Annotated in this window: 961 protein-coding genes, 20 tRNA genes, 3 pseudogenes and 4 riboswitches (1 of these 988 running past the window's edge); of the genes and pseudogenes, 491 read left to right on the top strand and 493 right to left on the bottom strand. The window is 56.2% G+C overall.

The window, feature by feature from the left end:
- Positions 1–711: 711 nt before the first annotated feature.
- The gene (locus MCP_RS09975; RefSeq protein WP_012900718.1) at positions 712–1,062 is read right to left on the bottom strand and encodes a hypothetical protein; all 351 of its coding nucleotides are present in this window, start codon (positions 1,060–1,062) and stop codon (positions 712–714) included.
- 98 nt (positions 1,063–1,160) lie between these two features.
- Between MCP_RS09975 and MCP_RS09980 the strand changes: the two genes are divergently transcribed.
- The 3 genes from MCP_RS09980 to MCP_RS09990 all read left to right on the top strand — a co-directional run bounded on the left by MCP_RS09980 (position 1,161) and on the right by MCP_RS09990 (position 3,431).
- A complete protein-coding gene (locus MCP_RS09980) occupies positions 1,161–1,463 on the top strand; it encodes a hypothetical protein (protein ID WP_012900719.1) in 303 nt (100 codons plus the stop codon).
- A gap of 99 nt (positions 1,464–1,562) precedes the next feature.
- Positions 1,563–1,916: a hypothetical protein gene (locus tag MCP_RS09985; RefSeq protein WP_012900720.1), complete on the top strand. Its 354-nt coding sequence runs from the start codon at positions 1,563–1,565 to the stop codon at positions 1,914–1,916.
- 180 nt (positions 1,917–2,096) lie between these two features.
- A complete protein-coding gene (locus MCP_RS09990) occupies positions 2,097–3,431 on the top strand; it encodes a TrpB-like pyridoxal phosphate-dependent enzyme (protein ID WP_012900721.1) in 1,335 nt (444 codons plus the stop codon).
- 575 nt (positions 3,432–4,006) lie between these two features.
- Here MCP_RS09990 and MCP_RS09995 read toward each other — a convergent pair.
- A complete protein-coding gene (locus MCP_RS09995) occupies positions 4,007–4,807 on the bottom strand; it encodes a hypothetical protein (RefSeq protein ID WP_128860193.1) in 801 nt (266 codons plus the stop codon).
- Between the two features lie 92 nt (positions 4,808–4,899).
- On the opposite strand from MCP_RS09995, the gene MCP_RS10000 reads away from it, so the two are divergent.
- Positions 4,900–6,063 carry a sugar phosphate isomerase gene (locus tag MCP_RS10000; protein WP_012900723.1) on the top strand — a complete coding sequence of 388 codons (1,164 nt, stop codon included), beginning with the start codon at positions 4,900–4,902 and terminating at the stop codon, positions 6,061–6,063.
- A gap of 40 nt (positions 6,064–6,103) precedes the next feature.
- A complete protein-coding gene (locus tag MCP_RS10005) occupies positions 6,104–6,391 on the top strand; it encodes a YkvA family protein (RefSeq protein WP_012900724.1) in 288 nt (95 codons plus the stop codon).
- Here the strand turns inward: MCP_RS10005 and MCP_RS15720 are convergent.
- Genes MCP_RS15720 through MCP_RS10015 form a run of 3 tightly spaced genes read right to left on the bottom strand, consistent with a single transcriptional unit; the run spans position 6,383 to position 9,393 of the window.
- Entirely contained in the window at positions 6,383–6,538 is a 156-nt protein-coding gene (locus tag MCP_RS15720; RefSeq protein ID WP_158301482.1) for a hypothetical protein, read from the bottom strand. The genes MCP_RS10005 and MCP_RS15720 overlap by 9 nt on opposite strands.
- On the bottom strand, positions 6,535–9,078 hold the full coding sequence (gene mgtA, locus MCP_RS10010; protein ID WP_012900725.1) for a magnesium-translocating P-type ATPase: 2,544 nt from the start codon (positions 9,076–9,078) through the stop codon (positions 6,535–6,537). The genes MCP_RS15720 and mgtA overlap by 4 nt, the downstream gene beginning before the upstream one ends.
- A 51-nt stretch (positions 9,079–9,129) precedes the next feature.
- Complete coding sequence (locus MCP_RS10015) at positions 9,130–9,393, bottom strand: YhbY family RNA-binding protein (RefSeq protein WP_012900726.1); 264 nt, start codon at positions 9,391–9,393, stop codon at positions 9,130–9,132.
- A gap of 110 nt (positions 9,394–9,503) precedes the next feature.
- On the opposite strand from MCP_RS10015, the gene MCP_RS10020 reads away from it, so the two are divergent.
- The 4 genes from MCP_RS10020 to MCP_RS10035 all read left to right on the top strand — a co-directional run bounded on the left by MCP_RS10020 (position 9,504) and on the right by MCP_RS10035 (position 12,634).
- Positions 9,504–10,343 carry a CBS pair associated ParBc domain-containing protein gene (locus MCP_RS10020; protein WP_012900727.1) on the top strand — a complete coding sequence of 280 codons (840 nt, stop codon included), beginning with the start codon at positions 9,504–9,506 and terminating at the stop codon, positions 10,341–10,343.
- 2 nt (positions 10,344–10,345) lie between these two features.
- Positions 10,346–10,630 carry a phosphoribosyl-ATP diphosphatase gene (hisE, locus tag MCP_RS10025; RefSeq protein WP_012900728.1) on the top strand — a complete coding sequence of 95 codons (285 nt, stop codon included), beginning with the start codon at positions 10,346–10,348 and terminating at the stop codon, positions 10,628–10,630.
- 723 nt (positions 10,631–11,353) lie between these two features.
- Positions 11,354–11,830: a hypothetical protein gene (locus MCP_RS10030; protein ID WP_012900729.1), complete on the top strand. Its 477-nt coding sequence runs from the start codon at positions 11,354–11,356 to the stop codon at positions 11,828–11,830.
- A gap of 39 nt (positions 11,831–11,869) precedes the next feature.
- Complete coding sequence (locus MCP_RS10035) at positions 11,870–12,634, top strand: winged helix-turn-helix transcriptional regulator (RefSeq protein WP_158301483.1); 765 nt, start codon at positions 11,870–11,872, stop codon at positions 12,632–12,634.
- Between the two features lies 1 nt (position 12,635).
- On the opposite strand, the gene MCP_RS10040 is transcribed toward MCP_RS10035, so the two are convergent.
- Positions 12,636–14,000 (bottom strand): MBL fold metallo-hydrolase, encoded by a 1,365-nt coding sequence (locus tag MCP_RS10040; protein WP_012900731.1) that lies wholly within the window; start codon positions 13,998–14,000, stop codon positions 12,636–12,638.
- Positions 14,001–14,304: 304 nt separating this feature from the next.
- Between MCP_RS10040 and MCP_RS10045 the strand changes: the two genes are divergently transcribed.
- Positions 14,305–15,129, top strand: coding sequence for a 2-amino-3,7-dideoxy-D-threo-hept-6-ulosonate synthase (locus tag MCP_RS10045; protein ID WP_012900732.1), 825 nt, complete (start codon positions 14,305–14,307; stop codon positions 15,127–15,129).
- Position 15,130: 1 nt separating this feature from the next.
- On the opposite strand, the gene MCP_RS10050 is transcribed toward MCP_RS10045, so the two are convergent.
- Complete coding sequence (locus MCP_RS10050) at positions 15,131–16,429, bottom strand: arylsulfatase (protein WP_012900733.1); 1,299 nt, start codon at positions 16,427–16,429, stop codon at positions 15,131–15,133.
- A gap of 83 nt (positions 16,430–16,512) precedes the next feature.
- On the opposite strand from MCP_RS10050, the gene MCP_RS10055 reads away from it, so the two are divergent.
- Positions 16,513–17,871 (top strand): glycerate kinase type-2 family protein, encoded by a 1,359-nt coding sequence (locus tag MCP_RS10055; protein WP_012900734.1) that lies wholly within the window; start codon positions 16,513–16,515, stop codon positions 17,869–17,871.
- On the opposite strand, the gene MCP_RS10060 is transcribed toward MCP_RS10055, so the two are convergent.
- From MCP_RS10060 to MCP_RS10070, 3 genes are read right to left on the bottom strand one after another with little or no spacing between them, the layout of a single operon-like run.
- Positions 17,859–20,219 (bottom strand): FAD-dependent oxidoreductase, encoded by a 2,361-nt coding sequence (locus tag MCP_RS10060; RefSeq protein WP_012900735.1) that lies wholly within the window; start codon positions 20,217–20,219, stop codon positions 17,859–17,861. The genes MCP_RS10055 and MCP_RS10060 overlap by 13 nt on opposite strands.
- On the bottom strand, positions 20,216–21,118 hold the full coding sequence (locus MCP_RS10065) for a CoB--CoM heterodisulfide reductase iron-sulfur subunit B family protein (RefSeq protein ID WP_012900736.1): 903 nt from the start codon (positions 21,116–21,118) through the stop codon (positions 20,216–20,218). The genes MCP_RS10060 and MCP_RS10065 overlap by 4 nt, the downstream gene beginning before the upstream one ends.
- Positions 21,111–21,677 carry a 4Fe-4S dicluster domain-containing protein gene (locus MCP_RS10070; protein ID WP_012900737.1) on the bottom strand — a complete coding sequence of 189 codons (567 nt, stop codon included), beginning with the start codon at positions 21,675–21,677 and terminating at the stop codon, positions 21,111–21,113. The genes MCP_RS10065 and MCP_RS10070 overlap by 8 nt, the downstream gene beginning before the upstream one ends.
- A gap of 189 nt (positions 21,678–21,866) precedes the next feature.
- Between MCP_RS10070 and MCP_RS10075 the strand changes: the two genes are divergently transcribed.
- From MCP_RS10075 to MCP_RS10110, 8 genes are all read left to right on the top strand, one after another.
- Entirely contained in the window at positions 21,867–23,150 is a 1,284-nt protein-coding gene (locus MCP_RS10075) for a cysteate synthase (RefSeq protein WP_012900738.1), read from the top strand.
- The gene (gene comE, locus MCP_RS10080) at positions 23,123–24,247 is read left to right on the top strand and encodes a sulfopyruvate decarboxylase subunit beta (protein WP_012900739.1); all 1,125 of its coding nucleotides are present in this window, start codon (positions 23,123–23,125) and stop codon (positions 24,245–24,247) included. The genes MCP_RS10075 and comE overlap by 28 nt, the downstream gene beginning before the upstream one ends.
- Positions 24,248–24,332: 85 nt before the next feature.
- A tRNA-Tyr gene (locus MCP_RS10085) sits at positions 24,333–24,424 on the top strand.
- An 81-nt stretch (positions 24,425–24,505) separates the two neighbouring features.
- A tRNA-Asp gene (locus MCP_RS10090) sits at positions 24,506–24,578 on the top strand.
- A 485-nt stretch (positions 24,579–25,063) separates the two neighbouring features.
- The gene (locus MCP_RS10095; protein WP_012900741.1) at positions 25,064–25,369 is read left to right on the top strand and encodes a KGG domain-containing protein; all 306 of its coding nucleotides are present in this window, start codon (positions 25,064–25,066) and stop codon (positions 25,367–25,369) included.
- A gap of 518 nt (positions 25,370–25,887) precedes the next feature.
- On the top strand, positions 25,888–26,133 hold the full coding sequence (locus MCP_RS10100; protein ID WP_128567155.1) for a KGG domain-containing protein: 246 nt from the start codon (positions 25,888–25,890) through the stop codon (positions 26,131–26,133).
- Between the two features lie 14 nt (positions 26,134–26,147).
- Positions 26,148–26,342 carry a DUF2795 domain-containing protein gene (locus MCP_RS10105; RefSeq protein WP_012900743.1) on the top strand — a complete coding sequence of 65 codons (195 nt, stop codon included), beginning with the start codon at positions 26,148–26,150 and terminating at the stop codon, positions 26,340–26,342.
- Positions 26,343–26,477: 135 nt separating this feature from the next.
- Positions 26,478–26,693 carry a hypothetical protein gene (locus MCP_RS10110; protein ID WP_012900744.1) on the top strand — a complete coding sequence of 72 codons (216 nt, stop codon included), beginning with the start codon at positions 26,478–26,480 and terminating at the stop codon, positions 26,691–26,693.
- A 17-nt stretch (positions 26,694–26,710) separates the two neighbouring features.
- On the opposite strand, the gene MCP_RS10115 is transcribed toward MCP_RS10110, so the two are convergent.
- Positions 26,711–27,037, bottom strand: a complete 327-nt coding sequence (locus tag MCP_RS10115; RefSeq protein WP_012900745.1) for a hypothetical protein — start codon at positions 27,035–27,037, stop codon at positions 26,711–26,713.
- 69 nt (positions 27,038–27,106) lie between these two features.
- The gene (locus MCP_RS10120) at positions 27,107–27,514 is read right to left on the bottom strand and encodes a PaaI family thioesterase (RefSeq protein ID WP_012900746.1); all 408 of its coding nucleotides are present in this window, start codon (positions 27,512–27,514) and stop codon (positions 27,107–27,109) included.
- 109 nt (positions 27,515–27,623) lie between these two features.
- Between MCP_RS10120 and MCP_RS10125 the strand changes: the two genes are divergently transcribed.
- The 3 genes from MCP_RS10125 (at position 27,624) to MCP_RS10130 (ending at position 29,029) form a co-directional block, all read left to right on the top strand.
- On the top strand, positions 27,624–27,926 hold the full coding sequence (locus MCP_RS10125; RefSeq protein WP_012900747.1) for an MTH865 family protein: 303 nt from the start codon (positions 27,624–27,626) through the stop codon (positions 27,924–27,926).
- A 33-nt stretch (positions 27,927–27,959) separates the two neighbouring features.
- Positions 27,960–28,379, top strand: coding sequence for a hypothetical protein (locus MCP_RS15430; protein WP_128860027.1), 420 nt, complete (start codon positions 27,960–27,962; stop codon positions 28,377–28,379).
- Between the two features lie 146 nt (positions 28,380–28,525).
- On the top strand, positions 28,526–29,029 hold the full coding sequence (locus tag MCP_RS10130; RefSeq protein ID WP_128860196.1) for an ester cyclase: 504 nt from the start codon (positions 28,526–28,528) through the stop codon (positions 29,027–29,029).
- Here MCP_RS10130 and MCP_RS10135 read toward each other — a convergent pair.
- Positions 29,017–29,940 carry a prenyltransferase gene (locus tag MCP_RS10135; RefSeq protein WP_012900749.1) on the bottom strand — a complete coding sequence of 308 codons (924 nt, stop codon included), beginning with the start codon at positions 29,938–29,940 and terminating at the stop codon, positions 29,017–29,019. The genes MCP_RS10130 and MCP_RS10135 overlap by 13 nt on opposite strands.
- Before the next feature lie 111 nt (positions 29,941–30,051).
- Here MCP_RS10135 and MCP_RS10140 point away from each other — a divergent pair, with 111 nt between their 5' ends.
- The 7 genes from MCP_RS10140 (at position 30,052) to MCP_RS10170 (ending at position 36,344) form a co-directional block, all read left to right on the top strand.
- A complete protein-coding gene (locus tag MCP_RS10140) occupies positions 30,052–30,654 on the top strand; it encodes a DUF998 domain-containing protein (protein WP_012900750.1) in 603 nt (200 codons plus the stop codon).
- Between the two features lie 43 nt (positions 30,655–30,697).
- Positions 30,698–31,153 (top strand): hypothetical protein, encoded by a 456-nt coding sequence (locus tag MCP_RS10145; RefSeq protein ID WP_012900751.1) that lies wholly within the window; start codon positions 30,698–30,700, stop codon positions 31,151–31,153.
- Positions 31,154–32,823: 1,670 nt separating this feature from the next.
- The gene (locus MCP_RS15725; protein WP_158301484.1) at positions 32,824–33,255 is read left to right on the top strand and encodes a hypothetical protein; all 432 of its coding nucleotides are present in this window, start codon (positions 32,824–32,826) and stop codon (positions 33,253–33,255) included.
- Between the two features lie 245 nt (positions 33,256–33,500).
- On the top strand, positions 33,501–34,103 hold the full coding sequence (locus tag MCP_RS10155; RefSeq protein ID WP_128860028.1) for a hypothetical protein: 603 nt from the start codon (positions 33,501–33,503) through the stop codon (positions 34,101–34,103).
- Between the two features lie 244 nt (positions 34,104–34,347).
- Positions 34,348–35,052 carry an HAD family hydrolase gene (locus MCP_RS10160; RefSeq protein WP_012900754.1) on the top strand — a complete coding sequence of 235 codons (705 nt, stop codon included), beginning with the start codon at positions 34,348–34,350 and terminating at the stop codon, positions 35,050–35,052.
- Between the two features lie 125 nt (positions 35,053–35,177).
- Entirely contained in the window at positions 35,178–35,735 is a 558-nt protein-coding gene (locus MCP_RS16180; protein ID WP_012900755.1) for a DnaJ domain-containing protein, read from the top strand.
- Complete coding sequence (locus tag MCP_RS10170) at positions 35,736–36,344, top strand: carboxypeptidase-like regulatory domain-containing protein (RefSeq protein WP_012900756.1); 609 nt, start codon at positions 35,736–35,738, stop codon at positions 36,342–36,344.
- Here MCP_RS10170 and MCP_RS10175 read toward each other — a convergent pair whose 3' ends face one another.
- Positions 36,345–36,848 carry a GNAT family N-acetyltransferase gene (locus MCP_RS10175; protein ID WP_012900757.1) on the bottom strand — a complete coding sequence of 168 codons (504 nt, stop codon included), beginning with the start codon at positions 36,846–36,848 and terminating at the stop codon, positions 36,345–36,347. It abuts the gene before it with no gap.
- Positions 36,849–36,942: 94 nt separating this feature from the next.
- On the opposite strand from MCP_RS10175, the gene MCP_RS10180 reads away from it, so the two are divergent.
- Entirely contained in the window at positions 36,943–37,389 is a 447-nt protein-coding gene (locus MCP_RS10180) for a universal stress protein (protein ID WP_012900758.1), read from the top strand.
- Between the two features lie 303 nt (positions 37,390–37,692).
- On the opposite strand, the gene MCP_RS10185 is transcribed toward MCP_RS10180, so the two are convergent.
- Entirely contained in the window at positions 37,693–38,634 is a 942-nt protein-coding gene (locus MCP_RS10185; protein ID WP_012900759.1) for a hypothetical protein, read from the bottom strand.
- A gap of 193 nt (positions 38,635–38,827) precedes the next feature.
- Here MCP_RS10185 and MCP_RS10190 point away from each other — a divergent pair, with 193 nt between their 5' ends.
- The 4 genes from MCP_RS10190 to MCP_RS10205 all read left to right on the top strand — a co-directional run bounded on the left by MCP_RS10190 (position 38,828) and on the right by MCP_RS10205 (position 44,786).
- Positions 38,828–39,505, top strand: a complete 678-nt coding sequence (locus MCP_RS10190; RefSeq protein WP_012900760.1) for a carboxypeptidase-like regulatory domain-containing protein — start codon at positions 38,828–38,830, stop codon at positions 39,503–39,505.
- Positions 39,506–39,676: 171 nt separating this feature from the next.
- Positions 39,677–41,302, top strand: a complete 1,626-nt coding sequence (locus MCP_RS10195; protein ID WP_012900761.1) for a tetratricopeptide repeat protein — start codon at positions 39,677–39,679, stop codon at positions 41,300–41,302.
- Between the two features lie 41 nt (positions 41,303–41,343).
- Positions 41,344–42,843, top strand: a complete 1,500-nt coding sequence (locus MCP_RS10200; RefSeq protein WP_012900762.1) for a small ribosomal subunit Rsm22 family protein — start codon at positions 41,344–41,346, stop codon at positions 42,841–42,843.
- A 56-nt stretch (positions 42,844–42,899) separates the two neighbouring features.
- Positions 42,900–44,786, top strand: coding sequence for a hypothetical protein (locus tag MCP_RS10205; RefSeq protein ID WP_012900763.1), 1,887 nt, complete (start codon positions 42,900–42,902; stop codon positions 44,784–44,786).
- A gap of 5 nt (positions 44,787–44,791) precedes the next feature.
- Here MCP_RS10205 and dnaJ read toward each other — a convergent pair whose 3' ends face one another.
- Genes dnaJ through MCP_RS10220 form a run of 3 tightly spaced genes read right to left on the bottom strand, consistent with a single transcriptional unit; the run spans position 44,792 to position 48,333 of the window.
- Entirely contained in the window at positions 44,792–45,937 is a 1,146-nt protein-coding gene (gene dnaJ / locus MCP_RS10210; RefSeq protein WP_012900764.1) for a molecular chaperone DnaJ, read from the bottom strand.
- A gap of 42 nt (positions 45,938–45,979) precedes the next feature.
- Positions 45,980–47,833, bottom strand: a complete 1,854-nt coding sequence (dnaK, locus tag MCP_RS10215; protein ID WP_012900765.1) for a molecular chaperone DnaK — start codon at positions 47,831–47,833, stop codon at positions 45,980–45,982.
- Entirely contained in the window at positions 47,833–48,333 is a 501-nt protein-coding gene (locus MCP_RS10220; RefSeq protein ID WP_128860029.1) for a nucleotide exchange factor GrpE, read from the bottom strand. Before MCP_RS10220 ends, dnaK begins: the two co-directional genes overlap by 1 nt.
- Positions 48,334–48,591: 258 nt before the next feature.
- Here MCP_RS10220 and MCP_RS10225 point away from each other — a divergent pair, with 258 nt between their 5' ends.
- On the top strand, positions 48,592–49,023 hold the full coding sequence (locus MCP_RS10225; protein ID WP_158301485.1) for a hypothetical protein: 432 nt from the start codon (positions 48,592–48,594) through the stop codon (positions 49,021–49,023).
- Here the strand turns inward: MCP_RS10225 and MCP_RS10230 are convergent.
- Positions 49,020–49,736, bottom strand: a complete 717-nt coding sequence (locus MCP_RS10230) for a pirin family protein (RefSeq protein ID WP_012900768.1) — start codon at positions 49,734–49,736, stop codon at positions 49,020–49,022. The two genes, MCP_RS10225 and MCP_RS10230, sit on opposite strands and share 4 nt — an antisense overlap.
- 245 nt (positions 49,737–49,981) lie before the next feature.
- Here MCP_RS10230 and MCP_RS10235 point away from each other — a divergent pair, with 245 nt between their 5' ends.
- Together MCP_RS10235 and MCP_RS10240 are read left to right on the top strand one after the other, a co-directional pair.
- Positions 49,982–50,419 carry a response regulator gene (locus MCP_RS10235; protein WP_128860030.1) on the top strand — a complete coding sequence of 146 codons (438 nt, stop codon included), beginning with the start codon at positions 49,982–49,984 and terminating at the stop codon, positions 50,417–50,419.
- Between the two features lie 65 nt (positions 50,420–50,484).
- Positions 50,485–50,838 (top strand): MTH865 family protein, encoded by a 354-nt coding sequence (locus MCP_RS10240; RefSeq protein WP_012900770.1) that lies wholly within the window; start codon positions 50,485–50,487, stop codon positions 50,836–50,838.
- 67 nt (positions 50,839–50,905) lie between these two features.
- On the opposite strand, the gene MCP_RS10245 is transcribed toward MCP_RS10240, so the two are convergent.
- A tRNA-Ile gene (locus MCP_RS10245) sits at positions 50,906–51,005 on the bottom strand.
- 100 nt (positions 51,006–51,105) lie between these two features.
- On the opposite strand from MCP_RS10245, the gene MCP_RS10250 reads away from it, so the two are divergent.
- Positions 51,106–52,038 carry a TIGR00269 family protein gene (locus MCP_RS10250; protein WP_012900771.1) on the top strand — a complete coding sequence of 311 codons (933 nt, stop codon included), beginning with the start codon at positions 51,106–51,108 and terminating at the stop codon, positions 52,036–52,038.
- Positions 52,039–52,470: 432 nt separating this feature from the next.
- A complete protein-coding gene (locus MCP_RS10255) occupies positions 52,471–53,115 on the top strand; it encodes a hypothetical protein (RefSeq protein WP_128860031.1) in 645 nt (214 codons plus the stop codon).
- A gap of 10 nt (positions 53,116–53,125) precedes the next feature.
- Here MCP_RS10255 and MCP_RS10260 read toward each other — a convergent pair whose 3' ends face one another.
- Genes MCP_RS10260 through MCP_RS10275 form a run of 4 tightly spaced genes read right to left on the bottom strand, consistent with a single transcriptional unit; the run spans position 53,126 to position 55,753 of the window.
- The gene (locus MCP_RS10260; RefSeq protein ID WP_012900773.1) at positions 53,126–53,542 is read right to left on the bottom strand and encodes a tetratricopeptide repeat protein; all 417 of its coding nucleotides are present in this window, start codon (positions 53,540–53,542) and stop codon (positions 53,126–53,128) included.
- Positions 53,543–53,597: 55 nt separating this feature from the next.
- Positions 53,598–55,037: an RtcB family protein gene (locus tag MCP_RS10265; RefSeq protein WP_012900774.1), complete on the bottom strand. Its 1,440-nt coding sequence runs from the start codon at positions 55,035–55,037 to the stop codon at positions 53,598–53,600.
- A 14-nt stretch (positions 55,038–55,051) separates the two neighbouring features.
- Positions 55,052–55,471, bottom strand: coding sequence for an archease (locus MCP_RS10270; RefSeq protein ID WP_128860032.1), 420 nt, complete (start codon positions 55,469–55,471; stop codon positions 55,052–55,054).
- Positions 55,472–55,495: 24 nt separating this feature from the next.
- The gene (locus MCP_RS10275) at positions 55,496–55,753 is read right to left on the bottom strand and encodes a hypothetical protein (protein ID WP_012900776.1); all 258 of its coding nucleotides are present in this window, start codon (positions 55,751–55,753) and stop codon (positions 55,496–55,498) included.
- A 134-nt stretch (positions 55,754–55,887) separates the two neighbouring features.
- Between MCP_RS10275 and MCP_RS10280 the strand changes: the two genes are divergently transcribed.
- From MCP_RS10280 to MCP_RS10310, 7 genes are all read left to right on the top strand, one after another.
- Entirely contained in the window at positions 55,888–57,921 is a 2,034-nt protein-coding gene (locus tag MCP_RS10280; RefSeq protein WP_231845062.1) for a HEAT repeat domain-containing protein, read from the top strand.
- Positions 57,922–57,980: 59 nt separating this feature from the next.
- Positions 57,981–58,403, top strand: coding sequence for a hypothetical protein (locus MCP_RS10285; RefSeq protein WP_012900778.1), 423 nt, complete (start codon positions 57,981–57,983; stop codon positions 58,401–58,403).
- A 133-nt stretch (positions 58,404–58,536) separates the two neighbouring features.
- Complete coding sequence (gene minD / locus MCP_RS10290; protein ID WP_012900779.1) at positions 58,537–59,346, top strand: cell division ATPase MinD; 810 nt, start codon at positions 58,537–58,539, stop codon at positions 59,344–59,346.
- 68 nt (positions 59,347–59,414) lie between these two features.
- The gene (locus tag MCP_RS10295; protein ID WP_231845063.1) at positions 59,415–59,744 is read left to right on the top strand and encodes a hypothetical protein; all 330 of its coding nucleotides are present in this window, start codon (positions 59,415–59,417) and stop codon (positions 59,742–59,744) included.
- A gap of 22 nt (positions 59,745–59,766) precedes the next feature.
- Positions 59,767–60,204: a nucleoside deaminase gene (locus MCP_RS10300; protein ID WP_012900781.1), complete on the top strand. Its 438-nt coding sequence runs from the start codon at positions 59,767–59,769 to the stop codon at positions 60,202–60,204.
- 117 nt (positions 60,205–60,321) lie between these two features.
- The gene (locus MCP_RS10305; RefSeq protein ID WP_012900782.1) at positions 60,322–60,555 is read left to right on the top strand and encodes a DUF2164 domain-containing protein; all 234 of its coding nucleotides are present in this window, start codon (positions 60,322–60,324) and stop codon (positions 60,553–60,555) included.
- A gap of 82 nt (positions 60,556–60,637) precedes the next feature.
- Positions 60,638–61,270 carry a hypothetical protein gene (locus MCP_RS10310; protein WP_012900783.1) on the top strand — a complete coding sequence of 211 codons (633 nt, stop codon included), beginning with the start codon at positions 60,638–60,640 and terminating at the stop codon, positions 61,268–61,270.
- A 92-nt stretch (positions 61,271–61,362) separates the two neighbouring features.
- On the opposite strand, the gene MCP_RS10315 is transcribed toward MCP_RS10310, so the two are convergent.
- Positions 61,363–61,872 (bottom strand): hypothetical protein, encoded by a 510-nt coding sequence (locus MCP_RS10315; protein ID WP_128860033.1) that lies wholly within the window; start codon positions 61,870–61,872, stop codon positions 61,363–61,365.
- Positions 61,873–62,012: 140 nt separating this feature from the next.
- Positions 62,013–62,100, bottom strand: a tRNA-Leu gene (locus tag MCP_RS10320).
- A 250-nt stretch (positions 62,101–62,350) separates the two neighbouring features.
- On the opposite strand from MCP_RS10320, the gene MCP_RS10325 reads away from it, so the two are divergent.
- The 4 genes from MCP_RS10325 (at position 62,351) to MCP_RS10340 (ending at position 65,327) form a co-directional block, all read left to right on the top strand.
- Positions 62,351–63,148, top strand: coding sequence for a hypothetical protein (locus MCP_RS10325; protein ID WP_012900785.1), 798 nt, complete (start codon positions 62,351–62,353; stop codon positions 63,146–63,148).
- A 3-nt stretch (positions 63,149–63,151) separates the two neighbouring features.
- A complete protein-coding gene (locus tag MCP_RS10330) occupies positions 63,152–63,466 on the top strand; it encodes a hypothetical protein (RefSeq protein ID WP_012900786.1) in 315 nt (104 codons plus the stop codon).
- Between the two features lie 87 nt (positions 63,467–63,553).
- Positions 63,554–64,528, top strand: a complete 975-nt coding sequence (locus tag MCP_RS10335) for an ABC transporter ATP-binding protein (protein WP_012900787.1) — start codon at positions 63,554–63,556, stop codon at positions 64,526–64,528.
- Positions 64,521–65,327, top strand: coding sequence for an ABC transporter permease (locus MCP_RS10340; RefSeq protein WP_012900788.1), 807 nt, complete (start codon positions 64,521–64,523; stop codon positions 65,325–65,327). Before MCP_RS10335 ends, MCP_RS10340 begins: the two co-directional genes overlap by 8 nt.
- Before the next feature lie 5 nt (positions 65,328–65,332).
- Here MCP_RS10340 and MCP_RS10345 read toward each other — a convergent pair whose 3' ends face one another.
- The 3 genes from MCP_RS10345 to MCP_RS10355 form a co-directional block, all read right to left on the bottom strand.
- Positions 65,333–67,573: an ATP-binding cassette domain-containing protein gene (locus MCP_RS10345; RefSeq protein ID WP_012900789.1), complete on the bottom strand. Its 2,241-nt coding sequence runs from the start codon at positions 67,571–67,573 to the stop codon at positions 65,333–65,335.
- A 4-nt stretch (positions 67,574–67,577) separates the two neighbouring features.
- On the bottom strand, positions 67,578–68,120 hold the full coding sequence (locus MCP_RS10350) for a PadR family transcriptional regulator (RefSeq protein ID WP_012900790.1): 543 nt from the start codon (positions 68,118–68,120) through the stop codon (positions 67,578–67,580).
- A 140-nt stretch (positions 68,121–68,260) separates the two neighbouring features.
- Entirely contained in the window at positions 68,261–68,617 is a 357-nt protein-coding gene (locus MCP_RS10355; RefSeq protein ID WP_128860034.1) for a hypothetical protein, read from the bottom strand.
- A 214-nt stretch (positions 68,618–68,831) separates the two neighbouring features.
- Between MCP_RS10355 and MCP_RS10360 the strand changes: the two genes are divergently transcribed.
- Entirely contained in the window at positions 68,832–69,053 is a 222-nt protein-coding gene (locus MCP_RS10360) for a hypothetical protein (RefSeq protein ID WP_012900792.1), read from the top strand.
- On the opposite strand, the gene MCP_RS10365 is transcribed toward MCP_RS10360, so the two are convergent.
- From MCP_RS10365 to argF, 3 genes are read right to left on the bottom strand one after another with little or no spacing between them, the layout of a single operon-like run.
- Positions 69,054–69,752: a DUF1405 domain-containing protein gene (locus MCP_RS10365; RefSeq protein WP_012900793.1), complete on the bottom strand. Its 699-nt coding sequence runs from the start codon at positions 69,750–69,752 to the stop codon at positions 69,054–69,056.
- Positions 69,745–70,245, bottom strand: coding sequence for an acyltransferase (locus tag MCP_RS10370; protein ID WP_012900794.1), 501 nt, complete (start codon positions 70,243–70,245; stop codon positions 69,745–69,747). Before MCP_RS10370 ends, MCP_RS10365 begins: the two co-directional genes overlap by 8 nt.
- Positions 70,232–71,149: an ornithine carbamoyltransferase gene (argF, locus tag MCP_RS10375; RefSeq protein WP_012900795.1), complete on the bottom strand. Its 918-nt coding sequence runs from the start codon at positions 71,147–71,149 to the stop codon at positions 70,232–70,234. Before argF ends, MCP_RS10370 begins: the two co-directional genes overlap by 14 nt.
- Before the next feature lie 212 nt (positions 71,150–71,361).
- On the opposite strand from argF, the gene MCP_RS10380 reads away from it, so the two are divergent.
- The 4 genes from MCP_RS10380 (at position 71,362) to MCP_RS10395 (ending at position 72,294) form a co-directional block, all read left to right on the top strand.
- Positions 71,362–71,434: transfer RNA gene (locus tag MCP_RS10380), tRNA-Asn, on the top strand.
- 11 nt (positions 71,435–71,445) lie between these two features.
- A tRNA-Ile gene (locus MCP_RS10385) sits at positions 71,446–71,520 on the top strand.
- 63 nt (positions 71,521–71,583) lie between these two features.
- Positions 71,584–71,656 (top strand) — tRNA-Phe (locus MCP_RS10390).
- A 98-nt stretch (positions 71,657–71,754) separates the two neighbouring features.
- Positions 71,755–72,294: a HEAT repeat domain-containing protein gene (locus MCP_RS10395; RefSeq protein WP_012900796.1), complete on the top strand. Its 540-nt coding sequence runs from the start codon at positions 71,755–71,757 to the stop codon at positions 72,292–72,294.
- A 430-nt stretch (positions 72,295–72,724) separates the two neighbouring features.
- Here the strand turns inward: MCP_RS10395 and MCP_RS10400 are convergent, their stop codons facing one another.
- On the bottom strand, positions 72,725–73,384 hold the full coding sequence (locus tag MCP_RS10400; RefSeq protein WP_012900797.1) for a peroxiredoxin: 660 nt from the start codon (positions 73,382–73,384) through the stop codon (positions 72,725–72,727).
- Positions 73,385–73,519: 135 nt separating this feature from the next.
- On the opposite strand from MCP_RS10400, the gene MCP_RS10405 reads away from it, so the two are divergent.
- Positions 73,520–73,813 (top strand): hypothetical protein, encoded by a 294-nt coding sequence (locus tag MCP_RS10405; RefSeq protein WP_012900798.1) that lies wholly within the window; start codon positions 73,520–73,522, stop codon positions 73,811–73,813.
- 387 nt (positions 73,814–74,200) lie between these two features.
- On the opposite strand, the gene MCP_RS10410 is transcribed toward MCP_RS10405, so the two are convergent.
- Positions 74,201–74,407, bottom strand: coding sequence for a hypothetical protein (locus tag MCP_RS10410; protein WP_128860035.1), 207 nt, complete (start codon positions 74,405–74,407; stop codon positions 74,201–74,203).
- A 120-nt stretch (positions 74,408–74,527) separates the two neighbouring features.
- Between MCP_RS10410 and MCP_RS10415 the strand changes: the two genes are divergently transcribed.
- Together MCP_RS10415 and MCP_RS10420 are read left to right on the top strand one after the other, a co-directional pair.
- A complete protein-coding gene (locus MCP_RS10415) occupies positions 74,528–75,136 on the top strand; it encodes a winged helix-turn-helix domain-containing protein (protein ID WP_012900800.1) in 609 nt (202 codons plus the stop codon).
- The gene (locus MCP_RS10420) at positions 75,133–76,725 is read left to right on the top strand and encodes an OPT/YSL family transporter (RefSeq protein ID WP_012900801.1); all 1,593 of its coding nucleotides are present in this window, start codon (positions 75,133–75,135) and stop codon (positions 76,723–76,725) included. The genes MCP_RS10415 and MCP_RS10420 overlap by 4 nt, the downstream gene beginning before the upstream one ends.
- A gap of 8 nt (positions 76,726–76,733) precedes the next feature.
- Here the strand turns inward: MCP_RS10420 and MCP_RS10425 are convergent, their stop codons facing one another.
- Positions 76,734–77,318 carry an HD domain-containing protein gene (locus MCP_RS10425; RefSeq protein ID WP_012900802.1) on the bottom strand — a complete coding sequence of 195 codons (585 nt, stop codon included), beginning with the start codon at positions 77,316–77,318 and terminating at the stop codon, positions 76,734–76,736.
- A 564-nt stretch (positions 77,319–77,882) separates the two neighbouring features.
- Here MCP_RS10425 and MCP_RS10435 point away from each other — a divergent pair.
- Both MCP_RS10435 and MCP_RS10440 read left to right on the top strand, forming a co-directional pair.
- Positions 77,883–78,278, top strand: coding sequence for a transcriptional regulator TbsP domain-containing protein (locus tag MCP_RS10435; RefSeq protein WP_231845066.1), 396 nt, complete (start codon positions 77,883–77,885; stop codon positions 78,276–78,278).
- Positions 78,279–78,489: 211 nt separating this feature from the next.
- On the top strand, positions 78,490–79,905 hold the full coding sequence (locus tag MCP_RS10440; RefSeq protein WP_012900805.1) for a DEAD/DEAH box helicase: 1,416 nt from the start codon (positions 78,490–78,492) through the stop codon (positions 79,903–79,905).
- A gap of 119 nt (positions 79,906–80,024) precedes the next feature.
- Here MCP_RS10440 and MCP_RS10445 read toward each other — a convergent pair whose 3' ends face one another.
- From MCP_RS10445 to MCP_RS10470, 6 genes are all read right to left on the bottom strand, one after another.
- Positions 80,025–81,029 (bottom strand): prenyltransferase/squalene oxidase repeat-containing protein, encoded by a 1,005-nt coding sequence (locus MCP_RS10445; RefSeq protein ID WP_012900806.1) that lies wholly within the window; start codon positions 81,027–81,029, stop codon positions 80,025–80,027.
- Between the two features lie 19 nt (positions 81,030–81,048).
- On the bottom strand, positions 81,049–83,418 hold the full coding sequence (locus MCP_RS10450; RefSeq protein ID WP_012900807.1) for a right-handed parallel beta-helix repeat-containing protein: 2,370 nt from the start codon (positions 83,416–83,418) through the stop codon (positions 81,049–81,051).
- Positions 83,419–83,626: 208 nt separating this feature from the next.
- Positions 83,627–84,037, bottom strand: coding sequence for a GIY-YIG nuclease family protein (locus MCP_RS10455; RefSeq protein WP_012900808.1), 411 nt, complete (start codon positions 84,035–84,037; stop codon positions 83,627–83,629).
- Between the two features lie 12 nt (positions 84,038–84,049).
- Positions 84,050–84,547: a peptidase gene (locus MCP_RS10460; RefSeq protein ID WP_012900809.1), complete on the bottom strand. Its 498-nt coding sequence runs from the start codon at positions 84,545–84,547 to the stop codon at positions 84,050–84,052.
- Positions 84,548–85,057: 510 nt separating this feature from the next.
- On the bottom strand, positions 85,058–85,654 hold the full coding sequence (locus MCP_RS10465) for a protein-L-isoaspartate O-methyltransferase (RefSeq protein ID WP_231845067.1): 597 nt from the start codon (positions 85,652–85,654) through the stop codon (positions 85,058–85,060).
- An 8-nt stretch (positions 85,655–85,662) separates the two neighbouring features.
- Positions 85,663–86,316, bottom strand: a complete 654-nt coding sequence (locus MCP_RS10470; RefSeq protein WP_231845210.1) for an HVO_0476 family zinc finger protein — start codon at positions 86,314–86,316, stop codon at positions 85,663–85,665.
- Between the two features lie 60 nt (positions 86,317–86,376).
- Here MCP_RS10470 and MCP_RS10475 point away from each other — a divergent pair, with 60 nt between their 5' ends.
- Positions 86,377–86,841, top strand: a complete 465-nt coding sequence (locus MCP_RS10475) for a DUF371 domain-containing protein (RefSeq protein ID WP_012900812.1) — start codon at positions 86,377–86,379, stop codon at positions 86,839–86,841.
- A 2-nt stretch (positions 86,842–86,843) separates the two neighbouring features.
- Positions 86,844–87,242 carry a hypothetical protein gene (locus MCP_RS10480; protein ID WP_012900813.1) on the top strand — a complete coding sequence of 133 codons (399 nt, stop codon included), beginning with the start codon at positions 86,844–86,846 and terminating at the stop codon, positions 87,240–87,242.
- On the opposite strand, the gene MCP_RS10485 is transcribed toward MCP_RS10480, so the two are convergent.
- Positions 87,232–88,647, bottom strand: coding sequence for an ATP-binding protein (locus MCP_RS10485; protein WP_012900814.1), 1,416 nt, complete (start codon positions 88,645–88,647; stop codon positions 87,232–87,234). The genes MCP_RS10480 and MCP_RS10485 overlap by 11 nt on opposite strands.
- A gap of 339 nt (positions 88,648–88,986) precedes the next feature.
- Between MCP_RS10485 and MCP_RS10490 the strand changes: the two genes are divergently transcribed.
- Both MCP_RS10490 and MCP_RS15435 read left to right on the top strand, forming a co-directional pair.
- Positions 88,987–91,284: a S8 family peptidase gene (locus MCP_RS10490; RefSeq protein ID WP_012900815.1), complete on the top strand. Its 2,298-nt coding sequence runs from the start codon at positions 88,987–88,989 to the stop codon at positions 91,282–91,284.
- A 104-nt stretch (positions 91,285–91,388) separates the two neighbouring features.
- Positions 91,389–91,559 (top strand): hypothetical protein, encoded by a 171-nt coding sequence (locus MCP_RS15435; RefSeq protein ID WP_012900816.1) that lies wholly within the window; start codon positions 91,389–91,391, stop codon positions 91,557–91,559.
- 4 nt (positions 91,560–91,563) lie between these two features.
- Here the strand turns inward: MCP_RS15435 and MCP_RS10495 are convergent, their stop codons facing one another.
- The 9 genes from MCP_RS10495 to MCP_RS10535 form a co-directional block, all read right to left on the bottom strand.
- A complete protein-coding gene (locus MCP_RS10495) occupies positions 91,564–92,430 on the bottom strand; it encodes an SDR family oxidoreductase (protein ID WP_012900817.1) in 867 nt (288 codons plus the stop codon).
- A 72-nt stretch (positions 92,431–92,502) separates the two neighbouring features.
- Positions 92,503–93,309: a sugar phosphate isomerase/epimerase family protein gene (locus MCP_RS10500; RefSeq protein WP_012900818.1), complete on the bottom strand. Its 807-nt coding sequence runs from the start codon at positions 93,307–93,309 to the stop codon at positions 92,503–92,505.
- A gap of 39 nt (positions 93,310–93,348) precedes the next feature.
- Positions 93,349–94,848, bottom strand: coding sequence for an alpha/beta hydrolase (locus MCP_RS10505; protein ID WP_128567161.1), 1,500 nt, complete (start codon positions 94,846–94,848; stop codon positions 93,349–93,351).
- A gap of 25 nt (positions 94,849–94,873) precedes the next feature.
- Positions 94,874–95,335: a SpaA isopeptide-forming pilin-related protein gene (locus MCP_RS10510; protein ID WP_012900820.1), complete on the bottom strand. Its 462-nt coding sequence runs from the start codon at positions 95,333–95,335 to the stop codon at positions 94,874–94,876.
- 93 nt (positions 95,336–95,428) lie between these two features.
- Entirely contained in the window at positions 95,429–95,740 is a 312-nt protein-coding gene (gene rpl12p, locus MCP_RS10515) for a 50S ribosomal protein P1 (RefSeq protein WP_012900821.1), read from the bottom strand.
- Between the two features lie 16 nt (positions 95,741–95,756).
- Positions 95,757–96,668 carry a 50S ribosomal protein L10 gene (locus tag MCP_RS10520; RefSeq protein ID WP_012900822.1) on the bottom strand — a complete coding sequence of 304 codons (912 nt, stop codon included), beginning with the start codon at positions 96,666–96,668 and terminating at the stop codon, positions 95,757–95,759.
- Between the two features lie 2 nt (positions 96,669–96,670).
- Positions 96,671–97,312, bottom strand: coding sequence for a 50S ribosomal protein L1 (locus tag MCP_RS10525; RefSeq protein ID WP_012900823.1), 642 nt, complete (start codon positions 97,310–97,312; stop codon positions 96,671–96,673).
- Positions 97,313–97,374: 62 nt separating this feature from the next.
- Positions 97,375–97,857: a 50S ribosomal protein L11 gene (locus MCP_RS10530; RefSeq protein ID WP_012900824.1), complete on the bottom strand. Its 483-nt coding sequence runs from the start codon at positions 97,855–97,857 to the stop codon at positions 97,375–97,377.
- A gap of 112 nt (positions 97,858–97,969) precedes the next feature.
- The gene (locus tag MCP_RS10535; RefSeq protein ID WP_012900825.1) at positions 97,970–98,293 is read right to left on the bottom strand and encodes a hypothetical protein; all 324 of its coding nucleotides are present in this window, start codon (positions 98,291–98,293) and stop codon (positions 97,970–97,972) included.
- Positions 98,294–98,402: 109 nt separating this feature from the next.
- Here MCP_RS10535 and MCP_RS10540 point away from each other — a divergent pair, with 109 nt between their 5' ends.
- Together MCP_RS10540 and MCP_RS10545 are read left to right on the top strand one after the other, a co-directional pair.
- Entirely contained in the window at positions 98,403–98,933 is a 531-nt protein-coding gene (locus MCP_RS10540; RefSeq protein ID WP_012900826.1) for a hypothetical protein, read from the top strand.
- A 428-nt stretch (positions 98,934–99,361) separates the two neighbouring features.
- Entirely contained in the window at positions 99,362–100,009 is a 648-nt protein-coding gene (locus tag MCP_RS10545; protein WP_012900828.1) for a phospholipase D family protein, read from the top strand.
- A gap of 94 nt (positions 100,010–100,103) precedes the next feature.
- On the opposite strand, the gene MCP_RS10550 is transcribed toward MCP_RS10545, so the two are convergent.
- Positions 100,104–100,565 (bottom strand): YkvA family protein, encoded by a 462-nt coding sequence (locus MCP_RS10550; RefSeq protein WP_012900829.1) that lies wholly within the window; start codon positions 100,563–100,565, stop codon positions 100,104–100,106.
- Positions 100,566–100,773: 208 nt separating this feature from the next.
- Between MCP_RS10550 and MCP_RS10555 the strand changes: the two genes are divergently transcribed.
- The 3 genes from MCP_RS10555 (at position 100,774) to MCP_RS10570 (ending at position 102,694) form a co-directional block, all read left to right on the top strand.
- Positions 100,774–101,253: a winged helix-turn-helix transcriptional regulator gene (locus tag MCP_RS10555; protein ID WP_012900830.1), complete on the top strand. Its 480-nt coding sequence runs from the start codon at positions 100,774–100,776 to the stop codon at positions 101,251–101,253.
- A 212-nt stretch (positions 101,254–101,465) separates the two neighbouring features.
- Positions 101,466–102,026, top strand: a complete 561-nt coding sequence (locus MCP_RS10560) for a DJ-1/PfpI family protein (protein ID WP_012900831.1) — start codon at positions 101,466–101,468, stop codon at positions 102,024–102,026.
- A 329-nt stretch (positions 102,027–102,355) separates the two neighbouring features.
- Positions 102,356–102,694: an AbrB/MazE/SpoVT family DNA-binding domain-containing protein gene (locus MCP_RS10570; RefSeq protein WP_231845068.1), complete on the top strand. Its 339-nt coding sequence runs from the start codon at positions 102,356–102,358 to the stop codon at positions 102,692–102,694.
- Between the two features lie 7 nt (positions 102,695–102,701).
- On the opposite strand, the gene MCP_RS10575 is transcribed toward MCP_RS10570, so the two are convergent.
- The 5 genes from MCP_RS10575 to MCP_RS10595 form a co-directional block, all read right to left on the bottom strand.
- The gene (locus MCP_RS10575; RefSeq protein ID WP_012900834.1) at positions 102,702–103,205 is read right to left on the bottom strand and encodes a hypothetical protein; all 504 of its coding nucleotides are present in this window, start codon (positions 103,203–103,205) and stop codon (positions 102,702–102,704) included.
- 511 nt (positions 103,206–103,716) lie between these two features.
- Positions 103,717–104,430 carry a molybdopterin-dependent oxidoreductase gene (locus tag MCP_RS10585; protein WP_012900836.1) on the bottom strand — a complete coding sequence of 238 codons (714 nt, stop codon included), beginning with the start codon at positions 104,428–104,430 and terminating at the stop codon, positions 103,717–103,719.
- A 30-nt stretch (positions 104,431–104,460) separates the two neighbouring features.
- Positions 104,461–104,625: a hypothetical protein gene (locus MCP_RS15875; protein ID WP_012900837.1), complete on the bottom strand. Its 165-nt coding sequence runs from the start codon at positions 104,623–104,625 to the stop codon at positions 104,461–104,463.
- 65 nt (positions 104,626–104,690) lie between these two features.
- Positions 104,691–105,380, bottom strand: a complete 690-nt coding sequence (locus MCP_RS10590) for a hypothetical protein (RefSeq protein ID WP_012900838.1) — start codon at positions 105,378–105,380, stop codon at positions 104,691–104,693.
- Between the two features lie 165 nt (positions 105,381–105,545).
- Complete coding sequence (locus MCP_RS10595) at positions 105,546–106,268, bottom strand: hypothetical protein (RefSeq protein ID WP_128567164.1); 723 nt, start codon at positions 106,266–106,268, stop codon at positions 105,546–105,548.
- Positions 106,269–106,728: 460 nt separating this feature from the next.
- Here MCP_RS10595 and MCP_RS10600 point away from each other — a divergent pair, with 460 nt between their 5' ends.
- Complete coding sequence (locus MCP_RS10600; RefSeq protein ID WP_128860037.1) at positions 106,729–107,100, top strand: hypothetical protein; 372 nt, start codon at positions 106,729–106,731, stop codon at positions 107,098–107,100.
- Positions 107,101–107,120: 20 nt separating this feature from the next.
- On the opposite strand, the gene MCP_RS10605 is transcribed toward MCP_RS10600, so the two are convergent.
- The 4 genes from MCP_RS10605 to MCP_RS10620 form a co-directional block, all read right to left on the bottom strand.
- On the bottom strand, positions 107,121–108,116 hold the full coding sequence (locus MCP_RS10605) for a hypothetical protein (protein ID WP_231845069.1): 996 nt from the start codon (positions 108,114–108,116) through the stop codon (positions 107,121–107,123).
- Between the two features lie 520 nt (positions 108,117–108,636).
- Entirely contained in the window at positions 108,637–108,813 is a 177-nt protein-coding gene (locus tag MCP_RS15730; RefSeq protein ID WP_158301486.1) for a hypothetical protein, read from the bottom strand.
- Between the two features lie 67 nt (positions 108,814–108,880).
- Positions 108,881–109,225 carry a translation initiation factor eIF-1A gene (eif1A, locus tag MCP_RS10615; protein ID WP_128567166.1) on the bottom strand — a complete coding sequence of 115 codons (345 nt, stop codon included), beginning with the start codon at positions 109,223–109,225 and terminating at the stop codon, positions 108,881–108,883.
- Between the two features lie 104 nt (positions 109,226–109,329).
- Positions 109,330–109,500, bottom strand: a complete 171-nt coding sequence (locus tag MCP_RS10620; RefSeq protein WP_012900844.1) for a CxxC-x17-CxxC domain-containing protein — start codon at positions 109,498–109,500, stop codon at positions 109,330–109,332.
- Positions 109,501–109,626: 126 nt separating this feature from the next.
- Between MCP_RS10620 and MCP_RS10625 the strand changes: the two genes are divergently transcribed.
- Positions 109,627–110,328 carry a methyltransferase family protein gene (locus tag MCP_RS10625; protein ID WP_012900845.1) on the top strand — a complete coding sequence of 234 codons (702 nt, stop codon included), beginning with the start codon at positions 109,627–109,629 and terminating at the stop codon, positions 110,326–110,328.
- 19 nt (positions 110,329–110,347) lie between these two features.
- Here MCP_RS10625 and MCP_RS10630 read toward each other — a convergent pair whose 3' ends face one another.
- The 7 genes from MCP_RS10630 to MCP_RS10660 form a co-directional block, all read right to left on the bottom strand.
- Entirely contained in the window at positions 110,348–110,536 is a 189-nt protein-coding gene (locus tag MCP_RS10630) for a YgaP family membrane protein (RefSeq protein ID WP_128567167.1), read from the bottom strand.
- 78 nt (positions 110,537–110,614) lie between these two features.
- On the bottom strand, positions 110,615–110,788 hold the full coding sequence (locus MCP_RS10635; RefSeq protein WP_128860201.1) for a DUF1059 domain-containing protein: 174 nt from the start codon (positions 110,786–110,788) through the stop codon (positions 110,615–110,617).
- 88 nt (positions 110,789–110,876) lie between these two features.
- Complete coding sequence (locus tag MCP_RS10640; protein ID WP_012900848.1) at positions 110,877–111,218, bottom strand: hypothetical protein; 342 nt, start codon at positions 111,216–111,218, stop codon at positions 110,877–110,879.
- 137 nt (positions 111,219–111,355) lie between these two features.
- The gene (locus MCP_RS10645; RefSeq protein ID WP_012900849.1) at positions 111,356–111,589 is read right to left on the bottom strand and encodes a hypothetical protein; all 234 of its coding nucleotides are present in this window, start codon (positions 111,587–111,589) and stop codon (positions 111,356–111,358) included.
- A gap of 180 nt (positions 111,590–111,769) precedes the next feature.
- Positions 111,770–112,288 carry a hypothetical protein gene (locus MCP_RS10650; protein ID WP_012900850.1) on the bottom strand — a complete coding sequence of 173 codons (519 nt, stop codon included), beginning with the start codon at positions 112,286–112,288 and terminating at the stop codon, positions 111,770–111,772.
- A gap of 96 nt (positions 112,289–112,384) precedes the next feature.
- Positions 112,385–112,906: a hypothetical protein gene (locus MCP_RS10655; RefSeq protein WP_012900851.1), complete on the bottom strand. Its 522-nt coding sequence runs from the start codon at positions 112,904–112,906 to the stop codon at positions 112,385–112,387.
- Between the two features lie 130 nt (positions 112,907–113,036).
- The gene (locus MCP_RS10660; protein ID WP_012900852.1) at positions 113,037–113,699 is read right to left on the bottom strand and encodes a hypothetical protein; all 663 of its coding nucleotides are present in this window, start codon (positions 113,697–113,699) and stop codon (positions 113,037–113,039) included.
- 414 nt (positions 113,700–114,113) lie between these two features.
- On the opposite strand from MCP_RS10660, the gene MCP_RS10665 reads away from it, so the two are divergent.
- Positions 114,114–114,548 (top strand): hypothetical protein, encoded by a 435-nt coding sequence (locus MCP_RS10665; protein ID WP_128860038.1) that lies wholly within the window; start codon positions 114,114–114,116, stop codon positions 114,546–114,548.
- 59 nt (positions 114,549–114,607) lie between these two features.
- Here the strand turns inward: MCP_RS10665 and MCP_RS15880 are convergent, their stop codons facing one another.
- From MCP_RS15880 to MCP_RS10685, 4 genes are all read right to left on the bottom strand, one after another.
- Positions 114,608–114,979 (bottom strand): hypothetical protein, encoded by a 372-nt coding sequence (locus MCP_RS15880; protein ID WP_012900854.1) that lies wholly within the window; start codon positions 114,977–114,979, stop codon positions 114,608–114,610.
- Positions 114,980–115,125: 146 nt separating this feature from the next.
- Positions 115,126–115,542, bottom strand: a complete 417-nt coding sequence (locus MCP_RS10675) for a ferritin-like domain-containing protein (protein ID WP_012900855.1) — start codon at positions 115,540–115,542, stop codon at positions 115,126–115,128.
- Between the two features lie 133 nt (positions 115,543–115,675).
- Positions 115,676–116,431 (bottom strand): MIP/aquaporin family protein, encoded by a 756-nt coding sequence (locus MCP_RS10680; RefSeq protein ID WP_012900856.1) that lies wholly within the window; start codon positions 116,429–116,431, stop codon positions 115,676–115,678.
- Between the two features lie 111 nt (positions 116,432–116,542).
- A complete protein-coding gene (locus tag MCP_RS10685; protein WP_231845070.1) occupies positions 116,543–117,097 on the bottom strand; it encodes an FKBP-type peptidyl-prolyl cis-trans isomerase in 555 nt (184 codons plus the stop codon).
- A gap of 184 nt (positions 117,098–117,281) precedes the next feature.
- Between MCP_RS10685 and MCP_RS15445 the strand changes: the two genes are divergently transcribed.
- The gene (locus MCP_RS15445; RefSeq protein ID WP_012900858.1) at positions 117,282–117,806 is read left to right on the top strand and encodes a hypothetical protein; all 525 of its coding nucleotides are present in this window, start codon (positions 117,282–117,284) and stop codon (positions 117,804–117,806) included.
- A 461-nt stretch (positions 117,807–118,267) separates the two neighbouring features.
- Here the strand turns inward: MCP_RS15445 and MCP_RS10695 are convergent, their stop codons facing one another.
- Positions 118,268–119,095: an alpha/beta fold hydrolase gene (locus tag MCP_RS10695; protein WP_012900859.1), complete on the bottom strand. Its 828-nt coding sequence runs from the start codon at positions 119,093–119,095 to the stop codon at positions 118,268–118,270.
- 145 nt (positions 119,096–119,240) lie between these two features.
- Here MCP_RS10695 and MCP_RS10700 point away from each other — a divergent pair, with 145 nt between their 5' ends.
- Positions 119,241–119,660: a zinc ribbon domain-containing protein gene (locus MCP_RS10700; protein ID WP_012900860.1), complete on the top strand. Its 420-nt coding sequence runs from the start codon at positions 119,241–119,243 to the stop codon at positions 119,658–119,660.
- Between the two features lie 114 nt (positions 119,661–119,774).
- Positions 119,775–120,167, top strand: a complete 393-nt coding sequence (locus MCP_RS10705; protein ID WP_012900861.1) for a hypothetical protein — start codon at positions 119,775–119,777, stop codon at positions 120,165–120,167.
- 16 nt (positions 120,168–120,183) lie between these two features.
- Here MCP_RS10705 and MCP_RS10710 read toward each other — a convergent pair whose 3' ends face one another.
- Complete coding sequence (locus MCP_RS10710; protein WP_193763062.1) at positions 120,184–120,876, bottom strand: carboxypeptidase-like regulatory domain-containing protein; 693 nt, start codon at positions 120,874–120,876, stop codon at positions 120,184–120,186.
- A 113-nt stretch (positions 120,877–120,989) separates the two neighbouring features.
- Here MCP_RS10710 and MCP_RS10715 point away from each other — a divergent pair, with 113 nt between their 5' ends.
- The 3 genes from MCP_RS10715 to MCP_RS10725 all read left to right on the top strand — a co-directional run bounded on the left by MCP_RS10715 (position 120,990) and on the right by MCP_RS10725 (position 122,478).
- Positions 120,990–121,391, top strand: a complete 402-nt coding sequence (locus tag MCP_RS10715) for a zinc ribbon domain-containing protein (protein ID WP_128860039.1) — start codon at positions 120,990–120,992, stop codon at positions 121,389–121,391.
- Positions 121,392–121,445: 54 nt separating this feature from the next.
- Positions 121,446–121,850 carry a ferritin-like domain-containing protein gene (locus MCP_RS10720; RefSeq protein WP_012900864.1) on the top strand — a complete coding sequence of 135 codons (405 nt, stop codon included), beginning with the start codon at positions 121,446–121,448 and terminating at the stop codon, positions 121,848–121,850.
- 64 nt (positions 121,851–121,914) lie between these two features.
- Positions 121,915–122,478, top strand: a complete 564-nt coding sequence (locus tag MCP_RS10725) for an HdeD family acid-resistance protein (RefSeq protein ID WP_012900865.1) — start codon at positions 121,915–121,917, stop codon at positions 122,476–122,478.
- Between the two features lie 111 nt (positions 122,479–122,589).
- Here the strand turns inward: MCP_RS10725 and MCP_RS10730 are convergent, their stop codons facing one another.
- From MCP_RS10730 to MCP_RS15795, 3 genes are all read right to left on the bottom strand, one after another.
- Entirely contained in the window at positions 122,590–122,937 is a 348-nt protein-coding gene (locus MCP_RS10730; RefSeq protein ID WP_012900866.1) for a hypothetical protein, read from the bottom strand.
- Positions 122,934–123,098: a DUF1059 domain-containing protein gene (locus tag MCP_RS10735; RefSeq protein WP_012900867.1), complete on the bottom strand. Its 165-nt coding sequence runs from the start codon at positions 123,096–123,098 to the stop codon at positions 122,934–122,936. The genes MCP_RS10730 and MCP_RS10735 overlap by 4 nt, the downstream gene beginning before the upstream one ends.
- An 82-nt stretch (positions 123,099–123,180) precedes the next feature.
- Positions 123,181–123,852 carry a hypothetical protein gene (locus MCP_RS15795; RefSeq protein WP_012900868.1) on the bottom strand — a complete coding sequence of 224 codons (672 nt, stop codon included), beginning with the start codon at positions 123,850–123,852 and terminating at the stop codon, positions 123,181–123,183.
- A 127-nt stretch (positions 123,853–123,979) separates the two neighbouring features.
- Here MCP_RS15795 and MCP_RS10745 point away from each other — a divergent pair, with 127 nt between their 5' ends.
- The gene (locus tag MCP_RS10745; protein ID WP_012900869.1) at positions 123,980–124,309 is read left to right on the top strand and encodes a hypothetical protein; all 330 of its coding nucleotides are present in this window, start codon (positions 123,980–123,982) and stop codon (positions 124,307–124,309) included.
- Here the strand turns inward: MCP_RS10745 and MCP_RS10750 are convergent.
- From MCP_RS10750 to MCP_RS10775, 6 genes are all read right to left on the bottom strand, one after another.
- The gene (locus MCP_RS10750; protein ID WP_012900870.1) at positions 124,306–125,427 is read right to left on the bottom strand and encodes an aldo/keto reductase; all 1,122 of its coding nucleotides are present in this window, start codon (positions 125,425–125,427) and stop codon (positions 124,306–124,308) included. The genes MCP_RS10745 and MCP_RS10750 overlap by 4 nt on opposite strands.
- A 425-nt stretch (positions 125,428–125,852) precedes the next feature.
- Positions 125,853–126,740 (bottom strand): non-homologous end-joining DNA ligase, encoded by an 888-nt coding sequence (gene ligD, locus MCP_RS10755; protein ID WP_012900871.1) that lies wholly within the window; start codon positions 126,738–126,740, stop codon positions 125,853–125,855.
- Entirely contained in the window at positions 126,737–127,741 is a 1,005-nt protein-coding gene (ligD, locus tag MCP_RS10760) for a non-homologous end-joining DNA ligase (protein WP_012900872.1), read from the bottom strand. The genes ligD (MCP_RS10755) and ligD (MCP_RS10760) overlap by 4 nt, the downstream gene beginning before the upstream one ends.
- 1 nt (position 127,742) lies before the next feature.
- Complete coding sequence (locus MCP_RS10765; protein ID WP_012900873.1) at positions 127,743–128,339, bottom strand: DNA polymerase ligase N-terminal domain-containing protein; 597 nt, start codon at positions 128,337–128,339, stop codon at positions 127,743–127,745.
- A gap of 43 nt (positions 128,340–128,382) precedes the next feature.
- Entirely contained in the window at positions 128,383–128,649 is a 267-nt protein-coding gene (locus tag MCP_RS10770; RefSeq protein WP_012900874.1) for a DUF3006 domain-containing protein, read from the bottom strand.
- The gene (locus tag MCP_RS10775; protein WP_012900875.1) at positions 128,646–129,590 is read right to left on the bottom strand and encodes a ComEC/Rec2 family competence protein; all 945 of its coding nucleotides are present in this window, start codon (positions 129,588–129,590) and stop codon (positions 128,646–128,648) included. The genes MCP_RS10770 and MCP_RS10775 overlap by 4 nt, the downstream gene beginning before the upstream one ends.
- A gap of 299 nt (positions 129,591–129,889) precedes the next feature.
- On the opposite strand from MCP_RS10775, the gene kaiC reads away from it, so the two are divergent.
- Genes kaiC through MCP_RS10790 form a run of 3 tightly spaced genes read left to right on the top strand, consistent with a single transcriptional unit; the run spans position 129,890 to position 133,555 of the window.
- Positions 129,890–131,590: a circadian clock protein KaiC gene (gene kaiC / locus MCP_RS10780; RefSeq protein WP_012900876.1), complete on the top strand. Its 1,701-nt coding sequence runs from the start codon at positions 129,890–129,892 to the stop codon at positions 131,588–131,590.
- Positions 131,591–131,599: 9 nt separating this feature from the next.
- Positions 131,600–131,920 (top strand): circadian clock KaiB family protein, encoded by a 321-nt coding sequence (locus tag MCP_RS10785; RefSeq protein WP_012900877.1) that lies wholly within the window; start codon positions 131,600–131,602, stop codon positions 131,918–131,920.
- A 39-nt stretch (positions 131,921–131,959) separates the two neighbouring features.
- A complete protein-coding gene (locus MCP_RS10790) occupies positions 131,960–133,555 on the top strand; it encodes an ATP-binding response regulator (protein ID WP_012900878.1) in 1,596 nt (531 codons plus the stop codon).
- 17 nt (positions 133,556–133,572) lie between these two features.
- On the opposite strand, the gene MCP_RS10795 is transcribed toward MCP_RS10790, so the two are convergent.
- From MCP_RS10795 to MCP_RS16250, 5 genes and pseudogenes are all read right to left on the bottom strand, one after another.
- Positions 133,573–134,010: a circadian clock KaiB family protein gene (locus MCP_RS10795; RefSeq protein ID WP_012900879.1), complete on the bottom strand. Its 438-nt coding sequence runs from the start codon at positions 134,008–134,010 to the stop codon at positions 133,573–133,575.
- Between the two features lie 78 nt (positions 134,011–134,088).
- On the bottom strand, positions 134,089–134,577 hold the full coding sequence (locus tag MCP_RS10800; protein ID WP_012900880.1) for a transcription elongation factor Spt5: 489 nt from the start codon (positions 134,575–134,577) through the stop codon (positions 134,089–134,091).
- Positions 134,578–134,590: 13 nt separating this feature from the next.
- Positions 134,591–134,800, bottom strand: a complete 210-nt coding sequence (locus MCP_RS10805) for a protein translocase SEC61 complex subunit gamma (protein ID WP_012900881.1) — start codon at positions 134,798–134,800, stop codon at positions 134,591–134,593.
- Between the two features lie 63 nt (positions 134,801–134,863).
- Complete coding sequence (ftsZ, locus tag MCP_RS16245; protein ID WP_394296153.1) at positions 134,864–136,063, bottom strand: cell division protein FtsZ; 1,200 nt, start codon at positions 136,061–136,063, stop codon at positions 134,864–134,866.
- Between the two features lie 627 nt (positions 136,064–136,690).
- Positions 136,691–137,530: pseudogene (locus MCP_RS16250) on the bottom strand (D-aminoacyl-tRNA deacylase); the annotation flags it as partial.
- A 35-nt stretch (positions 137,531–137,565) separates the two neighbouring features.
- Between MCP_RS16250 and MCP_RS10815 the strand changes: the two are divergent.
- The 3 genes from MCP_RS10815 to MCP_RS10825 all read left to right on the top strand — a co-directional run bounded on the left by MCP_RS10815 (position 137,566) and on the right by MCP_RS10825 (position 140,174).
- Positions 137,566–138,273: a PIG-L deacetylase family protein gene (locus MCP_RS10815; protein ID WP_012900883.1), complete on the top strand. Its 708-nt coding sequence runs from the start codon at positions 137,566–137,568 to the stop codon at positions 138,271–138,273.
- A gap of 33 nt (positions 138,274–138,306) precedes the next feature.
- Complete coding sequence (locus tag MCP_RS10820) at positions 138,307–138,969, top strand: hypothetical protein (protein ID WP_012900884.1); 663 nt, start codon at positions 138,307–138,309, stop codon at positions 138,967–138,969.
- A 455-nt stretch (positions 138,970–139,424) separates the two neighbouring features.
- Complete coding sequence (locus MCP_RS10825) at positions 139,425–140,174, top strand: CDGSH iron-sulfur domain-containing protein (protein ID WP_012900885.1); 750 nt, start codon at positions 139,425–139,427, stop codon at positions 140,172–140,174.
- Between the two features lie 436 nt (positions 140,175–140,610).
- On the opposite strand, the gene MCP_RS10830 is transcribed toward MCP_RS10825, so the two are convergent.
- On the bottom strand, positions 140,611–141,162 hold the full coding sequence (locus MCP_RS10830; protein WP_012900886.1) for a hypothetical protein: 552 nt from the start codon (positions 141,160–141,162) through the stop codon (positions 140,611–140,613).
- 145 nt (positions 141,163–141,307) lie between these two features.
- Between MCP_RS10830 and MCP_RS10835 the strand changes: the two genes are divergently transcribed.
- From MCP_RS10835 to MCP_RS10845, 3 genes are all read left to right on the top strand, one after another.
- The gene (locus MCP_RS10835; RefSeq protein ID WP_012900887.1) at positions 141,308–141,820 is read left to right on the top strand and encodes a hypothetical protein; all 513 of its coding nucleotides are present in this window, start codon (positions 141,308–141,310) and stop codon (positions 141,818–141,820) included.
- Positions 141,821–141,916: 96 nt separating this feature from the next.
- On the top strand, positions 141,917–142,876 hold the full coding sequence (locus tag MCP_RS10840; protein ID WP_128567174.1) for a ribose 1,5-bisphosphate isomerase: 960 nt from the start codon (positions 141,917–141,919) through the stop codon (positions 142,874–142,876).
- On the top strand, positions 142,863–143,162 hold the full coding sequence (locus tag MCP_RS10845) for a hypothetical protein (RefSeq protein ID WP_012900889.1): 300 nt from the start codon (positions 142,863–142,865) through the stop codon (positions 143,160–143,162). The genes MCP_RS10840 and MCP_RS10845 overlap by 14 nt, the downstream gene beginning before the upstream one ends.
- A 120-nt stretch (positions 143,163–143,282) precedes the next feature.
- Here the strand turns inward: MCP_RS10845 and MCP_RS10850 are convergent, their stop codons facing one another.
- Positions 143,283–143,846 (bottom strand): hypothetical protein, encoded by a 564-nt coding sequence (locus MCP_RS10850; RefSeq protein ID WP_012900890.1) that lies wholly within the window; start codon positions 143,844–143,846, stop codon positions 143,283–143,285.
- A gap of 138 nt (positions 143,847–143,984) precedes the next feature.
- Between MCP_RS10850 and MCP_RS15885 the strand changes: the two genes are divergently transcribed.
- Positions 143,985–144,161: a hypothetical protein gene (locus MCP_RS15885; RefSeq protein ID WP_173332321.1), complete on the top strand. Its 177-nt coding sequence runs from the start codon at positions 143,985–143,987 to the stop codon at positions 144,159–144,161.
- Here MCP_RS15885 and MCP_RS15735 read toward each other — a convergent pair.
- Positions 144,121–144,525 carry a hypothetical protein gene (locus MCP_RS15735; RefSeq protein ID WP_012900891.1) on the bottom strand — a complete coding sequence of 135 codons (405 nt, stop codon included), beginning with the start codon at positions 144,523–144,525 and terminating at the stop codon, positions 144,121–144,123. The two genes, MCP_RS15885 and MCP_RS15735, sit on opposite strands and share 41 nt — an antisense overlap.
- Before the next feature lie 258 nt (positions 144,526–144,783).
- On the opposite strand from MCP_RS15735, the gene MCP_RS10860 reads away from it, so the two are divergent.
- The 7 genes from MCP_RS10860 (at position 144,784) to MCP_RS10890 (ending at position 149,908) form a co-directional block, all read left to right on the top strand.
- A complete protein-coding gene (locus MCP_RS10860; protein WP_012900892.1) occupies positions 144,784–145,119 on the top strand; it encodes a hypothetical protein in 336 nt (111 codons plus the stop codon).
- 199 nt (positions 145,120–145,318) lie between these two features.
- Positions 145,319–145,756: a hypothetical protein gene (locus MCP_RS10865; protein ID WP_012900893.1), complete on the top strand. Its 438-nt coding sequence runs from the start codon at positions 145,319–145,321 to the stop codon at positions 145,754–145,756.
- A gap of 205 nt (positions 145,757–145,961) precedes the next feature.
- A complete protein-coding gene (locus MCP_RS10870) occupies positions 145,962–146,855 on the top strand; it encodes an AEC family transporter (protein ID WP_231845071.1) in 894 nt (297 codons plus the stop codon).
- A 77-nt stretch (positions 146,856–146,932) separates the two neighbouring features.
- Positions 146,933–147,289, top strand: a complete 357-nt coding sequence (locus tag MCP_RS10875; protein ID WP_012900895.1) for a DUF4870 domain-containing protein — start codon at positions 146,933–146,935, stop codon at positions 147,287–147,289.
- Positions 147,290–147,426: 137 nt separating this feature from the next.
- Positions 147,427–148,398: a bifunctional N(6)-L-threonylcarbamoyladenine synthase/serine/threonine protein kinase gene (locus MCP_RS10880; RefSeq protein WP_012900896.1), complete on the top strand. Its 972-nt coding sequence runs from the start codon at positions 147,427–147,429 to the stop codon at positions 148,396–148,398.
- On the top strand, positions 148,389–148,976 hold the full coding sequence (locus MCP_RS10885; protein WP_012900897.1) for a Kae1-associated kinase Bud32: 588 nt from the start codon (positions 148,389–148,391) through the stop codon (positions 148,974–148,976). The genes MCP_RS10880 and MCP_RS10885 overlap by 10 nt, the downstream gene beginning before the upstream one ends.
- Positions 148,976–149,908: a calcium/sodium antiporter gene (locus MCP_RS10890; RefSeq protein WP_128567175.1), complete on the top strand. Its 933-nt coding sequence runs from the start codon at positions 148,976–148,978 to the stop codon at positions 149,906–149,908. The genes MCP_RS10885 and MCP_RS10890 overlap by 1 nt, the downstream gene beginning before the upstream one ends.
- Positions 149,909–149,926: 18 nt before the next feature.
- Here the strand turns inward: MCP_RS10890 and MCP_RS10895 are convergent, their stop codons facing one another.
- From MCP_RS10895 to MCP_RS10925, 7 genes are all read right to left on the bottom strand, one after another.
- On the bottom strand, positions 149,927–150,589 hold the full coding sequence (locus MCP_RS10895) for a diphthine--ammonia ligase (protein ID WP_012900899.1): 663 nt from the start codon (positions 150,587–150,589) through the stop codon (positions 149,927–149,929).
- Positions 150,586–151,758, bottom strand: coding sequence for an amidohydrolase (locus tag MCP_RS10900; RefSeq protein WP_012900900.1), 1,173 nt, complete (start codon positions 151,756–151,758; stop codon positions 150,586–150,588). Before MCP_RS10900 ends, MCP_RS10895 begins: the two co-directional genes overlap by 4 nt.
- Positions 151,759–151,851: 93 nt before the next feature.
- The gene (locus MCP_RS10905) at positions 151,852–153,060 is read right to left on the bottom strand and encodes an MFS transporter (RefSeq protein WP_012900901.1); all 1,209 of its coding nucleotides are present in this window, start codon (positions 153,058–153,060) and stop codon (positions 151,852–151,854) included.
- A 124-nt stretch (positions 153,061–153,184) separates the two neighbouring features.
- Complete coding sequence (locus MCP_RS10910) at positions 153,185–153,820, bottom strand: TetR family transcriptional regulator (protein WP_012900902.1); 636 nt, start codon at positions 153,818–153,820, stop codon at positions 153,185–153,187.
- A 47-nt stretch (positions 153,821–153,867) separates the two neighbouring features.
- Positions 153,868–154,401, bottom strand: a complete 534-nt coding sequence (locus tag MCP_RS10915) for a 4Fe-4S binding protein (RefSeq protein ID WP_012900903.1) — start codon at positions 154,399–154,401, stop codon at positions 153,868–153,870.
- Positions 154,402–154,443: 42 nt separating this feature from the next.
- On the bottom strand, positions 154,444–154,830 hold the full coding sequence (locus MCP_RS10920; RefSeq protein ID WP_012900904.1) for an ACT domain-containing protein: 387 nt from the start codon (positions 154,828–154,830) through the stop codon (positions 154,444–154,446).
- Complete coding sequence (locus MCP_RS10925; RefSeq protein WP_012900905.1) at positions 154,805–156,013, bottom strand: PLP-dependent aminotransferase family protein; 1,209 nt, start codon at positions 156,011–156,013, stop codon at positions 154,805–154,807. Before MCP_RS10925 ends, MCP_RS10920 begins: the two co-directional genes overlap by 26 nt.
- A 1,057-nt stretch (positions 156,014–157,070) precedes the next feature.
- On the opposite strand from MCP_RS10925, the gene MCP_RS10930 reads away from it, so the two are divergent.
- The 7 genes from MCP_RS10930 (at position 157,071) to MCP_RS10965 (ending at position 164,581) form a co-directional block, all read left to right on the top strand.
- Complete coding sequence (locus MCP_RS10930; protein WP_128567176.1) at positions 157,071–157,610, top strand: hypothetical protein; 540 nt, start codon at positions 157,071–157,073, stop codon at positions 157,608–157,610.
- Between the two features lie 3 nt (positions 157,611–157,613).
- On the top strand, positions 157,614–158,168 hold the full coding sequence (locus MCP_RS10935) for a hypothetical protein (protein ID WP_012900907.1): 555 nt from the start codon (positions 157,614–157,616) through the stop codon (positions 158,166–158,168).
- A gap of 30 nt (positions 158,169–158,198) precedes the next feature.
- Positions 158,199–158,939 (top strand): hypothetical protein, encoded by a 741-nt coding sequence (locus MCP_RS15460; RefSeq protein ID WP_145972514.1) that lies wholly within the window; start codon positions 158,199–158,201, stop codon positions 158,937–158,939.
- Between the two features lie 355 nt (positions 158,940–159,294).
- Positions 159,295–159,552 carry a hypothetical protein gene (locus MCP_RS10950; protein ID WP_128567179.1) on the top strand — a complete coding sequence of 86 codons (258 nt, stop codon included), beginning with the start codon at positions 159,295–159,297 and terminating at the stop codon, positions 159,550–159,552.
- 250 nt (positions 159,553–159,802) lie between these two features.
- A complete protein-coding gene (locus MCP_RS10955) occupies positions 159,803–160,516 on the top strand; it encodes a bifunctional DNA primase/polymerase (protein ID WP_012900909.1) in 714 nt (237 codons plus the stop codon).
- Positions 160,506–161,945, top strand: a complete 1,440-nt coding sequence (locus MCP_RS10960; RefSeq protein ID WP_158301487.1) for an ATP-binding protein — start codon at positions 160,506–160,508, stop codon at positions 161,943–161,945. Before MCP_RS10955 ends, MCP_RS10960 begins: the two co-directional genes overlap by 11 nt.
- Positions 161,946–163,918: 1,973 nt before the next feature.
- Positions 163,919–164,581: a hypothetical protein gene (locus MCP_RS10965; protein ID WP_012900912.1), complete on the top strand. Its 663-nt coding sequence runs from the start codon at positions 163,919–163,921 to the stop codon at positions 164,579–164,581.
- Positions 164,582–164,603: 22 nt separating this feature from the next.
- Here MCP_RS10965 and MCP_RS10970 read toward each other — a convergent pair whose 3' ends face one another.
- The 6 genes from MCP_RS10970 to eif1A (MCP_RS10995) all read right to left on the bottom strand — a co-directional run bounded on the left by MCP_RS10970 (position 164,604) and on the right by eif1A (MCP_RS10995) (position 168,823).
- Complete coding sequence (locus tag MCP_RS10970) at positions 164,604–164,843, bottom strand: hypothetical protein (protein WP_012900913.1); 240 nt, start codon at positions 164,841–164,843, stop codon at positions 164,604–164,606.
- 13 nt (positions 164,844–164,856) lie between these two features.
- Positions 164,857–165,831 (bottom strand): tyrosine-type recombinase/integrase, encoded by a 975-nt coding sequence (locus MCP_RS10975; RefSeq protein WP_012900914.1) that lies wholly within the window; start codon positions 165,829–165,831, stop codon positions 164,857–164,859.
- A 522-nt stretch (positions 165,832–166,353) separates the two neighbouring features.
- A complete protein-coding gene (locus tag MCP_RS10980) occupies positions 166,354–166,788 on the bottom strand; it encodes a C-GCAxxG-C-C family protein (RefSeq protein WP_012900915.1) in 435 nt (144 codons plus the stop codon).
- A 4-nt stretch (positions 166,789–166,792) separates the two neighbouring features.
- Positions 166,793–167,671, bottom strand: coding sequence for a PhzF family phenazine biosynthesis protein (locus tag MCP_RS10985; protein ID WP_012900916.1), 879 nt, complete (start codon positions 167,669–167,671; stop codon positions 166,793–166,795).
- Positions 167,672–167,806: 135 nt separating this feature from the next.
- Positions 167,807–168,070 carry a hypothetical protein gene (locus MCP_RS10990; RefSeq protein WP_128860042.1) on the bottom strand — a complete coding sequence of 88 codons (264 nt, stop codon included), beginning with the start codon at positions 168,068–168,070 and terminating at the stop codon, positions 167,807–167,809.
- 414 nt (positions 168,071–168,484) lie between these two features.
- Entirely contained in the window at positions 168,485–168,823 is a 339-nt protein-coding gene (eif1A, locus tag MCP_RS10995; RefSeq protein ID WP_012900918.1) for a translation initiation factor eIF-1A, read from the bottom strand.
- Positions 168,824–169,159: 336 nt separating this feature from the next.
- Between eif1A (MCP_RS10995) and MCP_RS11000 the strand changes: the two genes are divergently transcribed.
- Both MCP_RS11000 and MCP_RS11005 read left to right on the top strand, forming a co-directional pair.
- A complete protein-coding gene (locus MCP_RS11000) occupies positions 169,160–169,882 on the top strand; it encodes a protease inhibitor I42 family protein (RefSeq protein ID WP_012900919.1) in 723 nt (240 codons plus the stop codon).
- 118 nt (positions 169,883–170,000) lie between these two features.
- A complete protein-coding gene (locus MCP_RS11005) occupies positions 170,001–171,026 on the top strand; it encodes a Coenzyme F420 hydrogenase/dehydrogenase, beta subunit C-terminal domain (RefSeq protein ID WP_012900920.1) in 1,026 nt (341 codons plus the stop codon).
- Between the two features lie 567 nt (positions 171,027–171,593).
- On the opposite strand, the gene MCP_RS11010 is transcribed toward MCP_RS11005, so the two are convergent.
- Positions 171,594–172,220 (bottom strand): hypothetical protein, encoded by a 627-nt coding sequence (locus MCP_RS11010; RefSeq protein ID WP_012900921.1) that lies wholly within the window; start codon positions 172,218–172,220, stop codon positions 171,594–171,596.
- Positions 172,221–172,396: 176 nt separating this feature from the next.
- Here MCP_RS11010 and MCP_RS11015 point away from each other — a divergent pair, with 176 nt between their 5' ends.
- A complete protein-coding gene (locus MCP_RS11015; protein WP_012900922.1) occupies positions 172,397–173,191 on the top strand; it encodes a metallophosphoesterase family protein in 795 nt (264 codons plus the stop codon).
- Here the strand turns inward: MCP_RS11015 and MCP_RS11020 are convergent.
- On the bottom strand, positions 173,172–173,630 hold the full coding sequence (locus MCP_RS11020) for a thioredoxin family protein (protein ID WP_012900923.1): 459 nt from the start codon (positions 173,628–173,630) through the stop codon (positions 173,172–173,174). The genes MCP_RS11015 and MCP_RS11020 overlap by 20 nt on opposite strands.
- Before the next feature lie 62 nt (positions 173,631–173,692).
- Here MCP_RS11020 and MCP_RS11025 point away from each other — a divergent pair, with 62 nt between their 5' ends.
- Genes MCP_RS11025 through MCP_RS11035 form a run of 3 tightly spaced genes read left to right on the top strand, consistent with a single transcriptional unit; the run spans position 173,693 to position 175,326 of the window.
- Positions 173,693–173,995, top strand: coding sequence for a hypothetical protein (locus tag MCP_RS11025; protein ID WP_012900924.1), 303 nt, complete (start codon positions 173,693–173,695; stop codon positions 173,993–173,995).
- A 1-nt stretch (position 173,996) separates the two neighbouring features.
- Positions 173,997–174,575: a class I SAM-dependent methyltransferase gene (locus MCP_RS11030; protein WP_012900925.1), complete on the top strand. Its 579-nt coding sequence runs from the start codon at positions 173,997–173,999 to the stop codon at positions 174,573–174,575.
- A 52-nt stretch (positions 174,576–174,627) separates the two neighbouring features.
- Positions 174,628–175,326, top strand: coding sequence for a class II glutamine amidotransferase (locus tag MCP_RS11035; protein ID WP_012900926.1), 699 nt, complete (start codon positions 174,628–174,630; stop codon positions 175,324–175,326).
- 4 nt (positions 175,327–175,330) lie between these two features.
- On the opposite strand, the gene MCP_RS11040 is transcribed toward MCP_RS11035, so the two are convergent.
- Positions 175,331–175,552, bottom strand: a complete 222-nt coding sequence (locus MCP_RS11040) for a hypothetical protein (RefSeq protein ID WP_128860043.1) — start codon at positions 175,550–175,552, stop codon at positions 175,331–175,333.
- A 181-nt stretch (positions 175,553–175,733) separates the two neighbouring features.
- Between MCP_RS11040 and MCP_RS11045 the strand changes: the two genes are divergently transcribed.
- Together MCP_RS11045 and MCP_RS11050 are read left to right on the top strand one after the other, a co-directional pair.
- On the top strand, positions 175,734–176,165 hold the full coding sequence (locus MCP_RS11045) for a hypothetical protein (RefSeq protein ID WP_012900928.1): 432 nt from the start codon (positions 175,734–175,736) through the stop codon (positions 176,163–176,165).
- A gap of 184 nt (positions 176,166–176,349) precedes the next feature.
- Positions 176,350–176,949, top strand: a complete 600-nt coding sequence (locus tag MCP_RS11050) for a nucleotidyltransferase family protein (protein ID WP_012900929.1) — start codon at positions 176,350–176,352, stop codon at positions 176,947–176,949.
- A 13-nt stretch (positions 176,950–176,962) separates the two neighbouring features.
- On the opposite strand, the gene MCP_RS11055 is transcribed toward MCP_RS11050, so the two are convergent.
- A complete protein-coding gene (locus tag MCP_RS11055) occupies positions 176,963–177,577 on the bottom strand; it encodes a fasciclin domain-containing protein (RefSeq protein ID WP_012900930.1) in 615 nt (204 codons plus the stop codon).
- Between the two features lie 141 nt (positions 177,578–177,718).
- Between MCP_RS11055 and MCP_RS11060 the strand changes: the two genes are divergently transcribed.
- Complete coding sequence (locus MCP_RS11060; RefSeq protein WP_012900931.1) at positions 177,719–178,189, top strand: flavodoxin family protein; 471 nt, start codon at positions 177,719–177,721, stop codon at positions 178,187–178,189.
- Between the two features lie 6 nt (positions 178,190–178,195).
- Here the strand turns inward: MCP_RS11060 and MCP_RS11065 are convergent, their stop codons facing one another.
- Together MCP_RS11065 and MCP_RS11070 are read right to left on the bottom strand one after the other, a co-directional pair.
- On the bottom strand, positions 178,196–178,822 hold the full coding sequence (locus MCP_RS11065; RefSeq protein WP_012900932.1) for a fasciclin domain-containing protein: 627 nt from the start codon (positions 178,820–178,822) through the stop codon (positions 178,196–178,198).
- A 125-nt stretch (positions 178,823–178,947) separates the two neighbouring features.
- Positions 178,948–179,382: a hypothetical protein gene (locus MCP_RS11070; protein ID WP_012900933.1), complete on the bottom strand. Its 435-nt coding sequence runs from the start codon at positions 179,380–179,382 to the stop codon at positions 178,948–178,950.
- Positions 179,383–179,536: 154 nt separating this feature from the next.
- Here MCP_RS11070 and MCP_RS11075 point away from each other — a divergent pair, with 154 nt between their 5' ends.
- From MCP_RS11075 to MCP_RS11085, 3 genes are all read left to right on the top strand, one after another.
- Positions 179,537–180,112, top strand: coding sequence for a hypothetical protein (locus tag MCP_RS11075; protein WP_012900934.1), 576 nt, complete (start codon positions 179,537–179,539; stop codon positions 180,110–180,112).
- Positions 180,113–180,154: 42 nt separating this feature from the next.
- On the top strand, positions 180,155–180,640 hold the full coding sequence (locus MCP_RS11080) for a hypothetical protein (protein WP_012900935.1): 486 nt from the start codon (positions 180,155–180,157) through the stop codon (positions 180,638–180,640).
- 254 nt (positions 180,641–180,894) lie between these two features.
- A complete protein-coding gene (locus tag MCP_RS11085; RefSeq protein WP_012900936.1) occupies positions 180,895–183,750 on the top strand; it encodes a PAS domain S-box protein in 2,856 nt (951 codons plus the stop codon).
- Positions 183,751–183,846: 96 nt separating this feature from the next.
- Here MCP_RS11085 and MCP_RS11090 read toward each other — a convergent pair whose 3' ends face one another.
- The 4 genes from MCP_RS11090 to MCP_RS11105 all read right to left on the bottom strand — a co-directional run bounded on the left by MCP_RS11090 (position 183,847) and on the right by MCP_RS11105 (position 188,866).
- Entirely contained in the window at positions 183,847–184,092 is a 246-nt protein-coding gene (locus MCP_RS11090) for a hypothetical protein (RefSeq protein WP_012900937.1), read from the bottom strand.
- Positions 184,093–184,610: 518 nt separating this feature from the next.
- Positions 184,611–186,203, bottom strand: coding sequence for a sensor histidine kinase (locus tag MCP_RS11095; protein WP_128567182.1), 1,593 nt, complete (start codon positions 186,201–186,203; stop codon positions 184,611–184,613).
- A 225-nt stretch (positions 186,204–186,428) separates the two neighbouring features.
- Positions 186,429–188,303, bottom strand: coding sequence for a PAS domain-containing sensor histidine kinase (locus MCP_RS11100; protein WP_012900939.1), 1,875 nt, complete (start codon positions 188,301–188,303; stop codon positions 186,429–186,431).
- 230 nt (positions 188,304–188,533) lie between these two features.
- The gene (locus MCP_RS11105) at positions 188,534–188,866 is read right to left on the bottom strand and encodes a hypothetical protein (protein ID WP_012900940.1); all 333 of its coding nucleotides are present in this window, start codon (positions 188,864–188,866) and stop codon (positions 188,534–188,536) included.
- Between the two features lie 276 nt (positions 188,867–189,142).
- On the opposite strand from MCP_RS11105, the gene MCP_RS11110 reads away from it, so the two are divergent.
- On the top strand, positions 189,143–189,673 hold the full coding sequence (locus MCP_RS11110) for a flavin reductase family protein (protein WP_012900941.1): 531 nt from the start codon (positions 189,143–189,145) through the stop codon (positions 189,671–189,673).
- A gap of 93 nt (positions 189,674–189,766) precedes the next feature.
- Here MCP_RS11110 and MCP_RS11115 read toward each other — a convergent pair whose 3' ends face one another.
- The gene (locus tag MCP_RS11115; protein ID WP_128567184.1) at positions 189,767–190,009 is read right to left on the bottom strand and encodes a hypothetical protein; all 243 of its coding nucleotides are present in this window, start codon (positions 190,007–190,009) and stop codon (positions 189,767–189,769) included.
- A gap of 320 nt (positions 190,010–190,329) precedes the next feature.
- On the opposite strand from MCP_RS11115, the gene MCP_RS11120 reads away from it, so the two are divergent.
- The 4 genes from MCP_RS11120 to MCP_RS11135 all read left to right on the top strand — a co-directional run bounded on the left by MCP_RS11120 (position 190,330) and on the right by MCP_RS11135 (position 198,130).
- Entirely contained in the window at positions 190,330–192,258 is a 1,929-nt protein-coding gene (locus MCP_RS11120; RefSeq protein ID WP_231845072.1) for a PAS domain-containing sensor histidine kinase, read from the top strand.
- A 259-nt stretch (positions 192,259–192,517) separates the two neighbouring features.
- Positions 192,518–194,326 (top strand): PAS domain-containing protein, encoded by a 1,809-nt coding sequence (locus tag MCP_RS11125; protein WP_012900944.1) that lies wholly within the window; start codon positions 192,518–192,520, stop codon positions 194,324–194,326.
- 88 nt (positions 194,327–194,414) lie between these two features.
- Positions 194,415–196,862 carry a PAS domain S-box protein gene (locus tag MCP_RS11130; RefSeq protein WP_128567185.1) on the top strand — a complete coding sequence of 816 codons (2,448 nt, stop codon included), beginning with the start codon at positions 194,415–194,417 and terminating at the stop codon, positions 196,860–196,862.
- A gap of 680 nt (positions 196,863–197,542) precedes the next feature.
- Positions 197,543–198,130: a hypothetical protein gene (locus MCP_RS11135; RefSeq protein WP_012900946.1), complete on the top strand. Its 588-nt coding sequence runs from the start codon at positions 197,543–197,545 to the stop codon at positions 198,128–198,130.
- A gap of 176 nt (positions 198,131–198,306) precedes the next feature.
- On the opposite strand, the gene MCP_RS11140 is transcribed toward MCP_RS11135, so the two are convergent.
- On the bottom strand, positions 198,307–199,650 hold the full coding sequence (locus MCP_RS11140; protein WP_012900947.1) for a TIR domain-containing protein: 1,344 nt from the start codon (positions 199,648–199,650) through the stop codon (positions 198,307–198,309).
- A 113-nt stretch (positions 199,651–199,763) separates the two neighbouring features.
- Between MCP_RS11140 and MCP_RS15740 the strand changes: the two genes are divergently transcribed.
- Positions 199,764–199,916 (top strand): hypothetical protein, encoded by a 153-nt coding sequence (locus MCP_RS15740; RefSeq protein WP_158301488.1) that lies wholly within the window; start codon positions 199,764–199,766, stop codon positions 199,914–199,916.
- Positions 199,917–199,937: 21 nt separating this feature from the next.
- Here MCP_RS15740 and MCP_RS11145 read toward each other — a convergent pair whose 3' ends face one another.
- Together MCP_RS11145 and MCP_RS11150 are read right to left on the bottom strand one after the other, a co-directional pair.
- A complete protein-coding gene (locus tag MCP_RS11145) occupies positions 199,938–201,446 on the bottom strand; it encodes a PAS domain-containing sensor histidine kinase (RefSeq protein ID WP_012900948.1) in 1,509 nt (502 codons plus the stop codon).
- 242 nt (positions 201,447–201,688) lie between these two features.
- Positions 201,689–202,564, bottom strand: coding sequence for a CPBP family intramembrane glutamic endopeptidase (locus MCP_RS11150; protein ID WP_012900949.1), 876 nt, complete (start codon positions 202,562–202,564; stop codon positions 201,689–201,691).
- Between the two features lie 314 nt (positions 202,565–202,878).
- On the opposite strand from MCP_RS11150, the gene MCP_RS11160 reads away from it, so the two are divergent.
- The 3 genes from MCP_RS11160 to MCP_RS11175 all read left to right on the top strand — a co-directional run bounded on the left by MCP_RS11160 (position 202,879) and on the right by MCP_RS11175 (position 204,872).
- The gene (locus tag MCP_RS11160) at positions 202,879–203,439 is read left to right on the top strand and encodes a nucleotidyltransferase domain-containing protein (RefSeq protein WP_012900950.1); all 561 of its coding nucleotides are present in this window, start codon (positions 202,879–202,881) and stop codon (positions 203,437–203,439) included.
- 47 nt (positions 203,440–203,486) lie between these two features.
- The gene (locus MCP_RS11165) at positions 203,487–203,870 is read left to right on the top strand and encodes a HEPN domain-containing protein (RefSeq protein WP_158301489.1); all 384 of its coding nucleotides are present in this window, start codon (positions 203,487–203,489) and stop codon (positions 203,868–203,870) included.
- A gap of 372 nt (positions 203,871–204,242) precedes the next feature.
- On the top strand, positions 204,243–204,872 hold the full coding sequence (locus tag MCP_RS11175) for a nitroreductase family protein (protein ID WP_012900953.1): 630 nt from the start codon (positions 204,243–204,245) through the stop codon (positions 204,870–204,872).
- Positions 204,873–205,444: 572 nt separating this feature from the next.
- Here the strand turns inward: MCP_RS11175 and MCP_RS11180 are convergent.
- Together MCP_RS11180 and MCP_RS11185 are read right to left on the bottom strand one after the other, a co-directional pair.
- Positions 205,445–205,783: a hypothetical protein gene (locus MCP_RS11180; protein ID WP_012900955.1), complete on the bottom strand. Its 339-nt coding sequence runs from the start codon at positions 205,781–205,783 to the stop codon at positions 205,445–205,447.
- A 71-nt stretch (positions 205,784–205,854) separates the two neighbouring features.
- On the bottom strand, positions 205,855–206,154 hold the full coding sequence (locus tag MCP_RS11185) for a hypothetical protein (RefSeq protein WP_012900956.1): 300 nt from the start codon (positions 206,152–206,154) through the stop codon (positions 205,855–205,857).
- Between the two features lie 205 nt (positions 206,155–206,359).
- On the opposite strand from MCP_RS11185, the gene MCP_RS11190 reads away from it, so the two are divergent.
- A complete protein-coding gene (locus tag MCP_RS11190; protein WP_012900957.1) occupies positions 206,360–206,584 on the top strand; it encodes a hypothetical protein in 225 nt (74 codons plus the stop codon).
- Positions 206,585–206,661: 77 nt separating this feature from the next.
- Here the strand turns inward: MCP_RS11190 and MCP_RS16185 are convergent, their stop codons facing one another.
- The 3 genes from MCP_RS16185 to MCP_RS11200 all read right to left on the bottom strand — a co-directional run bounded on the left by MCP_RS16185 (position 206,662) and on the right by MCP_RS11200 (position 209,058).
- The gene (locus MCP_RS16185; RefSeq protein ID WP_269445984.1) at positions 206,662–206,796 is read right to left on the bottom strand and encodes a hypothetical protein; all 135 of its coding nucleotides are present in this window, start codon (positions 206,794–206,796) and stop codon (positions 206,662–206,664) included.
- Between the two features lie 143 nt (positions 206,797–206,939).
- Entirely contained in the window at positions 206,940–207,533 is a 594-nt protein-coding gene (locus MCP_RS11195) for a hypothetical protein (RefSeq protein WP_012900958.1), read from the bottom strand.
- 1 nt (position 207,534) lies between these two features.
- Positions 207,535–209,058 carry an AAA family ATPase gene (locus tag MCP_RS11200; protein WP_197525917.1) on the bottom strand — a complete coding sequence of 508 codons (1,524 nt, stop codon included), beginning with the start codon at positions 209,056–209,058 and terminating at the stop codon, positions 207,535–207,537.
- A gap of 223 nt (positions 209,059–209,281) precedes the next feature.
- Here MCP_RS11200 and MCP_RS11205 point away from each other — a divergent pair, with 223 nt between their 5' ends.
- Both MCP_RS11205 and MCP_RS11210 read left to right on the top strand, forming a co-directional pair.
- Positions 209,282–210,076 carry an endonuclease/exonuclease/phosphatase family protein gene (locus MCP_RS11205; RefSeq protein WP_331369602.1) on the top strand — a complete coding sequence of 265 codons (795 nt, stop codon included), beginning with the start codon at positions 209,282–209,284 and terminating at the stop codon, positions 210,074–210,076.
- Between the two features lie 189 nt (positions 210,077–210,265).
- On the top strand, positions 210,266–210,736 hold the full coding sequence (locus tag MCP_RS11210; protein WP_012900961.1) for a hypothetical protein: 471 nt from the start codon (positions 210,266–210,268) through the stop codon (positions 210,734–210,736).
- A gap of 1 nt (position 210,737) precedes the next feature.
- Here MCP_RS11210 and MCP_RS11215 read toward each other — a convergent pair whose 3' ends face one another.
- From MCP_RS11215 to MCP_RS16255, 4 genes and pseudogenes are all read right to left on the bottom strand, one after another.
- Complete coding sequence (locus MCP_RS11215; protein WP_012900962.1) at positions 210,738–211,655, bottom strand: DNA-methyltransferase; 918 nt, start codon at positions 211,653–211,655, stop codon at positions 210,738–210,740.
- Between the two features lie 3 nt (positions 211,656–211,658).
- Positions 211,659–212,546 carry a hypothetical protein gene (locus tag MCP_RS11220; protein ID WP_128860045.1) on the bottom strand — a complete coding sequence of 296 codons (888 nt, stop codon included), beginning with the start codon at positions 212,544–212,546 and terminating at the stop codon, positions 211,659–211,661.
- Positions 212,547–212,619: 73 nt separating this feature from the next.
- Complete coding sequence (locus MCP_RS11225; RefSeq protein ID WP_231845073.1) at positions 212,620–214,101, bottom strand: hypothetical protein; 1,482 nt, start codon at positions 214,099–214,101, stop codon at positions 212,620–212,622.
- Between the two features lie 132 nt (positions 214,102–214,233).
- A pseudogene (locus MCP_RS16255) lies at positions 214,234–214,650 on the bottom strand (ATP-binding protein); the annotation flags it as partial.
- 368 nt (positions 214,651–215,018) lie between these two features.
- Between MCP_RS16255 and MCP_RS11230 the strand changes: the two are divergent.
- The 31 genes from MCP_RS11230 to MCP_RS11380 all read left to right on the top strand — a co-directional run bounded on the left by MCP_RS11230 (position 215,019) and on the right by MCP_RS11380 (position 232,543).
- Complete coding sequence (locus MCP_RS11230) at positions 215,019–215,840, top strand: putative RNA uridine N3 methyltransferase (protein ID WP_128567189.1); 822 nt, start codon at positions 215,019–215,021, stop codon at positions 215,838–215,840.
- Positions 215,841–215,941: 101 nt separating this feature from the next.
- Positions 215,942–216,967 (top strand): 50S ribosomal protein L3, encoded by a 1,026-nt coding sequence (locus tag MCP_RS11235; RefSeq protein ID WP_012900966.1) that lies wholly within the window; start codon positions 215,942–215,944, stop codon positions 216,965–216,967.
- Positions 216,968–216,969: 2 nt separating this feature from the next.
- Positions 216,970–217,722: a 50S ribosomal protein L4 gene (rpl4p, locus tag MCP_RS11240; RefSeq protein ID WP_012900967.1), complete on the top strand. Its 753-nt coding sequence runs from the start codon at positions 216,970–216,972 to the stop codon at positions 217,720–217,722.
- Positions 217,722–217,979, top strand: coding sequence for a 50S ribosomal protein L23 (locus MCP_RS11245; RefSeq protein WP_012900968.1), 258 nt, complete (start codon positions 217,722–217,724; stop codon positions 217,977–217,979). Before rpl4p ends, MCP_RS11245 begins: the two co-directional genes overlap by 1 nt.
- A 13-nt stretch (positions 217,980–217,992) precedes the next feature.
- Positions 217,993–218,715, top strand: coding sequence for a 50S ribosomal protein L2 (locus MCP_RS11250; protein ID WP_012900969.1), 723 nt, complete (start codon positions 217,993–217,995; stop codon positions 218,713–218,715).
- 13 nt (positions 218,716–218,728) lie between these two features.
- A complete protein-coding gene (locus MCP_RS11255; protein ID WP_012900970.1) occupies positions 218,729–219,151 on the top strand; it encodes a 30S ribosomal protein S19 in 423 nt (140 codons plus the stop codon).
- 11 nt (positions 219,152–219,162) lie between these two features.
- Positions 219,163–219,630, top strand: coding sequence for a 50S ribosomal protein L22 (locus tag MCP_RS11260; protein WP_012900971.1), 468 nt, complete (start codon positions 219,163–219,165; stop codon positions 219,628–219,630).
- 1 nt (position 219,631) lies between these two features.
- Entirely contained in the window at positions 219,632–220,510 is an 879-nt protein-coding gene (locus MCP_RS11265; protein WP_012900972.1) for a 30S ribosomal protein S3, read from the top strand.
- The gene (gene rpmC, locus MCP_RS11270; RefSeq protein WP_012900973.1) at positions 220,510–220,710 is read left to right on the top strand and encodes a 50S ribosomal protein L29; all 201 of its coding nucleotides are present in this window, start codon (positions 220,510–220,512) and stop codon (positions 220,708–220,710) included. The genes MCP_RS11265 and rpmC overlap by 1 nt, the downstream gene beginning before the upstream one ends.
- A 1-nt stretch (position 220,711) precedes the next feature.
- Positions 220,712–221,017 carry a stress response translation initiation inhibitor YciH gene (gene yciH, locus MCP_RS11275; protein ID WP_012900974.1) on the top strand — a complete coding sequence of 102 codons (306 nt, stop codon included), beginning with the start codon at positions 220,712–220,714 and terminating at the stop codon, positions 221,015–221,017.
- A gap of 22 nt (positions 221,018–221,039) precedes the next feature.
- Positions 221,040–221,312, top strand: coding sequence for a ribonuclease P protein component 1 (locus tag MCP_RS11280; RefSeq protein WP_012900975.1), 273 nt, complete (start codon positions 221,040–221,042; stop codon positions 221,310–221,312).
- A 34-nt stretch (positions 221,313–221,346) separates the two neighbouring features.
- Positions 221,347–221,679, top strand: coding sequence for a 30S ribosomal protein S17 (locus MCP_RS11285; RefSeq protein WP_012900976.1), 333 nt, complete (start codon positions 221,347–221,349; stop codon positions 221,677–221,679).
- The gene (locus MCP_RS11290) at positions 221,676–222,074 is read left to right on the top strand and encodes a 50S ribosomal protein L14 (RefSeq protein ID WP_012900977.1); all 399 of its coding nucleotides are present in this window, start codon (positions 221,676–221,678) and stop codon (positions 222,072–222,074) included. Before MCP_RS11285 ends, MCP_RS11290 begins: the two co-directional genes overlap by 4 nt.
- An 11-nt stretch (positions 222,075–222,085) precedes the next feature.
- Positions 222,086–222,445 carry a 50S ribosomal protein L24 gene (rplX, locus tag MCP_RS11295; RefSeq protein ID WP_128860046.1) on the top strand — a complete coding sequence of 120 codons (360 nt, stop codon included), beginning with the start codon at positions 222,086–222,088 and terminating at the stop codon, positions 222,443–222,445.
- Positions 222,445–223,149, top strand: a complete 705-nt coding sequence (locus MCP_RS11300; RefSeq protein ID WP_012900979.1) for a 30S ribosomal protein S4e — start codon at positions 222,445–222,447, stop codon at positions 223,147–223,149. Before rplX ends, MCP_RS11300 begins: the two co-directional genes overlap by 1 nt.
- 11 nt (positions 223,150–223,160) lie before the next feature.
- Positions 223,161–223,658, top strand: coding sequence for a 50S ribosomal protein L5 (locus tag MCP_RS11305; protein ID WP_128567283.1), 498 nt, complete (start codon positions 223,161–223,163; stop codon positions 223,656–223,658).
- Complete coding sequence (locus tag MCP_RS11310) at positions 223,658–223,810, top strand: 30S ribosomal protein S14 (protein WP_012900981.1); 153 nt, start codon at positions 223,658–223,660, stop codon at positions 223,808–223,810. The genes MCP_RS11305 and MCP_RS11310 overlap by 1 nt, the downstream gene beginning before the upstream one ends.
- A gap of 10 nt (positions 223,811–223,820) precedes the next feature.
- Positions 223,821–224,213 (top strand): 30S ribosomal protein S8, encoded by a 393-nt coding sequence (locus tag MCP_RS11315; RefSeq protein ID WP_012900982.1) that lies wholly within the window; start codon positions 223,821–223,823, stop codon positions 224,211–224,213.
- Between the two features lie 9 nt (positions 224,214–224,222).
- Entirely contained in the window at positions 224,223–224,756 is a 534-nt protein-coding gene (locus MCP_RS11320) for a 50S ribosomal protein L6 (RefSeq protein WP_012900983.1), read from the top strand.
- Positions 224,757–224,761: 5 nt separating this feature from the next.
- Positions 224,762–225,412, top strand: coding sequence for a 50S ribosomal protein L32e (locus tag MCP_RS11325; protein ID WP_128860047.1), 651 nt, complete (start codon positions 224,762–224,764; stop codon positions 225,410–225,412).
- A gap of 3 nt (positions 225,413–225,415) precedes the next feature.
- The gene (locus tag MCP_RS11330; RefSeq protein WP_012900985.1) at positions 225,416–225,859 is read left to right on the top strand and encodes a 50S ribosomal protein L19e; all 444 of its coding nucleotides are present in this window, start codon (positions 225,416–225,418) and stop codon (positions 225,857–225,859) included.
- 5 nt (positions 225,860–225,864) lie between these two features.
- A complete protein-coding gene (locus tag MCP_RS11335; protein WP_012900986.1) occupies positions 225,865–226,431 on the top strand; it encodes a 50S ribosomal protein L18 in 567 nt (188 codons plus the stop codon).
- A gap of 1 nt (position 226,432) precedes the next feature.
- The gene (locus MCP_RS11340) at positions 226,433–227,056 is read left to right on the top strand and encodes a 30S ribosomal protein S5 (protein ID WP_012900987.1); all 624 of its coding nucleotides are present in this window, start codon (positions 226,433–226,435) and stop codon (positions 227,054–227,056) included.
- Entirely contained in the window at positions 227,056–227,517 is a 462-nt protein-coding gene (locus MCP_RS11345) for a 50S ribosomal protein L30 (RefSeq protein WP_012900988.1), read from the top strand. Before MCP_RS11340 ends, MCP_RS11345 begins: the two co-directional genes overlap by 1 nt.
- 5 nt (positions 227,518–227,522) lie before the next feature.
- A complete protein-coding gene (locus MCP_RS11350) occupies positions 227,523–227,963 on the top strand; it encodes an uL15m family ribosomal protein (protein ID WP_128567190.1) in 441 nt (146 codons plus the stop codon).
- A 32-nt stretch (positions 227,964–227,995) separates the two neighbouring features.
- On the top strand, positions 227,996–229,516 hold the full coding sequence (gene secY / locus MCP_RS11355; protein ID WP_012900990.1) for a preprotein translocase subunit SecY: 1,521 nt from the start codon (positions 227,996–227,998) through the stop codon (positions 229,514–229,516).
- Positions 229,517–229,536: 20 nt separating this feature from the next.
- A complete protein-coding gene (locus tag MCP_RS11360; RefSeq protein WP_012900991.1) occupies positions 229,537–230,187 on the top strand; it encodes an adenylate kinase in 651 nt (216 codons plus the stop codon).
- Between the two features lie 40 nt (positions 230,188–230,227).
- A complete protein-coding gene (locus MCP_RS11365; RefSeq protein WP_012900992.1) occupies positions 230,228–230,878 on the top strand; it encodes a DUF106 domain-containing protein in 651 nt (216 codons plus the stop codon).
- The gene (cmk, locus tag MCP_RS11370) at positions 230,875–231,408 is read left to right on the top strand and encodes a (d)CMP kinase (protein ID WP_012900993.1); all 534 of its coding nucleotides are present in this window, start codon (positions 230,875–230,877) and stop codon (positions 231,406–231,408) included. Before MCP_RS11365 ends, cmk begins: the two co-directional genes overlap by 4 nt.
- Complete coding sequence (locus MCP_RS11375) at positions 231,398–232,396, top strand: RNA-guided pseudouridylation complex pseudouridine synthase subunit Cbf5 (RefSeq protein ID WP_012900994.1); 999 nt, start codon at positions 231,398–231,400, stop codon at positions 232,394–232,396. Before cmk ends, MCP_RS11375 begins: the two co-directional genes overlap by 11 nt.
- Positions 232,397–232,430: 34 nt before the next feature.
- Positions 232,431–232,543, top strand: a tRNA-Ser gene (locus MCP_RS11380).
- Between the two features lies 1 nt (position 232,544).
- Here MCP_RS11380 and MCP_RS11385 read toward each other — a convergent pair.
- The gene (locus tag MCP_RS11385) at positions 232,545–233,186 is read right to left on the bottom strand and encodes a class I SAM-dependent methyltransferase (RefSeq protein ID WP_012900995.1); all 642 of its coding nucleotides are present in this window, start codon (positions 233,184–233,186) and stop codon (positions 232,545–232,547) included.
- A 104-nt stretch (positions 233,187–233,290) separates the two neighbouring features.
- Between MCP_RS11385 and MCP_RS11390 the strand changes: the two genes are divergently transcribed.
- From MCP_RS11390 to MCP_RS11395, 3 genes are all read left to right on the top strand, one after another.
- On the top strand, positions 233,291–233,800 hold the full coding sequence (locus MCP_RS11390) for a hypothetical protein (RefSeq protein ID WP_012900996.1): 510 nt from the start codon (positions 233,291–233,293) through the stop codon (positions 233,798–233,800).
- Positions 233,801–233,891: 91 nt separating this feature from the next.
- Entirely contained in the window at positions 233,892–234,110 is a 219-nt protein-coding gene (locus MCP_RS15465; RefSeq protein WP_012900997.1) for a hypothetical protein, read from the top strand.
- Positions 234,111–234,182: 72 nt separating this feature from the next.
- The gene (locus MCP_RS11395) at positions 234,183–234,869 is read left to right on the top strand and encodes a TIGR00153 family protein (RefSeq protein WP_128567192.1); all 687 of its coding nucleotides are present in this window, start codon (positions 234,183–234,185) and stop codon (positions 234,867–234,869) included.
- Between the two features lie 10 nt (positions 234,870–234,879).
- Here MCP_RS11395 and MCP_RS11400 read toward each other — a convergent pair whose 3' ends face one another.
- Both MCP_RS11400 and MCP_RS11405 read right to left on the bottom strand, forming a co-directional pair.
- Complete coding sequence (locus MCP_RS11400; RefSeq protein ID WP_128860048.1) at positions 234,880–235,296, bottom strand: PAS domain-containing protein; 417 nt, start codon at positions 235,294–235,296, stop codon at positions 234,880–234,882.
- 38 nt (positions 235,297–235,334) lie between these two features.
- Positions 235,335–236,681, bottom strand: coding sequence for a sensor histidine kinase (locus MCP_RS11405; protein ID WP_231845074.1), 1,347 nt, complete (start codon positions 236,679–236,681; stop codon positions 235,335–235,337).
- A gap of 474 nt (positions 236,682–237,155) precedes the next feature.
- On the opposite strand from MCP_RS11405, the gene MCP_RS11410 reads away from it, so the two are divergent.
- The 5 genes from MCP_RS11410 to MCP_RS11430 all read left to right on the top strand — a co-directional run bounded on the left by MCP_RS11410 (position 237,156) and on the right by MCP_RS11430 (position 239,862).
- On the top strand, positions 237,156–237,833 hold the full coding sequence (locus MCP_RS11410) for a 30S ribosomal protein S13 (protein WP_012901001.1): 678 nt from the start codon (positions 237,156–237,158) through the stop codon (positions 237,831–237,833).
- A 10-nt stretch (positions 237,834–237,843) separates the two neighbouring features.
- Positions 237,844–238,470: a 30S ribosomal protein S4 gene (locus MCP_RS11415; protein ID WP_012901002.1), complete on the top strand. Its 627-nt coding sequence runs from the start codon at positions 237,844–237,846 to the stop codon at positions 238,468–238,470.
- Positions 238,471–238,473: 3 nt separating this feature from the next.
- Complete coding sequence (locus MCP_RS11420) at positions 238,474–238,866, top strand: 30S ribosomal protein S11 (protein WP_012901003.1); 393 nt, start codon at positions 238,474–238,476, stop codon at positions 238,864–238,866.
- A gap of 2 nt (positions 238,867–238,868) precedes the next feature.
- Positions 238,869–239,657, top strand: a complete 789-nt coding sequence (locus MCP_RS11425) for a DNA-directed RNA polymerase subunit D (RefSeq protein WP_012901004.1) — start codon at positions 238,869–238,871, stop codon at positions 239,655–239,657.
- Between the two features lie 120 nt (positions 239,658–239,777).
- Positions 239,778–239,862 (top strand) — tRNA-Leu (locus MCP_RS11430).
- 43 nt (positions 239,863–239,905) lie between these two features.
- On the opposite strand, the gene MCP_RS11435 is transcribed toward MCP_RS11430, so the two are convergent.
- A complete protein-coding gene (locus tag MCP_RS11435) occupies positions 239,906–241,126 on the bottom strand; it encodes a multidrug effflux MFS transporter (RefSeq protein ID WP_128860049.1) in 1,221 nt (406 codons plus the stop codon).
- 145 nt (positions 241,127–241,271) lie between these two features.
- On the opposite strand from MCP_RS11435, the gene MCP_RS11440 reads away from it, so the two are divergent.
- Positions 241,272–241,592 carry a hypothetical protein gene (locus MCP_RS11440; RefSeq protein WP_012901006.1) on the top strand — a complete coding sequence of 107 codons (321 nt, stop codon included), beginning with the start codon at positions 241,272–241,274 and terminating at the stop codon, positions 241,590–241,592.
- Positions 241,593–241,970: 378 nt separating this feature from the next.
- Here the strand turns inward: MCP_RS11440 and MCP_RS11445 are convergent, their stop codons facing one another.
- A complete protein-coding gene (locus MCP_RS11445) occupies positions 241,971–242,546 on the bottom strand; it encodes a nitroreductase family protein (protein WP_012901007.1) in 576 nt (191 codons plus the stop codon).
- A gap of 83 nt (positions 242,547–242,629) precedes the next feature.
- Between MCP_RS11445 and MCP_RS15745 the strand changes: the two genes are divergently transcribed.
- The 10 genes from MCP_RS15745 (at position 242,630) to MCP_RS11490 (ending at position 247,819) form a co-directional block, all read left to right on the top strand.
- Positions 242,630–242,773: a hypothetical protein gene (locus MCP_RS15745; protein ID WP_158301490.1), complete on the top strand. Its 144-nt coding sequence runs from the start codon at positions 242,630–242,632 to the stop codon at positions 242,771–242,773.
- Positions 242,774–242,891: 118 nt separating this feature from the next.
- Positions 242,892–243,266, top strand: a complete 375-nt coding sequence (locus MCP_RS11450) for a carboxymuconolactone decarboxylase family protein (protein ID WP_012901008.1) — start codon at positions 242,892–242,894, stop codon at positions 243,264–243,266.
- A gap of 54 nt (positions 243,267–243,320) precedes the next feature.
- Complete coding sequence (locus tag MCP_RS11455) at positions 243,321–243,584, top strand: DUF504 domain-containing protein (protein WP_012901009.1); 264 nt, start codon at positions 243,321–243,323, stop codon at positions 243,582–243,584.
- Positions 243,585–243,759: 175 nt separating this feature from the next.
- Positions 243,760–244,233, top strand: a complete 474-nt coding sequence (locus MCP_RS11460; RefSeq protein ID WP_231845075.1) for a hypothetical protein — start codon at positions 243,760–243,762, stop codon at positions 244,231–244,233.
- A gap of 84 nt (positions 244,234–244,317) precedes the next feature.
- Entirely contained in the window at positions 244,318–244,857 is a 540-nt protein-coding gene (locus MCP_RS11465) for a YbhB/YbcL family Raf kinase inhibitor-like protein (RefSeq protein ID WP_128567193.1), read from the top strand.
- A gap of 4 nt (positions 244,858–244,861) precedes the next feature.
- Positions 244,862–245,818, top strand: a complete 957-nt coding sequence (locus MCP_RS11470) for an NADP-dependent phosphogluconate dehydrogenase (RefSeq protein ID WP_012901012.1) — start codon at positions 244,862–244,864, stop codon at positions 245,816–245,818.
- A gap of 42 nt (positions 245,819–245,860) precedes the next feature.
- Positions 245,861–246,610, top strand: a complete 750-nt coding sequence (locus MCP_RS11475; RefSeq protein WP_012901013.1) for a 4-phosphopantoate--beta-alanine ligase — start codon at positions 245,861–245,863, stop codon at positions 246,608–246,610.
- 102 nt (positions 246,611–246,712) lie between these two features.
- Positions 246,713–247,018 carry a DUF883 family protein gene (locus tag MCP_RS11480; RefSeq protein ID WP_012901014.1) on the top strand — a complete coding sequence of 102 codons (306 nt, stop codon included), beginning with the start codon at positions 246,713–246,715 and terminating at the stop codon, positions 247,016–247,018.
- Between the two features lie 4 nt (positions 247,019–247,022).
- Positions 247,023–247,391: a hypothetical protein gene (locus MCP_RS11485; RefSeq protein WP_012901015.1), complete on the top strand. Its 369-nt coding sequence runs from the start codon at positions 247,023–247,025 to the stop codon at positions 247,389–247,391.
- Entirely contained in the window at positions 247,391–247,819 is a 429-nt protein-coding gene (locus tag MCP_RS11490; protein ID WP_012901016.1) for a hypothetical protein, read from the top strand. Before MCP_RS11485 ends, MCP_RS11490 begins: the two co-directional genes overlap by 1 nt.
- Here the strand turns inward: MCP_RS11490 and larC are convergent.
- The 3 genes from larC to MCP_RS11505 form a co-directional block, all read right to left on the bottom strand.
- Entirely contained in the window at positions 247,816–248,553 is a 738-nt protein-coding gene (larC, locus tag MCP_RS11495) for a nickel pincer cofactor biosynthesis protein LarC (RefSeq protein ID WP_012901017.1), read from the bottom strand. The two genes, MCP_RS11490 and larC, sit on opposite strands and share 4 nt — an antisense overlap.
- Position 248,554: 1 nt before the next feature.
- Complete coding sequence (gene larE / locus MCP_RS11500; RefSeq protein WP_012901018.1) at positions 248,555–249,373, bottom strand: ATP-dependent sacrificial sulfur transferase LarE; 819 nt, start codon at positions 249,371–249,373, stop codon at positions 248,555–248,557.
- 507 nt (positions 249,374–249,880) lie between these two features.
- Positions 249,881–251,095, bottom strand: coding sequence for a RecB family exonuclease (locus MCP_RS11505; RefSeq protein ID WP_012901019.1), 1,215 nt, complete (start codon positions 251,093–251,095; stop codon positions 249,881–249,883).
- 140 nt (positions 251,096–251,235) lie between these two features.
- Here MCP_RS11505 and MCP_RS11510 point away from each other — a divergent pair, with 140 nt between their 5' ends.
- From MCP_RS11510 to MCP_RS11525, 4 genes are all read left to right on the top strand, one after another.
- On the top strand, positions 251,236–253,905 hold the full coding sequence (locus tag MCP_RS11510; RefSeq protein ID WP_012901020.1) for an ATP-dependent helicase: 2,670 nt from the start codon (positions 251,236–251,238) through the stop codon (positions 253,903–253,905).
- Positions 253,902–254,627, top strand: coding sequence for a metallophosphoesterase (locus tag MCP_RS11515; protein ID WP_012901021.1), 726 nt, complete (start codon positions 253,902–253,904; stop codon positions 254,625–254,627). The genes MCP_RS11510 and MCP_RS11515 overlap by 4 nt, the downstream gene beginning before the upstream one ends.
- Positions 254,628–254,801: 174 nt before the next feature.
- Positions 254,802–255,281 (top strand): thioredoxin family protein, encoded by a 480-nt coding sequence (locus tag MCP_RS11520; RefSeq protein WP_128860051.1) that lies wholly within the window; start codon positions 254,802–254,804, stop codon positions 255,279–255,281.
- A 356-nt stretch (positions 255,282–255,637) separates the two neighbouring features.
- Positions 255,638–256,321 carry a cytochrome c biogenesis CcdA family protein gene (locus MCP_RS11525; protein ID WP_012901023.1) on the top strand — a complete coding sequence of 228 codons (684 nt, stop codon included), beginning with the start codon at positions 255,638–255,640 and terminating at the stop codon, positions 256,319–256,321.
- Between the two features lie 605 nt (positions 256,322–256,926).
- Here the strand turns inward: MCP_RS11525 and MCP_RS11530 are convergent.
- The 7 genes from MCP_RS11530 to MCP_RS11560 all read right to left on the bottom strand — a co-directional run bounded on the left by MCP_RS11530 (position 256,927) and on the right by MCP_RS11560 (position 263,901).
- Positions 256,927–257,595, bottom strand: a complete 669-nt coding sequence (locus tag MCP_RS11530) for a hypothetical protein (RefSeq protein ID WP_128860052.1) — start codon at positions 257,593–257,595, stop codon at positions 256,927–256,929.
- Positions 257,596–257,659: 64 nt separating this feature from the next.
- Positions 257,660–260,653 (bottom strand): DEAD/DEAH box helicase, encoded by a 2,994-nt coding sequence (locus tag MCP_RS11535; protein WP_012901025.1) that lies wholly within the window; start codon positions 260,651–260,653, stop codon positions 257,660–257,662.
- 118 nt (positions 260,654–260,771) lie between these two features.
- Positions 260,772–261,344: a hypothetical protein gene (locus MCP_RS11540; protein ID WP_012901026.1), complete on the bottom strand. Its 573-nt coding sequence runs from the start codon at positions 261,342–261,344 to the stop codon at positions 260,772–260,774.
- 68 nt (positions 261,345–261,412) lie between these two features.
- Positions 261,413–261,913, bottom strand: coding sequence for a pyridoxamine 5'-phosphate oxidase family protein (locus tag MCP_RS11545; protein WP_012901027.1), 501 nt, complete (start codon positions 261,911–261,913; stop codon positions 261,413–261,415).
- A gap of 95 nt (positions 261,914–262,008) precedes the next feature.
- The gene (purF, locus tag MCP_RS11550; RefSeq protein WP_012901028.1) at positions 262,009–263,424 is read right to left on the bottom strand and encodes an amidophosphoribosyltransferase; all 1,416 of its coding nucleotides are present in this window, start codon (positions 263,422–263,424) and stop codon (positions 262,009–262,011) included.
- Positions 263,425–263,446: 22 nt separating this feature from the next.
- Positions 263,447–263,626, bottom strand: coding sequence for a 50S ribosomal protein L37e (locus tag MCP_RS11555; protein WP_012901029.1), 180 nt, complete (start codon positions 263,624–263,626; stop codon positions 263,447–263,449).
- A 56-nt stretch (positions 263,627–263,682) separates the two neighbouring features.
- Positions 263,683–263,901 (bottom strand): LSm family protein, encoded by a 219-nt coding sequence (locus MCP_RS11560; protein ID WP_012901030.1) that lies wholly within the window; start codon positions 263,899–263,901, stop codon positions 263,683–263,685.
- 226 nt (positions 263,902–264,127) lie between these two features.
- On the opposite strand from MCP_RS11560, the gene MCP_RS11565 reads away from it, so the two are divergent.
- The 8 genes from MCP_RS11565 to MCP_RS11600 all read left to right on the top strand — a co-directional run bounded on the left by MCP_RS11565 (position 264,128) and on the right by MCP_RS11600 (position 270,451).
- The gene (locus MCP_RS11565; protein ID WP_128860053.1) at positions 264,128–264,364 is read left to right on the top strand and encodes a hypothetical protein; all 237 of its coding nucleotides are present in this window, start codon (positions 264,128–264,130) and stop codon (positions 264,362–264,364) included.
- A gap of 91 nt (positions 264,365–264,455) precedes the next feature.
- Complete coding sequence (locus MCP_RS11570) at positions 264,456–264,674, top strand: ATPase (RefSeq protein ID WP_012901032.1); 219 nt, start codon at positions 264,456–264,458, stop codon at positions 264,672–264,674.
- Between the two features lie 36 nt (positions 264,675–264,710).
- Positions 264,711–265,292 carry a V-type ATP synthase subunit E gene (locus tag MCP_RS11575; RefSeq protein WP_012901033.1) on the top strand — a complete coding sequence of 194 codons (582 nt, stop codon included), beginning with the start codon at positions 264,711–264,713 and terminating at the stop codon, positions 265,290–265,292.
- Positions 265,293–265,297: 5 nt separating this feature from the next.
- Positions 265,298–266,347, top strand: coding sequence for an ATP synthase A1 subunit C (ahaC, locus tag MCP_RS11580; RefSeq protein ID WP_012901034.1), 1,050 nt, complete (start codon positions 265,298–265,300; stop codon positions 266,345–266,347).
- Positions 266,340–266,660: a V-type ATP synthase subunit F gene (locus tag MCP_RS11585; RefSeq protein WP_012901035.1), complete on the top strand. Its 321-nt coding sequence runs from the start codon at positions 266,340–266,342 to the stop codon at positions 266,658–266,660. The genes ahaC and MCP_RS11585 overlap by 8 nt, the downstream gene beginning before the upstream one ends.
- Positions 266,661–266,664: 4 nt before the next feature.
- The gene (locus tag MCP_RS11590) at positions 266,665–268,404 is read left to right on the top strand and encodes a V-type ATP synthase subunit A (protein ID WP_012901036.1); all 1,740 of its coding nucleotides are present in this window, start codon (positions 266,665–266,667) and stop codon (positions 268,402–268,404) included.
- Positions 268,401–269,801, top strand: a complete 1,401-nt coding sequence (locus tag MCP_RS11595) for a V-type ATP synthase subunit B (RefSeq protein WP_012901037.1) — start codon at positions 268,401–268,403, stop codon at positions 269,799–269,801. The genes MCP_RS11590 and MCP_RS11595 overlap by 4 nt, the downstream gene beginning before the upstream one ends.
- On the top strand, positions 269,801–270,451 hold the full coding sequence (locus MCP_RS11600; protein ID WP_012901038.1) for a V-type ATP synthase subunit D: 651 nt from the start codon (positions 269,801–269,803) through the stop codon (positions 270,449–270,451). The genes MCP_RS11595 and MCP_RS11600 overlap by 1 nt, the downstream gene beginning before the upstream one ends.
- On the opposite strand, the gene MCP_RS11605 is transcribed toward MCP_RS11600, so the two are convergent.
- The 3 genes from MCP_RS11605 to MCP_RS11615 are packed head-to-tail and all read right to left on the bottom strand — an operon-like array spanning position 270,442 to position 272,901.
- Positions 270,442–272,361, bottom strand: coding sequence for a V-type ATP synthase subunit I (locus MCP_RS11605; RefSeq protein WP_012901039.1), 1,920 nt, complete (start codon positions 272,359–272,361; stop codon positions 270,442–270,444). The genes MCP_RS11600 and MCP_RS11605 overlap by 10 nt on opposite strands.
- A complete protein-coding gene (locus MCP_RS11610) occupies positions 272,321–272,674 on the bottom strand; it encodes a V-type ATPase subunit subunit G family protein (protein ID WP_012901040.1) in 354 nt (117 codons plus the stop codon). Before MCP_RS11610 ends, MCP_RS11605 begins: the two co-directional genes overlap by 41 nt.
- A 5-nt stretch (positions 272,675–272,679) precedes the next feature.
- Positions 272,680–272,901 carry a hypothetical protein gene (locus MCP_RS11615; protein ID WP_012901041.1) on the bottom strand — a complete coding sequence of 74 codons (222 nt, stop codon included), beginning with the start codon at positions 272,899–272,901 and terminating at the stop codon, positions 272,680–272,682.
- Between the two features lie 249 nt (positions 272,902–273,150).
- Here MCP_RS11615 and MCP_RS11620 point away from each other — a divergent pair, with 249 nt between their 5' ends.
- From MCP_RS11620 to MCP_RS11630, 3 genes are all read left to right on the top strand, one after another.
- Positions 273,151–273,639, top strand: coding sequence for an RNA-binding protein (locus MCP_RS11620; protein ID WP_012901042.1), 489 nt, complete (start codon positions 273,151–273,153; stop codon positions 273,637–273,639).
- A 65-nt stretch (positions 273,640–273,704) separates the two neighbouring features.
- Positions 273,705–274,079: a cell division protein SepF gene (sepF, locus tag MCP_RS11625; RefSeq protein WP_012901043.1), complete on the top strand. Its 375-nt coding sequence runs from the start codon at positions 273,705–273,707 to the stop codon at positions 274,077–274,079.
- 16 nt (positions 274,080–274,095) lie between these two features.
- Entirely contained in the window at positions 274,096–274,689 is a 594-nt protein-coding gene (locus MCP_RS11630; RefSeq protein WP_012901044.1) for a ZPR1 zinc finger domain-containing protein, read from the top strand.
- A gap of 4 nt (positions 274,690–274,693) precedes the next feature.
- On the opposite strand, the gene MCP_RS11635 is transcribed toward MCP_RS11630, so the two are convergent.
- Positions 274,694–275,917 carry a hypothetical protein gene (locus MCP_RS11635; protein WP_012901045.1) on the bottom strand — a complete coding sequence of 408 codons (1,224 nt, stop codon included), beginning with the start codon at positions 275,915–275,917 and terminating at the stop codon, positions 274,694–274,696.
- 128 nt (positions 275,918–276,045) lie between these two features.
- On the opposite strand from MCP_RS11635, the gene ruvC reads away from it, so the two are divergent.
- From ruvC to ruvB, 3 genes are read left to right on the top strand one after another with little or no spacing between them, the layout of a single operon-like run.
- A complete protein-coding gene (gene ruvC, locus MCP_RS11640; protein ID WP_012901046.1) occupies positions 276,046–276,546 on the top strand; it encodes a crossover junction endodeoxyribonuclease RuvC in 501 nt (166 codons plus the stop codon).
- Positions 276,543–277,133, top strand: a complete 591-nt coding sequence (gene ruvA / locus MCP_RS11645) for a Holliday junction branch migration protein RuvA (RefSeq protein WP_012901047.1) — start codon at positions 276,543–276,545, stop codon at positions 277,131–277,133. Before ruvC ends, ruvA begins: the two co-directional genes overlap by 4 nt.
- Positions 277,130–278,164: a Holliday junction branch migration DNA helicase RuvB gene (ruvB, locus tag MCP_RS11650; RefSeq protein WP_012901048.1), complete on the top strand. Its 1,035-nt coding sequence runs from the start codon at positions 277,130–277,132 to the stop codon at positions 278,162–278,164. The genes ruvA and ruvB overlap by 4 nt, the downstream gene beginning before the upstream one ends.
- Before the next feature lie 33 nt (positions 278,165–278,197).
- Here the strand turns inward: ruvB and MCP_RS11655 are convergent, their stop codons facing one another.
- Positions 278,198–278,704, bottom strand: a complete 507-nt coding sequence (locus MCP_RS11655; RefSeq protein WP_012901049.1) for a hypothetical protein — start codon at positions 278,702–278,704, stop codon at positions 278,198–278,200.
- A gap of 201 nt (positions 278,705–278,905) precedes the next feature.
- On the opposite strand from MCP_RS11655, the gene MCP_RS11660 reads away from it, so the two are divergent.
- Together MCP_RS11660 and MCP_RS11665 are read left to right on the top strand one after the other, a co-directional pair.
- Positions 278,906–280,054: a CBS domain-containing protein gene (locus MCP_RS11660; RefSeq protein ID WP_012901050.1), complete on the top strand. Its 1,149-nt coding sequence runs from the start codon at positions 278,906–278,908 to the stop codon at positions 280,052–280,054.
- A 17-nt stretch (positions 280,055–280,071) separates the two neighbouring features.
- The gene (locus MCP_RS11665) at positions 280,072–280,488 is read left to right on the top strand and encodes a restriction endonuclease (protein ID WP_012901051.1); all 417 of its coding nucleotides are present in this window, start codon (positions 280,072–280,074) and stop codon (positions 280,486–280,488) included.
- Positions 280,489–280,939: 451 nt separating this feature from the next.
- Here the strand turns inward: MCP_RS11665 and MCP_RS11670 are convergent, their stop codons facing one another.
- Positions 280,940–281,380 carry a DUF4878 domain-containing protein gene (locus MCP_RS11670; protein ID WP_012901052.1) on the bottom strand — a complete coding sequence of 147 codons (441 nt, stop codon included), beginning with the start codon at positions 281,378–281,380 and terminating at the stop codon, positions 280,940–280,942.
- A 129-nt stretch (positions 281,381–281,509) separates the two neighbouring features.
- A complete protein-coding gene (gene thsA / locus MCP_RS11675) occupies positions 281,510–283,147 on the bottom strand; it encodes a thermosome subunit alpha (protein WP_012901053.1) in 1,638 nt (545 codons plus the stop codon).
- 166 nt (positions 283,148–283,313) lie between these two features.
- Here thsA and MCP_RS11680 point away from each other — a divergent pair, with 166 nt between their 5' ends.
- From MCP_RS11680 to MCP_RS11690, 3 genes are read left to right on the top strand one after another with little or no spacing between them, the layout of a single operon-like run.
- Positions 283,314–284,531, top strand: a complete 1,218-nt coding sequence (locus MCP_RS11680; RefSeq protein WP_012901054.1) for an aconitase X — start codon at positions 283,314–283,316, stop codon at positions 284,529–284,531.
- Entirely contained in the window at positions 284,522–284,929 is a 408-nt protein-coding gene (locus MCP_RS11685) for a DUF126 domain-containing protein (protein WP_128567195.1), read from the top strand. Before MCP_RS11680 ends, MCP_RS11685 begins: the two co-directional genes overlap by 10 nt.
- Entirely contained in the window at positions 284,923–285,987 is a 1,065-nt protein-coding gene (locus MCP_RS11690) for a site-2 protease family protein (protein WP_012901056.1), read from the top strand. The genes MCP_RS11685 and MCP_RS11690 overlap by 7 nt, the downstream gene beginning before the upstream one ends.
- Positions 285,988–286,032: 45 nt before the next feature.
- Here MCP_RS11690 and MCP_RS11695 read toward each other — a convergent pair whose 3' ends face one another.
- Entirely contained in the window at positions 286,033–286,578 is a 546-nt protein-coding gene (locus tag MCP_RS11695; protein ID WP_012901057.1) for a nicotinamide-nucleotide adenylyltransferase, read from the bottom strand.
- An 86-nt stretch (positions 286,579–286,664) separates the two neighbouring features.
- Between MCP_RS11695 and MCP_RS11700 the strand changes: the two genes are divergently transcribed.
- From MCP_RS11700 to pcn, 6 genes are all read left to right on the top strand, one after another.
- Complete coding sequence (locus MCP_RS11700) at positions 286,665–287,279, top strand: CDP-alcohol phosphatidyltransferase family protein (RefSeq protein ID WP_012901058.1); 615 nt, start codon at positions 286,665–286,667, stop codon at positions 287,277–287,279.
- Positions 287,276–287,914, top strand: a complete 639-nt coding sequence (locus tag MCP_RS11705) for a PHP domain-containing protein (RefSeq protein WP_012901059.1) — start codon at positions 287,276–287,278, stop codon at positions 287,912–287,914. Before MCP_RS11700 ends, MCP_RS11705 begins: the two co-directional genes overlap by 4 nt.
- Positions 287,915–288,034: 120 nt before the next feature.
- Positions 288,035–288,670 carry a TetR/AcrR family transcriptional regulator gene (locus MCP_RS11710; protein WP_012901060.1) on the top strand — a complete coding sequence of 212 codons (636 nt, stop codon included), beginning with the start codon at positions 288,035–288,037 and terminating at the stop codon, positions 288,668–288,670.
- Between the two features lie 19 nt (positions 288,671–288,689).
- On the top strand, positions 288,690–289,595 hold the full coding sequence (locus MCP_RS11715; protein WP_012901061.1) for a (Fe-S)-binding protein: 906 nt from the start codon (positions 288,690–288,692) through the stop codon (positions 289,593–289,595).
- A 177-nt stretch (positions 289,596–289,772) separates the two neighbouring features.
- A complete protein-coding gene (locus tag MCP_RS11720; RefSeq protein WP_012901062.1) occupies positions 289,773–290,057 on the top strand; it encodes a transcription factor S in 285 nt (94 codons plus the stop codon).
- A 72-nt stretch (positions 290,058–290,129) separates the two neighbouring features.
- Positions 290,130–290,870, top strand: a complete 741-nt coding sequence (gene pcn, locus MCP_RS11725; protein ID WP_012901063.1) for a proliferating cell nuclear antigen (pcna) — start codon at positions 290,130–290,132, stop codon at positions 290,868–290,870.
- 275 nt (positions 290,871–291,145) lie between these two features.
- Here pcn and MCP_RS11730 read toward each other — a convergent pair whose 3' ends face one another.
- Positions 291,146–291,331 (bottom strand): hypothetical protein, encoded by a 186-nt coding sequence (locus MCP_RS11730; RefSeq protein WP_012901064.1) that lies wholly within the window; start codon positions 291,329–291,331, stop codon positions 291,146–291,148.
- A 211-nt stretch (positions 291,332–291,542) separates the two neighbouring features.
- Here MCP_RS11730 and priL point away from each other — a divergent pair, with 211 nt between their 5' ends.
- Positions 291,543–292,592 (top strand): DNA primase regulatory subunit PriL, encoded by a 1,050-nt coding sequence (gene priL / locus MCP_RS11735; protein WP_012901065.1) that lies wholly within the window; start codon positions 291,543–291,545, stop codon positions 292,590–292,592.
- 9 nt (positions 292,593–292,601) lie between these two features.
- Here the strand turns inward: priL and MCP_RS11740 are convergent, their stop codons facing one another.
- From MCP_RS11740 to MCP_RS11750, 3 genes are all read right to left on the bottom strand, one after another.
- The gene (locus tag MCP_RS11740; protein WP_128860055.1) at positions 292,602–292,826 is read right to left on the bottom strand and encodes a hypothetical protein; all 225 of its coding nucleotides are present in this window, start codon (positions 292,824–292,826) and stop codon (positions 292,602–292,604) included.
- A 124-nt stretch (positions 292,827–292,950) separates the two neighbouring features.
- Complete coding sequence (locus MCP_RS11745; RefSeq protein ID WP_012901067.1) at positions 292,951–294,009, bottom strand: aminopeptidase; 1,059 nt, start codon at positions 294,007–294,009, stop codon at positions 292,951–292,953.
- The gene (locus tag MCP_RS11750; protein WP_012901068.1) at positions 294,010–296,121 is read right to left on the bottom strand and encodes a DHH family phosphoesterase; all 2,112 of its coding nucleotides are present in this window, start codon (positions 296,119–296,121) and stop codon (positions 294,010–294,012) included.
- A 117-nt stretch (positions 296,122–296,238) separates the two neighbouring features.
- Here MCP_RS11750 and MCP_RS11755 point away from each other — a divergent pair, with 117 nt between their 5' ends.
- Complete coding sequence (locus MCP_RS11755; protein WP_012901069.1) at positions 296,239–296,526, top strand: hypothetical protein; 288 nt, start codon at positions 296,239–296,241, stop codon at positions 296,524–296,526.
- 27 nt (positions 296,527–296,553) lie between these two features.
- Here MCP_RS11755 and MCP_RS11760 read toward each other — a convergent pair whose 3' ends face one another.
- On the bottom strand, positions 296,554–297,159 hold the full coding sequence (locus MCP_RS11760; protein ID WP_128567197.1) for a hypothetical protein: 606 nt from the start codon (positions 297,157–297,159) through the stop codon (positions 296,554–296,556).
- A gap of 121 nt (positions 297,160–297,280) precedes the next feature.
- Between MCP_RS11760 and MCP_RS11765 the strand changes: the two genes are divergently transcribed.
- From MCP_RS11765 to MCP_RS11780, 4 genes are all read left to right on the top strand, one after another.
- A tRNA-Val gene (locus tag MCP_RS11765) sits at positions 297,281–297,354 on the top strand.
- 60 nt (positions 297,355–297,414) lie between these two features.
- The gene (locus MCP_RS11770; protein WP_012901071.1) at positions 297,415–297,702 is read left to right on the top strand and encodes a hypothetical protein; all 288 of its coding nucleotides are present in this window, start codon (positions 297,415–297,417) and stop codon (positions 297,700–297,702) included.
- Between the two features lie 136 nt (positions 297,703–297,838).
- Positions 297,839–298,372, top strand: a complete 534-nt coding sequence (locus tag MCP_RS11775) for a hypothetical protein (RefSeq protein ID WP_231845212.1) — start codon at positions 297,839–297,841, stop codon at positions 298,370–298,372.
- A 680-nt stretch (positions 298,373–299,052) separates the two neighbouring features.
- Entirely contained in the window at positions 299,053–299,307 is a 255-nt protein-coding gene (locus MCP_RS11780) for a SemiSWEET family sugar transporter (RefSeq protein ID WP_012901073.1), read from the top strand.
- Here MCP_RS11780 and MCP_RS11785 read toward each other — a convergent pair.
- Positions 299,298–299,969: a hemerythrin domain-containing protein gene (locus MCP_RS11785; protein WP_128860057.1), complete on the bottom strand. Its 672-nt coding sequence runs from the start codon at positions 299,967–299,969 to the stop codon at positions 299,298–299,300. The two genes, MCP_RS11780 and MCP_RS11785, sit on opposite strands and share 10 nt — an antisense overlap.
- A gap of 44 nt (positions 299,970–300,013) precedes the next feature.
- Positions 300,014–300,883: a metal-dependent hydrolase gene (locus tag MCP_RS11790; protein ID WP_012901075.1), complete on the bottom strand. Its 870-nt coding sequence runs from the start codon at positions 300,881–300,883 to the stop codon at positions 300,014–300,016.
- Positions 300,884–300,964: 81 nt separating this feature from the next.
- On the opposite strand from MCP_RS11790, the gene MCP_RS11795 reads away from it, so the two are divergent.
- The 9 genes from MCP_RS11795 (at position 300,965) to MCP_RS11830 (ending at position 308,162) form a co-directional block, all read left to right on the top strand.
- Positions 300,965–303,010 carry a DNA topoisomerase I gene (locus MCP_RS11795; RefSeq protein ID WP_231845078.1) on the top strand — a complete coding sequence of 682 codons (2,046 nt, stop codon included), beginning with the start codon at positions 300,965–300,967 and terminating at the stop codon, positions 303,008–303,010.
- Between the two features lie 50 nt (positions 303,011–303,060).
- A complete protein-coding gene (locus MCP_RS11800) occupies positions 303,061–303,552 on the top strand; it encodes a hypothetical protein (protein WP_012901077.1) in 492 nt (163 codons plus the stop codon).
- A gap of 178 nt (positions 303,553–303,730) precedes the next feature.
- A complete protein-coding gene (locus MCP_RS11805) occupies positions 303,731–304,258 on the top strand; it encodes a PadR family transcriptional regulator (protein WP_012901078.1) in 528 nt (175 codons plus the stop codon).
- Positions 304,259–304,260: 2 nt separating this feature from the next.
- Positions 304,261–305,385, top strand: coding sequence for an ABC transporter permease (locus MCP_RS11810; protein WP_012901079.1), 1,125 nt, complete (start codon positions 304,261–304,263; stop codon positions 305,383–305,385).
- Positions 305,378–306,055 (top strand): ABC transporter ATP-binding protein, encoded by a 678-nt coding sequence (locus MCP_RS11815; protein WP_012901080.1) that lies wholly within the window; start codon positions 305,378–305,380, stop codon positions 306,053–306,055. The genes MCP_RS11810 and MCP_RS11815 overlap by 8 nt, the downstream gene beginning before the upstream one ends.
- Before the next feature lie 77 nt (positions 306,056–306,132).
- Positions 306,133–306,705, top strand: a complete 573-nt coding sequence (locus MCP_RS11820; RefSeq protein ID WP_012901081.1) for an HdeD family acid-resistance protein — start codon at positions 306,133–306,135, stop codon at positions 306,703–306,705.
- 72 nt (positions 306,706–306,777) lie between these two features.
- Positions 306,778–307,566, top strand: coding sequence for a hypothetical protein (locus MCP_RS11825; protein WP_012901082.1), 789 nt, complete (start codon positions 306,778–306,780; stop codon positions 307,564–307,566).
- A gap of 48 nt (positions 307,567–307,614) precedes the next feature.
- Positions 307,615–307,743: a hypothetical protein gene (locus MCP_RS16190; protein WP_269445985.1), complete on the top strand. Its 129-nt coding sequence runs from the start codon at positions 307,615–307,617 to the stop codon at positions 307,741–307,743.
- Between the two features lie 65 nt (positions 307,744–307,808).
- Complete coding sequence (locus MCP_RS11830; RefSeq protein ID WP_012901083.1) at positions 307,809–308,162, top strand: hypothetical protein; 354 nt, start codon at positions 307,809–307,811, stop codon at positions 308,160–308,162.
- A gap of 624 nt (positions 308,163–308,786) precedes the next feature.
- Here MCP_RS11830 and MCP_RS11835 read toward each other — a convergent pair.
- The 10 genes from MCP_RS11835 to MCP_RS11880 all read right to left on the bottom strand — a co-directional run bounded on the left by MCP_RS11835 (position 308,787) and on the right by MCP_RS11880 (position 317,596).
- Positions 308,787–309,029 carry a hypothetical protein gene (locus MCP_RS11835; protein ID WP_012901084.1) on the bottom strand — a complete coding sequence of 81 codons (243 nt, stop codon included), beginning with the start codon at positions 309,027–309,029 and terminating at the stop codon, positions 308,787–308,789.
- A gap of 194 nt (positions 309,030–309,223) precedes the next feature.
- Positions 309,224–309,532, bottom strand: a complete 309-nt coding sequence (gene yciH, locus MCP_RS11840; RefSeq protein WP_012901085.1) for a stress response translation initiation inhibitor YciH — start codon at positions 309,530–309,532, stop codon at positions 309,224–309,226.
- Positions 309,533–309,578: 46 nt separating this feature from the next.
- On the bottom strand, positions 309,579–309,911 hold the full coding sequence (locus tag MCP_RS11845) for a YkgJ family cysteine cluster protein (RefSeq protein WP_012901086.1): 333 nt from the start codon (positions 309,909–309,911) through the stop codon (positions 309,579–309,581).
- Positions 309,912–310,367, bottom strand: a complete 456-nt coding sequence (locus MCP_RS11850; protein ID WP_012901087.1) for a DUF5788 family protein — start codon at positions 310,365–310,367, stop codon at positions 309,912–309,914. It abuts the gene before it with no gap.
- Positions 310,368–310,412: 45 nt separating this feature from the next.
- Positions 310,413–311,864, bottom strand: a complete 1,452-nt coding sequence (locus MCP_RS11855) for a ThiF family adenylyltransferase (RefSeq protein WP_012901088.1) — start codon at positions 311,862–311,864, stop codon at positions 310,413–310,415.
- A 64-nt stretch (positions 311,865–311,928) separates the two neighbouring features.
- Complete coding sequence (locus tag MCP_RS11860) at positions 311,929–313,095, bottom strand: MFS transporter (protein WP_012901089.1); 1,167 nt, start codon at positions 313,093–313,095, stop codon at positions 311,929–311,931.
- 41 nt (positions 313,096–313,136) lie between these two features.
- Positions 313,137–313,442 (bottom strand): hypothetical protein, encoded by a 306-nt coding sequence (locus tag MCP_RS11865; RefSeq protein WP_012901090.1) that lies wholly within the window; start codon positions 313,440–313,442, stop codon positions 313,137–313,139.
- A 92-nt stretch (positions 313,443–313,534) separates the two neighbouring features.
- Complete coding sequence (locus MCP_RS11870; protein ID WP_128860059.1) at positions 313,535–313,933, bottom strand: YidH family protein; 399 nt, start codon at positions 313,931–313,933, stop codon at positions 313,535–313,537.
- Positions 313,934–313,965: 32 nt separating this feature from the next.
- Positions 313,966–315,234: an anaerobic sulfatase maturase gene (locus MCP_RS11875; protein ID WP_012901092.1), complete on the bottom strand. Its 1,269-nt coding sequence runs from the start codon at positions 315,232–315,234 to the stop codon at positions 313,966–313,968.
- Between the two features lie 7 nt (positions 315,235–315,241).
- A complete protein-coding gene (locus tag MCP_RS11880; RefSeq protein WP_012901093.1) occupies positions 315,242–317,596 on the bottom strand; it encodes an arylsulfatase in 2,355 nt (784 codons plus the stop codon).
- A gap of 158 nt (positions 317,597–317,754) precedes the next feature.
- On the opposite strand from MCP_RS11880, the gene MCP_RS11885 reads away from it, so the two are divergent.
- Positions 317,755–318,627, top strand: a complete 873-nt coding sequence (locus tag MCP_RS11885; protein ID WP_012901094.1) for a bile acid:sodium symporter family protein — start codon at positions 317,755–317,757, stop codon at positions 318,625–318,627.
- A 118-nt stretch (positions 318,628–318,745) separates the two neighbouring features.
- On the opposite strand, the gene MCP_RS11890 is transcribed toward MCP_RS11885, so the two are convergent.
- A complete protein-coding gene (locus tag MCP_RS11890) occupies positions 318,746–320,245 on the bottom strand; it encodes an arylsulfatase (protein ID WP_012901095.1) in 1,500 nt (499 codons plus the stop codon).
- Positions 320,246–320,383: 138 nt separating this feature from the next.
- On the opposite strand from MCP_RS11890, the gene MCP_RS11895 reads away from it, so the two are divergent.
- Together MCP_RS11895 and MCP_RS11900 are read left to right on the top strand one after the other, a co-directional pair.
- Complete coding sequence (locus tag MCP_RS11895) at positions 320,384–320,737, top strand: DUF1622 domain-containing protein (RefSeq protein ID WP_128860060.1); 354 nt, start codon at positions 320,384–320,386, stop codon at positions 320,735–320,737.
- 91 nt (positions 320,738–320,828) lie between these two features.
- Positions 320,829–321,254 carry a hypothetical protein gene (locus MCP_RS11900; RefSeq protein WP_012901097.1) on the top strand — a complete coding sequence of 142 codons (426 nt, stop codon included), beginning with the start codon at positions 320,829–320,831 and terminating at the stop codon, positions 321,252–321,254.
- Positions 321,255–321,263: 9 nt separating this feature from the next.
- Here the strand turns inward: MCP_RS11900 and MCP_RS11905 are convergent, their stop codons facing one another.
- From MCP_RS11905 to MCP_RS11935, 7 genes are all read right to left on the bottom strand, one after another.
- Positions 321,264–321,830 (bottom strand): hypothetical protein, encoded by a 567-nt coding sequence (locus MCP_RS11905; RefSeq protein WP_012901098.1) that lies wholly within the window; start codon positions 321,828–321,830, stop codon positions 321,264–321,266.
- An 89-nt stretch (positions 321,831–321,919) separates the two neighbouring features.
- Complete coding sequence (gene ftsA, locus MCP_RS11910; protein WP_012901099.1) at positions 321,920–323,260, bottom strand: coenzyme F390 synthetase; 1,341 nt, start codon at positions 323,258–323,260, stop codon at positions 321,920–321,922.
- Positions 323,261–323,275: 15 nt separating this feature from the next.
- On the bottom strand, positions 323,276–323,752 hold the full coding sequence (locus MCP_RS11915; RefSeq protein WP_012901100.1) for a TspO/MBR family protein: 477 nt from the start codon (positions 323,750–323,752) through the stop codon (positions 323,276–323,278).
- A 32-nt stretch (positions 323,753–323,784) separates the two neighbouring features.
- Positions 323,785–324,198, bottom strand: a complete 414-nt coding sequence (locus tag MCP_RS11920) for a fasciclin domain-containing protein (protein WP_012901101.1) — start codon at positions 324,196–324,198, stop codon at positions 323,785–323,787.
- A gap of 507 nt (positions 324,199–324,705) precedes the next feature.
- Positions 324,706–325,098, bottom strand: a complete 393-nt coding sequence (locus MCP_RS11925) for a hypothetical protein (RefSeq protein ID WP_012901102.1) — start codon at positions 325,096–325,098, stop codon at positions 324,706–324,708.
- Positions 325,099–325,743: 645 nt separating this feature from the next.
- A tRNA-Leu gene (locus tag MCP_RS11930) sits at positions 325,744–325,828 on the bottom strand.
- A gap of 97 nt (positions 325,829–325,925) precedes the next feature.
- Positions 325,926–327,188, bottom strand: a complete 1,263-nt coding sequence (locus MCP_RS11935) for a peptidase MA family metallohydrolase (RefSeq protein WP_012901103.1) — start codon at positions 327,186–327,188, stop codon at positions 325,926–325,928.
- 168 nt (positions 327,189–327,356) lie between these two features.
- Here MCP_RS11935 and MCP_RS11940 point away from each other — a divergent pair, with 168 nt between their 5' ends.
- Positions 327,357–327,791 (top strand): Hsp20/alpha crystallin family protein, encoded by a 435-nt coding sequence (locus tag MCP_RS11940; protein WP_012901104.1) that lies wholly within the window; start codon positions 327,357–327,359, stop codon positions 327,789–327,791.
- Between the two features lie 370 nt (positions 327,792–328,161).
- Positions 328,162–328,533: a rhodanese-like domain-containing protein gene (locus tag MCP_RS11945; RefSeq protein WP_012901105.1), complete on the top strand. Its 372-nt coding sequence runs from the start codon at positions 328,162–328,164 to the stop codon at positions 328,531–328,533.
- Between the two features lie 499 nt (positions 328,534–329,032).
- Here the strand turns inward: MCP_RS11945 and MCP_RS11950 are convergent, their stop codons facing one another.
- The 6 genes from MCP_RS11950 to MCP_RS11975 all read right to left on the bottom strand — a co-directional run bounded on the left by MCP_RS11950 (position 329,033) and on the right by MCP_RS11975 (position 335,039).
- On the bottom strand, positions 329,033–330,457 hold the full coding sequence (locus MCP_RS11950) for an aldehyde dehydrogenase family protein (protein ID WP_012901106.1): 1,425 nt from the start codon (positions 330,455–330,457) through the stop codon (positions 329,033–329,035).
- 88 nt (positions 330,458–330,545) lie between these two features.
- Positions 330,546–331,283, bottom strand: coding sequence for a hypothetical protein (locus MCP_RS11955; RefSeq protein ID WP_012901107.1), 738 nt, complete (start codon positions 331,281–331,283; stop codon positions 330,546–330,548).
- An 84-nt stretch (positions 331,284–331,367) separates the two neighbouring features.
- Positions 331,368–331,877 carry a hypothetical protein gene (locus MCP_RS11960; RefSeq protein WP_012901108.1) on the bottom strand — a complete coding sequence of 170 codons (510 nt, stop codon included), beginning with the start codon at positions 331,875–331,877 and terminating at the stop codon, positions 331,368–331,370.
- A 59-nt stretch (positions 331,878–331,936) separates the two neighbouring features.
- On the bottom strand, positions 331,937–332,806 hold the full coding sequence (gene map / locus MCP_RS11965; protein ID WP_012901109.1) for a type II methionyl aminopeptidase: 870 nt from the start codon (positions 332,804–332,806) through the stop codon (positions 331,937–331,939).
- Positions 332,807–333,958: a M24 family metallopeptidase gene (locus MCP_RS11970; protein ID WP_012901110.1), complete on the bottom strand. Its 1,152-nt coding sequence runs from the start codon at positions 333,956–333,958 to the stop codon at positions 332,807–332,809. It lies immediately after the preceding gene.
- A gap of 52 nt (positions 333,959–334,010) precedes the next feature.
- Complete coding sequence (locus MCP_RS11975; protein ID WP_231845213.1) at positions 334,011–335,039, bottom strand: helix-turn-helix transcriptional regulator; 1,029 nt, start codon at positions 335,037–335,039, stop codon at positions 334,011–334,013.
- A gap of 152 nt (positions 335,040–335,191) precedes the next feature.
- Between MCP_RS11975 and MCP_RS11980 the strand changes: the two genes are divergently transcribed.
- The 5 genes from MCP_RS11980 to MCP_RS12000 all read left to right on the top strand — a co-directional run bounded on the left by MCP_RS11980 (position 335,192) and on the right by MCP_RS12000 (position 341,299).
- Positions 335,192–336,787 carry a tRNA uridine(34) 5-carboxymethylaminomethyl modification radical SAM/GNAT enzyme Elp3 gene (locus MCP_RS11980; protein WP_012901112.1) on the top strand — a complete coding sequence of 532 codons (1,596 nt, stop codon included), beginning with the start codon at positions 335,192–335,194 and terminating at the stop codon, positions 336,785–336,787.
- 62 nt (positions 336,788–336,849) lie between these two features.
- Positions 336,850–338,784, top strand: coding sequence for a hypothetical protein (locus tag MCP_RS11985; RefSeq protein ID WP_012901113.1), 1,935 nt, complete (start codon positions 336,850–336,852; stop codon positions 338,782–338,784).
- Positions 338,781–339,332: a rubrerythrin family protein gene (locus tag MCP_RS11990; RefSeq protein WP_012901114.1), complete on the top strand. Its 552-nt coding sequence runs from the start codon at positions 338,781–338,783 to the stop codon at positions 339,330–339,332. Before MCP_RS11985 ends, MCP_RS11990 begins: the two co-directional genes overlap by 4 nt.
- Positions 339,333–339,403: 71 nt before the next feature.
- Positions 339,404–340,597 carry a redox-regulated ATPase YchF gene (locus MCP_RS11995; protein ID WP_012901115.1) on the top strand — a complete coding sequence of 398 codons (1,194 nt, stop codon included), beginning with the start codon at positions 339,404–339,406 and terminating at the stop codon, positions 340,595–340,597.
- Positions 340,598–340,669: 72 nt separating this feature from the next.
- Entirely contained in the window at positions 340,670–341,299 is a 630-nt protein-coding gene (locus tag MCP_RS12000; RefSeq protein ID WP_012901116.1) for an FKBP-type peptidyl-prolyl cis-trans isomerase, read from the top strand.
- Here the strand turns inward: MCP_RS12000 and MCP_RS12005 are convergent.
- The 3 genes from MCP_RS12005 to MCP_RS12015 all read right to left on the bottom strand — a co-directional run bounded on the left by MCP_RS12005 (position 341,296) and on the right by MCP_RS12015 (position 343,579).
- Positions 341,296–341,907 (bottom strand): cyclase family protein, encoded by a 612-nt coding sequence (locus tag MCP_RS12005; RefSeq protein WP_012901117.1) that lies wholly within the window; start codon positions 341,905–341,907, stop codon positions 341,296–341,298. The genes MCP_RS12000 and MCP_RS12005 overlap by 4 nt on opposite strands.
- Positions 341,907–342,851, bottom strand: a complete 945-nt coding sequence (locus MCP_RS12010; RefSeq protein WP_012901118.1) for a carbohydrate kinase family protein — start codon at positions 342,849–342,851, stop codon at positions 341,907–341,909. The genes MCP_RS12005 and MCP_RS12010 overlap by 1 nt, the downstream gene beginning before the upstream one ends.
- Positions 342,852–342,946: 95 nt before the next feature.
- On the bottom strand, positions 342,947–343,579 hold the full coding sequence (locus MCP_RS12015) for a hypothetical protein (RefSeq protein WP_012901119.1): 633 nt from the start codon (positions 343,577–343,579) through the stop codon (positions 342,947–342,949).
- A gap of 72 nt (positions 343,580–343,651) precedes the next feature.
- Between MCP_RS12015 and MCP_RS12020 the strand changes: the two genes are divergently transcribed.
- Together MCP_RS12020 and MCP_RS12025 are read left to right on the top strand one after the other, a co-directional pair.
- Positions 343,652–343,873: a hypothetical protein gene (locus MCP_RS12020; RefSeq protein WP_128567202.1), complete on the top strand. Its 222-nt coding sequence runs from the start codon at positions 343,652–343,654 to the stop codon at positions 343,871–343,873.
- A gap of 71 nt (positions 343,874–343,944) precedes the next feature.
- A complete protein-coding gene (locus tag MCP_RS12025) occupies positions 343,945–344,778 on the top strand; it encodes a DUF4097 family beta strand repeat-containing protein (RefSeq protein ID WP_012901121.1) in 834 nt (277 codons plus the stop codon).
- A 460-nt stretch (positions 344,779–345,238) separates the two neighbouring features.
- Here the strand turns inward: MCP_RS12025 and MCP_RS12030 are convergent, their stop codons facing one another.
- Complete coding sequence (locus MCP_RS12030; RefSeq protein WP_128567203.1) at positions 345,239–345,649, bottom strand: hypothetical protein; 411 nt, start codon at positions 345,647–345,649, stop codon at positions 345,239–345,241.
- Positions 345,650–345,738: 89 nt separating this feature from the next.
- On the opposite strand from MCP_RS12030, the gene MCP_RS12035 reads away from it, so the two are divergent.
- Complete coding sequence (locus MCP_RS12035; RefSeq protein ID WP_012901123.1) at positions 345,739–346,440, top strand: AIM24 family protein; 702 nt, start codon at positions 345,739–345,741, stop codon at positions 346,438–346,440.
- Positions 346,441–346,516: 76 nt separating this feature from the next.
- Here MCP_RS12035 and MCP_RS12040 read toward each other — a convergent pair whose 3' ends face one another.
- Positions 346,517–347,707 (bottom strand): hypothetical protein, encoded by a 1,191-nt coding sequence (locus MCP_RS12040; RefSeq protein WP_012901124.1) that lies wholly within the window; start codon positions 347,705–347,707, stop codon positions 346,517–346,519.
- Positions 347,708–347,845: 138 nt separating this feature from the next.
- Here MCP_RS12040 and MCP_RS12045 point away from each other — a divergent pair, with 138 nt between their 5' ends.
- The 6 genes from MCP_RS12045 (at position 347,846) to MCP_RS12070 (ending at position 356,766) form a co-directional block, all read left to right on the top strand.
- Positions 347,846–349,069 (top strand): MFS transporter, encoded by a 1,224-nt coding sequence (locus MCP_RS12045; protein ID WP_012901125.1) that lies wholly within the window; start codon positions 347,846–347,848, stop codon positions 349,067–349,069.
- A gap of 307 nt (positions 349,070–349,376) precedes the next feature.
- Positions 349,377–350,825, top strand: coding sequence for a glycoside hydrolase family 57 protein (locus MCP_RS12050; RefSeq protein WP_012901126.1), 1,449 nt, complete (start codon positions 349,377–349,379; stop codon positions 350,823–350,825).
- The gene (locus MCP_RS12055) at positions 350,807–351,949 is read left to right on the top strand and encodes a glycosyltransferase family 4 protein (protein WP_012901127.1); all 1,143 of its coding nucleotides are present in this window, start codon (positions 350,807–350,809) and stop codon (positions 351,947–351,949) included. The genes MCP_RS12050 and MCP_RS12055 overlap by 19 nt, the downstream gene beginning before the upstream one ends.
- On the top strand, positions 351,946–353,244 hold the full coding sequence (locus MCP_RS12060; RefSeq protein WP_012901128.1) for a glycosyltransferase family 4 protein: 1,299 nt from the start codon (positions 351,946–351,948) through the stop codon (positions 353,242–353,244). The genes MCP_RS12055 and MCP_RS12060 overlap by 4 nt, the downstream gene beginning before the upstream one ends.
- Positions 353,241–354,932, top strand: a complete 1,692-nt coding sequence (locus MCP_RS12065; RefSeq protein WP_012901129.1) for an amylo-alpha-1,6-glucosidase — start codon at positions 353,241–353,243, stop codon at positions 354,930–354,932. Before MCP_RS12060 ends, MCP_RS12065 begins: the two co-directional genes overlap by 4 nt.
- A 61-nt stretch (positions 354,933–354,993) precedes the next feature.
- Positions 354,994–356,766 (top strand): NAD-binding protein, encoded by a 1,773-nt coding sequence (locus tag MCP_RS12070; RefSeq protein ID WP_012901130.1) that lies wholly within the window; start codon positions 354,994–354,996, stop codon positions 356,764–356,766.
- Here MCP_RS12070 and MCP_RS12075 read toward each other — a convergent pair.
- Positions 356,759–359,911 (bottom strand): TIR domain-containing protein, encoded by a 3,153-nt coding sequence (locus MCP_RS12075; protein WP_012901131.1) that lies wholly within the window; start codon positions 359,909–359,911, stop codon positions 356,759–356,761. The two genes, MCP_RS12070 and MCP_RS12075, sit on opposite strands and share 8 nt — an antisense overlap.
- Before the next feature lie 53 nt (positions 359,912–359,964).
- Complete coding sequence (locus MCP_RS12080) at positions 359,965–362,289, bottom strand: hypothetical protein (protein ID WP_012901132.1); 2,325 nt, start codon at positions 362,287–362,289, stop codon at positions 359,965–359,967.
- A gap of 220 nt (positions 362,290–362,509) precedes the next feature.
- Here MCP_RS12080 and MCP_RS12085 point away from each other — a divergent pair, with 220 nt between their 5' ends.
- On the top strand, positions 362,510–362,827 hold the full coding sequence (locus tag MCP_RS12085; RefSeq protein ID WP_128860061.1) for a hypothetical protein: 318 nt from the start codon (positions 362,510–362,512) through the stop codon (positions 362,825–362,827).
- 205 nt (positions 362,828–363,032) lie between these two features.
- Positions 363,033–364,229 carry a radical SAM/SPASM domain-containing protein gene (locus MCP_RS12090; protein ID WP_012901134.1) on the top strand — a complete coding sequence of 399 codons (1,197 nt, stop codon included), beginning with the start codon at positions 363,033–363,035 and terminating at the stop codon, positions 364,227–364,229.
- On the opposite strand, the gene MCP_RS12095 is transcribed toward MCP_RS12090, so the two are convergent.
- From MCP_RS12095 to MCP_RS12110, 4 genes are all read right to left on the bottom strand, one after another.
- Entirely contained in the window at positions 364,226–365,101 is an 876-nt protein-coding gene (locus MCP_RS12095; protein ID WP_012901135.1) for a C1 family peptidase, read from the bottom strand. The two genes, MCP_RS12090 and MCP_RS12095, sit on opposite strands and share 4 nt — an antisense overlap.
- A 278-nt stretch (positions 365,102–365,379) precedes the next feature.
- Positions 365,380–365,763 (bottom strand): HEAT repeat domain-containing protein, encoded by a 384-nt coding sequence (locus MCP_RS12100; protein ID WP_158301491.1) that lies wholly within the window; start codon positions 365,761–365,763, stop codon positions 365,380–365,382.
- A 312-nt stretch (positions 365,764–366,075) separates the two neighbouring features.
- Positions 366,076–366,354 (bottom strand): DUF5661 family protein, encoded by a 279-nt coding sequence (locus MCP_RS12105; protein WP_012901138.1) that lies wholly within the window; start codon positions 366,352–366,354, stop codon positions 366,076–366,078.
- Between the two features lie 16 nt (positions 366,355–366,370).
- A complete protein-coding gene (locus tag MCP_RS12110; protein WP_012901139.1) occupies positions 366,371–366,778 on the bottom strand; it encodes a DUF3887 domain-containing protein in 408 nt (135 codons plus the stop codon).
- Between the two features lie 86 nt (positions 366,779–366,864).
- Between MCP_RS12110 and MCP_RS12115 the strand changes: the two genes are divergently transcribed.
- Complete coding sequence (locus MCP_RS12115) at positions 366,865–367,965, top strand: transglutaminase-like domain-containing protein (protein ID WP_012901140.1); 1,101 nt, start codon at positions 366,865–366,867, stop codon at positions 367,963–367,965.
- A gap of 253 nt (positions 367,966–368,218) precedes the next feature.
- Here the strand turns inward: MCP_RS12115 and MCP_RS12120 are convergent, their stop codons facing one another.
- The 4 genes from MCP_RS12120 to MCP_RS12135 all read right to left on the bottom strand — a co-directional run bounded on the left by MCP_RS12120 (position 368,219) and on the right by MCP_RS12135 (position 371,387).
- A complete protein-coding gene (locus MCP_RS12120) occupies positions 368,219–369,361 on the bottom strand; it encodes an IS256 family transposase (protein ID WP_012899904.1) in 1,143 nt (380 codons plus the stop codon).
- 266 nt (positions 369,362–369,627) lie between these two features.
- Positions 369,628–370,581, bottom strand: coding sequence for a DHHA1 domain-containing protein (locus tag MCP_RS12125; protein ID WP_012901142.1), 954 nt, complete (start codon positions 370,579–370,581; stop codon positions 369,628–369,630).
- 48 nt (positions 370,582–370,629) lie between these two features.
- A complete protein-coding gene (locus tag MCP_RS12130; protein WP_012901143.1) occupies positions 370,630–371,115 on the bottom strand; it encodes a ferredoxin-thioredoxin reductase catalytic domain-containing protein in 486 nt (161 codons plus the stop codon).
- Positions 371,112–371,387 (bottom strand): glutaredoxin family protein, encoded by a 276-nt coding sequence (locus MCP_RS12135; protein ID WP_012901144.1) that lies wholly within the window; start codon positions 371,385–371,387, stop codon positions 371,112–371,114. Before MCP_RS12135 ends, MCP_RS12130 begins: the two co-directional genes overlap by 4 nt.
- 144 nt (positions 371,388–371,531) lie before the next feature.
- On the opposite strand from MCP_RS12135, the gene psmB reads away from it, so the two are divergent.
- Positions 371,532–372,149 carry an archaeal proteasome endopeptidase complex subunit beta gene (gene psmB / locus MCP_RS12140; protein ID WP_012901145.1) on the top strand — a complete coding sequence of 206 codons (618 nt, stop codon included), beginning with the start codon at positions 371,532–371,534 and terminating at the stop codon, positions 372,147–372,149.
- A 39-nt stretch (positions 372,150–372,188) separates the two neighbouring features.
- Positions 372,189–374,099 (top strand): beta-CASP ribonuclease aCPSF1, encoded by a 1,911-nt coding sequence (locus MCP_RS12145; protein ID WP_012901146.1) that lies wholly within the window; start codon positions 372,189–372,191, stop codon positions 374,097–374,099.
- 442 nt (positions 374,100–374,541) lie between these two features.
- Here the strand turns inward: MCP_RS12145 and MCP_RS15470 are convergent, their stop codons facing one another.
- Positions 374,542–375,168: a carboxypeptidase-like regulatory domain-containing protein gene (locus MCP_RS15470; protein ID WP_128860062.1), complete on the bottom strand. Its 627-nt coding sequence runs from the start codon at positions 375,166–375,168 to the stop codon at positions 374,542–374,544.
- 90 nt (positions 375,169–375,258) lie between these two features.
- Here MCP_RS15470 and MCP_RS12155 point away from each other — a divergent pair, with 90 nt between their 5' ends.
- Positions 375,259–375,738: a pyridoxamine 5'-phosphate oxidase family protein gene (locus MCP_RS12155; RefSeq protein WP_231845080.1), complete on the top strand. Its 480-nt coding sequence runs from the start codon at positions 375,259–375,261 to the stop codon at positions 375,736–375,738.
- Here the strand turns inward: MCP_RS12155 and mtnP are convergent.
- The 6 genes from mtnP to MCP_RS12185 form a co-directional block, all read right to left on the bottom strand.
- Entirely contained in the window at positions 375,735–376,502 is a 768-nt protein-coding gene (gene mtnP / locus MCP_RS12160; protein ID WP_012901149.1) for an S-methyl-5'-thioadenosine phosphorylase, read from the bottom strand. The genes MCP_RS12155 and mtnP overlap by 4 nt on opposite strands.
- A gap of 32 nt (positions 376,503–376,534) precedes the next feature.
- Positions 376,535–377,338 (bottom strand): class I SAM-dependent methyltransferase, encoded by an 804-nt coding sequence (locus MCP_RS12165; protein WP_012901150.1) that lies wholly within the window; start codon positions 377,336–377,338, stop codon positions 376,535–376,537.
- A gap of 100 nt (positions 377,339–377,438) precedes the next feature.
- A complete protein-coding gene (locus MCP_RS12170; protein ID WP_012901151.1) occupies positions 377,439–378,206 on the bottom strand; it encodes a carbonic anhydrase in 768 nt (255 codons plus the stop codon).
- A 40-nt stretch (positions 378,207–378,246) separates the two neighbouring features.
- Positions 378,247–379,359: a Coenzyme F420 hydrogenase/dehydrogenase, beta subunit C-terminal domain gene (locus MCP_RS12175; protein ID WP_012901152.1), complete on the bottom strand. Its 1,113-nt coding sequence runs from the start codon at positions 379,357–379,359 to the stop codon at positions 378,247–378,249.
- Between the two features lies 1 nt (position 379,360).
- Positions 379,361–381,481 (bottom strand): formate dehydrogenase subunit alpha, encoded by a 2,121-nt coding sequence (fdhF, locus tag MCP_RS12180; protein WP_012901153.1) that lies wholly within the window; start codon positions 381,479–381,481, stop codon positions 379,361–379,363.
- Between the two features lie 95 nt (positions 381,482–381,576).
- Positions 381,577–382,509 carry a formate/nitrite transporter family protein gene (locus tag MCP_RS12185; RefSeq protein ID WP_012901154.1) on the bottom strand — a complete coding sequence of 311 codons (933 nt, stop codon included), beginning with the start codon at positions 382,507–382,509 and terminating at the stop codon, positions 381,577–381,579.
- 605 nt (positions 382,510–383,114) lie between these two features.
- Here MCP_RS12185 and frhA (MCP_RS12190) point away from each other — a divergent pair.
- From frhA (MCP_RS12190) to frhB, 4 genes are all read left to right on the top strand, one after another.
- Complete coding sequence (gene frhA / locus MCP_RS12190; RefSeq protein WP_012901155.1) at positions 383,115–384,362, top strand: coenzyme F420 hydrogenase subunit alpha; 1,248 nt, start codon at positions 383,115–383,117, stop codon at positions 384,360–384,362.
- On the top strand, positions 384,359–384,877 hold the full coding sequence (frhD, locus tag MCP_RS12195) for a coenzyme F420-reducing hydrogenase, FrhD protein (protein WP_012901156.1): 519 nt from the start codon (positions 384,359–384,361) through the stop codon (positions 384,875–384,877). Before frhA (MCP_RS12190) ends, frhD begins: the two co-directional genes overlap by 4 nt.
- 94 nt (positions 384,878–384,971) lie before the next feature.
- Complete coding sequence (frhG, locus tag MCP_RS12200) at positions 384,972–385,670, top strand: coenzyme F420 hydrogenase subunit gamma (protein ID WP_012901157.1); 699 nt, start codon at positions 384,972–384,974, stop codon at positions 385,668–385,670.
- 13 nt (positions 385,671–385,683) lie between these two features.
- On the top strand, positions 385,684–386,562 hold the full coding sequence (frhB, locus tag MCP_RS12205; RefSeq protein WP_012901158.1) for a coenzyme F420 hydrogenase subunit beta: 879 nt from the start codon (positions 385,684–385,686) through the stop codon (positions 386,560–386,562).
- Positions 386,563–386,866: 304 nt separating this feature from the next.
- Here frhB and MCP_RS12210 read toward each other — a convergent pair whose 3' ends face one another.
- Complete coding sequence (locus MCP_RS12210) at positions 386,867–387,214, bottom strand: NifB/NifX family molybdenum-iron cluster-binding protein (protein WP_012901159.1); 348 nt, start codon at positions 387,212–387,214, stop codon at positions 386,867–386,869.
- Position 387,215: 1 nt separating this feature from the next.
- A complete protein-coding gene (locus MCP_RS12215) occupies positions 387,216–387,593 on the bottom strand; it encodes a NifB/NifX family molybdenum-iron cluster-binding protein (RefSeq protein WP_012901160.1) in 378 nt (125 codons plus the stop codon).
- Positions 387,594–387,671: 78 nt separating this feature from the next.
- Here MCP_RS12215 and MCP_RS12220 point away from each other — a divergent pair, with 78 nt between their 5' ends.
- Entirely contained in the window at positions 387,672–387,965 is a 294-nt protein-coding gene (locus tag MCP_RS12220; RefSeq protein ID WP_128860064.1) for a hypothetical protein, read from the top strand.
- 48 nt (positions 387,966–388,013) lie between these two features.
- A complete protein-coding gene (locus MCP_RS12225) occupies positions 388,014–389,300 on the top strand; it encodes a UDP-glucose dehydrogenase family protein (RefSeq protein ID WP_012901162.1) in 1,287 nt (428 codons plus the stop codon).
- Between the two features lie 4 nt (positions 389,301–389,304).
- Here the strand turns inward: MCP_RS12225 and MCP_RS12230 are convergent, their stop codons facing one another.
- Together MCP_RS12230 and MCP_RS12235 are read right to left on the bottom strand one after the other, a co-directional pair.
- Positions 389,305–389,856: a DUF488 domain-containing protein gene (locus tag MCP_RS12230; protein ID WP_012901163.1), complete on the bottom strand. Its 552-nt coding sequence runs from the start codon at positions 389,854–389,856 to the stop codon at positions 389,305–389,307.
- Positions 389,853–390,764, bottom strand: a complete 912-nt coding sequence (locus MCP_RS12235) for a DNA-3-methyladenine glycosylase family protein (RefSeq protein WP_012901164.1) — start codon at positions 390,762–390,764, stop codon at positions 389,853–389,855. The genes MCP_RS12230 and MCP_RS12235 overlap by 4 nt, the downstream gene beginning before the upstream one ends.
- A gap of 116 nt (positions 390,765–390,880) precedes the next feature.
- Between MCP_RS12235 and MCP_RS12240 the strand changes: the two genes are divergently transcribed.
- On the top strand, positions 390,881–391,480 hold the full coding sequence (locus MCP_RS12240) for a LysE family transporter (protein WP_012901165.1): 600 nt from the start codon (positions 390,881–390,883) through the stop codon (positions 391,478–391,480).
- A gap of 7 nt (positions 391,481–391,487) precedes the next feature.
- Here MCP_RS12240 and MCP_RS12245 read toward each other — a convergent pair whose 3' ends face one another.
- Entirely contained in the window at positions 391,488–392,342 is an 855-nt protein-coding gene (locus MCP_RS12245; protein WP_012901166.1) for a ribose-phosphate diphosphokinase, read from the bottom strand.
- A 531-nt stretch (positions 392,343–392,873) separates the two neighbouring features.
- Here MCP_RS12245 and MCP_RS12250 point away from each other — a divergent pair.
- Entirely contained in the window at positions 392,874–393,683 is an 810-nt protein-coding gene (locus tag MCP_RS12250) for a molybdopterin synthase (protein WP_012901167.1), read from the top strand.
- Positions 393,684–393,692: 9 nt separating this feature from the next.
- On the top strand, positions 393,693–395,030 hold the full coding sequence (gene glmM / locus MCP_RS12255; protein ID WP_012901168.1) for a phosphoglucosamine mutase: 1,338 nt from the start codon (positions 393,693–393,695) through the stop codon (positions 395,028–395,030).
- 61 nt (positions 395,031–395,091) lie between these two features.
- On the opposite strand, the gene eif1A (MCP_RS12260) is transcribed toward glmM, so the two are convergent.
- Both eif1A (MCP_RS12260) and MCP_RS12265 read right to left on the bottom strand, forming a co-directional pair.
- Complete coding sequence (eif1A, locus tag MCP_RS12260; RefSeq protein ID WP_012901169.1) at positions 395,092–395,364, bottom strand: translation initiation factor eIF-1A; 273 nt, start codon at positions 395,362–395,364, stop codon at positions 395,092–395,094.
- An 83-nt stretch (positions 395,365–395,447) separates the two neighbouring features.
- On the bottom strand, positions 395,448–396,398 hold the full coding sequence (locus MCP_RS12265) for a tyrosine--tRNA ligase (protein ID WP_012901170.1): 951 nt from the start codon (positions 396,396–396,398) through the stop codon (positions 395,448–395,450).
- 118 nt (positions 396,399–396,516) lie between these two features.
- Between MCP_RS12265 and MCP_RS12270 the strand changes: the two genes are divergently transcribed.
- The 6 genes from MCP_RS12270 to MCP_RS12290 all read left to right on the top strand — a co-directional run bounded on the left by MCP_RS12270 (position 396,517) and on the right by MCP_RS12290 (position 401,013).
- Complete coding sequence (locus MCP_RS12270; protein WP_012901171.1) at positions 396,517–397,125, top strand: hypothetical protein; 609 nt, start codon at positions 396,517–396,519, stop codon at positions 397,123–397,125.
- A gap of 135 nt (positions 397,126–397,260) precedes the next feature.
- Positions 397,261–397,389: a hypothetical protein gene (locus MCP_RS16195; protein WP_269445986.1), complete on the top strand. Its 129-nt coding sequence runs from the start codon at positions 397,261–397,263 to the stop codon at positions 397,387–397,389.
- 66 nt (positions 397,390–397,455) lie between these two features.
- Positions 397,456–398,085, top strand: a complete 630-nt coding sequence (locus tag MCP_RS12275) for a hypothetical protein (protein ID WP_012901172.1) — start codon at positions 397,456–397,458, stop codon at positions 398,083–398,085.
- A gap of 73 nt (positions 398,086–398,158) precedes the next feature.
- A complete protein-coding gene (locus MCP_RS12280) occupies positions 398,159–398,863 on the top strand; it encodes a glycerophosphodiester phosphodiesterase (RefSeq protein ID WP_012901173.1) in 705 nt (234 codons plus the stop codon).
- An 81-nt stretch (positions 398,864–398,944) separates the two neighbouring features.
- Positions 398,945–400,282 (top strand): adenylosuccinate lyase, encoded by a 1,338-nt coding sequence (gene purB / locus MCP_RS12285; protein WP_012901174.1) that lies wholly within the window; start codon positions 398,945–398,947, stop codon positions 400,280–400,282.
- 11 nt (positions 400,283–400,293) lie between these two features.
- Positions 400,294–401,013, top strand: a complete 720-nt coding sequence (locus tag MCP_RS12290; RefSeq protein WP_012901175.1) for a glycosyltransferase family 2 protein — start codon at positions 400,294–400,296, stop codon at positions 401,011–401,013.
- Positions 401,014–401,573: 560 nt separating this feature from the next.
- On the opposite strand, the gene MCP_RS12295 is transcribed toward MCP_RS12290, so the two are convergent.
- The 6 genes from MCP_RS12295 to MCP_RS12320 form a co-directional block, all read right to left on the bottom strand.
- The gene (locus MCP_RS12295; protein ID WP_012901176.1) at positions 401,574–402,500 is read right to left on the bottom strand and encodes a prenyltransferase; all 927 of its coding nucleotides are present in this window, start codon (positions 402,498–402,500) and stop codon (positions 401,574–401,576) included.
- An 11-nt stretch (positions 402,501–402,511) separates the two neighbouring features.
- Positions 402,512–403,669 (bottom strand): TolB family protein, encoded by a 1,158-nt coding sequence (locus MCP_RS12300; protein WP_012901177.1) that lies wholly within the window; start codon positions 403,667–403,669, stop codon positions 402,512–402,514.
- 82 nt (positions 403,670–403,751) lie between these two features.
- Positions 403,752–404,858: a DUF1743 domain-containing protein gene (locus tag MCP_RS12305; protein WP_012901178.1), complete on the bottom strand. Its 1,107-nt coding sequence runs from the start codon at positions 404,856–404,858 to the stop codon at positions 403,752–403,754.
- 43 nt (positions 404,859–404,901) lie between these two features.
- Positions 404,902–406,083 (bottom strand): aminotransferase class V-fold PLP-dependent enzyme, encoded by a 1,182-nt coding sequence (locus MCP_RS12310; RefSeq protein ID WP_012901179.1) that lies wholly within the window; start codon positions 406,081–406,083, stop codon positions 404,902–404,904.
- 47 nt (positions 406,084–406,130) lie between these two features.
- The gene (locus MCP_RS12315; protein ID WP_012901180.1) at positions 406,131–406,337 is read right to left on the bottom strand and encodes a MoaD/ThiS family protein; all 207 of its coding nucleotides are present in this window, start codon (positions 406,335–406,337) and stop codon (positions 406,131–406,133) included.
- Positions 406,338–406,340: 3 nt separating this feature from the next.
- Positions 406,341–406,541, bottom strand: coding sequence for a hypothetical protein (locus tag MCP_RS12320; protein WP_231845214.1), 201 nt, complete (start codon positions 406,539–406,541; stop codon positions 406,341–406,343).
- A gap of 111 nt (positions 406,542–406,652) precedes the next feature.
- Between MCP_RS12320 and MCP_RS12325 the strand changes: the two genes are divergently transcribed.
- The 8 genes from MCP_RS12325 to MCP_RS12360 all read left to right on the top strand — a co-directional run bounded on the left by MCP_RS12325 (position 406,653) and on the right by MCP_RS12360 (position 415,229).
- A tRNA-Ser gene (locus tag MCP_RS12325) sits at positions 406,653–406,737 on the top strand.
- A 56-nt stretch (positions 406,738–406,793) separates the two neighbouring features.
- Positions 406,794–407,564 carry a class I SAM-dependent DNA methyltransferase gene (locus MCP_RS12330; protein WP_012901182.1) on the top strand — a complete coding sequence of 257 codons (771 nt, stop codon included), beginning with the start codon at positions 406,794–406,796 and terminating at the stop codon, positions 407,562–407,564.
- Positions 407,565–407,646: 82 nt separating this feature from the next.
- Positions 407,647–408,588, top strand: coding sequence for a polyprenyl synthetase family protein (locus MCP_RS12335; RefSeq protein ID WP_012901183.1), 942 nt, complete (start codon positions 407,647–407,649; stop codon positions 408,586–408,588).
- A gap of 86 nt (positions 408,589–408,674) precedes the next feature.
- Complete coding sequence (locus tag MCP_RS12340; protein WP_012901184.1) at positions 408,675–410,033, top strand: asparagine synthetase B family protein; 1,359 nt, start codon at positions 408,675–408,677, stop codon at positions 410,031–410,033.
- Positions 410,024–410,308: an Asp-tRNA(Asn)/Glu-tRNA(Gln) amidotransferase subunit GatC gene (gatC, locus tag MCP_RS12345; protein ID WP_012901185.1), complete on the top strand. Its 285-nt coding sequence runs from the start codon at positions 410,024–410,026 to the stop codon at positions 410,306–410,308. The genes MCP_RS12340 and gatC overlap by 10 nt, the downstream gene beginning before the upstream one ends.
- Positions 410,309–410,310: 2 nt before the next feature.
- Positions 410,311–411,693: an Asp-tRNA(Asn)/Glu-tRNA(Gln) amidotransferase subunit GatA gene (gatA, locus tag MCP_RS12350; RefSeq protein ID WP_012901186.1), complete on the top strand. Its 1,383-nt coding sequence runs from the start codon at positions 410,311–410,313 to the stop codon at positions 411,691–411,693.
- Positions 411,694–413,124, top strand: coding sequence for an Asp-tRNA(Asn)/Glu-tRNA(Gln) amidotransferase subunit GatB (gene gatB, locus MCP_RS12355; RefSeq protein WP_012901187.1), 1,431 nt, complete (start codon positions 411,694–411,696; stop codon positions 413,122–413,124).
- A complete protein-coding gene (locus MCP_RS12360; RefSeq protein ID WP_012901188.1) occupies positions 413,115–415,229 on the top strand; it encodes a DNA topoisomerase I in 2,115 nt (704 codons plus the stop codon). The genes gatB and MCP_RS12360 overlap by 10 nt, the downstream gene beginning before the upstream one ends.
- A gap of 18 nt (positions 415,230–415,247) precedes the next feature.
- Here the strand turns inward: MCP_RS12360 and MCP_RS12365 are convergent, their stop codons facing one another.
- Complete coding sequence (locus MCP_RS12365; RefSeq protein ID WP_012901189.1) at positions 415,248–416,126, bottom strand: DUF6159 family protein; 879 nt, start codon at positions 416,124–416,126, stop codon at positions 415,248–415,250.
- A gap of 148 nt (positions 416,127–416,274) precedes the next feature.
- Between MCP_RS12365 and MCP_RS12370 the strand changes: the two genes are divergently transcribed.
- Positions 416,275–416,910: an RNA 2'-phosphotransferase gene (locus tag MCP_RS12370; RefSeq protein ID WP_012901190.1), complete on the top strand. Its 636-nt coding sequence runs from the start codon at positions 416,275–416,277 to the stop codon at positions 416,908–416,910.
- Here the strand turns inward: MCP_RS12370 and rtcA are convergent.
- From rtcA to MCP_RS12385, 3 genes are all read right to left on the bottom strand, one after another.
- Entirely contained in the window at positions 416,879–417,901 is a 1,023-nt protein-coding gene (rtcA, locus tag MCP_RS12375; RefSeq protein ID WP_012901191.1) for an RNA 3'-terminal phosphate cyclase, read from the bottom strand. The genes MCP_RS12370 and rtcA overlap by 32 nt on opposite strands.
- 38 nt (positions 417,902–417,939) lie before the next feature.
- A complete protein-coding gene (locus MCP_RS12380) occupies positions 417,940–419,367 on the bottom strand; it encodes a carboxypeptidase regulatory-like domain-containing protein (RefSeq protein WP_231845081.1) in 1,428 nt (475 codons plus the stop codon).
- 127 nt (positions 419,368–419,494) lie between these two features.
- A complete protein-coding gene (locus tag MCP_RS12385) occupies positions 419,495–421,507 on the bottom strand; it encodes a PGF-CTERM sorting domain-containing protein (RefSeq protein WP_012901193.1) in 2,013 nt (670 codons plus the stop codon).
- A gap of 408 nt (positions 421,508–421,915) precedes the next feature.
- Here MCP_RS12385 and MCP_RS12390 point away from each other — a divergent pair, with 408 nt between their 5' ends.
- The 7 genes from MCP_RS12390 (at position 421,916) to MCP_RS12420 (ending at position 428,170) form a co-directional block, all read left to right on the top strand.
- Complete coding sequence (locus tag MCP_RS12390) at positions 421,916–423,106, top strand: cofactor-independent phosphoglycerate mutase (RefSeq protein ID WP_012901194.1); 1,191 nt, start codon at positions 421,916–421,918, stop codon at positions 423,104–423,106.
- A gap of 7 nt (positions 423,107–423,113) precedes the next feature.
- Positions 423,114–423,998 carry a homoserine kinase gene (locus MCP_RS12395; RefSeq protein WP_012901195.1) on the top strand — a complete coding sequence of 295 codons (885 nt, stop codon included), beginning with the start codon at positions 423,114–423,116 and terminating at the stop codon, positions 423,996–423,998.
- 29 nt (positions 423,999–424,027) lie between these two features.
- Positions 424,028–424,636 (top strand): hypothetical protein, encoded by a 609-nt coding sequence (locus MCP_RS12400; protein ID WP_012901196.1) that lies wholly within the window; start codon positions 424,028–424,030, stop codon positions 424,634–424,636.
- 148 nt (positions 424,637–424,784) lie between these two features.
- Entirely contained in the window at positions 424,785–425,309 is a 525-nt protein-coding gene (locus MCP_RS12405; RefSeq protein ID WP_128567208.1) for a hypothetical protein, read from the top strand.
- A gap of 53 nt (positions 425,310–425,362) precedes the next feature.
- The gene (gene frhA, locus MCP_RS12410; protein ID WP_231845082.1) at positions 425,363–426,607 is read left to right on the top strand and encodes a coenzyme F420 hydrogenase subunit alpha; all 1,245 of its coding nucleotides are present in this window, start codon (positions 425,363–425,365) and stop codon (positions 426,605–426,607) included.
- Positions 426,604–427,311, top strand: coding sequence for a coenzyme F420 hydrogenase subunit gamma (frhG, locus tag MCP_RS12415; protein WP_012901199.1), 708 nt, complete (start codon positions 426,604–426,606; stop codon positions 427,309–427,311). Before frhA (MCP_RS12410) ends, frhG (MCP_RS12415) begins: the two co-directional genes overlap by 4 nt.
- Position 427,312: 1 nt before the next feature.
- Positions 427,313–428,170, top strand: a complete 858-nt coding sequence (locus MCP_RS12420) for a Coenzyme F420 hydrogenase/dehydrogenase, beta subunit C-terminal domain (protein ID WP_012901200.1) — start codon at positions 427,313–427,315, stop codon at positions 428,168–428,170.
- On the opposite strand, the gene MCP_RS12425 is transcribed toward MCP_RS12420, so the two are convergent.
- The 4 genes from MCP_RS12425 to cofG all read right to left on the bottom strand — a co-directional run bounded on the left by MCP_RS12425 (position 428,164) and on the right by cofG (position 432,139).
- Positions 428,164–428,805 (bottom strand): class I SAM-dependent methyltransferase, encoded by a 642-nt coding sequence (locus MCP_RS12425; protein WP_012901201.1) that lies wholly within the window; start codon positions 428,803–428,805, stop codon positions 428,164–428,166. The two genes, MCP_RS12420 and MCP_RS12425, sit on opposite strands and share 7 nt — an antisense overlap.
- Positions 428,806–429,005: 200 nt before the next feature.
- On the bottom strand, positions 429,006–430,052 hold the full coding sequence (gene cofH / locus MCP_RS12430) for a 5-amino-6-(D-ribitylamino)uracil--L-tyrosine 4-hydroxyphenyl transferase CofH (protein WP_012901202.1): 1,047 nt from the start codon (positions 430,050–430,052) through the stop codon (positions 429,006–429,008).
- Positions 430,053–430,098: 46 nt separating this feature from the next.
- Positions 430,099–431,166 carry a 5-amino-6-(D-ribitylamino)uracil--L-tyrosine 4-hydroxyphenyl transferase CofH gene (gene cofH / locus MCP_RS12435; protein ID WP_012901203.1) on the bottom strand — a complete coding sequence of 356 codons (1,068 nt, stop codon included), beginning with the start codon at positions 431,164–431,166 and terminating at the stop codon, positions 430,099–430,101.
- Complete coding sequence (gene cofG / locus MCP_RS12440) at positions 431,159–432,139, bottom strand: 7,8-didemethyl-8-hydroxy-5-deazariboflavin synthase subunit CofG (protein ID WP_012901204.1); 981 nt, start codon at positions 432,137–432,139, stop codon at positions 431,159–431,161. The genes cofH (MCP_RS12435) and cofG overlap by 8 nt, the downstream gene beginning before the upstream one ends.
- A gap of 211 nt (positions 432,140–432,350) precedes the next feature.
- Between cofG and MCP_RS12445 the strand changes: the two genes are divergently transcribed.
- From MCP_RS12445 to MCP_RS12460, 4 genes are all read left to right on the top strand, one after another.
- Entirely contained in the window at positions 432,351–433,217 is an 867-nt protein-coding gene (locus tag MCP_RS12445) for a hypothetical protein (RefSeq protein WP_128567209.1), read from the top strand.
- A gap of 71 nt (positions 433,218–433,288) precedes the next feature.
- Positions 433,289–433,951 carry a 2-phospho-L-lactate guanylyltransferase gene (cofC, locus tag MCP_RS12450; protein WP_012901206.1) on the top strand — a complete coding sequence of 221 codons (663 nt, stop codon included), beginning with the start codon at positions 433,289–433,291 and terminating at the stop codon, positions 433,949–433,951.
- A 137-nt stretch (positions 433,952–434,088) separates the two neighbouring features.
- Positions 434,089–434,976, top strand: a complete 888-nt coding sequence (locus MCP_RS12455) for a hypothetical protein (protein WP_012901207.1) — start codon at positions 434,089–434,091, stop codon at positions 434,974–434,976.
- A 135-nt stretch (positions 434,977–435,111) separates the two neighbouring features.
- Entirely contained in the window at positions 435,112–436,200 is a 1,089-nt protein-coding gene (locus MCP_RS12460; RefSeq protein WP_012901208.1) for a formate--phosphoribosylaminoimidazolecarboxamide ligase, read from the top strand.
- Between the two features lie 469 nt (positions 436,201–436,669).
- Here the strand turns inward: MCP_RS12460 and MCP_RS12465 are convergent, their stop codons facing one another.
- A complete protein-coding gene (locus MCP_RS12465; RefSeq protein WP_012901209.1) occupies positions 436,670–437,590 on the bottom strand; it encodes a DUF362 domain-containing protein in 921 nt (306 codons plus the stop codon).
- A gap of 164 nt (positions 437,591–437,754) precedes the next feature.
- On the opposite strand from MCP_RS12465, the gene glnA (MCP_RS12470) reads away from it, so the two are divergent.
- The 5 genes from glnA (MCP_RS12470) to MCP_RS12490 all read left to right on the top strand — a co-directional run bounded on the left by glnA (MCP_RS12470) (position 437,755) and on the right by MCP_RS12490 (position 444,447).
- Positions 437,755–439,197, top strand: a complete 1,443-nt coding sequence (glnA, locus tag MCP_RS12470; RefSeq protein WP_012901210.1) for a type I glutamate--ammonia ligase — start codon at positions 437,755–437,757, stop codon at positions 439,195–439,197.
- A 70-nt stretch (positions 439,198–439,267) separates the two neighbouring features.
- Positions 439,268–439,346, top strand: a riboswitch (Fluoride riboswitch).
- A gap of 37 nt (positions 439,347–439,383) precedes the next feature.
- Positions 439,384–439,857, top strand: coding sequence for an NUDIX hydrolase (locus tag MCP_RS12475; protein ID WP_012901211.1), 474 nt, complete (start codon positions 439,384–439,386; stop codon positions 439,855–439,857).
- Positions 439,858–439,861: 4 nt separating this feature from the next.
- Complete coding sequence (locus MCP_RS12480) at positions 439,862–440,710, top strand: prenyltransferase/squalene oxidase repeat-containing protein (RefSeq protein ID WP_012901212.1); 849 nt, start codon at positions 439,862–439,864, stop codon at positions 440,708–440,710.
- A gap of 49 nt (positions 440,711–440,759) precedes the next feature.
- The gene (gene eno, locus MCP_RS12485) at positions 440,760–442,013 is read left to right on the top strand and encodes a phosphopyruvate hydratase (protein WP_012901213.1); all 1,254 of its coding nucleotides are present in this window, start codon (positions 440,760–440,762) and stop codon (positions 442,011–442,013) included.
- 91 nt (positions 442,014–442,104) lie between these two features.
- Positions 442,105–444,447, top strand: a complete 2,343-nt coding sequence (locus MCP_RS12490; RefSeq protein WP_012901214.1) for a plasma-membrane proton-efflux P-type ATPase — start codon at positions 442,105–442,107, stop codon at positions 444,445–444,447.
- Positions 444,448–444,581: 134 nt separating this feature from the next.
- Here MCP_RS12490 and MCP_RS12495 read toward each other — a convergent pair whose 3' ends face one another.
- The 4 genes from MCP_RS12495 to MCP_RS12510 all read right to left on the bottom strand — a co-directional run bounded on the left by MCP_RS12495 (position 444,582) and on the right by MCP_RS12510 (position 448,978).
- Positions 444,582–446,378: a dynamin family protein gene (locus MCP_RS12495; protein WP_012901215.1), complete on the bottom strand. Its 1,797-nt coding sequence runs from the start codon at positions 446,376–446,378 to the stop codon at positions 444,582–444,584.
- Between the two features lie 21 nt (positions 446,379–446,399).
- A riboswitch (Fluoride riboswitch) is annotated at positions 446,400–446,471 on the bottom strand.
- Positions 446,472–446,501: 30 nt separating this feature from the next.
- Positions 446,502–446,909, bottom strand: a complete 408-nt coding sequence (locus MCP_RS12500; RefSeq protein WP_012901216.1) for a hypothetical protein — start codon at positions 446,907–446,909, stop codon at positions 446,502–446,504.
- A gap of 5 nt (positions 446,910–446,914) precedes the next feature.
- Positions 446,915–448,126 carry an MFS transporter gene (locus MCP_RS12505; protein WP_012901217.1) on the bottom strand — a complete coding sequence of 404 codons (1,212 nt, stop codon included), beginning with the start codon at positions 448,124–448,126 and terminating at the stop codon, positions 446,915–446,917.
- 38 nt (positions 448,127–448,164) lie between these two features.
- Positions 448,165–448,243, bottom strand: a riboswitch (Fluoride riboswitch).
- Between the two features lie 48 nt (positions 448,244–448,291).
- Positions 448,292–448,978, bottom strand: a complete 687-nt coding sequence (locus tag MCP_RS12510) for a hypothetical protein (protein ID WP_128567210.1) — start codon at positions 448,976–448,978, stop codon at positions 448,292–448,294.
- A 302-nt stretch (positions 448,979–449,280) separates the two neighbouring features.
- Between MCP_RS12510 and ilvD (MCP_RS12515) the strand changes: the two genes are divergently transcribed.
- Positions 449,281–450,996, top strand: a complete 1,716-nt coding sequence (gene ilvD, locus MCP_RS12515) for a dihydroxy-acid dehydratase (RefSeq protein WP_012901219.1) — start codon at positions 449,281–449,283, stop codon at positions 450,994–450,996.
- A gap of 47 nt (positions 450,997–451,043) precedes the next feature.
- Here the strand turns inward: ilvD (MCP_RS12515) and MCP_RS12520 are convergent, their stop codons facing one another.
- Positions 451,044–451,862, bottom strand: coding sequence for a coenzyme F420-0:L-glutamate ligase (locus MCP_RS12520; RefSeq protein ID WP_012901220.1), 819 nt, complete (start codon positions 451,860–451,862; stop codon positions 451,044–451,046).
- Between the two features lie 102 nt (positions 451,863–451,964).
- Positions 451,965–452,044, top strand: a riboswitch (Fluoride riboswitch).
- Between the two features lie 66 nt (positions 452,045–452,110).
- Between MCP_RS12520 and MCP_RS12525 the strand changes: the two genes are divergently transcribed.
- The 5 genes from MCP_RS12525 to MCP_RS12545 all read left to right on the top strand — a co-directional run bounded on the left by MCP_RS12525 (position 452,111) and on the right by MCP_RS12545 (position 457,721).
- Positions 452,111–452,599 carry an NUDIX hydrolase gene (locus tag MCP_RS12525; RefSeq protein ID WP_012901221.1) on the top strand — a complete coding sequence of 163 codons (489 nt, stop codon included), beginning with the start codon at positions 452,111–452,113 and terminating at the stop codon, positions 452,597–452,599.
- 19 nt (positions 452,600–452,618) lie between these two features.
- Positions 452,619–453,326 carry a hypothetical protein gene (locus MCP_RS12530; RefSeq protein WP_012901222.1) on the top strand — a complete coding sequence of 236 codons (708 nt, stop codon included), beginning with the start codon at positions 452,619–452,621 and terminating at the stop codon, positions 453,324–453,326.
- 63 nt (positions 453,327–453,389) lie between these two features.
- The gene (purT, locus tag MCP_RS12535; protein WP_012901223.1) at positions 453,390–454,673 is read left to right on the top strand and encodes a formate-dependent phosphoribosylglycinamide formyltransferase; all 1,284 of its coding nucleotides are present in this window, start codon (positions 453,390–453,392) and stop codon (positions 454,671–454,673) included.
- Between the two features lie 17 nt (positions 454,674–454,690).
- Positions 454,691–456,247, top strand: coding sequence for a MutS-related protein (locus MCP_RS12540; RefSeq protein ID WP_012901224.1), 1,557 nt, complete (start codon positions 454,691–454,693; stop codon positions 456,245–456,247).
- Positions 456,216–457,721 carry a MutS-related protein gene (locus MCP_RS12545; protein ID WP_012901225.1) on the top strand — a complete coding sequence of 502 codons (1,506 nt, stop codon included), beginning with the start codon at positions 456,216–456,218 and terminating at the stop codon, positions 457,719–457,721. Before MCP_RS12540 ends, MCP_RS12545 begins: the two co-directional genes overlap by 32 nt.
- A gap of 472 nt (positions 457,722–458,193) precedes the next feature.
- On the opposite strand, the gene glnA (MCP_RS12550) is transcribed toward MCP_RS12545, so the two are convergent.
- Positions 458,194–459,531, bottom strand: a complete 1,338-nt coding sequence (gene glnA, locus MCP_RS12550) for a type I glutamate--ammonia ligase (RefSeq protein WP_012901226.1) — start codon at positions 459,529–459,531, stop codon at positions 458,194–458,196.
- Between the two features lie 180 nt (positions 459,532–459,711).
- On the opposite strand from glnA (MCP_RS12550), the gene MCP_RS12555 reads away from it, so the two are divergent.
- The 4 genes from MCP_RS12555 to MCP_RS12570 all read left to right on the top strand — a co-directional run bounded on the left by MCP_RS12555 (position 459,712) and on the right by MCP_RS12570 (position 464,868).
- Positions 459,712–460,809, top strand: a complete 1,098-nt coding sequence (locus tag MCP_RS12555; RefSeq protein ID WP_012901227.1) for a formate--phosphoribosylaminoimidazolecarboxamide ligase family protein — start codon at positions 459,712–459,714, stop codon at positions 460,807–460,809.
- A complete protein-coding gene (locus MCP_RS12560; protein WP_012901228.1) occupies positions 460,806–461,882 on the top strand; it encodes a formate--phosphoribosylaminoimidazolecarboxamide ligase in 1,077 nt (358 codons plus the stop codon). Before MCP_RS12555 ends, MCP_RS12560 begins: the two co-directional genes overlap by 4 nt.
- A gap of 99 nt (positions 461,883–461,981) precedes the next feature.
- Entirely contained in the window at positions 461,982–463,367 is a 1,386-nt protein-coding gene (locus MCP_RS12565; RefSeq protein WP_128567212.1) for an NAD(P)/FAD-dependent oxidoreductase, read from the top strand.
- Positions 463,368–463,521: 154 nt separating this feature from the next.
- A complete protein-coding gene (locus MCP_RS12570) occupies positions 463,522–464,868 on the top strand; it encodes an NAD(P)/FAD-dependent oxidoreductase (protein WP_012901230.1) in 1,347 nt (448 codons plus the stop codon).
- Positions 464,869–465,320: 452 nt separating this feature from the next.
- Here the strand turns inward: MCP_RS12570 and MCP_RS12575 are convergent, their stop codons facing one another.
- The 11 genes from MCP_RS12575 to MCP_RS12625 all read right to left on the bottom strand — a co-directional run bounded on the left by MCP_RS12575 (position 465,321) and on the right by MCP_RS12625 (position 473,684).
- Positions 465,321–466,316, bottom strand: coding sequence for a phosphotransferase (locus MCP_RS12575; RefSeq protein ID WP_012901231.1), 996 nt, complete (start codon positions 466,314–466,316; stop codon positions 465,321–465,323).
- 67 nt (positions 466,317–466,383) lie between these two features.
- Complete coding sequence (locus MCP_RS12580) at positions 466,384–466,587, bottom strand: hypothetical protein (RefSeq protein WP_012901232.1); 204 nt, start codon at positions 466,585–466,587, stop codon at positions 466,384–466,386.
- Between the two features lies 1 nt (position 466,588).
- Positions 466,589–467,377: a cell division ATPase MinD gene (minD, locus tag MCP_RS12585; RefSeq protein ID WP_012901233.1), complete on the bottom strand. Its 789-nt coding sequence runs from the start codon at positions 467,375–467,377 to the stop codon at positions 466,589–466,591.
- A gap of 42 nt (positions 467,378–467,419) precedes the next feature.
- Positions 467,420–468,307, bottom strand: coding sequence for a hypothetical protein (locus MCP_RS12590; protein WP_012901234.1), 888 nt, complete (start codon positions 468,305–468,307; stop codon positions 467,420–467,422).
- Between the two features lie 10 nt (positions 468,308–468,317).
- Positions 468,318–469,499, bottom strand: a complete 1,182-nt coding sequence (locus MCP_RS12595) for a hypothetical protein (RefSeq protein WP_012901235.1) — start codon at positions 469,497–469,499, stop codon at positions 468,318–468,320.
- A complete protein-coding gene (locus tag MCP_RS12600) occupies positions 469,496–470,218 on the bottom strand; it encodes a roadblock/LC7 domain-containing protein (protein ID WP_012901236.1) in 723 nt (240 codons plus the stop codon). Before MCP_RS12600 ends, MCP_RS12595 begins: the two co-directional genes overlap by 4 nt.
- Positions 470,219–470,241: 23 nt before the next feature.
- Complete coding sequence (locus MCP_RS12605) at positions 470,242–470,589, bottom strand: roadblock/LC7 domain-containing protein (RefSeq protein WP_012901237.1); 348 nt, start codon at positions 470,587–470,589, stop codon at positions 470,242–470,244.
- The gene (locus MCP_RS12610) at positions 470,583–471,992 is read right to left on the bottom strand and encodes a Ni/Fe hydrogenase subunit alpha (protein WP_012901238.1); all 1,410 of its coding nucleotides are present in this window, start codon (positions 471,990–471,992) and stop codon (positions 470,583–470,585) included. The genes MCP_RS12605 and MCP_RS12610 overlap by 7 nt, the downstream gene beginning before the upstream one ends.
- Positions 471,989–472,909 (bottom strand): NADH ubiquinone oxidoreductase, encoded by a 921-nt coding sequence (locus MCP_RS12615; protein WP_012901239.1) that lies wholly within the window; start codon positions 472,907–472,909, stop codon positions 471,989–471,991. The genes MCP_RS12610 and MCP_RS12615 overlap by 4 nt, the downstream gene beginning before the upstream one ends.
- Before the next feature lie 5 nt (positions 472,910–472,914).
- On the bottom strand, positions 472,915–473,439 hold the full coding sequence (locus tag MCP_RS12620) for a hypothetical protein (protein ID WP_012901240.1): 525 nt from the start codon (positions 473,437–473,439) through the stop codon (positions 472,915–472,917).
- Positions 473,439–473,684 carry a 4Fe-4S dicluster domain-containing protein gene (locus tag MCP_RS12625; RefSeq protein WP_012901241.1) on the bottom strand — a complete coding sequence of 82 codons (246 nt, stop codon included), beginning with the start codon at positions 473,682–473,684 and terminating at the stop codon, positions 473,439–473,441. The genes MCP_RS12620 and MCP_RS12625 overlap by 1 nt, the downstream gene beginning before the upstream one ends.
- Positions 473,685–474,177: 493 nt before the next feature.
- Between MCP_RS12625 and MCP_RS12630 the strand changes: the two genes are divergently transcribed.
- Entirely contained in the window at positions 474,178–474,861 is a 684-nt protein-coding gene (locus MCP_RS12630; RefSeq protein ID WP_012901242.1) for a SprT-like domain-containing protein, read from the top strand.
- A 23-nt stretch (positions 474,862–474,884) separates the two neighbouring features.
- Here MCP_RS12630 and MCP_RS12635 read toward each other — a convergent pair whose 3' ends face one another.
- Entirely contained in the window at positions 474,885–475,466 is a 582-nt protein-coding gene (locus MCP_RS12635) for a hypothetical protein (RefSeq protein WP_012901243.1), read from the bottom strand.
- A gap of 126 nt (positions 475,467–475,592) precedes the next feature.
- Between MCP_RS12635 and MCP_RS12640 the strand changes: the two genes are divergently transcribed.
- Positions 475,593–475,850, top strand: a complete 258-nt coding sequence (locus MCP_RS12640; protein ID WP_012901244.1) for a hypothetical protein — start codon at positions 475,593–475,595, stop codon at positions 475,848–475,850.
- Here MCP_RS12640 and MCP_RS12645 read toward each other — a convergent pair.
- Entirely contained in the window at positions 475,847–476,302 is a 456-nt protein-coding gene (locus MCP_RS12645; protein WP_012901245.1) for a flavodoxin family protein, read from the bottom strand. The genes MCP_RS12640 and MCP_RS12645 overlap by 4 nt on opposite strands.
- Before the next feature lie 93 nt (positions 476,303–476,395).
- On the opposite strand from MCP_RS12645, the gene MCP_RS12650 reads away from it, so the two are divergent.
- The 3 genes from MCP_RS12650 to MCP_RS12660 all read left to right on the top strand — a co-directional run bounded on the left by MCP_RS12650 (position 476,396) and on the right by MCP_RS12660 (position 478,048).
- Complete coding sequence (locus MCP_RS12650) at positions 476,396–477,397, top strand: YkgJ family cysteine cluster protein (protein ID WP_012901246.1); 1,002 nt, start codon at positions 476,396–476,398, stop codon at positions 477,395–477,397.
- A 22-nt stretch (positions 477,398–477,419) separates the two neighbouring features.
- The gene (locus MCP_RS12655; RefSeq protein WP_012901247.1) at positions 477,420–477,857 is read left to right on the top strand and encodes an AN1-type zinc finger domain-containing protein; all 438 of its coding nucleotides are present in this window, start codon (positions 477,420–477,422) and stop codon (positions 477,855–477,857) included.
- 107 nt (positions 477,858–477,964) lie between these two features.
- Positions 477,965–478,048 (top strand) — tRNA-Ser (locus MCP_RS12660).
- 7 nt (positions 478,049–478,055) lie between these two features.
- Here the strand turns inward: MCP_RS12660 and MCP_RS12665 are convergent.
- Both MCP_RS12665 and MCP_RS12670 read right to left on the bottom strand, forming a co-directional pair.
- Positions 478,056–478,499, bottom strand: a complete 444-nt coding sequence (locus MCP_RS12665) for a hypothetical protein (protein ID WP_012901248.1) — start codon at positions 478,497–478,499, stop codon at positions 478,056–478,058.
- Positions 478,500–478,510: 11 nt separating this feature from the next.
- Positions 478,511–478,840: a cupin domain-containing protein gene (locus tag MCP_RS12670; protein ID WP_012901249.1), complete on the bottom strand. Its 330-nt coding sequence runs from the start codon at positions 478,838–478,840 to the stop codon at positions 478,511–478,513.
- Positions 478,841–478,968: 128 nt separating this feature from the next.
- On the opposite strand from MCP_RS12670, the gene MCP_RS12675 reads away from it, so the two are divergent.
- Positions 478,969–479,433: a GyrI-like domain-containing protein gene (locus MCP_RS12675; RefSeq protein WP_012901250.1), complete on the top strand. Its 465-nt coding sequence runs from the start codon at positions 478,969–478,971 to the stop codon at positions 479,431–479,433.
- Between the two features lie 148 nt (positions 479,434–479,581).
- Here the strand turns inward: MCP_RS12675 and MCP_RS12680 are convergent, their stop codons facing one another.
- A complete protein-coding gene (locus tag MCP_RS12680) occupies positions 479,582–481,027 on the bottom strand; it encodes a TrkH family potassium uptake protein (protein ID WP_012901251.1) in 1,446 nt (481 codons plus the stop codon).
- 16 nt (positions 481,028–481,043) lie between these two features.
- Positions 481,044–481,715: a potassium channel family protein gene (locus MCP_RS12685; RefSeq protein WP_231845083.1), complete on the bottom strand. Its 672-nt coding sequence runs from the start codon at positions 481,713–481,715 to the stop codon at positions 481,044–481,046.
- Positions 481,716–481,765: 50 nt separating this feature from the next.
- On the opposite strand from MCP_RS12685, the gene MCP_RS12690 reads away from it, so the two are divergent.
- On the top strand, positions 481,766–481,948 hold the full coding sequence (locus tag MCP_RS12690; RefSeq protein WP_012901253.1) for a hypothetical protein: 183 nt from the start codon (positions 481,766–481,768) through the stop codon (positions 481,946–481,948).
- Here the strand turns inward: MCP_RS12690 and MCP_RS12695 are convergent.
- A complete protein-coding gene (locus MCP_RS12695; RefSeq protein WP_012901254.1) occupies positions 481,945–482,148 on the bottom strand; it encodes a hypothetical protein in 204 nt (67 codons plus the stop codon). The two genes, MCP_RS12690 and MCP_RS12695, sit on opposite strands and share 4 nt — an antisense overlap.
- Positions 482,149–482,196: 48 nt before the next feature.
- Positions 482,197–482,967 carry a bifunctional hydroxymethylpyrimidine kinase/phosphomethylpyrimidine kinase gene (gene thiD, locus MCP_RS12700; protein ID WP_012901255.1) on the bottom strand — a complete coding sequence of 257 codons (771 nt, stop codon included), beginning with the start codon at positions 482,965–482,967 and terminating at the stop codon, positions 482,197–482,199.
- A 481-nt stretch (positions 482,968–483,448) separates the two neighbouring features.
- Here thiD and MCP_RS12705 point away from each other — a divergent pair, with 481 nt between their 5' ends.
- Positions 483,449–483,691: a hypothetical protein gene (locus MCP_RS12705; RefSeq protein ID WP_128567214.1), complete on the top strand. Its 243-nt coding sequence runs from the start codon at positions 483,449–483,451 to the stop codon at positions 483,689–483,691.
- 30 nt (positions 483,692–483,721) lie between these two features.
- Here the strand turns inward: MCP_RS12705 and MCP_RS12710 are convergent, their stop codons facing one another.
- Together MCP_RS12710 and MCP_RS12715 are read right to left on the bottom strand one after the other, a co-directional pair.
- Positions 483,722–484,489 carry an ABC transporter permease gene (locus MCP_RS12710; RefSeq protein WP_012901257.1) on the bottom strand — a complete coding sequence of 256 codons (768 nt, stop codon included), beginning with the start codon at positions 484,487–484,489 and terminating at the stop codon, positions 483,722–483,724.
- A complete protein-coding gene (locus tag MCP_RS12715) occupies positions 484,486–485,391 on the bottom strand; it encodes an ABC transporter ATP-binding protein (protein ID WP_012901258.1) in 906 nt (301 codons plus the stop codon). Before MCP_RS12715 ends, MCP_RS12710 begins: the two co-directional genes overlap by 4 nt.
- A 157-nt stretch (positions 485,392–485,548) precedes the next feature.
- Here MCP_RS12715 and MCP_RS12720 point away from each other — a divergent pair, with 157 nt between their 5' ends.
- Together MCP_RS12720 and MCP_RS15890 are read left to right on the top strand one after the other, a co-directional pair.
- Positions 485,549–486,952, top strand: coding sequence for an aspartate kinase (locus tag MCP_RS12720; protein ID WP_012901259.1), 1,404 nt, complete (start codon positions 485,549–485,551; stop codon positions 486,950–486,952).
- Between the two features lie 49 nt (positions 486,953–487,001).
- Positions 487,002–487,142, top strand: coding sequence for a hypothetical protein (locus MCP_RS15890; RefSeq protein WP_173332322.1), 141 nt, complete (start codon positions 487,002–487,004; stop codon positions 487,140–487,142).
- Between the two features lie 246 nt (positions 487,143–487,388).
- Here MCP_RS15890 and MCP_RS12725 read toward each other — a convergent pair whose 3' ends face one another.
- The 6 genes from MCP_RS12725 to MCP_RS12745 all read right to left on the bottom strand — a co-directional run bounded on the left by MCP_RS12725 (position 487,389) and on the right by MCP_RS12745 (position 491,243).
- Entirely contained in the window at positions 487,389–488,267 is an 879-nt protein-coding gene (locus MCP_RS12725; RefSeq protein ID WP_012901260.1) for an SDH family Clp fold serine proteinase, read from the bottom strand.
- Positions 488,268–488,337: 70 nt separating this feature from the next.
- Entirely contained in the window at positions 488,338–488,967 is a 630-nt protein-coding gene (locus MCP_RS12730; RefSeq protein ID WP_012901261.1) for a hypothetical protein, read from the bottom strand.
- A 148-nt stretch (positions 488,968–489,115) separates the two neighbouring features.
- Positions 489,116–489,189: transfer RNA gene (locus tag MCP_RS12735), tRNA-Val, on the bottom strand.
- 383 nt (positions 489,190–489,572) lie between these two features.
- Positions 489,573–489,737, bottom strand: coding sequence for a hypothetical protein (locus MCP_RS15750; protein WP_158301492.1), 165 nt, complete (start codon positions 489,735–489,737; stop codon positions 489,573–489,575).
- A gap of 35 nt (positions 489,738–489,772) precedes the next feature.
- On the bottom strand, positions 489,773–490,672 hold the full coding sequence (locus MCP_RS12740; protein WP_012901263.1) for an RAD55 family ATPase: 900 nt from the start codon (positions 490,670–490,672) through the stop codon (positions 489,773–489,775).
- Positions 490,673–490,676: 4 nt separating this feature from the next.
- Positions 490,677–491,243, bottom strand: a complete 567-nt coding sequence (locus MCP_RS12745) for a hypothetical protein (protein ID WP_128860067.1) — start codon at positions 491,241–491,243, stop codon at positions 490,677–490,679.
- A gap of 223 nt (positions 491,244–491,466) precedes the next feature.
- Between MCP_RS12745 and MCP_RS12750 the strand changes: the two genes are divergently transcribed.
- Positions 491,467–492,522 carry an aminopeptidase gene (locus MCP_RS12750; RefSeq protein ID WP_012901265.1) on the top strand — a complete coding sequence of 352 codons (1,056 nt, stop codon included), beginning with the start codon at positions 491,467–491,469 and terminating at the stop codon, positions 492,520–492,522.
- A gap of 725 nt (positions 492,523–493,247) precedes the next feature.
- Here MCP_RS12750 and MCP_RS12755 read toward each other — a convergent pair.
- Positions 493,248–493,781 (bottom strand): helix-turn-helix domain-containing protein, encoded by a 534-nt coding sequence (locus tag MCP_RS12755; protein ID WP_012901266.1) that lies wholly within the window; start codon positions 493,779–493,781, stop codon positions 493,248–493,250.
- Between the two features lie 121 nt (positions 493,782–493,902).
- Here MCP_RS12755 and MCP_RS12760 point away from each other — a divergent pair, with 121 nt between their 5' ends.
- The 7 genes from MCP_RS12760 to MCP_RS12790 all read left to right on the top strand — a co-directional run bounded on the left by MCP_RS12760 (position 493,903) and on the right by MCP_RS12790 (position 498,928).
- Positions 493,903–494,967 carry an ABC transporter substrate-binding protein gene (locus tag MCP_RS12760; protein ID WP_012901267.1) on the top strand — a complete coding sequence of 355 codons (1,065 nt, stop codon included), beginning with the start codon at positions 493,903–493,905 and terminating at the stop codon, positions 494,965–494,967.
- A gap of 55 nt (positions 494,968–495,022) precedes the next feature.
- On the top strand, positions 495,023–495,799 hold the full coding sequence (locus MCP_RS12765; protein WP_012901268.1) for an ABC transporter permease: 777 nt from the start codon (positions 495,023–495,025) through the stop codon (positions 495,797–495,799).
- The gene (locus tag MCP_RS12770; RefSeq protein WP_012901269.1) at positions 495,800–496,570 is read left to right on the top strand and encodes an ABC transporter ATP-binding protein; all 771 of its coding nucleotides are present in this window, start codon (positions 495,800–495,802) and stop codon (positions 496,568–496,570) included.
- 75 nt (positions 496,571–496,645) lie between these two features.
- Complete coding sequence (locus MCP_RS12775) at positions 496,646–497,410, top strand: RAD55 family ATPase (RefSeq protein ID WP_012901270.1); 765 nt, start codon at positions 496,646–496,648, stop codon at positions 497,408–497,410.
- Between the two features lie 10 nt (positions 497,411–497,420).
- Positions 497,421–497,705, top strand: a complete 285-nt coding sequence (locus tag MCP_RS12780) for a hypothetical protein (RefSeq protein ID WP_012901271.1) — start codon at positions 497,421–497,423, stop codon at positions 497,703–497,705.
- Positions 497,702–498,010, top strand: a complete 309-nt coding sequence (locus tag MCP_RS12785; RefSeq protein ID WP_012901272.1) for a hypothetical protein — start codon at positions 497,702–497,704, stop codon at positions 498,008–498,010. Before MCP_RS12780 ends, MCP_RS12785 begins: the two co-directional genes overlap by 4 nt.
- A 69-nt stretch (positions 498,011–498,079) precedes the next feature.
- Positions 498,080–498,928: a hypothetical protein gene (locus MCP_RS12790; protein ID WP_012901273.1), complete on the top strand. Its 849-nt coding sequence runs from the start codon at positions 498,080–498,082 to the stop codon at positions 498,926–498,928.
- 2 nt (positions 498,929–498,930) lie between these two features.
- Here MCP_RS12790 and MCP_RS12795 read toward each other — a convergent pair whose 3' ends face one another.
- Both MCP_RS12795 and thiC read right to left on the bottom strand, forming a co-directional pair.
- Entirely contained in the window at positions 498,931–499,287 is a 357-nt protein-coding gene (locus MCP_RS12795) for a sirohydrochlorin chelatase (protein WP_012901274.1), read from the bottom strand.
- Positions 499,284–500,558 (bottom strand): phosphomethylpyrimidine synthase ThiC, encoded by a 1,275-nt coding sequence (thiC, locus tag MCP_RS12800; RefSeq protein ID WP_012901275.1) that lies wholly within the window; start codon positions 500,556–500,558, stop codon positions 499,284–499,286. The genes MCP_RS12795 and thiC overlap by 4 nt, the downstream gene beginning before the upstream one ends.
- Positions 500,559–500,618: 60 nt before the next feature.
- Here thiC and MCP_RS12805 point away from each other — a divergent pair, with 60 nt between their 5' ends.
- Positions 500,619–501,236: an MBL fold metallo-hydrolase gene (locus MCP_RS12805; RefSeq protein WP_128860068.1), complete on the top strand. Its 618-nt coding sequence runs from the start codon at positions 500,619–500,621 to the stop codon at positions 501,234–501,236.
- 47 nt (positions 501,237–501,283) lie between these two features.
- Here MCP_RS12805 and MCP_RS12810 read toward each other — a convergent pair whose 3' ends face one another.
- Positions 501,284–502,288 (bottom strand): PGF-CTERM sorting domain-containing protein, encoded by a 1,005-nt coding sequence (locus MCP_RS12810; protein WP_012901277.1) that lies wholly within the window; start codon positions 502,286–502,288, stop codon positions 501,284–501,286.
- 552 nt (positions 502,289–502,840) lie between these two features.
- Here MCP_RS12810 and MCP_RS12815 point away from each other — a divergent pair.
- Positions 502,841–503,326 (top strand): Lrp/AsnC family transcriptional regulator, encoded by a 486-nt coding sequence (locus MCP_RS12815; RefSeq protein ID WP_012901278.1) that lies wholly within the window; start codon positions 502,841–502,843, stop codon positions 503,324–503,326.
- A 279-nt stretch (positions 503,327–503,605) separates the two neighbouring features.
- A tRNA-Thr gene (locus MCP_RS12820) sits at positions 503,606–503,680 on the top strand.
- 38 nt (positions 503,681–503,718) lie between these two features.
- Here MCP_RS12820 and MCP_RS12825 read toward each other — a convergent pair.
- Entirely contained in the window at positions 503,719–505,488 is a 1,770-nt protein-coding gene (locus MCP_RS12825; protein WP_128860069.1) for a hypothetical protein, read from the bottom strand.
- A 287-nt stretch (positions 505,489–505,775) separates the two neighbouring features.
- On the bottom strand, positions 505,776–508,835 hold the full coding sequence (locus MCP_RS15965) for a hypothetical protein (protein WP_012901280.1): 3,060 nt from the start codon (positions 508,833–508,835) through the stop codon (positions 505,776–505,778).
- A 423-nt stretch (positions 508,836–509,258) separates the two neighbouring features.
- On the opposite strand from MCP_RS15965, the gene MCP_RS12855 reads away from it, so the two are divergent.
- The 8 genes from MCP_RS12855 (at position 509,259) to MCP_RS12890 (ending at position 518,614) form a co-directional block, all read left to right on the top strand.
- Complete coding sequence (locus MCP_RS12855) at positions 509,259–510,614, top strand: DUF362 domain-containing protein (protein WP_231845084.1); 1,356 nt, start codon at positions 509,259–509,261, stop codon at positions 510,612–510,614.
- A gap of 18 nt (positions 510,615–510,632) precedes the next feature.
- Entirely contained in the window at positions 510,633–511,922 is a 1,290-nt protein-coding gene (locus MCP_RS12860; protein WP_128860070.1) for a glycosyltransferase family 4 protein, read from the top strand.
- Positions 511,923–511,924: 2 nt separating this feature from the next.
- On the top strand, positions 511,925–513,139 hold the full coding sequence (locus MCP_RS12865) for a prenyltransferase/squalene oxidase repeat-containing protein (protein WP_012901283.1): 1,215 nt from the start codon (positions 511,925–511,927) through the stop codon (positions 513,137–513,139).
- Positions 513,140–513,149: 10 nt separating this feature from the next.
- On the top strand, positions 513,150–514,337 hold the full coding sequence (locus MCP_RS12870) for a glycosyltransferase family 4 protein (protein WP_012901284.1): 1,188 nt from the start codon (positions 513,150–513,152) through the stop codon (positions 514,335–514,337).
- Positions 514,297–515,451 (top strand): glycosyltransferase, encoded by a 1,155-nt coding sequence (locus MCP_RS12875; protein ID WP_012901285.1) that lies wholly within the window; start codon positions 514,297–514,299, stop codon positions 515,449–515,451. The genes MCP_RS12870 and MCP_RS12875 overlap by 41 nt, the downstream gene beginning before the upstream one ends.
- A gap of 163 nt (positions 515,452–515,614) precedes the next feature.
- Complete coding sequence (locus MCP_RS12880) at positions 515,615–516,586, top strand: polysaccharide deacetylase family protein (protein ID WP_012901286.1); 972 nt, start codon at positions 515,615–515,617, stop codon at positions 516,584–516,586.
- The gene (locus MCP_RS12885; RefSeq protein ID WP_128567223.1) at positions 516,562–517,878 is read left to right on the top strand and encodes an oligosaccharide flippase family protein; all 1,317 of its coding nucleotides are present in this window, start codon (positions 516,562–516,564) and stop codon (positions 517,876–517,878) included. Before MCP_RS12880 ends, MCP_RS12885 begins: the two co-directional genes overlap by 25 nt.
- Positions 517,865–518,614: a hypothetical protein gene (locus tag MCP_RS12890; RefSeq protein WP_128567224.1), complete on the top strand. Its 750-nt coding sequence runs from the start codon at positions 517,865–517,867 to the stop codon at positions 518,612–518,614. The genes MCP_RS12885 and MCP_RS12890 overlap by 14 nt, the downstream gene beginning before the upstream one ends.
- A gap of 63 nt (positions 518,615–518,677) precedes the next feature.
- Here the strand turns inward: MCP_RS12890 and MCP_RS12895 are convergent, their stop codons facing one another.
- The 3 genes from MCP_RS12895 to MCP_RS12910 all read right to left on the bottom strand — a co-directional run bounded on the left by MCP_RS12895 (position 518,678) and on the right by MCP_RS12910 (position 524,180).
- Positions 518,678–520,588, bottom strand: coding sequence for a hypothetical protein (locus MCP_RS12895; RefSeq protein ID WP_012901289.1), 1,911 nt, complete (start codon positions 520,586–520,588; stop codon positions 518,678–518,680).
- Between the two features lie 318 nt (positions 520,589–520,906).
- Entirely contained in the window at positions 520,907–522,199 is a 1,293-nt protein-coding gene (locus tag MCP_RS12905; protein ID WP_331369593.1) for a nucleotide sugar dehydrogenase, read from the bottom strand.
- Positions 522,200–522,470: 271 nt separating this feature from the next.
- Positions 522,471–524,180: a sialidase family protein gene (locus MCP_RS12910; RefSeq protein WP_012901291.1), complete on the bottom strand. Its 1,710-nt coding sequence runs from the start codon at positions 524,178–524,180 to the stop codon at positions 522,471–522,473.
- A 791-nt stretch (positions 524,181–524,971) separates the two neighbouring features.
- On the opposite strand from MCP_RS12910, the gene MCP_RS12915 reads away from it, so the two are divergent.
- Complete coding sequence (locus MCP_RS12915; RefSeq protein ID WP_158301493.1) at positions 524,972–525,850, top strand: DUF1616 domain-containing protein; 879 nt, start codon at positions 524,972–524,974, stop codon at positions 525,848–525,850.
- A 357-nt stretch (positions 525,851–526,207) separates the two neighbouring features.
- Here MCP_RS12915 and MCP_RS12920 read toward each other — a convergent pair whose 3' ends face one another.
- Positions 526,208–527,080 (bottom strand): glycosyltransferase family 2 protein, encoded by an 873-nt coding sequence (locus MCP_RS12920; protein ID WP_231845215.1) that lies wholly within the window; start codon positions 527,078–527,080, stop codon positions 526,208–526,210.
- A gap of 333 nt (positions 527,081–527,413) precedes the next feature.
- On the opposite strand from MCP_RS12920, the gene MCP_RS12925 reads away from it, so the two are divergent.
- A complete protein-coding gene (locus MCP_RS12925; RefSeq protein WP_012901294.1) occupies positions 527,414–527,821 on the top strand; it encodes a transposase in 408 nt (135 codons plus the stop codon).
- Between the two features lie 385 nt (positions 527,822–528,206).
- Here MCP_RS12925 and MCP_RS12930 read toward each other — a convergent pair.
- Positions 528,207–528,281, bottom strand: a tRNA-Thr gene (locus MCP_RS12930).
- Positions 528,282–528,514: 233 nt separating this feature from the next.
- On the opposite strand from MCP_RS12930, the gene MCP_RS12935 reads away from it, so the two are divergent.
- Positions 528,515–529,021 carry an Lrp/AsnC family transcriptional regulator gene (locus tag MCP_RS12935; RefSeq protein WP_012901295.1) on the top strand — a complete coding sequence of 169 codons (507 nt, stop codon included), beginning with the start codon at positions 528,515–528,517 and terminating at the stop codon, positions 529,019–529,021.
- Between the two features lie 17 nt (positions 529,022–529,038).
- Here the strand turns inward: MCP_RS12935 and MCP_RS12940 are convergent, their stop codons facing one another.
- Positions 529,039–529,488: an Lrp/AsnC family transcriptional regulator gene (locus MCP_RS12940; RefSeq protein ID WP_012901296.1), complete on the bottom strand. Its 450-nt coding sequence runs from the start codon at positions 529,486–529,488 to the stop codon at positions 529,039–529,041.
- A 165-nt stretch (positions 529,489–529,653) separates the two neighbouring features.
- On the opposite strand from MCP_RS12940, the gene MCP_RS12945 reads away from it, so the two are divergent.
- Positions 529,654–531,048, top strand: a complete 1,395-nt coding sequence (locus MCP_RS12945) for an ATPase domain-containing protein (RefSeq protein WP_012901297.1) — start codon at positions 529,654–529,656, stop codon at positions 531,046–531,048.
- Between the two features lie 35 nt (positions 531,049–531,083).
- Here MCP_RS12945 and MCP_RS12950 read toward each other — a convergent pair whose 3' ends face one another.
- Together MCP_RS12950 and MCP_RS12955 are read right to left on the bottom strand one after the other, a co-directional pair.
- The gene (locus MCP_RS12950) at positions 531,084–532,382 is read right to left on the bottom strand and encodes a TraB/GumN family protein (protein WP_128567227.1); all 1,299 of its coding nucleotides are present in this window, start codon (positions 532,380–532,382) and stop codon (positions 531,084–531,086) included.
- A gap of 70 nt (positions 532,383–532,452) precedes the next feature.
- Positions 532,453–533,574, bottom strand: a complete 1,122-nt coding sequence (locus tag MCP_RS12955; protein ID WP_012901299.1) for a CBS domain-containing protein — start codon at positions 533,572–533,574, stop codon at positions 532,453–532,455.
- Positions 533,575–533,641: 67 nt separating this feature from the next.
- On the opposite strand from MCP_RS12955, the gene MCP_RS12960 reads away from it, so the two are divergent.
- Positions 533,642–533,911, top strand: coding sequence for a PRC-barrel domain-containing protein (locus MCP_RS12960; protein ID WP_012901300.1), 270 nt, complete (start codon positions 533,642–533,644; stop codon positions 533,909–533,911).
- Positions 533,912–534,686: 775 nt separating this feature from the next.
- On the opposite strand, the gene MCP_RS12965 is transcribed toward MCP_RS12960, so the two are convergent.
- Positions 534,687–535,910, bottom strand: a complete 1,224-nt coding sequence (locus MCP_RS12965) for an MDR family MFS transporter (RefSeq protein WP_012901301.1) — start codon at positions 535,908–535,910, stop codon at positions 534,687–534,689.
- A 71-nt stretch (positions 535,911–535,981) separates the two neighbouring features.
- Here MCP_RS12965 and MCP_RS12970 point away from each other — a divergent pair, with 71 nt between their 5' ends.
- A complete protein-coding gene (locus MCP_RS12970) occupies positions 535,982–536,725 on the top strand; it encodes a tRNA(His) guanylyltransferase Thg1 family protein (RefSeq protein ID WP_012901302.1) in 744 nt (247 codons plus the stop codon).
- Here the strand turns inward: MCP_RS12970 and MCP_RS12975 are convergent.
- A complete protein-coding gene (locus MCP_RS12975) occupies positions 536,711–537,265 on the bottom strand; it encodes a sugar O-acetyltransferase (RefSeq protein WP_012901303.1) in 555 nt (184 codons plus the stop codon). The two genes, MCP_RS12970 and MCP_RS12975, sit on opposite strands and share 15 nt — an antisense overlap.
- 59 nt (positions 537,266–537,324) lie before the next feature.
- Positions 537,325–538,038, bottom strand: a complete 714-nt coding sequence (gene purC / locus MCP_RS12980; RefSeq protein ID WP_128860224.1) for a phosphoribosylaminoimidazolesuccinocarboxamide synthase — start codon at positions 538,036–538,038, stop codon at positions 537,325–537,327.
- A 170-nt stretch (positions 538,039–538,208) separates the two neighbouring features.
- Here purC and hypB point away from each other — a divergent pair, with 170 nt between their 5' ends.
- The 5 genes from hypB (at position 538,209) to MCP_RS13005 (ending at position 542,142) form a co-directional block, all read left to right on the top strand.
- Complete coding sequence (gene hypB / locus MCP_RS12985) at positions 538,209–538,859, top strand: hydrogenase nickel incorporation protein HypB (RefSeq protein ID WP_012901305.1); 651 nt, start codon at positions 538,209–538,211, stop codon at positions 538,857–538,859.
- A gap of 242 nt (positions 538,860–539,101) precedes the next feature.
- Positions 539,102–539,812, top strand: coding sequence for an epoxyqueuosine reductase (locus MCP_RS12990; protein ID WP_012901306.1), 711 nt, complete (start codon positions 539,102–539,104; stop codon positions 539,810–539,812).
- 28 nt (positions 539,813–539,840) lie between these two features.
- Complete coding sequence (locus MCP_RS12995) at positions 539,841–540,422, top strand: hemerythrin domain-containing protein (RefSeq protein ID WP_128860071.1); 582 nt, start codon at positions 539,841–539,843, stop codon at positions 540,420–540,422.
- Positions 540,423–540,567: 145 nt separating this feature from the next.
- Positions 540,568–540,912, top strand: coding sequence for a hypothetical protein (locus MCP_RS13000; protein ID WP_012901308.1), 345 nt, complete (start codon positions 540,568–540,570; stop codon positions 540,910–540,912).
- Between the two features lie 114 nt (positions 540,913–541,026).
- Positions 541,027–542,142: a PQQ-dependent sugar dehydrogenase gene (locus tag MCP_RS13005; protein WP_012901309.1), complete on the top strand. Its 1,116-nt coding sequence runs from the start codon at positions 541,027–541,029 to the stop codon at positions 542,140–542,142.
- A 135-nt stretch (positions 542,143–542,277) separates the two neighbouring features.
- Here the strand turns inward: MCP_RS13005 and MCP_RS13010 are convergent, their stop codons facing one another.
- From MCP_RS13010 to MCP_RS13050, 9 genes are read right to left on the bottom strand one after another with little or no spacing between them, the layout of a single operon-like run.
- A complete protein-coding gene (locus MCP_RS13010; RefSeq protein ID WP_012901310.1) occupies positions 542,278–542,967 on the bottom strand; it encodes a 2-phosphosulfolactate phosphatase in 690 nt (229 codons plus the stop codon).
- Between the two features lie 41 nt (positions 542,968–543,008).
- Complete coding sequence (locus tag MCP_RS13015) at positions 543,009–543,494, bottom strand: DUF7261 family protein (protein WP_012901311.1); 486 nt, start codon at positions 543,492–543,494, stop codon at positions 543,009–543,011.
- Positions 543,495–543,917, bottom strand: a complete 423-nt coding sequence (locus MCP_RS13020) for a DUF7262 family protein (protein ID WP_012901312.1) — start codon at positions 543,915–543,917, stop codon at positions 543,495–543,497. It lies immediately after the preceding gene.
- Positions 543,904–544,428 carry a hypothetical protein gene (locus MCP_RS13025; RefSeq protein WP_012901313.1) on the bottom strand — a complete coding sequence of 175 codons (525 nt, stop codon included), beginning with the start codon at positions 544,426–544,428 and terminating at the stop codon, positions 543,904–543,906. Before MCP_RS13025 ends, MCP_RS13020 begins: the two co-directional genes overlap by 14 nt.
- Before the next feature lie 10 nt (positions 544,429–544,438).
- Positions 544,439–544,876, bottom strand: a complete 438-nt coding sequence (locus tag MCP_RS13030) for a hypothetical protein (RefSeq protein ID WP_012901314.1) — start codon at positions 544,874–544,876, stop codon at positions 544,439–544,441.
- Complete coding sequence (locus MCP_RS13035) at positions 544,851–545,594, bottom strand: hypothetical protein (RefSeq protein ID WP_012901315.1); 744 nt, start codon at positions 545,592–545,594, stop codon at positions 544,851–544,853. Before MCP_RS13035 ends, MCP_RS13030 begins: the two co-directional genes overlap by 26 nt.
- Entirely contained in the window at positions 545,591–546,481 is an 891-nt protein-coding gene (locus MCP_RS13040; protein ID WP_012901316.1) for a type II secretion system F family protein, read from the bottom strand. Before MCP_RS13040 ends, MCP_RS13035 begins: the two co-directional genes overlap by 4 nt.
- A 1-nt stretch (position 546,482) precedes the next feature.
- On the bottom strand, positions 546,483–547,331 hold the full coding sequence (locus MCP_RS13045; RefSeq protein WP_012901317.1) for a type II secretion system F family protein: 849 nt from the start codon (positions 547,329–547,331) through the stop codon (positions 546,483–546,485).
- Positions 547,324–548,955, bottom strand: coding sequence for a type II/IV secretion system ATPase subunit (locus MCP_RS13050; protein WP_012901318.1), 1,632 nt, complete (start codon positions 548,953–548,955; stop codon positions 547,324–547,326). The genes MCP_RS13045 and MCP_RS13050 overlap by 8 nt, the downstream gene beginning before the upstream one ends.
- Positions 548,956–549,049: 94 nt before the next feature.
- Between MCP_RS13050 and MCP_RS13055 the strand changes: the two genes are divergently transcribed.
- Both MCP_RS13055 and mptA read left to right on the top strand, forming a co-directional pair.
- Positions 549,050–549,583, top strand: coding sequence for a hypothetical protein (locus MCP_RS13055; protein WP_012901319.1), 534 nt, complete (start codon positions 549,050–549,052; stop codon positions 549,581–549,583).
- A 117-nt stretch (positions 549,584–549,700) separates the two neighbouring features.
- Positions 549,701–550,705: a GTP cyclohydrolase MptA gene (gene mptA, locus MCP_RS13060; protein WP_012901320.1), complete on the top strand. Its 1,005-nt coding sequence runs from the start codon at positions 549,701–549,703 to the stop codon at positions 550,703–550,705.
- Between the two features lie 25 nt (positions 550,706–550,730).
- Here the strand turns inward: mptA and MCP_RS13065 are convergent, their stop codons facing one another.
- The 12 genes from MCP_RS13065 to ilvC form a co-directional block, all read right to left on the bottom strand.
- Positions 550,731–551,162: a hypothetical protein gene (locus MCP_RS13065; protein WP_012901321.1), complete on the bottom strand. Its 432-nt coding sequence runs from the start codon at positions 551,160–551,162 to the stop codon at positions 550,731–550,733.
- Between the two features lie 126 nt (positions 551,163–551,288).
- Positions 551,289–552,464 (bottom strand): hypothetical protein, encoded by a 1,176-nt coding sequence (locus MCP_RS13070; RefSeq protein ID WP_128860072.1) that lies wholly within the window; start codon positions 552,462–552,464, stop codon positions 551,289–551,291.
- A gap of 62 nt (positions 552,465–552,526) precedes the next feature.
- Positions 552,527–553,150, bottom strand: a complete 624-nt coding sequence (locus tag MCP_RS13075; RefSeq protein WP_012901323.1) for a hypothetical protein — start codon at positions 553,148–553,150, stop codon at positions 552,527–552,529.
- Between the two features lie 71 nt (positions 553,151–553,221).
- Positions 553,222–554,232 carry a hypothetical protein gene (locus MCP_RS13080; protein WP_012901324.1) on the bottom strand — a complete coding sequence of 337 codons (1,011 nt, stop codon included), beginning with the start codon at positions 554,230–554,232 and terminating at the stop codon, positions 553,222–553,224.
- A 45-nt stretch (positions 554,233–554,277) separates the two neighbouring features.
- Positions 554,278–555,333 (bottom strand): mRNA surveillance protein pelota, encoded by a 1,056-nt coding sequence (locus MCP_RS13085; protein WP_012901325.1) that lies wholly within the window; start codon positions 555,331–555,333, stop codon positions 554,278–554,280.
- Positions 555,334–555,347: 14 nt separating this feature from the next.
- Positions 555,348–557,348, bottom strand: a complete 2,001-nt coding sequence (gene rqcH / locus MCP_RS13090; RefSeq protein ID WP_012901326.1) for a ribosome rescue protein RqcH — start codon at positions 557,346–557,348, stop codon at positions 555,348–555,350.
- Positions 557,349–557,422: 74 nt separating this feature from the next.
- On the bottom strand, positions 557,423–557,809 hold the full coding sequence (locus MCP_RS13095) for a response regulator transcription factor (protein WP_012901327.1): 387 nt from the start codon (positions 557,807–557,809) through the stop codon (positions 557,423–557,425).
- A 203-nt stretch (positions 557,810–558,012) separates the two neighbouring features.
- The gene (locus MCP_RS13100) at positions 558,013–558,198 is read right to left on the bottom strand and encodes a hypothetical protein (protein ID WP_128567228.1); all 186 of its coding nucleotides are present in this window, start codon (positions 558,196–558,198) and stop codon (positions 558,013–558,015) included.
- Between the two features lie 411 nt (positions 558,199–558,609).
- A complete protein-coding gene (locus MCP_RS13105; RefSeq protein WP_012901329.1) occupies positions 558,610–558,843 on the bottom strand; it encodes a hypothetical protein in 234 nt (77 codons plus the stop codon).
- A gap of 18 nt (positions 558,844–558,861) precedes the next feature.
- Entirely contained in the window at positions 558,862–559,029 is a 168-nt protein-coding gene (locus tag MCP_RS15755; RefSeq protein ID WP_158301494.1) for a hypothetical protein, read from the bottom strand.
- A 601-nt stretch (positions 559,030–559,630) separates the two neighbouring features.
- On the bottom strand, positions 559,631–560,203 hold the full coding sequence (locus MCP_RS13110; RefSeq protein WP_012901330.1) for a hypothetical protein: 573 nt from the start codon (positions 560,201–560,203) through the stop codon (positions 559,631–559,633).
- A 157-nt stretch (positions 560,204–560,360) separates the two neighbouring features.
- Positions 560,361–561,356, bottom strand: a complete 996-nt coding sequence (ilvC, locus tag MCP_RS13115; RefSeq protein ID WP_012901331.1) for a ketol-acid reductoisomerase — start codon at positions 561,354–561,356, stop codon at positions 560,361–560,363.
- A gap of 75 nt (positions 561,357–561,431) precedes the next feature.
- Here ilvC and MCP_RS13120 point away from each other — a divergent pair, with 75 nt between their 5' ends.
- Together MCP_RS13120 and rocF are read left to right on the top strand one after the other, a co-directional pair.
- Positions 561,432–562,055 (top strand): helix-turn-helix domain-containing protein, encoded by a 624-nt coding sequence (locus MCP_RS13120; RefSeq protein WP_012901332.1) that lies wholly within the window; start codon positions 561,432–561,434, stop codon positions 562,053–562,055.
- 34 nt (positions 562,056–562,089) lie between these two features.
- Complete coding sequence (gene rocF / locus MCP_RS13125) at positions 562,090–563,007, top strand: arginase (protein WP_012901333.1); 918 nt, start codon at positions 562,090–562,092, stop codon at positions 563,005–563,007.
- Here the strand turns inward: rocF and MCP_RS13130 are convergent.
- From MCP_RS13130 to MCP_RS13145, 4 genes are all read right to left on the bottom strand, one after another.
- Positions 563,002–564,168, bottom strand: coding sequence for a deoxyguanosinetriphosphate triphosphohydrolase family protein (locus MCP_RS13130; RefSeq protein WP_012901334.1), 1,167 nt, complete (start codon positions 564,166–564,168; stop codon positions 563,002–563,004). The genes rocF and MCP_RS13130 overlap by 6 nt on opposite strands.
- Before the next feature lie 55 nt (positions 564,169–564,223).
- Entirely contained in the window at positions 564,224–564,622 is a 399-nt protein-coding gene (locus MCP_RS13135) for a hypothetical protein (protein ID WP_012901335.1), read from the bottom strand.
- A gap of 89 nt (positions 564,623–564,711) precedes the next feature.
- Positions 564,712–565,947: an Nre family DNA repair protein gene (locus tag MCP_RS13140; RefSeq protein WP_012901336.1), complete on the bottom strand. Its 1,236-nt coding sequence runs from the start codon at positions 565,945–565,947 to the stop codon at positions 564,712–564,714.
- A gap of 572 nt (positions 565,948–566,519) precedes the next feature.
- The gene (locus tag MCP_RS13145) at positions 566,520–567,452 is read right to left on the bottom strand and encodes a hypothetical protein (protein WP_012901337.1); all 933 of its coding nucleotides are present in this window, start codon (positions 567,450–567,452) and stop codon (positions 566,520–566,522) included.
- 240 nt (positions 567,453–567,692) lie between these two features.
- On the opposite strand from MCP_RS13145, the gene MCP_RS13150 reads away from it, so the two are divergent.
- From MCP_RS13150 to purD, 6 genes are all read left to right on the top strand, one after another.
- On the top strand, positions 567,693–567,938 hold the full coding sequence (locus MCP_RS13150) for a HypC/HybG/HupF family hydrogenase formation chaperone (protein WP_012901338.1): 246 nt from the start codon (positions 567,693–567,695) through the stop codon (positions 567,936–567,938).
- On the top strand, positions 567,925–568,269 hold the full coding sequence (gene hypA, locus MCP_RS13155) for a hydrogenase maturation nickel metallochaperone HypA (protein WP_012901339.1): 345 nt from the start codon (positions 567,925–567,927) through the stop codon (positions 568,267–568,269). Before MCP_RS13150 ends, hypA begins: the two co-directional genes overlap by 14 nt.
- Position 568,270: 1 nt before the next feature.
- Positions 568,271–569,302: a hydrogenase expression/formation protein HypE gene (hypE, locus tag MCP_RS13160; RefSeq protein ID WP_012901340.1), complete on the top strand. Its 1,032-nt coding sequence runs from the start codon at positions 568,271–568,273 to the stop codon at positions 569,300–569,302.
- 424 nt (positions 569,303–569,726) lie between these two features.
- Positions 569,727–570,251: a CDP-2,3-bis-(O-geranylgeranyl)-sn-glycerol synthase gene (locus MCP_RS13165; protein ID WP_394296154.1), complete on the top strand. Its 525-nt coding sequence runs from the start codon at positions 569,727–569,729 to the stop codon at positions 570,249–570,251.
- Positions 570,252–570,256: 5 nt separating this feature from the next.
- A complete protein-coding gene (gene pyrE / locus MCP_RS13170; RefSeq protein WP_128567286.1) occupies positions 570,257–570,784 on the top strand; it encodes an orotate phosphoribosyltransferase in 528 nt (175 codons plus the stop codon).
- Positions 570,785–570,861: 77 nt separating this feature from the next.
- Positions 570,862–572,175, top strand: coding sequence for a phosphoribosylamine--glycine ligase (purD, locus tag MCP_RS13175; protein ID WP_012901343.1), 1,314 nt, complete (start codon positions 570,862–570,864; stop codon positions 572,173–572,175).
- Between the two features lie 3 nt (positions 572,176–572,178).
- On the opposite strand, the gene MCP_RS13180 is transcribed toward purD, so the two are convergent.
- Together MCP_RS13180 and MCP_RS13185 are read right to left on the bottom strand one after the other, a co-directional pair.
- Positions 572,179–573,534 carry an FAD-dependent oxidoreductase gene (locus tag MCP_RS13180; protein WP_012901344.1) on the bottom strand — a complete coding sequence of 452 codons (1,356 nt, stop codon included), beginning with the start codon at positions 573,532–573,534 and terminating at the stop codon, positions 572,179–572,181.
- Positions 573,531–573,830, bottom strand: a complete 300-nt coding sequence (locus tag MCP_RS13185) for a hypothetical protein (RefSeq protein ID WP_012901345.1) — start codon at positions 573,828–573,830, stop codon at positions 573,531–573,533. Before MCP_RS13185 ends, MCP_RS13180 begins: the two co-directional genes overlap by 4 nt.
- Before the next feature lie 130 nt (positions 573,831–573,960).
- Between MCP_RS13185 and aroA the strand changes: the two genes are divergently transcribed.
- The 3 genes from aroA to MCP_RS13200 are packed head-to-tail and all read left to right on the top strand — an operon-like array spanning position 573,961 to position 577,593.
- Entirely contained in the window at positions 573,961–575,253 is a 1,293-nt protein-coding gene (gene aroA, locus MCP_RS13190) for a 3-phosphoshikimate 1-carboxyvinyltransferase (RefSeq protein ID WP_012901346.1), read from the top strand.
- Entirely contained in the window at positions 575,250–576,332 is a 1,083-nt protein-coding gene (gene aroC, locus MCP_RS13195; protein ID WP_012901347.1) for a chorismate synthase, read from the top strand. The genes aroA and aroC overlap by 4 nt, the downstream gene beginning before the upstream one ends.
- 49 nt (positions 576,333–576,381) lie before the next feature.
- Positions 576,382–577,593 (top strand): tetratricopeptide repeat protein, encoded by a 1,212-nt coding sequence (locus MCP_RS13200; protein WP_012901348.1) that lies wholly within the window; start codon positions 576,382–576,384, stop codon positions 577,591–577,593.
- Between the two features lie 2 nt (positions 577,594–577,595).
- Here MCP_RS13200 and MCP_RS13205 read toward each other — a convergent pair whose 3' ends face one another.
- Complete coding sequence (locus tag MCP_RS13205; protein ID WP_012901349.1) at positions 577,596–578,309, bottom strand: HAD family hydrolase; 714 nt, start codon at positions 578,307–578,309, stop codon at positions 577,596–577,598.
- A 139-nt stretch (positions 578,310–578,448) separates the two neighbouring features.
- Between MCP_RS13205 and ilvD (MCP_RS13210) the strand changes: the two genes are divergently transcribed.
- Entirely contained in the window at positions 578,449–580,095 is a 1,647-nt protein-coding gene (gene ilvD, locus MCP_RS13210) for a dihydroxy-acid dehydratase (RefSeq protein ID WP_012901350.1), read from the top strand.
- 6 nt (positions 580,096–580,101) lie between these two features.
- On the opposite strand, the gene MCP_RS13215 is transcribed toward ilvD (MCP_RS13210), so the two are convergent.
- A complete protein-coding gene (locus MCP_RS13215) occupies positions 580,102–580,467 on the bottom strand; it encodes a response regulator (protein WP_128567229.1) in 366 nt (121 codons plus the stop codon).
- Between the two features lie 169 nt (positions 580,468–580,636).
- Complete coding sequence (locus tag MCP_RS13220; RefSeq protein ID WP_012901352.1) at positions 580,637–581,272, bottom strand: MarC family protein; 636 nt, start codon at positions 581,270–581,272, stop codon at positions 580,637–580,639.
- A 117-nt stretch (positions 581,273–581,389) separates the two neighbouring features.
- Here MCP_RS13220 and MCP_RS13225 point away from each other — a divergent pair, with 117 nt between their 5' ends.
- From MCP_RS13225 to MCP_RS13275, 11 genes are all read left to right on the top strand, one after another.
- Positions 581,390–581,764, top strand: coding sequence for a DUF2111 domain-containing protein (locus tag MCP_RS13225; RefSeq protein WP_012901353.1), 375 nt, complete (start codon positions 581,390–581,392; stop codon positions 581,762–581,764).
- A 40-nt stretch (positions 581,765–581,804) separates the two neighbouring features.
- Positions 581,805–582,068, top strand: a complete 264-nt coding sequence (locus tag MCP_RS13230; RefSeq protein WP_012901354.1) for a ubiquitin-like small modifier protein 1 — start codon at positions 581,805–581,807, stop codon at positions 582,066–582,068.
- A gap of 43 nt (positions 582,069–582,111) precedes the next feature.
- Positions 582,112–582,804, top strand: coding sequence for a ribose-5-phosphate isomerase RpiA (gene rpiA, locus MCP_RS13235; RefSeq protein ID WP_012901355.1), 693 nt, complete (start codon positions 582,112–582,114; stop codon positions 582,802–582,804).
- 61 nt (positions 582,805–582,865) lie between these two features.
- Positions 582,866–582,970, top strand: a tRNA-Met gene (locus MCP_RS13240).
- 75 nt (positions 582,971–583,045) lie between these two features.
- The gene (locus MCP_RS13245) at positions 583,046–584,470 is read left to right on the top strand and encodes an amino acid permease (protein WP_012901356.1); all 1,425 of its coding nucleotides are present in this window, start codon (positions 583,046–583,048) and stop codon (positions 584,468–584,470) included.
- Positions 584,471–584,763: 293 nt separating this feature from the next.
- Entirely contained in the window at positions 584,764–585,303 is a 540-nt protein-coding gene (locus MCP_RS13250) for a pyruvate ferredoxin oxidoreductase subunit gamma (protein WP_012901357.1), read from the top strand.
- A gap of 4 nt (positions 585,304–585,307) precedes the next feature.
- Entirely contained in the window at positions 585,308–585,592 is a 285-nt protein-coding gene (locus MCP_RS13255) for a 4Fe-4S binding protein (RefSeq protein ID WP_012901358.1), read from the top strand.
- Entirely contained in the window at positions 585,592–586,788 is a 1,197-nt protein-coding gene (locus tag MCP_RS13260) for a transketolase C-terminal domain-containing protein (RefSeq protein ID WP_012901359.1), read from the top strand. The genes MCP_RS13255 and MCP_RS13260 overlap by 1 nt, the downstream gene beginning before the upstream one ends.
- On the top strand, positions 586,789–587,712 hold the full coding sequence (porB, locus tag MCP_RS13265) for a pyruvate synthase subunit PorB (protein ID WP_012901360.1): 924 nt from the start codon (positions 586,789–586,791) through the stop codon (positions 587,710–587,712).
- Positions 587,713–587,726: 14 nt separating this feature from the next.
- Complete coding sequence (locus MCP_RS13270) at positions 587,727–588,329, top strand: IMP cyclohydrolase (RefSeq protein ID WP_012901361.1); 603 nt, start codon at positions 587,727–587,729, stop codon at positions 588,327–588,329.
- 53 nt (positions 588,330–588,382) lie between these two features.
- Complete coding sequence (locus MCP_RS13275) at positions 588,383–590,173, top strand: GAF domain-containing sensor histidine kinase (RefSeq protein ID WP_231845087.1); 1,791 nt, start codon at positions 588,383–588,385, stop codon at positions 590,171–590,173.
- A 29-nt stretch (positions 590,174–590,202) separates the two neighbouring features.
- Here the strand turns inward: MCP_RS13275 and MCP_RS13280 are convergent, their stop codons facing one another.
- The 32 genes from MCP_RS13280 to MCP_RS13440 form a co-directional block, all read right to left on the bottom strand.
- A complete protein-coding gene (locus MCP_RS13280; RefSeq protein ID WP_394296155.1) occupies positions 590,203–591,195 on the bottom strand; it encodes a transcription initiation factor IIB in 993 nt (330 codons plus the stop codon).
- Between the two features lie 29 nt (positions 591,196–591,224).
- The gene (locus tag MCP_RS13285; RefSeq protein ID WP_012901364.1) at positions 591,225–591,464 is read right to left on the bottom strand and encodes an H/ACA ribonucleoprotein complex subunit GAR1; all 240 of its coding nucleotides are present in this window, start codon (positions 591,462–591,464) and stop codon (positions 591,225–591,227) included.
- A gap of 115 nt (positions 591,465–591,579) precedes the next feature.
- Positions 591,580–592,239, bottom strand: coding sequence for a histidinol phosphate phosphatase domain-containing protein (locus MCP_RS13290; RefSeq protein WP_128860227.1), 660 nt, complete (start codon positions 592,237–592,239; stop codon positions 591,580–591,582).
- Positions 592,240–592,723: 484 nt separating this feature from the next.
- Entirely contained in the window at positions 592,724–593,032 is a 309-nt protein-coding gene (locus tag MCP_RS13300; RefSeq protein ID WP_128860073.1) for a signal recognition particle subunit SRP19/SEC65 family protein, read from the bottom strand.
- Between the two features lie 343 nt (positions 593,033–593,375).
- Positions 593,376–593,615 carry a DUF3194 domain-containing protein gene (locus MCP_RS13305; RefSeq protein WP_012901367.1) on the bottom strand — a complete coding sequence of 80 codons (240 nt, stop codon included), beginning with the start codon at positions 593,613–593,615 and terminating at the stop codon, positions 593,376–593,378.
- 24 nt (positions 593,616–593,639) lie between these two features.
- Positions 593,640–594,005: a prefoldin subunit beta gene (locus MCP_RS13310; protein ID WP_012901368.1), complete on the bottom strand. Its 366-nt coding sequence runs from the start codon at positions 594,003–594,005 to the stop codon at positions 593,640–593,642.
- Positions 594,006–594,023: 18 nt separating this feature from the next.
- Positions 594,024–594,266 carry a KEOPS complex subunit Pcc1 gene (locus MCP_RS13315; protein ID WP_012901369.1) on the bottom strand — a complete coding sequence of 81 codons (243 nt, stop codon included), beginning with the start codon at positions 594,264–594,266 and terminating at the stop codon, positions 594,024–594,026.
- 19 nt (positions 594,267–594,285) lie between these two features.
- The gene (locus MCP_RS13320) at positions 594,286–594,423 is read right to left on the bottom strand and encodes a DNA-directed RNA polymerase subunit P (protein WP_012901370.1); all 138 of its coding nucleotides are present in this window, start codon (positions 594,421–594,423) and stop codon (positions 594,286–594,288) included.
- A 15-nt stretch (positions 594,424–594,438) separates the two neighbouring features.
- Positions 594,439–594,723 carry a 50S ribosomal protein L37ae gene (locus MCP_RS13325; RefSeq protein WP_012901371.1) on the bottom strand — a complete coding sequence of 95 codons (285 nt, stop codon included), beginning with the start codon at positions 594,721–594,723 and terminating at the stop codon, positions 594,439–594,441.
- A gap of 2 nt (positions 594,724–594,725) precedes the next feature.
- Complete coding sequence (gene rrp42 / locus MCP_RS13330; protein ID WP_012901372.1) at positions 594,726–595,505, bottom strand: exosome complex protein Rrp42; 780 nt, start codon at positions 595,503–595,505, stop codon at positions 594,726–594,728.
- Positions 595,498–596,262 carry an exosome complex exonuclease Rrp41 gene (gene rrp41 / locus MCP_RS13335; RefSeq protein ID WP_012901373.1) on the bottom strand — a complete coding sequence of 255 codons (765 nt, stop codon included), beginning with the start codon at positions 596,260–596,262 and terminating at the stop codon, positions 595,498–595,500. The genes rrp42 and rrp41 overlap by 8 nt, the downstream gene beginning before the upstream one ends.
- Positions 596,259–596,933, bottom strand: coding sequence for an exosome complex RNA-binding protein Rrp4 (gene rrp4, locus MCP_RS13340; RefSeq protein ID WP_128860075.1), 675 nt, complete (start codon positions 596,931–596,933; stop codon positions 596,259–596,261). The genes rrp41 and rrp4 overlap by 4 nt, the downstream gene beginning before the upstream one ends.
- 57 nt (positions 596,934–596,990) lie before the next feature.
- Positions 596,991–597,686: a ribosome assembly factor SBDS gene (locus MCP_RS13345; protein WP_012901375.1), complete on the bottom strand. Its 696-nt coding sequence runs from the start codon at positions 597,684–597,686 to the stop codon at positions 596,991–596,993.
- A 12-nt stretch (positions 597,687–597,698) separates the two neighbouring features.
- A complete protein-coding gene (gene psmA, locus MCP_RS13350; RefSeq protein ID WP_012901376.1) occupies positions 597,699–598,469 on the bottom strand; it encodes an archaeal proteasome endopeptidase complex subunit alpha in 771 nt (256 codons plus the stop codon).
- A 7-nt stretch (positions 598,470–598,476) separates the two neighbouring features.
- Positions 598,477–598,986, bottom strand: a complete 510-nt coding sequence (locus MCP_RS13355; protein ID WP_012901377.1) for an Rpp14/Pop5 family protein — start codon at positions 598,984–598,986, stop codon at positions 598,477–598,479.
- Positions 598,987–599,037: 51 nt separating this feature from the next.
- On the bottom strand, positions 599,038–599,796 hold the full coding sequence (locus MCP_RS13360; RefSeq protein ID WP_012901378.1) for an ABC transporter permease: 759 nt from the start codon (positions 599,794–599,796) through the stop codon (positions 599,038–599,040).
- Positions 599,793–600,776 (bottom strand): ATP-binding cassette domain-containing protein, encoded by a 984-nt coding sequence (locus tag MCP_RS13365; protein ID WP_012901379.1) that lies wholly within the window; start codon positions 600,774–600,776, stop codon positions 599,793–599,795. Before MCP_RS13365 ends, MCP_RS13360 begins: the two co-directional genes overlap by 4 nt.
- A 76-nt stretch (positions 600,777–600,852) precedes the next feature.
- Positions 600,853–601,539: a ribonuclease P protein component 3 gene (gene rnp3 / locus MCP_RS13370; RefSeq protein WP_012901380.1), complete on the bottom strand. Its 687-nt coding sequence runs from the start codon at positions 601,537–601,539 to the stop codon at positions 600,853–600,855.
- Complete coding sequence (locus MCP_RS13375; RefSeq protein ID WP_012901381.1) at positions 601,529–601,957, bottom strand: RNA-binding domain-containing protein; 429 nt, start codon at positions 601,955–601,957, stop codon at positions 601,529–601,531. Before MCP_RS13375 ends, rnp3 begins: the two co-directional genes overlap by 11 nt.
- The gene (locus MCP_RS13380; RefSeq protein WP_012901382.1) at positions 601,954–602,544 is read right to left on the bottom strand and encodes a 50S ribosomal protein L15e; all 591 of its coding nucleotides are present in this window, start codon (positions 602,542–602,544) and stop codon (positions 601,954–601,956) included. Before MCP_RS13380 ends, MCP_RS13375 begins: the two co-directional genes overlap by 4 nt.
- Positions 602,545–603,250: 706 nt before the next feature.
- On the bottom strand, positions 603,251–603,661 hold the full coding sequence (locus MCP_RS13385; protein WP_012901383.1) for an NADH-quinone oxidoreductase subunit B family protein: 411 nt from the start codon (positions 603,659–603,661) through the stop codon (positions 603,251–603,253).
- Positions 603,658–604,248: a 4Fe-4S dicluster domain-containing protein gene (locus tag MCP_RS13390; RefSeq protein WP_012901384.1), complete on the bottom strand. Its 591-nt coding sequence runs from the start codon at positions 604,246–604,248 to the stop codon at positions 603,658–603,660. The genes MCP_RS13385 and MCP_RS13390 overlap by 4 nt, the downstream gene beginning before the upstream one ends.
- Positions 604,245–605,174: a respiratory chain complex I subunit 1 family protein gene (locus tag MCP_RS13395; protein WP_012901385.1), complete on the bottom strand. Its 930-nt coding sequence runs from the start codon at positions 605,172–605,174 to the stop codon at positions 604,245–604,247. The genes MCP_RS13390 and MCP_RS13395 overlap by 4 nt, the downstream gene beginning before the upstream one ends.
- Positions 605,171–606,763 carry an NADH-quinone oxidoreductase subunit C gene (locus tag MCP_RS13400; protein WP_012901386.1) on the bottom strand — a complete coding sequence of 531 codons (1,593 nt, stop codon included), beginning with the start codon at positions 606,761–606,763 and terminating at the stop codon, positions 605,171–605,173. Before MCP_RS13400 ends, MCP_RS13395 begins: the two co-directional genes overlap by 4 nt.
- A gap of 7 nt (positions 606,764–606,770) precedes the next feature.
- Positions 606,771–607,046 carry a hypothetical protein gene (locus MCP_RS13405; RefSeq protein WP_012901387.1) on the bottom strand — a complete coding sequence of 92 codons (276 nt, stop codon included), beginning with the start codon at positions 607,044–607,046 and terminating at the stop codon, positions 606,771–606,773.
- Complete coding sequence (locus tag MCP_RS13410; RefSeq protein ID WP_012901388.1) at positions 607,043–607,951, bottom strand: CoB--CoM heterodisulfide reductase iron-sulfur subunit B family protein; 909 nt, start codon at positions 607,949–607,951, stop codon at positions 607,043–607,045. The genes MCP_RS13405 and MCP_RS13410 overlap by 4 nt, the downstream gene beginning before the upstream one ends.
- Positions 607,914–608,219, bottom strand: a complete 306-nt coding sequence (locus tag MCP_RS13415) for a hypothetical protein (protein ID WP_012901389.1) — start codon at positions 608,217–608,219, stop codon at positions 607,914–607,916. Before MCP_RS13415 ends, MCP_RS13410 begins: the two co-directional genes overlap by 38 nt.
- Positions 608,216–608,659: a 4Fe-4S dicluster domain-containing protein gene (locus tag MCP_RS13420; protein WP_012901390.1), complete on the bottom strand. Its 444-nt coding sequence runs from the start codon at positions 608,657–608,659 to the stop codon at positions 608,216–608,218. Before MCP_RS13420 ends, MCP_RS13415 begins: the two co-directional genes overlap by 4 nt.
- Before the next feature lie 113 nt (positions 608,660–608,772).
- Positions 608,773–609,540 (bottom strand): sugar phosphate isomerase/epimerase family protein, encoded by a 768-nt coding sequence (locus MCP_RS13425; protein WP_012901391.1) that lies wholly within the window; start codon positions 609,538–609,540, stop codon positions 608,773–608,775.
- Positions 609,541–610,015: 475 nt separating this feature from the next.
- Positions 610,016–611,275 carry an MFS transporter gene (locus MCP_RS13430; RefSeq protein WP_012901392.1) on the bottom strand — a complete coding sequence of 420 codons (1,260 nt, stop codon included), beginning with the start codon at positions 611,273–611,275 and terminating at the stop codon, positions 610,016–610,018.
- Between the two features lie 132 nt (positions 611,276–611,407).
- Positions 611,408–612,679, bottom strand: a complete 1,272-nt coding sequence (locus MCP_RS13435; RefSeq protein ID WP_012901393.1) for an MFS transporter — start codon at positions 612,677–612,679, stop codon at positions 611,408–611,410.
- Between the two features lie 27 nt (positions 612,680–612,706).
- Positions 612,707–613,930, bottom strand: a complete 1,224-nt coding sequence (locus MCP_RS13440) for an MFS transporter (RefSeq protein WP_012901394.1) — start codon at positions 613,928–613,930, stop codon at positions 612,707–612,709.
- Between the two features lie 205 nt (positions 613,931–614,135).
- On the opposite strand from MCP_RS13440, the gene MCP_RS13445 reads away from it, so the two are divergent.
- From MCP_RS13445 to MCP_RS13455, 3 genes are all read left to right on the top strand, one after another.
- Complete coding sequence (locus MCP_RS13445) at positions 614,136–614,333, top strand: DUF1328 family protein (protein ID WP_012901395.1); 198 nt, start codon at positions 614,136–614,138, stop codon at positions 614,331–614,333.
- 222 nt (positions 614,334–614,555) lie between these two features.
- Positions 614,556–615,938 carry a cation:proton antiporter gene (locus MCP_RS13450; protein ID WP_012901396.1) on the top strand — a complete coding sequence of 461 codons (1,383 nt, stop codon included), beginning with the start codon at positions 614,556–614,558 and terminating at the stop codon, positions 615,936–615,938.
- Between the two features lie 101 nt (positions 615,939–616,039).
- Positions 616,040–616,111 (top strand) — tRNA-Gly (locus tag MCP_RS13455).
- 193 nt (positions 616,112–616,304) lie between these two features.
- Here MCP_RS13455 and MCP_RS16200 read toward each other — a convergent pair.
- The 3 genes from MCP_RS16200 to MCP_RS13465 form a co-directional block, all read right to left on the bottom strand.
- On the bottom strand, positions 616,305–616,430 hold the full coding sequence (locus MCP_RS16200; RefSeq protein ID WP_269445988.1) for a hypothetical protein: 126 nt from the start codon (positions 616,428–616,430) through the stop codon (positions 616,305–616,307).
- A 355-nt stretch (positions 616,431–616,785) separates the two neighbouring features.
- The gene (gene trmY / locus MCP_RS13460; RefSeq protein ID WP_128567288.1) at positions 616,786–617,373 is read right to left on the bottom strand and encodes a tRNA (pseudouridine(54)-N(1))-methyltransferase TrmY; all 588 of its coding nucleotides are present in this window, start codon (positions 617,371–617,373) and stop codon (positions 616,786–616,788) included.
- Between the two features lie 34 nt (positions 617,374–617,407).
- Positions 617,408–617,839, bottom strand: coding sequence for a hypothetical protein (locus tag MCP_RS13465; RefSeq protein WP_128860076.1), 432 nt, complete (start codon positions 617,837–617,839; stop codon positions 617,408–617,410).
- Positions 617,840–617,991: 152 nt separating this feature from the next.
- Here MCP_RS13465 and MCP_RS13470 point away from each other — a divergent pair, with 152 nt between their 5' ends.
- Positions 617,992–618,402 (top strand): hypothetical protein, encoded by a 411-nt coding sequence (locus tag MCP_RS13470; RefSeq protein WP_012901399.1) that lies wholly within the window; start codon positions 617,992–617,994, stop codon positions 618,400–618,402.
- Between the two features lie 7 nt (positions 618,403–618,409).
- On the opposite strand, the gene MCP_RS13475 is transcribed toward MCP_RS13470, so the two are convergent.
- Positions 618,410–619,057, bottom strand: a complete 648-nt coding sequence (locus MCP_RS13475; RefSeq protein WP_128860077.1) for a hypothetical protein — start codon at positions 619,055–619,057, stop codon at positions 618,410–618,412.
- 113 nt (positions 619,058–619,170) lie between these two features.
- Positions 619,171–620,499 carry a signal recognition particle protein Srp54 gene (locus tag MCP_RS13480; RefSeq protein WP_012901401.1) on the bottom strand — a complete coding sequence of 443 codons (1,329 nt, stop codon included), beginning with the start codon at positions 620,497–620,499 and terminating at the stop codon, positions 619,171–619,173.
- 118 nt (positions 620,500–620,617) lie between these two features.
- Between MCP_RS13480 and MCP_RS15475 the strand changes: the two genes are divergently transcribed.
- The 6 genes from MCP_RS15475 to MCP_RS13510 all read left to right on the top strand — a co-directional run bounded on the left by MCP_RS15475 (position 620,618) and on the right by MCP_RS13510 (position 625,601).
- Positions 620,618–621,238 carry a hypothetical protein gene (locus tag MCP_RS15475; protein ID WP_012901402.1) on the top strand — a complete coding sequence of 207 codons (621 nt, stop codon included), beginning with the start codon at positions 620,618–620,620 and terminating at the stop codon, positions 621,236–621,238.
- 420 nt (positions 621,239–621,658) lie between these two features.
- On the top strand, positions 621,659–621,802 hold the full coding sequence (locus tag MCP_RS15760) for a hypothetical protein (RefSeq protein ID WP_158301495.1): 144 nt from the start codon (positions 621,659–621,661) through the stop codon (positions 621,800–621,802).
- Between the two features lie 69 nt (positions 621,803–621,871).
- Positions 621,872–623,038 (top strand): tRNA uracil 4-sulfurtransferase ThiI, encoded by a 1,167-nt coding sequence (gene thiI, locus MCP_RS13495; protein ID WP_012901403.1) that lies wholly within the window; start codon positions 621,872–621,874, stop codon positions 623,036–623,038.
- A 19-nt stretch (positions 623,039–623,057) separates the two neighbouring features.
- Positions 623,058–623,417 carry a DUF2209 domain-containing protein gene (locus MCP_RS13500; RefSeq protein ID WP_231845217.1) on the top strand — a complete coding sequence of 120 codons (360 nt, stop codon included), beginning with the start codon at positions 623,058–623,060 and terminating at the stop codon, positions 623,415–623,417.
- A complete protein-coding gene (gene hflX, locus MCP_RS13505; protein WP_012901405.1) occupies positions 623,410–624,672 on the top strand; it encodes a GTPase HflX in 1,263 nt (420 codons plus the stop codon). Before MCP_RS13500 ends, hflX begins: the two co-directional genes overlap by 8 nt.
- 26 nt (positions 624,673–624,698) lie before the next feature.
- Complete coding sequence (locus tag MCP_RS13510; RefSeq protein ID WP_012901406.1) at positions 624,699–625,601, top strand: ketopantoate reductase family protein; 903 nt, start codon at positions 624,699–624,701, stop codon at positions 625,599–625,601.
- A 17-nt stretch (positions 625,602–625,618) separates the two neighbouring features.
- On the opposite strand, the gene MCP_RS13515 is transcribed toward MCP_RS13510, so the two are convergent.
- Entirely contained in the window at positions 625,619–625,831 is a 213-nt protein-coding gene (locus MCP_RS13515) for a histone family protein (RefSeq protein ID WP_012901407.1), read from the bottom strand.
- A gap of 153 nt (positions 625,832–625,984) precedes the next feature.
- Here MCP_RS13515 and MCP_RS13520 point away from each other — a divergent pair, with 153 nt between their 5' ends.
- On the top strand, positions 625,985–626,617 hold the full coding sequence (locus MCP_RS13520) for a tetratricopeptide repeat protein (RefSeq protein WP_012901408.1): 633 nt from the start codon (positions 625,985–625,987) through the stop codon (positions 626,615–626,617).
- 32 nt (positions 626,618–626,649) lie between these two features.
- Here the strand turns inward: MCP_RS13520 and MCP_RS13525 are convergent, their stop codons facing one another.
- Positions 626,650–626,856: a hypothetical protein gene (locus MCP_RS13525; RefSeq protein ID WP_012901409.1), complete on the bottom strand. Its 207-nt coding sequence runs from the start codon at positions 626,854–626,856 to the stop codon at positions 626,650–626,652.
- A gap of 89 nt (positions 626,857–626,945) precedes the next feature.
- Here MCP_RS13525 and MCP_RS13530 point away from each other — a divergent pair, with 89 nt between their 5' ends.
- Together MCP_RS13530 and MCP_RS13535 are read left to right on the top strand one after the other, a co-directional pair.
- Positions 626,946–627,749 (top strand): uridylate kinase, encoded by an 804-nt coding sequence (locus MCP_RS13530; protein WP_012901410.1) that lies wholly within the window; start codon positions 626,946–626,948, stop codon positions 627,747–627,749.
- A gap of 82 nt (positions 627,750–627,831) precedes the next feature.
- On the top strand, positions 627,832–628,743 hold the full coding sequence (locus MCP_RS13535) for a substrate-binding domain-containing protein (RefSeq protein WP_012901411.1): 912 nt from the start codon (positions 627,832–627,834) through the stop codon (positions 628,741–628,743).
- A 54-nt stretch (positions 628,744–628,797) separates the two neighbouring features.
- Here the strand turns inward: MCP_RS13535 and MCP_RS13540 are convergent, their stop codons facing one another.
- Positions 628,798–629,145, bottom strand: a complete 348-nt coding sequence (locus tag MCP_RS13540; RefSeq protein WP_012901412.1) for a 4a-hydroxytetrahydrobiopterin dehydratase — start codon at positions 629,143–629,145, stop codon at positions 628,798–628,800.
- Positions 629,146–629,220: 75 nt separating this feature from the next.
- Between MCP_RS13540 and MCP_RS13545 the strand changes: the two genes are divergently transcribed.
- Entirely contained in the window at positions 629,221–629,982 is a 762-nt protein-coding gene (locus MCP_RS13545) for a TatD family hydrolase (protein ID WP_012901413.1), read from the top strand.
- Positions 629,983–630,404: 422 nt separating this feature from the next.
- On the opposite strand, the gene MCP_RS13550 is transcribed toward MCP_RS13545, so the two are convergent.
- Entirely contained in the window at positions 630,405–632,384 is a 1,980-nt protein-coding gene (locus tag MCP_RS13550) for a monovalent cation:proton antiporter family protein (protein WP_012901414.1), read from the bottom strand.
- A gap of 130 nt (positions 632,385–632,514) precedes the next feature.
- Between MCP_RS13550 and MCP_RS13555 the strand changes: the two genes are divergently transcribed.
- Positions 632,515–633,147 (top strand): DUF120 domain-containing protein, encoded by a 633-nt coding sequence (locus MCP_RS13555; protein ID WP_012901415.1) that lies wholly within the window; start codon positions 632,515–632,517, stop codon positions 633,145–633,147.
- Positions 633,144–633,887: a 3,4-dihydroxy-2-butanone-4-phosphate synthase gene (ribB, locus tag MCP_RS13560; RefSeq protein ID WP_012901416.1), complete on the top strand. Its 744-nt coding sequence runs from the start codon at positions 633,144–633,146 to the stop codon at positions 633,885–633,887. Before MCP_RS13555 ends, ribB begins: the two co-directional genes overlap by 4 nt.
- A gap of 599 nt (positions 633,888–634,486) precedes the next feature.
- Here the strand turns inward: ribB and MCP_RS16260 are convergent.
- The 4 genes from MCP_RS16260 to spt4 all read right to left on the bottom strand — a co-directional run bounded on the left by MCP_RS16260 (position 634,487) and on the right by spt4 (position 635,889).
- The gene (locus MCP_RS16260) at positions 634,487–634,636 is read right to left on the bottom strand and encodes a 30S ribosomal protein S27ae (protein WP_394296156.1); all 150 of its coding nucleotides are present in this window, start codon (positions 634,634–634,636) and stop codon (positions 634,487–634,489) included.
- A gap of 94 nt (positions 634,637–634,730) precedes the next feature.
- A complete protein-coding gene (locus MCP_RS13570; protein WP_012901418.1) occupies positions 634,731–635,042 on the bottom strand; it encodes a 30S ribosomal protein S24e in 312 nt (103 codons plus the stop codon).
- Positions 635,043–635,119: 77 nt separating this feature from the next.
- Positions 635,120–635,662: a GTP-dependent dephospho-CoA kinase family protein gene (locus MCP_RS13575; protein ID WP_012901419.1), complete on the bottom strand. Its 543-nt coding sequence runs from the start codon at positions 635,660–635,662 to the stop codon at positions 635,120–635,122.
- 2 nt (positions 635,663–635,664) lie between these two features.
- Positions 635,665–635,889, bottom strand: a complete 225-nt coding sequence (gene spt4, locus MCP_RS13580) for a transcription elongation factor subunit Spt4 (RefSeq protein WP_012901420.1) — start codon at positions 635,887–635,889, stop codon at positions 635,665–635,667.
- Positions 635,890–636,024: 135 nt separating this feature from the next.
- On the opposite strand from spt4, the gene coaBC reads away from it, so the two are divergent.
- The 3 genes from coaBC to MCP_RS13595 all read left to right on the top strand — a co-directional run bounded on the left by coaBC (position 636,025) and on the right by MCP_RS13595 (position 640,836).
- The gene (gene coaBC, locus MCP_RS13585; protein ID WP_012901421.1) at positions 636,025–637,239 is read left to right on the top strand and encodes a bifunctional phosphopantothenoylcysteine decarboxylase/phosphopantothenate--cysteine ligase CoaBC; all 1,215 of its coding nucleotides are present in this window, start codon (positions 636,025–636,027) and stop codon (positions 637,237–637,239) included.
- On the top strand, positions 637,236–638,072 hold the full coding sequence (locus tag MCP_RS13590; RefSeq protein ID WP_012901422.1) for a pantoate kinase: 837 nt from the start codon (positions 637,236–637,238) through the stop codon (positions 638,070–638,072). Before coaBC ends, MCP_RS13590 begins: the two co-directional genes overlap by 4 nt.
- 85 nt (positions 638,073–638,157) lie before the next feature.
- A complete protein-coding gene (locus tag MCP_RS13595; RefSeq protein ID WP_012901423.1) occupies positions 638,158–640,836 on the top strand; it encodes a cation-translocating P-type ATPase in 2,679 nt (892 codons plus the stop codon).
- On the opposite strand, the gene MCP_RS13600 is transcribed toward MCP_RS13595, so the two are convergent.
- Positions 640,837–640,910: transfer RNA gene (locus tag MCP_RS13600), tRNA-Arg, on the bottom strand. It abuts the gene before it with no gap.
- Positions 640,911–641,023: 113 nt separating this feature from the next.
- Here MCP_RS13600 and MCP_RS13605 point away from each other — a divergent pair.
- Complete coding sequence (locus MCP_RS13605; RefSeq protein WP_128860080.1) at positions 641,024–641,953, top strand: DUF4349 domain-containing protein; 930 nt, start codon at positions 641,024–641,026, stop codon at positions 641,951–641,953.
- Positions 641,954–641,976: 23 nt separating this feature from the next.
- Here MCP_RS13605 and argS read toward each other — a convergent pair whose 3' ends face one another.
- From argS to MCP_RS13630, 5 genes are all read right to left on the bottom strand, one after another.
- The gene (gene argS / locus MCP_RS13610) at positions 641,977–643,671 is read right to left on the bottom strand and encodes an arginine--tRNA ligase (RefSeq protein WP_012901425.1); all 1,695 of its coding nucleotides are present in this window, start codon (positions 643,669–643,671) and stop codon (positions 641,977–641,979) included.
- A gap of 2 nt (positions 643,672–643,673) precedes the next feature.
- On the bottom strand, positions 643,674–644,921 hold the full coding sequence (gene prf1 / locus MCP_RS13615) for a peptide chain release factor aRF-1 (RefSeq protein WP_012901426.1): 1,248 nt from the start codon (positions 644,919–644,921) through the stop codon (positions 643,674–643,676).
- 252 nt (positions 644,922–645,173) lie between these two features.
- Positions 645,174–646,148 (bottom strand): 5,10-methylenetetrahydromethanopterin reductase, encoded by a 975-nt coding sequence (locus tag MCP_RS13620; protein ID WP_012901427.1) that lies wholly within the window; start codon positions 646,146–646,148, stop codon positions 645,174–645,176.
- Between the two features lie 129 nt (positions 646,149–646,277).
- The gene (gene deoC, locus MCP_RS13625) at positions 646,278–646,931 is read right to left on the bottom strand and encodes a deoxyribose-phosphate aldolase (protein ID WP_012901428.1); all 654 of its coding nucleotides are present in this window, start codon (positions 646,929–646,931) and stop codon (positions 646,278–646,280) included.
- 38 nt (positions 646,932–646,969) lie between these two features.
- Positions 646,970–648,046 (bottom strand): tetratricopeptide repeat protein, encoded by a 1,077-nt coding sequence (locus MCP_RS13630; protein ID WP_012901429.1) that lies wholly within the window; start codon positions 648,044–648,046, stop codon positions 646,970–646,972.
- Between the two features lie 102 nt (positions 648,047–648,148).
- Between MCP_RS13630 and ilvE the strand changes: the two genes are divergently transcribed.
- From ilvE to MCP_RS13645, 3 genes are all read left to right on the top strand, one after another.
- The gene (ilvE, locus tag MCP_RS13635) at positions 648,149–649,027 is read left to right on the top strand and encodes a branched-chain-amino-acid transaminase (RefSeq protein WP_012901430.1); all 879 of its coding nucleotides are present in this window, start codon (positions 648,149–648,151) and stop codon (positions 649,025–649,027) included.
- 317 nt (positions 649,028–649,344) lie between these two features.
- Complete coding sequence (locus MCP_RS13640) at positions 649,345–650,817, top strand: complex I subunit 5 family protein (RefSeq protein WP_012901431.1); 1,473 nt, start codon at positions 649,345–649,347, stop codon at positions 650,815–650,817.
- A gap of 10 nt (positions 650,818–650,827) precedes the next feature.
- Positions 650,828–651,313 carry a hydrogenase maturation protease gene (locus MCP_RS13645; RefSeq protein WP_012901432.1) on the top strand — a complete coding sequence of 162 codons (486 nt, stop codon included), beginning with the start codon at positions 650,828–650,830 and terminating at the stop codon, positions 651,311–651,313.
- Here the strand turns inward: MCP_RS13645 and MCP_RS13650 are convergent.
- The 3 genes from MCP_RS13650 to MCP_RS13660 all read right to left on the bottom strand — a co-directional run bounded on the left by MCP_RS13650 (position 651,310) and on the right by MCP_RS13660 (position 653,626).
- Positions 651,310–651,576: an acylphosphatase gene (locus MCP_RS13650; RefSeq protein ID WP_012901433.1), complete on the bottom strand. Its 267-nt coding sequence runs from the start codon at positions 651,574–651,576 to the stop codon at positions 651,310–651,312. The genes MCP_RS13645 and MCP_RS13650 overlap by 4 nt on opposite strands.
- A gap of 16 nt (positions 651,577–651,592) precedes the next feature.
- Entirely contained in the window at positions 651,593–652,654 is a 1,062-nt protein-coding gene (locus MCP_RS13655; protein ID WP_012901434.1) for a type II glyceraldehyde-3-phosphate dehydrogenase, read from the bottom strand.
- 69 nt (positions 652,655–652,723) lie between these two features.
- A complete protein-coding gene (locus tag MCP_RS13660) occupies positions 652,724–653,626 on the bottom strand; it encodes a hypothetical protein (protein WP_231845088.1) in 903 nt (300 codons plus the stop codon).
- Between the two features lie 219 nt (positions 653,627–653,845).
- Between MCP_RS13660 and MCP_RS13665 the strand changes: the two genes are divergently transcribed.
- A complete protein-coding gene (locus tag MCP_RS13665) occupies positions 653,846–654,421 on the top strand; it encodes a DUF2085 domain-containing protein (protein ID WP_012901436.1) in 576 nt (191 codons plus the stop codon).
- Between the two features lie 757 nt (positions 654,422–655,178).
- On the opposite strand, the gene MCP_RS13670 is transcribed toward MCP_RS13665, so the two are convergent.
- On the bottom strand, positions 655,179–655,772 hold the full coding sequence (locus tag MCP_RS13670) for a DUF2085 domain-containing protein (RefSeq protein WP_012901437.1): 594 nt from the start codon (positions 655,770–655,772) through the stop codon (positions 655,179–655,181).
- Positions 655,773–655,802: 30 nt separating this feature from the next.
- Complete coding sequence (locus MCP_RS13675; RefSeq protein WP_012901438.1) at positions 655,803–656,945, bottom strand: AI-2E family transporter; 1,143 nt, start codon at positions 656,943–656,945, stop codon at positions 655,803–655,805.
- 47 nt (positions 656,946–656,992) lie between these two features.
- Here MCP_RS13675 and MCP_RS15765 point away from each other — a divergent pair, with 47 nt between their 5' ends.
- Positions 656,993–657,160 (top strand): hypothetical protein, encoded by a 168-nt coding sequence (locus tag MCP_RS15765; protein WP_158301496.1) that lies wholly within the window; start codon positions 656,993–656,995, stop codon positions 657,158–657,160.
- A 2-nt stretch (positions 657,161–657,162) separates the two neighbouring features.
- Here the strand turns inward: MCP_RS15765 and MCP_RS13680 are convergent, their stop codons facing one another.
- On the bottom strand, positions 657,163–658,656 hold the full coding sequence (locus tag MCP_RS13680) for a carboxypeptidase M32 (protein WP_012901439.1): 1,494 nt from the start codon (positions 658,654–658,656) through the stop codon (positions 657,163–657,165).
- Positions 658,656–659,531, bottom strand: a complete 876-nt coding sequence (locus tag MCP_RS13685) for a damage-control phosphatase ARMT1 family protein (protein ID WP_012901440.1) — start codon at positions 659,529–659,531, stop codon at positions 658,656–658,658. Before MCP_RS13685 ends, MCP_RS13680 begins: the two co-directional genes overlap by 1 nt.
- A 92-nt stretch (positions 659,532–659,623) precedes the next feature.
- Between MCP_RS13685 and MCP_RS13690 the strand changes: the two genes are divergently transcribed.
- Positions 659,624–660,784: a glycosyltransferase family 4 protein gene (locus tag MCP_RS13690; RefSeq protein WP_012901441.1), complete on the top strand. Its 1,161-nt coding sequence runs from the start codon at positions 659,624–659,626 to the stop codon at positions 660,782–660,784.
- Here MCP_RS13690 and MCP_RS13695 read toward each other — a convergent pair.
- The 11 genes from MCP_RS13695 to MCP_RS13745 all read right to left on the bottom strand — a co-directional run bounded on the left by MCP_RS13695 (position 660,781) and on the right by MCP_RS13745 (position 676,751).
- Positions 660,781–661,938: an aminopeptidase gene (locus MCP_RS13695; RefSeq protein WP_012901442.1), complete on the bottom strand. Its 1,158-nt coding sequence runs from the start codon at positions 661,936–661,938 to the stop codon at positions 660,781–660,783. The two genes, MCP_RS13690 and MCP_RS13695, sit on opposite strands and share 4 nt — an antisense overlap.
- 58 nt (positions 661,939–661,996) lie before the next feature.
- On the bottom strand, positions 661,997–664,345 hold the full coding sequence (locus MCP_RS13700; RefSeq protein WP_012901443.1) for an AAA family ATPase: 2,349 nt from the start codon (positions 664,343–664,345) through the stop codon (positions 661,997–661,999).
- A 4-nt stretch (positions 664,346–664,349) separates the two neighbouring features.
- Positions 664,350–666,194 carry a tetratricopeptide repeat protein gene (locus MCP_RS13705; RefSeq protein WP_231845089.1) on the bottom strand — a complete coding sequence of 615 codons (1,845 nt, stop codon included), beginning with the start codon at positions 666,192–666,194 and terminating at the stop codon, positions 664,350–664,352.
- Between the two features lie 87 nt (positions 666,195–666,281).
- Positions 666,282–666,794, bottom strand: coding sequence for an acetolactate synthase small subunit (gene ilvN / locus MCP_RS13710; protein ID WP_012901445.1), 513 nt, complete (start codon positions 666,792–666,794; stop codon positions 666,282–666,284).
- Positions 666,794–668,494 (bottom strand): acetolactate synthase large subunit, encoded by a 1,701-nt coding sequence (locus tag MCP_RS13715; protein WP_012901446.1) that lies wholly within the window; start codon positions 668,492–668,494, stop codon positions 666,794–666,796. The genes ilvN and MCP_RS13715 overlap by 1 nt, the downstream gene beginning before the upstream one ends.
- Positions 668,495–668,581: 87 nt before the next feature.
- Positions 668,582–670,099: a (R)-citramalate synthase gene (locus MCP_RS13720; RefSeq protein WP_128567236.1), complete on the bottom strand. Its 1,518-nt coding sequence runs from the start codon at positions 670,097–670,099 to the stop codon at positions 668,582–668,584.
- 164 nt (positions 670,100–670,263) lie between these two features.
- Positions 670,264–671,262, bottom strand: coding sequence for a carboxypeptidase-like regulatory domain-containing protein (locus MCP_RS13725; RefSeq protein WP_158301497.1), 999 nt, complete (start codon positions 671,260–671,262; stop codon positions 670,264–670,266).
- A gap of 64 nt (positions 671,263–671,326) precedes the next feature.
- Complete coding sequence (locus MCP_RS13730) at positions 671,327–671,635, bottom strand: ferritin family protein (protein ID WP_012901449.1); 309 nt, start codon at positions 671,633–671,635, stop codon at positions 671,327–671,329.
- Positions 671,636–671,675: 40 nt separating this feature from the next.
- The gene (gene aglJ / locus MCP_RS13735; RefSeq protein ID WP_012901450.1) at positions 671,676–672,575 is read right to left on the bottom strand and encodes an S-layer glycoprotein N-glycosyltransferase AglJ; all 900 of its coding nucleotides are present in this window, start codon (positions 672,573–672,575) and stop codon (positions 671,676–671,678) included.
- A 7-nt stretch (positions 672,576–672,582) separates the two neighbouring features.
- Positions 672,583–675,456: an oligosaccharyl transferase, archaeosortase A system-associated gene (locus tag MCP_RS13740; protein ID WP_012901451.1), complete on the bottom strand. Its 2,874-nt coding sequence runs from the start codon at positions 675,454–675,456 to the stop codon at positions 672,583–672,585.
- A 128-nt stretch (positions 675,457–675,584) separates the two neighbouring features.
- Complete coding sequence (locus tag MCP_RS13745; RefSeq protein ID WP_012901452.1) at positions 675,585–676,751, bottom strand: glycosyltransferase; 1,167 nt, start codon at positions 676,749–676,751, stop codon at positions 675,585–675,587.
- A 126-nt stretch (positions 676,752–676,877) separates the two neighbouring features.
- Here MCP_RS13745 and MCP_RS13750 point away from each other — a divergent pair, with 126 nt between their 5' ends.
- Complete coding sequence (locus MCP_RS13750) at positions 676,878–677,918, top strand: glycosyltransferase family 4 protein (protein ID WP_012901453.1); 1,041 nt, start codon at positions 676,878–676,880, stop codon at positions 677,916–677,918.
- Positions 677,919–677,922: 4 nt separating this feature from the next.
- Positions 677,923–679,023, top strand: a complete 1,101-nt coding sequence (locus tag MCP_RS13755; protein ID WP_012901454.1) for a glycosyltransferase family 4 protein — start codon at positions 677,923–677,925, stop codon at positions 679,021–679,023.
- On the opposite strand, the gene MCP_RS13760 is transcribed toward MCP_RS13755, so the two are convergent.
- Positions 679,020–679,916: a glycosyltransferase family 2 protein gene (locus tag MCP_RS13760; RefSeq protein WP_012901455.1), complete on the bottom strand. Its 897-nt coding sequence runs from the start codon at positions 679,914–679,916 to the stop codon at positions 679,020–679,022. The two genes, MCP_RS13755 and MCP_RS13760, sit on opposite strands and share 4 nt — an antisense overlap.
- A gap of 119 nt (positions 679,917–680,035) precedes the next feature.
- Between MCP_RS13760 and MCP_RS13765 the strand changes: the two genes are divergently transcribed.
- Positions 680,036–681,238, top strand: coding sequence for a glycosyltransferase family 4 protein (locus tag MCP_RS13765; RefSeq protein ID WP_012901456.1), 1,203 nt, complete (start codon positions 680,036–680,038; stop codon positions 681,236–681,238).
- Here the strand turns inward: MCP_RS13765 and MCP_RS13770 are convergent.
- Complete coding sequence (locus MCP_RS13770; RefSeq protein ID WP_012901457.1) at positions 681,216–682,706, bottom strand: flippase; 1,491 nt, start codon at positions 682,704–682,706, stop codon at positions 681,216–681,218. The two genes, MCP_RS13765 and MCP_RS13770, sit on opposite strands and share 23 nt — an antisense overlap.
- A gap of 120 nt (positions 682,707–682,826) precedes the next feature.
- Positions 682,827–684,290, bottom strand: a complete 1,464-nt coding sequence (locus MCP_RS13775; RefSeq protein WP_158301498.1) for a glycosyltransferase family 39 protein — start codon at positions 684,288–684,290, stop codon at positions 682,827–682,829.
- A 209-nt stretch (positions 684,291–684,499) separates the two neighbouring features.
- Here MCP_RS13775 and MCP_RS13780 point away from each other — a divergent pair, with 209 nt between their 5' ends.
- Complete coding sequence (locus MCP_RS13780) at positions 684,500–685,330, top strand: hypothetical protein (RefSeq protein ID WP_012901459.1); 831 nt, start codon at positions 684,500–684,502, stop codon at positions 685,328–685,330.
- Between the two features lie 24 nt (positions 685,331–685,354).
- On the opposite strand, the gene MCP_RS13785 is transcribed toward MCP_RS13780, so the two are convergent.
- Both MCP_RS13785 and gmd read right to left on the bottom strand, forming a co-directional pair.
- On the bottom strand, positions 685,355–686,293 hold the full coding sequence (locus tag MCP_RS13785) for a GDP-L-fucose synthase family protein (RefSeq protein ID WP_012901460.1): 939 nt from the start codon (positions 686,291–686,293) through the stop codon (positions 685,355–685,357).
- Positions 686,293–687,351, bottom strand: coding sequence for a GDP-mannose 4,6-dehydratase (gene gmd, locus MCP_RS13790; RefSeq protein ID WP_012901461.1), 1,059 nt, complete (start codon positions 687,349–687,351; stop codon positions 686,293–686,295). The genes MCP_RS13785 and gmd overlap by 1 nt, the downstream gene beginning before the upstream one ends.
- Positions 687,352–687,618: 267 nt before the next feature.
- Here gmd and MCP_RS13795 point away from each other — a divergent pair, with 267 nt between their 5' ends.
- Both MCP_RS13795 and rfbB read left to right on the top strand, forming a co-directional pair.
- Positions 687,619–688,098 carry a dTDP-4-dehydrorhamnose 3,5-epimerase family protein gene (locus MCP_RS13795; RefSeq protein WP_012901462.1) on the top strand — a complete coding sequence of 160 codons (480 nt, stop codon included), beginning with the start codon at positions 687,619–687,621 and terminating at the stop codon, positions 688,096–688,098.
- Between the two features lie 5 nt (positions 688,099–688,103).
- Positions 688,104–689,063: a dTDP-glucose 4,6-dehydratase gene (rfbB, locus tag MCP_RS13800; RefSeq protein ID WP_012901463.1), complete on the top strand. Its 960-nt coding sequence runs from the start codon at positions 688,104–688,106 to the stop codon at positions 689,061–689,063.
- A gap of 7 nt (positions 689,064–689,070) precedes the next feature.
- On the opposite strand, the gene MCP_RS13805 is transcribed toward rfbB, so the two are convergent.
- From MCP_RS13805 to MCP_RS13830, 6 genes are read right to left on the bottom strand one after another with little or no spacing between them, the layout of a single operon-like run.
- Positions 689,071–690,144 (bottom strand): glucose-1-phosphate thymidylyltransferase, encoded by a 1,074-nt coding sequence (locus MCP_RS13805; protein ID WP_012901464.1) that lies wholly within the window; start codon positions 690,142–690,144, stop codon positions 689,071–689,073.
- Entirely contained in the window at positions 690,141–690,986 is an 846-nt protein-coding gene (gene rfbD, locus MCP_RS13810) for a dTDP-4-dehydrorhamnose reductase (RefSeq protein ID WP_012901465.1), read from the bottom strand. Before rfbD ends, MCP_RS13805 begins: the two co-directional genes overlap by 4 nt.
- Complete coding sequence (locus MCP_RS13815) at positions 690,983–691,942, bottom strand: UDP-glucuronic acid decarboxylase family protein (RefSeq protein ID WP_012901466.1); 960 nt, start codon at positions 691,940–691,942, stop codon at positions 690,983–690,985. The genes rfbD and MCP_RS13815 overlap by 4 nt, the downstream gene beginning before the upstream one ends.
- Positions 691,943–691,953: 11 nt before the next feature.
- On the bottom strand, positions 691,954–692,958 hold the full coding sequence (locus MCP_RS13820) for a sugar phosphate nucleotidyltransferase (protein ID WP_231845092.1): 1,005 nt from the start codon (positions 692,956–692,958) through the stop codon (positions 691,954–691,956).
- Positions 692,959–692,970: 12 nt separating this feature from the next.
- Positions 692,971–694,170 carry a PQQ-binding-like beta-propeller repeat protein gene (locus tag MCP_RS13825; RefSeq protein WP_012901468.1) on the bottom strand — a complete coding sequence of 400 codons (1,200 nt, stop codon included), beginning with the start codon at positions 694,168–694,170 and terminating at the stop codon, positions 692,971–692,973.
- Positions 694,167–696,617, bottom strand: coding sequence for an oligosaccharyl transferase, archaeosortase A system-associated (locus MCP_RS13830; RefSeq protein ID WP_128860082.1), 2,451 nt, complete (start codon positions 696,615–696,617; stop codon positions 694,167–694,169). The genes MCP_RS13825 and MCP_RS13830 overlap by 4 nt, the downstream gene beginning before the upstream one ends.
- 182 nt (positions 696,618–696,799) lie before the next feature.
- Between MCP_RS13830 and MCP_RS13835 the strand changes: the two genes are divergently transcribed.
- Positions 696,800–697,267: a hypothetical protein gene (locus MCP_RS13835; protein WP_012901470.1), complete on the top strand. Its 468-nt coding sequence runs from the start codon at positions 696,800–696,802 to the stop codon at positions 697,265–697,267.
- A 184-nt stretch (positions 697,268–697,451) separates the two neighbouring features.
- Here the strand turns inward: MCP_RS13835 and MCP_RS13840 are convergent, their stop codons facing one another.
- The 5 genes from MCP_RS13840 to purM are packed head-to-tail and all read right to left on the bottom strand — an operon-like array spanning position 697,452 to position 702,492.
- Positions 697,452–698,801, bottom strand: a complete 1,350-nt coding sequence (locus MCP_RS13840; protein ID WP_231845093.1) for a radical SAM/SPASM domain-containing protein — start codon at positions 698,799–698,801, stop codon at positions 697,452–697,454.
- Entirely contained in the window at positions 698,717–700,411 is a 1,695-nt protein-coding gene (locus tag MCP_RS13845; RefSeq protein ID WP_012901472.1) for a DUF2207 domain-containing protein, read from the bottom strand. Before MCP_RS13845 ends, MCP_RS13840 begins: the two co-directional genes overlap by 85 nt.
- Positions 700,412–700,413: 2 nt before the next feature.
- Positions 700,414–700,866: a hypothetical protein gene (locus tag MCP_RS13850; RefSeq protein ID WP_012901473.1), complete on the bottom strand. Its 453-nt coding sequence runs from the start codon at positions 700,864–700,866 to the stop codon at positions 700,414–700,416.
- A 39-nt stretch (positions 700,867–700,905) separates the two neighbouring features.
- Entirely contained in the window at positions 700,906–701,475 is a 570-nt protein-coding gene (locus MCP_RS13855; protein WP_012901474.1) for a diacylglycerol/polyprenol kinase family protein, read from the bottom strand.
- 12 nt (positions 701,476–701,487) lie between these two features.
- On the bottom strand, positions 701,488–702,492 hold the full coding sequence (purM, locus tag MCP_RS13860) for a phosphoribosylformylglycinamidine cyclo-ligase (RefSeq protein WP_012901475.1): 1,005 nt from the start codon (positions 702,490–702,492) through the stop codon (positions 701,488–701,490).
- A 112-nt stretch (positions 702,493–702,604) separates the two neighbouring features.
- Between purM and MCP_RS13865 the strand changes: the two genes are divergently transcribed.
- The 3 genes from MCP_RS13865 to MCP_RS13875 are packed head-to-tail and all read left to right on the top strand — an operon-like array spanning position 702,605 to position 703,711.
- Positions 702,605–702,796, top strand: coding sequence for a helix-turn-helix transcriptional regulator (locus tag MCP_RS13865; protein WP_012901476.1), 192 nt, complete (start codon positions 702,605–702,607; stop codon positions 702,794–702,796).
- A 1-nt stretch (position 702,797) separates the two neighbouring features.
- The gene (locus tag MCP_RS13870; protein WP_012901477.1) at positions 702,798–703,169 is read left to right on the top strand and encodes a DUF2178 domain-containing protein; all 372 of its coding nucleotides are present in this window, start codon (positions 702,798–702,800) and stop codon (positions 703,167–703,169) included.
- A 59-nt stretch (positions 703,170–703,228) separates the two neighbouring features.
- On the top strand, positions 703,229–703,711 hold the full coding sequence (locus MCP_RS13875) for a YbhB/YbcL family Raf kinase inhibitor-like protein (RefSeq protein ID WP_012901478.1): 483 nt from the start codon (positions 703,229–703,231) through the stop codon (positions 703,709–703,711).
- A 17-nt stretch (positions 703,712–703,728) separates the two neighbouring features.
- On the opposite strand, the gene MCP_RS13880 is transcribed toward MCP_RS13875, so the two are convergent.
- Genes MCP_RS13880 through MCP_RS13900 form a run of 5 tightly spaced genes read right to left on the bottom strand, consistent with a single transcriptional unit; the run spans position 703,729 to position 707,768 of the window.
- On the bottom strand, positions 703,729–704,319 hold the full coding sequence (locus MCP_RS13880) for a hypothetical protein (protein ID WP_012901479.1): 591 nt from the start codon (positions 704,317–704,319) through the stop codon (positions 703,729–703,731).
- Positions 704,316–705,353: a hypothetical protein gene (locus tag MCP_RS13885; protein ID WP_012901480.1), complete on the bottom strand. Its 1,038-nt coding sequence runs from the start codon at positions 705,351–705,353 to the stop codon at positions 704,316–704,318. Before MCP_RS13885 ends, MCP_RS13880 begins: the two co-directional genes overlap by 4 nt.
- 1 nt (position 705,354) lies before the next feature.
- Complete coding sequence (locus tag MCP_RS13890; RefSeq protein ID WP_012901481.1) at positions 705,355–706,092, bottom strand: hypothetical protein; 738 nt, start codon at positions 706,090–706,092, stop codon at positions 705,355–705,357.
- Positions 706,093–706,095: 3 nt separating this feature from the next.
- A complete protein-coding gene (locus tag MCP_RS13895) occupies positions 706,096–707,235 on the bottom strand; it encodes an SPFH domain-containing protein (protein WP_012901482.1) in 1,140 nt (379 codons plus the stop codon).
- Positions 707,235–707,768: a hypothetical protein gene (locus MCP_RS13900; protein ID WP_012901483.1), complete on the bottom strand. Its 534-nt coding sequence runs from the start codon at positions 707,766–707,768 to the stop codon at positions 707,235–707,237. Before MCP_RS13900 ends, MCP_RS13895 begins: the two co-directional genes overlap by 1 nt.
- Before the next feature lie 467 nt (positions 707,769–708,235).
- Between MCP_RS13900 and MCP_RS13905 the strand changes: the two genes are divergently transcribed.
- Together MCP_RS13905 and MCP_RS13910 are read left to right on the top strand one after the other, a co-directional pair.
- Positions 708,236–708,853 carry an acetate uptake transporter gene (locus tag MCP_RS13905; protein WP_012901484.1) on the top strand — a complete coding sequence of 206 codons (618 nt, stop codon included), beginning with the start codon at positions 708,236–708,238 and terminating at the stop codon, positions 708,851–708,853.
- 41 nt (positions 708,854–708,894) lie between these two features.
- A complete protein-coding gene (locus tag MCP_RS13910) occupies positions 708,895–709,272 on the top strand; it encodes a rhodanese-like domain-containing protein (RefSeq protein WP_012901485.1) in 378 nt (125 codons plus the stop codon).
- Here the strand turns inward: MCP_RS13910 and MCP_RS13915 are convergent.
- Together MCP_RS13915 and MCP_RS13920 are read right to left on the bottom strand one after the other, a co-directional pair.
- On the bottom strand, positions 709,269–710,462 hold the full coding sequence (locus tag MCP_RS13915) for an MFS transporter (protein ID WP_012901486.1): 1,194 nt from the start codon (positions 710,460–710,462) through the stop codon (positions 709,269–709,271). The two genes, MCP_RS13910 and MCP_RS13915, sit on opposite strands and share 4 nt — an antisense overlap.
- A gap of 64 nt (positions 710,463–710,526) precedes the next feature.
- A complete protein-coding gene (locus MCP_RS13920; RefSeq protein ID WP_012901487.1) occupies positions 710,527–710,748 on the bottom strand; it encodes a hypothetical protein in 222 nt (73 codons plus the stop codon).
- Positions 710,749–711,029: 281 nt separating this feature from the next.
- On the opposite strand from MCP_RS13920, the gene MCP_RS13925 reads away from it, so the two are divergent.
- From MCP_RS13925 to MCP_RS13960, 8 genes are all read left to right on the top strand, one after another.
- Positions 711,030–711,869 (top strand): basic amino acid ABC transporter substrate-binding protein, encoded by an 840-nt coding sequence (locus tag MCP_RS13925; protein WP_012901488.1) that lies wholly within the window; start codon positions 711,030–711,032, stop codon positions 711,867–711,869.
- Positions 711,870–712,054: 185 nt separating this feature from the next.
- Positions 712,055–713,383: an ABC transporter permease subunit gene (locus tag MCP_RS13930; protein WP_012901489.1), complete on the top strand. Its 1,329-nt coding sequence runs from the start codon at positions 712,055–712,057 to the stop codon at positions 713,381–713,383.
- 8 nt (positions 713,384–713,391) lie between these two features.
- Positions 713,392–714,117 carry an amino acid ABC transporter ATP-binding protein gene (locus MCP_RS13935; protein ID WP_012901490.1) on the top strand — a complete coding sequence of 242 codons (726 nt, stop codon included), beginning with the start codon at positions 713,392–713,394 and terminating at the stop codon, positions 714,115–714,117.
- A gap of 463 nt (positions 714,118–714,580) precedes the next feature.
- Entirely contained in the window at positions 714,581–714,826 is a 246-nt protein-coding gene (locus MCP_RS13940) for a hypothetical protein (protein WP_128860083.1), read from the top strand.
- Positions 714,827–714,914: 88 nt separating this feature from the next.
- Positions 714,915–715,631: a helix-turn-helix domain-containing protein gene (locus MCP_RS13945; RefSeq protein ID WP_012901492.1), complete on the top strand. Its 717-nt coding sequence runs from the start codon at positions 714,915–714,917 to the stop codon at positions 715,629–715,631.
- Complete coding sequence (locus MCP_RS13950; RefSeq protein ID WP_012901493.1) at positions 715,628–716,671, top strand: hydroxymethylglutaryl-CoA synthase; 1,044 nt, start codon at positions 715,628–715,630, stop codon at positions 716,669–716,671. Before MCP_RS13945 ends, MCP_RS13950 begins: the two co-directional genes overlap by 4 nt.
- 12 nt (positions 716,672–716,683) lie before the next feature.
- Entirely contained in the window at positions 716,684–717,862 is a 1,179-nt protein-coding gene (locus tag MCP_RS13955) for a thiolase domain-containing protein (protein WP_012901494.1), read from the top strand.
- 1 nt (position 717,863) lies between these two features.
- Entirely contained in the window at positions 717,864–718,253 is a 390-nt protein-coding gene (locus tag MCP_RS13960) for a Zn-ribbon domain-containing OB-fold protein (RefSeq protein ID WP_012901495.1), read from the top strand.
- Between the two features lie 205 nt (positions 718,254–718,458).
- Here MCP_RS13960 and MCP_RS13965 read toward each other — a convergent pair whose 3' ends face one another.
- A complete protein-coding gene (locus MCP_RS13965; protein WP_128860084.1) occupies positions 718,459–718,824 on the bottom strand; it encodes a DNA-binding protein in 366 nt (121 codons plus the stop codon).
- Positions 718,825–718,917: 93 nt separating this feature from the next.
- Between MCP_RS13965 and corA the strand changes: the two genes are divergently transcribed.
- Together corA and MCP_RS13975 are read left to right on the top strand one after the other, a co-directional pair.
- A complete protein-coding gene (gene corA / locus MCP_RS13970) occupies positions 718,918–719,865 on the top strand; it encodes a magnesium/cobalt transporter CorA (protein ID WP_012901497.1) in 948 nt (315 codons plus the stop codon).
- Positions 719,866–719,917: 52 nt separating this feature from the next.
- Positions 719,918–720,358 carry a flavodoxin domain-containing protein gene (locus MCP_RS13975; RefSeq protein ID WP_012901498.1) on the top strand — a complete coding sequence of 147 codons (441 nt, stop codon included), beginning with the start codon at positions 719,918–719,920 and terminating at the stop codon, positions 720,356–720,358.
- Here the strand turns inward: MCP_RS13975 and MCP_RS13980 are convergent.
- Entirely contained in the window at positions 720,355–721,089 is a 735-nt protein-coding gene (locus MCP_RS13980) for a V4R domain-containing protein (protein ID WP_012901499.1), read from the bottom strand. The genes MCP_RS13975 and MCP_RS13980 overlap by 4 nt on opposite strands.
- A 186-nt stretch (positions 721,090–721,275) precedes the next feature.
- On the opposite strand from MCP_RS13980, the gene hcp reads away from it, so the two are divergent.
- From hcp to MCP_RS14015, 7 genes are all read left to right on the top strand, one after another.
- Positions 721,276–722,892: a hydroxylamine reductase gene (gene hcp, locus MCP_RS13985; protein WP_012901500.1), complete on the top strand. Its 1,617-nt coding sequence runs from the start codon at positions 721,276–721,278 to the stop codon at positions 722,890–722,892.
- A gap of 36 nt (positions 722,893–722,928) precedes the next feature.
- Complete coding sequence (locus MCP_RS13990) at positions 722,929–723,267, top strand: HEAT repeat domain-containing protein (protein WP_012901501.1); 339 nt, start codon at positions 722,929–722,931, stop codon at positions 723,265–723,267.
- A gap of 37 nt (positions 723,268–723,304) precedes the next feature.
- Positions 723,305–723,529, top strand: coding sequence for a heavy-metal-associated domain-containing protein (locus tag MCP_RS13995; RefSeq protein ID WP_012901502.1), 225 nt, complete (start codon positions 723,305–723,307; stop codon positions 723,527–723,529).
- A gap of 5 nt (positions 723,530–723,534) precedes the next feature.
- Complete coding sequence (rd, locus tag MCP_RS14000; protein WP_012901503.1) at positions 723,535–723,699, top strand: rubredoxin; 165 nt, start codon at positions 723,535–723,537, stop codon at positions 723,697–723,699.
- A gap of 62 nt (positions 723,700–723,761) precedes the next feature.
- Positions 723,762–724,295: a ferredoxin domain-containing protein gene (locus MCP_RS14005; protein WP_012901504.1), complete on the top strand. Its 534-nt coding sequence runs from the start codon at positions 723,762–723,764 to the stop codon at positions 724,293–724,295.
- 67 nt (positions 724,296–724,362) lie between these two features.
- Positions 724,363–725,382: a flap endonuclease-1 gene (gene fen / locus MCP_RS14010; protein WP_012901505.1), complete on the top strand. Its 1,020-nt coding sequence runs from the start codon at positions 724,363–724,365 to the stop codon at positions 725,380–725,382.
- 66 nt (positions 725,383–725,448) lie between these two features.
- On the top strand, positions 725,449–726,120 hold the full coding sequence (locus MCP_RS14015; RefSeq protein ID WP_012901506.1) for a DUF169 domain-containing protein: 672 nt from the start codon (positions 725,449–725,451) through the stop codon (positions 726,118–726,120).
- 6 nt (positions 726,121–726,126) lie between these two features.
- On the opposite strand, the gene MCP_RS14020 is transcribed toward MCP_RS14015, so the two are convergent.
- From MCP_RS14020 to MCP_RS14075, 12 genes are all read right to left on the bottom strand, one after another.
- Positions 726,127–726,900, bottom strand: coding sequence for a sugar phosphate isomerase/epimerase family protein (locus tag MCP_RS14020; RefSeq protein ID WP_012901507.1), 774 nt, complete (start codon positions 726,898–726,900; stop codon positions 726,127–726,129).
- A gap of 79 nt (positions 726,901–726,979) precedes the next feature.
- Positions 726,980–727,393, bottom strand: a complete 414-nt coding sequence (locus MCP_RS14025) for a hypothetical protein (RefSeq protein WP_012901508.1) — start codon at positions 727,391–727,393, stop codon at positions 726,980–726,982.
- A gap of 42 nt (positions 727,394–727,435) precedes the next feature.
- Positions 727,436–728,236, bottom strand: a complete 801-nt coding sequence (locus MCP_RS14030) for a formylmethanofuran dehydrogenase subunit C (RefSeq protein WP_012901509.1) — start codon at positions 728,234–728,236, stop codon at positions 727,436–727,438.
- Positions 728,236–729,987 (bottom strand): tungsten-dependent formylmethanofuran dehydrogenase subunit FwdA, encoded by a 1,752-nt coding sequence (fwdA, locus tag MCP_RS14035; protein ID WP_012900323.1) that lies wholly within the window; start codon positions 729,985–729,987, stop codon positions 728,236–728,238. Before fwdA ends, MCP_RS14030 begins: the two co-directional genes overlap by 1 nt.
- 8 nt (positions 729,988–729,995) lie before the next feature.
- On the bottom strand, positions 729,996–731,363 hold the full coding sequence (locus tag MCP_RS14040) for a formylmethanofuran dehydrogenase subunit B (protein ID WP_012900324.1): 1,368 nt from the start codon (positions 731,361–731,363) through the stop codon (positions 729,996–729,998).
- Positions 731,360–731,773: a molybdopterin dinucleotide binding domain-containing protein gene (locus MCP_RS14045; protein WP_012900325.1), complete on the bottom strand. Its 414-nt coding sequence runs from the start codon at positions 731,771–731,773 to the stop codon at positions 731,360–731,362. Before MCP_RS14045 ends, MCP_RS14040 begins: the two co-directional genes overlap by 4 nt.
- A gap of 27 nt (positions 731,774–731,800) precedes the next feature.
- Positions 731,801–732,328, bottom strand: coding sequence for a hydrogenase iron-sulfur subunit (locus MCP_RS14050; protein ID WP_012901510.1), 528 nt, complete (start codon positions 732,326–732,328; stop codon positions 731,801–731,803).
- A 1-nt stretch (position 732,329) separates the two neighbouring features.
- Positions 732,330–734,309: a CoB--CoM heterodisulfide reductase iron-sulfur subunit A family protein gene (locus MCP_RS14055; protein WP_012901511.1), complete on the bottom strand. Its 1,980-nt coding sequence runs from the start codon at positions 734,307–734,309 to the stop codon at positions 732,330–732,332.
- A gap of 10 nt (positions 734,310–734,319) precedes the next feature.
- Positions 734,320–735,231 carry a CoB--CoM heterodisulfide reductase subunit B gene (gene hdrB, locus MCP_RS14060; RefSeq protein ID WP_012900328.1) on the bottom strand — a complete coding sequence of 304 codons (912 nt, stop codon included), beginning with the start codon at positions 735,229–735,231 and terminating at the stop codon, positions 734,320–734,322.
- Positions 735,228–735,776: a CoB--CoM heterodisulfide reductase subunit C gene (gene hdrC / locus MCP_RS14065; protein WP_012901512.1), complete on the bottom strand. Its 549-nt coding sequence runs from the start codon at positions 735,774–735,776 to the stop codon at positions 735,228–735,230. The genes hdrB and hdrC overlap by 4 nt, the downstream gene beginning before the upstream one ends.
- 1 nt (position 735,777) lies before the next feature.
- Positions 735,778–736,872 (bottom strand): 4Fe-4S binding protein, encoded by a 1,095-nt coding sequence (locus MCP_RS14070; RefSeq protein WP_012901513.1) that lies wholly within the window; start codon positions 736,870–736,872, stop codon positions 735,778–735,780.
- Positions 736,873–736,893: 21 nt separating this feature from the next.
- A complete protein-coding gene (locus MCP_RS14075; protein ID WP_012901514.1) occupies positions 736,894–737,136 on the bottom strand; it encodes a 4Fe-4S binding protein in 243 nt (80 codons plus the stop codon).
- A gap of 574 nt (positions 737,137–737,710) precedes the next feature.
- Here MCP_RS14075 and MCP_RS14080 point away from each other — a divergent pair.
- The 4 genes from MCP_RS14080 to MCP_RS14095 all read left to right on the top strand — a co-directional run bounded on the left by MCP_RS14080 (position 737,711) and on the right by MCP_RS14095 (position 741,818).
- A complete protein-coding gene (locus tag MCP_RS14080; protein ID WP_012901515.1) occupies positions 737,711–738,625 on the top strand; it encodes a hydrogenase in 915 nt (304 codons plus the stop codon).
- Positions 738,626–738,637: 12 nt separating this feature from the next.
- Complete coding sequence (locus MCP_RS14085; RefSeq protein WP_012901516.1) at positions 738,638–740,050, top strand: Ni/Fe hydrogenase subunit alpha; 1,413 nt, start codon at positions 738,638–738,640, stop codon at positions 740,048–740,050.
- A gap of 113 nt (positions 740,051–740,163) precedes the next feature.
- Entirely contained in the window at positions 740,164–740,967 is an 804-nt protein-coding gene (locus MCP_RS14090; protein WP_128860085.1) for a hypothetical protein, read from the top strand.
- A gap of 83 nt (positions 740,968–741,050) precedes the next feature.
- On the top strand, positions 741,051–741,818 hold the full coding sequence (locus MCP_RS14095) for a hypothetical protein (protein WP_012901518.1): 768 nt from the start codon (positions 741,051–741,053) through the stop codon (positions 741,816–741,818).
- Between the two features lie 23 nt (positions 741,819–741,841).
- On the opposite strand, the gene MCP_RS14100 is transcribed toward MCP_RS14095, so the two are convergent.
- On the bottom strand, positions 741,842–742,513 hold the full coding sequence (locus tag MCP_RS14100; protein ID WP_012901519.1) for a flavodoxin family protein: 672 nt from the start codon (positions 742,511–742,513) through the stop codon (positions 741,842–741,844).
- An 88-nt stretch (positions 742,514–742,601) separates the two neighbouring features.
- Between MCP_RS14100 and MCP_RS14105 the strand changes: the two genes are divergently transcribed.
- The 3 genes from MCP_RS14105 to MCP_RS14115 are packed head-to-tail and all read left to right on the top strand — an operon-like array spanning position 742,602 to position 745,483.
- Complete coding sequence (locus MCP_RS14105; protein WP_012901520.1) at positions 742,602–743,885, top strand: tripartite tricarboxylate transporter permease; 1,284 nt, start codon at positions 742,602–742,604, stop codon at positions 743,883–743,885.
- Positions 743,886–743,937: 52 nt separating this feature from the next.
- On the top strand, positions 743,938–744,795 hold the full coding sequence (gene hisG, locus MCP_RS14110; protein ID WP_012901521.1) for an ATP phosphoribosyltransferase: 858 nt from the start codon (positions 743,938–743,940) through the stop codon (positions 744,793–744,795).
- A gap of 10 nt (positions 744,796–744,805) precedes the next feature.
- Positions 744,806–745,483, top strand: coding sequence for a phosphoglycerol geranylgeranyltransferase (locus MCP_RS14115; protein WP_012901522.1), 678 nt, complete (start codon positions 744,806–744,808; stop codon positions 745,481–745,483).
- A gap of 8 nt (positions 745,484–745,491) precedes the next feature.
- Here MCP_RS14115 and MCP_RS14120 read toward each other — a convergent pair whose 3' ends face one another.
- Together MCP_RS14120 and MCP_RS14125 are read right to left on the bottom strand one after the other, a co-directional pair.
- Positions 745,492–746,154, bottom strand: a complete 663-nt coding sequence (locus tag MCP_RS14120; protein WP_012901523.1) for a class I SAM-dependent methyltransferase — start codon at positions 746,152–746,154, stop codon at positions 745,492–745,494.
- A 39-nt stretch (positions 746,155–746,193) separates the two neighbouring features.
- Positions 746,194–747,078, bottom strand: a complete 885-nt coding sequence (locus tag MCP_RS14125; RefSeq protein WP_012901524.1) for a UbiA family prenyltransferase — start codon at positions 747,076–747,078, stop codon at positions 746,194–746,196.
- Between the two features lie 56 nt (positions 747,079–747,134).
- Here MCP_RS14125 and MCP_RS14130 point away from each other — a divergent pair, with 56 nt between their 5' ends.
- The 4 genes from MCP_RS14130 to cgi121 all read left to right on the top strand — a co-directional run bounded on the left by MCP_RS14130 (position 747,135) and on the right by cgi121 (position 752,778).
- Positions 747,135–747,647: a DUF367 family protein gene (locus MCP_RS14130; protein WP_012901525.1), complete on the top strand. Its 513-nt coding sequence runs from the start codon at positions 747,135–747,137 to the stop codon at positions 747,645–747,647.
- 172 nt (positions 747,648–747,819) lie between these two features.
- Positions 747,820–749,751: a PAS domain-containing protein gene (locus tag MCP_RS14135; protein WP_012901526.1), complete on the top strand. Its 1,932-nt coding sequence runs from the start codon at positions 747,820–747,822 to the stop codon at positions 749,749–749,751.
- A gap of 286 nt (positions 749,752–750,037) precedes the next feature.
- On the top strand, positions 750,038–752,233 hold the full coding sequence (locus tag MCP_RS14140) for an ATP-dependent DNA helicase (RefSeq protein ID WP_012901527.1): 2,196 nt from the start codon (positions 750,038–750,040) through the stop codon (positions 752,231–752,233).
- A gap of 32 nt (positions 752,234–752,265) precedes the next feature.
- Positions 752,266–752,778 (top strand): KEOPS complex subunit Cgi121, encoded by a 513-nt coding sequence (gene cgi121, locus MCP_RS14145; RefSeq protein WP_012901528.1) that lies wholly within the window; start codon positions 752,266–752,268, stop codon positions 752,776–752,778.
- A 1-nt stretch (position 752,779) separates the two neighbouring features.
- Here cgi121 and fdhD read toward each other — a convergent pair whose 3' ends face one another.
- Entirely contained in the window at positions 752,780–753,538 is a 759-nt protein-coding gene (gene fdhD, locus MCP_RS14150; protein ID WP_012901529.1) for a formate dehydrogenase accessory sulfurtransferase FdhD, read from the bottom strand.
- A gap of 51 nt (positions 753,539–753,589) precedes the next feature.
- Between fdhD and MCP_RS14155 the strand changes: the two genes are divergently transcribed.
- From MCP_RS14155 to MCP_RS14165, 3 genes are all read left to right on the top strand, one after another.
- Positions 753,590–753,997, top strand: a complete 408-nt coding sequence (locus MCP_RS14155) for a Tfx family DNA-binding protein (protein WP_012901530.1) — start codon at positions 753,590–753,592, stop codon at positions 753,995–753,997.
- An 80-nt stretch (positions 753,998–754,077) separates the two neighbouring features.
- Positions 754,078–755,007 carry a DUF1786 domain-containing protein gene (locus MCP_RS14160; protein ID WP_128567238.1) on the top strand — a complete coding sequence of 310 codons (930 nt, stop codon included), beginning with the start codon at positions 754,078–754,080 and terminating at the stop codon, positions 755,005–755,007.
- A gap of 253 nt (positions 755,008–755,260) precedes the next feature.
- Positions 755,261–755,905: a hypothetical protein gene (locus MCP_RS14165; protein ID WP_128860086.1), complete on the top strand. Its 645-nt coding sequence runs from the start codon at positions 755,261–755,263 to the stop codon at positions 755,903–755,905.
- Positions 755,906–755,926: 21 nt separating this feature from the next.
- On the opposite strand, the gene MCP_RS14170 is transcribed toward MCP_RS14165, so the two are convergent.
- The 3 genes from MCP_RS14170 to MCP_RS14180 form a co-directional block, all read right to left on the bottom strand.
- Positions 755,927–757,126 carry an MFS transporter gene (locus tag MCP_RS14170; RefSeq protein ID WP_012901533.1) on the bottom strand — a complete coding sequence of 400 codons (1,200 nt, stop codon included), beginning with the start codon at positions 757,124–757,126 and terminating at the stop codon, positions 755,927–755,929.
- A gap of 165 nt (positions 757,127–757,291) precedes the next feature.
- Complete coding sequence (locus MCP_RS14175) at positions 757,292–758,167, bottom strand: carboxypeptidase regulatory-like domain-containing protein (protein ID WP_012901534.1); 876 nt, start codon at positions 758,165–758,167, stop codon at positions 757,292–757,294.
- A 330-nt stretch (positions 758,168–758,497) separates the two neighbouring features.
- Complete coding sequence (locus MCP_RS14180) at positions 758,498–758,818, bottom strand: YkgJ family cysteine cluster protein (RefSeq protein ID WP_012901535.1); 321 nt, start codon at positions 758,816–758,818, stop codon at positions 758,498–758,500.
- Between the two features lie 157 nt (positions 758,819–758,975).
- Here MCP_RS14180 and MCP_RS14185 point away from each other — a divergent pair, with 157 nt between their 5' ends.
- The gene (locus MCP_RS14185; RefSeq protein WP_012901536.1) at positions 758,976–759,746 is read left to right on the top strand and encodes a hypothetical protein; all 771 of its coding nucleotides are present in this window, start codon (positions 758,976–758,978) and stop codon (positions 759,744–759,746) included.
- Positions 759,747–759,778: 32 nt separating this feature from the next.
- Here the strand turns inward: MCP_RS14185 and MCP_RS15770 are convergent, their stop codons facing one another.
- From MCP_RS15770 to MCP_RS14225, 8 genes are all read right to left on the bottom strand, one after another.
- Positions 759,779–760,144 carry a hypothetical protein gene (locus MCP_RS15770; RefSeq protein WP_158301499.1) on the bottom strand — a complete coding sequence of 122 codons (366 nt, stop codon included), beginning with the start codon at positions 760,142–760,144 and terminating at the stop codon, positions 759,779–759,781.
- Between the two features lie 320 nt (positions 760,145–760,464).
- Positions 760,465–763,257 (bottom strand): Calx-beta domain-containing protein, encoded by a 2,793-nt coding sequence (locus MCP_RS14195; RefSeq protein WP_012901538.1) that lies wholly within the window; start codon positions 763,255–763,257, stop codon positions 760,465–760,467.
- A 418-nt stretch (positions 763,258–763,675) separates the two neighbouring features.
- Positions 763,676–764,068 carry a hypothetical protein gene (locus tag MCP_RS15775; protein WP_158301500.1) on the bottom strand — a complete coding sequence of 131 codons (393 nt, stop codon included), beginning with the start codon at positions 764,066–764,068 and terminating at the stop codon, positions 763,676–763,678.
- 292 nt (positions 764,069–764,360) lie between these two features.
- Positions 764,361–766,076, bottom strand: a complete 1,716-nt coding sequence (locus MCP_RS14205; protein WP_158301501.1) for a Calx-beta domain-containing protein — start codon at positions 766,074–766,076, stop codon at positions 764,361–764,363.
- A gap of 487 nt (positions 766,077–766,563) precedes the next feature.
- Positions 766,564–768,477 carry a molybdopterin biosynthesis protein gene (locus tag MCP_RS14210; RefSeq protein WP_012901541.1) on the bottom strand — a complete coding sequence of 638 codons (1,914 nt, stop codon included), beginning with the start codon at positions 768,475–768,477 and terminating at the stop codon, positions 766,564–766,566.
- Positions 768,470–769,678 (bottom strand): molybdopterin molybdotransferase MoeA, encoded by a 1,209-nt coding sequence (glp, locus tag MCP_RS14215; protein WP_012901542.1) that lies wholly within the window; start codon positions 769,676–769,678, stop codon positions 768,470–768,472. The genes MCP_RS14210 and glp overlap by 8 nt, the downstream gene beginning before the upstream one ends.
- A gap of 105 nt (positions 769,679–769,783) precedes the next feature.
- Entirely contained in the window at positions 769,784–770,620 is an 837-nt protein-coding gene (locus tag MCP_RS14220; protein WP_012901543.1) for a hypothetical protein, read from the bottom strand.
- A gap of 14 nt (positions 770,621–770,634) precedes the next feature.
- Entirely contained in the window at positions 770,635–773,412 is a 2,778-nt protein-coding gene (locus tag MCP_RS14225) for a S8 family serine peptidase (protein ID WP_012901544.1), read from the bottom strand.
- A gap of 232 nt (positions 773,413–773,644) precedes the next feature.
- Between MCP_RS14225 and MCP_RS15895 the strand changes: the two genes are divergently transcribed.
- The 3 genes from MCP_RS15895 (at position 773,645) to MCP_RS14235 (ending at position 775,504) form a co-directional block, all read left to right on the top strand.
- Positions 773,645–773,803: a hypothetical protein gene (locus tag MCP_RS15895; RefSeq protein WP_012901545.1), complete on the top strand. Its 159-nt coding sequence runs from the start codon at positions 773,645–773,647 to the stop codon at positions 773,801–773,803.
- 295 nt (positions 773,804–774,098) lie between these two features.
- Entirely contained in the window at positions 774,099–774,791 is a 693-nt protein-coding gene (locus MCP_RS14230; protein ID WP_012901546.1) for an ABC transporter permease, read from the top strand.
- Positions 774,788–775,504 (top strand): ABC transporter ATP-binding protein, encoded by a 717-nt coding sequence (locus MCP_RS14235; RefSeq protein WP_012901547.1) that lies wholly within the window; start codon positions 774,788–774,790, stop codon positions 775,502–775,504. Before MCP_RS14230 ends, MCP_RS14235 begins: the two co-directional genes overlap by 4 nt.
- Here MCP_RS14235 and MCP_RS14240 read toward each other — a convergent pair.
- On the bottom strand, positions 775,482–776,240 hold the full coding sequence (locus MCP_RS14240; protein WP_012901548.1) for a matrixin family metalloprotease: 759 nt from the start codon (positions 776,238–776,240) through the stop codon (positions 775,482–775,484). The genes MCP_RS14235 and MCP_RS14240 overlap by 23 nt on opposite strands.
- 95 nt (positions 776,241–776,335) lie before the next feature.
- Here MCP_RS14240 and MCP_RS14245 point away from each other — a divergent pair, with 95 nt between their 5' ends.
- The 3 genes from MCP_RS14245 to MCP_RS14255 all read left to right on the top strand — a co-directional run bounded on the left by MCP_RS14245 (position 776,336) and on the right by MCP_RS14255 (position 781,341).
- On the top strand, positions 776,336–778,792 hold the full coding sequence (locus tag MCP_RS14245) for a cation-translocating P-type ATPase (protein WP_012901549.1): 2,457 nt from the start codon (positions 776,336–776,338) through the stop codon (positions 778,790–778,792).
- Positions 778,793–779,020: 228 nt separating this feature from the next.
- Entirely contained in the window at positions 779,021–780,550 is a 1,530-nt protein-coding gene (locus tag MCP_RS14250) for a 2-isopropylmalate synthase (RefSeq protein WP_128567239.1), read from the top strand.
- 224 nt (positions 780,551–780,774) lie between these two features.
- Positions 780,775–781,341, top strand: coding sequence for a TIGR00288 family NYN domain-containing protein (locus MCP_RS14255; protein ID WP_012901551.1), 567 nt, complete (start codon positions 780,775–780,777; stop codon positions 781,339–781,341).
- A gap of 178 nt (positions 781,342–781,519) precedes the next feature.
- On the opposite strand, the gene MCP_RS14260 is transcribed toward MCP_RS14255, so the two are convergent.
- The gene (locus MCP_RS14260) at positions 781,520–782,458 is read right to left on the bottom strand and encodes a DHH family phosphoesterase (protein WP_012901552.1); all 939 of its coding nucleotides are present in this window, start codon (positions 782,456–782,458) and stop codon (positions 781,520–781,522) included.
- On the bottom strand, positions 782,459–783,148 hold the full coding sequence (locus MCP_RS14265; protein WP_012901553.1) for a HisA/HisF-related TIM barrel protein: 690 nt from the start codon (positions 783,146–783,148) through the stop codon (positions 782,459–782,461). It abuts the gene before it with no gap.
- Positions 783,149–783,263: 115 nt separating this feature from the next.
- On the opposite strand from MCP_RS14265, the gene MCP_RS14270 reads away from it, so the two are divergent.
- The 5 genes from MCP_RS14270 to hsp20 all read left to right on the top strand — a co-directional run bounded on the left by MCP_RS14270 (position 783,264) and on the right by hsp20 (position 788,525).
- The gene (locus MCP_RS14270) at positions 783,264–784,670 is read left to right on the top strand and encodes a cytochrome c biogenesis protein (protein ID WP_231845098.1); all 1,407 of its coding nucleotides are present in this window, start codon (positions 783,264–783,266) and stop codon (positions 784,668–784,670) included.
- 72 nt (positions 784,671–784,742) lie between these two features.
- A complete protein-coding gene (locus MCP_RS15485; protein WP_012901555.1) occupies positions 784,743–784,934 on the top strand; it encodes a hypothetical protein in 192 nt (63 codons plus the stop codon).
- A 120-nt stretch (positions 784,935–785,054) separates the two neighbouring features.
- Positions 785,055–785,702, top strand: a complete 648-nt coding sequence (locus MCP_RS14275) for an ArsR family transcriptional regulator (RefSeq protein WP_012901556.1) — start codon at positions 785,055–785,057, stop codon at positions 785,700–785,702.
- Between the two features lie 16 nt (positions 785,703–785,718).
- Entirely contained in the window at positions 785,719–788,016 is a 2,298-nt protein-coding gene (locus MCP_RS14280) for a CDC48 family AAA ATPase (RefSeq protein WP_012901557.1), read from the top strand.
- 20 nt (positions 788,017–788,036) lie between these two features.
- A complete protein-coding gene (gene hsp20, locus MCP_RS14285; RefSeq protein ID WP_012901558.1) occupies positions 788,037–788,525 on the top strand; it encodes an archaeal heat shock protein Hsp20 in 489 nt (162 codons plus the stop codon).
- A gap of 72 nt (positions 788,526–788,597) precedes the next feature.
- Here the strand turns inward: hsp20 and MCP_RS14290 are convergent, their stop codons facing one another.
- From MCP_RS14290 to MCP_RS14300, 3 genes are all read right to left on the bottom strand, one after another.
- Positions 788,598–789,248 carry a DUF1614 domain-containing protein gene (locus MCP_RS14290; protein ID WP_231845099.1) on the bottom strand — a complete coding sequence of 217 codons (651 nt, stop codon included), beginning with the start codon at positions 789,246–789,248 and terminating at the stop codon, positions 788,598–788,600.
- Between the two features lie 81 nt (positions 789,249–789,329).
- A complete protein-coding gene (locus MCP_RS14295) occupies positions 789,330–789,581 on the bottom strand; it encodes a PRC-barrel domain-containing protein (protein ID WP_012901560.1) in 252 nt (83 codons plus the stop codon).
- 124 nt (positions 789,582–789,705) lie between these two features.
- Positions 789,706–792,225 carry a CDC48 family AAA ATPase gene (locus MCP_RS14300; RefSeq protein WP_012901561.1) on the bottom strand — a complete coding sequence of 840 codons (2,520 nt, stop codon included), beginning with the start codon at positions 792,223–792,225 and terminating at the stop codon, positions 789,706–789,708.
- Positions 792,226–792,430: 205 nt separating this feature from the next.
- Here MCP_RS14300 and MCP_RS14305 point away from each other — a divergent pair, with 205 nt between their 5' ends.
- Positions 792,431–793,615, top strand: a complete 1,185-nt coding sequence (locus tag MCP_RS14305) for a LarC family nickel insertion protein (RefSeq protein ID WP_012901562.1) — start codon at positions 792,431–792,433, stop codon at positions 793,613–793,615.
- Here the strand turns inward: MCP_RS14305 and MCP_RS14310 are convergent.
- From MCP_RS14310 to MCP_RS14320, 3 genes are read right to left on the bottom strand one after another with little or no spacing between them, the layout of a single operon-like run.
- The gene (locus MCP_RS14310; RefSeq protein ID WP_012901563.1) at positions 793,605–794,651 is read right to left on the bottom strand and encodes a glycosyltransferase family 39 protein; all 1,047 of its coding nucleotides are present in this window, start codon (positions 794,649–794,651) and stop codon (positions 793,605–793,607) included. The genes MCP_RS14305 and MCP_RS14310 overlap by 11 nt on opposite strands.
- A 3-nt stretch (positions 794,652–794,654) precedes the next feature.
- The gene (locus MCP_RS14315; RefSeq protein WP_012901564.1) at positions 794,655–795,662 is read right to left on the bottom strand and encodes a glycosyltransferase family 39 protein; all 1,008 of its coding nucleotides are present in this window, start codon (positions 795,660–795,662) and stop codon (positions 794,655–794,657) included.
- Entirely contained in the window at positions 795,659–796,669 is a 1,011-nt protein-coding gene (locus MCP_RS14320) for a glycosyltransferase family 39 protein (RefSeq protein WP_012901565.1), read from the bottom strand. Before MCP_RS14320 ends, MCP_RS14315 begins: the two co-directional genes overlap by 4 nt.
- 70 nt (positions 796,670–796,739) lie before the next feature.
- On the opposite strand from MCP_RS14320, the gene MCP_RS14325 reads away from it, so the two are divergent.
- Positions 796,740–797,696, top strand: a complete 957-nt coding sequence (locus MCP_RS14325) for a nuclease-related domain-containing protein (protein WP_012901566.1) — start codon at positions 796,740–796,742, stop codon at positions 797,694–797,696.
- A 24-nt stretch (positions 797,697–797,720) separates the two neighbouring features.
- Here MCP_RS14325 and MCP_RS14330 read toward each other — a convergent pair whose 3' ends face one another.
- Positions 797,721–798,380: a hypothetical protein gene (locus MCP_RS14330; RefSeq protein WP_012901567.1), complete on the bottom strand. Its 660-nt coding sequence runs from the start codon at positions 798,378–798,380 to the stop codon at positions 797,721–797,723.
- Positions 798,381–798,680: 300 nt separating this feature from the next.
- Between MCP_RS14330 and radB the strand changes: the two genes are divergently transcribed.
- Complete coding sequence (radB, locus tag MCP_RS14335; protein ID WP_012901568.1) at positions 798,681–799,364, top strand: DNA repair and recombination protein RadB; 684 nt, start codon at positions 798,681–798,683, stop codon at positions 799,362–799,364.
- 1 nt (position 799,365) lies between these two features.
- Here radB and MCP_RS14340 read toward each other — a convergent pair whose 3' ends face one another.
- A complete protein-coding gene (locus MCP_RS14340) occupies positions 799,366–800,094 on the bottom strand; it encodes a hypothetical protein (RefSeq protein ID WP_012901569.1) in 729 nt (242 codons plus the stop codon).
- Positions 800,095–800,440: 346 nt separating this feature from the next.
- Between MCP_RS14340 and nrdD the strand changes: the two genes are divergently transcribed.
- Both nrdD and MCP_RS14350 read left to right on the top strand, forming a co-directional pair.
- Entirely contained in the window at positions 800,441–802,816 is a 2,376-nt protein-coding gene (nrdD, locus tag MCP_RS14345; protein ID WP_012901570.1) for an anaerobic ribonucleoside-triphosphate reductase, read from the top strand.
- A 70-nt stretch (positions 802,817–802,886) separates the two neighbouring features.
- Positions 802,887–803,654, top strand: a complete 768-nt coding sequence (locus MCP_RS14350) for an anaerobic ribonucleoside-triphosphate reductase activating protein (RefSeq protein WP_012901571.1) — start codon at positions 802,887–802,889, stop codon at positions 803,652–803,654.
- Here the strand turns inward: MCP_RS14350 and MCP_RS14355 are convergent.
- Positions 803,651–804,244, bottom strand: coding sequence for a hypothetical protein (locus MCP_RS14355; RefSeq protein ID WP_012901572.1), 594 nt, complete (start codon positions 804,242–804,244; stop codon positions 803,651–803,653). The genes MCP_RS14350 and MCP_RS14355 overlap by 4 nt on opposite strands.
- Before the next feature lie 145 nt (positions 804,245–804,389).
- On the opposite strand from MCP_RS14355, the gene MCP_RS14360 reads away from it, so the two are divergent.
- Genes MCP_RS14360 through MCP_RS14375 form a run of 4 tightly spaced genes read left to right on the top strand, consistent with a single transcriptional unit; the run spans position 804,390 to position 808,614 of the window.
- The gene (locus tag MCP_RS14360) at positions 804,390–805,343 is read left to right on the top strand and encodes an AAA family ATPase (RefSeq protein WP_012901573.1); all 954 of its coding nucleotides are present in this window, start codon (positions 804,390–804,392) and stop codon (positions 805,341–805,343) included.
- A gap of 2 nt (positions 805,344–805,345) precedes the next feature.
- Positions 805,346–806,110 carry a sugar phosphate isomerase/epimerase family protein gene (locus tag MCP_RS14365; protein WP_231845219.1) on the top strand — a complete coding sequence of 255 codons (765 nt, stop codon included), beginning with the start codon at positions 805,346–805,348 and terminating at the stop codon, positions 806,108–806,110.
- Complete coding sequence (locus MCP_RS14370) at positions 806,076–807,320, top strand: MFS transporter (RefSeq protein ID WP_012901575.1); 1,245 nt, start codon at positions 806,076–806,078, stop codon at positions 807,318–807,320. Before MCP_RS14365 ends, MCP_RS14370 begins: the two co-directional genes overlap by 35 nt.
- Positions 807,313–808,614 carry an MFS transporter gene (locus tag MCP_RS14375; RefSeq protein WP_012901576.1) on the top strand — a complete coding sequence of 434 codons (1,302 nt, stop codon included), beginning with the start codon at positions 807,313–807,315 and terminating at the stop codon, positions 808,612–808,614. The genes MCP_RS14370 and MCP_RS14375 overlap by 8 nt, the downstream gene beginning before the upstream one ends.
- Here MCP_RS14375 and MCP_RS14380 read toward each other — a convergent pair.
- The 4 genes from MCP_RS14380 to MCP_RS14395 all read right to left on the bottom strand — a co-directional run bounded on the left by MCP_RS14380 (position 808,589) and on the right by MCP_RS14395 (position 813,252).
- Positions 808,589–809,089 carry a DUF5806 family protein gene (locus tag MCP_RS14380; RefSeq protein WP_012901577.1) on the bottom strand — a complete coding sequence of 167 codons (501 nt, stop codon included), beginning with the start codon at positions 809,087–809,089 and terminating at the stop codon, positions 808,589–808,591. The genes MCP_RS14375 and MCP_RS14380 overlap by 26 nt on opposite strands.
- Positions 809,090–809,335: 246 nt before the next feature.
- Complete coding sequence (locus MCP_RS14385) at positions 809,336–810,250, bottom strand: ribonuclease Z (RefSeq protein WP_012901578.1); 915 nt, start codon at positions 810,248–810,250, stop codon at positions 809,336–809,338.
- 449 nt (positions 810,251–810,699) lie between these two features.
- Complete coding sequence (locus MCP_RS14390) at positions 810,700–811,239, bottom strand: carboxypeptidase-like regulatory domain-containing protein (protein ID WP_128860090.1); 540 nt, start codon at positions 811,237–811,239, stop codon at positions 810,700–810,702.
- Between the two features lie 45 nt (positions 811,240–811,284).
- Positions 811,285–813,252: a cation-translocating P-type ATPase gene (locus MCP_RS14395; RefSeq protein WP_128860091.1), complete on the bottom strand. Its 1,968-nt coding sequence runs from the start codon at positions 813,250–813,252 to the stop codon at positions 811,285–811,287.
- 77 nt (positions 813,253–813,329) lie between these two features.
- On the opposite strand from MCP_RS14395, the gene MCP_RS14400 reads away from it, so the two are divergent.
- The 5 genes from MCP_RS14400 to MCP_RS14420 all read left to right on the top strand — a co-directional run bounded on the left by MCP_RS14400 (position 813,330) and on the right by MCP_RS14420 (position 816,623).
- The gene (locus MCP_RS14400) at positions 813,330–814,991 is read left to right on the top strand and encodes a radical SAM protein (RefSeq protein ID WP_012901581.1); all 1,662 of its coding nucleotides are present in this window, start codon (positions 813,330–813,332) and stop codon (positions 814,989–814,991) included.
- A gap of 68 nt (positions 814,992–815,059) precedes the next feature.
- A complete protein-coding gene (locus tag MCP_RS14405; RefSeq protein ID WP_012901582.1) occupies positions 815,060–815,371 on the top strand; it encodes a cupredoxin domain-containing protein in 312 nt (103 codons plus the stop codon).
- Between the two features lie 50 nt (positions 815,372–815,421).
- On the top strand, positions 815,422–815,847 hold the full coding sequence (locus MCP_RS14410) for a plastocyanin/azurin family copper-binding protein (RefSeq protein ID WP_012901583.1): 426 nt from the start codon (positions 815,422–815,424) through the stop codon (positions 815,845–815,847).
- Positions 815,844–816,062: a hypothetical protein gene (locus tag MCP_RS14415; RefSeq protein WP_012901584.1), complete on the top strand. Its 219-nt coding sequence runs from the start codon at positions 815,844–815,846 to the stop codon at positions 816,060–816,062. The genes MCP_RS14410 and MCP_RS14415 overlap by 4 nt, the downstream gene beginning before the upstream one ends.
- A 39-nt stretch (positions 816,063–816,101) precedes the next feature.
- The gene (locus MCP_RS14420) at positions 816,102–816,623 is read left to right on the top strand and encodes a YkgJ family cysteine cluster protein (protein WP_012901585.1); all 522 of its coding nucleotides are present in this window, start codon (positions 816,102–816,104) and stop codon (positions 816,621–816,623) included.
- Here the strand turns inward: MCP_RS14420 and MCP_RS14425 are convergent.
- The 5 genes from MCP_RS14425 to MCP_RS15970 all read right to left on the bottom strand — a co-directional run bounded on the left by MCP_RS14425 (position 816,585) and on the right by MCP_RS15970 (position 820,240).
- Positions 816,585–817,088 (bottom strand): peroxiredoxin family protein, encoded by a 504-nt coding sequence (locus MCP_RS14425; protein ID WP_128860092.1) that lies wholly within the window; start codon positions 817,086–817,088, stop codon positions 816,585–816,587. The genes MCP_RS14420 and MCP_RS14425 overlap by 39 nt on opposite strands.
- Before the next feature lie 57 nt (positions 817,089–817,145).
- Entirely contained in the window at positions 817,146–817,772 is a 627-nt protein-coding gene (locus MCP_RS14430; protein ID WP_012901587.1) for a YkgJ family cysteine cluster protein, read from the bottom strand.
- Positions 817,769–818,335, bottom strand: a complete 567-nt coding sequence (locus MCP_RS14435) for a GMP synthase subunit A (protein ID WP_012901588.1) — start codon at positions 818,333–818,335, stop codon at positions 817,769–817,771. The genes MCP_RS14430 and MCP_RS14435 overlap by 4 nt, the downstream gene beginning before the upstream one ends.
- A 354-nt stretch (positions 818,336–818,689) precedes the next feature.
- Positions 818,690–819,658: a hypothetical protein gene (locus MCP_RS14440; protein ID WP_128860093.1), complete on the bottom strand. Its 969-nt coding sequence runs from the start codon at positions 819,656–819,658 to the stop codon at positions 818,690–818,692.
- A 69-nt stretch (positions 819,659–819,727) separates the two neighbouring features.
- Positions 819,728–820,240, bottom strand: coding sequence for a hypothetical protein (locus MCP_RS15970; RefSeq protein WP_193763063.1), 513 nt, complete (start codon positions 820,238–820,240; stop codon positions 819,728–819,730).
- A gap of 335 nt (positions 820,241–820,575) precedes the next feature.
- On the opposite strand from MCP_RS15970, the gene MCP_RS14450 reads away from it, so the two are divergent.
- Positions 820,576–821,493: a replication factor A gene (locus MCP_RS14450; protein WP_128567242.1), complete on the top strand. Its 918-nt coding sequence runs from the start codon at positions 820,576–820,578 to the stop codon at positions 821,491–821,493.
- Complete coding sequence (locus MCP_RS14455; protein WP_012901592.1) at positions 821,494–822,081, top strand: RPA family protein; 588 nt, start codon at positions 821,494–821,496, stop codon at positions 822,079–822,081. It abuts the gene before it with no gap.
- A gap of 245 nt (positions 822,082–822,326) precedes the next feature.
- On the opposite strand, the gene MCP_RS14460 is transcribed toward MCP_RS14455, so the two are convergent.
- The 5 genes from MCP_RS14460 to MCP_RS14480 form a co-directional block, all read right to left on the bottom strand.
- Entirely contained in the window at positions 822,327–823,646 is a 1,320-nt protein-coding gene (locus MCP_RS14460; RefSeq protein ID WP_012901593.1) for a carboxypeptidase regulatory-like domain-containing protein, read from the bottom strand.
- Positions 823,634–825,820 (bottom strand): winged helix-turn-helix transcriptional regulator, encoded by a 2,187-nt coding sequence (locus MCP_RS14465; protein WP_128860245.1) that lies wholly within the window; start codon positions 825,818–825,820, stop codon positions 823,634–823,636. Before MCP_RS14465 ends, MCP_RS14460 begins: the two co-directional genes overlap by 13 nt.
- A 417-nt stretch (positions 825,821–826,237) precedes the next feature.
- A complete protein-coding gene (locus MCP_RS14470) occupies positions 826,238–826,681 on the bottom strand; it encodes a carboxypeptidase-like regulatory domain-containing protein (protein ID WP_231845220.1) in 444 nt (147 codons plus the stop codon).
- Positions 826,682–827,194: 513 nt separating this feature from the next.
- Positions 827,195–827,764 (bottom strand): carboxypeptidase-like regulatory domain-containing protein, encoded by a 570-nt coding sequence (locus MCP_RS14475; protein WP_012901596.1) that lies wholly within the window; start codon positions 827,762–827,764, stop codon positions 827,195–827,197.
- A gap of 49 nt (positions 827,765–827,813) precedes the next feature.
- The gene (locus tag MCP_RS14480; protein WP_128860094.1) at positions 827,814–830,024 is read right to left on the bottom strand and encodes a winged helix-turn-helix transcriptional regulator; all 2,211 of its coding nucleotides are present in this window, start codon (positions 830,022–830,024) and stop codon (positions 827,814–827,816) included.
- Between the two features lie 165 nt (positions 830,025–830,189).
- Between MCP_RS14480 and MCP_RS14485 the strand changes: the two genes are divergently transcribed.
- Positions 830,190–831,410: a peptidase MA family metallohydrolase gene (locus MCP_RS14485; protein ID WP_128860095.1), complete on the top strand. Its 1,221-nt coding sequence runs from the start codon at positions 830,190–830,192 to the stop codon at positions 831,408–831,410.
- Here the strand turns inward: MCP_RS14485 and MCP_RS14490 are convergent, their stop codons facing one another.
- Entirely contained in the window at positions 831,411–831,890 is a 480-nt protein-coding gene (locus MCP_RS14490; protein ID WP_012901599.1) for a PUA domain-containing protein, read from the bottom strand.
- Positions 831,891–831,986: 96 nt separating this feature from the next.
- Between MCP_RS14490 and MCP_RS14495 the strand changes: the two genes are divergently transcribed.
- From MCP_RS14495 to MCP_RS14510, 4 genes are read left to right on the top strand one after another with little or no spacing between them, the layout of a single operon-like run.
- Complete coding sequence (locus tag MCP_RS14495; protein ID WP_128567244.1) at positions 831,987–832,568, top strand: hypothetical protein; 582 nt, start codon at positions 831,987–831,989, stop codon at positions 832,566–832,568.
- A 37-nt stretch (positions 832,569–832,605) separates the two neighbouring features.
- Positions 832,606–833,637 (top strand): THUMP domain-containing protein, encoded by a 1,032-nt coding sequence (locus MCP_RS14500; protein WP_012901601.1) that lies wholly within the window; start codon positions 832,606–832,608, stop codon positions 833,635–833,637.
- A gap of 22 nt (positions 833,638–833,659) precedes the next feature.
- A complete protein-coding gene (locus MCP_RS14505) occupies positions 833,660–833,932 on the top strand; it encodes an ACT domain-containing protein (protein WP_012901602.1) in 273 nt (90 codons plus the stop codon).
- Between the two features lie 2 nt (positions 833,933–833,934).
- Positions 833,935–835,296, top strand: a complete 1,362-nt coding sequence (locus MCP_RS14510; protein WP_012901603.1) for a PFL family protein — start codon at positions 833,935–833,937, stop codon at positions 835,294–835,296.
- A gap of 622 nt (positions 835,297–835,918) precedes the next feature.
- Here MCP_RS14510 and MCP_RS14515 read toward each other — a convergent pair.
- From MCP_RS14515 to MCP_RS14555, 9 genes are all read right to left on the bottom strand, one after another.
- Entirely contained in the window at positions 835,919–836,401 is a 483-nt protein-coding gene (locus MCP_RS14515) for a pyridoxamine 5'-phosphate oxidase family protein (protein ID WP_012901604.1), read from the bottom strand.
- A gap of 4 nt (positions 836,402–836,405) precedes the next feature.
- Complete coding sequence (locus MCP_RS14520) at positions 836,406–836,930, bottom strand: hypothetical protein (RefSeq protein ID WP_012901605.1); 525 nt, start codon at positions 836,928–836,930, stop codon at positions 836,406–836,408.
- Between the two features lie 94 nt (positions 836,931–837,024).
- Positions 837,025–838,341 (bottom strand): TldD/PmbA family protein, encoded by a 1,317-nt coding sequence (locus MCP_RS14525; RefSeq protein ID WP_012901606.1) that lies wholly within the window; start codon positions 838,339–838,341, stop codon positions 837,025–837,027.
- Positions 838,338–839,657, bottom strand: a complete 1,320-nt coding sequence (locus MCP_RS14530) for a TldD/PmbA family protein (RefSeq protein ID WP_012901607.1) — start codon at positions 839,655–839,657, stop codon at positions 838,338–838,340. The genes MCP_RS14525 and MCP_RS14530 overlap by 4 nt, the downstream gene beginning before the upstream one ends.
- 109 nt (positions 839,658–839,766) lie before the next feature.
- Positions 839,767–841,677 (bottom strand): ATP-dependent protease LonB, encoded by a 1,911-nt coding sequence (gene lonB / locus MCP_RS14535; RefSeq protein WP_012901608.1) that lies wholly within the window; start codon positions 841,675–841,677, stop codon positions 839,767–839,769.
- A 292-nt stretch (positions 841,678–841,969) separates the two neighbouring features.
- Complete coding sequence (locus MCP_RS14540) at positions 841,970–843,631, bottom strand: COG1361 S-layer family protein (protein ID WP_012901609.1); 1,662 nt, start codon at positions 843,629–843,631, stop codon at positions 841,970–841,972.
- The gene (locus MCP_RS14545) at positions 843,628–845,892 is read right to left on the bottom strand and encodes a hydrophobe/amphiphile efflux-3 (HAE3) family transporter (protein ID WP_394296157.1); all 2,265 of its coding nucleotides are present in this window, start codon (positions 845,890–845,892) and stop codon (positions 843,628–843,630) included. The genes MCP_RS14540 and MCP_RS14545 overlap by 4 nt, the downstream gene beginning before the upstream one ends.
- A gap of 138 nt (positions 845,893–846,030) precedes the next feature.
- Complete coding sequence (locus MCP_RS14550; RefSeq protein ID WP_012901611.1) at positions 846,031–846,921, bottom strand: HD domain-containing protein; 891 nt, start codon at positions 846,919–846,921, stop codon at positions 846,031–846,033.
- Positions 846,922–846,963: 42 nt separating this feature from the next.
- Entirely contained in the window at positions 846,964–847,926 is a 963-nt protein-coding gene (locus MCP_RS14555) for a transcriptional regulator (protein ID WP_012901612.1), read from the bottom strand.
- A gap of 64 nt (positions 847,927–847,990) precedes the next feature.
- Between MCP_RS14555 and MCP_RS14560 the strand changes: the two genes are divergently transcribed.
- Positions 847,991–849,247 (top strand): tRNA(Ile)(2)-agmatinylcytidine synthase, encoded by a 1,257-nt coding sequence (locus MCP_RS14560; RefSeq protein WP_012901613.1) that lies wholly within the window; start codon positions 847,991–847,993, stop codon positions 849,245–849,247.
- Between the two features lie 5 nt (positions 849,248–849,252).
- On the opposite strand, the gene MCP_RS14565 is transcribed toward MCP_RS14560, so the two are convergent.
- From MCP_RS14565 to MCP_RS14575, 3 genes are read right to left on the bottom strand one after another with little or no spacing between them, the layout of a single operon-like run.
- A complete protein-coding gene (locus MCP_RS14565; RefSeq protein WP_012901614.1) occupies positions 849,253–850,107 on the bottom strand; it encodes a CBS domain-containing protein in 855 nt (284 codons plus the stop codon).
- Positions 850,108–850,154: 47 nt separating this feature from the next.
- Entirely contained in the window at positions 850,155–850,601 is a 447-nt protein-coding gene (locus MCP_RS14570; protein WP_012901615.1) for a universal stress protein, read from the bottom strand.
- Entirely contained in the window at positions 850,571–851,656 is a 1,086-nt protein-coding gene (locus MCP_RS14575) for an amidohydrolase family protein (RefSeq protein ID WP_012901616.1), read from the bottom strand. The genes MCP_RS14570 and MCP_RS14575 overlap by 31 nt, the downstream gene beginning before the upstream one ends.
- 145 nt (positions 851,657–851,801) lie before the next feature.
- Here MCP_RS14575 and MCP_RS14580 point away from each other — a divergent pair, with 145 nt between their 5' ends.
- On the top strand, positions 851,802–851,966 hold the full coding sequence (locus MCP_RS14580) for a preprotein translocase subunit Sec61beta (protein ID WP_012901617.1): 165 nt from the start codon (positions 851,802–851,804) through the stop codon (positions 851,964–851,966).
- Between the two features lie 3 nt (positions 851,967–851,969).
- Here MCP_RS14580 and MCP_RS15900 read toward each other — a convergent pair whose 3' ends face one another.
- Positions 851,970–852,128 carry a hypothetical protein gene (locus MCP_RS15900; RefSeq protein ID WP_173332323.1) on the bottom strand — a complete coding sequence of 53 codons (159 nt, stop codon included), beginning with the start codon at positions 852,126–852,128 and terminating at the stop codon, positions 851,970–851,972.
- 75 nt (positions 852,129–852,203) lie between these two features.
- Here MCP_RS15900 and engB point away from each other — a divergent pair, with 75 nt between their 5' ends.
- The 5 genes from engB (at position 852,204) to MCP_RS14605 (ending at position 856,064) form a co-directional block, all read left to right on the top strand.
- Complete coding sequence (gene engB / locus MCP_RS14585; protein ID WP_012901619.1) at positions 852,204–852,842, top strand: GTP-binding protein EngB; 639 nt, start codon at positions 852,204–852,206, stop codon at positions 852,840–852,842.
- Positions 852,843–852,930: 88 nt separating this feature from the next.
- A complete protein-coding gene (gene purT, locus MCP_RS14590; protein ID WP_012901620.1) occupies positions 852,931–854,211 on the top strand; it encodes a formate-dependent phosphoribosylglycinamide formyltransferase in 1,281 nt (426 codons plus the stop codon).
- Between the two features lie 10 nt (positions 854,212–854,221).
- Positions 854,222–854,410, top strand: coding sequence for a 4Fe-4S binding protein (locus MCP_RS14595; protein WP_394296158.1), 189 nt, complete (start codon positions 854,222–854,224; stop codon positions 854,408–854,410).
- Positions 854,407–855,657 carry a phytoene desaturase family protein gene (locus MCP_RS14600; protein WP_012901622.1) on the top strand — a complete coding sequence of 417 codons (1,251 nt, stop codon included), beginning with the start codon at positions 854,407–854,409 and terminating at the stop codon, positions 855,655–855,657. The genes MCP_RS14595 and MCP_RS14600 overlap by 4 nt, the downstream gene beginning before the upstream one ends.
- Positions 855,657–856,064: a DUF5946 family protein gene (locus tag MCP_RS14605; protein ID WP_012901623.1), complete on the top strand. Its 408-nt coding sequence runs from the start codon at positions 855,657–855,659 to the stop codon at positions 856,062–856,064. The genes MCP_RS14600 and MCP_RS14605 overlap by 1 nt, the downstream gene beginning before the upstream one ends.
- Here MCP_RS14605 and MCP_RS14610 read toward each other — a convergent pair whose 3' ends face one another.
- Complete coding sequence (locus MCP_RS14610; protein WP_012901624.1) at positions 856,065–857,663, bottom strand: hypothetical protein; 1,599 nt, start codon at positions 857,661–857,663, stop codon at positions 856,065–856,067.
- A gap of 108 nt (positions 857,664–857,771) precedes the next feature.
- Here MCP_RS14610 and MCP_RS14615 point away from each other — a divergent pair.
- The 3 genes from MCP_RS14615 to MCP_RS14625 all read left to right on the top strand — a co-directional run bounded on the left by MCP_RS14615 (position 857,772) and on the right by MCP_RS14625 (position 859,089).
- A tRNA-Arg gene (locus tag MCP_RS14615) sits at positions 857,772–857,843 on the top strand.
- A gap of 273 nt (positions 857,844–858,116) precedes the next feature.
- Positions 858,117–858,596 carry a fasciclin domain-containing protein gene (locus MCP_RS14620; protein WP_012901625.1) on the top strand — a complete coding sequence of 160 codons (480 nt, stop codon included), beginning with the start codon at positions 858,117–858,119 and terminating at the stop codon, positions 858,594–858,596.
- 88 nt (positions 858,597–858,684) lie between these two features.
- Positions 858,685–859,089: a fasciclin domain-containing protein gene (locus tag MCP_RS14625; protein WP_128860247.1), complete on the top strand. Its 405-nt coding sequence runs from the start codon at positions 858,685–858,687 to the stop codon at positions 859,087–859,089.
- 232 nt (positions 859,090–859,321) lie between these two features.
- Here the strand turns inward: MCP_RS14625 and MCP_RS14630 are convergent, their stop codons facing one another.
- Complete coding sequence (locus MCP_RS14630) at positions 859,322–859,885, bottom strand: SOUL family heme-binding protein (RefSeq protein WP_012901627.1); 564 nt, start codon at positions 859,883–859,885, stop codon at positions 859,322–859,324.
- Between the two features lie 790 nt (positions 859,886–860,675).
- Between MCP_RS14630 and MCP_RS16265 the strand changes: the two are divergent.
- Positions 860,676–861,062: pseudogene (locus MCP_RS16265) on the top strand (DUF523 domain-containing protein); the annotation flags it as partial.
- A 195-nt stretch (positions 861,063–861,257) separates the two neighbouring features.
- The gene (locus MCP_RS16085; RefSeq protein WP_231845103.1) at positions 861,258–861,641 is read left to right on the top strand and encodes a DUF1722 domain-containing protein; all 384 of its coding nucleotides are present in this window, start codon (positions 861,258–861,260) and stop codon (positions 861,639–861,641) included.
- Between the two features lie 287 nt (positions 861,642–861,928).
- On the opposite strand, the gene MCP_RS14645 is transcribed toward MCP_RS16085, so the two are convergent.
- Positions 861,929–862,417, bottom strand: coding sequence for a flavodoxin family protein (locus MCP_RS14645; RefSeq protein WP_012901630.1), 489 nt, complete (start codon positions 862,415–862,417; stop codon positions 861,929–861,931).
- Between the two features lie 255 nt (positions 862,418–862,672).
- Here MCP_RS14645 and MCP_RS14650 point away from each other — a divergent pair, with 255 nt between their 5' ends.
- Both MCP_RS14650 and MCP_RS14655 read left to right on the top strand, forming a co-directional pair.
- Entirely contained in the window at positions 862,673–863,323 is a 651-nt protein-coding gene (locus tag MCP_RS14650; protein WP_012901631.1) for a pyridoxamine 5'-phosphate oxidase family protein, read from the top strand.
- Between the two features lie 190 nt (positions 863,324–863,513).
- Positions 863,514–863,987: a fasciclin domain-containing protein gene (locus MCP_RS14655; RefSeq protein WP_128860097.1), complete on the top strand. Its 474-nt coding sequence runs from the start codon at positions 863,514–863,516 to the stop codon at positions 863,985–863,987.
- Here MCP_RS14655 and MCP_RS15780 read toward each other — a convergent pair.
- Both MCP_RS15780 and MCP_RS16205 read right to left on the bottom strand, forming a co-directional pair.
- Positions 863,984–864,151, bottom strand: coding sequence for a hypothetical protein (locus MCP_RS15780; RefSeq protein WP_012901633.1), 168 nt, complete (start codon positions 864,149–864,151; stop codon positions 863,984–863,986). The two genes, MCP_RS14655 and MCP_RS15780, sit on opposite strands and share 4 nt — an antisense overlap.
- Positions 864,152–864,293: 142 nt before the next feature.
- A complete protein-coding gene (locus MCP_RS16205; RefSeq protein ID WP_269445990.1) occupies positions 864,294–864,425 on the bottom strand; it encodes a hypothetical protein in 132 nt (43 codons plus the stop codon).
- Positions 864,426–864,626: 201 nt separating this feature from the next.
- Between MCP_RS16205 and MCP_RS14660 the strand changes: the two genes are divergently transcribed.
- Genes MCP_RS14660 through MCP_RS14680 form a run of 5 tightly spaced genes read left to right on the top strand, consistent with a single transcriptional unit; the run spans position 864,627 to position 867,548 of the window.
- Positions 864,627–865,436: a hypothetical protein gene (locus MCP_RS14660; protein ID WP_012901634.1), complete on the top strand. Its 810-nt coding sequence runs from the start codon at positions 864,627–864,629 to the stop codon at positions 865,434–865,436.
- A 14-nt stretch (positions 865,437–865,450) separates the two neighbouring features.
- On the top strand, positions 865,451–865,867 hold the full coding sequence (locus tag MCP_RS14665) for a flavodoxin family protein (RefSeq protein WP_012901635.1): 417 nt from the start codon (positions 865,451–865,453) through the stop codon (positions 865,865–865,867).
- On the top strand, positions 865,860–866,375 hold the full coding sequence (locus tag MCP_RS14670) for a MarR family winged helix-turn-helix transcriptional regulator (protein WP_231845104.1): 516 nt from the start codon (positions 865,860–865,862) through the stop codon (positions 866,373–866,375). The genes MCP_RS14665 and MCP_RS14670 overlap by 8 nt, the downstream gene beginning before the upstream one ends.
- A 1-nt stretch (position 866,376) precedes the next feature.
- Positions 866,377–866,943, top strand: coding sequence for a flavodoxin family protein (locus MCP_RS14675; protein WP_012901637.1), 567 nt, complete (start codon positions 866,377–866,379; stop codon positions 866,941–866,943).
- 11 nt (positions 866,944–866,954) lie between these two features.
- Positions 866,955–867,548: a CDP-alcohol phosphatidyltransferase family protein gene (locus MCP_RS14680; protein WP_012901638.1), complete on the top strand. Its 594-nt coding sequence runs from the start codon at positions 866,955–866,957 to the stop codon at positions 867,546–867,548.
- Positions 867,549–867,553: 5 nt separating this feature from the next.
- On the opposite strand, the gene MCP_RS14685 is transcribed toward MCP_RS14680, so the two are convergent.
- A complete protein-coding gene (locus MCP_RS14685; RefSeq protein WP_012901639.1) occupies positions 867,554–868,003 on the bottom strand; it encodes a pyridoxamine 5'-phosphate oxidase family protein in 450 nt (149 codons plus the stop codon).
- 243 nt (positions 868,004–868,246) lie between these two features.
- Between MCP_RS14685 and MCP_RS14690 the strand changes: the two genes are divergently transcribed.
- Positions 868,247–869,155 carry a CBS domain-containing protein gene (locus tag MCP_RS14690; RefSeq protein WP_231845105.1) on the top strand — a complete coding sequence of 303 codons (909 nt, stop codon included), beginning with the start codon at positions 868,247–868,249 and terminating at the stop codon, positions 869,153–869,155.
- Positions 869,156–869,181: 26 nt separating this feature from the next.
- On the opposite strand, the gene MCP_RS14695 is transcribed toward MCP_RS14690, so the two are convergent.
- Both MCP_RS14695 and MCP_RS14700 read right to left on the bottom strand, forming a co-directional pair.
- Positions 869,182–869,982, bottom strand: a complete 801-nt coding sequence (locus MCP_RS14695; protein WP_012901641.1) for a class I fructose-bisphosphate aldolase — start codon at positions 869,980–869,982, stop codon at positions 869,182–869,184.
- Positions 869,983–870,005: 23 nt separating this feature from the next.
- On the bottom strand, positions 870,006–870,776 hold the full coding sequence (locus MCP_RS14700) for a hypothetical protein (protein ID WP_012901642.1): 771 nt from the start codon (positions 870,774–870,776) through the stop codon (positions 870,006–870,008).
- A 63-nt stretch (positions 870,777–870,839) separates the two neighbouring features.
- Here MCP_RS14700 and MCP_RS14705 point away from each other — a divergent pair, with 63 nt between their 5' ends.
- Complete coding sequence (locus MCP_RS14705; RefSeq protein WP_012901643.1) at positions 870,840–871,316, top strand: metal-dependent hydrolase; 477 nt, start codon at positions 870,840–870,842, stop codon at positions 871,314–871,316.
- 414 nt (positions 871,317–871,730) lie between these two features.
- Here MCP_RS14705 and tpiA read toward each other — a convergent pair whose 3' ends face one another.
- Positions 871,731–872,387 (bottom strand): triose-phosphate isomerase, encoded by a 657-nt coding sequence (gene tpiA, locus MCP_RS14710; protein WP_012901644.1) that lies wholly within the window; start codon positions 872,385–872,387, stop codon positions 871,731–871,733.
- 59 nt (positions 872,388–872,446) lie between these two features.
- On the opposite strand from tpiA, the gene MCP_RS14715 reads away from it, so the two are divergent.
- Complete coding sequence (locus MCP_RS14715) at positions 872,447–873,004, top strand: NADPH-dependent FMN reductase (RefSeq protein WP_012901645.1); 558 nt, start codon at positions 872,447–872,449, stop codon at positions 873,002–873,004.
- A 31-nt stretch (positions 873,005–873,035) separates the two neighbouring features.
- On the opposite strand, the gene MCP_RS14720 is transcribed toward MCP_RS14715, so the two are convergent.
- The gene (locus MCP_RS14720) at positions 873,036–874,226 is read right to left on the bottom strand and encodes a bifunctional 5,6,7,8-tetrahydromethanopterin hydro-lyase/3-hexulose-6-phosphate synthase (RefSeq protein ID WP_012901646.1); all 1,191 of its coding nucleotides are present in this window, start codon (positions 874,224–874,226) and stop codon (positions 873,036–873,038) included.
- Positions 874,227–874,467: 241 nt separating this feature from the next.
- The gene (locus MCP_RS14725; protein ID WP_128860098.1) at positions 874,468–875,310 is read right to left on the bottom strand and encodes a winged helix-turn-helix transcriptional regulator; all 843 of its coding nucleotides are present in this window, start codon (positions 875,308–875,310) and stop codon (positions 874,468–874,470) included.
- A 207-nt stretch (positions 875,311–875,517) separates the two neighbouring features.
- On the opposite strand from MCP_RS14725, the gene MCP_RS14730 reads away from it, so the two are divergent.
- Positions 875,518–875,955 (top strand): hypothetical protein, encoded by a 438-nt coding sequence (locus tag MCP_RS14730; protein ID WP_012901648.1) that lies wholly within the window; start codon positions 875,518–875,520, stop codon positions 875,953–875,955.
- Here MCP_RS14730 and trpA read toward each other — a convergent pair.
- From trpA to MCP_RS14780, 10 genes are all read right to left on the bottom strand, one after another.
- Entirely contained in the window at positions 875,930–876,760 is an 831-nt protein-coding gene (gene trpA / locus MCP_RS14735; protein ID WP_012901649.1) for a tryptophan synthase subunit alpha, read from the bottom strand. The two genes, MCP_RS14730 and trpA, sit on opposite strands and share 26 nt — an antisense overlap.
- Positions 876,757–877,935 carry a tryptophan synthase subunit beta gene (trpB, locus tag MCP_RS14740; protein WP_012901650.1) on the bottom strand — a complete coding sequence of 393 codons (1,179 nt, stop codon included), beginning with the start codon at positions 877,933–877,935 and terminating at the stop codon, positions 876,757–876,759. Before trpB ends, trpA begins: the two co-directional genes overlap by 4 nt.
- Positions 877,922–878,566 carry a phosphoribosylanthranilate isomerase gene (locus tag MCP_RS14745; protein WP_012901651.1) on the bottom strand — a complete coding sequence of 215 codons (645 nt, stop codon included), beginning with the start codon at positions 878,564–878,566 and terminating at the stop codon, positions 877,922–877,924. Before MCP_RS14745 ends, trpB begins: the two co-directional genes overlap by 14 nt.
- Positions 878,563–879,606 carry an anthranilate phosphoribosyltransferase gene (gene trpD, locus MCP_RS14750; protein ID WP_197525922.1) on the bottom strand — a complete coding sequence of 348 codons (1,044 nt, stop codon included), beginning with the start codon at positions 879,604–879,606 and terminating at the stop codon, positions 878,563–878,565. Before trpD ends, MCP_RS14745 begins: the two co-directional genes overlap by 4 nt.
- Positions 879,607–880,176 (bottom strand): anthranilate synthase component II, encoded by a 570-nt coding sequence (locus MCP_RS14755; protein WP_012901653.1) that lies wholly within the window; start codon positions 880,174–880,176, stop codon positions 879,607–879,609.
- 1 nt (position 880,177) lies between these two features.
- Complete coding sequence (gene trpE, locus MCP_RS14760) at positions 880,178–881,659, bottom strand: anthranilate synthase component I (RefSeq protein WP_012901654.1); 1,482 nt, start codon at positions 881,657–881,659, stop codon at positions 880,178–880,180.
- On the bottom strand, positions 881,660–882,421 hold the full coding sequence (locus tag MCP_RS14765) for an indole-3-glycerol-phosphate synthase (protein ID WP_231845106.1): 762 nt from the start codon (positions 882,419–882,421) through the stop codon (positions 881,660–881,662).
- Positions 882,422–882,539: 118 nt separating this feature from the next.
- Positions 882,540–886,193, bottom strand: coding sequence for an MMPL family transporter (locus MCP_RS14770; RefSeq protein WP_012901656.1), 3,654 nt, complete (start codon positions 886,191–886,193; stop codon positions 882,540–882,542).
- A 12-nt stretch (positions 886,194–886,205) separates the two neighbouring features.
- On the bottom strand, positions 886,206–886,820 hold the full coding sequence (locus MCP_RS14775) for a TetR/AcrR family transcriptional regulator (RefSeq protein ID WP_012901657.1): 615 nt from the start codon (positions 886,818–886,820) through the stop codon (positions 886,206–886,208).
- Positions 886,821–886,903: 83 nt separating this feature from the next.
- Positions 886,904–887,812 (bottom strand): adenosylcobinamide amidohydrolase, encoded by a 909-nt coding sequence (locus MCP_RS14780; RefSeq protein ID WP_012901658.1) that lies wholly within the window; start codon positions 887,810–887,812, stop codon positions 886,904–886,906.
- Positions 887,813–887,959: 147 nt separating this feature from the next.
- On the opposite strand from MCP_RS14780, the gene MCP_RS14785 reads away from it, so the two are divergent.
- The 3 genes from MCP_RS14785 to MCP_RS14795 all read left to right on the top strand — a co-directional run bounded on the left by MCP_RS14785 (position 887,960) and on the right by MCP_RS14795 (position 891,984).
- On the top strand, positions 887,960–888,916 hold the full coding sequence (locus tag MCP_RS14785; RefSeq protein WP_012901659.1) for an ABC transporter substrate-binding protein: 957 nt from the start codon (positions 887,960–887,962) through the stop codon (positions 888,914–888,916).
- 168 nt (positions 888,917–889,084) lie between these two features.
- Positions 889,085–891,175 (top strand): acetate--CoA ligase alpha subunit, encoded by a 2,091-nt coding sequence (gene acs, locus MCP_RS14790; protein WP_012901660.1) that lies wholly within the window; start codon positions 889,085–889,087, stop codon positions 891,173–891,175.
- A 68-nt stretch (positions 891,176–891,243) separates the two neighbouring features.
- On the top strand, positions 891,244–891,984 hold the full coding sequence (locus MCP_RS14795; RefSeq protein ID WP_012901661.1) for a mechanosensitive ion channel domain-containing protein: 741 nt from the start codon (positions 891,244–891,246) through the stop codon (positions 891,982–891,984).
- On the opposite strand, the gene MCP_RS14800 is transcribed toward MCP_RS14795, so the two are convergent.
- Complete coding sequence (locus MCP_RS14800) at positions 891,985–892,545, bottom strand: XTP/dITP diphosphatase (protein WP_012901662.1); 561 nt, start codon at positions 892,543–892,545, stop codon at positions 891,985–891,987.
- Positions 892,546–892,651: 106 nt separating this feature from the next.
- On the opposite strand from MCP_RS14800, the gene MCP_RS14805 reads away from it, so the two are divergent.
- Together MCP_RS14805 and MCP_RS16220 are read left to right on the top strand one after the other, a co-directional pair.
- Entirely contained in the window at positions 892,652–893,845 is a 1,194-nt protein-coding gene (locus MCP_RS14805; RefSeq protein ID WP_012901663.1) for an FprA family A-type flavoprotein, read from the top strand.
- The gene (locus MCP_RS16220; RefSeq protein ID WP_128567247.1) at positions 893,842–893,952 is read left to right on the top strand and encodes a rubredoxin-like domain-containing protein; all 111 of its coding nucleotides are present in this window, start codon (positions 893,842–893,844) and stop codon (positions 893,950–893,952) included. Before MCP_RS14805 ends, MCP_RS16220 begins: the two co-directional genes overlap by 4 nt.
- On the opposite strand, the gene MCP_RS14815 is transcribed toward MCP_RS16220, so the two are convergent.
- From MCP_RS14815 to hemL, 5 genes are all read right to left on the bottom strand, one after another.
- Positions 893,949–894,716 (bottom strand): HEAT repeat domain-containing protein, encoded by a 768-nt coding sequence (locus MCP_RS14815; protein WP_012901664.1) that lies wholly within the window; start codon positions 894,714–894,716, stop codon positions 893,949–893,951. The two genes, MCP_RS16220 and MCP_RS14815, sit on opposite strands and share 4 nt — an antisense overlap.
- A gap of 63 nt (positions 894,717–894,779) precedes the next feature.
- Positions 894,780–895,565, bottom strand: a complete 786-nt coding sequence (locus MCP_RS14820) for a uroporphyrinogen-III synthase (protein ID WP_012901665.1) — start codon at positions 895,563–895,565, stop codon at positions 894,780–894,782.
- Complete coding sequence (gene cobA, locus MCP_RS14825; RefSeq protein WP_012901666.1) at positions 895,562–896,302, bottom strand: uroporphyrinogen-III C-methyltransferase; 741 nt, start codon at positions 896,300–896,302, stop codon at positions 895,562–895,564. Before cobA ends, MCP_RS14820 begins: the two co-directional genes overlap by 4 nt.
- Entirely contained in the window at positions 896,299–897,210 is a 912-nt protein-coding gene (gene hemC / locus MCP_RS14830) for a hydroxymethylbilane synthase (RefSeq protein WP_012901667.1), read from the bottom strand. Before hemC ends, cobA begins: the two co-directional genes overlap by 4 nt.
- Positions 897,207–898,087 carry the 3' portion of a glutamate-1-semialdehyde 2,1-aminomutase gene (gene hemL / locus MCP_RS14835; protein ID WP_012901668.1) on the bottom strand. The gene runs 394 nt beyond the window's last position, so 881 of the gene's 1,275 nt are visible here — the last part of the coding sequence; its start codon lies beyond the right edge, outside the window — the gene reads right to left on this strand; the stop codon is at positions 897,207–897,209. The genes hemC and hemL overlap by 4 nt, the downstream gene beginning before the upstream one ends.

Here is an 898,087-nt window from a genome sequence, read left to right on the forward strand (position 1 = left end):
TTTTAGCTTATTTTTAAAAAATAAGCCTAATTATGGCTTATTTCACTAAGGTCACAGGAGCCGGCGCAGTATCGTTCCGGTAATTATTACCTGAAAAAGGCCTTATTTAGTAAGTAAAAGGACAGAAAGCTTTAACTATCCGCCCGTAAATATATTTATTGCAGGCGTTTAACAAATAATCGCCTATTAATGTCATTAATCCAATCCCAATGGCTGTGTCAAAGAAGGGGCGGGCTTTATGCCTGCCCCGCCATGGCCACCATTTATAATAAACCCTTTGTACATTGTTTTATTAATGTAAAGAGACTTGTCCTTGTACTTATTTCGGATAATAATCCGCTTGCCTGTCGCTTTTAAGGCACTGAGTGTACAGAGGCACTATTCTCACCACAATGGCACGGAGCGCACTGAGTTTCACAAAGACCTTTTTAAATGTGAGTCACAAAGGCCACAGAGCAGGCTTTTTGGGTTAAAAGGCACAAAGGATACAATGACACAATGGCAAAAAGTGAGTTGTTCATTTCATTGTGCCATTGTATCCTTTGTGCCCTATCGTTAATGAACCGGGCTTTGTGACCTCTGTCCCTCACATTATAAAAAAACTTTGTGAGCCTTCGTGAACTCCGTGCCATTGTGGTGAGAATAGTGCCTCTGTACGCTTAGTGACTTAAAAAATTAGGCTTGGAAATATAGGATAAAGTATCTAAAAGGTTATTCGGGCGGCTTCCAGTAACCAGGAGCTTTATCGGTGAATATGCTATCAAGCCCGCCTGAGGGACGGCGTATCTTCTTTAAGTCCAGAACCCGGCTTTCGGGGCTGAAGAAGATGATCCCTCCGTCACTTGTCTTAATGATATCGACCACATAGAAAAGAAGGTCGAGGTCGATAGCGTTCTCTTTAAATTTTAGAGCGAATCGAGGGATACACTGCTCCACACCCTCATTCACAAGATTATCGACGAACTCATCTTTAGTGCCGGGGTACAGGAACAGGTTAACGCCCGAGGACTCGACGATATAGGGCTCCAGCAGAGTTACGACTGCACGGTAAGGAGATTCCATAATAGGTAATCGACGAGAGGCATAATAAAGCCATCCATCCGAGGAAAGCATTATAAAAGGCTAAGCCAATATTATCGTATTGTAAGGAGAAAAGCTGTATGAAAGCCTTATTCACCATCAAGCCGAAGGACCGCAACGACCTTTCGGGGACGATGGAATTTGAAAAGCACGTATACGATATAAAGAAAATAATGATGGATTCACTTGGAAAGAGCTGCTATGACCTGGAGACGAGTTTCGACCAGTCGTCCGTTCTCTACCCGAAGCGTTTCATGTTCGACTATGAGTCCGAGACCGGCGCATGCCACGGGCCTAAAGACGTCATCGACGCCTTCTTCGAGGCCATCGACAGGACGGGCATTTGCCTCTCGAAATATGACCTCCACGTTACGGTGGTATGACAAAAAAGTCTACAATATATAATTTTTTGTCGTGAAAAGTATAAATTTTATAACCAATATCAAAATATATTTATACTTATACCTTGCCACCTATTATCAATGAAGATATTCGATAGTACGACCAGGACATACATGCTGGACGGGAATACCGTCTCAGAGGAATCGCTCGAAATTGTCCTGAACGCCGCTTACGCAATGCTCGCGAAGAACGATGAGCTGGCCCCGCCCTTCGAGGAGTGGGACCTGGAGGAGTCCGCCGAGGACGGCCACCAGGTGGTCAGCTACATTGCGGCTACGGACACAGGTAACGAGATCCGTGTGTCATTCCACTTCAGGGACATGACCGTGTCGATCCAGCTTAGCTCTCCCGAGGACGAGTGCTACATCGGCGACGACCTGTTATGTACTATCTCCAGCCCTAAAATGGCTTACACGCTAGAAGAGTGGCTGTAGCCACGTTCTTATGAGTGGCGTAGCCACTTTTTATTATTCTTTTTCGTAATTTTGGTTATGTACTATATCGAGCGAAAGCTTTTTATCTTGCTCAGTAATGTACACTATTATACAACATAGCAATCAGTTGTACTTAATGATTAATAGGTATACAATTCATTGATATTCAATGGTGAGCACATGGTCGGAAAAGTCATTACGAAGTCAAAGGACATTACGAGGGTAACGCTGGACGTCGAAGAGATCCCCAAAAAATGGTATAACATCGCGGCCGACCTGCCCGGCGGGCTGCCGCCCGCCCTGAACCCGGGCACGAAAGAGCCGCTGAAGCCCGAGGAGTGGGAGGCCATATTCCCGAAGGGCCTGATCAAGCAGGAGCTTTCTACTGACCGTTTTATTAAGATCCCCGACGAGGTCCGCACGGCGCTCGCCCAGTTCGGCAGGCCGTCGCCCCTGTACAGGGCCCGGCGGCTGGAGAAGGCCCTGAGGACTCCGGCGCGCATTTATTACAAGCGGGAAGACCTGTCGCCCGTGGGCTCCCATAAGCCGAATACCGCCATCGCCCAGGCATACTATAATTTCGCCGAGGGGATCGAACATCTGACCACCGAGACCGGCGCGGGCCAGTGGGGCTCGGCACTGAGCATGGCAACGGCCTATTTCGGAATGAAATGCACCGTGTTCATGGTGCGCTCTTCCTATGACCAGAAGCCTTACCGTAAGTACGTCATGAAGCTCTATGGCGCGAACGTGTACCCTTCACCCAGCGATAAGACCGCGTTCGGCCGAAAAACGCAGGCCGAGGACCCGGATTGCCCGGGCAGCCTGGGTATCGCCATCAGCGAGGCCATCGAGACCGCCGTTGGTACCCCGAACTCTAAATACTCGCTGGGCAGCGTCCTGAATCATGTAATGCTCCACCAGACCGTCATCGGCCAGGAGGTCAGGGCGCAGCTCGCGAAGATCGACGAGAGGCCCGACCGGATGATCGCCTGCGTGGGCGGCGGTAGTAACTTCGCCGGCTTCACGTTCCCCTTCATCTACGATAAGCTGAAGGGCAAGAACGACGCCCGCTTCATCGCCGTGGAGCCGGAGAGCGTTCCTTCGCTTACCGGCTGCTCGAGCGGCGAGTCCCGGTATGATTACGACTTCGGCGATACCGCCGGCATGACCCCTCTCTTGAAGATGCATACCCTGGGCCATGATTTCATGCCAGACCCCATTCACGCCGGTGGCTTGCGGTATCATGGAATGGCGCCGACCGTGTCCGCCCTGTATGATAAGGGCATGATCGAGGCCGAGGCGCTGCCCCAGGATGAGACCTTCGCTGCGGGGATGTTGTTTACCCGGACAGAGGGCCTTATCGCCGCCCCCGAGTCGTGCCATGCCATCGCTTCCGCCATTCGGCACGCGCAGGAGTGTAAGCGCGAGAATAAGGAGGAGGTTATCGTCTTTAACCTGAGCGGGCACGGGCTGCTTGACCTGCAGAACTATGCCACTATGCTGGGCATGTAATCGCATTTACTCCCTTTTCTCACTTTTTTTATTTACCATTAGGAGTTGATTTGTTTGGTCGGTAACACGAACATCTCCAAAGGAATTAAACCACAAATTTTTTTTAGATTTTTCTCACTAAATCCCTGAGCCTCTAAAACACCGTCAACGCCCGAACTCCCTAATACTCTGGGCATTGCACGAATTCTCGAAGCCTCAAACCCGAAAAGAAAGCTCTAAGGCTCTAAATCACGTTTGAAACGCTAAACGACATAGCACTAACACTCTAAGGCTCGGCTAAAACGCCAACGACCCTAAACACTCTAAATGCGGGGGAACGACCGGGCTCTTAGAGTGTTCGTGCTCCACCGTTTAGCGTTTCAAACGTGATTTAGAGCCTTAGAGCATTATTTTCGGGTTAGCGCGTTAGAGGCTTAGAGCACTGCCCTGTGTATTAGAGAGCTCGGGCATTGACGGTGAGCTAGAGCATTCGAGGTTTAGTGAGTAAAATCTTAAAAGAAAATTCGTGTTTTAATACCTTTGGAGAGGTTCGTGATACCGACCGAACTGATCTGCGCGACGAGTATTTACTAGCTTCATGCAGCGAGCAAAGCCACAATACGGAAAGGCTCCACATATTTCACGCGCAGAGCGATCATCTCCATGCTCCTTGGAAGCGTCTGGGCCACCTGCAGGAACGTCCGCCGGGCGTCGATATTATCCGTATCCTCGGGCATGAACAGGATGACCGAGCGCACCCGGGGCCGATCTATCTTGCTCATTGTCATGTTAAACAGCGTATCGGGCTGCGACACGGACGTGGCTGCAAAGCCCGAAACCTTACCGAAAGTAGACTTATACAAAGCGTCCCGGCTCAGCTTCCCTTCCCGGATTGCCTCCGACATGAACGTGAGCGCGTGTGCGATAAAGTTAAAGACGATGCGCATGGCGAACTCGGGGTCCTTGCCCTTCCGGGCCTGGAGCACCCAGCCCTCGTCGATCAACACAGAACCATCAAAGGAGCCGAAAACGTCCTTATCCTCTTCGGGCCAGCCGCCGGAGGGCTTGATCACGAAGCCAATGGTATAAGTTTTTTTCTCCGAAGCGGCCGAGGACAGCACCTGCGCCCAGGTAAGCGCTGAGGTCTCCGAAGGCTCAAGAACGAAAAACACCGCCTCATACTGGCCAAAGTCGACGCCGGCGCCCGAATTCTCGCCGGGCTTCACGGTGACCTTCTGATCAGCAGCAGCGGCCTCCAGCACTTCGGCCTTATCATCGACCGCGATAAGAAAAGCAGGAGCAGAGGGCAAAGCGGAAAAAGATTCCTTGAGTATGGTGACGACTCCGCAGCCGGCGAGGCCGCAGCCGATAACAGCAACATTCACAGAGGTAGACATCTCGATCACTCATTACCTATGACAACAATACATTTTATACTTTTAAGCCATACATTAAACCTTTTTATAGAAAAACAGCAGAATAGCTTACGATGTCCTCGACTGATTTATTCTATGATTCTGTAAAGATACAGCAGCAATTCATCGGACAGCTTGAAGAAGTGAAAAAGGGAAAGATCCTCGAGTTCATCAATCTTCTGGCCGGCTTTATTCTGGATGATACGAAGCACACGAAGGTCATTTACGGCATCGCAGAGGGCCGGAGCGCCCTGGCGCTGTATGACTTCCTGCAGCAATCCTCAATGTATGAGAACATTTATCCCGTCACTCTGGATGACCCGATCCGGAGGTACATCGACCCGGGCAAGGAGAACCTCGTCATCGCGGCCACGGGCTCCGGCGAGACCAAGGGCGTCCTGCGCTATCTTGAGGATGCCTTTACGCAGAAAGTGCCCGTAGTCCTCATAACGGCGAACGTGAACTCCCGGGCCTACAATATGGTCTCGAGCTACGAGAACGGCTATATCTTCGATATCGAGCCCCTCAAGGGCATCAGCAACAAGAACCTGGCCGCCCTGGGCTCCGAGTTCGAGCTAAAGCTCAGCGTGCTCCTGAACGCGGTCATACCCGAACTCTACCACCACGACCCTGGCAAGGATGCGGACAAATATTACCTGACGCTCGAGCATGTCATGAAGAACGCCGGGCTCCTCCTGAACATCGACTCCGCCCACCTCGACGAGTGGTCGGATAAGGTGCTTAACCGCCGCGGCAACTACGTCGTGGACGGCGTGAGCCGCTCGGGCTTCGTCGCCAACGCGTTCGGCATGCGGCTGACTCACCTGGGCCGTAATGTGTTCATGCGGGACGGCCCGACGACACCCGCATTCCTCAGGGGCGACGCATACCTGCCTATCACCGGAAGCGGCAACACCCGCGAAATAATCGAGGGCGCCATCAAGGCCAAGCTCCATGGCGCCGACGTGTTCCCGATCACCGTGAACTACAACTCGAAGCTGACCAGCCTGATGGAGTCCTGGGGCTACTCGAAGAACATCATGTTCGTTCCCGTCGAGCAGACGGATATTAACATGTACCGGGAGAAGGAGGCCAGCAAGATCGTCGCCACGAAGTCGGTCCAGACAAGGCCTTCGATCTCCGAGCTGAACTCGTACATATTCACCAACGCGTTCATCGCCCTGGGCATCGATATGCTGGGCGTGAGCGAGAAGTACCTGGCGCAGAAGCACGTTTAATCCCTTTTTTATTTATCCTTGGCCGGTGGATGGTGCAGGAATGGAAGAGCATCGACTGAATAGAGCGATGGCAGGGATCAAGAAAGAGTATGAAGTATTAAAGTATGTGGCCGGGCATCCCCGGCTGCCGTTGCGGTGTAAATTACTGGCCGGGTTCCTTCTGGCTTATGCCCTGTCGCCCATTGACCTTATACCTGACTTCATTCCCGTGCTGGGGCAGCTCGATGACCTGGTCGTGATACCGGCCGGTCTGTGGATTTTGTATAAGATGGTCCCGCCTGAGATCATGGATGAGGCTCGTTCTGGGGTGGCGAAGCCGTCAAGCTGACGGGCCTGCCGTACTCCTTCCAGCCCAGCCCAGGCCGGCTGCTACGACCGCAAGCACAGGGAACCCGAGCGCCGCCAAAGCATACCATTTCCAGTGGAGCCGCCACCTGCCGATCTGCCCCCGGAGCGTATTTTGGTTTTTCTTCAAAATTTTACAGTCCGGTAAAACATCCGCTTTACAATTTCCGCCATGGCCACGTACAGCCCCACGATAATAGCCAGCGTCAGGATAAAAACGGGCGGCAAGGGCTCGAACTTGAAAATGGGGGCTATTGGCGTATATGGCAGGGCTATGACCGCGCCGACCACGAGCAAAGTTGCCAGGACCAGCAGCTTCCCGGGCCTGCTCTTAAAGAACGGCTTCCTCGTACGTATCACCAGCACGATCATCGTGGCGGATACCACTGACTCCATGAACCACCCGGTCTGGAACTGCCTCTCCGAGGCATGCAATAAAAACAACAGGACTCCGAAGGTCATGAAGTCGAAGATCGAGCTCACCAGGCCGAAGGTGAGCATGAATTTTTTTATGAAGTCGATGTTCCAGCGCCGCGGTCGGTCGACAAGCTCTACATCAACCGTATCTGTGGCGATGGTCATCTCGGGGAAGTCGGTCATCAGGTTCGTCAGCAGGATCTGGGTAGGCAATAGGGGCAGGAACGATAACAGCAGCGATGCTCCGGCCATGCTGAACATGTTGCCGAAGTTGGCGCTCGTCGCCATGAAGACGTACTTCAGCGTGTTCGCGAACGTCTTCCGGCCCTCTTCAACGCCTTTGGCCAGCACTCCAAGTTCTTTTTCCATGAGCACGATCTGGGCGGCCTCCTTCGCAACGTCCACTGCGCTATCGACGGAGATGCCGACGTCGGCAGCATGAAGCGCCGGGCCGTCGTTGATGCCGTCGCCCATATAGCCGACTACGTTGCCGGACCTCTTGAGGGCCATGATGATGCGCTCCTTCTGGTTGGGCTCGACCTCGGCGAACACGTTGACCTCGTTCACCGCCCTCATCAGCGCATCATCGCTCATGTGGTTCAGCCCGGAGCCGGTGATGACACGGGTATTGCATATGCTGCCCGCCATGCCATCGGCCTCGCATATCTGCCTGTTAATATAGGAGGCTACCAGCGCGTTATCGCCGGTAATGACTTTGAGTGTGATGCCCATCTTGCGCAGGTCTTTGATCGCATCAAGGATCCCCGGCTTGGGCGGGTCGTACAACACGACGATGCCCAGGAAGGTCATGTCCCGCTCGTCGTCCTTCGTGATGCGGGCTTGCTGCCCGATGTCCTTGTATGCGACGCCCAGCGTCCGGAAGCCTCTGGCGCTCAGCTCGTCGTACTGCTTCATGATGAGGCCCCGGGCCTCGTCCACGCCGACGATCTTACCGTTGATCTCAGCCTTGGAGCAGATGTCCATGGTATTCTGCAGGGCGCCCTTTGTCATGATGATGTTCGCTCCATCTTTTGTTGCCAGGATGCTCAGGCGCTTCCGGATAAAGTCATAGGGCACCTCGTCGACCTTTTTGTACCCCTTCAGGTCGAGCTTGCAGTAGCGCCGGATTGCGTCGTCGATGGGGCTGGCGAATCCCGACTCCATGCAGGCGTTCAGGCCCGCGTAGAGGAGGACTTTGTCGCTCTTCTGGCCGTCGATAGCGATGGCGGAGTACACTTCGACCTTTCCCTCGGTGATCGTGCCAGTCTTATCGCAGCAGAGGACATTCATGCTGCCGAAGTTCTCGATGGAGGAGAGCTGCTTGACGATGACCTTTTCCTTCGCCATTCGCCGGGCACCGGTGGCCAGGTTGATGCTGATGATGGCCGGCAGGAGCTGCGGGGTCAGCCCGACGGCGAGCGCCAGCGCGAACAGGAACGAGTCGAGTACAGGCCTATGAAAATATACGTTGATGGCGAAGATCGCGATGATCATTATAGTGGTGATCTCGAGCAACAGGTACCCGAAATGCTTGACGCCCCGCTCGAACTCGGGCGTCGGAGGCTTGAAGCGCAGCTCCTCCGAGATGTGGCCGAACTCGGTGGCAAGGCCGGTCCTGATGACGATGGCCTTCGCCGTCCCGCTGACCACGTGCGTTCCCATAAAGAGCGAGTTCACCCGCTTGCTGAGCGGCGTCTCCGGCGGAAGTACTTTTACGACCTTCTCGACAGGATATGTCTCTCCGGTCAGCGCCGCCTCGTCCACGAACAGGTCACGGGACTCCAGGATCAGGCAGTCACCGGGTATGCCGTCGCCTGCGTTCAGAACGAGGACGTCGCCGGGCACAATTACCTCGAACGGCACGTCCGCTTCCCGCCCGTCCCGCAGCACCTGTGCCTTGACCTGGACCATCTCGAGGAGCTTTTCGACGGCGTTCGTGGCCGAGTACTCCTGCCAGAAGCCGAGCGCGCCGCTCAGGAAAACGATCACGAGTATAATGGACGATTCGGCCTTATCCCCAAGGTAAAAAGAGAGAAAAGCAGCGAACAACAATAGAAGAATGATGGGGCTTTTGAACTGGCCGAGGAGGAGCGTCAGCGGATCAGAGCGCTTTTTAGGCCGCAGCCGGTTCAGCCCGTATTTTTTGAGACGGCGCTCTGCCTCTTCGCTGCTCAGGCCCTGCTGGGTAGTCCCCAGAGCTTCTAAAGCCTGGCCTGAAGTTTCGCTCCAGAACGCTTTCTGAATCGTGTACACAATACTCCAGATAAAGAGTATCGCTGGAGGGTATTTAACAATAGCCTTTATTTATCGCTTAAAAAGGACTACAGTGTTGCCTTTCACTTCAATGAGCTCGGACCGTGTCTTCTCCGCCAGCTCCTTAGCCAGCTCTTCACGGGGCATCGCCTCGACGGCGCTCTTCAGCAATTTGACCTTGATGAGCTTATTATCCTTTAGCTGGCGCTTGAGCTCATCGATAAGGGATGGCGTGACGCCGTTCTTGCCTACGTGGGTCGAGGCCTCGATCTTCGCGGCCTGGCCCCTCAACTCTAATATCCTCTTCGTTTCCATTCAATGGAATATTGCCCGGCGCTGCTCATATTAGTTCCGGTGAGAAGCACGACGCCGGCGCCAAAAAGTGAATAAGATTATCTGCCAGAACGTGCATATGGTTGTACATCATGACAGACAAACTCAGGGTCGGCGATTACATGACCGGCAAGGTCATCACGGTATCGCCGGACGACACGGTGATGGATGTCATCAAGCTCACTCGTGAGACCGGCCACGACGGCTTTCCCGTAACAAAAGAGAAAAAGGTCGAAGGGTACATCTCCTCCCTCGACATGCTCCTGTGCGAGTCTGATGAGCTGGTCAAGAACGTGATGAGCAAGAACCTCATCGTGGCCCACCCCAACATGGAGATCAACGAGGTGGCCCGCGTGATATTTCGCCTCGGCGTAAGCAAGCTGCCCGTCGTCGACGATAAGGGCAACCTCGTGGGCATCATCACTAACTCGGACGTCATACGCTCCCAGATCGAGCGGGCCGACCCACAGAAGGTGTGGAAACTCAAGAAGACCCTGGAGACGCTCCACAACGTCAGCATCACCGTGGCCCGCGGCGAAGTCGACATCGACGATCTCGTGCCCACCCAGGGCAAGGTGTTTGCCGATGAGCTGGAAGGCCGCATCTACGAATTAAAGAAAGGGCTCGCCGAGCCTCTTATAGTCATCCACAAGCCCGGCCGCTGGCTGCTGGCCGACGGCCACCACCGTGTCGTGGCCGCCAAGCGCCTGGGCATGCAAAAGGTCGACGCCTATATCCTCGAGATCCCCAAGGACATTCCCCTGGGAATGGAAAAATCATCCCGGGATGCCGGGCTAAAGACCCTGGACGACATCCAGGTGCTGGACTACGCCAAGCACCCGCTCATCGAAATAACGGAAAGGCTTTTGATGAAGGACCGCAAGGGTACTTCGCCCGAAGAGCTGGAGAGGCGGGGCATGGAGAGTGACTGAGCATGGACGTCCTGGATGAAGTATACTCCGTTATAGAGGACCGCAAGGAGAACCCGAAAGAGGGCTCCTACGTGACCTCTTTGTACCGGGACCCGAAGGGCCTGGACAAGGTGCTGGAGAAGATCGGCGAAGAGTCCACCGAGGTCATCATCGCCGCGAAGAACGGCGGGGAAAAGGAAATTATCTACGAGAGCGCGGACCTGATATTCCATCTGATGATTATGCTGGCGGCGAAGGGCATTCCCCTGGATAAGGTCAGGGAAGAATTCGTACGGCGCCGCAAATGAGCTTTTTTTAAAATTTATGGTTCTTGTGCGTTTTTGGGATGATATATCGTTTTGGCTGATGCCTTCGCTCGTTTTTATGTTATGCCGTCGTTGAGTGGCCCAACCACAGGGGCACGGAGAGCGCTGAGTTTCACGGAGTTTTCTTATAAATGGAGGATCGGAGGGCACAGGGGACGGGTTTATAACATTCCCGGGGCACGGAGTTGAAAGAGGCACTGCCGAGGATAAACCGCATTATTGTTTATTGGTCAACCGAGCCTCAATAAACTCTGTGCCCCAGGCAAACTAATAAACCGGCCTCTGAGCTCTCTGAGTCTCAAATTATTAAAAAATAACTCTGTGAAACTCCCGTGCGCTCCGTGCCCCTGTGGTTGGACCACTCAACGACGGCATAACTAGAAAAGAATAAAAAAACATTCATCCCAAAACCGCGGAAGAGTCAAATTTATTTCTAAAAAGACACCCTTGGAGAAAGAACAGGGATTATAAGGGGGCAGAATACCCCATCCTTTCTCCGGGATCTAAATGTCGCCTCTATACACCCCAACCAGGCGTTAGCCCGGCTGTTGCAAACGATACTTGGGCATCAGCTTATAAAAGATTTCTGTCCATATGACCCAACTGAACGACCTGGCAAAACGAGAACATGACCAATTTTCAGTTGGGTCATATGGACAGAAAATATAAGCCTTGCTCACCTGACGCTTCTTTTAGGTGATCTAAATGTTGTTGAAAAGAAGCACGATTTTAATCGTCTTACTAGTGTTGCTGGTGGGCCTAACCGCCACATCGGCGAGCGCCGCTAACGCGAACGCCAATAAGAAGGTTTCGGCGGACCTGGTCTTTACTCCGGTCGAAACCCCGCAGTTCAGCGCCGCTTCATCGCAGGTATATGCCACGGCCTATTCCGTCTATACGATCAAGTTCTTACAGACGAACTGGCATGGCAAGTACATACCCTCGGGCTGCCCTGGATACTACCTTGACCTGAACTGGGGAAACTCGGCAAATTCTCTTAGACTCAGGGTCTATGGTGCGGATGGCCGTGCATGGGGACCATTCTATGACAACTCTGACGGCAGGTCCGACGGCAGGATACTGTTCTGGGTATCTTCACCATCGGGAACGCTGGCGCCCGGAACTTATTACCATGAAGTATTCGGCTATTGCGTAAGCGGAACAGAGGACTATACAATATAGGCAAAACAAATATAACATACGATGACGAAGATAGGCAATATGCGCTTACGATATAAACAGTATATTTTTATAATTCTCGTAAGCCTTATTGCCCTTTCTTTCGGGGCTGTTCCTTCATATGCTGCCGATGGTGCCATCGATTATGATGTTACCTTTACGGCGGTCGACCCGAACAGCATAGCGCCGGTCGATGATCATCCGGAGTCCACGTCCAGGTCGGACATCTTAGCAGCTTTCTGGGAATTACCCTTACACGTCCAGCTATCGTACCTGGTTATCACCGCGGTCGCCATCCTGGGCCTTTTTAAGCTATTAACGTTCGTCTCCGGGCGCCTCAAGCACGCGCTCGAGAACCCGAAGACCAAGGAAATATTCTTCCACATCCAGAACAACCCCGGCCTCACGATCCAGCAGCTCTCGGACGAGCAGAACATCAACCGGGGCACCCTCAAGTACCACCTGAGCCAGCTATTCACGAACAATAAGATAATGCTCGTGCGCAGGGGCAAGGTCTCCCAGCTCTACTACAACAAGCTCTCGCCCATGGATAAGGAGAGCATCATCGCCTCGTACATGAGAAGGAACGATAAAAGCAGGCCGATACTCTTCTCGATCATGGATAACCCGGGCATGACGAATAAGGACCTGTCGGAGAAGTTCGGGCTGGACAAGAGCACTATCACCGACTATATGAAAAAGTTCATGGACGACGATATCGTCGAGTTCCGCCAGGACGGCAAGTTCAAGCGGTGCTACGTGAAGCAGGATGCCCGCATGATCCTGTTGCGGCTGAAGCCCAATTAGCTTATTTTTCCAGCATCTTTTCGTATAGCAGCGGGTAGTCTTTAGCCTTCCATGCCGTTATGCCCCCAAGCACATTGTATACCTCTTTTATACCCGCCTTTTTGAGTATGCTGGAGGCCAGGCTGGCCCTGAGTCCTGTAGAGCATATGCATGCGACGGGCTTTCCTTTAGGGACCTCAGCAATGCGCTTTTCCAGTTCCCCGACATAGATGTGCGTCGCCTCCTTGATGCGGCCGTTTCTCCATTCGGCGTCGCTCCGGACATCGAGAACCGTTACTTTGCCCTCCGCAAGCATGCCGGCCAGCGCGTCGGGCACGAGCAGCCCCAGGAATTCCGTGTCCTGCCCCGCATTAAGCCATCGCTGGAAGCCGCCGCAGAGATAGCCTTTTACATTATCGAAGCCCAGCCTGTACAGGTATCGCGTTGCAGCGGCCGCGTCCTCTTCATTTTCTAAAAGCAGGTATATGGGGCTTTGATAGTTGACGACCCACCCGGGCCAGGTAGCCATGCCGTCCAGCCAGATGCTGTATGCGCCCGGCATATGGGCGGAAAAAGCAGGGGGCATGCGGGCATCGATCAATGTGCCGTTGCTAATGGCTTCCCTGAATTGGGGGACGTTCATGGGACGGCAGGGGTGAGGCCCGCCAGTCACTGGAAGGCCATTCAGGTTGAACGATTCCATCTGCTTGAAGTAAGGGGGTCGCTCGAGCGGCTCGGCCTTCTTCTTAGCGATGAACTTCTCTTTATCGAGCCGCAAGTCCGGGTTCGTGAGCCTCTCGCCGCCTATTGTCCCATCGTCGCGGTCGCTGAACCCGGTGCCGCAGACCGAGCCGGCGCCGTGGGCGGGGCAGAGTATCGTCTGGTCGCCCAGCGGGACTATCTTTTTATGTATGCTATCGTAAAGCAGGCCCGCCGCCTCTTCCGGCGTGCCCCATAGGTCCGTGCGGCCGGTCGTCCCGAAGAAGAGCGCGTCCCCTGTAAAAGCCATCAGCGGCACGTCGCCAGTATCATAAAGAACATAAGTAAGGCTTTCCGGCGTATGGCCCGGCGTCTCCAGTGCCCGGATGCGCAGATCGCCAACCCTTATCCTGTCGCCATCGCCGATGCCCTCGCCGAACTTGAAGGGAAGGCGCCTGCCATGGAGTATCCGGCAGTTGGTGCGAGCCTCCAGCTCACGGGAGCCGATCACGTAGTCTTCGTTACGGTGCGTCTCGAGAACGTACTTGATATCCATACAGCTCTGGCGGGCCATATCCAGGTAAGCGTCCACGTCCCTTCGGGGGTCAATAACTGCGGCCTCGCCTCCCGAGCCGATAAAATAGGAGAGATGGGCCAGGCCTTCTGACTTGATGCGCCGGAATATCATGAATACCAGATTAATATTTAACGGGACGGATATTTAAATCGAGCACATTGCGCTTCAGGTACTTCGAGGTCCGGACAAACCCGTAACAACCTATATATTTGGCCGATACGATACAGTAGAAACAGACATGAGCCAATCAGCCCTGAATATAGCTGCACTATCGTTTGGTTTTAACGGCAGCTACGGCTTTTGGCGGTTTAACTAAGGACAACGCGGCCGGCGCTTGATTTTTTCGAACCCCTGCGGCTTTGTCCCTGCATTTTTCGAAGATCATCAGCGTCGGCCCCGAAAGGAAGGACCGAACATGGATGGTAAGACTATTCGCATGAGCCGGATCCTGGAATCCGGAAGGGCTGTCATCGTGCCTATGGACCACGGTGTCAGCGAGGGGCCTATCGAGGGCTTGACCGATATGGGCCGTATGGTATCGTTAGTGGAAAAAGGCGGCGCCAGCGCCGTGTTGCTGCATAAGGGCGTCGTGAAGTCGCTGAGTACGGCGCCGAAGTGCGGCATTATCGTACACATGTCCGCCGGCACGAAACTCGGCATGGATAAGAACCGTAAAGTGATCGTATCTTCAGTGGAGCAGGCCGTCAGGCTGGGCGCGGATGCGATCTCAGTACACGTGAATATCGGGGGATGCGACACGGAGCCCGACATGCTCTGCGACCTTGGGGAGATAGCGGACGAGTGCGATGCAACGGGCATGCCGCTGCTGGCGATGACCTATGCCAGGGGCAAAAACGCCGCCGGGACGCCCGAAGAGATTGCCCACGTGGCCAGGGTCGGTGGGGAGCTCGGCGCCGACATCGTGAAGTGCCCGTACACAGGAGACATCAGGTCAATGCGCCTGGTAACGGACGGATGCCCTGCTCCCGTAGTGATCGCCGGCGGGCCCAAATGCGAGAACGACTACGAGGTGCTTAAGATGGTAGAGGACGCCATGGCCGCGGGCGCGATCGGCATCTCGCTGGGCAGGAACATATTCCAGCACGCCCGGCCCGACCTGATGACCGCGGCGCTCAGGGCCGTCATCATCGACGGCATATCGGCGAAGCAGGCATCTTCGATTCTCAGGGGCTATGTGAAGGAATCAGCGGTCGGGCATCTTACGGTGGCTATGCATTAGGCTATCTTCTTGCCCATACGAGCTTTAGGGAGATGGCGATGCCGACAACGGAAATAACAGTAACCGGGCCGTAAGCCATCCATGGCGGCAGGGCCTGCGTGTCCTGCCCGTCCTTCCTCAGTTCTACAGTCATGTCGTGATCCAAGTGTACATTCTCTTGTTTTCTATCGTACTGTATAAGGTAATCGCCTTTTTCAAGATCTGATGCCCGGTAGGTCCCATTGACCTCCGCGTTAATGCTCAGGTCGTTCCCGGTAATGCTTACATTCATCGGCCATTCCGACATCAGGAACAGGGTCGGCTTTTCTTTTACCGGTATGGGCGTCCCGTCGCTCATGCTCAGCGTATTCGGCTCGTCGAGGAGAGAAAGAAGCGTGGGCGCCAGGCATTCCTGGCCGTACGTTCCGCCGCCGTTCGTTGTGATGTTCGAGTAGAAGAACAGCGGCGCCAGCAGGCTCTCGTTCCGGGACGCCGCCATCGTATTAGCATGCGAGCCCCTGCTGGTGGAGTCAGGGAAGCTCATGCCATGGTCAGCCGTGATGAGCAATATGGTCCCGGATCGCCTGCACGTTTCGATGAGCGCCATAAGGTCCTGGTCCATACCCTCCAGTACGGCACTGTACCCATCATATCCCAGGTTTTGGCCAGCGCTGTCGAGCCCTCCGGCGTTCACGATAAGGACGTAATCTGCCCCCTGCTCGCTCTCATACATATAATCGACCGTGTCCCGGGCAAATCCGAGAGCCCACGAGTTATATCGAATGTATGGCTCATATGGGTCTTTACCGGCCTTTATCTTTGATAGCCCGGGATAGCCCTGCATCATCCTGCCGATATTTGACGACACGCCATGGCCATTCTTGATGAACTGGAAGTCAGGGCTATAAATGGAATGGTTCTTTTCCCGAACGGCAATATCCAGCTCGCCCAGCATCTCCCTGCTATCCCCGTTCTCCAGGATGCCCAGCGCGAGATATCCATCGTCATGGAGCGCATCGAATATGGTGGCGTGGTAGTAGGTGATCTCCTCGGGGGATATGTTGGAGTATCCCGTGACAATGACGGCATGGCCGTATTCGGTGGCGGGCACGGGCACTTTTAGCTGATAATATGCGTCCGCAGCATCGAACGATCGCATATCGATGGCGTCGATGGGCATGCCGCTGGCATATGTGGCCGGCTGGCCCTGAAGATATGAGGAGCCAAGGCCGTCGATGATGACGATGACGGTGCCCTGTGCGCAGGCCGATGGCGATAAGAATATGAAAGCGGCAAGCAGGAGCATGAGCAGGTAGCGCATATAACTTATTTTCAATATTTTGATATTTAGTCTTTACCATAGAACGGCGAGAAAGTATTATGGCCCGTCGTATAAATCTCCTGATGATGAAGATAAAGAACGCCGAAGGCGTTATCCGGGGCGACAGGCGGAGGGCCGACGCCCTTGACATCCTGAAGGCGGGCATCGAGGCGGTGATGCCCGAAAACGTCATCCGTAACTCCGTTCGCCTCGAACGTAATGTGCTCGATGTCGGGGGCCGGCGATATGACATTTCCGGGTACAGGAATATTTACGTGGCAGGCGGCGGCAAAGCATCGGGCACCATGGCCGTGGCGCTTGAAAAGATACTGGACGGGCGCATCACAGCGGGCATAGTGAACGACCGCTATGGCGTCGAAGTAAAAACCCGCACTATAAAGGTCAACCACGCCGGCCACCCGCTGCCGACAGAGGACGGCGTGCGCGGCGTGAAAGAAATGCTGGACATGCTGGCCCGTGGCGGCCCCGGCGACCTGGTGGTTTTTTTCATTTCGGGCGGTGGCTCGGCGCTATTGCCTTTTCCGGCTGAGGGCATCAGCCTGGAGGACTGTATCGGGCTTACGGACCTGCTATTGAAGAGCGGTGCCCGCATTGCCGAGATGAACGCCGTCCGGAAGCACGTATCGGCGATAAAGGGCGGCCGGTTCCTGAAGTATACGGGCGGGGCCGCGGTCATCAGCCTCATCGTGTCCGACGTCGTGGGCGACGACATCAGCTTTATCTCTTCGGGCCCCACCGCGCCGGACGCAACTACGTATGCCGAGGCCCTGGCGGTCCTCGAGAAATACGACATCTATGATAATACGCCGGCAAGCATCAAAGTCCGCCTGGAGAATGGCGTAAGGGGCGAGATACCAGAAACGCCAAAGCCAGGGGACCCGATCTTCGAGCGGGTCAACAACGTGGTCGTGGCCGGCAACATCATCGCGCTGGAGGCGGCGGCAAAAAAGGCATTCGAGCTCCATTACCGGCCGCTCATCCTGGGCTCGTGCATCATCGGCGAAAGCCGGGAGGTCGGATTGGTATTGTCGGGCATAGCGAAGGAGTGCCTGAAGTCCGGAAATCCTGTGGAGCCTCCGGCCGCCATCATTTCGGGCGGGGAGACCACGGTGACTATCCGGGGCAGCGGCAAGGGGGGCCGTAACCAGGAGCTGGTGCTGGGATTTTTACAGAACTATACGCCCGGGGCCACGATCGTTTCTGCCGATACCGATGGCATCGATGGGGTAACAGATGCATGCGGGGCCATAGCCGACGGTACAACGCTGGAAAGGGCGAAGAAAGGGGGGCTTTTTATAGCCGATGCATTAAAAGAAAATTCCTCGTATGATTTTTTTAGATCTCTCGGAGATCTTATCTTCACAGGGCCTACCGGCACGAACGTGAGCGACCTGAGGCTTATTCTCGTTTACAGGGATTGAGCTTCGTGCATCTCATCCAGGCATCCTTCGGCCTGCCCGGGCATGATGATATCTTTATTATTTAATGCGGCCTCGAACCGCTCCATCCTGGCCGCCAGCCCGCGGTAATGGGGCAGGTACGCCTCATAGTAGAAGACCCGGCCGGGGTCGATGCCCCCCTCGGCGAGCGCCTTTTTAAGCTCCTCGACACGCTTTGCGACATTCGCTTTAACTGCCCCCTCCGGGGAGTTCGTCGTGCCGTCGGCCAGGAATACGCCGGAGGCGCCGTTATTTAGCGCATATATGAGGTGTTTTGGCTCGAGGCGCATGATAGAGGGCAAACGAATAATGCGGACCGATGAGGGGCAGGCGACTCGGTTAACGCCGGCATTGTCAGCCGCCACGTAAGCGATGTTCTCGTCCAGGAACGCGATCATCCTGGGACCGGAGGCGAGCATGCCGTCGATGCGGGCGTAAAGCGCTTCGTCGCTGCACGAGGGAAGCGATATGGCGTGTTCCGGGCAGCGCAATATGCAGCCGCCCAGGCCGATACAGGATAAGGGGTCGATCGTTATCCGGCCGTTCGTGTAGGCGGCCCCGTAGGGGCAGAGTTTAACGCAGGCGCCACATGAGGTACACTTCTCGTGATCGATGACCGCGTACTTTGGCTCGATATCGATCGGGGCGTTGACCAGCTCGGCGGCCTTCGAGGCGGCCGCACGGGCCTGCAGGATGGAGTCGGTGATGTCCTTTGCGCCCGCCGCCGTGCCGCAGACGAAGATCCCCCTCGAAGTCGTGGAGGAGGGGTCGAGCTTGGGGTGCTTTTCCTTAACGAACAGTTCGGGCGTCAGGCCGATGCCCAGGGCCTTCGCCGTTTGCATCGTGCCCGATGAGGGCTCGAGGGCACAGGAGAGAACGACCATGTCCGTCTCCAGCTCCATGGGTCCGCCGCCCAGCGTATCCTCGACTTTGACGACAAGCGGGCCTTCGCGCTGCACCTCGGCCACACGGCCGCGTATGAACTTAACGCCTTTCTTCTGTACCTCCCGGTAATAATTCTCATAAGAGCCTGGCGCCCGAATATCGGTATAGCAGATGTATACCTCGGTGCCGGGGAAGTGGTCGCGGATGTAGCTGGCGTGCTTGAGCGCGACCATGCAGCATATCTTCGAGCAATAAGGAATAGAGCCGGGCTTTTCGTCCCGGGAGCCCACGCACTGCACCATGACAATGCGCCTCGGGGCCATACCCGTGGCAGGGTCTTCCAGCCTGCCCGATGTCGGGCCGTTGACGGCCAGCAGCCGTGCCAGCTCCGTCTGCGTGTAGACGCCTTCGTATTTGCCGTAGCCGAACTCGTACTTCGCCGTGGGGTCCATCTCCCTATGTCCCGTGGCCACGATGACCGCGCCGGCGTGGAGCGTCTCGACCGTGCCTTCGGCACTCAGGTCGATGGCCCCGGCGCCGCATGCCTTCACGCAGCTCCCGCATTTCTTGCAAGCCTTATCGTCAATGGTATAAGAGGAGGGGACCGCCTGGGGGAAGGGCCTGTACGCGGCCTTCCGTTTCGACAGCATGGCGTTCCATTCATCTTTGACTGTAACGGGGCATGCCTGTGCGCACTTGCCGCAGGACATGCACTTCTTAGGATCGATGTGCCGGGGCTCCGACGCTAAGGTGACCGTAAGGTCGCCCGCGTGCCCTTTGATGCTGGCGATCCTCGAAAGCGTTCTAATATGAATGCGCTTGTTCCTCGCGACTTCGCTCATGATGGGGGCAAGCGAGCACATGGCGCACTCTTCGGTGAGCCGGTCGGGGGAGAAGACCTTGCCTATCTTGACCATGTTCCCCCCGATGGTCGGGCTGGCCTCGATGAGATGTACTTCGATGCCCTGTTTTGCCAGTGCCAGCGCGGAGGTCATGCCGGCGATGCCCCCTCCTACGACGATGACGCTCTTCTCAGAGGTGATCGTGATGTTATCAAGCGGCCGGGCCTCGCGTATTCCATATATCGAAGAGCGTACCTGGTCGATGGCCCGTGCCGTCGGGTCTTCCGATGGCACCCAGGCGCACTGCTCCCGGATGTTGGCGATATCGAGTAAATACGGGCTCAGCCCCGCGTCCTTCACGCAGTCCCGGAACGTGCGCTCGTGCACGATGGGGGAGCAGGAGGCGATAACGACGCGCTCAAGGCCCATCTCACGGATACGGCCTTTGATGAGCGCCTGGCCTTCGGCCGAGCAAAGGTAAGGGTAGTCTTCCACGCATTCGGCGCCTTCGGCGCGGGCGGCCCTTTTCAGGCGCCCGATATCGACGGCGCCGGCGATGTTATCGCCGCAATGGCAGATGAAGACGCCCGTTGCCGGCCTCATTGCCTGCCTCCCCCAATGCCGAGCTTTTCGAGCAGCGGCTCAACCGGCACGGCGTGCATGTCCAGGCCGATGTCATACGGGTCGGCGCCAAGGGCAAGTGCGACAAGCTCCGAGAAGTACAGGACGGGTATGTCCAGCGGGCTGACGGTTTCCTGGTAGTAGTCCAGATTAAAAGTACAGCCGGGGCACTGGGTGATGATGACGTCCGGGGAGGCTTCCTGTATGGAGGCGAACTTGCGCTTCAGTATTGACCTGGGATACTCCCGGTCGAGCATGGTATAGTGGAATCCCATGCCGCAGCAGAGCGAGCGTTCGCCATAGTCGGCCACGCTGCACCCGAGCGCCTTCGCGATATCGTCGAGCACTTCGGGCTTTTCGTGGGTCCCAGAGGCCACGTCCCGGTAGAATATTTTTGAGTAATGGCAGCCGTGGTGGGTGACGGCACTGATGCCGTCGAAGCGGTAAAGTGCCTTTGCGGTAATGTCGTCCAGCTTCGCCAGGAAGACGTCGGATATGTGGTGGATACTGGGGCTGAGGTCCATCTTCCTGCCGATCTTTTCCATGGCCCCGGCCACGTATTCCGCCTGGTCGCTGTCCTTCGATAATATCTCCTTGCATTCTTTCAGGTTACCGTAAGACGTGGGGCACGTGCAGACGATGCTCCGGCCTGAAGCCAGGGAAAAGTTGCGGGCGTTCAGGGCCAGGTTGGCCCGCAGGGGCACGACGCCCGCGTGGTACCCGAACCCGGTACACGAGGAGTGTTCCGGGTCGTCGGTATAGCCGGCGCCGATGCGGTCGAGCACGAAGCGGATGGACTTTTCTATGCCCGGGTACATCGAGCACATGATACAGCTCTTGAAGAGGTAATATTGATCCTGTGGTATGGCTGCGCTAATCATGGCGCTTGCCTCCCGGCCAGGTCATGTCAAGGAGCGCCCGGATCTCGCCCATCGCATGTTCCGGGATGGGTCGGGCCCGTGCATCGTCCCGGTCAAAGCCGAGCCGTTCTCGCTTATCCGGATTGTCCTTACAGCGGCTTACTGTACGAGGGCCGAACTCGCCAAGGAACGTAAGATCTTTGGGCAGGAAAGTCTCGCCTCGATCATAGAGGTTTTTCCGGATGACTGCGGCCATGTTCTTAACAGATGCGGGGGCCTTGCCCGATGCAAGGGCCGCCTCCCGGAGCGCCAGTATCCCGGCGCCGACGCTGTTATTACGAGGGCAGCGGGCGGCGCAGGAATAGCACTGGCCGCATCGCCATAAAATACTTGTTAAAGAGTCACGGTTCCCTAACTGCAGGTCCCGCATGATATCGCGGGGACGATAATCGTCATACGTGAAGGCGGCGGGGCAGCTTGCCGTGCAGCGGCCGCACTGCATGCATTTCTCATAGCCGCTAGTGCTGTCGAGCCTTACATCCTTTATTGCCTGTCGAGGTTCTTTTAATGTGATCCTCATATTGCCCGGGCCCCTCCTAATTCAATATTATAGACTCGCCCTTTATTATCTTTTCCTTAAAGGATATAATTGTTTCCTCATTAGGATAATTAATAAATTAAAATGCCTACTTGTAAACTGAAAAGTTAAAAAATACGAAAATTTATAATATGTTAAAGGCGAAATCTACAGTTATACAAAGGGGTACCCATGGGAACTTATACGCTGGAATGCGCCGGCTGCAGGCACACGATACCTGATAATTATACGCTACGTTGCGAATGCGGGGCAGGCCTTATACGCGCTCGATATACGGCAAGACAGATCTCGCCGCGCGATCTGCCAGGGATGTGGCGATATTATGACTGGCTGCCGACCAGGGGCCACCTGGATACGCCCGGAGCGCCCGTAACTTTCAAAAGCCAGGGCCTCTCGAAGGAGCTCGGCCTGAAGGAACTGTATATTTCTTTTAACGGTTACTGGCCCGAAATGGGGGCCCGGATGGATACGTGCAGCTTTAAGGAGCTCGAGGCGCCGCCTACCATCGTGAGGGCAAGGGAGCACGGGGGCCGGGCGATGGTCCTTGCCTCGGTCGGCAACACGGCCAGGGCGTTCGCCTACCTCTCGACGCTGACCGGCTTTCCCGTGGTCATCGTCGTGCCCCGGAAGAGCGCCCACAATCTATGGATACCCGGGCGGGAGCCGGGCGACTCGATCAAGCTCATCACCATGGAAGAGGGCAACGATTACTCGGACGCCATCCGCCTGTCGGAGCGCATCGCCGGTATCGAGGGGGTCATGCCCGAGGGCGGGGCCCGAAACGTGGCCCGCCGGGACGGCATGGGCGTGACCATGCTGGACGCGGCAGTTACCATGAAAAGGATGCCCGACGACTATTTCCAGGCTATCGGGAGCGGCACGGGCGGCATCGCCGCGTGGGAGGCGGCACTACGCCTGAGGGATGACGGCCGCTTCGGGGACCGCCTGCCCAAACTGCATTTAGCGCAGAACCTGCCGTTCGCCCCGATGTATTACGCGTGGAAAGCAGGGCGCAGGGACATCATACCTGAACTGGACATGCCCGAAGCCAAAAAGCAGATAGAGGCGATGTACACCGACATCCTGTCGAACCGCAACCCGCCTTACGGGGTCACTGGTGGCGTCTACGACGCGCTCATCGACACGCAGGGCGACATGTACGCCGTAACGAACGACGAGGCGATACGCGCTAAGCGCATATTCGAAAAAGCAGAGGGCATCGATATCCTTCCGCCTGCGGCCGTTGCCGTCGCTGCCCTGCTGCAGGCGTGCGACAGGGGGCTGGAAAAAAAGCGCACGGTGCTTTTGAATATAACCGGAGGCGGGCTGGAGAGGCTCCGAAAAGAAGTGAGCATGAGCATGGTGAAGCCCTGCCTCAATGTAGAGGGGCCCGAAGTGCCTCTCGAGAACATCACGAAGGCGATACAATGGCAAACGTTGAGCAAGAAGTCATAGACATCATGAAGTCCTCCGGCATCGACACAGTGCTGACGCTGCCGTGCGATAAAATAAAGAATTTACTGGCGATGGTCCCCTCGAACTTTAAGGAGATCCCCCTGACCAGGGAGGAGAACGGCATCGGTATCGCGGCCGGGCTTTCCATGGCCGGCAAAAGGCCGGCCCTCATTATCCAGAGCACGGGAATAGGCAACTCGCTGAACGTGCTCTCATCGCTGAACAGGACTTATGAGATACCCCTGCCCATCCTGGCCAGCTGGAGGGGCTACTATAAGGAAGCCATCTATGCCCAGACGGCCTTCGGCAAGTGCCTGCCCGCCATACTTGAAGCCTCTGACATACAGCACATCGAGATCGGCGCCATGGGCGAGCTCGACCTGATCAAGAAGGCCATCATCGCCTCGTTCAAGTCGAACTTGCCGACCGTGATACTCTTATCGCCCAGGCTGTGGGAGATCTCGACGGAGAGGCACTGGAACCCGGACTTCACGCCCCGGGAAAGGCGTTTTGATATGGAGTGCCACACCGTTGTCCCGAAGGCCACGCATACCCGCTACGACATGATCAAGGGCATCACTTCATACCTTAGCGGCAAAGTCGTGGTCTCCAACATCGGCATCCCGAGCAAGGAGCTCTATGCCGCCCACGACCAGGACACGAACTTCTACATGACGGGCAGCCTGGGCCTTGTTTCCGCTATCGGCCAGGGCCTGGCCATGGGCCTGAGCCGGGAGGTCATCACGCTGGACGGCGACGGCAGTATTTTAATGAACCCGAACGTGCTGGCGAGCGTCGCCCAGGAAAAGCCCGAGAACCTCACCATCATTTGCTTCGATAACAGCGCCCACGGCTCCACTGGCAACCAGAAGACCTATTCGGAGAGCATGGACCTCGAGCTTCTGGCGAAGGCGTTCGGCATCGAGAACACGGCGAAGGCATCTACACCCGGAGAGCTGCTTGAGGCGCTGGAGAAAAGGGGGAAAGGGCCCCGGTTCATCCACGCGATCATCGAGGCGAAGAACGCCGACGTGCCGAATATTCCTTTGACACCGGTAGAGATCAAGGAGCGGTTTATGGGGGCGGTCACGCGCTGAACCGATGCCGGCTTAGCGAAGCCCGAAACTTTTAAGTACGTGGAAGTCCATGTGATGTCTCGTATCCTCGGTTGATACGCAAAAACCCGCCTTAGCTCAGCCTGGTTAGAGCGGTCGGCTGTAGACCTTACGACTGCGGAAACCGACAGGTCCCCGATTCGAATTCGGGAGGCGGGACATTTCCCCTTTGCCTTGAGCATGGCAAACGGAAAACTATAAATTCAATCGAGGATATGTGTAAACCCCGTTTTGTAAAAAGCTCGGATAGTGTAGAGGCCTATCATGGGGCCCTGTCGAGGCTCCGACTCGGGTTCAAATCCCGATCCGAGCGCTTTTTCTTTTAATGTTTAACTGATGGTCTTTCGTGTAGTAATCTTTCTCTTCGCGGGTCGACGCCCCGCTGTTGCGGGGCTACTCGGCGTTCCGGATGCTCCGATGTCGGGGCCGGGCTTGCACCCCGCTTCGCATGGCCCTTCGGGCATGCTTCGCTCGCAAGCCCTGCTCGAATTGGCATCAGCCAAAAGCAGCGTTTTATCCTTCGGAAAAAACGCTCATTACCCCGCCATTATGCACGAGCGCTCCGCGCGGCGAAGCATCGGCCTGATGGCCGACTGATGCCCGGAACGCCTCGACGACCGCGGACTGACGTTGTAATAAGTTCGTTGATATTTTCAACCTTAAATCTTCTAATCGCCAAATGCTAATGCTGCCGGGCAAGTAACGGAACTGTAAAAAATACCTTTCATTAAATACATTGCTAAATATAATCCCCAAACTTATGAGGACGCGTGAGCAGCGTTAAAATGGTGATGGAAAATGGCAGAGAAAGAAGAGAAGGGAAAAATGTCCGTCAAAGAGGCCGGACATAAGGGCGGCGAGAAGACCGCAGAGACACACGGCAAGGAATTTTACGAGGAAATAGGGCACAAGGGCGGAGAAGAGACGGCAAAGACACACGGGCACGAGTTCTACAAGGAGATCGGCGAGAAAGGGGGACAGAAAGGAGGAGAAGAGACGGCCAGGACCCATGGCAAGGAATTTTATGAGGAGATCGGGCACAAGGGAGGCCAGAAGGTCAAGGAGCTTATAAAAAAGGGAGAAGAATCTGAGGAAAAGAAATAGAGGGCTAAAGCTCGGGGGAAGCCGATAACAATGCTGCCCCCGATCAACAAATAATATTGTTCTAAAAAAGGCATTTATCATATAATTTTAATTCATTTGACTTGATTTTTGTACAAAATTTATTAATAGATAGAACAATAATTTCTTATTGACCATTCGATAAATATTCTGGAATGAGCGTAAGGCCCACGATGATATGCCCTATTTTCCTGCAGCCTTACGCCCATCCCGGTGGAGCACCTGATGCAAGCCGCTGCCGACCCGACGATACTGTTCCTCATAATGGGATTCGGACTACTGGCGGTGCTGTGGTGCCTCTACAAGGCCATACGGATATGATCCAGGGGCAAGATGCCCTTCGGATAGCCCCCTAAAAATCAGCCTACATCACCCCTGAGTAATGCCGGCGCAAGGTAGGCCCGCTCATGGTAAAAATGAAAAAATTGTACACGTTTATCCCCGATTTCCACAGATATATTAATCAAAATACAGCATGATTTTTCATCCGGGTGTTAAGCATGGCTGAGCGAAGGGAACAGGAGAAAGGGAAGATGACGGTCGAGGAGGCGGGGCACAAGGGCGGCGAGAGGACCGCCGAGACCCACGGCCGGGAGTTCTACGAGGAGATCGGGCACAAGGGCGGCGAAAAGACTTCCGAGACGCACGGTAAGGAATTTTATCAGCAGATAGGCCACAAGGGCGGACAGAAAGTAAAGGAACTGATCGAGAAGGCAGAAGGCAAGGAAGAAGAAAAAGGGCGATAGCCCCGGAGGTACATATGGCATCTATCATCGCGAAGGTCTCAAAATCATTGAAGGGCATCCATTTCCCCGCGGACAAGGGAAAATGTGTCGAGTACGCGAAAAAGAACAGCGCTCCCGATGATGTCCTCGACACGCTGAAGCATATCCCGGACGAGGAATACGACAGCATGGCCGGCGTCTGGCATGCGGTCGGCCAGATGAAGCACTAGATAATGCGGGGATACGCCCCCTGCACTTTTAATTTTAATTAGTTATAGGCCCATGGCGGAATGTATTTAAGCTAATGAAGGTTAATGATAATTAAAGATTGTTCGTAAATCATAAAACAAATATGAGGTATGTCCATGAAGTGCCATGTCCACACGGATTCCGATGCGGTCGGTAAGTGCAGCATTTGCGGAGAGATGATCTGCAAGGATTGCCGGCTCGATTTCGACGGTAAGGCGGTCTGCAAGTCCTGTGCTATACCCCTGTCGAAGGTGTTCGCCTCTATCTGCTCGGGCTCAGCGGGAGCCCTGGAGTCAAGGGTGAAGATCATCGATAATAAGGAACAGAAGTAGTTAGCTTTTTTAATATTTTATTCGCCGTTCTCTTCGTCCACGTCGAGGTCCATATCCCGCTCTTCCTCGCAGGTACAGTCCTTGTGGCCAGGGACGGTCGTTATCTGCTTAATTGCGGCGACTGTGTCCTCGGTAGTGTTCCGGAAATGCTCAAGGAAGGCGTCGTAGGCGGACAGCATCTCGACCAGCTTGTGCATGCTTTCCCCGTCGAGGGCCATCTCGTCGTTCACGTCCAGCCTGGCATCATCCAGCATGATGGCTATGCGCTCGATGAGCAGCATCTGCCGGTCAAGGCGCTCGTTCAGCTCCTCGCCGGTGAGCTTCACGGTCATCTTTTTCATCATGTACGCTATGGCCCGCTGCCTGCATATATTCTTTATGAGCCGTCTTCGGAAAAAAGGCGCCTTCTCCGGCTAAAGGTCTTCCACTTTTTCTTTCTTCCGGTATACCATTCCCTGGAAAACGGCGAGCAGGTCTCCGGCCTCGTTCGTAACGTCAATGGTGTAGGTGCCGATCTTCGGGTTGACGGATATCTCGCGCGCATCGGCGAACAGCAGGCCCGAGGACACGGCTTTCATGTAGGATATGTTGGCATTGATGGCGACGGCCACGTTGCCCCGTGAGTTGGAGGCCGCGGCGAACGTGAAGTCGGCGAGCGCAAATAGTGCTCCGCCGTGGACGATGCCAAGGCCGTTGAGGTGCTGCGGGGTCACGGGCATGGACGACCGGGCATGGCCGTCCGCCGCCTCCAGCAGCTTGATGCCGTTGTATTCAGCGAACTTATCCCTGTCAAAGAAACGTTTCAGGTCTTCGGCGTTCATCGTATCCACTCTATGAGCACTTTGATATATGCTAACATATATCAATTTATCGTATTTGCTTCCCGGAAAGGCTTTAAACCCGACCGCTTATGTTTAAAATAGTGATATTATGACCATTGAGAAGCCCAACTACAGCGAGTTCGCGCAGGCTCCCGGCGGCTCCGGGATCAAGGAACTGGAAATGATGAAGGTCACCATCGTTTCGCAGATGGAGGGCGCGGGTATCAAGTTCCCCATAAAAAACAAGGCCGAGCTGCTCAAGGTATTCCCGAAGCCGACCCCCATGGGCTGCAGCTATAAGGGTAAGACCATGACCATGTTCGACCTGATATCGCGCCTCAACGACTCCGACTTCCCGCTTAAGAATGCCGGTGACGTTGCGGCGATCCTGACGACCAGGTGCTTCATTTAACCTATTTTTAATTCTGGTATCTATCCCGTTTTCATGAGCGTATCGGACCACCCCAGAGGCGAAGCCTTCGGCATCGGCGACCAGGCGGGCATCGCCTGCCATGGCTGCATCGCTACGCTCTCCGTTGGCTCTGGAGATGGCTCAGGAGCCTGTTCTTGCGCTGGAGGATATGCCACTTCTGCAACGGGCTCCGTGGTAGGAGACGCCGTAGCATTTACCGGTATGCTTACGTCACTGGTATTGATCTTCGCAGAGAGGGTTGCGACCTGCGTTGGTCGAATTGTTGCGCCTCGGGCAGGATGCGATGACGATATGTCAGGGGCCGAAGAGGGCGAATTAAAATTCAAGAGCAAAAGCACGACGAGCGACGAAAGAAAAATAATGACAACGGCAAGGGCTTTACGGTCCATACTAACTCCCACGATGCATTATCCGGCGGGCATATATTTATAAAATGCTGTTAATAAAAACCATTCAGCGTTAAAAAATCGGTGCCCCGACGTTTAACCGTAAATAAGCACGCCCCGGCGTACGCCATTCCGCGCAGTGACGCCATAAACCTATTTCAAATGGCATGAATTCGGTATAGTGTGACGACCATGTATCAGGAGAAGATGAGCGTAGAAAGCGAGAATAAAGCGCTTGTGCGGCGCTTCTACGAGGATTATTATAACAACTCAAGGCTGGACGCGATCGATGACATGTTCGACCCGTCATACGTGCACTACACGCCCGAAGTGTCGGAAGGGAAAATGAGCTATGAGGAGTACAGGGAACACATTCTGACGCTATCCCGGGCTTTCCCCCACATGAGGGTCGCCATTGAGGACCAGATCGCGGAAAAGGACAGGGTCGTGACGCGGCTTACCATGTATGGCATAATGGAGGGCGACCTGCCCGGCATTCCGGCCAAGGGACAGGAGGTTAAAGTCGATGTGATCACGATAATGGCAGTAAGGGAGGGCAAGATCGTCGAAGGATGGGAGCAGTACGACTCGCTGGGCATGTCCATTCAGCTGGGCGTGGCCCAAATTGTTTCGACCCTTAAAAAAGGTCCACAAGAGAAGGGGTATTTCCCCGGCTGGGAAGACTATAACATATAGGCATAAAGTAGCGCCAGGGCGACGTCCAGCAGCAGGGCCGATGCCACGTAGCAGATCACGTTATACTTCACGAGCGCAATAGAGCGTTCTTTTTTTCCGTCGTTCCTGAAGTAGCTGTAGAGTGCCAGGGCCAGAGGCAGCAGCGATATTATGGTAGCCATCTTCAGGACGATAGCATTTGTGGCCAGCGATGCGGCCGCATAGTATGCGGCCGCGGCAGCGAACGATATCGACATCGCTAAAAATCCTGCCTTCCGCCCGTAGAGTGCCACAAAGGTCCGCTTGACAGCAAGGCGGTCGGCTTCCATGTCGGGTATCTGGACACTGATGATGAACGCCACGGCCTGCAAGAACAAAGGTATGATGAAAATGACGAAAAGTGGCGAAAAATGGCCGAGAGTAGAAAAGTCGCCGATGGCCGGCATCAGGAAGCCTACGGAGAAGGCCGAGGCCAGCGCGCCCCATGGCCTGTATGCCATACGGAGCGGCGGGGCCGTGTAGTACCAGCTTATCATATTCCCCAGTAAAGCGAAGCCGAAATAGGAAAGGGGCAGCGCGTAGGCGGCCGTAAAACAGGCCGCCCCCACGATCGATAGTATGGCCAGCACCAGGCCGAACTGCCCCGCAAATCGCAGCAGGCCCGGGTCGTTCGCCAGCACGCCGCTGCCGCCCGACGTCGCGCTGCTCTGGTTCAGGCGGTCCGCGTGAAAGTCAAAATAGTCATTGCTGTAATGGACTGACAGGTGCCCGAGGAATAATATGATGTAGCCGAAAGCGATACGGGCGGCGTCGAAGCGTGCGCCCGATAGGAGGGCAAGCAGAGACCCTGCCGCGTACAGGGCCATGCCGATGGAAAGAAACCGGAGCCTTCCGAGGGCCAGTATTTTTTTGATCCTCTCGAAGCCTGCCATATAGTAAAACCTTCGCAAGCAGGGTTAAATTAGTAGGCCTTTTAAAAGCCGGGCGGTAATGGCAAACGCTTATGATGCGCCCGCGACTAATCATATGATGAGCGCTATCGTATGGCTACTGGAACAAAGAACATGCCCCTTGCGACAATAGGCGGCTTACTTGTCATACTGCTATTCTGTATCTTCACGCTGGCGTCCGCCGTCAGGTACCCCGGGGCGTTCTCGCCCATGGACAACTGGCTGAGCGACCTGGGCACGATGAAGAAGAACCCGGCCGGCTATATTTATTTTAACGTGGGCTGTATCCTCGCTGGCGCCTGTACGTTGTTCCTTGTTTCGGGCATGGGCGCATGGCGCGTACAGGAAAGGAAGCTCCTGTTCGAGGCAGGCCGGGCGCTGGGGGCGCTGTCGGCCTTTACGCTTATGCTCATCGGGGCCTTCGACGAGAATACTGCATACCATACGATGCTGTCGATCGCATTTTTCCTGCTCCTGGGGCTCTTTCTGGTATTCACGAATATTTCGCTGTGGAAACATCCAGCGTATAAGCGATGGATCGGCTATTATGCCATCATTGCTGTCTTGATCGATGTGATCCTGGCGCTCACGTTTGTCGTGTATGAACACGCTCCGATATGGGAGTGGCTTTCCGTCTTCGGTGCCCTGGCCTGGGTTGGCATGCTCGCCTATAACATGCGCGAGTTAGAGCAGTAGGGCCAAAAAATATATTCCACATTCCGATGTTTCTAAGTGCAGTATGATGGCGGGAAATTTTTTCGAGCGGTGCAGGATGTGTAAGGCGTGCTGCCGCACGTCGGACCGGTTCGTGCACATCTACGTCTGCGGCCACGAAAAGAGGCTGATAGGGCTGCTGGCATCTCAGGGCAGGGATACGAAGGAGATCCTGGTCCCCTACGCCGCCTCGTGCCCTTACTTAAACGATTCCGGGTGCACGCTCGGCGATATCAAGCCGTTCCAGTGCCGCCTGTACCCGATGCTCGTTCTCCGGGACGGCACCCTGGGGGTGGACCCTGCTTGCACGTATAGCGGAGAATATATGGCCCAGCTTAAGGATGCGTCAAGCGAAGCATGGCAGCACTATAGCGCCATGAAAAAGGAGGCGGCGCTGCTCAGCAAAGAGGAAAAGGCGCTCCTCGCCGAGTGGAGCCGTTTCGTGTGCGACGTGGTCGTCATTAAGGCTGATGGCGAATAACTATAATTCTATCCAAATACAGGGCTTGGGCTGAGACAGTTCAATAACATCCAAATCATTGTATCAACGTCAACTAATCCTATTTTATTAATGCTCGACAAGGCACGGGCAACATTATTAACTGCAATTTATTACCCCTTATTTAATTTTTTTACAATCGTTTGGTCTAAAATCAATTAAAATATTACGACATATTATGATATAGTATATATTAATTTAATTAAAATATAAATGTAATAGGTTGCATAGTATTAACTTACAGAATAAAGGTGGAATAAAATAGCACAATATAAGAACAAATTCTCAGCCGGTGTTCTACGACAAATAAAGGGAACGACCTGGGGTATGATATGTTAGCTCTAAATGTTATTTTAAGGTATTCGATAAATCGCTTTAAAAAATCGTTAATGGTACTTATCCTGGTTTGGTCATGTTTATTGATGTTATCTATCCATAATGCATATGCCGTAACTTATATGCAGGACAATTCATATGTTTATCAAACCTTATTTAGCGTTAGGCCCAGTTATATCGATAGCGGCGTGGTCACTAATACCGGTGCAGTAATCGTATTTAGCGATGACGGAAGGATCTTCTACAGTAGCAATGGAATAAATTTCACCCTGAGCAACACGTCTAATCTTGGCAAGATTCACGCGCCCATATATGGGGGAGTCGGTAGCAATGGTAATACCATTATTTTTGGCGAGTACATTCTAAATACCGGGATATGCAGGTTAATAAGAAGCACGGATGGCGGGGCCACGTGGAATGTGGTATTAACGTTAAACAACCCTGGTGATATTCGGCATTGGCATTGCGTGCAATACGATCCATATAATAGTAAATGGTATGCCACGAGCGGGGATGAAAACTCTCAAGTACAGTGGTGGACAAGCAGCGATAACGGTGCCACCTGGGCCAAGATGCTTAATGCCAGTGGAAGCCAGGTTTATCGTTGCCTTAATCTCATATTCACCCCTGATGGACATGTATGGTGGGGCAGCGATAGCAACCCGCCAACTGCAGGCGTATATTATGCCTCATTATCGGATATGTCCAAATATACCATGGTATATACGTCCCCGCATGCCATGTGGGGTATAGCAGGCTCTCCATCCGGAACGCTTATCGCGATTAATTATGTCGAGGCGGGCAACCAGGATAACAACGCCTACATTTTAACGAGCATAGACGGAGGCAAAACATGGAAAACTGAGGTAACCTGGCCCATTAACGTACAAGTATCCGCCACTGGAGGATTTAACACGATACGTGGCCCGGATAGTAACGGCGTTTATTATGTGGGCGTTAAAAACGTGGTCCAATATCTAGAAAATACCGTCTATGGCCTGGAGCTGATCCCAAAATCAAATAATCCAGTAATACCACCAGCACCAGGAAAATATACCGTATCTGACAACGCCATATTCACGTACGGGCAGGTTTACGCAAATGTCAGGGCACAAAAAAATGATGTAATTTATTTAGACTACGGGGACTCATTAATTTATGGTAAACTACAAGGGTCTGTAACCCCATCACCGTCCCCTTCGCCGTCTCCTAACTCCGGGCTTTCAGTAAATATTTCATTGGTGCCTGGTTGGAACTTAATATCTGTGCCTTTGAATGTAACCGATAGTAGTGTTCAGCGGCTCTTCCCTTCTGATATGCTTAGTGGTATCGTGGACGTGTGGGGGTGGAATGAGTCAACGCAGAGCTGGATGTACTATTCGCCCAATCCCGACCCGTGGTTCGCCTCGAACTTCCCTGCTTTAAAGCAGGTAGAGGCGGGGCGGGCATACTGGGTGGAAATGAATAAATCTGCTTCGTTTGCCATCACCGGCACTGTACCATCGACTGCTCCCGCCAGTCCCGTATCGCTGGCCCCCTCGTGGAACTTCGTGGGTACGACGGGTTTGTCGTCCTCGACGCCCGAGGCGCTTTACCCGAGTAATGTTGTGGACGTGTGGGCGTGGAATGAGTCAACGCAGAGCTGGATGTACTATTCGCCCAATCCCGACCCGTGGTTCGCCTCGAACTTTCCGGCGTTCAATTCGATCAATACAGGGCACGGGTACTGGGTTGAGTTGCCAAGCTAACAATTAAAGGAGATATACTCGTGAAGAATCTATCGAAAGCGCTGATGGCAGTTTTGATTTTGGCATTGCTCTTGCCAGTAATGACGACGGTGGCCTTGTCGGGCACGCCTCCCGCGGTTCCGACCAAAGCCGCCAGCGGCGGGGGCGGCAGTAGCAGCAGTGGGAGCAGCGGAGGAGGTGGTGGTAGTTACACACCCCCAAAGTTCCAGTCGTACACTAAGCCCATAAAAACTAGTGACGGCATAGTGATAGGCCAGTTGGTCTGGAAGGATTTCTTCAGCGTGATGGTTTCTGCTGAGAAGAACGGCACAGTCGGGAACACTAGTTATGACCTCGTTGTACGGGGCGAGTTAAGCTCAGATCCCCCGGACGGTTGTTGGCTGGATATCAACTTCCAGGCACCTGACACGGCCCAGTTGCCCTTGGGCATGGCGAACGGGATGGTGCTCGCCGTGGTGAATGTCATCGAGAACCCGAATGGTTGGGGTTACAAGTCGAACCCCACGTATACCCTGAAGATCGAGGGCCTAAACCAGACCATCGACCCGAACGGCGTTTACTATATGGTGAGGAGCGACGGCCCCAATTACCAGGTCCAGACGGTCAGCCTCCTCAATATCGAGGATGGCCAGGTGTCCCTGCAGTTCAACCCAGACGGTGAGGCCGGCGTGTTTACGCTGATGGCGGCCGTGACTGCGATGCCGACACCTACGCCCACGCCCACGCCCACGCCCACGCCCACGCCCACACCCCAGGGTGCCGAGATGTTCGGGTTTCCAATTATCGCGTTCGCTGCGGGGACCATCGTCGGGGCTGCGGGGTTATTCCTGAACTCAAGACGCAAGTAATGTAAACCATCTCATTCCCAACTGGTCGCATAATATGCGGTCATGAGATAGCCCTTGACAGCTAACAGTAATCCTGATTAGTCATGGATAGTTGCCACTTAAATAATTAAGTTTAAAATTTATAAATTAACCTGTCACAATTCGACTTAGAGTGGCAACTTTCTCAAATTTAAGAAAAATAATGTGAAATAATAGTCCTATGATACAATACCTATAACTATTTTTAATAGAAATATCCTGTTCGATGCAGCCTCACTGTACCATCGATGCCCGGCGATATCGGGCCGTTCTTTTTGATTTGGACGGCGTCATCACCGATACCATGCGGTTCCACTATGAGGCGTTTCATAAGGCATTCGAGCGCCTTGGCCTGGACGTAAAATCGCTGGATATCTACACCCATGAAGGCATGCCTTCCATGAAGCTGGGGAGGGCGCTGGTGGAGGAGTACGGCGCCAGCGTGAGCGACGAAGAGCTAAAAAAGACGGTAGATGAGAAGCGGGAGCTTTACCGGCAGATGGCTGAGGGGAATATCAGGGCTTATCCCGGGGTCCCCGAGACCCTGGCCATGCTCCGCGAGAACGGCGTTAAGCTGGCCCTCGTGACAGGCAGTAACCGTAGATCCGTAACCAAGGTCGTGGAAGAGGCAGGCCTGACGGGCATGTTCGACGCCATCGTGACGGGCGAGGACACGGAGAGGGGCAAGCCGTTCCCTGACCCGTACTTGAAGGGGATGGATAAGCTGGGCGCCGATAAGGCTTATAGCGTGGTCGTGGAGAACGCCCCCATGGGCATCAAGGCAGCAAAGGCGGCGGGCGTCGACTACGTTATCGCCGTGACCACGACGCTCCCGGAACAGTATTTCAAGGACGCCGACGATATCATGCCCTCTTTTGCCGATCTGGGCGACTGCCTGGCGAAGCGCATCGAAGCCTCATCAGGTGGATAAGATATGGAATAATATCCGGCATCTGAAAAAACCAAAAAAACGATTATTTATAGAAATCCTATTATATCAGGGCCCTAAAAACGCTGAGGAAAAGGCATATATCCTATACTTATGCTTATAAAACTGTGGACTTCGGCAGAGACTACTATGAAATACTGGGGCTGGAAAGCAAAGCCACCTCTGACGATATCAAAAAAGCGTACAGGGAGCTTGCGAAAAAGTACCACCCCGACATAAACCGGTCATCGACATCGGAAGAGCTCTTCAAGCTCATATCGGAGGCCTACGAAGTCCTGTCTGACGATGCTAAGAGAAGGGAGTACGACCTCTACCGAAAATTAGAGCTGGGAGAGGAACATGGCGAGGCATATACGAACGGCGGCACGGCCGCCACTGCGGGCAGCAGCGCGCCCGCCATGGAAGTAAGGCGCACCCCGCGGCGCCCGATCCCGAACATCGAACGCGGGCAGTTACTAATTCTATCGCTCATCGTCCCCGGATATTACCATATCCTGGCCGGCGAGAAGAAGCTCGGCTACATGATCTTCGGCACGTACTTCATCTTCTGGGCGCTGGCCTTCACCCTGAGCCTGCCCATCGGCTTTCTTGCTTTGCTGGTCTGGATCTTCTCCTTTTATGAGGCATTTAGTAATACGACGAATAGCGCCCACCGGGGTGATTAAGTGAAGGCTCATATGGCCTGTATGGCCGTGCTGCTCATAGTCGCCTTTGTATGTGCTCTCACGCTGCAGATCCCGTCTGCACAGGGGCAGACGCTTGCAGGCCATAACTCCATATCCGGAAGGGTGTACGACGCGAACCACAACGCGATCCCGGGCGCCAAAGTGACCCTGTATTACACGAATTTCAAGATCAACGCCTATTTGCCGGCCGATCCGGTGAAGAGCGCTGATAACCCCCAGTATACGAGTAACGGCGGCACATCGCTCACCGGGCTCTATGTATTTACGGGCCTGTCGTCCGATGTCTATATCGTTACGGCGGAAAAGGATGGCATCGCTTATTCTGAAACCGTCCTCTTAAGGGAGGGTACGGCAACGGCCGACATTACCATCCCGGGCTACATCGACAAGAATTATTCCTCAAGCCCCACGGTTGCGCCCAAGCCGAGCCCGACTTATACGAACGTGATACCAACCGTCAGCGTGCCCATGTCTGACTTCGGGGCGACAATAGGTGAATTGGCCAGCCTGGCGTTAATGGCCCTCGTGGGCCTTCAGCTCGTCGCCGGCGTCGCCATCATCGCTTTCCGTACCGGCCAGAAAAAGTGATCAATCGCTGCCGGATATGGAGCTTCTCCTTTCCGTGAGGACTACGTCCCGCCAGCGGCCGCTCATCCTGCCCAGCCTTTCCCTGGTGCCTACTTCCCTGAACCCGAATTTTTTCTGTAGCGCCAGGCTGGCCGTGTTCTCCGGGAACGTGCCCCCCTGCAGCGTCCAGATACCCTTTTTCTCCGAAAGCTCGATCATCGCCCCCATGAGAGCGCTGCCTACGCCCTTGCCGCGATGCTTTTCGCCGACATAAAGGCTTAATTCGGCGACGCCCCTGTACACCTGCCGGGCCGATACCGGGCTTAATGCCGCCCACCCGAGTACCTCGCCGTTTTCCCGGGCGACGATGGAAAACCCCTCGAGATGCGCAGATATCCAGCGCTCATATGTCGGGACGCTCTGCTCGAACGTCGAGTTGCCCGTGTCAATGCCTTCCCCGTATATGCGGGCCACGCTTTCCCAGTCTTCCGGCCTCATCTCATCGATCATAAGCTCGCCTGGCATACAGGCAATACATCGCCCTTTGCCTATTTTAGGGTTTCTCTGCCCCGGACGGATATTCTTTTATGGTTTCAGCCACAAACACTGGTTGATATCGATGGCATTCAAGATCCTTCTGGCGACGGACGGCTCGCAGTTCAGCAATAAGGCGGCCGATTATTGTATCGACATGGCGAAAAAGCTTGACGCCGAGGTGCTAGCGGTCTATGTCATGAACCTTAAGCATTTTGAGATCTACGCGCTGGAGCATCACGATGATATCACCGGCTACGAGGACGAGAACGTCCGGCTTTCGAAGGATGCGGAGGATGCTGTCGGCTATGTGGCCCGGATGGCTAAGGAGAAGGGCGTTCGTCTGTCAACACGCATTGTTCGCGGATACCCTGCCGATGAGATCATGAAGATCGCCAGGGATGATAAGTTTGACCTTATTGTCGTCGGTAACCTGGGCAAGTCCGGTATCGAGCGGGTGCTCATGGGCAGCGTGTCCGAGGCCATCGTAAGGCATGCGCCGTGCCCCGTGCTCGTCGTGCGTGGTAAGTGAATTTCGGGGCTCATTAATGCTATATTAAATAATACTATCCTCTCGCTCATGCCGTCAAAGCCCGCGAAGAGATACAAGTCCGCGAAGACGTTTTTAACGCGAAGACCGCAAAGCATACTCTAAGACCGCGAAGACTTTTATAAAGAAATAAATTATTACTATTCAAATTAAATCATTTTAACATAAAATTATCTTTTAATGTATCTTTGCGGTCTTCGCGTAAGCTTCGCGGTCTTAGGGCTCGAAACAGTCTTCGCGGACTTACGCCTCTTTGGGGGCTTAATACGAAGGCCGACCGTGTGGTTAATTATTATTCGAAGGGGATACGCGTGCCGTAGTCAAAATAGGCCGGGCCTTAAGCGCACGATCAACTTCCGCCTGCGTTGCCTCATGGAACTTCAACGAGATGGCATCCTTAATGTTCTGCAGAGCACCCTCGATGGTGGTCGATTTTGCGTATACGCCGGCCTGCGGCGCATGGGCGCGGTAATAGCGGGTACCGTTCTGGCACGGGGAGAGCGAGATCAAAAAGCGTTTGAGGGAAAAGGAGTTCTTGAGGGTTAATTGCACGTCGACGGGGCCGAAAATGGGCTCCGAGCGCAATATATGGCCGCGAGCCACAGAGGGATCGTCGGCTAACACCTTTTCAAGCTTATTCAGCGCCTCGCAGGGGCTGCCGGCCGTTGCGCTCAAAGAAAGCTCTTGAGAGACGGCACGGAATGAGCCGTTAGTGGGCTCGATGATGACGCTGAGTTCGGGTGTGCGCTGTTTTTTACCGCCGAGGTCGAACGTCGTGATCAGCGGGGCGCGGGGCAATTCACGTATAAGGTCGTTCACGCGCTCGTCCAGGTATCGGGCCTCGATGATCTCGCCCAGCGTCTTAAAGGAATCGAGCAGCGTATCTGCCTCGTTTGAAAGATAGTTGGTGGGGCACATGGAAACGAACTGGCGGCGGCCATGGTCGTCCATCGCCTCGTAGGCGCAGCCCAAAAAAGATTGCTTTAATGAGCCGTCACGCAATGGCAGTACGGTATCGATACAGGTGACGAACGGGCGGACATAGTCGAAACGGCTCAACGAATAAAAACCGGAGGAAAGGTCGCTGCGGACCTGCGACTTCAACAGTGTAAGAGAATGATAAAAGTCTTTGTCTTTTGCCCTGGAGCAATCGTGCTCGGATACGTAGCAAGGGTTTGACCCGCCGACCCGGTATACGATCGCGTCAAGCCTGGCTCTCGTGAGCATGTGAACTTATTCGACCTTATCATATATACATTTTACTATTTATTGTAGAATTTATTTCTTAAAATGGTTAATTTGGTATAATTTATTCATATTTGTTGCAATACGGCACAAATTTTCAGCATACGCCTGTGTACACTTAACGGCGGATAATCTTTTAAATGCGGCTCTACGTGTATTCACATGAGGGGATACAATGAGCAGGTCATCAAGGAGCGTGAGCTCGCTCTTCTTTATCGTTTTATTGGTCCTGGCTGCCGTGTCATTCGCGAAGGCAGTCCCTGCGGTCGCGGCGGACGATATACGGCTCTCATCGGCCAGGGATTTCCTTTTCGCGTACCAGCCACAAAACCCGTCAGAGGACTCCGTCCTCGTCACGGCGCAGCTATTCAAGGACGGCCGGCCCATCCGGCAGGCAGGCATACCGGTGAACTTTAGCCTGACCGACGGGAGATTTGCAAAGCTGGACGAAACTACGGTGTTCACGGACGACCTGGGAATGGCGTCGACGAGAGTGAGGTCGTATAACTCAGGGCAGGAGATGACCGAAAGGCCATTCCTTCTAGGGGTAACGGCAATGTTCGGGGGCAAAAGCTCGACGGTCACTATGCCCATCACGCACTACATCTCGCTCAACGGCACGATAAAGGACAGGAGCGGCGGCCCGGTCATGAACGCGCAGGTCGGCGTGCTGTATAACAGGACCCACAACCCGATAAACGCGAGGGGCGCCACGAATACGACCGATGTATACGGCAATTACCGGCTGGATAGAGTGCCCACGGACCTGGGCGACATGGTCGTATATGCGAGGAAGGGCGACCTCGAGACGTACAAGCCCGCCAGCTTTCCACAGGGAGCCGGCGGGACATGATTTTTTTATTCGGGAAAAATTTTGCCCGGCCATCATAAATCATATCCGTTCCCTTACTAATATATAAACGCACGAATGCGAAAAATATCCTTGCAGGTGGCTATATCTGCGATGTTAATGCGAGCGTAATGCGAGTAGTATCAATTCAATATGGCATGAGGAGAGCGGCGAATGAGATGCGACTGGGACGGAGTGAAGAGGCTCGGGGCTTACCTGGGCCATGATATCAACGATGCGCTCGTGGAGTGTCCGGGCTCGCTGGACATCATATGCCGGTCACTGGGGGCTTTTGAGAAAAAATATCCACGAGAGACATCCGCCCACCTGGCCCGGCTGATATTTAAAGCTGACCTCTCGAAGCTGCCCCGCGAGGGAGAGCCGGAAGAGACGCTGGCCTGCGAGGTTTTTAACAGGCTTAATCCTGCCGGAGGAGGCGAGGCGTATGTAGAATTCTGCCTGGACTTCAAGCGGTTCATCCGCTGGTTCAAGGCTGCCGTAGACGCCGTCCACTATGTACACGGCCTCAGGAAGGAGGGCATATGTCTCGACAGGCCGGGCGTAAAGGACTACGTTTCAGAGCTAAAGGAGCTTCCATGCCGTCGTCTCGGAGAGCTCGATTTTTCGTACAGGATCCATGGATATGCCGCCATATCGAGGTACATCGAGGCCCTGCTTGGACGGTACGAGGATAAGGCCATATCCGGAGATAATTGCCGGAGCATCATGGGGATCATGAATAAGGTATCCAGCCATCCCGGGTACTTCAAGGCCATGGGCCCCGAGCAAAAGCTGGTGGAGACGAGGCCGATCCTCATAGCCATATCGGACCTCCAGCGTTACCCTGAAAACGAGCCGGGAAAGGCGGACCTGCTGTCGTCGCTGGGCATATTGTTATTCAATGTGTTTCCCACCCCTAAGCTGCTGAAGTTCATCGCCAGACTGCAGCCAAGCCCGGGGAACGACGCCCTCCAGTACGACTACAACTCGATCCTGGCCATGAACTTCATGCTGGCCGGCAGGCTCGACGAGGCTACAGCATACAATAAGAATGCCCTCGAGCACGCGGGAGACGAGGAAAAAAGGGCTTATACGCACATCCTGGACTGCTGTATCAGCCTCAAGCGGGGCGAAACGGAGGAGGCCGTGAACGCCCTGTACCGCTGTTCGGCGTTGATCAAGGATAGGCGCATGAAGTCCACGGCCCTGTTTTATATGGGCATCATCTACTACGAGATGGGAAAAGTGCCCGATGCTCTCGAGTCATTCCAGCTTGCCAGGGCCGGCCTGGAGGACGAGCTGGACATCATGAACGCCTGCAACGACATCGGCACCTGCGCCATGCTGCTCGGGGACTATAAGGCCGCGGCCGCCGAGCTCGAGAACGTCGAGCATATCGGCCGCTACATGAGCAGTAATACGGCCAGGGCTCTTTTGGCCGTGGCCCGCGGCAACCTGGGGCTGATCCACCTGAGCATGGCGAAGCACGACCGCGCTGTTGAGCACTTTAAGGAGGCCCTGAGGCTCAGCCGGGACGCGCATAATAAGAAAGGCATAGCCGACCAGCTCGGGAACATCGGCCTTGCGCTGAAGGCGAAGCGCGACTACGATACGGCGCTCATTTATTTCAAATCGGCGCTCAACGTGTCCTCGACGGAAGGCTATTTTGAAGGCGCCCTGTTCTCGTTCGCCCAGATCGAGCAGCTAAAGGCCCTTGAGGGCCGCTACGAGGAGGCAGAGGACTTTCAGCAGGAGATGGCCAGGCGTAATCCTGATATCGCGAAGTTGCTCCGCCTGTAATATCCAAAATCTTTTATCTATGCGCTGTGTTTTAGCACTCGATGTCCAGTAAAGAGATCGTATCGGCGGTAAAGTATGTTTCCAGGATGAAGCCGGAGTTCATGCTTTCCGAGATCTGCGGCTACGTAAAGGGCGACGTGAGCGTCGCGGACGTCTACGATGCGCTGCGGCCCCTGGCCTACGACCTGGGCATCAGGCTGGAGCCTGCAGGGAACGATTATAGGGCCGTGAGGCTGCCGCCCGCAAAGCCCCTGGCGCTCGATGAAAAAGAGCGCAGTGCCCAGGACGGGTTCCTGGCATCGCCCATTGTGCCGGAAAAGCTCGAAAAGCTCATGGAACGATATGTCGAGAAGAAGACGGGCAAGGCGTGGCACGATCCTGCCGTGGTAGAGAAGCTTAGAAAGGCCATCGCGGAGCAGAAGGCCGACTACTGGAAGGAGGGCCGTAAGCGCCGTATCACTTATGAGACCGGCTACAGCATCCTGGGCTATCTCGCTTACCAGTTCCCTGTTTATTTCGCTCAGTCGGAGCACATCATTTATGGGCTGGCCTCCGACGGCCTGCTGAAGGACCGCATGAAGGTCATGGACGCCGGTACCGGCCCCGGAACGGTCCCTCTTGCCCTGATCGACTTTTATCGCAGGATCGGCCGCGGGGAAGCCGTCATTTATTCTCTGGAAAAATACGACGAGAACGTCGAGGCGTTCAATTACCTGGTGCCGGCTTATGCCGAAGGCACCGGTGTTAAAGTTGAAAAGCCCCTCAGGGCAGACTTGCTCAGCCTTAAGGCGGACGATCTGCCGGATGATATCGACCTGATGTTCTTCTCCAACGTCCTGAACGAGCTGGGCGGTGACATCGAGCGAAAGGCGGAGATCGTGCGCGCTATGGCGGGACGGCTGGCGATAGACGGCAACATCGTCATTGTGGAGCCCGCGGACAAGGTAAACTCGACGGAGATGCGAAAGCTCGTAATAGCCCTGATGAACAAGGGCCTGGGCGTCTACAGCCCGTGCTCGTTCATATGGTGCGTGCGATGCCACCCCGAGTCCTGCTGGACCTTCCAGGAAAGGGAGGACATCAAGCCCACGAGGCTCATGCAGAAGGTCGCCGAAGAGGAGCCCTTCCGCTTCATCAATACGGACATCAAGTACTCCTACGCCGTGCTGCGCCACGATAAGCTGTCCAGGGAGAAGTACCGCGTTCCGGAAAAGGCGAAGTTCGCCCGGCTCTCGAAGATGAAGGACCACGTCAAGAAGCATATCAACGTCGTGGCGGCGGTCATGTCCGGCGACCTGGGCGATAAGGCGGACCACGTCTACAAGCTCTGCGACGGCACGGCGGCCAAGCCCGTATATGCCATCCTTCCGGACTATCACACAAGCCCTGAGAACGAGGCGCTCAAGACCGCAAAATACGGGCAGATAGTGGAAATTTATGGGGTGCTGGTGCGGTACAATAAGGAATACGACGCATTTAACCTCCTTGTCAACAGGAACACGAAAGTTAAAGGCGTAAAGGAGCAGGCGGACACTTCTTGAGCTGTCCTGTCAATAGTTATATTTGCCCAACGTGCTACCAATAATAGGGTAATAACTTGAGGCGGGAAGCCTGGCTCATCTTAGCATTATCGGGGATCATATCCATACTTCCTATTGGATGGGCGTCCTTTGTCCTGTTACTGTTTATCCCGGGCTTTTCGGTAGCCTCGCTCTTCAAAGAGAAATTTACCCTCGCTGAGATCGTGGCGATCCCGCTGGCGCTTTCGATCGTGTTGATACCGGTATCTGCGGTGGTAACTTCGCCGCTGCCGTACCACCTGGCGCCTCTTGCATTGTGCCTCCTGACGGTCATTATCGGGTTTTATAATTACTGGAAGAACCGGCCCCTGACGGTCCAGGTCAGCGATACGAAGCCCATGGGTATAGCAGTGGTGATATTCCTTATCGTCCTGCTGGTATCGCTGAAGACGTTTCACATCGAGGACGGTGAGCTGTTCTATACCTTCACGCAAGGGCTCGACCAGACGTTCCACCTGTCCATAGCACAGCGATATATCGCCATGCCGGCCATTCCGCCGCAGGACCCGTACTTTTTGGGCGCGGGCGTCCCGTACGACTGGTCCATGCACGTAATGCTGGGCGAGACGTGCAGGATAACGGGCCTGGCGCTGTTCGACGTTTTCAAGGTGGCCGTCGCCTCGGCCTCGGCGCTCATCTTCTTGGGCGCCTATCTGCTGGCCCGGCCCATATTTAGCAAAGAAATGGTGGCGATCACGGCTTCTCTCCTGTACGTCCTGAGCTCCGGGCTATCCTGGGCATATATCATATTTACCGGGACTGCTGCCATAGATGTAACGACGTTCAACTCGCTGGTCTACCAGTGGCCGGGCATCACGTTGTTGAAATATGACCCTACTTCGCTGTACTTCTTCCTCCCACAGCCCCAGACGTTCGGGCTTCTGGTGGCCATATTCAGCCTGTACCTATTCTTAATCTCAATAAGAGAGAAGTCAGTAATGGCCTCCGTGATCGCCGGTATCACGATGGCCTCCCTGGTGTTCTATCACCTGATCACGGCCTTTCCCGTCCTGCTCACGATACTGGCGATGAGCCTGTACCTGGCCATAAAAGAGAAAAACGCCTCAACGCTGGTGAGACTATCGATTCCCATCGCACTGAGCGGCATCGCCGTGCTCATAGAATACACACTATTCCCGGAGAACGCAGGCTCCCAGCTATCGATAGGCCATCATAAGGACATACTGGTAACATTCCTCGTGACGCTGGGCCCGCTGGCACTGTTCGCGGCCTACGCCATATACAAGGGCTGGAAAGACGACGGCACAAAGCTGCTGGCCATATTCGCTGCCGTGAACGCGATAGCCCTGAACATCCTGATCCTGCCGGCGACCAACAATACCTACCGCTTCCTCACGTATCTCTCGCTCCCGGTAGCGCTTTTCGCAGGAAGTGTACTATACGGGTGGCTGTCGTCGGAGAGCGCCTTGAGAAAAGCAGGGGCCATAGCAATTATCCTCATAATGGTACCCTCCACGTTCATGGTCGCAGGCTACTATGTGTATGCCCCGAAAAATTCACTCGCATCTCCGATGGATGTTAGAGCAGTCGAATGGATCAAAGATAATACGCCCGTGAACGCCATCGTCTACGAGAACCCGGACCATTTCCCCCGGGTACCGATCATTTCCGGCCGAAACATCCTATATGCGGCCCAGACGTACGTGAGCCAGTACCATGGAGCAGACTGGCTCGGCCCCATGGAAAGCATCCTGAAGATAGACGACCCGCAGACAGTCTATGACACTCTGGCGCAGTATAACGTGAATTACGTGCTGATGGGAGGAAAAGAGCAGACCGGGTCCATGGCTATTGTCCTGAGTAACACGACCTATTTTAAAAATGTCTATACTGAGGGTAACTTTAAGATATACGAGGTCGTCGGTGTCCCGGTAAAAGGATAGCGGACTTACGACTTGAAAGCGTCGCCGATGCGCTCGAATATGTTCTTATCTTTTTCCTTACCCTTTCCGGCATGCTCGTCGGCAGCAAGCTCCTGGTAGAGCTTCTTCTGGTGCTCGGATAACCTCTGGGGCACCTTAACGACCACTTTGACGTGCATGTCGCCCCTGCCCCTCGTGCGCAGGCTCTGGACGCCCTCGCCCTTTAGACGGAAAGTCGTATCAGTCTGCGTTCCCGCCGGGATCTTGAGCTTCGCCTTGCCGTTAAGCGTATCCACTTCGATCTCGTCCCCGAGGACGGCCTGCGTGATGCTGATGGGCAGGATACAGGAGATGTCATCGCCGTAGCGCTGGAAATAGGGGTGGGACCTGACGTGGACGACCACGTAGAGATCGCCGGCCTGCGTGCCGTTCATCCCCGGCTCGCCCTCGCCGGTGACACGAAGCTGCATGCCCTCCTCGACTCCCGCGGGGATCTTTACGGTGATCTTGCGGACGTGCCGGGACTTGCCATTTCCGCGGCACTCCGGGCAGGGCGTGTCGAACATCTTTCCCCGGCCCCTGCATCTTCCGCAGGGCCCTACCCGCACCATCTGGCCGAACAGGCTCTGCTGGACCTGGCGCACCTGGCCGGTGCCGTCGCAGGCACTGCAGTTATAGACCTTGGTGCCGGGCTTCGCCCCCGTGCCATGGCAGGTATCGCACACGTCCATCCTGGGGAAGACGATCTCCTTGTCGATGCCGAAGGCCGCCTCCTTGAAGTCGACCTCCAGGTCATAGCGCAGGTCGGCGCCCCGGGACGGGCCGCGCTGGCCTCCCCCCCGGCCGCCGAAGAACATGTCGAAGAGATTATCATAATTCCCGAAGCCCATGTCCCGGAAGATATCGTTGAAGTTCGCGTTATTGTAAAAGTCGGACTCGGAATAGCCCGACATGCCCGCGTGGCCGAGCTGATCATACCGGGCACGTTTTTGCTCGTCCGAAAGAACGGCATACGCTTCCGAGAGCTCCTTGAACTTTTCCTCGGCCCCCGGCTCCTTGTTCTGGTCCGGGTGGTATTTCATGGCGAGCTTTCGATATGATTTTTTAATGTCCTCGACCGGAGCGGTCTTATCGACGCCCAGTACCTCGTAGTAGTCTCTTTTTTCAGCCACTATCGCTCACCATATGATAAAAATAAATGAGAAGAAGAAGGCTTAATTCTTCTTCTCGTCCTTCACTTCGAACTCGGCGTCGACCACGTTCGGGTCCTTGCCGCCGCCGTTGGGCTGCGCCTGCTGTTGCTGCTTGGCCTGCTGCTGTTGCTGGTAGGCCTGGGCAGCCTGCTGGTACATCACGGTCGCGGCCTCGTTTACCACCTTGGTCAGGTTCTCGGTCTCGGCCTTGATCTTGTTCATATCGTCGGTCTTCTGCGCCTCTTTAAGGGCCTCGATGCCCTTGTTGATCTTATCCTTCTGGTCGGCCGTGATCTTGTCGCCCGCCTCGGCGACGGTCTTCTGGGCCGCGTAGAGGATAGAGTCGGCGTTGTTCGTGACCTCGGCCTTCTCCTTCTTCTTGGCGTCCTCCGATGCGAACTTCTCCGCGTCCTTCATCATGCGGTCGATCTGGTCTTTCGATAATTTGGTGGAGGCCGTGATGGTTATGGCCTGCTCCTTGCCGGTGCCCAGGTCCTTCGCCTTGACGTTCATGATGCCGTTGGCGTCGATATCGAAGGTCACCTCGATCTGGGGAATGCCCCTCGGGGCCGGCGGAATGCCGATCAGGTGGAACCGGCCGAGCGTCGTGTTGTCCGAGGCCATGGGCCTCTCGCCCTGGAGCACGTGGATCTCGACGGACGTCTGGTTATCCGCGGCGGTCGAGAACACCTGGCTCTTCCGGGTGGGGATGGTCGTGTTCCGCTCGATGAGCTTCGTGAACACGGCACCGAAGGTCTCGATCCCAAGCGACAGCGGGGTGACGTCCAGTAGCAGTAAGTCCTTGACCTCGCCCGCCAGCACGCCGCCCTGGATGGCCGCGCCCATTGCCACGCACTCCATGGGGTCGATCCCGCGCTCCGGCTCCTTGCCGAAGAACTTGCGGACCATTTCCTGCACCATGGGCATCCTCGTCGGGCCTCCGACCAGGATAATGTGGTCGATGTTGGTCGCCGTGAGCTTGGCGTCCGATATGGCCTGCCTCATTGGCGCGTAGCACCGGTCAACGACCTCCCTGACGAGCTCTTCGAGCTTGGCCCTCGTGAGAGTCATGTCCAGGTGCTTTGGGCCGTTCTGGTCGGCCGTAATGAACGGTAAATTAACATTCGTCTGCAGGGTGCTCGAGAGCTCGATCTTGGCCTTCTCGGCCGCATCCCTCAGGCGCTGCATGGCCATCTTGTCCTTCCGCAGGTCGATGCCGTTCTCCTTCTGGAAGCTGTTGGCGATATAGTCGATGATGCGGTTATCCATGTCGGTGCCGCCGAGCTGGGTATCGCCCGAGGTGGAAAGCACCTCGAAGACGCCCTCGCCCATCTCCATGATGGTCACATCGAGCGTGCCGCCGCCCAGGTCGAACACCAGGATCTTCTGGGTGCCCGTCTTGTCCAGGCCGTACGCTAACGCGGCCGCCGTGGGCTCGTTGATGACACGCAGGACTTCCAGGCCGGCGATGGTGCCGGCATCCTTGGTGGCCTGCCTCTGGTTATCGTTAAAGTAAGCCGGGACAGTGATGACCGCCTTTGAGATCTTCTCGCCCAGGAACGCCTCGGCGTCCTGCTTGATCTTGGAGAGGATCATGGCGGATATCTCCTGCGGAGTGTACTTCTTGCCGTCGATGTCCACCTTGTGGTCGGTGCCCATCTTGCGCTTGATGGCCAGTACGGTCCTCTCGGGGTTCGTAACGGCCTGGCGCCGCGCCGCCTCGCCGACGAGCCTTTCGCCCGTCTTCGTGAACGCTACGTAGGAGGGGAAAAGCCTCGCGCCCTCCGCGCTCGGTATGATGGTCGGCTTGCCGCCTTCAAGGACGGCGGCCTCTGAGTTGCTAGTACCAAGGTCTATGCCGATAATCTTGGACATTAATCTTCACCTCTTTTCGAAACTTTGACTTTCGAGTATCGAATGACTTTCATGTTCAGCGTGTAGCCACGCTGTATCTCCTCGAGGATCGTGTCTTCCTCACGGTCGTTGTCGACGCCCTGCATCATTGCCTCGTGCAGGTACGGGTCGAATTTCTCTCCCACGGCCTTGATGGGCTTGAGCCCGTGCTTCTCCAGCACGGTTTTCATGTTCGTGTAGACCATCTCCAGTCCTTTGGCCATTGCGTCGTCGGACTTTCTGGCCGTCTCGACCGCCCGCTCCAGGTTCTCGTAGACGTCCAGTAGCTCCAGAATGAGGGACTCGTTCGAGTATTTGATGTAATCTTCGCGCTCGCGGGCCGCGCGCTTTTTATAGTTCTCCAGGTCCGCCCTGAGGTACATGGCGAGGCTCTTATACTCCTCAGCCTGTTTTTTTGCAAGGGCTAGCTCGTCGTCCGCTTTTGACTCTTCGAGACTTTCTTTTACTTCAGTCGAGTCCATAAACCCCATCCCTTCGTGGAAGCCGGTCTTAAATAATGTTTGCACTTCTATAAATACTTATCCTTAGCTGTGCTTCCGCCTATCGGACGACGGCACGCGGAAATAAGCATGCATCGGAGCTATCGTCCTGCGACTATTATGACTGTCCCTGAGGATAAATAGTTTCTATGGCAGGCGTATCATTGTCTTAGCACGAAAAGAGATAAATTCTATTAGATATTGAATATATTGTTTAGACGTTTGTTGACCGGGGGCACATTGAATATGGGCTTGTTCGATGTTTTTAAGGGTAAGAAGGATAAGGGCAGTGTTGTGGTTTTAGAATCGGCGCCCGGTGGCTACGCGCTTAAAAGCGGGAATGGGTCATCCGGCATAAGTCGTGCCTGCATTTATTTTAGCCTGTCCTCGCCGCTAGAGGATGAGCCGGACATGGTCGAGGGCATCATAAAGGAACTGGATTCCTCGATAGCGCCTGCCGCAGGGGCGATCATCTCGACAGCCTATGAAGTCCTGCCGTACATCGACGAGTTCGTCGCTACCAGGGAGATGCCAGACACACTGAACACGTTCTTGATGTCCCGGGCGATGATGCTCGGGCTGGCCAGGGGCCCTGCGGAGATGGCGAAGCTGGCCATCGAGCCCTTTAACTATAACGGCATCAAGGGTGTCATTATTCTCAAAGAGGCCTAAACGTAGCCGGCGTCGACGAGAAGGATCTCTGCATTGCTTGTTGCTGATATTTTGATGTGTTGCTCGGAGATTATCTCGGCGGCCCCGAACTCGGGCAGCTCTTTTCCATTGACCGTAACGGGCCCGCCTTCAACGACATAAAAATAGCCTCCCCTGCCGTTCCGGAACGAGTGCTCGGCCGAATGCCCCTGCTCTAGATATCCCGAATAGATGCGGACATCCTGATGTATAGGGAGGGCATCGGGCACGCCGTTCGCCATGATAAGCAACAGCTTGTTGGTGCGCTCAGGCCTATCGACGCGCTTCTGCTCCACGGAAGGCGTTAGGCCGGGCTTTTCGGGCATGAACCACATCTGGATGAAGCGCATTGGCTTATCCTTTAAATCGTTGATCTCCGAATGATACATGCCCGAGCCCACGGTCGTATGCTGTACCCAGCCTTTTTTCAGGATGCCGCCCTCTCCCCGCTGGTCAGCATGCCTGAACACTCCGTCGGCGCAGTATGTGACGACCTCGATCTCCCGGTGATAGTGAAGCGGCCATACGGCCCCCGGCGATAGCATATCATCGTTAAAGACCCTTAAGGGCCCAAAATTCATGTGTTCGGGGTCCCGGTACATGTCAAAGGAAAAATGCCATCGGCCGTGGAACGTCCCGTTCTCGATCCTGCCCTCGGCCTGGTAGATATCTTCGGGCCGGCGTACTGTGATCATTACTATCTTTGTCGACGTACGGCATTTTATAACCGGCCATTATGAAAATGCGGATATTTATATAATAATTACAAATACAAAGTTTTTCCTAAAAGTAAGCGTTTAGTAAAAATAATTAAAAATAAGCATATGTTTGTACATAGGAAGCGATAGGTTAAACAAAGCTTATATAGAAGTTATTTTAATATAAAGTTGCTAATACGATTGGTAGGAGAGCAGTAAGGTTGGAAAGCTGTGGAACATCAATGTCGCGCTCATCCGGGGAAATGAGCGTGCAGCGGCATTTTTCCGGGAATGATGGCAGGCCGTCTTTTAACTCGCAAAAGACCGTAGCCATTATCGAGGACGAGAAAGAGATCGTTGAACTCTACATAAAAATATGTGAGTCCGCCGGGCTAAAGATCGCCTTTATCGCCTACGACGGCGGGGAAGGCCTTGAGGCCTTTCGAAGATCACTCTGTCCCGATGTGATCCTTATCGACCACCGTATGCCGGCCCTGACAGGCCTTGAGGCCATGAAGGCGATGCTCGAGATTGAGCCTTGTGCCCGCTTTATCTTTCTGAGCGCTTCCGATGAGATACGTAATGAGTCGCTCGCTGCCGGTGCCCGGGCTTTCCTGAAGAAGCCCTCGCGTCTCTCTGAAATAAAAAGCACGATAATGAAAGTGCTCAACGAGAATTGAACTCTTTTTTATTTCACCTTTGTCGTGGTCTAAATCTAAATGCCTCGCACACGAAAGTGTCTATTATGAGCGAGAAGGAGCCCGTGTATTCTACTTATGGTGATTCGCCCCGTTATTCCCAGGCCACGGAAGAGCGCATACTGGAGCGCGTGAAGTCAGAGGCGCAGGAAGCGCTGAGCTCTATGGACATTCAATTTCCGGTGAATAATAAGCATGAGTTGCTGAGCGCGATCGCCGTGGACAGGCCCACGCACTGCCACTACTACGGCCGGACCCTGACGCTTAAGGAACTGGCCGGGAGCTTGAGGGACGATGATTTTCCCCTCAGGGATGCTGCCCAGGCTGCTATTGCGATAGCCGGGGCATGTCCCATGCCCTCCGGGTCGCCCGAGGGGGCGCCCGACACCAGGCCAGTGTGATATAAACATTCGGAAAGTATTGGCACGGTATATTTGAATAATAGCTTATTTGGAGAAAAGGTCATGATGGGCCCGCTGCGATTTGAACGCAGGGCCTCTCGGTTATCAGCCGAGCGCTTGTCGCTGCCTTTTGACGGGCAGTTCCGACCTGGCTAAGCTACGGGCCCAACATCTTCTGTAAAAGTCATTACTACTACATAAAAGTTATGCACAAAGCCTCAGACATAATGGATTTATATAAGTAATAATTATTTCAGGCTGAACTATATGGCGTGCGACAAGTGCGGCAAGGAAGCCGTCGTTCTTCAGAAGTATTCCGGCATGCATCTCTGCGCTCACCACGAGATCGAGGACGTGGAGCGTAAGATCAAGAAGCGCATGCGGCAGGACAGGATGGTCGTACCGGGCGACCACGTGGCCGTCGCGATGAGCGGAGGCAAGGATAGCGCTGTCACTCTGTCGATCCTTTTTGAGACCTTCAGCATGAGGCCGGATATCAAGTTCACCGCCATCACCATCGACGAGGGCATCGACGGCTACCGTAATTTTTCTATACCCAGGGTGAAGGAGCTTTGCGATAAGCTGGGCGTGCCGCATATTGTTGTTTCTTTTCAGGAGGAGGTGGGCTGCACGCTGGACGAGATGCTCACCCACGAGCGAAAGGAGGCGTCCTGTACCTATTGCGGCGTCTTCCGGCGCACGCTGCTGAATACGACAGCCCGCAACATTGGCGCCAACAAGCTCGCCACCGGCCATAATTTAGACGACGACGCCCAGACCGTGCTCCTTAACGTTATGAATGGGGATACGGAGAGACTCGCTCGTTTGAGGCCGTCCAGGCCCCAGGAAGGCCTCATACCCCGTATTAAACCCCTTATGGACGTGCCTGAGAGGGAAGTCGCGCTGTACGCGTTCCTGAAGGGCCTGCCATTTCACATGGGCGAGTGCCCCTATGCGCGTGAATCACTAAGGGGCGAGATCAAGGATATGCTTAATGATTTCGAGTCCCGGCACCCCGGGACGAAGTATTCTATCATGCGCGGGTTCGATAATATGGTCCCCTGCCTTAAGGAGAAATACCCTCAGGTGCCTTTAACAAAATGCGAGATCTGCGGGGAGCCGGGTATTAAGGGTGTCTGCCAGGGGTGCAAGCTTAAGGAGCGTATCAAGATTATCGGCAAGCCTCCCTTAAAAGATTAGATTTTTATCTATATTTTGGACTTGATAGCACCGACATTTAATTCCCATTGGGTTTGAGGCACTAAGGTTACGGAGGCACTATTCTCACCACAATGGCACGGTGTTCACGAAGGCCCACTAAGATTTCTTTTTAAAAGTAAGTGACAGAGGTCACAAAGCCCGGTTCATTAACGTTAGGGCACTAAGGATACAATGGCACAGCGGAATGAACAAGAGCACTTTTTGCCATCGTGTCATTGTCACCTTCGTGCCCTAAAAACCCAAAAAGCCTGCTCTGTGGCCTTAGTGACTCACATTTAAAAGAAAGCTTTGTGAAACTCGGTGCGCTTCGTGCCATTGTGGTGAAAATAGTGGCTCTGTATGCTTAGTGACTTAAATAATGACTTTATTGCTCAGGGAAAGTTTTTATTTCCGCCTTCAGATGCATTATTAATGAACGCCTTGCTTAGTAACCTATCGAGGACGCTCACACTTCTAGCACTTTTTGCGATCATATCAGTAACAATGCCCCCGGCGATGGCCCACAACCCAATCTTCGGCCAGGACAACCACGACCTCTCCACTGCCGTTCGGATACCAGACGCGAACATATCCTATGCGATGTATGGCTACCTCGACGCGCCTGGCGAAGCGCAGTTCTACTACATGGACATATCGTCCCCCGTAAGCCTCATGACCCAGATGAACGTGCCAAAGAACGATGTATACGCTAACTTCAGGCCATCCTATGCTATCATCGGGCCGGGCATCACGACACACGACCCTATACCGTTCGAAGTCCCGGCAGGCAACGGATCATTATTAATAAACGCTTCCAGGCAGGAGCCGAGGAGCGAGTTCTACGAGCCATTCTCGGGCATCACATACAACAACAGCGCTAAAACATATACTGACATCACCGTTCCCGGCCGGTACTACATCGCCATCTTCGACGGATCACACAAAAAAGGAGATTATTTCCTGGCTACCGGAGAGCTCGAATCATTCTCGATATGGGACCTGCCCTCCGTGATCTGGAAGGTCATCCAGCTAAGGCTCGGGTGGCTCGATCACAGCAAAGAGGCCGCAAGCACCTGAAACACAGTTACTATTTTCTGTGAGCGATGGAACGCTGCGAGATGGCGTTCTGCAGCTTAAATTTTATAGACCCGTCGTTCGGCGAAAGCCTCAAAGACTCCTGGTACTCGCGAATAGCCTCGTCGAACATGCGCCGGCGCTCGTAAATATCGCCCATCAGCAAGTGAGTTTCAGCTCTTTCCGGGTCTACCCTGGCGGACTGGTCAAGCTCGACCATCGCGTCGTCAAGCTGGCCCTGGTGATAGAGCTCATAGCCCTTCTTATAATGAGGGTCGGCGCCGCGGGTGGCGCATTTACCGGGCACGAGGTCGATGGATATGCGGTTATCGTGAGCGCATTCGCTGAACTCGGGGTTACAATCCGGGTGCTGGGGGATGACGATCTCCGGCGGGTTCTCGCAGACGTCTTTCTCGTCTTTTTCGGCCATAAGAAAAAAATCAGCGGTCGTCTTTAAATCATTTTTCTCCGCCTAAAACAGCCGCCTATCCCTTCGCTACCGCGATGGGCACGAGCCGGGCGACCTTTTTGGAAATGCCCAGCCCGTCCACGACGGCGATGACTTCGTCGATCTCCTTGTAGACTTCGGGGGCTTCTTCGGCGATGGCTGCATCCTTTGGCGCCTTCACGACGATGCCTCGCTCCAGCAGTTGCCGCTTTACCTCATTGCCGCGGATGTCCTTCAGGGCTGCGCTGCGGCTCATGACTCGTCCTGCCCCATGGCAGGTGCTACCGAAGGTGAGCTCCATGCCCCTCTGCGTGCCGGCGAGCACATAAGAGGCGCTGCCCATGCTGCCCGGGATGATCACTGGCTGGCCTACGTCCCTGTAGGCGACAGGTACCTCGGAGCGGCCGGGGGCGAAAGCCCGGGTGGCGCCCTTGCGGTGTACGCACAGCGCCTTCTTGACGCCGTCCACCTCGTGCTCCTCGAACTTGGCCACATTATGGGCGACATCGTAAACTAAATCCATCCTGACGTCCCGCTTATAGTATTTACTGAACGCTTCCCGCACCCAGTGCGATATGATCTGGCGGTTCGCCCACGCGTAGTTGGCGCCCGCGGCCATGGCGGCGAAATAGTCCTTCGCCTCGGGCGAGGAAAGCGGTGCGCAGGCTAGCTGCCGGTCATAGAGCTTTATGCCGTATTTCCTGGAGGCCTGCTCCATCGTTTTTACATAATCGGTACAGATCTGGTGGCCGGCGCCGCGGGAGCCGCAGTGGATCATGACGGTGACCTGGCCCTCTTTCAGGCCGAACGCCTTCGCCACGGCCTCGTCGTAGATCTTTTCGACCTTCTGGATCTCTAAAAAGTGATTGCCGCTGCCAAGAGTGCCCAGCTGGGGCCTGCCCCGGTCCCTGGCCTTCTTAGATACTTTCGCGGGGTCGGCGCCCTTCATCTCTCCGTTCTCTTCGCAGTGCTCCAGGTCCGCCTTCACGCCATAGCCGTTCTCCACGGCCCACCGGGCCCCGGTACGGAAGACTTCGGCGAGCTGGGCATCGTTCACGCGGAACTTCGACTCCGAGCCCAGGCCCGAGGGGACCGCCTCGTATAAAGCGTTGATAAGGTCGACCTTATGGGGCTTGACATCGTCGGCCATTAATTCCGAGCGCAGGAGGCGCACGCCGCAGTTGATGTCGAAGCCGACACCGCCGGGGCTGATCACGCCCGTCTCCGTGTCGAAGGCTGCCACGCCGCCGATGGGGAAGCCGTAGCCGATGTGCACGTCGGGCATGGCCATCGAGTACCTCTGGATGCCCGGCAGCGTCGCCACGTTCGCCGTCTGGTCGATGGCGCCGCTCTCCAGGCCCTCGATCAGCCGGTCCGATAAAAAGATGTGCCCTGGCACGTTCATGCCGGGCTTGTAATCAGTAGGGATCTCCCAGACGTCCTCGGAGATCTTCTTTAGCTTATCCGCAGCTACCATGCACTATCATCCGGTTAAATGTCCAATAGCACTTGGGCCTCATATATGTTATCCTTTTTTTCAAAGCGCAGGTCGTGGAATGTCACTGCTTTGATGTGCATGGAGATGTCGGGGTGGCGAGAGACAGATTCTCCCCAAACCCTTGCCTCGAGAGTATAGCCGCCTTCATGCGGAGTCACGTGGACCTGGAACCGGGAATAGACGATATGGTCGACTTCGAAGATGTATAACAGCTCGGACAGCCAATCATAAAGCAGCGTATCGAGCGCGTCGCCCGATAGCTCGACGCTCTTCTCCACCTCAGGCTTTACTTTAGCGGGGTCGATGACCAGGCCGGCCATAGCGCGGGCGGCATTAACGAAAGCCTCGTCTACGGTGTGCCCGTAGGCGATAAACTCGGCGTCCGCCGTATGCTCTAGATATTGAAAATCCATGATCAAAGGAAAAATTAGCGATGCTTAGTATAAATACGTCATCAGCATCGAGTCGTCGATGACGTCGATATACCGGGCCTGCGTCGCGGACACGTACAGCGTATGCTCGCCGACCGGGACCTTGATATCGCTGGGCTTCGGCTTCTTGATCGTGATCGGTAAAAGGACCGGGCCGCCACAAGAAGTACAGACCCTGTAATCCCGGTTTTGCTCCTTGATGAATTTGAGGACTTCGGGGGTGATAAGGAACTGCTTCGCCTGGTTGCCGTTGTTCGGGGCCATGATTGACGATAGAATGCCCCTTCTGGAAAATATACTTGTCGCCCGTAACAAGAAGGTTTTAATACCAGGCAGTTTAAATACCTGAACAGCAAACGGGGATTGGAAAAGCCATTAAAAATACGTTTGTGCGAGTGGTGACAGAAGTGGTGGAATATCCCAGTAATAGCTGGAAAGGGGAACAGTTGCAGGAAGCGCTCAAAAGTAAGGACGTCCTTTTGAAGATGGGCGCTATCAGGGTTTTACAGGAAGAGCCGAATGATGAATACATCGCGACGCTCGTTGATACCCTGAACGACAGCGACCGCCTCGTGAGGATCAACGCGGCCATCACTCTCGGCAGGGCAAAGAGCCCGCTCGCCGTTCCCGCCCTCGTCTACCATGCCGTTGCCGACCAGGACAAGGATGTCAGGTCGTACGCATCATGGGCTTACAGGCAGTTGGATTATCAGAAGGCATCGCCGTACCTCGTAAAAGTGCTCCTGGAGAGCGACAACCACGACATGATACGGTTCGCCGCCGGCGAGATCAGGCAGAAGAACGACCTGAAGGCCGTCGACACGCTCATACAGCGCTTCCAGAGTAAAGGCATGTATACCGGCTATGACCCGGACATGGCGGCCGTCAACGGCCTCTACGAGATCGGCTATGCCACGGTGGAGCCGCTCTTGAAATGCCTTGACAGCGAGGATACGCGGGTCCAGGCGAACGCGGCCTACACGCTCGGCAAGATCGGCGACGACCGGGCCATCCAGCCCCTTATCAATCATCTGGCGAAAGCCGACCTCGAGATGCGCTCGAGGATCAGCGACGCGCTAATAAAAATAGGCCGGGCTTCGATACCGGCGCTCATAAGGCTGCTCGACAACAAGGACAGCGAGCTGAAATGGATAGCGGCCTACAGCCTGGCCCAGATCGGGCCGGACGCCGAGGTGGCGCTGCTGAAGAATCTCAAGATGCGCGGCCCCGCGGCGAGCGAGGAGATCGTCTACGCGCTGGGCATCGCCGGGCGGAAGGACTCCTTCAGCCCCCTGTACGAGACGTACATTTCCACGCCTGACGACAGCGTCAAGGCATGGTCTTCCATATCCCTGGCGAACATCGCGGCCTCCTCTTATTACGAGGTCACCGACAGGGCCTCCGCTAATAAATTCCTGGATGAGCTCGGCGACCAGCTGAAGCCCCACATGTTACTCTCATACGATACGCTCTACGCGCTCGGGAAGATCTACATCGACCGGGCGGCCACGACGGATGTCGTCGCGTTCAAGTCGAACATGGAGACCGGCGTCAAGTGCTTCGACCTCTCCATCATCGAGAGGGACAACGCTGCGGCCCGGGCTTTCCGCCTGTTCTACGGCTCTTACCTGAAGCTGATGGCCTCGAAGTCCCCCGATATCATGAACTACATCGAGAGGGACATCACGGACCTGAAAAAGGAAGCCGAGAGGTCGAGCAATAAGAAAGAGATCCTCTTCCTGATGGATAAGCTGCTCAAGATACTGCAGGGCGCCTACGAGGACAGGGGATTCGACTTCACCGGTAATTTCCGCGAGTACGCGGGCTACTGCAAGCAGATGGAGCCGTTCCTTGACGACTTCTATCATGCCGAGGACCCGAAGAAGCCCATGGGTAAGGAGCAGCCGACCCTGCACGCCGATGTCGGCATGATCCAGGATAAGATCGACGCGCTGCTCAAGTCGTTCGAAAAGAGCGACGACGCAGAGTCCATCGCCCTGGCCTACCGGCTTTCCACGGAAGTTGCCCGCATCGACACGGGCATATATGACGACTACAGGATCGCGGAGTCATGCCTGAAAGGTATCGTGAGCCGCATGGCGATCCCGAACGAGGAGAAGTCCGACCTCTACTTTAAGATCTTATTGATCAGCAAGAATGGCGTTTCCCAGATACAGCTCGTCCTCGACAGGATGCTGAAGGGAGCGAACGTGGCGCCAGTGGCCAAGAAAAGTGCTGGCGTGGCTAAGGCGGACGTGAAGAAGCCGGGCATGCTCGAGTATATTGCGATCGCTATCATCATAATTCTCATTGTCGCGATCATCGTCATCGCCCTCCACAAGTTCAACATCGTGCCCCTGCCGTTCAGGCTGCCCGTCAGCTGGCTGAACCCGTCGCTGGCCGATGCGCTCCTTGGCAGCGGCCTGATCTAATTTTTTTATCCCGGTTTATTCGCTAATAACGTTTTAGCACATTGCGGCCGTTGTAGTGTATGGCGACTGACATGGCCGGCGAAAATCCGGACGTACTTGAAAGGATCGACCTCGAGGGAGACTTCCCGGACATCGACGACGTGGAGGGCTACGTCGAGCAGGAGAACTATTACGACCACACGAAGGTCGACCGCACTTATTTTTATCGGCTCGGCAACACCCTGTCGATCACGTTCGTGCCCTGCGCCGACGTCGACTGCGAGGGCGTGATCTACGTAAGGGACATCATCGCGCTGGCATACGGTAGAAGGCGAAGACATCTGGAAGGGAACTTCCCCTGCGGCGTGTGTAAGGAGAACGAGAGGCGGGGAAAATGGCGCAAGGCCAAATTTTCCATAGACGTCAAGTATAAGCAGCCCCGGCAGGAGCCCCGGGAAGGGCCTTCAGTGCCGTCGCCCGAGGACCGTTACGACCTTTACTAGCCGCGCAAAGCACATAAGTTATAAATGATTAGAATTATCACATTACATGTTATTATGGCGCACGGCATTATGGGGTGTGCCATGAATGGGTAGGGCTAAGCAAGATGGTAGTTACGATCAGGAGTAATTTTACATGACCAGGGTGTATACCGTCGCTTCGGGTAAAGGCGGCACGGGAAAGACCATGTCGGTGGTCAATCTCGGCACGGCCCTGGCGCTCCTCGGCAAGAGAACGATCATACTCGACGCCGACATAGGCATGGCCAACCTCGGCCTCGTCATGGGCCTCGAGCGGACGCGCATCACGCTCCACGAAGTCCTCGCGGGCGAAGCGGACGTATCCGAGGCCGTCTATGAGCTCCCTACCGGCTTGATGGTCGTCCCCAGCGGCATCTCCCTGAGAGGCTTCCAGGATGCCGACCCCAACCGGCTCCAGTTCGTAATGAGCGAGCTGGTCAAGGAAGCCGACTATGTCATCATCGACGCTCCGGCAGGCATCAACAGGGACGGAGTCATCCCTCTTGCGATCGCCGACGAGGTGCTGCTCGTCGTCAACCCCGAGCTCTCGTCGATGCTGGACGCGGCCAAAGTGGAGGCGGTCGTCGATATCGTCGGCGGCTCCCTGGGCGGCATCATCCTGAACCGCGTGCCGCCGTACCACATCGCACAGACGGTCCAGAGTATCAGCAGCGTCATGAACGGCCAGATCCTGGGCGTCATACCCGAGGACTCGAACGTAAGGACAGCCACAGCGTTCAAGACGCCGGTGGTCATCCGCTATCCCGAGAGCCCCGCGTCGAGAGGCTATAAGGCGCTGGCGGCAAGGCTCGTGGGCGATAAGTATGAGCGCTCCCGGGGTACGGTCCCGGTGCACCCGTTGCTTGCGCCGAAGAGGGAAAATTTCGTCGACCGGCTGACCAGGTCCGTGTTCGGCGACGTCTGACCTTATTTGCCGATCCAGGCCTCGATTTCCATACTTATTTAAATATCAATCGTATTATGGTATCTCCGATGAGGACTCTAGTCGACACGTATGGCGATATTAATATTTACCGCGTTGAAGTGCGGGGGCGGACATTCTATAAGAGTGGCCTCGTCTTCGGCGAGCCAGTCCACGGTAATTCGGTCGACGAAGTGAAGAAGAGCATCGACTCGAAAAAGGCCGCAGGGGACACGCGTGTCGAGGTCATGGTGCACGAGGGCATCCGTATCTTCGAGGTCCTGGAAGGCGGTAAGTCGCATTTCATCAGCGAGCCTCTCTACGATGAGGTCATTGTCGGGGATTCGACGAAAGAGGTCGCGCTGGGCATCACGAGAAGGCACGCAATACTCGGGTTCTGACCGTCATAAACGGGTGTATGAGATGAATGAATTTATGAGAGCCGCGCTTGACGAGGCAAAGAAGGGTTTGCGAGAAGGCGGCATACCTATCGGCAGCGTTCTCGTGGTCGACGGGGTCATCGTCGGCCGCGGGCACAACCGGCGGGTCCAGCAAGGCAGCACGATAAAACACGCCGAGATGGACTGCCTGGAGAGCGCCGGCAGGCTGCGGGCGGCCACGTACCGGAAGTCCACATTGTACTCGACGTTATCCCCGTGCGATATGTGCAGCGGCGCCGTCCTGCTTTACGGTATCCCGAAGGTGGTTATCGGGGAGAATATGAACTTCAAGGGCCCCGAGGAATATGTGAGGGATCGGGGCGTTGACGTGACTGTTTTGAACGATCAGGAATGTATCGAGCTAATGAGCGATTTTATTGAGAAAAATCCCGGGCTGTGGAATGAAGATATCGGGCAATGACCGGCTATTGAATGGCCCCCGGTCAAAATATCACGCAGGGCTTCGAAATATATTTGTGACTTTTAAGCGTGATATATAGCGCTACAGGCGCGATCTTCAAGAAAGAGGAGGCCATGCATGAGAGCCGGCAACAACATAAAGCTGATAAAAGAGAAAAGGGACGATATGGTCCTGGCAATTAAGAATTACTTTTTAATAGAGAGGGAAGAAAAGATAGGCGATCTGGCCGCGGGCCTTCTCCTGGATTTTATCATAGCCGAGCTGGCGCCCGAATTCTATAACCTGGGCGTTCAGGATTCCTATAAGTTCATGGAAGATAAGGTCGAGGACCTGTTGTCGATCCAAAAATGAAGGTCCTTCCATCGTAACTTACAGAACTAGATTTAACAAGCTATAAATAACTATATCCGAATACTTATTTAGTCTGGTATACATGGGTTCGGGGGATAAGCCGGCCGGGGGCCGCCAGGATGATACCGCCGTTCCTGCGTGGAAGAGAACGGCAGGAAAGACGTCTCATTGTCCGACATTCATCGTATTTCTAGTGATCTTACTATTATTAGTCGGGCTCACCATTGCCGTGTTGTATATGTTCGGAGCATCTGCTTTGCTACAATATCAAGACCACCAGCGAGGCTACGCCATCGGCGGCATGCCGGCATCGCCCACGATCGTCGTCGCCCCGAACGTGCCCCCGAACATGACGATCAAAGAGAAGATGAAGGAGACTGTGCCCATCGTAGGCATGTGGCAGAGCGCAAAGGCATACGAGAACGGCTACTGGCAGAATACGACGAACTATAACCTCACGATATATAATGATAATACTTTTATCATAAATGACAGGGCTGCTAATACCTATATTATCGGTAAATGGCAGCAGAATACTATCGGTGATTATTCCATTGTTGAGCCCGGGCGGATGGGCCCCAATAAAATTCTTGGCGGCTTCTACGGGATCCAGTTCCAGTATAACGACTACGGATATGGAAATTCGCCCGACCTGGAGCTTGTAGACTATGAGCGGATCTATTATAGCGGCATCTTCTACGACTTGAAGAGATGAAAACAAAAGATATCTTCGAGCGGATATGAGAAAGTGCGAGGAGTGAGAACAGGTTAGCTTATTGGATATAAGTCATATTATTGGCTTACCCCTTATTTCGGCGTTGCCTGTTTTTTAGTTTTAACATGATCCTCAAGCTGTTTTAGGCTATCGTTTAACATATTGGATTGGCCTTTGATGTATTCCAATAGTTCTCTCGATATGGCTAATTTTTCGATACATACTCCGTAGGGCATATCATCCTTGACACAATCGCGAACGTTATCCGCTATTATATCGACGCCCCCCATAATCCCCTGGGACCTTTCGAGGATATTATGGATTATATCCCTGGCCTCTCCCTCAGGTTTGCCCGCATAGTATTGTCTAAGATGTTCCAGGCGGTGACGGCTTTTATATTCAGGAATAATCAGGTAAACGAAGGCCGTTGCGAGCAGGATGGCCGCGCCAGACAGCATTACGAATACGCTACTAAGTTCGTCAACTTTCAAATTCGGGACAAAATCGATCACAATTCCGATTAAACCCAAGACTAAAAGTAACGCGCCACATAATAGTAATACTAGCTTTATCAGGTTCTCCGTTTTAAAAAACGAAGCCATAAATAACAATAATAATTCTATAATAATAAAAATATATCGATGTCCAGTAATGGCTGTGTAAATATTGTGATGGTCTTGAACGGATTTAGCCTTATGCCCCATATCAAAATAGAAAAAGCGGTGCTTCGAACCGTTTTGGGTGGTGCGGGGAGTGCGATTCGAACGCACGAACTCCTACGAGATAGGGTCCTAAGCCCTACGCCTTTGACCTGGCTTGGCAATCCCCGCAAAATGGTGTTCTCTAATGTCTTTTTATTGGATTTAAATATTCGCATCGGGCATAAGGAGAAAAGGGTTATTCACATAAGTGCCTAGAATGCTGCAATACGCCATGGTACGCCAGGATTGTAAAGCTCATCTATACTTTCAATCCTGAGGGGGGCCAGGTCCTGAGCCTGGCTCAGGGCAAATATTTTTTACTTGTTCTCGTCATTTATCTCTGGGTAAGGGTCGAGTGACCCTGACAGGGAGACATTATATGGACAGGTTATGGAGATCGGGCATCATAGCCGGTGTGATAGGGGCCGTCATCGCGCTACTGGGCCTCGTAATAATCGGCGCATGGTTCAAAGTCTTAACAGAGCAGAACATCATCTTCCTGGCCATGTGGCTATCGGCGAACGCGCTGGCATTTATCGCGGCGGGCCTCGCCGCGGGCATACTCGTCTCCCCGTATGCCCGGGACGAGATGGAAGCCCTGGAGGCGGGAATTATCGCCGGCATTATCGTCGCCGTCGTGCCCATCATGTTCATCGCGGTCATGATCGCGCTGGGCTCGCCGTTCATCCAGGTCGAGCCTTCCGCCGTGATGCTGGCAATGGTCTTCGGCGGCCTGTTTCTCCTCACGCTCTCGGTCGCCCAGGTGGCGCTAGCCGGGCTGGTCTCGACCCTGTATTGCGTGTACACGTGGAAAAAGCAAATCTCGAAGGCTACTGCCGGCGATGAGGAGAGGCTGGGCGACCTGAAGGCGCTGTACGATGATCTCTGGGCCGACGCCCGGACACTCGTGGCGGATATGAACCGCAGTATCCTGCTGTACTTGTTCGCGGGCCTCTTCACGCTGATATACGGCTTTGTAATCCTGGGCTATGCGGCAGCAAGCTGGCAGTACATCTTTTCCGGAAGCCCGGACCTGGCCGACTATGCCACGGCAATCGGCGAGACCGTCGGCGGCATTGCCCAGGTCGTCGTCGGGCCTTTGCTGATCTGGTGGTACTTTAAGCTCAAGTCCCGGTATGCGAAGCTGTCTGCCCTGGAAAAAGGAGACGGGCGATAGCCGATGCCGCGGAGCAAGGCTCCCCCACCATCGAAAGCCGCCGAGCGGCTGCTGGAGTACCTGGAGATCGTTCACACGATGCAGGCACAGCGCGGTAAAGTACTGTGGTACGACTTCTACCGGAGGGCCGGAAACCCATACCAGACAGACCGCAACATCGAGTATCTCCTCGATAACGGCCTGATATCGGGTAATAAAGAGGATGGCTATCTTATGACCGAAAAGGGCGATACATGGTACGACATCCTTAAGAAGCACAGGGACCTCGTCGGCATCCTCACCCGGGAGCTGAGCGGGGACCGGCGCAAAGAGTGGTAAAGCCTACTTTTGTATACCTTAACCCGCCTTAAGGTCTAGAATCACGGAAATATACTTTGTAAGCCTTTTGTTATACTGCGGATAAACATGGATGCAATACAAAACCTGCCGGACGATCCGGCCATATCCATCAGCGGGCTCACGAAGACGTACAAAGGCGTAAAAGCCCTGAGCTCCCTGGACCTCAAGGTGCCTAAAAACTCAATTTTCGGGTTCCTCGGGCCCAATGGCGCGGGCAAGACGACGACAATAAAGCTGATACTCGGCCTCACCAGGCTTACGGCCGGAAACTGCACGGTCTTTGGCATGGACGTGACGAAGAGCGCCACGTCGGTACGCCGAAGGATAGGATACCTGGCGCAGGACCCGCGGTTCTACGAGTACATGACGGCACGGAGGACCCTGAAGTTCGTGGCGAAATTTTTCTACGATGGTCCGGAAAGCCTGATCGACGAAAGAGTTAGCGAGTGCCTGGGAACGGTCGGCCTGGAGGATAAGGCCGACAGGCCGGTCAACACATTCTCGGGCGGCGAGCGGCAGCGGCTGGGGCTGGCCCAGGCGATGGTCAACGCTCCTGACCTCTTGATCCTCGACGAGCCTGCAGCATCGCTTGACCCGATGGGCCGTCACGACGTGCTTAAGGTCATGGAGAGCCTGCGTGGTAAGACCACCATCTTTTATTCGACGCATATACTGGACGATGTCCAGCGTGTGAGCGATACGGTGGCCATACTGAATGGCGGTCGCCTCATAGCACAGGCGCCCGTGGAAAAGCTGTTGAGGGGCGGCGATAGGGTCGTCTATAGCATCGTAGCCCGGGGAGATGAATTAGCCTTGCGGAGCATACTAGCGGGCTGCCCCTGGGTCTCGGCCGTAACGGCGATTAACGTGAACGGCTATACCCGGTTCGAAGTGGCAGTCAATGATGAAAGTGCTGCCGAGGAGCGGCTGCTTGGCATATTAGCCGGCTGCCGCGGCATCCGGGTCAAGGAGTTCGGGCCCTGGAAGTATGACCTGGAGGAGATCTTCATCAACATCATGGAGACGGAAGACCATGCCTGAAAAAGCGTTCATCGGCGTCAAGGACAGGGGCCTGCTCGCGGGGCTATCGAACATGCTCGCCAACGAGAATGGCCGCTGGTGGAGAACGGAAAAGTGGATCATCCAGCTCACCGCCTGGATTGTCCTGCTGGACCTTACCATGGCCTTCCTGCTGTATGTCAGGCCGTACATAACGGGCGAGGCAGGCAGCCCTGGCCTTGTATCATCGAACGTCCGCATGGTGAGCGGCCTCTTCTTCTCGCTTGCGGGCATCTACCTGCCGTTCGGCATCGCCATCATGACCCACGACGCGGTCATTCGCGAAAGAGAACTGGGAACGATGGCCTGGGTCCTGTCCAAGCCCATTTCGAGACTATCGTTCGCTCTATCGAAAGTCATTGCGAATACCATCGGAGTCATGGCCCTTATGGTGATGGTGCCCGGCATCATCGCGTATGGCATGATATCGCTGTATAACGGGAGCTTCATTAACGCGGGGAACTTCTTCGGCGCCCTCGGCATCCTGGCATTACTGTGCATGTTCTACATCGCCCTGGTATTCATGCTGGGGAGCATCACGAAGTCCAGGTATGCCGTGCTGGGCGTTACGGCGCTGTACATTCTCATGAGCCTCGGGGCCGCGGAGCAATTGCAGAAGATCGGCGTGTACCTTTCCTGGCGGCTTTCCTATACGGCGGCGGACCTCTCGGCTTATGGGATACTGGCGCCGGATGCGCTAGCCCAGTTTATCTCGGCAGGAGCGCTGATACTGGTAATGCTCGCCGTTGCGTTCGTCAGCGTCGAAAGAATAGAGATTTAAAAAAATTATACGGGCAGCATCTCCCGCAGGTACCTGCCCGTATACGACCGTTCTACTTTCGCCACGTCTTCCGGCGTCCCTTCGGCGATAATCTCGCCGCCCTTCCGCCCACCCTCTGGCCCCATGTCGATGACCCAGTCGGCGTGCTTGATGACGTCCAGGTTGTGCTCGATGACGATCACCGTGTTCTTCGCTTTTACCAATTTATGGATGATGTCGAGCAGCACCTGCACGTCGGCCATATGCAGCCCGGTCGTGGGCTCATCCATGACGTAGATGTTGCCCTTCTTGTGGAGCTGCTCGGCCAGCTTGAGGCGCTGCGCCTCGCCACCGGATAAAGAGCTTAATGTCTGCCCCAGCGTAAGGTAGCCGAGCCCGACCTCTTTCATCGTGCCCAGCTTATGGCGGACAGCTTTATCCTCAAAGAAGGCGAGGGCCTCGTCCACCGTCATCTCGAGCACCTCGGCGATATTCTTGCCCTTATACTTGAGATCGAGCACTTCCTTCGTGTACCGCTTCCCGCCGCACTCCGTGCAGGTCACGCGTATGTTCTCCAGGAAGTGCATCTCGACCTCCACGAATCCCTGGCCGTTGCACTTCGGGCACGCACCGTCCGAGTTGAAGCTGAACAGGTTAGATGTTACTCCATTCGCCCTGGCGAACTCCTCTCTTATCTTATCGAACGCCCCGATGTATGTGGCCGGGTTGGAGCGATTCGACCGCCCTACCGGGGACTGGTCGATGACGATGGCGTCCGGGTGCCTGGCCGTGAAGATGTCGTTGATGAGCGTGCTCTTTCCCGAGCCTGCAACCCCTGTGACGCATACGAGCACTCCGGTCGGTATGCGGACGGAAACGTTCTTCAGGTTGTGGAGGCTGGCGTCCCGGACCTCGATGTAACCGGACGGTGTGCGCCTCGAGTAGCCGTTCTGCGACCTCGAGGAGAGGTATTTCCCGGTCATGGTGTCTGCACCTTTCAGGGCGTCGACGGAGCCGCTGAACGTGATGTTGCCCCCGCCGGTGCCCGCGCCGGGCCCCACGTCGATGACGTGGTCGGCCTCCAGGATGACGGCGGGGTCGTGCTCGACGACCAGGATGCTGTTCCCCTTATCCCGGAGCATCCGGAGCATGGACACGAGGTTGCCGATGTCCCTGGGATGCAGGCCGATGCTCGGCTCGTCGAAAACGTATATCATGTCCACCAGGTCGCAGCTCAGCTGCCGGGCCATCTTGACCCGCTGGGACTCGCCGCCCGAGAGGGTCGATATCGGCCTGTCCAGCGAGAGGTAGCCGACGCCAATATCGATCAAATGCTTAAGCCTTACCTTCATGGGGTTGACCATCGGGTCGGTAAGAGGGCCCGATATGGTATCGAGAAAAGCATACAGCTCGGTAAGCTCCATCGAAGAGAGCTCGGCGATGTTCTTGCCATTGACCTTGACGGAAAGGGCCCGCTCATTGAGTCTCGTTCCATGGCAATCGGGACAAGTCTCGACCTTAAAGTACTTCATGTCCCTCTCGCTCATGTCTTCCTTGATGAACTGGCGCCGGTTCAGGCCTGTGATGATGCCCTCGATGGTAACGTTGACCAGCACTCCGTGCTCCTCGCCGTTCAGCCTCGTTGGCTCCAGATACAGTAAACGGTCCATCTCCTCCTTCGTATAATCTTTCAGCTTCTTGTCCATGTCGAAGAGCCTGCTCGCCTTCATGCAGTTCAGGTAATAGCCGCCGAGCCGGTACTGGTAGTGGTCGATGGCGCCCTCCGCCAGCGACTTGTTCATGTCCAAAACCTTATCCAGGTCCAGGGCGATGGTCGTCCCGACGCCGTGGCAGGAAGGGCACATGCCCTCCGGGATGTTGAACGAGAAATAGAAGGACGGGCCGATGAAGGGCTGGCCGGCCCGGGAGAATAATAGCCGCAAGTATGTCGAGATCTCCGTCGCCGTGCCCAGCGTCGACCGCCGGTTCTCGCCCATGCGCTTCTGGTCGATCTTTATGGCGGGCGAAATATTCCGGATAGCATCCACTTTTGGCTTCTCGATCCGGGGCATCCACTTGCGCGTGAACGCGCTAAAGGTCTCCAGCAACTGCCTCTGGGACTCTGCGTAGATCGTGTCGAACACAATGGTCGACTTTCCCGATCCGGATACGCCCGTAAAGACTACGAGCTTCTTCCGGGGGATATTAATATCGACGTTTTTCAGGTTATGTTCCTTCGCGCCGACGATCGAGATAAAATCGTCCATAGGGTCACTCCTTCCTGCCCAGATCCTTCATGTACGAGTCCACCCATGCGATCTCGCCTTTTAGCAGGAAGATGTTCCGGGTAGCGATGCCAAAACGATGGGCAGGGCATCCACAGTCCTCCAGGTACTTATGGAGCTCTTCGTAGCACTTGATCCCGTCCTCAAGCGACTTACGGTATTTTTTTAGCGATCTAAGCACGGTCTTCTTCGGGAGCAGGTCGCAGTTATATGTGCCGATATCGACCTGCCACAGTGTGTGCTGAGGCACGCTCAGCAGGGCTTCGAGCGTCTTGCACAGTGCCGCTGTGCCCTCGTCAGTGATCTCGTACCGCTTGCGCAGGCGGTTCTGCGCGCTCACCTCGTTCGTCCGCCTGACGAAGCCTCGCCCCTCCAGGCTGATGAGCAGCTTATATATTGCCGACATGGAAAGCTCTGTCCAGTCACGCATGCTTCTGCACTCCACTTCCTGCTCGATCTGGTACGGGTACATCGGCCCCTCCGACAGCAGCCCGAGGAGGGACGCTTCCGCGTTGGATAATCCGGTCATTGTCTCACATTCTTATTATGATATATTCGTATATGTTAATATTGTATATGTACAATATGGCTATAAAGCAATATTACATTAATACATATATAGCTATCGCCCTGCATAATATAGGGGGCTCGGCGATATGTAAAAAAAATTTAAATGAAGGCCATGGCCTTCAATATCTCGATCGACCGGTCGAATATCGCCTGGCCCGGAGAGAGGCCCTCCAGCGTCCAGAACTTATTATCGACGGCGGATATAAGCCTCAGGTCATAGGCTTTTGCCCGTTCTTCCTTTTCAAGTTTATTGGTAAGCTTATCCTCGTCCCTCGTATCCACGAAAAAATAGCATATCGGCACATACTCGATCTCGTCTTTTTTTCTCACGCTCAGTACGTAACGCCTGAACTTGACGGCGATCTGCTTATGGATATGGTGTGCATCCCCATGGTAAGCCCTGTCGCCGCCATACTCGATCTGCGCGTTGTGCTCAAGCAGGTCGAGTTTCGCCACGAATTTTCCGGCGTTTAAAATGTAAATATTGTTATAAGCATTGACCCATTTCGGCGTATTATCCATTTTATCAAAGACCGTTTATAAACCATTTATTTATTAATTGTAAATAAAATTATCTTATTTATTTTATATTTATATCTTCAGCCCCGGCATAAAAGCGCTAAGTATATAGAGGATTTAGAAGAATGAGCTTATTTAAGGTAAGGTACAAATGACAGTCGAAACGCATGCCATCATCCTCGACCAGGGCGAGGATGTCATACACGGGCTTTACGAAGGGATGGAGAACGGCGAGCTGATGACGAAGCTGACGCAGTCGAGCTTTGCCCATATTACCATTAAGAACATGAGGTTCGTGCGGATCGCCGAGGCCCAGGAGACCGGCGGCCATGGCGGCCGGAGCATCTGGGTCGAAGTGACCGTCAGCTTCTGATCACGTTTTTCCCGGGGCTGCCCCGGGCTCTTTTATCGCCAGGGCCCATTTTCTCGAAACGGCGTATATCAGGGCCGGGAATATGAAGGTCATTGCAAAGGTGATGTACATCATCGTGTCGATCTTTGCCGCCAAGAACCCGAAGCTGCTCATGCCCTGCGTGTAAAATTCCATGAGGGCCAGCGGGTGCAGGCGCATGGTCTGGCCGTAATAGGTGAAGGGCACGAAGTAGTCCATGAAGGTCTGCAGCAGGAACCAGGCGGCGGCAACAACCCATGAGACGATACTCGCCTTTTTAACATAGGGGAGCAAAAAGATACATTCGAGCGCCATGCCACAGTGGGATATCCAGAGCGCCGCCGACATGAGGGCGTTCTGAGGAGCGAAATATACTTCCCGGAAGTAGATGAGCACGAACATGGTCCATGCGCCGTACATCGCCAGCCCCACCGCAGTTATCACGTTGAACGTGTCGTAGCGCTTCCCCATAGCGATGAAGAGCAGCGCGAAGATCATGAAGAACGTGTAGAGGGGACAATCGGGCACGAACAGCCAGTAGTACCATGGGGTCATCATGAGCTGTTCCCAGTAGTAGTAAAGGCCGAAGGCCGACCCCACGACATTAATGAGCATGATGAGAGCGAGCAGGCGCTTATCGCCATATACGAGGCCGACGACCCATTTGAATGGATTAAACACCGTTTTCCCTCTCGATGATCTTTGCCGGGACCCCGCCCACGAAGGCGCCGGCCGGCACGTCCCTGTTGACCAGCGAGCACGCCGAGACCACGGCCCCGTCCCCGATGGTGACGCCAGGCAGTATCGTGGCGTTGGCGCCGATCAGGACGTTATTACCGATGACGACCTTGCCGGTCCGGTAAGTATCGACCAGGTACTCGTGGGCCAGGATGGTCGCCCTGTACCCGATGACCGTGTTGTCCCCGATCTCGATGAGCTCGGGGTAAAAAATGTCCACGGTAGCTTCGAGCGCCATGGACACGTGCTCTCCGGCCTTGATGCCCATGGACCTCATGCACCCGATCTTGAGCTTAAGGGACGGGCTATAGCGAATGATGAGAAGAAAAATAAAGTTGGCCGCCACGACGATGGGGTCCCTGCCATGGTGCCATCCCCACAGCGAGTTCGCGCCTTTGACGGCGGCCGGATGTTCCGTTACGTTACGCCCGGGCATTGTTACCGATCAGCTTTATGAGTAGTGCTTTCTGGGCGTGAAGCCGGTTCTCGGCCTCGTCGAAGACCGCGGAGTTCTCGCTGTTGATGACCTCGTCCGTGATCTCCTGCCCCCGGTGCGCCGGCAGGCAGTGGAGCACGATGCAGCCCTTCGACGCCAGCTTTACCAGCCCTATGTTGATCTGGTAATCCCGGAGGTCTTTGTACCGCCTCTCCATCTCGGACTCGTCGCCCATCGATACCCATACGTCCGTATAGAGCACGTCGGCATCCTTCGCCGCTTCCTTCGGGTTCCTCAAGACCTTGATGTCCCCGCCCATTGACCGCGCCTTTTCGATGACACCCTTATCCGGCTCGTATCCCTTCGGGCAGGCCGCCACCATCTTCATGCCCGTCATCGCCGACGCAAGTATGAGCGAGTTGCAGACGTTATTGCCATCCCCGATCCACGCGAGCTTGAGTCCCTTCAGCGGCCCCTTTCTCTCCCTGATCGTCATGAGGTCCGCCAGCACCTGGCACGGGTGCTCGTGGTCGTCGAGCCCGTTAATGACCGGTATGGTGGCATTTTTCGCCATCTCCGTTATCATATAGTGGCTCTTGGCCCGTATCATGATGCAGTGCGCATACCGGGAGAGTATCTTTGCCGTATCAGCGATAGTCTCCCCGCGCCCTATTTGAGTGGTCCCCGGGTCCAGGTACAATGCATGGCCCCCCAGGTCCGTCATGCCAACCTCGAACGAGACCCTGGTACGAGTTGACGATTTCTCGAATATCATTACCAGGCTCTTGTTCTTCAGGTAGTCCGTCACGACCCCGTCTTTCCTCTTCTTCTTGAGGTCCTCTGCCAGGTCGAGAATGCCGTTGATGTCATCGACACTCAAGTCTGCGATGGATATGATGTGCATTAAACCTCCGTTCTTTGAAAAGTTAATGAATTCAATAATTGATTTTTTTGTTTATAAATCTATCTTTGTGTGTACTGGATAGGACTCGAGAAATTGAAAAAGTATAGCTATATATTTTCATGAATGCAGCACCGTTAGTTATAAATATGTTAGATACAAGTAAAGGTGGTGTCAAATCCCCTATGATAGGATTTTACATCAGAAATCTCGCTGCCGCCATAACTCAGTTGGTAGAGTGGCTGGCTGTTAACCAGCATGTCACAGGTTCGAGTCCTGTTGGCGGCGCTTAAGGTAAAGGGGGTGTAGCTTAGCCAGGTCAGAGCGTCCGGCTCATAACCGGAAGGCCATGGGTTCGAATCCCTTTACCCCCACTTAAAAACACGAAAACCCGGCATAAGTTCAAATACTAATGCAGCAAACGATTAAACACCAACGCCCTGTTAGCTCAGTTGGGAGAGCGCCAGACTGAAGATCTGGATGTCGCTGGTTCAAGTCCGGCACAGGGCACTGATTTTTCTTCATATGGAATTTTAAAAATCAATAAGCTATATACGTGTCCAACCCTTTTATGGATTAACGATTGACGAATACAAGGAAGAGAGCACATGCCGGGCTTTTTCAATAAGCTGCTGGGGAAGGACACCGATAGCAAGGTACAAAATATAGGGTACCTGGGCAACATGAAGGATGACGCTTCGAGAATGAAGCTTATAAAATTTTTAGGGGACGAGAGTGTTGATGTTCGCAGGTCAGCCGCCGCGGCGCTGGAGCAGCATTTCACCAGCGGCAGCGTTGAAGCGATAACGGCGCTCACTAAAGCCCTGGATGACTCCGATGCAGGCGTGAGGAAAAATGCCGTACTGAGCCTTGGCGGGTTCATTTCGAAGGCGCCGTCGTCAGGCGAAAGTGCCAGGGCAAAACAGGCAATTATCGGTCTGATCAAACGAGAGATGGACGAAGGCATCCTGAAGAACGCGGTCATCAGCCTGGCTAACGTGCAGGACCCGGCGCTAAGCGGCCCAATGGCGGAAGCGTTCAAGGGAAAGGATAAGAAGGTCGTATCCGCTGCTATTGATGTCATTGACAATCTCCCACCTACGGACGCTCGGACGGAAATTAAAAAGGCACTCAGGTCGGTCCTTTAAATATAACGCTTCTTGTACGTTTTTTAGATGATAAATTACATTAGCTGATACGGATTCTCGCCCTTCAATGTTATACCGTTTAGGCGTGTCCTCAACCACAGAGACACCGAGACAGAGGAGACGCACAGAGATTTCTTTTAAGATAGAGGCTCGGAGAACACAGAGGATGGTTTATAACATTCCTGAGGCACAGAGTTCTAAGAGGCACTGCTGAGGATAAACCTGTTAAATTATTTATTGGTCAACTGTGCCTCGATAAACTCTGTGTCTCAGGAAAGCCAATAAATCGATCTCAGTGGCCTCCGTGTCTCAAATTATAAAAAAGTCTCTGTGAAACTCCGTGAGCTCTCTGCCTCTGTGGTTAAGACCACGCCTAAGACGGCAGAACGTTAAGGAAAAAAATGTTCATCCCATAACTACGAAAGAGCCACTATAACTTTTTCGTGCACAGGTACCAGGCCTTGCACTCGAGCCCGTCGTGCGACCGATCCCTGGCCTCGGCGCCCTGCTGAGTATGCGGCGAGCTTACGAGCACCGGGTCGCCCGGCTTCCAGTCCGCCGGCGTCGCGACCTTTTCCCGGGTGGTCAACTGAAGCGCATCCATGATGCGCAATATCTCGTCCGTGCTACGGCCCACGCCGGCCGGGTAAAAGAAGATCATCCGGACGATACGGTTCGGGTCGATGATGAAGAGCGAGCGTATGGGAGCCTCATCGCTCATATCAGGGTGTATCATGCCGTACATGCGGGATATCCGGGTATCGAGGTCGGCGATGGTCGGGAACGGGATGTGCACGCCCATTTGCTCCTCGATGCTTCGCACCCATGCGATATGGGAGGGCAGGCTGTCTACCGTGAGGCCTAAAAGCTGTACGTTGCGCTTCACGAACTCCCCGTGCTTTCGGGCAAAAGCAATGAACTCGGTAGTACAGACGGGCGTAAAGTCGCCCGGATGAGAGAACAGTATCACCCACTTCCCCTTATAGTCAGATAGTTTGACCTTGCCGTGCGTCGTTTTCGCCTCGAAGTCCGGGGCGAGCATGCCCAGGGAGACCGGGCCCGGCGGCCGGTAAGAGGCGGCTTGTTCCATGCCCATCATAGCCATCGTATATCAGTAATTGCCCCGGAGTTTTATACATGTGCCGGATTTTCCGTATCAGTTCGAGGGCGCCTGTCCGTTATAACCGTACGTCAGCTTTTCATCGGCACACGCTGACTACCTGTTATGCGTAAGTTGATGGTGGTGCTGGCCGTCCTGGCCTTAGTGTCAGGGTCGGGCAGCATTGTCTTAAAGGAAAGGGGTCACGAGAACGCTATACAGGGTATCTGCCGCGCGCCGGACCCATGGATACATTCGGTGTTAAATGAAGTGCCGCAGGTCCCCGCCTTCATCGAGCAGCAGGGAAAGACCCTCGAGTCACTGGCGCCGGGCATCGCCTCGTTCATAGACAGCCTGCCCGTGGGCAAAGGCTCGCTGCTGGAAAAGTGGATATTGAAGCCCTCGCCACGTTATCTATAAAGAAAAGAGAGGCCCGGCAGAGGGGTATTTGAGCGCGGGCCTTATTCGCCTAGTTTGGGGAGGATGCTATCATTCTGATGGGGTGGTGCCCCGGGCATTCGGTAGCTGTTGGTCTGCCCGGGGCATCTACGAGGTTTGGGGTTGGATATGGGTGTTTGGCTAAATTCGGCATCTGGGAGGCCGTATAATTGTGTTTCGTAGCAGTATCTTACTCTGCTACTAATCACTAGTTAATGTTTATTATATATATACTTGCTGGTCACTTTCTATAATATATAGGTATCGACATTATAATTCATAAGCACATCGATAAATAATTTTAATAATATAGGCACAGCTAACCGAAATGAACAATAAGACCTATAGTTAAAACATTAAAAAAGAAGCTCAAACGAGCTTAACGAGCCCTTCCAGGCGCACGACTTCGTCGCGGTGGTACTTGACACGGGCCTGCAGCTCCTTATCGCCCGGGTTCTGTTTAAGCTGATCATCCCAGAACTTCAGCTTAAGCCTCTCAAGGGCCAGCTCATTCTGTACAGTCTCCTCGTTCTGGAATTTATGGTCGGCTTCCATGATCTCTTCGTTGTATGGCATATGTCGTCGGTAATACTTTGTCCGCATTTTAGATATTCTTTTCCAGCGGCATACGTAATCCATTAAATAAATTTAAGCGTACAAATAGTTTTAAATAGCTTGAGATATAAGCATAAGAATATGCCAGAGAAGCCTGACCCGGCCATACGGGAGGTCATGGTCGTCGACGACCCGGAGGCCATGAAGCTGCTCCTGACCGGCAAGTACACCGGGATCATGGACCTGATCGATTCCCACGAGATGTCCGTTTCGGATATCGCCCGCACGCTGAAGATCAACCCGGGCTCCGCCCATTATCACCTCAAGGAGCTGGAAAAGTACGGCCTGGTGAAGATCGTCAGGGAGGAGACCAAGGGCAATCTCGTTAAAAAATTTTACCGCACGTCGGCACGGATGATATACCTCGACGGCTCCCGGTTCAAGGCTGTGGGAGGCGAGGACCCCATGCATGGCTACCGCGAGCAGCTAGCGGGAATGCTCGGGCCCTTCGGGTATGATATTTCCGGGGAGATGGTCGGCCCCTTTAACGATATCATGCAGCGATACGATAAGAGAAAAAAACAGCTGCTCAGGGAGATACAGGATGTAAGGGTAGACCCGGACAATAACATGCTCGCATCGGATGCATACTTCGTCGCGCTGATGCTCAAAGAGACGGAAGACGAAGAAATGCGGGCCCTGAGGGAAGAGCTCCGCGTACTTTTAGAGAAGATAAGGGACCGTATATGAAAAAACAGATCATCGTCGTGGCCGCCGGCGTTTTGTTCAGCATGGTGAACGCGTTCGTGTCTATGTACATGGGCATGAAGACGGGCTTCGGCGACGGCATCGCCATACTCCTGCTCTTCATTTCGTTCATCATCGTAACGGCCGCCGGCGTTAAGTCGCGCTCGAAGAGCCTCATCTGTATCGCCGCCATCATCGTGGGCGCCACGGGCGTCGTGTTAGCCTATACGGACGGCCTGGGCGCCATCATCATGTCGGGAAAGCCTTTCACCGTCCCTGACTATGCGATGATGGCCATTCTCGTGCTTTCGGGCACCATCGGGATACTGTTCTCATATTATTTTACCGATTATTTCCTGAAGGGCAGCTTCCCGTGGCCGTCGGCGAAGGTCATGGCATCGCTCATCGACATGCTTACCGCCGAGAAGGCAAATGTCAGCCGCAGGGTTTCAATTATCCGCATGGGGGCTGCAGGGGCTTTTTCCGGGTGCATCGCGGGCCTTCGGTCTTTCGGGTCCCTGCCAGAGGTCCTTGGCTCCGTGAACCTGGGAGTCGGCCTGTCGCCCATGATGGCGGGCATCGGCCTGATCATCGGCTGGAGAGCCTGCATCCAGGTCGCCCTTGGCGCGCTGGCATCGCTCGCTATCTTCCTGCTGTTCGAAAGCCCCGGGACGAACTATACGACGCACATGCGTAACCCGTGGATATTCTCGACGTCCATATCCATGATGGTGATGACTGCCCTTATTACAATGTATATCGTCCTCAAGCCCGCGGCCGTATCGTTCATTACGCGCCTCCGGGTAAGGAGTCGGGCGGTCGCAGATGGTGGGGCCCTGTACTTGAGGCGGGGAGATGCCGCTCTCCTGGTCTCGATAGCGTGCGCAGCCATCCTGATGGCACTATTTCCCCGAGTGCCCGCGTGGATATTCATCATCTGCATACTCGTTGCCGTACTGTTCATGGTCATAGAGACGAGGGGCCGGGCGGAGATGGGGCTCGGCGTGGGCATGTCGTCGTTCGTCATCCTGCTCGTTGTCGGCCTGGCGTTCGACGACATCGTCCCCCTCGTCGTGCTAGAAGGGTTCGTCGTGTCTACGATCATGACCTTCTCGCTGATATTATCCATCCAGAAACAGTCGGAGTTCTGCGGCGTCAATACGAAAGGCCTCGCCACGATGACACTCATCGGCGTCATAACGGGCTCAATAATATGCGTGCCCTTCATGAAGTTCTTCAACGCCTTATTCGGCATCGGCACCGCCTCGCTCCCCGCGCCCTACAGCATCATGTGGCTCGAGATGGCGAATACGGCTACTTCGAAGATCATCTCCCCCTCCATCAACCTGTATCTGGTATTGTTAGGGGCTGTGCTGGCGCTCATCATGTACCGGTATAAGATGTCTGCGGTCTCGGTCGCGCTGGGGCTCATGCTGCCCGTGTCGACATGCGTCACCATTGTCATCGGCGGCATCCTCGCGTGGGTCATCGAGAAGAAAGGGTACCTCAAGGACGATAACGGCATCACCGCCTCAGGGCTCATGGCCGGCGATATCATAGTGAGCATCATTGCTTCGCTCAGGTATCTCTAGATGGAATATCAGGGCTTGATATACCCTTTTTCAACTGATTCAGAGACGATCCGCTGAGCATACTCCCACAGCGCCTCCGACCCCTCCTGGATACGAGCGTTCACGCTCAACACCTGCCGGGCGGTCACGCCGTGGGCACGCCATGATTTCCCCTGCGTAAAATAGTTCTGGAGCATGGGCTGGAGGCGGTCCATGGCCATGGCGAACTTCGCCTCGGGCGTCCTGCGCTCCTCATACTCGTCCCACAGAGCCCGCATCTCCGCCGCCTGGTCCGGCGGCAAAATATTAAACAAACGGTCTGCCGCCTTTTTCTCCCGCCCTTCCTTGCCCTTGTTCGCCTCAGCATCGTAGACGAACACGTCGCCTGCATCGATCTCCACGATATCGTGGATAAGGAGCATTTTCACGACCCTCGACAGATCAACGCGCTCGTCGGCATATTCGGAGAGCAACACGGCCATCATTGCGATGTGCCAGGAGTGCTCGACGTCGTTCTCGCTTCGGGAGCCGTCCAGCAAAAAGGACTGGCGATAAACGCTCTTCAGCCTGTCGATCCCGGCGACGAACTCGATCTGCCTCTGAAGCCTGTCCATGATATTCCCACATACCTGCAGTCCAAGGCTGTAACCGTACTTTGCCTGCGAGAAGCGGGATATCCTTTAAAAAGTTAAAACTTTCGTCCGATATTTTAAGCCTTTTTCTCGTGCGCATGTAAAAATATCTCGATCGAATATGCATCTGAAAATTTCAAATTTTAATCCGTAAACGATTAATTCATACCAAATTTATGGAATATTATTTTCGCTTAACCGGGTATTGCAAAACATATTTTCGTCAACTTATAGTATAATAGCTAATTGCTTACTTTATAATCGAAAGGTTTATCATAAGATTGAAAAGTTATTCCTATCGTGGCAATATATTACGACTGGCAAGGGGTATATTGCTAATAAATTCGATAATAAAACGAAAATTGAAAAATATTTCGATATGTGGCAGGTAGACATAAGGGGGCACGCCGGCTTCTTGCGGGGGCAGGAGCCGGCGAAGAATAATTCTCCTGCCACCTATCGAAATTAACGATCCGGCATATAAGATTTAAGTGTTTAAGCGATCGAGGTATAATGATGGCGAATATTTCTCCCTCTGAGGAGCTTGTGGTAAACATCAGGAAGTTATGCGGAGACCCTGTCGCCGACGATTATGTCAACTTGATTAACCAGGTGAGCCTGCCCCGGTTCTGGGCTTTAAAGCATACCTTCAGGGACTCGACGTCCGTCTTTATAATGGCCTGCGCGAATAGCAATATGCTTTATAAGGACTTGAGGGAATCGGGCATAAAGCTGGGATTAGGGAGCGTTGAGACGTTCTCCAGGCGAATATACGAGATGCGCCGGACAGGGCTCATCTACACGGAGTCGATGCATAGCAAAGGGCCCGGAAGGCCGCAGATCAGGCTAAAGTTCAATCCGAACGCATTCAAGGAAATGTTCAACATGGACCCGGGCACTCTGCTCAAGGGCCAGGCAGAGGAAGATAAAGCAATGATTTAATATCAACAAATTTTTTAAGACCGATATCGGGCTTTTATACGTCGCAATCTATATAAAGATAGGATAACATTGTTGATGCAGTACCATCGAAAGGCAACATGTTCATCATGGGCGATATCGCCCACGTTTTTAACGAGCTTAACACGCTTTAATTCCGGGCCCTACGGGCTTGAAGATCGTTGCCGGATGAAGGCAACGGAGATATTCAGATATGACAACGTTTCAAGAATTATCATTAAGTAATGCGACACTAAAGGCACTGGCGGGCATGGGGTTCGAAGAGGCCACGCCCATACAGGAACAGGCCATACCGGCGGCACTGGCGGGCAAGGACGTCATCGGCCAGGCACAGACCGGGACCGGGAAGACCGCCGCTTTCGGCATACCCATGATCGAGAACATCGACGCCGGCTCGGGCGACATCCAGGGCATCGTGATCACGCCGACCAGGGAGCTGGCCGTGCAGGTGGCCGAGGAGCTCAACCGCATCGGCGAGTTCCGGGGCATTCACACGCTGCCCATCTATGGCGGCCAGGACATCAAGAGGCAGATCAACGGTTTAAAAAGAAGGCCTCAGATCATCGTCGGCACGCCGGGAAGGCTGGTCGACCACATGATGCGCCGCAAGACCATCTCGCTCAAGAACATCCGGACGGTCGTTCTGGATGAAGCGGACGAGATGCTGGACATGGGCTTCATCGAGGACATCGAGGAAATTTTGAAAAGGACCCCGGAAGGCCGGCAGACGCTGCTCTTTTCGGCCACCATACCGGCCCCCATCCGTAAGCTGGCCGAGCGGTTCATGAAGGACCCGCAGACCATCGGCATCAAGTCGAAGTCGATGACGGTCTCCGGCACGGAGCAGGCTTATTATGAGGTGCCCGAGAAGCACAAGTTCGAGGTGCTATGCCGCCTTCTTGACGTGCAGCTTCCGGCCCTCGCCATCGTCTTCGTGCGCACGAAGCGGCGCGTTGATGAGCTTACAAAGGCGCTTGGGGAGCGCGGCTACCCCGCAGAGGGCATACACGGGGACCTGGCGCAATCTAAGCGGGACAGCGTCATGCGGGGCTTCAAGGAAGGCACGACCGAGGTGCTTGTGGCCACGGATGTCGCCGCGAGAGGCCTGGATATCAGCGGCGTGACCCACGTCTATAACTTAGATATCCCGCAGGACCCGGACAGCTACGTCCACCGTATCGGCCGCACCGGCCGGGCGGGCAAGAAGGGCACGGCCATCACGTTCGTTACCCCGCGTGAGATGGGGCTTTTACGGTTCATCGAAAAGATCACCCGCCACTCGATCGAACGGAGGCCCATTCCGTCTGCGGCCGAGGCCTTTGAGGGCAAGCAGCAGGCTTTAGTGGAGAGCCTGCTCAGCGTGGCCGGCGGGAGCGACATATCGAAGTACAGGGGCGTTGCCCAGGACCTGCTGGACATGAACGATTCCGTTACGCTGCTTTCGGCGGCCCTGAAGATGCTGAGCAAGGAACGTGACAATGTTCCGGAGACCGTGGAGCTGACTGAGGATAGGCCCATGCGACCGCGGAATGAGCGCAGGCGTGAAAGTACCGGCCGCCGGGATTCCGGCCAGCGGGACTACGAGTTCCGTAAGCGGCGCTCTCGATAAGTCCATTGAGTCTTTACAATGCCGTGTTAGCGCTGTTCGTTGATTTGTCCGGTTTCGTGTCTGAAACCAAACAAATCAGCGAAAGGCGCTAACCGTGGTAGTTTATAGGTAACACTGATTTATGGAAATTTTAAAAGTTTTAATGTATGAAGTGCCTCATAAGTGACCCATCTGCTTGGACGCCCGGTTCTGTCGACGCGCATAATATAGCGGCTCCCATAACGGTCCTCATTGAGCCACCGGCCCTGTGCGTCCTGCTTTTCGAGGACGGCATCGATGGCATCCTGCATCCTCTCATCCCGGTACCCGAGCCGGGCAAGGATGCCCAGGACTTCGAGCGCGTCGGTGCTCCACATGCGAGGGAAACTAAATTTAAGCCATCCGGGCATTGTCACCTTCTCAGGATCATGGCTGCTTTTGTAAATACGATGTTTAAGCAGATACTCGGCGCCCGCCTCGATGGTGGCTTTAACGGGCTTAGAGCGCTTACGGGGAGGTATCTCGGCCAGCGCCTTCAATGCCTTGACAACGCCGTAGTGACAGGTGTGGCGCCCCCAGCAAGCCTCATGCTTACCATATGGCCATCCAGAGGGCGAGCCATCGCCGTCGTCGAAACGCTGGTACTGAGTGATCCACTCGATGCTCCGCTGCACGCGAGGGTCGTCCAGGTAGCCGAAACGGATGAGGCACCAGGCCATGTTGCCGGTGAGGCAGGGCAGGAGACCGTCACGGTAAGCAGCGCCCCGAAAACGCCGATATGAAAAGCCCCCGCTTTCCCGGTCCTGAGAATAGTCGAGGATATACTCGCAGGCCTTTTTTATGCGCGGGTCGCTGCCGTCAGCCCCGAGATGGGCCAGCAGGATGAGCGTCCACACGGTACCTTTGTATTTCGAGCGCACGTAGAAGTCCTCGGGCATTCCCCAATACCCGGCGGCCTCCTGTTTTGCCAGTATGGACGGTATGAGCCCGTTCATCATCAAAGATCTCTTAGCGGATACGACTTCAGGGTCGTTCACGGGCTTTTGGAGAAGGCCCGTCAGCGTAAAATAACGGACAGAAGGATTATCCTCTTCAAGAAGCCAGTCGATCGGGTATCCGTTTAGCGCGGCCGTCCAGTCGCCCATATAAAAGATGGATATCGCTCTAGCTTTTTATAGTCGCCGCCGCCTGCACAGGTACATTTTGAGGCTCAAAGCGAAAGGCGCTCAGGTTCTTATTGAGGGATATAGCCTTACGATAGAGCCGCTCTTTCTCATCCGCATTATCCGCCATCATCGCCTTCATCAGGTAGGATTCGGCATCGTTAGGGCAGAGCCGGATGGCCTCTTCTATCTCATTTCGGGCACGATCTCGCCGGCAATTAAAGTACAGGCTCATTGCCAGCGCACGCCTCACTTCAAACTTACTGCTATCGATCGAAAATGCCTTTTGCGCATATTCCAGCGCCTTTTCATAATGGCCTTTCCCGTCTCCGCCACTCATCTCGAGGGAACGCCCGAGCATCGCGTGAGCCTCCGCCGCCCCTGCCAGGAAAAGCGGCTCATCGGGGCACTTTTCAAGCAGGGACTCGAAACCGGAGATCGCTTTTGCATAGCCGTCAGGCGTAAAGAGCAAGTAATGTCGCCGTATGTCCATATGGTCGATGGCCTTGAGGGCGTCGGAGAGCGTCTTCATTTGCTGGTCGAACTTCTTATCAGGAACTTTCTTTTTACCATGGAGCTCTTCAAGGGACGACATCTGCCGAAGCGCGTCCTCGCGGAGCATTTCGACGGATACTTCATCCCTCACGTCGTACTCGAGCTTTTCCACGTGGCCGACCACGTTCCCCTGGACAGCAAGGCCGATGGGGAACATGACGAGGAACTGCAGGGCGAGAGGCAGGAAATAGGGCAGGTCGTAGGTGCCGGCCCACACCTGCAGCGTATAGACCACGATGCCGGCGCCCGTCGTGATGGCCATGTACATGAGGTTCCGGTATAGCATGACCCGGTCCCTGAACAGCAGGTCAAAGAAGCGGACCTGCTGGAGCACGATCTCGTGGGAGCTGAGCTTCGCGGGCGCGGACGGGCGCACGGCGCCGCGTATATCCTTCCCGTTAATGAGATGGAAGAACAGCACGTTCATGTGCTCCGAAACGTGGGCTTTTTTGTAGCCCCGGCGCGTGATGTGGAACATTGACAGCAGCCAGTGGGACAGCCGGTCGAGCTTCCTGGATACGGGCTCCCGCATCGGGTTCACGATGCCGCTGAACACGTTCGTGACGATCACTTTCTGGAAATCGATGAGATAGATCAGCTTGTCCACGAGCGCGATGAGTAGCGATAATAGTGAGATCTCCGCGATAGTGAGCGCGGCCGGCGGCGCGTTAAAGTCGCCCTTAAAATTACCCTCCGCAGTATTTCTCCGCCTGTCGACCGTGACCTTCGTGTTGTTCTCCGAGACGTTAAAGCCAAATCCGCCGTTATAGCCGGCACTGTTTTCGATGAGCACGACGTTGTTCGAGTTATTGATAAATACGCCGTCGTACATGTTATAGGACGCTTCAACCCCGTGGATCGTAGAGTCCCTGGTCCCGTTCACATAGACGCCCCAGGCGTTCCAGCTCGAAGACATGTTTTTGATCGAGACGACCCGGGAGCCCTCGATGACAAGGCCGTGGCCCCTGTTGTCGTCAAGCCTCGTTTCGCTGGCCAGGCAGGTCGAGGCGTTCAGCAGGATCAGGCCCTCGCCGTTATTCGAGATGCGGTTATCCGTGAGCATGCACGGCCCTTCGCCACCGATCAGCATGCCATATAGCGCATTATTAGTAATCGTGTTGCCCGATATCATGGTAATGCCGGACCAGCTGGCATCTATGCCCATCTGGTTATGGTCGATGGTATTGTTCGTGACGACGGCGCCCGACTCGCCTATCCGGATGCCGCAGAAGCCGGACGTGATGGTATTATTCGTAACGCTGCAGCTGTCGCCTTCGACTACGACGCCATAATAATTATCCGTAAGCTCGTTAAAAACGAGCGAGTTGCCTTCCGAGCCCAGCCAGAGGCCTTTTGAGCGAACATCGGGGCCGTTGAACCCGCAGTGGCTGAGGCTTGAATTTTTCATGGCGAGCCGCCCGCCGGCCTGTATCCGGAAGAGGTATGGTGAAGCCCCCTCGCGAGATGTAATGGTGCAGTTCTCGATCAGGAGAGTGCCGCCGTCAAGGACATCGATCCTATACTGGCCGTCGGCCGAGCAATTAAAGAGCAGCGTATAATTCTTCATCGATAGAACCTGGCCCCTTTCAACGATCAGATCGCTATCGCGTATCTCCCACCCGTCATTGAGGTACGCGGTAGGGGCACGCGTCGATGACCCGATGGAGACATTTTCCAGGAAGGGGATGCTGACGGGTAACGCTTGCGGCCCCAGGAAGGGCATATCGATCACGATCTTACCCGCAGCGGGCGTCGACAGCAATATGATAAGGCAGGCGAACGCTAGTAAAATGAAGCCATGACGAAGGGTACGCATGGGAAATAATTCCTGCCTTTTTTAGTATTTCTCATTACTCATGAAACATTATAAATGTTGTAGTCGGCGAAGGGATAACACGGCGCCAAGCAGTAATATGGCACCCGCAATGGCCAGCGCGATAGACACGCGGTCGACGGCGCCCATCGGGAGGAACTGCAGGCCCATAGTAAAAATAGCTTATGAAATTACTGATAGATAATCGTTATCAGGCTACGTGATGCGCCCCGTGCACGGCTTTTTTCATCTTTTCGAGGTCTTCCGCATAGTGAAGATGCGTGGGGCACCGGCAGTCGCTGCACCCGAACCGGGGTACGCGGGCCATGAGCTGGTCGATGGAGCCGGCGACGCTGCACTCGGGCCGGGGCGAGGTGACCACGTCCAGGACTTCCACATGGGGCAATAAGTAATCAATATGCCATTGCTTTGTGCGATTCCTGCCCGAGGCCACGGCTTTATGCCTCTTCACCCGGACAAAGCCCCCGCTTCCCAGAGCAGAGCCCGTATAGGCGTAGTAGCCTTCGTTAAAATACAACTCGCCGAGCGCCCCGACCTTCAGGCGCATCGGCTCCTTAAGGAACATGATAAGCGTATACGTGCCTTTGCCAAGATCCTCCACGAAAATCCCTAACTACAATAGGGGCCGGGGCTCAATTACCTTGCGGTTAAAGATCGCGCGGCATCTCCCGCACAGCGCCGCGGGCTTCCGCTCGGCGTCATCGATGGAGCTGGAAAAGCGCATGACACAGTCGTCTTTACAGTGGTCCAGCCCCAGCACGTGGCCTGCCTCGTGCACGCACTCCTTGGCCACCATCTCCGCCGAGTCGAGGCGGAACGTGGATACGACGCCCGCGAGATGGTACATGGCCAGGCCCATGACGAAGGTCAGGTGGTCGTAGTAGATGTCGCCGTCCACCACCCAGATGGCATGCTCCGAGGACATGTTCCTTATCAGGTAATCCAAAAGTAGCTGCGCATCATACTGGTAATGCTTGATATTGTATGCGCCCTCGTATAGGTCCAGCACGCCCCTGTCGGCGGTGGAAACGCCGTAAACCTCGTTGAGCTTTCTCGCCACGATGTGCTTGAACTCGGCGGCGTCAGCCGTATAGAACAGGTCGAATCGCATCCCTACCCCAGCATGGAGAGGTACGTGAGGCGAAATAATATAATTATACTTATATTTTATTTGGAAAAACGGACACGGCATGCGGTAAAATCGATTAAAAATTGGTCAGGAAGCGGGCACTTTCGACAGGCTATGGCGCCAGAGCCGTAGTCGCTGCACGCTATCCTGGCCAAATACGAATTGCCCCCTGAACTTGGATAATAGATATTTTGCATCCGATGGCATGGCTTTGGCTCGGATATTAAAAAGTCTTTTTTTGCCCTATATATAGCTAATTAAAGGCGTTTTTTTGCAATTATCAAATTTATTTAGGTGAGCCCGATTGGATACCCTTCCTTGAGGTATGTGAATGTAATAATTTCGCAATGTAATTTCATTAATATAATTAATTTAAATTAATCATCTTTCAAGCATGTACATATAAATTAAATAAAAGCCTGCATCCGTTTAATTTTACCAGGTTTCGGCTATAATGAATTATTACCCATAAAATTGTTAACGGATTTTTCATTATTTAAACCCGTATTTCCCCACGAGCGGCACGAAGGCGACGCCGCCCTTTGTAGAGGTATGCACCTTACCATCGGCCTTCTCAACGAGGTAAAGATCCTGGTAATATTGCCCGACCGGTATGACCATCCTGCCGCCATCCTTCAGTTCGTCGACCAGCGGCTGCGGTATCGCGGGCGCTGCGGCGGCGACGCTGATGCGGTCATAGGGCGCATGTTCCGGGAGCCCCTGGCTGCCGTCGCCCACGACAACATCGATATTGATAAAACCTAGATCCCGGTATATTTCACGGGCCCTCATCGCCAGGGACGGCAAACGCTCGACAGTATAGACCATACCGTGACCAGCCAATACGGACATGATGGCCGCATGGTATCCCCACCCCGTGCCCACCTCAAGGACACTGTCGCCATCACGGACGTCGAGCACGTCGCACATAATGGCGACCATACTCGGGGCAGAAATAGTCTGGCCCTCGCCGATAGGCAGGGGCACATCCACATAGGCGTTCTCCCGGACATTATCGGGAACAAAAAGATGACGGGGCACCCGGGACATGGCCTCAAGTACCCGTTCGCTGATACCCTCGAATCGCAAAAGCCCGATCAGGCTTTCTCTCTGTCTCCGCCACTTCTCTTCTTCGATGCTCTCAGCCCCTCGCCCACGGCACGCCGCTCCTGCGAGATGATCTTCGAGTAGATACGCCGGACATCCTTGGCCTTTACCGACTTGCCCGTCCGCCTGAAGATGCCGCCGTCCCGGACCTTGATGGCGCTGACGCGGACCTCGTAGCCTTTTAACTTCATGAGGTCGCCTATGGTGAACTCGTAGTCGCCGTTGATCTTGTAGTCGAGCGACTGGGTCTCGCCCAGGCGCTGCACGGCGATCTTCACGATAACCTCATCGATGGCCCGGGCCCAGATGGCGCGGACGTCCTTCGCCTTTGCCTGCTCGGAGCGGCCGCCGGTGTGAAGCTCCAGCGAATGGATGCGAACTCCGCTCACTTCCTCCCCGATATCGATCACGAACTCGTCACCTGCCTTAAGCTCCTCGTCCGCGTTGACCTCCAGCGACTGCGCCGAGGACTCGCTCCCGCGGCTCACGATGACCTTGAGCGTGATCACTTCTTTCTTCTTCTCATGGGGCAGGCGGTGAATGAAGCCGCACTGCTCACACTTTAGCAGGTGACTTTTAACGACTGTATGCATGACTTCTTCTTTGGGGCTACACTGGGGGCATGCGGCCTCCACTAATTCCATCTTATCCACAAAAGGACTCTCCGTGTGTTATATCAATGAACAGAGTAGATATAACTGCGTATGCTTATAGAAGTTGTCCATGCGCGCGGACATCCTAACATCACCGGGACCCACAGGAGCACGCTCGAGGTGACGCGGGACAGGACTATAACAAAAGCCGCTGATTGTATTATCGCAGTAGGTGCGGATAAGGGCTCGGCCTCATTGAGCGGGCCTTTTAAGAGTGCGGCTGCGAGGGACGATGCTTTTATATCGTGTACCATCGAGGCAGGAGGCTTCCGGGATACGGTGACTGGCTGGGGCTCCCGAGAATTTACTTTTACGGTAGAGGACAGCATGGTCTTCCGCGTCAGCAACTACGTCTGCGGCCGGACCGTCATGATACATGCGGATAAGCCTGCAGCACGGCTCGACCGGCGCCTTATCGAAGCGCTGGCCGAAGGAAATAAGGCCACAGTAGAGCTAACAGTAGAGCAAAGAGAAAGGCCGAAGCCCACGTTCGACTTATTATTCCAGGAGAAATGAGCATGGCAGAGGAACAAAAGCCCGCAGAGACGGACATCGCAGAACTCAAAAAAGAGCTGGCCGACATCAAGCGAGACATGATGCGCCAGGAACTCGAGGACATCAAGCGGGAGAAAATGCGCCAGGAGCTGGAAGAGATAAAGGCCGAGCAGGCGCAGAAACAGGTGTACTACGAGCACTACGTTCCCCGGCTTTCCATCCTGACGGTGATCATGGCCACGGCCACGCTGCTGGCGGCAGGATACATCATCGGCACGCTGTACCCGTTTAACCTGGTGGCGGAAGTCGAGAGGTATCTTGTCGGATACGGCCTGCCGATCGGCGCCTCGCTGCTGCTGGCCATAGTCAGCCTGGTACTGTTCTTTATCGGGCTCGGGCTCGTGACGATGGCTAAGAAGTGAGAGCCGGCAGCATGATCACGAACCTCGCCCCCTTCGAGGGCTCACCCGGCACGCGGTCCTCGACCCACACTTTTCCGTGGAAATCGGTGACCAGATTTTTTACTAGATAAAGGCCGAGGCCACGGCCAGTAACGCCTGAAACGCCACGCTGGTATCGCCCGAACAGCCTCTTCTTCAGCTCATCGGGTATCCCGGGCCCGTTATCGCTGATGTCGACGCGATAATACGGGCGGCTATCCTCGAACACGCGCTCCTCCCGGATATCCACGGTGATCGGCCCGGTCGAATGCTTTATGGCGTTGCCCACGATGTTCATGAACACGTCCTTCAACAGCGGGTCGGCATTCAGGTAGCATTCTCCGGCCGACTCAAGGCGTATGGCCACTTCCCGTCCCGGTACATGGGAGAACTCTGACGCCACTTCGCGAAGCATCTGGCACATGTCGACCTTCTCGTGCTTAAGGCTGCCTTCCCTGATCCTTTGCAGCTTGCGGACCGTATCGATGAGCCTCGTGCTATTCTTCAAGGCTTCGAGGGGCTTCTCCAGGTATATTTTTTCCTCTTCCTGGATGCTCAGGTTCATGAGGCCGAGCTCAAGGTAGCTCATGCCTATCTGGTTCATGTTGTTGATGTCGTGGCCCATGAGATCGACGTACAATTCGGCCTGCCTCCGGGCATCCAGTATCTCGGCCTCGGACCTCTTTCGGTCCGTGATGTCCATGAACGTGACCACGGCGCCCTTGATCTCGCCATCGACGACGATCGGGTACGAAGAGTATTCTACCGGAAAAGACGTGCCGTCCTTCCGCCAGAAGATATCGTCGCTGTCCCGGCAGCCGCTGCCTGTGCGTAGAGACTCGACCACACAGCACTGTTCACGGCGGCACGGCGTACCATCCCTGCGGGTATGGTGGATCAGGTCATGCGTATCCTTTCCCAGGACCTCGTCCTTCGTGTAGCCGATCTGACGGAGCGCGGAGCGATTGATAAACGTGCACCGGCCGCTCGTGTCGACACCGAAGATCCCCTCGTCGGTCGATTCGAGCAGCAGGTGTATATCGTTATATAGCCGGTCCTTGTTCTCCGACAGCGTGCCGACGACGATGGCGACTATCAGGAATATCGACGCCCGGATAAAGCTGTCGGGGACGATGTAGCTTGCATCGAAGTACGAGATGGATATGTGCGCCAGGCCCAGGAACAGAGCGACAAGGATGGCTCTCTGGTGGTACCATATGCCCGCCAGGATGATGGGTATGTAAAACAGGTGAGTATAGACGGCGTTGATGCCCATGACAAGGTTGACGTACAGGGTAACGGCTATGCAGGCCAGGATGATGGCCGTCAGTAAAAGCTTATTGTACCGTTCTCTGGCCAGGGCCGAATGATCTTTAACTTCTTCCATGGATAGTATCTCGCAGCTACGCGGCCGGGATATATTAAAATTAGTTTATTATTATAAAAATTAACTCTAATTTTTCATCGCCTCGGGCATAACCGGCCGGAGTTTAAGAGTATGGTAAATACTTCTAGAATATTCACCAATTATATAAGCTAAAATCAAAGTTTTTTACTAAAATAGCGTATAAATATACAATATTTGTCGAGTTAAGAATAAAGTATATATAGCAAAAGTAGTAATTTTTCGATAACTAATTACTAGGGAAAGCTGTGTTAGCAGTCCCTGATCTCGGAGGGAATTCACATAAAAATAAAAACCACGCTCGGCGTCGCTGTTCTGCTCATGATACTGCTGTCCACGATAGCGGTAGTAGGGGCATCTCAGCCCGCTGCGAATACTACTGGAGGGGAGGCATCTACAGGATTTTCGACATATGTCGTTGCGTTCAACAATGCCCCGTCCATCCAGATGGACAGCAAGATAACTGACCTCGTGAACTCGTTCAACGGCCAGGTATTACACCGCTACAGCATCATCAACGGAATGGTGGTCTCGATACCGGACAATAAGGCGAGCGAGCTCAAGAAGCTAAGCAACGTCAAATACGTGGAAAAGGAGCAGACGGTCCAGGTATTGCTGGATAAGGCGGTGCCCCAGATAGGCGCCGACAAGGTCTGGGCTTCCGGGTACACCGGCAAGGGCGTGAAGGTCTGCGTCATCGACACGGGAGTGGACGCAAATCACCCCGACTTGAACGGCGGTAAGGTCGTGGCGTGGGTGGACTACGTCAACGGCAGGACCACACCCTACGATGACCACGGCCACGGCACGCACGTGTCTAGCACCATCGCCGGCACCGGCGCCGCGTTGAACGGCCAGTACAAGGGCGTAGCGCCCGAGGCCAGCCTGATGGAGGCAAAGGTCCTCTCGTCGTCGGGCTCCGGCAGCGACACCAACATCGTCAAGGCCATCGACTGGGCCGTCCAGAACGGCGCCCAGGTCATATCGATGTCCCTTGGAAGCACCACTCACTCGCAGGTCATGGACGATGCGGTCAACGCAGCGGTAAGCAAGGGCGTCGTCTGCGTCATCGCGGCCGGCAACAGCGGCCCGGGGACCAGGACGATCTGCTGCCCCGGCGACAGCCCCTACGTCATCACCGTGGGCGCGTCCGACAGGAATGACGCCATCGCCTCGTTCAGCTCCAGGGGGCCGAACCGGGACGGCAGCATCAAGCCGGACATTACCAACATGGGCGTAGGCCTCATGGCAGCAAAGGCCGGAGGCACCTCCACGAGCGGATATTATAAGGCCATGAGCGGCACCTCGATGGCGACCCCGATGACCTCGGGCGTCGTCGCCCTGCTGCTGCAGGCGAACAAGACGCTCAGCCCTGCCCAGGTAAAGACGGTGCTGCAGAAGACGGCGAAGCAGCTGGGCAGCAGCGTCCCGAATAACGACTACGGCTATGGCCGTGTGGACGCCAAGGCAGCGCTGGACTACGTGCTGACCGGCAAGATACCGGTACCCACGCCCACGCCGACCCCGTCGCCCGGCGTAAGCCCGACGCCCACTGCGACCCCGCAGCCGGGAGCAGGCTCCGCCGTATCCCTGACCAGCATGTTCGCCAGGTATAACAACCAGTACGGCCAGATGAACCAGTTCCAGGTCACGCCCGGCACCACGATCAGCCAGGGCATCATGATGGGCAACATCGGCGACTACGCCGACTCGTACACGGTATCGGTCAACGGCATACCCGCGGCATGGTGGACCATGACAGGCTATAACGGAGAGGTGCTCCAGCCCAGCAGCGCGGCCTACATCCAGATGGCGATAACGCCTGCGGCAGGCACTGCGACCGGAACGTACACGTTCACGGTAACGGCCACGTCCAACTCGGCCAGCAGCATCAAGGCCTCGAAGACGTACACGCTCAACGTGGCATCGGGCACTGTAACGCCGACGGCGACTCCGACCGTGACCCCTACGGCGACCCCGAACCCGACGATCTCGCCGACGCCTACAGCCACGCCGACTCCCGGAAAATCCTTCTCCGGGACCGCGTCCAGGAGCAGCGAATATTACACCTACCTGACGCCGACGGCGGCAGGGCAGGTAACTGCTACCATCAACTGGGCGAACACCTATACGGACCTGAACGTGTACCTCTACGACCCGGCGGGCAACCTCGTCGCTAAGTCGGAGAGCAGGTACACTACGAGCGAGACTGTGCAGTTTAATGCTCCCGCGGGCGGGTACTATCTGCTCAAAGTGACTGCGTCGAACTCGTACTCCGGCGTGGCCTTCACGGGCACGGCCAGCGCCAACACGGCGCAGGCCTACGTGAAGACGGGCACCATCGGAAGCACGCCCGTAACGTTCTCCGTAACGGCGGACGGCAGCAGGCACGTCAGCGCGAGGGTCGCATGGACCTGGAGCTATAGCACCGTCTCGCTGTCGCTCCTGGACCAGTCCGGAAGGGCGGTAGCCCAGGGCACCAAGACGACCGATGGCTTCAACGCCGCCTATGAGCAGTTCGACTGCGTCCCGGCATCGGGCACGTACACGCTCAAGCTGGCATCCGACAGCGCGACCAGAAGCCTGAGCTATAAGCTGGTAACCCCGTTCCAGCTTTAAGCTCTTTTTTTCTTTTTTATTTCCCCGTCTTTTTTTGAAATCCTCGTATTTTGTTTTATCAAACGTTTTGTACTCGTGCATCGAGTCTATTCCGGGTGAACCATATGGGAGGATTGAAGAAGGAGGTCGCGGGCACGGCAAAGGAGGCTGCCGGCAAGGCCGAGAAGGAAGTCGGCAAGGCCACGGGCAAGCGCGACGTGGAAGCGAAGGGCAAGATGAAAGAAATGGGCGGAAAGGCAGAAAAAGAGCTGGGCAAAGCCCAGAGAAAACTGTAATTTTTTATTTCGAGGGGGCCATGGAGTTCTTCATGGCCTCGAGCCCTTCATCGATGCCCCTTATTTTTATCAACGTGCTGATCTTCGAGGTATCGAGCGACAGGTCTTTGGGCATCCTCACGGTGAGCCCCATCTCTTCCATGCTCAAAGGCACGAGCATGTCCTCCTTCAGGCCGAAGGCGCGGGCGACTCTGAGGCCCATCTCGTAGTGGCTGATGCGCTCGGTGCCGGCGACATTGTACAGGCCGCTCATGTTCTCCAGCGTGAGTAATCTCACTGCCTTTGCTACATCCTCGATATAGATGGGCGAGAAGTACATGTCCCTCGCCAGCTCGATCTTCTGGCCGTAATTAAGGCTGGATACGACAAAGTTGACGAAGTTATCCGAAAAGTTCCCGTACACGTCCCCGAGCCTCAGCGTGATATGGTCCGCCGCCTTGTCCACCGCCACCTCGCCCATGAGCTTGGTCTCGCCGTAGACGTTGATGGGGTTGACGTGGTCGTGCTCCGCGTATAGCCCGCCGGGCTTGCGGCCGTCGAACACGAATGCAGAGGACAGGTATATGACGCGGGGCCTCAGCGAGCTGGAGGCCTCCACGAAGAACCGCGTGCCCCTGGTGTTGAACTCCATTGCGTCGAGCCGGTTCTTTTCGCAGTACTCGACGCTCGATATCTCCTCGGTGAGGATGAGATGCTGTGGCTTCGCCTGCTTCACGACGCGCGCCACGTCGGCGCTGTTCTTGATATCGTAGCCGGTACATCCGGAGGCCGGGTATGGGTGCTCCTTGTCGCACGCCCATGAGACCTCTTTGTCTTTTAACGCTTCATGAATGGCGGAACCCATTGGGCCGCAGCCGACGATCAGTATCATAGAGAATCTCCCTGTTATAATGTACTATAATATTCGCTTGCTGCTGATATACTTTCCATTGCAGGATAGCAGCTATCGCCTGTCATCGCCGTTGAAAAATCCGATTTTCTCCAGTCGCCGGGCCGCGATCCTGAACCCTGCCCCACCGTCCTTGTGGCCGTCCAGTATCTCCGGCACTGCGGCGGCGCCCACGTCGCCTAACAGTTTTCGGAGTGCTGCGAAATCGACCTCCCCATCGCCTATCTGCACGCCTTCCTCAGTGGAGCCGCGCGCATCCGATACATGGATATGGCGGATGTAGGGCTTTAGCGCCGTTACATAGGAGAGGTAGTCCTCGCCCATTGAATTGCAGTAGAGCTTCGCGTGACAAAGGTCCATGCATAGCCCCAGGCTTAGCTCATCAAGGATAGTCGATATCTCATCCTTGTGCTTAAAGAGGCATGAGGAATGCAGGACGCCCTTATACCAGTATATGTCAGGCATGTTCTCGAGGAGCAGCCGGGTTGTGCCTCGCACGTAGGCAATTAGCTCATGCATAGAATCGAGAAGCGGGCACTGGTCGACGAATTCGGGCTTCGCCCGAATGCCTCCCGGATGGCAGATGATGCTTTCCGCCCCCATCGCTGCCCCCAGGTCGATGGTCCGCTTTAGTATGGCGACTGCATCTCTGCGTTTTCCCTCTTCCGGAGAGGCCAGGTCGACCAGCGAGCCATCGGCGAATTTTTCGGGCATATGCAGGACGACGGGGCCGTCGAACTCAATGCCCTTAGCCCATGAGCCGTCCATGTCCCCGCAGAACAGGGCGAATTCCAGGGCTTCCGGCCGCATATCCATTAAAGAAGCGATGTCGCTATGGTGCACCTTGAGGCCGAATTTCATCTATATCCCAACCCACGTTCATCCACTTAAGTCTTAGGGCTATACGAGCGGGAACGCCGAGGCCATCAGCCAGGCAGCGAGGAGCGAGTTGAGTATGGCACCTATCAATACGTTGCCCGAGAGGCGGTATGTGTAGTAAGATAATACTTCGAGGAACACGAAAAGCGGCAATAATACAGGCAGTATGACCATGAAGAAGCCACCGGTCCCAGATAAGAGGATGGAGGCCATGAGCAGGGCGATGGCCACGATACGCAGGGAGGCGCCTTCGAGCAGAGACTTATAGCCCGGTATCCCGCGGAATGAAAGCTCGCTCAGTAGATTGTACGGGAAAAGCATGGCCCCCATGAGTATGATGAAAATTGCCCTTTTCATGCCCGGAAGAAGCCCGTATATCGATGCGGTGGCCGGGATGCCGATGAAGAGCAGGAAGTAGAGAAGAAAGACCAGTTCCAGGGCCAGGGGCCTGAGAACAGCCCGGGATGAAAACTTTTGGCCTTTGAAGCTATCACGGAATATGAGCCAGTACGATCCCAGCCCGATGATGCCCATGACGAATAGATATATCGATACGGTATTACCGAGCTGTATGCCGATAGAGGGAAATCCCGTGAAGTATGTGATAGCGGCGGCAGCGATAGCGGCGCCAGCGACGAGCAGAGCGGGCTTGAGGAGACCGGGATCAGGAGCCCGGAACTCATGTGTAGTGCCCATGAGCTCCCCGGAGAGGAAAGCTGTGAATGGGAAGAATGCTATAATGGCGAACAGGGCGCACAGGAGGAACCAGAGAGCCGTATTCCCGTAGGAAGAAGGCCCTCCGCTTCTCTCGATACTATAGGTGGCATCGAGCCAGCCGAGCATGGAATCGTACACGCGGCGATCATAAAGGACAGTGATGTGATTATCGCCATCGAGAATGACGAGCTTCCTGGCGGTGCCGTCGGAGAAGCCTCCGTAAGTATAGCCGGTCTCCGGGTTGTTTATGCCGGTGCCATTTTTCATCGCGTTTACCGCTGTGGTTTTTACGCTTTCAATATCAGCGCCGCCGGCGAGCAGTAACAAATTTTTAGGCAACGTGCCATTCACGGCGCCATCAATGGGAGAGATGCCTATACAGGCATCTGGCTTACCGCCCATCGCATACGATATAGCCAGGGAGCCCATCGAGTGGCCGGCCACCGAGAAATTATCAACGGCGTATGCATCCGCCACCCGGTCCATCGTAACATTGGTGGGCTCGTCCCCAAGGAGCATCGATGAAGCGCCATGCCCGGCGGAGTCGTAGAGGATGACGCGATAGCCGTTACGGGCTAGAGCCAGCCCCATGGGCAGCATCATCTCCTTATCGGCACAGTAGCCGTGGGCGATGATGATGGTGGCGTTATAGCCCGCGGGCACGAGCTCGAGGGCCGGAGAGCTGCCGCCATGGGAAATAAGGCCTATGCCCGAGTAAGCGCCATATAACTGCGCCAGTGAGAAAAGATAGGCTAACGCACAGGCGGCAAATATTACGACGAGCTGGCTAACTTTCATACGCATTAAATAAAAAATGGGGTTTTTTATTTTACATAGTCACTTCTTCGTTATACTCCGTGGACCCATCGACCTCCTCGAGGGGCACTTCATCATATCCCGGGTTTCCCGCCGCCGTGATGCGGATCTGATAATAGCCGTTCGGGATGTTACTGATCTTATATTCTCCGTTCGCATCGGTCACGGCCTTAGCGAAAGCCGGTAGTTTAGTGTCATAAGCGTCTGACTCTTTCCAGATGTAGATGATGGCATCCTTTAAGGGAGCCTTCGTGGCGGCGTTCGTGAGCTTACCATGGAGGTCGCCCGGCCCCGTCTCGGGGGCCGTCACGGTCGGCCAGGCCGTCGCATAGGCCAGGCCCGAGGTCGCAGGAGTCGTTGGCTTTACGGTCGTCCCGGTGGCGGGAGACGTCGCCGGAGACGTGGTCGTACACCCTGCTATAAAAATAGCCAGAGGTATGACTAATGCTAATATGATTATGCTTCCCCTTTTCATATAATCACTTGAGGAGTAAACGACTTAAAATAATTTATAATTAACCGTAAAAAGACCAATAAAAAAAAGAAAGAAAAAGGGTGTCCGGTATGCTTAACCGAACAGGGCGGAGAGACCTTCCATGCCGGAAGCCTCTTCCTCTTCCTTCTTCTTCTCCTCTTCCTGGGGGGCCGCTGCCGCCGGGGCGCCTGCCGCCGGAGCCGCTGCCGCTGCGGCCGGAGCCGCTGCGAATGCCGCCTTGGAGATGGCCTCGTCGATGTTGACGCCCTCGAGCGCCGCGACAAGGGCCTTGACACGGGCCTCGTTCACTTCGACGCCAGCCGCCTTAAGGACGGAGGTGACGCCGGTCTCATCCACAGGCTTGCCAGCCTTGTGTAACAGTAAAGCTGCGTATACGTATTCCATTTTAATACACCTCAAGTTATACTTTTGACTTTAATTCTTCATCCAGCGAGTCGGCGTTCTTCGCCTTCGCTTCCTTTGCGACGGAGAGCATCTCGGCCTCCGCCTTAGAGAGTATCATGTCTATGACGTCCTTCTCGAAGATGGGCGCATTGACGGCGAGCGCCTTGGATTCCCGGACCGACTTCTGTATGAGCGGTACGATGGTATCCTTGTTGGCGATGCCGGCCTCTAAGCTCAGGCTCATGGCCTGGCCATAGGCCTTTGCGAACATGTTCCTCAGCTCGGTCTCGTCCATCGAGAGGTCCGACGGCATGTAGAGGGTGTGGCCCTCGATGACTGCCTTCAGGTTAAGACCGATCTCCATGGGGAAAATCTCGAGCCTGCCGAGGATCTCCGCCTGCTTGGCGGTGAACTTGTCGCCCTTCTTCACGACGACCTTATCGCTCTTGATGACGACCTTGCCGCCCTCGATGCCCGCCGGGATGCCGGCCTGCTGCATTTCGCCCACGATGGGGCCGGGCTTGAAAGAGGTCGGGCCCTTGCTGACCGCGACGTCGGCGGGTGCCGTGTCGCCGGACTTAGCCGGTGCCTTAGTCTTCGTGCCCTCGAGCAGCTTGTAGAGCTTGAAGGGGTTAGAGTTCGTGTAGACGAGCACGATCTGGCCGTCGACGTATTTCGCCAGTTCCCGGGCCTTGTCGTCCTCGGGCAGCGAATCGAACGCGATGGTGGTCAGCGTGTTCCGGATCATCTTCATCGCCACGGTGCCCCTGAGCTTCTGCCTCATCTGCTGTAAGGCGTCGGCGGGGACTCCCCTGACGTCGACGATGCCGGTGACCTTGTGCGAGTGGACGTTATCGACGATCTCCTTGATCTCGTCCTTCTTCCACTGGGGAATGTGGACGCTGTGGTGAATCTCGGTAGCTTCCATCCTTACATCACCTTCACGGCGGGCCCCATCGTGGTCTTCACGTAGACGGAGCCGATGTTCATCTTGCCCTTTTCGAGCTTGCCCTCGATACGGTTCAAGATGGCGTCGATGTTGTCGGCGATCTGCTCCGGCTGCATCGTCTCGTTGCCGATGATCGTGTGGAACGTCATCCTGTCTTTCGAGCGTATCTTTATAGCCTTCTTGAGCCTGGTCACCATGACGGTGACGTCCGCCTGGGGCGGTAACGGCGTCGGCATCTTGCCGCGCGGGCCCAGCACCTGGCCGAGCCTCTTACCGATCGCAGGCATGTAGGCGGTCTCGGCTATAAAGAAGTTGACCTCTTTCGCGAGCTTCTTGGCCCGAACCTTGTCTCCACCGAGCTTATCGATCTCCTCGGGGGGGAAGACATAATCTGCGCCTGCCTTTTCGGCATTGATGGCCACGTCGCCCTTTGCGAAGACGCAAACTTTGACGGGCCTGCCCCGGCCTGCCGGGAGGATGATCTCCTCGTCGACACGGTTCTTGGGCTGGCTCAGGTCTATGTTCTTCAGGTTTATGGCAAGGTCAACACTTTCAGTGAAATTCCGCTTCGGCTTGTCGGCCAAGGCCTTCTTGACCGCTTCTACCGTTTCTTTTCTTGCCATTAATTTATTCCTCCGTAGTCTCCGACCAAAACGGTCTACTACGACAGAATAACAAAATCAGATTATAGTGATCCTGCTAATTTGTCGTCGTACTGTCCCGCATTGATGTCTGCGTATATGTCCTTGGCCTTCTTGCCTTCGATGGTAATGCCCAGCGACACGCAGGTACCGATGACTTCCTTCGCCGCGTTCTTCTTCGTGTAAGAAAGGAATGCGCCCTTCTTCTTCGCGACGACGGCCAGTACCTGGTCCATGGTGATGTTACCCACCTGGACGGTGTTGGGTGTACCAGAGCCCTTCTCGACTCCGGCCTCGGCAAGAAGTAACGCAGATGTCGGTGGTGTGCCAACTTCAACTGTAAAGTTCTTGCTGGCGTCGACGCTGATCTTGACCGGGACGGTCATGCCGTTGTAATCCGCGGTCTTTTTGTTGATCTCGTCGACCACTTTCTTTATGTTGATGCCCAGCGGCCCCAGCGAAGGTCCTAACGGGGGACCCGGGTTCGCTCTGCCTCCCGGCACCAAGACTTCTACTACATCTGCCATTTCAGTTTCTCCTCTATTTTGTAGAGAATGTTGGTTCAATAGGGTGTTTGGGGTATATAAATGTTACATATGGGAAGTCTGCCCGGATTATGGTCATGAAGCCATTTTAATATTATCGGCTAAGCCTGTAAGGGCTTATAAAATCATATCCCGACTTTCCCGAATAATAATAAAGCATGTCCTCTATGAACTTTATGTTCTGTTTTAATATGCAGATATCGTCTCTGCCCTGCTTTTTAACCTGCCATATGATCTGGCGTTTAATCAAAGATTCGATAGCCTCTTTTGCCAGGTCCTTTCTTTTACCGGGCGCTCCTGTGGCGGCATCGTCTTTGCTTATGTGCTTCGAGCTTGCGCTGCACCATCGGCCATGAACGTATAACTTGTATATGATGAATATCTCATACATGCTATAGCTTTTAAAGTCATTATCCATTTAGTAATAAATATGTAATTACTTATTTAAACTTATTTTGTGTAAAAATATTTATACATATTGAATATACATTTATACATCGTATTGGCGGTTTGTCGAGGACCGGGTTATGTCATTAAGCGATTTTCTAGGAGATACATCACAGATCAAGATCATTGATTTCTTTTTGGGCGACGCTGGTAACTCTTACAATATTTCAGAATTAAGCGAAATGACAGGTCTTACCAGGATGACTCTGTCTAAATTTATCCCGGAGCTGGTCCAGAGCAGGATACTTGAAGTGGATCAGTCTGCCGGGAACGTGAAGACGTATAGGTTAGCTAAGAATAGGCTCGTCGAGTTGATAGTGGCATCTGCTTGTGCCTATAGCTCGATACAGGGGTCGGACCCGCTTGATAAGGAAGAGTCGATCGGTAATATCAGGAAAGGTCTGGGGTTGTCTGGCGTAGTATCGGAGCGCATAACCGAGCCGAGGATCGAGTCAGCTAGTGAGAGCCCGTGCAGTGAAGGAGCATGGTCTTTCCCATCTGAAGGAATTGTAATTTTGACTAAAGAATCTGCCAAAAAGCTTCGGGATGAACTTGATGATAAGATCCGGAAGTATGAGAACCTGCATGGAGAGATCCTGATTAACGAATAAGCCATCCTTAGACGTTTATTTTATAAATTCTTCTACGATTTGCCTTTCTTCCACTGTTAACAAATATAGATCATAAACAAGCTCATCTATTCTTTTATCTGTCTGTAAAATCTCTTTTTCAATACGAATTTTTTCATCCGTCTGCTTTCCTTTAAGATTTATTAGACTCCTATTTATTTGTAACATTTTCTCCGATAACTGTGTAAGTTCGGGGGATTTTTCCGTAAGTATAGGTATTTTTCCAGGATATTTCCAATCGAATATAAAGCCTCCTCTGACTCGATTATTTACGATAGTTTTTGATGAGGTACCAGGCCATTTTTGAGTTTAGTATCGCTAATAGTTGCTCACCTTGGGTTTATCGTTACATATTTGGAAAATATTTTGAAATGAGAAGTATATTTTTAAGGTATAAGCGATTGATATAGATGCAATTAAAAGTTTTACCTGGTATAAAAATGGCCGAATTTCTTACTACAACTGGTACTTCACATGCGCTTGAGCAAGTCATAAAAAATTCTAAAGAAAAATTATTTCTCATAAGCCCTTACGTCCAATTAAGCCCCTTATTAAAAGGAATGCTCAACCAGATTGATACAAAATCGGTTGACCTGCGGCTTGTCTATCGTGATGAAATAAAAGACGAGGATATGGTTTTTCTAAAAGGCATAAGAGGTATCAAGCTCTATTCACTGGAAAATTTACATGCAAAGTGCTACATGAACCATGATACGGCCATCATCACATCTATGAACTTGTTCAGGTACTCCCAGCAAAATAACCATGAGATGGGCATAAAGATAAGCAAAGCGACTGATGCAGAACTTTATAATGAGCTGGCGAAAGAAGTCGACTTTCTTATCGGGCAAAGCAAACCATATAATAAATTTGCTGATTCGGTATCTACAGTAATAGGCTTTACGAAAAAGACAATAACGGCAATACAGGATGCAATGGCACCTGGTTATTGTATAAGATGCGGTGTCGAAATCGAAAATAATCCTGATAAGCCTTTATGCGATAAGTGCTACAAGTCATGGGCTAAATACCAGGATCCCAAATATGCCCAAATATGAAGAGAAGTATTGTCACTTATGCGGGAAGAAAGCAAAGACATCGTTTGGTAAACCAGTCTGCTATGGATGTTATAAAAAGAATTCCAAATAATTTCTAAGCAGTTGTAACACTATCTCCAAAAATTTCTTTCAATTTCGATGAAGCCTTAATCTTGCACTCTTCATCATTATATGCATGGCAAGATTTTATTACCCCTAGTATAACGGCAACATCATCCGTATATCCTAGTCCGGCAATAACATCTGGAAGGACATCAACTGGTAGTATAAAATAGCCTAATGCACCGAAAATAAATAATTTTACTTGCAATGGCGTAGTGGCTTTTGTTGCAGCGTAATATAGTAATAAAGCCTGATAAACGACTTTAGATCCGGCGATTCTACCGTATTTTCTTATCTTGTTCCAAAATGATGTTTCGGAATAGTTCTTTTCATAGCCTATTATCTTTCCATTTAAGTTATCGTTAATGTCGTCTACATTATTTGATTTTAATAAATCATCAATGTTATAATCATATAAATTTACTTTGAGTTGTTTATCACTACAAGCAGCCATATTAATTACAGTAAATCCTATAATTTATTATAATAAATAGCTATTCTTTTCTTGCTAATAATACGAGACTATCGATTGCCAGATAATACTCTTTAATTAACACTCAAACGATAAAGATTTTATGCAATAATTTGCAATTTAAATGTAAAATAAATTGTACTTTATGTCAAATATGTTTAAATAATAAAGATAACAAATACGTTGTCATATGGCTCTAGAAGACTTCCTGGGCGGCACTTCAGAGGTCAGGATCATAGACTTTTTAGCGGACAACATGGATCAGTCATATAATCAGACAGACATTAGTGAAAACACAGGACTATCCAGGACAACGGTCAACCAGAAAATTCCGGAACTGATTCGAAATAATATTGTGGTAATAGACAGCCAGGTCGGCAAATTCAAAACATTCAAGCTGGCCGATAATGACCTCGTGAAATTGTTAATATCCGCTTCTCTGGCACATAGCTTCAGCCAGGCCGATAATCCAATGAGCGACGAGCAGCTTTGGGAACAAATAAAAAAACAAATAGGCGAGTCATTTAGAATGGAAGAACAAATCCGGGAAGCTTCCGATAATGTGATACAGATGCCTATCGATGGCTCGATTATCCTGACTAAAGAGGCGGCGGAAAAGATATCGAAGATCCTGGATAAGAAGCTAAAAAGAAAGTATTCGCATGGCTGACCACCTGTAATCTCAAAATCACTTTACATGGACATGCATTTGCTCTGTGCCTCTTTAAACTCTCTGCCTTTAATCCCCAAATGCCGTCCTCTGTGAGCCTTTGTGCTCTTCGTGCCTCCGTGGTTCAACCCGCGGGAAACCCGGCATTACCTAAGTCTCCATAGCTGAATATTCTTAAATAATAGCCCTGTCAAACACTCAAGCGAACGCCTATGAAAACCTTCATCCTCGTCTACCCCTCCTTCGTCCAGTACGAAGTGATCCTTACCAGCCTCTTCATGAAAACAGCCGGCGACATCGTGACCGTCGGCATAGACGGCAGCGAAGTCACATCCCATGAGGGCTTCATCGTAAACCCCCACATGAAGTTAAGCAACATAAACCTCGACGACGTGGACTTATTCGTCATCCCCGGGGGAGAGCACGTAAACATCTACGGCAACCCCATTTTAACCAAAACGCTCCAGGGTCTCAGCAAGAAGGGCAAAGTCATCGCGGCGATATGCTCCGGGCCCGTGCACCTGGCGAAAGCCGGGCTGCTGGATGGAAAAAGGTACACGTCGTACAGGATGCCGGAGCGCAAAGACGACTTCAAGCATGCAAAAAGGGTTGAGGATAACATCGTAGTTGACGGCAACATCGTAACGGCAAAGGCCGTAGGATACGTGGATCTAGCGCTCGAGCTGGGCAGGATCTTTAACATATACAGAGATGAGGCAGATTACCTGGAGACCGTGGAAGTCTACAGGAACTTCAAGGACGTGGGCGACTGATCATCGTTATTTAAAATTCATTATTTTTCTTTTAAGTTGCAAAAAATTAATTACTAAATAAGTACTTGCATAGTAAGATGATTCTGCAAAGTATTAATATAAACTTCATATATACAAAGTATATACCAGGTGAATAAATTGAGAGATATCCATAGTCTCCCGATCCTATTCACCACGCATGCAGCCATGGCGTTGCTTGAAAGATTCAAGCTGGACCTGGATGAAGCGAAACATTGCATAAAGACTGCGCGGATCGAGAAGCCGATCGAAAAAGACGGAAGTATCGGTATTCTGCAAAGTAGCTCAGGTATCTACAAAATAAGATTCGTATGTACGATAAAAAGGAACACGCCGGTCATTATAACCGCGGAGGAATGCCAATGACTTTATGCCCGATCTGTGATACGCCGATGAAAAAAGAAAAAAGAGAGCTTCGTAAGGGCATATATGCCCTGGTAGAGGTCTGCCCGAAATGCGAGGAAGAATGGGTCGATGAAAAAGAATACCAGGACCTATATGAGCAAATGTTCACACGGAAGACGTTCAAGATAGGCGGAAGCCTCGCGATACGAATACCTAAAGAGATAGCGAATATCACAGGCTTAAAAGAAGGTACTGATGTGAAGATCGATGTTAAAGATAAAAAAATAATCATAGAGCCCCTATAGGTGAATTCTAAGGACGAAGAGATATTGCGATTTTTCTGACGATGAAAAATAATACATGGATGAGGACCGCGACGAGAAATGCCATGATCATGGTCCATTTACCGAAGGTCAAACCGATCAGTACCATCACAAAATAGACGGCAATCACCCATACGATGATATAAGCGGCAATCCCGATCGCCAGTATTTCGAATAGGATAATGACCATTTTAACATCTTGATCCCCCCAGAGAAAAATCATGATAAGGATGGCGAGGATGATCGCGGCAATTGCGATGACGAAGCTTACGTTCTCGCCGTCTATCATGTACTCGAAGGGCACGAGATAAGCATAATGGGTATAGTCAAGTCCAAAGAGATTGAACATGGCTCTTACGATGAGGAACCATTGTGATAGTTCGACGAGAATAATAAATAACACAAAGGCGATAAGCAGGGTCCAGGAAATGATCCGTTCGTACAATGGTTTTTCATTGATCCACCCATACAATGACTTCCCGTCGTTAACCATACGTTTATCGCCACGGCCGGCAATGCCGGCGCATTTTGTGTATAATAAAATTTGAAAAACAATATACGATTAATCTACCCTTTATAGTCTATAGTGATTATATAAAAATCTCCCAAGAACTCAGGATATTGACCGCTTCGTGGCCGGGATGAACAGAAACTATAGATTTATCTATCAATTTAGTAAATATTTAATGAGCTACATGCTTTAAGGGAGCTCTGACCGTGGAGTGCTTCGGGAACTTCAAGGACGCGGGCGATTAGATGCGGATCTTTTCCATATTTTCATCAGTGTATTAAGAAAGACATGAGCCGCTAATAAAATTATGAAAGGAATCCAGAGGATTTCGTGCAGCCTGAACGACATGGCCTTACCCAATAAACCCAGCGTTAGCGAGTCCACCGTGCTCGAATTCGTGATGCCGAAACCGGTCAGCAAATAGAATAAGGTGACCGCGAGGAGAGTCCATGCGATTATCCTTTTTATTAAAAGTATATTCATCAAGACACCCTCACGCTAAGAAGCTTTTATTCAGGTCACCGTTATTCGAGTATCCCCTGGTCTCCCAGTACCCTTTATATTCCTGGTCGGATAGCTCGATCCGGGTGATCCATTTGAGCCATTTGTAGCCCCATTTCTCGCCGGCGACGAGGCGGGTCGGATACCCATGTTCCGCCGTCAGCGGAACGTTATTGATCTTGTGCGCGACCAGGAAAAATTGGGCCCGGATGTCGTCGAGGCTAAACGACGTCGAATCGCCATCCTGTGCATAAAAGATCACTGTCTTAGCCCCGGGTTTTATACCGGCCTCATCGAGGAGTCCCTTCAGCGGGAACCCTTCCCAGAGCGCCGTCGCATCCCAGCCCTCGACGCAGTGCAGGGTAACTACCTTTTTCAGTGATGAACGATTCACGAGATCGGAATAAGAGTATTTCTTCGGCATATCGACAAGGCCGCCGACACCGATGGAATATTTATCGGCCTCGATATGCTGAGTCCCTTTTATGGAGTTCACGCGAATATTCTTCATCGGGTCGAGCCTTTGCCCTTCGTATTGGGTTAATTCGGCAAGCCCGGCGGGTGAAGACACGGCGGAGGGCGAGACTTGCCCGGTACATCCTGCGGCCGCTATCCCGGACAATCCAATGCCGATAGATATGCCTAACTTGATGATCGTGCGCCGGGATATTTTATCCTCATTTGCCACGCCCGAGATCTTTTCCATAGAAGGGTCATGCCTCCGCCGATCATGTGCTCATTTTTTCTCGCATGCTAGCCCGACGGCGTTCGCTATATTCCTTGCCGCGTCCTCGACGCTCATTCCTGCAGACTTTGCGGCCTTCTCGAGGTCATCCAGCGTTATATTATTGGGGTTGTTATGCTTATCGTGTAAAAATCCGCACCCACAGCTAATACACATGTCTCTTCACGCATTAACGATATCAGGCTTCGTCACGATAACACATCCTGATTTTATGTATGGAGTTAAAACGTAGGAAAGATTGTCTCGCCGGCCCTTATCAACGAATGATCAACGTGAATATAGATTAACTGCACAATACTTTCATAATTATACCCGGTACAAAAGAGTATGACCGGCATACGTAATAGCTCTCCCCGGACCTCGATGGCGAGCTTATCGGGGTAAAGATGAACGCATTTTACCTTCGGCCATTCTATAAGCTGAAATGTAGATTTACCTTTTTGCCCGGCATCGTGGATATCGGCGTATGACGATAAATAGTTGACTTCGCTGCCCCAATAATCGGGATCGTTAAAATATTCGAGGTCAGGATAATGAGGCCCGAGTAACCTGAAGCCCTTGAGGATGCATCCGACACCCGTATTATTAACAACATAAGTGGCGTCGACTCCATGCTTGACTCCGGAAACCCATAGCATGCTAATGATATGATAGGCGATGGGCATCCAGATGATCATTGCTATGATCATTAATGGCGCTATGAGCCCCAATAATATACTTGTAATCGGGTCAAGCGATGTTATAATAAATATCGAAGATAATATCACGAAAAGCGATATATACAGCGCTAATCCAAGAATGGCATAGTTGGCCAATAATTTTCTCCAGAGTATTTTATTCTTGATCAGGGGATATTTTCCAGTCCAAACTGCCTCTTGAAAGAATGCATTATTTACAATTGGATCAGCCATAGCTTAACCATTCGTTCATTGTGCTGGCCATTTCGAGCCTTGCTAAAATAAAATTTGAATAATTATTACTTCAGGTTTCCCTCTATAGAATATCATAACTATATATTTCCAAACGGCCAGGATTAATGGGATCGGCGTATGTTAAAATTAAAAAGTTTTTAAACTTCATATCGTTTTATAGATATGAGCCCCCGAGCCGGAGTAGACCAGCTCGAAACCATCGATATTTTCACCTTTAAGCGCTTTCCAGATGACCAGCTTATTAAAATCAGGGGAGTCTGTGCTTACATTCTGTTTACCGGCGATGGATAAGAAGACCGGGGATTTCTCCAGGTCCATATCGACTACGAACAGATAATCCGAGCCATACTTTTCCATCAACGCTATGGCATCCTGCGGGTTATCCGCCGTCAATATCGCTGCGATATCCTTCGTTTTATTATAGGGCGCCGTACAGAACTCGTCCCTGAACTCCTTTTTCTCCGCATCGGACATATACATGTAGGGGCTTACGGAGTTCGCTATCTCCACCGAAGGGATATCAACGACCGGCTCTCTGCCCGACCATCCGCGGATCGAGTGGCCGTAATCCCACCAGCAGGTAATGATGCTGTCCGGGCTGGTATTCGATTTGAGGAATTCATATGCGGGCACATAATCTTCGACGAAGTCGCCCCTCTCTGTCTTTCCATTTACCGTATATTCGAACTCGGCCCAGGTAGCATTGTGAAGGTCATGGCGCCATAACGTATAAACTGTGATGTTATGCTCACCGCCAACATACCGGGTATTTAGTACAGTGGCATCGGGGATCTTTTGCGCTGTACAGCCGGAAAAAAAGACGCTCGCGGCAATAAAAAATAACACTAAATACGTAATTACTTTCATATACTTACCACAAGCCATTGCTACTTAATACTATAAATAGTAATTTTTTATTAAAATTGTAAGATCGGTAGTATGGTATATCGTCAAGGCACTATTTTTTCCTCTGCTGATGGATCCGGCCGACTTCCTGGCAGAAATATTTGATATTTTCTATTGCGGATTGTAACCTACGTTTAACCTCATCATCCTGTAGCGCCTCATCGATGGCGTCACTCATTTCCCGTTTGTTCCTCTTTATTATGTCGAGATGATACTCCAGCTCGTCAAGTTCTACATAACCTCTTAAAGCACCAATATCGTCTGTGATGTTGTATCACCAAGATATGTTAATTCGATCATGAATTAATTATTTGGTAAAATCAAATGCAGGAAAATATCAGGCGATTGGGTCATGATAAATTCCATTAATTGTGCATAATATGATTTACCTGAAGTACATATGATATTTTGGTGCAAATTTATGGTCGATAGGCCTTTGATCACGAAGTGGGAATTCGAAAAAGAGGCGAATTGCTATAACTGCCACAGGGTCGCCGCACAGAAGGTCGAGATCGTGCCCAATCAGGCGGTGGTGACCTGCTCGAATTGCGGGGCCGAAAGGCGCTATGTGATACACGAGTTCCATGTGGCCTCCACGATGCCGGATCTCAATGTGGATAAGGAAAATAGAAAGTACGATATCTGGAAGTTCGTCAAGAACGCGAAGTGCGCCAACTGCCTGAAACAGACGGACCAGGAGATCACGCTGGACGAGTTCAAGGGCGTGGTCGTCTGCCCCTCGTGCCTGTTCACGCGCATTTACAAAATAAGCGTATACAAGCACACTGGATAATTGATATTGCGGCGAGATGATCATGTGCTGAATGTTTTCGTTTTCATCACTACAGGCTCGAAGTTGTCCCCGTAGAGTGCGCATTCGATCTGCGAGCTCTCGTTCTTCGGTATCCTGAGAGATGCCTCGGCCCATCCTGTCCCGCCCTCCGCCACATCGCCTAATGCAATAGTACGATCAGGGTCCCATACTCTATCCTCGCCCTGACTCGGCGCCAGAGCGGCAAAATAGGCGGACACGTTCCGGGCTGTACCCACCCCGATATTCGTGATATTACAGTGGACTCGGTAATAGACGTATACGGAGTCAAGGTCCTCGTATGTGGCGTTAAAGTCCATGTCCATCTGCGGCAACTGTATGAGCGGGTAAACGTTCACATTCTGGCCCTCATATTCGTCCGGCATCTGCCCGATCTTCCAGCTATCGCCCGTAGTCTCTAAGTAATAATATTTTGCCCCGTGATATTCGACACAGTAGCCGGGGTAATCGTCAGAGCATTTTACGCCTATGGCCATATGGTTTGGAAGCTCGAGCAGCACGACGCCGTACCCCATCTCGTTGAGCAATGCTGCGGCCAGAATGGCCGTGTCCTCGCAGTCGCCGCCGTTATCGACCAGCGTTTCGACCGGGTATCTCGGGTACTCGTCATAGCCCGTGGTCACTTCGTCGGACGTATATGGTAGCGCCTGAACGAAGCTCACGACGCTCATTACATCATCATATTCCGTGAACCCGCACCTATCTCCGGAATCGCAGAAAGTGTCCACCAGGTTCTTCATGGATGTCCGGTCGTAGTCGGATAACGCGTACTGGGCATAGTCGTCCTGGCGGTCATGGGGCTGGCCTTTGTAAAAGTCATATAAGGATTCCGGCACATCGATCGTGGTCGTCCAGTCTCCGCCGTACGACCAGTTATACGTCATGTTATAGTAGCCGGAATTAACCGTAGCCGGGACGGAAACGGCAGGCCCCGTAACGAAAGTGCCGCCAAGACAGCCGCTCGTAATGACAGGCATCAAAATGATGAAAAGCGGCAATAAATTTCTATTGAATGCCAAACCGATACCCCGGAATACAAAGCGCATGTTATATAATATATTTTTATTTAATTATTTAAGTAGCTATCGATTAATACAGGCCGGCGGAGGCCGAAGGCAGCTGGATCTGGCAAGCGTCAAAGGGATATGCCCACGATTGATTCAGATGCACTTATATACTCGAAGGCCCAGTATGAGTTGGAGTGATAAAATTGGTAACATGTACATATAAGGGAGACTGTCCCGTAGTACCGCCCGCAATGATGGGCACCAGCATCGCTGCAGGAAAGTGCGAGCGCTGCGAACACAACAGCACCGCTAAAAAGAACAAACGTGGCGGAAGACGCAGATAATCTACTAATTCACCATAGTGTTCTGATTTTCGATCGAGATCACGGCTCCTCGAAATATCGGGGGCCGCGACATTCCCGACATATTAAGAGCGGTCAAGCTTGTTTTCTAATTGACCGTTAAATAATAGTATATTTGAAAAAGTGCATTAGAGCACGTCTTCATCAACGATATCGATCTCTTCTGGCACGGGTGAAACTAAAGACGTCTCATCTTCGTCCGCGGCGATCACCGCAGGCGCCGGAATAGAGACCGGGCCCTGCCTCTGCTTTTTAGAATAGCAAAAATAGGCCGTGAACACGTCCATGCCGTCGACTACGATCATCTCACTATTATGGAATGCAAGAGAAATATACTTCATTTTAGTCCTTTTTACTTTTTTTAGTCGGAACTTATAATGATGGCGCGCCGTTCAGGAAGCCCTTGCGCTCGAGCCAGCTTACCTGGGGCCCCGTATATCGCCAGGTCACATCGCCCTTCTCGTCCTGGATCTCCCATGGCACGACGATGACCAGGTCGCCTTCACGGATCCACGTCCTCTTCTTCATCTTGCCCCGGATCCTGCACATGCGGGTGACGTTGTCCAGGCACAGGACAGTTAAGTGAGAGGCGCCGAGTAATTTCGTGACGGTACCTAATATTTCTCTATCCGCTTTTCTTGGGGTTCTCACCCTGGTGACTTCTGCGCCCGCGGCGCTGGCCGGCTTTCTGCCGCCTTTGTTATGTGGTTTATACAGTGTTACACCTTCAAGACAATAACGCTATCATACTATATATAGTAATATTTTTTTTAATATATAAAAATTAAAAAATTTAATTGATAAGGCTTGATCTTATCAATTTAGTACCGGGGCTTCCTGTGCTTGGGGAAGCAGTCCTGGCAGTATACGGGCCGGTCTTCGCTGGGCTTGAACGGCACTTCGCATTCCTTTTTACAGTCGGCACAAGTAGCCTTGTGCATCTCTCTTGGGCCTCCGAAGCTTCTTCGGCCCCTAAATCCACTGTCTCTCATGATAATTTCTCAGTCAGGGCATAGGCCCTGCACCTACAATAAGGCCGGTATAGTATAAATATCTGTTTAATTTTATTTTAAATATATATTATTGGTAAAATACCCTTTAAACGGGGAGACATCTCGATGGACGTCGACGATATCAGATTAACGCCTGGCCGCATTATTCACATGATAGCAGTCATGCTGGCAATACCTGCCATTATCCTGGCCTTATCCGGCGACTGGCTCTGGCCCGAGGGCTGGGCTTTTTGCGCGTGGTATATTCTGCTGAGCCTATCCGTCATCATTTACCTCTATCGACGCAACCCCGGGTTACTTGCCGAAAGGTTCAGACGCCCGGGGACCGGTGGCGAAAAAGAATGGGACAGATATTTTCTCATAGCAATAGCGCTGTCATATTTCGCCTGGGTCATCGTCATGCCGCTCGACGCAAAGAGGTTCGGCTGGACGCCAGCCCTTCCGGCATGGATAAAAGTCCTCGGTGCTTTAGGGCTACTGGCCTCTGCGTTCCTTCTGTACCGGGCTTTTGCCGATAACCCGTTCCTTTCGCCCCTGGTCCGCATACAGAGAGAGCGAGATCAGTACGTAGTATCGACCGGAGTTTATAGCTTTGTAAGACATCCGATGTACCTCGGGGCAGTGCTGATGTTCCTGGGGGCGCCCATGCTTCTCGGTTCAATGTATGGCTTTGCGATCGGCGTGTGTATGTCGCTTCTTCTCTGTGCGAGGGCGGTAGGCGAGGAGAAAATGCTGACCGAAGAACTGGAGGGCTATGTTGACTACCAGAAGAAGGTAAGATACAGGCTAATCCCGCGTGTTTGGTGACTCCCCGGAACGGATTTTCTTAGCCCGCAAGCGGCACCATGGGGCATGAACCTAGCAGCCCGGTCGACAGGGGTATGATCCCGAGCATTGCCACGATGATCCCCGGCCACATGTTCAGGTAAAGGAACATGAAAATGCCGATGGCGGTCACGATCAACCCGATGATGATCCTCAACACACGGTCACGAGCGCTCATATCGTCAGACATGATAGGCACCAGTTAAATAATATATAAATAATGGAATATATTATTTTCTCTGGCTGAAGCGCCCGAGCCCGAATGACCCTAAACCTGCTTCACGTTCTTCATGACCTCTTCCTTATCAAGCGCCTCATTATGGAACCTGCTTGCATGCTGCTGGACGATCCTCACGAGCTCGTCGGTATTCTCATCCCGTACCATGAACGGGCACCCGGCAGCGCCCGCGGTCTTACAGCTGAACTCCTGCACCATATCCATCACCGCACAGACTAGAATAGACGCGATAATATAATTATCTAATAAAAGTGGGACTGGCCGAGCCGGAATGAAAGCCGACTAAAAGAGCTCACAGGTAAGGCGAGCCATAATCGTGCGTGCCCATTTCGCGCTCGACGTCGCGCTTCATCTGGATGTACTTATCGATCATCAGGTTACTGGTATAAAGCTTAAGCTCATTCTGGGTCTTAAAGGCGGGAGTAGTGGTCACCCGTGTGTACCGGGACTCCGGGGTCACGTTGTCCGTGATGTCGACGGCCGCGAACTCGCCCCCGGGAAGCTCGTAGGCCAGGTAGTCGCCGACCCGTCCCACGACCTTATATTTCGTCTCGGACTCGAAGATCTTCTCGATGAGCTCCCGCATATATCTCAGGATCTTACTGACCGTATCGACCGCTTGTTCTACCGACATACAGGCTCAACGTTCCACAATAACATTAATTATTTTATGAATAATATATAAAACCCTTATTCGAAATACATTGCTTTTCAGGAGTCCTTTCAGAAAAACTACGGCAGTAAGAAAAAATCGATATCGGGATGATATCGCTATTTTTGCGGCTGCACAAGCAGATGGGACAGGTTCAGCCTCTGGAGCACGCCCTCGGCCTGGCCGGCAAAGTCCCTCTCAACGCCCCGGATAAAGGCAAGCTCGTCTAAACTGCTCACGGGCGTAACCTTCATGAGTACATCTGGCTCTGGCGCGGTAACCCGTGCATTATTCTGGAGTTTACGGAGCTTTTCGTTCCATGCGATCAGCTCGTCGATCGGAATTCCTTGCATCTATGTCCTCCGCTATTGCATTTTAAGCCTTTACTACGGGAGCGGTAATAATTTATGCGATAATAATTATTAATATTGTTAAATTAATATTTATATAATAATGATATATCGCCGGATGCCGTGCTAATATACGAAAAACCGGTTTAGCATGGCGAAAACAGGCATGGGTGACATAAGGCTTCAATCCATGTAAGGAATCTCGCCATACGTGCTGCCGTACTTCTGGTTATAGAGGTAAACGTTCCCGTTGTACGTGTATTTTACTTTCTTGATATCGTCCCTGCACGTGGCCTCGTTATCCGTGACGCGGGCGTACTCATCGCCCTCCGCGGACAGGTAGGCCTTATAGGCCTCTCCGCTGGCTATGGCCGTATTTTCACGCATTATGAACTCGTCGGTGAGGCCCCGGATCATCCCCAGCCAGGACTGGAATTCCGCCTGAGTCATCTCAGTGCTCGTCTTGGCCGCATAGTACATGTCGAGTCGCTGGGTCTGCTCCCTGACAAGCTCGAGGTCGTAATTGTACTCGTTCAGCGCTTTTACGAGTAAGTCCTGATCATGTCCGCCCTGGCCCTCGCCATTGGCCAGACCCCCGATTGACCCGTATACATAGAACAGGATAGAGATGAACGCCGCGGATACGACGATGACGACCGTGGCAAGGCCGATGAGCTTGAGAATATCGTCTACGCTGGTCATGGCTGTAGAGTTTTATTCTCATTTAATTATAAATATGCATACGTTTAGAAAAGAGCTTAAATCGCTTGAAAAGTTAACTTTTTGCCAGCTGATGAATTATGGGGGGCTACGCTCGTGATCCATGACGAACGCCTGGATCTGGCGGATACGCTGGTCGATGTCGCCGTTCACCTTATCCATCCCGGTGCTGGAGAAACGCTCAAGGGCGCTCATCATGGAGATCACCGGCAGCAGTGACAGGCGTATCATCAGGTACATCCGCGTCTCCTCTATATCCTCGGTCAGGTCATCCGGCTCCCCGGTAGACTTAAGCTTGGCATCGATATGGTGGTTGATCTCGTCGACGGTATTGTTGATGATGAACATGGCGTGAAGATCGTGCTCGTATATGGTCTCTGCGGCAAGCGTCGATAACACCGTAATAGAGTCCAGAGCCCGCTGCTTATCGGCGTTCTTGATAGCTTCGATGACCTCGAGCTTTGCCTTTAATACTCGGCTTTTGAACTCGGGGCTTTGACCGGGCTTCTTAGGCAGTATGCGGGCAGATGAGGGCGTTTCATCCTCCCGGGGAGGGATGACTGCACGTTTCCTGCCGGCCTTCTTGAACAGGTTAAACATCTTATCGTTCCCGCGGCATAAAATATGACTATATTAGAAGCGGCTGGATAATAAGCTTTATTGATGCCATAAAAAATAAATGCGCAGAATATTTTGGAAGATAAGGCTCACATTTTTCTTGCTCGATGGTTTAGTTAAATTTGTCTTTCGACCTTAATGTGTTCTCGAAAAGATCAATTTGTTTCTTGACCAGTGAGATCGTTTCTTTTTGGTATACCAGGATCTCGCCGTTCAGCTCGATCAGCCGGTCCAGCTTATCGCCATTCACGGCATGGGCCGGGCCCTTCGCGATATCTTTGGCTGGCACCTTCCGCTCAGGTCGTTTCCTCAGATGGGACAGGCCGAGGTCCGCGAGGAGCTCGTCACCATGCTCCTTTACATCCATCTCGACCTGATGGATGTACTCGCGATGTACGATGATATCGTCGATTACCGCTTCATTCCCATCGTCCTCGACGGTTGGAAGGCCGTCGCTTTCTATGATCGGCTCGCCCGCGAGCTCCGGCAGCCCGAAGTTATCCCCATCGCCGACGACCTCAATTTCATCGACGCGCTCGGGAGACACGTCGGGGACCCCCATGTGCCACTCGCCGCCATAATATCCGACCGCGACGTGGCTCTTATTAGAAAATTTTTTCCGGACGTAATCAAGGTGCCTTAAGTCCACGAACGTGGTAATGACCTCGTCCTCAGCCTTTATAAGGACTTTAGCCCTTTTACTTAAAGGATTCCATGGCTTAAGGATGCCCACTATCTCGCCTACGGCCACGCTTCCGGTGGTCTTGCCGTCCACTATTTGCCCCCTATTATGAGAACGCTGATCTCAAAAAACTAATAATGACAGCGATACTAAATTTCGGTCGCCGCCAGGGATAGAACAACAGCTATCCGCCTATACGCTTATGTGATCAGCGCTCGCTTATATATAACGTATTATATATTGACCATTACCAATGATAAATATTACTCTGTTCAGAGAGTCCCGTCTAACTATTAGTCATGTTTGACATTGCATATTAAGATTATTCAGCAACTCAAACTATTCATAGTCAGATGTTTAGCGTTTTTATGTGATCGGCCTGCTCCTTTTACTACAAAGATTTTAACTGTTCAGGCCTAACAGAGGTTACAGCAGTAAGTACGGGCCAAATCGTAGCTTAGAGAAGCCTTATTAGCGATGGCCCGGTACTATCGATCGGTGAAAATCATGGACAAAACGTTAATAGTTCTAGGAGTTCTCGTGCTCGCGGGCATCGGCTTGACCGCGGCCATGGTCGTTACTTCCCCGGCTCAGGGATCGCCCAACGCAGTGCCCCCGGCCCCCGGGAACCCGGTACACCCCAATGACCCCACTGTCATGCAGAACGATAAGCTCACGATGGCGAAGCAGTTCGTGATGGACGATGCCACGTTCCAGTTCGACGGCATGGCCGACACGGTCATTGCCGCGCTCGACGAGGGCACGGGCATCGCAACGATCGAGTTCACCTCCAGGACCGCGGGCTATGGTAACAGGTCCGGCATGATCGTCGCCGAGGTGCTCACAGCACACAAGGCGGCCATCAAGATCTCCGGCAACCAGGTCGTGTCCGCAGTTATGGACGAGAAGTGGGACATGTTAACCCAGAAAGAGATCGCCTGATTTAGTACACTTTTCTATCTTTTTATAAAAAAGGGGCAGGGTAGCCCGATCATTCGGGCTTACCACCATCCACTGCCGCCCCACCAGTTATTGCACCAGTTGTTCCACCAGCCGCACTGCTGCCACCAGGGCCACCATCCGCCGCCCCAGCCACCCCAGCCGCCCCAGCCACCCCACCAGGGCCTGAAGCCGAAGCCGGAACCGAAGAAGCGGTTACGGAAACCGAAACCACGTCCGAAGAAGCCATGCCCTCCGAAACCGTGGCCCACGCCGAAGCCATGGCCCACGCCGAAGCCATGCCCTCCGAAACCGCGGCCCACGCCGATGCCGCCCCCGAAGCCGCCTCCGCCATGGCCATTCCGGGCGTCGACGATCGGAGTTATCAGGCTATATGCCGGTATCAGCATGATGAGGACCAGCGCTGCTGCCACTAATTTTGCATTGAGATTCGTTTTTTCACCCCGTACAGTATACAATAATAAAAATTAAAAACAGAATGGCTACATATAGTGCGCCAATACGCTATTTTAGATATTTTCGATAAATTGCCCGGTTAACTGTAAATGGGAAAGCCGTATCATTTTTTATTGAGCCCGGTGAACGTACGCTGGTGCTCTTCCTCCTGCATCAGGATCTCTATGAAGATGTGCGCCGTGGTCAGGTCCCCTTCCTTTTCGGCCAGTGGTATGATCTCTTTGTACATCTTAATGGCCTCGTCCTCGGCCTTGATGTCGTTCTCGAGCATCTCCTTCAGGCTCGTGCCGACGCTGATGGGGTCGGGCTTCGTCGTCGGGATGCCGCCCAGGTAGAACAGCCGCTCGGCGATCTTCTCGGCGTGCTTCATCTCCACTATGCCGATCTTCTTGAGCTCGTCGTGGACGGCGTAGCCATGCACTCCCACCCACTGCGCATGCTGCCACACGTACTGGATGGAAACCTGCAGTTCCCGGGCTATGGCCCGGTTCATCATGTCCATTAGCTTTTTAGATGCCATCGTTCGTTCCCTCTTCCTTATCTATCGAAAGAACGAAAGCCGCATTTAAAAGGCTATGGAGCGTTTTTTATGTCTATTTTATGTGAATAAAAAGAAAACGTTTTTATTGAGTATTAGTATCCTGTACCGGCCTCTACGCCTTTTGCTTTGACTTCAGGTCGCCAAGATAGTCGTACAGGAACGCGGCGATGAGCGCTCCGAGGATGGGGCCGATGATGTATATCGGGAACTGCCACCACAGGTTCTGGCCGCTGAAGAGCATGCTGGCCACGTAAGGCCCGAATGTCCTGGCCGGGTTCAGGGAGCCGCCGGTCAGGTTCCCGATGGCCATGATGCCCAGTGACGCCACGAAGCCGATAGCCAATCCTGCGAAGCCCGACGGGGCTCGCTTATCCACGGCTGTCCCCATGATCGTAAGCACAAGGAAGAAGGTCGCGATCGTTTCGAGAGCAATGGCCTGCCAGTAGGATACTCCGGAAGCCATTGTCGTAGCCCCGAAGTTATTACCCGTCGCCAGAGAACCCCACAGGAGGGCGACGGATAATGATGCAAGCGTTGCCCCGATCAGCTGGGCTACGATGTAGTAGAGTGTATCCATTAGAGGCAGTCTTCCGGTAGCCCACATGGCTATGCTGACCGCGGGATTGATGTGCGTGCCCGAAATGTGGCCGAACACGTATGCCATGACCGCTATGGCCAGGCCGAACGCCAGGCCGATCGCCAGCCACTCCGATATGCCGAACCCTACATTGAACTCATTTCCGGGGATCGGTGTCCATCCTTTAACGAGCAGTGCCGCAGTGACGACCGCGCCCGTTCCCAGAAATACCAGGACGTAGGTCCCGATCAATTCAGCTAAAGAACGTTTTATAAGACTGATCTCTGCCATAAAATGATCTCCAATAAAGCCCCGGGCTCATGCCCTTAATGTAAATAGGCTTATGTGATATATGGTTGCTATTGAATAAAATAGATATCGATAAAAAAAGGATAAAAAAGATCAGCTGGAGCTCGCAGACGTAATATTGCGCACCATGATCTGGTAGTGCAGCGTCTTTCCGGCAAGCGGGTAGTTGAAGTCTATGAGCACCGTCGTATTGTTCGGTATCGCGTAGACCGTCACCGGCTGCATCCCGTAGTAGAGCGTGTCGTTGACGTGCGGAGTGATGTTATTCGCCAGCAGGTCGGTCATGTTCACTGGCTGGATGAGCGACGGGTCGTAGTCGCCGTACGCCAGGTCCGGCGATATCGTGACGTTCTTAGACTCATTCAGCTTCATGCCGATGACCGCATCGTCGAAGCCCTCGATGACGTCCCCTGCGCCTGCCGTGAACGTGATCGGCTCATAGGTCAGGTACTCGTCGTATATCCCGGATTCCCTTGCCACCGACTCAATGGAAGTATCGAAGATCGTGCCGTTATCGAACATCCCGATGTAATCGACGGTGACCGTATCGTTCTTCGCCACGGTCTTTTCGGTCGTCCCCGTGCATCCGGCTACCAGCGCTATTGACAGGACCAGTAGAATGGCCCAGATATATCGTTTGCTTTGCATAATGGTCACTGTATCTATGCTTCATCCAATGCCGTATTCGCTATATATCCTTTCTCGCCGGATTCTCCAACCAGACGTGCGCATGGATACTCTTTTTAAGGGCTCTGAAAAGCTGTGTTTCCGCCTTTTCATCCGGCAATACTTTTCGTCCCCCGTACCATAGGCTAAAACGGGAGATGGATTGATGAAAATAGTGAATGGATTTTTAGCGGCAGCATTAGTTCTGCTCGCCGTATCGATGGTCGCGGTGCCCGCGTTCGCATTCTTCCCTGGACCTCTAGGAGGCTTTTGGGGCAGAGGCATGGCATTTCCGGGCGCGTTCGGCTGTGGCGTTCCGCCCGTAGCCGGGTTTGGCGGTTTCCCGTTCGCAGGAGGCTGCGGGTTCCCAGTAGCCGGAGGCTGCGGGTTCCCAGTAGCCGGAGGCTGTGGGTTCCCTGCCGCCGGAGGATTCGGAGTGCCGGGGGCTGCAGGCTTCGGTGTGCCCGGGATCGGGGGCTACGGAGTACCCGGATATGGCTCGCCGTTCGGCACGCCATTCGGCGGATATCCTGGCATGGGCGGCTATGGCATGCCTAACGCCAACTTTGGCGCGAATGCCGGATACCAGATGCCCGCCGGCAATACGGCATACGGCAACATGCCCCTCAAATCCGTCGGGAACCTGGGCATGGGTGCTGGATTCGGCGGCATGCCGTCCGGTTACGTTTAAAAACTTTTTTTATTTTCTATATTTGCACCAAATCGTATACTATTATTTGAATTCATATAGTTCTATTTAGATGCTTGTTTTTTAAGCCACCAAGCATACAAAGGCACTATTCTCACCACAATGGCACGGAGCGCACGAAGGCTCACAGAGCCTTTTTTTAGATGGAGGTCACAAAGGTCACAGAGCATGCTTTTTGTGTAAAGAGGCACAAAGGGGACAATGACACGATGACAAAAAGTGCTCTTGTTCATTCCATAGTGCCATTGTATCCTTTGTGCCCTAAAGACAATGAACCGGTCTTTGTGACCTCTGTCCCTTACATTTTAAAAAAAGTCTTTGTGAGCCTTCGTGAACTCCGTGCCATTGTGGTGAGAATAGTGCCTCTGTATGCTTAGTGACTTAAAAACCAGGCTTTGGCCTGTAGCAATAATCATATGAGCGTATTCATTAAAAGCACGTAATTACTGGTTTCGTAAATATTCCTCAACACGGTCAAGCCATTCAGCCGCAAGACAGTTGAACAGCCCTTCCTGCTCGACTTCAAGTCCATGCCCGGCCCGGTCAAGGACGGCGAACGTGCTCCTCGTGTATATGCCGGCGAGCTTCATGGCATCCTTATAGCCCACGGACGCGTCCTGGCGCCCGGCGAGGATGAGCGATGGCTTATCGAAGGGCTGCGGAAGCCGGTCGACGTCGAACGAGCACTCGTAACCTTGCTTTTTCAGGCGCTCCAGGAAGGCCCTGTCCTCATTAAGGCGACCCGGGAGTATGTCCTGCTGGAACCGCTCCCAGCGGCGACGGTCTTGGAGGAGAAGCATGCGCTCGAAGAACTTACGGTCCTCCGGGTCGATGGAGGCCAGCAGCTTTTCGTCCCTGACGAACACGGTCCTGGGGGGGAGCTGTCGCTTCGAGCGGTCGCCCACCATGACGGGACAGATCAGCAGAACGCCGTCGATCCGGCCGGGTATCCTGTTCACCATGCCCCGGGCGATGTATCCCCCGTAGGACTCGCCCGCAACTAAAAAACTGCCCTTTATGACTTTCTCGCTGAACTTGATGACGATGTCGAGCACCTGGTCGGAGTTTCCCAGCCATTCAGGGGCCTTCGACTTCCCCATGCCCGGCATGTCGATGTAGATGCGCCGGTATCCGGGGCGGCATTTGAAGACAGGCTCCATGCAGCCGGCCATGACGTTGTGGTCGATCCCGTAGCCGTGGAGCATTAATACGGGAAAGCCCTCTCCGCATACCTCATAATAGACGCTGACGCCGTCGACCTCGCAAAACATGGATGCAATATTAGTGCCGTCGGGGTAAAATAAGTATTGACAGGCACTGTGTGCCAACAAATCCGTCTAAATGGGCTGTGATATGCGTTATATTCAATTGTTATATTAATCGTGGCGTATCGCAGAGTAATCAACGTGGTATGAGATGGCGGAACTTCTGGCAAAAGTGGATATGGTAGCACATTCTATCGAACTTTACGAGGACGAGTTGAGGGTACAGCTACAGCTGGCGCCGAAGTTCAAGATACCGCTCAAGGACATCGTCGACCTGGAGTTCCGCAGGGCCTGGTTTTTCCTGGCCGGAAAGCTGACCATCATCTTCAAGGAGAACGATACCCTGCAAAAAATGTACATGCCCTTCAACTTCCTGATGGGCGATGCCATCGAGGCCCTGGTGTCCACCATGATCGACCGGATGGCGCGCGTCTACCATAATAAGGACGCGATCGAGTTCCTGGAGATGGCGGAACATGATGATGGGATGGTACAGTGCCCCTACTGCTCGTCGGTCATCAAGCAGGGCGTGATCGTGTGCCCCGGCTGCGGCATGCCGAAGCTGGATTAGGTTAGAAAGCCTCTTTTTTGTTTAGCCCAATAGCTAAACATAGTTGCATTTGCCTGCCCGTTTAGCGGAAGGTATGTATATGGTCGTTCTTTATCCGTTATGCGAGGTGATTTGATGAGGTCCCTGAAAGAATGGGCCGAGTCGATAAAAACGGCCCGTATTGTAAAAGATACGAGGGAGAGAAAGGATGCGGCCGTGCAGTTCACGAAGGCGCTGGTGCAGGCCGACGGGCCCGTGCAGCCGGTGGTCCGGCGCATCCAGGAGGCCGGCTCGGCATGGTACTCCATCGGCATGAAGTCTTTCAAGAACCTTACGCTGTCGGCGGCCGACGACGACATCGTGGAGGTCCGTAAGAGCTGCGATGTCTGCGATCACCCATACGCCGTGAAGATCAAGGCGTGGAAGATAAGGAGCTGCGACGTCGCGGCCGCACCGTGCCCCAGGTGCTCGGCCTATCAGGTCCTGGACCTGGACGTCGTGAGGAAAGAGAATTTTGGGGCTTGTTAAAAGCCCCCTTTTTGCTTTAAACGGTCGTATCCACGACGACCGTATACTTACCGTTCACCCACGAATATGCCACGAAGTGTGCGGAACCTCTCAGGTTAGGGTCGCTGATGGTGGCGGACCAGCTTTCTCCGAGTGACTGGTCGATGGGGACGAGCTCGGGGGTCGTAAGGTAGGGGCTCTTCACGTAGAAGCCCCGCAGGGTCGTGACGCCGCCGAAGCTGGTCAGCCTTACCTGCACGGTCTCAGGGTCCAGGCGGGTGACCTCGAAGTGAGGCATGCGCGCGGGCGTCGTGCTCTGGCCCGGCACAACGGTCACGGTGACGACGGTATAGCCCGGGATGACGACTTCGATGGACGCAGAATCGTTAAAGCGCCGGTCTACCATGCCCTGTTTGCCCTGGATATCGCCGGTGATCTGGTAGTGAGCAGGCGGCAGGCCCGTAAAGTTGAACCGGCCGGCGGAGTCGGCGTATTGAATGCTCCCGGGCGTGTCCACGAGCTTATCGCCCTGCCATAGCGCCACGCGCGCATCGGGCACTGGAGCCCCGTCAGCATCGAGCACGACGCCGCTAATGGATATGGATGGAACAGGCGTCAGAGTGGGCGTCGCAGTGGGGACAGGAGTCGCCGAAGGCGATGTACCGGTAATACAGCCGCTCAGCGACAGCGCCATGATAGAGACAAGTAAAAATGCCGTGAAATTACGCACAAACACCACCAATCTCAGGATAATGGCCCCTCCGACTTTTTAGGCTTTTCCCTCTTACGAAGGTAAGCTTTATACCGGGAGGCGGGCAAATATAAAAGTCCGCAGGTGTGAAAATGTCCGAACTATTGTTTAAAGTCGAAAACATGGCTCAGTATATCGAGCTCTACGACGATGAGGTGCACGTCCAGATGCCGCTCGCGATCATGCAGGTCATTAAGATCAAAGACATAACCGATATCGAGTTCAGGCGGGCCAACTTTGTCATGTCTGGCAAGGTGGTCATCAAGTACCGCGATAACGGCGTGAACGAGACCGCCTACTATCCCTTTAATTTCATGTTCAACGAAGGCATGGTCGGCCTCATGGGGAAGCTGAACGAGCTGCTCGAGCAGCTCAAGGGGAAGAAAGAGGACGTCTTGATAAAGGAGGTCATCAAGATCCGGTGCCTTGGATGCGGAGCCCTTATGGACGAGCACTCGCAAGTATGCCCGGTCTGCGGCCGGCCCCAGGTCTAATGCAAATATAATTATTACTAAAATTATATCCGACAGGCCGCCATAGCTTATCATATGGATAATGGAGAGATCATACGCTTACTCAACGAGGCGTTCGTACACGAGATCGATAACTCGCTGACCTACGTCCGTAATTCGTTCATCATGAAGGAGTGCGACCCCAGCCGCGTCACCGAGGCGATAGCAGTGGACGAGATGCGCCACATGTGGTGGCTGGCCGACCTCATCACGAAGCGGGGAGGCGAGCCTACTATGGAGCACCGCACGCTCGACTTCGGCGGGAAGGACCTGAAGGGCCAGCTCGAGAGGCAGATCGTGCTCGAGACCGAGGCCATCGACATTTATAAGCATATCATCGAAGTGGTAGACGACCCGGAAGTCGTCGGCGTGGCGAAGCACATCCTGGACGAGGAGCGCCGTCACAGGAAAGAGTTCAAGGAAAGGCTGGCCCGTATATAGCCGTTTTTTCCCGCCACTATTTTTAATAAGCGGCGATTTGAACTCACCATTGGTCGGTACGTATATGAATTTTGGGTTAGCCTCTTTCAACGATTACTGGTGGGCCGTTCTGCTCCGGGGCATCGTGACCCTGCTGTTCGGGCTGGCGATCTTTGCCTGGCCGGGCGTTACGCTGGCGCTTTTTATCATGCTGTTCGCCGCCTTCGCCATCGTCGACGGCGTCATAATTGCTGTACACTCGCTTTTTGCCATCGGCAGGGATAGCCGCTGGTGGATCAAGCTGCTCCAGGGGGTCGCCGGCATCGGCGCGGGCGTTGCGACATTCATCTGGCCAGGCCTTACGGCGCTTGTCCTCTTGTATATCATCGCTTTCTATAACATCTTCGAGGGCATCCTGCAGGCCGTCTACGGCATCACCTTCAGAAAGGAGGCCCGGGGCAGCCTGATGCTCGTCGCTTCCGGGGTCATCTCCGTGATCTTCGGCATGCTGCTCCTGCTGTTCCCGATGACGGGAGCGCTGGCGCTGATCAAGGTCATAGGCATATTCGACATTGTCCTGGGCCTGCTTCTCCTGCTGCTGGCGGTCGACATGCTCGCCGCGAAGAGCGCTGCGCGTGCGGCCGCGTAGGAGGTATTGTAGGGGAGTAAAGGACGTGATGAATAAAGTGCTGTCGTAACTCTGGGAGATCGCGGTAGTTATGGCGCTGCTGGCGGCGGCTCCCTGCTGACGCAGTACTGATCATTCCACTACGGGGATGATGACCTCGGAGAAGATCGGCACAAGCCCGTCGTCGTCCACCTTGATCCGGCCCATGGAGCCGCAGAGCGGGCAATTGGTGTAGCCGCTACTGTGCTTGTCCGGGAACGGCATCATGTCGGTCACGTACTCAAACTCTTCGGGGTTCACCCGTAGCTGCCCCCGACCGCCATCCAGGTCACCCGTGAAGAACATCCTGACCATATACGACGCGTTACGGATCTTGCCATCCATGAGGTGCGAGCCCCTGGGCGAGTTGCCCAGCGCGTTCTGGCATATATGCTCGACGTAGAAGATGCGGCTGGACCCACCTTCACGAAATGCGGTCATTTTACGCTGCGCCTCCTGAACTCGGGGCTGACATCCTCCGTCATCTCTTTCCTGCCGTGGGCCAGCTTGCGGTGCCTCTCCACTTGCGCCAGCACGTCCTCCTTGTTCATCCCGTTCACGACGTATGTGCAGCCTGTGACGGGGCATGATAATTCTACCATGATACGACCTATTGAAATAAGGCGGGGCGGGAACGTGATTGTTATTCGAATGAATAGCGAAAAAATAAAAAAGAGGCCTTAGTTAGGAGGCTGAGCCATACCGTTTTATATCGACACCGTTTGAAGGCGTGTAGCTCGTGCCGCTATCGAATTTCGGCTCGAGCTCGGCCTTGTATAGCTCAAGGGACCCTCCCGCCCAATATGCCGTTATCGTCATGTCGGCCGTGAGCATCGCGCTGTAGACGGGCGAATCGACGGTGACTTCCCTGTATTCGCCCGGCTTCAGGGTATCAAGAGTAGTATTTACGCTCTGGTGATTGATCGTGGTGAAGTCCTGGCCGTTGTACGTGGTGGTCATCGGGGTGGCCACATCGTAGACGATGACGAGGTTCTTCAGCGTCTCGGTGCCCGTAGCCGTAATGACGAACGTGGCCCAGTCCTGCCTTGCGGCGTATTGTGCGTTGATCTGCTGTGACTCGTTGGGGTCCCCCGTCCACTGCCTCTGGTCGGCGTTGATCCTGACCTGCAGGACGAAATCGGACAGCGTTACAGGCAGCGGGACAGGCGTCGGGGTCGGCGTCCAGGTGGGGCCTATGGTGGGCTCGGGAGGCTCGGTGGGCGTGGGCGTCGGCGCTCCCACAGTGGCGACGACCCTCTGTGACGGGGTCGGATTATCCCCTGACGACGAGACGCATCCGGCGAACACTATACAGGCCATTATTAGTATGATCATTGACGTTTTCAAGCGTTGCATGAGCAGCCTCCTTAAAACAAGATAAAATAATGGCGGATTGGGTATAAATAGATTTTATCAGTACCGGTCAACCTTATGGCCATATATTTATATTTTTAACCGGTAATACTATTGCGGGTTTCAAAGTATGGACGTGGTGATCATCACGGGCAGGCGGGGCGAGGCATTCGTTAGCGGGAGGGTCGTGGCCCGTATCGGGCAATGGGACGTAAGGTCGTTCCCGGATGGCGGCTGGGACGGCTCCTGTGAGTGCGAGTGGTACGCTGGCAGCGACCCCGGCGCTTTCGGCCTCCTGAAGGGTCCGGGCATCGAGGTCTCGCTCAGGCTGATCGATCATAATGAGACGGCCCATGAAGGTGTTGCGATGGCGGCGCCGGACGGCGACGTAAAGATGCTGGGGGATGTCGCCCTGCTGGACCTTATCCTGAAGGGCTCCGGCCCCGTACGCCACGCTTAGCTTTCGAATAGCGCCTTAACTTCTTTCAGCTTTTCCGGAATCGGTATCCCCTGGGGGCAGCGCTCTTCGCACAATCCGCATTCCTCGCACTTCGACGCCTTGCCCTCGCCGATGAACTTGTAGGATGTTTTCGCGTGCTCTATGTCCTCGTACATGCATGCGATGTTCAGTCTCTCGAAGCACTCAGGTATATCTACCCCATTTGGGCAGGGCCTGCAATAGCCGCACCCGGTACAGGGGACCGCCATGCGGGAGCGGAACATGCTCCGGACCTTCGCGACGAGCGCCAGGTCCTTTTTCGTCATTGACCAGGGAAGGCCTTTTTCGGCGGCAGCGAGGTTCTCTTCGACCTGCTCCATGCTGCTCATGCCGCTCAACACGACCGACACTTCGGGGTGGTCCCAGACCCAGCGAAGCCCCCATTCTGCGGGGGTTCGCTTTTCCACGGCTTTTGCCCAGATGTCCATGGCCGCGGGCACCTGCTTTGCCAGTAAGCCCCCCCTGAGGGGCTCCATGACGACTACGCCCATGCCCTTTTTGGCGGCATAGCGGAGGCCAGAGCGGCCGGCCTGGTAATGCTCGTCCATATAGTTATACTGGATCTGGCAGAAGGTCCAGTCGTAGGCGTCGACGATCTTTTTGAAGGCCGGGTATTTGTCGTGGAAGGAGAAGCCCGCGTACTTAATGCGGCCGTCAGCGAGGGCATCGTCTAAAAAGTCCTTCACGCCGAGCGATTCCATGTTTTTCCAGCTTTCGCCCATTAGCGAGTGGACGAGATAAAAGTCAATGTGGTCTGTCTGAAGCTTTTTTAATTGCTCGTCGAGGAATTTGTCCATGTCCTCCCGCTTTTCGACGAGCCATGTCGGCAGCTTGGTGGCCAGGCTGACCTTTTCCCTATACCCGTCTTTGAGAGCCCTGCCCACGATGGGCTCGCTCTCGCCGTTGTGGTAGGGCCAGGCCGTGTCGACGTAGTTTACGCCGCGGTCGATAGCGTGGCGGATCATCCGGATGGCTTCGGGCTCGTTGACGTGGCCGTTCTCGAGTACGGGGAGCCGCATGCAGCCGAATCCTAATATGGAAAGGTCCTTGTTGGCCTTTTTCATTGTCCTGTAGAGCATTATTGGGCCTTCTTTCTGGTTTTATTAAACACCTGTTATCCGATTGCTGATTATATGCTTTTCGTGTGAACAGGAGTATATTCATGTATTTTTAATGTTATGCCGTCGTGGAGTGTCCTTAACCACAGGGGCGCAGAGCGCTCGGAGTTCACAGAGTTTTTATTTAATAATTTGAGACACAGAAGCCACAGAGCCCGGTTTATTGGCTTACCTGGGGCACAGAGTTTAAAGAGGCAGGGTTGATCAATAAACAATTGACTGGTTTATCCTCGCCAGTGCCTCTAATCCCTCAGTGCCTCAGGAATGTTATAAACCCGTCCTCCGTGCCCTCTGAGCCTCCATTATCAAAAAATCTCTGTGTAACTCTGCGCTCTCCGTGTCCCTGTGGTTGGACCACTCAACGACGGCATAACCTGAAGAGATAATTAATTATCAAGGTTTTTTATGCTCGTCCTATCCTTATCTATATATTTCCAGGCATCGCCTCGCTTATCCATCCTACCCATGATATTCCGGATATTGTACTCCTGCGAACCCGAAATATCATCAAGCTCATCCCATGTTATGGGAGTGGCGACGGGCGCTCCGCTCCTGGCCCGGACACCGTAGGGCGCCACGCCGGTCTGACCATACGAGTTCCGCAGATAGTCCAGGAACAGGCGGCCACGGCGCTTCTCTTTCGAGAGTTCGATAGTGAAGCGGTCGGGATACTTCTTAGTAAGCTTCTCGCCGAAGCCCCGGGCGAACGCCCGGACGGTATCGAAGTCGGCGCTCCGGTCGAGCGGCACGACGACGTGCAGGCCCCGGGAGCCAGTGGTCATGAGATAGACGGGATAGCCTTCGGCATCGAGCGCCTCGCGGATCGTCTTAGCGGCAGACCGCACGGTCTCGAAGTTATTATCGGGCGGGTCGAGGTCGAAGATGAGGCGGTCAGGGTAATGGACTTTATCGATTCGGCTGAGAAAGACGTGGGGAGTGATCATCGCCTGGCTGGCCAGGTATACGAGCGTCGCGGCGTCGTCACAGACGACCTGGTGCTGGATGCCGCCCTTTCCCAGCTCGAGCGTGGCGCGGTGCACCCAGTCGGGGAAATAGTCGGACGCCTCTTTCTGGAAAAAGCCTTCTTTGCCGATGCCGTCCGGGAAACGCTGCATGGTCATGGGCCGCCCCCGGACCAGGGGCACCATCACACCTGAGATACGCCGGTAATAGTCGACGAGCTCCCCTTTGGTGATGCCGTCCTCCGGGAATAATACCTTATCCGGATTAGTTACTTTGATGTCGTGGCCTTCGATGTGCAATACTTCGGTCATTTCGGCACCTCCCGGATCACGCTGTGCGGATCCTTATCGTAACGCAGGCCATCGTAGCGGGGCTGCCGCAGCTTACCGTAGTCCGTCCACTCCTCGAACCCGATCTCGGCCACGAGTTTCGGCTCCAGCCAGTGGACCTCCTTTTCCCGGACCTCTTCGGCGAAGGGTGAGGCCTTACGCTCTAACGGCCGGAACTTATCCATGAGGCTCCGCAGCGTTTTCTCGTCAAAGCCCGTGCCCACTTTGCCCGCGTACATCAGCTTACCATCCTGGTAATAGCCCACGAGAATGGCCCCGAACTCGATGCGCTTGCCGTGGGGCTCGGTATAGCCGCCGATGACGAACTCCTGGTTCTGGACACACTTGAACTTGAGCCACTCGTCGGAGCGGCCGTGGACATAGGGGCCGTAAGCCCGCTTGGCGATGAGGCCTTCCCAGCCTTTCTTACATGCCTCGTCGAACAGTCCCAATCCGCCTCCCAGCCGGTCTTCGAGGAAACGTACCGTATCCCCGTAGTCCAGAGTTTTTTCCAGGATATGCTTACGCTCGAGGAGCGGCAGCCGGGTCAGCTCGTAGCCGTCGTAAAAAAGGATATCGAAAACATAGTAATGAACGGGGATCCCGGTACGTCGGGCCTCCGCCGGGTCCTCTAAGCCCATTCGCGGCTGCAAGAGCTCGAATTTCGAGTTACCGTTCTCGTCCAGGGCGACGATCTCGCCGTCGATGATGAAGTCATTCGCCTTTTGCGCCATGAGCGCATCGGCTACTTCCGGGTACGAGGCGTTCATCTCGTGCCTTGTCCGGGACATGAGGCGGACGTGGCCGTCCTTCCGGTAAGCCAGGCACCGCGCCCCGTCGAGCTTATGCCCGAACGCCCAGCCATGGTCATCAAATCGCTTGCTGGTAAGGGTAGCGAGCATTGGCTCTTCCCATTCAGGCTGCTCCATCTTCACCAGCTTTTCCTTTGCCGCGGGCGGCAGGCGTTCCAGCAGAGGGTCCATCTCATCCCTCTTTAGCGATCTCGTCCATCGTGCGGCCCGTCAGTACCGAGTCGGGCGCAGCCTTCTCGATATCCTCGTAAGAGCCCTCGTGAGGCTCTTTCATCTTAAAGAACAGCCAGCCCCGCTTCTCGATTCCACCCGTGCGGATGAGCGCATAGCTTCCCTTAAGCTTCTTCCCTTCAAGAAATACCTCGATCTTGCCCTGGTCGTAAGACTGCTCTATGGTCATACGGCTGCCCTCGGGCTTCTCCTCACGGAGGTTACGATATGTGCCGATATCCCAGACCATGACCGTGCCGCCGCCGTACTGGCCCTCGGGGATGACGCCCTCGAAGGTGGCGTAGCCGATGGGATGATCCTCCGTGGGCATGGCCAGGCGCTTGACTTTCGGGTCCAGCGAGGGGCCCTTGGGCACGGCCCAGGACTTCAGGACGCCGCCCATCTCCAGGCGAAGATCATAATGTAAGTGGCTCGCGTCGTGCTTCTGGATGACGTAGATGGGATGCTTTATCTCCTTTTCCTCTCCCCCGGCGGGCTCGGGCGTTTTTTCGAAATCCCGCTTGCTCCTGTAGGATTCGAGCGGTTCTTTCGGGGACATAAAAACTCCGGATAATGAATATTAATCGACTCTGGAATAAAAATCATTGCTCAGGCATCTCATCTTTACCTGGACTTTTAATGATGGAGCTACTTTTATTTTTCTTCTTCAGCTTCTCGATGAGCCCGGACACCCGCTCCGTTGCCTCCCGGGTGGCCTCAACGTCCCGGCTAATAACAATATCAAGGATGTCTCCTTCACGGCACCCGCACGGCAGCATACACGCCGGAAGCTCGAACTCGACGCTCTCATCCTCTCTCAGCAAAAGTACGGCCCATCCGTCCTCGAACCTGTCAATCGTGGCCTTCATACGGCGCACCTCATGGCGCTATTCGACGGCGCACACGATAATACCTTAGCCGACGAGGTCTCGAACTGCGGCACAACTGTAAAGCCGGTGCCGTCCGACCTCACCACGACGTTTCCGTTCAGGTCGGTCCGGTAGATGACGGAGCCGGATTCCTCAAGCAGGGCCAGCATACGCCGCGTCGGGTGGCCGTACGGATTCGGCCCGACCTCAATGATGCTGACCTCCGGGGAGACGGCCGAGATGAACTCCTGGTCTGCCGAGTACCCGCTGCCATGATGGGGGACTTTGAAGACATCGCTCTTCAGGCTATGGCCCGACTCGAGAAGCTGCCGCTCTTCTGGAATGCCGGCATCCCCCGTGAGTAGAAAGGTCACGTTTTTATGTTCGACCTTGAGGACAATGGAGTTCTCGTTGATGCCGCCATCGTTCCTCACTTCAAAAGGCGCCAGCACTTCGACTTTTACATCGGAGCCCAGGTCAAAAGTCTGGCCGGCCTCAGCGACAGTATAAGGTATGTTCTTCTGGTCGATCAACGTCAGGTAGGACTCATATGTCCTTGTGGGCTGGGAGATGCCACTGTCGAGCACCTCCTTCACGGGGATCTCCCGAAGCACGTCTAGCAGGCCGCCGATATGGTCGGCATGGGGATGTGTCGCCACCATGATGTCGATTGACGTGACGCCCTGGCTCTTCAGGTAGGATACAAGCTTCGGCCCCTCGGACGGCCGCCCGCCGTCGACGAGCATGCACCGGTCGCCCGCCTTTACCAGTATGGAGTCGCCCTTGCCCACGTCGATGAAGTGGACCTCGACGGGCGCTCCCTTTGCCAGCCCGCCCTGCCCGTGGAAAATGGCAAAATAGCCGATCACGATTATAGCAATAGCCAACCAGACCCCGAGGGCGATGTCTATCGTCTTCATCCTGTGGCCGTACTCCGGCAAAATATCCCACCGATATACAGGTCAATTTTAATTGATTTAAATCATTTAAGGATTTTTTATAGGCCACATGGGCAATCAGGACAAATTTTTCACAGATATTGGCGTCAGGGCAAATATTATCAGATATTATTATTTATTATGGCCAATAGAGTAAAAGCATAATATGGAAATCCATAAGAATAAAATAATATGCCATCGATATGGATAAATAATATAAAGGCGTTAACCTAATTTTAAGTTTGTGCGATATCCCCGCAATTTAATATATTAATTGTTATATTTTTTGGACGTATGCGAATATGGCTAGAGAGAGAAGCAGTACAAAGAAGGTAGAGCTACCTAAGGCCCCTACGGGCATCAGCGGTTTCGACGACATAACATATGGCGGGCTGCCGAGAGGAAGGCCGACGCTCGTCGCCGGAGGAGCTGGCAGCGGCAAGACCATGTTCGCGATGGAGTTCATCGTTCACGGCGCTATGGAGTATAATGAGCCAGGCGTGTACGTCACTTTCGAGGAGAATGTCAAAGACCTGAAAAATAACTTCGCATCCCTGGGCTTTGACCTGGAAAAGCTCATCGAGGGCAAGAAGATCGCCGTCGATCACGTATTCGTAGAGCGTAGCCAGATCGAGGAGACCGGCGAATACAACCTGGAAGCGCTTTTTATACGGCTGGGCTACGCGATCGATTCCATCGGCGCAAAGCGCGTCGCACTGGATACTATCGAGGTGCTGTTCGCGGGCCTGAAGAACGATGCCATCGTCCGCTCTGAGCTGCTACGCCTGTTCCGCTGGCTGAAGGACAGGGGCATAAGCGCCGTAGTGACGGGCGAAAAAGGCGATAAGACGCTGACGCGCTACGGCCTCGAAGAGTACATCGCCGACTGTGTGATATTGTTGGACAACCGTGTGACCAACGAGCTGGCGACCCGGCGGCTCCGCATCATCAAGTACCGTGGGAGCCGGCACGGCCCCGACGAGTACCCGTTCCTGATCGGCAAAGACGGCATCAACATATTCCCCATCACGTCCATCAAGACGGATTACAAAATATCGAAAGACAGGGTATCCACAGGCATCAAAAACTTCGACAAAATGTTCGGGGGAAAAGGCTACTTCCGGGGCACATCGATATTGATTACGGGCACCGCGGGCACCGGCAAGTCCAGCTTTGCGGCGGTTTATGTCGACTCCGCGTGCAGGCGCGGAGAAAAATGCCTGTACTTCGCTTTCGAGGAAACTCAGGACCAGATCATCCGTAACATGAGCTCGATCGGGCTGGACCTCGGGCAATGGGTGAAGAAAGGGCTTTTGAAATTCCACGTCACTCGCCCCGCACTACAAGGGCTTGAGATGCATCTCGTGATGATGGAGGATGACATTAAAAAGTATGAGCCTAAGAATGTAGTTATCGACCCTATCACCGACTTAAGCGCGGTCGGCGGCGGACGGGAGGTCAAGTCCATGATAACACGCCTTAATGACCTTATGAAGGCTGGCGGCATAACCATACTCTTCACGGACCTAATCCGGGGAGATGTTAACCCGGAACATCCTGCCATGTATATCTCCTCGCTCATCGATACCTGGGTCCTGCTCCGCAACTTCGAGTTTAACGGCGAACGCAACCGGGGCCTGACGATATTGAAATCCAGGGGCATGTCCCATTCGAACCAGATCAAGGAATTTGTCATCACTGACCGGGGCATAGAATTGATACAGCCGTACATTGGCTCGGCGGGAGTGCTAATGGGCAGTGCTAAGGTCTCCCAGGAGGCCAGGGATAATGCTGAAGCCCTGGACACCCGCCGCGATGTAGAGCATTTGCGGATCAAGCTCGAGGAGAAGCGCAGGGAACTCGACGCTAAGGTCTCTGCGCTAAAAGCGGAATACAAGGCTGAGGAGAGCGAACTGGAAAAAAGCCTGGAGCAGAAGGAGCAGGACATCGAGATCATGATGAAAGAGCGCGAGGTAATGTCCATGGCTCGAAAGGCAGAATGACGGGGGAGCATGACGGCAAGGATCAGCAAGAGTAAAAAAGCCAAAGAAGTGGAAGAGTTCTGGGACCTGCGCATTTATGTAGCCGGAGAGACGCCGAAGATGCAGCAGGCGGTCAAGAACCTGGAAAAGATCTGCGACGAACACCTGAAAGGCAGATGCTCCATCGAGATCATAGACCTTATGAAGAACCCGCAGCTCGCGGCGGGAGAGCAGATACTCGCGATCCCCACGGTGATCCGCAAACTCCCCGAGCCCGTCAAGAGGCTGATCGGGGACCTGTCCATCCATGAGAAGGTCATCGTCGGGCTGGATATTAAAAAAAATAGCTAAAGGAATTATTTGTACTTTCGAATTCACATGGAGAGACCGATGATATCAGTCCTGCTGGTCGATGACAAGCTTGAGTTCCGCGATATGGCAAAAAAGATGCTGGAGAGAGGCGGCGGCTTAGGTGTAGTTGCCACCGGCTCGGCGGAACACGCCCTGGAGATGTTGAAAAACAGGACTTTTGACATGATCATAGCGAGCTCTGAGCTGAGGGGGATGAACGGCATCGAGCTGCTCGATGCCCTCAGAGCACTGGGGACCGACACTCCGACCATTATTTACGGCAGCCAGGGCGGGGAGAAGGTGGTCGTCAGGGCCTTACGGGGCGGCGCCGAGTTCTTCCTTCAAAAGAGCGGCGACCCGAGGTCCCAGTTCATGGAGCTGAGGCACGTCATCGAGGAGATCGCAAAGCGCAAGCATACCGAGTCCATGCTGATCAGGAGAGAGAAGGACTTCCGCACGATCGTCGAAAAGAACGCGGACGCCATGCTCGTGCTCGACAGGGAAGGGTCCATTAAGTATGCTAATCCGGCCTCATCCGTACTGTTTAACCTGCCCCAGTCCGATATCATGGGCAAGGTACTCGGCTTCCCGATCATTCTTGATGAGCCCGTCGAGATGTACATCGTGCGAGGCTTTCAGGAGTTCGTCGCTGCCGAGATGCGCATGGTCGAAGTCGAGTGGGAGGAGGAGTCATCGTATTTAATTTCCTTCAGGGATGTCACGGGACACGTGCGCTACGAGGAGGAGCTGGAGGACCGGGTAAGTGAGCGGACGGAGACGCTCCGGCTCACTAACGAGCAGCTGCTCGGCGAGATCGAGACGAGGAAGACGGCAGAGGAGGCGCTCCGGAAGGAGATAAACGACCGGACCGCTACGGAGGAAGAATTGCGCTGCGAGATCGAACAGAGGGAAGTGGCCGAGAGGACGCTGGAGGAGGCCAAGGCGCAGGCCGAGCTGTATCTCGACCTCATGGGCCACGACATTAATAATTTAAACCAGATCGGCATCGGGTATCTCGAACTGGCCCGCGAGTCATCGAGCCTCGAGGAGATGAAGTCCCTTATAGAAAAGCCCCTGGAGGCGATGAGGAGCGCTTCCGACATCATCGATAACGTGAGAAAGCTCAAGCAGGTCACGATCGACCAGCCGGATAAATACCAGACGACGAGGACGATCGACATGTGCGGGATGTTACCCGGCATAATAGATCAATATTCTCAGGTTAAAGGCCGGGATATCAGGATAAACATCGACGCCCCGAAGGTCTGTTACATCAAGGCGAACGACCTCATTAAGGACGTTTTTACGAACCTCGTGGACAACGCGATCAAGCATTCCGACCCGATCAGGCCGCTGACGATCGATATAAAGATCAAGCCCATCAAAGAGAAGAAACGGCAATACCTTTTCTGCACGGTCGAGGATAACGGGCCGGGCATACCGGACTGGATCAAAGATAAGATATTCCTGCGGTTCCAGAGAGGGTCGACAAAAGCCCATGGCAAGGGCCTTGGCCTGTATCTGGTAAAGAAGCTTGTGGAATCCTATAACGGGGCCGTATGGGTAGAAGACAGGATACCGGGAGTGTACAATAAAGGCGCGAAGTTCATCGTCACGCTGCCGGCGGCTGAATAGTGCGATCGGGAAGGACTTTAGCCATTATTTTTTCTCAGCATTTTCCTCAGGCTGGCATTTTCAGACTTTAGCCGGGCATTTTCCTCTAAAAGCTTTTCATAATCCACTTTATGCTCATGGTGATCTTTGGCCTGGCCCGCGGAATTCGTCCCCTCGTCAGCCTTCATGATATTAAGCGCTATCAGGACCCGCTCCTTCGAGGCCAGGTCGCCGATCAGCGTCCTTACTGGCAAAGGCAGCTCTTTCGTAAGGGTCGGCAATGCCGAGATATTATAGTTTACCGCCATCTCCGGGTGTTTTGTCAGGTCGATGACTTCGATCTGGCAGTGGCTTTTCAGGTCATTCTGGCAGATGTCCTTCAGGTTGGCGATCGTGATCCTCGACTTTAGCGTATCCCCGGCAATATATAGCTTAAGGACAATTGTTTTAGGTAACTCAGAGTTCAGAGTAGCCATACACCTATTCCTGATTTTCAATATACGGCCTTATCGTATATAATTTAAATTGATTAAAAAAAAGATAAGAGACCCTGATTACCTGGTCTCTTCCTTGCTCAGCACGCGAACGATGTCGCCGCGGACCGTGACCGGGATGGGCACCATCGCTTCGGAAAGCTCGACGGTGATCTCTTCCTTGGTCTCGTCCACGCGCTTCACGCGGGCGCGCTCGCCCTTGAACGGGCCGGAAATGAGCTCCACGATGTCGCCCTCGGAAATGCCCGTGACGACGGGCTTCGGCGCCAGGAAATGCTGGACCTCGGCTATCGAGGATGCGCCCTTGACGACTGCCTTGGCGTGGGGAATGTTCTGGATGGTGTGCTCCACGATCTCGTGCATCGGGGACTCGACGAGCACGTAGCCCTTCAGCTCTTCGGGCACGAGGATGGAGCGGATATCGTAGCCTTCCTTACGGGCCACCATAGCTATCAGGTTGGCCACCGAGCGTTCCTGGTTCGCGGTCGTCTTGACGGCGAACACCGACGCGGTAGGCGTTTCGGCCTGCATTTGTTGTTCCTGGGCCATTTTTACTTCCACCTTATATTAAAACCGATATTAATGGGACCATGATCAGATATATGACGAAACCCAGGATACCGATGAGAATGATGCCTGCGCCCGTGACTTTGGATATCATGAGGAATTCGTCCATGCTCGGCTTGCGCGTAAGCTGGAGTATCCTGACATACTGCTTGATGCTGCTGGTGATATTGCCCAGCGATATTGAGCCTGATTTATTCTCTGCCATAGTGAAGCCTCAAAAAAGGACGAAGTGAAATAATATAGTATCTAGACTTATAGTTTTCGTTTATCACCCTACGAAATCAAGCCCGAACTTTTGCGTTTTCAGTGCCTTTTGGTGGTTGAAGGCCGGCTGCTGCTCCGACTGGGGCTTGCCGAGGATCTGAGTCGATGCCACGCCCGTGATGATGACCATGGTCCGGATAACGTCGCCCAGGTCGGGGTCGACCGACGCTCCCCAGATCAGCCTCGCCTCGGGATCGATGGCGTTATAGACCTCTTCCACTACGGCCTCCGCCTCGCCGATGGTCATGTGCGAGCCGCCCGTGACGTTGACGATGGCCGCCTTCGCGCCCGAGATGTCGATATCAAGAAGCGGGCTTAACAGCGCATTGCGCACCGAAAGCTCGGCCGCCTTATCGCCTTTGCCCTCGCCCAGGCCGATCATGGCGACGCCGCCGTTTGACATAACGGTCTTTATGTCCGCGAAGTCCAGGTTGACCAGCCCCGCCTTCGTGACAAGCTCGGTAATGCCCTTTACGGCGTGGGTGAGCACCTCGTCGGCCACCTTGAACGCCTGCTGCAGGGGCAGGTTCGGGACGACCTCGAGGAGCTTGTCGTTCGGCACGACGATGACCGTGTCCGCGGCCTTCCTGAGCCTTTCGAGGCCCTTCTCCGCGTTCGCTTTACGCACGGCGCCTTCGACCTTGAAGGGCGTGGTGACGACCGCGATGGTGAGCGCGCCGCCTTCCTTCGCGACCTGCGCCACGACCGGGGCCGAGCCGGTGCCCGTGCCGCCGCCCAGTCCGCAGGTGACGAACACCATGTCGGAGCTGCTGATGGCCGCCTTGATCTCTATGAGGCTTTCTTTGGCCGCATTCTCCCCGACCTCGGGGAGGCTGCCCGCGCCGAAGCCCCGGGTGAGCTTCTTGCCGATCAGGAACTTCTTATCGGCCCTCGTGTGTAACAGATGCTGAGCATCAGTGTTCATGGCAAAGAGCCTGGCGCCGATAATGCCCTCATCGGCCATGCGCGCGATCGAATTCGATCCTCCTCCGCCGCAGCCGACGACGATGACGTTGGTCCTGAGGCCTTCCATGACGGCCATTATGTCTTCGTCTGTGTCGCCGACCTTATCCGGCATCGCCCCGGGCGCCTCACCGTCGATGATATCGGTAAGGTGCGCTTCGCTGTCGATGATCTCGCCTTTATTGTCAATTACTTTCGCAGCCCTGCTAGGGCTGAAAATGCTTGGTTCTCCAGGTTCCATTACCCCATCCCCTACTATTGTATTGGTCGAATAATTATTTAGTTTTATTCTTTTTACGCTCTCTGAGAAGACCATCTCGGGGGTTATAGTCTTGCCGCTGACTATGACGGCTTCTCCTTTCGCCAGGCGGCCGTAGGCGGGCCCCTCCGGGACGCCCAGAGCCTTTGCCTTTTCCGTATCGAAGCGCCGGTCGATCACGTAGAGCAGCTCCTCCCAGTGGTCGTACTTGACGGTGTACTTCTTCTTTAATGCCTCGACGCACGCCTGCGTAATGTCCGCGACAGCCTTATCGACGGCAGCCCTATCCATGCCCGCCAGCGTCTCCATGAGAGCCCCGTTATGATCGTAAAAGAGCACGACGTTCTGCTCTTCTGCCGCCTTTTGTACTTCGGCCCGCGCGGCTTTCCAGGCTATGGATAGCAGTTCCCCGTTTACCCGGCCGATGATGCCCATCGGGCAGGCGCCGCAGGCGCCCTGGTTGCAATCGCCCATGGCCGCAGCCAGGCTCTTCGTGAACTTGATCTTGAGGGACGGCGTCTTCGAGTTCGCGATCTCGAGCAGCCGGGGACATCGCAGCCACGGCTTACTCAGCTCCCTGATCTCGGTCTCCGTATGTACCGTGTACCCTAGCCTGGCGAGCATGCCGTCGAGGCGCTCCCGCTGTTCCCTCGGAATGGATTTCTTATCGACGTAAGCGGCCGTAGTCCCGGATTTTTCAAAGGCCTGCCTCAGGACATCATCCGTAAGAAGTGGCACGGCATGGTCGGCGATGATGTGGCCGAAGGCGATGCCGGTCTCCAGAGCCAGCGTCGTTTCTCTGGGCGCATAGTGGTTTCCCCCGATGCCCACGTACACGGGCATTTCGGGCTTTTCCCTTAAGCCCAATATCGCTTTCGCGATGATGAGGCCTGCCGCCTTATCGGACCACTCATCCATGGTGCTCCCGATCTCCACGTAGACGGACGGCACCTTGAGAGACGAGGGCCCGTGGTGCGTGGCCTCGTACGAGACGTTGTAGGGCGATACGGCCCCCTTGAGGCTTTTTAATAAGGATGAGGCGACGTGAGGAGCGGGCGTGGCCAGTTCGTGGGGATTGCCGCCGAACTTGCCCTCGGCGATGTTACCGGTAAAATGGACAGTGAGCGTCTTCCGGTTCTCCTTGCTCCGGTGCTTGGACGCGAAAATGATGGCTTCAGGCCCGAAGCCCATGCTGTCCAGCTTTTCGTCGAGGTTGTCCTGGAAGACGTGGTAGTCCGCGATCTCGACCAGCGTGAAAATGTCATGGCGATATACGCGGTAATCGCCGTCGAACGCCCGCTCCCAGCGGGCGAGCTCGAACAGGCGGTCGCGTATGTTGACGCTCGCGGCGTCGGCGGTCGAGACGAGGATCGTATATGCCATTGGACGAAACTTGCCCTCAGTAGCTAAAAGTTTTGTGCTCTCCGGCGGATTTAAGGTATCAGGCATCTTTTATATTTATTAAACATTAATGGAGTAATGTTATGGCAAAGAAGCTGACAGTTCTAGCTATCGGGGCCCATGCGGACCCGTTCGACATGCCGTACCAGTGCGGCGGCGCCCTGGCAAAGATGGCGAAAGCGGGCAGCAAGGTCATTTGCGTGTCTTCCTGCGAGGAGAACCAGGAGGAGGCGACAAGGGTCGCAAAAGTCCTCGGCTGCGAGGCGAGGTTCATGGACCTGGTGGAAGGGAAGATCGAGAACGATACGGCGACGGTCCACAAGATAGTGGAGCTCTTACGCGAGGTCAAGCCGGACATCGTCATCACTCATCAGCCGACGGACTACAACCCGGACCACCGGAAACTGTCCGCGGCCGTGCTCGGCGCATGCCTGCTCGCCCGGGTGGGCGAGGTCAAGACGAAGCACAAGCCCTACAAGGTGCCGTGCCTGTACTATTCGGAGACCTCGAGCGGCATCAACTCGAAGGGCACCGTGTACGTGGACATCGAGGACACGTTCGCCACGAAGATCAAGGCGCTGAAGGAGCACAAGAGCCTGTCCATGAAGAATGGCGTGGAGCACCTGGGCAGCATCGAGCACCTCATCGAGCGGGAAGAGACAACGGCGAAGTTCAGGGGCATGCAGGTCGAGATCGAGTACGCCGAGATCTTCGAGCAGGCCATCAACTACCGTGTCCTGAGGGCGTTCAGCACGCTGCCGTTCCCCGACGTGCCCGTGCACAACGAATGATCAATTTTTTACACGAATTAAATCAGCGATAACATGCAAGCGGAAACGTACGTGAGCAGGCTGATCACCTACCTGTCCGGCCAGAACGACTACGTCTCAGTAAAGGAGATCGTGCGCGACAGGCTATCGGGACTGCACTCGGAGGACGAGGTCGAGCCGGCCCTCGAGGCCGCCGCCCCGTTCCTGGACGTAAAGGAGGACGATAAGAAGGGGACGATGTATCGCCTTTCCAGGAGCTTCGACGGCTACCGGTCCGTGTTCGCGGCCGCCCGCAGCTCGGATATGGACATCTACAACTTCCTGTACTCGAACTACTCGAACTCCCTCGTGAACGGCGAGTTCATCAAGGAGGCGCTGGGGCGTATCCTGAAGCTCCCGTACTTCGCTGACATGGAGGCGAGGTACCCTCCGGGTAACCGCCCCGGCGACGCAGTCGTCCTCATGCTCTCCCAGTCGCCCGGGTTCGACGCGCTGGCCGTCATGTTCCGCATCTCGCCGAGCGTGGCCAGTTACCTGCTGTTCCCGGAGATGCTCTCGAAGTACGAGCTTACCCACCTGAAGGTGGCGCTGGACCTGGCGTTCGCCGCGGACATGCTCAAGCGCGTTCCCCCGGCGACGAGTGTGGTCATCAAGTACGAGGTGGCCGCGCAGGGCATGCTGAACCTGGAGACGAGGGGCGGCACGGGAATACCCTGATGGATAAAAAGATTAACCATTTTTTACTTCGGTTTTTAAGTCACTGAGCTTACAGAGGCACTATTTCTACCACAATGGCACGGAGTTCACTAAGGCTCACAAAGTCTTTTTTTAAATGTAAGGGACAGAGGTCACAAAGTCAGGTTCATTGGCGATAGGGCACAAAGGATACAATGGCACTATGGAATGAACAAGAGCACTTTTTGCCATCGTGTCATCGTCCCCTTCGTGCCTCTTAACCCAAAAAGCCTGCTCTGTGGCCTTTGTGACCTCCATCTAAAAGAAAGCTTTGTGAATCTCCGTGCGCTCCGTGCCATTGTGGTGAGAATAGTGCCCCTGTACGCTTAGTGCCTTTAAACAATAATGTCCAGACCAGGCGATATCCGCTCAAATCAGCCTAATCAAGAAAACCGGTTTAACAAAGTATTTGTTTAGGAGGGTAATTCTTCGAGTATATGATCAAGAACAAGAAGGGCTATGTTGCAGACCAGGCGGCCGGTAAGGCGGAGGAGAAGAGATCCGGTAAGATCCTGATTTCGAATAACGGGCCTTACATCGTCAGCGGCGGCCTGCCCCTCGCGAAGGAGTATATCGTTACCGATGACGATGGAATATCCACCGAATGGAAGAAGGGAGAGTCCTACCCGGAGCAGGATACCTATGCCCTTTGCCGGTGCGGCGGCTCGAAGAGCAAACCGTACTGCGACGGCACCCACGTGAACGAAAGCTTCGACGGCACCGAAACGGCCACGAAAAAGAAGTACATGGCCCGGGCGGAGCGCATCGAAGGCCCCGGCTTCACGCTCACCGATGTCCAGGACCTGTGCGCCGTGGCCCGGTTCTGCCACCAGGCAGGCGGCATATGGCGCCTCACCGCCGAATCCGACGACCCTAATGATAAAAAGGTCGCAGCCCGAATTGCCGGCCAGTGCTCATCCGGGAGGCTTGTCATCTGGGACAATGAGACTGGTAAGCCCATTGAGCCTGAGTTCGAGCCATCGGTCAGCCTGACCGAGGACCAGGAGAAAGAATGTAGCGGGCCCCTCTGGGTGAAGGGCGGCGTCCCCATCGAGTCGGAGAACGGCACGAAGTACGAGGTCAGGAACCGCGTGACCCTGTGCCGCTGCGGCCAGTCTGAAAATAAGCCGTACTGCGACGGCACGCACATCAGCTGCCACTTCAATGACGGCGACCCGGAGCTATAATATATTTTTGACTCTTCCGCGGTTTTGGGATGAATATTTTTTTATCCTTTTCTAGTTATGCCGTCGTTGAGTGGTCCAACCACAGGGGCACGGAGCGCACGGGAGTTACACAGAGTTATTTTTTAATAATTTGAGACTCAGAGAGCTCAGAGGCCGGTTTATTAGTTTGCCTGGGGCACAGAGTTTATTGAGGCCCGGTTGACCAATAAACAATAATGCGGTTTATCCTCGGCAGTGCCTCTTTCAACTCCGTGCCCCGGGAAAGTTATAAACCCGTCCCCTGTGCCCTCTGGGTCTCCCTTTATAAGAAAACTCCGTGAAACTCAGCGCTCTCCGTGCCCCTGTGGTTGGACCACTCAACGACGGCATAACATAAAAACGAGCGAAGGCATCAGCCAAAGCAATATATCATCCCAAAAACGCGCAAGAACCAAATTTATTTCTTAAAGGACGAGGCCAGGCGTTCCAGATCAGGCATCACGCTCTCGAGCCCCTTTGCATCGCCCTCTTTTCCGTCGACCCGCGCGTCGCAGGCCTCTTCCATGCGTATTGTCAGCGCCCTGAGCTGTCGGCATTCTTCAATCCGCGTTTTTGCCTGCTTCGCTGGCCCGGAGCCCGGGTCTTCGACGATAGCAACGACCTCCTTCAGGCGTTCTGACGCGCTGTCGATGCCCCTGACTGCGGAGTGGAATTCCTCGCCCGCGGCCTCCCATGCAGACCGCTGATAGTACTCAAGCCCGGCCCGGACCGAATCCACGGCTTCCTCGAGCGTCTCGAGCGCGTCTTCCATCATGGGCCCAGTATAGGATTCAATGAAATCCTCATCGCTTATCATCGCGGGCCTTTTTTCGGCAGGGGATGCCGGCACCTCATCTTGCTCGCCCTCTTCCCCGGAAGGCCTGCCCATAAGCCGCATTAAAATGTAAATGGCCACCAGGGCTAAGACGGCGAGCACGATCATTCCCGTCATGCCGAATACTTCAACCATGGATACACCATAAGCCCGTCATTTGAAATAACATTATTGGCTTTATGATAGCTTCAAGTGCGCTCGTAGTTATAATAAATTATATTATATAATAGTGTATAAATGATTATAGTTGAGCGTTAAGCCATCAGGAGGAGGGTTAAAGGTGAGGTTGAGATCAGTAGTAATAGCGCTGTTACTGATTCCGTTGCTCGCAGTATCGGCCGGGGCCATTTATATCGAAGGACAGGCACCGCCCGTCGACGACGGACAGTATCACATACTGGCTGCGGAGAGCGGAATGGGTTTGGACACCCCCACTTCAAGCGACTACGGCCAGGTAGCGGTACCATACGATAGCGGCCCGATAAAGCGATACCTGTCGAACGATCCGAACGATTATGTGCTCGTGCCGGGTAACGAGCCTGGCATGGTGTATGCGCTGGGTGACATGGGAATTGCGCCGGATGCCGTTACCACGACCATGCCGGCAGTGAGCATGCCTCAGACAGGATCGTTCGCAATACCGTATGATACCATAGGATCGGAGATCAGCGGTATTATGAATAGTCCGGCGGTCACGTTTTCGGTGCCGGATCTAAAGCTCGATAGCTGGTACGGGCTCAAGACGGATAATTTCAAGTTCAACATGCCCATGCTGTCGTTCCCGGTACTATGACCGGCATATAGAACGCTTTCTTTTTTTCGAGTGATTGCTATTTGTACACGGACGTAATATACAAATAGTGCCGGCACGCGCCGGAAAGTGATATTGATGACCGCATTAACGGAGACCGCCGAAAAGATCAAGAACATGGAGATCCGGGGGGCCGGGAAGATCGCCCGGTCGGCCGCGGAGGCCATGAAGGAAGAAGCCCTTTCGATAAAGACGAAGGACATCAAGGAATTCAACAGGCGAATGGAGGACGCGTATAATATATTGTACAGCACGAGGCCTACGGCCGTCTCGCTTCCTAACGCCCTGAGGGCCGTAATGCGCTATAAGGCCGACACTGTGGAGGATGCGAAGACGGCGATTGCGGCAAATGCCGACGCGTTCATCTCCGGCTCCGAGAACGCGGTGAAAAAGATCGGGGAGATCGGCGCTCACCGCATCAAGGACGGCGACACGATCATGACGCACTGCAACTCGTCCGCCGCTTTCGCGATTTTCGAGACGGCGTACCGGCAGGGCAAGGACATCAACGTCATCGCGACCGAGACCCGCCCCCGGCAGCAGGGCTACGTTACCGTGGATTTCCTGCAGAAGTCGGGCATACCCACGACGCTCATCCTGGACTCTGCCGTCCGCTATACCATGAAGAAGGTGGACCTGGTCATCGTGGGCGCCGACGCCGTCACGGTCAACGGCAGCCTGGTCAATAAGGTGGGCACGTCGCAGGTGGCCCTGGCAGCCAACGAGGCCCGCGTAGGGTTCGTATGTGCCGCCGAGACCTACAAGTTCAGCCCCCGGACGCTGTTCGGGGAGATGGTGGAGATCGAGGAGCGGGACCCGACGGAGGTCCTGTGCAACGAGCTTCGGGCGAAGTGGCCCAACCTGAAGATCTCCAACCCGGCATTCGACATCACGCCCCACAAGTACATCGATATGATCATCACTGAGATCGGCGCCATATCGCCCGAAATGGCCTACTGGGTCATCAAGGATAAGCTGGGCTGGGAGCTCGAAGAGGCGGCCGAGGCGAGCATGAGGGGGTGCGATGATGAGAATTGATATGTGTCACCTTATCGAGAGCGATATCAAGGGCTTAACGGACCTGGATGAGATCGCCGAGGTACGGTATCCGACGGGCTGCGTGGACCTGACGAAGCAGGAGCTGCTCTGTAAGCTCTCTGAGATCGAGTTCCGCGTCCACACTACCTGGACTGAGGAATTCCTCGAGGAGTTCGAGAATGAGTACCGGTACATGAAGCCCGCCGAGCTCGCTAAGATCCTGGTCGAGAAGCTTACTGAGATATATGACTGGGATGAGTCGGCCTACGAGAAATTGTTAGGTTAAATGCGGGTTTAACCACGGAGGGCACGGTTTCTTTTAAATTAATGTTATTAATAAAAGGGGGTCTCTGAGGGGGCATCAGCCCCCTTTTAGATTTAAAAATTCTCCGTGCGCCCAGTGGTTTTACCGGTCTTCGCCAGCGTCGAACAACGGCAGCATCGCAACGGCCAGCCGTCGGTCCAGCCGCTTCCCGGGGTCTCCGGACAGGTCGAGAGTGTAAAGGTCCCCGATGGCCAGCTTCCGGGTAAGGCTGCCTATGCGCCTGCCCTGCAGGGCGATCTCGAAGTCGAGCTTCCAGTTCATGACCATGCGCCGGAAGACGGCCATGGCGCCCGATTCCTGTGCGCTGCCCACGACATTCCCCGACGCATCTAAAATGTTCCACTTGTTCTGGAACATGCTGTGCAGGCCCTCCCGCTTCATGGAACCCACAAGAATGCCGGTCTTCGAGTCGATGACATCGTAAGTGGCGTTAAAATCCAGGAAGTTCCTGGGTGCAATAGTTAATATTTCCTCTTTCTGAGAGTCGTCGGAGTAGACGAATATTTTAGGCTTCAGCTTGAACTTCTCCATCCGGGCATAAAAAATGTCCCTGCCGCTGCCATCCTTAATATAGTATTTCTTACCGATGGACAGCATCTTCTGCGCCATCTGGTAGTGGTCGTGGCCGAACTTATCATTGTCCATAATAATACCCACCATTACATGTGTATGTATATTAAAAATTTTCCTTAACCAAGGTAAGACCTGGACATTCATGGAATTTTCAATATTTTATCGGAAATGATTTTGACCCGTTGATGGGCGGTGTAGAGGGCGACGGCAATGGCGAAGGAGATGGCGAAGGTGAAGGTGAAGGGGATGGACTCGGAGACGGCGATGGAGACGGCGATGGAGACGGCGATGGAGAAGGATTCGGGCCAGGACTGGGACTCGGAGATGGGGTCGGCGACGCGGAAGGCTAAGCCATGGGACTCGGAGTTGTGGTTGGAGTGGGAGTAATTATCGGCGTTGAGGTCGTCGTTACTGCGGGGCCGTGACCAGGCTGCCAGTACGAGTACTGGGAGGTATACGACGGCTGCTCTGCGGGGGTGGCGATAGACGTAGGGATCGGAGTCGCCGTTATAGTGGGTGTCGCAGTAATGGGCCCGGGAGTGGGTGTTGATGGGCTGGCCATGGCAGCAGCTATCGGTAATGCAGTAGGTGTGGGGACTGCCTTGAAAGGCGAGGAGCCATTGACCACGCCGTAGGCGACCATGCCCATGCAGATGAGCACAAGGATCGCTGGTATGGCAGTAAGCAATTTTTGAAAGTCGATGGGCTTTGCTTTAACGTTAATAGGCTGACTGTTCTCTCTTAGCGGCATGGGTCCCCCCGTTACGGACCATCGATCCTCGCAATAATGTTTCCACATCGAGCGGTATGACAACAGGGGATTTAGTTTCTTCCAACAGGAAAAACAAGAATAGGTAACGGATGGATTGGCATGAGCGGCCGCTGTGCCCGGAATCCTAAAAAAAGCACGGATAGAAAATGGCACGCCTCCCCATAACTACGGCCAGGACCGTAGTTAAAATAAATTATTTTATATAGAACAGAGATATAAGCGTATTGAGGCAAAACGATGTCTAAAAGCACCACGTTCATCGCGCTGGCGGCCTTATGCCTGGCCGCCCTGACAGCGGTACTCGCCGCGGCCATAATCACGAGCCAGCCGGCGGACGACCACCTGAGCAACATAGAAAAAACCCTCGTCGGCATGAACCTGACCTACTACAGCATCGCCGGGCAGCCGCTCAACTACACCATCGGCGCCGGCGACATCCAGTCAGTCGAGGAGGCCGGGTACAACGGCCAGCCCGCCTGGAAAGTCCGGGTGGGGCAGGGCCTGCAATGGGACCTCATCATGGACCAGAGCGGCAAACAGATACTCGATACGAAACAATTATTCGTCACCTGACCATATGCCCTCCGCCGGGCATGAAAGGCCTTTTGCCATAGGGATCTGCCTTCATGCCCTCGCCGCTCAGGTCCAATATATTTTTCCATAAATGCATATCGATGTGTTTATTGCGGCCCGGCCGGTCATAACTGCCCACTAAAAGGCGATAATGTATTTATTTCCAGTCTATATACTACCCATACGTAGGGGGATTATAATGAGCCATTTCAAGAGATTGGTAGTGTTAGCGTTATTTGGATTATTCTTAGCCGCCGTTTCGACTGCCGGCGCTGAGTTCGCTCCCCTCGCAGTGGGGGCGGGAAATCTAGGGAACGGGATCACGAGCACCTGGTATTCGACGGAGGGCTTCGGAGAGGCCGCTACCACGGATTCCTTCGTGAACAGCTTCGTAGGCCCGACGGCGGCCCAGGGGTTCGGCTTCCCGTTCGGCTTCGGAGGCTTCGGCTGTGGCCCGTGCGCCGGTGGGCTCCCGTTCGCGAGCTGGGGCCCGCTCCAGACGGGCGTGGGCGGTAACTTTGGCGCCCAGAACTCCGCTTCGGCGGGTGCTATGGGCACCTCGACCTTCGGCCTCCAGCCGATCGGCCTCGTGTTCGGCGTGCCCGTGGCGGGCCCCGGCGGCTACCTGTATACCTGAGATAGCGCACGACTACTAAATGTAGGGGGATCATTTCCCCTTTTACTATTTTTCCTCAAGGTTTTATTGTACCCTGTCAAGGCCCTCGAAGATGGTCTAAGCATGCTCGAAGACGTTTTCGAGCATGCTTATAGAGCTTAGAGCAGCTTAGAAATTTTTTAAAGGATGCCAAGCTATATAGCCGCCATCCGCCCTTTAAATGGTGATGATGAACGTCCTCGGCGTCCTCGTTCCCATCTTCGGCCTCATACTAATTGGATGGTTCCTTAAGCGCATACGCTTATTGAACGACTGGCTCGTGGGCGCCATCAACAATTACGTCTATTACATCGGCATCTCCGTCATCACCTTCATCAGCCTCCACGATACGAGCACGAGCGTTCTCCTGGACCCGGGCATTTACATCCTGAACCTGGTACCGATGCTCCTTACAGCGGGAATCGCCTATGTAGTAGCAAAAATGCTCAAGCTCCCGAAGGACATGTCCGCGGTATTCATCGTATGCGCCTTCTACGGCAACACGGGCTACATCGGCTTCCCGCTCAACGTCTTCGTCCAGGGAAAAAGCTCGCTGAACACCGCGGCGTTCATATCGACGCTCTACACCATCGTCGTATTCACGCTGGGCGTCTATATCCTGAGAAGGAACACGAGCGAGCCCGTGGAGGCCGGGAAGCTCCACAAGCTGCCCATCATCTGGGCTGCACTCCTGGGCATATTACTATCGTGGCTCACCATACCAGAGCTGGTGCGGATGCCGCTGGAACTCATCTCGGACTCGACCTCGCCGCTGGCGCTGCTGGCGACGGGGGCCATGGCAGAGGGCGCAGCGCTCAAGGCAGACCTGAAGAACATCGGCATATTGAGTGCCATCAAGCTTGCCCTGGCGCCGGCACTCGTGGCCTTTACGGGTCTGCTGCTGGGAAGCACGGGCGTCATATACAAAACTTCCCTGCTGGAGGCGGCGACGCCGGTCGCCGTGACCAACTCGGTACTGGCCTCACAGTTCAAGATGAGGGAGGAATTCGCCTCGCACGCGGTAATCATATCGACCGCTCTTTTTGCGATATCATTGGCCATCATATTAACTTTTATATGAAAATATTTGACTTTATTCGCTTTTTTTGCAAATGATTATATAGCAATCACGCATATATGGCGTGGGAGGTCATAATTATGGCAGAACCATCCGCAGCAGCGGTTAGATCAGATGACGAAAAGTTAAAGGGCGCAATCGCCTACGTGCTTGGATTCCTGACCGGCATCATCGTCCTGTTAATAGGCGGCGACAGCAAGTTCTTGAAGTTCCATGCATGGCAGTCAATTATAGGAAGTATTGTAATTGGTATTGTAGTCTTTATTATATCAATGATCATCAGTCTCGTCACCCTGGGTATTGGCGCGCTCTGCACGCCTTTCTTAGGCCTGGCTGTCTGGATATACTTCCTGTATGGTGCTTACATGGTCTATTCCGGTAAGGACTTCAGGATGCCCTATCTGGCCGATTTCGTTGAGAAATCCTTCGTCAAGTAAGCCAGTAAAATTTAACTTTTTTTATAATTTCTTTATCTTTCCTGAGTGAGCTGTTAGCATATATGGACATTAATGCTGAAGCATTTTTCATGCTAAAGGATTTATCCGGGCACGCGTAATAGTAAGCCTGAATTCTTATGCGCTGTGAAAAAGTCCTGGGTATCGAGGGCACTGCATGGAGCCTGTCGGCTGCCATCGTGGGCTGGGACAAAGTGTACGCGGAGGCATCTAACCCGTATATACCGGAGACTGGAGGCATTCACCCCATGGTGGCTGCCCAGCATCATGCCACCCATATCGGAGAGGTCATACGGAAGGTCATCGAATCGGGCGAGGAGTTCGACGGCGTTGCCTTTTCTCAGGGTCCGGGATTAGGCCCGTGCTTGCGCACTGTTGCGACTGCAGCCCGGGCGTTGTCCCTCGCGTATGATGTGCCTCTGATCGGCGTGAACCACTGCGTTGCCCATATCGAGGTCGGGCGATGGCAGACGGGCTGCAGGGACCCGGTGACACTGTACGTCAGCGGCGCCAACTCGCAGGTGCTCGCCTTCCGGGCCGGTAGGTACCGCATCTTCGGCGAGACCCTGGATATCGGCATCGGTAATGCTTTAGATAAGTTCGGGCGATTCATTGGCCTGCAGCACCCGGGAGGGCCGAAGATAGAGGCGCTGGCCAGGGAAGGCAAGAATTATATTCATATGCCCTACGTGGTCAAGGGCATGGACCTGTCGTTCTCCGGGATGATGTCGGCGGCCAAGGAAGCCGCCGCCGTCCACCCGAAGGAGGACGTGTGCTTTTCGTTACAGGAGAACGCCTTCGCCATGCTGGTGGAGGTCACGGAGCGCGCGATGGCCCATACCGGCAAGGACGAGTGTCTTATAGCCGGAGGAGTTGGCGCCAACTCACGCCTCCAGCAGATGCTTGACACCATGTGTAAAGCGCGCGGCGCCAAATTCTACGCTCCGCCGAAGAAGTATTTTGGCGACAATGGCTCGATGATAGCCTATACCGGGCTTTTGCAATTAAAGCACGGCATGACGCTTCCCGTCGAGGATTCGGCGGTGAACCCGTGCTTCAGGCCGGACGAGGTGGACATACCATGGCTGTAGAGAGAAGGGGCGCAGAGGCGGTCGTGCTCATCGAGGACGATAAGACCATTAAGACCCGGTTAAAAAAGGATTACCGTATTCGTGAACTTGACGAAAGGCTGCGCTCGGAGCGTACCCGGGCAGAGGCAAAGATCATGTCCGAAGCCCGCAAGCTGGGCATCCCCACGCCCATCATATACGATGTGGGCCGGTTCTCCCTGGTCATGGAGACCATTCATGGCACGCCCCTGAAGGACGTCATCGACGTTGATAAGGCCCGCACGGCGGGCATGCTCGTGGGTAAACTGCACTCGGGCGGCATCATCCACGGAGACCTGACGACGTCGAACATGCTGGTCAGGGGAGAGAGGATATATCTCATCGACTTCGGGCTGTCCTTCTGGGACGAGATGCTAGAGTCCCGGGGCGTCGATGTTCACGTCTTTTACCAGACGCTCGTCAGCTCCCACAAGGATCACGAAAAGCTGATGGCGGCATTTGCCGAAGGTTACTGCTCGACGTTCAAAGGCGCCACTGAGGTGCTGGAGCGTGTCCGGGAGATCGAGTACCGGGGACGATATAAGACCGAGACCCCTTAATGGTCGCCTCTATCATGTTCATCGAGATCACGCTTATCATCATCGGCATGGCCCTGCTGGTCAAGGGCGCAGATATCCTCGTGGATAACGCTTCTAATATAGCCGCTGGCATCGGGATCCCCCTGGTCGTCATTGGTCTGTCCGTCGTGGCCTTTGGCACGTCCCTGCCGGAGCTGATCGTAGGCGTGAGCGCCTCCATCGAGGATGTCGGACAGATCGCGCTGGGGGATGTCATCGGCGCAAACATCGCTAACATTTGCTTGATCCTTGGCGCCTGCGCCGTCCTCAAGCCCATCAAAATTGAAAGGACCGTAGCATACAGGGATATTATCATTACCATATTCGCCGTGCTGACCTTCTTGATCTTATCCCTCGACGGTTCTCTGGACCTATGGGACGGCGTCATCCTCCTTACGGCGGCTGCGGCATATTTCCTGTACGTTTTTCTGCGGGCGGTCGGCGAGCGATATGGAGGCTATACGCCCATACCCGCTAAAGCGAGCGTATCGCAGTTACTCATGCTGGCCATCGGATTGACTATGGCATTGGTAGGCGGAAAGCTCGTCGTCGACTCGGCGGCCGGCATCGCCGGCAGCCTGGGCATTTCACCATATATCATCGGCGTTACGCTGGTCGCGATAGGCACTACGCTTCCGGAGCTGACGACCGGCGTCATTGCGTCGATAAAAGGCCAGGGAGATTTTGCCATCGGTAATTGCCTCGGCAGCGTTTGCATAAATTACTTACTGATCATGGGCATATGCGCGGCTATCAGGCCGATCGGGGAAATACCGGTAAGCGACGTATTCATATCGCTCATCACGTGTATGCTCCTGATGCCGCTCGTACTCAGAGGGTTCGTGCTGGCCCGATGGGAAGGCATACTTCTTTTAATATTTTATTTTATTTACATCGGGATAAAGATCTTATGACCGCGCAGGCCGTACAGGCTATTCCAGCCACGCCCTTTTTACGACGATCTTGCCGGAGTCCCGCTTCCACTGTTTTTCATATTCCACGCGTACCCGGCGGCGCATATGAGGGCCATATGTCACGAAGGACTCGTACTCGCCGCCCTCGCCGGCCACGCTGATGCCGTATTTATCATGCAGGCGGTCCAGCCGGGCCAGGGCTTTATCGTCCAGGATCTTGCCAAACCACGACTCGTCAAGGCCCTCGGCGTAGCAGCCTGTGATCATGATCTCGAACCCTTCGTCGACCATTTCGTGGACGTAGTCCCTCTGGGACTTATGCCAGAGAGGAGCGAAGGACTTGATGCCGATGTCCTGGCATATCTGGTCGAGCCTGCGGCGCTGGTACTCGGAGGCCAGCGCACCGGATACGATGCCGTCCACCCCGAGGCCCCTGAGCGCCTCTTTGAGCGGGAGAAGCTCCGCCTCGGGCTCCGGTGGAGTTACGACTTCCACAAGCGGGAGGCCAATGGATTCCGCGGCCAGCCTCGTCAGCTCGATGGCGGGCACATGGTACATGTATGATTCCGGGGAGGTAGAAAAAACTGTAACGAGACATTCGACATCCCAGCCGTAGTGTTGAGCGCAAAAGAGGGCGTAGTTCGAGTCCTTGCCACCCGAAAAGAGCGCCGCTATCCTCATTTCAATAGCTCCGCCGATGCGTCCAGGAAATCTCTTTTGACCTGTTCCTCGTCGAAGGCCAGTATCTCCCCGCCCTTCATAATGATGCGATCGTCCACGATGAGGTCCGTGACATTGCCACCGCTATAGACGAGGTTGGATATCAGGTCATGGTGAGGAAGCATGCGGACATCATCAAGGCTTATGAAGGCAAGGTCATTGCTTCCGAGCGTCGCCATGCGCAGCATTGTCCGGGCGTTAGCCGCCGTAGCGTCCCAGCGGTGCGATTTTTGTAGCAGGGAGCCGATCTTCATCTCCTCCCGCATATCCAGTGAGTTATTACTTGAAGCACCGTCGGTGCCCAGGCCTACCGTGACTCCGGCGTCGAGCAGTTCGTGCAGCGGCATCACTCCGCCCGATGCGAGCTTCATGTTCGAGACGGGACAATGAATAACGGAAGCCTCCCGGTCGGCAATACGGCGTATCTCCATCTTGGTCAGCCAGGCCGCATGGATGAGCACCGTGTTCTCGGCGAGGAGGCCGATGCTATCTAAATATTCAACCGGCCACATGCCGGTCTTCTCGTGGCAGTCCACGCATTCCTTCCGGGTCTCGGAGATGTGGAGGGTAAGCCATACGTTGTATTTGTCGGCCAGCTCCTTTGCCCTGTACAGCGTCTCCTCGTCGTTGAGGTAGATGGAGTGGGGAGCGACACAGTAGCCCACTCTGCCCGGCTTCATGCTCTTAAGCTGGCGCTCGGCGATCCGCAGCGCATCCTGCGCATCCTTATAATAAGGCGTCCCGAAGCTCGTGATGGGCGTGCCCAGCGTGGCCCGCAGGCCGGACTTTTCCACGGCCTTCGCCGTTTCCTCGACGAAGTAGTACATGTCCAGGAAGTTCGAGGTGCCCGTCCGGATCATCTCGACGAGCCCCAGCATGGAGCCCCGGTAGACCAGCTCCGGCGTAAGACGCCGCTCCGTGGGGAAGATCGTGTTATCCAGCCACTCCTGAAGTTTTTCGCCATCTCCGGCGCCCCTCATTAGTGTCATGGCCAGGTGCGTATGGCCGTTGTTAAACGCAGGGAAAGCGAACTTGCCCATAGCGTCGAACTCCTCGTCCGAGTCGCCGTTCCTGAGGTCGCCTTTAACGATATTTCGGCCGTCGTAGTATGTCGCGTTGCGTATGAGCATGGTGAACCAGCCTGTATGAATTTCTGTATACGTAGCTCATGGCTAATCATTTTTCCGTGCGGCGGGCAAAAAAGTAGAACAATCGTTCTATGGTTAATTCGAGACCGCGGATGCGGCAGGGGCGGCGGGCCTCGAAATGACGGCGTAGAGCAGAGCGTATGCAACCAGCCCTGCGGCACAAACGACAAGCGCCAGGGCCAGGCCCAGATAGCCCGCGAGCACGCCGCCGACGACGGGGCCGACCATCATACCAAACGACATGGCGATGTTATAGTACGCGTAGACCGAGCCATAGGCATTGCTGCCCCGGCGGTCTACGGCATCCGTCATCTCCTGGGGAGCGGATGACAGCATGACGGACAGGACCGCACCGAGTACGGCCATAGCGACAGCCTCCAGGATAAATGACGAGGGCAGGGCCAGGGTAGGTAAGGCGATTGCCGTGAGGACCATTCCCGCGAGGATGACCCGCTTACGGCCGAAAGCGTCCGAGAGCTTATAGGCGACCGGGGCGAAGATCACGCTCGCGAGCGCCAGGATGCCGAAGAGAATCCCGATAGCACCGGGTGAAGTGCCCATCTGCATCTGCAGAAAGAGGGGAAGCGTCGGCTCGAGCATCGCGATGACGCCCGACGTGATCAGGATCAGCCCTCCGACGGTCAGTATTACCGGGTCCTTCAGCATGCTCCGGATGATGCCTTTTTCGGCCGCGACCCGGGCCGGCGGGTCCTTGAGCAGGAATATCCGGGCGATCCCGTCGATGGCGACCAGGCCGGCCGCCGCCAGGAAGGGCAGATGGTAGCCACCAAGCTCAAAGAGGTAGCCGCCGATGCCCGGCGCGACGAGGGTGCCCACGAAGCTTCCGGTGATGGCGATGCCCGTCGCCCACTGCCGCCGGTCCGGCGGGAAAAAGTCGGCCAGGAGTGCGAGGCCGGCCGTGTACGTGGCGGCCGCCGATATGCCCTGTAAGGCCCTGGCCACGATCAGTAGTGTAAAATCGTTAGCGTAAGCGAACATCAGTGTCGACAAGAACAGGCCCACCAGGCCAACCACCATCGGCGCCTTCCTGCCTACACGGTCAGAGATAACGCCGAAGACGGGCGATGCGACGAGCAGCATGAGCGCATAGCTCGCGAACATGATGCCGATCATCTGCTGGGATGCGCCCAGCCCGGTCGCGTACTGCGGCAGTATCGGCACGATCATCGAGTAGATCGCCATATCCGTGAATATGGCGATCGCGACTACCAGGAGGGCCATTTTTGCGTTGCCATCCATTTTGAGTTCTTTAGGTATATCCATCGTTTATCCCTCTATAAACATTCATGTATGTATGTAATTATTACAGACGATCTTCTTCCGTCATTCGAGACTTCGAGGGCCAGGCCCTCAAAAGTTTACATACATACATGTATGTTTATAGTATTTATACCTTGCTCTTCTTGCGGTCCGCAGGGACCAGGCCCTTAAGGTAGGCCTGAACGACAGGCCTGGCGTAGGCCTTTATTGAGAACAGGGAGTGGTCCATCATCCACATGACGATCACGCCGTTCATCAGGCCGATGGCCGTGATGGCGCCGATCTCGGGGTCGATGTCCGGCCGGATCTCGCCGGCCTGCTGGCCCAGCCGGATAAGGTCCGCAAAAGAGTCGATCGATGCGCGCTGCAGCCGGAACTTTTCCTTCATGCTGTCCTCGAGCTCGGGCACGACCTCGGTCCGGAGGATCGTTAGCTCCTGAACGGCACGGAAATCGTCGTCCTCTTCCAGGTACTCCATGAGCCGTATAAGAATACGCTCGAGCGTCTGCAGCGGAGTCCCGCCTTCAGCGACCACGGCCGTGGCGATCTCCTGGGCGCCCCGGGAACGCTCGTTGATCAGTACTTCGAAAAGCTCGGGCTTGCCGTTCTTGAAGTGCCAGTAGACGGCCCCGCGAGTCACGCCCGCTTCCCGGGCGATATCATCAAGAGTCGTCGAAACGTAGCCCTTTTTGCTAAATACCTTGAGCCCGGCGTTCAGAATTTTTTCGCGGGTAGCCTCCGCTTCTTCCTTCGTCTTCCGCATAGTCGTCTAAGAGTTATACATACAAATATGTATATAAAATTAGAGGCCTACGGCCTGGGCACCATAGTGATGGCCTTCATGGCACAGACGTCCACGCATACGCCGCAGCCATAGCACTTTTCCCGGTCGACCTTAAGCACTTCGCCGGAGGCGCCCCGGGCGCCGAAGTGGCAGACGCCGGCGCAGATGCCGCAGTCGATGCAGACCGCCGTATCCGTCAACTCGATCATCTTACCTTTATCGCAGGGCTCGTGGAGCCCCAAAAAGTAGCCGCAGCAGTCATCGCAGCAGAAGCAGATACCGTCGAGATGCCCTTTCTCGTTCCGGAATGGCCTTGGGACCAGGTGCTTTTCCTTTGCCTCTTGTAAAATAGCGTTAACTTCGTCCCGGGTCGCAATATGTTTACCGGAGCCGTCGGCGGCCGTATTCGCGGCGAACTGCAGGCAGACGTCGGCGCGGGAGCGCTTACAGGGGCCCCGGTGCTCGCGACAATTACAGTTGGACACCCAAAATTTCTTGTGCCGGCGGACGATCGCCGCCGCCTCATCCGGCGTACAAACGAAGTGGAAAGCACCGCTCATAAAAAGAAAATATTATATCATCATATATGAACCAGTCGCCAGTCAGGCCCATATCTTCGGGCTGATGGTATGGCCCGCGGACTCCAGTACGGCCCTGGCCCGGACGAGCTCCTTGTCCTTGACCATGAAATAGTCCGTATCGTAGGTGGAAAAAACGAAGACGGGGATCTTCGCCTCGGCGAGCGGGGCGGTGAGCGAGGCGATCACTCCGGTCACGTTGAACGGTATCGGGCCCTCGACCTGGAAGCACCGCCAGTCCTTATCGCACTTGATACACTCGGGTATCGATTCCTGGGAGCAGACGAAGGAAAGCTCGTCGTAAGTCCTGGAGATGGAGCAGAACGTGCTCTCTTTCAGCCAGTCCGGTATCGGGGAGCTTTTCTCGAGCCGGCAGACGGCGAATTTACCTTTTAACAGTGATAATATCATTTTTCTTTTCCTCGAGAAGCATGTTCATTGAGTTCGCGAGCCGCCTTATGCCCTCCTCGATCCGTGCCTCGTCGGAGCTGGAATAGTTGAGCCGGAGCGTGTTCTGGCCGCTGCCGTCGATGAAGAACGCCTGGCCCGGGACAAAGGCGACCTTGTCCTGTATCGCCATATCGAACAGCTTCATGGACGATAAGGCTTCCGGCAGGGTCACCCACAGGAACATGCCGCCTTCGGGCTTCGTATACTGTATGCCTTCGGGGAAGTAGCGCTCGATGGCAGAGACCATCGCGTCCCGCTGTACTTTGTACATGCCCTGGATCTTTTTTATGTGCTTTTCAACATCGTTGTCGGCGAGGTACTGGTATACGATGCGCTGCACGAAGTAGCTCGTGTGCAGGTCGGCCGCCTGCTTGGCGGTTATGAGCTTATCCATGATGTCCCGGGGAGCGTACAGCCACCCGAGCCTCATGCCTGGCGAGACCGTCTTGGAGAACGTGCCCATAGTGATGACGTCGCTGCCCATGTAGCGCCTCATCGGGGGCAGGTCTTTGCCCATGAACCGTATGTCGCCATACGGGTTGTCCTCGATGAATACGACGTCGCTGTCCTTGAAGGCGTCCGCGACCTGCTTTCGCTTTTCGTGCGTGTACGTGATGCCCGTCGGGTTCTGGAAGCTGGGCACCGTGTAGAAGAGCTTCGGGTCTGCCTTGAGCGTATGTTTCAGGGCTTCGATGTCGACGCCGTCCTCCTGAAGCTTTACGTCCGTGAACCGGGGCTCGTACATGCCGAAGGACTGGATGGCCGCCAGATACGTTGGCCGCTCGACGGCGACGAGGTCGCCTTTGTTCAGGAACACCTTGCCGATGAGGTCGAGACCCTGCTGGGAGCCCGTCGTGATCAGTATCTCGCTGGCGTCCGCCTTGATGCCGTATTTCGAGTAGCGCTTCGCGATGTATTCCCGAAGCGGCAGATATCCCTCTGTCGTGCTGTATTGCAGGGCGCTTTCCCCGCTCTCTTTTAGCACCTTGACGGCGGCCGCGGAGACCTCCTCGACCGGGAACGACTTCGGGTTCGGCAGTCCACCTGCGAAGGAAATAATGGAGGGATCGTCCACTACTTTGAGTATCTCACGAACGAACGAGCGCTGGACGGTGTACATCCTGTTGGCGAATTGCTGTGTCATATCTTTCCCTCCATATCGATAGCCTCGATTAGTGAAGTCATATTAAGCATATTAATCGTGATAAAACTATCGCAAAATGGTAGAATGAACCATATTTATTGTCAGTTAGCTTCAGTAATGGTTTTAAATTTAATCTTAACCAAAACGATACTAAAGTAAAAATCGCTGTGCTGTTATTTAATTTTCTCTATGGTGACCTTGATATAGTCGCCTCTCTTTATTTCTTCTTTCTCGATAGCATCTTTGTCTAACGTGATACGTCTTAGTTTATCATCTGTGAATTTCACAGCGAAGGTTGTGGCCATACATTATCCTATCTATCCTATATATCCAAAAAGTATAAATAATCTGTCTTACCTAAATATCCTAAATATCCTAAATTGGATAAATAGGATAATGAGGGTTAAATTATGTGTAAGAACTGTTTGAACTGCGAGAATTTTGCCGACTGCATAAGATCAGATAAGAACAATTTTGTTTTATCTTCTTATGCGTTCAATAATAAGGAAAATATAAAATTCATTGAAAATACTCTGGAGGGCTAACCAGTGTATAAAATAGTTGCTAAGTGCCCTTGCTGTGACAAGAATTTAGAGTTAAATTTGGGTACGCACATTGAAATTATAGAAGTCGAAAACCCTTCACATATCGATACACTACATGACCAGATCATTAATAGCATCGACGGCAGACTTTTTAAAAGACAAGAAAAGTTAGATATCATAAGTCTTAAACCAAACAATTAAATTACTCTTATTTTTCAAATGCTCACTAAGCGTCCAAAACTGCCACAGGACGCATTAGAATTTGTTTTTCGTATCTATCTGTGCAGGCAAAAGTCAAGCGTTTATAGGTCAAATTTCAAGAAATTATTTTTCAAGTAAGCAGTTGATGTCCTATGGTTATATAGGCATACAGTTCTATATACTTATATGAAGGAAATTACGACAATACAAGTTACTAAGTCCTTACATGATAAGATTTACTCCTGTAAGGAGCCTTCGCAGAGCTATTCTGACTTTCTGACTATGATACTAAGTTTTTGGGAGTCTTACAAATGATTTTAGAAAAAATCGACTTACAATTTCACGGCCATAGCGCATTGACTGAGATTCACTGTCTACGTGCAAATAATGAATTAGGGCCACTATACAATGGTATTTGCCTGCCCAATGGCCATATTGTAGTCCTCAACGAAGTCTTAGCAGATGAACCCATAAAAGCACTAATGCTTAGTGACGGCTTTATTAAGTGTCTTTCAACGATAGCAGAGCCTTTTACTGACAAAATCAGCTATTTGTATCACGGAGTCGATGAAAATAGCCCTTCGTTCAAGCCTGCAAAAATGCCTGAACGTGTAATGTCTGTTTTGGCCATACAAAAACATGGGCCAATAACAGAACGCTACAAGTGCGTTATAAACGGCTATAAAAACATCCTAGAATACGACTCTAGCCGTGTATGCAACAAACGCCATACAAGAAAGAAAATACCGTATGGGGCAGTTTTACTTTCGCCCGATAGAACCTTATTCTACGGCTTCGTGCTTGACGAAATAGAGCCTGGATGCTATGAGATAGCTCCTGTGGTGGTTTAAACTATGGCTACTTTTGAGAATATCAATAAGTTACTTCTCTGTGATGTCAAAAACCCACAGGGCAGAGGCATAGACTACGTTAACGCTGTGGTGGTCAACGGCAGAGCCTACACAGTGGGCCATATGAGCGCACAGCCCTTCAGGGTGCTGGACACGGCCACGAACAGGCAGACATTAACGAAATATGCCAATGTCGATAAGCGTATCGATTGCGGTATGCTTGATATGGGCTTCAGCGGTTCGAGCTATCAAATCGCTGATCCGGAGATTGACGATAAGGTACGCTTGAACAGCGTAGACTACGATCCTAAAAATGGCTCGTTAATGTCCCGCTCGCTGTTGGGTGAAATTATAGGCAAATACACTTTACCTAACGGCTATACAGAGTTTGCGCTTATCGTCCATAACCCTGATACGAACATCAGGCTTACCTGTGGAAGCGCAGTTGTCAATAATGACGGCAAATTACTAGGAATTTTAAATAAAGCATCGACAGACAGCGATATAGTGTTATTTGCGCCAATGATTGACGTTATTTCGTTCATGGAGTGTTTATAAATGGGATTTTATAAATGTATCAATAACTATATGGGAACTGAACAGAAAATGGGAATTTTAACTCCGGCAACATCGTTCTGTGACCTGGACTTAACTCACCCTGCAAGGCAGCTAGTTGTAATAAACACAAACCAAGACGTTGCTAGAATTTTGCTTTCAATATACATTGAAAAATTCAGATGTAACGCTGCTAGTGCTGCATCTGGCGGAGAGGCAACTTCTTCCAGCGGTGGTGGTAGCACGTCCTCCTCAAACGGGAGCCATACACACCAAATCCCTCTCGCTGGAACGCATACTCATACCATAAATCGTCAGTTAGTGGCAACTTCAGATTATGCAGGTACGCCAGTACATAATCACAACTACTACTATCCGTCAAGCACAAATGACGGAGATAGTGGGGGCGTTACGTCTGCTGAATCTGGTGGAGCGCACGATCACCAGGTACAGGCACACGACCACCTATGCCCAAACCATACTCATGATATCGTGTTTGGCATTTATGAGGCACCTTATTTTTGTGGGGTTAACGTCAGGCTCCAATCGCCAACTGCGCCTATTCTAGCTATGACGGGAAAAATTGGCGATGAGAATAACGCTGGCTCAGTTAGTATGCTCGATATATCGTCCTGCTATTCCAAAAATGGCGGGGAGAACAAACTAGGCCCAGGCGTTAACTGGATATACTACACGGCAGACGTTAACGGAAATGTCTACAATACTAACGGGCTTGTACGCATCTATCAAGATGTAAGAATCATCTATAAGTAAATTTTATTTGAGGTATGGCTAAATGCCATACATCAACACTTTTTAAAATTTTTTCTATTTTTATATAACTTTCGTATTAACGCTAAAGTGTCATACAGCGGTAGCATCTCAAAAATGAGAAGCATCTCAAAAGTTGATGTCTCGACTATATAAGGGTTTGACTAGATAATTAGTTATAGAATAGAAAGGGAAAGGTTAGGAAGCTCCCCGGCCAAACCTGAGAAGTAAAGCAAGGGAGCGATTCCATATAATACTCGCAATATTATATTTGAATCGCTTGTTACTTATACTTTACTCATTGGCCTGTGTGAGCCTTCTCGACTCCTCTTTTCAAACACAAAGAAGGTCAACGCACATGATAAAGAACACAAGTAGCAAGGTAAAAATCGATGAACTGAACAACAAAATAATGTCATACATTCAGAATGTTAGAACTGCCAGGGCAGTAGACGTTATAAAGCATCTTTACGGAGAAAATTTTAAGATAGGACAAAGAACCGTAACCCTGCACAGGCTCAGGCTATTAGCTGAATGCGACTATCTCGATCTTGAAAAGGCAAATAACAAAACTACTGTAACGTTAGGTTCTCGCCCGTATCCTGTGAGGGTTTAAACATGATGCAGGACAAGTTAAGCGAAAACTCTCCCCTACGATTCGGCTTAACAAATTCAAGGTTTAACAGACACTTGATCGAGACAATCAAAGAACTCCAGCCTGTGTCTGAAAGGGATATCATAGACTGTATGAGTCCATGTAGAGTAGTTGGGCTTAAAAAGACGCTATTTTACTTATTATGCAACGGATTCCTTAGTTGTAATGTTGATGGGAATTACAGTCTAGTCGAGAGGGAGGCATAATAGAGATGGCCTTACCTTCAAAAGCGACTATTCAGCTTATCAGGGCTGAACAAGATCAGACGATAGCCAACCTACGCAAAATGGCCATTAATGGTTATCCCTGTATGGTATTGAGCAAGGAAAAGAAGTCGCCCCTTATCCACAAGAAAATTATTGATGGAAATTTAAACCCACTATGGGCCACTTCTAACCCTGACCTTATAGAAGCCTTAGTTAAGAGGTTCTATCCATGCAACTATGGTTTATACACATTGGGTAAAAACATAGTTGTAATTGATACTGACAACAAAAAGATAGTTCTTAAAAATGGCAAAGAGCTATTTTATGGCTTAACTGGAGTACAGGCGTATTATCTGTTAGCTAATCAGTATCCCGAAATATTGAACACTATTAAAGTTAAGACTCCATCTGGTGGTATCCACTATTACTTTAGTGTCCCTGAAGGGTACGATATCAGTGGTTTTAATGCTGCTGATGCTATGAGTAAGCCAGTTAAAGTGCCAATTATAGGCTCTTGGTTTGGGATGGATGTTAGATCGCAGAAAAGCCAGGGAATTATAGTTACTCCTCCATCAAGCAAGAAAGGCGTCAAATATGAATACATAGGCGAGAGGACGCTATTAAACACACATATCGATGATCTGCCAGTTCTCCCTGACTTTCTGCTTAATATTTTAAAGAGTATGGGCTATGCTCGGAGGTCTAAGCATGACAACTGAAGCTCAAGCCCTCCAGGAAGCCATAGAACAACAGAAAAATATTTTCAAACAGATGTTTGAAGCGCCTGTAGATGCTGATACTAGAAGCTTCTATGATAATCCATCTGGGACGCATCATGACCGTTTATTTGATAGATGTGTTCAAGTTGTTAAAGCAGGAATTGAACTTGACCAACTGAATGAGCTAGTACATTACTACTGTGAGGTAACAGGACATGACGCTAAAGATGTACGTATCGCAGGGGATGTTTGGAGATACGAACATGGAAATAATAAAAGCTCCAGCAGAAAAAATACTATTGGCCCCTTCGTAGTAAAAAGCATCAATGACGTAATAAACAACCCCACAAAAATAGAGTATCTAATTGAGGGTTGGATTGTTACAGGCAGTAAGGTTCTCATAGCAGGGCCACCTAAGACGATTAAAACGCTGTTGGCTGATGCTATGGCTATCAGCGTAGCTAGTGGTAAGCCCTTTCTAGGGCATTACAGAGTAAATGAAGTCGGCCCCGTCCTGATATATCAGGCAGAGAACAGCGAAGCAATAGAAGGCAACAGATTCAAGCGACTTAAGAAGGCTTATGAAATACCTGATAACGAGAACTTACCTGTTTACTACATAGGCAATCAGGGTTTACGCTTGAATGATCCTCAGAGTGTAGAGAGGCTAATTGAAGCAATCGAGAAAATTAAGCCTATCCTGGTAATTATCGATCCGTTATATGCTTCATTTGATGGAGATATCAGCGAACAAAAAGAAGTTACTCCCGTCCTTAACAAATTAACTGAAATTAGGGATAAATACAACTGTGCTGTTTGCATCGTTACGCATACTAATAAGAGTGCTAATGGTACTAATGCCCCTAAAGTGCCTGAAGTAAACACTTTTGGTTCGCAGTATTTACTTGCCTGGTATGAATGTGGGGCATTCATTGGTAACATGAAAGGTGCTGATGATGGGACAGAGATGGGCGACACTCTCATAACTGAATCTGTAAGCGTTATGCAACCACCTAAAGCGATTACAGTTAAGAGGGCTGGTCGTATGATGGGTACAATGCAAATTGTTAACGTCAGCGTAGACTTTAACGATCTTGAGACTATGGGCATTACTGTAGAACCCTATAAGGACGTAGCAGAGAAAAGCAAGAACAGCGATAATAGTAAGGTTTTATCTGCTGCAATAAGGATTTTGGGCAACGATAGAATGCCTATAACGTCATTAGTAGACGAGACAGTAGCCGCTATTAAATCTGACAAGTCCATAAAAAGCAAGGGCAAGGATAAGGTCAGGGATACTATACGCTATGCCATTGACGAGGGCATATTGTACGAGCGTAACGAGGGCACTACTAAATATGTGGGCAAATGTGAGGAGACACTTACGCTGGATAATGTACGAAAACCCATCAAAAGAGCAAGAAATTAATTAGGCTTATATTTCTGAAAGTAGTTGTTATTTCTGAACAGTTTTCGAAATATCAGCACTTTCAGAAATAAGCCCATTTTTTGAGCAAAAACAAGGCTTACGTCTGCTTTTTCTGAATTTCTAAAACAATTTCTAGAAATATCAAAAATACCCCTAATTTCTGAATTTCTAAAACACCTAGTATAGGTGTTTAGAATATTCAGAAAGGGCAGCTAATAGAATCAGCAAAATAAAAGAAAATCTATGCTCAAATTTGTTGGTATCTGGACAGTTAGAAAATGATATTTTTTAATGTCAAAAATAATAAGTAAACTATTGTTAACTTTATATGGGGTAGTTCACGCTTGTTAAGTCTGGTTAGCATATCGCCTATTTACGCTATTAACGATTGTTAATTATACGTCAAAAACGCCTGTATAAATATCCTTCAATGTGCATAATTTTGAATCGTCACCTATGTATTACCCTGGCGCATCAGCCACAAAGATAACGCTTATATGTTTGAAAGTATATATCGCTCAGATCGGGCGCAGGGTATCATTTTTGCTTCAGCAATTATTACCCACTAATACCCTGCGTCCTACTCTTCTCTATAAAAAGTTGTTTTGTATAGAAAAAGCAACACCTAAAATTAATACATATAAATATAACTGTTTTTAAAAGCCTTAGACGTGTGCCGATAGCAAAACTGCCATATGGTCACTATTTTTATATGTGCTATCTCATAAAAATAAAGTCGGAATTAGGGCCAAATTTATTGACTTTTGTTCTGAGCTAAAACAAGATCATAAAGTCCAGGTATTTTATCGTCCTACAATCAATTCTCAGACACAATACGAAGGCAACAGATAATCTATCAAGTCTTAACTTTAAATGCGATATGGCTCAATATAGAACGTTCTATGCCTATCTGTGATAGTAGCGTTATACTGTCATAATTCAAGCTGTCAAATCGGCAGATATCGACCATTAAGAGCCTAATGTATAAGGGTTAAATAATAAAACTCTTATATATCTAACTGACATAGTTTAAGACCTGTAATTTAGCCCATAGGTTACAGGTTTAAACCCTCCAAATGTCTATCAGGTATAACCACCTACACCAATAAGGGCAGCAGTTCTGTGATTTCTTTCTGCTGTCCTTTAAAATCACTATAACCATAGCGAGGAATCCTCAAAAATTAGAAGCTTTAGAGAGAAAGGCGTTTTAATTAACGTCTTTTTCTCTCAAGCAAGATCACTCTTTTAATGACATCATAAATTATTACTAGTTATCAATAGAAAAACAACGTCAAATAGACCAAATAAAGTTAATTAAGTTGGGTATATAGTTTATTTGGTGTTGGGCATATAGACACGGATTTTTCTCTCGGATTAGGTTTTGGTATAACTGTCTACTAGGTTTAAGTATTATAAAAACATACTTAGTATATGATAGTTATGATAGAGCAAGATAAGGTAATCAAGGTCAGTTATGACAATTATGTAAAGCTTTTCAGACTCAAGGCAACACGGCCTGGCAGAACTTACAATGATGTCATTTCTGACTTACTGAACAATCAGTGTGATTGTTCGTCTACTGAACTTAAAAGATACCTGGTGGGTTAAACTATGAAGAAATTATCAGATCAACAGATTGCAGAGAAAATAAAAACTAACGTCCTCAGCGACTTAGAAAGCTGGAAGCGCAATATCTCCCCTGTGTTAAGGGAGTGTTGCATATGCGGAGAACTAAAAGCCTGCGTAGCTTCGCACTTAGGGCAGCATATTTGTTTTCACTGTTCCCAAAAAGCTGCCGAAATGGACGCATACGGACAGATTAAAGAGCTTGATGAAGCCAAAGACCGTCACTGTAGCCAGTGCAATTGTAGGGCATTTACAAAGTTAGGCGATTTGTATTACTGTCGGCCTTGCGCTTATAGAATCGTAGAAGCTAAAATTCATGCTGTAAAGTTTTAAAAGGCTCAGATAACATGACTTCAGACTACTATTTTTTTAATAATTCGTGTCAGATATATAATAACAGCTTGATAAATTCATTGAACAGGACAGTTGGCGATACGTTCTTTACAAAGTCTGCCTTCGAGCAATCGCTTTCTCTGTGGCAGGACGTACCCTTAGTTCTCGCTCAGAATCACCCCAACCCATATCTCTTTAAAACTGACCGTAAGGCAGCTTTAAACGCTGTGAACGGTAAGATCGTAGGTAAGGGTACAAACGCACGCATTGAAGGCGATACTTTAAAATTATCGCTTAAAATCTGTAATCCTGAAGCACTCGCATACCAAAAGGCTGGAACGCTAAGTTTAAGCTCTGCGTTCATTGGGACACGTTCAACGAAGGATAACAAACTTGTATCTATAAATTCCGTGAACCACATTTTGCTATTTCCAGCAGACGAACACAATAAACCTAGAGATCGTACAGTGAGGATACTTAACATGACTACTAATAATGATGTAAACGCAATTATGAACGAAGATGGAACGCCAACCCTACTTACTTATGTGAGGGCTGGTTTGATAAGTTACGCTGACGCTGGACTATGTGAAAACCCTATCAGCGAACAATTAAACAAGCGTGATGAAGCCACTGGCGGGCTTAATTGGGACTCAATTAAAAAGGTCTGGTATTAGCCAGTATAAATAAAAATCATTTTTATAATTTTTTATCTTTTTTCTTCGCTTCTCTATCGTCTAGTCCGTCATGTATGAAGATGCTCCCCCACATAGACATACTAGTACAAGTCTCTTCGCTCAACTTTTGAAGTCTTTTAAGGTCAGCAGGGCTAATTCTGACCTGTAGCCTATAACTCTCTATCTCTGGTTCATCTGTTACCTTAATAGGTTTGTTTTTTATCTTTTTTATTTCGTTTAAATCTCTATCAAACTCAGCCATAGGCGCACCACAATTAAACGTTTAATTCTTTTGTCATATCTAAATATCTTTTCTGTTCTTCATCTGAAGTATGCACATAGATCGCAGTCGTGGATATTGAACTATGCCCAAGGTACTTGCTCAAAACTCCTATGGCCCAGGGTTTGTTACCATTAATGCCATTGGCTAAATGTGTCGCCCTGCTGTGCCTGAGCTTATGAGGGTATGTTTTAAGCCCTGCGTCTTTAGCCCTGCGCACAATCACATTACGCAGGGATAAATCATTGAAGGGAACACCATTAGACGTTAAGAACAGCGTTTTAGACGTTATGTTCTCCTGTTCCCTGACCTTATACCAGGCTAAAATTTTAGCATGACATTCTTTAGGCACATAGAGCTTTCGTACCTGGTATGACTTTGGATGCCACTTTCCATGCTCATGGATAGTAACGAAGTGGTTTTCAAGATCATAGTCGCCTACTTCTAAATGGCATACTTCAGAATTGCGAAGGGCAGCGAAATACAATAAAGATATGATAGCAGAGTCCCTACAATTATATAGCGTATCAGTACCTATCGCTTCAAATAATCTCACTATTTCTTGAGGTTTATGATACTTATTTTCATCATTGGTACAATTTCGTGTAACCTTTGGTTTGGCGATCTCGTAATCTTCTAAGTAGTTTGCTCTAAAAAGTTCTTGTAACGCTGTCATGTATAAGAAAACAGTGTTTGAGGGTTTGCCTTCAATGGCCCTGCGTACCATGCTTACGTACTGGTCACTGTATTCGAGATAGCCCAGTTTGTTAAAGATAGCCTTCGTAGCTGCTTTGTAATTCTTTACAGTGGTTTTGCTTAAACTATTCCTTTTTCTGCCAAAGCAATAATCTTCTAACTGGTCTAGCTCAAGCTCAAGGTCGCCTTTATGCTCGATTCTTCGAGCGGGCATTTTTGCGTTTATCACAACTGTACTATCAATTTTTTTGCTAAATTTTAATTTTGTTGCCATGTGTTTAACCTCCAAATTATGTTTGTTAGCTATCAGTGTAACATCAGTTTTGTGTTTATCTGACGTATATTTCAAGCACTTTTCAGAATATAAATCTATCGGTTGTCAAAAATAGGCGTATGCAAAGGTCGTTAGAAAAAGGGCTACTCATATTAATCGTGATAAATGTAGCGGCCGCACAGGTTCGGCCTGCCATTATAAATTAATGCTGTGTTGAATTGCATTATTTATCCGAGCAGCCCCGTTTTAAGACCGCTAAGCTGGTTAAGTCCGCGAAGACTGTTTCGAGCCCTAAGACCGCGAAGCTTACGCGAAGAACGCGAAGATACAATAAAAGAACATTTAATATTCAAATGAATAAGGCAAAAAATCAATAATTAATTCCTTAAGATAGTCTTCGCGGTCTTCGCGTAAGCTTCGCGGTCTTAGGGCTCGAAACAGTCTTCGCGGACTTACACCTCTTTGCGGGCTTTGACAGCAAGGGTGAGAAAAAATTCTACACAACATAAATTAAAAATGGTATTAAAGAAGCCGTTCCACGATCTCGGCAGCGTCGCGCACGTATTTTGGGCACTTAGTAGCGGTAACGCGCTGCTCCTTAGCGTACTTCATGCCCTCGGGCGTGCCCATGTCGCATCCGAGAAGCTCCCGGCAAACGATGGAGCCATTACGGGCCTTGAACTCCCTCACGAATTCCTGCAGTTTCGCGTATGTCTTCTCCTTCGCCGGCTCGTCCTCCTCCTTCACCTTACCATATCGAAGGCCGAGCACCATGAAGGCGCCCGTCACGGCCCCGCAGGTCTCGCACAGCCGGCCCATGCCCGCGCCGAAGGCGCCCGAGACACGGAACGCCTGCTCCTTATCCATCCCGAACTGCCCGCTATATGCTGATAGCACCGACTGCGAGCAGCTATAGCCTTTACTGAAACACTCGACTGCATCGTCTGCTTTTGTCATGAAATCACTCCAGCGCGCACTTCGCCACAGGTATGACCCTTCCGCCCACGCGCACATCGATGGAGCCGCCCCTTTCTTCCGCCCTCAAAAAGAGAAGCGAAGGCCGCCCCATCTCATAGCCCTGTTCCGTGCGGATATCTATTTTGGCCGTGCCGAAATACTTATGCTTTACTATGTATGCGGCCAGGCAGCCGTTCCCGCTCCCGGTCGCCGGGTCCTCAGGGACAGAAATGAACTTCGTAAAGACGCGGACATTCAGTGCGTTCTCCTTATGGTATGTCTCCGGGCTGAAGACCAGTATGCCGGTCGAGTCCTTTTTGCCCATGTAAGCGGTGAACTTTCGGGGGTCCAGGTAGGCCCGCTTTACCGCGGCCATGCTTTTCAGGGGCACGATGATGAAGGGTATGCCCGTAGAGACTTCCTGTATGGGGAAGCGCTCATCGATGTCGCCGGCGCCGATGCCCAGTATGTCCGCGAGGGGCGCAGGCTCGAACGTCCTCAGGAACGTGGGCTCGACCTGCTTCATCCAGAGGGCTCCCGTCGCCTTATCATAAGTTACCGTAATTTGTCCTACGCCCAGGTTCAGCTTTACCTCGTCCCAGGGCTTTTTCATGACCTTATGCATGATGACGTATGCCGTGCCCAGCGTCGGGTGGCCGGCAAATGGCAGCTCCTCTTCGGGCGTGAAGATGCGCACGTCGTAGCCGCCGTTCTTTTCCTCGTCCGAGAGAATAAAGGTCGTCTCGGAGAAGTGCGTCTCATTGGCGAGGCGCTGCATGGTCTCCGCCGGTATGGATACGGCATCCAGAAAAACGGCAAGCTGGTTGCCCGCATATTTTTCCTCGGCGAATACGTCCAGGATGTAAAAGGTATGGCCTGCCATGTTATCCCGGCTTAAGAGATAGCACTTCGATATCTTATGGATTTGCATGGACTAGAGCCCGCCAGCTTAATCAGCCACATGATCCCCATTTTAATTGGTTACAATTACTGTCCTAATTGCCATCCATAAGTCCCTTTAAAGATGCCTTGAGTATACCTGTCGTCTTAAACTGGCAAGAAGGTCGACCAGCTCGACGTTAAGCTTCATAAATTTTATCGCCTCGACTTCGGCCGTGCTTACAGCATTGATACAATCCTTATAATTCTTCTCTTCGATCTTCTGACAGGGACTGATCGTGGCCTCGATAATGCTTATTTGCGACCGTACATCCCTCATGGTACAGCGCAACTTATCCAGCAGCTCCATTAGCTCCGTATCCCTTTCGAAATCCTGGATCATAATTCGAAATATAAACGCAAAAATATAAATATCATTGTCCGTTGGATGTACCCTGAGATCCATAAAATAAGCATGCGTAGAAGATGCCCGTAAATAAACCCACCAATGGTTTATCTGCCGATCAAACGGCCCGAGGCCAATGAGCTCCCGGCTCAGTCGATGTGCGGCTTATTAATTACTACGCTCTTGCATTTTTGCTTTTTCAAATAGCAAAAATGAGCGGTGAACGTATCCATGTTGTTGATGATGATCAGCTCATTGTTATGAGGTGCCAGAAATATATAAGTCAAAACTTTTCACTTCCTTTTTTATTGAACGCCCGATGCGGCGTCTTGAATGTCTTCTACCCACACCATTCGGAATGGGTAACTGGAAAAATCCTGTGAGTATGTAACGGGATGGATACTGGCTATGTCATATCGTATTCGAATCCAGGAATCCCTTTCTCTTGAGCCAGCCAGCCTGCGGCCCCGTGTATCTCCAGATCACGTCGGCCTTCTCGTCCTGGAACGACCAGGGCACCACTATGACGGTATCGCCTTCACGCACCCACGTCCTCTTTTTCATCTTGCCCTTGATACGGCACATCCTTGTCAGGTTATCCAGGCATAGTACGCTCAAGTGGTAAGCCCCGAGCATCTTCGTCACGGTGCCTAAGATCTCTCCATCGGCTTTCCTGGGCGTTCTTACCCTGATGACCTCGCCGCCGGTATTTACCGGTTTTTTGCCACCCTTATTATGCGGTTTATACAATTTTTCACCTTCATAGTAATATGGTCATCATACTATATATAGTAAGTATAAATTTTAAATTATATTTATAAATTATACGAAATTATTTAAAAGTTGATAGAATATTGTATACGAAGATGCCGCTCTTCGTATATTCGTCTACGCTGGATTACTAAACATTATATAAATAAGCGTGTATGCTGTACTAATGATGATGCCGGACAATGTAAAAATAGATAAACTGCCATTATAATCCAAAATTACCGTCTTTTCATGCCCTTGGTCGTCTATAATATGTGATTATACCACATACAATTTTTATTTTCGGGCGTTTACCCCTACTTTGAGGGTGTTAGAGTGAAAACCGGTTATTTTATTAAATCATCGATCGTCGTCGTCATGCTATGCGTTGCCGTAATAGTGGCAGGCGCGCAGTCGAATCCATTTGGCATGGGGATACCATCCTTCGACAGCCTGTCCAGCTATATGGAGTCTTTCTTAGGCGGCATCTCCGAGGATAGCATGAACCAGATGTCCGCATCGAGTTATGTCCATCCTGCGATGTCGATGGGCACTGGCATGTTCAATTTCACAATACCATCCATGACCATGCCGGGCGGCGGCTCGATAAGCGGCGTATCCCAGCAGGTCGACACGTCGGCGATGGGAACGCCTGCGTTTGACTTTTCCGCGTTCAACTCCACCACATTATTGCCGACGCTATTATCGAACTCCATAACCCAGACCAACTTCGGGTCGAAGCCCAGCGCCGTCAACAATTACACGCTTGCAAATAACGGCTCCACGATCAACATGAACGTGAACGATACTATCTACGTCCAGCTGCCCTTCCAGATCCAGAATGGCAGCGTCTGGAACCTGACCACGACCAGCGGCCTGAATGTCACGAACCAGCGCACCACTACGCCCTCCATCAACCCGCTATCCGGAGGAGGCCTGGTTGACCTGACCGCCACACAGGAGTTCGCGATCAAGGCGGTAAAGCCCGGCACTCAGTACATTAACGCTATCTGCTCTGGCACCAACCAGACCTACTCGCTCACGGTTAACGTGAGTTGAGTAGCCCCTTAAAAACGTCTTCTTTTCCCGGCTTAGATGTGACTTATGATAAATTTATATATCTGAACATGAAAAGTAGGAATGAGTTTACCGACTCTACCGTTTATAAGGTGCCTCCATGTTAAACAATGCGATCGCAACGCCGGCCCTCCAGCCATTCCAGGAACTCGAGCAGAGCGTCTGGAAGAAGGAGATGTGCGCCGGATGCCGGGGCTGTATCACCGTATGCCCGGCCAACACGTTAGCCTATGACCTGAAGCTGGCCAGGCCGTACCAGATCACTCCCTGTGTCGATTGTAAGGCCTGCCTGGACGCCTGTCCCAGGACTCCAGCTAACATGGATAAGCTGTCCCTGGACATTCTTGGGCCGCATCTTGACGTTTATAATGTGAAGGCTACTGCGGGCAATAAGCGCTACCAGAACGGCGGCGCCGTTACTGCGTTGCTGAAGACCGCGCTGGACGAAGGCCTTGTGGACCGTGTGATCGTCATGGGCGCGGACCGCTGGGCACAGAAGGCATACGCCCGGGTCGTCTCCGACTCATCGAGCCTGGACAGGGCTGCGGGCAGTATTTACATGAACAACGATGCCCTGGAGACAATGAAGGACATCATGAAGGACGACTCGATCAGGAACGTGGCGATCGTGGGAACGCCCTGCGCGATACAGTCGATAGGCCTGCTCCGGAAGTCCTCGAACGAGTACTCCGTAAAGCTGACCCAGAAGATCAGGTTCGCCATCGGCTTATTCTGCTTTGAGTCATTCGATGATCGGCTCATCCCCGAAGTTACCAAACGACTCGGCGTGCCGTCGTGGCGTATCGCGAAGATGAACGCCGGCGAGGGCAGGCTGACCGTCACGCTGAGGAGTGGCGAGGTAAAGACGCTGCCCCTGTCGAGCCTGGCCGAGTTCGTCAAGCCCGGATGCCGCAAGTGCAACGACTTCACTTCAAAGCTCGCCGATATTTCCGTTGGAAGCGTGGGCAGTGCTGCCGGGTCCAGCGTCGTTATTACCAGGACGCCCGAGGGTGCCGGGCTACTCGAGATCGCCCGCGAGGTGGGCGCTATTGATGTGGCCGGCGGAGTCGATGTCGCTGCGATCGAGAAGGTCGGCAAGCTGAAGCTTAAGAAAAATGGCTTTTAAAACCATTTACTTTTTCAACATCTTTTAAGATCGACTTGCGCAAATCAGTTTGGTCGGTATCACGAACCTCTCCAAAAGAATTAAACCACTAATTTTTCTTTAAGATTTTTCTCACGAAGCCTCTAAGCCTCGAACTCACCGTCAACGCACGAACTCTCGAATACTCTGGACAGTGCTCTAAGCCTCTAACGCGCTAACCCGAAAAGAAGGCTCGAAGGCTCTAAATCACGTTCGAAACGCTAAACAGTGGAGCACGAACACTCTAAGAGCCCTGTCGTTCCCCGTACTTTTGGGTGTTCGGGGCGTTGGAGTTTTAGCCGGACATTAGAGTGTTAGTGCTATGTCGTTTAGCGTTTCGAACATGCATTCGAGTTTTAGAGCATTCTTTTCGAGTTTGAGGCTTCGGGCGTTCGTGCAATGCCCCGAGTATTAGGGAGTTCGTGCGTTGACGGTGTTTTAGAGGCTCAGGGATTTAGTGAGTAAAAATTATAAAAGAAAATTAGAGGTTTATTTCCTTTGGTGATGTTCGTGATACCGACCAAACAATCCAACGCCTGCAGGAAGCATTTACACGAAGCCACTAACAAGCTTCAACACAAAGTCAGTGACCACCCATAGCGCCCCGCCAAGGATTACCGACATGAATGCAAGCAACAACGTAGCGGACGTCTCATCGATGCGCCTCTTCTTGAGCTCCTTATGCACGTTAAACACGAGGAAGAACACGATGATCATCAGCACGCCGAGCATGAAAAGCACGAGCGAGGGCATATGCAGGCCGCCGATAGGGTTCACCAGCCATGTCTTATCCACGTTAGCGGTGTTATACGTATACCAGTTCATGATGCCGGCGATGCCGTCCAGGACGAACGCGAACACGACGCTCACCAGGAAGGCGACCATCATCTCGAAAAAGGGCACGAAGCGGCCTTTTTTAGTCAGAAGCTCCGTGATCCAGAACGACAGGATGGCGGCAATAGGCCAGAGCAGGGCGAAGCCGTAGACGAAATCGTTCGGGTCGTTATAAAAGCCGTTACTCTTGGCAAGCCAGTAATAGATCATGTACGAGAAGAACGTGATGAACCATAGCCTGGTCATGTCCCTGCCCCTGCCTTTTACGATATAGTGAGTCAGGAAGATCATTATGGGGCCGATCACGGCCAGAGCATATAACAATATGAGACTGAGATCCATGTATCCACCTTATGCCTTGCTAATGTAGGGGTACAAGTATATTATATTTCGCGTCCCCGTGATACAATGGATCAGCGGCCGGCAAAAAGACGAGGACGGACCGGATCGTCAATTACGATATGATCAATAAGATAGATGTGGTAAAAAGCTAAGGGCATTGGCGCCCACCTTTATTTATGAGATTCCTCTGCTTTTCGGACGTGCACGGCAGCGTCGACGCCGTCAGGACGATGCTGGGCGACGTGAGGCGCAGGGGCGACTCATATGATGCGTTCATTTTCGCGGGCGACCTCACGAACCTTTCCAGCCTCAGGAAGACCAAAAAGGAAAGAGAGTTGCTTGAAAATGCGCTCGGCAACATGTCGAAGAGCTCGAAGAAGTATAAGGAGTACGTAGCCGAACGTAATGAGCGCTTTTTTGAAGAGAGTAAGCATACAGCCAGGGAAATACTGGGCCTCCTCGCGCGTGAAGAGATACCCTGCTACTACATTCTCGGCAACAGGGACAGGCTAGGAAAATACCGGCTGGCAGAAGTGAAGGGACTATTCGATAGCCGCTACTCCATCTGCCTCGACCAGGTAAAAACGGCCGGCATAGAAGACATAAAGCTCACGGCGGACGAAAAACCCGTAGACAGCAAAACCATACTGGTCCGACATTCGCCGGGCGGATGGAGAGAAAGCTACAGGGTCTACAGGGAGGCGCTCCTCAACATCACGGGCCACACCCACCAGGCCATCGTCTACAAAAATTTTCTCAACACAGGGTTCCTATACAGGGACGAAACGAGAGGAGCCGAGCCGATGATGGGCGGATATTTCGGCGTAGAGATAAAAGAGGGACGGTTAGGCTCGATCACGTACAACGACATGGGAGGCCTCGTAGAGCATGACTTCGTGCTGGACGGCGTACAGGGAAAAGTGTACTCCGTCCACAGGAGCTATTTCCCGTTCACATTACAGCTCGTTTAGCCACGGCCGCATCGAGCGCCTTTTTCAGGTTCGGCCTCTCGTGGTACCCGATGATGGCCGACGACCTCCTGCTTTCCGTTATCCGGCCGCTGACGTCCGCGTATAGATAGCTGCCGTTCTGGGTTTTATTCACGATGACGTTCATCTGGGGCACGCTGCTCACGTAGAAGGCGTCGGCAAGGGTACCGTTCTCGTCGATGTCCACTTCCATGAACGTGACGTTCGAGTATTCGGCCTTAAGCTCTTCGATGATCGGCGCTTCCACGGTACACCAGCTGCACCACTCCGCCCCAAACTCGACGAACACCGGCCCGTTAACGAGCGCGGAGTCGATGGGGGCCATGGCCGCACTATGATCGGCTTCCTGCCCGCCGCAGCAGATACACCCTGATACCAGCAAGGCCGCGGCAATTAAAATAACTGCAAGGCGATATCTCATCCATAGGAATCAAGTATTTAATATAATAAAACTTACTCATACCTCGCCAGGAGCACTAGCCCATGAAGGTGAACATCGACGAGTACGACGTCGTCCATTATTGTTTTGTATGCCGCCAGGAGGCCTCGCAGCCGCGGGCCGTCATCTCCATGTCAATGGACAAGAACGTGAATGGCGAGGTACACATGCACAAGAAAATGGGCCTCGAACATCATGGAGGCCCCATGATACAGGACCGCCGGGAGAACGTCAGGACGAGCACCTTCAACATCGACGACGAGTCACGCCATTATGAGACGTGTGCCCGGATCGTCATGGATTATATTGATAAAGGCTTTGAGATCACATACCTGAAGCTGGGATAGCATGCACCACGGATACAAGCGATGGGACGAGAGCGACAGGCGAAAGACCATGGACCCTGACGCCATACTCTCTAAGGCCGGCCTGAAGCCGGGGATGACCTTTGTGGACATCGGCTGCGGCCAGGGCTATTTTGCCCTCCCCGCTGCCCGGATAGTAGGGCCGAAGGGCCGCGTGTATGGCATCGACATCGATGAAGAAGCGCTTGGTGTACTGGGCCGAAAGGCCGCAGACCTGGGCCTGATGATCGAGACTATAGCGGGAGAGGGTGAGAACATGGTGGCCTGCGAAGGCTGCGCCGACGTCGTGTTCTTCGGCATCTGCCTCCACGACTTCGAGGACCCCGAAAAAGTGCTTGCCAACGCGCTGAGGATGCTCAAGCCCGGAGGAAAGCTCGCCGATATCGACTGGAAAAAGGAGCCCATGGAGGGCGGGCCGCCGCTGGAAAAAAGGTTCAGCGAGGAAAAGGCGCTGGAGCTCATCGAAGGCGCCGGGCTCGCCGTGGAGTCTCGCGAGGACGTCGGGGGGCGATATTACCTGATCACTGCCCGGCTCCAGCGGCCGGCAAATGATAATTGTTAGCGCCAGCGGCAATAGAAGGAATTTATATAATGACAAATCCAATTTTAATACAATGTGCGAGCTATTCGGGTTCAGCGGCATCCGGGAGGCAGGCGTCGAGGATGGATTACGCAGCTTTGCTGAACACTCCGACCGGAATCCCCACGGCTGGGGCCTGGCATATTACGGCAGCGGCGTTCCCGTCATAAAGAAGAAGGCCATAGAGGCCCGGAAGAGCCCCGAATATTACCACGCCATCAGGCTCGCCAGAAGCGACATCATCATTACGCACATCCGCCACGCCTCATGCGGGAAGATCAACGAGGCAAATTGCCACCCGTTCTATCAGCCTTACCTGGGAAAGCACTGGGCCTTTGCCCACAACGGCCACGTCGACGGCGTCGCCAGGCACCCGAGGACGCAGGGCGAGACGGACTCTGAAAGCGTCTTTAACGTCCTGCTGGACAACGTCGGCAGATACCGCCACCTTGATAACGGCACATCCTATAACGGCATCGCCCGGGGCGTCGCCAGCCTGTTCGACGACTACGAGTTCGGCCGCCAGGTCGGGCTCAACTTTGTCATGTCCGACGGCAACGCGATCTATACGTTCAATCACCATACGGACAAGCCCATGTTCTATGCTTATGAGGACCATGGCGTTACCGTGTCCACCCAGAAGCTCGACGGCTACGAGTGGGAGCCCATGCCCGCGGACAGGCTGCTATTGCTAAAAAAGGGCCATATATGCGAGATCTCAGATAAAATATGAGCCATCATCTTGTGACGGTCGGCGAAGGCATCGGAAATGTCGTCGCGAAGTACGGGTTCTTGCCGCCGGGTATGCCAGCGCCCCCGGTCGAAACATTTCTTTGCTCGCTCTGCTGAACGTCATGCATGCTCTGGTTTCCAGCGGGCAGCTTGAACGGGCCCGCCAGCGCCAGCGCGCCGAAAAACAACAGTATGACAGCTATAGCCCAAATTTTCCTCGGATCCATCCTCAACACCCAATATAATACCAGCATCATATTTTTTTATAGGTTCGTGACGAATGGCGCAGGGAATGAGCTGATCTCAGGCGCAGGCCGATGATTAACTATTTAATATATTATCGTCTTAAGTAGCAGCATAACGTGCTATTCTATTTGAATAAGCCATTCCATATAAAAGGTGAAAATAATGGCAGTTGGAATAAAAACCATCCCGAACGACATGCGCGGCGCGCCTAAGGCCTCGCAGGGTCATCATCACGCTCATCAGGCAGCCAGGCCCGCCCCGGCAGGCAAGCCCGGCCACGACTCGAGGCAGACCAACAAGATCCTCGAGCTTGAGTGGGAAGCGCTCGGAAAAAAACTGAACAAGCCGATAGGAAAAGAAAATGTCGACGTCGAAAAGCTTCGCAGGCAGCTCAAGGACAAGGAAGAGCAGCTGAAGTATGCCGAATCTCTTATAGACAGGCTCAAGAAGCAGGTTCAGGCGCTCGAGCAGAAGCAGAAGCCCAATAACCCGGGGCAACAGAGGGAACAGGCGCCAAAAAAGAGCCCGCAGAAGCCGCAAAAGCAGTTCCAGAGGCCCCCCCAGAAGAGCGCCCAGGGCAAGGGACGAAAATAAAATTTTCAATTTCTACACTTTTTACAATATGTTTGACAAATGTAGAAACTATTAGAATCAATTATAAGATAGATAAATTCGTGACTTTATCAGAGCCCGCCACGAGATTTTTTTGGGAAAATGGGATAATATAGGTCGATAGTTTTTTATATTGAACGAGCGTTCAATCAAATGAACGATTGCTATGATAAAGCTCTTCGAGAAGTACGTAGACATGAAAATCCTGGGCCTGTTCCTGTCCAACCCCAATACGCCATACCATGTGAAAGAGGTATCACGTAAGCTGGGGGTAAGCCCTGCGAGCGTTAGCGGCGCGATGAAATATTTCGAAAGTACCGGATATTTGATAAAAGAGGAAAAAGGGCTCGCTCATATATACCACTTAAATAAAGAGCACCCGGCCGTGGTCGCGCTCAGGAAGGCTTACGGCATAGCCCTGATACAGTCCGCCGGGCCGGTGGAGGCGTTCCTCCAGGCCGACCCGAACATCGTGTCCTTTGCCCTGTATGGCAGCTACGCCGACGGCACGTTCGACGAGCACAGCGACATTGAGTTCGTCGCGGTAGCGCCGTCAGCCCTCGATAAGTTCTCTAACCAGCGTAAGTTCTCCGAGGTACGAAAGACGATCGAAGAAAAGCTCGGAAGGCCGGTGGCCATCTTCGTGGCTACCATGTCCATCTGGAGCACAATGAAAAGCGCCAACGACCCCATGTACCATAAGATCATGGACAACCATATCCTGATCTACGGTAACGGCCTGGAAGACCCGTTCGCGAACCGATAAAAAAAGACGGGCATTACTTCATGCCCACAATGCCGTCCGTTACTATCAGCATGCCGTTGTCAGCCTTCATTACGTTGACGACCTTAATGCCGTTGACAGTGATCCCGCTGCTCGACTTCTTCGCGGTGATCGTCTGGCCGCCGATGGTGGTCACCGTGAACGATTCGCTTCCCTGCTCGGGCTCGGTCATCTGCGATACGATGCAGCTCTCGACGAGGCTTTTCGCGTCCGTGTCCGAAAGCGCGCTCGCATCGGTCAGGCCTGCTTTATTCAGGGCCTTGTCGCTCGGAGCGAAGATCATGAACGGGCCTTCCTCCTGGCTGAGTTTCTGGTCGTATCCTGCCGCTCTGACAGCTGCCGCGAAGATGCTTACGTCCCGCGTCTCCTGTATCGTCTGCATGAGGTCCTTGTTCGTCTCTTTCAGGCCGCCCTGCTGACCCTGGCCCATCTGACCCTGGCCCATCTGACCCTGGCCCATCTGACCCTGGCCCATCTGACCCTGCTGCGTGCCCTGATATGCGGGCTGCGCCATGCGTCCGCCGTACTGCTGGGCCATCGCCGGCCCGATAAAGGCAAGCACGACTACCATGAGGGCGAAGACCGCCGCTACCTTTCTCAATCCATCCATCCTGTTTCACCTTTTTTCAACACAATACGCGACGATTTATAGGTTAGCGAAATAGGGCGCATGAAAATAAATCGGGGGCCGCGCTTTCGGCCATACATACCTTTATAGCGGCCGGATACATAGAAAAGGGCCGGAGAAAGTATGAAGGCGCTCGTCGTCTACTATTCGAGGACCGGCAATACGAGGAAAGCCGGGAAAGAGATCGCCAGGGAACTGGGCTGTGATGTGGAGGAGATCGTCGATACGGTGAACAGGGCCGGGCCCATCGGATTTATCATGGCGGGTAAGCAGGCTTCAAGTAAGGGGCTTACGAAGCTCAAGCCCCTCACGAAAGACCCGTCCCAATACGACCTCGTGATCATCGGCACGCCCGTCTGGGCAGCAACCATGTCGTCTCCGGTGAGGACCTTTATCGTCGAGAATAAGGATAAGCTCAAGAACGTGGCGTTTTTCATTACCCTGGGAGGCACGGGCGAGGCATCGACATTACAGGGCATGGAAGAGGCCTGTGGTAAGAAACCTATGGCAACCCTGACCATTCTGACAAGTGACATAAAGCCTGGCGCCTATCTGGATACGCTAAAAAAATTCGTAAGCGGGCTGAAGCCGTAATTAATATTATGTGCCTACGGCCGCATCGGTCACGATCACGTAGCCGTTCGTGGCCTTAAAGACCTTTATCACGTCGGCGCCGTTGGCGGCCATGCCGGTCTTTTCCTTACGGACGTTGATCGGCCTGCCGCTGGCCGCGGTCAGGGAGAGTTCCTTGCTGTGCTCGTCGGGCTCGGAAGCATTCAGCACGACGCCGTTCTCCGCCAGGCCCAGGCTGAGCGCGGCATTCTCCAGCAGCGAAGCGGCGTCCCTGACGCCCAGGTCCCTCTGCAGCGACTTATCCGGCGGGGCGAATACCATATAGGTGCCGCGACCGTCAAGCTTTTCAGCATAGCCCGAATCCCTCAGGGCGGCCGTGAACATCGATAGCTGCGGGACGCTTTCCATCGTCGCCATGATGCTCTTTTCCGAAGTTTCCGTGGCAGGAGCCTTGTATTGCTCGACGCTCATGCCGAAGGGCATCATGCCCGGGAACATGCCGCCGAAAGGCGAACCGAATGGCGAGCCCATCATGCCCGGGCCCGTCTCCCACGGGCTATCCCCGAACGGGCTCTCCACCTGGGCGCCGGCAGGCGTTATCATGAAGAGCGCAATGATCGTAAATACCGCTAATATACTTTTTAATCCGTCCATCTCGTGCCCCCTTGTGTTTTCAACACGTATCGTTTTATAGGTTGCCACACCAGGGTGCTCATGATTCCCGGTTTTTACCGTATTTTCTAAAAAATGTTTATCGTGGCGTTAATTATCGGGGCTGACTAGTGATGTTTGGAGCGGGCTTTGGATACCTTACGATAAGACGGTACGGCTTTCGCTCCGGGCGTATAGTTCGCTGCTGACCGGTAGGATCTGTTATCGTCCTGTTCGATGTCGTCGTCATTCGTAGTAGGTGTTGGGGTCGGCGTCGGGGTCGGAGTCAGCGTGGGCGTGGAGGACTCCTGGCGGGGCTGCGAGCGTATCTCGGCGAACAGAAGGGCGCCCTCGTTAATAGCGAGGGTAATGGTCGGCGATGGACGGGCCGTAGCAGTGAGCGTTATATCGGGTATTATGGTATTCGGGAGCGAGGAATTGTCGCTATTATTACTGGCGGCCATGTCCTGGGCGATAAACGACCCTTTAGCGACCAGCAGGCATACGAAAACCACGTTCGCCATTATTAACGCGATGGATATCATGTCGCCTTTTTTTACCATGCTTAGTCACCGACCAATCAATTAATAATTGTATTTATATAAAAATGTTATTGAATTATTGGTCGGCCTGCATAGGCATATATGGATATCGATGGCTTTATACGCCATATCAATGGTATTAGAATATGATATGTCCTGGATGTGCCGGTGAACGATGATGAAGATGGATAAAGGTCTGCTGTTGGCCCTGATTGTATTGATGATCGTCGTGCTATCCGGATGTGTCTGCCCGGCCCCGTTCGGTGCTTCGCCCACTGTCGCCCCGACGGTCACTGTAACGCCGGGCCCTTCGACCACGACAGCGCCGCCCACGATACCGCCGGTCCGGAGCCTGACAACCGGAACCCAGATCGTCTGGGAACTGCAGGGCGGATACGGGCAGCTCGTGGTGAAGAACCAGATAACGGGGCAGGATGCGGTTGTCATTCTTGCGCCGGCCAGTGACCCGGGGACAGCCGTGCTGGCCGTATATGTGAAGAGCGGGCAGGACTGGACGGTCGACGGCATAACGGACGGGCAATATGTGCTCTATGACATGGTGGGCACGAACTGGGACGACGCGGGCAAACAGTTCGAGCATACGAGCGAGTACGCCCGGTTCGACAGCACGCTGAACTACTATACGACGGATACCGAGTCGAAGGTCTATACCATCACGCTGAGCGGGGCGGGAAGCGGGGACACGCTGAGCAGGCCTGTAAAACCGGACGACATGCCTTCTCTTGGATAATCATTATTATATTCGGCAGCATATGTAGCAGGTTGAGCCCTTATGAAGTATGCGTTACTCGTTCTGACGATCACGGCAGCCCTGCTGGCCAGTGGCTGCTGCTCCGGATGCAGCCTTTTCGACCCCGATACCAGCCGCGTCATATTCGCCGATGACCTGGAAAATCCGGTCGATAACTCGACGGCATACGGCGTCTGGTCTTCTACAAGTGCGGGCGTCGTCGACCCCGCCGTCTTCCCGTCTGCGGATGACGGGGAATGGTACATGCTTAACGAGAAGGGGTACTTCAAGTATGTCAGGATATCGACGGATAGCGGCGCAAAGGGCGGGATATACCGTGAGGGCAGGCTAAGCATTACCGGAGACAGGCTGCTTCTGTCGGGCATTAACGAGAGCTATTATCCCGGGGCGAATTCCCGCATATCGGCGTATAGTGGAAAGGCTATTGCCGATCAGAGCCTCGCTTACGAGCTTTTAGACAATTACACCCTAACGATCGGCACCGGGACATATCAACGCGTATTCTAATCGAGTGGGTCAAAAAAAAGGGAAGTTGGGCCGGCATTGGTATGCAAGGGGGGCATGGTGGAGTGAATGTAGTAGCAAGATACCGGCCGGCCCGGTTTTTACCTCCAACCATTTTAGATAATCGCTATACAGTAGACTTATAAAGAATTGTTTATGAAGGATGTGTATATATAACTAACGGTTAATGCTCAACAGATATTTTAATAATGCCCCTGGGAGATAAATATGATATAATTTTGACGTGGGCGGGCATAATGGAATTCAGCAGGAAGCAGATATCGATCATTTTAGAGGCGTTAAAGGCGAGACCGAGGGGCATGAACGTCTCGGAAGTGTCGCGAGCGACCGGGATGAACCGGTCGACGGTGTCGAAGTACCTCGAGATGCTGTACGTGTCAGGCCAGGCCGACAGGCGGACGTTCGGCACGTCAAAGCTGTATTATATTTCCCAGCGAATGCCCATATCCGCGTTCCTGAACGTTACATCCAACCTCATGATCATCCTGGATAAGGAATTCCGGGTGCTGAACGCGAACGACAGCTTCTTCGAGTTCACGGGCACCCGGCGCGAGGACATCGTGCACAAGTACTTCGATAACTTCGCCTTCCCGATGAAGTTCAACCCGTCCATCATGCCCTATATCGAAGCGGCCGCCGAGGGTCGAGAGGCCTCGATCGAGTCCTATTACCCAAAAAAGGAGGGCGGCCGCTACTTTAACATCAAGCTCATACCGCTGCTGTTCGACGATGGCGATAAGGGCGTGACTGTCATCTTCGAGGACATCACCGAGAAAAAGCTCGCCGAAAAGGCGCTGCTGAAAGCGAACTTCGAGCTGGAGACAAAGGTCAAAGAGCGGACGAAGGAGCTGGAGAAGGCGAACGAGGCGTTGCGAAAGAGCGAAGCCTATCTCCTGGAGGCCGAGCAGATCGCACACCTGGGCTACTGGTCTTATGATATTAAGACCAGAGAATCCCGCGCATCGGACGAGACACTCCGCCTGTTCGGTTTAGTTCGAGGTACCAGATGGAGCAGGGAACTATTCAGGTCAATGGTCCATCCGGAAGATATGCAGAAGATCGAAAATGCCGATAAAGAGGCGATGTCGCGGGGTACGCCGGTCGATTACGAATATCGTATAGTACTATCCGACGGCAGTGAGCGCTTCATACGCAGCGTTAGAGGGATAAGGAGGGGTAAGGACGGCGAACCCATTGAGCTATTCGGCACGATCCAGGACATCACCGAGAAAAAGGGCATGGAGATCGCGCTAAAGGAAAGCGAGGAGAGGCACCGAATGATCACGGAGAAATCCTACGACGTCGTGTTCTCGGTCAAGCCCGACGGTACGATCTCCTATGTCAGCCCCCAGATCGCATACTATGGATATGACTCTGGACAACTCTATGGCAAAAAATTATTCGAGTTCATACCGGCCTCATACAGGGATTTTATTGCTGCTAAATTCCGTGAAACGATGATCAGCGGCGAATGCCCGCCCATCGAGTTTAAGTTCCTGAGGAAGGACGGGACGGAGCAGTGGGCCGAGGTTACTGCCAAGGCCATATACGATGAAGCTGGAAAGCCCCTGTTCAACGTGGGCACGGTCAGGGACATCGAAGAGCGTAAGAAGGCGGAAGAAGCGCTCCGCAACTCCGAGCTTAAGTTCAAGACACTGTTCGAGGGGGCCAGCACCGCCATATTCATCATCGACCTCAAGACCCGGGCCATCGTCGATTGTAATACGTACGGCAGCAGGCTGGTGGGGCGTAGCAAAGACGAGCTCATCGGCAAGCACCACTCGACACTCCATCCGGCAGAAAGCGCGGGGCCATGTCGCCAGAATGTGAAGATACACGCAAAGGATGGCAATGCGGTCAACTACGAGACCGAGCTTGTACATAAGGACGGTCACAGGATACCGGTATTGATCAATTCGACGATCATGGAGGTCGAGGGTAAAAAGCTCATGATCGGGTCGTACCTCGAGATCACCGAGCGTAAGCGGGCCGAGGAGGCGCTGATGGAGAGCGAGGCCAGGTTCAACCAGGTGCTTGACAGCCTTACGGATTCATTCATGATACTGGACTCGAAGTGGCGATGCCTGTTTGTGAATGAGGCGACGATTAAAACTGCCGGGATGTCCAAGGAGCAGGTCCTCGGGCGTAGTATATGGGAATTATACCCCCGGTCGGTTGGCTCGGCCCAGTATGAACAGGCCATGAAGACAATGGAAGACAAGATCCCTCGTACATGGATCAATAGTTCCAGCGTTAACGGTGTATGGTATGAATATAGGGCTTACCCCTGGGATGATGGTATTGCCCTCTTTGCCCGCGACATCACCGAGCGTAAGCTTGCGGAAGAAGCCCTTAAGGACAGCGAGGAGAAATTCAGGGCGCTGGCGGATTCGTCAAATATCGGCATATTGCTGGTCCAGGGCGAGGAAACGGTCTACGCGAACCAGGCCCTCGCCGACATGTTCGGGTATACGGTCGAAGAGTGCTGTACGATAAAATTCTGGGAGCCGGTCGCGCCCGACATGAAGGAGTTCATCCGTCATCGGATCATGCTGCGGCAGCGCGGGGAGCCAGGGCCGTCGAGGATCGAGCTGAGGATGGTCAGGAAGAACGGCGAGCCGATACTGGTCGATTGTACGGATGCAGTGCTGCAATACAGGAGAAAGCCGGCGATGATGCTGACGGCGATTGATATCACCACTCAGAAGATGATGGAGCAGGAGCTGAAAAAGAGCGTGGAGAAGTTCCGGGACCTCGTCGAGAACTCCCCTCTCCTGGTCTGGGATGTCAACGAGAACTACCGTTGTACTTACGTAAGCCCGAAGTCCAGGGAATCCCTCGGCTATGAGCCCGAAGAGGTCCTCGGCAAGACGCCCTTCGATTTTATTTCTCCGGACGACCTCGAGCGCGTGCAGGCGCTGGTAAAGCCGTACCTGGACGAGCATAAGCCATTCGAGGTAGAGGAGTACTTCGTGGTGAGAAAAGACGGCGAGAAAATTATTTTCCGGACGGTCGCAACGCCGATGTTCGACGATAAAGGGCAGTTTTCGGGGTACCGGGGCATTAACCGGCAACTCCTGCCTGGCGAATAAGATCAGAAAAATAAGCCGGTAGGCGTTTTGAACGCCTACAGAACCTTACGCTTTGTCTCGTGTAGCATTACGGGTTTGAGTCGGTTTTATGGTAGTTTACCACCAGCCGAGGCCACCCCAGCCGAGGCCACATCCGCCCCAACCAAGGCCGCAGCCGCCCAGGCCACCCCAGCCGAGGCCGCCCCACATGGGCCAGCCCCAGCCGCCCCAGCCACCCCAGCCGAGGCCACGCAAGCCCCAGCCGCCCCAGCCGAGGCCGCCCCACCAGGCAGCCGCGGGTAGTGCAATGGCCAGTACCGCTAACACGAGAAGGGCAAATATGGCATACTTCTTCCAATCCATAGTCCATCCTCCTCGCATCATAATTATTAGACTAGAAACAAAACGTTATTTTGTGAGCTTAGCGGAAAATCCGACGACGTGCTCCAAGAGTCTCAGCGAACTTCTTGCTTCGGGAAATTACAATATTATTCGACAAGGGCGTCGCCGGAAAAGGTTCAAATCTACGCCCGAGCCCATAGAAAAACGATTAGTCTATGCAGGAATGCCAGGCATGTGAATGATATTACGAAGAAATATGCGGGACGAGCGTCCCGCGCTCTTCATATGCTTCGGGTATGCTTTATACAGCGTAAATGCGTAGCTGCAACAGCTTCATGCCGTTGTTGTCGTAGTTCCAGAAGTAGTTGTAGAGGTCGTTGTCAAAGATGTTATACCTCTGGGGATTGTCGATGCCCGTCTTCGGCTACTGTACGCCGATGATGTTCAGGTTGTATTATTCGCGCTGGGCCCACGACAGATATATAAGCGATTTAGGTATGCGATTTTATTTTATCTGATTTAACATTTATACGCCCGATCTACCTGTCTAAAATTGCGGGCAGCAGGACGATAAACCGGGCCCCTTTGCGATGATCCCCTTTAACCCGGTCTTCGACCGATATGCTCCCGCTCATGTCCTCTAAAAGTGTTTTGACAAGGTAAAGCCCCAGCCCCCGTCCGGTCGCCTTTGTCTTTCCCGGCTCAAACCTCGTGAAGAGCCGCTCTTTTAGCTCATCGGGAATTCCGGGGCCGTTATCCTCGATCGATACCCGGTAAAAATCCTTGCCGTCGAGCCTGGCTTTCCTTAGATCTATCAGGATATCCAGGCGGCGGTCGGCGGGAGAATGCTTAATGGCGTTACCGATCAAATTCGTGAAAACATCATGGACAAGCTCATTTGCATAGATGAAGCATTGAGGCGAGGACGTAAGGCCGATATGCACCTCACGGTCGGGCACTTGAGAGTAATGGTCCTTCAGGTCGGCGAGTATCCTGCAAAGGTCGATCGGCCGGTATTTGAGGCCGCCAGCCCGGGACCTCTGGATCTTGCGTACGTTCATGATCAGCTTCGAGCTGTTCAGCTGCGTTTCCAGCGCCTTCTCCAGGAGCGGACGGTCCTTCGGCTCGAGCCTGCCAGTTGAGTCGAGCAGATCCAGCGCCAGCTCGAGGTAGCCGATGCCTACCTGGCTCAGATTGTTGATGTCATGGCCCATCAGGTCGAGATACATCTCGGCCTCACTTTTGGCTTCCTGAAGCCCCCTTTCTGCATTTTTCAGCTTCGTGATGTCCATGATGGCCGCCACGGCCGACGTAATTCGCCCCTGCGCATCCTTGATGGGAGCGGTGCTAGCCAGCACGGTGTGCTCCTGGCCGTCCGGCTGCCGGGCCAGTATCTCCATATCCGATACCTGCTTGCCGAACATTAATGATATGTATAAGGGCATTTCCTCGTTCCGCATCGGCGACCCGTCCAGGTGTAAGATCTGGTTAGGGTACATGTCCACGCCGTAGGTCTTTCCGACCAGAGGGCCGCCAAAGGTTCTTTCGATGCCGCTCGAATGATAAGTGACCAGATGCGTTTTGGCGTCTACTACGAGAATGCCGATGGGAACTGTGTCCAGAATGGCCTGGAGCGTGGCGCGGGCGTGCTCGAGCTCTTTCGTACGCTCCTTGACCATGTGCTCAAGCTCGCCATAGGCCTTACGCTGCGCTTCCTCCGCCCGCTTTCGGTCCCTGATATCCCTACAAATTCCCCGATAGCCTGTCACCCGGCCGTTTTCGTCAAATATGAGGTTGACCGTCATCTCGAAATAGACGACCTCCCCGGATTTGGCGTTCATAGCCTTTTCGCAGACTGCGACCGGTTTGCCTTCCCTGTTCATGGCTTCCACAAAATTTTTTATCCGGTCCGCCCACTCCCGGGGCATAAGATCGTACATTGACCGTCCCATGATCTCGGCTGGAATGAATCCGAGATAATCTTTCACCCGGGGATTGCTATATGTAAAAACCATGTTTTTATCCGTCTCCCAGACCCAGTCCGAGATATTCTCGATGAGGTTACGGTATTTTTCCTCGCTTTCGTGAATGGATTCGAGTGGGCGACGCTGGCCCATTGCATGCTCTTTCATAAATATTCACGCCTCATTGTGGGACTGAACATCCCTGTGTCAGAGGGCAGCCGCCCGGAGAGCATAATACGGTCGCGCGTGCTTTCAATAATCATCTGTGATATGGGGCTAATACCCTTTTTAAAGAAAATATTGGAATATATGGGTCATTCTTCAAGAATGCCGATACATATTAGTTGAAAAGTAGCCTGCATCGTAGGTTTAACGTAAAACAGCGATCTTCTATCACTCTATCGCCGGCAGCATGACCACGAAGCAGCTTCCTTTAGCGCTATCGCCGGGAACGCGGTCCTCGACCCAGACCCTGCCGTGGTATATCTCCACAAGCTTTTTAACAAGGTAAAGGCCGAGGCCTTTACCGCTGGCCCTCGCAGACCCCTTCTGGAAGCGGTCGAAGATCCTCGCCTTGAGCTCGTCCGGTATGCCCGGGCCGTCGTCTTCGAAGCGGATGCGGCAATACGTGCTGCCGTTCTCCCGGACTTTATCCATATGTACGCCGATCGTTATGTGGCCTTTCGAATGCTTTACCGCATTGCCGATGAGGTTGGAGAAAACGTCGCTCAACAGGTTATTGGCCATGACCTTACAATCGTCCCGGATATTCTCCCTTATAGTAACGTCTCTGCCGGGTATGTTCGAGTACTGCTGGACCGCATCGTGCAGCACCCGGCCTATGTCCATCTCGTAGAGCTTATAACCGTTATCCCTTACCTGCTGTAGCTTCTGGACGTTCCGGATGAGGCTCGTGCTGCTCGCGAGCGCATCCATGGGGCGGGATATTAACTCCCTGGTCTCGCTGCTCAGGTCAGGCCTGTCTATTGCCAGTTCCAGGAACCCTAACGCGATCTGGTCCATGTTGTTGATGTCATGGCTCATAAGGTCGAGGTACAGCTCGGCCTCGTTCTTCGCCGCCCGCAGCTTTTCCTCATGGTTCTTGCTTTCCGTCACGTCCACCATCATGACGATATAGCTCGAGACCTTCCCCTCCGAGTCATACGTGGGGAAAACCTTTACCGAATAGTACATTTTTCCGCCATCAGCCGCCAGCATCTGGGTCACCCCTTCATAGCGCGGTATCTCGTCATTCCTGATCTCGGCGACCTTATCGCTCGAGCCCGGCACATACTGGTCGGTGTCCCGGAAGAGATTCATCTTTCCTATCACATCGCCCTGACTCTTACCCGTGAACCGGATAAAGGTCTGATTCGCCAGCACGGCGTAGCCGTCCACGTCGAAAATGCAGATGGCGTCGGGCGATTGCATGACCAGGTCGGACATCAGACGCTTTGCGTCGAACAGCTTTTTATTGACCTCCTCGATCGTGGTCACGTTTACGTTACCGAGCGCGAAGAAGAGCATGGCGAGCCCTGCGAAGAAGAGCATCCCATCATAAAAGACCTGAGCATAGCCGATGGTATCGTATAGGCCGAGGAAATCCATCAGCATGAGCACATCGCCCGCCAGGCTGAATAAAAAAGCGCAGATCGGTATCGAGAGGATATACCGGAGCTCGTTCTCCATGGAGGTGAAGGCGAGCATCGACCCCAGTGAAAGGATCGCGATGTCGAGGACAATGGATATGACGTATACCAGGACACTGAAGGCATCGCTTCTCCCCTCGGAGAAGTTCATGGCCGTGAATAATATGATCGTCATGGCCGATATGACATTGAGAAATATGATGAAGAAATAAATGTCCGGCCACTTTGCGTTCTGCCTTTCGTATATCAGGTATAGAAAGGCGAGCAGGACCGGCAAATATACGATTATCCCGAAAGCCTTACCGGCATTGACCAGCCAGGGGTCGTTTAAAAGCTGTGGCAGGATGAACCATATAAGGGTGGTGAGTACCAGCAGGAAGTGTGTCAGGAAGAGGCTCAAGAAGAGAAGCTTCTGGTCCCTATTCGTGCTTTTCCAGTAGAGGTACAGGGACATGGGCAGGCAGAGAAGGAGCATGAACGCGATGGCCATCGTCGATGGCAGCTGGACGTCGGGGCTGATGACCGGCGCGATGAGCAGGGAAACGATAATGATCAAGAAAGTGACCTGGACGAGTATCAGAATGCCCAATAACGTATTAAAGCTCCTTGCGTTAGTCACATCTCTCAATACCGGGCCTCCGCACCATAAAAACCATTGATTTCTCGGAATAAATAGCTATTGAGCGGTAAACAATTGCCAGTAATTTTACTAAAGCCTTTAACTTTCTACTGCCGGAACTTGATCGCCATACTATAGCTTTAAGCATCAAGCTTCACAGGGAAGATAGTGAGCTATTAAAATTATGCCAACGTTATGGCCTTGTTTTAAAAAATGAAGTTACGATAAATTTACACAGGACCCATGAGCGTCGGCAGGAACCACCCGACGATGGAAGTCAAGATCCAGATAATGACCGCGATCGCAAGGGACTTGAGCCAGCCTATCTTGTATAGTGCCCGCAACGCGATCAGCCAGGCGATGCCTCCGATGATCGCCGCGATCAATCCATGACCCATTAAAAAATATACGACCGCATATATTACCGTACCGATCACAGCGGCGAGCAATGCCGTTTTTATGTCTTCCGTTTCGCCGAACAGCTTTGTGACTACGTATATTACCAGCGTTGAAACTATCAGCGCGATAATAAATGCCAGTATTGTCAAAATTGTTATATCCATGTTATCTTCCTCTAAATATTAACATATATTGCTTGGTATTTATATTATTATAAAAAATGTAATTATATAAGAGATGGTTAGATATTAATGAACACATCAAGCCTCGTGCGTTTATTCACACGAGCATCCACCGGCTTATTTTAACAGGCAGGCCCTCCCCGACCATTTAGAAATAATTTATATTTAAGTGCACGACATATATACCAATACTAATAACTTGAGGAGGAACCAAACCTGCAAAAGCGCGAAATAGGCCCCGGCACATACCTCTATCCCATGCCGGCCGTCATCGTCGGCGTAAACATAGGCGGACGACCGAACTACCTCACCGTATCGTACTGCGGTATTGTCCAGCACACCCCGCCCATGATATCCGTGGCGATAAATCGTCTACACTACTCCATCGAGGGCATGAAGGAAAACGGCACGTTCAGCGTGAACATCCCGTCGAAGGACATGGCCGGGATCGCCGACTACTGCGGACTGGTCTCCGGCCGTAAGGTCGATAAGTCGAAATTATTCGATAACTTCTATGGCAAGCTCAAGACGGCCCCCATGATCACGCAATGCCCCGTGAACCTTGAATGCAAGGTGGTCAAATCCATTGACTTTGGAGGGACGAACGAGATATACCTGGGCGAGATCGTGCAGGCCTACACCGAGGATAAATACCTGTCCGGCAAGCTTCCGGATATAAAGAAGATCGACCCGCTCCTCTTCTCGATGCACGATAACAACTACTGGGCCCTGGGGGAACATGTCGGAAAAGCGTGGAGCATCGGTAAAAAGTACGAGCCCAAAAAATAGACGTTAGCCCTTTTGATAAGATCATATTATCAAAAAATCTTTATCTGATATTTTATTACAACTCAACGCCTTAGAAGCCCTGTTTTTGTGACTTTATGGCTCGTTCATCATACTTTTTAGATTTTCTACGGAAATTTCTGTCTGGTCAGAGACTTTTACGAGAATATCGTTCAATAAGGCCGGGGTTAATTCGCTCAACTGTCTTATCATTATCTTCTTGACATTCCCCGGCCTCTCGAATACCATATAGGTCCCACCCCGTGTTCTGTTAATATAGCCTAATTTCTCGAGAAGCGTAAAGAGCTTCTTCTTATCGATCGCTGCTGGTTTAACCATATTCAATAAGCCTCACTTAAGACATGTGTTATATGTTATTTATCATTTTACTTAAAATAATAGCGAACTCGGAGTTAAACCGCTTAGCTGTTCACCCCATAGTTAATTGTATGCTCACCAATTTTTTGTGGCGGGTGCCATACAGGTGCATCGGCATTCAATGAATATTGATGGGGAACTCCAGACCCATGATGAGTCATCATGAAAAGATGAAACGAACTGCCATCGCTTCCCTCTTTTTAATCCTCGCTGAACGTTTTTATATAAGGGACGATTAATTTATATATAACGTAAAAAATATAATTTAATTCTTCTACATTATGCACACCCCGAGCGACGCCATGGAAAAGCCAAAAAGGATCAAACCAATCACCAGAAACGACAGGGCAGCGGAGGCTCTGCGCGAGAGCGAGCACAAGTTCAGAGTACTGGCCGAGACCATGCCGGCGGCCATTTTCCTGTACCAGGGAGACAAATACATCTACGTCAACCCGGCAGCAGAAAAGATCACGGGATATTCCAAGGAAGAGCTCATCGGCATGAACTTCTGGGACTGGGTAAGCCCCGAGTACAAGGACATCATGAGAGACAGAGGGCGGGCCAGGCAGATGGGAGAGTCCGCCCCATCGCGATATGAAGTGAAGTTCAGGGCAAAGGATGGCCGGGAAGGCTGGGCCGACTTCGCGGCGGGTCTCATCGAGTACGGCGGAAGGCCCGCCGTAATAGCGGTCGCGTTCGACATCACCAACCGGAAGAAGGCGGAAAAGGCCCTGAAGAAGAGCCAGTACATCTTATCGAAAGCCCAGGAGATCGCCCACGTAGGCAACTGGGCCTGGAACCTGAGGACCGGCGGGATGAAATGGTCTGACGAAGGGTTCCGGATCTTCGGCTATTCGCCCCAGGAATTCGAGCCATCGCTGGACTGGCTCTTATCCCGCGTTCACCCCGACGATAAGGATACCGTCACAAAGTCCACAGACGCTACACGGTACAGGCAGAAGCTGGGTAGCATCGACTACCGCATCATCATGCCCGACGGCTCTATACGGTACATCAATACAGTAGCGGATAAGCTCGTGAAGGACGCAGAGGGTAAGCCGCTATGGGTATATGGCATCAACCAGGACGTCACGGCGCGAAAGCAGGCCGAAAAAGCGCTGGTAAAAAGCAGGGCCATACTCTCCAGAGCCCAGGACATCGCCCACATAGGCAACTGGGCATGGGACCTGAAAACGAATAACATGCAGTGGTCGGACGAGATCTTCAAGATATTCGGCTATCGCCCCCAAGAATTCCAGCCCACCTATGGCTGGGCCATCACGCGTGTATTTCCCGACGACAGGGGCCTCCTCGCCAGCTCAGCACGAGCGGCCATCAATGAAAATAAGCTCTTCAACATCGACTTCCGCATCATCACGCCCGACGGGTCCATCCATTACCTGAACATCGTCGCAGACCGGATAAAAAAGGACAGATCAGGCGCACCCGAGTGGATGTACGGCATCGTCGAGGACATAACTAAACGCAAGTTCATAGAGAACAAATTCAGGGACGCCCAGGCCCAGGCTGAATTGTACGTCGACCTCATGGGCCACGACATCAACAACATGAACATGGTCGCCCTCGGCTTCCTGGAGATGGCGGACGACAAGCTCAGGGCTGGCGGAACGCTGGATATGAGCGACGAGCAGCTGATCCTGAAGGCCGTCGAGAACATCAAGAGCAGCTCGATACTGATCGACAACGTGCGAAAGCTCCAGAGGGAAAGGGCGGGCGAGCTTAAGCTCATGGCGATCGACATCGTGGAGGTCCTGGCCTCCGTAAAGGACCAGTACCTGAACGTGCCGGGCCGGGACGTGAAGATCGACCTGGATATGAAATGCAGCTGCGCCGTCATTGCCAACGACCTTCTCCGGGACGTCTTCTCGAACCTTGTCGGGAACTCCATTAAGCATTCCAGCGGGCCCCTGACCGTTAATATCCGCATGACTTGCGACGGCGAGGCGGGGATGAAATTTTGCAAAGTGGCCGTCGAGGATAACGGCCCCGGCATACCCGATACCCAGAAGGCGCTCATCTTCGACCGCTCCCAGACTGTAAAAAAACTGCGGGGCAAAGGCCTGGGGCTATACATCGTGAATACCCTGGTCAGCGACTTTCACGGCAAAGTCTGGGTCGAGGACCGCGTGTACGGCGACCATACGAAGGGCGCCAGGTTCGTGGTCATGCTGCCGGCGATCGAAAAGTAGCCTGCATAACCTGTTTTAATCTAAAATTCGGATCGTGGTCCTTGGGAACTCAAGCCCACCTTAAAAAAGCGCCGGCAAATTATTTTATATCGCTATCGGGATAATGATAATATTAAGTAATAAGCCCTAACGCGGTTCATTATATTGAGAAAAAATATATAATCATCCTATATTAGTATATCGAGGCATATCAAAATAGGCAATTTTAACATGGGGGGAATGGAAAGTCGTTGAAAACACGGATGCCGGGGAAGTGAAAATGCCCAGGGGCGAGCTAAAGTTAAGTTACACGTTCGACCAATCGCCCATCAGCGCCGCTATAGTGTCTCTTGATAACGCGTTCATGCAGGTGAACGAGGAGATGTGCCGGTTCACGGGCTACACGAGCGACAGGCTTCTCGAGATGAAGTTCACCGACATCACCCATCCGGATGATATGGCCACGAGCCTGGAAAATGTGAAGAAGCTTCTGGAAGGTAGCATTGACCGGTTCAAGATCGAAAAACGGTATATACGAAAGGACGGCGCCGTAGCCGTCGGCCGGGCATCCATCCGCCTGGTCAAAGACCCGTCCGGTAAGCCTCTTCATTTCCTGGCGATGATCGAGGATATAACCGAGCAGAAACTCGCGGAGGAGAAGCAGCGGCAGAGCGAGACATTTCTCAGGAATATTTTCGAGTGCATCCAGGACGGCATCAGCATCCTCGATAAAGACCTTAATATCCTGAGGGTCAACCCGGTCATGGAAAAGTGGTATGGCCCCGGGATCATCGGGAAAAAGTGCTACCAGGCCTATCATGGGAGACGTGAGCCGTGCGAAGCGTGCCCGAGTATCAAGGCTTTGCAGGAAAAGACTATGAAAAAAGGGATCGTGCATGACCTTGGGGGATGGAGAGAATTGTACGTTTTCCCCCTGGTCAACGATAAGGGCGATGTTACGGGCGTGATCGAGCACGTCAGAGACATCGACGAGCGAAAGAAAGCGGAAAGTGCGCTGGAGGAGAGCGAGGAAAAATACCGTTTCCTGGTGGAGAACTCGAAGGACATCATCTGGAAACTGGACCTGCAGGGCCGCTGGACATTCGCCAGCAGTAATGCGGAAAAAATAACCGGTTATACGGTAGACGAGATCCCGGGAAAGACCGTATGGGATATTATAGCCCCGGAGTGCCACGAACTTCTCGCAGCGATGCTAAGCAAGCGTATACGCGGAGAAGAAAGCCCTCCTTATGAGTTGATGGCCGTTAGAAAAGACGGCAGTTATATACCCTTAGATATTCTTAGTACGCCGGTCCGGGACAAGAATGGAAAGGTCGTGGGCATACAGGGCATCTCAAGGGACATCACCTTGCGTAAACAAGCTGAAAAAGAGCTGAGATCGGCCAAAGCCCAGGCCGAGCTGTACGTAGACCTGATGGGCCACGACATCAACAACATGAACCAGGTGGGCATAGGGTTCCTCGAGCTCGCCCTGGACATGTTAGATCTGGACGAGAACGGGCGCACGATCATTTCCCGGTCCATGGGCGCCCTGGAAAGCAGCTCACAGCTCATCGATAAGGTGAGAAAGCTCCAGAAGGTCAAGTCGGGCGAGCTGAGCAGCCAGAAGATCGACCTCGGGCAGACCTTGATCAACGTATGCGATTATTATTCGAGTATCCAGAGTGGAAACGCTTCCATCGACTATACGCCGGTCGCAGGTCGTTATGTAAAGGCGAACGAGCTGTTATACGATGTATTCTCTAATATCGTGGATAATGCCCTCAAACATGCGAAAGATAAGCCGGCCATTACCATCAGGCTGGAAGAGGTTGTGGGGTGCGATGGGACGTTTTACAGGGTGGCCATAGATGATAATGGCAAAGGAGTGCCGGATGAGCTCAAGCCCCAGATCTTCGATCGATTTCACAGGGGCAATACAAAGGCAAAAGGCAAAGGCCTCGGGCTGTACCTGGTGAAAACGCTGGTAGAGAGCTATAACGGCCGCGTATGGGTCGAGGACCGTGTGGCAGGGGATCATAGGCAGGGCGCCAGGTTCGTGGTCATGCTGCCGGCGATCGAAAAGTAGCCCGGAAGACACCATACGGAAAGGTTTTATAAATAAATTTTATCACACTTATAATATAATTAAATACAGTAAATCTCATTGAAAAGGCATGGTGGTCATCCTGTCGCCCTATCGGTCGAAAAAGAAAGACGAAGATAAGACCAAAGCACAGCTCATCGAAGAGCTGGAACAGCTCAGGGAGAGGATAAAAGAATTAAAAGACAGTGATAATGGCTCGGAACAAATATCGTCCGGGAATATTGCCGGCTACAATGACCAATCCCTTTTTAAGACCGTCATCGAGAACACGCCCATGGTCGCCATTCAGGGATATGATCGAGGCGGCGTGATCTACCACTGGAACCGGGCATCCGAATACATCTATGGCTATAGCGCCGAAGAAGCCATTGGAAAAAGGATCCAGGACCTCATCGTCATCGACGAGGATGTCGAGGCGTTCGAGCGAACGGTTAGGGATATCTCAGAAACCGGAAAGCCGACGCAATGCTCTTTATGGAAACTCAAGGCGAGGAACGGCGACATGGTCTGGACCTACTCGAGCATGTTCCCGGTCATAGAGCACGACAGGGTCGCCGAGATCTTCTGCATGGACGTGGACGTGACCCGCTCTAAAAAGATGGAAGAGTCGTTACGTGAGCAGGAAGAGCAACTGCGCACCCTGATCAATGCCATGCCGGACATCGTCTGCTTCAAGGATGGCGAAGGCCGGTGGCTCGAGGCGAACGCGTTCGACCTCCGCCTCTTCGATATCGAGAACGTCCCGTACAAGGGTAAAACGGATTCGGAGCTCGCCGAACATAGCGGCTTTTACCGGGACGCGTTCCTGATGTGCGAAGAGACCGATGAAAAGGCCTGGCGCGCCGGCGCCACGGGCCACGAGGAAGAGACCATCCCCAAGCCCGATGGTTCAGTGATGACGTTCGATACCATCAAAGTGCCCCTTTTTTATCCGGACGGCCGGCGCAAAGGGCTCGTGGTGATCGGCCGGGACATCACCGACCGTAAGCGGGCGGAAGAGCAGCTAAAAAGCGCCTACGAGGACCTGGAAAAAAGGGTCGAGGAGCGGACGGGCGAGCTGGCCCGGGCGAGAAATACGCTGAAAGCGATGCTGGATACGCTCCCGATCGGCATTGTCATGTCGGAAGCCGGGACGGAGAGAATAACGTACTTTTCGCCAGGCGCCTTAAAGATATTGGGCGGGCACATCATGGCCGCGTCACAGGATATGGAGCCAGGGCCATATGATTTTTTCGAGGTCGACGGCTCGCCGCTCCCGGTCGGCGAGCGGCCGCTACAGCGTTCGCTGCGCACCGGCGCATACGTACAGAACGTCGAGGTCATCGTGCGCCGAAAGGACGGTAGCACCGTAACGGCCCTCATCAGCAGCGCTCCCGTTAAAGATGCGAATGGGAACATCATCGCGGCCGTTTCGAGCATAAGCGACGTGACGGAGCTCAGGCGCGCGGACAAGGCCTTAAAGGAGAACGAAAGATTCCTGGAGAACGTCTTCGAGGGCATCCAGGACGGCATCAGCATCCTGGATAAGGACATGAACATACTGCGCGTGAACCACGCCATGAAAAAATGGTATCCGGACATGGTCCCCCTCGAAGGCAAGAAATGCTATCAGGCCTATCATAAGAGAACGATACATTGCGAAAAATGCCCGACGATAAAGGCCATTAAGACCAGGGCTCTCCAATCCGACGTAGTGCCGATCGCCCGCGAGGACGGCAGCACGGGATGGCTCGAGCTATATGCATTCCCGCTGACCGACCGGGCGGGGAACGTCACGAGCATCATCGAGCACGTCCGCGACATTACGTCCAGGAAGCAGGCGGAAGAGCAGCTGGTCGAGGCCAAGGCGCAGGCGGAGCTTTACCTGGACCTGATGGGCCACGATATCAATAATATGAACCAGATAGCCTTAGGCTTCCTGGAGCTCGCGCTCGGGACACTGGACCTGAATAAAGAGGAAAAGCAGCTGATATCCAAGCCCCTCGAAGCCATCGAGAGCAGCACCCGGCTCATCGATAACGTGAGAAAGCTTCAGAAGGTAAAGGAAGGCGGGCTTAAACTGCACGATATAGACGTCGGGGAGATGGTCCGGAAGATCATACCGAGATATTCGGATATCGTCGGCCGGGATATAACTATTGATTTTACAGCGGGCTGCGAATGTAATGTTAAGGCTAACGACCTGCTCGACGACGTCTACGCCAACGTCATCGGCAACGCCATCAAGCATTCCACGGGCCGCCTGGCCATCGACATACACCTGGACAGGGTGAAGATCGGCGAGAGGGACTATTGCATGGTGACCGTCGAGGACGACGGCCCGGGCATACCCGACGAGCGCAAAGCCCGGCTATTCTCCCGGTCCCTGAAGAGGACGAGCGGTAAAGGCCTGGGCCTGTACCTGATCAAAATGCTCGCCGAGGACTTTCACGGCAAAGTGTGGGTCGAGGACCGCGTGCCGGGGGATCATACGAAAGGCGCAAGGTTCATGATCATGCTGCCGGCTATTGAAAAGTAGCTTGCGCCCGGGCCCACGGCGAGGACAACTTTATAGTGCCCTAACATTTCAGACAGCTACGCTATTTGTCGATGACGGATCATCTATCCATACCTTTTTTTATATGAACACCGCCCGATCACGGATTAATCTGAAAGTTTTGGTTCTTGTGCGTTTTTGGGATGATATATTGCTTTGGCTGATGCCTTCGCTCGTTTTTATGTTATGCCGTCGTTGAGTATTCCAACCACAGGGGCACGGAGAGCGCTGAGTTTCACGGAGTTTTCTTATAAATGGAGACCCAGAGGCCACGGAGTACGGGTTTATAACATTCCCGGGGCACGGAGTTGAAAGAGGCACTGCCGAGGATAAACCGCATTATTGTTTATTGGTCAACCGAGCCTCAATAAACTCTGTGCCCCAGGCAAACTAATAAACCGGCCTCTGAGCTCTCTGAGTCTCAAATTATTAAAAAATAACTCTGTGTAACTCCCGTGCGCTCCGTGCCCCTGTGGTTGGACCACTCAACGACGGCATAACTAGAAAAGGATTAAAAAAAATATTCATCCCAAAACCGCGGAAGAATCAAAGTTTTTTAAAATACTAACATTTACTCAATAAACAACCGTTTTATTGGCTATTATAAACCAACAATTAAATAAAAGTATAATTATATAAATATCGCTTAGAGGTATATCTCAATGAGAGCAATAACCAAGATCGTAATAGCCTTATTAGCAGTATCGCTACTCGCTGCGGCCATTCCCCAGGTATCCGCCAGGTCCGACTCGACCAAATCGACCAGTTCATTGCCCCCATCATCTTCGGACTTATTTAATTTGAAAGGGCATAACTACCTGAATTATCATAAGCTGATACAGGAGCTCAATAAAATTGAAAGAAGTGTGATCAAGTACTATGAAAAACAAGGCGCTGTGGCAGCGACCGTGGGCTCGGTAGATAAGACCATAACGCGTAACCCTGACGGGACCTTTCATGTCACCCTATACGTGACAGTTCCCGCCGGCTTATACGCGAACGTCTACGACTACCTGACGAACCTCGTGCCCATCCCGGGAACGTTCACCCCGATACAGCCCAACGTCGTACGTGACAACTACGTAGAGTGGGATGGCTTACCGGCGGGGTCCTATGTGCTGCAGTTCGATGCGCGCCAGGTTCTCGGCGGATTCTACGGGGACCAGGTATTCGTCCATGCTTATGGTTTTGGCGCCCCCGGAGGGTTCATTTTCGGTGACCGGAGAGTAGGATTCTGGTTCGATATATGATTCCGCCGGGTGTGCAAATCGTCCTGGAGCCGTAATCACGGGGCTTATGCCGAAACATTAATTGGGTGAAAAGGATTTCACCCCCTTATTTCATCAATCCATACGTAATAAAATCGATTTATATCTGTAGCTATTATCCATATAGGTAAGTGACGATTTTTAATACAAACAATTGTTTAGTTAGACTTTTTACGCTTAATATCCAGATTAACCTTGGCCACTCTAACCAGTTCACTAATATGCATTTCAACAGGTGGTGTTATTGCATCCAGCCAGTGCGGCACGCTGATCAGGTATTCCATCGTCTTCGACAGCGGGACATCCTCGATGCGGAAGGGGATTATGATTACATCTTTAGACACCGCCCGGGATAGTTCCCTGACCACATGGGGCGAGTTGTTAGATTTAGATGAATAGACGACGACCATGATGCTGCTGCTATCTATAGCATCGATGATAGCTTCCTGGAAGATAGCGCCGGGAAGCACGTCCCGGGGGGCGATCCAGCATTTAATGCCTTCGGCTTCCAGGCCGGCGCAGATGGCATCCGCCGTGGGCTTATCATCGTGGGAGTAGCTAATGAAAACGTCGTGGCCGACTACCCTTGGCCCGGGTTCGGACGTGGCTTTTTGGGCATCCGGTATCGCCATAGCCCCGTTCATTTGCGCTTTGATAGCCGGTGCCTGCGCCTCTTGCGTTGGTTTTGACTCTACCTTCGATACCTTAAGAGCCCGGCGTTTTTTCAAATAATAATTTAATCCAAATACGATTGAGATTATAACGATAACGACGAGAAGGAAGCCTAGATAAATAATGTATCTTTGGTCTGTAACAGTCGTGTCTGCCCCGCCAAGCAAGCGTATGTTATCGACTGCGACAAGTGTACCGTGGGGGATCTCAAAAGCGGCACCACCTGCCAGATAAGGATTGTGCTCGTCCACATATGTCATTACAAGCTTTCCATCGAGCTGTACCTGTATCTCCGTTCCTCTGCCGGTTATTTCGATCTTATGCCATCCATCGGCTCCCGGAACACGGGCCTGCGTATAAGTCGGCTGCGTTAATGCTCCGTTCTTATTGATATCGATAGTCAGGTAATTTCCTGCCCGATTTACTTGAACAGAATAGTGGCGATTGGGCGGATATGAAGGCTCGTTTACATCACGGTAGTTAAAGCTGATCATGCCGCTATCCAGCTTGAAGTCTGCGGCGAAGGTGTAATTATCGAATTTTATGAGGCGAAGACGGAGGGGGTCAGGGTTCCAGATAACCCAATTCGTCTTTGCTTTATCCCCCGTATATTCGCCGACCAGATAGGTATTGTTTCCGTCGGTGGTAACGCGCCAGGCTTGCGTCAGTTCCCAGTTACTCGTGCCATGCTCGAACTCATCGGAAAATAGTACTTTATCGTAATACTGTGATAGATTCTCCTCGGCCATGCCCAGGGCAATTGAAGAAATGAAAATAATAGTTATGATAGCAGTTATTATAAGAATTCTTTTTAAGCCTATAGCTGTCACTAGCGCCCACCCAATATTATGAATTACTTTTTTATTGCTATTCAAGCATATAAAGGTTAAGCAATAAAAAAAATTGATGCGGGCTCCGGGCGTAATCCGGTAGTAAATAGTGTATGGTGACCGTCGAGCAAAAAGCCCGGCTATTCTCCCGGTCACTGAAGAGGACGAGAGGTAAAGGCCTGGGCCTGTACCTGATCATAATGCTCGCCAAGGACTTTCATGGAAAAATAAGTCATGATAATATCCTTTCGAAAGGGAAGCGCTAAACGATACTACGGCCGTACATATTAATCGGCCTTCGGTATCGTGATCACGACGCGAAGCCCTTTTTCGTATTCTCCGGGCACGCGGTCCTCGATCCATATTTTCCCGTGATATGAAGCTACCAGCGTCTTCACGAATCGTAGCCCGAACCCTATTCGAGTGAAATTATTCCCGGGCTTATTGATGTCCGACAACAGCGTCCTCTTTATCTCCCCGGATATCCCGGGGCCGTTATCCGCGAGTTCGACCCGGCAGTAGACCTGCCCGTTCTCTTGCGCTTCGGCCAGGTTAACGTTGATCGTCAATGGGCCACTAGAGTGCTTGATGGAATTTTCGATGACCCGGGAGTATGCGTCCTTTAACAGCTCGTTCGCCAGGACTGTGCACCCGGATCTCGGAGCAAAATTGATCCGTATATCTCTTTCCTTCTCTTTGGGAACTTCGGCGATCGTTTCGGCGAGTATGCTTGATATATCCATCTTTTTTACAGATATGTCCCCGGACACGACTCGCCTTAGCTTCCTGACGTCGTTTATCAGCCGTCCGCTATCCTTGATGATCTCGATGGGCTTGGCCAGCAGCTCCCTATTATACCCCCCGGGCGTCAGCTTTTCGAGCGCGAGCTCCAGGTATCCGAGCAAGGCGTGGTTCATATTGCCCATGTTATGGCTGATCAGGTCGATGAAAAACTCGGACTGCGCCCGCGATTCCCGGAGCGCGATCTCCGCCTTTTTCCTCTCGGTAATATCCTGAAGTACGCCTATGACCTTGACAGGACGGCCACTACCATCCTTTACTACTTCTGCCTCCAGGTGACAATAGATCTCCCTGCCGTCCGGGCGCATCATCCGGACATCGATCGTATACGAGCCCGTCTTCTCGATCCCTTCCTGGACGATACGCCTGACCCTTTCCCTTTCATAGGGCGGATAAATTAATTTGATAATATCATCCACCTTCGTCGGGACGGCCTCGATGCCGAGTATCTCGCCGATTTCGCCGCTGGATTCGATCATATCGGTCTTCAGGTCCCTGACCCAGCTGCCCATCCGCCCCACATGCTGTGCTTTCATGAGGTTATCCCGCGTTTCCTTCAGTGCCGTCTCCATCCTCTTACGCTCCGTGATGTCGACGAACGTCCCGGATACGCCGACCCGAAAGCCCTGAATGTCGAAAAACGGCGCCAGGCTCGCCAGGGTCCAGAGAACCCCGCCATCCGCCCGGTGAAACATGATGTCGATCTGATCCCTGCAGCCTTCCTTGCAGCGGGAGATCATATTTATAAAATTGTGCCAGTTATCCTCGTCCATAAACTTCAAGACGGTGCTGCCCAGGACCTTATCGATGGAGGTGCCGAGCATTTCGGCCATCCGGTAATTGATGTAGACCGTTTTGTAATTGCTGTCGATCACCCAGATGCCCTTATCCGTCGACTCGAGGATGCTCCGGTAATAGTCCCCCTTCTCGCGCAGCTCTTTGACCTCCCTCCGGAGCCGCTCCATGCCGGGGGCTTCATCGTACGCCTGGCTCATGTGATCTCCTGCACTATATTAAAAATAATATAAAATATTTCATATAATTATATTGTTGGCTGGAAGATTGTCGAAGTGCATATTTCTTTTCACGATGATTATTGTTAGTACCCCTCGAGCTTTGACTTGTGATACGCGAACATGGGTCGGTATCAGTATGAATAAAATGCTCGCCAAGGACTTTCACGTCATTAATGGCCCGACTGAACACAGGGATACGATTTTTAGATAGAGGCATCGGATCATGACAGATTTGATAAAATTCCCAGGAAAATGGGTATGTCCGTCCCTGCGTGGAACAATACAGGCCCTAACAGACTATCCGTTCTCCGCATAAGATATCCCAGCCCAAGGCCTAGTAAAAATGTAATAACGACAAAAGCGATGGTAAATGATGTGTATGCGATCGCTCCCCTGCCGGCTACCGTATGGCTCAACGAAAAGATCAACGCCTGCAATATATTAGAGACATTAGGCCCAAATACTGACCCATATTTCTTAAGGAAGAGCCCCCTATACAACAATTCTTCTCTTATCCCATTTGATATGACAATGATAAATATCCCGGGCATCCAGGGGAGCACTCTTTCGATGCTAAGGTTTTTCCCATTGAACATGTATGTGGCAATAGGGATAGACACGATCGCCAAAATTGAAAAGGCAATGATACCGATGATGATGCCCTGTTTGAGATCTCCTTTCTGCAGGAAGGTCGTGGACAGACGATCGCCGGAGACGAGGGTTAGTACAATGATAGGAATGACGACGAGCACCGTGCTCAAAAACATGCTCAGGACTAAACCGTTGATCGGCGTCGTCGGTATGTTGACATAAGCGCTCAGCGCCTGTACATTTATGGCAAAAGAGGCGACAAAAAAAGCGAAAAAAATTTTCCAATACTTTTTTAATCGCTCGACCTTTAACGAAACGATGGCCGACAGTATAAATATGGTCGAGAGCGCCAGGCGATAAATGAGGTCCCATTCCGGCGGAAATAATGAAAAGGGGAAGACGAGCAAACCAGACAGTGCAGGCAGGCTAATGCCACAGAATAAAAATAGCAGGAATAAAGCGAATAGGCGTATAGCCTCTGAAAGGCTTTTTTTACTCCAGCTCACGATAGTCTCCTTTAGATCATGCGTTTATTCTTTTGTATATATTGTACTCTAAGCATTTGCATGATAAGCATTTGCATGATCCATAGGTCCATATGATGATGCTTTAAATGTGCTCCGGACGCTCCGAGAGTTCTAGCTTGTGGTATGCAAAGAGCGCCTTGTCGATCTGCCTGAGCGAGTACTGGCCACATTGCTTTTGTATGTCCAGGATCGCCTTCCCAAATATGGAAAGCGCAAAGGCGATATTTAACGGTATAATAAAATGAACCAAGTGGTTTAAATAATTGAACCAATGATGGTTATATTGAGACATCATGAACGATCAAGTTCCGATAATAACTTTAATTGATGCGATCATAGCAAAAAATAGTTTCAAGATACTTAATATATTTCTTTTTAAGCCGGATGTGCAAATACACCAAAATGAAGTCATTCGTATGTCGGGGCTATCGAAAAATACGGTCATGAAACTGCTCGATCTCTTTACCAGGGAGGGCTTGCTAAAAGAATCCAGGAAGGGGAACTTGAAGTTATTCTCACTGGTGGAAGGGCACCCGGTCGTAAAACAATTAAAGATCCTGGTCAACGTATCGGAACTTAATGAAATACTTAAACGTTTTGCCGGTAAAGGCTTTGAGACCTATCTATTCGGTTCTGCGGCAAGGGGCGAAGATACCGAAAAGAGCGATATCGACCTTTTGATCATTGGTAAGATCTCAAACGATGATCTGGCGGACATTACGGCCGGGATCACGAATGCTATAAACAGGGAAGTAAATCCGATCATAAAGACCCCGTATGAATATTCAACCCTCTACAAGACCGATAAGGCATTTTTTGTGAACCTTGAAAGGGATAGAATAAGATTGACGTAGGCATGCGTATCATGGTAAATGATTTTATTGATTGTCTCAGGTCAGGTATGATAAAGAGTTATTCTGCCTCGAAGGAGGAGATTATCAAGGAACTCGGCCAGTCGGATAACGACCTGGTAAGGGCAAAAGAAACCATCAAGGCCGGGGATCATAAATGGTCCACTATCCAGGCGTATTATTCCATGTTCCACGCGGCGAGGGCGGTTTTGCTATCTACCGGCTACAGGGAGAAAAGCCATAAGTGCATGCTCTTTTTCCTTGAAAGTCTCGTCGACGAGGGGCGCCTGGAACCGCACTTTGCCAGGGAGTTCAGGTCGGCGATGTTCCTGCGGGAGGATGCGGATTATGAGGCCACGTACTCGGAGCAGAGTGCCCGCGACACTGTTGAGAACGCATCTTTGTTTATCGTAAGAATGAAAAATTTACTGTGATAAGTTTTTTTATAGAAAAAGGAGTTTAAACTCAGTCTTAGGGGGGCATATTGTAGTATAATTTTACGGCGTCCTGGATGTTTTTCATTAACTTATTCCAGGTTTTGGCCCAAGTGTGGATTGAAGTACCTACTCCCGACGCACACAGGTATCCATCGCTTTCGTAAATCTCGAACCTGACCTCGATCAAGCCGCTTGCCGCCTCTATCGTGTGGACCATTTGATGGTAACACCTCTGCTTTGAAATAATTATCCGCGCGTTGGTGTATATACTTATTTTCAATAAGTTGAGCTAAAGTAATTGTCTATAAAATATTTTAAAATTAAATATATTCAAATATGTTAATTGATTAATGTGTTAGCTGTGATATCGTGATCACTAACATTACCCCTTCCGGTGAACGGCTTTCCAACCCTGTCCTGGACAACATTTACAGTCGCCGCTCCGTGCGCAACTATTCCGATAAGGAAGTCCCCGATGAGGTCATCAAAGAGATCATCCGGGCGGGCACGTATGCCCCGACCGCCATGAACCAGCAGCCATGGCGGTTCGTGGTCGTGAAGAATAAGAAGCTCATCGAGGAGTACGACGAGAGGGCGAAGAAGCTGTTTGTCGAGGCGTTCAAGGATACGACGATACCGGCGATGGCCGCCTATGTGAGGAATCTGTCGAAGCCCCAGACCCGGCTGTTCTATGGGGCGCCCGTCCTCATCCTGGTATTCGCTACCCCTGATGTCGTCAATTATCATGACTGTGCCCTGGCGGCGGAGAATATGATGATAGCGGCCTATTCGTTAGGGATCGGCAGCTGCTGGATCGGGCTGGCGCTGCATCTCGGGTGGGATGCGGAGTTTCTGAGGGGAGTAGGTGTTCCGGAGGGGCATAAGCTTGTCGCGCCACTTATATTCGGGTACCCGGTGAAGGGGGAGATCAAGGCGCCTGCGCGCAACGCTGACGTCATATTGAAATGGATAAGCCAGGAAAGCTATGAAAAATACTAAGGTAATGGAACGATTACAATAATTATCTGTGGAATAGTTAATGTTCCTGATGATAAATATCGGTATTGCTGAAGTAGCGCTCATTATAATTTGCACTCTTATATTTTGGGGTATTGCATTCCTTATATCTTATTATAAGTCGCCGTATGCAATGTCGATACATTCGGCACCATTAATTTATTTACCAAGAACTGATGACATAAGCCGTATCTATGATAATATAAAGCCTGATGATCATAGATCCAGGGCTATTTTGTGTCTAATCACATCATCGGAGCTAACCTTTACTCTGTTACTTGCATTAATAGCATGTTTACTGTGGATTAATGTTAAAAGTGTAGGACAAGAAGTATTGAACATATATTGCTTTTTTTTATTAATTGTTGCCATATTAAATGGTGTTTTTACAATGGTTTTAATAGAAAAATTGGTTGAACGGGGCATTATTGTTTCGATAGAACCTTGATTATTTTATATTATGTAAGTATGGACATCGATTTGTATCCTGGCTGCGGAGAACATGATGCTCGCGGCCCATTCGACGGATGTTGGAAGTAGTAAATGCACGAGTTTTACTTTCGAGAATAGCCGAATATCCTATCGTAATCCGTATGAGACATGAAATCGACGATAACCACTATGATATTATCGCCATATCTCTCAATAAAATAGATCAATCGCCATGCACCGGGGAGATTAAAAATTAACAGGTTATCCATGTGGTATTTATCGATATATGCTTTTGGCATTCGCTTTTTTTGTATACGATTTCCACAAAACGGATCAAGCTTTAGCTTATCGAATGCTTTATCTAAATGTACGAAGAGCCTTTTATCTTCGGTTGTTCCGGTCCTGAGCCCGTTTATTTTTTCCAGGACCGATCGCTCGGCACCCTTAACCTTTATTTCCATAAACGCTTACGCTATTAAAAAGTAATTAGTATTAAAATTTTGCAATAAAGTCAAAACGAAGTTCGTTTTGGTTATCGGATGGTCAGGTCATCCCTTAAGAGATATTCTTTAACGATCTTTGGATTCCAGATCCAGATGACGTAGCCCTTACTATCCCTGGCGATCTTGCCGGATTCAAGGAGGTAGTCGAAGGCATTGCAAAAAGTCTGGTACATCATTTTTTTCGGCAGGTGCTCCCATAATGCCCTTTTCTTATAATTGCCACTATGCTCTTTGATAAAGTCCTCGATCATCCGGATCGTGTCGAGCTTGGGCTGAAAACCGACTGCCTTTGACTCAGTTCCTTCTTGTTTATCGGGAATATCTAACATGCCCTATACCTGATTTGTTATATTAGTTTATATAACAAATTGCTATTTAATGCTTTTGGCACTTTTTCTATGCCGTCTCGCATATCGGTTTCACCACGGAGCGCACAGAGCTTTTTCAAATGCCCTTCGGGATAGGTCGTCGTTGAGGTACGAGGATGCTGAGGCACAGAGGCGACCAATATGGCATTCTGGCGGTAAATGATATTTGGGTTTACGTGGGGTACGGCTGTTCTGTGTCGCGTCCGGCCTCATCCTGGTGTTCCCATGCAAGGCAGTCGTCGGGGAATACGAGTGGGACCTGGTGGCGGAGAACACGATGATCGCTGGTCATGAGTTGGGGATTGGGAGCTGCTGGATTGGGGTGGAGATGAGGGGCGGCGAGAATGAGGAGTCTCAGAAGGAGGCGAGGGTGCTGGAACATTATTTTTGAAAGGTTGTGCATGCGATAGTATCCGATATGCTCAAATCCCAACAGTTAAATAGGTCCTAAAATTTGAAGAAAATAGTTTATACTTCTTGTTCTTTCTTCTGGTTCAAATACAAGGCAATTGCTCCAGCTGCGATACCTAAAGCAATACCAAAAATAGCTGCCTCTAATAGCTCTTCTCCATCGCTTTTCTTTGCTTCTTTTTTAGAGGCCATACCTTTACACCTTCAGAGACAATAATGTATTACGGTAAATTGTTTATGGTCTTTATCAGTCAATTGCAAATCCGATTATAACCTTATTAACTTATCTATTAAATAAGTAATGTATAAATCCTAAACGCTTGCAAAAGAATAAACTATTTGGCTTTTTCCCGACTCTTATATAATTGTTTAGCGTATTGCCGTGTACGATGGCCGCTTCGGAACTTATCACTATCTGGAGCAACATACCCTAACATGCGGAAATCTTCAGGCCTTGCGCCATATTTAAGCCAATCAATCGCTTTTTCGACTGGTTCATGAGGATTAACCCAGATGATTACTTTTAATTCTTCAGACATTGTGGACGCCCTTTTAAAGTGCCCTCGGGCTCGCTCATCAAGGGAAATAATGATATTATCCGTTACAAGGGCGGCTTCAACCAGGTGCATGTCTTTCATTATGACTACTAAGATGGTCGGATCCTTTTTAGCAGCGATTGACGATCGTATCTTATTACGAATATCGTCGTTTGTCTCGATGGCTTTCCGGAGTAGTCGGCCCTTATCGGCCATGGCCTTCATCCATGATACGGCAAAACGGCCTTTATGTCTTTTCCATTCATCCCATAATTGTTCTGACATAACGACATGGTATTTATGGGTGTAGACAGTATTTAGTACGTCTCGGCAGACCTTCGAATCGGAAGCGTGCCCTACGCAGGCATCGATCACAAGCTTTGTTGGCGGCATTTTAATCCACCGGGTGTAGCTCGGAAGCATCCAGATATCGACTATCCGCCTCGAGCTCGATCTCTGCGAAGTCGATAGGGCATTCGCCAAATGAGCCCCGTTTATCAAAACTCGTACTTATAACATCCGTTACACCATCATCGTTTCTCGAGAACCAATGCAATTTTACATTATCAGTCGTGATTTTACCTTCGGCGATATATGTCTGGATACCAGTTAGAAGTAACATGCTATGGGTTTCTATGACAACTTTTACTCCACGGTTTGCGGTTTCAACCAACATCTCGGCCAGCTTATACTGAGCCCGGGGATGGAGATGTATCTCCGGCTGCTCGATATAAACGATTTGGTCTCTTTTAGCCACAAGTAAAGCGACTAATACGGGAAGTACTTGCGATACGCCGAAGCCGACGTCGGCAATATTTACCATATCCTCGGGATCGCTCGTCTTTTTCGGCAGGCGATGCAGCAATATCTCGACTTGCGTATCGTTGATCTGCTTTGCGTCGATCTTCCATGTGAGACCTAAGGTCTTTAGCCAATTCCCAAGCTTGTTCAATGCAGGGTTGTTCGTAACTTTCCAGTGATTGATGATACTGGCAACGTAATTATCCAGGGTCCCGGGAAACTGAGGGCCGACTGCGGTCGTTTTATAAACTCTTTGCGGATTTCCACGTAGAGTGGGCACATGGATAATGCCAAGGATATGATTTTCAACCCGACTTAAGTCCTCGAAACCCGGGATAGGTAATACGGATGGAGAGATAATCGCCTTACCATACGCACCCGTAACACTAAAAACAACGTTTAGCATACACCTTTTTCGTAATATTTTTAATCCTATGTTCAAGTTATCGGTATCTATACCATTATCAGATAGGCGTTTATTATCGAGGATAAAGCTGTTCAGGCTTTTTCTAAAAGACTCATATTGATCATTGAAAAACCAATATTTTTTTATAAGGTCCTTTTCGTCCATGCCAGGTTTTAGCCTTACATTGCTCTTTTTACTGGTAAAAGAAGCCTCGACGAGCTCGACCGGCTTATTCTTTCCACGCTTAAATGTCTCTCGAATGGACTTTTCCCCGTCCACCTCAATCGTAATGGAGAATTTATCGGCAACTTCGTTGCCGATTTTGGATAAAAATTCCTTAGCAGAATAATACCGGACATGGGGCCCGTCGATCAGGAGGTCGCCGGGATCATACGATTCTTCCATGGTTTGTTTCATCATCAGGAGCGGCTGGAAGATGCTCGATTTGCCCGAGCTATTGGACCCGGAGAGAATTGTCAGAGGATATATGGATATTGATTTTTCATCGTAGATAGATTTGAAGCCGGCTACGGATATTTTGCTTATGCCTTTGACTTCATAGGAAGATGATCTTTTATTTCTTGCTTCAGCTATAGAAACCACCCCATAATCGTATGTTGTATAATCGATTACTATAATGTAACTTTCGCTTATATTACCGATGATATTGGTATCAAGCAGATGTCCATTAAGTGCAACGACATGGAGCACCAGTGCTCATCCAGGTGTTCGCCGTGCCAGGGGATCGTTGAGGAATATGATTGTGCCCTGGCGGCGGAGAACATGATGCTCGCAGCCCATTCATTATAGGTCGATAGACGCTGGATAGAACTTGCGAAGCATTTGTAATCAAAATGCATATTGTTTATGATATTATAGCTAATATATTCCCGAGTAATAGATTGGATTAGTTATGTAAGTAATATCGTGGAATATCATGTCCGGCGGTGGAGATCGAATCCATGATCAAGTATCTGCTATACGGGAATTATCTCCTGATATTATTGCATTTCAAGAGGTAACAGCACTTACATTGTCCAAATACATAGAAGAATTATCGAAAATTGGTTTCACTCATTTTATCGATAGCTTCCAATTTGTAAAATATTCATCTAGATTAAAAGGTCCTAGAAGATATGGAGAACTTGTTGCAAGCAGATGGCCTATTATGGAATTTCCGGGATTTTTAAAGGTACCATGGCAGGAAAAAGTACTCTCATGCCTGATAGAAAGCCCGGAAGGTACCATTGAGCTACATACAGCTCATGTTCCCAACGGTAGTACTAACGATTGGATAAAGATCCGGACTCTGGAAGGTATCTACAAAGGCCTGGCCTGTCAGTCACATAACCACAGGATATTGTGTGGTGACTTTAATACACCTCAAAAAGAGCTTCCTGATGGTAAGATCATTACCTGGGGCCAATATGAAAAGGCAAATGGCGATTATGCGCTATGCAAATATTGGGGAAAGAGATGGGATAAAGGAGAACGCAATGTGCTCGAAGGATTAGCCCAATTTGACCTCGCTGACGTGTACAGGAAATTAAATGGTTATGTAACTCGTGATTTTAGCTGGTATACTAAAAGAAGGGGAAAGAGGATTGGGAGAAGATTCGATCATGTTTTTGCTTCATCTTCACTAAAGGTAAAGGAATGTCGTTATTTACATGAGTTGAGAAGAAAAGGGCTCAGCGACCATTCACCAATTGAAGTTACTTTTCAATAATATAACTAATTCTTCATGCCTTGTCGGCGAAGAACATGATGTTAGTTGCTCATGAGTTGGGGATTGGGAGTATCTTTACCATGGAATGAGATATGTAATTTAAATTAAAGTTTTAATTTTCCAATAAGTATTGTACAATTATGGCTATCATATTTAATTTAGAATCGCAAATACTGTTATCGATTATATATGAATCAAAACAGTGAAATTGAGGAATTAAAAGATATTGGATTTATAGAAATTGGTAGCTGGGAATTAAATAATGATGGTTATGGTATTCATATTGAGAAGGCAAACGATTACCACAGTCTAACAAAAAATAGGGGAATTTATTCTTTTGTTGTAGAGAAAAATGATACTTCTATTTCTTATAAAATTAAATATTTTGGAACATCTGAAGTTCACGATGGTAATATACATTATAGACTGTCAAAATATCATACCTCAAATAAAAGTCCAAAATGTAAGAAAGAAAAAATAATTGAAAGGTTAAAAGCAGGAGATAAGGTAAAAATATTTGTATTTGCCCCTAGCGATGAATTACAAAACAATTTTCAATATAAAACATTGAATGTTGATTTAGTCAGGGGTTTAGAATACAGCCTAATTGATAAGTTTAAAACTTCTAAGAAAATTAATGGGTGGAATAAACGATATTAGGTTATTCAAGCCCTTTTAATATAGTTTGTTTTAATGAATCTCTGTATTTCTTAATTCTTTTTTCTGCAACTGCAATATAATCTTTATCGATGTCATATCCTACGAAATGACGGTTTACTTGTAATGCTGCGATGGCTGTTGTTCCACTGCCCATAAATGGATCTAAAATTATATCATCTTCGAATGTATATAGCTTGATGCACCGTAGTGGTAATTCAATCGGATATGGAGCCGGATGGCCGATCTTTGTTGCTGATTCTGATTTGAATGACCATATGCTCTTAGTATATTCTAGGAATTCTTCTTTGGTAATTGATGATTTTTTATTACAATCGTTATTTCTTGAGAATGATTGTTTAGAGAATATCATAATGTATTCGTGTACATCTCGAAGCGTTGGATTTGAGGCCGATTGGAAGCTACCCCATGCTGTTGATCCACCTGCACTCGATGCTTTATTCCATATTATTTCCCCACGCATTAAAAACCCAATATCGAGCATATCCTTGATGATAAAAGAATGCAAAGGCAAGTAAGGTTTTCTTCCTAGATTCGCTACATTTAGACATACTCTCCCACCAGGAACTAAAACCCTATAAACATCTCTCCATACGTTTGCTAAAAAATCCAGGTATTCTTTAAGTGATAGGTTCTCATCATACTCTTTTCCCACATTGTATGGTGGTGATGTAACCATTAGATGAACGCTATTATCCGGTAATTCCTCCATGTGTTCACTAGATTTACAAAAAATTTTATCTAAATTATTACTTGGAATAGCATATTCAGTAAAATCAATGGTTTTATCTATTTTATAATCGCTATATAACCGGCTATTATAGAATATTGATGAATCATGATTTTCTCTTCCGGACGATCCAAAAGAACTTGTTTTTGTGCCACCGGTTTTTGATTTCATTGCCTATCCACCATTAATTAATTGTAGGAATCTTTCAGCCTTTAGTCTATAAGTAATTTCGCTATCAGCAAGTTCTATCATTCTACCTAGGTCTTCTTTTGACTTCCATCCTGCAAAGAAAGTGCTATTATTATTCAATAGAGCAGCAATATTATTTCTGAGTTCTGTGATTGAACTAATTGTCTTAAATCCAAATCCATCTGTATTGTGAATATAATTACCATTGTCAAGCGGATGTGGATTTAATGACCAAAATCCTTGGATAATACCATAACTTTTTAAGTTATCAACTTTGGTTTTATAACTTTCTTGTATTGGGGTATTTCCTAGGATAATTATAGGTATAATAGATGCTCTTCCACTTGCAGTTCTTATACCAACACTTTTGCCTATCGCTTTTAACATGGTATCTGATCTCAATAATCCAGGTGTCCCTATATGTGAATTATAATCACCTAAACACTGTAATTGGTACGTTGTGCCATTTTGCATGCATTGCCAATTCCATACAATTGACATCTTTACTTCAAATATGGCAATAATATTTTCTGGCCTTTGTCTAGTATTTGAATTTCTACATATGGCTACATCGGCTGGAGAATCATTTGATAACCCAACTTCATCACATATTACATTATTAACAGCATAAAATCCAAGTTCCCTGGCAATAGGTTCAATTAAGTCTTTTGACCATTTTTCAGTATATTCACCAATACGACCATTACGGCTCTGAAGTGTAGTTTTAGTTCCCCGATAATTTTTCGGCCAATAGGCAAGATATCTGCCATCATTTGTAAGATAGAATAATTTTCCTTTCGGTGCGACACTCAATGAGGTATTAAAAAAATTAACTTCATCTTCTTTTGCCCATACGCCATCGGTAATAGTCATTTTACCCATTATGTGATATTATTATGGATAAAGCTTTGTAAACGAATGGTTTATATAAAAATTTATAAAATTTCTAATCTGCAGATATCGCTGCAGAATTACGAGATAATTCTACTGCTTGTTCAGCAGTTTTTAATTCAGCTACTAATTTACTTTTTTCGATTTCTAGCCTATCATTTAAAAATTTAAACCTTAGATCGCACTCATTTAGTACATCGCTCCATTTTTTAACATAAATTTTTACATTATCTACTTTGTAAACAAGGCCCGGTTCTCCAAGTTTTTCGTTATTTGTTAGTTCATCTTCAATAAAATGTGAGGTATTATATTTATTACCCACTAATATATACTCCCATTTATAATTATCAGCATTAAATCTGTCAATCTCACGGATAATGCGCATATAATCCCTGACTTGATACAGCTGATTTCTCCCAAGTCTTATATTTGGATGCTTTAACTCCACAATAATATTTTTTACATGTCCATTATTTTTTTCTTGTCTGCATATAAAAATATCAACTTGTTTCAACTTATCTGGATGGTCTAATGGTACTCCCTCATAATCCTCTTGATCTTTTTCTGTAAGTATGTGAATGTGTTCTTTTAACGCTTTTTCAAAATTATCTTCTGCAGCGGCAACTAAATTATATTGTTCACCAAAAATCCAATAATGATTTTGTACTATTTCTTGGAGATGATTTACCTCATCAGCGTATAAATCATGGTTAAATACAACCTGACTTAAAAGCTCTAAAGCTTGTAACCGATCTTTTATTAGTTTAATAGTTTTTACAATATTTGATAGAGAAGCATGTTGTAGAATCTCTTTTAATTGTGTTCGCTCTTTCGAATCCAGCTTTACTACTTCATCTATGATATCAAGAATTTCATCACGCTCATCAGAAATTAATAACACATTTAATAAACCAATAAATGTCTTTTTTTGTTCATATTTTAAATTTTTAAAAATTTTCGGTTCAGTTACATAAACCTCTTTTACTATAGCTTCTAAGTGTTCAATTTGGAGCAATTCAAAATCAGATTTGTTAGATTTATCGATTATATCCTTATCTAACGATGTAACAAAACTTTCGGCTTGCTCGATAATTAAGGGTTTTCTTTGTCTTCTTAAATATTTTGATAATTCATTCTGTAATAGTTTAAACTCTTCGTCTGCTATTGAATGTACACCTAATGACTTTTGATGTATATCACCATTATCAAAATTAAAATTTAAGAAGTAATCACTTGATATAAACACACTGTGATAAAAATTATCTCCTTTATTATTAAACTTAGTATTTTCTTTATAAATCTCATTGCCGTTATTATCTAAATAATAAAACTTCGAATATTCTAAATTAAGTTGATAATTCCATCGTATGTATTGTATATTAAATACAGTAGAAGACAACTCATGTTTGATTTCAAATTGTTGCTTATCAACTAATATATCTGAATAATTTAAACCTTCGCCATTAATAACTAGCCGATATTTAGATTTATTTAATTCTAAGAACCAGCAGAATTCCTTTTTAAGATAATTAAGCATCAATTTTTCAGCTTCTCTTGCATTTTTAAAAATCGAAAATCTGTTAAAGTCGGAAAAGGTAATAGTTGTACCTGTATGATCGATAGTTACTATCGGTTTATTCTCAGCAGAATAAGTATCTAATTTATGTGATGTTATTTCTATATCATATTTATAATTTATATTATTATCATTATATGTAGTAGACCAATTTGCTTTATTAGCAAAAGTAAAAAATGTTAACCTACCAACACCACGAAACCCATGTATTTTCGAGTTGGTTCTTAATATCTCTTCTTCTCTTAATTTTTCCGAGTCATAAAAGGGCCTAAACTTATTTTCTAATTCATTATAATTAATACCAGTACCATTATCCGATATAATTAATTTTTTTAGACTTCCACCTGAACTAAATTCGTACTCTATTTTGATATGAGTCGCTTTTGCATCAAACCCATTCCAAACGTATTCGGAAATAGCTTTAAAAAAGCGTTTATCATTATATTTTAATTTAGTTAACGCAGATTTAATACCTTTTGTAGTTATTTTAACTTCACTTACCGTATTAATACCTCGCGCAAGCGCTTAATCATTAATTAATAAATTATTGTTTACTTATTAATCAAATACTAATCTATAAAGATTACTAACATGCATTCAGAAAGTATTAGCAAATAATTGAACAAGTAATTCTATATTACGTTGGTATTTTTTAAAATTTAAAAAATAATAAGCCATAACAAATGATAGGATATTGAATACCTATAAGTGTATATGAGGACTATTAGGTTGTAAATACCTAGTCAGCCCGTACAATTAATCTAATTTACTAATAAACTCATATTTTATTTCTAATAACCCACCCACGCCTTTCTCCCTGCGTAACATATTTATACTAACATTCCATTTATAGCACCCAACCAACGTAAGTGTACAGTATGAGTGTCAACGAAGGCAGGACGCTCCTGAGCTTACTCATCCCATCGTCGCTGACCGAAGAAAGCCCGGACCTACGCATAAAAACGTACAAAGTCGGGCAAGTCGCTCGGGCAGCATCGATCTTCAGGGTCGACGAAATAGTAATATATAAGACCCCGATCCGGGACGACAGCAAGTTCATCAGCACAGTCTTGCGTTACGCGGAAACCCCGCAATATCTCCGCAAGGAGATATTCCCTATGCAAGACGACCTACGCCACATAGGCGTAATCCCACCTTTGAGAACACCCGCTCATACCGTCACTGAGAATGAGGAATACCGCGAAGGTATTGTGACCAAAGTCGGGTCTGATGGAAACGCATGGGTCGATGTCGGAAGCGACAGCCCAGCTATGCTCCGGGACGCCAAAAACGTCCGCAAGGGGCAGCGCGTGACAGTCAGGATCTATTCGCGAAGACCATTAACGGTCCATCTCGTGAAGAGGAGCGATGTACCCCTTTACTGGGGCTACGACGTGCGTATCGTCAATACGCTCCATGATGCGCTCGAGACCGAAGGCTTAAGGATCGCAACATCACGGCTGGGGGAACCCCTCGCCTGTGAGAAGCTGTCCGAGATAAAAAGCAACACCAGGGATAAGGTCTGCGTCGCATTTGGAAGTCCCTCTATGGGACTGGAGCAGCTCCTGCACGATGAAGGCCACAAACTTGAGGATCATTCCGATTGCGTGGTGAACTCCATACCACACCAGGGCACTGCAACAGTGCGTTCGGAAGAAGCCGTGTACATAACACTCGGCCTTTTGAACTTGATCTGGTAGAATCTGGTTGGCGTTACAGCGCAAGTATCAGAACGATACCTGGCGATTGACAAAGCCAGAGCCTAATCCCAAATTTGTCAAAGCAATGGAGGAAAAAGAACATGAGTCACCCACACGCACCAAGGCGAGGATCCCTCGCGTACAGCCCGAGGGTGAGGGCCCGCAGCCAGAAGCCCAAGTACAGAAGCTGGGCCGAGCTCGGCGATCAGCCGAAGCTGCAAAGTCTGGTTGGATTCAAGGCAGGAATGTCGCATGTCGTCATGGTCGACGACAGGCCGCACAGCACCACCGAAGGCATGGAGATCTCCATACCGGTGACCATCATCGAGACCCCGGCGATGAACGTGGCGGGCATCCGCGCATACGACGACGGCCCGTACGGAAAGCACGTCCTCGCAGAGGCCTGGGTCAACGACGCCAAGGACCTGGCAAAGCTGTTCAGGCTCCCGAAGAGCGTCGACACCGACGCCCAGCTGGCAAAAGTTGCCGGCCTCGTCAAGGATGGTAAGGTCGCCGAGCTCAGGTTACTCACGTATGTGAAGACCGAGGAAGTCTCGGGCATACCCAAGAAGGTACCGGAACTATTGGAGAACCGTGTTGCCGGCGGCAGCATGGACAAGAGATTCGAGTTCGCAAAGTCGCTACTCGGCAAGCAGGTCAAGCCCAACGACATCTTCGTCCCCGGCGAGCTTGTTGACGTTTCGGCGATCACCAAGGGTAAGGGAACCCAGGGCCCCGTCAAGAGATGGGGTATCGCCATACAGAAGCGCAAGCACGCCCGCACCGGAAAGAAGAGGCACGTCGGCAACTTAGGCCCCTGGAACCCGCACCGCGTCAGGTGGCAGGTGCCCCAGCTCGGCCAGACCGGCTACCATCAGAGGACCGAGTACAACAAGCGCATCATCAAGCTCGGCGAGAAGGCCGAGGAAGTCACCCCCGAGGGAGGCTTTTTACACTACGGCGTTCTCCGGAACCCGTACATCGTCGTAAAGGGCTCAATTCCCGGACCCGTCAAGAGAATGGTCAGGGTCAGGCCGGCCGTGAGGCCCAAGAACATGCCCAAGCAGGCGCCTGAAGTCACCCACATCTCGAAGCAGTCCAAGCAGGGATCCTCAAGGAGGGCATAAAAATGGAAGCTAATATTTTAGATAAGAGCGGGAAGAAGGCCTCGACCATGGAAGTACCCGAGGTCTTCAACGAGCCGTTCAGGCCGGACGTCATCAAGAAGGCCGTCCTGGCGGCACAGGCCAACAGGCTCCAGCCCTACGGCCCGGACAGGACCGCGGGCACGCTGACCTCGGCACACTCCTGGGGCAGCGGCAGGGGCGCGGCACACGTGCCCAGGCTCACCAACGGCTCCAGGGCCGCGAGGGTCACGCAGGCCAAGGGTGGCCGCAGCGCCCACGCGCCCAACCCGAACAAGGATTACTCCGAGAAGATCAACGACAAGGAACGCATCTTAGCGATCCGCTCGGCAGCGGCCGCGACCATGAACAAGGAGCTCGTCAAGGCGAGGGGCTACAAGTTCGAGGGCGAGCTTCCGCTGATCGTCAGCGACGACATCGAGTCCTTCACGAAGACGAAGGAAGTCGTCGAGCTACTCACCGCCATCGGCTTAGAGGCAGACCTGGAACGCGCCAAGATCAAGCAGGTCCGCGGAGGCCGCGGCAAGATGAGGGGCCGCCAGTACAAGAAGAAGGTCGGCGTCCTCATCGTGGTCGGCGAGGACAAGGGCATCGTCATGGCCGCGAGGAACATCCCCGGCTGCGACGTCGTCACGCTGGACGAGGTCAACACCGAGCTGCTGGCACCCGGCACCCAGGCGGGAAGATTAACCGTCTGGAGCGAGAGCGCGCTCAAGATGATGGAGGGCGAGCAGTAATGGCAGCAGACGTCATAAAATACCCGTTCATCACTGAAAAGGCCACGTTATCGATGGAAAAGAACAACACCCTCCAGTTCATGGTGGGCAGGCAGGCACGCAAGGAGCAGATCAGCGCGGCCGTTGAGGACATGTACAACGTCAAGGTCGTCAAGGTCACCACGCTGATCACTTCGAGGGGCGAAAAGAAGGCCCTCGTGACGCTGGCACCCGAGAACTCGGCTGAGGAAATAGCGAGCCGGCTAGGCATCTTCTAAGGAGGACCGGAACATGGGAAAGCGTATAATGTCTCAGAACCGTGGTAAGGGCACCCCGACATACAGGGCAACGTCCTCTCGCTTTAAGGCGAACCTGGAGCACATCAGGACCATCGGCGACGAGACCATCAACGGAGTGATCACAGAAGTCATCCATGACACGGCGAGGAACGCGCCGATCACCCGGGTAAAGTTCGAGAACGGCGAGGAGCGCCTTATATTGGCTCCCGAGGGCGTCGGAGTCGGCGACAAGGTTGCCGTCGGCGCCGGAGCCGAGGTCACCGTAGGCAACGTGCTGCCCCTGGGCAAGATCCCGGATGGCTGCCCCGTATGCTGCATCGAGTCGCAGCCGGGCGACGGCGGAAGCTTCGCCAGGTCGACGGGCGTGAACGCTATCGTCGTATCGCACGAAGCCAACAGGGTCGTCATCCAGCTCCCCAGCGGCGAGATGAAGTGGCTCAACCCCAAGTGTAAGGCCACCATCGGCATCGTCGCCGGCGGAGGCAGGCCGGACAAGCCGTTCGTGAAGGCCGGCAAGAAGTGGTACAAGATGGCCAACAAGGCCACCAAGTGGCCCGTTGTTCGTGGAGTTGCGATGAACGCCGTCGACCACCCGTTCGGTGGCGGCGGCAGACAGCACCCCGGCAGGCCCAAGACCGTCGGAAGGCACACCCCGCCCGGCCGTAAGGTCGGCAGCATTGCCGCGAGAAGGACCGGCATTGGCCATAAGGGATAGGAAGTGATCATTAATGGTATCAAAGCAAGCTAAGGGTTCGTCAAGGCTGCCCAAGAGAAAGGAAGAGTTCACCTACAGGGGCAACTCCATCGCGGACCTCAAGAAAATGGACTTAAACCAGGTCGCGGCCCTTCTCCCCTCCCGCCAGAGGAGGAAGATCAAGAGGGGCTTCACCGAGGAAGAGCAGAAGATCATCGACGCCATCAAGGCGGGCGAGATGAAGATCAAGACCCACGTCAGGGAAATGATCATTCTCCCGGAGATGATCGGCGTGACCTTCGAGATCCACACCGGCAAGGAGTGGAAGCCCGTCGAGGTCATGCCCGAGATGGTCGGGCACTACATCGGCGAGTTCGCGCTCACTAGAAAGCCCGTGAACCACGGCTCGGCCGGTATCGGTGCCACGAGAGGCAGCAAGTACGTGCCGCTGAAGTAAGGTGATGTGAAATGTCGAAAGTTGAATATTCCGCTAAATTCGACCCCGCCACCACCGCTAAGGCAATGGCGTACGAGCTGAACGTCTCTCCCAAGCACTGCATCGAGATCCTTCGCGAGATCAAGGGCAAGAAGGTCACCACTGTCAAGACCTTCCTCGAGGACGTCATCGAGAAGAAGAAGTCCGTGCCGTTCAAGCGGTTCAACCGGAACGTGGGCCACAAGAGGCACCAGACCGGCTGGGACGCGGGCCGTTACCCGGTCAAGGCATGCGGCGAGATCCTCAAGGTGATCAAGAACGCCGAGGCTAACGCAGAGTACAAGGGCCTCGACACCGAGAACATGCGCATAATTCACGCGGCCTCCAAGAAGGGCCACGTGACGCGCGGCATGATGCCGAGGGCAATGGGCCGGGCCACCGACTGGAACATCGAGACGGTGACCGTGGAAGTAGTATTAGGAGAAGGAGAGGTGCGTTAGATTGGCAGTTGAAAAGAAATTCGTCCAGGACGGCTTCAAGAAGGCCATGATCGACGAGTTCTTCCTCGAGAAGCTCGAGAGGGCTGGCTACGGCGGCATGGACATCAACAGGACCCCCATGGGTACCCAGATCACCATCCGCGCCGAGAAGCCGGGCATGATCATCGGCAAGTCCGGCAAGATGATCCGGAAGTTCACGAAGGACCTGGACGTCAGGTTCAAGATGGACAACCCGCAGATCGACGTGCAGGAAGTCAAGAGGCCCGAGCTCAACGCCCAGATGATGGCCACGAGGCTCGCTAACGCTCTCGAGAGAGGCTGGTACTTCCGTAAGGCAGGCCAGTCCACGCTCCAGAGGATCATGGACTCCGGCGCAATGGGCGTCGAGATCGTGATCGCGGGCAAGCTTACCGGCCCCAGGAAGAGGACCGAGAAGTTCATCGCCGGCTACATCAAGCACTGCGGCAAGCCCGTCGAGGAGTTCGTCGACGTCGGCTACGCCCGTGCAAAGAAGAAGCTCGGCATCATCGGCGTAAAAGTCAGGATCATGCCCCCGGGATCGGTACTTCCGGACCACATCGAAGTGCTCCCCATTAAGAAGGAAGAGGCTAAGCCCGCCACCCCGGCCGTAACGGCCCCGGCAGCAGAGGTCAAGCCCTCCGAGGGAGCGGCGGCGGAGGTCGAGAAGATCATCGCCGAGTCCGAGAAGGCCGAGAAGGCCGAGGCAAAGCCCGCAGAGGAGAAGGCCCGCAGGCCGCCCAGGCGCCAGCAGAAGAAGCCCGCTGCGAGGCCGGCCGCTGAGACGGCCCCGGCCGCGGCAAAGCCCGCTGAGGCGGCGCCCGCCGAGCAGCCCAAAGAAGAACCCAAGAGGGAAGAATAATGGCGATCGTCAGAGCAAAAGAGATACGCGAGATGTCCGACGACCAGGTCGAGAAACAGCTCAAGGACCTGCGCAACGAGCTCCTCAAGGAGCGCGCTATCACGTCGACTGGCGGCGCGCCGGAGAGCCCTGGCAGGATCAGGGAACTAAGGCGCACCATCGCGAGGATCCTCACCATACGCAAGGAGGAGAAGAAGTAAAGTGGCGGTCTGTGACAAGTGCGGGCTCCCCGAAGACCTGTGTGTCTGCGAGGAGATCGTCAAAGAGTCCATGCGCGTGAAGATCACGCTCGACAAGAGGCGATTCGGCAAGTACGCGACGGTCATCCAGGGCCTCGATGGCAGGGACATCGATCTAAAAGAGCTGTCCAGCCTCCTGAAGGCGAAATGCGCCTGCGGGGGCACCATCAAGGATAACGTCATCGAGCTCCAGGGCGACCACAAGGAGAAGGTCAAGGAAATTCTCCAGACGATCGGGTACTCTTCCGGGCTGATCGACGTGAAATGAACACTCATGGAAGCATGCGTCAATGGACCTCGCGCCCGAGAATCTGATATATCATGAGCTCATCGGCCTGCCCGTGGAAGTAGAATCCGCGGGCTACAGGCTGAAGGGCGTCGTGGTGGATGAAACGCGCAACATGCTCGTCATCGGCGTCAACGGGGCCGATAAAAAGGTCCCGAAGAACGCATGCGCCTTCATCTTCACCCTCCCCGACGGGAGGCGTGTAAAGGTCCTCGGCACACTATTACAATCACAACCCGAAAACCGCATTCCAAAAAGAAAAAAGAGAGGGAAGTGACCGGTCTACCGGTTAACCCCAAAGAGGAATTCACATGGAAGGAAAAGTAAAAGACATCGGACTAAATGTCCCGGCACCAGAGTCGGCCTGTACCGACCCGAACTGCCCGTTCCACGGCCACCTGAGCGTCAGGGGCCAGTTACTGGACGGCGTGGTCGTCTCGTCCAAAATGGACAAGACCGTCGTGGTGCAGCGCGAATACTTAAAGCGCAACATTAAATTTGACAGGTACGAGAAGAGGAGGTCAAAGCTCCACGCTCACAACCCGCCCTGCATCAATGCGAAAGAGGGCGACAAGGTCATGATCGCGGAGTGCAGGCCCCTCTCGAAGACTAAGACGTTCGTCGTGGTGGAGGTCTCGAAATGAGGGCGATGAAGGCGAAGGTGCCAAGGTCGATCCACACCGCCACCCGGCTGGACGTGGCCGACAACACGGGCGCCAGGCTCGTCGAGGTCATCTCCGTGCTCAAGTACCGTGGCCGCAAGAACCGTATGCCCAAGGCGGGCATCGGCGAGATCTTCATCGGCTCGGTCAAGAAGGGCACCCCGGAAATGAGGAAGCAGATCGTCCGCTGCGTGGTCATAAGGCAGAAGAAGGAGTTCCGCAGGCCGAACGGTCTCAGGGTCTCTTTTGATGATAACGCCTGCGTGCTCGTGGATGAGAACAACGACCCCAAGGGTACCGAGATCAAGGGTCCGGTCGCCAGGGAAGTCGCCGAGCGCTACGCGAAGATCGGCTCGACGGCCACCACCATCGTATGAGGTGTAATATCATGGTCACATCATCACAGCCGAGAAAGCAGAGAAAGTACAGGTACACCGCTCCCCTGCACATCAAGAGCAAGTTCTTGAACTCGCACGTTAGCGAGGACGTAGCCAAGGAGAACGGGGTCAAGACCATCCGTGTCATCGAGGGCGACACCGTGAAGGTCATGAGAGGCGACCACGCCGGTACCGAGGGCAAAGTCCGCGAGGTCGACGTCAAGCACGAGAGCGTCACCGTCGACGGAGTATCCGAAGTGAAGGCCGACGGCAAGGAAGTGCCCCGCAGGATCCACGCTTCGAACCTGCTCATCACGAAGCTCAACCTTGACGACGAGCGCCGTCTCGGAAAGAAGGGAGGCAAGAAGTAATGTCACAACATTTAAAGAGAGTCGCGGCACCGCGCAGCTGGCCCATCACCCGGAAGACCTCCAAGTGGGTCGCCAAGCCGTCCCCGGGCCCGCACTCCGAAGAGTACGGCATGCCGCTCATCGTAGTATTAAGGGACTTACTCCATGTGGCCGACAAGGCCAAGGAAATAAAGCAGATCCTGCATGAGGGTAAGGTCCTCGTCGACGGGAAGGTCCGCAAAGACCACCACTTCCCCGTGGGCCTGTTCGACGTCATATCGATCCCCGACATCAGCGCGAACTACCGCGTCATGATCGGCCAGGATGGCAAGTTCAAGCTTGTGCCCGTCAGCGACGCTAACTCAAAGCTCCTCAAGATCGTCAACAAGACGACCGTGACGGGCGGCAGGACGCAGCTGAACTTCCACGATGGCACGACGATGCTCGCCAGCAACGACTATCACACCAAGGACTCGATCATCCTCAAGGTGCCCGAGAAGTCGATCGACCAGCACTTCAAGTACGAGGTCGGCAGCACGGCGTTCGTCACCGGCGGCAAGCACGCCGGCGTCGTCGGCAAGATCAAGGAGATAAGGATCATCAAGTCCACCACTCCGAACCGCATCACGATCAGCACCCCGGCGGGCGACTTCGACACCGTAGAAAGGTACGTTGTCGTCGTCGGCAAGGATACGCCGGCCATTGACCTGGGGGTTAAGGCATGAGCGACAACGCCATGAGAACTCCGAGGATAGAGAAGGTCACGGTGCACATGAGCGTGGGCGAGTCCGGCAAGAAGCTCTCCAACGCCGAGATGATCATGCAGACCATCACCGGCCAGAAGCCCGTGAGGAACTTCGCCCAAAAAACGTTGCCGGCGTTCGGCATCAAGAAGGGCGAGGCGATCGGCTGCAAGGTCACCCTGAGGGGCGCGAAGGCCGAGAAGTTCCTGAACACCGCGTTCGCGATCAAAGAAAAATCGCTCAACGTCAAGTCCTTCGATAAGAACGGCAACTTTGCTTTCGGTATCGAGGAGCACACCGATTTCCCCGGCCTGGAATATGACCCGGAGATCGGGATCTACGGCATGGACGTCATCGTCTCCATCGAGAGGCCCGGGTACAGGATCAAGCGCAGGAAGGCACAGCAGCAAGAGATCCCCGCCGGCCACAAGCTGACGAAGGACGACTCGATCGCATTCTTAGGCAACAAGTACGGCGTGGAGGTAAAATAATGGAGAGGTCAGGCAAGAAGTTCGGCCGGGGCGCAAACGTGTGCCGCCGGTGCGGCCGCCATCAGGCCCTCATCCGAAAGTACGGCGTGTACGTATGCCGCCAGTGCTTCCGGGAGATCGCGCTGGACATGGGCTTTGAAAAGTACGAGTGAGGTGGATAAAATGGTTATGTTAGACCCCCTGGCCAACGCTCTGTCCGTGATCAAGAACGCCGAATCGACCGGAAAACACGAGGTCACCATCAACCCTGCCTCCAAGATCATCGGGAACGTCCTGAAGGTCATGCAGGATCAGGGCTATGTAGGCGAATACGAGTTCATCGACAACGGCAAGGCCGGAATGTTAAATGTAAAGCTTATAGGCAAGATCAACAAGTGCGGCATCATCAAGCCGCGGTTCGCCGTGGGCAAGGCGGAGTTCGAGAAGTGGGAGAAGAGATACCTCCCCGCGAGGAACTTCGGCATGCTCATACTGACCACTTCGCAGGGCGTCATGTCACACTACGACGCAGCGACGAAGGGCATCGGCGGCGAGCTCTTAGCTTATGTATATTAAGGTGGAACAATGGCAGCAGAATCGCTCATTGAGGTAAACGTCCCCCAGGGTGTAACCGTGACGTTAAGCGGTGCAACGTTGACCGTGAAGGGTCAAAAGGGGCAGGTATCCCGGGAACTCAGGTTCCCCGGCATCCGCATGGCCTCGGCCGACGGTAAGATCACCGTCGAGGCCTCCAAGGTCGACAAGCAGACCAAGGCCACGGTCGGTACCTTCGCTTCGCACATCCGCAACATGATCAAGGGTGTCACCGAAGGGTACGAGTACAACATGAAGATCGTCTACTCTCACTTCCCTATCCAGGTGAAGGTCGAGGGCAAGGACAAGGTATCGATCGGGAACTTCCTCGGAGAGAGAAAGCCGAGGTACGCGTCCATTATGGGAGAAACGAAGGTCAACGTGGCCGGCGACAAAGTATCCGTCACCGGTAACAACAAGGAGCACGTCGGCCAGACGGCGGCCAACATCGAGCAGGCCTGCAAGATCAGGAACCGCGATCCCAGGGTATTCCAGGACGGCGTATACATCATCAACAAGGCGTGATCATCATGGCACCGAAGAAGAAAGTGGAAGAAGTAGAAGAGGCTAAGGTCGAGAAGACGACCAAGAAGGCCCCAAAGAAGGCTCCGGCAAAGGCCTCTAAGAAGAAGGCCGAGGAAAAGCCCGTCGAGGCTGAGACCAAGCCCGTCGAGGCCGAAAAGCCCGTAGAAGAGCCCAAGGCCGAAGAAGAAAAGCCCGAGAAGCCGTTCACCACGAAGAAGCCCCGGCCCCTGCCCCGCCCCGTCGAGAAGACAGAGCTGGACCTGGACGAGGAGACCCGGAGACTGCTGGGCGCGAGGAAGACTAACAAGGCTTCCCTGCCCGAGTTCAACAGGATCGACTCTCACAAGAACAAGAGCCTCAAGGTAAGCTGGAGAAAGCCGAAGGGCCACCACAGCCAGATGCGCAGGCAGCGCAAGGCGAAGGGCTCCCTGGTAAAGATAGGGTTCGGCTCGCCCGCGGCCGTCAGGGGACTACACTCCTCAGGATATGAGGAAATACTGGTTCACCGCCCGCAGGACGTCCAGGGCATCACCAGGACCCAGGCGATCCGCGTCGCCGGCGGCGTCGGCAAGAAGAAGCAGGCCGAGATCGAGAAGGCGGCGAAGGAGCTCAACATCAAGGTGCTCAACCCGCTCAACACGTTCGAGGAGGTATAAGACATGGCCGACTTAGCGAACCAGAAGAGGCTTGCTGCCGCCCTGTTAAAGGTCGGCGTCACCCGTGTCTGGATGGACCCCGAGAAGCTCGAGGACATCGCGACCGCCATCACCCGTGAGGACATAAGGGGCCTCATCGAGGCAGGCACCGTCAAGCGGAGGCCCAAGGTGGGCATCAGCCGCGGCCGTGCACGCGCACGGGACATCAAGCGCGCAAAGGGCCACAGGAAGGGCCATGGCAGCCGCAGAGGCGCCGCAGGGGCCCGCGCTCCCAAGAAGGAGCAGTGGATGCGCAAGATCAGGGCACAGAGGAAAGTCCTGAGAGAGATGAGAGAAGAAAAGACGATTGACGCCCACAACTACCGGATATTATACCGGAAGGCGAAGGGCGGAGAGTTCAGGAACGTAGCACACCTGAAGTCGTACATCGCATACCAGAAGAAGTGATCACTATGGCAACAGGACCAAGATATAGAGTAGCCTTCAGGAGGCGCCGGGAAGGTAAGACCGACTACCACCAGAGGCTCAGGCTCATCGTTTCCCGCAAGCCGAGGCTTGTCGTCCGCGGCTCGCTCAGCGACTACGTCGCGCAGATCATCGTGACGAAGCCGGAGGGCGACCAGGTGCTGGCAGCGGCATCGGCGAAGGAGCTGGCAAAGACGTACGGGTACAAGGGAGCCCCGAAGAACACCAGCGCAGCATACCTCACGGGCATGCTGGCCGGCCTCAAGGCAAAGGAGGCCGGAGTGGACGAGGCTATCCTCGACATCGGCCTGGCGACGAACAGAAAGGGCTCGAAGGTCTACGCGGCGCTCAAGGGCGCCATCGACGCGGGCCTCGCCATCCCGTGCAGCGAGGAAGTTTTCCCGTCCGACGACCGCATCCGCGGAGAGCACGTCGTGGGGAACGCAAAGAGCACCTTCTCCCAGTACGAGAAGCGCGGCCTCAAGGCCGCCGACCTGCCGGCGCACTTCGATGAAGTGAAAGAGAAGATCATGAAATCATACGAGGGTAAGTAAAATGGCCTACGAACGTGAACAGGTATGGGTCCCGAAGACGAGGCTCGGCAAGATGGTCTCGTCGGGGCAGATCAAGACCATCGAAGAGGCCTTCGATACCGGGCTGCCCATCAAGGAGCCCGAGATCATCGACGCCCTCATCCCGGACCTCGTGGACGAGGTGCTGGACATCAGCATGGTGCAGAGGATGACCGACTCCGGCCGCCGTGTCAAGTTCAGGACCACCGTGGTCGTCGGTAACGGCAATGGCTACGTGGGCATCGCCGAGGGCAAGGACGTACAGGTCGGCCCCGCGATCCGCAAGGCCATCGAGATGGCGAAGATGAACATCGTCAAGATCAAGCGTGGCTGCGGCTCGTGGGAATGCGGCTGCGGCCTGGAGCACACCGTGCCCTGTAAGGTTGAGGGTAAGGCCGGCTCCGTTACGATCGTCCTGATGCCCGGCCCCAGAGGCATGGGCATTGCGGCGGGCGGACCGGCAAAGAAGGTCATGGAAATGGCGGGCATTAAGGACGTCTGGACCAGGACCGAGGGAACGACCAGGTCGACCCTGAACTTTGCGCTGGCGACGTACAACGCTCTCCTGCAGAGCACCACCATGCGGTACAAGGGAGGCGCCCAGTAATGTACGCGATCATAAGACTTCGAGGCTCCGTGAACACGAAGCCCGAGATCAAGGATACGCTGAAGATGCTGAGGCTCAACCAGATCAACCACTGCGTGGTCGTCCCGGACACGCCCAACTACAAGGGCATGATCCAGAAGGTGAAGGACTACGTGGCATATGGCCCCGTGAACGCCGAGACCCTGGCACTGATCCTGGAGAACCGCGGAAAGACCGTCGGCGGCGACAGGCTCACCGACGAGTACGTGGCGAAGAACTCCGGCTATAAGAGCATCAGGGAGTTCGCCGAGGCGCTGGCAAGCGGCAAGGCAGCTATGAGCGACGTTACCGGCCTCAACCCTGTGTTCAGGATGCACCCGCCCCGCAAGGGCCATGCAGGCCTGAAGAGGACGTTCCAGCAGGGCGGAGCGCTCGGGAACTACGGGGAGGATATCTCCCTGCTCGTAGAGAAAATGAGGTGATAACGATGACGAAGCAAAAGAGTCATTCCTACAGAGGTTCAAGGACCTGCGGCGGCGGCACCCACAAGAACCGCCGCGGCGGAGGAAGCCGTGGAGGCCGCGGACACGCCGGCGCCTGCAAGCACAACACCTTCCGTGCGATGCAGCAGGGCTGGATGTTCGGCAAGCACGGGTTCCACCAGCCCCCGGCCTGCCGGACCTACGTCAACTCGCTCAACGTGGGCGAGCTCGACGAGATGGCACCCTATTTAGTGGAGGCGGGAGTCGCCTCCGAGAAGGACGGGTCCATCAGCATCAACCTGACCGAGCTGGGCTTTGATAAGCTCCTCGGCAACGGTCGCGTAAGCAAAAAATACGTCATAAGCATAAGCACCGCGTCCGCATCCGCCAAGGCAAAAGTTGAAGAGCAAGGCGGACAAATCATATCAGAGACAGAGACGGCATAGACAACAAACAAGCATACGACAAAGGTGTCAAAATGGCGGAAATGGGTTTAAAGGATCGCATAGAACCTTTCCTTCGGCGTCTCCCGGCCGTTAAGCGGCCGGAGAAGCACGTCCACTTCAGGCGAAAGCTGATGTGGACGGTGGCAATACTGATACTGTACTTCGTCCTATCCAATATCGCAGTATTCGGAATGGACAGCAGCTCGCAAGACGTGCTGGCGGCCTACAGGGCTATCCTGGCCGGCTCGACGGGGTCGATCATCCTGCTGGGCATAGGCCCGATAGTCACGGCCTCGATCGTGCTGCAGCTGCTCGTCGGCGCCGAGATTTTGCCGCTGGATACGACGAACCCGAAGGATCAGGCGATCTTCCAGGGCTTACAAAAGCTGCTGGTCTTTGTGATGATCGTCCTGGAAACCCTTCCGCAGATGTTCGGAGGATACCTGATACCCGATTCAACCCTGGCGGCGACGCTGGGGGTCAGTACGGGCATCCTCTCCCTCATCATATTCATACAGGTCGCGCTGGGCGGCGTCCTCATATTATACATGGATGAGGTCGTCTCCAAATGGGGCATAGGGAGCGGCGTATCGCTGTTCATCGTGGCGGGCGTCGCGCAGGCGCTCATGGGCGGTATCTTCAACTGGAACCCGCCGGTCCTCAACCAGGCCCTCGGAGCGACCATCTCGGGAGTCGGCTATAACGACCCCATAGGCATCATATTCAAGTGGAATTACCTGCTGAGCATCTTCAGCTCGAGCCAGCTATTGACGACGGACGGCATCCTGATGATGCTGACCAGGGGCGACGTCCTCGCGCTGATAGCGACCATCGTGATATTCCTCCTGGTCGTCTACGTCGAGTCCACCAGGATCGAGATCCCGCTGTCCCACGCGGCCGTCAGGGGCGCGAGGGGCAAGTTCCCGGTGAAGCTCATCTACGCGTCGGTCCTTCCGATGATCCTGGTGAGAGCGTTACAGTCGAACGTACAATTGATCGGTAGTTTACTCTACGGCCGTTACGGCATCACGCTGCTGGGCACGTACAGCCAGACCGGCCAGCCGCAGCCGCCGGGCCTCATGTACTTCCTGAACCCCATCAGCAGCTATAACGACTGGCTCCCGCCATACGTGTACTCGTACTACGCGGGCATCCAGGACTGGATGATCATTCTCCACTTCCTGGTGGACGCGTTCATCCTGATCGCGGGCGGCATCGTGTTCGCCATCTTCTGGGTGGAGACCACGGGCATGGGCTCGACGAAGGTGGCCAAGCAGATCCAGAAGAGCGGCATGCAGATACCCGGATTCCGGAGGAATGAGCAGGTCATCGAGAAAGTGGTGTCCCGCTACATCCCCAAGGTAACGGTCATCGGCGGCGCTTTCATCGGTGTGCTGACCCTGATCGCGAGCATGTTCGGGCTCATCGGAGGGGTGGGCGGAACGGGCATGCTGCTGGCCGTGAGCATCATCTACCAGCTCTACGAGAAGGTGGCGAGCGAGCAGCTCATGGAGATGCACCCGCTCATACGCAGGTTCCTCGGAGAAGAATAGGTTCCTCGGAGACGAGTAATATGCAGATAGTCCTGTTCGGGCCCCCGGGTGCTGGTAAAGGCACCCAGGCCAAATTTATTTCGGAAAAGTTCAACATACCGCACATTTCCACGGGCGACATCCTCAGGGAGAACGTCCGGGAAGGCACTGCGCTGGGAAAAAAGGCAAAGGCTTTTATGGACAAGGGCGCTCTCGTCCCCGACGAGATACTGATCGACATTATCAAGGACCGCCTGCAGAAGCCCGACACGAAAAGGGGCTTCCTGCTGGACGGCTTCCCCCGCACGATCGCACAGGCGGAAGCTCTGGACCCGATACTGGACGAGATCAACAAGAAGCTTGACGCCGTAGTGAACGTCGACGTCAGCGCCAACGAATTAATAAGGCGCCTCTCGGGCCGCAGGACTTGCCGCTCGTGCGGAGCGACCTATCACGTCAAATCCAACCCGTCGAGGGTCGCGGGCGTTTGCGACCAGTGCGGCGGCGAGCTCTACCAGAGGGCCGACGATACCGAGGCCGCCATCAAGCACCGCATCGACGTATATAAAAACCAGACGCAGCCCCTCATCGACTACTACAGGAAGAAGGGCCTGCTCATGGACGTCGACGGCGAGCGGGAGATCGACGAGGTGCGCTCAGACATCATGAGGGCCCTCGAAAGATTCCAGTAACGTTATATTTCCAAATATTCATTTTTTATGGGGAGTCGTGATGAGCGACAATCAGACTGAAAAGAAGGCTAAGAAGAAAGGCGGCATCGTCAATACTATCCAGAACATCATCCTGGTGCTCGGCTTCGGCATATTCATCGCATCGATCTTTTTGCCCCCCTGGTTCAGGGATACGATGTCCTACTACGTGAACATCATCGTGTCGCCCATCAACGCGACCATGCCGTTCTACATCGCCGTGCTTATCATAGCCGCGATCGTGACGGTGGCCTCGACGATCATACAAAAGTACACGATGGACTGGGACCTGTACAGGCGGGTCATGCAGAAGAACCAGGCATACCAGAAGGAGTACAGGGAAGCCCAGCTATCCGGGAACAAGAAAAGGCTTAAGCAGCTCGAGCAGGAGCAGCTAAGCATGATGCAGGACCAGTCATCGATGTCCAAGCAGCAGCTCAAGCCCATGGGCTTCATCGTGTTCGTCTCGATCCCTCTGTTCTGGTGGGCGTACTGGTACTTGCAGCAGCCGGGCGTATATACACAGATGATATTCCCGCTCATCGGTACGATCACGATGACGGACAGCTTCCTGATATTCCCGTACTGGGTCTGGTGGTCGCTTATCTGCTCGATGGCCATCAGCTCGGTGGTCAGAAAAGCGCTCAATACAGGTGCCGTGTCCCCATCATGATAGTGACGCTGAGCGGCCTTCCGGGCTCCGGCAAGACGTCCGTCGCCCGGGAGCTCATCGCCAGGTACGGGTTTACCATGATCTCCGCCGGGGAGCAGTTCCGTAAGTTCGCCCAGGAGCGGGGCATGTCGCTCGAGGAGTTCGGCGCCCTGGCGCAGAAGGACTCTTCTATCGATATCGCCATCGACCAGAGGCAGAAAGAGCTGGCCGTTAAATTTGATATGTCCCTTGTGGAGGGCCGGCTCGCGGGCCGGACCATCGATGCGGACCTCAAGGTCTGGCTGAAGACGGCCCTTGGCGTGAGGGCTGAACGAGTCGCTAAGCGCGAGGGCATTTCGGTGCAGAGGGCCCGGGAGGAGACGGTGGCCCGGGAACTGAGCGAGGCCACGCGCTATAAGGATTTTTATAACATCGACCAGAACGACTGGTCCTGCTATGACCTGATCATCGATACGCGGCTCTGGGATGCGAAGGGCGTGGCGGACATCATCAGTACGGCGATCGACGGGTTGAAGAAGAATGGCGCCTGATATGTTGCCGGGAGAAAGGCCCCGGGAGCTCCTTGTAAAAGAGGAATGTAAGCCAAAGGGTTATGGCAAGGACCCGTATACTCGTAGCGTCGCTGAATTACTGGATAAGGGCGTCATCAATCTCGATAAGCCGTATGGCCCGACGAGCCACGAGGTGACCGCCTGGGTCAAGAATATTTTGCATATCAAGCGTGCCGGCCATAGCGGCACTCTGGACCCCCATGTGACGGGAGTCCTGCCCACGATGCTGGGAGATGCCACCCGGCTGGTACGTACATTATTGTTATCGGGCAAGGAATACGTGTGCGTCATGCGGTTGCACGCTGACGTGCCCGAGGCCCGGGTTAAAGCTGTGTTGAGCGAGTTCACCGGCGTCATCTACCAGCGGCCGCCCCTGGTGAGCGCCGTAAAGCGGCAGCTGCGCAAGAGGACGATCTATTATATCGAGTTCATGGAGATGGACGGCCGGGACGTGCTGTTCAGGGTCGGATGCGAGGCCGGCACCTACATCCGGAAGCTGTGCCACGATATAGGCGAGGCGCTGGGCGTCGGGGCCCATATGTACGAGCTTCGCAGGACTAAATCCGGCCCGTTCAAGGAGGACGAGACGCTCATCACGCTGCAGGACCTGACGGATGCCTACTTTTATTTTACGCAGGGCGATGAGGCCCCTCTAAGGAAGATCATCCTGCCGATGGAGAACGCGCTAAGGAATATGCCCCGCATCGTCGTGAAGGACTCTGCCGTGGATGCGCTGGCCGAGGGCGCCCCCCTTTATGTCCAGGGCATCTGTAAGGTCGACACGGGCATACAGAAGGGCGACATGGTGGCCGTGTTCACGCTAATCGGCGAGGTCGTCTCAATGGGCACGGCGAAGATGACCACCGAGGAGCTCATGGCCTCGAAAGAGGGCCAGGCCATGGATACGGTGCGCGTCGTCATGGAGCCGGGCATCTATCCCAAAGAGTGGAAGAAAAAACTTAAATGATAGAAGTACGTTATAGGGTTGCAATTCTCGAAATGCCGAGGTAGTCTAGTGGTAAGGCGCAAGCCTGGAATTTTTCTCTAATAGCGAGAAAGACCAGTGAGCTTGTGGGGGGAAACTCCCGCAAGGGTTCGAGTCCCTTCCTCGGCGCCTACATTTTTTCATTACTTTCGAAGACGTTCCTCTCGTCGGCCATATCGTCCTTGTAGAGGTATATGCAATACTCGGTGGACATGTAGTCTGCTCGCAGTACGGCCCTTTTCGAGAGGCTGCGGCAGAACTTCAGAACATCTTCGGGCGGGCATTGCCAGTAGGCATCGTTACCAAGCGCGGAGGGGCTCAGGAAATCGGCAGCCAGCCCCCTATTGCAGACTTTGAACATCTTATTTAACGTGTTCTTAATGAACCGGCGGTTATCGGATATCTTTATAGTGAATATCCCGGCAGCAAAAGCCCAGTCGAAATCGCCGCCGATGTCATCCTCCTCGAAGTCGGCGACCATGAACCGGGCATCAGGGTAGGCCTCCCGGGCGATCCGGATAAAGTCAGGGTTGATATCAATGCCCGTGTAATCGACATTTATGCCCCGGCGGCAAAGGTATCCGTACAGGTCGCCGAAGCCGCAGCCCACGTCCAGGACGGAGCAGCCCTGCAGGTCGCCGATGGCCGTCAGCGCGCCGAACCTCACGTCCCTGGCTCCGGGTATCCAGCCCAGGCTCCGGGTATCGTGGCCGTAGGTCTTCAGCTTATCGCCATAATAATTTTTAAGAATATCCCTATCCGCCGGCTTCAATTAAACCGAACAATAATTGTGCCTGATATTAAAAATATTATTCCAGAAAACGACTAAGTAGAATAAGGGAGATAATTACTCAGTTATGTCACTCAGGTGAGACGATGTCCTGGCAAAAGATGGCTTTACTTGCTCTGTTAGCCTTAGGGGTTTTCATTAGCGGCTGCTGCTGTATTACCGATCGTACCGTAGAGGTCGCCTCTGTCCAGCCTTCCGTCTCTATAGTGACCGGGGACGACGACATCATCGGCACGTGGTCAAGCGAGGGCCCGTATGGTACGCTTTACGACCCGGCAACGGGCGGCGTGACGGGATCAACTTATAATGGCGAGTGGTACTTATTCCGTAACGACGGGACATACCGATACGTGATCATGAGCTCGGGCACGGTGGTCAGCGGCGGCGTGGTAAGGGAAGGAAGCTACAGCGTCGACGGCGACGAGATATTATTCGACGATAATGAGGAGAGCTGGTACCCGGACGCGTCCAGGAGCGGCCAGACGCCCGCCTATAAGGATAAGCCGGCAGATGACGAGCGCCTGAGCTATGAAGTACTGGGCACGGACACCATATCCATCGATGGGCACACGTTCTACAGGGTAAGCCGGCAGTAGCCGGAAAAATAAATATAATTATTATTCATTTAATTAAACAGCAACTATTTATCACTTAAGCGTAAATATATGATCAGAGGAGGTTAACCAGGTGAAGCATCCAGATCTATCCTATTTCCCCACCGGGACCGCATCGATACTGGTCCTGATAACGGGCATTACCGTGATGACCGATATGTCGACGGAGCTTATGAAGGCGATCAATTTTGATCCGCTCATATACTCGATCATAACAATGATCTTCGGGTTGATCTTCGTCGTCTGGTTCATCCACGAGATCCGGCTGAGCTACACTCCCAGGTCTATCTAAGACCACAATTTTTATCAGTATAGACTTGTATTTCGATGCTTAAATATTAAAACTCGATACGTTGATGTGCATATGATCGACCCGCTGAAATCCCTGCTCGGCCTGATCGGGAAGTCCCCGTTCAAGCCGCTAAGCGAGCACGCCGAAAAGGTCAGGCTCACCGTCTGGAAGATGAGCGACGCCCTGAACGCTTACGTAGAGGGCGATGCGGCGAAGGTAGAAGCCCTCTATCACGAGATCAGCGAGCTGGAGCACCAGGCGGATAACGTGAAGCACGAGATACGGCAGAACCTGCCGTCCTCCAACATCATGCCCGTGGACAGGGCCGACACGCTATCCTATCTGAAGCAGCAGGACGACGTGGCCAACAGCGCCGAGAACGTGGCCCAGATCCTGACCATAAAGATGGTCAGCATGCCCCGGCCCGTGAAGGACGCTATACTCAAGCTGAACAGCGAAGTGCTCAAGACTGTCGAGGAGCACGTGTCGGCGTCCAATAACATCATCACCGTCCTGGACACGGCGTTCTCTCCCGAGAAGGTCAAGATCGCCCAGGACCTCATCAACAAGGTCGACGCCCAGAAGCACAAGGTCGACGTGACGAAGCTCGAGGCCATGAAGTCCATTTATGCCCACGAGAACGAGCTGGGCCCGACGGGCGTTTATCAGCTGCTCACTCTTGTAAAGGAGCTTGGCTGGGTGGCTGAGCATGCAGAGAGTTCCACTAACCGGCTCAGGCTCATGATCGCCAGGAAATAAAAATCTTTTTTTACCGGCCCTTACGTTCCGTGACGTCCGTGACGAAGGCGTAGAAATATAGGGGATGGCCGGCCTTGTCGAAGATGACGTGGTCATATAGCTCTACCGGGACGCGGGAGCCGTCCTTTCGTACGTACTCTTTTCGATAGATGGCGGGCATTTTAGACCGCACCTGCCCGGCGATGATGCCCGACTCCTGCTTGCGCCACTCCTGCGGTGTCAGCTCGGCGATACGCTTAGAGCGAAGCTCGTCGGCCGGATAGCCCACGAGCCGGCAGAAAGCGCCGTTACACCCGGCGATGAGCCCCGATGCGTCAGCGATGACGAAGGGCTGCGACGAGCCCTCGACGACTTCGAGCAACAGCCCGACGCACTGGGTTAATTGGCGTTTCGATGCGTCACTGTCCGCTTGCATGGATACAGGCATAAATAGTAAGTAACCGGCCGCCGCTATAAAAGTTGCCGTTAGCGGGCCGCCGGCAGCATGACGACGAAGCGGGTGCCCTGCGTATAGTCGCCCCGGACACGGTCCTCGGCCCACACCTTTCCGCCATAATCGTCCACCAGCGTCTTCACCAGGCCGAGCCCCAGGCCGCTGATGATGCTCCGCCTGGACTTTTTCTCAAGCCTGCCGAAGATCTCGGCTTTTTTCATATCGCTGATCCCGGGGCCGTTATCTTCAAAGAATATCGTATAGTGATCGACGCCTTCCGCACGCACCTTGAGCACACTGACCCAGATCTCCAGCGTTCTGTCCGCTGGCGAATGCTTTACGGAGTTGCCGACGATGTTGGAGAACACGTCCCTGAGAAGGTCGTTCGCCATCACGTAGCAGCCTTCCGACGGCGTGTAATGGATAGTAATGTCCCTGCCGGGGATGTCGGAGTATTCTCCGACGACGCTGGCGAGCATGGCACAGGCGTCGACCATGCGCCGCTTCAGCCCGCCTTCCCGGGCGCTCTGGAGCTTCTTCACGTTCTTGATGAGCCTGGCGCTGTTATTCAGCGTATCGATGGGCTTTTCCAGCAGATACCGGTCGGCGGTCTCGAGCTTCCCGTCCTTATCCAGCTTTTCAATGGCGAGCTCCAGAAAGCCGAGGGCTACCTGGTTCATGTTGTTGATGTCGTGGCCCATCAGGTCGACGTATAGCTCCGCCTGAGACTTCGACTCCATCAGGGCATCCTTGGCCCGCTTGTTCAGGATGATGCGCCACACGCCGCTCATCAGGAGGGTTAATTGCCGCACGTCGGAGCGGTCATAATCAGTGTTCTTGTTGCCCACCTCGGCTACCGCCACGACCCGGGGCCCGTCGAAGACGGGTATCGCCAAAAAGCGCTTGAGCGGTATGTGCCCCTCGGGGAAACCCTTTTTACGATAGTGAGGTGCAGGATAATCGTTCAGTATGATAGGTTTTTTCGTGAATATTGGCTCCGCCCAGACGCCCCCGTCCTTCACGATGAAGGAGTGCGGCTTGCCCGTCACCTCGCATTCTTTCCGGGCCTCGCTCGAAAAATTGTAGAGCAGCACGACCGTATCGTCCTCGTTCAGCGCGCCCATCCATCCCACCTCGCTGCGGGTGAGCCTGACCGCCTCCTCAAGGGCAAAATCGGCGATCTCCGGCTCGGACGCGTCCGCCATGAGCGTAAGCTTCAGAAGCGCCTCCAGCCTGGCCTCGTCGAGCCTCAGGGCTTCCTCCGAGCTGGCCACCCGGTCGGACCTATCCTTCATCTCGGATAGCTGGCGCTCCAGGCGGTCTATAATATTTAAAAGCTCGTGGCGGGACTTTCCTTCGAGTTCCATGCGTTCATGCACAAGCCGTAAGTGCAACCCATTTTATAAATATATGTGAATTACTATAAAACCGTTAGCCCCTTCACCAGTACTTCCTTTGAGCAAAGCATCGATAACATCCCGCGTTACTTATGGCGGTAAAGCGGGATGCAGCGGTGTAGATTTTTGGAGATTGGTTCCCGGAGGCCAGTTACGCATAAGGTAGGCTATATACCCCCAGTCCCCGGATAATATAATTTTTCTAGCCATATATTAACTTTCTCTAACGATCATTCAACTGACGTATGCGAGCGCCGTTTTCTATACTGCGCCCGTAACATGCAATTGCCGTCCGGGCCGGAGAAAAAATTTATATACCATCAAGCAATGGAATACACTCGTTTATTACGTTCATCTGTGTTTTCTGAGACAGTGTGTGCTGTTCCAGCTGTCGGCTGGAACTACCTTCACATGGTATCTGCAAGAGGCACAACGGATGAAAATGGAGACAACATAATGGCAGAGAAAACCGATAAGCCTGAAAAGACCAAGAAAGAGCATAAGGCGGAAGCCCCGGCGACTGAGGCCGCTCCTGCAGCTGCTCCCAAGAAGGGCGGCAAGAAGGATAAGGCCGCAAAGCCCGCAGAAGGCGCCGCCCCCGAGCACGGCAAGAAGCAGCCGAAGGGCAAGAAAGCCGAGGAAAAGCCCAAGGACGAGATCAAGTACCTCGTGCGCATCCAGAACACCGACCTGGACGGCACATCCAAAGTGCTGTACGCCCTCACGGGCATCAAGGGCATCGGCATCCGCGTATCCAAGATGCTCGCCCGCAAGGCGGAAGTCGACCCCAACGCCATCATGGGATACTTACCCCCGGAGCAGGTCGACAGGCTCAGGAACGCCCTCGAGAACATCGACACCAACATGCCCGTCTGGATGCTCAACAGGCGCAATGACACTTACACAGGCGAGAACAGGCACCTTACTGGTACCGACCTCATTCTCAGCAACAAGGAAGACATCAACCTGATGAAGAAGATCAGGTCCTACAAGGGCATCAGGCACGAGCGCGGCCAGAAGGTCCGCGGCCAGAGGACCAGGTCGACCGGCAGGACCGGAGCCACCGTAGGCGTCGTCAGGAAGAAGGAAGCGCCCGGAGCCGGAGCGGCTGAGGGCGGAAAGGAGAAGAAGTGAGGTGACTTAAATGGGATACCCAGGTAAGGCAAAAAAGATCTACAACACCCCTCACCACCCGTGGCAGAAGGCCAGGATCGACGAGGAGACCGCGCTGGTCAAGAAGTACGGCCTGAGGAACAAGAAGAACGTCTGGAAGTTCGCCTCGATGCTCAGGAAGTACAGGGGCCAGGCCAGGACGCTCTTAGGCGTGCTCGGCACCGGGCTCGCGACCGAGGACTCGCACTACGCCCGTGAAGCCGGGCAGATCCAGGCCAAGCTGCAGAAGCTCGGCGTGCTCAAGGAGGACTCGAAGCTCGAAGACATCCTCGCCCTCAAGGTGGAGGACTTACTGGAGAGGCAGCTACAGACTATCGTCTTCAGGAAGGGCTACGCGAACTCCATGAAGCAGGCCCGCCAGTTCATCGTCCACGGCCACGTCTCCCTCAACGGGCGCAAGATCACCGTGCCAAGCTACATGGTGCTCAAGGCCGAGGAAGACACGATATCGTACTACATCGGCTCGCCCATCACCAAGGACGCGCTCACTGCGAAGCCCGTCGTAAAGGCTCCTGCGCCGAAGGTGCCGGCCCCGGCGGCAACAACAGCGGCCGTCGAGACTGCACAGCCGGCAGCACAGCCCCCCAAGGAGGCTTAAGGAATGGCAGACCAGATGAAGTGGGCAGTAGCTCACATATTCTCATCGTTCAACAACACCATCATCACCGTCACCGACCTGACGGGCGCCGAGACGCTCGCCAAGACCTCGGGCGGCATGGTGGTCAAGCAGGCCAGAAACGAGAGCTCCCCGTACGCCGCAATGCAGATGGCGGCCAACGTCGCTGAGCAGATCAAGGCCAAGGGCATCATGGGAGTCCACATCAAGGTGCGGGCGCCCGGCGGAAACCGCCAGAGAAGCCCCGGCCCCGGCGCCCAGGCCGCGATACGCTCGCTCGCCAGGGCAGGCCTGAGGATCGGAAGGATCGAGGATGTTACCCCTATTCCGCACGACGGCACCAGAGCCCCGGGCGGAAAGAGAGGTAGGCGCGTATAAGTATGAAGCTGGAGATCCTGGAACTCGGCGACCGTAAGGCGAAGTTCGTCCTGTCGGAGGTCACCCCCGCGTTCGCGAACGCCGTCAGGCGCGCGATGCTCGCCGACATCCCCAAGATGGCCATCGACTACGTTGATATTTACGACAACACGTCCGTCATGTTCGACGAGATGCTGGCACACCGCATGGGCCTCATCCCGATCAAGACTAACCTCGACATGTACAAGCTCCGCGAGGAGTGCGACTGCAAAGGCGAGGGCTGTGCCCTCTGCCAGGTGAGCTTCACGCTGTCCGCGGAAGGCCCCTGCATGGTGCACTCCCGGGACATGAAGTCCTCGGACCCGGATACCGTTCCGGCCGACGATAACGTCCCCATCATCGAGCTGAAGGAAAGGCAGAAGGTAGTCCTCACGGCCGTGGCCCGGCTCGGCAGGGGCAAGGAGCACTCGAAGTTCCAGCCCGTTTGCCCGCCAGGCTACAAGTACGTGCCGATCATCGAGATCAGCGACAAGTGCGACTCGTGCAAGCAGTGCGTCGAGCAGTGCCCCCGGGGCGTCTTCGCCGTCGACAAGAACAAGGTCGTCGTCGATAACCCGTACAACTGCTCAATGTGCGAGGAGTGCCTGGAGGCATGTGACCTTAAGGCCATTAAGTTGTCCATCGACAACACTGCCTTCATATTCATGGTCGAGACGGATGGCTCGTACAGCGCCCAGGAGATCATTACCCGGGCCGTCGAATCTATCCGGGCCCGGTCGGCCGCGCTCAACGAAGTCCTTGAAAATTTCTAAGCTTAGAATAGCCTCGTGCCATAAGCATGAGGCACTCTTTTCTATTTTTAAACCGATAAATAACTTTATAAAGCTTGAACATCATTATAAAATCCGCCTTGCGTGTTACTATCAGCGTATGCGGGGGTAGTCAAGCCAGGCCAAAGGCGTAGGACTTAAGATCCTATCTCGAAGGAGTTCAAGGGTTCGAATCCCTTCCCCCGCACTACATGTTTAGATCGCCTTTTTTAAGAACTCTATCTCTATGATTACACCGTATCCTGGATAGGTTTTACGAACGACTGCTTCGAGAGGACCTGCCAGAGCACGAGGCATAGCAGGCCAGTAGCGACGTTCAGGATGCCGATGGCGGGGATGAGGCTGCCATGGCTAAAGGAGACCAGCAGCATGCCGATGCTGCCCATGATGGTCATGGTGCAGCCTATGAGCGAAGAGGCTGAGCCTGTGTCCTCTTTTTGCTGCTCCAGCATCAGGTTCGTGCCGGGAGGGCGGGAGCAGACGCCGCCGATGGTGGCGGGCAGTATGGAGAGGGCGAAGACGATGGGGCTGATCTGGCCCATGAAAAAGACCAGGATGCCGCTTAACGCTATCGTGGCGAAGCAGGCGTTGATGATGCGTTTACGCTCGAACCGGGCGGACAATTTCACGTATAGCATTGGTCCTGCGAGAAGGCCGATGGCATTCAGGGCGAAATAATAGCTGTACATCTGCGGGCTCAGGCCGAATCCGTCCTCGTATATGTATGAGGACGAAGCGACAAAGGCCATCGTCGATACGCTCGTCAGCGTGAACACGATGGCCAGAGAACTGAAGCCCGGGTTGCGGGCGACAGTGCCCAGCCTGCAGAGGGACTGCAGAATGTTGCCCGTGTATCGCCTGCTGATCGTTTCCTTGTATGCCAGGGTGCCTGCGAGGGATATCAGGCCGATGGCGGCCAGGGCCCAGAAGATGCCCCGCCAGGTGGTGAAGGATAGCATAAAAGCGCCGAGCACCGGGGCCAGCGCCGGAGATATCATCACCATCGACTGCACGATGGCCAGCACGGACTCCCGGTCCCTGCTATGGTAAACGTCCTTGACGATGGCCGTCGCCACCGCGCTGGCGGCGCTGCCGCCGACGGCCTGCAAAATACGGAAAAGGATCAGCTGGTATACGTCCGTAACGCACGCGCACAGCACGCTCGATATCACGTACAGGGTGAGGCCGGCCACCAGTATGGGCTTCCGGCCGTACTTATCGCTCAGCGGGCCCCAGAGCAGCGTCCCGGCGGCGAAGAAAATGAAGAAGAGGATCAGAGTGAGGTTGACCAGGTCCGCGGTCACGCCAAAGAAGTTGGCCATGGCAGGGAGCGCCGGGAGGTAGAGGTCTGTGGACAGCGGCACGAAGGCGCTGAGCAGCGCTATTAAGGCGATCAGGCCCTTCTTTCCGAGATACTTCTGCCCCTCACCTACGTACTCCACATCGGCCATCAGGCATTATCATAGGCTAATGTGGTATATACCTGTAGGGCCATTTATTTTTATATTTAGATGGTTATTTTAAGCGCCCGGGCTAATGTTACTTTCACGCCGCTTTATCTCCAGCCATTTATACCTGCCAGGCAGAGTATTGACCATGAGCGCCACGGCAAGCATCTCCATATGGCTGGATACAGAGGGGTTCAGGCTTTACGTAAAGCTGAACGGCCGCATGGATAACCGGGATTTTCACGAGAATTTCCTGGCCCCCCTCAAGGTGCTCGGGTTCCGGTTCGATGCCTCTAAAGTGGCCCACTGCCTGGAGCTCGGAGAGCCCGGGGAGTGCGGGCTGCTGTTGCGCCAGCTTGAGCTGAACTTTCGGGTGAGCCCGCTTGAAAGGGAGGAGATCATGTACTGGCTGGGGCTCCACGAGCGGCCGAAAAGAACTAACGTGGATATGGTATCTATTCTTCGATAAATCAGTGATTGATCCACTTCAATCTTTGAGACACTAAGCGGACAGAGGCACTATTCTCACCACAATGGCACGAAGCGCACGGAGTTTCACAAAGATTTTTTATAATGTGAGGGACAGAGGTCACAAAGCCCGGTTCATTAACGATAGGACACAAAGGATACAATGGCACAATGGAATGAACATGTGAACACTTTTTGCCATCGTGTCATTGTCCCCTTTGTGCCTCTTGACCCAAAAAGCCTGCTCTGTGGCCTTGGTGACTCACATTTAAAAGAAAGCTTTGTGAAACTCGGTGCGCTTCGTGCCATTGTGGTGAAAATAGTGGCTCTGTACGCTTAGTGCCTCAAAAAATCGGGGAAATGTCGGATAGCAGCGGCCCTAAGACACCCAGTTCAGGATGACGTCGCCATTGCGGGGCGGGGCGGTCTGCATCTCCCGGACGGGATAGCCGAAGATGAGCGGAGCGACAAGCCTGTAGTCGGCAGGCACCTTCATCTCGTCCAGGAACATCGGGTCAGAGCCCAGGGGCATCCCCAGCCCGACCCAGCAACTACCGATCCCAAGAGACCGCGCGGCGAGCATCATGTTCTCGGCGGCCAGAGCGCACTCGCACTCGGGGCGCATGGCATCAGGCGTGGCAAAGATCAGCACGAGCACCGGAGCATTATAAAAGATGTTGAAGCCGGGCGACCTCATCGTATCGGCGATGCGGGACATTGCCGGATCGTTGTTCCTTCCCACCGTATCCAGCCAAAGCTTTTTAGACCGTTCGGATAAACGCGATATCGTATCGCGGCCTTTAACGACCACGAACCGCCAGGGCTGCTTGTTCATGGCGCTGGGGGCATAGGTGCCGGCCTTGATGAGCTCACGGATGATGTCGTCGGGCACGTCGGCCGGAAGATAATCCCTCACGGCTCGGCGCAGGTAAATGTTACGGATGATTTCGTTCACGGGATACTCCCATCTATAAGTTATCTCAAAATCCGTTAAAGTTATCGCAAAACGATTTTACCGTACGCATAAATGTCCTTATCATGACTTTTCCTCCCCGGAAAAAAAGGCGTTATATCGAAAAAACGCCCGGCGGCGAAGTTGTCGAGATCAGGCATACGCCCGATGACTTAAGGTACCACTACGAGGAGCTCGAGGAGCCGTTCCGCATGCGGGGGATCGATTGAGCATGCTGCAGTGAGATTTATATTTTAACCACTAAGGATTTAAACGTTTATTGCATATTTTCGAATTAAGCAAGCAGCTCGCTGACCGGTGAGCTATTGCGATAGAGAGGAGATAATCATGCCATACAAAGAGTTCGAGGTATTTACCAAGAAGATGGGCTACGTACCCCAGTTGCTGGAGCTCATCAAGGACACGGACCCGGAGATGTTCGAGACGATCTCGAGGCTCGACGAGGTCATCCTCAAGGATGGCGCCATGTCGGAGAAGAACAAGCGCCTGATCGCCATGTGCATGGCCGCACAGGCCCAGTGTGAGAAGTGCGTCGACGTCCACGCGAAGGCCGCGATGTACCACGGCGCGACCAAGTACGAGGTCATGGAGGCCCTGTTCGTCGCCATGCTCGTGGGCGGCGCCCCGTGCCTGTCGGCCGCCAGGAGGACGATCGGGTTCCTGAAGGGCGAGATGGACCCGATGGAGTTCGCGGGCGAATAAAAAAACTCTTTTTCTTTCTAACAATTATTTTTATTACCAGGTCTTCTTACAATTATGGTAACCCCGCGGGACGTGCTTAACCGCCTGAAGTGGAAGGAGGGCGAGAGCATCGGCGAAGCGACCGTTTTTTATGTGCACCGGGGAGCCCCGGGGGACTCGAAGGCCATATCCGGGGCGGATATCGTAGACCTGGGGGGCTTCTGCTTCGAGCTTAACACCGGAACATGCATACCCTACCACAGAGTCTACAAGATAACCTACCGGGGAAGGACCGTCTTCGAGAGATACAAAAAGAGGGCGGACGAAAGGGGCATATAACTACCAGTAATTGCCTGACAGTTTAGAAAACAAGCCTACTGCGCTATTGTTTATGGTTAACCACCCTTTTCGCTCGAACATTGACTAATATATTTATCATTAATTGATTTAGTAACTCATGTGATTGAGGGGGTGTTGTATTATAAAGCTTAGTAAGGTATATTTCCTGATCTTTGTGGCATTGACCCTGCCCGTTCTTGCATATTCTACGACCGCCGCGTTCTCGTTCAGCGTACCGTCGCTGACCGTGACGGCCGGCCCGGGCCTGGGGTCCGGGCCGACCGTGTTCAACACGTACGTGCACGACCTGACCACGATCGGCTCGGGCGCCGCAGCCTCGGCGGCCGCTAACGCATACGCGGCGCCGTCATACGGCGCGTCCTATGGCACCGGGTGGGTGCCGCCGCTGGGTCCGGCCTGTCCTGCACTGCCGGGCGGTTTCGACATTGGCGCCTTCATGCCGTCAGCCTTCGGCGCGTATCCTGCGTCCGCCGATCAGGCCGCATACCAGGAATGCGGCAGCCAGGCGCTGGAGGACAACACGTTCGCCACCAGCTTCTATACGGCCGGCACAGGCCCGTTTGGCGGCCTGTGTAACGCGTACATAGCCGGTAACGCGCCCCAGGAGTTCTCGCTGCAGTTCTACTAAAACAGCCCGGGGGCGTTTGCTCCCGCCTTTTTAATTGCAAATATTTCTCTTTTTATCCGGCTTTTTTTCAGTGAAGGTATGGCGATGGATCGAAAGTTACTGGAAGCGGCCGCGGCGTTCCTTGTCCTTGTGATGCTCGTGCGGCCCGGGACAGCGCAGGCGGCGAAGCTGGACGTCCGGAGCCCTGTTTTTGCTAATGGCGACAGGATACCGGCGAAATATACCTGTGACGGGGAGGACGTATCGCCTCCCATGGACTGGAGCAAAGGCCCGACCGCCACGGAGTCGTATGCGGTGATCATGGACGACCCTGATGCTCCCGGCGGCACGTTCACCCACTGGGTGGCATATAACATTCCGTACAATGTGGCCAGGTTCGAAGAATATGTCACGGCCCTGGAGAGGCTCGACGACGGCACGCTGCAGGGTAAGAACCACTTCGGAAGGATCGGCTATGGCGGCCCGTGCCCGCCGCCCGGGAAACCGCATCATTACCGGTTTAACGTCTACGCCCTCGATACCATGCTCGGCCTTGGGCCCGGCGCCACGAAGGAGGACCTGTTAAAAGCCATGAGCGGCCACGTCCTGGCGCAGGGGGAGCTTATAGGCATTTACGGGAGATGACCGCTTGACGTCAAACGAACACACGAAGCTAAGCCTGGGCATCGTTGGCCTAGGGAAGATGGGCAGCCACCTCGCCATGCAGGCGGCCGAAAAGGGCATGCACGTCGTCGCCCACTCGAAGCACCGCCATCCGGACATGGAGTCGAAGGGCGTCCTCACGGAGGCAGATTACGTGGCTTTAGCCGCCGCCCTGAAGAAGCCAAGGGTCATTTACCTGTCGGTCCCCGCGGGCCAAACGGTGGATGAAGTGCTCGACAGCCTTGTCCCGTGTCTGGCAAAAGGCGATGTGGTGATGGACGGAGGTAACTCCTTCTACCTGGATTCCGTCGAGAGGGAAAAGGCGGTGGCGAAGGACGGCATCTATTTTCTGGACTGCGGGACCAGCGGGGGCGTTGAAGGCGCCCGTAACGGCGCCTGCTTCATGGTGGGCGGTAAAAAGGAGGGATTCCTCATCGCCGAGCCCGTGCTCAAGGCGCTGGCCGTGGAAGGGGGCCTGTTATACACGGGCCCTCCGGGCTCGGGCCACTACGTAAAGCTCGTCCACAACGGTATCGAGTTCGTCATGAACCATGGCATCGGCGACGGCGTCGAGCTGCTGCTGCATGGCGACTATGATCTGGACGTGGAGGCGATCTTTGAGAACTGGTCGCATGGCTCGGTGATAAGGGGATGGCTGGTGGAGCTGATGGCTAGAGGCCTGAGAGAGAAGCGCTTCAGCGATATCCCGACGTATACTGAGGACACGGGCGAGGTGAACTGGCTCGTGGAGCTGGCCGCTGATAAGGAGATCTCCATACCGTTCATCGCACTCGCGGTCATGGAGCTGTTCGAGTCCCGGGGGTCGGGGCTGGACCGGGCCAGGGCTGTCGCCCTGCTCAGGCACGAGTACGGCGGACATCCCTTCGGCAAGGACGAGCACATTGCTGAAGAGAGAAAGACTAGCCGGCTCACAAAGTTGTAAAATTCGAAAAAATTAAGTACATGCCCAATTTATGTTCGTACCATGACCGACATTCCCGAGGATCATCCCCGTTACAAGTCGCTATTGACGAGGGAGCTACTGGTTAAGGGCGTGAAGGACGGCATCACGAGCATGCAGGGCCTGATCGCGCAGGGCCGTGGCGAGGCTTTCGATTATTTGCTTGGCGAGCGTACTACGGGCTCTGCCGCAGAGGCGGAGAGGGTAGCAGTGGCTATGATGCTGCTGGCCAACAGGCCTGTTATTTCGGTCAACGGCAATGCTGCCGCACTCGTGTCCGAGGAGCTCTGCGAGCTCTCAAAAGCGCTCGACGCTCCGCTCGAGGTGAACCTGTTCCACCGCACCGAGGAAAGGGTCGGGAAGATCATCAATTTATTAAGATCGAAGGGAGCCTCCACGGTATACGGCGATAATCCCGACAAGCTCATACCGGGACTATCCCACGACAGGGCAAAAGCGGCCTCGAAAGGCATTTACGCAGCGGACGTCGTTCTCGTCCCGCTGGAGGACGGCGACAGGTGCGAGGCGCTTGTCAAGATGGGAAAGAGAGTCATTGTCATAGACTTAAATCCGCTGTCCAGGTCAGCCCGGACGGCCACAGTGGCCATCGTCGACAACATCGTGCGGGCCGTGCCCAACATGACGGCCATGGCCAGGGAGATGAAAAACCAGTCTCCCGCAGCCCTCGAAGATATCGTAAAAGGGTTCGGCAACGAAAAGGCGCTGGCACAGGCGCTTGACGAAATGATGGATAACGTTAAAAACGCTAAATGAGCAAGTCTATCGTTCAAAATAAATTTTTTAGCCAGCATTTGCCGCATATGCGATTACGAAACATTATTATATTGTAAAATGAATTGTTTTTGGTGATTTATTTTGGAACAGCAAGTGGAACGTGCCGTTGACACGACATTCGGGAGCGCTGAAAAGGTAAAGGTCCAGACCGCCGACGCGCTGGAGGAAGCGGCGCGGAAGCTCAGAGAGATGAGCATGACTGCGAAGGGCGAAGACATCAAGGCCGTCCTTAACGAGACCGGCGTGAAGATCGATAAGCTAAAGGCCGAGATGGGCCAGAAAGTCGAGCCGGTGCATGACTTCGTCGTAGAGCACCCCTTCATGTCCATCGCAATAGCGGCCGGCGCAGGCCTGCTCATCGGCGCGCTGCTGGTCAGGCGCGACTAGAGGTGTGACGTTGCCGGACGACGCCGCGGCGGGACAGGAAAGGCCCTCGATGGAGGCCGAGTTCTCGAGCCTGATGCAGAACATCGACCTCTACCTGAGGCAGAAGACCGACCTGTATATTCAACACTATCTACTCGACCCCCTTGACTTTGTCCTGAGGCAGGTCATCTATATCTCCGTGGTCGCTTCGCTTCTCGTCGCGGGCACGCTCGCTATTACCATCGGCGTCATCCTCTTTGTCTCGACCCTCATACCCCTCTGGACGGCGCTGCTGATCTGCGGCGTAGCGTCTTTACTGCTGGCCATGGGGCTCGCGTATTTCATGTTCGCCCGCAAGCTGGTGCTTAAGACGCCTAAGACGGAGGCAGCCTGATGCTGCCAATACCTAAAAAAGCCGTTACCGAAGAGGACGTGAAGGCCACCGAGGCCCGGCTGGCCGCGTCCTTTAACGGCTTGAAAACGTCGATCACGAATATCCCGTCCGATATGGCCCGGCCTATCACGGATACCGTACGGGAGCACCCGTACCTGACTGTCGCGGCTGCCGCTGCCGGCGGGTTCGTCCTGTATAGCCTGCTTAACGTGCTTATCCCGAGGACGAAGGTCGTCGAGCGTGAGGTCACGGTGCAGCCCCATGTAGAGGTCAAGGAGCAGCGTGCGCCTTCACTCGCCTCGAAGCTGCTCTCTGAGGCCATTCCGTTCCTGACCCCGTATATTACGGGATATGTGCAGAACGAGCTGTCCCGTATAATCTCCAAGAAGAGCGAGCCTTCGGAAGACGTTGTGAATGTAAAAGCCTAGGCGTGGCCTTTATGGGCCTTCTGTATTTTTTCCCCGAGGACGGCCCGTAGCAGGTTGGGCGCCTCGAGGTCTTTTGTGCCGGCGCCATAGCCGGTTTTTTCCGATTTCATGTGGGGCATAGGGCCGTATCCCGCACATAGCTCGGCGAGGATGGCGGCGCCTGTCGGCGTGACGAGCTCAGCCTGGATGCCCGTGGAATAGATGGATGCCCCTTTTAGTAATTCGAGTGTGGCAGGGGCGGGGACCGGCAGGAGGCCGTGAGAGGTTTTTACGAATCCGCTCCCTACGTTTACCGGGGATGAATACAGGGTTTCTGCTCCCGACGCTTTGTAACAAATAGCCGCGCCCACGACGTCCGCTATCGTGTCGAGGGCTCCAACTTCGTGGAAGTGGACCTTTTCGATATCGATGCCGTGTACGGTTGCCTCCGCTTCCCCGAGACGCCTGAATATCCTGCCCGCGGTCTGCTTGATGTCGCTCTCGAGGGCGCTGCCGTCGATGATATCCAGGATCTCGGAGAGGTGCCTTTCGTGGGCCGTATCGGGGATGACCACGTCCACTTTAGTGCCCGCTATACCGTGCTTGCGTACTTTGTTGATATTGAGCTGTATGTCGAGGCCCAGCCCGTAGAGTCCCGAGGCGAGCGTATCTATAGGGATTCCCATGTCGACCATGGCCCCGAGGAACATGTCGCCGCTGATGCCCGAAAAGCAGTCTAAGTAGATGATCTTCATTTTAGCGCCCTTTCAGTATTTCGTTCATGCTGCCGCTTCGGAAACCTTGCAGGTCGAGGGCTACATAAGTGAACCCGGCGTTTTTTACTTTCTCGACGATCTCTGCCCTATATTTTATAGCGTCTGAAAGCTCCTTTTCCGGTACTTCGATACGTGCGAGATCTCCATGGTACCTTACCCTGAGCTGTGTAAAGCCGAAGCAGTGCAGCGCCTGCTCCGCATCCCTGACCATATGTATCTTATCCTTCGTAATGGCTTCGCCATACGGTATGCGCGTGGCGATGCAGGCCTGGGAGGGGCGGCCCCATGTGGGCAGGCCCATCTCCCTCGATAGTTCCCTTATTTCTGATTTGTATAATTGTGCTTCCCGAAGCGGGCTGCGGATGCCTAGCTCCTTCATCGCCCTCTCGCCGGGTCGGTAATCGGCCTCGTCGTCCCGGTTGGAGCCGTCTGCGATGTATGCCAGACTCAGCTTTTCTTTTTCTTCTATGAGTTTCGAGAAGCGGCCCTTTTTGCAGACGTAGCAGCGCTCGGGCGTGTTGGCGATGAACTCGGCGTTCTCCATCTCGGAGGACGTTACGATGACGTGCCTTACGCCGAGGTCTTTCGCGATGGATTCTGCCAGGTCGAAGTCCTCGGGGGATAGTATCTCGGAGACGGCCGTGGCTGCCGCCACTTTTTGGGTGCCGAGCGTATCCACTGCACACTTGAGGAGGAAGGATGAGTCTACGCCGCCCGAGAAGGCGACGAGCACGCTGCCCATCTCTGTCAGTATGCGCCTGAGGTCCCACAATTTGCGTTCCAGAGCCGGCTCCATCATAACACCCTTCATGTATGCTTTATTATATCTAAGAATTTCCGGCGCCTTCTATTGATGCTCATGTTTATTGACTCATGCTTCTTAGTTTGACAGAAATGCCATTCTCATAATTTAAAACTTGATGCTTTTCCCGTTATGCCGTCTGTGAGTGTCCTTAACCACAGGGGCACCGAGCGCACGGGAGTTCACAGAGTTTTTATTTAATAATTTGAGGCACAGAGGCCACAGAGCCCGGTTTATTGACTATCCTGGGGCACAGAGATGATAGAGGCTCGGTTGACCAATAAACAATTAACCGGTTTATCCTCACCAGTACATTTTTAGACTCTGTGCCCCAGGATAGTTATAAACCCGTCTCCGTGGCGCTCTGAGTCTCCATTATTAAGAAAACTCTGTGAAACTCTTTGCCCTCCGTGCCCCTGTGGTTGGACCACTCCGGGACGACATAGGATTAAGCGAGAAATTGCATCGACACGAATTTTTGGAGGCCAATTAAACAAATATGTTCTATTCGTCGTCGCCTTTAAGGTATGATAGCGTTATACGGCACGACTCCTCAGTCGTTATGAACTTCCGCAGGTTGCTGATCAAAGCAGGGTCGAGAGTATCATTTTTCAGGGCCCGGGCAAGCGCGAACGTATCCAGCGTGCTCAGATTATCCCAGGCGCCGGCGCTTTTCAGCAGCAGCTCCAGCGCCTCCCGTTCATCATCACCCTTCCCGGGGAACTTCGCCTTCGTCTCTATTTTAACCTTCAGCTTGCGGTCGCTTCCCCGGATAACCTCGACTCCCTCGCGCTTCGCATAGTCAATGATGGCTTCCCGCAAAAGCTCCAGCCGGGCGTCCATGCGCTCGTTGTACTCCTTTTTCTCCTCGTAGAGCTTCGCGTAGTAGTTGACCAGCTTCACGCCGTCGTCGTCAAGGAACTCGTTCGCCGGCAGGTTCCCGACGGCGGCCTCGTGCTTGCACGTCGGGCAGAGCGACCGGTACTCGCACCAGTTACACAAACCGCTCTCGCTGGCCGGGAAATCGTACTCCTTCTCGGCCGCCTCTATTTGCTGGATCACGCCAACGACGCTGGCCTTCAGCCTTTCCAGGCACTCCGGGGACCGGCATGACCGCATTTCCCTATCATAAACAAGATAATGCCAGACAAGGTCCACCTTCTCCGCATCCTTCCACATGTTGCGGACACCGATCTGGTATAGAGCAAGCTGACGGTCGCCATCGAAATATTGCTGTTCCGGGAGGCTCCTCGACGTCTTATAGTCGTGGATCTCGTAGCGCCCGTCGCCCGTAAGGTCAAGCCGGTCGATGTAGCCCATTAGCCTGTAACCATCGATGTTGATGTAGACCGGGGCTTCCAGCTTGAGCGTCCTGCCCTGATCGAAGGGTGCATAGCGCCGGTAATAATCGGCGACGCATCGCCGGCCGGTCTCGTGATAATTCTCAACCGTCAGGTCCTTGCGCACGATCTGCACATCGTCGCTCCAGTTCTTGCCCCAGACGCCATCGTAAAAGTCCAGCAGCTCGTCCATCGTATCCTCCTTCGAAAGCATGCGGTCGGAGTAAAGCTTCTCCAGCGTCTCGTGCACCCGCTTTCCCATGAACGCCTCGATGGACTCGGGCATCCGCTCCAGCTTCACGCGGTCGACGTAGGCGAACCTGTACTTTAATGGACAGTTCTCGTAGGCCGACAGGCGGGAGTGCGAATACGTGGGCATAGTGAGTAATGGATTACTCTATAATGACAAATGCCTATCGATTGCGCGCTGTGAAATTATGTATTACATTCAGTACGCACAGAGAAAGCTTTTAAACGTTCATCCGAATTAGTCAGCCGATTAGAAACGGGTATTTTTGAATGACAGCGAAAAGGAAAAATAAGACCTCTTACGCTCCTCCATCCTCCATCAGCTACGCCACTCTGAGGCACACGGATGAGGAGATACTCAATCTTTTTAGGCCATCCGTCCGTAAGTGGTGGAAGGACAAGTTCGGCGGCCTCAAGGACGTCAATGGCGGCTACTTCACGCCTCCGCAGCGCCTGGCCATACCGCTCATCCACGAGGGCAGGAACGTCCTCATCTGCAGCCCGACGGGCTCCGGGAAGACATTATCGGCCTTTACGGCCATCATCAACGAGCTGTTCTTATTAGCTAACACTGAGGAGGGGCTGGAGAATAGCGTTTATTGCATTTACATCTCCCCGCTGAAGTCGCTGGCGAACGACATCCATAAAAACTTAGAGGAGCCGCTCACCGCCATCAGCAAGGAGTATGGCGAGGAGATCCTCATACGCCATGCCATCCGGCATGGCGACACGGCCACCGATGAGCGGGCTTCGATGCTCCGGAAGACGCCGCACATCCTTAATACGACGCCAGAGACGTTAGCGATCCTTTTAAATTCGCCGAAGTTCGCCGAAAAGCTACGGACTGTGCGCTGGGTCATCGTGGACGAGATCCACTCCATGGCCGACACCAAGCGGGGCGTCTTCCTGTCCCTGGGCCTGGAAAGGCTCGAGGAGATCGTGAAGGCCCCGTTCATCCGCATCGGCTGTAGCGCCACCGTGGAGCCGCTCGACATGATCGCCCGGTTCCTGGGCGGCAACGTGGACGGCGTCGACCGCGAGGTCAGCATCGTCGATACGCGCTTCGTCCGCGATTACGAATTAAAACTCCTATGCCCGGTCCCGGACCTCATCAATGCCTCTTCTCAAGTGGTCAACCGAGAGCTCTACGAGATGATCCACGGCCTGGTGCAGGAACATCAAAATACGCTGGTCTTCACCAACACGAGAAGCGGGGCCGAGCGCATATTATACCACTTACGCAAGGCCTATCCCGAGTTCTATAACGAAGAAAATACTGGCTGTCACCACGGCTCCCTGGGCAAGGATGGCCGCCTCGACATCGAAGAAAAGCTAAAAACGGGCAAGGTAAAGGTCGTCACATCCTCGACTTCGTTAGAATTAGGCATCGACATGCCTTACCTGGACATGGTCATCCAGGTGGGCTCGCCGAAGTCGGTGTCGGCACTGTTGCAGCGCATAGGCCGCGCGGGCCACAGGCTGGGCCAGACCGTCAAAGGCAGGGTCATAGCGCTGGACAGGGACGAGCTCATCGAGTGCGCCGTGATGCTGAAGAAGGCGCAGGACGGTTTCATCGACGGCGTCCACGTCCCCGAGAACTGCCTGGACGTTCTGACGCAGCACATCTTCGGCATGGCCATCAACGAGCCCATGGACATCGAAAGGGTCAAAAAGATCATCCGGCGCTGCTACTGTTATCGTAATTTGACCGACCCGGACTTCATGAGCGTTATAGATTATCTTGCCGGCGCCCTCCCGGGCATGGAGGAGAAGAACATCTACGGCAAGATATGGTATGACCCGGAAACGAACAAGATCGGCCGCCGGGGCAAGCTTGCGCGGATGATCTATTACACGAACATCGGTGTTATTCCCGATGAGTTTAAGTGTGACGTGATCACGAGGTCCGACCACGGATGGGTTGGAAGCCTCGACGAGCAGTACCTGGAAAAGCTCCAGAAGGGCGACGTGTTCGTCCTCGGGGGCAAGTTTTACGAATTCCTGTATCGCCGGGGCAGCAAGGTCTACGTCGACCCGTCGAGCAGCCGGCCCACAGTGCCTTCCTGGTTTTCTGAGAGGCTGCCACTGTCCTTCGACCTGGCGCTCCACCTCCTGGACTTCAAGGAGAACATGGCGAAGCGCACGGGGGACCGCAGCACTTACAAGTGGCTGCTAGAAAATTATCCCATCGACGAGAACTCTGCGGCGAGCATCTACCAGATCTTCGACGAGCAGGTGCGCTACTCGAGAGCCGAGTCGATATCCACAAGGCACAGGTTCGTCATCGAGGAACACCTGGACAAGGAGCACTACCGGCGCTATTACTATTTCCACTCGCTCTACGGCAGGCCCTTCAACGACGGCCTGAGCCGCATCATGGCGTACATAGTATCCAGGGAGAGGACGAGCAACGTGACGCTCTCGGTGAGCGACCACGGGTTCTTCCTCTCGGTGCCGCTCTCGAAGAAGCTGGACATCGTGGAATACCTGACGTCGCTGGACGAGAGCCTGGCAAAGGAGCTGCTCCGGTATTCGCTGGAGGAAAGCCAGCTTCTCAAGCGCATGTTCCGCATCAACGCCACCCGCTCCCTCATGATACTGAGGAACTACAAGGGACACCAGAAGAGCGCGAGACGCCAGCAGGTATCGGCCGACATGATGCTATCCTATGCTCACAAGCTCGAGAACTTTTCAGTGCTCGAAGAGTCGTACCGGGAAATAATCGAGGACAAGCTCGAGATCGACCACATCCAGGATATCGTCCGTGGAATAAAGAGCGGCGAGATCGAGGTCGACCTCATCGGCGTAGAGTCGCCGAGCCCGCTCGCCTTCGGCATCGCCTCGCTGTCGGCGTCGGACGTGGTACTGGCCGAGGATAAGAACTCGCTCCTCAAAGAGTTCCACAAGCGAGTCCTGGCGAAGATAGGGAAAGCAAAATGAAAGTCGACTATTACCGGAACGCTGCCTATTTCCCCGATATCGGCACCTGCGCCTGTGCCGACATCCACATCGGCATCGAGGACGCCATCCAGGCGGAGGGCTTCGCGATGCCGCTGGAGGAAGAGCGTGAGCTTCTGGAGCGCTTCAGAGGCGTCATCAAAAAGTTCGAGCCAAAGACGCTCGTGCTGGACGGCGACGTGCTCCACGAGTTCGGCCGACTCCGGCGCAACACGAAGAAGTCCTTCGACCGCATCACCCTGGAACTTTTCTCATCGGTGGACGAAGTCGTCGTCCTCACGGGCTCCCACGACAAGATGGTGGATACGGCCCTCGAAGGCACGGACATCGCCCCGGCCGACTTCTATTTCAAGGACGGCATTCTCTTCACGCATGGCGATTGCGTGCCGAAAAAGGCTAAAGAAAACGACGTAAAGCTCATCGTCATCGGCCACGACCACCCGACCCTGGACATCGAGCTAAAAAAAGAGCCCTGCTTCCTGTACGGCGAAAAAGTCTGGAACGGCAAAGACATCCTCGTCCTGCCGGCGTTTAATCCGTTATGCGCAGGGACCACCATCAACGGCATGGACTCCTGGGACTTCATGTCACCTTTTATACGAGAAAGCGATATAGGCCGGTTCAAGCCCGTCATCACGGCGGACGACGAAGTGCTGGAGTTCCCGGAGCTCAGGGAATTCCGGGATATTCTCAATACATGGTAGAAGCAATTACACGGCTACTTCAGACGCCTAAACGACATACAAAGCCTAAAAAAGCACTAAAATTCAAAATAAGCACCAAATATAGGCAAACTAACAAAAAGTAGACGTTAAATCGACCAACAACCTCAGTTTCTGGCACAAAGACATTTTAAACCGACAGTAAAAATGCGCGTGATGACAGCGAACAGGATATACATAACGGCCATCGCGGCCCTCATAGCATGTGCGGCGGTGCTGGGCGGCACTCATTGCTTTGCGCAGCAAATGCAGCAGCCCGTGACCCAGGCTAAAGTGTCCATGAGCGACATCGACGCGGCGCTGGCGAAAGGGCCCGTATTCGTCGAGTTCGAGACGGAAGCGTGCCACTACTGCAAGGAGCAGAGGCCGATCTCACAGGCCCTGGCGAGCGATTATTCAGGTAAGATCACCTTCTTCTTCGTGGACGCCATGGAGAACCGCGACCTGGCGAAGTCGTTCCAGGTGACGGGCGTTCCCCAGATGAGCGTGATCGCCTCGAAGTCGGACGGCAAGTACACCTACATTGGCAGGAACGGCGCGGCATCGGACAGCGTCTCTGCGTCGAGGTTCGTCGGGCTAACCCAGAAGGAAGACCTGAAGCCGGCGCTGGATGCGGCCCTGCAGAAACGCACGTGAATATCCAGTTTCCCGATACCGGCGAGAGCGGCCTTAGCGTGCTATCCGCCGTTCAGCCGCTTCTAGCAAGGTATGCTTACTCGCCGGATAGCCTGCTTTATTTTTGTCCTTTGACTTATTTTACGGCCATTAACAAAGGCAATTATTAATACCTGCAACGAGAGAGCTAAGTTTTGCAATATCTCATAACTGCCGGCGCTGAAAATACGGTAATAAATTGAGAAAATATTAGGGTAAAAAATCTAAACTTTTTACCTATAACGTGAAATTATATATACAAGTTTACAGAAAGGATATAAACCAAAAACGGCAGAGTGATTGGTGACCTGATAAACAGAGTATAGCGAGGATGGAATTTGGAGATCGTAACCTTTGCCGGGGCATTGCTTGCCGGAGTCGTAAGCATTGCGTCGCCCTGCGTGCTGCCTTTATTGCCGGGCGTCATGGCCTATTCGACCGAGAAGAGCAAGCTCACGCCACTGGCCATCGTCTTAGGGCTCGCCGCGTCATTTACCCTGATGGGCGTCATCTCCTCCGTTTTCGGGGCTTTCCTGATCGACTATATGGACTACATCAAGATCGCTTCGGGCATCCTTATCATTTTCATGGGATTGTATATCCTTTCCCCGACTGTCGAGGAAATTTTGTTACGTATCTGGCAGCGCCTTCCGCTCTCGCGGGTCGCGAGGCCTAATATGGATAGCGAAGGCCTTTTAGGGGGCTTACTGCTCGGGGCGAGCCTGGGCATCGTGTGGATACCCTGTGTCGGCCCCATGCTGGCGTCCATCCTGACCATCGTCGCCCAGCACGGTACCGTGATGTATGGCGCTTCCCTGTTGCTGACGTACTCGCTGGGCCTGGCCATACCCATGCTCATCGTCGCGTACTCGTCCAACCTGGTGTCCGATAAGCTCCGGGATATCTCGAAGTATTCGATGCCACTACGTAAGGTCGCCGGCGTCGTGCTGCTGCTGGTCGGGTTCTATTACCTGTCGTTCATGGGTTATCTGCCCTCGCTGCCGCTGCCCAGCATCTTTTAGACATTAAATATCGCTTTCTAGCCTGCAATTGTATTATTTTCTCTTTATTTACTAGTACAGCCGTTTGATTTTTTACCACAATGGCCAGTAGTTACGTGTTAGTATCATTAGCGCTTGCTATTGTTTGAGGCACTAAGCGTACAGAGGCACTATTCTCACCACAATGGCACTGAGTTCACAAAGGCTCACTAAGACTTTTTTTTAGATGGAGGGACAGAGGTCACAAAGACCGGTTCATTGTCTTTAGGGCACAAAGGAAACAATGGCACAACGGAATGAACAAGAGAATTTTTTGCCATCGTGTCATTGTCCCCTTTGTGCCCTATTAACCCAAAAAGCCATCTCTGTGGACTTTGTGACTCACATTTAAAAAAGACTTTGTGAAACTCCGTGCGCTTAGTGCCATTGTGGTGAAAATAGTGCCTCTGTATGCTCAGTGCCTTAAAAAAATAGGCTTTACACAATGAGGCAATAATTATGCAAACATGTACAGAGTAAGCTCGGAACTACTGTACTTTGTAGTGAGAGCTATACGGAACCAAGCATCTGTTAGATAAAGTAAATATGTTAACGACTATAAAAATTGAGAAGAAAAAATTAAAGTACTAATTTTCCTTGCGCCGGGAGACCATCCACGCCGCAACACACCCGGCGGCCAGCAGCGACAACACCTGCGGGATCACATAAGGCGTCGGCTGAGGGGTCGCGGTCGGAGGCAGCATAGTTCCCGTAGCGAGCGGCGTGGGCACAGGAGTACCAGCCGGCGTAACTACAGGCGAAGCCACAGGCGTCGACACGGGAGTCGCCACCGCGGTAGGCGTGGAAGTGACCGTTATTGGCGGCACACCACCGCCCGACGGGGAGCCGCCGGAAGCGTCGACGCCGAATGCCGCGGAGTAGCCATCGCCGTAAACGGGATGATATGCGTAGATCTTATACGGCGTGGGCCCGTTGGGGCCGACGTCTGAAGCGTTAGTGGCATTATAGGTCGCGTTCACGCCCAGGAACTGGTAGTAGCCATAGGCGTCGGACGTGGTGTTGAAGTACTCCTCGCTGACGTTCGAGGCGTTAACGATGGCGACATAAGCGTTGCCCATGCCGGTGGCGTTTATCGCGGTCGTCACACGGCCCGTGACGGCGCCCGTCTTACCGTCCACTGCGGGCGGGCACTTCAGGCCAGTATAGGCTGGCTTAGCCGCCATAGCAGAGAAACCTGCCGCTAATATCAGGAGCACCATACACGAAACGATCATCGCTTTAATAATTCTATTCATATGCATACGACCTGCCCCTTCGGGGCTAGTGTCCCCAAGGGACACCATAATCATGCTTTTATTCTTACTCTTTAATAAACGCTTTCCCGGATAGTACGCCCAGTATGAGGTCGCCGTATTTTTCAGCCTTGGCCTCGCCGATGCCGTAAACGCCCCGCAGCTCCCCCTTTGTCTTAGGCTTCTTCGCGATCAGGTCGTAGATGGTCTTGTCCTGGAAGATCGTGTACGGGGGCACCTTCATTTCCACGGCCTTCGCCCTCCGGGCGTCCCTCAGCGCCTTCTCCAGCGCACGGTCCTCTTCGGAAAAAACAGGTTCGCTGACCTGAGGAGCGGCCCTGGCGGGCGCTGTCGCCATATCCGTAGTGCCAGCGTCGAACGGTGCCTGGAACATCCCGACGCTCGTGAACGATACGGAAAGCCTTTCGCCGTTGTTCTCGGCGCTGATCCTCATGCCGCTGCCCTCGTTGACCTGGATGATGTGCGCCCTGCCCATATAATTCCTCGGGTAGACGCCTTTATCGGCGTGCACTACGACCGAGGAGTCGGGCTTGATCAATACGACGACGCTGCCGTGGTAGGAGTCGCTGGTCCTTCCCGCGTACTCCACTCCGGCCTCGCCCGCGATGACATAATATTTTCCCGGTGTCAATTCGAATACCTCCTTTCGGACGTTTTTTGCCGTTTTTTCCGGTTCGGCCTTTACAGCAGGCCGTTCCAGCTTTATGGTCGTTTTCCATTCATCCGCAGGCAGCATCGTATCCACGTAATCTACCGTGATCTGGACTGGCATGTCATCGGTTATTTGGACTTCGAAGGGCAGGCTCCTCGAGCTGTCCCGGCCTAAGTATAAGCGCTCGCTCCTTACGCTCTGCCCGCCGGCCCTTATCGATATGGCCAGCTTACCATCCGCCCCTATATTGCGGACCGTGATGGAAGCGTTGACGGAGCCCGATGGGGCGCTGCCCGGGATACCGGACAGGTCCGCCTCGGCTTTGGGCACCTTACGGGCGGCCTCCACGATACTAATGGCAACGGGGGCGCGGATACCAAGCCGGATCAGGTCTTCGGGCTTCTTATCGGCGGCATCACGGAGAGAGCGTATGCCGCCATTAACGAGCAGCTCAAGGCTCCTCTCGCCCACGCCCTCGATGGACGCGAGCTCGACGGCCTCTTCTGGAATGCCCTTGTCGATCTGGAGCGAGACCATCTTCACTTTTCTGGAGAGCGTCTCGCCCGAGAACTCCTCGCAGAAGCGGGAGAACGCGCTCAAAAGGCGGGAGGCGTTCTGCTTGATGGCCCAGGCGTCCGACTTTAGCTCGTCGGGCAGAGTACGGCCGATGAGGCCGGCCAGGATGGCCCTGACCTTTGCCATTCCGCCGGGGCCCGCCTCGATGCCCAGCGCCTTTAGTGAGGACGCCTCGCCGGGCCTCGTGGCCACGTCGCTGAACTCGGTGGCCCTCGCGACGATATCAAGCACATCTTCCGTGCTTAGCGTGCCCTTCATGGCCTGCTCCCTGAATAATAAGGCCGTCTCCAGCTTCAGGTAGAAGTCCGAGGTGATCGTTCCCAGGGGAGTGGGCGTGAGCACGCCCGAGCCCTCCCGGACGAAGCCGTTACGCAGAAGGTATTTGACCTTCGTGCCGGCGAGGGCTTCCACGTTCAGGCGGCCCTCCGACCGGACGTAATAGAAGGTTGTCTTTATCCAGTCGGCCGCGTCGGCGGCGCTCTTCACCATGCCCACGGCGATCTCGGCGTTCAGGTGCTCGGCCAGGCTGTGCTCCATCATGGACTCGATAGCTTTGCCGTTCTTCAGGAGCGCACGGTATTCCGCGGCCCGGTCGTTTGGAACGATAACGTAGCCTTTGCCGAGCGTATCGTAGCCCGGCCGCCCGGCCCTGCCAAGCATCTGGAGCAGGTCGATGGGGCTGATGTCCTTATTTCCCTGGATGGGGTCGTACATCTCGATGTCCCTTATGACCACTACCCTCGCCGGAAGGTTCACTCCCCAGGCCAGCGTGGAGGTCGAGACCAGGATACGTATTAGGCCTTCCCTAAATGCCGCCTCTACGAGGGCCTTGTCTTCCGCAGAAAGGCCCGCGTGGTGGAAGGCGATCGCGCAGGGCAGGCACGACTTAAGCTTCGAGCTAGAGGCCTTATTCCTTAGCTCCTGAAGCTTTATTGCCTCGAAGGGCTGAAGCATGTACGGATAGTTCTTACGTACGATCTCGCACAGCTTCTCGGCCGCCTGCTGCGTGTCCTGGCGCGTCGAGACGAAGATCAGCGCCTGGTGGCCGTCGCCCAGCTCGCCCCTGATGAGGTCGAAGGCCTTGTAGAGCCGGACGTACTTGTTCAGGAAGTCGTTCGATTTCGGGTAGTAGGGGAGGACGTCCGTCTCGAGGTCGACGGGCCGGTAGGAGACGTCGAACTCGAGGACGTTCTCGGGAGGCGCTCCGATCCACCGTGCCACGTCCTTGATGTTGGGCATGGTGGCGCTCAATGCGACGGTCCTCAGCATTTTGTTATATTGGGCGCTGATACGCCGCATGCGGCTGATCACGGCCTCCAGGGTGCCTCCCCTGCTGTCCGAATCCAGTAAGTGCACTTCGTCCACGATCACGAGCGCCACGTCCCGTACGAAGGAGTAGCGTTCCTGAAGGTATTTTCTCGTGGCGGAGTCCCACTTCTCGGGGGTCGTGATGATCACGTCGGCCGACCTGGCCTCGGACGGGTAGAGCTCCCGCTCGCCCGTGACCACGTAGACCTTGAACCCGAGCGTGGACAGCACTCGCTTCCACTCCGATTCCTTCTCGTTCGTCAAAGCCCTGAGCGGGGCGATGAAGAGGATCTTGCCCCTCTCCGCCTTGCCCAGCTCCCGGACCATGGCCGCCTCGGCCAGGACGGTCTTGCCGCTGGCCGTGGGGGCGGAGACGACGACGTTCCCGTCGGACCCAAGGATCACGGGCACTGCCTTCGACTGCATGCGGTTAAAGCTATTATAGGGGAAAATTTCCCTGAACCGTTCGTCAATGGTGCCCTCGACTGGGAGCTTTTCATTCATTTACAGGCCTCATGTCATACCAGTTTTATATGCTGCCGGTAGATAAAGCATCGTAGATACGTAGTAGTATATATTTGCTTAGTTACTGCATAGTGAAAATAATCCTCATAAAAAAAATTCACGCCGCCAGGCCTTCGATGCGCTCGGCGATGAAGTCGGCGTACGTCGGGATCTCCGGGACGTCCGTCATATTCTTATGGTGGATATACAGCCTGTTATCGCGCACGAGCTTCGACCGCTCCTGGACGATCTCGGTAGCGAAGTCATCCAGCTTCTGCCTGAACTCGTGGATGCAGTATATCATGAACTTTTCGAACTTCTCCTCGTCGTCGACGTGCTCCAGCATGCCGGGGTGCTTCTCGACGGCGTCGAAGAACAGGGCCACGAACGAGTTATACTGGTCCTGGGACCGGAAGTGCATGCGCTTCTGCGTGGTGATGCCGCCGATCTCCTTTAGGAGGTTGATATCGCTGTCTTTCTTCAGCTTTTCCGCCTCGGCGCTGACCGTCCGGTACATCAGCTCGTGCACGACGGATGGCAGCTTGTATACGAGAAGCTCGCTGAGCAGCTTCGCCTCAGCGAACGCGTTCACGTCCTCCTTGATGAGGGTCTGGATGATGTAATCGGCGATGTGCTCGTAAATTGCCGGGCTCATGGGGCCGCCGTTGCTCTTGCTTGTGTCGGCTTTCACTTCTAATACCTCTGTGTTAAAGACATCAGTATTAGGTCGGGCTCCATAATATGATTTTCGTTACGATTTTATGTGCCGGGCGACTTTAGCGCAACATAGTCGGTAACGTCGAGCCTCAGGACCAGAGAGCCTTTAGACGACAGGGTGTCGATATCCATGTCGTTGTAGCCGTGCCTGGCGGCCACGTTGCCTCTGCCGCCGCGGGAGCCGATCGACTCCAGGAGGGCCTCCGAGGCCATCCTCTTCTCAGCAGGGTCGGTCACCTCCGAAAGAGTCCCCATGAGAGTCACGCCCTCATACGCCGTGATGTCGGCGTTAAACCTGTCCACCTCCACGCTGACGTGAGGGTCCTTTCTAAAAAGCTCCACCTTCCGGCCGTAGTTCGCAAAGTGAAAATATAGATTCCCCCGTACATAGACGTAGTCGAGGGGAATGATATACGGCTGGGGCCTGTCGTTGAGCGCCATCCTGCATATCCTGCAGCTTTCGAGTAGCCTCTCCGTTTCCTGCTTAGACATGGCAGGCAGCCGGTAGACTTCCTGCTGCGGGCTCCGTCCTCCCGTTTCCATCCTTTCCCACCGTAAAGGATATTTTTTCCCCATGGGATAAAGGCGACCGACGATAAGAATGGAAAATGCGGGCGGCGTAATCGGAAAATAGCGGCTTATTCCGGGACGAACTGGTTGAGCTTTAGCTGCTTGTCCTCGCACTTTTCGCCCGGTATCTCGATTGGGTAGACGCCCGTCAGGCAGCCGGTGCAAAGGTCTTCCCGGGGAATGCCGATGGCGCTCACGAGGCCGTCGAGCGAGATATAGTATAGCGAGTTGGCGCCGATCAGGAATTCGACGCCCTTGACAGTCTTGTGGGCGGCGATGAGCTCCTCGCGGGTGGCCATGTCGATGCCTAAATAGCAGGGAGAGATGATCGGCGGGCTGCCGATCCGGGCGTGGATCTCCTTGGCGCCGCTCCTGCGGACGAGGTCGATGATCCTGCGGGAGGTCGTGCCCCGGACGATGCTGTCGTCGATGAGTATGACGTTCTTGCCTTCGATGTTCGACCTGACCGTGTTCAGCTTGAGCCTGACGGCAGTCTCTCGTAATTCCTGTGCGGGCATGATGAACGTGCGGTTGACGTAACGGTTCTTGATCAGAGCTTCGGCGTAGGGGATCTTCGACCCGGTGGAATAGCCGATGGCCGACGTGATCCCGGAGTCGGGCACGGGCGACACGATGTCCGCCTTCGTGGGGCACTCTGCGGCGAGGGTCTGGCCGATCTTGTGGCGGACCTTGTAGACGAGCCTGCCGTCCATGATGGAGTCGGGCCTGGCGAAGTAGACGTACTCGAACATGCAGTGGGCGTGGTTCTTGCACCGGAGCAGCCTGTGGCTCTCGATCTTCTCGCCCAGTATGACCATCTCGCCCGGCGCCACATCCCTCACCAGCTCGCCGTTGAGCGTGTCGATGGCGGCGCTCTCGGAAGCCAGGACGTAGCCGTTGTCCACGTGGCCGATGCACAGGGGCTTGAAGCCCAGCGGGTCCCGGACGCCGATGACGCAATCACCGATAAGAATGACCAGGGAATAGGAGCCCACGAGCCGCTTCATGGTCTCTCTTACGGCCTCGACGATGTCGTTCCGTATGAGCTCCCGGGCCAGCATCTGGGCGATGACCTCGGTGTCCGAGTCGGAGGTGAAGATGCGCCCCTGCGCCTCCAGCTCTTTTTTCAATTCCCGGTAGTTCACCAGGTTGCCGTTGTGGGCGATCGAGATCGTGCCGTTCTTATAGGTGACGGAGAACGGCTGGCTGTTCTCGAGGCGGGAGCCGCCCGTGGTAGAATAGCGGACGTGGCCTATGCCGGCGTAGCCGGCCAGCTTCTGCAGCCGCTCCCGGGAAAAATAGTCGGCCACGAGGCCCATGCCCTTATCAGAAAGGACCGAGCTCCCGTTAGTAACGGAGATGCCGGACGACTCCTGGCCGCGGTGCTGAAGGGCCTGGAGAGCATAATAAATGTACAGCGCGGCGGCATCCCTGTTCTTTTCCGCATCGAACCTTACGCCGACGACGCCGCACTTGTCTTTCATATAAAAGAGTTAGTTACCAGTATTACCACGTGTGTCTGGCCATGTGACTGTGCCAGCTCCACTTGTTCATCTTGGACGAGCGGCCGAAGCCACACGACGCACAGACTTTCTTCGCGTAGTTGAAGGAGACCTTGCCGCACCTTCTGCAGACAACGTGCACCCTCTTCTGGCGCTTACCCTGTGATGGAGTTCCCTTTGTCATAATGATTCACCCTCGAAATATCGCTTATAGTTTAAATGCGTTATGGTTGATGATGCTCAGGGCGAGACGTACACGACCGTGTCGCCTCTGACGATGATCGTGCCGAGCTTCTTCGATTCCTCGTTCTCCTTCAGCTCCTCGGCGTTGTCGAGGACGAGGTTCATGTGCATGTCGTAACCCTGTAATTCGCCTCTGAACTCACGGCCGCCCTTGAGGCGTACGATCACGGGAGAGTTCAGTGCGTCGTTTAAGACGTCCAATGGTCTCTGGCTCATAAAATTCCTCCAGCTAAAATATAATGCTGGCATTTGTAAATCTCGTATAGTCTATTTATACCTATCGCAAGGATTCGTTCCCTTGATTATCCTTTCCCGGAAGCGGCCGTCCTTCGAAACATATATTTAGTTACAATTTAAATAATAAAATTGTATTGTAACTATTTTTTTATAAAAATGTTGCGGAAAACAATAGCTTAGACCACATTCAAGGGGGATGTATCAAATGATGATAGAGATACTTAGCCCGGACGTGATGGAAAGGCTAAGGCAGCATAACATCCGGGAAGACGAGTACAAGCTCAAGCTGGGTAAGAAACACGGCGAAGGCCGTGAAGGCATACCCTACAGGATGCTCATCATACGGAAGAAGTTGCCTGCTGCCGAGCAAAAGGAGCTGGAATGGGAGCTTCGCTCGGCGGACGAGACGCTATGCGTCATCTTCAAGAGGTATACCAGGTGAGCCGGCGGGAGCAGCCGGCCCACACTTAGCTTACGAACGTATCGGCAATGAACGAATTAAAAAATAGTGAATATCCTCAGGAGGTCCGGATATGGTAAGTTGGGAGATCCCACTCGGAGCGGCGATCGCATTTGGTGCGGGCGCCATAAGCACAGGTTTCGCACAGGCCAGGATCGGCTCGGCCGGAGCGGGAGCGCTCTCGGAAAGGCCGGAGCTTTCCGGCCTCATCATCATTCTCGAGGCCATCCCCGAGACGCTGGCGATCCTTGGTTTCGTCGTCGCGGCAATGATCATGCTGATGCTGAAGTAATAGCGGCCGGGCCGGAAGGCCCTTAGGGGTGATCCGATGGAATACGAGAACCTGATGACGTCCATGGAGGCGAGCGCGGACGAGAAGATAGCGGAGCTCACGGATAAAGCGACAGCGGCCGCGCAGAAGGTCAGGGAAGAGGCCCATGAGAAAGCGGACGAGATCGTCAGGGCACACCTGGATAGCGCCGTCATTGCCATGGAGGCCGAAAACAACCGGGCGCTGTATGAGGCACGGGCCGCTGCAAAAAAGGAGGCGGCAGGCGTGAGACATGAATACTATTCGAGGGCCTTCGAGGAAGCTGAAAAGAGGCTGGAGACGTTCAGGCAGAATGGCGGCTACGAGAGCTTTTTCCGGAAGGCGCTGGCGGAGTCCGTAGAGGCGCTGGGCGAAAAAGAGCCCGTGCTCCACGTCGACGCCCGTGACGAGGAGCTTTGCAGGAGGTCCATGGCCCTGCTGGGCATCGATTGTGCCGTCAGTACCGGCCTGGCATGCGCCGGTGGGCTGAACGCCAGCACGCCGGACGAGAAGGTCGTGGTCTTTAATACGCTCGAGGCGCGGCTGAGGTCGGCCAGAGAGCGGCTGAAGCTCGACGTTTTCTCGGTGCTCTACGGGTGACGGTCATGGATTACGGCTATTTGAACGCGAGAGTGAAAGGAATGAAGGGCCGACTGCTGGGACGCAGGGCCCTCGACGAGCTCATCATGAAGCCGGATATAGACTCGCTCATTGCAGCGCTGGAGGATACCCCGTACAGGGAAGACATCGAGGCGGCAGGCGTGAGCTCCTCCGGCGTATACCGTATCGAGCTCGCACTGCGCCAGAACTTCACCCGCACGTTCAGGAAGATACTGGGCCTCATGGAGGGGGACCGCGCGGAGACGTACATGAAAACATTCCTGCAGAGGTGGGACATCCAGAACGTCAAGACCATCCTGCGGGGCAAAAGCATTCACGCGGCGTCCGAGGAGATCTTCGAGTGCCTGCTCCCGGTAGGGGCGCTGGACGAAGTGACGCTCACCGAGATGATCAAGCAGCCCGACGTCAAGTCGGTCATAGACCTCCTTGCGACCTGGAGGATCGAATACGCCCGGCCGCTCACGAAGAACTTCAACAAGTACCAGGAATCCAGGGACCTGCTCGTCCTGGAGAACGCCCTCGACCAGTCCTACTATAGCAACGCCCTGGAGGGCCTGAACTATTTCGTGTATAACGACCGCATCGTCCGGGACGTGCTCGCCCTGGAGATCGACGTGACCAACATTAAGACCGTGCTGAGGCTGATCAGGGACGGGATAGGCGCCGATGAGGCGAGGAGGTTCCTGATCGAGGGCGGGCGAAGGCTCGACGTGGACTTCCTGCTGTCGCTGGTGAACACGAAGTCGCTCGAGGGCGCTCTAAAGATGCTGGAGCCGACGCGCTATGCGTTCCTGGCGTCCGTGTCGGAGGACAGCGTGAAGAAGGGAAAGATATCGGACCTCGAAAAGCTCCTGGACCGGCACCTGGTCCTGAAGGGGATCTCGGCCGGCAGGGGGGACCCGCTGAGCATCGCCGTGCCCATCGGGTTCTTCTGGGCCAAGTATAACGAGGTGACCAACCTGAGGATCATCTCTCGCTGTAAGACCGCGGGCATGTCCGACGACCAGGTAAAGGAGGAGCTCACGTATGCATAGGTTCGTCGTGGTCACGGACCGCGATTCGGCGATCGGCTTCCGGCTGGCCGGCGTGGACGCCTTCGAGGCGTCGGGCCCGCAGGAGGCCAGGGAGGTCATATCGTCGCTCGTGAAAAAGGGCGATACGGGCATAATGGCCGTTAACGAGGAACTGCTTTCGTCGCTGGACGAGAAGTTCCGGGACGGCATCGAGAAGATGCGCAGCCCCATCGTCATATCGATACCGTCGAGGACCGTGGGGCTGGATAAGAGAAGCTACATCGAGCGATTGCTGAGAAAAGCCATCGGATATAACGTTGTGATGAGAAGGTGACCGCATGCTGGAAGGGATGATTTCGCGAATTTCGGGGCCGGTCATAATGGCCCGCAGGATGAGAGGCTCGAAGATGTACGACGTAGTGAAGGTCGGCGACGACGAGCTGCGGGGCGAGGTCATCCGCCTGGAAGGGGACGGCGCGGTCATCCAGCTGTACGAGGACTCCACGGGCCTGAAGATCGGCGAAAAGGTCGTGAACACAGGCGCCCCGCTTAGCGTCGAGCTGGGCCCGGGCCTGATATCTTCTATTTACGACGGCATCCAGAGGCCGCTGCCGGCACTGTACGAAAATAGCGGCAGCTTCATATCGAGGGGCATCTCCGTGCCGGGCCTCGACCGGAAGAAGAAGTGGGCCTTCACGCCGTCAGCTAAAAAGGGCGACAGGCTATCGCCCGGCGACGTTATCGGTATGGTCCCGGAGTTCCATATCGAGCACAGGATCCTGGTCCCTCCGGGCGTCTCGGGCACTGTCGCTGAAATAAAGGAAGGCGATCTGGCGGTCGAGGACGTCGTCTGCACTCTGGAGGGCGGCCGGGATATCAGGCTCATGCACGAGTGGCCGGTGAGGAAAGGCCGGCCATACAGGAAAAAGCTGGATACGAGCCTGCCGCTCATAACCGGGCAGAGGGTCTTCGATCTTATTTTTCCCGTGACCAAGGGCGGGACGGCCATGATACCCGGAGGCTTCGGGACGGGCAAGACGGTATCGGAGCAGACCCTTGCCAAGTGGTCCGACGCCCGGATCGTGGTATACATCGGCTGCGGGGAGCGCGGCAACGAGATGACCGACGTGCTTACCGAGTTCCCTGAGCTCGTTGACCCGAGGACGAAGCTCCCCCTGATCCAGCGGACCATCATGATCGCCAACACGTCCAACATGCCCGTGGCCGCCCGGGAGGCGTCCATCTATACCGGCATCACGATGGCGGAGTACTTCAGGGATATGGGCTACGACGTCGCCCTCATGGCCGACTCGACATCGAGGTGGGGCGAGGCGCTCCGCGAGGTGTCGGGGAGGCTGGAGGAGATGCCGGGCGAGGAGGGATATCCCGCTTACCTGCCGACCAGGCTGGCGGCCTTCTACGAGAGGGCAGGGCGGATGGTCTGCCTGGGCTCGGGAGACCGGGTCGGTTCTGTTACGGTCGTGGGCGCCGTGTCGCCTCCCGGCGGCGACTTCTCCGAGCCCATCACCCAGAACACGCTGAGGACCGTCGGCACGTTCTGGGCGCTCGACACGAGCCTGGCGTACCGTAGGCATTTCCCGTCCGTCAACTGGATCAAGAGCTACTCGCTGTACCTTGACGGCGTGGAGGACTGGTACGTGGAGAACGTCTCCAGGGAGTGGCGGTCCCTGCGCGATAAGACGATGTACCTGCTCCAGAAGGAAGTGGAGCTTCAGGAGATCGTGCAGCTCGTGGGCCCGGACGCCCTCCCCGAGGGCGAAAAGGCCATCCTGGAGGTCACCCGGATGATCCGGGAGGATTTCCTGCAGCAGAGCGCGTACAGCGATTCGGACTCTTTCTGCCCGCTCGATAAGCAGTACTACATGCTGAAGGCCATCATCGCCTTCCACAACGCCACTGTGCACGCCATCAACCGGGGCGTGCCGCTGAAGAAGGTCATGGACCTGCCCCTGAAGGCGGAGATCGGCCGCATGAAGGAGATCAAGGAGGCCGACCGGATAAAAAGCATGGTCGACGACATAGGCGGCCGCATAGGCGCGCTGGAGGCGGATAAATGAAAGCCGTTAGCCTGGTATCCAAAGAGTGCACGACCGTCAGCTACGTGTCGGGGCCCCTCATCTTCGTGCAGAACGTGAAAGGCGTCTCATTCGGTGAGATCGTGAGCATCATACTGCCGGGCGGCGAGCAGAGGACCGGCCAGGTGCTGGACATTTCCGATAAGCTCGTGGTCGTACAGGTGTTCGAGGGCACGAGCTGGGTGGACAATAAGGATACCCGGGTCATATTTACGGGAGAGCCGGCCCGCATCGACGTCTCAAAGGACATGCTTGGCAGGGTATTCAACGGCGTCGGGAAAGCGAGGGACGGCGGCCCCGAGATCATACCCGAGGACAGGCTTGACATCGGCGGCGCGGCCATAAACCCCTTCGCCCGTGATAAGCCCTCGGACTTCATCCAGACGGGCATATCGGCCATCGACGGCCTGAACACCCTCGTCAGGGGCCAGAAGCTGCCCATATTCACGGGCTCGGGCCTTCCCGCTAACAAATTAGCCGCCCAGATCGCCCGTCAGGCGAAAGTGCTCGGAGAGGGAGAGAGCTTCGCGGTCATCTTCGTGGCGATGGGCATCACGCATAAGGAAGCGTCGTACTTCATGAAGGACTTCGAGCGTACAGGCGCCCTGGAGCGGGTCGTGTTCTTCATGAACCTGGCCGACGACCCTACTATCGAGCGTATTGCGACACCCCGTTGCGCGCTTACGGCTGCCGAGTACCTGGCTTTTACGCACGACCTCCATGTGCTGGTGATCCTTACCGACATGATCAACTATTGTGAGGCGCTGCGGGAGATCTCTACGGCCCGTGAGGAGGTGCCGGGCAGGCGGGGATATCCGGGATACATGTACACCGACCTCGCCTCGATATACGAAAGAGCCGGACGCATAAAAGGCAAGAAAGGGTCCATCACGCAGATCCCTATTTTAACGATGCCCGACGACGATATCACCCACCCCGTGCCCGACCTCACAGGGTACATCACGGAAGGCCAGATCGTGCTCAGCAGGGACATGTTCAGGCGTGGATCGGACCCGCCGGTCGACTGCCTGCCCTGCCTCTCCAGGCTCATGAACCTGGGCATCGGGCCCGGGAAAACAAGGGAGGACCACAGGAACGTGGCCGACCAGCTGTACGCCTCATACGCCTACGGCAGGGACCTCAGGAGGCTGGTCGCCATCGTGGGCGAGGAGGCGCTGACCGATCTTGACAGGGTCTACCTCAAGTTCGCGGACGACTTCGAGAAGCGCTTCATCACCCAGGGCGACGAGAACCGGAGCATAGAAAGGACGTTCGACATAGCCTGGGACCTGTTCTCTCAGCTTCCGGAGGAAGAGCTGAAACGCATCAAGGTGGAGTACATCAAGAAGTACCACCCGTTCCGCAGGGGCGTGGCGTGATGGAGCAGGTAAACCCGACCCGGATGGAGCTTATCCGGAAGAACGCCCAGATAAAAATGGCCGAGCAGGGCCGGGATCTTTTAAGGCAGAAGATGGACGTCCTCATCCGGGAGTTCTTCCTGGTCATGGAGTCGTTCTCCCGCTCCCGCGATGAGCTCGAGGCCGTGGCCAAGGACGCCCAGCGTTCTCTCCTTCTGGCGGAGGCCGTGGAGGATCCGATCACGCTGAAGTCCGCCTCCTTCGCCACCAGGAAGAGCCTCATGCTCGAGGTCAGGGGGAGGAACATCATGGGGGTCCCGGTGCCTGTCATCGAGAAAAAGAGAGTGTCAAAGAACGTCCTGGAAAGGGGCTACGGCATCGTGGGCACGAGCGGCAGGCTCGACGAGGCCGCGGAGAAGTTCGAGGTGGAGCTCGACATGCTGATCGACCTGGCGGAGAAGGAGACGGCCATGCGCCGGATCGGCGCCGAGATCCAGATGAACCGGCGGCGCGTGAACGCCCTGGAACAATTGATGATACCGGAGCTTAAAAGCCAGGCGCGCTTTATCAAGATATCCATCGAGGAGAGGGAGAGGGAGGACCTCTTCAGGCTTAAAAAAGTGAAAAAGATCCTCGAGCGAAAGAAAATTAATAGCGAGAGCTACGATTGAGCCCCGGGCCGGCCGAAGGGCTTGAACTTCTCGCCTCCGCCCTCGTAGAATTTTGAGAAGAACTCCACCATGTGCAGCCTGAGCGAGTGGATGGACGGGCTGAACATGGCCAGGACGAGGTTCAGCGCGTGCAGGGCTACAGCGGATATGATGCCGATGGCCACAATACCGGTCGCACCGTAGAACTCGTTGGCCACCAGGGCCAGGATCACCGATGCCAGCCCGATCGCCATGAGCCTCGCATAGGAGAGGATGTTCCCCATCGTGCTGATGACCTCTATGGTGCCGAAGATGCCGCCGCCGTAGAGAATAGCGGGGAAGGACGCCAGGAGGACTATTATGGACGGGTATAGCAGCACCTGAGGCAGCACTCCGGCCACGCATCCTGCGAGGAGGAGGATGCCGGTCAGGACTCCGAGCATGCCCGCCTTTTCCGCGATGTGCTTCCTGCTGCCGGCGGCCACCGCGTTGACCAGGCCGAGCGCCAGGCCGAGAAATACGTGAAAGACGCCGATGGCGATCGTCAGCAGGAGCATCGGTATGATGGCCTCGGCACGGTTGAGTGAGATGCCGAAGATACTTAAGGGATGTAGCAAGCCCATCTCCTCGCCCAGGTTGCCGAAGAACTCCCCGAAAACGAATCCGAACAATATCGATGGTATGGAGCATATAGCCATGATCCGGGACAGGTCCCTGAGCCAGGGAGTTTTTTCGGATTTTTTATAGACGACAAGCGATATGGCGAGTATGAGCAGGCCGTAGCCAATGTCCCCCACCATGATGCCGAAGAACAGCGGGTAGAAGATCGCGACGAGAGGGCTGGGGTCGACCTCCAGGTACTTCGGTGGACGCACCAGGCCCATGAGGAACTCGAATGGCTTCACGAAGGACGGGTTATCATAATACGTCGGGGCATGCTCCATCTCCTCGGGGGAGACCTTGAGCTCATCGATCACGACGCGGTCCCCGAAGTAATCGTGCAGTATCTTTCTAGTCCTCCGCAGGTGCTTGCCGGGGATCCACCCCATGATGACGAACGCGTACTCCGACTGCCCGAACTGGTTGAAGGTGCGGTATTCCACGCCGATGTCCTCGAGATGCCTCTTCAGCACGGACAGCTCCAGGTACCAGTCCCGGGAGAGCCCCTCCAGCTCTTTGTTGATCTCCAGGATCTCCGCCCCCCACTCCCGGCGCCTCTGCTCGATGAGGATGAGCATGTCGTTGAACTTCATGCCCATGAACTCCTGCGGCAGGCGCACCTCGTTCACGTTAGCGGAGAACAGGAATAAGTGGACGGGCTCCGAATATTTCTTGTGGAATATCAGGATGACGGCGGTGGACTCGTCATCGATGTCGGTGTGGGCGAGCTCGAAATGCCCGTTCGTTATTTTTTCGAGCTCCTCCCGAACGAGCTCGAGCACGCCCTCGAATTCTTTCTGGATGATCAGGATGTTGATCTCATAGTTCTCGAGGAGAGGCAGCTCGTGCTCTATATGCCGTATCTTCTCGATCACCTTTTCGTATCGATTAAGGGCCGTAATGGATATCTCGCGCTCGCTTTTCCGCGTGGCGAGCTCCTTCGTGGTCCACTCGAGCCGGTCGATGACTTTTTGGGCGGCGGCGATGACCTCGTCGTTCGTCATCGTGCTCAGTTTCTTATCGAATTCCGCCTGCTTTTCCGGGTCGGCCTTTACCGGCAAAGTAAATAGAATGCTTCCGATGCGGGCCAATAGGCTCAATACTTCGGCCTCTTTACCCGCCTCGACCCTGCTGAGGCAGATACACGTGTTCGAGACACATTTGCATACGTCCTCCAGGTGAACTGTGCCCGCGTGGTACAGGGTATCGACCACGTCCTGGAAATCGCCTTTAGGGCCTATTACCTGGATCCTTTTCATCCTGTGAAGCATAAGTCACCGCGTCCACGATCAAACGGACCGCATCGGAAAGATGTTCCTCTCCGGACTTGCGCAGGGCCAGGGCCTCCGCCGATCCTCGGCCCATTATCTCGTCCGCTTCCATGGCTATCCACTCTTTCCGCTCATCGCGATACTGTTGTGCCATCGCTTTCCCTTTCGCATCCGCCTCGGCGGCGATCAGCTCCGCATCGGCCTTAGCTCTGGACAGGATCTCCTCGGCGTTTTTGATGGCGTTCTCCTGTCGCAGGCTAAGCTCGGACTCTTTTTCCCTGATCTGTTCCAGTAAAGTCTTTTGCTCGTCCATGCCAGTCACAGCCCGTGTTGATGTTTAAGCCCGGACGTTATGCCGTAATCCCTGCCCCGGTACTCGGGCTTTCTGGCATTAGCGTCCCGTTTTTTCGAGGCCTGCAGTATCCTCTCCGTGCACCGCCCGATGGCGTCTTTCCTTAATTTTTCAATTACATGGGGGATGTCTCCGGCCATTTCAGATGCCATCCTGAGGATATAGAACATGCTCTCGGGCCCGGCCATCTGTGACCGTTCCGCCCGAAGCGCCGGCCAATGTGGCGCAGGTCGAACTATTTTTTACGGTTTTGAAAATAAATAAGTTGATTTTAAAGTATCCAATATATAATAGGCTCTCCATATATTAAAAAATTACGGCCTGCAAAGCTCTATTTACGATTATTCAGGTATAGTACTGGCAGCAAAAGTATTATAATGGAAAATGATATAAAGCTTTAGCTCAAACTTTTTGAAAATACCAAGCGAGGAAGACCTTTGAGAATAAAGGCCAGACATCATTTAAGAGAGGATGCGGTAAAAAATATCCTTGAATACCTGAAGGCGAATTTTGGGGAATCGATCGAGGCGGAGTTCACCGGAAAAAAGCTCGAGATCGCCGAGTCCGACGAAGAACAGGACTTTATCCTGGTCAACGGGGAGCCTTTACTCTTTGCGGTCGAGGATACATATTTCCCGACGATACGCGGCGTGCTGAAGCTGAAGCCGAAGAAGAAGCGCGTCGTGGTCGACATGGGCGCCGTGAAGTTCGTGGCCAAGGGCGCGGACATCATGAGCCCCGGGATCGTTAACGTCGACACGGGCATACGCAAGAACGACCTGGTCATCGTCTGCGACGAGGTACACGGCAAGCCGCTGGCCATCGGCCGGGCGCTCGTGAACGCCGACGCGATGATGGGGAACCGCGGAAAAGCCGTCAAATCTATCCACTACATAGGCGACCGCATCTGGAAAATGGAAGTCTAGTATACGGGCCTTAAACGATAAAGTAATTATACCAGTGGCTGCATTACAATTTACGGGGATTTAAATTGGCTAACAAGGGCATTATTGGAAAACTATTCGGCTCAAAGCCAGCAGACGGATTGGATGATTATACGGAGATCAACCTCGAGGAGATCGAGGAAGCCCAGGGCAGCGGCCCCGCGGAGACATACGTCCGGATCGGGGAGCTTTCCAGTCTCGGCCAGATACCCGAGCTCAAGAGGGAGATCTACAACGGTAATATCATCATCGCGGACATCACGCCCATCAAGGGCGACAGCCTTACCAGGGACAGGGCACTGAAGGACCTCAAGCAGGTAGCGCTCGACGTCAGCGGCGACATCGCCATGATCAACGACAACCAGATCGTCGTGACCCCGATGTCTATCAAGATCGACAGGACAAAGTTTACTAGCAAGTAACGCGCCTCATAGCTCGATGATAGATCCGGGACATGAAATTACTTCATCTACTTTAGACAGCTCATCAAGCAAGTGTCCTGTGTGCGGCAGCTGCGTCCAGATGCACACGAACCAGGACAACATTCCTTATTTTGGCGATATCTTAGAGGTCAGCATCTTCTGTTGCTGCGGGTTCAAGTTCGCCGACACGATCATCCTGAGCCAGAAGGAGCCGCTGCGGCATTGCAAGCGCGTATGCAGCGAAGGCGACCTCTGGGCCCGGGTCGTCCGCTCTACTTCCGGAACTATTCGCATACCCGAATGGGGCGTCGATATCGAGCCCGGCCCGGCCTCCGAGGCATACATTACCAACGTCGAGGGCGTCATCGAGCGCATCCAGGGCGTGGTGGGCATGGCCCGGCGATGGTCGGAGACCGACGAGGAACGCGATAAGGCTGACGCCCTGCTTTGCACCATGCAGGAAGCCAGGGACGGTAAGCCCGACTTCACCATCGTCATCGAGGACCCGCAGGGCAATAGCGCCGTCATCGGAGAAGGCGTCGAAGTGACGAAGCTCACCGATGAAGAGGCGCAGGAACTGCCGTCGGGCGTGTACGTCATTCAAAAATAAATTTTTAGTTGTCGCTGTGGACGGCTTTACGGTCGAACTCGGCGCCAGCGCAGCCGTCGCATAGCTGCCCGGCCGCCCAGGTGTTGCCGCCGCATTTCGGGCACTTCGGGCCCGTAACACGGGGCGGCATGGGCTTTGATATTTCTTTAGGCTGAGCTCTGAGGGGCAATTTAGGCTGGGGCCTGGCAGGCTCCTTCGCCTCGCGCCTTATGGCAGTGGCGATGCTCTGGCGTGGCGCCGCGGGCGCGGCATCATGCTTCTTCGCCCTTACCGGCTCCTGGGCCGCCGGCTTCGGCGTGCCCTTGACCGCAAGGTGGCCTACGCCCAGCGAGTCCAGGATCGCCCCGGCATCGTTCTTGAACTCGTTACGGGTGAGCTCGATGATCTCCTTTAGCTCCTCGTCGGTGAACTGCGCCTCCGTGGCGCGAGATTGAACGGGCTGCAGCTTAACGACATCAGCGATGTTCTTGTCGACGTTAACGGCATTTCTCGCGGCCTCGGCGTCCTGCTCCTTCTTCACGTGACGCCAGATGATCTGGTACGCCTCGTTCGCATTACGCTTGACATGGGCATCCGGATAGAAAGATGCCAGCGACTGCAGGAACGGCATGGCCCTGGTCACGTACTCCGGGTGAGACGTCGCGATGATGCCGATGAGCTTTGCCGACTCGGCCCTGGTAGACTTGTTGATGCTGCCTAATTGCTTGATCAGGGCGGCCGAGTAGCGCTCGAAATACTGGGGCTTCTCGACGGCCAGCTTCTGGAGTACATGGAAGACGTTAGTCGATATGCCGGCGTGCGTATCGTCCAGTGCGCCGATCAGCTCGGCCATCATGAGCGTGGCATAGTGGTCGTCCTGGTTGACGAAGTAGAGTAAGAAACGGATGACCTCGACCTTCAGGTCCTTGCGATGAAGCAAGTCCTTCTTGTTCACCGGGGCCTTCATGAGGGAAAGCAGCAGCGTGATTATAAATTCGTTCTTGGCCTGGGGCAGGAACGGCAGGACCTCAAGCGCTTTGATCGTGCCCGTGAGCACGGCGATGTTGTCCGGGTACTTGACCAGGTTGGTCATGAGAGCGTCCGCCAGGCTCTTTACGTCGTCGTCGCCCATCCTGGCGACAAGTCCCTCCAGCTGGTCAAGCGCCTTGTCGTCGCACGCGCCCATGCTGATGATCTCAAGAATGCCGTCGATAGTGTTGGTCTGCGGCCTCGACCTGAATAGTGGCATGCTAAACCTCTCCCCCGGTTACTTTCAGAGCCCGCTACGAAAGCTTTTATATGCGGGCTCACGCACCTAATGACTAATTTATATGGCTGTATGATGATAAAGCTTGCTTATCGTATGGAGAGTAAGTGATGAGGATACTGGGCATCGACCCGGGCATAGCGCTCACCGGGTTCGGCATCGTGGAAAAGGAAGGGGTCAGGATCAAGGCGGGCAGATACGGCCATATTTCTACCGAGAGCGGCACCCCGGTCCCCGACCGGCTAAAGATATTATACGATGATATGGTCAATATCGTACAGGAATACAGGCCCGAGGTAATGGTCGTCGAGGAGCTGTTCTTCAACAAGAACGCCAAGACCGCCATCATCGCCGCCCAGGCGAGGGGCGTCATCATCCTTTCGGCCGTGAATAATGGCGTGAAAGTCGAGGAATATACGCCCCTGCAGGTGAAGCAGGCGGTGATCGGCTACGGGAGGGCAAGCAAGCAGCAGGTGCAGTTCATGGTCAAGGAACTTCTTCGGCTCAAGGAGATCCCGAAGCCCGATGACACTGCCGACGCCCTTGCCATAGCTATTTGTCACGCTAACTCAATGGATATCATGAAAAATCTGGACAGGAAATCACAATGATCGCGCATCTTGAAGGAAGGCTGGAATACAAAGGGCATGAGAGGATAGTAATAGATGTGGGCGGCGTGGGCTACGACGTGCGGGTGCCCACGCATTTGTACGACCTCATCCCGGCGGAAGGAGAGAGGTGCAAGGTGTTCATCCACACCTATTTCAGGGAGGAGGACGGGACTTCCCTGTACGGGTTCACGACCTGGCAGGACCGGGAGTTCTTCAAGCTGCTGATGACCGTGTCGGGCATCGGCCCCAAGGTGGCGCTGGGCATCATGTCGAGCATCACCGCCTCGGACCTGGCGGAGGCGATCGTCGTCGAGGACGCGAAAGCGCTGACGAGGGTCAACGGCGTAGGGAAGAAGATGGCGCAGCGCCTTATTCTGGAGCTTAAGGATAAGGTGGCCGAGATGAGTATCGAGAACCGCGCTAAGAAGCCCGGGGCGGACATGACATCGGAGGACGCAACGTCCGCGCTGGTGGCGCTGGGCTATAGCCGGCAGGCAGCGTCGGCCGCGGTCGCGAGGGCCAGGGATGCGTCGCCGGGCCTGTCGAAAGTCGAAGAGCTGATAAAAACATCGCTAAGGTATCTATGATAAACGTATCTGAAAACGAAAAAGAAGAAAGGGCAGACAGGATAGTGACGGCGGAGGAGACCGAGGAAGAGCGTGCGGGCTCCTTCGAGGGACTGCGCCCGAAGTCGCTGGACGAGTTCATCGGGCAGCGGAAGATCAAGGAAAACCTTAAAGTGTTCATCGAGGCCGCCCGGAAGAGGAACGAGCCTCTGGACCACGTATTGTTATACGGCCCTCCAGGCCTGGGCAAGACGACGCTGGCGCACATCATCGCCCGCGAGATGGGAGCGAACATCCGTATCACGTCGGGCCCCGCGATCGAGCGCCCCGGGGACCTGGCCGCCATCCTGACCAACATCAAGGAAGGCGACGTCATCTTTATCGATGAAATTCACCGCCTGAGCCACGTGGTCGAGGAGGTCATGTACCCGGCCATGGAGGACTACGAGATCGACATCATCATAGGCAAGGGCCCCAGCGCCCGCTCCATAAGGCTGGAGCTGCCAAAATTTACCCTGGTGGGGGCTACGACCCGGGCGGGCCTGCTGACTTCCCCGCTAAGGGACCGTTTCGGCATGTCCATGCGGTTCGACTTTTATGAGCCACGGGACCTGAAGACCATCATCGACCGCTCCGCGAGTATCCTGGGCGTGGAATTGAGTGAGGACGGCTCGATGGAGATCGCGAAGCGCTCCCGCGGGACACCGCGTATCGCGAACCGTCTCCTGCGCAGAGTAAGGGACTTTGCTTCTGTCGGTAACAAGAAGGTCATCGACAGGGAGATCGTCAACGACTCGCTGAACCGCCTTGACGTGGACTACTTAGGGCTGGACGGCATGGACCGGCGCATCCTGAAGAAGATCGTGAAGGACTTCGACGGGGGGCCGGTAGGCGCTGAGACGCTCGCCGTCACGGTGAGCGAAGAGGTGGAGACCATCGAGGACGTCTACGAGCCCTACCTGATCCAGATCGGGTTCATCAACCGAACTCCCCGGGGCCGCATGTCGACGAAGGCGGCCGTGGAGCACCTGCAAAGGATGAAAGAAATATGAGAATGCCAGTGGCTCGCTGGCATACTCCTCTTTTTAGCTGTTCACGTACAGGTTATTGTCGATGAAGAACACGTCCTTGCTGGTCCCATCGACGAACAGTAAGTGAACACGGTTATTGTTGAACGTGATCTTGCTGACCTTGGGCAATTCAGGGTCCATGTTCACGGTATACTCGACATCATTGAACGACCGGTTGCTGAAGATGAACTCCCGGAGGTCCGTGTTCTCGGAGGTCAGCTTCGTGATCTGGGTATTCAGGGCCGACTCATTCTGGGCAAAAGCAGACTTTAGCTGGTCATTCTGACGGTAAAGGTTGTTGTTCTCCACGGCCAGTGCGGCGATCGCGATGAAGCACACGATGCACACGGCCACCAGGATGACGATGAACTTGGAGACCATGTCGTTGAACTTGCGGATCTTTTCCTCTCTCTGACGGTCCTGGTTATCCTTTAGCTTACGCAGCCACTCGTTCATTTCGAGTTCGCCGGAGGACGCCGGCTTGCCGGCATCGGCGACCGCCGGAAGGTTATCGTTAGCCATAGTTGAGCCACCAGATATGTAGTGTACGCTGATTGCGTATATATTTTCTTTAAAACAGGTATGGCGCTTATCCTAAATTAGTATATATCCACTTCATGTTAAAAAAGCTTTCCGCTATATGCCGATTCCGAAATGATTATCACCCATCGTAACGTATGATAAATAGTACCCGCAAGGTACGAAAATAAAGGGGTAACACACATGTACGTTTCAGAAATTACTACGGACAACTTCGAACGTGTAGACATAAAGGCGAAGCTTCAGGAAGTCCTGCCTTTATTCAAGAACACCAACAACCCCGCTGTGCTCGTATTCGACGGAAAGGAATACGCCGGCATGGTGACCGAGAAGTCCATCGTAAGGTCCATCCACGACTTAAAGACCGGCATCAGCGGGCTCGTGAGAAAGACGCCGAAGATTACCCCGCATACGACTATTTGTGAGGCCGCGCGGCTCATGGTGGAGAACCAGCTAAAGCAGCTGCCGGTATTCGATAAGAAGGTCATAGGTGTCGTCACTAACGAGAACCTCCTGAGGGAGTCCTCGAAGATCGAGTTCGGCCTGAAGCCGGTCTCGGGCATCATGAGCGAGGACGTCGTCTCCGTGGAAGCGAGCGACCACGTGGGAAAGCTCGTTAATATCTTCCGGGAAGAGGGCATCTCCCGTCTACCCGTCCTGTCGAAGGGCCGCCTGGTCGGCATCGTGACCATGCACGACCTGCTCGAGCTCATCATGCCGAAGAAGATCGGCGCGGGCAAGGACAGCGTCGGCGCGGACAACTCCCCGATGCGGAACATCAAGGTAAAGGACATCATGACAGAGAGCGTCGTGACCGTCAGGCCGGATTCCACCATAAAGGAATCCATTGAACTCATGCTGGACCGGGATATTCAGGGCCTGGTCGTTGTCGAGGGCAAGGCCGTAAAGGGCGTATTGACGCGCACGGACGTGCTCCTCGCACTGGCCGCCATGGAAAAGAAGCAGGTCAGCAACCCTAACTTCACGCTGCAGCTCACGAACGGCAGCCTCGTGGACTTCGACCAGGAATACGTGGCGACGTCCATCAAGGGCTTCATCAAAAAATCCGAGAAATTCCTCGGCAGGGGTACCCTGAACGTGTACTTCAAACAGCACAAGGAGACCTTCCGGGGCATTCCGCTGGTGCTTTGCAGAGTGCGCCTCAAGACGGACAGGCACTACTACAACGCCCGCGGCGAGGGCTGGGGCGCGGACGGCGCGTTCCACCTGGCCATGTCGACCCTGGAGCGCCAGGTGCTCAACGACAAGGAGATGCACGAGGACCGCCGCTACCCGGACGTGGCTTTCGCCGAGAAGCTAGATATACTCTGAGCGCGACCCTACGGCCGATGGTACGCAAGACCGACGACCTGGACGAGCTGACCTGGCAGGAGTTCGAGGAGTACATACGAGACCTGCTGGAGCACCACGACTTCGAGGTGCAGTTCCGTAAGGTCTTCAAGACTCCCGAGAGAGGCTACCAGATCGACGCCGTAGCGTTGCGTAAAGACCTGTGCCTGTGCATCGACGGCAAGAAATACGGCCGGAGCAGGCCCAGGTCCTCTTCTTTAAAGGAGCAGGCGAAGCTTCACTATGAGCGTACCTGCGCGTACGAGGAAAAGATCGGCGTCCGGTCCGTCCCGCTCATCGTCTCGTGGCTTGACGATAACCTGATGGTCGAGAACGGGTGTATCTTCGTCTCCATAGACCGGCTCAACGATTTTTTACTGAACGTGGATGCCATACTGGATGAATTAGGGTATTAAAATTATTTTTATTCTAGATACAATTGTATTAATTGTCATATGCTAAACAGCCTGATTTTTTAAGGCACTAAGCTTACAGTGGCACTATTTTCACCACAATGGCACGAAGCGCACCGAGTTTCACAAAGCTTTCTTTTAAATGTGAGTCGCCAAGGCCACAGAGCAGGCTTTTTGTGTAAAGAGGCACAAAGGGGACAATGACACGATGGCAAAAAGTGTTCGCATGTTCATTCCATTGTGCCATTGTATCCTTTGTGCCCTGACGCCAATGAACCGTTCTTTGTGACCTCTGTCCCTTACATTTTAAAAAAAGTCTTAGTGAGCCTTCGTGAACTCCGTGCCATTGTGGTGAGAATAGTGCCTCCGTCAGCTTGGTGCCTTAAGGGCAAAATAAACGAAAATGCTACACAACTGTAAATTTAAAATATGGAGAATAGGATAATAATTGTCTTCAGTAGTTGCCGAAGATCTTCCAGCCGTTCGTCGTGTTGACCAGCACCATGCGAAGCTGGCCCGTCTCATTGTGGCCCATGTAGGCGATAGTGGCGTTCGTGCTCACGATGCGGGCCTCGGTGAAGTTACCCTCGAACTGGCTGCTGTCTACAGGATCGATATCGGTAACGTTGAACGAATAGATCTTGATATACGAGCCGTTCTCGCCCCACTTTGACTTATGCTCGTCTATCCAGATGTTCTTCGACATATTCTGGTTGGCGTGGAAAGAGAGCTCGTAGGCGTGCTCGTAATTGCCTTCGCTGATGTCCGTCCAGAACTGGGTCACGACCTCTCCGGGCGTCATTTCCTCTACGGGCTTCTGGGTGGCGCAGCCGCTAAGAAGCATCACCAGGACGATCGCGATGACGGGAAAGACGACCTTTAGCTTGTTGACCATTTTATAGCTCCTGTATAGACCTCTTATATTATTTCGTTATTGTTAATATAGGTTTTTGTTTAGTTGCGAACGCTTGAATAATAGGCCAAATAAAAATGGGCGGGCCCATTAGGCCCGGTGATTTTGTCTTTACATCCCGTATCCGCCGGGCGCGCCGCCCTGCGCGGGAGGCCTGACCTGGGTGGCCGCGAGCACGTCGTCGATCCTCATGATCATCTGGACGGCCTCGACGGCGCTCTGGATGGCCTGGGTCTTGATGCGAAGGGGCTCTACGACGCCAGCCTTGACCATGTCCACGGACTTGCCCGTGTAGACGTTCAGGCCGAAATTCTTTCCGCCCTTGTCGCCGTGCTTCTTCTTGAGCTCGATCATGGCGTCGATGGAGTTCAGGCCCGCGTTCATGGCCAGCGCCTTCGGTATGATCTCGAGCGCCTCGGCGAACGCATTGATGGAGAGCTGCTCCTTGCCCTTGACGGTGGCCGCATACTGCTTCAGCCTCAGGCTGAGCTCCGTCTCGACGGCCGCGCCTCCGGGGACGACTTTGCCGTCCTTGATGGAGTTCTGCACTGCGTGGAGCGCGTCATCGATGCCGCGCTCGTACTCGTCGAGGATGTGGGTGGTCGGGGCCCTTAAGATTACTGAAACGACCCGCTTGTCCTTGCATTTAGTGAGCGATAGCATCTTATCGTCGCCGACCTGGATCTCTTCGATGTGGCCCACGGTGCCGATGTCCTCGGGGGAGATATCGTCGATGTTCATGACGATCTCGCCGCCGCTCGCCTTGGCCACGCGGTCCACGTCGGACCTCTTGAGCCTGCGGACGCCCATGATGCCGTACTTCGCCATGTAGTGCTGTGCGAGGTCGTTGATGGCCTGGGTAGTGAACACGGCGGTCACGCCGAGCTTCGCGATCTTCTCCACCTGCTCCCTGACCTGGCGGTCCTCCTCGTCGCGGAACGCCTGGAAGCCGACGTTCGACTTCACCTTGTATTCGGCGTCGAACTTCGTGTCCTTCTGGTCGAAGCCGTACTCCATGGCCAGCACCTTCGCGTTGTCCAGCTTTTTGGGCATGCGGAAGTTGACGACGCCCTTGTCGATGAGGACGCCCTCGATGATCCTGGACTCGGTCACGTCGCTGCCGGTCTTCTTCTCGAGCACGAGGTTCTTCTTCTCCACCTCGTAATTGCCCAGGGAGTCCTTCTCCAGCATGTATCCGGACGCTTTCACGACCAGGTCCGATAAGAATTCCTTTGCATTCTCGCAGTCCTTGCCGGTGATGGACGTATCGGCGATCTTGAGGAGCGTCGCCCTGTCCTTTTCCGTAACTTTGATCGCCATGCCGTCGACGAGCTCCAGCGCCTTCCGGGCGGCCATGCCGTATCCCTTGACGATGACGGCCGGGTGGACGTTCCTCTCCAGCAATACGCCGGCCTGCTTCAGTAGCTCGCCCGCGAGCACGACGGCCGTGGTGGTGCCGTCCCCGACCTGGGCGTCCTGGGTCTTGGCGACCTCGACGATCATCTTCGCGGCCGGGTGCTCGATATCCATCTTCCGTAAAATGGTCACGCCGTCATTGGTAACAACGATATCGCCGGTCGAATCGACAAGCATCTTGTCCATGCCTTTCGGTCCGAGCGTCGAGACGACGGCTCCCGCCACCGCCATCGCCGCCATGATGTTGTAGTACTGGGCGTCGCGGCCGTTGGTGGACTGGCTGCCGTCCTTCATAATATAGACTGGTCCTGTCTGTGCAGCTTGTTGTGCCATTTTTGATCCTCCTGTAAACGTGAAATTCTGATGTTATGTGTTTGTAGTTCAATATAAAACTTTTCGTATATTCGGTATGCGGCAAATGTCCATGCTCATAATAAGAACAAAAGATTTATAATCGCCCCCACTTTCTAGGAATAACCATAACATACGTCTGATCGCTATGCACCTGACGAAAGAGGAAGAGGCCGTCTTTAACGGCGGGCGGGGCCCGACCCTGCAGAAGATGATGGAGATACTGGTGGCGCTCGGCGACATCTACGGTGCCGATAAGCTCATACCGGTGAAGAGCGCCCAGATCGCGGGCGTCTCCTACAAGACTATCGGCGATGCAGGCCTCGAGTGGATAAGCGACCTTCAAGGAAAGGCCGTTATACCGGCCATTCTGAACCCCATGGGCATGGACCGCGATGCATGGCAGGGGATGCACATCGATAAGCAGTTCGCCGATAAGCAGGAGCAGATTATCAAGGCGTATGAGAGGCTTGGCATTAGGGCCGAGTGTACGTGTACGCCTTATTACCTGGAGCGCCCGAAGTTCGGGGACCATCTGGCCTGGTCGGAGTCGTCGGCCGTTTGTTACGCTAACTCGGTCCTCGGTGCCCGGACCAATCGCGAGGGAGGGCCTTCAGCGCTGGCCGCTGCCCTGGTCGGCAAGACGGCGAACTATGGCCTGCATATTCGCGAGAACCGCTATCCTACGGTCACAATAAAAGTAAAAGAGCCCTTGAGGGGCGCCGAGTACGGCGCCCTGGGCTACGTCGTCGGCCCGAAAGTGGGCGACGGCATACCTATCTTTTCATTAAAGAGCACGCCCACTGAGGACGAGCTCAAGCACCTGGGGGCCGCGCTGGCATCGTCCGGCGCCGTGGCGCTGTTCCACGTGCTGAACGTGACGCCGGAGCAGTACATCCTGCCGCACGACCGCATCGACGTAGATAAGAAAGACCTCGAAGAAGGCTGGCAGGTGCCGACGCGCTATTTCCTGCCGAAGAACCGCATCGACGTGGACGTAAGCGCCGTGAAGGCGCTGATGGCGAAGCACGAGGAGCCGGACCTGATAGCGCTCGGCTGCCCGCATGCCTCCGTTGAAGAGCTGCAGGAAATACTAAAGGCGCTAAAAGGCCGCAACGTCAAAAAGGAAGTATGGGTGTGCACGGGCCGCTCGCTCGGCGAGAAAAACCGGGCGCTCATCGACGGATTACAGCGCCACGGCATCAAGGTCCTGTACGATACGTGCATGGTCGTTTCGCCCGCCGCCAACCATTTCAAAAAAATGATGGTCAACTCAGGGAAGGCGCTGAAGTACACTCCGTCCATGTGCGGCGTGGACGCCGTCATAGCGACGACCGCGGAATGCATCGAGGAGGCATGCCGGTGATCCTCAAAGGGCGAACAGTATCGAGGGGAAAAGCGGCCGGACCGGCGCTCGTCTCGAAGGACGCCATCTCATTTTTAGGCGGCGTCGACCCGAAGACCGGGAACGTCATCGAGAAGGGCCATGCGCTCTACGGCAGGAACGTGAAGGGCACGGTACTCGTATTCCCGGGCGGCAAGGGCTCGACGGTCGGCTCCTACGTCATTTACCAGTTAAAGAAGAACGGCGTCGCCCCCGCAGCGATCATAAACATACGCTCGGAGCCGATCGTGGCCGTGGGAGCCATCATATCGGACATACCCATGGTCGACGCGCTGGATAAAGATCCTGTAGAAATCATCAGGGATGGAATGACGGTCACGGTCGACGGCACAACGGGAACGGTAGAGCTGCCATGCTAGAGCCCGCCGACCTGGAAGCGATATCGAAAGTTTTCCTATACTATGAAGCCCGGGAGGAGGGCGGCATCGACATCCTGTATGGTGAGCCGCTCGCCGACCCCAACACGATATACGCCACCCTGTACCAGCATTTCTCGAAGAGAAAAAAAGAGGCGGTACTGGAGCGGAGGCTAGGCGAGACTGTCCTCGTCGTAAAAAACTCTAAGGCGGAGAACATATGGGTCAACGTGGCCCTGGCCCTGGCGACGGTGGCGACGACGACGTTCACCGGCGCTATACTATACGGAGTGGACGTTTTCAGCGACCCGCTGTCGATATATAAAGGCCTGCCCTTCGCGATCGCCATCATGGCGGTACTCGGCTCTCACGAGCTGGGCCATTATTTCATCTCCAAGAAGAACGGCATCGACGCCACGCTGCCGTATTTTATCCCCTTCCCGATACCGCCCATCGGCACGATGGGCGCCATCATCCGGCAAAAGGGGCCCGTGCCGAGCCGGAAGGCGCTGTTCGACGTGGGCATTTCCGGCCCCCTCGTAGGGCTCGTAGTGGCCATAATTATAACCATCATCGGCCTGATGCTTCCCGCTCCGACGATCACGGCGGAGCCTGGCGACGCCTCGTATTTCCAGCTCCAGACGCCGATCCTGTTCGACCTGCTGGCCGGGCTGGTCCGCCCCGGAGTAACGCTCGAGAGCATCAACCCCATCGCTTTCGCCGGATGGGTGGGCATGCTGGTGACCATGCTGAACATGATACCCGTCGGCCAGCTCGACGGTGGCCACGTGGCCCGGGCCATCCTGGGCCCCTGGTCCGACCGGCTTTCGAGGATAATCCCGCTGGCCATCGTCGCTTTCGGCTTATATACTACGTTCATCATGGGCGCGCAGGGGCAGATGTGGATATTCTGGGGCCTGCTGACCTGGCTGATGAGCGGCAGCGAGCACCCGAAGCCGCTGGAGGATACCACGAGAATCGGCCTGCCCAGGGCGGTGCTCGGCGTCATCGGGTTCGCTCTCACCGTATTATGCTTCACGCCTTTTCCGATCAGCATGTAGGCCTTCCGGCCCCCAAATAAACGAGATTACAGAAAAGCCAGACGCTCAGGGCCTCTCGGCAATAACGTCCTCGATGTCGCCCTTCACGGCGACGGCCTTGAGCCGCTCGACGCCCTTGATCTCGTGGATGACGTCGACTACTTCTGCGGGCACGAGCTTCTCCCAGTCCTCCCCCGCCAGCATACGCCGCCGGATCTCCGTGCCAGAGTACTCCTGGCGGTTGTACATGGGCGAATACTGGACTTCATAGCCCGCCTCGTGGAATAGCCTCGAGACAAGGGGGTTGTTAGAATAGACATCCGTGAACGGCGGGGTCATGGAGCGGACATGAGCCACCCAGATGGCATTCCGGTAAATGTCGCTGATGGGGATGACGTAATAATAAAGGTCCAGGTCTTCGAGGCTCCTCGAGATCATCATGATCCGCTCGCCGGCCGTGAACGGGTTCTCCGGCGTATGGCTCTGCTGGGCGCTGCCGATGCCGATGACCAGCTCGTCCACCTGCTTCGCTATCTCGGTGATCACTTTTCGGTGGCCCAGGTGGAATGGCTGGAAGCGGCCGATGTAGAAGCCTCGCTTTTTCGAGTCCATATATCTCGAAATTTATGGCCCGTTAGTATTTAAATTGTGTCTCAGGACAAACTTATATGTGGGGAGAGCTATTTGTTAAAAATACCATGGTGAACATAACGAAGTACCGGGACCGGCTCATCCATTATATCGACCCCGTGGCCCGCGTGTTCGCAAAAATGGGGCTCACCCCGAATCAGCTCACCCTTATCTCGTTACTGTTCGGCATCGCATCGGCGGCCCTCTACGGGCTCCAGCATGCCTGGCTGGCGGCTGCCTTTCTCCTCCTGTCGGGCCTCTTCGACTTCATCGACGGCGGCGTGGCCCGCATTAACGATAAAGCCTCCACGTTCGGCGCCGCCATCGACTGGATCATCGACAAGTACGTCGACTGCCTGGTGCTCATTGGCATCGGCCTCGGAGGGCTGGCCGACATGCGTATCGTCGCCATCGCCGTCTTCGGCTCGATGATTAACACGTTCATTAAGCCGGTCACCTACGCCGAGATCGGGTTCGATAAGAAGGAGGACGGCAAGATAAAGGACCCGCTGGAGGGCATTGGCATATTCGGCCGGCCCGAGACCGCCATCACGCTCATCGTGCTCTCGCTCTTCGACCAGCTTTACTGGGCGGTCGTCATCGTCGCCGTCATGACGAATTTCTCGGCGCTCCAGAGGATCGTCTACTTGTACACGCATATGAGACAGCGCGATAGGCTATGAAAGTCGACATGCACCTTCACACCTCTAAGTCGGACGGCAGGGATAGCCTGCATAACATGGTGGAAGCCGCCGAATCGAAAGGGCTCGATCTTATTGCGATTACCGACCATGGCCCCGGCCACGGGAGCGGCATCACCGAGCAGCAGGCCCTGGAGACGAAAAAGGAAGCCGAAAGGCTTCAGCCGAACTATCGTGTAAAGATTCTGGCCGGTATCGAGGCGGAGATACTGCCCACTGGAGAGGTATTACTGGAGAGCCGGGAAGGGCTGGACATCGTCCTGGCGTCGTTCCATGGGGCGCCTTCCGAGGAGGTGTACTACCGGGCCGTCCTGAGGGCCGTTACTGACCCCAAAGTGGACGTGCTGGCCCATCATGCCTGGATATCAGGCCGGTTCGCCCCCATCGCGCAATACGACGACGATCTGGTGGAGCTTATGGCGACGCACGATGTGGCCATCGAGCTCAACTCGAAGCATGCGCTCCCATCATGGGATTTTCTCCAAAAGTGCAAAGACAGGGGCGTGAAGTATACGATCGGCAGCGACGCCCACAAAGTGGCCGATGTCGGCTCCGTCGCATGGGCCAGGAACACCGCCCGCCACATCTTCAAGGATGAAGGGCTGTTCATGCCCTGAATTTTTTCAGAGCGATGTTCATACGAAGCCTTTATATATAATGTATTACTATTGGTAACTAAGTTACTTGTAGTAACAGTTATACCAGTAGTAACAAAGCAGCACAGGACCGTGGTATATATGCCCATACAGGACAGGAGAAAGCGGGAAAAGGAACAGCGGGAGACAAGTATCCTTGACGCGGCCGAGAAGCTCTTCATCAAGAAGGGCTTCGAAGGCACGTCCATGGACGACATCGCGGCGGCCGTCGAGCTATCCAAGCCGGCGATCTACAGGTACTTCGCCAATAAGGAGGAACTCTACCTGGCGGTCGCGTACCGTAGCGTCGGAATTGTCTGCGCCATGATGGAGGAGTACGTGGAAAAAGGCATCACGGGCCTCGAGAAGGCGTACGCGACAGGCCGTGCCTTCTACGACTTTTACCTGAAGTACCCGGACCAGTACCGGCTCATGATGAACCTCTCGTACGTCGGCAGCGCTGGCCAAGACAGCCCCTACATGAAAAAGATCCGGGAAGCGACCGGCGGGAACCTGAAGCTCATGTGCCGTGCCATCGACGCGGGCAAGAAGGACGGCACGTTGAGGAGCGATTTCGACACCCTGATGACCGCCGTCTACTTCATGGAGTCGCTGTCGACGGCGCTGGAAGTCTCGCCGGGCCACAAGAGGCTCCTCCTGCTCAAAGGCCACAGCCACCGCGACTACGTCGAGCACTCAATGGAACTTATGCTGCACTCGATCAAGAAATACGATTAAACTTACAGGAGTAATGTAAATGAATACCGAAGCGCAAAATGGCCGGGCGGACTGCTTTCCGCCGGCATCGATCTATTATTATGTAAAGGCCAGCCTGCCTGTGGCCTTGAGCCCGAATGACCTCGATGGTCTCTACAGGTGCACGCTATGTAACCACTGCGGGATGGCCGGGATGAACAGGGACGCGAGGAATAAGGCGATAGGCAAGGATAACATTGCGCCCCACGTCGCGATGGTGCGTGACAGTATCAGTAAATATGGTAATCCCTATGGCATCGCTGCATCGCCGGCAGGAGAGGCTCAGGGACGCATGGAGACCGTGCTGTTCAGGGGATGTACGCCCAGGTATAAGACGCCTGAGATCCACGAGGCGGCGAAGCGCGTGCTCGACCGTGAAGGCGTTAAATACGGCATCCTGGATGGCGAGACTTGCTGCGGGAACATACTGTTCAACCTCGGCGATAAGGTATCGGGCATGGAAGCCGTGAGGAAGAACGTAGAAAAATTCAGGGAAGCGGGCACGAAGCGCATCATCGCTATCTGTCCCGGCTGCTATAGCGCCCTGAATAAATATTATAAAGGCTTCGAAGGGTTCGAGCCCGAGATCGTTCTGGCCGCCGACATGATAAAGGGCCAGTCGTCAGACATCGGCGAGTACAGAGTGCAGTACTCCTGCCACGCGAAGGAGAAGGGCGAAGTCGTCCGTAAGCTTGTCCCGGGCGCGTCCAGGAACGCATCGGGTGACTGCTGCGGCGCCGGCGCAGGGCTCAGGATGCATGACCGCCAGATGGCGGAGGCCAAAGCGAGGAAAACTGCGAACGTATCCGGCACCATCATTACGTACTGTCCGTTCTGTTACATTAGCCTGTCAGCGGTGGACCCGGGCAACGTGAAGGATATTTATATGCTACTGGACGGCCGCTGATGTGAACATCGCGACCGTTTAACTTTTTTTATCAGAGGGCCGGAAACGCCGAAAATCTTAAGCCAATGAGCACACACTTAAATCCTCGCGGCCATATTTTAGTCAAAGCATTTCCAGGCTGAGACCCGTTATGGAAAAGTGATCAAAATGGAATTTTGTCCCAAATGTAAAAGCATCATGATCCCCAACTCAGGCATCCTCAAGTGCCGCAAGTGCGGCTTCGAGAAGAAGGCCTCGAAGGAGGCGGTCATCGTCGGAGGCCCCGAAAAGCCCCTGCGCGAGATGACCATCCTGGAGGATAAGGAGGCGGCCGGGCTTCCGACCACCGAGGACCAGAAGTGTCCCGACTGCGGCAACCAGAAGGCGTACTGGTGGATGAGGCAGCTCAGGAGCGCCGATGAGAGCGAAGTGCGCTTTTTCCGCTGTACCCAGTGCGGTAAGACCTGGCGAGAATACAATTGAGCCTCAAGCGCAAGTATAACTATAAATAAAGGGATAAGTAAAAAATATAGAAATCATTCAAGGAGACGGTATATGTTCAAGGCGGTAATCAACGCAGAGGTCCTGAAGGACGCCATCGAGGCCGTATCCACGCTGGTCGACGAGGCCAAGTTCCACATCACCAAGGACGGCATCTCCGCCAGGGCCGTAGACCCGGCGAACGTCGCCATGGTATCGTTCGACCTGAAGGCTGGCGCCTTCGAGTCGTATAACGCCACGGACGGCGAGATCGGCGTAGACCTGACCAGGATGAACGACATCCTGGGCATGACCTCGAAGGACGATAAGATCGAGCTGAATCTGAACGAAGAGACCCGTAAGCTGGAGATCCGCACCGGCGGCCTGGCATATACCCTGTCGTTACTGGACCCGACCTCTATCCGGAAGGAGCCCAAGGTGCCGAAGCTGGAACTTCCCGCGAAGATCGTGCTGAACGGCGCCGAGCTCAAGCGTGCCGTCAAGGCCGCCGAGAAGGTATCCGACCACATGGCGCTGGGCGTCGTCGATAAGACGTTCTACGTCGAGGCCGAGGGCGACCTGGACAAGGTCCGCCTGGATATCCCGGAGTCGAGCCTCATCTCTATCCAGTCCACCGGCAACGTGCGCTCGCTGTTCTCGCTGGATTATTTAAATGATCTGGCGAAGTCCCTGGGCAAGGCCGAGAAGGTCAGCATCGACCTGGGCACGGACTATCCCGTTAATTTCACGTTCAACATCGCCGGCGGCAACGGTACCGTTACGTACCTGCTGGCGCCCCGGATTGAATCTGAATAAAACTAACCCATTTTCTATTTTATTATGCGATAGCCAGGGCGCACTAAGCCTGATAAGAAGGCACGAAGACGATTTCAGCCACGAAGCGACTCGAAGCCGGCTCTAAGCGACTCGAAGATATCTAAAAATTAATAATAACTTCGTGTTGCTTCAGGCCTGCTTTGTGTAACTTTGAGGCTGAATACGTTTAGTGCATTCTTAATGAGCTTTAGCGTGGCTTAATCGAATTAAAAAATGGCGCCAGGGCCCCGAAGGAGCCCCGCAATGAGGTCCGGCTAGTAGCGGCGCCGCCCCGACTCAGACTCCTTACCGCGCTCGATGAGCTCACGCACCCGCTGCCCGCCTTTCGAGCCGCCCTTGTGGCCGATGGCCTCGTAGAACTCGTGCCCGTGAGATTTGGAGGTGGCCAGGCCGCCTTTTCTGCCCGCCTCCCTGACGCTGATGTTTCCTTTTTCTACCATTTCCATCCTCCTGTATAGCAGTTTCTGATACCTAGAATCCCATTTACGCCTATACAAATTAAAATGACCCTTAAAAAACGCAGAATAACGGAAATAGCGGTTTTTATCGTTTATTATAGCATTTTTTGCCCTTGCTGGGGCTTTTCTTTCGATATCTTCATGCCGGGGAAAGCATATTAAGCCCTATTGCCATAACTCCGTTGATGGGACCATGGACGTAGTCACATTCGCTAAATACCCCTTCATTCAGGAAGCCCTCGCCTACGTGAAGGAGCAGGGCTACTCCATTGAGGATATCGTGTCTCGTCCGGCGTATGGTATCGTCCGTACGAGGGGTAAAAAGCGCGTGCTCGAATCGCTGGGAGCCCCGGTTGCCGGGGACGACATGTCCTTAAGGCCCGAGGAAGAGCTGCTATCGTACCCGGTGGCCCGTATGCTCGTCTCCATATCGGGCGATACGTACCTGCTGCGGCGCTACGCTGTCTGGGAATCGAAACGCGCATACGCGTTCCTCTCAAGCGAAAAGGACGATGCGCTGCTCGCCGTAGGCAGGGATTTCGGCCTTCCCGCCAGGGCCGAGGGCAGGGAGCTTGTTTTATATTTTACGGACTACCTCCGATACTCCGCGCCACTCCGCTCGCCAGACTGGAAGCTGATAAGCCAGAAGATCATCGGCGGCATGGTGTACGTCCAGCGGGACCAGTACGCCCGGCTCATCGAAGAGGCCGTCCGCGAGAAGATACAATCCTCGGTCTCCCCCGTGCCGGCGCCCCTTGCGGCTCCGCTGAAGCCATACGGCGATGAGATCTTGATCGAGCTGAATAGGCTCAAGAGCAAGATGAACATCAGCCTGGGAGGCGACGTCAGCCGTGACGCATTCCCCCCGTGCATGAAGTACCTGCTCTCCGAACTACAGAAGGGCGTGAACCTGCCCCATACGGCCCGTTTCGCCCTCACGTCTTTTTTAGCGAACATCGGCTACGATAAGGATAAGATCATGGAGCTTTACCGCATGGCTCCCGACTTCAGGGAGGACCTGACCCGCTACCAGGTCGAGCACATCACCGGCGGCGGGGGCACCGAGTATACATCGCCCTCCTGTAAGACCATGACGACCTATGGTAATTGCTTTGGCAGGGATAAGCTATGCGATTACGTGAGCCACCCGCTTACCTATTATCGTAAGTCCGCCTCTCGCAGGGCCAGGCTTCAGCCGCCGGAGAAAAAAGAGGCGCCTGAGCCGGTGCCTGCGGATAAATAAAATAAGTTTTTAAGGCTCGGCCGCAGGTGTCGGAAGCGACCTCGGCCCGATATGCTTAATATCCGTCACTTTATTACCCGTTATGTCGACGGTCACCTGGTACATGTCGGGGGTCCAGATGCTGCCATCAGAATGTACCGTGTTCCCGCCCTCGACGTATACGACGGCCGTGCCGGCGCCGCTCCCGAACACGCCGGTGACGCTATAGCCTGGCCTGCCCAATATCTCCTTCACTGCCATATCGCCTTTTGCAAAAGATCCAGGCAATTGTTGCCGAATTAATTCTCATTACGTATCACCCGATACGCAATAAAAATTCACCATCGGGCTTATAGGCCTTATCTCACAATACGTTAAGTCAAAAGCGCACGAGCACGCCGTCCTTCATGATCGGCCGGCCGTCCACCCATATGGAGGGGCTGAGCATGAGACAGTCCTGGTGAATGAGGGCAGAGGCGTCGTTGTCGAAGTTGTTGCCGATGGCGAAGTGGGCGGTGCCGAGAGCCTTCTCGTCCTCGATCATGTTGCCGATGAGCATTGCGTTAGGGTTTAGGCCGATGCCGAACTCGCCGATGTGCCGGGCGTTCCTGCGCTCTTCCTGCATGCCCCGCTCGGCGGCTTCGCTCTCGCCGCTCTCGATCGTCTTGCGCAGGCCTGCCGCCCCAAGGCCGCCGGTGATCGTTGAAACGTAGCCGTCTTTCAGCTCTACGCGCACGGGCGTGGACGGAAAGACGTCATTGTTCTCCAGGCTTATCGTGCCGTCGAAGACCATCGTGCCGCCGGCGCTGGCGACGGCCGGGGATACGTAGACTTCGCCGGCGGGCAGGTTACCGCCGGTGCCCGGGAGGGAAAAATCGCCGTCCTCCAGGAAGGCCTTTCGGCCTTTTATGGAGAACTCCACGTCCGTGCCCGCGGGCGACGTGACCCTGACCATCCTGCCCCGGTCGAGCACGCGCTTCAGGCGGGCGGCGTCCGCCCGTATAGGCCCGTAGTCGATGGCCACGCATCTCCTGAACGTATCCACGGATACCCTGTTCGACCAGAAGCTCCGGATACGGCGGTCGCCCTCGATGAGCTTGTCCATGATACCCCGGTATAGCCTGCCGTCTCGCCCAACGTAGCCGGTATGCAGTCCGAACGGGTCGTTGCCAGAGCTCAAAGCAGGTAACAGGATAAGCACGTGGGGCTCGGCCTTTACTGCCTCGTTTATGATACGCTCCGTGGGCATATGGGGCTCCTTCGTCTCCTGCACGAGGAGCGTCGGCCTGCCGCCCAGCGCTTTCGTGTTATCGACCAGGGCCCTCGCTATCGAAAAAACATCTGGCTCAAAATTCGTGACAATGAGGACCTCTTCCCCGGGCCTGAGGCCGAGGACGTCCCGCATGGCGATACGGGCCGCCTCGTCAAGCGTGGCCATTCAGCCCACGGGAGCCTGGCCGATCTTTTGCGTGAGTTTCTCGAGGACTTCCTTCCGCATGCCCTCGACGAACTTGATGGAGCCGACCACGAGGTGGCCGCCGCCGTTCACGCCGCCGCCCCGGATCTCGTCCCTGAGCTCCCGGACCATCTTCGGGATGTTCATCAGGACGCCACGGGACCGCAGCACCGCAAAGTCCGGGCCGAAGCCCAGGGTCACCACGGGCTTGCCCGCGTACTTCCTGCAGAGAAGGTCGTGGATCTCGCCGGTGGTCTTTCCGGGGGCCGGGAAGGTGAACTTGTGGGCGTAGTTCTCCACGTCGATGACGTTCAGCACTGCCCCGCTGGGCAGGTCCATGGTCTTCACGTGGGGCATGGACGCGTCGAGCTGGTCGCCGATCATCTTCGCGGCCTGCTCGCACAACAGGCTCACGAGAGCATTGTGCCGCTTCTCGTCGTTGAAGTTCAGGATATCGTCGACGATGCCCTTGCCGTCGTTATAGCGCAGCCAGAACTGCTCATAATCAAGGGCCAGCGCCATCTTCTTCAGCTCCTCCTCGGGGTACTTTTCCCCGACGAGAGCGAGGTACTGCGCCCTCTCGGGCGCCTCGGACCTGTCGCCGACGGCTGCCACGGCCGCCAGGTGCCGGATCTTGTTCTCCACGTCCGGGTTGATCATCCGGGCCAGCTCGGTGCCCAGCATGCCCGCGGTGATGCCGAAGTCGCTCCCGGCATGGTAGGGGTTGACGTGGGCGATGAGGTACTGGTCGACGATCTCGTCGGGGTGGTGATGGTCGACGACGAGCAGGTCGATGCCGTAGACCTTAGCGTACTTGTACGCGTCCAGGTCTTCCTCGGTGGAGCCGTTGTCCATGAGTATGATGAGCGGCATGGCCTGGCCGAACCTCTCGTGGTCCTCCAGGGCCATCGTCAGGTCCTTGTTGATATCCTCCAGCTCGTAGAACGGTGCCTTTGAGGGCGAGCGCGAGAAGAAGTGGTATTCGGCGTCAGAGTCCCCCTGCGCCTTAATGAGCGGTAAGCAGGCCTTCTCCACGGCGACGCCGGCGCATATGCCGTCCGCGTCCGCGTGGTGCCTCACGATGATGGGCTGGGACTTGAGGATAGCACGGCGAATATGTTTTGCCACCTTCTCCATCTGGGGCCGGAGCTTCTCGAGCGCCTCGCTCTTCACTAAAAATTCGACTTTGGCAGGCGCAGCCCGGGCGTCGATGGAGCGCTCGATGGTCTCCTTGATGGGGGCCGCTTCCGCGTCCGACAGCTTCTTTAGTTCCAGGACTTCCATCTGGATGGCGCCGTTGTGGAGCTCGATGTCGCCGACGGCCTTCGCCATCGTTTCCAGGCCGATGTCCGGGTAGGCCCGCATTCCCGCCTCGGTGAACGCGGCGCAGGAGACCGTGCCGTCCTCGTCGGCGATGGTGAATATCGTGGGGCCGCTGGTCTGCTTGACCTGGACGACCTCGCCGCTGATGCAGACGGTCTTGCCGATGAACTTAGCCACATCACTGGACTTCCTGCGGGGCAGGTTCTTTTCGACGTTGACGATCTTGATCTCCTTGAAGTTCTGGGGCTTGAGATCGAAATTGCCGTTGGGCTTTATACTGTTGATCATTACCTGGACTTCTTCGCCCGGCACATAGGTCCTGCTGACGTTGCTGGAATGGATTAAGCCCTTAGTCTGGTCGTTCAGGTTCACGAAAACGCCGAAGTCGGCCAGGTTGGCCACCTTGCCCAGGTAGGTCTTGCCGATATCCAGATCGGAGACGTCGCAGGCGCCGCTTAGCTTATAGACGGGGCGGACGTTGCGGCATTCGTTGCAGAACTCCTGTCCCGGGGCCACGGCCTTTCCGCAGACCTCGCACACGGGCGCTTTGCCCGAGCCACCGCAGGCCTGGCACTTTTCCCGGACCTGTATTTTGCCGCTGCCTTTACACTTAGGGCAGAATCCTCCCCCGAGCAGGCTCTTGAGATCTTTTTCGGTCATCCCGACCAGGTTGACGCTTTTCACCTTGCCGGTGCCGTTACAGTTTTCACAGGGCGTTTCGCCCTTGACGATGAAACCTTTACCATGACATGACGAGCATTCGGGGCTCATGAATAGGACTCCAATATCGACTATTTTTAGAAGTGATGCATCCTAATCGTCGTTCCCCCTAAAAATCATTGTGGTTCGCGCCTCGTATTTTTATATTCACGTGTCTTAGTTTTCATTATGTCGGGAGAGAAGAAGGGCAATTTCAGGGGAGGCATCGCCGGCGAGTACGCGACGCCGTCGGAGATCGGGCGTAACGAGTCGAGATATTTTGGCAAAGAGGGTAAGGGCCCGTCGAAGACATGCCCCCAGAGGGGTAAAAAGTTCGAGGACTTCGCGACGATCGCGCCTTCCGATACCGAGCTGGAATATTTCTGCCCACTGTGCGATGCGTTAGTGGCCCGGGAGTTCGACGACGGCGGGATGCGCAAGACCGAAGTGTACGACTGGGAACACATGCCCGATTAAATTCGGAGCATGAGGCCACATGCCCGATTAAAGCCTGGGCATCTTTTCATCAGGCTGAGGCCGTGAAGGCAGAGGCTTGAGCGCTTCCTGGTTCCGCTGCCGGGGCTCGATGACCTCCGGCCTGATGCTCTTATGCGGCTTGAGTATGCCGACCTCGGCGGCCCGCACGATCTTCACGAAATCGAAGGCCTCCTTCTTCATCGAGCGAGGGTAGCTGAAGATGCGTGTCTCGAACTGCGTCTTCATTACTATGCCCCGTCTAATCGTTAATACGAAGGCCAGCACCATCGCCCCCGCGAACGCCAGGAGCAGGCTTATGGTGAAGCTCAGCATATGGGTCAGGTTCTCGAGGTTCACGTCGCTGATAAAATAGAGCGGTATGTTGATCGTAGCGCTCATCAGGAGCGCTGTTACGGCGGCGATGACGGCGACGAGCAGAAGCCGCCACTCGTATATCGTGTAACAGCCGAGCGACTCCAGGCTCTCGTACTTGACATCGTAGAAACGCTCGCCCTTAATGTGGACGATCCGCCTGTCCGTGGCAACCAGGTATTCAGATCCCAGCGGTAACTCCTTTGAAAGCGAAAAGATCGCCTTCTCGCCAATATAGAGGAACTTATCTATCCTCGACATCCCCATCCATCCCATGGCTTACGCTTAATATGCTATTATAATTATAACGTGTATATCTGCTTTTTTCTCCTGTTTAGGGCCGATAATTTTAATATGTATGAGCATTACTGTAATCTACGCCGGGCCTGTGGTCTAGTCGGCTATGACGTCGCCTTCACACGGCGGAGGTCAGGGGTTCGAATCCCTTCGGGCCCACTCTGTTTTTTTCATATGCAAAAAGCATTTTAATGCCCTGGCCGTTATTAGTTTTATCGAGTGGATGCCATGGAGACACAAAAGAGCGCGGAGCAAAGGAAGCTCATCGACGAGCAGCTTCAGACAATAAAGGCATACGTGGACGGCTTCGAGCTTTTTATGCCTAAGGATGAGGCGGCGCTGGCGGAAATAGCGGACATTATCGGGAGAGTTGCCGGGAAAGTCAGGGAGATGGACGAGTCCAGGATCAGGCGCAGGCAGCTTATGGCGGAGCTGGACAGGGCGTTCAGCGACCTCGAGAGCTCCCAGAGGCAGTTCGCCCAAAAGGTCAAGCCCGGGCAGCGCTAAGAAAAATGAACAAGGCGGCACTACTTAACGCCGTTAAGTCATCATTTATTTATACTTAAAAATTCTAGTATTTATGAACGCTTACGCCTGCGGCCCGCAGGGGCGGATTTTATCTTCATGAGGAATGCCAGTGGACATGCTAGATGAGTTAGGCCAAAAAGAGATATCGATCACCGAGTTACTTGACGAGATGCGGTACGTAAAGGGCTATTCGAGCATTATGACCCCCCTTACGGACGAGTACATGAAGTCCCACGACCGGACCTTCTTCTACGATGGCGACCTGATGGAGTACCAGGTCGGCACGAGCCGCGTGGTCAAGGCCGTCGTGGACGGCGAGTCCTTCGTCGTGAAGAAGGACGGCAAAGAGTACCGTGGCGATAAGGCCCGGGCCCTCTTCAAGGACGACGCCGATTTTAAGCAGTGGAAAAAGACCTGGGACGGCGACAAGAATGCCCTGGTGAGCGACGCCTGTGCCTATCTCAAGGTGTACCAGTATAACCACGTATACGCCCTCAAGGAGCTTCAGCTCCCCGGCGAGTTCAAGTTCTGTACGGTAAGGGAGCTTATGGTGTTCCTGAAGTCAAGGGAGTTCGAGGCCGTGCAGGCGCGGTACCTGCCTCAGAAGGACAGCTTGAGAAAAGTGAGAGCCGGCGACGACGAGGAGTAAGCGCTACAGTATTATGTTTTAATTTTCCCTGTGCGCTGATTTGTTTGGTCGGTAACACGAACCTCTCCAAAGGAATTAAACCACGAATTCTTTCTTTTTATATTTTACTCACGAAGCCTCTAAGCCTCGAACTCACCGTCAATGCCCGAACTCTCTAATACTCTGGGCAGTGCTCTAAGTCACTAACACGCTAACCCGAAACGAATGCTCTAAGTCTCTAAATCACGTTTGAAACGCTAAACGGTGGAGCACTGCTCGAATTGCGAAGCAAAACACTCAAAGAGCCAGGTCGTTCCCCAGTACTTTTGGGTTTTAGTGGCGTTGGCGATTTAGCCGAGCCTTAGAGAGTTAGTGCTATGTCGTTTAGCGTTTCAAACGTGAATTCGAGCTTTTGGGAATTCATTTCGGGTTTGAGGCTTCGAGAGTTCGTGCACTGACCTGTGGATTAGAGAGTTCGGGCATTGACGGTGAGCTAGAGACTTAGGGATTTAGTGAGAAAAAATTATAAAAGAAAATTAGTGGTTTATTTCCTTTGGTGATGTTCGTGTTACCGACCGAACTAATCAGCGCCCACAGGTAGCCTGGATTAAGGCATGGAGATTACTTCTGGTGAGGGCCTTTATTTCTTTCACCGCACACACGACAAACTATTTTTATCCTCAGCCGCATGTAAGCCCGCGATGGACTCGATCGTTCTAGTAGGGCTGGTGGCAGGGGCGCTGACCACGAGCAGCTGCATACCCCAGGCAGCCCGCATCATCCGCACGAAGTCCGCTAAGGACGTGTCGGCGCTCTTTTTCGGGCTCATGGCGGCAGGCATGAGCCTCTGGCTCGTCTACGGCCTGGCCCGCTCCGACGTGGCCATCGTGCTCTGGAACGCGATCAGCCTCGCCTTCTGCATCTTAATATTAATTTTAAAGCGCGTCTACGGCTGATCCAGGGTGTCGGGCTCCTTGAGGTTAGCGGTATACTGCGACAGGTCATGGCATCCGACCTGCTTCTCGATCTCCGATACGCGGCCGACCAGGCCCCTGAACCCGGTGTCGCCCAGCGCCTGCTCCTCCTCGTCCTCCATCTTCTCCTTGATGTCCTGGATGTACTCGTTCGAGACGATGTCGAAGAACGTCGGGAATACGATAGTATTTTCCCGGGAGATGTGGGGCAGGTACATGTTGATATACATGCCGCACCTGTCTAAAAGCCTCACCAGGTCTTCCTGGCTTATATCGGCGCCCTGCGCGGAGAGATCCATGATCTGGCGGTTGAGCTCCCGGGCCACGTCGTGCTGGTGCTCCAGCGTGTCCACGATCTCGACGATATAGTTGGCCTCCCGGAACTTCGGGAAGATGTAGTTCTCCTCGTCTTCCTCATGGTGTTTGGAGACGTACATATCCACCATCTGCGATGCTTTGTTGATGGCCGAGATGTCGATCTCCTGGCCCGTGATGGCCTTTTCGAGAATACGCTGGTATATGAGCAAGATCCGCTCGACGACCCCGTGCTCCCGCATGAGGTCTTCCGTCGGTGAGCTTTCTTCCTCTTCCAGCTGCTCGCCCTTTTCCTTCAGAGGCTGATGTGTCCCTGCCAAAATGGTCACCTTCGGGTGTCTATTTCGGCTTCATTCTTATATACTGTGGCGCATTATTCGGCAGTCACGGACTGGCTTTTGTGCCGGGGAGGGTACCAGATGTGGCCGTTCTCCCTGACGGGGTCCCTGTACGTGATAACGTTGCCGTTTTTCTCTACGGTCACGATGTACGAATTATAGCGTAGCCGCCTGACCTCCGGGGTCCCCGTGAATCTCATTGCCTCCCCGGGCGTCAGGCCCCGGAATTTTTCGTATGACTCGGCATGCGATGCGCCTTTGAAGAGGTCGTAAGTGTAAAACCGGTAAGCTTTCGGCATGTCCTCGATCACCATCCACTTCGTGGGATTCATCGTCGCAATGGTCCTGCCTTTTACTTTCGTGGCCGCCCACGCTTTGGACCCGGCGCTGATCGATATGACCAGGCCGAAGATGGCCACGTATGGCAGGGGGTCCATGAAGCTCGCGAGGCCCATGGCCATGGCTGCGATATATGCGAAGCTGGCGGCCATGATGTAGATGCTTGGGCCGGCCAGGATGCCCAGGGTGTACTTTTTGTCCGTGGCCGGGTAGAAGAGGGGGATGCCCGGGTACGCGAGGTAGTCGGCAGCGATGTGGGTTATTGCGCCGGCCCCGATGGCGACTATAGCCTGCAGGCCGAAGGGTGCCATGATCGACGGGAAGGTGAGCGATAGCGGGTATGCGACGGCCGCAGATAGAAGCGTGACCACGAAGGCGCCGAAGAAGCTGTGCGTGAACCCGCCGTGAGTGTAAATATAGAGCCGGGGGTCACGGTCCGGGAAAAGGCCGAGCAGCACGTCCATGTCGATGAGTACAGCCCCCATGATGCCGTATATCGCCAGGTCGGGGCGGCCGATGAGCGATAGTGGTATGGCGATGATGAGCGCGTGCGTGATGGAGTCCACAAGCCTACGTGGGTCAGTTAATCATAAATACGTTATCCGCCGGGCACCGCTAAAGCTAATACGACGGCGCGACATGCCATTATGGCAATGCACCTTATCATCACCGAAAAGCACGATGCCGCCAACAAGATCGCCGGGATCCTGTTCCCCGACCGGTCCGCCGAGAGGCACGGCGGCGTCACCGTTTACCGTTCTAAGGCAGCCGGGGCCGCGGTCGTGGGGCTTGCCGGCCACATCGTGGCGCTCGACTTCCCCGGCGAGTACAGCCGCTGGTCGGCTCATCCGCCGTCCACCCTTATCGGCGCACCCATCGTCTCCGTGCCCACGAAAAAGGATATCATCGGAGCGCTGGCTTCGCTCGCCCCTTCGGCGACAAAAGTCACCATCGCTACTGACTACGACCGGGAAGGAGAGCTGATCGGCGTAGAAGCCTACAACATCATCCACAGGCTCACTAAAGCGCCTTTTGAAAGGGTCCACTATAGCTCGTTCGCGAAACAGGAGATCGAGCAGGCGTTCGCCAGGCCCGTGCCCCTGGACTTCAACCTGGCCGCCGCCGGCGAGTGCCGCCAGGAGATCGACCTCGTATGGGGCGCCGCCCTGACCCGGTTCGTGTCGCTGGCCGGCAATAAGGCGGGAAAGGATTTCCTGTCCGTTGGCCGGGTGCAGACGCCGCTGCTGGCCATTATCGTGGACCGGGAGAAGGAGATCCTGGCCTTTGTCTCGAAGCCTTACTGGGAGCTCGTCGCCACCCTTTTAAAGGGCCAGGAGGCGTTCACGGCAGGCCACGCTAAGGGCAGGTTCGACAAGAAGGAAGAAGCCGCTGCGATCCATAAAAAGCTGGGAAAGACGGCACTCGTAAAGGGCGTTTTGAGGGACCGTAAAAAGGAGCCCGCACCGGTGCCCTTCAGCACGACGGAGTTCCTCAAGGCGGCCGCGTCCATCGGCTATAGCGCAGCGAGCGCAATGCAGGTGGCCGAAGAGCTATACATCAACGGCTGGATATCCTACCCTCGTACGGACAATACCGTGTACCCGGCCACGCTGGACTTACGCCAGACCGTGGGCATGTTCAAGGCAAGCCCCGAGTTCGCGAAAAGCGCCCTGGAATTGCTCGGCCAGAAGACTCTCACGGCCACAAGAGGCAAGGTCGAGAGCAAGGACCACCCCCCGATATACCCGGTGGCCTGCGCTTCGAAGACACAGATGGACGAGCGGAAGTGGAAGCTGTACGAGCTCGTAGTAAGGCGGTTCTTTGCGACGCTTTCGCCGCCCTGCGAGTGGGAGATGGTGAAGGCGAGCATCGACATCAGCGGCGAGCCATTCATCTCGGACGGGAAACGTATGTCCGCCCCGGGATGGCGAAAGCACTACCCTTACGGCATGCCGAAGGACGAGGTCATACCGCCGCTGGCCGTTGGTGATGTGCTGGCCGTCAAAAAGGTCGACCTCCTGGAGAAAAAGACCGAACCGCCCAGGCGGTACGGCCAGGGCAAGCTCATCGAGACGATGGAAAAGCTTGGGCTGGGCACCAAGGCCACGAGGCACGAGGCGTTGAGTAAATTATACAATCGCGGCTACATCGAGGGCAACCCGCCGAAGCCCACGCAGACCGGCATCACGCTCATCGACGCGCTCAAGGCCCACGCGGGCGCCATCACCAGCCCCGGGATGACGGCCCGCCTGGAGAGCGACATGGACGGCATCGCCGAGAGCCGCCTCCGCAAGGATGACGTTACCGGCGAGTCGAAGGCCATGCTGCGCACGATATTCGACCAGCTCGAATCCCACCGCGCGGACATCGGCCGGACCCTGAGGGCAGGATCGGCCATGGACAGCCCCATCGGGCCGTGCCCGAAGTGCGGGAGCCCGCTCGTGATCAGAGAGACAAAGGCGGACAAGAGAAAGTTCATTGCCTGCACCGGGTTCCCGGAGTGCCGCAACACCTACAACGTGCCTCCGGGCACGCTCAAATTCGATAAGAAAGCCTGCGAAAAGCACAAGCTCCACATCGTGAAGGTCACGCCGCCGTCGATCATCGACAGCCAGGGCAAAAAGGTAAAAGGTAAGCCCTACGAATACGGCTGCCCTGCCTGCAAAAAAGAAGCTTTCTATAAGCCGCCCTAGCGTACACATGGCGCAACGTTTATTCACGATAAAGCGAATATTGCAGGCTGATGAAGGGTAAAGGTCTCGTCGTATTATTTCTCGTAGTCATGTCATTTGTCGCGGTCAGCGGCTGCTCCGACCTGTACAACATTCTGGAGACGTACGTCCCCACCGTGACCCCTGAAGCCCAAACGCCCGTCAGGATAGGGGACGTCGCGCCCTCATCTACGGTAAAGGACATCACTATCACCGGGTCAGGAAATACTATAACTTTCAGAGGCCTGGGCAAGTACAACGTGAACGACCGCAATGACTATTTTACCCTGAACCAGGGCAAGGCGGACTTTTCCATCGACCTGAAGGGCCAGGGCGCCTGGTGCATCATCACCATGGAATGCATTAACCCGTACACCGGCAGCAAGGAGTATATGACGATCTATGAGTTCACGCTGGAAAGCAGGCAATATAAATTCACTAAGCAGGTCGATATTCCTTATACGGCGAAGTACTGTCTCAGCGTAAACTATTACGATAGCTGGGAGATCAAGATAACACAATGAGCCTGTTTTAAATAAGGCCCATGCCATAACCGTTTTTGTCTTTTATCGGGCGACCGGTCATCCAGTATTAGAAAGCTATAAATACTTTGGCGCATACTATGCCCGATGGACATAGTCCCTTTGGTAATAGTACAAAATGGTAATAATTCCAGCGGGAATATGCAGAGAAAGTGAGAATATGGTCGATCTGGAACTGATCATCCTGGGAGCATTGCAGGGTATGCCCATGCATGGCTACGGCCTGCGGCAGGGCCTGATGGCGAGCTACGGTAACCGCTATTTCAAGCTAAGCAACAGTTCCCTTTACCGGGCGCTGGCAAAGCTGGAAAGCGAGGGGTGCATCGAGGGGAAGAAGGTACCCCAGGAAAACGTGCCGGACAGGATGATGTACAACATCACCGAGGCGGGAAAGAAAAAGCTGAAGAAGAAGGCGGCCACGCCGGTGAAGCCGAGCACGACCCCGGGCGGCTATGATTTCGACTTCAAGACGCAGGCCGTGCACTTTGGCATGCTCACGAAGGAGGAGCGGCGCCGGGTCACACAGCCGCTGTACGAGAATTCCGGGGAAGAGCTCAAGGAGGCGCTCAGCAAGCACGAAAAGTTCGGCCAATACCTGGACAGGTATCAGCTGGCCGTGCTCGAGCAGGGCATCGAAGAATTAAAACATAAACACCAGTTCTATGGGCGGTTAATGGAGATGGAGTAACAATGCTAGATATAGCGATCAAGAATATGTGGCAGAGAAAGACGAGGACCGCTTTGACCGTGGTCAGTATCGCCGTGTGCATCATGCTGTTCATCACGCTCTCTACGGCTACGACGTACATGGGCAAGTCGTACGATACGCTAGCCGAGAGCTTCTCGTCGCAAATGTACGTGCGGTCGCCATCGACCATGTCGTCGGCGAGCGCGGAGTTCCCGCCATTATCCTCGAGCGTGCCGATGGATAAGGCGTACGCCATAATGAACATGAGCGGGCTGGATAAGTCAAAGAGCACGCCGCTTATCATTGTGGCGCTGGCCCCGTCACTGTTCCAGGGCGGGCCACCGCAGGTCATGGCCGTCGGCGTTCCCGAGGGCAATGAGAAAGCGTTCTACGGCACCGCGAAGGTGCAGGAAGGCAGCGGGGCGCTGTCGGACAAGGACCAGGTCATACTGGGCGCCGACGCGGCGACTTACTACAAGGTGAGCCTGGGCGACACCCTGCCGCTGATGGGCACGAACTTCACCGTCGCCGGGATACTGGAGCGGAACGGGAATATTGTGACGAACGGCATGGTCATGATGCCGATGTCCTCGGCCCAGGAAGTGTTCAGCCGTCCGGCGGCCACGACGGTGCTCATATCGCCTGCGAACGGAGACTTCGATTCCCTGGGCAACGCCATAAAAGCGCAGTTCCCCGGCCTCGAGGTCATGGCGCCAGGCGACATGCAGAAGAGCCTCAACACCATGATGGGCACCACGAAGACGTTCATGGGCATGATCACGCTGGTCATGCTCCTGGTGGCGGGTATAGTCACGCTCATGGTCATGGTCATGTCCGTCTCCGAGAGGACCAAGGAGATCGGCATGATGCGGGCCATCGGGGCGAGAAGGTCGAGCGTCCTGCTCATGATCGTGGAAGAATCCATTGTCGTGTGCCTGGCGGGCAGCGTGCTGGGCATAGCCCTGTCTGTGCTGCTCATACGGATCATGTTCGGCGGTTTCCTGGCCTCCGCCGGGATAATCGCCGAAGCAGTGGTCTTCATGACCATCATAGGCGTGCTCGCGGCCATGTATCCCGCGTATCGCGCATCGAACGTGCAGCCCCTGGAGGCGCTTCGCTATGAGTGATGTGGTACTTGAAACGAGGGACGTGAAAAAGTTCTATAAGATGGGCAGCGTGACCGTGCAGGCTTTGAGGGGCGTGGACGTGAGCCTGAAGAGCGGAGAGTTCGTATCCATCATCGGCCCGTCCGGGTCCGGGAAGTCGACGCTGCTGAACCTGCTGGGGTGCCTGGACCGGCCCACGGAGGGCAGCGTGCTGCTCGACGGCACGGACGTGTCGAAGATGGGTGAGCGCCAGCTTACGGACATGCGGTGTAAAAAAATCGGATACGTGTTCCAGAAGTTCTACCTTCTGCCCTTCCTCACGGCGCTGGAGAACGTCGAGCTCCAGGCTCGCCTGGCTGGCGTGAAGGACAGCCGCCGCCGTGCAGAGGAGGCGCTGAGGCTCGTCGGCCTGGATGGCCGCATGGGCCACATGCCGAAGGAGATGTCGGGAGGCGAGCAGCAGCGGGTGGCCATCGCGAGGGCGCTGGTCAAGGCCCCTAAGCTGCTCCTGGCGGACGAGCCGACCGGCAACCTGGATACGGCCACGGGCAGCGAGGTCATGCGAACATTAAAAAAGCTCAATGAGCAGGGCCTCACCATCCTGATGGTCACCCATAACCCGGAGCTTGCGGCGCAGACAGACCGGATAATACGCGTGAAGGATGGCCTCATAGATGGAAGCCTCAACTGAGGCCCCTCCTCTTTTTTGAGCCCCGGGCGGCAAATCCTTATATTTTTATAAAATTACCTTATATAATTGGAATTAATATGATGGGAAATGTAGGGGATTATTTAACGGGAGCATGGCGCAACATGTGGTGGGACATGCTCCTTCGCGGGGCTATTGCCATCATTTTCGGGCTGATCGTCTTCTTCTGGCCCGGGCTATCCATCGCGACCTTCGTGTTACTGTTCGGGAGTTTTGTTTTTGTGGATGGTATCCTGCTGTTGTTGCAGGCGGTAACGGTCAAGGATGGCAGGTGGTGGGTACGGTTGCTGCAGGGCCTCTTATCGATAGCTGCGGCGGTCGCCGTTTTCATCTGGCCGGGCCTCACTGCGCTCATGTTTCTATACATCATCGCGTTCTACCTGATATTCGCGGGCATGCTGCAGATATTTGCCGCGATCGAGATGCGCAAGGCCATCAAGGGAGAGCTATTGCTGATCGCCGGCGGCATATTGTCCGTCATCATCGGCGCGCTCATGTTCGCCAGGCCTTTAACCGGGGCCCTCGCGCTGGCGCAGACCATCGGCATCTTTGCCATCGCTTACGGCATCCTGCTGGCGATACTGGCGCTGAAGCTGCGGGGCGCTGGCCATAAGGTCGCCGCGGCCACCTGACCCGGCGACGGTCGTCGCGTCCGTTTGCGCGACGACAAGTTAATATGGCGACGCCGCCTTTCTTTTTTATTTATGCTCGAGGTCTACTGCGATTCGTCCTTTAACGAGAAGGGCGTCTCTTTCATCGGCTGCGTCGCCGTGAAGGACGGCGTGGAGATATACCAGTCTACCGCCAGGGTCATGCCCGACCCGCTGCGCAATATCGAGTGCGAGATGGCCTCCATCGAGTTCGGCATCGCCGTCTCCGGGCTTTTCCCTGACCCCAGGACCGTCATTTACAATGACTCGACCGAGGCGGTCAAGGAATATCAGCTCCAGAAGAAAGGCGAATATTCGGTAGAATATGCGGCCCGGGAGACCCCGTACCAGTCGCTGGCAGACCGCCTGTCAAAAAGGTTCCCGCAGGGCTTGATCGAGACGTACGGCCTCTGTAAAAAGCCCGTCGAGCCGTTCACCCCGGAGGTACTGGCGGATGTGGCCCGGGGGGCTACCGTGATATACCTCAAAAAGAGCGAGAGGGAGACCACGAACACGAAGACCGTCTACACGCTCATAGTCCGTACGATCGACGGCGTACTTTCCGACGATAAGAAATATGAGGCGAGGTCCGGCGAGGTCAAGAACATCAAGGTCGCCAGGGAAGTCTCCGCCGACCTCAGCGACCCGAACTTTGTAAAAGGCGTCGAGGGCCTGGACCTGGAGGGCTCGTACTTCCTGCTGACGGATGAGACGTGGGGCCTGCGGCAGAAGGGCGGAGAGGCGTACACCATAATACCGTGCGGCGTGGCGCACCACGTCATCTGCCACGAGGTGGACCGCAGCCCTGAAAATCTCTTCAGGCGTGCCGGAGATGCGAAATAGCGCCCCACGGGGAAACTATTTTTATCGAACCAGCATAGTGCTTTATGCATGGCGAAAAAGGGCTCCGGGAAAAGGCCAAAGGATAAAAATTTCAAGCTGGCTAAAAAGATCGTCGCTATACTGGCGTTCATCATAGGCTTCGCCGCTATGACCTATTTTATCGTGATGAGCCTTTGAGCAAACGGCAAATATATAGTAAATAAGCTCAGATTGGTATAGACTATCATACCGGAGGCTAAAACGTGAGGGACTGGGACGTCTGGCAAAGACACGAGAATTATAATTCTATCATAGCGTTAGCGTGCGAGCTGCCGAAGGAGACCATCGTAAGGCTCGAGAGCATCGGCCTGGTCGTCGACGACGGAAGTAAAAGCGCCGTTAAGGCCGACCAGCTATTCCTCATTCACGTCAGGGACCTTGATAAAAAGCTCTACTGGAGGAAGTACGACGAGTTCAAGGCGAAGTACAACGAAGAGCCCAGGCCAGTCCACCTCGAGGAGCTGCCGGAGCTCATTATCCGTTTCTTAGGCAACGTGAAGCCGGACCAGTGTATCGCGATCACTGACTTTACGCTGGACCTGCTGGGGAAGCAATAGCATTTATAGTACTTATTTTTCTCTTTAAAGCTTTTTTAGCATTTATTAATATGACTCTTCCGCGGTTTTGGGATGAATATTTTTTTATCCTTTTCTAGTTATGCCGTCGTTGAGTGGTCCAACCACAGAGGCACGGAGCGCACGGGAGTTTCACAGAGTTTTATTTTAATAATTTAAGACTCAGAGGGCTCAGAGGCCGGTTTATTAGTTTGCCTGGGGCACAGAGTTTATTGAGGCTCGGTTGACCAATAAACAATAATGCGGGTTTATCCTCGGCAGTGCCTCTTTCAACTCCGTGCCCCGGGAATGTTATAAACCCGTACTCCGTGGCCTCTGAGCCTCAATTATTAAAAAAATCTCCGTGAAGCTCTGCGCTCTCCGTGCCTCTGTGGTTGGACCACTCAACGACGGCATAACATAAAAACGAGCGAAGGCATCAGCCAAAGCAATATATCACCCCAAAAACGCACAAGAACCATTAATATTTTCAATGTTTATTAAGCCGCAATTCGCTATATCGTTAAATTATTAGACGGTCCTACGGATAAGCATCACGATAATGCCATTATCGACAGCGTTCTCTCCGGTATCTCCGAACGCATTAAGTAAAACAGGATATTGAGATCATTTACCCGAGCGCAGCAGCTTGCCCCTCTCGATGAGCTCCTTGACCTTCTGGCCGCCCTTGTGGCCTATGTCCTCGTAAAAGCTGCCGCCGTAGCGTTCCTTGGTGGTCTCCCCGCCGATCTTTCCGCCCTTGCGGCCGATCTCCTCGTAAAACCCTTCCCCATAACGCGCTTTTGTCTTTTCACCGCCCTTATGGCCGGCTTCCTTGACAGTCATTACTCCTTTGCCTTTATCCGCCATTTCCACACCTCTATGTAATGTCGAAAAAATCTGCCCTTCTGTCGGCTTTATGGATACACGGTAATGTAATTGGCATAGGGCATTCAATTTAACTAACGGATAACACGAGATTGCGCTTGAATTTTATAATATACTATATCCGCCTGACAGTTATGGTAAAAAACGCTTAAATCAATGTATAAAAAGAGGCAGGCTCACATCTTGAGCTCGATGAGGTCGGGAGAGAATCCGTAGCTCACTAAAAGCTTTTTTACTTCTTCCCGGTGGTCGCCCTGTAGCTCGATGCGGCCGTCCTTGATGGTGCCGCCGCAGGCGAATTTGGTCTTCAGCTTCTGGGAGAGTTCCTTGATGTTGACGTTCTTCGTATCGATGCCATCGATGATGGTCGTGATCTTCTTAAAACGCCGTGTGTTGGTATATACGCGAATTTTTTGGTTCTCCTTCGCCAGGTCCTCGCAAATGCAGAGGTCCGTGGGCAATCCACACTTATTGCAAACTTCCATATTATGTTCTCTAATATCACATTTATAAAGGCTGTATAAATATTTTTCATTCTGGGATGAACTTAAAGCCGCAATCTCTTGAAACGTCGTCCCCGTAATCCTCTTCCGGGTAGCGCTTACATATGTCGGGCTTATTATCGTGTATGGCGCACGAGAACGTGCCGTCCTTATTCTCGACGAGGTTTTTGCACGGGTTCCTTATCTGCAATTCCACGTTGCGGCCCTTGAAGTTCTTGATATCGGCCGAGACGCCGACGTGGGACTCCAGCCACCGCAGGTATTCCGTGAACTCGTAGTCGGTCACGCCGCCCACGTGCATGTCTATGCAGAAATCCCTGCAGCAATTCCCGCACTGCTTACAGCTTCCTGTTCGTTTCATTCAGTCTCGCTTCCTCTTTTCCTCGCCCGAGTACACTTTCCTCATCAGGTTCAGCCACCGCCGCCCGTCCTCCATTTTCGCCCTGTTCGCCTCTTCCTTGATGGATGGCTTCGGCATCGGGGCGTTGTAGAGCGTGTCGAGCGCCCGGTCCAGCCCCCTGGCCTCGGCGTACAGCGCCTGTGCCTCGGACTTCGCCATCTCTTCCCGGGAAATGCGATCGATGATCTCGCGGCGCTTACGCTTGACGGCCGATATGACACGGTCGACCTCCGCAATGTCCTCCGGAGTCAGCCGCCCGCGCTTCTTTGACATCTCAAAGACGAATGCCCTGAGAGGTATCCGCCCGCCGTCCGCCTCAAGCTCCGGCGGTATGGTCGCGCCGGCAAAGGCGAACTCCTTATCGAGCTTCAATAACAGGTTCTCCCGCTCGTACTTTGAGAGCTTCTCGTCGCTCATGGCCAGATACTATCTCACCATGACCGGCCTAAAATACTTTTCCGATTATCTTCTGGCCCTGCGCTCGTCGCCCGCGCCCAGCACGCCGCCCTCGCCGCACATCGGGCATGCCCTATCCCGATCCCGGCGCCGGCGCTCGACGGACTGAGCCTCAGGGTCATATTCGACGAGGTCAAAGGCCCTGTCCGCGCCCGAGAGCATGTCCATCAGCTCCTGGACTGCGATAGAGGCCACCGCCTCGTTCACGGGCACGCTTGAAGCCCCAGTGTCCCTGTCAGTAGCGGCCTCTCCGGAGCAACTGCTGCACCCGGTGATGCCGGGCAGGAGCACTCGTACCAGGCCGTACGGGCCGCCATTTTCCGCCTTAATTGCAGTGCGTGCCTCGATGCAGGGTATGAGGTATTTGAGCGATACGTCGGCGACAGCGGCCTTTAGCGCCTCATCCGACCCGCAATAAAATATCACGTCACAGTCCTTAAGATAGCTCCGGGCGCTGCGGGCGACATCGCTGACGTTGAAAGCGTCGATGTCCGCGGATATCTTCCTGAGCATCTTCTGCGCGGCCTTCGCGCGCCGCTTACCCGTTTCCATGCCGGTCACGCCGTCGTCCAGCAGGAGAAAATTCCTTACGCCCTGCCGGGCCAGCATAGAGCATATCTCCAGGCCGATCCCGTCCAGCCCGACAACGGCCACCCTTATGGACCCGGGACATGCGGCGGACGTTATCTCGCAAGAGGAGGCGCTCCGGTGCATGACGGCGTCCTTCATCCCGTTCCTGCCGAGTACGCTTATGCGGGCGCTCTCGGGCATGACGAGAGAGTCGTGGTCGCCGTCGTAGTCGCAGAATGAAAATCCGGCCTCACCGACCACGGCCATGGCAAAGCGCAGCCCGCACGAGCGGAGGAAACGCCCGTTCTCCAGGCCGTTCTCGATGTCGATCCACGAAAAGTTGGGCTCCCTTGAGCCAACATGGGTGTGCACTTCCACCACCAGGTCGCCTTTCAAGGCGGCCTCGGCCAGCACGGCCTCGATGAACTCGGCCCGGGGCGTCACCGTGATGCTGGACTGCTCGAACAGGTCTTCCTTCGCCGGTATGTGGAGCCCTCTCACGAAATAGTCACGATTCTTCCTGTCGGACCGGCTGCCGCAGCGGGCCACGGCATAGCCTTCCCTCGACAGGGATTCGGAAGCTTCGAACGCCTTCCGCATGAGCTCAAAAAGGGGCTGAGAGAAAATAAGCCGGACTGACCGGTCGGCTTTTCGCTGCTTTTTGGACGAGAGTACGCGGAACTTTTGCATGCCCTTCGTGAACGGCCGCCCTACAGTAAAGCGGTCGCCTTCCGATACGTCGATCTCGCCATGGACGATGACGTTCTTTCCGCCTGAGGCTTTTGCGATCGGCCGGCTCTGGTCGCTATGCGTGACCCGCCGTATCTCGGCGGCGCTCGTGCGCTCCGGGACCTGTACTGGCCTGCCGTCGACGTATATAGTGACCATGTGGGCTCGCCCTTCCGCTTATCGTGTTCATTTTTCAATAATTTATATTAGTACTACTATAATATTATATTTTCCGGGGCTGCCCTATGAAGAGAAACATGATGATCCCCGCGATCGCGAGCAGTACGGCGACCACGTATAGCGTAGCGGGAAGCGTCAGGGCGGCCACCATCACACCGCCGGCGAACGGCCCGACGGCGAGGCCCAGCGAAAAGAGCGTGTTATAGATGCCGTAGGCCATGCCGCTTGAATTGCCCCCGCCGTACAGGTCGGAAAGGAGAGGGAGCATGGGCGTGAGAGCAAAGCCCATGGTCATACCCAGCAGCGATAACACGGCTGCAGTCAGTGCGAACGACGGCGTGAGCGCGCACCCCGCCACGACGATCGCCGAAGAGGCTAATCCGGCCGTAATTAACAAGCGCCCCCCATGCAGGTCATAGAGCCGGCCGACGAGGGGCTGTGCGACGATGCTCAGGAGCGACATGGCGCCGAAGGCCAGGCCCACCATGGTCGGGGTGGCGGAGAACACGTCGTACATGTATACGGGCATGAAGGGCTCCAGGATGCCGTACGTGACAGCCCCGATCACGACGGCCAGCGATATGGCGAGGAAGGTCCGGGGCGATCTAAGGTACGGCGCAAGGCGCTCCCGGAACGGCACAGAGGGCGCATGGCCCGATGGCTCGCTGACCGCGAGGAACGCAAGCCCAACGATACATGCCATGACTGACGGTATGATGAACGTGAGCGCGTAGCCAAGGTTATCGTACAATATGCCGCCCATGGTCGGCCCGATCAGCGTGCCGACAGACATCGCCGACATGGCCATCCCCAGGCGTTTGCCCCGCTCCTCAGGGCCGAAAGTGTCCGCCAGCATCGACAGCCCGGCCGACCACGTGGCGGCCCCGGACATGCCCTGGAGCAGCCTTGCCAGAATAAGGACCGCCACGTCGGACGAAAGCGCGAACGCCACGTTCGTGGCGGCCAGGGTGAGCATGCCCAGCATCATGAACGACCTTCTGCCCAGTTGGTCAGAAAGAATACCGAAGGGAATGCTGAATAAAAGCAGCGAGACCGAGAACGCGCCGTATATGGCGCCGATGGTCACCGTGTCGGCCCCGAGCTTCATGGCGTACGAGGGCAGCACCGGTATGACCAGCGTGTAGACCATCATGTCCATGAAGATGGCCGCGGAGACGAGCGCAAATACGAGGTTCTTCCTGCCGGTCATTAGCATTGGGAAATGGCCGGCATGAGATAAATGTTTCCATCCTAGCTTTCGCGCCCGTATTTTGCAATGAACGTGCCGTCGTCCTTTACCTTAAAGTTCATGAAGACGCCGTCCCTGCGGTCGCAGATGACGTACTCGCGGCCCGCATCGTCGTACTTCAGGTATTCGCCCTCGACCAGGATGGCCCTGCCCCCTACGTTCACATCCATACGGTCGCTGTATATGTCCACGGAAACATCGGCGCCCACGGTATCCCTGCCGATGTAGCGCACGCCCCGGTCGGTCACCTCTGTACTGTCGATATGGCCATTAATAGGAGGTAGTATGTAGCTCGCTCTTTTTTGCATAGTTAATGTTGATGTGCGCGTCCTTGTAACGTTATCACGCGCTTTAAACGCTATTTTTTATTTGTTATGTATTCGCCCGTACTCCGATTTTACTATATCGGGCCCAGGCGGAAGAGCAGGTTGAGCAATACGAGGATCCCGAGCAATGAGAGCAAAATTGATGCCACGAGCGCGGTAGAGACGGGGAATTTTTGGCCCGACTCTCTACTCAATTGTCGCTGGAACAGGAAGTACTCGACAATGGCCATGGCCTGCAGGATCATGCCCAGCCCGACGAGCGCCACGCCGAAGTTACGGGGCGCATGGTTCTGTATATTTCCCGTTATCAGGTCTGACTCGACCAGGTACTGGAAGAATTTGAAGATGGTGAAGCCGAAGCTTATCAGCGATAAAGAGGTACGGAACCATGACATCAGCGTGCGGTCGGCGGCCATGCGTGTACGCTCGTAGCCAAGGTCTATGGGCTTCCCGGGATTTGCTGTCTCACCCATATATATCATCTCTATCTCCGTGCCAGCGCATACTAGGGCCTCCCATGGCATCGCTTGTATTTCCGGCCGCTCCCGCATGGGCATGGGTCGTTGCGGCCGACCCTGGCCGCCGTGCCCTCTTCATCCGATAATACCTGCATTACTCCTTCGGCGGGGCGGCCCTGGCGGAGGAGCGAGGCCATTATCTGCATCGGGTGGTTGACGTGCTCGAAGAACATTTTCAGCCCGGGGCAGAGGTAGCTCAGTCCCGGCTCCCCGCTAATGAAGCGATGCTTGGGGCAGTCGCCGTTGCAGGCAAAGCGCACGATGCACTCGCGACACTGGCGGACCAGGTCCGCCTTACGCTGCCCGAACCTGCGCTGGGCCTCCGAGCCCACCAGCCCGGCCAGCGGCTTATCGGCGATATTGCCTAAAAAGTAATCAGGCTCGACGAAGTGGTCGCATGAATATACGTCGCCGTTGTGCTCGAGCGCCACGCCCTCCCCGCAGGTCCGCCGGAAGATGCAGAGCGACGACTGGCCGCTCAGCCAGGCCATCAGCGTGCCGTCGAACTGCTGTACGAACATGCGCCCCACATCGTGGCGTACCCATTCGTCGAAGATATCGATCAAAAATCGGCCGTATTGCTCCGGCAAGACGGAACGTTCTGTGACCTCCCGGCCCTCCTGGAAGCCCCTTTCGCTGACGCGCTCGACCACCGGGATGAACTGGAGATACTCGGCGCCCAGCTCGTCGCGGAAGAAACGGTATACTTCAAGGGGGTGATCGCCATTGGCGGCGTTGACCGTGCATAAGATGTTAAAATCAACCTTATGTTTCTGCATGAGGCGGACGGCGTTCACGACACGGTCGAACGTGGGCCTGCCCGCCCTGTCCACGCGATAGCGGTCGTGCATCTCACGGGGCCCGTCCATGCTCAGGCCGACCAGGAACTTATTTTCGTGCAGGAACTCGCACCACTCGTCGTCGAGCAGGGTGCCGTTGGTCTGTAGCGTGTTCTGGATGATCGTCCCGGGCTTCTGGCATTTTCGCTCGACGTCCATGGAACGCCGGAAAAAGTCCAGGCCCATGAGAGTCGGTTCCCCGCCCTGCCATGCGATCACCACCCCGGGCGTCCGGTGCGCCTCGATGGTCTGCCGTATGTAGCGTTCCATAACGTCGTCGGACATGCGGAAACTATCCCCCGGATAGAGCCGGTCCTTCTTCAGGAAAAAGCAATATGCGCAGGCGAGATTGCACTTCGCGCCCGTCGGCTTGGCCATGACGTGAAAGGCCCCTGGTGGCTCACATGTCGATGACATGAGCCTCCTACTGCCGCGCCATCACGATGCGCATCTCGGCCTCCGCGTCCTTGATCAGCTCGCCGCTGACGTCCACGTCGACCTTATGGATCCTGCCGGTGAACTCGAACGGCGACCGGTAGTCCATCGTTACCGGGGCGCCCGGATCGGCGCCCACGACAATGCCCCCACCCAGGGTCATCCGGATCGGGATGGTGACGGGAATATCAGCCTGCCCGACCAGCCGACCGTCGATATATAGCTGGCCGCGCCCTGGAGTGCCCTTGCCGCCCGGGAGGTCCGGCTTGCCGGTCACCTCGAACTCGTACCGCAGCTGATGGCGGCCCTCTGGCACCGGCTCCCGGGACTCGACGTGGTACAGCACCTTCGAGACGTAATTGTGGACGTAATGCAGCCGGCCGTCCTTGACGTAAAACGTAAATCCACCCTCATCGCTTCCCTGCGAGAGGAGCACGCCCTCGGCACCACCCGGGGGGACATCCACGTCAGCCGTGATACTATGAGAGCGGTTGAGCACGTTGACCGCCTGCTGATCCGGGATCATCTGCGTGCCGGAATAATATGTGTAGTTCATGCGCGGCGGGGCTATCGCCGGGCGCTCGTCCATGAAGCGAAGCGTCCCACGGCTATCGATCGGCAGAACCTTGTACTTGCCCGCTTCGATGTACCACAGGGAGATCATCTCGATCAGCTTGGGCCGATTTTGTGCCGACAGGTCGTGATTCTCTGCGAAGTCCTCCGCCAGATGGTACAGCTCCCAGCCTCGGGCGTCCAGCTCGATCAGCCTCTCGGACGATAGCGGCGCCCCGAAGAACTGGCCGCTTTCGGTGAACGACGGGCCGGGCCAGGGGCAGACGGCGCGCCAGCCGTCATGATATATCGCGCGATGGCCGAACATCTCGAAGTACTGAGTATGGTGCCTGCCCGGAGCATTCGCATCGTCGAAGGTATTGGCCAGGCTCACGCCTTCCAGCGGCGACTGTGTGACGCCCCTAATGGCCGAAGGCGACGCTATCTCGAGCGCTTCCAGCACGGTGGGCACCATGTCGATGGCATGGCTGTACTGCGTGCGGACCTCGCCGCTGGATTTAATCCCTCCTGGCCAGTGTACAATGAAGGGGTCGCTGACGCCGCCCCGGTAGGTCTCGCGCTTCCAGCGGCGGAAGGGAGTGTTGCCGGCCCAGGCCCAGCCCCACGAGTAGTGATTGCTGTACTCGGGACCTCCCAGCTTCTCCATGGCTTTCATGTTTTCCCCCATAGACTCCGGGATGTTGTTGAAGAACCGGCTCAGGTTCACCGAGCCGCCCGGGCCGCCCTCGGAGCTGGCGCCATTGTCCGAGAGCAGCATGATGAGGGTATTATTGAATTCGCCAATGCTGCGGAGGAAATCGAGGAGTCGGCCGATATGGTGGTCGGTATGTTCCAGGAAGCCGGCGAATACCTCCATCATTCGGGCGTAGAGCCTCTTTTCCTCTGACGTGCACTCGTCCCATGGCTTGACGTCGGGGTCATGACGTGAGATCTCGGCGTTCGCTGGGATAATGCCCAGCTCTTTCTGCCTTGCAAAGACTTTTTCCCGATAGGCATCCCAGCCGTCATCAAACCGGCCCTTATATCTGTCCGCCCATTCCCTGGGCACATGGTGGGGAGAATGCATCGCGCCCGTGGCGAAGTACAGGAAGAACGGCTTGTTTGGCGCTACCTGTTTGGCATCGGCGATGAACGAAATGGCCTTATCGACCAGGTCTACAGTCAGGTGATAGCCTTCCTCAGGGGTCTTCGGTGGCTCTACCGTGTGGTTATCGTATACCAGCTCAGGATAATACTGGTTCGATTCCCCGGACATGAAGCCATAGAAGCGCTCGAAGCCCCGTCCCAGGGGCCAGCGGTCGTACGGTCCCGCAGCGGACGACTGGTCGGAGGGCGTCAGATGCCACTTACCCACCGCGTAGGTACTGTAGCCCTGCTGCAATAGAATCTCTGACAGGAAGCCGTTCTCGAACGGGATGTTGCCGTTGCTGCCCGGGAATCCGGTGGAGCCTTCCGTTATGCAGGCCATGGCATTGGAGTGATGGTTGCGGCCGGTAAGCACGCAGGAGCGAGTGGGCGAGCACAGGGCAGTCGTATGCATGTTATTATATCTCAGGCCATTGGCCGCCAGACTGTCGATGTTCGGCGTCCGGATGGGGCTGCCGTAGCAGCCGAGATGGCCGAACCCGGTGTCGTCCAGTATGATGAATAGTACATTCGGCATTCCCTCCCTGGACCTGACGGGCTCCGGCCATGCCGGGGAAGATTCGTCCACCGTACGGCCGATAATGCCGTTAAACGCCGTTCCAGGCTTATATTCCTTCATTGCCATTTTCCCTTCACCTGCTTATACGGTCCTCTCCAGAGTGACGCAGCACTAAAAAATGATTTTATATAAATATATAAATGCGTAATAGATAATTATCCTTAACTTAACGGATAATCATCTTACTGCGCCCTATAAGGGAACGATGAGGCAGGTCGGTCACTATGGCAAACGACATCCTGACGATGATCAAGGTATGTGCGGCTATCAGCGTGTTCACTTTCGTTTTTTCCCGGGGACTGGGCACGCGCATCGATGACCTCGGCTACTTCAGCACGCGATCCGGGCTGATGGCAAGGTCTTTTCTTTCCGTCGATGTCCTGGTCCCGCTCATCACGATCGCGGTCATCTATCTCGTCAGCCCTTCGAGGGCCACGGCTATCGGCCTGATCCTGCTCGCGGCAGCGCCGGTCGCTCCCCTTGTCTCAAAGAACATAGCGAATGCCGGTGGAAAGCTGGACTACGCCATGAGCCTCCAGGTGTTGCTGGCATCGCTGGCGATAGTCACGACGCCCGCCTTGCTATATCTTTTATCCCGCGTTACGGGGATCACTATGAACATCGATCCGATATCAGTGGCAGAGAGCGTCGGGCTCTCCGTGCTCGTGCCCATCCTTGGCGGGGTGTTTGTCAGACGGCTATTCCCGGCCCTGGCTGAACGCCTTATCCGGCCGCTGGAGATCTGCTCGATCGTCGTCCTGGCCCTGGTGTTCATCATCGTCCTGCTGTTCACGTATCAGCTTGTCTTTGTCCCGAATATCCGGTCCTATATAGCCATGGTACTGGTGGTCGTCGGTGCCCTGGCGGCAGGCCACCTGATGGCGCCGGGGCTGCCGGAAGAACAGACGACTCTGGCGCTGGAGAGCGCGGCGCGGAACAGCGGGCTCGCCCTGCTGATAGCCTCGGAATACGCCTCGCTCGAGAGGGCCCTGCCGGTGATGATACCGTACTTACTATTATCCGCAGCCATATGCTTCATTTACATCCGATACCGGAAAATGGGGCATGGTATTACGCGACCTACCCGGTCTGGTTAGGGATCGTCGGGCATTTTTCAATACGCGGGAACATGCGGCTCCCGCTGGCGGCATATCGCATCATTATCAGGTCGCCATGATAAGGGGCCAACGTATGCCTCCTTTTAATGATGGCCCTTTAATCGCCGGGAACATTCTTCATCTGCTCGCTGGCCTTTTCAACGGTGAAACTCGCGGCCTTCTGGCGCGGCGGGAATTCCTTGAACGTCGCCATGAACTCTCCGACGGCCTTCTGCGCAGGTATGACCAGGTACGCGTGGGAGAATAACCAGTCGTAGTAAGTGTTCGAAGTGGTATCCGCGAACTCAAATGGATCGGTGCGCAGGTTGAAAATCTTCGGCACACGTAGGTGGGTGAATGGATTGGCCCAGACGGCTAGAGTCCCCGGGCACCGCTGTTCCAGGAAGACCATTTTCCAATTGTTATAGCGCATGGCGAGTAGATCGCCGTCGTCCGAGAAGTAGAAGAATACGTCGCGGGGCCACTTCTTTTCTTTACCGGCCAGGTAGGGCAGCAGGTTGTATCCGTCGATGTGTACCTTGAATTTTTTCTTGCCCGCCTTATGCCCTTTCTTCAATTTTTCAATGATATCCGGTTCGCCTGCGGCCGCCAGGAAGGTCGGCAGCCAGTCGTGGTGACTGACGATCTCGTTACAGACGCTCCCGGGCTTGATCTTACCGGGCCAGCGCAATAATAACGGCACTCGAAAGGCGCCTTCCCAGCACGTATTCTTCTCGCTGCGGAATGGGGTCGTGCCAGCGTCCGGCCAGGAGTTGCGATGCGGACCGTTATCGGTGCTGTACATGACGATGGTGTTATCCGCGATGTCGAGGTCGTCCAGCTGCTTAAGCAACTGTCCTACGCACCAGTCATGATAGATCATGGCGTCGTGGTACTCGGACTGCCAGAGCCCCGACTTCCCCAGGTAATCGGGCCGGACGTGGGTGCGGAAGTGCATGTGTGTCGTGTTGAACCAGACGAAGAAGGGCTTGCCGTCTTTATGCTGACGCTTGATGAAGTCCTTCGCCGCCTTGAGGAACTCTTCGTCGACCGTCTCCATGCGCTTTTTCGTGAGAGGGCCCGTGTCCTCGATCTTCTGACCCCCGTCCGGCTTCGCCCAGCAATGCAGGACGCCCCGGGGCCCGAAGTTCTTCCTGAAGTCAGGGAAGAGCGATTCCGGAGGATAGTCCCGTTCTTCGGGCTCTTCCTCCGCGTTCAAATGGTACAGGTTGCCGAAGAACTCGTCTAAGCCGTGCATCGTCGGCAGGAACTTATCCTTATCACCGAAATGGTTCTTCCCGAACTGGCCCGTGGCATATCCCAGCGGCTTTAAAAGTTCCGCTATCGTCGGGTCCTCGGCGCTAAGGCCGATTTCCGCGCCCGGCATTCCTACTTTGCTCAGCCCCGTTCGGTAAACGCTCTGCCCCGTGATAAAAGATGAGCGTCCGGCGGTGCAGCTTTGCTCGCCGTAGCTGTCGGTGAAGAGCAAGCCCTCCTCGCCGATACGGTCTATGTTGGGGGTGCGGTATCCCATTAGCCCTTTCGAGTAGATGCTCAGGTTGGTGATACCGATATCGTCTCCCCATATAACCAGAATGTTGGGTTTCTTTGCAGCCATTGATAATCCCTACCAATCTGTACTGTAGAAGCTTTATTATTATAATAATAGCATTATTAAATTGTTAAATGTTGACTCATAGTCCACAAAAAACATGGAAAGTAACATTAATCAATGGGCGACGTTGTCGGGTGTCCCATGACCGGTATAGAGAATTACACTATGATAGCCGTGGACTGGCTTAAGTCCGCTACCGAGATGATCAGCGTCATCCTCGTAGCCACGGGGGTGGTCGTCACATCCTTTAAGATACTACAGATGATCAGCTCGCCGCATCTCAGGAATTACAACCAGGCACGGCTGACCTTCTCCAGGTATCTGGTCATGGCCCTCGAGTTCATGCTGGCGGCGGACATAGTGGCCACTGCAGTGAAGCCTAGCTGGAACGACCTCATCATGCTCGGGTCCATTGCTATTATACGAACATTCCTCAATTTCTTCCTGCAGCGCGAGATGAAAGAGGAAGAAGAAGCCATAAAGAAAGTGGCTTGAACGCCGTGCTAAAACAATTTATTATCATATTATTATAATAATTCTTATAAGCATGCAAGAGGAAATATTGCATTATAATAGGTGCGTGGGTATGAGGCTTATCAGCATTATTATCGCTATATCTCTGTCGGCCATAGCGGCAGCAGGGCTCATTTCGTGGCCGGCGCTTGCCAGCCTGAACCAGCCGGCACAGGTGATCGGGATGCCATTCATATCCACGGATTGCGTTACTTATGCCATGCCCGCGTCGTTCGGGGGATTCGTGTGCATTGAGTTCAACAGCACATTCCTGGAGCAGCGGGATCTTGAAAAGCTGGACATCGATTTCCCGCTATTTACAGATGCAACAGTGGCCGGGCCGGCGGTCATGGACGCGGACAGCGGCGAGACGACGGCGAACGTCCTTCCATTCGGCCCTGTAGACCTCGCGTTCCCGTCCATAAGCCAGGTAGCCGACCAGTCGATAAAATATTCGGATACCTATTTCTTCACCGATACCATCGGCATAGGCGGGTAATGCCGGTGCCTAATTATTTTTTATGCTTTCCAGCAGCTTTGACACGGCGGCGATCTTCTCACCGACGATCTTTGGGTCATAATACCCATAGCCGAAAGACCTGATGCCCATGTTCATCGTATTGCCTCCCGGTAACCTGAGGCCCATCACTTTACCGTATATCGTCCCCGGCTGGATCGGGAACTCGTTGAAAATGTCCTTTTGCGGCTCGCCGATGACGATCGAGGGGCTCGTGCCACTCATATTGACGTTAGCGGCTGAATAAGTTTTAGGCAGCATGAAGCTGGACGGGTCTAAGTTGACATCGGAGACCAGCGTCCTCAGGCTCCCATTGCCTATGCCGGTGTTCCCCACGCCGCGAATGCCCGGATAGTGGACGATCTTTTCGATGGCGCTGCCATTGTTATTAGCTCCTTGCGGGAGATAATTCCTGGTGCTCCTGTTGGATAGTGCACAAAAATCTGCTCGAGCTTCCGACCTGATAGAATACTGGCCAATGAACAACGTAAGGAGCAGGCCCGTTAAGACGAAAATAGTGGTCGCTGTCTTTAAAAATACGCTATATCCCCCACTCATAAGTATCTTTAGGCCATTAGAGATTTTAAAAGATAGCTATTGAAAAGCAAAACGAATTGGCATATATATAAAAATAATAGCGGGCCGCGTCATCGCCTATCCACTAGACGCTTCGGCCTGCCCTTCTTCGCGTAGAATTCCAGTTTACCCGGCGGCAGGAAATCGAAGGACAGCCTGAACTTATCTTCCTCGAAGGCCCTGGCCAGCCCCGGCTTATACTTTAAAAAGGCCTCGGTGAAGCGCTCTTCCACCGGCCGTCGCCCCGGCCTGTCCGGATCGAAGCACTCAAGGTTGAGCTTCATGATGGTCGATCCGCCCGATCTATCGATGAAGGCCTCGTACTCGCCCGTAAGGTACTCCATGTTATCCCGCTGGAAGACGCCCGACTCCACGTCCACCCGGTTGAACGGGTTACCGGCCACCCAGACAGTCTCCGACTCGCGCTGAGGATAGAAGATACGCATGTGCGTCCGGCCGCATGCGCACTTTTCCCTCGACATGACCACGGTCGTGTCCTCGGTATCGTAGTTGATGAGCAGCGTGCCGCACTTCCCGCCCACCGGCAGCAGCGTCGTCAGCACCATCCGGCCGCACTCCCCGTCCGGGACGAACTTCATCAAGGTCGGGTCGTACACGTCCAGGTGCACCATGTCCTCGGGCACATGGAGGCCGTTCTGCTCCGCGCATTCGCCGCACATCGTGCCCTCGGTGCTCCCGTAGGTGTTGAACACTTTACAGCCCCAGATCTCCTCGACGTACTCCCGCGATTCCTTCGCGAAGCTCTCGCCGCCTGACACGAGCCTTTTTACGCCCGAATCCCGGGGCTCCATGCCCTCTGCCTTCATGCGCCTGGCCAGCCTCAAGAGCTTAAAAACGCTCCCCAGGATGCCCGTAGGCTTATATCCCTTGATGGTCCGCAGGGGGAAGCTGCATTTTCCGAAGGGCACGATGGTCATGCCCATCCGGTGGGCCGCCAGGGTCATGGTGTTGGCGCCCACGTTCATGCCGTAGGACGCGCAGACAATGAGACGGTCGCCCATGCCGAAGCCCTGGGCCACGAAGAAGCGCGCGTACTTCTCCGCATATCGCTGCCAGTCCTGATACGTTAAAAAGAACGACTTCGGCGTGCCGCTGGTGCCGCTGGTCTCGTGGATGGTGAACACGTCCGGCCAGCCCACGCTCCTGAACCGGAAGTTCTCCGTCACCGGAGGCTGGCTCTCCCGGATCGTCTGGCCCGAGATGATGGGCAGCCTCGCGAGGTCCTCGTGGGTGCGGATAGAGGCGACATCGATACCGTTCTCCCTGAACCACTGGCTGTAGAACGGGGAGTTCTCCTCCGCATACCTTACGGTATACTGGATGCGGTCCTCGATGAGGGCGTTGAGCCCGGCGCGCCCCATCGTTTCCATCGGCTCGTTGAAATACGCCATCGGATATACTCTGTCTTACGGGTTTAATAAGAATACGGCCACGTTGAGGCAGGTGGCGAAGGAGACCCACAGGATGTAGGGCACCATGGCGTATGCCGCCGGCTTCGAGAGACCATAGAACTCGTACGTCGTGAGCACGATCAGGGCGAGCAACAGCAGGATAAGCGCGACGCCGAGCAGAATGTTGTGGAACCCGAAGAATCCGACTGACCAGAGCACGTTCATAATTAGCTGGGCCGCGTATACGGCTATGGCGGAATCCCTCTGCTTGCTCTGCGGCAGCCTCCAGACGAGGAATAGCGCGATGGCCATGAGCAAATAAAGTATCGTCCAGGCGGGGCCGAAGAGCCAGTCGGGAGGCGTGAAGAAGGGCTTGTTCAATGAGGCGTACCAGGTCGTGATGCTCGGTATGGTGAAGACCGAGCCTATGAGCGCCGCCAGAAAGCTCGCTGCGAGGGCGGCGACGAGCTTCACGATATCGTTGAACTTCATGTGCTTAAGTTATGACCGCCAGGTAGATAAATTTACGGCCCCTCCGCTTTAGTTATCTCGTGGATGACGCCCTTGTTGTAGGGTATATCCGGTTTGGCTATGTCCGCCCCGTTGACCCGGATGCCGTCGTGGGCCTCGATCCTGAGCAAATACCCGCCCACGGTCTTGAGCAAGTGGAGGCGATGCAGATCCTCATATGTATATTTCCCCGGGACGATGAAGTGCCAGAGCAGGTCTTCCAGCTTCGCCGAGCCCGCCAGCCCGCCCATCGTATATTCGTTAAAGACCTCGTCGGTAGGCGCAAAGATGGTATACGGCCCCTTCTTTTCGAGCATGTCCCCCACGCCCGAAAGCTCCAGCGCCCGTATAAAGTTCGTAAACATCCCCTCTTCCCCCAGCACCTCGGAGGCCGTCATCTCGTTCAACGGCCTTAGAACATCGCCCACTAACTCGCCTCAAGAGAAAATTCGCCTTTCACATATTTAACCTTACTAAAAAAATAAAAAGGAGGAGAACATGGGAGATGACAGTGACTTTGTCGGTGACGCTGACGCCAGGCAGGGGCCACTTTTTGACGGTTGAGCGACCGTGTGCCCCCACTAGACCGCTCAACCCCCCGTTTTGCGATCTATTTTACACATATTGTATAGTCCGCCCCAGATTTGGCCCGTGCCTGAGCGTACGTTTAATGGACAATTGCTTGTCCAGTAATGAATTATTGTTCCTCTATAAGATAAATATTTCGATGATAAATCGATAAATTAAGTATAATAAACCTTATAATCGATAAGTTCGTATTTTTTTAATTACATTAAGAACAAATTGTTCCATCCATAATTAAGTTAATAAAAGAGTTTTTTTCCTTCTTAAGCAGGGCGGGCGTATGCCGACATCTTAAACTCACGGCATACGCCCGGTGGCTCGCCCAAAAAAGTATTATTTCAGTTGGTTACTCACAATTCGTATCTACGCTTTTTATTGACTTTCAGTTTCAAGAGTACGACCAGTGCCATGTATAACGAGGCCATTAGCATAGCCCTCTCTATCAGTTCCTTTTCCCGTTCGTGGTTGCTATGCAGGCATTTTTCTATGAACCTCATATCGTCACGGTCATATATTCCCTCGAAAGGCTCCCACAGATCATTGTTACAGCATATGTGACATATCATGTCCTGAAACTTGTCTGGAGTATCGAAAGTATCAGCCAGCAGAATCCTTTTCCTGATGTCAAACTCGAGGCTATCGAATACGTCTTTGACCATCCTCTTATAGGTGACGTCCTCGACGCCCGGAGATTCGCCGGGAATTGGAGCCCTCTTAGTGTACCTACGACAATTATCTTTCATACGTGATCACCCATGGGCTCCGCTAAAAGACTGCCCTTGTTTCTGTCATTCTTCTCGTAGTCGTAGTCATGCGATCGCACGCTTTTCAGAGCGCGTCCTATACCGTTCCAGATATTTTCTTCTTCTCTATAGTAGCTAGTCATGTTACACTCCTTGGTTTCATGGTCGAGGTCCTATCGCATGCTATCCGGGAGAGCACACTCTAAAAGTTACTAGAGAATATTCTAAAAGCCCTAAAAGAAGCCGCGATAGAATCAAGAACTAGGATATATTTTTAAATTAATTATCCAGTATCTCATTTAATTCTATTAGCGGTCTTCTCTGCATCGTAAATGGTTTAAGTACTTGCAGTATATTAAAAATTGCGCACAGTATGAGAAGAGCGTTTTACAAAGGATATACGCGGTCGTCGAGGCGTTCCGGGCATCAGTCGGCCATCAGGCCGATGCGAAGATGGCGGGGTAATGAGCGTTTTTTCCGAAGGATAAAACGCTGCTTAGGGCTTGCGAGCGAAGCATGCCCGAAGGGCCATGCGAAGCGGGGTGCAAGCCCGGCCCCGACATCGAAGCACCCGGAACGCCGAGTAGCCTTGCCAACAGGCAAGGCGTCGACCCGCGAAGAAGAAAAACACCATATTATAGAAAGTGCAGGGGATGGGATTCGAACCCACGAACGCCTACACGACAGGACCCTGAATCCTGCGCCTTTGACCTGACTTGGCAACCCCTGCGTCTGACATTAAAAACGTATTAATGCGGACTCCTATTGGCCGTACATACTATTTAAACTTTTTTGGCTGCACAAAAAAGGAGGACGCTGTCGGCATATTATTTACGTGTCCGCCAGAATATGAGCACTATCAGCAGAACGGCTAGCACATTAACAATGCCGAGCACCGCGTATACGACAGTATCGTCAGCCATCCCGGATCCGGACAGCATATTCTGGGTCGCCGGGGGTTCGGACTTCGTCAGGATAATGTTATAGAACCTGAGCTGGCCCTTGTCGATCGTGAGCGTATTGTTCACCGTCACGTATCCCTCGTGGTCCAGGTATACTGTGAACAGCCCGTAAGTGAGGTTCACCGAATAATAGCCAGAGGTGTTCGTCTTTGCCGTATACGGCTTACCCAGTACGGCCGAGTCGTTCCTCATGCACGTGAAGACGAGGGTCTCGTTCCCGAGGGGCAGGCCGCTGGCGTCTTTCACGTAGCCGTAAACGCGCTCGGACGTCACGGCGCCGTCCCGGGCGCTCAGCTCGCCCTTCAGGTTCACCTGCCAGTCGGCGTTGATGCCCTCGGGCGAATAGCCGAGGCGCTTCGTGAAGGCCTTCTCCAGGTCGCCGGTGGTCGCGTAGTCCTGCATGATGTACCGGACGTTGTCCTCGCCATACTTATCGACGATATACTGCATGAGCATGCCCGACTGGGCGTATGCCATTTCAGACTCGCTCTGGCCGGCCGAGTCGCCCGTCCCGCTCAGGACCGTTTCCACCTGGGCGACCGTCATCATCTTGCCCTCGCGGCACGCGTCCTCGACCATCGACTTCCCCCGATCGGAGATGTCGCCCGATATGTAAATGGCGAGCCCTTCGGAGAACCACCGGGGCATGTCGTACTTGTTGCTGATTAGCTCCGTGCGCATGGCGATGTGGGAGAACTGGTGGGTCAGGACTGCCTCAAAATTGGAAAGCTGTTCGGGGGACTCGATGACGATGGTGCCGCTCTCCGCGTCGCCCCAGCTGTCCGCCACGTTGTTATCCGTTATATTATCGTTCGTCAGGTAATTGTAAAGGATGCTGGTGTACTGGCTGTGGCTCGCCGCCAGGATGATCCGGTTACGGTACTCGAAATCCCCGTAGAAAGCAGTGACGTTAGCGTAAGCGTTATTCGCGGCGACAATGACGGTACTCAGGTCAGTGATCCTGGTCGAGTCGTAGTAGATGTCGAAATGATCGGACCTGTACAGCTCGAAGTCGCCCGGCGGCATTGGAGTATACTGGGAGGACGCCGTAGTCCCCGGAACGGATGCCGACACCAGGATGAAAATGGTCAGCGATATGATGCAAAGCCCGGACGGTAACGATCTCATGCTAAATCCTCGCCCACACTAACTTCATACATTAATATATAGCCTTTTTCACATAATCGCCGAAGGCTCAAATAGATAGTGCTCCCCGGAGACTCCCTGTTTTTAGGCCGTGAAATCTACGGAAAAACTTCGAACGTATATGCCGGTATTTTATGATGGGGGATTATCATGGCAGAATTCACGTGGGATATACAGGAGGAACTGAGAAGGATCGAGGACAGGATGAACCGGATGTTCGGGGAGGGCCAGGGGCGGCGGCCCGGCTGGCAGCGGAACAGCGAAGTGCCGAACGTCGACGTGCAGGAGCACGGTAACGACGTAATCGTTACGGCAGACATGCCCGGGGTCGACAAGAGCGACATCAAGATCAACGTCAGGAATGGCAACATCCTGGAGATAAGCGCCCAGAAGAGGACGGAAATGGAGAAAAGGGAGGAAGGGTTCATACGGCATGAGCGGGGCTATACCGGGTATTACCGCTCGATCACGCTACCGGCGCCTGTGGACCGGTCCGGGGCCAGCGCGAGGTACAATAACGGCGTTCTGGAGATCACCCTGCCCATGACGAAGGAAGCTACTGAGAATATCATACCCGTCAGCTAAAAAGGTGGAAAAATGGTGTCGAATGCGGTCATAGCTGAAGTCCTGAAGGGCCTTGCCCGGCTTCCCTGACCGTCATCTCACCCTTTTTCCCGTGCTTTGCCACATTATCACCCGGTGGCATGGCCCGTGTATCTGTAAAACGGCGTGGGGGGGCAGAACGGAGTCACCACCGGATGCGTTTCGATAAGGCGTGCGAGGCACTACGGATATGATTTTCTCGAAGAGGCATAGTATCTTTTTAGATTATATTATCGCCATTGTCCCGTTATGATGCCAATGGGAGTGCTCATCATTTTAATATCATGGATAGATGGGCTATTGAGGCTAAAAAAATAGCAAAAAAAGGGAGTAATAAAAAGGGGTGGTTGGAGTGTACGAGCAACAGATAAGGACAATGAGCGTAAATGACCTGAAAGACCGGCTGAAGCAGAAAGACAGGACGTTCATGCTGGTCGATGCCCGGGAGATGGAGGCCTTCGATAAGGGGCATATTCCTGGAGCCTGTGACGTCTTCGACGGGGAGATCATGTCGCTGGCTAAGAATTTCGATAAGAGCCTGGACATCTGTGTCTATGGGCCGGGGCAGGCAACGCCGTCCCCTATGGCGGACAGGCTCGCCGGCGATGCGGCGAAAAAGCTCCTGGACATGGGCTTTAAGAACGTCTGCGTGCTGAACGGCGGGTTCGAGGCCTGGGACAACAGCGGCAACCGCGTGGACATGTCCCGAAGGAAGATGGCGTAGAAGGGCGATTTTTTCGCCCACTATTTTTTGTTCATGCGTGTTTTTAGAATAACTTTCCAGTTAAATAGCCCCGGAATATAATTTCGCTTATACTACTTCTCGCTTCGTCTTATGCCGTCTCGGAGTGGTCCAACCACAGGGGCACGGAGGGCAGAGGGTTACACAGAGATTTTTTAAAAAGGGAGGTCACAGAGGCCACGGAGACGGGTTTATAACTAGCCTGGGGCACAGAGTTGAAAGAGGCATAGTTGACGATAAACCACTTCCAGTTTATGTTTATTAGAAATTACTCATAAATTGTTTATTAATTAACCGCGCCTCTTTAAACTCTGTGCCCCGGATAAGCCAATAAACCGGGCTCCGTGGCCTCCGTGCCTCAAATTATTAAAAAAAGCTCCGTGAACTCCCGTGCGCTCGGTGCCCCTGTGGTTGGACCACTCCGAGACGGCGTAACGGGAAAGAGAGCGTAGATAATTCAAACAGCGGGAGTATAACTTTTTTAAAACATAATGCTTTTCAGCTCATAGTATGCGTCGATCGTCTCCATCCCGTTCTCGCGGCCGATGCCGCTCGCCTTGACGCCGCCGAAGGGCATCTCCGGGGGCAGCTTGACGTGCTGGTTGATCCAGGTTATGCCGGACTCCAGGCGCTCGCACGCGGTCCTGGCCCGTTCCATGTCGTTCGTCCATATCGAGGAGCCAAGGCCGTACTTCGTGTCGTTGGCCCGCTCTATGGCCTCGTCGAGGTCCTTCACGACGACGATGGGCAGGACCGGCCCGAAGACCTCTTCCCTGACCAGGCGGGAATCGGGCGCCACGTCGCTGACAAGGGTGGGCAAATAGAAGAAACCGTTTTTGTACTGCTCTCCTTCAGGCACACTACCGCCTGTGATAACCTTGCCTTCGTTCTTCTCACGTACCTCGTCTACGAGCGTTTTGATCTGCTCCCATTGAGCATGGTTATTCATGGGACCCATCTCCGTCCCCTCGTCCATTCCGTTACCCACCTTGAGGCGCTCCACCCTGGCCTTGAGCTGCCCTATGAACTCATCGGCGATGGACTCGAACACGAACAGCCGCTTGGCCGCCGTGCAGGTCTGGCCGCAGTTGTAGAAACGCCCGTGGACGGCCCCATTGACGGCCTTCTTCATGTCCACGTCGTCGCAGACGATCATCGGGTCGCTGCCGCCCAGCTCCAGCGTGACCCGCTTCATGGATGCCGAAGCGGCCTGGAGCACGCGCTTTCCCGTCTCGACGGAGCCGGTGAACGAGAGCTTTCTTATGATCGGGTTGCGGACGATCTCGTCCCCGACGCTTCCGCCCGGGCCGGTGACGATGTTGAGTACGCCCTTCGGGAGTCCCGCCTCGTACATGGCATATGCGAGCGAGAGGTTCGTCAGCGGCGTCGTCGTCGCCGGCTTCAGGACGAGCGTGTTGCCCGTGATGAGCGCCGGCCCGACCTTCCATCCCATGATGATGGCGGGCACGTTCCACGGTATGATGGCCCCGCAGACGCCGATGGGCCGCCGCAGCATGGCCCCGTACTTGCCGTGGGCCAGCGGTATGAGGCCGTCCTCCAGCGCGGCGGATATGCCCGCGTAATACTCCAGGATGCTGGCGAAGCCCTGTATCTCGTCCCTCGCCTCCTTGAACGGCTTGCCCTGCTCCATGGTGAGCGTGGTGGCCAGCGTGTTCTGCTGGTCCCTGACGTGCTGCGCGGCCTTGAACAGTATTTTGCCCCGGTCGCGTGCTGACACTGTGGACCATTTTTTAAGTGCCGAATGCGCTGAGTCCGCCGCACGCTTTACGTCCTCCGCGTTGCCGAGGGGCGCAGTGTCCAGGAGCTTGCCGTCCGCCGGGTTGTGCACCTCGTACGTTTCGCCGGATGCCGCGTCCGTCCATTCGCCGTCGATGAGCATCTTCATTGTAACCATATCTAAAAAGGCATGGAGGGTTAAGATACTTGTCATTATGGATAAGTTAAAAGCTATAAAAAAGTAAAGAGGACCGCCCCTATGTAGAAGGCTTTGCGGCGGCCTCGGACTTAGTATCGCTCACCGTCATAGGCGTGCTACTCATCACGGAAGCCTCATAGTCCGCCAGCTTCAGCGGCGCGGCGTCAGCCGGGAACGTGGCACCACCCTTTAGCGCATCGCCCAGGGCCTTAGTAAAGCCAGGATAGGCGTCCCAGACCACGGTCTTACGCTCCTTAGACTTGATCACTTTTACAGGCTTCTCCAGATCGTATGACCTGACTGTGCCGTCGGGCAGGTATACGGACATCTTCCCGAAACTAGCGATCGTGTAGTCCCTGCCCTTGTATTCAACCCGGATATCGCTCAGGCCGAGGACGGCGGACGCTCCCGAGACGGGCAACGTGGAGTTGCTCGCGTTATCCACGCGGATGTTCATGCCTCCCATGCCCATCTGGTCCATGGCCATATCGCCCATGGAAACATAGGCCATGTCGCTCGTCATGTTATATTTCCCGGTCAGCGGCTTGTCAAGGGTGATGACCATGACTTTACCCTTTCTGCCTTCGACGGCCATGCCCTGCATGGTGAACGTAGTGGAGCTATCCGAAGTTCCCGTAACGGTGATCGGTATATCGACCCGCTTGATCATCTTGCCCATGTACTTATGGTGCCATCCGCCCCGGCCCGAGTCCTTCCAGTGGTGGTCAGAATATGCGGCGGGCGCCATTGCGGCCAGGAACATGGCCAGCACGGCTACGACTAGAAGCGTTTTCAATGTAGTTTTCGCGTACGTTTTTATCCCCCGGTAAAGATTCCGGGGTAACTCTAAAAAAAGTATGGCAACTTTTACGCGTACAGCTTACTTCACCTGGGTGGCATTCGAGGCCATAATTGTGAAATCGCGCCGCGTATCGTTCTTCAGGACAAATATCTCATCGAGAAGCTTTGTGTTCAGGCCAACGGACAGCTTATCAACATACGTGTATCCGAGCGTCACCCTGAAGGGCACGTTCGCCTTGACCTCGAGGGAGTACGCCCCGCCATCGTCATACGTATCATACCGTACCGTCGGGTACTCGTCCCAGTAGTTCTTGTCCATGTAGCTGACCTTGATCGTGCCGTAGACGTGCTCCCCCCCGATGACGGTCACGTTCCCGAAAAGCTTTACCATCTCCCCGTTCCAGGTCGTCGACGAAGGTGTGGGCGTCACGGTAGCGACAGGCGTGGGAGTGGGCGAGGGAGGCACATAGGGCGCCGTCACGGTCACCGACGGGGCGGGCACGAGCGGGTTCGTGCATCCCGAGGAGGCCATCGCTAATGCTACAAAAGCAGACAGCAGGATACTCAGGAGGATGGCGCGCCTATTCATAGGTAAATCAAATATCGGCGAACAGATATAACGATGACGTTCGAAACGTCATAGGACGTTCAAGTCGTCAGCTCGCAGCCGTCCTCGGTGATGATCATCGTATGCTCCGCCTGGGAGACCAGGCCGTGCTGGTGCTCCACGAGCACCGGGTAGCCGTGGACGATGCCCTGCCTCATCAGCGACGTCAGCGACCTGTCGACGAACTTACCGGTGAGCCAGCGCCGTGCGAATGGCAGGCCGTTGTACTCCAGTATCTGCTTGAGCAGCTCCCTTTCATGAGGCATGCGCACCGGCTTCACCTTCAGGAGGCTGAAGATCTCGATGAACGGGCCCTCGACCACGATGCCGATGCCGTTCGTGGCGAAAGGCTCGATAGCGATGACCTGGCCGGCCTCCAGCGTCACGCCCTGCCCGATGCGCTTGTTCGGAATGGCCGGCTCCGAGTGCTGGACGTATCGCTCCAGGCCGTGGCCCGTAAGATTGTATACCGGCTTGAAACCGAAGCCCTCGATGGTCTCCTCGATGACGGCCCCGATCTCGCTGGTGTTCACGCCCGGCTTGACGATCTTGATGGCCTGCTCGAGGGCCGACCTGGACGCCTTGACGAGGTCCGGGTTGCCCGAAAGGTCGACGGTGACCGCCGTGTCGGCGATGTAGCCGTCGATGTGGACGCCGATGTCCACCTTGACCATATCGTCGCCGAACTCCCGCACGTCGTCGAGGCCCGGCGTGTCATGCGCGGCCTCCTGGTTGATGGAGATGTTCACGGGAAAGGCCGGCTTGCCGCCCTTCTCCACGATCTCCGCCTCGATGGCGTTCGCCACGTCCAGTAACTTAGCCCCCTTCTTTACCTTCGACACGGCGTTCTCCCTCACTTCTTTCAGGATCACGCCGGCCTTACGGTATTTCTCCAGTATCTCCGGATCCATTCAGACCACCAGCTTCTTGGGCGCCTTTGTCAGGTTGATGTTGCCCTTATCCGTGACCACGACCATGTCCTCGATGCGTACTCCGCCGATGCCCTTGATGTACAGGCCCGGCTCGACGGTGACGACCTGCCCCGGCTTCAGGGGCTCGAGGCCCGCGTCGCCGATGGACGGGTACTCGTGGATGTTGATCCCCACGCCGTGGCCCGTCGAGTGGATGAATCCCTCGGCCGCGCCCGTCCTTGTCGTGCCGTAGCCGAGCTTCTCGAAGTAGTCGCAGACCATGTCGTGGACCTGCTTGCCCGTGACGCCGGCTTTGATCGCGTTCAGCGCCACGTTCTGCGCTCCCAGGACCGCGTCGTACATTTTTTGTACCTCGGGCGAGGGCCTGCCCTTGACGACCGTCCTCGTCATGTCCGCCCAGTAGCGGCCCTTCTTGCCGTACGGGTAAATATCGATGACGATTGGCTCATTCTCTTTTATGGGCCCTGCCCCGGAAAAGTGCGGGTCAGCTGATCCCGGCCCTGCCGCCACGATGCTGTCCGTGGTATCGTAACCGTTCCTGACGAACACGAGGTCGACCTCGCTTTGCAGGAACTCCGAGGTAAGGGGCTTGCCCTCGTAATGTAGCACGCCGTTCACGGGCTTCGAGGCCTCGATGATGCTTATGGCGTGTTCCATGGCCATCTCGTTCACGGCCTGCGCCTTCTTGATCTTCTCGATCTCGTCGGGCGCCTTGACCGAGCGGGCCTCGTCGAACAGCCGGGGCGCCGGGATGACCTCGATGCTCTTAGCCCTCAGCAGGTCGGCCGTCAATAACGGAAAATCGACCGGAACTCTCGCCTTTTTGATCTTTAAGGACGCGAAAATGGCGGCCAGCGTGTCGACCAGCGCCAGTTCGGGGTCACGGAGGGCCCTCAGCCGGCCCATGTAATCGTATTCTTCCATCGAATGAACGTTCTTGACCTTTGCCTCTTTCTTCGCCCTCTCGAACTCCATCTGGCTGACAAAGAGGTATTTCTTATCGTCCTGGCAGAGATAGACGAACCGGTCCGGGGCCAGGAATCCCGATGCATAGTACATATCCGCGCTGTGGTAGCTTTCACTTACGAGCAATATCGGCTCTCCACAGCCGCTTTTAGTTCCACTGCTCATGTTATCCCGTATACAAAGCAGGCCTCATTGCTTAAAAAATTATGCCAGAGCCTCATTCTTTGGGCCCTTCCGCGGGAGGCCTGTTCAAGCGTATTAAATTCTCCTTACCCTTTTTGATCTTGATGATCGTGCCCTTCTCCTTGAGGTCCGAGAGCACCATGCTCAGCTTGGACTTCGAAAAGTCGGTCTTCCTCACGAGGTCCGACTGGAACATCTGGCCGCCCGCCTCTTCAAGGTACCTGACGATGCGCTCCTCGTCGGACAGGAATCGGCCCTCGTCCGGCACCGGAAGCACCTCGGGCTCCGCAGTGCCAGCGTCGGGCATGATCAGATCGGGCACGGGGGGCGCCTCCACGGGCCGGGGCCTGCGATTCATGAAAAGGTATGCGGCCCCGAAGCCGAGGGCGGCCGAAACGGCCATGGCGGGGATCAGCATCCACCACTCGATGGCGAACGCCGCGGATGCCGTCTTTTGCATGATGATGGATGGTTCGCCAGACTGGAATAGCATGACGTCCGACACCGTGTCATTGGTCACGTCCACAGACCATTTGACCTGAGGCTGGTAAGATTTCTTATAATCGTACTGGTCCGGCGAAATGCTGTCGATCTCGTAGCCGGAGGGCAGCGTAAAGGAGATGGAGTCGCCCTCGCTCAATAAGAAGCCGTCGACGAAAGAGTCCCCGACTTCCAGGGAATCGCCGCCGGTCATTGCGAAGCCGGTCCAGGTGAACTCGTAGCGGATGACGCCGTAAGAGCGGGAGGTGTTATCCAGCATGGCGTAGGGCTGATTTTTCTCGACCGACACTTCGACGTCGTTAACGGCCATGGCCCTGCCGATCGTTCCGCTGATCCTCGCCACGTAGTCCTTCATCCGGGCCTCGAACTCGGCAAGGTACTTATCCCTGCCCTGTGCTGCGATCGCGTCCCATTCGATGATGTCTTCCTGCGTATCCAGCGAGAACACTTTCTCGGTCGTCCACCGGGCGTCGCCGTTCGGGAACAGTTCGACCTTGACGACGGTCGACTGCGCCAGCGTGGGTGCCGCTAATGAGAGGGCACAGAGCAGCACGAGCGACATTACGGCCAATTTAATTAAGATGCGGGTCATCCTTATCCTTTACAGATTTATTCGATAACTTAGACACTGTTTATCAATTAATTCATATATCCTTTGCCGTCCGGCCACCATGGAAAAAATTGAATACATCGACGGGCATAAGTTGCAGCGACATGGATAAAGTGAGTGCTGCCTGCCGGGAGCTGGTCTCGCTTATTGTTTCGGGGGACGTATCCACCCAGGCCGAGCTAAATAAGGCCAAGAAGATGGTGAGCATAGCCCATGGCCTGTCCAGCCTGCCTCGCAACTCCGACATACTAAGGGAGGCCGGCGAGGACTATGATGCCGTGCTCGGGATACTCCAGAAGCGCCCTGTGCGGACGATGTCGGGCGTGGCCGTCGTGGCGGTCATGACCTCCCCGCACAAGTGCCCGCACGGCAAGTGCGTACCGTGCCCGGGCGGCGTGGACTCGGTGTTCAACTCGCCCCAGAGCTACACGGGCGCAGAGCCGGCGGCGCTGCGGGCCATCCAGGAGAACTACGACCCGTACCGCCAGGTCACCGCCCGCCTGAGCCAGCTACGGCAAATAGGCCACGAGCTGGACAAGGCCGAGCTGATCGTCATGGGCGGCACCATCACGGCCCGGCCGCTGGACTACCAGCAGTGGTTCGTGAAGCGCTGCCTGGACGCGATGAACGACTTTGGCGTCGACCCTGTTCATACTAAATACCTGGAGGACGCCCAGGCGGCGAACGAGGAAGCTGCGGTCAGGGACGTCGCGATGACGTTCGAGACCCGGCCCGACTGGTGCCGCACGGCGCACATCGACCGCATGCTGGACATGGGCGTGACGAAGGTCGAATTAGGCGTGCAGAGCACGTACGATTTCATCTTAAAGCGCATCGAGCGCGGCCACACGGTGGCCGACAGCGAAGAGGCGAACCGGGCGCTCCGGGACTCGGCCATCAAGGTCGGGTTCCACATGATGCCCGGGCTGCCGGGCTCGGGCTTCGACAGGGACCTGCGCATGTTCGAGGCGGTGTTCAGCGACCCGCGCTTTTGCCCCGATTACCTGAAGATCTACCCCACGCTCGTCACCAGAGGCACGAGGCTATACGACATGTGGGAGCGGGGCGAGTATACGCCCTATTCGAGCGAAGAAGCGGCCCTGCTGCTGGCCAGGATGAAGGAGCGCCTGCCGAAGTGGGTGCGGCTCCAGCGGATCCAGCGGGACATCCCGGTAAAGCACATTGCCGCCGGCGTCGTCAAGAGCAACGTGAGGCAACTCGCCGGGGATATCCTCCGCAGCGAGGGAAAGGAATGCCGCTGCATCCGGTGCCGGGAGATCGGGCACAAGGCCATGAAGGGCCTGAAAGGAGACCCGGGCTCGGTGAGGCTCGACGTGGTAAAATACGAGGCCTGCGGAGGCGCCGAACACTTCATATCATTCGAGGAGCCGAACATCGACGCGCTCGTCGGCTTCACCAGGCTCCGGTTCCCCTCGAGGCCCCATCGCCCGGAGCTTGAGAACGCCGCGCTGGTCAGGGAGTTGCACGTCTACGGCAGGATGGTGCCCATAGGCCAGAGCAACGAAAACTGGCAGCATAGGGGCTATGGCGTTGAGCTATTGAGCAAGGCGACGGACATGGCGAGAGATGCGGGCTACGGGAAGCTGGCGGTCATGAGCGGCATCGGCGCCAGGCCGTATTATAAGAAGCTCGGGTTCGAGAGGGACGGCCCCTTTATGTCCATACGTATACGGGCCTGACGTTCAATAAATCATAATTTATATGGCAAATATTAAATATATTTAATATTATTTATTTATGTGTGAAGCTTCTACCGGCCGCCCTCATTCGCCCTAACGGGCAGGTATCTAAGGCTCAGGCGCCGAAAAAGGCGGAGCCTGAAATAAGCACGGCCGCGGCGGCCGCGCTAGCGCTGCTGGCGGTCGCCGGCGTGTTCATCGTCGGCGAAGCCTACCTGTCACGCATCATCCTGACCGCGGACGAGAGGGGCGCCCTTCTCAATACGCTGCTGCTCTGCGACGTGGTCGTCCTCGGCTTTGCGCTGCTCACCACGGCCCTTCTCGGGTACTTTTACTCTGCCCGCTATGGCAAGCACCGAGGCCTCCTGAGCCCGGGCAGGTCTGCCCTCTTCGGCGCCATGATGGCACTGCCGATCATTTACATCGCCAGCGATCTCGCGTTCAAGCCAGAATATTTCGCAGGCTTCGAGGCCGAGCTGGCGCTGGGGCTGTCCGCCATGGGCATCGCCGGCCTTGCATTGTGCTGCACCGAGATGCTCGAGCACGCCAGGCCTGACCGCATCCTGTCCCGCTACCTGGAAGAGATACGGGGCCAGTTCATGGAGCGGGAGGGCCCGGCCGGGCCTGCCGCATTGCAGAGGCCGGTATTTAGAGGGAACTCGGGCCTTGGCCTTATGGCGATGATCGACAGGCTTTGCCAGAGGGGCGACGGCGAGGCCGTTGTCCGTGCGCTCGAAGAGATAAAAGCGCCCGCGCTGGAGCCGGCGAAAAGCGCCCGGAGCATTGCCCTTGCCGCGTCCATGGTATCCCTCATCGGCGAGACGGCGGCCGCGGGAGCGAAGCACGGGAGGCACGAGGTCGTCTACCGTGCCCTGGACACGCTGGCGGACGTTGCCGTTTCCTCTCCCCACGACGGCACGGCCTCGCTGGCGTTCAGGTCGCTGGGAGGCGCCTTTAACGCGTGCTGCATAGACCTGGACGAGCGGACGCTGAACCGGCTCGAGACGAAGATGATGGAGACGTATACCTCTGTGTACGACCGCACGGGACGCGGAGAGGCACTTGAGCTGGCCGCGGCGATGGCCGAGAAGGCGTCCGCCACCCGCATGTTCGTCACCGAGGAGTACGACGGCGTGCTCTACATCTCCGGAGGCGTTTATCGCAGGCTCGCCGAGGCCGGCGATTCCGAGGAGTACGCGAATAAGGCCCTCATGGCGCTATTCGAGGCGCTTACGGCCCGGACCGCCGAGGCCAGCCCGCTCGACCACGCCTGTATCAAGGGCGAGATGGGCCGGGCTTACCTGGCGCTGGCGAAAGCGAAGAACCCGGTGAAGGCCTATAAAAGCGCGGCGCAGGCCTTCGAGGACGCGGGCAGGCTCCTCGATGCCAAGATATATCCATGGGACTCGGCCCTGTACCGGGGCAGGGCGGCCGGAGCCTACACCTTCCTGGCGGATGAGTACTGCCGCAGCCGGCGCTATGACGATGCCATCCAGGCGGCCCGCAGCGCCCTGGCGCTATACCCCGACGTCCTGAAGTTCTTCGAAAAGCGCTCCCCGGAGGACTATATGGAGGCTTCCTCGAACATGGGCTTCGCCCACACCATCGTCAGCGAGGTCTACCTCAAGTCCCGGATGTTCGACCTGTCCCTGCAGCACGCCGCGAGTGCCCTTAACGCGTACTCCTCGTCCGCAAAAGCCCTCGACCCAAAGGCTATGCCAGAGCGCTACGCGTTCCTGAAGACCTGCATCGGGCAGACCCATGCGAACATGGCGGAGATCCACTTCCGCGAGAAGCGCTACGAGAGCGCCATCAGCGCGTGCGACGGCGCCATCGCCGCCTACAACGAGGCCATCCGCATCTATGACGAGCGTAAGAAAGATAAGCCCGCTTCCGCGGCCAGGAAGCACCTCAAGAAGGCCAATGACCTGTTCAGCACGATGATGCGCATCGGGGTGGCCGATAGTAAGCCGCTGGCGCCGGTGGCCGAGATATGAAAAGGGCCACGGCTCAAAGCATGAGGAACGCCTTCGGCGCCGAGTGCGCTGCGCACATGCGCTATCTGCTTTTTTCTGATCAGGCAGCTTTTGAGAATTTCCCCAACATCGCCCGGCTTTTTCGCGCCCTCGCATTTTCCGAGAAGGTTCACGCATCATCCCACTACCGTCAGACAAAGGAGCTGCTTGGCGAATATTGTGTAAATTTTTCAGCGCCGTTCATTCTGAATCGCACCGTCGATAACCTGACTAAAGCGTTCGAGAGCGAGAAGGAGGAGAGCGAGGAATATTACCAGCCCCTGGCCGCCGGCGCCCGGTCCCAGGGAGAGATGCACGCCGCCCAGAGCTTCGAGTGGTTGGCGCAGGTGGAAAAAGCGCACTCGGACATGGTACGACGAGCGCTCGATGCGCTGGAGCACGCAGCCGAAGACCCGGAGATCGGTGAGCTCTACGTCTGCGACATTTGCGGGCTCGTCATGGAGGAAAAACCGCCCGAGAACTGCCCGGTGTGCAGGGCAAAGCAATTCAGGTTCCGGCTCATAGAATGAGCAAGCGATGAACCATAAATTAAATACTGGTACCGGCCATAGTATCTACAAAAATAGAAGTTGTGTTTACCATGTCCATACTCATAGCGCTGGCCGGGAAGCCGAACTGCGGCAAATCCACCTTCTTCAAGGCCGCTACGCTCGCGGACGTCGAGATAGCGAATTATCCCTTTACGACCATCAAGCCCAACCTGGGCGTCTCTTATGTCAGGGCAAAGTGCCCCTGCAAGGAATTACACCTGACCTGCCCGAAGTGCTCGGACGGCGAGCGCTTCATCGCAGTAGAGCTGCTCGACGTGGCCGGGCTGGTGCCCGAGGCGCACAAGGGTAAGGGCCTCGGCAACGCTTTCCTGGACGATATGCGACAGGCGCAGGCCATCATCCACGTCATCGACGCCAGCGGAGGCACGGACATCGAGGGGAACGTCGTGCCGGTAGGCACGCACGACCCGCTGGACGACATCAAATTCCTCGAGACCGAGATCACCATGTGGATGTTCGGCATCCTCCACAAGAACTGGGTCAAGCTCTCCCGTAAGGCGTCCGCATCGGGCGAGAAGATCGAGGACGTCATCGCCGAGCAGTTCGCCGGGCTGGGCATCGATAACGTAATGGCCAAGCAGGCATTGCTCGAGACGGGCCTTGTGGACAAGCACATCGTGAACTGGACGGAGCCGGAGATGATCGAGCTCTCCGATCTCCTTAGAAAGATCAGCAAACCCCTGGTCATAGCGGCCAACAAGGCCGACATCGCCCCGCCCCAGAACCTTGAGAAGCTCAAAGGCCTGGAGAAGGACGGCTACAGGGTCATCGCGTGCAGCGCCGGCATCGAGCTCGCCTTACGGAACGCTGCAAGCCACGGGTTCATCCAGTACCTCCCGGGCGATAAGGACTTCACCATAAAGAACCCCGAGAAGCTTAACCCCGCGCAGAAGGGGGCCCTGGAGAAAATGAGGGAGTTCCTCAAGAAGAACGACGGCACGGGCATCCAGAAATGCCTCAACGAGGTCGTGTTCGGCCTTCTGGGCTACATCGTGGCCTACCCGGTGGAGGACGAGAGCAAGTTCACCGATAAGAGCGGCAACGTGCTCCCCGACGCTTTCTTAATTAAGAAGGGCTCTACGGCCCGGGACCTGGCCTTCCGGGTGCACACGCAGATCGGCGAGTCGTTCCTGTTCGGCATCAACGCCCGCACAAAGATGAGGCTGGGCGACAAGTACGAGCTCCAGGATAACGATATTATCAAGATAACTTCTACCAAGTAGCCGCTGATAGACCAGCATATATTTATTTAAATATCACAGCATACAGTAGAACAGCATAGCTAAGTGATCCTTATGGATGGAAAAGTGAAGGTAGTATTCATAGCCCTTATCCTTTCGGCGCTCGTTATGGGGTGCACGTCCTCCGAAAAGGTAGTTAAAGCGGGCGATACGGTCTCGGTCGATTACACGCTCAGGGACGTTAACGGCAAAGTGCTCGAGACGACGAACTCGAGCGTCGCGAAGGCAAATAACATATACAATCCTGCTAACCCATACGCTCCGTTCTCCTTCGTTGTCGGCTCAAATACGACAATATCCGGGTTCGACGAGGCCGTAAAGGGCATGAGCCTGAACCAGACAAAAACGAACGTCACGCTTACGCCCGATAAAGCCTACGGAGATTATAACGCCTCGAAGGTCCTGACCACGCAGCTCGAGACGATCGAGGGTAATAATACGAACTTTAGCCAGTTCGTTAACCAGACGATGGTGTTTAACGACGAATACGTTTACGTCGTGGGCCTGGGCCCGGCCAATAATACGGCGCTTGTCGTGCCCCTGAGCAAGATCAACACGGCCGGCCTCTACACGATCACGCCCGACCTGAACAATAAGACGGCGACGCTCGACTATAACCCCCCGATGGCCGGGAAGACGCTGGTCTTCGACATCACCGTGGTCGACATCAAGACTAAAGCTTAATCCTTTATCAGGAACGCTCTGGCGGGGGCACCGTCCCCGTCCTTTATTTTTAGCGGCAGGCATGCCAGCGTGTACTTGCCAGGCTCAACCTTCCTGAGGTCCAGGCCTTCGATGACCGTGACGCCGGCGCCCAGGAGTATCTTATGCACGGCCTCGCCGCCCTCGAATTTGCCGATGGAGAGGTAGTCGATGCCGATGGTCTTTACTTTATGGTCGACGAGCCAGCGCGCCGCGCTCTCGTCCAAATACACGTAGTCCTCGTGGAACTTTCCGCTGTCCCAGAGGGCCGAATTTTTCGTCTTCAATAAAATGATATCCGAGTCCGCGCCCTGCAGGTCCCTCGCGCTGACGGCATCAATGCCGGGCAGGCCGACTACCACAGCAGGGCCGTATAAGTGGTCGAGCGGGATCTTATCCACGGTGTAACCGCCGGCCACGAAATGGATGGGCGGGTCGACATGCGTGCCTATGTGCGTGCCGGTACACATCAGCGACACGTTGAACGAGTCCTGCGGCATGCTCAGCACGCGCTTGATATCGATGGGCGGGTCGCCCGGAAAGGCAGGCATCCCGTTATAGAGGTCGACGGACACGTCAAAGATCTTCATTAAAGGCCCGTATAGCCTCGCTCCGCTAAAAATGTATTGACCTGTTTGCGCGTCGGGTATGTCGACCATCCTACGCCGCCGATCTTCAGCGCCGCCGTGGCGCTGCCGACGATGGCGCACTCGTTCAGTGGCTTGCCGCTGATGTAGGAGCTGATGAACCCGGCGTTGAAGTTGTCGCCGGCGCCCGTCGTGTCGACCACTTTCACGCTGAAGGCGGGCACGTACTCGATGCTCTCCTTCGTCGCCACCCAGCACCCGTCCTTGCCCATCTTGATGGCTACGACTTTCACGCCCATGTCCAGCAGGATCTCGGCGGCCCTCTCGGGCCCGATCCTCGTGTCCAGCCCCAGGATGCTGCGCGCCTCATCGATGTTAGGCAGGAACACGTCGACCCGGGGCAGTATATCGAAGAGCGGGTCGACCGTCTCTCTCATGAACCCGCGGGGGTCCCATCCAGTGTCGAACGACACCTGCACCTTCGCCGCGTGCAATACGTCAATAAGCTTCGCGTAGTCGTTCCTCAGCCCGTCGAGCAAAAAGTAGGACGGCAGGTGGGCGATGTCCGCCCGTATCTTCGAGACGTCGATGTCGTTCAGGCTATACGTCGCGTTCTCGCCGCGGAACGTGATGAACGACCGCTCGATGCCCTGCACCATGGCCACGGTGACGCCCGTCTTATTGTCGGTGAGCATGACGTTCTTCGTGTCGACGTGGTTGTCCTCCAGCTCCACCAGCACGTAAGTGCCGAACACGTCGTCCCCGACCTTGCCGAAGAGCTGTGTCTCCATCCCCAGCCGGGCGCAGGAGAGCGAAAAATTAGCAGAACAGCCTCCCCCATGCGTCTGGAAGTCCCTGGTTATGACCTGCTTGCCCAGCTCGGGCATGCGGTCTATTCTCGCTATAAGGTCTACGTTGACGTCCCCTATGGTGGCTATTTTCGGCATCGCAGTGTTCCTTTAAATATATCGATTCGATAAATATATTTACTTGTCCGGCTTTAGCGGCGGGCAGCACTGCAATAAAGCGATGCTGCGGCCGGTCAGTCTCCTTGCGGCCTGAGGCATATAGGCATTTTTGCTTTTCCCTTTCGGGAATACCTGTGCAGGGCGGTCTCGAGCTCCACGATGTCGAGGCCGTGCTCCACCGCGTAAGCCCTGGCATCCCGGATGCCCAGCGCATCTGCCGCTTTCTTGACCCGGGGAGTAAGCGCGGGCCTGGCTTTAGGCCACACGCGCTGCATGTCCCGCAAAAAGACAGAGACTGTGACCGGACCGATGCCCTTGCCGAGCCCCATGATGCGCCGCCCCAGGTCATCGCTGTCCTTCGATGCATCGTAAAGGCGCCGGAGGCTGCCACCGTATTCGCTCTGGAGCCTGCCGAAAATATCCAGGAGCCGGTCGGCAGTGCTGTAGTCATAGCGCGCGTAGCCACCTTTATCCAGCACTTCGACAAGCCTGTCCCACCCGGCGCCCGCTATTGACTTCGCGTCCACGAGCCCCGCCGACTCGAACGCCTTGTAGGTCTTCGTTGCCGATTCCTCGCGGATGGGCTTCGCGTAGAGGATGGACGCTAACAGCCACTTCACGTAGGCAGGGTCACCCCCTTTCAGGTCGATGCCGAGCATCTTCGAATAGGGCTCGCCGCAGTCCTCGATTAGCGTAACCACGTCCATCGCGGCACATCCGCACCATTAATTGTGGAAAACATATTCATTATTCTTTGTGAATATTTGCTCGTGGTATGGATGGATAAAAAAGGGCTTTTTCACATCGTAATGGGCCTGCTCAGGGGAAGCCTGGGGCTGAGCCTGATCGTCGCCGTTCTGGAGATGTTCGCCCGCGGGCCCCAGAGGAGGCTGAGGAGTAAAGGCATGCTCGGCATCCTGGCGGCCATGGCGCTGTCATTTTTGCTGCCTTACGCCGCGAAGACGATCTACCGGGCGGTGGCACGGCCCCACAGGGCCTGATCGTTGCATGACATAGAAAAACCTAAATACTTTTATTACAGTGAGCGCTAAAAGCTCTATGAGGGTTAGGTATGAAACTGGATAAATTCTTACTCATAACCGTGGGAGCGCTGCTGGTCATCGTCCTGATCCTGCTCGCTTTCGGCGGGGCGGCATTCCTCTGCCTGTTCGTTACACAGGGACCGGTCACGAACGAGGGCCCCATACTACAAAAGTCGTACGACTATAACGGCTCGCTGTCGGGCTTCGACCGCGTCAACATCGAGGTCGCCAATATCAACGGCTTCGTCGACGTCCGGGAAGGCGACAGCGACGCTTACGCCATCAATGTTAACGCGCGCGGCACCGAGAAGGACTTCGAGCGCTACAGGGTCGAGTTCACCCAGAAGGACGAGAACGGCGTCAAGACCCTGAAGGTCCAGATCAAGGACACGAAGGAGCCCAGGATGGCCAGCTCGAAGTATGGCTCGGACATAACGATCACATTGCCGAAAAGCAAGATGTACGACGCGAGCCTCGTAACTGTTAATGGGGAGGTCCGCCTGGGCGAGCTGGACTGTAGCAAGGTTAACATGGCCACCGTGAACGGCGTGATAAGCTCGAAGGCGAACGCCACGAATGCCACCATGGTCACGGTCAACGGCGATATCGACGTCCGGACGTCGGTCCTGAAGGGGGACATGTTCCTGAACAGCGTCAACAGCGCCGTCACCGTCACGGTCCCGAAGGACGCGCCCCTGTCGCTGAACGCTCACCTGGTGAACGGCGGCATCAGCACGGACCTGCCGCTGGTCATTACGGAGAAGAGCCGTGTGGCGCTGGTCGGCAAGACGGCCAACTACACCGAGGGCATCTATATCGAGACCTCCATCGTTAACGGTGACATCGATATCAGGGGCCGCTAGCCGGCTCTGCTTTTCCTTTTTTTATTTGTAGTTCTTGCGAGTTTTTGATTGAAAATTGTTTTAGTTGATACTGATCCTCGCCTTTATACATTAAGCCGTCTCGGAGTGGTCCAACCACAGGGGCACGGAGAGCGCAGAGTTCACAGAGTTTTCTTATAGATGGAGGCTCAGAGGGCACAGGGGACGGGTTTATAACTAACCTGAGGCACGGAGTGCTTAGAGGCACTGGCGAGGATAAACCTGCTAAATTGTTTATTGGTCAACCGTGCCTCGATTAACTCTGTGTCCCGGGTAAGCCAATAAACCGGGCTCTGAGTTCTCTGTGGCTCAAATTATAAAAGAAAAACTCTGTGAAACTCGGTGCGCTCTGCGTCCCTGTGGTTAGGAACACTCCACGACGGCATAACGTGTAAAGGATTGAACAAAGAATTATCTGAAAACAATAGAAGTGTTTTTTTTATTATCGCTTTTTGATCGGCAGCCGGTCCGACTTCACGCTGTACAGCCCGAGCAGCAATCCTACGACCAGGCACAGCAGGCTGATGAACACGTCGGACAGCAAAAAGTACCCGCACCCGAACCCAAAAGCGACCGCCGTGATGGCCGTGGCCTTACCCAGCCGATAGATATAGACCACGCTCACGATGAGCACAATGGCGGGCAGGAGCTGCAAAATTAATAATAAAAAGCCGGAAAAGCCCGGGGCCAGGGCGGCGATAAGGGCGGAAACGCTCGAGGTGACCTCGTTGAAGAAGGCGTTAACGGGATTAAATTTTAAAGAATAAAGGAAGCCGTTCACCACGCCGAGAATAACGATGAACTCCACGATCTGCGTATCTTTTTTTGCGCCCATCCTCGATACCGTAAGCATACATCGGAATGCTGGTATATAAGCAGGTCGGTCGACCTCCGCCATAGAAAGGGTTATTTGGGAGGCCGTGTAATTGAGGCGGGGTAAATATGGCGAAATATTCAGTAGGAGATTTCGTTTCGGAAACGGCTCAGAAGGACAGGGGCGAAGGCCTCTTCGAGCTGGAGAACGATTATACGCTGGAAGTTAACCTGAACGGCATGGTCTGGTCCAAGCTGGGCTCGATGGTCGCCTACCGCGGCGGCATCAAGTTCGAGCGGGAGGGCATGATGGAGCACGGCCTGGGGACGTTCCTCAAAAAGGCCGTGACGGGCGAGGGCGCCCACCTGATGAAGGCCGTGGGCAACGGCAAGCTCTACCTGTCGGACGAGGGCAAGCGCATCTCGATACTTAATTTACAGAACCAGTCGATCTACGTGAACGGCAATGACATACTGGCGTTCGAGCAAGGCCTTGGCTACGAGATCAAGCTCATGCGCCGCATGACGAGCATGATGGCCGGAGGCCTGTTCAACATCAAGCTGGAAGGCACGGGCATGGCAGCCATCACTACGTATTACAAGCCCCTCACGCTCATGGTCACGCCGGACAGCCCGGTGTACACCGACCCCAATGCGACCGTTGCCTGGTCGGGCTCGCTCTATCCCGAGCTGAAGACGGACATCACCTTCAAGACGCTCATGGGCCGGAGCAGCGGCGAGACTTTCCAGATGGAGTTCAAGGGCACGGGCTTTGTGGTCGTGCAGCCGTACGAGGAAGTCTATTACCAGATGGCCTCGAGTACGCATTAAATAAAAGGATGAAGGAGGCGATCAGGTCTCCTTCTTATTTTAATTTTGTATTATTTTATTGATCAGGCTGATGGTGCTAATTGGCCTCAGAGTAGTTGATATGAAGCCCGTATGCGCTCGGCCAGCCAGGAATATATCCCTCGTTATAGCCGATGTAAATGGTCAGCTGGTAATTGTCGCCGCCCGTTACGTATTCGGACGGTATCGATACCTTAACGAGGCCATCTTTTTGCCCTGCGATGAACGAGGGCGAAGTGACCATTACGTCGCTAATTCCCCCATTCCAATATAGGTATGGGGTTAAAGTACCTTTATCTGTTTCCCGGATGATCGGTATGAACACATCGACGTAACTATCGTTTTCAGCGATGTGGTCGATATCACCGCTAAAATCAATGCCTGATTCTTCACGGTTGAGGTATCCGTCACTGGCAATCGTCGTGGAGTTCCCGAACCAGATCTCGGGCAAAGCTTCGAGCGATAGGTTAAATTCCTTCTGCGAGCCGATGCCATAGTTGCCTTCCACCACGTCAGTTATGGTCAGCTTGACCCAACCCGGCGTAGGCATATACGGCATGGCGTCCACGCTGTCGTACCAGTATTGGTGATAGATGTGCAAGAAAAGGTCCTGATGACTCACTCCGGGGCCCAGCGTTAGCAGATAATCGCCGTTCTCGTCGGGGCCGGTCATGTTCTCCGTGTCTAAAGTGTACATGGAGAAGGTATACTCGGGGATGGAATTCAGGTTGGTTTGGAAGCCTACGTTATCGCTCATGCTCGCGTGTATCTTGACCACGACCGTCTGGTTTATGTCGCCGCCCTGGCGGTATACGGCGGTATCGCCATCTTTCCTCATGGCCGCAGGCTGGATGTTGATCGGGTACACGGCCGATGTCGGGTTGAAGAACACGATGTTGTCCTGCGAGGAATCTGACGGCAGAGACTTATACTCGGACCAGTTCTGCGGGCCCAGCGGCGGATACGTTATCCAGTAGCCGAACTCAGTCTGCTTCACACCGCTCTCCGGCGTCGGAGTAGGCGTTACGGACGGCACAGGCGTCGCAGTAGCAGTAGCGGTCACAGTCGGCTCAACACTCGGCGTCACTGATACAGACGGAACGGGCGTAACAGTCGGCGTAACGGTAACGGGCAATACGGTCGGCGTGGCCGAAGGCTGAGGGCTCGAGCCGCTCAGCGCATAGGCGCCCACCAACAAAAGCAATATAACGATAATTGCTCCCACAAGTATCTTAGTCTCATTCTTCATTATGCTCCCCCAATAAGAGCTTATTTGGTAAAAGCATGGGACTGCGGCCTAATATACTTATTCTATGCCGACAAATATTTCCTGTCCGTGGGCGGTGCTCAACATTTTTATTTCCAATGCCCGCTATCTACTCATTACATGAAAGGCAAGACGCGTCAGATAGCGATCCTGGTATTCGGCATGTTCTTCCTCACGCTGGGCTTCAGCATCATCATGCCCATCCTGCCCTACTATACGCAAAAGATGGGCGCGTCGGCCCTGGAGCTGGGCTTGCTGATGGCGTCGTACTCGGTCATGCAGCTCATCGTCACGCCTTTCTGGGGGGAGATGTCGGACCGCATCGGGCGCAAGCCCATATTTTTAATAGGCCTTTTCGGCTATGGCATATCTTTTATCATTTATGGCTTTGCCACGCAGCTCTGGATGCTGTTCGCCGCCCGCATGCTGGGAGGAGCGCTGGCCGGGGGCATGTACCCGGCTTCGCTGGCGTACATCGCCGACGTCACGGAGCATAGCGAGAGGGGCAAGGTCATGGGGCTCCTGGGCGCCGCATCCGGCCTGGGGATGATCTTCGGGCCGTCCATCTCGGGCATCCTCTCCGTCTGGGGCCTCACCGTGCCGTTCTTTGTGACGGCCGTCGCCGCCTTCATCTTCGGCATCATCGGCTACTTCGCCCTGGAGGAGTCCCGGGCCGTGGACGTACACCACCCCGTAAGGTGGGAAAAGGTCTCGCTGCTGGCGCCGCTACGCTCAAGTACGGGGATCCTGTTCGTCATGATGCTCCTGGTGGCCTTCCTGATGTCGGGCTTCCAGACCATTTTCGCCTACTACATGGGCGGGCGCTTCAGCCTCTATGACGCCCCGTCGCAGATGCCCCTTCTGAACGGGAGCATCACGCTTACCGGGCCTACGGCCATGGCCGTGCTGTTCACGGTGATGGGCGTCGTGGGCGTGCTGTGCCAGGGCGTGCTTGTTGGCGTATTGATCGCGCGCATAGGCGAAGCCAGGACGGTGCTGGCCGGCATGGCCGTCTCGGCGGCCGGTTTCCTGCTCATCAACGTGTCCTGGGAGCTGCTGACCATCATGCTCTCGTCCAGCCTGATCGCCATCGGCGTGGGCCTGGCCACCCCCTGCCTGAACTCGCTCGCCTCGAAGGCGACGGACGAGGAACACCAGGGGGCCGTGCTCGGTGTGCTGGGCTCCTATGGGGCCATGGGGCGGATCGTGGGGCCGCCGCTCAGCGGCTTTGGCTTCGACATCAACGTGGACCTGCCCTATTTTACCTCGGCCCTGCTTTCGGCTGCCGGGGCCCTCGTCCTGTACGTTGCCATTAAGAGGAAAGGTATAAGGCGAAAGGTCTGATGCGATGTTCAAGATAAGATATTTAAATCGATAGCTAAATTAATGATTATGGGCCAGGCGCCCGGAGAGGTGAGAATAGATGGCCGAGAAAAAGAATCCGGATAAGGGTAGCAAGCCAAAGCCCAGGGCGGCATAACGTCTTTTATAAAAATTATTTTTATTATTTATCATCCAATCATATGCCGTTCTTCCGCTCAAAGAGCGAGTAAAATAATATATTAACACCCTTTACCCAATATTAAATATATAAATTAAAACTCCCAGACCGGGGATATCAAAATTTTAATCGCCCCCGGAGGCGGCACCGATGAGCAGATTATGCATAGGATTTGAAGTCCACCAGCCCTTCCGGCTCAACCCGGATTTTAGCAGCAGCAATGGTACCGATAGCCTGGAAAGCGCATATTTCAGCCCGCTGAACCGGGAGATACTGGAGAGAGTGGCGGATAAGTGCTATATCCCGGCCACGAGCGCCATCCTCGAGAACCTCGATAAGGGGTTCAAGTGCGCCTTCAGCATATCGGGGACGCTGGCCGAGCAGCTCGAGAAGTGGAGGCCCGACGCGCTGGACCTCTTCAGGCAGGCGGCGGCGCATAAAAATGCCGAGATGATCGCCCAGACATATTTCCATAGCGTCGCAAGCCTTTTCGACCTGGGCGAGTTCGAGGAGCAGGTCAGGCTCCATAAGAAGATGCTAAAGTCGACGTTCGGCGCCACGCCGAAGGTCATGGAGAACACCGAGTTCATATTTAACGATCACATCGCCCGGTCGGCGAAAAAGCTGGGCTTCAAGGCCATCTATACTGAGGGCGTGGAGCGTGTCCTGGGGTGGCGGAGCCCGGACTACGTGTACTCGTGCAACGGGATCAAGCTCCTCATGCGGAACTACCAGCTATCCGACGACGTGGCGTTCCGTTTTAATAATAGGGAGTGGGACCAGTACCCGCTTATGGCCGATAAGTTCGCCTCCTGGGCTGCGGCGTCGCCCGGCGATTATGTCAACGTCTTCGTGGACTACGAGACCTTCGGCGAGCACCACTGGTCGGACTCGGGCATCTTAGAATTCTTACGCTGGCTGCCGAAGGAGTGCATGGACCGGGGCATCGAGTTCATCACGCCCTCGCAGGCTGCGGAGATACCGGCCAGGGACGAGCTGAGCGTAGAGGAGACCATCTCCTGGGCGGACGTGGAGAAGGACGCCTCTGCCTGGCTGGGCAACACCATCCAGCACACGGCCCTCAAGGCCATCCAGAGGGCCCGCGCCTACGCGAAGGACAAGAAAATGTGGCGCTACCTGCAGACGAGCGATCATTTCTACTACATGGCCTCGAAGTTCGGCTCCTGTGCCGACGTGCACAACTACTTCAGCCCGGATGCCTGCAAGCCCTACGATTCTTTCGCCAACTACATGCGGATCGTGTCCGACTACGAGCGCCTTGCGGCGCAAAAGATGAAAAAGAAGGCTGCTGCGATGGAGCTGCGGACCGTGCCGCCGGAGGAGGCGTTCCAGTTTTACACGTCGAGCGCTTACACTGGGTTCACGGCCTATAGCCTGGACGACCTGTGTGACCTGCTGAATTACGTGCCTAAAGACTCCGTGGAGCACCACCTGAGGAATAAGGACCTATCGAGGTGGGTGCAGGATGTGCTGGGAGACGAGGCTCTGGCCGGCCAGATGGATGCCTGTAAGAACAGGCTGGAGCTGGCCGAAGTCGCCGCGAAGAAGAGGGATGCGCTGTGGAAAAGCTTAAGATAGCGTTCTTTTGCTGGGAGTCCATTTACTCCGAGAAGATCGGCGGCCTGTCGCCTGGTGCGACCTACCTTGCGGAGACGCTTGCTAAAGAGCACGAGGTGCATTTCTTCACCCGGGGGCGCATCGAGGAGAAGGAGATCAAGGGCGTAAATTATCACTATTGTTGGCCTTCGGCGAATAACATCGTGGATTATTGTAAGAACATGAGCGACCGGATGGTGGAACGCTTCCGCGAGTATGACTCGCCGCCGTTCGACATTTTACACTTCCACGACTGGCACGTCGTGGAGGCGATGCACCAGCTCAAGGACAGGAACACCGTGTTCACGTACCACTCGACGGAGTTCGGGCGCATAGGCGGCCGCTTCGGCGACTGGTGGGAGTCCAGGGAGATCGCCGGAAAGGAGTGGTACGGGGGACTCATAGCGAAGCGCTGCACGGCCGTATCGCAAACGCTCAAGAACGAGGTCATGTGGCTCTACAAGGTGCCCGGCGATAAGATCGGCGTGGTGAATAACGGCATATTCCCGGAGGTCTACGACGCCATGATCGACGCGGGCGAGGTCAAGAAGTCCTACGGCATCCACCCGCTGGCGCCGCTGGTCTTTTTCATCGGGCGGATGGAGTACCAGAAGGGCCCTGACATGCTCGTCGACGCCATGCCCATGGTGGTCGCCAATAAGTGGGGCGCCCAGTTCATCATGGCCGGGGAGGGCAGCATGAAGCACCAGCTCGAGGAGCAGGCCCGGCGCATGGGCCTGCCGGTAAGGTTTTTAGGCTACATACCTGATTCCGAGTACGTGAGGCTCCTCCACGCGAGCGACGTGATCGTCATACCCAGCAGGAACGAGCCCTTCGGCTTAGTTTTACTGGAGGCGTGGAGCGCGAAGCGCCCGGTGGTGGCCTGCGACGTCGGAGGGCTGGCCGAGAACATCGATAATTTCGTTAACGGCGTAAAGGTACACCAGAACCCGGAGTCGATCGCCTGGGGCATTAATTATATATTGAACGGGGGCAACGGAGTGGCCGGCTACGGATGGAACGGCTGGAAGAAGATCGACCGCATGTTCAGGTGGGATGTGAGCGCCCGGAAAATGCTCGACATATATAAAAAGGTGTTACAGTGAAGCTTGCATATTTTGTTGATGAGTTCCCGCCCTTTTTCAGGGGCGGGCTTGGCACGTACGCGATGGAGATCACGAAGGAGTACATGAGGACCGGGAACGAGGTCACCGTGTTCTCGAGAAATACGGGCAACGACCCCACCCATGACGAGTGGAACGGCGTGAAGGTGCACCGCCCGAAGCTGATGAACCTGTCAGACGTGCTCTCAGTGGTCAGCCCCGGCGACGTGCAGCGCTGGGACGCCGGCGGCCAGCGGTTCTTCACGGAAACGCTGCTTTATAACATGCTGTCGGCCTCCAAGCTGGTGAACAGCCTGGTGGCGGTCGAAAAGCAGAGCTTCGATATCCTGGTGTCCCACGACTGGCTGGCCTTTATCGCGGGCATCGTCTCAAAAAGCAACCTTGGCCTGCCTCTTGTCGTCCACTACCACTCGACCGAGCAGGGCCGTACAGGCAGCGGCTCGGCCGCCGTCAAGGATATCGAGCGCCTGGCCGCGCAGAAGGCCGACCTCATCATCACGGTAAGCTATGCCATGCGTGACGAGCTGGTCAAGCTCGGCTATCCTGAGCAGAAGATACGGGTCGTATACAATGGCGTGGACGCTAACAAGTACCGCCCGGACCTGTATTCCCCGAAGGAGCTCAAGGCGTTCCGGGAGAAGATCGGCGTCGGCGACTCGCCCATGATATTCTTCGTCGGCAGGCTCACCTGGGTGAAGGGGGCGGACACGCTCACAATGGCCATGAAGGAGATCGTCAAGGCCGTGCCCGATGCTAAGCTGGTCATCGTTGGCAAGGGCGAGCAGGAAGATATGCTCAAGCAGATCGTCACCTCGAATAACCTAGAAAAGAACGTCCTGTTCAACTTTAGCTATGTCCCCGAAGAGGAACGCCTCAAGTATTATGCCGCATGCGATGTCGCCATATTCCCCTCGAAGTACGAGCCCTTCGGCATCGTGAGCCTGGAGGCCATGTCCATGGGCAAGCCGGTCATCGTGGGCGCGGCCGGTACGTCCGGTTTCAGGGAGCAGGTCATACCGTTCGGCCCCAACATCTGCGGCTTCCACATCAACCCTCATGATCCGGGAGACGTGGCGAAGTTCACCATCATGCTGCTAAAGGACCCCGAGCTGAGGAAGAGCATGGGCATTAACGCCCGGCGGCGGGTCCTCGAGAGCTTTACCTGGGACACGGCGGCGAGCAGCACGCTGCGCGTCTATGAGGAGGCCATCGAGCTGTTTAAAAAGAAGCAGCAGGCGCTCTACGATAGCGTCTGTAAGGTGCCGCCCCCGTCATGATCACTTTCGGCGCCGACCTGCACGATCATGCGTTCGCCCGGCGCAAGGAGTTTCTTTTAACCGCCGGGGACGCCTACTGCTCGTCGTCGCTCGCAGGCAATACCCGTAAGTACCATGGTCTCTTTGTGGCCGGGCGGCGAGTGTATATATCCTGCCTTGAAGAAGAGGCAAATGGCGAGCGATTTTCCGTTCACCGGTACTCAGGTGCCCTTCAGGACGAGGGGCTTAGTTCCTTATATGGTTTCGAGCTTTACCCGCCAATATTCTATTACATGGTCGACGGGGCCTCGATAAAAAAGACCATCGAGTTCGATGGAGAGCTTACGATACGCTACGATGTCGAAGGAGAAACGAACCTGCACATCAGGCCGCTCATCACTGACCGTGGCTATCACGAAACGAAGCGGAATGTCGAGCTAAATGCGGCTTGCACGGTGAACGGCTTCAGCTCGGGGAAGCTTTCAATACGCTCCGGCCTGCGGTTCAAAGAGGACCCGCAGACTTATTATAACGTTTTCTATGAGCGTGACTCGGAGAGGGGATATGACCACGTCGAGGACCTCTGGTCGCCAGGGTACTTCGAAGGCCGGGTGAAAGATGCCTCGGTTTCCATATGTGCTGCTGTCGATGGCGTCCGGAAGGCGCCGATAAACAGGATGACGCCTATCGATCCTGCCGACGCCCTTGAGCTCGCGGCGGACAGCTTCCTGGTCGACGATACGATATACGCCGGGTACCACTGGTTCGCCGAGCCGTGGGGCCGGGACACATTCGTCAGCGTGCCCGGGCTGCTGCTCGAAAGGGGCAGGTTCGAGGAGGCGAAGCGCGTCTTCCGGCATTTTGCGAGGCACATCAAGAACGGCCTGATACCGAACAGGATACCGGGTGGCTATAATTCAAGCGATGCACCCCTGTGGTTCATCTATGCGCTGGGCAAATATTTCGAGAAGCGAAATGACACGGCCTTTTATCGTGAAGCAAATGGCTATGTCGAGAGTATAATGAACGGATACCCTGAGAGCGAAGCGGCTACGCTGGATGGCTCATTGATCTCGACCGCCCCCGAGACGACGTGGATGGACACCCGGTACACGGGCAGAAAAGGCAAGGCCGTAGAGGTGAACGCCCTCTGGGTCAACGCCCTTGAGATCGCTGAAGGTATGGGACTTATGGCGCCCGTTAAGCCAGTTGCAGCACGGCGTGAGATGGACAGGTTCTGGAACGAGAAAAAGGGGTGCCTCTATGATGTTATAGACCCGTACGACGATTCGGTCAGGCCGAACCAGGCCATCGCCATCGCCCTTGGCGCCATTGATGGGGAAAAAGCAAAACGGGCGATGAGAGTAATTAGAAAAGAGCTGCTCACACCTTATGGATTGAGAACGTTGTCGCCCATGGATAGCCGTTACATTGGCCGATATTCTGGCGACCCGTCATACCATAACGGATGTGTATGGCCATGGCTCATGGGCTTCTACATCGAAGGGGCCCTGAAGGTGAGCGAACCCAAAGAAAAGCTAAGGCCTCTGCTGGAGCCTTTACTGCTGCATACGCACGACGCGGGCCTGGGAACGATATCGGAAATATTCGATGGCGACGCGCCACACGAGCCCAACGGGTGCATTTCCCAGGCGTGGAGCGTAGCCGAAGTGATCAGGGCACGACAATTGTTGAAACATGCGCCGTAGCAAGGTTTATCAATTCACTGGCTATTAATTATTTATTCTACAAGCCTCTGGCGGGGGTAGCATGGTCACGAGGGATAATAAATTACGGGTGTTCTGGCGTAGCCGGGTTAAGCCTTTCTGGAGAGAATTTGAGATCCCCGTGATGATCGCCATCGGTGTTGCCGCATTCGCCATGGGCGTGATAGGCTTTGGCGATTATTATAACACGATAAACCAGCCCCGGCCATTCCTGGACTGGGTCTTTCTCACTATTGTGATGTTCCGTGGCATCTTTCTCCAGGCCGGGCCCCTGCCGCTCGAGCTGGAGATCGCCCGGTGGGCGGCCATATTCATCGTGCTCTATGCGGCCATCCGGGTCCTGACGGCCTTATTTTATGAGCAGGCGCACATCCTGATCCTCAGGTGGCTAACCTCGGACCACGTGATCATCTGTGGCCTCGGGGAAAGAAGCGGTGGCCTCATCAGCGAGTTTTACAGGATGGGGTACAGTGTCGCGGTCATCGATAAGAACCTGAGCAGGGAGATGGCCCAGAAATGTAAAGATAAGGGTGCTGTCATCCTGAATGGCGATCCATCCGATGAGGAGCTCATCCGCCGGGCCCGCATAGATCGCGCTAAGTATATCATTGCTGCCATGGACGATGACAGCGCGAACGCGGCAGTAGCGCTGGCCGCCCGGGAGCTCGTTAAAGGAAAAGAGGGCCGGCCCCTCACCGGTTATGTCCACATCGTGGATAGGGCGCTGTGTAATCTCCTCAAGGCCGATTACGAGTTCAACCGCAAGGCAAGCGACCGGCTCCGCCTCGAATTTTTCAATTCATACGACGATGGGGCGCGGGCACTGGTCAGGGAGTACCGGCCCTTCGGCGAAGGCTGCACAAGCATAGCCATCGTCGGCCTGGGAAAGTTCGGCGAAAGCCTGGCGATCAGAGTCGCCTCCGAGTGGCTTCTTTACGAAGGCCGTAATGGAAGGCGATTAAGCGTTATAGTGGTGGACTCCAGGGCCACGAAGACGATATCGAACCTATTAATGCATTATCCGTTCCTTGATAGCGCCTGCGATTTTATGGCCTACGACATGGAGCCTGTTCACTCGGGAGTGCTTTCCCAAAGAAACCCGGGCATCGTATACGTTTGTCAGGACAATGACAGTGAAACGCTCTCGACTGCCATAGCCCTGCGAAAGGCGCTGTCCGGCACGACGGTGATCGCCTGCCTCAACCGTAGTTCAGGCCTGGCCAGGCTCGTGGACCGCATCGGAAAGGAACAGGGCCTCCAGGGCCTGGGATTTTTCAGCCAGCTGGAGGCGGCCTCCCGGCCGGAGATCCTGATGGGAGGCACTCGCGAGGCCATCGCGACGGCCATCCACGAGGAGTACGTACGGTCTCAGGCGAGCCAGGGCTTCACGCCCGAGAAGAACCCCTCGATGGTCCCATGGGAAAAGCTTCCCGAGACCCTCAGGGAATCGAACCGGCACAACGCGGACCACGTGCTCGTAAAGCTCGCCGCCATGGGCTGCGGCATCGAGCTACTGACCGATCCGGCAGCGCTCGACTTCAGGTTCTCCGGCGAGGAAATTGAAAAGATGGCAGTCATCGAGCATGACCGCTGGTGCGACGAGCGCCTGGGGCAGGGGTGGAAATATGCGCCCGGGCCCAAGGACATCGAAAAGAAGACGAGCCCCTACCTAGTGCACTGGGATAAGCTGAGCGAGGAGATCCGGGAGTATGACCGGAATGTCATCCGGGGGTTGCCTGTGGCCCTCGCCCGGGCGGGGTTCCAGATCTACCGGATCCGTAAGCCGGCAATCACTGACCCCATTAGAGCTATTTAGCCCCCTTTTTCGCGCCGGAGAGCTCAAGCTCTTTGACCGGGGCTTTACGGTCTTCGAGGGCATGAAGGACGCCGCTCATTTGTTCCAGGCACCGTATAAGATCGGGCTTCAGGGCCATATCCTTACAATAGGCCCGTTGCTCCTTCAGCGCCGTGAGCGCCCCCTCGAAGTCGCCCTTCGCGGATAACGCCATAGCTTTCTCGCCCAGGCACTCCTGCAGGCCGTACTTATAGCCGATCTCCCGGAACGCCTTCTCTGCCTCGCCATGCAGCGCAAGGGCATCGTCAACGGCGCCCCCCATACGTAAAATAATGGCCTGGTTATTCAGGGACACGGCAAGGTCACGCTTATGGCCGATCTCCCGGCAGATACGCTCCTGCTCCCGGTGGACTGCCAGAGCGCCGTCCAGGTCTCCCCGGAGGCGAAGTATGGCGGCCTGCTGGCCCATGCAAAACTGGATGCCAAAAGGATTGTCGATATCACGGCATATCTGCATAGCTTCCCCGACGATACGCCCGGCTGCATCGAGGTCGCCCTTTTGGCGTAAACATAATGACTGCTCATAGAGAACGTCCCACAGGTACCATTTATAATTCAGCTCCCTGCACAACATCTCGGCCTTTTTAAGCGCTTCAAGTGCCCTGTCGTACTCTCCACGCCATATGTCTATCGTCGATATGCCTATCATCGATTCACATAAAAGCTTCTTATCGTTCGTTTTTCTGGACAGGGCCTCAACCTCTTTAAAGAGCTTGACTGCGGCATCCAGTTCGCCTAAGGCTTTCATGACAATGCCCTGATTCGACAGGGATTCCTTAACCCCGTCGATGTTACCGATACTCCGGCAGATGCCCTCCTGCTCCTTCAGCAGGGCCATGCCTGCGCCGACGTTGCCCTTCACGCGCTGGATCGTGCTCTGCTCGTTCAGGCAGGCGCAGAGGCCCTCGTAATTGTCCGTCTCCCGGCAGATACGCTCCTGCTCCCGGAGTATCGACAGGGCCTCGTCGAACTCGTTGCGCGTCCAGAGGTATTCCGCCCGGGACTGCAGGGCTTGCTGCAGGCAGCCCAGGTCACCGCTTTCACGGCACTTACGCTCCAGCTCTTCCAGCAGGGGGACCGCGCGCTCATGGTCGGACATCGTCACGAGGAGCGATACCTGCTTACTAAGGACCTCCCTTAGCTCGTCGTGCCTGCCGGCACTGCGATACCGGTCGGCCAGGTGCTCGTAAATCCTGCAGGATTCCGCGACCCTGAACGAGCTCATCAGCATACTCGCCGCGACCTCAAGGCGCCTTTCATCATAGCCCGGCGGGTTCTCGATCATCCCCTTTAACATATCGGTCATGTACAGGCCATCGTGCTCTTCGGCGACGGCCCACCACCGCATGACGTTGAACCTGTCCAGCGACCATTCGCGGCTGACGAAATCCATGTTCCTCAGGACTTCTTCGGCCTCATAGGCCATATCGGCCAGGCACAGGTGCATGGGCAGATATTTCATCATCGGGCGGTTCCAGGCAGGCTTCCCTTTTTTGTAATGCTCCAGCAAATATGTCCCCAGTATCCTGTGGCCCTCGCCGGCACTCACAAAATACCGGTCGTCCTTCTTTTCGTCCGTGAGCCATTCCATGACCGAGGCATGGAACGGCCGGACGCCGTCACTGTTCGCGATAAAGAGCGATCCCAGGGATAGCTTGAGCTCGCGCTCTTCGTGCACGTTCCACTTGAATATTGCCGCGATCGATCGCAGGCTCAGGGGCTCGAACGAGGCGGCCATGATCTCGAGCACGGGCCGGATGCGGGCTTCCCACGCCCTGATGTCGGGGAACTGGCGCTCGAAGAACCGAAGGTAAATTCCCCCGAGCCCCTTCGGGAAGTCGTCGATATTATCAAGCGATAGCCGCCCGTATTTTATTTCTTTTACGACCCATTCGGCATAGATAAAAAGCCCGTTACACTTAGCTGCGACCTTTTTTATGGTATCGGCCGGCACGCCCTCGCCCAACTCCCGTGCAAGAAACTCTTCTACGTCATCCTCGTTCCGGACATCGCCCGTTTCGATGGCGAACTGCCTGTACGCCTGCAGCGCCCCCGCGACTTCCGGCTCCGGCCGGCTCGTGACGATGAGCCGGAGCCATTGCGGCGTGCGCTCCAGCTCTGACGCGATAAATCCGGCGAGGTCGTTCTTCCCGTCGACCGTCGCCTCGTCGAGCGCGTCGATCACGATGACCATAGCCTGCCGTGGCCGGGGGAAGTCACGGGACAGGGGCTGCACGATGAGCTTATCGAAGAGCGCGCGGGCGTTCAATCCGGAGAGGTCCTCCAGGCTCATCCTCGCAAGGCGCCGCTCATATTCGGGAAGCTGTGTGCTGAGCTGGTACGCGAGCGACATGATGCACCTTCGTGGATCGATCTTCTGCACGTTATCGTGGCGGCAGAAGTGGAACGCTGCGACCTCCCGCCAGTTGGCGCAAAGCCACGCTGATATAGAGGTCTTGCCCACGCCGGGGCGTCCGGTGATCCAGAACACGCGCTGGGCATCACTATCGTTAAGCCATTCTTCGATGGCTTCCGTGACCCAGGTGCGCCCGATGAAACGATGAAGGTTGTATTTGATCTCCGAATCGAAGGACAGCGGCTTCAGGGCGCCGGCCAGCCTTGCCTGGGCGCCTGCGACGCTCTCCGTCCCGTGCTCGATCACCTCCAGAAGAGCCTTTAGCTTCTCCTCGTACGGCCCGGGGCTCCGGTCGACAGGGAGGCAGTCCTGCATGTCGAGCCACTGGATCCGGCAGATGCTCAGCGGAGGCTCGCACCAGGACAGCATGACCGGTATGACCTTCATGTTCAGCTGGATGGCCCTCGCCAGCTCGTTAAGGCAAAAGCCGTCCGGGCGGCGGACGGAGTGGGGCGTCATTAGAAGTATGAGCTGCCCATCCGGGGACTCGGAGGCCCACGCCAGCCCGTCCTCGATATACTGTTCCCAGTCCGCGCCGGGCTTGATGCGGTCGGCGTCGAACCATACGTCGTACCTCCGGGCGATAAGGTCGTTTTTCAGGCGGAGGGCGAAAGATACGTGCTCGTCACGGCCGTAGCTCAGGAAGATGCGTTTTTTCGGGGATATGCCCTTGATCCGTTCCTCCGTCATATGGATAATGAACAATTGGCGATTCGGGGCTTAAACTCATCGTTCATAAAAAACTACTCCGGAGTCCTTACGACGAACCTCTGGCCTCCGACGGTCTGATATGACCCGGAAACAAGTTCCTTCTGGACAATATCGAACGTTAATACACTATGGCGTAAATCCTGGCCCGGCTGGGGAGTAAATGTGAACGATATCGTATAGTACATTGCGAGATCGACCGGAAGCTCGATCCATGCGCCGGAATGCAGTATGGTAAATTTGCCGTCGTCGACGATAGTTAGGCCGTCGCTTTTACCGTCATGATCCTTCCAGTTCTGGAAGATTTCCTTATCGATGTCAAGGCCCACGGTGCCCCATTTAAAGATGGATGCGGGAAAGAGCCCGGATAATGCGATCTGCTCGTTGACCGGCGCTATGAAAAATAGCTTGATGGACTCCGGAGGCTTCTTTTTAAATATTATTTTCTCCGGTTTTTTGTGTATCTTTGGCAAGTGTTTTTTAAATACCTTGTTAATGGTCACATGCCCGTGCCATATGCCATTGACTTTTTCGGCGATCGTGATATTCCGCATTGCGATGTTATTGTTGTTCCTCAGATTATCCCAGAGGCTCGAGCCTTCGGGCGTCGTCATGCCGTACGGGTGAACTGTTTCCGTCTCGATGCGCGCGAGCAGGCAGAAATGGGTCCGGTCTGCGCCCATGGCACTGTAATCCTGCGGGTTCGGAGGATACCAGTTAAAAGGTATGATAATGGAATGGCCCGGTTCTATAACGCCGATAGGCTTCCCGTCCACGGGCTCGATCCTGCCGCCCATCAAGGGCGAGGTGACCGATCCGTCCCACGGGGCAGGCCAGCCCAGTCCCGTCGATGCCTTAGCCCAGTAAAGCTTGACAACGCCCCCCTTCGTCGGCATACAGCCGCGGTTTCGAACGCGGACGTACACGATATTCAACTGCCCATGCACGGGGTTTTCATGGTCCAGGACCATCGGGCGGCCGTCGTCGGCAAAATATTCTCCGGCGTTGACCCAGATATCCTCGCTCACGTGCAGGAGCTTTGACCTTGAATCCGGCTCATCCCCGATGTCATCCGGTGAATGGCTTATGCTGGGGTCCGCGACAGGGCCTGCGCCGGGCGGAGGATATGCGCCGAGCGAGTCCAGGATGGTACCCCTCGTACCTCGCAGCGTCGCCTCCATTGCCTTAGCCTGGCCGGCGGTGAACATTACGGCACAGCAGTCCTGTGTGGAGTCCATGTAGTTCATGAACATGTCCCCGGTCTCCGGGCTCCCCCCGGGGCAGGACCGGTAGGGATATGCGCTGCAGGCCCCGTTCGCCGACTCGGTACACGAGACCCAGTATTCAGGGTCCCGGTATTTCAGGCTGATGGGGCATCGATAGTCGCCAGCATTAAGGTCACAATTGATACTCGTGAAAAATCTGCACTTCCCATTGATGGACTGGCCGTTGCAGCTTGTGGCCGGGTCGAAGCCGTTAAAAGGGCAATAGCTATTCTGGTATTTTTGATTGGGCGTATCGTCCACAAAACTTTCCGCGGCATCGGAATCCTTACAGGGGTCATCATTGTCCAGGAGGTCGCCCGCGACATGGTACAGGTTGAGCCAGTGGCCGACCTCGTGCACCAGCCTCCGGCCGCCATTGGTCCGGGGCCGGACCGTGCCGGGCTTGTTACCAAAACTACGGTAATCCATCACGATGCCATCGCATTCCCGGGGCCACCCGGGAAATGAGCCATAGCCGTAGATCTCAAACCACACGGTCCGGCCGTCGTCCGTATACGGGTAGGGATTCAGCTTACATACCCATATGTTCAGGTAACTCTCGGGCGGCCATGGGTCATGGCCGCCTGTGGCCGCGTGCTTAACGGTATCCGTATGAGGGTCGAACTGAGGGTGGTGCGGGTCGTGCGACCAGAAATCGGGAGGCGTGAATCCATCGACGGACGTCTCCGTTCTCGTGACGCCCGTGAGGCCGGACTTCGACGACCGGCATTCCGGGTCTCTTTCCGCCAGCCGGAACTCGATGAGAGTATTTGCTGCCAGGTTAAAATAGTCGGGCACGAGGTTCCTCACGTACTGCAGGTCCGCGTTCAGCTTGTGGAAATCCCGGTTCAAGATCTCGATCTGCTTCCGGATCTGGTCATCCGAAATGTACTGTTCTTCATGGCCTTTTTGATATACCACGTGGACGACGACGGGTATTTTCATAGTCGTGATGTTCTGGTAACTGGAAAGCTTGGCATAGCTCTTCGCGAAAATATTAATGAGCTGCCTGTTTATCACGTAGGGCTTATAGATATCCAAAAGCTGCTTATGCATTTTACACGTTATACAGGATGCAAAGTCAAGTCCGGCCATGCGTATACCCCCTTAACGGCTGGTAATCGGAATATTAAATAATTGCTTATAAAGTAATTAAATGTATTTATGACAGATAAAATTAGTTTAATTTTGAAAAAATAATCTTATAGGGAATATTTATTAATTTCAAGCGCTTATTGTCCATTAATTATCTTCGAGTCGTGTATAGAAATCCTGCCATGAACCTGAGATAAGATAAAAGGATTGGTGAAATTGTATGAGTATAACTTGCCCACCGATGGATGGTGCCGCATTAGGCTTGCCTAAAGATGTTGCGGTTGGTATCTTTGACTTTTTAGTAGATAACGATAAGTCGCTGGATGAGGTTATAGAGGCATTGGCCCTATGCCGAAAGGTGAAAGAGCTTGAGACGTCTGAGCCGCTGGTATATAATGCGCTGATGGATATGCTGAATAAATATTTAGGGTATGTCTCGCTGGCTGTTTCGCCGGCCTCTAAGAAAGGTAGCATTGTAGGTCCAGCCGCGAAGACTAAAATTAATAAAAAGGTAAGCCGGGCAAAGAAATCTAAATAGACGGACGGGGAGCATTGCGTCACATAAAAAAGAAGTCGACTGCAATAAGCCGTTAGTCTATCCTTTTGTTACGATCCGGCCGGAGGGCACTGGAGCCCTCCTTTTTAACTCTTTTTCGGGCATTGAGATCGAGCTAAGTCAGGATGAAACGTTAATCGCTTCATTATGTGACGGCCGTCATACGATAGATCAAATAACCAGGGCCGTGATCAAGCATTCCGGGAAGGACGAGGATGACTCCAGAGCCTGTGTCCAGGAGACAATGGATAAGCTTTCCCGGGCGCTGGCCATTTCGCCTCCCGGCCATAAGCTTCTATCCTATATCCTGGCCAGGCAGAACCGGGAATTTAATAAAATGGTACCGGCCCTTTCGGCGCCGAGGCAGGTCTTCTGGGAAGTGACCCATGCCTGCAACCTCCGCTGCCTCCACTGTGTAACATCGTCCGGCAGTAAGGATAATGACGAGCTGGATTCGCAGGAGGCTTTTGCGCTCATCGACAGGCTGGCAGACATGAAGGTCTTTTATCTAATAATAACGGGCGGCGAGCCGTTCCTTCGCCCGGATATCCTCGAATTGCTCCGCCATATCTCGACGAAGAACATGATGGTAAAAGTCGATACGAACGGCACGCTGATCGACGATGATGCCGTCGATGAATTATTGTCGTTGAGATTATCCAGCATACAGGTGAGCATCGACGGTATAGGCGGATCTCATGACCGCTTCAGGGGTAAAAAAGGCACGTATAAAGCAGCCTGCGGCACGATAGAACGTCTCATAAAAAAAGGTATACCTACTAATATCACGACGACGGTTACGCGCCAGAATTTGAGCGGCCTGAACGCCGTCATCGACCTCGCGGTGAGGCTCCATTGCAATGGTATTACCATAAATCCCTTCGTGCCGGTCGGAAGGGGGCTTGATAATCAGGGGCTAAAGCTCGATGGCGAGGATTATTATCGCCTGTATCAAACGATACATACGCGGGCCCGGGAGCTTGCCGGTATAATAACTATATCCACCGACATCGGATTTACTTTCCTTTTTGAGCCCTCATTGCCGGAGATGAGGCCGGCAAAATATATGGGATGCGGCGTGGGCTATGACACGCTGAGCATTGGGGCCGGAGGCACGGTATATCCATGCCCTTTTTTACATGAGTATCCGCTGGGGAATATCAGGGATGTGTCTTTAGAGGAAATATGGGACGACGCCAGCTTCCTTAAGTCTCTGCGGCCATTACATAAAAGAGATATGGGCGGGGAGTGCAAAAACTGTAAACATGCATTAAGAAAGTGCACGGGCGGGTGCAGGGCTCGGGCTTACCACGAATATGGCGATCTAAAAGCGCCTGACCCGGCATGCATTTTTTCAAAAATAAAAAGCGGGGACCAACGTTAGATCTTGAACTCCCCGGTATCGACCCACTTCGAGTCGATGAGCGTCCACCAGTCCTGGGCCAGACCCTTGAGCACGTACTCGTATGGCAGCCACCCATAGCCTTTATCGCCCCACCCGGTGCCCCAGGAGTTCCGTATCAGGAAGGCGCCGGTCGTCTGCTTGCCGTCGGCCTCGTTCTTAATTTTCATGCGGTCATCGTGGCCGACCGCCATGATGGCGTGACCGCCCTCGATCCTCTCGCCCTTCGACGGGTACGGGATCTTGCCGTCCTTATCGGCCTGCGAGATGGAGCTGTACACGGTAAAGCCGAACATTGCCGGAAGGCTCGCCGCCAGGCTGGCCTTGATCTGCGAGAGCACGTCCTTTGCCGCCTTGTTGGCCGGGTCCAGGCGGACGTACTTGAGTGACTGGTAGTTCTGGGCGAACGCATAACAGAACGTAGGCGGCTCGTCGTCGAACTTCTTCACATCATAGGGCCAGTACTCTTCCGGAGGGGCCCCGAAAAGCGCCAGCGCGCCCATGGTGGTGCGTAAATACGCTCCGGTATCGCCCGACTCATGCATGAGCGTACGAGTCGCCTTATACAGGAACAGCCGGGAGGCATCGATGTGCTTCCCGAACGCCTTGCGCTCGAAGTATTCGACCATGCCCACGCCGGCGTTCGCCGTGCACGAGCCCAGTTGGCCCTGGTCCTCGATGGGCGGGCACCATTTTCTCAGGTCTACTGCATCTGGCAGCGTGCTTTCTTCAGCCTTAAGGACGCCCGCCTTGCTATAGATCGGCTTTACCTTGTCGGTGGTCAGGGTATAATCCCTGAAGTCAGGATAGTCCGGACGCCACCCCGTCCAGTATTTACCGTTGATCGGCCTCATCGTATACCTCCCAAAAGTCGCCGGATGAGCGATGCCCCCGTATGCCCATCCACTGTAAGCTATTATATTTTATTAATTACAATACAAAAAACTTTTTCCTCTACATGCGTTTTTACAGCGCGCTCATCGGTCTCCCTCGCACGCCGCTCATTCCATATACGTCCAACCTGTTGCCCATCATTACGAAGCTGTACATTCAGCTTGAGGCGGTATTTATGGGTCGAGGTCCTTGTATATGCCCTACGCCCCCCAAACTTTAGGAGGAGTGCCGATAATCGTTATTTGAAGGTCTTGATGCCCATCGAGGTGAGGGCTTCCGCCGCTCTCCACCTGACGTTGAAGTCCGGGTCTTTCAGGGCCTTCTCGAGCGCCGGAGCGGAGCCGGGGTCCTTGATCTTACCGAGTGCGCAGGCGGCGCACTTCCTGACGTCCGGGCAGCAGTCCTCCAGCGCGCCGGCCAGAAATGCGGCGGCCCGCGGGTCGTTGAGCATGCCGAGCGCCTCTGCGGCACTCGCCCTTACTTCCTCATCGCCAGTGCGGAGATGCCCGGCGAGGGGTTCGATCACGTTCACATCGCCCGTAAGCCCCAGCATTTCGATGGCGACGAGCTTCAATTCCTTGTTCTCATTGTTCGAGTCTTCAAGCCAGTCATTCATATCCATTTCCTTAACCTCCTTTTGCAGGCGATCCTTCTTATTAAGCACTCTCCTGCAATTATACATTAAGGGCCATTTATACATATAATTTGCGGTTGTTTGTCCACAAATTTTAATTTTTTATCCTATAAGGGTTAATTAAGTGTACATTCGTATTATTCAATTATTTGTAAGATAGCTATTAGCCAGGCAGAATTATAATTCAGGGGAGTATAAGGAATAATTTATAAAATATCGAGTTATATGTGGCTGAAAAGGGAAATAAAGGTTTATTATACGATAATATAAAATTATTAAAAAATGGCCTGATAAAAAAAGTTACTTCTTACGCCCTGCCCAGTACGCGTCCGCCTCTTCTTCCATCTTTTCGAGGCGGGTATAATAGTCGGGGAACTCGTTGAGGTGGGCGAGGGCGATCTTGCCTGTGGTCAGCGGGTCGTCGTCAGTGACGTTCGTATGGGGGTCGCGTTTGCCGTGCTCGAGCTCCACGTCCATACCCATGCGGAACTGCTCGACGTCGTACTTATCCCACTTGATGCCCAGCTTCTCGCCGATCTTTTTCGCCTGCTCCGTTGTGAACACTCGCTTTTCAGACATAATTAAAAATAGGCGATTACCGGTAGAAGAACCCTTCGACTTTCCACACGTCGGTCTTATTCATGGTCAGCTGCACGTTCAGCTTTGTCTTCTCGAACTGGCACTGGTACACGAACACGTTATAATCGCCTACCACTGACGCCTGAGGCGTGGGCGACCGGGATATGTACCGCCCATACTGGCCGGACATCTGGCCGATCATCTTGTTGAAGTAGCTCTCGTTCATGGCCGCCTTCATGGAGGGGCTGAAGTTCTGCGTGAACACGATATATTCGCCGCTGTTGAGCGCCGGGAACATCTTGTCGGCCGTCGCGTTGGCAGCGTCCATGGCGTCCTGGGGGGGCTGCACGGTTTGCGAGATGCAGCCTGCCCCGGCCGCTACGAGCATTACGATGAGGAGTAAGGCAAAAACATTATAGCGCATGCCTGTATTGTATGGCCGCCGGCATATTAAATGTTGCCGGAAAATATTTGCCATATGCACGTTAATGGCTTTTGGTGGCAACGCTCATGGTATCCTGGACGAAGGCGCTCTCGATCGTTACGATCGTGATCATGTCGGCCGGCTGTATCAACCCTGGCAACCTCACTTCGGGTTCGCCGACCGTCGTTGCCGTTACGGTCGCCCCGACCGCGCCGTCAGTAACGCCAGGGACTTTGTCGTCGGGCACGATAGCTGCGTCCGGGCCAGTCCCGGAGAGCGAGGAGTGGCTCCAGAGGCACTATACCTGGGAGTACAAGGACGTCGAATGGAGGCTCGGCGCGAACATCTCGAAGACCATTTACGAGTTTTACCAGAACAAGCCCCGCGGCACGAGCCAGAACTACGCCGATTATGCGCTGACCGGCGAGGATAGGCCCTTCCTGGACGACATCACAGCACAGATAAAAAATAACGGCCAGGCGAACGGCTATACAGGGCTGGATGACGTGCAGAACGTGCTCAAGTTCGTACAATCGATCGATTACGTGGAAGACACTGGCAGCGATTATACTCGCTATCCCCTCGAAACGCTTGTCGATGAAAAGGGCGACTGTAAAGATAAGGCCATTCTGGGGGCTGCCATGCTCCACGAGATGGGCTACGACGTAGTGCTCCTGAAGTTCCCGTCCCACATGGCCCTGGGCATTAAAGGCGGCGGAGGCCTTGAGGGCGCATACTATGAGTACGGCGGCACGAAGTACTATTATGCGGAGACCTCGGGCCCGAACTGGGATATAGGCGACATCCCGGGTGACCTGGAGGGCCAGACGCCCGTTATCCTTCCCATGTCGAAGAGCCCCGCCCTGGAGGCTGCGATGGACGTTATACCGGCCGGCGCCTCGGGCTACGATTCGAACTACCTGGTCTCCCTGAGGCTGAAAAATAGCGGCCCCGGCACGGCCTCTAACCTGTCCGCCCACTTCTATGCTTTAGCGCTGGACAGGGGCCAGGGCAGGATATGGGCGCATGATAAGGTCATTTCCATCGGCGAGTACGGCGCTGGCCATTCGGGCACCGTCAATGCGACGCTTACTGTGTACTCGGGCGAGAGGACGCAGATCTACTGTGTCATCACCGGCGATAACGTGGATACGTACGAGCGTAAGAGTTCGGTCTTTTACGGATGATATATAAGCGTTAATTGTTCCGCTTGAGGCACTAAGCTAACAGAGTCACTATTTTCACCACAATGGCACGGAGTTCACGAAGGCTCACAAAGATTTTTTTAAATGTAAGGGACAGAGGCCACAAAGACCGGTTCATTGGCGATAGGGCACAAAGGATACAATGGCACAATGAAATGAACAACTCACTTTTTGCCATCGTGGGCAGTGTCCCGTATTTTCTGTAATTTTGGTTTTAGCCCTTGTATTCGTTATTCTAGTCATTGCGTTCCAGGTCTATATGTTTTTTGTCTACTGCATATTCCTCGTTCACGTCCATCAGGATGTTTACGATGACTCGTAACGCGGATTGGTTGCTTGGAAATGCTCCGATGGGCCTGGTTCTTCGTTTTATGAGACTGTTCACGTTCTCCAGGGTGTTGGTCGTTCGTAGTTTTATCCATTGGTGTGGGGGAAATGCCAGGTAGTTATAGAGGCAAGGCAGGTTTTTATCGATCAGGCTGCTGGCCTTGTCAAAACCACGGGCTTCGAGATCTTCGGCCAGGTTGGCCAAAAGGTTAGGAGATTCCATGTGATCTTTCAGTAATTGGTTGATCTCGCCTCTCTGTTTCGCTGGTACGGTCTTTATCACGCTTCTTCTGAAGTGTACGTGACACAACTGCCAGCTGGCACCCAGAAAACACTGCTCAACAGCCTTTTTAATCCCCTTATGCCCGTCGCTGATAACCATTTTTATGCCTGTGAGCCCCCGTTTCTTGAGATCATCAAAGAACACGGTCCACCAGTCCTCATCCTCCCGGTCCATGATCCTCGAGTCAAGTATCTCCTTGTACCCATCCTGATTGACGCCCATGGCGATGAACACGGGCTTCGAGACGTACATCCCATTATCTCTCACCTTGATGTAGGTGGCATCAACGAACAAGTACGGAGTACCTCCAAGAGGCCTCGCGAGGAAATGTCTCACATCATCATCCAATTCCTCACTTATTCTGCTTACACTGCTTTTACTCACCTCAACACCAAGAGTCTGTAATACCTTCCTCATTTTCCGCGTGCTGACGCCCTGAAGATAGGATTCGCTAATGACATTCACCACCGCCTTTTCAGCCCTGCTGTACCGGTCGAACAGACAGGTCTCAAAAGGCACCTCACGAAGCTGAGGCTTCTCCAACTCCACCTTACCATAACGAGTCACCAATCCACGAGACTTATACCCATTACGACGAGCCCTCCTTCCCTCCGCCCGCTCATAATGCATAGCCCCGGCCTGCTCACACGCCTCTTCCTCAAGAATACTATTAAGAAGATCCCTGATAAGATTCTTCATAGCATCCGAGTCTGCCCTAATATATTTCAACGCGTACTTCGTATCACTGTATGGCCTTGTATTCCTCATATTTTGTTCTCCAAACAATAAATTGAGAATACAGGGCTAAAAATATTAACCAAATAAAAACAAATTACAGCAAAATAGGGACAGAGCCATCGTGTCATTGTACCCTTTGTGCCTCTTGACCCAAAAAGCATCCTCTGTGGCCTTTGTGACCTCCATCTAAAAATAACTCTGTGGTACTCAGTGCACTTCGTGCCATTGTGGTGAAAATAGTGCCTCTGTACACTTAGTGACTTAGAAACCAGGCAGTTAAGCATAATAGCAATAACTCATTTTTTTCGAGAGCCAAGCATTGCATCCAGGTCGTTGATGAAGTCCATGATGCAGGCGGCAGGTATGCGCCCGCCCGCGGCCATGGGATGGCCGCCGCCGGTCCCGCCGCAGCGCCGGGCGGCCATATCGACGAGCACGTTGAGGTTGCAGTCCCCCTTTGCCCGGATGCTGACGTCATAAACGTCCTTGCTCTTCAGGTATTCGGCGGCCACGCCCACGCACGTGCCGCCATAAATGTGAGCGTAGATGGCCGCCTTGGAGATGAAGCCATCCATGTCGATGACGTACGAGACGCTATTCAGCCTCACAACGCTTTTCTCAATGCGCAGCCGAAGCTCCTCCTCCATAAGGGAGGCCTTGATCGCGTTCTTTGCCAGTGACGGTATCTGGGAAGGGAGCACGTTCTTCGAGAGTAGCTGAACGATATCCCGCTTGTGGTCGTAGTCCTTGCGGCCTATGGCGATGCCCTGGGCGATCGTGCCCGCCTCATAGTACAGGCTCCGGCTGTCCCAGGTCTTCAGCAATTCCATGGCGAGCGGGGTCTGGTCCTTGTAGTCGCCGATGGCGCCGTAGATGGCCACCCGGCTCATGTCCGGGTCGAGCGACTTCCGGAAACGCTCATACGTAAGCTGAGCCGCACACGAGTTCGTGTCATGGACCAGCCAGCTCACGTTAAACCGGGGAGGCTTAGGATGGTGATCTATATAGATCACTTCCGCCTTTTTTGAGAGCTTTGTGACCTTGTTTTTAATATCCCGCGCGCGGGGCAGGTTGATGGCGATGTCACATACGACAATGCGGTCGGCGTCTTTCGCCTCGTCCAGGTCGTCGAGTATCGAGACCGGGTTCGAAAAGAATACGGGCGCGCCCTCGTGGGCGGCCAGGGCCAGGGCTCCGCTGCAGATGCCGTCGCAATCGCCGTGCGTAAAGATGACTGTCTCAGCCGGCATATAAAAAATAATTTATTTTTTATATTATTTAAGATAGTGTGCCGGATATCAGCTAAAGCGCTCGAAGCGCTCCTTTCCTACGTTGCAGATGGGGCACTTATCAGGGGGCGAATCCCTTGCACATAGATAACCGCATACCTTACACCGCCATACCGGGTACGAGTTGCCGCCAAAGACAGCAGCGCCGCCGCCATCTGCCTTAACGCGCAGCTCGGCGGGAACCCGGCTCTCGGGTATGGAACTCAGCGCCTGCTCTCCCTTATAGACCTTTTCAGATACATACAATCCACAATAGCAGGCGCCATAATTGTTAATGTCCGAATCCCGGTAGTCGCAGGGACAGATGATGTCCAGGTCGGCATCTTTTTTTCCAGCAGCAAGGCGGCAAGGGCACGACTCGTACCCGTATCTCGCAGCGTTAGCGACAAGCCCCTCGATCAGGGCCTTCACGAAGGCCTCATCCGGGTTCAGCCGGTAGCCCCGGCGCTCCGCATCATGTCTAAGCTTCTCATAAAGCGAGTCCACGTCACTCATTTAAGGGCCTCACGGATCTTCGCTTCCTGGTAGCCCACGATGCACTGCCCGTTCACGACGAGCGTCGGGAAAGAGCAGGACGGGTTAACCTTCTTGATCTCCGCTATGGCCTCTTCCTGCTCGGCGCCCTGGAGCAGGTCGACGAACATATAATCGAAGGCCACGCCCAGCCCGGTGATCAGCTTCTTGGTCATCTTGCACCAGACGCAGGTGCTCAGCGCATAAAGCATAACGGTCCCGTTATTCTTTCCATCGACATGTTCCACGTGCATTAGAATGTTCCTCGGATACTAACAGCTTATCCTTATACCTATATCAACTTTATAGAATCGGGGAAAACATTATATACAAAATATGAATAACAGTACATGTCTACTCTTAGCTGATTTTAGTGCTATTCTTAAAGAGGTATTTAGATGGACGATAAACAGTATAAAGGCACTACCACAGTCGGTATAATTTGCAATAACGGGCTCGTCCTGGCCACCGAGAGAAGGGCCACGATGGGCAACCTCATCGCAAGCCGCGATGCCCAGAAGATATACCAGCTGACGGACAACATCGCGATGACCATCGCGGGGTCGGTCGGCGACGGGCAGAGGCTCGCGAGGATGCTCCAGGCGGAGTCCAAGCTCTTTGAGCTTCGGCGCCACGGGCCCATGTCGATCAACGCGCTTTCAATGCTTCTATCCAACCTGCTCTGGGAGTACCGGATATTCTATATCCAGGTCCTCGTAGGCGGAGTGGACAAGAGCGGGCCGAAGCTTTTCTCGCTCGACCCGGCCGGCGGGAGGATCACTGAGGTCAAGTTCTCGTCGACGGGCTCCGGCTCTCCGCTTGCCTATGGTGTCCTGGAGGACCGCTATAAGCAGGACATGAGCGTGGAGCAGGGCGTCGAGCTCGCCGCCAAGGCGCTCGAGTCCGCGATGAAGAGGGACTCGGCCTCGGGCAACGGAATGCAGTTCTGCGTTATCACGCCCGGGAAAGTTGAGATATTCGAGCGTGAAGTGGGCAAGCAAGTCTGTAACTCTTAAGCTTCCTCACTTTTACTTTCTCCACAGAGGAGAAAAACGATGGGAATCGAAGACGTTTTATCTGACCTGAAGAAAAAAATTCAGGATAAGCTGCCTAAAGGCATCACGATATCGGACCTCGAGTTCGAGGGGCCCGAGCTGGTCATATACACGGTGGACCCGAAGGCGTTCGCCGACAACGGGGACATCATAAGGTCGCTCGCGAAGGACCTTCGCATGCGCCTTGTCGTCCGGCCTGACCCCAGGATGCTCGCGGAGCCCGAGCTCGCGATAAAGAAGATCGCCGAGATCGTGCCCGCCGAATCGGGCGTTACGAACCACTACTTTGACACGGAGACCGGAGAGGTCATCATCGAGGCGGAGAAGCCGGGGCTGGTCATCGGCCGCCATGGCTCAACGCTGCGCGAAATAACCAAGCACATCGGCTGGACGCCGAAGGTCGTGCGCACCCCGCCAATCGAGTCGACCACTGTCCGGGACATCCGGCGCTACTTACGCAACGTAAAGGATGAGAGAAAGGCTATTTTACAGGTCATTGGGAAGAAGATCCACAGGCCCATAACAAGCAAGGAGCAGTGGATCCGCATCACTACCCTGGGCGGCTGCAAAGAAGTAGGTAGGAGCTCGTTTTTGCTGAGCACGCCAGAAACTCGTATACTGATCGACTGCGGCGTCAGCACTGGCGCCGAGGCGAATGGCACGCCATACTTATACGTGCCCGAGGTCAGCCCGCTGAGCAACATCGACGCGGTCGTGCTCACGCACGCGCACCTGGACCACTGCGGCATGATACCCCTGCTCTACAAGTACGGGTATGAGGGGCCGGTCTACATGACCCCGCCCACCAGGGACCTGATGGCGTTATTGCAGCTGGACTACATCGAGGTGGCCAACCGTGAAGGTAAGAGGCCGCCCTATGAGTCCGCGATGATCCGTGAGACGCTGAAGCACACGATCACCCTGAACTACGGGGACGTGACGGATATCGCCCCGGACATACGGCTGACGTTCTACAACTCGGGCCACATCCTGGGAAGCGCTATCGCGCACTTCCACGTGGGCGAAGGGTTATATAACGTCGCGTTCTCGGGCGACTTCAAGTACGAGAAGACCCGCCTGTTCGACCCGGCCGTGAACCAGTTCCCCCGGATCGAGACCATGGTCATGGAGTCCACTTACGGAGGCATGCACGACATGCAGCCGTCCCGGCGGGAGGCGGAGATCGACCTGCAGAACATCATCCGCAGGACCCTGCAGCGGGGCGGGAAGGCGCTTGTCCCCACGTTCGCTGTCGGGCGTTCCCAGGAGGTCATGATCGTCCTGGAGGAGGCCATAAGGAAGGGTATCATCGACAACGTGCCCGTGTATCTTGACGGCATGATCTGGGAGGCCACGGCCATCCACACCACGTATCCGGAGTACCTGAACGTGGAGCTGCAGGACATGATCTTCCACAAGGGCCAGAACCCGTTCCTGTCGTCTTCGTTCGTGCAGGTGGACTCGCAGCAGAAGAGGCAGTCCATACTGGCGGACCCGTCGCCGTGCATCGTCCTGGCGACGTCGGGCATGATGAACGGCGGCCCCGTGATGGAGTACTTCAAGCAGTACGGCGCCGATAAGCGGAACACGCTCATCTTCGTCGGCTACCAGGCCGAGGGCACCATGGGCCGGCGCATCCAGAAGGGCTGGACGGAGATCCCCATGTCCACCGAAGGCAGGACCGACGTCATGAGAGTGGAGATGGAAGTCGCCACTGTCGATGGCTTCTCGGGTCACTCGGACCGCCGCCAGCTTATGGAGTGGGTGAAGCGGATGGATCCGCGGCCGGAGCGCATTATCACGAACCATGGCGACGAGAATAAGTGCCTGGATCTTGCTAGCTCGATCTACAAGAAGTATAAGCACGAGACCAAGTCGCCAATGAACTTGGAGACTATACGTCTTATTTAAATATGAGGGCTATATTGCCCTCTTTTTTCTTATTTTGATAGCAATTGGCTTTATTGAATTAGATACACGATCAAATTCCGGTTATACCGTCTTGGCGTGTCCTTAACCACCGTCTTGGCGTGTCCTTAACCACAGAGACGCAGAGCGCACTGAGTTTCACAGAGTTTTTATTAATAATTTGAGGCACGGAGTACACAATGTACGGTTTATTGGCTTACCTGAGGCACAGAGATTGTTGAGGCACGGTTGACCAATAAACAATATAGCAGGTTTATCCTCGCCAGTGCCTCTAATGACTCCGTGCCTCAGGATAGTAATAAACCCGTCTCTGTGGCCTCTGAGTCCCCATATTTAAAAAATCTCTGTGCGTCTCCCATGTCTCGGTGCCTCTGTGGTTGGACCACGCCGTGACGGCATAACAGTAAATCGCCCTAATACGGAGCTATTTTCTTAAATAAATTAGTGCAGCCGCCGCTATGATCAATATGGCGATCATCGCTATAACAAGCCATATATAAAGATTAGATAGCAATCCATGAACCGGAGTAGGTGTAGGCGTAGGCGTAGGCGCAATAGTTGGCGTGGGAGTGGGCGTGGACGAAGGCCTTGGCACGGGCGTCACGGTGAACTCGGGAGCCATCGGTATGAACGATGAGCTTTCATTTCTTATGACCATGCCTCCGGGATCATGAGAGGGCGTCGGGGTGACAGTGGGAGTGGGAGTGGGTGTCGGCGTAGGCGTAGCCGTGGAGATATCGATGTCTATCCGGACTTCGGCGCCGTTCACGACATATGTGCGAGAGGCCGAATGGCCGCTGTAGGCGGCCGTCACGATGTAGTTGCCCGGGGTGACAACGAACTCGTAATACCCGTTCTCGGCAGTTGTCGCCTGCCCGGAATCGGGGCCTGCCAGCGTCACGGTGGCGCCGCCCGCGGGCACGCCGCCATAGCTCACATAGCCATAGATCTTACACGTAGCCTGGGCGGTCGAGCCGGCCGAAGTCAATAATAGGACTGCGATCATACAAACAGTAAAGAACCACTTGCCCGGCCTCATGACGCATCCCATCCAAATAAACAATATCTAACCCTTCAAGTTAGATAAAATTAATCGTTTAAACTCCTTAGATAAATAATTATAAAATAAGGCCCAAATATATTGACGCAAAAGAGGGCCATGATGCCAGGAACACGATTTTTACCGGAGCTCAACACAGAGGAAATGCACAGGCTTCTCGACGACGTACGGGTAGGCCGGCTCGGGCTCAACGACGAGCCCCAGCCATATATCGTCCCGACCGATTTTGGGTTCAAGGACGGCTTAATTTACATCCATTCGCCCGCAGAAGGGAAGAAGACGGCGCTGGCCCGTAAAGACCCCCACGTCTGCTTTGAAGTAGACAGGTATAACGACGATGTTACCGAGTACCAGAGCATCATTATCAGGGGCGATATCGAGGAAGTCCTCGACGTGGCCGAGAAGCGGGAGGCCATGCGCCTGATGGCTAAAAAGGCAGTGCGCTCGGGCGGGTGGAAGGCCCACGCGAACGGGGGCACCGGCATGGGCTCCATAACGGTCTTCAAGATCCACATAAAAGAGATGACCGGGATCAAGTCGCCTAACGGCGGCCATCCCTAGTGGCAGGCGTCCTTACAGCCGCAGCCCGTCTTTTCGGGGATCGATGGTAAGCATCGAATGACGAAGCCCTGGATCGTCTTACGCAGTTTTTCCATCTCCTCGAGGACTTCCTCGTGGGACACGGGCTCGTCGCTGATGCCGGCAGCGTAGTTCGTGACCACGGCGATACAGGCATAGCAAATGCCCAGCTCCCGGGCCAGGACACACTCGGGCACGCCGGTCATCCCCACGACATCCCCGCCCAGGGCGGCGAACATGCGTATCTCGGCCGCCGTCTCGAACCGGGGGCCCTCCGCACAGACATATGTGCCCTTCTTATGCAGCCTGTGCTTGAGCGGCATCGCTTCGGCAATGCATTCCCGCATCTCGGCACAGTAGGGCTCGGTGACGTTCGTGTGGACGACGTGGCCCTCCTCGTCGAAAAAGGTCGAGGGCCTCGACTTCGTGAAGTCAAGGAACTGGTCGACGAGCACGAAGTCGCCTGGCTTGATGTGCTTCCGGAGGCTGCCCACCGAGCAGACTCCGATGATGCGCTCCACGCCCAATTGCTTTAGAGCCATTATGTTAGCCCGGTAATTCACCGTGTGCGGTGCGCGCGTATGGCCTTCGCTGTGCCTCGGTAGGAAAGCGAACTCCTCGCCGCCAGCCTGATAAATCGAAACGATCACACGGCCGTACTTCGTGTCGACGGCCTTCTTTTCCTTAAGCGCGGCCTGCGCCATATCGTAAAATCCAGTGCCGCCGATGACGGCCGTCCGAGGCATATGGGCGTCATTGATACGGCTTCCATAAATAATTATGCATTCTTGCGGCAAATGAACAAGCCGTAACCGAACTCGCCCATGAACTGCCCCATCTTATTGCCCTCGTCGATGATTCTTTTTGCATCCGGGTTGGTCATGTAGAGCCACATGGACTTGATGGCGGCGGCGAACGTCTTAAAGCCGTCCTCCCGCCGGGTCTCCATCTCGGTGTTCATGTCCATGAGGTAGTGGCTGGCCTTCACGCCGCCGAACTGGCTTTCATAGATCTCTTTCCAGTCCTCGAAAGTGAGCATGCCTTTACTGGTCGTGGAGCCGAACGCCGTGAAGACCGACTTGAGATCATCCACCCGGTCGCCCATCTTTTCTAGCGCCTCACGGGTCACGCATACCTCGTTATCGCACACGATCCCGCCGGGCTTTACGACGCGATAATAGCCCTTGATCGCCCGCTCCACGTCGTCCATGAAGACGGTCACCGACTCCACCACGACGGCATCGAAGGTCTCCGGCTCGAACGGCAGCGACCGGGCATCGCATTCCACAAAAGTCGTTTTATCGGATACGCCCGTCTGCCAGGCACGGGCCTTCGATTCCTTTATCATCCTCGGCATGATGTCCACGCCCACGACCCGGCATCCCATGCCGGCCAGCATACACGACGTCTTGCCCATGCCGCAGCCCACGTCCAGCACGTACGACCCCGGCTTTATGCCCGCCTCGCCGATCAGCTTCTCCGTGGCCCCCCGCCCGCCGATGTGCTTGGCCGAGCCCAGGGAGGCCAAAAGGTCGAGATATGAAAACTTTTCATTATCCTGCTTTTGACTGGCATTGCTCATCCTGCCACATCCTATTGTATAAATATAAAAGACAATTATATAATATTAATCGAGGATAAGGCTCAAAGACGGGGCGATAAAAAAAAATAGACGTTTTCTTTTAATAGACCAGTAAGCGCTTGATCTGGTTCAGGATGACCCTGCCGTCTCCGCCGAGCGCTTTGAGGGCCTTGAGCTTAGCAACGTCGGTCTCGCCATTGATGTTGATGACGAACACCGCGCCCCGCTCGGTAGAGTAGATGTCCTTGAAGTCGTAGATCGCGCCGACGATCATGAGCTTGCCCGAGAAGACGAGCTCCCGGATCTTATCGTCGCCGAGGGCGGTCTCGATCTGCCTATCGACGTTCGCCTCGGTCACCAGCGTCTCGAAGTACGCCTCTTCGCTGATCGGCTTCACGGTGGGCGGATGCTCGGCCATGTAGGACGCGATGCCGCCTTTCCTGATGAGCAGCTTCTGCACCTCGCCGACGGTAGGCTTGATGAATTCCAGCGAGCGGATGATACGGTAATGCTCGCCACTCATGTCCTTCGTGGACGCGTGCACCGCGCCGCAGCCGGTGTGCCCCAGGATCATGAGGATGGGCGTGTGCAGGTGGCCGACGCCGTACTCGATGCTCCCCAGGTTGGGCTCCACGCGGTTCCCGATGTTCTTGATCGAGAAGACCTTGCCGATCTCGTCGTCCAGGGACCTCTCGAGCACCCTGGAGTCCGAGCAGGAGACGATCGTGACGTCCGGGTGCTGGCCTTCCTGGATGCTGTCGTACTTGCCGGCCTTCGTGGCCTTTTCCGCGTACGTCTTGTTATAGCTCAGCTTATCCTGAAGCGTGGCGATACTCTTCTCTACCGATAGATGCTCTGTATGTTCCATTATATTGACCTCGGATGAAAAAGAAAAAAATGGGAGATCCTTAACGGATCTCCGCGCCCAGCCTCTTGGAGATCTCGTGGTGCAGCCTCGAGACCGGTATTTCCATCGGGCAGACGTCCTCACAGTTACCGCAGTTGATGCAGTCCGTGCCGAGCGCCGCGGCCCTCGCGAAGTGGTATGCCATCGCGGGCGGCAGCAGGCCGGTGCCTTCGTAGGGCATGATCTTCTGGTCCAGGTCGAAGATGACCGGACAGTGGACCGTGCAGCCTCTGCACTTGATGCACTTGCTATACTGCTTCGCCCAGTAGGAGGAGTCCATCGCGGCCTGCGTGAACTGCTTCTTCTGGTGCTTCGCGGCCAGCTTCACCATGGCGCCGTCCGTCTTCTCACGGATCTCAAGGCCCTTCGGGTCCGGTGCCTGGGTGTTGAGCACTTTGGCGTTGATGACGCCGTCCATGAGCTTCGCGCCCTTCTCGCTGCAGACCTCCACGAAGGTGGCCTTGCCGGCGAGCGGGCCGATGACGCCCCAGTTACCGCATGCCAGGTCCGCCATGCGCGGGATCTTGATGTCGCAGCGCTGGCAGTTCATGCGCCTTCCGACGCCCTGGTCCTCGAGCTCGTCGATCTTGATCTCCTTGTGCTCGTGGTTCTTGTTGACCACGATGAACTTGCCGGCGGCGATCTCTTCCTTGATGACCTCGTCCGGGTTCATGCCGTAGAACTTGGAGATCATCTCGCGGGCCGCCACGGGCCTCATCGTGCCGCCGCAGTTCAGGCCGATCATGAGGATGTTATCCCTGTTGACCTTGCCCCTCTTCGCGGCCGCCAGGATGGAGCGGGCGTCGCACTGCTTGACCGGGACGGCGATCTTCATGTTCTTCGCGCCCTCCAGGTACTGCACCAGGAACTTGCCGATGTTGGTCGGGGCGCAGTGTAGCGAGCCGGCGGACTTGATGATGTCCTCGGGCTTCGTGATCAGCGTGGGAACGCCGTCATAGAGGTCGGCTCCGCGCACGATCGCTAATACTGCATCGACAGTCTTGCTCTCGAGGGCGTACTTCAGCAGGGTAGTGACGGCGCCGCCGCACTCGCCCTTCGCCTTAATGTCCTCGTTATTCGCCCACGCGTAGAATGTATCCTTGACTTTGACCATGTTAGTACCCCCTCGCCTTGACAGCGGCCTTTATCGGCGCCGCCGGTGCTGCTCCCGCAGGCTTCTTCTCGACCGGCACGACCTCGACCTTGCACGAGCATACCTTCAGCTCGGGCATCTTCGCGAACGGGTCCAGCGCGTCGATCGTCAGCTTGTTCGCCGAGCATTCCCAGAAGTGGAACGGCACGAAGACGTGGTTCTTGATGATGTTCGGGGTTACCTTGGCGTTGATCTCGATCTCGCCACGCCTGGTCTTGACCTTCACCTTGGCGCCATCCTTGACGCCGAGCTTTGCAGCGTCCTCCGGGTTGATCTCGAGGAACCCGGTGGGCACCTCGGCATCGAGGGTATGCGAACGCCTGCTCATGCTGCCCGTATGGTAGTGGTACAGCAACCTGCCCGTGGTAAGCACCAGCGGGTACTCTGCGTCCGGGACTTCCGCGGGCGGCTTGAACGGCACGCCGAAAAGGATACCAAGCCCGTCCGGGTGGCTGAACTTGGGCACGTGCAGGATCGGGGTTCCGGCGTGATCTGCCGCCGGGCACGGCCAGTGGAGCGCCTCGGGCTTCTCGAGCCGCTCGTATGACATTCCAGCGTACTGCGGGGTGACCTTTGCGACTTCCTGGAATATTTCCTTTGCTGAGTTGAAGTCGAAGCCCTTTACGCCCATCTTCTTAGCGATGGAGCAGATGATCTCCCAGTCGGCCTTCGCCTGTCCGGGCGGCTTTACGGCCGGCCTGAGGAGCTGCACGCGGCGCTCGGTCGACGTGTAGGTGCCCTGCTTCTCGGGCCCTGCCGCGGCCGGCAGCACGACGCTGGCCAGCTCTGCGGTCTCCGTCAGGAATATATCCTGTACGACCAGGAACTCGAGCTTCTCGAGGGCGTGCTTGACGTGGTTCACGTTCGGGTCCGATACCATCGGGTTCTCGCCCATGATGTAGAGGCCCTTGACCTTGCCCTCATCGGCGGCGTTCATCGTCTCGACGATGGTCAGGCCCACCTTGTTGGGCAGGTCGGCGACATTCCATAAGCCGGCGTACTTCTTGCGCAGCTCATCGTTAATGACAGCCTGGTAGCCCGATACGACGTTGGGCAGGCAGCCCATGTCGCAGGCGCCCTGCACGTTGTTCTGGCCCCTGAGCGGGTTGATGCCCACGCCCGGCCTTCCGATCATGCCGCAGATCAGCGCAAGGTTCGATACCGATACGACGTTGTCCGTGCCGGTCGCGTGCTGCGTGATGCCCATCGCGAACAGGATCGAGGACGCGCCGCTCGTGGCGTACATCCTGGCGATCTTGCGTATGGTGTCCGCGGGCACTCCGGTGATAGGCTCGGCCCATTCGGGCGGGCACTTCATGACCTCTTCCTTGAGAGCGTCAAAGCCCTTTGTCCTGTTCTTGATGAATTCCTTGTTCTCGAGGCCTTCCGACAGGATGGTGTACATCATGGCATTGAACAGCGCCACGTCCGTGCCGCTCTTGAAGGGCACGTAGATGTCCGCCTGCTTCGCGGTCATGTTAAACCTCGGGTCGCAGACGATGATCTTTGCGCCGCTCTCCTTTGCCCTGATGACGCTGCGGCCCACCAGCGGGTGGTCCTCGAGCGTGTTAGAGCCAATGATGAAAACGAGCTTAGAGTCCTTGATGTCCGTGATGGTGTTGGTCATCGCGCCGCTGCCCAGCGTCTTGGCCAGTCCCGCGACGGACGTGCCGTGGCACAGCCTGGCGCAGTGGTCGATGTTCGGGGTGCCGATCGCGACACGGGCGAACTTTTGCATCACGAAGTTCTCTTCGTTCGTGGATCTCGCCGAGGCGAAGCACGCCATCGTCTCGGGGCCGTACTTGGCCTTCATTTCCGTGAACTTCGATGCGATGAGCGATATTGCTTCGTCCCAGGTAGCGGGGACGAACTTTCCGTCCTTTTTGATGAGCGGCGTGGTTAACCGGTCATCACGGTGGATGAACTCATGTGAGAAGTTACCCTTGGGGCAAAGCTTGCCCTCGTTAAGGGGGTGTCTCTTCCATGGTTCGACTCCAACGATCTTTTCATCTTTAACGACGTAATTCAGCCCGCAGCCACAACCACAATACGGGCAAATCGTCGGTACTAGTTTTATGTCCATTGTATCCGCACCTTAAAAACTTATTAAATAAGTTAAGGGGGCTAAAAAAGTAAACCCCCTGTTGATTGTATATTAATTGCTTAATATATGTTCGTTTACTTCGATGCCGGAGCAGCCTTCGCGGGTTCGCCGACCTTGACCTTGACGAGCGGGCTCCTGAGGTAGACCCACCAGTAGATCAGGCTTACGAATATTGCGCCGCCCACGATGTTGCCCAGCGTGACCGGTACCAGGTTGCCGATGAGGAAGTTCATCCAGCCCTGGGTTCCCATGAGGTTGCTGGTCATAGCAGGCGTAAGGCCGGCCTTCGCGACGATGGTCGGGTCGTTGGCGACGAATAAGCCCAGCGGGATGAAGAACATGTTAGCAACGCTGTGCTCGAAGCCGATGGTAACGAAAGCCATGATCGGGAACCAGCACGAGAAGATCTTGCCGATTACATCGTCCGCGCTCAGCGCCAGCCAGACGGCAAGGCAAACGAGCCAGTTACAACCGATGCCTCGCAGGAACGCTGTCACGAAGTCCAGGCCGCATTTCGCGTTGGCGATGTTAGAGGTCGCCCATACTGCCCACGGTGCAGTGTTAAAGAGCCCGGTCTTGTATGCCAAGAAATAAGCGACAAAAATACTTCCGATAAAGTTACCGATATATACAACGATCCAGTTGATCGCGAGCCCTGTCCACGATCCTTCTTTATTCAATATTCCTATAGGTAAGAACATGCAGTTCCCGGTGAAGAGTTCCGAGCCTGCGATGACGACTAGCATCAGGCCCACAGGGAACACCGCACCAGCAGCGAACTTCACGAGACCGCCCGGCAGGGCGAGCTTCGATATGGAACCGTCAGCCAATGTGATGGTACCATTCGAGAGACCTCCTGCGACGACCTCAGCTAATAGAGCTCCGAAGGCGATGTATGCGCCCGCCAGGAAGCCTAAGAGCAATAGCTTGTCTACCCATATACTACATTTTGTACATCCGGCCGTTGAAGCCGCCTTACAAATGTCTAAGGGTGCTTTTAATGCCATATTCAATCCTCCATTCAAATGTCAGGCCGGCGCCGCACGCCACATTATGCCACATGCGTTGCGGTGTTCCCGGAACTGACCTTAAAAAAAGATTATATTTTTCTGTTGTTCATCCTATATTAAGATTGCCCATGAGCGATACTAAATTTTAAAAAAAGCGATTTTTAGGCCCTTTTAGCCTATTTTCCGCCCCGGCTAACAAAATATGCCGTATATTGCGTGTTATAAAGGGTTTTACGGCTATTTATATGTTACCGGTATCAGTGGTAATAAAGAGTAATCTTTTGATTAAATATAAAAAGGTTACTGGAATATCAGCTTTAAAGTAAAATAAGTTAATTATTATTGATGATATTTTTGCACTTTTTTAATTGACATGGGTTGCATCTACGATTCCTGGATCTCATGAATAATTTATGCGCATGCGCAACCAAATAAATTAAACGATTGATAAAAAAGCGATATTAAAGCTTTAAAACCGTTAAAATTATAAAATATAATTATTGATGTATATAATATAATTAATATATTAGTACAGATTTTAGAAATCAGCCAGAAACGTTATATATTGTCGCATCTGAAAAAGATAGCTAGAGGCGGTATATTTGAGTCAAGTAGTAGTATCACCGACAACTCGACATGAAGGACACTCAAAACTCGTCCTTGAAGTTGATGACAGCGGGATCGTGACCCAGGGTAACTACCTGAGCATAACGCCCGTCAGAGGATTTGAAAAGTTTATTACGGGAAAGCCAATGGAGTTCGCCCCCGTCGCGTCGTCCAGGTTCTGCGGCATCTGCCCCATAACCCACTCGACCGCGTCCGTGGAGTGCATTGAGAGAGCTCTCGGCATCATCCCGCCAAAGGACGGCCTTGTCATAAGGCAATTAGCGAACATGGGCAACAAGCTGCACAGCCACCCGCTCCACCAGCTGCTCATCCTGCCGGACTTCGTCAAGGACCCGAACGCGTCGCTCGCGGCGACCGTCCGCATCCAGAAGATGAGGAAGATCGGCCAGGGCATCGTCGACATCACCGGAGGAGAGGCAATCCACGCCCCGAACTTCCGGATCGGCGGCATGCAGAAGAACATGTCTGAAGCGGCAAAGCGCAAGATCATCGAGATGCTGAACCAGTACGAGCCCATCATGAAGGAGCACGTCGACTTCATGGTAAACACGCTCAAGGGTAACACCGAAGTGCCTAAGAAGCTGGGCGTCCACGACCGTGAGCTCATGGCCACGGACCTCAACTATGGTAACTCCGATCTCTTCGAGACCGAGTACTTCTACAGGTTCAGCGAGATCACCCCCAAGTCCTACTACCCCGGAGATATCGGCATGGAGGCATGTACCAGCGTGCCGATGATCGGCGGCAGGACCGTCGAAGGCGGCCCGAGGGCCCGCATGATGCGGTTCAAGAGCTTCGGCGCAAAGGACTGCGGCGACTTCGACCCCAGAGGCGCGATGGCGATCAACATCGCCAGGGCGATGGAGATCCCAATAGCGCTCGCGAGGGCACGTGAACTGATCCAGCAGCTGGACACCACCAAGGAGACCTTAAAGAAGCCACCCGAGTCGGGCGGCGACGGCAAGACGCTGGGCGTCGGCGCCAACGAGGCACCGAGAGGAGTGAACGTCCACACCGCGAAGGTCAAGGATGGCAAGATCACTTACTACAATTGCCTGGTCGCAACGACCTGGAACATCCCGACCATCGGAAAAGCCACTGAAGGACAGCACTACAAGTGGGCAGAGTACGTCGTCAGGGCATACGACCCGTGCGTCTCGTGCGCTACCCACATGATCGTCGTCGACGAGGAGGGCAAGCTCGTAGACGAGGCCATGATATGATCCTTGAGGCGGAAACCCTCGTAGTTGGCTGTGGAAACGTACTATTCCAGGACGACGGCTTCGGGCCGCGAGTAGCCCAGGAAATGTCAAAGTTAGAATTACCGCCTGGCATAAGGGTAATAGATGGAGGCACGGGAGCACCCCACCTCATCTTTACCCTGCTCGACGAGACCTGCAAGAAGCTGATCATACTGGACTGTATTAGCTGGGGAGCGAAACCCGGAACGCTCAGAAAGTTTTCCGTGGACGAGCTGCCCAAGGGAAAATTCATCGATGCCCACAACTGGACCCTTAGCGAGCCGTTACATGCTCTGAAGGATAAGGTCAGCATCGTGGTCATCGGCTGCCAGCCGGCGAAGGTTTCTGAACCGGACATCGTATGGGAGCTCACCCCAGAGGTGGAGCGCGCGGTGCCGGAAGCCATTAAGATGGTACTAACAGAACTAGGGATCGATTATGGGAATAATGGACAGTCTGAGGAGCATGTTCGGGGGAAAGCCGAAGGCGGCGCCTGAGGTAAAGCCTGAGGCAAAGCCCGTGCCGAAAGCTCCGGAAGTAAAAGCTCCAGAAGTGAAGAAGGAAGTTGCACCAAAGAAGGAGGAAGTAAAAGTGACTAAGCCAAAAGTTGCATACGTTCATTTAAGCGGCTGCACGGGATGTCTGGTATCTCTCGCGGACACCTATGAAAAGCTGCTTGATATCCTGGGCGCGGTGGACATGGTCTACAACCTGACCCTTGCCGACGCCAGGACCTTGCCCGAGGGTAAGGTCGACATAGCGATCGTCGAAGGAGGCGTCTGTCTCCAGGACGAGGAAAGCGTACACCTGATCAAGGAGACCAGGGAGAAGGCCGGACTAGTTGTCGCGTACGGCGGCTGCTCCGCGACCGGCAACGTGCTGAACTTCAGCCGTGGCGGCCAGTGGAACCAGCCCCAGCACGAGTCGTTCGTGCCCATCAACCGGCTCATCAAGGTCGACGCGTACATACCCGGCTGCCCGCCTGCTCCGGAAGTTATTTATAACTTCTGCATAGCGGCAGTGACCGGCGACACCGAATACCTCAAGCCGTTCATGGCCAACGAGGCCGGCGGCTACCACTGCGGCTGCGACCTGAACACCCGGGTCATCGAGAACTCGCTGTGCATGGGCTGTGGCACCTGCGCCGCCTCGTGCCCGACCAGGGCTATCGAGATGGTCTACGGAAGGCCGAGCTTCAACAACATCCGCTGCATCAAGTGCGGCGCCTGCTCGTTCGCCTGCCCGAGGACTTTCCTGCCGGTGAACAAGATCAAGACCCTGCTGGTGTGAGGAGGTAACAACAATGTCATTCGGAACTTACAAGGAAGTCATGGCCCTCAAGGCCAAGGACGGAAAGATCGGCGGCGTCGCCCAGGATGGCGGCGTCGTGACCACGCTGCTCTGCTACGCGCTCGAGAAGGGCGTCATCGACGGCGCCCTCGTCGCCGGCAAGAGCGAGACCCCCTGGATGCCTAAGCCCACCATCGCGACGACCAAGGAAGAGATCATCGCGGCGGCAGGCACCAAGTACACCATCAGCCCGGTCGTGTCCACCATCAAGGACGCAGCCCGCGAGTACGGCCTCGAGAAGATCGCGGTCGTCGGCACCCCGTGCCAGATCTACGCGGTCCAGAAGATGAGGCTGTACGGCGTCGGCGCGAGACACATCCCCGACAAGGTAGCCATGACCGTAGGCATCTTCTGTACGGAGAACTTCTCTTATGCCGGCCTCAGGACCGTTATCGAGGACCACTGCAAAGTGCCCATCGAATCGGTCACCAAGATGGAGATCGGCAAGGGCAAGTTCTGGGTCAAGGGAGCCAAGGACGTGTCCATTCCCATCAAGGAGACCCACAAGTACGAGCAGGACGGCTGCCACGTTTGCTCCGACCTGACCGCCGAGTTCGCGGACATCTCCACGGGCTCTATCGGCACTCCCGACGGCTGGTCCACCACCTTCGCCCGCTCGACCAGGGGTAAGGACCTCCTGAGCAAGGCCATCGCAGACGGCCTGTTCGAGAAGAAGTCCATGGACGAGTTCAAGTCCGCTCCGGACGCCAAGATCAAGAGCGGCCTCGACCTCCTGGGCAACCTGGAAAAGGGCAAGAAGGACAAGGCAAAGAAGCATTTCGACGAGCGCAAGGCTCTCGGCCTCTTCGTAACCCCGGAAATCCTGTACTAAGCGTCAGAAGCAAGCCTCCGGGCTTGCCTCTTAATTTTTTTTTGTAAAAATGTTTTTTTCAAATTATCATAAGATAAATGAAAAGATTTATGCTATGTTACTCAGTGACATATTGTTGTCGTTTAATTAGACCTGACACCCCGGCCGGCGGTTTAGTAGTAGCGCCGCAGGCCAGAAGAGACGACATGACTTGAAGATCATATACTTATCCGACCCAAGTATATCGCCTCTAAGGGTAACCGGATGGGACATATGATGTGTGGCAGGATGCCTGAGGGGGGCCGATGATGGCATCCTATTCAACTTATTCTTCTAAGGTGCGTACCTCGGTCAGCATTCCCGCCTTGTAATCCTCGAATGTCTGCTCCAGGTCGCCTATTGCGCCCCGGTATATGCGTAATCCGGCATCCAGGAGCTCCTTGATCATGTGGGGCCCGATGCCGCCGGCCAGCACTATGTTCACGCCCTGCTCTGCAAGAAGAGCGGCGGGAGTCTTATGCGCCTTCAATTCCGGGCTGTCGGAGACGAACTCCATCTTCACGATATTGTCGCCTTCTACGTCCAGTATCGCGAAGTGCTCGCTCATGCCGAAGTGATCGTTCACTTCTGATGCCATGCCGTTGGGCGATATGACGGGGATGCCGAATCTCATGCTAACAGCACTCGCAGGACCCGTCCTTCTTGCAGTCGGAGCTTTCCGTCAGCCTGCCGTCGCTGTACTGCCCTATGGCATCCCTGACGGTGCCCGATGCCCCGAGGAAGATCCGGATGTTGTTGCCGACGAGCGCCAGCCGCTCCTTCTCCGGTATCTTGTGGACGATGGCGGCCTGTACGCCCCTGCCGGCCAGCACGAAGGCGATGGCGCCCTTAACGCCCCTGGCCTCGTCGGGCACAGCGTTGGGCATGGCCTCGAGATGCGTTATCTTATTACCATCAGCTTCCGCTAGCAGGAAGAACTTACATTTCGAATAATTTTCCGCGACCTGTGAGTTGAGCCCTTTTTCATCATTGGTGGGGATGGCGACCTTCATATGTATCGATATGGCTTGCTTCGGATAAAAGCTTTCAGCATCATAAATTATATGTGTGGGTTGGGACATTCTCGCTTTGTGGCCTATAACATCGTCATCACGAAGCCCTGCACCGATGCCCCGGGGCGTTTCATCGCCGAGTCCTCGTTCGGGCGCCGGTTCGACATGGCCAGGCTTTGCGCTTTTGTTAAGTCCGCCGAGGGAGGCAAGTGCTCAGAGAGCCTGGGAGTCGCCAGGTTCGACTTTAAGGACAGGACCCTTATCTTATACAGGAGCGGCCGCATCGACCTGAGGAAGATCGTTGACGAGGGCGACGCCCGGGTTGCCATGGCCGAGCTGGAATCGGTGCTCTCCGGCGCCTTCGAGCAATAGCCATAGCAAATTATTTGACAGTTCAGCGCACTGGAGGTTATGATTTTCATGAGGATCAGCATCATTGGGACCGGCTACGTAGGCACGGTCACCGGCGCGTGTTTCGCCAGCCTGGGCAACGACGTCATCTGTGTGGACGTCGACGCCAGGCGTGTCGAGTCCATGAACGCGGGCGTTCCGCCCATCTACGAAGAGGGCCTGGAAGAGCTGTTAAAGGCCCATGCCGGTAAAAACCTGAGGGCGACCCTGGACTACGACGATGCCATCGCCCACTCCGATATTTCTTTCATCTGCGTCCCTACGCCGACCGACGAGGGCGGTAAGATCGACCTGCGCTTCGTCAGGGAGGCAAGCAGGAGCATCGGGCAGCGCCTGAAGAATAAGTCTTCTTATCATGTGGTCGTCGTAAAGAGCACCGTTGTGCCGCAGACCACCCAGTCCGTCGCCACTCCCATCCTGGAGGAAGCATCGGGAAAGAAGGCCGGCGTCGATTTCGGCGTGGGCATGAATCCCGAATTCTTAAGGGAAGGCAAAGCCGTTCATGACTTCATGCACCCGGACCGCATCGTCATCGGGGGCGACGACCCGAAGGCGCAGGCCGTCATAAAAAGCCTGTATAAAGGCTATAAGTGCCCGATCCTGGAGGTCGACACGAAGACGGCCGAGATGATCAAGTACGTGTCGAACGCTTTTCTCGCAACGAAGATCTCGTTCTCCAACGAGGTCGGCAACATCTGTAAGCGCCTCGGGATCGATACCTACAAGGTGATGGAGGGCGTTGGCCTGGATGCCCGCATATCGCCCTTCTTCCTCAACTCGGGCCTTGGGTTCGGCGGGAGCTGCTTCCCCAAGGATGTAAAGGCGCTCATCGGTAAAGCTGCGGATGTGGACTATGAGCCTCAATTGTTAAAGACCGTACTCCTGGTGAACGACCATCAGCCTCAGATGCTCCTGAAGCTGTTAAAGATACACGTACCCGACTTGAAGGATAAGCGTATTGCCGTGCTAGGCCTGGCGTTCAAGAACGATACGGACGACATCCGGGAATCCCGCGCCATACCTGTCATCGGGTCTCTGCTCGCTGAGGGCGCACAGGTGGTCGCATACGACCCCATGGCATCGAGGCATATGAAGAAGGTATACCCTAACATCGAGTACGTTAAAACGGCCGACGAGGCCCTTATGGATGCGGATGCATGCATCGTCGCCACAGAGTGGGCCGAGTTCAAGAAGCTCGACAGCTTCGGGAACATGAGGAGACCTGTTGTGATCGACGGCCGCAAGATGATCGACCCGAAGGGCAAGAACATCATCTACGAGGGCATCTGCTGGTAGTCCCCTATTCTTTTTCTACAACGATATCGTTCTCGGGCGGCCCGGGATACGTGACCTTAGTACCGTCTACCTTCGCCCACGGCGTAAGCCGGTGAGGTTTACTGGACCTCTCGCTCAGGATATCTTCCACGTTAACATTCCGAGCCAGCAGGGCATCGCCTATCAAAGACCTGTGGCATCGCCATGGCACGGCTTCCGCGCACATGATGGCTACCCGTTTTTCCTTTCCAGTATCGATCAGCCGGTCTATCGCCCGGGCGAACCCGGGGGTCTGCATGTGATCGGCATAGCCGCGAAATGACGCGTTCTTCCACGCAGTGTTGACGGAGGTTTTCGTCGTATGCCGCAGCCCGCCAAGCTCTTTCATCCAGGCATATCCGATGCCATGCCTGCTTAACTCTACCCGTAGAGCTTCTTCGTTGAACTGGGGGTTATGGCGAGACCCCGGGATCGTGCGTATATCGACGACCTCCTCGATCCCGTACGCCTTAAGCATTCGGATGAATTCTTCGATCGGATAGGCCGAATGGCCTATCGTGTAAATCGTTTCCGTCATATGATACCGTTCAATTGTAATTTATTAAGCAATAAATGGAAGTATACGAGCCCTTCATATGGATGCCATCGCGAGGTTAATTCTTTGATCTCTCCATAGCCGGGCTTATGGTCCAGGTGAAACAGCCTCTGGAGATTATTCCGGGCACCAATGTCATCGGCTGGAAATGAGTCGAGCCTTCCCAGGCCACGCAAGAGCACGTATTCAGCTGACCAGCGCCCGATCCCCCGGAGTGTTGATAGATATTTTATTGCTTCCTGATCGGACATCCGGTAAACCCTTTCAAGGCTTGCATTGCCGCTTGCGATGGCCGCAGCCAGCTCTTTAATGGCTCTAGCCTTCTGGTAGCTGAAACCAAGCTTTTTTATTTCTTCTACCGGGATACTTGCCAGGCCTTCCGGCGCCGGGAACGCAGCCTCGTCATCGAACGCCCGGCCATATCTCTCCGCCAGCCGGTCAAGCAGGATGATACCGACGTCCAGGCTCACTTGCTGGCAGGCGATCGCGTTAAGTAGCGCCTCGAAGATGGTGGGAAAACGGGGCGGCTTAACACCGCAGAACTGCCGGACCAGCCCGCCGATGACAACGTCGTTCTTCGTAAGCGCATAAAATGGGCGCAGGTCTAAGTCAAGCCCCAGCATCTCTTTTACGAGTCGGATCATAGGCTCCCTTGCCCGATCAGCGCTCTCCTTGTCACCCTCTAAGGACATGCTCAGTTCGGGAGCCTTCTCGGGACTATCCTGGACGATGGATATCCTGACAGGGGCGTTTTTAAAGAGTAAGATGCGCGTGTATCGACGACCATCCCACCGGTCGATAATATTGCTCTTCCTCCTGCGGAGCGCCCAAACGGTCAAATCCAGTCGGAACGGGAAAGCGGCGGGGAGCGGAATATTCAGGCGGGCCATATTTCCATCTCGTGCAAGTAAAAACATGCTCTTTCACTTGTTAAATCGTCGTGACTAAAAATTCGGAAGCCGGGCCTAGCATAAATTATTTCTTATCGGCGGCTTTGTGAGGTACGATGTTCGACGTGTACCACCTGGCCTCCGGCATTCTCATCGGGCTCTCGCTGGCCGTGCCCCCGGGCCCGGTCAATGCGGTCATCGCCGCGGAGTCCGTTAAGAAGTCCTACGTCAACGGCATCAAGGTGGGGCTGGGCGCGCTGACGGCGGACGCCACGTTCCTGGTCATAGCGCTCATCGGCGTGGCCGTCCTGTTCGACAACGATGCCGTGAAGATGGTCGTATCGCTGGTCGGAGGGCTGATCCTCGCCTACATGGCGCTCGGGATACTGAAAGACTTCAGGAGCCCCCTCAAAGAGAGCGGAAAGAAGGACATCAAGAATTATTATTTGACGGGCGTGGCCATAGGCTTCACGAACCCGGCGGCCATCCTGTGGTGGATCACTGCCGGCGCGGTCCTGATCGCCAGCACGGACATCGCCGGCATCGCGGGCTTCTTCATCGGCGTGATCCTCTGGGTCACCTCGTTCTCGATGGCGCTGCATTATGCAAAGTCTAAGGCCCGGTGGATCTATCCCGCGGTCACCCTCGGGAGCGGGCTAGTGCTGCTGTTCTTCGGCGTGATGCTGGTCTATAACGGCCTGCAGCTCATAATATAATAAGGGGCTACTTTCGGATCGCGTCGGCGATGACCGGGGCCACGCTCACCTTGCTGATGGCCTTTTCGAGCGTATCGGTCGCCAGGATGTCCCGGACGCCGGCATCGTGCAATTTTAAGTAAGCGTTCTGTACGAAGACCCCGTGAACGCAGGCCACGTACACGTCCCGGACACCCTGTGCCTTCAGGAGCTTGATGGCCTCGGCGATAGTGCCGCCGGTGCTGATGATGTCGTCCATGATCACGACATCCCTGCCCGTGATGTCCAGGTTCTTGGCGGCGATCCTTACCTCTTCGCCCGAGAGCCGGGTCTTCTCGAGGTAATCGTAGTGCAGGCCCCTGGGCTCCGCCGCGGACCTGACCAGGTGAAGGGCGCCGTCGTCGGGAGCGAGAATGGTCGTGTCCTTTAGCTCCATGCCGTCGATATAGTTGCCCAATTCGGGGGCGGCGTTAAGGTCTACCGCCGGGCATGGGAAATATTTCAAAACGGAGCGGTCGTGGATGTTTATCGTAAATACACGGTCGGCCTTGACGCATTTGGCCAGCGCCCTGGCCGTGATGGGCTCGCCGGGCTTGAAGCGCTTGTCCTGCCTCGCATACCCGAAGTACGGCGTGACCACGGTAACGCTTTTCGCCTCATCGCATGCGTCGATCAGCTCTAAAAGATAGATCAGGTCAGAGGCATGGTAGGTGCTCTGGATGATGACGATGTCCTGGCCCTTGATATCGCCCGTCGCCCGACAATACACTTCCCCGTCCGGGAACAGCTTATATTCCGTCAGGTCGACCGGAACTTTCAGGAGCGATGCCACCCGCGTCGCCAGAAGCTGGGACGCCGGCCCCGCCACGATCCTAATACCCATGATAAGTCCTCTGTTCTGCCTTAATCGCTTTTACGGCGCTGATGCATTATAAATGTATGGTGGACAATGTTACCATGCGAATATTCTTTGCAGATGCCTTGGAATCGCCTTATGTGAAAAGCTTTAGTTTTAAGTCACTGAGCTTACAGAGCCACTATTTCCACCACAATGGCACGGAGTTCACGAAGGCTCACAAAGCTTTTTTTATAATTTGAGGCACAGAGGTCACAAAGCCCGGTTCATTGGCGATAGGGCACAAAGGATACAATGGCACAACGAATGAACATGCGAACACTTTTTGCCATCGTGTCATTGTCCCCTTCGTGCCTCTTAACCCAAAAAGCCTGCTCTGTGGCCTTAGTGACCCGCATATAAAAAAGACTTTGTGAAACTCCGTGCGCTTCGTGCCATTGTGGTGAAAATAGTGCCTCTGTACGCTTAGTGCCTCGAGCGGTAATATGCGATTGTGATAATGATACGAAACCATTAACAGAAGATTTAATGAGTATCCGCGCTATATTTTAAGCCGATATGAAGGTCATTTCCATCGTCGGCTACCATAAGTCGGGTAAGACTACGCTTGTTGAGCGCCTTGTGGGAGAGCTCGCTAAGCAGGGGGCGGTCGGGACAGTCAAGCACACCCGGGAGGAGATATTACCGCTCTCGGGAGATACGGAGCGCCACCTGAACGCCGGCGCATCGGTCACCATCGGCGTCACGGCGACGAGGAGCGTTGAGATCGTCCGGCAGGTCGACGTGGAAAAAGCTGTTGAAAGGCTTGCGGACCAGGGCATGGACTTTGCCGTGGTAGAGGGGTTCAAGCAGAGCGCTCTGCCCAAGATAGCCGTCGGCGATGTAGAGGCTAAAAACGTGGTGGCACGGGTGGACATCAACGTCCCGGCCAAAGAGCTGGTAAAGATCGTAATGGAACAGCCCGAGTACGTGACGCTGGACAGCCTTATAGCAAAGATCAAGCGAAGCCCCGGGTACAGGGAGGCAGGCGCCATCGGCACATTCACGGGCGTCGTCCGCGAGATGGCCGATAATGAGAGGACGGAAGCCCTGGAATTCGAAAGCTTCGATGCCGTCGCACAAGAGCGCATAAAGGCCATCGAGGACGATCTAAAAAAGAGAGAGGGCATTTTAGACGTCATCATATATCATAAGACCGGCCGCATCGAGGCAGGCCAGGACATCGTTTTTATCGTGATATTATCGGGACACAGGCAGGAACTATTCCCCGCCCTAAAAGATGCAATAGAGCGGGTCAAGGCGGAAGTGCCCATATGGAAGAAAGAAAAGACCGTATCCGGCGATTACTGGGTACACGATATTCACTGAGGTAGTGTTATGGGATTATTCGGGACGAATGGCGTTAGAGGCATAGCGAATGTGGAATTGACGACCGAGATGGCGATGAACTTAGCGAAGGGTTTCGGCACGTTCAGGCCGGGCACCATTGCCGTGGGGCGGGATACGAGGGAGTCGGGAGAGATGATCAAAGCCTCGGTCATCGCCGGGCTCTTATCGACGGGCTGTAAGGTCGTAGACCTTGGCATCGCCCCCATCCCGGCGGTCCAGAACTACGTGAAGCAGTGTAAGCTGGACGGCGGCATCATGGTCACGGCCTCGCATAACCCTCCCGAGTATAACGGCATCAAGGGCATCGCGAAGGACGGCACCGAATATTCCCACGAGGACGAGGCCGTCGTCGAGAAGCTTTATTATTCTCACGCGTTCGCCAGGGCGCAGTGGAGCCAGACCGGGGGCCTGAGCTACGCCGACCCGAAGCCCCTCTACATCGACGGGATCGTCTCTACAGTGGACGCGGAAGCCATCGGGAATAAGAAGTTCAAGGTAGTTGCGGACCCCGGCAGTGGCGCTGCCAGCCTGACCACGCCCTTCCTCCTGAGAAAGCTGGGCTGTAAGGTCGTCACCCTCAACGCCCAGGTGGACGGAACGTTCCCGGGCAGGAACCCGGAGCCCACGGGCAACGAGATCAACGACCTGAAGGCGGCCGTCGTCTCGGCCGGCGCAGACCTGGGAGTGGCCCACGACTGCGACGCCGACAGGGCCGTATTTGTGGATGAGAAGGGCAGGTTCGTCAACGAGGACGTCCTGCTCGCCATCATGACGGAGCACATCCTGAAAAAGAGCCCCGGCGCCACCATCGTCACGCCGGTCAGCTCTTCCTCGCTTATCCAGGACATCGCCGATAAGTACGACGCGAAGGTCATCTGGACCCAGGTGGGCAGCATCTACGTGGCCCGGACCATGATGGCCACCGGCGCCGTGTTCGGGGGAGAAGGCAACGGAGGGCTCATTTTCCCGAAATTCCAGTACTGCCGGGACGGCGGCATGTCCGCTGCGTCGATGCTCGAGATGCTGGCGCACACGGGCAAGAAATTATCGGAGATCATCGACTCGATGCCCGCCTACCACAGCGTCAAGGACAAGATCAAGTGCAAGGACAAGGAGGCCGTCATCCAGGCGATCGAGGCCTACACGAAGGGCGAGAACGTCGATAATACCGATGGCCTTAAAATTTATAGGCCGGAAGGCTGGGTACTCATCCGGATGTCCGGCACGGAGCCGATCATCAGGGTTTTCGCCGAGTCGAGGAGCGCGGAAGGGGCCAAAAAGCTTGCCGACTATGGCGTGGGCCTGGTAAATCAATTCAACAAATAAAAAGTTAAAGCCGGGGCATAACGCCCCATCCGTTTTCAGGTGATAAACAGTTTTAAGAGGATTACAAAAACCCTTTACGTTCCAGCCAGTTAACCTGCGGGCCGGTATACCGCCAGACCACGTCGGCCTTCTCGTCCTGGAACTCCCAGGGGATGACGATGACCACGTCGTTCTCGCGGATCCAGATGCGCTTCTTCATCTTCCCCGGGATCCGGCACATTCTCGTCACGCCGTCGACGCACCTGACAACAACGCGGTTGGCGCCGAGCATACTGGTCACGGTGCCTAACATCTCTCTTTCCTTTTTATTGGGTACTCGTACCCTGGTGACCATCTCGCCCTCTTCTCCAGGGCGGCCACCCCTGTTATCCGGGATACTCAGTCTATCACCTTCAATGCATACGCAGACGGATGATATTATACTTTCTTTCTTACAGGCTCTAAGATCATATTCATATACTTAGCGGCCGCCTTTTTCAGGTCCATCGGGTGGACCTTCTTCTCGGCGAACGCGCTCTTCAGGGCCTCGAAGCTGGAGAAATCCATGTTCCCGCCGTGCTTCTCGGGCCGCTCGATCGTTATGGCCGGATACCTCATGAAGATGTGGTACTTGAACAGGTCCAGCACCGGGTTATTCTCGACGACGCCGATGGGGCAGAATGCCTTATCGATCTTCTTAGTGACGCTCTCGGCGGGCTCGTCGACGCTGATATTGTTCCCCTTGCTGGAGGACATCTTAGTCCCGTCCAGCCCCAGCAGTATGGGCGTATGCAGACACACGGGGCTCTTAAAGCCCATGGTGGGGAGCTGCTCCCGGGCGATCATGTGGATCTTCCTCTGGTCGATGCCGCCCGCGGCCACGTCTACGTCCAGCGTAGCGATGTCCATCGACTGCATCAGCGGGTAGATCATCTGCGAGACGTGCGGGTCCTCGGCGTCCCTCGACACCTCGTCCATGCTGCGCTTCGCTCGGTTCAGCGTCGTGTCGCAGGCCATGCGGAGCACGTTCATCTCGTACTCCGGGGATAGCTGGTACGATGAGCCCAGGACGAACCGGGTGTTCTCCTCGCTCAGCCCCAGCGCAATGAAGCACCGCTTGTTATATTCGGCGATCTTCTCGATCTCCGCCATCGTGCCCTTGCGGTTAAGATAAGCATGAAGGTCGGCTAACAGCACGGTCACTTTAAAACCGGCGTTCTGGCAGTCGATCAGCTTGTTGACCGTGATCATGTGGCCGAGATGAACGTTGCCGCTTGGCTCGTAGCCCACATAGACCGACGGGTGCGCCTTCTCCTCTAGAAGCTTCTTCAGCTCATCCATGGTCACTACCTCTTCGACGTTTCTCGTGACCAGCTCTAACCTATCCATTTTGAGACACCACTGCCCTAATAGATGCCCGGTTGTATATATTATTTCTGTTTTCCGGCAGGCGGGACAACATCTACTTTATTAATGGCCGGCACATTCTTTACATGAGGTCCGTCCGATGATAAATGAAGAGAAACCCGGCTTAATGAACATGCTCTGGAAGTATAAGTTCATAATTGCGCTCGCAGCGACAGCGGCCATACTGGCGGCGACGACGTATTATTACTACGACCAGTCGAACGACCGGGCTGCTGACCTGAGCCTTAAGAACACGGAGCTGGACGGCCTCGGCGCTAAATATCTGAACCTTTCTAACGAGCACACGGCGCTCATCATAAGCAACAACAACCTCACGGAGCGGTACAATAACCTGAGCGACATGTACAATGGCCTTTCCTCGAACGAGTCGTCCCTGAGGTCGGATTATAACAGCCTTAGATCCAGCGTCGACGGCTTCCAGGAAAACGGCCCCCGGATAGCCCTCTCCTATAACACGTACCTTTCGGGAAGCGGCGACGGCCAGAAGCGCTACCTCGTGACCAACGCCTATAACGTCGGTGACAACAAGGCGTCCCGGGTCACCATCAAGTGCCGCATAATCTTCGACGGCCAGCCGAACCTCAACGAGCAGACCTTTACGAACGTGGCGCCGCTGGACAAGAGGAACTACACGTGGGAGCTCTCCCCGCTGGCGCAGATAGAATCGGTGTGGGTCGAGTACAACTAAAGTCGGTACTCCTGAAGTTCACGGATCGTGAGAGAAGCTTTATTTTAGCCCCCGCCAGACTACGCTAATTAAGGCACATGGAGGCGAAGTGATGGCGGGTAAAGGTAACATAAAATTACCATAAAAGGCGAGATCGTGAACGCCGACAACACGACGAGCGTCAGCGAGCAGACCTTCACCGACGTGGAAGCCCTCGACAAGAGGCACGTGAAATGGGAGTATTCGACGTCCGTGCGGCTCAACAACGTCTGGTATGAGACCTAGAACGGATAAGCACTAACCTTTTATATTATATGCCGATAATAATCATGTACTAAAGGGGATGGTTGTTTGAGTAATGGAAGGTCACTTGGTAGTGGCGGCTTTAAACCTAACGGCTCATTGTCGAACATTATTGTCGTTGTCCTGGTCGTCGTAGTGCTGATATTATGTGCGGGCGTTTTCCTGATGTATAACAACGAGAAGGGCGCCAACAACGACGCAGCGGCCGCAAAGCAGGCGTTCGGCGCCTTGAACGATTCGTATAACGACCTTTCGGGCAAGTACACGGCCCTCGTCGCCAACAACGCGGACCTGAAAGAGCGGTTTGATCAGCTCGAGACGAAGTACGATAACGTCTCGACGGATTACGCTTCCCTGAAGAACCAGAGCGACACGATGACCGTCAAGGTCGGGGAGTTCCTCGAGAGCGAGCCGACGGTGGCGTATAACTACCGCATAACATCGAGCCTGGGCGCGAACAATACCTCGGACATGAAATTGACCGTGAACGTCTTTAACGTGGGCAATTCTGACGTGAGCAGCGTCCTGGTGAAGGTCACGATCCAGTCGCTGGCGGATAATTCCACGGGCGAGCTCGTCAGGACCATCTCGTCGATACCGTCGCTGTCCAGCCGCAGCATCGACTTTACGCTGGATAACTCCACGAGAGTCCAGAGCGTGTGGGTGAACATCAACTAAGATCCTTCACCCGCTTTTCTTTTACGGCATTATTTTAGTGAAAATCTATAAGCGCGAGAGTAGAGCCTTTTTCATGTACCAGATCGTCGGCCATCGCGGAGCCCCGCGGCAGGCGCCCGAGAACACCATGCTGTCATTCAAGCGTGCCATCGACATCGGCGTGGACTGGATCGAGTTCGACCTCCGCAAGACGAAGGACGGCGTGCTCGTGGTCATCCATGATGAAAAAGTGGACCGGACGACGAACGGCGAAGGGATGATCCGGGACATGACCTTAGAGGGGCTTCAGGGCCTGGACGCTGGCGACGGGCAGCGGATCCCATCATTAGCTGAGGTAATCGCGCTGGCGAAAGGCCGCGTCGGCATGGACATGGAGATCAAGGAGGCGGGCACCGAGGAGGACGTGGTCGATGCCATCCTGAGAAGCGATATCAAGTCTAGCTGCATGGTCTCGTCGTTTATTCTTGATTCCGTCAAGCTCGTAAAGGAAATGGACTCTGGGATTACGACGGCCGCCATCATGGATAAGATGCCCGACGACCCCCGGCACTGCCTGGATATGCTTTCCGGCATGCGGGCGGACGCCGTCATGCTCAGTAAGAAGATCGCGACGCCCCCATTCGTGGGACAGATACGCCGCCAGGGCCTGAAGGTCGGCATATGGAACGCCGACACGCTGGATGAGATCGAGAAGTTTGCCGCTATGGACCCTTATTATTTATGCAGCAATTACCCTGAGAGACTTGTCGAGTTCCGGCAGGTACACGCCGTCATATGACGTGAAAGGGATATTATTTTAAAGGCGACATCTATAGGTATTTCGAGGCTAATTCGTATACGATTAATGGACTGATACGCGATGGCGATACATCCCATAGAGTTCCGGTACGGCACGCCCGAGATGAAGGCCGTGTGGACCGAGGAATCGAAATTACTGAAGCTGCTCATGGTGGAGGCGGCGCTGGCGAAGGCGGAGGCCGAGGTGGGCCTTGTCTCGAGGAGCGATGCGGAGACCATCGCCTCGTGCATGAATAAGGTCAATGTAGAGAGGGTCAGGCAGATCGAGGACGAGATAAGCCACGATATGATGGCGGTTGTGCTCGCCTACGCGGAGCAGTGCGGCGAGGCCGGCAAGTGGATCCACTACGGGGCCACTTCAAACGATATTCTGGATACCGGGCTGGCGCTGCAGCTTAAGGACGCCATGGAGATCATCGACGATAAGCTGGAGAAGCTTAAGCAGGCGCTTTTAAAGAAGGCGGACGAGACGAAGACGCTGGTAACGGCGGGTCGTACGCATGGCCAGCTTGCTGTGCCCACGACCTACGGGCTGAGGTTTGCCATATGGGCCATGGAGGTCGCAAGGCACCAGGAACGCCTGAGACAGATGAAGCCCCGCGTGGCCGTAGGCCAGATGAGCGGCGCCGTGGGGACGCAGGCGGCCTTCGGAAAGGACGGCATCCGCATCAAGGAGCTTACGATGAGGGAGCTCGGCATACCCGCCGTCACAGTATCGAGCCAAATCATCCAGAGGGACAGGCATGCTGAATACATGGAGTTCCTGGCGCTGGTGGCCAGCACTCTGGATAAGATCTGCCTGGAGATCAGGCTCATGCAGCGGAGCGAGATCGGCGAGCTCGCGGAGGGCTTCGGCAAGAAGCAGGTCGGCTCGTCGACGATGCCCCATAAAAGGAATCCCATCAATTCGGAGCAGGTATGCGGACTGGCACGGGTCGTTCGGGCCTACGTGGAGCCAGCCCTGGAGAATAACGCCCTGTGGGACGAGAGGGACCTCACGAACTCGTCCTGTGAGCGTGTCATAATCCCCGAGGCGTCCATTTTGCTGGACCACATCCTGAGGAAGACCATCAACGTGATCAGCGGCCTGACGTTCTACCCGGAGAACATCAAGCGCAACCTCAACGTGCTCAAGGGCGTGCAGATGAGCGAGGCCGTCATGATAGCGCTGGCGAACCGCGGGTTCGGGCGCCAGAAGGCCCACGAGATCGTCCGGAGCGCGTCCATGAAGGCGTTCGAGCACAATATGCCCTTCAGGCAGGCCCTCATGGAAGACACTGAGATCTCCGGCAAGCTGACGCCCGCCGAGATCGACGAGATCACCGACCCGGCGAAGTACATCGGAACGGCCATGGAGCAGGTCGAGGAAGTTTTAAGGAAAGAAGGCTACGTACATTAATAAGCTGTACTATGAGCGATTTCCTGCTGATGCTCCCCACGCTGAACGAGGAAGAGGCGCTGGGAGCGCTCGCCCCCGAGATCCCGAAGTGGATGGACGTTCTGGTAGTGGACGGCGGCTCCACCGATAAGACAAAAGAGGTCGCCGAAAGTCTCGGCTACGGCTTTTTACCCCAGAAGTTCGGCAAGGGGAAAGGCTGCGGCGTCAGGTCTGCCATGGAGTACTTCCTGGGTAAGGAGTACTTGTATATGGGCATGATCGACGCCGACTATACGAATCCGCCGTCGGAGATCAGCCGCATGTTCGACGCGATGAAGGCCGGCGGCCACGATATGGTGCTGGGCGCCAGGGACCGTAAGGTGCAGCATGACATGCTTGGGTGGTTCTCACTTTTTATTAATTCGTCCACGTCCGGCCTGACTTCCTTCGCTTACCGGATGGACCTGCCCGACATCCAGACCAGCTACTGGCTGTTTAGCCGTAAGTCCGTCGAGACCCTCTATCCTTACCTGGTCGCCCGGGGCTTTGAGATCGAGTACGACATGGTCTATAATGCCTGGAAGGCGGGCCTCCGCATCGGGACCGTCCCCGTGACGATCCGGGGGCGGCTCGGGGAGACGAAGTTCACGAACTACCTGCGGCTGAAGCAGATCTACCACGGGCTGCGTTATGTGGGTAAGAGCCTGTATGTGATAGCGACCGGTCAGAGATCGAATGGCCGCCGCCCGTAGCTTATTCTTATCATTTAAACGCTGTTTTGTTTGGTCGGTATCACGAACCTCTCCAAAGGAATTAAAGCACGAATTTTTCTTTAAGATTTTTCTCACGAAGCCTCGAATGCTCTAGCTCACCGTCAACGCACGAACTCTCTAATCCACAGGGCAGTGCTCTAAGCCTCTAACGCGCTAACCCGAAAAGAATGCTCTAAGGCTCTAAAACACGTTTGAAACGCTAAAAGGTGGAGCACGAACACACGAAGGCACGGCTAAACCGCCAATGCCACAAAACACCCAAAATGCGGGGGAACGACCGGGCTCTTAGAGTGTTCGTGCTCCACTGTTTAGCGTTTCAAACGTGTATTCGAGCTTTAGAGACTTCTTTTCGGGTTTGGGGCTTCGGGCGTTCGTGCAATGCCCAGAGTATTAGAGAGTTCGGGCGTTGACGGTGTTTTAGAGATTTAAGTTTTAGTGAGTAAAATCTTAAAGAAAGATTTGTGGTTTAATTCCTTTGGAGAGGTTCGTGATACCGACCAAACAAATCAACATCACGGGCAACATGGCATATGCCAGTTTCAGAGAACGAATGCGACTGTAAGCACTATGGTCGCCAGAATATACGAGTCGCTCGCCGACTTCATGTACGGCACCAGCGATCGAGGCCGGTCGAAATACTTGAGCAGCCCCTGGCAGGCAAAAGCGCTCAGCGGCAGGGCGACGAAGGCGATAGCGGCAAAGTACGGGAGCATGCCCGACAGGATACCCGCGAAAAACGCCAGGTAGGCAAGAGCGCTCAATAATATGAACACGTAGACGGCATTTTTTCGTCCCAGCCGCACGACCAGGTTCTTCTTCCCGACGGCCGAGTCCGCCTCATAGTCGGGGAACTGGAAGATGTACATGGCGGCCGTGTTAAGGAAAGCCACGGGCAGCGACGATACGAACACGACCGCGAGGGGCACGAGAAAGTCGTTAAAGTTCGCAGGGGACAGGGGCACCTGCACCACGAAGGCGCCAAGCACCATCAGAGGGGTGGCGATGAGCCGGGCAGTCTCGCCCAGGCCTCGGTAGGCCAGCTTAAAGGGCGGGGCCGTGTAGAAGAAGCCGATGACGGCGCCGATGAAGCCGACGGCGAGCACGGCCGGGCTCCGGGTAATGACAATGAAAATGCCGAGCACGGCGCTGAGCCCGAAGCTCAGGAGGCCCGCGATAAGCACGCTCATGGGGCTCAGCTTTCCCTCGGGCAGGAGCCCGCTGCCGCCGCTGTATGGGGTGCGCTCCTTGTTCAGTACGTCGGTGCCGCTTTTGAAGTCAAAATAGTCGTTCACGATGACGGTACCCGCGTGAAGCGCCATCATGGCCACGACCGCGAGCACGCCGTAGAGAAGGCTAAATGACTCTGGCACATATGCGTAAGCAACGGCCGAGCCCATTACGACGGGCAGCGCCACGAAGATCAGGAAAAGCACGCGAAATTCCTTAAGCCAGGCCTGTATGTTCATGGGCACGACCTTTACTGTATGGACATAGTGTAGATGGCCGAATAGCCGTCCCTGTTGTCCAGATAGGCAATGCGGCTGCCGTATAGTACCGGCGCCCTCTGGTCGTTCGGCTCGTTCGTGATGCGGCGCTCAACGTGGGTGTTCAGGTCGTAGGCGTAAATATCCCAGTTGCCGTTACGGTTGTCGTCGTAGACCAGGGTGTTGTCATAAATATCGGCGTTCCACTGCTGGCCCTCGTGCGTCGGGCAGTTGGTAGTCCCGGTGTTTATGTCGTAGATGTAGATGTGGTCCTTGCCTTCCATGTCCGAGTGGTAGACGACAGTGTGGTCGTATATGCGGGCGTGGTTGTTGTTGCCCGTGCCCGAGGATATCTTCCGGGCCGCCGGGGTCTTCCACGACAGGTCGAGCAGGTAGATGTCGCTCCCCGTGCCGCTCACGACCGTGTAAACCAGCTTATCGCCGTAGATCCGTATGTCCAGCGGCTTGGGAAGGTCGGACATGACGTCGGAGGCACAACCCTGTATCATGTCGAAGACGTAGATATGGTAGCTGGGCACCCAGTTGCCTTCAGAGTTATAGTGGCCCACGTCCTGGTAGTATGCCAGCCTGTCGCCGAACATGGTGATGCTGTTGCGGTTGCTGTTGTCGTCCGTACAGGTGAGGAGCGATTCCCTCGTCTTGATATCATATAAGTAGATCTTGTTACCGCTGTTAGGGTAGAACAGCATGACCTTACCCATGCTTATCGTGCCGAACGAGAATACCGTACCGTCGGCGATCTGGGTCCGGTCGCCTGTGCTGGTATCGTAAAGGAACGTATAGTTCTTCGTCCCGTCGAACATGTCGTACACGATGTAGCGCTCCCAGATGCCGGGATAGGAGAACTCGAAGTTGCCGACGGTGATTTTCGTGTCCTGCTGGTAGACCCCCGTATCTATCGTGGGCGTGGGCCCCGTGCTGGCCTGAGGGGTAGGCGTCGCCGTGGGCCGGGGCGTCGATGTGGGCGTCGGAGTAGGCGTTGGCGTAGGCACCGGCGTGGGAGTGGCGTCAGGCGTAACGTAATCATATATGTAAAAGGCACTGGCTCCCAGGATGATAATGAGAACTGATAAAGCGCCGAGAAATATGAGCTCGGACGTGAGGCTTCGTTTTGGCGGCTGAGGGGTCATAAGATGGGCTCTTTAGCACTTTAGCGACTTCAATCGGATAATGACAACAAGTATTAAGTCTTTTTCGGTTACTGAGCGGGGGTCAACCAGTAAGGATGGGCGTCTTAACATCCATGAGCGCCTCGGGCGGGGAGTCGATCATGCCCAGGGATGCCACAGCGCCGATGATGCCGCGTTCCCCGGTGATCTCGTACGTTCGGACCCGGGACTTCCGGGCGGCAGCCTGCGCCTCATCGATAGTGACAACGCCGTTCCTCGCCCTGCAGGCAAAGCTCAGCAGCTCCGGGCAGGCCTTGAGCCCTATCTTTACGGCCATGCCGGTATCCTTCGAATGGGTCTGCTCCCGGAGGTAATCGGCCGCACGCTGGATGAGCGATTCGACAAGCTCCTTCTTGACCGCCAGCTCGATATAGCTCACGGCGTTCCCGGCGGTCTTGCCGGGCACGTCCGGGTAGAGGAAGCCCACGTTATGGGATATCCTCCGCACGCCCTCGATGGAGGATAAGAGGTCGAGCATGGAGAGCGTGAGGGCGAAGGTGGCGCCCGAGTCGGCGTCGTCCGTGTCGTCCACGCCGATGGCCATGTGGGTCAGCGCCTCCGTCACGACGATGCCCTCGACGTAGTCGCCCTTTTTCGAGTATTTGATGTCCAGCACGCCGTCGGCGCTCTCCATCATCTCGGTGAGCGAGTACGCCGGGCCGCCGAACGTGCGAATATGCTGGTAGACCAGGCCATTGCTCACTGTCACTTTTTCCAGGTCGAGTGATTCGTTGGCCACGCTGGCCACCGGCCCCGTCTTAACCTTCTGGCGCAGTATGAGCCCGTTCTTACGCACCCTGGGGTTCCCGATCGCGTACATGTACTCGCAGAAGGCGATGCATCCCTCGCTCCGGCACTCGTGGAAGATCTCGACGATGTCGCCGTCTACCGTGGTGAAGATACGCCTGCAGGCCGACGCGGGGAGGCTCCTTATCCGGCGCATGGCGTACTTTGCCCGCTTTCGGCCGGAGCGCTCCTCGAGGACGCTGATGCACCCGTCGTCCACGAACCGGTTAACCCAGTCCTGCACGGTGCTCCGGGGCATGCCCGAGGCTCCCGACAGGTCGTAGACGTCAAAAAAGCCCTTATCCCGGGCGATCTTCTCGATGAGGCCTAGCAGCTCCTTGCGCTTTTCGAGGGACTTGAGCATGGTCGATGCACGCTATTTAGTTGCATGTAAGAGATGAAATAGCTTATGTGAGTGTCTTCGCGATCATTTCTACGGAGGATGCCAGTGTGTCAACTTCTTCCTTCGTGTTGTAGCAGCCGAACGAGGCCCTCACTGCGCCCGTTATGCATAGCCTCGCAAGGGCGGTCTGGGCGCATAATGCGCCGCTCCGGACGCAGACCCTCTTCGTCTCGTCAAGTATCATGGCGACGTCGTGGGAGTTGAGGTTCTTCACGTTGAACGAGACCAGGGAGCCCCGGTCCTCCGGGCCGTATATCTCTATGCCCGGTATCTCCGAAAGGCGCTTCGCACAGTACTGTGAAAGCTCCTTCAGGTGGGCCTCGATGTTGCCGACGCCGAGCTCCTCCACGTATTTTACGGCACGACCGAGGCCGATCACGCCCGGGATGTTCGGCGTGCCGTACTCGAACCGGGAGGGGATGTCATCGAAGCTGAAGCTCTTTATGGTCACGGTATTCACGGTACCGCCGCCGACGAAGACCGGCGTCAGCTCTTCCGGATTTTTCACGCACAGGATGCCCGTTCCCTGGGGGCCGAGCAAACCCTTGTGGCCGGGCGCGCATATGAAATCGATGTCGGACGCTTTGAAATCGTACTTCATCTCTCCGAGGGACTGGGCGGCATCGAGCAGGAGCTTAACGCCATGCTTTTTTGCGATCCTCACGATGGCGGGCACATCCTGGACGGCGCCGAAGAAGTTGGAGATGTGGCCGACGGCGATGAGCTTCGTTTTATCGGTGATGGCGGCCTCGATCGACCCGGCGGCGATGACGCCCTTCTCGTCCGTATCGATTGCCGTCATGGTGACGCCCCGGTCGCCAAGCCTCTGCCAGGGCAGTAAGTTACTGTGATGCTCGGAGATCGACGTGATGACGTGGTCGCCCTTCTTCCAGGGCATGCCGTAGGCGACCATGTTGATGCTCTCCGTCGTGTTACGGGTAAAAATGGTGTTGCGAGGGGGCACGCCGAGGAACGACGCTACGGCCTCGCGGGCGTCCTCGTACTTCCCGGTGGTTTCCCGGGAGAGCCGGTGAGCTCCCCTTCCGTAAGGGCCGCAGTACTCGAGGAAGTACTCGTCCATGGCCCGGACTATTTGCACGGGCTTCTGGCTCGTGGCCGCGCTGTCGAGGTAGATGACCTTTTTCAGGACGGGAAAATCCTCCCGGATCTTATGGACGTCGTACATGGCCGCTCCTTCGCTAGCTTATGGCCGGGCAATATATTAAAGCTTGTTTAGCCGCCCGATACGACACGCATAACATCTATATGATCCCCTGATACGCGGGAATCGAAGGCGACGGGCACCCCGCCCCTGAAGACGACCACTGTCTCCGGGTTGACCTTTAAAAATGATAAAAGGTCGAAGTAAGTCGCGCCGTCGGGTAATTCCAGCTCACGGCTGCTTACCTCGCCCACAAATAGCTTAACAGTGACCTTCAAGCCTTAAACGCCCTCTTTGGGCCCGATAATGCGGGACTCGACCTCGCCCTCTTCCACGGGCGCGGTCTCTTTTTCGTATTCCTTGTTCAATTCTTCCATGTCAGTAAGCCCGGTCACGTTCTTACCAAGGAGCTTCCTGTCCTTTTCCTGCTCTTTCTTGGTGCCTTTCCTTTCGATGTTCCGCTTTCTGAACTTGTTAGGCATCAGTATCACTATGATGATATTGGATGCACAAGATATAAATACTCCCGGCATATAAATTGGGGAGCGTGTCGGGCGTCCTGTATGACAGGACGGTTGACGTTTTCCGCGGATGCCGAGGTACTCTAACGGTAAGGGACTGGTCTCGAAAACCAGCGGTCGCAAGGCCTTAGGAGTTCAAGTCTCCTCCTCGGCGCCATTTCGCATTTTCAGGATATTGCCTATTTTAGCAAGCTGCACATATACCATGATCGTATGAACTCCGCGGAAAGCTTACACCGCTTCTACTCCGGCTTCGCCGGCAAATATGACCTATTCATGCCGTGGGATCAGCGCATACGGAGAGAGAGGCGATTTTTCAAGTACGTGCTGGACGCGAACAATGTAAGCTCCGTACTGGACTGCTTTTGCGGAACGGGGTTCCATGTGGACATGCTGTCCGACATGGGGTATGACGTTGAGGGCATCGATATATCGCCCGACATGGTCGGGAAGGCGAAGGAGAACCTGAAGACAAAGGGATACGACTCGAGAGTCCAGCAGGGCGACGTGAAGGCGCTTGAAAATAAAAAGAAGTACGACTGCGTACTCTCCATGGGCAACTCGCTGCCACACGAGTTCGGCGACGATAACATATTGAGGGCGCTGAAAGGCATGTACGGGGCGCTCAACGAGGGCGGGACATGCGTCATACACATGGAGAACTTCGACCGCCTCTACGAGGACCGCGAGCCGTTCATACCGTCGATGCACAGGCGGGACGGGCGCGGCACGGACACGTTCATCTTCGCCATCGAATACTATGAAAAGAAGGTCGTCTTCAACATACTTTCCGTCATCGAAAGAGGGGGCCTGCCGGAATTCGCCGTCGATACCGTAGAATATTATCCCTTAAAGACAGGACGTCTCAGGGAGCTGCTGGCAGAGGCAGGATTCCAGGATATCAGGAGCTACGAGGACTTTAAGATGTCGCCACAGGGAAAGGAAGGGACATACGACATCATCATGGTGGCAAAAAAGCAATAATTATTTTTCTCTAAGCGACCTCCTGTCAGGCCTGCACAAGCAAACAATTATATCTTGTTGCGGAATCTAAAGGATAGATAATATGGAGAGTTCCCTCAAGGACATCGAAGCCCTGATGGAGAAGCGGGCTTCTATTATAGACAGCAGACTGAACGCGCTCGCCTACGCCATAGAGCCGATGTTGCTGTCCGAGGTGGTCAGGTACGCTCTTTCGCTGAAAGGAAAGCGGATACGCACGACGGTACTTACGCTATCGTGCGAGGCCGCGGGCGGCGACATGGAAAGGGCGATGGCTCCGGCCATGGCAGTGGAGATGCTCCACAACACGTCCCTCGTACTGGACGATATCATCGATAAGTCCGACATCCGGCGGGGAAAGGCGACGATCAATAACCGGTGGGGGAACGAGATGGCGCTCATCGCCTGCGACGTGATGCTCTCCCTCGCCATACGCGAGATAACCCGCAGTGACCTGGGGCTCACGAAGCAGATGATCGATTGCGTCGCCGACTCCATGCTGAGGCTGGCCGAGGGCGAAGCGCTCGAGCTTGAGAAGAAGAAGTTCACCATCGACGATTACTATAAGATCGCGGATAAAAAGACGGCGTCCCTCTTTAGCGCTTCCGCGGAATCCGGGGCGCTGGTCGGCAACGCCGACCAGAAGTACGTGAAGGCCCTGCAACAGTACGGCAGGAGCCTGGGCCTGGCGTTCCAGGCGAGGGACGATATCCTGGATTTTACCGGGACAGAGCAGATCGGGAAGACCGCGTTCCTGGACCTGAAGATGAACCGTCCCACGCTGGTCATGATCCTGGCCGCGGACGACGGCTTTTCCAGGGAAGATATGCTCGGGATGGGCAGGGACAGGCTGCTCGGAGAGCTCGAGCCTTACATTGAGAAAGCCGGCTCCATTTCCCGGGAGAAGGCTGAAGAGGCGAAACGCTATCTCGACGTCATCCCCGAAAGCCTCGCGAGGGACAGGCTCGAAATACTCTGCGAGTATGTGGTGTCAAGGAAAAAATAGCCTGCTTTTTTTCTTCAGCATGAAAAATTACTTTTACTGTACCCAAAAGAAAGCTTTTTAAAAAGCGCAGATAATTGCATACGACGATGTGCGGCATTGGCGGGTTTTCGGGAGCTGAAGCGGGGCCTAAGACGGCGGAGATCATGCGGCTCATCCGGCACAGGGGGCCGGATGGAGAGCGCGTATGGGAGCACGGCACCGTATGCATGGGCCACGTCCACCTGAAGGTCACCGGCGACGCCCGTCAGCCCGTTGCTTTAGGGGACAGGGCGTTCACATATAATGGAGAGATCTATAACTTCAGGGAGTTCATAACGGGAGAATCCGATACGATGGCGCTGGCAGGGATCCTGAGGGATGGCATGGAGGGCTTCATGAAGGCGGCACCGGACATCGACGGCGAGTACGCCTTCGCGTATTATGACGGCTCCCGGCTGGCGCTGGCACGGGACCCCGTTGGCATCAAGCCCCTCTACTACGGTAAGAGCGAGCAGGGCTTCGGGTTCGCCTCGGAAAGAAAGGCGCTGGTACATACGGGAATTAAAGACATACGCACTCTTGCGCCCGGCCACATATATTATGACGGCGAGGAGCGCCCGGCCGCTGGCCTGCCCCGGCATTATCCGGTCATAAAGGACGAAGATGAGGCCATTAATGCGCTTGACGGGGCGCTGGCGAAGTCGATAGAACAGCGGCGGCACAGCGACGCTGCGGTCGCGTTCTCGGGCGGGGTCGACTGCGCTCTCGTGGGCGCAATTTCCGGGCTGCCCCTGTGCACCGTGGGCCTGAAGGGCTCATACGATGTCAGGGCGGCAAAAAAGGCCGCTGAGCTAATGGGCGCTGAGAAGAGACACGTCGTCTACGAGTACGACGAGCGGGACGTGGAAGAAGCGCTGCCCCGGGTGGTGTACGCGGTCGAGAGCGCCGACCCTGTGAAGATCTCCATAGCGCTGCCGCTGTTCATACTTGCCGAGAGGGCGAGGCATGATGGGTACAGGGTGCTGCTGTCGGGGCAGGGCGCCGACGAGCTCTTCGGCGGCTACGCCCGCCACGAGGCCGCGGCAAAAAAAGGCCGGCTGGCAGAAGCGCTGGAGCATGACCTGGAGCACATTGCCGAAGTGAACCTCGAAAGGGACGATGCCGCCACGATGGCCCACGGCGTAGAGCTTAGAGTGCCGTACCTGGGCCTGAGCGTCATACGGGCGGCACAGAAAATGGATACGTCACTTAAGGTACATTTCGATGGTAAGGATTATATACGCAAATATGTTCTTAGAAAAATGTCCGAGAAGTATCTTTCCCGGGAAGTCGCATATGCGCCTAAAAAGGCCATACAATACGGCACCGGCACGCAAAAAACGCTAGAGAGGCTGGCGTCGAAAAGAAACTTTAAGGGCATTCGTGATCATCTACAGTCACTATACGGAGAAAAATTATGGCCATAAGCGTGAAAGACGTCCAACATATCGCGAGCCTGGCCTGCGTGGACCTTAACGAGACCGAGCAGGAGCGCTTTGCGAAGCAGTTCAACTCTATTCTGGAATATTTCAAAGAGCTCGACGGCCTCAATACCGAGGGAGTAGAGCCGACGTACCACGTTATCGGCCTTAATAACGTCTTCCGGGAGGACGATGCATACGAGCCGCTCCCGCAGGAAGAGGCGCTGAAGAACGCCCCGAGACATGAGAAAGGCTACTTCAAGGGCCCCAGGATCGTGTAATAATGGCCCTCTACGAAGAGTCTGTCCACAAGGCGTTCGATCGTATTAAGCATAGTAAGCTGAACGCCTACATTACCCTCGATAAGGAGGGCGCGCTCGAGACGGCGGGGAAGGTGGACGATGGAAAGGTCTCCGGCCGCCTGGCCGGCATGACGGTCGCGGTCAAGGACTGTATTACGACGAAAGGCTTGCTGACGACATGCGGCTCGAAGATCCTTTCTGGATATGTGCCTCCTTTTGATGCTGAGGTCGTCGCACGCCTCAGGAAAGAGGGCGCCGTCATTACAGGAAAGACCAACATGGACGAGTTCGCCATGGGCACCTCGACGGAGTCTAGCTATTACGGGCCTACGAAGAACCCCTGGGACCTCACGAGGGTGCCCGGCGGCTCCTCGGGCGGCAGCGGCGCTGCCGTGGCAGGCCTTGAGTGCCGGATGGCATTGGGCACGGACACTGGCGGGTCGGTCAGATGCCCCGCGTCCTTCTGCGGCGTCGTGGGGATCAAGCCCACGTACGGCCTCGTATCCCGGTATGGCGTGATCGCCTATGCAAATTCGCTCGAGCAGGTGGGGCCGATGGCCCGGAACGTGAGCGACGCTGCCCTGCTACTGGACGTCATCGCGGGCCACGACCCGAAGGATTCCACGTCCGTCCCGCATGACGCCTGCTATACCGATCACCTCGTCGAGGACGTCAAAGGCCTGACTATCGGCGTCCCGAAGGAGTACTTTGGAGAAGGCACGGACAAAAAGGTAGATAATGCCGTGTGGAGCGCCATCATGAAGCTGGACAAGCTGGGCGCCGACTATAAAGAGGTCTCTCTGCCCCATACGAAGTACGCGCTATCCGCATACTATATCATCGCGATGTGCGAGGCGTCGTCGAACCTGGCCCGGTTCGACGGGCTGCGCTACGGCCTGCGCATCGGTAAGGACGAGAACTGGCATACGACCTTCTCCCGCATTCGGGCAGAGGGATTCGGCGAAGAGGTCAAGCGCCGCATCATGCTGGGCACCTACGCGCTCTCCGAAGGCTACTATGGTAAATACTACCTTAAAGCGCTCAAGGTAAGGACTCTCATCAAGCAGGACTTCGAAAAGGTCTTCAAGGGCGTGGACGTGCTCGCGGCCCCGACGATGCCCACGACCGCCTTCAAGATCGGCGAGCATGCGGATGACCCGCTGTCCATGTATATGGCCGATATCGATACCGTGCCCGTGAATTTAGCGGGCGTGCCGTCGATCTCGGTGCCCTGCGGGTTCGCAGGAAAGCTCCCCATAGGCATCCAGTTCATCGGAGGCTTCTTCGACGAGCCAAAAATAATAAGGACGGCCCACACTTACGAGCTCAACACCGACTTCCAGAAGCTCCCGGAGGGATTTTAAATGGACGGCGACGGACTTGAAGGCAGCGTCATCATAGGCCTCGAGATACACTGCCAGCTGAATAAGCTGAACAGCAAGCTGTTCTGCGGCTGCTCCACGAAGCAGCAGGGGCTGGAGCCGAACACGATGACATGCCCGGTGTGCCTGGGCCTGCCCGGGGCGCTGCCCGTCATCAACAAAAAGGCCGTGGAATACTCCATCATGGTGGGCCTGGCGCTAAGCTGCGAGATCGCCGAGCACACCCAGTTCTACCGTAAGAATTACTATTACCCGGACCTGCCGAGGGGGTTCCAGATCACCCAGTATGACTGGCCCATCGCCTCGAACGGCATCCTCACGGTCGAGGCTGACGGCGAGGAAAGGACCGTGCGCATTCGCAGGGTCCACATGGAAGAGGACCCGGGCCGTCTCGTCCACCAGGGCTCGATCGAGACGAGCAAGTTCGTGCTCGTTGACTACAACCGGAGCGGCATGCCGCTGCTCGAGGTCGTAACGGAGCCCGACCTCCGGTCGCCCAAAGAAGCACGACGCTTTATCAACAAGCTGCGCAACATTTTAGAGTACCTCGACGTCTTCGACGGCTCGCTGGAAGGGGCGCTGAGGGTCGACGCCAACGTGTCACTGAGGGGCGGCGCACGCGTAGAGATCAAGAACATCTCGTCGTACAAGGGCGTGGAGCGCGCCCTGCTGTTCGAGATATCCAGGCAGCAGAACATGAAGAGGCGGGGCGTCAAGGTTACCCAGGAGACGAGGCACTACGACGACGAGCGGAACTGCACGATCACGCTGCGTACGAAGGAGCAGGCGGAAGAGTACCGCTATTATCCCGAGCCCGACCTGGTCCCGCTGTCAGTGAAAAGCTGGGAGCCCCGGCTGAAGGCGACGCTTCCCGAGCTTCCGGACGCCAGGCGCGAGCGCTTCAAAAAACAATATAGCATCTCGGACGACCACGCGAAAGTGATCACGTCCGAAATCAGGGTCGCGAACTATTACGAGTGCGTGGCCGGAAAGTGCGAGCCCCGGCTGGCGGCGACGTGGGTGGCCGACTACCTGAAGGGCGAGCTCAACTACCGGGACCGGGATATCAAGGATGCCTTCGAGCCGGAAAAGATGATCTACATCCTGGAGCAGCTCAAGACGGGCATCATCACGGATAAGGGCGCCGTCGAGGTAATGCGAGCCCTGCTCGACGAGGGCGGCGACCCGAAGGATATTATACTTTCGAGAAACCTTGCTAAGGTCGAGACGGACATTACTAAGGCCGCCGTCAAAGACGTCATCAAGGAAAACCTGGAGGCCATCCGGGACTATAAGGATGGGAAGCCCCAGGCTTTGAACTATCTTGTGGGGAAAGTCATGAAGAAGACGAACGGGCGGGCCGACCCGGCCGAAGTGAACCTGTTGTTGAGGGAGTTACTCGAATGCACCTGATCGTGACGGAGAAGAACATCACCGCCCGGAAGATCGCGCAGCTGCTACTCGGCAGCGCGAAGGAGAGAAAGGTCGACGGCGTCAGCGTCTACGAAGGCGATGACACGGCCGTCGTGGGCCTGTCCGGGCATATAGTGAATATCGACTTCCCCGACGAATATAATAACTGGCAGAGCACTGCGCCAAAAGACCTGATCTGGGCAAATACCGAGATGAGGTACACCCAGAAAAAGATAGCTACGGCCTTAAAAAAGCTTGCGAAGGAAGCGACCCATGTCACTATCGCGACCGACTTTGACCGTGAGGGAGAGCTCATCGGCGTCGAGGCGTATCATATCATCAAGGACGCTGCGCCGGCCGCGAAGTTCGACAGGGCCCGCTATAGCGCCATCACCAGGCAGGAGATCGAGCACGCCTTCGCGAACACCGTGCCCATCGACTTCGACCTTGCGGCCGCCGGCGAGGCCAGGCAGAAGATCGACCTCGTCTGGGGCGCCGCCCTGACCAGATATATCTCGCTTACATGCGGCCGTTTAGGGAATAGCTTCCTGTCCGTGGGCAGGGTCCAGACGCCGCTACTGGCGCTCATCGTGGACCGGGAGAAGGATATCAAGGCCTTCACCCCCACGCCTTACTGGGAGATCTACGCCACGTTCACTAACGGCGAGGAGTTCGTCGCCGGCCACACCGGCAACCGGTTCACGGAAAAAGCGAAGGCTGAGGGCATCATGGCCCGCCTTGGCAGGACCGGAAAGGTCGCCGACTATAAGAAGGAGCCCCGGGTCGAATACCCGCCCATACCGTTCTCCACAACAGAGTTCATACGGGCCGCAGCGAGCATAGGCTTCAGCGCCGCCAACGCCATGCGCATCGCCGAGAACCTGTACGTCAACGGCTGGATCTCGTACCCGCGTACAGATAATACCGTTTATCCCGCGAGCCTGAACCTGAAAGAGATCGTCGCCCAGTTCGCTGGCGGCGAGTTCGGCAAATACGCACAAAGATTACTGGAGCAGAGCAGTTTCAAGCCCACCAGGGGCAAAAAAGAGACCACTGACCACCCGCCCATATACCCGGTCGCCAGCGCCCGCAAGTCGGAGATAAAGGCGGACGAGTGGCGCGTTTATGAGCTGGTCGTGAGCCGGTTCTTCGCCACGCTCGCGCCCCCGGCCGAGTACGAGGTCCGCAACGTCTGCGTGGACGTGAACGGCGAGCGTTTCAAAGCCACCGGCTCCATGCTGTCGACTCCGGGATACAGGCTATACTATCCTTATGGTATGGCAAAGGAAGAGCTGCTCCCCGAGCTGTCCGTCGGCCAGGAACTGGCCGTTAAGAATGCTGCGATGGACGAAAAGCTCACGAAGCCGCCCGTACGCTACGGCCAGGGCAAGCTCGTCAAGATGATGGAAGACCTGGGACTGGGCACGAAATCCACCAGGCACGAGGCCATCCAGAAGCTATATGCCAGGAACTACGTCCACGGCAACCCGCCCGTGCCCACGAACACGGCGTTCGCCGTCGTGGGCGCCCTGGAGAAGTACGCGGACCTCATCACCAAGCCGGACATGACCAGCCGGCTCGAGTCGGACATGGACAGTATCGCGGAAGGCAAGATAAAAGAGGAGGCCGTCGTGCAGGAATCCCAGGGCATGCTCGAGACCATCTTCGACGACCTTGACAAGAACCATAACGATATCAGGGAGGTCCTTTACGAGGGCCTGCGCGAGGACAGGCGCATCGGCAAATGCCCGAGCTGCGGCAAGGACCTTTACGTGAGGAAGAGCAAGAAGGGAGGCCGGTTCATCGGCTGTGAAGGCTATCCGGAATGTAATTTCATACTGCCCCTGCCCCGCATGGGCACTATAATAGTGACCGAGAAGAACTGCGATAAGCACGGCATCAGCCACATCCGTATCGTCAACGGAGGCTCGAAGCCGTGGGACCTGGGGTGCCCGCAGTGCAACTACGAGGAGTGGCAGAAGAAGAACGCCGCCGAGAAGGTCACGCCCGTCCGGAAGTCATCCGAGCCGGCGAAGAAGCCCGCCCGTAAGACCACTAAAAAGAAGGCCGCCGACGATAAGGGCGCCCCGTTAGTTAAAAGTTAAAAAATTTTTTTTAAATGTTTATACGCCGAAGGCGTTCTTGAGCGGTGTCGGTGCTGCGATAGTAGCCGACCCGTGCTCCAGGCGCTCCTCGGCCCACGCGTAAGCCAGCGTGTAGAACGACGTGCGCACGAACATGTTCAGCGTGTTCACGAAGGAGATGGCCATGAAGGCGAACACGACTGCGACTGCGACGCCGAGCATCCAGCTCAGCCCGCCGAGCAGCGCATAGAGGCCGATGGCGATGAGTATGGAGAATACGACCCCGAAGAAGCCGAACAGGCCTGTCAGGATGCGGATGCCCGCCTCGCCCGCGCCTATGAGCACCAGGTTGTTCCTGGCGATGTCGAACGCCTTCTTGAACGTGTCCACGAAGCCCAGGCTGCCGATGACCGCCACGGGTATGAGGAGCGCGCTGGCGATCTTCCAGCCCTCCTCAAGGGCGACCGTTAAAATTGGCGCGAGGAGCCCGTATATGGCGCCGCGCCTCTGCCTCCGGGAGTTCTTCATCGAGCCGACCAGCATCGAGACGACGACGGCGACGACCGCCAGGCCCAGGATGACGTGCCACCGGGACAGCGCCCTGCCGAAGGCCTTACGCAGCGAAGAGCGGCCGAACTTCACGTGCTCGTATATGGCGAACGATGACACGGCCATGAAGAGATAGTTCACCATGAAGCTGAGCAGCAGCGCCCCGAATAGGACGACGATGAATAACGGCCCCAGGCCGCTATTCGTGAAGACGTTAGAGAGCACTGCCGCGATAAAGACCGCTATACCGATGAAGGCTCCAAGCACTACGGAACAGAACGAGGGGAGCAGAAGCCCCGGCTCCTCCGTCACCATCCGAAAACACTCGACGATGTACTTGAAAGCCTGTTCGATCGATTCGAAGACCATTTAAACCTCTCCTTTAATAATCGGTTTTCCATCATAGATACGCCACGCATATATAAAACTATGCGAGCGGCGCCGAAGGCAAAGTTTATTTCTCAATAGGGCAATTGAGTATTCACAGAGGCATCAGGGCTCGTTGAAGGTCGAAAATATGCAGGCCAGGGAACAGATCTCGGAGATCAGGCAGTGCCCAAGGCACGGTTATTTCCGCGGCAGCCAGTGTAATTGCGGCAGCCCGGGCAGGTTCATTTTATCCGGCTTTAAGGCAGAAAAGCTTGGCAGGATCATATCCGGCGCATTGAGGCATTTCCCGGCGGAGCTCGGGCTAAAGCTCGATGAGCACGGATGGGCGAACATTGACGACCTGGAGAGGGCGATCGCCGCTAAATACTCGTGGGCAAGGCGGGAGCACATCGAGGCCATGCTCGATACGGACGAGAAAGGCCGGTATGAGCATGACGGCGAAAGGGTCCGGGCCAGATACGGCCACTCCATTAAAGTGGACCTCGACTACCCGGAGGCGGACTATGACCTGCTCTATTACGGCACGAGCGAGGAAGAGGCCGACCGCATACTGGAGATCGGGCTGAAGCCGGTGAACCAGCACCACGTACACCTGAGCAAATCCATCGAGGAGGCAGTTAAGGTCGCCTGCATACGGACCGAGAATCCGGTCATAATATCGATTGATGCTCGAAAGGCAAAAGAGAACGGCATCAGGATCTTAGACGCGGGGCCTGTGTGCCTGTCAGGGCCTATTCCGCCCGAGTACCTGAAGATCGAATGAGCGTCTTCTCGTCTATCCTTTTTATCTCGAATTTTCTGCCGGTCATCTGCTCTACCACTCGTATGCCAGCAGCGGTATGGTCTGTAAGCCGGCTGGCCGATATGCTGGACTCGCCTTCCGACAGCGCCATATAAATAATAAGCTGGTCCGCCAGGTGGGCGTCCACTGCCGCTCCCGACTTCAGCGCGCCGGCCAGCTGCGATGCCGCCTCGCGCCCGACTTTTTCAGCGGGCTTTCCTCGTTCGCCCAGGGCGATTCCCCCTGCCAGCCCTTTATAAAGCGTGATGCTGGAGCCCAGAGAGGTATCGTTCCGTATATCGAGCTGTATATCGCCGACATCATATCCCTGGGACCGAAGGTATTCGACAGCAGCTTTTGCCTGCCGCTCGCAGACGTGGGACGGCAGGTGGGATGAGGCGGATACGCCCTCCACCGCTATCCCGCAGGGCTCCGTCAGGTCGATGCCCTGTAACGCCGAAGGCGATGTACGCACGATGACATGGCCGTTACCGGCGGGGAAAAAGCCCCTGGCAAGGAGCGAAGACTCAATATGAAAGCCGAAACGGGCAAGGGCGGGCATGGTGACGCTATGGAAATAATCGTATGGAGGGGCCCATTTTACGTCCGTCCCGCCAGTCATATCAAGCGTGACGGGCCCGGGCGCATACGCGGCGATGGGCAGGATGCTTTGCAATGCGAGAGTAATGCTTCCTGCAGTCCCCATGTTAATGGTATAATTTCCCGGCTTGATGGGGCCGGGGTGGAAAGTAACCTCGGTAGAACCGTGTCTCAGGCCTTCCACGGAGGCGTCCGTCATATCGCGGGCGATCTCGATAGATTTTACGTGCTGTATGCCCAGCCCTGGCCTGGGGCGGCTTTTGCGTATGTTGACGATGCGGACGGCCTTCTGCATGATGGCGGAAAGGGCGATGGCGGTGCGCAATATCTGGCCTCCCCCTTCGCCTACCGAGCCGTCTACAGTCAAGAGCATAAAAAAGAATGGGGCGCTTTAATAATAATTGTTAGCCTCTACCCGAATATGTTAGCGATATACGTGAGCATGCTGTTTATCAGGTAACCGATGTACGTCAGGCTGAGCCCGGGAATTGCGACTAGCTCTACCGGGACTTCCAGGTGGCCGCCCGGGATGACCTCTATGCTGGCCGTGACGTTCCTATAGCCGTCCCTTGAGACCGTATATGAGTAAACGCCATACTGGATCCTGGTCAGATTCGTCGAGCCCGTCCCTACCAGCTCGCCGTTCAGGTATATGGAAGCGTCGGAGGGGTTGACCTTAAAATAAACATCTCCTGTACTCGGCTTCAGTATCTTAGTGATCCGGGAAGTGCCATCCGAGTGCACGGTGACCGTAACATTCTCGGGAAGGTATCCGTCCATCTGCAGGCTGCACGAATGCTCGCCGGCCCTTACGCCGGTGATGTTGAAGGGCGTCGTGCGGCCAGTGTACGCGCCGTCGAGCCATATGTTGGCACCCGCCGGGTCTGAAATGACTTCGATAGAGCCCGAGTCGATGAAGTCGACGGTGACGGGAACGCTATAGTCGTGCGATACATTCATCATGTTATGATAGTAGACCGAGAATGCGTTGGATACCGTGGTCGTATCGTTACCCATGAAATTATAGGTGACCCTGACCGCGAAGTTTTCCATCGGGGAGCTTATGGTAACGCGCTTGAACTCGTAGTTGCCCTCGGCGTTCGTCGTCGTGGACATGACCGGGCAGAAGGCGATGCCGTCGACCCTGCAAAGCTCGACGACCGCCCCGTAGAGAGGCACGCCATTCTTCTGCTTCACATAGCCATGCACGATATTAACGCCTTCGGCAGGCGCTGCGTGATAAGTACTGCCGTTACCGGCCAGCGATATGGATAGTACGGCAGTGAACGTGTCGTCGCTCCTGACATGAACGCTGGTCTTGCCGGTGGAATATGTCCTGCCGTTCTCGTTGTGCTCGGCCCAGACCTGGTAATCTCCGGCGGGCAGGTAGAACTGCCAGTTATCTCCAGGCTCGGATGAGACAAAGTCGTACATACCGTTACTCAGGTAAACGGTGGACGATACATACTCTTTATAATCATTTACGTTGACCACCTTGCCGGTGAGCCAGCCATAGTTGGACGGCGGATAATAATAGATCTGCACGTCGTGAGTTATGATCTGGTTCTTGTAGATCCAGAAGAACTCTGTCTTATCTTTATAAGATTTACCGCTACTGTTGTAGGTGGCGACAAGGCGGAAATTGTTCCGGCCATCGAAGCCATATATGGGGATCTTATCAATGGTGAAACTGCCATCGGCTGCAGAGACCGTAGAGCTGAAAACTTCGCTCAGGTTGTTCTGTATCTCAACAATGGCATTAGCGATCGGCACGTTGTCTCTTCCGATCACTTTACCGGTTACCACGCCACATCCATCGTCGGCATGAGAGACCGGCATTATAGCAATAAATAACGGTATGATAAGTAATAATACGAATAAACGAAAGTCCATTTTTAACATTTTTACCACGAGAACAAATAAAAAGAGATTAAGGGGAAATTAATCCCCTTAGTCTACTAGATCCTTAGTTCTCTTTCCTCGCGACGAGGTAGGCTACACCGAGTAATCCGGCCAGCGCGAACAGGGTCTCAAAGCCCGGGGTCGGGACTGGGGTCGGAGTCGGGGTGGGGGTTGCCGGAGCAACCGTTGCCGTAGCGCTCGCGCTCGGGGTCGGCGTTATGCTGACCGGGGCGATGTACGAGTAGTCGGGTATAGCGATGTTGTGGGTCGCAGTACCATACTCAGAGCCGGGGACGTAGGTCGCGTTCTGGTAGTCCTTGAGGTCGCTCGGGAAGGGACCCATAACGAACACTGCATACCAAATGTGGCCTTCCTTCTCACCCGTTACGTTGTAAACGTTCCAGGGTACTCTGTAGTAGGTGTACATACCGACTGCTGCGGTCCTGCCGTCGTTCGAGAGCTGCGGGTTCTCGGGGATGTCCACTATGCCAGTGTTCTCCCATCTGCCGAGGGTCTCGTTCCACTTGACATTCCACAGGGTCACGTTAGCGTTCGGGATACCGACCTTGTTCATGTCGGTGACGATGCCCGACACAGTGCCCCAGCCGACTACGCGGACCGTGGTCGTGTCGCTCAGGTTGTGGCCGTACATGATGGCTGCCGTACCGGTGATGTTGACCTTACCGACAGTGTTGTTGGAGGTCAGCAGGATCCAGGCCTGGCCGTTGAGGTCGGTGATGTTGGTCTTGACCTTCGGCAGGGTGGCGACCGTGTCGTTGTCAGATTCGAACGTCACGGGGATGTTGGCCCTCTTGTACTTCTGGCCGTTGTAGTAGAGCTGTGCGATGATCCAGTCAGACTGGCCGCCAACGAGTATGGTGTCCTTCTCGGCGGTGACCTTGATCGCATCCGGCGGCGGGATCCTTAAGACGATCGAGCCGATGGAGGTCCTTGACCTGTTGATCGAGTAGTTGTTGCTCGCGCCGTAGATGGTCAGGTTGTCAGTCAGCTGAGCGCTGGCGTCAACGTAGCCGTGGATAGCGCCCTGGAGAACGATGTAGTCAAAGACGAACAGGCCGACGAACGGCTGGCTGCTGCTGGTCGTCCTCGTCATGTTGTAGATCTCGTAGTAGGTGCCGTTGCCGAACTGGCCCATGACGTGTAATGTGACGGGGATGCCACCGTAGCCGGTGCCATACGAGTCAACTACGTATCCGGTCCAGGATCCGGTCGGAGCCTCGAAGTAGATCTTGAGGTTGGCGAAGATGCTCGAGTCCTCTGCGTAGTAAGCCCAGATGGTGGAGTTGTTGCCGCCATAGAGTTCATCTACCCAGCCGAACTGTACGCAAGCCTTGCCCAGGTTGTCCTTGGTGGGCTGGTCGATTGCGGTGCCCTGGCCAGGTGCCACGAGGCTACCATTCGCAGCGCTCCAAGTCCACGGGAATCCACTCGTGAAGGTGTTGTTGGTTGCGTTACCGACGGTGAAGTTGATGTTGTAGCCGTCAGCGACCGGGTTGCCCAGTGCGTCGTACATGTAGGCGCAGATCTGTATGTTGTCCATGCCATCAGCTACGACGTGGCCTCTCTCGGCCTTCAGCTCGATCCTTGCGGGCTTGGTAAAGATAACGACCGACGTGGTCGAAGCGGACTGCTGGTCCCTGTCAATACCGAAAGCTGCAGAGTAACCTTCTCCGTACGGCTCCTTGTACGCATACATCTTGTATGCAGCCATACCGGCGGCTAGAGTTGGAAATGCCGGAGATGGAGTCTGCGTATTAGAGCTGTAGGTAGCGTTGATACCAGTGATCTGGTAGTTACCGTACGCATCAGAGGTAGTGTTGAAGTATTCCTGTGATACATTGGATGCATTCACAATTGCAATATAAGCATTGCCGATGCCCACAGTACCGTTTACCGACGTAGTGACTCTGCCGGTCACTGAGCCCTTCTTCCCATCGTATGCGGCCGGGTACTTTAGGCCGAACTCAGTGGGATAGATGGCAGAAGCCGGCACCATTGCGCCGATAAAGCAGAGTATTACGAGTACTGCTAATGCTGCCTTAGTAATATTTTTCATTAATTCAACCTCCCATGGTTGTGTTTATTGTGCAAGCGGATATCATGGCCCGGATAAAACGGTCTTGTTTTATCGCCCCATATGCCGCATCTTCGACATATGCCGAACTAGACATCGCCAGATATAAATCCATATCCTATGGATTATTGGAGTAACATTAGGTCTTTCCCTAATAAATCTTTTTTGGTCTTTCCCCTATATAAAATGGGCTTCCGCAGGGACCAAAAGCACAGATAATATCACATTACACCGCTATATTTTTTGCCATGGGCTCGCCCGGCATCCCGATGCGCCGCCCCCAAATGCCTGCACCATACTAATAGCGAATATACGACAATTGACTAACATCCTCTACGGTCCACCATTAAATATATCAATATAGTACTATACTCTGAACTGTCGATCCGAATGAAGTACGCAGTCATCCTCGGCGACGGGATGTCCGATTACCCCGTCGAAGAACTGGATAATAATACTCCTTTGATGAGCGCCAGGAAGCCCCATATGGATTTCATGGCTATGAACGCCCGGCACTACGGCCTGTGCCAGACAACCGTCGAGAGCCTGCCGGCCGGCAGCGACGTGGCGAACCTGGCCGTCCTGGGGTACGACCCGGCCAGATACTATAACGGCCGGGGCCCGCTGGAGGCCATGAGCATGGGCATAAAGCTGAGGCCGGACGACGTCGCCTTCCGCTGTAACCTGATCACGGTCCGGGACGGCCTGATCGCCGACTATAGCGCGGGCCACGTCACGTCCGGGGAAGCCTCGGAGCTGATCAGGTACGTCGACCGGGAAATGGGAAGCAACGGCACCAGGTTCTATCCTGGTATAAGCTATCGCCATCTGATGGTGCTGGACGGTAAGGGCGCCGGCGCTGTCTGTGACGCCCCACACGATTTTACCGGCGAGCCTGTGGAAAGCCACCTTCCGAGGGGCGCGGAACATGAGCGGCTTATAGAGATGATCAAAAGGTCCTGGGAGCTTCTCGGCGAACATCCCATTAACAAGAAACGTGTTCGGGAAGGCAAAAACCCGGCCAACTCCATCTGGCCGTGGGGCCAGGGGAGGGCCCCCGCCATGCCCAAATTCATGGAAAAGTATGGCCTGAAGGGCTCCGTGATATCGGCGGTCGACCTCATCAAGGGCCTCGGCGTCTCGGCGGGTCTCGAGGTCATCGAGGTGCCCGGAGCGACGGGATATTTCGATACCGATTATCGTGCAAAGGCACGCTATGCGCTGGAGTCCCTCGAGAAGAACGACTTCGTCTTCATCCACGTCGAGGCGCCTGACGAGGCGGGGCACGAGGGAATGGTCAGGGAGAAGGTAAAGGCCATCGAGGACCTGGACAGTAAGGTCGTGGGCCCGATGCTTGAGGGCATGCGTAAGTTCGGCGATTTCCGCCTCATGGTGTGCCCTGACCACCCGACCCCCCTTTCTATCAAGACTCATGCCCGGGACCCCGTCCCATACATAATATATGACTCCGGGAGGACGGGTAAGCCTGCTGAAGCCTATGACGAAAAAACAATGAAGGACGGACTCTTTATAAAAGATGGCTACCGGCTGATGGACCTATTCATCAATGACAGGCTATAGTGGTACTATGGAACGCGTGCGTGTCAGGGCATCGGCGACTTCGGCCAACCTCGGGGCGGGGTTCGACGTGCTCGGCCTGGCGCTGGACGAGCCTTATGACGTCATCGAGGTGGAGCCGGCGGAGCGCCTGGAGATACGAATAGTGGGCAAGGGCGCGGGGTCCATACCCCTCGACCCGGAAAAGAACACTGCCGGCCTCGTGGCGAAGGCCATGGGAAGGGACGTGCTGATCACCATCCACAGCAACATCCGGCCTTCGGGGGGGCTGGGGAGCAGCGCTGCTCCGGCGGCCGGTACTGCTTTTGCCATTAACGAGCTTTTTTCGCTGGGCTATACCAGGGAGGGGCTGGTCCCCATCGCGGCGAAGGGCGAAGTGGCGGCCGCGGGCGTGGCGCACGCGGACAACGTGGGCCCGTGTATCATGGGCGGCCTGACTATCGTGTGCGGCGACCACGCGAAGAGCGTGGCCATGCCGGACGTAAGCGTGGTCGCGATACTGCCCGACATAGAGGTGAGCACGAAGGCGGCCCGGGAGCTGCTTCCGGCCTGCGTGCCCCTGAGGGAGATGGTGCTGAACGTGGGCAAGGCCTGCATGCTGGTGGCGGGTGCCTCCTCTAAAGACCCCGCGATGATCGGCCGCTCGCTGATGGGCTCATTCAACGAAAAATACCGGTCTCCGCTCATAAAAGGCTATGAGGATGTCAGGGCCGGGGCGCTAAGCCAGGGCGCATACGGGGTCGCCATCAGCGGCTCGGGGCCCACGATGATCGCCCTCTGCCCCGGGGAACGATCGAAACATGTCGAAAAGGCCATGATCGGGCAATTCGGCAAGCACGGCATTTCCTGCGAGTCCTTCATTACGAGGGTGGGCCAGGGAGTGCAAATTATTTAAGCGAAGAATATCTAGAAGGATAGAATATCATGGCGGAGGACAGGAACTACTTAACCGTGGCTGCCCTGGTTGTCGTAGGGCTGGTCGTGCTCATCGCGGTCGCGGGAGCGGCCTATTTATTGTTCACGTCCCTCGTCGGCGTGCCCACGCCGACCCCGACCCCGACGCCGGAGCCCGTGATGACTCCCACGCCCTATGCGATCATACCCTCTGGGCCTGTTACGGTAACGGCAACACCATCGGGCGCTACGCCCCTGCCGACGGCCGTCCAGCCAGTCGTAAAGTCTTCCAGCCTTGTGGGCTACGGCACCGATAAGGACGTGTACAAGCGAGGTGACACGGCCATCGCCTACATGGTCATCAAGAACACGGGAACAGTACCTATCGATGAGGCCACGCTGAACATCAAGGTAGAAAGGTATGTCTCCATCGTGGGTTACGTGAACGTGCAGAGCCCGACCACGACGCTGACCGGCCTTAACATCAAGCCCGGTGAGACGAAGAGGGCGGAATATCTCATCACCATACCCGGCGACTACGAGGGCGTATCCACGGCCGGCAAGTACCGGTTCACCATAGAGGTCATCGTCTGGGGCAACAATATCGGCAGCTTCCAGAAAGAGGTTACCGTACAGTAAGCTCTTCCATATTATTCTTTTGGCGTGCGACCGGCATATAATATATTAGTATGTCCCTGCGATAAGAGCCCGGTAAATGGTGTTTAAACGGCATTATTTTTCGGGTATAAATAATAGGCCGCGGCCATATACTGGCATGGGGTGTATAATGGTGAGAAGCGTTTTTAAGCTGATGCTGGCGTTCGGGCTTATCGCGGCCGGCGCCATGATGATCGTGTCGGGCGTGCAGGGAGCATCCGGCGCCGCCCCGGTAAATGTGTCGCAGACGGGCCCGGTCGCCGTCAGTGCCACGACGACCGCATTGCCTCCGGGAGCGGCCGGCTCTGAGGTCGTAGGTTATGGCACAGACAAGGATACCTATAACCGGGGAGACACGGCGAAAGGATATATCGAGCTAAAGAACACGGGCAACTCCGTCATAAACGACGCCACGATCCGGGTCACGGCGTCGAGGAACGTGCCGGCGCTGGGCACTGTGTCGCTGGGAACGAAGGACTTCAAGCTCACGGGATTGGGCATTAAGCCAGGAGAGATGAAGAAGGCCCAGTTCTCGGTCGATATTCCAAAAGAGTATAGTGGGTTCTCCACCGCGGGCGATTATACGATCAGCGGCAAGGTGCTGGTGAACGGTAAGGAGGTAGGCGCCTTCAGTAAGAAGGTCAAAGTCGTATAACATCTTTTCAATTTTTTGTACCGGCCTTTTATCGTCAGGTCATTATTATAAACATGCCTGTGGTCCATTTCATGGTGATCTTTTTGGGGGAGACTGTCGTCATCGCGCCCACGACCCGTAATGAGGGGCATGGCAAGTTCGTGCTGGACGTCGACGAGGAAGGGATCGTGAAGAAGGGGAACTTTTTAAGCATGGTCACGGTGAGAGGCTTCGAGAAATTTCTTGTCGGCAGGGGAATGGAGTTCGCGCCCGTGGCCACGAGCCGTTTTTGCGGCCTGTGCCCTCCGACGCATGCGACGGCGTCCTCCGAGGCGGTAGAGCGCTCCATCGGCCTGAGCCCTCCGCGTCACGGGCTGCTGCTGAGAGAGCTCTGTAACATCGGCAACCATCTTCACGATCACCCGCTTCAGCAGGTGCTCATACTCCCGGATTTTGTCAAGGACCCCGAAAAATATAGGGAAGCGCTGGCCCGCATCCAGAAGATGCGCCGCATAGGCCAGTACATCTGTAATGTCGTGGGCGGCGAGGCCATTCACTCGCCGTACATCCGGGTGGGCGGCATGTACACGAACATCAGCGAGGCGGCCAGGCATAAGCTCACGGCGATGCTGGAGGAGTTTACGCAGTATCACGAGGCACAGAGCCGCTTCATGGAGGAGGCGTTCAGCGCCGCCGGCGTTCCCCCGGGACTGGGCGTGAACGACGTGGACATGATGGCCACGGACCTCATCTATGGCCGGTCAGATGTGTTCGAGGAGAAATATTTCCCCTATTATTCTGAGCTATTGCCTGCCAACTATTACGGGAAGGAGATCGGCGTGGAGGCCTGCACCCGTATCCCCCTGCTCCGTGGCAAGATCGTGGAAGTAGGCCCTGTAGCCCGTTTATGGAAGTATAAGGGCTGGAGAGAGAAGGGGACGATGGCCCTGAACCGGGCGAGGCTGACGGAGATCTCGCTCAGGATAGAGCGAGGGCTGGAGATCCTTCGGGAGCTGAATACGCGGGCGCATACTCTGAACAGGCCTGTTTCTTATGGCATTGGGCGTCTGGGGATAGGTGTTAACGAGGCGCCCAGGGGCACGAATGTCCATATTACTCGTGTCGAGGACGGCCGGATCACCTATTATAAGGCCATGCCGGCGACCATGTGGAACATATCGACCATCGGGAAGTCCACGGAGGGATTCCACTATAAGTGGGCACAGTGGGTCATGCGGTCGTACGACCCCTGCATTTCCTGCGCCACCCACATGATCGTCATGCACGAGGGCCGGGTCGTGGAGGAGAGGTTCATATGAGCAAGCCGAAGTTCGCCTACGTCCACCTGGCCGCCTGTTCCGGCTGCGAGATATCGTTCCTGGACAACTTCGAGCGGCTGCTGGACATGATGGACATGGTCGATATCGAGTACATGACGCTTATCAAGGACGCCACCGATATACCTAAGGTCGATATCGTCTTCGTGGACGGGGCCGCCTGCCTGCAATCGGAGGATGCTGTGGAGACGCTGAAAAAGGCGCGCGAGAACGCCACTTATCTGGTGGCCTGGGGCGGGTGCTCGTCGACAGCGACTATCAATAATTTTTCTAGAGGAGGCCAGCTCCCCCAGCCCCAGCACGAGTCCTTTCCGCCGATAAAGCGCCTGGTCAAGGTGGACGCCTCCGTGCCGGGCTCTCCTCCCGGGCCAGGCATGGCGTATAACGTGATAAGGGCGTTCGTGGAGGGGGACCTGGACTACTTGAAGTACCTTTCGTCATACAGCCTGGGCGGCTTCGCCTGCGGCTGCGACCTGTGGAAGGACATTGTCGATAACGGCCTGTGCATCGGGTGCGGTGCCTGCGCGATGGCCTGCCCGACCCGGGCCATCACCATGGTCGAAGGCCGGCCTAATAACGTGTTCGAGCGGTGCGTGAAGTGTGGCGCCTGCTATGCGCAGTGCCCCCGTAGCTTCCTGCCTACGGCGGCCATCGAGAAGCTGATGGACAGGCTGATGGAGGATTGACATGGCATACCAGGGTTTCGGGAAATATAAGGAAGTCTTGAGCGCCCGGTCTGCGGACGAGGAGATCCGTAACATCGCCCAGGACGGGGGGACCACGACGGCACTGTTGTGTTTTGCCCTCGAGACCGGCTTCATCGACGGGGCGGTGCTGACGAAAAAATCGAGCAGGGAGTGGGTGCCCGCCCAGTACGTGGCGACGACCCGGGACGAGATCCTCCAGTCGGCGAAGAGCGTCTACGCGCTGTCCCCCAGCCTGTACCGGCTGAAGGAGGCGACGAGGGAAAGGGCCCTGAGTAAGGTGGGCTATGTGGGGCTGCCCTGCCAGATCGAGGCGGTCCGCAAGATGCAGCTGTACCCGTTCGGGGCACGGGATATCGTGGAGAGCCTGGCCCTCGTCATCGGCATCTTTTGTTTCGAGAACTTTTATCCCGAGAGCCTGAAAGCCATTGTAGAAGGCCTGGGCGAGGAGCCCCTGGAGGATGTGGTGCGCATGCGGTGTGCCTCCGGGAAGTTCAGGACGGAGGGGGAGAAGGGCATTATCGTGCCGCTAAAGCAGGCGTCCCGGTACATTCAGGACGGCGACCGCATCTGCCCGGACCTCGTGTCGGAGTGGGCGGATATCTCGGCGGGCTCCGTGGGCTCGGACCCCGGATGGAATACTGTCTTCCTCAGGACGAAGAAGGGCCACGACTTTTTCCAGCAGGCCACCGGGGCTGGCGCCATAGAGACGAAGGAGATCAGCGAGGAAGGGCTTAAGGCACTCGAAAAGCTGGCCGTAGCGAAGAAGGACCGGGCGAAAAAACATATCGCAAAGCGCGAGGAGCTCGGGCTTTACGTGACCCGGGACATCTACTATTGAGGCTTCCGCGCCCGGACATAATAAGCGTTGAGCCGGCTCCTAACCAGGTCCATCCGCTCGATCCGGAACCGGGCCTGCCCCAGGAATGACTGTAATTTTTCCGAGGTCAATGGCCAGCTTTTTTTAGGCGCAAAGCCGAACCTCAGGTGGAACTGGAAGGAGAGGAGCGTACGCTGGACGCGGCCCATGCCGTCTTCCGTATAGTTGATGATGAGCAGCATGCCGCCGGGCTTCAGCACCCGAAAGCACTCTTTTAGCGCTCTGGCGGGGTCGTCGAGCGTATGTAGCATGTTCGCCATCAGGGCTGTGTCGAAAGTGCTCGAGGGCAGCCCAGGCGATTCGCTATCCTGCACCTGAAAAGAGACGTTGTGAAGGTCACGCAGGTTCGATCGGGCGGCGTCCACCATCCCTGGGGACATATCGGTTGCGAGGACATGCTTTGCATTCCCCGCGATAACCCTGGTGAAATATCCTGTCCCGCAGCCGAACTCGACGGCATTGCCCGGATCATGCTCGCTTGCGAGAATGGCGGCCAGGTTCCTGCGGACATCCCTGCCGATCATGCCCTCGAGCGTATCGTCATACGTGTCCGCGAACCTGCCCCAGTAATCGTCTTTGTCCCGGTGCTCCAGCATAAGGGTAAATTATTAATTTTTTATTATATTAATAATCTTACCAGTTTAATGCATTAAAATGAGCGAACAGTAGTTCCATATTTGCTCTTTTTATGTTTTTTCTTCGATGCGACGCACGTACAGCCCTCCGGTTGGTAACACGAAACCACGAATTCTATTATATCCCACGTAAGGGCACGAAATGCACAAAGGTAAAAAGTTCAGATATGCTCGTAAAGCGTATTCCTCTCCACGGGCACCCGGTCGATGGCCCGAATAAGCTGGATGAACTCTTCCTTTGAGAGGTACTCGCCGTGCTCGGAGCCGCCGGCTATGGAGATCTTGTCCTCGATCATGGTGCCGCCGAAGTCGTTGGCCCCGGCGCAGAGGGCGGCCTGCGATAGTTTGACGCCCATCTTGATCCAGGAGACCTGGATGTTGGGGATGTCCTGTCCGAAGATGACCCGGGCCAGCGCGTGCAGGCGCAGGTCGTCCATGCCGCTCACGCCTTTAGACTGGCCGCTGAGCCGGTTGTTCTCGTGCATGAAGGTGAGAGGTATGAACTCGGTGAAGCCGTGAGTCTCGCGCTGGATGTCCCTTAGAAGGAACATGTGGTCGATGCGGTCCTCCCAGGTCTCCAGGGTGCCATACATGATGGTGGACGTGGTCCTTATGCCCAGACGGTGGGCGTCCTTGATGATGTCGACCCACTCTCGCGTTGACACCTTTCTGGGACAGATCTTTTCCCGGACCGAGTCGACCAGGATCTCGGCCGAGGCCCCGGTGATCGTGTTCAGCCCCGCCTTCTTGAAGGCGGCCATGGCCTCTGCCGGAGTGACGCCCGACACTTTCGCCGCATAGTGGACCTCCATCGGGGACAGGGCGTGGATCATGATATCGTACTTCGACTTGATGGCTTCGAAGAGGTCGCAGTAGTACTCCACGGTCATGTAGGGCATGACACCTGAGATGAGGCACAGCTCGGTGGCGCCGATATCCTTTGCCTCGCCGACCCTCTGCAGGACATCATCGGTGCTGAGCTTAAAGCCGATGTTGTTCCTGAAGGAGCAGAAGTCGCACCCGATCATGCACCGGTCGGTGATCTCGACGAGCCGGTTCACGACGTAGGTGATCTCATCGCCGGCGATCGTCTTTCGCAGCTCGTTCGCCGTGTCGAAGAGCTCGAATGGGTTGGCTTTCACGAGCTCAAGCGCGTCCTTCTTCGTGATATCCCCTGCGAGCGAGCGCTCATAGATGTCCTTTAGCATGATCCACCTATTTTGTGGCTATAAAAAGAAGCTCATCGGTAATAAATCATCCGATATACTTGTAGAGGGTAGTGCGCTGCCTCGGCGTACGCCCGGCATCCCGGATGATGGCCCGCAGTTCCTCGGGCGACATGCACTCTCCCGAAGTCGCGCCCGCCGTCTTCGATATACGCTCCTCCATGAGCGTGCCGCCCAGGTCGTTGGCGCCGCAGTGGAGCGCGACCTGCGCCAGCTTGGGGCCGAGCTTGACCCACGACGCCTGCACGTTCACCAGGTCCCTCCCGAAGATCAGCCGGGCGAGGGCGTACATCCGCAGGTCATCCAGGCCGCTGGCGCCCATGGAGCCCTTTTCTTTCAGGACGACGCTGCCCAGCGGGCTGTTCTTGCTCATGAACGACAGGGGAACGAACTCGGTGAAACCATGTGTCTTACGCTGGATGCCTCTCTGGATAAAGAGGTGGTCGAGCCGGTCCTTCCATGTCTCGATGTGGCCGTACATGATGGTGGCCGTGGTGGGTATGCCGGTCTCGTGTGCCTTTGTGACCACGTCGACCCATTGTTCAGTGTTAAGCTTGTCCGGACAGATCTTCTCCCGGACCGAGTCGACGAGGATCTCTGCGGCCGTGCCGGGCATGGAGCCGAGCCCGGCATTCTTTAGCTCTTTTAATGAGTGGGAAACACTTACTCCTGAGATCCGGCTCATGTGGAAGACTTCCATGGGCGAAAAGGCGTGGATGTCGATATCATATTTGCCTTTAATGGATTTGAGCATGGCGACGTAGTCCTTAAGGTACATATCCGAGAGCAGGCCCCCCTGGATACAGACCTCGGTCGCGCCGTAGGCCTTCGCCTCGCCCACCTTTTTCAATAGCTGCTCGTCGGTGAGCCGGTAGTTCTCACGATTGCGGAAGGCGCAAAAGCGGCAGGTGCCTATGCAGATATCCGTAAAGTTCATGTTCCTGTTGACCACGTAGGAGACGGTATCGCCCACGAGCTCCCTGCGTACGGCGTCGGCCGTCTGGAACAGCTCGAATGGGTCCGCCTTCAGTAACGCCATTGCGTCCCTTTTGGTGATCTTTCCTGCAAGCGATCGCTCGTAAATGTCCTTAAACACAATACCCCTCTCCGTCAGCGTGTTTCCTGATGATGGGCTCCAGCCTTTCCGGGTACCAGCCCATTATCACGTACTTCGGGTACAGCGGGAGCCGCTCCCGCAGCTTCAGGCCCATGGCTTCGAGCTCGTCCAGCGTGGGCCACCTGCACTCCGGGTTGATGTAGTCCTCGGTGACCGGCGAGATGCCGCCGATGTCGCCCGCGCCAGCCTCCAGGAATTCGAGCAGGTGAGACGTCAGGTTAGGCGGCGCCTGGAGCTCGATATCGCCCGGTAGTATCTCGCGGGCCATCCTTAAAACACTTATCATGTCATCAACGGTGGGCGGTTCCACGCTGCCCATCCGCGTCTCGGGCTTGGGCACGAAGTTCTGGACGATGACCTCCTGGATATGGCCGTACTTTTTATGTATATCCCGGATGGCCTCAAGGGACTGGCGGCGGTCGTCCCAGGTCTCCCCTATGCCGACCAGGATGCCGGTAGTGAACGGTATGCGGAGCTTCCCCGCGCTCTCGATGAACCCGAGGCGGAGCGAGGGCTTTTTCATGGGGCTCAGCCTGTGGGCAGGCAGGTCCGCCGTCGTCTCCAGCATGAGGCCCATGCTGGCATTGACGTCCTTTAGTCGTTCCAGCTCCCCGTATGGCAGCACGCCGCCGTTCGTGTGGGGTAGTATGCCAAGCTCGATGGCGTCGAGGCAGAGGTCGTAGACATAATCGGTGAGCGTCTCATACCCGTACCTGTTCAGCTCCTTAAAGAAAAGGGGATCCGACGGCGAGTCCCCGTATGTGAAAAGCGCCTCCAGGCAGCCCAGGCCTGCGGCCTTCTTGAGCATGGCGTGGGCGATCTCGGGCCGGATGACGAAGGCCTCACGCGATCCGACGTCCCGCCGGAACCCGCAGTAGCCGCAGTTGTTCCTGCACATGTTCGTGACCGGGACGAACACGTTCCGTGAATAGGTGATGAATTCTTTAGACATGTGAAACGCCCGTCTAAGTAACCAACGTTGACCACATAATAAATATATACTTTACTACGTCGCGGGCGGCCAAAGCCCGGCATTTACACGATGAACGTTTAAAACCTCTGGGATGATAGTTGAATGTAAGGGTGTTTAAGAGGTGAATACCGGGGTCAATATTAGGGCTAGCTTTGCCTTTGTTTTAGCTTGCATTGTCATGGCGGCCAGTGTGCCATCCCCGGCGCTGGGCGCGGCGGCCGAGGCAAGATACGAGGTCGTCGCGGACGGCGTGACATACGGGAACGACCTGACCATCACCGGGCTCAACCAGAGCGTGTTCCATCAGCAGACGCTGGCGGCCGCCGACAGGGAGACGGCCGAATTGTCCTTCCCGTCCGACCTGAAGTTCAGTCCCTCTCAGGGCGTAGACCTGGCGCTCCCATCGATATCGCAAACCAGAGAACAGACGGTGAGCTCGTCCAGCACAGGCTTTTTCGAGGCGAACATTCCTTTTTACCCGTGCTGTAACTACGGCGCCGCTCCCGTAGGCTTCGGCCAGTTCCGTAAGCCCAGCCCCGTCACGGCGGCCCGGTTCAGGGGCAGCGCCCTGATGTACCCGGAGATGGTCGTCCGTGGTATCCTCGTCCCTGACCTGGCATACGAGAATAAGAACGTCAACAACTCGATGGTCACCCTTCCGCCGGCCATGGCAGCCGGGGCCTACGGGGAAGTAGCGACCGTCGCCAATTCCACCCGGGGAGAGACGGCAATTAACAATTCGACGTTCGGGAACCTCACCCCGCCCTTGATCTTATCCACCCATCGATTCAACTTCGACTCGAACGCGTCGCAAATAAATAATTACAGCATAATGGAGCGAATGTGGCGCAACTCCCACCTGGCCCACCTCATGGACGTCGCATACGAGGGGGATGCTTCCCTGCCATTCTGGATGGAGCCTTTAAAGCCCACCGAGGCGCTCCAGAGGACGAATCACTCCCGGGTGATCAGCTATTCCCTGAATATGACGCAGCCCGGGAAATACCTGACCAGGGCAGGCTGGGACCTCGTGCCGCTGACGCCCGGCGAACTATAAAGAGGGGCGGCCTACAAAGCGGCTCCGGATGCCCAAAGTATATAACATTACAATGCTTTTCATAGAATACGATGAAGGCAGTCGTACCCTTTAAGACGGTAAACGCCAAGTCCCGGCTGTCCGCAGTCCTTACGGCCGACGAGCGGACGAAGCTGGCCCGCCTGATGCTCGACGACATCACGGGCGTGCTCCGCGAGGCAGGGCTAAAGGTGGTCCTTCTTACGACGGCGCCGTTCAAGTATGACGCAGAGATCGTCGTCAGCGAAAAGGACCTGAATTCCGCGTTGAACGACTTTTTAAGCTCCGCGTCGGAGCCCGTCATGATCATCATGGCCGACATACCGCTTATCACGGTCAAAAATGTCAGGGACATGCTCGCAAGCCCCGCGGATGTGGTCATATCGCCGGGAAGGGGCGGCGGCACGAACGTACAATTCATTAAGGAACCGCAGAAGTACCACGTGGACTATTATGGCGCAAGCTTTTTGGATCACATGCGCATCGCCGGGGACAGCGGCCTGACGGCAGAGGTCTTCGACTCGTTCAACGCCTCCAGCGACATCGACGAGGCGCAGGATCTGGTCGAGCTGCATATCCACGGCAAAGGCAGGGCCGCCGAGTATTTGCGCACATTCATGGCGCTGGACGTGAGCAAGGGCCGCGTTAAAGTTATGAGAGACGTGCAAAAGGTCCCCGAGGGCAGGCACCCCGGAAGGTCCGTGGCGACCCAGTAACGCTTAAAAGTTATAAACGCCAAATTTTTCGATATTTTGGCTTTTTAATGGATATTATTGCCCTGGCAGCGGGCGATTGTAAAGGTTTAAATACCTTCGAGTAGACCCTGATTTTATAACCATTAAGGGGGCAAATATTGGCAACTAGTCAAAAAAGGGCATCATTTGGCGGGAAGACGGAATTTCTGGCCAGCGCGGAGAAGACGCCGCTGGGCTACTATTTCGCTTTACTGACCATATTTCTCGTCGGAGGCATCTACGCCCTCGTCGAGTTCGGCGGCATCGTGCCGGAAAAGTCATTACTGCTTATAAGCATTAGCGATGCCCTGCTCATCGTGGGCACCGTTCTGTTCTTATTGACGTCGCTCTTCGGGTACATCAAGGCCCGGAACCTGCGGATACAGGACGCCATGTTCGGGTTCTCGATGGCGTCGTTCTCGTTCTGCATCGCGGGTGTAGTCTGGGCGTGGTACAACCTGATCCAGCAGGTAAGGGCGCCGTTCCCCTCGATGGCGGACGTGTTCTTCCTCATCGGCTCCCTGGCGACCATCGCTGCCATATACAGCGCGACGAGGGCGGTCAGCGAGACGACCGGCCTCAAGGTGGAGCTGAACGTGATAATCATCGTGCTCGCGGTCGTCGCCACGGCGGCCATCGTGGGGACGTATGCCTCGTTCACGGACATCCTGAGCGGCGGCATGACGCCTAAGGCGATGATATCCATCGCCTATCCGGCCCTCGACATCATCTGCCTGGCCATGGTGTGCAACCTGATCATACTCTCCTCGGGCCGAAGCGTGTTCGAGTCGCAGCTCGTCATCGCGGCGGGGACGGTCATACTCTCGATATCGCATATCTACTTCTCGGTCATGGCCTCGATAGGCTATAGCCGCTATGAGCCGCTCGCCATAACGCTCTACGCCGTCGCGTTCATGCTCTTCGCCATCGGCATATCCAGGTACGTCGACCTGACGAAGTACGACATCGTCATGGACCGGGTGGCCAAGCTCAACCGCAGGCAATAGTCCCCTTTTTATATCCTTTTTTATATGCCGCCTTATGGGAATAATAGGCAAGCGTAAAAGCCGCTTCTGGCTGAATGCGCATGCTTGAAAAGATATAAATGATATATGCGTGTATTACGTGCGGGTGAAGGTCTAATGGTCATCACAAAGGACGATATTAAGGATGTCATAAAGCACTATGACACAAATAAAATAACTGTTTGTACAATTGCCAGCCATTCCTCCCTGCACGTCTTCCGCGGCGCATACGACGAGGGCCTGCGCAGGTGCGCGGTGTGCGCGACGGGAAGAGACGTCCCCTACAGGAGGTTCAGGTCGGCCGATGAGTATATTATCGTCGATAAGTTCGCCGATATCATCGATGAGGGCCTCCAGGAAAAGCTCAGGAAAATGAACGCGATCATCATACCTCACGGCTCATTCGTCGCCTACGTGGGCCTGGAGAACATCGAGAACAAGTTCAAGGTGCCCATACTGGGCAACCGTAATATCCTCAGGTGGGAGGCGGAGAGGGAGCGCGTCACCAGGCTGTTCGAGGCCGCGAACATCCGCAAGCCGCAGAAGATCTTCGGCCCGGACAAGATCGACAGGCCGTGCATGGTCAAGTTCCCCGGTGCAAGGGGCGGCAGGGGATACTTCGTCACCGACTCTCCGGCGGGCTTCGACGAGAAGATCAAGCTCATGGTCAAGAAGGGCTGGCTGACCGAAGAGGACCGGGACAGGGCACACATCGAGGAGTACGTCGCGGGCGACATCTACTGCATGCACTACTTCTACTCACAGCTGACAAACGAGGTCGAGATGCTGGGCATGGACAGGAGGCACGAGGCGAACATCGACGGCCTCGTGAGGATCCCGGCCAAAGACCAGATAGAAGCGGGCCTTCAGCCCACCTACGTGGTCACGGGCAACTTCCCGGTGGTCGCCAGAGAGTCACTTCTCGACCAGGCGTTCGCGATGGGCGACCGGCTGGCCGATGTGGCCAAGAAGATGGTGCCCCCGGGACTGCTGGGAGCGTTCTGCATCCAGACGATGTGCACCGATAACCTGGAGTTCGTCGCCTTTGAGATCTCCGCCAGGCAGGACGGCGGCACGAACACGTTCATGGACGGCTCGCCCTACTCCTATCTGAGGTACGGCCCCGGCATGAGCATGGGCCGACGCTACTGCATGGAGATCAAAGAGGCCATCAAGCAGGACCGTCTCATCGATATCCTGACTTAAGTTGCGGGGCGCTTGCGCTCCGTTATTCCTTTTTTAGTTCTTGTGCGTTTTTTAATATGATGTATTGCTTTAGCTGATACGGATTTCCGCCTTTTCACATTGTGCCGTCTTAGGTGTGTCCTTAACCACAGAGACACCGGGCCCACTGAGTTTCACAGAGATTCTTTTATATACGAGTCACAGAGCGCACAGAGGACGGGTTTATAACATTCCTGGGGCACAGAGTCGTTAGAGGCACTGGCGAGGATAAACCTGCTAAATTGTTTATTGGTCAACCGTGCCTCAATAAACTCTGTGCCCCAGATAAGCCAATAAACCGGGCTCTGTGGCCTCTGTGACTCAAATAATTAAAAAAAGAACTCTGTGAAACTCCTGTGCGCTCTGCGCCCCTGTGGTTAAGGACACTCAATGACGGCATAACGTGAAAGGATAAAAATGTTTAGCCAAAAATCGTAGAAGAGCCACTTTTTTAAACGCTTGAGATATGATATTCCTTAAAACCCTCGCCCTGCTCGCTCATCTCTTTCTTAATGGCAGCGCAGATCTCGCCGGCCTCCTCGTTGACCGGCACCAGCTCGACCTCGTCAGGCCCCTTCGCGCCCAGGCCCAGCTCTACTGCCCGGGCGATCTGCTCCTGCTTAAAGACCGGCCCTGCAGCGACCTCGGGCGTCGTCCCGTACACCCTGAGTATCGAGACACCTGTGGCGTCCAGCGCCACCCGGTCGGACGACGCCAGCATCACGCCCGGCTCGATGAGCGTGCCTGCCTCCGGGCCGCCCTTAGAGAAGCCCTTGATGCCGTCCATGATGACGAATGACGGCCGGTAGGCGGCGTTGATCTCGGCGATCATGAGCCGCTGGTATGGGGAGCCGTGGAGCTCATACATGTAGTTATAGCGGTCTGAGGGGTCGTACTTTGCGACCATGCCCACGCTGTTCTTCAGGGACATCGTGAAGTGGCCCCCGAAGCGGTGGGTCTTGAGGCAGCAGGTAGTAACGACCGCGTCGGCATCCCGGAAAACATCGGGGAACATATAGCCCCGGTTCCAGTGGCTTCCCGGAGGAGCCTCTTTTTTCCAGTGCTCCCGGCCAAGCCCGTCTAGCACTTCTACTTTGAAACCGTACTTCTGCGCCAGGCTCAGCACGCCCATCTCGTAGAGCACGTCCCGGGTGATGCCCATGCCGCTCCTCTCGGCCAGCGTGACATGCATGCCCTTCAGGCTTTCCACGATGGCCGCCAGCGTATCCGGGTGAGTCGAGGCAGGGAAGGGGTCGGCGCTATTAAAATTAGCCTTAACGGCAATATTTTTTCCCGGGGCGGAGAAATGCCCGATGAGCTCACTTACGCCCCGCTTCCGGTCGTTCGTCCTGACCACGAATACCTGCGACATACATCAAAATATCCGGGCTCCGTCACGATAAGCGTTGCACCACTGATTTCACACTATTAAGCGCCAGTAGTTATGGCAACTTTTATATATACGGACTAGGCAATATACTTCACAGTCGGAAGCATACTTCCGACTATGAACAGGCGAGTTGGTGAAGTTTTCCTATGGCATCCGACAACATGAAGAAACTCAAGGAAATCATAACGAAAAACAAGATCAAGTACGTTGATTACAAGTTCATCGATGTCCCCGGCACCTGGCAGCACAAGACCCATCCCATCAGCGAGCTGGACGAGGACATATTCAAGTATGGCACCGGCTTCGACGGCTCGAGCATCCGCGGCTTCCAGGGCATCGAGGAAAGCGACATGCTCCTCATACCCGACGCGGACACGGCGTTCCTGGACCCCTTCATCCGGGAGCCGACGCTTTCGCTTACCTGCGACGTTTGCGACCCCGACGGCATCAAGCCGTACCACCGGGACCCGAGGTATATCGCGAAGAAGGCCGAGAAGTACATGGCCACCACCGGCATCGCCGACGCGGCGTACTTCGGCCCCGAGCTGGAATTCTTTATCTTCGACGACGTCCAGTTCGACGTCCTCACACCTTATAAGGGCATGAGCTACTCGATCAACTCCGACGAGGGCATCTGGAACTCCAACCACAACTCCACCCCCAACCTGGGCCACCGGCCGAGGTTCAAGGAGGGCTACTTCCCGGTCGCCCCGACCGACACCCAGACCGACATCCGGAACGAGATGGTCAGCACCATGATGGACATCGGCATGAAGGTCGAGCTGCACCACCACGAGGTGGCCACGGCCGGCCAGGCCGAGATCGGCATCCGGTTCAATACCCTCACGAAGATCGCGGACCAGACCCTGATGTACAAGTACGTCGTCAAGAACATCGCCCAGAAGAATGGCAAGACGGCCACCTTCATGCCGAAGCCCCTGTTCGGCGACAACGGGAGCGGCATGCACACCCACCAGAGCCTGTGGAAGGGCGGCAAGCCCCTGTTCTTCGACAAGGACGGCTATGGCATGCTCTCGAAGACCGCGTTGTACTACATCGGCGGCCTGCTGACGCACGCCCACTCGCTGCTCGGCTTCTGCAGCCCCAGCACCAACTCGTACAAGAGGCTCGTGCCCGGCTACGAGGCGCCCGTGAACCTGGTCTTCTCGAGCAGGAACAGGAGCGCCGCGGTACGCATTCCCATGTACTCGGACAACCCGAAGACCAAGCGCATCGAGTTCCGACCTCCCGACGCCACCTGCAACCCGTACCTGGCCTTCGCCGCCATGCTCATGGCCGGCCTCGACGGCATCCAGAAGAAGATCGACCCGACCAAGGCAGGGTTCGGCCCCATCAACAAGAACATTTATCACCTGCCCGAGGCCGAGAAGGCGAAGATCAAGTCGGTTCCCGGCTCGCTGGACGAGGCGCTCACCGCGCTGGAGAACGACCACGAGTACCTCACGAAGGGCGGCGTGTTCACCGAGGACTTAATCGGCGCCTGGGTGGACTACAAGCGTAATACGGAGATCGACCCTGTGAAGATCAGGACTCACCCGTACGAGCTGTACCTTTACTACGATGCATGATACGGTGGATTTTCATCCACCTTTCTCTTTTTACTTCTTTTCCGTAAAATGTATATGCCCGTAACGTGATACGTATATCGGCGATGAAGCTCGCCGTGCTCTTATGCAGAACCGCCGCACGGACTGCGACTAATGGCTTCTGTTCGTTAAAAATGCCTTTTGGCGATAATGACGGAAGTGAAATAGATGGCTGAAAAATTTATCGTAGGCTGTTACGGCCTCGTGTTCGACGGCGGGAATCTGCTGATGGTCAAACAGCGCTCCGGCCACTGGGCCGGCAAATGGATCCTGCCCGGCGGCAAACTGGAGATCGGAGAAAGCTTTGAACAGTGTATCGAGCGCGAAGTTTTCGAGGAGACGTTTTGCAGGGTAAAGGCGGTGAGACAGTTGAGCGCCGTAGCGTCCTATAGCCCGGACTCCGCCTTCGAAAAGCAGGTCGTCCTCGTCTTCTACCTGTGCAAGCTCCTCGAAGGCGAGCCGAAGAAAGGCGACGGCGTCGACGCCGCAAGCTGGGTGGACGTGAGCCGGTTCGAGCACATGGCCGGAGCGGACATGGTCCCTGCCCGGATATTCAACGTCGTCTCGGACCTGTGCGCTAAAAAGTCTTTCCCGGCGGTGACCTTCGACTTTTGCGAGGCGGCATCGATGGCGGGCAGGTGAGCGCATGATGACGGCTCACGTGTTACCGCTCATGAGTTATATTGATGCGCGATCGCTGGCCGATTACCTCCTTAAGCGGCGAAACCCGGATGGCGGATTTTGCCATTATAGCCTGGACGAGTCGAACCTGAACGATACGGCGTATGCGATCCTCATCCTGGACATGCTCGGCCGGCTTCCGCAGGACGACAGGACCGTCGAGTATGTTCGCTCCTTCCAGCGTGCCGACGGCAGCTATAACAGCCCCTATTCGGCATGGTGCGCGCTAAAGGCCCTTAAGATCATGGACTCGGAGCCGAAGTACGGCCTCGAGGAGTATGTCCGGCAGCTCCTGCGAAAGCACACCATACCTGAGGAAGTATACATCGAAAGGCTGAGCATATTCGAATCGTCGTTCTACCTGGCGGGCATTCTGGAGCTGATAGGGCGCCCCGGGCTGTGCGACGATATCGCCGCAGCCGTTCTCGAGTATCGCATGCCGGATGGCAGCTTCGGCCGGAGCGATCCGGGCATTATATCCACGTACCATGCGCTCTCCATACTTCGGTCCGCCGGAAAGCCGATGGGCGAGTTTGGGGATTCGGCGGACTTCATCGCCGCCCGTGCCGTGGGCAGCGGCGGATTCACGAAAAAGCCCCTGGCCGGCCTCGCCTTCATGGATGAGACGTACTATGCCCTTATGACGCTCGAAATGCTCGGCAAAAGGCCGGATCATGTCAGGGAGACGATCGGCTTCGTTGTCGATTGCCAGAACGAGAACGGCGGCTTTCGCAGGGCGAGGGCATCGGGCATCTCCGGCTTCGATACCTCGTACTATGCGGTCCAGTCGTTGCGGACACTGATAAAATCTTAGAACGCGGATTATAATATTCGAATGTTAATGTTAATGGATGTGATTCATTTTGCCAGTACCAATTGAAAAGATCCATGCGAGAGAGATCCTCGATTCGAGGGGCAACCCGACGGTCGAGGTCGAAGTGCATACCCCATATAATGTCGGCGTAGCATGCGTGCCATCGGGCGCGTCCACCGGTACCCACGAGGCGTTAGAGCTCAGAGACAAGGATAAACGCTTTGGCGGCAAGGGCGTGCTGAAGGCCGTGAAGAACGTGAACAACGTGATCGCCCCCAAGGTCGTGGGAATGGACGCCGCCGCCCAGCGTAACCTGGACATGTTCATGCTGGAGCTGGACAGCACCGAGAACAAGTCGAAACTCGGCGCCAACGCCATCCTGGGCGTCTCTATGGCCGCGGCCCGGGCGGCCGCCGGCGCCCTGGAGCTGCCCTTATACCAGTACCTGGGAGGCGTTAACGCGTATAAGCTGCCCGTCCCCATGATGAACGTCATCAACGGGGGCAAGCACGCGGGCAGCGGCCTGGCGATCCAGGAGTTCCTGTTATTGCCTGTCGGCGCCGACACGTACCACGAGGCGCTGCGCATGAACGTGGAAACATACCATACGCTCGCTAAAATCCTTAAAGACAAGTACGGCAAGTCTGCGACCAACGTGGGCGACGAGGGAGGCTATGCGCCCTCCATCGGCACGACCCGCGAGGCGCTGGACGCCATGATGGAGGCCATCGATAAGGCAGGGTACAAGGGCAAAATAAAGCTCGGGATAGACTCCGCAGCGAGCGAGTTCTTCAAGGGCGGCAAATACAACATCGACGGCAAAAGCCTGTCGCGTGACCAGATGGTCAAGTATTATGCGGGCATCGTGAAGGATTATCCGATCATCGTGCTCGAGGACCCGTTCGCCGAGGAGGACTGGGACGGGTTCGTCGCCATCACGAAAGAGGTCGGTAAAAAGGTGACCGTCATCGGCGACGATATTTATGTGACGAACGTGAAGCGGCTGCAGAAGGGCATCGACATGGGCGCCGCTAACTCGCTATTGTTAAAGCTGAACCAGATCGGTACCGTCTCGGAAGCTTTCGATGCTGCGACCCTCGCGTTCCGTAATAAGTATAAGGTCGCCGTGAGCCACCGGTCCGGGGAGACCTGCGACTCCATCATTGCGGACGTGGCCGTGGCTCTCAGCGCGGAGATCATTAAGACTGGCGCGCCGGCCAGGAGCGAGCGTACCTCGAAGTACAACCAGCTCTTGAGAATTGAGGAGAATCTCGGTAAGGCTGCAGTGTACACTAAGCTATAGGCGTCAATTCGGGCCGCCTTGGGTTACATGGGAAAGGTTATCAGACAAGATAAATGGAGAATACTGGAAGGCTTTAAACATTAATCCAAAAATGCAGAAGCAAGATATTTCCCTGGAAGCAAATGTTGACGTGGAAGACCTCTCTGAAGCGGAAGCCCGGGCGCGTCTGGATAAAAATGGTTACAATGAAATACTCGAAGAGCCTTCCGGCCCTTTTCGAGGCATCCTCAAGCGCCTTTGGGGGCCCATCCCATGGACGCTCGAAGCGGCGCTGATACTGGAGGTCGCTCTAGGCAAAATAGTCGAAGCATCGGTCATAGCAGTCTTATTGCTCTTCAGCGCCATAGTGGGTGAAACCCAGGAACTTCGAGCCCATACCGCTGTGGACTTCCTCCGCCACCGTCTGCAGGTAAGCGCGCGGGTGCGCCGGGATGGGCGCTGGCGATTTCTTCCCGCCCGAGAGCTTGTTTCAGGCGATCTGGTCCACATTAAATTAGGCGACATCGTGCCTGCGGACTGCATAATCCGCAATGGGGCGGTGGAAGTCGACCAGTCTGTGCTCACAGGAGAGTCAGTCAGTGTATCACGTTCAAATGATGAGACGATCTATTCGGGATCAACTGTCCTTCGTGGCGAAGCCATTGCAACAGTAACGGCAACAGGGTCCGGCACTTCGTACGGGCGGACGGCCGAACTGGTAAGGACTGCCGAATCACCCGGTCACCTTCAAAAGCTTATGTTCACTGTAGTGCGCTATCTGGCAACCGTGGACCTGGTTCTCGCAGTGGTGCTCGTGGGAGTTGCCCTATGGAACAATTCCGACTTGCTCCCGCTCCTACCATTCCTGGTGGTGCTTGTGATCGCCACAGTGCCGGTCTCGATGCCGGCAAGCTTTACTGTCGCTAACGCGCTCGAAGCCCGCACGCTTGCGAAAGAAGGCGTTCTCATTACCGGATTGACGGCGATCCAGGAAGCAGCGACTATGGAGGTTCTCTGCGTGGACAAGACCGGCACGCTGACGCAGAACCGGCCGGAGATAGCCGCTATCATCCCCTTCCCGGGCGAACTTGAGGAAGAAGTCCTGGCCTATGCCGCTGCATGCTGCGACGAGGCGACCCAGAATCCTCTGGATATAGCGATCCTTCACGAATTAGAGCATCGATCGATACAGCCACTGAGCCGACATAGGATCGTTCCTTTCGACCCGGCGACCAAGCGTTCGGAGTCATACGTTAACCGCGATGGCCAAACCTTCCAGGTGATGCTTGGTTCTCCTCCGATCGTGGAACAGTTCGCCGACCCCCGGCCTGAATTCAAGGATCAAGTAGAAGAGCTGGCCGCCAGCGGGGCTCGCGTACTGGCGGTTGCGGCAGGCCCTGAAGGACATCTTTCACTTCGTGGGCTGGTGGCGCTGGCTGACCTGCCCAGAGAAGACGCTGCCGCCCTCGTAAAGGCTATCCAGGGCCTCGGGATCCGGGTACTTATGGTCACAGGCGACACTTCCGCTACAGCGCGGGCGGTGAGCCATAAAGTCAATCTCGGCGATCGCATCGGGGATTTGAATGTTGCCCTCAATAATCCGCTTGAGTACGACGGGTTCGCCAATGTTTATCCCGAAGATAAGTTCCGCATCGTGCAGGCTCTCCAAAAGCTTCACCTGACCACAGGCATGACAGGGGATGGCATAAACGACGCGCCGGCGCTCAAACAGGCGGAAGTCGGGATCGCTGTCAGTTCTGCCTCGGACGTCGCCAAGGCCTCCGCAAAAGTAGTCATGACCAGCCCCGGGCTCCAGGACATCGTCAAGATCATCTACGGTGGCCGCTATGTTTACCGCCGGATGCTAACATGGACCATCACGAAGATCGCGAGGACTGTCGAGCTTGCTGTTCTGCTGACCCTCGGGTATATTGCCACGGGCTTCTTTGTAACACCATTAAGCCTGATTATCATAATAATCGTTTTGAATGATATTGTGACGATCACCCTCGGAACTGATCGTGCATGGGCCTCTCCAGTACCTGAGCGATGGGATGTCAGAGATATTGCCAAAATTGCGGGCATACTTGCAGCCGGCTGGCTGGTCCTGGCGTTCTTCATCCTGTGGATAGGCCTGAACGTACTGAAACTCCCGGTCCCCCAGATCCAAACGCTCATGTTTGTCTACCTCATCTTTTCGGCACAAACAACGATTTACATAACCCGCGTTCGGGATCACTTGTGGTCGTTCCTGCCGAGCCGATACGTCATCGCGACCACGGTCGGCAATGTAGTCGTAGCATCGGCTCTCGCTATCCTGGGGATACTGATGGCTGCAGTTCCCGTTATTTATTTGATCGGTGTTCTCGGAGCCGTTCTTGCAGCAACATTCCTGCTCGATGAGGTTAAAATTTGGTTTTACCAAAGTACGGGTATTCTAGGGAAGGTTAAATAAAAACCACTAAACAGTTTTGTTAAGAGAATCCAGGGAGCTTTGTCGTAGAGCGCCGCCTGGCATTACCGCACCGCGTCGTCACTGACTTGATCGGGGGCCGGGCCGCCCCCTATGATTAAGTATGGCAGTGTACACTAAGCTATAGGCGTCAATTCGGGCCGCCGGCAGTAAAGCTCGACGGCCTCCAGCCTTTTTTTATGCTCCTCCAGGGCGGCCAGCATCCGGTCGATCTCTGCGGCACGTTTCTGCGCTTCACTCGCGGACATGGACTTTTCGGCCCGGGCTCTTTCGAGCGCCTGCTTTACTGAGGACACCAGAGTATCCGCCATGGTCTCGTACGAGGCCTTCATGCTCTTCGATGACTTCAGGAGGCTTTCCAGGAACGCATAGCGTATCTTGCCCGAGTTCATATCCAGCGAGCGCTCCACGCGCTCCCGCATAGCGTTCTTAACCTGCCCGCGGAACAGCGAAGACGGCATCATCAGGTTGAGCGTCGTGAGCGCCGTATCGAGCAGCATGCCCTCGTCCATGAAAGTATCGATGCCGTAGAATAGGGGCGTATGAAGGTCCGGCGCACCATCGAATGAGTAGTGCCGTATCTCGACATCGAATATATCGGACGAGGCCTTTTCGAACCGGCGGATGGACTCTTCCCACCTCTCGGAGTGCGACTTCGCCTTCTCAGCATAGAGCCCGGATATTTTCTCCTCCTCACTGGCACGCCAGCTATCACAGGCCCCGGAAATGACCTTAAAGAGCTGGTCCTTGATCGCGTTCAGGAACTCGCGGTTGCCGGCTTTCGGATAAGTATCGATGAACGACTCCATCTGCCGGATGGCAACGGGAGTCATCTCGCTTTTGAATTTGCCGCTATCCACGTCCAGCGTCTTGATCATAGAGTCCACGTCCCACTCGATGAGGTGCACATTGGCTTCCTTGTCCCTCAGGAATCGCTCCAGCTCCACATTGAACAAAGTCGCTTTCTCTTCCAGCGCCTGCACTGATAGCGCCCGTGTCTTCTTCTCGATGGCCAAGGACAGGCGCCTTGCCTCCACGAGCCCCGATGCCCTGTCCAGGATGGAGCGCAGGAAGACGCCGCACTTATCGGTGGTCAAAAAGGTGCCGAGCGCTCTATCAAAATCTACGTAACCGCTCCGTTGCAAAAGCTCCCTATCGCCTTTTGTTTTCCCTTCGAGCGCCTGCTTTGCGGATAAGGGAAATAATTTAGGCTCGGCCCCCATCTTTTCCCCGATCACGGCCCGGTTAAAGGCTATAGACTCCTTCACCTCTTCGGCGTCGGCCCTGTCGACCTTGTTAAGGATGAAAAAGAACTTTTTCACGTGCTTCCCGACGTCCTCAAGGAACCGCAGCTCAACGTCGCTGACCGGCGGGTCGATGGAGAGCATGAACACGGCTGCGTCTACTTTTGACAGGAAGCTGTAGGTCACCTCAGTGTTGTGGAGGAAAGTGGAGCCGATGCCGGGCGTATCGATGATCATTACGCCCTCCTTCAGATAGTCGGAGGGGTACTCTATCTCCACGTGGCCCACGCGCTTTACATTCCGGGGATTTCCCCGCTCGGTCACGTAATCGCCCAGTAACTCAGGCCCGATAACGTCGGAGCGCCCGTCCTGGTATATTACGGTCGTCCTCGGTACGGGGCCGAACCGGATCACCGTGATGATGGACGTGAGAGGGACCACCGCCGTGGGAAGCACGCTATCGCCAAGCAAAGCATTGATGAACGTCGTCTTTCCTCGCTTGAACTGGCCCAGCACGACCAGGTTGAACGTGTCGGAGTCCAGCTTGGCGATAAGCGCATCGGCCTCCCGGCGCGCCGCCTCCTCATCCGACATGAGCCCTCTTAAAGCGTTAAGCTCCTCCCGGGCCCTGTTTTTAAGCTCGCCGTAATCATTAACAGGCTGCATCATATTTTCACCGCAAATGAACGTTTTAAAATAGAAGCTATCAGCCTTGCGGCGGTTTTGCCATGAGCCACGGCGAGCTTCATCGCCGCTGTATGTTATGCTTTTTAAAAGAATATAGGTTACGTTTTACTTTGAGGCTATCCGCTTCAAGCGTCGCACCTGCTCATCGAGACGATCGCAGAGCTCTCCCATCTTTTCCGCCTGCTCATCCGACTCGATGTCGCCGTGGGTCTTTCTAAGCTTTTCGGGGCGCATGTCGTCGACCAGGTCCTCCATGAATTGAGAAAGGACATAGATACGCCACTTCACGTCCGTCTCTTCCTGCGGCAGGCCCGAGTCGCCCCAGTAGTCTTCGATTGCACGCTCCATGCCAGCCATGATATTGTTGATCTCCTTCACCTCTTCCGCTGTGGGCCGGCCCTTCAGGCTGGAATGGAACTGGTCGCCCGATGCCATAAGCGACCTTATCTCCCGGATATAGCCCAGTATCGTCGTGGCCGCGGCACTTACCGACCTGTTATGGCGCCCGCACATCCCTATCACCCTTGAGTATTTGCTCCGACATCATATTTTTTATTGGTAAGGATTAGCGCGATAACTCCTGCCGCTCCCGCGAGCGCCGCGAACGCGAAGCCGTAGGCGAACCCGAATGCGCTCCACAGGACGCCTACGACGAAGCTGGAGATGAAATCGCCCACACCATTCATTGTGGCCATCGCGCCGAAGCCCAGGGCGCGGCGTGGTTCCTCGACCATCTGCCCGCAGACGGCGCCTTCGAGGGTGTCCTCGGCCGCGATATAGGCGCCCGCAATGGCGAATAATAATCCGTATACGATAACATTGGGCGGCGCCAGGATGAACCCGACGAACATCAGCACGGCCAGCGCGTACCCGAAGGCTAGAACTTCCTTCCGTCCAAACCGGTCGCCCAGCGCCCCGAACGGATAGCATGCGGCAGCGTAGACGACGTTCCGCACTCCGTACAGCAGCACCCCCATCGCGGTCGCCTGCACGAAGCCAAGAGTCGGCGTTAACGTTGTCACGGCAAAGAGGATAAGCATCGTGTGGGAGAAGTCCGAGACGCCGAATAGCAGCACTGCGGATAAGAACCCTTTAAACCGCGGCGTAAATCCCTTTAAGGACGTTACGATGTTCACGTGCCCTTTGGCAGGGGCCGGATTTTTCTCTTTCACGGCCACCATGAATACGATAACGGCCAGCATGCCCGGTATGACCGCGAGCCAGAATACGTCCCTCATCCCGATGTAGGAGACCAGCACGAACGCAAGCGCCGGACCGGCTATGGCCCCGAGGGTGTCTCCCGTCCGGTGGACCCCGAACGCTTTGCCGAGGTCGTTTTCCTCTACCGATTTCGCAAGGATGGCATCCCTCGGGGGGCCGCGGACGCCCCGCCCGATCCAGCCGAACACCCGGCCTAAGAGCACGGCCGGCCAGGACGATGCCAGCGCGACGATAGCCGGGAAGATGCCCGTCGCGATGTACCCTATTATTGAGAGCTCCTTGCGCTTCCCGAGCTTGTCCGAGTAGTAGCCCGATAATAGCTTGGCAAAGCTTGAAAGCCCGTCGCTCAGCCCTTCGATGAGGCCCAGCGCGTACGCCGGAGCGCCCAGCGACGTAAGGAATGACGGCAGCAGCACGGTCACAGTCTCATGCCCAAAGTCCGAGAGGAAGCTCGTCAGCGAGACGCCCCAGACGGTGGAATTAAGCCAGCCCTTATTGTTATTTTCCATTTAACTCACCATTAGCAACCCGTTCAAAGAATGGCTTTGAACTATCAGAAGCCATTAGTCGCCCGCTGCGCGGCGGTTCTGCATAAGAGCACGGTGAGCTTCATCACCAGAATAGCATAGTGGCCGGTTTTATTTATATGTTTGGTCATAGAATAGTTCACTATTTCAATGTATAATAAGCGAACACATCTCGTATCCACCGATTGCGCATATGATGACTACCAGGGCCAGGCAAAGGTAATACAGGATCCTTTCGAAAGTCTCAGCTGAAACGTTATCTACAGCATCACCGACAGCTTTTCCGGTCCACTTGATCGCCCTCGATAATGCGCTGGCAGGGGGTTCTTCATCCAGGCTGATCTCGCAGTAATGGCGGCCAGTATAGAAGGATAGCGCCGTAACGGCTAATATGAGGGCAATGGAGGAGAACATGGTGACCGTCCAATAAGCCCCGGTGAGGCCAAATGCCAGCACGGCTATGATATCGAGCGCAATGATCAGCGCGGCGGCCCTGGACGGCCGGATGTCCCAGAAAATATCGATGGCCCTTTTATGCTTTCCTGCGATGGCTATAGCATCGTCCACCAGGCCAAATTGTAGATCGTATTTAAAGTTGATGTTGACCGAAGCGCACGATGGCGATAGTATCATGAAAAGGATGGGGTAAAGCGACTCTCCGTGATAGGATATGAACATCGCTTCGACTCGCTCGGACGTGTCGATATTTTTTATGGCCGGGTAATTATCCTGGTTAAAATAATAGACCCGCGCGTTCGTATCCAGCTCCACCGTAAATCTGCCGATGGTCTCATGGAATAATTCACAGAGCAGGATTAAGTCATCGATGTACATTCGTGACATCGGTATGCGGATATTCCGGAAGGACGGCGATTTGACCGATAAGCTCTCTATCAATGAAGATATTGCCTGCGGACTGGCCCTCATGCGCTTAACCTCTGGATCACATTAGCCAGAGGCCATTAGTCGCGACGGGCGGCGGTTCTGCACAAAAGCACGGTGAGCCTCATCACCATTGTCGTTAACACTCTCCGCCTTTATACGTCTTGCGCCACCGTATTATTTTCTGAATTTAAAATGGCGGGATGCGATAGATGTCAAATATAAAAATAAATCGCTAAATGTAATGTCTCATCATGAGAAGCCAGGATTTAAGAAAACAAAGCCCCGAGATCGACCCGCTAAAGCTCTCCATGGACTTCACGGTCGAAGACCTGGGGAAACCGCAGATACTCGTCGACGACGTCTGGGGCGACTCCATGCCCGGCAGCTATCACCTGATGCAATTATCGCAGATGGTATCCAATGGCGTATACTCCAGCGGCGGAAAGCCAGGCCTGTTCCACGTTACCGACGTGTGCGACGGCATCATCCAGGGCACGGAGGGCATGTACTATTCCCTGCTATCGAGGGAAATGATCTGCGACATGATCGAGGTCCACTGGAGGACGCAGCCGATGGACGGCATGGTGCTGGTGTCCAGCTGCGATAAGGCGGTCCCGGGCCAGCTCATGGCCGCCGCCAGGCTAAACGATGCCCCGGCGATCGTTGCGCTCGGGGGCACCCAGGCGCCGGGCCCCGGGATGTTCACGCTTGAACAGGTCGGTACGATATATGCACAACTCAGGCGGGGAGAGCTGGCAAAGGATGTTTTCACGTTCTTCCAGCAGAATGCGTGCCCCACCGAGGGGAGCTGCTCCTTCATGGGAACGGCGAACACCATGCAATCGATGTCGGAAGCCCTGGGCATGTCATTGCCAGGGTCGGCTGTGACGCCCGCATACCAGAAGGACGTCCGGGCCCTCGCGGAAATATCGGGGAAGCGCATCATGGGCATGCTGGAAGAGGGCGCCATGACCAGGGATATACTGACGAAGGACGCGTTCGAGAACGCGATCATGGTCCACGCGGCTATAGCGGGGTCGCTGAACGCCATCATGCACCTCGCCGCCATAGCCCATGAAACGGGAATAACGCTGCATCCAAAGCTATGGGATGAGCTTAACCGGGAAATCCCATACCTGCTCAACGTCCGGCCCAGCGGGAAGTACCCGGCGGTATTCTTCTGGTACGCGGGCGGAGTATACGGCATCATCTCGGAAATCAGGGAGTTCCTGCACCTCGATGCCATGACAGTGACCGGCAAGACCGTCGGCGAGAACCTGAAGGACATGGAGAATATGGACTACTTCACAAAAGTACGGCGATATCTTAAAAACTTTAAAGTAACTGCAGAGGACGTCATGGCACCGATCAACCGCCCTATCGGAAAAGGAGCCCTCGCTATTCTAAGCGGTAATCTTGCGCCCGGCCACGCGGCGATTAAATATTCCGCATTGCCCAGGGAGATGTTCCACCACGTCGGGCCGGCGGTGGTATTCGAGCAGGAAAAGGCGGCCTTCGACGCGGTAATAAACGGCGAAATCGAGCCGGGCTCCATGATCGTCCTGCGCTATGCCGGTCCTAAGGGGTTGGGGTTACCGGAGATGTTTTACCTAACGGAAGCGCTCGCATCGAAAAGGGAGCTGGACACGACGACGGCGCTCATTACGGACGGACGGTTCTCCGGTGCAAGCCGCGGGCCGTGCGTGGGATACCTGTGCCCGGAGGCCATGGACGGAGGGCCCATAGCAGTCGTGGAAGACGGCGACCTTATCGAGCTGGACGTACCGAACAGGGGCCTGAACATAGTGGGCGTACAATGTAAAAAAGAAGAGCCGGAAACCATCAACAAAATTATCGCCGATAGGCTTTCACAATGGAAGCCCCCGGAGAATAAGTACACCGGGGTGTTAAGATTATTTACTAAATTAGCGACACCTGCCATGGAAGGGGCGTATATGAAATATTAGCTGCCCATTATTTTGTTATAGCGAAGGTTGAAAAAGATATGACAAGTTTAGGAGTATATGTCCGGCGATGGTTCCCGGTATGAGACAATATCTTTTACCGGCGTTTTTTCATCCCTTGCTACTTTCTCCAGTAAGGCTTGCTTTACGAGGTCCGTGCCATCCGCCCGGAATGAAGGCTTGATCCCGTTATCGTCCTTCGTATACTGGTAGCCCCGGATGATCGCGATGGGGGTCCCCTCGTCGGCCTCGCCCATGAGCATGTTGGCGCAGGCGGCGACCTCGTCGGCGATGGCCTGGATGGTGATCTTGAGCTCGTGGCCGAACAGGTCCTTGTCGCCCCGCTTATCGTGGAGGGCGGAGATGCCGGCGCAGCCCACCGTGACGCCGATCTGGCCTTCGCGGAAGGAGCGGCCGTTCGTGTCGGTGATGATGACGGCCACGCGCTTACCGGTAAGCTCTAAGATGCGGTCACGGATCCTGCGGGCCGATGCGTCCGGGTTCTCGGGAAGCGATAAGATATGGCCGGATTCGGTGTTCGACCGGTCGGTACCGGCGTTTATGCATACGTTACCCCAGACGGTCTGGACAAGGAGCGGTCGCTTCATGAGGACCTTCGTACTGTTCGTGAGCACGTGCTGGATGAATCGGGGATCCTCGTTGTTCAGCCCGGCCAGTTCCACTGCCCTTTGCGTGGGCACGATACCGTCTAAAGAATACCGGCGGCCCTCCGCTTTGGATACGATGGTGTGCGCGAAAACAACTATATCGTCGTCCTCTATCTTCGCCAGGCTTGCCACGATGGCCCCGAGGTCATCGCCCTTCTGTATCATGGGAACGCCGTCCACGGTGAATGCTGTGATTTTCAACGATAAGGCCTCCGAATTAATCCTATAAGGCCCCGAAAAGGCATAAACATTGTGCGTAATCGGCACTAAAGGATAAAACGTATAAATGATGATGGACAATACTCCCATACTGGTGATGAAGCTCACCGTGCTCTTATGCAGAACCGCCGCAAGGCAATGCGACTAATAGCTTCTCCAGACATTGAGGCGCATTGTCGATGGCGGACATTCGGCCCATATGGCAATGCGCGATGTTGCGAGTTGGTCCTATGGCAGACAGGTTTGTCGTATATTGCTGTGGCCTGGTCTTTGACGACGGTAGGCTATTGATCGTAAAGCATAAAAAGTCGCAGTGGGGTAACCGGTGGGCGCTGCCGGGAGGCCGGCTGCGGCCGGGGGAAAGGTTCCAGCACTGTGTCGAAACGATGGTCGAAAGGGAGACATCATGCTCGGTGAAAGCCGTCAGGCAGATAACGACGTCGATGTCCTATCACGACAGCTCGATACTGGACAGGCACGCAGTACTCATTTTCTACCTCTGTAAATACATGTATGGCGAGCCCCGTGCCGGAGACGGGATCGAAGCGGCGATATGGGCGGACGAGGAGCTTTTTACGGGCCTCGCCAGGGACCTGGACATGCCCTACCAGTTCATCGAAGCGGTCTCGGCGCTTTGCATTAATGCCACGTCATTCCGGGAATTATCGTTCGACTTCAAAAAGCCCGAATCGATCTTCAGGGGCATGATCCTTGATTGAGGGGCAGGGGTGAGAGAGAATGGATAATAAGAAAAAAATCATAGACAGTCCATGGACCAAAGCCCGGATGAAAGGTCCGCTCTCGAAATACGTGAATGAACTGGAAAAAGATTCCGTGGATAGCATTATTGAGCTGCCCGTGTCGAAGGTCTATTACTCAGACATAATCAGGCTGTTCGGACTATTCGACCTTCACTTTAAGGCTTTTAAGGCTGAGATCGATACCTATAAAGACGCTTACTTATTCGACGAGACTAATTATACACGGATCGATGGCGTCGATAAAAGTGAAGACGTGGATGCCCTGTTCCTCGCCTATTACGGCGAATCGCCCGACCCCCGGGTATTTTTAATGCTAACCCCCGTCAATGCGGCCATTTGTATCAATGATAAGTATGGCATACCCTACGGCTTTTATGAAGACGCATACCGGCTATTATCGAAAAATAGGAGACTTCTCGACCGGTTTTTCCGTTTGAATATCGATTATGTTATTATCATCGCCGTCATCGCGATCATCGTGGCAGCATTGCTGGGCGCCGGGCAGATACTATTGGTTTCTATAACGGTCGTATCTTCCCTGATCATCGCAACATTGTATGCGGTCGCTTACTATGCGAAAAGAAGATACTACCGGGTATATTTATGCGAAGCACCGGTCAAGAAAGGCCCAATTGGTTCGGCCGTGGCAAAAATGCTGGAGGCGTTACATATTGTATTCAATTAAATGCTTATACTGTAATTTTATATTTATCGATCGTATACGAAATAGACTATTGAGGTCCTTGTTATGAGTTTGAAGTCGAGGAAGATTCTGGGCACGCCCTGTGCGAACGGGGCGAAGCTGCTGTTTCTGGGAGCGGGAGAGCTTGGTAAGGAGACGATGATCGAGGCCCAGCGAATGGGCATCGAGGTCGTGGCGGTGGACAGGTACGCCAACTCGCCGGGCATGCAGGTGGCACACCGTTCATATCCGATCAACATGAAGAGCGAGCGGGCGCTGATGGCCATCGTGGCGAGGGAGAGGCCGGACGCCATCATCCCCGAGATCGAGGCCATCAACATCGACACGCTCTTCAAACTGGAGAAGGAGGGCTACTTCGTGGCGCCGTGCGCCAAGGCGGTGTGGACCGCCATGCACCGGGAGCGCCTCAGGGAGGCCATCGCCTCGACCGGGGCCCGTACCTCGAAGTACGAGTACGCCACCGACCTGGAGAGCTTCAGGAAGGCCTGCGACAAGATCGGGTTCCCCTGTGTTTCGAAGCCCATCCAGTCGTCCAGCGGCAAAGGCTCATACTTATTGAAGAGCAAGAAGGACGTCGAGAAGGCCTTCAAGGAGGCCGAGAAGGCCCGGGGCTCGGCGGCCAAGATAATCGTCGAGGAGTTCATCGACTTCGACGTGGAGATCACCGAACTGTCGGTAAAGTACGTGAACGAGAAGGGCAGGGACGAGAGCAAGTTCGTCCGGCCGCTCGGCCACTACCAGATCGAGGGCGACTACCACTCCTCGTGGCACCCCTGGATCGAGGACGGCGACGAGAAGATGGTTAAAAAGATCGAGAAGCAAATATACGATTACTCGCAGCGCATCATGGACAACCTGGGCGGTTATGGGTTGTATGCTCACGAGATGTTCATCGACCTGAAGAATGGCAAGGTGTACGCCAACGAGACGGCGTGCAGGCCGCACGACACGGGCCTGGTGACCATGGCCTCGATGCCGCTGGGATATTCGCAGTTCGCGCTGCACGCGAAGGCTGTTCTGGGCATTCCCATCCAGTGGCATGACAGGGTCATCGAGCCCCGGAGCAGCGCGGCGTCCCACGTCATCATCTCCCACACCGAGGGCTGGTACCCGCAGTATAACGTAACGGGCGCCTACGACGACGACACGAACGTCCTCATCTTCGGCAAGCCCGAAACGTATGCGGAACGCCGGATGGGCGTGGTGCTCTCGTGCGGGAAGACCGTAGAGCAGGCCCGCCGCAAGGCCCAGGCCAGCGCCCACAAAGTGAAGATCGACGCCGGCCAAGGATGGAAAGGACAAGAGATAACCGAAAAGCACTATCATTAAAAATTGAAGTAATTTCGATGACTTTCCACAGCATCCTGTCAGAACGGGCGGATATAGCGATCGAGAAACCGGGAATGCCCTCGTTTTTCGTGGACCTGAATCTGGATCAGGTCATAGACGCGATTACGTCTGGAAAACAGGACTATGACCTGAAACCATTTTTTTACTCTGCATTGGCCGATATAGGTAGCATTGTATATCGCCAGGAAATATTCGAGGACCTGGAAAACTTAGACCTTCTCAATAGTGTCGATACGTTCGCCGACAATATGTGCACGATGCGAGACCACCTTGCTCAGGCGAAGAAGCTTAGTTATCGGTATCAAAAAGAAAGCTGGTTCTTGGATGCTGTGATCGTCTATTGTCATGCCGTGAAAGAGCTGACGCGCGAACTTAGCCGGATCGACTTACGTTCACGTGGATTTTGCTCATTTCGTGATTTTTTGACCGTCTACTCCCGGTCAGACCGATTCACGTCACTCCTGGAAGAAGCAAAACAAATTATGGCCGAACTATCCACCATAAAATATTCCATGATCATAAAAGACGGCACGATCAAAGTCCGCAACTATGAGTCGGAATCGGACTACAGCGCGGACGTCGAGCAGACCTTTGAAAAATTCAAGCAGGGCGCCGTGAAAGATTACCGGTCGAACCTGCCCGAATACGTCGAGATGAACCATGTCGAGGCAAAAGTGCTCGAATTCATCGGCCTTCTGAATCCCGAGACCTTTACGAGGCTTAACGATTATTATGCAAAGAATCAGGACTATTTGGATAAAACTATAAGCGGTTTTGACCGGGAGGTCCAATTTTACATTTCCTATATCGATCACATCGGAAAATTCAGCGATATCGGATTGCAGTTCTGCTATCCACAAATATCTAACCCGGGGAAGGATGTTTACAGCCATGAGGGATTCGACCTTGCCCTGGCTAATAGATTAATAGATAAAAAATCCCCTATCATTTGTAATGATTTTTATCTGGAGGGGAAGGAGCGAATTATCGTAGTCTCCGGCCCCAACCAGGGCGGAAAAACGACTTTCGCACGCACCTTTGGCCAGCTACACTATCTGGCCAGTTTAGGGTGCCCTGTCCCTGGCAGAGAGGCACGGCTCTTTATATGTGACCGCATCTTTACGCATTTCGAAAAGAGCGAAAACATTAAGGATCTCCGTGGAAAGCTGCAGGACGACCTCGTCAGGGTCATCGAGATCTTGAATAAGGCGACGCCCGGCAGTATTATCATATTGAACGAGATATTCACGTCCACGACCTTAAGCGACGCGGTCTTCTTAAGTAAAAAAGTGATGGAGAAGATAGAGGCGCTCGACTCGTTATGCGTTTGCGTTACATTTATCGATGAGTTGTCCGCTTTTAGCGAGAAGACCGTCAGCATGGTCAGCATGGTCGTCCCGGAAAATCCGACGTTAAGGACATTCAAGGTCATAAGGAAGCCGGCGGATGGCCTTTCCTATGCGATATCCATTTCCGAGAAGTATCGCCTTACGTACAAATTTTTAAAGGAGCGCCTGGATCATGAAAGCGTTTCTCATGCACAAAGACCGTGATTTTGATATGGGACAGCACATGCCCTGGAACGAGCTATCGCTGATCCAGGACCTGGAATTGGGCACGCTATTCATGGCCATGGCCCGGGATGACGAATTCTTATCCGGCGTGGCGAAGAAAGCCGTCTTAACCGGCATCCATAATAGCCCCGATGCCATCCTCTATCGCCAGGCCGTGCTTAAAGATTGCCTGGAGAATCCATCGGTCGTCAGGAATATTTACGATATTGCGCTGGATGCCATCGAAGGCGAGAAAAAGATTTACTGGGGATTTTTAAGCAGGTACCCGGCCGCGGTCTTAGGTCGTTCGCTGGATGTGCTGGAGATATTCGTCAATAGGCTAAAAAAATTAAGGAAGATCGCCGACGAATACGCGGAACAATTTGTGTCGGACGGATTTGTTACTCTTTTTACGATGCTAAAAAGAGAGCTGAGCGATGAATATTTTGCCGAGGTCGAGGGCCATCTTAAGATGCTGAAGTTCCGTGAGGGGGTCCTGATCAGTGCGGAGCTCGGGAAAGGCAATAAAGGCACCCGCTATGTCCTTCGCCGGCCGCATAACATTAAACAGGGCTGGCTGGAGCGGGTCTTTAGCAAGAAGGCTCCCCTTTATTCTTATACCATCCCCGAGAGGGATGAGGCGGGCGCACGGGCTTTATCTGACCTAAGGGACCGGGGGATCAACAACGTGGCGAATGCGCTCGCCCAATCCTGCGATCATATCCTGAGCTTCTTCAACATGCTGCGGACAGAATTAGCATTCTATATCGGTTGTTTAAATTTACACGAGCAGCTTTCTCAAATGGGAGAACCGGTGTGTTTCCCGATACCAGTAGAAGCTGAAAAACGTAAGCATTCATGCAAAGGGATATATGATGTCTGTCTGGCATTGACCATGAAACAAAAAGTGGTTGGCAATGAGCTCAACGCGGACGATAAGGACCTCGTCATGATCACAGGCGCTAATCAGGGAGGCAAATCGACCTTTTTACGCAGCATAGGACTGGCCCAGCTTATGATGCAAAGCGGCATGTTCGTGCCGGCCGAGTATTTCAGTGCCAACGTGTGCGATAATATTTTCACGCATTACAAGCGGGAAGAAGATGTCACGATGAGCAGCGGGAAACTGGACGAGGAACTCAGCCGGATGAACGATATCGTTAACCATATCTCCCCTAAATCAATATTGTTATTTAACGAATCCTTCGCCGCGACGAACGAAAGGGAAGGTTCGGAAATTGCCGGTCAGATCACGGCTGCCCTTGTCGAGGGACATATCAAGGTCTTCTTTGTGTCGCACCTGTATAGTTTCGCACACTCGCTTTATGATAAGCAATTACAAAACGCGGTCTTTCTGAGAGCTGTCAGGCAAAGCGATGGTAAGAGGACGTACCGGTTGGTCGAAGGCGAGCCGCTACAAACGAGCTACGGTCAGGATCTGTATAGCAGGATTGTCCAAACGAACACAACGTGATTTTCAAAATTTAAAAAAGGTTCTTGTGCGTTTTTGGGATGATATATTGCTTTGGCTGATGCCTTCGCTCGTTTTTATGTTATGCCGTCGTTGAGTGGTCCAACCACAGGGGCACGGAGAGCGCTGAGTTTCACGGAGTTTTCTTATAAAGGGAGACCCAGAGGGCACAGGGGACGGGTTTATAACTTTCCCGGGGCACGGAGTTGAAAGAGGCACTGCCGAGGATAAACCGCATTATTGTTTATTGGTCAACCGGGCCTCAATAAACTCTGTGCCCCAGGAAAGCCAATAAACCAGGCTCTGAGCTCTCTGAGTCTCAAATTATTAAAAAATAACTCTGTGTAACTCCCGTGCGCTCCGTGCCCCTGTGGTTGGACCACTCAACGACGGCATAACTAGAAAAGGATAAAAAAACATTCATCCCAAAACCGCGGAAGAGTCTTAAAAAAAGTGGCTATCTATATGATCGCCACTAGTAAATACCAAGGTAGCGGTCGACTTCCCACTGGTGTACCTGGGTGCGGTACTCGTCCCACTCGATGCGCTTGGCGGTCATGAAGTTCTCGTAGACGTGGGGGCCCAGGGCGCTCCTGACCACGTCATCGGCCTCCAGCTCGTCCAGCGCCTCGCTCAGGCTCGCGGGCAGGCTCTTGATGTTCAAATCCTTCTTCTGTTTTCCCGTGAGATGATAAATATTCAAATTTACAGGGTCTCCCGGGTCGGTCTTCTTCTTGATCCCGTCCAATCCGGCCTTGAGCATCACGGCCAAGGCCAGGTACGGGTTGCAGGCCGGGTCCGGGTTCCTGAGCTCGGCCCTGGTGCCCATGCCACGGCGGGCCGGTATGCGCACTAACGGAGAGCGATTCTTCTCCGACCACGCGATGTACACGGGCGCCTCGTAGCCCGGCACGAGCCGCTTATAAGAGTTCACGATCGGGTTCGTGATGGCTGAATACCCCCTCGCGTGGCCGAGCAGGCCGCCGATGTAGTATAAAGCCGTCTTGCTCAGCTGGTACTTCGCGTTCTCATCATAAAAAGCATTCTGATTCTTACCTTTAATGAACAGTGACTGGTGGGTGTGCATCCCCGACCCGGCCTTGCCGAACAAAGGCTTTGGCATGAAGGTGGCGTGCAGGCCGTACTGCATGGCGATCTTCCGCACCACGAACTTGAACGTCACCACGTTATCCGCCGTGGTCAGAGCAGGAGCGTACTTGAAACCGATCTCGTGCTGGCCCTCGCCCACCTCGTGGTGCGACATCTCGATATCGAAGCCCATCCCCATTAATGAAGTGACTATCGCCCGCCGGACCTCGTCGCCCAGGTCCACGGGAGACAGGTCGAAGTATCCGCCGTAGTCACGGGAATCCGTAGTAGGCATGTCGTTCTCGTCTCGCTCGAACAAGTAGAATTCGGCCTCGGGGCCGGCGTTCATGCTGAACCCCATCTTCTCGGCCTCCTTGATGACCTTCTTAAGCACGTTCCTGGGGCAGCCCTCGAACGGCTTGCCATCCGGATTGTACACGTCGCAGATGAGCCGCGCGACGTTGCCGTACTCGCTCTGCCAGGGAATGAGAGAAAAGGTGTTCATGTCCGGCTTGAGGTACATGTCCGACTCCTCGATGCGGACGAACCCCTCGATGGACGAACCGTCGAACATGACATCACCATCCAGAGCCTTCTCGAGCTGGCTGGCGGGGATGGCCACGTTCTTCGTGGTCCCGAACACGTCGGTGAACTGTAACTTGATGAACTTGACATCGAGGTCCTCAGCCCTCTTCAGTATGGACTCTTTGGTGACTTTGCTCATGTAAGAAGAATAAGGACCCGGGATACATATAAAATTATCCTGAGAAGCGCTTTCGACCGACTCCAGAGTAATATCGCTCTCGGATAAGGACCGCCATCATATTATGTGACCGCAAATTATTTTTACACCACGCGACGAGCGCTATTAATCAGTAAATATACACTATACAGGCGAGGAGAAATGACGACCGATAGTATTAAGAAAATGGTAAGAGAATTCAAGCCAAAAAAAGTGAGAATAGGCATATTGGGCTCACACTCTGCCCTGGAGATCGCCTCGGGCGCAAAGCAGGAAAAGCTCGAGACCGTGGTGATCTGCGAGAAAGGCAGAGAAAAGACGTATGCAAAGTATTACAAAAATCTCTTCGACCACATCATCGTCCTCGATAAGTTCGCGGACATCATTAAAGAACCAAACCTGAAAAAGCTGAGCGCCCTCAACACGATATTCGTGCCCAGCCGCTCCTTCTCCGTGTATACCGGTTACGAGAACATCGAGCAAAAGTTCACGGTGCCCCTCATGGGCAACCGGTCCATGCTCAGGACCGAGGAGCGCAACACGCCTAAGAATCAGCACTACCTGCTCAAGAAAGCGGGGATACTGACGCCTAAGATCTTCAAATCGCCCGACGAGATAGACCGCCTGTCGATCGTCAAGGTAACCGAAAAAGGGCGGCCGCTGGAGCGGGCCTTTTTCTACGTCGCATCGCCTGAGGAATACGAAAAGAAATCTAAAGAGCGCATACGAAAGGGCATCGTCAGCGCAGAGATGCTGAAGAGCTCGATCATCGAGGAGTACGTGATCGGCGCGAAGTTCAACGCCAACTTTTTCTGGTCGCCCCTGACCGACGAGATAGACCTGCTCGGCTTCGACCGGCGTATACAGACAGACCTGGACGGAGTGCTTGACCTGCCCGCCGCCGAGCAGCTCGAGCTTAATATCCCCACGCAGAACATCGAGATCGGCCACATGGGCGCGACCATGCGGGAAAGCCAGCTCGAGATGATGTTCGACGCCGCGGAGCGCTTCGTGAAGACCTGCAAAAAGGAGTACCCGCCCGGAATGATAGGCCTCTTCGCCTTACAGGGCGCCGTGACCAGGGACCTGAAATTTTACGTCTTCGACGTAAGCCCCCGTATCCCGGGCTGCCCGTGCGTCGAGCCTACTTCGCCCTACATGAAGTACAAGTACGGAATGGAAGTCGGCCCCGGAAGGCGTGTTGCCATGGAAATAAAGCGCGCGATGAAAGAGGACAGGCTTTCTGATGTGCTAACATGAGCGATGTGAGCGGCATACTGGATAATTATGACCTGAAAAATATAGCCATAGGCACGCTCGGCTCCCACACCGCGCTCAACATCTTCAAAGGCGCAAAAGAGGAAGGCTTCAGGACGGTATGCGTCTGCAGGGAAAAAGATGCGATACTGTACCGGAAATTCGGTGTCGTGGACGATATGATCATTGTCCGGGACTTTAGCGAGCTGATGACCGGGCATATACAGGAAAAGCTACGGCGTCTCAACGTTATCCTTATACCCCACGGCTCGTTCACGGCTTTCCTGAGCACGGAAGACCTGACCGGCAGCCTCCGAGTGCCCATGTTCGGGAACAGGGAGCTGCTCCATTTAGAGGCCGACCGGAAAGAGCAGAGAGAATGGCTGCGGAAGGCGGGGCTCAGGCTTCCCGGCACCATTAAGTCGCCAGAGGATATCGACAGGCTCGTTATCGCGAAGCTGCCTGGCGCAAAGGGCGGAAGAGGATATTTCCTTGCGGCGTCGCCGGAAGGGTTCCATAGAAAGTTCAGCGACATGGTCAGGCGCGGGCTCCTGAAAGAGGAAGACAAGGAGAATATCCACCTGCAGGAGTACCTGATGGGCGTGAACGTCTATCCCAGCTATTTCTCCTCGATCATCAAGAACGACGTGGAATTCTTAGCTATCGACAGGCGCTACGAATCCGCCGTCGACGCGATAGGCAGGATCCCCGCGGGCGAGCAGCTCGAGATACGGGCGAACCCGACCTATACGATCGTGGGCAACTTCCCCATCGTTATAAGGGAGTCGCTGCTTCCGGAGCTGATCAGGATGGGCGAAAATGTCCATGAGACGGCGAAGAGGCTGGCGCCGCCGGGAATAATCGGGCCTTTCTGCCTGGAGACGGTAGTGACGGACGACCTCAATATCCACACGTTCGAGATCTCCGCGCGCATCGTGGCGGGAACTAACGCCGGCATCGGCACTTCTCCATATGCCTATCTGAAGTATGGAGAGAACATGTACATGGGGAGACGTATCGCCCTCGAAATAAGGGAAGCCCTTGAACAGGGCAGGCTCCATGAGATCCTGACATAAAGTTTTTTTAGCGGTGTGCGGCGGACGCCGCTTCTTTGCCTTTAGAGAAATTATAAATATTGCATCCCGCCTACTCCCCTATGAGTAAGAGTGATAAGGATGAAACGAGGTGCGGGTAGCAGGAAAAAAGTCATCATCGTGGGAGCGGGCCCCGGCGGCCTTATGGCGGCCAGGGAACTGGCAGAATACGCGGACGTCACGATCATCGAGAAGGGCAAGGACATAAGCAAACGCACCTGCCAGGTCTTGAAGGGCAAGGACTGTATCTATTGTAATGTGTGCAACGTGACCGCGGGCATTGGCGGCGCCGGCGGCATGTCGGACGGCAAGCTCAACCTCAACCCGCTCATCGGGGGCGACCTGATCGACTTTCTCGGCATGGGCCGGACCCAGGACTTGTTCGACATGGTTGACGCCTATTTCGTAGAGCATGGGGCTCCCGACGAAGCGCCCCACGTGCCCTCGGCCGGGCTGGAGCAGTCCGCGGCCGCCAACGGCATCGAGTTCATCCCCATCAAACAAAAACACATAGGCAGCGACATGCTGCCGAAAGTCATCGGCTCCATGAAAAAGGACCTCGAGAACCGGGGCGTCAAGTTCATGCTGAATACGACGGTGGAGAGCCTTACGGCGAGGAATAAGAAGGCCACCGGGGTCATTGCTAATGGTAATCAGCTCTTGGCGGATTTCGTTCTTCTGGCGCCCGGCCGGTCGGGAAGTACCTGGCTCGGGGAGCAGATGAAAAAGTACGACGTGCCCATCAAGTACATGCCCATCGACGTCGGCGTCAGGGTCGAAGTCCCCGCAGTCGTATACGACGAAGCGGTAAAGACGAACTGGGACCCCAAGTTCCGCATGCGCACGCCCACCTACGACGACCTTGTCCGTACCTTTTGTACGTGCCCGTACGGCTTCGTCGTGCAGGACACCTACGAATCCGGCGTCGGCGCCAACGGCCATTCCCAGCGCAACTGCCGCTCGAACAACACGAACTTTGCCTTTTTATCGAAGATCGCGCTTACCGAGCCCCTGGAGAACACGAACGAGTACGGGAGCACCATCGCCGAGCAGGCGAAGACCATCGGGGGCGGCAAGCCGCTCCTACAACGCCTGGGCGACCTCAAGAAGGGCCGGCGGTCCACCTGGGAACGCCTCAAGCGGAGCTACGTGGAGCCCACGCTCAGGTTCGTAACGCCAGGCGACATATCAATGGCTTTGCCACACCGCGTCGTAACAGACCTGATCGAAGGCCTGGACATGCTTGACCGCGTGGTACCGGGCGTGGCCTCTGATGCGACGCTGCTCTATGCCCCTGAGATCAAGTTCGCGGCGGTCAGGCCCGAGACGAGGGACCACTTCGAGACCGCGGTCATCGACAACCTCTACGTCTGCGGCGACGGCGCAGGCGTCACCAGAGGCATCGTGCCCGCAGCGGCCATGGGCATAGAATGCGCCGAAGGCATCATCGAAAAAATAGAAAAATAAGTTCCATCTCTTTTTTACCGTGGAATTGTACTACCAGGCCAGTTAGCCCGGGCTATGTCGTATGGCCTGTAGAAATCATTAATATAGACCCCTGTGAATTCCTTATGGAAGGCTGGTAAGGACGAAGTCAGGGAGCAGAAAAAAGGTCATCATCGTGGGCGCAGGCCCCGGCGGCCTGATGGCGGCCAGGGAACTGGCAGAATGCGCGAACGTCACCATCGTCGATAAGGGCAAGGACATAGGCAAACGCACGTGCGAGGTCATGAAGGGCAAGGACTGCATATCCTGTAGCATATGTAACGTGACCGCGGGCGTGGGCGGCGCCAGCGGCATGTCGGACGGCAAGCTCAACCTCAGCCCGCTCATCGGGGGCGACCTCGTAGACTTTCTTGGCGTGCAAAGGACACAGAGGCTCGTCGACATGGTTGACGCCTATTTCGTAGAGCATGGAGCGCCTGATGAAGCCCCTCACATCCCCTCGACGAGCCTGCAGCAGTCCGCGGCCGCCAACGGCATCGAGTTCATCCCCATCAAACAAAAACACATAGGCAGCGACATGCTGCCGAAAGTCATCGGCTCCATGAAAAAGGACCTTGAAAAGAGAGGGGTCAAGTTCATGCTGAATACTGATGTGGACAGCATCACCGCCCGTAACGACCGGGTCACCGGGGTCATTGCTAATGGTAATCAGCTCTTGGCGGATTTCGTTCTTCTGGCGCCCGGCCGGTCGGGAAGTACCTGGCTCGGGGAGCAGATGAAAAAGTACGACGTGCCCATCAAGTACATGCCCATCGACGTCGGCGTCAGGGTCGAAGTCCCCGCAGTCGTATACGACGAAGCGGTAAAGACGAACTGGGACCCCAAGTTCCTGATGTATACGCCCACCTACGACGATCGCGTGCGGACTTTTGGCACTTGCCCCCACGGGTTCGTCGTGCAGGACACCTACGAATCCGGCGTCGGCGCTATTGGCCATTCCCAGCGCAACTGCCGCTCGAACAACACGAATTTCGCTTTTCTCACAAAGATAGGGCTTACCGAGCCATTAGAGAATACGAACGAGTACGGTAACACGATCGCTGAGCAGGCGAAGACCATCGGGGGCGGCAAGCCGCTCCTGCAGCGTTTAGGGGATTTGAAGAAGGGCCGGCGGTCCACCTGGGAACGCCTCAAGCGGAGCTACGTGGAGCCCACGCTCAGATTCGTAACGCCAGGCGACATATCAATGGCTTTGCCACACCGCGTCGTCACCGACATCCTGGAGGGCCTTAACATGCTTGACCGGGTCATACCTGGTGTTGCGGCGGACTCTACGCTGCTCTATGCCCCTGAGATCAAGTTCGCGGCGGTCAGGCCCGAGACGAGGGACCACTTCGAGACCGCGGTCATCGACAACCTCTACGTCTGCGGCGACGGCGCAGGCGTCACCAGAGGCATCGTGCCCGCAGCGGCCATGGGCATAGAATGCGCCGAAGGCATCATCGAAAAAATAGAAAAATGACTCATCCTCGGTTTTGGGGTAAACATTTTCTATCCTTTTCCCGTTATGCCGTCGTTGAGTGTCCTTTTCGCTGATGCGAATTCGAGCAACCACAGGGGCGCAGAGCGCACGGGAGTTTCACAGAGTTTTTCTTAATAATTTGAGACTCAGAGGGCACGGAGCCCGGTTTATTGACTTACCCGGGGCACAGAGATTATAGAGGCAGGGTTGACCAATAAACAACTATCTGGTTTATCCTCGGCAGTGCCTCGTTAAACTCAGTGCCTCAGGTAAGTATAAACCCGTCCTCCGTGCGCTCTGAGCCTCCATCTATAAAAAACTCCGTGAAACCCTGCGCTCTCCGTGCCTCTGTGGTTGGACCACTCCGAGACAGCATAGCGGAAAAACGAGTAGGGGCATTGGCTAAAGAAATTTATCATCCCAAAAATGCATAAGAACCAGAAAAATAAGCCTCATGACGCCGCTTCAGGCAAAGGCGCCAGATCCTCCGGGCCCAGCATGTCTACGATAGCATCGACCTTATCCTCGGGCAGGTCAAGGTCCACCTTGTTCAGCGCGATGCCGATGAGACCGCATGACCGCCTCAGCTCTTCCCCGGAATGATATTTCAGCGCCAGCTCCACGACCTTCGGGACGGGCACTTTCTGGGCGAGAGCACATATCGCGCAAATAAGATCGAAATCCTGGGCCTTCTGCATGTCTGCCTCCTGTATCTTAAGGCAGTCTACGACGACCAGGCAGCGCCCGTCGAATAAAAAGTTATCCAGCTTCACATCGCCGTGGAACACTCCCTTTTCGTGCATTGTCTTCAGCGTCGCGAAGACCTGCTCGACGATGCCTTCAGACAGCTCCACCTTAGATAGGGGCTTTCCCTCGACGAACTCCATGACGAGCATGTAGTCCCCGTCGTTAAGCCTGTGCACCCCGAATACTTCGGGCACCGCAACGCCCTGGTCTTTTAGCCGCATGAGGCTGTCCCGCTCGTACTCCACCATGTCCTTCGCGTCGGCGTGCTCGTCGAAGGTCAACCCGGCGCCGCTGGCCATGGCCCCCAGGTTCCTCATGAGCGTCATGTACCGGTGCTTCAGGACGCTGGCATCGTCGATGATCTTGCCCATGTACTTCCGCTCGTTTTTATCCCGGCCGATGCCCGTTACGATGACGGGGATGGACATCCAGTACGAGCCTCCGGCCAGCTCCATCCGGATCTTTTTCAGCTTATACTTTCGCCGGAACAGGTGGCTGACCTGGGCCTTCCTCACGACGGTCAGGCTATCCCGGGACGCGTCGTGGACGACGCCCGACATCAGGCGCCTGAAGTTGAGGTAGAAAATACCATCGACAGCCCTTAATATGACATAGCCTGCGCCCACCAGTAGAACGATCAGCCAGACCATGAACCGGTTATATAGCAGCGTATAGGCAAGTCCCTTTGAGCGCTTCAACATACGGTACCCGGGGTAGTATTAGCATGGCAGCTATAAAAAAATTAACGGCGGTAATGAAAAAAAAGGTTTAAAACTTAAGCTTCTTGAACTCCTCGATATCGTAAGCCAGCCTGCCAAGCTCCTCGTCCGTGATCTCCACGCGGTTCTTAAGCACTCTCAGCTCGGCCGTAAGCTGCTTGATCCTCGTGTACATGATGTACATGACGGCGAAGCAGAGCACGATGCCCAGCGTCAATACCCCGATAAGAAGTTCGAACAACATTTGCTCCATATCATACGCCTCCGAATAATGACCGTGCGAGACGGTCTATGAACGTTTCCTTCTTCCCCTCTGCAGTCTCTACTGTGGCCACCTTTGTGCCGGCGATCCTCGCGGCCAGCCTCTTGAAGCCCTTCGCGGCCGGGCTGTCCGGGTACATGACGACGACCGGAGTCTTGAAGGCCGCTGCCCTGCGCACGCTGGCGTCCTCGGGGATCACTTCGAGCACTTCTGCGCCCATGATCTGCCCGATCTTCTGGCTGGTAAGCATGGTCTTTTCCGAGGACGCGCGGTTCAGCACCACGCCGCCCACGGCGCCCCCGACCATCTCGGTGAGCACTTTGATCTTGACGGAATCCGCCAGCGACGATAGCTCGGGGTTCACCACGAGCAGGACCTCGTCTGCGATGGCCAGCGGAATGACGCCGTCCTTGCTGATGCCCGCGGGAGCGTCGATCAGCACGTAGTCGGCGTCCATGACGAGCTTGCTCATGACGAACTGGAGCCGGTCAGGATCGGCGTTCTGGAAGCCCTGGAGCGATATGCCGCTCGGCACCACGCGAAGGCCGGTGGGAAGCTCATAGATCGCCTGCTGTATATCGGCCTTGCCCGCCAGGACCTCGTGCAGGGTGATCTTGCTCTTCTCCAGCCCCAGCACCAGGCCGAGGTTAGCCATTCCGATATCCGCGTCCAGAATTATCGTACGCTTGCCTAACAGCGCCAGGGCGGTTCCAAGGTTAGCCGTCGTCATGGTCTTGCCGGTACCGCCCTTTCCGGAGGCTATGGTAAATACTTTGGTCATTCACACACCCTTATGCTTGTACATTTGCCCCATTCAATGATATCAATGCTTCTTGATCATTTCCACGAGGATCATGCGCTTAATCTCCGCGCTTTCGTATACGATGCCCTCGCTCTTCTTTTGCTCGATGTAGGCCGATACCTCGCTTTCGGTCGGCCAGGGCATGCGCCCGAGGAAGCCCTGGATGTCGGCCATGAGCGCCGCCCTCTCCCGGCTCTTGCGCTCCTCGATGCGGGTATATACGCTTTCCAGTACGCTGCTCTCCTGAAAGTGATATCCCTTATCCCTTAAATATCTGATGAAATCCATTATATCGACGCTGGAGTAAGCCTTTCTGGCCTCGGCGAAAGCCGATATCTCGGATTCCAGCGCCTCCTGGCCCAGCTCTTTAGCGGCCGGCGCTGGCCGGATCGGGACCTTGAGGGCCTCGAACGTCTCCTGTGCGGGCAGGACCGGATTCACGATACTTATCTTAGGACCGGGCTCCGCCTGTGCCACGGCCGCCTGCGCTACCGTCGCCTTGGGCGGCGCGCTCTTGCCCATCGCGATGCGGATCCGCCGCGCCTCGTTGATGAGGTCCTGCACGTCGCTCGCTTCCGTTTCCAGGTACTTCGCCAGGTTATCCTTATACGATAGGCCGCTTTCCGGCTCCGCCTTTTTTGTGTGCGTTTCTATTGCCGGCGCTTTTTTATTCTCCTCGTCTTCCGTCTCGACGTACTTGGCCAGGACGCTGTCGGCGATCGCGGACGCCTGCTCTTCGGGGAACACGTCCAGCATGATGTTCATGAGCCGCGGCAGGTCGAGCGAGCCGTCGGAGCGTAAGATCTCCCGTGCAGCGTTGCCGTGGCCGGCCCTGTTGAACCGGGCGATGCCTTCGTTCCCGGCGACGAGCAGGATGGCGTTCTGGAGTATCGTCGATATGTCACGCATTCGTGCACCTTTAGGTCCGTTTTTTCTTTTCAGGTATGACTTTGAGATGGGACAGCTCGAGCCGCTTCAGGAGGTCGTCCACGTTGCCCACGAACTCCTTTTCGACCTTCCGGACAAAATCGGCGTCGTCATCGATGTCGCCCTTGAGGGCCCCCGTGGACTTCGACTCCGGGGCCGGAGTGCCCATGCTTTCGGCATTCACTCCCCTGTCGAATAAGGCCTTTGCGGATATGCCGGGCACCTGCTTTGGCGAGGCGTCGAACCGGTGTGTCTCCATCGGCCCCGGCTGCTCCGGCGGGTAGATGACGGTGCCGTGCGCCATCGTCTCCGTCCTCACGATAGGCTCCGGCTTTGTCAGCGGAACATATGGCTTTGAGTCCGGCCTGAGCACCTGCATCGGCTTCTGCTCCTCAGCAGATTTCTGCTCCGACGCAGCCTTCGGCGTTTCCTTTTCAGGCTCGCCGGACAGCGCGATGTGCGGGTACATCCGGATGATGGAATGTATGATCGCCTCGCCGACGCGGTAGAACTCCGTCACGCCGCTCTCGTGCAGCACTTTCGCAAGGAACGCGTCGCCCGAGCCGGCTGACGAGTAGGCCGCGACGGGCTTTCCGTTCAGCAGGAGCAGGTGGTACTCAGAAAAGCCCGCGCCGTCCTGCTTTATCAATACCGAGTGGCCGGTCTCGTCCTTCCTCGACTCGATATACGACCGTAGGCTGACGGCGTTCTCAGACTTTACGAACGAGCCCCTGACCTCGGGCATTCCCGCCGGCTTTTCCCTGGGAGGGCTCTGCCTCTGCACCGGCATCGGCTTTGGCTCCGGGGGCTTAGGCGCCTCTACGGGCTTCGGGGCGGGCTTCGGGCGGACCAGGAGGTCCCTGCCGAAGTCCATGGCCAGCCGCAGCTGGCCGTCGTTCAGCGAAAAAAGCTCGATGAACGTATCGTCTTCGGATGCGATGGACGCTATGGCCTTCTGCTCACCGTCGGGGCGGTCGGACTTGCCGTCGGAGGTATACGCGATGACGGGCTTTCCGGACCCGTATACGATGACGCCCTCGGCAAAGGCGCCCCGGAATTGCGAAGCCCGCATGAAGCCGGTGAACGAGTCCTTTTGCAGGGCTATGTTCAGCTCGGACAGGGGCATCGGCCCCTTAAAGCTCCTTACCAGCGTGCCGTGCGGAAGCTCCATCATTGTTCCCTCATGTTATTCTGCGCGTTCCGGATGCTCAGCCGTACCAGGCCCAGGTTCGCGTCGGCCGAGGTCAGCACGCACAGGAACATGTCGTTCAGGGGCGCGATGACCACCTTGTTCGACGGTGTCTCGAGGATGATCTGGTCGGCGCTGCCGAGCTGCAGCTCGCCGGCGATGCGGGCGCCGCTGCGCACCATGTCCTCGGTGGCCACGGCGATGTGCTCGAAGTCCACCTGCTGGCCCTGCTGGTAGATGGGCAGGCCGTCGACGACCAGCGCCGCGGCGATGACGCCCGGAAGCTGTATCACCGTGGCCAGCAGCACGTCATACGGGATCTTCCTGGGCTCCGGAGCGGCCGGCGCCTCTGCTTCCCAGGTATTCGCCTCGGGCGCATTCGACATGCCGCCGATGATCGAGTCCGGATAGCCCGCGAAGACCTGCGCCTTCTCTCCTTCGCCGTAGGCGAAAACCTTGAGCTCCGGCGCCTTGAGCGCCATCATGCGGTCCAGCGCGTTCATCTGGTACAGCACGATGCCCATCGTGGCGAATGCGGAGGCCAGCACGTTGCCGTCATCTACGATGATGAAGCCTTCGCTTGCCATGCCGTTCTCGCCCTGTCTTATCGAGATGCATCCCCGGAAGTCGTGCCCGTACTCCTTTAGTGCCTCGGGCACGGGCTTCACCGTCTCCGCTATGAGCTTACCGTCGGGTATTTTCACGTATTATGCCCTTCTTATGTCTTTTATAGCGCCGCAGCTATCCGGTCCTTGTTCTTCTTCACCTCGTACCTGATGCGGCCGATGTTGGCGCCGTGCTCTGCCACGATGGCCAGGATCTCGTTCTGGCTGACCACGGAGAGCATGATCGGGCCCTTTTCCAGCTCGACCAGCACCTGCTCGAAGTTGCCCTTGCCCAGCTCGATGCCCATTGCCTCTGACGTACCGACGCTCGTCGAAGCCATCGCACCGAGCGCGTCCATGTCCACCTGGATATTCGCCACGTGCTCGATGATGAAGCCGTCACGGCCCACGATCGCCGCAGCGTTTACCCCCTCGACCTTTGCCAGGTCGCCCAAAATCCTCTTTAACATTTTGTTACCTCGCGAATGACATTACCCTCTGAGTCGACGACCGTAAGCTGGACCGGCATGCGCCCGATCGCGTGCGTGGCACACGAGACGCACGGGTCATAGGCCCTTACCACCATCTCGATGCGGTTCAAGGTGCCCTCGCTCACGTTATCGCCGTGTATGAGCTTCTGAGATGACTGCAGGACTGCCCGGTCGATGGCCCGGTTGTTGTGGCCCGTCGCCACGATCAGGTTCGCCTTCGTGATGAAACCCTTATCGTTGACCGTATAGTCGTGGATGAGCGTGCCGCGGGTCGCCTCGACGACGCCGATGCCCCGGGTATTCTTCACGCCCGTGACGGCGGTGCGCACGTTCTTATCCGTTATAGCGGAGTCCTGGAGCAGCGAGAGCGCCGTCTCGCTCGCCGCCATGTACTCGATGGTGCGGGCGGCGTGGTAGAGCAGCGACTGCTGCGGCACGCGGCCGTACTTCGCCCGGAACTCGGCCAGCATTTTGTCAGCTTCCGGCGTACCGATGGAGTCGACGATGTTCACCCTGGCCAGGGGGCCGACGCGGTAAAAGCCGTTGCCCTTCTTGAGCTTCGTGAACTTCATGTACGAGTACGGCTCTGCCGTCTCCTCGATGTAGCTGAGGTAGTCCTTGCCCGGGAAGTCGGCCAGCTGCACTCCGCCGGAATCAATGGCACGAACGTTGCCGTCGTAGAACTCGAGCTTGCCGTTCCTGGTCAGGCCCACGAAGTCGGACTGCACGAGGCCTACGCTGTTGACCAGATCGGCGTACTTGTCCATCATCTTCATGACCACAGGCCAGGAGATCCTCGCGATCTCCACGGAGCGCTTTGCCATGGCCTCCAGCTCAGCCCTCTTCTCGTTCGCGAGGGCGAACGACATGCCGCCGGGCACTGCCGACACAGGGTGGATGGGCTTGCCGCCGGTCTCCTCGGTGATGCGCTGGCCGATCTTGCGGCCCTCGATGGCCATCTTTGCCAGCTCCGGGTTGGCCTGGACCAGCCCGACGACGTTGCGGAGCGCGGGGTTGTAGTCCGGGCCCAGTATGTAGTCCGGCAGAGCGAGTAAGAATAAGTGCAGCGCGTGGGAGTGGATGAACTGCCCCATGTCGAGGAGCCTTCGGAGCTTGAGGGCCGTCTCGGGCACCTGCGCGCCGAATATCTCGTCGACCGCCTTGGCCGAAGCCAGGTGGTGGACCGTCGGGCAGATACCGCAGATGCGGGGCGTGATGCGCGGGGCTTCCTCGACCGCCGCGCCCTCCAGGAACTTCTCGAAGCCCCTGAGCTCGGTCGCGTGGAAGTGGGCGTCCGCCACTTCGCCCTTATCGTCTAAGTTGATCGTGACGCTGGCGTGGCCCTCGATCCGCGAAAGCGGGTGAATGGTAAGCTTCTTCATAGGTGTCTCTCCTTGATGATATCGGGTATCTTAGACACGGACTTGTTCTCCATTATCTTGCTGCCCATGACGAACGGGTATATCGTGTGGGGCACGTCGTAGAGCTCCTTCTCGATCTCCGCCTGCGGTAATTCGGTCAAATGCTGGATGCGCATGACCAGGATATTGTACAGGTCACGGCATGGCTCTCTCAGCACGTCGAGCGACGGGCCGCTGCAGCCATGGCAGGGTATGCCGTGGTGCGTGCATAGCGCGCCGCACCGGCCGAACGTGACGGAGCCCATGCATAAATAGCCCTGCCCGAGCAGGCATTTGCCCTCTTCGGGTATGCCCTCGTACCGGCGCTTGAGCTTCCAGTTCTTCACTAATTCCATGTTCCGGTCGCACTCGGCACAGACGGACTTCTTGGGCAGTTCGGGCACGTGGCCCTCGACCAGCGGCAGGAGTATCTTGCGTAAGAACGTCTCCTTGGGCGGGCAGCCGGTAATATAGTAGTCCACCTTGATGACGTCCCCCACCGCATAGCCGCGGTACAGTAACTCAGGAATGTCGTCCTTCGGTATGGTCTTGCTCGTGGTCGATACCGAATCGGTGTAGACGCTGCTCAGTATCTCGTCCCGGCTGTGGATGATCGAAAGCCCCGAGACGCCGCCGAAGCACGCGCAGGTGCCGTAGGCGATGACCGTCTTGGCCTTCTGCCTCAGCTTTTTCACCCGCTCCATGTTCTCCTTGTTGCGGATGGCGCCCCCGATGATGGCGATGTCGATGCCGTCGGGCGGCTCCTTTACGTCCATCAAAATAGGGGAGTATACGAGCTCTGCCTTGCCCAGTAATTGTAATATGTCCTCGTGCAGGTCCAGTATGGACACGTGGCATCCCGCGCAGGACGCCAGGGGTTCTGTTGCCAGCTTCAGCATCGCGATCACCTCAAAATGAGCTTTTTCAGGCACGTGTTCGGCCCGACGTGTACGATCTCGAGCTTGCCCCTCTTGCCCGTGATCTCTTCCACCGCGCCCACCATGTAGCCGTACAGGCTCTGGCACAGCGGGCCTTTCTGAGGCATGCCCTCATGGCGGAGGGTCTGCCGCACCAGGCAGTCGCGGAACACGAGATATATGAAAGTCTCGCCGTTCTCGGTAATGATATAAGAGTCCTTACCCTTCGGCTTCCACAGCTCGAAGTTGTACTGCTTGCCCAGGATCTCGGAAAGCTCGGTCAGCGCCTTTTCGACATTCTCGGTCTTCGGGAAATATTTACCGGTCTCGTGGCCCATCTTCAGCCCGGCCCGGTATACGACGGCGTTGGCGCCGCCCCTGGCGATCTCCTCCAGCGAGCGGATGATGGTGGCGTTCAGGACCATCAGGCCGTGGAGGGCCTCCTCGTAGTCGTGGATGTTGCCCTCGCAGTGTAAGGGCAGCTCTTCGGGCTTGACGATGTGCTCCTGCATTAGATGAACCTCCTGAGCATGGAGCAGACCTCGAGGTCGACGTAAAGGCGCCGGGAAAGGTAAATATCCTGGTGCTCTATCGCGTTCGACGGGCATATCTCGTGGCAGGAGAGGCACATCATGCAGTCGTCCGGGTTAGCCACCGTTGATCTCCCGCTCTTCAGCTCATAGACATGCATCGGGCAGTCGTGGACACAGAGGCCGCAGCCGATGCAGACTTCGCTATCGATCACGATTTTTACCATTGGGGGACACTTCCTGTTGCTAGCTATACAATAATAATAGTTGTCTGGATAAGAATGAGTTCAGGATGCGAAAGGATATAAAGCTATCCTATTACGGGTTAAAATATTTCTCTCAACGAGCGCTTATCCGTAAATTATTTACGATTATATATAGTAGACTTTTATTCATTATGCGCTTAGTATATAATTTTGTTCGACTGGGGAGCAAGCAAGTTTACCGCGGAATTGGGTCGTCTCAGGCCATTACCCCTACATAATTTCACTGTACGGTAATTTCTTCGGCATGTATAATAGATCTTTTTTATAATTAAAAATCGCTTCCTGTCGAGAACAAAGTTAATAAGACATGTCAGAATTACCTAATTTGCGTCAGGCCCGAGTGACAGGGTGTGGCACGTATTCGTTTAAACCGCGTTCATCGCGGTAAAAACGGGCGATTTCTTCGTCCGGGCTTTATTAAAAACGCAAGTTTGTACCGAAAAAAGGTGAGCCAATGGAAAACGATCACATGCTGAAGATGCAGGCCATAAACGAATATCTGAGCGATACGCGGCAGCGCTTCTGGACGATCAACCAGGACTATTTCGATAACAGCATCCCCGACATCATGCTGCGCATCAGCGACCGCCTGTACAGCCGTATCGGGTACGCCCACAGCAACCCGCTCGGCATCGTCCTCTCCTATCGGTATCTGCAGAAATACGGGTGGGACGTGATGGACGACGTCTTCAAGCACGAGATCGCTCACGTTTACGCTTATCATTTCCACGGCGAGCGCGGCCACCGCGGCTGTAACTTCCTGGACGCGTGCAGCCGCATGGGCGTGTCGCCCAGCGCGAGGACCAACGAGCTCTTCGTCGAGCGGGAAAAATGGTATTACCGCTGCCGGAAGTGCGGCGATTCGATCTTTACCTACAGGCCCCTGACGAAAGTGGAGTACTGCGAATGCTGTGCGCCGTCCGACGAGAGCATGCTCATCAAGGTCACGAAAGATCAGCTTAGCATCCCGCTGAACGAGTTCAGGGCCCGCATAAGGCCGAAGATCTCGGTCTACCAGTGCTCGAAGTGCGGACGCGAGGTCAGGCGCTACAAGCGGTGGTCCGATAAGCATTCCTGCGCTCTCTGCCATCCCGGCGTGTTCGACGAGACGTGCCTCATGACGCTGGTCCGCGGCTAAAGTAAAACACTCATTTTATATCATTACGCATTCTGGCCTGCCCGGGGTTTCTTCAGCAGCACGATGTAGACGATCGTGACATAGCTGATCAGGACGAGCCCCAGCGCCAGTAACAGGCTTCCGTTTAAAGATGCTTTTTGTGACGGGTCCAGGAGAGTCATTAGCCACCAGATAGCCGTGACCAGTATCGCTAAGGCGGCAGCTGCGACGCTGACGAGCCTCTGTATCCAGAGGGAGATCGCGTAGAACATCGATATGCCGCCGGAGACCGCCTGTACAGTCTTCTGCTGTTCGGACGTCATGCCGCCGTCGGGGCTCACGACCAGCGGATCATCGATACGCATGTCATTCCAGCCAGGATTCCCTGATGCCCTGTGCCGCCCTTTCCAGCCCCATATGACGAGCAGAAGCCCCAGGTCCATAAAGGCCGTCGGTATGAGCATGAAGATGATGACCCCCACCCAATCCGTTATGGTGAGTGACGCCATGGCGTCCGGATCGGCGGAGAGGAACATCGTCAGGAAGATCGTGCCTATACAGAAGAAAAAGATACCGAGAAATATCTGCGATAACCAATCGTTGATCTGAATGCCCCGCCGGCTCATAGTATTAAAATTGACCTGTGATATAAATAAGCTTCTAAGTTAAAAGTGTAAGCAGGATAAGCGCCCTTACATATGCCGCGATTTTCAGCAGATACGCACATCTACATAATTTCCCTTCCACTTATCATGGACTTCGGGGGTTTCGTGGAGAAGTACGGCGAGGCGACGACCAGGGTGGCCTTGAGGCTGGCCGTGGGGCGCATCCGCGGAATAATAAAAGAAAAAGTCGGCCGCGCTGCAGCCACGAACGGCATATGTTTCCTTTCTATAGAAGAGCTGAGATGCGACGTCGCAAGCGTGGCCAGCGTGCTTAGCGAGTTCCCGTTCAGCCCCGAGGAAAAGGACGCGCTGCTGGCCAAGGCGTGGGAGATCGTTACGCCCTAGGCTCGCAAAGTCTTAGCGAAGTCGCGGGCCTGCTCGATCATCGCCCTGTTCGGGAGGCCTTTGTTGATGCCGCCGATGTACTTGAACAGGCCGGCAGTGTCCCAGCCTTTGCAGATGAACTCGCCGGCGTTCCGGTAGCCCTTTTTGGAGATTATGAGGTTCAGGTGCCGGTGCTGGTTGATGTCGCCCTTGCCGGCCGTGGAGAAGATGAAAACGCTCTTATCCTGCTCCTCGTCCGGTTCCGGCAGCTTTTCCGCCAGCTCGAGAATGCTTTTATGGTGCTTGCCTTTATAGATGCCGGAGCCCAGGCCGATGAGGTCGTATTCGCCCGCCTTGCCGGCGTCGAACTCCTCCGGGCTCACCACGGGCGCGTCCAGTACCTCCGCCATCGCCTTCGCCACCTTCATGGTATTCCCGTGGGACTCTGAAACGCATACGATGATCGTTTTCATGATAAGCTCATTAATTACGCGCTTATGTATTAATTGTTCGCATCTTTTTTTCAGGCCGACAAAACTATTTAAGATGGCGTTACGTCAGGAGGAATGATGAAGAAGGTCATCCGGGATTTCGAGTGCGCCATGTGCGGCGGATGCTGTGCCAGCCAGGACCTGGTGCAGCTTACGACTTACGAGCTGTACAGGCTCTCAAGGTCCCTTCAAATGGAGCCCGCGGAGTTCTTCGATAAGTACTGCGTCGTGACGGCGACGAGCCTGAACCCGATGCCTCACCTGTACATTAAGACGGTAAATGGCGCATGCCCGTTCCTTAAGGACAATAAGTGCAGCGTCCACGAGTCAAGGCCTTACGCGTGCCAGGCGTACCCGATGCGCGTCTACTGGGTTTTGACCAGGGACATGAAGGATTTTGTGCGCGCTCATTACAAGCTTGAAGACTCCTGCAGCCTGTTCAAGCTGGACGATAACGACGTGCTCCTGGGCGACTTCGAGCTGCTGTCACGGCAGACGATCGCCTACTGGGTCGACGACGCCTACTTCAGCATGGCGGGCGGGACGGTCGACCTCTCCGTGCCATACCGGGTCGCCGACCTTTACATCCACGATAAAGGCATGCGTGACGTGGCAAAGCGCTATGTCGTTAACCCGGAGCACCCTCCTGTCGCCTACGACTCGGAGCTCGCCTACGCGAAAATAACATTAACGCTCCAGGCCGCCGTGTGGGACACTTCGTTCGCCCTCGTCAGCGCAGAAAGGCAGGAGACCGGCGAGGACGCCCGCATCGGAAAATACCTGCTCATGGCCACGGACGATGAGTCCGTGAAGGCCCTGCGTCTGCTCGTGGAGAGCGGCAGGCTCGACCTTGCCAGGACCCTGGCGATGGAATCGAAGGCCCGCAAGGGCACATTTATTGTCGCCGCGCTGCATGGCTCGTCCACGGACCACGTCGCCCTGGGGTTCGTCCTGGGCGCGGAGAAAGGGGAGCTTGAAGCCTTTACGGAAAACGGCAATAAGCCCCTGTACGTCTTCTTTAAGGGCAGTGCTGCCGACGGTAAGCTCACCGGATTCCCGCTCAACATTAAAATATAGCCAGCGTAAAAAGTGATAGTGTATGCGTAAGGATGAAGAGATCGAGAGGACGCTGAGAGTTTATTCAAGATCGAGCACCTTCGAGTACATCCCCCGCTCCAAAAAGGAGGACGACTACGTGGTCGCCCGCCCCATGAAGGCGCCGAAGTGCGTCGTCTGCGGGAAGACGGAGCCGGAGCCTTTCGAGTGTGAGTTCTGCCACGAGTACTACTGCGAGGAGCATCTGCCGCCTGAAAAGCATGAGTGCCCGGGGCTCCGCGAGGAGCCTGTTTCGCCCGAGGAAGAGGCGGCCATGAAGAGGGCGATCGTGGCAAGGATGGAGAACATCATCGGAAAGCTGCCGGTCGTATACTTGCTTATAGATAGCGCGAAGCCCGGGGAGCTCAAGGAGTTACTGGAGGCTCTCGAGAAGATGGAGGGCGTGCTGGCGGGCATTGCCGACCGCGAGGGCGAAGAATAGGCAAGAGAACAAACATTTAAATATTAATATAATTAATATGAAGGTAGTCCCGTTACCGGAAAATCTTAAATAGTATCAACGAAGATTTACGACAGCCGTTTTTTGATGTCGCGGTATCCAAGCCTGGTATGGAGCAGGTTTGCTAAACCTGTGCTCTTCGGAGCTCCGGAGTTCAAATCTCCGCCGCGGCGCTTCTATTTATCTAAAAAGGTCTGTTCCGCATTTTATCTTACGCAACAGTTCCTTGTCCTCTTCGGTCATTTTCGCGTCAGAGCAGATATGATACAGGCAAACCGGGCTTCTTAGCTCTCTTGGTAATATGCACCCGGCGCCTTCCCGGCAGAACCCGTCCCGGGCATCGCAAAACGAGGCCATCTTTCTTGCAGAGTCCTCGTCCAGCGTCCGGCCTTCCCGCTGCCAGTGCCCGCAGGTGTCGACGCAGTCCTGGCAGCAGGCGCCCTCTCTTACGTGAATGTACCGGCAAAAGCTCTCGCCGTCGCCGCAGTCGAAGTCGATGGCCCCGGTCCGCTTCGCCAGCCCCCGGTATGTGTCCACATCGTGGCCGCGTATGCGCTTCTCACCCTTCGGGACGACCCCGATCCCGAGGCGGGAGAGCAATTGCTCGAACTCGTCATACCGCATGATCGCTGTCCTCAGGCCTGAGGTTTGTAGTCTTCCCGGGCGGGAGAAAAGACCTCGACGGCCACCGAGTCCTCAAGGATGGCAGCCCCGTGCTCGACGTTGCCGGGAATTGACCAGCTATCGCCGGGCTTCATGTCGTACGGCTCTCCGTCGATGGTAAGTATGATGTGGCCCGACACGAGATAGCCCGTCTGCTCCTGCGGGTGCTTATGCGCGGGCAGCGTCTTGCCCTTCTTGAGCCGGAACTCGGTCATCATCGTGTTCATGCCGTATACCAGCGTTTTGCGCCCGATACCGTCCATTGCCTGGATATAGCCATCTCCGGAAGCCTTCTTTACCATATGATCAGCCACAAGATCACGAACCTTATCAATAATTACTTAAGTTCCATATAATACTTTCAGGATACTATAGCCTCGGGTTAATATTGATTAATGAATAAGTCATTATCATCTGGGAGGATAATTGAATGTTCACGAAATGCGAGATCAAAGATAAACCGGCACAGCCCATCATGTCCATACGCATGAGGACCGCAGTGCAGGAACTGCCCAACGTGCTGGGCAAGGCGTTCGGTGACGTGGCCATGGCCATCGGCCAGCAGGGACAGCAGCCAGGAGGGCCGCCATTCGTAGCGTACTACAACATGGACATGCAGGACCTCGATATAGAGGTCGGGTTCCCGGTAGCTAAGAAGCTTCAGGCAAAAGGGGACGTCAAGCCCGGAGAGATCCCGGCGGGCAAAGTAGCGACCACCGTCTATACCGGGCCATACGGCGACGGGATGAAAGAGGCATACGAGGCGCTCTCGAAGCTCGTGGAGGAGAAGGGCTTAGCGCCCACGGGCGTCGTCTACGAGATATACTTCAACAGCCCGATGGACACCCCGCCGGAGAAGCTCCAGACGCAGATCGTGTTCCCGCTGAAGGGCTAATGATAAGGCTCATATAAGCAATTAACTCCAGGAAGAACATATGGCCGGACAGGAATTCGAGGCCGTGCTCATCAAGGACGATACAAGGGACAGGCGCGTCTTGAAAACGATAGGGATGCTCAAAGAACAATAAAGCATGCGGCCAGGGTTAGGGCCTGAGGCCTTTGAGTATAGCCCTCAATAATACCAGGACCGGTATGATCTCCAGCCTGCCGACCCACATGTCGAACATGATGATGAGCTTGGCGGCGAGGCTCATGCCGGGGCTGACGATGCCGGCGGTGAGCCCAACGTTGCCCATGGCGGAGCAGACCTCGAAGATGACCTGGCTGAGGCTGGCCTGCCCGAGCACGATATTGGACAGCAGCATGACGCTGGCCAGGAGGGTGACAACCCACAGGAACGATATGAGCGCCGCATCGGCGAGCTCCCTGGACATCTCCTGGCCCGTCAACTTACGGTCGCCCATTCTCACGACGATCACGGCCTTTTTTGTCAGCAGCGTCTGGGCCAGCCAGAGCCTTGCCTCCGCCACGAGGAAGAGGGCGCGGGCGATCTTGATACCGCCCGAGGTGGACCCGGCGCAGCCGCCGATGACCATCGCGATGGAGAGGATAAGCATGGAGGTCGGGGACCATTGGGACAGGTCTGCCGACTGTAAGCCCGTGCACGTCACGGCGGAGGCGAACTGGAACACGGAGTCTGCGACGGATGCCCCGACGGGGAACAGCATATTCTGTATCGCCAGGACGGCACATCCTGCGATCACCAGCCCGATGAAGGCCCGCACCTGGACGTCGTCCAGCAGCGCCCGCAGATCCGGCTTCAGGGCCCGGTACATGGCGGCGAACGGCAGTGAGCCGGCCACCATGATGGGAATGAGCGCGAGCTCGACGGAGAGGCTGCCATAGTGGCCGATGCTGTCCGCGTATATCGAAAATCCGCCCGTGCTGATGGCGGTCATCGCCGTGTTCAGCGCGTCCCAGGCGGGCATGCCGGCGGCCAGCAGGAGCAGGACCGCGAACAAGGTCAAGCCCAGGTACAGCTTCCAGATAATATTCAGCGTCGAGCGAATGCTCGGCTTGATGCGCTCTTTTCTCGCCTCCGAGGTGTAGAGGGTAAAAGCGCTGGTGCCCGGGCGTATGAGGATGGTCACCATCAGGAGTATGACGCCGGCGCCACCAACCCACTGGGTCAGGCTGCGCCAGAGCTGTATGGTGTGAGTGGCCGTCTCCGGCGAGGGTATCATGGAAAAGCCGCTCCCCGTCCACCCGGATATGCCCTCGAAAAAAGCATCGATCGATGGCACCCCGTGGTAAACATAGGGTATAGCGCTTAACGCAGGCACTAGAAGGTATGCCAGGGCCGCGATGACCATCGCATGTTTCAGCTCGATAGTCTCATCTGGCGCCACGGCCAGGTGGATCGCCAGCGCAATGGCGCCGCTCACGAGAAGGCCCGCCGTGAATCCGGCCATGCTCACGCGGTCGCCGAACGCTATGCTCATCGCTGCCATCACTGCCATCAGGATGGCGACCGTGGTGAATAAGCCCTTTAAGTTCCCGACGACGATATGCAGGTCTCTCCATGACAACGGCCATCACCAGTGCTCATTGTAACATGCCGGACACCCTTTCCACCATCTCCCGGCCGACGAGGACGAACACCGAGTCGTTCGGACGTATCACGGTGCTCCCTTCGGGTATGATGACCGACTCGCCCCTCTCGATGGCGATGATGAGCGTTTTCGGCGGCAGCCCCAGGTCCTTGATGGCTTTTCCCAGAGCATGAGACCCCTCGTGGATGATGACCTCGATGATCTCCGCCTTGCCGCCGGCGAGGGTCACGAAGTCGTTAATGGCCGGCCGCTGGATCATGTTGAAGATATTCTCGGCGACGACGCCGTCCGGGTTCTTAAGGATCGTCGCGCCCGTGCCCTTGAAGATCTCGATGTTCTCGTTCTCGTTGACGACGGTGGTAATGCTCTTGACCTTTTTTTCCTTTGCCTTGAGCACCACCATGAGGTTGACGTTATCGTCGCCCGTCGTGCAGATCACGCTGTCCGCCTCCGAGATCCCCGCGTCCTCGAGCGTCGATATCAGCGAGGCGTCGCCCGTTATGCTGACGAGGTCGTATCTCAGCGCGATATCCTGCGTCCTCTCAGGGTCGCTGTCGATGACCACGACGTTGTATCGCTCCCCAACGGCTATCCTCGCCAGATTCCGGCCTATTCCCCCGAGGCCGACGATGATGATGTACACTACGGAGCCTCCACTCGTCATATATTATATAATAATTTACATAAATTATAATATCAGCGGATTTTCAGCGGATGCCGCTAAGAGAGGGCAGACTGCTGGACATATATAACGTGAAAGCCCGTATCACTAAAGCGTATGAAGCTAAAAGTATGGGCTTCGACGTCATGTACTATCGGCGTTGTGGAAACGTGGCACCCGCAGTCAGCCGGTGGGTATTTGATATGAAAAAAGAGCACTGGCAGAGCCAGACCTAGCCGAGCTTATGTAGCCCGCCCTTGAGCTTCTTGATCTTCTCGTTGACGATGTCGAGCCGCCTCTGCAGCCCCGCAGTGCCCAGCGCGGCCCCGCACTCGACCTTGACGGTCTTCTTCTCCTTGATGTCTTTGACACGGACCGTGTGGGCCTTGCCGCAGCACGGGCACGGCACGACTATCTCCTCGGGCTCGCCTGACATAATAGTAAGAATGTGTGCCTATTATTTAACTGATTTCTTCATTTTCGGCTATCGGATGCCGCCAGGGTTGACGGGCCGTGCCCCGTGGCCGACGTCCATCGCGCTGGCGACGGCATTCCTGACAAAAGCTTTAGCCTTCATTACTGCACCGCCGACCTTTTCTCCCCGGGCGAGGTATGCGGTGATGGCCGAGGAATGCGTGCAGCCGGTCCCGTGGGTGCCGCCTTTTACCAGCTCGCCCTCGAATACCCGAAAGCGGCCGTCGTATAGTATGTCAACGCCGCCCATGTGGCCGCCGGTGACCACGGCGTGCCTCACGCCCAGGCCGTGGATGACCTTGCAGGCCTCCTTCGCGCTATCAAGGTCTTTCACCTTGATGCCCGAAAGCACGGAAGCCTCGAACACGTTGGGCGTCGCCACTTCGGCCAGCGGCAGGATCAGTTTTTTCAGCGCGTCGACGGCATCGGGATCCAGCAGCCTTCCCCCGGATTCGGCGGCCATGACCGGGTCGACGATAAGCCTGAGCCCGTATTGTTTAGCCTTACGGGCCACGACCTCGATCGTCTCCACCCGCGAGAGCATACCTGTCTTAGTGTAGACGACCTCGAAATCGGCCATTACCGAGTCGATCTGGCTTTCGATGACACCGGGGGGAACGTCGAACACGCCCTGGACGCCCAGCGTATTCTGGGACGTGATAGCCGTGATGGCGCAGGTGCCGTGGACGCCGAGCGCCTGGAACGTCTTCAGGTCGGCCTCGATCCCCGCTCCCCCGCCGGAATCGGACCCCGCGATGGTCAGCGCCGTGTAGTGGCTCATACCAGCTAAGACGCTCGGGTTGCTAATAAGTGTTTTTCCCCGCATTAAGCCCGCGAAGCTGGTTAAGTCCGCGAAGACTGTTCGAGCCCGAAGGCCGCGAAGCTGGCGCGAAGACCGCGAAGGTCATCTTATATTATGGCTGTGTTGGTTCGAAGCCGCTTAATCTGAGAGAAAGAGCTTCACGGGCATGGCTTACGATAAACCACTTTTACTATTTTTCATTGTTTATCCGTCGCCCGCGTCTCGATAGTTCTCAGGAATGTTATAAACCGGACTCCGTGGCCTCCGTGCCTCAAATTATAAAAAGTGCTTTGTGAGTCCTCCGTGCCCCCGTGGCCCTGTGTATTGGACACTCCATGAAGGCATAGGTAAAAGGAGAATACGGCTCCTATCTTCAAGAGGCTTCGGGCGAACTTCGCGGTCTTCGCGCTCGAATAGTCTTCGCGGACTTATGCCTCTTCGCGAGCTTAAACGTGGGCGCATGGGCGCAAAAACATTAAAGAGGGATAACGGCGTCCTTATTAATTACATGCGAGAAAAGGACAGGGTCGTGCTGCTCCGGGAGCTCAAGGCGTCCATCAACGGCGTCGTCATTCCCGAGGGCGCGACGGGCGTCATAACGTATAAGATCCGCGGCAGCGGCGTGAACACCTACGAGGTCGACTTCGGCCAGTACGGCGTCGCCGTGTGCAACAAGGAAGACCTGCAAGTCATCGATAAATAAAAACTGCGCATTTTAAAAAAGCGTTTTTAGTCAATCCTTCAGCCGCCGCTTCATCAGCACGGCGGCAATGGCATAGAATATGAGCGTGAAGGCCGCCATCCAGACGACGTCATAGATGAACGAGGCCGAATATAGGCCCAGCGCGGCCGGACGAATGACGTTGACGGCGTGCGTCAGCGGCAGGAGCCAGGCCAGGCCCTGGACGAAGGACGGAAGCTGGTCGAGCGGGAAGAAGATGCCGGACAGCAGGAACATGGGCGACAGCAGGAGCGTAAAATAATAGTTGAAGGCGTCCATGCTCGGCACGATGGACGTGAAGAAGATGCTCAGCGAGGCGAACATGAAGCCCACGAGCACGACCACCGGAATTATAACAAGGGCTGACTCGGGCTTTGCCAGGCCCAGCGCCCAGATCACGGTGAAGATGCAGGCGCCGCTGATCAGGCTCTTTGTGGCGCCCCAGGCCACCTCTCCCAGCACGATGTCCTCGATGGACACGGGCGTGCACAGGACCGCCTCGAAGGTCTTCTGGAAGATCATGCGGACGAACGTGGAGTAGGTGCACTCGTAGGAGGCGGCGAACATCGCGGACGAGGCCAGGATGCCCGGCGCCAGGAACTGGGCGTAGCTCACGCCGCCGATCTCTCCCACGAACAGGCCCAGGCCATAGCCAAGCGCCAGAATGAAAAGCAGCGGCTCGGCGAAATAGGGAAGGATATTGGTGATAGCGGTCTTCTTGAATACCTCCCAGTCCCTGTACCAGATGTGGCGGGCCCTCCACGACGGCAGGTCGGTCACTTGACCTCCCTCCCGGTAAGCTTCATGAAGACGTCCTCCAGGGTAGCGGGCCGGACGTGCTGCGACACGCCGGTGGCCGCCTCGCACTGCCGCTGCAGGGCTCCGGCGTCATTGCCATATACGAAAAGCCGGTTTCCCACCTGCTCGATGCTGCCCGGTATCGTCTTCCGGACATCGTTAAGCGCCTGATCCGAGGGCGCGTAGAGCTCGCAGACGTTCGTGCCGATCACCCGGCCGATGATCTCGTCGGGCGAGCCGTACTCCAGTATCTTTCCGCCGAAGACGAGGGCGATGCGGTCGCAGAGCTCCTGGGCCTCCTCCATGTAGTGGGTCGTTAGTATGACGGTCTTTCCCTCGGAGCCCAGCTTGATGACGGTGTCCCATATCTGGCGCCTCGCCGCAGGGTCGAGGCCCGTGGTCGGCTCGTCTAAGATGAGTATCCTGGGGTCGTTGATGAGCGCCCTGGCGACGCTGAGCTTGCGCTTCATCCCGCCCGAAAGGTCGTCCACCGTCGTGTCCCGCTTCTTCCCCAGGTCGAAGAACGAGAGCAGCTCGTCGATCCGTTTTTTCGATTCACGGGCGCGGAGGTCGAAGTACCGGGAGTAGACCCACAGGTTCTCGTAAACGGTAAGGTCCCGGTCAAGGTCGTCCTCCTGTGTCGCCACGCCGATGGTGCTCTTGATCTTTCTCTGGGACTGCCTCACGCTGAGCCCGTCGACCACGATGTCGCCGGAGGTGACCGGTATGCGGCAGTAGATCATCTTCATGATGGTGGTCTTGCCCGCGCCGTTGGGGCCTAAAAAGCCGAAGCACTCCGCCTCGTCGATGGAAAAATCGACGTTGTCCACGGCCAGCAGGCTGTTGTAGTACTTGGTGACGCCCCGCCCCTCGATGATCGCCATTAAATAAAACTCGATTTTTATATTATTTCAGCGTTTCGGAAGCCCATGCTACTGTCCTTCAACCAGCAAGGCCATATAGTCGCGATTTTTTTATATACCCGTAGGCGCTAACGAATAATCTACACGATTGTGACAACACGTTAAATTGTGATCGACTATGAGGCTCGTCATGAAATTCGGCGGTACGTCGGTGGGCGACGGACCGAGGATCAGGAACGTCGCTAAGCTCGTGAAGAGGTACTACGACGAAGGGAACGAGGTCATCGCCGTAGCGTCGGCCATGACAGGCATTACCGATAAGCTTTACGAGATGGCGCAGACCGCGAAGGATACCTGCAACATCGCCGATATCGAGAAGAGCTTCAGCGAGGTGGCCTCGAGGCACGCGGCCGCCATCGACGGCGCCATCGACGACCCGGAAATAAAGAAGGAAGTCTCGCTCATCATCGAGCAGCGGCTGTCCGAGCTCAAGAACGCCCTCGTGGCAGTGTGCTATTTAGGCGAGCTGACGAACAGGTCGCTGGCCTACATCTACTCGTTCGGCGAGCGCATGAGCGTTCCCATCCTATCGGCATCGCTGCGCTCCATGGGCGTCGAGTCAGTGGCGCTTGCCGGCGGCGAGGCGGGCGTCATCACCGATAGCAAGTTCGAGAGCGCGAAGCCGGACCCCATCACCGACGTCAGGGTGAAAGAAAAGCTCATGCCACTATTAAAGAAGGGGACACTACCGGTCGTCACGGGCTTCGTGGCCGCGAACCCGAGCGGCACCATCACCGTGCTGGGCCGGGGCGGCTCGGACTACAGCGCCTCCATCATCGGCGCGGCCATCGACGCAGACGAGATCTGGATCTACACGGACGTCAACGGCATCATGACCACCGACCCCCGGATCGTCCCCGAGGCGAGGACGCTGTCCTGCGTGACCTATCTGGAGGCCATGGAGATGTCCTACTTCGGCGCCAAGGTGCTCCACCCGAAGACCATCGAGCCCGCAGTGAAAAAAGGAATACCTGTAAGAGTCCTCAACACGTTCCAGCCCGACCACCCGGGCACTGTCGTGCTCATGAAGGACGCCTCCGGCAACGGGAACCTCATCAAGGCCGTCACCATGATCAAGAACATCGCGTTGATAAACATCAGCGGCGCGGCGCTCTCCGGCACTCCGGGAACGGCCGGCCGCATCTTTTCGGCGCTCGGCAAAGAGGACATCAACATCATCATGATCAGCCAGGCCTCGAGCGAGTTCAACGTGTCGCTTGCCGTCGACGGCGCGCAGGCCGACCGGGCCATTGCGGCCCTCCGGAAAGAGTTCAGCGAGGACCTGGCCCATAACGTCACCTGCAACAACAACGTGTGCGTCATCGCGGTAGTCGGAGAAAGGATGGCGGGCTCGCCGGGCGTCGCCGGCAGGCTGTTCACGGCGCTGGGCGGCAGCAACATCAACATCAGGATGATCAGCCAGGGCTCCTCGGAGGCGAACATCTCCTTCGTGGTGAACAAGGACGACGCCCAGAAAGCCGTGAAGGTCCTTCACGACGTCTTTGACCTGAATAAGCTCTAAAACAAAGGTTTTTATTTTAATCCTTTTTAATTATATTTTGTGAATAGCTATGCCCACCTGCTCACAATGTAACTTCTATAAGCCTAAGGACGCGAAGAACGGCGAATGCACCAATACCGGGGTCACCATACCCGCCGACAACGACACGGCGCGGTGCCCCATCCGCATGTTCGTGCCGAAGTCGAAATGACCACAGGGGCCGCCGTGGGTTTCATCACAGCGGTCACGGTGGATTAATTTTCACCACAGGGGTTCACGGTGGTCACGGTGGTTTTTTATATGCTGAAGGGGACTCGCTCCGCTCGCCCCTCGCAGACCTCGCCAGTTGTCCGGACATCGTGGCCTCTGTGCTTCCTCCGTGGCCCATCATAAAAATACCACTGTGACCACCGTGTACCCCTGTGGTGAAAAACAAACCATCGTGCCCACTGTGGTATTACCGCTTCTGTTCCCTCCCGGGCGGCGCCACAGGTATGTACTCGACGCCCGGCTTCCTCGCCCCGGACTCCGCCTTGTAAAAGTCCATGAGGTCGTAGACGCTCTCGGGTATACCGACCTTGACACAGTCGCCCAGCAGCTCCCGGGCCTTCTCGGGGAAAATGGGATAGTCGTGCGTGTACTTGCCACTCACCAGCTCCTCGATGACGAGCCCCGTCTTATCATCGCCGCACTTGCCTTTCAAGATCTCCCTGATCAGGCCTCTCATCTGCTCCAGCGCCTTACGGGCGTCGTCCGCCATGATCAGGGTACGGTCGCTTATCCTTTCGATGGGCTTCTCTTTTACCACCTTTATGATCGATGAGGCGGCGTAGGCGCCCTGGCCGTCAGTAAGCTGAGGGTCCACAGGGCCGAGGACGGCATGGGGGTCCATGAGTATCTCGTCCGCCGCAAGGGCGATGAGCGTGCCCCCGCTCATGGCGTAGTGGGGCACGATGACCCTTTTCGGGGCCGGGTGCGCCTTCAGCGCCAGCGCTATCTGCGTCGCCGCAAGGGCGATGCCGCCAGGCGTGTGCATGATGAGGTCGATAGGCGTGTCCGCCGGGGTCATACGGATGGCCCGGAGCACTTCCTCGCTGTCGTCGATGTCGATGTAGCGGGAGAGGGGAATGCCCAGGAACGCGATGGTCTCCTGCCTGTGTATGATGGTGATGACCTGCGATTTCCGCTCCCTCGAGATACGGGTAAGGATCCGCTTCCTGGCCCGGTTAATAAAATAGCGCTGGAGGACCGGGATGATGATTATGATGACGAATAAGAGGAACCAGAAGTTCGTCAGGACGTTCCATATGGCAGTAAGCGCATCTATGGTCTGCATCACAACGGTAATTTATTTCATAGACTAATAAAAGTTGGCAAATCGTGCCGCATGTTTCCGGGCTGTCGATCTAGGGATTAGGTAGCTGGCAGGCGGCCATAGGCTCCGGAGAACCTGAAGAAGACTTGGGATACGGGCGGACATCGACCTCCATCCGGCTGATTTTCTCGTAAACCTTCCTCTGTTTGTAGATCGGCCAGAGCTGGAAGAGAAAAACCGTGACCGGCTCCCACATGGCCACCCAGCCGGTGACATTCAGGGCGTTGGCGATAAGGTGGGCGACAGGATAACTGCTCGAATAATTATCGATGGCCAGGCTGGAAACCGTCGCGACCGCCAGGAACGAAAGCCCCACGATGAGCGCGAACTGGCCGTATAAATAGCGCTCCCGGAACCTGCGTTTTTGCATCAGCGTTTTATATTCGAAGTGGCTCCTGATGGCCGTTGGAATATCCCCTGCTTCTTTCGTATCGACGGCCGTATCCGGAAGATATATGACGATCTTGAACGCGGTCTTAGCGGGGAAATCCTTGACCGTATCGACGATATACGTCTCCGCCTCATTGTCCAGCTCTTTTTCTCGGAATGGCGCGGGATCGAACGAGTTGAAAAACTGCCCTACCGAGGACAGTTTCATCTCGATGAGGACCTGTCCGTTCTCTTCCCTGTAGAGTGAATCTAAACTGGCCGTCTGGTCCATGGTGTTCTTACACTATTCATTTGATACGGGAAAAAGCTATCCTGGTAAGAGGTGGGTCGTATAATAGTGATGGATTGTTGAGAGAAAAAAACTTTATTTTCATACCGCCTCCGAAGGAGGCGGATGTGTTGTTTATAAAAACACGAAGTGGGCCCGAAGGGATTCGAACCCCTGATCCCCGCCGTGTAAAGGCGATGTCATAGCCGACTAGACCACAGGCCCGCTCTTCATAGATGGCCCTGCTCACATTTAAATTTTGTGGGCATAAGAGAGCACAAAAAAGCTAAAATGAATGGGAAGGATGCGAGGGGCATGGGAGGTTAAAAAAATAGATATAACCTCGCATCTCCCGTTGGGCATGGGGGTTGAGTTAAGCATAAGGGATATGCCGACCGGGCCGGAGCCTTTTTTACGTTTTTAGGGGGGTTAGGCGCCCCGGCCCTGCCGCATATGGTGATATCTTTTGCTTATAGCACAACTGCGCCCATGGAAGCTGTTTTTCCACAGGCAATCAAGAATACCAATGGTTTGTTTATATACTTTTTCATCCATAGTCAATAAAATAGCAAAAGATGGGGAAAAATTTAAAAAAAATTGTTTTTTTACTAGTCGGAGCGCTCGCGGTGATGAAGCCACTTGCCATAGCGCTCCTGAAGATCCCGGCCGATGGACTGGACGTTGCCGCAATCGTCGCACACGGCGAATTTTTTACCCTCGGTCTCGAATAATACGACCTTCACCTTATGGCTCGCGCATTTCTGGCATATCATCTGTTTCAGCCCTACCACTCCCTGCGGACAGAAGCCTAGCTGGCCACCTTAGGCTCGTCGAGGACCTTCTCGTCGCCCTTGTAGTCCTCAATGAGCATGTGGACGATCTGCTCGGGCTCCATGTCCCCCAGGTCCGCCCTCTCCAGGTACTTTACGATGCCCTTGATCTGCTCCGCTTCCCGCTTCGGCAGGCTGGCGGCGGCGTTGTTGATGGCGAGCTTGAGATCGGGCGTGAGCTTCTTCATGCGCTTCCCGTCCATCTCGCTGGTGTCGAGCACGATGCCGATGCCCAGCACGAAACGGTACGGGTACGTGAGCTCGCTGTGCCAGGACTGGCGGGACTTTAACACGGTCAGCATACGGTTACCGGCCGTGCCCGGGCCCAGCGTGTAGATGCGGACGATGGTGTCCGCCAGGTACATGGGAATGACGGTCTCCTCCCCGCCCTGGCCGCTGTACTCCTCGATAGTGCTCAGGACGGTGCCGACCTTCTTCGTTTCCTTGAATAACTGCGAGACGAGCATGCGCTGCTCGTACTTGTCGTCGAAAGCCCATATGACGGGCGTTAGCGGGTCGATGACGATGCGGGCGTGCGAGCCCTTCCAGTCGTCCACGAACTGAGGGAGCTCCTCCTTGATGAAGTCCGCCAGGTCCTTGCCGGCGGCCTCGAGGAAGACCAGCGAGCCGTTCTCGACGTGGGCGCCGATGTCCTCCCAGCCCATGCTCTTCGCCTCGGCCATGATCTGGTCCCTCGATTCCTCGAGCGTGATGTAGATGGCTTCGTTCCCCGCTTCCAGGCCTTTTCTTAAGAATTGCAGGGCCATGGTAGTCTTTCCGGTGCCGGCGGAGCCCACGAGTATGCTCGCCGAATGTTCATTGAACCCTCCGTCAAGGAGGCCGTCCAATCCCAGTATGCCAGTCTTTATCTTCTTCATTATTTCACCTTGCGGCCCATCGGGGCTGGTTTTTCTCTAGCGTGAACCTGATGAACTCGTTCGCGATGTCATCGCCGTAATGGTCGGTGATGTTCCCCACGAGGTCGAAGGCGAGAACCTTCAGCTCCCCGGGATCTTTAGTGACGATCTTCTCGAACTCCTCTTTCGAGAGCTCTCCGGCGTTCAGGTGGCTCCCGATCAGGTCCCCTACGGTCCTGATCTCCAGCATGATGGAAAGCAGGTCGTAGTCCTTTTCCAGAAAACACCCGACGATGGCGTTCTCCGCGTTATAGAGCACGACGGCGCCCTCGTCCGACTCGAAGACGACGCGGCGTATGGTGGAGCCCCTCATGGTGTTGATGGACTGGACCGCCTTTTTCATGAGCTGCATCAGGGCGTTCTCCTTCTGCCGGGGGATGCTCTTGTAGAACAGCTGCGTGACGACGTCGCCGCTCCTGGAAGTTATGATGGCGCCGAGCGCTCCCTTCTTATCCAGTAAAAGCTGAAGGTCGGCTTCGACGTTGTTCTTCCAGTTACTGCCGTGCCGCTTTAGAGTTGGGACCTTTTCCATTACTTGCCTCCGGCTTATGAACCTTACTATTTTTATATAATTATTTTTATAACAATTAAAGCTTTCCATAGCCCTGGTAACGTTCACGCCGCATATATTACGTAATATATTAAGTTTAACATATAAAATATTTTGGTTCAAGTGCCATATATTCGCTATAAATATAATCTTCAAAGAGTATTTGTGCAATGAACTTGCATCTATCTGGACAGGAGATGTTCAATTGACTAAGCTATCAGAGGCCGCAATGGTGGCCATGAGGGACGTCGTCGGCCTGAGAGAGGGCGAAGAAGTTCTCATCGTTACGAACTTCGAGGGCGACGTGTTCCCGGTGGCCCGGGCCATCTTCGATGTCACAAAAGAGTTAAAAGGCAGGCCCACGATGGCCGTGCAGGAAATGAAGACGACCTACACGTACGCGGAGCGTCTCGTCCTGGAGACGATAAAGGCAGAGCCGGACGTCATCGTCTCGCTGTCGGCCAACAAGATGGGCAAGGACCCGCAGGGCCTGATGGTCGGCTACGTCGGCAAGGACGGCAGGAAGTACGACCACATCTTCGATAAGCTCATCGACGGCGATAAGAGGATCCGGGGATTCTGGTCCCCCACGACGTCGGTGGAGATGTTCGAGCGCTGCGTGGCGCTGGACTACAAAGAGATGCAGGCCACGGCCCAGCGGCTCAAGAAGGCCTTCGAAGGGGCGAAGGAAGTCCACGTAAAGGCCCCCGGCGGCACGGATGCCTACATATCCATCAAAGGCCGCAGGCCTATGCTTGATGACGGCAACTTCAGGCTGCCCGGTATGGGCGGCAACCTCCCCGCGGGCGAGGTGTTCATATCCCCGGCCATCGCCGGCGTGAGCGGCACCATCGTGTTCGACGGCACCGTGGACCTGGTGCCTGACGCGGTCATCCCGAAGAAGCCGGTGAAGGTCGTCCTGAAGGACGGCTACGTTGACAAGGTGACCGGCGGCGTCGAGGCCAAAGGCCTCTTAAAGGTCATTGAGAAAGGCGAAGCGATGGCCCGCGAGAAGGGACTCAAGGACGAGGAGCGCAACGCCCGCCACATCGGCGAGCTGGGCATCGGCATAAACTACAAGGCGAAGATGACCGGTAACCTGCTCGAGGACGAGAAGGTCGGCCGGACGGTGCACTTCGCCATCGGCGCCAACTACGATAACGACGCCAACGCCATGATCCACCAGGACTGCCTCGTCATGCGCCCTAACATGTGGGTCGATAATAAGCTCGTTATGAAGGATGGTAAGCTGCTAGTTTAAGCGGCCATCCTCTTTTTTATTTTAAGTTACTGTCATCTTGTCCATGCTACAAAGCTCGCGAAGCTGTTTAAGTCCGCGAAGACGTTTCGAGCCCTAAGACCGCGAAGCTTACGCGAAGACCGCGAAGACTTCTTAAAGAATTAATAATGGATATTTTGCCTTGTTCAATTTGTACATTAAATTATCTTTGGTGTTTCTCCAATTTTTGGATGAGCATCCTTTTGCTTTTCCTTATGCCGTCGTGGAGTGTCCAATACACAGGGTCACGAAGTCACGGAGTACGCACAGAGCGAGAGACAGAGATCATTGAGATACGGTTGACGAATAAACAACTTTTAGGTGAATGATGGTTTATCGTCGCCCGAGCCGTTCTAAACTCTGTCTCTCAGTTAAGTATAAACCCGTCTCCGTCCACTCGGTGTCTCGCATATTAAAGAGTCTTCGTGCGTTCTCCGTGGCCCCGTGGCCCTGTGTATTGGACACTCCACGACTGCACAGCGGGAAAAGGATAGAAAACATTTTAACCAAACCACGATAGAGGCACAAAAACCAACAAAACCTCATCCAACAATCGGAGAAGAACCTTATCTTTTAAAGTATCTTCGCGGTCTTCGCGTAAGCTTCGCGGTCTTTGGGCTCGAATCAGTCTTCGCGGACTTATCAAGCTTAGCGGGCTTAAACCGGTGGTGTTACGATAAATAAGGTTAATTTAGCTAGCGATTCTTTTAATGTCCGAAACTTCGCACCTTTTTAGAGGCGTTCTCTATGGCGGCGACCACGCTGTTGCCCGGCATTATGGTGGCGACGGGGATACGCAGGACCTTCTCGAGAGTATAGCTCACGATGGGGGCGCACACTAAAGCCTGAGCGCCGTCACGTTCGGCCTTAATGGCCGCGACGATGGCGTCCTCCATGGTCATGGCCGAGTACTCGCGCACGACGATACGCTTACCGTCCACGAACATCTCGCGCTCGCTGATGCGGTCCAGCACCTGCCTCGCGGCGATCACGGCGATGAACTTCTCGCGGCTCAGGCCCTCGATGTTCCGGATGGCCTCAACGACCTCACGTAGCGTGCCCAGGTTCGGGTCACGGTCGCCGTTCAAGATCTTATAGAGCGTGCTCGGGGAGATGCCGGAGCGGTCGCCGAACTCCGTTATGCTCAGGCCCAGGTCCTTCTTTATTACCCTCTCAAGCGTTTTCCTGAACTCCTCGTCCGACTGGAACGCGGCCGCGATCACGTCATCCGCTATTGTCATAAATGTCAATCCTTAGTGTATAATTAACCAGATAATATTTGTACCTTTGTATTAATAAAAAGTTGTGTTGGGGAAAAGATATAAATCCAATTCGCCCAATAAAGCAAACGGAAGGTATGTTATGTCTATTAATGATCTCTTTGATAAGCTTAACGAAGAAAAGCTTTCTCGCAGGACGGTCCTTAAAGTCGGCGCAGCTGTCGGCGTCGGCATGGCCGGCCTGGGGGTAGCGGGGTGTACCAGCCCGTCTCCCACCGTGACGCCCACTTCCACGCCGCTCAAGGTTAAGGATACGGTTAACATAGGCTATCTCATCACGGACCACGACTCGCCGTTCTACATCGCCGCGACGAAGATCGACGGGGCCCAGAGCTACCTGGAGAAGTACGGCATGAACATCAACATCACCAACTTCAGCTCGGGCCCGGAGATACTGACCCAGATCGCGGGAGGCAAGATCGACATAGGCATCGCAGGCGTGCCGCCGGTCATACTCGCGTACGATAAGGACCCGACGGTCAGGATCGTGACCTCCGTCCACAAGAACGGCTCCGGGCTGTTCGTCAAGAAGGGCTCGGGCCTGGCGAAGTTCACCGACCTCAAGGGGAAGAAGGTCGGCACCCCTGGCCCCGGCTCCATACAGGACATCCTGGTCCGGGAGCTCTGCAAGTCCAATAATCTCGTTTACGGCACGGACGTCGACGCGGTGAAGCTGCCCCAGGGCCAGTGGATCGGCGCCGTCGACGCCGGAACGGTCGACGCGGTCATGGGCTGGGAGCCGTTCGTGACCATGGCGGAGATGCAGGGCATCGGCGAAACGATACTCAGGTCCGAGGACATCCTGCCCGGCCACCCGTGCGACTCGATCGTCACGACGAAGGGCATGATCGAGCAGTACCCGGATTCCATCAAGGCGTTCCTCAGGGCCCACCGCGACGCGGTCGAGCTCATCAAGAACGACCCGCAGAAGGCCGCCCAGATCGTCTCCTCGAAGGAGTGGATGAACAACGAGCCGGCCGTCGAGCGCGCGTCCATGGAGCACATCACGTTCCTGTACAAGCCGGACGAGGAGTACCTGGCCGGGTTCGACCGGTTCTCGAAGGTCCTGAAAGAGGAGCTGAGCCTGACCAAGAAAGTCTATACCAGGGACGAGATCTTCGACCTGTCCCTCGTGAACGGGATCTAATGTGGGCGGGCTCCGCCCAACAAATTTATTTTACATAAGAATGGATTATATCTCCATGGCCCGTCTGAGTAGATATTTTCTTCAGGTCTCAGGCATCCTGCTTATCATACTATTGTGGGAGCTTTCCACCGGCGTGTTCCACCTGTTCAAGTGGATAGTCCTGCCGCCGCCGACGGACGTTTTCATGACCATGCTGTCCATGGCCCTGGACGGCAGCCTGTTCGTCAACGCGGGATGGAGCCTGCTCCGTGTGCTCCTGGGCTTCCTGGTGGCGGCCGTCGTCGCCATACCGATGGGAGTGGCCATGGGCTGGCTTCCGTCGATCTCGCTCGTCTTCGACCCGGTCATCGAGGTCATAAGGCCTATCCCCCCGATCGCGTGGATCGGGCTGGCGCTGCTCTGGTTCGGCATCGGCCTGAACTCGGCGATATTCCTGGTGTTCATCGGGGCATTCTTCCCCATCCTGCTCAATACCATTGACGGCGTGCGCAACGTGGACAAGAGGCTGATCGAGGTCGCCTACACCTTCGGGGCCGGCGACTGGAACGTGCTCCGGAAGGTCGTACTGCCCGCCGCTTCGCCGATCATATATACCGGCATGCGGGTGGGCATGGGCATCGGGTGGATGTGCGTCGTGGCCGCGGAGATGATCGCCGTCAAGTTCGGGCTGGGCAACATGATCCTCGAGGGCTCGAACCTGCTCCAGACCGACGTGGTCATGGTGGGCATGCTCACCATCGGGCTGATGGGCCTGGCGATCAACTATATCTTCCAGATCGCCGGGAATTACATATTCAAGTGGCAGCAGGGCATCAGCAGGAAGGTGGCCTGAATGTCGCACGACATACGGGTCGAGCACGTCAGCAAGGAATACGAGTCCAACGGTAAAAAGCTGAAGGCCGTGGACGACGTCTCGCTGGAGATCAAAGACGCCGAGTTCATCTGCATCGTCGGCCCGTCGGGATGCGGCAAGTCGACGCTGCTCCGCATGATCGCCGGCCTGGAGCCGGTCTCGGGCGGCAGCATCTGGATGGGCGATAAGAAGATCACCTCCACGTCCCCCGAGATCGGGTTCGTGTTCCAGGAGTACACGCTGTTCCCCTGGAGGACCGTGGGTAAAAATGTGGAGTTCGGGCTTGAGTTGAAGAAGCTTCCCCCCGAGGAAAGAAATAAGATCGCTTCCAGGTATATCGACATGGTGGGGCTAGAGAAATTCAGGGATTCTTACCCGCACCAGCTATCCGGGGGCATGAGGCAGAGAACGGCCATAGCCCGCACGCTCGCCGTCAACCCGGAGATATTGCTAATGGACGAGCCCTTCGGCGCCCTTGACGCCCAGACCCGCAACATCCTCCAGGAACAGCTTCTGGATATCTGGCAGAAGGAAAGGAAAAAGGTCCTCTTCGTCACGCACAACGTGGACGAGGCCGTCTTCCTGGCGGACAGGGTCATCGTCATGACCGCCCGGCCGGGCCGTATCAAGGAGATCATCAGCATCGACATCCCCCGTCCCAGGGTGCGCACCGAGACCGAAGTGAACAAGGTCCGTAACGTCATTTTAAAATCCCTATTCGAAGAGGTCCAGAAGCTTTCGGACCACTGACTTGTTTTGTTAAGAGGGACGAACGTTTATATCCCCATTATTATATATTCTAGATATAATTATAATGGGGCGGCCATGACCACGACCAGGCTAAAGACGGGCATACCGGGCCTCGACAAGATGACCGGAGGCGGCTTTTTAAAAGGGGATACCACGCTCGTGACCGGGCCGCCGGGCACCGGCAAGACCACTTTCGGGCTGCAATTCCTCATGCATGGGGTATTAGAAAGCCAGAGCGGCGTGTTCGTGACCGTCGAGGAGACCCCGGAGAAGATCGCGAACGACGCCCTGAACTTCGGCTGGGACCTGCGGAAGCTCGAGGCCGAAGGCCGCTTGAGGCTCTACCAGCTTCGCTCCGAGATGCTTCAGTCGGGCGGCGCCCCCATCATGCAGTGCCTGGATGTCATTAATTCCGTAAAGGCCGAACGCGTCGTGATCGACCCCATCTCCCTTTACTCCATGAACGTCCACGATCCCAACGATCTGCGGAGGGAGCTATATGCCTTCGTGAACTACATGAAGGAGAACGGGCTGACGCTTCTGCTTACGCACGAGGTGCCCGACATCATGTCCCGGACGTCGAAAATATCCGATTACGGGCTGGAGTTCATCGTGGACAGCATCATCATGCTCCAGTACGTGGAGATCGAGTCGGCCATATCCCGGTCCATCAACGTGCTCAAGATGCGGGGCTCGAGCCATGACATGGCCATACGGAGATACCGCATATCGGGGAAGGGCATCGAGATCGAGGCGCCATTCGAGGGCTATGAGGGGATCATGAGCGGTACCGCGCGTAAATCCGGCGCCGAGGCCTTCATGGAGGCCTTCAGGCGGTAGGTGCTGCCGTATGGGCCCGTATCAGCTCGTCCTTGCCGCGACCGTATTATGCGAGATACTGCTGTTATTTTTTATATTTTGTATCGCCAGATTTTACGAGCTGAAGTTCAGGGAGCACACATATCACGTCTCGTTCCTGATACCGGCGTTCGTCCTGGCCGGCATGCTGCTCGTCAGCCTCTTCGGCGGCCTGGAGCTGGAGGCAGATCTATTAATAACGAGCTTCAGCACGCTTTTGGTGCTGTTGACAACCGGCCTGTTCCTGTATAGAAAAATGATGGGGGTATCGGGGTGAACGCTTTTTTAGACATGCTGAACTGGATCCTGCTATTCATCACGCTCTCTGGCATGGCGCTCATGCTGCGGGAACTCAGCCGGAGGCTGGGAGACGCCCTTCGCACAAAGAAGTTCTACTTCCTCTACGACGCCGGAGTGGCTGTTTTAGCCGTTGCGGTCGCCATAATGCTGCTATCGTACCCGGAAGGCTCATTGTCATTACTCGCTAGGCTGATCTTTTTTGGCGGGGCCGCCCTTATCGCGGGCACGACGGCACGATACTGGGGATGGATAATCCCGGAAATATTTATGAGAGGCAAATAATTATTATACAGGAGAGCAAAGCATTAATATCAGAGAATTTAAAAGGGGATTGGTAAGGGGATATAAAAAATGGCACTTGGATCGAGGGATATCCTATATTTCTTCATGGGGATCATCGCCGTCGGCATGGTCGTATTCTTCAGCGCCTACCAGCTGACGACCTACGAGTCGGTGAGGGATTCGCTGGGCAGCATCGCAGGGCAGCCTTCCCAGGTCGTCGACCTGCATTCGCAGTATAATAAGATGGTCGACCAGTTCCAGAATAATGGCTATGACGGCATTTTCACATATCATTATGGCATGCAGTCCATCGACATAACGGGCTCGCAGGCGAGAGGCAAGACGGAAAGCGAGGTCATGGGCCTGGTGTTCGATGAGTACGCCGCGAACTTTTACGACGGCAACGTGCCCGGCTCGCTGTCGATGGTCTCGGGCTTCGTCGGCGCCAGCGCCAACGGCTTCTACTTCCTGATGGCCGTGCTCATGCTGGCCGCTTTCGTCATCATCCTCGCGCTCTCATACATCCAGCAGTGGTACGAGACCCCGAAGGACATGCTCAAGAGCGCGGGCAAGATCATCCTCGTCATGGGCGTCATCGCCTTTATCATATTCTTATTCCTGCCGTCGGTCGTCAAGTCGGTCATGTGGGCGTCGATCAGCAGCGACCTGGGACGGGACGTCACCTACGTCATCGAGCCTCGCATCACCGGCACGATACTGGTGAACACCCTGATCATCGTCCTGTTCGGCGCGCTTCTCTATGGCGCCGGCTTCCTCATCCACATCAACACGGGCGAGGGAGAGCCGGATGCGATGGGCTATATCCGTGAGGCCCCGAGAATGAAGGAATCGAAGGCCTTACCAAGGCTGAGCAGCCCGAAGGCTCCGCCCGAGAAGCCGAAGCGCCGGCAGCTCTGAGCCTATTTATTCGCTTCCCCGATCCTCTCTCTTATTATTTTAGCGATCTGCTCTGACCGCCCCAGCGGCTCAAGTAAAAATATCTCTTTGCCGCGGGAGTGGCCATGTGTGGATTCGATGCCCAGGGCCCGCGGGATCGTCACCCTCGTGTGGTAGCCGTGCGCCATGAGCAGGGGCATGACGAAGACCCGATGTGCTTTAATGAGACTCAGGGCGTCCTCGATATGGGGCTCCTGCTCCAGGTAGCAGGCCCGCACTTCCTCAAAATCAGCCTGAAAGAGCTCCACATAATAGGGGAGCACGTCATCAGCAAGCTCACTCCTGCTCCCGTGCCCGACAATTAGCAAAGCGTCGCTCATATCTTACCCGACTTCAGGGCATCCTTTACCAGCTTGATGGCACACAGGTCGCTGCACATGGAGCACGTATCGCCCTCGGTCATGCGCGTGCCGCGGATGTGCTCCGCTCTCTCGGGGTCGACGGCCAGGCTCATCTGGGCTTTCCAGTCCAGGTCACATCGGGCCTGCGACATCCGCCGGTCCATCTCTCTCGACCGCTCCCGCTGGCCTTCCTTTACAGTATCGGCCACATGGGCGGCGATCTTCCCGACCACGACTCCATCCCGGATATCGTCGGCCGTGGGCAGCGCCAGGTGCTCGGACGGGGTCACGATGCAGAGGAAGTCCGCGCCGGCCATGCCCGCGAGCGAGCCGCCGATGGCGCCTACGACATGGTCGTAGCCCGGGGCGATATCCGTCACAAGCGGCCCGAGCAAATACAGGGGAGCGTCACCGGTCAGCTTCTTCATCGCCTTCACGGTCATCTCCACCTCGTCTAAAGGCACGTGGCCGGGGCCCTCGACGATGGACTGGACGTCGGCCTCCCGGCAGCGCCGGACAAGCTCGCCCAGGGTGATGATCTCCATGAACTCCGGCCTGTCGGAGGCATCGGCCATGCACCCGGGCCTCATGCCGTCCCCCAGGCTCAGCGTCAGGTCGTACTCCCGGGCGATCTCCAGCAGATATTCGAACTCCTCGTAAAAGGGATTGTCTTTCTCGTTGTGGAGCATCCAGGCCATGGTGAGCGCTCCGCCCCGGCTCACGATGTTCAGGAGCCTGGGGTCGTTCTTGAGCCGCCCGAGGGCATTTCGGTTGACGCCGCAGTGCACCGTTACGAAATCTACTCCGTCTTTAGCGTGCTCCCGGACGGAGTTGAAGAGGTCGTCGGAGGTCATGTCCACGGCGTTCCGCCTCTTCCTGGCGGCGTGGTAGATGGGCACTGTGCCCAGCGGGACTTCGAGTTCCCTGGCAAGCCTCTTCCGGACGGTATCCCTGTCCTTGCCCGTCGAGAGGTCCATGACGGCGTCGGCGCCGTATTGCACGGCGATTTGAGCTTTCTTTACCTCGTCGTCGCAGTCGTCGTAATCCTTCGAGGTGCCCACGTTGGCGTTCACCTTCGTGGACACGAGCTTTCCGACCGCGCGGCCTTCGAAGCTCCGGCCTGAATTCCTGGGAGCGGCCACCAGTCCCTTCGCTATCAGCGCGCTGAGCGCGCCTGCGTCCGCGCCTTCCGCTTTTGCCAGCCGGCGGATCTCTTCGGTGGGGCCCTTTTTTGCGTCTTTCATCAACATGGATGTCGCCCTTGGTTTTCGAACATAGCATTTATACTCATTGAGCTCAAACGAAACGTGATGCGTATTAAGAACGTGAATGGGATTTCCTATGATTCCAATGCTTATCTAATTGACGCAAAGCGTAAAACCCTTGTGGACGCCGGGATGAGCGCGGGCCGCGTGCTCCAGGGCCTCGGTGGAGGCCTCGACCTTATTATCTTAACACACTGCCACTTCGACCATGTTGGCGCCGTGCCCGATATCGTTAAGGCGACCGGGGCCGCCGTGGCTATGCACGAGGAGGACGCCGCCATACTCCACAGGGACATGGCGGCCGCCATGTTCAACGCCAGGCGCCCCGAATTCGGCGTGGACGTCTTACTGAGGGATGGCGAGGTCATCGACCTCGGGGACATTAAGCTGCGGGTGATCCACACGCCGGGCCACACTCCGGGAAGCATATGCCTGTACGAGCCAGAAACAAAAGTGCTCTTCACCGGCGACACCGTATTCGAGGGGGGAAGCTTCGGGAGGACCGACATAGGTGGCGACCCTGAGGCCATGCTCCGGTCCCTGGAGGCGCTCACGAAGCTCGACGTCTCGGCACTCTATCCGGGACACGGCGGGGCCGTGACGCGAAGGGCGAAGGAGTCGCTGCTCGCCTCTTATGAGAACGCTAAATATATGCTTTTATAAAAAAAGAATGAGCTTATGCCCCCATAGGAGCATAAGCTGTAAATTTATTATTTCTTCTTCCGCGTGATCAGGGCCAGGGCAGCGAGCATACCCATGGTCGCCAGGACTATTTCGAATCCGGGAGACTGGGCCTTGGTCGGAGCGGGCGTGGAGGGAACTGCCGTAGCGTTAGACGGAGCGGGAGTCGCTGTAGCGGTGGCGGTCACGTTCGGCTTAACGGTGGGCTGCAATGTAGGCGATACTACCGGGGTTGTCTGCGTGCCAGTGATGACCTGCTTGATGGTACCGTCGGGGTTGTAGACCACGGACTGGTTCGACATGTGCTCGACCGGCTGTTTTGCATAGAAGTCACGGATGGCCTGTAGGTCATAGTTGACTTTCGTCGGGGTCTGAGTGGGCGTCGGGGTTGCGGTGGCCGACGGGCTTACGGTGGGCGTCGGGCTGGCCGCGGCCTGTGATTGGAAGTTCACTGAGTAGATCGTCGGGCCGTTCGTGGCATTTAAGTTCTCGATGTAGAGCACGACGTAGGCGGGCTTAAAGCCGCTCTGGTATGTGTATGAGCCCATCATGGTGCTGCCCTGATATAAGCTGCAGGTGAAGCTATTGCCATCGGTGGAGGTGATCTTTCCGGTATATGTGGCACCCGTGTCCGGTACTCCTCCGAAGTAGTGATCGATGACACTGTTATCCTTCACCGCGGTGAAAAATCCACCGTGTATATACCCGACGGTGATGTCACCGCTGTTCATGCCCGATGATACGCCTACGTGTACATCGCAGTCTTCATTGTTTAACTTGAACGTGGACTCGAAGCTGAAGGCTCCGGATGCATCTGTCGTTACGGGATGCACGGCTTTGCATGCATAGGCGGTATCATTGGAAATTATACCATCGCCCGCACTGTTCACTTTAAAACTACCCTGGGTTGTCGTCCAGCCGCCGCTCGTAACGTCCGTTAGCGGGTTGGCGGTAAAATTAGCGGCCATGGCAATGGCCGAGCCGAGGATCACCGCCACCATCATTAGAAGTGATATTATTGCTTTTGTCTTCATTGAGTTCCTCCTGTTATTGCTTGTTATACAATGGGTTATCCCCTAGGAACTCCTATAATAGGTAAATGTATCAGGTTTACTTGTGAATATAGCGTATTGTATGTAATAACCCGTATAATTAGCGGTTTTATATAAAGTATTGGATATTAGTAGGCTTATGAAACGATGTTGCTTACTTTTTCGTATAATATTAAAAAGTATGTACATATTATGATAACTGTTATATACTAATTATATGAGGAGAGTCCGCCAGGATAGAGTTAATATAGCCCGATCACATCATCCTATATAAATTTTATTGGTTCCGCGTGGGAAAATCGCGGCAGATATACCGCATTCTTTTTTAAACAACGGCTATACACGTGTATTTAAAGCCGCTTTTCGCCGGACGAAAGCGGCAAGCGGTCCGTGAAAAATTATTAAAAAATACCCCGGCCAAATAACATATTTTCCATAATATTGCCGATTTTTATTTTATTTTATCATGCAACTTTCGCTTTTTACATGACGAACTCTTTCAACTCAAGACTTGCTATACAAACATAGATGACTATGGCGTATAAATCTATCAAGGACCTCGATGCTATAGATATAAAGATCATCGAGAAGCTGTGCCAGGATTCTAGCGCCTCATTGAACGATATCGCGCAGGAGCTAGGCATCTCGGCTTCGACGGTGCATAAGCGCATAAACGTCCTGAAAGAGAACAACATCATCGAGCGCTTCACGATCCTCTTCGATCCGATGATTCTTAACCTCAAGACCGTCGCCTTCGTAGGCATCGAGCTGGATAGGGATGCCCTTATGGGACGGAAGAAGGAGGAAGTCCTCCGGAGCCTGGCGGGCATTCCCTATATCATGGAGATCCACGAGACTCTGGCGCCCTTCGACCTCATATTAAAGCTCCGGACGAGGAACGTGGAAAAGCTAAGGAACGTCATCACCAGCATCGCCGCCATCGACGGCATCATGGCCACGAATACCATCCTGACGACGAACCGGATTATGGAACGGTTCATAGAAGTACCGGGTAATTAGAGATGCGGCAGATGATTAATGATAAAGCGCATATATTGTACATTATCCCCTTTATAATAGGTACCTTTTATCGCGTGCCCGTTCATCCTGGCATTAAAATGATACTAACCCGAAGTGGCTGGAATCCTGTTTCGTAAGTATTTGCGATGGACAAAAACCGGGACACCTTATAAGAGATAATTTAGGTATCGATAACGAGACAACCCATTAAAGCGTAAACTGTTAATGTTTAAAATTATATAATTTTAATTATTAACATAATACTTTTATGTAATAAATGCCGGTGTAGCACAGTATGGTTTATGCGCCTGGCCTGTAAACAGGAGACCGTCGGTTCAAATAAGCCCACCGGCCCTAATTTTTAATTTATATGCCTTCGGGGTGAAATCGTATTATTTCGCCCCACCCCACGCTTCGTTAGCGAACTCTTCCAGGTCCGTGTAATTATAGTCCCACGTCGTATACATTGCTCCGGCGACATTCACGCCCGAGTTGCTCGCGTCATTTAGCCACTGTCCGATCGGGAGTCCAAGCCCATCATAGTAACCTGCAAGAATCATCGGATTCCCGCGCCCACTCCAGAACTTGAGGCTGTTCATGTACGTCTTATCGTTGTAGTTCCAATTGACGATCACCATATCCCTGGCAAGGCCCTCGTAAGAACCGTCCACACTACCGTTGCACAGGTAGTAGTTATCGACCGCGTTAACGTACGGGTCGAACATGTCGTTCCATACGAAGATCGTGGTACCAGGACTTACGGACCGTATAAGGTTATAGTTACTCCGAATGCTATTAGCCAGCAACTGGCCCTGGGTTCTGGGCTTATCGCTGGCCTCCCAGTTCCCGACGCGAATCTCGTCATAGTTTATGAAATAGCCGGATGGATGCAGGGCATCTTTTACGTCGATGATCTGATTCCTGAAAATTGCTTGTGCCTCGGGACTGGTCAGGCTGACAGAAACCATGCCATGATCTGTCGAAATGGCACTATAGAAAGATACGCGAAGCCTTTCGCCTTCCCGGATCCGGCTGTTGCTCGTTAATATGATCGGGGGGGATGGATGATATATACTATAGAAGCCGGGGTCAGGTACTTCTCCAAGGAGTGGATCGGTAACGGATTTATAGTCCACCCCTTCGGTATACACGATACCATCTTCACTTTCGACGACCAACGGACAATCGGCGCGCCGGATGACGTTCGTCAGGCCGATCTCTGCGAGGCTCGCGTCATCGAACCATACCTTTCCCTGCACATCATTCCATGTCCCGAGCGAGATCGTCACACGGCTGTTATTCAGGCTGTTAAAGACGATATCATACTCCGTCCAGTCCTGGGTGGACGCGACCGCGGGAGTTTGAAACGCCAGCATCATGCCATTCTCGCCCTTGACCGTGGGTACGACCGCGTCCGGGTTCGTGATGTCCTGCGTCTTCATCCAGAAGGATAGATGGTACTGCCTGTAGGGGGCGACGTCGACCGTCTTGAATATTCGATTGACGCCACCCTTAGCGTCTATTCTCATGGACTGGGAACCCGCGTGCTTGATGCTGGAATCGGCGAACGTATAATAGCCGGGCTTTTCCTGGGAATCCCATCCGACGAACCTGTTGCTCACGGCAGACTCGAAGTTACCGCCGGGCAGGGATATGTCCGGATCTGAGACCAGGTTGGCCTGCCCATGGCTGACCACGAAAAGGGCATCCTTCACCGGCAAGCCTTCGATCTGGTTCGGGTCATGGGATAGTATGGCGTTCGCGTATCCGACCGTGAGCACGCAGGGATAGAGCGCCAGTCCCAGCTCGTCTGCCTTGTTTTTCACCGCATCCAGATTTTTTTTATAATTGTCCGACGCGCTATCGAGTGCTTCTAAATTATGGTTCGAAAACACTACGCCATTGTACCCGGCATTCTTGGCCCGGACCATCACGCTCTCGACTTTCTCGAGATTTTTCGCTGTGGCGATGTTGTCGCGAATATATACCAGGCGATATTTCATAGGGCCATATTGGGAATCGTTCGTCACCGGTACGAGCGATGGGTTGATGATATCGGCCGTAGGGTCGATTGAGCCATTATCCGAGGAATTGTCCGTGAAGTTGATTAGATAATTAGTATAGACACATCCGGTGATTATCAATAGTAGGAAGATTACCATAGCGCTTGTTATATGCAATCGGTTCCTTCCCAATTTCATAAGCAACCATTATTATTTATTACTATAAATTACTTGCTAAGTATCAATATATATCTATAATAATTGATCGGTTCGCCCACCATGCTAAATACATCCTTTCAATACCCGAGTCCAGGCTTATGTGAATGATACGCCCGTGTCTGAATTCCCGCAGGTAGATAAAAAAAATTAGGGAAAGAGCTTTTATGCTCCTTCCCTTTGCTCATTGGCCGGCACATCGATTTTGGGAATTCCCGATGTCCTCATCATTAATGGCTCACGGTACTTAATATCAAGTCCCAGCCTTGCTTGAGCGCACTTATCAGAGGATTATCTGTTGTCGAGGTCTGCGTTAACGTATGTGACACGATCGGTGTCGTTGCTGCCTTGTTGTTGGTCAGCACGGCGTTGTCCACGTACATGTTCGAGTTGACCGGGTTTGAACTCAATATAATGTACACCATACCATTACCGCTCGTGGTGCTCGGAGCGGTCACCGTTATCTTCCTGGACTTGTAAACGCCAGGAGTGAGCTGCGAGACATTATCCACGTACAGGTTAAGTGTGTTCGAGTTCCAATCCCCGATCTTCGTCACCACCGTGCACGCGTTAGTGACATCCAGATCATAGGTGAACGTCAACGTATCACCCGCACTCCAGCTCAAATCGCCCTGGTACAACATCTCCCAGTTATCACTACTATCCGAACCGGAAGACACCCGGGCACTATGCGTACCGTTAGAAGCCCAAACCGTGCTCTGAGTCAACGTGCCCGTAGTCCCTTCACCCAGGAACTTCCAAGGGGAAATACCCGACTCAAAACTCGGATTCGCCAACAAATTAACACCCGACGGCGCCGGGGACGGCGCAGTAGGAGTCGGAGTCAACGTAGGCTTAGCCGTAACCGTAACCGTAGGCGTGGGCGTGAGCGTGGGCGTTGGAGTCACCGTTGCCGTAGGCGTTGGAGTCGTTGCTGCCTTGTTGTTGGTCAGCACGGCGTTGTCCACGTACATGTTCGAGTTGACCGGGTTTGAACTCAATATAATGTACACCATACCATTACCGCTCGTGGTGCTCGGAGCGGTCACCGTTATCTTCCTGGACTTGTAAACGCCAGGAGTGAGCTGCGAGACATTATCCACGTACAGGTTAAGTGTGTTCGAGTTCCAATCCCCGATCTTCGTCACCACCGTGCACGCGTTAGTGACATCCAGATCATAGGTGAACGTCAACGTATCACCCGCACTCCAGCTCAAATCGCCCTGGTACAACATCTCCCAGTTATCACTACTATCCGAACCGGAAGACACCCGGGCACTATGCGTACCGTTAGAAGCCCAAACCGTGCTCTGAGTCAACGTGCCCGTAGTCCCTTCACCCAGGAACTTCCAAGGGGAAATACCCGACTCAAAACTCGGATTCGCCAACAAATTAACACCCGACGGCGCCGGGGACGGCGCAGTAGGAGTCGGAGTCAACGTAGGCTTAGCCGTAACCGTAACCGTAGGCGTGGGCGTGAGCGTGGGCGTCACAGTAGGCTTTACAGTAGGCGTTGGCGTCACCGTGGGCGTACCTCCCCAGGCGGCATCGGCAAAGCTACTGAGCTGTGAGTAGTCATTCTCCCATGTCGTGTACATGGCTCCGACCACGTTCGCATTATTCGCTCGCGCGTTCGCGAGCCATGGCCCGATCGAGACGCTGCCGTCGTAATAGCCCGCGAGGATCTGTGGGGTACCGAGGCTGGTGAAGAAATTCAGGCTACTATTCTGGCCCCAGCCATTCCAGTTCACGACGGTCACGTCGGAGGTGAGCCCGTTCCACGAGCCAGCGACCGTGCCGTTGCAATAGTAATAGTTGTCCACGGCGTTCATATTGGGGTCGAACATATCGTTCCACACGAAAACTTCGGCGTTCGGGTTGATCTGGTTGATCATCTGCTTATCGCGTTTGAACGACGTGGCGATCAGTTGCCCTTCGGTCATAGTCGTGTCATTATTCCAGTTGCCCGCACGCATTTCATCGTAGTCCACGAAGTATCCGTCGGGCTGTATCAGGTTGTTGAGGGCCTGGACCTGATTGCGGAACATGCCGATCGCGGTCGGGTCCGACAGGCTGATGGCGGCGCCGCCGTAGGAGGTGATCGCATCGTAGAACGATACGCGCAGCTCCTGTCCCTCTTTGATCCGGCTGTTGCTCGTCAGGACAATGGAGGGCGACGGGTGGTATACATCATATTCGCCGGCGGATGGTGATTTGCCCAGGAGCGGGTCGGAAATGTAGTTATAGTCCACGCCTTCCGTGTATAAGGTGCCGTCAGTACCCTTTACTGTGACGGGACATTCGGGGCGGCGGATGACGTTGGTCATGCCGATCTCCGTGAGGCTCGCGTCATCGATCCAGAACGTGCCGCTCGTGCCCCAATCCCCGAGCTTGATGGTGATCTTATTGTTATTCAGGCTGTTGAAAACGACATCGATGCGGGTCCAATCCTGGGTCGACCCCGTTTTAAATCCGGTGTTGTAGAGTACTCTGCCGTCAGCGCCGGTGATGATGGGCCTCAAGCTGCTAACGCTGGATATGCTGGAGGTTTTCAGGTAATAGGAGAGGTAATACTCACGATACGGGGAAACAGTCACCGTCTTGGTTATGTAGACGACGCTGCCTCCGGGAACGACTTTCAAGGATTGCGATCCGGAATGCTTGGTCGTGGTATCTGCATACGTCTTTGTGCCGATGAAATCCTGGGAATCCCAGCCCGAGAACTTGTTACTCGTTGCGCTCTCGAAGTTACCGCCGGGAAGATTGACCGCAGGTTCAGGCACAAGGGCCGCCTGGCCATTCTGGACAAGGTATTTCGCGTTCCGGATGGGGAGGCCTTCCACGAGGTTGGGGTTCTGGGAAAGCATGGTGTTCGCATAGCCTATTGCCAAGACCTGGCAATAGAAATCCATACCGATGCTATCCGCGTAACTCCTCAAGTCCTTAAGGTTGGTCTTGTATGTCGACGATTGGGTATCAAGTATCATCAGGCCGGCCTGGGCATACACAAAGCCGTTATAGCCCTTCTGCTTGGCACTATCCATTAAGTTTTTTGCGGTCTGGAGTTCGGATGCCGAGCTAATGCCCTCGCGGTAAAATACCCAGCGATGTAGCAAATTGACGCTCTGGGTGCCTACAGTATTCTGTACCGAGCCCGTATCGTTCATTACGGTTGTTCTCGTGCCGCTTGTAGATGCCTGATCCACGGCAGGAGTCCCCGCGCTCGCGATGGAAATGCTCGATAGTAATATGATTCCTATACAAACTAATGAAAGAATACCTTTTTTCATGCAAACTCCTCATAAGAAAGCATTTGATACTGCTCCGCTTAAGTAAGCATTTGGAACTAATTACACTATATATTAAATACTTTCTTCTATTATAGAAAAATTTATCATTTTTTGATACAAATTTGATAAATACGTGATTATTTTCTGTAAAATACGATAGAATATGTAATCTTCATCGATCAAAATAAAATTATGGAATAATAGCATAAAAACAATTATATAACCTATTGTGCATATTATTTTTATAATATAATTGTTTGGAGCATAAGCGGTACTATGAAAGTGGCCATCATAAAAGACGATACCCTTGATTATTGCAGGGAAGCGCCGTTCCATCCTTCACGGCGATATCCCGAGTACCCCTTTACGGATATATGTGAGGATAATCGCATTTATGACCGAATCAGGGATATTTTTCATCAGATGGGGATGGACAGTAGAAATTACGGCAGGTTGGACTGGAATCCCCTGGGCGGTATCATCAGGCCCGGAAATATGATAACGATTAAGCCGAACTTCGTGGGCCACGCCAACCCAGTCGATAACGTCGAAGCCATGATCACCCAGGGGTGTATAATCCGGGCCGTATTGGACTACGTCTATATGGCGCTGGAGGGTCGTGGCACCATCACCATTGCCGATGCCCCGTCCATAGATACGGACTTTGACCAGGTGCGAAAGGTCACGGGCATCGACCGTATCGCGGAATATTATGAGGCGAACGCGGAGGTTAAGATCAACATCGTCGATATGCGAAAAGAAGTAGGCCACATGAGGATGGGCAAGCTGGTCCATGAAGAGCTGAAAGGCGATCCGCTTGGCTATACCATCGTGGACCTGAAGGGCGATTCCGCGCATGCCGGGATCATAGGCCAGTATAAAAAGTTCAGATCATTTAACTACAGCAAAGAGGTCATGATGCAGCACCATAATAGTGACAAGAACGAGTATTGCATCGGCAATAGCGTGCTGGCCGCCGACGTGATCATTAACCTTCCGAAGTTAAAGACACATAACAAGACAGGCATGACGTGTGCGTTAAAAAACCTGGTCGGCATCAACGGGTATAAGGACTGGCTACCCCATCACCGGGCCGGTCCGAGCGAAGCGGGCGGCGACGAATACGCGCAAAAGGACTTACGAAAGGACCTGTCGGTGATGCTGAGGGATGAGATCCAGGTCACCGATAACATGCTCCTGGTCATACCGCTGAAAGCCTTGAGCGATGCCCTCTACTATTCAAAATTGGCCCTGCCGTTCCACGACCAGTACTATAACGGGTGCTGGCATGGCAACGACACGCTACCTCGGACCATTTATGACCTGAACCGTATCATCTTTTACGCGGACAGGGATGGCACCATGAGGGATACGGCCCAGCGAAGGATGTTTATTCTCGTGGATGGGGTCATCGGAGGGGAGAAGGAGGGCCCGCAGACGCCGAGTGCGAAGAAGTGCGGAGTGCTCGTCGCCGGGCACGACCCGGTGGAGGTGGACCTGACCTGTAGTCGCATTATGGGTTTTGATTACCTAAAGATGCCGATGTTCAAGTATCCTATGGAGGGCGGTAAATATGGACTCTTTAAAGACGGGCTGGATGGAATACGGATAATATCCGATAAATGCCGGGAGCTCGATGGAGTATACGACGCGTATAACTGTAACTTCATCCCCTCTAAAGGCTGGTTGGGGCATATCGAGTTAATGAGAAGCACGACAATTGAACGTTCAACCATGTCGGGGGCCGAGATCGCCCGGACGCATGGCCGGACTATGTAACCTGTGAAACTATTATCTATGGAGCCGGTGCACTTGGGTAACAATAAGATCCTCCTGGTCACTCAATTATACCCGCCTGAAAGCGGTGGTAACGCTTCAAGAATATCGGACATGGCGGATGGCCTGAAAAATTTGGGCGCAGACATTTCTATACTCAGCCCTGTGCCCACATTTCCCTTCGGGTCTTTCAAGAGGACGTGGAGGCCATGGGTCCGAAAGAGCGAGCGAGAGATTGATGTGACCAACCTGTGGACGTGGCAGCCATCTTCGGTGGACCCGGGCTTCGCCAGCCGTATCACCTATTATCTGGTATACGCCGTCCATGCGGCCATATGGGCGCTCGTGCACAAGGGTAACTATGATATCATAGTTACGTCAGTTCCACCGCTCTTCGTCAACCTGGCGGGACTATTGCCGGGCCTTGTTTTCGGGAAGAAGTGGGTCATTGATGTCCGAGACCTCTGGATTGACGCTTCCATTAGCCTGGGCTTCATTAAAAAGGACAGTATCATGGAAAAGTTGAGCAGGCTGTTTGAGCAGCTTTGCTACACCCGTACGGACCTCATCTGCGTAACGACCGAGGAGACTAAAAAGAAGATACTAGCCCGATATGATCATTTACAACCTGAAAAGATAGTCGTCGTGCCCAACGGCGTGGATATCTCGCGCTTCTACCCACAGGGAGAAAAAAAACCCGCGCAGCTCATCTATACGGGAAATGTCGGCTATGCGCAGGACCTGGAGACGGCCGTGCTTGCCATGGGAACCGTGGGCCGGACTCACCGCGCCCTTTTGTTGATCGTGGGCGAGGGCGATATGAAGGAGCGATTGAAAAGCCTGGTCCAGGAAAAGGGCCTGGGCAATTATGTTATCTTCAAGGACCTTGTGCCCAGGGAAGAAATCCCCCGGCTGATTTCGGAGTCCTATCTGGGGCTGGCGCCTCTAAAGGACATTGAGAGCTTAGAATACGCAATACCGTCCAAAGTATACGAGTATATGGCGTGTGGCATCCCATTTGTCGGTTGCGGCAAAGGCGAGATCGTAAACATCGCGGTCAGGTCTAAGGCCGGTATCATTACCGATAATGTCCCCGAATCCATTGCCGACGCCATCGGCAAGCTGCTGGACGATCCGGGAAAAGTCGCCGGGATGGGCCGTGGAGGGAGAGAATACGTGACGCAATATTGTGAACGGAAAGCGATCGCCCGTAAATTCTACGAGTATATCGTCGAGGCGGGAGCAAGGCATTCAATGGAAGCCAGGACAGATGGATCCGGTTGTACCCTAAATAATTACACGAGCAGGTAGATATGCAGGAGATATCTTACGATCAGCACGCAGTATGGCCATGCCTGGCAGAACTTTATGGCTCGCTCCTTGAGAGTACGCTGGAGTACCTTATCGTCGAAGGTGATTACGCCTACGTACATGACCCATATTTTAACCTGAATCGATGCCGTGTCACAGCGGAGGTCTGTAAGTCCATGATCCGCTCGGGCGGAAACCACTTATTGGCGGAAAAAATGGTGGACTGGCTCGTCTCCCGTCAGAATGATAATGGCTCATGGAATGAACTGCACCCCCGGTTTTCTAAGCCATCTGCATTGGTCACGTCGTTCGTCGCCGAAACGCTACTTTTGAAAAAACGAGCGGGCTCGCTCAGCGGCCGGCAGGAGCAGAGCCTTCGGCGAGCTGCAGAGTATGTCTTATGCTCCGAGGTCGGCCCCGGCTATTTCCGAAAGAATGCTTCCTATATGGCCGATTACCTGAACGTGGATGCTTCGTGCGGGGCCTTTCTTGCGCACTATGGTCAGGCGTATCACAACCCGACATATATGGAAGCAGCCCTACGGGCTGCCGATAATTGTATTGGCCACCAGGCGTCGGACGGGACATACCCCTACACAACGTCCGAGGGAGGGACGCCAGAGCGCTATCCGCTGGACGTGCCCTGCGCGCACTACCAGGGCGTCACGATCTATTACCTGGCCAAGCTGCAGAAATGCATACGAGATCGCCGGCTTGAGTCATCCATACGCCATGCCGGGGGCTGGCTGGCGAGTATCCAGGGAGCGGACGGCAGCTTTGACTGGTCTCGGAGCGGCCTCATGTTCGCATATTACCTCTCGGGCGCGTACGCTTTCGCCGCCGCAGCGTTCGACTATTGCGATCTCACCCGTAACAGGGGCTTATCCATTACAAAGATGATAGAGAATAAACGGAGTATCATGAATCGCTGGGAAGGCGACTCCTTCCTGACGCTTCCGCGGGATGCCTATACGACCTACCGATCGTCGATGGTCGGAAGTTTCCCTGCCAGGCATAGGCTATTCCGGTTCTGCTATGGGCTCTACCGCCAGTGTGCCCGGCGCAGGCAAAGCGACCGGATTGAGGATGGCCCCTTCAACGTATTATCGAAGATATTCAATATAAAGACGTCCACGATAGACCCGTTCGCGAACTACCCGGACCTCTTTATGACCAGCGAGGCACTGGATTGTCTCGGTTATATGCTATATGGATAAGGTGAAATATATGTACGACGTTCTGCTGGTCTCGATAAACTACCCGGACATATACCACGCCTGGGCCCAGTGGAACCGGAACGCGAACCTGGCCATCTCGAAACTCCCTGACGTTAGGGTTGAGATCGTCGTGCCCCGGCCCCTATCGCTGCCCATCAAATACCTTCCGTATAACGAGATGTGCCGGATCCCGGCGATGCGGCAGAGCGAAGAGGGATTGGTCCATTATCCCCGTTTTCCATATCTGGTCCCGAAAAAGCTCTTATACGGTGTGACGGGAGACCTATACGGCTATTGTGTATCGCGATACGTCTATGGCCACATATCGAAAAAAGACCTCGTTCACTGTCACCATATATACCCGGACGCGTACGGGATGCTTGGGCTTTGCGAAAAGTGGAGGGTTCCCCTCGTGGGGGACATCCATGGCGACTCTTTCTTCACGGATTATGCGGGCGATACCGGCCTCGGCCGCCGCATCCGTAGGACGGTGCACGCCTGCAGCAAGATCGTCTGCGTTAGCCACCATATCCGGGAATTGGCACTCAGGGCGGGGGTGGATGACGCGAAGCTCGCCTTTGTCCCACTTGGGATCGATACTGGCCGGTTCAGGCCGCGGGACAGGGAACAGATCAGGCGTGAGATGGGCATCAAGGAGCACCATATTGTCTTATACGTGGGACAGCTCCTGAGGAAAAAAGGCCTCTATGACCTGCTGGAAGCCATATCGCTGCTCACCGACCGTAATGACTGTAAGTTCGTGATCATCGGCAGCGGCCCCGAAGAGGAGGGGCTTAGGCGGCGTGCCCGGCGCCTGGGCATCGAAGGGCAGGTGCAGTTCGAGGGCCAGAGGCTGGGTGAAGCGTTGAGTAAATGGTATTCGCTCGCGAACGTGTTCGTGCTCCCCTCCTGGACGGAGGGCAGGCCCACGGTAATCTACGAGGCCATGGCGAGCGGATGCGCCGTGGTGGCCACGGACGTGAGCGGCATACCGGAGCAGGTTAAAGATGGTTACACTGGGCTGCTAGTGCGGCCGAAGGACCCGGTCATGCTGGCGGAAAAGCTCGCCTTACTCCTGGACAGCGGCGAAAAAATGACCGAGATGGGGCAGAACGGCAGAAAGCGGATACTCGAAGAAGATTGGACCTGGGAAGGATATGCAAGAAAAATCGATAGGGTCTACACATCGGTCCTCTGATCGGGCGGAAAAAGTCCTGCTGATCACCGGGCCATCCTCGCAGATATCGGAGATTTTCACCCGAAATCTACTATGTATCCTCAAGCGTCTGGCCCGCGTCTCGTTCATCGGCCACCTGGGCGATCCCGAAGCTCTTGTCGGGCTTGAGGCACATTATGATGTGTCGCGCCCATTCGCCAATAGCAATATCGTCTTTCGCGCCCTGAACTACCTGTTCATCCAGGTGCGTATCGCGCTCGACGCCATTGGAGAAAATGACTCCAGGGCTGCCATATTTTTCCTGTCCGACAACCTGGTCCTGTCCATGGTCCTGATGAAACTGATTCGGCCCAGGATGAAGATCATCTCATTCCCCGGTGGCCGCACCTGCGAAGCCTATATGCGAAAGAAAAGTTTACTCTACTACCCTTTTGTGCTCCTCGAAAAGGCGTCGTATATGCTCTCGGACCGCATTATCCTTTACTCTCCGAACTTAATTAGCGAGTGGCAACTAAAGAGCTATGGGGGGAAGGTATTAGTCGCGCACGAACATTTCCTGGACCTCGGCCTGTTCAGTATACGGGAAGCCTATGCATCCAGACCACCGGTCATCGGGTACGTCGGAAGGCTGAGCGAAGAGAAGGGCGTACTGGAGTTCGTTCATGCGATCCCCGATGTGCTGAAAGCACGGAATGACGTGAGGTTTCTGATCATTGGCCAGGGCCCACTATCGGAAAAGATTAAAGGCTATCTGGACGAGCAAGGGCTAAGCAGCCAAGTTACCATGATCCCATGGGTGCCGCATGACCTTCTACCCGTATACCTAAATGGTTTAAGGCTCCTCGTCCTGCCTTCGTACACTGAGGGGCTGCCTAACATTATGATAGAATCCCTAGCCTGTGGTACGCCTTTCCTGGCTACGGCTGTCGGAGCGATCCAGGACTTCATCCAGGATGGCGTGACCGGCTTCATCATGCCGGATAATGCGCCCAATCACATTTCGGGCGACATCATCAGGGCATTAAATAGTAATGCGTCCGGAGAGATTGTCGTGAACGGTAGGCGCCTGGTCGAGCGTGAGTTCAGCTATGGCGCTACAGTGGAAAAATATGCCCGGATATTAAAGCAAATATGAATTTTATCGTGATATATTAGCATGGAATTAGTATAAACGATGATTCAGGTAGTCTCTACCTTATTGGCATCTACTGGATCAGGTAACTATGTAAATACTTATATAGTAAGATAATAATATTTAATCAATATATTATATGAAAACCGATAGGTAAGATGCCGCTATGGATGTAACCATCGTATGCCACACGGAATTCGGACATGTCATAAATCGGGAGATTTCATACACGAAGAATGCCATCGACGGCGTTAGCGTCGGTGTTCCCAACCTGATCAAGCTCGCCGATAAATATGGCGCAAAGGTGACCTTTGCCGTGATGCCCGAAGTAGTAGAGCATTTTCCGAAGCCCATGAAGCATGAGATCGGGCTGCACGTACATCCCGGCTGGACCGAGTACGATAAGCTTGGCGAGCACTGGTGCATAGGCGACGCCTATCTGAGAGACCATTGTAAACAATCGATCAACTCGCCGGGACTGAGAAACTACGCCTATGAGGAGCAACTTGGCATGATCAAAGCAGGCAAAGATCGCATTGAGGACTTTTTTGGCGTGGAACCCCGCTCCTTTGTATCCGGCCTATGGTCCGCTAACAATGACACGATTAAAGCGCTGATCAAGGCGGGATTCGCATACGATTGTTCAACACTTCTGCGATTCAGGCCGTCCGTGTACGACTGGTCCGAACTGAAACGTATATGCCTGCCATATCATCCCCATCAGGATAATTACCAGAAACGTGGTGATCTGCCGCTGCTGATCGTTCCGACATCCCAGACACTGCTCCGGGAGAACGTGAATCCCGAGGTGGTGCCCATCCTGGGACTGGGGTGGCTAAAAGCCTGTTTTAAAGAATACTACCGCCAAGGAGCCCCATTATTCAATATATGCCTTCACTCTCCCTGCATGAACGACTCATATTTTTTAAATAACATGGACTCCCTGCTATGGTTCATATCGAAGCACAAGGTTAATTTCAAGTTCATTTCAGAGGTCGGCGATTATCCCGAGCACACCGTGAAGACGAGCCTGACCCCGTATGTCCTGGGCATCAACAGAGATTTGATACACACGTTCGTGGAGAAAAAGGTCCTGCCAAGGAGAATCACATCGTGGAATACAAATACATCACACTAGCCGCGATCAGCCGCACCTATCGGTTTGTTTTTCATAAGGACTTGAACAAAGACTTCCTATTATTTTTAAAAAACCTGACGTACGTTGTTTCGGGTGCGCTGCCTAGCATCGTCCTGTTAGCCATATTCAATATCCTGGCGGCGAGGTTACTCGGTCCTGCCGAATATGGTAAGTATACGCTGATCCAGTCCATAGCCGCCTTCATCGGACTACCGATGATCATGGGGTATCACACGACCATCGCTAAGTTTCTTCCGGAGAGCAAGGATTATGCGACGATCTCGAAGACCGTCTCCTCGGCGTATATCATGACGCTCCTCTTCACGCTTGCCACGATCGCCGTATGCCTGACCTTCATGCAGGACCTATCGAAGGCCTTCAATATCCTCCCCGAGTTTCTGATGCTGGCCATCATGTTCGCGGTATTATACACGTTCTATTTGCTCAACATGAATACCATCAGGGGCTTGATGGAGATGAAGCTGTACTCCATATTTCAAGTGGCGTATGCGGCGTTGGTACTCGCAATCTTTCTCATCTCCGTCCTCGGTGGGCCGATCACGTTCCAGTCCATTTTGTATCCCATCTTCATCTCATATGGCGTCACGGGCGCAGCCATTTTCCTATTGATTCGAAAATATCTGGTCTTAAAGATCGACAGGTCCTGGTTATTCCGGCTAACTAAATATAGCATAATCTGTGTGGTCGGTGCCGTGTCATACACGGTCTATTCCAACATTTCCCAGGTTTTGATACACATCTACATGACGCCACATGACCTCGGCATATACAGTGCATACAGCCTGGCCGCCATCAGCGTGACTTCCCTGATGATAAGCACTTTTATCACGGTCTTTTTCCCCACGGCTTCACAATACAATGATAAGGGCCCGATCTTCACCATGTTCTTCAAGCTTTTACCCTTCATTGTTATCCTCGGTATTCCCATGCTCATTTTCTCGGAGATCGTGGTACTGTTTCTTTACGGGAACCAATATACGACGTACCTTGACCTGGTGTTGCTCTTCTCCGTAGCTGGCGTGAGCCAGTCTATACAGAACCTCTACGGCTGGATATTGAACACCGATAGCGATCGGGGCGTGAAGATCAGCAGCGCAGGCGGGATAATCCTGGCCGTGGCGGCCCTGGTATTGAACCTAGTCCTCATACCGGTATGGGGCATCCGAGGAGCTGTCATCGCCCTGATATTATCCTATCTGGCCACATTCCTGATCATGACGTGGTTGACCAATCGTTATTATAGGACCGGTGATCTCGTTGCTGGAAACTGAATTGAAAATAATGCCGATACTGTTAAAATACAAGGAGATCTGGTTCAGCGATCACCTATACGACGTGAGGGGTTACGATTGCGTAATTTTCAGGAACTGCGATAAGATGATGGAGTGGCCCGGCTTTCGCCGGTCCGAGTCCACTACGATTATCATGGACCTCTCAAAGAGCGAGCAAGAGCTCTGGAAAGATATGAGTGAAACCAATTGCAGAAAGCCTATTAATCGTGCAAAAAAAATGAAAGTTACAATAAAAGTAAACCAACACTATGAGGAGTTCTCCGAGATTAACCGCGCGTTCCGGAAGGAAAAAGGCCTGGCCCGATGGGACCCGAGCATAGATTTCATGAAAAAGTACGGGACGCTATTCGTCACCGAGTATAATGGCGAGATCCTCAGCGGCCTCTTCTGCCTTAGCGATGAGAGGACCATGATGCAGTTGATCACGAGCTCGAAGCGCCTGGAGTCCTCGAATGAGAAAAAGAAAGAGATCGCCAATGCTAATAAGTTGATGATATGGGAGTCGATTATCTACGCGAAGAGGACTGGCATGAAAATTTATGACTGGGGTGGATACTACACGGGCGAAGTACGCGATATCCAGAAAGAACGGATCAATGTTTTTAAAAGAAGCTTTGGGGGAGAGATCGTGACGAGATATAACTATCACAAAGATTACTCGCTGCCGATGAAACTAGTGAAAGCTATGGAATCGATAATCAAAATCAAGGTTTAATTTTTTGCGGTCATTTGCAGGCGATAGCCCTATTAATGCCCATCGCCTGCGAAAAGTTAATCTTCAGCCATTATTACCCAGGTAAGGCGTCGACTTATGATTGGTCAGCCACACATCGTCCTCGCCGCTCGAATATAGCTTAAACAAGCCGGCATCGTTTTCCAGGTTGCTGAAATCCTGGAGCGTATACCTATACTGTGCCATATCCGGCAAAACGTCGATGTATATGCTCTTATCCTTATTCGTCAGCAGGACATATGTGTCGAAATTGAAGGCGCTTGCCAATGATGTGCCATTAAGGTAGCCGAAGTGGTAGGGCAGGCTCAGGTTCACATTGTTTTCTTTATAGGTAGATGGGTATACTCTGGGGAGCAACTGCGATGTATCATCGACCGAGATAAGCATGTCAGCATACCGGTATGGCGGGGTTTGTATGCTTGTGATGCTGACATTCAAGGGCCGATCACTCAGGAGCCATCCCATTGTCTGTACATCCTGCCTCGTCGTACCCATGTTGGGCTGCATCGTATAAGGCGAGGGATATAGTGTTAGTATGCCATTTCCGTATAAACCCACCATGAAGGCCAATAACAGCCCCAGGCAAAGGAGCGGTATAACGCGCCCTTTTAAAGTGCCGATGGCGCTTATGACCTTATACAAGAGGAACCCGACGAAGACCGTGCAAATTATAAAGATGAAGAATATGAGCCGCGTCGGCGAGAATCCCAGGTTTAGCGAGTAGAACACGAGTATCAACGCGCAGAATGCGGTGAAGGGGGCATACAACAGGAGCAGGTAACCGATCTTTTTTTCCTTAAGCATATGCCGGATTATAAGTGGCAGCGCGATGAGGGCGATGGCCACATACGCGATTATGCTCAGCTCAATTTTTGAGATGTATACTGCTAGGTCCTGAACCGGCGCCTTACTCGCCGCGGTTAGCACGCCCGTCATCTGCGTAGGCCCGCCGAACTCCAGTAGTTTCATCACGTTGGCGAGCGTATGATCCCATACCTGGAAGCTGCTGATCCAGAGAAGGAACCAGAGGTTAAGGCTGAGCACGATTTGCGGCTGCATGTGCACCTTCTTCAGCATGTCGATATTCTTTATGCCGAGCGGTTTGAAACGGTTAAGGCCGATCAGCACTTTCTCAAATGACCAGACCAATGCCAAGGTCGCTATAAGTCCGATGACCAGGACCGGGTGAAACGGTACACTTACTAAAAGTAACAGTAATGATAATATGCCCCAACTCAGGTCCCTCTTCCAGAGGAAGAACACGAATATGGCCAGGGGGAAGAAATAGTTAGCCAGTATATAGGGTATGAACCCCAGGTAGAACGGATTATAATAATCCGCTATGATCAGGAAACTTGACATCAGCGCGAGTATGCTCATGCCCTTATTATTCAGGAAACCGTGGATGAAGAGGTACATGAATCCAATAAAAAGCAGTGCCAGGTACAGCGGGATAAGATTTTGTAGCGGCATGATGCCCTGGCCGGTCATCAGCGATAGTTCGGCCGTATAAAAGTGGATGACCGGATATATCAGGTCACTCTGGAATAAGCCGTTCGGCGCATGCCCATCGCGGAGTATTTGGTTGATGTACCCGATGTGCGTGGAAGTATCCCCATTCCCATCCAGCATGTAGTAACCCCGGATAATAAACACCGACAAGCATAGAATGAAACACAGGAGCATCAATAAAAACCCTATTGCCCAGCGATTATTGCGCTTATATCCCCGGTTAAAGATCTGGCTGAATATGATCGCCACACCCGAAGCGATGCTTATGATGATCGATATCCAAAATATCTGGGGTGTCGAGCTATATATCGAAGGCTCATATCCCTTCGAAGGGGTATTCCATGCGGCGATCGCCGATACCGCTAAGAGAATAAGGCATATGCTCGCCAGTATCTTGATCGTAAGACCGCTGCTGTTGTTGCGTAGTATATTATCGGGGATCATGGCAACCAACCCATTGCTACATTATGCAATATAGAATAATCGGTTATATAATATATAATATTATCCATTAATGATATTTATTAATAATATTTATTCTAAGTAATACATTTGACATGCAGAATGGCAACAGTCCGGCTCCTATGGCTGCCCCGGCATTCAGTTCGTATTGCGGCACAGTTGTATAAAAATATTTAATCCTTAATATCGGAAAGTTCTGCCCGGTGTGAATTATTAAATTGCCGGAGCCCGGAGTTTGCACGGCCGGAGGATCTCATTACAATAACCTCGTATTCCCATGAGAAGACGGGGCTCCATGCCCTATGATACTTTTGCCATCGATACCGGCTTTTTCGGGGGCACGTATACCGGATGTGCATTTTCGGAACAGCCGAGCTTGACTAGGTTGAACGTGCCATCACTTTTTACAACGTTTCGGGTATCGAGGACGTTCCTGTGCCGGGAATTATCCAGCAGGTGGCCAAAGTCCAGTTCCTTGAACAGATCGTGGTCGGAGATGATCACGATACAGTCAGTGCCGCGGACCGCATCTTCCATGCTTGACAGCGGCATCTCGAAGCGGCTGACCAGTGGGTCATATGTGCTCACGAAAAAGCCTTCGCTCTCCGCCAGCTTGATAAATTTGAGCGCCGGGGTTTCGCGGGCATCGTCCACATTGCCTTTATATGCGACACCGAATACCGTGATCTTCGGCCGCCGGATATTTTCCGTCATGACCTTGACCTTAGAGAGCACGTAGGCCGGCATTGAGTCGTTGATTTCCCTCGCCGTGTTGATGATCCTGCAACGGTTTGTAGCCTCGGTGAGGAACCAGGGATCCACAGCGATGCAATGACCGCCCACCCCGGGCCCTGGCTTCAAAATATTTACGCGCGGGTGGTGATTTGCCAGGGAGATGGCTTCCCATATGTTTATCTTCGCCTCCTCAGCCAGAATGGCGAGCTCATTGGCCAGCGCGATGTTCACATCCCTGTATGTGTTCTCCATGAGTTTAACGAACTCCGCCGTGGTTATATCCGTCGTATAGATATTACCCTTCACGAACGTGGCATAAATTTTCCTGGCGAGCTGTGTGGAAGCATCGTCAATGCCGCCGATGATCCGATCGTTATAAGCCATCTCGTGAAGCGTGTTACCCGGTATCGCCCTTTCGGGGCAGTGGGCAAGATAATAGTCTTCGCCAGCTTTTAGCCCTGACTTTTCGAGGATCGGCTCCAGCACATTAATGCAGGCGCCGGGGGAGACCGTCGACTCCAGTATGACGATGTTGCCCTTCCGGAGGTGGGGCACGATCGACTCCACGGCGGACCGGACGAACTTCAGGTCCGCCATCCGGACTTCCTTGTCGAATGGCGTCGGAACGCAGATTATGAACGCATCGGCCGGCCGTGGTGTGGTGCTCGCCGTTATGCCCGATTGCTCGAGCAGGCGGTCCAGCCCGGGTTCCTTAAATGGCATGATCTTATCATTGATCTTATCGACCACGTCCTTTTTAACGTCTACGCCGACCACCTCGTTCTTCTCAGATAGCAGAATCGCCGTGGGCAATCCTATGTATCCTAAACCTATAACGCATATTTTCATGTGTGACATCACGCTGGCCAATAAATATTTTATTTTATTATATTTTTTATTAGATTATTTTTAATATAATATTAAACTTGTGGTGTAGGCTTTACCTTAGCATATTTTTATAGACTAACCCCATTGTCACTTACCAAAATAAAGAATAATACGGATTTATTAATTAGTCAGACCCGTGGATACTAAGGCAAATGCGCTGTGCCTCCATCTCTAGAGATGTCAGGCCCAAAATGACCGTGGATCCTTGATTTTATTTAGCATACAAATACCACATAATCTGCTAAACCGGTTTGTTCGTGAGGATGGCGTTATCCACATACATGCTCGAGTTGACAGGGTTCGAGGTCAATATAATATACACAATACCATTACCCAGAGTAGAACTCGGGGCAGTCACCGTAACCGTCCTAGCCTTATAAACTCCTGGCGTGAGCCGCGAGACATTATCCACATACAAATTAAGAGAGTTCGAGTTCCAATCCCCGACCTTCGTCACCACCGTGCACGCGTTACTGACATCCAGATCGTAGGTGAACGTCAACGTATCACCCGCACTCCAGCTCAACCCATACTGATACAACATCTCCCACTGATCACTAATATCCGAACCAGAAAACACCCGGGCACAATACGTACCGTTAGAAGCCCAAACCGTACTCTGCGTCAACGTGCCCGTAGTCCCCTGCCTCAAGAACTTCAACGGGGTAACACCCGACTCGAAACTCGGATTACTCAACAAATTAACCCCAGACGGCAAAGGAGAAGGACTAGGCGAAGGACTAGGCGAAGGAGACGGAGACGGATTTCCCGATCCTTGTAGCTTACCGTAAATTAATGAGGACCCGTAGTCTAAATAAATTATATCATTTTTTTGTTCTATAACATTTGCGTAAACTTGTCCGTAAGTGAATATTGCATTACCAGATACCGAATATCCGCTTGGTACTGGTGTGATTATCACATTATTTGATTTAGGAATTAGTTCCAGGCCGTAGACAACATTATTTGGATCCTGGACCACGTTTTTAACGCCTACGCAATAAACCCCGTTACGGTCAGGGCCACGTATCGTGTTAAATCCTCCAGTGGCGGATACTTGTACGTTAATGGGCCAGGTTACCTCTGTATTCCATGTTTTGCCTCCGTCTATGCTCGTTAAAATGTAGGCGTTGTTATCCTGGTTGCCCGCCTCGACATAATTAATCGCGATAAGCGTTCCGGATGGAGAGCCTGCTATACCCCACATGGCGTGCGGGGACGTATATACCATGGTATATTTGGACATATCCGATAATGAGGCATAATATACGCCTGCAGTTGGCGGGTTGCTATCGCTGCCCCACCATACATGTCCATCAGGGGTGAATATGAGATTAAGGCAACGATAAACCTGGCTTCCACTGGCATTAAGCATCTTGGCCCAGGTGGCACCGTTATCGCTGCTTGTCCACCACTGTACTTGAGAATTCTCATCCCCGCTCGTGGCATACCATTTACTATTATATGGATCGTATTGCACGCAATGCCAATGCCTGATATCCTTCGTGGAGGTCAGTGTTAATACAACATTCCACGTGGCCCCACCATCCGTACTTCTAATTAGCCTGCACATCCCAGCATTGAGAATGTACTCGCCAAAAATAATGGTCTTGCCATTGCCACCGACCCCTCCATATAAGGGTGAAGAAAAACTACCAAGGTTGGACGTATCGCTCTGGGTGAAATCGATTCCATTACTACTATAAAATATCCTGCCGTCGTCGCGAAATGCGACCATGTCACCCGTATCAGTAATCAAGCCGCTCGATATAAAACTCGGCCGTGCACTAAATAAAGATTGGTAAATATATGAATTGTCTTGCATATAAGATACGGCATATGCACTATGGATCGATAAGATCAAGAAGGATGAAAAAAACAGGATGAGTACCGTTAACAATTTTTTATTACGATACATTGAATTCTTTAAAATAATATCCGGTGCTGGCATTTCATACCTCAGATTACCCTCAATATTTATCATTGGTCGACGGATAGTGGGATTTGTTTGTTTATGGTCGCCATTCCATTGTAGCCTTAGTTTGTAAGCGAATACTCAGTAAGATATTGTATTTATAACTGAAATTTTATTTTAATATACAAAATTATAATATGTTGCAGCATTTTAATCGGTTTTAGGCCAAACGTTTGTAATAATATGATATAAGTCGCAAATCAGAGCATTTTATAACGTTTTTATACTCCATACAAGTAACAGAGAAAATACAACGATTTAAACACGGCCATTGTGCCCCCGGAGAAATATAAATTTAATATGATGCGAGCCAGAGAAGAGCAAAGACAATATAAACGATCAATTAATAGCTTTGCGACCGTAAAGAAGTGCATGAATGGTCCATATAACCGACGTGCTGCGGCCGTTTTGTTTACAAGGACAATAGTTATAACATTGACCTGATCCTGGACCATGGCACAAATGGTCGTAATGGGCTATTAGGGGCAGGCACAGTTGCCGTTTTTACGATGAAATAATATTGATAAATTTTTATATAAAAATACTCAATCAAATTGTTGCTGATTAATCGGCGATAGTGGGCTAAACTCCGATTTTTTCAACGCAAATAGTTAAAACCGCCGCAATATAACTCATATCGTATCCCGGCAAGCGCCCGTGGTAAATGCTATAGCTATATGAGTGATAATATGCCAAAACTACCATCAAGTAGCAATACAGACCATCGATTAACAAACGCATCAAAAATCGTCCATTTCATACTGGATATGGACATTGATCTAAAGCTTACCATTGTGCTTGCGTTCCTGGCTCTCACATCGATATATATACCGCAAATCAAGGGGACGGCCCTCATGACTATCCTGGGACTTTTTGTCGTCGTGGTTGCGCCCGGGTATGCGCTAGTCGCAGCATTATTCCCCGGCAAGGCGGCTATTAACGGCAACATACGTATTGTGATCTCGCTGGGTATGAGCGTCATTATCACAGCTCTCATCGGGCTCGTGCTCAACTTCACGGCCTGGGGCATACGCCTTGAGCCCGTGGCAATAAGCCTGTCTTACTTCTCGATCATCGTTGCGCTGATCGCGAATATGCGCAGGTTAGGGCTGAACGAAGAGGACCGGCAATCACCGCATATAAGGGAGACTATCTCATTAATATTTGGAGAGGCATTCCCCAAAGAGGTAAGGTTTTCGGATAAGGTGGTAACTTTTGTGTTCCTCGTGTCCATGGTGCTATCAATTACCGCCATCGGGTACGTCATCGTATTCCCTCAGAACGGGGAAAAGTACACCGAATTCTATATACTGGGGCCGGACGGTATCGCGGAAAACTATACGACTAATTTCAGATTAGGCGATAACGGGACATTCATCGTCGGCGTGGTGAACCACGAGCAGAAGAGTCTCGCATACAATGTGCGCGTGGTGATGAACAACGGTTTCGACCAATCGACGCTTTACACTGACCAGTTTACCCTCGCCAACGACCAGACCCTGGAGAAGGCGGCCCGGATATCTCCGGATATCACGGGGACGAATATGAAGCTCCAGTTTTTCCTGTATGCCGATGGTAACATGAGTTCACCCTATCGTGAATGCCACGTATGGGTGAACGTGACCCAGCCAGCAGCCATATCGTGATGCTTAAAACCTCCTTCGCTCCATCTTACCCATCAATAACACCTCTAAGATGCGCCTTAACTACCGGTCCACTAAAACGGGAGCAGTCCACTTTGTGTATTTCGAGCCTTACGTGGGATATAAAAGAATTCGTGTTTTCGTGATACCGACCGATGAGCCATACGTGCGTCGCATAGAATAGAAACGGCAGAAAAATCAAGCACGGAACTACGGGGTATTTTAAACCAATCGTTTTCCCGGCTTTTAATCCGGCCTGCACAATTTCTATGATTAACGATAGTGCCGGCCGTTGCCATCCTGGAGTCCTGTAATCTTTCTGGCGTACCTTCAAAAGTCGAAAAAATTATATTTGTAGAGTCAATTTAGCTTTGATGCTCGGGGAGCGATGCCTAGAAATGTCCGGATCACCAGAGCCGTGAAGACGCCGAGAGTTCCGCCGACCATACATACCATGATGACTATGAACCGTATTAGGTTATCACTCGTTATGCTGGAAAAAGCCAAGTATGAGCCGAGCACTAATAGTATAAGACCTAGCAGCCCATAGAAGAGCTGGAGCTTAGACCGGGACGAGAATCTAGCTATCGAAGCCAGCACCTCGATGCCGTGTGCGACAGGATTCTTACTAGACGTGTCCTTAATATCATAACGTGCACGGATTGGCACTTCAGAGATATGGAGCTTTAACTTCGCTGCCTTAATTAGTATTTCAGAGCCGATGCCCATCCCGGCATCTTCCAGGTCGATCTCGGATAATGCCTTTTTCGAATAAGCCCTGAAACCGCTCTGCGTGTCCGTGACTTTTACACCTGAGCTGATTATGGTAGCCATATCGAGCATCTTCATGCCCACTTTCCGGTACGCGGGAATATGCTGGTTCTTCTCGTTACCATTGATAAACCTTGAGCCTATGATGACATCGGCTCCCGTCCTATTCATCTCGGCAATGAGTAGCGGTATGTTATCCGGGTCATGCTGTCCATCCCCGTCGATCGTGATCATGGCGCTGACTCCCCTGGCCCGGGCGGCCTCAAAGCAGGACCTGATGGCTGCCCCATATCCGCCATTTTTTTCATGGGATATGACCTCTGCACCGACGATCCGGGCCACTTCAATCGTATGATCTCTGGAGCCATCGTCGATCACGACTATATCGTTCGAATATTTCTTACACTTTGCCACAACGCTACCGATGGCGATCTCCTCATTATAGGCCGGGATCGCCACCATTATTCCCACGTTATTTCCTGGACTTATCGGCTGTTTAATGACTTCGGGCCGTGTTTCTACGCACTTAGGTGGAATTAGTTCTTTGAATGACCGCATAGTTTCGTTTCGTATCATCTAAGTACCCTTTATTATTATAATCATTATTATAATGTATTCAATTATATAGATTATGGTTATTGAATAATTGATTATTTAGTGAACAGTTGGGTATTTATTTATTATATATGGTTTTTTTAAATTTTTGTGCTGTGTTGAATTAGGGTGGTTGGTTTTGTGTTTAGGGTTTGTTGGGTAATGTTAAGTATTTTAACATTTGTATAATTATTTTCTGGGATGTCTGGCAGATGGGGTAAGAAGTACGTGGATAAGCGCGATTGGCGGTCGAGCGACCAGAATCTTGTTGATCGTGGTGCTTTTTTTCTTGACCACTCGGTTTTGGAGAAGTGGAAAGAGGGCGTTGACATGTTGAATGAGGGTAAATACGTTAGGCAGTACGAGTTTCCTGACGGGTTGATCTATTGGGCTGCCATGCAGCACGCTGTCCTGGGCATGCCTTACCGGCAGATAGAGGGGTATCTTAAAAAGTATTTTGAGGGAACGGGCCTCAGAGTGCCTGATTATACCACGTTGTTTAGGCGTATCAGGGCCCTCAAGTTCGACCTTGAAATATGCCTTGAAAAAAAAGAACTGGTTGTAGCTGTTGACAGTACCGGCATCAAGGTCAGCCATCGTGGCGAGTAGAGACGGAAGCATCAGGGGCGGAAGAGGCACGGGTGGGTCGAACTCCACGTAAGCGTCGACCAACCATCCAAACAGGTACTTAGTTTCAGGGTTACCGGGAGCATGCACATGATAGCGGTAGAAGGCTTCTTCTCCACGTTCAAACAATTCTACGGGGAACACCTAAAAGCCACCAGCCCCATTGGAATGCTAAAGATATCATCATGAAACTCCACTTCTACAACAAGCTCATAACCTACAAAGGAGTAAGCACTAACCGATAATCAACATAGCAGATTTTTGAGGTAATGATTAAGTGGGGCTTTTAACCATCCTTTTCGATTTCGTCATCCGGCTATTTATCAAGATTCGTTTTGAAAACAAGGACATTTGGTTAAAAAACAAAAGCCCCTGGCAAGATTTGAACTTGCGACTTACTGATTACATGTCAGCCGCTCTGACCAGACTGAGCCACAGGGGCACTCTGCATAGGATAAATATATAAGCGAATGTTTAACCATTGCTCGCAAAAACCACGGAAAAACAGTATTTTCATCCATGATGAAATAAATTGCTGATATTTCGCCAAATAAACGAGTCGTTGATAAAAATTTATAATATTATGGCTAAATATGATAATAAATTTACTAGATTAGGAAAGGTATATATAAGTATAGTAAGCTATTGTTTATGTTATTACCGGAGCGCTCGTTAATGAGCACGAAATTTAAGGGAAACCTGGACGAAACGGATATCTACATCATCCGAAAGCTTTGCGAGAACAGCAACACGCCCCTCGCCTGCATCGGGGACGAGCTGAACGTTTCGCCATCCACGATACACAAGCGGATCAACCGCCTCGTAGACGGCGGCGTGATCGAGCGCTTCACAATACTTTTCGACCCCGTGATACTCGATTTAAAAACAGTCGCCTTCGTGGGCATCGAGCTGGAGCGCAGCGCCCTCACGGGCAAAAAGAAGGACGAGGTCATCGTCCAGCTCACGGGCATGCCCGAGGTGCTCGAGATATACGAGACGCTCGAGCCCTTCGACCTGATGCTCAAGCTCCGCACGAACAACGTGGACGTGCTCCGCGAAATAATCGGAAATATTTCCAGCATCGCGGGCGTGCTGAACACCAACACCATACTCACGACAAAAAAGATCCTGGAAACGCCGCTCAAGTACGATGCGGTCGACCAAAAAGCGGATAAAAATTAGTTCTAGACGCCCACGCTTTAGTGGATGTCCACGTACGACATCTCGCGGATCGACTCCATGATGATGATGGTCTCATAATCATTGATACCCATGGGAGCTACTTTTTCCTTGAGGACGCGCTTCAGCTCGTCATAGTCCCATGTGGCGATGAGGAACGTGAGATTGTATGCGCCGCTGGTGTGGTACACCTGGAGGATGTTGTCGACACGCTTGAGCTTCCGGGTCACCTCGTCGAGCCTGCCGGAGTCTACCTTGCACTTGATGATCGCATAACAGTCGAGGCCCGCCTTCTTCTTGTTGATGACGACCGTGTAGCCCTTGATCACGCCTTCTTCCTCCATGATGCCTATCCTGTCCCGGACCGTGGACTGAGCGCGGTCGATCTTCTTGGCTACGTCCTTGTAGGTCATCCTTCCCGACTGCTGCAGGATGTTGAGTATCTTTTTGTTCATTTTGTCGATCTTCATCTCATCGTCCCCGGTTTTTATGTGCTAAATTATATTTATTAGATACATAAGTATATAAATATTCGTTTTTGAGGCTGGCGCCCGACGATGGGGCGCTCCCTTACTTAAAATACTTATATTAACATCGTCCAATCAATATAATACGATTCAGAAGGATGCCAGAGCATGGGATTGGCCACAGTGAATACCGATATTGCCGGGTTCGACGCGCTCCTCGGAGGGGGCATACCGAAAGGCTCGACCGTGCTCGTTTCCGGCCCGCCCGGCTCGGGCAAGACCGTGATGGCGCTCCAGTACACGTTCAACCAGGCCCGGAAGGGCGGCCGCGTGCTTTTTGTAAGTACTTGCGAGCTTTTATATTCAATTAACAAGTTCGCTTCCACGATGTCCTTTTTCGACCTGGGCCTGGTGAGGACCGGCGTAAACCTCGACTTCTACGGCCCCCGCGAGGAGGGCGGCTTCGTCGAGTTCTGGGACTACTCGCTCGGGACGATCATGGAGGGCGAGTGTACGGGCGATATCTTCGACGTCATCCAGGAGCGGGTCAGCTCCCACCGTATCGATCACCTGGTCGTCGATTCCATTACGGCCGTGCATTTGTTCCTCGGCAGCGACGTGGAGCGGCACCAGAAGCTTTTATTGTTCTTAGGATGGGCATCCCGCTCGGGATGCACGACGATATTTACCGCGGAGCGGGATGGCGTGGAGCGCATGCTCGTCGACGCCATCGTAGACCTGAGAAGGCATGGTGCGGGAGCCCCGGGAGGGCTCGAAGTGTCGCTCAGGACGATCGAGGTCGTAAAGCTCAGGGGGCAGGAGCACTGCTTCGGGCGGTACTTATACAACATTTCAAAGGACGGCGTAACTGTGCTTGACCCGGGCACGGGCAGCCCGCCCGCGGGGGAGACTGCGAAAACCGGCATCTCTGACCTCGACGATATAATATCGGGGATGCCATACGGCTCTTCGTGGCATTTCGAAGTGCGTGAGGAAGCGCTCTACAGGCCCATAATGGATGCGATGATAAGGGAGACGCTCGCCTCCGGCGACGGCCTTGTATACATGGCATCGGCGGGCGATGACCTTTCGCTCGAATCGTTCAGGAAGCGTTTCGGGCCCGAAACGGAGCTGAAAGGCCGTCTGGCCATCATGGACCCCTTCAACATTCCCGTGCCGGATAAGCTCAAGGAGTTCGTGGTCACGGCAGATATGGGAGAATCGGGCCATGCATCGTCGAGGCAGCGCCTGATGAAAGGCAAGCGGTGCCGCATCATCGCCAACGCTGGCAGCATGGAGAAAGCTCTCGGCGTTCAAGAGGCATTGAAGACGCTCGATTATGCGCTGGGCCGTGCCCGGGGCAAGAGCGACATCCTGGCCGTATTTAGCGGCCCGGCGTGTACGCTTTCGGCCGATATTTCGGCATCGTCTGACGGTGTGGTCGACGTCTGGGACTACGGCGGCTATGCGCTGCTGCGGGTGAGAAAGGCGCCCTACGCAAAAAGTTTTGAGCCCTATGTCGCCCGGCTCGAAGATGGGCAGTTGCGGCTGAAGCGGCTCTAAGTAGAGATATTTTTAAACTTACTGGAAGGATGAGCTTATAGCCGGATCGACGCGAGCCACGAGCTGATAGCATGATACCCGTTGCTGACGCCGGCCTGCAGAAGCTGCACCGGGTCGGTGATGTGGAAGTAGTACACCAGGATGGCGGCGCCGATGACCGTGCCCAGCATGCTGCCCACGTTCGCCATGGCCGCAATGGCGATGGCCTTGAACAATTTATTCTTGAACATCTTCTTCAGCGTTTCGATGACTCCGGCCTCATCGTCGGTGCCGAGGAGCGTGTTCAGGTCCTCCATGGTCGGGGGATACTGGGTGGCCTCCACGACGCCCGCCAGCCAGCCGATGGCCAGGACGGGGTTGATGAAGGCGTACCAGGCCAGGCCGAACGCGGTCGCGATCGACTTCCAGTGGCCGCCTACGGCGGCGACGAACAGCGCCGACAGGGTGCCCTGCACCAGGAACAGCACGCCAAGCGCCAGGAGAAGCTGCTCCAGAGGTATGCCCGAAAGTATGAGCAACAAAAATACGAACACGACCGAAAGGACTACCAGCCCGCTGAAGATCTTCAGCCAGGGGATGTGCCGCTTTTTAGGGACGTCCGAGATGGACGCGATGGGCGGGATGGTCTCCGGGTGCTCCAGGTATTTCCGGATGCCTTCACGGTGCCCGGCACCGACGACTCCGACCACGCGCTTTGTCTTTCCGATCTCTAATAGATTATGTGCCAGGTACGCGTCGCGCTCGTCCACGAGGACTTCGGCGACCGACGGCGTGAATTCCCTGAGCTCCTCGATCAGGCTCGAGACCACGTCCTCTTGCGTTATCTGTTCGATGTCGACGTCCTTGGTGCCGATGCCCAGCGACGCCAGGACGAGCGAGTAGAACATCCTGAACTTTTCGCGGAACGACATCTTCGCCCAGAACCGGGCCAGCGTGATGCCCAGGTCCCTGTCGATGTACACCACTCCCAGGCCCCTGGCGTTCGCGGCTTCAATAGCGGCCAGCATCTCGGAGCCGGGCTTTACGCCCATTTCGGCGCCGACCTTACGCTGGACGAATGCTAACAGTGTCTGCATTAAAAATAGAGCCAGGTTGTTGCCCTTAAGCAATTCTTTTATGGGTATTTCCTTTTGGCCCTGATCGCCTTCTTTGAGAACCCGGGCACGGCGTATGTCGAGCTCGACGGCGACCACGTCGGGCTTGTAGGCCTCGATGGCCTCCTCAACTTCCTTTACGCTCTTCTCCGACACGTGGGCGGTGCCCACGAGCATGATGTTATCCATGGGGTTCGGAGAAATGCGTGTTTCAGCGTGTGTGTCCGCCTGTCCTTCCATCAACGTTTCACGACCGGTACCTGCAAATAAGCATTATAATTATATTATTTTTATTCATTTGTGGTTATATTTAAGCGTTGGGACTGGTTACTCCGGCCCTGGCCACCTCGTAAAGCTCCAGCGCCTTGAGCATGTCCGTCCTCGAGACGATGCCCGCCATCTGCCCGCCGTCCATCACCACGAGGCGCCCGATCTTGTTCGTCGACAGCTTCTGAAGCGCCGTGAACGCATCATCATCGGGCTTCAGCGTAATAACGTTTCTGGTCATGATATCCCGGACGGGAGTCGTGGCCCGCGCTTCCACCGGCACCCGGGACACGTCGTTCAGCGTCACGATGCCCACCATCTTGCCTGCCTCGACAACCGGGTAGCCCAGGTGCTTGAGCCTGAACATCGTATCGATGGCCTGCGCCACCGTCGTGCCGACATCGAGCGTGTGCACGTCAGTGGTCATGATGTCTTTTACTTTTATGCCCTCCAGGGTCATGGACGTCGTAGTCGAGCGCTCCTCCTCGCCTGCCGCCATGTAAATGAAGAGCGCGATGACGATGAACCAGAGGCCGGTCGGCCATGTCAGGATGCCGAGGAGCGCCAGGATGTAGGCGAACAGCTTGCCCACGCTGACCGCTATTCGGGTGGCCTTGATGTACGGCATCCGCTTCGCCAGAAAGCCTCGAAGGACCCGGCCGCCGTCCATGGGGAAGGCCGGGAGGATGTTGAATATGGCGAGGGCGATGTTCATGTACGCCAGGAGCGCGACCATTGTGCCAGTATACGGGTCGCTTTTCATGCCCGGCACGAGGAAGTATATGGCCGCAAATATGACCCCTAGCACCATGCTGGTCGCCGGCCCCACGAAGGCCATGAACATCTCCACCGCGGGGTTCCTCGGTATATCCTCCATCTCCGAGACGCCGCCGAACAGGAAGAGCGTGATCCCGCCGATCTTTATGCCGTTATGCACGGCGATGTAGGAGTGCGCCAGCTCGTGGATGAGGACGCAGGCGAAGAGCAGGATCGCCCCGATGAGGCTGAGGCCTATGCGGATCCAAATATCGGGAACGTTGCTGAACCCGAGGGGCGGGGGAGAGGTCGCGAAGGCGAAGGCGATAAATGGCAGGATGAGTAAAAAAGTTACGTGCAGCTTGATGGGAATGCCCATTACGCTGCCGATTTTAAGCGACGAGACCATAACGTTTTAATATTATCTAACAAAGTATATATCATTATAGGGCTATAAGTTGGGGAGAGGATACTTAATGATTGCTGATATCACCTCTTTATTCGACCTGAACGTCTATACGGACAAGGGAAAATACGTGGGGAAGGTGCAGGATGTCCAGCTTGAGGCGAACGAGAGGAAGATCTCAGGCCTCGCGCTGGGGAACATTAATAAGGACATGTTCGACGTTGAGACAAGGGGCGTCATTATCCCCTACAGGTGGGTGCTCGCGGCCGGCGATATCGTCATTATCAGGCAGCCGAACGTGAACCTGGGCGAGAAGAGCGAAGAAGCTGAGGAGATGTAATCTCCTCGAGCTCATCCTTTTTTTGATATTTTGTAGTGTTGAATAGATCTTATACTTCATGCGCTTCCCTAGCTTAAGCCCGCGAAGCTTGTTAAGTCCGCGAAGACTGTTTCGAGCCCGAAGACCGCGAAGCTGGCGCGAAGACCGCGAAGACATATTAAAAATTTGATTCTTGCGCGTTTTTGGGATGGCCTATATCCTATGCCGTCCCGGAGTGTCATAGCACACAGGGGCACCGAGCTCGCCGAGGTTAACGGAGATTTTTTAATGATTTGAGGCACGGAGCACACGGAGCACGGTTTATTAGTTTTCCCGGGGCACAGAGTTAATAGAGGCAGGGTTGACCAATAAACAATTAATAAGGTAGCTTTGAATAAACGGCGAGGAATGGTTTATCGTCGACTATGCCTCTTTCAACTCTGTGCCCCGGGTAAGTTATAAACCCGTCCCTGTGGCCTCTGTGACCTCTCTTTTTAATAAAAATCTCCCTGAAACTCCCTGCTCTCCGTGCCCCTGTGTGCTATGACACTCCGGGACGGCATAGGGGTAAGGCGGGAGTTCGCATAAGTAAAACCATACGCCATGAAGACACAATAAGTAAATAAAGAAAAACGCTTACCCCAAAATCGCGGAAGAATCCATTTTAACATAAAATTATCTTTTAATCTATCTTCGCGGTCTTCGCGTAAGCTTCGCGGTCTTCGGGCTCGAAACAGTCTTCGCGTACTTAACAAGCTTCGCGGGCTTTAGCTGCACAAGCGAGCGGATTGAATAATTATTTTAGCACATACGAGCCGTTCTTATTATGCGGGACTAGCTTTCTTAAATAAATAAAGCTGAGGGCACAGCCTAAGCCCGCCGTCCCGACGATGAGCCAAACGTACATACCCGGCAGGTGGTCAAGGAGAACTCCGCCCAGCAGCGGCCCGACGGCAAAGCCCAGGGTGCTCGTAAGCCCGCTGAAGCCCTGGTAGCGCCCCCGGTTCTCCTCGGTGGACAGGTTGGCCGTCAGCGTGGTCTGCGGGGGCATGTACGTTAATTCGCCCAGCGTAACGATAAAGATGCACAGGGCCAGCATGAGGAAGTTGTGCGAGAACGCGACCAACCCGAAGCCCAGCGCGTAGAGCGTCACGCCCAGGGCCATCGAGAGCGTGAGCCTGTAGCGGTCCGTGAGCCTGGTGACGAAGTACTGCGCCACCACGACCATGATACCGTTAATGGCGAAAAGCATGCCTATCTCGACCTCGGGGATCCCCACGAATCCCTTGGAGTAAACGGACAGGGGCGAGTACATCTGGGAGTAGACGACCGAGACGAGGAACACCAGGATCGAGAAGACCATAAAGGGCCGGTCGTCCGGGATCCTGCGCAGGTCCTTTAATGTGAACCGCCTGGCGGGGATGCACGTCCTCGTGTCGCTGATGAAAAAGATGACCAGGAGCAGGTAAATAGTGCTGGTGACGGCCGTGAAGTAGAACATGGACGAGTAGGAGAGCATGGCCATGACCCCGCCTACCATGGGGCCGAGGGCGAATCCTGCGTTCTGCCCGATACGTAATAAACTGAAGGCTTCTAGCCGCTTTTGGGGAGGCACAAGATCGGTGGCGATAATGTTCGGTATGGGGCGGAAGAGCCCGGTGGCCACGCGGGTCATGCATAATATGAGCAGGTAAAGCCCATAATGAGCCTTAGCGCCAACGGCCCACCCCAGCAGCAGGAAGCTCGTTATCAGGATGGACAGGCCCAGGATGAACGTGAACCGCCTCCCCATACGGTCGCACATCTCGCCCCCAACGAACTGGAAGATGGCCCCGACGAACGAGGAGGCGAACATGGCGAACCCCACGAGGCCGGCCGATACGCCCTGGTAATAGTACAGGTATATCGAGATGAAAGGCATCACGATGGACATGCCGAACTGGTTGAGGGCCATGCCGAAGAACAGTATCCATAGCCTGCGGTCATATGCCGGAAGCTTGAGGTTCTGTATCATGGACATGGCTATCACGACGGATGAAAAATGGTAATATACGATACCGGTAGATAAATGTAATGTAGCTGTGGTGACGTATGGCCGACGAGCGATTCAAGGTAAAGGAGATATACAAGGACATCAAGGCGCTGCCGCCCGTCATCGTGCGGGCGGACGGGAGGAACTTCAAGGAGTCCCTGGCCCGGCTAAAATTTAAAAAGCCATACGACCTGAAGTTCGAAAAGGCCATGGTTTCCGCGGGTCATGCGCTCATGGAGTCCAGCGGCCTGGGGCCGCTCTGGGTGTACACGTTCTCCGACGAGCTCAATGTCTTCTTCAGCGAGCTTCCGTTCGACGGAAGGGTGGAGAAGCTGGACTCGGTGGTGCCCTCGTTTTTATCCAGCGCCCTGACGCTGGCTTTAGGCGTGAAGACGCCCCTGGCGTTCGACGCCCGCGTCGTGCCCCTGCATTACGAGGACGTATCGGGGTACCTGCAGTGGAGGCAGGCGGAGGCGTGGCGTAACCACATGCAGTCCTATGGCTTTTACACGCTCGTTAAGGATGGCCTGGCCGAGAAGTACGCCTCGAAAACGCTGCGGGGCATGAAGTTCGAGGACATCCACGAGATGATGTGGCAGCGCGGCATCAACCTGAACGAGACGCCCGCCTGGCAGCGTAAGGGCGTGTTCATCTATAGAAAGATGGTAATGAAGGAAGGGTACGACCCCGTCAAGAAGAAAAAGGTCCGGGCCCGGCGGGCCGAGGTGGAGGAGTCCTGGGACCCCCCGCTCTTCGGCTCGAAAGAGGGCGAGGCGTTCCTTAAAAGCTTAAAGTCTCTTTAATATTTTGCACGGGTTGCCGGCCGCCACGACGTTCGAGGGGACGTCCCTGACGACGACGCTGCCCGCGCCGATGGTCGTGTTGTCGCCTATGTGAACTCCCGGGCCTATGATCGCCCCGCCTCCGATCCACACGTTATTGCCGATATGCACGGGCGCCCCAAGCTCTAGCCTTGTTCTTCTTATCCCGGGTTCCGTGGGATGGTACGCGCCATATATCTGCACGTATGGCCCGCAAAGTACTCCGTCGCCTATCCGCACCTCTCCGCAGTCGAGCACCACGCACCCGAAGTTCATGTAGAGCCGCTCGCCGGCATGGATGTTCGGGCCGTAGTCGCAATAGAACGGGGGCTCGATCTCAATCGGCTTCTTCAGCTTCCCGAAAAGGTCCTGGAGTATGGCCGTCCGCTTGTCGGGCTCGTCGGGCGTGGTGTTATTGTAAACGTACAACAGCCGCCGTGCCCTCAGGCGCAGGGCTACGAGCTCGCTGTCCGAAGCGTCGTAGAGCTCGCCGGCCAGCATCTTTTCTCTCTCGGTCTTCATCCAATAAACAATAAAAGTCCCACGGCCATAATCGTGACCGCGGGAAAAGCCAGAAAAAGTTACTTGAATATCTCGGGGACGATGAGCTTCGCGGCCTCGTCGTAAGCGGCCATAAGGTCGCCCTTGTCGAACCTGAACACGTCCTTGTCCAGGCTCTGGCGGGTGTCCTTCTTCCAGAGGCGCATGGTGTCCGGCGATATCTCGTCCGCCACGACGATCTTCTTGTCCACCTTGCCGAACTCGAGCTTGAAGTCCGGGAGGAGCAGGCCCCTCTCGTCGAAGAACTGCTGCAGGATCTCGTTCACCCTGAGGGAGATCTTCCTGATCTTGCGGATCTCCTTGTCGCTGGCGATGCCCAGGGCGATGGCGATGTCGTCGTTGAGCATGGGATCGTGGGCCGCGTCGTTCTTGTAGTCCATGACGATCAGGGTCGGGTCGAACTTCTGGCCCTCCTTGAAGCCGTACTTCCTGACGATGGAGCCGGCGGCGTAGTTCCTGGGGATGACCTCGATCTTGACCATGTCGCAGGCGTGCACGAGCATCTCGTCCTCGGAGACCATCTTGATATAGTGAGTGCTGATGCCGTTATCGGCAAGCAGCTTGAACAGCTTCGCCGATATCTGGGCGTTGTAGTACCCCTTGCCCTTCATGTTGGCCTTTTTTGCCCCGTCGCCCGCGGTCACGTCGTCCCTGAACTTGACGATGTAGCGCTTCGGGTCCGTCGTCGCATAGACCGTTTTGGCCTTCCCGCTGTATAATGCGTCCCCTTTAATCATGGTCATCACCTATGATATAATTCGAATTAATGAATGAAACCTTTCGGTATTTTGTCTATACAAGGCGATTTTTGCTTATAAAGCTTCACATAATCCCCTGTGTTGGCGACAAATATTTATTGCACCATCATGAACTATGGTTAATTCTTATCATTTAGGTGAGACCTTTGCACAAAGTCGAAGTCAATGTAGGCGCCAACGTCACCGAGGCCAACCGCAGGGAGGCCGAGGAGAACCGCGAGCACCTGGACGAGCACGGCGTTAAGGCCGTGGACATTCTCGGGGCGGTGGGCTCGGGTAAGACCATGCTCATCGAGAAGCTGACCCCCATATTACAAAAGCGGGGCATGAAGGTAGGCGCCATTGTCGGGGACTGCTATGGCGACGACGACTACCAGCGCATCCACTCGTTAAAAATACCCACGCAGAACCTGAACACGGGCACAGAGTGCCACCTGGACGCCCACATGGTCCACCATGCGCTCCACAAGCTCCCGCTGGACGACATAAACTTCTTATTCATCGAGAACGTCGGCAACATGGTCTGCCCCACGGACTTCCCCGTCGGCAGCCACAAGCGCGTCGTCATCGTGAGCGTCACGGAAGGCGACGACGTGGTCAACAAGCACCCCGCCATGTTCAGGGAGTGCGAGATCGGCATCATCAACAAGGTCGACCTGGCCGAGGCGGTGGGCGCGAGCGTCGAGAGGATGGAGAGGGACATGAAGCGCCACAACTCGAACATTAAGATCCTCAAGACCAACCTGAAGAAGGGAGTCGGCGTAGAAGAGCTGGCCGACATGCTCCTGAAGAACTAAGTATTTGTATGATGACTGCTCAATAAAAAAATAACGACCTATAAAGAGGTGAGCATAAATGGCAGGATGTGGATGTGGATGTGGCAGCAGCACGAAGCCCAAGACCGCCGCGAAGGCGACTAAGAAGGCTGCGCCCAAGAAGAAATAATTCTGATTTTATCATTATGGGGCTGCAGGCCCCGGCTTTTTTATAACATTTGCCCTTCGAAAAGATTATTTGCCAGCCATGCCTCGTTTAATCTATGAGCCTGCTCACTGACCTTGAAGACCTGGCGAGGGACGAGGGCGCCGACTTTTTCGGCGTGGCCGACCTGGCGCCCGCTCGCGATGCCATATTAGATCAGGGAGGCGAGATCGTCGCCGGTTATCCCCGGGCCATATCCCTCGGCTTCAGGCTATTCGACCCGCTCGTGGACCAGCTACCCGGGAGGCGAGAGAGGGCTGTAGCCGTAAGCTACCGGCTACATTGCTACGATGTCATCAACCAGAGGCTGGACCTGCTGGCCTCAAGGCTCTCGAGCGTCATCCAGCGCTCGGGATATAAGGCATTCCCGGTGCCCTCGTCGGCCAGGGCCAGTGACGAGAAGATCTGCGCCGTATTCTCGCATAAGATGGCCGCGCACCTGGCGGGCCTCGGCTGGATCGGGAAAAGTTGCCTTTTAGTGACGCCTGAAGCCGGGCCGAGAGTGCGCTGGACCACCATATTGACGGACGCCCCGCTGAAGGCGGGGACGCCCATGGACACGAGGTGCGGCGACTGCCGGGATTGCGTGGATGCCTGCCCTGTAAAGGCCTTTACAGGCAGAGATTTTACTGAGGCAGAGCCCAGGGAGGCGAGGTACGACGCGAGGCGGTGCGAAAAGTACCTGAACGGCCTGGAAGCGTCCACGGGATACGGCGTCTGCGGCATGTGTCTCAACATATGCCCGCATGGTAAAAAAGTCGAAAAATAATATAACGATACGGCCCCGATAATCTCGTATGGCTCAAATGCAGGGGCACATGCTTCCCATCGGCGAGCTGATGATCGAGCACCGGCTTATCGACCGCATGTTGAAGCTGATGAGGATCGAGCTGGACCGTATCGGCGCCTACGGCAAGGCGGACCCGGAGCTCATCGAGTCCATGGCCACGTTCATGAAGGAGTACGCGGACATCTGCCATCACGGCAAGGAGGAACAGATACTGTTCCCCCGGCTTTCAGAAAAGCAGATCTCGCCCGACATGGCGAGGATGGTGGAAGACCTGGTGCAGGAGCACAGGTTCGTCAGGAACCTCACGAACGAGCTGGTCAGGGCGAACGACCTGTACATTAACGGCAGGCCCGAGGGCAGGGCCGGCATCATTTCGAGCCTCAACAGCATCGTGGAGTTCTACCCGAGGCACGTCGAGAAGGAGGAGAAGCACTTTTTCATCCCGGCCATGGGCTACTTTTCCGATGCCGAGAAGGACGCCATGCTCCTGATGTTCCGGGAGTTCGACGACCGGCTGCTATACGACGAGTTCCGGATGATGGTCTCGGCCATGGAGGACCAGTGGCATGCCCCACCTCCTGGAAAATAATTTTTAGATTACTATCGCCCCGCTCATCCGCAACCCTTAAACCCCTTTAAAGCCTGGTTACTCCCCCGGAGGGGAGAAAATAGACCATATCGTTTACCTGAACACGGCGGCCGAGCTAAACCAGCTTCTGAGCGGCGAGAAGACCATGCTTGCAAGGGCGTCCATGGGTAAGAAGCGGCCTTATGGCCGGGTATCCGGGGGCGATTCCCTGTTTTTCCTGTGCGGCTTCAACCCCAGGGTCAAGGCAATGGCCGCGGTGAAGAGCGTCGCCAGCGCGGAGATGGAGAAGGACGTGGCCTCCGATATAAAGAAGCGGTATGGCAAGATACTGGCCCCCGCCGCGCAGCGGGAGATCCTGAACAAGCGCTACGTCATCCTCATCGAGCTGGAGAAGGCCAGGCCTATCGTGCCTTTTTTACTTTCCGAAGAGGTCCACGGCTCGCCAGGGGACTGGGTCGTCGTGGAGAACATCGACGAGGCTATCTCCTGAGATGGCTGCACTTATTAAAATGCCCTTAGACACATAATTCAGCGGCAAACCCATTTATGGCCGGGGATAAAACCGTTAATATACGGGGGGTCCTGCCTGTCCATAAGAAAATTAATGTTATATACTGCGCTCTTTGCGCTTGCCCTGCTTATCGTCATATCCCTGGTATTCATCTTCTTCAATCCGTCAGTCGAAGGTAATAGCGACCTCCACCTGGACACCATCAAGCTGCCGGCCGGATTCAGGATCGACGTGTACTCGGATGGCGTGCCCGGCGCAAGGTCGATGACATGGGGGACGAACGGCACTTTATTCGTGGGTACTCGTGACGAGGGCAAGGTTTACGCGATCACCTCGAAGGACGGCAAAACGGCAGACGGGGTCATCGTGATCGCCGAGGGGCTGAACCAGCCCAACGGCGTAGCGTTCCGCAATGGCTCCCTATACGTGGCCGAAGTGAGTCGAATATTGCGCTACGACAATATCGAGGCCAGCCTGAAGAGCCCGCCCGAGCCCGTCGTAGTGAGCGACGCGTTCCCCTCTGATGCGTGGCACGGCTGGAAGTTCATCCGCTTCGGACCTGACGGTAAATTGTACGTGCCGGTGGGCGCGCCGTGTAACGTATGCGAGCGGCCGGACCCGTACGCTACCATCATGCGGATGAACCCGGACGGCAGCGGCCTGGAAGTTTACGCCCGGGGCATACGGAACACCGTGGGCTTCGACTGGGACGCGAACGGCAGCCTGTGGTTCACCGATAACGGCCGGGACTACCTGGGAAATGATATCCCGCCCGACGAGCTTGACCATGCGCCGACGATCGGGATGAACTTCGGCTTCCCCTATTGCCATGGCATGAATATATCCGACCCGGAGTATGGCTCTGGGCATAATTGTTCGGAGTTCACCGCCCCTGTGCTTGAGCTGGGCCCGCATGTTGCCGCTCTGGGGATGCGGTTCTATGATGGCGCAATGTTCCCATCCGGTTATAATGAGCAGATCTTCATCGCCGAGCACGGCTCCTGGAACCGGGATACGCCCATCGGGTACCGGGTCACGCTGGTGAGGCTGAAGAACGGCTCGCCCGTCTCGTATGAAGTGTTCGCCGAAGGGTGGCTTCAGAACGGCACGGCATGGGGAAGGCCCGTGGACGTAGAAGTTGCGCCCGATGGGGCACTGCTGGTCTCCGACGATAAGGCCGGGGCCATCTACCGGATCAGCTATGGCTGAATACGCCGTACAAATTAGTTCGGTAGGTATCACTCGCCTTTATTAATGCCGTGTATCCTGTGGGCATTGATTTGTTCGGTCGGTATCACGAACCTCTCCAAAGGAATCACGGCATAGGTACAAAACGGTACAATGCTAGTAGGGCTTCTCAACGGTGATGCGGCCGTTACTGTATACGGGCACGATGGGGAACCGGTTCACATCACGGCAGATCATGTCCACGTCGGCCTGGTACCCGAGCCCCGCCACTTTCTCCCCGGCGGGAGTGCGCCGGATACAATCCAGCAAATGCTGGCACTCCGCATCGTTCTGGATGAAGCGCTCGGCCTCGTACGTGAAATGCCCCCGGCCCAGCATCAGCGCCATGACCTCGATGAGGCTCGCGGCGTCCAGGTCTTCCTCCGACTTCAGAGGGTCCGAGGCTAACAAATAGGTACGGTCACCGGCCATGGCGTACTCGGCCACGGCGCCGGCGTTGAGCGTGCTGCCGATGACCCCGCCCTCGACCATGACCCGGGTGCCGTTGGAGGTGGTGATGACCACGGTCTTCCCCTTGAGGTCGGCACCGAGCATCTCGGTGGGCGAATTATTAAAGTCGAATCCATCGATCTTTTTGCCGCCCCGCTCTCCCACCAGGACGGCCTCCATCTTCTTCCCCTTTTCGAGGGCCTCCCCCGCGAACTCGACGGGGATGACTCCAGCGGCCCCCGCCCACAGGGCGGCCACTATAGTGGAAGAGGCACGGAGCACGTCGACGATGATGGGCGTCCCTTCGGGCTCTGATAAGAATTGCTGCCTGCCTTCGGGGCCGATGAGATAACGCATGTGGCGGTTTGAATGCTTTTAACGATAAAAAGCTTTGCGAGCTAATCGAAGATGGCGACCTTTGATATCCGGCCTGACCTGCGGCCGTCATCGATGGTGATATCGCATGCACAGCCTTTGAGCAGGGCTTCATTGCCTTTTTTCTCCACGATTACGCCTCCAATACCTTGTGTATCATTATGAAGGGCGGCGTATTCGCGGGCCAGGCTTTCGTTGTACGAGAGCCGGTACGACATGCCGTGCTTGAGCAGCACGAGGGCCATGCTGTCGGCGGACTTGTTCGCCTGGGCCTTGAATTCGGACACTGCCTTCGCCCTCGAGTCCCAGCTCGATGACGAATGGTAATGGGCCGTTCGCTGAAGTGCGCTCTCCTGCGCCCACACGACATTCGATATATAGTCGGTCGATAGTGCCGGCTCTTCCTCGTACGCTGTAGAGTCCATGGCCGATACGCACGCTACGACGCCCATGAGGCACAGGCACGCCAGCAGCGCGGACAGCAGGATCATCTGGCCCCTGTCGTCCATCTACGCCCTCCATAGAGTGAGCTTGCAGTCGAGCATATCCCCATCGTCGTTGCAGACGATGAACGGTCTCACGTACAGGGCTGCTCCAGGCGCCGGCCTCTGTCCTATGGTCCCATATGGTGTGTCAATGTAGCAATAAGTCCCGGGGGGCAGCATGTACAGAATATCCTGGCAGATATCGGCCGAACTTTCTCTCCACTGAGCCGGGGACGATAGCGTAAATTCAAGGGACGGGCGCTCCAGGGAGCTCCCCCGGAATAAAAGCACGTTAAGCAGGTCGGACGAAAGGTCTTCCAGGCTGCAGGAATGCCCTGATGCTGGCGAAGGCGCCATCGCGTTCACGTAGAATAGCGCCGCCATGACCATCGCCGCCGCCAGCGCCGCTTCGATGAGGTGTACCGCGCCCCGGTCATCTTGCCCCAACGTCCTTCCTCCAGAGGTAAACGTTCACTTCAGCCTCCCTGTATATGCCGTCCTGGTCCTTGATGGCCGCGATGCGACGGGATTTGCAGACGTCCATCGTGTCCGGAGGGAGAGGGTACCCGGCGGCCCTGGATATGGTCCCATCCAGGCTGTCGATCTCTATCCTCAGGCCGTACTGCCCTTCATCATCAAGCCCTACCGCCTTCTTTAGGGCCGAGGCGTTAAACATGTACAGGCCGTCGACCTTGTATACCGAGAGGATATTCGGGTCTCCGTCTGAAAGCCCTATGATGGCGGGACTACCGGTGGCCTGAGGGCCCATGTGCCAGTCAGAGGGCTCCCCTGGCTCTTTCAGCAGCACGTCACCGATGCGCCCTGCAAGAGGGTCAAGCTCTCCGGCATAGCCGGCCGTAAGCCCGGCGGACATGATGTTGGTGGCCGTGAAGAATGTGCAGACGAGCAGTATCGCCAGCACCGTATAAGCCGCTGCGAAATCTACGGAGAACGCCATGTGCCGCCCCCTACGTTAGCGTGAGCGTCTTCGAGGACGCCTCGTACTGTATCCTGTGTGAGCCCGGCGCGCTGACCATGAACCCCTCTACATTAATGTCGCCCGGGACGATCAGCGGCGCCTCGTACGCCTCTCGCCCGACCAGCACGCATACGGCCCTTCCGTCGCCGGACGGATAAACCAGGTAGCTTCGGCCGCATATCCGCTCGGGAAGGGCCATCTCATCGACGACAGAGGCATGGCTTTCCACCGCTCCCGACATGCGGTCGCTCACGCGGACGGCTACGCTGTATGCCGCCTGTGCCCTGGCGTCGGCGGAAGCCGTGTTATTGAAGCTGCTCACCCCGACGAACACCGCGGTAAAGATGAGCAGGGAGATGCCCAGGAGCGCCACGTACTCGGCGGCGATGGCTATGCCCTCGTCACTCGTGGATCTCAGCCTCCGCATACGTGATATAGATATCAGAGACCTCCGTGCTTGAGGCCTTTACCGCCCCGTTCTCGTACGTAACGGCGAGCCCGCACCTCTCGAAGGCCTCTTCCCATGCAGGCAGGTCGCCGCTCCTCACATATATTACGGCCCTGCTGCCGGCCGGAACGTGGAATGCCAGAGGCTTTATCGAGACGCACCTGGCGTACATCGTCTCCGGGCCGGAGTGCCCGATATATGTGTCGGCAGATATGGATACGATGGTAAAGTACAGCGCTTTCCTGCCTGACGGGAGCGCTGCGGCCCGGACGCAGGGGCTTATTTCGGAGCTCACCAGGCCCGTATCGTTCGATATGATCGCGCCTCCCTCGAATATCACGGACCTGAACGGGGAATCCAGGGCCACGCTGCCCATAGGCAGGTACGCCAGAGGCGCAGAGTTCGAGTATATGCTCATGGAGCGAAAATCGTCGTGCCTGTCCCTGACGGCGAGCACGTATCCCGAGGGGACGGCCATCTCGAACGCAGTGTCGAACGTGTTATTGGACTCGATAATGCCGGCCATTAAATCGCCGAACGAGCGAAGTGAAGCGGCCGATCCCTGGAACTCAAGCTGCTTTTCGCTCGCCGACAGCGTCCCCATGCTCCCGGCGAGCAGCGCCACAGAGGCAATGGAAACGACCGCGACGAGCACCGTATAGCCCATAAGCTCGGACACGCCGGCATCGTCGATCATATGCCGAAAGCCCCCAGCATGTCGTATCCGGGAAAGATGACCAGCTCATATACGAGGAATGTCAAGCCCAGTAATATGGCTGCATCCCGCGCTCCTCCATAAACAATCGCTTCGCGCATCTCCCCGATAGCCAGCCCGGTGCACAAGGCAACGGAGACGGACAGTACGTAGTAGGGCATCACCGCGTCCCTGACGTTGAGCACTTCCAGGCCCGTCGCCAGCCTCATGTCCGCGGAGAGGTGCATGAAGGAGGTGATGCAGAGCATGGTGACGGCCAGAAAGATGATGGCCGTGAAGTAGATGACGAATACTGAGGAGGATATGCCCGCCTGGCGCTCTTTTTTCAGTGACTGGGCCAGCCTGCCTTCGGAGGCGACTGCCTTGAGTATGCTCTCCAGGTTCGAGCTGGTCGTGAGCGCTTCGATGATGACCGATACTGACCGGTCCACATAGCGGTTCTTTGTCCTTAAGGCCATAGCCCGCAGCGCGGACGCTATGTCGTATCCCTCCTCCTCGATCTCGGAGAGCATGCGGCAGACCTCGTCGGAAATGGTGCCATACTCGTGGCGGGACACCCTCTTGAGAGCCTTCACTATAGAGCCGCTCGCCTTTACCTGCTCGGACAGGTCGTAGAATAGCTCCGGGGCCTTGGCCTCCACCTCCGCATCGTATACGGCCACGGCCCTGAAAGCAAAGGCGATAGGGAGCAGCGGGGCCATGACCCCTGCAAACAGGGCTATGTCGGGGCTCGAGGTGAGGACGAATACCACGAAGGCCGCGACCAGGCCGGCGATGACCGAGGCGGCGGCCACCGCAGGAAGCCCGGCCGACTTAACGAACGAGCAGGTATCAGATATGTCGAGCCTGTGCAGGGCGGTCAACGACATCTCAGGCCTCCGGGTTAGAGGCCTTGATCATGCGGATCACGATGAAGCTGCCCAGCGGCACCACGACGATGGCGTCCAGCCACACGAAGGAATCGTTGGCCAGCCACCCGGCCATGTTAAACACCAGGTTGATGAGCGAGACGAAGATGGACGCGATGCCGACCAGCGACAGATAGATCGAAGACAGGCCCTGTACGCTGTCGTTGAACTTTCGCATGTCCATGCGCTTTCTCTCGGTGAACGCCTGGTACTTGCCCCGGAGATATTCCTTCAGGCTGCCCCCGCTGCCGTATACCTCGGCGATGCCGATGAGCAGCTCCTGCCAGGCGATGGAGGGCGACGTGGACTGGGCCAGCCTCAGCGCTGACACGACGTCCATGCCGTCCTCCTCTACCAGCGATAGGATGTATGTCGCCTCGAGGGCGACGTCCTCTCCATACACATCGCCGAGGTTGGAGATGTTCTGGAACATCTTCTTCAGGGGCACGTTTGACTCGGCCATGGTGAGCATGAACCCTATGACGTGTACGATGCTCGCGTCGATGAGGGCGCCCCTGTAGTCTTTATTCGACCGTACGGTGTAGGACCTGGCATAGAACGTGGCCACCCCGGTCAATACGCCGGATACCGGCACGACCGCCAGCACGAGGGGGTCCGCATACATGCCCGATAATATGATGTAAAGCCCGGATGCGACGACGGCCGCAATGGAAGCGATAAGCGTGAGGGCGGCAGTCCTGAGCATCCAGTCCTCGAACACGCGCTCCGGCCGGCACTTCTCGTAGTTCGAGCGAAGGTTTTTGGCCCGGAAGGCCATCAGCGCTGAGACGTTCCGTAGCGGGTCAGTCATAGGAGAAGTCCCCCAGCGCTATGTCCCCTTCAAAAGAGGAATGCTTTTTCATGAACCGAAGCAGGCCCTTACGGTCCCTGTGGAATGACTCCACGATCTTCTTGACCCGGGACTCGTCGACGACGCAGTTCTCGCCGATCCACCGCAGCACAGAGGCCCGGGAGCTGAGCTCTTCGACGAGCCTGCCGTCGTCCCATCCCCGGTCGCGCTTGATGCGGTCGAGCACCGAGGAGCGCGGGGCCGTCATGGATATGGAGTCGCCTGCGGGGTCCCATTCGAAGAGCTCGCGGATCATCAGGGTGCCGTCTTCGTTCACGCCGCCGATCTCGCTGATGGAGCGGCAGCGCCTGACCTTGACGTCTACGGGGCCGGACTGTATGCTCACCATGGCCAGGTTGACGCATAGCGAGAGGCTGGCCGCGGTGTGCGGGGGGATGTTGAACGGGGCGTTCATGACCCGGTTGAAAAAGCTCGAGGCGGAGTCCGCGTGGAAGGTCATGAGCACCGTGTGGCCTGAGTTGATGCCGTGAATGGCCGCCCTGGCGCCCTCCGGGGTCCTGACCTCCCCGACGATGACGTACTCGGGCCTCTGGCGGAACGCCGCCAGTAACAGTTCGAACTCGGTGATGGGGGACTCGCCCGACTCTCTCACGACTAAAGGCGTCCAGTTCTGCGACGCAAGCCTCACTTCCCGGGTATCCTCGATAGTGACGATCTTGTGCCTGTCGGTGATGGATCCCACGACGGCGTTCAGCGCGGCCGTCTTGCCCGAAGCCGTGCCCCCGATGAAGGCCATGCTGCACCGGTTCTCCATGGCCAGCCAGAGGAAGGCCAGAGACTCGGGCGAGAAGGTTCGCTGCCTCAGCAGCTCCGCCGCCCTTCGCGTTCGGTTCGCCACCCGTATCGAGAACGTCGAGCCGTTGGAGCTTACTTCCCGGTATATCGTGCCGTTTAGACGGGAGCCGTCGGGCAGCGACACGTCCTGGATGGGGTGGGCGGCGCTGATGGACTTACCGCCCTTCTGAACTAAATAAAGAATAAAGTCATCAAGCTCCTCCTCGCTCCCGAACGATATGCCGGTGGGAATGGACTCGTACTCGGGCACGTACACGTAGACGGGACTTCCGTACCCGTTACAGCTCACGTCCTCGACGTTCTCGTCCTTGAGCAGGGCATCGATCTTCTTGTATCCCCGGAAGTCCCGCTCGATGAAGTACCGCATCTTTTCCTTCAGCGTCGCCGGCACGTTCCTTTCCCTGCACAGGCGCTCGAACTTCTGGCGTATGCGCTCCCTGCCCCCGGACTTTTTCATCGTCTCCAGCTCAGAGCGGGGCTTTTTATGAAGCTCGGCGACGATGGCCTCGTATATTTTGCATTCGTCCCCCGTAATGGAAGGCTCGATCAGGTCGTACCGGCACTTACCCGACCCGGGGTCCCACAGTATCTGTACGCTGCAGTTATCGTCGATCCGGTAGCTTTTCACGACTTCTATGCCGCCGGCGGCAGGCACCGGCTCTTCCGCATCCGCCGGCCCGGCCTCGCTGCGATCGATCATGCCCGTTAGCAGGCTCTTCTTTGGCCCGTCGTCGTCCACGCCCAGTAGTGCATCCCGTGCAAGGCTCATTGTAACACCGAAAGTTATTTTCGTATATTTGTAAATAAGTAATGCGCATATTATTTATAATTTGTTGTAACTTAATCAGTTAAGGGGTTAACACATGTCAGACGACCTTGCGGCATGGCATAGCTCGCTGGAAAAGGGCATTTCTGAGGTCTTCCCCGGCATCGGGAAAGTCATCGTTTCGTCGGGCGGCCGGAGCTATCCCGAGGACATCGGCTGGCTCGCGGAGCGAATGAGCCGCCTCAGGGCGAGCGAGATGCTCATCGAGGAGGAAGAGGGCAGCGTGCTCGTGGTCAAGGACGATTATGGGGACATGGCCGTTGCCGTGAAATTTTCGGCCAATATTTCTCCCGTGAGCCTTTCCCGGTCCATACGGCTTACGTTCGCAAGGCGGGAGGCGAGGACGTGTATCAGGCCTTATGTGCCGGCCGCGGACGTGGACCGCCTCGTGAGGAGCTGGAAGAGCATGATCGCCCTCATCTTCGGCGAAAACTTCGCATCGAAGCTGGTTGAAAAGTCGTTCCGCGGCAGGGCCCGGGACGAGATGACCCCCGAAGAGGTGGAGGCCGCGAGAGCCTTTATATCCTCGGCGCTCGGCGATTGCCTGGCATTGGACAAAGTTAATAAATGAAGCACGTATTAAATGGGATGTCAGGCACCCATACGACAAACCTTATGGCTTCTCCTGCGTACGGTAAACCTTATCGTACTTCAAAGCCTTATAACAACATCCCAAAGGTGAACATTCTTGATATTACCCGACGTGCAAGCCGGAAACCCCGACGTCAAGATCAGCCTCACGAAAGTAGGCGTCACCGAAGTTAAAAAGATGGTAGAGATCGCCCGCGGTCCCAAGAGGCCGATCATCCTCATACCCACCTTCGACATTTTTGTGGATCTACCCTCGGACCGTAAAGGCGCCAACCTTTCCCGGAACCTCGCGGCCATCGACAAGGTCCTGGAGGACGCCATCAAGGAGCCCGTCTACGCGATCGAGGACCTGTGCGTCGACGTGTCGAAGGAGCTTCTGGCAAAGCACGACTACGCATCCCGTGCCGAGGTGAGCATGCAGGGAGAATACATGATGAAGCGCCGCTCGCCCGTGACGAACATGGAGTGCCAGGAAGTTTACGATATCTGCGCGGATGCCGTGGCCCTGCGGGACGGACTCATCAGCAAGGGGATCGGCGCCCGTGTCATCGCCATGACCGCCTGCCCGTGCGCGCAGGACATCATGAAGGCCGAGGCCGAGCAGAAGCTGCGCAAGCTGGGGATAAAGCAGGGACAGATCGACGAATTTTTAGAGGATATGCCCATGCCCACGCACAACCAGCGCGGCATCGGGTCCATAAAGATCGAGTTCGCCGACCACCGTGATGGCGAAAATAAGCGCATCTCCATCGAGTCCATCATCGACATAATCGAGCAGTCCATGAGCTGCCGGATGTTCGAGTTACTGAAACGCCAGGACGAGGAGTACGTGGTCAGGACCGCCCACCAGAACCCGAAGTTCGTGGAGGACTGCGTGCGCGCCATGGCCAAGAACCTGGTGCAAAAGTTCCCCGACCTGAGCGACGATGCGACTATAACGATAAAGCAGGTCAACGAGGAGAGCATCCACCGCCACAACGCCTTCGCCGAGCGCATCGCCACCTTCGGCGAGCTCAAGAGGGAAGTTAACGGCAAGGCTATCGTTAAGGCTAAGGAGCCCTCCGTAACAGCCAAAGTTGGTCGCAGGAAGGCAAAAGTTTAAAACTCTTTTTAAAAAAAAGTTTGATTTACAGGCCGTAATCCTGTATGACATCCCACCCGCTCTCCACGTAGAAGACGGGCTTATCGAAGAGCCGCTGGTGCAGGGACAGGTACTTTTCCAGGACCTCTAACACCTCATCACGGGGGATGAAGTACTTCATGTCTTCCATGCGCTCCGTGATCTGGTCGACCTCCTCGAAGATAGGGTTGAGGTCGTTGACTATGACGAACTCATTATCCAGCATGTGCTCCATGGATTCGCAGAGGCGGTCGGTCTTATCCATCAGCCTGTACTGGAGTTTGTTATATTCCTCGAGGTTCTTAATGAACTCGTCCACGTCGGCTACTTCGCCGCTCTGGACGATGTCGGCCCCGGCATCGAGGTAATAGCCCGATATGTCATCGGGCGTGAGGTCGATATTCGGGAAATCGACCTTTATGCGCCTCTCGGTCATCATGATATCAGAATTAATCAAATAAACTAAAGTATATAGCTTTTCTCGTTTACACTACAATTTATTGGGTAAACTGAACATAAAATAGAAATTATTTCGCTTTTTAAAGCTGAGCAAGGGCTTGCTTACCTATATGAGCAGTCCTGTGGCGTCCTCGACGATACCGGCGCCTGTGCCGAGCTTTTTAAGGCCGATATTCGAATCGCCGGACTTGAAGTCGAACTTCCGGACGTTGACCATATGCTCGTTATAGTTGAACACGCCGCCGTAGCGGAAGTTGAACCCGTGGTCGGCGTAGGCCTTCACCGCCATGCTCAGCGAGTAGCCCTCTCCCTGGCTGGATATCTTCCAGTTCTTCATCTTATTATCGTGCTTCACGTCGATGTTATGGACCCAGTAGAGCTTATCCTCGGAGGCCGAGTAAAAGGCGCCCTTATTCCTCAGCGGGTAGTTCAGGTCGTGGGTGCCGAAGTAGGGCTTGAAGAACACGAAGGACGAGCCGTCCTTGAACACGAACCGGGACCAGTACCAGGGCACCAGGGGCGTCGTCAGCAGGACCTTCTGCAGATAGCAGCGGCCGCTGTACTCCTTTCCGTTCAGCATGCCGTCGAAGTCGTAGTACAGGTTATACACCTGGTAGTTCAGCTTCATCTTGAGCTCGTTGAGCACTTCGGTATCGTAGCCCGAGGCCGGCTTTGTGAGCTTAAAATCGCATTTGATGGCCTCGCTGTCCACCTTCACGCGGTATTGCGGCACGGTGCCCGAAATGTCGATGTTCAGCCCGTTGCCGGCGGAAGATATCGAATTACCGGAAATGCTGGTCATCGTCTCTACAGTGGGCACGGTAAGCTTCTTTTTACCGTCGAAGCACCAGACGAACCCGCCGGTTCGGGCCATGCCCTGCCCGGGGCTATCGACGGCGATCTCGACGTTGTCGACGGACGTGCGGGAGTTCCTCCGGCCGAAAGAGGAGATGAGCTGCATGGGGTTCTTCTTTTTGTCAATCGCGGTGAAGATCGCGAACCAGTATTCCTTGCCGTATGGCAGCAGGTTCTCGCATTTATAAAAGATCTCATCGAGGCACGGCGAAGGCTCCGAGGCCCTGTAGATGGCGGTCTTGTAGCCCGAGTTCGGGTAGACGTCGATGCGCGGGAACTGGTGCCTGGATATCACGCTGTACACCTGCTCCTCATAGCCTTCCGTAGCATTGAGTATATTCCGCCCTATGCGCCTTCCCTTGTTTATCAGCGGCCGGTCCATAGAAGGTAACCTTACAGCCCCCCGGATGCCGTTCAGTAACCTCATATATTTCACGCCCTTACACCATTTTTATGATACATAAGCATTCTGGAATTTATAACCGTTTCCTATAGCATTCCATTGAGTACCGGGATGACGAACGCCTGGTAAATTGCCGATGCAGTGAGCAGTACGAGCACGACGGCGAGCAGCTTCAGGTTCTCGAGGACCGCTGCGCCGTACATCTTAAGCATCCACTGGTAGCCTGCCTCCATGTGCCCGGCGGCCACGGAGAGCTGCCGGACGCATGCGAAGATGGCGATGATATATGCCTCGCCCTCCAGGATTATTGCCAGGTACTGGGGAATAAGTTCACCAGGGGTCATCACCCCTTCAAGTGGCAGGACGTAGGCTACTCCCCATATGAAAAACCGTGCCCCTCCAATAATAGGACCCCATATCGGCAGGACCGCTGAAGGGATCGTGATCATCCCGAGCGTGTTCAGCAGGAAGCTCGAGACGAGGCCGCCGGCCATCACGGCCAGGGCGTCCGTGACGCCCGAGGGGTTCGTGAGCGGACCGCCAATGGTCTCGGCGCCGACATACCTGACCATGGATAGCTGCAGGCCCGGGCTTATCAGGGCCAACACGGCCCCCACGACGAGCACGCAGAGATATAGCGCGTTGAGGCCGGCCAGGAGCTTCCAGTCCTTCTTCATGATGCCGATGGCATCGCTTAGCGGGTTGTTCACGGTGACCCCCTATGGCGTTTCATCCCTTATATTATTTGGCTCCCGCATGGCACGGGTTACACCGGCGGTCATCAGCGCTTATACCTCACCTGCATGTGTATCTTCGCGTCCTTTTCGCCCGTGTTTCGCATGACCACCCAGTATGTGCCGTCCTGCGGCGGAATGAAGTCGAACGTCTCGTTCACCGCGTCCTTTTTCATCACGCAGGCGCTCCATCCTCCGCTATCAGGCGAGGCGCTGAACGCTGTCAAATTGCCCCGGTCCAGGATCATGACGTCCACCGGGGTGCCATTGGTCACTACCTGTGTCCTCATGAGCTTTCCGGCGCCGACGTTAAAAGAGCTCCATTCCGAGGTGTTCACCAGGATGTTCTGCGTCCAGTTCGAATAGCTGGAGTCGGGGCCGAACTCCTCGTCATAGAAGCCGAACTGCCCACCGGCCACCACTCCTCCGGCCAGCCCCGCGAAGAAGGTGACCTCCCACGCCTCATAGACCGCGGCCACCGCCAGGAGAGCGATGACTATGAGCAATAGCTTGCCGTTGTCCTTGATGGACTGCCAGTAAGCTTTAAGCCTGGAGTCCATGCCGAAATTTTTCGGCCTTATGAGAGCGACCAGCCCCCGGGTGCAGGCAAAGATGGCGACTATGTACGCCTCGCCCTCCAGAAGTATGGTCAGGTAATGCGGCACTACGGTGCTCAACGGCAGGACGCCCGGCACCGGTATGATAAGCATGATGCCCCACAGGAGAGCCCGATAGGCGCCCATGAGCACGGCCCAGAATGGCAGGATCAGCGATGGGATCGTGAGAGCGGCCAGCGTGCCCAGGAAAAAGTTCGTGATGAACGTATACAGGGCAGCCATGGGGATATTGCCGGACAGGTATGCCTCGCCGACGCCGCCCAGGGGGCTGCCGGAGCCGAAGGTCTGGCCGGCCGCCATGATCAGGCTCATCTGCAGGTCGGGCATGGCCAGGGCGATGACCGCTCCCAGGATGACTGTACCAAAATAGATGATATTTATGATCACGAATAGCTTGAGGTCCCTCTTGAAGATGTCTTTAATATCGCTAAACAGGCCCATATAAACACCGTTTCAGGCATGTTATGGGCTATTTGATAATAAAGCTTATTCACTTACCTTAAACCGCAGGAGCGCCGCCACGCCGCCCAGCTTTTCCAGGCGCTGCCCCGGCTCGAACTCCGTCGAAAAAATGACCACTTTACCCCGGGACTGCTCCACGGACTTCATCATGCGCTCGATGTCGGCCTCGCCCTTTTCTCTATAATTCCTCAGCGTCTCGTCGGCGATGAGCAGCACCTCCACGGCGCCGATGCCCACGGCGTTCTTCGTCTGGGCGTACCCGTACGTCGCCTTGCCGTCGCTCGCGATCTCCACCAGGAGTCGCTCGATGAGCTTAGCTTCGCGGGATATGCGCATCTCCTGGGCGACGCGCTCGATGGCCCCGCGCCTGAGGACTTCCTGGAAGCCCGAAGAGCCGATGGATGAGGTGTCCTCCACGATGACCTTGTCGGCCACCTCCCTGGCATGGTTCTTCAGGAACTTGACGAAGTCGTCCTTGATGAAGCCGGGGCCGGCGACCACGAACGTCTTGACCTTGTCGGCATTCTTTAATTGTGCGGCCACTTCGCCGAAGAACTCGGACCTGGCGTCCGTGCCCTCCCGCTTGCCGGACGAGGACTGCCTGATCCTCGATACTTCTTCCACCCCGTACTGCCTGAGGAAACCGATAGCCGCTTCGCCTTCTTCGATGGTGACGATCTCTATTTCGGGCAGCTTCGCCTCCTCGATGGCGTCCCTGATACGCTCGATCTGGTCGAGCTTCCAGTGCTTGATGATGGACAGTTCAGAGTACGGCTCGATGTTGAGCGTGTGGTACATCCCCGTGTCCAGGTCGGAGATGATGGTGCCCTTGATGCGCAGCCGGTTCGAGAACTTGTGGAACTCGACGGACTCGACCCTGACGCCCAGCCTCACAGGCCTCTTGTCCATCTTCTCGGGCCTGAGCTTATCGGTGGCGCTGTCCAGGACACGGAAGGTCAGCGAGAACACCATGTCGCCGGGCTCGATGACGTACTTTAAATGCCAGAGGTCGTCGAGGGACTCGGGTGTAAGCGATATCTCCCCGTAGTCTCCTCTCAGTTCCTCTTTGTTGACCTTCATTGCACTATCCTCGATTATTGCGCTATCCGGGATTCCCCGGGCGGGAGGAACGGGGCCACCTTGTCGGGCGAAGCCGCCTGCCGTATTGCCTTAGAGTCATCCTCGCCCGAGTGCTCCAGGAAGTAGCGGTATATCTTCTTAGCGATGTCGCCCTGGTTGAACTCGCCGGGCTCGACGACGACGCTGTATTTTCCCCTCGCCTTAACTGCGGCCACGGGCCCGCCTACGACGTAGCACCCGGTCTCGTCGAACCTGATGCCGACGGCCGCCCGGGCCTCCACGTTCTTCACGTAGTTCCTGTCGCCCCTTATGATGAACGCTCCCTTGGCCACGTACTCGCCGGATTCCGGGGTCTTGCTCACCTGCTCGGGGCGGACCCAGAAGCAGTCCCCGGACGACTGGCCGGACTTCCATACGGACGAGTACGCCACGGCGAACTGGGCCACCTCGGCGATGGCCTCGGGCGTGATCTCCCGGCCTTCGGTCTTGACCACGGTGATGGGAGCGCCGAACGCCTGCGCGTGGAAGAATATGTCCTTCTTGTCCAGGTACTTCTTGACAATCTCCTCGTTCTGGTCGGCGTCCCTGCCCGCGATGACAAGGAAGCCGTCCGAGGTGAAGAACCACCGGTACTTTTCGTACCACTTCGGCTTACGGGGCTTCATTTTTACGGCGGGCTTCTTTGGCTCGGCCGGCTTTTCCCGGGGCATCTCCTTCGCCATTGCCCGCTTCGTGTCCTCGATGGCCTTGAGTGCGCCGTCCTTCTTGGACTGGACCTTTTTAGCCTTATCGTAGTACGTTTGAGAATTTTGGGGAACCGTAAGGTCCACGTTAATATTGATGGTGGCTTCGGGGAACTTCACGGCGACTGTGTTGGCAGCCGGGTCCACGGACTGTATCATCGATGCTGCCGGGTTGCCCGCCTTTTTGGCATCTTTGAGTATCTTACGGATATCGTCCCATGAGATGCCCCTGGAACGGGCGCCCTTGATGACCTTGATGATGTCGTCGACCGCCCCATACTCGGCGTATATCAGCTCGCCCTTGCGGACATACTCTTTCTCTTCTTTTTCAAATTTGGCGATGGCATCTTCCTGCTGCTTCAGGCGCCGCTCCAGTACCCCTAGTTTTTCGGCCTTCTTCTCCACGACCTCTGCCTTCGCCTCGGCCACGATGTGCTTACTGTAGTACTCGTCCAGCGCCTTGTTGAACGACTCGAAGTAGACCTTCTGGTAACCCGCATAGCGGCTGAGCTCGATGGGCAGCACATCCACGTCTTTGCCGTCCTTGAGCACGATGTTCGGCCTCAGGGTGCCCTCCTTGAGGGGCCTGAACAGCTCGTTCAGCCCGTTCACGACGAGCTGGATCTCGCTGTCCACGAGGCTCTTTGCGGGCTTGTTCTTGTCCACGCCCGCCAGGGCCAGCGCCTCTTCCGCGTACATGCCCCCGATGCTCGTCTCTGTGGCCAGCGTCCTCACCAGGTCCCGGTCCGATCTCTCAAAAAGGGCTTTAAGCGATTCCACAGTCACATCAAGAGGGCTCAACTGCGGGGGAGGGAACTCGTACTGCTCGCCCCGCAGGACGTCCCTGTCCTTCATCTTCAGGGAGCGCAGGGGCATCATGATCCTGCGGTCCTGGTCCAGTAAAATGACGTTGCCCTGGCTGAACAATTCGGCGACCAGCGTGTTCATCACGCCCGCCCGGACCACGTCGATCTCCACGATGCGGTCGAAGTTATGCTGCGCTATCCTGGTGATGCGCCCGCCCATCATGTACTTCCGCAGCATCATCGGGAATGACGGCGGCAGCTTTGGCGATTCTCTCGGGTGCTCCGTGAGGTGTAATCTTTTACCGGCCTCAAGGATCAGGTCGTACTTGCCGGTCTTGAACTCCTGCAGTTTTAAGCGGATCTCGTCGGCGGTATGCTGGTAGGCCTTCTCGAGCTTCGAGTCGATCAAGAACTGGAGCTCCATGACCACGGCGTAAACGTCGACGCTCGACATTTCCTCTTTCATGAAATAAGCGTGCCTCTCTCGAAATTATGGTGTAAAAAAGCCCGTGCTGGGTTATAAAGCTTATCACGGGATGCTTACTGGGCCACCTTGTGCTTTTCCTCGAGCACTCGCTTGATGCGCTCCAGGAGCTCCGCCCGGCCGAACGGTTTCGTAATATAGTCGTCCACCCTGACCACGTGCAGGCCGATCAGCTTATCGATCCGCTGGTCCTTGGCCGTGAGCATGATGACCGGGATATCGTGGGTCTTCGTGTTGCCCTTGATGCGGGAGAACACCTCCCAGCCGTCCATCCTGGGCATGATGATGTCCAGTAAGACCAGGTCGGGCATCTCCTTCTCGATCTTATCGAGCGCCTCCTGGCCGCTGTTCGCGGTGACGACCTGGTAGCCGTCGCTCTCCAGGATCAGCTTGACCACTTCGAGCAGGTCGGGCTCGTCGTCGACCACCATGATCTTCGTCATAAGTGCTCCACTAAATATTTTAACCGTCGATTTATATAGTTTCGGAAATTAATCGAGCCACTTAAAAATGCGCCCGCGTCTTTTGAACGGGACATTAAAAACGTCGACAGAATTTACGGGACGGTAAAAAATTTGCACCGGGGACAACAGCCCCGGCTATCGATGCGCTTTTTAAGAAAAAGTGCATGGGCCGCAGGGCGTGCTCAGTCCTTTACCGCGATCATCATGGAAAGGACGACCAGCCCGCCGAGCGTTATGTACGACGCCACGTTGATTAACGACAGGTCACTTCCGAATAGTCTTACGTTGACTATGATAGCCGCAACGGTCACGAGCAGGCCCAGCACGATGCCGAACAGCTGCGTCGTATTGACGCTAACGGTATTCATAGTTTTCACATCCTTTTTTGGGCATTTTTACTGCCACTAACCCCTATTCTTTGGGGCTTTTTTTATTACTACTGCATAGTAAGATAGGCTGTGGTCGCATATATACATTTGCCTCTGCCGATTTCGTTTTAAATCGGATAGCGTCGGCGCCATAATTTTGCCTTACAGAGCTATATCCGGGCCGGTTCACGAAAGCATCAGGTTAAACCAGATGCCTTAAGAAATGGCTCCATTTAACCAGAACGTCCTTATTATGGCTATTTATTCCCGGGCCGAACGGCATTAGCCGTGGTATAGTAAGGCCAAAAACCATCCGGCAAAGATATAGCGTGTATTTACCGGAAAGACAGGCAATAAAATAGAATCGAGGGGATCGGGCTATTAATAAGCCCGAAACCACATTAGTTCCTCTTATATGGTGATGATGGTCGCCTCGGACTTCTGGCGGGAGATCGTTATCTCCGCGGTGTTCTGCCCGACGACCGCATGCCATACTTCGATGCTGGCGTTGGGGTCGGCCTGCTTAATCCTCTCAAGCGTACCTTCCTCCAGCCTCCCCATGTTCGCCGAGTGAATGATCAGCTTGATGGTGTGCTCGGGGTGCTTCTTGTAATCGTCCATTTTGAACAGCACTGTTTTTCTCATCTTGAGTCACCTCCTTTTTTAGCGGCATTGGTAGTCTATTATCTTTAAAATGGTCCGCTCGCACTGCTCGCACTGCGCCCTCCCCACGGTCCTCCTGAGGCGGAGGCACGTCCACGAGAACGCCATGCCGTCAGAGACGGTGATAGAGCACGTGACGATGTACGGACATTTTGGATATTCCTTCAAATGCCACACCTACTAGTTATACTTTACCTTTCTTTGACAGGCTTGTATTATGTTTTTAAAAGGATATACTTTGCCCGGTTGAAAATAAGATATCTTTTCCAGTATCCTATAGGCGTGGATCGATGATATAGACCCAGAATCTCCTGCCTGTATATCTTATGTTGTAATACCATTTGGTTTTTAAGCCACTAAGCTTACGGAGCCACTATTTTCACCACAATGGCACGAAGCCCACTGAGTTTCACAAAGCTTTCTTTTAAATGTGAGTCACCAAGGCCACAGAGCAGGCTTTTTGTGTAAAGAGGCACGAAGGGGACAATGACACGATGGCAAAAAGTGTTCGCATGTTCATTCCATTGTGCCATTGTATCCTTTGTGCCCTAACGCCAATGAACCGGGCTTTGTGACCTCTGTCCCTCCATCTAAAAAAAAGTCTTAGTGAGCCTTCGTGAACTCCGTGCCATTGTGGTGAGAATAGTGCCTCCGTCAGCTTAGTGCCTTAAAGATGCAAAAAATATTCATTAATAGATTCTCACCCGGGTCACTAACGAGGATTGTATTTTATCAACCACCCAAAAATTAAAAAATTTAGAAAATATCTTTATCTCATCGGCATCTGGCCTGTCCCGTACGGCTGCGTGCCGTATTGCTGCTGTCCCGCGGCCGGCTGTTGCGGCTGAGAGGCGGCGGCGCTCTCCTTGACGTCGAAGTAGTCGAAGGCGTTCTTCGCAGTGTTGAATTGCGCGTCGATGATGGCGCTATTCGACGTGTCGTAGACCTTGAGCAGGATATTGCTGTCGCCCTTCTCGGTCATGGTGCTGTACAGGTCGGCGAGCATGTACGTTAAGTTCGCCATGGTGCCGGCGAGGTCGTACGGGCTCGCGTCCTTCTGCAGGTACACGCTGGCTGTGACGGCGTCGTTCTCGGTGATGAACACGTTCGCGTTGCCCTCGGCCGCCTGGGACAGGCGCTCGCCGATGATGGCGGCCCTAGCGGTGTTGCCGTACTGCATGTCGGCCTTCGCCTTCTCGGGCGCCGGCGGGATGTTCAGCGTCTGCGCCCCTCCCTGCTGTCCTCCGCCCGGCTGCATACCGCCCTGGTACTGCGCCGCAGCCATCCCGATGCCCGCCAGTAGAATGACGGCTATCAATGCTACACTGATCAATCTCTTCATCAACAATCCACCCCTGTTAAGTAGTTTTACCAACTCAACTTTGGAGAAGCATTTATATAAAAATTAATAGCTTTTAGCGCATAATTTCATGGAAAAATAGGGCGACCTGCCGAAAGGCAGGTGCACCCGCCGGAAGGCGGGCACATGAAAAAGGATATTATTTCTTCTTGAGCCACGGCATCATGGAGCGCAGCTCTTTGCCGACCGTCTCGATGGGATGCTCCGCATCCATCTCGGTGAGCTTGTTGAACACCGGCCTCCCGGCCATGTTCTCCAGCACCCACTCCTTCGCGAAGCGGCCGTCCTGGATCTCCTCGAGGGTCCGCCACATCTCCAGGCGGCTCTGGTCGTTGATGACGCGCTTTCCGCGAGTGAGGCCGCCGTACTGGGCCGTGTCCGACACGCTGTCCCACATGTTGGTCATGCCGCCCTCGTACATGAGGTCCACGATCAGCTTCAGCTCGTGCAGCGTTTCAAAATACGCTATCTCCGGCTGGTAGCCCGCGTCCACCAGCGTCTCGAAGGACGCCTTGACCATCTCGGTGACGCCTCCGCAGAGGTCCACCTGCTCGCCGAACAGGTCCGTTTCCGTCTCCTCCTTGAAGGTGGTCTCGATGACGCCCGCCCTCGTGGAGCCGATGCCCTTCGCGTAGGCCAGGCCCGTCTGGTGCGCCTTGCCCGAGTAGTCTTTCTCGACCGCGATTAGAGAGGGAACGCCCTTGCCTTCCTGGTACATCCTTCTCACTAAATGGCCGGGGCTCTTGGGGGCGATCATTACGATGTCGATGCCCTCGCCGGGCTTGATCATGTTGTAGTTGATGTTGAAGCCGTGCGAGAACATCAGGGTCTTGCCCTTCTTCATGTATGGCTCGATCTGCTCCCGGTAGACCTTCCCCTGGAGCTCGTCGGGGATGAGCATCTGGACTACGTCGGCTGCCTTTGCCGCGTCCTCGATGGTCGCGACCGCCAGGCCGTCCTTCTTCGCCTGCGCCCACGATGCGCCGCCCTTCCTGAGGCCCACGACGACGTCCAGGCCCGAGTCCTTCAGGCACTGGGACTGTGCCATGCCCTGGCTTCCGTATCCGATGACGGCGATCTTCTTATTCTTGAGGTACTTGAGATCGGCGTCCTTATCATAATAGATCTTGACCATGTGATTCCACCTGTAATATAATTCTCGACCAATGACTTTAAATGGTATACCGAACACATACGGTTTAGTATATTTATGTCAACCGCGCTCAGCATTGGCTTAAGGCATCGGGACTGCTGGCACTCCGCTCTTTCTAAGAAGCTGTCGGCGACCATCGTCGTGAAGTACACCTACGTGCTCCCGAATAACCAGCTCTACGGGTATCAGACCATTATCAGCCCGCGCATCGGGGAGCTGGAGGCTTTCCTGAAGTCGGCCCCGCAGATCAGGAAGTACGCAATATTGTCCCGATCCGCCGACAGGGCGGATGTCATCACGTGGGCCGAACAGGGGTCCATCATCGACAACATTATTAGAAAGAACTGTGTATTCATCGGCCCGACGGTCGTGAAAGACGGGATCGAGAACTGGCACATCATGGCCCCCACGAGGGACGAGCTCCAGGAGGTCGTGGCCGGCCTCGAGGAGTGCGCCGACATCGCCTACATCCGGAATTCTGAGGGCACGGAGCCCGACATCGGGCTCACGGAGCGCCAGATGAGCACGCTGAGGACGGCCGTCGAGATGGGCTACTTCGACACGCCCCGCCGCGCATCCATCAAGGACGTGGCCAAAATATTAAACATATCGGCCTCTACCGCGGTCGAGCACCTGAGAAAGGCCGAAAAAAAGGTACTTGAGAATTATGCAAGGTCATAGGCAGCGATCGACACTGAAGGATAAGAAGGACGCGATGTCTAAAAAAGACGACGTCATCGGCAAGGTCCGCATTGTAGGCGTTCCACTGGACCTGGGCGCAGACAGGCGGGGCATCGACATGGGCCCCGACGCCCTGCGGAACGACGGGCTTGTCGAGGCGCTGGAGAAGCTGGGCATCGACGTGCAGGATACGGGCAACATCATGCTGCCCCCGCGGCCCCCGAAGAAAAAATACGATTCCCGGCTGAAGAACTACGAGGAGGTCATCTTCGCCTGCCAGCGCGTGAGGGACTTCGTGGGCAGGAGCATCGCCGACGGGTATTTTCCTTTAGTGATCGGCGGCGACCACAGCATCGCCATGGGCACGACCGCGGCCCTGAGCACCTTCTATAATAAGATCGGCATCATCTGGATCGACGCCCACGGCGACTTCAATACGGAAGATACGACCATCAGCGGCAACATCCACGGCATGAGCTTCGCCACGTCCTGCGGCCGGGGCTCGAAGAACCTGGTCGGCAAGCTGGGCGTCAGGACGAGCGTCTCCGAGGCCAACTGTGTCCTCATCGGCGCCCGTGACCTGGATCCTTTAGAGCGGGAGCTGCTGAAAAAGTCGAACGTGACGGTCTTTACGATGCGGGACATCGACGAGCAGGGCATGCACAAGATCATGAAGAAGGCCCTGAAGATCGCCTGCGACGGCACGGATGCCCTTCACGTTTCCTTCGACATCGACGTCATGGACCCCATGGAGGCGCCCGGCGTGGGCACGCCCGTGCAGGGCGGGATGACCTATCGCGAGGCCCACCTGGCCATGGAGATGATCTCCGAGTGCCCGAATTTGAAGTCGTTAGAGGTCGTTGAGCTGAACCCCATTCTTGACCGGCAGAACGTCACGGGTAAGCTCGCCATCGGTCTGATAAGCTCGGCCTTCGGGAAAAAGATCCTATAGCCGGCGCTTGGTCGGCAGGTAAATTTCCCGGAACGTGTCGTTGAAGTAGTCGTCCGTCATGCCGGAGATGAAATCCCTCACAATGCCGGCGTTGGGCGTATCATCCAGGTACCTTTTTAACTTCTCTTCCGGGAACGTGTCCAGGTAATTCTTGTAGATGCGGGAGCTTTTATCTCCCTTCTCCAGGTCCTCAAGGAACGTCTGGAAGAGCATTGAGAACATGCGCCCGACCTTCCCTGCCTCGGACTTGATCTTAGGGTTGTTGTAAATGTCCGTGTTATTGAACTCTCTCAGCTTCTGGAGGGCGGCGGCCGTGTAGCCGCTCAGGGCGACGTAGTCTTTTCCATAGCTGTTCTCGATGACGTCGATGACCAGGTTGTTCACGATGTCCCGGTTGTTGTCGCCCAGCACTTGGGCACACTCCTCCGGGATCTCCTCGCGGCGAATTAGGCCTATAGTGATGGCGTCCTCGATGTCCCGGCCTATGAAGCTGATGGTGTCCGAGACCCGGACGACGCAGCCTTCGAGCGTCATGGGCAGGATGCCCGAGTGTTCGTCATTCGTGCCTTCGCAAAGCTTCACCTCGCCTTCGAAGGCCTTCCAGGTTTTACCGAACGCGGGCTTTATTAAAAGGTCGTGAGCTTCGCCATTGTGGGCCAGGATGCCATCCAGAACTTGCAGCGTTAAATTAAGATCCTCGATCCGGTCGAGCGCACGGACGCTCTGCACGTTATGCCGGAAGCTGCCGATGCCGTGCCTCCGGCACTCGGCGGACAGGTACTTCTCCCCGTCGTGCCCGTATGGGACGTGGCCGATGTCGTGGCCCAGCGCTATGGCCTCGATGAGGTCCTCGTTCAGTAATAATCCCCGGCCGATCATGCGCGCTATCTTCGAGACAAGCTGGACATGGAGGACCCGGTGAGTGATGTGGTCGTTCTTGATCAGGTAGAATACCTGGGTCTTATCGATGTACCGGGCGTAGGCCCGGGAGTGCATGATGCGGTCGCCGTCGTGGAAAAATGGCCTGCGGATGTCCTCATGGTCGGGCCTCCGGCGGTCGGCGGCCGAGTTCTTTGCCGCAAAAGGCGAGAGCGAGCTATCGTAAGCCGTGTTATCGTTCTTGATGGCGGCCTCAATGTCCTCCGATAGCTTCCTGCGCATGCGTGAACGAGTATGCGGCACGAAAATATTAAATTATGGGTCCTGGTAAAAAGGCTCATCTGCTCTTGACGTACCGGTACATGACATAGGCCATGTAGCTGAACATGCCAAGGAGCGTCGCGGCGATGAGATAGTCCAGGGCCGTGGGGGCCGGACTAAGAAGATAGGATGCAGCGATGAAGATGAGCGCGGCCTCGATGAGCGCCTCGCCGGCGACGGTCGCGTAGAAAATGTTATTCCTGGGGGCCCGCGTCTCCTGTTCGGCCGACTCCAGGCTGATGCTGCCATGCTCTACGCCCATGAGCCGCATATAGCTCTTCAGCTCCTGGCGGTCGAGCTCGTCCTCGATGCGGGTGACCTTCACGCCTTTTCGGCGGTCGGTGATCTCTCTCACCTTCTTGTTGATAAGCTCCATCTTACTTGTGAGGGAGTCGCTCGCGGACTTCTTATTCATGAAAGTAACCTTATGCTTATCTGATATAAACATTTCTATGGGGGGAAAAGATTATTCACTTTTTAATGGCATACAATTAATATATTTTCTCAGAAGAAGTCAAAAAGCCTCTTTTGTTCTTTCATATATTTGTACAGCCGGCTCGCGTCCAGCCAGGGCTTTATGGGAGAGTTGAGGCGGTTCCCGACTTCGGCGAGCGCCTGTTCAAGCGTGTCGAAAGCCTGCGGCGGGCCTGCCAGCGCGTCCTTTGCCAGCTCCCTGAACCTCCACACGCCCAGCGGTATCCAGTCGTTCATGACCTCCAGGAATGCGATGGCCCCCGCCTGGCGCCCCGCGGCCTCCAGGTACTCCACGGCCGGGAGCCTGGCCGCATAGTAAGCGCCCGCGAGGGTCGAGGCGTAGCTCTTGCGGCCCTCGTAGAACTCGAAGTCCGAGTCGCAGTGCCAGTTCGGGGCGCTGATGTGCCACAGCTCGAGGCCCTCGAACATCCAGGGCGTGGGCGTGAGCAGGAAGACCACGTTGTTGGCCAGGGCTCCGGCGCTGAAAACGAGGTACTTGTCGATGGTGGGGTAATACTTGACCTTATCCACAAGGCCCTTGCTGACGATGTCGTCCACCGCCGTGATGCTCCAGCCCGTGGGCACGAGCCGCCGGTTCGTCTTCTCGCCCAGGAGGCCGACCGAGAATAGTCGGGTGATCTGCCGCTGGTCGATGTTGCTCTTGAAAAGGTCCAGCACGCCCGGCGCCGCCTTGTAGTCCGTGTCAGAGGTGACCCGGTCCACGGCCCTGGGTACGGAGGGGTTGTCGATGATGGAAAAGCTCTTCAGGTCGGCGGACGGCCCCGAGGGCGCCTCACGCATGGAGAACGCCACCCGGGAGTCTGGCTTCTTCTCGAATGCGGCCTCGGTATCCACGGGCTTTTCGGACAGCACCATCTCCTGCACCTTCTCCAGTACCCCGACGGGCTCCGAGGCGGTGGTGATATCGATGACGGACTTACTCCTGACGAGCTGAAAACGGTACTTGAGAATGTCGTCGAAGCCCAGCTTAAGCCACTTTTCGGAGTCCATGTCCATGGTGTCGCCGTAGAGAGGCGGGATGAGGGGGCCCGCGATGACCTTCGGGTAGCCGTAGCTGCCCACGAAGACGGCCGGGGGCGCCGAGCCCGAGATCTCCTCCTTCAGGCCTTTCAGGTCTAAGTACGTCTTCGCCTTCACCAGGATGGGGCATACCCGCTTGCCGCAGAGGGCCATGAAGCCCCGGCAGCGGACGCACAGCGACTCCTTTTTCGTCTCTCCATAGCCGAAGGTGACCTGCCTGTCCACGCCCCCATGTTGTTCTTTTAGGGGAATAATGGTTGCGTTAGCGGAGTAAAACTAATCCCAAAAGTACTGTTCAATAATTTATCCAAATAGCCCAATGCTAAGTTCATTATCTTTTTCTTTTATGCCATCTTGGTATGACCTTTCGCTGATGTGAATTCTCACTTTCTAGCTATGCCCTCGTGGCGTGTCCTTAACCACAGAGGCGCAGAGCCCACGGAGTGTCACAGAGTTTTTATTTAATAATTTGAGACACAGAGCCCACAGAGCCCGGTTTATTGGTTTACCTGGGGCACGGAGATGGCAGAGACACGGTTGATTAATAAACAACTAAAAGGTTTATCCTCACCAGTGCCTCTTACGACTCCGTGCCTCAGGAAAGTTATAAACCCGTTCTCCGTGCCCTCTGTGACCTCCATTTTTAAAAAATCTCTGTGAAACTCCGTGCGCTCGGTGACTCTGTGGTTAAGAACACGCCGAAACGGCATAGAATGTAAGGATAGGTATTCAGATTTATAAAAATCAGAAAACAATAGTTAGTACCATTAAAAAAGAGAAAAAGTGAGCGGTGTTGCTCACTTCGTGTAGTACGTCAGGTTGATGTTCCGGTAGAGCTGGTCCTGCGTGATGCTGCCTTCGCCATAGTCCAGGACGGGCACGGCGCCGGCGTCGATGACGTAGTACTCGTTGCCCTGCTCGGAGATCAGGCTGAGGTAGTACCGGTCGTAGTCGCCGAATGCGGCGGCGCAAAGCTTCAGGCCCGTCTCGATGGCGTTGTATTTCTGGGCGTTGTCCAGCCCGCCGGGCATCGAGCAGGCCAGGCTCACAGCCTTACCACCGTCGGCCATGGAGCCGACCTGCAGGCTGAGCGGCTTATAGCTGGTCCTGTTCAGGGACTCCACCAGGTATGCCTGCCTGTCGGCAGGGGGAGTGAAGTTGCCCGTGGGCTTCGGCAGCGCGGTTGCCTGCTTCGTGGACGTGGCGTTGGCGCGCAGGCTCGTGGAGTTCGGCGTTATTATCAAAGCGTTCTTCACCATCTCGGACGGCGTGAGGTTGCCCGCCGCATATAGCTCGACCAGCGGCCTCTCCAGGGCGTATACGTCTACCTTATACTGCTGGTCGCTGACCTTCTGGGTCGTGTCGATCAGCCCTACGAGCAGCGGGTCCTGGGTCTGGAACACGTCGTATACGGCAGTGAAGCCTTTCGACATGAGGCCTGCATCGTCCGAGGAGCCGGCAGGCTTGTAGATGTAGACCATCGCCGTCTCGTCGCCCATGAGGTTCTGTACGGCGGCGCCGCCGAACCACATTCCCGACGCATTGATCTTCGCTTTTAGCAGGTCGAACTTCTCCAGCACGTCCGAGGCCGTCTTCACGGCCGGAGGAGCGGCCGTAGGGGTCGTGTTACCTCCGCCGGGCGCCAGCGAGTTATAGTTCAGCGCCACCAGCGCCGCCGCGCCTACGATGACGACTCCCAGTACGATCGCGATAAGTGTGTTTTGTTTCATCGTTACCCCTCAATAGAATATAGTACGATAAGAAGTTAATAAAAATATTAATATATAATTATTTGATTATTTAATATACGCTTCCCGTGAGGTTGTCTCTTAAAAACACGGAAAACGAGCCTTCGAGTCGCCCGCCCGCCATAGTTTCACGTGGATGGAAATGTATTTGAACGTCCAGGGAAATATCAAGGACGAACGCCGGACCGGAGGATATACCGGCTTTTTAGGAGTTATCAGATCATGTGTCTTGCAGTTCTGGCTCAGTTAAAGGAAATTAAGGAAGGCAACATCGCCGTAGCCGACTTCGGGGGCCTGACCCAGGAGGTGCGGCTGGACCTGCTCGAGGAGCCTAAGATAGACGACTGGGTCCTCGTGCACACCGGCTTCGCCATCCAGGTGGTCGACGAGAAAGAGGCCATGGAAATGAAGAAGGTCCTCGACGAAGTGGCGGCCATCAACGAGGAAATGGACAATGCACGAACTTAGTATCGCTACCGACCTTGTTAATACGGCCCTGAGGACGGCGAACGAGAACAACGCCAAAAAGGTGCTCGCGGTGACGGTAGAGGCCGGCGAGCTGGCGATGGTGAACCCCGAGCAATTAGAGTTCATGTTCGACATCCTCATAGAGGATAACATGATGAAGGGAGCGAAGCTCAGGATCGAGACCGTGCCCGCGGTGGGCGAGTGCCCGAACTGCGGCTATAAGGGCCCGATCGAGGACCGCTTCGCCTGCTCATGCCCGAAGTGCGGCATGACGCTAAAAATAACGGCAGGCAGGGACATCTGCCTCAAAAACATGGAGCTGGAGATCTAATATGGAAAAGGTGGCTATAGTTCAAAAAATGCCGGAGAAGGTAAGCCTGATCCACGGCGCGGGCGGCGAGATGATGCAGTCGCTCATCGGCGGCGTGTTCGCCACCATCAAGAACAACAACGCCGGAGGCATCGGCCTGGAGGCGCTGGACGACGGCGCGGCCATACCGTTCGGCGACAAATTCATCGTCCTCACTACGGATAATCACGTCATCAAGCCCATTTTCTTCCCGGGCGGCGACATCGGGCGCCTGTCCATTTCGGGCACGGTCAACGACCTGGCCATGATGGGCGCAAAGCCTATAGCGCTCACGAACGGCGTTGTCCTGCCCGAAGGCTTCCCCATCGAGGACCTGCAAAAGATCGTAAAGTCGGTGGACGAGGCCCTGGAGGAGGCGGGCTGCGCCCTGGTAACGGGGGACACGAAAGTCCTGCCCAGGGAGGCGCTTGACAGTATCATCATCAACACGTCGGGAATAGGGATAACAGATAATCCTATAAGGGATTGCGGCCTGAAGCCTGGTAACAAGATCATCGTCACCGGCACCATCGGCGACCACGGCATCGCCATCATAGCGCATCGAGAGGGCTTCAAGTTCGGCTCGGAGCTAAAGTCGGACGTGGCGCCCATCTGGAAGACCGTGGAGGCGGCGCTCGCCGTCGGAGGAATAACGGCCATGAAGGACCCCACCCGGGGCGGCGTGGCCAACGTTTTGAACGAGATGGCGAAGAAGAGCGGCGTGCGCATCGTCATCCAGGAGGAGACGCTCCCCTTCCGCCAGGACGTCCGTGCCGCGGCCGACATGCTTGGCCTGGACCCCATGGAAGTGGCCAACGAGGGCAAGGCGGTCATCGGCGTAGAGGCCGATAAGGCCGATGCCGTCCTCGAAGCCGTCCGGAAGACTAAGTACGGGAAGGACGCCGTCATCATCGGCTCAGTGGAAGAGGGAAGCGGCGTCATCATGAAGACCCGCATCGGCGGCCAGCGGTTCATCGAGCCGCCCCTCGGCGACCCCGTGCCCCGCGTCTGTTGATTACCACAGAGGCCACAATGACTTTTTATTTTTCACCACAGTGGTCACAGTGGGATTTTATTCACCACAGTGGTTCACGGTGGTCACAGAGGTATTTTTATAAGCTGAAGGGGACTCGCTTTGCTCGCCCCTCGCAGACCCCGCTCGCTATTGGGGCATTGTGACCTCTGTGGTGCCTCTGTGGCCCATTATAAAAAAGACCACTGTGACCACAGTGTACCCCTGTGGTGAATAACAACCCTCCGTGACCTCTGTGCACCATTGTGGTGAATATAATAGCCATTGTGCCCACTGTGGTAAAATCCCACTGTGGCCACTGTGGTGAACACCACAAAAACCTTGATATAGAAAGATAAGCCATTTCTTGTAGAAATCCGTCCCGAGGCTAAAAATGCTCGACCTTATCATACTGGCCATGTGGCTCATGATGCCCGCATATATCGCGAACCCGGCGGCAGCTCTCCTCGGCGGCGGCCGGCCGATCGATATGGGCAAATATTTTACGGACAATAAGCGCATTCTCGGGGACGGCAAGACCATCCGGGGCTTCATCCTGGGCTCGCTCTGCGGCGCCATCGTGGGGCTCCTTCAGATCTGGATCGCCCCGTATATCGCGCCATATCTTGCAGCTTACGTCAGCGCGGACATGCTCATGCACGCCTCGTACATGGCGCTGTTCACCATGCCGGTGGGCGCGCTTCTGGGCGACATGGTAAAGAGCTTCTTCAAGCGGCGCCTGGGCTTCGAGCAGGGCGCCATGATGCCCATCGCGGACCAGCTTGACTTCGTCGCAGGCGCGTGGGCGCTCACGCTTCTCCTGGACACGTCGTGGTTCTTCTCGAACTTCACGCTCGCCATCGTGGTCACCGTATTGATCATCACGCCCCTCCTGCACCTGGCGACGAACATCATCGGCTTCAAGATCGGCAAGAAGAACGTGCCCTGGTGATACTCATGGATACTCAGCTAGTCGAAATGCTCAAGCGGACCGGCGCCGTCAAGTTCGGCGACTTCACCCTGTCATCGGGCCGGAAGAGCAGCTATTACGTGGATAAGTACGTTTTCGAGACGAACCCGCTGTGCCTTGAGGCCATCGGGGAGCGCATCTCGAAGATGATCCCGCCCGGCACGCAGAAGCTCGCCGGCATCGAGATCGGGTCCATTCCACTGGCGGCCATCGCCAGCGTGAAGAGCGGCATGCCCTTCGTCATCGTGCGTAAGGCACAGAAAGGCTATGGCACCAACAAATTAATAGAAGGCGTCTACGAGAAGGGCGAGAAGATCTTCGTCGTTGAAGACGTTGTCACCACCGCCAGAGGGGCGCTCGGCGCCATTCATACCCTGAGGGATGCGGGCCTGGTCGTCGATTCAATGGTCTGCGTGGTCGACCGGGAAGAGGGCGGCCACGAAAGCCTCGAAGCGGAAGGCGTGCGCGTCAGCTCTTTAGTCAAGTCCAGCGAGCTCTTAGGGTACAAGCCCTGAAGGCGATGCTAAGCTTATTGTTCGCTAAGCTTATTTATCCTCCCGCCCTTTACAATACGAAGTGAGGTTTGTTTTTCATGAAGGTCCTGGTAGTCGGCTCCGGCGGCAGGGAGAATGCTATCGTTGACGCGCTGGCGCGCAGCGCCTATAAACCTAAGATCTATGCAGCCCTGGGCAACCTGAACCCGGGCATCCGGCGCAAAGCCGAGGATCATCTTTTGACGAAAGAGACGGACGTGCCCGCCATCGTGCAGTACGCCGACGAAAAGAGCGTTGACTTTGCCATCGTCGGCCCGGAGGCCCCCCTGGCGGCAGGCCTCGTGGATGCCCTGCACGACAAGGGCATACCTGCTGCCAGCCCCACCAGGGACGCGGCCCGCCTCGAGTTCGACAAGGCCTGGACCCGGACCTTCATGGCCCGGAACGGCATCAAGGGCGTGCCCCGCTTTAAGGTGTACGAGGACGCGGGAGACGCTTATCGATATCTGGAAGAGTTCCCGAACAGCGTCATCAAGCCTGCCGGCCTTACGGGCGGCAAGGGCGTCAAGGTCATGGGCGAGCACCTGAAGACGCTCCAGGAGGGCAAGGCCTACATCGAGGAAGTCCTGAAAAGCGGCAAGGTCGTCATCGAGGACCGGCTGGAGGGCGAAGAGGTCACGATACAGGCGTTCGTGGACGGCAAGAACGTGTCCCCGATGCCCACTGTGCAGGACCATAAGCGGGCCTACGAGGACGATAAGGGCCCGAACACCGGCGGAATGGGCTCCTACACGGACCACACTGAGCTGCTCCCGTTCATGTTCATGGAGGACTATAACGAGGGCGTCGAGATCATGAAGGCCACCGTCGAAGCCCTGAAAAAAGAGATGGGCATCGTCTATAAGGGCACGCTGTATGGGCAGTTCATGATCACCGGCGATGGCATGAAAGTCATCGAGTATAACGCCCGGTTCGGGGACCCCGAGGCCATGAACGTGCTCACGCTATTAAAGACCGATTTTGTTGATATTTGCCAGGCCATGATCGACGGCTCTCTTGATAAGATGAACATCGAGTTCGAGAGGAGCGCCACCGTGTGTAAGTACGTGGTGCCGAAGGGGTACCCTGACCACCCATTGAAAGACTCGCCTCTTAATGTGGTCGAAAAGCCCGAGTATAAAGTGTACTATGCTAGCGTTAACGAGCGCGACGGCAAGGTGTATACGACCTCATCGAGGTCCCTGGCCATCGTGGGCGTCGCGGATACCATCGCCGAGGCCGAGCTATTGACGGAGATGGGCCTGGCGAACGTGCACGGCGAGTTCCACAGCAGGCACGACATCGGAAAGGAAGCGCTCATCCGCAAGAGGATAGAGCACATGGACGCCATCCGGGGAAGACGGCAGCCATAGAAGTCACTTTTTATATTTTTTACACCTTAGTGCCAGCATCTCGGCCGTGTACGTGATCGGGTCGATCATAGGTGACACGGGCGGGGCATAGCACGTCTCCACGTCGGCCAGCTCGGCAGGGGTCATCTTCTTATGGATGGCCAGCGTGAGCACGTTGATGCGCCCGTGGACGCCCTCTTTTCCTATGATCTGGGCGCCTATGACTCGCCTGCCGTCCGCTATTAGCTTGATGTCCAGCTGTCCGCCCTCGGGGTAGTACCGGGCCCTCGTGTTGCTCTTTGCTTTAAAAGATATGGGCTTGATCCCGGCCGCCTCGCAGGCCCTCGTCGTCAGGCCCACCGAGCCTATCTGGAGGTCGCCGACCACGGTGATGGCCGGACAGAGGACCGGCCCGTATGGGACGCCCATGCCCATGAGCTCGTTAGCAAGATAGCCCGACTGCCGGTTTGCCACGGTGCCTATGGCGCAGACGACCTTACGGCCGGTAATGGCGTTAACTTCCTCGACGCAGTCGCCGGCCGCATAAACATCATCCAGCACTTTGCCGTTCTTCTTTACGCGGAAGTGCTCGTCCACGTCGATGCCGCCCGCGGGGCCGATGTCGATGCCGGCCTTCTTCGCCAGCTCGACGTTGGGCTTCACCCCGGCCGCCAGGAGCACCATGTCGGCTTTTATCGTTTCCCCGCCAACGCTCACCGACTCTACACGGTCTTTACCGTTAATGGAGTCCACGCCCTTGCCCGTGATGACCACGGCGCCTTTATCCTTCAGGTGGTCCTCCAGCATCTTGGTCATGTCCGGGTCAAGGGCCCCGGGCATAAGCTGGGGCATCCGCTCGATGATGGTCACATCGATGAACCTGTCCAGGAACGCCGGGGCGGTCTCCAGGCCGATGGGGCCGCCGCCGATGATAGCCACACTCTCAACGTTATCCATGGCCTCTGCAAGCCGCTTCCCATCCTCCAGCGTCAACAGCCGGTACACCCCCATCAGGCCCACGCCGGGAACTGGCGGCACGAAAGGCACCGAGCCCGTGCTGATGACCAGCTTTCCATATTCGAGGGCCTCGCCGCCCTCGATCGTGACGGTCTTCGCCTCGAGATCAATGCCCGTTACGGCGGTGCCCGTGCGCACATCAAGGCCAAGGTCTTTAAAAACCTCAGGGGTATACAAGACAAGCTTATCAAAGCTCTCGATCTTCCTATCAAGAACGAAGGGCATACCGCACTGGCTGTAAGCCACGATGGGGTCTTTAGAGAAAAGAGTTATCTTCATGTCGGGGCGCTTACGGGCTAGCGTAAAGGCCGTGGTAATCCCGGCTCCGCCCGCCCCGATAAAAACAATGCGGTCAGAGCTCATATGTCGCCGCTGACCTTTTTGATCTCTTCCACTTTCTTTTCCAGCCCGTCGATCCTGCCGTCGAGCGTCTGCACGAACTGCTTCGTCTTCTCTGTGGTGACCGCCCCGTGCATGGAAGGCCCGATGAGGCCCTCGTGCTCCAGGACACGCAGTGAATAGCGCACCTTATGCTTGGGCAGGCCGGTGGTCTCGGCGAGCTTCATGATGCCAATGGGCTCCTCCCGTATGACGTATTTTAATATCAGTAAATGCCGTTCGAGCATTTCGAGCTCAAGTTCGATCTTGCTGATGAGCATAAGTACCCTTCTATTGGAGACCTTTCTTTTATGTTTATGCGTAATCCTTATTAAGGCTTTGTGGGTCATGCCGATATTATTTCCACCATAATATTTTTTATACGCCGGGCCCATTACTTCACGTTGCATCATGATGCCGATAAAATCTAAAGATAGTATCGTAGCGAAGGTCAAGAAGTCCGAGGTTTATGGTGAGGTCGAGGCTCCCCCGTCTAAAAGCTATACGCACAGGTCCATCGTTATAGGCAGCCTGGGGCACTATTCTAAGATAGAAAAGCCCTTGCTTTCTGCCGATACGTTAGCAACAGTGGGGGCGTGCAGGGCCATGGGGGCGGAGATCGACGTAAAGGGCGACTACCTTGAGATCGCCGGCGTCATCGGCAGGCCGAAGGTGCCCGACGACGTGGTCAACGCCGCTAACAGTGGCACCACTTTACGTTTGTGCACGTCCATGGCGGCGCTGGCGGACGGCGCTACCGTCTTTACGGGCGATAGCTCGCTTCGGAGCCGCCCCAACGGTCCCCTCATCAAGGCGCTCAACGACCTTGGCGCGATCTGTTTTTCCACCCGCCACAACGGGCTTGCGCCTATCGTCGTGCAGGGCCCCATGAAGGGCGGCGAGATCTTTATCGAGGGGGGCATCAGCTCTCAGTTCATCTCATCACTGCTCATCTCCTGCCCGTTCGCCAGGCGGGACACGACGATCAACATTAACGGCGAACTGAAGTCTAAGCCGTACGTCGAGGTAACGCTCGAGATGATGGAAAAGGCCGGCGGGAAAGTGTCTACCGATTTTAAGGAGTTCCACATCGAGAGCGACCAGGATTACGAGCTCAAGTCATACCGTGTCCCCGGTGATTTCTCCTCCGCTTCATACATGCTCGCGGCCGGAGCGCTGGCCGGAAAGGTCACGGTCGCCAACCTTTTCGAGTCAAAGCAGGGGGACGCGGCCATCATGGAGTACCTGCTGGACATGGGCGCGAACGTGTACTGGGACACGGAGAAGGGCACGGTCACGGTGGAGCAGGCCGGGCTGAGGGGCATCGACATCGACGCGGGGGCGACCCCCGACCTGGTGCCGACGCTCGCCGTCCTCGCCGCGTGCGCTAAGGGCACGACCCGTATCACCAACGCGGCCCACGTCAGGTATAAGGAGACGGACCGTCTCCACGCCATGGCCACGGAGCTTAAGAAGATGGGCGCCGACATCACTGAGGAGCCCGACGGCTTAGTGATCAATGGCGGCAGGCTCAAGGGCGCGAAGGTCGACGGCTACGACGATCACCGCATAGTCATGGCGCTCGCGGTCGCGGGCCTGATGGCCTCGGGAACGACCTCCATAGACACGGCCGAGTCCGTGGACATCTCGTACCCGGGATTTTTTGCCGACCTTAAGCGCATCGGCGCGAAGGTGGACACATGAACACGTTCGGCAGGCGCTTCCGGCTGACGACGTTCGGCGAGAGCCACGGCCCTGCCATCGGAGCCGTCGTGGACGGCTGCCCCGCGGGCCTCGAAGTAGGTGCCGGCGATATCCAGGCTGAGCTCGATAAGAGAAAGCCAGGGCAGAGCTCGGTCACCTCCGGGCGCAAGGAGCCCGACCGCGTGGAGATCTTGTCAGGCCTGTTCGAGGGAAAGACCACGGGCATGCCCATCGCCATGCTGGTCCGCAATGTGGACGTGGACTCGTCGGCTTACGAGAATATCAAAGACCTGCTCCGGCCCGGCCACGCCGACTACGGGTACCTGGCGAAGTACGGCTTCAGGGATCACCGGGGCGGAGGACGCTCATCGGGCAGGGAGACCGCGGGCCGGGTCATGGGAGGCGCCGTCGCGAAGAAGCTGCTCTCGCTCAGGGGCATCCACGTTTACGCTCATACGGCCTCTATATACGACGTCAAGGCTGGAGAGGTCACTCCAGAGGACATCATCAATAACACGTACAAGAACCCTGTGCGGTGCGCCGACCCGAGGGCCGTTAAAGAGATGGAGGAAGCCATCAATATGGCAAAGCGGGACGGCGATAGCGTCGGAGGCACTGTAGAGGTCATAGCCACAGGAGTGCCCGCGGGCCTGGGCGAGCCCGTGTTCGGGAAGCTGGACGCCGACCTGGCGGGAGCTCTCATGGGCATCGGCGCCGTGAAGGGCGTCGAGGTCGGCCTCGGGTTCGGGGCCGCATCGCTCAGGGGAAGCGAGGTGAACGACGAGTTCTACTGGGACGGCGGCGTCAGGACGCGCACGAACCGTGCCGGAGGCATCCTGGGCGGCATCAGCACGGGCATGCCCATCGTCTGCAGGATCGCCGTCAAGCCCACGCCATCGATATCGAAACCGCAACAAACGGTCAACGTTGAAACAAAGGAAGACGCGATCATCGAGATAAAGGGGCGCCACGACCCGTCGATAGTGCCGAGGATCGTTCCCGTAGTCGAGGCCATGACGGCCCTGGTGATCGCCGACCACATGCTCATATCGGGCAGGATAGGGCCGGCCCTGCCGTGAAATTTTCGACAAAGTCTGCTATACATACGCATTTTACTTTTCTTATGTAATGCCGCAGAGGATACCGGAGCTTACTATGGGCCCTTGCCGCGAGTTCGGGGAGCCAGGGCTGGAGGATATCGCCCGCCTGCCGGTGCCGCCTGTTATGCCTGACCGGGTGAAAAAGGTGGCCGGCAGGCTGGCCGCCGATGGGGCCATCGACGGGGACGAGGCCCTGTACCTGGCGGAGCTTGTAGATAAGATGGCCGTGGCCCCTGGCTACGTGCGCTTTCTCGACGCCAGTAAAAAGAGAGAGGAGGCCGTCCGTCTCTACGAAATAACCAGCAGGCTATCGCTGACGTCCCATCCGCTGAGGGACGACCTGCTCCTGTCCATCGGCATCATTCTATTCAACCTCTCGCCATCCGAAAAGCTCGTGGAGCTGCTGGCGTCCATGAGGCCCGCGAAAGGTCCGCTGGCGTACGAGTTCCACTCGATGATGGCCCTGAACTATTTACTTTTGGAGAGGCTCGATACCGCGGCGTCTCACGCGGAAGAGGCGCTGGAGTCCGCGCCCGATGAGGATCAGGCCGCATACGTGAGGATGCTCAAGGGATGCATTGCTCTACGGCAGGGCAATCCCGAATCTGCGATAACATTTTTCGATGAACGAAAGCCCGCCGGGCGCCTTCGGACACTGGCATCCTTCTACTCGGGTATCGTGCGCTATGAAAAGGAGGACTACGAGGGTGCCATCAGGCACTTCGAGTCCGCCCGGCCGGGGGCAGGGGACCCGCTGGACAGGATGGCCATCGGCTGCAACGTGGGCGCCTGTGCCGTGAACATCGGCGACATGGAAAAGGCAGAAAGCGAGCTCCAGGAAGTGAGCCGGTCGGCCTGGAAGAAGAGCGGCGCAAAGGAGGCCTACCGCAAGCTGCTCGCAGACAGCTACATGGGTATCGTGTCGCGGGCGCACGGCGACTACCCGCAGGCTGAAATATACTATAAGGAGGCCCTGAAGGCCTGCATACGGCAGAAGAACACGGTCGGCATCGCGAACCAGATCGGCAACATCGGGTTCCTGTACCTCTACGCGGGCGACCGCGCGGGCGCCCTTCGCCTGCTGAACTCGTGCATGGTGTACTCCGAGCGGATGGGCTACTGGGACGGCATCCGCTTTTCCTACGAGCACCTCTATGACACACTGACGGTCATGGGGCACGCCCTCGAGGCAAGGAAGCTAAAACAGGTGTACACGTCCCGCTACCCCGGGCTGAGATAGCCTCACATGATGGCCCGGCCGGGCCGCATTTCGAACCTTCGAGCGAAGCACTGCTCGAGGTCTGAGAACGATTCGTCCACCTCGTCGGCCTCCTGTAAGTACGAAGGATCAAGCGTCGATGCGATGGCGATGACGTAGCCCACCTTAGCGGCTTTCGCGGACTTTATACCGAGCGGGGCGTTCTCGATGGCTACGCAGTCGAGGGCCGGCATATCGAGCTTCGTCATGGCGGACAGGTATGGCTCCGGCCCGGGCTTGCCGCTCGCCACGTCCTCGGCGCCCACGATGACGTCGAACGCCCCATCCAGCCCCACCTTTTTTAAGACCGTGGCCACCGACTCCCTCTTGCTCCCGGTCACCAGCGCCAGCGCTACGCCATTGTTCCGGAGCATCCGGAGCGTTTCCCTCACGCCGTCGTATGCCCGCCCGTGCTCGTTGACCATCTCGCCAAAGGCCCTGGTCTTATCGTCGACTATGCGGCCGAGCTCTTCACCTGGTAAGTCTTTATTTTTTGAGGCAGCGATGTCCCGGGCCATGGCAGTCGAAGTCATGCCCTCCCTGAGATAGACGTCCATCTTTTCGACAACTATGCCGGCCCGGGCAAAGGCGAGCTTCCAGGACTCGTAGTGAAGGGGCATGGTATCCGTGATCACGCCGTCCATGTCGAAGAGCGCTGCCCTGTATAAGTAAATGTCAACGGAGCATCTTTCGGCCATCAGCCTCATATTGGCCTTTCAGGTTTTTAAATATCGCAAAAAGTTTATCGGACACGGGCACCTTTTATATAGAAAACCTGATAGGTACGGCAACACCTTTAAAATAACGTGCCATAAACGAGTACAGTGAGACCTTTATATGAGGAGCGATACGGTAAAGAAGGGCATCGCCAGGACGCCCCATAGGGCGCTCCTGAAGGCGGTCGGCGTGACCGACAAGGATTTTGACAGGCCGTTCATCGGCGTGGCCAACGCGTGGAACGACATCGTCCCGGGCCACAAGCACTTACGCGAGCTTGCGGAAAAGATCAAGCAGGGCATCCGCGAGGCGGGAGGCGTGCCTTTTGAATTTGGCGTCATCGGCATCTGCGACGGCATCGCCATGGGCCACGAGGGCATGTTCTACTCGCTCCCGTCCAGGGAGGTCGTGGCCGACTCCATCGAGCTCATGACGGAGTCCCACCGGTTCGACGGCATCGTCATGCTGGGCAGCTGCGACAAGATCGTCCCGGGCATGCTCATGGCCTCGCTGCGTATCAACATCCCGTGCATCATCGTCACCGGCGGGCCCATGGAGCCCGGGCGGCTCGATGGAAAGGACCTGACCCTTATTACTTCGTTCGAGGGCGTCGGGAGCGTCGGTGCCGGGAAGATGACCGAGGCAGAGCTGAAGCGCATCGAGGACGCCTGCTGCCCCGGGTGCGGGAGCTGCCAGGGCCTCTACACTGCCAACACCATGGCCTGCATGACCGAGGCCCTGGGCCTGTCGCTCTCTGGCTGCGCGACCGCCCACGCGACCAGCGCCGCCAAGTCCCGCATAGCGCTGGAGAGCGGCCGGCGCGTTGTCGAGCTCGTGAATAAGGGCATAAAGCCCCTTGACATCGTATCCCGGGACTCCTTCGTCAACGCCATCAGGGTGGACCAGGCCATCGGCGGCTCCACGAACACGGTCCTGCACCTCATGGCCATCGCCATCGAGGGGGGCATCGACCTGAAGCTTGACGACTTCGACCACATCAGCGGCGAGACCCCTCATATCTGTCACATGGGCCCGGCGGGCCCCTATACCATGAAGGACCTGGACGAGGCGGGCGGCATACCGGCCGTAATGGGGCGCCTCGAGGGCATGCTCCACGACGTGCCGACGGTCAACGGCACCTCGCTCTTATCCATTGCAAGGGCTGCAAAAGTGCTTAACCCGGAAGTCATCCATCCGCTTAGCTCGCCGGTCCATAAGACGGGGGGGATCACGATCATGTACGGCAACCTGGCGCCGGAAGGCGCTGTCGTGAAGAGCGGCGCCGTGAGCGAGAAGATGCTCAAGTTCAGTGGAAAGGCGAAGGTCTTCGACTCCGAGGACGAGTGCAACGAGGCCATCCTGGCCCGGCGCATCGTGGCAGGCGACGTGGTCGTCATCAGGTACATCGGGCCGAGGGGAGGCCCGGGCATGCCGGAGATGCTGGGCCCCACGTCGGCCATCGCGGGCATGGGCCTGTCAGAGTCGGTCGCGCTCATCACCGACGGTCGCTTCTCCGGAGGCACCAGGGGCCCCTGCATAGGCCACGTCACCCCCGAGGCCGCCGACGGCGGCATGATCGGCCTGCTGAAGGACGGCGACGTCATCGCTATCGACATACCCGGAAAACGGGTTGACGCAAAGCTGTCGCCCGAAGAAATAGAAGCCCGAAAAAGGGCGTTCACGCCCAAAAAGAAACAGCTGAAAGGCTATCTGGCCCGGTACGCGAGGAACGTCACGAACGCCTCGCTGGGAGGCCTGATCCGCTAGGACGGCCTAAAGGCCGAGCTCCTTCGCGACCTCTTCGATATTAAAAATAAGGTCTTTCAGGGAAATGGGCTTCTTTAGAAACCGCTTCGCGCCCGATTCCCTGGCCTCTTTCTCCACTGCCTCGTCAGCAGAGACGAAAATGATGCCCGTGTCCGGGTAATCGGCCAGTATCTCCCTGGTGGCCTCGACGCCGTTCTTCGTGGGCATCCGGTGATCCATGATGATGATCTGCGAGGGGTTCTCGCGGTTCTTTTCCACCGCGTCCGTGCCGTCGTTCGCGACAAAAGTAATTTCATATCCATGCGAAGCGAGGGCTAACTTATATAGCCTTTGCAGATCCGGCTCGTCGTCAACGATGGCTACCTTTAACAGTGTAGGCCCCCTCCCTTACGCGCAATGGGTTCTTTTTCAACTAATGTAAATTCGAATATAAATATTCTGCCTAAGACAACGGTTCGCTATTAATGATTCTACATACGGCACGATAGCTTTTGCCGCTTAGAGTTTTTTCTTATGGAATATTGAAGCTATGTGCCCCGAGTTACGCCCCTAATACTGGAAAAGCGTGGAGCAGCCCGTTCACCATCATTTCCACGGCGATGGTGGCGAGCACGATACCCATGATCTTCGTGAGCACGCGGGCCCCGTCCTTCTTTATGGCCCCGTACACCCAGTCGCAGTTTATAACTATTAAAAACGCGGCGGCCATGGCGATCAGTATGGCGATCATGATGGAGCCTTTTTCGATAGTAGTTCCCGCCTCGTTCATCAATATCATCACAGTGGCCATGGCGCCCGGCCCGGCAAGAAGCGGCGTGGCCATGGGCGTCACCGCGACGGATTCCCTCTCCTCGTCGGGGTCGATCTTCGAGGCAGGGCTGCGGCCCATGAGCATATCGAAGGCGATCGCCAGTAACAACAAACCGCCCGCGATGCGCAGCGAGTCCAGCGTGACGTTGAGAAGGTCGAAAAGGAACTTTCCGATGAGGGCGAACACGAGCAGGATCGCCGTGGCGATGACCACGGACTTCGCGATGGCGTTCCGGCGCTCGACGGCCGTGAACTTCTGCGTGAGCGATATGAACAGGGGCACGTTGCCGAACGGGTTGACGATGACAAAGACGCCCACTAACGCATGGATGAAGAGCGTGCCTGTCAGCGCTATGTCGAATGCCATCGTTAGCAGAACGATAAGTTACTATTAAAGTTTTTCCGTCGCCTGCGCCCCGGAGGCAGCGGGGGCTCCGGGGCCCCGAGATAAAAGTTTTATTTTCCGGCGGCAGTAACTCTAATCATGAATCGTATCTGTATTTCTGAAGACTCATCCGCCGACGACCTCGTGGAAGTCGCCATGTGCGTCCACCGCCTGTTCGGCCTCCCAGTCACCGCCCGCAGCAAGAACAGGCCGGGGGTCCGCATCGAGGACGGCCGCGTCGTGTCGAAGTCCCATACCGGCCCCGTGCTTGAGCGGGTCATTGCCGAGAATAGGGTGATCCAGGAGCGCCCGGCTTCGGGAGTCTACGAGGGCATTCCCGTCATCGTGGCGCCCGTCGACGTGGGAGGTAAGGCCGTGGCGGCCATCGGCGTGGTGGACGTGACCGGCTCGCTCGACCTCAAGTCGCTCATGGACCAGTACTCCAGCCTGCAGAAGCAGGTCGGTGACCGTTAATAAGATTTATATCCTGACGTCGCCATTGAGGTTTACAGCCATGAAGATCAACGTTAGACTTTTTGCTAATTTCCGTGAGGCCGTGGGCAAGAAGGACCTGTCTTTATCCCTGAATGGCGATACCGTCATGGCCGCCGTCCTCGGCCTGATCGCCCTCTATCCCGCCCTGGGGCCTCTGATGCTGCACGACGGGGGCCTGAAGCCCTACGTGAACGTCCTCGTCAACGGTAAAAAGGCCGGGACCACGGATAAGATAAAAGAGGGCGACGAGCTGGCCATCTTCCCGCCCGTGTCAGGCGGCTAGAAACCGTAAGCTATTTTCTTTTTCCACGCTTTTACGTACTTGTATGAAGGACCATTCGGGCAGCGACCTTGCGAGGAAGAACGCCGCCGTAAAGGCGTGCGAGCTGGTGGAGGACGGGATGGCGGTGGGCCTGGGGACGGGCTCCACGACGGCCTACGCGATCAGAGAGCTGGGCAGGCGTGTGGACGAGGGCCTTGACATCGTGGGCGTTCCGACTTCGTACGCGTCCGAGGCGCTGGCCATCGAGTGCAACATTCCGCTTTCGACGCTCGCCGAGTGCCCGGAGCTGGACATCGATATCGATGGCGCCGACCAGGTGGATTCCTCATTGAACGTCATCAAGGGCGGCGGGGCAGCCCACACGAAGGAAAAGATCGTCTCATGCTCTTCGAAGATGTTCGCCGTTGTCATCGACGGCAACAAGCTGAAGGACGTCCTCAACCGGGGCGTGCCCATCGAAGTGTTACCGTACGCCCGCAGGCTCGTCGAGAAGAAGATCGCCGGCCTGGGCGGCAAATGCACGGTCAGGACGGGCTCCGGTAAAGATGGCCCTACTATCTCCGATAACGGCAACTTCATCATGGACTGCGACTTCGGCGTTATTAATAAACCGGCGGCGCTGGCGGAAGCGCTGGCGCAGATACCGGGCCTGGTCGAGCACGGCATTTTCACCAACGCCGACTTCGTGTACGTGGGATACGAGGACAGGGTCGAGCGCCTGGAAAGGAAAAAATAACGGAAACGAAACCGCAAAAGTTATATCATTTGATATGCTCTTTAGAATGCCAAATCGTGATGTCGGAGTGGCCTAGTCTGGTTAGGGCGTCGGACTCATAGGGTATTGTAGTAATGCCATAACCTGAGACATCCGGAGGTCGGGGGTTCGGATCCCCCCTCCGACACTACTATTTATCGCCTATTATTCGTTTTCTGCCTTCGACAAGCTACATATATCGACCGGGCGAACATGTCACTAAATGGTATTTCCTCTCATCGCCGAGCTCTTCCGCACGAAAAGCGTCGACCAGCTTAAGGAGACGGCAGAAAAGAGGGGCCTGAAGAAGGCGCTCGGCCCTCTCGACATTACTCTCATGGGCATCGGCGCCATCATCGGCGCCGGCATCTTTGTTTTGACCGGGGTGGCGGCCGCGAACTATGCCGGGCCTGGCATCGTTCTTTCGTTCATCATCAGCGCCTTCGCCTGCGTCCTGGTCGCTCTCATCTACTCGGAGCTGGCCTCGATGGTGCCTGTGGCCGGGAGCACGTATACTTACACGTACGCCGCTTTGGGCGAAGTCGTCGCCTGGGTCGTCGGCTGGGACCTCATACTGGAGTACTTTTTCGCCGTGTGCATGGTGTCCTCGGGCTGGTCGGGCTACATGGTAGGTATTTTTCGGTCGGCCGGCATAGCGCTCCCGCAGTACCTGGCCGCGTCACCGGATGCCGGGGGATTGATCAACGTTCCAGCCATGTTCATACCCCTGCTTATCGGGTTCCTGCTGATTCGCGGCACAAAGGAAAGCGCTACAGTCAATCGCATCATCGTATTTGTAAAGCTGGCCGTGATTTTCATCTTCATCGTCCTCGCCGTGCCGAAGGTGGATCCGGCGAACTGGACGCCATTCCTTCCATACGGGTTCCAGGGGGTGATGGCGGGAGCAGCCATCATATTCACAGCATTCTTAGGGTTCGACGCCATGTCCACTACCGCCGAGGAAAGTGGCAACCCCGGCCGGGACCTGCCCATAGGCATCATCGGCTCGCTACTCATTTGTACGGCCCTCTACGTGGCGGTATCAGGATTGCTCACGGGCCTCGTGCCCTATACGGAGCTGAACAACCCAGAGCCCGTGGCATACGCGCTGTCGGCGGTCGGCTACAGGCTGGGCTCGGCCATCGTGGCCGTCGGAGCCATTGCGGGCATCACCACAGTCCTCCTGGTCATGATGTATGGCCAGACCCGCATCGTGTTCGCCATGTCCCGGGACGGGTTCCTGCCCGACTGGGTCGGCAGGCTCCACCCGAAGTACGGCACCCCCTACATGGTCACGGCCGTATCGGCTGGCGCTGCCGCCATCGTGGCCGGCCTGGTGCCCATCCGGATCCTCGCAGAGCTGGTCAACATCGGCACGCTCTTCGCCTTTATCCTCTCCGCCATTGGCGTGTTCATATTGCGCTATAAGCTGCCCGACCTGCCCAGGCCATTCAAGGCCCCGGCCATACACATCGTGGCACCCCTGGCGGTCATCATGTGCGCGGTGCTCATGCTAATGCTCCCATTGGCGACCTGGGTACGGTTCCTGCTCTGGTTCAGCTTCGGGCTTATCATTTATTTCGGGTACGGCTACAGGCACAGCCGGCTGAGTAAGGAAAAAGCAGTAGAATTAGTAAGTAAGAAATAGAACAAATTAGCATCGCTAACCCCTATATTAATCGTCATTTGACGAACGCAGGCCACTATGATGCCCATTATGTTACATGATGCCCCGGTTCGCTTTTAGAGAAGAAAAAAACACAGCGTCAAGCTAATTATGGCCTATTATTTTTTTATACCTATATAATAGATTAGACAAAAAAGCACCTAAAATGGCCACATGACTGTCGATTATCTCACAAGGCTTATTTAGGCGTAGAGATATTCTACATGTAAAATCATTAAGAACTTTCATATATGGTTACATACGGAGGACGGAAGTTGAAAGAAATACGAATACACGGGCGAGGCGGCCAGGGATCCGTCACTGCGGCCGAGCTCATCGCGGTCGCCGCGTTCGAGGACGGCAAGTGGAGCCAGGCCTTCCCCTACTTCGGGACGGAGAGGCGAGGCGCCCCCGTGACAGCGTTCGCGCGGATATCGGATAAAAAGATACGGGTCAGAAGCCAGATCTACGAGCCGGACTATGTCATCGTGCAGGACCCTTCCTTGTTGCCGGGCGTCGACGTGGCCAGCGGCATGAAGAAGGACGGCCTCGTCATCATCAACACCGAGATGGCGCCGGAGGACCTGAAGCTGAACACCCCGGCCAAGGTCAAAACCATCGACGCCACCACGATCGCCATCAGCATCATCGGCAAGCCCATCGTGAACACGGCGCTGCTGGGCGCGTTCGCGGGCGCGACGGGCCAGATCAGGCTGGAGTCGGTCAACAAGGCCATCAAGGACCGCTTCCCGGGCAAGGTCGGCGAGAAGAACGTCGAGGCCGTCAAGAAGGCCTACGAGCTCATGAGCAGGTGAGAAGATGGCCAGGAAAGAAAAGCTAACCATCGGCCTCGTGGGAAAGCCCGGAAGCACACTTACGTATCACACGGGCGGCTGGAGGACCTTCAGGGCCGTAATAAGCCACGAGAAGTGCATCGGCTGCAAGCGCTGTGCCGATTCCTGCCCCGACGGGGCGCCGTACGAGTGCGCCCACGACGGCAAGAAAAAGAAGTTCTGTATCGATTATGATTATTGTAAGGGCTGCGGCATCTGCGCCTACGAGTGCCCCGTGGATGCCATCAACATGGAAAAGGAGGAAAAGTAATGGCCCGCATGCATGTCGTCGAGGGCTCCATGGCAGTGGCCGAGGCCGCTAAGGCCTGCCGGCCGGCCGTGGTGTCCGCTTACCCGATCACCCCCCAGACGCACATCGTCGAGGACATATCCCAGATGATAGCGGACGGGGACCTTCAGAATTGCGAGTACGTGAGGACCGAGAGCGAGTTCAGCGCCGCGTCCATGGTACAGGGCGCGGAGGCCGCCGGAGCCAGGACATTTAGCGCCACGTCGAGCCAGGGCGCCGTGCTCATGTACGAGGTGCTGTTCTCGATAGCGGGCATGCGCCTGCCCTGCGTCATCGTGATGGCGAACCGCTCCGTGTCGTCGCCCATCTCAATATGGAACGACCACCAGGACGCCATATCCGCCAGGGATAACGGCTGGATACAGCTCTGGGCGGAGGACGCGCAGGAGGCCGCGGACCTGGTCATCCAGGCCTACAAGATCGGCGAGGACCACCGTATACTGCTGCCGGTCATGGTCAACATGGACGGCTTCTCGCTCACGCACGTCTACGAGCCGGTCGAAGAATACGACCAGAAGATGGTGGACGAGTTCCTTCCCCCGTATAAGCCGCTGTACGCGCTGGACCCGAAGAATCCCATATCGATGGGCACGCTGGCGCAACCCGAGGTCTATACCGAGGCCCGGTACATGGTGCACAATGCCCAGCTCCGCGCTAAAGAAGTGATCGAGGACGTCGCGAAGGAGTTCGGCCAAATGTTCGGGCGGTACTATGGCGGCCTTATTGACACCTACAGGATGGAGGACGCGGAAGTCGTGCTCGTCGCGATGGGCTCCATTATCGGCACGATGAAGGACGCCGTTGACGAGATGCGGGATGTGGGGATGAAGGTCGGCATCGTGAAGGTGCGGTCCTACCGGCCGTTCCCGGTCGAGGCCCTGCGTGCCGCTCTCAAGGACGTGAAGTGCATCTGCGTCATCGACAGGGACATCTCCATGGGAATGGAGGGGGCGCTTTTTACGGATCTGCGCGCCGGCCTCTATGCAAAGTCCAGCGCCGAGGTGCTCGGCTTCATCGCGGGCATGGGCGGCAGGGACATCACCATCCAGGACTTCAAGAACATGGCGAACAAGGGCTTTGCAAAGCTCAAAGGCGAGAAGGTGTCGGAGATGGAATGGTACAACCTTGACGTCGACATACTCCCGGAGGGGATATAAATGGCGGCACTGGAGGACCTGTTCGCGTCGGGCCACAGGGCCTGCGCGGGCTGCGGGTGCGCGCTGACGCTGAAGACGCTCATGCACGTCGTGGGCCCTAACGTCATCATCGCGAACGCCACGGGCTGCATGGAGGTCATCGCCTCCCCGTACCCGGAGACCGCGTGGAAGGTGCCCTGGATCCACTCTCTCTTTGAGAACGCGGCGCCGGTCGCCGCGGGCATCGAGGCCGGGCTGAAGGCCACGGGCCGGAAGAACGACACCAAGGTCATCGCCATCGGCGGCGACGGGGCCACGTTCGACATCGGCTTCGGCTTCCTGTCGGGCGTCATGGAGAGGGGCCACGACATTCTTTACTTATGCTACGATAACGAGGCGTACATGAACACGGGCATCCAGCGCAGCGGCTCCACGCCGTACGATGCCTCGACTACGACCACGCCCTCGGGTAAGATATCCTTCGGCAACCAGAGGCCCAAGAAGAACATGCCGGCCATCATGGCGGCCCACGGCGTGCCCTACGTGGCGGTCACCTCGATAGGCTATCCGGCGGACTTCACCAAAAAAATAAGAAAAGCGTTATCCATCGAGGGGCCAAAGTATATTCAGGTACACGCGACCTGCACGCCCGGCTGGGGCGTCGACAGCGCCCAGTCCATCGAGATCCTGAGGCTCGCCGTCGAGACGGCGATGTACCCATTATTCGAGTACGAGAACGGCGAGGTCACCAGCGTGCACAAGATCAAGGACAGAAAGCCAGTCCGGGAGTACCTGGAAAAGCAGAAGCGGTTCTCGCACCTCTTCAAGATGCCGGGCGGCGATAAGGAGATCGAGAAGATCCAGCAGCTCGCCGACGCGAACGCCGCCAGGTTCGGGCTTGACGTCAAGCCGAAGGCGCCGCAGGGGGCCGCTCCCGAAAAATAGGCAGGAGTAACATAATGTACGTCGGAAGGTTCGTTTGCGTTGGAAAAACGAACGGGAAGCTGTGGGCAGGATACCGGGTATCCTCCCGCTCGTTCCCTAACCGGTACGCCGTGAAGCTGAGCGACAGCACCGTGGCGATCATGCCGAAGGACGTCAAAGACCTCGAGAAGAGCCCCTATATCTCGTATAACTGTATCAGGCTGGCTGATGGGGCGGCAGTCGTATCGAACGGCTCACATACTGACCCTATCGCCGAGAAGATCGCCAGAGGCTACCCGGCACGGGATGCGATCGCCTTGAGCTTGCTGGCTATGGACTACGAGAAGGACTCTCTCAACACGCCACGGATAGCGGCAGTCCTTTCGAACGACATGGCATACCTGGGCATCGTCACGAAGGACGGCATCAACGTGAGCGATTTTCCCCTGATGGAGAACGAGTGCTACATGGTCGCCACGTACGAGAAGACCGCTTTCTCGCGGCTGACAGTAGAGGCGGACTCCGCCAAGGACGCGGCGAAGAAGATGTTCGACCTCACCTTCGAGAAGCCCGTGTGCTCCGCGGGAGCGTTCCAGACGGACGGCGGCTTCGAGGCCGACGTGTTTAACGGGCCTTGACATAAACACGCTTTTTTAATTTTTATTGCCCTAATATCTTTTTATATTTTTAAATGAATATCATATCGAGACGCATGCAGGAAAAATATCGCGAGCATCAGCGCCCGGACAAATGGTGCTCACTTCTTTTCGAGAACGCCGCCATGATGGACCGGTCGGACAGGCTTGAGGACGCACTGGGCGGCCTGTCCTGCAATATGTCCGCATCCTCCGGGCTCGATTCCTGCTTTATATTATTAAGCGATGCCGGGGGCATCGATGCGAGGAGCGAGTGGAAGGTCGCCGCAGGATGCAGGGCCGACATAAGCCCCGGCCGTATACTGCATATATCGCGCACCGCCATGGCAGCCGTGGACTCCATGGGCCCTGCGGAAGCCCACGCGGGCGACCTGGGGCTTTCCGGCTATGAGGGCACTGGTTTTCTCTGCGTACCCCTCGTCTCCCACATGCGGACGGTAGGCCTGGCCGTCCTGTACACATCCGGCAAGTGCGTGGACATACCCCCGGATACAATAGAGCTTCTCGTCATGATGGGAGTCCAGGGGGCACACGCCATCGACGAGTTCAACTATAAGCAGGAGCTGCAAAAGCGCACCGACGAGCTCCGGCGGGTCTACGAGATCCAACGCAGGATCACGAGCACCATCGACCTGGACGAGGCGACCGAGAGCATTGTCGAGAATGCCCCCTACATCACCCGCTTTCAGCATTGCCTCATTTACCTCCTGGACCCGAACGAGCGGCGGATCGTGTCCGTCAGGGCTCCCGAGGCCGTAGAAAAAAAGTTCGGCAAGCTCAAGTTCAGCCTGGACGAGCTCGTGGCCACGAGGATCGCAATGGACGAGCGAAAGCCGCTATTCATCGAGGACGCTCGTACGTTCCCCAATATCTCTAAGCGCATTGTGAACATGCTGGGCTGGGTATCGGCCATCGTACTGCCCCTTATATCGAGGGACCGCGTGCTCGGCGTCATGTGGCTCTACACAACGGACCGGATGGTGCATTTCGACGATAACGACCGGAGGAGCGCGATCGCCCTTTCCGACCAGGCGGCCAACGTCATCGATGCAGCCAGGATACACAAAGAGCTCGAGGAGTCGTACGAGAAGCTTAAGGATCTCGACCGGACGAAGATGGAGTTCTTTACGCTCATATCCCACGAGCTCAGGAACCCGCTGGCCATCATCAAAGGCTATACGGAACTCCTGTACGACGGCACGCTCGGGCCGATAAACGATAAGCAGAAGGACAAGCTGGCCCGAGTGCGGGAGAACGTCGATAAGCTGGCCGACATGGTGGGCAAGATGTCCGAGATATCCTCGCTCGAGTCGAGGAAGTACACAGTGGACAGGGTGCCGGTCTCGCTGGGCGACATGGTAAGCGAGATCGCGGAGACCATGGGCTTCCTGTTCCAGAATAAGCGCATTACGCTTAACGTGGACATACCCGAGAATCTGCCACTCGTGGAGGTAGACCGTAAGAAGATGGAGCAGGTGCTGCTTAATTTGCTGAACAACGCGCTCAAGTACACCCCGGAGGGGGGCCACGTGACCGTCACCGCCGAGGACAGGCCTGCGGACATACTCGTTTCGGTATGGGACACCGGGATAGGCATACCGCAAAAGGACCTGGACAAGATCTTCTCGGGGTTCTACCACTCGGGCTACAAGCTATCTTACGAGTATAAAGGCCCCGGCCTCGGGCTGGCCATTTCCCGGAAGATCATCGAGGGCCACGGCGGGCGCATCTGGGCGAAGAGCGAGGTGGGCAAGGGAAGCACATTTTACTTCACGATACCGAAACGTACCGTTGCCTCCGGCTCAGCTGAAGCAAAAACAACCTAAAAAATTTTGGGGCAGCCGGAGCCGCCCGCTTACAGGATTATTTCAATGTCGAGCTCTTCGGCGAGCTCCTTGTACCGGTTCCGGATGGTGACCTCGGTCACGCCGGCCACGTTGGCAACCTCTCTCTGGGTCCTGCGCTCTCCGCACAGGATAGAGGAGATATATATCGCCGCCGCAGCCACGCCCGTCGGGCCTCTCCCGCTGGTCAGCTCCTTCTCCGCGGCCTGCCTCAGGATCTCCACGGCCCTGCTCTGCACCTCGCCCTTCAGCGACAGTCCCGAGCAGAACCTCGGCACGTAGTCGATGGGGGACGTGGGCATCAGCTTGAGCCCCAGCTCGCGGGATATGAACCGGTATGTCCTGCCGATCTCCTTGCGGGATACTCTCGACACTTCGGCGATCTCGTCGAGCGTCCTGGGCACGCCGTTCTGCCTGCACGCCGCGTACAGCGCCGCCGCAGCGACGCCTTCGATGCTTCTGCCCCTGATCAGGTTCTTCGTGACGGCCTTCCTGTACACGACGGCCGACGTTTCCCTGATGTTCCTCGGTAAGCCGAGAGCAGATGCCATACGGTCCAGTTCGGACAGCGCAAAGGCGAGGTTACGCTCAGTTGCGTTCGAGACACGGATGCGCCTCTGCCATTTCCTTAAACGGTATAGCTGAGCACGATTCTTCGATGAGATGGACTTACCATACGAGTCACGGTTGCGCCAGTCGATCATCGTCGACAGGCCCTTGTCGTGGATGGTGAACGTCATGGGAGCGCCAACACGCGACCGCTTCATTCTCTGGTCGTGGTCGAATGCCCTCCACTCGGGGCCCATGTCGATGAAGTCCTCATCGACGACCAGGCCGCATTCGTTACAGACGAGCTCGGCTCTTTCGTAGTCGTGGACAAGCTGGCGGGAGCCGCATTCGGGGCACTCGACGATGCGTTCCTCTCCCTCTGCCTTCTCTCCTTCCTTCTTAACCCGCTCAAGGGTCTTCTCCTTAGGGATCTCTTTCTTCTCTATTTCTCTGATCTTTTCTATTTCTGCCACGCTTACACCTTCTATGCCGTGTAGACTCGGTCATTTATGAGCGCTTTAGCCTTGGACACCGGATAATTCTTAAAAAGCCTGACGGAAATATATGGATCCTTCTCCGGGCCAAAGATGTCGTAAACGGTGCCGATCTTCTCCATTTTTTTGGTTAACACGCTGCTGTTCATTCTGGGAAGTGACCCGTCATCCGAGCGGATTATAAGGTTGCCGTGAGTCGATAAGTGTAATACCTTGCCAAGCCTCTTCAAAAATCGTCACTTCCAAAACTATAAATAGTCTCGCCTCATAGTATATAAACTTTACGTAATGCTTAATAAGCTACGCTATATGCGTAAAGTAAGGGCGCTATCCTCTGATGTAAGCCTATACTCTCTTTTTGAGGATTTTTATTAATAAATCTTTCGAATTTTGGAGCGCTTTTTCGGCCTCTTCCGCCGTCAGGCCCGCGCCCCGGGCTACTGCGAGGGCCTTTTCCCTCGTTATGAGATCATCGGGCGAGTGCGTGTCCGTGTCGACGACGAGGCGCGCGCCCGCGGCCTTTGCCATCCGGGCGACGTGGCCGTTCGTCACGTTGTGGCCATACCGGGCCGTGATCTCTAAGCAGATGCCGTTATCCGCGGCGAGCTTAGCCTCCTCTTCGGTGATGTAGCCGGGATGGGCCAGAATGTCCACGTCCTCGCACTCCGCGGCCGCCAGGTTGGTCAGCGGAGCGACCGGCTCCACCGGGGACTCGCCGTGCACGACCACGATCTCCGCTCCCGCATGCTTCGCCATCCGGGCGAGCTTCGGGATGAGCTTCGGAGGAACATGGGTGATCTCCACTCCCGCCAGCACCCTGATGTCGTAGCTTTCCTCCAGGTACCGTGCCTTCTTCGCCCCCTCGAGTAAAAAGTCCAGGTTGGTGAAGTCAGCGTGGTCGGTGAGGGCGATGGCCTGGTATCCGGCCACCTTGGCCCTGCGGACCAGCTCGCTCGGGATCAGCTCCCCGTCGCTGAAAAGGGTGTGAGTGTGAAGGTCGATCATCATATTGACTTGAATAAGCTATTATTTATGCTTTATGAAAAGTGGCTTTAGCAGTTCTATGCTCTTCGTCCTTGTTTCTTCTATTCGACGCACGTACAGCCCCCCGGTCGGTATCACGAAAACACGAAACTTTTTATATCCCGCGTAAGGCTCGAAATGCACAAAGGTAGATGCTTTGGGGTTTAAAACACGAAACAACCTCTCTAAAATACGAACCTCTCGAAAGGATTGAAACACGAGAAAAAGCATTACCATTGAAGTTCATGCCGTTCTTGTGTTTCTATCCTTTAGTGTTTTGGAGCCCTTAGGGAGGTTGTTTCGTGTTTTGAACGCCCGGCATGAGCTTGGTGATTTCGGGCCTTACGTGGGATATAAAAAGTCTTTCGTGGTTTCGTGATACCGACCGAAGGGATCCAGCTCCACAGGAAACATGGTTAAGGGTTGATAAGCAAGCACGGAGCTACCGAATATAAAAATACAGAGCCTACTGCTTGCCACCGCGCAGCCGGATGATCTCGGCGCCTATGCGGTCCAGCAGCGCAGACTTCGGCCCGAGGTTGTCGATCGTCACGCGCCCGGACCTGTCGAACGGCCGGGCAGGGTGCGCCCGGTTAGCCTCGACCTCCGGATGTAAACCCAGATTCTCGGCCGCACGCTTGATCTCGGACACCTTAGGGGCCTTGACCGAGTGCTCCTTCTTCGTCAGGCGGCCCTCTTTCCTCGTATGGTTCAGGTCAAGGTAGACGGGCCACACGAAGATCCGCTTATTGCTTTGCATCTCCTCTCGCTGCATCACTGATACTATGCGGTCATCAACTATTTATCTTTCCAGCGCATACAGAATAATTTATAACGATTTATCCTGATGAATGAGCAACACATTTATAACATTATAATCCAGAGTACTATTTGCCAATTATATGTAAAGCCTGTTGAACGCGGTTTAGTTGTTGAACAGTTGAGTTGTTGAACACGGCACAGCGGTTGAATAGGTGTAGCATATGTACACGGGCCGCGGCGAGCCTTTAATCGCCGCCAGTGAAAACGGAGGCCTATCGGAAAGGGATCGTGAGATTCTGGAACGAGAAACTCGAAAACACTGTATTCCTTCTTTTTCTTTACTCTTTAAAATAAGCTTACGTTTTTGGGCCCATGAGTTTTTCAGCCTTCTCGGAGGCCACCTTGATGGCCTCGTCGACGGTCTTCTGGTCGACCGCCTCGCCGCGGTCGGTGATGAGCCGGATGTCGATGGTCACTTCGCCCTCGTCCAGTGCCACGGCGATATCCAGGTCGTCGATGCGCTTGACGGGAACGACGGAGTAAATGTACTCGAGGGCGGCATCGTAGACCGCCTCGATCAGGGCTTCGTCCTTCATTCGCTTAGGACTTCTTCGCCGGCCTTATGAGGCCTCTTTCCCGCTGGGGCCCTTGCCAAGCGCGGCCTTAAGCTGATCCTGGAGCTGCGTGAAACGGGACTGGATGCGCTCTTCCTGGCGGGCCAGCGACTTCATCCTCACGTCCAGGGAGTCCTTCTTCTCCTCCAGGTCCTTGAGCACTTCTTCCTTGTTGGCCTTCACGAGCAGCTCGCCGGCGGCCTTGTAGACGACGGCGTCGTCCTCGGTCTTCTTGAGCTCATCAAGCGCCCTCTCGGTCTCCCGGAGGACCATCTCGACCTGGCTTCTCTGCTGCATGAGCGCCTGCGCCTGCTGCTGGATCTGCTGCAGCTGGGCAAGCTGGTTCTGGATCTGCGGTGGTAGTTCGTTCATGTCCTTCACCTAGATAAGTCAAATAGTATTACGGGCATTCAACATCTCCCCGGCTATTTTTATGAGGCGCAGCCAAGTGTTGAGCGCCGCGCGAAGAGAGATGATGTCCTCGGCTTCGATAAATAATGTTAACAGGCCTCCGTCCTGCCTGAGCTCTATGCGGGAGCGCTCGGACGGAGCGGCCTGGAGTTCGGGCTTCAGTGCTTCATGCACCTTGCCGGCCACGGGGCCGAAGGCGAACTCGACGAATACGGTGTGCATTCGCACCTAAGCGGGAGCTCTATACGGCTTTAACACGCTTGATGGTGGTCGGCCTTTCTTTGACCAGCACGCGGTGGCCGCAGTAGGGGCACCGGACGCCGCCATATTCCTTGTCAAGCTCCACTACGTGCTTGCAGTGGGCGCATTTGTATACCATTAACGGCTCTCCTGCTTATTCCTGGGCTTCGGTGGCCTTCTTGATGTTCCTGGCCATCGTCTTCCCGGTCGTGGTCTGGGGCAGGTACGTTCCGCCGGCGTAAGTGTAGCCGCACTTGGTGCAGGCCCATATGCCGGTGCCCTCTCTCCACACGGACATGCGTCCGCACTTGGGGCACTTGAAGGCCTGCTTCATGTTCTCTTCGATGTCGGCGACGAGCACCCTGGTCTTGCGGCCGTATCTCGGGCCGAACCTGCCGGCGCTCCTCGTCTTCCTGCCTTTCGCGCTTCCTTCTACCATGATTAGATTTCCTCCAGTTTTTGTCTGAGCACGTTCGCCTTCTCTTTTGCGATATGCACGATATATTTTACTTCGTCGGGAGTAAGCGTGCCTACGCCGCTCTTCTGCATCCCGGCCAGCGCGCCCTCTTTGTTAGTGATAACGGTCAGCTTGCACGACGCCACGTTCTCCTCGTCCAGGCTCGGGTCCAGGATGATAGAGCTGCCGATCTTTACGGCAGTGACGCCAACGGGGACGTCCTCGAGCGGGAGTTTCGCGTCTTCGCCGAGGCCGAACTTTGCGTTCGGGATCTTCGCGCTCATCAGGGCTGCGATCGCGCCCATCGAGGCTGCGTCCATCAGGTTGCCGTCGTGGTCCAGGACGTGGACGTCGATGAAGACCATCCAGACTTTCTGACCACTTTCAATGCACAACTTAGATAAATCTATCGCTTCGGATTCCCTGACGCCGCGGTCTACGACGCGGGCCAGCTCGATGGCATCTTCCCTCGGGGGCCCCGTCTCGAACGTTGGCGAAGCAAGGGGCACGAGCTCGAGGTTCGTGATGATGACGCCCTTGTCGGGCGTGTCCATGAACGGCTCTCCGGGCTGGATCTTCACGCCGACGACAACCCGGGAGTCCCCGATCATCACGTCGGACGAGCCTTCAGCCTTGCCTATGACGCCGACCTTAATGGTCACCGGCCGGAACTCGTCGAACTTTCGGCCGTCGGCCCGGTCGCCCTGGCTTGCCAGGCTATAAATGTAATCCTTCTTGATCTCTGCGATGACGTCCTCACTCATTGGCAACGCCTCCGTTCGCCTTAGCCTCTTCTTCCGCGGGCTGCGCGACCATGGTGCCGTACTTCTCCACCAGGGCCTGCTTCTGCATCTCGTGGAGCTTCTTGCATCCATCTACGGCCATGTCCAGTGCCTTGCCGAACTCTTCCTCGGTCAGGTGGCCGTCCATCTGGCAGAGCGTGACCTCGCCGAACTGGTTGACCGCAACGGGCAGGTCTGCCTGGCCGTAGTTGTCCTCATCCTTGTTCAGGTCGAGCACGACCTCGCCGTCGATCTTGCCGACCGAGCAGGCCGATACCAGGCACCGCATGGGTATGCCGGCATCCGCCAGCGCGACCGATGCGGCGTTGATGCCCGCGACCCGGGTGCCCGCATCCGCCTGCAGGATCTCGACGAAGATGTCGACCGCCGATCTGGGGTATAATTCTTCCAGGACGACGGACTCGAGCGCCTCACGGCTGACCTTGGAGATCTCGATGCTCCGCCTGTCCGGGCCGGGCCTCTTGCGCTCCTCGACGGAGAAGGCGGCCATGTTGTACCTGTACCGCACGATCGCCCTCGAGGCGTTCTGTAAGTGTCTCGGGTGTACTTCCCTGGGGCCGTACACGGCAGCCATCACCTTGTTGCCGCCGAACTCCAAATAGCATGAGCCGTCCGCCCTCTTCAGGACGCCGGCCTTGAACTTGATGGGGCGCAATTCGTTTGGTCCTCTTCCGTCCAGCCGCTTCCCATCGATCATTAATTTTTCTGGCTTGGTCATGTCGTATTCCTCAACTGTTCCAGCTCTGTGCTGATGTACTCTTTGATCTTATCAGTAAGCCCTGACGTGTGCGCCTCGCGCTCGATCTTGAAGACCGTGCGTATGGCCAGGTCTACGTACTTGTCGTCGCCTTTCATCCAAATTCTTCCGTTCTGTCCGACGAAGATACTCACGTTCAGGTCCTTCTTGAGCATGCTGATCATGGAGCCGTTACGCCCGATGACGCGGGGGATCTTGACGTGCGATATGTCGATGACCCTTCCCTGCTTCAGTATGCGTAAGTGCTCGTCTCTCATCGTAAGCTCGACCTTCATTGTAGGGTCGACATCCTCCACGCGGGCGATGATCAATTCGCCGATGTGAAGGTACTTGCCCATGTTCGCGGGGTCCACGCGCTCCGGGAACTCGGAGATGTGAAGCATCCCCTCGTAGGGCGAGTTGATGTCCGCGAACCAGTTCGAGAACGTCATGTCGACGATCTTGCCTATGACGAGGTCGCCCCGGGCGGGTATGTACCGTCCGGAAAGCGGTATGACCTTGATGTTCGTCCGCCTGTCCACGAGGCCGTAGTTGGCGGAATATACTCTTCCGTCCTGCACGTAGGTCCCGATCCCGGCAAGCTTCGGATCCTCCCCGAGCATGTCGCCCGGGACAACGATTTCCCTCTCCATATCCATTCCTGTCGCATAGTTGCGTGTCGCAATACTTACGTTATCGTAATATATGCGTTATCGCAATAGTTTAGTCTCCGCCTCGCCCTTCGAAAGCTTATTGACGAGGTCGTAGAACTCCGGCTGCATGCCGGCTGGTATCTGCACGACGCCTATCCATGAGCCGTCGTTCTGCCACTCATCTCTCACCATCTTGCCGAACGCCGCGATCTCGCCGAAGGCGCGGGCCGCGTAGTTCGCGGGCACCTTCACGGCGACCTTGACTTCCTCGAAGCGGATCGGGATGATGGGCCGGATGGCCTTCATGGCCACGTTGACGTTCTCCTCGACCGACTTCGACAGGTCGATGTGAACGCCGCCCTCCTCCATGGCCCTCTCGATGCGGGCCGGCGGATGGGGCGCCATGGTCTGCGGGTTGATGGCGTTCCTCGATATGAAACTGACCACCTGGCGCCTTTTTTCTTCCAGCATACGGTGCCGCTGATCCGCCGTGAGGTTGATCTCGCCCTCGGTAATTATTTTCCTGGCGATCTCCTGCACGTTGGTCGTGCCGAAGGCCTTTATCAGGTCCTCCTCGGGGACGCGGTCCCCTCTGGAGGCGTTCTCGAAAACATCCTCTACCGCGAGCACGTCCTCCATCCTGACGGGAGCGCCCTTCTTAAGATCGTAAGCCCTGTCCGGGTCGACAAGTATCTCAAAATGCTCGCCGTGCGTCTTGAGCTTCGCGACTACGGCCTTATCGAGCGTCACCATGGCGATGCGCCTCTACTCTTCGCTGCTCCTCTTAGCGGGCTCCGCGCCGGGCTTCGTTACTCCGGCCCTCTCGACGTAATCCTTTACCTCGGCCTCGCTCAGCTTGCGGAACTTCCTCGTGGCCGCGTCGATGACGCCGATCTCGATGGTCGGCATCTCGCCCTTGGATTCCATGGACTTGTAGAGCGCCTCGATGCCCAGGAGGATCACTTCGTCCAGGCTCATGCCCGTGTTGAAGCGGTTCTCCAGCATCTCCATGACCGTGTTGCGGTTCGCGCCTATGGACACGGCCTTGTACTCGTAGAGGGCGCCCGAAGGGTCGGTCTCGAAGAGCCGCTGGCCGGTCTCGTCGATGCCCGCAATTAAAAGGGCACTGCCATACGGCCTGACGCCGCCGTACTGGGTGAACGTCTGTATGTGATCGGAAATCTTTTTAGCCAGGATCTCAATGCTGATGGGCTCGCCGTACGTGATATGGTTGACCTGGGCCTCGACTCGCGCCTTATCGACTAAAGCCCTCCCGTCGGCGACTAAGCCCGAAGCCACGGCCCCGATGTGGTCGTCGATCTTGAAGATCTTCTCGATGGACTCGGCCTCGAGCAGCTTGGTCGAGATCCGCTTATCGACGATCATCGCGATGCCGTCCTTAGACTTGAGGCCCATGACGGTTGCGCCGCGGCGCACGGCTTCCTGGGCATAGTGGACCTGGAAAAGCCTTCCATCCGGGCTGAATACGGTGATGGCCCGGTCGTAACCCATCATCTGGGGTGTCATCTGCTGCATCTTTCTCTCACTCCTTTAATGACCTTAAATCAAAAGAGGTAAGGCTTACATAGTGTGCGTTAGCCCGTTTTAGTACCTCTTTATCGTCCGGAACCATTTCAAATTCCTCTCCTCTCTCCCTCACGACCGTTCCGGACATGTTGCTAATCGGCTTAGAAAGGATATTAGTGGCAGATATATTTTTCAAGGGCATATATTTTTCTATTGCTGCCCGGATGGTGCCCGCCACGCCGAGTATCCTGATGGCCGCCCTGTTACCCTTTATGGCGCATACGGTGGACATTGCCGCCCTGGCGCTCTCCACGGCATTCAGGTTCACTCTCATGATGCCCCGCGAGCCGTTGAAGTCGATGAGCCTGTAACCTATCTCGCTGTTTCCAGTGTCGCCCACGAGCGTCTGGGTGGCGAAGAATATCTCGTCAAGTAAAGCCTTACGGTCGACGGGCTCGCTCTCGCAGGCGACCTCGAAGGCGATGTACCGCTTCTTCTCACGCAGGGACGAGGGCAGGATTTTCATGTTACTCTCAATAGCGAATCTAGATACATAATACTAATGCAAATTCACCCTCTACTTCGTCCTCGTGAAGGCGTAACTCCCTACGATGACCATGACCACGTCGAAGAGCGCAATGACCGCGATGGTCTGCCAGAACGGCAGTATGGTCTGCCAGGCGCCGCCCATTGTGACGGCCCGGAGCGCGTCCACGCCGTAGGTCAGCGGGTTGATGTAGAAGACCCACTTCAGCCAGCCCGGGAGCGTTGCTACGGGGAAAAGGGCCCCGCTCAGGAAGAACATGGGCATGTTGACGAACGTCATGATCACCCCGAAGTTCTCCAGGCTGTCCAGCACGCTCGCGATAATGAGGCCGATGCACACCAGCCCGATGGTGACCAGGATCATCAGGGGGATGACCTCGAGGGTCATGGTCAGGGTGATGGGGATGCCGATGAAGAACCCGAGGGCGTAGACGATGATGCCCTGCAGCAGGGAGTTGGTGCCCACGCCCAGCATCTTGCCGATGAAAATAGAAAGTCTCGACACGGGCGCGACTAAGATCTCCTTCATGAACCCGAACTGCTTGTCCCATATCACGGAGATCCCCATGAACATCGCCGTGAACAGCAGCGTCTGGCCGATGATCCCCGGGAAGAGGAACTCCTGGTACTTGTATCCCGTCTGAGCCCCCACGGACATGCCCAGTCCAGTGCCGAAGATGACCAGCCACAGGATGGGGGTGACCACCGAGCTTACCAGCCGGGACTTCTCCCGGAGGAGCCTGATCACCTCCCTCTTCCAGAGCGTGTAGATGCCCCTAAGCTCGCTCATGGCCGCCTCCTCATGCGCATCATGGCCGACATCTCTTTGCCCTTACTGTCCCTCAGGGCCCGGCCCGTGTAGTGCAGGAACACGTCGTCGAGCTGGGGCTCCTGGACGGAGATGCTCTCGATGTAGACCTTGTGTTCCGCCGCGATGTTGATGACCCGGGGAAGGAGCGTGTGAGCGTTCTCCACGGTAAGCTTTACTTCCTCGCCCGCGATGACGGCGCTCCTTGCGATGCCCGCCTCCTTCACTTTCTCCAGGAACAGCACATTATTCCTGGTCTTCAGGGTAATGGTCTCGCCTCCAAGCTCTTCCTTCAGCTTTTTGGGCGTGTCGAGCGCGACGATCTTGCCGTGGTCCACGATGGCGATGCGGCCGCAGAGCTTATCCGCCTCCTCCATGTAGTGCGTGGTTAGAATGATGGTGATGTTCTCTTTTTTAATGAGCTCCCGGATGTAGGACCAGATGTGGTCCCGGCTCTGGGGGTCCAGGCCGATAGTGGGCTCGTCAAGGAAGAGGACTTTAGGATAGTGGATGAGGCTGCGGGCGATCTCAAGCCTGCGGCGCATGCCGCTGGAGTAGGTGCTCATGAAGTCGTGCTGCCGGTCCTCCAGCTCGACCAGCTTTAAAACTTCGTCGATGCGTTTGCCCATCTCTGACCGGGGGACGCCATACAGGTCTCCGTGCATCGCCAGGTTCTCCCGGCCGGTGAGCTTATCGTCGATGCTCGGGTCCTGGAACACGATGCCGATGGACTTGCGGACCTGCGATGGCTGCTTGACCACGTCGAAGCCGTTGACGGTGGCCGTGCCCGAGGTCGGCCTCAGGATGGTGCAGAGCATGGAGATGGTGGTGCTCTTGCCCGCCCCATTCGGGCCCAGCAGGCCGAATATCTCGCCACTCTCGACGTCGAATGAGATGTTGTCTACTGCGGTCAGGCTGCCGAACTTTCTGGTCAGGTCCCGCGTTTCAATGATATGAGCCATGCCTTCGCCTCTTCTATTAAATGACTACGAACGGCCTTATCGGATATATATTTACAGGGCAATGCGAAAAAACAGGTCAGGGAAGGAGTTCTACGCCTTCCATTATGTATCCTGGCGAGCGCCTTTTCAATATCTGCGAAGGATAGTATGACATGCCTTTTAGCGCATCCTTATCGTTCATGCCAAAAAGCCGGCACAGCGATACGACCGCGCGCACGTCGCGCATATCGTAGTGCGACATGGCCCCGGACACCACGACGAAGGGCGTACCGTACTTTTTCGCCAGCGCCAGGTTCGTCTTATAGTTGGACAGCATCCTCACGCGGGAGCCGCCCTTGCTGCAGATGATGGGCACCAGCTCGAAGCCGATGGCGATGTGCTTGTCGGCCGCCAGCTTCGCTAAAATGTGGTTGATGCCGCTGGTCTTGCCGTCGGGAGGGTGGAGCAGGATGTCCACGCGGTCGTCCTCGCATGCGGCCCTGTTGATGGCGGAGTCTCCGCCGTGAACTGCAAGGACTTTCACCCGGCTCCGGAACCTGTCGACCTGCCTTCGCAGGTCATTAGCGTTCTTCGCGACCACTTCAACGCCCTGGATGATCTCAAACCCCTCTATGGGGCTGACTTCGAGGAAAAACTCGGGGTGGTTGGCCACGCAGATGCCCGAATAGCCGAGGCCTCTGGCGGCCAGCGCCAGCCGGGAGGCCGTGCTGCCTCCCTCGGGATAAGCATGGACCGAAAGGTCATAAAAAGCGTCATCGGCCATTGAAGTACTCCCCGAGCTTCTTCAGGCAGAGCTCCTTTTTGGCCGGGTACGCCTCTACCCTGGCCCGGATAGCGATGGAGTCCTCGGCATACGAGGTCCGGATGTCGCCCAGGTACGCGTCCTGCTTGGAGAGCTTAAAGAAGAAATCGCAGTCCCCGGTGACGCGCTCGGGCACTTCCTTGATGAGCTCCTTTAAGTCTGATCCCGGAAGCTTAGAAGTTATAAGGTCAAGATACTGCCGGGCCGCCTTCTTTTCAAGACGCGCGCGGAGAATGGTGATGGGATTATCAAAATAGCCTTTTGTCTCTTCTTCCTCAATGGGAGTTTCGGGGGGAAGAACGTTCGCGAGGGCCTGCCTGACCCGCGCGACGTCCTCAGTTACGTGTGATTGTGTCCTAAAAAGGATATAATGGATCATTTACCCCGTCTCTCGTGGCTGCCGATGGAAGGCCTGGTCTTCTCGGTACCCATGCCCTTCCTGCGCATGCCTCTGCCCTTTACGCCCGCGCTGGTCAGGCCCCTCTCGGCCCTGCCGCGGTGCGATGAGCCGGCGATCCACTTGAGATCCTTGTCGGCCAGCACTGACGGGTGGTGCGGGTCTATGAGAACGACTTCATACCACTTGTAGCGGCCGTCCTCGCCTACCCAGTAGGAGTTCATGACTTCCATGTTCCGGAACTTCTTGGACGCCCTTTCCTCGGCGATCCTCTGGATGCTCTTCCGCCTGGTCAGCGTCCTGAGGCCCATGTGCTTGGACTTGCGGCCCCTGACGTACCTGGACTTGCGGCTGCCGCCTCTCCTGACGTGGGAGCGGACGACGATGATGCCCTGCTTTGCCTTGTAGCCGCACTCGCGTGCCCTGTCGAGCCGGGTCGGCCTTTCTAATCGCACGACGGCGGGCTCACGGCGCCATACCTGTAAACGGTCCCAGAATAGCTTGCCCACATAGGACTTGTCCGGGCGTTTCCACGCCTCGCCTATGTAGTGATACATTGACTTTGCCATTAGTTTCGTGTCTCCATATGTTTCACGGTTCAGCCTCGTTCTGAGGCTACATTCCGGCGGGAGTTTTAGTCCCACGTCTGAAACTGCGTTCCATCATAACTTGTGCTAGCATATAAACGTTTCGTATTTTATCCATTTGAAATAGAGCTAGTTCTCCTTATCCTTCGCGGGTCGCTTCTATTAGATTATGGTGCGCTTCGCGGGTCGACGCCCCGCTGTTGCGGGGCTACTCGGTGTTCCGGGTGCTCCTATGTCGGGGCCGGGCTTGCACCCTACTCGCCCGGCCGCTGATGCGGCGGGCTCGTACGCAAGCCCTGCTCGAATTGGCATCAGCCAAAAGCGCCTTTTTACCCTTCGGTATAAAAGGCCATTACCCCGCCATTATGCACGAGCGCTCCGCGCGGCGAAGCATCGGCCTGATGGCCGACTGATGCCCGGAACGCCTCGACGACCGCGGACTAAGTAGTAATAATAACTTAGCGTCGCTTCGTTCATGGTTCGTTGTCTTATTCGTTTGCCATCAGGCAATCATGCTTCGAGGGTCAGCGAGGGAGCGAAGCGAAGCGGAGTCTCCCTTCAGCCTCAATAAAAGAAAGATGGGTGCCAAACCATCCATTATGTTACAGGCCAAACCATCCATTATGTTACAGGCCAAACCATCCATTATGTTACAGGCCAAACCATCGATAGTTATGTAGTTGAAAAATTAGAATTTTCTCATGACTTTCAATATACCATCGATGATGGCCTCGGGCTTCGGGGGGCAGCCGGGTATCTTCACGTCCACGGGGATGATCTTCTCGACGGGCCCGGCGATGGAGTAGTTCTCGTCGTCGATGAAGACTCCGCACGAGGTGCCGCAGGCGCCCATGGCGATGACCCTCTTGGGCTCCGGGGTCTGGGCGTAGACGCGCTCGAGGAAGGGCTTCGTGTGCAGCGGGACGGGGCCCGTGACGAGCAGGATGTCGGCGTACCTGGGCGAGGCTACCCACTTGATGCCGAGCCTCTCCAGGTCGTAGCGAGGGCCCATGCACGCCAGTAGCTCGATGTCGCAGCCGACGCAGCCGCCGGCGTGCGCGTGGTAGATCCAGGGTGACTTTTTAATGGGGCTGCTCATATGAACTTCCTCGGGTGGGTGTCCCACTCGATGCTGTACTTCCGCCGGCAGTTAACGCACACGGTCAAGTATTTTTCCATGTCCTTCTCCACGATGGCGGCGGTCTCCGGCTTCAGGTTTTTCAGGGTCCTATCCCGGACGACGGCCACATACTTTTCGGTGACGGGCATGTACTCGCCGCAGATGCGGCACTTCTGGAGCTTCAGCTTCGTATCGACCGTGGGCCTGGGCTCCTCCGAGCCGTGAGACAGGCTGACTCTCCCGGTGTCGGTCTCGCCCTCCTTCTTAGGCTCAAGGGTAAGCTCAAGCGCCCTCTCCGGGCATACGTCGGCGCAGCGGCCGCAGAAAATACATCTTAGGCCGTCGATGGATACGGTCCGCTCGCCGTCCGCGTCGGTGAGGCTCGTGGCGCCGCTGGAGCAGCGCTCGTTACAGGCGCCGCATCCGGTGCACAGGTCCGCGTTCCGCCTGGGCAGCCAGCGGAAGTTCTCGGCAGTAAAGCCGTAGCTCTCGTCGACCGTGACGGGCTTCCGGAAGAAGTTCAGGGCCAGGTCGCCAAAGGCCTTCAGCTTTCCGACGATGCTCATATGATATACGCCCCCAAAACGGCCCATCCCACGGCCAGCAGCGATATGAGCGTCGACACCCGGAAGAGCCACTTCGTGGCCTGGTCGATCCTGAAGCGGGCGAACAGCGCGTTCGTGAACCCGATGGCCGCTCCCACCAGCAGGATGCCGGCGGCGAATATGACCCATGACAGCAGCCCGGTCGAGGGCACCCACAGGAATAGGTCGACGAAGAACGCCGAGAGCGTGAACAGCATGATGAGCTTGACGACCTCCAGGGTGCCGAGCAGCTTGCCGCTGTACTCGGTGGTCAGCCCGCCGACGATCTCCGAGTCCGCCTCGGGGATGTCGAACGGCTTGACGTGCAGCTTCACCAGGATCGCGATGAACACGGCCACTGCCGCCAGCGGGTTCACCAGGATGTTGAACCCCATCATATCCCGGATGGACAGCGTATTGTACGTGATGGCCAGGGCGAAGGTTCCAAGGATGAAGGGTATCTCGTTGGCCAGCATCAGCTCCACCTCTCTCACGCCGCCCATGGCCGCGAAGAGCGAGGCGCTCGAGATCCCGCCCACGATGATGAAGAGCGTGACGAATATTAACAGGTAAAATATGACGACGAGGCTGAAGCTGTAGTCGAAGGCGTTCCCCGCCACCGGGACGAACATGGTGACCGAGAGCGCGCAAATTAGCGCCAGTACCGGGCCCCATGTGAAGAGCGTGGTGGCCGTATGGGGGATGATGGTCTGCTTAGAGAATAATTTGATGATGTCGTATAAAGGCTGCAGCACCTTGGAGCGGTTAATGTCCTGCCATGCGCCGGGCATCCACAGCAGGGGGCCCCGGCGGGACTGGACGCGGGCGAATATCTTGCGGAGGTTGAACGCCAGCACGATGCCCACGGCGAACGCGATGAGCGGGTTGAGCCAGGCCAGGTTGATCACTGCCTGCCTCCCGGCGTCCGCTTGTGATCGACAAGCGTCCTCATGTCGACAACGCTCTTCTCATTGTTCTTTATGATGGCGACCCGGTCGGTGCAGGAGAAGCAGGGGTCGATGCTCCCGATGATGGCTGGAACGTCGCCCACCCAGCCGCCCTGGATGAGCCTGAGCATGATGTGAGCTGTCAGGAACGTCGGCACTCGGATGCGGACGAAGTCAGGGGTGTTAGTGCCGTTGGACGCGACGTGGTAGAGCAATTCGCCCCTCGGGGGCTCGCTCTTGGAGATGGCCTCGCCGCACGGCAGCTCGTTGACCTTAGTGGCGAGCCCGGCGGGCGCCGTCTTGATCTTTTCGCAGCACTGCTCGGCGATGTGCATGGACATGAGCACTTCCCGCATCTTCACCTTCATCCTGGCCAGGCTGTCGCCGCCGTTCTCCGTCACGATGTCCCAGTCGACGTCCTCGTAGGCCTCGTATGGCGAGTTCTTGCGCACGTCGATCCTGAGCCCGCTGCCTCTGGCGGTCGGGCCGACGGCGCCGAGCTTTACGCTGTTCTCGAGCGAGAGCACGCCCACGTTCTCGAGCCTGCCCACGAGCACGTCGTTCGAGAGCGCCTGGTCGAAGAACTCGGGCACTGACTTTTTCATGATCCTGAGCTTGTTCAGTATGAAGTCCGCCTGCGCGGGCGTGATGTCCCGGCGGATGCCGCCAATGGTGATCAGCCCGTGGGTGACCCTCTGGCCGGACACGACCTCCAGGCTGTCCTGCATCTCCTCCCTGACGCGGAGCGAATGCATGAGCATAGTGCGGAAGCCGGTCAGGTCGCCGATAAGGCCGACGGCCAGCAGGTGGCTCTGGATACGCTCCATCTCGCATAATAGCGTCCTGGCCAGCTTCGCCTTCGGGGGAATGTCGATGGAGGCGATATCCTCCACAGACCGGGCAAAGCTGAGAGCGTGGTGGGAGTTACAGAAGCCGCAAATGCGCTCGGCCAGGAAGATATCCTTGTAATAGTCCCGCCGCTCCATCAGCTTGATCACGCTGCGGTGGTTGAATCCCAGCTTCAGGTCCACCTTCTTCACTACCTCGTCCTCCACGGACATCTTCAGGAAGTTGCTCTCGATGAACGCGGGGTGGTAGGGGCCGTAAGGGATGGCGGTGACCGGCAGGGTGACGATGTTGTCCCTGGGCGTGGTCGCCGGGGGCGCCGCGTTGATGCGCTCGGTCTCGTGGTCGGCCTCCGGCCTGCCGTTCAGGTACATGTCGTCCCAGTTCAGCGGCAGCCACAGGTGAGTGGGGTTCGGGTGGCCCTGCACCTTCACGCCTAAAAATTCGATAAGCTCCCGCTCCGACCAGTCGGCCTGGTCGGTGATAGGCGTGATCGACTGGACCACGGGGTTCTCCCGGTCCAGGTACGTCCTGAGTATCGTGTGCTCGCTGGGCTCCTTCATGTCGAAGCAGAAGTAGTAGTTGACCTTGATGCCCCGGACGCCCATGTCCACGCCCGAGGCGTAGATGAGCCGGGCTCCCCGCTTCAGCAGCTCCGTCACGTTATCGGAGATGGCGTCAGGCCTGATCTCCACGATGTTCATCGGGGACTTACTTATCCTTCATCCCCCCGAACGGCGTCTTCGGCCCGTACATCTCCTTCGTGTTCAGGTATACCTCGTCGGCACCGCAGTTGAAGTTCTCGTCCACGTTCCTGTACTCCGGGAACAGCGAGGGTATGATGACCGAGAAGAATATGTAGAACGATACCAGCGAGGCCAGCTCGGCGAACAGGAAGAGCACGATGAGGCCCCAGTCGGCGAAGAATAGCGCGCCAAGCACGCTGGTAACGAGTATGAATATGGCTATGATGAAGTATGGCTTCATTTCGATTTGATCTCCAGTTTTTCAATGAGCTTATCGACCGGCGCCGTCCGCATGTAGCGCATGCCGAAATCGTCCGGCTTAAGGCCGTACGAGATCGCCAGTAGCTCCGCCAGGTGGATGACTGGCACGTCGAAGTTGTACCCGTCCTTCTTTCTCAATGTCGCGATGGCCCGCTCGAACTGGTCGTAGCACCCCGAGCAGACCAGGACTAATGCGTCCACGTTCTGTTCTTTTATGGCATCGAACTTCCGCTTCGCCCGGTCGTAGGTGGCGAACTCCCTGTCCGCCAGGTTCGCCTGTAAGCCGCAGCACATGCGCTCCAGGCCGTACGGCACGACCTCGTCAACGAGCGCCTCGTTGAGCTCCGTGAAGTACTTTACCAGGTGGCCGTCCTGGAAGATGCGCATGTGGCACCCGGGGTGGATGGCAACCTTGATGGGCAGCTTCCGTGCCTCCCTGCGTATTCTATCGATCCCCACGTCCTCGTAGAGGACTTCGAGCAGGTGGCGAACTCGGATGTTGGCGTCGAAGTGCTTACCAGCGGCGGCGAGGTAGTGGTTGACCTCCTCCAGCGCCTTCGGGTCCTCGTTGAGGACCTTATTAGCTTCATAAAGCGTGACGTAGCAGCCGTTACAGGAGACCATGACGTCACGGCCAGCCTGCTCGGCCTGCAATAAATTGTAGGAGGCGAGCGTAAGCCAGACACGCTTATCGACCGATATCCAGACCCCCGCCCTGGGACAGCAGGTGGACTTCGTGAGGTACTCGATATCCACGCCTAGCCGGGGCAGCGTCTTCATGATGGCCGACTCGGCCCAGGGCATCTTCGTGGGCATGACGCAGCCCAGGAAGTGCGAGTATTTCGCCTTAGCTTTTATGGCCTGTACGGTCGTTTGCTCGTTCATTGAACTTGTACTCCATCTTTTCCAGGTCTAGGCCCATCTTCTTGTCGATATCGAGCGCTTTGACGATATTCTGTATGTCCTCCACCGCCTCTTTATATTTATGCGCCGTGGGCGGTATCGGCTCGATGCCCGCCTTCGTCCGGGCTTCTATCAGCTCGTCTGTCACCGGGTACAGCAGCCCGATGGAGAAGTGCCGTATAAGCTGGGGCTTCACCGAGGACGGCAGCGGGATCTTTACCGGTCGCCTCCACGGGTATAGTTCCTTCATTTAGTGATACTCCGGATGATCTTCATGCCTTCCTCGCGGGTGACGAACTTGATGGCCTTGGCCGAGCACACCTTGATGCACTCGGGGTCCCCGCCGCACATGTCACATTTGGCCATTGCCTTGAGGCCTCTTTGCATTTGCGGTATGGATATGGGGCATGCCCACACGCACGCCTTGCACCCGATGCAGAGCATCTTGTCGATGGTGACGAAGCCTGTGGCCTCGTCCTTCTTTATCGCCCCGGCGGGGCAGGCGGCCATGCACATCGGGTCCCTGCAGTGCTGGCAGTGGACTCTCACGAAGTCGCCGTGCGGGCCGTCGATGACCTTGCAGAGGGAAAGATCGTAATTGTAGGTCTTATAATTCCTAAAAGAACACGCGGTCATGCACTGCCTGCAGCCGGTGCACAGGCCGGGGTCGTGGACTATTACCTCAGTCATAGGGTTACCTGGTGTATGCACAACTCATACGAGTTGTTAAACAATGTTTAATGTTCCGTAGTCATATATTTTCTCATGCGTGCACCTAATAAGTGAAAGGCGGCGGCCTCGATTTAGAATAGCGTGCGGAGGATGACGTCCCTCGCCCGGATGACGTTCCCGTAGTCGTTGAGCTCGATGATCATGCGGTCGTGCATCTTGAGTAAATTCAGGTCCAGTATGCCGTCTCCCGGGCAGAGGTGGGAGTCCTTGTCGCCCATGTTGTCGTTGACGTGCAAGTAGGAGATGCCGCCCAGCCTGAGGAACGATACCGGGTCGGGGCAGGTGATGGCGTGGCCCACGTCGATGGTGACGCCGCAGCCGCAGTTGCGCCTGAACTTATCCAGCTCTTCGGCGCTCGTGCACAGGTATGTGGGCTTATTGGGCATGTTCTCGATGGAGAGGGTGACGTTATGTCCTTTCGCATAGTCGGCCGCCTCGCCCAGCACCTGCATGGCGTACTCCATGCACATCTCCCAGATGCGAGGTAACGGCTTGTGTATGATGCCCGGATGGGTCGTGACGTGGCTCGCCCCGATGCCGGCCGCCATGTCCAGGGCCTCCTTTAATTGCTTAAGCGTCTCCTCCCTGATGCCCCGGTTCACGCTGGCCGGGTTCAGGTCCACGGTGGGGGCGTGCAGGTACACGTCCAGGCCGTTGTTTCCCGCGCCCAGGAGCTTCTCCTTCCACAACCCGGAGCGGGGCCACATGGGGCCCTCGCACAGTATCTCCATGGCGTTAAAATTATCTTTGATGGCCGTATCGGCCCACGACTCCGGCGGCCTCATGAAGATGGAGAGCGTCGAAAAGCCCAGCCTGATACCCTTCGCTTTTTTCATCATATTACGTGTATGAGGGATTTCACTAAAACTTTATTGGAAGTTTCTGCCCCTCGTCTACTTCTGAAAAATCGTTTTTACTCTCGCATTTGAGGCACTAAGCATGCAGAGGCACTATTTTCACCACAATGGCACGAAGCGCACGGAGATTCACAAAGCTTTCTTTTAAATGTGAGTCACCAAGGCCTCAGAGAAGGCTTTTTGTGTAAAGAGGCACGAAGGGGACAATGACACGATGGCAAAAAGTGCTCTTGTTCATTCCATTGTGCCATTGTATCCTTTGTGCCCTATCGCCAATGAACCGGTCTTTGTGACCTCTGTCCCTTACATTTTAAAAAAAGTCTTAGTGAGCCTTCGTGAACTCCGTGCCATTGTGGTGAGAATAGTGCCTCCGTCAGCTTAGTGCCTTAAACAACAGGCTTGATGAAATCAGGAAAAAACAGGTAAGTGTTATAGTTTAAATATGGAATTGCCGGCCTCATTGCCCGACGGCAGCCTTAGTGCGGGCGGGCTCGCGGTGGCCGTCCTCGTACTTACGGAAGAACCGGAAGTAGAGCACGGCGGCCGCCAGATAGAATAAACAGGTCGCGGCGTAGGGCAGCAGGTAGGAGCCGTAGGACATGAGGATACCCGCAATAAATGAGCTGACGGCGATGGCGATGTAGTTGCCCATGGAGGTGAGGCTCGATACCGAGGCCATCTCCTCGCTGTGCACGATCTCCATGGAGAAGCTGTTGCTGATGGGCACGGACATGTTCATGAACAGCATCCTGAGGACGTAGGCGGCACCTGCGACGTACAGGTTCGTGGATATGGCGAGCACGATGAGGAAGGGTATGGACATCAGGTAGGTCAGCGACACGGTCTTGACCTTCCCGATGCGGGAGACCATGAAGGGCACGGCCATTGCGCCCACGGCCATGGAGGCCTGCGCCAGAGCAAAAATAAGGCCTATCTGGCCCGGCGAGGCCGAGAGCATCTTGCTGAAGTAAACGTTAAAGAAGGGCACGATGAGGCCCGCGCCAAATCCTATCAAACAACTTATCGTCACCAGCCGCTTCACGACGTTCGACGCTGCCAGCTCCTTGATCATTGAGCCCAGCTTCGGGGCCTCGACGCAGACCTTCTTTTTCTCCCTGAGGAAGAACAGGGGAATGATGGACACGACGGATACGGCCAGCGACGCGTAAAGCGTATACCGGAACGAGAGGATGTTACCCCCGTCGACGCCGAACACGGACGACCATACCTGGGGCAGGTATCCGCCGATGGCCATGCCCATCACCGTGGCCACGACGAACAATGCAAAGTTGAAGCTGAATAAATAGATCCGGTCCTCGGCCGTGCTGTTCTCGACCATGAAGGGCGCGGCGATGATCGTGGGGACGGTAGAGACGATGCCGCTCAGGAGGCTAAGCAGGAGCAGCCACTCCTGGCCGGTCAGAATATACAGTAAGAACGATACGATGCTCGATAGGATGCAGGAGACGAGCAGGCTCTTTTTACTGCCAATTCGGTCGCACACCTGGGCCGCCGGGAAGGCGAACACGCCCGTGGCGATCATGGTGGCCGATATGATGAGGCCGAGGAACTGCTCGTTGTACCCGAGCTTGATGATGTATAGGTTAAAGATGACGCTGGCCATTCCCACGTATAATGACGTAAGGAAGCTGAAGGCCAGGTACATCCTGGCGTTCGTCGAGAAGTTCTTTAGGGCTTGAACGTAATTACTCATCATCCGGGCATCCCCTCCTTTCTAAAGGTTTAAAATAATTCCAAATAAAGATAGTTTGTGGTTTTTTCGGCTCATTACGTGCCTTATCATGGTTTTGGGCAGCTTATATCGTCCGCTTTCCATGCGCCACCCCTCCTACTCCGGGTCCACGACGGCCGTACAGGCGGCCTTCGGGATGGGCGTGGCCATCATCAGGGGACGCTCCACGTCCCTGAAGTAGTAGTACAGGAGCGCGGCCGTGATGAGGTAGAAGGCGCAGGTCGCGATGAACGGCAGGATGTAGTTGCCTCCGGCGATCAGCAGGCCGCTTACCAGGGTGCTGGCGGACACGGCCACGTAGTTCCCGGTCATCATCATGCCCACGGCGAAGCCCTGCTCCTCCCTCTTTATCTGCTCCATCTGGAAGCTCGTCGTGGCGGGGCCCGCCATGTTGATGAAGAACATGTAGGCCACGTAGGCGCCGGCGGCGGCCAGGAAGCTCTTCGTGAGCGCCAGCCCCATCAGGAAGGGGGCTGCCAGTATCTTCGTCGCCACGGCGGTCCTTATCTTGCCCATCTTCGAGGTGAGGTAGGGCGTGACGATGAACCCGAGGATCATGACGCCCCCTGCGACCGCCGATATTATGCCGACGTCGAGCACGCTCATGTGGAGCGACTGGGTGAAGTAGACGTTAAAGTAGGGGACGATCATGCCCGAGGCGACGCCGAAGGTCAGGCTCGTGAGCGTGAATTTTAAAATGTCCGGCGAGAGCCGGATGTCCTTGAGCGAGAAGGTCGAGCAGTGGCATTTCGGGGCGGCCTTGTTCTCCCTGACCAGGACCATCACGGCAAGGCCCATCACGAGCAGTGAGACGGCCGAGAGCAGCGTCAGCCGGAAGCTGTCGACCTGAAGCCCGGCGAACGTGCCCCACAATCCTGGCGCGACCCCGCCCAGCGCGCAGCCCAATATCGACGCGATCCAGCTTATGGAGGAGTTGGCGCTGAACACGTGCACCGTGTCGTCCTTCCTGCAGTTCTCCGCCAGGAGGGGCGTCAGCGTCACGGAGCTTATCGAGACGAACACGCCTCCGGCGATGCTGAAGAAGATCAACGCCCAGGGGGAGGAGAACAGGTACAGGGGCACGGCTGCCAGCGTGGAGAACAGGCCGGAGATGATCATGAGCTTCCTCTTGTCGAAGCGGTCGCAGAGGATGCCCGCCGGTATGGACATGGCGGAGGACGCCAGCACGTGCGTCGAGAGCACCAGCCCGAGGAAATCGGCCCCGTAACCCAGGTTCAGTATGTACAGGTTGAACAGGATGCCGTATATGCCCGTGTACAGGCAGATCAGGAAACTGCGCAGCAACAGCAGCTTCACGTTCTTATGGAAGCCGCAGATCGTGCGAACGTACTCTTTTAAGATATCCATACCCCCTCGACTGTAAGTATCAAGCTTTCACGCGGAGAGTTTATATCTTTGTGCCTGTTCCACGATGGCGCTGTCAGGCGATCTCTCGGCGCCCCTGAAGTAGCGGTAGAGGAGGCAGGCCGCGAGGACGTAGGCGACGCACGTCGCGGCGTAAGGGACCAGGTAGTTCCCCTGCGCCATGAACAGGCCGCCCAGGTACGTGGCCGCCGCGACCACGATGCCGCTCACCGTGGACATGAACCCGATGGCGAAGCCCCTCTCATCCGGGTCTATCATCTCCATCTGCAGGCTGGTGAGCGCCGGCCCGCCCAGGTTCATCAAGAACATCCTTGACGTGTAGGCGAAAGAGCCGACCATGAAGTTCGTGGTCAGCGCCATTAAGATCAAGAACGGTATGGACGCCATCTGCGTAAGCGTGGTGGCCCGCACCTTTCCCAGCCAGGAGGAGATGCGGGGCGTGATGGCGAACCCTACGACCATGAGCGCGTTGGTCACGGCGAACACGATGCCGATCTCCGAGGGCCCGGCGCCCAGCACTTTCACGAAGTAGATGTTGAAGTAGGACACGATGGCGCCGGTGCCCACGCCGGTGAGGGCGCTGATGAGCGTGAACCTGAGCAGGTTCGGCGAGAACTGTATCTTGAGCGGCTTTCGCCTCGAAGGGGCCGGCTTCCCGTCCTTCATGAGCAGGAGCATGGACCATCCGGCGAGGAGCAGCCCGAGGGCAAGGAGCATGGCCATCCTGTACTGCCCGGCGCCCGGAAGCAGCCGCATGATGATACCCGGCATTATGCCGCCGGCCGTGCACCCGACGATGGACGCCATCCAGCTGAACGCGGAGTTCATGCTGAAGATGCGGACCGTGTCCCTCTCGCAGTTCTCCGTGAGCAGCGGCGTGGCGCACACGGCGCCCACGGACCCGCACAATCCTCCCAGGGCGCTGAAGAACAGCAGCACCGCCGGCGAGCTGGTGAGGAACAACGGCACCAGGGAGAAGAAGGACAGCAAGCTGAAGAGCAGCATCATCTTCCGCTTGTTGAAGCGGTCGCAGAGTATGCCTGCCGGCACTGAGGCTATCGACGAGGTCAGCAGGCTGACGGCCAGCATCGTCCCCAGGAAGTCCTCGTGGAACCCCAGGTCGAGAATGTAAAGGTTAAAAATGACGTCGTAGATGCCCGTGTATACGCTCAGGATGAACGAGCGGATGATGAAGAGCCTGACGTTCCTCTGTAGTATGCCGGTAATGGTCACATCCCCCTCCTTGCGGTAGATGGGGGAGATTACAATAAACCTATAAATCCTTCTGCTTGCCTGAAAAGCCTTTAAAAATCAAAAACAATCCATTACGAAGCCGTATGCCTGCGCTTTCAATGCAAAACGGCCTGAAAACAGCTTAAAAATTAATCAAATTTTATATGGATAAAAAAGATTCTGATTCTTAGAGGTGGGTGATTCAATGGATGGTCTCATCTGGCTGGCAGTACTGTTCCTGGTACTGGCGCTGGTCGCCTACATTCTCGGAGCTAGAGGAATTGCCGGGTTCAGCATGGAGATCGCAAGATGGCTTGTGATCATCTTTGTTATCCTGGCGATCATCGTGTTCCTGTTCGGAGGCAGGGTGTTCTTACCGGCACCGCTGTTCCTGAACGGCTAGCGATCCGCGGGATGTTCGGATCATAGTCGATGGCGATGGCCCATCGACTATCGTCATAGTACCAGAGAGGGCGTCCTATGGATAACGGCCAGAGTTATCCGGGCGCTCCCAACTATCCTTTTTTAAGCTAACAGACAAGTTCAAATATTCAGACATTGTATGGTACTGCAAGGGATGGAACAGGCGGCTTACGATAGTTGCCGGCCTATACGGAGTATTACAGTGTTATCGACAAGCCTTCTATTATCGGTACTGCTCATTCTTGTCGTCGGCAAGGCTTTGGGGATCGTGGCCGAGAAGGTCGGGATGCCCTCGCTGGTGGGCGAGCTACTGACGGGCATCATCCTTGGCCCCGTGGCCCTCGGCATCATCCAGCCTGCTGCCGCCGGGGCAGAGGACCCCCTCCGGTTCCTGGCCGACCTGGGCATCATCTTCATGATGTTCCTGATGGGCCTGTCGATCGATATCGAGAGCGTTTTCAAGACCAACGCCAGGAGCGCTACGTCCATCACGCTCATCGGCGCCGCGCTCGTGTTCACCTTTTCCACCGCCATCATGGCCGCCGTGGGCATGGCGCTGGGCCAGGACATTTACTTCTCCGTGCTCCAGGGCCTCATCATCGGCATCGGCCTCACGTCCACTTCTACCGTCATCGGCTTCCGTTATTTGACGGACATCGGCGACCGCTTCTCGAACGTGTTCAAGACGCTCGTGGCCGTCGAGGTCACGGACGGCATCTTCTCGATCATGGCGCTTGCCGTGCTCCTCTCCATCGTCGGGGTCATTTCCACGGCCTCCGGCAGCGCCATCGATACGAACGGCTTCATGTCCGAGATCGGCTGGTCAACGTTCAAGCTGTTCCTGCTGATGCTCGGCTTCATCATCTTCGTGATAAAGTTCGGAGGCGTAGTCACGGACACGCTGCTGGGCGTCTCCAGGAAGAGCGGCGGCGAGCAGTCCAGCCAGGCCATCATCACGCTATCGCTGATCGTCCTGTTCGGCGTGGCCACGATGAGCGACTGGCTGGGCCTGACGTACGTCATCGGCGCGTTCCTCGCAGGCGCCATCCTGGCGGGCTCCCCGTACACGAGCACGGTCATCGAGCCGAGGATCAAGGCGATCGGCTATGGCCTTTTCATCCCGATCTTCTTCGCCTACACGGGCATCTCGATGGACTTCGGCGCCCTGCTCCAGGGCCCTGCCCTGATAGTGCCCGGCGGCATCCATCTCCCGCTGTACCTTCTGCTGTTCGCGGGCCTCCTGGTCATCGTGATGGGCGGGAAGTATATCGGTACGATCGCGGGCTGCGCCCTTTCCGGCGGGTATAAGGATAATGAGCCGAGGCGTATCGGCTTTTCGCTGATGTGCGCGGGCGAGGATGCCCTTGTCATCGGCGGTATCGGTACCTCGGTGCTTTTGAACGGCTCGCCCCTGGTCACGTCGGAGCTGTTGTCCATCATCGGCCTTGTGGTGCTCGTTTCTTCGCTTATCGCGCCTATTCTTATTCAGCGTTCGTTCAGGGACCAGGATTATTCTCCGCCTATTGCGCCTCGTACTAAGCAGAGTCTGGGCGGTAAGCCTAAGGGACGTGTAAAGGGCCTGTAGTTGGCTCTTTTTTGTTTTGGCTTTTGTGTTTTGGCTTTGTATTGTGGCAAAATTTTTATATAGCATTAGTACAATTAGGAGTCTGCGCCATTTTTCGAAATGCGCCGGTAGTGTAGTGGTTATCACTATGGCTTGCCAAGCCATAAACTCGGGTTCGAGTCCCGACCGGCGCACTCGTCGTTTTATCCCTCTCCGAAGGAGAGGGCATTTTAAAAAGTTTTTTGAAAGGCCGGCGGAAAACTTTTTTTCAAAAAAGTTTGCCTGCCAAGTCTAGAAATTGTTCTGCTCTACGGGCTTTTAGAACTAGCTGGACTTCGGTTTTTTCTTCTTTCTTTTCGCGGGTCGACGCCTTGCCTGATGGCAAGGCTACTCGGCGTTCCGGGTGCTTCGCCGCGCGGAGCGCTCGTGACTAATGTCGGGGCCGGGCTTGCACCCTACTCGCCCGGCCGCTGATGCGGCGGGCTCGTACGCAAGCCCTGCTCGAATTGGCATCAGCCAAAAGCAGCGTTTTATCCTTCGGAAAAAACGCTCATTACCCCGCCATCTCCGCATCGGCCTGATGGCCGACTGATGCCCGGAACGCCTCGACGACCGCGGACTCACGTTATAATAGGTTTGCATCGCTACATCTATGGTTCGTTATTTTATTCGTTTGCCATCAGGCGATCATGCTTCGGGGGTCGGCGAGGGGGCGGAGCGAAGCGAAGTCCCCCTTCAGCCTCAGTAAAAGAAATAAGGGTGCCTAACCATCGTGATCATCGCTGGCCTAACCTTCGATTTTCTTCTTGAACCCGAAAAGCCTCGACGACCGCGGACTGACCCTATTCAGGGTAAATGAAAAAGGTTCTTATTTTACTTCCCGAAGGTCTAACTCATGGTTTACCATCACGATACAATGGTCGGCATGGTACAGCTTTTTACCCAGGCTGACCTTGCGTGCCCCTTTCTTCTCTAAAATGGCCTCTTCTTCGGGCGTCAGGTTCTGGTGGTCGCTCAGCACGTAGGCCTCGTCGCCCTTGAGATCGGCCTTACGGATATCCTCGCCATCCTCATGCAGGTAGACGATGTTATCAAGGCTTTCGATCACATCAGCGAATGAACACTTTGAAATGTGCACTCCGGGAGTCGACTCTTCCTCCCCGGTGGGCGGGGCGCCCTTCTCCAGCGCCTTCTTGATGAGAGCGGCGGCGCTGCGCTCATCGGGGCTCAGGTAGCGGACCTTTTCGCCGTTGAACCGTATCGTCACCGGCGGGCTGGGGTCGCCGAGCAGCACGGCGCAGGTGTCCACGTCACGGCGAAGGTCGTGCGATAAGAATAAGGAGGCGTTGATGCACCGGGCGATGATGTCCATGCGGCCGGCGCCGCCGGGAAGATCATTTAAAGAAAATTTGGGAGTGGTGACGGCCTTATGGGCCACGATGACGAAAGTCCGCATACGCAGTATCATCTCCGCCCGGCCGCTATAACCGTTACGGTCTGGAAGAGAGCCAGCCGAGCAGGCCGCCGGCACTGGTGGCGTTCATTGTTGCATTATTCGCGGGAGCGCCCTTCACGGTAGTCGCATTTTTAGCGCCCGGCGCAGGCCCGAAGCCAGAGACCTTATTGCCGAAGGGCAGCGAGGAGCCGAAGCTCAGGTGATTACGGAACGCGTCCGCGCCGTAGGCGCAGCCCGGATAGACGAGCCTGGCACGGTCGACTGGGGGGTAGCCCCACTGGAGCGTGCCCGGAAGCATGGCGTCGTACGGGGGCGGAAGCGCGGGGCCTCCGCACAGGTTAGGGCAGCCCGACTCCGGGGGAACGTAACCCATGATCGGCCAGTACCATCCACTGGCGGGCATTATACCCAGAGGCAAAACGAACATTAAAAGGACCATCAACATCAGCAGTCGCTCCGCACGCACAACCCCATCTCCAGATAAGCTTCTATGCCGGGAAGCAAAAAAGATTGCCTGCCCGTAAAGCGGATTTAAAAGGGCGATCATCGATTAAAATATGATAACATTTATATTTAACGTCGGAAAACCACTTCTTTGTTAACGGAGGGTATCTAGAGGTGAGAGCATATTTAGCGTACGCGGCGACGATAGCGCTTTTACTGGCCTTTGCCGCACAGCCGGCGACGGCCTTTACAGGCATGGGCATCCCTTACATATCGAGCTGCGGATTCCTCTATATGCAGCCCTTCTCGGCAGCGGACCTCACGATCATCGAGTTCAACTCCGCCAGGGCCGCCACCCATGACTTCGAGACGATAGACATCGACTTTCCTCTTTTCACGGACAGCTTTACGGCAGGCCCGACTGCCGGGCAGGTCGAGTCTGGAGATGCCGCCCTCGGCGCCGGGTCGACATCCAATATCCTCCCGTTCGGCCCCGTGAGCCTGGCGTTCCCATCTATCGGGCAGACCGCCTTCCGGCAGGCCGAATATGAGCGGACGTACTTCTACATCGACTCGATCGAGTAGTCACGCCTCAGTATCCATAGCCGATGACTCTTATGGCGACGTTCGCGCAATCGCCCCCCGGGAGCTGCAATCCCATGAGCCGGCCATAGGCGTTCGTGGCTATGCCGTGAGGGTGCTGGTACATCATGTCTCCGAGAGGCCTTCCCAGGAGAAAGGTATGGTACGGGTCGTTCAGCGGTATACTTTTTTCAGCCGTTACTTCGGCCTGAGAGCCTGCGGGCACATCGCCGTTCAAGGGCGCGGCCACGCTCGTTTCGTTGCCCCGGCCGGTCTCGCTCTCGAACTCCGGCTCGGTGATGTTCTCGGCGTATCCGGGCACTACGCCCTCGCCCGATATGCTGACCGTGGTCAGCCGCGACGGGTCATAGGGCGCCGTAGAAACGTCGGCGGCCATATAATACTCCCCCGAATAGTCGATCACCCGGTTACCCGTGGCGTTGAGCGCGTCCAGGCTCCCGTTGCCCAGCCCGACGTTGCCGAGCATGTTCGTGGAGTTCCACCCCAGCGTATCCCGGATGAATAACGGGGCGCTGCCGCTCACGTTGAAGCCCTTCATCTGCCATGTGTTGGGGCCGGACGTCGTATAGGCCGTGAGGTTCGCCCTGGCCTCCGCCGCCGGCGCCTGGAACGAGATGAGCCACGCCAGCAACAGCACGGAAAAAAATATAGCTGGCGCTTTTAAATGGCGATAAGGTCCAATCCCCATATTAGCTAAATTAGCTTACGTAATATTATGCGTGACCTAAATTAAAAACGAAAAAACAGAATTTACTTAATGTTCATCTGCTTCATGATCTTCTTCAGGTTCTTGTTACTCTGGCCGCCGCCCTTCATGCCCTTCATGGCCTTCTGCATCATCTTGTGGTATTTTAATAGCTCGCGCACGTCCTCCGGAGCCCTGCCCGAGCCCATGGCTATGCGGGCGATACGGCTGCTCCCGATGAGCTTCGGGTCGTCCTTCTCATCCTCGGTCATCGAGTCCATGATGATGCGGTAGCCCTGCATCTTGTCCTGGGTCATCCTGTAGGCGTCGTCCGGGATATTTCCCAGGCCACCCAGGGGAAGCATCGACATGATCTGCTTCAGGGGGCCCATCTTGTTGATGGCCTCGAGCTGCGAGTACATGTCGTTGAGCGTGAACTTGCCCGTCATCATCTTCTCGACGTTCACGTCCTTCTGCGAGAGCACCTCGTTGGCCTTCTCCACGAGCGCCTTCAGGTCGCCCATGCCGAGCAGGCGCGAAATGAAGCCGTCCGGGTCGAAGCGCTCCAGGTCGTCCGGGGTCTCGCCCACGCCGATGAAGGCGATGGAGGTGTTCGTGTCCGAGACTGCGGAGAGCGCGCCGCCGCCCTTTGCCGTGCCGTCCAGCTTGGTGATGACGACGCCCGTGATGCCCACGGCATCGTTGAACGCCTTCGCCTGCTCGCTGGCCTGCTGGCCGATGGCGGCGTCTAACACTAAAAAGCGGTGAGTGAAATTCGTGAGCCCCCAGATGTCCTTCATCTCTTTTATTAGCTCGGTCTCGAGGGCATGGCGGCCGGCGGTATCGACGATCCTGACGTCGTATTTCTGGGTCTCCTTCAGCCCGTTCCTCACGATGGCGACCGCGTCCTTGTTGTCGCGCTCGCCGTAGAACATGACGCCCAGCTTCTCGCAAAGCTGGCTTAACTGGTCGTAAGCGCCCGGCCTGTACGTGTCGGCGCAGATCACGGCAGGCTTGAGGCCCTTACGGGAGAAGAAGCGGGCCAGCTTGGCCGTGGTCGTGGTCTTGCCCGACCCCTGGAGGCCCACCATCATGATGGTCTGGGGCTCCAGCGCGATGGGCGTGGCCTTGCCAATGATATTGACCAATTCGGTATACACGATGCGGAGCACGTGCTCCCTGGAGTCCATCCCGGCCGGGGGGGCCTCGGTCAGCGCCCTCTCCTTGATACGGTTCGAGAGCTTCATGACCAGCTTCACGTTGACGTCGGCCTGGATCAGCGCCCTCTGGATGTCCTTCACCACGTCGTCGATTATTTCCTTGTCGATCTTGCCGGCGTTGGCGAGCTTCTGGATCGCGCTCTTCAGCGAAGACCCGAGGTTATCGAGCACCATGTTATCCTCTTGAAAATTCCAGCTTAATTCTGGCTCATTGACTTATAAACCTTATGTACCGTATCAGCAACTTGGTTATATACTTTAAGGGTTTGTCAATACAATAGGAGTGATGCTTATGGAATTTAAGGTTGCTTTGTTTGTTTTGGCTCTGGCCGGGGTTTTGCTTGTTTCGGGTTGTACTTCGCCTTCGGCGACTCCGACCGCTACGCCTCAGGCCTCTATTGAGGCGACCCCGACGGCGACTCCCATCGCCAACGCCTCGACGCCGACGCCTGCACCGTCCGAAACGGCGACACCCGTGCCTTCGGCGACCCCGACGCCCGCGGCGGCTCCCGCATACACGAACGGCTCGCCCGTGGCCGTCTCCGACATAAAGATCAACTGGGACACGACCACGTACGACGGCATGGCCCATCAAACGGCCACGATGGCCGTGGATAACGTCAACAAGGATAATCTCACCATCGGCGTCGTCGTGCTCTACAAGGTGTCCACGCCCATGACCATCATCAACCCGGACGGAAGTACGCAAAACCTGACCAACACGATCACCAAGCGCCAGGACCTCGGGACGATGCAGTGGAACGACCACGAGGACCTCACGTTCGACGTGAGCCATAACAAGAACGTGCCCGTGACCATCACCATCGAGGTACAGTGGCGGGGCGGACAGGCCGTGGTCTTCGAGAAGACGCTGACGATGGCCGACCACAATTTCGGCACCTTCGAGTTCTAAAGGGCAGGCTTTCCTGCCTATTTTTGGTTAAAGCCCCTCGAAACTTTTAAAGAATACTCGAAGACGTTTTCAGCCACGAAGCGTCTCGAAGAGGGCGTGAAGTGGCACTAAGATTTTCCTATGAAAGATTCTCGAAAAGAGGAGATATCAAAGGATATTTTCAATTTCGAGAAATTTTCATCTATTATGCACGAGCCCACGGCTCATACGCGTTTTTTTAAAAAATTGATTATGAACATTTTCTTTAATAATCAGTTAATGATATACAATACTTAAAGAATCTTAGTGTAACTTCAGGCCCTCTTCGAGTCGCTTCGTGGCTGAAAAAGTCTTTGTGCATTCTTATTATTTTTCGAGTCGCTTATCCGGGAGCAAACGACTTAAGTAAGAGCAAGCCCTTCTCATACGGGGAATTGGATTATGCGCTGTTTAATGTGCGAACGCATGTATAGCGAAGAGAATGGCGACTCGGCGGAAGGCTTCTGCAGCGAGTCCTGCCGGCACGTTTACGAGCACCTCTATAGCATGAGCGAGATGGCCGCCGCCACTAAGCTAAAAGCATAGGTATCGGCCCTTTTTATTTTGCCGCGTCCCATAATGCTTTAACGTGTGGCGCGCATAATGTTCCAGCGTATGGATTTTCATTGCGTCATGGTGCGCTATGGCGAGATCGGCATTAAGAGCGAGCAGATCCGCGCTAAGTACGAGCGCCTGCTCGTTAAGAATATAGAGGCTATGCTCCGCGAGAATGGGATCCCATTCGAGGATATCGTCAGGGAGCGGGGCCGTATCTTTGTGTTGAGCGGCGACCGGCGGGCACCGGATATCATCGCGCGCGTTTTTGGGGTCGTCTCCTCGAGCCCCGTCGCCGTTACGGGCACCGACATAAAGGACGTCCAGGGGACGGCGGCCGCCCTGGGCCGGGAGACCATAGGCATGAACAGCTCGTTCGCCATCCGGGCCCGCAGGGCGGGGGATCAGCCCTATACATCACAGGAGATAGGGCGCATGTGCGGCGATGCCGTGTTCGAGGCCGTCAGGGAGCGTAATCCCCGGGTCGACCTGAAGGGCCCGGACCACGAGATATTCGTGGAGATGCGGGAGAGCCGGTCATATGTCTTCTCTAAGATCATCAAGGGAGTGGGTGGCATGCCCATGGGCTCCCAGGGAAAGATGGTCGCCCTCATCTCGGGGGGAATAGACTCCCCGGTGGCGGCGTGGCTCATGATGCGCCGGGGCTGCGACCTCATACCGGTCTTCTTCAACAACGGCAAGTTCTCGGATAAGGACTACACCGAGCGGGCCATGGATACCATCAAAAAATTAAAGGAGTGGGCCCCTGGCCGAACTTTCAAGATCTACGAGGTGCCCCACGGCGACTCGCTCAGGGAGTTCATCGACCGGGGCAACGTGAAGTACACCTGCGTGTTCTGCAAGCACATGATGTACAGGACGGCCATTGAGATCGCTAAAAAAGAGGGCGCCCACGGCCTCATCACCGGCTCGTCGCTGGGGCAGGTGGCCTCGCAGACGTCGGATAACCTCATGATCGAGCACTACCGGATCGACTTTCCCATTTACCACCCGCTCATCGGGCTGGACAAGAACGAGATCGTCGAGATAGCGAGAAAGATCGGCACCTACGATATCTCGGTGCGCCCGGCGACGTGCTGCAAGGCCGTGCCGAAGCACCCGTCCATCCACGGGCAGCTCGAGGAGATCGAGCGCATCGAGGCGGATTTTGACATGAAGGCGCTGGCCCGCCGGGAGCTCGACGGGGCCGTCATGACTACGCTGTAGGTGGCTTTGCTTGAAGGTCGTGGCGGTGGATATCTCGGGCAGGCATAAGCTGGCTGATGGCCGATACCATCTGGTATGCGTGGCCGTGTCGGCCGTCCTCTCCCCGTTCGACGTCGAGAAGATCGAGGACATGCGGATATACCACGAGGAGGCGGACGACGTTTCCGTGGAGACGGTCGCCGACCTGATCAAGCGGGCGGCCACCCGGTACAGGGGGGCTGTCGTAACGGAGCCCGGCGAGTTCTACAATTATCCGGAGTGGCGGGTGGAGGCCATACTCGGGAGAAAGTTCAAATACGCGGAGAGCGTGGGCGAAAGAAAGGCCATCGAGGTCGCGCACCACGTTTCGCTGGCCGTGCACAGGATGCTTCATGAATAGTGACGTAAAAGGGGTTTTGCTCGTTAAGCGTATTCAGCCAGGCACTGACGGTAGCCTCGAAGAGCTTGAAGAGCTTTCGCATTCCGCCGGGTATGAAGTGCTCGGGGAGGTGACCCAGGTCCGGACGCCCGATAAGGCGTTCGCCGTGGGCCGGGGGAAGGCGGAGGAGATCGCCGCCCTTGTACAGGAGCTGAAGCCCGAGAAGGTGGTCTTCGACGAGAAGCTCAACGCCGTCCAGATATACAATCTTTCCAAATTGTGCAGGGTCGAGGTCATCGACCGCTTTAACCTGATCCTTGAGATCTTCGCCAGCCGGGCTCGCACGAGGGAGGCGAAGCTCCAGGTGGAGCTGGCTTCGCTTATCTACGAGCGCCCGAAGGCCCGCATGAAGGTCACGCTCGCGAAGAGGGGCGAGCAGCCCGGGTTCAAAGGCCTCGGCCGGTACCAGGCAGACATCTACGAGAGCGAGATCACCGGGCGCATCGCCAAAATAGAGGCGGAGCTGGACGTCATCCGGAAGCGCCAGCACGAGACCCGGAAGCAGCGGAAAGAAAAGGGCTTTGACCTGGTGGCGCTGGCCGGGTACACGAACGCCGGCAAGAGCACCCTCATGAACGCCCTGGTCGGGGAGACCGTAGTGGCGAAGGACCAGCTGTTCACCACCCTCGTGCCCACGACTCGGTCGCTCCAGATCGGGCAGCGAAAGACGCTTTTAACGGACACGGTCGGGTTCATCAAGAACCTCCCCCACTTCATGGTGGAGGCGTTCCGGTCCACGCTCGAGGAGATCTACCTGGCCGACGTCATCATCTTAGTCGTCGACGTGAGCGAGCCTCCGGAGGCACTCGTGGACAAGCTGGTCACCTGCCACGACACCATGTGGGACGAGATCGGCCCCGTGCCCGTCATCACGGCGCTGAACAAGAGCGACCTTATCACTGAGGAAGAGCTCGAAGAGAGGAAGCAGGCCATCGTGCACCTGGCCCCTCACCCCGTGGTCATCTCGGCGAGGACCGGTGAGGGGCTGGACGAGCTGAAGCAAAAGATCGGCAAGTACCTGCCGAAGTGGACATCGTCCGAGGTCGTGCTTCCCCGCACGGTGGAGGGCCTGTCGATGCTCTCGCAGCTCTATGATGAGGCCATCGTGCACCACGTCGATTATAGCGACAGCACCATAAAAGTCAACCTCGAGGCCAGGGAGAGCGTCCTCCGGCGGCTCGGGAAGCGCCTCGACAGCCCCGCCATAAATCCTTAATATGGCGGCGGCACTATTCTTCTAGCATGAAGATCTCGGTCGTGGGCGCGGGCGCGCTGGGCACTTTTTATTGTGCAATGCTTTCCTCGTCGGGCCAGGACGTCACGCTGGTCTGCCGGGAGAAGGACGCGGCCGCGTTGAGTAAAGGTATCCAGGTTACAGGCGCCGTTGAGGTTTCAGCAACTCCTTCTATCGCTACTTCTGTACCGTCGTCAGACCTTGTCCTCGTCACCGTAAAGGCGTACGATGTGGGAGATGCGGTCAGGGGCATAAAGCCGAAGCCCGGCGCCATCGTGGTAGTCATCCACAACGGCCTGGGCCCGGACGAGGCGGCAGCCTCTATCATTGGTAAGGGCCATGTTGCAGTGGGCGTCTCATATAGCGGCGTAACGTTCATGGGACCGGGCAACGTGAGGCTTGCAGGATATACGGAGACCGTGCTTGGCTCCGTAGAGCCTGAGGTGGCCACACGACTGTCGGTTGTTCGTGAGGCGCTTGAAAAGGCGGGATTAAAAGCCCGCATCGCCGGCGACATCAGGGCCGCCCAGTGGGAAAAGCTGTACGCCAACATCGCCATCAACCCGGTCACGGCCATCACGGGACTGAACAACGGCGCGCTCCTCGAAGTGCCGGAGCTGAAAGCTCTTGTCGCGAACGTCGTAAACGAGGCCGCGCAGGTCTCGAAGGCCATGGGCATCGTGACAAGCGTCGACCCGCTGGAGAATACCTATAAGGTAATAAGGGACACGTCCGGAAACCGCTCTTCCATGCTCCAGGACGTCACGCGCCGGAGGCGCACGGAGATCGATGCGTTAAACGGCAAAGTGTGCGAGCTAGGCCAAAAACACGGCGTGCCCACGCCTTACAACGACACGATAACGTCACTCATAAAGGGGATAGAGCATAAAAACATGGTACGGGGCCAATAAGAACCCCGCAAAATATTTTAAATAAGCCTCTGGGAAGCCAGCTTGATATCCTCTTCCTTGACCGTCTTACGGCCGGCATGTTTACAGAGCTTAATGGCTTCCACCGAAACTTTCATTCCATAGTCCTCCAGGATCGAGGCAAGGGCTTCCTTGGCATCCTCACTGACCCTGTCTGCGCCCGCATTCCTGATTATCCTGTCAACTGAAGCAACTGGAAGTTCTTTCATCATATTCCACCTCCTATCTCGAAAATAGGGGATAATTCGTCTACATATTAGTTAAAAACCACTCTATATATAATTTATGGTAAATCGAGGGTTATTTAGGCTTATTAGGTGATTATTAAAGTTATTAAGGCTTTATAGCGATTTTACATAAAAATTATGATTGAGAAGGTTTATCCGCTATGGCCCACAATATACGAGAGGATCAGAGGCGTAAAGATGGTCAAGGCTACGAAGGTCACGAAGTCGGGAAAGGCATCCCGCTCGCCGAAGGCGGTCAAGGCCCCGGCAAAGAAGCCTGCTGCAAAGAAGGCCCCGGCAAAGAAGCTGAGCAAGACGAACCTGGACGAGATGTTCAAGGCGGCCGTTTCCAGTAACGAGTCCTACCAGGCGACCGACGATGACTACGATAAGGCCATCGAGCACTTCAACGGGATCATCCGGCTGCTCGACGCCATCATAGCCATCGACCCGTCGTACAGGAACGCCGTGAACTACAAGGGCATGATGCTGTACGGCTGCGGCCGCATCTCCGAGGCCATCGAGTGTTTCGAGCTCATCCTCAAGAATAACCCGGTCGATAAGGAAGCGCTGAATAATAAGGGCATCTGCCTCTACGGCCTGGGCCGGGACGAGGACGGCCTGAAGTGCGTCGAGGCGGCGATCGCTGTCGATAAGCGCTACGCTGATGCCTATATGAACAAGGCCATTATCCTGACGGGCCTGGGCCAGGTCGAGGAGGCCGATAAGGCTTTCCGTAAGGCCAGGGCGCTCGACATCGTCGTGGGCTGAGCCTTAAAAAATTTTCAATTCAGGGATACCCGTTATTCTTCTTTTTTCTTACCGCTGCGCTCACGTTCCGGTAGATAGACGACATGTGCGCCCAGGTCCTTTGCGATCGTTTCAATGTCCACTTTCCGCAGGTGGTCGGCGTGGAACCGCAGTTCGCCTCCCTGGGACGCGATGACGCGGAAGCGGGGGTTGCGGCTTCCTTCCTTGCTTCGGGTACGTTCTCTCACGTAAATCTTCATGGTCACACTCTTCTTACCAGTAAAAGTTATTATTTTATACTATTTATTATTAACACTTTATAAAGAATCTTATCCACGAGGTATCATCGTTGAAGCGTAAAGAGATCAGGTCAAGGCTTACTGGTGAAACGCTTGTCAGGAGGACGCTGGTCGAGTCGACCGCCATAGAAAAGCCCTACCGTGTCACGCCCGAGCTGAACGTCATCAAGATAGGCGGTCATGGTGCCATCGATTATGGCAGGGAAGTGGTCATACCGCTCACAGAGGAGATCGGGCGCCTCTCGAAGAAGAACCAGATACTCGTGGTCACTGGCGGCGGCACCAGGGTGAGGCACATCATGGACATCGGCCTGGACCTGGACATGCCGACCGGCGTGCTCTCCGAGCTTGCGGGCAAGGTAAGCGAGCAGAACGCCATCATGATCTCCATTTTACTGTCAAAATACGGCGGCGTGCGCATCAAGCGGGACGACCTTTTAGAGCTACCGATGCTCTTCAGGATGGACTGCCTGCCCGTCACGCACGGCACCCCGCCATTCGGGCTCTACGAGCCACCTCCGGAAAAGGGCAGGATACCCGCTTTCCGCACCGATACGGGGGCGTTCCTCATCGCCGAGACCATGGGCGCAAAGCGCTGCATCTTCGTCAAGGACGTGGACGGCCTCTGCACGGAGAACCCTAAGAAAAATAAGAAGGCGAAGCTGCTCAAGGACGTCGCGGCGGAAGAGGTGCTCTCGATGGGCATGGAGGACATGGTCATCGAAAGGAAGGTGGTGGAGCTGCTCCGGTATGCCGTGAACATGAAAGAGGTGTACATCGTCAACGGTATGCGCCCGGAGAACATCGCCCGCGTCCTCAAGGGAGAGAACCCAGGCACCATCATACGGGCATAAATTTTTTTACTGGCGCTGGTAATTACTTTTGGTTACGCTACGTTTATTTAGTAAGCACCATTAAATAAGGGAGAGGTATTATATGTCTAATAAATTAATGAAGCTCTTTATCATAACAATGGTCTTTCTAGCCATTGCAGTGCCCCTGTCCGGCTGTACGACCGAGCAGGGCGCCACCGCGACGCCGACGGCGACGCCGCTGCCCAGCACGGGGCCGGCCCAGACGCTAAAGCTCGCCACGACCACGAGCGTGAACGACTCGGGCCTGCTCGGCTACATCCTTCCCGACTTCGAGAAGGAGAACAACGTTAAGGTCCAGATCCTGTCGGCCGGCTCCGGCCAGGCGATCGCCTACGGCACCAGCGGCGACGTGGACGTGCTCATCGTGCACAGCCCGGCGGCCGAGAAGACCTTCATGGACCAGGGCCACGGCTGGAACAAGACCCAGATCGCCCACAACTTCTACGTGATCGTCGGCCCGGCCAGCGATCCCGCGGGCATCAAGGGACTGAACGCCACTGAGGCATACTCGAAGATCGCAGAAAAGCAGGTTCCCTTCGTAGCGAGGCAGGACGCTTCGGGTACAGACTCTAAGAACAAGGACATATGGAACAAGTCCAGCCTGAAGGCGGTCCCGTCGAACAAGACCAACTCCTGGTACATCGGCACCGGCACCGGCATGGGCGACGCCCTGCGCCTGGCCAACGAGAAGCAGGCCTACACGCTGAGCGACATCAGCACGTTCCTGTCCCTGCAAAAGAACCTGGACCTCGTGGTGCTCGTCGAGAACGACCCGTCGATGCTCATCAACAAGTACGACGTGATCGCGGTCAACCAGACGGAGTATCCGTCGGTCAACTATCCGATGGCCAAGAAGCTCGTCGATTACCTGACCAGCCAGTCGTGCCAGCAGAAGATCGCCAAGTACGGGCAGGCCCAGTATGGCAGGCCGTTATTCTACGCGGACCTGCTGAACAACACGACCTCCAAGTAAGATCATAAGGCATGGCAGCCCGGGGGCGCTCACCTCCGCCCTCGTCCTTATTTTTTATCTCCAGCGTTTTTGACTATCGTAAGCTTTCCCCATCTTCGCCGCCAGGATGAAGTCGTTCTCTGTGAGGCCTCCGCAGCAGTACGTATAGAGCGAAAGCCGCATTTTGTTATAGTCCTCGATGCACACGTCCGGCGTGTGCTCCTCCTCGGCGGCGATGACCGCTATCTTATTCAGGAAAGAGACGGCCTCCATGAACGTGCCGAACTCGTAGTTCATCAGCAGGCGGCCGTTCTCTATCCTCCAGCCGGGAAGCTCCTTGAGTAAGTCGAGCGCGTCTTTCTCCGCGAGAGGTCGCTCATTCTCTCCCATACACGGCCTGCATCGCCTGTCCACAAGCTGCATCAAAAAGGAGTCATGGCGCAGGATTAAATCGTTAATCGCAAAACATATTCGTGTACCTGCCATATACGATATGGAATGATCGACACTCATACCCACGTGGATACCCGGCCCTACGAGGATTTCGAGGCCATGGCCCTGGCCGGCATCACCGATGTGCTAACGCTCGCCCATGACCCGATGCGCATGAGCTCCAGCGTCGTTCTCAGGGACCACTTCGAGCGATTATTCGCCGAAAGGGAACGCGTCGAGAAGTCAGGCCCCCATCTTCACGTGTGCCTTGGGCTGCACCCGCGGATCAAGCCGGATGACCCCGATAAATGCCTTGCTTTGCTCGAGTCTTATCTCGTGAGGGGCGACAGGAAGGCCGTCGCCCTGGGGGAGACGGGCCTCGAGACGGGCAGCCCGTTCGAGATAGGGCTGCTGGAGCGGCAGCTTGACCTCTCGGTGAAGTATCGCCTGCCGATCATCGTCCATACGCCCCGGTCGAATAAGCTAATGGTCACCCGGGACATACTGGACATCCTTTCCACGCGCCCTCTCGATAAGAAGAAGGTCATCGTCGACCACGCTGACGGGGGCACGGTCGCCCTCATACTGGACGGGGGCTACAACGCCGGGCTCACGGTCCAGCCGTCGAAGCTCACACCGTCGCAGGCGGCCGATATCGTCGAGCATTATGATGCTGGCATGCTGGTGCTGAACACCGACGCCTCGTCGAACCCCACGGACGTGCTGGGCGTGCCCCGCACTGTGCTCCTTCTCAGGCTGCGTAAGGCGGACGAAGATAAAATAAGACTTGTTGGCGAGCTTAACGCCAGGCGGATATTCGGGCTTTGATGGCTTCTTTGCTATTTATCTGGTCATTGCTTGTATAATAATCGCTTGATATTGTTGCGATTTATAAAGCTAAGTTGATCTGCTCCACTTTGAGGCACAAAGAGTACAGAGGCACTATTCTCACCACAATGGCACGGAGTTCACGAAGGCTCACTAAGACTTTTTTTTAGATGGAGGGACAGAGGTCACAAAGAACGGTTCATTGGCGTCAGGGCACAAAGGATACAATGGCACAATGAATGAACATGCGAACACTTTTTGCCATCGTGTCATTGTCCCCTTTGTGCCTCTTAACCCAAAAAGCCTTCTCAGTGGCCTTAGTGACTCAAATTAAAAAGAAAGCTTTGTGAAACTTGGTGCGCTTCGTGCCATTGTGGTAAAAATAGTGCCTCCGTAAGCTTAGTGCCTTAAAAACCGTGCCATCAGGCGGGGCGCCCGAACAGCGCCGACGCCCCGGATAATTTAGCGGGCTCGCCGAACACGAAGAGCCAGTCGCCGGGCATCAGTCGGGTATCGGCATCAGGGTTATAGATCGTCTCGGCTCCCCTCTTCAACAGCAGCACAGTAACGCCGTACTTCTTCCTCAGCTCGACGTCCTTGATGGTCTTGCCGGAAGCGGCCGCGCCCTCCTTGACCTGGATCGTGCTGACCTCCACGTTCCAGGCCGGAGTATCGAGGTCCGACAGCACGTAGCCGTTCGGCCTCTTCCGGAGCGCCTCGTAGCTCTCCGAGCGGAGCTCCGCGGTCATGGTGTCCACGCTCTCCCGGGGCACCAGGTACTTTTTCAGGACCCTGGCGAATATTTCGAGCGAAGTCTCGAACTCCTCGGGCACGACCTCGTTGGCGCCCATGTCGTACAGCGGCCCCATCTCTTTAAGGTAGCGCGTCCTCACGATGATGTGCACCTTGGGGCTCATCTCCCGGACTGCAGCCGTGATCCTCCGGGTGGCGTTAGCGTCAGATATCGCGATCACCGCGACCCGGGCATACGGGACGTTGGCGTGCTCGAGCACCTTCTCGTTCGTGGCATCCCCGTAATGGATGGGCTCGCCTTTTTCCTTTTCGACGGCGACCGTATCGGGGTTCATCTCGATGATAACGTAAGGCACGCTGGCCGCCTTCGCCGCCCGTGCCAGGTTCCGGCCGTTGAGGCCGTAGCCGATGATCACGAGATGGTCATTCGCAGTCATCTTCGCCGATCGTATATCGCACGAGTTTTCGATGAAGCGCTGCGGCAGGGGCAGCTTACAAATTACGTCGGAGACGCGAGGGGAGAAGTTGATCAGGAAGGGCGACAGCGCCATGGTCAGGATGGACGTGGCCAGGAAGAACTGGTACATGTCCTGGCTCAATAATCCGGTGTCGACGCCGAGCTTCGAGAGGATGAACGAGAACTCCCCGACCTGGGACAGCGCGAACCCCGTCAGCACGGCGGTCCTCATCTGGTATCCCAGGGCGATCGCCGTGCCGCCGGCCAGGATAGCCTTGACCACGAGGACGGCGACGACAGCCAGGAGAATGACCGCGGGGTTGTCCAGCACGAACTGGACGTCCAGCAGCATGCCGATAGAGACGAAGAAGAAGCTGGTGAACACGTATCGGAAGGGCAGGATACCCCCCAGCGCCTGTGTGCTATATTGCGATTCTGAAATAATTAAGCCGGCCAGGAACGCTCCCAGCGCGAGCGAGAGGCCGATGCTCGAGGTCAGCCAGGCCATCGCGAGTAAAAGCACGACGACGCTCAGCATGAACAGCTCCTGGCTCCTTGTCCTGGCCACCCTGTACAGGACCTTGGGCACCAGCCAGACCGTGCCGACGATCACCAGTACGACGAGGCCGACCACCTCCACGAGGAGCAGCGGGATCGACTGGAGCAGGGTGCTCGAGCTGCCGGACAGGAACGGTATGAGGAGCATCATGAGGACCGACACGATGTCCTGGAAGATCAGTATGCCGACGATGATGCGCCCGTGGGGTGTGTCCATCTCGTCCTTTTCCTGGAGAAGCCGGAGCACGATGGCCGTGCTGCTCAGCGACACTAAAAATCCGGCCATTATGGCGGTGTTCAGCGATACGCCGAGGGCCATTGTGATGAGGAAGGTGGCCGCGAACGTGAGAAGCACCTGCAGCGTGCCGCCGACGAAGAACTGTTTCTTTAGCTCGATCAGGTTCTTGAAGGAGAACTCGATGCCGATGGTGAACAGCAGCAGCACGACGCCGATCTCGGCGAGAAAATCGATCTCCTGCATGTTGGTGAAGATGCCGAGCCCGTAGGGGCCGGCCATGATGCCCGTGAGGAGGAAGCCGATGATCTCGGGTATCTTGAAACGGTAGCAGATGAGGAGCACGGCTATCGCAAATGCCAGTAATATGCTGATGTTCCTGAATAGTGTTACGTCCATCCGTATACCTGCTCGTGCACCGTAAATGATGGGGCATGTAAAATAAATTTTTCTGAGGCGATCCGGCAAACGAGAAACATTATATATTCGCTTATCATACATGACAAGCATCTTAAATTTGAGGGACCACATGGAAGTCGAGATACTGAAGCGGCTCGCGCTCATGGGCGCCGTAAAAGGCCAGGTCAGCCTTTCGTCGACCAGGCTGGGCTCGACCATCGGCATGAGCCCCCAGACGGCGGCCCGCCGCCTCGTGCACCTCGAGAAGCAGGGGTACATCCGGAGGACGGTCACCACCGAGGGCCAGGACGTGCGCCTCACCGACCGGGGCGTCTCGAGGCTCAAGTCCGAATTCATGGACTATAAGAAGATCTTCGAGGACGCGCACGAGCAGCGCTTTAAGGGCCGGGTCACGACGGGCCTCGGCGAGGGCCAGTACTATATTTCGCTGGACGGCTACCGGGACCAGTTCATGAAAAAGCTGGGCTTCGAGCCCTACCCGGGCACGCTGAACTTACAGCTGAAAGAGCCCTTCGCCCAGCACGACTCGTCAGCCGTCAGCATCATCGGCTTCAAGGATGCGGCCAGGACCTTCGGCGGCGGCAAGTGCTATCCCGTGACCATCGGCGGGGTCAAGGCGGCCATCATCCGCCCGGACCGCTCGAGCTATCCCTTGAATTTAGTCGAGATCATCGCGCCCGTGAACCTGAGGAAAACGCTTGGCCTCAAAGACGGGGACGAGGTAGAGGTGACACTGGAATGATTCAAGAAGCGATCAAGGCACTACAGGACGGGCAGCCCATACTCTTATACGACTTTGACGATCGTGAGACCGAGACCGATATCGTGATACCTGCCGAGCACACCACGCCTAAGGAAGTATACCGCCTCAGGCGTGACGCCGGCGGCCTGATCTGCACGGCCATCGATCCTATCATTTGTGACAGGATCGGCATCCCATACATCGTGGACGTGCTGCGGTTCGCGGGCAACTCCGGCAACGGGTTCAAGGCCATCGAGTCGATCTATGAGCGCGTTGGCGACATCCCCTACGACGCGAAGTCGTCGTTCTCGCTGTGGGTGAACCACCGGAAGACCTTCACGGGCATCACCGATAACGACCGCTCGCTCACGATCACAAAGCTTGGAGAGATCACGAAGAAGGCCATGAACGGCAACAAGGTCAACTTCGGCGCCGAGTTCCGCTCCCCCGGCCACATGCCCCTGCTAAGGGCGGCCCCCGGCCTGCTGAAAGACCGGAGAGGCCAGACCGAGCTCTCCATCGTCCTGGCGAGGGCGGCCAACATCACCCCCGCCATGGTCATGTGCGAGATGCTCGACGGCGAGACCGGCAAGGCCCTCAAGAAACAGGACGCCATCGCCTACGGCAAGAAGCACGGCCTCGTGTTCATCGAGGGTAAAGAGGTCGTGGACTACTTTAACCGGGAGATGGCCAAAGTCATAGCGTCGTCTAACGGTAAAGTGCCCCAGAGCACGACATAACTTTTTCTTATTTTTAAATTTAACGGTTCTTGTGTGTTTTTGGGATGATATATTGCTTTGGCTGATGCCTTCGCTCGTTTTTATGTTATGCCGTCGTTGAGTATTCCAACCACAGGGGCACGGAGAGCGCTGAGTTTCACGGAGTTTTCTTATAAATGGAGACCCAGAGGCCACGGAGTACGGGTTTATAACATTCCCGGGGCACGGAGTTGAAAGAGGCACTGCCGAGGATAAACCGCATTATTGTTTATTGGTCAACCGAGCCTCAATAAACTCTGTGCCCCAGGCAAACTAATAAACCGGCCTCTGAGCTCTCTGGGTCTCAAATTATAAGAAAACTCTGTGAAACTCCCGTGCGCTCCGTGCCCCTGTGGTTGGACCACTCAACGACGGCATAACTAGAAAAGAATAAAAAAAACATTCATCACAAAACCGCGGAAGAGTCAATTTAACTAAATAGCGAATGATAAAAGGTTTTTGCGCGCCGCCATATACGGGGTAATACCTGCCCATATAGACGACGCACCTATAATCATCACCCGACTCGGGGGAGCGTCCTCGTCGGTGATAGTTATGGCCACAAATACTCTACGTCTGATCTACTTCTTCTTGTACTCGGTATAGCCGCACTTGCCGCACGATAAACGGTCCGCGTGGCTCGCGAGGAATACGCCGTCGCCGCACCTCGGGCACGACTGGCCCTTGCGCACGACCTTACCCTCTTTCACTTCATACATGCGGGACTTCAGGCCCTTGCCCTTAGCGCCGCCCTTTGCGCCGCCCTTTGCGCCGCCCTTTGCAGGTGCTGCTGCTGGTTTCTTATCTGCCATGTTCAAGCCTCACTTACTTCTTCTCTTCTTCGCCTTCTTTCTTCGGCTCTTTCTTGGCGTTCCGCTGCACGATATGCTCGGTCTCGGTCTTCTTCATGTGCTCTTCGGTCTCGTAGATCTTGGCGTAGCCCTTGGTCTCGCGCCTGCCGAAATCGGACCTCATGTGGTCGACGATGACCAGTTCCGGCTTCGAGTTCAGGTAGGCGGCGATCTTCGCCTTGATCTCCTCCCTGGACGGGGTGCCCAGGTTGTGGGAGACGCTGAACTTGACCTCGCGCCTCTGCAGGAGAGGGTTCTTCTTCTCTTCAAGTACTTTTATGTCCATTTCTATCACCAGATTGCTCCAGTTGTGTTTTCATATTACGGGCGTACAATGTATATATAATTTTACTGGCCTGAGCGCTACTCCGTCACGGAGTTATTACTCCGTACCATCTGTTCCATGAGCGACAGTGTCTCGCGCTTCTTCTCGGGCGTGACCTCGACGGCCACGACGCCCTCCTTTGGCTGGCCGTATAATACTAGTGAGCCGGCGGGCGCGTACTCGCACGCGGGTATGACCGCCAGGTCCTCCTCGCCGTCCACGAAAATGCGCACGGGCCTCGGGGAGGCCATGTTATTCTTAATGGCGTCGATGAGCTCCTGCGTGATGACACCCGCAGGGTTCTTGACGACGATATCGACGAACGACTCGTGGGCCGTGCCCTTCCTGACCTCGTGGGCCACGGGAAGGCGCATGGTCATGTCGTCGACGATACACATATCCGGCACGATGCCGGCCTTTAAAAGATGGTACGCGGTCACGTCGCCGATGGCGATCACTTTGGGCGCGCCCTTATAGCTCTCGACAACGCCCCTGAGGCACGCGTCGTCCTTACAGCGATAGAGCCTGCCGAACGGCGTTTTCAGCCTGTCCCGAAGCGCCGCCGTCAGCCGGTATGCCAACTTTATCGCACCTTCAGCGCGAACTTGCCGGGCCTCTTGATGCCCATGAGCTTAGCTATCTCGGACTTCAGCGGGTCCACGATGACTAAATAGCCGCTCCAGTCCTCGCTCAGCGAGCTCGACTGGCACATGGGGCACACATCGCCTTCGACGAGGCTGTGGCACTCCCTGCATGCCTTCAGGTTGCTGCCCTTCTTCCGGGCGCGGGAATCTTTGCCTTTGACCATTTATAATACTCCTAAAATGTTGATTGCCTCAGGTAACTGTGACGACATACTTACTTTGAAGTATATATAGATTAGGTCAGCCCGATAGAAACGTTAATGTCTCTCGTGCCCCGATATTAATTCGAGGCCTTAGCTATGGATATCTCTCACCCCACGCTCGATCTGAAGTCCACGAAGAGCCGTTCCCTGGACGGCAAGCGCATCGTCTTTTGCATTACGGGCAGCATCGCGGCCGTAGAGACTGTGAAGCTGGCCCGGGAGCTCATCAGGCACGGCGCCGAGGTGCAGGGCGTGATGAGTAAGGCGGCACAAACCATCATCCATCCGTGGGCTCTGGAGTATGCGACCGGCCGGAAGGCTATTACAGAGATCACCGGCGACGTGGAGCACGTCGCCTACTGTGGGCAGCGTAAGGAGGCCTACGACCTGCTGCTTATCGCGCCGTGCACGGCGAACACCATCGGCAAGATCGCCTCCGGGGTGGACGATACGCCGGTCACTACCTTTGCCACCACCGCCATAGGCTCGAAGATGCCCATTATGATCGTGCCCGCAATGCACGGCTCCATGTTCGAGCACCCTCTCGTGAAGGAGAACATTCGGAAGCTGGAAGGCATGGGCATCACGTTCATCATGCCAAAGATCGAGGAAGGCGCCGCCAAGATCCCGCCAAACGATGAGATCGTGCTCAGGGTGGAAAGGGCGCTGTCAAGGTCGCCCCTCAGGGGCAAGAAGGTCCTCATCACCAGCGGCCCCAACTTCGAGGCGGTCGACCCGATACGGGTGCTCACGAGCCGGAGCACGGGACGCATGGGAGACGAGCTGGCGCTCGAGGCTTACCGCAGGGGCGGCGAAGTAACGGTGGTGCACCGCTCGAAGCTCAATGTCCGGGGCATCAGGGACGTGTTCGCCGACGGCTTTAGCGATATGAAAGACGCCGTCCTGAAGGAGCTGGAGAGCGGCTACGACATATACATCAGCGCGGCGGCCATCTCCGACTTTACCGTGGACCCCGCGTTCGAAAAGCTCAGCTCCGCAGCGCCGGTAACGCTGAAGCTCAAGCCCGCGGAGAAGCTCCTCGACCGGGTAAGGCACGACTATCCTGGAGTGTTCATAGTTGCGTTCAAGGCCGAGACCGTGGGCGACGATGAGCTGATCGACCGGGCCGTGAAGGCGATGGACCGCTCCATGGTGAACCTGGTGGTCGCCAACAAGTTCGGCGGGGTAAGGGACCTCGAATATAACGAGGCATATATCATCAAGCCGGACGGCAACATCGAGCACGTCTCGGATAAGAAGAGCGTCGTGGCCTCGAAGATCATTGACGCCGTGTCGGAGTACTTCGAATGATCGGCAAGGCCTTCGCGCCCTCCCATATCACGGGCTTTTTTTACGCTCACGACGATCCCGACCCGCTGAAGATGGGCTCCTGCGGCTGCGGCTTCACGCTGGAGGCGGGCGTCCACACGGCGTCCTGGCCCTCGAACGCGACTGAAGTATACGTCGATGGCATGCCTTCTGAGGCGTCCACGACGCGCACGGTCATCGAGCTATTGACAGATAAGCCCGTCCACGTCGAGAGCGACATGGACATGCCCGTAGGGGGAGGATTCGGCGCCAGCGGCGCCGGGGCGTTCAGCACGGCCCTGGCCGTCAACAGGGCGCTCGGGCTGGGCAAGACATATAACGAGCTTTCGTATGCCGCCCACGTGGCCGAGGTGAAGAACCGGACGGGCCTGGGAGACGTGGCCGGCATGACGCTCGGCGGCCTGGTCATCCGCCTTGTGCCGGGGGCACCCTTCACGCTTGACCGCATCCCCGTCGAGGCGAAGGATATCTACTGCGTCCATTTCGGGCCCATATCGACGAAGAGCGTCCTCTCGGACCCTAGAGAGAAAGCGCTCATCAACGAGGCGGGAAAGAAGTGTCTCAAGGAGCTATTAAGACAGCCGACGTTCGAGCAGTTCATGCGCCTCTCCCGTAAATTTTCGGTGGATACCGGGCTCATCAGCCCGAAAGCATTGGATACGGTGGAAGCGGTGGAGGCGTTCGACGGCATGGCATCCATGGCGATGCTGGGGGACACAGTGTTCTCCACCATCCCGGAGGGGCTGTCCGGGAACGTTATAAAGAGCAGGATAAGCCTTTGCGGGGCACGCCCCATCGGCGCCAACAACGAATAGTCCTCCGCCTTTACTTTTTTGTAGCCTTCTATTTAACCGTCGAGCTTTTATGACTATTTAGAAGTAGGCAACAGCGGGGCGCTTAATGTTTTACCAGAAGGGCATTGACGACACGTTCAAGGAGCTGCGGACCGGAAGCTCCGGCCTGTCGACCGAAGAGGCTAAGAGGCGGCTGGAGGAGTACGGCCCGAACGTGCTCGAAAAGGCCGAGGGCCCGAGCCCCGTACAGGTCTTTATTCACCAGTTCGCCGACCCGCTCATTTACATCCTCATCATTGCGGCCTTCATCACCATAGTCCTCCAGGACTGGGTGGACACGGGGGTAATTCTGACGGTCATCACGCTGAACGCCATCATCGGCTTCTCGCAGGAGATCAAGGCAGAGCAGGCGGTCCGGGCGCTCCGTAGCCTGGCCGCACCCAAGGCGGTGGTCATACGGAACGGCCGGGTGGAGGAAGTTGACGGCGAGGAGCTCGTGCCCGGGGACATCGTGCTGCTCACGTCGGGCACGCGAGTCCCCGCCGACCTGAGGCTCATCGAGATCATCCGCCTGGAAGTCGACGAATCGGCCATGACCGGGGAGTCGATACCGGCCAGGAAAATGACGGCCCCCCTGAGCCTGGAGAGCTCTTCGGTCGGGGATATGAAAAACATGGCGTTCATGGGCACCCTGGTCGTGTCCGGCCGTGGCCAGGGCATCGTGACGGCGACCGGCGCGAAGACGCAGCTCGGCAGCATTTCCAGGGAGGTGGCCCGGGTCAGGTCGGCCGTGACGCCTCTGCAGGCCAAGCTCGACCACATGGGCCGGAGGATAGGCATCGCTGTCATCGGTGTTTCCGGCATCGCTGTCGTTCTCGGCATCTTCATGGGTGAGAAGCTGGTCGACATGGTGCTCACGGGCATCGCCCTCGCCGTCGGCGCGATCCCCGAGGGCCTTCCCGTCGTAGTCACCATCACGCTGGCCATCGGCGTCAAGCGCATGGCCGACAAGAACGCGATCCTTCGCCGGCTGCACGCCGTGGAGACGCTGGGCAGCACGACGGTCATCGCCTCCGATAAGACGGGCACGATGACGAAGAACGAGATGACCGTGGTGAGGATCTTCGCGGGCGGCAGGCTGTATAGCGTCACGGGGACCGGGTTCTCCCCGGACGGGGAGATCGTGCCGGGAAGTCCCGGCGGAAGGAACATGGCGCTGGAAATGTGTCTCAGGGCAGGGCTCATGGCGAACGAGTCGGGCCTGGAGTTCGATGAAAAGAAAAAGACTTACGTCCCGAGGGGGGACCCGACCGAGGTCAGCCTCATCGTCTCCGCTATCAAGGGCGGCTTCCGCGAGGGCGAGGAGAGGGTCAAGTACGTCGACGTGGACGAGATACCCTTCGAGTCCGAGCGCATGTACATGGCCACGCTCCATAGCGACCCCGATGGAAAAGGGCATATAGCATTCATCAAGGGAGCCCCGGACCGTATCCTGGGCATGTGCGACCGGGAGCTGGGTCAAGATGGTATGGAGGCGGGACTTGATAAGGGGCGGGTGGCCGCCGAGAACGATTCCATGGGCTCCGAAGGCCTGCGCATCCTCGCCATGGCGTATAAGAAATTCCCGGCCGATGTTACGGGCATCGAGCCGTCCATGCTCGAGAGCGGCTCGGTCTTCCTGGGCATACAGGGCATGTATGACCCTCCCCGGGAGGAGGTGCACGAGGCGATCCAGCAGGCGAAGAGGTCCGGCATACGGGTGGTCATGGTCACGGGAGACCACAAGGTAACTGCCCTGTCCATCGCGCGGAAGCTGGATATAGTGGACGACGAGAATGCAGCCGTTCTCACGGGGCAGGACCTGGAGCCCATGACGGACGAGGAGCTATACGAACAGGTGGGCCGGGTGTCCGTGTTTTCCCGGGTGTCGCCCATCCATAAGCTCCGGATCGTCCAGCAGCTGATCAAGCGCGGCGAGATTGTGGCCGTCACCGGGGACGGCGTTAACGACACGCCGGCGCTCAAGGCGGCCCACATCGGCGTGGCCATGGGGAAGAGCGGGACCGACGCGGCCAAGGAGACCGCCGAGATGGTCATCACCGACGATAACTTCGCGAGCATATTCGCCGCCGTGAAAGAGGGCCGCGTCGTGTTCGCCAACATCCGAAAAGTGGTCTTATTTTTGCTGTCGAGCGGCCTGGGGCAGGTCATCTTCATCCTGGCCACCCTCGTCATGCGCCTGCCGCTGCCGCTGCTCCCGTCCCAGATAATCTGGATGAACCTGGTTACCAACGGCCTGCAGGACGTGGCCATGTCTTTCGAGCCGGCGGAGAAGGGCATCGAGTACCAGAAGCCCCGGCCGCGGAACGAGCCCATCATTTCGAGGCTTATGATGGAGCGGCTGGTCGTCATCGGCATCGTGCTGGCGGCGGGCTCGCTGGCCCTGTTCGTTTGGGAGCTGGGGCAGGGGTCGAGTATCGAGAAGGCCCGCACTGAGGCGCTCACCGTCATGGTATTCTATCAATTGTTCAACGTCTTCAACGCCCGCTCGGAGACCAGGTCGGCCTTCAGGATGAACCCCCTGGCCAACCCGTTCCTGTTCTTCAGCATCGTCGCCTCGATCATCGCCCAGTTCGCCGTCATCTACTGGGCCCCGCTGCAATACATATTCAGGACCACGCCCCTGGGGCTCAAGGACTGGCTGTTGATCCTGCCCGTCGCCTTCACGGTCATTATCGTTGTGGAGATCGACAAGGCAGTGAGGCGCATTATGGCAAAAAAGTAGCGGACTCGCCGCGATTCGAACGCGGGTCTCCGGGTCCGAAGCCCGGTAGGATATCCTGGCTACCCCACGAGTCCACGATATGCCTAAACACGCATGAGCGTATATAAGCTTTGTCTCAGCATAATAGCTACGATTTTGCTCGCAGTCAAAGCCATTTTTAAATAATCAAATGCCCACATATGGTATTATGAACACTCACCTCCCTGTTAAAAAGGGATTAATGGCACTTACGATACTCTGCATAGTATCGTTCGTTCTTTTATCGGGCTGCACATCCGGCTTCAACACTCCGTCGGTATCCACGGGGGAAAAGGGATACTCCGACGGCTCGAGTAACTATGCAACGCCGGCGTATGGCGGCACCCAGACAGCGTACGCGACGCCCATGCCCGCGTCGAGCGCAGGCAACGTCTACACGAACGTCAACGACCGCAAGGTCATCATGACCGCCTCGGTCTCGATGGAGACGAGCGAGCACGACAAAGTGGTCAACAGCATAAGGAGCATCACTACAGGAGCGGGAGGCTATGTCCAGTCCTCCAGCACCTGGCTCTCCAGCACGGACAAGAAGCAGACCACTATCTCCATAAAAGTGCCGGCTGCACAGTACGAGTCGGTCCTCTCACAAATAAAAGCGCTCGGCAAGATCAAGTCAGAGTCGAGCTCCGGGTCGGACGTCACCATGACGTACATCGACCTGAGCGCCCGCCTCAAGAACCTCCAGGCCGAGGAGAAGCAGCTCACAGAGATCATGGGCATGTCCAAGAACGTAACCGAGATCCTCACGGTAGAGAAGGAGCTGTTCAGGGTGAGGGGAGAGATCGAGAGCACGACGCAGCAGCTTAACTACTTAGGCAGCCAGGTGGACTTCTCGACCATAACGGTCACCGTCGCGGAGCCGCAGCCCACGGTCGAGTATGACTGGGGCATCGACACCGCGTTCAAGGAGGGCATCCGGGCGTTCATAGGGATGATCGGGGCCCTCATCGTGGTCACGGGGTACCTGGTGCCGCTGATACTCTACCTGGCCATCGGGCTCGCGATACTGTACTTCGTGGCGAGGTTCCTCTGGAACTTCTACAAGAGCTGGAAAAATAAGAGAGCGGGTAAGCCGTAAGACGACTAAAAGTCGTAAGCGGCTTACATCTCTTCCGGGGCGGCGATGCCCAGCAGGTCGAGCGCGTTGGCGAGGGTGATCCTCGCCGCATCGACCAGCGCAAGGCGGGCCTCGCGCAGCTCCGGCTCGGCGCTGAGCACGGGCACGAAGCGGTAGAACTGGTTGAAGCTCTCTGCCAGTTCACGGGCGTAGTTCGCCAGCAGGTGGGGCTTCAAGTCCTTCGACGCTACGTCCACGACGTAGGGGAGCATGGCCATCTTCTTGATGAGGGCCGCCTCCTCCTTTTCTTTTAGCACCGTGGCATCGAAGCTGCCGGGCTTTGCTTTCTCGAGAATGCTGCACGTGCGGGCGTGGGAGTACTGGATGAAGGGGGCGCCCTGCTTCTCGAAATCCAGGGCCTGCTCCCACTTGAACGTTATAGACTTCTCGGGCGCGACCCGGATTATGTCGAACCGGATGGCGCCGATGCCCACGAGGTCGGCGATCTTCCGCTTCTTGTCCTCGGGCAGGTCCTTCCGGCGCTTATCGACCTCGATATAGGCCCTGGCGACCGCTTCGTCCAGGAGGTCGTCCAGGTTGACGACGACGCCCTTGCGGGTCGACATGCGGCCCTCGGGTAGCGAAACGAACGAGTAGAACACGATGCGCGGGGTCTTCTTCTCGCCCAGTATTTTTAGCGTTGCGTCAAGGCGCTGCATGGCCAGCTTCTGGTCCTCGCCCAATACATTAACTGCCTCGTCGCAGTTCGAGAGCTTCCAGATGTGGTAGGCGATGTCCCTGGTGGTGTAGAGCGAGGTGCCGTCGGCCCGGGTGAGCACGAAGTCCTTGTCCATGCCGAACGACGACAAATTCAGGGCCAGCGCCCCGTCCTTGCGCTCGGCGTAGGGCGTCTTTGCCAGCCTCTCCACGATCTCGTTCACCGAGCCGTTCTTCACGAACCCGGACTCCCACACGAAGAGGTCGTAGAAGACGTTCATCCTCGCGAGGGTCGTCTTCTGGCCGTCCATGCAGGTGTTGACCATTTTCTTGAACTTCTCGGACACTTCGGGATCCATGTGCTCGTACTTATTGAGTATCTCGGAGATCTCCTTCTCGACGGCCTCGTTCGACTTCCGCAGGTCAGTCGCGGCGCGGTAAACCTCAACTATAGCGTGGTCGGGCTTCTCTATCTCGGGCGGCTTCAGGGAAAGCGAATCCAGGTGATCGTAGCCCCAGACGATGGTCGCCTCCTGCTTGCCCATGTCGTCCACGTAGTACTGCACCTGCACGTCGTACCCGCCGCTCCGCATGACCCGGGCCAGCGTGTCCCCGATGACGGGGTTCCTGCCCCGGCCCACGTGCAGCGGCCCGGTCGGATTGGCCGACGTATGCTCCAGTACGACCTTCACGCCTTTGGGCGGCAAAAGCACGCTCGAGCGGCCTTTTTTAAGAATATCGCCCAGAGACTCTGCCAGGTACTTCTCATTAGCGTAAAAATTGACGTACGGGCCTGCGGCATCCACCTTTCCGATGTGCTCGCTCGTGCCCATCTTAGAGACGATCTCTTTCGCGATCTGCGCGGGATTTTTCTTGAGCTCCTTGCCCAGCCTGAACGGCAGCGCCGAGCTCACGTCGGCGTGCGCCGACTCTCCCAGGTACATGTCCGGCGACGAGTAGCCCGCCCCGGCCACGGCCTTCTCCATCAGCGAGCGGGCCTCGCTTAAAAGTTCCAGGTACATGTTTACACGCCCGTCTTATACCGCAGGATGGCCGCGATGCCGCCGAAGGCGTTATACAATTGCTCGCCTTCCTCGAACTCGGTGGAGATGAACTCGACCTCGGTGTTCATCTGCTCCGCCGTGATGGACAGCTCGTCCACTACATCGACCTGCTCCGCGATATTCAGTGTCGACTGGCACTTCGGGCACTTGCCATAGTCGAGCGTGGCCTTCTCTCCTGCCCGGTGCTTAACAGTGGTAGTCGAAGTGTACTCGCAGTTCTGGCACTTCAGCGTGATCCGGCTCCTGCGAAGGTCTTCCGAAAGGAGTAGCACGTCCACGGAGCCCATCTTGAGGTTATTACGGACGGAATCCTCCCCGTACGCCGCCAGGCCGCCCTCGCTCACCAGTTCCCGCATGAAGCGCTCCATGAGCTTCTTCTCCTTGACCACTTCGAGGTCGGAGAGCGTGTCCTCTGCCGCATCCATTAGCTCTCCCAGGCCCGACTCGTCCGTGTAGGCGATGTCGAACAGGCCCAGTATCTTGGGCTGAAGCTCATGGTGCAAATACTCCCCCTTGACGAACTCCTCCTTCGTCGGGGTGGGGCCGCCTATGAGGATGCCCTGGAAGTCGTTCCGGTCGATGGCGTTAAAAATATCGCTGGCCGCGTCCCCTATCCTCGTGTTGAAGTCGTTGATGGCGATGAGACGCAACTGCTGGAAACGGTGAGAAGACTGGCCGCCCTTCCTCTGCTTGCCCGGGACTGTGCTCGTGAGGTGCCTCATGGCAGTGACCTTTTTGCCTTTTAAGGTCCCGATGGTCGCCTCCCGGCGGTCAAGCACGATGAGCCCGAACGTCTTCCGGTCGACGAGCATCTCGTCCAGCTTGTCCGTCTCGAAGTTGCTGCCGCACCGGTAGGAGAACGAGGTGATCGGCTGGGGCGGCTCGATGGTGATGGCCTCCATGGAGGTCCGGTCGCCGCCGATGCTGATGGCGCCGCAGAAGATGGCCATGCCGTTCTCCGGCGGCTGCTTGTAATATTTGAGGCGGGACATGATGGACTCCAGCGCGCTCTGGACGTTGTCCCTTGTAGACTTGGACTTGATGTTGGCCGACGAGCCATGCTCGTCCCGGAGGTACGCCACTACGTCCGATATTCTTTTCTCGTGCGGTATGTAAAGGGATATGAGCTCGGTGCCCTGGCCCTGCTTGCTCTTTAATTCTTCGAGTTGCTTCTTGAACTCGTACTTATGCCTTGCTTCTGCGGTCATGTGTTGATATCCTGTGAAATTAAGTTCGAAAACGTTACGGGGCTGTTTAAAACGCACAGCTAAGCGTTATAACGATGAGAAATGTGCGATGCGCTAATCACGACGGGCTGACGACGATAGAACGGGCTCGTTGCCGGCATTTAGAAATGTACTGTGGTTGCGCACAACCCCGACAATGGTGGGACACATTATATAAAGCTTACGCAGGAAAAAAAGCCGAAAAAATAAAAGAAGAAGTGGGTTGAAGCCCACTTACGGTATTACGTACTTGCCGATGAGGCGGATGGACTTGTTCTTGTCGCCGCCGATCGGAGAGCCTGCGACGATCTGGGTGACGCCCATCTTCTCGAGGTCCGCGATCTTGGCGTTCATCTCGGCCGGAGTGCCGTAGATGGAGAACGCGTTGATCATGGCGTCGTCGACTGCGCCGAAGGCAGTCTTGAAGTCGCCCTTTGCGAGGCCGCCCTTGATGGTGTTGACTGCGTCAAGGCTGAGGCCGTGCCTCTGGATGACGGGTACGGGTGCGCCTGCGGCGATGAACGCCACGACGGGCCTTACTGCGCCCTTTGCCTTCTTGCTGTCGTTGTCGATGGAGAACGAGGTGTACGCGGCGATGTCGAACTTCTTCTCGCCTGCCGCCTTCTTGATGATGGGCACTGCGAACGCGAAGTCCTTGGGGTTGGACGCGTTGATAAGGGCACCGTCACCGATCTTGCCGGCGGTCTCGAGCATCTTCTCGCCCTGTGCGCCGATGTAGACGGGGATAGCCTTCTGCTTGGGCTTGTAGGCCAGCGCTGCGCCGGCGTATTTGAAGACCTTGTTGTCCGGGGTGCTGACGGGCGCGCCGGTCCAGAGGGCCTTGATCACTGCGACGCCCTCGGTCAGCCTCGCGACGGGGGTCTCCATCGGGATGCCGATCTTCGGGAGGGTGCTCAGGTCGCCGGGGCCGATACCCAGGGTTGCCCTGCCGTCGGATATCTCGTCGACCGTGCAGATCGCCGAGGCGGTCACTGCCGGGCTGGCGGTGAAGGCATTGGTGATGCCGGGGCCGAGCTTGATCCTCGAGGTCTTGTCCGCGATGAGGGCAAGCGACTCAAAGACGTTGCGGTTGTTGTAGTGGTCCGTAATCCATAAATAGTTCAGACCAGCGTCTTCTGCAAACTTACAATAGTTGATCAGTTCCTTAATCGGAACGTTCGGAACGAATTCTATACCGAAAGTAGCCATAAATTATACCTCACTTTAGGTCTTTTTAACCTAAGTATATTGTAATGAAACTACTTACTTAAAAGAATATCGGTTTTTTAGCTTTTTATAAATAATCAATTATCATATTATAATAATATTATTATGCGCTTACCTGAGGCCTCCCACGATCTTTGGCCCGGAGCTTGTGCCTATGCGCGATGCGCCCGCGTCAATGAACTTTTTTGCGTCCTCGTAGGTGCGGATGCCCCCGGAAGCCTTTATCTTTATGCCCGGCACCTCTTTTTTTATTAGTGTTACGTCCTCGACGGCGGCGCCCTTCGGGCCGTAGCCCGTCGAAGTTTTTACATAGGCTGCGCCCGAATCCTTTACGAGGCGCGCCGCGAGCACCTTCTCCTCGTCCGTCAGGTAGCACGTCTCGATGATGACCTTTACCGCTGCGCCCTGCGTAACGGCCACGACGGCGGTCAGCTCCCGCCTTATTTCCCCGATCATGCCTGACTTGAGGTACCCGAAGTTCATGACCATGTCGACCTCGTCCGCCCCCGAATCGACGGCCGCCCACGCCTCGGATGCTTTTGCGTATGGCGCTGCGGAGCCGAAGGGGAACCCGACGACGCAGCAGGCCTTCACGCCGCTGTCCTCCAGGCGCTTTTTGGCCGTGCCCGCCCAGCACGAGGCCACGCAGGCCGAGGCGAAGCCGTACTCGACGGCCTCGTCGCACAAATTCAGTATATCCTGCTCCGTGGCGTCAGGCCTGAGCAGCGTATGGTCGATACATCGGGCAAACTCGCGGGCGTCCATGGGCATAAGTAAGCACTCCGACGATAAAAAGGTGCTTTTTAGTTGTACACGTCGTAGGCGTTCGGGTCGAAATCGGGGTTGATCTCGATGGTCCGGGTGATGCACCGGGCGGCCTCCTCGTTATTGCCCAGGATGCTGGCGAACAATCCCTTATGATACCACGCCTCGGCGAATCGCGGGTTGATCTCCAGCGCCTTATCGAAGCACGGCATGGCCTCCTCGTATGCCTCCAGCCGGCCCAGCAGCACGCCCCGCATGAACCATGCGGCCTGGCTCCCGGGCTGGAGCTCCGTTACCTTCCTGTAGCAGTCAAGGGCCTCGCGAATCCGGCCGCTGAGCTCGAGCACGCACCCCCGGTAGAACCACGCGTCGGCGTGGCCGTCCCTCATCTCCACGGCCTTATCGAGCATGGCCAGCGCGTCGTCGTACTTTCCGCCTTTTATGAAGAGCATGCCCTTCCCATACCACGCCCCGGCGATGTCCGGGCTGATCCGTATGGACCGGTCGTAGCACTCCAGCGCCTCCGCTTCCTTTCCTTCCTTCGAGAGCACTTCGCCCCTGCCCATCCAGGCGGCGGCGTTGTCCGGCTCGATGAAGATGGCCCGGTCATAGGATTCCAGGGCCTTATCCAGCATGCCCAGGCTGTACTGGTATGAGCCCAGGTAGAACCACAGGTCTGCGCTCATGGGCTCGAGCTCCAGGGCCTTATCCATGCACGACAGCGCCTCCTCGCTCTCCCCGATGCGGGCCAGCGACCGGGCGCAGCTATGCCAGGCCTGCACGGACTTCGGGTCGAACTTGAGGGACATCAGGCAGGCGCCGGCCTCGTCCTCGTACATCCCCAGCTCCCTGAAAAGAATGCTCTTGTTATACCAGAATTTCGGGTTCTGCGGCTGGAGCGTTAAAGCGCGCTCGAAGCACGAGAACGCCTGGTCGAACCGCTTCAGCTCTGTCAACACTAAGCCTTTGCAATTGTATGCGTCGCCATAGTCGCGGTCGAGGCCGATGGCGTGGTCGAACAGCACGATGGAGTCCGCCATGCGCCCCGCGCCCGCCATCTCCAGCCCCTTTTCCAGGGCCGCCTCAGCCTCGATCCGAACGTCTTCCCCCGCCATATGGCTCACCGAATGACAGCTAATACGCTTCACCACGTTATAGACTTTTTGAAAATCAGAAGCCTTATATGCCAGCGTGGCAATTAATCAAGAGGTGTCTGTATGGCCGATTATATCTATATCGACGGTAAGTTCTACACGAAGGAAAACGCGAAGATCTCAGTCTACGATCATGGGCTATTATACGGCGACGGTGTTTTCGAGGGGATCAGGGCCTACAACGGCAGGGTATTCAGGCTGGACGAGCACATAGACAGGATGTTCGATGGCGCGAAGGCGATCATGCTGAAGCCCCCCGTGACGAAGGAGGAGATGAAGGAGATCATCCTCGAGACGTTGCGGAAGAACAACCTGAAGGACGCGTACATCCGGCCCGTCATGACCCGGGGCAAGGGCGACCTGGGGCTGGACCCCAACAAGTGCCCGAAGCCGACCATCATCTGTATCGCCGAGACCTGGGGCGCCATGTACGGCGACCTGTACGAGAAGGGCCTGAACGCCATCACGGTGAGCATCCGCAGGAACGCGCCGCAGACGCTGCCGCCGAACATCAAGTCTTTGAATTATCTGAACAACATCCTCGCCAAGATCGAGGCCAACGTGAAGGGCGGCAACGAGGCCATCATCTTCGATATCAACGGCAACTTATCGGAAGGCTCGGGCGACAACATCTTCGTCATCAAGAACGGCCAGATCCGGACGCCCATCGTCGAGGTCAACCTGAAGGGCGTGACCAGGGGCGCCGTGTTCGACCTGACGAAGCAGCTGAAAATGCCGCTCAGCGAGGCCGACATGAGCTACTATGACCTCTATACGGCGGACGAGATCTTCGTGACCGGAACGGCCGCCGAGCTCTGCCCCGTGACAAAGGTGGACGGCCGCGAGGTCGGCAACGGCAAGCCCGGCCCCATGACGAAGAAGCTCATGGCCGCGTACAAAAAGCTTACCCAGACCACGGGCACGCCCATATTCAAGAAATAACCCGTTTTTCCCATTTTTTATACGGCTATTGCATGTTTAGCCGCTGATATTTTTCCAAACGCTTGTTATGCCGTCGATAAAGAATAGAACATACGATTATCATAGCCATAGACTCCCTAGCAGTTAGCCCGGGAACGGCAGTACGGCATATCGATCGAAAGGGCTTTGAATGCTTCCCCTCCAATGCCTTTTTGCCTCGAAAGCCATCACGTCTCCACATATATCGCAAACATGATGCCATATGAGCCTGTCCCGGGCCAAAAATGCTCTTTTTAATCCGCAAAACTATATTTGATTGGCTGGCGTAGAAGCCTTGGATGTACGAGTACCTGGCGCTTGTTCCTATTATACTGCCCATCGCTGGAGCCCTGCTCACGTACGTGCTGGGAAGGTACTCGGAAAAGCTCCAGGACATCTTCATCGTGGCCTTCGCCGCCCTGCTTTTCGTGTTCAACGCCTCGTATTTCGTGGCCCTCAGGGAGGGAATACTGAGGCCCGTGACTTACGGGTTCATGGTGCTCGACGCGCCCGGCATCTTCATCGGCACGCTGGTCGCGTTCATCGGGACGCTGGTCGTCTTCTACTCGTTCGTATACAAGGACAGGACGCACTACGATAACACGTACTTCATCATGTATTTCCTGCTCATGGGCATGATGAGCGGCCTGGCGAGCACCTACAACGTCATCGTGATGCTCATCTTCCTGGAGGCCGCCACGGTCATCAGCGCCGTCCTCATACTGTTCGGCCGCACCAAGAAAGCGATCCGGGCGACCTACGTGTACCTGGCCATCAGCATCGTCGAAGTGATACTCGTCGTTACGGGCGCCTTCATCCTCTACAACGACGCGGGCACGCTGGACCTCAATAAATTAACGGCAGGCGCCGTAAGCGAAGGGGACATGTTCCTGCTGGCCATGCTCTTCTTCTTCGGCTTCGGCACCAAGGCAGGGCTGTTGCCCCTGGGCATCATCTGGCTCCCGTCCGCGCACTCCGAGGCGCCGCCCCCGATCAGCGCCACCATGTCGGGCATACTCATCAAGGCGAGCGTCGTGGCCATGGTCAAGGCCATCTACCCGTTCTACCTCATATCGGGAGTTGAGACGCTCATCCTGGTCGTGATCGGGTTCGGGGTCCTGAACATGCTCGTGGGCGTAATCATGGCCCTGCTATCCGAGGACATTAAGCGCCTGCTGGCGTTCCACAGCATCAGCCAGATGGGCTACATCATCATGGGCTTCGGGCTGGCCACGCCTGCGGCCGTCTACGGCGCCCTGTTCCATATCACGAACCACATGCTCTTCAAGGGCTGTTTATTCCTAATTACGGGCGCCCTCATACTGCGGGTCAACACCCGGCAGATCCATAGGATGGGCGGCCTGATGAAGCAGATGCCCCTCACAGGCCTTTGCTTTTTAATCGCATCACTGGCCATGTCGGGCGTTCCGCTCTTGAACGGCTTCGTCAGTAAAGAGCTGATATACGAGGGCTCGGTGCAGGCCGGATACCCCGTGCTGTTCTCGGCCTTCGGCCTTGACCTGACCATATTAGGCCTCGTCGGATGGCTCACCAGCATCCTGACCTTCGCCTGTTTAATTCACGCATTCTACGTGATGTTCCTGGGCAAGCCGAAGGAAGAGTTCAAGGACGTGAAGGAGCCTCCCCTGTATATGTTGCTGCCCATACTGATCATGGCGGGGCTATGTATCGTCATAGGCGTGTACCCGGACCTGGTCTCCGGCGCCCTGGAGTTCGCCGCCGACGCGCTTCTTGCGCTTACGCACTTATGACCGGAGGAGAATGTACCCGGCACTACAGAAAGAGCTAGAGGAAAGACTTCGAGGGATATCGCCCGAAAGAGTCGTCTTTGTCGGCGTGGGCAACCGCATGAGGGGCGACGATGCGATAGGGCCGGCGCTCATCGACCACATCAAGGACGAAGTGCCCCATGCCATCGACGCGGACGGAGTCCCCGAGAACGTGACGGCCTCTATCAGGCGGCTCAACCCGAAAGTCATCATCTTCTTAGACGCGGCCAGCCTGGGGGAAGCCCCGGGAAGCGCCAGGATCGTGGAGGCGGGCGAAATGCAAAAGCTCGAGTCCAGCGTCCACAATTTTTCGCTCGACGTCGTCATGGAATACCTGGAGGCCGCGGCGGGCGCCGACGTGTTCCTGGTGGGCGTGCAGCCGGAAAGGATCGGCGAGGGCGAGAGCATCTCTCAGGAGTTAAAAAAGCCGCTTGAGGATATCGCCTCTATCCTGATAAGTGCAATAAAAAAGGGCTAGCGGATCTCGAAGCCCCGGTACCCGGCGGCATCGGCCGGATTCACCCTGACCTCGCGGACCTCGGAGACCCGGGGGCCGTGCCTGACGATCTCTAAAAGCTTATCGACCTGGTGGTCATAGCCCTCGAAGACGGCGTGCACCCGGCCGTCCTCAAGGTTCTCCACGTAGCCGCGCACGCCAAGCATGACTGCGTTTCGCCGGGTAAAGGCCCTGAACCCGACGGCCTGCACCCTGCCCGATACGATGACGTCTATGGCTTTCATTAAGGAGTGCCGCCCATCAGGGCGGCGTAAGCTTCCACGGGTTGAAGTTGCCGATGGCGAGGGCCTTATTGGTCTTCTCCATGGACTTCTTGCCGTCCTTTTCGATCCCGGTCATCGCCCGGATGCAGTCGATGTTCTCGGGCACCACGTCGGACTCCTGGTGGATGGCCTGGAACACGTTGAACTCGCCTTCCTTGTCGATGGTCACCGACTCCTCCCAGATGGCGTTCTCCATGATGTCGTTCCTGGGCCTGCCGAGCTCCCGGCCGAACTCGATGACGTCGCCGGTGAACTTGATGGTGTACCAGGAGGGGATGAGCCAGAGCCTGGGGTACTGCTTGATCGCTGCGATGATCTCGTCCCTGGACGGCTTTTTCTTTAGCGTGGCGTTCACGAAGTGCATGTGCATCAGCGTGGTGGGCACCTTCATGGCGGCCGTGTCGATGTTGATGTGGGGGAGCACGGTCTGCACGTCCGGGCCGTGGTGGGATGGTAAGTGAATGGGATCGGGCACGATGCCGTTGATCGGGCCGCGCTTGGCGTCGTTAGGGTCGCCGCCTCTCCTTACCAGGACGACCCTGGCTTTCTGCACGCCGAAGGCCGTGTCCATTGCATAAAGCAGCCTGCACAGGCCCGTGGTGTTGCACGAGACCACCCGGACGTACTTCTTGCCGATGGCCTGGGCGTAGTTGGCCGCGGCGTTAAATGACGTGCCGGCCACCTCGTGCTCCTCGCCGCCCTGGAAGATGGCGGGCTTGTCGAGCTTGTCGTAGATGCTCTTCTTGTTCTCCTCTCCCAGGCCCTCGGGGGCACAGTCGACCACGATGTCGGCCTTCTTGATCATGTCCAGGTTTGAGCCCGCGAGGGAGATGCCGGCCGCCTTGAACTTCGACTCGGCCTTGGCCGGGTCCACGGCGTAAATGGGATAGCCCTTCTTATTGGCGGCGTATGCCTCGTAGTCGGGCTTCGTCTTGGCGATTCCTACCAGCGTCATGTCGTCCTGGCGCATCACTGCGTCGGCGACTCTCTTGCCTATGGTGCCATAACCGTTGAGCGCTACTTTGATCTTATCTGCCATCAGGAATTCCTCTTGAAATTATATTATCGGGTATCATATTATATGTTGCGAGAAAAGTATGAGCCGGTCTTACCCGTCCATCATCTTCCTGAGGCTTTCCGGGTCGATGCTGCCCCTCTCCGAGGACAGGAAGCCGTACTGGTTGAACGTCCCCCGGAACATGCCGATGTTCAGGCCGAAGAACACGGGCCTTCCCCACGAGTCGGTGCCGATGTATATGGCGTTCTCGCCCTGCTCAGGCGTGCCCTCCGTCATCGGGTGGTTCTTGAAGTACACGTAGTCTCCCGTCCTGAGGCCTTCTGCGGAGCCCGGCGAGTACTCGTTGCCCGACCACTTCTCGAGCGTCTTGTACTCCTCCAGCTCGCCGTCCTTTGAGGTGGTGTACGTCTTCCACCCCCTGATCATCAAAGTGGGAAGCCGCCTGTCGAAGTTCCTTTCGCCCACGGTGTCGAGCTTCGACTTTAGCAAAATTAAGTTTATGGCCGCCGCGCAGTCGATCTTGTACTTGCCACCGCTGGAACTGATAAAGTCGTGCATGGCGTCCGCCTTGTCCACGCCGTCCTTGAGCTTCCAGAACTGGCTTCCCTGGTGATAGACGGGCTCCCAGTACTTCGTGTTAAAGTACTGGCTCTCCATGTGCCGCCCGAACTGGAGGCGCCCGGAGGACATCTTCTTATGGAAGGTGACGCAGTTGTCCACCACGGCCCTTCGGTAAGCGGCCTCTTCGGGCGACATGCTGTCGAACCCCTTGTTCGTGTCGATGCCGGCCAGGGTCTGGGAGCTGAGTGCCTGTGCCGAGGGCATCCCCGAGGACGAGTCCTGCATGCCATACATGCCCTGCATCCCGAACGGCGACATGCCCTGCATATCATATGGCACTTGTGCCTGCGGCATCTGGGCGAGCGCCGGCGTGCAGAAAGCGGTCAGCGTGACGACGAGCGTTATTAAGGTGGCGTAGTGTTTCGGCAGCATCGATAGCGATACGCGGCTTATGGGGGCTAAATGATTCGTCGAAAGAATGAATGACACGGGGCGCGGGCCGCTCTTTGTTTTCACATCCTGCCCGCGCCCCCGGTCGCTGAAACTCCAGTGTTCTAATCGCGGGCTTCCGATAGTATGCCCCCGCGCTAAGTACCCTTACCCCCCTCTAAAGGGATTTATACCAATAGCGGGAATATCGTTGGTTGTATCATGGTCAATATAAAGATGTTGGCTTTTGACGCCATCGTTATCGCTTATACGGCCATCGCCCTGGCAGAGTTCGTCCCCTGGGTATTACTTTCGCTGACGGGGTACGCTCCGCTCGCCCTGGGCATCTCCGATACCATCTTCAGATTTTTCTCCATCTTCTGTCACCAGCTTCCCTGGAGGTCGCTGTTCTATGACGACATCCAGATGCCGGTGTGCGCCCGGTGCGCCTCCATCTACGCGGCCACGGCGCTGGGGCTGATATTTTTGAGGCTCAAGGGTTTTGGAGAGAAGGAGTTCAAGATGAACTGGCTTTTGTTCGTGCTCCTTTTGGCCCCGACTGGCATCGACGGCCTGACGCAGCTGTTCGGCTGGCGGGAGAGCACGAACGCCCTGAGGCTTGTCACCGGCGTGCCCTATGGCCTCGCCTACGCCTACGTCCTTGCCTGGGCCGTGCCGTTCGTCTACGCCCTGCTCGAGCTGATCTATGTGGCCCTCAAGCGTGACGGGCAGCGGACGGATGCTGTGCTGGCCCGTGTTAAGGATATGGCGTGGCCTTTCAACTCGAAGAAAAATTGACTTCAACAGTTCCATTCCGGGATATCAATGATGTTACTGCTAGCCTATTTCGCTGATTAGTTCGGTTTCAGACACTCCTTTTTTTAGTGTTCTCCTGTGACAGGTAAGCGACGCACGCTGAATAGTACGGTTTCAGACACTAAAACACGAAATTCCTTTTTAGAGTAACACGAAGTACCCGAAGTACTCTATGCTTCACGGTTAATTCTCTAAAACCATGAAAATCACTATTAAAACCAAAGGGCACCAAAGTCGCGGTTTAAAATCAAATAACAAACTGACGTAAAGTCACGAGCGCACACCAACTAAAACAATTAATCAAACGCTACTCCAGGTTTGTGTGGTATACCAAACAATCGCTCGCCTTTGCTGTCGTTCTCTTTGATTTTTAGTTGGTGTGCGTTCGTGTCCTTAAGTCAATTTGTTATTTGTTTTTAAACCGAGTATTTGGTGCCCTTCGATTCTTAATTGTGGAATTTGAGTATTTAGAGAATTAACCGTGAGCCATAGGGTATTTAGAGTATTTAGTGTAAACTCTAAAAAATCGTTTCGTGTTTTCGTGTCTGAAACCGAACTAATATGCAAAAGGCGCTTGCCCGACATAGGAAAACTCTAAACAAGGAGTGTCTGAAACCGAACTAATATGCAAAAGGCGCTTGCCCGACATAGGAAAACTCTAAACAAGGAGTGTCTGAAACCGAACTAATATGCAAAAGGCGCTTGCCCGACATAGGAAAAAATATGGAAACTGTCCGACCTACGGGTCTTGCTGATTGGTTTTAGCCCCCACTGAATCCTTTTTAGGCCCGTCCTCGGACTCGATGATATGCTGCACGTAGGGCAGAACGAACAGGGCGCTGCCGAGGCCGAATATAGCGCCAGTGATGACTCGAATCTCGTTATTACTCAGCGTGGTCCATACCAGTTCGAAGCCGGGGCCGACGCCGCGGGGTATGGGTATGCCGAAAAGCTGGGCTGTACCGTCGATGGCCATGGGCACGCACAATAAGACATAGTAAAAGATATGGAAGGGCTTCAGCCAGGTCCGCAGGAAGTAGAAGGCCAGGCCTCCGACAAGGAAAGCGGCGTAGATGGCGAAGCACCGGGAGCACACGGCCATCTCGTAGCCGAAGACGAACAGGCTACGGTCGGGGAGCTGGTGGCATGTGACGTGGTAGGCCGCCATGATCAAGCCGGCGACCTGCACCATCAGGGGGTTGCCCGTGGAGTAGAGGTACGGGGCCAGCACGATGGGGACTATGAACAGGAACAGCAGTACGTTCATAATGGTAAGCCAGTGCCGCACCACGAAGGAGGCGGATGCCAGCAGATATCGGTCGATCGTGCTCATACCAGTCTAAACGAAAGAGGCGCCTCTGGTTTATATCTTTGATGCTTCCGACTCACGCGAGATCGCGGGTACGACGATGCGGAAGTAGTGCGTGAGAAGGACGAGTACGATGGCGCCGATGAAGAGGCCGGCGATGCCGAACACGATGGGGCCCAGGATGTAGGCGAACATGAGCAGGCCCGTGTGGACCCTGCCGCTGGACATGAAGGGCCTCAGGACGAAGTCGGGCAGCACCTCTACGAAGATCATGATGGCGGCCACCATCATGATGTAGAAGACGATATTGGGGAAGAACGTGCCCGCCATGAGGGATATCACGAGCACGTACAGGAGCAGGGGCACGATGACTATGTACATGCCCACGACCGGCAGGAGGGCGGACACTCCGCACAGGATGCCCATCAGGATGGGCGACGGTATGCTCATGCCCGGCGGCGCGAACATGTTGAGTACGCTGAACACGGTGGCGGCCAGGATGGCGAAGAACACGATGCTCAGGATGTTGCCGAAGAATATCTTCTCCAGGTCCTCGTCCACGGCCCGGCCGTACTTCAGGAGCATTCCGTCGTACTCCGCCATGAGCGAGGGGAACGTCGACTTCAGCCACGACACGAGCTTCTCGTCCTCCCTCAGCATGTAGAACACGATGACGATGACTAGGAACAGTTTGAATATGATGTCGACGATGGTGGAGCCGGTAGAAATGACGAGCTGCTGGAGGTTCGCGATCGAGCTGCCGTACCCCTGCAGTGCCTCATAAAGGTCCTGGGGCACTATGGCGCCGAAGTTCCCCGACATGATGTTCTCCATGGTGAAGTTCCGCTGGATCTCGGAGACCACGTTGCTCATGTTCGACAGCGGCCCCTCGGGCAGGGATTGCAGCCCTATGCCCGTGATCAGGGCGTTAAACTGGGACAGGGCGAGCAGCAGCGTGTAACCGATGATGAGAAGCAGCGGCAATACTAACAACAGCATGCACACCGTAACGAGCAGCGTCTCGTTCTTGATGTGCGGCTGCAGCATGCGCTTGATGGGCCTCGCGATGTAGTAGATGAAGACCGCGTAGACGATGACCGTGAGGAACGGCCACATGACCCACAATAATAGCAGCACGAGGGCCGCGCCGAAAATGAGCCATTTGGCGTCGTACGCCCGCTGGAATATCCCTGACATCTAATTGAGGTAAATGTTTATTAGATGAAATACGTTATGTATGCTTGATGGTCAGCGACTTTTTCAAGGGAAAAAAGTGCGGCATCTGCGGGAAGGATGCCACTAAAGCCATGTTCGGGCGCTATCTTTGCGACTCTGAGGAGTGCTACTGGAAGGCCCGCGAGGCCCGCTCCCAGGAGTGCGCCGGCAAGACGATGAAGCCCGGCGATAACTGAGCTTACAGGCTTATCCCGTAGAGCTTGCCGTATTTCTCTTTAATGTAGCGGACGAAGTAGTCCTCGTTGAGGGCTTCGCCGGTGGCCTTTTTCACGAGCGTGGCGGCGCCGTAGCGTTTGCCGTGCCTGTGCACGTTCTTCCGCAGCCAGCCCAGCAGGGCTCCGGTGTCCCCTGCAGCGATGCTGTCCTCGAGGCCGGGCACCTGGCTTTTGGCGGCGTGCCAGAACTGGGCCGCGTACAGGTTGCCGAGCGTGTAGGTGGGGAAGTACCCGAAGTTGCCCCCGGACCAGTGGATGTCCTGCAGGCATCCGGACGCATCGTCGGTCACGGGTATGCCCAGGTACTTCTCGAAGAGCTCGTTCCAGTACGAGGGGATGTCGGGCGTTTTTATCTTATTTTCGAAGAGAGCCCTCTCCACGTCGTAGCGGAGCATGATGTGCAGGTTATAGGTGACCTCGTCGGCGTCCGTGCGGATGTAGGAGCGCTTTACGGCATTCACATGACGGTAGAAAGCCCCGGGGGACATTTTCTTAAATGCCGGGTAAGCCTGCCTGAACTTCGGGTAATAGAAACTCCAGAAGGCCTCGCTCCTGCCGACCATGTTCTCCCAGAGCCGTGACTGCGACTCGTGGATGCCCATGGACACGCCCTCGGCCAGCGGAGTGCCGTAGTACTTCTCCAGGAAGCCCTGCTCGTACAGGGCGTGGCCGGCCTCGTGCATGGCCGGGAACACGACGTACGAGGGATCGGCCTCGTTATAACGGACTGTGATGCGGACGTCCCGGCAGGCGCCGGACGTGAACGGGTGCGCCGATACGTCGATGCGGCCCCTGTTCAGGTCAAAGCCCATGTCGGCCGCGAGCCCGGCGACGAAGGCGCCCTGGGCCTCCACAGGGTACGTCCCCTTCGGGACGGCGCCGTCGAGGCAGGGCTCATTAAGAATTTTAGAGGCAATAGGTATGAGCTTCTTTTTGAGGCGGGAGAACACGGCGTCTATGTCTTTCGACTTAGCGTAAGGCTCGTACTCGTCCAGCAGGGCGTCGTAGAGCGTGTCCTCGTAGCCGATGTGCTCCGCTATCTCGAACCGGAGGCCGATCACCTTATCGAGCAGCGGCTCCAGCATTCCAAAGTCGCTCCCGGCCCTGGCCTTCACCCAGGCGTTCATGGCCTCGGACTGGGCACGGCTGGCCTCTTTAACGAGGTCGCCGGGGACGGCCGACGCGAGCCTCCACTTCCGCTCAGTTTCCCTGAGGATGACGGCCCCGTCCACGGATAGCTCCTGCTTTTTCAGGGCCCGGATAAGCCGGCCCATCTCCTTTGACGTGAGGCGCTCATGAATGATGCCCGACATGACGGCGTGCTGCTTCGCCCTGTCCGGCGCAGAGCCGGGGGGCATGCAGGTGCGCTCGTCCCACGTGAGGATGCCCGCCGCCTGCTCCAGCGTGCCGATCTCCCTCACCCTCTCCAGTAATTCCCTGTATTCCGCGCTTGCCATTATTTCACCAGCTTTGCCACGTTCCAGCCTTTCTTTACTCCGATGGACCTGGCCACGGGCTCGCACTTCGCCCTCATGAGATAGGCGATCGGCCTGAACCCCTCGTCCGAGAGGGACTCGTAGTTGGCCATGCCTTTACTTACGATGACGTCGGCCTCCTTCATGGCCCCGAGCGTTTCCGCGGGCAGTTCTCTCATGCAGAAGCCGATAGCATTTGAGCCCGTGGTGAGCACCCGGTCCACCTTCTTTTCAAGGCCCATCTTCCGAACATCGTCCATCGTCGCATCCGTAACGATGTTCCCGCCGCGCACGACCAGCGTGACCTTTGCCCCTGCCGATTTTAACAATTCAAGGACGAGCTCGTCGAAGTATATCTCGCCGCAATTATCCGTAAGATAAGCGACTTTACCGCCCTTTGCCAGGCCCATGATGGCGTCCGTGTCGTCTACCTGCAGGCCCCGTTCCATCTCCTCCGCGAACAGCGACTCGAAGTCCCCGATGTCGACCTGGTGTTCCTGCAGGCCGAAGTCGAAGTTATTGCCCACGATGGAGGCCAGCACGGCGAGCCTGAACCGGTCTCCCAGAGGCGCCTCCGCAACCCGCTCCCTGACGGCCGGCATGAGCTTCGCGGCAATAGCGTTGCTCTGCGCCTTAATTTCACTGTACGGGTCGTCGTCCCTCAGGATGGCGTAAGCCCTGCGGTGAATGCCGGTGGATATGTTAGTGGCATTCACGCCCTCCTCGAAGTTCTCATTCAGGTATTCAAGGCCGCTCTCCATGACCTTGAAAATAAGGGACGGGTCCTTCGTGGAGAGCCCGGCCTCGTACAGCGTTCGATTTAATAAGCAGGGAGCGCATCTCGGGTCCGACTTCATAGTGGATACAGAATGGCGGCGGTACGATATATGCTTTATCAGGCAGGTAATTGAATACTTATATATTTGTAAAAATATATTAGTTGATACCTATGGAGACATTACGCATCGCGATGTTCGCGTGGGAATCGCTCCACGGCGTCAAGGTGGGCGGCCTGGCGCCCCACGTGTCCGAGATATCGGAGGCGCTGGCCAGGAAGGGGCACGAAGTGCACGTGTTCACCCGGAGGGGCGCGTACGGCCCTTACGATATGATAAACGGCGTCCACTACCAGAGAGTGAGGAACGATGGCGGCGGAAGCATCGTCCGCCAGATGGACTCGCTCTGCGGCTCGTTCCTGGACCGCTATCATGCCGTTAAAAAATTATTTGGGGAATTCGACGTCCTCCACGGCCATGACTGGCACCCCGTCACGGCGCTTACGCGGCTCAAGAAGAAGGGCAGGGACTTCGTGATGACGTACCACTCCACCGAGTGGGGCAGGAACGGGAACCGCCATAGCGCCTCGCAAGAGGCCAGGGAGATCTCTCACAGGGAGTGGCTGGGCGGATACGAGGCAAAGGAGCTCATCGTCACCTCTAAGGCGCTCATGGACGAGCTTCAGATGATCTACAGCATGCCGCCGTACAAGCTCAACCTCGTGCCCAACGGCATCTTTCCTAAGAAGATCGGGCGCGATGTCGACCTGGTATCAGTGAAGAAGCGGTATAAGATCGAGCCGGAGTCCCCGATGGTCCTGTTCGTGGGGCGCATGAAATACCAGAAAGGGCCGGACCTGCTCGTGAACGCGGTGCCGCAGGTGCTTAAGAAGAGCAGGGATGCCAGGTTCGTGTTCGCGGGCGAGGGCGACATGCGGCCGCTCTGCATTGATAAGGCCCGGAGTCTGGGGGTATCTGGCGCCTGCAGGTTCCCCGGATACGTGCCGGACGGCGAGCTCGCGGACCTCTTCAACTCGTGTGACATGCTCGCGGTGCCTTCGAGGAACGAGCCGTTCGGCATCGTGGTGCTGGAGGCATGGGACGCGTGCAGGCCTGCCATCGGAACGGATGCCGTCGGCATCATCGATAACTTCGTCAACGGCATAAAAGCGAGGCCGCAGCCCGAGTCGCTGGCCTGGTGCATCAGCGATGTGGTGGATAAGCCTCGAGCACTCAAATGGATGGGCATGCAGGGAAAAAAATTAGTGGAATCCATCTACGACTGGAACAACGTCGTGGACAAGCTCCTCAAGGTATACGGCAGGGTCGCCTAGCGCAGAAGCTGGCCGTCCTTCATCATCAGCTTCTTTTTGCCATCCCTGTATTCGACCTCTAGAGTAACGTCGGGTGCCGTGACGAAGTCCCAGTGCATGTTGCTCGAAACGTTGCCGCCGTACATGTCGCTCCGGCCGAAGGCCACGTGCACCGAGCCGCCGATCTTCTCGTCCGTGAGGATATAGCCGATGGCGCGGTCGATGACGGGGTTCAGGCCGATGCCCAGCTCCGCCACCTTCAGGGCGTTTTCCGCCCCGTATTTCTCCTTATCCAGCTCCGTCATCTTGTGCAGGGTATCGCGCAGCACTTCCTGGTTATGCTCGGCCGTGCACTCGTCAGGGAGCAGCGTCCCGTCCTTGAACTTGAGCCGTACGCCTTTGATGATGGTGCCCCGGGTCAGGTCGTCGATGGTCAAAGGACAGTAAATGGTGCCGCTGCCGTAGGTCTCCACTGGCGCCACGAAGACCTCGCCTGCAGGCAGGTTGCCGCCCAGGTCGCCCACCGCCACTTTCTCGGGAGTGAGCACGCCGTCGTCCGGGTTCAGGCGCCGGCCCTCGATGTCCAGCCGGAAGTCGGTGCCGTGCGGGTCGGTAACGTGCACGTACTTCGCGTTGTGGAGGACCCGCATCACATGCTCGCAGTCCTCTTTTAAAATACCGTAATCTATGAGGCAGCCGCCGATCACGAGCTTTTCCAGCTCGCTCAACGGAACGTTATACATCCGTGCCATGCCGTCCGTAGCCCAGCCCATGTACAGCCAGCGCTTACCTGGCTTACCATAGATGATCTGCATGACCGGGAAGTTGCCCTCGGAGCGCGCCTGGAGCTTTTCCCGGAAGTGCTTCTTAATGCTCGGGTCGCTGTACGGCTCGACGATAACGTAGGCGTCCATGGCCTGGACCACGCCCATCATGATCTTGGGCATCTTCTTGAGCTGCTGGACCGTGCACGTATCCAGGAGGCGCTTCTGGTAATCGTTGGATACTGCGGTGATGAACGGCTGGCCGCCGCGCTTCGCCACGGCGATGCCGATCTCCTCCAGGAACTTCTGTTCGTGCGTTCCCCCGCTTATTAAAACAGCGTCGCCCTCCTGCACGTCGAGCGAGCCCAGGACGTCCTCCGCCAGCTTCGGGTATATCTTCTCGTCGATCATCGTGAACACCATGCATTCATTTAGACTAGATTGTCTCTCCGTAATCAATAATGTGTTCTCACGTTTCGTCGGGCACGATGGTGATGCCGTCATCGTCGTACACGGCGAGCCAGCGCCGGTGGGCTTTGAGCTCGCCCGTCAGGATCAGGCGGCTCAGGGGCACGTAGATGAACTGCCGCACGACCCTCCTGAGCTCCCTGGCCCCGTATTCGGGGCTGTACCCGGCACGGGCCAGATAATCCTCCGCCTCATCGCTGAGGCGAAGGGCCACGTGGTGCGTCCGCTCAAGCTCTGCGAGGGTCTCGGTCAGCGTCTTTCTCAGCAGGCGCCTGACGGCGTCCACGTCCAGCGGCCTGAACGAGACGATCTCGTCGATGCGGTTGATGAGCTCCGGCTTGAACGTTTCCAGCCCCTTCTTACGCGGCCTCCGCTTCATGCCCTCTTCCATCTCCTCGTAGCTCACGCCCCCGCCGGGCTCCAGGTTGGACGTGAGGATGAAGATGGCGTTCCTGGCGTCCGCCGTCCTTCCCTTGGAGTCTGTAATCCGGCCCTCGTCAAAAAGCTGCAGGAACACGTCGAACACCCGGGGGTGGGCCTTCTCAACCTCGTCGAACAGGGCGACCGTATAGGGCCGTGCCCTAAGCATGCGGACCAGCAGGCCGCTCTCCTCATAGCCGATGTATCCGGGCGGCGAGCCGATGAGCCGGGCCACGCTGTTCTCCTCCGAGTACTCCGAAAGGTCCAGCCGGATCATCTCCGACGGGCTGCCGAATAAAAACTCCGCCAGGAGCCTCGCCGTCTCGGTCTTCCCCACGCCAGTGGGGCCGGTGAACAGGAAAACGGCGAGCGGCCCCTGCCGCTTCTCGATGCCGGAGTAGGCCACCATGAGGCGCTTGCTGACTTTCGCTATGGCCTCCTCCTGTCCCGCCAGCCTGCCCCTTAAAAATCCTTCGAGCCCGAGCAGCCGGGACGTGGTGGGGCCCTCGAGGTGAGAGGCGGCCAGCTCGAGCGGCATGCCGGCGCTGCCGGCCAGCGTTTCCGCGATGGAGCGGGCGTCCACCTGCCTGCGGGGCTCGTCCATGGAGCCCATGCTGAGCACAGGTATCCTTGCCCCGGAGCACGCCATATCCAGCAGGTCCACGGCCTTGTCCGGCAGCATGTGCTCCGCGTCGAACCGCATGGATAGGTCCACAGAAGCCTCGAGCGCTTCGTCCAGGATGCGCACGCCGTGGTGCTCCTCCAGCTTAGGCCTGAGCGTGCCCAGCATGGCCAGCGCCTCTTCCCGGCAGGGCTCTTCGACGAGTATCGTCTCGAAACGCCTTTCAAGGGCGGGGTCGGCCTCGATGTGGCGGTGGTACTCGGCGATGGTGCTCGTCCCGATACACCGGAGTCCCCTTACGAGGTAGGGCTTGAGAATGTTCGAGGCGTCGAGCGCCGAGCCGTCGCTCCTTCCCGCGCCGACGACGGTGTGGATCTCGTCGATGAACAGTACGATGCCCGGGTCAGCGACTGCCTCGTCCAGGACGCCGGTCAGCCTCTCCTCCAGGTCTCCCCGGTACTTCGTGTTCGCCACCAGGGATGCCATGCTAAGCTGGATTATGCGCTTCCCTCCGAGCACGTGGGCATCCTTGCCCCGGGCGATGCGCATCGCGAGCGCCTCCACGACGGCCGTCTTTCCGACCCCGGCCTCCCCGATAAGCACCGGGTTATTCTTCGCCCGCCGCCCCAGCACCTGTATAAGCTGTAAAAGCTCCTTTTTTCGCTCCGAGAACGGGCCCAGCCTGCCGGCCATCGCTTCCCTCGTAAGGTCCCGGCCATGCTTTTCAAGGTATCCGCCATGCTTCAGCCCCAGCCAGTCGTTCACGGCGCTGGAGATCTCCTTCTTTTCCATGGAGCGCTGGAACTGCTTATCGCCGCCCTCCAGTATGGCTATCCACGCGTACGCGGGCTCCATCATATCTCTAAAATCGATGCCGGCGCCCGAGAGCGCCGCCTCGATGGCCGGGCCGGGGCACTCCAGGATGGCCGCCAGCAGGTGCAGGCTCGATATTTCGTTCCTGGCGTAGGAGAGCCCTCCCGCCCTCCGGAACAGCGCCTTGCACTCCTCGCTCCGGTGGAACACCCTGGGCTCCTGCGACTTATCAGCGCTTCCCAGCGCCTTCCTGACGCCGCGCCTGATCACAGCCGCCGGGGACGGCCTGTCGCACGCGCCCTCGAGCACGTTACGGATGGCGTCCATCTCAGCCTTGATAGGCCCGGGGTCCGCCGTGTCGACGGCCTTGTCCAGGCTCATGATGCCGATAAAGAGGTGCTCCTTCTCGATGACACGGCTCCTCGACCTGGAGGCCTCCTCCGCAGCGATGTCCCATGACCTGGATGCGCCCGCTGTCAGCCTTATCGTGTCCATAGTATCACTGCTTCTTATTGTTTAGTGCCCGCATGCATGCCTCGGCCACTTCGGAGGGAGTTCCCGATCGCTCGAGCGCGTTCCTGAACTTCCCCGCCGCGCCGGGCTCGCCAGGATTCAGGCGAAGCGCCGACATGTACTCGCTGATGGCGCCCTGTAGGTCTCCCATTTCATCCAGGGACAGCCCGAGCTGGTAGTGCGCCCGGGCGTTCATCGGGTCGATGCCCGTGGCGATGCGATATTCGTCCACGGCGTCGCCTATCCGTCCCGTGGCCCGGAGCGCGCTGGCCAGGTTGAAGTGCAGGACCGCGTCGTCCGGGCTCAACACTGCCGCCTTCCGGTATTCCTCGATGGCCCTGTCGAAGCAGCCCGATATCGCCAGCGCAAGGCCCAGGTTGATCCTCGCCTCCACGAATGCCGGCTTGAGCCGCAGCGCTTCCCGGTACTCCCCCATCGCGTCGCCAAGCTCTCCCCGGCAGGCGTATGATAGGCCCAGGTTGTGGTGAGCCATCGCGTACTCTGGCCTGGTGGCAAGAGCTTCCCTGTATTCCTGTATGGCGCCATCGGACTGGCCTTTCGCCATGAGGGCGGTGCCCAGGTTATTATGGGCGTCAGCCAGGCCCGGGTCGAGCCGCAGGGCTTCCCGGTACTCCCCTATGGCAGCGTCCACCTGCCCCCGGGCATCGTATGCGACTCCCATGTTGTTGTGGACCATGGCCAGGCCGGCGCCGTGCTGGCCGGCCAGCATGGGCTCTAATTTTAGCGCCTTACGGTATACCCATATGGCCTCGTCTAACAGCCCCACATTATACAGGGCCAGCCCGCGGTTATTGTAATCCCACGCGTCGGGCTCTATGCGGGAGGCGGGCGCCGGGGGCTCCATCCCGGACCGGGAGCGATAGAGGCGCTCCAGGTCAGCCCTGAGGGAACGAAAATCCCCGTACCTTTCTCCGGGCGATTTTTTCATGCACTTCCGGATGATGGGATACAGCCTGCTGTTTACTCGTGGCACCGGGGCCTTGCAGTGCATCCGCCGGTATTCGTCGATGCAGTCCGAGGCGAACGGGGCACGGCCTCCGGAGGCCATCTGGTAGAGGATGACGCCGAACCCGTAGATATCGCTCCGAAGGTCGCTCGTGCCGTCGAACTGCTCGGGCGCCATCCAGGGAAGCGTGCCCGCTATGGCGCTGCCGGGATATCCGTCCATATCGTATGAGCGTAGCGTCCCCTCCCAGAACCTGGCCAGCCCGAAGTCGGTGATCTTGAGCGTGCCGTCCTGCGATATCATGAGATTATCGGGCTTGATGTCCCGGTGGGGAGTGACGCCCTGGGAAGCGGCGTAGGCCATCCCGTCGCAGAACTGTATGGCCCACCCCAGAGACTGGATAAGAGGTATTGGGCCTTTAATGAAATGGGCGAGCGTGTTCCGCCCCATGCTATCGGGCTCAATATACTCCAGAACGATGAACAGGCGGTTATCGAGGGCCTCCACGCTGACGGCCTGGACGATGTTCGGGTGGGCGTCCAGCAGCACCCAGGCCAGCGCCTCGTGCTGAAAATTATTCTTGATACGGTCGGAGTAAAGGTATTTGTCCTGGAAGGTCTTCAGGGCGTACATCTGCCGGGCACGGCGGTCGTAGCACACGTACACGACGCCCATGCCGCTCTTCCCTTCGCCGCCCAGAACTTTATACACCACGTACTGGTCGCCTATCACCGAGCCCACCCCGATCTTCAGCTCGTCGGGAATGGCCGGCCGTGCTGTGCCTCCTTCGATCATAGAGCGCTCCAGCCTGCCCGGTACGTAAACGGTCTCCTCTCCGGCCTGCTCCGGCCTGTCGCCTAGCAATATATTACCCCAGAAGTAAAAGAAGAGCAATTAGAATAAAAAAGTTACTATAGGGATATTAAAAATAATTAAAAGAGCCGTGCGGGCTCATTTATCGAACTGCGTGGGCTTTGCGCCCCTTACGAGGGCCACTTTGCCCGTACGGACCATCTCCTTGATGCCGAAGGGCCTCATGAGCTCCTCCAGGGCGTTGATCTTGTCGGTGCTGCCCGTCACCTCGATGATTAGACTTTTAGCGCTCACGTCCACGATGCTGGCCCGGAAGATGTTCACGATCTGGATGATTTCGGCCCGAGCGGTGGGGTCGGCCGTTACCTTGAGTAGGGCCAGCTCCCGGTCGACGGACTCGAGGGGCGAGATGTCGACGACCTTGATGATGTCGATCAGCTTGTTCAACTGCTTCGTGACCTGCTCGATGACGTGCTCATCGCCATGGACTACGATGGTCATCCGGGAAATATCTGGATTCTCGGTCACGCCCACGGTGAGGCTGTCGATGTTATAGCCCCGCCGGCTGAACAGGCCGGAGACGTGGGTGAGCACGCCGGGCTTGTTGGCGACCAGCACCGAAAGGGTGTGGTAATTGTTGCCGTTGGCCATTACTTGAACCCCCTTTGCTCGACGAACTCGTTGATGGACGCGCCCGCGGGGACCATGGGGAAGACGTTCTCCTCCTTGGACACGCGGAAGTCAATGAAGACGGGCTTATCGCTCTTCATGGCCGACTTGATGGCGTCCTTCACGTCGCCCTGCTTTTCGACCCTTATTCCTACGGCATGATAGGCTTCCGCCAGTTTCACGAAGTCCGGCTGGCCGCTCATGTCCGTGTAGGAGTAGCGCCGGTTATAGAACAGCTCCTGCCACTGCCGGACCATGCCCAGGTACTCGTTGTTCAGGATGGCCACGCGCACCGGGATGTCGTTGCTCACGGCGGTCGCCAGCTCCTGAATGTTCATCTGGATGCTCCCGTCGCCGGCGATGTCCCAGACCTCATTGTCCGGGCAGCCGACCTTGGCGCCGATGGCCGCGGGGAGGCCGTAGCCCATGGTGCCCAGGCCGCCCGAGGATATGAACGTCCTGGGGCGCTTGCACTTGATGTAGTGGGCGGCCCACATCTGGTTCTGGCCCACCTCGGTGACGAATATGCCGTCTTTGACGAGCTCGTTGAGCCTCTCCACGATGCACTGGGGCTTCAGCTCGCTGCAGTCCTTATCGTAGTCGAGCGGGTACTCCTTCTTCCAGTGCTCGATCTTCTGGTTCCAGGCCGAGGACTTCGGGAGCTTTATTTTGAGGGTGGCGTTCAGCTTCTTGAGGACGGCCCTGGCGTCTCCCACGATGGGCACGTCCACCCGGACGTTCTTGCCCAGCTCCGCAGGGTCGACGTCGATGTGTATGACCCTGGCGTTCGGGGCGAAGCTCTCTAGCTTGCCCGTGACGCGGTCGTCGAACCGGGCGCCGATGGCTATGAGAAGATCGCAGTCGATGATGGCGTAATTGGCGTACCTCGTGCCATGCATGCCCAGCATGCCAAGCGACAGGGGGTGGTCTTCGGGGAAGACCCCTTTGCCCATGAGCGTCGTGGTCACCGGCGCCATGATGGTCTCCGCGAGCTGCCTGACCTCGTCGGCCGCGTTCGCCGCGATGGCGCCGCCGCCCACGTAGAGCACCGGCCTCTCCGCGCTCTCGATGAGCTGGCAGGCCTTCTTGATCTGGAGCGGGTGGCCCGCGTAGGTCGGCTTGTAGCTCTGGAGCTTGGCCTCCTTCGGGTACTCGAACTCCATCATGGCGGCCTGGACGTCCTTGGGGATGTCCACGAGGACGGGGCCCGGCCGGCCCGTTGAGGCGACGTGGAACGCCTCTTTGATCGTGAGTGGCAGCTCCTTTGCGTCCTTGATGAGGTAGTTGTGCTTCGTGATGGGAATGGTGATACCGGTGATGTCTGCCTCCTGGAAGGCATCGTTGCCGATGAGCCTCGTCGGCACCTGGCCAGTGATGGCCACCATCGGGATGGAGTCCATGTAAGCGGTAGCGATGCCCGTTACCAGGTTCGTGGCCCCCGGGCCGCTGGTGGCGAGGCATACGCCTACGCGCCCCGTGGCCCTGGCAAAGCCGTCTGCGGCGTGCGCCGCTGCTTGCTCATGCCTGACCAGTATATGGCGAATGCTCGAATCGTAGAGCTCGTCATACACGGGCAGGATCTGGCCGCCCGGATACCCGAAGATGGTATCCACGCCCTCGGCCTCGAGCGACTTTATCAGTGCCCTCGCGCCGGGGATCCTCTGGGGTGCGTTCGCGCTCACTTCTTGACCTCCTTTGTTGTGCATGGCTTGTAAGAAAATAGGGATATTAATAGTTTATCATTATTGTTCATATCAGACCCCGTGCCCTCACGGCTCCGCCGCTTTCTTTACGATGCCGTTCTTCTCTTCGATGAGGCGGTTCATCCCGTCGATGAACGCCTGGACCGAGGCCATGATGATATCGGGGCCGGCGCCGCGGGCGCTTATTACTCTGCCGTCCCGGGACATCTTGACCCACACCTCGACTAAAGCGTCCGTGCCTCCGGTGATCGCCTCGACTCGGTAGTCGTCAAGCTTTACGTCCGCTACTCCGGATATGGACCGCCTCAGGGCGTTGAGCGCCGCGTCCACGGGGCCCACGCCGACTCCGGATTCGACGACCTCCTGGCCGTCGATGGTCAGCTTGACGGAGGACGTCGGGGTCGCGTGGTTGCCCGACAGGATGGTGCAGTCAATGAGCTTAATTCTCGCCACGGTGTGGTTGCCCAGCACGCTGTCGGCGATGGACATCAGGTCCACGTCGGTGACGTGCTTGCCCATATCGCCCAGGCTCTTCACGCGCTTCGTGATCTCGTCGAGCTGGGGGCCGGTCGCGCTCAGCCCGAAGCCCTGGAGGGCCAGCTCCACGGTGGAGCGGCCGGCGTGCTTCCCGAGCATGATCTGCCGCTTTCTCCCGATCGTCTCGGGCGTGATGGGCTCGTAGGTGGCCGCGTTGGCCATCAGCCCGTGCACGTGGATGCCGGACTCGTGCATGAAGGCGTTGTCGCCCACCAGCGACTTGTTGGGTGCGACGGGGATGCCCATGAGCCGGCTGACCAGCCGCGACGCGGGATATAAATTCTCGAGGACGATGCGGGTGTTGACGCCGTATAGCGACTTGAGCACGATGGCGACCTCCTCGAGCGAGGTGTTGCCGGCCCTCTCGCCCACCCCGTTCATGGTCACGTGGGCCTGGCTCGCCCCGGCCCTGAGCGCCGCTACAGTGTTCGCAGTGGCCAGGCCGAAGTCGTCGTGGCAGTGGATGCTCACCGGGGCCTTTACGCCCGTAACGAGCTTTCGGAAGATATCGTACGTTCGCTCCGGGTTGAGGACGCCGACCGTGTCGCAGAAGCAGAGCCTGTCGGCGCCCGCCTCCACGCCCGCCCGGTAAACGTCCAGTACATAGTCCAGGTCGGCCCGGGAGGCGTCCTCGCCCGACAGTTCGACGATCAGCCCGTGCTTTTTCGCGTACTCGACCATGTCCACGGCAGTGCGCTTGACCTTCTCCCGGTCCTTCTTTAATTTCTGCGTGATGTGGAGGTCCGAGATGGGCACGACGAGGTGCACCGAGTCGACGTCGCAGTCGATGGCGTAGTCTATGTCGCTTTTGACGATGCGCGCAAAACTGCATATTTCAGCCTTCAGGCCTTCGCGGACGACGGCCCTGATGCCGTCGCGCTCCCCCTGAGAGGTGATGGCCGACCCGGCCTCGATAACGTCTACGCCGAGGGCGTCCAGATTTCGGGCGATCCAGACCTTTTTCTCCGGCTCCAGGCTGACGCCCGGGGTCTGCTCGCCGTCTCTCAACGTGGTGTCAAGGAACCTGACATCGGTGAATAAAAAGATCCCTTCTGTTTTCCATAGAAGATTCCTAAGTCGTAATCGCGCTCGTTATATTTTAACCTTTGGGTTTTTATTGGCCTGTAATCGTCGCCCAAAAGAAAGAAAATGAAAAAGAGTTAAGCCCCGTGCATGGGGAACCGTATGACGGCCTTTACACGCCCGGCCCTTTATATCTTCGGCGGCTTCGGGCCATCATCCTTCTTCTGGCCGCTCAGCCCCTCGCGCTCCCTGCGCTTGCGCTCCATCCACTCGTAAATGCCGATGGAGCCGGCGATGACCGCGATGAGCGACGAGACCGTGCCCACGCAGAGCGCGGGGTTATACATGAGTGAGACCCATGAGTCTATGGGATTTACCGTGGGGGTCGGCGTCGGCGTCGTTGTCGCCACGGATATCGACTTTATCCCGATGGCAGCGACCGTCGCGTCCCCGGTGATCTTGCCGTTCGTGGTCAGGGAGGCGGGCTGATACCCGCTGGCGCTGATGGTCATCGTGTACACGTCCGGGTACATTTTGGGAGAAGTAAAGGACCCGTCGCTTCCGGTCTTGACCGGCGGGTAGGTCTTTTCGTATGACACGGACCTGAACGTGATCGTTGCGCCCGATACCGCTTTGCCCGTGGACTCGTCAACCACGACGCCCGCAATGCTCGCGCTCTCCGGCGGAAGCGCGGAGGGTGTCGGGCTGGTGATGACCGCGATCGTCTTCGTGTACGAGTCGATGAGCGTCCCGTTCTCATAGGCTTCAAAGCCGAAGGTCACGACCTGGCCGTTCTGGGCCTCGATGGACGGCGTCGACACCGTCAACGACTCGTTGGCCCCGACCGAGATGGTCACGCTCTGCGAGCGTTCCTCAATCCAGGCGATGATGGTTATGGGCTTGCCAGTATTGGATACGGTAATGCTCTCGTGGTCAACGCTCCATCCTGCCGTGGCCGTGTTGAAGACCTTCCTCGGGGCAGGCGTCGGCACGGGAGTGGGGGTTACAGAGATGCCCGGCGTGGGCGTGATGCTCTGGTTGTCAGTGGAATTGTCGTGCCCGGCGGCGGAAGCCGAACCCATGCACGGTAATGAAATAACGATTAACAGGAGTAAGATCGTCGCAGTCTTGTAGAATTTGTGCACGTTGATCCCACCGACGCCCATCGAGCGTTTCTTTTCGCTCATAAGCATTTATTTGACTATATAGTTTTTCATTAGTAAAAATACGGAGTAAAAATAAGGAAGAAGCTCACTTTTTCTTGAGCTTCTTCATCATGTCCTCGACTTCCTTGTACCCCTTCTGGTACGACTCTTCCTCGTCGGGCTGAAGGTACTTCAGCAGCCTGAGGAACTCCCCGGCGTGGACGACCTCCTCCTCGGCGATGTCCTCCAGGACGGCCTTCGCCACTTTGTCGTCGGTCGAGTCGGCGAGCTGTCTATACAGTTGCACGGCCTCGTACTCGGCCGCGATGTCGAAGCGTATGGCCCTGACCAGCTCGTCCTTCGTCAGCTTTCTCGGGGCGTTCATGCCCGCGAATGGGTTTGCGAACTCTGGCATCTAAAAACACCTAAAATAATTATATATCTCGAAATATTTATTAGCGTTTCCTCAACTCTCTCAGGGTCTCGCGCTGCACCTGGACGATCATGTCGCTCAGGTACCCGAAAATGAATATCTGGACGCCGGTGATGGTGAGCAGCGCCGTGAGGATCGTGAGCGGAAGGTGGTTGATGCCCTTGAACCAGTCCCAGGTCACGTATGTGCCGACCGCGATGCCCGCGGCGACGAAGATGGCCCCCACGATGCTTAAGTAGAGCATGGGGTTGTACGTCTTGCCCAGCTTGTAGATGGTGTAGCCGATCTTGAAGCCGTCCTCGAGCGGGTTGAGCTTCGTCGGCGCCCCGGCGGCCCTGGCCCTGTACGAGATGGGCACCTCGAGCATCCTGAGGTCCTTCTTTATGCTTTCCACCGTGAGCTCGACCTCGATGCCGAATCCGGACTGGTTAAGGTCCATCCGCTTGATGGCCTTATTATCAAATGCCCTGTACCCGGTCAGAATGTCTTCAAGGCACACCTTATAGTCGATGTTGAACAGCTTGTTCAGCACCTTGTTCCCGAAAAGGTTCAGGCCCGTGAAGGCGCCTTTCTCGTAGTTCGCAAAGCGGTTGCCCATCACGTGATCGGCCTTGCCGGCGGCGATGGGCTCGATGAGCTTCTCCACCTCTTCGGGCAGGTACGTCCCGTCCCCGTCGATCATGACGGTGATGTCCCTGTCGATGAGCCCGAACGCCTGCTGCACCGCAGTCCCTTTCCCCTTGCCATCCTGGGAGATGACCCGGGCGCCGGCGGCCTTCGCCTCCGACACGGTATCGTCGGAGCTATTGCCGTCGATGACGAGCACGTCCTCGTAGCCAAGTGCCTTGAACCGGGCCACGAGGTCACGTATCGTCTTGCCCTCGTTCAGCGTGGGGATCAGTATGCACACATTGTCTTTCATACTAGCTTTACGTTATTTGTACGGTCGAGCCGCTCATGACGGCGCTCTCGGGCACGTCCACGGTCTTCGTGACGTTGCCCACGGTGATCATGTACTTGGTCTGGGGGAGAATGCCATACGAGTACCCGTCGCCCTTCATCTCCTCCGTCGAGTATGGCACGACGAACGAGTACGAGCCGTTATGCGCCACCGTGGACGCCGTATAATTGAACACGCGGCCGTAATCGGTCTTGAGGGTGAGCATGGCGGTGACGTTCGTGCCCTCCGGGGCGCTGCCCACTAAGGTGGCGCCGTCGACCTTCTCGAAGATCTTCACCCACTTGGCTGGCGGCCTGGCATCATAGCCATACATCGTGCCCAATGAGTCCGTCGATACGACAAAGTTACTGTACATCTGGTAGATGTCCGTGGCATTCTGCAGGTTATTGAACGACAGCGGGTTATTGTAGCCGACGTATCCCTGCTCGCGGTTGACCACCTTCAGGTTCACGTAGTACGGGCCCGCGGACTCGTACACGAGCCGGTAGTGGCTCATCTTATCCGCGTCGTGGTAGTACAGGCGGTTCATGGTGGATTTGTCCCACTTGCTCGTATCCGCCAGGATGGGCACGGTGTTGTTGTTCTGGTACATGGCGGTGCTATCCATGTAGATGAAGGTGCTGTTGGTCACGTACTCCCATCCGTCGGAATCGCCGATCCATTCCTGTATCGCCGGGAACTTGCCGGTCGCCATCTGGTTGTCGATGGCCACGTACCTGGAGCCCAGGGCGTCGAGCATCTTCACGCTCGTATCCTCGTCAATGGAGCAGAAGAACGGCGACGCTCCGGTGGTCCCGTTCTCCTCGGTGATGCCCGCCTGGAACGGGTTGGCGTTGGGTATGCGCTGGGCCACGTACTCGATCATGTGGCCGTAGTCCCACCAGCTCATGACGCCGTATGCGCTCGACGGATAATCGTATGTCTTCTTCAGCGGCGACTTATAGTACTGTCCGCTCGCATAATTGAAAGTGGAGCTTACGGTCGTGCCCTGGGGGTCGGGAGTGTGGTTCCTCATCCAGGTCAGGGCGTCGTACCACTCGTAGGCCATCCCTGACGACGCCGACTCGGCGGTCTGGAAGATGACGCCCTTGGAGTTCGCTCCCGTGGAGTCGCTCAGGGGCAGTGCGGGGTATACGGCGATAAGGCCGAATACCAGCACGATGAACACCAGCGCGAGGCTTGCGCCCATGTTCTTCTTCATGTAGCGCTGGAAGCCCTCCATGCTGTCGACCTTCTTCTTGAATCCGGCCAACAGGCCGTCCAGGTCGATGATCTGGAACATCTCGAACGCCAGGTACGCCGTCAGGAGGGCGGCGTTGACCGCGAAGTAGTATGTGAAGCGGTTCTGCGCCATGAGGGCCCAGGCCATCACGATGTTCCATATGAGGAACATGAGCTCCGCCGGGCGCTGGGTCCGGAATACCCGGACGATGAGCAGGAGCAGCCCCACGACCGCGGCCGGGAAGGCCCAGTAGTACATGGCCCATAGCGTGGCGAAGCTGACCTGGCCGGTGGACCGGTCGATGAACGTCGGGTAGGCTTCCTCGATCGTGAGCGTCCCTCCGCTGGGGATGAGCTGGGTCATGCTGTACTGGAGGATGCCGAAGAGGCCCGGAACGATGAGGTATACCAGGATGATGCCGATGGCGGCGATCCCGACGATGGCCACAGGGAACGCCCATTTCTCCGATTTGCTCTCCTTCAGGGCGCGGGCCACGCCATATTCGACGCACACGCCGGCGAAGGCGAATATGAACAGCAGGGGCTGCGTGAGCGAATAGTACACTGCCTGGAACGTCATGTTGGACACGGAGTAGGGCAGCACCATGAGCACCGGTATAAGGAAGACGAGGGCGGCCAGTATGACCAGGTAGTCAAGCGAGCGGCCCCTGTAGTTGTCTATGAACGCCTGTAGCGTGAAGTATACGAACAGGCCGAACGCGAGCAGGAGGGCGCCGATCCAGTTTAGCAGGTAGCAGCCCATGAATATGCCCGCAAGGGCGCCGTAGACCAGAGGCATCTTGAGCGAGCCCCAGTCCTTGTTCTTGATCTGCTCCAGGCTGAGTTTCGACGTTCTCGCGGCATCCAGGGCGTAGACGAGGCATGCGACGGTGCACGCCATGAACAGCACTTCCGCGATGTGGTGGTCGAAAGAGCCCAGCATTGACCGGTAGAAGAAGGCGCCGGGCATGAACGCGATGGCCAGGGCGCCGATGAGCCCCGCCGGCCTGCCGAACAGCTTCTTGCCGATGTAGTAGACCGGGATGATGACCAGGGTGCCCAGCACCGCCGGATAGTAGGCGGCCACGGCCTGGATGAGCGAATCGCCCGGGTTCCCCAGGCCTAAGATGAGAAGCAATGCCGCCGGTATGAGCTCGAAGAGCGGCCCGAAGTGGATGGTATTGCCGTAGGGGAAGTGGGTGAACGGGTCATATAATATCCTGAACGGGAAGTGCTCCAGCGTGTTATACAGCAGCCTCATGTGGTAGACGCCGTCGTCCGCGGCGATGTTGGCGTAGGTGGAGCCGTTGAGCCACCCCCAGTTGGTGAAAACCGCGGCGTGGACGGGCACGGTCCTGATGTAGAACATGACGCCCATTAAAATTATAATGGCTATAGTGAATATCGTGAAGTTTGACTTTATGAAGCCGACCGCCCTGTCGGCGAAGCTTGCCTGTTTTACCGGCTCCGGGGTTGCCAGCTCTGCCGTTTGCATGCCGTTTGTCGGTTTATCCGCCGGTACCGCCTGCTCGACGACAGGCTTCTGGGGGACCGCCTTTTCCTGCTCGGCGGCCTTTTGCGTTGATTTCAATGCCTTCTTCCCTTTCGATGGTTTTGCCATCCGCTCACCTTCCGTGGATAGATTATGGGGTGAATGAGCACCATTTTACATATACCTTTCGTACAATGAGGTTGACGTGCTTGTGCTCGCCGCTTTTTATGCTTAAAATATAGGTCGGGCCTCATCATTTAAACTTTATCGTGATATCGTCCAACCGGCCGCAGCGTGGAGATGAGGGCCCCGTATTTTTCCCTGATCGTGTCCCAGCCGCGCTTCGGAGGCTCGTACGGTCCCGGCTTTTCGGCGTACACCCGCACGAGGGCGTCCCTGATCGCGCCCACATCGCCGGGAGGCACGAACAACGTGCCCGCGTAGTCGGCCATGGATTCCTCGAGCCCTCCCACCTTTGACACGACGATGGGCTTGCCGAAGGCCATGGCAATGTGGGCGACGCCGCTCTGCGATGCCCTCAGGTATGGCAGCGACACCACGTCCGCCGCGTTGAAGTATAGCGGAATGGAATCGTCCGGGATATAGGAGTCCACGAGCGTGATGCGGTCCCGGTAGGGGCTGCTCGCGATGGCCTGCGTGACCGCCTCCCTGTCCTCCCATATCTCCCCGGCGATCAGGAGCCTGGAGCTGTTCGCGATATCGGCCGGCATGTCGCCGAAGGCCTTAATGAGGTTAGGTATGCCCTTGTAGGGGCGGATGAGCCCGAACGTCAGGATCACGTATTCGCTGTCCAGCCCGAGCTTTTGCCGGGCCTCTGCCTGCGGCACCTGCCTGTACTGGTCATACAGGCCGTGCGGGATGACCTGCACTTTCTCCTCGGGTATGCGGTACTTTGAGACGACGAGCTTTTTATCCGACTCGGAGTGGGTCACGTATTGCGCGGCCCTTCTCACCAGGAGCCGGCCCATGGCCCGGGAGTATAGCCTTATGGGCAGGATGGACTCCTCGAGCGGGTCGACGACCTCGTGGAACTCGAGCACGGTCTTCGCCCTGGTGGAAAAAAGGCTTATGATGAGATGCATGTGTGCTACCGATGAGGTCCACCACTGGAGGATGACCACGTCGGGGGCTTCTCGCTTTAAGAACTGGTACGCGCCATACCATGTCAGCGGGTTGTTGTAGTCCATGCCGTTGAAGACCTTTACATCGCTTCGGTAGTCCAGGTCGGAGAGGTCCTTGCCCACGTGCTTGCTCCCGGGGAACATGAACTTCGGCAATAGATCCCTGAAATTGACGACCGAGACGCCGTAGCCGTCGGCGAGCGAGTTCGCCAGGCGTATCGTATAATAGCTGATGCCGCTCAGGAACTTTTTCGAGGGACCCACGATGCAGATTTTGGTCATAGGCGCTTCAAAGGCGTCTATCCGCCCTGCCGATATAAATAACTTTATTACTTCGTCGAAGCGCCCGCCTCAAGAAAATATATTTATGGGCGCCGGGCAATGGTAAGCCAGTAGTTGAGGCATCGGATGAGGATAGCGCAGGTATGCCCGCGGTACAGGCCTTACATCGGAGGCGTCGAGACGCACGTGGAGGAGCTGAGCAGGCGCCTTGTACGCCTGGGGCACGAGGTCACGGTCATTTCGACGGACCCTTCGGGTAAGCTTCCGGCGTCCGAGGTCATCGATGGAGTGAAGGCCGTGCGTTTCCCCGCCTTCGCGCCGGGCGACGCATACTATCTTTCATCGCAGCTGCGCTCGTACATGAAAAAGGCCGACTTCGACGTGGTCCACGCCCACGGCTACCACGCCTTCCCCGCGCTGTTCGCCGCCTCCTCGAAGGCCCCGAAGTTCATTTTCACACCTCATTATCATGGCAAAGGCCATACTCCCCTGCGGAACCTGCTGCTGAAGCCCTACGCCTATCTCGGGAAGAGCATCTTCGAGAGGGCCGGCCGGATCATATGCGTTTCGGAGTTCGAGAAAAGCCTTGTATGCAGGGACTTCAAGTGCGACGGCAAGGCCGTCGTCATCCCGAACGGCGTCAACAAGGCCGAGTTCAAGGGCCTGGAGCCTTTCCCTAAAGGCCTAAAAGTTATACTATACGTGGGCCGGCTGGAGGAGTACAAGGGAGTCCAGTACGCCATCCGGGCGATGCCCTATCTGCCGTTCTACAGGCTGCTCATCATCGGCAAAGGGCCGTACATGGAAGCCCTCGTAAAAGAGGCGCAGGATGCGGGCGTTAAGGACAAGGTGGGATTCATGGCCGACCAGTCCCGGGCAGACCTGCTGAGGTGGTACGCCACGGCTGACGTGTTCGTCATGCTTTCCACGGCCGAGGCGTACGGCATCACGGTCGCCGAGGCGCTCACTGCGGGCGTGCCCTGTATTGTGGCGAACGGCTCCGCGCTCTCCGAGTTCGTGGGGGATTCGTGCCGGGGCGTAGACGTCCCTATCGGCGGCGAGAAGCTCGCCCAATACATAAAAGAAGCACAGTTCAACGGCATGCCACGCAACGTGCTCGACTGGGGCGAGGTCGCGGAGCGGGTGCTCAAAGTATACGGGGAGTAGCGGGATGGATACGGCGATCGTCATCAAGCGGCTTGTCGGCCAGGACGCGATGAGCAACTTCACGATGGCGTCTGCCGAAGCGCTAAAGAAGACCGGAAAGGTCACCGTATTTACTTTTGCTTACGAGCGCCCTCCCGTAGAGGGCGTGGAAATTCGACTTATGGGAGGCAAAAACAGCCACAGCATGGGCACGAACCTGGAAGCCCTGGCGGGCGCAGTCGGCCTGGCCCGTGAGCTTTCGAAGTACGACGTGTTGTTAATGGTCGACCCGGATGTGGGCCCGATGCCCGCGTGCCGTCTGGCACTGCGCTATAACCCTAAGCTGAGGGTCATGTGGACCTTCCATGGCCTCACGCCCGTGCAGTACGTGAGCGGCGCCAGGGACCGGTGGCTCATGCGGATCAGGAAGTTCTTTTATGTCCGCTCCATGAGGAGGGCCGACATGGTACAGGTATTCAGCCAGTTCATTAAAAAAGAGGTATTGCATTGGGGGATCGATCCTTCCCGGGTCGTGGTCATGCCACTGGGCGTGGAGCCGGGCGGGATGCGGGGCGACGGGGGCAAGGTCAGGAGCAGGTACGGCATCGGCGACAAATTTGTGGTCCTGTACGTGGGGCGCCTGGCCAATTTCAAGCACGTCGACGAATTAATTAAGGCCGTATCCACCCTGGATGATGCCTGCCTCCTGATCGTCGGGGATGGCCCTGAGCGTGAAAATCTGCGGAAACTGATCAAGGAGCTTCACATGGATAGCCGGGCCTGGCTCGCAGGGAGGGTCCCTGACGGGGAGCTGCCCGACTATTATGCGGCATGCGACGCGTGGGCCACGGCGAGCCGGCACGAGGGGTTCTGTGTCCCGGTCATCGAGGCGATGTCGGCCGCGAAGCCCGTGGTCGTGCCCGATACGGGCGCCATGCCCGAGACCGCGGGCCCTGCCGGACTGGTATACAGGCCCGGGGACGTAGCGGACCTCGCGAAAAAGCTCGGCATGCTCATTAAGGATAAAGCGCTCTACTCTTCGCTAAGCAGCCGGGCGGAGGAGAGAGTTCGTGAGTTCGATATGCAGGCGGTGCTCAGGCAGTACGTCGGCCTGTGCTCGCGCTAGGGCTCGAGCTTTCCGTACTTTTTGTTGATGAAGTCGCCGATGCCCCGGGCTATGTACCGGCTCCTTCCGGGCCGTCCCCTGAGCAGGTTCACTAAATACGATAGGCCATACCGTATAAAAAAGAGCGGGTAAAAGATGAGCTTGTGGTACCACCGGCCGTTCACGCTGACGAAGAGGGGCAGGTTTCTCGGGCCATAGTAATAATCGGAGTCCTTCACTTTGCCTGTAGATATCCCGGCCTTGTGGAATATGCGCGCGTCGTAGTCCACCACGGAACGGTAGCCGGCCGAACGTGCCCGGAGGTTCCAGTCGGTCTCCTCGAAGTAAAGGAAGTAACGCTCCTCCATAGGGCCGATGCGCCTCGCCACCTCCGACTTTATTAATAGCGCGCAGCCGCTCACGTAGTCGACCTCCCGCACGCCGGCAAAGTCTTTTTCTGGCAGCCCCTCTCCCATGTTCCCGATCTTACCTGTGAACATGTTGATCCTGCCCCCGGCCGACCATATTTTTTCAGGGTCGCTGTACATGCATATCTTCGGGCCCACGATGCCTATGCCCGCGTCACTTTCGGCCGTGCCTACCATCCTGCCCAGAAAGCCGGGCTCGACGGTCGTATCGTTATTCAATAATAGCAGATAGTCGGCGCCTTCCTCCAGGGCTCGCTTTATGCCTGCGTTATTCCCTCCGGCAAACCCCAAATTCTCCTGGTTCACCAACAGCTCTATGTCCGGGTACTTCTGCCTGAACAACTCGACGGACCCGTCGGTCGAGGCATTATCGACGAGCAGTATTTTATAGTTCGGGTAATCGAGAGATATGAGCGAATCCAGGCACTCGGCTGTGTCGTCCGTGCCGTTCCAGTTTAATATGATGATGGTGACGCAGGGCTTCATATCTAAGAACGTTGACACATTTGCCTGAAAGCCTATATAACTTCCCCGGCCAGGGTAAAAGCAGGTTTATATCGTATGCATATTATATGTGAATGCGTTGGCCGGATGGTGAGAGAAGTTTGAGGATCGCGCTGGTGAGGGGAAATAACCTGAATCGTTTTGAGATGCAGAGCTATAAGCCCCTATCCCAAAGGCACGAGATCACGGGATATTCCTCCTACACGAATAAGTTCGAGACCGTAGACATGGGATTCCCCGTAAAAAAGCTGCACACCACCGAGGAACGTTATGGTTTTTTACCATCACCGCTGAGAGGCATGGCGTATGGATTATCTCTTCCCAGGGGCTTGAACGAGAGGATGGCTGGCCTGGAGAAGGAGCTCGAGGATAAGGATATCGTCCATACGGCAGAAACATTTACTGGCTATTCTTACCAGGCCGCCAGATACAAGGCCGTAAGTAAGGTCAAGCTTGCCCTGACCGTATGGGAGAACATACCATTTTTATCCACGCACCTCTTCCGGGGATTTGATGGTATATCGGAGACGATGCGAAGAGCCCTGACCGGTAATGACCGCATTGTCGAATATACTAAAAGCCGGGCCGATGTCTTCATTGCCGTGACTGATCGGGCGAAGGCTGCACTGATGATCGAAGGGGTTCCCGAAGACCGTATCCGGGTCGTCCCGGCGGGCATTGACACCGGGCGCTTCAAGCCTGCGCCCGCCGATCCGGAATTGAGGAAAAAGCTGGGCGCTTCTGACGATGACCTTCTAGTATTATACATGGGAAGACTGGTTAAGGAGAAAGGCGTCTATGACCTGCTCCACGCGGCCATGCTGATAGCCCGAGACCCTGAGCTGAAGAGCGTGAAGATTGCGATGGTGGGCACAGGGCCGGAAAAGGACGCCGTGGCCGAAAGGATCGCGCCCGCCGGCTTAAGGGAGCGGGTGTTGCTTGCCGGAGGCTTTTCTTATAGTGCCGTACCAGATCTATACAATGCGGCCGACACTTTTATACTCCCCAGTATTCCTGCGCCTTTCTGGCAGGAGCAGTTCGGCATGGTACTGGTCGAAGCCATGGCCTCTGGCCTCCCCGTCATTTCAACGATGAGCGGCTCAATACCCGAGGTAGTGGGCGATGCCGGCATATTGATACAGCCCAATGACCCGTTATCCATCTACAACGAGATCAAGAGGCTGGCCGCAGACGCATCGGCCAGAGAAGCGTATGGAAAGCGGGGCAGGCGGAGGGCTCTGGAAAAGTTCGATACCCGTATCGTCTCTGAGCAAGTCGAAGCTATTTATCGGGACCTGATGTAGTACTGGCCTGATCATTTTTTACTGGAGCCGCGTACTTTCCTTTGAGGATAGACCGGACCAGCGATAGGTCCTCACTATCGATCCCTCCTGCGGCATAAAGCGAGACAAAATACACTAAAATACCGCATGGTATCAGGACCAAGATGTTCCAGCTTTTCAAGAGCCAGAGGAAGGCTCCCATGACCATACTTGCGGCCGCCACCCTGCTCAAGATCTGTACGATGATAGCGCCCTTGATACCAAATCCCAGCCTTGTGGCGTAATAAAAGCTGATCACCAGCATCGTTAGCTCAGACATCACCAGCGCAAAGCTAGAGCCGATATAGCTTAAGAGAGGTATTAATATGATGTTCAAGGCGAAGTTCACGAGCATGCCTATCCCGATTATCACCGTCGTGAGCCTCTGATGGTTGGTAGAGCTGAATGTCTGCAGGAATGGCGTGTATACGAAGGACAAAAAGACGGACCATATCACTATTTGCATGACGACTATGGATGGAGAATATCCATCGCCATATATTGTCCATATGATCTTATCCGCCAGCACAGTTGCGCCAACTGCCATCGGCACGCCTATTACCAGCATGAACTTCATGTACTTCTCATAGATCAGCTTCAGGTTATCCGGAGAAGAAATGAAGAACCTGGACATCGCGGGAAATAACGCGGTGTTGACCATCAAGGGCACAACCTGGAGGTAGTGTACAAGCCTCGATGACGCTGAGTACCAGCCCAGCACATCCTGCGCCTGCATGTTGAATAATAGCAAGGAGTCAATAGAATAATAGATCGTCAGAAAAAATCCCCCAATGCCAAACGGCAGGGATTCGATGATGATTGTTTTTAAGAACCGGGGGTCTAGCTCCATTTTCGGTTTGACGATAAAAAGTGCGCTGACTATTAAGCTATAGATTATGACGAGCAGGTTCGTTGCTAGGTTGATGAATGCAAACCCCATAAGCCCGAGGTCAAAATGTATGGCCAGAAAAGTGCCCGAGAACATCAGGACGCTGTATAACACCGTACCGATGGACTGGTATTCCATCTTTTCGAACGCCTGGAAAAGCGAGTTGAACAGCCCGTTCAATACGTATAACACCGTCGATATGGCGATGATATAAACGACCTGAATGGTCTGCTCAGGATAATCACCGACATTTATGACTACGGCCATAACCAGTACCAGGAGCACGGACAGGAATATCCTGAGCGCGGCCAAGTTACCGAGGTACTTGCCGGCCTGTGACTTATCCCTGGCAACCTTCATCGCCGTCAGGGTACTGAAACCGAAGTCGGCAAAATAGGCGAATACGGTGGTAAACGACAGGGCGAAGCTCATGATGCTGAAGCCATCGGGCGTCAAATATCGCGCTGAATAAGAAAGGTATGTCAGGCTGACGGCTATGCTGATGATCTGCGCCGCCAGCAGGACGGTCGTGTTCTTGGCTAATGTTCTCGCCGTAGACATCTATCTCAACCATCACGGGCCATGAATCAGGTGCCCGTAAGGGGCAATGGATCTAGCCCCTAGAAGTATGAATTAGTTCACCTGTGCATCTTTGATAAATCTTTTGGTGTTATCCGGTTTTTATGTCGGGCGGTAATAGACCGATGCCCTGGATACCGTGGCACGTAACTGCATATGCTCGTTCAGCAAGGGCAGTACGTCTTCGTTCCCGGGATTATCCCGAATATCAGATACGATAGCCCATACAATGCCGCTATCGTCACTTATTATGTCGTCATAGCTCGAATTTTTTTCGACCATATCCTGGATCCCCAGCAAGCCGGCATACAAGCCCGGCGATATGCTGTCGCTATTGAATACTACGACCTTATCCCCTGAGCTCGAATGGTCCTTAACGTATTGCATGGCTCCCCTTATGTCTACGTTCGTGCCGCTGTACAACGGCGTAATGCTGAATGCTACGGCCAGGAGTATGAGCGCGATCATGCCGGCGAGCGTCATTACCCTATATCGGGCATTACCCGCATGCTCTGCGAGCGATACGATGCCGTTGGACACGAGCGCGAGGTACGGAACGATTAAAAATAATATATACCTGAACCCGCAGAACCTGGTAAAGTTAGATAGCAGGAGCGTGGCCATCGAAGCGATGATAAGTATCGTGAGCAGGTACGATAGCTCGCGGGACTTTTTCCTCCAGGCGAGGACGATGCCGGCGGCGGATAGCGCCATGTATGCCGCGGTAAACGCCACTGTGAGGATGGTCCGGGGGTTCTTTATGCCACAGGCCGTCAGGAAATACGCTAACTTCGGGAAAAACATGAGGTTATCGGTTTGTAGCTGGCTGGCCACCATGCTCGATTGCGACTGGTGGTACGCAACGGGAAGCTGGGGCAGGAAGGCCAGAAAGATCAACGCCATGATGATGAGCAAATGCCGGAATGCCGCCGTGTTAAGGGCGTCCTTGCTTTTTGTCCTGAACGATATGGCGAGGCCATACAGGGCCAGCGTGCCCGTGAGCAGGAAACCGTAGTAGTGCGTGTACACTATCAATACGGAGGATATCGCGAAAACCGCCCAATCGGCCAGCTGGTCTCTCTTTATCGAGCGGTAAAAATAGTACATCTGGATGGCGCCCAGGAATACCATCATCGTGTACATGCGCGCCTCCTGCGAATAGGTAATGCCGGCGAAAGAGACCGCGTAGAGCAGCGAGGCCACGATACCCACGTTCTTTCCAAAAAGATCCTTCGCCAGGAAATAGAGAGGGAATATCGCAAGGACGCCAAATATCACAGAGGGCATCCTTGCCACGAGCTCGATCTGTCCCGGCAGGCTCAGGAAAAAGTGCAGGAGAAGATAATAAAGGGGAGGATGGACGTCTTCGCTTGCCAGCGCAATTATTCCCGTGAGGCTGTTTTGGGACAGAACGATACTAAACGACTCGTCCAGCCACAGGCTATCAAGCCCCAGATGATAAAGCCTCAGCACTAGCGTGAGGAGGGAAATGGCCGCCAGGCATATTGCGTAGCGATTATTCGCTACGACTTCTATCGGGCTATTGAATGATCGTTGACCAGCCATGCCTCGGAAATCCTGAGATCCTTTACGCATCCCGGTCATAGTAGTCTATGTGATAAAGTAGCTGAGGAATGATAATTCTTGTGATTTTCAATAAAGTACAGTCGGCGTCTGGCTTACTGGTTACATTGACAGTCATACTTCCGGCCATGAAAGCGAATAGGTTAAATAAGCGCAGGATGAACTCACCTGATTGACTTTAACGTGATACCATGCTGACCCTGTTTACGATGCCAAAGCCTTTCCGGGGATACATCGGGACCATCCAGAGGAACGCCATTAAGAGCTGGACCCTGCTGCGCCCCGAATGCGAGGTCATACTATTCGGCGACGAAGAGGGCGTGGCCGAGGCCGCCCGCGAGCTGAACGTGAAACACGTGCCTTCCGTCGAGCGGAACTCCTATGGAACGCCTTTACTGGATGATATGTTCGAGCAGGCGGAGAAGATAGCGTCTAACGATCTAATGTGTTTTGTGAATTGCGACATAATTTTAATGGACGACTTTATGGCTGCCCTGGAAAGGGTAAACGGCGTAAAACGACGGTTCTTAATGTGCGGGAGGCGCTGGAACGTCGACATCATGGAGCCATATGATTTCTCCGAGGGCTGGGAGGGACGGATGAGGGAGTTCGTAAAGGCCACTGGCAAGCTTGTACCTCCGAACTCTATTGATTTTTTCGTATATCCCAGAGGCCTCTGGGGAAATGTACCTGCCTTCGCTATCGGCAGGCCGCGGTACGATAACTGGATGATATACATAGCTCTGGATAGAGGCGCCATGGTCATCGATGCCACATCGGCGGTCATGTCGGTGCACCAGAACCACGACTATTCACATGTACCGCAGGGAAAGAATAATAGCTGGGAGGGGCCCGAGGCCGAGGCCAATAAGGACCTGTATGGGAGAGAAAAGCCGCTGTACTCTCTGATGGATGCCAGCTACGCGCTTACGGAAAGCTCGCTCAGGCGGGCTGTTAGCGTAACATCGGTTAAGCACATGGTCCAAAAATTCTTCCATCACAAATTTATTTTCAAGGGCTAAGCAATAATCTCGAAATTTCCCCGCTCAGGGATACTTTGCCTTATACCACTCGATCGTCCGCCTCAGGCCTTCACGGAAGTTCACCCGGGCTTCGAAGCCGAACTCTTTTTTAGCCCGGCTCACGACCAGGCACCGCCTGGGCTGGCCGTCCGGTTTCGTATCATCCCAGACAATCCTACCCCCGTAGCCAGTTAGCTCTGATATTAGCGATGCCAGGTCTCTGATGCTGATCTCGAAGCCCGCTCCTAGGTTGATGGGCTCGGGCCTGTCGTACCTTTCGGTGGCCAATATAATGCCCTCGGCCGCGTCCTCTACGTAGAGGAACTCCCGGGATGCTTTACCAGTGCCCCAGACTTCGACCGTCTTTTTATCGTCCCTCGTGGCCTCGGCGAATTTTTTAATGAGAGCCGGGATAACGTGGGAGCTTTCCGGGTCGAAATTGTCCCGGGGGCCATAGAGGTTGACCGGTAACAGGTATATGGAGTTAAAGCCATACTGCATCCGGTAGGCCTGCGACTGGACGAGCAGCATCTTCTTTGCCAGCCCGTACGGCGCGTTGGTCTCTTCCGGATATCCATTCCACAGGTCCTCTTCGTGGAATGGCACGGGCGTAAACTTAGGATAAGCGCATACAGTACCCACGGCTACGAATTTTTCCACGCCTTCCCGTCTTGCCGCTTCCATCATCTGGATGCCCATGATCGCATTATCGTAAAAGAGCGTGGCCGGGTTAGCCCTGTTATAGCCGATGCCGCCGACCCTGGCCGCTAAATGAATGACGATATCGGCATCTTTAACGGCGTTTATGCAATTGTCCATCCGCGTCAGGTCCGTGTCCCTGCTCCGCGGTATTTTAAGCTGTTCATCTCGAACTCCCCTCTGCTTGAGCTTCTCGACGACAAAGGAGCCTAAAAAGCCCGCTCCACCCGTGATAAGTATATTTTTATCTTTCAAGTCGATCATCAGTCACACCCCCACCACTTATTCTCGAATTTTTTCTCGATTATACGGTCACCCTCGCCGGCCGGCTCGAGCCCCGAGGCGCGCATATCGGCGTCCATCATGATCTTGACCAGGTCGTCGAACTTGACCCGGGGTTCCCAGCCGAGCACACGTTTAGACCTTGAAGCGTCGGCTATCAGGTCTTCGACCTCGGTGGGCCGGAAGTATTTGGGGTCAATACGGACGTGTTCGCTCCAGTCGAGCCCCGCGTAAGAAAATGCCTTCTCTACGAATTCCCGTACGGAGTGCGATTCGCCCGTGCCAATAACGAAATCGCCGGGCAAGTCATTCTGGAGAATCTTCCACATGCACTCCACGTATTCGGGGGCAAAGCCCCAGTCCCTCTTCGCGTCTAGATTACCCATGTATAGATACTGGTCTTTCTTCGCAAGTATCTTCGATATGCCACGGGTGACCTTCCTGGTGACGAATGTCTCTCCCCTGCGGGGGGACTCATGGTTAAAGAGAATACCGTTAGAGGCGAACATGTTATATCCTTCACGATAGTTGGCCACCATCCAGTACGCGTAAAGCTTCGCACATGCATAGGGGCTCCTGGGCCGGAAAGGCGTCGCTTCGCTTTGAGGCGGGGGAGAGGCGCCGAACATTTCGCTGCTCGAGGCTTGATAGTACTTTATGCCGTTCCCGCTTCTTCGGATGGCCTCGAGCAACCTCGTGGCGCTCAGGCCAGTAGCATTTCCCGTATATTCAGGTATGTCGAAGCTGACCCGGACATGGCTCTGGGCGCCGAGGTGGTATATCTCGTCGGGCTTCACATTGTAGATAATTCCGTTGATCTGCTCACTATCGGAAATGTCGCCATAGTGTAAGAACATCCTGGCGGCGGGGTCGTGGGGGTCGACATAGATATGGTCGATCCGGCTCGTGTTGAACGTGGATGCCCTGCGTATGATACCGTGGACCTCGTATCCTTTACTCAATAACAGCTCGGCTAGATAAGAGCCGTCCTGACCCGTTATACCGGTAATTAATGCTTTTTTAGGAATACTCCACCACACCCTCGCAATATACGTTTTTATAAAGCCGTATAGCTCTGACAGAAGTGCATTATACGTGGTTCACTTGACCTACTAATCTTAGTATCGTAATATAAAGCCATTTTGTTCTTTTATTGTATTTAATTGTTGACCGGAGTACTCGGGGCGACAACATATCATATAACGCTATAGCCCGGTCATACAGGCTACAGGTTGCCGTACGCCTGGCTTGACGAGATAAGTTTTATATTGGCATATGCTAGTAAGCATCTTATCAGGAGAAATTGGATGCCTCAAAAATTAATCGATGGCGTCCACGTTAAGCAGCTAAGGCTGAACGTGGACGAGAGGGGATTTTTAATGGAGATCATGCGCCCGGACTGGGAAACGTACAAGAAGTTCGGGCAGGCCTACGTGACGTCCGCGTACCCTGGCGTCGTGAAGGGCTGGCACTATCATAAGAAGCAGTTCGATAATTTTGTGTGCGTCCGGGGCATGATGAAGGTCGTGCTGTATGACGGCCGTGAGAACTCGCCCACGAAGGGCGTTATTAACGAGTTCTTCATCGGGGAGCGGAACCCGGTGCAGGTACAGATACCGCCCTACGTGTACCACGGCTTCAAGTGCGTCGGCACCGAGGAGGCGCTCATCGTGAACGTGCCCACCGAGATGTACGACTACAAGGAGCCGGACGAGTACCGGCTGCCTCCGGACACGAAGGAGATCCCCTATGACTGGGGCCTTGCGCCCGGATTGAAGCACGGGTGAGCCTCATGTCTTTGATGGTTACGGGCGCCGCCGGGTTCATAGGCGCCAACTTCGCTCATTTTATTCTTAACAAGCACCCGGGCATCGACGTCCTGGTGTACGATAAGCTGACCTACGCGGGCAACCTGGATAACCTGAAGGACATTCGGGGCAGGATCAAGTTCGTTAAAGGGGATATTTGCGATGCTGAGGCGGTCGGCAAGGCCATCAAGGAGCACGGCGTCGACGAGATCATCAACTTCGCAGCAGAGACCCACGTGGACAGGAGTATCGACAGCGCCTCGGACTTCCTTGAATCCAACGTGAAGGGCGTCTACACCATGCTGGAAGCCGCAAGGAAGTACGACATTAAGAAGCTCCTGCAGATCTCGACGGACGAGGTATACGGGAGCATCCAGGACGGCTCCTTCTACGAGACGTCCAACATCAATCCCTCGAACCCGTACTCGGCCGCAAAGGCCGCCGGCGACCTGCTCGCCCGCTCGTACTATAATACGTACAGGCTGCCCGTGCTCATCACCCGGAGCAGCAACAACTTCGGCCCCTACCAGTTCCCCGAAAAGCTGATACCCCTCATGATCCTGAAGGCCATGAGGAATGAGCCTCTTCCGGTCTACGGCACGGGCATGAACGTGAGGGACTGGATCTACGTGGAGGATAACTGCGCCGGCATCGACACGGTCTTCCACAAGGGCAGGCTGGGCGAGGTCTACAACATCGGCGGCGGCAACGAGAAGCCCAACCTCGAGGTCGTTCGGCTAATATTAAAGCAGCTTGGCAAGCCCGGGTCGCTCATCACGTTCGTCAAGGACCGGCCGGGCCACGACCTGCGCTACTCGCTTAACAGCGACAAGACTAAGGCGCTGGGATGGAAGCCCGCCTATACGTTCGAGGACGCGATGAAGAAGACCATCGACTGGTATGTAAATAATGAGTGGTGGTGGAGACCACTACTCAACAAATAACTTTTTTTTAAATTTTTAGGAAAGAGTTCTCGCCCACGATGAGCCGTGTGCCCTTTGGCAGGTCGTTGTTCGCGGAGGCGATGATGGCGTTCTTGCCGATGAGGCTGTCCACGATGCGGTTCTCACATGACACGGAGCACCCGGCCATGAGGACCGACGACTCGACGTACGCGCCCTTCACCGTGCACCCGTCCCCGACGGCCGTGTAGGGACCGATATACGCGCCCGCCTCGATAGTACAGTCCTTGCCGATCACTACGGGGCCCCTTATCACGCAGCCCGAGCGAATGACGGAGTTCTTCCCCAGAGAAACACGGCCGGCGACGCTGGCGCCCTCCTCCACCATGCCCTCGACGAGGGGCTTCAGCTCGTCAAGCACCAGGCGATTAACATCCAGAATATCCTCGGGCTTGCCGGTGTCCTTCCACCATCCCGAGACGATGTGAGAGCGGACTTTATACTTATTGTCCAGCAGCTTCTGGATGGCGTCCGTGATCTCGAGCTCGTTGCGCCAGGAGGGTTTTATTTGCCGGATCATGTCGAAGATGACGGGGGTGAAAAGATATACGCCGACGAGCGCATAGTTGCTCTTGGGCACTTTGGGCTTCTCCTCGAGGCCGACGACCCGCCCCTGCTTATCCAGCTCGGCCACGCCGAACTGGCGCGGGTTCGCCACCGCCTGCAGCGATATAGCGGCATCGTACTGGCCTTCGGCGAAGTCATCCACGAGGCCCTTGACGCCGTCCTTGAGCATGTTATCGCCCAGGTAAACGATGAAATCGTCGTCGCCCATGAAATCCCGGGCGCACTGGACCGCGTGGGCGATGCCCAGCGGGGCGCCCTGCTCGACGTACGTGATGTTCACGCCGTACTGCTTGCCGTCCTTCAGCTCGGCGATGACCTGCTCCTTGCCGTTATTTCCCAGTATGACGCCGATGTCCGTGATGCCCGCGTCCCTCAGGTCCTCGATGACGTACTGGAGCACCGGCTTGTTGGCCACCGGTATGAGCTGCTTCGGGCCCGTGTGCGTCAGGGGCCTCAGCCTGGTGCCGCTGCCCCCGGATAAAACCAATCCCTTCATTGTCTCACTTCTTCCATCTTTTTCAATCCGTCCATGATGTCGAGCATCTGATGATATTGACCGATCTTGCTGACGTCCAGCGACGAGTCCGCCGGCCGCTTCGCCTTCTGCTTCAGCGTATCGCTGGTCACCGGCTCGATGAGCCCCGGGTCAAGGCCATAGAACCTCGCTATCTTCACCGCAAAGTCGTACCGGCTGATCCTCTCGCCCCCTGCTGTGTGGTAAGTGCCCTCCGCGCCGTGCCTGATCAGGGCGGCGATGGCCAGGGCGCAGTCGTATGACAGCGTCGGCGAGTTAAACTGGTCGGTGACCACCTTGATCGTTTGTTTTTTTGCCAGCGAGTCCCTTACCCAGGTCACGAAGTTCTGCCTGGCGTTCCCGTAGACGACGCTGGTGCGGGCGATGGCGCTTCCCGGCAGCTCCTTCACCCGGTATTCGCCCATGAGCTTCGAGTAAGCATAAACAGAGATAGGATTTACCGGGTCCTCCTCCCGGTACATGCCCTTCGAGCCGTCGAACACGAAGTCCGTGGAGACGTAAATGAGCCTGGCCCCTGCCATCCGGGCGGCGTCCACGACGTTCTTCGTGCCCATATCATTAATGGAGGCCGCCTCGTCCGGGTGGTCCTCGCAGTAGTCGACGTTCGTGAGCGCGGCCGTGTGCACGACGTACTCGGGCTTTAGCTCTCCGACGGCCCGTATCGTGTTTCCCCGGTCGGTGATGTCCAGGCGCACGGCGCCCTCCTTAGGGTGCGAGCTGAAGGTGCCCGTGACCTCGTGCTCTTTCCTCAGGACACGGATGACGTCCGAGCCCAGGAGGCCGCTGCCCGTTACCAGTATCAACGCTTTTTCTCCTTCTTTTTACTCATGCTGTCCTTGAACCACGCGATGGTGCTCTCGAGGCCCTCGTCCAGCCCCACTTCAGGCTCCCAGCCCAGCAGCTCCTTCGCCTTCCTGATGTCGGGGCGCCGCTGGAGCGGGTCGTTCTCCGGAAGGGGCCGGTAGTCGATGGCCGAGGAGCTGCCCGTCTTCTCTATTATTGTACGGGCGAACTCCAGCACGGTCATCTCGCGGGGGTTGCCAAGGTTGACGACCTGTCCCTTTACGGGGGAATGCATCATGAGGTAAATGCCCCTCACGAGGTCGGACACGTAGCAGAAGCTGCGGGTCTGCGAGCCGTCGCCGTAGACCGTCAGCGGCCTGCCGGCGAGGGCCTGGGTGACGAAGTTCGGGACGACCCGGCCGTCGTCGAGGCGCATCCTGGGGCCGTACGTGTTAAATATACGGATGATCCGGCCATCAAGCCCCTGGTGCCGGACGAAGGCCATGGTGAGCGCCTCGGAGAACCGCTTGCTCTCGTCGTAGCAGCTCCTGGGGCCGACCGGGTTCACGTGGCCCCAGTAGGTCTCGGGCTGGGGGCTCACGTCCGGGTCCCCGTACGTTTCGGAGGTCGAGGCCGTCAGGAACCGCGCGCCGTGCTCCAGCGCCGCGTTGACGGCGTTGTACGTGCCGACGCTGTTGGTCATCATGATCTCGACCGGATAGCGGTCGAAGTCCACGGGCGAGGCCCGGGAGGCCAGGTTATAGACGTAATCCACCTTCTCCCTGACCTTCAGCGGCTTCCGTACGTCGTGCTTGATAAAAGTGAAGCTGGCATTATTCAAGATGCCCTTGATGTTATCCTTGCTGCCGCTGCCCAGGTTATCGATGGCGATGACCCGGTCGCCCTTGCCTAATAAGTACTCGCAAAGATGAGAGCCGATGAAGCCGGCGCCGCCGGTCACTACTGATGTTGGCATGATCGTTAACCTCAGAATTCTATGGTGGACGAGTCCCCGATGTTGAGCGCGTTCGCCTTGCCGATGAGGATGGCGTGGTCGCCGATGATCGAGGAGTGCAGGGTCATGTACTTGACCTCGGCGTTATTGCCCACGATGCTGTCCTCGATGATGGAGTTGCTCACCACCGCGCCCTCCGATATGGACACGTACGGGCCGATGATGGAGTTCTCGATCCTGGCGTTCCTGCCGATGGATACCGGCTCGACGATGATCGAGCTCGTCGCGCCGTTCTCGGAGAGGCTTTTCTCGGAAAGCAGGATGCGGTTGACCTCGAGCAGGGACTGGGGCCGGCCGCAGTCGTACCAGCTGTCCACCTCGAACGTCTTGTAGACGGAGCCCTGCTCCACGGACTTCTGCAGGGCGTCGGTGAGCTGTATCTCGCCATGGCCGTTAGAGCCGACGAGGCCCTCGAGCGCGTCAAAGAGGCGGGGCGTGTCCTCGATGAAGTAGACGCCGGCGATGCCGACGTTGGACGTGGAGCTCTTCGGCTTCTCCACGAGCTGGCGCACGGTGTGGTCCTTGTTTAAATAGACGATGCCGTAGCGCTCCGGGTTGTCGATCGCCTTGACCCCGATGGAGCCGGAGCACTTGCCGTTCTCCCGGTGGTGCTTAAGGAACTCGCTGTAGCCGTCCCTGAAGATCATGTCCCCGAGCGCGATGAGGACGGGGCTGTCGCCCACCGCCTCCCTCGTAACGAAGATCGAGTGCCCCAGGCCAAGCTGCCGGTCCTGGTCCACGAAGGTGAGCTTCCTGAAAGCGTTAGAGTAATTCGCAGTGACATAAGAGACGATCTTGTCCTTCATGTAGCCGACCACGATGATGACCTCGTCGGGGTCGAGGCCGGCCATCCTGTCCAGGATGTGACCGATAATGGGCTTCCCGGCCACGAATACCATTGGCTTGGGCTTCGTGTACGTGTGAGGGTAAAGCCGCTTTCCCGCTCCGGCCGCCGGTATGACCACCTTCATCGTCATGATATTGCCTCCTTATCGGCTCTTACGGCATAAACCTGCCGCAATCAGCGCGGCCACGCAGGCCAGCACGCCGGGGAAAGGCGTCGAAGCTGTCGCCGAAGGCGAGCTCGTGGGCGACGGGGTCGGCGTGGCCGTCGTCTCCCCGAAGGCCATGACCTTGCCGCCCATCGTGCCTATGTAGAGCCGGCCGCCGTCCACGGTCGGAGAGGCGAAGGCGCTCTCGCCCAGGTCGTAAGACCACAGCTCGTTCCCGGCCTTGTCGAGCGCGAACAGCGTCCCCTTCTGGGAGGCGCCGTAGAGCACGTCGCCCGATACCGTCACGGTCTGGTATATGGGCCCGTAATACGCCGATTCCCACTTTAGCGTGCCGTTCTCGCCTAAGGCGAATATCCGCCCGCCGTACGTGCCCACGTATATGGTGCCGTCGGATGCGGAGGGCGTAGAGTCGGAGTAATAGCCGAGGTCGTACGTCCACCTGACCTGGCCGCCCTTCGCGTCGAAGGCGTACAGCGTGCCGCTGCGAGTCGTGATATAGACAGTGCCGTTGAAGGCGAGGGGCGAGGAATGGAACGTGTCGTTCGTCTGGTACGTCCAGGCCTGGCTGCCCGACGAGGCGTTCAGAGCGTAGAACGTGCCGTCCAGCGCGCCGACGTAAATCAAGCCGTCCTCTGCCGCGGGCGACGACTGGGCAGCCTTCGCGAGAGACCAGAGGCCGCCGCCCGTCCTGAAGTCGATCGCGTAGAAGCTGCCGTCGTCCGTGCCCACGTAGACCCTGTCCTGGTATATTAACGGAGAGGAGAGCACGCCGCTCTTCGCGTCGAACTTCCACTGCAGGGCGCCGGTGGCCGCGTCCAGCTTATAGACGTAGCCGTCGTAGGAGCCGAAGACGACCGAGCCGTTCGCAGCGGCCGGCGTGGACTCCACGGACGCGTACGTGGCGTAAGACCATTTCTTATCTCCCGTCGCCGGGTCGAGCGCCAGGAGCTTTCTTTCATCGCCGCTGCCGACGAAGAGCGTGCCGTTGTACAGGACCGGGGAGGAGAATACCTCGCCTCCGGCGCTCGTCTGCCATTCCACCGCCAGGGGCGGGTTGAGCGGGGAGTCGGCCACGGACGTGTGGGCCGCGTCGTGCCTGGCCTGGGGCCAGTCCGCCATCGCAACGGCCGGGATCATGGCCAGCAGCATGAATATCGCGATAAACGATCTTTTCATAGCTTACCACCTGCCACGGTCTCGCCGTTGTCCACGGCGGAGGCGGGCACCTGCACTTCGACGGACGAAGCGCCCGACGTAAGCACGTACGCCTGTGCCGTGCTCGTCGTGCCTATCGTGGCCGACGTCGGGTACGGTACGGTGAAGGAGAAGCTCCCGTCCGCCCCGGCTGTCGTCGAGGCGTAATACGTGTGCTCGCCGCCCTGGAAGGCCATGTTAAGGCTGGCCTTCACGACCGCTCCGGGCGATGCCGTGCCCGTTATCGTGGCCCCCTTCACGTACTCGAAGACCTTGACCGGGTCGGTGCCGTCGGTCGCATATATGAGACGGTAGCGCTGCAGGCCGCCGGCCTCGTGGCCGAGCCGGTCTCTGCCTCCCAGGCCGTCGTCATTGAATAGGCGGGAATACATCGAGCTATAGTACTTATCGCTGCCGTCGAGCACCGTCTGGCTGCCGTAGGTCACGGGCACGACGTAGCTCGCGTGGTAGCTGCTTGTATCCTCGCCGGCCAGGTATGGCATGTTCTCGAAGACGCCGGCGGTCACGCCGGCCCACGGGGAGCCCAGGCGGTAGTCGAGCATGACGTACTTCGCCTTGCGCTTATCCATGATCTCGCTCGCGCCGGCCTCGTCCTGCGCGATGAAGAACCGGGCGGCATCGCCGATGCCGGTCTGGAAGTTGTTGGCCACGGCCGGTCGCTCGGCGCGGTATAAGATGTAATTGCCGTAGTCCCACCAGCTCATGATGCCGTACTCGGGTTCCGTGCCTTTGTCCGCAGAGTACGTGTACGAGGTCTTCGGGGTGTTATCCTTGACCCACTGGCAGGCCTCGTTCCAGTCGAGGGTGTAGAACTCCTGCACGCCCGATACCGAATAGTCGCTCATCAGGATGGGTATGAGGAGGACGGCGAAGACGATGCCCATTGCCACCACCGGGGGCGTGAGCCAGGCGTCCCTGGACTGTGACGCTTTCTTATTGTTCTCCGTGCCCCTGTAGAAGCCCACCAGGTCGAGCGTCCAGTAGACGGCGAAGCCGGCGAATATGGACACGTTCACCGCCAGCAGGTATACGAAACGCTTCTGGAGTAATCCGAGGGCCAGCACTACGAGCGTCCACACGAGGAGGAATACTTCGGCGTTCTTCATGCCGCCCCATTTCCTGGTAAGGAGGAAGATGGCCAGCCCCAGTATGGCGAGGAGGCCGCCCGTAGACAGGTACGCCCACGGGATGGCGATGGACAGGCCGCCGTCGTTGATGAACAGGGGCTCGACCTCGACGATGGTCGCCAGGACGTTGCCCGAGCCGAACAGGAACTGGACGCCTCCCGCAAGTGTATCAAAGACCTGTGGGAGGGCTAGCTTCACGGCTCCGGCCAGTACGGCGGCGCCGGCGACGGCGGTGAGCACGGTCGAGAACCACGGGGCCTTCATGCCCGAGTATAGCCGGGAGAGGCCGCCCATGGCGACGAAGAACAGGGCCATGGCGATGAGATAGATGACGTGGAACCAGGAGATATAGACGGCCGAGATCGTGAGGCTCTGCCCTGCGGGGCTCGCGAGCACGAACGGGGTCACCAGGACGGCCGCGGCTAGCGAGGCAATTGCGCCCGTGATGCTCAGGTATTCAGTGTCCTCTCGCCTGAAGCCATCGTAAGCATACTGTGTCAGCGCATACAGGACGACAATGCCGATGAAGATCGGGGCGCCTTCCCAGGAGAAGACCATGCCGGCCATGCATGCCCCTGCCAGCAGCGCATAGGCCAGCGGCTTTTTGGGCAGTTTGGGCAGGCTCGGCTTTTCCTCCCTGGCCAGAGCCAGGGCCCGGGTAAAGCACAGGTACATGGCCAGTGATACGGCCACCTCAAGTGCGTGGTGGTCCGCGTACGCGAAGGCCGTGCGGAAGATGGACGCGGGCAGTATGGCCATGAACAGGGCGGCGAGCAGCCCGGCCTGCCTGCCCAGTGCGTCCTTGACGATGTAATAGAGAAGCACGATGGAGACGAGCCCCAGGATGACGGGCAGTGACGCGGAGACCGCCTCGATGATGGGCCGGGATGGGCTGCCCAGCCCCACGATGAGCGAAAGCCCGGCCGCGATAAGGTCGAACAGCGGTGGCCAGCTTATGCCGTAGCCGTAGGGATAGTTCACGTACGAGTCGAACGAGTTGAGGTACGGGAAGTTGCCGGCGGCATACGTGATCCTCCGCAGGTGGTAGTACGGGTCGAACTCGGAGAACGCGATCTGGCCGCCTGACAGGCTGTACGTGAGAGGCAACAGCCTGAGGGCGAGCCCGATAAGCAGGATGCCCGCCAGCATGATCAGCGTGCGGTCCTTCAGTAGCCTGGACAGCGCGCTTCCCTGCGTTTCGCTCGCTTTTCCTTCGTCCGCTTTGCGCCTGTCTTCCTGCTTTTTCCTTGTTTCGCCAGGCGCCTTCCGTTTAGAGCCCATAGTAAAAACCAATGATTAATCCAGCTATGTCGTTATATGCTTATCGCTGGACATGCCTGCCATTTATAAGAAAGGGCGCCGGCCGCTTTCTTTATTGAGGGGAGCGTACGCACAATATCGGCCGCTATAATGGGCCATCACGTTTATTCCTGCCCGCCATAAAATTATGAGCGGGTGTAAATGTGGCGCACGATATCATCAAGTTCGCGCTTGCGATAGCCGTTCTCGTCGTTATCGCCGCGGTCGTCGGGCTGTTCGTCTCGGGGTACCTGACGGCCACCAAGCCCGCCAATAAGACCGCGCAGGTCACTCCATCGGGCATTTCCGGAGGCAGAGGTGCGGCCGCCATAGCCTCGCCGTCGCCCACGCCCGGGCCGGCCATGCCCCTGGGCATGCCTTACGGCATGTACGAGCCGGCCCCCGTTCCCATGATCCCTGAAATGCCCGTGTCAGGCATGGATATGGCGCCCCGGCAGCAGCCCGTGCAGCAGCCCCTGCCCACGGCTCAGCCGACTATCGTGCCGACGTCGCCATCGATGACTCTCTGGTACTATATCCTTCAAGACCTTCTCAGGATGTTCCCGGGCCTTTTCTCTAACTTGCAGAGAGCTTTTCCCCAGTGGCCTGTCGGGTGGTTCGGAACGGTATAAGATACACTAAAAATATTATGTGACACGAAGACTACTTTAGCCTCAAAGTTGCTCGAAGCCTGCTCAAAGTAACTCAAAGATTTAAGAAAATATTTATAATAAATTTTAGTGTCGCTTCAGGCCCTCTTCGTGTCGCTTCGTGGCTGAAACAGTCTTCGAGCGCTCTTATTCTTTTTTGAGTGGCTTAAAATCCACACTGGAGGTCCAGAGGGCAGCCGCCGCCGCACATGGGGAACTGGATGCAGGAACGGCACCGCTCGGGCGCAAAGCTATGGGCACGAAGCTGCTTGGCCAGGTCGGCGTCCCACATCTTCGGGAACTCGTCCGTGAGGGCGTTTCCCAGGGGCTTAAAGTATGACTGGCAGGGCAGCACGCTCCCGTCGGGCTCCACGGCCAGCGTGAGGCGGGCCGCCGAGCAGGACTTGATGCCCAGGCCCATCTCTATAGGGTTGAGCTTATGGTATTTCGTGGGCGTGTACCAGATGAACTCCATGCCAAGGGCGTTGGACTGGTTGATGATGTCGGGCAGCAGGCCTTTTAATTCTTCGGGCGTCAGGCCTTCGGCCTCGGTCCCCTTGCCCGCCCGTATGACGGCGTTGATGCCGAACTTGCGCACGCCCAGCGAATGCAGGAACGGCACAAGGCCATTGATGGTCCCGACGTTGTCCCGGGTGATGGTGGTGTTCGTGGTCGTGTAGAGCTCCCGGACGCAGTTCTTTATCCCCACGACCGTGTCCTCGAACGACGAGGCGCCGCACATCTTGTTGTGGACGGCCGGGTCGGGGGACTCGATGGTGATCTGGACGTAGTCCAGGCCGGCCTTGTTGAGCGATGCGACCCGCTCTTTCGTGAGCAGGCGGCCGTTCGTGATCAACCCGGTCACGATGTCCAGGCTCTCCGCGTAGGCGATCAGCTCCTCCAGGTCGTCCCTGAGCAGGGACTCGCCGCCGGTGAACACGACGTTGGGCACGTCGAATTCCACGGCCTTCTTTATGACCTTCTTCCACTCGTCGGTGGTGAGCTCCTTCGTCTGCCTGGGCCCTCCGGCGTAGCAGTGAGAGCAGTTGTTGTTACAGCGATAGGTAAGTGCCAGGTCGATGCGGATGGGGGACTTCATGAGGCCGTACTGGGGCTCCTTTAATTTTACGTCGAAGCACGTGAAGGGGCAGGCGTTGCCCTCCGTGACGCCCCAGATGATGGACTGGAGGCGGTCGTAGTCCTGTTCCGCGCGCTTCTTGCCCACCTTATACTTGAGCATCATCTGCAGCACGACGGCGTCCCTGACGCTGCCGACCAGCGGCTTCTTTTTCGAGTACCGGATGTAGCGCTTCACGTATTCCACGCCGATGCGGTCCAGGTACAGGATCTGGGACGCGTTGATGATCAGCATGCCGGTGCCGTCGTTCTCCACCCGCAGGTGGAGCCGGGTATTATCGATCCTTGCCTTGATCATGTGCAGCCACCTCCTCCGCCGGCGCACGCGCAGGCACAGGCGCAGGATACGCACGCGCATGCGCACGAGACGCAGGCGCATGAGCCTCCCCCGCCCGAGTGCCCGCGTGCTGACGCAGGCGCGTACGACGTGGCAGCCGGCGGGGCGTTAGCCTCGTTCCTCACTCCCAGGAACTTCTCCACGCCTCCCACGACTCCGGCCGCGGTCGCTTCGACCGAGTTGGAGATGGAATTGGCGAAGCTCTCGACAGTGGTCGTGGTCCTGTTCGTCGGGGCCTGCGGGGCACCAGCCTGGGGGGTGCCGGTCTGAGGAGCGCCGGTCTGAGGAGCGCCGGTCGTGGGCGTACCATGCGTGCCCCAGTGGTGTGGCAGCCCGAAGTAATAGGGATACCACCAGTAATAGTTCGGCACGAACACGGTGTTGCTGCCCGGCGCGTCCGACACGTACTCCTTCGTCTTTTTCGTGAACTGCTCGTCAGCCATGAGCCAGAACATGTTCGTGTCGTACTTCTCCAGCTTCAGCTCGGGCGTGTCCACGGCCTTGATCTCGGCCCACGCCTCCTCGATCTTCGAGCGGTAGTAGTCTTCGGTGTCTTTACGGCAGTAGGGCCGGGTCTTGTCGACCACGCGCCGTGCCAGCACCTTGAAGCATTCCAGCAGCTTATCCTCGTCGAGCTTATCGTCCACGATGGCGTCCATGTAGAGCTTCTCATAATAGTTGAGGCCCTTTCGTGACACGGGCTCCAGCCGGATGGGGTCGGTGCCGAGGAGCTTGATGTTGCCCTTTTTCATGAGCCCGAACATGATCATGGTGAGCACGCGCTTCGGGTCTATGCGGAGCAGCGTGGCGGCCTCGACCGGGTCGAGGTTCTTGTTCACGCCGATGCCGTCCATGCTGACCACCGGCGAGTCGTAGGGCTTCCGCAGCAGCGAGCCCCCGATGCTGCCGATGATCATGATGAATATGAACGCCACGAAGATCATCGGGCAGGAGCAGGAGAACAGCGACTCCACGAGCCCCAGGCCGATGCCCGTTCCAGGGGTATAGCCGCCCTGCTTGTCGATGACTGCGCCGGAGGCCATGTAGCTGTCGGGGAAGCTCACGGCCACCTTGAACTGCTGGTTGGGCGAGAGGTCCTTGCTCTCGAAGTAGACCCATGTGCGGTTGTCCTCCACGCCGATATTATCGTACAGCTTGCTCCCGGTATACACCTGGTCTTTGGGCACGTTGCCGGGCAGGTAGAACTTGACCTGCGTGTCCGTGATGTCCATGTCCCACCAGGGCGGGATGAACTCCACTATGTCATAGCCGGCCGTATCGGCCTTATAAACGAACCCGGGCAGGTTCGAGTTGATGCGCAGGTAAACGTTATCGCCGGGGTTGAGGTTCCACCCCTGCGTCTTGATCTGGCCGCCGCTGACGGTAAAGGCGTGCCTGTTGCCGCTGCCGTCGACCACCTCCTCCACCTGCATGCTCGATACGGTCACGGGTATCCAGACCTCGTTCCAGACCCCCTTAACGATGGTCGCATTGACCTCGTACGTCATGTACACGGAGCCCGAGGGGTCGATGTCGAGCACGACGTGCTGGTCGCTGACCTGCCACCGGTACGTCTCCTGCGCATGAGCGTACGGCATCAGGGATAATGAAATGAGAACGATGAGCAGTAAACTTATGATTCTCCTGTGCATGATCACACCTTCGCCGCCTTCTCGTCCTGCTCAAAGGGGATGAGCGTGGGGAACGAGTACGTGGTGATGCCGCTCGCCTCTGTGGCGTCCAGGTTGATGTCACAGATGCCCTTCTTCGCCATCCTGTCCAGGACTTTCTCGGCCTCCGACGACTCGATGCCGACGTTGATGAGGTCGGCGACAGTGACGGTGCCGTTGTTCTTTTTCGCCAGCGTGAGCACCTGCCGCTCCATATTATGGTAGCGGGCGTCGCCCATCTTCTCCTGCCGGGTGGCCGTGTAGGCCATGTAGATGAAAAAAGCCCCTGCGGCCAGCATGATGAGCCCTACGAGCCCGGTCGCCAGCGACCACGAGCGGCCTGCGATGACCGCCATGAGCGTGATGAACAACACGAACAGGCTTACCAGTATGACGGCGGACCCGGCGATGGCGGGCAGGACGGCCTTAGAATTCATATTGCATTAATTAGGCGATTAAGAGTATAGATATTTTGTTCACAAGAGGAGTGAAAGTATCGCCATCGTGAGGAATGAGGCCGCTGCCACCGATAAATTTTCCAGGCGCCTGGAGTACGCCTCGGCGGCCATGCCCGCCGCCGCCCCCGCGATGGCCAGGGGGCCCGCGAACAGGAACCCGACCGCAGACGCCGCGATGAACCCCGATATAGAGCCCTCCCAGGTCTTTTTACCTTGCGGTAGTCTGTGCCTGCCGAATGCCCTGCCGGCTATGCCGGCTAGGCCGTCCCCTACCGTGAGCACGATGATGGCCGTCAGGCATGCCCCCCGGTCGAATACCATCGACATGGCCAGCAGCATGGCTATGCACAACAAATAGAGAAGCGGCTCCAGTGCGATGCTCTTTCTCTCCGAGTCACGATACAGGGCCGATACGAACGGCAGGTCTGCGCGGCGCCGCAGCGCCTCCAGGGTAAAAAACGTGATAATACCGGCCATCACGATGAGAAGCGACAGCTGCCGGCTAAAAAGAGCTAAAAAGGCGAAGGCAGCGCCCGATATGTGCACGAGCTTACGGGGCAGCCACGACGTCGCCAGAGCGTGCCGCAAGTGCGTATCGCCCTACCACATCTTGGTCCCGCGGACCGTGCAGCCTTCCTTCACGATGCGGCCCACGATCTTGCCGTCGGTCATCTTCACGATGGCCCCGGCGCTCTCCTTGTCGGTAATGATCACGTAGCCCATGCCCATGTTGAAGGTCTTATACATCTCCTCATCGTCGATGCCGCCGAGCTTCTGGAGCCAGGTGAACACGGGAGGCACGGGCAGGGGATCGTTGAATTCGAACCCGTACCCTGTGATGCGCCTCAAGTTCATTAATCCGCCGCCGGTGATGTGGGCCATGCCCTTGACCGGGTACTTCCTGAAGATGGGCACGACCTCGGCGTATATGCGCGTCGGCGTGAGGAGCTCGGCGCCGATGGTCTTCTTTTTATCGTAGGGCAGCGGGTCGGTGTACTTGAGGCCGGATTTCTCGACGACCTTACGTACGAGGCTATAGCCGTTCGAGTGGATGCCGCTGGAGGGCAGGCCTATGACCACGTCGCCCGGCGCAATACCCTCGCCGGTGACGACTTTGTCCTTGCCCACATATCCTACGGCAGTGCCCGCGAGGTCGAAGCCCTTGATGATGTCGGGCAGCGCGGCGGTCTCGCCGCCGACGATGGAGATGTTCGCCTGCCTGGCGCCCTCGTCCAGGCCGACCATGACCTGTCTGATGAGCTCGTCGTCCGGCTTCTCGATGGAGACGTAGTCGACGAAGGCCAGGGGCTCCACGCCCATAACATAAAGATCGTTCACGTTCATGGCGATGCAGTCGATGCCCACGGTGTCCCACTTTTTCATTGCGTCGGCGATCATGAGCTTGGTGCCCACGCCGTCCGTGGTCATGGCCAGCGCGAACTCCCCGAGGTCGATGAGCCCGGCGTACGCCCCAATATCGCCGACGGGGGCGCCGAAGCCCTTACGCTTGAAAGTCAGCCCCTTTTTAATGATGCCCGACTTGATCGCCTCGAGTCTGTTAATGTCCACGCCCGCGCCGGCGTATGTCATGTGCTTCTCCTGCATAGTCGACCAATGGCCTTGAGCCTAAATAAAATTTGTTATTGCCCGAACTCAGGTAAAGCTTACTGGTCAAAAAGTAAAGCTTTATATACAATAAGTAAAGTATACTTTACATATGCGAAACCGCTTGAAGGAGCTCAGGGCTCGATTCAACATGACCCAGGAGGACCTGGCCGTGAAAGTGGGCGTGTCGAGGCAGACCATCAACGCCATCGAGACCGGGAAGTACGACCCGTCTCTGCCGCTCGCCTTTAAGCTGGCCCGGTGCTTCGAGACGAATATCGAGCACCTGTTCATGGAGGAATAAGATGATAAAGACTGAAGAATCGAGGATAGCGGTCGTCATACTGGCGACGTTCGCGCTCCTGCTGGTCACGGGCATATTCCCGCAGTATGTGCTGTGGATGACTGTAGGGCTGATTGGATTGATCGTCGGGCTGGCAATATATGCGTACCTGACGAAGAGAAAAAGCACAGAGGTGCAGGACGAGCGTTCTGCGAGGTGCTCGCTTGCCGCGTCCAGGAACGGGTTCATCGTTGCCATAGCGCTGATCGCCCTTATCGGGGCGGCCGTGAGCATCGGCGCGCCGTTCACCGTCATCGGGGCGACTCAGGTCGTATGGGGGCTGAGCATGGCCGCATATCTCCTGTCGTACCTGTACTATAAGAAATGGGCTTGAAGGATAAATAAGAGCAAAACGTAAAAACCTGAAAAGTCATTTTTTACTATGGTGACGTCATGAGTATCACCGTGAGTAAAGGTTTGACGATCAGCAGCAAGTCATTCGAGCCCGGCCGCGAGATCCCGGAGAAGTACACCTGCGACGGCGACGACCTGTCGCCCCATCTCTCGTGGGACGGCGCGCCGGAGGGCACGGAAACGTTCGCCCTCATCATGGACGACCCCGACGCGCCAGGCAGGACTTTTACACATTGGGTCGTATTCAACATACCAGCCCATAGGAACGAGCTACCCGAGGGAGTATTCGCCGAGAAGATGATGAAGAAAGGCTGCTACCAGGGGCTGAACGATTTCAGGCAGATGGGATACGGCGGCCCGTGCCCGCCCCCGGGAAAACCCCACCGCTACAGGTTTCACCTGTACGCGCTCGACCGCGACCTCGACGTCCCATCGGGCGTCCCCAGGAGCGCAGTACAGGGCGCGATGAAGGGGCACATCCTCGCGGAGGCCGAGATAGTGGGCCTGTATGGAAGAAAATAAAAAATAGCGGGGCCCGGTCAGTAGCCGGGCACCAGATCGTTCCCTTTTTTGTAGTAGGGCAGGTAGACGAGCTTCCTGGAAGTGACCTGTAGACCGTAGTCGAGCTGCTGCAGCGTGCCGGGTTTCTCGGCCTCGATGGTGACGAAGAGGAAGTCGGCCATGCCGTCGGCCATTTCCGCCTCAACGGTGCAGGGCTCTCTTTTTACGGTGGGGTCGAGCCTGTCCGGCGAGTACTTCGGCGGCGTCAGCGTGAGCTTCTCCGCCAGCTCCTTATAGCGGGATGTCTCCGTCTCGAACGCGGGCAGGAACATGTCCATGTGGCCGGCGTTCGAATTGCCGCTCAGGAAGCCGGCGAACCGGGAGATCGTCCCGCCTTCCACCCTCTGGCTGTTGATGCGGAAGTCGGTGCCGAGCTTCCAGAAGGGCAGGTAGACCTTCTCGCCCTCTGGCGGCTTTGCGAAGGCTCCAGCCTCGTACTCGATGATGGTGACCTTGCCGTCCCTGGCGTGCAGGGTGCCGCAGCCCTGACACAGGAACACCGTATCGTGGTCCTTGCCGTACATCGGGTTCTTGCAGCCCGGGCATACGATGGGCATGATCTTCGTCATATGTTACCTCCCCTCCCGAAGTTCATGGGGCCGCCGGTGCTCATGGCATTGATCAGTTCCTTTTCGACGCCGTCGCCCTTCCCGAGGCCCAGGTTGGTGTTGAAGCCCCCCTTCAGCGTGCCGGTGGTCACTTCAGAGCCGTACCGGAAGAACCGGTAGCTTACAAAAGCGATCAGCAGGCATATGATGATGGCGATGACGCCCGCGGCGACGCCTTCCTCGTTCCCCAGGTAGCCCATGGCTATGATGCCCAGCGCGCTGCCGTAGCCGCCGGCGAGCATGCCCAGCGACATGGCGATGGTCCGCATGAGCGTGTCGCCCGGCGCCCTGCCCGCGAGCACCTTGCCCGTGATGCCGTCGATGGTGCAGAAGTACATGCGGCCATTATACTTGTACCGCACGACCCAGATGGGGTAGAATACCAGCGCCAGGCCCCGGGGGAAGATGTGCATTTTGACGAACGTCCTGTGGGGCACTCCCGCCGAGGATATGGCCGTCTGCTCGATGGATGCCAGGCCCTTTGCGCGAGCATCAGTGGGCGACGTGGTCACCTCGAACGTGGGGATGCTGCCCTCGTCGTGGAGCCCGGCCGTGCCGTTGAGGCCGCTCAGGTGCTCCACGCCGATATCGCCCACGTCACAGGCGATCTCGTTCCAGTCGAAGTCGGACGCCACCATCTTTTCCATGGGCACCCGCTCAGTACGCTTATTCCTCTGCACCTGCCGGTACCCGCACACCCACCCGGCAGCCCTGGCATGGAGCTTCCAGAATGGCGCGTAAATGGGATAACATTCGGAGATCTCAGCCTTGCCCTTGAGGTCCCGGGCCTTCAGGCCTCCGCCCATCCAGCTCCTCGCGGCGGCGACAGCCCTGGCCTCGTCCAGGTTATTCTTATAGGTGATCTTCTCCACGCCGTCGTCGCCCTCGATGGCCAGGAGCGCGCTGCAGTACGGGCACGAGGTGGTCGCAGCCCCCTCGTCCAGCGACAGCGCTCCGCCGCAGTGGGGGCAGTTCAGCGATAGCGATATTCCCATGTCAGAACCTCCTCACGATGGTGTAGGCGGCCACGAACACGACGGGCAGGGTGACGACGGCTGCCAGCAGGCCGCAGCCCGCCAGGAGCGTCAGGAACCCCTCGATAAAGAATACGATAAATGCGGCGGCGGCCAGCGCGAAATACGGTGCCGACGAGCGGCCCGGATAGTCGGCGGCGAATACCTCGCCGGAGGAGCCGTCGATGACCGCGTCGTAGTCCCGCCCGCTGAACTTATAGCTCACGGCCCATATGGGGAAATAGACCAGCGCCTGCTCTTTCGGCTCGCCCGGCAGGCGGGGCAGGTATGCCGTCATATCCATGTCCGGCTTCAGTAGCTCAACGTCGACCTTGTAGTTCTGGTCGAAGACCTTGATGTCGCCGGCGGGCACCTTCAGGCTATGGAGGCCGGGAAGTGTCGTGGACCGGGCGGGCTCGAGCATGACCTTCTCCTGGCCGTTCACCGTGCGCTTAAAAAGATAGACGGGGAAGTACTGCTGCCGGATGTTCGTCACCTGCGCCAGCCGGTCCAGGTCCTTTGCCCTCTCCGGTGCGGCCGCCCAGCGCTTGAACGTGCCCTCGGCGCCCGACCGGTCGAGGAAGTAGGGCATGATATAGAAGAACCCTGCCCCGCTCCGGTCGATGTAGAGCTGCGTGTCGCAGTAGCCGCACTTGACGAACCGGTCGCCCGGCTCGAAGCCGATGGGCGCGCCGCACTTCGTGCACTTGATCTCGGCCATCGCTTATCCTGTCGGGTTGCCGCAGCTCGGACAGAATTTAGTCCCTGGCTCCAGTTTAGCGTTACACTTCGCACACGTCGCCTGCTGCGATGCGCCGCAAGAGGGGCAGAACTTTGCACCCGCGGGCAATGACGCACCGCACTTCACGCAGGCCGTTCCCTGGGGTGCGCCGCACGCCGGGCAGAACTTCGCGCCCTGGGGGACGCTGGCGCCGCACTTCACGCACGGGGCCCCTGCCGGAGGCGGGGACGGAGGCGTCGCTACGACGGGGGGCTGCTGCCCTCCCGTCTGGCCCATCTGGTTCATCATCATGTAGCCCATGCCGATGCCGGCGCCGACTCCTACTCCTGCCCCGGCGGCCCCGCCGGAGGGATTGACCGCCGCCTCGCGCATCGCCTGGCCGGTCTGGTATCCCATGTAGTTCGTGCCCAGCACGGACATGGACGCTCTCGTGTCCACGGCCTTCTGCACCTCTTCGGGCAGGTTAATGTAAAGCCCCGAGATCTTGTCGATGACGATGCCGTAGGGGGCGAAGTCCGTCTTCGAGTCCTCTAAGAATATTTGCTCGATGTTCTTGAGGTTCGCGGCCAGGTTCACGACGCCCATGCCCTTTTCCTTGAGCTTGCCCAGGACGTTGTACATCGAGGTGACGACCTGCTCCTTGATGCGCTCCTCCACCTCGGGCGCCCTCGTGAGGCTCAGCGTGCCCACGAAGTAGTTGATGAAGTTCGAGGGCTCGGAGACCTTATACCGGAACTCGCCGAACAGGCTGAGCTTCACTAGCTGGAAGGTCTTGTCCTCGAACACGTAGGGCTGCTTGCTGCCGAACTTGCCGTCGAATACTTTTTTCTGTAAGTAGTATACTTCTGCCTGCTGCTGGACGCCGCTCAGGCGCTGCACGATCTTGCCCACGATGGGCGCGTTGATCGAGGTAAGCGCGTAGCGGTCCGGCCTGTCGATGTAGTCGAGCGCTTTGCCGTCCCTGAAGAAGACGGCGATCTCGTCCTCGCGCACGACGATGTTGTCGTTGAACTTGATGTTCCTCGGCACCTTCCACATGACGTTATTGCGCTTCTCGCCGTCCTCCCACAGTATTGTGGCCGCGCCGATGATGCTTCCCTTATCGCCGGTGATGATCCCCATTATGACACCTCCGTGCCCGTCACTGCCGTCATTCTTCTCTTGAACGTGGCCTCGAACGCCCCGGCTTTACCCGACATGGCGCCGATCGACTCCATGATGGCGGCCTTGTTGTCGGATGCGGCCGCTGCCTTTAATTTTTGCGCGTCCGCGGCCATCTCGGCCAGCGACGACAGTAGCGCATAATCGTACTCGTAAAGCTTGTTTAATTCGGCCTCGCCGACCTTCGTTTTGGCGGATATGCCGGAATAGCCCTGCGCCGCGTGGGCGACTGCCTGCTCTAATGTTTTAAGCCGGCCGATGAGCGCGCCCAGCCGCTCCATGTGCTCGAGCGAGCCGTTCTCGGCCATCACGGACCTGCAGCCCTCTGCGTCCTTCCGTATGGACGCCATGTTTCCCGCCATCTGCATGCGGAGCATGCTGTCCGCCGCACGCAGGTCCTCTTTCGCCCTGTACCCGCTGAACCCGGGGACGAATGCCTGTATCTTCGATATGATGCCCCGGTCCTCCACGACTTTTTCCCTTAGATCTGCCATGTTCTGTCCTCTTCGGGGAGCCTCTGCTCCCTGTGGCGATGCCCATTCATCGCTAATTCCGTTACTACTGGCTCTAAGCTGATATATTTTTTTGTATGGCGGCGTCGAGGGCGGGTTTTTAGACTGGGCCGCCCGAACTTCGGGCTAAACGGGCCTTATTTTTGGCGAATTGCCTGGAAACCTATATCTATAATGAATAATCATAATAGATTATTAAGAGAGGTAACGGACGATGCTCAGCGCGTTACTTAAGAAGCTCGCAGATGCGGCAGGCAAATTTTACCAGTGGCGCCTGGCGTTCTGCATCCCCTCATAAAAACGGCCTTTTAGTAACATTGCCCAGCATACGCTGTATTTTGTGGTTTTAATGGCGGCCCCTAAAATACTGTACATAAGTATAACAAATAATAATTAACAATGCAAACATTTAATTATAATGATTATTTATTATGTATAGGTGCCATCTAATGGTTAACGTTCAAACACTTGACACTAAGGAAACGAAGCTTTCCGGCGCTATTGCGCCGGCGCTGGCGAACCCGGCCCCGCTGGGGCTCATGGGCTTCGGCATGACCACCGTGCTGCTGAACCTGCTCAACGCAGGCCTGATCTCATCGACGGCCTGGAGCATGATCCTGGCCATGGGCATGTTCTACGGGGGAGTCGCCCAGATTATCGCGGGCATCATGGAGTTCAGGAAGGGCAACACCTTCGGCACGACCGCCTTTACATCCTACGGGCTGTTCTGGATATCCCTGGTCGCACTGCTGATATTCCCCAGGCTGGGTTGGTTCCCGGCCCCGGACGGCATTTCCATGGCCGCCTACCTGGCCATGTGGGGGCTGTTCACGGCCTACATGTTCGTGGGGACGCTGAAAAAGAATAAAGCCCTCCAGTTCGTGTTCGCCAGCCTTGCCATCCTCTTCTTCCTGCTCGCCGCCGGCGACTTCACCGGGATCGGCTGGATAAAGACGCTTGCCGGGCTCGAGGGCATCGTGTGCGGCTTCTCGGCGATATATCTTGCCGCCGCCGAGGTGCTCAACGAGACCATGGGCAGGCAGGTGCTGCCCATCGGCGGGGCCTGACGCAAGCATACTTTTTTTATTTATATGACCTATTTCTTAACATGGCTCTTAAGGAAGACATCTGCTCCGCAATGGAAAACTATATGATGACGTCTCCGCCAGACTGGAACGTGGTCAGGGTAGGCGAACTGAAGAAGGCCCTGGATGCCGGCCAGAAGATCTTTTTACTGGACGTGAGGGAGCCGGCCGAGTACCAGGCTGGCCATATCGAGGGAGCCGTGAACGTATCGGTCAAAGAGCTGCCGAAGCGGGTGGCGGAGCTTCCGCAGGACCGTGACGTAAAGATGGTGGCCTATTGTGCCAGCGGCATACGCTCCGCCTATGCCACGATGTTCCTGCGCGTGTACGGCTACAGGGATGTGCGCACTATGGAGCACGGCATCAGGGAATGGGTCTCGGCCGGATATCCAGTCGTTTAAACGGCGCTCTTCCTTATTTTTATCACAAGGTAGGCCACCAGCGGCACCATGAAGGCCAGCAGCCAGAGGAACGCCGTCGAAAGCGACGCCCGCTCGGCGAAGAATCCCACGGCGGGGAAGAGCACCAGGACGCCGGCGCTGGAGAGCTGGCTCTTGAACGCGGTTATCGTGGCCCTGTTCTCCGACGGCACCCGTGCGTTCACCAAATCGCTCACGATGGGCCAGAAGGCGACCACGAAGATAGTGCCCAGCCACAGCATGGGCACGCCCAGCGGGCTATTGAGATATGCGAGCAGCAGGTAAGCGCCGAAGATGATGCCCGGTATGATGACGATGAAGGTCTTTGCCGGGAGCCTGGCCAGCGCGTAGGAGTATTTGCCCCCGAGGGCGGCGAACAGCGAGTCCACCGCGAGGATGACGCCGATGGCGAAGACGGGTATGCCCATCGTCTGGAAATACTTCTGGCAGTACATGTAGACGGTCATGTCCACCGTGGATATGACGGCGAAAAGCACCAGGACGTAGAGCACCAGAGGGCTGCCGGAGATGACCCTCAGGGACTCGCCGAATAGCCGGAGAACGCTCCTTTTCCGGCCGTTCACGACGACGCCCCTCGTCTCGGTGAAGAGGTAGGCCGGCACGAGGGCCGCCAGCATGATCAATATCCCGGCATAGTAGACGTTCTCGTAGCTGTTCTCCGCCAGGAAGCCCCCGACGAAGACGCCCAGAGCCGCCGCGATGAAGGCAAGCGCCAGGATGTTCCCGTAGATCTGCTTATAGCTTTCTCCCTTGCCAACGATGCGGCAACTTTCGTAGGTGATGGACTCCGAGGCCGAGTTATAGAGGACCCAGGAGATGGCGCCGAACACGAAGCTGGCCGAATAGCCCAGGAAGTCGCCCGATATGAGGATGAGCACGTAGCTCAGTATTTTCGTGACGATGCTCAGGTAGAGGCTCGCCTTTCTCCCGATCAGGTCGCCGATGGCCCCGGCCGGCAGCCCGAACAGCAGGTAGGCAAGCTGGTAGACCGACTCCACAAGGCCGATCTGCACAAGGTCCAGGCCCCGGTAGCTCAGGAACAGCATCCAGATGCCCTTCTCGAGCATCGTGTTCATGAGCATCGTATAAACGTAGTTGAGCTGGATGTTCCGCTCGATCTTCGACGTGAGCACGTCGACGCTAAGGGCCATGGTAAAGCCAGAATATGTACCAAGACGTATAAAGCTTACTTAAAAAGGATAATAAGAAAAAGGATTAAACTTCCTTGATAACGACCTGATTGCCCTTCTTGGGGGCGCTCAGCATGACCTTACGGCCGTTAGCCAGGACGATATTCCATGTCTCGTTATTCTTGTCGTTCGAGGTCATCGACATCGTCTTCGCTTCGAATCCCTGGGAGGTCAGGACGGCCCTTACGGCCGCTTCTCCGCCCTTGAACTTGCCGACCGTTACGGTCTTATCGATCTTTCCAGCCATTGCATCATCTTCTTTTTAAAGCTCGCCGGGCATATGGTGCCAACTAAAGTTGGCACGAAGCCAAACTTAAAGCCTGCCCGACGATCGGACAATATACGCACAGTATGAGGGCTTAAACCTATCGCTCCCTTGCCGAAAAAATCAGCCTCTGCCGCAGATTCCAAAAGATTTAATATGAAACTAACCATACGACTAAATACACCTATTTAGCACCCCAATGCTCAGTTATGCTCTGCCATGCTATGGCATAACAACGGTAGGTGTATAGGAGGCTTAGACTAATGACCAAGAATATGACTAAAGCATTGTTGTTATTGCTTATGATCAGCATGGTCGTCGTCGCTATCAGCGGATGTACAACGTCCCCTGCCGTAACGCCGACGCCCGCGGCGAACGCGACCCCGACCGCGACGCCCGCGCAGAACATGACCCTGCTGACCCCCGGCACCCTGTATGTAGCGACGGAAGCGCACTACCCGCCGTTCGAGAACATTAACACGACCACGACCGCCTTCGAGGGCTTCGACATCGACGTCATGAACGAGATCGGCAAGGAGCTCGGGCTTAACGTGACGTACTCGGACCAGGCGTTCGACACCATCATCACCGGCGTCCAGGCCAAGAAGTTCGACTGCGCCATATCGGCGTTCACCATAACCCCGAAGAGGCAGGAGACCATCGACTTCACCGACTGGTACTACGAGTCCCCGGGACAGGCCATCAGCGTCAGGGCAGGCGAGACCGCCATTAAGAACGCCTCCGACATCGTCGGAAAGAAGGTAGGCGTCCAGATGGGCACGGTCGGCCAGGACGCAGTCAAGGCGTACCCGAACGTCAGCGCTGAGGATGTCAAGGCATACGCGACCATGAACGAGGCCTTCATGGCCCTGAAGAAGGGCGAGGTCGACGCCGTCGTCGGCGACCAGCCCGTCTCCGAGCCGTACATCAAGAACTATCCGGGCGACTACAAGTTCATCGGCGAGCCCCTGACGGCCACCGAATACTTCGGCATCGTCGTGAACAAGGACAACCCAGGCCTGACCGCCGCCATAAACCAGGCCCTCGCCAAGATGAAGGCCGACGGCAGGCTGCAGAAGTTCCACGACAAGTGGTTCGAGTAAATTATCCGGGGCACGTCATAGCACGCGCCCCTTTACTTTTATAAAACAAGCATAGAGTGATTATTATTCAATAGATGCCGAATAAAAAAACTTTTTAACGGTTGGGTGTGTACTAACTAACTTGTTAATCAAATGAGGGGCGCTATCAAGCCGCCCCTATTGTAAAAATGTTGCGGTGATGGGGTTTGAACAGAAGAAATGGATCGTTGTGGGCATTAATACTGATATTATTGATGATTATCCCGGCCTTTTCCGTGCCGGCCGTCTCCCAGGGCGAGAACGTGATAATCACTATAAACATTAAGGATTACATGCTTCGGTCGGTGCCGAACGCCTCAGTATCCGTGGACGGCAGCTATATCGGCACCACGGACGCCGACGGCGTCATCATAGTATCCAGCTTCACCGCCGGCATGCATAATATCACCGCGTCAGCGCCGGGGCTCACTGAGCGCACCGCCGAAAGAGAGTTCATCAACGGGGAGAACGTCAACGTCCAGCTCAACAGGGAGAGCACGGTAAGCGACCCTGACATCGTTACTTTCATCGTACTCGACAGCGGCACGTCGCAGAGCAAGCTCGCGGGCGCCTCGGTCTACATCGACGGCGTCGAGATAGGCAAGACGGACACGAAGGACGGGAAGGTCCAGTTCCTGGTCCCGCAGGGCATCCACCGGGTGAAGGTCTCAAAGAACGGCTGGCAGGATAACGAGACCGTCATGGAGATCGCACCGGGCGCGACCTACACGATGACCCTGGCGACGGCGGGAAAATTCTCCATCTTCAATTTCAACCTGTTCACCTATGCCCTCGGAAAAGAGGTCACCAGAGGTTTGCTCGTGACCATTCAGCTATCGCTCGTGGCCATGTCCATCGGCCTCGTCATCGGCCTCGTCATGGGGCTCGGCAGGGTCTCGACGAACTTCCTGTTCAGGGCCGTCGCCTCGATATACGTCGAGGGCATTCGCGGCCTGCCCATCCTGTTACAGTTACTTTTCGTCAACTTCGGCCTTCCGTTCCTGATATCGGACCTGACGGGCGGCCAGTTCAACATCGACGGTTTCACCGCCTGCGTCATCGCCCTGTCCATCAACAGCGGCGCCTACATGGGCGAGATCTTCAAGGGCGGCATCGAGGCCGTCCACAAGGGCCAGATGGAGGCGGCCAGGTCCCTTGGCCTGTCCTACAACCAGTCGATGCTCTTCATCATCCTGCCCCAGGCCTTCAAGATCGTGCTCCCAACGCTGGGCAACGAGTTCATCGCGCTCATCAAGGACTCATCGATAGGCATGGTCATCTCCGTCATGGAGGTCGTCTGGTGGTCCAAGTCCATTGGCGCCGAGTACTATAACACGTTCACCCCGCTCCTTGCGGCGGGCATGGTGTACCTCTGTATCACCATACCGCTGGGCAGGGCCGTGCAGTACATCGAGAAGAAGTACAGCGTCCAGAATACCAGGACGACGGAGAAGGCCAAGAAAAAGGCTAAGCCCATCAGGGAGGACACGGCATGAGCAGCGAAATGGTGGTCATAAGGGACCTGCACAAGCGGTTCGGGGACCTGGAAGTGCTGAAGGGTATCTCGCTGGACATCAAGAAGGGCGAGGTGGTCGTCATACTGGGCCCCAGCGGCTCGGGTAAGAGCACCATATTAAGGTGCATCAACCGCCTGGAGGAGCCCACGAGCGGCCATATCTTCATCGAGGGCCAGGAGATCACCGGCAAGAAGGCGGATTTGAATAAAATGCGCCAGAAGGTCGGCATGGTGTTCCAGCAGTTCAACCTCTTCCCCCACATGACCGCGCTGGGGAACGTCACAATGGCCCCCTTGAGGGTCCAGAAGAAGTCGAAGCAGGAGGCGGACAGGATCGGCCTGGAGCTCCTGAAGAAGGTGGGCCTGTCCGAGAAGGCGAACAGCTACCCCATGCAGCTCTCGGGCGGCCAGCAGCAGCGCGTGGCCATCGCCCGCGCCCTGGCCATGAAGCCGGACGTCATGCTGTTCGACGAGGTCACCTCTGCGCTTGACCCCGAACTCGTCAAGGAAGTGCTGGACGTCATGAAGAACCTGGCCATGGACGGCATGACCATGATCGTCGTCACCCACGAGATGAACTTCGCCAAGGAAGTGGGCGACCGTATCATACTCATCGACGGCGGCGTCATCGTCGAGCAGAACACGCCGGACCAGTTCTTCACCAACCCTCAGCACGAGAGGACCAAAAAGTTCCTGAACATGATTAAAAATTAGGGTCCTTCCTATTTTTTACTGTTCATAGCTTTACGCCATATACCCTATTTTTTAAGTCACTAAGCTTACAGAGGCACTATTTTCACCACAATGGCACTAAGCGCACTGAGTTTCACAAAGCTTTCTTTTAGATGGAGGTCACTAAGGCCACAGAGCAGGCTTTTTGGGTTAAGAGGCACGAAGGGGACGATGACACGATGGCAAAAAGTGCTCTTGTTCATCCCATTGTGCCATTGTATCCTTTGTGCCCTATCGCCAATGAACCGGGCTTTGTGACCTCTGTGCCTCCATATAAAAGAAATCTTTGTGAGCCTTCGTGAACTCCGTGCCATTGTGGTGAAAAATAGTGCCTCCGTCAGCTTAGTGCCTCAAGAAGAGGCCCACCGTATAAAAAACCTTACTAAAAATTTTTAAACGATGAACTCGTATAGGGTTAATAAGGTTTATTTGTGTGGAGTATGGCATGAACGGCATCCTCGAGGCGGGCCTCGTCCTTTCGCTGATATTTCTACTGCTGGCTGTCGATTTTATGATATGGATGATGGGCACGCTGTTCCTGCTTGGCCTGCTGGGCTGGCACCCGCCCGGGTGGCTCGCGAGCCCGGTGGCGCACGGGGTCAATACGGCAATGGCGGCCGCCGGAGGCGCGCTGGCCGTCGCCACGCCCATACTGGTCGACCTGGCGTTAAAAAAGACCATGATCATATGATCACAGTTCACCTTTTCCAAAATTTATCGACAATTGTCGATGCATACTACTAAAAAATTTATATACCAGAATCGCCTTTTAAGCGCTGATGCAGAGCAACATCGTCGACCTCAGGGCGAGGCTCGCCGAGAAGATGGCGGGCGAGATAACCCTCTCCGGCAACCCGGGCGAGACCATAAAAAAATGGCGCAAGAGTTTTGAAGTCTCACAGATCGACCTCGCGAACGCCATCGAGGTGTCGCCTTCCGTGATAAGCGACTACGAGAGCGGCCGGAGAAAGTCCCCCGGGACGACGATAATCAGCAAGATCGTGGAGGCCATGCTCGACATCGACGAGAAGGCCGGGTCCCGCAAGATCCGGGCGTACGAGAGCATGCTGTCCATCGCGAACTCGAACGTCATACTCGACATTCACGAGTACCGCTCGCCCGTGCCCCTGGAGAAGTTCGCCAGGCTCATCGAGGCGGAGCATATCTCGGGAAGCATGGACCGGCACATCAACGGCTACACGATCATCGACAGCATCAACGCTATTCTACAACTGTCCTCCGAAGAATTCTACCGGCTGTACGGCTGGAGCACGGAAAGGGCCCTCATCTTTTGTAACGTGAGCACGGGCCGCTCGCCCATGGTGGCGCTCCGCGTGTCCACGCTCAAGCCCGCCGCCGTGGTGCTCCACGGCCTGGAGGCCTCGAAGATCGACCCGGTGGCTAAAAAAATAGCGGAAGTGGAGACGTTCCCGCTCATTGCCAGCCGGATGGACATAGACACAATGATCAGCATACTAAAGGGATTGAAAGAATGACACTAGGGATCAGCGCATACGGAGCATACGTTCCGCGGTACCGCATCAAGGTCGACGAGATCGCGAAGGTCTGGGGCGACGATGCGGACGACTACAAGAACGGCTTAATGGTAACAGAGAAGTCAGTGCCGGACATGGACGAGGACACCGCCACGATCGCGGTCGAGGCCGCGAGGAACGCCATACTGAGGGGAGCGGACCCGAAGAAGATCGGCGCCATCTACGTGGGCTCGGAGAGCCACCCGTACGCCGTGAAACCGACCGCCACGATCGTGGCAGCGGCGATAGGCGCGGGCCCGAACATGACCGCCGCGGACTTCGAGTTCGCCTGCAAGGCGGGCACTGCGGCCGTCCAGACCTGCATGGGCGTCGTCTCGGCGGGGATCGCCGAGACGGCGATGGCCATCGGGGCGGACGTATCGCAGGGAGCCCCCGGAGACGCGCTGGAGTACACGGCCGCGGCCGGCGGAGCCGCGTTCGTCATCGGCAAGACCGACCTCATCGCGACCATCAACCACACGTGCTCATTCACGACCGACACTCCGGACTTCTGGAGGAGAGAGGGCGCGGACTACCCGAGGCACGGCGGCAGGTTCACGGGCGACCCGGGATATTTCAAGCACGTCCTCTCGGCGTCGAAGATGATGCTGGAGAAGGCCGGCACGAAGCCCTCCGACTATAATTATGCGGTGTTCCACCAGCCCAACGGCAAGTTCCCGACCAGGGCCGCCCAGACGCTGGGGTTCACCAAAGAGCAAATAAAACAAGGCCTGACCTGCCCGAAGATGGGCAACACGTACTCGGGCGCCAGCATGGTGGGCCTGTCGGCAGTACTGGACGTCGCTAAGCCTGGCGACCGGGTGTTCGTCACCTCGTTCGGCTCGGGCGCGGGCAGCGACTCGTTCGACATAACGGTCACGGACCGCATCACGAAGGTACAGGACCTGGCGCAGAAGACGTGGGACTACATCAAGGACGCGAAGTACATCGACTACGCCACGTATGCGAAGCACAAGGGCAAGATCAAGGTGGACAGCTAAGGGGTGACAAAAATGAGAGATGTTGCAATCATAGGCGTCGGATGTACCAAGTTCGGCGAGATGTGGGAGAGGTCTTTCAGGGATATCGTCGTGGAGGCCGGCGCGCAGGCCATCGGCGACGCGAAGCTGAACGGCGAGGAGATCGAGGCCATGTACGTGGGTAACATGAGCGGCGGCCAGTTCGTGAGCCAGGAGCACATCGGCTCCCTCATCGCGGACTTCACCGGGCTGGCGTCGACGTTCCACATACCGGCCACGAGGGTCGAGGCGGCGTGCGCCTCGGGCGGCCTGGCGTTAAGGAACGCCATCATAGCCGTCGCCTCGGGCTACCACGACGTGGTCGTTGCCGCGGGGGTCGAGAAGATGACGGACGTCGAGACGGGCGTGACCGTGGACGCGCTGGCGTCGGCGGCGGACCGCGAGTGGGAGGGCTTCATGGGGGCAACCTTCCCCGCGCTGTACGCCATGGTCGCCAGGCTTCACATGCACCGCTATGGCACGACCCGGGACCAGCTCGCCCAGGTGGCCGTGAAGAACCACCACAACGCGGTGAACAACCCGAGGGCCCAGTTCAGGAACGAGATCACGCTTGACACGGTCAAGAACGCAACGATGGTCTCGGACCCGTTCACATTATTCGACTGCTCTCCGATAACGGACGGCGCGGCGGCCGTAATAGTCGCCCCCGCCGAGGACGCGAAGAAGTACACGGACAGCCCCGTCTACGTGCTCGGCTCGGGCCAGGCGACTGACACGATATCGCTGCACAACAGGGCAGACTTCTGCACCTTTGGCGCCAGCGTCGCGGCGGGCCAGAGGGCCTACGAGATGGCCCACGTTACCCCGAATGACATCGACCTCTGCGAGGTGCACGACTGCTTCACCATCGCGGAAATACTCGCCATCGAGGACCTGGGATTCTTCAAGAAGGGCCAGGGCGGCCCGGCCACGCTGGCGGGCGAGACGGCCATCGGCGGCAAGATCCCCATCAACACGTCGGGCGGCCTGAAGGCGTGCGGCCACCCCGTGGGCGCCACCGGCATCAAGCAGGCCGTGGAGTGCGTCGAGCAGCTAAGAGGCACGGCCGGCAAGAGGCAGGTCGACGGCGCAAAGATCGCCATGACCCACAACGTGGGAGGCACCGGCGGCACGGCAGTGTGCCACATATTCTCGAACGAGAGGAGGAAGTAACATGGGAGTCCCAAGATTCTGGAGAGAGATACCGGCCCGCTATAATCTGATCGGCTCGAAGTGCGAGACCTGCGGCGCCTTTTATTTCCCGCCCCGGCGGTTCTGCCCCGAGTGCAGGCGCCAGGGCAAGATGGCCCCGTACCAGTTCAAGGGCACCGGCGAGGTCGTCACGTACACGACCATCTACACGCCCGGCGATTCCTGGATCGGCGGCAAGCCCTACGTGCTCGCCATCGTGAAGCTCGACGAGGGCCCGCACCTTACCACCCAGGTCATCTGCGACCCGGCAGAGGTCAAGATCGGCATGCGGGTCAAGAAGGTGTTCCGCAAGATCGGCGAGGACGGCGATAAGGGCATGATCCACTACGGTACGAAGTTCGTGCCGGCGTAAGGGGCTCGCATAAGCCCCCTTTTTTATTTCCCTGTCAAGGCCCTCAAAAAAAATAAGCTTTCTCAAAGACGATTTCAGCCACCAAGCGACTCAAAGCCGGCTCCAAGCTACACCAGGATTTTTTAAAAAGTTCTAAGATATCTTCGTGTAACTTCAGGCATGCTTCGAGGCCTTCGTGGCTGAAAAAAGTCTTCGTGCGCTCTTATTATTTTTTGAGGAGCTTAATTGTTTCAGCCACGACCTCCTTTTGCCCTTTATACATCTCCACCAGGCCGGCGGCCTCGACCTCGCTGCCGGGCTTCGTGGCGTTGGCGGCCTCGAAGGCGCCGCTTCCCGCGGGCACGAAGACGTCCAGGGGCCCGGCGGAAGTCTTAACGCAAAGAATAACGTGGCCGCCCTGGTAGGTGTTCTCCTTAGCCAGCACCAGCCCGGTCACCGTTACTCTTGCGCCCTCGGGAGAGTCATACGAGTAGGGGGCGCTGGCGCCCGTCAGCAGGAACAGGGCGCCGATGGCCACGAGAGAAAGGGCTAATATGACGATGGTAGCCAGCTCTTCATTCTGCAAGCGCATGATGGACAATAGACGTCAAAGCAGATAATTGTTTTCATCAGCGTGAAATAATTCAAATATATATAACGTTTTATCGGGCATATCTTCGTTCATATGAGCCTGCGAGTCGTCTCCTATACGGAGAAGGAATTAAGGGAGATAACGCTCGAAGAGGCCGTAACATGCTCCGGATGCAATAAATGGGTCAGCATGCTCTCCCCGAGCCCGCAGGAATTCAAGGCAGTGGCCGACGCGTTCGAGCTACACCCGCTCGTCGTCGAGGACATGGCGAACGATAAGGAGCTTCCGAAGGTCAACGAGTACGCGCACTATACGTTCCTCATCCTGGACGTCCCGGAGCACGACGACGAGTTCGCCATAAGCAAGCTGTACATCGTCATCGGCCGGGATTTCCTGATATCCCTTACAGGCAACTGGGACGTTCTCCGGGCGGTCGATGCCACGCTGAACTCGAAGGACGACCCCATACAGAAACACGGGATCGATTACCTGGCCTATGCGCTCATCGACCGCTCAGTGGACCGTTTCTATCCAATACTGGACGACCTGGAGGACCTGGTCTCGGACGTGGAGGAGAGGGTCATGGGGAAGCCGGCGAAGGAGATCATCGGGACGATCTCGGAGGTCCGCCGCTTCCTGCTCAAGATACGGAAGGCCGCGTGGCTCGACCGGGAGGTGCTTTCGGCGCTGGAGCGCCAGGGCTCGCCGTATTTTACCTCAGAGACGGCGCTCTACCTGAGGGACGTCTACGACCACATCGTACAGGTAATGGACTTGATAGAGACGTACAGGGATATCCTGGGGGCCGCGAGGGATACGTACATGTCCTCAGTGTCCAACGCCCTCAACGAGACCATGAAGCAGCTCACCATCATCGCCACCCTCATGCTGCCGCTCACGTTCATCTCGAGCATCTACGGCATGAACTTCAAGAACATGCCGGAGCTATACTGGGAGTACGGGTACTATGCCGTCCTCGTCATCATGTTCCTTCTCGCCTCGGGCATGATCATCTACTTCAGGAAAAGGGAATGGCTATAAGGCCGCGAAGCTATTATACTATAAGCTAAATATTATATTTTTGAGGCAATGTATGTTGGACGTCCTGATCATTTACGATACGAATACCGGGAATACGGAGAAGGCGGCGCAGGAGATCCTCGGCGGCGTTAAGGAGAGCGGGGCCAGCGTCGAGATGAAGAAGGTCGACGATACGACCGTGGAGGACCTGAAGGCCGCGAGGGGCATCATCCTGGGCTCGCCCAACATATACGGCAATTATTCGGGAAAGATGAGGGACCTCGTGAACTCGAAGCTGGTGCAGGCGAAGCCGTCGGACAAGGTCGGCGCCGCCTTCGGCACGTACAAGTGGAACGACGATAACCTCAAGAATCTGCAGAACGACTTACGGTGGAAGGGCGTGCGCATCGTGAGCGAGGGCGTCAACGTCCACAGGCACTCGAACGGCGATGTCGTGAAAAAACTAAGAGAGCTTGGCAGGAAAGTCGGGGAAGAGGCCAAAAAAGCCCGTTAGAATATTTTTATCAGGAACTTACAGTGGTGATGGCCCGTCCCGTAGCACTCCACTTCCTCGATGGAGCACCTGACCTTCAGCTTTTCCTCGATGATGGCCTCCAGTATGCCCTCGTCCATGGAGCACTGTGTTTGGCCGATGTTCGGCATGGTGCTGCAGTCGAAGCAGTCATCGACGATAATAGTCGGCACGTCGCCCTTCACGATGCTGACCCGGCCCAGGCCCTGGGATTCCCAGAACTGCGATACCTCTTTCAGGAGAGCGTCGGCCGTGGTCGCCTTGAACCGGGGCGCCAGCACCCTGCCCACGTCCCGCCCGATCTTCTTGAGCGCCGGGCTCGTGTCGACGCCGTAGGACTCCATGCCCGAGCGCACGAGATGGAAAAGCGACTTTAAAAAGCCGTACTGGTCCCCGATGGTCGCCGGCACGGATTGCAGGATCTTATCGTAATGGGTGGTCACGGGCATCTTCGAGCTGGCCAGGAGGTCCGTGTTCAGGCCGAAATACTTCTTCCGGCGGTCCCGGGAGTCGACGCGCTTATACACTAAGCCCATGCTCAAAAGGTCATTAAGGTGCACGGACATCGTCGATCGGGCCTTGCCGCAGACCTCGATGAGCTCCTCGAAGGTGAGCTCCCGCTCGGCCAGTTTTTGCAATATTCTGTTTTTTATGGGGCTCTCGATGGCTATCATGCCCTTCTTCGTGGAGTATATCTCGACCTGGTCTCGCATCTATGCATACATGCACGCGCCGGTATAAATAGGTTCGCTATATACGAACTGTTCGCTAATTGCGAACCTATAGTTACATATAAAACGGCCATGCCACCAATATCTATTTATAATTAGTACGTATACATACGAACTAAGGATACCTATAACGAATATCACCGGAGGAAAATTGTGACTGCGACCAGCATGTTTTGCTATCAGTGTGAACAGACGGCGAACGGAAAGGGCTGTACGAAGATGGGCGTGTGCGGCAAGACGGCCGACGTGGCGGCTTTACAGGACCTGATGATTTATGCCGTGCGCGGCCTGTCGGAGGTCGCCGTAGAGGCGCGTAAGGCCGGGGTCGTCGACCCCGAAGTCAACAGGTTCACCGTTAATGCGTTGTTCTCGACGCTGACCAACGTCGACTTCGACCCGGCGCGATTTCAGGTTCTCATCGGCCGCTGCGTGGAGCTGAGGGAACAGTTAAGGAATAAGGCAAAGCTTGGTACCTTCGACGGCGCGGCCGCGTTCCAGCCGGCGAAGGACCCGAACGGCCTCGTCGACCAGGGCACGAAGGTCGGCCTGATGTCGGACACGTTCTCCGCCGACGAGAACATCCGGTCCCTGCAGCACACGACCCTGTACGGCATCAAGGGCGTGGCGGCCTACGCGGACCACGCGCAGATACTGGGCCAGGAAGACGACAGGGTATACGCTTATATCCACGAGGCTTTAACAGCCATGGGCAACAAGAGCCTCGGCCTCAACGACTGGGTAGGCCTTACGCTGAAGTGCGGCGAGATCAACATCCGCACGATGGAACTTTTAGATGCGGGCAACACGGGCACGTACGGCCACCCGGTGCCGACGGCGGTTCCGCTGGGCGCGAAGAAGGGCAAGGCCATACTCGTATCGGGCCACGACCTCAAGGATCTAGAAGAATTATTAAAACAGACCGAGGGCAAGGACATCTACGTATACACCCACGGGGAGATGCTGCCCACCCATGGATATCCGGGCCTGAAGAAATATAAGCACTTCTATGGCCACTACGGCACGGCCTGGCAGAACCAGGCGAAGGAGTTCGCCGCCTTCCCGGGCCCTATCGTGATGACCACGAACTGCATCCAGAAGCCCCGGGAGAGCTACCAGAATAGCATTTACACTATGGGCCCGGTCGGGTGGCCGGGGGTCGTGCACCTCAAAGACCGTGACTTCAGCCCCGTGATAAAGAAGGCGCTGGAGATGCCCGGCTTCACCGAAGACAAAGAGGGCGGGTCTGTCATGGTCGGCTTCGGCAGGAACGCCGTCCTGGGCGTCGCCCCGGCGGTCATCGACGCGGTAAAAGCAGGCAAGATCAGGCACTTCTTCCTGGTGGGAGGGTGTGACGGCGCGAAGGCCAGCCGCAACTACTACACGGAGTTCGTGGAGAAGGTCCCGAAGGACTGCGTTGTTTTAACGCTCGCCTGCGGCAAGTTCAAGTTCTTCGACAAAGAGCTGGGCAACATCGGCGGCATTCCGAGGCTGCTGGACGTCGGGCAGTGCAACGACGCCTACTCGGCAGTCAAGATCGCCATGGCGCTCGCCGACGCGTTCAAGATCGGCGTGAACGACCTCCCCCTGTCCATGATCCTGTCGTGGTACGAGCAGAAAGCGGCCGCGATCCTGCTGTCGCTGCTGTACCTGGGAATCAAGGACATCAGGCTGGGCCCCAGCCTGCCGGCGTTCATCACGCCCGCGGTGCTCGACGTGCTGGTGAAGAACTTCAACATCATGCCCATCACCACGCCGGACCAGGACCTCAAGGCCATCCTTGGGTGAGATAAAACCGGAGCTCTCCTCCCCATTTTTCTTTTTATGAGCGATATCGCAGGGCTGAAGGACCGCGACCCCAAAGTCCGTAAGAAAGCCGTGATCGCAGTGGGCGACGCAGGTGGCTCCGGCGCCGTGGAAGAGCTTATCGCCCTGCTGGACGACCCCGATGATGACGTCCGCCTGGAGGCCGTGGTGGCGCTGGGAAAGATCGGCGACCCGAGGGCCGTGGAGCCGCTCATTAAAAAGCTAAAGAGCTATGACTATTTCTACGTGCGAAAGAAGGCAGGATATACGCTCTATACTTTCCTGAAGCAGGAACGCCTTGACGAAGGCCTGCGGCAAAAGATCCGTGCCAACTGGCGCTCCTGGTATCTAACCTGAAAAAGTATATTGGCGCGGAGGCCATTATTTTCATCATATGGCAGAAAAGAAGCTAACCATCGTCATCGAGGGCATGCACTGTAACCACTGCTCCCAGGCCATCGCCGACGGCCTGAAGAAGCTCAAGGGCGTTAAATCAGCGGACGTCATATTCACGACCGGCAAGGCGAAGGTCGTATACGACCCCGACGTCGTCAAGGTCGACCAGATGCTCGCCGTCGTGAAGGAGCTCGGCTATACGGTAAAGGGCACGAAGGAGTGATATCGATGGCAAAATGGCAATGCATCCCCTGTGGATACATCTATGATCCGGCGAAGGGCGACCCCGACGGCGGAGTGGAGCCCGGGACGCCGTTCGAGAGCTTACCCGAGGACTGGGCCTGCCCCGTCTGCGGCGCCTCGAAGGACCAGTTCGAGAAGGTCGAAGAGTAAGCATTCCCTTTTTTAACGTAATTTATTTGAGGATGATTGGAGATATTACCGCAGGATCCGTTATGATCACCAAGGGCAAAGACATGGAGCAGAAGGCCGTCGAAGAGGTGGCGGCCCTCATGTGCGCGGCCGCCAGGACGGCGCCGAAGGGCAAGGGCGTGGACAACCTGGCGACGCTGGTCGTCACTGGCGAGGACAAGGACAGGCTCGCCAAGGAGATGCGGCGCATCGCGGAGGAATACAGCGCCGCGTTCTTCGCCCGGGACGCCGGCAACGTGGACTCCTCCGAGGCCGTCGTCATCCTGGGCCAGCGGCCTGTGCCGTTCTACCTGCCCGTCTGCGGCTACTGCGGCTTTGAGAACTGCGCCGAGAACAAGGAGAAGTCCGGCGTGTGCGCCGTGAGCGTGGGCGACCTGGGCATCGCCGCCTGTTCTGCTGCGGCTGTCGCGGGGCTGCACCACATTGACAACCGCATCATGTTCTCGGTGGGCCGGGCCGCGTTAAACTTAAAATTGTTCAACGACGACGGCATTGTAGAGGCCTACGGCATACCGCTGAGCGTGTCCGGCAAGAGCCCCTACTTCGACCGCAAGTAGCGGCCTTCACGTCTTTTTCCCGGTTAAGTTAAATATCTAAAAATACCAGAATTATAGGGAGTTTACGATGGGAGTCGACCTCACGGACCTGGTGCCGGAGCACGAGACAACTCTCGTGGACCTTAATGGCAAGGTCATCGCCATAGACGCCTTTAACACCTTATATCAGTTCTTGAGCATTATCCGGCAGATGGACGGCACGCCTTTAGTAGACGACAAGGGGGAAGTGACGTCCCATCTTTCGGGCATCATCTACCGTGTGACGAACCTGGTCGAGCAGGGCATCAAGCCGGTCTTTGTGTACGACGGCAAGCCGCCCGTGCTGAAGGCCGAGACCATCAAGGCACGCCGGGAGGTCAGGGAGGCCGCCAGGCAGATGTACGAGGCGGCCAGGGCCGCGGGGAGCGCCGAGGCCTACAAGTACGCCCAGGCCTCCACGAGCATCAACGCCCAGATCATAAAAGACTCCAAAGAGCTTTTAGGCTACATGGGAATGCCGTTCCTCATCGCCCCATCGGAGGGCGAGGCGCAGGCCGCCTACATGGTGCAGAAGGGGGCCGCCGACTTCGTGGGCTCCCAGGACTATGACTCGTTATTATTCGGCGCGCCCCGGATGGTGAGGAACGTGACCATCACCGGCCGCCGAAAGATACCAAGGCGTGGGGTCTACGTGGACGTAAAGCCCCAGATCGTAGAGCTCAAAGAGGTCCTGGAAACGCTGGAGGTCACGCGGGAGCAGCTCATCGACATGGGCATCCTGGTGGGCACGGACTTCAACCCGGGCATCTATAAGGTAGGCCCCAAGACCGCCCTCAAGCTCGTGAAAAAGCACCCTGACATGCGGGCCATCTTAGATGAGCTCGGCCAGGATATTGAGAACTACCAGGAAATAAGGGAGTTCTTCCTTCACCCGCCCACTACGGACGATTACAGCATCAAGTGGGGCAGGCCCGAGCCCGAAAAGATCAGGCACTTCCTCTGCGACGAGCATAACTTTTCCCCGGAGCGCGTGGATAAAGTCATCGAAAGGCTCGACAGGGCCGTGTCGGAGACCGGCAAGCAGAAGACGCTGTCGGCGTGGTTCTAGTGCTCTCACAAAGGCTTTAAGCTTTTAAGCTCATTTTTTAATTAACAATGTTAAGAGGTAGCTATCATGGCCAATTATGCAGAGATGTCATCCAAGCTGAAAACGTTACTTGGCCTCAAGGGCTCGCCCGTGGCCGTACGGTTAATAAAGGAGAGAAGCGAGATACCGGCGGGCACGCCGGAGCTTAAGGAAAAGCTAAGGCACTGCGAGATGGTCCAGAAGGCCCGCGGCGGAGACGTGTTCTACGCCACCAGGGAGCAGCACGCCTGCGCCGGAGGCGCCGGTGCGCTGGGCATCATGGAGACCCCGGAGAAGATCAAGAGCGGAGAGTTCTACTTCGGCCTGGGCCGGTTCAAGACCCTGGAGTCGGCGAAGAAGACCATGGACGCCGTGCCCCGCACGAACAAGCAATTCATTGCATCGCTGTACGCCCCGCTGGAGAAGGCCGGATTCAAGCCCGACGCGATCGTCATCATCGGCAACCCGAAGCAGCTTTTAAAAATAGCCCAGTCCAACATATACGAGAAGGGCGGCCGGAACATCGTGAGCTTCTCGGGCATCCAGTCGGTCTGCGCCGACGCGGTGGCCCAGGTATACAACACCGGGGAGATGAACGCCTCCTTCGGCTGCGACGGCTCGCGGAAGAACGCTAAGATCGCGGACGACGAGCTCGTCGTGGGAATTCCCGAGGCGAAGCTGGAAAGCCTCGTCGAGGCGCTCGAAAAGATCTCTAAATAAATTTTTTTAAAAGTGGCTCTTCACGTAGCCGATAAGCTCCTTATAGAGCACCATCAGGTCGCCGCTATCCCTGCCGGCGATCTCCTGCTGGTCGAGCTCCATAGTGAACGTGCCGTTAAACCTGTTAGCCTTCATCTTCGTGAGCAGCATACCCAGCGGCAATAAACCGTTCCCGGGCACGAGGTGGCTGGCTTTACGGCCGCCGTGATCGCTGATGTGAACGCTTTTTATCCGGGGCGCCATCATGTCGTAGGCCTGGAGTATGTCCCGGCCGCTGGCGGCGCAGTTGGCCACGTCGAAGCTGATGAACACGTCCAGCTCGTAGGCCAGGTCCCGGACCCCTTTGATGTCCATGATGGGAGGCACCCTGAGGCTTCCCGAAGGGGCGCCGTTCTCGACGCATATGGCGCCTCCGCCGTACAGGCTTTTGAAGTACTGCAGCCGGTCCTTGAACATGTAGCCGGACAGGTCCCTGAGCACGGGCGTATTGGGCAGGCGGAAGACGATGCGCTGGGGCTTGAAGACGTGAAATGCAGAGTGCGCGTCGATGTCGCCGTGGATCAAATAGTGCACGGGCTGCCTGAAGGTCAGCGTGGGCGCCAGAAGGCTCTTAACGGGCATGTTATAGTCGACCGACTTCACGTAAAGGCTGTCCAGGTCGGCCTTAAGCCCCGCGCAGTCGAGCTCGATGCCGTCGTAGCCCGCCCTTTCGGCGATCTCGAAGATCTCGTCGGCCTTCTTCTGGTCCGGTAATCGCACCTGTAGTAATACTTCGGGCATTACAACAGTGTCTGTAGGCGAATGGATAAATCAGGGAAGCACGGAAAAAACCAGCATAAGCCCGGATTGGCCGAAATTATTACATTTCGTAGTAGAGCTCTTTGATCTTTATGTAGACGTCCCCGACCATCTCGTATTCCTTGAAAACAGTGTCGTGGTCGGTGATATGCCTCTCCACGTTATAGCCGTTCAGCCTCAGGATGTCACCGATGGGCGTGACCTGCCGGCGGATCTCCTCGACGAACTCGGGAGGGTTCCTGGCGACGGGCATCTCGACCGTGGAATGGACGATGACCTTGCCGTCCTTTAAAAATTCGGATATGCGGAAAATTACGCCGTCCTTTTCTTCCTGGCCGACGACCCTGAACTCGACGCCCGCGTAGTTATCCATTAAATAGCGCGTGGTCGAGCCGGTGGAATTGATGATCGCTTTATACCAGGGCATCGATGGCGTGCTCCCAGCCTTGGTCTTGGAATAAATAGGGTTGAACATCTCCTTGTAGGGAGATGTTCATATTGTTATATAATCTTTTTCTTATGCCTTTACGTATAGTGTGCCTTTTCCTGCTTCTGCGCGGTCGCCCTGGTAGACCTTGAACGCTGCTGTCCTGCCGTCCACCTCGACGTCCTTCGTCTCCTTCAACGCGAAGCCGGGCATCATGGTCTCTATCCTGCCGAGCATGTAGATGTTCCCGCGGATCATCTGGGCGCCGACACGTCCGGGACTGTCGCCGTAAATGACGATCTTGCCGCCCACATCCTTGGCACCGATGGCACGGCCGGCATGAATGCCAGCGTTAATATCCACGTTGCCTTTAACGGTGATCGTGCCGCCCATCATGTACTCGCCCAGGTCACAGCCAGCGTTGCCGCTGACGGTGATGACGCCGCCCTTCATGCCACGCCAGTCGCCACGGTAAGAGGCGCCGAGATAGTTGCCGGCGTTCCCCTCGATGATGAGCTGTCCGCCCTCCATCTGAATGCCCGCGAACGCATCGGTATTGCCCTTGACGATAATCGAGCCGCCCTTCATCCACGCGCCGCAGTACATGTCCACGTCGCCCTTACACAACACGGCGCCCGCGGTCATCCTCGAGCCAACGTACTTGACCCGGGGCACGCTACCGTTGATAACGATAGCCTGATCGGCAGCGTTAGCAGCCGTACTGCCCTGCACATCGAAGAACTTGCCCAGCGGCCACGAGGTGTTACCCTCCCAGACCAGCAGAGCCCGGATCTCCTCGAGACTCTTGCCCGCAAAAGCATCAGGCGTTATCACTTCAGCCTCCAGCACCAGGTACTTCTCGCTATTGGGAGTTAACGTGATCTTCTCCATCAGATCCCTCCTGCAAGCGGGCCGGCCTTAAGAACCGTCGGATTGACGAGATACGAATCCTGCACCGGGTAATTGTTCAACGTCACCGAGTAGTACTTGAGGAACTTATCCACGATGTCATGCTTCACTTCAGGATTATCGAACCCGTCAGCATCAGTCCAATACGTGCTCTTCGTACTGCCATTCGACACGACTTCGCCATCCTTCACGACGATATCGCCGCCCTTGATGGTGTAAGCAGCCCTCTCGAGCGCCTTAACAAGCAACTCAGGCCTCTGCGTCACATCAGTCGTCTTCAGGTTAAGGTCGTATATGGCAACGTCACCGTCAGCACCGACCGCCAGACTGCCCTTCCTCTTACCCAGGCCCAGCGCCTTAGCAGGCCCGGCACGGCTCATCTGCGCAATCTCGTACAGCGACAACTCCCTGGAAATGCCGCCAAGCTGGCACCTCTCGGCAACCCACTTGTGCAATGAGCCAAGCTTCTCATCCCTGGCCTTCTTGCTCATCAACCAGCTAGTCACCGTCGGATACCTGGTGAACGGACCAGCATTCGGATGATCAGTGGTCATGTAACACTTCATCGGATCCTTAATAAGAAGTGCCAACTCGAGGCCGATGGCCCACTGCAGGCCGAACACGTGGTTCTTCGGATCGTAAATGAACGGAACGACCCCAGAACCGGTCTCCAATTCGACATCAACGTTAGCCCACTTTAGATGGTTGAGGCCGCTGAGCGAGTATTCGAACGGCCCGTCAGCAGTCATCGTCGTGGTCTCATCGAGAGTTACGAACCCGGCGTCGATGGTGACATGGTCGTGCGAGTTAACGTAGTCAGCCAGCACGCCCGCTTTGGACTCGAAGTCCTTCCACGACGTGCCGCCATAACTGTTAAACTGCGCATGGGTCAGGTGAACGTTCTGGTTCCTCCCGCTCTTCTTGTTAGTCTTCAAATTCTCCGTCAACGCCAAGGTCTTCAGCGTAGTGGTAATGTTCCCGGGGTGGCCGAGGTTGTTCGCATGCACATGAATGCTATGCGGCAAACCCAGACGCTCGTTAGCGCCCGCAAGGCCCGTTATGATATCCCTCGGAGTAACGTCGAAGTAAGGCACCGTATCATCGATGGACACGCAATTCTTGCCCCACCCCCACGCCTCAGTACCACCGGGATTGACAAGCTTAACTACTGAGCCTTTAGTGGCCTTGAGCATCCATGCCACGAAGGCATCAAGCTTCTCCGTCTCCCCTCTCTTGATGTACTCCATCACAAGCCAGTTGTTACCCAGCAGGGTAAAAGCAGACTGGTCGATGATCGGGGTATCACGGATCTCCTCGTGCGTATGCCTCGCTAAGAGTGGCGGCATTGCCGCCTCGTTAGCCATCGTATACCCGAGCACGGCGTACCGGTAAGCCGTGACGAACGTGCTGGGCACGCTGAAGCCCCCGCCCGCTCTGAGGAGCCTGGACGAGTGCTGCATGGCCGGGTCGTGAAGCTTATCCTCGGGCCTGTACAACCTGCCCACGTTGATCTTCGGGCCGGCAATATGCGTATGAATATCGATGCCGCCCGCCAATACCGCCTTTCCACGGGCATCGATCACTTTAGCGCCCGTAGTGAGCTTCGAGGCCTCGACTATCCTGCCGTTCTGAATGGCGATATCCTTCACATCGCCGTCGATGCCGCTGGCAGGGTCATACACGAACCCGTTCTTCACTAAAATCTCGTTAGTTGCAGTGACTTTCTTAGTCATGATAACACCTAATGCCCCTGCCCGGCAGGCAATCCCTTAAGCTCCTTAACACGAGCAAGGATCCTCCGAAGGACTTCCTCGTCCGAAAGCATGCCCTCAGGCCCGTCAATAACCTTCCTGCACCTGATAGGCACATTATCCATACGATAAGCCGTCCCCTCCTCCTCCACACCAACCATCGTGCTCGGAATGACGATATTCGAAACACCAGTAGTCGGAGTGTAGTGGGGGTCCAACGCAATCGTCGGTATCTTGGCGTAATGCTTCATGCTCGACACCGGGAAGTGCGCTCCAGGATCCGAAGCGATCACCATGGCCGCATCCACCTCTCCCCTCCGCAACAGGTCGTTAGACGTGGTCTCCCCGGGATTGTACCTCGGGTAACCCCTGCTAAAGTCCATCGCGAACGGGAAGCCGCTCTGCCAGCACATGACCTGACCGCTGCCCGTCACATTGTAGTGGCCCCGCATGGGAATGAGGCTGAACTTCGTATACTTGTTCATATCCGCAACCCACGAAATGGCAATGTCAATATTACGATGCTTGCCAATCGTCTGCGTAACCCCCATCCCGAAGAACAACAAACCGAACTTCTTCGTCTTCGCAAGCTCAGCCAATTGTACTATCTGCGCCTTCGGCACTCCTCCCACTACGTCAGGGATGTCCTCCCCACGGGTGGCGGTCCTCAACGCGTCCAGCACCTCGTAATCTTTGCCCTGCTCAACCTGGACGTAAATGTCCGCCTGCTTCGCAGTATCCGTAGGCCTCGGATCCACGACCACCAGCGTACGGTCATCGAACCCACGCTCGGTAAAGAACCCCCTCGGATAGATCGTGTACCGGCTCATGTGCCTCGGATGCGCATGGATCGGGTTGCAACCCCAATAAATAATGAGGTCAGCACGGTTCTTCACCTCACCCAACGTGCACTGCGGAGCGCCAACCGTCTGAATCGCCATAATACTGGGCCCGTGACACACAGTAGCCGTATTGTCCGTGACCCCACGGCACACTTCGGCCAGCTCGTTCCCAACCTCCTGCGCCTCGCAGGAAGTAGACGACCACCCGTAGAACAACGGGCGTTTAGCCTTGGCCAGTATCTGGGCCGCCTTCTCCACCGCATAATCGTAGCTCACCGGGGTGAACTGGGTCGTGCCCTCCTCCCTCTCCAGGGGCTGCATGACCCGGTGGCCCGCCTGCGCGCTCTTGAACTTCTCGTTCCCGATAATGCAGGCGTTCATCGTGTCCACGATCCTGTTGCCGTCCAGCACCACCTTGACATCGTCGCACAACGTGCCGCAGAACGGGCAGACGACATCCGTAACGACCTTCAAGCCCTCGCTCTTCGTCGCAGCCTGCGTCTTCGTCTCTATCATGCCGTCGTCTCCTTCAAATCCAACGTGGTCTTTTGTAGCAGCTCGATACCGTTCATCACTTTCTCGTTAGGCGCTGGCTCAATACTGACCCTCACTCCCTTAAAATTGGGCATGCCCGTGCTCCAGGTGTTCGGATTCGTCACCTGGTTAGCCCACGGCCCCATGGGAATAAAGACCAGCCCAGGGTGAGGACCCTGGGTCGCCTTGACCGCCCTAACGACTACCGATCCGTGAGCCGACTTGACTCTAACGGACTGGCCCGGGTACACCTTAAGCTTCTTAAGATCACTAACATCGATCTCGCAAATACCACAAGCCTTAATATACTCATCCTCATGCTTGTGCCCCTCAATAGCGACACCCTGCATGAAGGTCCTACCTGAGATCAGGTTAACCTCAATCGTAGTCATCTCTAGGGTCTCCTCAGAAGCCCCGGCTCACTTCTTCTGAACCGGCGCGGCTTCCAATTTCACACCAGCGCTCGCCTTTGCGATCTCGGCCAGGTCGTCGTCTGCGCCAGCGGGGGCGTGGCCTGCCTCGTGCAGGTCGGCTTTCTTCTGGACGGGCGTCGGGCCCAGCTTCTTTACAGTATTGACCATATCCTTGACGACTTCCGCCCACAGCGCTCCTTCCGAGGCCGAGACGAAGGTCATCTTGAGCCTTCTCGGGTCAATGCCGAACTGTTCTATCACTTTTCTGGTCAGAGCGATCCTGCGCCTCGCCTTGTAGTTGCCCGCGATGTAGTGGCAGTCGCCGATGTGGCAGCCGGATATGAGCACCGCGTCGGCACCGAGGCTGAACGCCTCCATGACGAAAGCGGGGTCGATACGGCCGGTGCACATCACACGGATGACACGCACGTTGGGGGGGTACTGGATACGGGATGTGCCCGCGAGGTCTGAGCCTGCGTAGGTACACCAGTTGCACAGTATGCCGAGTATCTTGGGTTCGAACTCGTCAGCCATTTTAGGCACCTCCTGCGGGGGTGAACAATGCAGCGATCTGCGCCCTGATCTGTTCGCTCTTGAAATGTTGCATGGTAATCGCTTTTGCCGGGCACGCTGCACCGCAGGTGCCGCAGCCCTTACACATCGCGTCGTTCACGCTGGCCCTTCTCTTGCCATCCTCGATCTCGTTCAGGGTGATGGCCTTGTACGGGCACAGGCTTCCGCATACTCCGCAGCCCGAGCAGAGGTCGTCGTCGACCTTTGCCGCGATGGGCTCCAGCGCGACCTTGCCCTGGTTGATGGGCACCTGGGCCGCAGCCGCCGCACCGGCAGCCTGGGCCACCGTGTCGGGGATGTCCTTCGGGCCCTGGCAGCACCCGGCCAGGAATATGCCGTCCGTCGAAGTCGAGAACGGGTTCAGCTTCGGGTGAGCCTCGAGCAGGAACTTGTCCGGGCTCCTGGAGATCGTCAGCTTGTTCCTGAGCAGCTCGGTCGTCTCCTTCGGGACGATGGCGGATGCCAGCACGACCACGTCGGCCTCTAAGGCGACAGGCGTGCCGAGCAGCGTGTCCTCTGCGTGGACGATCAGGTTCTTGGTGGCCGGGTCCTCCTCGATGTACGAGACCCTGCCCCTCACGAACTTCGCGCCCTCGTCCTGGATACGGTAGTAGAACTCCTCATACGCCTTACCGAACGCCCTGATGTCCATGTAGAACAGCCATGGCACCACTCCGGGCATCTTTTCCATGATCTGGTGGGCGTGCTTCAACGAGTACATGCAGCACACACGGCTACAGTACGGGTTCGCGTCCTGGTCCCTCGACCCTGCGCACAATACGAACGCAACGTTGTGAGGCTTCTGGCCGTCCGAAGGCCTTATCAGCTTACCGCCCGTCGGGCCGGAAGCGTTGATGAACCTCTCGAACTGCATGCCGGTAATGACGTTATCAAACCTGCCATAACCCCACTCCTCCTTCTTCTGGATCTCGTACAGGTCAAAGCCGGTGGCCACGATGATGGTGCCGACTTTGATCTCTACCAGCTCGTCCTTCATGTTGAGGTCGATGGCGTTCTTGTCCCCGCACTTCTTGACGCAAAGCTCGCACTTGATGCAGCTGTTGAAGTCAACCGTGTACTTGAGGGGCACTGCCTGGGGGAACGGCACGTATATGGCCTTCCTCGGCCCGAGGCCAAGGTCGAACTCGTTGCCCTTCGTTACCGGGCATACTGCAGCGCAGTCGCCGCAACCGTTACAGTCAGCCTCCTTCACGCCTCTCGCCTTCTTGCGCACCGTGACGGTGAAATTGCCGATGTACCCGTCGACCTTCTCCACCTCACAGTAGGTCATGGTCTTAATGTTCGGGTGCCTGTCAACATCCACCATCTTGGGCGTAAGGATACACTGCGAACAGTCCAGCGTCGGGAACGTCTTATCCAGACGGGACATGTTACCGCCAATACTCGGCTCCTTTTCCACTAAATAAGTGGTAATACCCGAGTCGGCGATCTCCAGCGAGGCCTGAATGCCCGCCACGCCGGCACCTATCACCATGATCGACTTCTCGACCGGGATGTACTTCGTGTCCAGAGGCTCAAGAAGAGTTGCCCTGGCAACGCTCATGCGTATGATATCCTTAGCCTTCTCCGTGGCCTTCTCCGGCTCCTTCATGTGGATCCACGAGGACTGCTCACGGATGTTGGCCATCTCGAATATGAACGGGTTCAGGCCGCCTGCCGCCGACGCCTTCCTGAACGTGGGCTCATGCAGACGGGGCGAACACGCCGCGACCACGACCGCATCAAGGTTCTGCTCCTTAATTGCGGCTTTTATCTTTTCTTGCCCCGGAGTTGAGCACATATAAGTGTAGTTGTCCGCGTGCACCACGTTGGGGAGGGTCTTAGCGTATTCCCTCACCTGGTCGATGGGGATGACGCCCGCGATGTTGGTGCCGCAGTGGCAGATGAACACTCCGACTCTGTTAGGTTTCTTTTCTGTCATTTCTTCTCCCTCACACGATCTTATCCAGTAATGAGTCTACCTTGATCTGGTGCGCCTCAAGCCCCAGCTCGTCCGGGCTCAAGCCCTGGGCAAGCCCGAGAAGCTGGCCGTAGTGCAGCACGGGTATGTTGTACACGTCGCCGAACTTCTCCTTGATCTCCACCTGGCCCAGGTCGAACTGCAGGTGACAGAACGGGCACACGTCCACGATACAGTCCACTCCGACGGCCTGCATGTTCCTGAGCTTCTCGTTGGTCATATCAAGGGCGAAATCCTTCTTGTACCCACGGACGCCTCCGCCTGCCCCGCAGCACATCATCTTGTTCTGGTACTCCATGCTCCTCGCCCCAAGCGCCTCGACCATCTCATCGAGGAACCTCGGCAACTCGGTGCCGAAGCTCGGAGCGTTCGGGAAGTTCCTCTCCCTGCCAGGCCTCAACAGGTGACAACCGTAGTGAATACCCACTTTGATACCGTTAAGCGGCTGCACCACGCTATCCCGGATCTTCTTGATCCCGACATCGTTATACAGCTGCTCGGCCACATGCCGCACCTCTATAGAGCCCTGGAACTTCATGTCAGCCAGCTTGAGGATACCGTTGACCTTCTCCTTCTCCGCAGGGTTCTGCTTCAACTTCTCGTTAACATCATACAACGACTTGTAACAGCCATTACACACAACTGTGCAATTCATGCCCATCTGCTCCGACAGGCAAATATTCCTCGCCGCCAAAGCCTCCCACGTCAGGAGGTCCATCGAACCGAACGCGCCCGGAGCCGGACAGCACCCGGCACCCTTAAGGTCCACCAGCTCAACGCCAAGATTCTTCGACGTCTTAATGGTGGCAGCCTCAATGCCCGGATAACGGTTCGGAGCAATACAGCCCAGGAACAACGACGACTTAAACTTAGATTCGCTCATTTCTTTACCTCCTTAGCGTCATACTGAGCTTTGAGGGCCATGAGTCCTGTTCCCTCCAGGATCTTCTGCACGCCGGGCATGTACTCCGGGTACGCGTGAGTCGTCGGCGGCACCTCGGACAGTCCCAGCTTGACCCTGAGCTTCTTGGTGGCGTCGTTGATCGGCACTGCGTGGCCGGTCTGGTAGATGAACGTGGCGTTCTGCAGGAAGTTCTTCGGCGCCATCAAATTCTTCGTGGCCATGTTCCTCAACGCCAGTATCACGTCAGTCGGCTTCACGTGCCTCGGGCACCTGTCAGTACAGGTGTAGCACGTCGAACAATACCAGATCTCATCGCTCTTCATCAGCTCATCCTTCAAGCCAAGAGCGGTCATCCTCATGATCTTCCTGGTACGGAGAGCGTTCCTCCTGCCCATGGGGCAGCCTGCGGTGCAGGTGCCGCACTGGTAGCATACGGAGATGTTCTCTCCTCCGCCCTTCTCCACCTCGTGGGTGAAGTTCACGAGACCCTTGTTAAGATTTAAAACCTGAGATTCTAAAGCCATTTTACGCCCCCTTGATCTTGGGAGTCTTCTCGGCCATCAGCTTGTCGGAGATCTTCTTGGACAGGTTCGTCTCCTCGCCCTTCCAGTTGATCTTCGTCCTCTTCATCCTGATGGTACCGTCAGCCGGGCAGGCCTTGATACATGCTCCGCAGTACATGCAGAAGTCCTTGTTGTAGCTCAGCTTGCCGGGCTTCTGGCCCGCTTCCTCGACCGGCGGGATGTATAATGCGTTGGCCGGGCATACCTCTACGCAGGTAGAGCAGCCGGCGGGGCACCTGTCGGTGACGAGCTCGTACTCGCCCTCGAACAGCTTCTCGACCTTGGCCGCGTCCCTCGGGCAGATGACCTGGCACCAGGAGCAGGTGATGCACTTCTCCAGGTCGATGTCGACCTTGCCGCTCAGCTTCGGCGCAGCGAGCTCCTTTCTCTCTAGCTTGATGGCCTCTTCGGGGCAGGCGCTGATACATAGCTGGCAATAGTCGCACTTCTTCTCGTCGAAGTTCAGTTTGCCGATCTTCTTCACGGTGAGGGGGGTCGGCTCCTTGTAATCGATCTTGTAAGCGTCACAGAGCTCGGCGCAAATGCCGCAGAGCGTACACTTGTCCTCGTCGAGCTTGAATTCAAGCGCGTACTTAGTGTTCGTCGAAGACGCTTTGTGGCCCTGGTCCACGTCGGCCACTTCTCGCTTGATGGCGTCCCTGGGGCAGACTTCCTCGCAAAGCACGCAGCGAGTGCACTTCTCGGGGTCGATCTTCGCGTCCTTGGCGATCTGGGGGAAGCCCTGCTGCTCGATGATGGGCAGCTTCGGCTGGCCGTCCACGGTCAGCTTGATCGCGTCGAACGGGCACATGATGTTACAAACGCCACAGTACGAGCACTTCTTAGCGTCGACGTCGATCTTCGAGGTCTTGGCCTTGCCGCGCCCGACCGCTCCGAGCGGGCCTTCGCTGATGGCCTCTTCGGGGCACGCGTCGATGCACACTCCGCAGCCGGTACACTTGTCGAGGTCGACCGTTAAGTTGGACCTGGTCAATAGCAACTTTTGCTCGACGTCCAGCTTATTATTCTCTATTTTTTTCGAGTAACTGGGAAACAAGTATATTCTCCTCCTATACGTTTATTCCGTTGTTAGCGTGATCGCTCTCTGGGGACATACCATTAAGCAAATGCCGCAACCATTGCAGACGTCCTCATCGATCACTACAGCCTTTCCGTTCAGCACGTTGTACGTCTTCTTCCTGGTCACCGGGTTGACCACGGTGAGCTCCAACGCATTGACCGGACAGGCGACAACGCAATTATTGCAACCAGTACAGATCCTGCCCTGGATATCTAATGCTATTGTCGTCACTTTTCGCACCAGCCATTAGGGATTTTTTTCATTTTTGTATGCCTACGTATCTATTTATAGATTGCCATCGCCTACGTTTGCCTATTTGAGGTGTTGAACATCCTATTTTGAGCGTTAGTTTTTAAATATTTTTTTCCTCTGGCCCTTTTAGGTATATCGGCAAGCTCAGGATGGCTCGTAAATTTTTGGCACCATACCGGCGCTCGTTTACTCGACGCTACCGGTTGGTTATCACATTTAATTACAATTTCAAACCTATGACTTTATAAACTTTTCCGGTGACTATAAATAATAAATTAGTATAATAAACATATATTATAGGTCGAAAGGAATTTATACTTTTAAATTATAGAAATGTGTAAGGGTATACATATATAAGGCTGTCGCCCCGGCACGAGAGCGCTTGAGCTGCCAGGACAGTCTAACATATTATGCCCGAACCGCGGTGAAAAATTTTTCAATTATAACTAAAGCTTTAAATACCCCCGCGGGAAAAAGAACATCATACTAAGCACAGGGACTATTGATTCGGCACCCGGAGAGGCCGAAATAGGACCAAGTCTTGTTAATTGGAGTGAATAAAATGGGAGAAAAAGTAAAGGTAATCGAGTCATGGATGGGCGCATGCGCCGGCTGCGAGATCTCGGTGCTCGACCTGCACGAGGCCCTCTTGCCCGTCCTGGACAAGATCGAGTTCGTCTACATACCCGTGCTGATGGACACCAAGCACCCGCCCAAGGCGACCGTAGGCATCGTGAGCGGCGGCGTCAGGAACAGCGATAACCTGCACGAGCTGCTCGAGATCAGGAAAAATTGCGATATTTTAATTGCGCTGGGAAGCTGCGCCTGCTTCGGCGGCACTCCCGGCATGGCCAACTTATACGACCTCAACGCGCTGCTCGAGGAGGTCTACATGACCACCAAGAGCACGAAGAACGACATCAACAGGCTCCCGTACATGGACGGCCTGCCGACCCTCATGCCGGACATGAGGCCGGCGAGCGACTACGTCAAGGTCGATGTCATGATACCGGGCTGCGGCCCGACCCCGGCCATGATCGGCGCGGCCATCATGTCGCTGCTCGGCGGCGCTCCCTACGAGCTCAGCAAGAAGTCCGTATGCGACGAGTGCTCCAGAGTGAAGAGCGAGCGCAACATTAAGAAGATCCTGAGGCCCTTCGAGGGCACTCCGGACGACAAGAAGTGCCTGTTCGAGCAGGGCTACATCTGCAGCGGAGCCGCCACCCGCGCGGGCTGCGGCGCAGCATGCCCGGCCGCCGGCGCCGCATGCCGCGGCTGCTTCGGCAAGTGCGAGAACGCCCCCGAGCAGGGCGCCGCGATGGTCAGCGCCGTCACGTCCTGCTACGGCCTGGACGACGACCCGGCCACCGATTTAGATAAAATGGTCGCCGACATCTACGACCCCATCGGCAACTTCTACAAGTACACCGTGCCCGTCTCGTTCCTGACCAAGAAGGCGGTCGAGAAGGTCAAGTAAGAGGTGAATATCATGGTCAAGCAAATCAAAGTAGCACCCGTATCAAGGATCGAGGGCCACGCCCAGATCACCATCGACGTCGAGGACAGCGGCAAGGTTAGCGACGCCCGCCTCAACATCATGGAAGTAAGGGGATTCGAGAAGTTCCTCCAGGGCAGGCCCGTCGAAGAGGCGCCCAGGACCGTCACGCAGATCTGCGGCATTTGCCCCGTATCGCACCACCTGGCCGCGGCCAAGGCCGTCGACCAGTGCTTCGGCGCAGGGACTGCCCCCACGGCCACCATGCTCCGTGAGCTAATGCAGATGGGCCAGTTCATCCACTCCCACTCGCTGCACTTCTACTTCCTGGCCGCCCCGGACTTCGTGTTCGGCCCGGACGCCGACCCGAAGCAGAGGAACGTGTTCGGCATCATAGCCGCCAACCCGGACCTCGCCGTACAGGCCGTCAAGTTCCGAAAGATCGGCCAGCAGATCGTCGAGGCCACCGGTGGCAGGTCCATCAACCCCGTGACCTATGTCCCCGGAGGCATCACCAAGGGCCTCACGAAGGATGACGTCGACAGGCTGCTGCCCATGGCAAAGCAGGCCGTCGAGTACTCAAAGGCGACGTTAGCGCTGGCCAAGCCCATCTTCAACCAGTACATCGACGCCGTCAAGCTGTTAGGCGACGCCGACTCGATGCACCTGGGCCTCGTGAAGAACGGCAACCTCGAGCTGTACGACGGCACCGTCAGGCTGCTCGGCAAGGACGGCAGCATCGTCAAGGAGTTCGCGGACAAGGACTACCTCCAGTACATCGCCGAGTACGTGTACCCGCACTCCTACATGAAGGCGCCCTACTGGAAGGACATGGGCTGGGAGAACGGCATGTACCGCGTCTCGCCGCTGTCCAGGATCAACGTCTGCGACCAGATCGACACCCCGCTCGCCAACGCCGAGCTGCAGGAGTTCCGCAAGGCGTTCGGCCGGCCGGCCCAGAAGACCCTGCTGTACCACTACGCCAGGCTGATCGAGCTTCTGTACGCGTCCGAGAAGGCCGTCGAGCTGCTCTCCGACCCGAAGATCACCGGCAAGGAGCTCCGCGTGCCCGTGAAGGCCCGCGCTGCGACCGGAGTCGGCATCATCGAGGCCCCGAGAGGCACTCTGATCCACGACTACGATACGGACGACAAGGGCTTCATCACGAAGGCCAACATCATCGTCGCCACGGCGCACAACAACAAGGCCATCAACGTCGGCCTGAAGAACACCGCCCAGAAGATCATCAACACCCCGACTCCCGCCGAGGGCGTCCTCAACAGGATGGAGATGGTCATCAGGGCGTACGACCCGTGCTTCTCGTGCGCTACACATACGGTCTCAGGCAAGATGCCCCTCGAAGTGGTCATCAACAGGCCCACCGGCAGGGAAGTCATCCGCAGATAAAATCAGCACATGTTCGCGAGCCCTGCGGGGTTCGCTATCTTCTATTTTTATTATATCCCACATTCGCTTAGTGGGTAACCTTTATTGCCTTTAATGGCATATAGCATTGCCAATTGGAGGGTTTAATCATACAAAAGAAAACAATTTTGATCAGCGTAATTGCTATAGTAATTATCGTCAGCGCCCTGAGCGGCTGCCTGGGCTCGTCCGGCACCACCCAGACCTCGACGCCGACGGCGACCGCGACGGGCACGCCATCCCTGGCCGCCGGGTCCGGCGACAAGATCACCGTGACCCAGTCCGGTAACACGATGACCATCAAGGGCGGAGTGGCCAACAAGGTCGTCTCCGAAAAGTTCCCGATGGATGCGGATGCCTGGTACATGATCACGTACGAGTACAATGGGCCCGAGTGGAGCAACTTCATCACCATGATATCCACCCCCGAGTACATCGCGAACGACGAGGCGATCGGAGGATTGCTGCCGATGCTGCTCGAGCCCGGAAAGGGCACCATCATCAAGGAGAAGGGCGTCTACAAGTCCACGGATTACCAGCTTTTGGCGGATACGTGCGGCGGCCCATGGACCGTTACCATTGTGAAGAACCCGGCGCCGGCGGCGTCAGGGCAGGCCAGCTTCAGCCACAAGGCGGCGGACTCGACCAACTCGATCTCCCCGTACTTCCACCTGAACAAGGGCTCGGCCACGTTCACCGTGAACCAGCAGCTCCCGGGCCAGTACTCGGTGGCGGCGGACGTCCAGCTGTATAATGCCGACACGGGCGAGTGGGCCGCGGACATCACGCACAACGATAACACGGCGACCATCACCCGCACCGTGGACATAGAGGCCGACGGCAACTACATCATGGGCGTGACCTGCGGCGGCGACTGGCAGATATCGTTCACGCAGTAAACGGCATGCCATGGCTTCCTTGCCATGGCCCTCTTTTTTTAACACAAAAATTTATAGGCTATCGGTGCCTTGTATGGCACATCATGAAGCCAGCCCCGGCCGTAGTTTTACTTATTGTCATTCTCGCCGCGACGATGAGCGGGTGTTTCGGCACCGAGCGCAAGATCACTAACACAGTGCCCCCGGCCACGCCTGAGCCGACGGCCACCCCGGAGCCGACTGCAACGCCAAAGCCGACCACCACGGCAGTACAGCCCAAGGTGACCACCGTGGGCGATACTACCTCGATAGCGGGCGCCATGGCCGGCGTGGCGAGGGACTTCAGGCTGAAGCAGGGCGTATACGTCGTCACCTGGTCGGGCTCGGGCACGCAGCTAAGCCTGTCGCTGGCCGACCTCAACGGTAACACGGTATCGGACCTGTCGAACGGCAAGACGTCCGGCAGCCGGCTGCTGGCCGTGGACGGCAGCTCTTTTTACGCGGGCAACTACAGCCTGATGGCCACGTCTGACGGCGAGTGGTCCGTCACCATCAAGAGGCCGGACACGCCATCTGCAAGCTCGCTCCCGGTGACGATGTCGGGCGGAGAGTCAGAAGGCGCGGTCTCTGCGCCGTTCAAGGCCCATAAGGGATATATCAAGATCGGCTATACGTTCACCCGCACCCCGTATGACTCCGGATACGTGTATATTTACGACGTCCTGACGGGCGAGTCGTTCTATATCAGGCCCATGACACCGGGCTCCCAGCTCGGCCAGTCCATGGCGGACGTGCCGGCCGAGGGCGTCTACATCGCTCAGGCCACGATGCCCCCGGGCTCCTCGTACGGCGAGATCACGATAAGCCAGTGAGCCTACAACGAAGAAAAAAAGAATTATGCCTTAAGCCAGCCCTTTTCTACCCAGTGCTGGTAGTTGTGGGCCCAGTTCTCCTTATTGTACTTGACGCTCTGGCTGAAATTCTTGCGCCATTCCTTATGGGCTGCCTCCTGCTCCGGGTAGTGGCGCTTTTCCTTTATTGCCGCGACCATGTCCATGCCCAGGGCGTGAGCCTTCTTGATCCCTGCGTCCATCCCCTGGGGCCCCTGGGCCGCCAGGAAGCTGGCGCTGCCGACCACCAGGCCGCCGGACTTGTTGATGAAGGCGTTCATGACGGCGAGCACCTTCTCATCGCCCCCGCCGCCCGCCGTGGTCAGCGTGACGCCGTACTTGCCGTCCATTAGCTGCTCGTGGATGAAGTTGGCGCTCCGGTCCAATAGCGTCTTGAGCTGGGCGGTGACGCCGTCGATGTAGTTGGGGCTGCTCAGGATGATGCCGTCGGCTGCGAGCAGCTTTTCTTTTATTCCGGCGTACTCGTCCTTCTGCGCGCACTCGCCGACCTTATAGCAGTTAACGCAGCCCTTACAGTAGTTTACCTTTTTCCGGGCGACGTCGATGATCTCGGTCTCGGCGCCGGCCTCGCGGGCCCCCTCCAGGGCCGCGTTCACGAGCCTGAGCGTCAGGCTGTTCTTGCCCTTCGGGCTGCTGGTGATCGCGATGATCTTCATATTATGAAAGGTTGGCCCGCGGCCTGATATATTTTCGTATGAAGGAGCGTACCACTAATTTTTAATATTTTGAAAATAAGTCTTTATTGTGCTTGAGCTTTCGCTGTTATTATTAGCATCGTCGGTGCTCGCCGGCATCGCGGTGGGCGCTGTGGCAGGGCTGCTCCCGGGGGTGCATGTTAACAACACGTCGGCGATCCTGCTGGGCCTTGCCCCTGCGCTGGCGGCCCTGGGCGTGCCGGCCCTCTACGTGGCCGTGATGATCGTTGCCAGCACCGTCTCCCAGAGCTTCCTGGACATCGTGCCCTCAATATTCCTGGGGGCTCCCGACGAGGCCACGGTCATGGCGGTGCTCCCCGGCCACCGGATGCTGCTCGAGGGCAGGGGCGTAGAGGCTGTCCGCCTTTCGGCCATGGGCAGCGGCCTGGCCATCGGCGTGTCGCTATTGCTCATGGCGCCGCTCTCGCTCTTCTTCAGGCACTTCAACGGCCCCATACAGGACTACATGGGCCTCATCCTTATCGCGATATCTGGGCTGGTGATCCTATCGAATAAAGGTACGGGGCCGTTCGCGGGGGCTCCTGAAAGGCTGAAGGCCGTCGCCTGGGCAGCCGCCATATTCCTGGCTTGCGGTTTCCTCGGCCTGGCGGCGTTCGGCGCCGAGGGGCTGCTCTCCCCTCTCATACACATCGCCGCGCCCGAGATGCTCCTGCCGCTCCTGTCGGGGCTGTTCGGCGCTCCGACGCTTCTCCTCAGCCTGCGCTCCACGCCGATCATGCCTCCCCAGTACAAGAGCACGCTATCGCTGCCGGCCGGGGATGTCCTGAGGGGAGCGGCCGCGGGCACGGCTGCAGGCGCCCTGGTATCCTGGTTCCCGGCGGTGAGCACTGGAGTGGCGACCACCATAACCGGCATGTTCTCGAAAAAGAGCGAGGCCGACGACAGGAAGTACCTCGTTTCCGTCTCTGGCGTGAATACGGCCAACGCCGTCTTCTCGCTGGTGGCCCTGTACGTCATCGGCCACCCCAGGAGCGGCGCTGTAGCGGCCGCCCAGGCGGTCATCGGAGCCATCGACTTTCGGACGTTCATGCTGCTGGCATTCGCCATGTGCCTTGCGGGGGCGCTGTCGTACCCGGTAACGATGCTAGCAGGCGGCGTCGCCGCCGCAGTGTTCGCGAAAATTAACTACGGCCTGCTCAACACCACGGTACTGGCATTCCTTGGGGCAATGAGCCTGACAATGACGGGATTCCTGGGGTTCGCGGTCTTTGTGCTGGCGGCAATGCTCGGGCTGGCGCCCCACCTGGTTAACGTGAGGAAGACGTGCCTGATGGGGGTGCTCCTCGTTCCCTGCATCCTCTATTTTATCTGAGGCCGCGTCTAAAGGCTTATATCCTCCGTCGTGTTATTAAGTTCGATAATACATGGTACGAATAGCGCTGCCCAACAAAGGAAGGATATACGAGCCGATCATGGACCTGTTCGAGCGGGCGGGGCTGCATGTCGTGGACCACTCTTCGCGGAGCCTTTTCGCGAAGACCGTGGACGATGATATCTCGCTTTTGTTCGCCCGGGCGAGGGACATTCCCGAGTACGTGGAGAACGGCGCCGCTGACCTGGGCATCACCGGCGAGGACTTCATCCGTGAGTCAGGGGCGAGCGTCGAGACGCTCCTCGACATAGGCATCGGCAAGGCCGACCTGGTGCTGGCAGTGCCGGACGAGTCGGGCATCGGCCGGGCGGAGCAGCTTGCCGGAAAGAAGATCGCCACCGAGTTCCCCGAAGTGACCGGGAAATTTTTCGAGTCAAAGGGCATCAAGGTGCACGTCGTCGAGGTCTCGGGGGCCACCGAGGTCACGCCCCATATCGGGGTCGCCGACGCGATAGTGGACCTGACGTCCAGCGGCACCACGCTGTCCATGAACCATCTGGTAGTCATCGAGCACGTGCTGCGCACCTCGCAGCGGCTCATCGCGAGCAGGGAGAGCCTGGAGAGGCACCCGAAGAAGGTCTCCGAGATCAAGCTGGCGCTGGAGAGCGTCATCGAGGCCAAAGGCAAGCGCTACTTAATGATGAACGTTCCCGCGACCTCGCTGGAAGAAGTGAAGAAGAAGCTCCCCGGCCTTTCGGGCCCGACGGTGATGAAGGTCGAGTCAAACTCGCCCATGTGCGCGGTCCACGCGGTCGTCCCGGAGAGGGAGATCTACAAGGTCGTCAACGAGCTGAAGAGCGTAGGCGCGCGGGACATCCTCATCGTGCCCATCGAGCGCATCGTTCGCTAAAAGGAGGATCATGATCGACTGGAAGAAGTGGAGGCACGTGACCAAGCTGGACCCGGATAAGCCCATCACGCCGAAGGCGGTGGCGGAGATAGTGGACTCCGGGACGGACGCCATCATGGTCTCCGGCACGCAGAACATCACGAAGGAGAACGTCGCCCGCCTGGCTGAAATGCTCAAGGACTACAGTATCCCTAAAGTGCTGGAGCCCTCGGGCACGGACGGCCTGCGGGACGATATGGACCTGCTCTTCGTGCCCTCCGTGCTGAACACCGACGTGGCCTTCTGGTTCATGGGCGCCCACAAGATATGGGTACAGCACTTCGACATCGACTGGGACAGGGTCGTGCCCGAGGCGTACATCGTATTAAACCCCAGGTCCGCCGTGGCCATCGTCACGAAGGCGAAGACAGAGATAACGCCGCGCGAGGCGGCCGCCTACGCGGAGTGCGCGGACCGGTTCTTCCACTTCCCCGTCGTGTACGTCGAGTACAGCGGCACGTTTGGCGAGCCTTCGCTGGTAAAAAGCGTCAAGGAGAGGCTGCACGATGCCCGGCTGTTCTATGGCGGGGGCATCAACTCCCGGGAAAAGGCGGAGGAGATGGCGCAGCACGCTGACACCATCGTAGTGGGGAACGCCGTATACGAGTCGGGCGGAATTGAGAAGCTCAAGGAAACCATTGTAAGATAAACACTTTTTTATTTATAGAGTCGCAGCCGGTAAGTAAAAAGCCGGTAATCGATGTCGTACTTTTTGAACCTTGAGCCCGAGGCCAGCTCGCCCAGGGACTTCTCGTCGTAGAAGTGCTCGGTGAACGTGTGCAGGTGCATGAACGTGGGGGCGAAGAAGCCGTATCGCCGTTTCAGGTCCTCCCATACCAGCGGGTTGACCTTTTTAGGGATGTCATAGATCCAGGCCTCGCCGCCTTCTCTCAGGACGCGGTATAACTCATCGAGGGCCTTACCGGGCTCCCTCCAGTGGTGGAACGAGAGGGTGCTTATCGCCAGGTCGAACTCCCGGTCCCCGAAAGGCAGGTCGTCGGCGCTGCCCGCCCTGAAGTCGACGTTAGTGACGCCCCTCTTCGCGGCCAGGGCCGGGGCGATCTTCACCATGTCCGCAGAGAGGTCCAGGCCCGTGACGTGGACGTACTTGTTCTTAGATGCTATGGCGATGGGCAGCCTCCCGGGGCCTGTGCCCACGTCAAGGATGCGGCCGGCGGGCAGGCGCTCCAGCACCTGGGCGGCGACGCTATCGTAATAGTCCCTGACCATGCGGGACGACGTGATCCAGGAGTAAAGCCTCGACAGCGGGAAAGGTATGGCCTCGGGCTCGATACGGCCTATGAGGTCGTGCAGCGACATGGCATTTACCGCGTATGGCGGGCGCCGCAATAAAAGTTATCAGAGCAAAGCCGTGAGCAGCACGCCCAGGAGCGCGATCGCCATCGAGGCGAGCGTGGTCTTACGGGCTTTCCCTATGGTCCTGACGTCGTGGCTCTTCAGGAGCGTGTAGCACACGTAGGCAAGGATGGCCACCGAAACGAGGGCAGAGGCGCCGTAGACGGGGCTCATGTAGAACTTCGTGTTCTGCATTAAAAGGGGCAGGGGCGACAGGAGCATGCCCAAAACATAGAGCGCCACGGCCATGTATTTGGCCCGGTCGGGGCCCCAGGTGCGCGCCACGGTCCGGACGTCACGGAGGGCGTCGCCCTCCATGTCCATGATCCCCTTCATGATCTCCCGGCCCAGCCCGACCACGAACGCGATGGCCGCGATGGCGTACAGGGCGAGGTTGTTATTGGCGAAGAGCATGCTGCCGAATATGAAGGGGGCAGCCATTGTGAAACTGATATAGACGTTACCCCAGATGCCGTACTCCTTGAGCCTGGCGTTATAGAGCGCGCCGAAGAGGACGAGGAATATGAGCGCCAGGACCGCGCCCATGCTGCCGGTGAAGTACATGGCCACGACGCTCAGCAGGGACGTCGCAATAGCGATCCACAGGGCCTCGGCCTTCGAGACGTCCCCTCTCACGATGGGCCTGTCCGTCCGGTTATTTTTGATGTCCACTTCGACGTCGAAGTAGTCGTTAAGGGCGAAAGCGCCCATTTCAGCCAGCACGGCGCCGGCGACGCCCGCGGCCGCGATGGCCGGGTCGGGCACGCCCCCTTTGCCTATGGCGAGGGCGATGAGCACGCCCAGCCCGTAGATGAAGCCGTGTTCCAGCCTCGTCAATTCCCAGATAGCTTTTAGTCTGATGACTATTCGAGCGAGCTTGTTCGCCATAAACGTCCCCGGCAAATATTAAAGCTAAATCACGCCAATCCTATAAACGATTTTCCATGGTCCCGCTGTACGTGTACCACGCCCGCCAGGACGACCCGAAGAAGTGCTCGGCCCGCCGGATGCAGAAGTTCGGCCTGGCGACGGTATACGAGGCGGTGGATAAGCTGCCCAGGGGGGCGGTCTTGATGAGCCCGCTGGCGGAGAAGGCCATCTCGAGGGCCGACCTGCCTTATGCCCGGAGGGGCATCGTCGTGCTCGACTGCACCTGGGAGGAAGTGGAGCGCATATTCCCGAAGCTCAACTCCAGGCGGATGGAGGAGCGGGCGCTTCCTTATTTATTGGCTTCGAACCCCGTGAACTATGGTAAACCCTTTATGCTCAACAGCGCCGAGGCCTTCGTCGCAGCGCTGTATATCCTGGGGTGCGAGGAGCAAGCCCGCGAGGTGGCGGACAGGTTCAAGTGGGGGGAGACATTCCTCGCCCTGAACAGAGAGCCCCTCGACGCATACGCCTCAGCAAAAGATTCGGCAGAGGTCATCGCCGTCCAGAAAGATTTCATGCCTGGGTAACATTTAAGGCCTGACCGTCCTTATAGTACAATTAACAAGCCTTAGCTTAAGAAAGGATCCGCAAGGGGGGCGCGGAGACAGCGATGTACGGTCGGGTATGCGTATCAAACACATGTCACGGTAGCGACACTAATTTTTGGCGTCTGGAGCCTACGGGCCGGAGGTATGGCACATGGTAGGCATGCTTCCAGAAGATAAGGGCAATTTTTACGACCGTCTCCATGACTCTGTGATACTACCCTCCAGCATCGTCGAATTCTACCCGGACGCCACGCTCGTCGTCGACAACGGGGGCAGGGTCGTCGCCTGGAATAAGGCGATGGGCGAGATGACGGGCGTCCCCGCGGAGGACATGCTGGGAAAAGGAAATTACGAGTACTCCATACCGTTCTATGGCAAGCGCATGCCGATACTCGTGGACATGGTCGGGTTGCCCAGGGAGGAGGTCAGCAGCAGGTACACGAACATCATCGTGCACGGGGACACGCTTGAGGCGCTGACCATCAAGGCGAAGGTAAAAGGGCGGGACGTCGTCCTCTGGGGGACCGCGGCCAGGCTGTACGGCCTGAACGGGAAGCCGGTCGGGGCCATAGAGTCCATACGGGACGTGACCGCGCAGGATATGGTCGAAAGAAAGCTGATGGAGTCCGAGGAAAAGTACCGGACGATCATCACGTCGACGAACGATGCTATCATTACGGTGGACACGAAAGGCATTATCACCTACGTTAATCCCAGCGGAATAAAAATGATGGGCAGGCCATACGATGACATCATTGGCCGCCATTTCACCTATTTTGTCGTGGACGCCTATAAAGATCGAGCTATACAGGCGTTCAGCCAGGGGATGGTAGGGTCGCCGGTGCCGCCCCTTGAGATCGAGATGGTCGACGGGGACGGAAGGCAGGTGCCAATAGAGCTGAGCGGCGGGGCACTGCATTCGGGGAGAGTAAAGGTAGGAGCCATCGTGACCTTCCGGGACGTGAGTGAGCGCTGGAAGGCTCACGAGAGGCTGGAGCGCCGTGTCAAGGAAAGGACAGAGGAGCTGGCCCTGAGCGAGGAAAAGTTCCGCGTGCTCGCCGAGACCACGTCGTCGGCCATCTTCATCTACCAGAAGGGGCGGTTTAGGTACGTGAACCCCGCCACGTGCAGGATCACCGGCTACTCGGAAGAGGAGCTGCTGACGATGAACTTCTGGGACTGGGTCCACCCGGATTACCAGGAGCTCGTCAAGAGGAACGGCCGGGCCAGACGCCACGGCCAGCTGTCTCCGCCGCGGTACGAGATCAAGTTCGTGACCAGGGGCGGCGAGGAGCGCTGGGCCGAGCTGACGCCAGGGCTTATCGAGTACAACAAGCGCCCGGCCATCCTGGTGACGGCCGTTGACATCACGGACCGCAAGCGGACCGAGGAGGCGCTGAAGAACTCTAAAGAGAACGCCGAGATGTACCTGGACCTCATGGGCCATGACATCAACAACATGGACCAGGTGGCATTGGGATACCTGGAGATGGCCATGAAAGCGGTGCAGGAGGACGACCCCGTCTACGCTTACATAAGCCGCTCCTATGCAATGCTCCAGGAGAGCTCCAGGCTCATCGATAACCTGAGGAAGGTCCAGCAGGCCGTAGACCGGAAGCTCAGGCTTGAAGCCGTGGACCTCGGGGCGATATTATCGGAAGTTGCGGAGGAGTACTCCATCGTGCCCGGAAGGGACGTTACTATCGAGTACCGCCCCGTCGAGTGCCAGGTCATGGCCAGCCGGCTGCTCAAGGACGTGTTCTCGAACATCGTCGGCAACGCCGTCAAGCACTCCACCGGCCCCCTGAAGGTGTCCATCGGCGTCAGGCCCTGCGTGCATAACGGCGTGCGCTGTTGCGAAGTGAGCGTCGAGGATGACGGCCCCGGCATACCCGAGGGCCTGAAAGATGCTATCTTCTCCCGCATGAAGCGCGGCAGCACCAAAGCGCCCGGCAGCGGCCTTGGCCTGTATATTGTGCGGTCCCTGGTCGAAGGTTTTAACGGCCGGGTCTGGGCCGAGGACCGCGTCCCCGGAAAGCCCGGCGATGGTAGCCGTTTCGTCGTGCAGCTCCCGTCCGTTTAAGCCCCTCAAAGCAATATAAGAATGCACGAAGACTTTTTCAGCCTCAAAGCGACTCGAAGCTGGCTCAAAGCCACTCTAAGATTTTTAATATAATTAAATAACAGCGATCAATAAGCCCCTTTTTAAAAAATTTTAGTGTCACTTCAGGCAAGCTTCGAGACACTTCGTGGCTGAAACAGTCTTCGTGCATTCTTTTGAGGCTTAGAGAAGCTTAACCTCGCTCGAGGAGAGTACTTTCGGGGCGCGAGGGAAAAGATGATTTAAGATGGGGGCGTCCTTTGCGCTAATGAAAATAGCCGAGCTGGACCTGCCGACAGATATCAAGGACTTTTACGAAGCCTCAGGCATCAGGGAGCTCTACCCGCCCCAGGCGGAGGCCGTAAAAAAGGGCTTCCTGGACGGGAAGAGCCTGCTGGCGGCCATACCCACGGCCAGCGGCAAGACGCTCTTAGCCGAGATGGCCATGCTCAAGTCCATCGCCGCCGGGGGTAAAGCGCTCTATATCGTTCCTCTGAAGGCGCTGGCCTCGGAGAAGTTCGAGCGGTTCAGGCAGTTCGAGGGCCTCGGGGTCAGGGCAGGCATATCCACGGGCGACTACGACTCGAAGGACGAGTGGCTCAAGGATCGTGACATCATCGTCGCCACCTCGGAAAAGACCGACTCGCTGCTCCGGAACGGGGCCCCGTGGCTGTCGAGCCTCACCGTGGTCGTCGCCGACGAGGTACACCTCATCGATTCTGCTAACAGGGGCCCGACCCTGGAGGTCACCCTGGCCAAGCTCAAGCGGCTCAATCCTGCCTTGCAGATCATCGCCCTGTCCGCCACCATCGGCAACGCTAAAGAGCTCGCTGACTGGATGAAGGCACAGCTGGTCGTAAGCGAGTGGAGGCCGACGGAGCTTAAAGAGGGCGTATTCTTCGGAAGGGCGATCAACTTTTCTAACGATAAGCGGGTCATAAAGACGCCCGGCCCCGACGACGTTCAGGCGCTGGTCTCCGACACGCTGGCCGAGGGCGGCCAGTGCATCGTGTTTGCCAACACTAGGAAGAGCAGCGAGAGCATCGCCCAGAAGCTCGCCAAAAGCCTCTCCAGGAAGATGACGGAGGAGGAAAAGGCCGCTTTTTTAGAGGTCAAGCAGCAGGTCATGCGCCACGCGGAGACGGACACGTGCGCCAAGCTCGCCGCCTGCGTGGAGCACGGCGTAGCCTTCCACCACGCGGGGCTCAAGGGCGAGCACCGGCACATCATCGAGAACGCCTTCAGGAAGAACACCGTCAAGGTCATCGCGTGCACGCCGACCCTGGCGGCCGGCCTTAACCTGCCGGCCCGGCGAGTGATCATAAGGGACTACCGGCGCTTCGACGTGAACTACGGGAACGTGCCCATACCGGTCCTCGAGTACAAACAGATGGCCGGGCGGGCCGGAAGGCCCGGGCTCGACCCATACGGAGAGGCCGTGCTCATCGCGAAGAACTACGATGAGCTGGGCGAGCTCATGGAGAACTACGTGCTCTCCCTTCCCGAGCAGATCACCTCCAAGCTGGGCACCGAGCCCGCGATGCGGGCCCACGTGCTTTCGGCCATCGCCACCGATTTCTGCGGCGACGTCATAGGCCTTAACGAGTTCATGGACACCACGTTCTACGCTCATCAGCGAGGCGACCTGTCCGCCGTGATCGATAATGTGCTCGATTTCCTGGAGGCCGAGAGGATGATCATAAGGACGGCGGACCGGCTTAGGGCGACCGAGCTGGGCAGGCTGACGTCCCGCCTGTACATCGATCCTCTATCCGCCTCCATCATCGTGAGGGCGCTGGAGGCCTCCAAGAAGAGGCAGGAACCCTATAACACTGAGATGGCCCTTTTACAGCTGATAGCCTCGACGCCCGACGTGAAGTCCCTGTACCTCCGCCGGTCGGACTACGGCTGGATCATCAAGTACACGGACGAGCACATATCGGACTTCCTCACAGATGTGCCCGACGTAGGGGACGAGACGGATTTCGAAGCCTTCCTTTCAAGCGTAAAGACGGCAGCCCTGGTAGACATGTGGGTCAACGAGAAGAACGAGGAGGAGATGACCGCCTTCTACAACATCGGCCCCGGCGACGTGCGTAATTTAATGGAGACCTGCGTCTGGCTCATGCACTCGACGGCCGAGATATCGCATTTGCTGAAAGCGCCCTTGACCCGGGAAGCACGGGAGCTGGCCGTGCGCATCGACTACGGCGTCAGCAAGGAGCTCATGGATCTCATTGAGCTGGAGGGCGTGGGCCGCGTCCGCGCCCGCCGTCTCTACGAGGCTGGCTATAAGAACAGGGAGGCGCTGAAGCATGTCGACCTCCAGGTACTGGCGGCCTTAATGGGCGAGAAGGTGGCCGCGAAAATACTGTCCCAGCTCGGGCGTAAAGACGTTCCCGTCTCGACGGAGCCCGACGAAGAGGTCATGGGACAGAGCACGCTGTTCAGCTTCGGGGATTAATTTTATCTGTTTTTAGCCTCAAGTAGGCAGTAATGACGGGTCTCATCATCGTCGGCGGCAAAGTGGAAATTAAAGACGTTAAGGCTTTTATTGGTAAGCTGACGGCCATCGGCAAAGAGTGCGGCGTCACGGTACAGGCGGTCAACGCGGACCTGGTGGCCGGCCGGGGCCACATCGAGTTCGCCTCGGACAAGGCCGTGGAGGCGTTCCGGGAGAAGAGGAACCTGGCCCGGGACCTGGGCATGGAGATCATGCTGTACCTCAGGGGCCGCCGCCAGATCGAGAAGGCTCTGGAGCTGGGCATCCGCGAGGGCACGAATAACGTAGCTATTATTATCGTGGGCGACGAGCCGGGATGCGCCGAGGATAAGGCACGGGCCGCGCTGGACAGGGTGGACGAAAAAGTCGTCGACTACGACCACCGGAAGGACGAGGCGCTCATGCGCCTGTACGACATCACGCCGGCCGAAGTCGACATCGTGGGAAAAGAGCGTATTCCGCTTTTGGTCAGAGAGCGGTCCGCATTACTGGAGTTTGAAAAATAGTTTAAACGATGATACGCTCCGGGCACGAGAACGCCTTTAGCTTATCCTTATCGGCGAAACAGCACAGCGTCAGGTTCGCCCTGCGGGCGCCGTCGATGCCCGAGCTAATGGGCGCAGCCTTCGATACGACGAGCGGTATTCTCGCCCGGGCGGCCTTCATGACCATCCCCGCGGGCTGCCGTCCCGAGGACAGCATGAACATCTTCGTTATGTCGTCCCCGGCGAGCGTCGCAGCCCCGACAACCTTATCGATGGCGTTGTGCCGGCCCACGTCCAGGGCGATGTGCCCTGCCCGGCCCGAAGCGTCCACCAGGCACGCCATGTGGGCGCCCCTGGTGCGGTCGTGAACCTCCGAGTAAAGGTACTTCAGGCTGTCCAGGATGACGTTGATATTAAATTTCTGCTCCACGGGCAGGAACAGGTCCTCGTCCCGGTGTTCCCAGTTGATGCCGATGCACCCGGAGGAGCGGAGCTCGTACCACAGGTCGAAGTGCTCGAAGTTCTTAATCTTCACGTCCACTTTGTTGCCCTTCTGCTCGATACCCTGGATATCGTCCCGGGAGCGCACAGCGCCCTCCGTGACGAGGTATCCCATGACGAGCTCCTTGTGCATCTCGGGCGTGGTGACGATGGAGGACAGCCGGGTCCCGTTCACTAAAAGGTCGATCGTCGTCTCCACGATAACGGGGTCCTTCGCGGGCTCCTTCCCCATCCTGGTCACTTTAACGGAGTCGTATTCTTTTACAAGAGGGCTGTCCATGTGATCCACAAACCCAAAATATATAGTGTAATTAGAACATAACAATGCGTGATGGGTAATAAATCATTCCTTACGAAGAGGCAGGTCATGGTGCTGAGGCTGAGGCAATCCGGCCTTACCCAGGACGAGATCGCCCGGCGTATCAAGACCACCAGGGCGAACGTCAGCCTCATCGAGAAGAGGGCCAGGGAGAACATCGATCGCTCCCGGGAGACCCTGAAGGAATGGGAAAGCATCGTCTCCCCCGTCCGGATCGCCATCAAGAAGGGGACCGACGTCATGAAGATACCCGAGATCGTGTTCTCCGAGGCGGACAAGTCGGGGATCCACGTGAAGTCGAATTCGCTCGACCTGATCACCCGCGTAAAAAAAGAGAAGGGCACCATTATCGGTAACAGGACGCTCGAGGACGACATGGAGATCGACATCACCGATACCGGCGAGGTGAGCATCCTCTGATCTTCGCCATCGACGTGGGCTCGGGGACTCAGGATGTACTTTTAACGGACGATGAACTGACTTTTCATGCTAAGATCGTTATGCCGGCGCCCACGCAGCTCTATGCTGCCGTCGTGCGCAGGGCCCGGAAGGATATCTTTTGCGATGGCTACACCATGGGAGGGGGAGCCTTAAGCGGCGCCCTCGTGAGGCATGCGCAAAAGCACCGTGTGGTCATGACCCCCGATGCTGCCCGAACCGTCCGCGACGACCTGGAGCAGGTCAAAGCCAGGGGCATCGAGGTCGGCACAGAAGAGGACATGAAGAAGCCGTACCTGAAGCTTACTTTACGGGACATCGATATGGCTTCTTTTAAGGACGCGTTCGCAAGGATGAGCTACCCGTTACCGGAGAGGCCCGTGGTTGCGGTGGCCGTGCAGGACCACGGCGTGGCCCCGAGGGGAGTAAGCGACAGGCAGTTCCGGTTCGAGCAGTTCGGTAAAAAGATAAAAAAGGGAGCCACTTTCAAGGATTTTATTTTTACGAAAAAGACGCCGAAATATTCCCGGGTGAGCGCCGTAATCCAGAGCCTGAAGGACGAGGGATACGAGGACGTCCTGGTGATGGACACGAAGATGGCGGGCATATTCGGGGGCCTCTACGCGGAGCCCCTGCCCGCGGTCGCCGTCGACGTAGGCAACGGCCACACCACGGCCGTCTCTGTTTCAGGGGATGGCACCATAGCGGGCATATTCGAGACCCACACGGCCGACCTGACCCATAAAAAGCTGGCGCTGTACATAAAAAAGCTGGCCGACGGTACCCTGACCAACGGGGAGATCTTCGACGAGGGCGGCCACGGGGCGTTCGTGAAGGAGACCGTCGAGCCGAAGGCCGTCATAGCGACCGGCCCCCGGAGGGACATGGCGATGAAAATGAAGATGGGAGCGAAGCCGGCCTCTCCTTTTGACGACGTTTACATGGCGGGGCCCGTCGGGATGGCCCGTGCTTATCTTGCTCTCCATGGATAAGCCCTAAAATAAATATACGCTAATACCCATATATTTGGCAGCCAAATATATGGCACGACATCCCTTAATTTATGACCGCCAGGAGAACAAATTTTATATAAGTACAGGTTTAACTTATCCCTATTAGGGGATGGTTGAGTTAAAAAAACTTGTTAAAATAGCCTTAGCCATAGCGGTCATTGCCGCTATATCGGCCGCAGCTATTATAAAAATGGGCGTATCTTCTACTGGCCCTGGTGATAATAACACGGCCATGTTATCGCTTTCATCGTCATCGGATTCGGGCATAGTGGCATATGCGGCAACGCCCGATCCGACCGTATCGCCTGCGAGGACTCCTCTGGCCGGCGACCGAAATTGGTACACGGTGGACGAGATACTCGGGGCGTTTGGCCCGGAACCTGCCTCATTAGCTCAGAACGCTACTGAGACTTTTCCGGTAAAATGCGGCGATAGGGCGTACCCGTACCCGAACGGCACCATGGCGTACTATACCGATCACATGGGCGCTGCCAGACCCACGACCGACCAGGTCATCGCGTTCCTGGCCACCGACGACACGTACAGGCAGCACACACTGACGGAAGGCAAATTCGTCTGCGTGAACTTCGCCGTGATGCTTCATGACAGCGCCGAGGCCAGGGGCATCGAGGCCCACATGGCATCCGTGTTCTTCTCGAGCGGCCCATCTTCGGGCAGCGGCCACATGGTCAACGCGTTCAACACCACGGACGCCGGATGGGTCTACGTCGACGCTACTGAGAACGGGTGGATACTGATAGGCCCCCTCCGGGAGGGAGACAAGTACCGGGGCACACTCATGGAATGCCGGGACGGCAAGTGGGGCTTCTTCCGGACCGAGACGGGGAATATCGTCAGCACCGTGGAAATAATATAATAGGGGCCAATGGGCCCCATTTTATTTTGCCTTGATGGGCTCGACTTCCTTCTTCTGCTGTCCCACCATGTTGTCCAGCGTGAGGGCCATGAGGAAGGATATGGCCAGGAATACGAGGATGCACAAAAAGGCGCCCTTCAGGCCGATCCAGTCGCCCAGGAGGCCTATTAGTATAGGGCCTCCGCCGTCGCCCACCTCCTTAAAGGTGCCCGACAGGCCCATGACCGTGCCCATAATGGCCGATGGGGCGGCGTAGGCCAGGTATGAGTTCGATACCACCCACAGGGCCGATATGCCGAGACCTGACAGGATCACGGCCGCTCCCCAGACTAGGGGATCCGGCACCAGCGCGATCATCAGCACGCCCGCCGCCAGCAATATCGAGCCGGTCATGATGGGCACCCGTGAGCCGTACTTATCGGCGAGCTTCCCGGAGTAATACTGGGCCAGCACGTATACGACTGCCTGCACGCCCAGTATGGCGCCCGTCACACCGGCGCCGATGCCGTTCTGCGTGCCATACACGGGAAGGAAGGATATGATCGAGTAGAAGGCCAGCATGCCACTCATGCCGATGAAATAACAACTGAAGAAGTCGAGCTTGTTGCTCTCCTTGAGCATGAGGCCGACTGACTGCTTCTTTTTCGGGGGCGTGAAGCTCTCCCGGACAGAGACAAAGCAGAGCACGAGCACTACGGCGCCCGCTATGGCGCAGAGGAGGAACGTGTCGAAGAAGTCGAAGTACTGGGTGACCAGGCCGCCAAGGATCGGGCCGAGGGCGTAGCCTGCGCCCTTGAACGAGTTGTACGTGCCCATGGCCTCGCCCTTGCGGTCCGTGAAAAGGTCGGCCACCAGGGCCGTCGAGGTGGTGGAGAACGCGGCGATGGCGATGCCCTGCATGAACCGGATGACGAATAATAAGAGAGGGGTCTGGAACATGGGGAACATGAGGGAGACGATAACGAGGAGCGCCAGGCCTCCGAGCATGAGCTTTAGCTTGCCTACGCGGTCCGAGAGGATGCCGAACGGGGTCTTCAGGAGGACTTCGGCGATGGCCAGGGACCCGATGACCAGCCCGATGACGGTCATGCTCGAGCCGTATGAGCCCATGTAGTTGCCCAGGTTGGATGATATGAGGTGTCCGGTAAATGAAGCCGTGAACCCTACGAGTGATAGGGCCATTAATGCGATAGTGTCCTTTTTTAACCAGTTTATCGCCATATTTCCATCTCTATGCCTGGCAAAGATTGTATTACTAACCTAAATATTTTTTCTATGGCGTATGCTTGGTAGTTATTTTACCCATCATCGCCAGTGGCGGTAGCCATGTTAATGTTCGTAAAAAGGATAAAATGCCGGCCTGAAGCCGGCATCAACTCATTTTTTCTATGAGAATATCCCGGCGCCCCAGACGAATAGGTTGTAGGCCGTTATCGTCGGGTTGCTGATCGGCCCGGTGACGATCCAGCTGAGTATATTATTTTCGTAGATATAGCTCATATCGCTTTGCGGCGGGAGAGCTATCGTTACTGACGAAGGTCCGGCCTGTTCAACAGGGCTAGGAGTCGGGGTCGGGTTCCATGTCGGTTCGGGCGTGACCGTGGGTGTTGGAGTAGCCGTAGGCGTGGCTGTTGGGGTTGCCGTAGGTGTAGCCGTCGGAGTGGCAGTTGGCGTTGCTGTGGGCGTCGCAGTAGGTGTAGCCGTCGGAGTGGCAGTTGGCGTTGCTGTGGGCGTCGCAGTAGGTGTAGCCGTCGGAGTTGCCGTAGGTGTAGCCGTCGGAGTTGCCGTAGGTGTAGCCGTCGGAGTTGCCGTAGGTGTAGCCGTCGGAGTTGCCGTAGGTGTAGCCGTCGGAGTTGCCGTAGGCGTCGCAGTAGGCGTCGCAGTAGGCGTTACAGACGGATTCACGGGCAATGTCAGATCCAGGTAATTGTTACCGGTCGTCAGCGTGATCGACGCGCTGGCCGTCGCCCCGTTCAGGCTCGCCGTTACAGTGCACGGCCCCGCCGGGACGTTGGAGAAGTGACACTCTCCGCCGTTGTTAGTCGTTCCGGTAAAGGTCGTGCCGTCCGGGTATACCAGCGTCACGGTGGCGCCTGGCGCCCACCCGCCGCTGGAGAGACCGACCTTTACGTTCAGGTTAATATCGGTTTGAGTCGCGATGTCGATATCCGCTACGGGTCTGGCGTAGGAGATAAGCGCCATGCTGATCATTACAGTAATTAGTACAACTATGAAGATGGTGGCTAGCTTTTTATTTGCCATATATTATAATGCCCCCTTATTGTTATTAGACATGCTATGTATGGGATTACACGGCAATGTCTACAATACCAAGTTAGAAGATATATTTTTAAATAGTTATCGCTTATTGTAAAAGGGTTTGTCAAAACTGTTATAAATTATATAATGTTTATTAAAAAAATATTTTACACTCAAAGATATCTCTAAAAATAGTCAAAAATATTCGCTTTAGCTCACTATATTTGTTTATTGTTCATAAATTATAATTTATGATTTACTGTGATATGGCTATTGTTGGTATGCCGAGCATAAATCAAAATAACGTTAGTTAGGAAATTATGGTAAATATCCCTACCAGTTATTTATCGCTTTCAGCTCGAGCGCTTTAAGGCATAAAAAATTACGGCATACGATGGGCTTGGTCTCGTGTATGGAGCACCAGCCGTCCTTTAAAAAGTAACAGGACCTGCCTGGCGATGTGACCTCGTGTACCTGCCTGCCTTCCACGACCCTGGCCTTGATGTGCGCCAGGATATCCTGCCGCCCCTCTGCCTTCCATCGTTCGACGTCCTCCGTTGAGACCCAGAGGAAGCGCGTACAGCACCGGTCCGGGTGGCAGCTCGTGCAGAGGTCCTCGATGGATACGTGTTTTTGTTGTGGCTCCCCTACCATGGTATTTTCCCTAAATTGGAGGCTCAGAGGGCATTTTTGATATATAGCCCTTATGGTGATGCCTATAAAATGTTGTAGATTATAGGACCATAAGCTATTATTAACCAGGCATTATTATGGCAACTATTATATACAAATATCATTTATAAAAAATTAAATGGACAATAATTATAGAAATAAGCTTATCAGCCCTATGGTCATCATATTTCTGGTCGTAATCTTATTAGCCGCATTTTTAGTCATATTGCAGCTCAGCGTTTCCATCGCTGCTAATAATTCGAGCGACAAACCGGCCTCAATATCCTTTAGCCCATCCACGGCCTCGACACTCTTTTCCATGCCAGTACTCACGACGTCGACTGAAAGGATACCCCTCGATAATAATAAAATATGGTATACGGAGGATGAGATCCTCAACGCGTTCGGGCCGGCGCCGTCGGCAATATCAGGTGCGACCACCCAGGTACTACTGGCGAAGAACGGCATCGTCTTCCCGTACCCGAACGGCACTCAGGCGTACTGTACGGAATTTGCAGGCGCACAAGACCCGACGACTGAAGAGCTTATAGCTTTCCTGGCCACGGACGACACGTACAGGCAGCATGATCTTGTCCCCGGAAAGTTCGTTTGCGTGAACTTTGCGGTCCTGCTGAACGACCGCGCGGAATCCCGGGGCATTAAGGCATATATGGCATCGATAATGTTCACGAGCGGCCCTGAATCAGGCACAAATCACATGATCAACGCGTTCAACACGACCGATGCAGGGTGGGTGTACGTTGACGCCATGGATACCGGTTGGATACTGATCGGCCGGCTGGTCCCGGGAGAAAAATACATGGGCACGCTGATGAAAAACCAGGACGGGAAATGGGGCTTCTTCCTGGCGGAAACTGGTAACGTCATAGGCGATGTCGAAATTATTTAAAGAAGAGGCCGAGGGCGGGTGCCCCCGGGGAGTTATTTTTGTTTCGTGAAGTACCAGTATCCCGCCACTAACGCCACGGTGATGAGCAACAGGATGAGCCACCACCAGGACGACAGGTCCGTGGTCTGGGCGGCCGCCGTCGGCTCGGGGGTCGGCGTAGGTGTAGGCAATACCGTTGGTGTCGCCGTGATGATGGATGTCGGCGTGGCTGTCGGTACGGGCGTTGGCGTGGGAGTTGACCACAGGCCGGGGCCTAATATCCAGTCGTCGACATCGCTGGGCGCACGTGCCGTGGGATGTGCAGTCGGCTGAGGTGATGTAGATGGTTCGTTTGAAGGGGTAGGAGTCGTCGTCGGCGTTTCGATGGTGATTATAATGTTTCTTTGAAACTTATCCATATTGGGAACCGTGAACGTGTCCCTGACCTCGTGTCCATTGTATTGGGCAACAATTGTTACCTGTTTTCCTACCTGTATGGTATATTTAAACTGATAAAACCCTGACCCAGCACTCGTAGCCTGTTGGCCATCACAATTTAACGTAGCGCTACCGACAGGGTTGCTATTATCGTTAATATATACATACCCGTAAATGGTACAGCCCGGGTTAGTGCCTTCAGATAAAGCGTAAAGGGGTATTTGGCTGAATGTAATTAACCCGATGGCTACTATTATTATTAGACTCTTCAACTGCCCGAATCCCATATTCTCCCGCAACCTTAGAATGTATATTTTACTATGTTTTCAGATTCCGAATAAATGAAGTACCCCTCTCCGGGTATCATATCGAAACTATATTCATCTGGACTTATTCCTTCTATATAGCTTTCGTAGTTATCGACTGGGTTTATATAATGATCAATAGTCTGACTGCCATCCATCTTACCACATACGGTTTTCGCATTAGACGTACTTAAACTACTCCAGCCGATCAGATTCCAGCCTGGAAATATATCAATGGACCGATGGTCCGGTAAGGAACCATAGATTACAATAAAAGTGTCCTCTTCACAGTATAGGAAATATCCGCTATCTGTCCTCAGATTTATATCGTACGACGGGGGACTAATCCCAACGAGATATGAGGTAAAATTGCCGCTGACACGATCATATGATAATACTGTTGATATTGCAGTACCAGTAAACTGGCTCGCCCAAACAGAATCATTTACGAGCGGGAATGATATGAGGTTCCATCCCTTCTTTAATTGGATAGTAAATGATTGTTGGTCATTCTGGTCATTATCTAATATATTCAACACGGCGGTCTTTTGCTCTCCGAGCACTGCCCCGCCCGTCGGAGCGCTCAACTCAAGGTCGACGGACTCGGTCGGCTCGGCATCGGCATCGTTGAGGATAGTCACATCGAAGGTTTTACTCATCTCGCCCTGGCTAAATGTCAAGGTGCCGCTCGTCTCGAAGTAGTCCTCATCGGGGATGGCGGTGCCCGGCTTTGTCGTATAGCTTACGGTAATGGGGTTCTGGGCATCGTTGACCCTGGTCGCCGTGATTGTCGCGATATGGCCATCCTCGCTCACGAAATACTCGCTCATGCTGAACTGGATAACGGGCGCTAGGTCGTTGCCGCGGTCATCGCGGATCGTCAGCACTGCGCTGCCCGGGGTGCCGATGCCCGCGCCGCCGGCCGCATTACTCAAGGCCAGGTTGACCGTCTCGTCGGGCTCATAGAGGCCGTCGTCGAGGATACGCACTTCAAAGCTCTTACTGAACTCGCCTTTGCTGAAGGTCAGCGTGCCGCTGGCGGCCGTGTAATCTTTCCCCTGCGTGGCAGTACCATCGCTCGTGGCATAATCGACCGATACCTGGCCTTCCGCATCGTTTGCCCTGGACACGGTGATGGCCACAACGCCGCCGTCCTCGTCCACGCCATACGTGGAGGAGCTGAAGTAGACGACAGGTGCGGGATCGTTATCGTTTATCGTGAGCACGGCGCTACCCGGTGTGCCAATAATTGCGCCGCCAGTGGGGGCGCTCAATGTGAGGTTCACCGTCTCGTCGGGCTCATACAGGCTATCTTCAAGGATTGGCACCTTAAAGCTCTTAGTGAACTCGCCGGGGCTGAAGGTGAGGGCGCCAATGGCCGCAATATAATCGCTGCCGGCACTGGCCGTGCCGTCGCGGGTCGCATAATTTACACTGACGGGGCTCGCTGCGTCGTTGGTCCGGGTGACCGTGATCGTGGCATTGCCGCCGTCCTCATCGACTGAGTACGCTGAGGAGCTGAACTGAATTGCTGTCGCGGGGTCATCGTCCTTGATTGTCAGCACCGAGGTGCCCCGGGCGCCGATGCTCGCGCCGCCCTTCGGGTCGCTCAAGGCCAGGCTGACCGTCTCGTCAGGTTCATAGAGGCCGTTATCGACGAGGGGCACCTTGAATGTCTTGCTGAACTCACCCTGACCGAATACCAATGTACCGCTCGCAGGAAGATAGTCCAGCCCCTGCACAGCGGTACCATCGCTTGTGGTATAGAATACCGAAATGGGCCCGTCCGCATCGTTTACCTTGGACACGGTGATAGTCGCATTACCATCGCTCTCGCCGGCCGTGTAAGAGGCCGCGCTGAACTGGACGACGGGCACGGGGTCCGTGTTGATGACCGTGACTGTGGCGGTGCTCGGGCTGCCGAGGGAGCCACATACGGAGGGGTTGGTAAGAGAGATCGTAAAGTCCTTATGGATGGAGTTGAGGCCGTCATCCAAGATCCCGATGGTGATCGTTTTACTCGTTTCACCGTCGCCGAAAGTGAGGGTGCCGCTTGTACGCTCATAGTTCCGGCCGGCGACCGCTGTTCCATCTTTCGTGCCATAGGAAACGCTCAATGTACCGTAGCTCCCATCGCCGCGCTCCACCGTGACAATAGCAGGGCCTTTATCCTCGTCGACCGAGTAGGTCGCGGACGTGAACCGAAGCTTACCCACGTCCTTCGTCCGGATGGTCACGTCGTCCAGCTGCCACCAGGATTCGTACGGGGACGACTTGACTGGCGGTGCGCGGAACATGAAGGTCAGCCTGACGTCATCCCTGCCCGCCACGATGTCCGAGATGTCGATCGAGACCTTCCCGTTATAACTTTCTTTGTTATAGCACCAGACGACGTGTTTTCCGCAGCCGGTCTCGACGATGACCTTGGCCATCAGGTCGCCGACCTTCACGTCATACTTAAGATCGGTGTTGAACTCGAGCACCGCCGTCTTCACGCCCGACAGGTCGATCGTGGGGGACTCGAGCGGGGCATTGAACGGCTGGGGAGGGGCCGTGTTAATGGTGTGCGTACTCACGAACGCATAGCTGCCCGAGCCACACTGGTTGCCGGAGCCATTCACTATCCAGGACCCGTCGCCGCTCGACCATCCTGAGGGTAGTGTATCGCTATTGAAGGGCTCGTAAAAAATGACTCCAGGCCCGGCCTGCGGGGACATGGCTTCGGCCTGGCCTGACCGCTGTACGATCGTGGAAATGGAGGGGGCTGTCGCTATGACGAGAATGAGCATGATGAAAAGGGTTAATGGTACCTTGAATATGTTACTCTGCAGGCGATCCCATGGACGTCGCGGCTTTTCGCTGCCCGTCCCACTATCTTTTATATTAGATTTATTTCCCGTCGTATTTCTGCCCCCTCATTTGTATACGCGAGATTACGTATAGACCCTAAATAATAGGAAAATTACAGTTTGTCTATATAAAGATATCTTAAAAAAGAAAAATTTATTCCTGAAAACTGGAAAATACGAAATTTATTACATTTATTATGAATGGCATACGTTCTAATCCTATGATATTGATTCTGATACCAATCTAAATGGCTTGATTAAAATAGCTATATTATCGGATTTTAAAAATCAGTTTCTAAAAAAATCTGCCCGTTGCTGGTTGTAAATAATAAAAAGTAGGGGGTAATTACCCCCAGTTTTATTGCTGCCTGGTGAAGTACCAGTATCCCGCCACGATCGCCACGATGATGAGCAATAGTATGAGCCACCACCAGGACGATATGTCCGAGGACGGAGCGGCCGTGGGCTCAGGAGTCGGCGTGGGCGTGGGCTCTACCGTAGGCGTCGGGGTGATCGAGGCCGTTACCGATGCTGCCGCTGTAGCGCTGGGCGAGGGAACGGGCGTAGGCGTCGGTGTCCCCGGATAAGTCCAGCTGCCGCCGCTACCGCCGGATCCGCCGTTGTTGGGGTTGGCGGTCGGTGTTGCCGTTGGCGTTGCCGTAGCCGTGGCAGTAGCCGTGGCAGTAGCACTTGGAGTCGGCGTAGAAGTCGAGTACGTTATCTCCAGATCAACTGTTTCAGCACCCTGCATATTTTGTGTAACTGTATGCGATGCAGAATGGCCGTCGTAAGTTGCTGTTACAGTAACGCTTGAACCATTTGCGACAGATGGAGCGATCTGATAGTAGCCGTTACTATCGGTAGTCTTCGTCGAACCGCCGGCTGTTACAGTAACGCCTTGCGTCAGGACTCCGTTCACCTTAACATGCCCCGAAATGAACAGGGGCACTCCCTGGGCTGAAACCGCCGGCGTTAACAAGCATATACACATGATTAACGTCGACAACACCGTTGCTAGAGTTAATAACAATCCTTTTTTCATTTTAAATCACCTCATAGTATAACATCTGCGGTGCAGCGGATGTCGTGTATAGGAAGTATCCTGCTCCGTCGTGCACTGTAAAGTCGTACTCGTCCGGGCTTGAGCCTTCGGCGAAAGCATCATAATCGCCCGTTGTCAAGTTATATTTTGCGATTATTTGCACTCCCGTGAGCGATGGCTGGGCGCATACGGCCTTGGCGGTCGAGCTCGTGAAAGAGCTCCAGCCTATCAGATTCCAGCCCGGATTGATCGAAATGCTCCTGTCCGATGGGCTTGGGCCGTAGACGGATATCGAAGTTTCAGCCGTACAATATACGAAGTAGCCGATGTCGGTGCTCATCGTTATGTCGTACTCCGACGGACTGCTTACGGTATTATAGGCATCGTAATCCCCGGTGTCCTTATTATAAGAGGCTACGATGTATACTCCAGTCCCTGCTAGATCGCTCGCCTTGAGAGTCGTGTTCACGACCGGGAACGATATCAGGTTCCAGCCCTGCTCCAAATTGATCACGTATGGATCTACGTTGGTTATTGTAACCGTGGCAGTGCTCGGAGCCTCCAGATTCGAGTTACTTGAATTACCGCTTAACTCGACCGTGAACGATAGGTCCGGCGTATATACCCCGTCCGGTAGTATGGGAATCGTGATCTGCTTTGTCGTATCGCCGCTGTTAAAGGTCAGCGTATCGGTCACATCGCTTCCATCGCCCGCGGTGCCGAAGTTCACGCCAGCTAGGGCCGTCCCATTAGCTGTCGAATAAGATACCGTCACCGTACCATTTATATTCACGGTACGGGTCACGTTCAGCGTCACGTGGCCTCCATCCTCGGCTACCGAATAGGTGGCAGAGTCGAATTGCAGGACCGCGAGCGTGGTATAGGTGTCCATATCCTGGATTGTGACCTTGGCGATGTTGGGGTCCGCCAGGGCCGCGTTACCCGTGGGAGTGTCAAGCGAGACGTTGAACGTCAGGTCCGGCGTGACCACGCCATCGGCCAGGATCGGTATGGTGACCGGCTGGGACGTGACGCCCGGCGCGAAGCTGACCGTGCGAGTGTACTCGTCAGGGTCTCCGAGAATACCATAGTTCACTCCGGGCTGGGCGGTGCTGTTATCTGTCGTATAGTTCACGCCGACGGTGCCGGTAGTATCCCCGCCGCGGAGTATGTTAAAGGTTAACGTGCCGGCGTTTTCGTCAACGGTATACGAGCTCGCGTCTAAATATAAAGTGCTCCATGGTGCAACGTCTGACTTATTACCGAAGACCATGACGTCGTCGACTTCCCACCAGCAGTTACTGTTCTTCTTGTTGCTCTGGTACTGGAAGGTCAGGCTGATGCTCTTATTTCCGGCGACCAGCTTTGAAATATCGATTTGGACGATACCGTCATAGCTCGATTTGCATTTAGACCAGACGTAGTACGAGTAGCCCGTCTCGTTAGTGACAATGACATACGACCTCTGGTTAACGCGCTTGACGCATGAGACGTCAGTATTGAATTGGAGAAGAACCGTTTTGTACTCCGATAGATCAATATTGCTGACCGTCTTCAACGTCTGAGGCTTATTATATTTCCCATCACCGGCATTAATATATGCGATATTCCCGGTGCCCCAGAGATTAGGCGTGGACCCGTTGGTTATAAATTGCCATCCGCCACCTTTATTCCAGTTGGCCTCGTTATCGAATGAGTCTGAATAAACGACATCCATTCCCGAGGTATCAACCAAAGCGCTCGCAGGTACAACCGCTATCAAGAATAATGCCATAATAGGGATTATTCCTGACATGAGTAGTACCGCTACTATTGCTGGAAACTTTGCAGCAAAATTTACAGATTGTTTACTATTAGAATCGATTTTATTTATTGAACTTGTTTTATTTATCGGTATCTTTATATCTACCATTAATCGAGCCCCCTGTGATAGCCATTCAATAGGTAGCTTTGCTAATTAACTGTACTATAGAAATTTGGGGTTATAAACTCTTCGCATAAGGAGAGAAAATATATTGTATAATCGCTTGTTTTTCGAAAAATACTACTCGGATAGGCCTGAAAATGCAGAAATATTCCACCTTTTGTCGAAGATTTATTTTTATTTTCGAGGAAATTTTTAATTGTGCGCACACAAAATATCAAAAAATTTTTCACAGGTGTTTATTGTAATTATAAATGTATTAGAAAATGGAGGCTACATCTCACGGCCGCGGCCGGTAGCCAAGCCCCTCGATATCCTTTTTAAATTCTCTGGAGCCCAGCACGTCCAGGAAAGCCTTGATTGCGGGCTTGTCCATTCGGGCCTTCTGTACTGCGAAGTCGTACTCCTCGTCCCGGAGCGGTATGAACCCTAAGCCGTTCTGGTCCGCCACGGTCTTTATGCCCAGGCCCACGTCGGCCTTTCCGGTGAGGATGGCCGAGGCCACGGCGCTGTGCGTCTTCGCCTCTATATCGTAGCCAGGTATCGTGCCGGCCAGCGCCTTGAGCGTGGTATGCCTTTCCGCGGCCAGCTTTTTCAGCTCCAGGTCGAGCAGCGTCCTGGTGCCCGAGCCTTTCGTGCGGTTGATGAACCGCTTTCCGGGCAGGTCGGCGATGCCTTTTATGCTCATGGGGTTGCCCTTCGCCACGATGAGGCCCTGCTCCCGGATGTAGCCTTTTACGAGGACAGCGTCCGGAAGGTCACGGACGAAGGACTCGTTGTACGTGCCCGACTCGTCCAGGAGGTGAATGCCGGCGACGTCGGCGATGCCCTTGCGGATGGCCCTGAGCCCGCCGGCGGAGCCCGTGTTGATGGAGCGGATGGTAAAGCCCCGGGCGGCCATCATGCGGGCGATGACGTCGATGCCCAGGCAGTGGCTGCCGATAATTAACAGGTCCGGGAAGGCGATCTCGTCGGAGAGCAGGCGCACTTTGACCGGCTCGCCCTCCTCGAGGACGTGCACGTCCTCGCCGATTTCCACGTATCCGTCCGCGTCCAGGAGCGCCGACACGGCGCCCGAGCCCTTCTCTACGGGGTAGGCGGACATGCCTTCGGGCGCTTTAAGGAGGCCAACGGGCAGGAGCACTTCCCTCCCGCCTTCGGCGGAGACCCGCAGCGCCATCCGGGCGGGCACTTCCTTAATGGCCCGGCCCCTGCGCCCGCTGATATGGCGGATCATGGGCGCCACGACCTCGTTGAAGATGGTGAGCGCGGACGACGGGTAGCCCGGAAGGCCTATGAATGGCTTGCCTTCGGCTTCCCCGATGATGGTGGGCTTGCCCGGCTTTATCTTTATGCCGTGCACCAGGACCCTCCCGACCGAGCCCACGGTGGAGAACATCATGTCGGAGGCGCCGGCCGACGTGCTGCCGGACGTGATGACCACGTCCGCCTTCTTTATGGCCGCGAGCACGGAGTCCCGGAACGCTTCGGGAGTATCACGCACGATCCCCAAGTACAGGGGCACGCCGCCGTTCTCGCTTACCCCGGCGCCCACGGCGTAGGCGTTGACGTCGTATATCTGCCCCGGCTCGAGCCTCGTGCCCGGAGGGGCCAGCTCGTTGCCCGTGGACATGATGGCGACGACTGGCTTTTTGTAGACCCTGACACGGTCCAGGCCCACGGCGGCCAGGACGCTGACCTCACGGGACGTCAGGGTCGTCCCCTCCCGGAGCACCAGCTCGCCCATCATGACGTCGGCCCCGGTGTGCATGACGTTCTCCCCGGGCGTGACGGGCTTCCGCACGTTGACCATGTCGTCGTGCAGGTCGGTGTTCTCGACCATCACGACGGCGTTCGCCCCGGCGGGCATGACCGCCCCGGTGGCGACCTCGACGGCCGTGCCCTCTTTCACGGCAATTGCCGGCTTATCCCCGGCATGAATCATCCCGGCGAGCCTGAGCGCCTTCGGGGCTTCCTCGTCCGCCCCCCAGGTATCGGCGGCCTTGACGGCGTAGCCGTCCATCGAGGCCCGGTCGAACCCGGGCACGTCCACCTTCGAGTACACGTCCTCCGCCAGCGTGCGGTCGTAGCATTCGCCCAGCGGCACGCTCTCTACGGAACGCCGGTAGAAAGGCTCCAGCGCCTTCCTGGCGTCCTCTAACGAGACTAAAGTCCTGAACTCCTTCCTACTCAAGGAACGTCACCTCCACTTCCTCTCCGGCCTCGTGGCCCTCGGTGTCCTCGGGCGTGATCACGTAGCCGTCGGCGTGGGATATTGAGCTTAATATGCCTGAGCCCTTCGTGCGCATGGGCGTTGCTTTATCGCCCTCGATGGATACCCTCGTGTATGAGCGGTACCCTGGCTCCGAGAAGATCTTTCTTGTGAGCGTGGCTCTCTGCGTCCGGTATGCCGCCAGGGGCATGTGGCCAAGCCTTTTAACCGTCGGGTCCACGAAGACCATGGAGTCCACGGCGCATGCCGCCGGATAGCCCGGAAGACATACGATGGGCGTCTTTTTACCATCGTGCTGCACCAGGCCCAGCGCTACCGGCTTTCCCGGCTTGATGGCGACGCCGTGTATAAGCACTTCCCCCGCTTTCTCGAGGACTTCGGCGATGAGGTCCCTCTTTCCCACGGAGCTTCCGCCCGTGGTCACGATGAGGTCGTAGCCGGCGCCCTCCCGCAAGGCGGCGGCGAGCAGGTCTTTTTTATCGGACACGATCCCATGCACCGCGGGGATGCCGCCGAATCGCTTTACGTAAAGGTAATTCATCACGCCGTTGCTCTCGTTCATCTGCCCCGGGCCAGGCTCCTCGCCCCTGGGTACGATCTCCTCGCCCGTGGGTATGATGAGCACCCGGGGCCTCGCGTAGACCGATACTTCGGTAAAGCCCATGGAGGCCAGCAGGCCAACGTCAGACGGCTTGAGCTGCCTGCCCTCGTGGAATACGACGTCGCCCTTCCTGACGTCCTCGCCCCTGCGCCCTATGTTCTGGCCGGGGGATACCTGGGCCAGCGCCTCGATGCTGTCGCCCATCGTTTCCACGTACTCGAGCATGAGCACGGCGTCCGCCCCGTCCGGTATGGGGCTGCCCGTGTGCACCTGCTTACATTCGCCGCTCTCGATGGCATCCTTCGTCGTGAGCTTCAGGATGGCCCCGGCGTCCTTGCTGCTCCCGAACGTGTCCGAGGCCGCAACGGCATACCCGTCCATGGCGCTCCTGTCGTAGTGCGGGACGTCCCTCGGCGCCCGGATGTCGGATGCGAGCACCCGCTCGCCCGAGGCCTCCAGGGGCACGGTCTCTACTCTCGCGAGGGGCTGAAATGAGCTTAAGAAAGTGCTGAGCGCGCCGTCGATGCTCGTTAAGGCGCGAAAGCCGGACTTGAGTGGCATAACAGGATTAAATGGATTCGATAAAAATAAACCTTCTGTTTACTGTTTTTGATTGACGCCTATCGTGTGGAAATTAAAGCGATGGAGGGGCGTAGGCCCATTCCATTACCGGCGTATGTTGAATATGTACAGCACCGCTGCGCCGGCGATAGCCCCGACCGCGAACATGGCGATGAATATGGGGAAGCTCCACATGTTGTTCTCCGGGATGGGTGTCGGCGTTGCCGTGGGCTCAGGGGTCGGCGTGGGGGTGGGCGTGGGCGTGGCCATCGGGGCCCTGATCACCGTGAAGGTGCCCGCATCGCCCGGAGGGATGAACTTGACGGTCGTCTCGTTGCCCGATACGCTCATGCTGAGCTTCAGGAGCTGGTAATCGGGGCCGGAGCTCCTGACCAAATAATACGTGTGGTCCGGGTTGACGCTCGTGTCGGACGAGGTAATTTTAAGAGTGTACGTCGGGTTGCTTTTGTATCCCCAGTCGCTCGGGCTCTTCGTGATGTTCATCACCCCGAGCGCCAGGCCGCTCTCCATTCCTGGAGGCACGGCGGCCGAATCGGCGCTTAAGAAGTTGATGTCCAGCCAGCAATTATCGGGAGGCATCGAGCCCAGCTCGCCCTCGACCGTCAGGACGCAGGTCGAGTTGCCCACAGTGTCGTTCTTTTCGGCCCATACGAGCACGCTGTTGAAATTTTTGGCATCAAGGTGGCCGATGATGGTGCCGTCGCTGGATTTTAATGGGTCGGTGTAAGATGCGAACACGGGGGGGTTGTAGCTGCCGCCGCTGCTGCCGCTACTACCACTACTACCGCTATTGCCACCACTGTGGGCATCACTCGGAGGTGTCGGTGGAAGTTCCTGTGCTACCACTATTGTTACCGTCATCCCTAAAAATAGTGCCAGAGTGATCAAGACTATAGCATATTTCCAATTCTTATTTTTCATATCAGCCCTCCCCTTTAATAGTGTACCCAGTAACCTTTTCCAGGGTCAAGACTATCCAGATGGAGATACTTCGGACTATATCCCAAAGTATCGCTGTAATAATACCACTGCCCATTATTGTAGTACCACATATCCTTATTACCTGAATAGACCTTGATTGCATTCAGCGACCCGAGGCCTTCGATGCCGATCATGCTCCATCCGCTACTCACCGAGGAAACGCCTTTGACCTTGTTTAAGCCGTTTATAGTGAATGTCGAGTTATTCGATAGCTTTACCCAATAGCCCTGGCCGGGCGTCACATTGGTAAGGTGAGCGTATTTTTGGCTATATCCCTGTGTGCCCGAGTAATAGACCCAGGTACGGTTATTGTAATACCACATATCGGTCAGGTTAGCCCTTACGGCAGCAGGGAAGAACGCTTCCACGCTATCGTTTTCTAAATATAGGGGCACGGATATCAAATTCCAGCCTTTCGTCAGGTTATATGTAAAGGTCGATGCCTGTTCATCCTCTAGTATTGTGAGCGTGGCCGTCTTATTTGTGCCTAGCATGGAGCCGTTCGTCGTGCTATTCAATTTCAGGTTAATGGTCTTATTTGCGCTTTTAATATCATTATCGATGACCATGACATCGAATGTTTTCAACGTCTGGCCGTCACCGAAGTCGAGCGTTCCATTGGTTGCGGTATAGTTCAGTCCGGAATACGCCGTTCCGTCCGTAATGTTATAGGTCACGGACACGGCGCCCGTCGTTACGACCGACCTGATGACAGTAATGGTCGCACGGCTCTCATTCTCCCATACGGTGTATGAGGTTACGTTAAACTGGATGACAGGCACCGGGTCGTCATCATTTATCGTGATAACAGCATTACGATTGGCGCCAAGCACGGAATAGTTCGTCGGCAAGCTCAGCGCCAGGTTGACCGTCTTAGCGGTGCCGTTGTAGCTATTATTGATGATGGGGACCCGGAAATTCTTCATGGACTCGCCGTCGCCGAAATCGAGAGTGCCACTGGAGGCAGTATAATTGACCCCGGCCTTAGCCGTGCCATCCGAGGTGGTATAAGCCACCGATACCGGGCCATGCAGGTTAGCGCTTCTTGCTACAGTAACGGTAACGCAGCCGACGTTCTCGGATACTACGTAAGAGGCGTCGCTAAACTGGAGCACAGGCTGCGGATCATCTTCAAGGATAGTAATAGCCGCCGTAGCGTTAGCGCCTATAGACGAGTTCCCTCCAGGATTGGACAGCGTCAAATTAATTACTTTATTGCCATCATAAACCTGGTCGTCAATGAGCGTGACGTTGAACGTTTTGAAAAGCTCGCCGGGGCTAAACGCGAGCGTACCGTTATTCGCAAGGAAGTCCCTACCGGCCAGGGCAGTGCTCTCGCTCAGATTGTAATCGATTGTCGCAGCGCCCTCGCCATCGTCCAGGCGGGACACGCCGATGGTCACATTTCCAGCGCCCTCGGGAAAGCCATACGACGTCCGGTTCAGGTTGAAAGTGCCGTTATACGTGATATTAAAGACAGCGTACATGGCCTGCACGCGGCCATACCCATAAACGTTGTTGGGGACTGCGCTGCCCATGTGCTTCGCCGACCGCTCGAGAATGGACTTGACCTGCGCCGGCGTCAGCGAGGGGTCCTTATCGAGCATAAGAGCGACGACGCCCGAGGTCATCGGCGTGGCCATCGACGTTCCGCTCATCGACATATAGTAGTTATTATCCTGTAGAGGCGAGCCTATGCTCGCATCCTTCGAGCGTGCGGATATGACACCTACGCCAACGTTAGATATTTCGGGCTTCACGTTACCGAAGGATGGGCCTCTGGAACTGAACGAGGCGATAATGTCATCATTGTCCACTGCGCCCACGGTGATCGCGTTCGGATCGTCGCCCGGGCACGAGATGGAACCGCTCGACGGGCCGGAGTTTCCTGCGGCGACGACGACGACAACTCCTGCGGATATTGCGTTATCCACCGCTTCATCCAGAGATGAAGAATGAGACGAGCTTCCCAGCGACATGGATATGATGTCCGCGTCACTGGATACGGCCCAATTGATCCCATCTATGATATCCGATATGTAGCCGCTGCCCCCGTTATCGAGCACCTTGCCCTCGATAAGGCTGGCATTCGGCGCCACGCCCTTATATTTTCCGCCCGAGGCATTGCCCGTGCCCGCGATGATGCCCGATACATGCGTGCCGTGTCCGTGGAAATCGCAAGGCGTCGAATAATTATAAAAGGTGAAATCTTTCCAGGCGATGACCTTGGTGCCGTTCAGGTCAGGATGGGTGACATCTATGCCCGTATCGAGCACTGCGACCTTGATGCCCGTGCCATTGTACCCCTCAGCCCAGACCCTATCCGCGCCGATCTGCGGCACCGCCTCGTCGAGCAAGACATGTACTATCTGGTCTTTTTCAACGTATTTTACGCCAGGGATGGTTTTTAACTGCCCTGCCATTGAGTCTGGCAGGGTGACGGCCATGCCATTGATTACATTATAGCGGTATTTGACGTGTCCTCCATACGATTCAACAAGACTTGAGGCACTCTGCACTGCCATTGTTTTGGATTGTAGCGTATCGTTAAAGACGACGATATAGGTAGAAATGCTTGAATTGGAGATGCCATTATTAGGCGCATTTGGCGCATATCCTGCCTGTACCGGCACTATCGATATCAATAGTATGATGATAATGAAAGCCGATAATGCCGACCGCTGTATCACAGCACGCCTATCGGTACCAGTCTCCCTTGATCCGCCCCTCATACTTCCACCGTTTTTAGCCTCTCCATCCGGCAAACCTAGACCGTTCCGCCAAAACAACGCGATCAAACCCGGACGAAGGTTAACCAAGCAAGTATCTAACGGCAAGCATATAACCTTTTCTTAGGCAAGCGCCGGCTTGAAATTATATTGCCTGGTGACCGATGTTCGGGAAAAATATGTGCAAATAGTGATGTTTATATTCCGGGCGCCCAATATGCAATAAGGTGAAATAATGAAAGTAGAGCTAGTCGTAGACGGGAAAAAGATCCCCCTCAACAAGTTCGTACAGGAGTTCCTTGCAGGCGCAGTCGTCGGAATGGTCGAGACGCTGGACAGCGTCGAGACGCCCTCGAAGCACATCGAGCTCAAGATCGAGCAGGGCAAGGAGTAGTCTTCTTTTTTCTTTTCTCTTTTTTCATATACCCTTTTATTGTTACGTAATCTATTTTGATTACGAAAAGTATATTAATTAAGCATTGTTATTTGCATATCGAGGGGCGTTATACAATAATTGGGTCTCCTATCCGCTAACCCGCCTGCAGCCGGCACGGCCGCCACAGCCGAAAACCCCCTCAGGGCCGGCGCAGGCGAATGGGTAAAAACGCACTAAAGTCCATAGACCGCAACCTCGCCCGCTATATATTTAGCGGCGGGCGAACATTTATTTTGCAGGTGGAGTGTCAGAGTTGGGATATATCATCGACGGCATCGTCCAGGCTTTACTTCTTATCATCAGCCTCAACCCGGAGATCGTGGAAATCGCTTCCCTTTCGCTGAAGGTATCGGGCGTGGCCACGCTGATCGCGGCCGCCATCGGGATACCGCTGGGCGCCTTCATCACGCTCACCGAGTTCCCTTTTAAGGGCCTGGTAAAGAACGTCATCTTCACCTTAATGGGACTCCCGCCCGTCGTGGCCGGGCTGCTCGTTTTCCTGGTGCTGTCCAGGGCAGGGCCCCTTGGGCAGTTCGGCGTGCTTTTTACGCCCACCGCCATGGTCATCGCCCAGGTCCTGCTGATATTGCCCATCGTCACCGGCCTGACGATCACGGCCACAAAGGCCGTGGACAGGTCGGTCGTCGACACGGCCATGTCCCTTGGTGCCGACCGGCTTCATACAGCCGTCATCGTGCTCAACGAGGCCAGCCAGGCCATAGTCGTCGCGGTACTGTCGGGGTTCGGGAGGGCCATCGCCGAGGTGGGCGCCGTCATGATCGTGGGGGGCGACATCCAGTGGAGCACCAGGGTGCTCACCACTTCCATCGTACTGGAGACGAGGAAGGCAAACTTCAGCCAGGCAATAGCGCTTGGCATCATACTGCTGCTTTTATCGTTCACCGTCAACATGGTGCTGAACATCATCCAGGGTGAGAAAAAATGATCACTGCCAGGGGCATCTCGAGGAGCGTGAACGGGCGGTATATATTAAAGAGCATCGACCTTGAGGTGAAGGACGGGGAGGTGCTGGCGGTCGTCGGCCCCAGCGGCTCCGGCAAGACCTCCCTGCTCCGCATCCTGAACATGCTCGAAAGGGACTACCAGGGCAGCGTCCTCATCGGCGGCCGTGATATCCGGGACAGCGGCATGGCCGTCAGGCGGTCCATGGCCATGGTGTTCCAGAAGCCCGTCGTGTTCTCCATGAGCGTCTACGAGAACGTCGCCTACGGCCTGAAACTACGGAAGGTCCCGAAGGCGGAGATCGACGCCCGCGTAAAAGAGGTCCTGGCCCTGCTGGACATGTCCGGCAAGGAAAGTGAATACGCCCGTCACCTCTCAGGCGGAGAGTCCCAGAGGATCGCGTTCGCCCGGGCCTATGTAGTCAAGCCAAAGCTGCTCTTTTTAGACGAGCCCACGGCGAACCTGGACCGGCAGAACGTGGCCATCATCGAGAAGGCGGTACGGGACATCAATAAGCGCTATGGTACCACGGTGGTCATCGTCACGCATAACATGGCCCAGGCGAAGCGCCTGGCGGACCGCATCGCCGTCGTCATCGACGGCGAGCTCGTAGAGACCGGCACCGTGAAGGACATCCTGGAGAAGCCCGCCGACCCGCGGACGAAGGCGTTCGTCAGTGGAGATATGGTATTTTAGATAAAAACGGTAATTGGCCGGCATTATAGAACAGGTCGTATCTCCGGTCGCTCAGCTCATTTTGGTGGTCTGCACAGAACTCCGTGGGCGGGCCGCCCTTGCCAAAGAGCCATGAGCGCTTCTCCATCACCACGGAGGTCATGACGCAGGTCCGGTCGTCGTCGTGCTCCAGCCCCAGGAGGTGGCCCGTCTCGTGTATTAGCACGGACTCCTCGAGCTCGTCGTTGTCGATGTGGGGGGTGAGGATGATGAACGAGTCGGCCCGGTAGGAGATGCCAACGACCGTGTCGTTACCGTTATTCGTGGCGGGGCCGTCGGCGTCGACGTACAGGATATAGATCGGTATGGTCCCGCCCAGCCATCCCATGTGAGCCCTGCCATACTTGCTTATGATGCCTTCGCCGATGGAGTATATGTTGCTGTCGTCGATGCGCTCCGTGACGACGTCGTCGGGCAGGTCCTCGTATGCCTTAACTTCGACTTGCTTGCCCGTGTACTTCTCCAGCATCCCCTGCAGCCCCGCGAGGGCCTCGTCCGAGGGCGCGGCGCCGGGCTCGTAGTGCACCTCCACGGCGATGGTGGAGTACGGCGAATACTCGTATAAGTATAAGGGCGCGTACGTTCCCACGACCTCCCCCACTGTCGTATGGACATACAGGGGAAACCCAACGAAAGCCGCTGCAAGAAGTATGAGCAGCGCGGCCGGGATGAACCAGAGGTCTTTCAGGGACGGCATTGACAGGGGATTAATCGGCGCCTATATAAAATGTTTGGCGCCGTGACATACATCGGATAACGTTTTTGCCTAGCGTTTTAATTGTAATATGGTGGATGGGCGTGGAGAAGGAGATTACTGGCCTGACGGAGGCCGAGGCGCGGGAGCGCCTGGCGAGGTACGGCCCGAACCGTATCGCGAGGCCGCGGGAGGTGAGCTTCCTGGGCATCGCCGCCGAGGAAATAAGGGAGCCCATGATCCTGCTCCTGTTGTTCGTGGGCGTCGTCTACTCGTTCTGGGGCAATCTAACGGACGCGCTCACCATATTCGTCGTCATCGTTTTGCTGGTGCTCGCTGAGGTGTGGAACGAGTACCGGGCCAAGAAGGCCATTGCTTCGCTATCGAAGATCGCGGCGCCCCGGGCGAGGGTGATACGCGGCGGGCAGGTCGAGGAAATAAAGACCGATGACGTGGTGCCTGGGGACGTGCTCGTGCTCGGCCAGGGCACGAGGGTGGCTGCGGATGCCAGGCTCCTGGTCTCGTATAGCGTGCAGGCGGATGAGTCGGCGCTCACCGGCGAGTCCTTCCCCGAATACAAGAAGGCGGGGGACGAGGTGTTCGCGGGGACCGTCGTTGTGTCGGGAGAGGGCAAGGCGGAGGCGCTGGCCACGGGGAAGGACACTCGCCTGGGCAGGCTCTCGGCCACGGCCCGGGAGATAAAGCAGCCGAAGACCCCGCTCCAGAACGCCATGAAATCCCTGGCGAAAAGCCTGGTGGTCGTGGCGCTGTTCTTCAGCATCACCATACCATTATTAGGCTACCTGAGAGGCCAGCCCCTGAGGGAGATGGTGCTGACCGGCCTGGCGCTGGCCTTTGCGGTCATACCCGAGGAGCTCCCGATCATCATTACCATGGTGCTGGGGCTGGGCGCGTACCAGCTCTCGAAGGAGAACTTTCTGGTCAAGAAGCTGAAGGCGGCCGAGGTGCTGGGCGACGCCACCGTGATCCTCACGGACAAGACGGGCACGATAACCGAGAATAAGATGAGCGTCGTGGAGGTGTTCCCTCCCGGGGGCAAAGTGCTGGATGCTGCCCTGGAGTCGATGACGGACGTCTCTCTGTCGCCCACGGACCGGGCCATCGCGGACAGTGCCCGGGAGGCGGGGTCCGTGGCAAAAGGCGAAGTCGTGAGGGAGCGGAGCTTCGACCCCGAGCGGAAGACGCGGTCGCTGCTGAGGCGCATGCCCGGCGGGCTATGCCTGATCCTCACGGGGGCGCCCGAGCAGGTCTTGAAAAGCTCATCGGCCCCAAGGCCCGACATCGAGCAGGCCGTCGCCGCCGAGACGTCGAAAGGGCGCCGGGTGGTGGCCGTGGCGACGAAGCAGGTCCCGGAGAGCGAGCAGGGCCTGCCGTTCGAAGAGCTGGAAAATGGCATGGACGTCGCGGGCATCGTGGGCATCGAGGACCCGCCCCGGCCGGGCGTCAGGCAGACGGTCGAGAAGGCCAGGGAGGCCGGGATACGCACCATCATGGTCACGGGGGACCACCCGAAGACCGCCGCCTACGTCGCGGGCGAGGTGAGCATACCGAACGAGCGCGTCGTGACCGGCGCAGAGCTGAGCAGGATGCCTGATGGCGAGCTGCGGAAGACAGTCGAGGACGTTTCGGTGTTCGCCAGGGCGACGCCCGAGGACAAGTACCGGCTGGTAAAGGCATTAAGGGAGAATGGAGATGTCGTCGCCGTCACGGGGGACGGCATCAACGATACGCTGGCCCTCAAGGGCGCCGACATCGGCATCTCCATGGGGATCAAGGGCACGGACGTGGCCCGGGAGGCGGCGGACGTGGTGCTCGCCGACGATAATTATGTCACGATAAGCCACGGCATATTCCAGGGGCGGAAGTTCTTCGATAACCTGAAGAAGGGGCTGAAGTACTATTTATCGGTCAAGACGGCCCTGGTGCTGGTATTCCTGGTGCCGGTGCTGCTGAGCATGCCACTGCCGCTGGCGCCCATCCAGATCATACTCCTGGAGCTGTTCATGGACCTGGCGGCGTCCGCCGGGTTCGTGGCCGAGCCGGCGGAGCGCTCCATATTCGAGCCGGGGCAGAAGAGAAAGCTTTTCGACCGGAGCATGATAGCGGGCATCGCCCTGTCCGGGCTGAGCCTGTTCGCCGCGGTCTTCGGCTCCTACTATTACGCGCTGTACCGGGGATACCCTCTGGCCGAGGCCCAGACCTTCGCCTTCGCGGCCTGGCTCATCGGGCACGTCTTCCTGGCGTTCGTGTCCCGCTCGGAGCGCGAGCCGCTCATATCGCTGGGCCCGCTCACGAACCGCGTGATGGACGTCTGGGCAGTAGTGGCATTTTTATTTTTACTTGCCATCGTCTTCACGCCCGCCGGGGCACTGATCAAGGCCGTGAGCCTCGCGCCGTCGCAGGTCCTGCTGGTCGCCGTGTTCGCCTTCGTCGCCATCTTCTGGCAGGAGGGCGTCAAGATGCTCAGGTACGGCCCGGCCGGAACGCCAGCGATAAAAAGGTCTAAGCCAGCGGCTTCCCACGATAAGCGATAGAATAAAGTGTAGGAGCCCGGATGATTTTAATTTTAGTAGCAACAGTTTGGGGGGTATATAGCTTGCGACTTCAACACCAGGTTCCTACGGGTAATTGGTTTGCTGAATAGGTATATAAACTTACCCTTGTTTGACTAGCAAATACCCTGCGTAAAAAACCCCTAATTCTCATACAAACTTTCTTATATACAATATTGCATACTCCCCTAATGTGATTTCACATGGGGAATCGTTTTTTACTCCGTAGAGATACCGAATAGGAATAGAGCAATAGACATTTTTGATACCACTCTCCGTGATGGGGAGCAAACGCCCGGCGTATCTTTTACGCACGAAAAGAAACTTGAGATCGCCCGCCAGCTGGATAAGCTCGGGGTAAACGCTATCGAGGCCGGCTTCCCGATATCTTCGGCCGGCGAGAAGGATTCTGTAAGGGATATTTCCCGGCTAGGCCTGAACTGTACCGTATGCGGCCTGGCCCGCGTGATCAAGGCGGACATCGACGCGTGTATCGACGCCGATGTGGGGATGGTTCACACCTTCGTGTCGACCTCGGACATCCAGCGGGAGCACACCATCAAGAAGTCCCGGGAGGAGGTCGTCGCCATGGCCATTGAGGCCGTGGAGTACGTGAAAAGGCACGGCATGCCCTGCCTGTTCTCGGCGATGGACGCCACCCGGACCGACGTGGACTACCTCGTGCAGGTCTTCAAGGCGGCCGAGGACGCGGGCGCCGACGCCCTGAACATTCCCGACACCGTCGGGGTGGCCTCGCCCGTAGCCATGCGGAGCCTGACGGCCGAGGTCTACCGGAACGTGAAGATACCCATCGCGGTGCACTGCCACAACGACTTCGGGCTGGCCGTGGCCAACAGCCTGGCCGCTGTGGAGGCCGGCGCGAAGCAGGTCCAGGTAACGATGAACAGCCTGGGCGAGAGGGCCGGTAACGCGGACCTCTCCCAGGTGGTCATGAGCCTGCATTCGATATACGACCTGAAGACCAGCATTAACACGAAGTACCTGGTCGAGACGGCCCGCGTAGTCGAGCGCTTCTCCGGCATACCGATCTCGCCGACACAGCCCGTGGTCGGGGCGAACGCCTTCTCCCATGAGTCGGGCATCCACAGCCACGGCGTCATCGCGGAGAGCAAGACCTTCGAGCCGGGCATCATGACCCCGGAGATGGTGGGCCACCAGAGAAGGCTGGTCCTTGGAAAGCACACGGGCAAGCACGCCGTCAAGAAGATCCTCAACGACTCCGGGCTGGAGCCGACCGACCAGGAGCTGAACGCCATCCTGGAGAGGGTCAAGGCCCTGGGCGATAAGGGCAAGAAGGTCACCGACGTGGACCTGTACGCCATCACCGAGGCCGTCATGGGGGAGGTCGCCCACGCCGACCGGCGCATCGTCCTGGAGGAGCTCTCGGTCATGACGGGCAACACCGTTACGCCCACGGCGACCGTGCGGCTCACCGTGGACGGGAAGCAGTACGTCGGCGCTATGACCGGCGTCGGCCCCGTGGACGCCGCCCTGAGGGCTGTGGAGAGCCTGGTGGACGGCGAGGGCAACCAGATGCGCCTCCGCGAGTTCAGCATGGAGGCCATGACCGGGGGCTCGGACGCGCTGGCGGAGGTCATGGTGGGCGTCGAGGACGGAAAGGGCCGCATGGTCACAGCCCGGGCCGCCCGGGAGGACATCGTCCGCGCCTCGGTGGAGGCGCTGGTGAACGCCATGAACCGCCTGGCCGCAACGAAGTAAGGGGCGTATGCCCCTTACATTTTAGTAACAGGAGAAGGTATTTTAACTAACGGATTATAAAGTAATACCATGGCGGAAAAGGAAATATTAAAGCACCATTATTATAAAAGGGTGCAGCATTCCGATTGCCTCGATGCCAACCCGTGTATTTATTCCGACAGTGTTATTACCTTGAAGTCGGAACAATAAATAATAATATCGATAATATTAATGGAGTCATCATAATGGCACCTATAAAGAACACGTTATCATCGCCTATCAAGAACGCGTTTAACCTGGATAAGATCCCCTTTTTTAGAGAGAGAAAAAAGGACAGGAGGAACATTGCCCTGCTGGTCGACGGCCCGAACATGCTACGCAAGGAGTTCCAGATCGACCTGGAGGTGGTCAGGGACATCCTCAAGCGCTACGGGGACATCAAGGTCGGCAAGGTGTTCCTGAACCAGTACGCCTCCGATAAGCTGGTCGAGGCCATCGAGAACCAGGGCTTCGAGCCCATAATCGGCTCGGGCGACGTGGACGTCCGCCTGGCCGTGGACGCCGTGGAGCTCGTGTTCAGCCCGACCATCGACACCATAGCGATCGTTACGAGGGACGCCGATTTCAAGCCGGTGCTGGCGAAGGCGAACTCCCACGGCAAGGAGACCATCGTCTTCGGCGCCGAGCCCGGCCTGTCCATCGCCCTCAAGAACGTCGCCGACTTCGTCATCGTGTTCGACGGGAACGAGTGGCACGAGGTCACCAAGTCCCACGACCGCGAGATCGATACGACAGAGCCCGTGCAGCAATGAGTTAAGCTGCACTAAAAATCATAAGAAGGCTCGAAGGCTTTTTCAGCCACGAAGACCTCGAAGTTGGCCTGAAGTATCACTAAAAATTTTTAATAATATTTTCTAAATTCTTAGAGTCGCTTAGAGCAAGCTTCGAGTCACTTTGAGGCTGAAAAGTCTTCGTGCATTCTTATCAGGCTTAGAGGGGCTTAAGTTTCTTGATAGCCTCGGCGACACAGGCGTCGAGCACCGTATCCGCGCTGGCTTTTCCCTTAACGACCAGCCCGGCGGCCGCCGCGTGTCCGCCGCCGCTGCCCCCGAACCTCTTTCCCACGTCGCTGAGGAGCGCGGCCACGTCCAGGGATACGCCCCTCTTGACCCGGCCCGAGACGCGCACCTCCCGGTCGAGCTCGGAGCCCACGAAGGCCACGTCCGCCCCTATGGCCACGAGGGATGCGGCCGACTGGGCGCCGAACGAGCTGACTTTTGAGGTGACGATGAGGTGGTCGCCTTCCCGGGTGAGCGTCATCCGGGACGCCGCCTTCAGGGTGGCGATGCGGCAGGAGACGTCGGTGGGCACCTGCGTTAGGAAGTCCAGCACGTCGGAGAACTGGATGCCTCCCCTTTCGAGCATGCGGGCGGCGACCTCGAACGAGTGGGGCGGCGCATACCGGAAGTGGCCGGTGTCGGTGACCATGGCCAGGAGCAGGGCGAAGGCGATGTCCGCGTCTACCGGCTGCCCGCTCTTCTCGTAAATATCGTACACGATCTCGGCCGTGGCCGAGGCCTTCCGTATGAGCGAGATGCGGCAGAGCTTCGACAGGTCGCCGGGCTCGTGGTGGTCGATGACCGCGCAGCTTTTTAGCTCCGGGTAGCCCGTCTGGACGAGGCTGGAGGTATCGACGACCACGGTGATGCCGTATTTAGACGGGTCCGGCCTGACGACCGCTGCGACCTTCAATTTCTCCGAAAGCATCTCAGCCATGGTGCTGAGGCCGTCCTCGACCCCCACCGTGCCCCCGAAGATGCGCGCGAGCGCGTACGCGCTGCCGAAGGAGTCGACGTCCGCGTTCTTATGGCATAAAAAAAGGATGTTCTCGTACTTCTGAAGCTCGTCATAAAAGGCCTTCTCGTCCATTCAATCCCTCAGCATGCTCAGCGGTATGCGGCCGTCGTGCACGGCCGACGCGACGATGGCGCCGGAGGCGCCGCATTTCTCTAATAGCTCTAAGTCCTCCACGCTCCTCACTCCGCCCCCGACGATGATGCCGTGCCTGCTGGCGGACGCGGCCGACGTAACGAACGGCACGTCGATCCCCGCGCCGGCGCCCACCCGGCCCACGTCGAGCAGGATGACCGCGCCGAGCTCGAACCGGTCCAGAAGCTTCAGCGCCCGCATGGGCGTGGTGTTAAACGCCGGGTCCCTGCACATCATGGCCCCATTCTTCATGTCCAGGCTGACGATCGCCTTTGGCCCCTGGCGCTGCTCGATGACGCTTAGGGGCGCCGTCTCGGTGCCGATGACCACGGCGTGGGACACGCTGCACGCCAGGTCGAAGTCGGCGGCGCTCGACACGCCCGTGTCGGCCATCGTCCTGGTCATGCCCGTAAGCGTTTTAATAATGGCAAGATGGTCCCCGGCGCCCATGATCCGGTCCAGGTCAGCTATATAAGTCTCCTTCGGCTTTATCTTACCGATGACCCCGGCGGGGTCGGACGTGTCGACGACCCGGCTCGACAGCGCGATGGGCCCGTACCGGGACCTCTCCCCTCTGACCCCTTTAACCACGATGCCGCCCTTCAGGTCACACGCCAGTATGCAGCGCATACCTCCTACATATCGCTCAATTTATTTAGACCTTAGCAGAGGCGCTTTTGGCCGTTAAGCAGGCCGCTCATAGGGATGTTTTTTTATAAATAGTTATATGTCCCACTTCAACTTGATGCCCGCGAAATATGGCCACGCCTTCAGCCGTCGCCGTTATTACCGTAAATTCTTGCTGGCGGCGGCCCTGATGGCGCTTCTACTGCTGGTGCCCGCTATGGGCTTATGCGCTTCCTGTGAAACGGTCAGGGTCACGTACGTCTACAGCCCGCTGTGCACCATCTGCGAGCATTCCGGGCCGTCGATACGGGCGGCGGTGAACGATTCCATGAGCGCGGGCATCGACGTCCGGTACGAGGAGCACATGTTCAGCTCTAGGGAGGGCAGGGCCGATATGGAGCGATATGGCCTCAGCTCTGTGCCGGCGGTCATCGTCAATGGCAGGGCCATCAGGCCCGGGGACTTCGACGGCGACACGAAAAAGCTCGAAAGCCTCCTGAGGCGGGCCATCTCGGACGCCTGCCACTATAAAACTCCTGTGACGCTGGAGCGAAAGATCGTGAAAGTCGCCGAGAAGGACACCGTGAGCGTCGTTACCATCATCGCGAATTCGGGCACGGAGCCCGTGTATGCGACGATACGCGGGGGGACCTGTGAGGGGGTCAGCGTTGTAGAAGGAGAGACATCATGGGAAGGTACGGTCATGCCGGGAGAGAGGCAGTACCTGGCTTATGAGGCCGACATCTCGCGCAATGTAAGGTCGCTCCCGCCCCAGGCCCTGACATACAGCGACTCCCTGGGAGAGCACAGCGTATCCTGCCCTGAAACGCCGGTGTTCATACTGAAGAAGCTGTCGGTCGCGGCAGTGTTCATCGCGGGGCTCGTCGCCGGGTTCAACCCCTGCCTGCTGGCCGTCATGGCCTTCGTGTCCGCCATGGCGCTATCGATGAAGGGGCGGCGGCTGGACATCATCTTTAACCTGCTCGCCTTCTCGGCCGGGCTGCTATGCATCTACCTGCTAATGGGGATAGGGTTCCTTAGGCTCATCGAGAGCGTGCCATCCCTGACTTCAGCCCTCAAGACGGCCATCATCGTACTCCTCGCCGGGCTTGCCGGGTTCGCCTTTTACGAGGCCTGGCAGGTAAAGAAGGACCCGGACAGGGCCTCGCTGTTCAAGTCGTTCGTGGACAGGTATAAGCCCCTGTATAAGAAGTACTGCCTGCCCGCCAGCTTCGGGCTGGGCGGGGCGTTCGGCCTCATCAAGATGCCGTGCGTCGGCGGGATATACGTCGGCATCCTTGGGGCCATCGCGGGGTCGGGAGAGGCGGGGAGAGGCCTTTTATTACTGGTGGCCTATAATTTCGGCGTGGTACTCCCGGTGCTGGCGCTCGGAGCGCTGCTCGTCCTGGGCATGAGCCCTGAAAAGGTCGACAGGCTGCGAAAAAAGCACCGGTATGCGCTCAAGCTGGCCACGGGCCTGATCCTGGCCACCATGGCCGCGGGCTTCATGCTCAACGTCATCTGAGGCGATACGGCAATGTCGGGCCTTTCCAAAGATTTAAATATCCACAGGCCATTGCTCTATGGAGGTTAAGATATGCTGAAGTGGTTAGTAGCTATAATCCTTGTACTGGCGATACTATCGGTTGCCGGGTGTTGCTGCTGCAGCAGCAGCGGGTACAGCGGGTACTATTCGACGGTAAGCCAGGAGGAGGCGACATCGGCCACGGCGTGCGATACGCCGTACGAATGCCCGGCCGGCGGCTGCACATCCGCCTGCCCGAAATGATTTTTACGCAGGCATATTTTTTATCCATTTTTTTACATTCAGTCTTTTGACGCAGGGAAATGCCGGTCGGCTTTGGAAATCTTTATATACATATAAGATTTACTTTACGTTAAGGATAACATGGATATGCCATACCTGCTGGACATACTGGGCAACGAGAACCGCCGGAACATCCTGACGCTGCTCTCCTACCGGCCCTGCTATGTCACGGAGATCTCGGAAGAGCTGGGCGTCGCCCCGAAGGCCATCATCGACCACCTGAAGATACTCGAGTCGGCGGGCCTGGTGGTGAGCTACCACGACGAGCAGGGGCGCAAGTACTACGAGATCGCCAACAACGTGCGCATCGAGGTGTCCATCTCGCCGCTCATGTTCGAGGTGAACGTGAGCCGGGTGGATACGGGGCCCGCGGAGGAGAGAACGCTCAGGGAGCGGTATCACGTCGACAGCGAGGCGGCGGGGGCGCTCAGGCAGATGTCCGAGGAGCTTCAGCGGCTCGGGCGCTCTGCGGCCGAATTAAGGGAGGCCCAGAAGTCCGTGCAGGCGACGATATCCGAAGTTACCGGAATGTGTATCGAGCTCATCAATCATGTGGCGGCCGACCAGATAGAGGCCGAGATACTCTACCTTCTGGTCAGAGGCCCTACGAGCTACGAGGAACTTGCAGACAAGCTGAACATCCCCGACGTGGAGATGAAGGGCGAGCTGGCGAGGCTCATGAAAAAGGGCCTGGTGACATACAATACAGGATCATGGAGCATCAAATGACAGAGGTGACCATTTAATGGCAGATAAGAACGAAGTGACGCTGCGGGTGCAGGAAGCCTACCACAGGGACGTGGGAAGGGGGATCGCCCGCATCGACATGGAGACGATGAAGAAGCTGGGCATGGTAAGCGGCGACATCATCGAGATCGAGGGCAAGGGCGCGACCTCGTACGCGGTCGTGTGGCCCGGCTACCCGAGCGAGGAAGGCAAAGGCGTAATACTTATAGACGGTAACACCCGGGCGAACGCCAGGGTCGGCATCGACGACCGGGTCAAGGTCCGCAAGATCCAGGCGAAGCCGGCCGAGCGGATCACGCTCGCCCCGACGCAGCCAATCAGGATCACGGGCGGCGAGTACTATCTGCTGAAGCTATTAGAGGGCCGGCCTATTTCAAAGGGGCAGACGATACGCGTGGAAATGCTGGGCAGCCCCATGCAGTTCATCGTGACGTCCACGAGGCCCGCCGGAGCGGTCATCGCCGACAGGCGCACGGAGATCACGATCAGCGAGAAGCCCGCGGCCGAGAAGCTGGAGAAGGTGCCGAGGCTCACGTACGAGGACATCGGCGGCCTGAAGAGGGAGATCGGCCTGGTCAGGGAGATGATCGAGCTTCCGCTCAGGCATCCCGAGCTGTTCCAGAAGCTGGGCATAGACCCGCCGAAGGGCGTTCTGCTGTACGGCCCTCCTGGAACGGGCAAGACCATGATCGCCAAGGCAGTGGCCAGCGAGACGGACGCGAACTTCATCAGCATCAGCGGCCCCGAGATCATGTCTAAATATTACGGAGAGTCGGAGAAGCAGCTCCGGGACATCTTCAAGGAGGCGGAGGATAACGCGCCCTCTATCATATTCATCGACGAGATCGATTCGATAGCGCCGAGGCGCGAGGAGGTCACCGGCGAGGTCGAGCGCAGAGTGGTGGCCCAGCTGCTCGCCCTTATGGACGGCCTCCAGGCCCGCGGCCAGGTCATCGTGGTGGCAGCCACGAACCGGCCCAACGCCGTGGACCCGGCGCTGCGCCGTGGCGGCAGGTTCGACCGTGAGATCGAGATAGGCGTGCCCGATAAGAACGGGCGCCTGGAGATATTGCACGTCCACACGAGGGGCATGCCTCTTGCGAGCGACGTGAACCTTGAAAAGCTGGCGAACGTGACCCACGGCTTCGTGGGGGCGGACATCGCCTCCCTGTGCAAGGAGGCGGCGATGCACGCTCTGAGGACCATCCTACCCGAGATCGATATCGAGAAGGAGATCCCCCAGGAGGTCATGGACATGCTGCAGATCAAGATGGTCGACTTCGAGGACGCCCTGAAGAACATCGAGCCCTCTGCCATGAGGGAGGTGTTCGTTGAGGTGCCGAACGTCCACTGGTCGGACATCGGCGGCCTGGAAAAGGTGAAGCAGGAGCTGAGGGAGACCGTGGAGTGGCCCCTGAAGTACAAGGACGTCTTCGACATCACGCACACCGTGGCGCCCAAGGGCATCCTGGTCTTCGGCCCGCCCGGAACGGGCAAGACCCTCCTGGCCAAGGCCGTGGCCAACGAGTCGGAGGCTAATTTCATCAGCATCAAGGGCCCCGAAGTCCTGTCGAAGTGGGTCGGCGAGTCGGAGAAGGCCATACGCGAGACGTTCCGCCGTGCGAGGCAGAGCGCCCCGACGATCATCTTCTTCGACGAGATCGACGCCATCGCCCCGACGAGGGGCATGAGCTCCGATTCCCACGTGACGGAGAGGGTAGTGAGCCAGCTGCTCACCGAGCTGGACGGGCTCGAGGAGCTCCACAGCGTGGTGGTGCTGGCGGCCACGAACCGCCCGGACATGGTGGACACGGCGCTGCTGAGGCCCGGCCGCCTCGACAGGCTCCTGTATATCCCGCCCCCGGACGAGAAATCCCGGGTCGAGATATTCAGGATCCACACGGAGGGCAAGCCCCTGGGCCCGGACATCGACTTCCAGTCGCTGGCGAAGCGGACGCCCGACTACGTGGGCGCCGACATCGAGGCGGTGTGCCGGGAGGCGGCCATGATGGCCATCCGGGACTACATCAACGGCGCCATGTCGCCGGAGGAGGCGAAGTCCAGGGCCGCGGACATCAAGATCACCATGAAGCACTTCGACGGCGCGCTGAAGAAGATCAAGCCTTCGGCGTCCAGGGAGAGCATGAAGCAGTACGAGCGCCTCGCGGAGAACTTCGCCCGCCAGGTCACCACCATCGAGGAGGAGGCCGGCGAGGAGGCCGCGAAGGCCCCCGCGGAGAAGAAAGAGAAGGAGAAGAAGGAGAAGAAGCCGGCCGAAGCGAGGACGGCTTATTAAGCTGATAAAGGAGGAACATTATGGCAAGGAGAAGAAACCCGTTCGACATATTCGGCGATTTCGACGAGATGTTCGAGGAGATGCTGAAGGAGTTCGAGAACATGGGGCCTGGAGAGCACGAGAGCGGCCCGTTCTTCTACGGGTTCTCGATCAACCAGCGCCCGGGCGAGGAGCCCGAGATCCGGGAGTTCGGTAACATCCGCCCGGAGTCCGGCAAGATCGAGATCGGCGAGCGCAAGCCCCTGGTCGACGTCTTCGATACGGATAAGACCGTGCAGATCGTCGCCGAGATGCCCGGCATCGAGAAGGAGGACGTGGAGCTGAGCGCCGAGGGCCGTGAGCTGGAGATAAAAGCGTCGCACGGCGAGCGGAAGTACCACGAGTTCGTGGATCTCCCGGCCGACGTGGACATCGACTCCGCGAAGGCGTCCTACAAGAACGGCGTGCTGGACATCACCCTGAATAAGATCCAGAGGCCAAGCCGTAAGAAGAGAATCAATGTGGAGTGAGCCGGCTACCGGCTCCTCTCATATCTTTTTTTACTTATTTTTACTGTATTGAATTATTATCGTCTAGCCCTTTTATAAGCTGGTTATAATGGCGGCTATAATCGTGCCTATCACGCCCGTGAGCACGATGCCGTCGAAGATGCCCGCGCCGCCGATGCTCACGAAGTCGGAGCCTGCCTTACGGATGCTGCCCAAATGAAGCACGTCGGCGCCGATGATGGTGCCGAACACGCCCGAGGCGAAAGCCAGGCGGGCAAGGCCAGAGAAGCCGGTGCCCCCGATGTACAGGGCGATGAGCGACGCGCCCACGGCCAGCAGGGGAGGCACGAGCACGGGCACCATGACCCCCACGCTCCTCACCGGCCGGGCGAAGTAGAACACGCCCAGCGTTACTATTATAGTGGTCGCCAGGAGCTGCATGGGCGGCAGGCCGAGCACAAAATAGGCACTAAGGGCCGCGGGTATGATGCAGCCGCCCACGTTGAGGGAGACGACGGTCCTGTGGCTGAGCCACTGGGGCATGTGATGCCGTGCGCCCAGATAGGGGACCATCTGAGGCTGTGTGCCTCCCGGGCTCTTGAACTCGTACACCGGTATATTGATGAGGCCGCCCGCGAGCATGGCGATATAGATCATCAGCGCCGCGATAGGCGACAGCCCCAGCGTCCTGCCGACGACGTCCGCGGCCGCCAGGCCCAGCAGCGCGACCGCCGCCAGTAGCACGAGCGGCAGTAACAAGAGCAGGATAAAAAAAGGTATCGCCAGTGGAAAAGTAATAAGTTTTTTCATGCTGGCGTTTTCGAATTACGTTGTAGAGGCTTTCTTGTCCACGACGATGTAGTCCTTGACGGCCCTGACGGCGGAGAACGGTATGAGCACGAAGCCGTCCTCGGTCCTGTAGTTCTCCACGTTGAGCGTCATGTCCGGGCGGACCATCAGATCGATGAGGTCGCCCGTCCTCATGTCGCACGTAATGTTATATAAGATGCCCATATCGGACCCGTCGGTCCCCATGATCTTCTTGTTGGAAAGCTTTTTTGCCATTACTTTAACCATTAGAATCCCTCCATCTCCTACGCAGCCCATAAACGGGCAGCCCATAAATGGAATATAATAATATAACCGCGGTACTCTTTAATAAAATTTCTTGTCCCCTAAAAAGAAAAAGTGGCCAGTACGCTCACACGTACTGGTCTGTCGCAAAGACTTTCTGGATCTCCTTTGACACGCCGCCCTTGAAGTGGTCCTTGATGCCCTGGTAATAGCTCTTCACCATGTCGTTCATGGTGGGCTTCACCTTCTTCAGGGCCTCGCGGAAGTGCCTCATCTCGACGACCTTCGCCTCGAAGTTCTCCCTCAGGGCCAGCATGGCCGCCTCGCGGCATACCGACTCGATGTCGCTGCCCACGTAGTTTTCCGTCAGGTCGGCCAGCTCCTGGAAGTCCACGTCGACGGACAGGGGCATGACGCCCTCGTAGAACGGGCTCGACTCGCCAGGGGTGCCGTCGCCCTTTTCCTTCGAGAGGAGCTCGGGCTCGGCCCTGACCTTCTTCAGGGCATCCTTGAAGTGCTTCATGGTGATGATCCCCGAGTCTTGCTCGCCGGAGGCCAGCTCGGCCGCCACGGCGGAGATGGACCTGACCTGCAGGTTCGTGTAGGGCTTCAGGAGGTCGAACAGCTCCACGAGGTGGATCTTCTTATCGAGCTTCGCCTTTGCGGGAAGGCTCTTGACGAGCTTGTCCTCCAGGTTGTTATACCTGGTGTGGATCTTGAAGATGCTCGCCCGGCCCTCGGCCGTCGGCGGGCCCACGTAGACGAGGCGGTCGAACCGCCCTGGCCTCATGAGCGCGGAGTCGATGATGTCCGGCCTGTTGGTGGCGCCGATGACGACGCAGCCTTCCAGCTCCATAAGGCCGTCTAATTCAGTCAACAGCTGATTGACGATGCTCCGCTCCACGTTCTGCAGGCCGCCCTCTCCGGCGCTCCTGGCCGGCGTAAGCGCGTCCAGCTCGTCGAAGAAGATGATGGCGGGTGCCACCTGCCTGGCCTTGCGGAAGGTCTCCCGCACGGCCTTCTCCGACTCGCCGACCCACTTGGACAGCAGCTCCGGGCCCCGGATGCTTATAAAGTTAGCCTCGGACTCGTTCGCCACCGCCCTCGCGAGCAGCGTCTTGCCGGTCCCCGGGGGGCCGTAGAGCACGATGCCCTTGGGGGGCCTGATGCCCATGTCCACGAACTTCTTCGGGTTCTTGAGAGGCCACTCGATGGTCTCCACGATCTCCTGCTTGGCCTCGTCGAGGCCGCCCACGTCGCTCCACTTCGTGTGCGTGAGCTCGATGAAGATCTCCCTCATGGCGGAGGGCTGGACCTCTTTCAGGGCCTCGGCGAAGTCGTTGTTCGTGACGCGCATCTGTTCCAGGAACTCCCTCGGGATCTCCTTGTCCAGGTCGATGTTGGGCAGATAGCGCCTCAGCGCCTTCATGGCGGCTTCCTTGGCCAGCCCGGACAGGTCCGCCCCGACGAACCCATGCGTCGTTGAGGCGAGCTTCTCCAGGTTCACGTTGTCCAGCGGCATGCCGCGGGTGTGGATCTGGAGGATCTCGAGCCGGTCGTGCGCGTCCGGGACGCCGATCTCTATTTCTCTGTCGAACCGCCCTCCACGGCGCAGCGCCGGGTCGACTGCGTCTACCCTGTTGGTGGCCCCAATGACCACGACCTGGCCCCTTTCCTCGAGGCCGTCCATCATGGTCAGGAGCTGCGCGACCACCCTGCGCTCCACTTCGCCCGTGACTTCCTCACGGCGGGGGGCGATCGAGTCCAGCTCATCGATGAAGATGATAGAGGGGGCGTTGTCCCTCGCGTTCTCGAATATCTCGCGAAGCCGCTGCTCCGACTCGCCGTAGTACTTCGACATGATCTCCGGGCCGGCGATGGAGAAGAACTCGGCGCCGCACTCGTTAGCCACGGCCTTGGCCAGGAGCGTCTTGCCGGTGCCCGGGGGACCGTGCAGGAGCACGCCCTTTGGGGGCTCGATGCCGAGCTGCTGGAACAGCTCCGGGTGCTTCATGGGGAGCTCGATCATCTCCCTCACGCGCTGCACTTCATCTTTTAAACCGCCGATGTGCTCGTACGTGATGCCCGTCGACTTGGTCTGCTCGTAGCCCCGGACGGGCTTGTCCCTGAGCTCTATCTCGGTGTTCTCGCCGATAATGACGGAGCCGGAAGGGTCCACCTTGACGGCGATGAGCGGTATCGCCTGGTTGGACAGCGTCCGGCCCATGAACGGGTTCGGCATGCTGCTCATCAAAGGCACGACGTCCCCCAGCATGACGGGGCGCTTCAGCAGCTGGTGCTTGATCATCTCGACCGCGTTGCCGCTGAACTGTATGGCGGTGCCCTCGGGGGGAGCGAGCACCACGTGCACGGCGTCCTTGACCGCGGCCTTCTTGACCTTCACGCGCTCGCCGATGCCCACGTCGGCGTTCTGCCTGGTGAAGCCGTCAATGCGTATCATCTCCTGGCCCCAGTCCTGCTTCTCGGCGCGCCAGACCTTGGCGACGGTCGCCCGCTTGCCCTCGATCTCGATGATGTCGCCCGGAGACAGCTTGAGCTCCAGGAGCGTGTTGGGGTCGATACGGGCTATGCCCCGCCCGAAGTCGCTGGGCAGCGCCTTTGCTACCTTCAGATACAATTCCTTCATTTAACTCCTCTTATGATATTGATCGTCCCGCTTATCAGAATGCGTCCGCATCGAAGAATGCGTATTTATCCCCGACATAATATAAAGCGGGCTAACATGAAGCTTTATCGGTCCACAAATACAAAAATTTTCTCTTTGCATTAAAAGCCCACTATAAGTTAAAATAAAAGGGAGGATAAAAATGGTGGTTAGGACCGGTGAAAATTTGAAGTGCTTGATCTTTGACCCGTTCTGCGGGGCCACGGAGGAGATGATCCTCGGGGCCATGCTCGCCTGCGGGGCGGACGAATGGAGAGTGCGCAGCGCCGTGGAAGGGCTCTGCGACGCGCCCCTGGACATAGAGGATAAGCAGAGCGGGCGCATGGCGGCGAAGGCCGCAACGGTCAACAGGGCGGCCGCCAGGAAGGGCCATAAGGCCATGAGCCGGGACGAGGCGATGGAGAAGATGAACGTCATGCACGAGAACCAGCCGGTCCGGGTGGACGCCATGGAGATCGTCCGTTCCGTGTTCGACGCCATCGAGTCCCTGTATGGCCAGGGCTACCGTATGGACGTTTACACGATCGCGCTGATCACCGGCATCTGTGCCGCTTATGACTCGCTGGGGAGGCCCGGGGTGTTCTCCACGCCCGCGGCCATGGGCGGGGGATTAACGGCGGATAAGAAGATGCCCGTGCCTAGGCCCGAGACGATGCGGATCCTGGAAGGCTCGAAGCTCATCGTCCAGGGCGGCCCCTTTGACGGGGAGCTTCTCACGCCGGGCGCCGCGTCGGCGCTGGCCTACTACGTGAAGGAGTCGGGCCGCTACTATCCGGATAACCGGCCGCTGGCCGTGGGCTATGGCGCCGGGGCGATGAGCCTGCCCATGCCCGACGTTCTGCGCGCCACGCTTTCTGAGGCGGACGACGCCCTGATCCTGGACCGCATGGAGCTCCTTGAGACGAACGTGGACGACGTGACCGGGGAAGTGCTGGGCGCCCTCATCGAGGACCTGATGGCCGCGGGCGCCATGGACGCGAGCATCGTGCCCGTCACCATGAAGAAGGGGCGGAGCGGCCACATCATAAGGGCCATCGTCAAGGCGGAGGACGGCCCGGCCATCGCCCGGAAGATCATGGTGGAGACCGGCTCCCTGGGCGTGCGCGTGATGCCGGTGAAGCACCGCTTCATCGCCCGGCGGGACGTCGTGGTCATGCCCATAACAATAGAGGAGAACGTCTACGATATGCGGTTCAAGGTGTCTGCGGACACCGGCGGCCTCATACTCGACGTCTCTGCGGAGTACGATGACGCCAGAAAAGTGGCGAAAGAGCTGGCGCTGCCCCTGAAGACGGTGATGCGCAAGGCGGAGGCCGAGGCCTGGAAAAAGTACGACACGGCTAAGCGCTGATCCCCTTTTTTCGGAATTGCCTGGCGCATAGTAACGCGATGAACGGGAGCGCCAGGATCCAGTAGTGCAGGTACTGCCTTATTAAGATCGTGCCGGCGAAGAGCACGGCGGCCAGGATGAAGTACTCGTCATAGGGCGTCAGCGGCCGGTCCTGGATCACGTTGGCCAGGGCGAACAGGAGCAGGGACGTGAATATCGTCACGGCCATGATGAGGTTGGCCGCCAGTATGATGGGGTCCGTCGTCCTGTAGCTCGTTACGTCGCCCATGCTGGACTGGGTCAGGTACGTGTCCGCCACGCCGTAGCTCCAGTACAGCGATGCCGCCAGCGCGTCCTGCCCGTACGCCAGGAATATGGCGCCGAATACGATGATGAGCGGGATGGCTATCCCGAGGAGTAGTTCCGTCGCCCTGCGAAGCTCCTTTTTCCTGTACAAGAAGAATAGCAACAGCGGTATGAGCAGGAGGGCGTACTGCTTGAAGCCTATGCCTATGCCGGCGCACAGGCCGGCAAGCAGGTACTTCCACCGGCTCTCGCTGAACACGAGCAGGTACGTCGAGAGAAGGATGAACGTGAGGGCGAACGGCTCGGTGATCACGAAATAGCCCTGGGCCCAGGCGATGTTCAGGGAGAACAGCAGGCCGGCGAGCATGCCCGAGAACCGGCCGTAGAGCCTCCAGGCCATGGCCATGAGCAGAAGGGCGCTGACGAAGTTACAAAGGCCCACCAGTATGAGCCCCCCGAGGAGAGGCTGGCCCAGGATGACCGGGAGAGTGAGCGTGAAGTAGATGAGCGGAGGCTTGGGGTCCTGGTAGTCCAGGTATGGAGTGGCGCCGTTCACGATGGCCTGTGCCATGGCGTAGAAGCGCTGCATGTCGTACGTCGTCCAGTCGCTGCCCATGAGGGTGCTCGAGACGAAGGCAAGGGCGAAGATCACGACGGCGAAGAGCACGGCCGAGCCGATGAAGTACGCCCGGTCCGATATGCGCAGGCCATACAGTCCCTGCTCTTGCTTTTGTTCGCCATGATAAGCCATAGTTCACCTATGCTTAATGACCGGCGCCAAATTATTTAAAGCTTGTTTTTCGGCCGAATTTACCCTGGCCGGGGCGTTTTCAGGCCCCTTGAAGGCGCTGGCGCACAGCAACGCCAGGAAGGGCAGGGCGATGAACCAGTACTGGAGGTACTGCTTCAATACTAATGCCGAGATGAAGCAGAGCCCCACGGCAAGGCAATAAGTCTCAAAGGGCCCGCGGTGCCTCGAAAAGCCGAGCAGGGCCAGGGGCAGCAGCGAGGTCAGCATGCAGGCGGAGAGCGCGATCCCGGCGACGGCCATGAGCAGATCGGGCGGGCGGTATCCCTCGTCCGTGAGGAATCCAATGGCCTCGAATCCTCCGCCGGCGGCGACCGCCGGCGCGCAGTAGCCGTATAGCGCGAGCGCCAGCGCCATCGCGGCGATGAGCGGCAACGCCGCCGCGACGAGGGCGAATGCATGCCTCGCCTCTCCCCTGCGGTACCTGACGGCGAGGGCCACCGGCAGCAGCACGAGCATCAGGGGCTTGTAGCACGCGGCCAGCCCGATGAGAAGGCCGGACAGAGCGTACTTATGGCCCCATTCAGTGCAAAACATCGCGTAGGCCGATATCAGGGCAAGCAAGACGGACAGCGCGTCCCCGATGTTAAGGTGGCCCTGCGCCATGGCCATGCTCAGGGCGAACAGCAGCCCGGCCATAAAGCCCGAGGCGCTCCCGTACGATCTCCGGCCGATCTCCATGACCAGCAGTGCGCCAGCAAGGCATAGCACGCTCACGATGAATATACGATAGCCGGATAATACGCCGGTGTGGAATAGAAGTACGGGGGACGATGCCCCCTCGCCCAGAATGGCGTATATCGCCGGCACTGCCGAGGATGCAAGGCCGTAATATGAGGCGATGTCGAACGGCCTCCACGCCCCGCTGATCAGGATGTCCTCCAGGAACGCGAACGCCAGGAACAGGGCCCCGTAGGTCCCGGCAGCCAGGGCGTATACCGTCGCCTTGCTCATTCTGGCCTGTCCTCCCTTTTCCGGTAAAGCCTGACGCATAGAAGGATGACGAAGGGGAGGGCTAGCGCCCAGTAGTGAAGGTATTGCCTCACGGCAAGCGTGGCCAGGAAGGCCGTGGCGGACAGCACGAAGAGCTCGTCGTACGGCGACAGGGGCCGGTCGAGAAGGACGCCGGCCGCGGCCGCCGCCAGCAGCACGATGAACAAGCCGGCCGAGAGCCCCAGGTTCGCAAGGCCCACCAGCGGGTCTTCCGCTTTGTAAGCAGGGATGTCCCCCAGGTAGCTGCTGCTTAAATACTCGTCGGCCACGCCGAAGCTCCAGTAGAGCGAGGACGCCCCGGCATCGGGGCCGTAGGCCAGGAATATGGCACCGTATATGATGAGCAGCGGCATCACGACTCCCGCCAGCAGCTCAGGGGCCCTTCGGAGCTCTTTTTGCCTGAGCATGTAGAACAGCAGCAGCGGCACCAGCAGGAGGGCGTACTGCTTGAAGCCGATGGCGATGCCGGCGAAGATGCCCGATAACAGCTCGTTCTTCATGAAAAGCAGGGCATAGACGGATAATAGTATGAACAGAAGGGCGAAAGGCTCGGTCAGGATGAAAAAGCCCTCGGCCAGCGCCAGGTTCGGGAGCAGGAGCAGCCCCGCCACGAGCCCCGGGAGCCTCCCGTAGAGCTTCCAGCCGATGCGCATGACCACGATGGCGCTCAGGAAGTTGCACAGCCCCACGAGCAACAGGCCTCCGTAAAGCTGCTGGCCCAGCGCCGCGGGCAGCGTGAGCATGAAGAAGATGAGGGGGGGCTTAGGGTCCCTGAAGTCCACGTAGGGGACGCCGCCGCCCAGGATCACTTCCGCCATCCTGTAGAAGAGCTTCGTGTCCCCGATCAGCCAGATATTCTGGAGGAACCAGGCCGCGCAGGCGGCCAGCCCGAAAGCGACAACGCCGTAGGCGAAGGCGGACATGAGAAAGAACGCCCTGTCGGACAGGCGAAGACCTTTATGCTCCATGGGACTCGCCCAAAGGTAGGCCGGGGAATATGATAATGTTTATGCACTAAAAGCAATCTTTCCTATTAATATGGCAACTTTGATCGGTAGCAGCGGGGCCGGCGACGACCTCATCCGCAAGTTGCACGAAATGGGCGTATCGCGGAGCTGCACCACCATCAAAGAAGTGATGGAACGACGTGATGCCATAGACCAGGTCATAGCGCTGGAGAGGGAAAGGCAGGAGCGCCTCCTCGAGAAGGAGAGGAGGACGCTCAGGAGCGGCATGAGGAAGCATGCGCTGCTCGACTCGCTGCTGTTCTTCAACAAAAACAAGAAGAGCCGCGAGTACCTGAAGAGGATAGACCACCTTGATAAGAACAAGGACGCGATCATCGAGAACAACCTGCTTTACCTTTACCGCGAAAAGGACGTGCTAGACCGGGTGACGAGGGAGTACCGGAGCGAGCTGAAGGGCTATTACGGTGAGCTACTCGTCATGGACACGCTGGAGCGGCTCGGCGACGAGTACTACGTGCTGAGCGACGTGCGCATTACCCGCGAGTTCGGCCATAAGTTCGATGGAAAAATGCTGAAATCCGCCAGAGTTGACCATGTGGTTGTGAGCCGTAAGGGCGTCTACTGCATAGAAACAAAGAACTGGAATCTGCGGTGGAAGAGCGAAGACCGGCCCACCCCCGGCGAGCAGGCCCGGAGGGCCTCTTATTTGCTCTACAGGTACCTGAAATACACGTGCGACATCCCGCGAATACGGGTGATGAGCATCGTGCTGTACACGAACACTACCGTGAAGGGCAAGGAGGACTTCGTCCGGTTCCTGCGGTACGAGGACTTTCCCGCGTACCTCGAGGCCCGGCAGGAGATCCTGTCGGACGAGGAGGTATCGAGGGTTCTCGAGTGCCTGGGGAGCAGGGATATCAAGTTCGACGATAAGCTTCCCGAGTCTGAGAAAGAGGTTAGTAAAGAAGGGGAGGCAACTGTCGAGCTGAGCCTGCTCGAGGAAGTCTCTGGCGGAGAGACGGTGTGACGGCGCCTCCGGCGCCGCCCTTTTTTATTTCGTTTCCGGGCTTACCCCGTTTAGATGGCCCTTGTGCATCTCGATGGCCTCGTCGAGCGTTATTTCGCCCCTGGCGACCCTGCGGGCGAGGTATTTGGGTATGGTGGCCCGGCCCTCGGATTGAGAGCGGCTGGACTCCTGGATGACCCGGATTTCGCCCTTGGAGGGCTCTATTTCCCTTTTACCGACGGGCTCGCCTTTAATGCGGGCGATGTTGATGGCGGCGATGATATCCCGCACCTGGCTCGTGTGGATGTTCTTCCCGACGTAGGGCGTGGTGCCGGTCTCGTCCACCAGTTCTACCTTGAAGCCGCCCTCCAGGAGCGTGTTGATGATCTGGGCGGTCATGAGCCTGGCCCCGCTGCCGATGCGGATCGTGGAGATGTTCGCGTGGTACTCGTGGGCCACCTTCCGGAGCGTGGGCTCCACCTCGGTGACGCCGACCTGGTAGACCGCGATGACCATGTCCCCCGAGAGGACCGCGATGCCCGGCCTGCGCCCCGGGTCGATGCCGATGACCAGGGGCTCGGAATGGCCGTTGCCCCTGATGATGTTGATGGCACGGTCTATGGTACCCTGGGGGTCGTCGAAAATGAGCAGGTGCCCGCCGGCCCAGTCGATGGACTGCGCCTCGCCGGCGGTGGTGATGACCACTTTAACGTTATGGGGGATCGGGTCCGTAAGCCTGAGGGTGATAAAAGGCGCCTGCCGTTCCTTGAGGAGCGATATGGCGGCCTCGTAGACGGCGAAGTCGGACGTGATGAGCGCGATGATGCCTCGTTCTTTCCTTCAGGACCCTCCGGATACTGTAGAAATGAGATTATCCATGTTATTTATAATTGCGCATGGCACGTAAATGTTATGGGTGGCAGGGGCAAAATAAGGCCGCCGTAGATTATTTTCGGGGCCTCCAACAACCATATAAATGAGTAAGTTGCATTGTAGCAGGACGAAATGGCGATGAGCGAGACACTAATAAATCGGCTTCCCACGGGCTCGAAAGTGCTGGACGGCCTGCTGGGCGGGGGCTTCGAGGCCGGCACGATCTCCCAGTTATTCGGCGAGCCCGCGAGCGGGAAGACCAACATTTGCCTGCAATTAGCCGTCAATACCCTGAGGGCCGGCAAGCGGGTCGTGTACATCGATACCGAGGGCTTTTCCGTCGAGCGGTTCCAGCAGATCGCCGGCGAGGACGCCCAGAAGCTGGCCCAAAAACTCATCCACTTCAAGCCGACGAGCTTCGAGGAGCAGTACGTGGCCGTCAAGGAGACCGAGAAGATCGTCGGGCAGAATGTGGGCCTCATCATCCTTGATTCGGCAACGGCCTTCTACCGGGTGGAGCTGGAGAGCCGGGACAGCATGCTCTTAAAGCGAGAGCTGGCTAACCAGGCGACCATACTCCTGGGCCTGGCCCGGAAGTACGACATCGCCGTGGTCATCACTAATCAAATTTATATGGACGTCGACAAGGAGGAACTGCGCGCAGTGGGGGGCAACATGCTGGAGCACATCAGCAAGGTCATCGTCCAGCTGTCCCGCACCGGGATCGGCACCCGGCAGGCCGTGCTGCGGAAGCACCGGTCCATGGCCGAGGGGCAGAGCGCCGAGTTCAGGATCACGGCGAACGGCGTGGAATAAGTCACATCGTTTTAAAATATTTCCAGCCCGTCTTGGCGAGCCTCATGCGCTCCCCGGGCCTTTCCTCGATCCACCTTATAATGCTTTTAAAGGGGTTTTTAGGGTCGTGGGTCTCCTTGGGGTCCACGTAGCCTTCATACCCCAGGTCCTTCACGTAGGCGGCGAACCGATTTTCCAGCTTGTCCTGCAGGAGGCCTTTGATCTCGGTCACCTTCACCTCGTACCCGGCCTTCCGCAGCGCCTCCTTCGAGCCGACGTTCACGTAGCCCGTGCATATCTCGACAAGGGTATCGCCCGGGCGGGCATCGAACCGCTTAAGGAGTTCCAGCGTGACCGTGGCGGCATAGCCCAGGTACTCGTGGCGCCCGAACCGCTCGCCCTGGAAGTAGTCCACGGGCACCAGGCCGGTCTCTACCCGGCGCCCGTCGCTGGCGCCGATCATGACGCCGCCCAGGGGGAAGCCCCACCCGGCGTCGTCCACGCTGATGGTATGCCGCTTTACGGAGGGTTTGCGCCCCTCGAGCATATCAGTAAGCGCCTTCAGGTCTACGGTCACGAGCTTCAGCCGCCCGCCCTTATCCTTATATACGCGGGCGTTCCACTTCTCCGGGGCCCGGGCGCCATCGCCCCGGACGCTCAGCACTACGTAGGGGTTGCTATCCCTGGCGCCCGGCAGGCCAAGCCCCCGGATACGCTCCAGGCAGGCCTCGTCTATCAATCGCACGTCCATGGCCGTGACCGTATATTATAATTGATTTTTTGTAAAAATATTTGCCCCAAATATTTTATGCTAGTTACCATAATATAATTATTAATTTAGCCTCGGGCGGGGTAATCTAAGGAGGTAACTATCGGAGGCCTGCGACAGGGTTACGTGTATTTGGCGGACCAGGGGATTATCGGGCCGTCACTTCCATACCGCCAACTACAAAACGAGATATGACGATAATTATAAATGTCCACACATACACTACGAACGAGAAGCCTTATAATCTATCAAGCATTAACAAGTAGTCATCAGGTGGAAAAAACGATCATCGGGTCACATATCCCATGTGACAAAAAGGGATGGTTGAATGGCTTATTATACAAGATCCGACAGCACGAGTGCTCCACCTGCGCCCTACGGGGGCAAGGCGCGAGAGGGGAGCATATACATCATCAAGTCCGACAGCAGGATAGAGCTGTACGACCCCAACAAGGTGGTCGTTAGCCTCATACGTTCCGGCGTCCCATACAAGGCGGCCGCCGATATAGCGGACGAGCTCCAGTATAAGATATACGACGGCATGTCCACCCGAACATTGCGTACGATTTTGATCAACCTGGTCGACCAGAAGAACCCGGAGGCCGCGCTCAAGTACAAGCAGGCCCACGAGATGTTCGTGCGTACCTCCAAGGGCACGCTCGAGCGGTTCGACCCGAAATTCATCGAGGACTCCCTCATCAAGGAAGCGGACCTGTCAAGGGAAGTGGCGGGCCACGTCTCCAAGGAGGTCGAGGGCAAGCTTCGAAAGCTCAAGGTGAATTACCTCACCGCGCCTCTTATCCGTGAGATCGTCACCGTGCAGCTGCTCGAGGAGGGCCTGGAGGACGCGCGCTCCCAGTATACGAGGCTGGGCATGCCCGTCTACGACGTGACCCAGCTGATCGAGCACGGGAGCAGGGAGAACGCGAACCTGCACCACAACCCGGAGACGATCCACAAGTTCGCGGGCGACCAGATCCTGAGAGAGTACTTACTGGTCAAGATCCTTCCGCGCCACATCACGGACGCCCACCTGAGGGGCGACATCCACTTACACGACGCGGACTACTTCGCGATACGCCCTAATTGTTTGCAGCACGACCTGTCCTGGTTCTTCCAGAACGGCCTGCGCGTCGACGGCACGGGCAACCACACCTCCGTGGCGGCGCCTCCAAAGCACGCCATGGTCGCGGCGCTCCACGCCGCCAAGATCCTGGCCTCTTCGCAGACCAACATGGCCGGCGGGCAGTCGCTGGATAATTTCAACGTGTTCATGGCCCCGTTCTTCACGGGGATGAGCTACGACGAGGTCAAGCAGGTCGCTCAGGCGTTCGTCTACGAGATGAACATGCAGTACGTGGCCAGGGGCGGCCAGGTGGTCTTCTCGAACGTCAACATCGAATTGACCGTGCCTCCCTTCCTGAGGGACGAGCCGGCCATCGGCCCGAAGGGCAAGGTCGTCGGCACGTACGGCGACTTCGAGGACGAGCTCCAGGTCTTCACCGAGGCGCTCCTCGACGTGTTCCTGGACGGCGACGCCCGGGGCAAGCCGCACCTGTTCCCCAACACCATCGTGAAGGTCAGGGACTCGGCGTTCAAGGACCCGAAGCAGCAGGAGATGCTGCTCAAGGTGCACTACCTCTTCTCCAAGTACGGCACCCCGTACATCCTCAACATGCTGCCGAAGTGGCAGCACGGGGCGGTCAACAGCATGGGCTGCCGCACCCGCCTCAGCGGGGACTGGGCCGACAGGCAGGGCTACACGAACCCTCGCTATAGCACCATGAGGACGGGCAATATCCACTATAACACCCTCAACCTGCCCAGGATCGCCATCGAGGCGAACGGCGACGACAACAAGGTCTTCGAGATACTCGACCAGAGGCTCGACCTCATCAGAGAGTCGCTCGAGATCAAGCACGAGCTCATCGAGAGGCGACTCTACGATAACAAGCTACTGCCGTTCCTCACCCAGAAGGGCCAGAGCGGCGAGGACTACTACCAGTTCAAGGACCTGACGCACACGGTCGGCTTCGTGGGCTTAAATGAGTTCACGAAGATCCACATCGGCAAGGGCCTTCACGAGTCAAGGGACGCCTACGACTTCGGCATGGACCTGATAAAGTACATGCGCGACTGGGCCGAGTTCAGGACCGAGATGACGGACTGGCGCTGGACGCTCACGCAGTCCCCGGCCGAGTCCACTTCCGGAAGGTTCGCGAAGCTCGACCTCCGCGAGTTCGGCGACCGCGCCATCGTCAAGGGCGACAAAGAGAAGGGCAACGTCTACTATACGAACAGCTCCCACCTCGAGGTGGACGCGGACGTGCCGATGTTCGAGAGGGCGAGGCTCGAGGGCGAGTTCCACCCTGTCTGCAACGGCGGCCACATCACGCACCTCTTCCTGGGCGAGGGCACGCCGAACCCCGAAGGCCTCATGAGCCTGACGGAGAAGCTGTGCCGGAACACCAGCATGGGCCTGTTCGACTTTACGCGTGACCTGACGACCTGTAAGGCGTGCGCCACCGTGTCCGGCGGTTTACAAAAATCCTGCCCGAACTGCGGCGCCACGGGCGCTGCGCTCGAGTACTACTCGAGGATCACCGGCTACTGCCAGCGCATCGGGAGCGGCGAGTCGACCACGGGCGGCTGGAACGACGCCAAGGTCGCCGAGCTCCGCGACAGGCGCAGGTACTGCATATAGAGGGGCCCCGATGGCCCCGGCTATTTTTTAAAGTAATGTTTATCGTATTATAGCTCCAAGTTATTCACTCATGAAGCTCAACCTCGGGGACGTCATTCCCACCTCGACGCTGGACTGGCCCGGCAAGGTCGTGCTGGTCGTGTTCATGTGGGGATGCCCGCTGAAGTGCCCTTATTGCTCCAACTCCCGCTTCATCGAGGTGCCCGAGGACATCCAGGCTTCGGACACCGAGACCGTCAACGCCAGGGTGCTTGAAGCGTCCCGCTTCGTCGACGGCGTGATCTTTTCTGGCGGCGAGCCGTTCATGCAGCCCGCCGCTCTCAGGGAGATGGCCGAATATGTAAAGGGGCTTGGCCTGCTCGTGGGCGTGCACACCAACGGCGCCTACCCGGACCGTATCGAGGAGATGGCGAATGCAGATCTGCTCGATGCAGTGTTCATGGACGTTAAGGCTCCTCTGGAGTATGAGCCTTACAGGGCGGCGTGCGGAGACATGGACAGGAGCCTCTTCGAGGCGATCAGGCGCTCGCTGGCGCTGTGCTGCGAGCTCCGCAGGAAAGGGAAGATACAGCTCATGGAGGCCCGGACCACCGTGTTCCAGGGCATCAGCGACAGGCCCGACGATATAGCGAAGATCGCCCTGGAGGCCGAGTGCGCGGACGCCTACGTGGTCCAGCAGGGCAGGCCAGAGGTCGCCATGGACGACAGGCTCAAGTCCTCCGAGGCAGTCCACCGGAATAAGCTGGTGGAGCTGGCCAGGGCAGCCAGAGAAAAAAGCAGTGTGAAAGTGGTAAAAGTAAGGACGCACCTGTACGGCGACGAAATAATAAAAGCTTAGGTAAGCGGCTCGTGCGTCTTGATGGCGCCACTCTTTTTAAGCCGGCGGACAGCCTCCTCGTGCATGGCATTCCACACGGCCTTCTCGATAAGCTCGCGCCGGTAGGCCTCGTCATAGCCCAGGTACGCGAACAGGATTATCGAGGCGACGACGGCTACGACCACGAGCACGATGGCGACTGCCAGGTAGGGCATCTGCGACAGGACGCCGATATAGTACATGTACGCCTCCGCGAGGATCGCGAGCAGCAGCGGGGCCACCAGCCCGGCGTAGGAAAGCCAGACGTTCGACGGCTTTTGCGCCGGCACGCTCGCCTTGAAGCCGGTGATCTGCTCGATGAGGGTGAGCGACTCGCCCGTGGTACAGGTCGCGGTGACGAACGCCGTCGCGTCCTTGTACTGGCTCTTCGACAGGGACGGGCTCGACAGCATCGTGGCCAGGTCGCCCAGCAGCGGCACGTTCCTGAACCGGTTCTCCTCGGCCCGCTCCTCGACCTCGGAGCGGATGGCGTAGACCTTCAGGATGGTGGAAAGGATAAGCTCCTTCCTGTTCACCCGGCTCGCCGGCACTATGGAGTCTTTTCTGATCATGGTCTTTTGCCTTGAAGAATAGTTTAAACGCTCAATGGTGAAAAATGTTGTCGTGCTCTCCAATTGCCTGCAATTGCCTGAACGGTTTTGCACAAGTATTAATACGAGCCGGCGTGTTATGGATTTTCATCGAGGTTTACGCTTTATGAAGGTCATCGCTTTCGTCGGCATGCCGGGCGCCGGTAAGACCGAGGCCTCCAATGTGGCCCGGGACCTGGGCATTCCGGTCGTCATCATGGGCGACGTGCTCCGGGAGGAGGTAAAGAACAGGGGCCTTGCCCCCACGGACGCGAACATCGGGGGCACCGCAAATCAGCTCAGGAAGGAAGAGGGAATGGACGCGATAGCGAAGCGGTGTATCCCTAAGATCGAGGCATATGAAGGTAAGGCGAATGCGGTGGTCGTGGACGGCATCAGGGGCATCGCCGAGGTGGAGACATTCAAGAAGGCTTTTGACGATAATTTTACCCTGGTGAAGATCGACGCCCCTTTTGAGCTGAGGCTTGAGAGGCTGTCCCGCCGCGGGCGCTCCGACGATATGGCGAGCGCCGAGGGCCTGAGGCAGCGGGACGAGAGGGAGCTGTCCTGGGGAATGGGGAAGGCGATCGAGGCGGCCGATAAGGAGGTCACGAACCTGGACCCCATCGAGCGGTTCCGGGATGAGATCCGCTCCATCCTCGTTAAGGAGGGCATTGAGACCACCGTCTCCGCTCTCGTGTTCCCGACGGAGCCAGAGGAGAAGGTCAGGCATGCCATCGGAAACATATTCCCTGACGCTAAGCTCCATCTTATCCAGCAGAAGGGGTACGTGGACAGGCTGGAGGGCAAGGCAGGCCTCGACCGCCTGCACGAGCTCTTGAGGGAGCAGAAGATCCTGGACACCGCCCGGGGCGCCATGTACAAGGGCATGAAGGACGATGAAATATCCTTTGAGCTGAACAAGCAGGCCGCCTACATGGGCGAGCTCAACTTCCTGGACCACGACGTGGCCCTTGGCGGCATCTACGTGACCATAAGATACAAAGACCCGATGCTCATCACAGACTGGCTTGCCCCCGAGACCCGGGAGGGGAAGCCCCTGGAGGAGATCGAGCTTTGAAGGTGGGCTTTTCGGCCTACAAGCTGGTCACGAAGCCCTTCGACTGGGCGGCGGGCCTCGAGGACATGGGGTTCGACGGCTGGGAGATCGTGAGCGAGGGCCAGCAGAAAATTACCAAAGAGAGCCTGCCCGGTTTCATGGATATCATCAACAGCATGGACATCGAGATCACGGTCCACGGGCCGTTCTCCGACCTGAACCCGGCGTCCGTGAATGACGCTATAAGGGACGAGACCATACGGCAGATCAGGCAGTGCGTGGAGCTTTCCGCCGACTTTTCAAGAATTGTCGTCGTTCACCCGGGCATCCTGTCGCCCCTCGGGAGCCAGATGCCCGACGAGGCGTGGACGAGGAACGTGGACGCCCTCAGGGAACTCTGCAAACACGCTGGAGAGCATGGCGTTACTTTGTGCCTGGAGAACATGCCGAACATTGAAAAGCTGTTATGCAGGACGCCCTATGAGATCTTCGGCATGGCCGAGTCCGTGGGCGACGGCATCGGCATGACGTTCGACGTTGGCCACTCCAACACCATGAGGAACACGGCCGAATTCTTAAAGGAGAAAGCGAAGTTCGCCCACGTCCACATCCACGATAATCACGGCATAAAGGACGAGCACCTGGAGCTGGGCAAGGGCACCGTCGACTGGGGCCGTGTGCTCCCGGAGCTGAAGGATTTCAAGGGCATGGCGGTCGTCGAGGCCCGGAGCCTGGAAGAAGGAAGGAGAAGCCTTGAGTTCATTAGAAAACGCGAGCACCACCCTTAAGCAGGTCGTCGTCGAAAAAGAGAAGCCTAAGGGCGCCTTCGATACCTTTCGGATCTTGATTTTAGCGATGGGGCACCTGGTCAACGACAGCTACTCCAACATCGTCCCGCCGCTGCTCCCGATGCTGAAGGCGGCCTACGGCCTTTCTTATGCTGCGTCGGGCATGCTCACGACCGTCTATACCATCACGTCGAGCATTGTACAGCCCCTGTTCGGCTACTACGCCGATAAGCATGGCCGGCGGTGGCTCGTGGCGCTGAGCACGGCCTGGGTGGCCTTCTTCATGTCGCTCATCGGCGTGGTCTCTTATCTGGGCCTGGACAGCTCGGGCTCTTATATCGTTTTGTTAACTCTCATTGCCCTGGCCGGGTTCGGCAACGCCGCCTACCACCCGCAGGGCGCATCCATGGTCCCCCGGGTGAGCGGCGACCATAAGGGCCTGGGCGTGTCCATCTTCTCCGCGGGCGGGAATTTGGGGTACGCCATAACGCCGCTTCTGGTCGTGCCGGCCACGGCCCTGTGGGGCCTCAAGGGGACCCTCGTATTCCTCATCCCCGGCTTCCTCATGTCGCTGCTGCTGTACAGGTACGCGCCGGAGGCGCCTCAGACCGGGGCGCACCTCAAGGTAGGAGAACTAATCAGGGACATCACTTCGGTCATCAAGCCCCTCCTGGTGGTCACGGGCATCGTGGTCATGCGGGCCTGGGTCTTCTTCGGGCTCATCACGTTCTTACCCCTATACTTCGCCTTACGGAATGAGGCGCCGGTGACGGCGAGCGTGCACCTGTTCGTTCTCCTGCTCTTCGGCGCCATCGGCGGGCTCATCGGGGGCGCCGCGTCGGACAGGTACGGCCGCAAGTTCGTGATCGTGACGAGCCTCGTCATCACCGGGCCTCTGCTATATCTGGCCCTGTCCACGAGCGGCCTGGTCGAGTGGGCGCTCACGGCCATGGCCGGGGCGGCGCTCCTCGCGTCCTTCTCCCCGGCGGTGCTCATCGCCCAGGACCTGATACCCAATAACCAGGGCATTGCCTCGGGCCTCATCCTGGGCCTGGCCATCGGCATCGGCGGCCTGGGCGTCTCTGTCACCGGCGCCTTCGCGGACGCCTTCGGCCTCACGGCGGCGGTGTACTCGCTGGTCTTATTGCCCGTGATGGCCATGCTCTTTGCCCTGGCCCTTCCCGGCAGTATCAGGCCCAGGCTTGGCTAAGCCGGCAAACTTTTTTATATCATCTGCCCATTATGGGGGATTCAAAGTACCACGAAGGGATGTTAAAACGGCGGATAATGGGTTCGACAAGTTCAGGGTATTTCTTCTGGGCCTGGGGCACTTTACGGTGGACGTCTACGCGAACCTGCTTCCGCCCCTCCTGCCCATGTTCAAGCAGATGTACAACCTGTCCTACGCCGCCACGGCAGGCCTGACCTCGGTCTTCGCCGTCACCTCCACGCTCATCCAGCCCATCTTCGGATATCTGGCAGATAGGTACGGCAAGAAGTGGATAGCCGCGCTGGGCGTGGCCTGGATATCCGTCCTGATGTGCCTGCTGGGCATCGCCCCCGGCTACGCGGCCATCGTGGCGATCGTCGCCTTCGCGGGCGTGGGCTCGGCCATGTTCCACCCACAGGGAGCGGCCATGGTGCCCAGGGTCAGCGGGGACCACAAGGGCGTGGGCGTGTCCATCTTCTCGGCGGGCGGAAGCATCGGGTACTCGGTCATGCCGTTAATCGCGGTGATGATCGTGGGCTGGTTCGGCTTGAACTCGTTACCGCTGCTCATCTTCCCCGGCCTCATCGTCTCGTACATGCTCTACAAATACTCCCCCGACATGGAGGAGGAATGCAGGAAGAACCACATCGACCTCCGCCAGATGCTGCACGACATGGGCCAGGTGAAGGCGCCCCTGGCGACGCTAGTGACCGTCGTGTCCCTGCGGGCCTGGGTGTGCTCGGGCATGATCACCTTCATACCGCTGTACTATGCATTGCATTTCAAGGGCTGGACCTTCATGGGCTATGACCTCTCGCTCATCGCCCCGGGCATCACGCTCTTTATATTTTTAATCGCCAACGCCATCGGCGGCATCATCGGCGGCTGGGCCTCGGATAAGTATGGCAAAAAGCAGGTGCTGGTCGCCGCGTTCTTCGCCTCGCTCCCGTTCTTCTACCTGGCCTTCACCAGCCCCGACTTCCTGGTCTGGCCGTTCATCGCCATCGCCGGCGGCTTCATCTATGCGGCCTACCCTGGCACGGTGCTCCAGGCGCAGGAAATGCTCCCCCGGACCCAGGGCATGGCCGGCGGCCTCATTTTAGGTTTCGCCAACGGCGTCGGGGGCCTCCTCGTGTTATTGACGGGCGTCATCTCGGACCACTTCGGGATATTTAACGGGGTACTATCGCTCATCGCCATCGCGGTTGTCATGTCGTTCCTCTCGCTGGCGGTGCCGGGGGATAAGGCGTTAAAAGCTCAGGTAGAGGCTATTGAAGTCCCTCAGGCTCACTGACCTGGTTGAGCTTTTCGGTTATGCGGCGCAGCGTCTCGGCCATCATCTGCTGCACCTCGAGGCTCACGTCGCCCGACACGTCGGCGCCCTCGATCTTCTTGAGAGCCTCGATATTTTTTATGACTACCTGGATGGTGTCCAGCATCTCGTCCAGCGAGATGAGGCCTGCATAATATGCGTAGAAAAACGTGGTGCCGGACCGTGCCACTTTGCGCTTGAAGGCAGCTTCTGCCGAGGAAACGTCCTGCCGTTCGTACTGGGCGTCCATAAATGGCACTAATTCTGGCAGATGCTCGCCGATCCAGGTCATCGGCACCTTGCCGTCCTCCGCCTTGAAGTCTGCACACAGGCGGGCGATGACCCATTCCCGCGCCGTCAGGTGGGTACGCTGCTTCAGCGTATCGTTCACCTGCTCGTACGTCTGCTTGTTGAACTTCTGGAACCGGGCGTACTTGTTAGGGTCCTCGGCGGTCATAATTCAAAGACGGGCATGGAAGTTGATAAACGTTGTCCTGAAGCCTAAGCCCCTCTAAGCTATTATAAGAATGCACGAAGGCTGTTTCAGCCTCGAAGCGACTCGAAGAGGGCCTGAAGTGACACGAAGAAATTATAAAATATTTTAATAAAGTCTTAGAGTGTCTTCGAGCCAGCTTGGAGGGGCTTTGTGGCTGAAACAGCCTTCGTGCATTCTTATCATTTTTTTGAGCCGCTTAAACAGGCTTTACTCCCTGAGAGGCACGTCGACTTCCATGAAGTCCTCGGCCACGACGACGCCCGGGAAGTACTTCCTCGCATCCTCTAACAGTGGGGTGATGTCCTCGGAGTACCGGCTGCTGATGTGGGTCAGTATCAGGCGCTGCACGCCCGCCGTGGCCGCGAGCCTCGCCACGTCCCCGGAGGACGAGTGGAGCGTCTCGGCCGCCTTATCGGAGGCCTCGTCGGCGAATGTGGCCTCGGAAATCCATAAATCGGCGCCCTTCAGCACAGGTAAGAATGCCTGCGAGGGCGCGGTGTCGCCCGTGTAGACGATCCGCCTTCCGGGCCTGGGCTCGCCGACAACGTCAGAGCTTTTAATTATACTGCCTTTGACCTCGACGTCCTCGCCCCGGTGGAGCCTTCCGAACAGCGGCCCCTCGGGCACGCCAAGCTCCAGCGCCCTCTGCCTGTCGAACCGGCCAAGCCGGGCGTCCTCCATCAGCGCGTAGCCCAGGCCGGGGACGCTGTGGAACGTGCGGAACGCCTCGACCTTATACCCGTTACGCTCCACGACGTCGCCGTGCCTGAGCTCGTGCGCCACCACATCGAATGCCGGCTTCAAATAGCCTAACGAGTTTAAAATATCGCAGTACTCCCGCACGAACTTCGGGCCGTAAATGTGCAGAGGCTCAGTCCTCCCCTGGAAGCCCATGGTCTGGATGAGCCCGGGGATGCCCAGCGTGTGGTCCGCGTGGAAGTGCGTCAAGAAGATCGAGCCCACGTCCATGAACCCGGAGCGGCAGCACATCATCTGGCGCTGGGTGCCCTCGCCGCAGTCGAAGAGCATGCGCTCGCCCTCTCGTACGACCATTAGCGACGGCATGCCTCTGCAGGGGCTCGGGACGGACCCGCCCGTGCCGAGGAAGATGACCTTGAGCATAAGACTGGATTATAATATGTATTAGAGATATTAAAATGTGGTTCTCGTATGCCGCGTTCCTTTTACAGCTAGAATGCTAAAGTACAATTTGTCGTTTAACGTTATGCCGTCCAGGAGTGGTCCAACCACAGGGGCACCGAGCGCACGGGAGTTTCACAGAGTTTTTCTTAATAATTTGAGGCACGGAGGCCACGGAGCCCGGTTTATTGGTTTATCAGGGGCACAGAGTTAATCAAGGCACTGTTGACCAATAAACAATTAATGAGTAATTTTGAATATTATAAGCGTGTAGTGGTTTATCGTCAACTATGCCTCTTTAAACTCTGTGCCCCAGGTTAAATATAAACCCGTCCTCTGTGCGCTCTGTGTCTCTATTTTAAAAAAATCTCCGTGAAATTCTGCGCTCTCCGTGCCCCTGTGGTTGGACCACTCCGGGATTGCATAACGGGTTACTTCGACCGTTTGAGAAGCAATACAGCCACTAGTAATGATAGTAATGCGAGTAACGTCCCAAACCCGGGGCTCCTGGCGGCGGTGGCCTGGGGCAGGGGCGACGACACGCGCACCGGCACGTAGGTATAGTACGTCTTAGGCGTAGGAACGGGCGTGGGCTCCTTGATAGCGAGAACGTCCACGTACTCGGGGATGACGATGTTGGCGGTGGCGGTGCCCCCGGTGAGGTTCACCTGCGCGTAGAACCAGCTCTCGCCCCACTGCGCCGTCACGTTATAAAGGCCCGGCTGGACGCCGGTGAACACGTAAGCGCCCGGCAGCGAGCTGGAAAAGTTCGAGGTATACTGGGGGTTGTTCGGAACGACGGCCAGGACAGGCACCCCGTCCACGATGGCCCACAGCGTGACGGTCGCTCCCGGTATGGCGGCATTATTGGCCGAGGTCACGATGCCCGTGACCGAGCCGTACTCCTGGGCCATGGCGGGAGCCGATGCTAAGACGAATAACAGGATCACAGCGGCCGCCGGTAATCTCATCAAATATTAATATAAAAATAATAAATATATAAATGTCCGCTAAGCTTATTTAAGCCTGGTGAAGTACATCCGGGCGCAGTTCGTGGCGATGGCCACGAGGCTCGCCGCCACCATGAGCAGCACGAGCTCGACGTCCGCGAGGGTCGTGGAGGCGGCGATGACGGCGAAGGTATTAAAGTAGAAGCCGAACGACATGCCCTCGCTGGCCCGCTTCACTTCATTCTTAGAGAGGGATATCAGCCCCGCCACGTCCGAGGGCGAGGCGCATATGGCGTCCTCCAGGCCCTCGAAGCCCAGCGCCTGCTCTTTTATTGTCACGGCGGCCGCATTGGCGGCGAACCTGGAGATCTCACAGCCCCTTCCCGCGGCGACCACGTTCTTCCCGTCGGCGCCCACTTTCCTGATGAACTCCAGGCGCTCGTCGTCCTCCATCCGGGACTTCACGATGGGTATGCCGGCCTTCTTTGCGACCGCCTCCGATATGGCCGGCGGCTCTGCGGACAGGAGCATCACGTTATTGATGCCCAGCTTGTTCATCCGCTCAACCGAGGCCTTCATGTCGTCCTCCACGGACAGGTGGAAGGCCGCAACGCCCAGGAGCGTGGAGCCCTTGAACGCGTAACGGGCCAGCTTTCCCTGGCTCTCGAAGGCACGCGCCTTCGCGAGAAGGTCTTCCGGCACCTGGCCTGCCCTCGAGGCATCGCTCAGGGCGAGGAGAGAATAGCCGTCAGTATCCCGGGCGTCCATGAACGTGGGGTCATCTCCCACGTAGGCGTCCACGGCGGCCTTCACCTCGTCGGCGGAGTGCCCCGCAGCCGGAGCCGAATCTACGAGCGACGCCTTATCGGCGACCGAGCCCAGGCCGTCGAACGCGACGGCATCCGCCGTGCTCATGCGCTCGATGGAGCCGTGGCTCGTGAAGCCGGCGCCCTGGCGGGACGCGGCGAGGTAACAGGAGATGAGGGACAGCGGCCTGGCGAGGAGCGCCGCGGCCGGGGCCGACGCGATCAGGATGGCGACGGCGGCGGCGTAGTTGAACATGAACACTACGACGAAGCTTATGCCCATGATGGTCACGAGCAGCAGCGCCCGCTCGATAGACTTCGGGTAGCTGAGCAGCACTTCGATCGGCTTCCGGGCCGCGACCAGCGCCGCGGCGGCCCTCCGAAGCCTGGGCTCGCCCTTCTCTTTTGGCTTGACGAGTATCCCACCCTCCATCATGAGGGAGCCGCCGGTGACCTGCGAGCCTTCCCGGACGCGGGAGCCGATGCATGACCCCGCGGGCACGGCCAGGCCTTCGCCCTCCGTCACAGTGCCGTCCAGGGGAACATGGAACCCCGGCTTCACCTTCAGTAGTGTTGCCTCTACCGTCTCGACCCACTCGCCCTTATCGTTCATGGCCGTCGACGGAAGGAAGAAGCCCAGGCCCCTGAACCGGGGCTCGATGAAGCGGTTCAGGATGTTCGCCGCCTGGCTGATGAGCACGACGATGCCTGACGCATAATATAAGGGCTGTGCCGCCTGGTACGAGTACGGCAGGGGCGCCAGGATGGCCATCCCCAGGAGCAGCTCGAGGCCGAACCTGCCCGCGAACACGGCAGTGATGGCGTTCCTGAGTATCGGGTAGCCGCAGATGAAAACGATGAAAGCCCCGACGAGCAGGGCGTAGTCGCCGGTGATGACGTTATAGTAGGTGCCGAGGAACGACAGGGCGGTGGCGATGACCGTCAGTGCGAGCAATATGATCTCCAGCCTGCCTTCGCCCGAGTCAAGCGGCGCCTTGGACTCGGCTATGGGAAAGCCCGCCGAGAGAGCGGCATCCTCCACTTCCCACTCGTCGGACCCGGGCATGACGGACGCGATCAGCTTATGGTCCTGCTCGTTGACCCTGGCATCGCCGACCTCGTCCCGTTCATCGAGGTACTCTTCGAGCGCCTTCGCCCGGCGCTCGCCAAACGCCAGGATGTTGAATATGCGCCATCGAGGCCTTGAGAGGGGAGTAGTATTAGCCATATAACCCATTTAATGGACGTGAGCTTATTTGAAGCTTTTGAATAACGTTATTAGGCCGCGCGGCCATCTATAGTTCGATGCGAACGGTCATCCTTGACGGCTATGTGGACGAGCCTGCCTGCCTGGGCGTCCCTCCTTATATGGCGCCCTATTCCCGTTATGTAGCGGGCGCCCTGCCGGGCGATGTTCTGTACTTCACGATAGACCAGCTTAGAAAAGACCCGTCGATCGTCGCCGCCATGAACAAGTCGGACCTCGTAGTGGCCATCGCAGGCGTGACCGTCCCTGGCAAGTACGTCGGCGGGACGCCCGCGACGCTTCCCGAGCTTGAGCGGTACATGGCGGGCGTGAAGGCGAAGAAGATACTGGGAGGGCCCATATCCATGTTCGGCCCGGGCACCGAGGGCGGGAAGATGGCCAGGCACATGGGCGCCAGCGCGGCGTTCGACATCGTCGCCACGGGAGATGTCGAGGCGGTCGTCCACGGATACGTGACGGAAGGCCTTTCAGTGGACCCCTCGGTGCGCCGCCGAGCGCCGGACATCGCGGAATGGGCCGTGAGGGGCGCCCGGATCCTGCCCCAGCACCCTGACTTTCCGTACACGATGCTGGAGATGGAGACGTACAGGGGATGCTTCCGGGGGACGTGCTCGTTCTGCACGGAGCGTTTTTATGGCCGGCCCGACTTCCGCCCCGTCGAGGACATCGCCCGGGAGGCCGGCGCTCTTTATTCCCTGGGCGCACGGTATTTCCGCCTGGGCCGCCAGCCGGACCTGCTCACGTACATGTCGAAGGGCGACGGCGAGTTCCCTCCGCCTAACATCGAGGCAATCGAGCGCCTCTACAGCGGCATCCGCAGGGCTGCCCCCGATCTCAAGGTCTTACACCTCGATAACATGAATCCCGGCACGATCGCCCGATATCCCGAAGCGTCGAGGGAGGCCCTCAAGGTGGTGGTCAAGTACCACACGTCGGGGGACGTGGCGGCGTTCGGGATGGAGAGCGCCGACCCGCACGTGATAAAGCTGAACGACCTGAAGGCGCTGCCCGAAGAAGTGCTGGAGGCCATTCGCATCGTGAACGAGGTCGGCGGGGCCATGGGCCCGTCGGGGCTTCCTGAACTATTGCCAGGCCTGAACTTCGTGCACGGCCTCCTGGGGGAGACGAAGGAGACCTTCCGGCTCAACTATGAATTCCTGAAGCGCCTCCTGGACGAGGGCCTTCTCGTGAGGCGCATCAACATCAGGCAGGTCATGCCCTTCGAGGGCACCTGCATGGGCGAAGTGGGAGATAAGATCGCCAGGAAGCACAAGGGCGTGTTCCACGCCTACAAGGAAAAGATCAGGAAGGAGATTGACATGGAGATGCTGCGGCGGGTGGTGCCGGTGGGCACGGTCATGCCGGGCGTCCGGATGGAGTTGCACGACGCCGGCCTCACCTTCGGGAGGCAGATCGCCACGTATCCCATCCTCGTCGGGGTGCCGGCCGTGCTACCGCTAAAAGAGGTATACGACGTAAAGGTAGTGGGCCACGGGTTCCGTTCCATCACGGCTGTCCCGTGCCCGCTGGACGTCAACGCGGCCCCTGCGAAGATCCTGGAAAGCCTCCCCGGGGTGGGGAAGAAGCGCGCCATGGCCATCCTCAGGTGGCGGCCTTACAGGGATGGCTGTGAGCTCGAGGAAAAGATGGACGACCCCGTTCTTGCCCGGAAGCTCTCCGAATATTTCGTCTACCGCTAGCGGTCCCGGCGTGGAATGCTTCGTTTAACGTTATTTCTCTGCGTGCAGACCGGGTACTCGGTGGTATCATGAAGCTCTTATGCATGGCGATCTTAGCCGCGGTGCTCGTCTTCTTCTCGTGCCCGGCCCTGGCGGCTTCTACGGCGCAGGTACAGATCAAGGACATGAAGTTCCAGCCGTCGGAGGTCACGATCCAGAGCGGAGGGACGGTCGCCTGGACCAACGAGGACCCGATGTTACATGACGTCAAGTTCAAGGACTCGGAATCGCCCAACCTTAAGAAGGGAGAGCAATACTCGAAGACTTTTGATAAGCCCGGCACTTACGACTATTTATGCGAGATCCATCCCGGCATGAAAGGGAAAGTGATCGTAACATAGGCTCTTGAAAGACTATTAATATATAACAATGAGATAAATTTAATGAGAGAATGAAAATCGATTGGATACACGTGATCATATTGGTCCTGGCCATAACAGCCATATCTGGCTGCTCGACGCCAGGCCCGGTAGTAACGCCCACGGCAGTCCCGGCAACGCCTACGCCGTTCCCGCCCACGCCAACGGCGACGTCGACGGTAGTACCGACGCCATCGCCGACCTCCACCACCCCTTCGTCCGCTTCGGTCACGATCTCCGGCTTCTCATTCCAGCCGGGCGAGGTCACCATCGCGAGAGGCGGCACCGTCACCTGGACCAATAACGACGGCACGGCGCACACGATCAAGTTCCAGGACAGCGAGTCCCCGGCGTTGCAGAATGGTAAGACCTACAGTAAAACGTTTAACGTGACGGGCACGTTCGATTACATCTGCGGCATACACACGTACATGAATGGTAAAGTGATCGTCGTATGAGCATCCGGGACATTGCGGTCACGATGATCTGGTTCCAGCCGCTCTTCGCCTGGCTGGGGCTGTTGACCTTTTTAATGCTGATCATTACGGCGAGCTACGGGTATATGCTCTTCAAGGGCAGGGTCCGGTCCTTTAAAACTCACATGTGGCTGGCGGCCATGACGATCGTGAGCGGCGTATTGCACGCCGTGCTTGCCCTGACCATTCTGATCTGAACAAAATGAATATAATGAGTAAGATATAAACCGTAATATATGCTCAGCAGGCAGGAATTCTTCTCCCGGGCCCGCCGGGGCCCATACTCCGCGGAGGACCTGTATTCGGCGTACGAAGCCTACGCCACCTGCCCGGCGTTCCCCCGGGAGGGGGAGTTCCGGTGCGAGCGGTGTGGAAGCTGCTGCCGGAGGTCGTGGCGCGTCGAGGTGTCAGTGTACGACGTGCAGCGGTGGATCGCGGAGAAGAGGCTGGACATCATCAAGCGGCTGGAGTACCGGCCGAGACGGGGGCCCCCTGCCGGGCTGACTCCCTGCGAGGCACGGTCGCTGGAGATGATGTGCGCCGGCATCCTGGAGATGGAAGAGCGCCTCGCTGCCGGCCTGGCCTTCGTGTTCGGCGCTTCCAGGGACGGCGCGATGGTCATCCCTAAAAATATGAACGGATGCGTCTATCACGACGGGGATGGCTGTACGATATATGAGACAAGGCCCGGGGTGTGTGGCCTTTTTCCCGACGCCCGGCTATTTAAGGGCCTTGCGGCACTCCTCAAGCAGCGTTAGGTTATCCGGCCCTCCGGACGCGCCCACGGCCTGCTTGTAGCGGATGATGCCGCTCGTGTCGATGACCAGCATGGCGGGGAACTCGACGTCGTGTATGACCTCGAAGCAGACGTGGCCCGGCGTGTCGCTGCACTGCCCCATCTTATAGTCCCGGACCACGGAGTGGTCGTCGTCGCACAGGATGCCAAAAGGCAGCCCTAGCTTTTGTACGAGCGTCTTCCCCTCGTCCACCTTCAATATGCTTACGGGAAAGACCGCAACGCCCGCGTCCTTGAACTTGCCATAGTCCTCTGCCAGGGTTTTCAGGCGCTCCAGGCACCCGGGCTTATCATGGTTGAAAAAGAATAGCAGGACCGTCTTTTTGTTCTTGCAGTCGTAGAGCCTGACGTCCCGGCCCGCAGCGCTCTTCAATCGGAAGTCGGGGGCCATCTCGCCGACCTCGATCCGGTACTCCATGTTGTACATAGCATTAAAATGAATACCGAATTTTGAAATAAAAATAACCCGTTTTTAAAGCGCGTTTCACGCGAAGCGAAAGCTCCCGTCCTCGCGCTCTTCCACAATATGAGACCCCTCGCTGTCGTGTACCACGTACGTTTTTCCCGATGGAGTATGCGGGGAGCCGGCCTCGAACTTTTCCAGAAGCGCAATGGACTCGGAGGCCTCGGAGACTTGTCGTTCCAGCAATGCCACAGCCATCCCGTACGCATCGTCCGTAACGCCCATGCCAAGGCCGTCGCACTCGTAAAGCTCCAGTTCTCCGGCCTCGAGCCTCATGGGATAGGTCCGGCAGATGTGGGGCCGGTGCTCATAGACGACGCACTTCCCGCCCTCGAGGAAGGCGCAGTCGCCGTTCTCCTTCCTTCGCAGGGCCCACTCGAACGTGTGAATGACTCCCTTCCCATCCACCTCGTCGCTCTCGTAGGGCCGGGCCACGTCAAACCATCCCAGGCCGGCGGCCGCCATGATCGCCCGTATCTCTGAAGGAAAGACGGTAACGGTGTTATCTCCGAAGCGGCCCATGCAGCACTTCCCACAACGCTTGCACTGGAAGCTCGCCGCTACGACCTTATCCACTACCGGGCCTGGGACTGTCGCCTTGAACGTCTCCAGGTCTCGCCGGAGCCGGGCAATCTCGTCGCTCTTCACTGGCGGGAGCACACCTCTAAAAAGTTCTTGAGCAGGTCGATGCCCTTCTCCGTGTGGGACACCTCGGGGTGCCACTGCACGCCGTAAAGGGGCTTCTTGACGTGGCACATGGCCTCGATGTCGCAGATGCCTGAGCGGGCTAAAAGCTTGAAGTCAGGGGGCAGCTTCGAGACCTCGTCCTGGTGGGACGCCCAGACCTTCGTGGCCGGCCCGATGCCCTTCAGAATATCGTCCTCGTCCACGACCTCGATGTCAACTCGCGCGAACCCCCCGTACTTGCCGGTACGGAGCTCGCCGCCGTAGGCCAGCGCCATGAGCTGGTGGCCCAGGCAGATGCCGAGTATGGGCAGGTCTAGCTTGATGAGGTTAGCGCCGTTCCCCGCCCTCTCCATGGTCGGCCCGCCGCTGAACACAAGGCCGTCGGGCTCCAGGCGCAGGATGTCCTCCGCCGACGACGTGTTGGGTACGAGCTTCGCGTCCATGCCCAGGTCCCTTAAAGACCTATGGATAAGGTGGCAGGTCTGCCCGTAATTGTTGATGACGAGGATCTTCTGCTTGTCCATTGAGAAAGGATTCCGGCGGGAATTATATAAGCTTTTTGCGGCTTATCCAGTGTTTAATAGTTAGATCTCCAGCTTGTCTCAATCTAAGCCCACGAAGAGGCGTAAGTCCGCGAAGACTGTTCGAGCCCTAAGATCGCGAAGCTTACGCGAAGACCGCGAAGACTATCTTAAAGAATTAATTATTGATTTAAGCATTATTCATTTGAGCGTTAAATTAACTTTAATGAATCTTCGCGGTCTTCGCGTAAGCTTCGCGGCCTTAGGGCTCGAACAGTCTTCGCGGACTTAACCAGCTTTGCGGGCTTAAGCCGGGGGAATGCATGAGATACAAGATTAATTCAATACAGCAGCGGCTTAGCCCGCCGACCGGTACTTTTTGACGAGCACCCGCGCGGCGTCCGCCCCCGCGGAGCCCAGGCCGGCAAGGTCGAGGATCGCCTGCTCCATGGAGACGACCCTGATGTCGTCGATGGTGCCGGCCTCCATCTCTCGGTCCGGATTGTATATCTGGAAGCTCACGCCGTTCCCCTCGCCCATGAGGCTCCTCACCACGCGGGCGGCGTTCTCGTCCGCGTATAATTGTATGCACCCGCCGGAGGCCCTGCCCTCGAGGTACAGGTCCGCCGCGGTGAAAAGCGTGCAGGCGGACTTCGGGACGATGCCCTCGATGTTGGCGTAAAGCTCCCGCAGCGCCTCGCCCTCGTCGTCGAAGGCGCTCCTGAAGCCGAGGCCCTTCAGGCTATTGACGGGGCGCTCCCAGGCCACCGCCCTGAACAGCGCGTCCAGGTCGGCCGCGGCCACCCTGCGGCCCCTGTTCTCAAGGGCGCCCAGATCCTCGAGCTTCTTCACCACTGAGCGGGTCCACGGGTACGACACTCCCGTGCTCACCGACGCCTGGTTCACGGTGGCCTCGTTCTTTAAGAAATAACAGGCCACCTTCCACGAGCCCGGCGACGTGATCTTCACCGGGTCGGAGGCGCCCCGCCGGCCCGGGGCCAGCCTCTGGAACGAGCCTCCGGCCTTGAAGAACGCCGCCTTCGCGTCCGCGGCGATGGAGGGTGCGTATATCTTCATGTGCACCTTCTGGCCGGCATAGCGCTGGGCCACCATCTTCCCGTAGAGGACGAGCTTAAATACCGTTTGCATTGTGGCCCTGCTGAGCTTGATGCCGATGATGTAGACGGCCCTGTCGTGCTCCAGTATGAGGTCGTAGGAGTCGAAGTCGTAGCTGAGCGTCTCGATGGCCGAGCCGGGATGCTCTCTCTTCAGGGCGTCGATGACCGCCTGTACCCGGGCGTTCGTCGGCTGGTATTTTGGGCTCATTGCGAGGGTAAATTTCACTGAATGGATATAAATATCTTTAGATTTCAAAAAAAAAGAAGGGCGTGGCCTTTAGTACACGCCGCAGACCTGCGAGCAGTACGCTGGGCCGTAGCCGAGGTTCACGCAGTTCCAGTAGGGACAGATGCTAACGCCGGTACCCCACCACGGGTAGGAGCCGCCCCACCAGCCGCCCCAGCCCCAGTTGTTCGACCAGGGCCTGTGGCCCCAGCCGCCGCCTTGCCATCTGTCGCCGTGGCCGCCCCATCTGCCGCCTTGCCAGCTTCCGCCGTGGCCGCCCCAGCTGCCGCCGCCATGTATGCCGCTTCCGCCCTGCCAGCTGCCGCCGCTTTGTATGCCTCCCATGCTGCCGCCACCGTGCATTCCGCCGAAGCTGCCGCCTCCGAAGCTGCCGCCTCCCATGCTGCCTCCGTGGCTGCCTCCCATGCCGCCTCCCATGCCGCCGCCACCGCTACCGCCGCCACCGCCGGCGCCCCTCGCGAGCGCGGCCGGCGTGAGCACCAGCGCGGATGCCAGGATGACCAGCACTGTGGCCATAACTATACGATACCAATCCATCTTCATTTTTTCAGCACCCAAAGAATAGACGGCCACGCACGCTAAAACGTCATGTGCCGGAAAGTCGATGCCATGCGTGCCGCGGGTGGCTTAAGGCCGAATTATTGCGCGAAAAGGGCCGGATTCTTACAATACGCGCCAAAGGGTGGCCGGAAATAAAAGCCGCCCGCGCTTGGCGATTATAGGGTAATTTTAATGGCCGGGTGGCTGCCAGGGCACGGATACCGGGCGGCTGGCATTTTCGAAATACTTTCAATGAGCTTTAAATTTGTTTATATAGTACGGAAGGCCATCTACAATTGTCTCCCATCCATGTAAAACAGGAGACTTGAGGTATAGTGATGGTAAAGGAACTAGCCAAGGAAATGAGAAAAAAATTCTCCGAGCTGGGCGCCGACGTGCCCCAGAAGGAGATAGAGTCGAAGCTCGACCTCCTCGTGAACCAGTACAGGGTGCCCGAGGAAGAGGCGAGAAGGACCGTTTTTAACCAGTACGTCAGGGACCTGAAGCTCCAGCGCGGGCCCCAGGGCAGCGAGTCGCCGCTCACGAAGATCAAGGACATTACCAGCGACGGCAGGTGGATCTCCCTTAAGGCGAAGGTCATTCAGCTATGGGAGAACGAGAAGGCGTCGATCTCCCAGATAGGGCTGCTCGGCGACGACACCGGGACCATCAAGTTCGTCTGCTTCGCCAAATCTGACCTTCCGCTCGTGGAGGAAGGCAAGAGCTACATTTTCAAGAACCTGGTCACCGACTCCTGGCAGGGACGGTTCTCGGTCAAGATGAACAAGACCACGACGGTCGTGCCCACGGAGGACGTCGAGGTCGCCAATAACGATACTACGGTCACCGGCGCGGTGGTGGACGTGCAGTCCGGCAGCGGCCTGGTGAAGCGGTGCCCGGAGTGCAACCGCATCCTGGTCAAGGGCGCCTGCGTCGACCACGGCAAGCAGGACGGCGAGTACGACCTCCGCGTGAAGGCGGTCATCGACGACGGCAGGGCCGCGCAGGACATCATCCTGAACCAGGAGATGACCTACAAGGTCACGGGCATAGACGTGAAGGTGGCCAAGAAGATGGCCATGGACGCCGTGGACCCCGCGGTCGTTTACGACGAGATCAAGCGCATCCTGCTCGGGAAGTACTTCACCGTGAAGGGCCCCGTGCTGGGGAGCCGCTACCTGCTCGTCAAGGACATGCAGCCGGCCAGAGTGCAGCTCGACCTGAACGCGATCGTCAAGAAAGTGGAGGGGATATAAATGCCCATGGCAAGAGAGGTCGCGAAGAGGGTCTTCGCGAAGGAGTTCAACGCGTCCACACTTTCCTTCAAGGAGAGCGAGGACCAGTTCGCCCCCGCCTACGTGATGACGCCGACCGGCGCGAAGTGTAACCGCGTGTTCATCGTGGGCACGCTCACGGAGAAGGAGAACTACGGGGACGAGCAAGACTCGTGGAGGGCCAGGGTCACGGACCCGACGGGCGCTTTCACGGTCTACGCGAGCCAGTTCAGCCCCGACGCCGCCCAGGCGCTCTCCGACATCGACGCGCCGTCGTTCGTCGCGGTCATCGGCAAGCCCCGCGTCTATAAGACCCAGGACGGCGAAGTCATCGTGTCCGTGAGGCCTGAAGCGGTATTGCCCGTGGATGCCGAGACCCGGGACCAGTGGGTGCTTGACGCCATCAACGCGACGGCGGACAGGCTCATCGCCCTCAAGGCCGGCACCGACCCGGACGCGAAGAAGGCGGAGGAGTACTACCACCCCGACATTAACGAGTATAAGGAGATGCTGCTTACCGCTGCCAAATCCTTGAAGCAGATGGAAGTCAGTGTCGTGAGCGCCAAGTAAGGGCGCCCACCCCTTTTTTATTTTTTAGCCGGTTTCTAGAACGGATCAGCCAGGGGCCCTCGAAAAATAATAAGAATGCTCGAAGACGTTTTCAGCCACGAAGTAGCTCGAAGCGGGCCTGAAGCGACACGAAGGATTTTTTAATAATTTTTTATTAGTCTTAGAGGACTTAGAGATAACTTCGAGCCACTTTGAGGCTGAAAAAGTCTTAGAGCATTCTTATTTGGTTTAGAGGGGCTTACGCTTCAAAGCCATCTTCGCAGAGCGTAGCCCGTGCCCGCCATGCACAGGGCGCCCAGGGCCAGGGCGATGGCGAGAGGCACGTACTGCACTTCAGGGGGGCCGACCACCAGGACGGTGGGGTTGACGGCCAGGGCCGACCACACGGCCTCCACCTGGATGGTACGCGTCTCGGAGACCAGGCGCTGCCCGCCGTCCTCGTGCACCGCGTAGATCTCGTAGGTGCCGGGGGACAGGGCGAAGGAGAACTGGCCGCTATTCACAGAGGGCGAGACCTCCTGGCTGAGGCCATTATTCAGGTAGACAGTTCCCGATATCGGGACGGGGTTGGAGCGGTTCTCGGTGAGGGCGATGATGCCGTAGATGTAGCCATAAGCCGGCTTCGGGTAGTCGAGGACCTTCACTTCGAGGCCCGCCGTGTCCTCCGCCGGGTAGAACTGCGTGTACGTGGTGAACGTCGAGCCGTTATCCGGTATGTTTATTTTGAGCCTCAGGAAGTCCGTGCTCACGTTCAGGAGGCCAAAGTCGAACGTGCCGTTAGCGTCTGAGGAAGCGTGGCCCCGGTCCTGGACCAGGTAGTCCTGGGCCGTAATGGTGGCGCCCTGTACGGGAGCGCCGCTGGCATCCAGGATCCTGCCTGAGAAGCTGAACGTGCCCCCACCGGCCGTGGTGTGGAATATCCGGTCGTAGACGTCCAACGGCAGTATCGAGGCGTTATCGCTGTAGGGGCTGAGCTCCAGCACGACGGGGACGGCGGCCTCGGACACGTTAATGGCCGTATCGGCGGAGCGGTATACGGTCCCGTTCGAATAGCCGACGGCGTAGAGCGTGTGGGGCCCGGTCGTGGTCGCGAGCGAGAAACGGTTCGCGGTGAACACGTAGACGCCCGAGCCGTTCTGCCTGGACACATCGTATGGCGTCGAGTCATATATGGTGTCGTTGTCCAGCACGACAAGCGGGTTGCCGGAGCCCATGCCGTCCATCCTGATGGTCCCAGTCACCTCCCCGACGCGACGCAGCTTTACCTCGATGGTGGAGTTCAACGCCTCGTGCCACACGGAGACGACGTCATAGTCGTCCACCAGCGCCCTTATGGCGGCGGAGCCGGGGCTGACGTTAAAAATACACGTGCCCGAAATGCCGGTCGTTTCGTTTCCCAGCACGGCGTAGTTGCCGTTCTGGAGGGCGACCTGGACGCCAGCGGCGGGGGAGCCGTCCGGGTTGAACACCTTTACTGTAACGGAGATATCCGCGGGGTATGCGGTTGCCGTCGCGGGCGAAAGACAAAGGGCAAGTAATATCAGTACCGGGGTCAGGCGGCGCATTTCAAGCTCTCCAGCGCCATGGCGACGCGCTCGACGTACTCCTTACGGATGGAGTAGGCGAACCTGCCGCCGGGCATCGGCTCCTTCATGATGATTTCCTTGGAGGAGAGCTCCTTTATATACTTGCTGATGGTGGACTCGGCGATGTTCAGCTCCCTGGAAAGGTCCACGTTGGTGCGCCCGGGCTTCTCGAGCAGCATGCCCAGCACCTTCCGGGTGGGCTCCCGCTTGATGAACGATAGCAGGACCTGCTCTTCCTTGCTGAACGTGTTGGAGTTCAGGAAGAACCGGACGTACTTATTATCGGCCTTCTGGGAGGTGATGCGGTGATTAATTCCTAATATTAGCACGTGGTACCGGGCCGTGCCCAGGTTCATGTCTATGCCCCGGGCGATCTCGTACAGCGTCGAGCCGGGGTGCTCGGATATGAACTTTAATACGACGTTGCGGTTCTCGTTCTTGTCGAGCCTCGACCGTGCCCTCGACACGGCGCCGACCGCGATGAACCGGATGAACAGGTAAGCGATGATCGAGATGGTAAGACCCGTCGCGGGGTCGAACTTAGCGGCGGAGATCGTGCCGTCCATGGTGCTGTAGAACAGGTTGCCGTTGCCATCGGCCATGGCCGTCACGGGCGAGTCCGTGGAGTACTGCCACTCCTCGCGGCCGCCGTTAACCGCCGCTACGCCCATGGCGTAGACGCACTGCGACTGTCCTACTACGATGGGATACTCGTAGTTATAATCGGCATAGCTAAGGTAGACCCGGCCCTCCGAGGGCAGGACGATAACGTCCGACTGCCCGTAGACCCTGGAGGAGAGGCTGCCGTATGGATAGCGCTGCTGGCTGCCGTCCAGGATGTCGCCGGATGTGTACGGGCCGAAGATATTCCGGACGCTCGTCTCGTCCAGCGTGATAGTGCTCTTCTTGTAGGTCGGTATGGTGTACGACCATAACGTGGAGGCGTTCCTCACGTCGTACGCCGTTAGCTTGAGGGAGGCGAGGGCGTCCAGGCTGCTATTGTTCGAGGGCTCGGATGCCACGTAGTAGAGCACGCCGTCCTTTCCGGCCTTGTATCCCGATGAGTGATATTCGTCGTATGGCACGGGCTCCGACACGGCGGACCCGTCGCCCGACAGGACGTACAGGCTCGAGGCCGACAGGTTGGCGGAGTTCACGTGCTCCAGGTAGAAGTTACCGTCCGAATCCATCGGCATCAGCTCTAAAAGCTGTGTCGACTCGTTGAGCCTCTTCACCCAGATTACGTTGCCGCCGGTGTCCATGGCCAGTATGCCGTCCTTCAGGGGCAGGTAGAGGCTGCCGTATTTATAAAGAGGAAGCGAGTCGAACTGTTCCCTGATGTCCTCTCTCAGGTACTGCCGGATGACCGGCTCGCCGATGTCCCGGGTCCAGAGTAATTTACCGGAAGAGTCGTATGCGTTCACGATGCTTGAGGGCACGCGGTAATCGTAGGCGCCTCCCTCGAGCACCGGGTCGCTGCTGACCGGCTCGACGGCGTAGATGTTGCCCTTCTCGTCGACCGTGGCCGGGTCCGATACGTTAGAAATGGTAAAGAGCACGTGCCCGGAGCTGTCTATGACCGTCTCCTGGTAGTCGTGGAACACGTAGACGCGACCGCCCGAGGCGTGTATTGACACGGTATCCAGAGAAGAGCTTCCGTAAAGGATGAGCTTGCTTTCGAGGGGCACGCTCCATAAGATGATCCCGTCCTTCGAGATGGCGAAGACCTGGGTGAAGTTATTCACCGTGGCGATCTCGGCCGAAGTAACGGTTATGTTGGGCCGGGCAAGGACGTAGAGCACGCCGTCCGAAGAGGCCACCGTGGGGCTGACCTCCGTATTGCCGGTGAACCCGCCCACCAGGATGTCGCCCGTATCCTTGAGCCGGAGCCACTCGCTCGAGATGCTCCAGTTGTCGGGTATGGTCAGGTTCCAGGCGGCGTTGCCATCGCTGTCGAAGGCGTAGATGCTGTTGCCCGTAAAAGAGTAAAGTATGTCGCCCGAAGCGTACATGTAGCCCGGCTGGTCGTAGGTGGGTGTCGTCCATTTTACGGCCGCCGCGGTGGTGCTGGTGCTGATCATGGCGTATATGGCGAACGCCAGGAAAACGATTACCAGCGCTATCACTGCTTCGAAGAGTATACCCTTTTTCATTGACACACGTTATACTTCTTGGGTAGCTTAAATATACTTTCTGTCATAATCGCTAAAGAAGGCGATAAAAGGCATGCTTCGGGAGTTTATTCTACTTTTACCTGTCGGTTGGCGCATATCCGCCCTGCGAGTAATTGTATGACCGGCGCACGCGGATTTGCGTCTTTAGCGATTATGAGAGAGAGCTTATATGCTCTACGGCCATAGAGTTGATTGTAGCAGGGCCTCGTGCCCTGGAGTTTCGATGGAAACTAGCCCCGTGGCGATACGTGCCGAGTGCAAGGGCACACATCTGATCGCCGCAGCCATTTTTTGGGGCTAATTCATCGGAAAATTCGACCACAAGCTGCCTATTAAGGGAGGGGCGCGGTCTCCCATGCCTGCGCCCCGCCTCCCATGTACTTTTTATTAAAGGGATCATGCCTTTTTTATGCCCATGGCCACGATGAATAGCGCCAGTATGACAGTGGCCAGCGCAGGTGCCGGAGTGCTCGCGGGAGAGCTGCGGGCGGTAGACGAGGCGGGCCGGCGGTAGTTCTCGAGGCGAGTGTCGGCTAGTGGGATGACCACGTTGCCGCTCGCCTGGTACTGCGTGGTGAAGTATCCGGCGTTCGTGTAGGTCTGGTGACCGTCGTTATAGAAGGCCCTGATGGTGAAGTAGCTCGTATCGAGGCCCACGTCCGTGAAGGCGAAGCTGCCCGTGGAGCTGGTCTTTACTGACGATATTTCCGTGCGGTAGCCGTCGAAGAGAGTGACGTCGGCGCCCGGCACGGGGCGGCCGTCGGTGTCGGTCACCGTGCCCCGGATCGTGCAGGTGCTCGCCGCCGCAGGGACGGCTAACGCTATGGTCAGAAGGAGCACCGCTGACAAAATAAAATAAACCCTACCCACTCGCTCACCATAAATTCTAATTGTTGTGGAATATATTAAATGCTTCTACTACTAGCTTCTGTAGTTCAGTATTAGTAACATAATCGCTTGCTTTATTTGAGGCACTAAGCTTACAGAGGCACTATTTCCACCACAATGGCACGGAGTTCACGAAGGCCCACTAAGATTTTTTATAATTTGATGCACAGAGGCCACAAAGCCCGGTTCATTGTCGTCAAGGCACAAAGGATACAATGGCACAACGAATGAACAAGAGCACTTTTTGCCATCGTGTCATTGTCCCCTTCGTGACTCTTAACCAAAAAAGCCTTCTCAGTGACCTTAGTGACTCATAATTAAAAGAAAGCTTTGTGAAACTCAGTGAGCTTAGTGCCATTGTGGTTGAAATAGTGCCTCTGTATGCTCAGTGCCTTAAAAAATAGGCTATTTGACATAAGGCAATGATCGTGCAAACAAATCAAGAGTAAGCACGGAACTGCTGCGCTAGGGCTTCTGCGTCCGCATGACGATGAAGCAGGCGAGAGTGGCCACGGCGGCGCCTGCGATGGCGCCTCCGACGAACAGGAGCATGTACACGACGGTGTTGTCGGTCGACTGGGCGGGCTGCGGGGTCGCCGCCGGCGCCTGGGTGGGGGCCGGCACCGGGGTGGCTGTCGCTCTGGGCTCGGAGCCCGGCATGGTGTAGTCGTCGTAGTGCGTCTTAGCAGCGTCCAGCCTGATATCTCCCTTCGCGGTCATCGCGGGGATGTAGTATCCCGGAAGCTCGTGCGCCCCGCTCTCGTCGGTATATATGACCCGGAGGTTAAATACGTTGGACGTCACGCTCACGCCCTCGAACGAGAAGTAGCCCTGGCTGTTCGTGTTCTGGGTGGTTATACGGTTAAAATCGAAGTCGTACAGCGTAATGAGGGCCCCTGGAATGGGGTTCCAGTTGGCGTCAGTCACGGTGCCGGAGACGGAGAAGTACTCCCCCTCCACGGCGGAGGCGGGGAGCGCCGCGGAGAGCAGCATGGCGGCGAAGGCGAGGAGCAAGAGCGTTTTAGCGGAGCGCATGGGATATCAACGGCCCTCTGATGGCTTACGTCCTATAAATCTTTTTTTATCAGGCCGTCCGCTCGAGCGCCTTAACGACCAGGCACCTCACGTCGTCCCGGATACGGTAGGACACGCCCCCTGCCTGCCGCCGCTTATCCACGATGCCCCTCGTGTAAAGCTCCTTCATGTGCTTGCTCATGGCGCTCTCGGGCACTTTTAGCTCCTCGGACAGCTGGACGTTCGACAGCCCGGGCTTTCTCAATAGCGCCTCCATTACTCTGCGAATGGTGTCCCTCCTCAGGAGAGACATGAGCTGCTGCTCGTCCTTGCTGTAGGAGCCGGCGTTGGGGAAATAGCGGACGAACTTATTATCCGCCTTATGGGAGGCGATACGGTGGTTGACGCTTAGGATGAATAAATGATAACGCACGGTGCCTTTGTTGAGCCCCAGGCTGCGGGCGATCTCGTACATCGTGGAGCCGGGGTTAGCGGCGATGTGCTTGAGCACGGCGTTCCGGTTATCGTTCTTGCTGATGGCGCCCCTGGCCCTTGAGACGGCGCCCGCGGCGAAGAACCGGATGAATACGTATAATACCGCCGCCATGGCAAGGCCTGTGACAACGTCAACGCTGGCCGCGGACATCCGGCCGCTTGCGGTGCTGTAATAGACGGTGCCGTTCTTCTCGCACATGGAGCCGATCAGGGAGTCGACCGGCCTCCACCAGAGAAGGTCTCCGCCCGGGCCGAAGGCGTACAGCCCCCCGGCGAATGCGGCACGGGATACATTGTAAATGGCCGGCGCCTCGTAGTTGTACGACCAGAACCCCGCGTAGGTCATGTCCCCCACCCGGGCGACCCTGAGCCCGCAGTCGCCGCACACGCACCGGGGCATAAAGCTGGAATTCAGGGCATTGAATATCTGCGCGTTCCTCGCGTCGTCCCCGGCCAGCAGGCCTTCCACGTTTGAGGCATTGAGCGTTACTATGGCCGGCTCCCCGGGCGTGATGCTCTGGCTCCAGATTGTCCTATTACTTTTAAGGTCGATGGCCGTGAGCACGGCGGACTCGAGAACTCCGAGCTTCCGCTCGCTTTCCGGATACAGCACGTCCGCTGTGTACGCGATCCCGTCGATCACGCTGGCGTAATCCCGGGAGCCGTCCACGCTGGAGATCTCGGCCCCGTCCGGGCTGAGGATGGAGATGCGGGAGCCCTGTATGGGGTACTGGCCCACGAACGAGTAATAGGTCTCGCCCATGAAGGTGTATTCGCTGAGCGCCGTGCCGGAGTCGAACGTCCTCAGGTAGACGTTCCCGGCGGAATCGAACGGCTGCTGCTCGAATATTGTGGTGGCGACCTCATAGTGCTTGATCCACCTGACGGTGCCATTCCTATCCAGGGCGGCGATGCCGTTGCCGAGGGGCAGGTAGACCGTGCCATGGTCGTAAAGCGGCACGGTGCCCTTCAGCGTGGAGGCCGGCTCGCCGACGTCCTCCCGCCAGAATACGGTGCCGTTCGGGTAGATGGCGCTGACGATGCCCGACAGTACCCGCCTGTTAGGGTCAAGCTCGCCGCTGCGGATGGGCGCAACCGTGTAGACGTATCCCTGTTCGTCCACTGCCGGGGCAGCGCCCGTGTCCCCGATGGTCCACAGCACCCGGCCGTCGCCGTTTATAGCTGTCACGTCGCTGCCATGGTACACGTAGACGGTGCCGTTCCTGAAGACGATGTCCGCGTCGTACAGCCCGGTGGAGAGGAGGATGTTCCAAAGGATATCGCCATTGGTGGATATCGCGAGCACCCTTTCGTCGAGCGAGCGGGCGAACTCGGTGCCCGCATAGGCATCCATCAGCCGTTTGTTATGGTCGTCCATGTCCAGGGTGGAGTCGCCGGCGTACGTGTATGGCAGGCCCCGCTCCATGGCGGCCCGGGTGACGTTGGCCCTCAGGTAGACGTACAGCGTGCCTTCGGGCGAGATGTCCACGGCCGGCTCGTAGTACTTGCTGCCGGCCCACCACTTATCCGGTATGTCCACGCTCCAGAGCGGCGAGCCGTCGCTCCCGATGGCGCTGACGTGGCCGTCCGTGAGCGTCCTGAGCGTGCCGTCCTCGCACGCCGTTAGATAGTAAATGGTGCCGTTGCCCGCCGAGTCCCACTTGACCGTGGCACGGGTCTCGGTGGTCGTGAAGGCGTAGCCCGTGATCATGAGGTAGAACGAGAATATCAGCAATATGGCCGTCATGGCCAGTACTGACTCGAATAAGGCTCTCTTTCGTCTCATGGGCTCCCACTTATGAAAAAATAATTGGCCCTGTATTATAGCTTCTGTCATAATCTGTTAACCTTGCTTAAGGTTCGTCGATCATGAGAGAATGGATTTATAAGTGCGGGGGCTTTTTCTTATGGCGATAGGTTGAATGCCGGTCGAAAAATTATCATTGTTTTGATGTTGTGTTCGCTACTGCCTCTCCAGGCCATGGCGAACGGCGTCGACTATTCTGCGGGATTCGTCCCGGAGGCGCCGAAGGGATTTCAGGCCATATCCGGCCAGGACTTCGAAATCTGCTATGGCCCGGGGAGCGAGGGCGACATCGACGAGGTGGCGGACGCGGCGAGCGCCGCTTACGCCAGCGTCCATGCCTTCTTCCGGGGAGCGCCCTTCCACCCGACCATCATCGTCGCCTCCGCCCACGAGGAGTACGAGGAGATACTGAACGCCGGGAGCCTGCCCGAATACAGCGTGAGCAGCGGGTGGGGGGATGGGAGCAGGAGCGCCATCGTCATCAAGCGCCCCGATGCGGTGCCTAACTTTCGGGTGGCCATGGCGCACGAGATGGCCCACATCGCCACGAGGAGCTATATCCGGGGATACAAGTACGCCCTGCCCGAATGGTTCAGCGAGGGCCTGGCCGTCTACGTGTCGGGCGACCTTCCCGGGGCCAAGATGGGCATGGTCGAGGATAACTGTGTGAACGGCACGCTGATGTCCATCGACGAGCTCGAGCGGGTCCACCGGCTCTCGGCCACGGATAACGTGACGGCCGACCGGGTGAGCCTGGCCTACATGCAGTCCGGGCTGCTGGTGAAGTACATCGCCGATAAGTACGGCAACGAGTCGCTGCTTCAAGTCATGGACCATTTCGGGCCGATCGGGGACCTGGACTCGGTCTTCTCGTCGGTCATCGGGGACACGCCGAACGAAGTTAATTTCCAGTGGCAAAAGGAGCTTAAAAGGGAACTGGACGCCCGGGACGGGCGAATTCTCGAGCAGTCCGTCCACGGCTATGTGGTCGACCACCATGGCCGCCCCATGGCTAACGAGACAGTATCCTTCACGGCGCTGCGGAACGACTCGCCCGTCCAGGGGACGGTGTATACGGCCGTGACTGGCGAGGCGGGACAATACTCGGCCAACGTCACGTACGGCCCGCTGAAGGTTGTATCGGAAAAGCCCGAATATGCCGGGTTCAACGATACGATAACGGTGGACAGGGGCCGGTCGATGTTCCTGAACGTGACGCTGAACGGGACAGCACTGGAAGAGAGACTGGCCAGGGAGAAGGCGGAGCGGGACCGCAGGAACATGATCCTCGGAGGATCCGGGATTGCCATTGTTTGCATAATGGCTGCAGGTTTCGTGTATATCAGACGTAGACGATCCGAATGATCATTCGCTTTCGGGGGCCATCTCCTTGCCCTTGACCCCGTACCGGACGCTCACTGCGGTGCCCTTTTTGAACGCCTTCATCTCGGCGGCGCAGAGCAGCGCCTGCCCTGTTGCCAGCAGGTTATCGTCCTTGTCGACCAGGAGCACCTCTTCCAGGGCCCTGATCTCCGGATCACAATCTAAAACGAACTTGCAAAAAGCAGTTTTTCCTTTGGCCACGAAGGGGGCGGCATCGTCGTTCATGATGACCCGCTTCTGGGGAAAAGGCAGCGCCTCCTTGAGCTTCTGGCCGCCGTAGGCGCTCAGAATGAGAAAGCCATCGTTGGCCCGCAGCGTCGCTATGCGCTTATCCCCTTCGAGGACTTGCCGCAGGCGGCCAGTGCGGCCCATGATAAAACGTACGCCGTTGGGAAACAGCGCGGCCCCGGCGCCCCTCCCGAACTGGTAATCGGCGATGACCCTGACCCTTTCAAGCATCATGTGCTAATGCATGTTCCTGGTAAATCTACTTAACGCCATTATCGGGCCGGAATTAGAATATTTAAGTAGACATACGTGGTAGTGTTACATCGAGCTATGGAGCCTGAGGATTTGAAGAGCTGGTATGTGGATGCGGCCCGGTACTTCAGGGCCATGGGCTTCTTTTCGAAGTATTCCGGGTTATCTGATGAGGATATGGCGGCCCGCCTGATGGACGACGTGTGCAGGGAGTGGGACGAGCCCTGTCCATCCGGGGCGGAGAAAGACCCTCAGCTCGCCGACGTTTACCTTCTCACGACCGACAGGGAACGAGTGTGGCACGGCGACCTGGAGTTCGTGTACCCGGGCGAGAACGCCTACGTGCAGTTCCTCAACGAGCTCGCTGCCATCTCCCGGGGAGCGTTCAGGCCCCTCGACGTCTCGGAAAAATGGAAGGGCGAGAGGGGGCCGGTCGATGTAGAATTCACGGCCGGCGGCCGGAGATTTAAGTTCGTGCACGGGGGAGGGGACATGCTCGACCCGGCCATCGTCCGCACGGTCAACGAGGCGATAAAGGAGAGTGGCGTTCGGTTCGAGGTCTGCGATAACCTGGGCATGCCGAACTTCATCGTGGCGCTCACCAGCGACGAGAGGGCGAGGCTTGCCGCGCGGGGATGGAAGTTCTGGCCCGGAACGTAAAAAGTATATACCACCGGCGCGTTCGGGTACCTGTCACATGAGGCGCCTTGTTTTCGAGCTGTCAGGCGAGCACGATACGCTCCCGAAGAGCGAGGTCATCGGCTGTATCGAGGCTTACGGGTGGAATTACTCTGTTATAGGTAGTTATGACCAGGCGCTGATCGTGGACACTGACGCTGACGTTCCCATTCTGGCGCACCGCCTGGCGCTGACCCACCACATCCTGGAGCTCATTTTCGAGTGTAAGGCTGACAGAGAGGACATTAAGAGAGAGGCGGAAAATGCCGACATCGGCCTCGGCGCAGGCGAGACGTTCGTGGTGAGGGTCAAGAAGGTCCGGGAGTACGGGGACATCGACGGGGCGTTCGAGAGGGAGCTGGGCGCGGTCCTGTGGCGCCGGGGATACAAGGTGGACCTCGACCGCCCGGACGCTGAATACCGTGCTATTCTTACGGAAGGCGTATGCATCTTCGGGAGGCTCATCGCGAGCCCCGACAGGTCCCAGTACGAAGAGCGGGCGCCGCTGAAGAAGCCGTTCTTCCTCCCCGGCGTGCTCATGCCCCGGATAAGCAGGGCCATAGTAAATATGTCCCGGATAAAGAATGGCTATATGCTCGACCCCATGTCGGGCACTGGCGGCATCCTGGTGGAGGCCGAGCTCATCAGCGACGACATCCACGTCGTGGGCTGTGACATCCAGAAGAAGATGGCCTACGGCACGAGGTGGAACCTGAGGCACTACGGCAAGAACTACGACGTCGTGCGGCAGGACTCACTTGGCATGGCTATCAAGGACGACTCCATCGACGCCATGGTCACGGACTTCCCGTACGGCCAGTCGACTCCCATAAAGGGCGTTACGCCCATCATGGGCGCCTCCGTGGAGGAGTTCCATAAGGGCGCTTTAAGGGAGATGCACAGGGTGCTCAAGTCCGGCCATTACGCGGTCATCGTCTACCGGGAGCCCATAGAAAAGCTATTAAAAGAAGCGGGGTTTAAAGTAATCGAAACGCACGAGCAGTACATCCACAGGAGCCTGACCAGGCACATCACGCTTGTGCGGAAATAACGCTCATCAGAGGTTTTTCATTATGGCAAAGGAACGCGCAGTAATAACGGTCACCGGGATCGACCATCCCGGCATCATCGCCTCCATCACGAAGGCGCTGGCGGATCAGGACGTGAACATCGAGGACTTGAGCCAGACCATCGTGCAGGGCCTCTTCACCATGATCTTGATAGCGGACGTGACCGGCCGGGACCTTTCCAAGCTGCAGCAGACCATGGCCCGGATCGGCAAAAAGCAGGGCGTCCAGATCACCGTACAGCACGAGAACATCTTCAAGTACATGCACCGGGTCTGAAAATGATCTATTCCATCGAAGAGATCCTCGAGACCGTCCGCATGATCCAGGCGGAGCACCTCGATATCCGCACGGTCACCATGGGCATCAACCTCCGGGGATGCATCTCCGACGATATCAGGGAGATGAACAAGAACATCTACGAGACCATCACGTCGAGGGCCGGGAAGCTCGTGAGCGAGGCTAAGGCCGTCGAGGAGATGCTCGGCATTCCCATCGTGAATAAGCGCATCTCCGTTACCCCTATCGCGAGCCTGCTGGACACGCCTCTCGCCGGCAAAAAGAATGCCATCGAGGGGGCCGTCTCGGTGGCGAAGACCCTGGACCGGGCGGCGAAGGACCTCAACATCGACTTCATCGGGGGATACTCGGCTTTAGTCCATAAGGGCTTCACCACCGGCGATTCCATTTTGATCAACTCTATTCCCGAGGCGTTAACGTCCACGGACAGGGTGTGCAGCTCCGTGAACGTGGCCACCACGAAGAGCGGCATCAACATGGATGCCGTCCTGCTCATGGGGCAGGTCATGAAGAAGACGGCCGCCATAAACCCGATCGGCTGCGCCAAGCTTGTGGTTTTCGCGAACGCCCCCCAGGATAACCCGTTCATGGCAGGCGCCTTCCACGGCGAGGGCGAGCCCGAGACTGTCATCAACGTCGGCATCTCCGGGCCGGGCGTCGTGAGGGCCGTGCTCTCGCAGATGGACAACTCCGATCTCGGCGAGCTTTCGGAGACCATCAAGCGCACGTCGTTCAAGATCACCCGCATGGGCGAGCTGGTAGGCCGGGAGATGGCCGGGCGGCTGGGCGTGGAGTTCGGCATCGTGGATCTGTCGCTGGCTCCCACCCCGGCGGAGGGCGACTCCGTCGCCAACATCTTAGAGATCATGGGCCTGGAGAAGTGCGGCACCCACGGCACGACCGCCGCGCTTGCGTTATTGACGGACGCCGTGAAGAAGGGCGGCGCCATGGCCACGTCGTACACGGGCGGCCTGTCGGGCGCCTTCATCCCGGTGAGCGAGGACTCGGGCATGGTAGATGCGGTCAAGTCCGGCGCCATAGGCATCGACAAGCTCGAGGCCATGACCAGCGTATGCTCCGTGGGCCTGGACATGCTCGTGGTGCCGGGCGACACGTCCCCCGAGACGCTGTCCGCCATCATCGCGGACGAGTGCGCCATCGGAATGGTTAACGGCAAGACCACGGGAGTGCGGCTCATTCCCGCGGGCAAGGAGGGAGAGTACGTGGAGTTCGGCGGGCTGCTGGGCGGAAGCTACGTGATGCCCCTGAACAAGTTCTCCTCTGCGGGGTTCGTCAGGCGTGGCGGCCGGATACCGGCGCCCATCCAGAGCTTCAGGAATTAAACCCCTCTAAAATTATAAGAATGCTCAAAGACGTTTTCAGCACAAAGTTCTCAAAGCTGGCTGGAAGAGGCTCGAAGCCTTTTTCAATAATTTTGACTCTTCCGCAGTTTTGGGATGAATATTTTTTTATCCTTTTCTAGTTATGCCGTCGTTGAGTTGTCCAACCACAGGGGCACGGAGCGCACGGGAGTTTCACAGAGTTATTTTTTAATAATTTAAGACTCAGAGAGCTCAGAGGCCGGTTTATTAGTTTGCCTGGGGCACAGAGTTTATTGAGGCTCGGTTGACCAATAAACAATAATGCGGTTTATCCTCGCCAGTGCCTCTTTCAACTCCGTGCCCCGGGAATGTTATAAACCCGTCCCCTGTGCCCTCTGGGTCTCCCTTTATAAGAAAACTCCGTGAAACTCAGCGCTCTCCGTGCCCCTGTGGTTGGACCACTCAACGACGGCATAACATAAAAACGAGCGAAGGCATCAGCCAAAGCAATATATCATCCAAAAAACGCACAAGAACCAAAACTTTTTTTAGTTATCTATTGTTTAACTAAAAGTTCTTAGAGTCCCTCAAGTCATATTCAAGAACTTTGTGCTTGAACCGTCTTCGAGAATGTTTAAAGAGCCTAGAGCGGCTTATTTTTCTCATTCTTCTTGCCGCAGACCTCATCTATGGTGATCTCGACGACGCAAGTCCTGCCCACAGAGTCGGAGGGCATTTCCGCAACGGGGCCATGGGCGAACTTCTCTGCGAGCAGCCGAAGCGGCCTCAGCTTCTCGTCGCCGCCCAGGATACGAGCCCTGCCCGATGCAACAACGCTCCGGTAGTAGGCCCAGCTATTGCACGGCCGGTCGGCGCCCACGCCCATGCCCAGCACTTCGAATACCGAAAAAGAAACGCCCGGGTTAGCTCTTATGTTGTCAAGCTTTTTACCATTCAGGGCACAGTGGATGTAGATCCGGCCGTCCTCGTAAAAGAAGCAGACCGGGATAACGTAGGGCTTACAATCGGGGCCCGCGGTGGCGAGCTGGCCGACTTCGGCCCTCGAAAGCAAGTCGAGGATGCCGGCCTCATCCATGTTACGCTTCCTCGCGCGAACGACCTTCACAAGATCACCCGCTAAGGTGGTCCAGGTCCACGGGGGCCAGCGTGTAGGCCTTCTTGAACTTATTATGGAACTCCAGGTTATCGCCCCAGAAATATTCCGTCTCCACCAGCACCGAGAAGCCGAAGTCGTGCCGGTCCGTGGTCAGGTTCACCTGCCTGGTGGAGCGGGGGGGAATGTTGCCCAGGTCGATCTGGGGGCTGTTATAGTAAAACTCGTCGGTCTGGGCGTCGGTCACCCTCAGCGTCAGGAACGTGTTATTGGCCCATGTGCGGCCGGTGTTTTCCATGACGATGGTGAAGTTCTCCGACTGCATCGAGTCCTCGTTCCGGTTATAGGACACTTCGAGGTCCTTGACGCTCACCTGGCTGCTGGTGATGGTGCCGATGGTGGCGGGCGGCCAGACGGTAGGAGGCACTGGGGTGACGGTCGCCTGGGGCGATGGAGACGGCTGGGCTGTCTGGGTGAGCACACAGCCTGAGGCGGCTACGGCCAGCAGGGCGATCAAGATGGCGAAGATCCTGGAACGCATATCTAGTCCTCTGATGATGGGCTAAGCTATGCTATTTAGGCACATAACCGATTTATATTTTGTTCTCCCGCAAAAAAAACCAAATTTATTCTTTTTACTGGCTGCCCCGGGTGACGTGGACGTCCTTTACCCTGACGGTCGGCACCACGAATGCCCCCAGTTTCCTGTCGTCCCTGCCCATGGCGGCGATCTTGCTCATGAACTCGAATGCGTTGCCGCTCATCATCATGGACTTTATAGGCTTCGTCTTCTGGCCGTCCTCCACGATGAACGAGTTCCTGCACTCCACGGAGAAGTCCCCTGTGATGGGGTTGGCCGTGTGGGCGCCGATGATGGAGTTAACGTAGATGCCCTTCTTCGTCTCGCCTATGACATCGCACCTCGGGTACTCGAACCGGACGTTATGCGGCCCGACCTTGGGGCTGAGCTGGTAGGTGCCACGGACGGCGTTGCCCGTCGACTCCCGGCCCGCCTTGCCCGCGGTGTAGCTGTCGTAGATGAACGTCTCCAGCACGCCATCGCCTATAATTTTAGTGATCTGCGTGGGCACGCCCTCGTCGTCGAAGGCGGAGGTCCCCAGGCCTTCGGGTATGAGCCCGTCGTCTACCATGGTCAGCCCGTCGACCGAGACTGCCTTGCCGATCTTGTCGGCCAGGCTGGACCGGCCCTTCTGCACGTTCTCGGAGTTGATGGCGAATAAAAGCGTGCCTTCCATGACGTCGGCGAACGCCTGCGGGCCGAGGAGCACGTCGCAGGTCTTGCTCTCGATAGACACGGCGTTCAGCGAGCTGACGGCGAGCCGGGCCGCGCTGGAGCCGATGGCCGGGAAGTTCACGTCCAGCGCCCTGGAAACGTCGTAGTCGTAGGCCGTGGAGACCTGGTCCGCTTTCTTCAATATGACGTCGATGTACCCGTATGCGGCGGTCTCCTTCTCGTGGGCCTCGATGCCGTTGGAATTGATTATCGTCGCCTCGGAGACCTGGCTGGAGAACTTGCCGAACGTGACGGAGACGCCCTCCTCCTTCGTGGCCTCGGAGACCATCTGTGCCGTCGTGTCGATGCAGGCGTCGAGCTTCATCTCGTCGATGCGCGGGTCGTAGATGCCCGAGACGCTCTTATACGGCTTCGGGCCGGGCAGCCCTTTCAGAGAGGGGTCTCGCCCCCGGGCCCTGGCGCACTTCACCGCCGTCCGGACGGCGTCCTCGTATTTCCGGGGATCGTTCACCGACGAGTATCCGAACGCCCCGCCGGCGATGACCCTGATGCCGATGCCGTCGGACACGCTCTCCTCGGCGAAGCCGACCGAGCCCTTCTGCGTCTCGACGTTGACCACGCGGCCCTTCGAGTAGAAGATCTCCGCCTCGGTGGCGCCCTCTTTCAGGGCCAGGTCGATGAGCCTCTTGAAGTTCATGCCGAGCCCCCCACGACCGCGTCCTTCACCAGGACGTGCGGCGAGCCGTCTCCCACGGGTACGCCCTGCCCGGCCTTACCGCAACGGCCCGAGCTGAACTTCAGGTCGTTCCCCACCCGGACGATGTTCTTCAGGGTCTTCAGCGTGCTGTCGGAAATAGATACGTCCCGTATGGGCTCCTTTATTTCGCCGTCCTTCACGATGTACCCCATGATGGCGTTGAACTGGAATATGCCCTCGCCGGTGTTCACCTGTCCGCCCCTGGAGCCTTTTAGATATATGCCGTTCACGCCCTCGAACACCTCGTCCCGGGTCATCTCCCCGTTGTCGATGAACGTGTTGCTCATCCTCACCACGGGGCGCATGAGGCCTCCCGACCGGGCGTTGCCCGGATGGCCGTTGAACCGGAGCGCTGTCTCCCGGGAGTTGAGATAATTCCTGAGCACGCCCTTCTCGATGATCGCGGTGGCCTGGGAGGGCACGCCCTCGCTGTCATAGGGATAATAGCCATACTGGAGCCGGGTGGGGTCGTCCCTCACGGTGACCAGCTCGCTTCCGATGAGCTTTCCCATCTGGCCCTCGAGGCAGGAGTCTCCCTCTAAAACGGTATCGGCCTCGGAGGCGTGGCCCACGGCCTCGTGGATGAACACGCCCGCAAGCTCCTGGTCGAGCACCACGTCGAAGTGGCCTCCGGGCGGGCTGCCCGCCCTTAATAATGCTAAAGCCTCCTCCTTCGCCTCCTTTGCGAGCTTGACGGGGTCGCACTGGTCGAACACCTCGTACCCGCCCACGTTGAAGTAACTCCTCCGGCCCATCTGCATGTTGGGGCCGTCCTTCGCCACGGCGATGCAGCTGAACCCGGTCCGGTAGGCGTCGTACTCGAGCTCATCGCCCTGGGAGGACCGGAAAGTGTTGTGCGAGTACGATTCGGAATAGGATACTTTCGTGCTGGTGATGCCGTCCCCTTTGAGCGCCTCCTCGATGTCCCTGACGAGGCGCTGCTTTTCCTCGAGCGATATGTCGGACGGCTTCTTCTTGACGCGGTACACGTCCTTCTTTACCTTCGGTATGGGGGCGAGCTCGATCTTCGGGCGGGGGTTCAGCCTGTCAAGCTGCCTGGCGATGGCGATGGCGTCCCTGACGGCAGTATTCATCTGCTTCACGTCGTCCACGCTGGTGAAGCCGAACGACCCTCCGACGAGGGCACGCACCGCTCCCCCGGTGACAAAATGCTCGGAGATCTCGTCGACCTCCCCGTTATCGTAAGCGATCGCGGCGGTATAGCCGTCGATCTCCCTGACATCGTAGAATTCCATTTTCTCACGTCTATATGCTAAAGAGTTTTTAAAAGGATAAGGGCGCCCCACATAAAGGGGCGCGGGCGCCCATTAAAGACGGCGCCACATCGAAGATATTAAATTTAGTTTAGTGGGGCAGGGCCTTATCAAAGATGCCGATGCCCATCTTGTCCATGCTGAAGTTCCGGATCTTATCGAGGAAGGACTCCTTCATCTTGCCCACGAGCGCATACTCCAGCACCTCGCTGATGTTCGTGACCGGGATGATCTTGACCTTGTCCTTGTATACTTCCTCGATGAGCACGTCGCCCACGTTGGACTTCGGGATGAGCACGGTCTTTATGCCCGCCAGCGCGGCCGCCTCGATCTTGTAGGTGACGCCGCCGATGGGGAGCACTTCGCCCCGGACGGACAGCGAGCCCGTCATGGCCACCGTCTGGTCGATGGGTATCTGGGATAGCGCCGATATGACCGCCGTCGCGATGGACACGGAGGCGCTGTCGCCCTCGACGCCCTCGTAGGCGCCGACGAACTGGATGTGCACGTCCATGCTCGAGATGTCGTATCCCGTGAACTTCTTGATGATGGCGCTCACGTTCTGGACCGACTCCTTGGCGATGGACTTGAGCTTGCCCGTGGCGTACACGTGGCCCTCCGCCTTCGATAGGGCGGGGGTGACCTCCGCAACGATGGGGAGCACGATGCCCGAGTCGCCGCCGATGACGGCCAGGCCGTTCACGCGGCCGACCTCTTCCCCGGCCGCCTTGAACAGCCGGTAGTCCCGCCTCTGGTCGAGGTAGGTGTCGGCGAGCTGCTGCTCCACCGAGCGGGATATCTTCTTCGCCTTGAGCACGTGGTCGGCGGTCGTCAGCGCGGCCCCTTCGGACCTCGCGATGTCGCCCGACACTCGCACGAGGCCGCCCAGGTCACGCAGCTTGAGCGTGAGGTGGCCCTTGCGGCCGGCCCTGCGCCTCGCCTCGCGGATGATCTCGTCTACGGCGCTGTGGTCGAAGTGCGGGATCTTGCCGTCCCTCATGACCTCCTGGGCGACGAAGCGCACGAGCTTGCGCCGGTTCTCCGGGTTATCCTCCATGGAGTCGGTCATGTACAGCTCGTAGCCGTACCCCTTGATACGGCTCCTCAGCGCCGGGTGCATGCCCTCTTTCGCGTCGAGGTTGCCCGCCAGCACCATGATGAAGTCGCAGGGCACCGGGTCGGTCTTGACCATTGCGCCCGAGGACCTCTCGGACTGGCCCGTGATGTGGAACTTCTTCTCCTGGAGAGCAGTCAGTAAATGCTGCTGGCTCTCCATGCGGAGCGTGTTGATCTCGTCGATGAACAGTACGCCCTTGTGGGCTTTGTGAATGGCGCCGGCCTCGACTCGGTCGTGCGCCGGGGTCTCAAGCCCGCCGGACTGGAACGGGTCGTGCCTCACGTCGCCCAGGAGCGCGCCCGCGTGGGCGCCCGTGGCGTCGATGAACGGCGCCGTGGTCTTGCCCTGGTTAGTGACTAACAGCTTCGGCGTTATGACCGTCTCTTTCGGGGTAACGTACCTCAGCAGTAACAGTAATAGTAATACGGCGATGATCGCCCACATGAACTGCTCGCGCAGGTAAACGAAGGCGAAGACCAGTATGCCCAGCATGGCGAACACGATGATGAGGTTGCGCATCTGGGAGCTCTTCTGGGCCTCCATCTTGTGGGCGTTTACGATCTGCTTGCCCTTGCCCGCGGGGACCACCCTGACTTTCGGGTTGTTGCCATCTTCGGGGTTATGGTAGATGAGAACGTCCTGAAGCTCCTCCTTGGGGAGCAGCTCGGCCATGGCCTTGGCGAGCATTGACTTGCCCGTGCCCGGCGTGCCGATCATCATGACGTGGCGGCGCTGGTTCGCGGCCTTCTTGATGACCTCCACCGCGTGCTCCTGGCCGATCACCTGGTCGATCAGCTTGGTGGGCACCTCGATATCGCTGGTCGAGTTGAACTCGAGGCCTCCGCACAGGTCGTCCTGTTTTTCTATTTTTACTTCTTCACTCAATTGCCATCACCGTTCGTTCTCACCGATTAGATTCGGATGAATCCAATTCGTACGAATTAGATTCGTACATAGGATAAATACTTTTAGCGATTTAGTTTTTCACGGGCGTCGGCTTATCTCTATGCCCGGTTATTGTGGATGGAAGGGCCATCGCGGAATGGAGCGCGGAAAATAAGTCCTTCGACCATTTACTCTGTAACGGCAAAATAAAATCTTTGTGGTTATATACTAAATGCCGTCCCCCCGCTTGACAAAGCTGTTATCATAGAAATATATAAATAAATTATAATATTTATTCCTTTTTCTCCTGTATGGTGGGCGGCTTTTGCATTGGCGGCCTTCGGCCGGGCCTTTTTAGGACGCTCCGGGCGGCGTATAATATTCCTATCAGCGCCAGTATGGCCACGCCCGCCACGAGCGGCCAGTTCTCCGCGACCTTGTCCATGAGCGTGGGAGGGGGGGAGACCACGATGGCCTTGCGGATTATCTTAGTGACATGGGGGTCGTCCTGGTCATCGTAGTACTTGACCTCCATCGTCACGTAGTACGTCGTGGGCACGGCATCGGGCTTTACTTTGATGCCGAAGGTCGTATTGACCGTGTCTCCCGGCTCCACGTCGCCTAAATAGGCGGTGTCGTAGCTGACCACGAAGGGGTCGAGGGCGTTGACCCGGACCACGGCATCGTGAGCGGTCTCCCCGCCGATGTTCGTCAAATTCATCATCGCCTCGCAGGACTGGCCGCACTTGATGGCGATGGGCACCTCGTCCACGTCGAACTTCATCTCCTTCTGCACGGGCACCCCGAAGGTGTCAACGTTCGAGGACTTCTGCTTGCCCCAGGCGTCCGTATACGAGACGAGCGCGCTCAAAGGGTACGTGCCCGCCTCTGCGTCGGGCGATACGGCCACCTTGAAGCTGACGGGCCTCTCGTCGCCCGGGTCCATGCGGCCCACGTACTGGGAGCTCTGCACGGGCAGCACCAGGCTCGGTGAGACGATGATCGACGCGGACGGGTCGCCATCCTGGGGCGCGCCGGGGTACGACGGTATCAGGTACACGACGCACTCCTCGGCGCACACCCCGCCGATATTGCTCACCTTAAGGGTGACCATGCCGTCCGACCCGGGGATCATGTTGCCGTAGTCCAGGGGCGTCACGACGAGGTCGAACGCCTCCCGTATGACCACGTAAACGTAGAGCGTCACCGTCTCCTGCACGTAGTTATTATATGTGAGGTAGCTGCCGAAGGCGGAGGTGAAATCGTACTCGCCAATCAGGTGTTTGTAGGTGACGGTGAGCGGCAGGGCGTATACCCCGGGCATCGCGCCCCGGTCGACCCGGACGATGTAGGTGAACTGGGGGCTGACGCTGCCCGCCGGGAGGGAGCCGCCGACCACGCAGTCCCCGGACACGAGCTGGAGGGGGGCGCCCGTCGTGGACAGCTTCGCCGTGACGCCGAGCGCCGTGGTAGCCGCGATGGCAGTGTTGGGGTTGGCGTTCACGCTGAAGTCATCGAAGTACGGGATGCCCGACTCTGTAATGCTGTACGAGCCCACCCCCGTCAGCGCTGATATGCCATATCCTGACGGGTACCCGCCGTCCCCCATGTATTGGGCCGTGGCCTCGGTGGTCGTGGCACTTTCATCTTCGACGTCCTCGCCGTCGGAGCCGTTCGTGATGGGGACAGTGAGCGTGATGGAAATGGGGTAGGGCGAGGGCGTGTCATAGCCCTCGACCCTCTGGATCACACCGCTGTTCTGGATGACCACCTGGATGGGGGTCGTCTGGCCCGGGTAGAGCTCCCGGTTGCCGAAGATGGACGCGTCGATGATCGGGCCGCCCTGGATGGTCTGGGGCAGGTATGGCCCGTCGAGTGCCTCTGCCCGGGGGAGCGTCGCCGCAAGCAGGAGCGCGCAGAGCAGCAGCGTGCGGAGCTTTGTCTCGAAGCTCATGCGGCCGCCTCCCGCCTGCGTGCTATACGATTGGAGTTCCACGTGTCTAAAGTGACCAGCAGCGGGGGCATGATCATGAAGGCGCTGCCCAGGGCCAGCAGGAAGTCGATGATGGTGATCAGGCCGAAGTTGCTCAGGATGGGAAAGCTGGACATGGCCAGCGCCCCGAAGCCGGCGGTGACGGTGCTTGCCGACGAGAATATCGCGTTGCCGATCTTGCCCGTCGCTATCCGCATCGCTTCCGCGGGCGGCAGGCCCTTGGCCTTTTCCTCGTAGTAGCGCTCCATGTGCAGGATGGAGAAGTCGATGCCTATGCCTATGGTGAGGGCTCCCAGCGTTACCAAAAGAGGCGTGTACGTCATGTGGAGCAGGAACATGACCATGCACGAGAGCCCCGTCACGATGATCACGGCGATGACAGGGACCACGGCCTTGACCCAGTCGCCCCTGTAGACCAGCAGCAGGCATATTAGCACGCAGAGGCCGCTGTATGCGGTCATCTTCAGGCGGTCGCTGGTCATGGAGTTGAACATCATGAGGGTGACCTGCGACTCGCCGCCCAGCGAGGCCGACGTCCCTGCGTGAGGCGGGTAGAACTCCAGGTCCCTCTGGATGCGCTCCAGGTTATCGATGAGCATATTTGTCGTGTGGTCCTTGAGCGTCATCCTCACGACGCCCGTCGTGTAGAAATCGTCCACGTACAGCTTCATCCGCTCCTCGGGTATTCGCTCTGCGACCCCTATGATCGCGGCGCTGGTGTCCGGCAGGGTGCCGTTATTGTGTTGTTTCAGGAGGGAGGCGATGCTGCTTACGGAGAGCACGTCCTGGTTATTCTGCCTCTCGTACGTCTCGAGATCGTCGATCCACCTGATCGTGTCGGCGCTCATGATGTCGGGGCCCTTGATCTGGACTGCCATGTCGTTCGTTTTATAGCCCACGATGGCGTTGAGCGTGCGGAACAGCACTACCGAGGGCAGGTCCTGGGGGACATAAGTGGAGGAATCGACCTCCACGCCCACGAGCGGGTCGAGCGAATAGCCCACGACCATGGCGAGGAGCGCGATGACCACCACGGCCGGCCTCTTCGTGGTGCCCTCGGCGATGAGCCCGATGGCCCTCTCAAGGCCCCGAGGGCCGGAACCCTGGCGCTTTTTCACCCGGCCCGCCCTGGCCATGGTATACAGGACGGACGTCAGCAGGAACAGCGCCGTAAGGAAGCACACGACGATGCCGATGATGCACATCCTGCCGAAGTCGTAGATCATGGGTATCGGCGACTGGAGTATGGACGTGAACCCCAGGCACGTGGTCATCATGGAGTAGAACACGGGCGGCGCGATGTTCCTGACAGTAGATACGACTGCATCGCCGGGGTCCTTCCCCGAGTTGAGCTCTTCCATCATGCGGTTATGGAACTGGATGGCGTACTCCACGCCCAGGCCGATCATGATGGGGAACACGGCCATGGAGACCATGGTGAGGGGGATGCCGGTGAGGCCCATGGTGCCGGCGGTATATATGATGCCCACGAGCACGATGGGCAGAGGCAATAGCCGCCATCCCGCGTGGCCGAAGGTGAGCCAGAGGGCGAGCACCATGAAAATGACGGCCGAGGCCATCATGACCGTCGTGCTGCTCATCATCTGCTTCTGTATCTCGAGCATCATGGCCGTCTTGCCCGTGACCACGGCGGACGTGCCGGGTGGCATGGGAGACCACTGGATGGCCCGCTTGATGTCGTCCAGGATCGCGGGCTCGTCCTTTTCCTCCACGGTCCCCAGCAATTCCACGGTCATGATGGCGTGGTGCTCGTTGGGCATGATAAAGGAAAACGCTTCGGCGTATGGGGCCACGAGCCTGCCTATGTCCGCCCGGTTCGACGGTATGTCGTCAGTACCGTTGGCCTTCAGATACGCCTGCTGTACCAGCGTGTGCAGGCCCGTCACGTTGGCCACTTTAGGATTGGCCCGGATTTGCCGGTCCATATCGTCCATGGCCTCGAGCACGAGGGGGTCGAGCACGTCGTCCGAGGTTATCAGTATTAAAAAAGTGGTGGACTGGAAATGCTCGTTGTAGTAATCGATGTCCTTGTAGATCTGGGTGTCCTTGAAGACCAGGGTCTCGGTGCCCGTCGCCATGTATATCTTTCCGGCGTAGGCCGCGCCCAGGACGATGAGGACGAGGGCGGCGAGCAGGATGAAGTACGTGTTCGATTTGATGAGCCTGCCTATCGCTTCCCATATGCCCGACAAAAGAACCACCACCTCTACCGCAGCGTAATCCCACCTCACATGAGCACTGCTGCGCTAATAGAACGAATCGGATGTCTATGTTATGTAAATTAATGCTTTAATATAAATATTGTTAATATAAAAGTGCTTATAGGGGAGAAAAAATAGCTATTTTTTAGCCTCCAGCCGGTGGCCGTTGATGACCAGCTTGTGCACGATCCGCAGGTCGGCCAGAGGCTCGTCCGGGCTGGCTATTGCCACGGCCTGCACGTAGTCCTGGAGGGGGCCCGGGCTGATCTTCTTGCCGAGGGTCTCCTGGATCTGGAAGACGCCCGCGCTGTTGTTCATGTAGATGTGGATCTCCACGGGCACCTCGGTGCCCTGCTGTATGTCGACCCGGTCGATGCTCAGCGCCGACACGGTGTGTATGTTGACGTTCCCCTTGTCGAAGGCGATGCGCCCCCGGCCCTTGGTCATGTCCGTGCCGTCGGCGATGCCCACCAGGGCCGCCTCCACGGTGAGGTCGGGCACCTCGAACTCGTGGGAGTAGATGCAGTGGAGGATGTGGCCGCGCACCTCGTACATGGCCTCAGGGTCGTCGTATACCTCGGGCAGCAGGCGGTTCAGGAGCGGTATGGCCAGGTAGACGCCCGATATGTGGTGGTTCTCCCGGTGCACCTGGTTGCCGATATCGTGGAGCAGGCCCGCCGCCATGACTATTAAGAACGCGTCGTCCTCTGTGCCGGCCTTATCTTTCATGATGCTGGCGGTGACGCCGTTGTCCAGGAGGAGCCGGAGCATCCTGAGCCCGCTGGCCGCGACGATCTTCGCGTGCGTCTCCCCGTGGTCGTTGAAGTTCAGCTTCGATACGGCGATGTAGTTGGACATGTCCCAGTCGGCGTTCATTTCCGCGTCGCCGTTGAGCAGCCCCCACAGCTTCTTCGTCTTCGGGTACGGTTCCACGAGCTGCGTTATCGCGGCCTCTGCCGCGTCCTTGAGGGACATGTAGTTCGAGGGCATCTCGAGCTCATAGCCCTTGCCTGTTGCCACTCCTGCCATAGGCTACTGGTTATTCACTAAAAGCTTATTAATCCTTTCAGGCTAGTTGTTGCCGCCCGTCTTCGCGTGCTTCTTCAGCAGCATCGTCAGGAGGTCGTCGCTGTCGTCCAGCGCCTTGAGGTCCTCGTGGCGCACTAGAACGGTATTCCCTATGTTCCGGGACTTGCTCATCTTCTTCACGATGAACACGGAGTAGGTGTCGGCGACGTCGGCCAGGCTCGACATGAACCGGGCCCGCTTGATGACGGCCTCGGAGTAGTCGCTCACGCCGGTGAGCACCTTGTTATCGTCGTCCCTGGAGAGGGCGTTGAAGGGAGCCTTCGCGGTCCGGAAGACGTCGAACCCGATGTCCTTCATCGTGCCCAGCGCCTCCTTCTCCAGGTCGGTCGCGTTGGCCATGTCGTCCTTCTCCTCCTCGCCGGGCTTCTCGAAGCGGACGAGCATGTTGATGGGCCGGGCCAGGGGAGTGTCCAGGACCGCCTCGAGCTTGAGCGCGATATCGATAGTAGCGTTCATGCCGTTCTCGTACTTGCTGATGGCCCGCCGGGACACGGCGAGGTGTTTCGCCAATTCGCCCAGAGAAATGTTCTTCGACTCGCGGACCGCCTTGAGCGTGTCCCCGTCGATCTCGACGTACAGGCCGCCGGGCGCGGCGTACACTAGGGGCGGCACCTCCTCCAGGAAGTTGTCCTTGAACGTCTCGATGTTGACGCAGGGTATGCCGTAGCGCAGGTATACCGCCCCGCCCTCGAGCGGGTGGTCGTTGGTGTGCTCGCCGATCACGATGGGCGTGCCGTTGAAGAGTACGGCCAGCCTCCGCATCTCCCGCGATGTATCCTCCCCGAGGCCCTCGATGTTGGAGAGCACCTTGATAAGGAGGAACGTTTTTCCCCTCCGGGCCCCGACGTCGAAGCTCCTGGGCCGGATGTCGCACTTCTCGGAGATGATGAACTCGGCCTTTTGCAGGATACGGATGGCCTGGTCGAGCAGCGTTTCTCGAGTCATAATGGCGAAAGTATTATATGATAACATTCAACTGTCTTTTTTCTAATATTAAAACATTTTCATCATGCTGTACGTGGGAATTGACGATACCGACTCGAAATGTGGCATGTGTACGACGTACCTGGCGGCCGTGCTAGCGGGGCGCCTCGAGGCCTTTGGCCTTCACGGCTACCCGAGGCTGATCAGGCTCAACCCTAACATCAAGTACAAGACCAGGGGTAATGCCGCCCTGTGCCTCGTCCTTGAGCGCGGGCCGGCCGATGAGGTGGAGCGTATCGTGGTCAGGGCCGTGGAGGAGTACGCCCGGTTCGACGACGAGAACACGAACCCCGGCGTGGTCATCCACGAGGGCGAGATCCCCGAAGACGTGAGGGCGTTCGCCATCCGGGTCGTCAGGGACGTGGTCGACATTCAGGAAGCGCTACTTTTGGCCAGGCGCCATGGCATGCGCGTGCACCGCTTCAAGAACGGCCGCGGCGTCATCGGCGCCCTCGCGTCCATCGGGCTCGACCTGTACGACCACACGTACGAGCTGCTCGCTTACCGCATGCCCGGGAACTACGAGAAGCCCCGGTGGCTGGACCGGGAATCGGTCTACAGGATGGACGAGGCCACGTACCCGGACACCTGGGATAACGTCGACCTGCGGAACAAGGTCATCGTTTTTTCGCCCCACACCCCCGACCCCGTCCTCTACGGGATCAGGGGCAACAGCCCCGAAGTGCTCGTGGAAGCCCGGAAAATGCTCGTCACTGAGCCCGCGGAGCGCTCCCAGATATTCATCACCAACCAGGGCACCGACATGCACCTCGTCGAGGCGAGAATCGCCGACGTCAGGAACGACCGCTCCTATATCTTAAAGGGCTTCGTCTGCGAGGAGCCCCGCGCCATCGAGGGCGGCCACGTGTTCTTTAAGATGGAGCAGGCCGGGGCCTGCATCGAGTGCGCCGCCTTCGAGCCCACCAAGAACTTCCGGGAGATCGTGAAAAAATTAATAAGAGGCGACGAAGTCCGCGTCTTCGGAAGCGTGAAGAACGGCACGGTGAACCTGGAAAAGCTCGAGATCGTAAAGCTCGCCGAGCTCGTTAAAACCACGCCCCCGAAGTGCCCCGTTTGCGGCAAGAGCATGGAGTCCGTAGGTAAAGATAGGGGTTACCGGTGCCGGAAGTGCGGGGCAAAGCGGGCGCTTCCTGTTTTCGAAAGGGTAAAAAGGGATCTGGAGACGGGGCTGTACGAGGTGCCGCCGTCGGCGAGAAGGCACCTCGCGAAGCAAATTATAAGGATAAAGGAGCCCTGGTGCAGGACGCACCCGGGCCGGTAAAAAAATTATTCCTGGTGCACGAGCACGGTCAGCAGGTCCCTGTCCAGTAAAAGCCCGTCCAGCTTATTGTCGGCCGTAATGACCGGCACCTGCTCGATGCGGTTCCGGCGCATCTTCTTGGCGCAGTCGGACACGGGCGTCTTGTGGAAGGCGGTGATGACGTCCTTGACCATGACGCTCTTCACCGGGACGTCGGGCAGCTTGATGCGCGACACGCCGTAGTAGAGCTGCATGGTGTCCCGCATGCTCTCCCAGGTCCACTTGTCCTCGTCGCTGGCGGATGACATGTCGGACCTCTCCACGGAGTCCTCGATGCGGCTCATGTTGATGAGGTCGGTGATCGTTATGATGCCGGTGAGCTCGCCCTTGCTGTTGAGCACTGGCAGCGCGTCGTGCTTGGAAAGCCTGATTATTTCGCTCACCACGCTGACGGGGGTGTCCTCCCAGACCGCGACGATGCCGTTCTTGACGTACGCCTTGATGGGCGCAGTGATGTCCATCTGGCCGATGGCCCCGACGATGTCGGCCACGGTCACGATGCCGACCAGCTTGTTCTTCACGACCACGGGTAATCGTCTTAATCCGGTCATCAGCAGGATTCTGGCTGCCTCGGAGAGCGGCGCGTCCGGGGTGATGGTCACCGGGTCCCGGGTCATCAGGAGAGCGATCTGCTCTTCGGTCGGATGCTTCAGCAGGTCGATACGGGTGACGATGCCGAGAAGAGTCCCCTCCTTTACGACGGGTACTGCGGAGATACGCTCCTTCTGCATGAGATCGAGCACCTCGTCCCGGGAGCCCGGGATCTCGATGCTCTTGACGTTCTTGATCATGATGTCGTCGACGGTCAGAATTTGCTTCATAACATCCCTCGAAGATAATTTCATATTATTTAAATATTATTAGCGTCTCATTTTTTTTCGCTCTTGATCACGAGCACGGGGCAGTGGGCGATGCGTATGACCTTCTCGGCCGTGCTGCCCAGCAGGATCCTATCGATGCCGCTCTTGCCCAGCGTTCCCATCACGATCAGGTCGACCCCGTTATCGGCCGCGAACTTCGTGATCTCCACGGCGGGGTTGCCCTCGAGCACTTTCGTCTCCACTTCCACGCCGGCCGGGGCCTGGTCCTTGACGGCCTTAACAGCATCCTCGCCCTCGTCCTTCAGGAGCTGGTACATGTTCTCCCAGGTGACGTCCATGGGTATGGAGGTGAACGTGACGGTGTCGACCACGTACACCGCGTACACCTTCGAGCCGCGTTCCTTGGCGATATTAAGCCCCATCTCGACGGCGTTCTGCGTGCGCTTCGAGCCGTCGGTCGCTATCAGGATCTTCTTGAATAGTTGTTCCGCCATGCTTTACCCTCATAGATAAAATAGCCGATGTCGTCCGGGCCTGCCCGCCTGACTACGGTGCTTAAGAGATTCTGCGAGGACTTAAAAGTATCGGACTTCAGGTCGAACACGAGGAAGTCGGCGTCCTTTCCTGGAAGGATAGACCCCTTGTTAAGCCGGGCGATCTTGGCCCCGTTGAGCGTGGCCATCCTGAGCACGAACTCATCGTCGTGGAGGAAGAGCTTGTCAGCCCACTCCATCTCCCTGAACATATCGGGCGAGTTGAGCATGACGTTGTCCGTCCCCAGGGCCAGGGTGGCGCCCGCCTCGCGCATCTCCTTCAGCGGGGGCAGCCCCGCGCCGGTAATGGCGTTTGACCTGGGGCACGTGACCACTGGTATGCCATTATCGGCCGCCCGCTTCATGTCCTTAGCCGCCGCATGAGTCATATGCACTAAAAAGCCAGGCATGATATCTATCGCAGTATCTATATCGTCTCTATTTAACTCGCCCGCGTGAATACCGATTATTTTGCCCGTTTTTTTCGTCTTTTCGGCGATGTCCTCCGCGGCGCCCGGAGGAAGGTCCCTCGTGCTGCTGATGCCCGTGCCGTCTGCCTCTGCCAGCACGGACTCGATGGTGTCCCCGGGGGCCGGGCGCCCCAGGACCGTGGCCCGCGGGCCCGCGATGCGCTTCAGCAGGCGTGCCCCGGCCGCCCCGTTCTCCCTGAAGTCGACGCAGTGGCATGTGCCAGTTCGCCCCATGACGCCCAGCGAGGAGCGGATGCCTTCGGCGACCTCTGCGGGCGAGGCCGCGTTCAGCACCCGGTGCTTCAGGCCGTCCGGGGGCGCCACCAGGTCCACGAGAGGCATGAAGGGCGGGTCCTTCACGATGGCGTCGCCTAAGTGGGTGTGGGCGTTGACGAAGGCCGGGCATATCAGGCCCCGGATATCGGAGTCGCACCGCTCGAAGCCTACTTCCCTGATCTTCGGGCCGGAGACGACCACGTAGCCCTCGCGGGCCTCGAACTCGTCCCCGTAGAGGATGGTCCCCGATACGACGTATTCCCCGGACATTGTACGAGTAAATCGCCCCCTGATTTAATAAAACTTCTCGGAGCACCGATAAAAATGCGGCCGAATCCCGACGCATTGGGGAGGCGGACGCAGCAACATATTTATCATACTTCGTGTAATGGATATAACAACTGGAGGACACACTATGGCGAAAAAAGACACGAGTGGATTAATGTCGTCGGCCGGTATCATGCGATACTTCGAGGCCGAGGAGTCGGCCATCAAGATCGACCCCCTGTTCGTTATCGCCGGCGCCGTCGCATTCGGGGCGCTCATCTGGGGGCTCAACGTATACTTTAGCATGGCATAAAGGCTAAAGATCTTTTACTTTTACGGGCGCACCGCCCTCTTTTCCCCGCTTCGGCTCCGTCCTCTCGGGGGACTCGACGACCGTCTTCTTCTCCTCAGGGGGCACGTACTGTATGGGCGCGTCCTCCGTCTTCCGCCTGCCCGGGCCTGTCCTGCACGTCATCACATGAATAAAAGCGGCCGGGGATAAAAACCAGCCCCGATAACTTTACATGTTCCGGCGGCCCTATACGATTTGATGTCCCTGGAAGAGTATACGTCGTTCGAGCATGTCGAGGCGAAGCACGAGGTCGTCTTCATCGGCCGCTCTAACGTGGGTAAGTCTACGCTGATGCGCCAACTAATAGGCCTGAAAGTGAGGGTTGGTAAGCGTCCCGGCGTCACCCAGCGCCCAAACTATTACCAGTTCGGGGATTTGTTGGTTACGGACATGCCCGGCTACGGGTATATGAAGGGCGTCGACTACCGCAAGCAGCATAAGCTCCGGGACCTCATCGTCAAGTACTTCGAGGACAACGCCCCGAGGATCGTGTGCGCCGTCCAGGTGGTGGACGCAAAATCCTTTTCGGAGGTCGTGGACCGGTGGGACGGCCGGGGCGAGGTGCCCATCGACCTGGAGCTGTTCGCCTTTTTAAGGGACCTCAACATCCCTGTCATCGTGGCGGTCAACAAGATGGACAACATCTACGATAGAGAAAAAAACATGGTGCTGGACGACATCGCCCTGCGCCTGGGGTTCAGCCCCCCGTGGAGCGGCTGGATGGACCGGATCGCCCCGATATCGGCGAAAAAGGGCGACGTTGACCACCTGCGAAAGCTCCTGAAGGATAAGCTACGTTCCATCAAGCGCCCTGACCTGGCGTCCTGCTTCTCATAACGCCTCACTCCGACCGCTTTTTAAGCGATAGTCAATCTTTTTAAACTATACCGCCGTTAATATAATGACAAACCTTGAGGTCCTTGTTATGAGTTTGAAGCTGAGGAGGATTCTGGGCACGCCCTGTGCGAACGGGGCGAAGCTGCTGTTTCTGGGAGCGGGAGAGCTTGGTAAGGAGACGATGATCGAGGCCCAGCGAATGGGCATCGAGGTCGTGGCGGTGGACAGGTACGCCAACTCGCCGGGCATGCAGGTGGCACACCGTTCATATCCGATCAACATGAAGAGCGAGCGGGCGCTGATGGCCATCGTGGCGAGGGAGAGGCCGGACGCCATCATCCCCGAGATCGAGGCCATCAACATCGACACGCTCTTCAAACTGGAGAAGGAGGGCTACTTCGTGGCGCCGTGCGCCAAGGCGGTGTGGACCGCCATGCACCGGGAGCGCCTCAGGGAGGCCATCGCCTCGACCGGGGCCCGTACCTCGAAGTACGAGTACGCCACCGACCTGGAGAGCTTCAGGAAGGCCTGCGACAAGATCGGGTTCCCCTGTGTTTCGAAGCCCATCCAGTCGTCCAGCGGCAAAGGCTCATACTTATTGAAGAGCAAGAAGGACGTCGAGAAGGCCTTCAAGGAGGCCGAGAAGGCCCGGGGCTCGGCGGCCAAGATAATCGTCGAGGAGTTCATCGACTTCGACGTGGAGATCACCGAACTATCGGTAAAGTACGTGAACGAGAAGGGCAGGGACGAGAGCAAGTTCGTCCGGCCGCTCGGCCACTACCAGATCGAGGGCGACTACCACTCCTCGTGGCACCCCTGGATCGAGGACGGCGACGAGAAGATGGTTAAAAAGATCGAGAAGCAAATATACGATTACTCGCAGCGCATCATGGACAACCTGGGCGGTTATGGGTTGTATGCTCACGAGATGTTCATCGACCTGAAGAATGGCAAGGTGTACGCCAACGAGACGGCGTGCAGGCCGCACGACACGGGCCTGGTGACCATGGCCTCGATGCCGCTGGGATATTCGCAGTTCGCGCTGCACGCGAAAGCTGTTCTGGGCATTCCCATCCAGTGGCATGACAGGGTCATCGAGCCCCGGAGCAGCGCGGCGTCCCACGTCATCATCTCCCACACCGAGGGCTGGTACCCGCAGTATAACGTAACGGGCGCCTACGACGACGACACGAACGTCCTCATCTTCGGCAAGCCCGAAACGTATGCGGAACGCCGGATGGGCGTGGTGCTCTCGTGCGGGAAGACCGTAGAGCAGGCCCGCCGCAAGGCCCAGGCCAGCGCCCACAAAGTGAAGATCGACGCCGGCCAAGGATGGAAAGGACAAGAGATCACCGAAAAGCACTATTAGGAGAAGTGCCATTAAAAACGCAAAACAGAGGGATAGGTTGAGGATCACTCAGGCGTGCGTGGGCTGCGGCCACTGTAAGGTGTTCTGCCCGGCCGGTGCCATCGAGACGTGCGGCGTCAGCCGTATAAACGATAAGTGCATCGAGTGCGGCAAGTGTAAGGGCTATTGTGCCCTGGGCGCCATCACGGAGGAGCCATGAGGCCCTCAGGACCCCTGAGGGTCTCCATCATCGGCGCCGGTCTGGGCGGGCTGTTAGCGGGCGCCGCCCTGTCGAAGGAGCACGACGTCGATATCTACGAGCGCCTGGACATTTACGGCGGTCGGTTCACCAATTTACCTTATGAGGGCTTCCAGCTTACCACGGGCGCCCTCCACATGATACCCCACGGGCCCACCGGCCCTCTGGCCGCGCTCCTGGACCGTGTCGGCGCGGGCGTGAAGATCGTCCGGACCAGCCCCATGGGCTGCTTCATGACGAAGGATAACCGGCAGATCTCTTTCTTTAACTTCAGGGAGCTTTTATCGGCCCGTGCCCAGGCCCGGATACCGGCCCTTATGGCGAAGATGCTCGTCCAGAAAAAGGGCACCGTCGCCGACATGGTGTGGGACGATCCCGAGTGGCTCCAGCTATCGGACAGCTGCTGCGGCTGGGCGCTCTCGACGCTTTCGAGGGACACGCCCGGGGAGGAGGCCGCGGCCATCATCAGGCACGTCGTGGGCGGCGGCCCGGGCAAGTATAACACGCCGGGCGTTCCCATGGGCGGCTGCGGGGCAGTCGTGGACGCGCTGGCCCGGAAGCTCGAGGAGAACGGCGGCAGGATCCACCTGGGCGAGAAGGTCGACTCGGTGATCGTGGAGGACGGGAAGGCGAAGGGCGTCGCCGTGGGCGGCGAGAGGCACGAGGCCGACATGGTGATATCGGACATCGGGCACCGCCTGACATCCGCTCTGTACGACGCAAGATATTCTAACCCCAAGTACGCGGACGTGCTCCAGAAGCTCAGGCCCTCGGCCGGCGTCAAGATATGCCTGGCCGCGGAGGAGCCGCTGGTCGGCCATCCCGGAGTGCTCTTCACCCCCTATGCGCAGCGCGTCAACGGCATGAACGAGGTCACCCACATCGACCCGTCGCTGGCCCCGGAGGGCATGCACCTCACGATGTCCCACCAGGCGCTTCGCTCTAACGATATACAGCAGGAGATAAAGCTGGGGCTTCAGGACCTCAGGAACATGTTCCCGGGCAAGAAGTACTCCGTGCTTTTAGTGCAGACCTACAGGGACGACTGGCCCGTGAACCGCATCTCGTCGGGGTTCGACCTCGGCAACCTGACGCCGGTAAAAGGCCTGTACGTCGTGGGCGACGGAGCCAAGGGCAAGGGCTACATGGAGGTCGAGGGCGTGGCCTCCGGCGTGGCGAACCTGCTGGATACGCTGAAGGCTAATTAATGCCGGACGTCTGCCCCGAGTGCGGCGCCGCGGGGTGCCGCGAGAAGTTCGAGTCCATGCTGGCCCTGGAGTTCGAGGACCCCGAGGTCTTCGGCGCCGTGCATCACATCACGGTCATCTGTTTTAACCTTCAGCACCCCTCGGCGTTCTCGGAGGAGGCGCTCGCCTGGATGCGCTCTACGCTCCGGGCCATCGTGGAGGAGGGCTTAACGCCTGCAGAGCTCAGGGAGCGCTCGAAGAAGCAGTTCAACGGCCGGGTCAGCGTGCTTAGCAAGGAACAGAAGGCGCCACAGAAGGTCAGCTGGTCCATGACCGTCATGGACGTCCGCACCGACGGCCCCGAGACTTATGCCGAAGATGTCAGGGCATGGGCCAGGGCAATTTTAAAGGACACCGAGGCCCCCTGATCAGGACCGCTGGACCTGGAACGGCGCGATGTGGAAGCCCTGTATGGGATAGATAACGAACTTATCGTAATGCATGGCCTCCGAGGCGTTCAGGCTGGCTGCCAGGGCACCTACGACCTCCCTTCCGGTGTCGCTGATCGTGCTGTTGTCCACGAGTATGAAGGAGTTATCGGGGGTCGACTGGTACCACCTCTCGCATGAGTGCCACATCCATGGCTTGATGTCGTTCCGGTAGAATACAGCCTTCCGGACGATGACGTCCTCCCCTGAGAGGTATGTGACGATGTTCGCCGACCAGTACCCGCCGTAGCCGAACGTCTGGTTATTTTCCTTCAGGTACGATATCAGCCCGTACTCCGCGGCGTTGGGCTGCTGGAGGTCTCCCATCTGGAGCGCGCCAAAAACGGCCGATATGAGGAGCAGCGCCAGGGCCAGCGCGCCGTAGATCCTGTAGTCGGGCCTGAAGCACATGGCGATGAGCATGAACACGGTGATGGCGGTGAAGGTGAGGTAGCGCGTGCTGGCGATATCGATGGTGTAGTCCGATACCATCCACATGGCGAACATCGTGGCGGCGGAGGCGAGGAGGACGCCGTAGAAGAGCCTGTTCTTCTTGTCCTCCAGGGCGCCCTTCAAGGCGAGAGCGGCGAGCGCCAGGAATGCCAGGAGCGAGGCGACCTCCAGTATGCCAAAGTCCTTGAAACCCTGTGCTATGCCATACAACCCCTGGTTTAGCAGGGCCGCAAGTGCCGTGAAGTAGAGCCCGACCGTCGAGGGCACGTCCGCGGCGGCGCTGGACGACAGCACGTCCTGGACCACCCAGTTGTATATGAAATACGTCTTGAAAATGTAGACGATGACCGATACTGCCGCCATGGCCGCGACGGCGACGTTCATCGTGTTGCTTTTGTTCTTCACGAAGAGCAGGTAGACCAGGATGAACGGGACGATGAGCCAGGGCAGGACAATGGTGTCGGAGAGGACGGTCAGGGCCGTGAGGACGGTGAGCGCTATTAAGGGCGCCCACAATATTTTTGTGGAGCGCACCTTCTTGCCCTTTTTCGTCTTTTGCGCCTCCCCTTCGACCTTTTTGTCCACGTAGATGAGGAGGGCCAGGATTAGCCCCAGGAATATCACTGTGCCCGTGTGCGAGGTCGGGAGCGCGAAGTACTGGTATCCCTCTGCGGGCACGTTGGCCATCAGGGCCCCGAACAGGAGCGAGTGGAGCGCCTCGCCGGTCACCATGTATATGACGTAACCGAGCACGCCCACTCCCAGTACAAACTCGACGAAGGTCATCAGCTTCAATGCTGTTGGATCATAGTTGGTAAGGATCTGCGGGATGAGCTGGAACGGTATGAGCTCGGTGAAGAGGAATGTGTCCTGGGACGGGAGGTAATAGCCGCTGAGGAAGTAGTTCTGGTGCTTCCAAATTTCCATGGCCTCGATGCCTTCGCCCACCATATCGCTGTTGAGGCCCATGTTCAATGACATTACCAGCTTCGTGCCCAGCCCGAACAGTATGAAAATGATTAGCGCGGCCGCGAACGCGGTCCTCCAGTCTAGCCTGACATTTTTAATATCCAGTTGCTGCTCCAACCTCGACCCACCGGTTTCTAAAGTCTATATCCTTAATGATAATGAAGCTTTCTGGAAAAGCAAAGCTCAAAGTTTATATCTAAGATAGTCTATCTGTATTCGTCAGGTGCCCCTGTAGGGTAGTGGATATCCTTGGAGCCTCCGGAGCTCTAGACCGGGGTTCGAATCCCCGCGGGGGCGCTCTAAACCAACGTTAGGCTCTTTTATTTTTTTAATTATTTACCCCCATCATCATATTCTGATACGTTTTCAAACATTTTTAACCGCCCCAAAAATTAGTACAATCCCATATATAATAAGCTTTTACTTTCGGCATACAGAAAGCTTGTCAATGGTTATGACTACCGGGATTGATAAAACATCACTCCATGGACACGATTATTTTTTTTAGCGGATATCTATAAGGCAATGATATCTGGTTGTTAGTGTGGGGATGATGCATTGAAGAAAGTCATGGCCGTAATGGCATTAGCCACTCTGGTAACGTGTTTGTCGGTTCCTGCGTTCGCGCAGCAAATGCAAATGGATAAGAACATCGTGCAGGTGGCCACGGATGCGGGATCGTTCAAGACGCTTCTGGCGGCTGCGAAGGCCGCGAACCTCGACGGCACGCTGTCCACCGGCGGGCCGTACACGGTGTTTGCGCCGACGGATGACGCGTTCAATAAGCTGCCCGCGGGGACGGTGCAGTCGCTGTTGAAGGACAAGCCGAAGCTGACCGCGGTGTTGAAGAACCACGTCGTGTCGGGTAAATACACGGCGGATGACCTGGTACGGATGGGCACGGTCAAAACGCTGGACGGCAAGACGCTGAAGATCACAAAAGCCAGCGACGGCTCGGTCATGGTCGACGGTGCCAAGGTCATCAAGTCCAACGTGATGGCGAGTAACGGTGAAATACAGGTCATTGACTCCGTGCTCGTGCCGAAATAAGACGGTATATGGAGGATGAAAAATGAATAACGTATGGACAGCGTACAACGTATTGCAGGCGGCCGCACCTACGGCGCCCGAACAAAAAATGAAAGACATCGTGGATACCGCAGTCAGCGCCGGGGGCTTCAACACCCTAGTGACGGCGGTGAAGGCCGCCGGCCTGGTCGACGCGCTAAAAGGGGCGGGCCCTTTTACGGTATTTGCCCCGAACGACGCCGCGTTCAAGAAGCTGCCGGCGGGGACTCTCGATGCGGTGCTGAAGGACAAGAATAAGCTGACGGACATTCTCACGTATCACGTCGTCCCGGGCAAGATGCCGGCATCGGACGTCGCGAAACAGAGATCGCTTAAAACGCTCGAGGGAAAGCCCCTGTCCGTGGATGCTTCCGGCGGGAATGTAATGATCAACGATGCCCGGGTGATTCAAGCCGATATTATGTGCAACAACGGCGTCATCCACGTTATCGATAGCGTACTCTTGCCCAAATGACGCCAATACCAGATGTACCATCTGGTCATTTTTTTAGTCCCCGATTGTAATTTTTTAGACCGCCTGAAGGCTTCGAATGTTCCGTGAAGCTGGTCGTCGGCTGGAAATCGAAACCCGCTGCCGGCTCGTAGGGGCACATACGGAGGTATTCTCTTGCAGCTTCAGGCTCACGAATGCTTGCCCTTCCACTACATTAACCTACAACGGATGCGACAACATGGAAACCTACGGATCATATCTCGACCATGATCTCGTTGTGTCGCATGAACCCGGGTATCCATGGCGGGTTAAACTGCGCCATAATAAAATTGGACATCGGCTCCAGGTGATTATTACGCAGCCATTGCTTGAGCTCTTCGATTTTCTTCTCCGCCAGTTCTTCCTTCATGCGTCCCGAGAACTTGATGACGGCCGCCCGATGTGGCGGCACCTGCCTGAAGGTAATACTCTTATCTTTAGGCTCGGGGAGCGTTTCCATGCTGTAATTCGAGGGCATGACGAAGGAAATCACGTAAAGGTCGTTCGAGGATCTCTCGGTAGTTACGGGCGCGGTCATGGGTATCTTTTCAGACGCGGAGACCTGCTCCTCGGTCACCGGTATGGTCATCAGGATCTTCGCCTTATTCGTGTTATTGCCCGAGATATAATTGAAGAGCTTCATAAAACCGGAGTACGTGGCACCTTTCATGTCCGAAGAGGCCTCGACCTGCGCCAAAATGTAGCTGCCATATTGTCGGAGTTCGATATCGCCGTCCTGCTTTAAAATATCGTATCCCAGAGTTTCTGTCAAATCCAACCCAATAAAAATCTAGGCTGGATATTTATAAAAAGAAATGGACAAAAAACGATGGGTACTGGCATATAAGGTTTTTAAATAGGTAATACCGCCCTGTATAGAATCACATAGGGTAAATGGAAATCGTGACATCATGACCAATGGCAAATTCATTAACATTCCTGTGGCAGACCGGGCATTTCTCATCTTTTCCCGATGATTTAATCGTAATGATGCGGCAACCAGTGAAACCGTGAATCTTGCGCTCATACCCGCGAATCGCTCATACGCGCGAATCGCTCATACGCGCGAATCGCTCATACGCGCGAATTATCCTTTTATGCAGGCAGCGTGAAGGAGTTTTGGTGATTCGATTGGAGAAAGCAGCAGCCTGTCCTACCTGTCAGCATTGTGGCGCCGAGATTAAATTGGATGTGGATAACGAATGTCCGGGATGTCACCGGGACGTCAAAGAGTGTGTCATCGATAAGGACGTTACCAGTTCCGTGTACCCAATGTAACATTCCGAATATTACATATTCCGGATGTTACTTTTTTTAATCGTTTGCCCGCCATCCGTGTCGCCACCTGTTCCCGGTCCTTTCGATGAATTGGTCGACAATACAAAGGTCATCGCTGCAGACATACAGACAAGAAACGGCGTATTTCACTGATCAACGCGGCCTTAACTCCAGCATAATTGCGGTGATATCCCATTTAAACGATTTTTTACAATTTGGATCGCGCTACCGGATGCTTTTTCATGGCATTAATGATTTGGAAATTACCGGAGTGTATTTCTTGAACCGATATGCGTAGATTTCCCCGGCCCAGGATCGTCGTCAGTGCCTGTCTGGAGTTCGATGAAGTGAGGTACGACGGGAAAGTTGTGCCGTGCCCGGTCGTGAAAGAGCTAAAGCCCTACGTTGACTTCCTAAAGATCTGTCCCGAATACGAGATAGGCCTCGGTGTGCCCCGCGACCCGTTGCGGATCGTCAGTATCGGAGGCCGGGAGCGCCTCATACAGCCCCGGACGGGCCGTGACATCACCGACCCGATGGACGTGTTCACGGACCGGTTGATCGTTTCGCTGCCGCCGGTCGACGGATTCCTCTTCAAGTCGGGTTCCCCGACCATCGGCTTCTACAACATCAAGGTGTACGACAAACCGGTCGGGGCCGGAGTTGCCGGCCGGACCAGCGGGCTATTCGCACGAAAAATATTGCGCCGTTACCATGATTATCCACTCGAGGACGATTTGAGGATGAAAAACGGAAAAATACGCGATGAATTCCTCACGAAAATTTTTGCCTTCGCCGGATTCCGAGAGGCCGCCGAGGCGGGTGATCCGGACCAAGTGAGGGACTTCCACGATCGCAACCGTTACCTGTTCATGTGCTATGACACTGACGCCGAGTCCATGCTCGACGGCGCGCTGGCACGTGGAAACTCCGAGTATTTCAACGAGATGCGGCGACTACTATCCAAACACCGGACATCCGAAGGGTATGCCGGCGTTGCGATGCGTATCTTCGAGCTCTACGGCGATCGGCTATCTTCCGGAGAGAAGGCCTGGTTCCGCGCGCTGGTCGCGAAGTACCTGAAGAACAAGGTCAGCCGGGACGCGCTGCTTGATACGCTCGAGCTCTTCGCGGTCCGAATGTCCGACTGGAAGACCGCCGATCAGACGGTGTTCGCACCTTACCCGCAGGAGCTCGTCCCGGACGTCGATCAGCGGCTGGACCGGGACTACTGGAAAGCGGTGAGCATCCAATGAATACACGGCGGGTTTGCGGCTATACTCCACATCTGTATGTTTTTTCGGCCCGTTGATGCACTGGGTATTGTCGATTCCCTTTCAAACTTATATCATCGCCATGGGCATGCGGTCTAATGGTGAATTTCCTGAGAGAAGAAAAGAGTAAATCCGGAAGCTCGCCAGGCAAGCACTGAACGCTCCCGCACCAGGAAAGAACGGCCGAAAACAAGTAAGAAAAGTTCTGGGCGATAAATCCACCCTTTTTACGGGAGCGGGGATTTTTCGAGGCTATAGAAAAGAAATAATCAGAGGGCGGCCATGGCGGGCATTTTAAGCGACCTCGCGAACTCGGCGGCCTTCGATTTATAGTCCCCGCAGGCAATTTCCCCGCTCAAGAACTGCCCGGAGCCCACGAACTCCATGCCCTTCGCTTCAAGCTTTCCCTTAATATCATTTATGACATCCTCGAAGCCGCACTTTCCTGCGGTGGCCATCACGGCGAACTTTTTGCCCCTCACGTTCTTTAGGCCCGCGAGGTACTCGTTCACCGCCGGAGGCGGCAGCCAGGCCCAGACGGGCGTCGCGACCACGAGAAGGTCATACCTGCCCAAATCCTGCTCGCAAGGCTTGATCCTTGCTCGATCCTGCACCCATTCGCTCATGCACTTCATATCCCAGTTGGGGGCATCCACGGTGTCTATTCGCGTTATGTCGGCTCCCAGGATGTCCCTGACCTCCCCGGCGATCTTCCACGTGTTACCGGTTAAGGAATAGCATGCGACCAGCACTTTCATCCTATCACCCTACAGTTATTTAAAACAGGTTTTTTTAAAACTTTATGTCAATTTATAATCACTTATGGATGCTCCGACCACTCAATTAACATAATAAAATGTGGGAAGCGAAGGCGGCATTGAAGCTCGATAAAGGCCGCAGATTTCTTATCCAGATAGGCTTTTTATCTTCCGCTAAAAGCGGGATTTCTATTTCCTTTGCCCATCATCTTATATTGGGTTTATATTTGTATTTTCCAGGTGTTGATAGATCGGATGGACTGGAAATATTTTATTATCGCCATAATCATGGTCCTTTTGGGATGTGCGGCCATACTAGTTCCCCCGTTGTCCCGGGGAAGCGGAACTGAAGCGCCAGCGCTTCGGGTCTTAAAAGGAAATGGAACGATCGAGATCGCGGATCATCAAGGTTATGGGAGCGCCCAGTCATCACATCGCGAGATCGTCAGGCTTCCGGCCATGTCCGCCGATGAGGTGGAACGGCTCCTCGGGTCGCAGAAGATCTGCCGCATGGCGCTCAACGATACCCCCCAGCCCTACATCATAGCAATGGACTACATCTACCTCGATGGCAGGCTGTATTTCCACTTTGCGGACTATGGGCGCAAGATGGATCTGATACGGAGCGACCCACACGTCACGGTAGAGATCGATAACTTCTGCGAAGGCACCCGCGACCTCTACACGATAACGCTCATGGGACAACTGGAGAAAGTGACTGATAAAATGGAGGGCGCGAGGGTGGCAAGAGCGCTGGTCGACAGCGCGAAAACCCGGGGCGGGGTTAAGAACGTGGCCGCCCGACACGGCCTCAGATCGCTGGACACGGGCGGGCTCATGTCGGAGCCCTCGACGATGTACCGGCTGATCGTGAGCGATTCCATCGGGCTCAAGTCCCCCGGCTGAAAATCACATTTTTGCTGTACTTTCGATAGGTCCATCCCTTTTCTACCTTCATCCCGGATTTCATCTTTTTTACGTTCGGTCCTCGCCTAGTATTACATCCAGTGGTTTAAATCATCGGTTATTGTATAAAACCGTGATTTTTGTTTTAGTTTTGGTAGGAGATGATTTAGTTGAAAAAATTTTAGCCACGATGTTACTGGCGGCTTTTCTCTTGTGCGTGTCGACGCCAGCGTTCGCCCGGACGGTGCAGACGCAGGGGAACATCTTACAAACCGCCAGTAAGGATGGTTCTCTGAAAACGTTCGTGGGGGCGGTAGATCAGGCAGGATTGAGGGATACGCTGAGCAGCGGCGGCCCATACACGGTCTTTGCGCCGAACGATAATGCCTTCAACAGGCTGCCATCGGATAAAGTGAACGCCCTCCTGGCCGATAAGCCGAAGTTGGCCGGCGTCCTGAAGTACCACGTAGTGCAGGGCCGATACACGAGCGCGGACCTGGCTAAAAAGGGCGTTGTCACTGCCCTGGATGGAAACCAGTTGAAGATCACGTCCAGCGACCATGCCATTGCAGTGAACGGCGCAAAGATCGTGAAGCCGGACATCCCGGCGGGGAACGGCATCATTCACATCGTCGACACGGTTATCATGCCAAGCAATCTTTAATCGAACAATGGCAGGATGTGCGGCCGTAAAATATCCGGCAGCCTGCCGGAGTGGCCTTTCCACGCCCTGTGATCCTGCGGTATGCTGTGGACGGGGATCACTGCGAGCCCGGCCCCGGCATCCTCGATGTTCAGCTTAACGCCGTTCACCTCAACGATGCTCATGGTGACGCCTTGAAAACGATGTATTTACCCAAAGGTAATACCCGTTAGATATTCGTGAAAATAAAACTTATAAAAACATAAATATTTGCCTGTCAATAGCCTGTACGCCGGGTAGTTTTGCTAAAGCGGTCACGGTCAGCGTCTACCCGTGCTCGTAAGGCGGCGGCCCCGGCTTATCCGAGTTCGAGCCCTTAACGAGCCCGGCGCGCCCCATGACTTTCTTGACCACCGGCGTATCTTTCTTCTTTTTCCCTTGCGGCTTCTCTTCGGCCATTTCGGGTCACTTTCCGTTCAAAGTATTTTCGTGGCGGGGCTTATACTTTCATGCCGGGCGTAGTGGTTTTAGCCGTGCGCTTACTGTCCTTATTCAGCCCTGAGCTCAACAGGTAATATGTTACCTGAACGAAACCCTTATATACTTTGGTAATATATTACCAATCGTTCAGGTAATATGTTACCTGTTGAAGGGAAACAAATGGATAAGAGGATCATAATCATCGCTTCGGCCCTCATCGCCGTGCTCGCCATCGTGGCGTCCGGCGCCGGGCTGTTCATGAACGGTTTGTATAAGAACGACACGAAGTCAGGGGCGGCCCAGGAGCAGGGCAACGACCTGGTGACGCTGGTGCTGTGCGTGCCGCTTTTAGCAGTGTCGACGTATTACGCCGCCAGAGGCTCGCTGAGAGGCAGGCTCGTATGGACCGGCATGGTGTTCTACTTCCTGTACGTATACGCCATGATGTCGTTCCTGTCCGCCTACAACCAGCTCTTCCTCGTGTACGTGGCGGCGTTCTCGCTATCGCTCTACACGTTCGCCTACAGCGTGCTGACGCTGGACGTGAACGCGGTGAAGGAGAGCTTTTCGGGGGCCCCGACGAAAGCCGCAGCAGGGTTCATGTTCTTGATAGCGATCGCCGTATCGGCGATGTGGCTGGGCATGATCGTACCGTCCCTTTTAACGGGAGAGAGGCCGGTTGCGCTGGAGACGTACACGACACTGGTCGTCCAGGCGCTCGACCTCGGCGTCATCGTGCCCTTGAGCCTGATCGCGGGCGTGCTGCTGCTGCAGAAGAAGGCATGGGGCTACGCGCTGGCGTCGCTCATATTCGTCAAGGGCATAACCCTGGGCACTGCGGTGCTCTCCATGGCGCTGTTCATGAGCCTGAACGGCGTGGAGGTAGTGCTGCCGCAGGTCGCCATATTCGTCCTGCTGGTGCTGGGTGCCCTGGCGCTGGCCATCATATTCTACGGTAAGATGAAAGTGCCGGCCGCATCGGCCGCATAATGGAGGTAAAAGCAATGGTTAGCGTACTATACTATTCGATGACCGGGAGCACGAAGAAGATGGCCACGGCCATCGCGGAAGAGCTGGGCGTGGAGGCCCTGGATGTGAAAAAGGCGGCGTCCGTCCCGCAGGACGGGGTCCTGTTCATGGGCTCCGGGTGCTACGGCGACAAGCCGGGAGATGACATGGCGAAGTTCATCGCCGCCCACGACTTCGCGGGCAGGAAGGTCGCCCTGTTCGGCACGTCCGGCGCCGGCGCCGGCAGGGAGGTGGATGCCATGGCGGAAGCGTTGAAAAACAAGGGCGCTACGGTCCTCGGAACCTACCACAGCAAGGGCAGGGCGTTCGTCCTGGTCAACATCGGTCACCCGAGCAAGGATGAGCTGGACGGCGCCCGGAAGTTCGCGGCGGAGATGGCGAAGCTTGGATGACATCGAGCAGACGAAAGCGGCGTTCGCCTCCAGCCGCATCGACATGGCGAAGTTCATCCTGGTCATGGTGTTCCTGATCGAGCAGCGGTGGAGCTACTACATCGGGAAGGATCTGGAGGAGGACGGGATCACCACGAAGCAATGGCTCATGGCCCTGGTCATCGCCAACGGGTTCAAGCATGCCCCGTCCATCCAGGAGGTGGCGGACGCGATGAGCACGACCCACCAGAACGTGAAGCAGATCGCGTCGGGCATGGAGCGCCAGGGGCTCATGAGGCTGGAGCGGGACGAGAAAAACAAGCGTATCATCCGGCTAAGGGTCACTGAGCATTGCTTCCGGCTGTTCAAAAGCCGCGAGGAGGGCGACGTGAGGGCGGTGCTGAGCATGTTCGAGAATATCTCGGACGATGAGCTGAGGGCGCTGTTCAACGTCATCGCAAAGATGGAGCACAGGGCCGACGAGCTCTACGAGGGCGCTAAGGCCATGAGAAAGGCGAAGGAGTGTTAAAATGAGATTGAAGGATATCGTTGTAGCTGTAGTGGCCATCCTGGTGCTTGCCGTGCTGGCGGCGTTCGCGGCCATGGGGTTCGTGCTCATGGACGGCATGAGCTATACGGCCACGGGCCACGAGACGCTGAGCCCGGCAGGGGCTGAGTCGGGGAGGGCGCTGGTAGTTTATGATCCGGGCATCACGGGCCGGGCGAAGGACGCCGCGGCCACAATAGCGGGCGACCTGCAGGCTAAGGGATATGCGGTGGACCTGTGCGGCATCAGGAGCGCCGGGGCCTGGAGGACGTCCGGCTACGACGTCATCGTCGCGGGCGGCCCCGTGTACGTGGGGAACGCCAGCGGCTCGGTCAGGTCATACCTGAGCACGCTGAAGGCCGACGAGGGCACGAGGCTCGGAGTGTTCGGCACGGGCGGCACGGACCTGGGGAGCGATGATCCGGCGATCGTCCGGAAAGACGTGGCCTCGGTCGATACATCGCTCGAGATCAAGGCGGCCATGAAGCTTCTGGAGTATGATGATGCCGATGAGAAATGTGCGGTGTTCGTCGAGGAGCTTCTGAGGTAGGGATTCGAGAGATGAGCTTTCTGTACGCGCTCAAGCCCGAAAAGGACCGACTGATGTGCCCCTTCTGCCGGGCGCTCGGGTCCGCGGGCGTGACTCCGAACATGGTCACGGCGGCCGGCCTGCTGCTCTCGATAGTTTCGGGGTTGCTCGCCGCATCCGGCGAGCTACACTGGGCTATCCTCGTCTTCCTGGCGGGCGCCGCACTGGACGCCCTCGACGGCTCCCTGGCCCGTGCCTGCGGCATGGGCTCCGAGTTCGGCCGGTACTTCGACAGCTTTGCGGACCGGGCTTCCGAGTTGTTTTTCGTCGTCGGGGCGGTCCTCGGCGGCGTACCTGCTACGGCCTTCCTGGTCGTGCTGGGATCGTTCGTCCTGCTTGGGGCAAGAGTATACAACCACAGGAAGGGCCTGAGCTCCAACGCCGCAATGTTCGGGCGGCCCGAAAGGCTGGCGCTATTGGTCGCGGGCCTGCTGTGCCAGGCGCCGTTCGACACGGCGTTCTTCGCTGCGGCATTTGTGCTCTGCCTTGTATCCTCGGCCCAGGCCCTGGCCTCGGGCAACATACAGAAACTAATGCAAAAAATAGATCGATATATCAGTCGGTAAAAAGCTCAATACTCCAGTACGTGCCTTACCCCGAGGCCCCGGGCCTTGAGAGTAGTGTCGAGGTACTCTATTTTCTGAGGCGTCACTTTCAGGATGCTCATGAACTCCGGAATGCTGACGCCCTTGAGCCTCCGCCGAGTTTTATAGGCCTCCACGCCCTCATCGAAGATCTTAGACCCGGCCTTGCCTATTTCGGCCGTGCCGGTGATCTGAACGCCCTTGATGCTGTCCCAGCCGGTGAACTGGGTATGGATGGCCACCGAGACGACGGGATTGGCGGAGATGTTGGCGAGTTTCTGGCCGCCCTCCGTGAGTATATAAAGGATGGTGCCTGAAGGAAAATACTCCACAGCGGACGCCCGTGGCACGTTGCCGGAGCACGTCGCCAGCACACACATGCCATGAGCCTTCAGGAATCCCGAGATAAGGCGTTCGAGTTCTTTATCGCTGATCATGTTACCGCCCGTTTTTATTCTACAAGGAGTTGTGTTTCCCACCTGACATATATAATGTTTACTGATAAGTAGCAAGATATCCCCATATGCCTACGTTTAAAGCCATATTGAGCGGAATAGCTGGAGTAATCGCCGTTCTGCAAGTCCGCCTCGCCACCCCGGCATAGAAAAATAAGAAAATATATAATGAAAAAACATTAATAATGACAAAAAGCCTCATATAGGCCTATAGATATAATTTGGATGATAGATTCATCGATTTTAGTGATGGTCATGGTGGAGCTAACGGTAATACAGCGGGAGATACTTTCCGCGCTAATCAACTTATTCCGGGAGAAGGGCCGGGCCGTGAAAGGGGAGGAGATCTCCGAGCGGATCGACCGGAACCCCGGCACGGTCAGGAACCAGATGCAGTCGCTCAAGGCGCTGGGCCTGGTGGAGGGCGTGCCAGGGCCCAAGGGCGGATACAAGGCCACCAGCACGGCCTACCAGGCGCTGAACCTGACGCACATGGACAGGGAGGCCGAAGTGGCCGTCTACCGGAACGGCGAGCGGATCATGAACGCCAACGTGGCCGAGATCGACCTGAACACGGTCCGCCACCCCGAGCTCTGCCGGGCCAGCGTAAAGATACTGGGAGATGCCCGCGTATTCAATATAGGCGACAGCATCCAGGTCGGCCCCACCCCGGTGAACAAGCTCGTCATAAGGGGAGAGGTCGTTGGCAGGGACGACATCAACAGCGTCATCCTGTGCAGCATCAACGAGATGATCTCGCTTCCCAAGAAGCCCGTGCGGGACTACATCAACCACCGGCTCATCACCATACCCTCCGGGGCCACGGTGAAGGACGCCCTCGTGGTGCTGGCGAAGCACGACATCCACGGCGCGCCCGTGGAGAAGGACGGGAGCATCGTGGGCATGGTCACCTATACCGACATCGGCCGGGCCATCTCGAGCGATAAGACCGATGATAAGGTGACCGAGATCATGACCCCGAACGTCATCTCCATCGACCAGGAGAAGCCCATGTACGAGGCCGTGTCCGTCATGAACCAGAATAAGATCGGCCGCCTTCTCGTTACCGGCGAGGGCAAGCCTAAGGGCATGATCACCCGGATGGACGTCATCAGCCGGCTGACCACTTATTGAAAAAGAGGCACCTTAAGGTGCCTTACTTATTTTAGCGCTTCTTCGACGGACTTGTTATCGAAGATGATCTTCTCCAGCGCTCTGGATACCTTGTCCGGGTCGTCGCTCTGCCAGACATTGCGGCCCACGGCCACCCCGGCCGCTCCGACGTCCAGGATATCCCTGGTCTGCTTGAGGAACACGTTGAGGTCCGACTTAAGGCCCCCGGCGCAGAGTACTTTCGCCCTGCCGGCCATGTCCGTGACCTTCTTGAAGGTCTCCTTCGAGCCGGTATACTTGACCTTTAGCAGGTCGCAGCCTAGCTCCAGGCCCACGCGGGCCCCGTAGGCGACGATATTGGGGTCGACATCGTTCGTCACGTACTTGCCCCGCGGGTACATCCAGCCTACCACGGGCAGGCCATAGTCCCGGGCCTTCTCCTGCACCTCGCGGAAGTCCTTCATCGCCTCCGCCTCGATGGGCGAGCCGACGTAGAGGGTGTATCCGACGGCGTCGGCGCCGAGCTTCACGGCGTAGTCCACGGAGCAGACCACCGGCGAATAGGGCGCCTCTTCGGCCTGCGCCTTCGCGATGTTATCCTTGCCGTTCACCTTGACGATGAGGGGCACCCTGCCCGAGTAGTTCTCGCGATACTTCTCGGCGAGGCCCTTGTGGAAGATGAGCCCCGTGTACTTGTTCCTCAGCGCGATATCGATGATGTACTCGGGGTTATAGTTCTTATCGTTAAAATCCTTGGGGCCGTGTTCCAGCCCCTGGTCGTAGGCCAGGAACATGGCCCTTCCGTCCTTGAATAACCGGGACATATACTTCTGGGAAGGTTCGAGCATAATATAATATTAGCTCTTTAATATTATTTATTTTGCCTGCGCTTGAGGCTCTTGAGGATGTCCCCGTAGTTCCAGAACAGTATGGCATCGAGCTCGGACGGCTTCACGCCCAGCTCCGGGCATATCTCCTCTCTGAAGACCGCCTCGAAGTCCATGTAGTCCCGCGGCGTGCTGATCCGCCGGTCGAAGTCCCTGTTGAACAGGAGCGTGAAGGCACGCTTTAGCCGGGAGTCGAAGGCCAGGTAGCCCTGCGAGTAGCCCGTTTCGGTCAGAAATTCGCTTGCCGACTTCATGCCGTAGCCGTGGACCGTGTCCATGAGATAGAAGCGGGGGTCCGGGGCTTTTCGCATGTTCCTGATGAGCACGAGTTCGTTGCCGTTCACGATGGCGGGCTCGTTCAGGTTGTTCACCATGGCCTGAGCCTTGAGGGACGTCTCCTTTCCGGGGCTGCAGTATCGCACGTTATATTTCGTTAAGGCCGAGTGTGTCCGCTTTATCAGCGCATCGGGGCCGCTACATTCCTGGAAGGCTTTCATGGAGCGGATCGTCAGCAGGTCGAAATCAGGGGACTCGATGAGCCGATAAGATGGGGCGGAGCGGCCCATGGCCACGATGATGCGCACCAGGTGCTTCCACAGCTCCTCGCCGCCCATGGCGCGCCAGGCGCCCGGGACGGGCATACGCTCTCTGGTGGAGTCGTAGTACTTCGAGACGAAGCCGCCCAGGATGTCCATCTGCCCTTTGTTGAAGTCGAAAGGCCGGTTGAAGCGCACGGGTTCCACTCGCTCCGGCACGCTAAATATTTTCCCTGCACAAAGGATAAGCACTACAAGCGCTATTTTATATGGGGATGGAAAATGAACAGGCCGGGCCATTTTGGCGGGGCCATGCTATTGTTCTTCGGCATCATGTACTTCCTGCCGAAGGGCGACACGCTCCAGACGCTGGCGCTATCGGTGACCGCTGCGGGCATAGCGGCCGCCATGTCCATGAAGCCGGACTTGGATAAAAAGTTCTTCTGGGGCATCTTTCACAGGTGCTGGATCACGCACAGCCTGACCACCGTGGTCATCGTGACCGCAGGCACTTTCGCGCTGTTCAATTACGTCCTGCACGAGGGGCCGCTGTCGTACTACGCGGCGCTGGCCGCCTTCTGCGCCATCTTTTCCCACGTCGTCCTGGACTCCTTCACGAAGATGGGCGTGCCCCTGCTCGGGCCGTTCGACCAGAAGATGCGGGGGCTGCGATGGTTCAAGGGCTCGAACCCGCTGCTGAACTACGGCCTGATGGCCGCGGGCGGGCTCATGATGCTCGCCTACTACCGGGTCTTCTAATAGTGTACCGAGTTTTTCTTTTTACGTTATGCCATCTTAGGCGTGTCCTTAACCACAGGGGCGCAGAGCCCACGGAGTTTCACAGAGCTTACTTTTTATAATTTGAGTCACAGAGACCACGGAGCCCGGTTTATTGGCTTACCTTTGGCTGATGCCAATTCGAGCGGGGCACAGAGTTAATTGAGGCACGGTTGGCCAATAAACAACTATCTGGTTTATCCTCGCCAGTGCCTCTTTTCACTCTGTGCCTCAGGATAGTTATAAACACGTCCTCCGTGCACTCAGTGACCTCCTTATTTAAAAAATCTCTGTGCGTCTCCCATGCACTCGGTGCCTCTGTGGTTGGAACACGCTGAGATGGCATAACGGGCAGTCTATATAAATAATTTAAAATAAAATGGCGCTATCGGTGCTTTAATAGGTGACCAGGTCCCGCAGCGCCGCCTTCGGGTCCTTCGCCTTCACGACACCCGAGGCCAGCAGCACGCCGACGGTGCCCAGCTCCAGGGCCGCCTTCACGTCCTCGCCCTTCGAGATGCCGGCGCCGCACAGTACCTTCACGTTCGGGTCGGTGACCGCTTTTACGGAGTTCCGCACGATGCCCGGGTCGGCCTTCGACACAGGGATGCCGCTGCCGATGAGCTCCGGCGGCTCGATGGCGACGTAGTCCGGCTTGAACTGCGAGACCTCCTTCACCTTCTCGATGCTCTCGGCACACACGACGGAGGTCATGCCGTGCTTCCGGAGCACTTCGACGCACTTCTTGATCTCCTCCAGGGGCCGGCGGTCCTCAGAGTGGTTGATGAGCGAGCCGGTGACCCCGCAGAACTGGAGCGACTGCGGCAGGACGTGTCCCGTGTGGCTGCCGGGCTCGATGGGGTCGACGTGCTGCGCAAAGACCTCTATGCCATAGCCTTTGTGATGGAATAGCTCGGGCGTCTGGGGGCAGACGATGATGCGTATGCCGGTCTCCTGCATGACGTCCCTTGCGTCCCAGGTGAGCTGGCGGCCTTTATCTCCAGAGCTCTCCAGGTAGGTCTTATAATTGAGGATGATGATGGGCTTCTGCATGAATATCAAAATAATATCGGCAGTTACAATAATAATAATTTACTACGCTATATTCGATCATGGATAAAAAGCTGAAGGTGCTCGGCGTCGCGGGGAGCCTGCGGAAAGGGTCGTATAATAAGGCTCTACTGCGTGCCGCCCTGGAGGAATCGCCGGAGGACGTGGAGCTCGAGGTCTTCGACCTCGAAGGGATACCGCCCTACAACCAGGACCTGGATAATGACATGCCGGCAAAAGTGAAGGAGTTCAAGAGTAAGATCAAGGCGGCCGATGCCATTTTAATTGCTACTCCCGAGTACAACTACTCGGTGCCGGGCGTCCTGAAGAACGCCATCGACTGGGCCTCCCGCCCCCCGGGCGATAACTCCTGGGACGACAAGCCCGTGGCCATCATGAGCGCCTCCATCGGCATGCTGGCCGGCGCCCGGGCGCAGTACCACCTGAGGCAGACGTTCGTCTACATCAACATGCATCCCGTCAACCGCCCTGAGATCATGGTTCCCTTCGCCGCCGATAAGGTGGACGCGAACGGAAGGGTGACCGACGAAAAGACACGGCGTAAGATAAAAGAGCTACTGGAAAGCCTGGCCTCGTGGACGAGACGCCTTAAGAGATAAATAGAAAGGGGGATGGCCTTCTGCCATCCGCTTAGAAGTCCGTCATTATTCTATACTGGTCGATCTCGTCCTTGTGCATGGCCCTGAGGAACGCCCTGGTGGCTCCCTCGATATCCTTTGCGTTGGTGATGGCCCTGCCCACGACGAGTATGTCCGCGCCGCCCTTCATGGCGACCTCGACGTTCTCGACCTTCACGCCGCCTGCAACCGCGACGAGCAGCTTCTTGCCGCCCGCGGCCTTTTTAATTCCGGCGATGTTCCCCCAGGCGTGCTCCGCCTTCTGGCCCTCGGTATCGATGCCTCTGTGGAGCTCGACGATGTCCGGCTTGTGCTTGAGCGCCTCGACCACCTTCGCGGGGTTGTCGACGTTGAGCATGTCGATGATGGAGTAGATGCCCACCTTGCGGGCCTCCTCGCAGAACTTCTCGATGGTCTCCAGTGGCGCCAGGCCCGAGCACACGACCGCGTCCGCCGTGGCATCCGCCGCCATGCGGGCCTCCAGGTTGCCCGTATCTAAAGTCTTCAGGTCGGCCACGATGAAGGCGTCCTTCTTGATGGCCCTGATCTTGCTGATGACCTCGAGGCCATAGCGCTTGATGAGCGGAGTGCCGGCCTCGATAATGATGTGGTCGTTCTTCGGGGCCTGCATTAATACTCGCTCGACGACTCCCAGGTCGGGGGCGTCGATGGCGATCTGCAGGTACGGCGGGTCCCAGAGCCGCATGATCTTGTAGCCCATGATGGCGTGGGTGCCCCGGTCCTTCTCGAACGTGACCTTGTCCACGGGCGGGAAGCTCTCCATTGCCCTTACCAGCGCCAGCCTGGTTGCGCCGTAGTTGTACTTGTAAATGCGGGTGTAGTCCTTTGCCGCGGGGTGAACGAAAACCGAGACGATGATGACGATGCTCTCGACCTGGTCCTTCGGGATGATGCCCTCCTCGACGGCGTCCGCCACGGCCTTGGCGACTGCCGCCTGGGCGGGTCCGAAGATCTGGGCTGCCTGCTCCAGGTTCTTGACCGTTACTTTGGGCACGATGAGCGTCGCGGGCTTGGGTATGAGGTTGGGCCTGACCACCGCGAGCAGGGGCGTGTGCCCCGCTGACATGTTGGTCATGCCATTGGCGAAGGCCATTCCGACCGGGCCGGCCTTGTCCCCGACTAACAGATCGATGTGGGCGACCTCGTTGCCCTCGCCGATCAATGCTTCTCCGACTAGATACACGATTCCTACCTCATGACGCCTTAATACCCTGATACGTTATAAATTTTGGCGTTATCAAGGCCCTCTAAGAATAATAAGAATGCACGAAGACTTTTTCACCCACGAAGCCACTCGAAGCAGACCTGAAGCGACACGAAGACATTAATAGATCTTTTAAAAAGTCTTTGAGGACTTTGAGCCAGCTTTGTGTCGCTTTGAGGCTGAAAAGGTCTTCGTGCATTCTTATTGAGTTTAGTGAGGCTTATTCTTTCATGAGGCCCGGACACTGGTAATTGCGGGGCATGAGCCGGATGAGCGGCTCCTTCGCGCCCTGGCTGATGTAATAGAGCTTATTCTTGCCTTCCCACTCGCAGGTGACGATGCCGTCGTCCAGGAGCTTCTGCATGTACCGGAAGACTAAACTTTTTTCCATGCCCAGCATGTCCGAGAGCTTCTGGTTGCTGATGCCGGGGGTGTCCATGATGGCGCCCAGGATCTTGCGGCTGGAATCGCTCCGCAGGTGAGAGGCGATGAGCTTCTCCCGGTCATTGTAGGTGTGGGAGTTCACGAAGATCCGGGTGTACTTGCCGATCTTCTGGAGGACGATCCGGCCCTCGTTTTGGAGTCGCTGGATATGGTAGCGCGCGGTGCCAATGTTCAAGCCCCTGCCCCTGGCCACCTCGGGGGCGGTGCACCCCGGGTTGTCCGTTATGTATGTGTACGCTCCGAGCTTATTTGCGTTATCGATCTTTCGTGAGCGGCGCACCACGAACACGCCCGCGGCGGCCGCGGCTATGACGCCGACGATGAGCCCCGGGAGGGCGTATAACTGGATCCACAGCGGCAGCTCCCAGAATGAGACGGCCCTGTCGGCGCCGCCGGTATCGGCCTGGGCCATCTGCTCGGGAGTGAGGTTCGCCTCGCTCGCGGGCATGACGACGTAGCCTCCCTCGTAGACGATGGAGCCGGGCGGTAGGCCGCTGGGGGCGGGGTCCACGACCCTGGCGTCGTGGGGCCAGACGAAGAGCGAATAGTAGGCTAAAACCAGCGCTGCGACTAGCAATATGCCTGCGGCGGCAAGCACGATACCCCTTTTACCGGCCATATAATCGAGATACTTTAAAAAAGGCAATATTTAAGCCTTATCAAGTTGACCGGCAGTATTTATATAAAACGCTGGGCAAGGCCTTGGAAAAGAATCCAAATTTATCCATTGTTATTACTAATGTACCAATTATAATTCGAATAAATATATATCAAGCCGTTTTATCGTGAGGACAAGCATAATAACCTGCTTATAATTTTATAAATTATGAAAAATATTATTCGGCAGTGGGGCCGCATGCTGGCCAGGCTATGCTCCGGGGACGCCCGGTCGGTCATCGACAAGACGGTGACCACGGACACGATCTCCAGGAACATCGGGGCTGAAATGCCCGAGAGGCCTGCAAAGCCTGGGTGCCAGTGGTACCGGGTCGAGAAGGCGAGCCATGACATCAACCTGGGGGTGCACGACGACGCGCTCGTGCCCGTGCAGTACAGGTGCATGATCTGCGGCCATGCCTACGTGGTGCCCGTGAAGGCCTGGAAGATCCGGAGCTGCCTGTACGTAGCGTCTCCCTGTAAGAAGTGTAACACGTTCCAGACCATCGACATGGCGGAGCTTCGCTCGGAGTACAGAGCGCGCGCCCAGCAGCATGGCGGCGGGCTGCAGTACGTAGCCGTCACTTCGTTATATCAGGACCGGTAGAAGGAGCGCAACAGGTCGCCTGCGCCCTTGCGCCGGCCTTCAGCCCGTCCACGAACTTCAGGACCTCTGCCATTCCGGCCCCTTTTGCGGCCATGCCCACGATGGCGCTCCCGACGATGGCGCCTTCGGCGCCCATGTTGAGGACGCCCCTTACGTGCTCGGGCGCGGAGATCCCGAACCCCACGGCCACGGGGGTGCCGTTCGAGCACTCGACCGCGCGGGCCACGGTTTCGGCCAGGCCCCCCGCCAGGTCCCTCCGCGCGCCGGTGACGCCCATGCTGGAGACCAGGTAAACGAATCCCGAGGCGTCCTCGAGTATCATGCGCATGCGGGCAGCTGGCGTGTTGGGCGTGACGATGTGGATGTAGTCGACGCCGCTCTCCCTGCAGGCTCTACGTAGAAAACCGCTCTCCTCGAACGGGAGGTCGGCCACGATGAGCCCGCTCACGCCGGAATCCCTGCAGTCCCTTGCGAATTTCTCTACACCGCGCTGGAGCACGATGTTGTAGTACGTGAGGTACACGACGGGCACTTTTTTGTCGAGCCGCCCCGTTAAGCGGAAGGCCAGGTCCGTGTTCATGCCCGCCTTCAGCGCCCTGTCCACGGCGGCCTGTATCACGGGGCCGTCCGCGATGGGGTCCGAGAACGGGACGCCAAGCTCGAGCACGTCCACGCTGCCCGAGTCGATGAGGGACTGAGCCAGCATGAACGACTCTTCAGGCGACGGGTCGCCCAGCGTAATATATGCGATGAGCGCGCCCTCTCCCCTTTTCTTTAACTCCTCGAACTTCTCCGTGAGCCTCACAGGGACACCCCCATGTGCCTGGCCACCGTTTCCACGTCCTTATCTCCCCTGCCCGAGAGGTTGATGACCACTATGGAGTTCTTGTGGAAACTCGCCCTGTTCTTCATGACCCAGGCCACGGCGTGGGAAGACTCGAGCGCCGGCAGTATGCCCTCCACCATGCCCAGCTCCTGGAACGCGTCGAGCGCTTCAGCATCCGTCGCATAATCGTACTCAGCCCGGCCGATGTCACGGAGCAGCGCGTGCTCGGGGCCCACGGCCGCGTAGTCCAGCCCGGCCGAGACGCTGTGCGTGTCCAGTATCTGGCCGTAGCGGTCCTGGAGGACGTACGTGTATGAGCCGTGGAGCACGCCCTTCTTTCCCGTCTGGAACCGGGCCGCGTGCTTTTTGGTGTCTATGCCGCATCCGCCCGCCTCGACCCCGACGAGCCGGACGCCTTCATCGTTAAGGAACCCGGAGAAGATGCCGATGGCGTTGCTCCCGCCTCCCACGCAGGCCACCACCGCGTCGGGGAGCCGGCCCTCCTTCCGTAATATCTGCTCCCGGGCCTCCCGGCCGATGACGCTCTGGAAGTCCTTAACGATGGCGGGGTAGGGGTGGGGGCCGTAGGCCGTGCCGAACAAATAGTGAGTATCGTCCAGGCAGGTGACCCAGGAGCGCATGGCCTCGCTGATGGCGTCCTTGAGCGTGCGGGTGCCGTTCCTGACGGCGACGACCTCGGCCCCCAGGAGCCTCATGCGGAACACGTTCATTTTCTGGCGCTCGATGTCCACCTCGCCCATGTAGATGGTGCACTCCATCCCCAGCGCCCTGGCGGCGGTGGCCGTGGCCACGCCGTGCTGCCCGGCGCCCGTCTCCGCGATGAGCCTCGTCTTGCCCATCCGCTTCGCTAAAAGAGCCTGTCCCATGGTGTTGTTGATCTTGTGGGCGCCGGTGAACGCCTGGTCCTCCCGCTTCAGGTAAATGCTGAAGCCGTACCTGGCGCTCATGTTCTTCGCCGGCGTGAGAGGCGTGGGCCTGCCCACGTACTCCTTCAGATATGCGTCCAGCTCCCCCCTGAACGAAGGGTCGTCACTGAACTTGAGGTAGGCCGCCTCCACTTCCTGCAGGGCGGGCACCAGCATCTCGGGCACGTAGGTGCCCCCGTACTCGCCGTACCGGCTACTTATGGCCATTCGACGCCTCCCTCGCGTTCGCGATGAACGCCTTCACGAGCTCAAGGTCCTTGACCCGGCCCTCTCCCTCGACGCCGCTCGCCACGTCCACCGCGTATGGCCCGACCTCCCGGACGGCGGCTGCAACGTTATCCGGGTTGAGCCCCCCGGCAAGAATGACGGGCTTCCTGACGGATGCGACGATCGACTTAGAGATGTTCCAGTCGTGCGTGGTGCCGCTGCCCCCGCGGTTCGGGGACATGGTGTCGAGCAGGATGGCATCGGCCACCTTCTCGTACTCCATCGCCTTTTCCAGCTCGCGGCCCTCTCCCACGTGGATCGCCTTGACGATGCACGTCCCGGGCAGCGCCCTCTTTATTTCCGCCACCATCCCCGGCGGCTCATCGCCCTGGAGCTGGATAGCGCCGGGCTGAATGGCATGCGCCGCCTCCACTGCCTCATCCACAGTGGACGGCATCATCACGATGACCGGCCTGACCGAGGGAGGCAGCGTTTTCGCTATCGCCTTCGCCTGCTCTATGGTGATGCGCCTGGGGGACCGGGCCAGGAGCATACCGACGGCGTCGGCGCCGGCCTCAACGCACTTAAGGGCATCCCCGGGAGTGCGCACGCCGCAGATCTTGACCTTCACGGGCAGGCCCCCGGGCGGGAACGTTCGATATATTCCATCAGCTTATCGTATGCGGCTCCGGAGATGACCTTTTCGGCGGCAACGTCCAGGGCCTCCTGCAGCGTCAGCGTGCCCCCGCCCACGTAAATGCCGCACGCCGCGTTGAGGAGCACGATGTCGAGCTTCGGCCCCCGGGCCCCTTTTAGTATTTCGAGCGTGAGGGCGGCGTTGGCCTTCGCGTCCCCTCCCCGGAGGTCTTCCACGCTCGCCCTTTTGAGGCCCAGGCTCTCCGGGGTCAGCGTGTACTGGCTTATCGAGCCGTCTCTCAGCTCGCAAACGTACGTCGGCCCGAAAGTGGAGGCCTCGTCCAGGCCCCCGGCGCCGTGTACCACGAGCGCCCTTTCGACGCCCAAATTCCCGAGCACTTTAGCGGCGGGCGCGACCAGGCCCCGGTCGTATACGCCCATGACCTGGGCCTGCGCCGACGCCGGGTTCGTCAGGGGCCCGAGCAGGTTGAACACGGTCCGGATGCCGATCTCCTTCCTCGGGGCCAGGGCGTGCCTCATCGCCCCGTGGAACACGGGGGCGAACATGAACCCGAAACCTATGTCCTCGATCATGCGCTCCACGGCCTCCGGCCCCAGGTCGATCCGGGCGCCCAGGGCCTCGAGTACGTCGGCGCTCCCCGACTTCGACGTGACGGACCGGTTCCCGTGCTTGGCGACGGGCACGCCCGCTGCGGACACCACGAACGAGGCCGCGGTGCTGATGTTGAAGGTCTTGACGGCATCGCCCCCGGTGCCGCACATGTCCACGAGCGGCCGGCCCACTGCAGGCTTTATATGGTGGGCGAACGCCCGCATACCCCGGGCGAACGCGGTCACTTCCTCCACGGAGACTCCCTTCATGCGCATGGCCGTGAGGAACCCCCCGATCTGGGACTGAGTAGCCCTGCCCGACATGATGTGGCGCATGGCCTCCTCGGCCTCCTCGTGTGGCAGGTCGTGCCCGTCCACCAGCCTCCCGATAAAGTAGCCCATATCGTGGGCGGTCACCTGCATTTAGATCCCCCTGTAAAGAAAGTTCTTAAGCAGTACCTTGCCGTAGTCCGTGAGGATGGACTCGGGGTGGAACTGTACGCCTTCGATGGGGTACTCCCGGTGCCGTATGCCCATGATCTCCCCGTCATCGCTCTTCGCCGTGATCATCAGGCAGTCCGGAAGGCCCTGCTGTTTGACCGTCAGCGAATGGTATCGTGCGGCGGTGATGGAGTCCCTGATGCCGGCGTAGATGCCCTTGCCGTCGTGCCGGATGCTGCTGGACTTGCCGTGGAGGGGCGAGAACGCCCGGGATACGACTCCGCCGAAGGCGATGCCGATGGCCTGGTGGCCCAGGCAGACGCCCATGATGGGGATGCTGGGCCCGACCTTTTTAATTATATCCACGCAGCTCCCGGAGTCCTCGGGCTTGCCCGGGCCGGGGCTCAGGATGATGCGGTCGGGCGCCCTCTCGAGCACCTCGTCCACGGTGATAGTATTGGGGACCACCTCGGGCTCGCCGCCCAGCTCACCCACGTACTGGTACAGGTTGTACACGAACGAGTCGACGTTGTCGACGATCAGAACTTTCATACTATTTACCACTCCTTCTCACGGAGCGACCCAGTGCATTGAGCATGGCGGCTCCTTTGTTCATCGATTCTAAATGCTCCTTCTCCGGCACGGAGTCCATGACGATGCCGGCGCCGGCCTGGACGTATGCCTTACCGTTCTTCAGGAGGATGGTACGGATGGCGATGGCCAGGTCGGAGTTCGAGTTGAAGCAGAAGTACCCCACGCAGCCCGCGTAAAGGCCCCTCCTGCGTCCCTCGAGCTCTTCGATTATTTGCATGGCCCTGGTCTTGGGGGCGCCCGACACGGTGCCGGCCGGGAACGTGGCCGTGAGCACGTCAACGGCGTCCATATCATCTCTTAGATCGCCCACCACGTTGGACACGATGTGCTGGACGTGGGAGTACTTCTCCACGGACATGTAGTCGTCCACCCGGACGCTCCCGAACTTCGAGACCTTGCCCACGTCGTTCCTCCCCAGGTCGACGAGCATCACGTGCTCCGCGAGCTCCTTGGGGTCGGACAGCATTTCCGCCTCCATGGCCAGGTCCTCCTCCGGGGTCCTGCCCCGCTTTCGGGTGCCGGCGATGGGACGGACGATGACCTTCCTGTCCTCCACCTTGACAAGGATCTCGGGGCTGGAGCCCACGATCCCCGTGTCCCCGTACTCCAGGAAGTACATGTATGGAGAGGGGTTGATCTCCTTCAGGGCCTGGTACAGGGCCACCGGGTCGATGTCGGCCTCGGCCTCCGCCCGGAGGGAGAGCACGATCTGGAACGCGTCGCCGTCCAGAATGTACTCCTTCGCCCGCTCCACCATGCTCATGTAGCGCTCTTTCGAAGTGGGGTACCTCAGCTCGAGCTTTTCCGGCACGGGCAGGGGCGGCCTGGCAGACGCCCCGCTTCCCAGGGCCCGCCTCATGCGGGCTATGCGGGCCTTCGCCCCCTCGATATCCCCGGAAAAGTCGTTAGATATCAACAACAGCTTTTTCAGGCTGTGGTCGTACACGGCCAGGTCCTTCACGAAGGCCAGCCCGGCGTCGGGGCACCCGAGGTCGTCGCACGCTGTGCAGCCCACGTCGTCGAAGTACCGGATGAAGTCGTATGAGATGTAGCCGGCCAGGCCCCCGTAAAAGACGGGCATGGGCGCCTTTTCGCCGACGAATACCGGCCTTGAGGGCCTGAACCCGGCCATCACGTCCTTGAGGAAGGCCACCGGGCCGCCGTTATAAAATACGGGCGTGCCATTAAGGAGGATGGAGCCGTCCTTGATTGTTATGGGCTCGCCGCCGGCCCCGATGAACGAGAACCGGGCCGACTTGCCGCCCGTCTCTGCCGACTCGAACAGGAATGAGCGGTCCTCGCGGCCTTTAAGGCGCAGGTACGCGTCCAGGGGCGGGACGGAAGTGTCGAGAGCCTCGACGACCGGCGTCACCTTCGCGGGCTTCCGGAGGCGCTCCCGTATCGAGGCCGGGCTGAGCAGGCCCTGGCCGTATTCGAGCATCTAGGGCCTCCCATAAACGAGCGAGCGCAGGGCCTCTCCGGGGTCCGGGGCCCTCATAAGTGCTCCCCCGATGAGGGCCGCGTCGCAATAGCTCAGCGCTTCCGCCAATTGTCCGGCCGTCTCGATGCCCGACGCGCTGACCACGGTGCCGTCGATGAGCGGGGCCAGCCTTGCCGTCCTCCCCAGGTCGACCTCGAGCGTGTCCTTGTCCCGGTTATTCACGGCATACAGCGAGGCGCCCGCGGACTCCGCGCGCTCGATGTCGCCCTCGGAGTGCACCTCCACCAGGGGCTCCATGCCATAGGACCTGGACCCGGCGATCATGCCGGCGAGAGAGTCCGTGGAAAAGAAGGAGGAGATCAAAAGAAGGCTGTCGGCGCCGAGGGCGTACGACTCTTTGATCTGGGCGGGGTGAAAGAGGAAGTCTTTCCGCAGCACGGGCAGGCCGCACCGGGCCTTCTCCAGGCTCTCGACGGAGCCCCCGAAGAACCGGGGCTCTGTCAATACCGATATGCCGCATGCGCCGTTTTCTTTAAAGGAGCGTGCCAGGGGCTCGATATCGTCTATGCGCCTCAGGCGCCCTGCGGTGGGCGAGGCGGGCTTTATCTCGGCGATGACCGGCCAGCGTCCATCCTTCGCTGCCCTGTCGATGAAATCGGCGAGGCTGAGTGGCCGCCTGCCCGGGCGGGCATCGCCTTCGAACGGTACGTAATCGCGCTTACAGGCCTGAAGGATGTCCGTGAAGTTCAATCGTTTCACCATGTACAAAGTTATACTTTGATGTATAAAAACATACATAGTGTCGCATATTTATACTTTACGCACAGCTGACGAAAATTGATAATAAAAAAGGAGCGTGGGAGCCTCGAGGGCCCGACGCTTACTTGGGCTTCTGCATCTCGGGGATCACGGCTAGCTGGGCCTGCTCGTCCTTGACGAACGGCATCCACCAGTTGTACTTTTTGAGCAGGACCATGATGGCCGGCACGATCACAAGGCGCATCAGCGTCGCGTCCAGGATGATGGCCAAACATAGCACGAAGCCGAACTCCTTCAGCATGACGGTGCTCGAGATCATCATCGACCCGAAGGCGGCGGCCATCACGGCGCCGCACAGCGTGATGATCGTGCCCGTGGACTCCACGGCCTGCTCGATGGCCTCCTCCTCGCTGCGGCCCTTGTAGACCTCCTCCCGTATCCGGGTCACCAGGAAGATATCGTAGTCCACTCCCAGGCCCATGAGCACGCAGAACAGGATGATGGGCAGGATCCAGTACACCGAGGCCTGCAGCCAGACCTGGAAGACCAGGATGAACGCGGCCATCGTCCAGGCGATGCTCATGAGGAGCGTCATGACCAGCCGGGCCGGGGTGAATATGGACCGGAGCAGCACCACGAGGACGAGGAATATGCCGATCAGCACCACCGGGATGACGATGGAGTACTTGTCCGTGCACAGCTTCTGGTACTCGTAGACGCCCACCGAGCTGCCGCCCAGCAGGAGCGTCGTGCCGGCGTTCCCGGACTCATACGACTTCATCTTTTCTTTGATGGCCTCGGTAGCTCTCTGGGCCTCCTGGGAGAACGGCGATCCTTCGTACGCCACGTATATGAGCGTGGTCCGCCCGTCCAGGCCGGTGTTATTGTCCATGTAGTTCTGGTAGAACTCCTTTTCGACGCCCTTGTAGGCTGACAGGTTATCGTACTCGATGGTCACGCCCTCCGGGCGGGTCATGGAGTAGACCTTATCGATGCCGGGCACGGACGCCATCAATGCGGACATGTCCTCCACCCGGTCGAGGGCCTCCGCCGAATAATTCCCGTCGGGGCCTTTGAGGCTTTCGGGCAGCGTGGCCACGATCATGCCCTTCTCCAGGGCGCCGCTCCCGAACTCGCTGTTCAGGAGATCGTAGCCGGCCTTGCTCTCGATGTTGTCGGGCATCATGTCGACGAAGTCGTTACCCAGCTGCAGGTTCGAGAAGATATAGACGGCCGGAACGGTGATCAGGAGCGCGATGACGAAGATCGCCTTCGAGTGTTTCAGGACCCGGTGGGTGATGCCGCGCCAGAGCCTGCCCGTCATGGTCGGCCCGGACATGTAGAGCTTCCGGGGCCAGAAGAGCCGGTCTCCGGCGAGCGTTAGTACTGCGGGCACGAGTGTCAGCGCCACGAGCATGGAGAAGAGCACGCATACGGCGGTCCCGATGCCAATGGACCGGAAGATGCCCTGGTCGATGAGCATGAGGGAGCCGAAGCCGATCATGGCCGTGGTACCGCTGGAGGCGATGCTCTTGCCGGCATGCTCCACCGCCGATACGACCGAAGCCCTGATCTCCGCGCCCTTCGAGCGCTCCTCGGCGTACCTGGACAGCATGAACACGCAGTAGTCGGTGCCCGCTCCCAGCATGATGACGCCCATGAAGGTCATCACCAGGTAGAACACGTCGATCTGCGTGCTGATGATGCCCATGAAGCCGAACGCGGCCACGACGGCCACGCCGATGATGAGTAGCGGGACGAACGGCGTGAGGAACGAGCGGAAGTAAAGGCCGAGGATGACGAGCACCAGGATGACGGTGATCTTATCGATGTTGTTCACGTCGTCCATGGCCGAGAACTCCGTGTCCATGGACATGGCCGTCGTTCCGGTGACGTATGCCTGGATGCCCTCGTAGCGCGGGTCCTGGCGCATCTCCGCCACCAGCGCCCTGAGCGCATCTACCGAGGCCTGAGCGCTCTCGGACTCCTCGAAGTCGCTCGTGGTGAGCGCATATAAAGTCACACTGCCCGCGGCCAGGTTGCTGACGACCGAGTCAGGGAGGATCTTCGGGTCGTCGTACCCGTGCGACATCTCCCAGTCCCGGGCGAATGTTTTTAATTCCTCATCCGTCATGTTCCCCGGGAGGTCGAGCAGGGCCAGGAAGTACGTGTTGTTCGAGGTCAGGTTCATCTCGCTGAGCGTCTTTGAGATGATGTAGCCCTTGATGGTCTCGTTGCTCGCGTTCCTTCCCAGCGCGTAGATCTCGGCGAGCGTCCTGTTCTCGGACTCGTTCATGTCCTTGCCCGCCTCGCGTAACACGTAGGCGCTGACGATGGTATCGTTCGGATCAGGGCCCCAGCTAAAGATCTCGCGTACGGTCGCCTTCCCGGTCGCGTTGAGGTCCTTGCCGGCCTTCGTCAGGACGTAGTTGTCGAAGTCCTGCTTCGTCGCCGAGGGGCCCATGTTCCAGGCGTCCTGCATAACGTCGGTCGCGTTCTTGAGGTCCGACTCGGTCATGTTCCGGCCCTCGTCGGAGTCCTTCAGTGCTTTGACGGCCTTGTCCACCAGGTAGTTGCCGATAGCGCCGCTGGAAGGGTTCCGGCCCAGGTAATAAATGTCCTCGATGGCCTTCCTGTCGGCGCCGGAGGACGACGCCGCGCTCAGCACCAGGTTATCGATGGCGGCCGATGACGGCGACGGCCCCAGGTCGTAGGCTGCGTAGAGCTGCTGCTTCTGGGACTCGTCGGCGATGCTTTGCATGCCGGCCACCGTGTTCACGCAGGCGGCGCGAAGCTGTGCCGGGTCGTTATATGCGCCCAGGCTGAGCGAGCCCAGCACGGCGAGCATCATCTGTTGCTGCTGCCCGGCCGGGACATTCGAAGTAATGAACGTTTGCGCCCGGGTGTCGATGGTATGCTGGGCCCTGGCGACGGGGTCGGAGATGGCGGCCTGGGTGCGCCAGTAGCCGTCGAAGTCCGCCAGGTATCCCTGGGCCAGCGGGCGGCTGTCGGCAGGTATGCCGGGTATGACGTTGGAATTCACGTAGCCGAGGGCGGCATCGTCGAGCTGCGTGTCGTTCAGCGAGGGGTCCGCGGTCCGGGTCTGCGACCAGGCGTTCGCATAGGCCAGCGGTATCCCGAACTCCAGGTCGGCGACGCCCTTCACCTGGTAAAGGCCGCCGTGCGCCGCGACCATCTGGTCCCGGGCCGCATAGAGCTGGGCGCTGGAGTCGACGATCGTCTTGCGGGCCTTGTAGAACTCGCTGTTGGCCCCGGTGATGTTATCCCAGAGCCAGTAGAGGCCGTTGCTGCTGTCCCGCACAGTATCCGTGGCGTTATACAGCTCCCGGTTGCCGTCGCTGACGTTATCGAACGCGTCGTTCAGCTCATGGTACAGGTCGGGCGTCATGTTGACGACCGCGTCCCGCTGGATGTTGTAGATGGAGGACCGGTCCGTGATGTTCTTTATCGATGCGTTTGCGGCAATCCGCCCGTCCAGATCGTCGATGTAGCGCATGGCGTCCGTCTTATTATCGGACCCGACGACGACCAGTATCTGGTTCTTATAATCGCCGGGGAACTGCTCGTCGTACTTGTCCTTCGCCACGAAGGCGCCGAGGTCCTTGGGCACGAACTTCTCGGTATCGTACTGGAGGTTACTCGTGAAAACGCTAACCAGCGGAAGCGAGACGAGGAGCACGATGACCCAGACGGCGACGAACGCCCAGGGGTGCTTCGTGATCATTTCGCCCAGCGTCTTGAAAATGGAAACCATGATGATGCCTCGTTATACTTTGATCGTGATGCGCTTTTCCTTCAGGCCGAGTACCTTGACCGCGATGTCCTCGGCCGCCTTGAACTTCCGGTCGTAGTCCTCCCCCGGCGCCGAAAGCGTGGCGGCGTCGTGGAGGTAAGCGAACATGACCAGCAGCAGCTCGACCGTCTCCCTGGGATAGGGCACATTGAACATGCCCTCCTCTGTGCCCTGCTCCAGCAGGTGGGTGACCAGCGGGACAAAGGTGTCCCGGACCTTGACCATGTACTTCTGGTGGGAGACCATGTTCTTATCCGCGTGCAGGAACTCGATGATCTTCTTCTCGCCCATCTGGAAACGGAGGGTCTCGTCGATGATAATCTGGAGCTTCTGCCGGGGGTCGAGGGTCACGTCCTCCAGAATGCGCTTCACCGTCGGCTCCATGTGGTCCTTCAGGTAATGGTCGAGGACGGCATCCAGGATGTCGTCCTTCGACTCGAAATAGTAATAGAACGTCCCCTGGGCGACGCCGACCTTCCGGACGATGTCGCTCACGGACGTTTCCTCGCAGCCGTTTTCCCTGAAGAGCTCCTCCGCCGCGTCGATGAGCTCCTTTCGCCTCACTTCGGGGTCCTTGGTCACGCGCATAATGAACACTACGGTGTATTGACTGACAGTAAGTCAGTTAACATCGCTTTAAGTATTTAAGGGTTGCCCGGAACAATAAGCGCTTAATGGAGGGACCGTAGTTTTTCCGTGGTCGCGTCGGGGTGCCTGGCCAGGTAATCCACGGCCTTTTTCCTGTGCAATAAAGTGCAGTCCTTGCACGTCCACACCGGGTAGCCCCGCCTGCTTTTTATCCACTCGCCCAGCTCCGGGTCCTCGCAGGGATAGAGAGGGCAATAGCAATACGTGCAGTCCTGGCCCTCGAAGTGGCACGGGTAGTACGGGCACCTGCCCTTGCCGCATTCCTCCCGCGGGTACTCGATCCAGTAGGGGCCCTTCTCGTCCGAGATGGCGTAGACGAACAGGCGGCTCCGATGGTTGCCATTTATTAGCGCGTGCTGCCGCTTGATGCCCTCCTCGACGCCCTTCTTCACGCACCGGTAAATGCTCTGGCCGATGTCCGTGCCCGTGCCCGAGTACTCGAAGAAGACGGGGCCGCAGACGTCGGTCTTGAGCTCCTCGCTCAGGACGGCCACGGCGTCCGTGGTCGTGCCCGTGAAGTCGAACCCCATCTCGAAAAGGGCTTTCGCCTTGGCCTCGGTCGTTGTTATTACGGCGCTCGCCAGGGCGCCCTCGGACATCCGGCCGTGGACCACCAGTATTACGTTGACCGTGCCGGGGACCTGGCACGGGTTGCTCACGCCCGCCGTCACGAAGGCGGTCACCTGCTGGTCCCTCACCACGCACAAATTCTCCATGTAGACCGCCGTTAAAAAGTAAAAGCACGGGCATTCGACGGCCAGCTTCGAGGCCACTCCGTCCATGTACGCGGCGGGGTCCGCGTGGTCGAAGTCCTTGCCGACCTCGTGGTTGAGGATGGCGCTCACCCTCCGGCGGCCGCCGTTTATCCCGGTGCTCAGGCCGTCGAAGTCGCCTTTTACGACCAGGGTCTTATCCTTCACGTAGTACCTCAAAGCTGCCGCACCTCGAAACGCTAAAGGCCATTATATCACGGCCGACCTCAAATAGTTAATCGCGCCGTCGAGAGTAATTATTTATATGGAGAGCGCATACTTAATCAAGAAAATTTAACTTAACTCAAATTAAGTTGAGGTATCTACATGGTCTCGAACAAGAACCTTACCATTATAGTATCGATAGCGTTGATCGTGGCCGCCCTGGCGCTGGGCGGATGCACGAGCCCGTCGGCACAGCCCACGGCGACTCCCGCGGCGTCGGCCAATTACCCCATGAACGTCACGGACGACAAGGACAGGACAGTGGTCATACAGGAGATGCCCGAGCGCATCGTATCGCTCTCGCCCAAGAACACGGAGATGCTCTACGCGCTGGGCCTGGGCGATAAAGTGGTCGGCGTCACCGACTACTGCAACTACCCGGCGGAGGCCGCGAACAAGACGAAGGTCGGCGGCATCACCAACGTCAACGTGGAGCAGGTGGGGGCGCTCAACCCCGACGTGGTGTTCGCGGACTCGCTCACCAAGAAGGAAGCGGCCGAGAAGATCGAGTCAATGGGGTACCCGGTCATCGTGAACGACCCCAGGAACGTGAGCGATATCGAGCGCAGCATCCTCCGCATGGGCAAGGTCTGCGGTGCCGGGGATAACGCCACCCGGCTGGCCGCCGATATCAACGCCAGCATCAAGGCCATCACCGACAAGACGGCCACGCTCAACGAAAGCCAGAGGCCGAAGGTGCTCATGTTGCTCGACACGTACGACTTCTACGTGGCCGGCTCCGACTGCTACGGGAACGATTTAATAATATTGGCGGGCGGGCAGAACGTGGCGTACGAGCTGACCGACTACAAGGCGATGAGCAAGGAGGCCGTCATCGAGGCGGACCCGGACATCATCATCATGCCCGTGGATGTGTACAGCCAGCCCGACTTCGAGAAGCTCAGGAACGGCACCGAGGACTGGATGCAGCAGCTCTCCGCCGTGAGGAACGGCAAGGTCTACGCCGTGGCGTCCGACCCCATATTCCGGCCGGGCCCCAGGGTGGTCGATGCCGCGCAGGCCATGGCGAAGATCATCCACCCCGAGCTCTTCAGTTAAGGGGGCCACGAAGCCCCCAATAATATTTTAGCCTATTTATCATTATTTTTCATTGAAGTTATAGCAAACGTTATTTATCATAAGCGTTAATCTCTGCTAGAAAATTCCTCCGGTAATGTTGCAAGGATGACATATTAACGCGAAAACAACTTTCAGGTATGGAGCTACATGTTGGAGAAGATGTTTAACCCGGAAAGCGTCGCGGTCATAGGCGCTTCGCACGTCAAAGGGAAAGTAGGGAGGGCGGTGCTGGACAACCTCCTGAACGGCTACGAAGGAAAAATCTATCCCATTAACCCGAAATCGCTGGAGATCGAGGGGCTCAAGTGCTACAAGACGGTGCTCGAAGTGCCCGGCCCCATCGACCTGGCCGTCATCGTCATTCCGTCAAAGCTCGTGCCCCAGGCGGTGCGGGAGTGCGGCGAGAAGGGGATCAAGTACCTCGTCATCATTTCTGCAGGGTTCAAGGAAGTGGGCGTCGAGGGCGCCCGGCTCGAGAACGAGGTCAAGGACATCGCGCGCTCGTTTAACATGCGCATCGTCGGCCCCAACTGTCTGGGGATCCTGAACACCCATACGAAGTGCAACGCCTCCTTCGCCAAGAAGATGCCGCCCGCGGGCAACGTCTCCATCATCACCCAGTCGGGCGCCCTGGGCACCGCCATCCTTGACTGGTCCGACGCCACCGACGTGGGCTTCGACTGTTTCGTAAGTTTGGGCAACAAGTCCGACCTGAACGAGATCGACTTCATGGAGGCCTGGAAGAACGACGACAACACGAAGGTCATTTTAGCGTACCTGGAGGGCATCACCGACGGCCGGCGATTCATCGATGTGGCCCGGGAAGTGTCGAAGACCAAGCCCGTCATCGTGGTCAAGAGCGGCCGGACGAGCGCGGGCGCCCGCGCGGTGTCCTCGCACACGGGCAGCCTGGCAGGCTCGGACGCCGCATACGATTCGGCGTTCATGCAGTCCGGCGTGATAAGGGCCGAGACCATGAGCGAGTTCTACGACATGGCCGGCGGCTTCTGCTGCCAGCCCGTGCCCCGGGGCGACCGCGTCGCCATAATAACGAACGCCGGCGGCCCCGGCATCATGGCCACCGACGCCTGCGAGCGGTTCGGGCTCCGCCTGGCCACCCTGTCCAAGGAGACCGTGGACGCGCTCAAGACCACGCTGCCGCCCGCGGCGAGCTTCTACAACCCGGTGGACGTGCTGGGGGACGCGAGCCCCCACCTCTACAAGTTCGCGCTGGAGACGGTCCTCAAGGACGAGGGCGTGGACGGCATCCTGGTGCTCGCCACCCCGCAGGCGATGACCGACCCCGTGGCCATCGCCGAGGTGATAGGCGAGGCCAAGAAGACCACGGATAAGCCCATACTGCCCTGTTTCGTGGGCGGCCTGGTCATGGACGAGGGCGTGGCCGTCCTGAAGCGCCACGGCATCTACAATTACGACGACCCCTCCAGGGTCGCCTACACCATGCGGATGATGACCCGATACCAGAAGATCAGGCAGCGGGTTTACGTCGAGCCCCGGCGGTTCGACGTCGACAGGGAAAAAGTCCGCAAGATCATCGACAACTCCAGGAACATGGGCATCACGGTGCTCGGCCTGGAAGCGCTGCCGGTGCTCGAGGCCTACGGCATACCGACATTAAAGTACAGGATCGCCACGAGCGTGAACGACGCCATGCAGGCGGCCCGGGAGATCGGCTACCCGATCGTGATGAAGATCGTCTCCCCTGATATCATCCACAAGTCGGACGTGGGAGGCGTTAAAGTAGGAATAAGTAACGATGAGGAGCTGGAGAACGCCTATAACAAGATGATGAAGGACGTGACCCTTGCGGCTCCCCGGTGCCGGATCAGCGGCGTCTTAATTCAGCAGATGGCCACGGGCGGCAAGGAAGTCATTTTAGGCATGAACAAGGACCCCCAGTTCGGCCCTCTCATCATGTTCGGCCTGGGCGGCATCTACGTGGAGGTGCTGAAGGACGTGCAGTTCCGCATCGCCCCGCTGAACGAGAAGGACGCTTACGGCATGATCTACGGCATCAAGACCCACCAGATGCTCGAGGGCACGAGGGGCGAGAAGCCCTCCGACATCGAAAAGCTGGTGGAGTTCCTCGAGCGGCTCTCGCAGCTCGTCACCGACTTCCCGGACATCCTGGAGATGGACATCAACCCCGTCAAGGTGTACGAGAAGGGCCGTGGCTGCTTAGCGCTGGATGTGCGGCTCGCGATATCTCCAAAATAGCCTTTTTTTCTTTCGGTCACGAATAAAGATTTATCCTTTGTACGGCAATAGCTGACATTGGGGATGGGATGTCGCTTAAATCTCGATTCCGTTACATGTTAGTGTCCATGCTCGTAGTTGTAGTCATGGCCCTCATCCTTATCATACCTTTTTTCAACTCGTCCCTGAGCATCTACGTGTCCGTCCTGGCCATCGGCCTTTCGTTAGCGCTACAGAAGTACATGGCCAGCTTCGCCGGGTACTTCGTCATCAAGTCCTCGAACATCTTCGACGTGGGCGACCGCATCCGCATCGGCAGCATGAAGGGCGACGTCAAGCACATCGGGCTCTTCCACGTCATACTTGACGAGGTGGGCGAGGACGAGAAGATGGGCGGGGAGCTTACCGGCCGCATCGTCCACGTGCCCAACCTGGTCGTGCTCGACCAGCCCGTGCTCAACTTCTCCAAGGACTATTCCATCAAGGAGGAGCTCATCTCGTGCGGGTACATCTTCGACGAGATCCGCATCCCGCTCAGGCCCGGGAGCGACGTCAGGAAGGCGGCCGGGATACTCGAGGAGCTGCTGAAGGTCGAGAACAATGCGGTCATGAAGGACGCGAAGGCCGCCTTCACGGACGGCCTGCCGAACTTCATAAGCGACCTGGAGAACGGGCCCCGCATCACCGTGCATATCGAGGAGAAGGTGGTCTGGATCAAGGGGCGGTTCGTCACCGCCATCGCCGGGAGGAACGTGGTGAAGACCAGGATATCGATGGCGTTCCTGGACCGGGTCAAGGGCGACCCGGACATCGTCGTCGGCGAGAAATGATCACTTTATCCTGCTAAGGTACCAGTCCCGGAACTGTATCATCGAGCGCCGCCGGTGGCTGACCTCGTTCTTCTGCTCGACGGTCATCTCGCCCACCGGGAACTTTCGATATGAAAAGATGGGGTCGTACCCGAAGCCGCCGGTGCCGGTCTCCTGGTGAAGGATATCGCCCCACCAGATGCCCGTGAAGGTGGTAGGCTCCTCCCCCGGGGCACAGTAGCCCACGACGGAGCGGAACTCGGCACGCCGGCCCTCCACGCCCTCCATTAATTTTAAAATGCCCTTATTGCCCAGCGTCTTCTGCACGAACGACGAGTAGGGGCCCGGAAAGCCCTTGAGGGCATCGACGAACAGGCCCGAGTCCTCCACGATGACCTCCCGGTTCAGGGAGTCGGCGCAGTACCGGGCGCCGTACGCGGCGATCTTGCTCAGGTCGTCCTCCTGGAGCTCGGGATACGTGGTGTTGACCTGCTCCACCTCGAAGTAGTCCTTGAATAAGTCCTTTGCCTCGCGGAGCTTGCCCGCGTTCGTGGTGACGAAGTACAGGGTGGGCCTCTGCATGGTAAAATAAAGTACTCGCGGGCAAAAAAACGTTTCTCAAAGCCAAAATATATGACAGTATAAATAAAATATCTTGTAACGAGAAAAACGTCCAGGGAGCAATAGCATGAAGTGCGAGGTCAGGAACGGCATATACTGGGTCGGCGCCATCGACTGGAACATGAGGGATTTCCACGGCTACGATACGCCCAAGGGGACGAGCTATAACGCTTACCTCATAGTGGACGAGAAGGTCGCGCTCGTGGACACGGTCAAGGGAGGGTTCTCGGAGGAGATGTTCATGGGCATCCGGGAGCACGTCGACCCTTCGAAGATCGACTACGTCATCGTGAACCACCTGGAGAAGGACCACTCAGGGGCCCTCGAAGACGTCATGGCGGTCGCGAAGAACGCGAAGGTCTATTGCTCTACCCGGGCGAGGGCCGGCCTCGTCGACAAGTACGGGGAGAGGTGGCCCATGACCGCCGTCAAGACCGGAGACACGCTGAAGCTGGGCAAAAAGACGCTGAGGTTCATCGAGGTGCCCATGGTCCACTGGCCCGACAGCATGTTCACATACGCCGAGGAGGATAAGGTCCTCTTATCGAACGACGCGTTCGGCCAGCACATCGCGACCTCCCAGCGGTTCGAGGACCAGGTCCGGGCCAACATCATGTACGACGCCCGCGCCTACTACGCTAACATCTTAATGCCGCTGTCCTCCATCATCGCCGGGACGCTCGAGAAGCTGCCGGCGCTCAACCTCTCGCCCGATATCATCGCCCCCTCGCACGGGCTCATCTGGAGGAGGGACCCGGGCAGGATCGTGAACGCCTATACGGCATGGTCGAGCTTCCGCCCGAAAGAGGAGGCGGTCATCGCCTACAGCACCATGTGGGGCCTCACCGACATGATGGCCAGGCTCATCGCCTTCGGCATCATGGACGAGGGGGTCGACGTGCGGCTCTACGATCTCCATGAGTCCACGCTGGCCTCGGTCATGACCGACCTGCTCGAGGCGAGAGCCGTTATCGTGGGCTCCTCGACCCAGAACAACATCATGCTCCACGGCACGGCCGAGCTCATGGCCTACCTGAAGGGGCTGCGGCCGAAGAACAAGATAGCCGCGGCCTTCGGCGCCTACGGGTGGGCAGGCGGGGCCGTGAAGGAGATCGACGACGGGCTCAGGGCGATCGGCCTGGAGACAGTGGAGCCGCTGGCTTTCAAGCATATCATGACGACGCTCAGCGAGGACGACAAGAAGAAGTGCATCGAGTTCGGGCGCAGCATCGCCCGCAGGATAAAAGGAGGACAGGCATGACGAAGTGGATGTGCAGGGTGTGCGGGTACATACACGAGGGCGAGGAGCCGCCCGAGGAGTGCCCGCTCTGCGGGGCCCCGAAGTCGGAGTTCGAGAAGGTGCCCTAGCTCTTTTTATGTTTCATGGCGGCCACGATCATGTTCATGACCCGGGGGTCGCCTATTTTTCCGAGCGACGCCATGGCCTCGTTCCTTACGGCCTCGTCGTCGTCATTCAGGGCCGCGGACAGGGCGCCCACGGCACGGCGGTCGCCGGCCTTCCCCAGCGCCTCCGCGGCACGGAGCCTGATCGCCGGGTCCTTATCAAGTAGAGCTTCTGCGAGCATGTCGACGGCCCGCTTATCGTTGACCTTCCGCAGCGATTCTGCAGCCTCGAACCGCACGGGATAATAGGGGTCCCTGACGCACAAGGATACGAGAGCTTCGGAAGCCCGCTCGTCCCCGACCTCCCCAAGCGCCGAGACGGCATTGAGGCGGATGTAGGGGTCGTCGCTGGACGCGGCCCTGACCAGGCCGTCGACGTCCGGCCCGACCTTCAGGCTGTGCACGTGGCTGATCAGCATTTTCTGGGCCAGGGAGCGTATGGCCGGGTCCCCGTCCTTCAGCGCCCCGGATAGCACTTCCATGGCGCGGGGGTCCGGAACCTTGCCGAGGGCATGCACTGCGTCCATCCGCACTCGTGCGTCCCCGTCATTCAGGGCCCCGCCCAGGGCGCCCACGACCCGCCCGTCGAAAATATCGCCCAGCGCCAGCAATGCCTCCGAGCGGACGCAGGGGTCCTTGCCGTACCTCGATGCACGAATAAGGCCCTCGATATCGCGGCCCGCCTTAAGCTTCTCGACGTTTGGCTTTACCATGTCCGCAAGCGCCATCTCAGCAGCCCCTTAGTCTACTAACTTTTGTCCGGGGAATATATAAATTTGTTTAATATGGGCTTAAAGCGCCTTTGCCAGGTCGTCGATCATTTCCTCGAAGGTGAAGTTACGGGGCACCACGTCGACGCGAACGCCGTTCTCTCTTAAGAATTCGGCAGTCGGGGTGCCGATGACAGCCACGGCCTTAGCATTCATCGCGGATTTAAGCTCCGGCAGGACGCCCATGGACTCGGCCGTCATGAAAAGGCTCCTCGCCGTCATGGTGCTGGTGAATGTGAAGGCGTCGATGCTGCCCGCAAGGGCCTCCCGGACGAAGGCCTCCTGCGCCTCGCCCTTCAGAGGCACGATGTCGTACAGGATGGTCTCGTGCACGATGGCCCCGCCTGCCTCCAGCCCCTTGATCAGTACGGGGTTGCCGTGGTCGCTCCTGAGGACTTCCACGTGCTTCCTGGGGAAGGAGAACTCTTTGACGATGCCCTCGCTCGAATAGGTGGACGGGACCATCTTCGCCCAGATGGCGTGGGCCTCCAGCGCCTTCTTCGTCTTCGGGCCGATGGCGAGCACGCGCACGCCCTCGACGAGGCCTAAAAAGTGCTCGACATCATCGCCAAGCCGCTCCAGAAGAAATAAAAAGCCGTTCTGGCTTGTCAGTATTATTACGTCCACCTGGCCGGCGCTCAGCCGCTCCAGGAAGGCATCGACGTCCCCGTTCTTCCTGGGGACCATCTCCATCATGGGCACTGGCACGGCCTCCATGCCCTTCGACCGGAGGTACTCGACCGCCGCCGGGAGGAACTTCGCGGGGCGGGTGACGGCCACCCGCTTTGTCAGGGCCACCCGCTTCATTTTAACATGCCCCTCAGCCGCACGACCTCTCCCACGACGATAATGGCAGGGGAGCGCACTTCCCTCAATTCGGCCAGGCCCACGATGTTGCCCAGCGTGCCTGCCGTGACCCGTTCCTTTTCCGTGGTGCCCCGCTCGATGATGGCCACCGGCGTGTCCCGGGGCTTTCCGTTGGCGAGCAGCGCCTCGACGTTCTCCCGCAGGCGGCTCACGCCCATTAAAATGACGATGGTGCCCCTCATCTGCGCCAGCGCCTTGAAATTCAGCGCCGGCTCCCCCTTCGCCGGGTCCTCGTGGCCGGTGATGAAAGTGACCGCTGAGGCGCATCCCCGGTGCGTGACCGGTATGCCCGCGTGCTCCGGCACGGCGATGGCCGACGTGATGCCCGGCACCACCTCGACCTCTATTCCCGCTTTCCTCAGCGCCTCGGCCTCCTCCCCGCCCCGGCCGAACACGTACGGGTCGCCTCCCTTGAGCCGGACCACCGTCTTATACTCCGACGCCGTGGCGATGAGCATCCGGTTGATCTCTTCCTGGGGATACGTGTGGTCGTCCGCCCGCTTACCGACGTCCACGAGCTTCGCTCCCGGCGGGAACAGCCTCTTTATGCCCTCTCCCACGAGGGCGTCGAACAGGATGATGTCCGCCTCTTTCATAAGGCGCTCCGCCTTCCTCGTCAAAAGCTCCGGGTCGCCGGGCCCCGCACCGACCAGGTACACCTTGCCTTTATCGCTCATCGCCGCAACTCCCTCTTCGCCTCTTCTACCAGGTCCCTGCCGCCGCAGGCGGCAAGCTTTTCGGCCAGCCTCAGCGCGTGGCGCTCATGATCTTTAACCGGTATGGTCTCCCTCACCCGGGCCTGTCTCCTGCCGTCCAGGGAGAGCACCTCGCATACCACGTCCAGGCCGTCGCCCTCGAGCCTGGCGTACGCGCCCATGGGCGCCACGCATCCCCCGTCCAGCGCCGAGGCGATGGCCCGCTCCACGCCCGTCTCCAGCCAGGTATCATGGTCGTTCAGCGCGCTGACTGCGTCGAACTCCGGGGTGCCGGGCCTCGCCACGATGGCGATGACCCCCTGGTTAGCCGAGGGCACGAAATCGTAAGGGTCCAGCCGCTCTTTAATGATGTCCATGCCCAGCCTTATTAAGCCTGCCTCCGCCAGCAGGATGGCGTCGTACTCCCCCTCCCCGAGCTTCCTCAGCCGGGTGTCCACGTTCCCCCGGATGTTGTTCGTTCGCAGATGCGGGTAATGTTTCTTGATGAGCGCCGCCCGGCGGGTGCTCGACGTGCCCACCACGGCGCCCTCCTCAAGCTCTGAAAGCTTCTTCCCTTCCCGCGTCACGGCCACGTCCAGGGCGGATTCCCGCTTCAGGACGGCGGCGGTCGCAAGCCCCTCGGGGCGCTTCGTGGGAACGTCCTTGAGGCTGTGCACGGCGATGTCCACCTCGCCGGCCAGGAGGCGGTCGTCGATCTCCCGCACGAACGCCCCTACGCCCTTCATCGCGTGCAGGGGCTCGCTCGTGTGGACGTCGCCCGATGTCTTGATGATGGCCGGGCTCGCCTCAACGCCCCTTTCAGAGAGCAGGCCGCACACCTTCCGGGCCTGTGCCATGGCGAGCCTGCTGCCCCGGGTCCCCACCCTCATTTCAGCGCTCCGCAGGACTTGATGAACGCCCGGAGCGTGTCCTCGACGTCCCCCCTCTCGTGGGCCGTAGAGAGGAAGCACGTTTCGAACTGCGAGGGAGGGAGGAAGACGCCGTTCTCCAGCATATGCGACCAGAACTTGTCGTAGAGCGCCTTGTTGCAGCGCAGCGCCTGCTGGTAGTTCTCGGGCTTCGGGCCGAAGAACACCTGGAACATGGAGGCCATGCCCGATACCGAGTAGTCCAGCTTCATGCGCTTTAATAACTCGGTAAGCGCCTGCCGGAGGGCCTCTCCCGACTCGTTGAGCTTGATGTGCGCCCGCTGCTTATCTAAGTAGTCTACCGTGGCCATGCCGGCCGTCAGGGAGAGAGGGTTGCCGTTGAAAGTGCCGGCCTGGTACACACCGCCCTGAGGGGCCACCTTCTCCATGATCTCCTTCTTGCCGCCGAAGATGCCGATGGGCAGGCCGCCGCCCGCGATCTTGCCCAGCGTGGTCATGTCCGGCTCGACGCCGAAGTACCCCTGGGCGCCGAACATGCCGACCCGGAAGCCCGTGACCACCTCGTCGAAGATGAGGACGACGCCGTGCTCCTTCGTGAGGTTGCGCACCGCCCTCAGGTAGCCCTCCTTCGGAAGGATCGGGCCCATGTTGCACATCACGGGCTCCATGATCACGCAGGCTACCTGGTCCTTATTACTTTCGAGCGCCGCCTCCATGGCCCGTATATCGTTGAACGGCACCTGGAGGGTGTGCTTTGTGAAATCCTTCGGCACGCCTAAAGAGTCGGGCACGCCCATGGTGGCGGCCCCGGAGCCGGCCTTCACCAGGACCCCGTCGTGGGCCCCGTGGAAGCCCCCCTCGATCTTGACGACCTTGT

Origin of the sequence: Methanocella paludicola SANAE (genome assembly GCF_000011005.1) — an archaeon.
Taxonomy (GTDB): Archaea; Halobacteriota; Methanocellia; order Methanocellales; family Methanocellaceae; genus Methanocella; species Methanocella paludicola.

What these genes read in the sequence shown, in the direction of transcription:
- MCP_RS11515 (WP_012901021.1), top strand. Translation starts at nt 253,902, where the DNA reads ATGAAAGTCGACTATTACCGGAACGCTGCCTATTTCCCCGATATCGGC.
- MCP_RS14005 (WP_012901504.1), top strand. Translation starts at nt 723,762, where the DNA reads ATGATCACCAAGGGCAAAGACATGGAGCAGAAGGCCGTCGAAGAGGTG.
- MCP_RS12545 (WP_012901225.1), top strand. Translation starts at nt 456,216, where the DNA reads ATGAAAGCGTTTCTCATGCACAAAGACCGTGATTTTGATATGGGACAG.
- MCP_RS12505 (WP_012901217.1), bottom strand. Translation starts at nt 448,126, where the DNA reads ATGGAAAATAACAATAAGGGCTGGCTTAATTCCACCGTCTGGGGCGTC.
- MCP_RS10235 (WP_128860030.1), top strand. Translation starts at nt 49,982, where the DNA reads ATGTCGCGCTCATCCGGGGAAATGAGCGTGCAGCGGCATTTTTCCGGG.
- MCP_RS13045 (WP_012901317.1), bottom strand. Translation starts at nt 547,331, where the DNA reads ATGACTGACCCGCTACGGAACGTCTCAGCGCTGATGGCCTTCCGGGCC.
- MCP_RS13795 (WP_012901462.1), top strand. Translation starts at nt 687,619, where the DNA reads ATGCCTCAAAAATTAATCGATGGCGTCCACGTTAAGCAGCTAAGGCTG.
- thiI (WP_012901403.1), top strand. Translation starts at nt 621,872, where the DNA reads ATGGATTTTCATTGCGTCATGGTGCGCTATGGCGAGATCGGCATTAAG.
- MCP_RS10575 (WP_012900834.1), bottom strand. Translation starts at nt 103,205, where the DNA reads ATGGTTAACGACGGGAAGTCATTGTATGGGTGGATCAATGAAAAACCA.
- MCP_RS11440 (WP_012901006.1), top strand. Translation starts at nt 241,272, where the DNA reads ATGAGCGCCACGGCAAGCATCTCCATATGGCTGGATACAGAGGGGTTC.
- MCP_RS12270 (WP_012901171.1), top strand. Translation starts at nt 396,517, where the DNA reads ATGATAAATGAAGAGAAACCCGGCTTAATGAACATGCTCTGGAAGTAT.
- MCP_RS10985 (WP_012900916.1), bottom strand. Translation starts at nt 167,671, where the DNA reads ATGGCAGGCCATACCTTTTACATCCTGGACGTATTCGCCGAGGAAAAA.
- MCP_RS12780 (WP_012901271.1), top strand. Translation starts at nt 497,421, where the DNA reads ATGGGCCCGTATCAGCTCGTCCTTGCCGCGACCGTATTATGCGAGATA.
- MCP_RS11895 (WP_128860060.1), top strand. Translation starts at nt 320,384, where the DNA reads ATGACCGGTATAGAGAATTACACTATGATAGCCGTGGACTGGCTTAAG.
- MCP_RS10300 (WP_012900781.1), top strand. Translation starts at nt 59,767, where the DNA reads ATGAATGAATTTATGAGAGCCGCGCTTGACGAGGCAAAGAAGGGTTTG.
- MCP_RS14575 (WP_012901616.1), bottom strand. Translation starts at nt 851,656, where the DNA reads ATGTCCGGGGAATACGTCGTATCGGGGACCATCCTCTACGGGGACGAG.
- secY (WP_012900990.1), top strand. Translation starts at nt 227,996, where the DNA reads ATGGCGGAAATGGGTTTAAAGGATCGCATAGAACCTTTCCTTCGGCGT.
- MCP_RS13805 (WP_012901464.1), bottom strand. Translation starts at nt 690,144, where the DNA reads ATGAAGGGATTGGTTTTATCCGGGGGCAGCGGCACCAGGCTGAGGCCC.
- MCP_RS12110 (WP_012901139.1), bottom strand. Translation starts at nt 366,778, where the DNA reads ATGCGCTATAATGTTTTTGCCTTACTCCTCATCGTAATGCTCGTAGCG.
- MCP_RS13025 (WP_012901313.1), bottom strand. Translation starts at nt 544,428, where the DNA reads ATGGCGTTCTCCGTAGATTTCGCAGCGGCTTATACGGTGCTGGCGATA.
- MCP_RS12645 (WP_012901245.1), bottom strand. Translation starts at nt 476,302, where the DNA reads ATGAAAACGATCATCGTATGCGTTTCAGAGTCCCACGGGAATACCATG.
- ligD (WP_012900871.1), bottom strand. Translation starts at nt 126,740, where the DNA reads ATGACCGAAGTATTGCACATCGAAGGCCACGACATCAAAGTAACTAAT.
- thiC (WP_012901275.1), bottom strand. Translation starts at nt 500,558, where the DNA reads ATGTTGATGAAAGACGCAAAAAAGGGCCCCACCGAAGAGATCCGCCGG.
- MCP_RS14155 (WP_012901530.1), top strand. Translation starts at nt 753,590, where the DNA reads ATGGGTAATAAATCATTCCTTACGAAGAGGCAGGTCATGGTGCTGAGG.
- hdrB (WP_012900328.1), bottom strand. Translation starts at nt 735,231, where the DNA reads ATGAGCGAATCTAAGTTTAAGTCGTCGTTGTTCCTGGGCTGTATTGCT.
- dnaK (WP_012900765.1), bottom strand. Translation starts at nt 47,833, where the DNA reads ATGTCCAAGATTATCGGCATAGACCTTGGTACTAGCAACTCAGAGGCC.
- MCP_RS12865 (WP_012901283.1), top strand. Translation starts at nt 511,925, where the DNA reads ATGCAGGAGATATCTTACGATCAGCACGCAGTATGGCCATGCCTGGCA.
- MCP_RS10750 (WP_012900870.1), bottom strand. Translation starts at nt 125,427, where the DNA reads ATGCTCTACAGGACAATGAAAAAGGCCAACAAGGACCTTTCCATATTA.
- cmk (WP_012900993.1), top strand. Translation starts at nt 230,875, where the DNA reads ATGATAGTGACGCTGAGCGGCCTTCCGGGCTCCGGCAAGACGTCCGTC.
- MCP_RS10700 (WP_012900860.1), top strand. Translation starts at nt 119,241, where the DNA reads ATGGCGGAACTTCTGGCAAAAGTGGATATGGTAGCACATTCTATCGAA.
- MCP_RS15770 (WP_158301499.1), bottom strand. Translation starts at nt 760,144, where the DNA reads ATGGATAAGTTTCAAAGAAACATTATAATCACCATCGAAACGCCGACG.
- MCP_RS10120 (WP_012900746.1), bottom strand. Translation starts at nt 27,514, where the DNA reads ATGAACGCCGAAGACCTGAAACGTTTCTTTGACAGGGATAAGTTCGCT.
- MCP_RS14135 (WP_012901526.1), top strand. Translation starts at nt 747,820, where the DNA reads ATGGTAGGCATGCTTCCAGAAGATAAGGGCAATTTTTACGACCGTCTC.
- MCP_RS14175 (WP_012901534.1), bottom strand. Translation starts at nt 758,167, where the DNA reads ATGGCAAATAAAAAGCTAGCCACCATCTTCATAGTTGTACTAATTACT.
- MCP_RS14795 (WP_012901661.1), top strand. Translation starts at nt 891,244, where the DNA reads ATGTCGCTTAAATCTCGATTCCGTTACATGTTAGTGTCCATGCTCGTA.
- MCP_RS11670 (WP_012901052.1), bottom strand. Translation starts at nt 281,380, where the DNA reads ATGGTCAACAAGCTAAAGGTCGTCTTTCCCGTCATCGCGATCGTCCTG.
- MCP_RS14510 (WP_012901603.1), top strand. Translation starts at nt 833,935, where the DNA reads ATGATCTATTCCATCGAAGAGATCCTCGAGACCGTCCGCATGATCCAG.
- MCP_RS13910 (WP_012901485.1), top strand. Translation starts at nt 708,895, where the DNA reads ATGGCTCTTAAGGAAGACATCTGCTCCGCAATGGAAAACTATATGATG.
- MCP_RS11035 (WP_012900926.1), top strand. Translation starts at nt 174,628, where the DNA reads ATGTGCGAGCTATTCGGGTTCAGCGGCATCCGGGAGGCAGGCGTCGAG.
- MCP_RS12360 (WP_012901188.1), top strand. Translation starts at nt 413,115, where the DNA reads ATGCACCTGATCGTGACGGAGAAGAACATCACCGCCCGGAAGATCGCG.
- ilvE (WP_012901430.1), top strand. Translation starts at nt 648,149, where the DNA reads ATGGCCGATTATATCTATATCGACGGTAAGTTCTACACGAAGGAAAAC.
- eif1A (WP_012901169.1), bottom strand. Translation starts at nt 395,364, where the DNA reads ATGGTCACCAGGGTACGAGTACCCAATAAAAAGGAAAGAGAGATGTTA.
- pcn (WP_012901063.1), top strand. Translation starts at nt 290,130, where the DNA reads ATGTTCAAGGCGGTAATCAACGCAGAGGTCCTGAAGGACGCCATCGAG.
- MCP_RS16205 (WP_269445990.1), bottom strand. Translation starts at nt 864,425, where the DNA reads ATGGCCGAAGAGAAGCCGCAAGGGAAAAAGAAGAAAGATACGCCGGTG.
- MCP_RS13870 (WP_012901477.1), top strand. Translation starts at nt 702,798, where the DNA reads ATGATAAAGACTGAAGAATCGAGGATAGCGGTCGTCATACTGGCGACG.
- MCP_RS10545 (WP_012900828.1), top strand. Translation starts at nt 99,362, where the DNA reads ATGCAATTAAAAGTTTTACCTGGTATAAAAATGGCCGAATTTCTTACT.
- MCP_RS10505 (WP_128567161.1), bottom strand. Translation starts at nt 94,848, where the DNA reads ATGCGTATGAAAGTTAGCCAGCTCGTCGTAATATTTGCCGCCTGTGCG.
- MCP_RS13420 (WP_012901390.1), bottom strand. Translation starts at nt 608,659, where the DNA reads ATGACTGAGGTAATAGTCCACGACCCCGGCCTGTGCACCGGCTGCAGG.
- MCP_RS10310 (WP_012900783.1), top strand. Translation starts at nt 60,638, where the DNA reads ATGGGTTCGGGGGATAAGCCGGCCGGGGGCCGCCAGGATGATACCGCC.
- MCP_RS13290 (WP_128860227.1), bottom strand. Translation starts at nt 592,239, where the DNA reads ATGATCGACCTTCACACTCACACCCTTTTCAGCGACGGGGAGCTGATC.
- trpB (WP_012901650.1), bottom strand. Translation starts at nt 877,935, where the DNA reads ATGGCCATAAGTAGCCGGTACGGCGAGTACGGGGGCACCTACGTGCCC.
- MCP_RS14100 (WP_012901519.1), bottom strand. Translation starts at nt 742,513, where the DNA reads ATGAAGATCATCGCGATCACCAGCAGCCCGAAGGGCAAGAACAGCCTG.
- MCP_RS12145 (WP_012901146.1), top strand. Translation starts at nt 372,189, where the DNA reads ATGGGAATCGAAGACGTTTTATCTGACCTGAAGAAAAAAATTCAGGAT.
- MCP_RS11960 (WP_012901108.1), bottom strand. Translation starts at nt 331,877, where the DNA reads ATGAATAGGCGCGCCATCCTCCTGAGTATCCTGCTGTCTGCTTTTGTA.
- MCP_RS11060 (WP_012900931.1), top strand. Translation starts at nt 177,719, where the DNA reads ATGAAGGCGCTCGTCGTCTACTATTCGAGGACCGGCAATACGAGGAAA.
- aroC (WP_012901347.1), top strand. Translation starts at nt 575,250, where the DNA reads ATGAACACGTTCGGCAGGCGCTTCCGGCTGACGACGTTCGGCGAGAGC.
- MCP_RS14465 (WP_128860245.1), bottom strand. Translation starts at nt 825,820, where the DNA reads ATGAAAAAGGGTATACTCTTCGAAGCAGTGATAGCGCTGGTAATCGTT.
- MCP_RS13675 (WP_012901438.1), bottom strand. Translation starts at nt 656,945, where the DNA reads ATGTCAGGGATATTCCAGCGGGCGTACGACGCCAAATGGCTCATTTTC.
- MCP_RS11825 (WP_012901082.1), top strand. Translation starts at nt 306,778, where the DNA reads ATGCTCGAGGTCTACTGCGATTCGTCCTTTAACGAGAAGGGCGTCTCT.
- MCP_RS10935 (WP_012900907.1), top strand. Translation starts at nt 157,614, where the DNA reads ATGGCTACTTTTGAGAATATCAATAAGTTACTTCTCTGTGATGTCAAA.
- MCP_RS14270 (WP_231845098.1), top strand. Translation starts at nt 783,264, where the DNA reads ATGCCCGCGAAATATGGCCACGCCTTCAGCCGTCGCCGTTATTACCGT.
- MCP_RS11800 (WP_012901077.1), top strand. Translation starts at nt 303,061, where the DNA reads ATGAAGGGTAAAGGTCTCGTCGTATTATTTCTCGTAGTCATGTCATTT.
- MCP_RS13570 (WP_012901418.1), bottom strand. Translation starts at nt 635,042, where the DNA reads ATGGACATAAAAGTACTTGAAGAGAAGAAGAACCCTCTCCTGCAGAGG.
- MCP_RS14625 (WP_128860247.1), top strand. Translation starts at nt 858,685, where the DNA reads ATGAAAGACATCGTGGATACCGCAGTCAGCGCCGGGGGCTTCAACACC.
- MCP_RS11935 (WP_012901103.1), bottom strand. Translation starts at nt 327,188, where the DNA reads ATGAGATCGTTACCGTCCGGGCTTTGCATCATATCGCTGACCATTTTC.
- MCP_RS12580 (WP_012901232.1), bottom strand. Translation starts at nt 466,587, where the DNA reads ATGGAGCAAATGTTGTTCGAACTTCTTATCGGGGTATTGACGCTGGGC.
- MCP_RS15885 (WP_173332321.1), top strand. Translation starts at nt 143,985, where the DNA reads ATGGCGAAGGAGATGGCGAAGGTGAAGGTGAAGGGGATGGACTCGGAG.
- MCP_RS14185 (WP_012901536.1), top strand. Translation starts at nt 758,976, where the DNA reads ATGGACAATAATTATAGAAATAAGCTTATCAGCCCTATGGTCATCATA.
- MCP_RS12530 (WP_012901222.1), top strand. Translation starts at nt 452,619, where the DNA reads ATGGATAATAAGAAAAAAATCATAGACAGTCCATGGACCAAAGCCCGG.
- MCP_RS10135 (WP_012900749.1), bottom strand. Translation starts at nt 29,940, where the DNA reads ATGGCAGGCTTCGAGAGGATCAAAAAAATACTGGCCCTCGGAAGGCTC.
- MCP_RS10795 (WP_012900879.1), bottom strand. Translation starts at nt 134,010, where the DNA reads ATGGCTACTCTGAACTCTGAGTTACCTAAAACAATTGTCCTTAAGCTA.
- MCP_RS13310 (WP_012901368.1), bottom strand. Translation starts at nt 594,005, where the DNA reads ATGAACGAACTACCACCGCAGATCCAGAACCAGCTTGCCCAGCTGCAG.
- MCP_RS11145 (WP_012900948.1), bottom strand. Translation starts at nt 201,446, where the DNA reads ATGAGCCAGGCGTACGATGAAGCCCCCGGCATGGAGCGGCTCCGGAGG.
- MCP_RS10980 (WP_012900915.1), bottom strand. Translation starts at nt 166,788, where the DNA reads ATGACAAAAGCAGACGATGCAGTCGAGTGTTTCAGTAAAGGCTATAGC.
- MCP_RS13955 (WP_012901494.1), top strand. Translation starts at nt 716,684, where the DNA reads ATGAGAGATGTTGCAATCATAGGCGTCGGATGTACCAAGTTCGGCGAG.
- MCP_RS14115 (WP_012901522.1), top strand. Translation starts at nt 744,806, where the DNA reads ATGATCGACTGGAAGAAGTGGAGGCACGTGACCAAGCTGGACCCGGAT.
- rnp3 (WP_012901380.1), bottom strand. Translation starts at nt 601,539, where the DNA reads ATGGCCGATGACGCTTTTTATGACCTTTCGGTCCATGCTTATCCCGAG.
- MCP_RS13685 (WP_012901440.1), bottom strand. Translation starts at nt 659,531, where the DNA reads ATGAAGTCGGACCCGAGATGCGCTCCCTGCTTATTAAATCGAACGCTG.
- engB (WP_012901619.1), top strand. Translation starts at nt 852,204, where the DNA reads ATGTCCCTGGAAGAGTATACGTCGTTCGAGCATGTCGAGGCGAAGCAC.
- MCP_RS10255 (WP_128860031.1), top strand. Translation starts at nt 52,471, where the DNA reads ATGAACGCCTTGCTTAGTAACCTATCGAGGACGCTCACACTTCTAGCA.
- MCP_RS12480 (WP_012901212.1), top strand. Translation starts at nt 439,862, where the DNA reads ATGATGACGGCTCACGTGTTACCGCTCATGAGTTATATTGATGCGCGA.
- purF (WP_012901028.1), bottom strand. Translation starts at nt 263,424, where the DNA reads ATGAAAGACAAGTGCGGCGTCGTCGGCGTAAGGTTCGATGCGGAAAAG.
- MCP_RS13595 (WP_012901423.1), top strand. Translation starts at nt 638,158, where the DNA reads ATGTTTTACCAGAAGGGCATTGACGACACGTTCAAGGAGCTGCGGACC.
- MCP_RS13880 (WP_012901479.1), bottom strand. Translation starts at nt 704,319, where the DNA reads ATGACGAAGATCATGCCCATCGTATGCCCGGGCTGCAAGAACCCGATG.
- MCP_RS13525 (WP_012901409.1), bottom strand. Translation starts at nt 626,856, where the DNA reads ATGAAGATTTACGTGAGAGAACGTACCCGAAGCAAGGAAGGAAGCCGC.
- MCP_RS12950 (WP_128567227.1), bottom strand. Translation starts at nt 532,382, where the DNA reads ATGGAAGGACAGGCGGACACACACGCTGAAACACGCATTTCTCCGAAC.
- MCP_RS12560 (WP_012901228.1), top strand. Translation starts at nt 460,806, where the DNA reads ATGAGCGATGTGAGCGGCATACTGGATAATTATGACCTGAAAAATATA.
- MCP_RS10325 (WP_012900785.1), top strand. Translation starts at nt 62,351, where the DNA reads ATGGACAGGTTATGGAGATCGGGCATCATAGCCGGTGTGATAGGGGCC.
- MCP_RS14500 (WP_012901601.1), top strand. Translation starts at nt 832,606, where the DNA reads ATGAGGCGCCTTGTTTTCGAGCTGTCAGGCGAGCACGATACGCTCCCG.
- MCP_RS14550 (WP_012901611.1), bottom strand. Translation starts at nt 846,921, where the DNA reads ATGGCAGGAGTGGCAACAGGCAAGGGCTATGAGCTCGAGATGCCCTCG.
- rpiA (WP_012901355.1), top strand. Translation starts at nt 582,112, where the DNA reads ATGAAGGACCATTCGGGCAGCGACCTTGCGAGGAAGAACGCCGCCGTA.
- MCP_RS12300 (WP_012901177.1), bottom strand. Translation starts at nt 403,669, where the DNA reads ATGACCCCTCAGCCGCCAAAACGAAGCCTCACGTCCGAGCTCATATTT.
- MCP_RS13355 (WP_012901377.1), bottom strand. Translation starts at nt 598,986, where the DNA reads ATGAAAATCCTGCCCTCGTCCCTGCGTGAGAAGAAGCGGTACATCGCC.
- MCP_RS14040 (WP_012900324.1), bottom strand. Translation starts at nt 731,363, where the DNA reads ATGATAGAGACGAAGACGCAGGCTGCGACGAAGAGCGAGGGCTTGAAG.
- MCP_RS10805 (WP_012900881.1), bottom strand. Translation starts at nt 134,800, where the DNA reads ATGGCAGAGAATAAATCAGGCTCAATATCGCTGGGCAATATCACCAGC.
- MCP_RS10800 (WP_012900880.1), bottom strand. Translation starts at nt 134,577, where the DNA reads ATGGCCCAGGAACAACAAATGCAGGCCGAAACGCCTACCGCGTCGGTG.
- MCP_RS13405 (WP_012901387.1), bottom strand. Translation starts at nt 607,046, where the DNA reads ATGAAGCCATACTTCATCATAGCCATATTCATACTCGTTACCAGCGTG.
- MCP_RS14310 (WP_012901563.1), bottom strand. Translation starts at nt 794,651, where the DNA reads ATGGCTTATCATGGCGAACAAAAGCAAGAGCAGGGACTGTATGGCCTG.
- MCP_RS10125 (WP_012900747.1), top strand. Translation starts at nt 27,624, where the DNA reads ATGACCATTGAGAAGCCCAACTACAGCGAGTTCGCGCAGGCTCCCGGC.
- MCP_RS10965 (WP_012900912.1), top strand. Translation starts at nt 163,919, where the DNA reads ATGACTTCAGACTACTATTTTTTTAATAATTCGTGTCAGATATATAAT.
- MCP_RS14085 (WP_012901516.1), top strand. Translation starts at nt 738,638, where the DNA reads ATGGTCAAGCAAATCAAAGTAGCACCCGTATCAAGGATCGAGGGCCAC.
- MCP_RS10395 (WP_012900796.1), top strand. Translation starts at nt 71,755, where the DNA reads ATGCCGGGCTTTTTCAATAAGCTGCTGGGGAAGGACACCGATAGCAAG.
- MCP_RS10510 (WP_012900820.1), bottom strand. Translation starts at nt 95,335, where the DNA reads ATGAAAAGGGGAAGCATAATCATATTAGCATTAGTCATACCTCTGGCT.
- psmB (WP_012901145.1), top strand. Translation starts at nt 371,532, where the DNA reads ATGGACGATAAACAGTATAAAGGCACTACCACAGTCGGTATAATTTGC.
- MCP_RS13965 (WP_128860084.1), bottom strand. Translation starts at nt 718,824, where the DNA reads ATGCGCTTGCAGAATGAAGAGCTGGCTACCATCGTCATATTAGCCCTT.
- MCP_RS11095 (WP_128567182.1), bottom strand. Translation starts at nt 186,203, where the DNA reads ATGAAAGAGCATGCAATGGGCCAGCGTCGCCCACTCGAATCCATTCAC.
- fdhF (WP_012901153.1), bottom strand. Translation starts at nt 381,481, where the DNA reads ATGGACATAAAACTAGTACCGACGATTTGCCCGTATTGTGGTTGTGGC.
- MCP_RS14460 (WP_012901593.1), bottom strand. Translation starts at nt 823,646, where the DNA reads ATGCGCCGCCTGACCCCGGTACTGATATTACTTGCCCTTTGTCTTTCG.
- MCP_RS14600 (WP_012901622.1), top strand. Translation starts at nt 854,407, where the DNA reads ATGAGGCCCTCAGGACCCCTGAGGGTCTCCATCATCGGCGCCGGTCTG.
- MCP_RS11290 (WP_012900977.1), top strand. Translation starts at nt 221,676, where the DNA reads ATGAGGGCGATGAAGGCGAAGGTGCCAAGGTCGATCCACACCGCCACC.
- MCP_RS11345 (WP_012900988.1), top strand. Translation starts at nt 227,056, where the DNA reads ATGTACGCGATCATAAGACTTCGAGGCTCCGTGAACACGAAGCCCGAG.
- MCP_RS13000 (WP_012901308.1), top strand. Translation starts at nt 540,568, where the DNA reads ATGCTTGCAAGGGCGTCCATGGGTAAGAAGCGGCCTTATGGCCGGGTA.
- MCP_RS10730 (WP_012900866.1), bottom strand. Translation starts at nt 122,937, where the DNA reads ATGACCGCATTTCGTGAAGGTGGGTCCAGCCGCATCTTCTACGTCGAG.
- MCP_RS12295 (WP_012901176.1), bottom strand. Translation starts at nt 402,500, where the DNA reads ATGAACATACAGGCCTGGCTTAAGGAATTTCGCGTGCTTTTCCTGATC.
- fdhD (WP_012901529.1), bottom strand. Translation starts at nt 753,538, where the DNA reads ATGGACAGCCCTCTTGTAAAAGAATACGACTCCGTTAAAGTGACCAGG.
- MCP_RS09980 (WP_012900719.1), top strand. Translation starts at nt 1,161, where the DNA reads ATGAAAGCCTTATTCACCATCAAGCCGAAGGACCGCAACGACCTTTCG.
- MCP_RS14800 (WP_012901662.1), bottom strand. Translation starts at nt 892,545, where the DNA reads ATGCAGAGGCCCACCCTGTACTTCGTCACCACGAACGCGGGCAAGCTC.
- MCP_RS13515 (WP_012901407.1), bottom strand. Translation starts at nt 625,831, where the DNA reads ATGATGAAAGAACTTCCAGTTGCTTCAGTTGACAGGATAATCAGGAAT.
- trpE (WP_012901654.1), bottom strand. Translation starts at nt 881,659, where the DNA reads ATGCTCGAATACGGCCAGGGCCTGCTCAGCCCGGCCTCGATACGGGAG.
- MCP_RS13260 (WP_012901359.1), top strand. Translation starts at nt 585,592, where the DNA reads ATGGCCCGCATGCATGTCGTCGAGGGCTCCATGGCAGTGGCCGAGGCC.
- MCP_RS15470 (WP_128860062.1), bottom strand. Translation starts at nt 375,168, where the DNA reads ATGGGATGCGTCATGAGGCCGGGCAAGTGGTTCTTTACTGTTTGTATG.
- map (WP_012901109.1), bottom strand. Translation starts at nt 332,806, where the DNA reads ATGGATCCGGAGATACTGGAGAAATACCGTAAGGCCGGCGTGATCCTG.
- MCP_RS10860 (WP_012900892.1), top strand. Translation starts at nt 144,784, where the DNA reads ATGTCTAAAAGCACCACGTTCATCGCGCTGGCGGCCTTATGCCTGGCC.
- MCP_RS11005 (WP_012900920.1), top strand. Translation starts at nt 170,001, where the DNA reads ATGTTAAACAATGCGATCGCAACGCCGGCCCTCCAGCCATTCCAGGAA.
- MCP_RS14405 (WP_012901582.1), top strand. Translation starts at nt 815,060, where the DNA reads ATGAAGCTCTTATGCATGGCGATCTTAGCCGCGGTGCTCGTCTTCTTC.
- MCP_RS14140 (WP_012901527.1), top strand. Translation starts at nt 750,038, where the DNA reads ATGAAAATAGCCGAGCTGGACCTGCCGACAGATATCAAGGACTTTTAC.
- MCP_RS14560 (WP_012901613.1), top strand. Translation starts at nt 847,991, where the DNA reads ATGCTGTACGTGGGAATTGACGATACCGACTCGAAATGTGGCATGTGT.
- MCP_RS10705 (WP_012900861.1), top strand. Translation starts at nt 119,775, where the DNA reads ATGAGGTCCCTGAAAGAATGGGCCGAGTCGATAAAAACGGCCCGTATT.
- MCP_RS13540 (WP_012901412.1), bottom strand. Translation starts at nt 629,145, where the DNA reads ATGCAGCTTGTGGACAGGCGATGCAGGCCGTGTATGGGAGAGAATGAG.
- MCP_RS13690 (WP_012901441.1), top strand. Translation starts at nt 659,624, where the DNA reads ATGGAGACATTACGCATCGCGATGTTCGCGTGGGAATCGCTCCACGGC.
- MCP_RS14255 (WP_012901551.1), top strand. Translation starts at nt 780,775, where the DNA reads ATGGCACCTATAAAGAACACGTTATCATCGCCTATCAAGAACGCGTTT.
- MCP_RS11225 (WP_231845073.1), bottom strand. Translation starts at nt 214,101, where the DNA reads ATGCTTAATTATCTTAAAAAGGAATTCTGCTGGTTCTTAGAATTAAAT.
- MCP_RS10370 (WP_012900794.1), bottom strand. Translation starts at nt 70,245, where the DNA reads ATGCCCGGGCGTAACGTAACGGAACATCCGGCCGCCGTCAAAGGCGCG.
- MCP_RS12475 (WP_012901211.1), top strand. Translation starts at nt 439,384, where the DNA reads ATGGCTGAAAAATTTATCGTAGGCTGTTACGGCCTCGTGTTCGACGGC.
- MCP_RS11730 (WP_012901064.1), bottom strand. Translation starts at nt 291,331, where the DNA reads ATGGTAGAAAAAGGAAACATCAGCGTCAGGGAGGCGGGCAGAAAAGGC.
- MCP_RS13225 (WP_012901353.1), top strand. Translation starts at nt 581,390, where the DNA reads ATGAATCGTATCTGTATTTCTGAAGACTCATCCGCCGACGACCTCGTG.
- MCP_RS15735 (WP_012900891.1), bottom strand. Translation starts at nt 144,525, where the DNA reads ATGCCGCTAAGAGAGAACAGTCAGCCTATTAACGTTAAAGCAAAGCCC.
- MCP_RS13150 (WP_012901338.1), top strand. Translation starts at nt 567,693, where the DNA reads ATGTGTCTTGCAGTTCTGGCTCAGTTAAAGGAAATTAAGGAAGGCAAC.
- MCP_RS12215 (WP_012901160.1), bottom strand. Translation starts at nt 387,593, where the DNA reads ATGAAGGTCGCCATCCCCACCAATGATGAAAAAGGGCTCAACTCACAG.
- MCP_RS12035 (WP_012901123.1), top strand. Translation starts at nt 345,739, where the DNA reads ATGGCGAAATATTCAGTAGGAGATTTCGTTTCGGAAACGGCTCAGAAG.
- MCP_RS12010 (WP_012901118.1), bottom strand. Translation starts at nt 342,851, where the DNA reads ATGCCGAAAATAGCCACCATAGGGGACGTCAACGTAGACCTTATAGCG.
- MCP_RS12795 (WP_012901274.1), bottom strand. Translation starts at nt 499,287, where the DNA reads ATGAGCGACGCTTTGCTAATTGTCGGGCACGGGAGCAGGAGTGAGCTT.
- MCP_RS14125 (WP_012901524.1), bottom strand. Translation starts at nt 747,078, where the DNA reads ATGGCGAACAAGCTCGCTCGAATAGTCATCAGACTAAAAGCTATCTGG.
- MCP_RS12555 (WP_012901227.1), top strand. Translation starts at nt 459,712, where the DNA reads ATGACGACCGATAGTATTAAGAAAATGGTAAGAGAATTCAAGCCAAAA.
- MCP_RS11305 (WP_128567283.1), top strand. Translation starts at nt 223,161, where the DNA reads ATGAGAACTCCGAGGATAGAGAAGGTCACGGTGCACATGAGCGTGGGC.
- MCP_RS11260 (WP_012900971.1), top strand. Translation starts at nt 219,163, where the DNA reads ATGTCGAAAGTTGAATATTCCGCTAAATTCGACCCCGCCACCACCGCT.
- MCP_RS14775 (WP_012901657.1), bottom strand. Translation starts at nt 886,820, where the DNA reads ATGCGCGTGACCAAGGACCCCGAAGTGAGGCGAAAGGAGCTCATCGAC.
- MCP_RS14025 (WP_012901508.1), bottom strand. Translation starts at nt 727,393, where the DNA reads ATGTTCAACCCTATTTATTCCAAGACCAAGGCTGGGAGCACGCCATCG.
- MCP_RS13545 (WP_012901413.1), top strand. Translation starts at nt 629,221, where the DNA reads ATGATCGACACTCATACCCACGTGGATACCCGGCCCTACGAGGATTTC.
- MCP_RS12695 (WP_012901254.1), bottom strand. Translation starts at nt 482,148, where the DNA reads ATGTCAGGCGAGCCCGAGGAGATAGTCGTGCCGTGCCCGTGCTGCGGC.
- MCP_RS14690 (WP_231845105.1), top strand. Translation starts at nt 868,247, where the DNA reads ATGATAGATTCATCGATTTTAGTGATGGTCATGGTGGAGCTAACGGTA.
- MCP_RS13480 (WP_012901401.1), bottom strand. Translation starts at nt 620,499, where the DNA reads ATGGTGCTCGATAACCTCGGGTCTTCGCTGAAGAGCGCGATCCAGAAG.
- cgi121 (WP_012901528.1), top strand. Translation starts at nt 752,266, where the DNA reads ATGACGGGTCTCATCATCGTCGGCGGCAAAGTGGAAATTAAAGACGTT.
- MCP_RS12500 (WP_012901216.1), bottom strand. Translation starts at nt 446,909, where the DNA reads ATGTGCGGGCGCCATAACAGGTCGGTAAGTGCCGCGGCCACGACGATA.
- MCP_RS14480 (WP_128860094.1), bottom strand. Translation starts at nt 830,024, where the DNA reads ATGAGACGAAAGAGAGCCTTATTCGAGTCAGTACTGGCCATGACGGCC.
- MCP_RS10250 (WP_012900771.1), top strand. Translation starts at nt 51,106, where the DNA reads ATGGCGTGCGACAAGTGCGGCAAGGAAGCCGTCGTTCTTCAGAAGTAT.
- ruvA (WP_012901047.1), top strand. Translation starts at nt 276,543, where the DNA reads ATGATCGCGCATCTTGAAGGAAGGCTGGAATACAAAGGGCATGAGAGG.
- MCP_RS13255 (WP_012901358.1), top strand. Translation starts at nt 585,308, where the DNA reads ATGGCCAGGAAAGAAAAGCTAACCATCGGCCTCGTGGGAAAGCCCGGA.
- MCP_RS13695 (WP_012901442.1), bottom strand. Translation starts at nt 661,938, where the DNA reads ATGATCGACGAGAAGATATACCCGAAGCTGGCGGAGGACGTCCTGGGC.
- MCP_RS13945 (WP_012901492.1), top strand. Translation starts at nt 714,915, where the DNA reads ATGCAGAGCAACATCGTCGACCTCAGGGCGAGGCTCGCCGAGAAGATG.
- MCP_RS11390 (WP_012900996.1), top strand. Translation starts at nt 233,291, where the DNA reads ATGTCCTGGCAAAAGATGGCTTTACTTGCTCTGTTAGCCTTAGGGGTT.
- frhG (WP_012901199.1), top strand. Translation starts at nt 426,604, where the DNA reads ATGAGCAAGCCGAAGTTCGCCTACGTCCACCTGGCCGCCTGTTCCGGC.
- MCP_RS12025 (WP_012901121.1), top strand. Translation starts at nt 343,945, where the DNA reads ATGAAACTGGATAAATTCTTACTCATAACCGTGGGAGCGCTGCTGGTC.
- MCP_RS11610 (WP_012901040.1), bottom strand. Translation starts at nt 272,674, where the DNA reads ATGGACGAGCAAAAGACTTTACTGGAACAGATCAGGGAAAAAGAGTCC.
- MCP_RS10000 (WP_012900723.1), top strand. Translation starts at nt 4,900, where the DNA reads ATGTCCTCGACTGATTTATTCTATGATTCTGTAAAGATACAGCAGCAA.
- MCP_RS12625 (WP_012901241.1), bottom strand. Translation starts at nt 473,684, where the DNA reads ATGGTAAAAATCGTGATCGATAGCGAAGTCTGCATCGGCTGCGGCCTC.
- MCP_RS10130 (WP_128860196.1), top strand. Translation starts at nt 28,526, where the DNA reads ATGTATCAGGAGAAGATGAGCGTAGAAAGCGAGAATAAAGCGCTTGTG.
- MCP_RS12425 (WP_012901201.1), bottom strand. Translation starts at nt 428,805, where the DNA reads ATGCTGGAGCACCGGGACAAAGACGATTACTGGGGCAGGTTCGCGGAC.
- MCP_RS13205 (WP_012901349.1), bottom strand. Translation starts at nt 578,309, where the DNA reads ATGGCCGAAAGATGCTCCGTTGACATTTACTTATACAGGGCAGCGCTC.
- MCP_RS10295 (WP_231845063.1), top strand. Translation starts at nt 59,415, where the DNA reads ATGAGGACTCTAGTCGACACGTATGGCGATATTAATATTTACCGCGTT.
- MCP_RS10405 (WP_012900798.1), top strand. Translation starts at nt 73,520, where the DNA reads ATGCGTAAGTTGATGGTGGTGCTGGCCGTCCTGGCCTTAGTGTCAGGG.
- MCP_RS13755 (WP_012901454.1), top strand. Translation starts at nt 677,923, where the DNA reads ATGGATACGGCGATCGTCATCAAGCGGCTTGTCGGCCAGGACGCGATG.
- ahaC (WP_012901034.1), top strand. Translation starts at nt 265,298, where the DNA reads ATGGATTACGGCTATTTGAACGCGAGAGTGAAAGGAATGAAGGGCCGA.
- MCP_RS12210 (WP_012901159.1), bottom strand. Translation starts at nt 387,214, where the DNA reads ATGAGATTCGGCATCCCCGTCATATCGCCCAACGGCATGGCATCAGAA.
- MCP_RS13960 (WP_012901495.1), top strand. Translation starts at nt 717,864, where the DNA reads ATGGGAGTCCCAAGATTCTGGAGAGAGATACCGGCCCGCTATAATCTG.
- MCP_RS13180 (WP_012901344.1), bottom strand. Translation starts at nt 573,534, where the DNA reads ATGAGCTCTGACCGCATTGTTTTTATCGGGGCGGGCGGAGCCGGGATT.
- MCP_RS12105 (WP_012901138.1), bottom strand. Translation starts at nt 366,354, where the DNA reads ATGTCTGAAAAGCGAGTGTTCACAACGGAGCAGGCGAAAAAGATCGGC.
- MCP_RS12855 (WP_231845084.1), top strand. Translation starts at nt 509,259, where the DNA reads ATGGGGATGGACAGTAGAAATTACGGCAGGTTGGACTGGAATCCCCTG.
- MCP_RS11695 (WP_012901057.1), bottom strand. Translation starts at nt 286,578, where the DNA reads ATGGACTCGAAAAAGCGAGGCTTCTACATCGGCCGCTTCCAGCCATTC.
- hisG (WP_012901521.1), top strand. Translation starts at nt 743,938, where the DNA reads ATGGTACGAATAGCGCTGCCCAACAAAGGAAGGATATACGAGCCGATC.
- MCP_RS12990 (WP_012901306.1), top strand. Translation starts at nt 539,102, where the DNA reads ATGAGCCTGCTCACTGACCTTGAAGACCTGGCGAGGGACGAGGGCGCC.
- MCP_RS14205 (WP_158301501.1), bottom strand. Translation starts at nt 766,076, where the DNA reads ATGGATGTCGTTTATTCAGACTCATTCGATAACGAGGCCAACTGGAAT.
- MCP_RS10635 (WP_128860201.1), bottom strand. Translation starts at nt 110,788, where the DNA reads ATGGATATGGTGCAGGAGTTCAGCTGTAAGACCGCGGGCGCTGCCGGG.
- MCP_RS13645 (WP_012901432.1), top strand. Translation starts at nt 650,828, where the DNA reads ATGTACCCGGCACTACAGAAAGAGCTAGAGGAAAGACTTCGAGGGATA.
- MCP_RS13400 (WP_012901386.1), bottom strand. Translation starts at nt 606,763, where the DNA reads ATGAACATCGTGGAGATCAGGCCTGACGCCATCTCCGATAACGTGACG.
- MCP_RS11880 (WP_012901093.1), bottom strand. Translation starts at nt 317,596, where the DNA reads ATGGCAATGAAGGAATATAAGCCTGGAACGGCGTTTAACGGCATTATC.
- MCP_RS15890 (WP_173332322.1), top strand. Translation starts at nt 487,002, where the DNA reads ATGCCCACCTGCTCACAATGTAACTTCTATAAGCCTAAGGACGCGAAG.
- MCP_RS15780 (WP_012901633.1), bottom strand. Translation starts at nt 864,151, where the DNA reads ATGAGCATCGTTGAGGTGAACGGCGTTAAGCTGAACATCGAGGATGCC.
- MCP_RS11350 (WP_128567190.1), top strand. Translation starts at nt 227,523, where the DNA reads ATGACGAAGCAAAAGAGTCATTCCTACAGAGGTTCAAGGACCTGCGGC.
- MCP_RS11980 (WP_012901112.1), top strand. Translation starts at nt 335,192, where the DNA reads ATGGATAAAGTGAGTGCTGCCTGCCGGGAGCTGGTCTCGCTTATTGTT.
- MCP_RS12825 (WP_128860069.1), bottom strand. Translation starts at nt 505,488, where the DNA reads ATGGTAATCTTCCTACTATTGATAATCACCGGATGTGTCTATACTAAT.
- MCP_RS10905 (WP_012900901.1), bottom strand. Translation starts at nt 153,060, where the DNA reads ATGGATATACCTAAAGAACTCAAAATGGATGGCAACGCAAAAATGGCC.
- MCP_RS10030 (WP_012900729.1), top strand. Translation starts at nt 11,354, where the DNA reads ATGTTGTTGAAAAGAAGCACGATTTTAATCGTCTTACTAGTGTTGCTG.
- MCP_RS12250 (WP_012901167.1), top strand. Translation starts at nt 392,874, where the DNA reads ATGAAGGTCATTTCCATCGTCGGCTACCATAAGTCGGGTAAGACTACG.
- MCP_RS14240 (WP_012901548.1), bottom strand. Translation starts at nt 776,240, where the DNA reads ATGCCGTCCCTGAAAGACCTCTGGTTCATCCCGGCCGCGCTGCTCATA.
- MCP_RS10525 (WP_012900823.1), bottom strand. Translation starts at nt 97,312, where the DNA reads ATGGCAAGAAAAGAAACGGTAGAAGCGGTCAAGAAGGCCTTGGCCGAC.
- MCP_RS12965 (WP_012901301.1), bottom strand. Translation starts at nt 535,910, where the DNA reads ATGTCCATGATACAGAACCTCAAGCTTCCGGCATATGACCGCAGGCTA.
- MCP_RS13770 (WP_012901457.1), bottom strand. Translation starts at nt 682,706, where the DNA reads ATGTCTACGGCGAGAACATTAGCCAAGAACACGACCGTCCTGCTGGCG.
- MCP_RS11080 (WP_012900935.1), top strand. Translation starts at nt 180,155, where the DNA reads ATGAAGTATGCGTTACTCGTTCTGACGATCACGGCAGCCCTGCTGGCC.
- MCP_RS13620 (WP_012901427.1), bottom strand. Translation starts at nt 646,148, where the DNA reads ATGGCTACTTTCGGTATAGAATTCGTTCCGAACGTTCCGATTAAGGAA.
- MCP_RS14130 (WP_012901525.1), top strand. Translation starts at nt 747,135, where the DNA reads ATGGTCCCGCTGTACGTGTACCACGCCCGCCAGGACGACCCGAAGAAG.
- MCP_RS14195 (WP_012901538.1), bottom strand. Translation starts at nt 763,257, where the DNA reads ATGCTCATTCTCGTCATAGCGACAGCCCCCTCCATTTCCACGATCGTA.
- MCP_RS12065 (WP_012901129.1), top strand. Translation starts at nt 353,241, where the DNA reads ATGATCACTTTCGGCGCCGACCTGCACGATCATGCGTTCGCCCGGCGC.
- MCP_RS11565 (WP_128860053.1), top strand. Translation starts at nt 264,128, where the DNA reads ATGATGATAGAGATACTTAGCCCGGACGTGATGGAAAGGCTAAGGCAG.
- aglJ (WP_012901450.1), bottom strand. Translation starts at nt 672,575, where the DNA reads ATGAAAGACAATGTGTGCATACTGATCCCCACGCTGAACGAGGGCAAG.
- MCP_RS10540 (WP_012900826.1), top strand. Translation starts at nt 98,403, where the DNA reads ATGTCATTAAGCGATTTTCTAGGAGATACATCACAGATCAAGATCATT.
- MCP_RS12720 (WP_012901259.1), top strand. Translation starts at nt 485,549, where the DNA reads ATGAGGCTCGTCATGAAATTCGGCGGTACGTCGGTGGGCGACGGACCG.
- MCP_RS12050 (WP_012901126.1), top strand. Translation starts at nt 349,377, where the DNA reads ATGAGCAGATTATGCATAGGATTTGAAGTCCACCAGCCCTTCCGGCTC.
- MCP_RS12385 (WP_012901193.1), bottom strand. Translation starts at nt 421,507, where the DNA reads ATGAAAAATATTACTAAGGCAGCATTAGCAGTACTCGTAATACTCTGC.
- MCP_RS12045 (WP_012901125.1), top strand. Translation starts at nt 347,846, where the DNA reads ATGAAAGGCAAGACGCGTCAGATAGCGATCCTGGTATTCGGCATGTTC.
- MCP_RS13445 (WP_012901395.1), top strand. Translation starts at nt 614,136, where the DNA reads ATGGATGGTCTCATCTGGCTGGCAGTACTGTTCCTGGTACTGGCGCTG.
- MCP_RS10470 (WP_231845210.1), bottom strand. Translation starts at nt 86,316, where the DNA reads ATGGAATTAGTGGAGGCCGCATGCCCCCAGTGTAGCCCCAAAGAAGAA.
- glmM (WP_012901168.1), top strand. Translation starts at nt 393,693, where the DNA reads ATGGGATTATTCGGGACGAATGGCGTTAGAGGCATAGCGAATGTGGAA.
- MCP_RS12595 (WP_012901235.1), bottom strand. Translation starts at nt 469,499, where the DNA reads ATGATGGAGCTTCCGCACGGCACGCTGGTAAGGAGCTTTAAGGGGCCG.
- ilvD (WP_012901350.1), top strand. Translation starts at nt 578,449, where the DNA reads ATGAGGAGCGATACGGTAAAGAAGGGCATCGCCAGGACGCCCCATAGG.
- pyrE (WP_128567286.1), top strand. Translation starts at nt 570,257, where the DNA reads ATGGATACTCAGCTAGTCGAAATGCTCAAGCGGACCGGCGCCGTCAAG.
- MCP_RS13995 (WP_012901502.1), top strand. Translation starts at nt 723,305, where the DNA reads ATGGCAGAAAAGAAGCTAACCATCGTCATCGAGGGCATGCACTGTAAC.
- MCP_RS11220 (WP_128860045.1), bottom strand. Translation starts at nt 212,546, where the DNA reads ATGACTATTACCGATGGCGTATGGGCAAAAGAAGATGAAGTTAATTTT.
- MCP_RS11065 (WP_012900932.1), bottom strand. Translation starts at nt 178,822, where the DNA reads ATGGACGGATTAAAAAGTATATTAGCGGTATTTACGATCATTGCGCTC.
- MCP_RS12915 (WP_158301493.1), top strand. Translation starts at nt 524,972, where the DNA reads ATGGACATTGATCTAAAGCTTACCATTGTGCTTGCGTTCCTGGCTCTC.
- MCP_RS11235 (WP_012900966.1), top strand. Translation starts at nt 215,942, where the DNA reads ATGAGTCACCCACACGCACCAAGGCGAGGATCCCTCGCGTACAGCCCG.
- MCP_RS14030 (WP_012901509.1), bottom strand. Translation starts at nt 728,236, where the DNA reads ATGGAGAAGATCACGTTAACTCCCAATAGCGAGAAGTACCTGGTGCTG.
- MCP_RS12635 (WP_012901243.1), bottom strand. Translation starts at nt 475,466, where the DNA reads ATGAGCCGGCGGGGCATTCAGATCAACGATTGGTTATCGCAGATATTT.
- MCP_RS11545 (WP_012901027.1), bottom strand. Translation starts at nt 261,913, where the DNA reads ATGGAAACGGGAGGACGGAGCCCGCAGCAGGAAGTCTACCGGCTGCCT.
- MCP_RS16220 (WP_128567247.1), top strand. Translation starts at nt 893,842, where the DNA reads ATGACGAAGTGGATGTGCAGGGTGTGCGGGTACATACACGAGGGCGAG.
- rpl4p (WP_012900967.1), top strand. Translation starts at nt 216,970, where the DNA reads ATGGAAGCTAATATTTTAGATAAGAGCGGGAAGAAGGCCTCGACCATG.
- MCP_RS12755 (WP_012901266.1), bottom strand. Translation starts at nt 493,781, where the DNA reads ATGACAATAGCGGATGACGTGATCGCGGCCGCGTTCCAGTCGGACGAG.
- MCP_RS10555 (WP_012900830.1), top strand. Translation starts at nt 100,774, where the DNA reads ATGGCTCTAGAAGACTTCCTGGGCGGCACTTCAGAGGTCAGGATCATA.
- MCP_RS14275 (WP_012901556.1), top strand. Translation starts at nt 785,055, where the DNA reads ATGGATATGCCATACCTGCTGGACATACTGGGCAACGAGAACCGCCGG.
- MCP_RS12185 (WP_012901154.1), bottom strand. Translation starts at nt 382,509, where the DNA reads ATGGCATTAAAAGCACCCTTAGACATTTGTAAGGCGGCTTCAACGGCC.
- MCP_RS10200 (WP_012900762.1), top strand. Translation starts at nt 41,344, where the DNA reads ATGTCCAGTAAAGAGATCGTATCGGCGGTAAAGTATGTTTCCAGGATG.
- purB (WP_012901174.1), top strand. Translation starts at nt 398,945, where the DNA reads ATGGCGATACATCCCATAGAGTTCCGGTACGGCACGCCCGAGATGAAG.
- MCP_RS10180 (WP_012900758.1), top strand. Translation starts at nt 36,943, where the DNA reads ATGGCATTCAAGATCCTTCTGGCGACGGACGGCTCGCAGTTCAGCAAT.
- MCP_RS12860 (WP_128860070.1), top strand. Translation starts at nt 510,633, where the DNA reads ATGGAGCCGGTGCACTTGGGTAACAATAAGATCCTCCTGGTCACTCAA.
- rfbB (WP_012901463.1), top strand. Translation starts at nt 688,104, where the DNA reads ATGTCTTTGATGGTTACGGGCGCCGCCGGGTTCATAGGCGCCAACTTC.
- MCP_RS13200 (WP_012901348.1), top strand. Translation starts at nt 576,382, where the DNA reads ATGCCGCAGAGGATACCGGAGCTTACTATGGGCCCTTGCCGCGAGTTC.
- MCP_RS12240 (WP_012901165.1), top strand. Translation starts at nt 390,881, where the DNA reads ATGTTCGACGTGTACCACCTGGCCTCCGGCATTCTCATCGGGCTCTCG.
- MCP_RS11475 (WP_012901013.1), top strand. Translation starts at nt 245,861, where the DNA reads ATGACCGACATTCCCGAGGATCATCCCCGTTACAAGTCGCTATTGACG.
- MCP_RS12745 (WP_128860067.1), bottom strand. Translation starts at nt 491,243, where the DNA reads ATGGAAAAGGTCCCAACTCTAAAGCGGCACGGCAGTAACTGGAAGAAC.
- MCP_RS10005 (WP_012900724.1), top strand. Translation starts at nt 6,104, where the DNA reads ATGGAAGAGCATCGACTGAATAGAGCGATGGCAGGGATCAAGAAAGAG.
- nrdD (WP_012901570.1), top strand. Translation starts at nt 800,441, where the DNA reads ATGGCTTATTATACAAGATCCGACAGCACGAGTGCTCCACCTGCGCCC.
- MCP_RS12405 (WP_128567208.1), top strand. Translation starts at nt 424,785, where the DNA reads ATGGTGAGAAGCGTTTTTAAGCTGATGCTGGCGTTCGGGCTTATCGCG.
- cofC (WP_012901206.1), top strand. Translation starts at nt 433,289, where the DNA reads ATGAAGGCAGTCGTACCCTTTAAGACGGTAAACGCCAAGTCCCGGCTG.
- MCP_RS10020 (WP_012900727.1), top strand. Translation starts at nt 9,504, where the DNA reads ATGACAGACAAACTCAGGGTCGGCGATTACATGACCGGCAAGGTCATC.
- MCP_RS13740 (WP_012901451.1), bottom strand. Translation starts at nt 675,456, where the DNA reads ATGGCAAAACCATCGAAAGGGAAGAAGGCATTGAAATCAACGCAAAAG.
- MCP_RS13270 (WP_012901361.1), top strand. Translation starts at nt 587,727, where the DNA reads ATGTACGTCGGAAGGTTCGTTTGCGTTGGAAAAACGAACGGGAAGCTG.
- MCP_RS15725 (WP_158301484.1), top strand. Translation starts at nt 32,824, where the DNA reads ATGCTTAGTGGTATCGTGGACGTGTGGGGGTGGAATGAGTCAACGCAG.
- MCP_RS11435 (WP_128860049.1), bottom strand. Translation starts at nt 241,126, where the DNA reads ATGGCCGATGTGGAGTACGTAGGTGAGGGGCAGAAGTATCTCGGAAAG.
- MCP_RS10500 (WP_012900818.1), bottom strand. Translation starts at nt 93,309, where the DNA reads ATGAAATTCGGCCTCAAGGTGCACCATAGCGACATCGCTTCTTTAATG.
- MCP_RS11745 (WP_012901067.1), bottom strand. Translation starts at nt 294,009, where the DNA reads ATGGCCACGCTTGACGAGGCGGCCCGTATCGCCATGCGGGACGTCCTC.
- MCP_RS11090 (WP_012900937.1), bottom strand. Translation starts at nt 184,092, where the DNA reads ATGGATTGGAAGAAGTATGCCATATTTGCCCTTCTCGTGTTAGCGGTA.
- MCP_RS12320 (WP_231845214.1), bottom strand. Translation starts at nt 406,541, where the DNA reads ATGCCTAACAAGTTCAGAAAGCGGAACATCGAAAGGAAAGGCACCAAG.
- MCP_RS10265 (WP_012900774.1), bottom strand. Translation starts at nt 55,037, where the DNA reads ATGGTAGCTGCGGATAAGCTAAAGAAGATCTCCGAGGACGTCTGGGAG.
- MCP_RS12170 (WP_012901151.1), bottom strand. Translation starts at nt 378,206, where the DNA reads ATGGAACATACAGAGCATCTATCGGTAGAGAAGAGTATCGCCACGCTT.
- MCP_RS13990 (WP_012901501.1), top strand. Translation starts at nt 722,929, where the DNA reads ATGAGCGATATCGCAGGGCTGAAGGACCGCGACCCCAAAGTCCGTAAG.
- MCP_RS10595 (WP_128567164.1), bottom strand. Translation starts at nt 106,268, where the DNA reads ATGAAAGTAATTACGTATTTAGTGTTATTTTTTATTGCCGCGAGCGTC.
- MCP_RS13095 (WP_012901327.1), bottom strand. Translation starts at nt 557,809, where the DNA reads ATGACGAAGATCATGGTGGTCGACGACGAGCCCGACCTGCTCGAAGTG.
- MCP_RS13005 (WP_012901309.1), top strand. Translation starts at nt 541,027, where the DNA reads ATGTTATATACTGCGCTCTTTGCGCTTGCCCTGCTTATCGTCATATCC.
- MCP_RS12265 (WP_012901170.1), bottom strand. Translation starts at nt 396,398, where the DNA reads ATGGATAGGTTAGAGCTGGTCACGAGAAACGTCGAAGAGGTAGTGACC.
- MCP_RS10190 (WP_012900760.1), top strand. Translation starts at nt 38,828, where the DNA reads ATGAGCAGGTCATCAAGGAGCGTGAGCTCGCTCTTCTTTATCGTTTTA.
- MCP_RS11130 (WP_128567185.1), top strand. Translation starts at nt 194,415, where the DNA reads ATGGTGGTCATCCTGTCGCCCTATCGGTCGAAAAAGAAAGACGAAGAT.
- ftsA (WP_012901099.1), bottom strand. Translation starts at nt 323,260, where the DNA reads ATGGCGTATTTCAACGAGCCGATGGAAACGATGGGGCGCGCCGGGCTC.
- MCP_RS14755 (WP_012901653.1), bottom strand. Translation starts at nt 880,176, where the DNA reads ATGAAAGTTCTGATCGTCGACAACGTCGACTCGTTCGTGTACAACCTG.
- MCP_RS12495 (WP_012901215.1), bottom strand. Translation starts at nt 446,378, where the DNA reads ATGATGCAGCCTGTTAATGATTACGGCGAGCTTAAAAACAGGGCCCGG.
- MCP_RS14555 (WP_012901612.1), bottom strand. Translation starts at nt 847,926, where the DNA reads ATGACTCGAGAAACGCTGCTCGACCAGGCCATCCGTATCCTGCAAAAG.
- MCP_RS14680 (WP_012901638.1), top strand. Translation starts at nt 866,955, where the DNA reads ATGAGCTTTCTGTACGCGCTCAAGCCCGAAAAGGACCGACTGATGTGC.
- MCP_RS11750 (WP_012901068.1), bottom strand. Translation starts at nt 296,121, where the DNA reads ATGAGCCCCGAATGCTCGTCATGTCATGGTAAAGGTTTCATCGTCAAG.
- fen (WP_012901505.1), top strand. Translation starts at nt 724,363, where the DNA reads ATGGGAGTCGACCTCACGGACCTGGTGCCGGAGCACGAGACAACTCTC.
- MCP_RS15765 (WP_158301496.1), top strand. Translation starts at nt 656,993, where the DNA reads ATGGTCAGCGACTTTTTCAAGGGAAAAAAGTGCGGCATCTGCGGGAAG.
- MCP_RS11975 (WP_231845213.1), bottom strand. Translation starts at nt 335,039, where the DNA reads ATGTCGCTCGTGCTGCTCTGTGCCCTCTCATTAGCGGCACCCACGCTG.
- MCP_RS13135 (WP_012901335.1), bottom strand. Translation starts at nt 564,622, where the DNA reads ATGAATAAGAAGTCCGCGAGCGACTCCCTCACAAGTAAGATGGAGCTT.
- MCP_RS11530 (WP_128860052.1), bottom strand. Translation starts at nt 257,595, where the DNA reads ATGAATAGAATTATTAAAGCGATGATCGTTTCGTGTATGGTGCTCCTG.
- MCP_RS11900 (WP_012901097.1), top strand. Translation starts at nt 320,829, where the DNA reads ATGAGGCTTATCAGCATTATTATCGCTATATCTCTGTCGGCCATAGCG.
- MCP_RS10970 (WP_012900913.1), bottom strand. Translation starts at nt 164,843, where the DNA reads ATGGCTGAGTTTGATAGAGATTTAAACGAAATAAAAAAGATAAAAAAC.
- ruvC (WP_012901046.1), top strand. Translation starts at nt 276,046, where the DNA reads ATGAGGATACTGGGCATCGACCCGGGCATAGCGCTCACCGGGTTCGGC.
- MCP_RS11160 (WP_012900950.1), top strand. Translation starts at nt 202,879, where the DNA reads ATGAACGATCAAGTTCCGATAATAACTTTAATTGATGCGATCATAGCA.
- MCP_RS12165 (WP_012901150.1), bottom strand. Translation starts at nt 377,338, where the DNA reads ATGAGCAATGCCAGTCAAAAGCAGGATAATGAAAAGTTTTCATATCTC.
- MCP_RS10270 (WP_128860032.1), bottom strand. Translation starts at nt 55,471, where the DNA reads ATGGATTTTCAATATCTAGAGCATACGGCGGACGCCGAGTTTATCGCC.
- MCP_RS10685 (WP_231845070.1), bottom strand. Translation starts at nt 117,097, where the DNA reads ATGCAAAGCAAACGATATATCTGGGCCATTCTACTGGTCCTGTCAATA.
- MCP_RS11665 (WP_012901051.1), top strand. Translation starts at nt 280,072, where the DNA reads ATGGTACGCAAGACCGACGACCTGGACGAGCTGACCTGGCAGGAGTTC.
- MCP_RS14725 (WP_128860098.1), bottom strand. Translation starts at nt 875,310, where the DNA reads ATGGCCGGTAAAAGGGGTATCGTGCTTGCCGCCGCAGGCATATTGCTA.
- MCP_RS10850 (WP_012900890.1), bottom strand. Translation starts at nt 143,846, where the DNA reads ATGGACAATGATAAGTTCGGCCACGACCACTACCAGATGGCGCAGAAG.
- MCP_RS11890 (WP_012901095.1), bottom strand. Translation starts at nt 320,245, where the DNA reads ATGGCTGCAAAGAAACCCAACATTCTGGTTATATGGGGAGACGATATC.
- MCP_RS13100 (WP_128567228.1), bottom strand. Translation starts at nt 558,198, where the DNA reads ATGAATACCGTTAGCGTCAATACGACGCAGCTGTTCGGCATCGTGCTG.
- ribB (WP_012901416.1), top strand. Translation starts at nt 633,144, where the DNA reads ATGATTCAAGAAGCGATCAAGGCACTACAGGACGGGCAGCCCATACTC.
- MCP_RS13650 (WP_012901433.1), bottom strand. Translation starts at nt 651,576, where the DNA reads ATGAAAGCCATAGACGTCATCGTATCGGGCAGGGTGCAGGCCGTCGGG.
- frhB (WP_012901158.1), top strand. Translation starts at nt 385,684, where the DNA reads ATGTCATTCGGAACTTACAAGGAAGTCATGGCCCTCAAGGCCAAGGAC.
- MCP_RS13775 (WP_158301498.1), bottom strand. Translation starts at nt 684,290, where the DNA reads ATGGCTGGTCAACGATCATTCAATAGCCCGATAGAAGTCGTAGCGAAT.
- coaBC (WP_012901421.1), top strand. Translation starts at nt 636,025, where the DNA reads ATGGATATCTCTCACCCCACGCTCGATCTGAAGTCCACGAAGAGCCGT.
- MCP_RS13975 (WP_012901498.1), top strand. Translation starts at nt 719,918, where the DNA reads ATGTTGGACGTCCTGATCATTTACGATACGAATACCGGGAATACGGAG.
- MCP_RS11335 (WP_012900986.1), top strand. Translation starts at nt 225,865, where the DNA reads ATGGCAACAGGACCAAGATATAGAGTAGCCTTCAGGAGGCGCCGGGAA.
- MCP_RS13520 (WP_012901408.1), top strand. Translation starts at nt 625,985, where the DNA reads ATGATTGAGAAGGTTTATCCGCTATGGCCCACAATATACGAGAGGATC.
- MCP_RS14485 (WP_128860095.1), top strand. Translation starts at nt 830,190, where the DNA reads ATGTTGTGTTCGCTACTGCCTCTCCAGGCCATGGCGAACGGCGTCGAC.
- MCP_RS14015 (WP_012901506.1), top strand. Translation starts at nt 725,449, where the DNA reads ATGGCCAATTATGCAGAGATGTCATCCAAGCTGAAAACGTTACTTGGC.
- MCP_RS14265 (WP_012901553.1), bottom strand. Translation starts at nt 783,148, where the DNA reads ATGCGCTGCATACTGGCGTGTGACCTGAAGGGCGGCATCGTGGTTAAA.
- MCP_RS13840 (WP_231845093.1), bottom strand. Translation starts at nt 698,801, where the DNA reads ATGCGCCTGCGTCTCGTGCGCATGCGCGTGCGTATCCTGCGCCTGTGC.
- MCP_RS13220 (WP_012901352.1), bottom strand. Translation starts at nt 581,272, where the DNA reads ATGGCATTCGACATAGCGCTGACAGGCACGCTCTTCATCCATGCGTTA.
- MCP_RS16200 (WP_269445988.1), bottom strand. Translation starts at nt 616,430, where the DNA reads ATGCCAATTCGAGCAGGGCTTGCGTACGAGCCCGCCGCATCAGCGGCC.
- MCP_RS14450 (WP_128567242.1), top strand. Translation starts at nt 820,576, where the DNA reads ATGGTAAAGGAACTAGCCAAGGAAATGAGAAAAAAATTCTCCGAGCTG.
- MCP_RS11045 (WP_012900928.1), top strand. Translation starts at nt 175,734, where the DNA reads ATGGCAGTTGGAATAAAAACCATCCCGAACGACATGCGCGGCGCGCCT.
- MCP_RS13425 (WP_012901391.1), bottom strand. Translation starts at nt 609,540, where the DNA reads ATGATGAAAAAAGCGAAGGGTATCAGGCTGGGCTTTTCGACGCTCTCC.
- MCP_RS14715 (WP_012901645.1), top strand. Translation starts at nt 872,447, where the DNA reads ATGGATAAAAAGCTGAAGGTGCTCGGCGTCGCGGGGAGCCTGCGGAAA.
- MCP_RS10845 (WP_012900889.1), top strand. Translation starts at nt 142,863, where the DNA reads ATGATGAGAATTGATATGTGTCACCTTATCGAGAGCGATATCAAGGGC.
- MCP_RS13680 (WP_012901439.1), bottom strand. Translation starts at nt 658,656, where the DNA reads ATGGCAAGCGCGGAATACAGGGAATTACTGGAGAGGGTGAGGGAGATC.
- MCP_RS11905 (WP_012901098.1), bottom strand. Translation starts at nt 321,830, where the DNA reads ATGAGTGGGGGATATAGCGTATTTTTAAAGACAGCGACCACTATTTTC.
- MCP_RS14440 (WP_128860093.1), bottom strand. Translation starts at nt 819,658, where the DNA reads ATGAGCCCAAAATACCAGCCGACGAACGCCCGGGTACAGGCGGTCATC.
- MCP_RS15485 (WP_012901555.1), top strand. Translation starts at nt 784,743, where the DNA reads ATGCTGAAGTGGTTAGTAGCTATAATCCTTGTACTGGCGATACTATCG.
- MCP_RS13300 (WP_128860073.1), bottom strand. Translation starts at nt 593,032, where the DNA reads ATGCAGCGAGAGGAGATGCAAAGCAATAAGCGGATCTTCGTGTGGCCC.
- thsA (WP_012901053.1), bottom strand. Translation starts at nt 283,147, where the DNA reads ATGGCACAACAAGCTGCACAGACAGGACCAGTCTATATTATGAAGGAC.
- MCP_RS14235 (WP_012901547.1), top strand. Translation starts at nt 774,788, where the DNA reads ATGATCACTGCCAGGGGCATCTCGAGGAGCGTGAACGGGCGGTATATA.
- MCP_RS14805 (WP_012901663.1), top strand. Translation starts at nt 892,652, where the DNA reads ATGAAGTGCGAGGTCAGGAACGGCATATACTGGGTCGGCGCCATCGAC.
- rrp42 (WP_012901372.1), bottom strand. Translation starts at nt 595,505, where the DNA reads ATGAGTGAGGACGTCATCGCAGAGATCAAGAAGGATTACATTTATAGC.
- MCP_RS12290 (WP_012901175.1), top strand. Translation starts at nt 400,294, where the DNA reads ATGAGCGATTTCCTGCTGATGCTCCCCACGCTGAACGAGGAAGAGGCG.
- MCP_RS10440 (WP_012900805.1), top strand. Translation starts at nt 78,490, where the DNA reads ATGACAACGTTTCAAGAATTATCATTAAGTAATGCGACACTAAAGGCA.
- MCP_RS10820 (WP_012900884.1), top strand. Translation starts at nt 138,307, where the DNA reads ATGCAAGCGGAAACGTACGTGAGCAGGCTGATCACCTACCTGTCCGGC.
- MCP_RS11775 (WP_231845212.1), top strand. Translation starts at nt 297,839, where the DNA reads ATGCTAGATGAGTTAGGCCAAAAAGAGATATCGATCACCGAGTTACTT.
- MCP_RS10680 (WP_012900856.1), bottom strand. Translation starts at nt 116,431, where the DNA reads ATGGCAGAGATCAGTCTTATAAAACGTTCTTTAGCTGAATTGATCGGG.
- MCP_RS12400 (WP_012901196.1), top strand. Translation starts at nt 424,028, where the DNA reads ATGGCGGAGGACAGGAACTACTTAACCGTGGCTGCCCTGGTTGTCGTA.
- MCP_RS10480 (WP_012900813.1), top strand. Translation starts at nt 86,844, where the DNA reads ATGGCAGAGGAACAAAAGCCCGCAGAGACGGACATCGCAGAACTCAAA.
- tpiA (WP_012901644.1), bottom strand. Translation starts at nt 872,387, where the DNA reads ATGCAGAAGCCCATCATCATCCTCAATTATAAGACCTACCTGGAGAGC.
- MCP_RS11030 (WP_012900925.1), top strand. Translation starts at nt 173,997, where the DNA reads ATGCACCACGGATACAAGCGATGGGACGAGAGCGACAGGCGAAAGACC.
- MCP_RS11120 (WP_231845072.1), top strand. Translation starts at nt 190,330, where the DNA reads ATGCACACCCCGAGCGACGCCATGGAAAAGCCAAAAAGGATCAAACCA.
- MCP_RS11015 (WP_012900922.1), top strand. Translation starts at nt 172,397, where the DNA reads ATGAGATTCCTCTGCTTTTCGGACGTGCACGGCAGCGTCGACGCCGTC.
- MCP_RS12940 (WP_012901296.1), bottom strand. Translation starts at nt 529,488, where the DNA reads ATGAAGATCGACAAAATGAACAAAAAGATACTCAACATCCTGCAGCAG.
- MCP_RS11185 (WP_012900956.1), bottom strand. Translation starts at nt 206,154, where the DNA reads ATGTTAGATATTCCCGATAAACAAGAAGGAACTGAGTCAAAGGCAGTC.
- MCP_RS11950 (WP_012901106.1), bottom strand. Translation starts at nt 330,457, where the DNA reads ATGAAGATGCTCATCGACGGCGAATGGACGGACGCGGCATCCGGCGAA.
- kaiC (WP_012900876.1), top strand. Translation starts at nt 129,890, where the DNA reads ATGGCTAGAGAGAGAAGCAGTACAAAGAAGGTAGAGCTACCTAAGGCC.
- porB (WP_012901360.1), top strand. Translation starts at nt 586,789, where the DNA reads ATGGCGGCACTGGAGGACCTGTTCGCGTCGGGCCACAGGGCCTGCGCG.
- MCP_RS13655 (WP_012901434.1), bottom strand. Translation starts at nt 652,654, where the DNA reads ATGGCAGATAAGATCAAAGTAGCGCTCAACGGTTATGGCACCATAGGC.
- MCP_RS11995 (WP_012901115.1), top strand. Translation starts at nt 339,404, where the DNA reads ATGTCCATACTCATAGCGCTGGCCGGGAAGCCGAACTGCGGCAAATCC.
- MCP_RS12460 (WP_012901208.1), top strand. Translation starts at nt 435,112, where the DNA reads ATGGTCATCACAAAGGACGATATTAAGGATGTCATAAAGCACTATGAC.
- spt4 (WP_012901420.1), bottom strand. Translation starts at nt 635,889, where the DNA reads ATGGTCAAAGGCAAAGATTCCCGCGCCCGGAAGAAGGGCAGCAACCTG.
- MCP_RS10175 (WP_012900757.1), bottom strand. Translation starts at nt 36,848, where the DNA reads ATGCCAGGCGAGCTTATGATCGATGAGATGAGGCCGGAAGACTGGGAA.
- MCP_RS10060 (WP_012900735.1), bottom strand. Translation starts at nt 20,219, where the DNA reads ATGAGGCCGGCAACGGGCGTCTTCATCTGCCATTGCGGCGATAACATC.
- MCP_RS13120 (WP_012901332.1), top strand. Translation starts at nt 561,432, where the DNA reads ATGTCAACCGCGCTCAGCATTGGCTTAAGGCATCGGGACTGCTGGCAC.
- MCP_RS11590 (WP_012901036.1), top strand. Translation starts at nt 266,665, where the DNA reads ATGCTGGAAGGGATGATTTCGCGAATTTCGGGGCCGGTCATAATGGCC.
- MCP_RS13780 (WP_012901459.1), top strand. Translation starts at nt 684,500, where the DNA reads ATGCTGACCCTGTTTACGATGCCAAAGCCTTTCCGGGGATACATCGGG.
- hsp20 (WP_012901558.1), top strand. Translation starts at nt 788,037, where the DNA reads ATGGCAAGGAGAAGAAACCCGTTCGACATATTCGGCGATTTCGACGAG.
- MCP_RS11285 (WP_012900976.1), top strand. Translation starts at nt 221,347, where the DNA reads ATGGAAGGAAAAGTAAAAGACATCGGACTAAATGTCCCGGCACCAGAG.
- MCP_RS10605 (WP_231845069.1), bottom strand. Translation starts at nt 108,116, where the DNA reads ATGCCTGTCATTACGAGCGGCTGTCTTGGCGGCACTTTCGTTACGGGG.
- MCP_RS15475 (WP_012901402.1), top strand. Translation starts at nt 620,618, where the DNA reads ATGGAATTTAAGGTTGCTTTGTTTGTTTTGGCTCTGGCCGGGGTTTTG.
- MCP_RS10990 (WP_128860042.1), bottom strand. Translation starts at nt 168,070, where the DNA reads ATGATCCAGGATTTCGAAAGGGATACGGAGCTAATGGAGCTGCTGGAT.
- MCP_RS11940 (WP_012901104.1), top strand. Translation starts at nt 327,357, where the DNA reads ATGGCAGAATTCACGTGGGATATACAGGAGGAACTGAGAAGGATCGAG.
- MCP_RS14605 (WP_012901623.1), top strand. Translation starts at nt 855,657, where the DNA reads ATGCCGGACGTCTGCCCCGAGTGCGGCGCCGCGGGGTGCCGCGAGAAG.
- MCP_RS11850 (WP_012901087.1), bottom strand. Translation starts at nt 310,367, where the DNA reads ATGAGCGACGAGAAGCTCTCAAAGTACGAGCGGGAGAACCTGTTATTG.
- MCP_RS14540 (WP_012901609.1), bottom strand. Translation starts at nt 843,631, where the DNA reads ATGAGCTTCGAGACAAAGCTCCGCACGCTGCTGCTCTGCGCGCTCCTG.
- MCP_RS10620 (WP_012900844.1), bottom strand. Translation starts at nt 109,500, where the DNA reads ATGAGAGACAGTGGATTTAGGGGCCGAAGAAGCTTCGGAGGCCCAAGA.
- MCP_RS13165 (WP_394296154.1), top strand. Translation starts at nt 569,727, where the DNA reads ATGATGCCCGCATATATCGCGAACCCGGCGGCAGCTCTCCTCGGCGGC.
- corA (WP_012901497.1), top strand. Translation starts at nt 718,918, where the DNA reads ATGAGCCTGCGAGTCGTCTCCTATACGGAGAAGGAATTAAGGGAGATA.
- MCP_RS11680 (WP_012901054.1), top strand. Translation starts at nt 283,314, where the DNA reads ATGCACCTGACGAAAGAGGAAGAGGCCGTCTTTAACGGCGGGCGGGGC.
- MCP_RS12805 (WP_128860068.1), top strand. Translation starts at nt 500,619, where the DNA reads ATGCGTATTAAGAACGTGAATGGGATTTCCTATGATTCCAATGCTTAT.
- MCP_RS11055 (WP_012900930.1), bottom strand. Translation starts at nt 177,577, where the DNA reads ATGGATGGATTGAGAAAGGTAGCGGCGGTCTTCGCCCTCATGGTAGTC.
- MCP_RS14320 (WP_012901565.1), bottom strand. Translation starts at nt 796,669, where the DNA reads ATGGAGCATAAAGGTCTTCGCCTGTCCGACAGGGCGTTCTTTCTCATG.
- MCP_RS10420 (WP_012900801.1), top strand. Translation starts at nt 75,133, where the DNA reads ATGAAAAAACAGATCATCGTCGTGGCCGCCGGCGTTTTGTTCAGCATG.
- MCP_RS12125 (WP_012901142.1), bottom strand. Translation starts at nt 370,581, where the DNA reads ATGCCGGCTGAGACAGTCATCTTTACGCACGGCGATTGCGACGGCATC.
- aroA (WP_012901346.1), top strand. Translation starts at nt 573,961, where the DNA reads ATGATGCCGATAAAATCTAAAGATAGTATCGTAGCGAAGGTCAAGAAG.
- MCP_RS10360 (WP_012900792.1), top strand. Translation starts at nt 68,832, where the DNA reads ATGACAGTCGAAACGCATGCCATCATCCTCGACCAGGGCGAGGATGTC.
- MCP_RS11710 (WP_012901060.1), top strand. Translation starts at nt 288,035, where the DNA reads ATGCCCATACAGGACAGGAGAAAGCGGGAAAAGGAACAGCGGGAGACA.
- MCP_RS12130 (WP_012901143.1), bottom strand. Translation starts at nt 371,115, where the DNA reads ATGAGTGACGTGGACTCGCTTTATGAGAAGCTTAGACATGATGCGGAG.
- MCP_RS11660 (WP_012901050.1), top strand. Translation starts at nt 278,906, where the DNA reads ATGTACGTTTCAGAAATTACTACGGACAACTTCGAACGTGTAGACATA.
- MCP_RS15900 (WP_173332323.1), bottom strand. Translation starts at nt 852,128, where the DNA reads ATGACGTGCAGGACAGGCCCGGGCAGGCGGAAGACGGAGGACGCGCCC.
- MCP_RS15875 (WP_012900837.1), bottom strand. Translation starts at nt 104,625, where the DNA reads ATGTGTATTAGCTGTGGGTGCGGATTTTTACACGATAAGCATAACAAC.
- MCP_RS14770 (WP_012901656.1), bottom strand. Translation starts at nt 886,193, where the DNA reads ATGGTTTCCATTTTCAAGACGCTGGGCGAAATGATCACGAAGCACCCC.
- gatC (WP_012901185.1), top strand. Translation starts at nt 410,024, where the DNA reads ATGGCCATAAGCGTGAAAGACGTCCAACATATCGCGAGCCTGGCCTGC.
- MCP_RS10825 (WP_012900885.1), top strand. Translation starts at nt 139,425, where the DNA reads ATGATCAAGAACAAGAAGGGCTATGTTGCAGACCAGGCGGCCGGTAAG.
- MCP_RS13630 (WP_012901429.1), bottom strand. Translation starts at nt 648,046, where the DNA reads ATGGCGGGGGAAGACGTTCGGATCGAGGCTGAGGCGGCCCTGGAAAAG.
- MCP_RS10410 (WP_128860035.1), bottom strand. Translation starts at nt 74,407, where the DNA reads ATGCCATACAACGAAGAGATCATGGAAGCCGACCATAAATTCCAGAAC.
- MCP_RS14385 (WP_012901578.1), bottom strand. Translation starts at nt 810,250, where the DNA reads ATGCTCAAGGTCATCTTCCTCGGCACGGGCGGGTCCGTCCCGAGCCCC.
- MCP_RS11820 (WP_012901081.1), top strand. Translation starts at nt 306,133, where the DNA reads ATGATGGGAAATGTAGGGGATTATTTAACGGGAGCATGGCGCAACATG.
- MCP_RS14455 (WP_012901592.1), top strand. Translation starts at nt 821,494, where the DNA reads ATGCCCATGGCAAGAGAGGTCGCGAAGAGGGTCTTCGCGAAGGAGTTC.
- MCP_RS12120 (WP_012899904.1), bottom strand. Translation starts at nt 369,361, where the DNA reads ATGAGGAATACAAGGCCATACAGTGATACGAAGTACGCGTTGAAATAT.
- MCP_RS12685 (WP_231845083.1), bottom strand. Translation starts at nt 481,715, where the DNA reads ATGACGAGTGGAGGCTCCGTAGTGTACATCATCATCGTCGGCCTCGGG.
- fwdA (WP_012900323.1), bottom strand. Translation starts at nt 729,987, where the DNA reads ATGACTAAGAAAGTCACTGCAACTAACGAGATTTTAGTGAAGAACGGG.
- MCP_RS11510 (WP_012901020.1), top strand. Translation starts at nt 251,236, where the DNA reads ATGACAGCGAAAAGGAAAAATAAGACCTCTTACGCTCCTCCATCCTCC.
- MCP_RS13815 (WP_012901466.1), bottom strand. Translation starts at nt 691,942, where the DNA reads ATGCCAACATCAGTAGTGACCGGCGGCGCCGGCTTCATCGGCTCTCAT.
- MCP_RS10485 (WP_012900814.1), bottom strand. Translation starts at nt 88,647, where the DNA reads ATGGAAGAAGTTAAAGATCATTCGGCCCTGGCCAGAGAACGGTACAAT.
- MCP_RS10915 (WP_012900903.1), bottom strand. Translation starts at nt 154,401, where the DNA reads ATGAGCGGTGCTTTCCACTTCGTTTGTACGCCGGATGAGGCGGCGGCG.
- MCP_RS13895 (WP_012901482.1), bottom strand. Translation starts at nt 707,235, where the DNA reads ATGGGGATCATCACCGGCGATAAGGGAAGCATCATCGGCGCGGCCACA.
- MCP_RS12340 (WP_012901184.1), top strand. Translation starts at nt 408,675, where the DNA reads ATGTGCGGCATTGGCGGGTTTTCGGGAGCTGAAGCGGGGCCTAAGACG.
- MCP_RS16185 (WP_269445984.1), bottom strand. Translation starts at nt 206,796, where the DNA reads ATGGCCTCTAAAAAAGAAGCAAAGAAAAGCGATGGAGAAGAGCTATTA.
- MCP_RS12650 (WP_012901246.1), top strand. Translation starts at nt 476,396, where the DNA reads ATGATGAAGAAGGTCATCCGGGATTTCGAGTGCGCCATGTGCGGCGGA.
- MCP_RS10100 (WP_128567155.1), top strand. Translation starts at nt 25,888, where the DNA reads ATGGCTGAGCGAAGGGAACAGGAGAAAGGGAAGATGACGGTCGAGGAG.
- MCP_RS13185 (WP_012901345.1), bottom strand. Translation starts at nt 573,830, where the DNA reads ATGCTCATCAGCAAGATCGAACTTGAGCTCGAAATGCTCGAACGGCAT.
- MCP_RS14080 (WP_012901515.1), top strand. Translation starts at nt 737,711, where the DNA reads ATGGGAGAAAAAGTAAAGGTAATCGAGTCATGGATGGGCGCATGCGCC.
- MCP_RS10350 (WP_012900790.1), bottom strand. Translation starts at nt 68,120, where the DNA reads ATGACCGGATTATCCAACGCGGAAGCGTCCCTCCTCGGGCTGCTGTCG.
- MCP_RS14490 (WP_012901599.1), bottom strand. Translation starts at nt 831,890, where the DNA reads ATGATGCTTGAAAGGGTCAGGGTCATCGCCGATTACCAGTTCGGGAGG.
- MCP_RS11115 (WP_128567184.1), bottom strand. Translation starts at nt 190,009, where the DNA reads ATGGTTAAACCAGCAGCGATCGATAAGAAGAAGCTCTTTACGCTTCTC.
- gatB (WP_012901187.1), top strand. Translation starts at nt 411,694, where the DNA reads ATGGACGGCGACGGACTTGAAGGCAGCGTCATCATAGGCCTCGAGATA.
- MCP_RS12880 (WP_012901286.1), top strand. Translation starts at nt 515,615, where the DNA reads ATGGATGTAACCATCGTATGCCACACGGAATTCGGACATGTCATAAAT.
- MCP_RS12620 (WP_012901240.1), bottom strand. Translation starts at nt 473,439, where the DNA reads ATGCAGGAGCACATCGTCAAGCCCGAAGAGCTGCCCTTACACTGCGAG.
- MCP_RS10650 (WP_012900850.1), bottom strand. Translation starts at nt 112,288, where the DNA reads ATGACCAGCGTAGACGATATTCTCAAGCTCATCGGCCTTGCCACGGTC.
- MCP_RS14390 (WP_128860090.1), bottom strand. Translation starts at nt 811,239, where the DNA reads ATGAGATTACCGGCGGCCGCTGTGATCCTGTTATTCGTCTTAGCATCG.
- MCP_RS14295 (WP_012901560.1), bottom strand. Translation starts at nt 789,581, where the DNA reads ATGGTTAAAGTAATGGCAAAAAAGCTTTCCAACAAGAAGATCATGGGG.
- MCP_RS11020 (WP_012900923.1), bottom strand. Translation starts at nt 173,630, where the DNA reads ATGAGATATCGCCTTGCAGTTATTTTAATTGCCGCGGCCTTGCTGGTA.
- ilvD (WP_012901219.1), top strand. Translation starts at nt 449,281, where the DNA reads ATGAGAAGCCAGGATTTAAGAAAACAAAGCCCCGAGATCGACCCGCTA.
- MCP_RS10790 (WP_012900878.1), top strand. Translation starts at nt 131,960, where the DNA reads ATGATATCAGTCCTGCTGGTCGATGACAAGCTTGAGTTCCGCGATATG.
- MCP_RS13065 (WP_012901321.1), bottom strand. Translation starts at nt 551,162, where the DNA reads ATGATGACCGAGAGGCGCATAAAGGTCGATTTCCCGAATATCGACCTC.
- hisE (WP_012900728.1), top strand. Translation starts at nt 10,346, where the DNA reads ATGGACGTCCTGGATGAAGTATACTCCGTTATAGAGGACCGCAAGGAG.
- MCP_RS11570 (WP_012901032.1), top strand. Translation starts at nt 264,456, where the DNA reads ATGGTAAGTTGGGAGATCCCACTCGGAGCGGCGATCGCATTTGGTGCG.
- MCP_RS10335 (WP_012900787.1), top strand. Translation starts at nt 63,554, where the DNA reads ATGGATGCAATACAAAACCTGCCGGACGATCCGGCCATATCCATCAGC.
- MCP_RS14050 (WP_012901510.1), bottom strand. Translation starts at nt 732,328, where the DNA reads ATGGCTGACGAGTTCGAACCCAAGATACTCGGCATACTGTGCAACTGG.
- MCP_RS10745 (WP_012900869.1), top strand. Translation starts at nt 123,980, where the DNA reads ATGGACGTGGTGATCATCACGGGCAGGCGGGGCGAGGCATTCGTTAGC.
- MCP_RS10275 (WP_012900776.1), bottom strand. Translation starts at nt 55,753, where the DNA reads ATGGCCCCGAACAACGGCAACCAGGCGAAGCAGTTCCTTATCACCCCC.
- MCP_RS12230 (WP_012901163.1), bottom strand. Translation starts at nt 389,856, where the DNA reads ATGACGGAAACGATTTACACGATAGGCCATTCGGCCTATCCGATCGAA.
- MCP_RS14665 (WP_012901635.1), top strand. Translation starts at nt 865,451, where the DNA reads ATGGTTAGCGTACTATACTATTCGATGACCGGGAGCACGAAGAAGATG.
- MCP_RS11585 (WP_012901035.1), top strand. Translation starts at nt 266,340, where the DNA reads ATGCATAGGTTCGTCGTGGTCACGGACCGCGATTCGGCGATCGGCTTC.
- MCP_RS13725 (WP_158301497.1), bottom strand. Translation starts at nt 671,262, where the DNA reads ATGAGCGAAAAGAAACGCTCGATGGGCGTCGGTGGGATCAACGTGCAC.
- MCP_RS14410 (WP_012901583.1), top strand. Translation starts at nt 815,422, where the DNA reads ATGAAAATCGATTGGATACACGTGATCATATTGGTCCTGGCCATAACA.
- hypE (WP_012901340.1), top strand. Translation starts at nt 568,271, where the DNA reads ATGGAAAAGGTGGCTATAGTTCAAAAAATGCCGGAGAAGGTAAGCCTG.
- MCP_RS13845 (WP_012901472.1), bottom strand. Translation starts at nt 700,411, where the DNA reads ATGCACAGGAGAATCATAAGTTTACTGCTCATCGTTCTCATTTCATTA.
- MCP_RS11310 (WP_012900981.1), top strand. Translation starts at nt 223,658, where the DNA reads ATGGAGAGGTCAGGCAAGAAGTTCGGCCGGGGCGCAAACGTGTGCCGC.
- MCP_RS12870 (WP_012901284.1), top strand. Translation starts at nt 513,150, where the DNA reads ATGTACGACGTTCTGCTGGTCTCGATAAACTACCCGGACATATACCAC.
- MCP_RS12370 (WP_012901190.1), top strand. Translation starts at nt 416,275, where the DNA reads ATGCAGGCCAGGGAACAGATCTCGGAGATCAGGCAGTGCCCAAGGCAC.
- MCP_RS14820 (WP_012901665.1), bottom strand. Translation starts at nt 895,565, where the DNA reads ATGAAGCGGGTGGCCCTGACAAAGCGGGTGGCCGTCACCCGCCCCGCG.
- larC (WP_012901017.1), bottom strand. Translation starts at nt 248,553, where the DNA reads ATGAAGATCATCTACTTAGACTGCTTTTCGGGCATCAGCGGCGACATG.
- MCP_RS09990 (WP_012900721.1), top strand. Translation starts at nt 2,097, where the DNA reads ATGGTCGGAAAAGTCATTACGAAGTCAAAGGACATTACGAGGGTAACG.
- MCP_RS11615 (WP_012901041.1), bottom strand. Translation starts at nt 272,901, where the DNA reads ATGGCCGGGCCCGAGAGCATGTTCTATATCCTCAGGATGGCATCTGAA.
- MCP_RS12935 (WP_012901295.1), top strand. Translation starts at nt 528,515, where the DNA reads ATGAGCACGAAATTTAAGGGAAACCTGGACGAAACGGATATCTACATC.
- MCP_RS10015 (WP_012900726.1), bottom strand. Translation starts at nt 9,393, where the DNA reads ATGGAAACGAAGAGGATATTAGAGTTGAGGGGCCAGGCCGCGAAGATC.
- MCP_RS14380 (WP_012901577.1), bottom strand. Translation starts at nt 809,089, where the DNA reads ATGACCGCCGAGGACCCTAACAAGTACGCCCGGTTCCAGAAGTTCAAC.
- MCP_RS12135 (WP_012901144.1), bottom strand. Translation starts at nt 371,387, where the DNA reads ATGCACGTGGAACATGTCGATGGAAAGAATAACGGGACCGTTATGCTT.
- MCP_RS13275 (WP_231845087.1), top strand. Translation starts at nt 588,383, where the DNA reads ATGAATATCATATCGAGACGCATGCAGGAAAAATATCGCGAGCATCAG.
- MCP_RS13555 (WP_012901415.1), top strand. Translation starts at nt 632,515, where the DNA reads ATGGAAGTCGAGATACTGAAGCGGCTCGCGCTCATGGGCGCCGTAAAA.
- MCP_RS10345 (WP_012900789.1), bottom strand. Translation starts at nt 67,573, where the DNA reads ATGGACGATTTTATCTCGATCGTCGGCGCGAAGGAACATAACCTGAAA.
- MCP_RS13935 (WP_012901490.1), top strand. Translation starts at nt 713,392, where the DNA reads ATGGTGGTCATAAGGGACCTGCACAAGCGGTTCGGGGACCTGGAAGTG.
- MCP_RS15435 (WP_012900816.1), top strand. Translation starts at nt 91,389, where the DNA reads ATGGGAGGATTGAAGAAGGAGGTCGCGGGCACGGCAAAGGAGGCTGCC.
- frhA (WP_231845082.1), top strand. Translation starts at nt 425,363, where the DNA reads ATGCCTGTGGTCCATTTCATGGTGATCTTTTTGGGGGAGACTGTCGTC.
- MCP_RS12945 (WP_012901297.1), top strand. Translation starts at nt 529,654, where the DNA reads ATGGGATTGGCCACAGTGAATACCGATATTGCCGGGTTCGACGCGCTC.
- MCP_RS10305 (WP_012900782.1), top strand. Translation starts at nt 60,322, where the DNA reads ATGAGAGCCGGCAACAACATAAAGCTGATAAAAGAGAAAAGGGACGAT.
- MCP_RS15445 (WP_012900858.1), top strand. Translation starts at nt 117,282, where the DNA reads ATGAAAATAGTGAATGGATTTTTAGCGGCAGCATTAGTTCTGCTCGCC.
- comE (WP_012900739.1), top strand. Translation starts at nt 23,123, where the DNA reads ATGGCAAACGTTGAGCAAGAAGTCATAGACATCATGAAGTCCTCCGGC.
- MCP_RS12365 (WP_012901189.1), bottom strand. Translation starts at nt 416,126, where the DNA reads ATGGTCTTCGAATCGATCGAACAGGCTTTCAAGTACATCGTCGAGTGT.
- MCP_RS11420 (WP_012901003.1), top strand. Translation starts at nt 238,474, where the DNA reads ATGGCAGACCAGATGAAGTGGGCAGTAGCTCACATATTCTCATCGTTC.
- rpmC (WP_012900973.1), top strand. Translation starts at nt 220,510, where the DNA reads ATGGCGATCGTCAGAGCAAAAGAGATACGCGAGATGTCCGACGACCAG.
- ftsZ (WP_394296153.1), bottom strand. Translation starts at nt 136,063, where the DNA reads ATGGAACCTGGAGAACCAAGCATTTTCAGCCCTAGCAGGGCTGCGAAA.
- MCP_RS12875 (WP_012901285.1), top strand. Translation starts at nt 514,297, where the DNA reads ATGCAAGAAAAATCGATAGGGTCTACACATCGGTCCTCTGATCGGGCG.
- MCP_RS09985 (WP_012900720.1), top strand. Translation starts at nt 1,563, where the DNA reads ATGAAGATATTCGATAGTACGACCAGGACATACATGCTGGACGGGAAT.
- MCP_RS13820 (WP_231845092.1), bottom strand. Translation starts at nt 692,958, where the DNA reads ATGACGATGAAGGTGGTCATACCGGCGGCCGGAGCGGGAAAGCGGCTT.
- ilvC (WP_012901331.1), bottom strand. Translation starts at nt 561,356, where the DNA reads ATGGTCAAGATCTATTATGATAAGGACGCCGATCTCAAGTACCTCAAG.
- MCP_RS11180 (WP_012900955.1), bottom strand. Translation starts at nt 205,783, where the DNA reads ATGGAAATAAAGGTTAAGGGTGCCGAGCGATCGGTCCTGGAAAAAATA.
- MCP_RS12765 (WP_012901268.1), top strand. Translation starts at nt 495,023, where the DNA reads ATGGCCCGTCTGAGTAGATATTTTCTTCAGGTCTCAGGCATCCTGCTT.
- MCP_RS13435 (WP_012901393.1), bottom strand. Translation starts at nt 612,679, where the DNA reads ATGGATATCTTAAAAGAGTACGTTCGCACGATCTGCGGCTTCCATAAG.
- MCP_RS13950 (WP_012901493.1), top strand. Translation starts at nt 715,628, where the DNA reads ATGACACTAGGGATCAGCGCATACGGAGCATACGTTCCGCGGTACCGC.
- MCP_RS10035 (WP_158301483.1), top strand. Translation starts at nt 11,870, where the DNA reads ATGCGCTTACGATATAAACAGTATATTTTTATAATTCTCGTAAGCCTT.
- MCP_RS13010 (WP_012901310.1), bottom strand. Translation starts at nt 542,967, where the DNA reads ATGCGTTATCTCATCGGCCCCGAAGGCAGGCAGCAATTCTTATCAGAG.
- MCP_RS10890 (WP_128567175.1), top strand. Translation starts at nt 148,976, where the DNA reads ATGGTCGCCTCTATCATGTTCATCGAGATCACGCTTATCATCATCGGC.
- MCP_RS12905 (WP_331369593.1), bottom strand. Translation starts at nt 522,199, where the DNA reads ATGTCACACATGAAAATATGCGTTATAGGTTTAGGATACATAGGATTG.
- MCP_RS10885 (WP_012900897.1), top strand. Translation starts at nt 148,389, where the DNA reads ATGGCTGTAGAGAGAAGGGGCGCAGAGGCGGTCGTGCTCATCGAGGAC.
- MCP_RS14160 (WP_128567238.1), top strand. Translation starts at nt 754,078, where the DNA reads ATGCCGGCGCCCACGCAGCTCTATGCTGCCGTCGTGCGCAGGGCCCGG.
- MCP_RS14280 (WP_012901557.1), top strand. Translation starts at nt 785,719, where the DNA reads ATGGCAGATAAGAACGAAGTGACGCTGCGGGTGCAGGAAGCCTACCAC.
- MCP_RS12995 (WP_128860071.1), top strand. Translation starts at nt 539,841, where the DNA reads ATGGCTCAAATGCAGGGGCACATGCTTCCCATCGGCGAGCTGATGATC.
- MCP_RS10550 (WP_012900829.1), bottom strand. Translation starts at nt 100,565, where the DNA reads ATGGCTGCTTGTAGTGATAAACAACTCAAAGTAAATTTATATGATTAT.
- MCP_RS13865 (WP_012901476.1), top strand. Translation starts at nt 702,605, where the DNA reads ATGCGAAACCGCTTGAAGGAGCTCAGGGCTCGATTCAACATGACCCAG.
- MCP_RS11075 (WP_012900934.1), top strand. Translation starts at nt 179,537, where the DNA reads ATGATGAAGATGGATAAAGGTCTGCTGTTGGCCCTGATTGTATTGATG.
- MCP_RS10450 (WP_012900807.1), bottom strand. Translation starts at nt 83,418, where the DNA reads ATGCGTACCCTTCGTCATGGCTTCATTTTACTAGCGTTCGCCTGCCTT.
- MCP_RS12975 (WP_012901303.1), bottom strand. Translation starts at nt 537,265, where the DNA reads ATGAAGACCGAGAGAGAAAAGATGCTGGCCGGCGAGCTCTACGACGCT.
- MCP_RS10900 (WP_012900900.1), bottom strand. Translation starts at nt 151,758, where the DNA reads ATGCTCATACGCAACGCGACATACTACGACGGCCGAAATATCGTTAAA.
- acs (WP_012901660.1), top strand. Translation starts at nt 889,085, where the DNA reads ATGTTGGAGAAGATGTTTAACCCGGAAAGCGTCGCGGTCATAGGCGCT.
- MCP_RS11575 (WP_012901033.1), top strand. Translation starts at nt 264,711, where the DNA reads ATGGAATACGAGAACCTGATGACGTCCATGGAGGCGAGCGCGGACGAG.
- MCP_RS10880 (WP_012900896.1), top strand. Translation starts at nt 147,427, where the DNA reads ATGCGCTGTGAAAAAGTCCTGGGTATCGAGGGCACTGCATGGAGCCTG.
- MCP_RS11925 (WP_012901102.1), bottom strand. Translation starts at nt 325,098, where the DNA reads ATGAAAGATAATTGTCGTAGGTACACTAAGAGGGCTCCAATTCCCGGC.
- MCP_RS14170 (WP_012901533.1), bottom strand. Translation starts at nt 757,126, where the DNA reads ATGGCGATAAACTGGTTAAAAAAGGACACTATCGCATTAATGGCCCTA.
- MCP_RS11050 (WP_012900929.1), top strand. Translation starts at nt 176,350, where the DNA reads ATGATAAAGCTCTTCGAGAAGTACGTAGACATGAAAATCCTGGGCCTG.
- MCP_RS13660 (WP_231845088.1), bottom strand. Translation starts at nt 653,626, where the DNA reads ATGCTGCCGAAACACTACGCCACCTTAATAACGCTCGTCGTCACGCTG.
- MCP_RS13890 (WP_012901481.1), bottom strand. Translation starts at nt 706,092, where the DNA reads ATGGCCGAGATCAAGTGCACGAAGTGCGGCGCGCCCATCGGCTTCGAG.
- MCP_RS12100 (WP_158301491.1), bottom strand. Translation starts at nt 365,763, where the DNA reads ATGGATATGAATGACTGGCTTGAAGACTCGAACAATGAGAACAAGGAA.
- MCP_RS13605 (WP_128860080.1), top strand. Translation starts at nt 641,024, where the DNA reads ATGAACACTCACCTCCCTGTTAAAAAGGGATTAATGGCACTTACGATA.
- MCP_RS13390 (WP_012901384.1), bottom strand. Translation starts at nt 604,248, where the DNA reads ATGAGCATCGTCGGAAAGCTGAAGGCCTTTGGCGACCTGGCCCTGAAC.
- MCP_RS13885 (WP_012901480.1), bottom strand. Translation starts at nt 705,353, where the DNA reads ATGGGAATATCGCTATCGCTGAACTGCCCCCACTGCGGCGGAGCGCTG.
- MCP_RS12630 (WP_012901242.1), top strand. Translation starts at nt 474,178, where the DNA reads ATGGAAAACGATCACATGCTGAAGATGCAGGCCATAAACGAATATCTG.
- MCP_RS10490 (WP_012900815.1), top strand. Translation starts at nt 88,987, where the DNA reads ATGATACTGCTGTCCACGATAGCGGTAGTAGGGGCATCTCAGCCCGCT.
- MCP_RS11855 (WP_012901088.1), bottom strand. Translation starts at nt 311,864, where the DNA reads ATGGTCACTATATACGTCGACGGCAGGCCAGTACAGGTCCCGGAGCGC.
- MCP_RS13850 (WP_012901473.1), bottom strand. Translation starts at nt 700,866, where the DNA reads ATGAATTCTAAGGCCGTCCTGCCCGCCATCGCCGGGTCCGCCGTCATA.
- MCP_RS12380 (WP_231845081.1), bottom strand. Translation starts at nt 419,367, where the DNA reads ATGCCGGTCTCTCATGCCGACGATGGATGTGGCGTGGTAACCGGTAAA.
- MCP_RS12715 (WP_012901258.1), bottom strand. Translation starts at nt 485,391, where the DNA reads ATGGCGATCATCGAGGGGCGGGGCGTCACCAAGTACTACAACAGCCTG.
- MCP_RS13035 (WP_012901315.1), bottom strand. Translation starts at nt 545,594, where the DNA reads ATGATCGACGATGCCGGCGTGTCCGAGCTTATGGGCTATACGGTGCTC.
- MCP_RS11885 (WP_012901094.1), top strand. Translation starts at nt 317,755, where the DNA reads ATGGCAAACGACATCCTGACGATGATCAAGGTATGTGCGGCTATCAGC.
- rqcH (WP_012901326.1), bottom strand. Translation starts at nt 557,348, where the DNA reads ATGAAAGAGGAAATGTCGAGCGTCGACGTTTACGCCGTGGTCATGGAG.
- MCP_RS15775 (WP_158301500.1), bottom strand. Translation starts at nt 764,068, where the DNA reads ATGCAGGGTGCTGAAACAGTTGATCTGGAGATAACGTACTCGACTTCT.
- hypA (WP_012901339.1), top strand. Translation starts at nt 567,925, where the DNA reads ATGCACGAACTTAGTATCGCTACCGACCTTGTTAATACGGCCCTGAGG.
- MCP_RS14695 (WP_012901641.1), bottom strand. Translation starts at nt 869,982, where the DNA reads ATGCTCGAACCTTCCCAGAAGTATATGTCCCGGTTATTCAAGGACGGA.
- MCP_RS14220 (WP_012901543.1), bottom strand. Translation starts at nt 770,620, where the DNA reads ATGAAAAATAAGAATTGGAAATATGCTATAGTCTTGATCACTCTGGCA.
- thiD (WP_012901255.1), bottom strand. Translation starts at nt 482,967, where the DNA reads ATGAGCCACTACACGGCGCTGACCATCGCGGGGTCCGATTCCGGCGGG.
- MCP_RS14765 (WP_231845106.1), bottom strand. Translation starts at nt 882,421, where the DNA reads ATGGTGAAACGATTGAACTTCACGGACATCCTTCAGGCCTGTAAGCGC.
- MCP_RS10315 (WP_128860033.1), bottom strand. Translation starts at nt 61,872, where the DNA reads ATGGCTTCGTTTTTTAAAACGGAGAACCTGATAAAGCTAGTATTACTA.
- MCP_RS12310 (WP_012901179.1), bottom strand. Translation starts at nt 406,083, where the DNA reads ATGTACGACGTCCATAAGATCCGGGAGGATTTTCCCGTCCTGAAAAAG.
- MCP_RS12910 (WP_012901291.1), bottom strand. Translation starts at nt 524,180, where the DNA reads ATGCCAGCACCGGATATTATTTTAAAGAATTCAATGTATCGTAATAAA.
- MCP_RS11520 (WP_128860051.1), top strand. Translation starts at nt 254,802, where the DNA reads ATGACAGCGAACAGGATATACATAACGGCCATCGCGGCCCTCATAGCA.
- rtcA (WP_012901191.1), bottom strand. Translation starts at nt 417,901, where the DNA reads ATGCTCTTGACTGTAGACGGCTCGGTAGGCGAAGGGGGAGGCCAGATA.
- MCP_RS11655 (WP_012901049.1), bottom strand. Translation starts at nt 278,704, where the DNA reads ATGGCTAACGATAACCTTCCGGCGGTCGCCGATGCCGGCAAGCCGGCG.
- MCP_RS13365 (WP_012901379.1), bottom strand. Translation starts at nt 600,776, where the DNA reads ATGGCTCATATCATTGAAACGCGGGACCTGACCAGAAAGTTCGGCAGC.
- MCP_RS12070 (WP_012901130.1), top strand. Translation starts at nt 354,994, where the DNA reads ATGGTCACGAGGGATAATAAATTACGGGTGTTCTGGCGTAGCCGGGTT.
- MCP_RS11535 (WP_012901025.1), bottom strand. Translation starts at nt 260,653, where the DNA reads ATGAATGAAAAGCTCCCAGTCGAGGGCACCATTGACGAACGGTTCAGG.
- MCP_RS12605 (WP_012901237.1), bottom strand. Translation starts at nt 470,589, where the DNA reads ATGTTAAAGAGGATTTTGGGCGACCTGGCAAAGGTCGAGGGGGTAAAC.
- MCP_RS12590 (WP_012901234.1), bottom strand. Translation starts at nt 468,307, where the DNA reads ATGCGTGACATATCGACGATACTCCAGAACGCCATCCTGCTCGTCGCC.
- MCP_RS12490 (WP_012901214.1), top strand. Translation starts at nt 442,105, where the DNA reads ATGCAGAAGCAAGATATTTCCCTGGAAGCAAATGTTGACGTGGAAGAC.
- MCP_RS11865 (WP_012901090.1), bottom strand. Translation starts at nt 313,442, where the DNA reads ATGCAAAAAAGAGCGAGCTACATACTACCTCCTATTAATGGCCATATC.
- MCP_RS11195 (WP_012900958.1), bottom strand. Translation starts at nt 207,533, where the DNA reads ATGCCGCCAACAAAGCTTGTGATCGATGCCTGCGTAGGGCACGCTTCC.
- MCP_RS10895 (WP_012900899.1), bottom strand. Translation starts at nt 150,589, where the DNA reads ATGAGGATAGCGGCGCTCTTTTCGGGTGGCAAGGACTCGAACTACGCC.
- MCP_RS14730 (WP_012901648.1), top strand. Translation starts at nt 875,518, where the DNA reads ATGAAAAATATTATTCGGCAGTGGGGCCGCATGCTGGCCAGGCTATGC.
- rocF (WP_012901333.1), top strand. Translation starts at nt 562,090, where the DNA reads ATGTCTAAAAAAGACGACGTCATCGGCAAGGTCCGCATTGTAGGCGTT.
- MCP_RS10640 (WP_012900848.1), bottom strand. Translation starts at nt 111,218, where the DNA reads ATGTCGGTAGAACAAGCGGTCGATACGGTCAGTAAGATCCTGAGATAT.
- MCP_RS10070 (WP_012900737.1), bottom strand. Translation starts at nt 21,677, where the DNA reads ATGAGGATCACATTAAAAGAACCTCGACAGGCAATAAAGGATGTAAGG.
- MCP_RS15760 (WP_158301495.1), top strand. Translation starts at nt 621,659, where the DNA reads ATGCGCTGTTTAATGTGCGAACGCATGTATAGCGAAGAGAATGGCGAC.
- gatA (WP_012901186.1), top strand. Translation starts at nt 410,311, where the DNA reads ATGGCCCTCTACGAAGAGTCTGTCCACAAGGCGTTCGATCGTATTAAG.
- MCP_RS10815 (WP_012900883.1), top strand. Translation starts at nt 137,566, where the DNA reads ATGGCAAAGAAGCTGACAGTTCTAGCTATCGGGGCCCATGCGGACCCG.
- MCP_RS12330 (WP_012901182.1), top strand. Translation starts at nt 406,794, where the DNA reads ATGAACTCCGCGGAAAGCTTACACCGCTTCTACTCCGGCTTCGCCGGC.
- MCP_RS14165 (WP_128860086.1), top strand. Translation starts at nt 755,261, where the DNA reads ATGTTATCGCTTTCATCGTCATCGGATTCGGGCATAGTGGCATATGCG.
- MCP_RS13375 (WP_012901381.1), bottom strand. Translation starts at nt 601,957, where the DNA reads ATGATCCATTATATCCTTTTTAGGACACAATCACACGTAACTGAGGAC.
- MCP_RS16085 (WP_231845103.1), top strand. Translation starts at nt 861,258, where the DNA reads ATGTGCTATGACACTGACGCCGAGTCCATGCTCGACGGCGCGCTGGCA.
- MCP_RS13040 (WP_012901316.1), bottom strand. Translation starts at nt 546,481, where the DNA reads ATGTCGTTGACCGCCCTGCACAGGCTCGACATATCTGATACCTGCTCG.
- MCP_RS13430 (WP_012901392.1), bottom strand. Translation starts at nt 611,275, where the DNA reads ATGATGAGTAATTACGTTCAAGCCCTAAAGAACTTCTCGACGAACGCC.
- MCP_RS10140 (WP_012900750.1), top strand. Translation starts at nt 30,052, where the DNA reads ATGGCTACTGGAACAAAGAACATGCCCCTTGCGACAATAGGCGGCTTA.
- MCP_RS12175 (WP_012901152.1), bottom strand. Translation starts at nt 379,359, where the DNA reads ATGGTCAAAGTCAAGGATACATTCTACGCGTGGGCGAATAACGAGGAC.
- MCP_RS12420 (WP_012901200.1), top strand. Translation starts at nt 427,313, where the DNA reads ATGGCATACCAGGGTTTCGGGAAATATAAGGAAGTCTTGAGCGCCCGG.
- MCP_RS11215 (WP_012900962.1), bottom strand. Translation starts at nt 211,655, where the DNA reads ATGAAATCAAAAACCGGTGGCACAAAAACAAGTTCTTTTGGATCGTCC.
- MCP_RS10785 (WP_012900877.1), top strand. Translation starts at nt 131,600, where the DNA reads ATGACGGCAAGGATCAGCAAGAGTAAAAAAGCCAAAGAAGTGGAAGAG.
- MCP_RS15430 (WP_128860027.1), top strand. Translation starts at nt 27,960, where the DNA reads ATGAGCGTATCGGACCACCCCAGAGGCGAAGCCTTCGGCATCGGCGAC.
- MCP_RS11280 (WP_012900975.1), top strand. Translation starts at nt 221,040, where the DNA reads ATGGACCTCGCGCCCGAGAATCTGATATATCATGAGCTCATCGGCCTG.
- MCP_RS11315 (WP_012900982.1), top strand. Translation starts at nt 223,821, where the DNA reads ATGGTTATGTTAGACCCCCTGGCCAACGCTCTGTCCGTGATCAAGAAC.
- MCP_RS15730 (WP_158301486.1), bottom strand. Translation starts at nt 108,813, where the DNA reads ATGATCGTAGTCGACGGCATGGACGTGTTCACGGCCTATTTTTGCTAT.
- MCP_RS12925 (WP_012901294.1), top strand. Translation starts at nt 527,414, where the DNA reads ATGTCTGGCAGATGGGGTAAGAAGTACGTGGATAAGCGCGATTGGCGG.
- MCP_RS14120 (WP_012901523.1), bottom strand. Translation starts at nt 746,154, where the DNA reads ATGTCGCTGCACGACCTCATAGGCCGTATCGAGCCCGAGGCCATACCT.
- MCP_RS11605 (WP_012901039.1), bottom strand. Translation starts at nt 272,361, where the DNA reads ATGCTTCACAGGATGAAAAGGATCCAGGTAATAGGCCCTAAAGGCGAT.
- MCP_RS14420 (WP_012901585.1), top strand. Translation starts at nt 816,102, where the DNA reads ATGCTCAGCAGGCAGGAATTCTTCTCCCGGGCCCGCCGGGGCCCATAC.
- MCP_RS12790 (WP_012901273.1), top strand. Translation starts at nt 498,080, where the DNA reads ATGGCACTTGGATCGAGGGATATCCTATATTTCTTCATGGGGATCATC.
- MCP_RS12690 (WP_012901253.1), top strand. Translation starts at nt 481,766, where the DNA reads ATGCCGCTAAGAGAGGGCAGACTGCTGGACATATATAACGTGAAAGCC.
- MCP_RS14400 (WP_012901581.1), top strand. Translation starts at nt 813,330, where the DNA reads ATGCGAACGGTCATCCTTGACGGCTATGTGGACGAGCCTGCCTGCCTG.
- MCP_RS14315 (WP_012901564.1), bottom strand. Translation starts at nt 795,662, where the DNA reads ATGAGCAAGGCGACGGTATACGCCCTGGCTGCCGGGACCTACGGGGCC.
- MCP_RS11805 (WP_012901078.1), top strand. Translation starts at nt 303,731, where the DNA reads ATGGTCGATCTGGAACTGATCATCCTGGGAGCATTGCAGGGTATGCCC.
- MCP_RS10930 (WP_128567176.1), top strand. Translation starts at nt 157,071, where the DNA reads ATGATTTTAGAAAAAATCGACTTACAATTTCACGGCCATAGCGCATTG.
- minD (WP_012900779.1), top strand. Translation starts at nt 58,537, where the DNA reads ATGACCAGGGTGTATACCGTCGCTTCGGGTAAAGGCGGCACGGGAAAG.
- MCP_RS11320 (WP_012900983.1), top strand. Translation starts at nt 224,223, where the DNA reads ATGGCAGCAGAATCGCTCATTGAGGTAAACGTCCCCCAGGGTGTAACC.
- MCP_RS10105 (WP_012900743.1), top strand. Translation starts at nt 26,148, where the DNA reads ATGGCATCTATCATCGCGAAGGTCTCAAAATCATTGAAGGGCATCCAT.
- MCP_RS13745 (WP_012901452.1), bottom strand. Translation starts at nt 676,751, where the DNA reads ATGACCAAAATCTGCATCGTGGGTCCCTCGAAAAAGTTCCTGAGCGGC.
- MCP_RS11040 (WP_128860043.1), bottom strand. Translation starts at nt 175,552, where the DNA reads ATGGATCCGAGGAAAATTTGGGCTATAGCTGTCATACTGTTGTTTTTC.
- rrp4 (WP_128860075.1), bottom strand. Translation starts at nt 596,933, where the DNA reads ATGGAGAGGGAAATCGTTGTCCCGGGCGACATGCTCGGGGAGGATCCG.
- MCP_RS12525 (WP_012901221.1), top strand. Translation starts at nt 452,111, where the DNA reads ATGGCAGACAGGTTTGTCGTATATTGCTGTGGCCTGGTCTTTGACGAC.
- MCP_RS12465 (WP_012901209.1), bottom strand. Translation starts at nt 437,590, where the DNA reads ATGTCGCAGGTATTCGTGGTCAGGACGAACGACCGGAAGCGGGGCGTA.
- MCP_RS13320 (WP_012901370.1), bottom strand. Translation starts at nt 594,423, where the DNA reads ATGGTATACAAATGCGCCCACTGCAAGCACGTAGTGGAGCTTGACAAG.
- MCP_RS13550 (WP_012901414.1), bottom strand. Translation starts at nt 632,384, where the DNA reads ATGGACGTAACACTATTCAGGAACATCAGCATATTACTGGCATTTGCG.
- MCP_RS10530 (WP_012900824.1), bottom strand. Translation starts at nt 97,857, where the DNA reads ATGGCAGATGTAGTAGAAGTCTTGGTGCCGGGAGGCAGAGCGAACCCG.
- MCP_RS13535 (WP_012901411.1), top strand. Translation starts at nt 627,832, where the DNA reads ATGTCTAATAAATTAATGAAGCTCTTTATCATAACAATGGTCTTTCTA.
- MCP_RS13130 (WP_012901334.1), bottom strand. Translation starts at nt 564,168, where the DNA reads ATGCGCAGGAAGCTATCGGAGGACATTGAGGCCGCCATCAAGAACGAT.
- MCP_RS12775 (WP_012901270.1), top strand. Translation starts at nt 496,646, where the DNA reads ATGACCACGACCAGGCTAAAGACGGGCATACCGGGCCTCGACAAGATG.
- MCP_RS12395 (WP_012901195.1), top strand. Translation starts at nt 423,114, where the DNA reads ATGGAACGCGTGCGTGTCAGGGCATCGGCGACTTCGGCCAACCTCGGG.
- MCP_RS14180 (WP_012901535.1), bottom strand. Translation starts at nt 758,818, where the DNA reads ATGGTAGGGGAGCCACAACAAAAACACGTATCCATCGAGGACCTCTGC.
- MCP_RS13360 (WP_012901378.1), bottom strand. Translation starts at nt 599,796, where the DNA reads ATGAGCGAGCTTAGGGGCATCTACACGCTCTGGAAGAGGGAGGTGATC.
- MCP_RS10770 (WP_012900874.1), bottom strand. Translation starts at nt 128,649, where the DNA reads ATGAAGGCCACGATTGACAGGTTCGAGGACGGATGGGCCGTACTTTTG.
- MCP_RS10765 (WP_012900873.1), bottom strand. Translation starts at nt 128,339, where the DNA reads ATGTCCCCGAAAGAACCGCTCGAATCCTACAGGAGCAAGCGGGATTTC.
- MCP_RS10185 (WP_012900759.1), bottom strand. Translation starts at nt 38,634, where the DNA reads ATGCTCACGAGAGCCAGGCTTGACGCGATCGTATACCGGGTCGGCGGG.
- rplX (WP_128860046.1), top strand. Translation starts at nt 222,086, where the DNA reads ATGGTCACATCATCACAGCCGAGAAAGCAGAGAAAGTACAGGTACACC.
- MCP_RS12565 (WP_128567212.1), top strand. Translation starts at nt 461,982, where the DNA reads ATGAAACGAGGTGCGGGTAGCAGGAAAAAAGTCATCATCGTGGGAGCG.
- MCP_RS10160 (WP_012900754.1), top strand. Translation starts at nt 34,348, where the DNA reads ATGCAGCCTCACTGTACCATCGATGCCCGGCGATATCGGGCCGTTCTT.
- MCP_RS14565 (WP_012901614.1), bottom strand. Translation starts at nt 850,107, where the DNA reads ATGAAGCAAATTCTGACCGTCGACGACATCATGATCAAGAACGTCAAG.
- MCP_RS10240 (WP_012900770.1), top strand. Translation starts at nt 50,485, where the DNA reads ATGAGCGAGAAGGAGCCCGTGTATTCTACTTATGGTGATTCGCCCCGT.
- MCP_RS13055 (WP_012901319.1), top strand. Translation starts at nt 549,050, where the DNA reads ATGTCAGACGACCTTGCGGCATGGCATAGCTCGCTGGAAAAGGGCATT.
- glnA (WP_012901210.1), top strand. Translation starts at nt 437,755, where the DNA reads ATGGCATCCGACAACATGAAGAAACTCAAGGAAATCATAACGAAAAAC.
- MCP_RS14425 (WP_128860092.1), bottom strand. Translation starts at nt 817,088, where the DNA reads ATGTACAACATGGAGTACCGGATCGAGGTCGGCGAGATGGCCCCCGAC.
- MCP_RS10920 (WP_012900904.1), bottom strand. Translation starts at nt 154,830, where the DNA reads ATGATATTATCACTGTTAAAAGGTAAATTCGCCGTCTGCCGGCTCGAG.
- MCP_RS10560 (WP_012900831.1), top strand. Translation starts at nt 101,466, where the DNA reads ATGAAAACCTTCATCCTCGTCTACCCCTCCTTCGTCCAGTACGAAGTG.
- MCP_RS14650 (WP_012901631.1), top strand. Translation starts at nt 862,673, where the DNA reads ATGGACTGGAAATATTTTATTATCGCCATAATCATGGTCCTTTTGGGA.
- MCP_RS14685 (WP_012901639.1), bottom strand. Translation starts at nt 868,003, where the DNA reads ATGATCAGCGATAAAGAACTCGAACGCCTTATCTCGGGATTCCTGAAG.
- MCP_RS13915 (WP_012901486.1), bottom strand. Translation starts at nt 710,462, where the DNA reads ATGGCCCTTAGCGTCGACGTGCTCACGTCGAAGATCGAGCGGAACATC.
- MCP_RS13640 (WP_012901431.1), top strand. Translation starts at nt 649,345, where the DNA reads ATGTACGAGTACCTGGCGCTTGTTCCTATTATACTGCCCATCGCTGGA.
- psmA (WP_012901376.1), bottom strand. Translation starts at nt 598,469, where the DNA reads ATGCAGCAGATGACACCCCAGATGATGGGTTACGACCGGGCCATCACC.
- MCP_RS15895 (WP_012901545.1), top strand. Translation starts at nt 773,645, where the DNA reads ATGAAAGTAGAGCTAGTCGTAGACGGGAAAAAGATCCCCCTCAACAAG.
- MCP_RS10870 (WP_231845071.1), top strand. Translation starts at nt 145,962, where the DNA reads ATGATGAACGTCCTCGGCGTCCTCGTTCCCATCTTCGGCCTCATACTA.
- MCP_RS11025 (WP_012900924.1), top strand. Translation starts at nt 173,693, where the DNA reads ATGAAGGTGAACATCGACGAGTACGACGTCGTCCATTATTGTTTTGTA.
- minD (WP_012901233.1), bottom strand. Translation starts at nt 467,377, where the DNA reads ATGACCAAAGTATTTACCATAGCCTCCGGAAAGGGCGGTACCGGCAAG.
- ruvB (WP_012901048.1), top strand. Translation starts at nt 277,130, where the DNA reads ATGATAAACGTATCTGAAAACGAAAAAGAAGAAAGGGCAGACAGGATA.
- MCP_RS13145 (WP_012901337.1), bottom strand. Translation starts at nt 567,452, where the DNA reads ATGAAACAAAACACACTTATCGCGATCGTACTGGGAGTCGTCATCGTA.
- MCP_RS11330 (WP_012900985.1), top strand. Translation starts at nt 225,416, where the DNA reads ATGGCCGACTTAGCGAACCAGAAGAGGCTTGCTGCCGCCCTGTTAAAG.
- MCP_RS14660 (WP_012901634.1), top strand. Translation starts at nt 864,627, where the DNA reads ATGGATAAGAGGATCATAATCATCGCTTCGGCCCTCATCGCCGTGCTC.
- MCP_RS11135 (WP_012900946.1), top strand. Translation starts at nt 197,543, where the DNA reads ATGAGAGCAATAACCAAGATCGTAATAGCCTTATTAGCAGTATCGCTA.
- MCP_RS13105 (WP_012901329.1), bottom strand. Translation starts at nt 558,843, where the DNA reads ATGAGAAAAACAGTGCTGTTCAAAATGGACGATTACAAGAAGCACCCC.
- MCP_RS11630 (WP_012901044.1), top strand. Translation starts at nt 274,096, where the DNA reads ATGATAGATCCGGGACATGAAATTACTTCATCTACTTTAGACAGCTCA.
- MCP_RS10960 (WP_158301487.1), top strand. Translation starts at nt 160,506, where the DNA reads ATGACAACTGAAGCTCAAGCCCTCCAGGAAGCCATAGAACAACAGAAA.
- MCP_RS13080 (WP_012901324.1), bottom strand. Translation starts at nt 554,232, where the DNA reads ATGGGCCTGTTTAGCGATATTAAAGACATCTTCAAGAGGGACCTCAAG.
- MCP_RS11720 (WP_012901062.1), top strand. Translation starts at nt 289,773, where the DNA reads ATGATCCCCAACTCAGGCATCCTCAAGTGCCGCAAGTGCGGCTTCGAG.
- MCP_RS15970 (WP_193763063.1), bottom strand. Translation starts at nt 820,240, where the DNA reads ATGAAGATGGATTGGTATCGTATAGTTATGGCCACAGTGCTGGTCATC.
- MCP_RS14020 (WP_012901507.1), bottom strand. Translation starts at nt 726,900, where the DNA reads ATGCCCGAAGTATTACTACAGGTGCGATTACCGGACCAGAAGAAGGCC.
- MCP_RS11870 (WP_128860059.1), bottom strand. Translation starts at nt 313,933, where the DNA reads ATGGGTGAGACAGCAAATCCCGGGAAGCCCATAGACCTTGGCTACGAG.
- rrp41 (WP_012901373.1), bottom strand. Translation starts at nt 596,262, where the DNA reads ATGACCAAGCCAGAAAAATTAATGATCGATGGGAAGCGGCTGGACGGA.
- MCP_RS14530 (WP_012901607.1), bottom strand. Translation starts at nt 839,657, where the DNA reads ATGGAATTCTACGATGTCAGGGAGATCGACGGCTATACCGCCGCGATC.
- MCP_RS09995 (WP_128860193.1), bottom strand. Translation starts at nt 4,807, where the DNA reads ATGTCTACCTCTGTGAATGTTGCTGTTATCGGCTGCGGCCTCGCCGGC.
- MCP_RS14055 (WP_012901511.1), bottom strand. Translation starts at nt 734,309, where the DNA reads ATGACAGAAAAGAAACCTAACAGAGTCGGAGTGTTCATCTGCCACTGC.
- glp (WP_012901542.1), bottom strand. Translation starts at nt 769,678, where the DNA reads ATGCCACTCAAGTCCGGCTTTCGCGCCTTAACGAGCATCGACGGCGCG.
- MCP_RS13345 (WP_012901375.1), bottom strand. Translation starts at nt 597,686, where the DNA reads ATGGTGACGCTCGATAAGGCCGTAGTCGCGAAGCTCAAGACGCACGGC.
- MCP_RS12540 (WP_012901224.1), top strand. Translation starts at nt 454,691, where the DNA reads ATGACTTTCCACAGCATCCTGTCAGAACGGGCGGATATAGCGATCGAG.
- priL (WP_012901065.1), top strand. Translation starts at nt 291,543, where the DNA reads ATGGACGTAGTCACATTCGCTAAATACCCCTTCATTCAGGAAGCCCTC.
- MCP_RS12305 (WP_012901178.1), bottom strand. Translation starts at nt 404,858, where the DNA reads ATGCTCAAGTCCCTCGAAAAGCGCAAGGAGCTGCTAGGCCTCATCGAG.
- MCP_RS11230 (WP_128567189.1), top strand. Translation starts at nt 215,019, where the DNA reads ATGAGTGTCAACGAAGGCAGGACGCTCCTGAGCTTACTCATCCCATCG.
- MCP_RS13110 (WP_012901330.1), bottom strand. Translation starts at nt 560,203, where the DNA reads ATGAAGAGATTGATCAGTGTAGCATTGATAGCCGTCATTCTACTGGCG.
- MCP_RS14645 (WP_012901630.1), bottom strand. Translation starts at nt 862,417, where the DNA reads ATGAAAGTGCTGGTCGCATGCTATTCCTTAACCGGTAACACGTGGAAG.
- MCP_RS11760 (WP_128567197.1), bottom strand. Translation starts at nt 297,159, where the DNA reads ATGTCGAGGATAGATAAGTTCCTCTATATTGGCGAGAAGGCGATCTTT.
- MCP_RS15745 (WP_158301490.1), top strand. Translation starts at nt 242,630, where the DNA reads ATGACTTTTCCTCCCCGGAAAAAAAGGCGTTATATCGAAAAAACGCCC.
- deoC (WP_012901428.1), bottom strand. Translation starts at nt 646,931, where the DNA reads ATGGACGCCCGCGAGTTTGCCCGATGTATCGACCATACGCTGCTCAGG.
- MCP_RS13700 (WP_012901443.1), bottom strand. Translation starts at nt 664,345, where the DNA reads ATGGACACGATAAGGCTGACAGCGGGCGCATCCAGGTCATGGGACATC.
- hdrC (WP_012901512.1), bottom strand. Translation starts at nt 735,776, where the DNA reads ATGGCTTTAGAATCTCAGGTTTTAAATCTTAACAAGGGTCTCGTGAAC.
- MCP_RS10955 (WP_012900909.1), top strand. Translation starts at nt 159,803, where the DNA reads ATGGCCTTACCTTCAAAAGCGACTATTCAGCTTATCAGGGCTGAACAA.
- MCP_RS14620 (WP_012901625.1), top strand. Translation starts at nt 858,117, where the DNA reads ATGGCCGTAATGGCATTAGCCACTCTGGTAACGTGTTTGTCGGTTCCT.
- MCP_RS12085 (WP_128860061.1), top strand. Translation starts at nt 362,510, where the DNA reads ATGAGTATAACTTGCCCACCGATGGATGGTGCCGCATTAGGCTTGCCT.
- MCP_RS10065 (WP_012900736.1), bottom strand. Translation starts at nt 21,118, where the DNA reads ATGATTAGCGCAGCCATACCACAGGATCAATATTACCTCTTCAAGAGC.
- MCP_RS10725 (WP_012900865.1), top strand. Translation starts at nt 121,915, where the DNA reads ATGAATTTTGGGTTAGCCTCTTTCAACGATTACTGGTGGGCCGTTCTG.
- MCP_RS10975 (WP_012900914.1), bottom strand. Translation starts at nt 165,831, where the DNA reads ATGGCAACAAAATTAAAATTTAGCAAAAAAATTGATAGTACAGTTGTG.
- MCP_RS10045 (WP_012900732.1), top strand. Translation starts at nt 14,305, where the DNA reads ATGGATGGTAAGACTATTCGCATGAGCCGGATCCTGGAATCCGGAAGG.
- MCP_RS13070 (WP_128860072.1), bottom strand. Translation starts at nt 552,464, where the DNA reads ATGAGGTTACTGAACGGCATCCGGGGGGCTGTAAGGTTACCTTCTATG.
- MCP_RS10445 (WP_012900806.1), bottom strand. Translation starts at nt 81,029, where the DNA reads ATGGGCGACTGGACGGCCGCGCTAAACGGATACCCGATCGACTGGCTT.
- MCP_RS10865 (WP_012900893.1), top strand. Translation starts at nt 145,319, where the DNA reads ATGAGCCATTTCAAGAGATTGGTAGTGTTAGCGTTATTTGGATTATTC.
- MCP_RS11815 (WP_012901080.1), top strand. Translation starts at nt 305,378, where the DNA reads ATGAGTGATGTGGTACTTGAAACGAGGGACGTGAAAAAGTTCTATAAG.
- MCP_RS14095 (WP_012901518.1), top strand. Translation starts at nt 741,051, where the DNA reads ATGAAGCCAGCCCCGGCCGTAGTTTTACTTATTGTCATTCTCGCCGCG.
- MCP_RS10055 (WP_012900734.1), top strand. Translation starts at nt 16,513, where the DNA reads ATGATGAAGATAAAGAACGCCGAAGGCGTTATCCGGGGCGACAGGCGG.
- MCP_RS11410 (WP_012901001.1), top strand. Translation starts at nt 237,156, where the DNA reads ATGGCAGAGAAAACCGATAAGCCTGAAAAGACCAAGAAAGAGCATAAG.
- prf1 (WP_012901426.1), bottom strand. Translation starts at nt 644,921, where the DNA reads ATGACCGCAGAAGCAAGGCATAAGTACGAGTTCAAGAAGCAACTCGAA.
- MCP_RS10840 (WP_128567174.1), top strand. Translation starts at nt 141,917, where the DNA reads ATGACCGCATTAACGGAGACCGCCGAAAAGATCAAGAACATGGAGATC.
- MCP_RS14415 (WP_012901584.1), top strand. Translation starts at nt 815,844, where the DNA reads ATGAGCATCCGGGACATTGCGGTCACGATGATCTGGTTCCAGCCGCTC.
- MCP_RS13015 (WP_012901311.1), bottom strand. Translation starts at nt 543,494, where the DNA reads ATGGACGACAGGGGCCAGATGATCCTGCTGTCCGCGCTGCTGGCGTGC.
- MCP_RS14475 (WP_012901596.1), bottom strand. Translation starts at nt 827,764, where the DNA reads ATGCGCTCCGCTAAAACGCTCTTGCTCCTCGCCTTCGCCGCCATGCTG.
- MCP_RS10230 (WP_012900768.1), bottom strand. Translation starts at nt 49,736, where the DNA reads ATGATCACAGTACGCCGGCCCGAAGATATCTACCAGGCCGAGGGCAGG.
- MCP_RS11970 (WP_012901110.1), bottom strand. Translation starts at nt 333,958, where the DNA reads ATGAGCAGTGGAACTAAAAGCGGCTGTGGAGAGCCGATATTGCTCGTA.
- MCP_RS12510 (WP_128567210.1), bottom strand. Translation starts at nt 448,978, where the DNA reads ATGTACATCGATGACTTAATCCTGCTCTGTGAATTATTCCATGAGACC.
- ligD (WP_012900872.1), bottom strand. Translation starts at nt 127,741, where the DNA reads ATGGACCCTCTGCTGGAACGCCTGCCGCCCGCGGCAAAGGAAAAGCTG.
- MCP_RS13760 (WP_012901455.1), bottom strand. Translation starts at nt 679,916, where the DNA reads ATGAAGCCCTGCGTCACCATCATCATATTAAACTGGAACGGCACGGAC.
- hemC (WP_012901667.1), bottom strand. Translation starts at nt 897,210, where the DNA reads ATGAGGGTGGGGACCCGGGGCAGCAGGCTCGCCATGGCACAGGCCCGG.
- MCP_RS10285 (WP_012900778.1), top strand. Translation starts at nt 57,981, where the DNA reads ATGGCGACTGACATGGCCGGCGAAAATCCGGACGTACTTGAAAGGATC.
- MCP_RS14525 (WP_012901606.1), bottom strand. Translation starts at nt 838,341, where the DNA reads ATGAACTTCAAGAGGCTCATCGACCTGGCCCTGAAAGAGGGCGCCACC.
- MCP_RS11245 (WP_012900968.1), top strand. Translation starts at nt 217,722, where the DNA reads ATGGCAGCAGACGTCATAAAATACCCGTTCATCACTGAAAAGGCCACG.
- MCP_RS09975 (WP_012900718.1), bottom strand. Translation starts at nt 1,062, where the DNA reads ATGGAATCTCCTTACCGTGCAGTCGTAACTCTGCTGGAGCCCTATATC.
- MCP_RS11595 (WP_012901037.1), top strand. Translation starts at nt 268,401, where the DNA reads ATGAAAGCCGTTAGCCTGGTATCCAAAGAGTGCACGACCGTCAGCTAC.
- MCP_RS15965 (WP_012901280.1), bottom strand. Translation starts at nt 508,835, where the DNA reads ATGAAAAAAGGTATTCTTTCATTAGTTTGTATAGGAATCATATTACTA.
- MCP_RS11010 (WP_012900921.1), bottom strand. Translation starts at nt 172,220, where the DNA reads ATGGATCTCAGTCTCATATTGTTATATGCTCTGGCCGTGATCGGCCCC.
- MCP_RS10110 (WP_012900744.1), top strand. Translation starts at nt 26,478, where the DNA reads ATGAAGTGCCATGTCCACACGGATTCCGATGCGGTCGGTAAGTGCAGC.
- MCP_RS10340 (WP_012900788.1), top strand. Translation starts at nt 64,521, where the DNA reads ATGCCTGAAAAAGCGTTCATCGGCGTCAAGGACAGGGGCCTGCTCGCG.
- MCP_RS14505 (WP_012901602.1), top strand. Translation starts at nt 833,660, where the DNA reads ATGGCAAAGGAACGCGCAGTAATAACGGTCACCGGGATCGACCATCCC.
- MCP_RS11780 (WP_012901073.1), top strand. Translation starts at nt 299,053, where the DNA reads ATGGACTCGATCGTTCTAGTAGGGCTGGTGGCAGGGGCGCTGACCACG.
- MCP_RS10910 (WP_012900902.1), bottom strand. Translation starts at nt 153,820, where the DNA reads ATGCGGAAGACGAAGGAAGAAGCGGAGGCTACCCGCGAAAAAATTCTG.
- MCP_RS10115 (WP_012900745.1), bottom strand. Translation starts at nt 27,037, where the DNA reads ATGATGAAAAAGATGACCGTGAAGCTCACCGGCGAGGAGCTGAACGAG.
- MCP_RS10645 (WP_012900849.1), bottom strand. Translation starts at nt 111,589, where the DNA reads ATGCAAGGAATTCCGATCGACGAGCTGATCGCATGGAACGAAAAGCTC.
- MCP_RS12970 (WP_012901302.1), top strand. Translation starts at nt 535,982, where the DNA reads ATGGCCGACGAGCGATTCAAGGTAAAGGAGATATACAAGGACATCAAG.
- MCP_RS10925 (WP_012900905.1), bottom strand. Translation starts at nt 156,013, where the DNA reads ATGACACAGCAATTCGCCAACAGGATGTACACCGTCCAGCGCTCGTTC.
- MCP_RS10675 (WP_012900855.1), bottom strand. Translation starts at nt 115,542, where the DNA reads ATGGCATCTAAAAAGCTAATGGACATGATGAACCGGGCCATAGCCCGG.
- MCP_RS14245 (WP_012901549.1), top strand. Translation starts at nt 776,336, where the DNA reads ATGGGCGTGGAGAAGGAGATTACTGGCCTGACGGAGGCCGAGGCGCGG.
- mtnP (WP_012901149.1), bottom strand. Translation starts at nt 376,502, where the DNA reads ATGCCTCGGACGGCCGTCATCGGCGGCACTGGATTTTACGATATGGCG.
- MCP_RS12815 (WP_012901278.1), top strand. Translation starts at nt 502,841, where the DNA reads ATGGCGTATAAATCTATCAAGGACCTCGATGCTATAGATATAAAGATC.
- MCP_RS10520 (WP_012900822.1), bottom strand. Translation starts at nt 96,668, where the DNA reads ATGGAAGCTACCGAGATTCACCACAGCGTCCACATTCCCCAGTGGAAG.
- MCP_RS14260 (WP_012901552.1), bottom strand. Translation starts at nt 782,458, where the DNA reads ATGGACGAGAAGGCCTTTTATGACGAGCTTCAGAAGTACGAGAACATC.
- MCP_RS12080 (WP_012901132.1), bottom strand. Translation starts at nt 362,289, where the DNA reads ATGGCCGGACTTGACTTTGCATCCTGTATAACGTGTAAAATGCATAAG.
- MCP_RS11340 (WP_012900987.1), top strand. Translation starts at nt 226,433, where the DNA reads ATGGCCTACGAACGTGAACAGGTATGGGTCCCGAAGACGAGGCTCGGC.
- MCP_RS11450 (WP_012901008.1), top strand. Translation starts at nt 242,892, where the DNA reads ATGCCATACAAAGAGTTCGAGGTATTTACCAAGAAGATGGGCTACGTA.
- MCP_RS11600 (WP_012901038.1), top strand. Translation starts at nt 269,801, where the DNA reads ATGGAGCAGGTAAACCCGACCCGGATGGAGCTTATCCGGAAGAACGCC.
- MCP_RS11070 (WP_012900933.1), bottom strand. Translation starts at nt 179,382, where the DNA reads ATGGTAAAAAAAGGCGACATGATATCCATCGCGTTAATAATGGCGAAC.
- MCP_RS13245 (WP_012901356.1), top strand. Translation starts at nt 583,046, where the DNA reads ATGGTATTTCCTCTCATCGCCGAGCTCTTCCGCACGAAAAGCGTCGAC.
- MCP_RS14705 (WP_012901643.1), top strand. Translation starts at nt 870,840, where the DNA reads ATGAACAGGCCGGGCCATTTTGGCGGGGCCATGCTATTGTTCTTCGGC.
- MCP_RS14580 (WP_012901617.1), top strand. Translation starts at nt 851,802, where the DNA reads ATGGCGAAAAAAGACACGAGTGGATTAATGTCGTCGGCCGGTATCATG.
- MCP_RS11795 (WP_231845078.1), top strand. Translation starts at nt 300,965, where the DNA reads ATGGCAATGCACCTTATCATCACCGAAAAGCACGATGCCGCCAACAAG.
- MCP_RS10655 (WP_012900851.1), bottom strand. Translation starts at nt 112,906, where the DNA reads ATGTTTAACCTGTTCAAGAAGGCCGGCAGGAAACGTGCAGTCATCCCT.
- MCP_RS12020 (WP_128567202.1), top strand. Translation starts at nt 343,652, where the DNA reads ATGGATAAAAAAGGGCTTTTTCACATCGTAATGGGCCTGCTCAGGGGA.
- purT (WP_012901620.1), top strand. Translation starts at nt 852,931, where the DNA reads ATGAGTTTGAAGCTGAGGAGGATTCTGGGCACGCCCTGTGCGAACGGG.
- MCP_RS11300 (WP_012900979.1), top strand. Translation starts at nt 222,445, where the DNA reads ATGTCACAACATTTAAAGAGAGTCGCGGCACCGCGCAGCTGGCCCATC.
- MCP_RS10495 (WP_012900817.1), bottom strand. Translation starts at nt 92,430, where the DNA reads ATGATACTGATCGTCGGCTGCGGCCCAATGGGTTCCGCCATTCATGAA.
- cobA (WP_012901666.1), bottom strand. Translation starts at nt 896,302, where the DNA reads ATGAGCGATAAAGGCAAGGTGTACCTGGTCGGTGCGGGGCCCGGCGAC.
- MCP_RS10460 (WP_012900809.1), bottom strand. Translation starts at nt 84,547, where the DNA reads ATGCGATTCGACCTGTTCTATACGGCTGACGCCGCCGAGTTCAAGCAC.
- hcp (WP_012901500.1), top strand. Translation starts at nt 721,276, where the DNA reads ATGTTTTGCTATCAGTGTGAACAGACGGCGAACGGAAAGGGCTGTACG.
- radB (WP_012901568.1), top strand. Translation starts at nt 798,681, where the DNA reads ATGGCGATGAGCGAGACACTAATAAATCGGCTTCCCACGGGCTCGAAA.
- MCP_RS10630 (WP_128567167.1), bottom strand. Translation starts at nt 110,536, where the DNA reads ATGTCTGACGATATGAGCGCTCGTGACCGTGTGTTGAGGATCATCATC.
- MCP_RS11085 (WP_012900936.1), top strand. Translation starts at nt 180,895, where the DNA reads ATGGAATTCAGCAGGAAGCAGATATCGATCATTTTAGAGGCGTTAAAG.
- MCP_RS12015 (WP_012901119.1), bottom strand. Translation starts at nt 343,579, where the DNA reads ATGGACGTGGTTACGCTAATCGAGGACTGCGGCGAGCCCTATTCGAAG.
- MCP_RS12575 (WP_012901231.1), bottom strand. Translation starts at nt 466,316, where the DNA reads ATGTTGAAGCGCTCAAAGGGACTTGCCTATACGCTGCTATATAACCGG.
- MCP_RS12245 (WP_012901166.1), bottom strand. Translation starts at nt 392,342, where the DNA reads ATGGGTATTAGGATCGTGGCGGGGCCGGCGTCCCAGCTTCTGGCGACG.
- MCP_RS12665 (WP_012901248.1), bottom strand. Translation starts at nt 478,499, where the DNA reads ATGCGGTATGACGAGTTCGAGCAATTGCTCTCCCGCCTCGGGATCGGG.
- MCP_RS14675 (WP_012901637.1), top strand. Translation starts at nt 866,377, where the DNA reads ATGAGATTGAAGGATATCGTTGTAGCTGTAGTGGCCATCCTGGTGCTT.
- rd (WP_012901503.1), top strand. Translation starts at nt 723,535, where the DNA reads ATGGCAAAATGGCAATGCATCCCCTGTGGATACATCTATGATCCGGCG.
- MCP_RS13920 (WP_012901487.1), bottom strand. Translation starts at nt 710,748, where the DNA reads ATGGCTGGAAAGATCGATAAGACCGTAACGGTCGGCAAGTTCAAGGGC.
- MCP_RS12615 (WP_012901239.1), bottom strand. Translation starts at nt 472,909, where the DNA reads ATGCTGAAGCTGGCAACAGAACCCCTGGCGTCCTGCGCGGGATGCCAC.
- MCP_RS14355 (WP_012901572.1), bottom strand. Translation starts at nt 804,244, where the DNA reads ATGATCAGAAAAGACTCCATAGTGCCGGCGAGCCGGGTGAACAGGAAG.
- MCP_RS10425 (WP_012900802.1), bottom strand. Translation starts at nt 77,318, where the DNA reads ATGGACAGGCTTCAGAGGCAGATCGAGTTCGTCGCCGGGATCGACAGG.
- MCP_RS12610 (WP_012901238.1), bottom strand. Translation starts at nt 471,992, where the DNA reads ATGAAGAAGCTTACCATTCACCCGCTTTCGCGGATCGAGGGCCACGCC.
- MCP_RS14045 (WP_012900325.1), bottom strand. Translation starts at nt 731,773, where the DNA reads ATGACTACGATTGAGGTTAACCTGATCTCAGGTAGGACCTTCATGCAG.
- MCP_RS13305 (WP_012901367.1), bottom strand. Translation starts at nt 593,615, where the DNA reads ATGAAGGACGAAGCCCTGATCGAGGCGGTCTACGATGCCGCCCTCGAG.
- MCP_RS14815 (WP_012901664.1), bottom strand. Translation starts at nt 894,716, where the DNA reads ATGGCGCTTGCGGACATGGTAAAGCCAAACGTCGAGAAGCTTAAGGCG.
- MCP_RS11365 (WP_012900992.1), top strand. Translation starts at nt 230,228, where the DNA reads ATGAGCGACAATCAGACTGAAAAGAAGGCTAAGAAGAAAGGCGGCATC.
- MCP_RS15460 (WP_145972514.1), top strand. Translation starts at nt 158,199, where the DNA reads ATGGGAACTGAACAGAAAATGGGAATTTTAACTCCGGCAACATCGTTC.
- MCP_RS11425 (WP_012901004.1), top strand. Translation starts at nt 238,869, where the DNA reads ATGAAGCTGGAGATCCTGGAACTCGGCGACCGTAAGGCGAAGTTCGTC.
- MCP_RS11360 (WP_012900991.1), top strand. Translation starts at nt 229,537, where the DNA reads ATGCAGATAGTCCTGTTCGGGCCCCCGGGTGCTGGTAAAGGCACCCAG.
- MCP_RS11250 (WP_012900969.1), top strand. Translation starts at nt 217,993, where the DNA reads ATGGGAAAGCGTATAATGTCTCAGAACCGTGGTAAGGGCACCCCGACA.
- MCP_RS12955 (WP_012901299.1), bottom strand. Translation starts at nt 533,574, where the DNA reads ATGGTCTCGTCGCTTAAAATCGGCAGCGTAATGGGCATTCCCATCAAG.
- MCP_RS11395 (WP_128567192.1), top strand. Translation starts at nt 234,183, where the DNA reads ATGATCGACCCGCTGAAATCCCTGCTCGGCCTGATCGGGAAGTCCCCG.
- MCP_RS12225 (WP_012901162.1), top strand. Translation starts at nt 388,014, where the DNA reads ATGAGGATCAGCATCATTGGGACCGGCTACGTAGGCACGGTCACCGGC.
- MCP_RS10050 (WP_012900733.1), bottom strand. Translation starts at nt 16,429, where the DNA reads ATGCGCTACCTGCTCATGCTCCTGCTTGCCGCTTTCATATTCTTATCG.
- MCP_RS12005 (WP_012901117.1), bottom strand. Translation starts at nt 341,907, where the DNA reads ATGAAGATCTTTGACGTGTCCGTCGACCTCTATAACGGGATGCCTGCC.
- MCP_RS10625 (WP_012900845.1), top strand. Translation starts at nt 109,627, where the DNA reads ATGGACGTCGACGATATCAGATTAACGCCTGGCCGCATTATTCACATG.
- MCP_RS12000 (WP_012901116.1), top strand. Translation starts at nt 340,670, where the DNA reads ATGGATGGAAAAGTGAAGGTAGTATTCATAGCCCTTATCCTTTCGGCG.
- MCP_RS11700 (WP_012901058.1), top strand. Translation starts at nt 286,665, where the DNA reads ATGGTGAACATAACGAAGTACCGGGACCGGCTCATCCATTATATCGAC.
- MCP_RS11990 (WP_012901114.1), top strand. Translation starts at nt 338,781, where the DNA reads ATGAAAAGGGCCACGGCTCAAAGCATGAGGAACGCCTTCGGCGCCGAG.
- MCP_RS10330 (WP_012900786.1), top strand. Translation starts at nt 63,152, where the DNA reads ATGCCGCGGAGCAAGGCTCCCCCACCATCGAAAGCCGCCGAGCGGCTG.
- MCP_RS13590 (WP_012901422.1), top strand. Translation starts at nt 637,236, where the DNA reads ATGATCGGCAAGGCCTTCGCGCCCTCCCATATCACGGGCTTTTTTTAC.
- MCP_RS12095 (WP_012901135.1), bottom strand. Translation starts at nt 365,101, where the DNA reads ATGAGGCCGATCAACGGTAAATACTGGACGGGGTGGCGTCCGGACTAT.
- MCP_RS10600 (WP_128860037.1), top strand. Translation starts at nt 106,729, where the DNA reads ATGGTCGATAGGCCTTTGATCACGAAGTGGGAATTCGAAAAAGAGGCG.
- MCP_RS12040 (WP_012901124.1), bottom strand. Translation starts at nt 347,707, where the DNA reads ATGAAGAATGAGACTAAGATACTTGTGGGAGCAATTATCGTTATATTG.
- MCP_RS14360 (WP_012901573.1), top strand. Translation starts at nt 804,390, where the DNA reads ATGAAGGTCATCGCTTTCGTCGGCATGCCGGGCGCCGGTAAGACCGAG.
- MCP_RS13980 (WP_012901499.1), bottom strand. Translation starts at nt 721,089, where the DNA reads ATGCGAGACCAGGTCGAGATATACTCCACGAAGAAGGGCATGATAGCC.
- MCP_RS13875 (WP_012901478.1), top strand. Translation starts at nt 703,229, where the DNA reads ATGAGTATCACCGTGAGTAAAGGTTTGACGATCAGCAGCAAGTCATTC.
- MCP_RS11455 (WP_012901009.1), top strand. Translation starts at nt 243,321, where the DNA reads ATGGTAACCCCGCGGGACGTGCTTAACCGCCTGAAGTGGAAGGAGGGC.
- frhD (WP_012901156.1), top strand. Translation starts at nt 384,359, where the DNA reads ATGATCCTTGAGGCGGAAACCCTCGTAGTTGGCTGTGGAAACGTACTA.
- MCP_RS14655 (WP_128860097.1), top strand. Translation starts at nt 863,514, where the DNA reads ATGTTACTGGCGGCTTTTCTCTTGTGCGTGTCGACGCCAGCGTTCGCC.
- MCP_RS12675 (WP_012901250.1), top strand. Translation starts at nt 478,969, where the DNA reads ATGTTCACGAAATGCGAGATCAAAGATAAACCGGCACAGCCCATCATG.
- MCP_RS13785 (WP_012901460.1), bottom strand. Translation starts at nt 686,293, where the DNA reads ATGATCGACTTGAAAGATAAAAATATACTTATCACGGGTGGAGCGGGC.
- MCP_RS14395 (WP_128860091.1), bottom strand. Translation starts at nt 813,252, where the DNA reads ATGGCTAATACTACTCCCCTCTCAAGGCCTCGATGGCGCATATTCAAC.
- argS (WP_012901425.1), bottom strand. Translation starts at nt 643,671, where the DNA reads ATGTACCTGGAACTTTTAAGCGAGGCCCGCTCGCTGATGGAGAAGGCC.
- MCP_RS13940 (WP_128860083.1), top strand. Translation starts at nt 714,581, where the DNA reads ATGAACGGCATCCTCGAGGCGGGCCTCGTCCTTTCGCTGATATTTCTA.
- MCP_RS11400 (WP_128860048.1), bottom strand. Translation starts at nt 235,296, where the DNA reads ATGCCTGTATCCATGCAAGCGGACAGTGACGCATCGAAACGCCAATTA.
- MCP_RS11560 (WP_012901030.1), bottom strand. Translation starts at nt 263,901, where the DNA reads ATGAGCCAGAGACCATTGGACGTCTTAAACGACGCACTGAACTCTCCC.
- MCP_RS11415 (WP_012901002.1), top strand. Translation starts at nt 237,844, where the DNA reads ATGGGATACCCAGGTAAGGCAAAAAAGATCTACAACACCCCTCACCAC.
- MCP_RS10720 (WP_012900864.1), top strand. Translation starts at nt 121,446, where the DNA reads ATGGATAATGGAGAGATCATACGCTTACTCAACGAGGCGTTCGTACAC.
- MCP_RS13385 (WP_012901383.1), bottom strand. Translation starts at nt 603,661, where the DNA reads ATGAGCAGCCCCATTAAAAAGTCACCCTGGATCTACCACGCGCACGCC.
- MCP_RS10715 (WP_128860039.1), top strand. Translation starts at nt 120,990, where the DNA reads ATGTCCGAACTATTGTTTAAAGTCGAAAACATGGCTCAGTATATCGAG.
- larE (WP_012901018.1), bottom strand. Translation starts at nt 249,373, where the DNA reads ATGATGGAGCCGGCTCTGGAACGCAAATTGTGGGACCTCAGGCGCATA.
- MCP_RS11845 (WP_012901086.1), bottom strand. Translation starts at nt 309,911, where the DNA reads ATGAAACGAACAGGAAGCTGTAAGCAGTGCGGGAATTGCTGCAGGGAT.
- MCP_RS11490 (WP_012901016.1), top strand. Translation starts at nt 247,391, where the DNA reads ATGCTGCCAATACCTAAAAAAGCCGTTACCGAAGAGGACGTGAAGGCC.
- purD (WP_012901343.1), top strand. Translation starts at nt 570,862, where the DNA reads ATGAAGGTCCTGGTAGTCGGCTCCGGCGGCAGGGAGAATGCTATCGTT.
- hflX (WP_012901405.1), top strand. Translation starts at nt 623,410, where the DNA reads ATGAATAGTGACGTAAAAGGGGTTTTGCTCGTTAAGCGTATTCAGCCA.
- purT (WP_012901223.1), top strand. Translation starts at nt 453,390, where the DNA reads ATGAGTTTGAAGTCGAGGAAGATTCTGGGCACGCCCTGTGCGAACGGG.
- MCP_RS10695 (WP_012900859.1), bottom strand. Translation starts at nt 119,095, where the DNA reads ATGTTTTGCGAGGTCGACGGCGTCAGCGTCTATTATGAGGTATGCGGA.
- MCP_RS13510 (WP_012901406.1), top strand. Translation starts at nt 624,699, where the DNA reads ATGAAGATCTCGGTCGTGGGCGCGGGCGCGCTGGGCACTTTTTATTGT.
- MCP_RS13905 (WP_012901484.1), top strand. Translation starts at nt 708,236, where the DNA reads ATGGTTAACGTTCAAACACTTGACACTAAGGAAACGAAGCTTTCCGGC.
- MCP_RS12115 (WP_012901140.1), top strand. Translation starts at nt 366,865, where the DNA reads ATGGTATCCTGGACGAAGGCGCTCTCGATCGTTACGATCGTGATCATG.
- MCP_RS11125 (WP_012900944.1), top strand. Translation starts at nt 192,518, where the DNA reads ATGCCCAGGGGCGAGCTAAAGTTAAGTTACACGTTCGACCAATCGCCC.
- MCP_RS13030 (WP_012901314.1), bottom strand. Translation starts at nt 544,876, where the DNA reads ATGCGGAGGCTGAGATCCACGAGTGACGAGGGCATAGCCATCGCCGCC.
- glnA (WP_012901226.1), bottom strand. Translation starts at nt 459,531, where the DNA reads ATGAGCAAAGTCACCAAAGAGTCCATACTGAAGAGGGCTGAGGACCTC.
- MCP_RS13730 (WP_012901449.1), bottom strand. Translation starts at nt 671,635, where the DNA reads ATGCCAGAGTTCGCAAACCCATTCGCGGGCATGAACGCCCCGAGAAAG.
- MCP_RS13825 (WP_012901468.1), bottom strand. Translation starts at nt 694,170, where the DNA reads ATGAAAAGATCGTTTATCGCGATATTCATGCTGCTGGCCATGATCCCG.
- MCP_RS13085 (WP_012901325.1), bottom strand. Translation starts at nt 555,333, where the DNA reads ATGAAGGTCAACAAAGAGGAACTGAGAGGAGACTACGGGGAGATATCG.
- MCP_RS10570 (WP_231845068.1), top strand. Translation starts at nt 102,356, where the DNA reads ATGTACGATAAAAAGGAACACGCCGGTCATTATAACCGCGGAGGAATG.
- MCP_RS11715 (WP_012901061.1), top strand. Translation starts at nt 288,690, where the DNA reads ATGAATACCGAAGCGCAAAATGGCCGGGCGGACTGCTTTCCGCCGGCA.
- MCP_RS11465 (WP_128567193.1), top strand. Translation starts at nt 244,318, where the DNA reads ATGGATCGAAAGTTACTGGAAGCGGCCGCGGCGTTCCTTGTCCTTGTG.
- MCP_RS13750 (WP_012901453.1), top strand. Translation starts at nt 676,878, where the DNA reads ATGAGGATAGCGCAGGTATGCCCGCGGTACAGGCCTTACATCGGAGGC.
- MCP_RS13325 (WP_012901371.1), bottom strand. Translation starts at nt 594,723, where the DNA reads ATGGTAGAAGGAAGCGCGAAAGGCAGGAAGACGAGGAGCGCCGGCAGG.
- MCP_RS12895 (WP_012901289.1), bottom strand. Translation starts at nt 520,588, where the DNA reads ATGATCCCCGATAATATACTACGCAACAACAGCAGCGGTCTTACGATC.
- MCP_RS14570 (WP_012901615.1), bottom strand. Translation starts at nt 850,601, where the DNA reads ATGGCGGAACAACTATTCAAGAAGATCCTGATAGCGACCGACGGCTCG.
- MCP_RS15740 (WP_158301488.1), top strand. Translation starts at nt 199,764, where the DNA reads ATGGTGACCGTCGAGCAAAAAGCCCGGCTATTCTCCCGGTCACTGAAG.
- MCP_RS14325 (WP_012901566.1), top strand. Translation starts at nt 796,740, where the DNA reads ATGGCAACTTTGATCGGTAGCAGCGGGGCCGGCGACGACCTCATCCGC.
- MCP_RS14520 (WP_012901605.1), bottom strand. Translation starts at nt 836,930, where the DNA reads ATGCGTTCCAGGATCTTCGCCATCTTGATCGCCCTGCTGGCCGTAGCC.
- MCP_RS11755 (WP_012901069.1), top strand. Translation starts at nt 296,239, where the DNA reads ATGTCGGGAGAGAAGAAGGGCAATTTCAGGGGAGGCATCGCCGGCGAG.
- trpD (WP_197525922.1), bottom strand. Translation starts at nt 879,606, where the DNA reads ATGCAGGTGACCGCCCACGATATGGGCTACTTTATCGGGAGGCTGGTG.
- MCP_RS13230 (WP_012901354.1), top strand. Translation starts at nt 581,805, where the DNA reads ATGAAGATCAACGTTAGACTTTTTGCTAATTTCCGTGAGGCCGTGGGC.
- MCP_RS10195 (WP_012900761.1), top strand. Translation starts at nt 39,677, where the DNA reads ATGAGATGCGACTGGGACGGAGTGAAGAGGCTCGGGGCTTACCTGGGC.
- MCP_RS11375 (WP_012900994.1), top strand. Translation starts at nt 231,398, where the DNA reads ATGGCGCCTGATATGTTGCCGGGAGAAAGGCCCCGGGAGCTCCTTGTA.
- MCP_RS13665 (WP_012901436.1), top strand. Translation starts at nt 653,846, where the DNA reads ATGGTCAATATAAAGATGTTGGCTTTTGACGCCATCGTTATCGCTTAT.
- MCP_RS12810 (WP_012901277.1), bottom strand. Translation starts at nt 502,288, where the DNA reads ATGAAGACAAAAGCAATAATATCACTTCTAATGATGGTGGCGGTGATC.
- MCP_RS12390 (WP_012901194.1), top strand. Translation starts at nt 421,916, where the DNA reads ATGAAGTACGCAGTCATCCTCGGCGACGGGATGTCCGATTACCCCGTC.
- MCP_RS12670 (WP_012901249.1), bottom strand. Translation starts at nt 478,840, where the DNA reads ATGGTAAAGAAGGCTTCCGGAGATGGCTATATCCAGGCAATGGACGGT.
- MCP_RS14340 (WP_012901569.1), bottom strand. Translation starts at nt 800,094, where the DNA reads ATGGACGTGCGATTGATAGACGAGGCCTGCCTGGAGCGTATCCGGGGG.
- MCP_RS12235 (WP_012901164.1), bottom strand. Translation starts at nt 390,764, where the DNA reads ATGGCCCGCCTGAATATTCCGCTCCCCGCCGCTTTCCCGTTCCGACTG.
- MCP_RS13415 (WP_012901389.1), bottom strand. Translation starts at nt 608,219, where the DNA reads ATGAAGGAACTATACCCGTGGAGGCGACCGGTAAAGATCCCGCTGCCG.
- MCP_RS12960 (WP_012901300.1), top strand. Translation starts at nt 533,642, where the DNA reads ATGATTGCTGATATCACCTCTTTATTCGACCTGAACGTCTATACGGAC.
- MCP_RS10665 (WP_128860038.1), top strand. Translation starts at nt 114,114, where the DNA reads ATGGACAAAACGTTAATAGTTCTAGGAGTTCTCGTGCTCGCGGGCATC.
- trmY (WP_128567288.1), bottom strand. Translation starts at nt 617,373, where the DNA reads ATGCGGACTTTCGTCATCGTGGCCCATAAGGCCGTCACCACTCCCAAA.
- MCP_RS12730 (WP_012901261.1), bottom strand. Translation starts at nt 488,967, where the DNA reads ATGGACCAGACGGCCAGTTTAGATTCACTCTACAGGGAAGAGAACGGA.
- MCP_RS10590 (WP_012900838.1), bottom strand. Translation starts at nt 105,380, where the DNA reads ATGGCTGATCCAATTGTAAATAATGCATTCTTTCAAGAGGCAGTTTGG.
- rpl12p (WP_012900821.1), bottom strand. Translation starts at nt 95,740, where the DNA reads ATGGAATACGTATACGCAGCTTTACTGTTACACAAGGCTGGCAAGCCT.
- MCP_RS14785 (WP_012901659.1), top strand. Translation starts at nt 887,960, where the DNA reads ATGGTCTCGAACAAGAACCTTACCATTATAGTATCGATAGCGTTGATC.
- MCP_RS11705 (WP_012901059.1), top strand. Translation starts at nt 287,276, where the DNA reads ATGAAAGTCGACATGCACCTTCACACCTCTAAGTCGGACGGCAGGGAT.
- MCP_RS10585 (WP_012900836.1), bottom strand. Translation starts at nt 104,430, where the DNA reads ATGGAAAAGATCTCGGGCGTGGCAAATGAGGATAAAATATCCCGGCGC.
- MCP_RS13380 (WP_012901382.1), bottom strand. Translation starts at nt 602,544, where the DNA reads ATGGCAAAGTCAATGTATCACTACATAGGCGAGGCGTGGAAACGCCCG.
- MCP_RS10950 (WP_128567179.1), top strand. Translation starts at nt 159,295, where the DNA reads ATGATAAAGAACACAAGTAGCAAGGTAAAAATCGATGAACTGAACAAC.
- MCP_RS13315 (WP_012901369.1), bottom strand. Translation starts at nt 594,266, where the DNA reads ATGCACACCGTATTCGTCGAGTTCGCCTTCGGCCCCGTGGCCGGCAAG.
- MCP_RS11875 (WP_012901092.1), bottom strand. Translation starts at nt 315,234, where the DNA reads ATGTCATCGACATGTGAGCCACCAGGGGCCTTTCACGTCATGGCCAAG.
- MCP_RS10075 (WP_012900738.1), top strand. Translation starts at nt 21,867, where the DNA reads ATGGGAACTTATACGCTGGAATGCGCCGGCTGCAGGCACACGATACCT.
- MCP_RS13830 (WP_128860082.1), bottom strand. Translation starts at nt 696,617, where the DNA reads ATGGGCTCTAAACGGAAGGCGCCTGGCGAAACAAGGAAAAAGCAGGAA.
- MCP_RS11555 (WP_012901029.1), bottom strand. Translation starts at nt 263,626, where the DNA reads ATGACAAAGGGAACTCCATCACAGGGTAAGCGCCAGAAGAGGGTGCAC.
- MCP_RS10260 (WP_012900773.1), bottom strand. Translation starts at nt 53,542, where the DNA reads ATGGCCGAAAAAGACGAGAAAGACGTCTGCGAGAACCCGCCGGAGATC.
- MCP_RS10875 (WP_012900895.1), top strand. Translation starts at nt 146,933, where the DNA reads ATGGCAGAACCATCCGCAGCAGCGGTTAGATCAGATGACGAAAAGTTA.
- MCP_RS11165 (WP_158301489.1), top strand. Translation starts at nt 203,487, where the DNA reads ATGATAAAGAGTTATTCTGCCTCGAAGGAGGAGATTATCAAGGAACTC.
- MCP_RS11325 (WP_128860047.1), top strand. Translation starts at nt 224,762, where the DNA reads ATGGCACCGAAGAAGAAAGTGGAAGAAGTAGAAGAGGCTAAGGTCGAG.
- MCP_RS11105 (WP_012900940.1), bottom strand. Translation starts at nt 188,866, where the DNA reads ATGGATATAACAATTTTGACAATACTGGCATTTATTATCGCGCTGATA.
- MCP_RS10735 (WP_012900867.1), bottom strand. Translation starts at nt 123,098, where the DNA reads ATGGTAGAATTATCATGCCCCGTCACAGGCTGCACATACGTCGTGAAC.
- MCP_RS12335 (WP_012901183.1), top strand. Translation starts at nt 407,647, where the DNA reads ATGGAGAGTTCCCTCAAGGACATCGAAGCCCTGATGGAGAAGCGGGCT.
- MCP_RS10220 (WP_128860029.1), bottom strand. Translation starts at nt 48,333, where the DNA reads ATGGACTCGACTGAAGTAAAAGAAAGTCTCGAAGAGTCAAAAGCGGAC.
- ilvN (WP_012901445.1), bottom strand. Translation starts at nt 666,794, where the DNA reads ATGGCCAACGGCAACAATTACCACACCCTTTCGGTGCTGGTCGCCAAC.
- MCP_RS13670 (WP_012901437.1), bottom strand. Translation starts at nt 655,772, where the DNA reads ATGAGCACGATCGACCGATATCTGCTGGCATCCGCCTCCTTCGTGGTG.
- MCP_RS13410 (WP_012901388.1), bottom strand. Translation starts at nt 607,951, where the DNA reads ATGAACGAGCAAACGACCGTACAGGCCATAAAAGCTAAGGCGAAATAC.
- MCP_RS12705 (WP_128567214.1), top strand. Translation starts at nt 483,449, where the DNA reads ATGGGCGCAAAAACATTAAAGAGGGATAACGGCGTCCTTATTAATTAC.
- MCP_RS11210 (WP_012900961.1), top strand. Translation starts at nt 210,266, where the DNA reads ATGAATCAAAACAGTGAAATTGAGGAATTAAAAGATATTGGATTTATA.
- MCP_RS14350 (WP_012901571.1), top strand. Translation starts at nt 802,887, where the DNA reads ATGAAGCTCAACCTCGGGGACGTCATTCCCACCTCGACGCTGGACTGG.
- MCP_RS11505 (WP_012901019.1), bottom strand. Translation starts at nt 251,095, where the DNA reads ATGCCCACGTATTCGCACTCCCGCCTGTCGGCCTACGAGAACTGTCCA.
- MCP_RS10535 (WP_012900825.1), bottom strand. Translation starts at nt 98,293, where the DNA reads ATGGATAATGACTTTAAAAGCTATAGCATGTATGAGATATTCATCATA.
- yciH (WP_012901085.1), bottom strand. Translation starts at nt 309,532, where the DNA reads ATGGAAGTTTGCAATAAGTGTGGATTGCCCACGGACCTCTGCATTTGC.
- MCP_RS12655 (WP_012901247.1), top strand. Translation starts at nt 477,420, where the DNA reads ATGCGTAAGGATGAAGAGATCGAGAGGACGCTGAGAGTTTATTCAAGA.
- MCP_RS10145 (WP_012900751.1), top strand. Translation starts at nt 30,698, where the DNA reads ATGATGGCGGGAAATTTTTTCGAGCGGTGCAGGATGTGTAAGGCGTGC.
- MCP_RS11690 (WP_012901056.1), top strand. Translation starts at nt 284,923, where the DNA reads ATGCTAGAGCCCGCCGACCTGGAAGCGATATCGAAAGTTTTCCTATAC.
- MCP_RS13900 (WP_012901483.1), bottom strand. Translation starts at nt 707,768, where the DNA reads ATGGCAGATCTAAGGGAAAAAGTCGTGGAGGACCGGGGCATCATATCG.
- purM (WP_012901475.1), bottom strand. Translation starts at nt 702,492, where the DNA reads ATGCAGGAGAAGCACATGACATACGCCGGCGCGGGCGTGGACATTAAC.
- MCP_RS13050 (WP_012901318.1), bottom strand. Translation starts at nt 548,955, where the DNA reads ATGAGCCTTGCACGGGATGCACTACTGGGCGTGGACGACGACGGGCCA.
- cofG (WP_012901204.1), bottom strand. Translation starts at nt 432,139, where the DNA reads ATGTCTAAAGAATTCATCACCTATTCACGGAACGTGTTCGTCCCGGTC.
- MCP_RS10040 (WP_012900731.1), bottom strand. Translation starts at nt 14,000, where the DNA reads ATGATATTCCGGCGCATCAAGTCAGAAGGCCTGGCCCATCTCTCCTAT.
- MCP_RS14495 (WP_128567244.1), top strand. Translation starts at nt 831,987, where the DNA reads ATGGAGCCTGAGGATTTGAAGAGCTGGTATGTGGATGCGGCCCGGTAC.
- MCP_RS14435 (WP_012901588.1), bottom strand. Translation starts at nt 818,335, where the DNA reads ATGGACAAGCAGAAGATCCTCGTCATCAACAATTACGGGCAGACCTGC.
- MCP_RS10830 (WP_012900886.1), bottom strand. Translation starts at nt 141,162, where the DNA reads ATGGTTGAAGTATTCGGCATGACGGGAATGATCGTGCTCGCCGTCTTA.
- MCP_RS11915 (WP_012901100.1), bottom strand. Translation starts at nt 323,752, where the DNA reads ATGAAGTTCAACGATATCGTGAAGCTCGTCGCCGCCCTCGCAGCGAGC.
- cofH (WP_012901202.1), bottom strand. Translation starts at nt 430,052, where the DNA reads ATGCTAAAGGACATCTATGAGCGCTCGCTCGCAGGGGATATCACGAAG.
- MCP_RS13925 (WP_012901488.1), top strand. Translation starts at nt 711,030, where the DNA reads ATGACCAAGAATATGACTAAAGCATTGTTGTTATTGCTTATGATCAGC.
- MCP_RS12740 (WP_012901263.1), bottom strand. Translation starts at nt 490,672, where the DNA reads ATGAAGAAGATAAAGACTGGCATACTGGGATTGGACGGCCTCCTTGAC.
- MCP_RS10400 (WP_012900797.1), bottom strand. Translation starts at nt 73,384, where the DNA reads ATGGAACAAGCCGCCTCTTACCGGCCGCCGGGCCCGGTCTCCCTGGGC.
- MCP_RS11810 (WP_012901079.1), top strand. Translation starts at nt 304,261, where the DNA reads ATGCTAGATATAGCGATCAAGAATATGTGGCAGAGAAAGACGAGGACC.
- MCP_RS11835 (WP_012901084.1), bottom strand. Translation starts at nt 309,029, where the DNA reads ATGGCGGATAAAGGCAAAGGAGTAATGACTGTCAAGGAAGCCGGCCAT.
- MCP_RS12280 (WP_012901173.1), top strand. Translation starts at nt 398,159, where the DNA reads ATGTACCAGATCGTCGGCCATCGCGGAGCCCCGCGGCAGGCGCCCGAG.
- MCP_RS12030 (WP_128567203.1), bottom strand. Translation starts at nt 345,649, where the DNA reads ATGCTTACGGTATCGAGGATGGGCGCAAAAAAAGATACGCAGATCGTG.
- MCP_RS10475 (WP_012900812.1), top strand. Translation starts at nt 86,377, where the DNA reads ATGCTTATAGAAGTTGTCCATGCGCGCGGACATCCTAACATCACCGGG.
- MCP_RS12920 (WP_231845215.1), bottom strand. Translation starts at nt 527,080, where the DNA reads ATGGTGGCGATCCCGGCCTATAATGAGGAGATCGCCATCGGTAGCGTT.
- MCP_RS10095 (WP_012900741.1), top strand. Translation starts at nt 25,064, where the DNA reads ATGGCAGAGAAAGAAGAGAAGGGAAAAATGTCCGTCAAAGAGGCCGGA.
- MCP_RS16190 (WP_269445985.1), top strand. Translation starts at nt 307,615, where the DNA reads ATGGCGAAAAAGGGCTCCGGGAAAAGGCCAAAGGATAAAAATTTCAAG.
- MCP_RS11860 (WP_012901089.1), bottom strand. Translation starts at nt 313,095, where the DNA reads ATGACCGGCAGGAAGAACCTCGTATTTGCGCTCGTCTCCGCGGCCATC.
- MCP_RS15750 (WP_158301492.1), bottom strand. Translation starts at nt 489,737, where the DNA reads ATGATATGCCAGAAATGCGCGAGCCATAAGGTGAAGGTCGTATTATTC.
- MCP_RS12075 (WP_012901131.1), bottom strand. Translation starts at nt 359,911, where the DNA reads ATGACGGAGGAACGGATCAAGGGCATATCCCCGAAAAAACGCATCTTC.
- MCP_RS14300 (WP_012901561.1), bottom strand. Translation starts at nt 792,225, where the DNA reads ATGAAGGAATTGTATCTGAAGGTAGCAAAGGCGCTGCCCAGCGACTTC.
- MCP_RS12760 (WP_012901267.1), top strand. Translation starts at nt 493,903, where the DNA reads ATGTCTATTAATGATCTCTTTGATAAGCTTAACGAAGAAAAGCTTTCT.
- MCP_RS11635 (WP_012901045.1), bottom strand. Translation starts at nt 275,917, where the DNA reads ATGCCACTATTCAGGTCGAGGCCGCAGACCAACACTATCGACGGCATT.
- MCP_RS10415 (WP_012900800.1), top strand. Translation starts at nt 74,528, where the DNA reads ATGCCAGAGAAGCCTGACCCGGCCATACGGGAGGTCATGGTCGTCGAC.
- MCP_RS12725 (WP_012901260.1), bottom strand. Translation starts at nt 488,267, where the DNA reads ATGCAGACCATAGATGCGCTTACTGCCATATGGAACGTCCTGACGAAC.
- MCP_RS11255 (WP_012900970.1), top strand. Translation starts at nt 218,729, where the DNA reads ATGGTATCAAAGCAAGCTAAGGGTTCGTCAAGGCTGCCCAAGAGAAAG.
- MCP_RS15795 (WP_012900868.1), bottom strand. Translation starts at nt 123,852, where the DNA reads ATGCAACGCTTGAAAACGTCAATGATCATACTAATAATGGCCTGTATA.
- MCP_RS12640 (WP_012901244.1), top strand. Translation starts at nt 475,593, where the DNA reads ATGGACTTCGGGGGTTTCGTGGAGAAGTACGGCGAGGCGACGACCAGG.
- MCP_RS12770 (WP_012901269.1), top strand. Translation starts at nt 495,800, where the DNA reads ATGTCGCACGACATACGGGTCGAGCACGTCAGCAAGGAATACGAGTCC.
- MCP_RS11685 (WP_128567195.1), top strand. Translation starts at nt 284,522, where the DNA reads ATGCCGGTGATCCTCAAAGGGCGAACAGTATCGAGGGGAAAAGCGGCC.
- MCP_RS11110 (WP_012900941.1), top strand. Translation starts at nt 189,143, where the DNA reads ATGCCGGCCGTCATCGTCGGCGTAAACATAGGCGGACGACCGAACTAC.
- argF (WP_012900795.1), bottom strand. Translation starts at nt 71,149, where the DNA reads ATGCACATCATATCCATCGCAGACTTGAGTGTCGATGACATCAACGGC.
- MCP_RS14225 (WP_012901544.1), bottom strand. Translation starts at nt 773,412, where the DNA reads ATGAGGGGCGGATCAAGGGAGACTGGTACCGATAGGCGTGCTGTGATA.